Here is a 922,746-nt window from a genome sequence, read left to right as displayed (position 1 = left end):
AACGACGTGTCTAAGCTGGAACCAGGGAAAGCGCAATACACGATTATGTGCTATGAAGACGGAGGAACGGTTGATGATTTGATCGTTTACCATCTTGATCAAGACAAATACCTCCTTGTTGTCAATGCAGCGAACCGGCAAAAGGACTATGAATGGTTAAAAGAACATCAGGAAGGCGACGTAACCGTAAAAGATGTCTCTGATGAATACGTACAGCTGGCTGTTCAGGGCCCGAAAGCGGAAGAGGCGCTTCAGACCATCACGGAAACGGATCTTTCAGCCATCAAGTTTTTCCGTTTCGAACAAGGTGTGGTATTGAAGGGTGTCGATGGAGAGGCCCTTGTATCCCGCACAGGATATACGGGGGAAGACGGGTTTGAAATTTATCTGCACGCTGATTCCGGCGCCCAGTTGTGGCGAGCAATTCTTGAGGCTGGTGAACCGTTTGGCTTGAAACCTGTTGGACTCGGAGCTCGTGACACGCTGCGATTTGAAGCGAACCTTGCCCTGTATGGTCAGGAGCTTAGTAAAGAAATCACACCAATCGAAGCAGGATTGAATTTCGCCGTGAAAGTGAAAAAAGAAGCAGACTTTATTGGTAAAGAAGTTTTAAAAAGGCAAAAAGAAGAGGGGCCCGGACGAAAACTCGTAGGGATTGAGATGATCGACAAGGGGATTCCTCGTACCCATTATGATGTCCTGGACGGAGAAGAGGTTATTGGGTTTGTTACTACAGGGACACAGTCACCGACCCTGGGGAAAAACGTTGGTCTGGCACTCATTAATAGAGAATACACGGCTGAGGGGACAGAAGTGACGGTTCAAGTCCGTAAGAGGAAATTGAAAGCGAAAGTCGTCAAAACACCTTTTTATAAAAGATAAATCAAGGGGGATGGAAGCATGGAGTTTCGTTATTTGCCCATGACAGAAACAGATAAAAAAGAAATGCTGGATGTGATCGGTGTTCAGCACTCCGATGAACTTTTCTCAGATATACCGGAAAGTATCCGTTTTAACGGTGATTTAGAAATCAAAGAACCTAAAAATGAATTTCAACTGATGAAAGAATTAACGGAACTTGCGGAAAAGAACGTCCATTTGAAATCTCATACCTCTTTTCTTGGGGCGGGTGTCTATGATCATTACATTCCTTCAATTGTAGATCATGTGATTTCAAGATCGGAATTTTACACGGCCTATACTCCTTATCAGCCTGAAATTTCACAAGGTGAGCTACAGGCAATCTTTGAATTTCAAACGATGATTTGTGAATTGACAGGGATGGATGTGGCGAACTCCTCGATGTATGATGGTGGAACGGCTTTAGCTGAAGCGGTCAACTTGTCTGCGGGACAAACGAAGAAAAAGAAAGTTCTCGTATCGAAAGCGATTCACCCTGAATCATTAGCTGTTATCCATTCCTATGTCAAAGGCCCGGGCGTCGAAGTGGTGGAGATTGATCACAAGGACGGTAGAACAGACCTTGAGCAATTAGAAAGAGAAATCGATGAGGACACGGCGAGTGTTGTGGTCCAGTACCCGAACTTTTTCGGTCAAATCGAACCACTGGAGCAGGTTAGAGCTATTGTGGATACACAGAAAAAAGCGATGATGATTACATCAAGCAACCCTCTCGCATTAGGATACTTAACGCCTCCAGGTGAATTTGGAGCCGATATCGTTGTCGGAGATGCTCAAGTGTTCGGAATACCAGCACAATATGGTGGTCCGCACTGTGGATATTTTGCAACAACGAAAAAATTGATGAGAAAAGTACCGGGGAGACTTGTTGGCCAGACGGTGGATGAAGAAGGCCGCCGCGGCTTCGTGTTAACCTTGCAAGCAAGAGAACAGCATATCCGTCGTGATAAAGCCACATCAAACATTTGTTCCAATCAAGCCTTGAATGCTCTCGCTTCATCTGTAGCGATGTCTTCGCTCGGCAAACAGGGACTGAAAAAGATGTCATGGATGAACATCCAAAAAGCAGCCTATATGAAAAAGCAACTCCAAGAAAGTGACATAGAGGTTGTCTTTGATGGGGCATTTTTCAATGAAATTGTTGTGAATTTAGACAGAGATGTTAAAGAGTTCAACCGCATGCTCCTTGATCACGGGATCATTGGAGGGTATGACCTTGGTGAGGTCGATGAAAGACTGAAGAACTGTATGTTAGTAGCCGTAACAGAAATTCGGACAAAAGAAGAGATTGATACGTTTGTCAAGGAAGTGGGGGATCTTCATGTCTAATCAGGACTTTCCATTGATATTTGAATTGAGCCAAGAAAGTCGTACGGGCTATAGCTTACCAGTGTTTGATGTACCGGAAACAGATGTCGATGACATGATCGGAGAAGCCTATGTCAGAAAAAGTGAACCAGACCTGCCGGAAGTAAGTGAGCTTCAAATTATGCGCCACTACACCGCCCTTTCCAAAAGGAATCATGGGGTGGATTCAGGCTTTTACCCTCTTGGATCTTGCACAATGAAATATAATCCGAAAATGAATGAAGATGTAGCGAGGCTGACTGGGTTCAGTCATATTCATCCTTACCAGCCGGTGGAAAGTGTCCAAGGGGCTCTACATTTAATGTATGATTTGCAAGAGTCTCTGGCAGCGATCACTGGAATGGATACCGTAACTTTACAGCCAGCTGCTGGTGCTCACGGGGAATGGACGGGATTAATGATGATCCGTGCTTATCATGAAGCAAGAGGAGAGACGAACCGGACGAAAGTCATTGTACCGGACTCTGCTCACGGTACGAACCCTGCCTCAGCTACAGTCGCAGGTTTTGAAGCTGTAACGGTCAAATCGGATGAGAGAGGTCTTGTAGACCTACAAGATTTGAAACGGGTGGTCGATGAGCAAACGGCAGCCTTAATGCTCACCAACCCGAATACTCTCGGCTTGTTTGAAGAGGATATTGAAGAAATGGCAGCGATTGTGCATGAAGCTGGTGGTAAGCTTTATTATGATGGAGCGAACCTTAACGCAATTCTTGGCTATGCACGACCAGGAGACATGGGCTTTGATGTTGTTCACTTGAACCTTCATAAGACATTCACAGGTCCTCACGGAGGCGGAGGCCCGGGTTCCGGTCCTGTCGGCGTAACCGCAGAATTCGCTGAATACTTACCAGCACCGATTTTGACGAAGGAAAATGATCTGTATGTGTTTGATTATGACCGCCCACAATCCATTGGGAGAGTGAAGCCTTACTATGGGAACTTCGGAATTAACGTCCGTGCCTATACGTACATCCGTACGATGGGACCAGAAGGCTTGAAAAAAGTGAGCGAATACGCCGTTATCAATGCGAATTACATGATGCGACGTCTTCAAGAGGATTTTGATCTTCCATTCGACCGTCATTGTAAACACGAATTCATTTTGTCAGGAAAACGTCAGAAAAAACTTGGGGTCCGCACGTTGGATATGGCGAAGCGTCTTCTTGACTTCGGCTATCATCCGCCGACCATTTATTTCCCGATCAATGTGGAAGAGGCACTCATGATCGAGCCGACTGAAACGGAATCAAAAGAAACGCTGGACGACTTTATTGATCGTATGATTCAAATCGCACAAGAAGCGAAGAATGACCCTGAAATAGTCCAGGAGGCTCCTCATACAACGATTGTGAGTCGTATGGATGAAACGTTAGCAGCGCGTAAACCTGTGTTAAGATATCAAAAAGAGCAATAACAAAAACCCGGAGTCTATCTACATATGGACTCCGGGTTTTATCTCTTAAACAATATGGCAGGATTGTGCAAGAATTGATTTCGAGACTTTTGTGGGAGTTTAGGGCTCCGGGAAAAGGTTCGCTTTCCGTGGGCGAGTGATGAGCCTCCTCGAGCTAACGCTCTGCGGGGTCTCATCTACCACGCCCTTCCCACAGGAGTCTCACCGTTTCCCTCCCTCCCTTTGCCATTTGAGGTTCTCGAAATCCTTCTAACAGTAACCTGACGAGTGCTGTAATGAAGTCCTGATCAACAACATAGTTATACTCGTTTTAACCATAGATACTGCACGAATAAGGTTAGGGGACAGGGTCTGGGAAACGTCCGCATGTAAAGCGAATGGAGACACAAACGTGTGTGTTTTTGTACAAACGGATTCAAAACACCGCAAATCGTCGTTTCCCTGACCCCGTATCCATGTCAAGGGATTCAACATTCATTATTTCAACCAGACAAGGCTTTCTTAAGGGCTACTCGGAAGGTGCTCCTTGCCCTCCCGCGGAAAGCGAGCCAACCCCCGACGCCCCGAACCGGTTACACAAAAGTCTCGAAACTGAGTCTTCCACAATCGGAAGCGATAGTGGAATGGGAAGAAAAAATAAAATCCCGGTTCTTAGGGAACCGGGAGGGTGATTATTTTTTCGCTTTGATTTTACCATTCCACTTTTTGAATCCACCTTCAAGCATATTGAGGTCTTCATATCCTTGTTTGTGGAGCATCATTGCGGCACGTGCAGAACGGGCACCGCTTTGGCAGTATAGATAAACAGGTTTGTCTTTACGGATTTCAATAAGGCGGTTTTTCATTTGAGATAAAGGAATATTTCTTGCTCCCAAGATGTGGCCGCCATCAAATTCCTTCGGTTCACGAACATCAATCAACTGGGCTTTTCTGTAGCCTTCGCGGAATTTGTCTTCTGGTAATGTGGTCATGATTTTTCTTGCTTTGAAGAATCTATACAAACCGAAAGCGATAACCAATAGGATCGCTGCGATTAAGATCCATAAATCCATCTTTCCATCCCCCTCATTTCTCTATTCCTCTATCTATTATAGGAGGGAATGAGAAGTATTTCAAAAAAATTTTTACGAAACTTGAGTGAAAGTGTTATTTTGTCGAGGATTGTAGATGATAGGTGGATGCAAATGATGAAAAAGCTGAAAGAAACAACAGAGAGCTGGTTTTTCTTTTAATCTCTGGGCCATACGTTTAATATCTCAAGATTTTTTGATTGACAAGTTTCTACATATTCGTTCAACAGCACAATATATGGTGACTGAAAATTACCACAACACAATATATTGATTATCTTTTTGTAGATGTGGTATGTTACTTATATCAAATGAAAATTACTTAGTTTTTAGTTTAAAGGGAGAGATGCAAAATGCAGACGACCACCTCCATAGATGTACACACGAAAATTGATGTGGAGCGCCTTAATGCTGATATCAGGCAATTTCCACAGGTCCATGAGATAACTGAATCCATGACGATTACGCACAAAGGTGTTTCAAGACTAGTGATGCTTGATAGGTATGCGTTTAAAGATACAGAAAAGTTAACTCTTGCAGAGGGAGATTTCGTTGTTCTTACAGTTAAGGACGATCCGAAGTTTCCTGCTCGGGGATTTGGGTTTATTCATTCCATTGATTGGCAGTCCCACCAGGCGATTGTGAGAGTGGAAGATGAATTTGTAAATGTTCTCGAACATGAAGAAGAACGAAAGACAGGATTAATCAAACGAAATCTTGATACAATCGATAAACCTCTGGAAGTCTTTTACGAACAGATTGCACTTCGTAATGCGTCCGGGCTCTCAGAAGTAGAAACAGATCCAGAAAAGAAACAACAAAGCTTTAACGATTTTTATGAAGAATTATCAGGGTTGAATTTCATTCCAGCTGGACGTGTTTTGTACGGCGCAGGTTCACAAACCGACGTAACGTATTTTAATTGTTATGTGATGCCATACATTCAAGACTCCCGTGAAGGAATATCGGATCACCGTAAGCAAGTGATGGAGATCATGTCCCGTGGAGGTGGAGTTGGAACAAACGGCTCGACGCTACGTCCTCGGAACACGCTGGCTAGAGGAGTGAATGGTAAATCTTCAGGTTCGGTTTCCTGGCTCGATGATATTGCGAAGCTTACACACCTTGTGGAACAAGGCGGTTCAAGACGCGGGGCGCAAATGATCATGTTAGCTGACTGGCATCCCGACATCCTGGAGTTTATTATTTCTAAGATGCAAAATACAAGAATTCTCCGTTTCCTCATTGAGAATACCGAGGATGAGTCGATCAAGCAGTTGGCTAAAGATAAATTGAAGTTTACGCCTCTCACGGAAACAGAGAAAGACTTGTACCAGAGTGTGGTCAATTATAAGTACATTCAAGGACAAGGAGGATTTACGGACCAGAGCATTCAAGAAGCTGAAGAGAAGCTTCATTTGGGTGGAAATTATACTGTTCATAATTCTGAATTCCTGACAGGAGCCAACATCTCTGTTTGTATCACCAATGAGTTCATGGAAGCAGTGGAAAATGACGCGGATTATGACCTTCGCTTCCCGGATGTTGAAAATTATACAGCGGAAGAAATGGAAATCTATAATGAAGAATGGCATCAAAGTGGTGATGTTCGTGAATGGGAAGCGCGCGGATTCGGTGTGCGCACGTATCGTAAAGTAAAAGCGAGCGAACTATGGAACCTCATCAATATTTGCGCTACGTATTCGGCTGAGCCGGGTATATTCTTTATTGATAATGCCAATGAGAAGACAAATGCAACTGCATATGGACAGAAGGTAGTCGCTACGAATCCTTGCGGGGAACAGCCGCTTGCCCCTTATTCTGTTTGTAATCTGGCAGCGGTCAACCTGGCAAATGTTGCAGATAAAGAGCGTAAGCAGGTCGACTTTGAAAAGCTTAAGAAAACAGTTCGTCGTGGTGTCCGCATGCAGGATAATGTAATTGATGCAACCCCTTATTTCCTGGAAGAAAATAAAGTACAGGCCTTGGGAGAACGAAGAATTGGACTTGGTGTTATGGGGCTGCATGACTTGTTGATTTATTGTGAAACCACTTATGGATCAGAAGAAGGAAATCAACTGGTCGATGAAATCTTTGAAGCCATCGCGACCACGGCCTATCGTGAATCCATTGAACTTGCGAAAGAAAAAGGAAGCTTTCCGTTCTTAACAGGAAAAACGGATGCAGAGACGAAAGAGCTGCGCGAACGTTTTATTCAAACCGGTTATATGAAGGAAATGCCAGAAGATATACGCCAAGATGTGCTTGCGTATGGAATTAGAAACTCCCATCTCTTAACCGTTGCACCTACCGGAAGTACAGGCACAATGGTTGGCGTAAGTACAGGACTAGAGCCTTACTTTTCATTCTCCTATTACCGAAGCGGTCGGTTGGGTAAATTTATCGAGGTGAAAGCAGATATTCTTCAGGAATATTTGGATGCTCATCCGGAACAAGATCCAAATGAGCTCCCAGATTGGTTCATCACTGCAATGACAATGAGTCCGGAAGCCCATGCGGATACACAATGCATCATACAGCGCTGGGTGGATAGCAGTATATCTAAGACTGTCAACGCTCCGAAAGGGTACACAGTCGAAGAAGTGGAAAGAGTATACCAACGACTATATCGTGGAGGTGCCAAAGGTGGTACGGTGTATGTCGATGGAAGTAGAGATAGTCAAGTATTATCTTTGAAAGCAGAAGAAAATGACTTCGAGGGAGAACAGACGGAACTGTTCGAAGATGAAGACAAAAAACCACACGTTGTCCTTATGGATACTATTCATGAACTCGACAAGACTAATGTGACGATCGGATCTGAAGTAGGAGATACGTGTCCAGTTTGTCGCCAGGGAACGGTTGAAGATATTGGTGGTTGTAATACTTGTACGAATTGTAACGCCCAACTGAAGTGTGGGTTGTAAAGAAAACAACCGGCCGTTTTTAACGGCCGGTTAATTTTTTTCCATATGCTTCATCAACTCTTGCTCTATCCATAAGTTTGTTCGGGTTCGGAAAATGGAGATAAAAAACACATGAGCACAGGCCTTGCTTGTCACCGTTAGGAATCTGGTGTATCATTTTGATGTGGAAACATATGCTATAAAAACCGTCCTTCATACAGTTCAGGGCGTGTACATAAGACAGGGTATTGGGGGTTCAACATGCCGACACCTAGCATGGAAGATTATATTGAACAAATATATATTTTGATTGAAGATAAAGGATATGCACGAGTTTCTGATATTGCTGAAAATCTACAGGTGCATCCATCATCCGTTACGAAGATGGTTCAAAAACTTGATCGAGACCAATACTTGAACTATGAAAAATACCGAGGATTGATTTTAACACCAAAAGGAAAAAAAGTCGGAAAGCGTCTCGTTTACCGTCACGAGTTACTGGAGCAGTTTTTAGAGATTATCGGGGTCGACCAGGAGAACATTTACGAGGACGTTGAAGGAATTGAACACCACATGAGTTGGAATTCCATCGACCGCATCGGTGATCTCGTTCAATATTTTGATGAGAAACCAGACCGTGTAGATTCGTTAAGAGAAGTACAAAAAAAGAATGAAGAACAGAATGATGAGTAGAAAAAACGCATGGAATTCCATGCGTTTTTTTGCTGATGAACTTCTTTACCTATAGGATAGGTCAGTCATCTTTAAGGATTAATTGCGAAATGTTTATGGTTCTTGAGGTACGTGTAGCGGGGATCGCTTGCTTTTCGGCAACCATTCCCCACTCGAAAGCCTCGAAACTGAAAAGGAGCTACTAAGTGTCAGAAAAAGACAGGGTTTAACAGCATAAATATCCTTCCATTTGGATTCGTTTGCTTTCGTTCTAATTTGCCAAACCCGGGTTTATAATGTAGTAAAGTGGGGTGAAGCAGGATGAAAGTGGACGGAGTTTTTTCCGGCGGCGGTGTGAAAGCCCTTGCTTTCATTGGTGCTCTTGAAGAACTAGAAGAGCAAGGTTACACATTCAAACGAATGGCTGGAACATCCGCTGGTGCCATTTTAGCGAGTTTGACAGCGGCCGGCTACACAGCTAAAGAACTGAAGGAAAGACTCAATAATCTTTCGTTTCTTAGCTTAGTAGACGTTCCATTGACGGATCGCCTGTTTCCATTTATGAAATGGCTTCTTTTGTATTACCGAATGGGACTGTATAAAGGGAATCAGTTGGAAAATGTGCTGGAGGAGTGGCTTAATGAAAAAGGTGTTCGAACTTTTGCGGACTTACCGCCTGGGTCATTAAAGGTGATCTGTTCTGATTTGACGCTAGGTAGAATTGTCGTCATCCCTGATGATTTAAAGAAAGTTTACGGCATTGATCCAGCTACTTTCTCTGTAGCAAAAGCAGTAAGGATGAGCTCAGGACTCCCGTACTTTTTCATTCCAGTAAAAATCCATGGGAAACGCGGAAGGTCTATTATTGTAGATGGTGGCGTATTGAGTAATTTCCCTCTTTGGATTTGGGAAAAGCAGGACGGATGCCGTACCAGGCCTGTAATTGGAATGAAGTTAAGTGATGAACCAGATAAACTACCTGAACAGAAGATCAAAAATGCGATTCAAATGTTCCACGCACTTTTTAAAACGATGCAGCAAGCTCATGATGCAAGGTACATTTCCAAGGCTTTGAGTAAAGATATAATCTTCATTCCGGTCAGTGGAGTGGAAACGACGGATTTTGATATGAGTAAAGAAGAAAAAGTGACTTTGATGGAATTAGGTCGTGAACATGCGAGCAAATTTTTACGAAGGTGGAGCAGATGATACGAAAATATGAAATAAAAAAATCGAGCCATTAAAAGGTGGCTCGATTTTTTCCTTTGCTCTTATTTCCTTCAATAACACGAAGCTGTGGCGCATTTGAACGTTTTCGGTTTTTTCTACCTAACGAAGAGGCCTTGGTCTGTGCTTTGGCTACAGGACTTTTTTTAATTGCAGGAGTTGGTTGCTTGTATTTCTGTTTGGATTGCTTCACCGCTTGCTTGTATTTTTTCATTTCATTTCGGTTTCCACCTGCTGCTCCTCCAAAACCGCGTTTGCGGAGGAAGAAGAAGTAGATGGCTCCATAAATGAGAGCGGCGATTCCGATCATCATGACGATCGAAGTGAGAAAGCCAGTCGTGTTCGTAAACAGCTGAATGCCAACAAAGAAGATGGCTAAACCGATCAATGTGTAAATGATAGGAGTCATCCAATTACGCATGATATTTTCCTCCCTTCTCGTAGTGGTCGACTATGAATATCTGGTTATTGAACTATACCCTTATTTCAACACTATTCATCATCAGATGCGGTGGATTGTAGGCTGTTATGTGCTATTTAAGATTGTTTCCTTTATAGAATAAAATATGCAGGCCCATCATTATTTTTGAATGGTGAAAGAGTACGTTTTAGTAAACTCTTTCCTTCAAAAGGGCTTTTTAAACAATAGAATAATAAAATTGGTTGGACTTTTATTTTACCTCAAATCTTTATGAATCACTAGCCCAACAATTGAAAAGAGCATGAAAAAATTGGGGTTGGTTAAAATGAGAATAGAGGTGATGAAGATGGCTGAAAAACAAAAGGACCAAAGACAACAAGAGCCACAGCAAAGTGTCATAGCAAAAGCATTAGTCACAGGTTTTACTGCCGGGATTTTATGGAGTGGTTTAGGGGCATTCGCTTATTATTTCAATTTCACAGAGGTGTCTCCTGCATCCTTCATTTTCCGTTCCTTCTGGCAGACGGATTGGACCGGAACATGGCTTGCTGAAGTGTTAGCTGTGCTCATTGTCGGTATTTTATCGTTGGGAACGGCTCTCATTTACTACCTTCTCTTGAAAAAAAGGAATGGCATGTGGCCAGGGGCCTTTTATGGAATAGGGCTATGGGCAATCGTTTATTTTCTATTGACCCCGATTTTTCCGGCAATTCCAACCTTTATGGAATTGAATAGTGATACATGGGTTACAACAGGCTGTTTATTTATTTTATACGGGGTTTTTATCGGGTATTCCATTTCCTATGAATACAGAGAGTTCAATGAGACAGTGAATTCTTATTCAAATCAAGGGAGAGTATGATAAACTTAAAGTGTATGACAATTTTGGAAATGGTGGGATTGGTGAATGGGGAAGAAGCGGCTGTTTTTAATCAATGGGCCGAATTTGAATATGTTAGGCAAGAGGGAGCCGGATACGTACGGAAAAAAGTCTCTTGATGATGTTGTGACATTGGTGGAGCAAGCGGCCGCCGATTTCGGGTATGAAGTCACATCTTTTCAATCCAATCATGAGGGAGATCTCGTAGACTGGATTCAGCGGGCTGAAAAAGAAGCTGAGGGTATCATCATTAACCCCGCAGCTTATACACACACGAGCATCGCTTTACGGGATGCCATCAGTGCAATCTCAAAACCTGTGGTAGAGATCCATATTTCAAATGTCCATGAACGGGAGTCTTTCCGCCACATCTCGATGTTAGCGCCGGTATGCTCAGGACAAGTGGTCGGATTTGGAATCGATGGTTACCGATTAGCAGCTTTGGGGATGATCCAAAAGATAGAAAGTGAAGGGAGAAATCATTCGTGAGTAAACTTTCAAATTTAAGAAAAGCGATTGCTTCAAATGAATTAGACGGTCTCTTAATTATGAGTCCGAAAAACAGAAGGTATATATCAGGTTTTACCGGTTCTTCCGGAGCTCTTTTAGTGACGAGGGATGACGCTGTTTTAATTACAGATTTCCGTTATACAAAACAAGCGGCAGAGCAAGCGAAAGAGTTTGAAATCCTCGAACATAAAACGCCTATGCCGAAAACGGTAGCCGAAAAAGTTAAAGAATTAGGATTGAAACGAATAGGGTTTGAAAAAGATCATGTCACCTACAACCTTTTTGAACAATATGACGAAGCTTTAGAAGCAGAACTTGTCCCTACATCAGGCCTTGTGGAAAAATTACGCTTGATTAAGACGGATGAGGAGATTAGTATATTAAAGGATGCCGTTAAGATTGCTGATGATGCTTTCGAACATATTCTTGGTTACATAAAGCCTGGTGTGAAGGAGATTGATGTATCGAATGAACTTGAGTTCTTCATGCGTAAACAAGGGGCAACCTCTTCAAGTTTTGATATTATCGTTGCATCAGGATACCGTTCAGCTCTGCCTCACGGGGTGGCCTCCGATAAGGAAATCCAATCCGGAGAGCTTGTGACGCTCGATTTTGGTGCCCTTTACAAAGGGTATTGTTCTGATATAACAAGAACTGTAGCTGTAGGCGAAATCAATGATCAATTAAAGGAAATCTATGATACCGTCTTACAAGCCCAGTTAAAAGGTATGGAAGGAATAAAAGAAGGCATCACCGGCAAGGAAGCGGATGCGCTGACACGTGATTATATTAAAGAAAAAGGGTATGGCGAGTATTTCGGTCACTCGACAGGTCATGGTATTGGTCTCGATGTCCATGAAGGTCCTGGACTTTCCTTCCGTTCTGATGTCACGCTTGAAGAAGGTATGGTCGTGACCGTAGAACCGGGCATTTATGTTCCGAACGTCGGCGGCTGCCGAATTGAAGATGATACAATCGTTACGAAAACAGGGAATGAACGATTGAGCAAGTCTACCAAAGAATTAATCACGTTGTAATTAAAAGGAGGAAGTCAAATGATTTCAGTAAACGATTTTCGTACAGGTCTGACGATTGAAGTAGAAGGTGATATCTGGCAAGTGATGGATTTCCAACACGTAAAGCCAGGGAAAGGCGCGGCTTTTGTTCGTTCGAAACTCCGCAACCTTCGCAATGGCAATATCCAGGAAAAAACGTTCCGTGGCGGTGAAAAAGTAGAGCGTGCTCACATTGAAAACCGTAAAATGCAATACCTATATGCTAATGGCGATATGCATGCATTCATGGATATGGAGACATATGAGCAAGTGGAAATCCCTACAGCTACCATCCAGGAGCAGCTAAACTATTTGAAAGAGAACATGGAAGTTCAAATCCAGTCCTATGAAAGTGAAACCATCGGTGTCGAATTACCGAAGAACGTTGAGCTTGAAGTTACAGAAACAGAACCTGGAATTAAAGGCGATACAGCAAGCGGAGGTACAAAACCTGCAACGCTTGAAACTGGCCTTACTGTTCAAGTGCCATTCTTCATCAATGAAGGTGAAGTATTGGTCATCAGTACAACAGATGGCAAATATGTATCCCGTGCATAATCTTAATCTTCAAAAGAACTTGTCCAAACAGGGCAGGTTCTTTTTTTGTGTTAAATATCCAGAAACCCCAAAGCGAATAACTCCTCTTCCATATAAGCTCCCTTTTATTGAAGACTCAGTTACGAGAGTAAAGGGGGTCGTTTCTCACATACATCGAATGGGGTGGTTGGGAAGCTGCGAGACTCCTGTGGGAGAAGGAGATGGCGAGATCATGCAGGACGTAGTCCGAGGAAGCTCGGCACTCCCCCACAGGAAAGCGAGTGGCTTCCTAGCCACCCCTGACGCTCAACGCAGCAACGAACCCCTAAACATCTCGAAATCAAGTCTTCCACAATCCTGCCATATAGCTTAATAAGGGTATGGCAAGTAGTTTCTATCAATCGCTCTATCACTCCTCTAGTTCCTCTCTCGAAATCTTCTAGTTTTATACCATTTCACAGTCATAAGCCCGTAAGAAGCACATACATATGAAGTAAACCTAATAAAGGAGTAGGAGAGGATGAAGGAGATTTTACGTTTGTTCCCGCCCTCTATCCAACATCTCTTAAAAAGTGAGGTCCAGTGGAAGAGTGTGCAGGAGATCCGTTTAAGGATTGGTCGTCCGATAGAGATTATTGAAAATAATCGTCATGATTCTATTGATACGGCAGTCATGACTGTTGATCACCTCTCTTTCGTCCTGAACCAGATCAGCCAGTTCTCACTCTATCGTTTCAAGGAAGAGTTGAAAGAAGGCTTTATTACGATTGAGGGTGGTCACAGGGTAGGTTTAGCAGGAAAGACGAACACCCATCAAGATCATGTAGAAACGTTAAAGCACATATCCTTTATGAACATCAGGGTGGCAAGAGCTACTTCCGGAAATATTGAACCTCTCATTCCGTACCTTTATCAATCCGGGCGATGGATGAGTACGATGGTCATCGGGCCTCCGCATTCAGGGAAAACAACACTTCTTCGGGAATTGGGGCGTTACATTGGATCCAATCAAGAGGGGTATCGAGCAGCAAAGGTCGCCATTGTGGACGAGCGTTCCGAAATTGCAGCAAGCATGAGGGGGGTTCCTCAGCTGGATGTCGGGTTCCGCACAGATGTGATGGATGCTTGTCCTAAAGCAGAAGGCATGATGATGATGATCCGTTCCATGTCACCAGAAGTGTTAATTGTAGATGAAATTGGTGGACAAAAAGATGCGGAAGCTGTCCGGGAGGCGACTTATACAGGGGTAGAGGTCATTTGCAGCATTCATGGTCAAAGTTTTTCGGGTGTAAAGAAGCGTCCATCAGCAAAACAGTTGATGGAGGAGGAAGTATTTCAACGTTATGTTGTCCTGGATCGAATGTCATCTCAAAGAGAAAGAAATTGGACAGTACTTGATCAAACGGGAGAAGTACTGGGGCATGGCAAGGGGAGGGGATCGGATGCAATGGATCGGAGCCGTCATCGTATTGACCGTTACGACCTGGGCAGGGTTTGATATGGCTTCCCGTTTCAAGAAGCGCCCAGGTCATATTCGCCAATGGAAAAATGCATTACAGATGATAGAAGCAGAGATGGTCTATGGACAGTCTTCGCTTTTGGAAGTGTGTGAGAATTTATCTACACATTTACCGAAACCTATAAACCAGTTCTTTGAAGGGATCCTGAACGAAAATGGAGTCTGGGATGACTTCTATTCCTTATGGTCCAAGGAGTTAAAGAAACACTGGTCGCTGAACGCAATGTCGAAAAACGAATTTGAAATACTGATGCAGTTTGGGAGGACGCTTGGACAGCACGACCTGGAGCAGCAGCAAAAACAGATTCAACTTACCATCCATCACCTGGACCGCGAACTTCATGATGCCCTGGAAGTCGGTGATCAATATCAGAAGATGGCGAAAGGGATGGGGATATTAAGCGGGCTGCTCGTCATCATTTTAATCATTTAGCTCGTTTCGTAAGGTAATCATGGATTTTACAAAAGGGGGAAGAGGCATTGTGCTCCAAGATGCAACGATATTATTCCAAATCGCTGGTGTAGGTATTATTGTCGCGATGATCCATAGCATCCTGAAACAGATGGGAAAAGAAGAGATTGCACAGGCTGTGACGTTGACAGGTTTCATCATTGTATTATTCATCGTCCTTCACAGGCTCGCCGATCTGTTTCAAGAAATCAAGTCTGTATTTCTTTATCAGGGGTAACCCATGGATATCATTCAAATTGTCTCATTAGGATTAGTTGCGGCCCTATTGATTTTACTCTTAAAGGAACACAAATCTTCGGTCGCTTTTCTTCTCCTTTTATTTACAGTCATCATCCTGTTCTTAACCATTCTTGATCAGGTCAGGCATATCTTTGCACTGTTGTCTTACATGGCAGAAAAGGCTCAGGTTGAGCCTGTGTATTTCAAGACGATCCTGAAAATTATCGGCATAGCCTATATTGCAGAATTTGGAGCTCAGCTTATCCGGGATGCTGGACTCAACTCCTTGGCTTCTAAAGTGGAATTAGCAGGAAAATTGTTTATATTGATGCTTGCCATACCGATTGTTACAGCTGTCATCGAGACCATTTTGGATTTTATTCCAGGGGCATAGGAAACTCGGGAGGGATGCCATGAAACGGATATTGTTGTGTTGCCTAATTGTTATCGGTTGCTTGAGCGCTCCAATCGTCGTTGCTGCGTCTCCCTCCCCTGCAGATTCTGACATTTCTATGCTCGACCATGTCTCCACAGAAGAGTTGGAGGAAAATTGGAATCAATTGAATCAGCAGTATGGAGATTATCTACCCAGCTTTCATACGAATAATTTTCGTGAATTTATTGAAAGTGAAAGTTCCGTTGAATCATCGGATTGGTTTTCTGGGATTCTGGAGTTCTTTTTCCATGAGCTTCTCTTAAACGGAAAGTTGCTTGCTTCCTTATTGTTTTTAACATTATTCAGTACTTTGCTTCATTCGGTGCAGTCAGCATTCGAAAATTCTGTAGTGAGTAAGATTGCCTACATGGTGGTTTATCTTGTTTTATTGACACTTGCACTTGAGAGTTTCCGGCAAGTCATTGAATACACACTAGGGGCCATTGAACGGATGAGCAGCTTCATGATCGGATTGATTCCTCTTCTTCTAGGAATCATGGCTTCATTCAGCCACTTGATGTCGATTTCCTTTTTTCACCCTATTATCATTGCACTCGTCCAATCCAGTGGCCTGCTAGTCAAATACTTACTCATCCCATTGTTTGCATCCTCCGCTCTCTTGCTGATTGTGGGAAGTTTGAATGAGACGTATAAAGTGGATCAACTGGCTGAACTTCTGAGGAAAACTGGCATGGCGATCATGGGTGTTTTTTTAACCATATTTCTTGGAGTGATATCTGTCCAGGGGACGGTGACCGCGGTGCAAGATGGCATTACGATGAAAACGGCTCGCTTTGTCACAGGAAATTTTGTACCCGTTGTCGGGAGATTGTTTACGGATGCCACCGATACAATCCTTGGGGCTTCCCTTGTACTAAAAAACACACTAGGAATTGCGGGTGTCGTTATATTACTAGGAATCGCAGTATTTCCTGCTATTAAAGTGTTAGCCATAGCGCTGATCTATAAAATTGCAGCAGCTCTTCTTCAGCCGCTGGGAGACGGGCCGATCATCCAAGCGATGGATGTCGTCAGCAGGCACATTTTTTATATATTCGCAGCACTACTAATGGTTTCCATGATGTTCTTTCTTGTCATCGTCATCATGGTGGCGGCAAGTAACATTACGATGATGGTCAGATAGGGTGGTGAACATGGAATATCTCATTGAGTGGATCACAAAAATTGTTCTGTTTCTCTTATTAGCGATGGTAGCTGATGCCCTTCTCCCGTCTGGCGTCATGAAGAAGTACGCCCGGCTGGTCATGTCTATTTTGCTACTACTGATCTTTATGGGGCCGCTTTTACAAATTTTAAATATTGATCCTGATCGCCTTGTCCAACGTGCAGATCAGACAATGCAGCAACAATTGGACGCAGAAGTTTTCGAGGAAAATGTAGAATCCAAGAAAAATGAAATACTCGCCGGACAAGATGCATATAAATTAGAACAAGTTACCCAGGCTCTTGCAGCTGAAATTGAAACACCATTAAAAGAAGAGCAAAACTTGGTTCTCGTCGATGTGGAAATGAGCTTCCATCAACAACCCTACAGTTTGGAAACGTTGGACAAGCTGACCCTCACACTTACTCGTAATGAACTGACCCAGTCGGTCGAAGATGTAGAGATCTCTGTCATGGATGAAGGGGATACAGAAGAAGAAAAGCAAGATCCAGAATTATTAAAGTGGGTCGCTGACTATCTTGACTTGAACAAAGAACAAATCATTATCCGCTGGGAGGATGAGGATGAATAAATGGTGGAACAAGCTGACGGAACCTCTATCAAACAAAGAGGGGAGAAAGCTGAATAAAACGAAGTATTTGATTGCCATTGGCATTATTGGAGTGTTGATTATCTTAACAAGCAATTGGTTTCAGCCGAGCGATCCTCCTTCACCGGCTCTTGATGAAGGAAATGTCCAAAGTCAATCAGGAGAGGGCGCAGCGGCTGCACAAACTCCTGAAATGACGGACTCTATTTCACAGTTGGAAAAAGAATACGAAAAACAGCTCAAGCCTCTTCTTGAAAACATTCAAGGGGTGAGTGCTGTGGACATTATGATCAATCTGTCATCGACACATAAAAAAGTGTACGATAAAAATTTAATCGTCGGAAAACAAACCACTAAGGAAAATGATAAGAACGGAGGGGAACGTGAAATTGAGGATTATTCGAGAGAACAGCAGCTAGTTCTCGTCCGCCAAGGCGATCGAGAAGTTCCGCTGCTAACGCAAACATCTAAGCCGGACGTAAGTGGGGTTTTCGTAACAGCCGAGGGGGTCGATCAAATGCAGGTGAAAGCGTGGGTGGTGGAAGCTGTCTCTAGAGTTTTGGATGTCCCGACTCACAGGATTTCTGTTTTGCCTAAACAATAAGGAGGGGTTACTTTGGTTAAAAAACAAACAGTTTGGTTGTTGACAATGTTGAGTCTCTTGATTGTTCTAAGTGTATATTACATGACATCCCCGGACAATGGTGAAATGGCCTTCATCCAGGAAGACGAATGGGCAGAAATTACAGAAGACGCAGCAGGAGAAGAGGGTGTGGAAACCACAGGTGATGGCACGGTCATTTCGCAAATTTCTACAGATGAACTTTTCTCAGCAATCCGTTTGGATATGCAAAATCAACGGGATCAAATGCAAGAACAGCTATCCGAAATCGTTGCCTCCAGTGACTTTAGTACAGAAGAGAAAAATGAAGCCTTAGAAAAAATGGAAACAATCAAAGCAAACCAATCCAAAGAATCCATCATCGAAAATACAATCCGTGCAAGTGCATCCTATGATGATGTACTAGTAAGAGCGGAAGATGACGTCGTCCACGTTACAGTAAAAGCGGATGAGTTATCGAAGACAGAAACGAACAACATCATTCAAATGGTCTCCGATGAATTTGGGCAAAAAGAAGTCCAAGTCCAATTCCAGCCAGCAGGCTGAAAATAAAACAAAAGCCTCACTCCTTTCAAAAAAGGAGTGAGGCTTTTTTATGGTTTTCCTTCATTTATTATTAAGCGATCTGGCAGGATTCTTGAAGACTCAGTTTCGAGAATTTTGTTGAGTGGATGGGGGCTTCGGGGAATAACTCGCTTTCCGCGGGGCCCCACACGATGCGGGGTCGTTCGATGTTGGCACAGGACGTGCCGAACTTAATCGAACTTCTTCTGTCTTCTTGAGCCTCCTCGGACTGTGTACTGACCCCATAAAATTGGACACTATGTAATTAGGCTGTTGCTTGATGCTTATTGCGGAATTGGACCGGGCTCATCCTTAGTTTAGACTTGATTCTGGTATTGTTGTATTTTTTCATAAATGTTGAGAGCTCCTGCTTGAAGTGCTCAACACTTTCAAACGCTTTATGATAAAGGAACTCGGATTTCATAATTCCAAAGAAATTTTCTATGACGGCATTATCGTGGCAGTTGCCCTTACGTGACATACTTTGTGTAATGCCTGCTTTTTGTAGACGGTCTCGATATTGTTTCATTTGATAATGCCATCCTTGATCGGAATGGATCAGTAATTCATCTGTGTCTTTCAAGCGTTCAAGTCCTTTTTCTAACATCTCTCCAACGAGGGTATAGGTCGGGCGTGTTCCTAGCGTGTACGTAATAATTTCTCCATTGAAAAGGTCAAGAATCGGGGAAAGGTAAAGCTTTTGGCCGAATAGCTTAAACTCTGTAATATCCGTCACCCATTTTTGATTCGGTTTCTCTGCTTGGAAATTTCGATTTAAGATGTTTTCAGCTACTTTTCCGACTTGGCCTTTATAAGATGAATATTTCTTTATACGCACGAGACAACGAAGACCTAACTCTTTCATCAGTCGATACACTTTTTTATGATTGATTGGTATTCCTTGATTTTCAAGCTCATTCTGGATACGTCGGTATCCGTACGTACCGTCTTCTCGGTGAAAAATGGAACGAATCTTTTCTTTCAAATCCCGGTCTGGATCCGGCTTACTCATTTGGCTAATTTGGTGGTAATACGTACTGCGTGAAAGGCCGGCCACGTCCACCAATTGTTTCACGGGGAAGTCATGCCTTAGTTCGAAGATGATTTTCGCTTGTTGCCTTTTGAATTGCGGTCCTCTTCTTCCACTAAGGCTTTCAACTTTTTTAAATACGCGTTCTCCATTCTTAGGTATTCCACTTCTTCCTCTACGGATTTAAACGTCTTCTTCGTTTTTGGGTTCTTATTATGCGGCACTGGAATGTTCCCCTTTCGTTTGGACTCCAGGGCTTCCACACCGCCATTCTTCCATTTCACGATCCATCTTCGGACCATTGAATAATCAGGGATATGGAAGAGAGCTGAGGCCTCGCGAATGGAATACCCTTCGTCTTTAATCCATTGAATTACCTTCAGTTTAAAGTCTGAGGAATAGTTTGTATAGGGACACGCAAAAGCTTGATTGCCATGATACTCATATAATTTGACCCAATAACGTAGAGCGGAGTTGTCTACGCCAATCTCGTTAGCAAGGTGACGGTAGCTTATCGTTTCATCCATATATCGACGAACGGCTTGGAATTTTTCATCTTTCGTAAATTTTTTCAAGGTGAATCCCCCTTAACTCAGAGCTAGATAAGTGTCCAACTCTTGGGGGTCACTTCACTCCGTCCTGCGGGGTCTCACCTAGCCCTCTCTTCCCGCAGGAGTCTCGCCATTCCCCTCCGCCCCTTTGCCATGTAAGTGTCTCGAAACGCTGCTTGTGTACTCAAGCTAAATGGATAATATCATACTCTCTACAGTAGTCATTCAATTCCCGAAAGTCTGATATAAAGCTCCTTATGCCTACTTCTGAGTATGGTGTGCCCCCCCCCCTCATCTTGGCATAGGGGTTCGTTTCTGTTCCACATGGAATGGGGTGGTTGGGAAGCTGCGAGACTCCCGTGGGAGAAGGAGACAGGCGAGATCCCACAGGGCGCAGCCCGAGGAAGCTCGCCGCTCCCCCACAGGAAAGCGAGTAGCTTCCCAGCCACCCCTGACGCTCAAAAAAAGCAAACGAACCCCGGTTATCTCGAAACTGAGTCTTCAAGAAAAGGGAACTATTGTGGAATAGTTGTCAGAATATTACTGGGGGTTATTCTTGAAGCGAGTTGCAGGGAGGTGGTAATGTATAATAGAATATGAAGAGGTATTAGTACCAGTTTATAAAAAGTAACTTTACATAAGAGGGGTGCCACAAATGCTAAAGGTACAAGAAATCAGAGAAATCATTAAGTTGATTGATCAATCCAATATCGATGAGTTTTCTTATGAAGCAAACGGAACTAAAGTCCACATGAAAAAGCCACAGGGAGAGGTTGTTTCTCAACCTGTAAAAGTCCAACAACCAGTACAAGCTCCACCAAAAACAGAGCCTAAACAAGAAGCTGTTGAGCAAGCGCCTAAACAAGAGGCTAAAGAAGACACAGCTGAGAAAGAAGCTCCTAAAGCTCAAGGGAACGCCGATTACGATGCAGAGGTGAAATCACCGATGGTCGGAACTTTCTACGCATCACCTTCTCCTGAAGAGGATGTGTATGTGAAAGTAGGAGACACAGTCAAAGAAGATTCCGTCGTCTGTATCGTTGAAGCGATGAAATTATTTAATGAGATTGAAGCGGAAGTATCTGGGGAGATCGTTGAGATTCTCGTTAAAGACGGTGAACTAGTGGAATATGGACAGCCGTTGTTCCGCGTGAAGTCCAAGTAAACGGGGGTTTAAGACGTTGATTAAAAAAGTTCTGATAGCAAACAGAGGAGAAATCGCAGTCCGGATCATCCGCGCTTGTAAAGAGGTGGGGATTGAAACGGTCGCGGTTTATTCTGAAGCTGACAAAGAAGCATTGCACGTTCAGATGGCTGATGAAGCGTATTGTGTCGGTCCGACGCTTAGTAAAGATAGTTATTTGAACTATACGAACATTATGAGCCTAGCCACATTGACGGAGACAGATGCGATTCATCCAGGATACGGGTTCCTTTCTGAAAATGCAGAGTTCGCAGAGATGTGTGAAGAGTGTAACATCACTTTCATTGGACCTTCCTCCTACGCCATCCAAAAGATGGGGACGAAGGACGTTGCTCGTGAAACGATGAGAGAAGCAGGTGTACCTGTTGTGCCTGGCTCAGCAGGCATCATCAAAGACGAAGAAGATGGGTTAAAAGTTGCTGAAGAGATCGGTTACCCTGTCATTATTAAGGCGACAGCAGGCGGGGGCGGAAAAGGGATCCGTGTAGCCCGCAATGAGGAAGACTTGAAAAAAGGAATTCGCATGACCCAGCAGGAAGCAGAGACTGCTTTCGGAAATCCTGGTGTCTATATCGAAAAATTCATTGAAGATTTCCGCCACGTCGAAATTCAGGTCCTTGCCGATAACCACGGCAACGCTGTTCACCTTGGTGAAAGGGATTGTACCATCCAACGCCGCCTTCAAAAGCTGATTGAAGAGACACCGTCTCCAGCTATTTCAGAAGCTATGCGTGCGAAAATGGGAGATGCAGCAGTAAAAGCTGCTCTTGCCGTTAACTATTCAGGTGCGGGTACCGTTGAGTTTATCTACGACAAAGAAGATGATTCTTTCTACTTTATGGAAATGAACACAAGAATCCAAGTTGAACACCCCGTTACAGAAATGGTTACAGGTGTAGATTTGATCAAAGAAATGTTGTTGATTGCAGATAATAATGAACTTTCCTTCAAGCAGGAAGATATTGAATTCGAAGGTTGGTCCATTGAATGCAGGATCAATGCGGAAAACCCTCACAAAAACTTTATGCCTTCGGCTGGAAAAATTGATATGTACCTACCTCCAGGAGGCCTTGGTGTAAGAGTCGATTCAGCTGCATATCCTGGCTACATGATTCCGCCTTATTATGATTCTATGGTCGCTAAGTTGATCACGTATGGTCGTGATCGAGATGAAGCGATTCGCAGGATGAAGCGAGCCCTTGATGAATTTGTCATTGAAGGTGTTCATACGACGATTCCGTTCCACCAACGCATGATGGAACATGAAGTATTTGTTGGCGGAGACTTTAACACAAAGTTTTTAGAGAAATATACTATAATGAAGGATGAATCATAAAAAGGAGTGGTCATTGTGAGTGATAAGCAATTGTTGAATGTGACAGATGGATCGACATTAGGTAACATCGAGATTGCTCCTGAAGTCATTGAAGTGATCGCTGGAATCGCTGTTTCTGAAGTAGCTGGTGTTGCTTCAATGAGAGGCAATTTCGCATCTGGCGTAGCTGAGCGCTTGGGTAAGAAGAACCACGGAAAAGGCGTGAAGGTGGAGCTCACTGAGAATGGCATTTTAATTGATGCTTATGTAGTCATGGACTATGGGATTTCCATACCTGACACAGCACAAAAGATTCAGGACAACACAAGGCAAGCGCTTAGAAACATGACAGCACTTGATATTAATGAAATCAATGTCCACATTGTCGGTGTACAAATGGAATCAGGTAAAGAGGAAGAAGTAGAAGCAGAAGAATTGTGAGAGTAATCAGAAAGGGGGCCGCTCCCTTTCTGATTTTTTTGTTTTCTTCCTGCTCTTTCGTTTGAAGATCAGCAAAATCTTGAGATCACCTGATTACAATGGCTTTTATCAAGCTAAAATGTTATTATTCTAACGGATATTACCTTAAAGGAGAATGAAGATGAAACGACGCACAGCACGTGAGAAAGCTTTCCAGGCGCTTTTTCAAACGATTACGAGTGATATTGAAACCGATGAGGCCATTGCTCATGTAGTCGAAGGCCCGGAAGTGGACGAGTTTTTATATGACCTCGTACATGGAGTCATGCAGAATCGAGAAGAGTTGGATCAATGGATTTCTGACAATCTCGACAATTGGACGTTTCCACGGTTAGCCAAAGTAGAAAAGACCGTCCTGCGAATGGCTGCCTATGAAATGAAATACAAAGAAGACGTCCCTTCGCAAGTAGCCATTAATGAGGCGATAGAGCTTGCGAAAATTTTCGGGGAAGATGAATCAGGTAAGTTTGTAAACGGCGTATTATCCAAAATGGTTTAAACAAATAAGGGGGAAATGGGACATGTCAGCAGAAGTGATTTATGGAAAACAACTGGCAGAAGATCTTCGTCAAGAAATGAAAGAAGAAGTGAGTGCACTGCATACAAAAGATATCCGTCCGAAGTTGGTCGTCGTCATATTGGGTGAAGATCCTGCTTCGATGTCTTATGTAAAAGGAAAGCAGCGCGCTTCTGAGAAAATCGGTATGGATTCTGATCTCATTGAATTACCAGTGGAAACTTCTGAACGGGAACTGCTGGACTTGATTGAAAAATTGAATCAGGATCCTACTGTGCACGGAATTCTTGTTCAATTACCAGTGCCTGACCATATTTCTGACCAAAAAATCATTGAAGCCATTCATCCAGAAAAGGATGTGGATGGATTTCACCCGGCAAATGTCGGCAAAATGATGACTGGCCAGGACACCTTTTTCCCATGTACACCGTATGGAATACTCGTCATGCTTAAACGTGCAGACATCACACTTGAAGGAAAGCATGTGGTGATTATCGGCCGTAGCAACTTGGTTGGGAAACCAGTAGGTCAACTGTTGCTCAACGAAAACGCAACAGTTACCCATTGCCACTCCCGTACAAAAAATTTGCAGTCGCATACGAAGCAGGCAGATATTCTTATCGTTGCTGCAGGTAAACCTTCCTTAATTTCAGCCGAAGATATTAAAGAAGGAGCGGTTGTCATTGACGTAGGAGTCAACCGTGTGGATGGTAAGCTGACTGGTGATGTGGATTTTGAGTCTGCGAAAGAAGTAGCTTCCCATATTACTCCAGTGCCTAAAGGTGTAGGCCCGATGACCATCACCATGCTCCTCCATAATACGATTAAAGCGGCCAAGCGAATTCATAATCAGTAAGGAGGATGGGTATGCAGGATCAGTACTTGAGCGTTACGGCACTAACGAAGTACATTAAGCGTAAACTTTCAGGGGATCCGCATTTGAAAACGGTTTGGTTGAGGGGAGAAATTTCGAATTTCAAACACCACAGCCGTGGGCATATGTACCTCTCCTTAAAAGATGACCAGGCCAGAATCCAGTCCGTTATGTTTGCTGGAAATAACCGTTCCCTGAAGTTTATGCCTGAGAATGGAATGAACGTCCTCGTCAAAGGGGAAATCAATGTTTACGAACCTATGGGTCAATATCAGCTGTATATTAAAGAAATGCAACCGGACGGAATCGGAGCTCTTTACTATGCTTTTGAACAGTTGAAGGAAAGATTGGAAAAAGAGGGCTTGTTTTCTCTAGAACGTAAAAAGCCTCTTCCTACATACCCAAAACACATTGGTGTCATTACTTCTCCTACAGGGGCAGCTGTTCGAGATATTATGACAACGATAAAAAGGCGCTATCCTATTGTGCCAGTCACAGTCCTACCTGTGCTCGTCCAGGGGGAGCGGGCGGCTTCCTCTGTAGTCAATGCCATTCAGTATGCGAACGAAAAAATGGATGTTGATGTTTTGATTGTTGGTCGGGGCGGAGGCTCTATCGAAGATTTATGGGGATTCAACGAAGAAGTGGTTGCAAGAGCGATTGCTGCATCTGAAATCCCTATTATCTCGGCCGTGGGTCATGAAACGGACACGACCATCAGTGATTTTGTGGCAGATGTAAGAGCAGCAACACCGACGGGGGCTGCTGAAGTTGCTGTTCCATCCATTGTAGAGTTAGGGGATCAGGTCAAGGCGATGGATCACCGTCTTCAAAGGGCAATGGAAGTGAAAAAAACAGAAGCGAAGCAACAATTGGAGCGTTTAAAAAAGTCATATGCTTTCAAGTACCCTGAACAGATGATGAAGCAAAAAGAGCAAGACTTGGATAGGGTCATAGAACGTATGGCCATTCAAATGAAGCACCTTCATCAAACGAGTCATGTTCATTGGGGGAACATGGCTCGGAGGTTACGACAGCAAGGGCCTGAGTTAAAAATCAAAGAAGGCGCAGAGTCTCTGGAGCGCCAGACGAACCAGTTGCAGAAGCGGTTTCAAGCCCTTCTTCAGCAGAAAAAGGAACGGTTCTATGCAAATGTCGATAAACTGACCTTAGTGAACCCTTTAGACATTATGAAGCGAGGCTTCGCTGTTCCCTTTGACGTATCTGGAGATGTCATAAAAAGTACTTCGGAGATCACAAAAGGCCAATCCCTCTCCTTGAAAATGCAGGACGGAATCGTTGATTGTCACGTAACGGATGTAAAGGAGGATGAAAATGACAGATAAGCAGGAAACCATCAGTTTTGAGGAAGCGATGAAACAGCTTGAAGAAATTGTAGAGAAGTTGGAAACAGGAGAAGTCCCCTTGGAAAAAGCGATCCAGTATTATCAGGAGGGAATGAAGCTGTCCAAGCTTTGTAGTGAAAAACTAGGAAATGTTGAGACTCAAATGCAACAAATCATGAATGAACACGGTGAGTTGGAACCGTTCTCTGTCCAGGAGGAAGACTGAACGGTGCATTTAGCTGACTACCTTAAAGAAAAAAGACAACGAATTAATCAGCAACTGGAAATGCTTGTCCGTGACTATACGGTTTCAGGACGTCTTCAGGACTCTATGTTATATTCCATTCACGCTGGAGGGAAAAGGTTGCGCCCAATCCTATTAATGGCGACAGCTCAAGCTTTTCGTGTTCCTGAAGAGAGAGTGATGGGAGTCGCCTCAGCACTCGAGATGGTTCACACTTATTCCCTGATTCATGATGATCTCCCTGCCATGGACGATGATGATTTAAGACGAGGAAAACCAACGAATCACAAGCGCTTCGATGAAGCAACCGCGATTCTTGCAGGAGATGCATTATTGACGCTAAGTTCCCAGGTGATTACGGAGGATGCGGGGCTAAATGATGCTGAACGCGTTTATTTAGTTCGTGAATTGACGAAAGCCAGCGGTGCGAGAGGCATGGTTGAAGGGCAGATGCAGGACATGCTGAGTGAAGGTACTGAAATCTCTTTAGAAGCCCTTGAAAATATTCACAGGAATAAAACAGGGCAATTGCTGAGGTTCTCTATCCTCGCTGGAGCGTATTTAGGCGGAGCCTCAGAAAAGGTCCTCGGAGAAATGACCGAGATGGCTGAAGCACTTGGGCTTGTTTTTCAAATTCAAGATGACATCCTAGACGTCACAGGAGACTCTGAGGTTATCGGGAAACCTGCGGGCAGTGATGAAGGCAACCATAAAAGTACTTACCCACAGCTTCTTGGATTAGATGGAGCAATAGCGCAAAAAGATAAATACGTTCAAAAGGCTCAACAGGCTCTGGTAAATGCAGGTGTTGAGGGAACCACTCTTTCTGAGCTTATTCACTATTTGAGCACACGTGATCATTGAGCAGAATGATTTCGATTGAGCCACGTGACAAAATGTGATATATTATGATTACAAAAGGAATGGTGCAGTATTCTAGTCGGCCCTCCGTTCCTGAAGGCGGGCCTAAAAATCCGCCGAAGGGCACATCGATGAAGTTCCTTGTGTTGGCTTGAGGCGCCCAGCCTTGGGTCGATGCTGGGAGTTAAGGTCGCAGGGCGATCCACAAAGGCATGTGGGCGTTGACCCTGCTTCCGCGGAGGCCCATTATTGTAATGGCATCTGAGCCAGATGCTGTTATGAAATGGGGTATGAACCTGCAGCATATGGAGTAACATCTATATGCGCAGCGTAGCCTGCCTTGAGTGGTTCTTGAGGGGATTATAGTCAGTGAACATCACGCAGCTTCAGATGGCCACTGAGGTGCTGATGCAGAAACTATATGAAATCAGAACTGCAAAAGAGGCTAAGGAACGGCTAAAGGCTGTCGGGGAAATCCCCTAGACTGTTCCCAGGACATGATTTAGGAATTATAGTGCGGACTAAGTGGCAATCTAGTCCAGCTGCCGGAGACGGGGCTGAGTCGAGTTTAAAGGGGAACCGCCAGAATGGTGACATTCGGTACTCGACTGGGAAAACCTACTAGACCTAAGCCGTAATTTTTACTTGAATCATGACCATTCCTTTCCTTACATAAGACACGTCAATTTAGTGATATAGAGGGTATATATGGATAACAAATTAAAAAAATCTTTAAAATTCAGTTTGAGTATCGCCGTTATCACATTCGTGTTAGCGGCTATTTTTTCAGTTATATCTTCTTCCGTTTTAAGTGGAGTCGTATGGATCATCGGCCTCGTCCTTGTATTCATTATCGTCTTTACGGGTGTCGTCTTCGACATGCTAGGTATCGCAGCCACAGCTGCTCAGGAGCAGCCTTTCCATGCGATGGCGTCTGAAAAGGTGAACGGAGCAAAAGAAGCGATTGCCATTGTCAGAAACGCTGATCGATTCGCAAGTTTCTGTAATGACGTAATAGGGGATATATCTGGTATAGTTAGTGGTACGGCGTCTGCGGTTGTCGTCATCCAACTGGCCAACAACTTCGGCTATAGTGACGGATCAACGGTCCAAATTGTCATATCTGTGATCCTGACAAGTATTGTAGCTGCACTTACTGTCGGTGGAAAAGCCCTTGGTAAATTTTTTGCCATCAATAAGTCCACAGATATTATTTTCTTCGCTGCAAAGGTCATTTCATGGTTAGAAAAGCGGCTGAAAGTAAGAATAGTAACAAGTGCACCGTCGTCCACTAAAAAATCAAGATAAATACAAGGGGGTCCTTCAATGGATCTGTGTAAAATTAAAGACCCTTCAATTCTGAAGGATATGAATACCAACCAACTAGAGCAATTGGCAGATGAAACGAGGCAGTTCCTCATTGAAAACCTGGCTACGACAGGAGGCCACCTGGGAGCGAACCTTGGGGTCGTTGAGCTTACCCTCGCTCTTCATAAAGTATATAAAAGCCCGGAAGACCGTTTTCTATGGGATGTAGGCCACCAATCTTATATCCATAAAATCTTGACCGGTCGTGGAGGTCAATTCGATACGCTCCGCCAATATAAAGGGCTGTGCGGCTTTCCGAAACGTGACGAAAGTGAACATGATGTATGGGAGACAGGACACAGCTCCACTTCTTTATCCGCAGCGATGGGAATGGCCATTGCGAGGGACTTGAAAGAAGAAAAGCATTCGATTTTACCGATCATCGGCGATGGAGCACTTACAGGTGGAATGGCTTTAGAGGCCTTGAACCACATCGGACACGAGAAGAAGAATGTAACCGTTATCCTGAATGACAATGAAATGTCGATCGCTAAAAATGTGGGGGCTCTTCACGGTGCGCTGGGAAGGATGAGAAGCGCAGGGAAATACCACCGAGTAAAAGACGACCTTGAGTGGGTATTGAAGAAAATCCCTGCTGTCGGAGGAAGAATTGCACAGGCGGCAGAACGGCTGAAGGACAGCATGAAGTACTTTGTAGTACCAGGGATGTTCTTCGAAGAACTTGGGTTTACGTATTATGGTCCAGTAGATGGGCATGACTTCAATGATCTCATCGAGAATTTGAATTACGCTAAAAAGACGGACGGCCCTGTTATCGTCCATGTAATGACACAAAAAGGAAAAGGCTATCACCCTGCAGAGACCGACGTAAAAGACAAATGGCACGGTGTAGGTCCATACAAAATGGAGTCAGGTGAAAAAATTAAACCCGTGGGTGCTCCTCCTGCTTGGAGTTCTGTTATCAGTGAGGCATTGCGTAAGGAAGCAAAGCAGGATGATCGTATCGTTGCCGTAACACCAGCGATGATTCTCGGGTCTAAATTAGAGAAATTCGGTGAAGAGTTCCCTGATCGTCTTTTTGATGTAGGAATAGCTGAACAGCATGCAACGACAATGTCAGCCGGTCTAGCTACACAGGGAATGAAACCGTTTTTGGCTATCTATTCTACCTTTTTACAGAGGGGATATGACCAGGTTGTCCACGATGTGGCCAGGCAGAAATTAAACGTTATTTTTGGCATCGACCGAGCTGGATTAGTAGGGGCGGATGGAGAGACCCATCAGGGTGTTTTCGATATTGCTTTCCTACGGTCTGTTCCGAATTTTGTGATTTCTATGCCTAAAGACGAAAATGAGGCGCAGCATCTAGTTCATACTGCTACCCACTATGAGGATGGTCCTTTTGCAATTCGTTATCCAAGAGGGAATGCGAAAGGTGTACAAACAGATGAACAGCCCGAGATTATTCCAATTGGTAGCTGGGAAGTCTTAAAAGAAGGAAAGGATGCCGTTATCCTGACCTTTGGTACGACTATTGACATGGCTCTTGAAGCTAGTGAAAAAATGAAAAACGATGGCCGTTCAGTGAAAGTCGTGAATGCGCGATTCATCAAACCATTGGACGATGCGATGCTTCATGACATCATGAAAGCGGGTATGCCGATCCTTACTGTAGAAGAAGGTGTCCTTCAAGGTGGATTCGGTTCAAGCGTTTTAGAGTTTGCAGAGGAAAATGAATACTCCTCTCAATGGGTCAAACGTATGGGTGTACCAGATCGTTTCATTGAACATGGCAGTGTCCAAAAGCTTTGGGAAGAAATAGGGTTAACGACTGATCACATCGTACAAAATCTGAAACAAATGATACCGAATAAACAGCAAAGGGCTTAAGTATATGGGAAGAAAAGTAAGATTAGATGTATTTTTAGTAGAAAAAGGTTATGTGGAAACTCGCGAAAAGGCGAAGCGAACCATTATGGCAGGGCTTGTTTTTCATAATCAAGTCCGTCTGGATAAGCCTGGTCAAAAAATCGAAGAAGACACAGAGCTTACAGTCAAAGGTAAAGCCATTCCTTATGTAAGCAGGGGCGGGTTGAAACTCGAAAAGGCCTTAAAGTTTTTTGACCTTTCAGTAAAGGATAAAGTGATGATCGATATCGGCTCGTCTACCGGAGGTTTCACAGATTGCGGTTTGCAAAATGGAGTGAAGCTTAGTTATGCGATCGATGTCGGTTATAACCAGTTGGATTGGGGCCTTCGTAACCATGAACAAGTCATTGTCATGGAGAGAACAAATTTCAGGTACGTGACAAAAGAAGATTTGAAGGAAGGCCAGCCACAATTTGCTTCGATTGATGTTTCCTTTATTTCGTTAAAAATTATTCTTCCAGTACTAGCGACGCTGTTGGATAAAGAAGGTGATGTCGTTGCCTTGATCAAACCTCAATTTGAAGCTGGACGTGAGCAGGTAGGAAAAAAAGGAATTGTCAAAGACCCGTCCATACATAGACAGGTAATTGAAAATATTCTTGATTTTGCAACTCAACACGGCTATTCTGTACATGGACTCACTTTTTCGCCAATCACAGGCGGAGACGGGAATATCGAATTTCTTGTCCATTTACGTTTGAATGGAGATGGACAAAGCGGGATTTCAGAAGAAATCAATATTGAGGCGGTCGTTGAAGAAGCGCATGAAGCGCACCGTAAAAACGCATAATGAACGTAAAAGGGCTTATGAAAAGCCCTTTTCTTATGGAAGGACTGGAAACGGAGGATGGTCATGAATAAAGGACAACGTCATATCAAAATCAGGGAATTGATTACGAATGACGACATTGAAACCCAGGATGAGTTAGTCGATCGATTAAAGGGTATGGGCTATAATGTTACTCAAGCCACAGTTTCAAGGGATATTAAAGAATTGCACCTTGTCAAAGTACCTATGATGGATGGGCGTTATAAATACAGCTTGCCTGCGGATCAGCGTTTTAATCCTTTTGAAAAATTAAAACGTTTGATGATGGATGCGTTTGTCAGCATTGATCGGGCAGGTCATTTCATCATTTTAAAAACTCTGCCAGGAAACGCGAATGCGGTAGGGGCACTCGTCGACAATTTGGAATGGGATGAAATCATGGGTACGATTTGTGGGGATGATACATGTTTGATCATTTGCCGCAGTGCAGAACAAACAGAAACAATAAGTGAGCAGCTGCTCAATATGTTATAACTGAGGTGAAAGTTTCATGCTAACAGAATTGTCTATTCGTGATTTTGCAATCATTGATCGAATTTCAATTACGTTCAAAGAAGGTCTCACCGTACTCACAGGAGAAACAGGTGCGGGTAAATCGATCATTATCGATGCCATTCAACTGCTATCTGGTGGACGAGGGTCTGTCGAGTTCGTGCGCCATGGAACAAAAAAAGCCGAAATTGAAGGATTGTTCACCGTAGGAAACGATCATCCCATTCATAAAGTGGGAAAAGAGTTTGGCGTCGATATTGAGGAAGATGGAATGGTGGTTCTCCAACGGACCATTACCCATCAAGGAAAGAGTATTTGTCGAGTGAACGGGAAGTTGGTCACACTTGGAATTATGAAAGAATTCGGTCATTCCTTAATCGATATCCATAGTCAGCATGAAACACAATCACTGATGGATCCAGACCGTCATATCGAACTCCTCGATATTTTTTCAGATGACGATATGAAATCTTCTTTGGAAGAATACCATCGGGTATATGACAAATACCGTGTCTTGAAGAAACGCTACAAGGAACTGAGCGAAAATGAACAAGAAATGGCGCAGCGCTTGGATTTGCTTGAGTTTCAGCTGCGAGAACTCCAAGAAGCTGAAATGCAGCCACTAGAAGATGATGAACTCTCAGAAGAGCGTAAAAAGCTGATGAATTACGAAAAGATTTATCAAGGAATCCATGATGCTTATTATTCCTTATATGGCGAACAAAAAGGCCTGGACTGGCTGAGTCATGCTATGACATCACTAGAGAGTACGGCAGACGTGGACGAGGAACTGGCCAAACTTTCAGAAGAAATGTCGAACTCTTACTATATCATCGAAGAGTTGACCTTCCAATTAAGCAATCAGATGGCAGCGCTTGAGTTTGATCCTGAGCGTTTAAATCAAATTGAATCACGCTTAAACGAGTTGAATCGTTTGAAGAAGAAATATGGGGCAACGGTCGATGATATGCTTCAATACGCCTCGAGGATTGAGGAAGAGATTGATGAGATTAAAAATAAGGATTCTCACTTGAATAAGATGGAAAGTGAAATTCATGAGCTGGGTCAGGATGCTGTGCTGGAGGCGAAAGCCCTTCATGACATTAGGACGAGTTCAGCAGCGACTTTATCAGAATACATCCATGAAGAATTAAGGGATTTGTATTTAGAAAAAGCATCTTTTGCTGTCGATATCAACTTGAAAGAAGGACGGGAATCCGATCCTGAGCTTGATGGGCATCCCGTACAATTGCTCCCAAATGGTATAGACATCGTTAAATTCCTAATTACCACAAATCCAGGAGAACCACTAAAAGAATTACATAAAGTTGCATCGGGAGGAGAAATGTCGCGGATTATGCTCGCTTTGAAGCGCATCTTTTCACGACACCAAGGCGTTACGAGTGTGATTTTCGACGAGGTAGATACGGGCGTCAGCGGTCGAGTAGCTCAAGCGATTGCTGAAAAAATCTACGGGATATCGGAAGGGTCGCAAGTCTTGTGTATCTCACACCTCCCACAAGTAGCTGCTATGGCCGATACTCACGTGAGAATTGAAAAAAGAGTGGATAATGATCGAACTCATACAGCAGCAAAAGAATTGACATATGATGAGAAAGCAGATGAAATATCCAGAATGATTACAGGCGCAGAACTGACAGAAACAACGGTTGAACATGCGCGTGAACTGCTTCTCATGGCTGATAAACATAAGAAACGTTGAATGAACAAAGGATAAGCGTATGGATGTTACATCCATACGCTTTTTTTATTTATATTATAGTCTCCTCAAAATTCCATTCTATATTCCAATCTTTACATATACGTTGGAGAATGTTTCTACACAAGGGAAAGGGTACTATAATTACTGTGATTATGCTCGTTTAAAAATCCCTGTGGAAGACCACATTATAAGTAAGCCATTTAGTTGGTACTGGAGTGATAAGGAGTGTGAACCCGTGAAAGATCAACAGACATTTAAATATATATGTGGTTCCGTTCTCCTGCTGTTCATGCTCATTTTACCTTTGATAGCCCCTGTTCATGATTATCTGTCCATCCCTACCGATGTAAAAATCAGTGCATCCAATGATTCAGAAGTCTTTTCTGATTTTGAAGATACAGAAGCGTTGACTGCTTTTTCATCCACTGATGATCACCAAGTCTTTTATGAGTTCGCCGGAGTTCCGCTCAAGAAAACAGATGTCACTCAAATGCGTGACATCCGTTTGATTCCTGGCGGCCAGTCGGTGGGGGTCGAATTGCATACAAAAGGAGTTCTAGTCGTCGGACACCATTTAGTCAATGGTGAAAGGGAGACGAAGAAATCACCGGGGGAGGAAGCGGATGTCCTCGTTGGTGACATTCTCCTTGAAGGCAATGGCCAAGAACTCAATAGTATGGAAAAGCTGTCCTCCATCGTCAAAGAGTCCGGCGAAGCGGAGAAACCCATTGAACTAAAGATCAAGCGAGGGAAAGAGATAATTTCCACCTCATTAACCCCTGTCTTTAACGCCCAGGAGAAGGAATATCAAATTGGTCTCTATATCCGTGATTCAGCTGCTGGTATCGGGACGATGACGTTTTATGATCCAGAAACAAAGAAATATGGTGCACTTGGCCATGTGATTTCCGATATGGATACGAAGAAACCAATCGAAATTCATGAAGGGACGATTGTTCGTTCCCACGTAACCTCTATTGAAAAAGGAAGCCAGGGAATTCCTGGGGAGAAAAAAGCAAAATTTTCTTTACGAGATGATCGTTTAGGAACGATTACCAAAAACACACCATTCGGCATTTTTGGGGAATTGGATGGGGATATGAAGAATGAGACGTATCCTAAAGGGGTCCCTGTCGGATTTGCAGAAGAAGTCGAAGAAGGACCTGCACAGATCATGACTGTGTTAGATGGTGAAGAAATGCAGACCTTTGATGTGGAAATCGTCAGTAACATGCCGAAAAAATCGGCGGTAACAAAAGGAATGATTGTTAAAATCACAGACCCAGAACTACTTGATAAAACAGGTGGTATTGTTCAGGGAATGAGTGGAAGCCCGATCATTCAAAATGGAAAAATCATTGGTGCAGTCACTCATGTGTTCGTCAATGACCCGACAAGCGGGTATGGTGTACACATTGAATGGATGCTACAAGAAGCCGGAATAGAAATATACGAAGATAATATCAATAAGCAAAAAGCAAGTTAGAAGAGCCTTCCTACGGGCTCTTCTTTTTTTAATGTCATCCATTACTATTTAATCGACAAATTTCGACAAATGATACAAGTGAATGTCGAATTTATGCGAATGCGTGAGTATTTTAAAGCATTTTCAAGATAATCTCAAATATTGAAATTTTTTTGTTATAATAAAAGAGGGTTAAATTCCTGGGTGTCGAATATGTGTATTACGGAAAAAGAAGGACTATTTTGTAAGGAGGAAAAATAAATGGAAAAGATTCGAGTCTGTTTGGCTGATGATAACCGTGAGCTTGTAAAGCTACTTGAGGAATATTTTGAGGATGCATCAGATATCGATGTCGTTGGTACGTCCTATAATGGAAAAGATTGTCTTCAAATGGTTGAGGAGAAGAAACCAGATGTGTTGATTCTGGATATCATCATGCCGCATTTAGACGGTCTTGCTGTCTTGAACAAACTGAAAGACATGGACAAGCATCCGGAAGTCATTATGCTGACGGCGTTCGGTCAGGAAGAAGTCACGAAGAAAGCGGTTGAACTTGGAGCAGCTTACTTTATGATGAAGCCATTCGACCTCGACCATCTTGGTGAGCAAGTACGTCAAATTAAACATGCGGGTGACCCGATCAATCGTGCATTAGGGAACAGTTACACATCAACTAAATCGAGAAAACCTGATCTTGATACAAGTATTACTCACATTATCCATGAAGTGGGAGTACCTGCACACATTAAAGGTTATCAGTACTTAAGGGAAGCCATTACGATGGTGTACCATGATCTTGAACTTCTAGGCTCGATTACAAAAGTCCTTTATCCTGATATTGCAACGAAATATAACACAACGGCATCCCGGGTGGAACGGGCCATCAGGCATGCGATTGAAGTTGCATGGAATCGAGGAAATATCGATGCCATTTCCTCCCTGTTCGGCTACACGATCTCTAACACGAAAGCAAAACCGACAAACAGTGAGTTCATCGCCATGGTGGCGGACCGCTTACGTTTAGAACATAAAGCCAGTTAAAAGAAAAAGCACGAGAGATGTGAAAACATCTTTCGTGCTTTTATTTTTATGTCGTCATCAATTCAGTAATTTCTTTGGCAAGGTTAACATCTTCATATATGCCTTCGTCAATTTCATCAATTTGGTTGTACAAAAAATTAGAGAGCTCTTCCTCTAATAAAAATAATCCGTCTCTATTGATCAACCGGTAACTGAAAGGGAGGTCCAGGTATTGAATGATTACAAAGGTGTTTCCTTGATCCTCGTATGTACATAGTATGGATAATTCACTATTTTCGGGATAATACCTGGATCCACCAAATCCATCCCTCTTTAAAACCATAGAACCACCCTTCCTCTTATCATCCATCATATCTGAAAATACCAAAAGATGTAACAAATTTATAGAATAAATGTAAAAATTCCCATGTTTCCGTCAAATTTCTCTGTTTGTATGTTTTTTTTCTGAATTTTGTTCAATTGTACACCTCTTTTGTGATACAATTCTTAATTATTAATTACTTTCGTTCACTAATGGGGTGTTGTATAAATGAAAGTCGTAAAATTCGGAGGCAGTTCTCTTGCAGATGCCGGACAATTAAAAAAAGTGAAAAATATTATTGATTTAGATGAAGACCGACGCGTAGTTGTCGTGTCCGCTCCAGGAAAACGTCATAGCGAAGATGAAAAAGTGACGGATCTCCTCATTGCTCTAGGGACATCCATTCAAATGCACCAAATGGATGAGTCCGTTTATAAAAAAATTATCGATCGTTTTCAATCGATGACAGAAGAGCTCGATCTCTCCTTTCATGTTGCGGAACAAGTAAAAGATAAAATCGATGAAGCGATCGAATTAGTGAAAGATGGATCTGAGCATGCTCTTGATGCCTTGAAAGCTTGTGGAGAAGATGGCTCTGCTCATATTTTAAGTGCTTATTTGCAGAAGGCAGGGTCTAATGCATCTTATGTAAATCCAAAAGAGGCGGGAATTCTCGTGCGAGACCAACCTGGTGGAGCATTGGTTTTAGAAGAAAGTTTTGAGAAATTGTATAGCTTGAGACATCGTAATGAAATCCTTGTTATTCCTGGATTTTTTGGCTATACGCCTGAAGGTGAATTAGTAACATTCTCCCGTGGAGGATCAGATATTACCGGGTCGATTGTTGCGGCAGGATTAAAGGCGGATTTGTATGAAAACTTCACCGATGTCGATTCCGTCTATTGCGTCAATCCCATGTTCGTAGATCAACCCAAACAGTTGACCTCCTTAACATATCGTGAGATGCGAGAGCTTTCCTATGCAGGTTTTTCAGTCTTTCATGACGAAGCTCTTATTCCTGCATTTAAAGAAAAGATTCCTGTATGCATCAAAAATACCAACAATCCAGCGGCACCTGGTACGATGATTGTGGCTGATCTACCTGAAAGGGAAAGTCACGTTGTGGGTATTGCAAGTGATGACGGATTTTTGAACTTATATGTGAGTAAATACTTAATGAACCGTGAGATCGGCTTCGGTCGTAGGTTGCTTCAAATTTTAGAAGATGAAGAAGTATCCTTCGAACATGCTCCGTCTGGAATCGATGACATGTCCGTCGTCATTCGTGAACATCATCTTCCACCTGAAAAAGAGGAAAAGGTCGTGAGGCGGATTAAAGAAGAGTTAGAAGTGGATACGGTCTTGATCGAAAGGGAAATGGCCATGATTATGATCGTAGGGGAAGGAATGAACCAGACGATCGGTATCGCCAGTCGCGCAGCAGCAGCTTTCCGAGAGGCAGAGGTCAATATTGAAATGATTAACCAGGGGTCATCTGAAGTTTCAATGATGTTCGGGGTCAAGTCCGCAGGTTTGGGCAAAGCCGTCCAATCTCTGTACCGAACGTTCTTCGAATAGACTTCCTAACTGTTAATGATGAGGGAAGTTATTAAAGTATATGGCAGGATTGTGGAAGACTCAATTTCGAGATTTTTATTGAATGGATGGGGGCTGCGGGGAATAGCTCGCTTTCCGCGGGAGCGCGATGAGCCTCCTCAGGCTGACGCCTTGCGGGGTCTCACCTAGCACTCTTTTCCCGCAGGAGTCTCGCCATTCCCCTCCGCCCCTTTTGCCGTATTAGTATCTCGAAACACTTCAAGAATCTTCTCATTTCCAACTGGATGGAGAAATTGAAACACCTATCCCAGGTATTTATCTCCCTGATGCCTGATATAAAGCACTTTTATCTAAAGCTCATGATGACTGGAAGACATCCAGTTCTGGTATAGGGGGTCGTTTCTCCTATACTTAGAATGGGGTGGTTGGGAAGCTGCGAGACTCCCGTGGGAGAAAGGAGATGGGCGAGATCCCGCAGGACGAAGTCCGAGGAAGCTCGCCACTCCCCACTGGAAAGCTCGCCACTCCCCCACAGGAAAGCGAGTAGCTTCCCAGCCATCCCTAACGCTCAAAAAAAGCAAACGCTTCCCGGTTATCTCGAAACTGAGTCTTCCAGAAAAGGGAGCTTAAGTGAAAAAACAGAAAAACGAAGCAGTGATCCTCACTGCTTCGTTTTTTTCTGTTGAGATAACACTTCATTCAATTGTTCTAATGTGTGAACGTCATAGTCAATCGTTTTTGAAAGCAAATATCGAAATAGCTCTGCCGTCATAATGGCATCATTCAATGCGTGATGTCGTTCCCTTTTATCAATGCCTACATACTTTAGCAAAGGGTCAAGCTGGTGTCTTACATTCGGCAGGAGCCACTGCGCCATAAGCTGGGAGTCGATCACGTGTGGTTCATAATCAGGAAGTTTCCACCTTTTTAACATGGCCTTTAAGAACCGCATATCAAATTTTGCGGGGTGGGCTACAAGAACAGATCCTTCACTGAAATCCATGAAATTTTGGAAACCTTCAATGAAAGGGCTGGCATTATTGAGGCGGTCCCGGGATAATCCTGTTAAACGCAGCGTCTGTTTGTTGACAGGGCGAATGGGTCGGATCACCTGATGGAACTTTTCCATTCGGCAGGCATGCAGACCTTGGAGCCTTATTGCACCTATGGATATGATCTCATGTCCAATCTCTGGTAAGAATCCGGTTGTCTCAAGGTCAAAGATGGTAAAGTCCAAGTCCTTTAATTGCTTCTGGTGAAAACTTTCCTTCTTATTGAAAATGGTCAGCTGCTTTTCTAATTCATGGTATGTGTGCCATTTCAAATAAGGTTTAATCTTGAAATAGTACATCGGTTTCTCAAAAAGCAAATACTTAATAATTTGTAAGTCAACTGGAAGCATTAGACCACCCGATTTCGGTTATAGCTCAATTCCAGCACCTGCTGAAGGCGTTTGGCGATAATGAGCGCTTCTCTAAGTGATCGACGTTCCTCTTTTTTCATAGGTCCAAGTTTTAAATCATTGCTTAATGGTTCTTCGTCATCCAACTGTTGAAGGTTGGCTTTCAACCGAAACAACATGAGACGGTGTAAGGCTGTTTTCGCATTTTCCACATCCCGGGGGTGGAAACGTTCTTGTTCAGCCAGTGCTTCAAGTCTGTTTACGGTATTAATCTCTTCGATTCCATATTTCATACTGTAAATACGGATCGCATTGACGATTTGCATAATCGCTGACTTTTTCAAGTTGAGCGTTCGTTTTTTTCCGATTCCTGAAATTCTCCCGAATGGCTGGACAGGGACACGGAAACGAAGTGTATCTTTCATAAGCAACTGATGCAGATTCAATGATTTCTGAACACGTTTTGTTACATATTTCTTTAGATCATAGGCAAGGGAATAATCGCCAGTAATCGGACGGAAGTCCATGAAAATGGTGAAATCCCGGATTTCTTCTGCATCCATTTTGTTGATCCACTGATCGATACTCCCATGCCAATCGCTCATCTGCTGACGCCATTTCGGTTCCTTGGCCATAATGCCGCCTGTACAGTAAGGAAAACCACATTCGTTCAACATATCATTGATTTTATTGGTGAAGATTTCAAAATATTTTTCGATTTTCGCTTTATGCTTACTGTTGTCATAATCGGCAAGGATGATGGCATTATCCTGGTCGGTGGAAAAGGCCTGTTCTTTCCGTCCTTCACTGCCCATGACCAGGAAACAGTAATTGATCGGTGGAGCTCCATACCCTTCACGGATCATTTCGTCTTCGGCAATTTGCACGACTTGTTTGTGAATACGATCGTTGTAGTTCGTCATCAATTCCGCGATGTCATAAGCGAACATATGATCTTTTATCAAGCTCGCCACGAATTTTTGGAAGCGTTCATTATGAATCGGTGACAACGGTTTGATTTCTTCTATAGTAATAGCATTTGAAATTTTATAAGTCAGGTCGAAGTAAACGGAATTTTTGATTGTGAAAAACGAGGACTGTCTTAAAATTCCGACGACCTTGTCCTTATGAAGAACAGGGATGATTTCTGTAGGATGGTGCTTCAAGTAACTCAAAGCATCATAGATAAATTCCTGTTCATTAATTTCATAGGCCTCTTCAGCCATATAAGCTTTGACTGGATTTTTGTGATCGTTCTCAAAGTAAGCTCTCAGTATTTCCCCATAACCAATCATTCCGAGCATAGATTGCTGATCATCACTGACAATCAGAGCTTCAATCTTTTGCTGTTGCAACATACGGGCAGCTTTTTCGATCGAGGCTTCAGGGTGTATGAACGTAGGCGGTTCCATATAAGCGTCTGCACGTTTTTTGTACAGTTCACGGTCATCCTGCTCATCTGTCGTAGAGCTCTTATATTTTACTTCATCGTATAAGCTTTTCATCAAGTGGCTGATGCCATCCATCACGACTTTCGAAAAGTGATTGTTGTTTGACATCACTTTCAAGAAGGATTCACGTTCAAAACAAATGGTTTTGATTGGTTCTAAAGCCTGAACAGAAAAGCGCATTTCACCACTTGTGAGGAGGATCATCACACCTACCAGGTCTCCGGGGTAATAGAACCTTACCGATAATTGCCGGCCGTTCGACCGGTGCATGATGTTTTTAGCAAGTCCGGAGACCATGAAGTGGATATCGATCGTATCATCTTCTTGGTCTTCATGGATGATGAATTCGTTTTTTGAAAATTCTCTGACCATGGCTTTACCAAATACTTCTTCAAACTCTTCCTCAGAAAGCAAATCGAAAGGGTATTGCTTTCTAAACATTTCAAACTCTGTCACAGAGCAAAACTCCTTCATCATAGTTGTTGTTTTCACCTATGGCCTAATCCTTTTGTTTAAACCGTCCTTTGGTCAAGTTGCGCTTTCTGTCCCTGTGGAGGATAAAGCCACCAATGAAGGCCAATCCTCCAACTACAAATAGAATGCCAACGAGACCCTGGATGGCAATGTGAAAAAAGATGGTGTGAAATTCTCCGAAAAGAGCATCTCGAATCAATTTTATTCCATAAACGGCGATCACACCGGGGGTGACTAATAAAAGTAAAGCAATTAATCGCATACTCGTAACTCCTTTAATTCAATCCATGAATAAGTATATCAAATGGCAGGGCAGGTTGGAACTATAGACGTACTTGCTAAAACATGCAGATTAGGGTACGATAAAGTTACGCAAAAAGTTGCAGGGTGTGGTGAAATGAAACGTGTGTTGATTGTCGGAGCAGGGAAAGGTGGAACCGCCCTGTTGAAATTGTTGAAGAAAATGGACCGTATGTTAGTGATTGCGGTAACGGACATCGACCCAAATGCACCGGGGATAGCGCTTGCTGAGAGTTACGGGATTTCTACAGACCGCCGCTGGCAGGATTGGATACATAGAGAGATCGATATCGTGATCGAAGCTACAGGGGAAGAACATGTGTTTAATGAAATCCGTGAAACCAGAAAACGCTCGACGGTTGTCATTCCAGGCTCGGTAGCTTATGTGACCGCAGAATTATTGGAAGAAAAGGAATCGCTTGTGCAAAAATTGAAACAGCAGACGGAAAATCAGCACCTGATTTTGAACAGTATTCATGATGGGATGATTGTGATAGATGAGGAAGGGAAAGTTTCATTTATCAACCGAAGTGCGGAGCGCATCGTAGGAATGGGGCGGTCATCTATGATTGGAGAACCCATAAATGAAATCATTCCGGATTCGAGGCTTCCTCAAGTCCTCGCCTCCCGCGAAGAAGAAGTGAATCAGAAGCTTGCCTTAGGAAATGGGAAGAAAGTAGTGACTACAAGAATTCCGATGATCGGGCAAAATCAAAGGGTGATCGGTGCTTTTGCTGTTTTCAAAGATATTACGGAAGTAGTCAATCTTGCTGAGGAAATCACAGATCTTAAAGAAGTGAAAACGATGCTTGAGGCCATCATTCAATCTTCGGATGAGGCGATTTCGGTTGTCGATGAAAATGGAAGCGGTTTAATGATTAATCCTGCATATACGAGGATTACCGGACTCTCTGAAGAAGAAATCGTTGGAAAGCCCGCAACGGTCGATATATCTGAAGGAGAAAGTATGCACATGAAAGTCCTTCGCACAAGAAGGCCTGTCCGGGGGGTGCGTATGAAGGTAGGACCTTCGAAAAAAGATGTCCTCGTTAATGTCGCCCCTGTTATCGTGGATGGAAAGTTGAAGGGGAGTGTCGGGGTCCTTCATGACGTTTCGGAAATTCAAGCATTGACGAGTGAACTTAAAAGAGCGAGACAAATCATTCGCAGCTTGGAAGCGAAGTACACGTTTGATGATATCATCGGAGATTCCCAGGAAATGACCTTGGCTCTTGAACAAGCGAAAGTCGGTGCACGCACGCCTGCTTCCGTCTTGTTGAGAGGGGAATCGGGAACCGGGAAAGAACTTTTCGCCCATGCGATTCATAACGAGAGCAAGCGGCGCCATAATAAGTTTATCCGTGTCAATTGTGCGGCCATAGCTGAATCCCTACTGGAAAGCGAATTGTTTGGATACGAAGATGGTGCTTTTTCAGGAGCGAAACGAGGCGGTAAAAAAGGGCTGTTTGAAGAAGCAAACCACGGAAGTATTTTTCTTGATGAAATCGGTGAACTGACATTGCCGATGCAGGCAAAATTGCTGCGGGTGCTACAAGAGAATGAAATCATCAGGGTCGGAGGTACGAAGCCTGTCCATGTGGATGTCCGCGTAATTGCTGCCACCAATGTCAATTTGGAAAAAGCGATTATGAACAAGAATTTCCGTGAAGATCTTTATTATCGTCTGAACCGGCTTCCAATTTACATTCCTCCCCTTCGTGAAAGAATCGAAGATGTCCAGCTTTTGACCGACCATTTGATTCAAAAGCTGAATGAAGACTATGGAAGGCATGTAACCTCAGTCGATGAGGAGGCTTTTCGTATGTTGAAAGAATATGATTGGCCGGGAAATGTAAGAGAGCTAGAAAACATTATCGGCCGAGCGATGATTTATATGGAGAATATGGAAGATACGATAAAGGTGGAGCACCTTCCTCGGCTGAAAAAGGCGACGACGGAATCAGGCCGACCTACTGAAAATGCGCCATGGCTGGGAGAAACCTTGCAGCAGGCTGTAGATGAATATGAAAAGAGTTTGCTTGCCGACGCTTACCGGTCTCATGATTTTAATAAAACGAAGACAGCCAAAGCTTTAGGTATCTCCATTCGGAATTTATATTATAAATTAGAAAAATATCAACTAGACAAAAACAGCATGCAAAATTTTTCATAGTGCAGACTTTTGCAGAGGTGCAAACCTCCAGGTGAACCTATTCTGGTGTGTATAGAAGTTGGCATGAATATTGCATGTATATGAAGAGGGGAAGAGGTGACGCATGAAAAAGTTAGATGAACTAGTCGATCAAATTGACCGTCGTTCACCGAAAACGGTCTCTGTTGCTCAAGCAGCAGATGATGAAGTATTGAAAGCAGTTAAAATGGCCCGGGCATCCAACCTGGCTGATTTCTTTCTTGTAGGAGATCAAACAGAGATTGAAAACAAGTCAAAAGCTGTTGGTTTGGATTTATCACAGGAAGGCATTGAAGTGATTCATGCAAGTGAAAAGGATAGTGCACAAGTCGCTGTGAAAGCCGTCCACTCCGGTGAAGCTCATGTTGTCATGAAAGGCCATATCGATACAAAATCTTTATTGAAAGCAGTCCTGGATAAAGAGTATGGGCTCAGGAAAGGTTCGGTACTGTCCCACGTGGCTTTGTTTGAAATTCCAGGCAGGGATAAACTGATTTACCTCACAGACGCAGCGATGAATATCGCGCCGAGTCTTGAGGAAAAAGCTCAAATCATCAATAATGCCGTGGAAGTAGCTACAAGGGCAGGCTGGAAGAACCCGAAGGTAGCTCCGCTGGCAGCAGTAGAAGTAGTGAACCCTTCCATGACAGCCACTCAAGATGCTGCAATGCTCACGCAAATGAACAGGCGCGGGCAACTGAAGGGCTGTATCGTGGATGGTCCCCTTGCCTTTGACAATGCGGTTGATCCAAAAGCAGCAGAACAAAAAGGAATTGTATCAGAAGTAGCAGGGCAGGCGGACATACTTGTTGTGCCATCCATTGAAGTGGCCAATGCCTTGTACAAGTCATTCATATATTTCGCCAATGGAAAAGTGGCGGGCGTAATCAGCGGCGCTAAAGCTCCGATCGTATTGACGTCCAGAGCGGATGATGCCGAGAGCAAAATTTATTCACTGGCTTTAGCTTTACAAGCCAGTCAACAATAGGAGGATTCACAATGAAAATTTTCAGCTATATGCAAGAGTACGATTACGAGCAATTGTTATTCTGTCAAGATGAACAATCAGGTCTAAAAGCAATCATCGCCATCCACGATACAACGCTTGGACCTGCTCTCGGAGGCACACGTATGTGGACATACGCTTCTGAAGACGATGCAGTGGAAGATGCCCTGCGTCTGGCAAAAGGAATGACATACAAAAATGCTGCAGCCGGCCTCAACCTTGGTGGAGGAAAAACGGTTATCATCGGTGACCCTAAAAAAGATAAAAATGAAGAGATGTTCCGTGCTTTCGGTCGTTATATCCAAGGTCTGAATGGTCGTTACATTACTGCAGAAGATGTAGGCACAACTGTTCAGGACATGGATCTTATCCATGAGGAAACGGATTATGTGACAGGAATCTCTCCTGCATTCGGCTCTTCAGGAAACCCGTCACCAGTGACTGCTTACGGAGTGTACCGTGGTATGAAAGCTGCGGCGAAAGAAGGATTCGGAACGGATTCCTTAGAAGGGAAGACGGTAGCAGTCCAGGGAGTCGGGAATGTGGCCTTTACCCTTTGTCGTCATCTTCACGAAGAAGGAGCCAATCTTGTTGTTACAGATATCAACAAAGAAGCGGTTCAGCGTGCTGTAGAAGAATTTGGTGCAAAAGCGGTTGATCCTGACGATATCTACAGTGTGGATTGTGACATTTACGCTCCTTGTGCTCTTGGTGCAACGATTAATGATGAAACGATTCCTCAATTAAAAGCGAAAGTCGTTGCTGGTGCGGCGAATAACCAGTTGAAAGAAACGAAACATGGCGATATTCTTCATGAAAAAGGCATTGTCTACACGCCGGACTATGTAATCAATGCGGGAGGCGTCATCAACGTAGCAGATGAGCTGCACGGATATAATAAAGATCGTGCGATGAAGCGCGTAGAAACTATTTATGACAACGTATCACGAGTATTTGAAATTTCACGCCGTGATAACATTCCAACATATGTAGCTGCAGACCGTATGGCAGAAGAACGGATTGAACGTATGCGCAGGTCCCGCAGTCAGTTCCTTCAAAATGGTCAACACATCTTAAGCAGAAGACAGAACGGTTAACGGGGGTTTCGGAATTGCAAACACATCGTATTCTGGTCATCAACCCAGGCTCCACATCTACGAAGATCGGAGTCTTTGATGATCAGGAAGTCGTTTTTGAAAAAACCATCCGTCATACGGCGGAGGAAATCAGTTCATACAAGCGAATCATTGATCAATATGAATTCCGTAAACGTGTCATTCTCGACGAGCTTGACCGTGAAGGCATCAACATCAGCAAATTGAGTGCCGTGTGCGGGAGAGGCGGATTGCTGCGTCCAATCGAAGGTGGGACATATGAGGTTAATGAGGCAATGCTTGAAGATTTGAAAAATGGATACAATGGAGAACATGCGTCAAATCTTGGTGGGATCATTGCGAGTGAAATTGCTCAAGGGTTGAACATAGGTGCTTATATCGTCGACCCGGTCGTGGTGGATGAACTCCATGAATTAGCCCGTGTTTCTGGTGTACCTGAAATACCAAGAAAAAGTATTTTCCATGCCTTGAATCAGAAAGCTGTCGCGAGAAGAGCGGCAGCTGATCTCCGTCTGTCCTATAAGGATGCCCGCTTGATCGTCACTCATATGGGCGGTGGAATTACAGTGGGTGCCCACGTTGGCGGCCGAGTCATTGACGTCAACAATGGTTTACATGGAGACGGACCGTTTTCACCAGAGCGGGCAGGTACCGTTCCTGCTGGTGACCTTGTTTCCTTATGTTTCTCCGGCCAATATTATCGCGATGAAGTGATGAAGAAGTTGGTAGGGCAAGGGGGCCTTATGGCTTACTTGGATACAAACGATGCCCGTGAAGTCGAAGAGATGGTTGCTAATGGTGACCGAAAAGCAAAAGTTGTCTTTGAAGCTATGGCTTACCAAATTGCCAAAGAAATCGGAAGTATGAGTGCCGTTATGGAAGGCAAAGTGGATGCGATTGCACTCACAGGTGGTCTTGCTTATGGAAAAGCGTTCGTAGAAGAAATTTCAAAACGTGTCCATTGGATTGCAGATGTCCTCGTCTATCCTGGTGAAAATGAGCTGGAAGCGTTGAATGAGGGGACGTTACGTGTCCTCAATAAAGAAGAAGTTCCAAAACAATATCCTAACTTTCAAGAATAGGAAGGAGAGTCCAAGGTGGCACAAGAATACGATTTGGTCATTCTCGGAGGTGGCACAGGCGGTTACGTGGCCGCCATCCGAGCTTCAAAATTAGGCTTGAAAACAGCGATTGTAGAAAAAAGAGAACTTGGTGGGACATGCTTACACAGAGGGTGCATCCCTTCGAAAGCTTTGCTTCGAAGTGCTGAAGTATTTAAACAAACGAAAGAAGCCGATCGGTATGGTATTTCAACAGAAAACCCAACCTTGAATTTTACGAAAGTCCAAGAACGGAAACAATCGATTGTAGACACACTACATAAAGGTGTTCAAGGATTGATGAAAAAAGGGAAAATCGATGTCTTTGAAGGTTTTGGCCGGATTTTAGGTCCTTCTATTTTTTCACCGACAGCAGGAACGATTTCTGTGGAGATGAACAATGGGGAAGAAAACGAAATGTTGATCCCTAAAAATGTGTTAGTGGCGACAGGTTCCCGTCCTAAATCATTGCCGGGACTTGAAATCGATGGTGAAGTTGTCATGAGTTCTGATGAAGCTCTTCATATGGAAGAACTACCAGAATCGATCATCATCGTCGGTGGAGGGGTCATCGGAATCGAATGGGCATCTATGCTGGCAGACTTCGGTGTGAAAGTGACGGTTCTTGAATATTTGCCACACATTCTTCCTACTGAAGACGAAGATATTTCCAGGGAAATGTTGAAGCAGATGAAAAAGAAAGGCGTCGATATTGTTACGAGCGCCAAGGTTCTTCCTGATACGATCGAGAAAGACAATGGTGTAAAAGTTGATGCAGAAGTGGACGGCGAGACGGTTACTTACGAAGCGGAACGCATGTTGGTTTCTGTCGGTAGATCAGCGAACGTTGACAATATCGGTCTTGAAAACACAGATATTCAAGTCGAAAACGGGATTATTCAAACTAATGATGTTTATCAGACGAAGGAAAGCCACATTTACGCAATCGGTGATGTTATCGGAGGCATGCAGCTGGCCCACGTGGCTTCTCATGAAGGGATGATCGCTGTTGAACATATGGCAGACCAAAATCCACATCCGATGAACCAGGATCAAGTGCCATCCTGTATCTACTCCAACCCTGAAGTTTCAAGTGTCGGTTTGACGGAAAAAGCAGCAAAAGAAAAAGGGTTTGATGTGAAAGTAGGCAAGTTCCCATTCCAAGCGATCGGGAAAGCACTCGTTCATGGAGAAACAGATGGTTTCGTTAAGATCGTAGCAGATAAAGAAAGCGATGATCTATTAGGCGTGCATATGATCGGGCCACATGTAACGGACATGATTTCAGAAGCAGCTCTGGCTCAAGTTCTTGATGCGACCCCATGGGAAATCGCTGAAACGATTCACCCACACCCAACGCTCTCGGAAGCGATCGGGGAAGCGGCTATGGCCGTCGACGGCAATCAAATCCATGGATAAATCTGAAGGAGGGATCCTCATGGCTGAAAATCGCCATAAAGCTTTAGGCTTAAGTGATGATCAAGTGTTGGACATGTTTCGCACGATGTTGTTAGCAAGAAGAATCGATGAACGAATGTGGTTGCTGAACCGCGCGGGTAAAATCCCATTCGTCATTTCCTGTCAAGGTCAAGAAGCTGCCCAAGTAGGGGCGTCCTACGCTCTTGATCGTGAAAAAGATTATGCTCTGCCTTACTACCGGGACATGGGTGTCGTTCTGTCATTCGGTATGACCGCTCAGGACTTAATGCTGTCCGGTTTTGCAAAAGCAGAAGATCCGAACTCGGGTGGCCGCCAAATGCCGGGTCACTTCGGTCAAAAGAAAAACCGAATCGTTACCGGTTCATCACCCGTTACTACACAAGTGCCGCATGCAGTAGGAATCGCTCTGGCAGGGAAGATGGAGAAGAAAGACTTTGTTTCTCTCGTAACATTCGGTGAAGGTTCTTCCAACCAGGGAGATTTCCACGAAGGTGCGAACTTTGCAGGTGTACACAAGCTTCCCGTTATCTTTATGGTTGAAAACAATAAATATGCTATTTCTGTTCCAGTATCGAAACAGTTGGCGTGTGAAAAAGTTTCTGACCGTGCTATCGGTTATGGTATGCCAGGTTTCACAGTAGACGGCAATGATCCTCTAGCTGTTTATGAAGCGGTGAAAGAAGCAGCGGATCGTGGGCGTAATGGAGAAGGACCAACACTGATTGAGACTGTATCCTACCGCCTCACTCCACACTCCAGTGATGATGATGACCGTACGTACAGGGAGCGAGAAGAAGTGGATGAAGCGAAGAAAAAAGATTCGATCGTCACTTTCGCTCAGTATTTGCGTGACACAGGTGTTCTGACAGATGAAAAGGAAAAGGAAATGAATGACGAAATCAGTGAAATCGTCAATGAAGCGACTGACTATGCCGAGAATGCGGCTTATGCGGAAGCGGAATCAGCAATGAAATATGTGTACGAAGAGTAAGGAGGGGGAGCAATAATGGCAGTTATATCTTATATTCAAGCCGTCACTCAAGCTTTGAAAGAAGAAATGAAGCGGGATGAAAAAGTGTTCGTCCTTGGTGAAGATGTTGGAAAACGTGGAGGCGTATTCCGCGCGACTGATGGTCTTTATGATGAATTTGGCGAAGACAGAGTTCTTGATACACCACTAGCTGAATCCGCAATCGCTGGTGTTGGAATCGGTGCAGCTATGTATGGCATGCGTCCAGTAGCTGAGATGCAGTTCGCTGACTTTATCATGCCGGCGGTCAACCAGATTATTTCAGAAGCCGCTAAAATCCGATACCGTTCCAATAACGACTGGAGTGCTCCGATTACAATCCGCGCTCCTTATGGCGGCGGTGTCCACGGAGCCCTTTACCATTCCCAGTCCGTTGAAGCGGTTTTCGCGAATCAGCCCGGATTGAAAATTGTGATGCCATCGACGCCTTATGATGTCAAAGGTTTGTTAAAAGCGTCGATCCGTGACAATGATCCGGTCCTTTTCTTTGAACATAAACGTGCCTACCGTCTCATTAAAGGCGAAGTGCCAGATGAGGATTATACCCTTCCCATCGGCAAAGCTGACGTGAAGCGCGAAGGTTCGGACATTACGGTTATTACCTACGGCCTATGCGTCCATTTTGCCTTGCAAGCAGCAGAGAAGTTGGCTGAAGAGGGCATTGATGCACATATTCTCGATTTGCGTACAGTGTATCCTCTGGATAAAGAAGGAATCATCGAAGCGGCATCCAAAACGGGTAAAGTCCTGCTTGTAACTGAGGACAATAAAGAAGGTGGAATCATCTCAGAGGTGTCCGCAATTATCAGTGAGAATTGCCTGTTCGACCTGGATGCTCCCGTTCAGCGACTCGCAGGTCCAGACATCCCTTCGATGCCTTATGCTCCGACGATGGAGAAGCACTTCATGATGAATCCAGATAAAGTAGAAAAAGCGATGAGAGATCTTGCGGAATTTTAATTGAAGGAGGAGATTTCCTGTGGGTTTAGAAAAAATCAATATGCCTCAGCTTGGTGAAAGTGTCACAGAAGGAACGATCAGTACATGGCTTGTTCAGCCTGGAGATCAGGTGAATAAATACGATCCTATTGCAGAAGTCATGACAGACAAAGTGAACGCAGAAGTCCCATCTTCTTTTTCCGGCGTGATCAAAGAGCTCGTCGCATCCGAAGGAGATACCATCGAAGTCGGTGAACTCATGTGTTACATCGAAATAGAGGGAGCGGGGTCTGCTGAAGAACCTGAGAAGGAAGAGAATAAGCAGGCGCCTGCACAGGAAACGCCGGTGGCTGAAGAAAAACCATCAGCAGCTTCCACGAAGCCTGAGAAAAAACAGGACAAAGGCAATAAAAAGCGGTATTCTCCAGCGGTCATGACGCTTGCACAGGAACATGATATTGATTTGAATCAAGTCGATGGTTCCGGTCGCGGTGGAAGAATTACACGTAAAGATATTGAGAAAATCATTGCGAGCGGAGATATTCCAAAAGCTGGAGAAGAAAAAGCAGAAGCACCTGCCGAGCAACCTGTACAAGCAGAGCAGAAAGCTGCTCCAACTCCAGGCTCTTCGCCACAGACGCCGAATGTACAAGCCGGTGAAGGGGACATCGAGATCCCTGTCACAGGTGTCCGTAAAGCCATTGCAGCGAACATGGTGAAGTCTAAGACAGAAATTCCTCATGCATGGATGATGGTTGAAGTAGATGTCACGAATTTGGTTGAACTTCGTAATGCAAAGAAAAACCAGTTCAAGCAACAGGAAGGCTTCAGCCTGACGTATTTCGCTTTCTTTGTAAAAGCTGTCGCTCAAGCATTGAAAGAATATCCACAGTTGAACAGTATGTGGGCAGGAGAAAAGATCATTCAGCGCAAAGCCATCAACTTGAACATCGCCGTGGCTAAAGACGACCAATTGTTCGTTCCTGTTATCAAAGATGCTGATGAAAAGAGCATCAAAGGAATTGCAAAAGACATTACAGACCTTGCCAACAAAGCACGTCAAGGTAAGCTGACATCGAAAGATATGGAAGGCGGTACCTTCACCGTCAATAACACAGGCTCTTTCGGTTCCGTACAGTCCATGGGTGTCATCAACCACCCTCAGGCCGCTATTTTACAAGTAGAATCCATCGTGAAAAAGCCGGTTTATCAGAATGGCATGTTCGGAGCGCGTGACATGGTCAACCTATGTCTATCCTTAGACCACCGGGTTCTTGACGGCCTCGTCGCCGGCAATTTCCTTGCCCGTGTGAAAGAAATCTTAGAGAAAATGTCAGAAGACAACACATCTGTATACTAATGCAAAAAAGCTGTCCCCTACCATGGAGGACAGCTTTTTATCATCTTCTTCATCAAGGCTTTTTCTCTTATAGGTGATTAGTTTCGAAACTTTTATAGAAGGTATAATATCTGTGGAACTACTCTAATGGATAGAAGACTTTTGCGATTTCGAGAATCCTATATGGTAAGGGGCGTTTGGAAAGCGAGCCCTTACCAAATGTTCCTATGCTCTTTCAAGCATCTCGAAATCAACGATTAGACAATTCAATTGAAAGATGTCAGATATCTTGGTAAAATGTTCATAGCATTTCTATAAAGGGGCCATGTCAAATGGATTTTAATATTTTTATGAACGACGTTGTTTCAAAAGCACGTGAAGAAATTACACAAGCAGGATATACGGAACTGACGACACCTGAAGAAGTCGATCAGGCACTAAATAAAGAAGGTACAACCCTTGTGATGATCAACTCTGTATGTGGATGTGCAGGCGGTATTGCCCGTCCGGCGGCAGCTCATGCGATTCACTACGATAAGCGCCCGGACCAGCTGGTTACTGTTTTTGCTGGGCAGGATCGTGAAGCGACAGATCGTGCTCGCGAATATTTTGAAGGATACCCGCCTTCCTCTCCATCTTTTGCACTTTTGAAGGACGGTAAAATCCAGACGATGGTCGAGCGTCACGACATTGAAGGATTTGAACCGATGGAAGTCATCGGAAAGCTTCAACGCAGTTTTGAAGAGTATTGCGAAGAAGTATAAGAATACAATAAGCCCAGGATCTTTGTTTTTAAAACAAAGATCCTTTTTTACGTAACGCACGGTCTTTACATAATGAAACGCTTGATTTTCTTAGGTCAGTGTTATAAAGAAAGAACGGAGGTGAACACAGCAATGAAAATAGGATATCGGACAATTAAGACGGCATTGGGAACACCACTTGCCATATGGATTGCTCAGATGCTTCAGCTGGAGAATTTCGCATCAGCGGGGATCTTGACCATTCTCTGTATCCAAATTACGAGAAAACGTTCATTTTTAAGTGCGTGGCATCGCTTTTCCGCTTGTTTATTAGCGATGGGGTTTTCATTTGCCTTTTTTGAGCTATTGGGATACAATCCCATTTCGATCGGACTGATGTTATTTGCCTTTATTCCTGCTACGGTGTGGTTTAAAATCACACCTGGAATCGTAACCAGCTCAGTCATCATCCTTCACCTCTACGGTTCAGGGGATATCGGCTGGAGTATTATATGGAATGAAGTGTTGTTAATAACAGTGGGGATTGGAACAGCCTTACTGCTGAATTTATATATGCCTAGTCTGGAGAAGAAGTTGAATCAGTATCGAAAGCAGGTGGAAAGCAACTTTTCCATTATTTTGAGAGAAATTGCTCAATTTCTACGGAATGGAGATAATGATTGGACAGGCAAGGAGTTAACGGAGACCGCTAATCTTCTGGAAAAAGCCAAATCTCTCTCTTATCGAGATGTAGAAAATCATTTGTTGCGTTCCCACAATCATTTTTATCACTATTTTCATATGCGGACCAAACAGTTTGAACTCTTGGAGCGTATGCTTCCACTTGTAAGCCGTATATCGTCTTCTGACATCCACGGCATTCGCATGGCGGAGTTTTTCGATGATTTAGCCGATGCTGTCCATCCCGGGAATACAGCTGTTATCTATTTGAGGATGTTAAAAGAGATGAAAGAGGACTTCCGGGAAGACCGATTGCCGGAAACGCGGGAAGAGTTTGAAGTAAGAGCGAGTCTATTCCATTTATTAAATGAAATAGAGGACTACCTGATCATTAAGCGATCGTTCAAAAAGAGTGATGTATAGGGGGGAGAACGTGAGGGGAAACTCTTAGTAAAAGAGGATGATTAAGTTGTACAGCTTCCTTTTACTTTTCAGTTTATTAAACCCTTTACTTCCTCCTCACACACCGGCTGAGCCCGTTATTATTGTAAACAAAGCGACCCATGAGGTTGTGCTCTACCAAAGCGACAAAGTTCTCTTCAAGGCACCTGCGGCCATAGGGAAGACGAAGGACTTGACGCCGGAGGGGCAGTTCAATGTTAAAGTGAAAGCCAAAGATCCGTACTATCGTAAAAAAGATATTCCGGGTGGTGATCCAAAGAACCCACTTGGGAGCAGGTGGATCGGTTTTGATGCCAGAGGGACAGACGGTAGAATTTATGGCATTCATGGAACCAATCAGCCGGATTCCATAGGTAAATCAGTCTCGGCTGGTTGTATCCGGATGAATAACAAAGATGTCGAGGCTCTATTTGACATGGTTCCTGCTGAGGCGGATGTTTTGATTGTAGATAGTAAAAAGGAAATGCCTGATTTATATCGCTTCTGGGAAGAAAACCAATTACAGAAACAACTCTAGAAACTAAGAAAGCCGAAGAGATGGAAGTTCCATCTCTTCGGCTTTTTTCATTCATTTATTATAAGAAGAAACTCGCGCCAGCCAATGCACTAGATAGAAGCATAGACAGAATCATGACATAGATCACGACTTTCATACGGCGTTCGCGTTTTGAACGTTTTTTTGTAGCCAAGGTGTGTAACCTCCTTCTCAGTCAATCCTACTGACATTCTACCTAAAAAAGAGAAATTGGACAAGGGCGTGAAATCATTTACAATAAAATTGTGAATGATAGTAATTTTTAGATAGGTAAGCGCTTCATTTCTGGTATGCTAGTAGTGTGAATGGACTGAATAAGGAGGCCTTTCTTATGAACACATCATCAAGTGACCAACACCCGAAGCAAAAATGGGAAAAAGATGTAGAAAAAACGACGGAGCGTTTTCCGGAACGGAAAAAAGCGTTTCATACAAGTTCCGAAATTCCGGTCGAACGATTATACACGCCGGAACAGATGGATGAGGACTACATAGAGGAGATCGGCTTTCCAGGCCAATATCCTTATACAAGAGGGATTCAGCCGACCATGTATCGAAGCCGCTATTGGACGATGCGTCAATATGCAGGATTCGGATCGGCGGAAGAAACGAATGAAAGATTCCGCTATTTATTGAAACAAGGGCAGACCGGTTTATCGGTCGCTTTCGATCTGCCGACACAAATCGGATATGACTCGGATGATCCGATGGCTGATGGGGAAGTGGGGAAAGTCGGTGTCGCCATCGATTCGTTGAAGGACATGGAGCAACTCTTCGATCAGATTCCACTCGATAAAGTCAGTACATCTATGACGATTAACGCACCGGCCAGTATTCTGCTTGCGATGTACATCGCTGTTGGAGAAAAACAGGGAGTGGCTCCTGAAAAACTGACAGGGACGATTCAAAATGACATTTTGAAAGAATATATCGCTCGAGGTACGTATATCTATCCACCGAAACCTTCCATGAGGCTGATCACAGATATTTTCGGGTACTGTCAGGAACATTTACCGAAATTCAATACCATCAGCATCTCCGGCTATCACATCCGGGAAGCAGGTTCTACGGCTGTTCAGGAAGTCGCCTTTACGATTGCGAACGGCATGGCTTATGTAGATGCGGCGATTGAAGCTGGACTCGAAGTCGACCAGTTTGCGCCAAGGCTTGCCTTCTTCTTCAATGCTCACAATCAATTTTTTGAAGAAGCGGCCAAATTCCGGGCAGCTCGTCGCATGTGGGCAAAAATCATGAAAGAACACTATGGAGCAGAAAACCCGAAAAGCTGGAAGCTCCGATTCCATACACAAACAGGCGGAAGTACGCTGACGGCTCAGCAGCCGGATAACAATATTGTGCGCGTCACATTGCAGGCGCTCGCTGCTGTTATGGGGGGGACGCAAAGCCTGCATACCAATTCCCGTGATGAAGCTCTGGCTCTGCCTACCGAAGACTCGGCACGCATTGCTTTACGTACACAGCAAATCATAGCCAATGAAAGTGGCGTGGCGGACACGATCGATCCACTGGCTGGTTCTTACTACGTAGAGTCGCTCACAGATCAGATCGAAAAAGAAGCCAATGCTTACTTGGATCGCATCAAAGAATTCGGAGGAGCGGTCCAGGCCGTTGAGGAAGGGTATATGCAGCGGGAAATTCATAAAGCTGCTTATGATGCTCAAAAACGGATCGAATCGAATGAGGACATCGTCGTTGGCATGAATGAATACAAACTTGAAGAAGAAATCCATGCAGACTTGTTACGCGTAGATGAAGCGCTGGAACAAGCCCAAATCAAGAAAACACAGGATGTTAGATCTTCCCGCGATCAGGAATCTGTCAACCATTGCCTTAAGAACCTTAGGGAAGCGGCGAAAGGGAAGGAGAATGTCATGCCTCATATTGTGGCGGCGGTTAAAGTTTATGCCACAGTCGGGGAAATCGCGAACGTTTTACGAGAGGAATTTGGAGAATATACCGGAATGTAGGAAGGGATGATGAGGATGAAACCAATACGTGTACTTATAGCGAAACCAGGGTTAGATGGACATGACAGAGGAGCTTTAATTATCGCTCAAGCACTCAGAGACCATGGAATGGAAGTCATCTATACAGGCCTGCGGCAGTCGGCTGTGCAAATTGCCAGAGCGGCCATACAGGAAGACGTGGATGTCGTCGGACTTTCCTCTCTTTCCGGTGCTCACAAATCATTGTTTCCTAAAGTGGTCCAGGCACTGGAAGAGCAGGGAGCATCGGATATTCCAGTCGTCGGGGGCGGTGTCATACCTGCAGAAGATATTCCTTTTCTTGAGGAAAAAGGGGTCAACAAAATCTTCACCAGCGGGTCACCGACAGATGCCATCGCTCTTTATATTAAGCAGCTTCTGAACAAGGAAACAATAGAAGCACCGAAACGGATCGCCCATATCGGAATTGCTGTGGAAAGCATTGATGCAGCCTTACCATTTTATCAGCATAACCTTCACTTAGAGCTTGAAGCTGTAGAAGTCGTGGAATCAGAACAAGTCCGCGTGGCTTTTCTAAAAATCGGTGAAACGATGTTCGAATTGTTGGAGCCTCTGAGTGATGACTCCCCGATCCAATCGTTTTTGACGAAAAAAGGAGAAGGTGTCCACCATATCGCATTGGAAGTGGACGATCTCACAAAACGTTTGGAGCAGTATAAAGAACAAGGCGTCCGTCTCATTCATGAACAACCGAAACAAGGTGCTCATGACAGCCAGATCGCCTTTTTGCATCCAAAAGCAGCGAATGGTGTCCTGTTTGAACTATGTCAGCATGGAGAGGAGGAATAACGATGGACATTTTTGATAAAATCAATGAATTATATGATAAGCGCCGCCAAGTTGAATTAGGAGGCGGAGATGAACGGATTGACAAGCAGCATGATAAAGGGAAATGGACAGCGAGGGAACGCATCGAACACCTGTTGGATGAGGAGTCTTTCATTGAGCTGAATCCATTTATTGAACATCGTCATGATGCCTTTGGGATGGACGGCAAGTCAGCGCCGGGTGAAGGGGTCGTGACAGGTTTTGGTAAAATTCATGGACGTGATGTCTATTTGTTCGCTCAGGACTTCACGGTTTACGGTGGAGCCTTAGGGGAAATGCATGCGAAAAAAATTGCCGCTGTCATGGATCTTGCTGCGAAAAATGGAACCCCTTTTATTGGCTTGAACGATTCTGGAGGGGCACGCATCCAGGAGGGTGTATCTTCCTTGGATGGGTATGGACAAGTCTTTTACCGCAACTCCATTTATTCTGGGGTCATTCCGCAAATATCGGTCATTATGGGTCCTTGCGCCGGCGGAGCAGTCTATTCTCCAGCGATCACTGATTTCGTCATCATGGTAGAAAAAACATCGCAAATGTTTATTACCGGACCGAAAGTCATTGAAACAGTGACTGGTGAGCAAATTTCTGCAGAGGACCTTGGTGGCGCTGGTGTTCATAATTCCTTGAGCGGGAATGCTCACTTGAAAACCTCTGATGAAGCTTCTGCTCTGGATGCGGTCCGGGATCTTGTCAGTTACCTGCCGCAAAACAATGAAGAACTAACCCCTGAAGTTGAAGTGGAAGTTGAAGATGATTTCAGACCTGACATCACGGATAAAATTCCTTTCGATCCGATCCGTCCTTATGACGTACGTATCGTTATCGATGAGTTCGTTGATGAGGACTCCTTTTTCGAAATTCATAAGGACTTTGCAAAAAATATCGTCGTCGGATTTGCGCGTCTGCAAGGGAAGACCGTGGGACTTGTTTGTAATCAGCCTAAATATATGGCTGGCGGCCTTGATATCGACTCTAGTGATAAAGCTGCCCGTTTCATTCGTACGTGTGATTCTTTTAATATCCCTCTCATTACATTTGAAGATGTAACCGGATTCTTCCCAGGCATCAAACAGGAACATGGGGGAATCATCCGCCACGGAGCCAAAATTTTATACGCATATTCCGAAGCCACCGTTCCGAAACTGACGGTCATTACGAGAAAGGCTTATGGAGGAGCCTATGTCGCTTTGAATAGTAAATCGATCGGGGCCGATCTCGTTTATGCCTGGCCAAATGCGGAAATTGCCGTGATGGGTCCTGAAGGCGCGGCAAATATCATTTTTGCCAAAGAAATCAGAGAAAGTGACACACCAGAAGAAACGCGGCAAAATAAAATCAATGAATACAGAGAACGATTCGCAAATCCATACGTAGCCGCAGGACTCGGGATGATCGATGATGTCATTGATCCAAGAGAAACACGGTCAACACTAATCAAAGCACTGGATATGCTGAAGAATAAACACGAAGAACGCCCATATAAAAAACACGGTAACATCCCTCTATAATTGACACCGTCCTCCAGTTCCGCTAACGTACTAAGAGGAATGTGTTTACATATGAAGGAGGAAGACATATATGGTAGCCATTAACAAAGAACGCTTGCTGGAAGAGTTCTTAGAGTTGGTACAAATCGACTCAGAAACAACGCAGGAAGCTGAAATCGCTAAAGTATTAAAAAAGAAATTCGAGGACTTAGGTTTGGAAGTGCTTGAAGATGATGCTGCCTCGATTACTGGTCACGGGGCAAACAACCTGATCTGCAATCTAGAAGGTTCTAAAAAGGACGCAGAGCCGATTTATTTCACTTCCCACATGGATACAGTGGTCCCAGGGAACGGCGTTAAACCTTCTGTAGAAGACGGGTATATCGTAACAGATGGTACGACAATCCTTGGAGCGGATGACAAAGCAGGCGTCGCTGCCATTCTTGAAGCGATCCGTTCTCTTCAGGAACAAAACGTGGAGCATGGTGACCTGCAGTTCGTCATCACCGTAGGAGAAGAAAGCGGTCTTGTTGGCGCGAAGGCTCTGGATGCTTCCATGCTCAAAGCGAAATATGGGTATGCGCTTGACAGTGATGGTCAAGTCGGAAACATTATCGTAGCTGCTCCTACCCAGGCAAAAATCAATGCGATCGTCAAAGGGAAGACGGCTCATGCAGGAGTTGCCCCTGAAAAAGGAATTTCAGCAATCACACTGGCTTCCCGCGCGATTGCTAAAATGCCACTGGGCCGTATCGATGACGAAACAACAGCGAACATCGGACGTTTTGAAGGCGGTCAAAAAACGAATATCGTTTGTGATCACGTAGAGGTCTTAGCCGAAGCCCGTTCTCTAGATCCTGAAAAAATGGAAGCGCAAGTCGAGAAAATGAAGCGAGCGTTCCAAGAAACAGCAGAGGAAATGGGTGGCGAAGTCGAACTCGATGTCGAAATCATGTACCCTGGCTACAAGCAGCAAGCCGGAGACCAGGTCGTTGAAGTCGCACGTTCTGCTGCGAAACGGATCGGCCGCGAAAGTGAACTGCTGACAAGTGGCGGCGGAAGTGATGCCAACGTCATCGCAGGCCACGGCGTACCTACAGTCAACTTGAGTGTAGGATACGAAGAAATCCATACAACCAACGAACGCATGCCTGTGAGCGAGCTTGAAAAAATCACAGAGTTCGTAACAGCGATCGTTGAAGAAGTAGCACAATAACAAAAGTGGACTCCCTGAAATTTCAGGGAGCCTTTTTTTTGATTCACATTACAGTTTTACACATAAGCTCCCGATTGTGGAAGACTCGATTTCGAGACTTTTGTTGAGTGGATGGGGGCGGGGGAGATGACTCGCTTTCCATGGGAGCGCAATGAGCACATACCACGCATCCTTAAAGGAAGCCTTGCCTAGTTGAAATAATGAATGACAATTCCTGGCCATGGATACGGGGTCAGGGAAACGACGATTTGCAGTGCTTTGAATCCGTCAGTAGAAAAACACACACGTTCGTGTCTCCATTCGTTTTTCATGCGGACGTTTCCCAGACCCTGTTCCCACGCCTTATTCGCGCGGGATCTATGGTTAAAACGACTCTATAACGGCGTGTGTGAACAGGTCTTCATTACAAAGCTCGGCAGGTTACTGTTAGAGGGATTTTGAGAACCTCGTATGGTAAAGGGGCGGAGGGAAACGGTGAGACTCCTGTGGGAAGTGCGTGGTAGATGAGACCCCGCAGAGCGTGAGCTCGAGGAGGCTCATCACTCGCCCACGGAAAGCGAACCTTTTCCCGGAGCCCCTAAATTCTCACAATAGTCTCGAAATCGAGTCTTACACAATCCTGCCAGTTAGTTCAATAACACGATTATGAGTTTTATGTATTAGACAAACAATAAATGAAGCGTTGAGGAACAATAATGAAGCTTAGCATGGTATAATAGAGAACAAATGTTCCAATGGAGGAAGAACGTTATGCAGTCCAAATGGTATCCTAAAAAAGGACGCGTCATTTTTCATGTCGATATGAACAGTTTCTATGCATCTGTGGAAGCAGCTTTTGATCCATCATTAAAAGGAAAGCCGCTTGCCATTGCAGGAAACCCTGAAGAAAGACGCGGAATTATTGTCACAAGCAGTTATGAAGCCCGCAAGTACGGGGTTAAAACGACGATGCCTTTAGGAGAGGCGAGAAGGTTGTGCCCTGATTTGATTGTTATGGGGCCGACGTTTGAACGATACCGTACAGCATCAAAAGAGATGTTCAAGATCTTAGCTGATGTGACGCCGCTCGTACAGCCTGTTTCCATTGACGAGGGTTATATGGATATTACCAACTGCGCGGACCAAGGTTCCCCTCCAGAAATAGCCGAACGTATCCAGCAGCGGATTAATGAAGAACTCGATCTTCCATGCAGTATCGGGATAGCTCCAAATAAATTTTTGGCAAAAATGGCTTCTGATATGAAAAAGCCTATGGGAATCACGATCTTACGGAAAAGAGATCTTGAAACAAAATTATGGCCTTTACCGATAGAAGAAATGTACGGAGTCGGGTCGAAAACAGCAGAGAAATTAAGGAAAGTCGGCATAGAAACCATTGGGGATTTAGCCAAACACCCTGTCCTTGAGTTGAAGGGTGTTCTTGGAATCAATGGAGAGCGACTAAAAAATAGAGCGAATGGAATGGATGATCGGCCTGTTGACCCTGAGGCTGTTCATGAATTTAAAAGTATCGGCACATCAACAACGCTTCCACAGGATACGACGGATGACACGGAGGTACAAACGGTCATTCGCAGACTTTCCAATAAAGTGGAAGGTCGGATGAAAAATAAAAAGGTTCTTGCGAGAAATGTGCAGTTGACGATTCGTTATCATGATCGTAAAACAGTGACACGTAGTCGGCAGCTGCAGGAATTCATCCATTCGTCTGAAGATCTTTTTCAAGTGGCGATGCAATTATTCGATGACCACTGGAATCAGCAGCCTGTTCGTCTGCTCGGCGTTACCGCGAGCGACCTGGCGGAGAAATCAGAAGTCAGTCAACAACTTGATCTCTTTAATTTTGAACAATATGCCAGCAAGGAAAAATTGTATCAAACGATTGATGATCTGACTGAGAAATACGGCAAAAACCCTTTCCGTAACCTCAGTAATCCTTCGAACCCCCAGGTGAATACGAGCTTTCAAAAGGACTTTCTCGACGATTTCAAAAAATGATTCCCAGGCATAGCCTCCATTTTCTTTTCCATACTAAAAGGGAAGGGAGGCGTTCTAGAATGGGTAGAGATCGACAAGAGAAAAAGTTGAAAAAATCCGGCAGAGTGGAGTCCGACCGTGATCAGCGCCTAAGTTATCCAGGTGCGACCGCGATGGAGGGGCCTGAAGCAGCTCGTAAACGCAGATAATCAAGGAGGCGGATTTTTATGGGTAGACGCATGGGACCAAAACAACAGGAACAACCGAACTTACCACTAGGGCCGAAACAAGCATACGGGGAACCGGCTCAAGGATCTCATAAAGTGAAAAACAGGCAGCATTCGCGTCAAAAACAAAAATCTTCTCACGATATGTAAGATGAAAAGGCAGCCTTTTTGGCTGTCTTTTTTACTATAAAACATCCAATTATCTCCACAGGAATGATGCTCATATTATCTGGGTTCTTGGACAAAATAATTCTTGAGGAGGTTGAGAATGATGCCAGAACGAATTGTCGCCGTTAGAAAAAACGGGCAAGGTAGCATTGTTGAAATGCAACTGTCGTCAGGACAAGTGATCGATTATAAGCGAGCACATGAAATGGCGCGCAGTGGTGAACTGGAACACGTGAACCTCATTCGAGGCAAAGATGGAGAAGAACATCTGCGCAGTGAACCAGATGGCATTCAATCCAACAACTTGGACAACCTTCCATCTTTCTAATAGAGAACCCAGGCAAAGCCTCGCGCTTGCCTGGGTTTTCTTTATTTCGCTAAAGCTCCCGTTTGTGGAAGACTCAGTTTCGAGACATTTGTTGAGTGGATGGGGGCTGCGGGGAATGGCTCGCTTTCCGCGGGAGCGCGGTGAGCCTCCTCGGACTGCGTCCTGTGGGGTCTCACCAAGCACTTTTTTCCCGCAGGAGTCTCCCCATTCCCCTCCGCCCCTTTACCATAAGAGTATCTCGAAACCACACTTTCAGAATAAGCAGCTTTCCGGCGTAATGAAAGGTAATGGGTTCAACTTACAACCAAGCAGTCATTTTAACCCTAACGCTTGCTATAGAGCGCTTTTTAACTAGAATGCAGTGGTTATGGAAGACGCTCCATTTGTGTATGTGGGTTCGTTATTCACATATATCGAATGGGGTGGTTGGGAAGCTGCGAGACTCCCGTGGGAGAAAGGAGATAGGCGAGATCCCGCAGGACGAAGTCCGAGGAAGCTCGCCACTCCCCCACAGGAAAGCGAGTAGCTTCCCAGCCACCCCTGACGCTCAACACGGCAACGAACCCCCAAAAACATCTCGAAATCGAGTCTTCAAGAATCCTGCCATTTTCTTCAACAACAATAGTGAGTGGGATGATAAATAATGAAATATATACATATAAATATTTCAAAAAGTTATTGACTTCTTTTTTTATTGAGGTACACTAAAAATGAAATAAATGATGTATTTTATTACAAAACTTTTAATTGGAGATGATGATATGGCAATCTTCGCAAATCAAGTCAATAAAACGTATCAGAGCGGAGAAGTGAAAGTTCAGGCGCTGCGCCAGGCGTCATTAGAAGTACCAGATGAAAAAATCGTAACGATTCTTGGGCCTTCAGGGTCAGGAAAATCAACGCTGCTTAATGTCATCGGGGGAATCGACCGTTACGATTCAGGGTCAATCAAAGTAGGAGACACGGTTCTTGATCAATTGAAGGATCGCCAACTTACTGATTACCGACGGAAATTCGTAGGGTTCATTTTTCAGCAGTATAATTTAATTCCAACACTGACCGTCGAAGAAAATGTTGAAGTGGGTCGGGAATTGAGCCAGCAGCCGCTCGACATGAAAGACACGCTTGAAAAAGTAGGCATGTGGGATAAGAAAGATAAATTCCCTTCTCAATTGAGCGGTGGTGAACAGCAGCGTGTCGCAATCGCGAGAGCACTGATTAAAAACCCGCAGATTTTACTTTGTGATGAACCAACAGGCGCCCTTGATGAAGAAACAGGGAAAAATATCTTGAAGTTGTTGAAGTTCGTAAATGAGCAGTACGGCACAACGGTTTTAATTATCACCCATAACCAGGGAATCGGTGAGATGGCTCATTCTGTTATCCGAATGAAAAGCGGTGAAATTATTGATTCCTATGAAAACGAAAATCCTGTCCACCCAGAGAAGGTGACATGGTCATGATTTTAAAGAAATCTGTGTACCGGACTTTAAAAGAAAAGAAATTTCAATATGCCGGGGTGGCCGTTCTTCTTTTACTTGCAGTTATGCTTTATGTATCCTTATCCATGGCCATCACGACACTGGAATCAAGAAATGAAACATTTTCGGAGGACTATAAACAGGAAAGCTTTCATTTTGTAGCTGGTGGGAGTGTTACAGATGAACAGCTCTCTTTATGGGAAGATGAGTACAATGTGACTTTAGAGAAACGTAAGTATGTTGATTTTGAGGTCGATGATTCGACGTTACGTGTGTTTACGACTACAGAATCTGTTAATATCCCTTATATCGCTGAAGGGAAAGCACCAACAGGCGATCAAGAACTGGCTGTATCCAAAGTGTATGCGGAAAAACATCAGTATCAGTTGGGTGATACCATTACAATCGGTGATGATGAATTTGAAATTACAGGCTTCGTCTATTTACCCGATTATATTTATATGATCGAGCAAATGACAGATTTGTTAGCAGATGCTGAAAAATTTGGGATTGCGGTCGTTTCCCGCACAAGTTTTTCCGGACAGACGGAAATTCTAGGATGGACAGGAGATGGAGATGTTCCTAATGGGTTTAGGGAAGCGGTAAGTGAAGAAACGGCTCTTTTGCAATTCGTCCATTCAGACGATAACCCTCGCATCGGTTTTGTGGAAACAGAAATTGAAGGCGCCAAAGGTATGACCACTACATTACCGCTGTTCATTCTTGCCCTCTCAATTGCCATGGTATTGATGCTCATGAAGCGACGGATGGAAATGCAGAGAAAAGAAATTGGTACGCTCATGGCCCTTGGTTACCGTAAGAAAGAATTGGTCCGTCATTATTTAGGGTATGCCTGGGTCATTGGATTGGGAGGAACTGTCGGTGGTTTAACTGCAGGTGCAGGTCTTTCTGTACCGCTCTCGAACCTTTATGCAAACTATTTTAACTTACCGGCCCTCTCGATGTTTGACTGGGATCCTTTTGTTCTTGTTATAGGATTTGTCCTTCCTTTATTGCTTTTGATCTTACTCACGACCTTCGTTATCAGTCGGACGTTACGAACAGAACCACTGACGCTACTGAGGCCAAAAGAGGTCTCCAGTGGGAAAAAATCCTGGCTAGAAAAACTTCCACTTTTACAAAAAGGAGGTTTTATTCGCAGGTTCCGGTTGAGGTTATTGGTGAGAAACAAAGCGAGAAGTGTCTATATTTTTATCGGGGTAATGTTCTCTACCGTTTTATTATTGTTTGGATTGATTACGTTTAATAGCATGGACCAGCTCGTAGAAACGACGTATAAGGAAATTTTGAAATACGACTATGCTGTCCACTATCAATCGTTGATGACAGAAGAAACGAAGGATGAACAAAGTCCTTTTACAATGAATGAACTTGGTGTCGTAGATCAAGATGTGAAAATTACGGCTTACGGAATGGAAAAAGATAATGAGTTTATTCAATTGAGTGCTGAGGGTGAAAATCTGGAATCCGATATATCCGAAGGAGCGATTATCAGTGCCCCTCTAGCTGCCTTGCTTGGGATAGGGGAAGGGGATGAAATTAACCTCGAAAACTCTTTGAACTCGGATACGATGCAGGTGGAGGTCGCTGCAGTAGCCGACCTGTATATTGGGAATAACCTGTATCTTCCTCGCGAGAAGTTGAACGATTTCCTTGGTTTCCCTGATGAAGCCTATACAGGGACCTGGCAAAACAAGTCTCCGGAAAATAGCGAAAATGTTTATATGGTAGAAGATAAGCAGAAGGCGATAGACAGCTTTGAATCGACGACAGGCGCAACTAGAGCTTCTGTGGCCGGAATGGCCGTGTTTGCTGTATTAATTGGAGTGATTGTTCTTACTTTGCTCACCAACTTGATTGTTGAGGAAAATTCACCTTCGATTTCGTTGTTTAAAGTGATGGGCTATCATGACAAGGAAGTCTCGAAACTTGTCTTGAGTGTGTACACCCCAATCGTACTGATCGCTTACTTTGTTTCAATCCCGCTCGCGAGTTTGAGCTTGCAGCAAACGATGAACACACTTGTTCAAGAAACCGGTTTTCTTATGCCGACAGATGTTGCGTGGTGGATGGTCGTGATTGGGTTCATTGTTATCATGCTTACGTATTGGCTCTCTCTTGGGCTATCTAAACGAAAGTTGAAAAATGTATCCTTACAGGAAGCATTGAAAAAGCAACAAGACTAGAGAAAAAGGACAGCGGCCGGGCCGCTGTCCTTTTTCGCTCGCAAGAAGTCTGGAACGCTCGCAAGAAGTCTGGAACGCTCGCAAGAAGTCTGGAACGCTCGCAAGAAGTCTGGAACGCTCGCAAGAAGTCTGGAACGCTCGCAAGAAGTCTGGAACGCTCGCAAGAAGTCTGGAACGCTCGCAAGAAGTCTGGAACGCTCGCAAGAAGTCTGGAACGCTCGCAAGAAGTCTGGAACGCTCGCAAGAAGTCTGGAACGCTCGCAAGAAGTCTGGAACGCTCGCAAGAAGTCTGGAACGCTCGCAAGAAGTCTGGAACGCTCGCAAGAAGTCTGGAACGCTCGCAAGAAGTCTGGAACGCGCGCAAGAAAGCCGGAACGCACAAAAAAAGCGAGCGCAATGCTCGCTTTTTACTATCCGAAGAATTTCTTCAGCACGGCCATGCCGAGCTGGGATCCGGGATAGCGGAAGTTCTGATCGAACCGGGTCGTTTGTTTTGTTATGCTTTTCTCATGCGTAAAGGTATCAAAGCTTCGCTTGCCATGGTAGCTGCCCATACCACTCTCGCCGACGCCTCCAAATGGAAGGTGTGGATTGATGATGTGGTAAAGGGTATCGTTGATGCATCCGCCGCCGAAAGAGATCGAGTTGAGGATGCGCTGCTGTTCGACTTCGTTTTCGCCGAAGTAATACAGGGCAAGCGGCTTTGGCCGGCTGTTGATTTTATCAATGGCTTCATCGAGTGCATGGTAAGTCAAGACTGGCAGCACAGGCCCGAAGATTTCATCTTTCATGACTTGATCTTCCCAGGACACCTGATCGATAATGGTAGGCGCGATTTTGTGTTTGGATTCATCCAAAGAACCACCGACGACGACCGTTCCGGAATCGAGGTAAGAAGATACTCGTTCAAAGTGCGTTTGGTTTACGATTTTGGTGTACTCTTCATTGTCCAAAGGATTCTCACCGTAAAACTGCTGAATGTACTTTTTCATGGCACGGATCAAATCCGCTTTTACTTCATGGTGGACATAAAGGTAATCAGGTGCAATACACGTTTGTCCTGCATTGGTGAATTTGCCCCAGACGATGCGTTTGGCGGCAAGGTCGATGTTTGCATCTTTGTGAACGATCGTCGGGCTTTTTCCTCCAAGTTCCAGCGTCACAGGGATGAGCTGTTTGCTCGCTTTCTCCATAATGATTTTTCCGACGGGAACGCTCCCGGTGAAGAAAATATAATCAAGCGGTTGTTCAAGCAGCTCCTGGGTCACCTCTTTATCGCCTTCAACGACGGCAATAAAGTGAGGAGGGAAGTATTGTTCAATCATCTTTTTCAACACCCACGAAACAGTTGGTGTCAGCTCAGATGGTTTGATGATGACCGTATTTCCGGCTGCAATCGCACCGATCACCGGGGCGAGGGCGAGCTGGACGGGGTAGTTCCACGGAGCGATGACCAATACAGTGCCATAAGGTTCTTTTCGAATGAAGTTTTTTGAGCCTGTATGGGTGAGTGGTGTCTTCACTTTAGTCGGCTGCATCCATGTTTTTAACTGTTTCACATGGTGATCGATTTCACTTTTCAAAAAAGCGATTTCTGATGCGTACGCTTCATATTCGGATTTATTCATATCGAATTTCAAAGCATTGAGAATTGGTTTTTCAAAGGTCGCGAGCATCTTTTTCATTTTTAACAGCTGTTCTTTACGGAAAGCATAGCTCTTCGTATGTCCCTCTTTGAACCATGATTTTTGTAGCTTCACCGTTGGGTGCATACAGCTCCTCCTTTGTTAAGTCCGTTTAATGGGATGTTGATAAAAATCGTATGCGATGGTGGTGTTTGGGAATATGCCCTGTGCTTCGTCCAGGAGCTCCTCCACCGAATCACCCTGGTACCTGGAAGAAACATGATTAAGAATCAATTCTCCAACATTTGCTTTCTCTGCAAGGGTGGCAGCTTGTTTGACGGTGGAATGAAAATAATCATAAGCCATCTTTTCTTCATCCCCAGCAAAAGTCGCCTCATGAACGAGGACGTCGCTGTCTTTCAAGACCTCTTCAAGATGTGGAAGGTAACGTGTGTCTCCCAAAATGGCGATTTTGCGACCCTTTTTAGGCGGTCCAATCACGTCTTCGCGGTTAATGACTCTTCCATCCTCAAGGACCGTCCGAGGTTGATTTTTGATCTTTTGATAGACAGGTCCAGGTTTGATTCCCAACGCCTTTAGCTTTTCTGGCTGAAGCTCGCCAAGTTGATCTTTTTCCTTAAGGATATATCCATAGCTTTCAAGTCCATGTTCAAGTTTAACGGCTTCAACGATGAACTGTTCGTCTTCGAAAAGCTCACCTTCTTCCACTTCTTCAATGTAAAGGGGGTAGCGAAGGTGCGTTCCGCTCAATTCGAGACTGATATCAATGTAATCTTTTAAACCGCGCGGCCCGTAAACGGTTACAGGAGTTTCTCCACCTTGGAAAGAACGGCTGCTCAATAATCCGGGCAGTCCATAAATGTGATCCCCGTGAAGGTGGGTGATAAAAATCACTTCAATTCGTCGCGGGCGTATGTTTGTATTTAATATTTGCTGTTGTGTGCCTTCTCCACAGTCAAAGACCCATGTCGTTCCACGCTCTTCAAGAAGGCGGAGGACAAGGGAGGAGACATTTCTTTCTTTTGATGGGACACCAGATCCCGTACCTAAAAAAAATAGTTCCATTGCCAACACTCTCCTACACTTATCATGATACCACCAGAAGGGGGAGAACACACTTGAAAAGCCATAAAAAAAACTGCCGGATGCGTTTCCGGCAGTTCGCAGATGTTTACCAAGCACGAGTGTATTGTCTTGGCCCTTCTAATGAGTAGCCGAGTTCATCAGCTGCTTCTTTTGGCCAGTAAGGGTTTCTCAAGAGAGCCCGGGCCAGGAAAATCAAGTCGGCCCGTTCATTTTGCAAAATTTCTTCCGCTTGATTTCCACTTGTGATCAAACCGACAGCCCCCGTGTCGATACCGGCGCCTTGTTTGATTTGTTCAGCGTACGTAACCTGGTAACCGGGGTAAGGATCGATCGCAGCAGGTACGACACCACCTGAGCTGACGTCAATGAGATCTACACCCTGAGTCTTCATCTCACGGGCAAAATAGATAAAGTCGTCCATCGTGTTTCCATCTTTATGATATTCTTCTCCGGAGATTCTGACGAACAATGGTCCATTCCATTCATGCTTAACGGCCTCGATCGCTTCACGCAGGAAGCGGTAACGGTTTTCACGGGTGCCTCCATATTCATCGTCCCGCTTGTTCGTAAGAGGGGAGAGGAATTGGTTGATCAAATACCCGTGGGCTGCGTGAAGTTCAATCACATCAAAACCGGCTTCTTTAGATCGGCGAGCCCCCTCGCGGAAAGCTTCCACTGTACGTTGGATGTCTTCTTTCGCCATTTCTGTCGGGACCTTCATGGATGCACTGAAAGCTTCAGCACTCGGGGCGAAAATTTCATCCCGTAAGTTGGCTTTACGTCCGGCATGGGCCAGTTGAATGCCAGCTTTAGCCCCGTGACGGTGTATGCCTTCATTGATTTTTTGTAATCCTTCAATGTGTTCGTCGTTCCAGATACCGAGGTCTTCATGTGAAATACGGCCTTCAGGTAACACAGCGGTCGCTTCTGTAATGATCAGTCCGACTTGTCCAGCCGCGCGGCTTTCGTAATGGGTAAGGTGAAAGGGCTGAGCATAGCCGTCCTGATTGTCCGATGAATACATACACATCGGAGACATGACGATACGGTTTTTTAACGTGACGTCTTTTACTGTATAAGGTTCAAATAATTTATGTTTCAACGATGATCCTCCTCCGAGTTACGGAAAAATTGTTTCAATTCTTTGATCGAATACTGGTTGCCACGCCATTCAATTCCTCCACGTATCCATGTCAGGATAAGCGCTCTAGCAAGCATGAAAACAAACAAAAATGCGAAAATCGGCAGACCGAAAATCATCCACCATGGATAGTTTGTAAAAGAACGGGTAGTTAAACCATATAAACAAAATAACAAAAGGATGTTAATCGCGCTAATAATTTGAACGGGAGGATCACCGAAAATGAACAGAAAGAACGGAAGCACTTGCGAAATAAGGACGCCGAAAACAGCAAACAAGGAGAGGGAAACAGAGTAATTCAATCCAGCAAAGGCATTTTTTTCAAAACCCTGAAGAGCGGATTTGAAGTCTGGATACCATTCGACAGAAAGAAGCTGCTTGGCTGTTACGAGTTTTTGTCTGAATCCAGCCGCCTTAATCTTCTGCCCGAGGGCAAGATCATCATCAGGGCGAAAGCGCACCGCCTCATGGCCCCCGATCTTTTGATAACAGGATTTCGTCATCATTTGGAAAGCTCCAATCCCCATCCCACCTCTAGGTTTCTCCTGGTTCGCCGTCCATGGTCGTTTTAAATAACCGAAACCGAACAAAAAGTAGGAGATCAAGCCACGTAACGCAAAAGAACGGGCCGTTAGATCTGGTGCTGCTGTGAGGTGATCGAGCTTTTCAGCTTTCATGGCTGTCGTCGCTTTAGTGAGGGTCTGTTCTTCGAATTGAATATCTGCGTCTGTAAAAAGCAAATAAGCGCCAGCGGCAAGCTCGGCGCCTTTTTTCAGAGCATGATTTTTCCCAAGCCACCCTTTTGGCAGGTGATCGATATGAACGGCTCGAATGGAAGAGTGCAGGGCAGCTGCTTCATCGATGATTTCACCCGTTCGATCATTGGAGCGGTCGTTTACAGCGATGATTTCAATTTCCACGTTTTTTTGGTTCGCAAGGGTGTGCAACGTTTCGTGAATAGAGTCTTCTTCGTCTTTAGCTGCGATGATCACAGAGATGAGCTCGGACGTTTGAGAAGGAACGGTATGTTCGAGCTTTGGAATTTTTCTAATCCCCAAAAGGAAGTCAGTGAGCAGGATGGTCCATACAAGTATGAGTCCAACAAATACCCAAAACATATTATCGATTTTTCCGTTTTCGAAAAAGATCACGATACTCGATGGCCTGATGAGGAACATCTGTGAAAATTCCGTTCACACCCAGGCTGTAACACTTTTTCATCATGGAAGGGCGGTTGACCGTATAGATGCGGAGTTCTAGGTTTTCTTTGTGGCAGCGTTTCACGAGCTTTTTATCCAGAAGGCGGTGTTTGACATGCAAGGCATCACACCCTTCGGATTTCGCGTATTGAGGAAGGTTCCGCATTTTCGTCGATGTCAAAAATGCCGTCTGAATCGATGGATTGATTTCTTTCATGCGTGTGAGGGAATCGGCATTGAAACTGGAAATAACGGTCCGCTCCAGAACGTGATACCGTTTTAAAGATTCATAGACAATCCGCTCGATGTTTTTATAGGCAATGACGTTCGTTTTCAGTTCGACATTTAAAAACATAGGCTGGTCTCGAAACCAGCGAAGAAACTCGTCCAGTGTTACAATATAAGTGTCAGAAAATTTAGGAGAAAACCAGCTTCCTGCATCAAGCAGGCGCAGCTGAGCATATGTATAGTCTTGTACGAACCCTGTTCCATTGGTGGTGCGTCTCAGGTTTTCATCATGGATGAGGACGGGGATTTGGTCTTTGGTTAGCTGCACATCGGTCTCGATTCCGTCAGCTCCGGCTGCACGCGCCAGTTCAAAAGCAGGCATCGTATTTTCCGGAGCGAGCTTACTCGCTCCTCGATGAGCGTAAATAAGGGTTTTCATCGTGACGTTCACCTCTTCCAAGTAGCTTATGAGTTTGATTGTGTTTGATAATTCAGCAAAAGTCAATAAGGAGTGTGACCCCATGACAGTTTGGCAGACGAAAGAGCAGTTGACCGATCTCTTATGTTCTTTGGTAGAATATCCCAGCATAACGAACAGTAATGAAGAAATCGCAATCATCGAATACTTATATTATATTTTGGAAGATCGCGATTATTATAAAAAACGGCCCAGCCACCTCAACTTGCATCCGCTGGACGATGGGCGTCAATTACTGACAGCTTTAGTAAAAAAAGACGAGGCCAAGGAGACGCTCGTATTGATTTCCCACGTCGATGTCGTGGGGATTGAAGATTACGGTTCCTATCAGAATCTTGCTTTCTATCCGCGTGAGCTCACTCAAGAGCTACATAAGAATGTAGAAGATCTGCCGAAAGAAGCAGCCCGAGACCTGGAGTCAGGGAACTGGCTCTTCGGTCGAGGAACGATGGATATGAAAGCAGGTCTTACCGTCCACTTATCCCTATTGGAAAAGGCGATGGCAGGGGAATTTGACGGGAATTTACTTTTAGTCGCTGTCCCTGATGAAGAAGTGAACTCGGAAGGAATGCTGGCTGCTCTTCCAGCCCTTGCCGAGATTCGGGATAAAGAGGACCTTGAATATAAAGCGGCTCTGAATGGCGAACCGATGTTCAGCAAATATCCCGGCGATCCTGCTTATTATTTATACACAGGTTCCATTGGAAAGACGCTGCCGGGCTTTTTATGTTACGGAAAAGAAACGCACGCCGGTGAACCGTTCGGAGGGTTGAATGCCAACCTGATGGTCAGCTACTTAGCACAGGAAATGGAACTGAACGAAGCCTTTATTGAAAAGGTCGGAGGAGAGCGGACACCGCCTCCGCTCAGTCTGATGCAGCGCGACTTAAAATTTGAGTATTCGGTGCAGACCCCTCAGGCAGCGGTCGCGATGTACAATGTCCTCTATATGAAGCAGTCCATTACAGAACTGAATGAAAAACTATTACAGGCGGCGCAGAGGGCAAAAGCGAAAATCATCAATCATTACCACCATCAGGCGTCTTTTTATTTGGAAGGCACGCAGACATCCGCTTTTCATCCGGACATCACGATACTGACCTATGATCAATTATACAAGGAAGCGGTCGCACGGTACGGGAAAATGGAAGTCGATCGCCGGCAGAACCGGTTAGTCAATTTGAGAGACCAGGGCGATCGTGATTTCTCTACAACACTTGTCCAAAGTCTTGCATCCATATGCAAAGATATCAGCCCGATGATCGTCCTTTTTTATAGTCCACCTTTTTATCCGGCGGTATCGTCTAATGACGATCCTTTCATCCAGCATGGGGCCAAAACGGCCATCGATTATGCCAGGGAGAAGTTCGGAGAAGAGCTTGAAGTGGTGGAGTATTTTACAGGGTTGAGCGATTTGAGTTTTATTGGACCGACGTCTTCCACGTCTTCACTGTCAGATTTGACGAAGCAGATGCCGATTCACGGGAATGGTTTTGAGTGGCCGACAGAAGTGATGGAATCGATCACAATGCCGATCATCAACATTGGACCATTAGGAAGGGATCCGCACCAGTGGACGGAACGCCTGGAATTAACCTACAGTTTTGAAAAACTGCCTCAGATTTTGACGCGGGTTATTCATGAGTTCTTTAAGAAGGACATGGGATAAAAGGGTTTTTGAGCAAACTTCTCTAAAAGGTCGGTGGTAGGATGGGCGTTATTTTTATTACTGGATTATCTGGTGTCGGTAAAACAAGTGTACTGCAAAGATTGGGGAATGAAGGATACGATGTGGTGGATACCGATGATCATGGGTACACAAAGAAAATCGCTACAGGAGAAGGGGATGAAATCGTGTGGGATGAAGAAAAAATCTCGCATCTTATCGAGCGAAAAAAGCACCCTCATTTAATCCTATCAGGTTGTTATTCGAATCAGGGTAAATTCTATAAATCTTTTGATTATGTCGTTTTGTTGGAAGCGGGTCTTGATCTCATGCTTGATCGTGTGATCAAAAGAAAAACAAATCCTTACGGAAAGCACCCAGATGAAAGAAAAGCAATCATAGAAAGTTTCACTCATGTGCTGCCAAAACTGCAAGCAAATGCAGATGTGGTGATCGATACATCAAAGGTGGGCATCTCTGAAACGGCCGATCGTTTGAAAAGTTTAATGATCCTGTCGCATCAGGTCAGGATTTAGGTATAAAAAAGCGTCCGGAAATCAATTCCGGACGCTTTTGTTTAGGATGGATTAACCATTGTATTCGAATCCTGCTCCAGGACCGATTGGCAAGCCGGTCAGCATCCAAATCAACAGCATCAATGTCCAAATGACAAAGAATGCAATGGAATAAGGAAGCATGGTAGAAATCAATGTACCAATACCGACCTTCTTATCATACTTTTGTGCAAACGCAATGACGATCGCAAAGTATGGCATTAATGGTGAAATGATGTTCGTTGTAGAGTCGGCAATCCGGTAAGCGAGCGTTGTAAGCTCCGGAGAGTAACCGAGCTGCATCATCAACGGTACGAATACGGGAGCCATAATCGCCCATTTCGCTGACGAGCTTCCGATGAACAGGTTGATGATACCAGCTACGAACATAAAAGCAATAATAAGTCCGATGCCTGTGAAACCGATGGAATCTAGGAATTCTGCACCGCTGACAGCAATGACTTTTCCAAGATTCGTATGGTTGAAGTAGGCAACGAATTGACCAGCCGTGAAGGCAAGAACAATGTAAATTCCCATGCTTGCCATCGTGTCGGACATTTGATTGGCTACGTCTTTATCATTCTTAATTTCGTTCGTTATCTTCCCGTAAACATAACCAGGGACAAAGAACATGATCAGAATGACAGGCACTAAGCTATGGAAAAATGGAGATGCTAAGAAATCATCAGGGTTACGCAGTGGCCCCCAGGATGGTACGACAAGCAGGGATAGCAGCCCGATGGTCACGATAAACGCGATCAGAGCACCAATCATCCCTTTTTTCTCAAGTGGAGAAAGGTAGTTGACTTCTTCTTTCACGCCACCTTTGTAATCTCCAAGACGCGGCTCGACGATTTTGTCTGTTACGAGTGTACCGACAATCGTAAGGACGAAAACAGATACAATCATGAAGTAATAGTTCATCGTATAAAGAATCGTATCCGCATAGGCAGGATCAATGGTCGCTGCCGCTTGAATGGTCAAGTCACCAAGCAATGGATCCAACGATGTGAGGAGCAAGTTAGCACTGAAACCAGCGGAGACACCCGCGAATGCCGCAGCAAGACCTGCAAGTGGGTGACGCCCAAGACCGGCAAATAGGACCGCTCCAAGTGGTGTCAAAACAACGTAACCGGCATCAGCAGCCATACTGGACATAATACCACCGAACACGAGCGCTGCTGTCATCAGTGAACGCGGTACGGATGTAACAAGTCCACGAAGCATCGCACTGATCAGTCCTGAGCGTTCGGCAATTCCGATACCAAGCATCGTAACAAGAACCGTACCGAGCGGCGCGAAGCCTACGAAGTTTTCTACCATGCTTTCAAACATGTATTGAATGCCGTCACTGGAAAGCAAGTTGACGACTTGTAACGTTTCGCCGGTCGCTGGGTCTTCGACTTCCACATTCATCGTGGAGAAGATCCAGGAAGCGACGACAACCATGAGTGCAAATATTGCGAACAATGTGACAGGGTGAGGCAATTTGTTCCCGACGCGCTCAATCCAGTCGAGAATGCGCATTGTCAACCCTTTCTTTTCTTGTTGTTCCATGATCTTCCTCCTTATTGACCTTTACATTTCTTTTAAATTTACAATGACGCGTTAAAGTATAATGAAAAGTAATTTTTATTTGAAGTCTTTTGGAAAAAGTCCCACTAGAAAAACAATTATGAATAATGTGACGTCCGTAATCTTTGTCGCATAGGAGGAAAATCTATGGCAATCATGCTACAATATAGAAAAGTGAATGATCATTCAGTATGGAGGAAGTGTTATGAAGACATTGAAGGATACCATTACACAATTCACATTGCCTACCCCTTATGCAGTCGGGGATGTGCATGTTTATTTAGTAAAAGGTGAGCGGCTGTCCCTGATCGATGCAGGCGTGAAGACGGAAGAGTGTTGGAAAGCGTTAGTTGAACAGTTAAAGGAAGCGGGATACCAGCCGGAAGATATTGAACAGGTGATTTTGACCCATCACCATCCGGATCATATGGGGCTTGTTGAACGATTACCGAACGTGAATACCATCGCCGGCCACCCGAAATTGAAGCCCTGGCTTGAGCGGGAAGAAGAATACTTCTCTCATTATGAAGAATTTTTCAAAGGCATGTACAAGGAATCTGGAGTGCCTGAGCGCTTTTTCCCATTGTTAAAGGGATTGAGGAAGACATTGAAATGGACGTCGGAAGGAAAGCTTACCCACGAATTGACAGAAGGTGACCGGTTACCGGGTCATGAAGAATGGGTGACAATCGAAACACCCGGCCATGCCCAAAGCCATTTATCTTTTTATAGAGAAGGGGACGGGGCGTTGATTGGTGGAGATCACCTGCTCTCCCATATTTCTTCGAACCCTTTACTTGAGCCGCCTCACACAAAGGGAGAGGTTCGTCCAAGACCTTTGCTTGACTACCGAGATTCTATGGAAAAGTTGTTAAAGTGGGAGATTGGTAACGTCTACCCGGGGCATGGAGACATCTTCGATCGTGCGCACGAACTGATTCAGGAACGGTTAAAAAAGCAGGAACAGCGAGCGGAAAAGGTATTTCGAATGTTTAGCGAGGGGCCATTACGTGCATATGACGTATGCAAGCGTCTCTTTCCGAAACACATCGAGAACCAATTCGGTTTGACGATGTCTGAAACAATCGGACAACTGGACTACTTAGAAAGCGTTGGAAAGCTTAAGGTTTCTTACGTAGACGGAGAGAAATTCTATCAAGCAAATAGGTGATCGAATGAATGAACGAGTAAAAGGAAAAAAAGTACTTATCACAGGAGCCTCGAGTGGAATTGGCGAATTTCTCGCGATCCACGTCGCGCAGGAAGGCGGGACCCCGATCCTTGTGGCGCGGACCGCACACAAATTGGAAATCATTGCAGAAAAGATTGAAGGAGCCTTTGGCGTCAAAAGTCCATGGTACCCTGCGGATTTATCGAATGATGCAGAGTGGAAAGATACGATTGACCGGATTTGTTATGAACATGGATCCATCGACGGGCTGATTAACAATGCAGGAATCGCCGTGTTCGATCCTGTGGCCGAATCGAATTGGCAGGATATCGAGCGTATGCTGTCTGTGAACGTGAAGTCACTGTTTCGCGCCACGCATCAGTTGCTGCCACATTTGGTGCAGCATGGAGAAGGCCATATCATCAACATAGCATCACAGGCAGGCAAAATCGCCACACCGAAATCTGCCGTTTATGCAGCAACTAAGCATGCGGTTATAGGTTTCACGAATGCGTTAAGGATGGAAGTAGAGCCTTTAGGCATCTATGTCACTTCCGTCAATCTCGGACCTGTGAGGACGAATTTCTTTCAACAGGCGGACCCGAGCGGGAAGTATGAGAAGTCGGTCGATAAGATCATGCTTGATCCAAACCGTGTAGCAAGGACGGTCGTCCACCATTTATTTACGAAACAGCGTGAGATCAATATGCCTTCATGGATGGACTCCGGAAGCAAAGTCTACTCTCTCGCACCAGTCGCGATGGAAAAACTCATGCAAAGACAATTCAACAAAAAATGATACCATCCACCTGTCCAGGCCAAAGCCTCTTTCCATTCCGGAAGAGGCTTTTTGTATGGGGTGAATGGAAAAATATGTATGACCAATATGTATGACCTGGTACACCAATATTTGTAAGACCTGGTCGGACAGGAAATGGTAGCAGGAATTGGTACTTGCAAAAGCGAACATATATTCGCATAATGAGGATATACTAGGTAAAGGAGGTGGAGACGACATGGGGCATCCGAGCATTGATTATGGAAGGTATCCGGACAGGGGGATTTTGTGTGTGGATATGAAGAGTTTCTATGCGAGTTGTGCGGCGATTGACCGCGGACTTGATCCGCTCACGGTCCCGCTTGCCGTCGTTGCGGATATGAACCGGAAAGGGAGTGTCGTATTGGCTGCGACTCCGGCGATGAAAAAGAAATACGGCATCCGTACAGGAAGCCGCCTGTTCGAAATCCCTTCCGCGCCGGAAATCGTCATCGTCTCCGCGCAAATGAGGAAGTACTTAGAGGTGTCCACTCAAGTGACGAACCTTTTTCACAAATTCGTCCCGAAAGAAAAGATCCATACGTACAGCGTCGATGAAAGCTTCTTAGAAGTGGGAGATAACAAAGGGAAGTTCGGTGTGCCGGAAGAAACGGCACAAATGATTGTCGATGAATTAAAAGAAACATTCCATCTGGATGCGGCGATCGGCATCGGGCCGAACATGCTGCTTTCCAAACTATGCCTCGATCTTGAGGCAAAAAAGAAAGGTATCGCTCGCTGGACGTATGATGACTTTCAAGAGAAGTTGTGGCCGGTCGCACCCTTGTCGGAAATGTGGGGGATTGGCCCACGGCTTGAACACCGTCTGAATCGCATGGGCATCTGGTCTGTCGGGCAACTGGCGAAATTCCCGCTCGATCGCCTTGAAAAAACCTTCGGCGTGATGGGAAACCAACTGTACTACCATGCGAACGGCATCGACTTGTCCGACCCCGGTGCTCCGATCATTCATGGTCAGGTGAGCTATGGAAAAAGTCAAATTCTCCTTCGTGATTACCAAGATCCGGAAGAGGTGAAGTACGTCATCCTCGAAATGTGTGAAGAAGTGGCCCGACGTGCTCGGAAAAAAGGCCATGCAGGAAGGACGATTTCCCTCGGGATCGGCTACAGTAAAAGCGAAGGGTCGGGTGGATTTCACCGCTCTGTATCCATTGAGCATCCGACGAGCATTACGATGGACATTTACCATGCCTGCCTCACCCTGTTCCACCGCTTTTTTAACGGCGGAGTCGTCCGCCGCATCTCCGTCACCCTCGGAAACATTACGGAAGATGCCAATGTCCAACTCGACTTGTTTGATGACGGCCGCGATAAAAAAAGAGACCTCGGCTATGTGATGGATGAGATTCGTGAGCGCTACGGGCAGGATATGCTTCTTCGCGCAGTATCCTGGACAAATGCAGGGACCGCCCGCCACCGTAGTCGTCTTGTCGGCGGACACTACGCAGAATAAAACAGAACCGTTGCCTCGGAAGCGTGGTTTTTTTACAATAGAAGAAACAGGAGGGATGAACGATGAAACTACGCATCACCGAAGAAGCGAAGCAGCAGCTAGAACAAATCCAGGATCCTGAGCGTCCGCTCATCCGACTTTTTTATGACACAGAAGGATGTGGCTGCGGCGTGAATGGACTGCCAACCATTCGTCTGGAGAAAGAAGAGCGCTCTACCGATCGAAAAGTAGAAAATGATGATTATGCCGTCATTATTGATGATCAGCAGGCGACCTTTTTCAAAAAGGATATGAAGCTCGACTTTATGAGAGGCACGTTCCGCCTTTCCAGCCCGGACGGCATCCTGAATCCGATCATCCCGATCAAAGACGTGAAAGAAGGAGCGACCGTATGAGTAAGAAAAAGACGCAACCCGGATCTCTCGGAGACCAGCTGAATGCTGATGTTTTATCAAAGCTGAAATCCAAAAAGACGGATCTGAAGCAGCAGGCCGTTGAACGTGAAGAACAGGAAAAGCAGCGCCGAATCGAAGAGCGCAAGCGAGCAGAAGCGAACAAAAGCTTTGAGGAACTGCTGAATGAAAGTGAGCTCGACTGGAAATCCTTCAAAAAATAAGCACCCCGCTACAGGGTGCTTATTTTTTATGAGAATTTATTGAGTAAAGTCGTTATGGATTAGAGTTAGGGCGTTGCACCCTCTCGTTAGAGCACTATTGCACTCGTTCGGTCAGTATTCGTTCCCCATCGGGCGTTATTCCTTTTGGTTAGGGATCTATATAATGATATTTTTCGGAAAAATTGAAACATTCGCACCACATTGACCGTATAGAAAGGCAGGAGGGAACAAATTGATCGGTTTTTTCCTAGTATTCTTCATTGGAACCTTAGGGATAGCGCTCGCTGTAACCGGTTGTGTTCTTGCGCTCGTCCGTAACATTCGATCCACAGGTGAAACGGAGCGGATTCGGCGTTTGGAAAAAGAAGTGGAAGCATTAAAGGAGAGTGAAGAGAGTGAGGTGTAAGACATGCGGACGCAGTTGGACATTTGGAAAAGCACTGCTTTCATCGATGAAAGTCACCGGTAAGAAACAATGTCCACATTGCGGAGCGGAACATTATTCTACGAAACGAGCCTATCATCGTTCAGGGATATTAGCGCTTACGGCATTTTTTGTGTTTATGTTTTTAATAGAAACGTTCCAAATGCGGCTGACGTCTGCCTTGTTTTTCGCTGTCTTCCTTTTAGTGATCGTCCTATTTGTCCAACCGTTGGTGATCCACTTAGCTGATGAGGAAGTCTTGCATAAGGAGTGAGGGTTTGTTGAAAGATTTGTTTTTTCTTCTCAAGGGACAAAAAAACAGAGAAGATAAAGTGCTATTCAAAAGAGTTCAGCAAAATCCAGAAGCATAAAAGAATGGGGTTGAAAATATCTGATGAACGAAGGAACCGAAAAATCTATGGTTTTCCGCTCATCCGGGTCATGTTGGAAGAATACGAGGAGAAAGGTCGGTTTCTAACCTTAAAGCAATCATTTCAACGCTGCATACGACAGATCAGTCTCGCAGCCAGAGGTTTAAGAGGGTGATGTCTTGAATTATAAATATAGCAACACGGAATTATGGAGGAAAAAAGCGAGAGGTTCCTTGTTTAACATAATTGTAAGTTTATTACCGGCAGTACTTTCTCTTTATTTGCACGGCCGGATCGAGCCGTTTATCGTTTTCGGATCAGGTGTGGTTTTTTTAATAGGTTTGTGTCAAATGCTTCATTATTACAAAATGCCTGAGCGTGACTATGTGCGCGTGGAGGATGATATCCTCGACATCCGGATTGGAATCGCTGATCCGAATACTCGTCTGGCAGATGAAGAAATAAAGCGTATCCAGCAAATGGATGATGTCATATCCATAAAATCAAACAAAGGTGAGGAAGAGAACATTTACTTAGAAAACTTATCCGATGAGGATGCAGCATCTCTTTTAGACGAGCTGAAGCACCAATATGGAAACCGCATGCACACCAAGAATCATCCAGCTTGATCGACCGTTATTCAAAGATGGAAAAACCTTATTGTTTAAAAGAAGAGAGGAAGAAAAAGATGAGCCAAACGACAGACCATAACAGTAAAGCATGGGACAAAAAAGTGGAAGACGGGGTGCGTTACACCCAAAGCGTAACGCATGAAACTATCGAAAAAGCTCGTAGCGGCGAGTGGACGATCGGTGTGACCGCCGATCGCCAGGTGCCGAGAAACTGGTTTCCTGAATCGTTAAAAGGAGTGAAGGTTCTCTGCCTTGCATCTGGAGGTGGTCAACAAGGGCCTGTCCTCGCTGCCACAGGTGCCGAGGTCACCGTTTTTGATTTATCGGAAAAGCAGCTTCAACAAGACGAAAGGGTAGCTGACCAAGAAGGACTCGATTTGAAAACCGTTAAAGGTGAGATGACTGACTTATCCGTATTCGCAGATGAAACATTCGATCTCATCGTCCACCCTGTCGCTAACGTATTCATCGAAAATGTACGCCCGGTCTGGAAGGAAGCGGCACGTGTTTTGAAAAATAAAGGAACGCTCATTTCAGGCTTTATGAATCCTGTTCTTTACTTGTTTGATGCAGAAAAAGAGGACGAAGGCAAGTTGGAAGTGGCTCATACGATTCCTTACTCTGCGCTTGAAGAGGAAGAAGTAATTGAAGGCGAAACGCTCGAGTTCGGCCATACTTTAGAAGACCAGCTGCAAGGCCAGACGGATGCTGGCTTTGTCATTGCAGGAATCTATGAAGATGATTTCGGTGGTGAAAGAACCATCGATCACCATATTAAAACAATGATTGCTACAAGAGCCGTTAAATTAAAGCTATAAGGAGCGGTTTATGGTTTCAACAATTATTACGGTGTTGTTTTCCTTCTTGATCATCTTCGTGGTTTTGCGCACCGCCTACCGGATGTTTGTAAAAAAACAGTACCCCGATAATTCCTATACACCGTTCGATTATGTGAGCGGGCAAACAGAAACTCCTTTTCATGAAGAAGACAAGGAAGAGCAAGAGGAAAATGACAGAACAGGTCAGCGTTATGACTAAACGCATGCCCTGTTTTTTATTCTTGAGTTATTAAAGAATATGCAGGATTCTTGAAGACTCAGTTTCGAGATGTTCCGGGGTTCGTTGCTTGGGATGAGCGTAAGGGGTGGTTGGGAAGCCACTCGCTTTCCTGTGGGGGAGTGGTGAGCTTCCTCGGACTACGTCCTGCGGGATCTCATCTATCTCCTTTCTCCCACGGGAGTCTCGCAGCTTCCCAACCACCCCATTCGATACATGTGAGAAACGAACCCTTTTACCGAGAGGGGCTGTCTTTCACTATCCTGTTGGTATAGGCAGAAAACGCTCTATAACAAGCTTTCCGTATGCAGAATAGCTACCTCGGTCGTTGATCCCCCTTCCAATTTCCATGTGCATGAAAGCATCTTATTATGGAAGTAGTTTCGAGACACTAGTATGGCAAAGGGGCGGAGGGGAATGGCGAGACTCCTGCGGTGAAAAAGTGCTTGGTGAGACCCCGCAGGACGCAGTCCGAGGAGGCTCACCGCGCTCCCGCGGAAAGCGAGCTATTTCCCGCAGCCCCATCGACTCAACAAAAGTCTCGAAACTGAGTCTTCCACAATAGGGAGCATTTATATCACAAGAAACTTATTGTGAAGGAAGGAGTTTCAAAGGTTTGGTTGAATACATATATTCGATAGGAGGACGTATCATGAACCATTCATTAATCCGAGTAGGGACGATTTATTTACCTGTCCAAGAAGTGGATAAATCCGCAGTCTGGTATGAAGAAAAGCTTGGAGCTGACATCAATTATCAAGATAACCAGAAAGCCATCGTAGACTTAGCAGGCATCAGTATTTTCTTAGTAAAATCATCGCCGGAACAAACATCAAACTTTTTAGATGAGGACGGAAGCGAGCGTTTTGCCATCACATTTGAAGTGGATGGAAAAGAGGCGTTGAGGGCTTTACATAAAAAGTTAAAAGATAAAGGGGTTGAGGTGGGTGAAATCGAAAATAGGGGCCACCCTGGTTTGAATTTTGTATTTGAGGATGTAAACGGAAACCGATTGGATGTCTGGAGCGAGTTAAGTCCTGCTTATAGAGTTTGATGTCGATTTAGTAGTTTGTGACAGATAGATGTTTCTCCTGTAAATTATAGATATAGTTTTTTTACAGGAGTGATTGTAATGATTCAAGCATTCATATTATTTCTATTTGCAGGAGTGGCTGAAATCGGAGGAGGGTATTTGATCTGGCTCGCCATCCGTGAAGGTAAGCCGCTTTCCTGGGGAATCGCGGGAGGATTCGCGCTTGCCTTATACGGGGTGATTGCTACGTTTCAAAGCTTCCCATCTTTTGGCCGTGTATACGCCGCCTATGGTGGTGTGTTCATCATTTTATCCGTGATGTGGGGATGGGGTGTGGATCGGAAAACGCCCGATCTATATGACTGGATTGGTGCAGGGATCTGTATGATCGGTGTTTGTGTCATGTTATTTGCGCCAAGACAATAGGAGATCGGATGAAAAAAGGAATTCGTGGTTTGATTGCAGTCTTAGTGTTTCCATTGCCGGTTTTGGAATGTGGTTATGAATGAAAAAGCAAAGTGTCCCCTCCAGGAATGATGGTCCATACGGAAACCAGTGATACACATGTCATTTCCGAGGGAGAAGGGCCGGTGACTGTCGTTTTAGAAGCAGGGTTCAGTTCTATTTCCCTGGACTGGCTTTATGTCCAGCCAGAGCTTGCTCGGCATGCAGAAACCATCGCCTATGACCGTGGAAACTATGGATGGAGCCGTTCAATGAGATCAAAGAAACCAGTTACATAGTTAAGGACGGTCTGCGGATCGTCCTTCTGTTTTGTGAAAAAATGTATGCTTTGTTTGAGAGGCGAACTCGATTTCTTCCAACGTCCGGCAATACACAGGTTCAATGTCTCCACTGAATTCCTTTGCATTCTTCTTCATCAAGTCCAATACGTTTACACTCTTGAACCAATCCCCTGTCTCCGCTTCTGCATGGACCCAGTCCTCCCACACAATCTCCAGTTTGGGACTGTAAATTTTGGGCCCGTTCTGCTTTCGTTTGCATGGGCTCATAGTCATTTCATGGACATGACCCGGTGGTGTTTCATTGACATCATTAAATAGTTGCGGCCAGTAATCCTTACGCGAGCCTGTGTGTTTATTAGCAGAGCACCATTGGACGATTTGATCCAAGCGTGACCGCACACCATAAAGAAGCTCGTAAAGAGATCTTCCGAGGAGAATGCGTTCATCTACGGCAGAAAAGTGGTGAACGGTTCCACCGACGAGTTTGATCTTCTGCTGGATCGGAGTCATATAAGGGAAGAGGATATGATTCATTGAAAGCATATCTTGAAGTTTGAACATCACTTTGTCCATAACAGTCGCCATGTAAAGGTGGTTTCTTACCACACGATTTTCGATATAATGCTGTTCATTGACGATCAGCGCTTTCGTCAGTTCTTCACTATTTCCGCTTTTCCAAAAACGTTCCCAAAAAGGTTTCATGAATTTGGATACGTTCAACGCATCTAATAGGTGATAGAGAGGGCGGCCATGCTTCAAACTGGCATCATATAGCAATAGCTGGGGGTAAGCATCCTGAAAGATGAGCCAATTTCCTCGTTCTAAGAAAACGAAAAAGTCTCTCCCTTCTTTTCCTGTCAACAACTTTGGTAGATATTCACCCTTCAGATCAGTCATGTTCCAGCCCGCGTTTCTAGAGACGAGGTGGGCAAGCAGTGCCCAATGAATTTCAGGATGCTTTTCAAAAAAGTGAAGATACGCCATCGTACGTGTGACATTGTTTCGATTTTTCTCCTGAGTGATCCTCCTTATTTCCTTCACGAGCGTTTCTTCCTGCGTCGTCAACGGGGCTGGGGTTGCTTTCAACGCGGCCTTCAAGTCTTTTTTCAGCAGGCGCCATTTGGATGAAAACATATCCTTTTCACCTCCTACTACGAATATATTTCCGAAACGAATGCAACATGATTAACTTAGTATTTGTCTGCCATCCTTCTCTATGTAAAAAAAGGAAGGAATTTCAATTCAGGTAGCGAATTTTAAGAGAAGGAGGAGCGAGATGGATTTCCCTTTGAAGAAAAAGATAACCAATGATAAGAGCAACCTATACAAATCGCAGCTATAACAGAACGCCAAACAGCTTCCACAAGCACTTGAACAAACAACGAGAAATGCTGCCGTTGAAAAGGTTTTGAGCCGGTGGTCTTTTCCATAAGGAGAGGAGGAAATTGGGAACGTTGTAGCGAGATCATTCCGTGATATTACGTTCATTCATCCCGCCATACTTCTACGATGCTCGAGTGAAGAAATGGAGGGTGCAAGATGGTTCAGTTCCGAACGATTGACTTAAAAAAAGACCGGCAGTGTATCATTGATTTCCGTAAAGATTCGTTTATGGTGAGCTTCGGTAACACCTCAGGCTTTGACGCAAATGCATACTTAATCTATGTGCTTGAAAAAGTAGAGCAATACCCTGATGGTTTCGTTATGGCACAGGTAGACGGAGGAGTCATTGGTCAGCTGGAGTTATCGGTGAAAAAGTATAAGGGACGGAAAATCGGATACATTCACTTGTTTTACCTGATCCCTTCAGAGCGTGGGAAAGGAATGGGAAAAGCACTTCACAACTACGCGATCGATTTTTTTAAAAAACGTAACCTTGAGGAATTTCATTTGCGTGTTGCACCTGATAACCATCGAGCACGCCGATTTTATGAGAAGGCAGGGATGAAAACAATCGGTCCTGATCTTGATGGGAAAGTTATTCGGATGAAAGGGTCTGTCACAAAATCCATTTAGGAGGGAAGCATATGGAGCAACGTGTGATTTGGGATCATCTGGAGTCCGCTGGAGCGGAACATTTAACGTTGAAAAAGTTAACCAATCATATGGAGGTACGAGGGACGGTATTGCTTGTGGATCAGGGAGTGCCACATCATCTTACTTATGATTTGAAGCTCGGACTTGATTGGAAGACTAAAAAAGTGAAGATTTATCAAGAACAAGAGACCGAGCCCTTTGTCGTCCAGGCGGAAAAACAGGATAAGTGGTGGGTCAATGGGAGGTACGATGAGAATCTGGATGGGGCGACGAACGTCGATTTGACCATCACGCCTTTTTCCAACACCTTGCCGATCAATCGTGTGACCTGGCATATAGGAGAACGACGGACGTTCAAAATGGTTTTTGTCGATGTATTAAGGAAAGAAGTATTTCCACTGCTTCAAGTGTACACGTATTTGGGAGATAACGACGGTTATAGGATCTTTCAATACCGCTGCAGGGATTATGAGACCGCACTAGTCATTGATGCTGAAGGTTGGGTCGTCGAGTATCCTGGTGCCTTTGAACGCAAAGCCCTGTTGACAACAGGAGGCCGGAATGTAGGGAAACAACCACAGCCTCTTCTAGCTAATGCTCCATCTTCGTCAGAAGGATTTTATTAAAAGCTGATCAGCAAATTATTTTTACTCTCCATGGCATAGGATCTACCGCAGAAGTGTGATGAAGAGAAAGTCTTCATCACGCTTTTTTTGCTTGCGAATAGTCATAAATACTCATATGTGAACCTCTGGTTAGTTCTAAAGTATTGAACCTCAAGTATTGAAGTAATTATAAATCAAGATCGATAAAAGATACAAAACATTCGATTTGCACACAAAACCGCCCATTTTCCATAGGATAGGTTGATGACTTCTAAAAGGAGGTTGGATTCATTGTATCGGAATCAGTATGGATATACATTCAACCCTTATGGATATGATGGTTACTTTCGCATCCAAAATGACCAATCACTAGTAAAAGATGTGGAAAAAGCGATTAACGGCGAGTACAGTGCGATTGCCTGCTACAATAAATTGGCCGATTTAGCCCCTACACAGCAGGCAAGACAGCAGATTTATGAGATTCGTCAGGATGAAATCCGTCACTATGAGGCCTTCAGCAATATTTATAAGCAACTGACAGGAAAACAACCATCCCCGAAAATCACTGAACCGTGCCCCGATCAATACATGGATGGGATAGAAGCAGCGTTTGTCGATGAACAAAAGACAACAGACTTTTATTATGAAATCGAGCGGAAAGCACAGGATCTTTCCATCAAAGAAACGTTTCGCCAGGCGGGGGCTGATGAACAGAACCATGCCGTTTGGTTTCTGTATTTTCTTTCATTCCCTCAAAGGGATCATTTTCAGGTAAGGCAACAGGATTATGGGGCGGCAGGTGCCTTGAGCGCTTCTTCATTAACCTTCGCAGATATGTTGACGTATGCCATCCAGGATGAATATCTTGCCCAAGCCCGTTATGAAGATATTAGGCGGGAATTTGGCGATATCCAGACATTCGTCCGAATTCAGGAAGCGGAGAAACGCCACATTTCTGCTCTGAATACACTTTTCACAAGATATCAAATCCCTATACCATCCGATGACGCGAGTCAGTATGTAAGCACTCCTGACAGTGTAAAAGCGGCGTATGCAGCTGGTGTCCAGGGGGAAATTGAGAACATATCCATGTATGAAAAGTTTTTATTGTATGATTTGCCAGAGGATGTGAGAACTGTTTTTACACAGTTAAGGAATGCATCATTGAACCACCTCGCAGCCTTCCGCCGTGGCCTTGCACGGTTTGAGGAGTCATAAGAGCTGCATGACAGCTCTTTACATACGTCCCTGTAAAGTGTTATTCAACTATCTGGCAGGATTGTGTAAGACTCAGTTTCGAGACTTTTGTGTAAGTGGATGGGGCTGCGGGGAATGACTCGCTTTCCGTGGGAGCGCGGTGAGCCTCCTCGGACTGCGTCCTGTGGGGTCTCACCAAGCACTTTTTTCCCACAGGAGTCTCCCCATTCCCCTCCGCCCCTTTATCATGTGAGTGTCTCGAAACCACTTCTCGGAAACTCTGCTTGTATGTTCAAAAGAATTGGATCACATAAAACTCCCCCTAGCGGTCATTACGAGCGTGAAGTCTTGATATATAGCGCTTTTCGCCTGTTTCTTAGTGGGTATGGGAGACGGCCCATTTTGGTATAAGGGTTCGTTTCTCTCCTGCACGGGATGGGGTGGTTGGGAAGCTGCGAGACTCCCGTGGGAGAAAGGAGATAGGCGAGATCCCGCAAGGCGATAGCCTGAGGAAGCTCGCCACTCCCCCACAGGAAAGCGAGTAGCTTCCCAGCCGCCCCTGACGCTCAATCCCAACAACGAACCCCGAAACACCTCGAAACTGAGTCTTAAAGAATAGGGAGCTTATATGGAACATTTATAGCAAAATTGAATCGTGATTTTTCTGATGGGTTATGGTATTCTGAATCTAAATGTTAACCATTTATTTTATAGGTTAACTAAGTGAGACATCAGAAAGGGGAATCTGTATGTGGAGTCATCTAGTGGAAAAATCGTTGAATGGAGAAGAAATTACAGATCAGGAAGCGTTTGAAGTGTTGAATTGTCCAGACGATGAACTTCTAAACTTATTACACCAAGCTTACCAAGTAAGAAAGGCACATTATGGCAACAAAGTGAAACTGAATATGATCGTCAATACGAAGTCCGGCTTCTGCCCGGAGAACTGTGGGTATTGTTCGCAGTCCAGAGATTCGAGTGCCCCCATTCAAAAATACCGGATGATGGACAAGGACACCATCGTAAAAGGAGCCGAAAAGGCCTCTAAAATGGGGTCGGGGACTTACTGTATCGTGGCAAGTGGTCGAGGTCCATCAAAACGTGAACTTGATATCGTCACATCTGCAGTCAAAGAAATCAAAGAAGCCTATGATATGAGAGTTTGTGCGTGTCTGGGTTTATTGAAAGCTGAACAGGCGGAGCAATTGAAAGACGCGGGTGTGGACCGCTACAACCATAATATCAATACTTCAGAAAATCATCATGATGAAATAACGACAAGTCATACATATCATGACCGGGTAGGGACAGTGAATCATGCGAAAGAGGCTGGCATTTCGCCTTGCTCCGGAGTCATCGTAGGGATGAAAGAGACGAAGCGGGACGTGATCGATATGGCGCGTGCTTTGAAAACTCTTGATGCAGACTCCATTCCCGTGAACTTTTTACATGCCATTGATGGAACAGCTTTAGAGGGGACGGATGAACTCTCACCTTCCTATTGCTTGAAAGTCCTTTGCTTGTTCCGTTTCATCAACCCAACGAAAGAAATACGTGTCTCCGGAGGTCGTGAAGTGAATTTAAGAAGCCTTCAGCCATTAAGCTTGTATCCTGCAAATTCTATTTTCATCGGTGATTACTTGACGACGGATGGTCAGGAGAGTACGGAAGACCATCGAATGATCGAGGATCTTGGATTTGAAATTGATGTTGTTAATGAAGATAAGGTGATGATGTGAAAAACTGCTGAACGGCAGTTTTTTCTTTTGCGATAAAAATCATCTGTTTGTGTACACAATATCCAGGCTTCTATTGATATAGTACAGGTTTGCAATTAGAATAATATGTAAGCGCTTAATAATTTTTATAAAGGGAGAGGGTATCCGATGCATGTTCCATTGATTTTGACAGAGTTTCTGGACAGGGCGGTACAGTTGTATGGAGAGAAACCGGCGATCATTGATGAGGATTGGACACTGACTTACCGCGAGTTGAACGCTCGGGTCAACCAGTTATCAAGAGGGCTTGAATCTTTAGGTGTGAAGAAAGGGGACAAGGTGGCTTATCTTGCTCCGAATTCGACGGAAATGCTTGAAGGATTCTACGGTGTCTTTCAGTTGGGGGCTGTAATGACCCCGTTGAATACTAGGTTGAAGCCGGCGGACTACCGTTTCATTTTAGAGCACAGTGAAAGTAAAGTGCTTCTCGTCGATCATACTCTCCTGCCGTTAGTGCAAGAGGTTGTGCAGGACCTTCCTTCTATAGAGAAAGTGATTGTCCATGGAGATCCATCCAAGGAAGGGTATGAGTCATGGCTGTCCCAGTTTTCACCCGATCGTTTTGAACGGGCGGCGATAGAGGAGACAGATATTGCTTCTTTACTTTATACGAGCGGAACGACGGGAAATCCTAAAGGGGTATTGTTAAGTCATCGGTCCAATTACCTCCATGCTTTATCATCCATGCATCACTTAAGGGTTTCGGATCAGGATACTCTCCTCCATGTCCTGCCAATGTTTCATGTGAACGGATGGGGATCTCCTTTTTATTATACGGCGAACGGTGCTACACAAGTGATGCTTCGCAAAACAGATCCACAATTAATCGTAGAAAAAGTAGAAAAACACAAAGTGTCCGTGCTACATATGGCGCCGACCGTGTTAAACATGGTCATTGGGGCGTACGAAGAGAAGCAGCCATCCATTGACCATGAGGTAAGAGTCGTGATTGCAGGTTCAGCCCCTCCGCCGGCATTTGTCCGTAAAGTGGAAGAAGACTTGAAATGGAAATTCGTCCAGGTGTACGGCATGACAGAAATCTCACCACTGATTACTACATCGGAACTTCGGTCGATGGATGTGGATCGACCAGCGGAAGAGCGTTATCGCTTGAAAGCGAAAGCTGGTTACAGCATGATCGGCAGCCAGGTGAAGGTCGTGGATGAGTTGGGAGAAGAAGTTCCGAGCGATGGAACATCTATCGGGGAAATCGTAACAAAATCAAACAATGTGATGGAAGGGTATTATAAAAATGTCGAAGCGACCCATGAAGCTATAAGAGATGGATGGCTTCATACGGGAGATATGGCAGTGGTTGATGACGGAGGGAATATTGAAATTGTCGACCGCAAGAAAGATGTCATCATCAGCGGAGGAGAAAACATATCTTCCATTGAAGTGGAAGCGACCTTATATGAACACCCGTCCATACTTGAAGCGGCTGTCGTTGCTGTTCCAGATGAAAAGTGGGGAGAGGTACCCCATGCGGTAGTGGTAGTGAAAGAAGGAGAAACTCTCTCAGAAGAAGAAGTGATCCTGTTTTGCCGTGAGAAACTGGCTCACTTCAAAGCACCAACAAGCGTTACTTTTATCGAAGAATTACCGAAGACAGCGTCTGGAAAGATTCAGAAAGTCGTCATTCGGAAGAAGTTTTGGAAAGACCAGAATCGAATGGTCAATTAAAGAAGGTTCAATTAGCCTAAAGCCGACGCTTTAGGCTTTTTTGTTTTGGAATTAATAAAATGCTCCTAGCTGCATAAACGTGTGAGGAAAATTGGGATGTGGTGCCACATTCGGATCCAACAGCTGGACACTTACGGATAAGCCCTTATTCTGGAAAAAAGACTCAAATTCTGCTTAAATGTTCATTGGAAACCAGAAGTTTAATTGTTGACATAAATACCTCATAGGGTATAAAATGTTTTTAGTTCAAGACATAAAGGAGGAACATCATGTCATTTGTAATGATTGTAACGTTAGTCGTAGGAGCGGGGCTTTTTCTTCTTCACCGTTATCTCCCGGTCTCTCACGTGAAAAAAATGAACATGTCCGAAATAACTGCAAAAAATGATGGCATGGTCGTTCCCGTTGATACGAGGGATTATCAAACATCATCTCATGATAAAATGGAACATGCTGTTTGTCTGCCGCTGGCTTATTTAGAAAGACATCATCAAGATATACCACAGCGTCCGATTGTTTTGGTTTGTTCAGATGAAGTTGAAAAGAATTTGGCAGCGAGACTGCTGAAGAGAAAAGGATATGAAGTAATTGGTTATACCATCCCGGCTAAGCACCAGGAATGCCGGGCGATGCCATGTATGATTGAAAAATAAGGGGTGAAACAAATGGAAGCTATCCTCCCTTGGGGAATCGGATTGTTACTCGGTTGGTTCATAATTAAAAAGCTTTTACCAGTAAAAGGTGTTCAAAATATAACCGTCCAGGAAACACAGAAGCGTCTGAAAGAGAAAAATGTGCAATGGATTGATGTCCGGACGCCTGGTGAATATCGAGCGAATCATAAAAAGCCATTTAAAAATGTACCTCTCTCCGATATTGCGAAACGATCTGGTGAATTGGACCGCAATAAAGAGGTTGTTTTAATATGTCAAAGCGGGATGAGAAGTATGAACGCAGCGAAAGTATTGAAAAAGCAAGGGTTTGATAAAATCACCAACGTTAAAGGTGGTATGAGCGCTTGGGGGTGAACAACATTCCCTCACGAAAAAAGATCAGTGGTACTGGTCTTTTTTTTATTTTTCTGAAACTTACCTTGCAGCCTGCTCGTACTTGTAGGTGACAGGGGTGATGATATGTTATGGGGATATATATTCATTGGAGCTGCCGGTATTGGATTGTTCGTTCTGTTTAATTGGTTGATGGGTTACCGGAAAGGCCATATACAAATTGATTTTGATGAGAGGTATATCGATCATCAGGAATATGTCCAGGCAATTGAAAAAGAATTGAGTGAAAGAGGACACACTGTTCGTTATGAAGGTAATCACACTTTTATCGTGGACGAAAAACCGTACGTCTTCTTTGAAAGGAATGTACCCATGGGGGGAGTTCCATTGCAACGGACGATATTGAAACCGGAAAAATATTGAAATCTAAAACCAGTTCCTACAGGGGACTGGTTTTTGTGTGGAGGCACTTTCCGTATTTTAGCTGGGATAAGAGAGCTTTTTACCCGCAAACTAATCAAAAAGGAAAGGGGTGTTTCATTTGAAAACATTCACCCTATATCTTTTGATTGGTCTATGTATTTTCCATATGAATATTGTAAGCGTTTACGCTAAAAACCACCCTCGGAATTATTATGAAGAACAAGGGACGGCGATTTGGGATGTACCCATTTCATCAAAGTATATAGCCATCACTTTTGATGATGGTCCAAGTTCAGAGTACACGCCGGAAATTTTGGACATTTTACAGGAGCATAACGCGAAAGCCACCTTTTTTGTGGTTGGATCAAGGGCTCAGCAGAATCCGTCGATCATCAAGTCGATGGTGAAAAGTGGTCACGAGCTTGCCAACCACAGTTTTCATCACCCGGACTTTACAGGCATAACAAAAGAAGAGCTGATCCATGAAATGGACAACACATCAGAAGTTCTTGAAAGTTTGACAGGGGCCCCGCCGAGGCTGTTTCGTCCACCTGGAGGCGTCTATAACGACATTATTGTCAATACGGCTAATGAAGAAGGGTATATGGTGGTCATGTGGTCCTGGCATCAAGATACGAGAGACTGGAAAAGCCCCGGCGTCCATAATATTGTAAAAACCGTATTGAACAATACGAGGAATGGGGATATTGTCCTTTTTCACGATTTTGGAGGCGATCGTTCACAGACGGTTGAAGCATTAAAGCAGATTCTCCCTAAACTGAAAGAAGAAGGCTATCAATTCGTAACTGTCTCGGAATTGCTTCAAAAACATACGAAATACAACCTTCTGCATGGAGTCAACGGTGTAGATTGATCCCTGATCCCAAACTTTTGGGATCTTTTTTTGTCTTTAAAAAGACTAAGGTGAAGGGGTTTTTAGCAACTTAAGAATCTTTGATCATACCTTATGTTAAGAAACCTGACATTTATAGTTGTGTAAATATTGTGACTTTGATACAATTCTTAATAACATAAGATGTTATAAAATCTAACATAAGGGGAGTTAAGAGAATGGATGCTACTTTTTTGATGAACAATCTTTGGATCATCGTCTGTACAATCCTGGTTCTATTGATGCAAGGGGGCTTTATACTGCTTGAAGCAGGGTCGACACGTATGAAAAACGCCGGCCATATTGCAGGAAAGACGGTTTTTACTGTAGGCATTGTTTCTGTGGTATTCTGGGCATTAGGATACGGACTGATTTATGGTGAAGGAAATGGATTTATTGGCTTTTCTAATTTCTTTTTCGGGGATGCAACGACGATGGGGGAAGGCTTAGCTGGTTCCACAGATTTCCTTTTTCAGTTGGCGTTTGCAGCCATTGCGATGACGATTGCTTTTGGTGGTTTTGCTGAGAGGGCAAAACTGGTCGCCTACGTTATTTTCGCTATTTTATTCTCTATACTCGTTTATCCTGTTATTGCTCACTGGATCTGGGGCGGCGGCTGGTTAGGTGAACATGGAAAACAGGACTTTGCCGGTTCAACGGTTGTCCACTTGACGGGTGCCATGGCGGCTTTAGCGGCAACGATCATTTTGAAACCTCGGATTGGAAAATACAACAAAGATGGTTCTTCTAATGAAATTGCCGGCCATAACCAGGTGTTTACAGCATTAGGTGTCCTCCTCTTATGGGTCGGCTGGTTCGGATTTAATGCAGGAAGTACGTTCGGGGTAGCGGATGCGTTCTTTGGTTATGTAGCCCTTAACACCCAATTGGCAGCAGGTGCTGGTGCCATCGGTGCGATGCTGATGGTTTGGGCAGTGACTGGAAAAGCAGATGTACCGACAACGTTGAATGGTGCCCTTGCCGGTCTTGTTGCGATTACAGCTTCTTGCGCTTTCGTTGAACCTTGGGCAGCCGTTTTGATTGGCCTGATCGGTGGTGGAATTGTATTCTTCAGCATGCGTTTCTTTGATAAAAGGAAAATTGATGATCCGATTTTTGCTCTCTCCGTCCACGGTGTCGTGGGTGTATGGGGAACGTTGTCCAATGGGTTGTTCGCAACCCCAGAGCTTGCCTCTGTGGGTCGTCCCGGCCTGTTTTACGGTGGTGGATTTGAGCAGCTATGGGTGCAGACGCTCGGAGTTGTAAGTAGTGGGTTGTATGCGTTCATCGTTTCATTCATCATTCTGAAAATTATGGATAAAGCAATGGGTGGTCTTCGTGTATCAGAAGAGGAAGAAATCATGGGTCTTGACTTAAGTGAACACGGCGGTTATGGATACCCTGAAAATTTGACGCCTCCACAAAAGACAAAATCAGGAGCGTAAAGACGTAATCATAAAGGATGGAATGGATGTTTAAGACATATGAAGAAATCAGAGTATGGCGAGAAGAGATGATTGAATCTGTATGTGATGATCATTTGCAGTTGAATGCTTTTCACGATCAATTGATCCACCATACTTTCCATCTGGCAAAAGAAAAAGTTGAACGTGAGCAGGGGGAGCCTCCTGCTCCTTTTGCATTTTTTCTGATGGGGAGTGCAGGAAGATATGAGCAGTCGCTATGGAGTGATCAAGATCATGGGATTCTGTTTGATGGGGACGAGAAACATCAGGATTATTATTTATCGCTGGGAGAAGAAATCAGAGAAGGAATGGCCATCGTCGGTTATGAACGGTGTGAGGGGAATGTGATGGCTTCGAATCCTCTATGGTGCCAACCCGTAGACGTATTCGTCCTGCAGATCTCCGAATGGTTGAGGGAAGCAGACTGGCAGTCCCTCCGGCATTTTCTTATTTTTTTTGATTCTAGAGTGTTGGTAGGGGAGTCAGAACTGTTGCTAAAAGTCAAAGAGACTTCTTTTGCGGTGATTGATGAAGAACCAGGGCTTTTGACAAGGTTGATGGATAATGTCAATTACGTAAAAAAGGGTGTGGGAGTTTTCGGGCAGCTGCTGCCGGATTACAGTGGAGAGAAAAAAGGTCATTTCAATCTAAAACAGACAGTCTATTTTCCATATATTAATGCTTTGAGGATCCTGTCCCTTTTTCAACATGTCACCAATTCTTCAACGTTATCAAGATTTGAAGCGCTGCGTTCCCTATATCCCTCTCTTTCTGAATATGAAAATGGTTTTCGACAATTCCTTCAGCAAAGGTTGAAACTGAAAAAAGAAGCTGAAAATTATCAGCAGGTCCACGTAATCAAAGTGGAACAGTTATCAAAAGAAGAAAAACAGCAATTGAAAAAGCAGGTCAAAAGCGCTCAAAAACTATATCAAATGGCGAAAAACATCATTAAAGAGGGTCGAACATGAACCCTTTTGTACAATTTGTTAAAGATCTGTCCGGGAAAATCGGTGGTGGGCTTTCTTCATTGAATCAAAATGATCCATCCAATATGGCGTACTTAAGGAACCTGGAGAGAGAGATGAAGAACGAGAATACTCTTGACCTTCCTTTTGATGATTTGAGTATTACGGTTTTCGATTTGGAAACGACCGGCTTTTACCCATACAACGGCGACCAGATTTTATCCATAGGGGCTGTGAAAGTGAAAGGAGAACAAATTGTCGATAGCCACACCTTTTATACTTTGGTCGGTACAGATGCTACGCCATCTAAAGAGATTGCATCCTTGACTGGAATTACAAGGGAAATGATCGAAGACGCGCCTCCCCTTCGCGATGCTTTGAAGAGCTTTTATAATTATGTGAAGGCGGACTTGCTTGTCGCTCACCATGCCAATCATGAAAAGCAATTCATGAATCATGCCACATGGATCGCCTTGAGAAAAAGGTTCCAGCATAGAATCGTCGATACAGCCTTCTTGACGAAGATTCTTCATAAACAGCAAGGGCTGACGACGCTAGATGAATGTTGCGAGCATTATGGGATTGATATAAAGAGACGTCACCATGCGCTTTATGATAGTTTGGCGACCGCTGAATTATGGATGTTTTGCATAAAAGAATTAAAGAAAGAAGGGTTTACAAATTTGAGCGAGATCTATGCAAGGATCGCCACGATGGAATGAGCGTCTAAACCTTTTCATGTTTTTCTTTTTTCAGCATAAAATTGATAGGACACCATGAAGGGGGGATGACAGCATCATGTATCCATACGGACCTTATTATTATGGTTATGGGGGACCGCCGGATTCTTATGGATATAGGGGTTACCCTATGGAAGGTAATGCCCTGTATCCATACACTCCTTATCAACAGGGCTATTATGGGCAGCCGGCTTACCAAGCTTATCCTTATCAGGTAAATAGGTCATTCAATCCTCAGAGGGACAGTTGGAAGAGGTGGGAAGACCTCGGATCACCTCCAAGAGGTTTTAGAGGGTCGCCGACTGTTTCATCATGGCAGGCAAATCGGTTGGATTGCTTTGTCAGAGGCAGTGATAACCGTCTGTGGCATAAATGGTGGAATGGCTCAAGATGGCAGGAGTGGGAAGACTTAGGTGCCCCTCGTGGAGGAGTAAGAAGCTCGCCCGGGGCTGTATCCTGGGGGCCGAATCGAATTGATTGTTTTGTAAGAGGTACGAATGAACGGATGTGGCACAAATGGTGGGACGGTTCAAGATGGAGAGAATGGGAAGATCTCGGTTCGCCACCTCCTGGATTTGATGGATCACCAGCTGTATCCTCCTGGGAGAGGAATCGCCTTGACTGTTTCGTTCAGGGAGACGATAACAACCTGTGGCATAAATGGTGGGATGGTTCCAGGTGGAGACAATGGGAAAACCTCGGTGCGCCAAGAGGAGGCGTCCGGAGTTCTCCGACAGCTGTATCCTGGGGGCCGAATCGAATTGATTGTTTTGTCCGGGGAAGAAATGATGTCATGTGGCACAAGTGGTGGAACGGAACACGCTGGAGTGAGTGGGAAGATTTGGGGTCACCAAGAGGTGGATTTGATGGTGCCCCTGGTGTTTCCTCCTGGGCACAAAATCGTCTGGATTGTTTTGTGCGTGGGGACAATAATCAGCTATGGCATAAATGGTGGGACGGTAGACAATGGAGAAACTGGGAGAACCTTGGTGCCCCAAGAGGGGGCGTGCGCTCTTCGCCAGCTGCTGTATCATGGGGAAGAAACCGGATTGACTGTTTCGTCCGCGGTGCGAATGACCATATGTGGCACAAATGGTATTCATAATAAATCAAATAAAATCCTGAGGAGTGATCCTCAGGATTTTACTGTTTATGCATTCGCTCCAGGTCCTTGCTTGGGACGATTCTTATTGGTGCGGTGGCCGACTTCTTCTTCAATCGGCAGGCTTTCTTTCGGTGTTTTATTGTTCGTTTTCGCTGCGTTCATTTGTGACGTTCGTTTTCCCATCAACATCTACCTCCTCTTATGGGCATAGTTTGTATATAATGAAGAGAGGTAAAACGAGGAAATTTTTTCTTTCATGAAACCTTCCATTAATAAGAACCGTAGGAATAATGGGGAGGTGGACCGTGTGAGACAATGGTTGAAAAGCAAGAGAGAAGCATTGAAACGACGCAGACAAAATGCTGATAAATCCAGTATTTTTGATTTTTTGTTTGAACTATTGCTTTGGTTGCCTGAGCTGATCATTTTCCCCATCCGAATGGTCGTCTGGTTATTGAAAGGGCTCGGAAGGTTGATCGGTCTTATTTCCGATTTCAATTAATATTGGATATGGCAGGATTGTTGAAGACTTGATTTCGAGACTTTTGTGAGAGTTTAGGAGCTCCGGGAAAAGGTTCGCTTTCCGTGGGCGAGTGATGAGCCTCCTCGAGCTAACGCTCTGCGGGGTCTCATCTACCACGCACTTCCCACAGGAGTCTCACCGTTTCCCTCCGCCCCTTTACCCTATGAGGTTCTTGAAATCCCTCTAATAGTAACCTGCCGAGTTCTGTAAGGAAGCCTAGCCCACTCACGCCGTTATAGAGTCTTTTTAACCATAGATCCTGCACGAATAAGGCGTAGGAACAGGGTCTGGGAAACGTCCGCATGAAAAGCGAATGGAGAAACGAACGTGTGTGTTTTTCTACAAACGGATTCAAAACACCGCAAATCGTCGTTTCCCTGACCCCGTATCCATGGCCAGGAATTCTCTTTTATGATTTCAACTAGCCAAGACTTCCTTTAAGGATGAGCGGTATGTGCTCCTTGCGCTCCTGCGGAAAGCGAGCTATCCCCGCAGCCCCCATCCACTCAACAAAAGCCTCGAAACGGAGTCTTCAAGAATAGGGAGCTTATATAATATAAACGGAAAAGTGAAAAGGGGGAATGACATGCGTACGATAATATTATCGAATGGTGACACGGTGGAAGTGGACTGTCTCAGTTGTGCCTTAACCAGTGGAGAAGTCGAACCGGAAGGGGGAGTCATTGCGGAAACAGAGCATTTCCACGCACACCAGGATGTCGCTTATCCAATCAGAGGGTTAGTCATCGTAGCATCTAAACGGCATATCAAAGGCCTTGATGAGTTGACGGAACAAGAACAACGGGATTATATCACGTTCATAACGAAGATAAGAAAAGCGCAAAGGAAAGTTTTAGGGATTGAGAATGTGTATTATTTCTATAACGAAGACACGACCCACCACTTCCATTTATGGATGGTGCCCCGTTACGACTGGATGTATGAATTCGGACGCTCGGTGGAATCGGTTCGACCCGTTTTACTTCATGCGAGGAAAAATAAAAACGAATGGGATCATACAAAAGTTTTGGAAGGCATTCGCTTGTTAACAGAGGTGCTGAATGAATAGGGACATCCTCATATTCTTTTTCGTGCTTCTTTTTTTAAGTGTAACGGTTCAAGCTTCCAGTCCGTTTGTTACAAGCGAGGAAGGGGCAGTCGGTTATTATTATCAAGTTACCAAAGCGGAAAATACATACACATGGTTGATTGAAGGAAAAGACAATATACAGACCGTGATAGAAACAGAAGAAAATGAAGATCGTCTTCAATCATTCCGGACAGGTGTAGAAAATGCAAACAGTCATTTGTTTACTCTCTGGATTACGGGCGTGTTTTTTATCATCGTCTCAACTCTCACCCTTTACCTATTCAATAAGCGCAGTCATGTGGTTAAGGAATCTTTACTGGTCATCATCGCAGCTTTTTGTATTCCGATTTACATATTGTTTACAGCTTCCATTGAATTGAGTCAGGCGTTGAATGACGCGGAATATTATTTTCAATCGCTTATAAAATAGGGGGGATATGATGTACAGCATTTCTATGGTGCTCTTTACATTTTTCGTTTGTTTAACGATTAGTTCTGTCTTCAATATTTTGTTCAAGACTACGAGAAGGTGGGATTGGGCTGTTTCAATATTGTTGAGTGCCGTGCTCGCTCTGTTTCTTGTAGGGTTTATGGGAGGTTGAAGTGAAAAGGGGAGGTGGGATGATACTCGGTCACGTCTGCGTAAGTTAACAATCATACGATTTATTTTTGGATTGCTTGTATTAAGTTTGAGCGGCTATGGTTTATGGACAGAGGATTTTCGGGTTTTGCCGGTCATGTTATTGATGTTAGGTTTTTTGATGTTTGTTAAAGGAATGGTTGAAATCGAAAAGTGTAAAGGAGCCTATTCGATTCTTCATTTTCTTACCGCTACAGGCGTCTTTGTCTTTCTTTTTTATACATATGTCATATAAAAGGGAAGTCCCTCTGGCTCGCAGAGGGACTTCTTTTCTATGATGAATGCTTTCGCAATCATTCATTTATTATCTCAGAAATAATTTCATAGGAGCGCAAACGCGCGCTGTGGTCGTAGATTTGTGAAATGACCATCATTTCGTCAGCTTCGGTTTCTGCCTGGAATTTCTTTAATTGTTCTCTCACTGTCTCTTTACTTCCTATAATCGATGCGCCAAGTTGTTGTCTTAGTGCAGCCTTTTCTTGTGCTGTCCACACTTCATCCATGTTATCAACCGGTGGCTGGAGCAGATGATTCGTATTTCTTACAAGATTCAAGAATTGTTGCTGCAGGGACGTAGCCAATCTTTCTGCTTCTTCATCCGTATCTGCGGCAATGACATTGACGCCTACCATGACGTAAGGTTCATCAAGTACTTCAGAAGGCTGGAAACTAGAACGATACAAGTTCAAGGCGCCGCGCGTGTTGTTCGGTGAAAAGTGGCTGGCAAAAGAAAACGGCAGTCCGAGTTGGCCTGCAAGTTGTGCGCTGAATCCACTAGAGCCGAGCAGCCAAACCGGAATGTCCAGGCCTTCTCCTGGAATCGCGCGAATATGATGATCTCCGGCAAAATAGCCCCGTAATTCATCTAACATCGCGGGAAACTCATTGGGATCAGAGTCTAAGTTTCTCCGTAAAGCCCGAGCTGTCATTCCGTCTGTTCCTGGGGCACGTCCAAGGCCTAAATCCACACGTCCGGGAAACAGAGTTTCAAGGGTGCCGAATTGTTCTGCGACAATGAGTGGAGCGTGATTCGGAAGCATCACTCCGCCTGAACCGACACGTATGGAGTTCGTATTGTGCAGCACATGACTGATGGCGACGGATGTTGCGGAACTCGCGATAAAAGGCATGTTATGGTGTTCAGCCATCCAGTACCTTGTGAATCCCCACTTTTCAACATGTTGAGCAAGATCCACCGTATTTCGGAAAGAATCCGCCGGTGTTCCTCCCTCAATTACAGGGGCAAGGTCGAGGACCGAGAATTTTGTATTTGCTAAACCTTGTACAGACATAGGATAACCTCTTTTCTATTTCACTTTATAATAAGTGGGCAATATAACCCTTTCCTTCGTATGACATCACTTATCATATCAGCTATATTTCGTGTCTCAAAATAATCTGTTTGAAACTTATTCCATGTTCAGACGTCTATTTTCGAAAGGAGGGAGACGATGCGGCAAATGTTGATTACTCTCTGTTGTTTACTTTTCCCGTTTTTCTATTTATCTACAACGGTTACAGCCACTTCATGGGCCTACCCTTTTGTCGTCTATGACGGTTTCATTTATGTTGTTGAAGAAGAGACGGTAGAAGTGCAAGTGGAAGAGAAGATTGGAGAAGTGACCGCTTATTCGGATATGCACCAGTATGAAGGGGATTTTTCGAATGTTTTTGAAAAAGGGACGGCCTATTATAAAATCGTCGACCATCCTGCCACACAAGTAATTGCCGTTGAGGAACGAGAGGGCGTATTTAGAAGAGCGGAACGGGAAGCTCCCTATACCTACGTGAGTGAAGGGGAAGCAGGAGCGGATTCTTTTCTTGAAAAAGGAAAACCGGTGGAGCGGAACGATCTCGTCATTGGAACGTTGCTATTTGTGTGCTTTATCATCTTCATCGGTGGGGCTGTCTATCTTTTTCAACGTAGTGGGACGTGATTATGTGCACCTGCCATGTAGTCTGGCTGAACGCCGCGAAGGAGGATGACTTTGCTCAAACATTTGAAGTCCTTGTTTACACGAAAGTCTTGTGTGATCTGTAAGAAGAAGCCTGTGGACCCTAAGTCGTATGATGATGATGAAGGAGAAACGGTGTTCGTTTGCAGGTCATGTATCCCTTATGCTGAACGGAGGGCCGTGAGAAAAAGGTAAGTCTATGATCTTGATCATGATTACAGGCTTTTGATGATATAATGAATACAGAAAAACTTTTTAGAAACGGAACATCTTTATACAAGCTCCTCAACTCTTTCCTAGGAGGCTTTAGATGGACAATATTAAAGAGACGTTTCTTGAAGTCGTCCTCTCCATACTCCCCATTACGATTGTCATTACCATCCTTCAATTTACTTTAGTCTGGCTTCCGTTGGACATGTTCTTCCAATTTCTCATCGGCGTAGGGATGGTCGGGGCCGGCTTGGTGTTGTTTTTGCTCGGAGTCAATATCGGGTTGTTACCGATTGGAGAAATGATCGGCTCTGCGTTGTCTAAAACGAAGAGAATCTGGCTGATCGTTTTTTTCGGATTTCTTTTAGGTCTTGTAGTGACCATAGCGGAACCTGATGTCCGTGTGCTTTCCTCTCAGGTGGATCAGGTCTCTGGTGGACAGATCCCTATGGACATTCTTATCCTTTCCGTTGCGATCGGGGTAGGGGTGTTTGTCGCCCTCGCCATGTTCCGGATTATCTTCAGTATCAACATTGTTTACTTGCTTGCAGGGGGTTATGCTATTGTCTTTCTCCTGGCGGCGTTTACACCGAGTGTTTTCGTCCCGATATCCTTTGATGCCGGCGGAGTGACCACAGGCCCGTTGACGGTGCCGTTTATCCTTTCACTCGGTGTCGGTGTGGCCGCTGTCATGCGTGGGAAATCCTCATCCGGTGATGGGTTTGGTCTTGTCGCCTTAGCTTCGATAGGTCCGATTTTATCTGTTCTCCTTTTAGGGGTGATTTATGGGTGAACATCAAAATTTTCGAAGGCTTCTGGCACGTCCTGTTTGATGTTGCGACAGCGCTCATTCCATTATTCTTCTTATTCCTTCTCTTTCAACTTGTTTTTCTTAAGCTGCCATGGGAAAAGTTACAGGACATCCTGGTTGGCTTCATTTTGACTTATGCAGGTCTCGCTCTATTTTTGCAGGGGGTCCATATCGGCTTCTTACCTGTTGGCAGCATGATGGGTGAGAAACTGGGAACCATTGAAAACACTTGGCTGCTTGTACCCATCGGTTTTGTCCTGGGCTTTGTCGCCATTTATGCAGAGCCCGCGGTCAGTGTGCTTACACACCAGGTTGAGAAAGTCTCCGGTGGCTATATCCCACAGAAATTATTGCTCTATACACTTTCGTTTGGCGTCGGTCTTTCGATCGCTCTTTCCATGGTACGCATTTTGATCGGTATACCGATATGGTATTTTGTTGTCCCTGGTTATCTGTTCGCCTTGATTATCGTTCGGTTCTCAAATAAAACATTCACTTCGGTCGCATTTGACTCTGGTGGAGTAGCCACAGGCCCGATGACCGCTACTTTTATACTGAGTCTATTCGTAGGCATTGCCTCTGTCACAGAAGGACGTGATCCGCTTTTGGACGGCTTTGGAATGGTGGCTCTCGTTGCTTTGGCCCCGATTATTTCCGTCCTAACACTAGGCGTGATCTACAGGAGAAAGGAGCAGGAGCAGTATGAAAAAGAACAACTCCGGACAAAAGCTCATAGTAACGATCGTTAAAAAAGAGAAAGCAAAAAAAGTCGTCCATGCCTCGACTCTTGCAGGTGCCCAGGGGGGAACGACCTTTTTTGGTAAAGGTTTCAGAATGGATGAAAAGAAGCGTTTTCTCGGCATACCAGTAGAAAGGGAGCGGGAAGTTATCTTAACCCTCGTTTCCAATTCCATTTATGAATCGGTCATGGAAGCTATCATCCAAGCAGCAAAATTGAACCGACCGAGGCACGGCATAGGATTTGTCCTCGATACGAAAAATATCAGCGGCATCAATCATATGATCGGACTGGGACTTGAACCAGAACAAAACGCAAGTGAGGATGTGATGCAGATGGAAAAGCAGAAGCAGAAATTATCCTATGATCTGATTGTGACAATCGTCAATAAAGGGGATGCGGAAAAAGTCGTAGACGCCTCTAAAGAGGCAGGGGCAGAGGGCGGTACCATCATCACAGGACGAGGTACAGGTATACATGAAAAGGCGAAACTTTTTAATATATTAATTGAACCCGAAAAAGAAGTGGTGCTGACATTGATCGTGAAAGAAAAGTGTGATGGAGTCCTGCGTGCGATTGAACGAGGAGCAAGACTCGATGAGCCGGGCAGAGGGATTGCCTTTGTGCTGGATGTCGAACGGACGGTAGGGATCAACCATCTATTGAATCAACAATGGAGTGAAGAAATGAAGGAGTGAAAGCATGCAAATCAGAGCAGAAAAGAAAGAAGACTTCTCAACCATTGAACTGGTCATTTTAAAAGCATTTGAGAACGCGGAAATGAGTGACCAAACCGAACATCAACTCGTTGGCAGGTTGAGAGATTCTGATGCCTATATCCCTGAACTTTCTCTTGTGGCAGAGGAAAAGTATGAAATCTTAGGTCACATCATGTTAACGAAGATAAACATAGGTGAAGAAGAGTCTGTGAAATCCTTGGCACTCGCCCCAGTTTCTGTTCTTCCTTCTTATCAAAATCAAGGGATAGGCAAATCGTTAATGGAGCACTCTTTGAAAAAAGCGAGGGAGTTGGGTTATGAATCTGTCATTGTCCTTGGACATCCAGGATATTATTCCAAATTCGGTTTTCAACCAGCCTCCCAGTACGGAATAACAGCCCCTTTCGAAGTTCCTGATGAAGCTTTCATGGCCTTGGAGTTGAAAAGAGGGGCGTTAGAAAAGGTTTCAGGAACCGTCCATTATTCCCCGGAATTTTCACAAGAATAAAGGGTCTTACGGAAGATCAGGAGTCTCATCATTTTAGGATGATCGACAGCGTTCAGGTCATAAGGGGGAGAGAAGTTGAGGAAGTTTCTCATTTTTATGTTTGGGATGTTTGTCCTTCTTGCAGGATGCAGTTCTGAAAAAGAGAAGCTGATGGATGAGATAACCTCAGAAGTGGAAGGGCGTTATAGTGTTCTCGCTTTTAAGAGTGAAAAGGATTCTGGAGAAGCGTTTCAAAACGAAATCAACCAGAGGTTCAGTGATCCTGAAGTATGGGAGAACAGGCTCTATTCCTTCAACATCCTAAAAAGAGTGCCAGATGAACCCTATGATTACAAGAAACTATTGAATATCGAGGAGTTACCGCAATTTATCGTAATAGATACGGAGGAGATTGTTTTCCGTACGGCCCATATCGAGGACTTGGAAAGCTTTTTGCTCGGTGACGGTCAACATTCTTCTCATGAGCATTAAAAAAACGGAAGCTGAAGAGCTTCCGTTTTTTGTGATTTTAAAAAGGTTTCGTATGTTTAGGGTCTGCTGATTTCTGGGCAGCTCCTTGGTCGTAATACATTTCTTCAAAGGCTTCTTTGTTTTCATTTGCCATATTGACATGAGGCTGAGCTTTTCTTTTTCGGGCGAAGTAGATGGATAGGCCAATCAATACAATCGGAATCAATAGTAAGAGCCATAACATGTTTCGTTCCTCCTCAATGTTTTTGGCTTACAGTAACCCTATTCCCCTTCTAGCCGCTTTCATGCTGTTTATGACAAGAAATCCGTCTAAGGAACTGCTCCATGTAATAAACGAAATAAATCCTTCATAAGAAATTTAAGGAAACCGGTTTACTAAAAAACACGATTAATTGTGAAAAAATTTAAAAAAACCATTGAAAACGGATACATTTGTCGATATAATCAAGCTAACCTAATAAATCGATTGATTTTTTTTAAACATCAACGAAACCGGTTTCGTTGATGTGGGGGGAAGAGAAATTAGGCAGGAATACGAAAGGAATGGTGAAAGTGAAAAAGAATTTATCTGTCGTTATGTTGTTGGTCTTATCGATGTTTCTTTATGCGTGTAGCAGTGGCGATGAAGAATCGGCTTCAGGCGAAGGCAAAGTCACTTTGGATTTCTGGGTTTTTGGTGCGACGAACTATGAGGCGTTAGCAGAGGAATATGAAAAAGAAAATCCAGACGTAACCATTAATATTAAAAACTCTGAATTGGGCGACCACCACGATAGTTTGTTCACGTCCATTTCAGCGGGCACAGGCGCTCCGGACTTGACGATGATCGAGGTCGATCAGCTGGACCGTTACCGTGAAGCGCAAGATCGTTTTGTAAACTTGTATGACTTAGGTGCCGAAGAAATACAAGATCAATACTTAGATTGGAAATGGAAGATGGCTGAAAATGGAGAAGGAGATTTCTTGTTCGGTTTACCGACAGACATAGGACCGAAAGCGATGTACTTCCACACAGAAGTATTCGAAGAAGCGGGACTACCGACAGATCCTGATAAAGTCAATGAAATGATTTCAACTCCTGAACAATTTAAAGAAGCAGCGACAACCGTTTTAGATAAAACAGGAAAACCAATGGTAGACAGTATGGAAATGGCGTTCCGTGCAAACATGGATGCTCTTGAAGTCAGCTACTTCAACCGTGATGGTGAACTATTGATCGGTGAAGCAGATAACGGGGTAAAAGAAGCTTATGATTACGCTGTAGACCTTCACGAACAAGGTGTTGTAGGATCATTCGAAATGTGGACACCGGAATGGGCGAATGCCTTGAACCAAGGTGGGTTTGCTGTTGAGATGGCTCCTGCTTGGTTGAAAGGTTACATGACAGAAAACGCACCAGAAGGCGCAGGTAAGTGGAGAGTGACGACACTTCCAACGGACTTTGCCGGAAACTGGGGAGGTTCTTATGTAGCGATTCCTTCTGAAACGAAACATAGTGAAGAAGCGTACAAATTCGCTAAATGGATGCTTTCTCCTGAAAATCAATTAGAGTCCTTCGTAGAAAGTGGTTTGTTCCCATCTGCTCCAGAAGTGTACGAAATGGAAGAATTCGTGAACAACTCTGATGAGTATTTCGGCGGACAGAACACAGCTGCTTACTTTGCAGAAGCGGCAAAAGAAATCCCTGAAGTGTACAAAGGACCGAAATATGTAACCGTAAACAATGAAGTGTTGACAGCTCTTAGAAATGTTCAAGAAGGCGCAGATCCTCAAGAAGAATGGGAAGCAGCCGTTGAACGTATTGAAGGTTTAGTGAGTCGCTAAAGGTTTAAGGGCTGGATGGATTCCATCCGGCCCTCCTACATAAAGGAGGGAATAGAGTGGAGAATGTACAAAAACGTCAGCATGCTTCAAAAGTGAAAAAATCCACTACCCAAATGTCTGAAAAGAAAAAAGATATGCTGTCTGGATATTTATATATTGCACCCTTTTTCATCATTTTTGGAATCATAGGTCTTTATCCAGCTGTTTTCAGTATCGTATTGGCCTTCCAGGATTGGAATGGCCTCGGAGAAATGGACTTTGTGGGATTGAACAACTTTGTTGTCGTCCTTCAGGATCCTTTGTTTTGGAAATCCCTATATAACACCGTCATCATCGGCTTAATGGGGACAGCACCACAATTGATCGTCGGAATTATTTTGGCCTACTTCCTGAACATGGCCGTCATCCGTTTCACGAACTTTTTCCGTGTGACGATCTTTATGCCGTACATCACGTCCATGGTAGCCGTCGCGTTAGTATTCGGTGTTTTTTTCAGTAGTAGTGAGACGGCTTTGGCTAACTATGTAATCGGTCTATTCGGGGTGGATCCTGTCAGCTGGAAAACGTCCGAATGGGGTGCGAAAATCGCGATTTCCTTGATGGTTTTCTGGCGATGGGTCGGTTACAACACGATCATCTATCTAGCAGGTTTGCAAAGTATTCCGAAAGATTTGTATGAAGCAGCAACCATCGACGGTGCTGGCAAGGTTCAGCAATTCCTTCACATTACCATTCCAATGCTGAAACCATTCATCATCCTGACGGTTTTCATGTCTACTGTAGGTGCCCTGCAATTATTCGCGGAACCAGCGGTATTCTTAGGTTCATCCGCTTTCAACCGTGATGAAGCAATGACTGTTGTTATGTATCTTTATCGTGATGCTTTCAACTTAGGTTCGTTTGGTACAGCATCAGCGACAGCTGTATTATTGCTCATCATCATCGTCGGTGCAGCAGCATTGAATACGTGGTTGACTTCTGGAGTCGGTCGTAAGCAGAAAAGGAGGGCGTTTACGAAATGAGAAAGTCTAAAGGATTGAAAAAAGGGACGCTTCCCGTTTACATCATCTTATGGATCGCTTCCATTTTATCGATTTTTCCATTCTATTGGATGTTTGTTATGGCGACTCAGCCTAGTGCCGCTTACAACTCGATCCCTCCGACACTCTTGCCGGGTGATCAACTTGTAAATAACTTCATGAAAGTCCTGGATACGATTCCATTCTTTCAGGCGATGTGGAATACGATCCTTTTATGTACCACAGTAACCCTCGCTGTATTATTGATCAGCTCGCTTGCTGGATTCGCATTTGCGAAGTTCGAGTTCCCAGGTAAAAACTTTTTCTTCATCCTGATTCTATTGACCATGGTCATCCCTCCTCAGCTGGGATTGATTCCACAGTTCTATCTCGTTTCCCAATTAGGATGGTTGGATACGTTACTTGGGGCAGGAGTGCTGTTCCTGCTGAATCCATTGGGCATCTTCTTAATGCGCCAATACATCAGTGAATCTGTGCCGGACGAGCTGATGGAAGCGGCGAAGCTTGATGGTTGTTCAAACTTCAGGATTTTCCGGAGCATTGTGCTTCCGATCATCAAGCCTGCCTTTGCAACATTAGGAATCATCGTATTCACCCTTGTATGGGGAGAATTCTTATGGCAGTTCACCGTTTTACGTGACCCGGCATCCTACACATTGCAAGTAGCGCTCGCATCATTGAACAACGCGTTCCGTGTTGACTTCGGTATGCTGCTTTCCGGCGTATTCTGGGCAACTGTTCCATTGATCATCATCTTCTTGATTTTCAACCGCTGGTTCATTTCAAGCATCACAGAAGGGTCGATCAAGTAAATCTATGCCATCCACTCGTAATTGTTGATACAATAGATGGTAATCACAGAGCGGCTAGCTTTTAAGGAGAGAACAAGATATGGATTTGACAATACGTGACATCGCAAAAATGGCAGGTGTTTCTCCAGCCACTGTTTCTAAAATCATCAACAATTATGGAGGCATCAGTGAATCGACGCGAAAGAAAGTCTATAAGATTATCGAAGATACAAAATATCAACCGACGTTTTCAGCCAAATCTCTGGCTACGAAAAAATCGAATCTGATCGGCTTGATTTATGCCGGTAAGATCAATGTTGATTTCACTCACCCCTTTTTCAATGAGGTCGTCAATTCATTCAAGAGAGCAGTAGGGGCTTTAGGTTACGACTTGCTGTTATTCTCAAATGAAAAATTTTATAAAGGGGAAAGCAAGTACTTGGAAAGGTGTAAGCATTTCCATGTTGATGGATGCCTGGTCATCGCCGGTGATGAAATTGAAGAGGCTGTCCATGACATTGCGAAAAGCGAGATTCCTTGTATCGGGATTGACTTGAAGCTGGAAGGTCCGAGATCCAGCTACATTATGACAGACAACGCAAAAATCGGTGCGAAAGTCGTCGAGTATCTTTATTTGAACAAAGTCCGCAACATCGCCTACATCGGAGGAAAGCAAGATTCCCTCGTATCAAGTATCCGGAATATCGGCTTTATTGATGCCATGAACCAATTCGGACTTACGATCAACAAAGACTGGATCTATTACGGCGACTTTTTCGAAGAGAGTGGATATGAAGGAATGAAGGAAATTCTGAAAGGAGACCGGCTTCCAGAAGCGGTTTTCGCAGCTTCCGATATGATGGCCCTTGGCGCATTAAAAGCCATGAAGGAAGAAGGATTGTCTGTTCCTGAAGATATCCAATTGATTGGCTGCGATGATATTGAAGCTTGCCGGTACAGTGATCCACCACTGACGACTGTAAAGCAAGACAAACAAAAACTAGGAAAACTAGCGGCGTATATGCTTGAAGACTTGATCAAGGACGATCACGACATCCAGGATGTCAAAGTGGACCCAGAGCTGGTCCCACGAGCATCTACCAAAGAACGCTAGACTCCTAAAGATTAACTGGAGGTAAAGGCAATGACAACGATTCAATTTCCTGACAAATTAAAATGGGGCGCAGCGACTGCTTCCTACCAGATTGAAGGAGCCGCAAAGGAAGGAGGACGCACCGCATCGATTTGGGACGTGTTCTCCCACACCCCTGGCAATGTAAAGAACGGGGATCATGGCGATCACGCGTGTAACAGTTACCATATGTATAAAGAAGATGTGCAGCACTTGAAGGATCTCGGTGTCGACTTGTATCGCTTCTCGATTTCATGGTCCCGCGTCATCCCTGATGGGACAGGCGAATTGAACCCAGAAGGCGTTGAGTACTACCGCAACTTGATTCAGGAGCTGATTGATAACGGAATTGAGCCGATGATTACGCTCTATCACTGGGATCTTCCTCAAGTACTGCAGGAAAAAGGCGGATGGGAGAACCGCGAAACAACAGAGGCGTTCTTGTCCTATGCGAATGCAATGTTCGAGGAGTTCGGCGGCCAGGTGAAAAAGTGGTTGACGATTAATGAACCATGGTGTGCTTCCTTCTTATCTAACTATCTAGGCATCCACGCACCAGGAAAAACGAGTTTGCAAGCAGCGGTAGATGTTTCCCATCACTTGATGCTCGCTCACGGAAAAGCGGTGCAGTCGTTCCGCGAGCTTGTACCGGATGGAGAAATCGGGTACGCACCAAATGTCGGTTGGCTTGAGCCTTACAGCCCGAATCAAGAAGATATCGATGCATGTAAACGTGGGATGATGTGGCAGAAAGAATGGTTTATGGATCCTGTGTTCAAAGGTACATATCCAGAAACCCTGGTGAAACTTTTCGCTGAGCATAACGCGACCTTGAACATCGAAGAAGGAGACCTTGAAATCATCTCCCAGCCGATCGATATGATGGGAATCAACTATTATACAGGAAGTCTCGGCCGCTATAAGGAAGACGGAGGTTTGTTCCAAGTCGAAGAAATCGCTCTGGACGAACGCCGCACCGATATCGACTGGCCGATCTATTCGGAAGGTTTTTATAAAACCCTTACGGACCTTCACCAGACGTACGGGGATGTTCCGATCTACATTACGGAAAACGGCGCCTGCTATAACCATGGCGTAGAGGAAGATGGAAAGGTGCACGACAAAGAACGCGTGGACTATCTTAAACAACACTTGACCGCTCTGAACCGCGCAATGGAAGCAGGCGTACCGATCGTTGGCTATATTGTCTGGTCCCTTCTTGACAACTTTGAATGGGCGGAAGGATATGAGAAGAGATTCGGAATTATCCACGTGAATTTCGAGACGTTCGAGCGTACGAGAAAAGATAGTTACTACTGGTACAAAAACACGGTAGAGAACCACAAGTTTGAAAGATAAAATTTTTTGACCTGAAGGGAAACCGGTTTCGTTCTATTTTATAGGAAGATACTCGTTTCCCTTTCTTTTTTATAAAATGTCTTCTGTCATTGATAATCAAGGAACAAAATGATGAACCAACACCTCTTAGATTGACTACATACAGCTGAAAAAATTAAAGGAGGAAGCAGATTGAAGAAAATCTTTTATTGTTTGATTGTCCTGTTTATCGTTTTAGGAAGTTTCACTCCCGTTCATGCTGAAAAGTCCGATGGGAAACAAGAAGAAGGAATCCAGTGGTATGAAGAAGGTCTATTTGAAGGGCTGAATAACAAGAAAAATGAAAGCGCATCCATGAGCTATCAAGAATATGCCGTTGTATTAAGTCATCTATTCGGCGTAGATGAGAAAGAAGTCATCAAAAAAACACAAGAAGCAACCAATGATCCTGTCAATCTACGCTCTGCCATTAAACAAGGGGCAGCGAAGAATATTCTTACCGAATTTCTCCCTAACCAGTTGGAAGAACCACTTGATCAATGGGAGCATTCAGACAAACCGCTGAAGCGTAAAGACCTCCTACAGTTGGTGGATGGTTTCGTTAACGCCTACTATAACGAAGCGGGAGAATTCGAAGGGCAGGATATCAAAGGGAATGCATGGATCAATGCATCAGGCGTTACAATCTCTGAATCTACCATTAGTGGAGATTTAGTTATTGCTAGTGGGAAGGACATCCTTTTAAACGAAGTCACTGTAAACGGAACGGTTTATATCGATGAAGGGATTCAGAATGAAGTTTCCACTGTGAATTCAGATTTGAATCGTGTTCTCGTATATGATGCTGATGAAAAAGCTTCCGATTGGTCGCTCGTTTGGAACGATGAATTTTTATCAGACGAAATTGATGAAACGAAATGGAGTTATGATATCGGAAACTGGATTGTCGATGAGAATGGAGAGGGCGTCGCTGCTGGTTGGGGGAACAATGAGAAAGAATATTACACAGATTCCAGCGAAAACTCCTATACCGAAGATGGTCAGTTAGTCATCAAAGCTAAAAAGGAAGAAGAACCGATTTCAGATGAGTTTGGAACCTATGACTATACCTCAGCAAAGTTGAAAACAAAAGGTCTCTTCAGTAAGAAATATGGAAAATTTGAAGCAAAAATGAAACTTCCTGAGGGTCAAGGATTCTGGCCGGCATTCTGGATGATGCCAGAGGATGATGTATATGGACCGTGGCCGACTTCTGGAGAAATCGACATTATGGAAGCGGCCGGAAAAGACACGAGTAAAATCGGTGGAACGATCCACTATGGAGAAGAATGGCCGAACAATACGTACACAGGAAAAGAGTATCACTTCCCAGAAGGCGAGGATTACACAGGTTACCATACGTATTCAGTCGAGTGGGAACCAGGTGAGATTCGCTGGTACGTTGATGGAGAACTATATCAAACATTGAATGATTGGTTCAGCAAAGGTGAAAATCAAGGAGATAAGTATGCATATCCTGCTCCATTTGATCAAGAGTTCTACATGATCTTGAACCTTGCCGTCGGTGGCTGGTACGGCGGGGATCCAGATGAAACGACAGAATTTCCAGGCACAATGGAAGTAGACTATGTGCGTGTGTATGAATTAACTGGAAGAGAATACAAAGAGCCCGTTGAACCTGTCGTAGAAGAAGAGACATTGCCGGAAGATGCGAAACAGCCATTAGAAGACGGAAACTTTATTTATGATCAGAACTATGAAAAAGGAATAAATGTGGTGGATTCTCCAGAAAAAACACTCGACTCAACCTATTGGAATTTCCTTAAACTCCCGGAATTCCAAGGTGAAGGAAATCTAACAATTGATGAACTAGGAGGAGAAAATTTTGCGAAGACGGAGATTATTAACCCAGGAAATGCTCTATGGTCTTTGCAACAAATCCAGAAGCTTCCGGTTCTAAAAGGACACACGTACAAGGTATCGTTTGATGCGAAGTCCAGTACAACCCGGGACATCATGACAAAAGTATCCGGTGGAGCCGAAAGAGGTTATCCGAATTACTCTGGTGAAAAAACGATGGGATTGACGGAGAACCTACAATCCTATGAGTACACATTTAAGTTCAATCAGGATACAGATTTAGCCGCGCGTCTGGAATTCAATATGGGTAGCAATGGTACAGCGCCTGTATGGATTGGCAACGTCCGTGTAGAGGATATTACGGATCAAGCCGGAGAGGACCCATCGAAGCCTGCGTTGGGAGATGGCAACCTTATTTATAACGGTACCTTCGACCAGGGGGATATGACACGTCTCAATTATTGGGAACTGTCCTCGCAAAATGGTGCGGATGCGAGTGTAGTCGTACCGGAATCTTCTCGAAAAGCTGAAATCACCGTTGCAGAAGAAGGGCAGCAGCCAGGAGACATTCTTTTCTCTCAAAGCGGCATTCCGCTTGCAGAAAACCAGGAATATGAATTAACTTTCGATGCGAACGCATCAGAATCAAGAAACATTCAAGTGGAAGTGGTCAGCGAAGATGGTTCTGTCCAGTACTTCAGTGAAGAAGCTGTTTCATTGACTGAAGAGATGGCGGGTTATACGTTAGAATTCCAACTGCCTGAGGAGCTCTCGGGTGAAGTCGGCCAGCTGAGATTTCTTCTAGGTGGAGAAGATGGGGATGTGACGTTAGATAACATTCGTATGATTCAAACGTCCGTAATCGTTGCTCCAATCAATTTCCAAAATGGTGACTTTTCACAAGGAATGGAACCGTGGGAAAGTTATATTCACTTTGATGCGAATGCGGCTGTAGACGTTGTTGATGAAGAACTCAAAATAGCTATCGAGAATGCGGGCAATGAAACATGGAGTGTTTTAGCGGAACAGAAAAACCTTTCCCTTAGCAAAGGGGCTGCCTACAAATTATCATTTGATGCTAAATCAACCCTAGCCAGAGACATCGAGGTTACTCTCGAGAACGCGAATTATACACGTTACCTCAGTGAAACAGTTTCTCTAAATGAAGACATGGAACATTATGAGTTTCAGTTTGAGATGGTTAAAGATGATGTTACATCTTTGAAATTTTTGATGGGTCAATTTGCAGATGCCCATGACATTTATTTCGACAATGTAAAAGTTGAAGTGAAATAAAGGGGTAGACACGCTCTTTGCATAAAAGAGCGTGTCATTTTTTTAGGGGGAAATTGCCCAGACCGACATCTTCCCCTACACATAGGCTAATGAGAGTTAAGGGAAGGGGTGATTGATTTGGATCGAGTCTATCATCACGGTCACGGCACCTATGTCCCAGGGTATGGATACCATCATGGCCATGGGACGTACATCCCCGGCTACGGATATCACCATGGGCAAGGGACGTACTCTCCGGGTTATGGCTATGAACATGGGCACAGCTCATACGCGCCAGGACATGGATACCATCAAGGGCATGGCGGGTATAATCCGTGGTATGGTGGGTATCATCACGGTCACGGTGGATTTTATTAATAAATCGATATGAAAAAGGAACTTTCCATGCGGGAGGGTTCCTTTTTTTATGGGCGGATGCATAGGATGCTTGTACAGAGAATTATAGGGAGGCGATATCATGAAGAAGTTTTATCCTTTCTTACTGCTCTTAGGTGTTTTTGCTTTTATCGGTTATATGGAATCCCCCCAGATGAAACCTGAGGATTCATTGCATTACCCTGTCAGTACAGAAAAGAATGAAACCGAAGCTGTGGCTGCAGATGTGAAAGAAGATTCGAAGCTGATCATGGAGTTGGAACTTGTACATGAGGGTACGAAGATGGTGGGTGGAACGAAAGTGGAAGCTTATCGGGAATACGAGATTTATAAGGATCGGGATGGAAATATCGTAAAAGAAGTACCAACAGAACATTATAATTATTTAGGATATGAATGAAAAAGGTCACTCCGGATGGAGTTGACCTTTTTCCTCTTTCTATATGGATCGTCGGAAAGCTTTCACGATGATTCCGTCATTAGCAGGTTCGAAGTCGTGCTCGGGCAACCGCTCGAATCCGTTGCGCTCATACAAGGCGATGGCGTCTTTCATAAAATCACCGGTATGCAGGCCGATTTCAGAATACCCTTTCGCTTTGGCTCTTAAGATGCATTCTTCTATTAAACTGGAAGCGATTCCTTTCCCACGCGCTTGTGGGATGACAGCAAGTACACGGATTTCAGGATAATCCAGTACATCCACATACCCTTCATATGCGTCTGTCTTTGCCGGGAAGAGGGCGACACTTCCTAGAATGTTCCCATTCACTTCTGCCACGATGAGATCTACACCTGGCTGTTGGTCAGCTTCAGAAGAGACAGCCTTCTTCAGTGCATTCCAATGTTCGTCCGGAATCGAACCGATATGGTCTTCGTAAGCAACCATTCTCAGTTTTCGGATCTCAAGTAATTCTTCTTCTTTCGCATTTCGAATCGTAATGTTCATGTCGTTCTCCTTTAAAACCGAAACTTATCTCTCGTCTGGCTTAATTTTTTACGATGATGAGGGGACTCCCATACAGACAGGTCAGGACCTTTAGGTAGAATTTTCTTTTCTGCGAGATTCGGGTTGATGGTGATCGATAGATGATAATGCTGCTTTATGGCATGAAAATCTGTGGTATCACCAAATCCTTCTGTCTGATACAGGTCGCGGGCATACCCCCAAAGGCTCGGGAATTCACGAATCAGATTTCGATTTGTGTTGAATCCATTGTAATAAGCAACATCAAAACGTGCAAGGGTGGTATAAAAGCGTACGTCTGCCTCCGTTATGTAGTCACCCAGGAGGAAGCGGTTTTTAGATAGATGTTGATCGAGCTTATCGAGGCGTGCAAAAAGCTGGTCATACGCGTGTTCATAAGCTTCCTGGGATTGAGCGAAGCCGCATTTGTAGACGCCATTATTGATGTCGTGGAAAATGACCTCGCTCCAATAATCAATATCTTCTCGCAATTCTTTAGGATACAGATCAGGAGCACCTTCTTTGTGAAAAGAAGCCCAGGCGGTTTCAAAATCTGTGGTCAAGTTAAAATAGTCATTGTTGACAGCTTTTTTCTCATCAATATCAACCATCACTGGTACAGTCGGTCGTCCGGAATAGTTGTTATCTGCATTGAGATAGACTTCACTTACATACTGAATGCCTAGTTCAGGGTCTTTGCCATTTTCATCCAAAGAAAATTCCCAATCCACACGGTCGATCTGCGGGCGAAGAGGGCTTGCGGTTCCAAGACTGATTGAAGTATCAAGTCCAAGGATTTTCCGGACTATGACTGCTCGGTGAGCCCATGGACAAGCGGGAGACCAAAGGAGACGGTATTTTCCTGCTTCTACGGGAAGTTCTTCACCGAAAGAAGCAGTGAAGCGGTTGGTTTGACGTTTGAAGGAACCGTCTTTGTCGATTTCAACAGGTTTATTGGTAGAACTCATTCAAAATCCCTCACTTTCAAGATAATTCAACAGTATCTTTTTTATCGCATGTTTTTTATTAACGGTCAACAAAAACTATCAGGGAAATAGTGATCCAGAATTTATTCCCTTTCGTATGCTTTGTGAAACGTGAAGAATCTCCTTTAAAAAGATATACTAGGAAGACAATGGCATAAAAAGGGGAATTTGAATGAGCAAACCGACGGACTATGAGTTATACGAACAAATCCGTAATAAAGACAAAACGGCTCTCGAAACCCTCTACAACCGATATGAGAAATTATTATATTCTTTTGCTTATCGAATGATGAAGGATCAGCAAGCCGCAGAAGAAGTGATGCAGGATGTCTTCATTAAGTTGTGGAGAGGCAAAGGAGCAGGTCAATACGTGAAAGAACGCGGCAAGTTTTCAAGTTGGCTGTTGACCATCACAAGAAATGCTTCCATCGACTTGATTAGAAAAAAGAAAGTCCAGGAAGTGGAGTGGGATCAAAGAGATTCCATGAATGAGGAAATGCCTGGTGTCGAAGAGGTCGTGACAGATAAAGAAGAACGTGACCAATTGCGAAAAGCGATCGACACGCTACCCGATGAACAGCAACGCATGATCTGCCTTTTTTATTTCCAGGGATTATCGCAACGGGAAATCGCTGAAAAATGTGAGATTCCCCTTGGTACAGTCAAAGGCCGGGTCCGGCTCGCATTGAAAAAATTGCGCGAGCATTTGGATGAGAAAGGGGGGACCACCGATGAATGAGAAACAATGCGAGAATGTTCTTGATTACTTGAATGAACAGCTAACAGAAAAAGAGAGAGAAGAGTTCGAACAACATTTACGGGAGTGTCCCGACTGTCAGGCAGAAGTGCAGGAATTGGAGAACCTGATGGGAGGCATCCCTGCATATATGAAAGAAGCGACACCTCCGGCTGGTATGAGGGAACGTGTCTTAAATGATGTGTTCAAGGATGAAGAAAATGAACACAAAAATGAAACGGAAGAAAAACAGGCGCCGGTCCTCTCTCCTAAAAAGCCGAACAAGTGGAAGGTTTGGGCTGGTGCGCTTGCAGCAGGTCTACTCCTTTCCGTAGGTGGTAATATCTTCGCTGGCCTGCAGCTTCAACAACTATCTTCACAAAATGAAGATCTGGAGTCGAATCTTTCTGACCTTCAAGTCGCTTTATCTGAACTCGAAGATCGTGAAAGTGAGAATGGAGATACGATGACACCGACCGAGCGGACGCAGCTTGCATCAACGGGTGTGGCCGGATCTGGAGTCGCGACCCTTGTTGATCGTAACATCGGTTCTGAACTGCTTGTCCAAGTGGAAGAATTGACTCAACTTGAAGGGGACCAGGTCTATCAAGTATGGCTGATCGAAGGTGAAAATCCTGAACCAGCAGGTGCTTTTACGACAGATGGTGAAGGTAACGGTGCGGTGACTTTCCGGATTGATGAAGAAAATCAGAAATCATGGGATGCGATCGCCATCACCAAAGAACCACAACCGAATAACCAGCTTCCTGAAGGAGAAGTTGTATTACAAGCGGAACTATAGGAAGATATTGAGGAGATTGGCTCATTGAGCTAATCTCTTTTTTTATATTTAAATGATTTATTCCGGCTTCTTCACCCATAAATTCACTTGTAAATGACTAATCGTCACTTTTATGATCGGTTCTTTCTTTAATTGAATCTTTTCCATTTGGTTTGGAGGAAATAAATAAAACCCAAATTTGTCCCCATTCCGGTAATGAAATCCAGATGAGCCAGAAGGAGTTAACTCATAAGTTTCGTCATTATACACGGCTTCGGCTTCCGCTTTAAAATGATGAGTAAAACCGTTAGTATTCCGTGCATGTTCTAATCCGGAAACTAATGTCGCCCCATCCGCATCATAACTTCCACTTGATCTGAATGTTACTTCGTATGTTGAACCACTACGCGTTACTTTCGTTACATAAATTTTATTTTCACTATCCTCAAAGAGCACTTTTCCTTCGTTACTCTCAAGATCACTTAAATTAATTTCTACCGTATATTTTTCTTCCAAAGGGAAGGTCTTATGATAATAACCCTCAATGTTACTAGTTACATAGCTGATCCCTTTGGATTGTAGATGGAAGCCTTCAATGATGCGCGGGATCAGCAGGGTGCCGATTACGATGATGGCCATGAGGATATACAACGTATTTAAATGAAATAATCTTCTTATCACAAATTTTCCTCCTCATAAAACCGAATAGTAATCCATTAAAACTAAACATAAAACTTATGCTCATATTACCATAAAATTACAAATAATTCTTAGTTGGTCTTTATGTGGACACACGCTAATCCTACTGGTGGCTGCCCCTTCGTAAACTTGAAAATTTCTTTATTTCGACAGCCGTTTTCGACAATCATTCCCTCATTTGCCAGAGTATAATGTTTCCATATAAATGAAGGAATTAATGGAGGAAAGAGCATGCTGCTAAAAAAACTTGTGTTTACGCTGGGGTTGTTGTTATTGAGTTCATGTTTGATGGTAAAGCCGGCAGATGCCGCTGAGAAGGAAGCCATTATTATTAACAAAAGCAATAATCAACTAGCTTTTTATGAAAATGGTAAACTTCAGAAAGTTTTTCCTGTAGCAACAGGAAGAACGAGAAGTTTGACTCCGGAAGGGAAATTCTCTCTCGTTAATAAAGTGAAAAACAGGCCATGGTATAAAGAAGGCATCCCCGGTGGTGATCCAAGGAATCCATTGGGCGCGAGATGGCTTGGGATAAAAGTTCCGGGGGACTGGGGACATACTTCTGGGAATATGTATGGAGTGCACGGAACCAATCAGCCGTCTTCCATCGGAACTTACGTATCCAGTGGATGTATTCGTATGTATAACAAAGATGTCATATGGTTGTATGATCGAGCGGATAAGAATATTCCAGTTTATATTACAAGTACCTCCTCATCTTTCACAGCATTAGCGCAGAAATATGGAGTTGGAGCTAATAAAGCAGTTGCAGGAAATGAATTTTTTAATGAAACGTTAAGGTATGGCAGCAAAGGAGATTCAGTTGCAATTCTGCAGAGAAAACTCAACATAAAAGCTGATGGAATGTTTGGTCCACAGACCTTAAGAGCTGTTAAGAAGTATCAAACGTCGAAAGGGTTAGTAGCTGATGGTATTGTCGGGCCAAAAACAAGAAAAGCATTATTCAGTAAATAGTTAAGAGCAGCAAGATCTAAGTTGTGAGCGTAAGAGATAATCCCAAACGAAAAGAAGCTCCTTCTCTGATGAAGCTAAGAATCTTTAGCTTCTTTTTTATGCTCGGAGAAGAAATAGTCATTCAGGATAAATATTCGAATTTTTACTTTTGAACTGTAACTCTTCCATATTATGGTCGTCTTATAGAAGAGGGAGGGATGGTGGATTAGAAAAATTTTAGTAATATCGGTGCTTCTATTATGCGTGCCAGTGGCCATTGGGGTTTTTTATTATTTTTCAACACCTCCAGAACATCCCATTCCGAATGTCACAACAGCTGGAATGAGTGTCCCTGTAACAGAAGGTTCCTATTGTTGGAAAGGACCTCGATCAGCTGAATGTGTAGATAAAGTTTTCACAGATCCCATAGATATGGGAAAACAATATGAACCGACCGGAGTAGCCCCTAATCAAAGGATTAGTGTGAGTTTTGGTCAAGCACCTGCGCAAGAAATGAAAATAGAACAATGGGTAGAAGAGGGTTATGTGAGGGAAATTGATTTTAAGAGAAGTGAAGTAATGGCTCCCATCGAAAAAGGAGTGTATGTCTATTATATTACGGCTCAGTGGAAGGAAGGGGATGGCCATTACGCTTTTTCAATAGAAGTAAAATAAACAAGATTGGAAAGGGGAGATGGACTTGTTAATGACAGATCGGACAGTTATGAAAGAGATTCAAAACATAGATCTGGAAGAGGTAAAGGAACTTTACTTACATCCAGTGGTCAGGAAATATCTTGGAGGTCCACGTGATGAGGATAGTATTGCTGCGCTCTTTGAAGGAATGCAGACCTCAGATGAAAAGTCTCTCTATTTGGTGGTACGTGAATTAGGAACCAATCATTTTATTGGGTTAGTTTCACTTGATCCTCATCATGATGGGGGGAATATTGAGATTTCATATCAATTCCTGCCTCGTTGGTGGGGGAAAGGGTATGGTTCTGAAATTGTGGAAGAAGTCGTAGGCTATGCTTTTAATGAGATGAATCTCCGAAAAATCACGGCCGAAACGCAGATGGCCAATGTGTATTCTTGCAGACTTTTAGAAAAAACAGGGATGAAATTAGACAAGACTATCACTCGTTTTGGCGAAACCCAATGTATTTATTCTATACGTCTAAATGAACGGCATGGATCTACATAGGTTAGATACCTCAGGAAATATAGGCAAGTTTTTTGAGATAATAAAAGAAAGGGATGACAGAGTGAAGAATTCTAAGAAGCATATTTATTCCCATGTAATTTTAATCTTCATTGTTTTCATGACTGCTGGATGTCAAGACATAAAGGGTAAAGAAACAACTTTAACTACAGGTGAAGACGAGTCTGGTGTCAACCATCACACAGAGACGGGGTCAACGGAAAAGGAAAGTGATCAAACAGATTCCAGCGAAGAAAAAGGTACTTCGAAAAACCAACCGGAGAGCGCATCTTCAAAAGGATCCGGGGAAGATCAATCAAAGGCTAACCCCTCAAATAGCGTGAATTCTAATCAATATTCAGAAGGTGAAAAGGTAGATTTGACTCCTTACACGTCCAATGAAATCGAATGGGCAAGAGTTTGGCATCAACTAGCTCCCAACCAACAGATCGACAAAATGTATGTGCGAAAGATTTCCGCTGGCAGTCTAATTAATCCTAACCATGAAGAGAGTGCTGTCTATCCTGAGGATGTGATTCAGTTAGAAGGTACACGCTTAGTCGATGGAGCCGTCACTTATAGTGGTAACGGAGATGGCACAGTGAATGTCTATAATGTACCCGCCCGGTGGAATGAAAAGCTGAATGGAGAAGTGGATAACGATGAGATTAAAAAAGTCACGGAAGATGTAATGAAAACCACAAAGCAAGTGAGGATTGAGGCAGTTTCCAATGAGGACATCGTAGCGTTGATCGAGAAGATACAAATGGTAGATCCACAGTGAATTTTTCCTGTAGGGTAGGCTAAGATCCCTCATAACGTAATCACGCGGGCTGGTGGACACTTAATATGGGTCATGGTAGGGAGAACATAATAGAAGGAGGGTGTCATGCTGTTTGAAAATGGTGATTTACTAGTCAGGCAAGTAGTGAAAGAAGATCATGATGTACTATCCAAATGGCTTTCAGACCCTAGAGTACTTGAATATTATGAAGGAAGAGATCAGCCTTTTAATCGGAGTAAGATTGAGAATGAATTTATTTCCTTTGGTGATGAAAAGACACAATGCCTTGTCGTATATAGAGGGATGAAAATAGGATATATCCAATTTTATGAGTTAGATAAAAAAATGAAAGGTCAATATGGGTATGTGGATCGGGTCGTTTATGGAATGGGTCAATTTATTGGAGAAGTGATGTATTGGAACAAGGGGATGGGCTTCTTGCTTGTTACGTCTATGGTTGATTATTTACTTGAGAATAAATTTGCAGATAGGGTGGTGATGGATCCTCATGTAAGAAATGAGCGGGCTTTAAGATGCTATGAAAAGTGCGGTTTTCGAAAAGTGAAGCTGCTTCCAAGTCATGAGCTTCATGAGGGGGAGTATCAAGATTGTTGGTTAATGGATATCCAAAGAAGTCAATGAAGCCATGAATCATGAACTTTTTTGAATAGGTAAAAGTCATTCCCGATAAAATAGTTGGAATAAAATATCATATTTTTTAGCTTTACGTTTGCTTTATAGCTTATGGCTCTTTATTAATGTTGAAGTATTGATCTGAAACCTATAGATGTTGCAGGAATAGAATTCTTCGTGGAGAAAAGGTTATTAGGAAAGATTTCCTAATGACCATCGTCTATGTCTCTTAATGAAATCAAAAATGAATGTCACTTGGAGGTGAAGAAATGGATCCTAAAATCATAGCACTAGAGGAAAAGACGTTGATTGGAAAATCGAAGCGGATGTCTTTAAATGAAGATTCTACTCAAGAACTTTGGAAAAGTTTTATGCCGTACCGTCATTCCATTCCTAATCGTACCGATGAAATGTTATACAATATCAAGGTTTTTGATGGGGGATTGGGGTCTGAGAATTTTAGTTCTTCTACAACTTTTGTTAAATGGGCGGCTGTGGAGGTTGATCAAATAGATCCTGAAGAAATGTCAGCGATGGAAACCCATCTTTTGAGTGGTGGGATTTATGCGGTCTTTCTGCATCGTGGGCCTGCAAGTGAATTTAACCAAACGTTACAATACATATTCAAAGAGTGGCTGCCATCTTCATCATATGTCTTGGATGATCGGGAGCACTTTGAACGGTTTACAGAAGATTATCGTCCAGCTGACCCTGAAGCCGTGGAAGAGGTGTGGATTCCTGTTCAATACAAGGGATAAGGGGACGAACGTGATGATCGATTCAGCCGGGAGGTGAGGGTTTGAGGATCATTAGGATCAATCTTCACAAAGGGGGAGTCTAGTGAACGACGTAAGGAAAATACATATCATCGGTTCCGTAGCAAGCGGGAAGACGACACTCGCAAGAAAACTATCTCAAGGACTGCACATTCCATATTATGAATTGGATAACGTCGTGTGGGAAAGGCACCAGGCAGGCGATATTCGAAGAACAGAAGAGGAGCGGGCCGAATACCTGAAGCAGGTTGTTAAGAAGGAAGGATGGATTATGGAAGGTGTCCACAATGAGTGGTGGGTGGAAGAAAGTTTCCGTCATGCAGATGTCATCATCTTCCTAGATACCAAATACTCCGTACGGACATACCGGATCATCAAACGGTTCATTTTACAAAAGTTACGGTTGGAAAAGTCCAATTACACGCCAACCTTCCGAATCTTCTTCAAAATGTTCAAGTGGAATAAGTATTTTGAAGAGAACGGGAAACCGCACTTTTTTCAAGCATTTGAGGAAGTTCAAGATAAAGTGCTGAAAGTGAGCACAGTTAAAGAGTTGGAACAGAAATTGCATTCCCTCCGATCGACTTCACAAGTAGAAAATAAGTAATGCTGGTTTTGAAAGCGTCTATGGAAAACCACCGTAAAAAGGTGGTTTTCTTTTTTTAAAAAGAATTTTTGTTGATATAACAAGGGTTTTAGCCTTTTTTAAAACTTTTTTTGTTTTTTTGTGATCCAAAATGCATCTCCTCTCGTTAGCTTAGTGAAATCAAAATTAGAGGAGTGGTTGGAAATGAAAAAACAAATCAATTGGAAAAAGTCTTTAATCGCTTTGCCGATGTCCGCAGCGCTTATGTTGCCGACAGCCACGGTTACGTTTGCAGATGATCACGGTGATCACAATGAAAAAATGTCAGATGTCACGGTATCGACACCGGCTGCTGATTTACGCGCAACACTTGATCAGTCCCTTTCCGAGCACGCCTACCTTGCCGTAGTAACCATGCAGAAAGGAATTGAGGGAGCGGAAGACTTTGATGCAGCAGCTGCAGCCCTTGAAGGAAATACACAAGATCTGACCGCAGCGATTGCTTCTGTCTATGGAGATGAAGCCGGACAGCAATTCGAATCCATGTGGTCAGAACATATCGGTTATTTTGTTGATTACGTAAAAGCGACAGCGGAAGAAGATGAAGCGGGACGTGAAGAAGCGTTAAACAATTTGGACAACTACCGTGAAGATTTCTCCATGTTCTTGGAAACAGCAACAGACGAACGCTTAGAAGCTTCTGCGTTGGCTGAAGGTCTTCAAATGCACGTCAATCAGCTCGTCGGTGCTTTTGACAATTATGAAGAAGGCGACTTTGATGAAGCCTATCAAAAACTTCGTACAAGTATCGATCACATGTACGGAGTAGGAAAAGGTCTATCCACTGCGATTACCGACCAATTCCCGGATAAATTCGAAAACACGAATCCAGCGACACCGGCCGCTGACCTTCGTGCAGACTTGAACCATTTGCTATCTGAGCATGCAGCCCTTGCCGTTTTTGCGATGCAAAAAGGAGGCGACGGTGCGGAAGACTTTGAAAATGCCGCAGCTGCGCTCAGCAACAATACAGAAGATCTTTCTGCAGCCATCACTTCTGTCTATGGAGAGGAAGCAGGACAACAATTTGAAGAAATGTGGTCTGAGCACATTGGTTACTTCGTCGACTATGTAGAAGCGACAGGGGCAGGAGATGAAGAAGCAAAAGAACAAGCCCTGACTGCTTTGGATGGATACCGAGCAGATTTCTCCGAGTTCCTTGATACAGCGACAGAAGGTGGATTAGAAGCTGAAGCAACAGCGGAAGGACTTCAAATGCACGTGAATCAATTGACTGGGTCGTTCGACAGCTATGTAGAAGGTGATTTTGATGCGGCCTATGACCAGCTTCGTGAAGCGTATGCGCACATGTATGGAGTAGGTGAGGGACTATCAGGTGCCATCGTAGCACAAAACCCTGACATGTTCGCATCCAACATGCCTTCTGAAATGCCGAAAACAGGTCTCGGTGGAACAGCTGATGACGGAATGAATGCCTGGATGATCGCCTTTGCCAGCATGGCAGCCGTCCTATTCGCAACAGCCATCGGCGTACGCAAAAGCAAAAACAATGCATAAAAAGTAATTACCAAAAATTTCTACCCCTGGTCATACAGATATTTCCAGGGGTAGTTCATTATAGATGGAAGGTGAATGATATGTACAAGTGGATTCCACTGTTGTTTCTCTGCTTCTTGTTTGCGTGCTCGAGTGCTCAGGAGCCGGAAGCGAGTATGGATGCTGAACAAAAGGCAGAGGATACGACAGAGCAGGCGCAGAAAAAGGAAAGTTTAAGAGAAACGTATGACTCCCAGAAAATAAATGCATCCACAACTTCTGAAACGACCGAAGAGACAGCCATCACACCGAATACCATAACCATCCCTGCCATCGATGTGAAAGCGGATATTGAGAATGTGGGTCGTTATGCAAATGGTCAGATGGGAGAACCGGAAAGTGTGGATGGTGTGGGCTGGTACAAAGATGGTTATCAGCCAGGAGCGAAAGGAAGTGCCGTTCTGGCCGGTCACGTAGATAGCCGGACGGGTCCTGCAGTATTTTATAACCTGGAAGATTTAGAAGAAGGCGATGAGATCATCGTCACAGATGAAGAGGGGACAGAACAAACGTTTATTGTACAAAAATCAGAGGCTTATGATCGAAAGAACGCGCCATTGAACAAGATTTTTGGTTTTTCTTACCGAAGACAGTTGAACCTCATCACGTGCACAGGGGAATTTAATAAAGAAGCGGGAACCCATGATGAACGGTTGGTCGTCTATGCCGTCCATGAAGATGATGTGAATCCTGCAGGCTAAACAGGTATCTATCTTCATATAGATGCCTGTTTTTATTTCCGAATGAAATGTCGTTTTTTACAGGGTTATTCTCTTAAATACTGAAATATTGCTAGAAATACTGATATGATCCTGTAAATAGTGATATCATGGTCGAAATAATGGTAAACCCAACTCTCCATTAATAAAGGTTAAGAAATCGGTACTTCAAGATGAAATCTCACTGAACGCTGAAGGAGGTACGCGGATGCAATACATAGGCATTGACTTATCGGGACCCAGCAACACCAAAGACACCGTGCTCGTGCATTTTCACAAGGAGAAGGACAAGCTCTATTACAAAAAACATGAAACACCGATGAGTGACTATGCTTTAATTACATACATAGAATCTCTAGCGGATAAAGACTCCGTCACCATAGGCGTGGACGCTCCTTTATCCTATGAAGACGGGGGAGGGGACCGGGAAAGCGACCGATCCTTGAGAACATTCGTAACTAAGCTCGGCATGAAGGGAGCATCCATCATGCCCCCGACGATGATGCGGATGGTGTACCTATCGTTGAGAGGCATACGCTTTACAAGGGAAATCGAACGTCTTTCAACCAAATACGAAGTTCATATCGTTGAAGTTCACCCCGGAGCGGCGCTTGGGGCAAGAATGGAAACGATTGATGATGTTCTTCATTACAAGCAAGACCTTTCCATTCGCAAAAGAATACGGAGGTGGTTCGAAACACAGCAATTATTAGATATCCCGGAAGTGATGGCCCAGGAATCCCACACCATCGATGCTTGCGCTGCCGCACTTGCTGCCTGGCATTGGCAGGATCCTGACTTTGAGCCGGCTTGGCTGTACAAAGCATTCTTACCTCTTCACCCTTATGATTTTTGTTGTTGATCTATGAGTGATGATCCGGTAAAGATGAATGAGTCATGTATAATAGAACTTAAGATGAGTTTCAGATAGAAAAGGAGACGAGATCATGATGGAACCTTTTAATGTAAGAGCGGCGATGCGAAAGGAACAACACACTGGTACAACGTCCGGATTATGTGAAGGATACATTCAAACCAATATGGTGACACTTCCGAAAGAGTATGCTTTCGATTTCCTCTTGTTCTGCATGAGAAATCCGAAGCCATGCCCTCTCGTCGAAGTGATGGAAGCGGGGCAGACGGTCCCTCAAGCGGCTGATGCGGATATCCGGACAGACTTGCCCCGCTACCGCATTTATCGCGATGGGAAGTTTGCTGATGAAGTCCTGAATATCTCAGACGTGTGGCAGGATGATTTCGTCACTTTTCTGATCGGGTGCAGTTTCACTTTTGAAAAAGCGCTCCTTGATGGCGGTATTCCGTTGTTCCACCAGGAGCAGAAAAAAGTCGTGCCCATGTTCGATACAACCATTCCATTAGAGTCTGCTGGGATTTTTAAAGGGAATATGGTCGTCAGTATGCGAGCGGTCCCGAACCATTTAGTCGATCAGGCCCTTGCTATTTCGGATCGGTTTGAACAGTCTCACGGGAGCCCTGTCCATATCGGGTCACCAGAAGAAATCGGCATCAAGGATCTGCAGAGCCCGGATTATGGGCAAGCCGTCGATTTTGACCCTGCAGAAGCGACACCTGTTTTTTGGGCGTGTGGGGTTACACCACAAAATGCTGCACTCCAAGCGAAGCCATCCATGATGATTACCCATGCCCCCGGTCATATGTTGATTACCGATCAGTTGGACCCGAATTATAAAAATGGGTAACTCTTACCAAACGAGGTTCCGAACTTGCATCCAACTCCCTGTAGTGATAAGTTTTTCTTAATGAAATCTTTACAAAAACGGGAGCGATACATATGGATACACAATCACAGATGAAGCTATTTACTTTAAACTCCAATGAACCATTGGCTCAAGAAATATCAGAAATTCTGGAAGTGCCTTTAGGAAAAAGCAAAGTCGTCCGTTTCAGCGATGGAGAAGTTCAAATCAATATTGAAGAAAGTGTCCGTGGGGATGATATATACCTGATCCAGTCCACATCCCAACCTGTCAATGAGCATGTGATGGAAATGTTGATCATGGTCGATGCCTTAAAGAGAGCTTCTGCCAAAACGATCAATGTCGTTATCCCTTATTATGGGTATGCACGTCAAGACCGGAAAGCACGTCCCCGTGAACCCATTACAGCGAAGTTGATCGCCAACCTTCTCGAGAAGGCAGGCGCAGACAGAGTCATCACGCTGGATTTACACGCTCCGCAGATTCAAGGATTCTTTAATATCCCTGTGGATCAGCTACAAGGCATTCCCATTCTTGGAGAGCATTTTAAAACGAAGAACATCGAGGACCTTGTCGTCGTTTCTCCTAATACAAGCAGCATGAATCGGGTAAGAAAAATGGCTAATATCCTTGATGCCCCGCTTGCTTTCATTGATAAACGCAAAGCTGAGCCCGGGGAGGCGGAAATCCGTGACGTCGTGGGCGATGTTCAAGGTAAAAACGTCATCATCGTCGATGACATGATGGATACAGCGGATACCGTGACTGTCGCTGCTGACATTCTCCATCAGAATGGAGTCAACGATATCTATGCCTGCGGAACGCACGCCGTGTTATCCGACCCTGCCGTCATCAAAATCGAACAGTCGCCAATCAAAGAATTAGTGATCACGAATTCAATTTTCCAACCGGAAGAAAAACAGATTGATAAAATGACCATTCTTTCTGTCGCTCCTCTGCTCGCGGATGCCTTGTTACGCGTCCAGCACGAGCATTCCGTGAGTGTCCTGTTCGATTAATCGCTTATACCAAAGCACCTCTTTTCGAAGAGGTGCTTTTTTTATGGGTGAAATATTTCTAAGGATACAGTTGCACATCCAATACTGTATGACATATACTAAGTGTAGATAGTGTTTGTCGTACAGTATGTAGAGGAGTGAAGATTTTGAGTCAACTACTGAACTCATTGCTGACGGAACAGCGGAGGGGGAATCTGACGTTAGCGGTTTTAAGTCAGCTGCGTACCCCTCAATATGGGTACTCTCTCGTGAAACGATTAGAAGATTCAGGCATCACCATCGAACAAAGTACACTGTACCCCCTGCTTCGCCGGTTGGAAAAAAAGGAACTGGTCACGAGCAGTTGGGATACTTCAGAGTCCCGTCCTCGGAAGTATTATGTATTGAGTGATTATGGGGAAGATGTTTTTCAAACGTTGAAGGAAGAATGGAAAAAAGCGACGAATGAATTGTTCCGCTTATTGGAGGAGGAGAACCATGAAGTGGATTGATGTCTACTTACAAGAAGTTGAACGACGGCTTCCGGAAAAGAACCGGGAAGATATCTTACTTGAAATCAGATCAACCATCGAGGATATGCTCACTGAAGATCCTACAGAGAAGGAAGTCAAAGATGTCCTTCAGGAATTGGGTGATCCTGTAAAGCTTGCTCATGGATACAGTGAAAAACCAATGCATCTGATCGGCCCGCGTTATTATGATACCTATATCTCCCTTATAAAAATGATCCTGCCGATTGCAATCACGATTTCTTTGATTACCCTCGTCGCTGAGAATATTATTGGGTCTGTTGAGGAAGGCAACATAGCCATGGTGATCCTCACCATTGTCGGTCAAGGCGTCTGGCGAGTGATCTCTGTGGGCATGCAAGTCTTTTTCTGGATCACGATCATTTTCGCCCTCATCGAACGGGTGAACCTCGGTATAGATGAGGAAGACTTTGGTCCGAATCGTAAAAAATGGACACCAGAAGATTTGAAAAAAGTCGCTCTTGTCCCTAAGAAACGTATGATTTCCCAATGGGAAGTCTATGGCGCCTTTCTTTGGACAGCGATTTGGGGTACCGTCTACTTTCATGCCGACCAATTACTAGGGATCTATGAAAACCAAGGCGAAGGACTCACCTTCATCACCCCAGCTCTGAACCAAGATGTTCTGCTCAGCTTTTGGCCGGGAGTCGTTCTGATCATCGGACTGGAAATCGCTTTAGCTCTTTATAAGCTATTGAAGAAAGAATGGACCAAAGGCGTAGTATGGTTCCATACCATTCAGGAACTTCTATCCATAGGGATTTTCGTTTGGATCATTACAGATGAAAGGCTGTTTCAGCCAGCATTCATCAGCTATATCTCAGACCTCTTCGGGGTAAGTGCAGCACAAGTCGAGAACGGCCTTGCTTGGAGAATAGCCTCTATCTTTATCATTTTCGCCGTGTGGAATATCATTGATGGATGGATGAAGTATAAAAGAAGGGTTAAGAAGACGAAGTTGACCCATGAATTTGTTAAATGAATCGGATAAAAAAGGTGACCGGGTTCTATGGGGTCATCTTTTTGTTTGGTAACCAAAATATTCCTGTTAATGATACAATGGGAAAAGAGATTAATATGGGGCACATTAAATCGGAAAAATAAGTGTTGTGAAGGGGTAATGATAGGGGAGTAGTGAATATGAAATATAGAACCAAATGGGTCGTATTAGCATTATGTTCGTTAACGATTGTCATGGGTATTTTCTTAGTTGGCACGCAGTCCTATTTTAATAACAAAGAAATCGAGAATGCCAGTGATCAATGTTATGAGATCGGTGGGACTCCTGAAGTTGAAAGTGATTTTCTGGCTATGAATTATTCCTTTGAATGCCAGACGGATGAGGGCTCTGAGTGAATAGGGCTCTTATGGAAGTGCAACATTCTTTATCTATCTCTTTCGTGGGGTGGAGTACATACATTCACGCAGTTCATGTTAAGACATGAGCTGCTTTTTTTATGTGGTTTCATTCTTTCTCTATGGGCGAAGGGATGCCACGCGATAGATTTACTGCTCACAGTTAACTAGCCTATCTCAGCTAACAAATGCTTCAACATCCTATCAATCTTTACCATACTTCGATTTGACGAGTTGTACGAACATCTCTATAATTAATCCCTATGTGTTAAGAAAAGTCTCAGAACAAGGGGAGTATTCGTTTTCTGAACGTCTAAAGAACAAAGCCATTGTATAAACGTCATTGACTTAAAAATAAATTAACTATCACAGGTTATTAAACCTAGGAGGAAAATAATGAACGAAAAAACGAATAGGAGAACGAGAATTGACTGGATCACATTCAGCATCAGCGGAGGCTTTCTCGTCTTATTTTTACTCATGTCTCTCTTGAATAAAGACCTGATGGGAGAATGGATCTCAAGCTCGTTCGACTTTTCTGTTACATTCTTTGGTGCCTTTTGGCAGCTGCTGCTGCTTGCTACATTCGTAGTTGGTGTCTCGCTGGCCCTATCGAAATATGGAAAAGTGAAATTAGGAAAAATGGATCGACCGGAAAACAGCTGGTTCCGCTGGGTCTCCATGATTCTTTGTACATTGCTTGCAAGTGGCGGTGTCTTCTGGGCAGCCGGAGAACCAATCTATCATTTCTTAACGACACCACCGCTTTTTGCGGATGAGGGAATGACAAGTGCACAGGCCGTCGTACCTGGGTTAGCGCAAAGCTTTTTCCACTGGGGCTTTACGGCATGGGCATGTTTAGGTACAGTAGCTACGATTGTACTGATGTATGCGCACTACCATAAAGGGTACCCGTTAAAGCCAAGGGCGATTTTCTATCCTATGGTTGGAGAGAAAATTTTCCACAAGAAAAGCGTCATCGGAGCTACAGCTGATATCGTTTCTGTCATTGCTGTAGCCGCAGGAACGATTGGACCGATTGGCTTTTTAGGATTACAAGTCGGTTATGCTTTGAACTATTTATTCAATATCCCGGACACGATGTTCACTCAGTCACTCGTGATCATTTTCCTTGTGACAATCGCTGCTATTTCTGCAGCTTCTGGTGTAGATAAAGGGATTCAACTGCTCAGTCGTCTGAATGTCGGTTTTGCCGTCGTTCTTATGATCGGCATGCTCATTTTAGGACCAACCATGTTCATCATCGATTCATTCATCGCCGCGGAAGCTTTTCAACTTCAAAACTTCTTACGTATGAGTCTTTATCGCGGAGATAGTGGGTGGCTCGGTTATTGGACCGTCTTCTTCTGGGGTTGGTTCCTCGGTTTCGGACCGGCGATGGCGATGTTCATCAGCCGAATCTCCAGAGGACGTACCATTCGTGAGCTGATTCTTGCCGTAGCGATCATCGCTCCGATTGTGAGTAATTTCTGGTTTGCCGTTGTCGGAGGGTCTGGCTTGTTTTACGAACTGGAATCACCGGGAGCCATTTCTACAGCCTTGAATAACACAGGAATGCCTGCCGCAGTAATGGCGATTATGGAACAAGTGCCATACGGGATGGTTATGGCTGCTGGATTCTTAATGGTTACGGTCATCTTCGTCGCAACCACAGCCGACACGATGTCCTACTCTGTCGCTGTCACGATTACAGGTGATACTCATCCGCCACGTGTCCTGCGTGTGTTTTGGGCCCTGCTTTTTGGAGGGATCGCTGCAACCCTTCTCGGTATTGGGGAAAGCAGCATTCAAACCCTGCAAAACTTTATCGTTGTTACCGCTGTTCCGGTTTCACTGTTGTTGTTGCCGCCTGTCTGGTTAGCGCCGAAAGTGGCTAAGCGGATGGCGAAGGAACAAGGGCTGATTACGGAAAGAAGTGTACCTGTATCCGTTGAGGAAAAAGAACGTAAAACATCATAATTGAGCTAAGCCGCTATTCTATCGATTTTCTGCGATAGAATAGCGGCTTTTTCATTACTAACGTGTGATTGTTGCCTGATAGTGCTGAATAATTTAATAAGGTTCATGAAAGCTGTGGGACTTTACTCTAGAGATGTAGAGGTATGCGGGGGATTTGAAAAACATACGATAATAAGAGGGAATAGAAGTTTGTTTTAGTCCATTCCAGCTTTTTAAGAGAGACCATTCTCTAGCCACTAGCTTCATTACCTTTTTTGGAAAAAGGAAGTGACAAAATATCAAAAAATCTAACAGAATAAAACTAACATTATTCATAACTATTGGTATAATAGTTATTTTGGTTCTACCTATTCTAACCAACCATCTTATGACGTTTCGTTGGTTCAAAGTTGTCGGTGATGAGGAAACTTGGATCGCTTTTTACGGAAGTTACCTTGGTGGGATCATTGGAGGGTTGATGACTTTGGCAGGTGTTTTGCTAACGTTCAACTACCAAACAAAAAATAAACAACAAGAAGATGAAGTGAATGAACATAAAACGCTGCTTTTGCTATATCCAAAGTTTCTTTTGATAAAATCAAATTTAAAGAACATTAGGTTTTCTTTGGAAAACAATCACCAAATGATAGAAAAGGAACAAGAATGGAATAAGATTGAGCGTGAAATGTTCAAGTGGAGAATAAAAAGGTTAGCTGAAAAACTGAACTTTCTAGAAGAAATTGATTCTAGTAAGCTACTTCCAGAAACGATTGTAAAACTCATGGATTTGAATAGGGAATTAGAAAATATATATGTGGCTGTCTCTGTATTAGAGGGGAACTTTGAAAGTGGGTTTCCGTCTGAATCATGGGAGGAATATTCCAATGGAGTTAAGGATGCTATTGAACTGTTGGATTTAACAATTAAGGACTTGAATATTCAACAATGAAATATTGAAGTCGAAATAGAACTGTATAAGTGATCTCCTCACAATGCACAAGCTCTTCTTATTATATCTCAAGACGCTCTTTCTTACCTGGAATGATCGTTCCGTTTCCATAGAAGAACACTTCTAAAATGAATTTGTGGCAGTTCTTTTAGGAGACGGCTTTTTAAAAACGATCACACCTCATACACGATTAACATTTCATTAGGTGATCGAACATTTTCCCTTCTCAGATAGACATCTCTCGTAAACTCCACATGGGTAGCAGGATTGGATAGTAGGTTTCTACCTTTTCCTATTAGGGAAAATGAATGTTATTAAACAAGTTACTCAGGAGGAATCTTAATGCCTAATGAAAACAAACAAACCTTCCATATCACAGATTACAACGACTTCAACCGCGTCTGCGTAGAAAATGATGGACTAGCTTTCCCAGAACTCAAAAAAATGATGGAAGACTATATACTGAGTCAGGCCACCATGGAGTTCAAAGAATGCTGGATCCAGGATCAGCAAGTGGCAGAAGGTGAAGTCAGAACGGTCCAAGTCAATTTCCTGGATACGAACTCTAATAACTTTATCCGCCTGTGGGGTTCGAAAAACAATGAAACGGAAGAAGTATTAAATATGAAAGTGGATGCCATTGACTTGAATACGGAAGAAGTCGTCTATGAGCGTCAATTAACATGAAATAGATAAGGCGATTAGCTGTTATACAGCTAATCGCCTTAGTTTTTTATGAATTAACCGTCGTACCTTTCACTTGCTTCACAAATTCTTTCATGATGGATGGCAGGTCTGGCCACGCGTGCCCGGATATAAGGTTGTCATCGACATAATTCATTTCATCCATGTATTCAGCACCCATACTCTCTACTTCAGGACGACATGCATGATAGGCAGTCATCTTACGACCTTCTACTACGTCAGCAATCGTCGTCAATACAAGGCTGCCATGGCACATGACAGCAATCGGTTTTTCGGCGATGAAGAAATGGCTGACGATTCCCGGAAGATCGTCATGCATGCGAATATGTTCAGGGGCACGGCCACCTGGAATGATAAGCGCATCGTAATCATTTGGATCGACTTGTTCGAAAGTCATGTTTGAATCGATCATGTAGCCTTTTTTCTCGGTGTACGTTTCCCAGTCTTCAAAGTCGTGGATGACCGTATTCAGTTTCTTCTGGTGAGGTGCGGCAATATCAACATCAAAACCTTCTTCCAAACAGCGGAAATAAGGATAATACACTTCCAAAGCCTCGACAGCATCTCCGGTCACAATCAACACTTTCTTTGCAGTCATCTTTCACCCTCCTAAAGTAGAATTACATAAGGAGTAGTACCCTTATTCTCTTCTTCAATAACCACATTTTTACATCATTTCAAAGAATGTGGTGGATCTTCGTGGAACTGAACCTTTCTCATTTTCGATTTTAGATGAACAGTTGGAAAGAGAATTATAACTTGATAGAAAGTTCCTTTTTTGGAAAAAAACCTGACATCAGGAAGCACTCACTGTCAGGTTTTCATGGTAAAGTATGGATAGAATGAAAGTAAGGGAGGAGACGCCATGACTTGGATCCAATCGATGCAGAAAGCGATTGATTTCATGGAAGAGAATTTATTAAAAGACATCTCCATGGAAGAGATCGCACAAGCTGCTCATGCATCACTCTTTCACTTCCAGCGTATTTTCAGCCTGCTTACCGATATGACAGTCGCAGAATATTTGCGAAGACGTAGGTTGACGCTCGCAGCGCAGGAATTGAGAAAAGGGGAGCGGAAGATCATTGATGTCGCCTACACATATGGCTATGAAACTCCCGAGTCTTTTTCCCGGGCGTTCCGGAAACAGCATGGTATCTCACCGAGGGAAGCGCGAAGTTACAGGGGTAAGATGACTGCATACAACCGCCTGGTTCTCCAGGTCAATTTAAAAGGAGCGGATCCGATGGAGTATGAAGTGGTGGAAAAAGAAGCGTTTAAGGTTGTTGGTATGAAAGAAGAATTTTCCTGCGTGAACGGTGAGAACTTGAAAGGCATTCCGCAGATGTGGGGAAAAGTGAATGGAGATGGTACAGACCAAAAATTGTTAAAAGAAAACAATGGTTCTGTAAAAGGTCTTCTAGGCATTTGCGTCGACAAAACGGCTGAGAAAAAGAACCACATTGACTATTGGATTGCAGCCGCCCGTGATGGTGGAGAAGTGGAAGGTTTGGAAATGATGGAAGTTCCAAAAGCGAATTGGGCGATTTTTGGTGTTCATGGCGCGATGCCCCACGCCATGCAGGATACATGGAAGAAAATCTATTCGGAATGGTTTCCTTCCAGCGGCTATGAAAATGCTGGTGGGCCAGAGCTTGAAGTCTATCACGATGGGAATCCGAACAGTGAAGATTATTACTCAGAAATATGGATTCCAGTTAAATAGTTAGGGAGAGCACAGTCCTTTGTCGGATTGTGCTTTTTCTTATGGAATAAAGGATTTTATTGGCAGAGTGCAGAAGGTAAATAGTATCAATTCATGTCCAATGGGAGGGAAGTCGTGAGATTATTTCTTCTGTTTCTCGCCGTTTTCCTGACCTCATGTTCACCACTTTCGGCACACATTCCTGAGAAGATGACCATTCTTGAGATGGAAAGTTTTGAAGAAAAGAAACAAGGAAAAGCATATGTCATTACTGATAAAGAAGATATTCGGAAATTCCAATCAGGAATCTGGGGCGCAAGAAAGGAATCTGGAGCTGTTGATCTTGATGAGCCCGATCTTTCCTTTACATTAAATAAAGAGTCATATTTTTTATGGTTGGATTCAGGGATAATCATGAACCAAGCGAATACCCATACCCTTTATATACTAAAGGAACGGGATCACGAGAACATAAAAAGGATCATAGTGGAAAGGAATGACAGACTGTGAGCTTTTTTTCAGGAGTCTATCAAATCAATGTGAGAGTAAAAGAAATCAAAAAGGCTGTTGAATGGTATGAGGAAATCCTTGGTTTACGCGTCTTGAAAGATTACGGAAAAACCGTTGTTCTTGAGCATGACAGAGGAGTACCGGTTTGTCTGATTGAAAAGCCACCTCATATCGAACTACCGGACAACCTGGAGGGCACTCATCCTGTCTTCAGTATCTTTCCGACCAGCGTGGAGGATTGCAGGGCAGCTTTAATAGAACGTGGTGTTGAAGTTCTGGAAGGTGGTAGTAAAGGTCATTTCAAATTCAGAGATTTGGACGACAATCTATTAGAAGCTTATTTACCCGGTCTTTATGAGGAAGCTCGTTTCAAGCCATATCGTTGAGGAGGGGAAGATTTGGACATCGGATATACCATTTGTTTCATCAAGCGCGACGAAGAAGTGCTGCTGTTGAACAGAAATTCACCTCCCGTTCAGGGGATGTGGAACGGAGTCGGAGGGAAAATTGAGAAAGGGGAGACCCCGCTTTCTAGTGTACAGCGTGAAGTTGCAGAAGAAACGAATCTTTTTCTAGATGAAAATCTATTCCAATATAAAGGGACCATTTCCTGGGCAATAGATGGGGAGAGAGCAGGCGGTGTGGAGGCGTTTATCGTAAGTATCTATGATGATGGTCTTTACCCTACGCCTGTCCAGATTGATGAGGGCATTCTGGCTTGGAAAGACGTGTCTTGGATCCTCGAAAAAACAATCATGGCGTCAGTCCTATGATTCCTTATTATCTACATACGTTATTGAACAAGAAGCAAGAAGTCCATCATCATTTTACCGTCCATCATGGAAAAATCATCGAATACATCAAAGGGGAGGAAAGAATGCATGTTGTTGTTCCGTGAACTGAAACAAGAAGACTGGAAGAAGATCCATACCTATGCATCAAAACCGGAGGTCTCTCAATACCAGCCGTGGGGACCGAACTCTGAAGAGGATACCCAGGACTATGTCCAGCACTTGGTCCATGAAATCAGACAGGCCGAAATTCAAAAGTTTGCGTGGGCCATTTTACGTGAGGCAGATGAAGAGCTTATTGGTGTTGCGGAATTGACGATTTTGGATACGTATCATAGAACTGGCGAAATCGCTTATATCTTACATCCGGATGAGTGGGGACGGGGCATGGGTACAGAAGTTGCGAAAAGGTTGATCCGTGATGGATTCCAATCGTTTCACCTCAAACGAATCCAGGCGACCTGTCACCCCGATAACAAAGGGTCGGTACGTGTGTTGGAAAAAAGCGGAATGGAGAGGGAAGGAAGACTACGTGGTCATTTAAAAATGAAAGAAGGGCGCCGTGATTCCCTGCTTTACAGTGTGCTGAACGATGGATAAGTGGCTAGGGGCAGCAGCCGTCTGTATCAATGAACAAAACGAACTTCTGATGGTCCTTCAGGGAAAGCCGGAAGAAAAGAAAACCTGGACAGTGCCTTCTGGAGGGGTGCTTGAAGAGGAAAGTCTGGAACAGTGCTGCATGAGAGAGACGTTTGAAGAAACGGGTTATCTTATCCGTGTGGTTGAAAGTCTGCAAACGAAGAGAGGAAGGATAGGGAAGACGGATATCCATGTCGAATACTTTTCCTGCATCTTGACGGGCGGGTCTATGCAGATCCATGATCCTGATCATTTGATTCATGAGGTTCGTTGGGTTCCAAAAGAAGAGCTGAACGAATTGGAACTTTCTTTTCCTGAAGACCAGCCATTCTTAAATCATATGCTGACAAAAAAGAAGGAAGGAGTGGATCGTGCATGAAGCTGCTTGTTATTGGTGGGACGAAATTCCTCGGAAGACACATCGTCGAATCAGCTTTGAACCAGGGTCATGAGGTGACGTTGTTTCACAGAGGGAAGACCAATCCAGGTCTATTTGAAGATGTGAGCAACGTTTTCGGAGATAGAGAAAAACGGGAGGACCTTGAGAAATTGGGCGAGCAAGAATGGGACGCGGTCATCGATACGTGCGGGTATAAACCGTCCACCGTATCCAAAAGTCTGGATGTCCTTGCTGGCTGCACGAAGAAGTATGTTTTCATTTCCACCATATCTGTTTATCCAGACTTCACATCGATTCATCATTTGGAGGAAACGGTGGAACCGATGACGTTGACTCAGGAGGAACTGGAACAAGCGGAACGAACAGAAGCCTTTGATCCATCCTTATATGGACCTTTGAAAGCTCATTGTGAGCAGGAAGTTCAAAGCCGGATGAAAGATAGAGGGATCATCATCCGTCCCGGATTAATTGTAGGGCCTCATGATCCGACTGATCGTTTTACATACTGGCCTTCAAGAATTGCTGAAGGGGGAGAAGTGCTCGCTCCTGGCAGGAAGGATCAACAGATTCAGTTCATTGATGCAAGAGATTTAGTGGATTGGATTGTCCAGCTGTCTGCTACTGAACACACAGGGATCTTTAATGCCAACGGCCCTGAAAACAAGCTGACGATGTACAATTTCCTGGAGACGTGTGCATCAACACTGAATGAAGAGGTGGCGTTTACATGGGTATCCGCACAGTTTTTGACGGATGAAGGTGTCCAGCCTTGGAAAGACCTTCCCGTCTGGATTCCGACCGAACAAGATTTCAGTCAGGATGTGACGAAGGCGATTCAGTGCGGGTTGAAATTCCGACCGTTAAAAGAAACCATTTTGGACACGTATCGCTGGGACGAGCAAAGAGGGAACGGTGTAAGAGGTGCGGGATTGACGAGGGATCAAGAAGCAACTGTTTTGAAAAAGTGGCATAGTCATTGAATTCACCAATGATTTTGGCCAACAAATCGCAACAGGTTTTCATAGGAGATCAAAGTGGCGAATTAATGAATAGAGCAACTAGGAGGCTGTATGGAACGTTATTTTATAAAGATTCGTGATAAAAAGGTCCGTGTGACCGAATGGGGGGAAAAGAGCCACCCCGTCATATTCTGTTTGCATGGACTAGGATCTACGAGTCTCAGTTTTATCGAAATTGCGGAAGCCTTACAACACGAATATCGCATCATCTCTATAGACGCCCCTGGACATGGGCAGACAGAATCTTTTGACTCAGAGCAAGATTATGAAATGAAAGCAATGGTTCGCTGGTTGAAGGAAGTGCACCAAAAGTTGGAGCTTGGAGAATTTTATTTTCTCTCTCATTCATGGGGAAGTTTCGTTGCTTTATTCTATGTCGATGCATTTCCAAACCCTGTGGTAGGCAGCATCCTTTTAGACGGCGGATATCAGACGAAGCGCCTGGGAAATCAAACCGTCGAAGAAGAAGTGGCCTTTTATGAAAAGGACTTCGAAGAATCGGTCGAAAGTTGGGACACATTTTTAGATGTAGCCGTCTTCGCACCTGGTGCACGCCGTTCCGATTCATTAAAGCTGGCTGGAGAGGATCTGGCTTTGAAAAAGGACGGTAAATTTTATTGGCATGCGAGAGGTCTAACCGCGGCAGCAATCGTAAGGGCCATGCACAAAGATGAAACCGCTGACCTTTATCACCGCCTGCCATCAGACTTGCTGTTATTACGAGCCACTCAACCGGTTCACATGGAGGTACAAAGGAAGAAAACCTCCTCTATTTTTGAAAAAGAAACAGGGGCCGAGGTCGTGGAGGTGGCGGGGACTTCTCATATGATGCACTGGGACCGTCCCCAACGGATCGTTCAATACATTAGAAATCAATGGAGTTGAAACCATTCATGATAAACGAATTTCAAAGTCAGCCATTAAAAGGGAAAGTTGCTATTGTCACGGGCGTAAGTCGTGAGAATGGGATCGGAACAAGCACGTGTGAGAGGCTCGCTGAAGCAGGGGCAGATATCTTTTTTACGCATTATCAGCCCTATGATGAAACAGATGGGGAAGGAATGGAAGAGCATTGGCCGGAAACCCTAGCGGAAAAGCTCGATGAGCGAGGGGGTCGTGTCGCTCATATGGAAGCGGATTTGAGAGATGAAGATCTGCCACAGAAGTTATTAGAAAATGTGGTAAAAGAAATCGGTGTGCCTTCCATTCTCATCCATAACGCTACATTCAGTGTGAACTCGAACTATAAGGATTTGACCTCAGAACTGCTGGATAACCACTATGAAATCAATAATAAAGGGCCGATACTAATGACTCAGGCTTTCGCCAAACTTTATGAAAAAACGTTCCAAACGGAAGAAGAAGGAAGCATCGTCTTTTTAGTATCCGGAGGACCGGACCCGAATAATCTGGCTTATATTGCTACAAAAGGGACATTGAAGGCGATCACCCCGCCTTTGGCCACAGGACTTGCACCCATTGGAATCAATGTGAATGCCGTCGACCCCGGACCAACAGACACCGGTTGGATGAATCAAGAGACGAAGGAAGGTCTATTGCCTTTATTCCCTAAAGGGCGGTTGGGAAAGGCGGATGATGCCGCCAAGCTGATTCGGTTCCTTGTGAGCCCGGATGCTTCATGGGTGACGGGACAGGTCATCCATTCAGACGGTGGATTTCTAGGTAGATAATAATAAAGGAGGACGATCTAAATGAAAAGCCCGATTCAAAACGAAGTAGGAGCCATTTTCGTTCCAGTCAAAGACATTGAGAAAGCCCGCGATTGGTACTGTGATTTGCTTGATGTGCCAGCGGAAGATGATTTTCCAGGCGGTCACCTTTACGTTTTACCTATGAAACATGCGGGCGTGGTGCTGGATAGCAAGATTTATTCAGAAGAAGCGGTTTTTGGCGCGCCGGCCTTTCATTTTAATACAGAAGATATTGAAGCTGCTTACACGTACATGAAAGAAAAAGGAATCGACGTGGTTTCTGAAATTCAATTTGGCCATTTTTTCAATTTCAAGGATCCAGATGGCAATCTATTGATGATTTGTAAATGCTAGGAGGGAAACGATGATTTTGCATACAGACATGGTAGGAGAAGGGGAACCTCTCGTTTTCCTGCACACCGGCTTACAGACGGGTAGGACGGATTTTGAAAAGCAGCGGGAGTATTTTTCCTCGAAATATCAGGTGATTTCACCTGATTTAAGAGGGCATGGGAATTCTCCGGCTGACGACTTGGATGACTATTTTACCCATGCCGCCGATGATTTGGCAGAAACTTTACGTTCTATGTATATCAAAAGTGCTCATATCGCAGGATGTTCATTCGGAGCTTTAGTTGCGCTATTTTTAGCAAAAAGACATCCTGAACTTGTTCGGACATTGACCATTTCAGGGGTGACCCCTCTCAAACCGGAAAATTGGGTATCTATGAATGAAGAAGAGTCCAGGGTCCGCATGAATCTATTAAACGATGAAGACGCATGTGCTTACTTCGATTCTCTCCATGGAGAGGGGTGGCAAAGGTTTATTCATATGGGCCAGAATGAAGAATGGTACCCTTTTGAAGCGACGAGTTCCATACAGTCCCTGAATATGCCCGTCCTTTTTTTGATCGGGGAGGGTCAGGAACATGAAGTCAAGGGCGTGACGGTTTACAAAGAACAATCCGACTCCATTCATGTAGCTGTTCTTCCCTTTGCTTCCCATTTGGTCCATTCAGAACAACCGGATCTGTACAATAAGACCTTGGATGTGTTCCTTTCTAACAGGGAATCCTGAAACAAAGTTAAGCATAAAATAAAGGAAACCGAACGCTCCAGGTTCGGTTTTCAAAGACTGATTAAGTGATCTTACGGATGTTGATGGAATTCATATCCGTCATATGAGCCGATTGGTCTTTGTCTTCTACCCATAAGAGAAAATCGTTATTGAGGTTGAGTTCTTCATTTTTTGAACTGAACTGGATAAAGACACCTGTGCCAAGAGATCTTCCGGCAGAAAACACTTCAATGCGGTCTCCCATACGAAATATATCGATCACCTCCTTCCATCATAGAGGGATACTCTATTCTATGAATATAGGAAAGGGAAGCTTGGACGCAAGGGTAAACCTAACTTTTGACAAAAGAAGGAGGGTGTAGGGATGAAACGGCTTGCTGTATTGACTGATGTGCACGGAAATATTTATGCCCTCAAAGCTGCACTTCGTGATATAAAGGAACAACGTGTGGATCATCTCTTTTGTATGGGAGATCTCATCGGAATCGGTCCTTTTTCCAATCAAGTGTGCGAATACTTTTATTCTTTAAAGGATACAGAAATTGTGAGAGGAAATCACGACGAAGCTGTGCTTGCCCTTATGAATGGGAATCCTTATCCTGAAAGCAGAATCGATGTGAAGGAGCATCACCAGTGGATCGCCGACCGCTTGTACAAGAGGTATGCGAATTGGCTGGAAAGTCTTCCGCGGCAGGTGAATACAAAGATTGAAGCACGTACTTTTCAGTTTACACATTATCCGATGGACTCGAAATCGAGTCAGCAGCCCATTAGTGAGGATCCATTCGATCAACTTGTACCACCGAATGAGGAAAACTTTTCGCAGTTAGATGAATTAGAAGCAGAGACGGTCGTATGCTTTGGCCATGACCACGACGTCCATCATTTTTCCATGAACGAGAGAGTGTTTTTTAATCCAGGCTCCTTAGGGTGTTATGATGAGCCCTATGCGCGTTATGGAATCATTGAAATAGATGGTAGAAAAGTTCGATTTATCAAACGCAAGGTTCCTTACCCAATGGATACATATGTAGAATACTTGAATCAGATCGACTTCCCACGTAAGGAAGTGATTCTAAAGATTTTTCAAAAAAACAGGAGGACACATCATGACACCACCGAAGCACATCGTATCAGCAGCAACCATTATAACGAATGAAGAAAAGGAAGTGCTCCTAATCAAAGGACCAAAGCGTGGCTGGGAGATGCCTGGAGGTCAAGTGGAGGAAGGCGAATCCTTGAAAGAGGCCGCCATCAGAGAAACGAAAGAAGAATGCGGGTTGGACATTGAGATCACAAGGTTTTGCGGCGTATTCCAAAATGTCGATCGCTCCATATGCAACACGTTATTCTTAGGGGAAGCGGTAGGAGGAACGTTGAGGACGACAGAAGAAGCGTTGGAAGTAGGTTTTTTCCCCTTGGAGGAAGCACGTGACATGGTGACATGGGGGAATTTCTGGGAAAGAATCGAGCTGTGCTTAGATGAAAGCCGGCAGCCATTCTTGGTAGACTTCTGATTTTCATGCAAAAAGATAAAAGGAACTTCCTCGGTGGAAGTTCCTTTTTTATCTATTAGACCCATTTTACTACATCGTCAAGAGAGCGGCGTGATTTCTCAGGCTGTTCTTGGGCACGGTATCCAAAGGCGCACATGACCGAAATGCCGAAGCTCCCGTCTTCGAGAAGACCCTCTTCTTCCAGAAGATTGTTCATCTTCTCCATGTTGAAGCCTTCAATCGGGCAGGAGTCGATGCCGATTTCAGCTGCGGCTGTCATCATGTTGGATAGAGCAATGTACGTTTGTTTTCCAGCCCAGTCATAAAGAGGGCGTTTGCCTTCAAGAAGTTCAAAGTCTTCCTTTTGGAACTCTTCGATCCGGCTTAAATATTTTTCCAGGAAATCATCTGGCAGTTGTTTGACGTTTTTGAAGTGATCTTGCAAGTATTCGGAATCATACTGGGTATCTTTCCTCGTTCTTGCCAGGAAAATGACGAAGTGACTGGCATCCGGGAGTTTCCCATACGCACCCCAGGCTGTGTCTTTGATTTTTTGTCTCAGTTCAGGATTTTGAACGACGACAAACCGCCATGGTTCGAAACCGAACGAGCTCGGGGATAAGCGGCCGACTTCCAGAATGAATTTGAAATCATCTTCTGGAATGGTTTGATTCGGATCGAATTGCTTGGTCGCATGCCTGAACTTGGCCGCGTCTAAAATTTCCTGCTTTTTCGTTTCTTTGTCACTCATCTTTCTTTCCCTCCTTCTTTGATTTCCAAAATAATATACCACAGGGGAGGGAGAGAATTCATGATTTATGCTTTACACAGCTTCCTGATAAGCGGCTTCTCCACCAGGATGTAAACGATAATAGATCGGATATGCTCTTGTGTAGAAGTATTGAATCACGGGTCCAAGAAAGAGCATCGGTGCAAGGGTTCCTAGTCCGACCGGTCCACCAATGGCAAGAGCAAGGCTTGTCATGACCACCGCGACCAACGTTTGACCTGTCTGAAGACTCAATTGAAACCTGGAACTTACGGCAAGGAACAGCTGATCGACTGGAGCTCTCGGGAACTGAGGGAGGATGTAGATCGCGACTCCCAATCCGATGAACCCGACTCCTGCAAGCAGCGCCAAGACTTGCAAAGCGAAAGGGGCGCTTGATAAGTTGATCGGAGCAAAAACAATTTCCAACCAGAAGTCCAAGATCAAGCTTTCCAGAAACACAGGTACGACCGCCCTCGATTCAGGGAGTGTATTCATCAACTTGGCATTGATGAAAATAATGATCAATTGAAAAGCCCCGTACCAAAATCCGACGGTGTAACCGAAATGATCGGACACTCCGATGAAGAACGAAGTCCAAAACCCAGCTCCCAGTGTCGCGTTGATAAGAAGGGCGACCCCGAAGAAATTGATGAACATGCCGACAAGGTAAACGATGGCACGATAAAGCATGACAAATGCCTCCTTTCCATAAAAAAAGTGGTCACGAGTAGAGGATTCCTCTAAATCGTGACCACATTTTATTAGCGATTATTTTATAGGTCAATCAAAAAAATTTGGAAAGAAAATGGACGCCCACCATAGGGGGATTTCCTCTTTTAAAAGACTTTTGTCGTCCAGTCTTCGCAGTTCCACACATCTGTGACGACATCTTCATAAAATTCAGGTTCGTGTGAGATGAGCAGGACGCTTCCTTTGTACTCTTTCAACGCACGCTTCAACTCAGCCTTGGCATCTACATCCAAGTGGTTCGTGGGCTCATCGAGTACGAGCAGGTTCGTTTCTTTGTTGATTAGTTTGCAGAGGCGGACTTTCGCCTTTTCCCCTCCGCTCAATACTTGGACTTTACTCTCGATATGTTTACGAGTCAATCCGCATTTCGCTAGCGCCGCTCGCACTTCGTATTGAGTGAAGTGACGGAACTCCTCCCATACTTCCTCGATACACGTGTTGTCACCGATTTCCTTCAACTCTTGCTCGAAGTAACCGATGTGCAAATGCTCGCCAAGCTCGACGGATCCTGAAACCGGCTGGATTTCACCGAGAATACTTTTCAGCAAAGTCGTTTTACCGATTCCGTTCGCCCCGGACAAGGCGATTTTCTGACCGCGTTCCATCGATAGGTTCAAAGGCCTGGACAGAGGCTCATCATAACCGATGACAAGGTCTTTCGTTTCAAACAAATATTTCCCTGGTGTCCGGGCCTGCTTGAAATTGAACTGCGGTTTCGGCTTTTCGGCATCCAGTTCGATGACGTCCATCTTATCAAGCTTTTTCTGACGGCTCATCGCCATTTTACTTGTAGCCGCATTGGCTTTGTTGCGGGCTACGAAATCCTTCAGGTTGGCAATTTCTTTCTGCTGCTTTTTATAGGCGGCTTCCAACTGCTGTTTCTTCATATCATAAACGCGAAGGAATTCATCATAGTCGCCAGGGTAGCGGCTCAGCTCCTGGTTTTCCATATGATAGATCAAGTTGACGACACTGTTCAGGAACGGAATGTCGTGGGAAATGAGGATGAAGGCATTCTCATATTCCTGAAGATACGTTCTCAGCCATTCGATATGCTCAACATCCAAGTAGTTGGTCGGCTCATCGAGAAGCAGAATTTCCGGCTTTTCAAGCAGCAGCTTTGCAAGTAGAACTTTCGTACGCTGCCCGCCACTGAGATCATGAACATCACGCTCGAGTCCGATTTCATTCAGACCGAGTCCGTTCGCCACTTCTTCCACTTTTGCATCAATCGTATAGAAGTCATTATTCGTCAGCATATCCTGAAGGACACCTGTCTCTTCCAATAGATCCTGAAGTTCATCCGGATCGACTTCGCCCATCTTTGCAAAAAGATCGTTCATCTCCTGTTCCATATCGAACAAGTATTGGAAAGCTGTACGCAAAACATCACGGATGGTCATGCCCTGTTTTAAATCAGCATGCTGATCGAGGTAACCGATACGGATCCGCTTCGACCAGGTGATCTTCCCGGCATCCGGCTCAAGCTTTCCTGTAATGATATTCATAAATGTCGACTTGCCTTCACCATTCGCTCCGATCAAGCCGATGTGTTCTCCTTTTAACAAACGAAAAGACACGTCATCAAAGATCGCACGATCCCCGAAGCCGTGGCTCAAGTTTTTCACTGTGAGTAAGCTCATTTTAGTTAACACCTTTTCTATCGTTAGATTCGTCCTTCTATATTATAAAGGGGAATGAGGGGAAACGATAGGGGAAAAGTAGGAAGAGTTGAGGAAAGGAGTGGGTGGGTTTGTCTTATGATTGCATCATCATCGGTGGAGGAATCGCAGGTTTGCAGGCAGGAATCATGCTCGGAAGGTACCAGCATAGGGTGTTAATGATCGATAGTGGCCAAGGGCGGTCCAGTCTGTGCCACAGGTATAACAATATCATCGGGTTTCCTGATGGAGTCAGTGGCCAACAGCTCCGTCATGACGGTAAAAAACAAGCGGAATCCTTTGGGGTGGAAACACTGGAAGGGAAAGTCGTCGATGTCCATTCAAATTTCATCGTTGAAACAGAAGAGGGGGAAGCAATCCCGACTCGAACGGTCTTGTTTGCTACAGGGATTGATGAAAAGTTCCCACCTATTCCCGGCATCAAAGAATGCTTAGGCTTATCCATTTATGTTTGTCCGGACTGTGATGGGTATGAAATCACAGGCCAAAAGACCTCAGTTGTGGGGAGTGGAGAAGCGGGGGCGCAACTGGCGCTTACGTTAAAAGACTGGAGCGACGATATCATTTTCTTTAATCATAGCGGGGCGCCTTTATCTCTTGAGATGCAAGGGAAGCTTCGAGACCGCCGAATCCTTGTTCAGCAGGTGGAAGTCAGCAAGTTCGAGCACAACCAAGGCTTACTAGAAGCCGTTCTGACAGCGGACGACCATCGCTGGGAGATCAAAAAGGCTTTTCTTGCTTTCAGTGGGAATCGGGTGCAATCAGATCTAGCGGTCAAACTCGGAGCTGATGCAACAGAGAAAGGACACCTCGTTGTGCATCCAAGGACAAAAATGACCAGTATGGAAGGCGTATGGGCAGCGGGGGATGTGGTAGACCATTCTCAATTCGTGACGACAGCTATGGGGGACGGGGCACAGGCTAGTGTATGGATACACAAATGGTTAAAAGAGAGAAGGTGATTTCTTTGATTTCAACTCATGGATATAGGATAATGATGGATATATCATTTACATTTCCTATCATGAACATTCTACTTTTGTTTCATCTACCCACGCTCCATCTACTGTTTTCAAAGACAGAAACCCAAATCATTCAAATTAAATTGAGTGCATAAGGAGAATCGAAACCTACATGTTTTTTGACGCTTTTGGGACGGATTCATTTTTATTACTTACTGCATTATTATTATTCAGCGGTGTGCTTGTAGCGAAGTTTTCCAGCCGTTGGGGCATCCCTGCATTGATCTTGTTCATCATGGTCGGCATGGCTTTTGGCAGTGAAGGACTCGGAATCGTTTATTTCAGTGATGCCGGTACGGCCCAGGTCATCGGTGTATTTGCCCTCGTCATCATTTTGTTCGAAGGTGGTCTACATACGAAATGGGGGACGGTGCGCTCCGTTGCTGTACCTTCGTTATCCCTCGCTACTTTTGGGGTGTTGATCACTTCCCTTATCGTGGGGCTTGCCGCCTATTTATTGTTCGAATTGAGTTGGTTGGAATCGTTCTTATTCGGTGCCATCGTTGGATCAACCGACGCAGCGGCCGTTTTTGCGGCATTGAAAGAAAGAAACATCAAGGCGAAAATGGGGGCGACCCTCGAGGCGGAGTCTGGAACGAATGACCCGATGGCCGTCTTTTTGACATTGTCTCTCATTGAATTGATTACCTCAGAACAATCATCGTTCTGGATGCTCATCCCGACGTTTTTCATTCAAATGGGCCTTGGCATCATTATTGGTCTAGCATTAGGGAGATTGGCATCTGCATCCATCAATCGCATCAAATTGGATTCAAGTGCCTTGTATCCGATTTTTTCCGTTGCTTTTGCTTTGGCGACCTACAGCATCACCGCTTTTAGTGGAGGTAGTGGATTCTTAGGCGTTTACGTAGCGGCACTTGTAATCGGAAATAGTGAACTGACGTATCGTTATTCGATCTTCCAGTTCAATGAAGGATTTGCCTGGATGGCGCAAATTCTCATGTTCGTTATCCTAGGGCTTTATGTATTCCCAAGTGAATTGTTTACAGCTTCTATCATGGTCAACGGTATTTTGCTATCGATCGTGCTTATTTTAATCGCAAGACCGATTGCTGTTTTCTTATCGATGATCAAGATGAACTATTCAACGAAAGAAAAACTGTTCATATCTTGGGCAGGCTTGCGCGGGGCTGTACCGATCGTCCTTGCAACCTTTCCTATTGTGGAGGGGCTGCAGAACAGTCAGGCCTTATTCAATCTCGTCTTCTTCGTTGTGCTGACCTCAGCACTCGTCCAGGGATCTACGATTTCGCTTGTGGCGAAAAAAATGAACCTGGTCGGACCGAAAAAAGACATCCCGCACCATAGCATTGAATTGATTTCCATGGGGAATGCCAAGGCGGAAATGATTCAATATCAAACCAATGACGAATCAGCCGTCGTCGGCAAAAAGCTTCACGAAGTCAGCTTCCCGAATCGCGCCAACATCAGTGCCATTATCCGGAACAATGAAGTCATCACGCCTTATGGTGAGACGGAAATTAAAGCCGGAGACTTCCTGTACATTCTTGTGGAAGATAAGTACAAGGAACAGCTGAAGAAAACGTTGGAGCAGCGTGTACAAAAAAGTGAACAGCTCATGAAAGAAAAAGACGCTTCTTCCTAAAGCGTCTTTTTCTTATGGATGCATCTTTTCCACTAAAGGTCCCTTTTGTGAAGGGTCAGTTTCGAGACTTTTGTTGAGTGGATAGGGGCTGCGGGGAATGGCTCGCTTTCCGCGGGAGCGCGGTGAGCCTCCTCGGACTGCGTCCTGTGGGGTCTCACCAAGCACTTTTTTCCCGCAGGAGTCTCGCCATTCTCCTCCGCCCCTCTGCCAATATAATTATCTCGAAACCACTTCCGGAATAAGCTGCCTTTATACACATGGTATTTGGTGGGGAATGACCTCCTAAGGAAGCTATTCTTCATGCGAAAAGCTTGTTATAGAGCGCTGTACAGGAAAGGGGTTCGTTTCTCACATAAATTGGATGGGGTGGTTGGGAAGCTGCGAGACTCCCGTGGGAGAAGGAGACAGGCGAGATCCCGCAGGACGCAGTCCGAGGAAGCTCGGCGCTCCCCCACAGGAAAGCGAGCTGCTTCCCAGCCACCCCTTATGCTCAACACGGCAAACGAACCCCGGAACATCTCAAAATCGAGTCTTCCACAACCCTGGCATTTTGAAAATATGTGATAAAATTAAGGCTTTAGGACATATGTCCTTTCCGAAATCGCCGTCATCCTTTTAAATGGATTTCAGAACAGGAGGATGAACGATGAAAGGTGCTTTATTTTCACTACTCGGAGGCTTGTGCATCACGATGCAGGGCATCTTCAATGCGAGGATGAGTGATTCTATAGGCGGCTGGCATACCACTTCGATGGTCCATCTGGTCGCCTTCACGATATCCATTCTCGTTTATTTTTATGTCAGAGATGGAAAAGGGAAAAGCTTTAAAAGAGTGCCCTTCCTTTATTTGATTGGAGGGACGTTTGGAGTTGTCGTCGTTTTTGCAGAATTGACGGCAATCAAAATGATCGGCCCGGCGAGTGCCATCGCCATTCTACTCGTGGCACAAATCGGCACGGCTTTTGTCATCGAATCCAAAGGCTGGTTCGGTGAGAACAAAATTCCTGTGACGAAAAGGCAGGGAATCGGTATCGCTATGATGCTCGTGGGTGTCATCCTTTTCCAGTTGTAAAAAGGAGTTAGTTTTTTATGAAAGAAAACAAAAAAATCAATCCACATCCATATATCGAAAAGTACGATCTGGCACGGATCTTTCCTGAAGAATTCGTTCCAAAAATCAACGTGTTCACATTTACAAAAGGTGATGTTCTTTTTGCACCTGGGGAAACGTTGAATGACATGTATCTACTCGTTGAGGGGAAGATCAAAATTTTCACCCTGACGCCGGAAGGGAAGTCTTTAATCAACCGGTTCAAACGTCCGCTTGGAGTCATCGGTGATGTCGAATATGTAAAAGGTAGCTCGGTCATCAATTCTGTCGAGGCTGTATCTGATGGAGTGATGATTGCTGCATCCTTTGAGAACTTGAAGGATCTCGAAAGCAATCATCCTCCATTCATTCGGTTTTTACTGGAGACGGTGGCGCACAAGTTTTATTCCGAATCCCAGGCGTCTAGCCTGCATATGCTCTATCCTGTCGAAGTGCGGTTGGCCAGTTATTTCTTATCGATTTCTTCAGATGGGGAAGGGACACTTTTTCATCAGGAGATGCGGACGGCGAATCTGACAGAACTCGCCGAATGGGTGGGGACGAGTTACCGCCATTTGAACAGAGTGCTGAAAAAAATGGTCTCAGATGAGATTATCGTACGAGCGAATGGGTCGATTAAGATTAAAGATTTGGAAAAACTCCGAAACCTGGCAAACGGAAACATCTATGAATAAGGAGGGATATAATGCTTGGCGTATTATTTTCTGTCGTGGCAGGTATTTTGATCAGTATGCAGAATGTGTTCAATGCGCGCGTCAGTGAAAAAACAGGAGCGTGGGCGACGACATCACTTGTACTCGGTTTAGGGCTTGTCTGTTCTCTGCCCGTCTTTTATGCCATGGAACAAAGGAGCTTGTTTGAATTCGGAGATGTGAACAAAATCTTTCTGTTCAGTGGCGTTTTCGGAGTAGGGATCGTGTTCTGCCTCATGCGCGGGGTTACACTGATCGGCCCTGCCTATGCGATTTCTATAGCTCTCATATCACAAATCGTCATCGCTTTTGCCGTCAATACGGGAGGATGGTTTGGCTTCGATGCTGCTCCTCTTTCGGTGACGAAGCTTGTGGGAATCGCTTTGTTGATCGGTGGGGTGCTAGTGTATAAATTGGAAAAACCACCTGTGGAAGAAGAAGAGGAAATGGAACAAATGAGAGCGTGACCTCAAATGGAGGATCACGCTTTTTTTTCGTTACATATTCTCCATCAGTTTCTTGGCAATCCGCTCATAATCATCCCGGTCGATGCCAGGTGCGAATTCTTCCGGCAGGTCATCGAGATCCGGAATCGGAGCGCCTTTTGGAGTACCTTGAATGACTTGAAGCGGCTCACCGTTCTCAGGGTTCGTCCCTTTCCATATCTTTTTGATTTCCTGGTAATCATAGTCGCTCCATGTGTACAGGATGTTATCCAGTCCCTGGTCGATGTAGGGGCGGGCATAATCGAACTTAGAGTTGTCGAGATCAGGAACAGGGAGCATTTTTTTTACATCGACACCTGTGGCGATCTCTAAAGCTTTCGCATAAGCAAGGGCATGTGTACCTCCTCGGACAAGTAAGTAGCCGATCATTTCACGTGCTGTCGGGTGATCGGTCATTTCATAGACACGCATCTTATGTGTTCGTGCACCGAGCTCGAGAAAAAAGTTGTGTAATAGATCCAGCACCAGGTTACCACTTGAAAAAACATTGTCTCCTGTCCAGGCCCGTCCCATTGAATCGCCTGGGAGGGCCGTTTGTGCTGTAGCAATGAATTGATACGAATTCCTTTTGTTCAAGCCGTTTTGAAGGGGAGCGATATTAGGATCCCCGGTAAAAGTCACTCCGCGAGTGAGCAGGTTGATGGAATTGTTTACGAGTTCGACATGCCCGAATTCTTCCGCTGTAATACTTGCAACTAGATCGTAAAATGGACGGTGTTTTTTCTTTTGGCGAAAAGCGAAGGACTGGAACATGTAGTTATTCAACGTAGACATTTCGCCGAACTTTCCACCTAAAAGTTCTTGAACAGCAGCCGCCGCATTCGCGTCGCCGTGTTCAGGAATGGTCAGAGCAATCTGCATCCGGTCGAGTCGCTTAAACATGACATCCTCCTTTTACTTGTAGCGTTGATCAGGAAACACCCAGACGATTTGCTGGGTCCGTACGAAAAATGGGGTCCCACTCACCTCGACGACAATATGATCCGGCATGACCGTCTTCAACCCGCCGCGTACAGACCCTTGCGTCGTCTGGACGACGACAGGGGTGCCTTGAATGGACATGAGCGTTTGGTACACATAAGGATCGATAGCGGAATTCATGGATACGTTTTGAGAATTCATTCATTCTGCTCCCTTCGCAGGTAGTCTCACTTAATGATGTATATGTACAAACCTCCGTTTTAGGCATCATTCGTTGGAAAAAGAGGCGAAGGTTTGTATGCCCAATTATGGTTTGCGGTATATTAGCGACTTTCCGGCTTTTATTAGCAGGTTTCGGCGTTTTATTAGCGACTTTCAGAATTATATTATCAACTTTCCTGAATTGCTCAACTCCCAGTAACTAAGGACTGAGCGATAAGTATTTTTTCAATACGAGGAGCGGCCAAATATAGTTGTAGCTGTGATAGTAGATGTAAAAGTTTCCTGGAAGGCCTGCTCCTGTCGGGTATTGATACGTCCAATCCTTCTCTTCCAGTTTTCGAAGCAAACGAGCGATTCCTCTATCAATGCTCGGTACCCGTCTTTCGTACACCGCCATCAGGGCATCCAGTGCCCAGGAGGTTTGCGAAAGGGTACTATCTCCTAAAGGAATGTAGATTTTCTCCTGATCACTTTTACACGATTCTCCCCATCCACCGTCTTCATTCTGAATGCTTTCAATAAAATGAATGCCTCTTTTGATGGAACGGTCATCCTTACTTACTCCTACGGCCCGCATACCCGTGAGGGCGGCCCAAGTACCGTAAATATAAGTGATCCCCCAGCGTCCATACCAGGATCCATCATTTTCCTGATGGGAGCGCAGCCAGTTCAGAGCTTTTTGCACACGAGGTTCCGTTAGAGGGAAACGTGCGTCGGTACCGAGAAATTCGAGTGTCCGGCCCGTCAAGTCTGCTGTCGAAGGGTCGATGCTTGCGTACTCCGCCCCGTCCATGGGGACAAATTTCATAAGAGGATTCGTCTTCCCTTTCTCAAAAGCAGGCCAACCGCCGTCATCATTCTGCATCGCGAGCACCCACTTCAACCCTCTCGTGTAGTGGCTCTGGAGGGTTGGATCTTTACGGAGGGCCCGCAAAACAGCTGTCGAGTCATCAACGTCAGGATGAATCCTGTTGCTTTTAGAAAATCCCCATCCGCCAGGTTCTGTATGGCTGGTCGTTACCATCCAGTCTCCGAATTTGGTCTGTTGGTGTTTCAAAAGAAATTGTTCTGCTTCATGTAAAGGGACATCGGATGCGGGATGAGCTTGAAGGGCATGGCTCAACAATGCCGTATCCCATATATCAGGAGGTGAGTTTTGAATATGGAGACCACGCTCCGTGGAACAAGCATGGTGGATCAGCCCCTGGATGGCTTTTTTGATGATGGGGTCATGCTTTTGATAACCACAACTCACCAAAGCATAAATCATATAAAAAGTGGATGTGAAATAGCTGTATAATGTTCCATCCGACTCGATGCGCTGCAGCATGTAGGTGAGCAGGCGCTGCCTTGAGAGCAGATAGAGTTTATGAGGAAGTCCAGCCAGGGATTTGACGGCATCCTGGACACTTGTCAATAACGACCGGCTTTTTTCAGGAAGCAGCTCTTGATCCTCCCGAATGAAGCAGTCACTCATATCGGGAATTTGTTTGTTTTTCATCACAAAAGGTTGATCGGATAAGAGCAGAATTGGTGCCATGTGGACGCGAGCGTAACTACTGAAATCAAAGAAAGAAATGGGAGAAGAAGGAGGTAGTAAAATGATGTGAACAGGCAAATGGAATAGATTCGGCCATGGATACTGTCCGTGGATGGCCAATGTGATTTTGGTCAAAGAATGAGCACGGTTCAGCCCGCCATGCTTCCGGATAAATGCTTTGGCTTTCTTGATCTGGAGGTCATCACTTGTATAGTATCCAGCGTTAAGAAGAGCGAAAACCGCTTCAATCGTTGCGGAAAGGTTCCCTTCATCGTCCGCATAGAGCTTCCAGTACCCTTCTTCGTTTTGAAGAGAAGAGAGACGCGCGCACAACCGTTTGATGAGCCCTTTTTCTTTCGTAAACGTTTGGAGCAGAAGAATCATATTGGCATCAGTCATCAGACTGTTTTCAAAACAAAAATGCAAACTCCCGTCGTCCGTCTGGTGTGCATGAATTTCAGCGGTCAGTTGAGCAATTGCTTCGTGGATCCTTTCGTTCACAATGATTCACCCTCTTTTATTCCATCCTACTCTTTTATATGAAGCGGATGCTTGATTCAGAAGGAGCTCTTTACACATAAAAAACGAGCTTCCAAGATAGAAGCTCGCTCTTCATTATTTCATATTCTCTCGGATATACTTGATGATCTTTCTGATTTCATCCGGATGCGGACGGCCGAACGGACTTGTCTGTCGCTGCTGGTAAAGGACGCGCCCTTGTTCATCTGTTAAAAAGTAAGCAGGCTCTCCATGCGTTCCGTGATCTTCATAGGGTGCATGCTCATCATGGTAATGAACCTGGTAGTTGGAGAGAAACTTCAGGTTCTCATCCATTAGAATCGGGAAGGTGAAGTCATGTTCGTTCACCATTTTTTCCAAACTATCCTTGCTTTCATGTGTAATCGCGGCGAATTTGATGTCGTGTTCTTCAAAGTAACTTAACGTATTCTGGAACTCGTCCAGCTCACTCATGCACACAGGGCACCACGAACCGCGAAAATATACGAATAAGTACCAATGGTTATTTCCTTTTAAGTCCTCGGAAAAATGGAACTCTTCTCCCTGGACGGAAGACAGTTTGAAGTCCGGGGCATGCTGATATAATTTAAAGCTCATGGAATGACACTCCCTTTTCATTTTTATCGCTCATACATCCCCATACCCTTTTCTAGTTAAAAGTAATTATTTTTTTCGACATCCAATGATATGGTTTCGTTCATCTAGTGTACTTAGGAGAGACATGTAGGAGTAATGGGTTGTTTTCTTCTTAAAGGATTTACAAGTGTTGTATTGAATTTATTAGGAAGGGCGTGACATACTAATGGATTTGTTGTAACGAAAAAACTGACATACCCTTTCTTTCCTTGAAAATGCAAAAGGAGCTCAGCCTTTCATTCTATGAAAAGGAGCAAGGTGGATAACCGTTTAGATGAATAAGAGAAAAGATACCCATATTTTGGTATAATTGAAAAAGGGTGGTGAGAAGGTGAAAGCAATTCTTTGGATCATCGGGAGTATCGGAACCATCGTAATAGCGATCATCTTACTTTTTATTTATGAAATGACCCCAAATGCGAGTTTGGAAACGAAGGCGAAAGAGCTTGGAGAAGATTATATACAAAAACATTTTGATGGACAGGCGGAAGTCTACGACGTGCTCTATGACAATATGGGAAATCACGAATTCGATTACGCTGCAAAAGTAACGCATAAGAAAACAGGGGTCAATTTTCTAATCTATGAAACAAGGGATTCCCAAGTCATGAAGGATACCTATGCAAGTAGTTATTATGAAGAACAACTAGAGAGGGATCTTCAACCATTTGTTAAGGATATGGAAGATGTGGTGTCCCATTTGGTACATATCTCTGATGTACCTGGCAAGTACCAGGGGGACGATTCGCTGCCTGATTTTAAAGACTTGAACCTTGTTCCCAATGTCATTATAGACTTGGAACGATCGGCATTGGAGGAAGATGAAGAAAAGATGGAAGAACTCTTCGTTTTTATGAAAGAGAACCTGCGGATTGAACGAGGGGGTGGGCGTTTTGTGTACGATCCGTCTTCTGGGGATGAGATGCTTCAAATGAGTTATTGAATGGGAGTTAAGAAAAGAAGGCCTTTGAATAGAGTCCTTTAAAATTCCTTCTTCGGGGGTCACTTCAGTCATTAAGAAAGAGTTTCCTTTCTTAGGGAATATTGCAGAGGAGGATGTTATGAAAAAAATTATATGGATGGCTTTATTCATGATGTGTGTAGGCTGTCAGCAGACCGGAAATGAAGAGTCTCCCGTTACCACAAAAACCGAAGATTTCGAAGCCGGATCCTACACGATGAGAGGAATTCCTGACAGAGTCGCTTTCATCGATGCCCCATGGATCGAAGGTGAAACGCAAAAGTACATGTGGCACTTTTGGGGAAGTGAAGAAGAACTGGAGGGTGCATTCAAAGTAAAAGGCACACATACGGAAACGGGGAAAACAGTCACCGTTCTGGAAGCTTCAGAAATCGCGGGGCCGGTGAATGGAGCAGATGCGTCTCTTCCATCGAATATGTCTCTACCAAAGAGCGGAGAATGGAAGTTGGATACGAGAATTGACGGGGAGTCGTTCGGGACAATCCTTGTGCATGTGAAGGAATAAAGGAGGGTTTCATGTGGAAACGGCAGGGTTCGTAATCATTTTAGCGATCGCCATTCTTCTAGATTACCTTTGGTTCGATCATGATCGGAAGCGGTGGGGATGGATGAAAAATTGGACACGCATCCAAAGAGGATTGTTCCTGGCAAGCTTTTTCGTCGCGGCGATGGTCATCTACATCGGTATGAGTCTTTAAGTTTATTTAGAAAGGTTTTTATTTTATGAGAGTCTTATTAGAGTTGGTGCGGATCGTTTTCCTGTTCATTTTCGGAGGTGCGCTGGTCTGGGTCGTTCTTGGTCCTTTCTATAACGTCCATCCTTTATCCGGAGAGTACCAATGGCTTGGCGCCGTCGGTGTGTATGGAATTCTATTCGTGCTTTACAGAAACCGCTGGCAGTTTTCTGGTTGGTACAAGGGGAAAGGAAAAAAGAAACTCTCCAGAAGTATGACTAGAATCATTGTGTTCGGATCGGTGCTGCTTCTAGCATCTCCATGGGTAATAGCCATCATCAATCATTGAGGAGGGAAAAGGTATGACAGGTAGTGAAGTGATCGAGTTGAAGACTACAGAAGAAATTAAATCTGCGTATCCGGTAATGAAGGAATTGAGGTCACATTTAAGTGAAGAGCAGTATGTGGAATTGGTGGAAGAGGCGATGGACGTGGACCGCTATCATCTTTTTGCTCTATATGCGGGGGAAGAGGTGGTTGCCGTTACGGGTTTCAAAGAGATGACCACCTTGTATTATGGTCGTTTTGTCTGGGTTTGTGATTTAGTGACATCTTCTGCGCATCGTTCTCAAGGATACGGCGAAGAGTTGCTGACTTTCGTTGAAGATTGGGCACAAGAACATGGACTGGGAAGTGTCGCTCTTTCTTCTGGGATCAGCAGGCTGATGGCTCATCGGTTTTATGAAGGAAAAGTGGATTACGACCGGGTCAGTTATGTTTATAAAAAGTCCTTTCCTGAAGGATGAGATAGATGAAAGGTGAGGAGTTTGATCGAAGATGGCGGTGGCGGAGAATAAGAGAGAACGGGATGGGGGTTTTCTTGTTGTGCGGCTTGATCGCCAACTATCCTTTGTTATACGGCATCGAACACATATGGGAAATACAGGTGCCGCTGGTGCTTATGGTCTTTTGGCTGGCGTTGCTCTGTGCACCTGTTGTGATTTACATAAGAAGGGCCGTGAAACATGGGAGGACCATCGTGGTTTTTTCCTTAGCTACTTTCTTACTTTCTTTGTTCTTCGGTTCACTTCAATATGTGTATGGATAAGGTGTTTTATCCTGTGCAAACCATCACGACATTCCCGTCCGGGTCTTGAATGTTAAAAAAAGAAATGTCGTCAAACCTTTGAATATCACTCTTGATGATGTAACCAAGCTGCTCGACGAAGCGGTAGGATGCATCGATATCATCTGTATGAAAATTGAAAAGGGGATGCGGCGATGGTTCAACATTTTCTGACCCTCCATCAAGGATGACGCCTGTATGAGTCGTCATCGGGAGATGGTAAACAGGGGGATGGACATTTTCCTCAGTATAAGGTTCTCCAATCAATGCACTGTACCATTGAGCGGAGTGTTTGATGTCAGTGACAGGAATGAATGTCGTATTGAGGCGGTTGTCGATCGGACTTTTCAAATCGATCCCTCCTATAAAAAGTTTATATTACTACCATACCATGAAAGGATGTCATTTTTTTGAAAATGAATAACAAGGTGGAAGAAAAAGAAGCCTTCACTCTCATAGGTTACAGAGTTGTGTGTGATGGAGAAGATTACATTGTAGAAATTCCAAAAGCAGTTGAAAAACTTCGCGGGCGTTTTCCTAATGCGGACGTCCAAGTGGGAGCTTTTATCCCGGGAGAGTGTAAGGAAGAGGATGATGGGTATTGGATCGGAGTCCCTATGGATCAGGACGAAACCATTCCAGATGATATGGACCATTTGAAAATAGAAAAACAAACGTATGTTATGACTACATATAAAGGTTCAAACGATGGAATACGAGAAGCTTATGCCTCGCTGCACGAATGGATGGAGCGGGAGGGATATCCCCGAGACCTGGAGGCTTGGCATGTGGAAGTTTACCATTCATGGCAGGACAAGGAACAGCTCCACATGGAACTTTGGGAAACGGTACGGAGTTGACTCTGTGGTGCACCCCACGGTTTACTATAGGAAGTGGGAGGGCACACCGTGTATAAAGTCAGCGAATTCTCAGAACTGACCGGGCTCAGTAAAGAAACGCTCCGGTACTATGCAGAGGTCGGATTGCTTGAGCCTGCGTACATTCATCCAGATAACCGTTACAGGTATTATGATGATGGCAGTTACTTTTTAGCGCTCATGCTCGGGAAGCTCCGGGCGCTTGGTTTCACCATTCAGGAAATGGTAAAAGTGATGGAGGGTGAATCCTTTTTACACATGGAAGAACTTCTGCTCGAAAAACGCAGAAAGATCCATGAAGAGATTCATGATCTCCAAGAAAGACTTGCTGATATTGATGCATTTTTAGAATCTGGCAGGGAGGAAGATGAATGATCCAATGGGAAAATGATAGAGTGATTGCATCACCCATCGATGAAGTGTGGGAGCTTTTCAGAGACTACAACATCAAACGAATCATGCCAAAAGTGGAAGAGCATGAACTGATTGAAAAAACGGAAACAGAAGTAGGGGCCAAACACCGCCAAACGTATCGGGAAGGAAAGCGCCTGGAAACCTATACGGTTGAGACGCTTGCCTATGAAGAATCTCCTGAGCGCAAGCATAAGAAAATCGCTTTCGTCATCGGACGAGCTTTTGAAGTGACCGCCTCTTTTTTACTGGAGAAAGTGGATGAAGAACATACAAGGCTCACTTATTCCGGCCAAAACAAAGGGGTAAACTTCGTCGGAAAGGCCATGATGAAACTGGCGAATAAAAAGGGGAATGAGCGTGTCGTAGAAGAATTTCTCGATCGTGTTGAAAAAGAAGCGACGCATACGAACGTTTAAGAACCCGTGTGAGGACGGGTTTGTTATGCCTTGTCCATGATATGGAAATGTGTACACGTATGATTTCCTCTTTCCCTGCATAGAAATGTTTATAGTTTGGAGAAGGGGATGAGGTGTATGAGTCACATTCCGTATGGGTATGGATACCCGAATGCTGGGTCGTTTAGAAGTGCTGAGCAAAACACCGAAGATATTTTAGAAGGAATCAAAAAGAAAGATTCTGCCATTCAAATCTTCAGTCAATTGGTTGATGTAGCACCAGATGAGTCGTATAAAAGCGAAATCCGTCAAGCATTAGAGAATGAGAAAAGGCACTTGGACCATTTTAAGAATTTATATACATCATTCACTGGCGAGCAACCGGAATATGAAAGGGAAGAAGCGAACTTCCGCACGTTTGAAGAAGGGTTGAGAGCCGGGTATGACCAAGGGGTCGAAGAATTTGAAAAGTATCAAAAAGCGTATATGGAAAACCAGGGGAATCAGCTGGGGGATGTATTCTACAGAGCCTGTCACGATAAGGCTGTTACGACCAACCGAATCGTAGCACTGTCTCGGGGAGAAGGCCGGATTGTAATCAAAGATTATGGCGGGCAGCCATTCGTCCTCGATATCGAAGAAGCGACGACACAAAATCGTACATTCCGCACAGCTCTATGGACGGGAGACCATTTACAGGTGACGTTGATGAGTATCGCGGTGGGGGATGATATCGGTTTAGAACTCCATCCTGACGTGGATCAGTTTTTGAGGATTGAAGAAGGGCAAGGACTCGTCCAAATGGGGGATACCAAAGATCAGTTGAATTTCCAGCAGCAAGTGTCTGATGATTTCGCTATCATGGTACCTGCAGGTAAGTGGCATAATCTGACAAATACAGGTCAACAGCCGTTGAAACTTTATTCCATCTATGCACCGCCTGAGCATCCTTTCGGCACCGTTCATAAAACGAAAGCAGATGCTATGGCTGCTGAAGAGTAAAAAGAAGGACCTTCTGTAACGGAGGTCCTTCTTTTATGGTTTAAGGAATAGATAGAAAGATGGGTATAGGAGGTTCATCGCGCGGCTATTAGGTACCGCATTGCCTTGGAATCTTTCAATCAAGTACTTTTAAGTTACTGGAGGAAATGACTTCAGGCATGGAGAATCTAATGAATAAAGGAGGTCATGTCGTGGAAGTAAACATTGTTGCTTTACCTGCGTTCAAGGTAAGAGGACGTAAATGGGAAGGAAGTTATGAACAAATCCCTGGATTAAAAGAAGTGATTAGAAAGGTGGGGAGCGAAAAAGAAGAAATAAAACCTGTGGATCCGGATTACCAATGGGGGTTATCTTTTCATACGATTGAAAATGGCTTTGTCCATTTTAGCGGTTTCGAGGTGGAAAATGAGAAGAGTCATGCAGAGTATGAGGAAATGAACGTACCGCATCATACATATATGAACGTTCATCATCCGAAAGGCAGAGAGATCGGTGAAACCTATGCATCGATTTACCAATGGTTCCGAGATGGAAATGCGAAGCCGTACCTTGAATCTGACACGGAATATTACGATGGGCTGCCATTGAAATTCGAAAAGTATCCGGTTGACCGGGATTTTGATGACCCTCATTTTGAAATTTATATTCCGATCAAAACTTAAAGAGCCCTGGGAGGGCTCTTTTTTAATAGACTTTATCTCCATTGAAAATGGAATTTTTGACGATGACATAATCGACGTGGCGGATGCTGTCAAGATCAGTTCCGCCTGCGTAACTGATGGCGGATTGCAGGTCCTGCTCCATTTCCGTCAACGTATCTTGGAGGGCCCCTTTATGTTCCACAAACATTTTCTTACCTTCCACGTTCTTCTTTTCCCCTTTTTGGTACTCAGAAGCGGAGCCGAAGTATTCCTTGTAAAGCTTACCGTCTCTTTCAACCGTATCACCAGGGGACTCTTCGTGGCCTGCGAAAAGAGATCCGATCATGACCATCGTCGCTCCAAAACGGATGGATTTGGCGATGTCTCCATGTGTGCGGATGCCTCCATCAGCGATGACGGGTTTGCTTGCTGCTTTTGCACACCAGCGCAACGCTGCCAGCTGCCAGCCACCTGTACCAAAGCCGGTTTTAATTTTTGTGATGCATACTTTCCCCGGGCCGATTCCGACCTTTGTGGCATCGGCGCCTGCATTTTCAAGTTCACGCACAGCTTCAGGTGTTCCGACATTTCCGGCGATCACAAACGTTTCCGGTAACTGTTGTTTGATGTGTTGAATCATATCAATAACAGCCGTCGAATGTCCGTGAGCGATATCGATCGTGATGTATTCCGGCGCCAGTTCCTTCGCTGCTAACATCTGGACAAACTCGTATTCCTCTGGCTTCACACCGACACTGATGGAAGCAATTAATCCTTGTTCATGCATCTTTTCGACGAAAGACAAACGAGTTTCCGGCTCAAAGCGGTGCATGACATAGAAATAACCTTCTTTTGCTAATTGAGTAGCGATCGTTTCATCAATGATCGTCTGCATGTTCGCAGGTACGACAGGAAGTTTGAATGTATGGTTGCCGAGCTTTACGGATGGATCACAAGCCGAACGGCTGTTTACGACACATTTTGCGGGAATCAGTTGAATATCTTCATAATCAAATACATTTTCCATGGATGTCACTCCTAAAACCGAATATTTTTATGGTTAATTAATTTTATTGTTCGTGCATTTGTAATTTACCTTATCTTTGTTCCGTTGTCAAAGGTTCATGGTAAAATGATGAAAAAGGGGGAGAAAGTATGTTTGTACATAAGGTTGATCGTGGGCTTTCACTCAAACTTGCAGGTCCAGAAGATGCGGATGCATTATTTCAACTGACAGATGGATCTCGCGAGTATTTGCGTGAGTGGCTGCCATGGCTTGATTTTACGAAAACAGTGGAAGACACGAAATCATTTATTGAATCTGGAAGGCGAGGCTTTTCAGAAAACAAAAGCATGACAACTATGGTAATCTATAATGGTGACATTGCTGGTACGGCAGGGTTCAATGAAATCGACCACACCAATAAAATCGTGAAAATCGGTTACTGGCTCGGGCAAGAGTTCCAGGGAAAGGGAATCATGACACGAGTGGCCAAAGCGTTGACTGATTACGCCTTATTGGAATTGAACATGAACCGAGTGGAGATTCGTGTGGCAAGTGGAAATGAAAAAAGCGCTGCGATCCCCAAACGGCTTGGGTTCAAGGAGGAAGGCACAATCAGGTGTGCAGAATGGTTGTATGACCATTATGTCGACCACACGATCTATGGAATTCTAGCAGACGAATGGAAGAAGTAGAATGTTCGGATTTTAAATAAAGAGAAGTAGAGGGATAGAGATGGAAAAGCACTACAATAGAAAAATCATACTCGTTACATTCATGATCGGCGCATTTTTTGCCGTTTTGAATGAGACGCTGCTTAATATTGCACTCACGGAACTGATGGAGGTTTTCGGGCTGGAAGCGCCTACGGTCCAATGGATGGCCACCGGCTTCATGCTGGTCATGGGTGTGTTGATGCCGGTTTCTGCGTTACTCATCCAATGGTTTACGACGAGACAAATGTTCATCGGTGTCATGACGGTTTTCTTAGCAGGGACGATCATTGCAGCATCTGCCTTTAACTTTCCGATGCTGTTGACAGGACGGATGATTCAGGCGGTAGGAACCGGGTTATTGATTCCTGTCATCATGAACGCATTGTTACTGCTTTATGAACCGGAAGTACGTGGTCGGATCATGGGTACGTTCGGTCTTGTCATCATGTTCGCTCCAGCCATTGGGCCGACACTTTCCGGTGTTATCGTAGACGTGCTGGGTTGGAGATGGCTGTTCATTACCGTCATTCCGTTTGCATTGTTTTCGATTCTGTTCGCCATCAAGTATTTGGAAAATGTAGGTGAAGTCACGCGGCCGAAAGCGGATATCCTTTCGATTGTTTTGTCCTCCATTGGAATTGGCGGCATCGTCTATGGGTTCAGCAGCGCTGGGGAAAGTGGAGAAGGGTTCTCTTCTGTTAATATCCTTATCATTTTAGGCGTCGCCTTTCTTAGTTTGATTCTATTTGTTCTGAGACAATTGAAATTGGAAGAACCTTTGTTGGATGTGCGCGTATTTACGTATAAAAGTTATGCAAGAGGGATTACCATTTTCGTAATCGTCATCATGGCGATGTTCGCGTCAGAAATCGTCATGCCGATGTATCTGCAGGGGCCATTAGGGTTCTCAGCCAAGACCGCCGGGCTGTTGCTGCTTCCTGGAGCTCTATTAAATGGTTTGATGTCGCCGGTGATGGGGACGCTTTTTGATAAATTCGGTCCAAGGAAATTAATTATTCCGGGTACATTAGTCCTTGTAGGTGTCATGATTTTCTTCAGCAATATCGGACCTTCCATTCCTGTTTGGTCCTTTATTCTTGCCTATGTGTTATTGATGCTGGCGGTTTCAGCGGTGCTTATGCCTTCTCAAACCAATGCTTTGAATGAGCTTCCAAAGCATTTGTACCCTCACGGAACGGCTATTGCCAATACATTGCAGCCAATCGGTGGGGCCCTCGGTGTTTCCATTTTCGTAAGCATCATGAGTCAGGGAGAAAGAAGCTATTTGAACAACGTATCAGGAGAAGTGACAGGTGAAGTCATGGACCAGGCTATGACAGTAGGGGTGCACCAGGCGTATTGGTTCGCTTTAGGTCTTGCCGTCCTCACATTTATCGTTTCTTTGTTCATTAGAAAAGCCGTGGCTCCGGATTATTCCCCGGAACAGCAATCATAAAGAAGCAGAACCTTTCCAAGAGGAAAGGTTCTGCTTCTTTTTATGCTTTCATTCGTTTTATAAAGGATTCGAGAGGTTCACGGGACTGGATGTTTTCATTGCATTTCTTACTGTCATGGCAAATATAGTTGCCGCGGCTGATCGTTTCTTCATCATTTTTCCCCTTGAAGGTAGCGGTGAACATGCCTACTTTTTCATGCTCGTGGCATATAGAGCAAATGCTTTTTTGCTGGAGCGGTTTGTAATGACCGTACAACCCTGTAAGGTTACCATCCACTGTCGTTATGATGTATTTTCGATTCGCTGACGCATCGTTCCATCCGATATAGGAAAGCTCCGTCCATTCTTCATCAGGGATGGTAGGGACTCTCAGTTTCTTCACTTTCGGAAACAACGTTTGGATATCAGTTTCTGTGAGTTTAGGAAAAGGAACCACATATTGCTTCAATCTGGAGAAGTAAAGAATCGCATCGGTTTCATCTTTGACTTCACTCGCTTGGGCTATCAATTGTTCCTGATTTGGTGAAAGATCCGTAAATAATTCCAACACTTTTTCGTTCGTGATCGATTTGAGTGCCTGTGTCACAGAGGCATCGTTCGTTGTCATATGGCCATTCAGCAGGTTGTGAGCCTGATTTTTTATGAAATGATACTGATCAGTGCGGATGAATCGTTCCATGATCGAACCCCCGTTCAATGGTTTTCATCTTATTATTTCAGAGCATGTCTTTTCTATCAAACGTTTCGCCTTCCATGTTCATGACTGAGCAGCAAACCTGGCACCTGGACTCTTCGGGGTGGTTCCAGGTACACATCCCTTACGTTGGTGTACCGGGTACAATCATAGGGAAGTAGGTACCTGAAGTAGGTACTTGGTACCCGCTCTCGGATTTCTGTACCCGGTACCAAAAAATCGGTCAAAAAAAGCATTTCATCAAAAAACATGAAACGCTTACATGTATGGTATCGTAAAGGTACTTGTAAAGTCGGGGAGTGATAGGAAAATGACTTGGAAACGAACAATGGTAGAAACAAGCCGCGGTACCTTCGAAGTTTTTGAAAAAGGACAAGGTTCCCCGCTTGCTGTCACCCATTTGTATTCAGAGTTCAACGAAACGGGAGATTATTTTGCAGAAGCTTTCGTGGAGACTCACAAGGTCTATTTAATCAACTTGAAAGAGTGTGGCAGGTCTGACAAGGCATCGTCCCCTCATGAAATGACAATGCTTGAGAGCGTCCTGGACCTTGAAGCCATCCGGATAGAGTTAGGGTATGAATGTTGGAATTTTGCCGGTCATTCTACGGGAGGAATGCTTGCCGTCGTTTACGGGATCTATTTTTCGGAAAGCCTTGGTACACTAGTCATTGCGAATGCCGCGGCGCGGGAGTATATGACTTTTTCAAAGGATTGCATCTATAATGAGTCGCACCCGAAATTCGATAAGATGCAATCACTGATCGAGCAGTTAAAAAAGCAGGACCTGTCTGATGAAGAAAGAAAGGAATTAACGATTGAACGGACAAAGCTTTCTTTATGGAATCCTCAAAATTATGACCACTTTTTTAATACATCGATTGAAAAGAAGATGTCAGCCGTCCGGATGAACTTCTTTGCACGGGAGCTTCACACCTTTGATGTGACGAGGAAGCTAGCTCTCATAACTGCAAAAACGATGGTCATATCCGGTTCATATGATGTTCAATGCCCGCCTATTTATTCTGAGGAAATCGCCGAAGGAATCCCAGGTGGTGTTCTTCACAAGTTCGATCGAAGCAATCACTACCCTCATCTGGAAGAGGGGCAGAAGTTTAAACAAGTAATCAAAGCTCACTTTGACTAGCATAAACTGGGAGTGGTAAAGTTACTCATGATGACAGCGTTTTAACAAGGAAGGAGATTACTGATGCAGCAGGAAAAACAACAGAGAAAAAGTGACTTTACGAAGTTCAAAGAACTATGGTTTCTTTTGTTCATGCTTTTGTTCACCCTTTTTCATAACACGATGGTCATCCTCATCGGTGAGGGCTGGAGCTTTATTGGCTACAGCATCTTGTTTCTGGTGATGTATACCTTGTTCCGGTGGTTACGGAAAGTCGTTGATTTCATGAGAAAACCATTATCCTGGGGGTCGCTGATCGGTTTTTACATTGCAGGTGTCTTCGTGCTCGGCGCGTTATTGATTCCATGAACCAAAAGGGAGAGGGATCATATCACCATTCTCTACCCTTCGAAAAGATGATTATGTACAATATGGCCCAGTTTATATATTGGGTGGGGCAAATCTACATAAACGATGATTCGCTTTGAATAATGAAACGATATAGGGGGAGTTGGAAAGTAACGAAATCAAGACTTCCTAATTAGTAGGGGGCTGGACCTAGATTAGAATGATTCATTAAGGAGAGGGAATTTAGATGAATTATGTCAAAGAGCTCAGAAAAGAAGTCGGAACAAGACCGTTAATTCTGCCCGGGGCTGTCGTGATCATCGAGAATGAACAGCAGGAAATTCTTCTTCAACACCGCAAGGACGGCGGGTGGGGACTTCCTGGTGGTTTAATGGAACTCGGAGAAAGTTTGGAGGAAACAGCGCGGCGTGAAGTGAAAGAAGAAACAGGTCTCCAGTTAGGTGAGCTTAGGCTCTTGGATATCTTTTCAGGTGAGGACTACTTCTTTAAAGTTTCCAATGGGGATGAATTGTACTCAGTTACGGCGGTCTATAGGGCGGTTGATTACGAAGGGAGAGTAGAAGTTGATGGGGATGAATCTCGTGAAGTCACTTTCTTTTCTATGAACCAACTCCCCGCCGGTTTAACGAAGGAATATCGTGATTATTTACAACCATTTTTGAAAAAACATGAGTGACGGGGGATTCGATGCTGGAATTTTTCATGCTGACCATAACGGCAGTCTTAGTAGCTGGATATATCTATGTGATCTATACGAAGAGGAAAAAGATAAAAAAAGATTATGGATGGAAGAGTTATGTGACGCCAGGTGCTTTTGTTGTGGCACCATTAGTGGCCTTGTTTTCCTATCTATTTGAGTTTGGTGGCATGATCACCTGGTTCATCCTTGGTATTTGCTTTATCACAGGAGCATTTTTCACAAAATATTTGCCTGAGCCAAGAGAAGGCTGAGTCATAGAGAGCAGTAACCATTCAAGGGTTACTGTTTTTTTATTGGTACAGCGGAAGCGTTTCAATTAAGTTTTCCATTTCAACATAAATGTGACTGGAAAAGAAATAATAAGAGGAGAGGAGGCGGGAGCTTATGGATGAGTGGTTGGAGTTCGTTGGAACAGGAGTCACCGTTTTTATTCTATTGTATGTTTTAGCAAGGATTCTAAGCAAAAAGCTGATTTCACAAATGACGCTTTTCGACTTTATCGCTGGCATCACGCTTGGATCAATGACAGCAACGACCTTCCTTTCCGATAATGTTACGCTCTCAAAAGGGGCTCTTGGATTACTTACCTTCGCTGCCCTTGTGCTTCTCATCGACTATCTTACACTCAAGAGTTTGACGATAAGAAAACTTGTGAACAGCCAGCCCACTCTATTAATGGACAATGGGAAAATTCTTATAAAAAATATGAAAAAAGTTCGTTTTAACGTCGACGAACTGATTGCTGAATTAAGGAAAGCGGGGGTGTTCCAGTTCAGTGATGTACAGACAGCGATTTTGGAAACGGACGGAACGGTAAGCGTTTTAAGAAAGTCAGATGCTTCTCCTGTTACCACCCGTGATATGAAGCTCGAAACCGCTCCTTTGTCGTATTCGCATGTAGTTATGGTGCAGGGGAAAATTCTACAGAAACAGTTGAATGCCAGTGGTTACAGTGAAGACTGGTTGCTGGATCGATTGCAGTCGCATGGAGTGTCAAATCTGAAAGATGTCCTCGTTGCACAAGTCAATCATGACGGGACTTTATTTGTCGAAAAAACGGAATAGGTAGAAAATTGGAGAAATACGTCGAAATATGGAGTTTACCATATGGTGAAAGCGTTTTATTGAACTTTGTACAGGTTATTCTGTACAAAGTTTTATTTGTGTATAAACTTTTTTATGTGTAACATAGATAGCGTTTGCTAAAGAATGACCGATGAAACGTCATAGATTTAGGAGGTGCTCATTACATATGACCGATTTTTTAAATTATGTCCAACGAGAGTGGGGAACCATTTTTTCCTATACGTTGGAACACTTGCAGCTCGTAGGAATTGCAATCGTCATCGCGATTTTGATTGGTGTTCCACTAGGGATTTATCTGACAACGAATAAGTATTTGGCAGAAACCATTTTGCAAGTGGCATCCATCATCATCACGATTCCGAGTATCGCTCTTTTTGGGATCATGATTCCTGTCCTTTCTATGATCGGACAAGGGATAGGATTTTTACCGGCGTTGATCGCTTTAGTCTTATATTCCCAATTGCCGATTATCAGAAACACATATACAGCCATTCAAAACGTAGACCCGAATATCAGAGATGCAGCGAAGGGAATCGGAATGACGACATTCCAACGTTTGACGAAGGTCGAAATCCCGAACGCTCTGCCATTGATCATGGCTGGTGTACGAACAGCTACGGTTTTGAATATTGGGATTGGTGCCATTGCAGCCTTTATCGGCTCTGGTGGCCTAGGGGTATTGATCAACTCCGGAATCAGCCGTGGGAATAGCAACATGGTGTTGGCTGGTGCGGTTTTCGTATCGTTACTCGCCTTAGTCGCTGATTTCATACTTAAATTTATTCAAGCGCGGATTACGCCAAAAGGAATCAAATAAAAGAAAGAGGTGGACGTATGATTGAATTCAATGATGTAACGAAAATTTACGGTGGCGATGTAAAAGCCATCGATGATATTTCGATGACCGTGGAGGACGGAGAATTCGTCATTCTGCTTGGGCCTTCCGGTTGTGGAAAAACGACTTTGCTTCGAATGGTCAACCAGTTGGAGTCGATTTCCCAAGGGGATATTAAAATTCAAGGTCAGAATGTACGAGAGATGGACAAAATCAAAATGCGCCGGAATACAGGCTATGTCATTCAAAGCAATGGTCTGTTTCCAAACATGACGATTGAAGACAATACGATGATCGTTCCTGATCTGCTCGGCTGGGACCGGAAAAAGAAAAAAGATCGCTTCAATTACTTAATGGACCTTGTAGGTCTGAACCCGGACGATTACCGCAAACGATTTCCTCATGAACTCTCCGGTGGTCAGCAGCAGCGTGTAGGTGTCGCCCGTGCGATGGCTGCCGACCCACCAGTCATGCTTATGGACGAACCGTTCGGAGCTCTGGATCCGATCATCCGTGAAAAAGTCCAGGACGAATTTTTAGCGATTCAGAAAGAAGTGAAGAAGACGATTTTATTCGTCAGTCATGACATTGATGAAGCGGTTCGTATGGGGGATAAAATCGCGCTTCTTCGTGACGGAAAGGTGCAGCAATTCGACCGTCCATCTGAGCTGTTGATCCGTCCGAATAATGATTTTGTATCCGACTTCGTAGGGAAAGATCGTGTTCTTCGCAGCATGTCCCTTTACAGCGTAGAAGATCTTGTCACGACTTTCGGACTGAAAAATAAGGAAGACACGATTACGGATACGAAAGAGATTTCCATTGATACTTCCCTTAGGATTGCGATCAGCATGCTGCTCAATCAGGAAGCGGATCAATTGGTGATCGTCGACCGCCAGGGGCAGGCGAAAGGGAGCCTGACTTTCGATTTGATTGAGAAATTTCTGCACCAAGAAGTGAAAGGCGCATAAAGGAGGAAAAAAGATGAACGCAAAAAAAGTGACATCCTATGTCATCCGGCTCATCCTTTGGACCCTCGTCATCGCCTTCTTCTTTTGGGCGATCAGTGAGAACATGTTCGGCAAAATTTTCGAAGAGCCCGGCAAGTTCATGGAGCTGCTTGGCAGACACTTGGAGCTCGTATCCATTTCCGCAGGGCTCGCGATTTTGACATCCGTGCCGCTCGGAATATTGATTACACGACCTTCGTTCCGTCGCTCAGAATGGCTCATCGTAAACATTGCCAACTTGGGACAGACGATTCCGAGTCTGGCCGTTCTTGCCCTTGCTATGGGTTTCTTAGGAATTGGACTGAAAGCTGCCATCGTGGCGCTTTATATTTATTCATTATTGCCGATTCTGCAAAACACGATTGCCGGACTTGATTCCGTCCGTCCGGAAATGAAGGATGCAGCCAAAGGGATGGGGCTGACACCGGCACAAGTTTTATTCAAAATCGAATTGCCGGCGGCCGCTTCATCCATCATTGCAGGCATCCGTACGGCCGTCGTCTTGAACATAGGTACGGCCGCTCTCGCTTATTTGATCGGTGGCGGCGGTTTAGGTGTCTGGATTTTTACAGGAATCCAATTGTTCGATAACCAGACACTGATCAGTGGAGCTGTCCCTGTAACGCTGCTCGCCGTCTTAGTTGACCTATTGTTCAGAGGTATCGAGTACTTGCTCGTTCCAAAAGGAATTCGCTTAGCACGTAAATCAGCAATGGAATCTGTTTAATCAGGAGGAATATTATATGAAAAAATTATGGATCGTTGTGACCGCACTCATTCTAAGTGCATTCGTTTTGACAGCTTGTGGTGGAGATGAGAAAAAAGTGACAGTAGGTGCGAAGAACTTCACAGAGCAATTCCTACTTGCTCAAATGTCTACCATCATGCTTGAAGACAATGGATATACCGTTGAAGAAAAAAGTAATCTAGGAAGCTCAGCTTTACGTCAGGCGCTGACAAATGGGCAGGTTGACGTCTCTTGGGATTACACAGGGACAGGTCTTGTCACGTACTTAGGAGAAGAGCCGATTGCAGATAAGCAGGAAGCCTTCGAAACTGTGAAAAAAATGGACATGGAACGTAACGACGTTTATTGGACGAACCTATCTGATGTCAACAATACCTATACACTCGTCATGCAGCAAGATCAGGCAGAAGAGTTGGGCATTCAGTCCATCAGTGACCTCGCCACATACATCAATGAAAATCCAGGAGAATTGAAATTCGGTACGGATGCAGAGTTCGCTGAGCGTGAAGACGGTCTCCCAGGCGTCGAAGAACTTTACGGATTTGAATTCGGGGACGAAAACGTTTCAGAAATGACATACGGTTTGCAGTACGATGCCATTGCCAATGATGAAGTGGATGTCGCTGTCGGTTTCTCTACAGACAGCCGTATCGAAGAATTGGACTTGATGAACTTGGAAGATGATAAGAGCTTTTTCCCTTCTTATAATGCCGCTCTTGTCATGACGAACGAAACGCACGAAAACAAATCAGAAATTGAAGAAATCCTTGCACCTTTGACAGAACTCGATAGTGAAACGATGCGTAAATTGAACTATCAAGTAGATGTTGAGGAACGTTCGGTGAGAGAAGTGGCTGAGACGTTCCTAAGCGAGAATGTTTACTTGAGTGGAGAATAATGGGAAGAAAGCAGACAACGATGCGTTGTCTGTTTTTTTGTATGGGAAAACTTATTTCTTTAAATGTAAAGTTTCACAAATCCCTTGATGCAATTTGGAAAAATGTGTTTATTTTTGTAGGAGAAAGGTTATAGAAGCCTAGGTGGAAAATAGTGGGATGTACAAGTCAGCTTCAGTCTCTACATAAACCAGCCTCTTTTTTTTACCGAATACAATTCGGGAGTGTTTGGATGTTAAAAAAGTGTAACCTGCTGTTTTTGAGTCTTTTGGTGTTGTTCCTGTTTCCGCTTCAAGTATTCGCGGCTGACATGTCGGCAGAGGAAGTGTTGAAGAAATCGAATGAAGCGATGAAGAATCTGGATAGCTATTCTATGAAACAAGTATCAAAATCGAAAATGCCGATGATGAATGAAGGAGAGGGAATGGAAACAAAAACCATGGCCGATGTTACTATGGATCCCTTCGCCTTTTATTTGAAGACAGAATTGGCGGGTGAGACGACGGAGTCTTATTTTACAGAAGAAGGGTACTATAGTGAACTTCCAGGGCAAGGCTGGGTTCAGCTATCCGATGACTCCAGCCAGGAAATGATGATGTCGATGCTTGCTGAAGGTCAAATGGCGCAGGCGCTACCTCTAGCCAAGGATATGAGTGTGGAAGAAAGTGATGGTTCCTATGTTCTTCAATATGAAGGAGATGGAGAGAAGCTTTTGGAAATGTCGATGAAGATGCTTCAGCAGGGAATGGGTTCTAGTGAAGGTGAAAGTGGTCTAAAGGAATTGGGTGAAGAACTGCTTGATAAAATCTCAATCAATGACGTGACCTATAAAATGACGATAGACAAAGAAAACCATTATTTAACGTCCAGCCACGTTCAATTGGAAATGGAAATAGAAACGGAAGAAGGACCGCCGATGCCTGTCACTCAAGAGACAGAAATGACATTGGATAACTTTAATGGCGTCGGAGAAATCGAAATCCCTCAAGAAGTGTTGGATAAGGCTCAACCGATTGAAGATGCGTTCGGAGGCGAACTTCCTGATACAGCAAGCCCGCATTCAATGTATGCATTACTTGGCGCAACACTGGTGCTGTTTGCTGGAAGTGTTTTATTCATAAGAAAGAGGTCTGTACAATAAAATAAGAGCTGGGCTCAGGCCTGGCTCTTTCATCATTCAATTGACAAGGAGGCCATTATGCTAAATAAAGTTCTGTTCATGCTTGTCGTTATAGGGTTTTCTTGCACCGCTTACTTCACATTTCAATGGTGGGACTCCACCCAGGCTGTTGAAAAGGTGACAGAAGAGGAAATAAACGAATGGGAATCCCATGATCAGGGAGAGGAACCGCCTCAAGTGGTGGTGAAAAATCATGACAAACCGAAACAACCTAGATATTCAAATGAACTACATAAGTTTGACAATGGGGAGAAAGTGGGGCGATTGATTATTTCACTTTTGAATAAAGGCTATTCCACCTATTGGGGCACGGATGAACAGTCGCTTCATCAAGGGGTCGGAATGTTCATTAGTAAATGGACGACGACACCTGATGAAAAGCGTCATACGGTCCTTAGCGGTCACCGGGAGACCGTTTTTACACAGCTTGGGGAAATTGAGAAAGGAGCATCGCTTTTTTATGAATATGAGGGGAAACGGTACAAGTATGAAGTTGAGAAAACCTGGGTCACGGACGAAGACGATCGATCCGTCATCGTCGACCACGAGGACCCGACTCTTACACTTACTACATGTTACCCTTTCGATTTCATAGGAAGTGCCCCGGAAAGGTTTATTGTACAGTCAAGGTTAGTCGATGTCCAGGAAATAGAATGAAACAGTGTTGAACGGAAGAACTTTGGCTCCTCCGTTCTTACTGAATCCTGCACAGGCACGGATCCAGGGTCTTTTACTGGTGAATCCCCACCCTTTAAATGTCAAAGGACATAAAACCTTTTATACTACTGGTGAAGAAAGAGGGTCTGTGAATGTCTGCTTTATTTCTTTTAGTAGGAATTCTAGGGTTGATTGTTTACGTATATTTCACAAGAAAAAGCTTTTTTTCTGATGAGCGGAATGTAAAATTGTGGATCATGCTGTTTGTTTTTTTGCCTCTATTAGTCATGGGGTTGTGTATCTCGTTATCATTTAATTGAATCTTCTTATCTTGTCATCATTCTTATAGGACAGATGCGATTTCACTCTGGCACCGACTGAAAAATGATACATGGATGAGAGAGTTGGAAAAAGGAGTTTCTACATAAGGAAATGCTTTTTGTGCAAACTAAGGGAAAACAGGGAGTAGGTGGAAACGATGACGTTGTACCGGCTCGGTTATGTAGCGATGAGTGTGAATCTGCAGAACGCTTCACCATCTCAAACGATGACCTACAAACGATACTCCGAAATTCGTGATGTTGAGGCAGCCAAGCGGAAGCTGGAACGGATTGCGAAATCAAACCTTCACAACTGTCTACGGTTATTGAAACATAATAAAGCTCATGATATTCATTTTTTCAGACTGAGTTCCCGACTTGTCCCCCTTGCTACGCATGAAGAGTTGCAAGGATGGGATTATTTGAATCCGATCAAGGAAGAACTTGCAGAATTAGGAGCTTTTGCGAAAGAAAACAAAATGAGGTTGGATTTTCACCCCGATCACTTTGTGGTCATCAATTCTCCGACTCAAGGAATTTTTAAGACCTCGATGGGCGTGCTCAAATATCATTATCTGCTCCTCCATCATATGGGGCTTGATCCGACTCATCGATGTGTTTTCCACCTTGGAGGAAGGTATAAGGACAAAGAAAAGTCGCTGGAGCGGTTCATCGAAAATTGGGCAATGGTCCCATCCGGCATTCAAAAAACTGTAATGATTGAAAATGATGATACGTCCTACACGTTAGCAGATGGTCTTTATGTCTGTGAAAAATTGAACATTCCGCTTGTCTTTGACCTCCACCATCATTATGCGAACAATGAGGGAGAGAACTGGGAAGAACACTGGCCGCGGGTTGTCGGTACGTGGAGCCATTCCCCCCATCCTGTGAAAATGCATATTTCAAGCCCCAAGAGCGAAAAGGACTTTAAAAGTCATGCCGATTTCGTCGAGCTTGATATGTTTCTTGAATTTGTAAAGAAAACGAATGGCTCAACGGAGCAAATCGATTGCATGATTGAAGCGAAACAAAAAGATGAAGCCTTGTTCCGTCTTGTAGAAGAGCTGAAGAAGCATCCAAACGTAGAGATGCAGGATGACAGTTCGTTTATTTGGAAAGATTAGGTATCCATTGGAGAAGGCTCACTTATGAAAATCTTCTTGTTTCGCACGTTCAAGTCCTCTTTTGATCAATTTTTTCAGACGACGTTTGATTCTTAGAAAAGGGATGAGTCTGTCTTCTTTCATCAGTTCATAAGTCAGGTGAGCGAATTCTTGTCTTTCTTCTGGCGTCAGAACGATGACTTCTGCAGGTTCTCTTTTAGGAAAAGGAATTAAATCTCCCACACGCATCGCCTCCTTCTTAAACATTTATGCAGAAGGCTACATAAAATGCTCCAAATTAAATGTGGACAGAAAGGAAAGATGCCCCACTTCTACTGAGTATGCGCTTGGTAGGAGGTGGGGCATTTTTTTATGGGAGTAAGAGTGTAGAATGCCCATTCCATCTATGAGAATACGGTTATAGAGAACGGGTTTCCGGACATGGTGTCATAGATTCAGCATGATATAATGGAAAGGAATGGTTATTGTATCGGAATTTATCAACTAGGTTCTAAGGGAGGTTGCTATGTCTGATTTTAAGTTAACCATAGAGATCCGAAAGCCTTCTTATGCGCAGAATAAAACGGTAAGGGATTCAATTCCTCGTTCCTTATGGAATTCTGTACGGTACCATGTCCTAAAGAAAAGCGATTTTAAATGCCAAATATGTGGCTTTCATGATGAAGAGAAACTGCATGCGCATGAAGTCTGGGAATATGACGAAGAAAAGTTCCTGCTGATTCTAAAAGATATACAGTCTTTGTGCAGGTCCTGCCATGATTTAAAGCATATTCACCATGTTGGACATAGAAGTAAGAAAAATAACTTTGTCATGCGAAATTTAAAGAAACATTTTATGAAGGTCAATGAATGTACAGAGAAAGGTTTTCGAAGGCATTATCGAAATCAGTTAGCAAAGAGTACGGCGGAACCAGTGAAAAGGTCTGTGGAAGACTTAATAGAAGTAAGGGAAATAAGGGAAAGAGAAGCGTTTCTGAAGGAACAAGATTGGAAATTTGTGATTGGAAGAGATGTTCCATTAGCTAACGAGATTGAGTCGAAACTCGATAAAAAAGGGTTACTCTATGTGAGAGAAAGTCAATAGCTCGAATTTAATTCATACACGATAGAGAGCGATACAACAACAAGCAAAACAAACGTGCGTTGATATACGCACGTTTGTTTTTTTAGTGAGACTTACCCTTCCCAAGCCGGAAGCATTTGACTAAGCGGTTTATCTTTCCTATAACCGAGCACATATTCCGCCTGCATAATCGTGTGGATCTCACGAGTTCCTTCATAGATGACAGGAGCTTTGGAATTCCTTAAATAACGCTCGACCGGATATTCATTGGAATACCCATACGCGCCGTGAATCTGCACAGCATCGTCTGCCGCCTGATTGGCAAAATCACACGCCTGCCATTTAGCTAGTGAAGTTTCCCTCGTGTTTCTCACGCCTTTGTTTTTCAATGCACCTGCCCGGTAAACGAGGAGGCGGCTCATGTGGAGGCCTGCTTCCATTTTCGCAATCATCTGCTGGACGAGTTGGTGTTTACCGATTTCTTTTCCAAACGTTTCTCTTTCATGACAATAGTCCACACTAGCTTCAAGACAAGCCATGATCTGCCCGCAGGCTCCTGCGGCAACCGTGAACCGTCCGCTATCCAGCGCTGACATGGCGATCTTGAAGCCGTCTCCTTCGTTTCCGAGCAGGTTTTCTTTCGGTACCTCCATCCCGTCAAAAAACAACTCGCCCGTGTTACCTGCACGAATCCCCAGCTTTCCTTTCGTCGCTTTCGATGAGAATCCTTCATATGTTCTTTCAACAATAAAACAGGAGATGCCGTGATGTTTTTTGCTTTTATCCGTATAAGCAAATACTAAAAAGTGATCGGCCACATCACATAGGGAAATCCATGTTTTCTGTCCGTTCAAGACATAATGATCACCCTCGAGTGTCGCGGTCGTCTGCAATGCCGCAACGTCAGATCCGGCCGCAGGTTCCGTCAGGCCGAAAGCTCCGATTTTTTCTCCTTTCGCCTGCGGAACTAAGTATTTCTGCTTCTGTGATTCTGTCGCCCACTGAAGGAGTGTCATGCTGTTCAAGCCAGTATGGACGGAAACGGCTGTCCGGAACGCGGTGTCTCCACGTTCGAGTTCTTCACAAACAATCGCGAGGGAATTGTAATCCATTCCGCTCCCGCCATAGGTTTCCGGAATGCAGACACCCATAAGCCCAAGCTCCGCGAGTTTCTTCAACGTTTGTTGGTCGAAGTGTCCTTTTGCGTCCCATTCTCCGATGTAAGGCATGATTTCATGGTCGACGAAACTTCGGACCGCTTTCCTTAACATCACTTGCTCATCACTGAAATCAAAGTTCATTTCGTTCACTCCTTAAACCTTGTGATCCTTTTTCCATTCTTGGATCGTAGTTTTGTCATACCCGAGTCTCTTAAGGATTTCTTCTGTATGTTCACCTGCCTCCGGTGGGTGCTGCTTGTAATCTACCGGCGTGCGGGATAACTTCAATGGACTGCCGATCATTCCAACATCACCTGCTTTTGGATGTTTGCAGGTGAGGAACATTTCGCGGGCTTTCAGCTGCTCATCTTTACAAACCTCTTCGAGCGATTGAATCGGGCCGAAGGGGATCTGTTTTTCCTGACACCGGCTTTGCCAGTAAGCGGTATCTTTTTTTAAAAACAGCTCCTGTAAAATTCTCGAGAGCTTCTCTCTGTTTTCCACCCTTCCTGCATTCGTAGAAAATAGAGGATCCGCAGCAAGCGAAGGTTGTCCGACGATCGCACATAGTTGAGCGAATTGACGGTCATTCCCGACAGCGATGACCATTTCACCGTCAAGGGAGCGGAACGTTTGGTATGGCACGATGTTGGCGTGATGATTTCCGAGCCGCTCAGGTATTTTTCCGGTCATTAAAAAATTGCTCCCGATGTTGATGAGGGAACTGACGGCAGAATCATATAGAGATAGATCGATTTTCTGACCTGTTCCGGATCGTTCCCGTTCTAAGAGAGCCGTTTGAATTCCGATACAGGCATACAGCCCTGTGAGGATGTCCGTGATCGCCACTCCTAGTTTCTGCGGACCGGATTGGTCATCCCCTGTGATGCTCATCAAGCCGCTCATCGCCTGAATGATGAAGTCATAGCCGGGAAGGTGCTGGTAAGGGCCTGTCTCTCCGAAACCCGTAATCGAGCAGAACACGATTCGTGGGTTAATCTCTTTCAAATGGTCATAGCCGAATCCGAGCCGCTCCATCGTTCCTGTCTTGAAATTGTTGATGACGACATCACTATCTTTAACGAGTTTTTCCATCACTTCTTTTCCTTCAGGAGATTTCAAATCCAGCGTCAAGCTCTTTTTATTTCGGTTGGCACATAAATAATAGGCACTCACCCCTTCTTTGAAGGGAGGTCCCCACGTACGGGTTTCGTCACTGCCCCCGGGAGCTTCGACTTTAATGATGTCAGCTCCGAGATCTCCGAGAATCATCGAACAATAGGGACCGGCGAGAACCCGGGTCAAATCGAGGACGCGGATGCCATCCAATGCGGCGCTCATCACTCATCACACCCTTTCACGATAGAAAAAGCCAGAAGAACCCATACGACGTATGAATCCAACTGGCTTGGGAAACATGAATCAATTCAGATAGGGGAGTTGTCCTTGACGGGCTATATCACACTATATGCACCTCTTTGGAAAAGATGACCTGGAAACTTTGTTTCATAGAATGAGAAATGAATTAATAGGATAGAGCGATGGGACAACCAGAACGTTTGAAGGGGGTCTTTCTATGGTCCAAAGCTCGAAGCAGGTGCGAAGCCTGCCACCTTATCTGTTTTCCATTTTTCATAAAAAGAAACTCGCGTTGACCGCTCAAGGGGTCGATGTCATCGATCTTGGCATCGGGGCCCCGGATTTGCCGACCCCGCCATTCATCATCGATCGTTTGACAGAAGAAGTGCGCAAACCGAAGAATCACAAATATTCCCCGTACGGCGGCTGCCGGGAGTTCAGAGAAGCCGTTGCGGATTTCTATAGATCTCACTATGACGTGGATGTGGACCCAGAGACGGAAGTCCTGACACTAATCGGATCGAAAGAGGGCATCGCCCATTTGATCAGTGCCGTCCTCGACCCGGGTGACGGGGTACTTGCTCCGGATCCGGGCTATCCGGTCTATCAATCGGCGATCCACCTTGCCCATGGCGTCACGGTCCGCTTTCCGCTCGATGAGGAAAACAGCTATGCACCACTTTTTGATCAAATCTCTCCAAGGGATGTTTCCAGGTCGAAAATGATGCTGCTCAACTATCCGAACAATCCGACAGGCGGAACAGTCGAATTAGACACGTTCGAGGAAGCCGTCCGTTTTGCTAAAGAACATAAACTCTCACTCATCCATGATGCCGCATATGATCTAGTGACTTTTGGAGATTACAAAGCTCCTAGTCTACTGCAGGTGCCGGGGGCAAAAGAAATAGGCGTCGAATTCGGTTCGCTGTCGAAAACGTTCAACATGTCCGGATGGCGGCTTGGCTACATCGTCGGCAATAAAGAATTGATCCGCTCGCTCAGCGTGTACAAGAGCAATATGGATACAAGTCAGTTTTTACCGATTCAATTAGCAGGTGTCACAGCGTTGCGAAGTGATTTTTCATCGGTCAGAGCGAACAACCGTACCTACGAGCAGCGGCTCGATCTTATGATGAATGCTTTCAACGGAATGAATATCCACGCTGAAAAACCGAAGGGTACTTTTTTCATTTGGGCTGAAGTTCCTGAAGGATATACGTCGCAAGGATTCTCTGAAAAAATGCTCGACGAAGCTGGCATCATCTTGACTCCTGGAACAGCCTTCGGTCAAAAAGGGGAGGGCTATTTCCGGATGAGCCTTTCTGTTCCGATCGAGCGGCTGCATGAAGCTTCGATCCGTATGAAAAAAGCGATGAAAGGAGGCTGAATTCCATGGACGAACGTCATATGACGAGCGCGGAAGCCATCGTTTCCTGTCTTCAAAGACAAGGCATCTCCAAAGTGTTTTGTGTACCGGGGGAGAGTTATCTTCCTGTGATGGATGCCATTTTGAAAGAGCCGGACATTGAGCTCATTTCGGCCAGACACGAAGGCGGTGCCGCTTTCATGGCGGAAGGGTACGCCAAAGCGAGCGGCACCCCGGGTGTTGTGATGGCGACGAGGGGCGTCGGTGCGGGCAACCTTGCGATTGGTGTTCATACCGCTTATCAGGACTCCACACCCATGGTCATCCTTCTCGGGCAGGTGCATACGAACTTCAGTGGACGTGAAGGCTTCCAGGAAGTCGATCTTGAAGCCTTTTTCCGACCGATCGCTAAATGGGTAGCTGAAATCCGCGAACCGCCCCGGACTCCGGAGCTTGTCCAACGGGCGATCAGGATCGCCATGTCAGGAAGACCGGGGCCTGTCGTCATTGCTCTGCCCGAAGATGTTTTGAAAAAAGAAGCACTCATGTCATTCGGTCCTGTTATAAAAAGGCCGGGACCAAAGCCTTCGGATCAAGAAGTCATCGAGGTGGTCGACCGTCTCCGTTTAGCTGAGCGTCCGCTGATTTTAGCGGGTGGGGGAGTGAAGCTTGCGGGTGCAGAAATGGCTTTGAAACGGCTCGCTTATAAGTGGGGCGCGCCGATTGTGAGTGCATTCAGACGTCATGATGTTTTTCCGAACGATGATATCCACTATTGCGGTCACCTGGGACTCGGCACCCATTCGAACATTCTGGAGACGATCACTCAAGCAGATACGGTGCTCGCTGTCGGGACAAGACTCTCTGAAGTGACGACACAGGACTATTCGATCTTCAAAGGGCAGACGCTAATCCACTGTGATATCGATGACAGCGTCCTTGGCAAAGTCTACCCTCCGGATGTGGGTATCGTAGCGGATGCCAAAGAAATGCTGGAGACTTTAGCTGCGGCCGCTTACGGACGGGATCTGTCTTCATGGACGAGTGCGAGGCGGAAAGCGTATGAGGCGACGCTGGTTACAGAGGGTCGCAAAACATTGAACGGGGAAGTGATTTCACTTCTTCAGGAAAACCTGCCGGAAGACAGCATTTTGACGAATGATGCTGGAAACTTCGCCGGCTGGCTACACACGTATTTTCAATTTAAGAAACATCGATATATCGGACCTACCTCTGGCGCGATGGGTTACGGCATGCCGGCCGCTCTGGGAGCGAAACTTGCGAATCCTGATAAGAAAGTCGTCTCTCTATCTGGCGATGGTGGTTTCATGATGACCTTGCAGGAGCTTGAGACGGCGGTCAGATATGACATTCCGGTCATCAGCATCGTTTTTAATAACCGTATGTACGGAACAATCCGCATGCATCAGGAAATCCATTATCCGGGCGAAGTCATCGGTACGGATTTAGGGGAAGTCGCTTTTTGGAAAGTGGCAGAGAACCTAGGTGCTGTAGGTTTTCATGTAAAAACGGCAGAAGAGTTCAGACATGCTCTGGATCAGTCGCTGGTTTTGGACAAGCCTGTGGTGATTGAAGTGGAAACAGATCCTGAACGAATATCATTATCAAAAACGATCACTCAATTAAGAAAAAAAGGGGGAGAATCAAAGTGACATTGATTCATGAGGAGCAGTTAAAGAATTTCATTGATGGAAAATGGGTGGAGCCTTCTTCTGGCAAGGCGACAGCCGTCATTAATCCGGCGACATCTGAAACGTTGGTAAACGTCCCGTTATCGGCGGCTTCTGATGTGGAGGAAGCGACAAGTGCCGCAAAAAAAGCGCAGAAAACATGGGCCCTCGTTCCAGCACCGCAAAGAGCAGAAGTGTTGTACCGCGTCGGTTTGATTATGAAAGAACGTAAAGAAAGGCTCTCGCAGCTTTTGACGATGGAAAACGGGAAAGTCATTGAAGAAGCGCGTGGTGAAGTACAGGAAGGCATCGACATGGCTTTCTATATGGCAGGGGAAGGGCGCCGATTATTCGGGCAGACGACACCTTCAGAGCTGAAGGATAAATTTGCGATGAGCGTCCGCGCACCGGTCGGCGTCGTCGGCATCATCACTCCGTGGAATTTTCCGATCGCGATTGCGACATGGAAGTCTTTCCCTGCGATCGTTGCCGGAAACGCTGTCGTTTGGAAGCCCGCAACAGAAACCCCGATCATGGCGTATGAACTGGCGAAAATTTTTGAAGAAGCCGGGTTGCCAAAAGGGGTCATCAATGTCGTGTTCGGCTCAGGTTCCACGGTTGGAGAAGCAATGATCGAGCAAGAAGATATCCGCGTCATTTCTTTTACAGGATCGAATGAAGTAGGTCGCGGTATTGCAGGTAAATGCGGCCAGCGCCTCAAAAAAGTTTCACTCGAAATGGGTGGAAAGAACGGCGTAATCGTCATGGATGATGCTGACTTGTCTCTCGCCGTCGAAGGTATTCTTTGGAGTGCCTATGGAACGAGCGGCCAGCGCTGCACCGCCTGCAGCCGTGTCATGGTCCACGAAAAGGTTAAAGATGAACTGGAAGAACGCCTTCAGAAGGAAATCGCCAAACTTTCAATCGGAAACGGACTGGATGAATCGATCAAAGTCGGCCCGATCATCAATAGTAAGGGTCTTGAAAAAGTGAAAAACTATATCAGCATCGGCAAAGAAGAAGGAGCCAAACTTCTGACCGGCGGTTATATCATGGAAAACGGAGATCACAAAAAGGGAAATTACTTCGCTCCGACTTTGTTTACGGATGTGAAACCGGACATGCGCATCGCCCAGGAGGAAATTTTCGGGCCGGTCGTTTCCTTGATCCCTGTGAAAAGTTTTGAGGAAGCTGTTGAAATCAACAATAGTGTGGAATTCGGCTTGTCGAGTTCGATTTTCACACAGAACGTGAACCAAGTATTCGCCGCTCAGCGGGATTTAGATACAGGCATCGTATATGTGAATGCAGGGACGACAGGGGCTGAAATCCACCTTCCTTTCGGCGGTACGAAGGGGACCGGAAATGGCCACAGAGATTCTGGAGTGGCTGCCCTTGATGTGTTCACCGAATGGAAAGCCGTGTACGTCGATTTCAGTGGGAAACTGCAGCGTGCACAAATCGATGTCGAGTAATTTTATAGAGAAAAAGGAGTGCGGACTATGAAAGTAGCTGTTCTAGGGTCTGGATTGATGGGAAAAGAAGCCGCGCGCGATCTCGTCCACAGTTCGGGGGTCGAGAAAGTCGGTCTCGCAGACATCGACCTCGACCGTGCACAGCGAGTCTCTGATTCATTGAACTCTTCAAAAATACAGGGATTCAAAGTGGATGCCGGAAACCAGACCGAACTTGCTGAGTTCATCCAACAATATGATGTCGTCATCAACGCCCTTTTCTACTCTTTCAATGAAATCGTCGCGAAAACAGCGATTGAAGTCGGGGTCCATTCCGTCGATTTGGGCGGACACATCGGTCACATTACCGATAAAGTGTTAGAGCTCGATGAACAGGCGAAAGCAGCAGGAGTCACGGTCATCCCGGATCTCGGTGTCGCTCCCGGCATGATCAACATTTTGTCAGGATACGGTGCAGGGAAACTGGATAAACTTGAATCGATCCGCCTGTTCGTGGGCGGCATTCCGGTAAGGCCGGATCCGCCACTTGAGTACAATCACGTCTTTTCTATGGAAGGATTGCTGGACCATTACTCTGATCCTTCTACAATTATCAGAGATGGAAAACTACGTGAAGTCGAGTCATTGACGGAAATTGAAAACATCTATTTTGAACGATTCGGTCCACTTGAGGCTTTTCATACCTCCGGCGGGACGTCGACGCTGCTGAAATCGTACCCGCACATCGACAGTCTCGAATATAAGACGATTCGTTATCCCGGACACGCAGAGAAAATGAAACTGCTCGTTGATCTCAACCTGACCGGAGCGAATCAAGTCGTAAATATCCGGGGAACGGAAATCAAGACGAGGGAAGTGCTGCTGAAGAGCATCGATCCTCTTCTTGAGCTGAAGGATAAAGACGATGCTGTCCTGCTCCGCGTCATCGTCGGCGGTGAGAAAGATGGAGTGCGAAAAGCCTGTGAATACGAAATGGTTACCTATAAAGACAGGGCGACGAACGTAACAGCGATGGCCCGCGCAACCGCAAACACCATCTCTGTCGTCGCACAATTGATTGGCGGGGGAACGATCACAAAGCGTGGGGTATGCCCACCGGAAACGATCGTGCCCGGTGATGTTTATATTGATGAAATGATGAGGCGTGGGGTTGTGATTAAGGAACAGGCGTAGGTTTAGTGTGTTTGTCTTTTGATGTGGTGTCAGGCACTGTTCTGCATTTTTCGGTGCCTGGCACTGCAGTTCTTTTTTTGGTGACAGGCACCAAACCGAATGCTAATGGTGCCAGACTTTCTGTGAATATAATCACATGAGAGGGCCGGGCTGTTGTCAGGTCTTTTCATGTGTTTTTGTGGTTCCAGGTACAGTTTCCTATTTGTGTGGTACCAGGTACGGAAAAGTTTTTTTCCGTACCTGGTACCAACAGACATGCACCCAGTGCCAGGTTTGATGCTCAATCTTTCACATATAGGTAATGAATTTTTACATGGAGTTTAGGAACTAACGAATGAAAACGGTTATCCTAGGTGTAAGCTGGACGGTTTGTTAAAGCTTTGTGAAAAAACCAACAAACGACAGATAATGGGTTTAAAAAAACGTATGATTAGGAATGTATAATGAAAAACGGGGAGTGCGGTATATTTGCATATAAAAGGGATCGAACATTTGAAGTTTCATAGTCAGTTAAGCTTGAAGCAAGTGGAAGATCGTATCATCATAACGGCAGACTTTCCGAAAGAATTACGGGTAGCATTAGGGATGAGAGAGCCATTTTTGTACGTCACCCTTTATGTCAGGGGAGGCGCACGAATCAAAATCATTGATGAAGACAATGCGACGTTACACATTCCATCCAAAAAGGATTTTGAACAGAAAACCTATAATAAGATCATCACTTTTGCCAAGGAGCATGCGAAGCAATTCCGTTCTTAATGGGTTGAAGAGCTCTGTATGTTATATCATGGACAAAATAAAGCTTTGTTTAACAGTTGAAGCAAAAAGTCAAAGGGACTTTTCCAGTTATTTTGGGAAAATGAAACCAGTAATGTTCTCTCCCTAAGAGGGGAAAACGTTACTGGTTTTTTAAATTATCTCGAAACTGAGTCTTCCGCTAAAGGGCAGGTTAGTTGAAAACTCAGTTTCGAGATAATAGCAATTTTTGAAACTAAATTGGTTTAGTATCGTATGTGTAATAAGAGATATGATTTTAGGAGGACTTAGATGGGAAACGAAACTCCTGAAGAAAGAAGAGAAAGATTAAGACAAAAAGAGTTAAGCAATCCTTCAAGTAGTGGTCACGGAAGTAACCTTGCAGATTTAGTCGGTGGCTTAGGCTGGAAGGGAACAGGTATATTTATTCTCCTAATAGTAGCTGGGTTTATAATTTATGCCTTATTCTTTCGATAAGAGTCATACGATAAAACAATAAGGTATATATCAGATTCAAGTCTTCCTGCATAGGGGGCGATTGTTTTATAAGATGATTGCCCCTAATTCTGTTGTAAAACAAATTTTATAAAGAGTCTGGTTAACTACAAGTTTTTCTTTGGTGTGAGCATACACTTTCAGTACGGAGGTGTTTACATTGAGGAAAACTACTTGGGGGGAGTAATTGCCTCAAGAACTTTGCTTTTATCCTCTACTATTTCATTTTTTGGATAGTTCATCACGGTCTAATGCCCGTGGAGGTTCTTCCATCCACCCATTTTTAATCATGATTTTAGCCCCGTCATCAGCGTATTTTAATATTTCCGCAACTAATCTGCTATACATAACGCCAATATCCCTTCTTGGACTCATGGACATGCTTCCTCCGTAATATCCTACACTAAGTGCAATTAAACTTGTTGTATAAAACATCATTTTCCTGTCAGAAAAAGTGTACGTAATAGAATCAGTAACCTCTGTATCCCATGTCATAGGACAAGGTAAATCACTTTCTTTTAGAAATGAACCAAATATTTCACAATGCTTATTTGCGATTTGCTTTCCTCTTAATAGGAATTGTGTTACTTCTTCATCCTGGGCAACTTGGCTATAACCAATTAAGGTGGCTGCCCCTAATGCGTTCCTTTGAAAGTTGGTATATAGGTTTGTGATTTCGGTACCTATAAGGGGTCTTTTTTCTCCAAAAAAGCCTGCCAAAAAACTTTTCTGTTTTACAAAATCATAGGATTCAGGTTTCGGGAGGTATGGTGACCTGATATACAGTCCTTTCGCCAATAATATATCATTCGTTTGTTTGATAAGGTTATCTGATTCACTTATACATTGACTAAAAAAGCTATAAACATCTTCCCTTACTGCAACAGGTAAAGCAGTGCTATATGCATTTAAACCAATCTTACCCATTTGATTAACATTATTTAAATAATAAGTATCAGAAAACAACCTTGGTGCATTCACATCAACGTCTTCATTTAATTTAAAACCATGAGGAACAGGGTAACCTTCCCGAGTAAATATCTCTGTTATTGTGTTAACGTGCGATTGTGAAATGTCTAATGCATATTGAATAACAGATTTAATTTCAGTATCTTCTACTGTATTGAGATAATATTTTAAATGACAAATGGAACCACTGTCATTCATGTATGTAGCCCATAAATTTGATATCTCGGCCGATGTTAACTTGACGTTTTGTTGAATGAACTCCATTGTCTTCACTCCAAATCAAATGTGGTCTAACCTTCAGTTTATCCATTATGTAACTATATATGTATGATGAAGTTGTGGTTTATCTAAACGGAAAAGACAATGGATCCTAAGCACTTTGAAAGAAGGTGGTATTCAAGGTCTACTTAACCTTTATTCAGGTGAAAAGAATAAAAAGGAATTTGGATGAGAGTGTAAAATGGAGTTTAAGTCGTCTTATGAGAATATGGAGAAGATTAGGAATTTAATAAAAATTATCCATCCATTTGAGGAGCCTGTAATAAATGTTGTGCCATTAATTACGTAGCTGATGAAATAATATCTTGATTTCGAATCTTCTTGTATCAGGGGCGATTACTCAATATGAGTGGTTGCTCTTTCTTTACTTATGAAATAAACAGTTAAAGCGGGTAACCAAAATAATTAATGACTTTAAAATAGGGGATACTAGCCAAAACAAATTGGTTGAGGTGTTTGATGAGACGATTTATTTTGGTTCCAATGATTATTTGATTACTTATTATATCTCCAAGTCAAGTAAATGCAATTTCTATGCCCTGCAGTATGGTTTTAGAACCTGTTGATCAAAATTTAGTACAGCAAGAATGCTGATATTAGTGCGAGCAAAACTAGGTGGGAATAGCTGGACTTTGTATACTAATGCCGTTCCCTTTGCATTTATTACGATATTGCAGTATAGATTTTTAATTTGGATTACTCAAGAAAAACCAGATACCATTTATTTAATAGGGTGGGGGATATCTTTATTAGTCGTAGTTGGGTTACTAATTTACAAAAGGAAACAAGAGAGTAACATAATAGAACTTAAGCAGGAAAATAAACGATTGAGAGAAGCGGTAGAGTATTACCGTAGTAATGCGAGTATTTGAACGTATGTAAAAATGCTCTAATTCATACAAATTGTATTGTGCAGATGGGTGCTAAATAAAAAAAGAGTAAAAGATATCTAGAATCTGAGTCTAGAAACGGGAGCGATTATTCAATAAGAATGATCGCTTTTTTTAGTGAAGAATCGGGAAGGATTGTGGAGGAGTCAGCTACATAATTTTAAGGGTGAAACGAGATAGGTCCTTCTTTCGTAGAACTATTAGAAACGAAATGTAAATATCGAAGTAGGACTGTTTATGAGTCTTCGTGTAAAGGTTAGAGGTGGTCAAAATGATAAGTTATATTAAATTCTTCTTCTGCATGATTGTCGGCCTTTTATTATGGAATGTATTGTTCTCAACTGATAATCAGACGCTCGTTGACATTATTGGGATCTCTTTTTTTACTACATTTTTCAAGTGGTTATATGAGGTGTCTTTTGAAGGGTCAGAGGGTACTGAAGAAATTTAAATTAAGGTCATAAATGGAGATGGAAATAATATGAGATGTTTATGTAAACAAAAAGAAACGAATGAATTAAAAGTTGAAGGAGATGTGGGCGCAGATCCTATCTGGTGTAATCGCTGTAATTGTAACCTTGACATAGAAGAAATTCCAATAAAACTCGATTTGAAGCTGGAGTTATTTGAATGGGTTAAGAAGTATGGGGGATGGATTGATTGGGATAACGATGGAATAGTTCCTAACGGCGTTGAATTTGAAGAAGAGCATAATAAAGAAGGATTGAAATTAACAGAAAAAGTCCAGAAAGAACTTGAAGGAAAATATAAAACAAGAGAGAGGGAGGAGAGTTTTTTATGAAAAGAATCATAATTGGCGGATTCATAATGTTAGGTGGATTATTAATAACACTAACAATAATTTTATCTGGAGCTATATATGCAACTCAAATTACGTCATGGTCTGGAAAGTCAAAGTTATGGCACGCAATTTTTGGTGATAAACAATATGGTGATGAAGTCGTACAGTCATTATTCTTAGGGTTTCCATTCATATTAGGAGTAATCATTACAGTCTTGGGTTTAGTTATTTTAGGTATTGAATATTACAAAACTATTGAAAAACAAGATTAAGAGAATTTTTGTGCAAAATAACATCTTCCCTATTAAGGGGTATCATTTGTTAACTTACTTAATACTCTTATATCATTTGTTAACTTACTTAATACTCTTATATCATTTGTTAACTTACTTAATACTCTTATATCATTTGTGACGAAATTTACTGATTCCTTATAAAAGAAAAGCGTATGAAATCAAGAATGAAAGATCTGATTTCATACGCTTTTTATGTTAGTTTAAATCCTTGAACAGTCCGAGCTGCTGTTGAGTATTATTGAACAGCAGCCTGTACGTCGATCACTCCGTTTCCATAATAGAAGGAATCACCAAGAGGAACAGCTGTGTCAATTAATGTTTGTCTAACCTGATCATTCGTTAATGCAGGATCATCTGCTAATAGTAAAGCAGCTGCCCCAGCGACATGCGGGCTTGCCATGGAAGTACCGTTAAAGCGCTCATAATCATTACCTGGTACAGAACTTAAAATATCAACACCAGGAGCCATTACTTCAAGTTCATCCCCGACACTGGAAAATGATGCTCTATTATTGGCACTATCTACAGCACCAACAGCCATGGCTGCTTCATATTTTGCAGGATAACCGATGGTGTTTTTCTTCCCTCTAGATCCTTCATTTCCAGCAGCAGCTACGACTAATAGGCCCTGAGAATCAGCATTGTTTACCGCTTGTTCTAGAGTGGCCGAACCGCGGCTTCCGCCGAGACTCATATTAATAATGTCCATGTCATTGCTAATGGCCCACTCAATTCCTTGAGCAATTCCACTGTATGAACCGCTGCCTTCGCTGCTTAATACTTTTACAGCGTAGAGCTCAGTAGATGGTGCTACACCAAGCACACCTAGTGTATTATTTACACCTGCAACCGTTCCAGCTACGTGGGTACCATGACCATTTCCATCCACTAAGGCGTTCGGTTCACCGCTGACAAAACTCTCTCCGCCAGCTACGTTCAAGTCTTCATGTGCTCCATCAATACCAGAGTCAAGAATAGCTACCTTTACGCCATTCCCAGTCGTTCCTTGAGCTTGGACATCATCCGCATTAATTTGGGAGATTCCATAGGGCGTCGTTTGACTTGTTGCTTGTGCGGTATGATCTTTCTCTACATAAGCTACATTAGGGTTGTTGGATAAGGCTTTTACTGCTTGTTCCGGCAGCTTGGCATGTACAACATTCATATATTTATATTCATGAAGTACTTTCCCTCCTGCGCCTTTTACGGCATTCTGGTTCACTTTTGATTTAAAGCCAATTAAGTATTCTTCCACCTGTGCCTTTTGCTCAGCCGCTTTTTCAACGGAAGCTTGGGCTATGTTATTGAATGAAAAAACTAAAGCAAACACTAACATAAACCCGGCTACTTTCCACATGTGTTTATGCATCCAATTCCCCCTTTAATTTTTATCCAGAATTAATTTTAAATTCTGAATAGTGTTAACATTATGATAACATGTGTGGTGTGACTGGTGTTTGGGAAATGGGTAGGTGAAAAAGGACGCTTAAAGGCTGATTGAAGGATCAACTTGGGCAAGTTTGATAATGGGATCGTTCTTTCAATGTCATTTCTTTAAAAATAGAAGTCGATAGAGGAAAGAGAGGGTCATCCTTAGGAACGGAAAGGATAAAGAAATCTCCATCAACGCTTGCGGACAAACCTTGTGTTTACATTAAGGTTTGTTTTTTTGGTTAAATGTATGGAAAGAGAACCGGCTAAGGTAAATGAAATCGAAAACTTTAATCGATTAACGTAGTACAAAAGGACTCCCTTTAAACAGTAGAATCGGTTTATACAGTTTATTCTACTAATGGTATAAACTAGTAATTATATCTTTTAGACTAGGGGGTCAATAATGAAAAAAACAGTCATATTTGGAATGGCAGCCATTACGATGCTTGCTGCTCCTCTAACAACCGCAGCAGAGGCGCCTAAATGGCACAATGTCAACGTGAATGAAACACTGCAGGAGGAAGATGGCAGTCTTTTTAACAGTGAAAACTATGATTTTTTGAAGTACTCGAAGGTGGACGACAAATTACAGGAAATCGCCAAACAAAGTAACCGGATTACAGTGGAAAGTTCGGCGGAATCATCCGGCGGCCATGATCTTTATACGGTAACCATCTCCGATCCAACAGCCAAAGGAAAGTATGGGTACCAAAAATCGTTGCGAAAGAAAATGTTCAAGAACCCTGAAAAAGCGCAGGCATTTATTGAAAAACATCCTGACTTTAAAGTGCCGGTGATGATTAATGCATCTATACATGGCACGGAGTTTGTAGGTTCAGATGCTGCGCTGCAATTGATTGAGCGTTTTGCGACAGCCAATGATCAGCAAACGAAGGAGCTCCTTGAAAATCATATTCTTATTTTTAATGTCGTCGCGAATCCAGACGGCCGGATCGATGCGACACGTTTTAACAGCAATGGTATTGACTTGAACAGAGATTTTATTACACAGTCTCAAGCAGAAACCAAACATACCGTGGAGTTGATCAAAGAGTGGAATCCCATGATGTTCCTTGATCTGCATGGCTATGTGAAAGGCTATGGTGGGCCAGGTCATCCAGGTTTAATCGAGCCGTGTACACCGCCGCACAATCCGAACTACGAGTATGATTTATTCTCGAGGTGGGCGCTTGATCAGGCTGAAGCCATGGAAGGAAGCATTGTAGACAATCGTACAGATTATGAAAATACGAATACTTCAGGCGTCGACTACCAATCGATGACAGGTACATACATTCCACAGCGAGATGATCAGGCAGGCTGGGATGATTATCCACCGATTTTTACACCGATGTATGCGATGTACCACGGAGCATATGGGTATACACTTGAAGCACCGACGAATGACTGGGATGGCGTCCAATGGCATTATGACGCGGTTATGGGAGCACTTGAATTTTCCAATGATAACAAAGAACAAATGATCAAAGACCAAATCGAAGTATTCAAACGCGGCATCCAATTTGATCACCCGTACCATAAAGAAGGATTCTTCCCGCAGGCGTACATTTTACCCGTAGATGAAACAGACCCAACGGCAACCGAAAAAGCCGTTGAGCATCTGATGTTCAATGATATTGATGTCTCTGAGTCGAAGAAAGCATTCGAATATGATGGTGTCTCGTACCCGGCGGGAACGTATATCGTAGACATGAGCCAGGCAAAAGCTGGACTTGCAAACACGATGCTGTGGGATGGAGAAGATATTACCGACATCACACCATCGATGTATGATATTTCTGCCTGGAATTTACCAGAACTATGGGGCTTTGATGCGGTAGAGGTTGAAGCGGACAGCTCCTTCAATGTAAAGACAAACGATGTGAACAAAGTAAAAGCCGATGGGAAGTTAATCGGAAACGGTCCATATGTGATTCCTAACTCTTCTGTAAAAGCTATTCATCTTGTGAATTCCTTGGTCAAGAACGGGTTTAAGGTGACCATGGATGGGGAGCAATTCTATGTGGATGCAAACAAGTCACCTGAATTGAGGAAACTTGTGGAAGCATCTGGCATTACCGTCAAATCGGTCGAGGGTGTTGATGGTGAACCATTAACTTCTCAGAAAGTAGCGATTCTAAAAGACGGCGGTATGAACAAAGCTCAATCCCACGCAGGCACCCTTTTAGCTTTGGAACGATTAGGGTTTGATGTTCAAGAAATCACACCAAGAGAACTGGCAGAGCAAGGATTAGGAGATACAGATGTGTTTTTCTACAGTGGCACATCAAGCTTGATTTCATATAACAATTGGTCTGCGAACGCTGAATTCGGGCTCGAAAATGAAGCACAGTACCAGGCCTTTAAAGAAAACATCCACTCATTTGTTGAGGATGGAGGAAAATATATTGCTGTTGGAGCTGGCGCTTCCGATGCCGCGAAACAACTGGGGTTGACGGATGTGACTGTGCATAAAGGCAGCTACAATAGTAATGGGATCGTCCGAGTGAATTACGATTCTGGTTCTCTGACTTCTGGTTATGAAGAAACCGATTATGGTTTCGTCTATCGCCCTGTTTGGTATACGGATGTGGAAGGAGCAGATGTCCATGCCACTTATAAAGACAGTAGTAACTTCTTTATGGCGGGGCACTGGGAAGACCGCGCGGGTGCTCAAGGACAGCCGGTCATTATCAAAGAACAGGAGCAGGACGTAACACTCATTGGACTTGAAGCAGGCTTCCGTGATCACACGGATTACTTATTCCGCCTCTTCTCCAACGCCATTTACACTAAATAGCAGTGCTTTATATAAACCACCCATAGTCAACCAAATTCTGGATGACTATGGGTGGTCTTTTTTTGTTTCTGCACTCAAAGAAAGGTAGGTCCTTTCTGACTAAGCGTTTATATTATTTTGTCGATTGGAATAAACTATCTCCATAAAGGAGTTGGTAGCGTGGATGTTAACGGAAAAATAATTCGAGGAGAGTTTGATCGTGTCAACGACGAGTTTGTACTAAATCAAGTGAAGCATTTTACGACTCAATCCACTCTTAATAAAGACCAATTGGATACAATTTATGAGTATTTGAATAATCATAAAGATGAAGAAGATAGCCAAATTCTTACGTTGAATGAACAGATGCTCGTTCGGTTGAGTCAAGAAGAATCGAGTCAATTTATAGAAGACTTGAACCAGATTCGTGATTTGTACCACTAAGTTCGTGAAAGGATTGTCACAAGGCAAAAGACCAAGCATAAAACCATTCACTCGGACTCATAAACGAGCACGAAGAACGGACTACAACAAGTGTATCCATTCATCGTGCTTTTGTTCTATTTATCTTTTTTATGTTTTGGCGATTGATATGCGGGGAAATAGTGGCGTATTCGGAGGTGCAGCTTATGAAAAAACATCGGAAATGGTGGATCGGATTGCTCGTACTGGTTGCCATTGGCCTCGGAGTCTTCGGGTTCCAATCATCGATGTCACATCAAAAAGAAGAACAAATCGTCGCTCTCGGTGATTCATTGACCTACGGAGTGGGAGATGAAAGCGGCCATGGGTATGTCGAGAATCTACAACAGTGGTTCGATAAAAACCACGACGATCCGGTCACTGTTGATAATTATGCTATTCCCGGCCAGCAAAGTGATGGAATGCTCGGCCAAATGAACGAAGCAACCGTAATGAAATCGATTGAAAATGCGGACTACATTCTATTTTTTATCGGAATGAACGATATCATTAAAAGTAATGGAGGAGACCTTTCTCCATTAAATGAAGATAAAATCGCCATTGGGAAAAAGGATTATGAGAAGAATGTCAAACGAATCCTGGATCAGATCCGCGAGGAAAATCCAGAGGCACCGGTTTTGTTTCTCGGTTTGTACAATCCTTATCCGGACAAACCTGAGATCGGTCAAATCATCAAAGACTGGAACGCAACGAGTCAGTCGATCGTAGCGTCTTATGAGGGTGTCACGTTTATACCAACGAACGATTTGTATGAAGAAAAGTCGTCGCGTTATTTTAGTGATGCTGTCCATTTGAATGAACAAGGGTATGAAAAGCTGACGATGCGGATCATCAAAGCGTATGATTTCGGTGAATAAAAAAAGGGCTTCCCTGTGAGGAAGTCCTTTTTGATGGCTTTCAACCGGCGAATAATCTACCCAATTGGAAGCCGGTCCAGGCTAAAGTAATTCCAAGCGTGTAGCTGAGGACGGTGTACAAGATGAACGTTTTCCAGTTCTTCTTGAAACGGAGCTGGATCGATTCCAACTTGAAGGTAGAAAAGGTTGTAAATGCACCGAGGATGCCTGTCCCCAAGAAGAGCACCCAGAATTTTGAAAGATCAAGTCCTGTGATAAGACCGAGGACAAAAGAGCCGAGCAGGTTGACAAAAAGGGTGGCGACAGGGAGAGCGGATACCGTACGCTTACTGATCCACTGGCTGATCCCATGCCGGAGAATCGCTCCGATAAATCCTCCCGCGCCAACAAGTAAAAGTTTAGTAAGCATCAGGAAGCCCTCCTTCGGCCGAGGGTGAATCCGAGCATAGAGAAGGCTAGACCGCCAAAAATGCTGATGGCTATGTAAAGAAGGCTGAGTAATAGGTCTCCACGTTCATAGAGAGAAACGGCGTCCATGCTCAAGGTGGAGAAAGTCGTATACGAACCGACAAGCCCTGTTCCGAGCGCTGCTTTCCATTTTGCAGAAAGGGAATACCTCACAACAATCCCCATGGTGAACCACGCCAGGATGAAGCTTCCGGTCAAGTTGACAGTCAGCGTGTAATAAGGAAACCACTGGTCGGGTTTCTTCAGCCATTCACCGATCAGAAACCGAAAAGATGCGCCAATCATCCCACCTATTCCGACATAAAAATAAATCATTCCACAAACCTCCTACAAACCTAATCGTTATTATATAGACTTTCGGAGTAATTTGAAAGGAATGCTTTTTTTACAAGGCAAGAAGCCTTATAATTTACATAATAGTACCAAACGAAAGAGGGTTACGCATGATACGCAGAATTTTGAAGAACGTTGATTTTACAATCCTATTCGCCGTATTGGCTTTATCTGCATTCGGCACAGTGATGGTGTACAGTGCCAGTATGGTCAGTGGTGTCATGGTTTATGAAGTAACCCCTGATTTCTTTTTCAAGAAGCAGCTGATGTCCTGGGGGCTTGGGTTGTTCGCCCTCTTTATAGGGATCATCTTTCCTTACAAAAACTACCGCCGCTTATTCAAGCTGATTTTGCTTGGAACGGTCATCCTCCTTGCCTTGGTATTCGTATTCGGACATACGTCCAACAATGCTCAATCCTGGCTGCCTGTTCCAGGGCTTGGAAAATTCCAGCCGGCTGAATTGGCCAAGATGTCACTGATCATTTACATGGCGACGATTTTTACGAAGAAGAGTGGGTATATCGAAGATTTCACGAGAGCCTTATTGCCACCGATCATTTTGATGATGCTGGTCGTTGCGATGATCTTAAAACAGCCGGATTTAGGGACAGCCCTGATTGCCCTCGCTGTTTCAGGACTGATCATCATGTCAAGCGGATTAAAAAAGGTTCACCTCTTTTCCATGATCGGGATTGCTCTTGCAGGGGCGATCTTCATGTACAATTTCGGTCTCAGTGAAGAACAGCTTTCCCGTTTCGACGGAGCATATCAACCGTTTGAATACGCCGATGATGCCGGGTACCAGCTGATCAACTCCTACCTTGCGATACATAATGGAGGGTTGTTCGGCACAGGACTTGGTGCTGGCGTCCAGAAACTCGGATACTTACCTGAAGCTCACACCGACTTCATCATGGCCGTCATTGCTGAAGAACTAGGCGTGATTGGTGTCGGCGTGGTGTTATTATTACTTGGATTGATCGTGCTGCGTGGATTCTATGTCAGTATGGAGAGCCATGATACGTTCGGACGCCTGCTTGCCATCGGAGTGTCTGGTTTGATCGGCATCCAGGCGATCATTAACCTCGGTGGTTTAACCGGACTACTGCCATTAACCGGTGTGCCACTTCCGTTCGTCAGTTACGGGGGAACGTCGCTACTCATGATGATGTTTTCTGCCGGAATGCTGATCAACATCCATGCCATTTCAAAGATTAAAAAAGGACAAGAAGAAAAAATAGCTGCATAAGTGGAAAACGTCACCGATTACGGTGGCGTTTTTTTGTTTGGTTATGGTGCTTATCTCGAGGAATAGGTGGATCGCGCGAAAGAGAGGGCGAGTCGCGCCAAAGGAGGGGAGAATCGCGCGAAAGAGAGGGCGAGTCGCGCCAAAGGAGTGGAGAATCGCGCGAAAGGAGTGGAGAATCGCGCCAAAGAAAGGCGGAATATACTAAATAGCAACTGGATTTACTAGAATAGGAAAAGATAATAGAGAGAAAATTCAAAAAAGATGAAACGTAACCCCACGCTCATTCGTTAGTATAGTAACCGGTGAGGGCAACACTGCCTAAAGAATTTGGAAGAACCGTAAAAGATAACGGATTGGTTTTTCACTGTAAAAGGAGGGAGGGGTGCTTATGGAGATCTTGATCTTTCTCGTGCTTTTCACTCCATTCTTACTTATTGGATATTTTGCCTACAAATCTTCTGGTTATCAGAAGGGCAATATTGTCATGCATTTGGATGAATGGTACAAAGATCATACGAACTATGTGAAGGCTATTGAGTTGGAATTGAAAAATCAAGGAAGAAAAGTGACGAGCGATGGAAAATACACATTTAAGATTGATGGGAAAACATATACGCTGCACCCACAGATTGTCACTAATGCTCGTGTTCCGACTCAACGAACAGTTCTAATACCTGAAAAATGATTAACCTCACTTTGTTGTAGTGAAAGTTTTTATAAGAGGATGAATATTAAGGAGGGACCTTATGAATTTCATCAATTTGATCATGGCTATCGCGATGATTGTGGCTCCAGCCATGTTTCTAATTTACTGGGGGAAATCAGGCTTCGGTTTTGGTGGGAGAAAAGATGAAGATTAGGCGGGGCTTTTCTCCATATTTACGTAGCGATTTACTTTTACCATCATAGAAATCAAACGATAAGGAGGTGAGTCATGAAGATACGGAAAGCTGAACGGGCGGATGTTCCGACCATAGCAAAAATCCATGTGGATGCCTGGATCGAGACTTATCGAGGACTGGTCCCAGACACTTACTTGGATCGTCTGACCTATAAAAAAAGAGAAGCTCTTTGGACGGAGAACATCCAATCTTCAAACATCATCTTAGCGGAAGATGAGGAAGGGACCGCCGGCTTTGCTACATGGCACGATTCCTCAACTTACGGGACTTACGATGCCGAATTGAGTTCATTATACATACGGCAAAGGTTTCAGCGCCGCGGGGCAGGAAAAGCTTTGCTCTCTTTCATCCTTCATGATTTGCAGGAAAAGGGTCACCAAAAGATGAGGGTCAAAGTATTATCAGAAAATCCTGCCTGTCGGTTTTATGAAGCGATGGGCGGTGAAAGAGTGGAAGAGGTCACGATCACCATTGATGGAAAAAGGCTTAAGGAAACGATTTACTTGTGGACTTTAACAGAAGAGAGTATGTCTTGATCGTTCGGATGGATTCATAAGGTTGATAAGAAAAGGGCCCTGAGTAATCACTCAGGGCCCTTTCTTTGAATGTTCCATGACCAGCACCTTGGCTCAACCTAAAGGTCCTAGAGTATGAATGCAATTTTTCATAGAAAAATGAAAATGTACACGTTTAGAAATTCATCGAAACAGGTATGGATTCTGTACGAATACGATGTGTAAGGACGTTCACAATAAGTGTTTCAGCCCCGTAATGGCTTACATAGTTGGAAGAGTACATGGGCAGCTGAACGTGTTCCTGAGTGACACAAGTTCCGTCGCATTTTAATCAAGGAAGGGAGAATGATGAAATTGAAAAAAAGAATGATCCTATATATTCCGTTAACCGTACTTGTGATTCTCTTCACTTGGGGAATGGTGGAGCCCTATACGATAGATGTAGAAGAAGAAGAGGCTGTGATTCCTAATCTACCTGAAGAATGGGAAGATAGAAAGATCATAGCGATCGGTGATTTTCAAGTAGGGATGTGGCTGGATAACGATGGACTAATTGAAGATGTGGTGGACCGCATCATAGATCGATCCCCGGATGCAGTCGTTCTCCTCGGAGACTATGTCTATCAATCCGTGAATGACCACCAGAATGAAATGGAAAAAGTTCAATCCTATTTAAAGCCTTTAACAGAGGAAGGCATTCCTGTTTATGCCGTGCTCGGAAACCATGACTACAACATGAGCAGTCGTAAGGTAGACCCGAGCGAAGAGACAGCTGAACGAGTGAGAAGGAAACTGAAGGACATTGATATTGAAATTCTTCACAATCGTTCTGTAGCTCTGGAAAATGAGAGGGCAGATGAACCTCTTTATCTGACAGGAATCGGAGCTCGGTGGCCGGAAAAAGATGAGATTCCCCGCGCGTTTGAAAATATAGAAGAAGAGGATGCGCGTTTCGTCATGATGCACAATCCTGAATCGTTTGATGAAATTCCAGAGGGAGCTGCATCCACCGCGGTCGCCGGTCACACGCATGGCGGGCAAATACGAATCCCGTTTACCCCGCACTGGTCATGGAAAGATCTTGTTGCTAAAGGGAAGGCCCGTGTAGATGGGTGGACGAAAGAAGAATATGGCAATGACGAAAACAGCCTGTATGTCAACCGTGGCATCGGCTTAAGTATGATTCCGGTAAGGGTGAACAATCCACCGGAAATCACAGAATTCCAATTAACCGGGGCAGAAGAATAAAGAAGAATTTCGATGGAAGATTCCAAGTATTCACTTAAATCTATGTATATATTATGGGATTCTTAACCTTAGATTACAATAATTTTATTATGTAAACATATAATCAAAAGAAAAGCGGTACTACGCGATGAGTACCGCTTTTTTCATATTTTCAACGGATGACAATATGAATCTCATCCATATCTGACGTTTTCGCATCATTTTGCAGGACAAGTTTAGTTTGAAGGATATAGGTCGTCTCCGGATCATCCAAATCCAGTGTCTCTGGTAAAATGAAATGAAACGGATATTCACTTTCTTCTTTTGGATCGAGCTCACGGTTCATTAAAACCGTCGTTACCGGCTGTAAGAGGCTTGGTTTTTCTCCTGGTCTTTTTTTCATCAAGTCACATTCGAGACGCTGGATGGTCTGTTGATTCAATCCACCGATTAGATGGAAGGATCCGGTCACTTTTTCTCCGGGAACATATTCTGTTTTAGAGAGAACCAAGTCGACCTTGGGCAGGCCAGGTCCGAACCAGTTAAATAGCTTCGCTAACATTGTCAACGCCTCCTTATCTCCATCGTTCAAAACGGCTGCTAACCAACAAGCTTTGAACTCTATCATTTCAATTTATAGTTGTATCATATTCGAGCGTGTACCTCCCGTCAATCATTTTTCGAAAATTCAGCAACCGACTATAAATTACATGAATAGAGGTTAATCTTGGAAAAAATCTATGATAAAGTAAATACATCAACAAGGGGGACGTTCCATGGATGGCATCATGAATTTACTCCATTACATCCTTTCCAATAAAAAGACACTCATTTATACGACATTTATTCAAGAAGAATATTATAAAGCAGCTTCGAAATTATCTGCAGATGGCGTGAAGTATCGGGTGGCTACGGTCAGCAATACGCCATCCGTCGGTTCACCTGTTCACAGGTATGATTACAGCGTAGAATTCAAATTTTATGTAAGGAAAATCGAGCGTCATAGAGCGGAAGAAGCGATTCATAGTTAGGAGAAAAGGAGAATGGCGAAAAAAGACTGGTGCGGTATTTTATTTTTTATCTGCGGCGTGATCCTTTTTGGTTTCACATCCGTAGGAACGGTTGTATCTATATCCTTTTTAGAGGGGTGGGGCAATCCTCCAGGAAAGTATTGGAGTGCGATTCAACAGGGGCGTCTCATGTTTCCGATGATTTTCAGTTGGGTTCTCATGAGCGTGGGTCTCGTCTTTATTTTTTCGAACGAACTCAAGAATTTGTACATTCGACTGAGCAATTAAAAAAAGCCGGGAAGGGCTCCCGGCCTGCTTTTATTTGAAAATGCCGAACGGTTTGCCGATCGGCAGGGTGACTTTTCCGAAATGGACATTCAAAACACTTGCTGCTGAACCGTAAAAGCTCATGATCGCAATCATTAATTCAGCTAAGGCTGCTACCATGTGTGTGGCATGTGGAGCAACTCCCAGCGTAGACAGGGAAAGGCCGATGAACAGGAAATCGATCAAAACAAAAATGATGAACAACACTTTGTTCGTTTCCATCGCACCCACAGTCATGAATATGGAAAAGATCAGGTAACCGATGTAGGCGATGCCCAGTTGATGGGGATCCACCGCTTGGGCCGCTGCTTCTCCGAAGACACCAAAGTCGATGAGCCAGGACGTTCCTACACCGAACCAGAAGAGTCCGAATGCAGCAAAAGCTGTCGTTCCAAACGTGTTGTTATGTTTCGCATCCTGAATGGCTGCGAACAGCTGGGCAAGACCTCCGAGAAAAATCGCCCATGGAAGAACGAAAGATACGCCGTCCGTCCATCCGAGTTTGGCTGAAGAAGCCACAAGTGTAACCATAGCGAGTCCAAAGAGTCCGATCGCGGAAGGGTCTGCGGCAGTCATTTGTACCCGTTGAGTCGTTGTTGATTGATTCATAGATGATCCCTCCTAAAAACATACTTGTCTAATTTACATAAAAAATAGTGGGCATGCAATGAGTTTTTTTATGTAAGCGAAACTTTCATAGATTTCAAGGGATGGAGAGGAAGTGGATGATGTTCCAGCATGTGATTACAGATGAAAAAGAACTGCGCAGGATCACAGGCGAACCGAGTAAACTTGTGAACAATAAGGTGATCCACCATTTGGATGAAAACTGTGTCCAGTTCATTAAACAATCCCCGTTTTTAACATTGGCGACTTCAGATTCATCAGGGAGCTGTGATGTTTCACCTCGAGGGGACGGGAAAGGATTCGTTCATATCCTGAATGAAAAATACCTCATCATCCCAGAGAGGCCGGGGAATAAGCGAGTGGATTCGATGAAAAATCTGTTAGCTAACCCTCATGCAGGTTTGATCTTTTTCATCCCTGGACTTGAGGAGACGTTGAGGGTCAATGGAAAAGCCTGCATCATTGCTGATGAGGATCTCCTGGAAAAAATGGCGCATAAGGGAAACGTTCCTTCTCTCGGAATCGCCGTAGAAGTCCAGGAATGTTTCATTCATTGTGCAAAAGCATTCAAACGTTCAGGTTTATGGGATCCGGGCACATGGCTTGCAAAAGAAGAACGTCCATCCGCTGCAAAAATGCTGGCGGAGCACGCCAAACTTCCTGACTTGGATGAAGAAGCGGTCACTAAGCGTTTACACGAAAGGACACAAAACGACTTTACTGAGAGGTGTGGGGAACATGGATTTTTACGAATTGGAAACAGATCGCTTGAAGTTGGTCGAAATCACGGACGAATATATTGACCGCTACTATGCCATCATGTCGAAAGATGAGGTCACAAAGTATTATGGAATGCCTTCCCTCACAGAACGCGAACAAGCGGAAAATATTGTTCGTTCTTTCAGGGACAATTTTGCAGTGAAAAAGAGTATCCGCTGGGGAATCATCTGGAAAGAGACGAATGCATTCATCGGAACAGTCGGACTGAACAATTGGAGTCCTTATAGTAGAAAGGCGGAAGTGGGCTATGAACTCGATCCCGCATTCTGGAGGAAAGGAATGACATCAGAAGCTGTATCCGCTGTCGTCGACTATGCTTTTCGTGAGTTAGGTCTATATAGGCTGGGTGCCGTGACTTTTCCTCAAAATGAAGCTTCTTCAGGGCTTTTGAGAAGATTGGGATTCAAAGAGGAAGGGGTTTTGAGAGGGTACCTCTTCCAGAACGATCACAATCATGATTCGCTCATGTTTTCCCGCTTGCGGCAAGAATTTCTGATGGAGGGATACTGATGGAGATCAACCGTTTCTTCCTCATGTTCGCTACAACGATGATGCTGATTTTTGGAGGCGTTTTCTTGATCCGATACCTTCGCAGTGGTGAATACCTCATCGCTCATCTTCTGAGCGCTTTGGCAGGCCTCCTCATTCTTGTCATCGCTCTCCTTTGGAGGCAAAAGAATAAAGAAAGGTGATTCATACATATGTGGAAATTTCTTTTTTGGGTAATAGGCGTTGGTGTTGTCTTCGGTGGAGGGTATCTCGTTGGTGTCGTCACATCTGATGAATCCTCCTATCAAATCATGATCCAGGAAGAGGGGGGAGAAAGTCAGCCTCCAAATGGGGCGGTCCTGACAGATGTCGACCAACCAGCAAAGTTGGATTCTTTACTTGGCATTCTTCTGCAGAAACAACCTGCGGAAGGGGTCACGGTAAATATCACTGAACCCGATGCTTCCCTTAAACTGATGAGCCCGCAAAGGTCCGTCGGATTGGCCGATCACAGAATATGGTTCACGGACGATGGGGCGGTCTTGGCAGAAGAACGAAACGGCACATGGCAGGATGCCGCCTTTTTCACGATTTCAGAAAGAGATGCATCGTATATACAATCAATCATACAGGGAGAGGAAGATTAACGTGGAAATGGAAAAGCTTCGCGGTCCGATCTATTTTCTCGGCTTATGTATCCTGTTCGCCGGCTGTGCCGCTTCGAGTGGAAATAACGGTCCAACGATTCCACAACAGGATTATTCCTATGAACTGGAAGGCATCCAACAGGAGCTTCAGATGCTGAGACAGGAAGTCGAAGTATTGAATGAACAGTTATCGGAGGACGACTCAAGCGAAAGTGAACGTACGGGTACAAAGCGCACGTATTAAGGATGGAGGGATTTGGGAATGAAGGACGAATTCAAACGTTATTTCTGGAAGCGTTTCTGGTTGATTTTTGTTCCTCTTTATCTATTTGCCATTGGAAATGAAAGCTACATTGTCTCGAATCCTTTTTCAGAACTCGAGGATTATGGATCTTTTCTTTATTTCATCGTTTTCTATTTTATCGGTTATGGAGCGATTACAGCCGGGATCCTTCATCTTTTATGGAGAGCCGGCAGGAGAATGGGAGCTCTGAAGCGTGAAGAGAAAATTAGAGAGTAGATTTTTTCGATTATTTACAGGGGAGGGGACGGCCCTCACCCTATTTCTACTGATGTATGTTTTCATATTAGAAAGAATAGCTCTCATTGAGGCAATCCTTTTTACTCCTTTGTCCGTATTCTGTTTTTTTCTCCTGGAATGGATTTTACTTCAAGGGACGGTTTACTGGTTTCTAAAATGGAAAAGGATTTCTCGAAAGAAAAAGACAGAACTTCATGAGTCACATCATGACTGGTTTTGGAGGTTGAAAAAGACCAACCTTGTGCTGCTTATCCTTGCTGCAGGGATCTGGGTAACTCACTGGGTATTCACAAACTCTGCTAACTGGTGGGCGTTGTTCCTGCTTGTGTTTGCTATCGGCGAGCACATCAACTATTATCATATTCGCCTGTCTTACCAAACCTCTGATGAATGGAAAGATTGGAAAAAGAGAGGGTGGCAGCGTTCAGTACTTGCTCGCGAATTGAGTAATCATAAAAGGGTGAAGCAGAAACATTAGTAAGGAATATACTTGGCATGTGCACGACTGACCATACATAACTTTAAGACCTTAAATAAAGGGAGGAGGGGGAGGCTGTGTATTTTCCGCCAATGGAAACCGAACGCCTCAATCTGGTGAACGTGAGCCGGAAGCATACGAACTTCATTTTAAAACACTTCAGTGACCGCAGAGTCTGTGAGTTTTTATATGATGAAGAAGACTTGGAGAATTATGACCAGGCTCATGCCTTAGTCGAATGGTTCGCAAACCCCGAAGAAAAAGGGTACAACCGCTGGGTAATGGAAAGTAAAGAGATGGGCGGGATTCCTGTGGGGACGTGCGGTTTCCATTTGTGGGACCGTCAGAATCGAACGGCGGAAATCGGATATGACCTCTATCCTGACTTTTGGGGCAAAGGTCTGATGAAAGAGGCTTTGGTGGCCTGCATCAACAGCGGGTTTCAAAACATGGGCCTCAACCGGATCCACGCTTATGTAGCGGTTGAGAACCAACGTTCTTCCGATTTGCTAAAACGATTAGGGTTCACTTGTGAAGGTATATTCCGGGATAAACATTACTATAAAGGCACCTATTATGACCATTATACCTATTCTCTGCTCCGTAGAGAGTGGTAATTGAGTGGTAAGGTGAACTGATGTGAATTAGCATAGATGGACAAGGGTGAAGCTGGATGATAAATAGATGAAAGCTTCTCCCTTTACAAAATCAAAATCCTGTTATAAGATGTAATTCGTAATCGTTACTATTACAACTGAGGTGTTGTTTCTTAATGAAAGAGCATCCTATTTTTTTGACCGTTTTTAAATCGTAATAATTACTATTTGTTGAAAGGTGTGAAGATATGGCTAAAAAGTCAAAAGTGGCAAAAGAGAAGAAACGCCAAGCGATGGTTCAAAAATATGCAGTCCTGCGTAAAGAGTTGAAGGAAAAAGGGGACTACGAAGCGTTAAGAAAATTACCCCGAGATTCCTCACCCACACGCCTCACAGGACGCTGTGAAGTGACAGGAAGACCACGCGGGTACATGCGTAAATTCAACATGTCCCGCATCGCCTTCCGAGAATACGCCCACAAAGGCCAAATCCCAGGCGTGAAAAAATCCAGTTGGTAATATACAAATGCGCAGAGGCCTTGCTCAGCCCCGACAAGCATAAGAGGTTCAGCGGAGTGAAGTGCATTTTCTTCACGCAGCTGAAACACTTATGACCTCGAGGGGCTAGGCCTCGGAGCTGGCCGGAGAGCAAGTGTGGAGACACCCCGGTAGATGCGACAAGCATAAGCAAAATCACGTCGTGGCGGTCTTTGCCACAGAGTGAGGTTACTTATGTCTCGAGCATCTGGGTGTCGGAACCGGATAAATACAAATGCGCAGAGGCCTTGCTCAGCCCCGACAAGCATAAGAGGTTCAGCGGAGTGAAGTGTACTTTCTTCACGCAGCTGAAACACTTATGACCTCGAGGGGCTAGGCCTCGGAGCTGGCCGGAGAGCAAGTGTGGAGACACCCCGGTAGATGCGACAAGCATAAGCAAAATCACGTCGTGGCGGTCTTTGCCACAGAGTGAGGTTGCTTATGTCTCGAGCATCTGGGTGTCGGAACCGGATCATATACAAATGTGCAGAGGCCTTGCTCAGCCCCGACAAGCATAAGAGGTTCAGCGGAGTGAAGTGTATTTTCTTCCTTCCGCGCCCTTACATAACAAGAAAGAGGAGGTGGCTCGTTGTATAAATGGGTCATCATTGGTGGAGGAATCCAAGGCTGTACGGTTGCCTCCTACCTTTTACATTCAAAAAAAGCAGACACCCCGAGCTTGAAAGTGATCGATCCGCACGAGGATCCACTTCACAGATGGAAGACACTCACCAGACGCGTAGGAATGAAATATCTGCGTTCAACTTCGGTCCACCACTTGGATCCTGACCCTCATAGCCTGAGGAAATTCAGCAAAAAAGAGGAGTATGCACAACCCTTCATCGGCAGGTACGACCGCCCAAGGCTTGATTTGTTTAATGATTACCATGAAGGTCTTTTCCAGCGATATGAATGGAATGACTTTTGGATGCAGGCGACGGTCACGGGCTTGGAGAAGAAGACAGACGGTTGGGAGATCAACACAGATGGACGTTCGATTTCTGCTGAACGGGTCGTGCTTGCCATCGGGGTCAATAATCGTCCTCACCTTCCAGAATGGGCAGATCTGTCTGATAAGCGCATGGGTCATCTGTTTTCATCAGATGAAGTTAAGATAAGTGGCTCGTTGGTCATCGTAGGTGGTGGGATATCTGCAGCTCATTTGGCTAACACGTATGCGATGGATGGGGAGAAGGAAGTGACGCTTCTGAAGAGACACCCATTCAGGATTAAAGATTTCGATAGTGATCCTGGGTGGCTCGGTCCGAAGTATATGAATGATTTTCACAAAGTGACGTGTTATGAAAAGCGCCGCGAAATGATCAAAGCTGCACGTCATCGCGGATCGATTACGAACGGCCTTTCCGTGAAACTGAAACGCCATGAGCGTGAAGGGAGATTGAAAATCATCACTGACCAAATAGAAGAGGCTGCGTATGTTAAGGATCACATTCATCTTTCTCTAAAAGAAAACGATGGAATCAAGGCGCAGACAGTGCTGCTTGCTACGGGTGCTGATCAATGTGTTCCGGGAATGGAGTGGCTGGAGGGTGTCATACATTCTTGCGCACTTCGGACAGCTCCCTGTGGTTTTCCTGTTGTAGACGCCCATCTGGAGTGGGGACCTGGTTTGTATGTAGCAGGAGCGCTTGCCGAACTTGAAATCGGCCCTTCTGCGAGAAATATAGCTGGAGCGAGAAGAGCAGCGGAAAGGATTGCTGCTATTTAGGAGGAAAGAATATGAACAGAAAAATACCAGTAACCGTGCTGAGTGGATATTTGGGCTCGGGAAAGACGACATTACTCAATCACCTTCTTCATAATAAAGAAGACCGGAAGATCGCCGTGATCGTAAATGATATGAGTGAAGTGAACATTGATGCTTCCATGGTTAAACAAGGGGGATTCTCTCGGACAGAAGAAAAACTTGTGGAACTGCAGAACGGCTGTATCTGCTGCACGTTAAGGGAGGACCTGATCAAAGAGGTCGAAAAACTAGCAGAGATGGATATTGATCACATCGTCATCGAATCGACGGGGATTTCTGAACCGATCCCCGTCGCTCAAAGCTTCACGTATATCGATGAGGCGCTCGACATCAATCTGAGTGAAACGTGTCGCTTGGATACAATGGTGACTGTCGTCGATGTCTATCGCTTTTGGGACGATTACGCTTCGGGAGAATCGTTACTCGACAGGGAAGAAGCTGCGAATGAAACCGATGAGCGGGAAGTCATCGACCTTTTGATTGATCAGGTCGAATTCGCCAATGTATTGGTTTTGAATAAAATTGACCTCGTGGATGAAATCGATCGAAAAGAACTGAAAGCTGTCCTTCAGCAACTGAACACTGAAGCAAAAATCATCGAAACATCGTTCAGTGAGGTTCCACTGCAAGAGGTGCTGGACACGTCATTGTTCGACTTTGAGAAAGCGAGCCAGGGAGCAGGCTGGATCAAAGAACTCAACAATGAACATGTCCCAGAAACAGATGAATATGGGATTGGATCCTTCGTCTATCGTAGAAAGAGACCTTTCCACCCTGAACGTTTCATGCACTGGCTGGAAAACTGGCCTCCGGGCATCGTCCGTTCAAAAGGTTTCTTCTGGCTTGCGACAAGGAATGATGATGCCGGACTCCTCTCCCAAGCTGGATCATCCTTGATGATCCAGGGAGCGGGAAATTGGATCGCCACCTTTTCTGAAGAGGAGAGGGCGGAGCTGCTTGAAGAAGATCCGCAGCTGCAGGAGACATGGGATGCCCGCTACGGAGATCGTCAGACGGAACTTGTGTTCATTGGGATTGATATGGACCGTGAAGACATCATCCAAACGCTGGATCGTTGCTTGTTGACAGAGGAAGAGATGGACAGGAACTGGTCTGATTTTCAAGATCCGCTGCCAGCGTTTTCGACACAAGAATAGAGATCATACAAAAGTAGGGACTCTTAAATTAGAGTCCCTACTTTTTACATACAGCAACACCCAAAGGATAATAGACTCCTTCACGTGGAGGTTCAATAGTGACGCCGCGCTGATTAAAGATTTCTTTTTCAGAAAAGCCTTCGAATAATTCCTCGAACTCCTCCGGTGTCAATTGAAAATAGTGGAAGGGCTGCCCGGATGCGTAATCCCTTCCTTCGCCGAATGGAGTGGAGAGAATAAGGGTGCCACCTGGCTTTAATAAATTGTACATACGCTCCACGAACAACCGGTCATCTTTAACATGCTCGATCGTTTCAAAACTGAGGATCGTATCAAATGTTCCGATTTCCTGAGGGAGGGAAGCATCCATCGCGTCTCCTTGTTTGAAAGTGAGCAAAGGATGATAGTAGTTGTGAACCGCATATTGCAGGGTATCTTCACAAATATCCACGCCTATGATTTCATCAATCTTCTCTTTTGTTTCTTTGGCTATTTTGAGACTTCCGTAGCCGGTGCCACACGCAATATCCAATACCCTTCCTTTTACATAAGGGGTGGAAAACATGTACCGCGCAATGTGCTCAAGGAGCATGTTGTTCATCGGGTCCATTTTTTTCGGTATGACCCGTTCGCCTGTATCTTCTAACATAACCCGTTCACCGCTTTGTCTGATTTTTCTTACTTCAGACCAGTATAACATAGTCTGATCTCAAAATTGAGCACCATAGGCTTACAGAAAAGGGCAGCGCTAGGATGCGCTCCCCTTTGTTTGTTCCTGACTTTTAAGGTGAAGAATCGTCCTCAACAAATCCCCTGCACAAGCCCTGCCGAATGGACCGGTCTGTTTTTGTTGATAAAGCAATTCTCCCGAGTGATTGATGAGGAAACAGGCAGGCTCACCGAAGGCGCTGATAGCTTCGTTGTTACCAGGTCTATGTTCAGTAAAAACCCCGAATGCTTCAATAATGGAGAGGAATTCATCAGCTAAGATGGGAAAGGTAAGCTTCTCGTTCTCTACCATCCTCTTCAATTCCCGCGTGTTTTCTGCTGCAATCGCTATCATCGTGACATTCTCTTTAGAAAATTCTACGAGATGGTCCTCGATTTGTTTCAACGCGCGTACGCACTCTTTTGACCATGACCCTCGAAAGAAAACGATCAAGTGCCAGCAATCTTCATTGTTTTCCTTATGGGACTCTAATAAAAATTGTTCTCCGGTGACAGTAGGCAAAATAAAGTTTGGAACACGATCCCCAAGCCTCAACTCAGACATAGCTGCTCCTCCTTTCCTGATGGTACTCCTTCAAGATCATCCATCCGCTTCGCATTTGTGACGATAAAATTCTCGAACGATTCCATTATATAGACTCTGAAGTGAGAAAAAGATCCTTTTTCCATAGGTTAACCAAATTTTAAGATAATTATAATAATTGAGCGGATGCTTATGAAACTTTTGCCATTTTTAGTCGTATACAAAGATAGATTGTAAATGAAAGAGGTCGATTTAAATGGACAAGGAACAACGACTATATGATGAAGCGAGAATGTTAGTTGAACATAGGTATCCAAGCGGTTGGGGAGGGGCTGCGGCGGTGAGGATTGAGGACGGAACCATCCTGACGAGTGTCGCTCCAGATGTGATCAATGATGCCGTGAATCTCTGCATGGAAACAGGGGCGATCCTTGAAGCTCACAAACGGAACCAACGGGTCACACATTCCCTGTGTATCGCTCGTGACGATGAAAGTTCTTCTTTCAAAGTGTTGTCGCCTTGCGGGGTTTGTCAGGAACGGTTGTTTTACTGGGGAGATGATGTGAAAGTCGCTGTCACACATGAAGGTGAAGAGCTCATGTTTAAAACACTTGCTGAAGTTCAGCCCCATCACTGGTCCAGAGCCTATGAGGGAGAAGAATGAATCTTCGGATCCGTGATCAAGATTTGGATGTGTTGAAGAAGTGGATAGATGTATCTATTTAAGGAAACAAAGCAACGAGGATTTATCAATGGCTTTTGAGCTTTTATCAGTGAGTTTGCTGATTTTATCAGTCGCTTTCGCCATTTTATCGGTGACTTTCAAACCTTTATCATTAACTTCAATAATAAATCTTATATCCTATAAACATTTACAAAATATGACTAAAAACCCATGTCAGTATTTTCAATTTATTCCAGACATGGTACGCTTTTAGTAATAATACAACGGAGAGCGCTGTCGTAGTGTGCTCGAATTCACAGAAAGGTGAGACATCATGAAGAAATTATTTGTCGTTCTTTTACTTTTAGTCGTGGGGTGCAGTGTAGCAGGGAAAGACGTCAATGCTTTCGAAGGTCATGTGACAGAAGTCAAGGTCGGCGGTCTGGAAGTCGAGTGCTCATCGGCAGTGGAAAATGGAGAGGTGGATGATGAGACAGAAGAAGGGTGGCCTTGTCTCGTTCTCGTTCCCCATGATACCCCGATCCATACAAATGATGGCGAGAACTTGAAAATGGAAACGTTCAGAGAACAAGCAAGAGAGGAGAAACTTCTCAAAATTCGAGTGCAGCTCAGTGAAAGTACAGAAATCACGGAAGATCCTGAAAGCAGGAAAGTGACAGCGAAGGAAATCACGGTCCTTGAATAAAGGTCATACATATAGTTGAGGTGTTTTTATGAAAAGACTATTGTTTCATCTGGGATTTGCTGTATTTCTCATTGCCGCGATGATGGGGATGTTGAGTATTCGCGGAGGACTTGTTGATCAGGCGGAAATGGAATTCGAGGTTGTGCCTCTCATCATTTTTGATCTGGTATTCCCGGTGGTGTTTGGGATGTTATTCGCTCTTCCTTTTTTATGGCGCAGATATAGAGAACATAAATCGAAAGGTTTCATGTGGCCGGAGTTCATCGGTATCGGTGTACCGAGCCTGTTCGTAGCCGTATCACACTGGTTGTATTTCACAAACTTTCCGCTGAATCCGGTAACCAGATTTTTTGCGATGCATGCGATCAACGGTCCGATCCTTTTTGGATTCATTTTTGGCTTCACCCTGATTCATTCCATTAGAAAAAGGGAAGACGCAGAATGAAAGGCATCCTTGCCTTATTGCTTGTTGCTCTATTCCTCTTTCCAGCCTGTTCTCCTGGTGCAGGCGAAGGAGGGCTTTTGGACAAAAGGCAGGTGCTCCACATGAATCCTGACGCTGATTATGTAGAATTGGAGAACGGAGAGGTCTACACGCATGGAGCAGAGTGGGTCTATGAGAAGAGCCTGACCAAAGGTGCAAAGATAGCAGAAGTGGAAAAAGGGATGGCGAGCGATCTACACGTTGGAACCATCCTATATGAATCCAAAGAAATCCCAGCGATATTGATTTCAGAATATGACGGCAAAACGAAACGTTATCATTTGGCCATGGGAGAATAAGAGGAGGAGAAACAATTTCTATGAAAGAGAAAGTGGCTTTAGTTACAGGAGGCTCCAAAGGTCTTGGAAAGGGAATTGCCCAAAATCTGGCGGCCTCTGGTGTGACCGTGATCATAAACTATCATCGTGATCAGGAGTCGGCCGATGAGGTCGTTCATCATATCCGTGAAAATGGAGGACAGGCTTTCGCTATTCAGGCCGATGTGACGAAAGAGGAAGAAGTGCACCGTCTCGTGGCAGAAGCCGAACAACAAGCAGGCCGTCCCGTTAATATCGTCGTAAACAACGCCACAGGTCCTCAACCGGAATATTCTCTTGAAGAAGTGACTTGGGATGATTATCTTGATCAATTGTTATTTACGACGAAGGCCCCTTTACTGTTGACGAAAGCTGTCATGCCTTCGATGAAGGAGGAAAAGTGGGGACGGATCATTAATATCGGAAGTGAAGTCGTCGAGCTCGGCAATGCGCATTTTTCCAATTATGTAACCGCAAAGTCTGCGGTCGTCGGCATGACGCGTTCATGGGCCAATGAACTCGGGGAACATGGAATCACTGTCAATGCTGTCCACCCTGGCTTTACCCCGGTTGAACGGCATGGAGATGTAACGGAAGAGACAAGAGCTTCTTACTTAAGGGATGTTCCTTTGAAAAGGATAGGGGAGCCGCAGGATATCGCGAATGCTGTACGGTTTTTAAGCACCGATGATGCGTCATTCATTACAGGTCAGAACATCAGCGTCAATGGAGGGAAAACATTTTAGAGGGGTGTGTGATGGGGATGGAAAAAGAGACGATGGCACTTACAAGCAAGTGGATCAAAAGGAACGCACGACCACTGGAAGCGGCACGCTGGCATGCCTTGATGGAGGGCGGTTTGAAGAGTGAGGTCATCCATTACATACGCGCCTTCCAAAATGAAGATGGTGGTTTCGGGCATGGCATTGAACCGGACTTTTGGCTTCCGGAATCTTCTCCGATGGCGACATGGGCCGCCGGACAGTACTTGTTCGAATTGGATGTCGCTTCTAAAGAACGCGTCGTCCTTGATATGATTTCCTACCTGCTTGAAACGTACGATGAAGAGACAGGGATGTGGCCATCAGTACTTCCTGAACACAACAATCACCCTCATGCCCCTTGGTGGCATTGGAAAGAAGGCGTCCAGCAAAATTGGATGTTCAACCCTGGTGCGGAACTGGCAGGATTTCTCATCCACTGGTCCTATGAAGACAGTGAAGCAGCAAAAACGGGTTGGGCGAGTGTAGAAAAAGCCGTTGCTCATTTGATGGCGATCGATCTGATGGATTTTCATGAAGTCAACTGTTTTCAACGGTTGATGGATGTGCTGTTCCGGCATAAGGACAAAGTCGCTGCCCATACCCCTTTTACTTTCGAAGAAGTGAATGCAAAAACGGTGCTTCTTGCTGAGAGGTGCATAGAGAAAGATCCGCACAATTGGGGCAGCAGCTACAAACCGCTGCCGCTCGATCTCATCCATTCACCAAAACATATCCTTGCTGAAAAACACCCAGAACTGCTGAAGGAAAACCTGGATTTTTATTTGGAAACGATGAATGAGGATGGGGTCTGGGACCTAACATGGGACTGGGGTGATGGATCCGAAGCTTCCGCCGTCAGCAAAAGGCAGTGGCAGGGGATCCTGGCTGTGGATCGCTACCAGAAATTGAAAGCCTTCGGTCGTTTGCCGGAGTGACATCGGACCCTGTCATTCAAGGGGCTGTTCACAATTGAAACAAAGGAGAAAAGAAATGAGAATCATAGACTTGAAGCACATGTCCACCGATGACAAGGTGGATTTTTTTCATACCCATTGGGGTGGAACAAAGATGGTCATCTCAAGCGGTATTTATGAATGCCCGGAGCTTGCCGGATATGCAGCATTGGAAAATGAAAAAATCATAGGGTTGATCACCTATGTGAAAAAGGAGAGGGAGTGTGAAATCATCTCCCTCGACAGTTTGATAGAAAACAAAGGCATCGGAACGTCGCTCATCAAGGCTGTAGAAGGTGAAGCAAAACGAATGGGGTGTCGTTCGTTGAACGTCATTACGACGAACGACAATATAAGAGCCCTTGCTTTCTATCAAAAGCGCGAATTCCGTATCCTGGAAATCTTTCACGATGCTGTTCAGCGAGCACGAGAAATGAAACCGGAGATCCCGGCGATCGGTGATCATGGCATCCCGATCGTTGATGAACTTTTATTGAAAAAGGAGATTTGATTGGATGCGGAAGTGGCATGTCGTAGGTTCGCTTCTCGTTGTAACCGGACCTGTGCTCATTCTCTCTGGCGTTCAGAATACACTTCTCATCCTTTCCCTTATGGTACCAGGGGTTCTGATCGTCATGGTGAATGCTCTCTTAGAAAAGGAAGAGACCAGCATAAGGTGCAGACTGGGCCTCCATACATATGAACGCGTTCGTTGGAAAGAGGATGGACCTGGGGAAATCATCGAATGTCAGCGATGTAAAAAAAGAAAAGAAGTGATGAGAGGCTTTTAAATTTGTTTTGAGAATAGGGGGCCTATATTGAGACCATTGAAACTGGTTGAACCTGACATAGTACTAGAAGAATCCTACCTTAGTTTTTATAAAGAGTGGAAAGATAGCGGGGAAACGATGATTCCATGGGTGATTGAAAAAGATCCTTCGAATTTTCAAGCCATGGTTCAGGGCTTACATAATGACGCCAAGGGGATCGATCTGCCTGAAGGGTTTGTACCGGGCTCGACCTACTGGCTCATCGATCAAGAGAACAAGGTCATCGGAGCTGTGAATATCCGCCATGCCCTGACGGAACCGCTGCGAAATGCCGGCGTCACATCGGCTACGGCATCCGCCCTTCTGAACGCAGGAAAGGCTATGCGACGGAATTGTTACGTTTGTCTTTAGAAAAGTCCAAAGAGCTAGGCATTCCGAGAGCTCTCATCGTCTGCGATGAAATCAACACTGGATCGATGAAGACCATCCTGAATAATGGTGGTGTGGAAGATGAAGATTTTATCGAAAAAGATGGGAATGTCGTCAAAAGGTACTGGATTGAGTTATGAGATCATCCTGAAGGGGTGAGGCGATGGAAGTACAACAGAAAGGCGTCGATGGAGCGGAAGGTAGAATCGCTTATACCTATATCCAAAATGGATCCGATCGCGTTTGTTTCATGTTTTCGGGAAGAGGATACAGCTACGATCACCCGATTTTCTATTATACGACGATGAAATTGATGGAGGATACTTTGGATATTGTGCATGTGCATTATGATTATGACTCCTCCTTTTTTGAACAACCATGGGAGGTTATAGCCAAACGGATGGAACGGGATGTCTCTTCGGTCATAAAAGATGTATTCATGCAGAGGGATTATGGCCATCTGACTTTCCTTGGGAAATCGATCGGGACACTTCCTATAGCAGAAGGGCTGATCCAAAAATACTCTGAAGCAAGGTTTGTCCTTCTGACTCCTTTATTCAAGTATGACTTCTACAAAGAACCTCTCATACATACAAACGCGGAGTTGTTGATTTTTGTAGGAGATGAGGATCATCACTATATCAAAAGTGTCGTGGAAGTTTTGGAGAGTCGGGCGAACATTCGAATGGAAGTCCTGAAAAATGCGAATCACTCTTTGGACGTATCTGGGGGGGATACGGCAAGCTCTATCGAGGTCATGAAAAGAGTCGTCGAATCCATCGGGACGTTCGTGAAAAATAGGGGGAATGACTTTTGAAAGGTTTGTTAGTGAAAGAGCCGTGGATCGACCTGATCCTGAGCGGGGAAAAGACATGGGAAATCCGTGGTACGAACACGAAGCACCGAGGAACGACCGGGTTGATCAAAAGTGGGACCGGTCATGTTTTCGGAACGGTGGAAATCGTAGACAGCCAACCATTGACGAAAGCAGAGTATGAGAGGAGCACAAGCCTGCACGGCATCCCGGAAGAAAACTGTCAGCAGCTGCCCTACAAACGTACCTATGCATGGGTGCTCCGGAATCCGTTCTTTTATGAAGAACCGATCCCCTATACTCATCCGCTTGGAGCGGTCATCTGGGTCGACTTGGATAAAGCAATGAAGGCGGAAGTTTAAAGATTTACATACTGCGAAAGCCCATCTCTCACAACGAGGAATGGGCTTTCGCTTATCGTGGAATCCATATCTTTGAAAAGTCGAAGTAACCGAATGACTGAAATCTGACGTCCTGGATCATCGGGTGGAACGTGCGGATTTTCACGGGATGGTATTGGAAAATCAACAAATTCTGCTTTCGTATGTACGTTTCAATCTCATCCATGACCTGCTCGCGTTCTTCAGCCGTATCCTGTCTTTTGAAAACCTCGAGTTTGTCATGGATCCACTGCAATCCCCAATCCGGGAAGAAGCGCCGGAAAAATAAGTTTTTATTATAAAAAGCTCCTAAAAAAGAAAGGTGTGGGTCCAGTGATGACACTTCCCCCATGAAAATCAAATCCACGTCCTTGTCCATCTCTTCTGTATAGAAATTGGAGAAGTTGAAGGGGTGGCGTTCGAAATGGATACCATATTCCGCTCCTCTTTTCTCAAGCCACTCGGCTTCTTTCACGGCATTTGGGAATTCAAGATGAAACAGTTTCAACGGTTCCCCCTCATAGCCGGATTTTCTCAGCAGCTCTGGAATCCATGTGTTCTTTTTATCCAAGTGGGCTGATCGTTTTGGTACGAAGCTGCTGGCCTCCACGTATTTATTTTCACCGGGCAAATCATTAGGATCACCGAAGGAATGCCAGCCAAAAGAGTCCGCCATCTCTTGGATATCCAGGATGTGATAGATGGCTTCCCGGAAATGAGGATCCTGTACGATGTTGTCTTTATGAAAATTGAACGTGAGGAAGCGGAAGCCGGTCTCGACTTCATGTTTTTGAGCAGGGTTCACGTCTTCGCCGTCTTCCACCGTGAAATTAATGATACTTGCAGCTTCCTGTGAAACTTTGAAAAATTGCACCTCATCGAGTAACGGGCGTTCTTTGAAATACCCATCGAAAGCGGCGAGGACGAGCTTGTGCTCCGTAAGCTCCTTCAAGTAAAAAGGCCCTGTCCCGATCCACTCGTATTCATCGAAGGGTGTTCCGGAAGGGAGAATGCACAAATTCGATGCCGCCATGTATCTCGGGAAAAATGGATTCGGTTCGTCCAATTGAATGATGACTTTATAACGGCTGGGACATTCGATGCTCCGAATGCCTTCTGTCAGCCATGAAGTGGAGGCTTCCGTATTTATCGCTCTTGATATGGTGGAGTGGACATCCTCACTCGTCAGCTCTTCGTCATTATGAAACCGGACCCCTTTCCGCAAATGGAAGGTCCACGTGCGGGCCGAATCGTCCACGTCCACATGATGGGCGATATGGGGGAGGACTTCATCTATTTCAGCATCATATTTCAGCAGCGGGTCCCCGAGCTGTTCGATCATATGGGCTTCGAATGTGATGGAAACTTCCAGTGGATCAAGTGTCGTCAGCGACCGTGCAATGAAAGCATGGAGCACGTCTTTCGGGCTGCTTTGTTCCCTGTAGCTGAACATTTTACGGATATCGTAAGACGCTTTGGCGATCCAGGACTTCGGAATCGGCAGGCGCAGGAGGTGGGCCGCTTCATCCAGCTCGTCCCGCTCCACGCAGGCAGTGACGAAATCTTCCACTTCCTTTTGGAACGGTTTCGGAAAAAGGAGGGTGGACGGTTTTCCGCGCCCTTTGCCGGGAATGTACGTCAGCCTTCCATCCGCGTCTAGTTCTTTCAAAATTCTTTTCACGTTTTTTTGAGAGCAGTACCAAATGGTCTCAAGCTCCTGTAGCTTGAACGCGATCGTTTGGGCCTCTTCCCGTTCATACAAATGGGCCCTCAATGAAAAATAACGTTCGTCGAGCATCAGCGCACCTCCTAAAAGGGGACAGATTTTTCTAAATTGTACCCTTTTTACCCCTTTTTGGAAACCCCATAATAGAGGGAGCGAAGGGGGAGGTCATATGTTCAAAGAATTGCATCCCAACATCCGGATCCGCATTTATACATCATTTCTGAGCCGGGTCGTAGGGGCGGCTGTGTTTCCATTCATGGCCATCTATTTTACAAAAGAAATCAATGCGACGGTCGCAGGCGTTCTGCTGCTCATCCAAGTCGCCGCTCAGTTCCTGACAGGTCTTTATGGCGGGTACTTGGCGGATATCATCGGCAGAAAACGCTTAATGGTGACAGGGGAAGTCCTGAAGCTCACGGCTTTCATCGGCATGTTCCTCGCCAACTCGCCGTGGTTCCAATCGGCGTGGGTGACGTTTTTCATGCTGCTGCTCGTCGGGATCGCCGGAGGTCTTGTGAACCCAGCGGCCGAGGCGATGCTCATCGATGTCAGCACGAAAGATTCCAGGGCATTCATGTATGCGATCAACTACTGGGCGATCAACATGTCGATGATGATCGGACTCATGATCGGCGGCTGGTTTTTCGAAAGGAACCTTTTCGACTTGATCGCCGTTCTCTTAGGCATCAGTTTGTTGACGCTCTGGATGACAAGTACGAAAATCACCGATACATATGTCGTGAACGAAGAGAAGGTCAGGGAAGGGTACGGACTGAAGCCGGTTTTGAAAAATTACAGCCTCGTCATGAAAGACATCCCTTTCCTCGCGTTCACGATCGGTGGGATCGCGATCTTAGGCATCGAATTTCAACGCAACAATTTCATTTCCGTCCGTTTAGAGCAGGACATCGCTTCAAACATGATGGATCTTTTCGGTCTGTTTTCTTTTGAACTGGACGGCATCCGGCTGCTCAGCCTGCTGACGGTCGCGAACACGTTGTTCATCGTGCTGTTCACATCGCTTTTCTCGAAATGGATCAAAGGGAAAAAAGAAGAACCGATCATGTATGCCGGTTTCGCCTTGTTCGGACTGGGATACGCTTTCCTGGCGTTCAGTAATCATATCCCCGGCCTTTTCATCGCTGTCATCGTTCTTTCGATCGGTGAACTGCTGTATGTGCCAACGAGGCAGTCCATCCTAGCTGATATCGTCGATGATACAAGGCGGGGAGCGTATATGGCTTTCAACGGACTCGTCTTTCAGTTCGGAAAAATACTCGGTGCTCTAGGGATCATCATCGGTAATGTCATCGGAGGTTACGGTATGGCTGTGCTTTATGTCGGGCTTGTGTTCGCTGGGATCCACTTTTCCAGAATGGCGATCCGACGCAGGAAATCACCTGAGGAAATCGTCTTTGAGGCGAGTGGTTCTTAGAAGGCAGGAGAGGGAGTCCTCTTCTGTCTTTTTTGTATCGTTTGCATTGAATTACCACTATTTTGAAACAAAATCTCATAGTCTTTCGTATGGAATGAGTAAGAAGAAAGAACGGAGGGGGAGTTTATGGAAATCATCAAAAATTATCTAAAGCCATTATTCTTTTTAGGAATTGTACTATTATCTGTAGGTTGCACCAGTTTAGAGGACGTAGGGAGCAACGTAGAAGAATCTGAAAGTGAACAGAACATTCGCACGGTTTTGCAGAATACTTTTACGGGTCCCAGCAAGGAACAGGAAAAGTTATTAAACGGACCTGATGGCCAATTGCAAACGTACGCTGAGGAGCTAGGTGAGTACCACATGGAACATTTCAAACCCTATTTAAGCGATCGTTTTTTCGAGAGTTATATAGTAAACAGCAATATGGCTTTATCGTTCCTGCGTTTAGCACACCCGGATTATGAGGTGAAAGTCGATGAAATAGAGATTGAAGAAAAAGAAAACTATTACACCTTCACTGTGGACTTATACAAATAACAAAAGTAACAAAACGAATAAGATGAATGTGAAAGGGAACGTACAAACGAATGAAGATGATAAATTAACGAGTATTCAATATAGTAGTGACTTCGAAGATATACGCACAGCCTTAGAATGAGGAAAATAAAGCCAGGGAAACCCGCCCTTAATGGAAACTAAGGGCGGGTTTCTATGACCATTAATTTTAAAGCTGTCCATCATACCAGGAAAAATAACCGAAATAGAGCGAAACCGCAATCGTTACCCCGAGCATCCCGAACATCATCACAGGAAAAAGCCAATCCTTCCGCTGCACTTTCATCGGGCGGTAAAACGTGCGTTCCTTCGCACCGGTGAACCCTTTCGATTCCATCGCGATTGCTGTCCGCTCCGCTTTCCGTATCGCACCAGCCAGAAGGGGAATCGCGAACCGTTGATACTGAAGAAGTTTTTCCTTCCACGAATCCGGTCGGTTGACACCGCGGATTCGGTGCGCCGCACGGATCTGCTGGAATTCCGTCTTCAACATAGGCAGAAAACGATATCCTGCCATAACCCCGTAAGCGATTTTCGGTGGCAGCTTCAACTGTTGGATCAGGCTCAAGATGAAATGGACCATGTTCGTCGTGAACAAAAACAGCAGTGACAAACTGGCGAACGCAAGGACCCTGAGACCTAGAGCAGCCGCCGTCCAGATGTCTTCCGTTGGGAACTCCATCCCGAGGAATGAGACGGTTCCGGTAGTCCCAGAAGCGGTGTCCGAAAACACGATCGTCGTCCAGAACATTCCAAAAGCAAACAGCGTGAACGGAATGAAATAATACAGGTAGTATCTTTTCTTGAACGTCCCGAACAGGAAGGTGACGATCACGGTCCAAACGATGTAGAGCAATGGCGTGACAGGATCGAACACGAACGCGAGGAGGAAGACAGTACCGATGATCGTCAACGCTTTGACCGTCGGATTTACGTTATGAAGAAACATACGCAGGCTCCTTTCGCTCCGAAACGGATCGCTTCCATTGCTCTCTTGGAGGCAGCTCCAGGTGATGGGCGGCCAAATCTGAACGGGACCAGAGTCTTTCCGGCTGACCATCAAAGGTGATTTCACCTTCGTTCAGGACAAGCACCCTTGTCGCGTATTTGTCCACGAGCTCCATATCATGCGTAATCATGACGATCGTCGTCCCGTTTTCATGTTTTTCTTCCAAGAGCGACATCAAATCCGAGGTCGACTTTTCATCCTGTCCGAACGTCGGTTCATCAAGGAAAAGCATACGCTGATTCTCGACAATCATCGTTGCAACACTCAAACGCCGCTTTTGTCCCTGACTTAGAAGAAAAGGATGCTGGTCCTCCAGTCCCTCCAACCGGCAGAACTTCAATGTTTCTTCGACGATCCTGGTCCAATCCGCTTCCTTCATCCCGGCATGCCGGAGACTGAAGGCGACTTCATCATAGACCGCATCCGTAATGAACTGGTGTTCCGGGTTCTGAAAAACATAACCGATCTCTTGCCGAAGGTCATTCTCTTTCCATTTCTTTAACGAGCGGCCGTGCAAAGAAACCGTTCCTTTTCCCGGAGGCTGGATGCCTGCAAGGATTCTCGATAAGGAAGATTTCCCGCTCCCGTTTTCCCCGACGATCGCAACCCATTCTCCCTCATGAAAAGTAGCGTTGTTATTTCGCAAAATCGACTTCCAATCCACATCTTCTGCTTTCAACAATACCTCACTCGCAGGTTCCTCTCGATGAGGGTGCGCTGGTAAAGAGGCGGACGGCATTTCTTCGATGTGAAGCGGATAGGGAGGCGTCCACCCCCGTTCAAGAGCTGTCCTTGTAGCGTACGGAAGCTGGATGCCCATCTCATGAATTTCTCTGGCGTACGTTTTCAAATGGTCGTGGAGTGGACCATCGTAGGTGAGTTCTCCCTCTTCGTTAATGATGAGGACTCTTTCCAACAAGTCCAGCCAACCCTCCAGCTTATGCTCGATCACAAGCAGGGTGAAAGACAGTTCCTCTTTCAATTTTTTCAAAAGCTGGATGAATTCCTTCCTCGCTACCGGATCCAAATTCGCTGTCGGTTCATCGAGAATCAATACTTCCGGTTCCATCGCTAGGATGCAGGCAAGGGCGACTTTCTGCTTCTGTCCTCCGGAGAGGTCGGAGATGTTCGATGTCTTGTAATCTTCCATCCCGACCCAGCTTAAAGCCTTCTCCACTTTTTCCACCATCGACTCATATGGGGTATTCAAGTTCTCCAACCCGAAGGCCACTTCATCCTCGACGGTGATCATGCAGAACTGCGTCTCCGGATCCTGGAAAACGACGCCGACGTGCTGCGCCATTTCACCGGCAGGATAAGAGACGGTCCGTCGTCCCTGTACATAGACTTCTCCATCCATGGAACCGTCGAGTTCTCTCGGGTAGAGTCCATTCAAACAGTGGGTGAGGGAGCTTTTCCCCGATCCACTCGGACCAAGGATGAGCATGTTTTCTCCCTCTTCCATGGAAAAATTCAGACGGGATAAAACAGGTTTCTTCCTTTCCTCATAATGGAGGGTGAGGTTCTCGACTCGTATCACATCTTGACTCATGCGGCTCGCTTCCTTCGGTATTCTTTTCCAAGAGCGAAGCTTGAAAGGACACCCGTTTTCGCTAAAGCGTCACTTAGGACTTTCCCTGCGACACCTGAAATGATGGCACCACTGATGATGCGGGCGATGAACATGGCGAGGACGTACCCTGTGCTGAGAGCTGCGAAACCGGATAGGAAGTAACCCCAGACGAAGCTGAACACGGCAGCCATGACACCGGCAAGCATGAGGGTGAACAGATCATAACGTTTGTACCTCGTCATGGCGAAGGCCGATTCTGCCCCGAGCCCTTGAATCATCCCAGAGACGAGGAGCATCGGACCGACCGCATTTCCGAGCAGCACTTCGACAGCCGCAGCGATCGTTTCTGACAAAAAGGCAGCGCCGGGTTTACGGATGATATAAGCCGTGATGATCGACACGATGAACCAGATGCCGAAGATGAGGTCATAGCCGATCGGTCCGAAAAAGCCGACGAGGATTTTTCCGACCGGAAGGAATGCCAGATAAACGACCGCAAAAACGACAGAAAGCACGGACATGACGACGATCTCTTTCAGTTTCCAGTTGTTCATACCTGATCATCCTTATGAGAAGGGCTGTTGGCAGAAACCGTCACGGTCATCACTGTATGGGAAGAGCCGCTCGCCTCCGTTTCCCTGAACACATCCTCAAGTCCTGTGAAAATATCACGGGTGTCTCCATCGAGGCGCGTAGAATAGTGGGCGGGCGTGACTTCGACTCCCTTTTCTTTCATCGCTTCGATTTGACGGTAAATCGTATCCATATAATCACCGCCACCCATTGGATACAGCGAGAATTTCGCCGCGATCCGCTGTTCGATTTCCTTGGATTGAGGTTTATTCAACGGTTCCTCCGATTCATCCATATGGACATCCCCGGTTGAATCTCCCGGGCAGCCGATGGAAAAGGTCCCTTGAAAAGCGACATGGACCCCTGTTTTCGCGATATGTAATAAAATCGCTTCGGTGACATCGAAGACATGCTCCATCCGGCCGCGCACCGTCGTCGTGACATCGTCCGTCTTCATCCACACTTTCGAGCTGTCCACCTCATTAAGGCTCGCCTTGATATAATCCACGAATTTGTCCGACATCGGGTGCACGGAAAAAGAGCACCCCGCGATTCTTGAAGTTCCACAATGGTTTTCCATTTCTTATTCCTCCTTTTTTTGAGCACAAAAAAACTGCATCCCACGGGAATGCAGTCTACCAAACATAAAGGAAGAACCAGTCAGGTCCTTGTGAATGACGACCGCACTTCCCCACGCTAGTATTATCTAGTTCGGGTTCCAAGGGTCGGAATTTCTCCTCTCAGCCGCTTATAGCAGCTCCCCCAGTGCAAAACGCGTATGCAGTTCTTGTACGTTGCTTTCATCGTAGCGGAGAGTCATAGATTTGTAAACCATCTTTTTTGTAAAAAACAAATGAACCGGATCGCCCTGGGGGATCCGGTTCATTCCTTATGCTTTCGACAAGCGTAACTTCATCACATTCTGGTCTATGAAACAATCGATATACGGCACGCGTTCATAAGGGTAATAACTGACGGAGGTTGGTGTCACTTCCATCATTCGATACAGGTCCTCTGTTGAAGCTACATCATTTAAAACCAATCGGACGTCTTCACCAGTCAACGAGGAGAACTTAGCCGAAGTGTAACCTTCATTTTTCATAAATTGGAGTAAATCCATAATAGTCTCCTTATTATCTGACCTTGAACCATAAATTTTCCCTGAATAACAAAAACCGAAACATATGTCATAGAAAAGCTTTTACAGCTTCCTTCTAACTATTATTCTACTATAATAAGGGTAGGGAAGGAAGCAAAGAGTTTCGACAAAAAAACATGCGCTTCTACGCTTCTTGTCGTTTATCAATAATAAGGGGAGATCATCAAATAGACGATGACTCCAGTCAGACTGACATATAGCCAGATCGGCATCGTCCATCTCGCGATTTTCCGGTGTTTATCCACTTTCATCGCAAGCCCGCGGAACAAAGTAAGTAGAGCGAGGGGCACGATGAGCGCAGCCAATACGATATGCGTGATCAAAATGAAATAATAGATTCCCGCAATGATCCCTTCACCGCCGAATGACGTGGACTCTGCCATCGAGTGGTACGTCAGGTACGAAACGAGGAAGAGCGCCGTCGACGTGAAAGCAGCGAAAATGAACCGCTTATGCCACTTGACGTTTTTCCTGATGATCATGAACAACGCAGCAAGCAGGAAAACGAACGTAAAGGAATTCAAGACGGCATTCAAGAGGGGAAGGAGTTTAATGTTGAATCCGAGATCCCCGTCGATTTTCGGTAAGAACAATAAGGCCACAACGATAAGGTTGATGGCGATGGAAAGTCCCACGACCCATGGGACGTAATTGAATTTTTTCATGGTATCGATCCTTTCATACATCTTTATATAGAATCCTAGTTAAGTATAAAGAAAGTAAGAGTAGAATGCTATGACAGAAAACGCACAATTTGTCGAAGGAGCATATTACGGTTGAAATATCCGATAATCAGGAAACGACCAGGGCTTTAAAAGGAAAGCATTGAAAAAGAGATGGGGCAAAAGCTCCATCTCTTTTTCTTCTTCCTGGGTGAATGGGCAAACCGATGATACTAAAAACCCATAGGATATCGTACAGAAAGGAGGGACTTCGATGTCCGAAAGAAACTTGTTCCTCAGGTTCATAGGCACAGGACTGGAACTCATCGTATCCGGCTTCCTCGCCATCCTCTACACACAAACACAGAACACAGGACGCGGCTTCGATCCAAACCCCGTCTTTTGGAAAGCCTTCATCATCATCCATGTCGCGCTTCTCATTCTCATCCCGCTGCTGGCAAAAGGAAGAACACTCGGCCTGCTTTTGACGAATCTCACCATCGAATCCAATTCAGGTAAGCCGCCGAACATCCTGCAGATCTTTCTAAGAGCCGTCTTAGGCTTCGGTCCGGTCATCCTTACCCAGGGAATGTGGTACTGGGTTTCATTCGTCACCGGTTTGATGGATTCGAAAGGGAGAGGGTGGAGTGAACTCATATCCTATACAACGATAAAGTGGAAAGAGCCTCCATTGGAATAAGAGGCTCAGGTAACCGCTGCTTTCCGATAACGGAACAGGCTTGCACTTATAAAAATGAATGTGATCAACACAAGGATCCAGATTGCATCCCTATAGGCAGAATACGATAGGGGCTGTATCCAATCATGATAAAGTTCGAGAACGAGCCAGCCGATCGGGAAAATAGGTGCCGCTTTTGCGTACGAAGCATTCAGCACCGCTTTTCCTACCTCCGTTTTTCCTTTCTTCCCCCATGAAAAGCGTAAAAGATAAACGAGCGCTACTAAAAAGACAGGTGTCAAAATGATTCCTACGATTATCATTTCCGTTCCCCTTTCTTCAGATGTTCCCTTATGGTTTGATCGAGGTGTTCATCCATGGGATCTCTTTGTCCAAAGTTCTTTAGTCCGTTTCCGATAAAATAACCGGCTAAGGCGATTCCTGATGCCAGGATGACGGCATCGAGTGAAAGTTCCATATTTAACAACCTCCGTTCAGTTCTTTCTCTCTATTCTATACGCTTAGGAAAAAGTAAGGTTTCAAGGTAGGGCTCTTTTTCAGGAGTTCCATCCATGAACATGAAACCACTCTTTGTTTTCTCATCATTAAAGTGGACGCTCTCCATGACTTGTTAAGAAGATTAATGAATATCAAAAAGACAGAAAATTCCCTCTAATTTCATTTACGAAGCTATCTTAGAATGGTAAAATTTATCATTGTAATGAACTAATGAACGAAAGAAAACAAAGGAGTGAGGACAATGGGGAAAGATGTACTTTATGCAAAATCATATTTTGAGAGGCTGCCAGAACTTGGAGATTTGGCACCAGAAGCGTTCAAAGCTTTCGTAGAGTTTGATAAAAAAGCGCTCGCACCGGGAAAGCTGGATGGTAAATTAAAAGAATTAATTGCTGTAGCTGTTGCTCATGTGACAGGATGCCCTTATTGTATAGATTTGCATGTGAAAAATGTGAAGAAACAGGAAGCGACAAAAGAAGAAGTTTCAGAAGCGATCCTTGTAGCGACAGCGCTAAAAGCGGGTTCATCCATCGCACACAGTGTAAACGCTTTGAATACATACGATGAAAAAGGTGACGATGCACTATATAAAGCCTCTTATTTTAACCGTCTTAAAGAACTTTCCAATCTTCATGAAGGTGCTTTTCACGCGTTTGTCGATTTTGATCAACAATCAATGAAAGATGGAGCTATTTCTGCTAAAGACAAAGAGCTCATTGCCGTAGCTTCCGCACATACAACAGGCTGTCCTTACTGCATCGATGTTCATACGAAAGGCGCGAAGCAACAGGGAGCTACAAAAGAAGAGGTAGCCGAAGCCATTTTTGTGGCTACGGCATTAAAAGCAGGTTCGGCCATTGCTCACAGTGTAAATGCGTTAAATGCATATGATGATGAGTGAAGGATAAGTTATTGCAAATATAGGTTTCTCATAAAAGAGACGATTACTCGATCCAGTAATCGTCTCTTTTACATCATATTGATAATTTTATTAAGGCTGCTTTATCTTTAATTGATGTTGCTCGAGGGAAAAGTTAAGTTTTTAAGTCAGTACGTTTATGAAGAAAGTTGTTAATATAAGTGAATAGTTATCAATGCATAAACGCTTATAATTATTCAATTTCTGAGTTTTTATCTTGAAACTGAGTCTTAAAGAAACGGGCAGGTTAGTTGAAGACTCAGTTTCGAGATAATTGGAATTTTATTGTATGAAAAATAGATTATACGTATAATAATTCATTAAGTAGAAAGTTGTTTGTACAAAGGAGTGAGAATGTGATTATTAAATTTGCAAGTGTCACAGATGCTTCCGTTATTCACGATTTAATGATTAAGGCATTTATGGAATATAAAAATGAAGTGCCTCCGTCCAGTGCTTTAGAAGAAACAGTACAATCTGTCTCTAATGCATTAGTGAAAGAGGAAGAAGGGCTGATAGCGTATGAAGAAAACGTTCCAGTTGGTATGGTGCGTTTTTTAATTAATAACCAAAGCATATACTTTTACCGTTTGTCAGTAATCCCTAATAAGCAAGGAAAAGGAATCGCCAAAAATTTGTTAAAGTTTATAGAAGATTATGCAAATAAAGAAGGTTTCTCGTCGATTCGATGTAAAGTCCGTATGAGTGTGACAAAGAATCTAAAGTTATACAGATCAATAGGTTACGATGTTTGCGATGAGGAAGTTGTACATAAACCAAATGGCATAAATATTAAAGTAGTGTCAATGAAAAAAGATCTTTTGTTATTGCAATAAAGGGGGCATTGCTTAAGAAGTAATTGACCTTACATCGGTGTAACTAAGGAGAGAGGTAATGCAGGTTTGTGAAACAATAAATTTGGAATTACAATATAAAAACTATTTTACTAGTATTGAGGGGGACTCGGGTTATGGAGTCGGTAACTGTTTATCATTACGATGCTTTTAGTAAAGAACCTAATAAGGGGAATCCAGCGGGAGTAGTTTTAAATGGTGATGAATTAACAGATATAGAAATGCAAGAGATTGCTTTTAAAGTTGGGTTTAATGAGACAGCATTTCCGGTTAAATCGCATCAAGCCGACCTTAGGATAAGATATTTCACACCTGGTCATGAAATGAATTTATGCGGTCATGCAACAATAGCAACTATCTATGCTTTAAAAAGTAAAGGGTTATTGGGAGATAAAACAGTGTTAACCATTGAAACAAACGCTGGCATCCTACCGATTAAGATCAACACATCTGCTTCTGGTGAAATATTGATAACTATGCAGCAGTCTTCACCCCAATTTAAGCTATTTACAGGTTCAAAAAAAGATTTAGCTAACTCAATTGGATTAACAGAATCAGACCTTTATGCTGATTTACCAATACTTTACGGAAGTACAGGTACTTGGACTCTACTCATACCGATAAAACAACTTGATGCCTTTAAAAAAATGGAACCAAACAATAAACAGTTCCCAGAAATTTTAAAGGAAATGCCTAAATCATCTGTGCATCCTTTTTGTCTGGATACTTATGATTCAAATGCTGATATGCACGCTCGACATTTCTCATCGCCATATTCAGGAACAATTGAAGATGCAGTAACTGGTACAGCTTCAGGGGTAATGGGGGCGTTTTATGCAAAATACATAAAACAAAACTTTAGTGAACCTATAAAGCTTACTGTTGAGCAAGGGCATGAAATTGAAAAGGATGGCCGGGTTATAGTAGATGTTTCAAAAAATAACGAATCATTTAATGTTCAAATAATTGGAAGTGCTGTTTTAGTTAAAGATTTTCAAGTTTTGTTAGAAAAGTAAGTTTGTGAATTCACTTACTTAAAGTAACAGGTACGTTAGTTTAAGTTTCAATATATCTCGAAATCAAGTCTTATAAAAACGGGGGCAATTCCTCAATAAAGGGGGCCGTCATTGAGAAAGCTCAGTTATTAGCTGGTTATTAAGTTTGTACTATCTGAGGAGGTGTAGACTAATTTGGATATTTGGGTTACAAATTATGATGATGACCCCTATAAATTAGAGGATATTGATGAGCAAACAATTAATGCTTTTGAGAGAAATCTTAAGCTTAAGTTGCCACTTAGCTATAAGAGGATACTACAAAATCAAAACGGCGGAATTATTAAATATAATTCAATTCAAGCAGGTGGGTTTCAAGAAGAGGACGTTTATTTAGAAATTAACCACATTTATGGAATTGGACATCCTGGGTTATTAGACAGTCCATATTTGATTAAGGAGTGGGACCTTCCTCAAAACATTTTAGTCTTTAATGGAGAAGGAAACGCTTGGTTTGCTTTAGATTATTCCTCTGAACCACCCCGTGTCATATATATTGAAACAGATAGTAAAGAAGTAATAAAAGTAGCTACCAGCTTTGAAGAGTTCTTGAAAAAGCTTACTTATAAAGAATTGAGTCAAGAATATGAAAACGACAGTTGGTCGAAGGAAGAAGCTGAAACGATATTTTCAGGCCAAGAGGAATTCCTAATAGAAGAGGTGCTGCTTAGCTACCAGGACACGGAGGATATAGAGTGGTATTTAGTCAAACTATTGCAACTTACTGAGCATTCAAGTTTATTAGTTAGGGAAGCAGTGGCTAGTGTCATAGGAGGGAATACAGAATATTTCCTTTATGAATCTCCAGAGTCTTCTTTGAAAATTCTTAAACGGATTATAAACAATTTGTCTAGGGATAAAAGCAAAGATATAAGGAGGGAGATGAAGGAAGTAAAAGTACAATATGGTCTGTAGATTATCTTGAAACTGAGTCTTTCTGTAAAGGGGGCGTTTCTCTAATATAGAGAAGCGTCTTTTCTGGTCGTTACCCTTAAACTCATATGATACGCTAATATAACTAGAAATTTTTTACTGAAAAGGGACCTCAATAATTCGATAACTTGAGTATATGAAACATTTCATGTCCAAAAGGATCGCCAAATACGGTAATTGATGGATAGACTGATGTAACTACTAGACTAAACTAGACAGACTATAAAAGAGGAGGGGTGTACTTGTGAAAAATGCAATACAAATTACCAAACACATACTGTTACTAATATTTGTTTTTATACTTACAGGGTGTAGCAACGAATCACCGGAAGAGGCCATAAAAAATGGTTGGTCTAGTGAAATAAAAGTAAATGATATAATTTCTAGACAAAAAACAGATGTTGGAAGAGTAGTTCTTTTTACTGCCCAAGGAACAGACGAGGGTGACAGATTTGAAAAAGTGGGGTTCGCATTACTAAAGCGTCAGGGTGATAAAGATTGGGATTTCATTGTTTCTAATATGACCGCCATCACTGATGACTCATATAGTGCAAGACACAGCGTATTACATTATAAAACAGATAATGGAAATGTAAAGGAGCTGCCTATAGCGTTCGGATACGTGAAAAATGAAAATATTACTACTGTAACAGCAGATGTGAACGACCAGATAAAAGAAATAGAAATAATAAACACTAAATTAGGTCGATATTTCTATCAGGTAAATGCATGGGGTCCAATAAAATTTTTAAATGATAATGGAGAAGTTATTGAGCGTTACGGCATCTGAAATTCAATTATAGCGTGTGTAAATTAGAGGTTTGTACTAAGGTGTCTTGATTTCGAGCCTTCAAGTAACAGGGGCGATTATCCAACAAGGGTAGTCGCTTCTTTAATTGGAAAAATGATAATAAATCAATAAAACAAGTAGGCTTATGACACCAAGATATAACCAAATTATGTTAAAATTCCTATGACACTAATTGAGTAGGAAAAGAGGTTTTTTCTTGGAGTTTCTTACGGATAAAGTAATATACATATCTCTGTTTATTTTAGTAATACATACAATAGAAACCCTTGCATACGCTGTACGACTCTCTGGGGCCAGAGTAGGGCTAATTGCATCTGCTTTATCTCTCTTTAATTTGATGGTTATAGTATCAAGAATGGCTAATATGATGCAGCAGCCTTTTACTGGAAGTTTGGTGGATACTGCCCCGAGCTCAAATACTTTAGAGTTTGTCGAATCACAATATAGGATCATAATAGGAGCTTCCACTTTAGGGACATTAGTAGGTATCATTTTATTACCAACATTTGTAGCGTTATTTTCACGATCCATCATTCATCTTTCCAAACAAGGAGGCTCCATTCCTTCATTGTTTAAGACAATATTCTCACTAGAGTATATTAAAAGAGGCTTGAATCAATTGCACTTTCCAAGTAGAAATGATCTAACAGGGTTCTCACTAGCTCATATTCCAAAAAGGTTATTTCTAATAAATATGGTTGTAACTTCAATTTATACTATAGGCGTTTTGTCTGCTTTATATGCAGCACTATTAGCGCCAGAGAGAGCTTCTACTGCTATTATGGCCTCTGGGTTGATAAATGGGATAGCTACTATCTTATTGGTGGTGTTTGTGGATCCTAAAATCTCAGTAATGGCTGACGATGTGATAAATAAAAGAGGTGACTATCTTAAATTAAGGAATGTTTCTTTGATGATGGTAAGCTCAAGGCTCTTTGGAACTCTATTGGCTCAACTCTTATTTATACCGGGTGCTAAATACATTGCTTGGTTCACTAAGTTTATCGTTTGACTGAAAGACTCGAGCATCTTTTAGGGTAATGAAAATATCTTGAAGCTGAGTCTTCCGGTAACGGGGGCTTTACTTTAACAAACTTCTCGAACGAAAAAACCTTCAATTTACATCATTTTATACATTGATGATAATATTGAAGGTCTTTTTAATTTCGAAAAATATACTGCTATTTAATATATGGAATAAAGTTCGAATACAATAAGGCCCTAATTTTTGAAACCTTATAGTGGACTTATTAGTCATAAGAGTGAAAAGGGAGGGAGAAGAGTGAATGAGGTGACCATGAAAAATAAAGATGTTACATACAATTCTAAGGAATATGCTCTAGATGAACTTATGGATTCTCACTCCAAGAAAGTTTACTTATTAGCTTATTCTTATGTTAAAGACCAGGGCACTGCTGAAGATATTACACAAGATGTCTTTATTAAACTGTATAACAATCTTTCTAGTTTCCGAGGAGAAGCGTCTATTTCATCTTGGATTTATCGAATTACCGTTAATCGGGCAAAGGATATTCTACGCAGAAGAAAACTAGCTCACCTAAAATACCCTTTGAAGTATTTTGAACAAGAAAATCAGACAGAGAGCACAGAAGAAGCTTACCTAAAAGAAAGCAAGAAAGAACAAGTATTGACTGCTATATTATCCTTACCGGTTAAGTATAGAGAAGTCCTTATTCTTCATTATTTCCATGATCAATCCATTGAATCAATTCGGAAGACGATAAACGAGAAAGAAAATACCATTAAGACGAGGCTTTCTCGAGGAAGAGAAAAGCTAAAATCTAATCCACTCCTACGAAAGGAGTTGTTGTAAGTGGAAGATTTATTTAAACAAGCGAGAAAGGAATATGAAAACAAACAGTACACTGACGAACAGCATAAACGAATAAAGCAAAATGTGCATAATGCATTGACCGTAAACCCTAAACTCACAAGAAAAAGAAATAATTTTGTATATATAGCTTCCGCTGCGGCTATTTTCATGGCCATTCTAATCGGAACTAGCTTTTTATCACCTACTGTTTCAGATGTCATGGCTAAAATTCCAATCATTGGATCCATATTTGATTCTGAGGATGTGGAACCAGTAAGTGAGGAGATCCAAGACCTCCTGAACTCTAAAAACATTAAAGTTCATGCCGTTAACAATCACGTCCTGGAAAAAACATATGAAATTAGTATCGAGGGAGGAGATAGATACTTTAGCACTGTTAATGAGAAGGTAAAAAACCAGGTTGAAAACCTGCTTGAAGATAAAGGACTAACCGCTTATAAAGTAGATGTTGTTCAATACACGGGACAAGACATTATGCAGTTGCCCGAGAAAGTAACGAAAGACGAGAAAATGTTAAGCGAAGAAAAACAAATAAAAGAGAAGCTTGCAGAAAAGGGTTATTCACCTGGATTAGCTTTCTACCTTCCAACTGAAGAGATATTTACTGTAGGAATCAAAATGGAGAAAGAGACATTTCAGAATAATTATTCTGAGTTGAATCAAGACGTTTCTTCTTTGATAAGCTCTTTTGGTAGGGAAAACTACAACGTTGAGGTTTTCCGTTATATTGAAGGTACTGTTATTGAAAAAGTATCTTATGACACGTGGGGAGATATGACCGGTCCCTTTGCAGCGGGAAGGAAGCAGCAAATATTAAATAGTTATCTAGAAGATGAAGCTGATATTAAAGGAGAAATAGACTTTTCCTTTAGTCCTGATGTGATAACGATATACGCTGATAATAAAGAAATGGATGTGAAAGCTGTAAAAGAGGCTCTTCCTGAAAAATTAGAAACCGTAACCTTCGGTACACTTGCAATTAAATTTAGAGTAATGGGAGGAGATCAGGCTTCAAAAGAAACGATAGCTCTAGACATTTCCAGAAAACTAACTATTGCTTTAGCCGGACAAGAAGGATTACATGTAAAGAACGTGGGTGCCAACTACAAAAATGATCAATTTAATATTTATGTAAATACAACATTGGAAGCTAGTGATGACAACAATAGCACGATTACTGAATTAGAGAACCAAATCAATGAATATTTCAATTCGTCAGAAGGACAAGAATTTCTCAATAACGAGGAGTACCAAGTGATTTTTAAAGATAAAGAGGGAGATTCCTTCCCATAAACCTCCTTTGTTTGTGGGGTGAGTGATATTTTAATTCAATGTCATGGCCCTTTTTCAGGGAAAGTATATGGGTTTTAATTCCTTTTTTGGTAGAATATTAATTATGGTATTAAGTGGTCATACGAAAGGAGTAATGGAGATGCCAAAAACCTTTTGGGGAATATTATCAGGAATCATACTGGGAGTTTTCATTATCCAATTTTTTATTTTTGTTACTTCAATTTTAGGTGATAATCCTTTAGGAGCAATAGTGAACTTTATCCAAATAGCCCCATTTACAGCTTTATTGGGGATCTTCATTGGAGTGAAGGGTCTTAATAAAGAAAGGGGCAAGAAAAAAGTTATTCCGATTTCTACTTCAATCATCAGTGTGGTTTATGCTGGTTTTACAATGTTCTTTTTGTTTGGCTGGTCTTTTGGAGGATAAATAGGAGGGGCTAAAATTAAAAAATTACTGTACTTAATTATTGGAGTAGTTGTATTGTCAGGATGTAATACAAAGCCAGAAATATCTTATAATGAAGTTGGTAAAAAAACCCTTAAAAAAGATATTCAGCATTTCATCGAAAGTGTTAAAGAAGAAAATGGGGTTCATCTTTACATTGATAACCAGAATGCATCTATATTTGTATATTTGAATGAGTCCAATGTTGTTCAAGGTGAAGAAGCTATGTACTTTACTGGATTTGATGTTGAAGGAGTTAATGAAACATTAAATTTACTATATAAAAGTGAAAATACATTTGACTCTTCCAATTCATCATTGGAACACGAGCTTTTTTATAAAGTAAGTTTAGATACAGATTATGAGACGGTCAAACTTTTTAAAAACGGTAAAGAGACACACTTCGGTACAATATCAGGAAATTACTAATTTCAATAATGAAAAGAATGAGTGCTATAGTTAGGAATTTCAATAGTTATATCTCGAAATCGAGTCTTACATAAACGGGGGCTTTTCTTTAGTTAGTTAAATTGTCCTCTATACTAATAATTGTTGAGAGTTATTCCGGGAAGCTGTTTTATTGAAAGGTAGTGTAGGGCAGTTGTACAGGAATTTAGAGAAACTGAAAAAGAGTGAAGGTCCTGCAAGAAACAATATAAAATATAGGCGATGTTTTAAGGAGGGAATGATATGCAATGGGAGACATTGGCTGATTGGATCTGGGCAATATATTACTTATTTATTATTACGACTTTATGCACTGCAGTATTTAGTATTGTTAAAAAGGGTAATAAAAGTTGGTCCATTGTTGCCGTTTTATTTACTATTACAGTTCCGATAGTTAGTCTGATATATAGTATTGGAAGACCAAGAGGTTTGAATGAATTTGATTATTTAGTTAGTCAAATACAACATGGTGCTTTTTGGTCAATTTTCGTATTGATTGGCCATTTCTTTTTATTAGGATGGTGGGGGTTATTCCTGTTTAAAATTAGGCTAATAAATACCTCCTCTTAAAGTAAAGTTTAGGAGCGAGAGTTAGTCAATGGAACGGTCTTGGAATGGGTCTTCAAAAAATAAAAAGTAAGATAAATTAGAGAAATGAAAACTTAATACCGGTGTTTTAATCAACATCAATTAATTTATCTCGAAATCAAGTCTTTCGCTAATGGGGGGCGATTGTTCAACAAGAGCAATCGCTTTTTTACTAATGGGCAGGTTTGCGGAAGACTCAGTTTCATCCATGGATTGTGAATTTTTAAGAGGATTGCTACTCTTTATGTTGAATGTGAAAAATAGGTAGTTCCGTTGGGAGGGTGAAAGATGGAAGAAGATTGGACTACATTTTCTCCGCTAGGATTAGTGATTAAATATGATTATGTGAAGATAGATGTTCTGAACAATTATGGTGAAGTGAATATAGTAGACCTAAGAAATGAAAAAGTATTAATGAAGCTGTTCATTAATTTAAAAAAGGATGTAGTAGAGAAAAAAGGTTCATTGGAAAATTACGATATGGATGAAGAGGCTACTATTACAGAGATTAAAGGTAATGTTGAATACTTCATTAGTAAGGGGATAACGAATCCTTTTAATTAAATGTGCTCTTTTCTTATTCAGTATAAGGGGGCGATTGCTTAAAAGAGTACTCGCTCTTATTACATAAGCAAAGTGAATAATTATGAATGTAACTTTATAATGAAGCGATCTGTAGAGTTTAATAATGTATTAAAGGTAGAGGAAGGAGCCTAATATGGAGCCGAAATGGGAAGCTGTTGTTTCGAATGGATGGGTAATAAAGGCAATGAGACTAAACTAATAGAGTATTTCATGGAGGTTGTAAAGAATCACCCAAATTCCTCCAGGGCAAAATTTGAATTGGCTAATGCTTATGATTTTATAGGGCAAGAGGAGAAGGCGATAACACTATATGAAGACGCAATCAGCACAGGTCTTAATAACGAGTATGAAGCGTATGCGTTATTACAACTAGGTAGTTCTTTAAGGAATGTCGGACGAATAGATGATGCTATAAGGGTGTTATCTGATGCAGAAAGTCGTTACCCTGAATTCCCTTCTATTACTATGTTTCTCAGCATGGCAATGTATGATAAAGGTATGGATTCAGACGCACTACAAAATACTTTAAATGCGATGTTAAAATATATTAAAACCTCAGATATTGAACGATATAGAATGGGGATAGAAAACTATATTAAGGATATTTAGTCGTAGACTTTGATGTAGCAATAATAGGAGCTTTATAGTCAGGTCTATACAAAGATATCTCGAAATCGAGTCTTATGGAAACGGGGGGCGATTGTTCAATATAGGCAATCGCTTTTTTCTAACTACGAAGGACGATCGAGTAATGTAGAGAGTCTTACTAAGGGGAGGGAAATTCAATGGCAAATTCTGAGGAAGAAGAAAAGCTAGCTGGAGGGAATGTCTCAAATGTATATCGATTTGAAGATACTGTTCGAAGAGAAATAAAACCTGGCAGTTTGAAGATACATAGATTGTTACAGCATTTAGAGAGTAAAGGTTTTAATTATGCCCCGAAGTTTTTAGGTATTGATGAAAAAAATAGGGAGATATTATCCTTCATTGAAGGAGAAGCTGGAAATTACCCTCTGAAAAGATATATGTGGTCAAATGATGTATTAAAAGAAATAGCACAAATGCTTCGTCTTTATCATGACGCAGTTAGTGACTTTCCGTTGATAGATGAGTGGAGTCCAATTGACAATACTCCAAGTAATAGAGAGGTTCTATGCCATAATGATTTTGCTGTGTACAATATTATTTTTAATCATGAACAGCCAGTAGGCATTATTGACTTTGATGTTGCAGCTCCTGGTCCAAGACTTTGGGACATAGCCTACACCCTTTATACATGCGTCCCTTTAAGCAGACTTTATCATAATGAAGCAGGTGAAGCCGTCTATTATAATGTTTCACATGATGCAGAACGGATCAAAGCAAAAATTAAGATATTTTTTGATTCTTACGGTATTGAAGGTATAGATCAAGGTTATTTAGAGATGGTGTTGTTGCGGTTAGAAGGGTTATGTAGATACATGAAGAGAAAGTCAAATGAAGGAGATACTGCATTTCAAAAAATGATAAACGAAGGTCACCTGGATCATTATAAAAAGGATATTGAATTCATTCGTGAACATGGAAGAGAGTGGATTTGATCAGATTAATTAAGTGAATCATGAGTGGCTAGTGCTAGATTTTTTGATATCTCGAATTCAAGTCTTACAGGAAAGGGGGCCATTTTAATTATGTGGATCATATTAGGAGTTATTGCTATAGTAGCGACTTTTATAAATCTTTACATGTATAAAGCAGGAAAGGATTATAAACTTGCTATGGCGATGGGATTATCATTTACAGCATTAACAATTTGTGCAGATTACAGTTATCTATCCCGGTGGGTAAAAGCAGAAGATTGGGCGGCTTTATCGGATGTCATACCTGGTATGGCAAGGGTATTTTGGTTTTTGACAATTGTTTCTATTTTACTGAATATAGCACCCATATTTTTGGAACGAATACATAATAAATAATGAATTATTACACATCATTTATTTAATATTCAACCATTGTGTAAGTCCTTGTATGTAACTTAAGGGTGCGTTAATTCAAGGTAAACTCGAAGACATCTCGACTTCGAGTCTTCAAGTAAAAAGGGCCTTTCTTGAATAAACATACACAAGAACATCACAGGGGAGATATTAAATGATTAATGGAATATATGAATGTATAAGTGAAGCACAGTTAAAAAAGTATGCAGAACTTGCTGTACGAGCTGGTGTAAATCTGCAAAAAAATCAACTATTGATTATTCATAGTGATATACAAAATGCTGCGTTTGCACGTCTAATCCAAACGGCAGCTTACGAGGCAGGAGCTTCAAATGTATTTATAGATTGGACAGATGAACAGTCTACCAAAGAATTTTACCTAAGGGCAGCAGATCGCGTCATTGATCACTTTCCTGATTGGCAGGCTGCTCGTTTTAAGGAATGGGACGAGGCAGGTGCTGCTTACATACATATCATTTCTGAAAACTTAGATGTCTTTAAGGAAGTTTCTACAGAAAGGATCAATCGTTTCCAAATAGCTTCTCGTACCAAATTGAGGGATTATTATGCAAAAATTAGATCCCACGAGATACGCTGGTGTCTTTTAGCTGTCCCAAACGTTGAATGGGCAACTAAAGTATTTCCCAACCTGAGTAAAGAAGAAGCTTTACAATCATTATGGAAATTAATTTTAAAAGGATCTCGGGCAGATGGGAAAAATCCTATAAAAGATTGGGAGAGTCACAATAGAGCCTTTGAGTCTCGAAAAAAAATCCTAAACGAGAGCCAATTTGAAGCCCTGCTTTTTATAAATAGCCGTGGAACTGATTTATTAGTTGGTCTACCTAAAAATCATTTCTATATCGGTGGGGGTGTCACAGATAAAAATGGAATACCTTTCTTTCCGAACATTCCTACGGAAGAAATATTTACTGCTCCCCATAAAAATAGGGTGAACGGCAAATTGGTAGGTACTAAACCTCTGATCTATGGGGGAAGTGTCATCGATGAATTTTATCTTATTTTTAAAGATGGCCGGATTACAGACTATTATGCCGCAAAGGGACAGGAAGTGTTACAAAATCTCATCGAAACAGACGAAGGTTCACACTATCTGGGTGAAATTGCCTTGGTCTCTAATAAATCTCCTCTTGCTCAGGCAGATACTCTTTTTTACAATACCTTGTTTGATGAAAATACGTCCTGTCATATTGGAATCGGAAATGCATCTCCCTCCAATATCCAAAATGGCATTGACCAATCCGAGGAAGAGTTGAAGGTAGCGGGTCTGAATACTTCATTATTGTCAGTCAATGTGACCTTTGGTACCGAAGATATGAAAGTAGTAGGTATTAAAAAAGGTGGAACTGAAGTCCTGCTAATGGAGGATGGGGATTTCCAATTCTAATAGACGAATTGGCAGTGACCTATATTTAAGGTAATTGAAGAGGAACAACAGTATCACACAAACAAAGAGAAAGGAACGACCTTTCTCTTTGTTTGTTTACTTATTTTCTTTACCTATTTCAGGAAGGACGGTTCTCGCTACTTTTTTGTCCAATGCTTCATAATCGTAATACTTAATGGTTTCATATAGTTCTTCACGTGATTGCATATCCTCAAGTTTTTCTTTTTGAGTATCGGAAGTCATAATCTCTGTAAAGATTCGTTCATAAGCTTTGGCAGCTACACGAAGGGAGGTGACTGGATAAATGACCATGTCCATCCCGAACGAGCTGAAGTCTTCGCCTGTGAAATATGGTGTCTTGCCGAACTCGGTCATGTTTGCTAGCAGGGGAGCTTGAATGGCGGAAGAGGCATGGCGAAAATCTTCCTCACTCGTTAAAGCTTCCGGGAAGATCGCATCAGCCCCTGCTTTTACATATTGGTTCGCACGTTCAATGGCTTTGTCCATTCCTTCTACAGACTTGGCATCCGTCCGTGGTATGATGACAAGGGTTGGAGCGACTTCTTTGATTGTGCGGATTTTTTGCATCATTTCTTCGGGGTCAATCAGCTTTTTACCATTTAAATGACCACATTTCTTCGGTAATAGCTGGTCTTCGATTTGTACAGCGGCCACCCCGGCTTCGACCATTTCCCTTGCTGCTCGGGCTACATTAATGACTCCGCCATAACCCGTATCGATATCAACAAGCAGGGGGAGGTCCGAGGCTCGGATAAGTTCCTGTGCTTTTTCCGCCATTTCGTTCGAATAGATGAGTCCTAAGTCTGGAAGCGCTCGACTTGCTGTATAGGCAGCTCCGGATAAATAAATGGCTTGGAATCCGACATCTTTTGCAATTTTTGCTGACATACCATCGTGAGCACCTGGAATTTTCAACAGTTCTGGTTGATCAATCAGGCGTTTGAAAACTTCTGCTCTTTCTGGCTGGGTAGATGTGGATTCGAATATCCATGACATATGATTTTCCTCCTTACCATTTAAATTCTAAACAGCTCCATGAATTGGTTGACTGGAGTATCCGTCAGCTCATCATAATCCTCACAAAGGTTAAGGATACGGTTCACTTGACGGAATGGAAAGCGTGTCTTTAAATTATTTTGAAATTTATTCAACAGGAGCGGGATTCCTTCGTCACGGCGACGTCGATGGCCGATCGGATACTCGATAGCGATCTCTTCTGTAGAGGTGCCATCATTAAAGAACACTTGAACGGCATTGGCGATGGAACGTTTGTCAGGATCAAGGTAGTCTTTGCTGTACTGTTCATTTTCAATGGTAACCATTATGTTTCGCAGACGGTCGATTTCAGGATTCGCGGCTACGTCGTCTTCATAATGGTCTGCATTCAAAGATCCATATAATAGACCAATGGCTGTGATGTATTGCAAACAGTGATCACGGTCTGCAGGGTTATTTAGTGGTCCTTTTTTATCAATGATTCGGATGGCAGATTCATGTGTCGTAATCGTTACACGCTCGATCTCGTCGATTCTCCCTTTGACTTGGTCATGAAGTTCGATCGCTGCTTCTGCTGCCGTTTGGGCATGAAATTCAGCTGGGAATGAAATCTTGAATAAGATATTTTCCATCACATAAGAATCGAATGGACGTGCTAAGGTGAGTTCTTTTCCGCCGAAAAGTACATCCTGAAATCCCCAGCCAGGTGCAGACAAGGCAGTTTTGTATCCCATTTCTCCGTTCATCGTCATCAAGGCGAGCCTTACACCACGGCTTGTTGCATCTCCGGCCGCCCATGATTTTCGGGAGCCTGTGTTTGGTGCATGGCGGTAAGTACGAAGACTCGAGTTATCAATCCAGGCTTGGGAAACTGCGTTCACTACGTCTTCTTTACTGCCACCTAACATGGCTGTTACGACTGCTGTTGTGGCTATTTTTACGTAAAGAACATGGTCAAGCCCCTCACGGTTGAGGCTGTTTTCTAAAGCTAAGACCCCCTGGATTTCATGAGCTTTTACAATATTCTCAAGAACATCATCCATCTTCAGCGGTTCTTTCCCCTCTGAAATTCGTTTACGGCTGATGTAATCGGAAATTGCCAGGATTCCCCCTAAGTTGTCGGAAGGATGCCCCCATTCTGCTGCTAGCCATGTATCATTGTAATCGAGCCAGCGGATCATGCATCCTATATTAAAAGCTGCGTGGACGGGGTCCAATTCATAGGACGTACCGGGTACACGAGAGCCATTCGGAACGACAGTGCCAGGAACAATAGGTCCTAAGTGCTTCGTACATTCCGGATAACGTAAGGCTAAAAAGCCGCAGCCTAATGTGTCCATCAGCACGTATTGGGCGGTTTCTAAAGCTTCCTCGCTTGTGATGTTCCCGTAAACCGCGTATTCTGCAATGCGATCCATAACTTGATCCGTAGACTGAGCCGTATTTATTTTCACTTCTGTCATTTTCATCGCCACCTTTTTTATTTTTAAAATGATGTTTGTAAAAGCCGACCGGGACCAGCCAGGCAGCTTGCGATTAAGGGTGCAGACCACGAGGCCCCGTATAGAGAACTCTCGGCCTGAACAATTTGTTGTTGGCATATTGTTCGGATACGTGAGCACACAACCCAAGCGTGCGGGCAGCAAAAAATATCGGGGTGTACAAATCAATTGGTATACCTAAGAGATAGTAGACGGGTGCGGCATAATAGTCCAGGTTCGGATATAAACCCTTTTCTTCTTTCATCAGCTGTTCTCCTGCTTCGCACATCTCAAAAAGATCTTCGCGTTTTCTCTTTACAGCCAGTTCACGTAACGCTTCTTTCATAAGAGCTGCTCTAGGGTCCATCTTCTTCATGTACACACGGTGTCCGAAACCCATGACTTTTTCTTTATTGTTAAGTTTTTCATAGAGAAGATGGCGGAATCCATCCGTTGTTTCTCCTTCTAACAGCATGTGCATGACTGCTTCATTCGCTCCACCGTGGAGGTTTCCTTTCAATGAAGCCACTGCTCCAGTGAGGGCTCCATAAATGTCAGCGTTTGTCGAAGCGATCACACGTGCTGCGAAGGTCGAATTTGGCATTTCATGTTCGCTATATACCATCAAAGACTGATCAAAATAGTCTGCTTCCGCTTGAGTCGGCTCTTTTCCTGTAATCATGTATAAGAAATTGGTACTATAGGGAAGTTCCTGTTTGGGTTCAACGACAGCTTCATCATGAAGGATATGATAGCTGTTCGCCACGATATTTGGAATTTTTGCCAGCAGCCTGAGAGCGGTCTTGCTGATTTCCTCCTCCCGCCGTCCATCTAAATTTTTTTCGTACCCTGCAAGGGCAGATATCCCTGTGCGTAAAGCGTCCATCGGGTGGGTTTCTTTAGGCAGTTTGCTGAATAGGGAAAAGAAATCAGCAGGCAGGTCATATTCTTTTTTCAATTCTTGTTCAAGAGAGGAGCGTTGTTCGTCATCAGGGAGCACACCTTGAAGTAAAAGCTGGACTAAATCAAGATATTGTTTGTTCTCGGCTAGCTCAATGAGTTCATATCCACGAAGGACGATTTCTTCCGCATCAACATCTAAATAAGACAGTTTTGTTTCGGTTGCAATGACACCGTCTAAACCTGGTTTGTAGGCTGTTTGCTCTGCCATGAAAATTCCTCCTCTTTTTGTTAACGCTTTCAAATAAGTATTTAAACTTTTGAAGGCACCTGCGGATATCCACACACTTCCTCATGAACAAGGGTATAGGCGGCATCGAGGTTATCCATCTCCTGCGCTTGGCCGTCCTCGCTGGGTATCTCTTTTTTTAATTCGTTATAGGTCGATTCGAGTGAACAGGAAACGGAGGAATACAGGCGATTCATAATACAAGCTTTGAATCTATTCACGTAATACTCGGTTGCAATGGTCAAAGAAAAACACCTCTAATCAAATGGAAATGAAGGCAATAAAAAAACAACTTTCAGAGAAAGTTGTTAAGTTGAGATTTGCAATTTAATAGAGTATAAAACCAATACATCAGGTATAGAGCACCCACTGGTCCAAACTCTTTCACTCGCACTTAACACCTCCTATCCTCGTAGGTATGGATGTTCGCTGACAAAGGCAGGTCTCCTGGCTTATGATCATCGCTCCCTGGCTCCTTCCCATTCCCGTTTTTAACGGAGAACAGTGGTCTTTCCAGTTTGCTCCCAAATACAGTTGCGGGACAGCATCGGATTTACACCGATTTCCCTTTTAAGCAAATAAGCTTGAACAAGCTTATTTGCACCTGAGTCTGAAACATATTCAGTTATGACCTTTTCAATATAACAAAGATTTTGAAAATAGACAATTATTTCTAAAAAATGAGTGGTAAACAAGGTGATTGAAATCTTTTAGTAAGACGGAAAGTGAAATTATTGAAATGTTTAAACCTCATGGCTGTAAGAATGGAATCGATTCTATTATGAAATCTATTTTAAAAGCCGAGTGTTACTATTCAAAAAAAGTGCCTGACCCCCACTTCTAGTGATAGAGTGGAGGGGAAGGCATTTTTTAGGCTCATTTGGGAATAAATTATTTGCTTTTTTTCTTCTTAAGGTAACTTATATATATGGCTATTACTCCACCTAATGTAAAAGCATGTACAGTAAAAGCTGAAATCTGAGTACTAGGAAGGTCTCTGTTAAAAATGTTATATAGTGATATAGCTGCTATTAATAATAAGCCTATTAGACTTAGAGTCAATTTCAATTAAAAACCTCCTGGTAAATATTTTCTTGTCTCACTATACAATAGACTAATTCACACGTAAAAACAGTAATGGAATTTTGCGAAATAACGCATAAAAAAGTGCCTGCCCCCATACTGCTAAAGTTTTAACGTGTCGTGGTAGGGGAGCACTTTTTTTCATGAATTCAAAGTCATATTTCTATTTCATAAGCAAAAAAAGATGTCAAAAACACATTGACGAAAACGTTTACAAGGAGTATAGTTTACACAAGGTAATCGATTACGTAAACGATTAAGTGAGTTTTAGAAATGAGGATTAACCATGGTTTCCATTAAAGATGTTGCAAAAAAAGCCCAAGTCTCTACAGCAACCGTATCTCATGTGATCAATGAGACCAGATTTGTAGCCGATGAGACCAAACAGAAAGTTTACCTGGCGATGAAGGATCTGAATTACCAGCCGAACCGGATCGCAAGAAGTCTCAGAAGTCGTAAATCGAATACGATCGGACTTTTGGTTCCGTTAGTTGCCGAAGATACATCGAATTTCTTCTTCATGAGCATTGCGAATGGAATTGAAAAGGTATTGAAAGAGAATGGATATAACCTGATCCTTAGTAATTCCGACGAAGATGAAGGAACGGAAAAAGATCAAATCCGCGTTTTTAATACGCAGTTGATTGACGGATTGATCATTGCCCCTGTAAACGGGAAAGATTCAGCATATAAACAGGAATTAACCGGTGACTATCCCGTCGTTTATATTGACCGTCATCCGAGCGGTATTGAAGGGGACATGGTTCTTGTTGATAACCTTCGCGGGTCGTATGAGGCTGTCACTGCTCTCCTTAACAAAGGGTACGAGCGGATCGGCTTTATCACAGGCACCCTTGGGATTACGACTAGTGATGAACGCTTGAATGGGTATAAACAAGCCCTGGAAGAAAAAGGGCTTCCCGTAAGGAAAGAGTTTATCAAAGAAGGGCCGGCCACCTTTGAACAAGGCTATCAGTTAGCGAAAGAGCTTCATGAAGCAGGAGTTTCTGCTTTGTTTATCGCCAATAATGTCATGACGATGGGAGCTGTTTCTTACCTTAAGGAACATCAGGTCAACATTCCTGAAGAAATCGGCATCATAGGCTATGACGATTATGATTGGATGAAGATCACGTCACCTCCTTTATCTGTCGTCAGGCAGCCGGCGTTTGAGATTGGAAAAGTCGCTGTTGAGCAGCTGCTTAAGAGAATAAATGGATCACAAGAGAAATATACAGAAGTCATGCTCGATTCAGAGTTGGTACAGAGAGGTTCCTTTTAAAGAGAACCTTCTCTTTTTAACCATAAAGTAAACGATTACGTAAACGTTTTTATGGAATGGAAGGTTGGTTGTCAGCGTTCAATTATGAAATGGGAGGTACGGAGGATGAAAAAATTATCATTGTTGTTGGCAGGGGTTTTAGTCATGTTGATGCTTGCGGCTTGTTCAAGTGACAGTGACGCGAATTCAGAAGCAGATGGTGGGAGTTCCGGGGAGAACACAACAAGTGACACTGTAGAAACCGGCTCTGTTGAAACAAGTGTTGAAGCTACAGGGGACGAAGAGGTGATGCTTGATTTCTGGATTCACCAGACAGGTGAAGACGAGACGAATGCGTACATTGAGTTGATTGATGCTTTCAACAAAGAGCATGAGGACATTCATGTCAACGCAGAAGTCATCATTGATGACGGAGCAAGTGCTTACAGTGACAGCATCAATGCTGCACTTGTAGCAGGGAACCTGCCAGATGTGATGGCCGTCGACGGTCCTTACGTCTCAAGCTTTGCTGAAGCTGGAGTGATTCAGCCGATCGACGAATATATCGACGAAGAAACGAAAAGCCAATATGTCGATTCGATCATTCAACAAGGCACATACAACGATCAATTGTATTCCTTAGGCGCCATGGAAGCTTCCGTCATGCTTTATTACAACAAAGACTTGTTGGATGAGGCAGGGATCGAGCCGGCTGATTCTATCGAAGAAGCGTGGACATGGGATGAATTGATGGAGAATGCCAAGCAGTTGACGACCGAAGACCGTTATGGACTGAACTTGTTCATGAACTATGGCGTTGGTGAATGGCTGACGTTCATGGGAGCCCCGCTTGCCTGGTCGAACGGGGGCGCGTTGATTTCCGATGACGGTAAAACAGTGGATGGATATTTGAATAGTCCTGAAACCATTGAAGCTTTGAACTATGTGAAAGAGCTATTCGCTGAAGGTGTGGTTACTGATAGTCCTGGGGAGATGCAGTTTGAGGAAGGAAATGCAGCCCTTGCTTTAGGCGGTCCATGGATCGCTGTTTCTGCTGAAGACGCCGGCTTGAACTGGGGAATGATGCCGTACCCTTACAAAGATGAAAAAGTCTCTCCATCCGGAAGCATGGCTTATGCGGTAACGAACAACACAGAAAATCCTGAAGCAGCTGTCGAGCTTATGAAGTGGATGACGAATGAAGAAGCAACGATCAAAATTTCGAAAGCCACAGGCATGCCACCGGCACAGAAATCTGCGTTCGAAACCATGGAAAAATTCAATGAGCTTCCATGGAGTGTTATGAAGGAACAAGTGATCCAAACCGCCCATGCCCGCCCGTCTACACCGGCTTATCCGGTATTGACAGATGCATTTGCTCAATCTTTCCACGCTGCTGCTCTGGGTGAAGATGTAGAGAGTGTGGTAGAACAGCAGGTCCAGCGTGTCGAGCGTGAATTGAAACGTTTTGAAGAATAGTCCGACGAATGGCCGGGGCCTGTGAGTGCTGCAGGCTCCCTCTGATTTTTAACGACCGTCTACGGGTTTGAAAGAGAGGGTGAACACATATGAAAGGGAACAGTTCTTCTGCAAAACCACTGACCGATCACGATCACTATAAGGCTCCGTCAGAACCATCGATCAAAAAGGTGCCGCCAAAAAGGAAGAAAAGAAGAAGGTCACAGGCCTTCCAGGAAGCTGTGACAGGCTACTTCTTTCTAGCTCCTGCCTTAATTCTTCTGGGCGTATTCCTTTTGTATCCGATGGGGGCCGCTTTCTATTATAGTTTTACAGATTTCTATATTTTAAAACCGGATGATATTTCATTTATCGGGTTCGAGAATTTTTCTTATATATGGCAGGATGCTCAATTCCGGCAGGCCTTTTGGAATACCGTTTACTTTTCTGTCATCGTCGTTCCTGTCCAGCTGGCGGTCGCGTTAGGGCTAGCCTTGCTCATTAATAAAAAATTAAAGTTCCGCGTGTTTTTCCGAACAGCCTTTTTCTCGCCTGTCGTGATGTCTTTGGTTGTGGTATCGATTCTCTGGACGTTCATGTACAATCCAAACGAAGGTTTGATCAACCAGCTGCTCGGACTTATAGGGATTTCCCCACAACCATTTCTTACAAGCCCAGATCAGGCCATGAATTCCATCATTGTCATGTCTGTCTGGCAGGGGGCCGGGTTCCAGATGATGATTTTCCTGGCAGGCCTTCAAAACATACCGAACCATTTGTATGAAGCGGCAGATATTGATGGAGCAAGCAATTGGCAGAAGTTTTTACATGTCACTCTGCCAGGTTTGAAAAACATTGCACTGTTCATTTTTATCACCATCAGTATTGCTGCCTTTAAATTACTCGTTCAGCCGATGATCATGACACAGGGCGGACCGCTTGGGTCTACCAAGTCTCTCGTCTATCACATCTATGAAACGGGATTCAACTACCGGGATGTCGGTTATGCCTCAGCCATGGCTGTCGTATTCACATTGATTGTCCTTACCATCACCATTATTCAGCGTGTACTTATTCGTGAGGAGAGGGGGTAAAAGCTATGAAAAGAAAGAAAGGAATCCAGCGAGTCGTCTTATATGTTTCTTTGACTTTACTCACATTCATCTTTCTCTTTCCCTTAATATGGATGCTTGTTTCATCGTTGAAAGATGAGTTTCAGATTTTCAGGGATATGAAATCACTGAAAGCCTTTCTGCCTCCGGCTCCGAGTGAAGTTGAAGGGGGATATTTCGCCAACTATATCGCCGCTTTTCAACGTGTCGATCTTATGAAGTACATTTTGAACAGCTTGATTTATACAACCGGCATCATTATCTTTGGGCTTATTGTCAACTCCATGGCTGGGTATGCCCTGGCACGGTTTCGTTTTCCACTGGCCGGTTTCTGGCTTGGTGTCATTATCGCGACCTTGATCATCCCGCCGGAAAGTATTTTTCTACCCCTCTACGTTTTGGTGTATGACCTTGGATGGGTGAATACGTACACAGGGTTAATTGTTCCATTCATCGCGAATGCCTTTGCCATCTTTTTATTCCGACAGTTTTTCCTCGACTTTCCTAAAGAATTGGAGGAAGCGGCCAAAATCGATGGCTGTTCTCAAATCGGAATCTTCTTCCGAATTATTGTCCCGCTTTCTAAACCCGTGTTTGCGACTGTGGCGATTGTCTTATTTATCAACCACTGGAATGACTTCCTCTGGCCGCTTGTTGTCGCTTCAGATGAGAGCATGCGTACGATCCAGATTGGGCTGCAGTACTTCATGAACGAACCACCAATCAAGTGGGGGCAGGTGATGGCGGCGTTAACGATCGCCACTGTGCCGATGCTGTTGATTTTTGCTTTTCTGCAAAGATACTACGTCCAAGGTTTAACACACACCGGTTCAAAAAACTAAATGATTTTATCGTTAATGTCAGGCGAAAAGTGGAAAAACGCCGACTGATAATAAGGACTAATGATTGTTGGAAGGAGTGCCATAACATATGATTCAAAGCCAGCCTGTAACGACGAATGGATATTATGAAGAGAGGTACCGGCCTCACATCCATTTCACCCCCGAACAAATGTGGATGAATGACCCCAATGGTCTTGTTTACTTTGAGGGGGAATACCACCTCTTTTATCAATATCATCCAGATAGTAAACAGTGGGGGCCGATGCACTGGGGCCACGCTGTCAGTAAGAATCTAATTACTTGGGAACATCTTCCTGTCGCTCTCTATCCGGATACTCTCGGCATGATTTTTTCAGGGAGTGCTGTGGTCGACCACAAGAATACGAGTGGTTTTTTCGATGGAAAACAGGGGCTTGTGGCTGTGTTCACCCACGCCGATGGAGATTTGCAAAGGCAGAGCATCGCCTACAGTAAAGACCGTGGGCGGACATGGGTAAAATATGACGACAATCCGGTGATTCCAAACCCTGGCATCAAGGACTTCCGTGATCCGAAGGTTTTCTGGCATGAGGATACAGAAAAGTGGGTGATGGTGCTTGCAGCAGGGAGAAAAGTTCAATTCTACACCTCTCCCGATTTGAAGCAGTGGACGTATGCTAGTGAATTTGGAGAAGGGTGGGGCGAGCAGAAAGGAGTCTGGGAATGCCCGGATCTGTTTTCGCTCACGAATGAAACGACCGGGGAAAAGAAATGGGTGCTGCCGATCGGGATAGATGCAGGTGCGCCTTCAGGTGGATCCGGCACGCAGTATTTTATCGGCTCTTTTGATGGCAAGCACTTTGTTCCACATCAGTCAAAAGAAACGGTGCGCTGGCTTGACTATGGCAAAGACTTTTATGCGTCGCAGTCCTTTTCCGATCTCCCGGGGAGAAGAGTAGTCCTTGCCTGGATGAGCAATTGGCAATACGCCAATGACGTGCCGACAGATCCGTGGAGAAGTGCGATGACGATCCCAAGGGAATTGACTTTATCGATGGTGGAAGGTCAGGAACGCCTGATTCAGAAACCTGTCGCAGAGCTGACAAGCTTGATAGAAAAGCGAATGGAGAAGGATCCTTTCTTCCTTCAAGAAAAGCAGTCCATCGAGCTGGGCCAGCCTGCTTCTCCTTTCCTATGGGAATGGGATATGGAAATCGAAAAGGACGGCGTTTTCGAAGCACGCTTATTTGGAAAGCAGGATGGAGGTCTCCGGGTTCGCATTGATCGCGAGAAAAATACGCTATACGTTCAAAGAGACAGGGCGGACCTTGATTTCTCCAAGGAATATGCGTGTACTTGTCAGGCACCTTTGAATGGTGATCTTTCGTCCTTCAATCTCAAGCTGGTCTGTGACCATTCTTCGGTCGAAATCTTTCTTGGCGACGGGGAAATAAGCATGACGAATGTGTACTTACCGGCAGCTGACCATGAAGCGAAGTTAAAGATGGAAGCTGTCCGCGGAACGGTAGAAGTGAAACAATCGTCGGTTTCAGAATTGAAATCGATCTGGAAGCCCAACGCTTAAAGAAAGAAGAGGAGGATGAACATGAAAGGTACGGGGAACCTTATCTACCTTGTTTGTGACTGGTTGATGCGGCTTGCGATTTTAAATGTATTGTGGATCACTTTTACACTTATGGGCGGCGGAGTTTTCGGTATCTTTCCTGCTTCTGCCGCCTGTGTCGCTTTATTGAAAGAGTGGATCGCGGACCGGCGTCCTCATCCGGTAGCGTTTTATTGGAATATCTATAAACGTTCCTTTCTTTCTGCGAATGTCGTGTTCCTATGTACGTTTGTTTTAATGATTCTTTTAGGGTTCAACATCTATACCAGTCTTCAATTCACAGGGGTATGGTTCTACCTTTTCTTCAGCGGTACCGTGTTTTTGGGTGCGGGGGTGTTGATGACGGCCATCTTAACGTTCAACCCGCTCAGTCAAGGTATGATGGCAGTAGAAGCATTGAAAAACGCAATTCATCTTCTTTTGCTTTACCCTGGTCGTCTGCTTTCTTTTATCGCCGGGTTTGCCCTGCTTCTCGTCTGTATTCGGTTCATTCCTGGCATCCTGCCGTTGTATTCCGTCAATATCATTCTATTGTTAACCGTCCTTTTGTTTCCTTTTCAACAAGAGGCTCAAAAACCCGTCTGACTGGATGCAAGAACAGACGGGTTTTCTTTTACATGTGTTTTAAAAAATTCGCGCACTATTTTTTGACAGCGCTTACAATTATAAAGGAGGAAGATTACTTGAGACGTACGATCCGTCGTTCCACCACCGTTTTGACGATTGCCCTATTAATCTTGGCTTTATTTCCGACCTATCCAATGGCTGAGGAGGGGGCGCAGGAGAGTCAGGAAACTTCGCTTGATCCATACCGGTCCCAATTTCATTATTCACCAGCAGAAAATTGGATGAATGACCCGAATGGGATGGTCTTTTATGACGGGGAATATCACTTATTCTATCAGCATAACCCAACCGGGAATCAATGGGGGCCGATGTACTGGGGCCATGCGGTCAGTAAGGATTTAATCAACTGGGAAGAACTCCCGATCGCGTTGTATCCGGATGAAAAAGGGTTTATCTGGTCAGGGAGTGTCGTCGTAGATGAACAGAATACCGCAGGGTTCCAAACGGGTGAGGAAGCGCCTATGGTCGCTGTCTTCACTCATGAAAAAGCAGGACACCAAACCCAGAGCCTTGCTTACAGCAATGATAAAGGACGAACCTGGACGAAGTATGAAGGCAATCCGGTCATGGACATGCCTGACGATGCGGATGTTTTCAGAGATCCAAAAGTCTTCTGGCATGAAGAGACAGGTCAATGGAAGATGGTTGTGTCCGCAGGGCAGAGCATCGAATTTTACCAATCTGATAATCTAAAAGACTGGCAGCATACCGACACCTTCCAACGTCCGGCAGATGCTGAAGGGGTTTGGGAGTGCCCGGATCTTGTAGAACTGCCGGTCGGCGGGGATGGAAACGAAAAGAAATGGGCGCTCATCATGAGTGTGAGTGAAGGTTCTTCTGCCGGTGGTTCTGGTATGGAGTATGTCGTGGGAGATTTTAATGGAGAATCTTTTTCCACAGAAATGAATCCGGTTCCTTTGGATTATGGGGCAGACATGTATGCCGGAGTCACGTGGAACAACCTGCCGAAAGAACAAGAGCGTACGGTTTTGCTTGGCTGGATGAACAATTGGCAGTATGGGCAGGACATACCGACAGAAAACTTCCGTGGAGCGATGTCCATTCCGCGTGAGTTGAACCTTCGTACTGAAGAAGATGGAACATACCAGCTGCAACAGCAGCCTGTAGCTGAATTTGAACAATTGAGAGGAGAAACCGTAGAGCGAAAAGATGAAATAGTGAAAGAAGGAAGTCAGAAGCTTGGCGATTCTGTCAATGACTTGCTTGAAATCACCGCTTCTTTTGATATCGATCAGTCGTCTGCGGATTCTTTTGGGTTTACGTTGACGAACGAAAGCGATCAATCGACGACAATCGTTTATCACACCAAAGAGGAGAAGATCGCCCTTGACCGTACGTCATCAGGGGAGGACGACTTTTCAGCAGATTTTGCCGCCGTCCATGAAGCACCGATGAAAGTGGAGGACGGGAAAGTTCAGATGAGAATCCTTCTGGATCGCTCGTCTGTGGAAGTGTTCGGAAATGAAGGGACGACCGTTCTGACTGACCAGATCTTCAGAGATGAGTCCTCTTCCACACTGGATATGTTCAGTACTGGAGGAGAGGTGTACCTTAGTGAATTAAATGTGACGGATTTAAACAAGGCGAACGTGGAACCTATGAAAAGGATGATTCCTGAAGACGTTCCGAACACCTTGGAAAATGGGGGCTTCGAAACGGGCGATTTAACAGGATGGACGCCGAGCGGAAGTGCTTTTACCCACGGCGTTTCTCAAACAGAAACGTACTGGGACGGTATCCCTTTTGAACAAGAAGGAAACTACCACCTTTGGGGTTTTTCTGAGGACGTGAGCGATTCCGATTTTAGGACGGGGACGCTTCAATCTGATCTTTTTCAATTAAGCGGAAAAGGGCAGGTGGATTTTCTGATCGGTGGTGGGGAGGATAAGGAACGCTTATATGTAGCGCTTGTCCGAGCATCAGATGGAAAAGAACTCTTCAAAGCTACAGGAGCGAACGACGAGAAATACCGCCGCGTTTCCTGGGATGCAAGTGCTTACCTTGGTGAAACGCTGTACTTGAAAGTCGTGGATTACCATAATGATGGATTCGGCCATATTAACGTCGATGATTTTCAAGTGTACACAGAAGGAGAGCCTATCGGAGAAGAGCTTGAGAACGGTGATTTCGAAACGGGTGATTTAACAGGATGGACTGTCGTTGAGGGAGATGCTTTCAGCCCGGCTGATGTTACCAATGATACGGATTGGGGCTGGGGTGGACCTTTCAACCACCAGGGAGACTACCACCTTTGGGGTGCTAAAGATGGTGGGGATGAGCAAACCGGCATCCTGCGTTCCTCTTCCTTCGTTTTATCTGGAACAGGGACAATCTCTTATTTGATAGGTGGGGGAAATGACCCTGAACGATTGTATGTAGCCCTTGTACGGGTGGCCGATGATGAAGAATTGATGAAGGCAACCAATACCGAATGGAATGACACCGAAGAGTATTCGAAAATCTTTTGGGATGCGTCCGAGTATGTAGGGGAAGAAGTGTATTTGAAAGTCGTGGACAATTCTACAGAAGGATGGGGACATATCAATGTAGATGACTTCCAAGTGAAGCAGACCGGCCCGCTTGCTCATTGGTCATTTGATGAGCAGGAAGGGAAGGTTACGAAAGAGGAAGTCAGTGGACAATCTGATCCTGTTCACTACGTGTTTAATGACGCAGTGTATAAACCATCAACGGATCCGTTATGGCGGCCGGGACTGGTAGGAAACGCCTTATTGTTTGATGGCTATTCCACATGGGTGACGCGTGAAGACGACCAATTTGTACAGCCCGAAGATGCCCTTACGATCGAAGGATGGGTAGCTCCGCGAGCGTATGAGTGGGGAGATCTTAATCAAATATCAGCGATCGTCAACAAGCATGATCAGTCCAAAGGCGAAGGATTTATTTTAGGAATGGGACGTCACGGGAAACTTTCCTTCCAGGCAGGCATCAATGGCGATTGGCAGGAAGTTGCCACAACGTCTGACGAAAGGTTGGAAAAGGATCAGTGGTCCCATGTGGCCGCTACTTTTGATCGGAATGACCAATCGATGAAACTTTACTTGAATGGAGAACTCGTCGGCCAGACAGAAACGCCTAATGGAAGGATTACATCATCCAGTGAAGACCTTTTGATTGGGAAACACAACCAGGCCGCTCTTATTAATGGAGTATTTGATGTCAATATGTTCAATGGTTTGATGGATGAAGTGAAAATCGCGAATGAGGCGAAATCAGCAGAAGAGATTCAGGAAGAATATCAATCTATGATAGAGAGTTTCGACGATCAGACGCTCCCTGAGCCAGCACTGGACTGGGACCGCACGCGGTACGATGGCGATCAGCATCGGCCACAATATCATTTCATGCCTCCGGAACATTGGATGAACGAACCACACGCACCGATCTATTACAATGGCAAGTATCACATTTTCTATCAAAAGAATCCACAAGGACCGTATTGGCACCACATTCACTGGGGACATGCGGTTAGTGAGGATCTTGTGCATTGGGAAGAGCTTCCTACGGCTCTTGCACCTGAAGCGGGCTCAGTGGCTCCAGACGGGGTATGGTCCGGCAGTGCGACCCTCGATGAGAACGGGGCACCGGTCCTATTCTTCACGGCAGGGGATGACAGTAAATTTCCGAATCAAATGACGGGGCTTGCCGTTAGTGAGGACCCAAGTGATCCTGAATTGAAGGAATGGCGCATGCTTGATGAGCCCGTAACGGTACAGGAAGAAAACCTTCCGGCTGAAGAGGGCGAAGTGATGTACGGACAGTTCCGCGATCCTTTCGTTTGGAAAGATGGAGACACCTGGTATCAGCTGATGGGGTCTGGAATTGATCAAGTGGGTGGAACCGCGCTGTTATATTCTTCGAAGGATTTAGAGAACTGGACCTACGAGAAACCTTTCTTTACCGGAGATTCAGAAGCCTATCCAAAAACGGGAGATGTATGGGAACTGCCTGTCTTTCTTCCACTCGGAAAAGATGAATCCGGAGAAGAAAAATATGCGTTCTTTATCAACCCATGGTTCGATGGATACAGTCCGCATAATGTTAAATACACTTTTTACTGGGTAGGTACGTGGGATAAGGAAAACCTAGCGTTCGTCCCTGATCACGAAGAACCGAAAACGTTCGATTATGGCGAGCATTTCACAGGTCCAAGCGGGATGGTGGATGAAGACGGCACGCCGATTTTATTCAGCATTGCCCAGGACAGACGAAGTGAGCAGGAACATTATGATGCAGGCTGGGCACACAATGCCGGGCTGCCTGTGGAACTTTCCTTGAGAGACAATAACGACCTCGGATTACAGCCGATAGAGGAACTGGAATCTTTAAGAGGGGAGTCACTGGTATCCTTTGAAAACAAAGAAATGAAAGAAGCGAATGAGATGATCCAAGATGTGGAAGGCGACATGCTTGAAATCATTTTAGACGTGGATCCGAAAGAAGCGGAGAAAGTGGGCTTGAAAGTACGTCAGAGTGAAAATGGCCAAGAAGAAACGCTCGTGTATTACGATGCCACAGAAGAAACGTTTAATATCGACCGGAATCAATCCAGTCTGGACCCCGATGTGAGCAAAGGCGTCCAAGGTGGAGAATTGAAATTGAACGGTGACCGCTTTCAGCTTCATCTTTACTTGGATCGTTCGATGGTTGAAGCATACGCAAATGGACAGAAGAGCATCACCTCCCGCGTCTATCCTACAAGCTATGATGCGCTTGGCATAGAACTTTGGAGTGAGGGAGGGGATCCAGAGATCGTGTCCATGGATGTCTGGGAAATGAACGGTGCCTTCGGTGAGACCGTCCCGGTGTATGAAAAAGAAACAGAAACGGTCCCACCACATGGGGAGCTTGAAAACCATGATTTCCAAATCGGTGACTTAACAGGCTGGAACATCGTAGAAGGGAATGCTTTTTCTGATGAACATGTAACAACGAAAGATGATTGGGGCTGGGGCGGTCCGTTTGATCAGGCCGAAGACCACATAGACCCTGAGCGTTATCACCTCTGGGGATTCCTTGATTCCAGCGGAGGCGACGCAGCCACAGGTATTTTAGAATCGCAGGCCTTTGAGCTTGGCGGTAATGGAAAGATCGACTTTCTGATCGGCGGTGGCAACAACATCGATCAACTATCTGTGTCCCTGATCCGGACCTCGGACGGAAAAGTACTGAAGCAAGTGACAGGAAGAAACCAGGAAACGTACCGTCGAGACGAATGGGATGCTTCTGAATATGTGGGAGAAAACCTCTTGATTCGCATCACAGACAAGGCCGAAGGTGGCTGGGGTCATATCAATGTGGATGACGTCAACGTCCCCGTCGCCTTGAGTGAAGAAGAGAAACTTCTCGGGCAGCTGAAAGGGATGGATCTGCAAACAGGAAAAGATCTTGATGAGAAAATTAAACTCTATCAGGATGCAAAAGAAGTAATAGGGGAGAAAGAAGAGACATTCGTTTCAATCAAGAACGAAATGATAGACTTCCTTGAGAAGAAACTGAATTTGAAGAAAAAAGAGTACACGCTTAGTTCGATCCAGCTCCATTTTTATGTGAAGTATGCGATTGAAGAAACAGGAGCACAACAACCTTCGGATGCAGGAGAAGTCCAGGGGTATGTGATGAAAAGAGTGAACAAACATGCGACAGGGAAAGAGGTGCGAGGTGTTATCAAGGAATATTTGAAATAGGGGAAGTGGTTCTGTTCCGATGTGGGACAGAACCTTTTTTTTTGCAAACAGTCATGTTTCTGTCATTTGCAAAAGTGGCTGCTGGACCTTCCAGTGTCCTTATGGAAAAATGAACCATTACTTTAATACTAGGAAATATCTGAACTTTACGACAATTACTACTATTATCGCATTTACCAAAAGCTTATAGTTTTGTACACTTTAATCGAAACGTTTCACCAATTTCTGAAAGGGAGTGTTTTTTTGAAAAAGAAGGTTTCTCTATTATTTTTATCACTCATCCTGATGATGAGTGTAGCCGTACCAACCACTTCACTAGCGAAACAGGCACCGAAAGGAAAAGAAATTGCTTTATCGAAACAATTGGAAGCGATTTCAAAGAAAACGTACCGGTATTTTGAAGATTTTACAGTGGAAGAAACAGGACTGACTTATGATGCTGTAAGATATGATGAGGACGGGGAAATGACGGCACAGAAACATACCTCACCAACCAACATTGGAATTTACATGATGAGTACGATTGCTGCAGAAGAAGCGGGGCACATTTCCCGTGATTCAGCCGTTGATAAAATCAAGACGACTATAACAACACTTGAAGACATGGAAAAATGGAATGGGTTGTTTTATAACTGGTACAATACATCAGATGGATCTCTCTATACGGACTGGGGGGAGTTCATTTCAACAGTAGACAATGGCTGGCTGTCTGCAGGTTTGATCGTCGTAGGACAAGCTTACCCGGAGCTCTATGATCAGTCCAATGAAATCGTACAGGATATGGATTATTCCACCCTCTATACGCCTGAAGTCGGGCAGATGAGAGGCGGATATGATGTCGCGGCAGAAAGCTATACGTCCCACCATTACGGAGCTTTCTACACGGAACCTCGTGTTGCCAGCTACATCGCAATTGGTAAAGGGGATGTACCTGAAGAGCACTGGTGGAAGATGTACCGCACGATGCCTGACAGTTGGGATTGGCAAGCCCAGAAGCCGGAAGGATATACAACCACATATGATGGTGTGGAAGTGTTTGAAGGACACTACTCGTACAACGGTAAAAAGTATGTACCAAGCTGGGGTGGAAGCATGTTCGAAGCTCTCATGCCGCCTCTTGTATTAAAAGAAAAAGAACTTGGTAAAGATGCACTAGGACTGAACAATAAGCGTCATGCTGACATTCAAATCGAATATGCCAAAGAGCAAGGATACGAAGCTTGGGGAATGTCGCCTGCCGCGACGCCGGAGGATTATTCTGAATTCGCCGCTACACCGCTGGGGATGGATGGATATAAATCAGATGGAACGGTAACCCCTCACGCAACTTTCTTAGCTCTTGAATATGCACCTATGGAAGCATTCAAAAACATCCAGGAATTGAAACGTTTCGACACTTATAGTAAGTATGGCTTCTTAGATTCTGTTAATGTAGAATCAGGGGAAGTGACCAACGCTTATCTCGCTCTTGACCAGGGCATGACAATGGTCTCGATCATCAATTATCTCGAGGATGGGGTAATCAGAGACTATTTCCATGAATCAGAAATTGGTCACGCTCCTGAAGAGCTGCTGATCAAAGAAGAATTCTCTATTAAATAAAAAATAACCCGGTGATTCCAGAGAGGGAATCACCGGGTTATTTTTATCTACTTCGTACAGAAGAACGTTTCACAAACTCTGTGGAAAGGTCAAACGACTTATCAACTTTCTCTCCTGCGAGCATTTGAAAGATCGTATGGACCGCTAATGCGCCTGCTTCATACTTCGGTTGCTTGACGGTCGTCAAAGGCGGGTTTACATACTCAGATAACTGGATATCATCAAACCCGACGATAGAAACGTCATCCGGAATCGAAACACCTTTTTCTGAGAAAGCCTGAAGGCCACCGATAGCCATTTCATCATTGGCATAAAACAGCGCATCTGGCAGTTGCTGCTGGGCAATGAGCATTTTGGTTGCCCGGTAACCACCATCACGAGTGAAATTACCACTGATTTTAAAGCGGGATTGAAACGGGATCTCATAGTTTTTCAAGGCATCTGAAAAACCTTTGAAGCGTTCCTCATTGTCATGGGAGTCGTGGGGACCGCTGATATACCCGATGGATCGGTGTCCGTTTTCGATCAAATGCTCTGTGGCTTGATAAGCTCCATGGCGGTTATCGACTTTCACATGGATGGCAAAAGGGTTTTGAACGTCACGATCCAGTACGATGATCGGAAAGTCTTCACGCGCAGACTCTTCAATCAACTGGGTGCTTACATTATTCGCAAGTATGATTGCTCCGTCCACTCGTTTCTCCCGCAGGAATTTCGTGGCTGTTGATCGATCGCCTCCCAAGGAACTGCAGGCGATCAAATCATACTGATGGCTTGCTGTCACTTCCTGGACCCCTTTGATCAATTCAGAAAAGTAGGGCCCTGACATATCACTCAATATCAAGGCGATCGTATTTGTTTTGGTCCGCTTCAGATCGGAAGCGAACCCGTTCTTTTGATAATTCAACTCTCTAGCGGCTTTAAGCACTTTTTCGATCGTAGAGGCACTCACTTTTTGATTGCCATTCAATGCATAGGAAGCTGTCGAAAGAGCGACCCCTGCTCGCTTAGCCACATCTTTAATTGTAGCCATTTTAAATCCTCCACCTGTCTATTCATATACTTAATTATAACAGTTTTCACAAGAAAACCGGCTTATTTGATCCCTGACATCGTAAAACCTTCCACGATGTACTTTTGGAAAAAAGAGAAGATGATGATAATCGGTACGACCATGAAAGCAGCACCAGCCATTTGCAGGGCAAAATTATTCGCATACTGTCCCTGAAGGAGGGAGAGTCCGACGGATAAGGTGTAAAGACTTTCATCATTGGCGATGATCAACGGCCAGAGGAAGCTGTTCCACCCCGCAATGAAGGTCAAAATCCCCTGCACAGCAAAAATCGGTTTTGCAATCGGCATGACCAGCCTGAAAAAGATATAAAATTCCCCTGCACCATCAAGCCTTGCCGCTTCAATTAAATCATCGGGTATCGTCGTCATAAACTGACGGAATAAAAAGATGCTGAAGGCGACAGCCAAACCCGGTAAGATAATGCCTGTCATCGTATTCGTAAGACCCATAGCATTCAACAAAAGATACACAGGGATCATGGTTACTTGACCAGGAATCATCATAGTGGCTAATACGATATAAAAAACCTTATCCCGCCCTCTAAAATTATATTTAGCGAAGCCATAACCTGCCATCGCGTTAAATAATAACCCTAAAAAAGAGAAGAGGACAATGACCAGGGTATTCCTCAGGTAGACGGCAAAATTCATATTGGTGAACAGGTTGATATAATTATCAAGTATCGGGTTATCCGGGATGATGGTGGGTGGGATGGACAAGACTTCACTTTCAGGCTTGAAAGAACTTGAAATCATCCATATGAATGGAATCGAAACGAGAACTCCTCCCGCTACCATAATAAAGATGACAAGCGCTTGTTCCCACTTGTTTTTCTTAGTCGCTAGTGCCATAACTTCTGGAACTCCCTTCTATTAATATTCCGTATCTGATTTTCTGAACTTGAATTGGATCATCGTTACAAGGATGATCATGGCGAAAAGCACAAAGGAGGCAGCGGCCGCATAGCCGAATTCACTGAATTGGAAACCTTCCTTGTAAATGAAGAGAGCAATGGAAATCGTTCCATCCAAAGGTCCGCCATCTGTCATGACGAATGGCTCTTCGAAAAACTGCATCCATCCGATCAGAGTGGTAACGGTCACGAAGAAAGTGGCGTATCGCAACAAGGGGAGCGTCACATTAAAAAGCACCTGCAAGCGGTTCGCTCCATCCATTTCGGCTGCTTCATAATACGATTTCGGAATTCCCTGCAATGCTGCGAGGAATATAATCATATTGATACCGATTCCTTTCCAGACCGCTAAGATGATCAGGGAGATTTTAGCGATGGTCGGTTCGTGCAGCCAAGGAACGTTTTCAACCGTAAGTAATGAAAGTAAATAATTAAACAAGCCGTACTCTGTATTGTATAAATAACCCCAAATAACAGCGACAGCAATGATATTTGTGATTGAAGGCATATAGTAAACGGCACGGAACTTGGTGAAAAGTTTGCTTGTCCCGTAATTGAGCAATAAAGCGATGGACAAAGAACAGATAATCACTAATGGAACTCCAATAACTACATAAAAGATCGTGTTGAAAATGGACTTGATAAATTTATCGTCTGCGAATAGGGACTGGTAATTTTCCAGGCCGACAAATGAAACGGAAGACCAATCGGCCAGGCCTTTCAAGTTCATATCTGTGAAGCTGATAAAAAAAGCAATTAGGATCGGAATCAAACTGAATAATGATAACAATAGAACAGCTGGAGATATGAACATATAAGGGTGTCTATTTTTTAATTTCATGAAAACCCACCTATCTTGTCGTGACATGGATAAAAGAAGATGGAATGGGGTTCCATTCCATCATTCCATGTTGTGTTTTATTCCTCGATCAAGCTTTGAGCTTCCTGATTGAACTCCTCAAGCTCTTTTTCTACGTCAGCTCCACCTACGGTAATGCGTTCGATATGAGCCAGTAGTTCCTGGGCAATCCTTTCAAATTGTTCGGTCTGTAAACCAGGTTTTGTATTTTCGAGCTGTTCTCCGAATGTCGCGTACATCGGATTTTCCTGCATCACTGGATCTTCCCAGGCTTCCGTGCGGGATGGCAGAGTATTGGACTCTTCCAACCAGCTCAACTGTGTATCCACATCTGTCATATAGGAAATGAACTCCAAAGCGCCTTCGACATTATCGGAGCTTTCAAATATAGATAGATTGGCTCCACCCATGCTGGATGTATTCGTTTCTTTTGTCGGCATGACAGCTGTCGCCCATTTTCCTTCAAGGTCAGGAGCCTGGTCATTGATGATATTAATCATCCACGGGCCACTGAAAAACATTGGTTTAGAACCATCTTTGAAAGCTTCGACGATGTCTTTTCCTTCCTGCTTCTGACTGATTCCCTCTTCGAAATAACTGGTATAGTATTGGATCGCTTCTTTGAATTCCGGAGAATCGAAATTCAGGTTGCCTTCTTCAAGGTTCGCTTCATAACCATTCTGCCACGCGAAAATGAATGGAGTGATCTGATCATTTCGATCGATGTCAAGACCATAGGAATCTTCCCCGCGGTCTGCTAATTTTTGAGCAGCTTCCTTAAGCTCATCCCACGTTTTAGGTGCTTCTTCATAACCCGCTTCTTTCAATATATCTTTCCGGTAGTAAATGACTCGTGTATCTGCATACCAGGGAATTCCTACGACCTGGTCTTCGTGTTCCATCGTTGTTACAGAACCGTCGAAGTAATTTTCTTTTGCAAAATTAGGGTAGTCTTCCATGTGTTCGGATAAGTCTAATAGTGCTCCTGCTTCTGCAAATTCCGGAACCCAAGTGGTGCCCAGCTGAACGACATCCGGCCCATTCCCTGAGGCTACGGCTGTCAACAATTTGTCATGAGCTGTATCCCAAGGAATAGCCTGTACATCAACCGTCAAACCTTCGTTCTTTTCCTCGAAATCTTTACTGAACTCTTTAAGTTTTTTACCTTCTTCACCCATCGCCCACACCGTTACGGTGTTTTCATCCCCTTCGGAGGATGAACTATCCGAGCATCCTGCCAATGTCAACGATGTCAAAACAACTGCGATCAACAACCATAGTTTTCCTTTCACTTAAAGCACCCCTTTTAAATAATTTAAGTTTATTGAAACGTTTCGATAACTGTATTATAATTTACTTTGTATCCGCTTTCAACTACTTATTCAATATTTCTTGTAAAAATAAGTAACCCTTATTTAGTACCGTTATATAGAGGTTGACGGATAGAGTTGGCGGGATTATACTGCAATTACATTTATTCGAAACGTTTCACTTATAATTCAATTGAGGGGGATCATTCATGGGAGAACATCAACTGAAAAACTTATTGGATCAAATGACAGTAGAAGAAAAAGTAGGGCAGCTCGTCCAATTGGCCACACCTTTCTTTAAAGGAGCTTCCGATCGAGGGGAAATTACAGGTCCAATGGTTCACATGAACATAGATGAAGATGATATCAAGCGTACAGGTTCGGTATTAGGTGCTTCAGGAGCTAAAGAAACGATCAATATTCAAAAGGTTCATATGGAAGAGAACCGTTTAGGCATTCCTTTGTTATTCATGTCGGACATCGTTCATGGGTTCAAGACCATTTTCCCTGTACCCTTAGCGATCGGCTGCTCATGGGATTTGGACCTTGCTGAAAAGAGTGCTTCGATTGCAGCTAAAGAAGCGGCTGTCGCCGGCGTCCACGTCACATTCGCTCCGATGGTGGATTTATCCCGGGAACCGAGGTGGGGACGTGTCATGGAGGGCACAGGGGAGGACACCTTCCTGAACAGTCGATTTGCACGCTCCTTTGTCAGAGGTTTCCAAGGAGATTTGGAAAACGATCCTCATAAAGTTGCCTCCTGCGTTAAACACTTCGCAGCTTATGGAGCGCCGGAGGGAGGCCGTGATTACAATACCGTGGATATGTCAGAATGGCAGCTGCGGGAAAACTACCTTCCGGCCTATAAAGCTGCGTTAGACGAAGGTGCTCAGATGGTTATGACAGCCTTCAACATCTTAAATGGCATGCCGTCAACTGGAAATGAACCCTTGATGAGGGGACTTCTGCGAGATGAATGGAACTTTGATGGCGTGCTCATCTCTGATTGGGGAGCGGTGAAGGAATTGATCCCTCACGGAGTCGCTGAAAATGAAAAGCAAGCAGCAGAAAAAGCCATGAAAGCAGGCGTCGATGTCGAAATGATGACGTCCTGTTACGTCAATCATGTGGAGGAATTAATCGAAGAAGGGACATTGGAAGAAAATATCCTTGATGAAGCCGTGCTGCGCATCCTTCAATTGAAGCAGAAACTCGGCCTGTTCGATAATCCTTACAGGGGTGCAAGTGAAAAAGAGGAAGAGGATTATATTCTCTCTCCTGAAAACAGAAAAGCTTCTCGTGAATTGGCCTCCAAATCGATGGTTCTTTTAAAAAACGAAGGGACCCTGCCGCTGCAGAAGGATCAGAAAGTCGCTCTGATCGGTCCTTTCGCTGACAATACCGATATACTCGGCCCATGGTCTTGGGGAGGTTCAGCCGAAGACACCGTTACGGTTGCGAGCGGTTTCTCCCAGTATTTGAATGAAGACCAGCTTCTAACTTCAGCTGGATGCGGCATTGAGACTGGAACAAACGAACAATTGGAAGTCGCATTGGAAAAAGCAGCACAAGCGGAAGCCATCGTCGTAGCGCTTGGGGAGCATTCCGACATGAGTGGGGAGGCTGGATGCCGTGCAGACATCCGCATTCCTGAGGTCCAGTTAGAGCTTTTGAAAAAAATTAGATCATTAGGAAAACCTGTCACAGCCGTCCTCTTCAATGGCCGTCCCCTTGATTTACGCGAAGTCACCGAGAACGCAGATGCCGTCATTGAAGCCTGGTATCCAGGAACAGAAGGTGGGAACGCGCTCGCAGATATCCTATTCGGTGAAGTGAACCCTTCAGCTAAGCTGACGATGTCGATGCCTTATTCCGTCGGACAAGTGCCGATCTACTATAATCGTTATAATACAGGCCGTCCTGAAGGTGCACCAGATGCGCAGGAGCGCTATGTATCTCAATATCTCGATATCCCGAACGAACCGCTATACCCGTTCGGTTTCGGGTTGAGCTACAGTCGATTTGAGTATGAGGAACTTACGCTCTCTTCCGAGCGGATCCGGCAAGACGAGTCTTTGTCTGTCTCTGTTAAAGTAACCAACACAGGCGACTATGCCGGAGAAGAAATCGTTCAATTGTATGTAAGGGATCTAGTCGGAGAGGTTGTCCGCCCGCTGAAAGAGCTGAAGGACTTTGAAAAGGTTTATCTCCATCCTGGTGAGGAGAAGGTCGTCCATTTCACTCTTACAGAAGAGCAGCTCAGGTATTATCACGCGAACATGGAACACAAGAGTGATGCAGGGGAGTTTGAGGTTTTTGTAGGGCCGAATAGTCGGGATACGAAGTCTGAAAGGTTCAGGCTTGATCGAAAATAATTTCTCTTTAGAACCACATGGAATCTTTCCGTGTGGTTTTTTTGTTTAAGAAAGATGCGAGGGGATGGTACTTTTTTGCAATATTAATTATCTGGTTTGAAAATGCCTGACTACGCTAAGGTGCTGATTTGATAGGTGTTGGGACCATCACTCCATCAATGTATTGAACTAAGGGGTTCTGTTTTAAGAAAAAGCGCCTGACCCGCACCGCGTTAACACTTTAGCGTAGCGGGGGTCAGGCACTTTCATGAGCGTAGAATTAATAAACATGAATACTGTTGGTGAAGGGGCTGTTTGGCTTCATTATAAAGTAAAGAAATAAATAATCCATTATAGGGTACAAAAGTAAAAGCTTCTCTAGGAGATATCTCAAATTTAAGTTTCTCACGACAGGGGGCGTTTCTATAAAATACTTTATGGATTTATTCTCAAGTTTTTCATATGTCATCGGGTGGTTCGTAGTAGTTGTTGCTACATGTTACCTTATTCCATCCATAATTCTTGGAGGAATGTTTTTATTAATTTCTGTTTTGGCTATTTTATTCGGAGTCTTCCTTGTTTGGGTATCAAAAAGTATTTAGCTGATAAACGGCAATCACGTGATAATGAATGATCTTTAAATCGAGTACTACATAAACGGGAGCTTATCCTTAATAGGGTAGGCCCCTTTATAGTGTTTAATTATTGATGCATATCTTATATTTTGAAATAATTGGAATGGCTAAAGGTAAGAACAACTTACTAATAATTGCTATGGAGGATAATCCCTTTTAAATATATATATATACAATTAAAGAGACAAGGGAAGTGAAAATGATGAAAAGCCTTAAGGTGGTATTTGGAATACTTGTAATAGTTCTTGTTATATCCGCATGTCAAACGGAAGAAAAAGAAACATCCTCCCCAACTAATGATGATATTTCTGAGGATAGAGTTGTACTGGAAGAAAAACCAACAATCATTCTTCAAACGAATTCCAAAGATCTTGCTATTGACACTGTCTTAGAATGTTGGGCGGAGAATTGCAATGAGGGGACAGCAACGTCTATGGAAGGCACATCAATAGAGAATGAAACGGAAGGAATACCTTCTACTGTGGTTCTTAGTGGTACTGAAATTAAAGTTGAATTTGAGGGAAGTCAACCTGAACGTTTGAGTTATAGAATGAAAGAAGACAGCAGGGTCGTAAGTGAATATTTGGAAGATCAAGTGATAGAAGTTTATGGGGAAGGGAAGCAGCATTATTTATTATCAGCCGAATGGCGAACGGAAGAAGGAAAGTTTCAAGGCTCAAAGACAATAGGATTTGTGTTAGACGTGGAAAAGGAAAAAGGTAAAGAAGTGAAGGAAGTAGAACTAAAGGATACAACGTTTACACATAAGGGAGAATCTTATCCAGCCGAATATCATGTGAACTGCTTAAATGAAACTGCTTGCGAAGCACCTCCTACTAATGCTATTGATCCATACAGTGAATGGAAAGATGAGGTAAATCCAGCTGAGGTTAATGCCAACATTGGTGATGAAGTGAAAATTGCTTTTCCAGAAGATGTCCCAGCTCCCAAACGACTTTCCATACATAAACAACAAGGCGCAACAGGTGTGCAAGAATATTTACAGGACAATGTCATTGAAATCATGGGTGAAGAAAATACCAAGATTATCTACATCGTTCACGCTGCATGGAGTGAAAAAGGAAAAAAGACAGCTGATGTACAGTTTGCCTTTATTGTACCTCGTCCATCATTGGCCGAGTAACTGTGAATTGAAAAATATCTTTATTTCTAGTCTTCAAGAAACGGGAACATTTCATGAAGAACATGTTGATAAGGATGGAATATGATATGGGATTTCTATTGGTATAGTCATTGCAAATTTTGTTTTATTTGTACAGATGGGGGATTTTAATGAAGAAACCTATAATCGTGATTTCATTTTTCATAATTCCATTTATATCTGGATGTAATCCTAATGAACACCTCACAAAAGGACTGGTGGAGGACTATTACAATGCAGTAATACATCAAAATTATGAAAAGGCTTTTGAGGTTTCGAGGATTTATGATTTAGGAAGTAGAAACACTGTAGAAACAAACTTCACTGAAAAAGAAGCAAAGGAATTCTTCAAGAAGAAATTGAATTATTTGAAGAAAGTGGATTATAAGGTAAAAAGCTATGAAATTGTTGAAATACAACAACACGACGGTCACACCTTCATATACGATGTGTCATTAGAAATACAAGTGAACGGAGAAACCATGAATAGAAGGGAAAAAGTTTGGCCTAAAGTAGATCATGAGAACATAGCAATAACCCAAAGTGAAGACCCGTTGGCTAAATACCGTGACGGAAGAGTGAACTTTGAGATTGAAGAACATTGGTTGAAAGATATAAAGAAAGAGTCCAATAACACTCTTAACATCTCAGACTCGAGTATTTAAGGATCGTAAGAAAAAAAGTGCCTGACCCCCACCACGTTAACGCTTTAGCGTAGGGGGCAGGCACTTTCATTATAAATAAATTTCTAACATATGTACGAGAAAAAGCACAGAGTGATCAACTCTGTGCTTCTTTTTTTGAGAATAAAGTTTTATAGATGTTTTTTGCCATTATTCCAACACCGCTTGGCATTTGATTGATTAAGATGGTTAGGCATGCATGCTCGTTTGGGAAATAAAGGGCGAGCGATTCGTATCCTTGGATTCCTCCATGGTGACCGACTGCATTTGTTCCATCATAAAATTGAAATTGAGCTAGTCCTAATCCATATTTTTCTGTCTCATCGCCAGTATATGAAAAACTCATCATTTCCTTCAGTGACTCGTCTTCAAGTAATTCTCCGTTCATGAGCGAATAAAGCCATTTATTAATCTCATCAGGGGTCGACACCATTGCTCCAGCTGTCCAGGGGATAGAAGGGTTGTAAAAGGAAAGTTCTTTTCTTTCACTTGTTTCCTCTGTTAAATCATCCGTTAAACTGGAATGTCCATGAGTAGATAATCGCCTGGCCTGCTTTGGAAGACTGGTATTCTCTAGTTCTAGAGGGTGAATAAATAACGCATCCAAGAAATCGGATACCGATTGACCGGTGATCTCTTCAATGATCATACCGAGGATAATGAAGTTCGTATTGGAATAGTTAAATGGAGCTCCGGGCTCTTGATTTGGAGATCCATCTGCTGCCGTCTTAATTAAAAGGGTCGGAGGCAGATAGTAGTCTTGTAACCCATATGAAACCAGTGCTTTGCCTTCATGCTCCATGGATATGTAATCTTTTAATCCACTTCTATGTGTAAGAAGGTGACGGATCGTTAAGGCCGGGTGTAGATTTGGGAGATGGACAAAATCCAATACTTTTTGATCAAGGTCTACGCTGCCTTCGTCCTTTAATTTCAATATAGCCGCCGCGACAAACATTTTCGTCAGGCTGCCGACTTGAAAACGATCGTTAGAAGAAACCGGTCTTTTGGTGCGAGCGGATGTGTACCCGCTCTGTAAAAGTATGTGATCTGTATCTGAACGCAGACTCATACTAATTCCGGGAACGTTTTTCAAGTGCACGGCTTCGTCAAGAATGTCCTGGAGATCCTGCATCGTATCACTTCCCTATAGTTGATCCTTTCATTATAAGGGAATTCCTTCAAGAATCCATCCGTCTAGAAACTGAATGAAGGACATCCTTCAGATGGTTCAAAACAGGAAGTTTATGCGTCCACACGATATTTCCTCTATTATTATGATTATTATTTATTGAGAAATCAGAAAGTTTCTGACTAATATTTATTTCAGTACCTTGTATTGTTCAGTACTGAATGGTATATTATGGATGAGGAATGGAGGAACATGCTTCCATTTTTGTAGGAGGAAATGACGATGAATACGCAATTTAAAAAAGGAGCACTCGAGTTATGCGTGTTGGCTCTGATCTCAGAGAAAGATCGATATGGATATGAACTCGCTCAAGACATCATGGGTTCTATCAATATTGCTGAAGGAACTTTGTACCCTTTGTTGAGACGATTGAACAAGGAAGGTTTTTTGGAGACTTACTTAGCGCCTTCCACAGAAGGTGCTGCAAGAAAATACTACTATATAACGAATCATGGAAAAGAAAGGATGGATCAACTGGTGGAAGAGTGGAAAGATTTCACAAGTTCTGTTGAGCATCTATTAAAGAATGTGGGGAGGGAGTAGTTATGAGACAGGAACTGTTTTTACAAAGACTCAAGCACGCATTATCAAATTTGCCAGAAGAGGAAGGGGAGGAGATCATCCTCGACTATAAAGAGTATATTGATTCGGCCGTTGGGGAAGGAAGAGGCGAAGAAGAAGTGATCTCACATCTTGGAAAACCTGAAAAAATCGCCCAGGAGATTAAAGCGGAAACGATTTGGGACAGCGCCGAGAAAGATCGTTCGGTTACACAGTTTCTACGAGCCTTGGCAGCGTCATTAAGTATCAGCTTTTTCAACATTATTTTAGTATTAGGCCCGGCGGTTGCGGTATTTACTCTATATGTAGGATTTCTTATGGGATCCATTGTCCTTTCCTTATCTCCATTTGTGTTTGGTTTCTCGCTTCTTATGGAAAATGCAGTTTTCATACCTGCTGAATTTTTTCTCTCTATCGTCTTAGGAAGTCTCGGAGTGATGTTGACTATGGGATTGTGGTTTGCCGGGAAAAAATTATATCTACTTAGCCTCATTTACTTAAGGTTTAATAAAAAAATGATTATGGGGGAATCACATTGAAGAAATTTTTAATTGGCGTAGTTAGTGTGTTTATTGTAGGTCTCGTTGGCCTGGGTGTTTCCCTTTTGACAATGGATCGTTTCAAAGAGGAGGTACGTGCCATGGAAGCATACCCTGTAAAAAATGTTCAGCACATAGATATCCAATTGTCCTCGATGGATGTTGAATTGTATCCTAGTAAAGAAGATGAAATTCATGTCTTTGCCAAAGGAGAAACAAGGAAGGAAGAGGAGCCTTTTTACCAAGTGAAATTAGAAAATGGTGGACTGGAAATTCAGCAGACCGAACAAAAAGGGTTCCATTTATTTTCTTTTTTTAGAGCGAAGGATGCAACGCTTAAAATGGAAGTTCCTGAGAAAATGTTCAATCGCCTCACTATGGAGACGACTTCAGGTGATATGATGATCTCGAACGTGCAAGTGCAAGAAGCCAATCTAACTTCTACATCGGGATCGATCGATATAAAGGAGAGCATGTTCGGGAAAGACTTCGCTTTGAAAACAACCAGCGGGGATGTGAAAGTAAATTCGAATACTATTCCTAATGGAAGTTATCATACAACAAGTGGTTCAATTTCGGATGAACGGACACAAGGGGAAAGGATAAATTATCAAACGACATCTGGAGATTTGGAAGTGGAGCGCCGCCATCCTATCCAAGGGACAAAAGTACAAACAAACAGCGGGGATGTATCTTTTCTTTATCAATCACCTGCTGGGTCATTAGCCGTAGACTTTGGGAGTAATTCGGGTGAACCGGTTATAGAGTGGGATAGTATGGTTTATAAGGATAAATCAGATCACAAAGTTATTGGAATGACTGGTGAAGAGAATGCTGCTAACCAATTAAAAGTCCGTACCCAATCGGGAGATTTTAATTTGAAAAAGGAATAAAGGGAATTGTCATTAGAATACATTCTTTCTCATCTATACTCCAGCATAGTACTTGTTATAAAAGTGGTTGAAGTTAAAGTAGTTGTATTCTTCGTTCTTGACTAAAGTGAGCTCATCCTTTAAAGGATGAGCTCACAGCTTTCAGAAAACCCAGAGGTTTCTATACAATCTAAGGTTCTGTTCCGATGTGGAACAGAACCTTTTTTAGCAATGATCATTAGCAATGATCAAAAGCAAATAGGAAAAGGTTTCCACACTAAATAAAGAATGATGGTTAAAGCTCCCACTCAGAGTTTTTCATCATTTTTTTTAATGGATCGTCCAATTTCTATCGTGAAATTAAGGGATTTTGCCAACATTTGTCGAACGTCAGCAGGTAATATTTTGAAATTATTATTATTTTCAAAATATTGTTGAAATTACAAACAACTCTATGTATAATTCAGTCTAAGAAAGCGTTTCCACATTACTTGAAAAGCAAACAGCTACCTGTTTGTGGAAACGTTTTTATGTTTAGGAGTTTTGCAAAAATCGTTTAAGGGGGTGGATCTAAAAAAAGGAGGTTTGTTTATTCGCTTTTATAATAGAGGAGGGACATAACGAATCATGATGAAAAAGAATTCCAGTTTCATTGTTGCGATGATTCCAGCCGGTATTGCATTAAACTGGGTAGCGAACTCGATTGTAGAGATGCTCAAGCTGCCATTGTTTCTGAATAATATCGGAACCGTACTTAATGCCATCGTTTTAGGTCCGCTTTGGGGTGCGGCGACCGCTTTGATGACCAACGTGATTTTGGCTCTTATTGTTCGATGGACGTACTTACCTTTTGCTCTTGTCGGAATATTTGTCGCTTTTCTGGCCTACTTCTTCTATAAAAAAGGATGGTTTAAGAAAGCTTGGAAAGTCATGACCGCAGGTGCTGTGACGGGAATCTTAGCATCAGCAGTCGCCACCGTCATTTCGGTATATGCTTTCGGTGGATTTTCAGGACATACCGTGGATGTGTTGACCGCAGGGTTAATCGCGTCTGGACAGGAAATTTTCAATGCCGCTTTTGTTGCTAACATTCCAGGTACGGTCGCTGACAAATTGCTGACGTTCTACATTGTGTGGATGATTCTTAAAATCTTCCCGGTCCGCTTCCTTCCGAATGCCAAAGACATCCGGGAGAAAATCGGAATTGCCCCGAAGAATAGTACAAGCAAGAAGAAAACGGCATAAAAAAGAACATCAATACAACAAAATTTGGGAAATCGCGTTGTATGATGCTCCATGTACTTACTTGTAAGGATATAGAAAAAGAGATTAGAAATCAAAAGTTATGACTTGGTTGAATGTGTGGAAAAGGATTGAATACCTGTTGTAGCCTATTGGGTCCTTTTCCAACTATATGAGGAGGGGTGCCGTTGGATTTGCGCAGAGATGCTTTGGAGCTCCATCAAAAATATCGCGGGAAACTGAGTGTGGAAGTAAAAGTACCAGTGGAAAGCAAGGAAGACTTGAGCTTAGTTTATTCTCCTGGTGTCGCAGAACCTTGTAAGGAAATTCATGAGAATGAAGAAGCCATCTACGATTATACGATGAGAGGAAATCTAGTTGGTGTCGTCACAAATGGAACAGCGGTTTTAGGGCTTGGGGATATAGGGGCTGGTGCTTCCTACCCTGTGATGGAAGGCAAAGCGGCACTATTTAAACTATTTGCTGATGTCGATGCCTTTCCGATTTGTATCGACCGTAAAGATCCTGATGCATTCATTGATGCTGTAAAGGCGTTAGAAACGACTTTTGGAGGAATCAACCTCGAAGATATATCCGCCCCGAACTGCTTTTATATTGAAGAAAAGCTGAAAGAGACCCTTGATATCCCTGTTTTTCACGATGACCAGCATGGGACGGCCATTGTGACTGCAGCCGGTTTGATCAATGCTTTGAAAGTCGTTCAAAAGAAATTTGAGCATGTGAAGGTCGTCATCAATGGAGCCGGAGCAGCAGGGATTGCTGTTGTCAAACTGCTCGTGAATATGGGCGTTGGGGAGATCATCCTTTGTGACTCGAAAGGTGCGATCTATGAAGGGCGTCATTATCGGATGAATCCTTTGAAAGAAGAGGTCGCTGCCATCACCAATGAAACAAGAATGTCAGGAGAGTTATCAGAGGTTTTGAAAGAGGCGGATGTCTTTATCGGCGTTTCTGTTGCCGGAGCTCTCACCAGGGAAATGGTCGCTTCGATGAATCGTGATCCTATCATTTTTGCGATGGCGAACCCTGTACCGGAAATCATGCCGGAGGAAGCCGAAAAGGCTGGGGCCGCGGTGATGGGGACAGGGAGATCTGATTTTCCGAATCAAATCAATAATGTATTAGCATTTCCAGGAATCTTCAAAGGTGCCTTGAGTGTTTCTGCAAAAGAAATCAATGAAGAGATGAAGGTTGCTGCTGTGGAAGCCATAGCTTCCCTGGTGGATGATGAGCGATTGAGTAAAGATTATGTCATCCCCGATCCATTAGACGACCGTGTCGTTGATATGGTGTCAAAAGCTGTCGCGGATGCGGCCATCCAGAGCGGTGTAGCCAGAAAGACTAAAACAACGGATAAAGTGGAGGTTAAACGATGAAATTTTTGCGTTTTATGATCGAAGGGGAAAAGAAAAAAGGGGTCCTGGAAGATGGACGTGTAAAAGAGGTTTCAGGAGATATCTTTAAAGCCTGGGGATTCACAGGCGAAACGTATGCAACAGAAGAAATCGAGTGGCTGGCTCCCTTAGAGCCGAATCAAGTGATCGGAATTGGAGCGAATTATGTAGCAGAGGTTGACGATCTGCCGGAAAAAGGGCCTGATATGCCGGTGTTTTTCTTCAAGCCGAACAGCTCTGTCGTGGGTCCTTCTGACACGATTCAAATCCCTGGAACCGTTGATGAGGTGAAGTTTGAATCCGAATTGGCAGTTGTAATTGGAAAAGAAGCGAGTGGACTGAAAGAAGAGGAAGTGCAAGAACATATTTTTGGTTATACGATTGGAAATGATGTGACGGCACCTCAATATTTCCATGAAAACGGTCATTGGACGCTGGGTAAAGCATTCGATACGTTTACACCTCTAGGCCCTGTCGTAGAAACGGAATTTAACCATAAAAAGGCCGTTGTAGAAGCTGATCATAACGGGGAGAGAAAGCAGAGCAGTTCTACTAAATTAATGATCGTCACGATCGAACGAATGATTTCCTATTTGAGCCATGTGATGACACTCCAGCCTGGAGATGTCATTCTTACAGGAAGCCCAGCCGGAGCAGAATTTTTGAAAGAGAACGATGAAATCGATTGTCGGATCGAAGGGATCGGCTCTTTGAAGAACGCGGTAAGTAAGGCGAAGCAAACGACAACGGTTTCCTGAGTCTATTTAAATTCCTTTATAAAAACGTTTCCACATATCAAATAGGATTCAAAGATGAAAATGTAAAAATAAATATCTTTATTTTCTGAAAATTATTGAAATAAACCCTTCCTTTCCCGTATAATAGACACAAACAGAAAGCGTTTGCATGCGATCACACAAGAGGTTGAATCGGTTTTTTTATCTCTTCGCATAAAAACGTTTCCATAAAGATAGGAAGTGGTGACAATGACTACGATCAAAGATGTAGCTAAAGCGGCGAATGTATCCATCTCCACGGTTTCGAGAGTATTGAATAACAGTGGATACTGCAGTGTGAACACAAGAGAAAAAGTGTATAAAGCGGTAGAAGAATTGAAGTTTCAGAAGAGCATGGTGGCAACGGCCATGATTAAGAAAAAAACCTCGACCCTCGGGTTGATTATTCCGGATATTAAAAATATATTCTATGGAGAATTGACGCGGGCCATCGAGGATCAGGCTCATCAACATGGCTTTAACGTGATCTTATGTAACACGGACAATGATTTGGAAAAAGAAGCAGACTACCTGAACTTCCTGCTTAGGAAAGGCATTGACGGGATCATTTTTTCTACACCTGAAATGAATGATCGAAACATCAAAGAGGTGATGAAACATCGGCCCGATCTCCCAATGATTTTATTAGGAAGCCAAGTGGAAAACGTGAAATTGGATGAAGTCCTCGTCGATAACTTTGAAGGTGGCTATCAAGCGACCCAGCACCTTTTGGAATATGGGCATGAAAGGATTGGCTATATCGGTGGCCAGGAAGATTCGTATGCCACAGTCGAAAGGTATAAAGGGTATTCTAAAGCACTGGAAGATCATGGTCTTCAACCCACCGATCATTATGTGCGGCTGGATGAATTCAAAATCCATAGTGGGTATCACAAGGGGAAAGAATTGTTGGCGCTTCCTGACCGGCCTACAGCCATCTTCGCAGGAAATGATGCCATTGCGGTCGGGGTTTACAAGGCAGCAAGGGAACTGGACATTTCTATTCCCGATGAACTTTCTGTCATCGGTTTTGACGACTCACAATTCGCGGAAATTGTGGCTCCTGAATTGACGACGATCCGCACCCCGACGGCCGATATGGGAGAGAAGACCGTGGAATTGGTTGTCAAAATCATAACGGAAGGCAAGAATTTCAAGGAAACGATTACCTTTCAGCCGACGCTGATTGAACGGGGATCAACAACTGTGTTAAATGATAACCACCTCGTACAGAAATACCCATCCTAACTTATGAAGGAGGAAAAAGCGTGAATAGTTTGTACCTGCCCAAAGATAGCTTGATTCACAGCTTGGACCCAAGGACGAAGATGATTTTTGTAGCATTTGTCGTAGCCAGTTCATTTATCATGAATGATCCGGCCCTCCAGCTCTTATTGTTGGTTGCTCTTTTCCCGCTCGTGGTTATAGCGAAACTCGTAAAACCCTATTTGATTTCCATTCAATTTTTGCTGCTCTTTGCTGTCCTCATCATGACTGTTCATGGAATCTATAATCCGATAGGCGTCACACCGGTATTTGAAATTTTTGGCGGTTTGACTTTTAAATATGAGTCTATGGTCTATGCGTCTGTGATGTCTTTCAGAATTCTTGTTATTGGTACAGGTGCTGTTCTCTTCGTCATGACGACCCACCCATCTGACATGGCTTCAGCACTTGTGAAATGGAAAGTCCCTCATTCTTTTGCGTTTATCTTATTATCAACCTTCCAGATCATCCCGATCATCGCCCGTGAAGCGAAAATCGTCATGGAAGCCCAGCAGGCGAGATGTCTGGATGTGAAAGGAAACATCATTCAACGTGTGAAGAATCTCGTCCCCATGTTTGCTCCATTGTTCATCATTACATTTATGAAAGTGCACCAACTCTCTTACGTTCTTGAATGCAGAGCCTTTAGTAGAAAAGGAAACAAAACAAGCCTCCGCGAGACGAATATCGGATCGCTCGATTATTCTTTCCTCCTTGGGATGCTTGCAGTACTGGTCTTTGAAATTTACTTGAAGCTGTTCATGATGGGATCCTTGCAATGGACAACCGATGCTCTATTAACCTATTCCCTTATCGGAACATGGGTCGTATGCGGGCTTATGCTCGTTAAGTTTCTCGTCAAACGAGTCCAAGGGAAATTCGGAGGTGTGAATTGATGCCTGAAAAAGCGATACAAGTGAAAAATCTCACATTTGAATACCCGGATACGGAAGAACCTGTCTTGAAGAACATCAACTTTTCCATCGACAATGGTGAAATCCTCGGCATCATCGGTCCTACAGGTGCTGGAAAATCAACATTGGCCATGTGTGTGAATGGCCTTGTGCCTCAAGTCATCCAGGGAGAGATCGAAGGGGAGATCCGAGTCAAAGGCATGGATGTCCACGAAAGCAATGTGGCTGCGATGTCTGAGCATGTCGGCTTTGTTTTTCAGGAACCGGAGAATCAATTGAGCCAGATGACGATTGAAGAAGAAATCGCCTTTGGCATGGGGAACCTTGGCGTCCCGCGGGATGAAATGCTTGTGCGGATCAAAGATGCCCTCTCTCAAGTCGGTTTGGAAGGTTTCGAAGAACGCAGCCCGCTTGCCTTATCTGGTGGACAGCAGCAGCGGCTCGCGATTGCTGCCGTGCTCGCGATGAGGCCGACCATCATGATTATGGACGAGCCGACATCCATGCTTGATCCAAAAGGGAAGAATGAAGTCTACGATGTGTTGAAGAATCTAAAAGCCTATGGAATGACAGGAATCATCATCGATCATGAGGTAGAGAGAATCGCCGCCTATTGTGATAAGGTCTTAGTTTTGGATGAGGGGGAAGTCAAAATGTTCGGTACGACAGAAGAAGTTTTTACAGAAATTGACCGCCTGCATGGATTGACTTTACACGCCCCGCAAGTGACCGAATTCCTATCCCAGTACAACAAGAAGTTCCATAAGAATGCCGCGCTTGCGACAACACTCGAAAAAGCTGTTCAATCTTATGAAAGCGCAAACAAATAACGTTGAGGGGGCAGAAACGATGCAACCATATATGTCTGTGAAAAATGTCTCTCATGTTTACCCGAACGGTGTGACAGCGATCAAAGATATCAATCTCGATATCTTTGAAGGAGAGGTCGTCGCGATTCTTGGCAGTAATGGCTCAGGAAAGACGACACTCGTGAAGCACTTCAACGGGCTGTTGACCCCTACGAAAGGGGAAATCACCGTAGGCGGGTTGAACACGAAGAAGGAGAAAATATCCAAACTTTCAAGCTTAGTCGGGTATGTCTTCCAAAATCCGAATCACCAGACGTTTCTTCCATCAGTGAGGAAAGAATTGGAATATGGCTGTACCAATTTAAAAATGTCGGAAAGTGAGATTGAGGAAAGAGTCAACAAAGCCATTGAGCTGTTTGAACTGGAGGACAGCCTCGATGACAATCCATTTGATTTGAATTCAAGTCAGCGGAAAGAAGTAGCGATGGCATCAATCATGGCGGTTTCCCCTAAAGTGATCGTCCTGGATGAACCGACGACAGGTCAGGACCATAAAGGTTGTAAACGTGTCCTTGATTTAGTGAGGATGTTCAAAGAACATGGCCACATCGTCGTTTTGATTACCCATGATATGCACCTGATCGGTGAATTGAATTGCCGTACCGTCGTCATGAACCAGAGTAAAAAGATTGCCGATGACCAGGCGGATGTCGTTTTTTCCCACAAAGGAGTCATGGAAGAGGCGGGCCTTCAGCCACCGCAAATCACAAGCTTTGCTAATCAATTATCAAATTTAGATGCAAACAAAACGTACTTGACGATCGATTCTATCCTTACATGGATCAAAGAAAACAAACCGAACGAAGAGAAAAAAGAGGAGGCTGTTCAAATTGGCTCAGGATCTTAAATGGAAAGCAAAAGCAAATCGACCAGAATCAGCAGATCAATCGCAATATCATATTCGGTGCCGTCCCGGCGATGTGGAGAAATATGTATTGCTCCCTGGGGACCCGGAGCGTGTGGGACAGATGGCTCAGCTTTGGGATGAAAAAAAACACATCGCCACGTACCGTGAACACGTTACATACACGGGGAAAGTCGGCGGTGTAGGAATCTCGGCCTGCTCGACAGGAGCGGGTGGTCCATCGACGGCCAGTGCTTTGGAAGAGCTCGCAGAAGTAGGGGCAGAAACCTTCCTGCGTGTCGGGACTTGTGGAGCGATGCAGGAGGATATCGCACCAGGTGACTTGATCATCTGTGCCGGTGCTGTCCGCTATGACGGGACAAGCGATCAGTATGTCGATCAGAAGTTCCCGGCGATTGCGAACCAGGAAGTGGTGATGGCGACGATCGAGGCCGCTGAGCGGTTAGGCGTAACTTATCATGTAGGCATCGGCTACACGGCCGCTTCCTTCTTCTGTGGCCAAGGACGCCCAGGATACAACAATTATAACCAAAGCTGGATGCACACGATCATGGATGATATGCAGCGGGCCGGTGTCCTCAACTTCGAAATGGAAGCCGCAACGGTTCTGACTTTGAGCAGCTTGTTCAATTTGAGGGCAGGAGCTATTTTTACAGCGGTTGCCAACAGAGTGAAAGATGAATTCGAGTATAAAGGGGAAGGCGTGGAACAATCGATCGCCGTGGCGACAGAAGCTATCAAAATCCTGAGCCACTGGGATCAGTTGAAAAAAGAGTCAGGTAAGCCTTACTTTTACCCGTCTCTATTAAAGCAACAAACCAAAATTGAAGGAGGAAGTGTTCTATGAAAATCGGAATTGTGGGAGGAACAGGCTTTTACAATTTAGTTGATGGTATGAAGGAAGTGCAGGTATCTACAGAATATGGGGATGTCGTTGTCTATGAAGGAGAGTATGCAGGAAAAGAAATCTATTTCCTGCCGAGGCACGGGAAATCTCATGACAGCCTTGCCCACCAAATCAATTACCGGGCAAACATGATGGCATTGAAACAGCTCGGTACCGACCATGTGCTTGCGATGTGTGCCGTCGGTTCTTTGAATCCTGATATTCCGGTCGGAGCGCTTGCCCTCCTGGATCAATTTATGGACGTCACGACAAAGCGTGTCACGACTTACGATAAATACTCCGTGGAAATTACGCAGCCTTACTGTCCGGACTTGAACGCAACGTTCTTAGAGGCAGCCAAGGAGCTTGACATGGAGATTACACCAAAAGCGAATTACATTTGTGTGGACGGCCCTCGTTACGAAACGGCATTGGAAATCAATATCTACAAGCAGTGGGGGATGGATGTCGTCGGCATGACGAATGCGACAGAAGCGATTCTAGCTAGAGAACTCGGCATCGCTTATGCGGTCGTTACGATGTCTACAGACCTCGCGGCAGGGACGACGGACGTTCCGCCGGATCTTGATACACATAAAAATGTGGTCATCGATAACCAGGATAAAATTAGAGATCTTTTCCTGAAGACGATTGAACTTGCCACAGATGATAAACCGTCGATTGCGCATGAAGCTTATGCGAGAGCATTGAAGGCGCGTAAAGAAAAACTTGAGAAATTAGAAGCGACGCAGGCATAAGATGAGCCTTGTCATCAGTCAGGCGGAATGGATCGACAAGGAAGGTTCACTGAAGACGGGGGATATCCTGATCAAAGAGGGGAAAATCGAGAAGATTTTTCCTTCTGGATCTTATTCCGGCGGCCCTGAAACCCAAAAGGTGGATGCCAGCGGGCAGTTGATCATCCCTGGCATGACGAATGCGCATTATCACTCGTATTCCAACCTGCTCAAAGGTACAGAAACCGACCTGCCTTTAGAACTATGGTCCTTATATACAGTTGCCTATGGCCATTCCTTAACAGATGAAGATATCTATTTGGCGGTCTTGCTGGGAGCAGCCGAGATGATCCGTAGTGGGGTGACTTCCTGTCTGGACCATTTCCCGCATATTCCGAAATCAGAAAGCGCATTGGAAGCCTATCTCGATTCGGGGATGCATGTATCCTTCGCACCGATGATCCACGATGTGCCGGATCATCAGTTTCTACAATTGGATTTACCTGATGATCTAGGAAGGAAATTGGAAGTCCCACCCCGATCGCCAGCCGAAATGAATGACTTTTACAGCGACTTGATCGAGAAGTGGCATGGAAAAGAGGGGAGGATCCAGCTGACGGTGGGTCCGAATGCCCCGCAAAGGTGTACCACTGAAGCGTTGGAATTAAGTGATCATCTCAGCCGAACCTATGACCTTCCAATCCATACCCACCTCTTGGAAACAAAGATTCAAAGAGATTTCGGAAGGCGCTATTATGGGGAGGGAGGGGTCCTTCAACATTTGGACCATGCCGGCATTCTCGATGACCGCCTCACCGTTGCTCATGCAATATGGCTGGATAACTGGGAAATGGAACTTCTCAAGGAACGTGGGGTATCAATCGTTCATAATCCGGCAAGTAACATGATTTTGGGTAGTGGACAAGCGCCGGTCTTTGATTATTTGCAAAAAGGATTTTCCGTTGGATTAGGAACCGATGCTTCCAATTGTGGAACCACTCACAGTCTCTTTGAAACGATGAAACTGGCAGCCATGATGCCGAGAATGGGAGAGAGAGATCCAGGAAGATGGCCGGACGCCTCACAAGTTTTCGACATGGCCACTGTGCAAGGGGCCTGTGTATTAGGAAATGAAAATCGTAAAGGTAAGATCGAAGAGGGTTTTGACGCCGATCTTGTATTCCTTAACAAAAACAGCACGACATGGGCGAGCACCCATGATGCCGTCACCCAACTGGTCTTCCATGAAAATGGTACTTCCGTCGATTCTGTCATGATCCGGGGAGAATGGGTGATGAAAAATAAGGAGATTACAGCATTTGATGAGAAACGAGTGATCCAGCGGGTGCAGGAACGAGCAGAAACACTCCGTGAAAACAGTTCGGCAGCTGTTGAATTCGCAGACAGGATGAGGGTTCATGTGGAGAAGTTTTACCATCACTTTTATAACGGGAGGAATGAAAGATGAGTTACGAATTATTGAAAAAAGAACTGCAGCATGTATCCCATAAGGTTTATCAAAAAGGGTTTACCCAGGCGACCGGTGGCAACATCAGTGTGAGAATTCCAGGGACAGACTATGTGCTTATTAAAAGAAGCGGGGTCAGCCTTGGAGAAGTGAGCAGGGAAGATGCCCTCGTAGTCAATATGGACGGGGAGGTCATCGAAGGGGAAGGAAAGCCATCAAAAGAAATTGGTTTTCACCTCGGCGTCTATAAAGTCCGCCCTGACGTCAACGCGGTCGTCCACTGCCACCCGAATTATGCGATTGGATATGCCTGTTTAGGAGAAGAACTCCCTCTTCCTACCGTGACGGCAAGGAAACTTCTCGGCCATGTTCCAGTGGCGGACGTCGCTCCGTCAGGTTCCAAGGAGCTTGCGCAACATGTGACAGACGTTTTCACACAGTACCCGGATATCAAGATCACGCTGATGAAAGATCATGGCGTCTGTTCGGTCGGCCCGACCCTTGAAGCGGCTTACAATGTCGTCGATCTTGCCGAAGCAACAGCCAAACAGGCGTTCATACTCACTCAATTGCGCGCAGGTGTTCCAGTAACAAACTAATGGGGGGATTATCATGACGGATATTCAACAATTGGTGCAGCGTTATCAAGAAGAAAATCTCGCTCTTCCGATCTGGTTGGAAGAGGGGACGTTGAAAGTCATCGACCAGACAAAGCTTCCTTTTTCTGAAGAGATTATGACTTGTTCTACGGTTGAAGATTTGGGAGAAGCGATTCGTTCCATGCAGATCCGCGGTTCAGGTGCGATTGGGATCTGCGGTGCTTACGGACTTTACTTAGCGGCCCTCGTCTCAGATGGTGATCCAGAAACTGTTAAGGAAGCGGGTGTTTTGTTAAAAAGCACACGCCCGACGGCTGTAAACTTGATGAAAACGGTCGATGAAATGACGGCCTCCATCGAGGGGGCCGGGCAGGATCTCATTCGCACAATGGAAGCGAAGGCTGTGGAGATTCTGGAACGCCAGCTGGCCTTTGAATATGAGCTCGGCCGACATGGAGCCGAGTTGATCGAAGACGGCGATACGGTGATGACCCACTGTCACTCCGGGGCCCTTGGTGGAGCAGGGTTTGGAGGCAGGGCTTTATCTGTCATCCGTACTGCCCACGAGCAGGGGAAGAAAATTCACGTCATCACTTGTGAGACACGTCCCTATCTGCAGGGGGCCCGGATCACGGCCTATGAACTGAAGAAATTCGGTATTCCGCATACATTGATCACCGATAATATGTCCGGATTCTGTATGAGTACAGGGCGGATCGATAAGGTTGTTGTAGGATCTGATCGAGTGTCGGCCAACGGGGATTTAGCGAATAAGGTAGGAACGTACATGCACGCACTGGCCGCTAAAGAACATGATATCCCGTTTTATACAGCGACCTCCAGTCACACGATTGATTTCGAAACACCGAGCGGGGCCGACATTGAAGTGGAAATGCGTGATGCAAGCGAAGTCACCCACATGAAAGGCATCGCAATCGCCCCTGAAGGAACGAACGCGCTCTATCCTTCGTTTGATATCACGCCGAATGCGTTGATCAGCGGAATCATTACCGAAAAAGGTGTCATCACGGCCCCTTTTTCAACGAACTTGAAGAAGGTGAATGCCCAAGCGGATAAAGTCTCCCAGTAAGTACGGGAAGGAGGAACTCTTATGGTAAAAGAAGCGATTCTCGCGTTGATTGCAGGAATCTTCATTGGTGTCGTTTTCAAATTGATCAAACTTCCTTTACCTGCCCCTCCTGTTCTCGCTGGTGTGCTTGGTGTAGCAGGGGTGTATATCGGCGGTAAAATCATCGAAATGCTTTTTATGAGAGTACAGTAAAGAAGACTTAAAGGAGGACGAACGTATGAGTCAATATGTACAAATCGGAAATTTGAACGTGGACCAAGCCTTGTATGAATTCATTGTTTCTGAAGCTCTTCCGGAGAGTGGTGTGGCAAACGAACAATTTTGGAGTGATTTTGAAGACCTGCTGGATGAATTGACGCCCGCCAACCGATCGTTGCTGGAAGAACGCGAAACCATTCAAAACCAGCTGGATACGTGGTACAAGGACCATCCAACAGGCTATGAATTTGCAGAATATAAAGGGTTTCTCGAGAAAATCGGATACCTTGAACCGAAAGTGGAAGACTTCAAGGTCACGACGGAAAATGTCGATCACGAAATCGCTCACCAAGCGGGTCCCCAACTAGTTGTCCCTGTAGATAATGCCCGTTATGCCTTGAATGCAGCCAATGCAAGGTTTGGAAGTCTATATGATGCGTTGTATGGAACAGATGTCATCAGTGATGCGGATGGAGCGGAGCAGGGAAGCCGTTACAACCCGGTAAGAGGGGAGAAAGTCGTCACTTATGCCAAGGAATTTTTGGATCGGGTCGCCCCTTTGACCGCATCCTCGCACAAAGATGTGGTTACATACAAGGTTACGGGGGGAGAACTGAGCGTAACACTCAGCGATGGTTCAGAAAGGACATTGGTTGAGCCTGAGAAATTCAAAGGTTACCATGGTGTTCCTGAAGATCCTTCAGCGATCCTGCTTGAAAATCACGGGCTCCATTTAGAGATCCAACTGAACCGAGAGCACCCGATTGGAAAAGATGATCCGGCAGGGGTGAAAGATGTTCTGGTAGAATCTGCGACAACGACGATCATGGATTGTGAGGATTCCGTCGCAGCCGTCGATGCCGAGGATAAGGTGCTCGTCTATAGAAATTTGCTCGGGCTCATGAAAGGTGACTTGACAGCATCCTTCAACAAAGGAGGCAAGGAAGTGACACGTCACCTCCAACCTGACCGACGTTACACAACCCCTGAAGGTGGCGAAAGGGTGCTCAAAGGTCGTTCACTGATGTTCATCCGCAATGTCGGCCACTTGATGACAACCCCTGCGATTTTGGACAAAAACGGAGACGAAGTGCCGGAAGGGATCGTCGATGGTGTCGTGACCTCTCTCTTAGGTAAACATGACCTGCTTCAAAATGGGAGATACCAGAACTCCGTTGAAGGGTCGATCTACATTGTCAAACCGAAAATGCACGGTTCAAAAGAAGTTGCTTTTGCAAATACACTCTTCAACAAGATTGAAGATATGCTCGGCCTGGATCGCCATACCATTAAAATCGGGGTGATGGATGAAGAGCGCCGGACGACGCTTAATCTGAAGAACTGCATTCATGAAGTAAAAGAACGGATCGTCTTCATCAATACCGGCTTCCTTGACCGGACAGGGGATGAAATCCATACCTCCATGGAAGCGGGAGCGATGATTCGAAAACAGGAAATGAAAACATCCACCTGGCTGCAGGCGTATGAACAGTCCAATGTCAATGTAGGAATCGAAACCGGACTGATCGGCAAAGCTCAAATCGGAAAAGGCATGTGGGCGATGCCTGAGTTGATGCATAACATGATGGAGCAAAAAGGGAGTCAATTGAAAGCGGGAGCGAATACAGCCTGGGTACCATCTCCAACTGCAGCCTCCCTCCATGCGCTTCATTACCATGAAATCAATGTGAAAGCGATACAGGAAAAGATCCTTGAGAATATCACAGACAACATCGATGACATTCTCCAAGTGCCTGCCGCCTCATCGAAGAATTGGAGTGAGCAGGAAATCCAGCAAGAACTCGAAAACAATGCCCAGGGAATCCTCGGTTATGTCGTACGCTGGGTGAACCATGGCGTCGGTTGTTCCAAAGTCCCTGATATCAACAACATCGGCTTGATGGAAGACCGCGCGACACTAAGAATATCAAGCCAGCATATGTCCAACTGGCTGCATCACGGGATTGTCACCGAAGAACAAGTGGGACAAACGTTGAGAAAAATGGCGAAGGTCGTAGATGAACAAAACGCTCATGATCCAGAGTATAGACCAATGGCACCCGATTACGATCAATCGATTGCTTATCAGGCAGCCAGAGACCTGATTTTTGATGGGACCAAACAGCCGAACGGTTATACCGAACCGATTTTGCATAAGCGGAGAAGAGAGCTGAAGGAAAAAGTTTATATCAAATGAGAAGGAAAAGCTTAAGGCTATTTACAGCCTTAAGCTTTTTTTAGTGAACATGCTTGATTCCACCACACTAAAGAGAGTAAAGAACTATTTATCCGTGAGAGAAGCATTTTATATTGGCTTTTTGTAAATATTAGAGGTTGAATACAGGAGGTGAAGGAATGAAAATCAAAGGACCGATTTTATTAGGCATATTAATTGCAGCTGTTTTGAACGGTTGCGCTGGCAACGAACCAAATGAACCGGAAGATGTGAATTACCAACCAACACGCTATGACCAGGACGATCAAAGAAACCGTTTGGACAGAAATAACGGCGAGGATACAAGGCCTGACGTTGATTATCCGATCATCGATAGAGAGGATCAGGAGATCGAGTTTGGTGACCGGGAAATTGATCTTGAGGAACCTTTTGAAGAAAATAACAATAAGGACGATAACCGGGAAATGGATGAATAAAAGCATCGATCCGCCTTTGAAAAAGCCCCTGGCCTCTGCCAGGGATTATCTTGTTCTGTTGTATTTAGATTAATATCCGTTGTCATTTTTATCTCAAAAATCTCTACCTCTTCACTGAATTCCACAAGTCTTCCTTTAAAATACAGCGGCTTCGGCTGAGGGGCTGCATGAACATATATACTTGATCGTTCCGCACCTGTTTCTCCATCTTTTTTGCGTATTTTTAGCACGTTCATTATAAAAGATTGCCATCAATAAACCCCTGGGTATTGTCATTTACGAGACCTTCATTTACCAGTTTACTTCTAATGCGCGTGTGGTAACATATACATAAATAGAACAAACGTTCGTATTTATGTTAAGGAAGTGATGATCAATGAATGGAGTATTGAGAAGGGCTCTAGAGGAGAAGCAACAACTTGAACTCATCTACATGGCCGACAAAGGGAAGATCTCACAGCGGGTCATCCGCGTTGTATCCATCAAAAAGGAAAAGATTCTGGCTTATTGTTATACCCGGAAGACGGTCCGGTCATTTAAGCTTGCCAATATTTTGTCTGTAACCCCTTATAAAAAGTGGGAGAAGTATAAGAAAACGCCTTGAAATCCAGCCATGGAAATATGATAAAGGTATGGTTGCTTTAGCCGGGACTATAGGAGATCCATTTGGATAGTATAGAGCTGCAACATAATAAGTGTAAAAAAGAACCACAGAAATAGTGGTTCTTTAGTCTTTCATGGATCCTGCCTCACGCGATGTCATGGCGCCTACCCCTGCGCTTACATCCTTCTGAATTTCCTGCTTTACTTTTTGTGGATCTCTTCCGGAACGAGCCGGGTTCATCGCTGATTTCGGATTCTCAATTCTTCCTTTTTTGACTTCAGTTGCTCCCTTTGGCGGGTTCTTTGCCATAATCAATCACCTCCATACCTGTAGGTTTAGCCATAATCCAAATATTAATCGGATTTAAAAGTTCCTGGCTCCAAGGCGTAACCCCGGAAAAGTGATTAACCCTGACGTCGTTAAAGTATTAAAGAGGCAAGGGGGGCGTTTTTTCCATATCTAGGGATTAATCAGTTTCGAGATATTATCCTGAACAAAATGACCTTCAATATACATCATTCTTTACAATGTTGAGTTATTGGAGGCTTTTTAAATAAAAAATTTCACTGCTATTTAGTGAAAGTGCCTGCCCTCGATGCGTTAAAGTGTTAACCAGCAGGGTCAGGCACTTTTTTTAATCAACAATTCTGCAATCACCATTCTTGAAGAGAGAAAGAGAATAAAATAAGAGTAATGATTACTATTTACAAATCGTAATGGTTACGATAAAATCAAGTCTGCAAGTAAAGGAGGAGAGCAGATGTTTAAGAAATTTTTAGCATTATTTAGTTTATGTTTCGTTATCTTTACCATGGCTGCATGTAATGGGGAAGAGGCAAGCAGTAATGGTAGTGAAGAAGAATCTGAGGATTCAACAGAAGAGCTGAAGGTGTTCACAACGGTTTATCCTCTTCAATTTTTCACAGAACAAATCGCTGGAGATCTAGCTTCAGTAGAATCTACCCTGCCACCGGGAACCGACCCACATACTTATGAACCAACGACGAAAGAAATGATCGAAATCGCTGAATCCGATGCTTTCATATATAACGGTGCAGGATTAGAGCCTTATGCGAAGAAAATCTCTGAATCTATCGAGTCGGAAGATGTTAAAATCCTTGAAGCATCCAAAGGAATCGATTTAAAAGATCACAGCCATAACCATGGCGAAGAAGATAGCCATGACGACCATGCCGACGAAGAAGGTAGTCATGACGAACATGCAGATGGTGAAGGTAGTCACGAAGGGGAACATGAGGGGCACAATCATGGCGACCAAGACCCGCACGTGTGGCTGGATCCGATTCGATCTATTGAAATGGCCGAACATATTAAAGAGACACTGGTTGAAATAAACCCAGAGCAGGAAGAAGTACTTAATGAAAACTTTGAGAAGCTGAAAGAAGAACTTGAACGTTTAGACGAACAGTTCCATACGAAGTTGGAAAGCCTGCCTGGGAATAAGATTATCGTATCCCATGCCGCCTATGGATATTGGGAAGAAAATTACGGAATAGAACAGGTGGCGGTGTCTGGACTAAGCCCAGCGAATGAACCTTCACAGAAGGACCTGGAAAATATCGTGAAAACGGCTGAAGAAAATGGCTTGGACCATGTACTTTTCGAACAGAATGTAACCCCTAAAGTAGCCGAAGTTGTACGCCAGGAAATCAATGCCGAGACGTTACGCATCCATAACTTATCTGTTTTAACGGAAGAAGATATCGAAAATGATGAGGATTACTTCAGCCTCATGAAGCGTAACTTAGAAGTCCTTTCAACCGCTTTAGCGAATCCTTCAGCCGCTTCAGACAACGCGGACGAATCGGAGGAGCACGATCATGACCACAGCCATGAACATGGGCATGACGAAGAAGCGGAGAAAATTTATGAAGGCTACTTTGAAGACAGCCAGGTGGAGGACCGGAAGCTTTCCGATTGGGAAGGGAACTGGCAGTCGGTGTACCAGCACCATCAAGACGGAACGCTTGATGAAGTCTATGCTCATAAAGCAGAAGACGGGGACAAGACAGCGGAAGAATACAAGGAATATTATGAGCAGGGGTATAAGACAGATGTGAATCGCATTGATATCCACGGAAAGACCGTCACTTTTTATGAAGATGGAGAAGAACGATCCGGGGACTATGTCTCGGATGGGTACGAAATCTTAACTTACGAAGCAGGTAATAGAGGGGTAAGATATATCTTCAAACTGGAGGAAGAAGCGGAAGGTCTTCCGAAGTATATTCAGTTTAGTGACCACAGTATCTATCCAACAGAAGCGGATCACTATCATCTTTACTGGGGTGATGACCGTGAGGCTTTGCTTGAGGAAGTGACGCACTGGCCGACCTACTATCCATTAGATATAGATGGACAGGAGATTGCCCATGAAATGATGGCCCATTAACTTTCTTTACGGGTTAAGAAAATGCTGGCTGTTTAATATAAGAAAGGTGAAGGTTGGCCACGGTCTTCAGTTTCCTATACCTTTGGTTTTGGACATAGAAATTAATCCATAAGGGTGGTCAGGGATTCTTTTTATAAATAACACCAATCTGGAGGATGGAGAAAGATAAACATGAAACAAACTCAAAAAACGATTGATATTACACGTAAAAGTGATTTCAACATGCCCGTTAAATGGAGAAGGAAATTACAGATAGAAGACGGAATGAGAGTCGTGTTTAAGGTCGAGAATAATGATATCGTTATCAAGCCCGCTTCCAACAAAACCCTTGATGTGATGAGCACGGTGGGTAGAAAAGGGCTGATCTACCTTCCGAAAGAAATCCGTACCTACTTTGAACAAAAAGGATTGAAAAGCTTCCATATTGACATAGAAGAAGTAGAGAAGGCGATGATCCTGACACCTCTGGAAGAATAGGGCAGGGCTCATGCCTTTTTCATACTTTGTGATAACGAAAAGAGCGAACCATTCTGCTGTGGTTCGCTCTTTTGTTATGTAGTGGGTCCATCCTCTCCGAAAAGATGGTCGAATGGATGATAAAAAAATTCTCCAACTCGATGATGCTTCTGTATTTTTTATTGTGTCCACCAATGTCCAAGGGGCCTATGATCATTGTTCTGACTGAACACCCACCTTCATCCTTAAATTTGAAGTCCTCAAATCGAATGAGGCCTTTGACTTAATTTCAGAAAAAGCCATGACCATACGTATATTTTTCATTTTCAACTAATAGAGTGGATTAAATAGTAACAATTACTATTTGATGATTGGAGGAGGATGTTGTTCATGCCTATACCAACTTATATGTTAAGTGGTTTCTTAGGAAGTGGAAAAACCACCGTATTATTAAAAATGATAGAAGAATGCGAGAGGAAGAACCAACGGGTCGGGGTGATTTTGAATGAACTCGGAGAAGTGAATATAGAAAAACCTCTCTTTCAGAAACAAAACGTGAAAGAACTATTAAATGGCTGCATATGCTGTACTATCAAGAAAGATTTAGAGACGACGCTGAATGAATTGATAGAGGAGGCGCAAAAGAATAAACTGGATCTTTTAATCATTGAAGGCACGGGCGTTTCCAATCCTCTCGAAGTGAAGAAAGTATTAGAGAATCCTATGTATTCGTCTCATTTCCGTTTGTATTCGATGATTAGTTTGATAGACTCAAGTACCTTTTTAGAGTATCAGAGTGTATTTTCAAGTACTGCGGACATACGGAAACTGCTGGAAGAACAGATCACCAGTGCCGACCTCATTCTATTAAATAAACAGGACCTGACCAAAGGGAAGACGTTAAATAAAACCATCAGGATAATCAAGGGACTTGTAGGGGAGTCCGTCCCGATCTTTCAGACATCCTATGGGCGTATTCCATCTCTGGAGTTATGGAAGAAGCGAATACAACCTTCGATCCACTCTTCAGCGGAAAAGAGAGAAGAGGAAGATCATTCCCATCACCACTCCGGGTTGCGTGCCGTGAAGATTGAGCCCGTACCAAAGATGAAGAAACGAGAGTTGGAGAGTTGGTTGAGCCACTTACCTAAAACCATTTTAAGAGGAAAAGGAGTTGTGAACCTTGAAGGTCATGAAGGCCTTTATTCCTTTCAATTTTCCTCCAATATGCTTGAGTTTGAAAAGATCCAACATCCGGCAGGTATACATCCTGCTATCATTTTGATTGGTGATCAGCTCCAGCGAACAGAACTCATGCACAGCTTCAACCGGTTAGGAAAGGTCTGAATTGGTGAAGCAGCTAAGACGATGCAGAATGGATGCTCGAAGATAAAGGTAGAACGAGAAAAAGTACGGGATAGGAGGAAGCTATGACTTTCAGGCTTTACAACACCGTATTGGATGTGACAGCCGTTTTAGCTTTTGTTATTGTTGCTTACTTTGTTACGTATAGTCAATGGCTTGGAAAGAGTGCTTCCATGATTCTTCCCGGTTCTTTCAACCAGCTGAACACGATCTTTCTCAGTCTCATCATTGAGGCCATTCCTTTTGTACTCATTGGCGTTCTCATTGCCGGGTGCATTCAAATGTTTATTACAGAAGAACATGTGAAGCGGTGGATCCCGCAAAATAAGTACCGGGCGATTCTGATGGGCTGCCTGGTAGGATCTGTTTTTCCCGCCTGTGAATGCGGAATCGTGCCCATCGTCCGGCGATTAGTTGCAAAAGGAGTACCTTTGCACGCGAGTATCGGATTTCTTCTGACAGGACCATTAATCAACCCGATTGTCATTTTATCGACGTATATGGCCTTTGGAAATGATATAAGAATGGCAGGTTTACGGATGGGAGTGGGTTTTGTTGCGGCGCTTCTGATCGCCCTCTTGATCAGCACTTTATTCAAGTCGAACCAGCTCAAACACTCGGTTTCCGGTTTGTATGGCTCTGAAACGCTCCCGCAATCAGAGGTATCGTTCATGAAGAAGCTTAAGGGTATGTGTATTCATTCCATTGACGAATTCTTTGATATGGGAAAGTACTTGATCATTGGTGCTTTCGTTGCTGCCTTTGTGCAAACCTATGTACAAGCCCAGTCCCTCTTTTTGTTCGGAGAAGGGTTGATGGGGGCGACGATCGTCATGATGGGACTGGCTTTCTTTTTATCCTTATGTTCGGAAGCGGACGCTTTTATCGGAGCTTCCTTTAGTAGTCTGTTTCCATCCGGCGCAGTTTTAGCCTTTTTAATCTACGGACCTATGATTGATTTGAAAAATACCATCATGCTGCTGAGTGTGTTTAAATCCAGGTTTGTGTTTACATTATTCCTTTCCATCACGGTCATTGTTTTCGTATGTACGATCACTATATCTATGGTGGGCAGGTGAGTAGGCGGTGCGCTTTCACTTTTATCAATTCCTAAAACTAATCCTATTAGCCGCCTTTGCATTTTTTCTTATCCAATTGCACCATACCGGGGAAATCGTGAAATTGATCAACCCCAAATATGTCCTGATGAGTCAGGTGGCCGCAGGTGTGATCATTCTCCTGTTTTTCGTCCAGTTAGGAAGGGTATGGCAGGGAAATGACGACGAACATGCCTCCTGCGCTCCCGGGTGCACCGAGGACCACGATCACAAGCAGTCGTATGTAAAGAGGTGTGTGAGTTACCTTGTTCTCCTTTTTCCCTTATGTACAGGGTTTGGACTTGACCTCACCTCATTGGATGCAACGATAGCCAAAAATAAAGGTTCCCTTCTCCCACAAGGAGAAAATGCTAATCAAGAGGATTCATCATCGAAACCACCGACTCTCGATGAGAACAAGCCGATTCCCAATACCAACTATTTGACGGATGAGGAATATGAACAGAAAATGGGCCTTCTCAACGATGAAGTGATTGAAATGAACGAGGATATTTTCGCTTCGTATTATCATGAAATAGAAGAAAATCTCCATCAATATAAAGGGAAAACAATTCAAATGAAAGGTTTTGTGTACAAAGAGGAAGGATTGGATCCCAATCAGCTCGTAGTGGCAAGGTTCCTGATCACCCATTGTGTCGCCGATGCCAGGGTGATTGGATGGTTGAGTGAATCTGACCAGGCCGTCAATTTTAGTGAGGATACGTGGGTGGAAGTACGTGGTGAGATCGATGTTGGAGAGTATAATGGTGTCGAACTTCCAATCATTCAGATAAAAGAAATCAATCCTATCCCTGAGCCGACCAATCCTTACGTTTTCCCTATTTTGACGAAAGTTCTTTGATGTCAGTTGTGACAAACCATTTCAAAAAAAATAAAAAACTTTCAAATTCATAGACACCAAACACACACTTCCTTCGATTATAGAATTGAGGAAGTGTTTTTCTATGCACAAATCCTCCATCTTTCCATAAGAATAGGAGAATCGAAATGAACTATATCAAAGCGATCAACGCCTTCTATGATCACCAGGAATTCAACCCTCTAACTTCTGCCGCCATCAACCTTTGGCACAGCCTCATGCATGTGAACAACAAATCCCGTTGGAAAGAAGAATTCTCGGCTTCGATGACCGTGCTTTGTCTGAAATCCAACTTGAGTGAAAGCAGCATTCGGAAAGCACGCAAGGAACTCGTGGAGAAAGGGTATGTGACGTTCACTTCGAGATCAGGCAACCAGGCTCCCATTTACCGGATCCTCCCTTTATATGAAGAAATGGACAATGAGAACGACAGTGTGGAGGAGAACAGTGGCGGCAAGTCGAACGGCAACGATAGCGGCAACTCGAACACATTAAGTAAACAAAACGAAACGAAAGAAAAAGAAGAAATAGTAGAAAAGCCAGCCGACAATCCCCACCATTTTTACGAAAACAACATCGGGACGCTGTCACCGTTCATCGCAGAAAAAATCAGCCAGTGGTGTGATGAGATGTCGGATAAGCTCGTCATCCAATCGATGAAGCTTGCGGTGGAGAGCAACAAGCCTTTCTTCAGCTATTGTGAAGGCATTCTGAAACAGTGGCAACAAGCGGGCGTCCGCACTTTGAGAGGAGCGGAACGAGCGCAGAAGGCTCACAAGAAAAAGAGGACCACTTCGAAGCATGAGAAAAACAAATCACTGTTCGATAAGTTGAGAGAGGAGGTGCAGGCATGAAAAGAGATGAAGCCATCGAAGTGCTCGAGACGATCAGTGAACTATATCCGCAGAAATTCGATATCACCGAGCGTGTCGCGAATATGCTGATTCCGAAGCTTTTGGAAATGGATTATAGAGGGGTGATGGCCAAGCTTTCCGATTTTGCCGTCCGGAGTCCTTTCCCGCCGACCGTCGGAGAAATCGCTGTCTATCAACCGGAGGAAAACCGTCACTTGGAGCAGATGAAAGTGTGGGAAGCAGAAGCAGCGGAAGTATCTGATGAGATCCGCCAGCGGTTCATGGACAAGCTCCGAACGCTCGCAGAGGAGAAGTCCCATGAGTCATAATCTACAGACAGAACAGGCCGTGTTAGGTATTTTTCTCGTAGAAGGGGAGAAAATCAAGCAGACAACGCTCGCGCCTGAGCATTTCTCCCGACACGACCATCGACGCATTTTCTTGGCAATGCAGCAGGTGGACAACAACGGAACGCCGGTGGATATGGTGACGGTAACCACGAGCCTCGGGGAAGAGATTGCCCAGGTGGGGGGAGTGAGCTACTTGCTCGGGCTGGCTGAATCCGTCCCGACGACCGAGAACTTCCACTTCTATGAAAAACTCCTCGTCGAATCCTACACGAACCAGCAAATGAGACAATCGGCGATCAAGTACATCGAAAATCCTAGTACTGATGCGCTGCTTGGCTTGAAGCAGCAGCTTCATCTCATGGATCAGGACCCGGAAGCGGATGAGCAGACGGTGAAAGAGCAACTCAGTGACATTGCCATGGAGATGATTTCCTCCCCCGTACAGACGGGTTTAGCCACAGGATTCGAAGACTATGACAAAATGACCGGAGGCGCGCAGCGTGGCGATTTGATCATCGTCGCAGCCCGCCCCTCGATGGGGAAGACAGCCTTCGCCTTGAATATCGCCATGAACCATTGCAAGAACGGAGGAACCGTCGACCTGTTCAGTTTGGAAATGGGATCCAAGCAGCTGCTACAGCGGATGATTTCATCTGAAGCACGCATCGACGGTCAGAAGTGGCGCTCGATGTGTTTTTCCGCCGAAGACTACAAACGATCCTTCCACGCCATTGGCGAAATCGCCGAGTGGAACCTGTCCATACACGAGCGCCAACAAACAATCCAGGACATCACGACAAAAATCAGATCCTCGGTAGTATCCGACCCCAATCAAGATCACCTCATTATCATCGATTACTTGCAGCTGATGAACGTCAAAGGCCGCTATGAACGCCGCGACCTCGAAGTCGGCGCCATCACCCGCGAATTGAAACTCCTCGCCCGTGAACTCAACATCCCGATCATCCTCCTCTCACAACTCTCCCGAAGCGTCGAACAGCGTCAAGACAAACGCCCGATGATGTCTGACTTGAGGGAATCCGGAAATATCGAACAGGACGCCGATGTTATTAGCTTCTTGTACCGCGATGACTATTATTCGCAGGAAGGAAGTGATGTGGTGGAGGTGATTTTGAGGAAGCAGAGGAATGGTCCGGTGGGGACGGTGATGTTGGGGTTTGAAAGAGAGTTCGGGCGGTTTGCGTGATTTGGATTCGATGAGTCATAAAATGAAACGTCTAGTAATGTTCAGATGACCGGTTGTACTTCGAGAAGAATACATCCTCCGTTCAATCCTTCACGGTTCTATACATATCAAGAAAACTCCATTTATTCCGGCTGCTTCCTGTATTATACTGGAAGGAGATTCGAAATAGGGGAGGCCGTATCATGGAATTGAACAACAACACACGACTACTCAAACTGAGGGATATCCTTTTCGAAGAGACGGATGAACATCATGAACTGAGCATCCAGGAAATCTGTGAAAAACTGAAGCTTTACTTCGGACCTGATGCGAAATTCGATGCCCGTACGCTCAAGCGTGATATGGAAGTACTCGAAGATGCGGGAATAGAAATTATCCGCAATACCGGACGTTTCGGTAAGGTGTATTACAGCTATCAGGACCGCGTCTTCGAGACCTATCAGCTGCGGCTCATCAATGACGCCATCCTATCCGCGAAGTTCATCACAGAAAAAGAGAAGAAGGATCTGATCGAGCGGAACAAACAGCTCACAAGTAGACATATCGCAAAGACACTCCCGGATCCGCTCCTGTATTCCCAGTCTGCGAATGACGATTATGAACTCGTCAAATTGAGCATCGATAATGTGCACAGGGCGATCTCAGAACAGAAGGTATTGCATTACCAGTACGGAAAATACAACATGGACAAGGAATTCGAATACCACCGGAACGGCGATACATATCATGTAGAACCTTATGCGCTCATCTGGCAGAACGATTTCTATTATCTGATCGGAAGGTTCCGCGGAAACGGGGAAATGCGCCACTACCGTTTGGATCGGATGCGGAACATCGAAATATCGGAAGAACGTTTCAAGCGGAAGCAGGACTTTTTAGTAAAAGAATACGTCGACCAAAGCTTCCACATGTTCGCAGGGGAAGAGACATGGATCAAAATCGAATTCGATGCAAGCCTACTGAACGTCGTCCTCGACCGTTTCGGAAAAGACGCCTCAATAAAGGCAATCAGTGACGACCGGTTCATCCTTTCGACGAAGGCGAAAATGAGCATCGGACTCATTGGCTGGATCCTCACCTGGGGACACAAAGCGAAAGTCGTCTCACCAGAATCCCTCGTCGCTCAAGTGAAAGAAGAAGTGCAAAAGATGTCCAAGCAGTATGAATAGAGAACGTGTGTTGGGAGTGCAAATTTTTGATCACCCCATCCGTTATCCTTGAGTTAACACAAATCAAGGAGGAACAAACATATGGCAAAACAAAAGAAAAGCTTCATCAAAAAATGGTGGTTCTGGGGAGTCGTAATCCTCGTAGTCTTCGCAGCAGCACAAGGCGGAGGAGAAGAACAGGACCAGGCAGAAGCAGAACCGGAAGGAACTCCAGTCGAGGAAGTGGAAGCGGCCAGCACAGAAGCCGAAGAGACCTCAACGGAAGAAAACGAAGCATCAGCTGAAGAGGAAACCGAAGAACCTATAGTGGAAGAGACGGAAGAAGAAGTACCGGCAGAAAATGACACCGTAAAAGTCTCTACAGGCATGCACGAAGTCGGAACGGATATCGAACCAGGCCTCTATAAATCAGAAGGATCCGTCTACTACTGGGAACGCCTCGCCGGATTCAGCGGTGAATTCGACGACATCATCGCAAACGGCAACCCACAAGGCCAAGAATACGTTGAAGTGAAAGAATCCGACACCGCCTTCAGCACTCAGGGTACAGGCAGCTGGACGTTGATTGATGACACCTATGCTCCGGAAACACAAACGAGTTTCGGTGATGGCACGTACCTGGTTGGAAAAGACATCGAACCCGGCACGTACAAGAGTGAGAGTGGTGGAGGCTACTGGGCTCGTTTGAGCGGGTTCAGTGGAGAGCTTGATACCATCATCGCGAATGATAATCCTGGTGGTTCTTCGATTGTAGAGATTCAAGAATCTGACCGTGGTTTCCAAACGTGGGGGAATGGTGAATGGACGAAGGTAGAGTGAAGTTAAAGGAGGCCATCTGAGCCTCCTTTTTCCATTAATTGATAGATGATAGAATGTAAATAAGCATATTACAATTGAATGACATAGGTTACATAAATGTTAATTTACTAATCATTCAATAAAAAAGAATAGTTGTGATTTATCAGTTGTTCATGGATGATCATCAGGGAATATCTCGGAGTTGCTGTTCAGTCTTTCGTTCATTAGTTTGAAATCGAAGTGCCTGTAATGTCGCCAGAAACACTGAGCGATATTGTGGGCACTTTTTCATTTATATAAATGGGGGTCATGTAATGATTTTTGAAACTGAAGGAATGTTGCTTGAGTACACTGAAGGCATTGTAGGTAGAACTTTCCGCGAAATAGATAAAACAGGTATTTTGGAAGGTAAGAACAGTGATAAAGGAAGGTTGGGTAAGGCGGTCGAAGAGGGCTTTTATGGATATGAATTGAACAGTAATCCAGAAGCTGATTTCGATAACCTGGGGATAGAGCTGAAGGTTTCGGGTTTCAATAGGTTGAAAGACGGTTCATGGTCAGCGAAAGAACGCTTATCTTTGAGCATGATCAATTACAATGAAATCATCCATGAGGAATTCGAGTTCAGTAAACTGATTGCGAAAAATAAGAAGATATTGATCATTTGGTATGAATACGTCAAGGGAGTAGAATATGCTGATTTCGTTATCAGAGACTACCAGATATACGATATGACGAAAGATGAAAAAATCATAGAGAATGACTTCAATACTATCAAACAAAAAGTCATTGAAGGCGAGGCCCATAAATTGTCAGAAGGTGATTCGGTAATCCTCGGCGCAGCAACAAAAGGCCAGAAAGGTCAGAAGGCTGGTCAGCCCAATTCCCATGTCCTGGCCCCTACGAGAGCATTTTCATTGAAAAATTCATTCTTCAGGGGAATACTCAGGGATCATCTGAAGGGTGTTACATATCACCATAGGAACCTTGAGTTTGTCACCCCTGAAAGTTACGTATGGAACAGAATCACCCGATTCAGAGGGATGAGCCAATTAGAAATCCTAGAATCGCTGACCGGTCGGGATGTCAGTGAAAAAGTACCGAAGCAAATCGGGAAAATGGTCTCTGACGCTTTGATAGGTAAAGATAAAGATTTGGCTGACAGACATGAAGTCTTCAGCAAATCCACGTATATGATCAAGAACATTCCAGTGAAAAATGGGACGATTCCTATGGAAAAGGCAACCTTCAGCACATTGAAATTCGAGGATTTCTCGACCGACTGGGAAGAATCCGAATGGAAGACGTTCTTCGAAGAGGTGACTTTCCTATATATAACTTGGGTAGGTCAAAAAGACGGAGTGAAGTTGAAAAATGGAGAAAGGCTGTTGGATCGAGTATATAAAATTACATTCACAGAGGATGAAGTAGAAAGTTTCAGAAAAACGTACGACTTGATAAAGAAGGCGATAGAACAAAGGGATATCAGTTTCTTACCGAAGTCATCCTCTGAAATCTCGAATGGTCTGGACCTTGTGATATCCACCAAAAGCAATAAAGGTGGGGTATATGAAAGGTTCTTTGAAGATAAAAAGGAAAATTGTTTCATGTTGAATAAAGATTTCATAAAGAGAAAATTGGAAGACGCAACTAGGGAATGATAAGTCCTATTGAGTAGGGCCTCCCGTTTTTCATCTTGATGTCGAATTTTTGTTACAATGATTCTTAGGAATGTTAATAAATATATTGAAATGGAAGTTCTTCAGGACAACAGAATGAGGTGTAGGCATATATGATAAAGCAGAATCATGCTTTCCAGTTCTTGACTCATGTTTCAGATTCATGGGCACGAATGGGTGAAAGTATTGAAAGATCGATTTATAAAGATAAAGAAACGGCGATATTCAAGTCCAGGAAGCTTGCTGAACTAGTGCTGGAAGAAATCCTGATAAATGAAGAAATAGATGTGCCTGATCGGACAACTGCAGCCGAAAAAATGAGCAGGCTGTATCATATGGGTATCATCACAGATGATGTCAATAAATCTTTCCATAGAGTGAGAAGAAGAGGAAATCAGGCGGTCCATGAATTGAGGGAGCTCCCGATGATGGATGCGTTGAAGGTCCATAAGAGCCTTTATGAAATCTGTGCCTGGTATGTGGAAACATATGGACCGTTGGATGCAGATATACCTGGTTACCAAGATCCTGAACCGGAAGATGATGAACAGAGGATGTATGAAATGATGAAAAAGCATTTCAATGATTTCCTCAGTAAAGGATCCACCAAAGAAGAAACGGAAAGTGGAGTTGAGGAAGACTCCGTTTCATCAGAAGGTCCATACAAAAAGTATTATGGTAGCCATCTTCTATATCAGTTGAATAAATTACGCGAATCATCCCAAGAAGCGATTGAAGGGTATCAATCTTTGAGTTCTTTTAAAAAGTATCTCCATATAAAACGTCCTATCCAGGAAGAGTTGGAAGAGAAGCTCGAAAATGCCTCGTCTACAGATCAATCACAGTTAGTCTTTCTATGCGGTAGTGTAGGAGATGGGAAATCGCACCTGCTTGCATACTTGCAGTCGACATATCCGGACTTGATGGACAATTTCGAGATTTATAACGATGCTACAGAGAGTTTCGATCCGAAAAAAGATTCACTCGATACTCTAGCGGACTCCCTGACCCCCTTTGATGATGAACATATCCATACGAGTTCGAAGAAAATGGTTTTGGCTATAAATCTCGGCGTGTTGCACAACTTTTTGGAAACCGATTACGCAAAGGACAGGTACAAAATCCTCAAGACATTCATCGGAGAAGCGAAAGTCTTTGATGAGACTTCCATCAACCGTGAGGTGGAACATGAGAATTTCAGTCTCGTGAGCTTCGGAGATTATCATGAATTCGAGTTGACCGAAAATGGGCCTGTATCTCCATATATAGAAACAATGCTCGAGAAAATCGTGGCAGAAACAGAGGATAACCCTTTCCATAAGGCATACTTGAAGGACCTGAAAAATGATTGGAATCATCCGATACTCATGAACTATAAGTTCCTGAAAGCGGAAAGTGTCCGTACATCTATCATCAGAATCCTTATAGAAACCATCATGAAAGATAAAGTCATCATCTCTACCCGTACTTTATTGAACTTCATATACGACATTCTGGTACCTACATTCGTCGAGGACATAGATTCTTCGGACATGTTCGATATGATTCCTTATCTCCTTCCTGCTTTGCTGTTCGAAGGGGAACAAAGGTCTACGTTGTTGAAGGCCGTATCAAACCAGGACCCGATTCACTACCGCAGTCAAGAAGTGGATGAGAAGATAATAGGGCTTCACAACACGAACAACTTGGGAGCCTTCATGAGGAGCACTATAACGGATCCCTTTGCAGAAGAATGGATCGATATGATTTCTGACGAACCTATGCACTTCATTGACAGTAAATCATCCAAAAAGAGCATAGGGGAGATGTTCATCAGATGCTCGTTCTTATTCCGATCCACTTTGAATTCATCATTCAAAGACGTCGTCTACGATAAATATACGAGTTACCTCTATGCTTTCAATAGCGGAGATATGCAAAAACTCAGTGACATGTATTACGAAGTCCAGAATTCCATTTTCCTATGGAAAGGTTCACCTCAGAAGAATTACATTTATCTTGACGATGAGATGGAGAATATGAGGATTGCTGAAGAATTGAAACCGAGGAAAAGCGACGTCTTCACTATTGAAAAAAGGGAAGGGACGTTGAAGCGATTCCTCATGTATGTAGTCCTCGGGTACAGAGTCGGGTCTGAGACGATTCCAGTAGACATCGATTATCCATTGTTCAAGACATTGAGCAAGGTTCGTGAAGGATATAGATTGAGCAAAAAAGACAAAGAGGACTCTATCAAGTTCGAGGAGTTCATCGACAAATTACTGCCGCTTGGCAACCAGAAAGAAGAAATCCTCATCCAGGATCATGAAGAAGGCCTGAAATTCTTATTGGAATACGAAGGCTACGGTGAGTATTCATTCAGCAGGGAGTCGTGATTCATTTGGAAAGATTGGAAGAGTTGAGAAAATCGCTGAGAGTAAAAGGCGAAGGCGAAAAGAAAGAATTATCACACATCATAAATAAAAGGGCCCACATGCTACCGTTCCAAACACGTAACCCCGAACGTGCCAAATTCAAGAACGGATTCCTTCCGGTCATCGGCCAATTCGTAAGATACGCGGATTCAAAGAAGCTGGGAGCCGATATCGACAATAGGGAAGTCATACAGAATATAAAAGACAAAGTCCGTATGGATGAGTCCGATGCTCCACACTTCGAAAAAGTGCTGGAGAAATTCTTGTTGCAATCAGAGAATTTCAGGATATTGCATCCTTTCATGTTATCCTATGTTCCTCTATCCGATTCGCAAGAAGCTACCGGAGAAAAGAATATCGCTTTATATATGCATAATGCTCTTTTGAAGGGAGATGAATCGGTCTTCCATGATATTCTGCATGGCTCAGAGAAAGGGCATGTGCTTACGAAACTGGTCCGGGATCATATGCCTGAATTGGAAAAGGAAGCAGCTCAGAACAATTATCCTCAGCCACTGGATTTCATCAGTGGATACTTCAAGGAAGACTTGCTGTTCTTGGCAAGACATGAAGAGTATTTCCTGCAACACATCGAGCTTTTCCTTGCCTATTATTATTTCTTTTCAATCTCGCAACTGACATTGAAATTGAACCAATTTGACAAGGCTGAAGATGATCGACCTACTGATTTATACTATAACCTCGATTGGGAAGCTTCCAGCAGGAACAGAGCTGCATATAAGAGAGGGTATTCCCAAGTGAAGGAATCAGCGAGGAATCTCCTGGTCCATATCAACACTCTTGAACATCTGAATTTCATTTTCGATGTGAAAAACCAGGATTACTTGAGGTTGTTGACCACTTTCGAAAACAAGGACGAAAATGAGCGGAAAGAGGTAATAAGCGCTTTGCGCCATTGGATCAAGGAATATTCTTCTATCGCTATGAAAGAAGAGGTAAGTGTCCAGGATGATATGACAGTCAATGACTTGATGAGGGAATTGTTCAAAACCATCAAAAAAGTTTATGGACAATCCACTCGTGCCGGTACAGAGTCGAGGTACGCATTGGGTATCGAGGAAATCGGAAAAAGATACTTCCTCAAAACTAGGGGAGCCCTTGGACATACTTTGAATGTGACCCAGGACTTTTTATTGCTGATGGCAGCATTGGTAGTGAAAGATGAGAAAATCTCCTTGAAAAAAATGTTCAAAGAACTGGAGAAAAGAGGTCTGTTCTTTGATAGACAATCTCAAGAAGAGATACAGGAGATGTTCGACAAACTTAATCTAATAGAGAAGAAGAGTGATAGTGGTGATGCTCAATATGTCAAACCGATTTTATGATTATCTTACAGGTAACTTGAAGGACTTCTTCAAAAGGCAGAATCTAGAAGGTGGCGAAAGGTTTTATCTGCAACTCGAAGAAGAACCTGAGGTTGCTGATTTTTTCAATAGCCTTTCCCAGTCAGAGTTCAGTCATGAATTCAAGTACCAACATGAGCATGGCGAATTGTACCGTACGATAGCTCTCCACATAGATGGTGTCAGGATTGTGGTAGCGGCTACGATCGATGAAGTGAAACCCGATTTCCTCGTCACTTTGAGGAATAATGTAAGTGAACAAAAAGGGGAATGGGAACGTACAGCTTTGCTCAGTATCTGTCATGAAACGCTTGACAGTATCCGAGGCGGGAGCAGCGACTTACAAAGAGAAGGCATGCCTTTCCATGTGAAGTCGATAGCCAATAAATTGAAAAGTGACTTGGAAAAGGATACTACCTTATCGGTTCAAGAAAAAGAGGTCCTTCATTTCCATTTGGACAGGAAACTCAAAGATTCTCTCCTCCAGCCGTCAATCTGGGATTATGAAGAAGTTCTGAGCCTACTCCATAAAGGTCGTATCGACAGGGAGGATTTCAACAGTCTTTCCCTTTTCCCTGATAATCTCATACACCAAGAACCTAACATGAAACGGAACGAAGTCAGAAAGCGTTTGGATGACAACTCGAGCCTGTTCGAGCGCGTACAAAGAATACATGAATACGGAAATGAAGAAACAGAACTGGAAAAAGTCTTTGATGATAAGATTGCAGCGAGTTTGAAAAAAGAGAGTTGGCAGAATACAGAATTCAAGCCGATCATTGATTCTTATTCTCAACGGAAGTCCAAAACCCTCAATTATAAGGACACTGAAACTAAGAAATTGAACAAAGATGTTTCTTATTGGGAAAAACCTTTGTCAGAAACGAAAGCGGGCAACAGGAAGAGGCATATCATCATTTTCGCTTCACCTGAGGAATCCAAAGTGGAAATGTCATTCGAATTCGACGATTATCTGTCCAAAAATTATGTAGATAACAAGAATAAAGACAAAGAAGCTCAAGCGAATGCCAGCGGAAAGAAATTCAATGTCAAATTACCTGTGTATCCTGATCACGCAGGTTTCTTCAAAATGAGATATAAACACAAAGAGGAAAACAAGTCCACTTATGAATTCATGTTCTGTGTATTGCCTATCTCTGAAAAGACGTTGATAGGGATAGAAACCTCCTATGAAGTCAAGGTCACACAAAGCAAGTCACATATCTCAATCAACTATGAAGGTCAACTTATGAAGCTGGGTGAGGGTGTTGACGTCGTAGAGAGAAATATCACTGAGTCCGGTGAAAGCATCGCATTGGCAGAGGATACGGTTACGAAGCTGGAAGTGGATACTGCTGCTTGGGGTGAAGGACCACTTCCTGTGAATATCATCGTTGATGGAATACAGATACCTATGCAAATCAATGATAAGGAGACCCGCGCAAGGCCGATTCTAGCGAAGAATGTATGGAAGTTGAAGAGGGAGAGAGAGCAATCCTTCCATCTAGTGGAAAACCGTCTCAAACAAGGTACTTTCGAAGCGTATATGCATAATGATTTCAAGGGGAAAGTCGAATTAGAACAGAAGTGGATCCAAGAAGGTATGGCATCAGGAACGATGGAGTTCGGAGAATTACAGGCGATAAGACTGAATTTGCCCCATGATGTAAAGGAAGCATATGATAACCTATTGGATATCATGGATGAAAAAGAATTCCTACCTAGTTTGGGGTATTTGGATGGCGATATCAAAGAAGCGGCTGAGAAGTTCGTCTTCAGTTACCAGAAAGAAATCTCGGAAATCCAAGAACATGTCTTGTTGGACGATTCGCAAAAGGGTCTTATGAATCTGGGCTTCATAAGGAATAAGGAAGACATTTGGATGACTCCTTTCCATCCTCTGAACCTTTCATACCAATTGTATCTGAATGAAATTCTGGGTGCTGAAGAAGTGGATGCGCATATCTTGGACAGATTGCACCCTCAGAACCTTTTACCTTTCATTTATGGACAAGGCGATTCCTTGTATCGCCCTACAATGGAATCGGATACTCCAGAATGGATCGATTATAAGCCTGAGAACCAAGTGACGGTAGGTAATGCGAATGAATTCATGGCCAAGGTGGTCCGTGAAAAAATGAATCAATTCGTCCAGCATTTCGATTACCTTTTCCTGGATGCTTCAAAATCGCCTTTATTGTTGAATATTATACAAATCCATAATGATACGGAAATAGTGAAGGGGGTATTCAATTATTTGAAAGGAAAACTGGAAAAGGATGGACCACATTCCCTTTTCCCTGTCAAATTGGCTTTATATAGGAACACACACTCCATGAGCGCTTTCGAGTCCTTTTCCATCCTTGAGAATCCTGAACAAGTGGAAGAGGAATTCGGGTTATCCCTGAAGTCGAAGGACTATGATAAATCCGACGTCTTACGCCATATAAGAGAGAACATCTCCTATTATAAACTTGAATTGGAAGAGAAGACCAAGTTCGATTATGCCCATATTTCGTTCTTCAAAATGCCTACTCAAGACAGTGATGCCTTGCACAGGGTGGACCAGATAGAGAGCGGGATGTCCTTGGACGGTCTATTATCATCCGTGAATTCGATCGCCAGTGAAGCAGATTACCGTTCCGGTTTCGGTTTGAAGAATAGTCCTGCTGGGTCGAACATTCTGATTGAGACGGCGACTTATGTGAATGAGCTTGCAGCGAATATGAAAAACGAAGCGAGCAATTCCTATAGTAAAAATGAATCCATTGTAATCAGGACGTCTACCCAGGGTTATGCGATGCTCGATGAGATATACAAGTCTTCAGCGTGGGTGACTTTCATCGACCCTGGAGTGGATTTGGAGTTTTTCCAGAAACCTGCCAGCAACTTGTTGGTCATCCATTACAGTGATCAGTACTCCTCATCGGATCGTTACGATGCTATAACAGTGACGGATAAGTCGGATCAATACAAAATGGTCATCGAAGAGTACCTGAAAGAGCATAAAGTACCTGTGAACGCTGAAAGAATCGATTCAGCCATCCAGACATTCAATGCGATAAACGGTGAATGGCTATTGAGGATAATAGGTAGCAAAGGGCAATTCGCCAGAGAAAAAGTGAGTATAATTTCCGCTATGAAATATGCTGAAAGCTTCTTCCATCATGAAAACATCCAATGGATTCCGGTTTCTCTCGAAGAAATCCTGAGGGTCGCCGGGGCAGTCAACTTGACTAAAGGAGACGGGTTGTTTTCGACGTCGAACCTGCAATCCAGAGGGAAACACAGTGATGACGTCTTGTTGATAGGTTTAGAAAAACGGGATGGAAATCTATACGTGCACTTTTATCCTATCGAAGTCAAAATAGGAGGAATCCAGAATAGTAAAGCCCGATTGCAGATCGATCAGACGGCGAAACTGTTTCATAAGCACCTCAGGCAGGATGAGGATGATTCTTTCATCAACAAATTCTATAGGAACTTTTTTGCTCATATCCTGCTGGCTAATGCTAAAAAGCTGCATTCGAATGGTTTATGGGATGATGTCCGGTTCCACTCTGTCGAAGACCTAAAACCCATGTTATTGAATGATGATTTCATCATCGCTGAACATCTGGAAGATTCAATCGGCAAAGGCGCCGTCCTGACTTTCAGAAAAGACCATCATTATCGTTCCGCAGTCAAAGAGGAAGATATCCTGATGCTGACTCTTCTCGAGGATGATGCATATAAAGGAATAGTGACTCCTATAGAAGAAATCAGAGATAAGATGGAAAAAGGATATTTCGATTTGCCGGCAGACAAGTTATTATCAAGCCTTTATACAAGTTGTCCAGAGGATCCTAATCATCAAACGGGGGTGTCATATGAGGAAACCCAGGAAGCGGATGATCATGATCCGATTGAAAGTGGATCTATTGGAACCACCGATGGACAAACTAAAGGAAATGATGACCAAGAGAAAAGTTCGCTTGAAGGTACAACGCCGCCAGAGCAAGATGTACAAAAATATTCGAATGGCACAAGCGATGAGGTTATTCAACAAGGAGATGGGGAGTTAGTGGAACCTGCTCCCAAGTCTGCAGTTGAATTGGAAGACATTCGGATTCCGATAGGTAAAGTGGAAGGTTCTGAAGCGGAAGTCCATTGGGAATTCGGTAATCCAGGCTTGGCGAACAGACACATGTTCACTGTAGGTAGATCCGGCCAAGGGAAAACTTATTTCATCCAATGTATGCTTCTGGAATTGGCCAAGCAAGGGATTTCCAGCATCATCATCGATTATACGGACGGGTACAAAAAGTCACAGCTGGAGGAAGAGTTCAAGGAAGAATTGGGTGATGATCTCGAGCAGTTCATCGTCCGTGCAAAGAAATTCCCTGTGAACCCGTTCAAACGCAATATGAAAATGCTTGATGAAGATATCCATATTCCCGAGGATGATTCCGACGTCGCTGAACGGATTAAGAACGTCATCGGCTCTATCTATGAATCCCTGGGTATCCAACAGCTCAATTCCATCTATCAAGCGGTCATCAAAGGGATGAGGCAGTATGACGAAGAGATGAGTCTGCCGAGGCTCGGAGAGATTCTCGAAGAAGATGGATCGGCCACTGCGAAGACAGCTCTTTCACAGATGAATCTTCTCATCGATAAGAACCCTTTCGATTATGATGAAAAGTTCGATTGGTCATTCCTCGGCCGGGATGAGGGGAAAGTGTTCATCGTCCAATTGACTGGGTATTCGCCGGATGTACAGAACATGATTACCGAATTCATACTATGGGATCTGTGGTACTACAAATTGCAACACGGAAATAAAAACAAACCTTTTCCGATAGTATTGGACGAAATGCAGCGTTTGGATATGAGCGGAGATGCACCGACATCCAAAATATTGACCGAAGGAAGGAAATTCGGTTGGTCTGGTTGGTTCGCTACACAGTTCACCAAAGGTTTTGCTAGTGACCACCTGAGCCGTTTGCAGAATGCCGCACAGAAAATCTATTTCAACCCTACTGAAAATGAAATAAGCAGTATCGCGGCTACATTCTCCCAGGACACACCTTCACGAAAACAATGGGAGGAAAAACTCAAAAACCTTAAAAAGGGACAATGCGTGGTTTATGGACCTGTACTGGGGAAAGATGGTGAACTGAAGGGCTCCATGCCGGTAGTCGTAAATATTTCGTCAATGAAGGAAAGACTATGAATAAGACCGGAAGTCTATCTTCCGGTCTTCTTGATGTCAGTGATAGTGATACCAATCATAGGATGATGTTTGTCCGCCCCAACTGTCTTGACATTTGAGGAAACAGGAGAAGCACTTATATCACAGGTACAGGCTACCATTCCAGTACTCAAAAGAGGAGGGACATCTTGCTTGATGCGATTCTTATGCGGGATACTTTCGGGCGGTGAGGATTATCTGATTCAATTCAAGGATTATCCCTCCAATCAGATGATGGTCTAGCAAACTCATTTATGATAAAATATTCTTCTGGACGACAAGATTTGATCTTTACAGACATTTCGATTATAATGTATAATGATATAAAAACCGAAAGGATGTTCGGTGTCATGGACGTAGTAGAACTATTCGCCGGTGTCGGCGGCTTCAGGATAGGTTTGGAAAAAGCCAGTCACGAATTCAATACAGTATGGGCGAATCAGTGGGAACCATCAACGAAATCACAGCCAGCGTTCGAGTGCTACACGAACCGGTTTCATACAGGTGAGCATTCCAACGAGGATATAGCAGAAGTCTGGCCGCAAGTACCAGAGCATGATTTACTCGTAGGTGGATTTCCTTGCCAGGATTACTCGGTAGCACGGACTCTGTCAGGGGAGAGTGGCATCCAAGGTAAGAAAGGTGTCCTTTTCTGGCAAATCATGAATATCGTTCAATCCCGTAAGCCGAAGTATTTGCTTCTTGAGAACGTCGACCGTCTCCTGAAGTCCCCCTCAAAGCAAAGAGGACGAGATTTTTCCGTCATGCTCGCCAGTTTGAGAGATGAAGGATATTATGTGGAGTGGAGAGTCATCAATGCCGCGGATTACGGTTTCGCACAGAGAAGACGACGCGTATTCATCTTCGCCTTTCACAAATCGACTTTGATAGCACAACGTCTTCAGAATGAAGGGCCTGAGGATATCCTTCATTCAAAAGGATTCTTCGTGAAGCAATTCCCTGTGAAGGAAGAACACAATCATCGCCACCCTGATCAAGAAGCGATACTCCCTACAGACATTGTGGAAGTTTCCGATCACTTCTCGCTTCCATATAAGAACAGCGGTATTTTGATAGGCAGTGATGTCTACAGTGCAGAACTCATTCCAGATTCGGACGTTTCCCCGGTCACATTGCGGGAAATACTCGAAGAAGCGAATGCGATCCAGGGAGAAGTGGATGAGAAGTATTATCTTAAGGAAGACAATGAAAACAAAAAAGGCCGTTCTGATTTCGAAGAGATGAAGTATCAGAAAGGTGCCAAGAGAGAGAAAAGGGTCTCCCAGACCGGACATGAGTACTATTATACGGAAGGTGGCATGGCGTTCCCTGAGAACCTCGATGCTCCCAGTCGTACGATGCTTACCAGTGAAGGGACCAAAAATCGGAGTTCCCATGTCGTAGAGGACTTGAATACCGGAAGAATCCGTTTTATCACTCCGCTCGAAGCGGAACTGCTTAATGGATTCCCACCTGACTGGACGAAAGGTTTCATGCCTGAACGGACAAGGTATTTCTGTATGGGCAATGCCTTGGTTACAGGAATCATAGAAAAAATAGGACATGAAATCCTCAAACTTCATAAAGAAGAAGAGGCAGAGGACCATGTCTCACAACTGGATTTATTTGAAACGGGAGTCGATTGCTGAGAGCGATCGGCTTTTTTTTGTGTCGGTATATTCAAATGTTATAGGGCCAGATAAAAAGGGCAACATGAATACAAGTGTACGAAAGGAGTGATATCTTGGCTGACATCATGACTTCGGAGCAACGGAAAAAGACGATGAGCAGGATAAGGGCAAGGTCCAAGCTAGAAGATAAAGTGAGCAAAGCTTTATGGAATAGAGGTTATAGATTCAGGAAAAATGTCAGGAAATTAAGAGGTACACCTGATATCGTCATCCAGAAGTACAAAGTCGTCATTTTCATCGATTCCTGCTATTGGCATGCTTGCCCAGTACACGGTACTACCCCGAAATCGAATACGAAGTTCTGGAAAGATAAATTCGAGAGGAACAAGCAGCGGGATCAACGTGACAACCAGTATTACGAGGATAAAGGTTGGAACATATTGAGAGTATGGGAACATGACTTGAAGAAAGATGAATTCGAGGATACGGTACAGAGGATATCGGAATTTATAGACAAAGCGAAAGAGAAGGAATGAAATCCTTCTCTTTCTTAGTATGGAAAACCATAGATGATGTAGGAAATGTTCAACATCAGATGGAATGGTCTTCTCTTATGAAACTTAAGACTTCGTTTACAGCATAAGATTTGCAAGAAGACTCTGCTTTGTAGCTGATGGAGTTGAAATTGCAAGTAGCTATGTAAAGGTCAGCTTCCATTACTTCGATAGTGACCTTATGTCCGCTCAGCGGAAAATATATGATTTCAAATTTACTGAGCAAGATACTTGATCCCCCTTTGTAGATTGCCTTTGGCTTGAAGTGCCTCCTCCTTATTCTATCATCAATCTTTGAAAAATGAATCCGTATTTACATCCAGTGCATCTGCTTGACTTTCAATGGTAATCAAAAAGGGATTTTTCAGTCCCCGTTCCATCCCGCTGATATACGTCCTGTCGAAGCCGGATCGGAAGGCCACTTCTTCCTGTGATAATCCTTTTTCTAAACGAATATTCTTTAAACGTTGGCCGAATATCTGTCTGACTTCTGCTTCTCTTTTTTTGTCCATACCGGCATCATCGTATGAACTAACTTAGAGCACCATGGACTGACAGTCACTATTTTACATTTTATTACATATAATCAGTAGATGTAAGAAGTTAACATTTGATTAGAATATATTTAATTCTTTAGTATTAGTTATTATTGTTCAATCCATACCAAATATTATCATGATTTGTTATAATTTTGTTAAATAAAGCAAGTGAGGTGATAGTTTTGGGATCGACATTCAACTCTGATATAGATGTAGAAAAAGAAGTTTCCAAATTCATTGATTCATATATGTACTCCCTCCTAGGCTATCGTTACGAAAGAATGTACGATAAGGACAGCCAAAAAAAAGGAATAGACGTGTATATGAGAAAGCAGGAAGAAGAAGTTTTCATTGATGATAAATGCGCAATCTATTTTGCCAACAAGGATTTGAAGACTTTCACTTTCGAGCTCTCATATATGAGAGGGCCAGTTATGAAGCAGGGATGGTTCCTGGATCATAACCAAGTAACAACACACTATAATGTGATGTGGATGAAGACCAGGGATGGAGTTGAAGACACCCGCTCTATCAAATTCAATGACATTACAGAAATAGAAGCGATGATCATTTCTAAAAGGGAGTTACAGAAATGCCTTGAAACCATGGGGTACACTACAGACGATTTGATCGAGTTCGATAGCTTATTCAGAAATTCAGGGCTTCGTAGTAGAGAAATGTCAAGTGGCGTAGATATGATTATCTCTCGTCAACTACCTGAAAAACCGGTGAACATTAAAATAGAAAAAGAGATTCTCTCCCTTATAGCAGATGACCATTACATCGTGACTCCATATACATTGAGGGATTTGAAGAAAAAGAAGTACATAAGTAAACCTGATATCCCTGAGTGTGCATACTCCTATGTTTTACAAGCACCTACCTCAGAAATCGATAAGAAAAAAGAGGTCATCCGCTATTTGATGGAGGAAGGAGTAAAAGTCTTAATTTTCACTGATGGCCCGATTACATCAATCGGGGATTCTTATATAGAGAGTAAGATGCTTCAAGTTTTTATCAATGAGCAAATAACTTTAAACCGGTTGTCAGAGGTGTTCGATGGTGACAGGGTCGATGAGGTACATAGAATCTCATCAGATTACCCTGGATTCAACTTCGAACAATTCAAAATCGAACACGCTGCTGCAGAAGAGAATATGATTGTACAGGCAGGAGCTGGTACAGGGAAAACGACGGTGATGATTGATAGACTCCAATATCTGATGTTGAAAGAAAAAGTGAACCCAGTCGACATCGTCATGATCACCTTTACAAGGGACGCAGCCAAGCATATGTACGACAAATTGAAGGAGGCTCTCCTTAAAAAGTATAAATGTACTCACAATCCCCGTTTCTTGCACATCATTGAAGGATTGAATGATATGCGCATACAGACCATCCCTTCTTTCGGTAAAGACCTGTTGAAGGAATTGGGACAGTTAAGTGGTCTAGGGTTGAATTTCAAGTTGAGAAGTTTCAAAAGCGATAAGAAGAAATGGCTAGAAGAAGCCCTTGATGATCTTTTGGATGGCCGTGGAGTGGGAGATGACCTCAATGCACTTTTCAAACCTTTACAGTTCCATGAGTTCATAGATTGCGCCTATGATTTTTGGGAGAAGTTCGAGCAAAAAGGTTTTACCACAGATGAAATCGCTTCAGCTGAATTCGGAGAGTCATCGAATTATAGTGAAATGAATGAATTGGTGGAAAAAATGATAAAGAACACTTTGGAGAGATATATCCAGGTCAAGGACAAGACGAATTCTTTATCATTGAATGATTTGACCAGACATATTGATGAAATCCATAAAAAAGATGGATCCTCCATATTCGGCCACCTCCAGAAACCCGTAGACTATCTGTTCGTCGATGAGTTCCAGGATAGTGATGACTCTCAAATCAGATTATTCTCAGCCATACAAGAAGCTTTCCAGTCAAAAATGTTTGTGGTCGGCGATACGAAACAGTCCATATATCGCTTCAGAGGGGCGAACCATACAGCCTTCAAAGTCTTGTCTAAGCAACTGGCGAACAGGGGCATTCTGATAAACGATAAGGATTATAGACTATTCAAGAACTATCGTAGTACGACACAGTTGTTGGAAGAAATGGAGCGGTTTTTTTCATTCTGGAAACAGAAAGGCTGGTTGGATGACAGCATGGAAAGGCTGCAAGGGATGAATGATGGTGATGTGGACACTGAACACTTGACTATCACCAAAACGAATAAAAAGGATAAGAAGCAATTACGGCAAGAAGCGATGCAGTTGATTATGCAGAGGTTTCGAAAAGTAAAGCAGTTGAACAAGGAAAAGAATGAAGGGCATAAAGTAGCTGTCCTAACGAGGACGATTGCAGAAGCGAGGTTGGTGGACCGGTGGTGCCGGGAAGAAAATCTGTTTACGGACCTCAAAGTAGGCGGGGATTTCTTCACAAGTCCTTCCGTACGTGAGTTTCACAGCCTCCTTTTGTTCCTGCTGCACCCTGATGAACCGAAGTTCGCATTCCCTGTTATCAATGGTCCATACGGAAGGGGACGTATCCGAGCATCGAGCTTGGTCCACCCCGGTGGATTCCATCGTGATCTAAAGAGTTCTTTGCGGAATCATTCCCGGAAACTGTATGAGTATGTGGATGAATTGAAGTTCAAACCTGTCTTGTCTGTTTTAAGGACTATATTGTCGGAAAGTGAACTTTATGATTTCGTCTTTTCAAGGGAACGTAAAAGGCTTGAGAAGGATGGTTACAGTGATGAATATTCCGAGGAACAGATTAAGGAAATGGCTCGACTACACACTCTCAGATACAAACGGAATTTGGGGAAACTCTTCGAAAAAATCCATCAAGTATTTTCAGAAGAGTTCGTGACTTTGAATCAGATACAAAGTTGGCTTGAAATAAATATCGCTACTAACAGGGATGAAGACCAAGTTTTTGTAGAAGATGGAGACAGCAGTCTCCTCGACCGGATAAATATTCTGACGGCTCACAGGGCGAAAGGTTTGGAGTTCCATACAGTGGTCATCCCCTTCACGGACAGGATATTCGAAAATGTCTTCAATGAAATCCTTTTCGGAAAAAATGAAAGTTCAGACAGGGTCAAGGTAGGTTGGAGGATAAAGAAAATCAATGAAGGTGAGAAATACAATGATAACCATGGATTCATGTCCAAAGGTGAAAACGAGGAAATGAAAATGGAAGAGTCTCGCCTTCTTTACGTAGCTATGACTAGGGCGGAAAGGGAACTTTGCATCATCAGGAATTGGAAGAACGATAGACATCACTATACATGGTCCAGGATATTGGATATTTACAACAGGGGGTAGGGACATGGGCACAGTCAAAGTTCTGACTTATGAGAACCCGAATGGTTTTCATTTCATGGAAGAATTCGAGCCTTATGAGAGTTGTCTACACATATGTGCTACGCAGTCATTGAAAGGAAGTCTTGAAAAACGATTGAGAAAAGCACGGGTCACAAGTGCGAAGGCACTGGTGGACTCGTTCTACCCAGGATGGAACAATCCGGATGAAAGGTTCAGTCAATATGCAAAGCTCTCAGACTTTTTACGCAAGGGGTATAGAAGGTTGAATCCGAACATACTCAAGTCATTCAAACGGAACAAGCTGGATTTATTGATAACTATGAGGAACCTCACAGAGATAGGTCTGAGGCCGGAATATGTTTTACAGAAGGTGCAAAAGGAAGAAGAAGAGATTTTTTGTATGGTATGGAAGGATATGCTTCCGCACTTCGCCCAGTTCATGTCCGAGGCTGAATACAGGTTGAGTCCAAAAGGTATGGAATCCGTAATTGAACCATATCAGAATTCTAATCAAGCTAGAACCATTGTATTACATGGCTTTTACTATATATCACCAGTCCAGCATCATGTATTAACTAAAATGAAAGAAAAGGGATTCAATCTGGTTTTCCTCAATATGTACAGCAGGAGGTTCCCTTCCGTATTCAGTTTTTTGGAAGAGAATTTTTCAGAAACCTATGGATGGGCAACGGATGAAGATTGGATTTATGGAAGTGATGATGCACGGCCTAATGCAGATAAGTTTGCTTCCAAAATCGAAGGATCTTATAGACAAGGAGATATGGAAGGCATAGACACGAAATCTTACGAATTTATATTGGATTTTGTAGAAGATATCAACAAGACCAAAATCACTGGTAAAGAGAATATGGTATCTCCTTCGGCAGATGAATTGAATGAGAGGATAGAGGAATTCAATAGTGGGCTGAACACTAATAAACATCTACTATCTTATCCGATAGGCCAGTACCTTTTCCATCTCCATTCGATGTATGACGAGGACTATGGAGATGGAGGAGCATACCTTCTTCAAGGTTCTACACTGATGGAGTTCTTTTCTTCCGGGTGGTTGACTTTGGAAGGGGAAAACGCTAGAGACTATACCTACCAATTGAAAAAAATCCTTCCTTATTTCTCCGGGTGTGAAACTACGGAGGAATGGACGCGGAGAATGAAGGATCTGGTTTATTTCAAAGAAGGGTTGCAGGAACGTCACGAAAGGGAAATGCTAGAAGAAGGCTTAGGTGACTCTAATCACTTCAAGAAAGTCAGATTAAACCAGTTTAAGAGATTCTCTTACTTGTCAGTCCCTCTAAAAGAAATCAAGCTGATTGAAGCTTTCATGGAACGTATCATCGATGATGCGGCTTGGATGATGGATATTGAGCGGGAACGTTCTACAATAAGGGATCATTTCCTTAAGATACAAGACCTTGTTAAAGAAGCGGGTGTCAAAGAGAATCTTTTGCTGGAAGAGGAAAGAAGGCTTGTGGATGAATTGGAACAGGCCCTGAAAGTATATGGGGATGATGAAGATTACCATGTGGCCGATTTGGCTGATGCCTTGACCATCTACCTTGGTGATGGGTTCAAAAGTCCAGATGATAAGAGGGATGACGGATCTCCAGGAAAAGTCAAGCCGATGGAGCAGCTGGACGGTATGATATTGTCCGGCTCCAGGAGTGTCCACATTTGTGCTTTCGATGAAAAAAGTTACCCTATGAAGAGTGCACCGATGCCTTGGCCATTGTCCAAAAAGACGATTGCGGCATTAGATACTCAAGCGACAGATATGTATCTGTTCAGAGAGAAGCACCAAGTTTCCATCTCCAGATATCTGTTCTTCCTCGCTTTGAGTTCTGAAAAAACACTCAAATTATCTTGGATCAAAAACTGGAACGATCAGGAGGACCTTGCACAGAACGTTTATATGGACCTACTCAATCTGGAGGTAGCCAATCATAGTGATACACCACAAGAATTCAATCCTGTTGATATCGACTACGACTTCGATTTGCTAGGTGGACAGACTTCGAATGTGGTCCAATACCCAAGTGAAGAAATGGCCGAAGCTAGTTTATGCGCTAGAAGAGTGTATTATAGTTCGGTATTGCAAACACATTCCTCTTATCAAAACGACTTCCATCAATCTTTTCTGATCGGTAACCTAGTCAAACAGGCCGGAGCTTCAGGCAAGGACAAAGGTGTAATACTGAGTTGGATGAAAGGGATGTTCCCGCATTTCAGCGAAGTCAGGTTGAAATCGATTATTGAGTCCAATTCATCAAAGAAATTGTTAGAGAGTCAAAGACATTTCGGGAAACAGAAAAGGGATTATGACGGCTTTAAATATGATACTGCCATCACTTACTTCCAATTCCTCACTCACAGAGGAGGCTTCACGCAGGAAAAATGGAAGGAGTCCATGACATATTTGGGGGAAGACCCAGTGAAATCTTATAAGAAGCTGAAACTTGAGGACAAGTTCGATGCTGATTCGATGCCCGAGGCTTCTCCTTCTGCACTTTGCAAGTATTGCCCTCACTCTTATCATTGTGAAGCTTCAATTTTCCATGCGGATATGAGAGGGCAGGAGGAGGAAGTTTGATATGAACTCTTCATTACATTCAGCCCTCGACTTCTATTTAGGGGAGAGGCGTATCGAGGGAAACGAAACACTAGATATAAGGGGAGCCAGAGATGGAATCCTTGAAGGTATCACCCTTAGTGGAGAACAGATGAAAATCACACATCTTCCCGTCAACCAACTCATGATAAAAGGGGCGGCCGGTAGCGGGAAAAGCATCACCCTGGTTTCAAGGATGATAAAGAAGATGGCGGAGAGTACACGACGTAATTTCCTATTCGTCTCCTTCAACTATCAATTGGTCATGGATGCAAGATACAGATACAATAAATCTCCGGTGCGTGCGAAATTGGAGGCTCTTGGGAACCGTATCGAATTCCTGACTTTCCATGAACTTGCCTATCAGATGCTTGGGCGTTGCGGCCAAGAAGTACCTAAATTCGGCACTGGACACAAAAACCTTTATAGACATGACGATAATATGAAAGCGAAAATGATGATACTCCTCGATAAGTTGGGAGGGGAGGAGTTCAAGGACTGCGCCCCACTCCATACTATAAAGCGGAACAAGAACATCGAGTTCCTGATGGATGAGTTCTCTTGGATGAAAGGGACAGGTTTCGTGTCCTTGGAGGATTATCTTGAGTGTGAACGTAAAGGGAGGGGAAGGCTGCCGCGCATATCAGTGGAGCAGAGGAAGACGGTATTCAAATTGTTCGAGGAATACCTAGCACTTCAACGACAGGACTTTTCAAACAGGATAGACAAGGACGATTACGCCCTCCTCATTCTGAAGAATATGGAGCGTTTGAATGTAGAAGACCTCTTCGACTTCATATACGTAGACGAGGTACAAGATCTCCAGCCGATGCAACTGAAAGTTCTTGTGGATTTGTGTAAGGAAGAATTCATCATGAGTGGAGATGACAAGCAACGCGTGTACAAAAGCAGCCCTTTCTCTTATAGGGACCTTGGCCTGGATATCACGAACCGGAACAACATAGTACTGGCGAAGAATTGGCGGTCGACCTATGAAATCATGAAAGTGGCTAATTCACTCAAATTCGATAAGACATCAGATGATACAAAGTATGAAAATGAAAAGTACTTCAGGAAAGGCGGGAATAAGCCTGAAATCACCGCTTCGAAAAGTAGAAGGGTAATGCTCGATAAGGTCGCAGAAAAAATCCATGTCATTTATGAAGATAACCCTGGGTCCCATATAGCCGTACTTCACAGATATAACAATTCCGGTAACGAATACAGCACCAAAAGTTATTTGAGCAAACATTTCAAGGTCAGGACATCAATACAAGAAAATGTAGAAAAGGGCAGCCTTTATTTCATCGAAGCTAAAGCAGCAAAAGGGCTAGAATTCGATTACGTGTTCATTCTCGACTTCGATAAGAACTATTACCCTCACCTAGAAGAAACAATAGAATTGGAAAAGAAAAAACAGCCCACTCAATCTTATAAAGAAGATTATGAGGAACTTCTGCAAAAGGAAAAGAGGATACTGTATGTCGCGATGACCCGGGCTAAAAAAGAGTTGGTCCTCCATTACTGTTATGACAGAAATGCTGAGATTGAAATTTCTCCTTTCATCAAGGATATCCATAATAAGGACTATGTGGCTAAAGGATTCAGGAAAACCTTGGTTTGATGTCAGTAAGCTGCTGGTGCATGGCTTATCTTGAAATAAACAGGTTGAATTAGGGGGGCTTTATCCCCCCGGTTCTAGTTTATTACATATAGAAATTCAAGTGTATTTATATAGAGGTGATAATGTATGAGAACGATGGACCCTGAGGTACTGGATGAAGCATTGAATTTTTATTTCAGTATTGAAAGTTCAAGGGGAGATCGAGAGGCGATGAAAAATACAAATGTTGAAAAAGGAGTTATTTTTCATGACGAGGATTCTCTTGTTGAGGAACTGAGGGGAATGGACCTTCAGTTTATTGATAAACGTCGGAAAGGTGGATGTTTATGGGTCGTAGGAGGGGCAGAGCTTGATTCAGTAATGAATAAGTTTGCTGGTAGAGGCATTAGATTCATTTTTAAACCCAATGGTGGTAGGGCTACAAAAAAGAAACCTGGATGGTTCACTAAGTGGCGAGAATAAAATAGAGTGAGCCACGCCTATCTATAACCAGGAGATATTGACCTGTATGCTTTTCTTTACTAAATGAAGTAAATAACTGAATTAATCTCTTAATGTAAAGTGGTGTTAAAATGCAAACAATCGTAAAATTTTCAGAATTGAATAACTCAAACCTTACAGTAGAAGCAATATATGAAGGAGGGCCACAGGATAATGTCTCTGCCGATCCTATAAGTAAATTGCTGAATTGTGAGAACATGGGTGGTTTCCGTATATCAGGTCAAAAGAAACTACATAAATACAAGTTATGTGGAATATACACAGACATGGTCAATGCAGACTGGCCAGATATGATAGAAAAAGAAACAGGAAAGTTTATTTACTTTGGGGATAACCGCAAACATGGCTCGGAACTTCATGATACTCCTAAGGGTGGCAATGAGCTATTAAGATATTCCTTTGACCAATTGCATTTAGGAAAGAGACACCAAATTCCACCATTTTTTATTTTCAGTAAATCAGGCAATAGAAGGGATGTTGTGTTTCAAGGTTTGGGAGTGCCTGGTCATCCAGATGTCAATTATTATGAAGACTTGGTAGCAATTTGGAAATTGAGGGAAGGGAAGAGGTTTCAGAATTACAAAGCAGTTTTCACTATACTTGATGTTTCAACAATCAGTAGGGAGTGGATAGAAGATCTTAATAAAGGAAAAACCCTTACAGAAAATGCTCCAGAAGAATGGGTGAAGTGGGTTGAGGAAGGTATATATAAACCACTGACTGCTGAGAGAACGATTGAACATCGTTTGAGGAAGGAACAGATACCGACTTCTTCAAGAAGATATGAGATGGTAGAGACAATCATCGAGTATTTTAAAGGACATCCCAATGGTGAGTATGCTTTTGAAGAATGTGCAGCTGAAATAGTTAAGATGATGGATAGTAACATTGTTGAGTGTATAGTTACTAGACCGTGGAGGGACAATGGACGTGACGCTGTAGGGAAATACAGAATAGGTTTACCCCAAAACGCTGTTAAAGTGGATTTTGCACTTGAGGCGAAGTGCAAAATATTCACGAGCGGTTGTGGTGTTTCTGAAACCTCCAGATTAATTAGTCGATTGAGACATCGTCAGTTCGGTATATTTGTTACGACCTCATATGTAAGTGATCAAGCATATAAAGAGATAAAAATAGATGAACATCCTGTCATAATCATCTGTGCGGATGACATAGGTGCTATTTTAGAAGGGCAGGGATTCAGGGAACGTGGAACAGTAGAAACATGGTTATGCACTAATTTTCCTTACTAACTGCATACAATATAATAAAAAATATATAGAAAGAATCTCCAATAAAAATTACTCCACTAACTCACTCAGTTGACTAAATACAGGATAGAAGCGGGAATCATTGATTTATTGACTAAAAAAGAATTAACAGTTTTGGGAAAATGGGATTATATTTCTCACCAAGTAGTTGCTTCACCATTTAAACCTATTGATTATATGGATAAGATGGATATATTCGGATATAAATTCATTCCTGATTTAATACGCTAGGTAATATTCATAGTATATCCAAATAATCTAGAAGTTTGATAAATGGCATTCCTAAGTCCCTACCAGATGGGGCACTTAGCCGGGATTGGTGAAGGAAAAGTCAACGGAATTCCGATTCGCATTGAACCAGTAATCACGCGCCATGATTGGAAGACCATACATAAAGGATGGATAACGATGCCCATTTACAATAAACTCGTCCGGGACAAAATTCCGGACATTATCGCAAAGTCAGGCAAGTCTTATGAAATCCAGCATCTATCTGATAAAGCCTATGTTAAAGAACTAGAGAGGAAGTTGGTCGAAGAAACAGAAGAATATCTAGAAACAGGAAATGACGAGGAGTCAGTCGAAGAACTTGCTGACTTTCTAGAGCTGGTGAGGGCTCTAGCTGTCCGACACGGTTGCTCGTTTGATGAGCTCGAAGACGTAAGAAGACGTAAAGCGGAAGAAAGAGGCGCCTTTAAGGAGAGAATCTATCTGGTCGAGGTAGAAGATGAGTCATAAATTGAGAGTAGGAGAGTTGCAAGCTTTCTACTTGACCGAAGAGGAAGTGTGGCGGTTCTTCACGATTGTGCTGACGACCAAATCGAAGAAGTCGGCTACGTATAAGTACGGTCTGTTGAAAGCGATGATTGAGAACTTGTACCAGGTCGACTCCGAAGGCGAAGTGACGTACGACCAGCTCGCTTATTCGTTCGCCAAAATCTATTGGAACCTCGTCATCCACCACGACTTGGAGCAGGGGACGAGAGGCTCCGCTGTCATTAAGAGATTGTTAGAAATCAGTGAGGAGCACCAGATTCCGAAAGATATCACCTTCGACAGGCTGGATCCCCCCATCCAGATCAAGGCAGCGAAACGAATAAAATCCGTCATGAAGACGAATGTATTCGGCGCGCTTTACGGAGATACGCGAGGGTCATTTTATGCGTTCGATCATAAGAAGGAGCGATTCCGCTTCAATGGGTATGTTCTTACGTTCATGAGGAAATATCAGCGACTACTGGTCGATCTCGTTAACTACCATATGGCGAAAATGATTGAGCAGTTAAACGCTGTCCCCCATATCAACTATCTCTTAGGAAAAGTCGAAAGCATTGCACAGCGCTCTACCTTGAAACCGTTCGAGCGGGTGTTAATGCAGTATTTTGAGGAAAGATGTTTCTATTGTAAAAAGTCTCTGGGTAAGGGGAACGTGCAGACCCATGTCGATCACTTCATCCCTTGGTCGTTTGTACAATCCGATCACCTGTGGAACCTTGTATTATCCTGTAGCACATGTAATACGTCGAAGAACGACAGGCTCCCGGTCCGGGAATTCCTGGATGATGTGGTTACGAGGAACGAACAGCTGCTCAATTACGAGGACCTCGTCATACGAGATCAGGACCTCTCGAATTATGAGGAGAAAAAAATGGTACATCTCTACGAATATTCGATTCAGAACGGTTATGAAGGCACCTGGTTTCCGTGATGGATGTAAGGAGAATGAGTAGGTATTTTGTTTTATTCTAAAAAACTTTAATGCCCGGCTTACTTGATTCTAATCTTTTATTTTATGGAAATGATTCTTTTGTTCTAAATAGAAGAGACCGTCCACCGCATGCTTAAGTGGATGTAAGAGACTTGTGACTAGGAAGCGTGGGGACGGTTCGTGCGCTTCCTAAGTATATAAATGTTACATGATTGTATGATCTCGTGAAGATAGGCGAATTTCAGATTGAATTCTTTGGTCTAAGGGAATGGAAATATATAAATAGGAGGTAGATAAGATGAGTAAATTGAAAGCCCTCGTGCTCAATGCATCTTTAAAACAGACGAGTGCTGGAGAACCTTCTAATACAGGAGGACTCAGTCAAGAAGTATTAAATATAATGGAAGACGAAGGTGCAGAGACGGAAATGGTGCGGCTGGCCGATTATCATATTCCTTTCGGGATTAGTGCTGACCTGGGGGGACAGGACGAATGGCCGCTGATCTTAGAGAAAGTGAAGGAAGCAGACATCGTCATGATCGGAACCCCGATATGGTTGGGAGAGAAAAGCAGCCTGGCTAAACTGGCGATTGAAAGACTGGATGGAAGCAGTAGTGAAACGAATGAAAAAGGACAGTCCATTTTCTATAATAAAGTCGGTGGTGTAATCATCACAGGAAATGAAGATGGTGCCAAAAAGGCAGCCTCTTCGATTTTATATGCCCAATCAAATCTCGGCTTTTTGATTCCGCCGAATGTGGATACGTATTGGGTCGGAGAAGCCGGTCCAGGGCCATCCTATTTGGATGTGGATGGAAATGACAATGAATTTACGAAGGGTCATGTGAAGATGCTTGCTTATAATACGCTGCACCTCGCCCGGATTTTAAAAGAGAATCCGATTCCGGCTGTAGGGAATGTGATGCAGTAAGCACTAAAAAGGGAAGCGCGGGGACGGTTCATGCGCTTCCTAAGCATATAAATGATGATTGTTACAGGAGAGGGGAGCCATTCGGGCTTTTCTCTCTTTTTTGCTGTTCTTTAAATGGATCTGAATGAGCAAAGTTCCTCCTGCACCTATTAAAGGTCCCAAAACCTATTCTTTTTGACCCATAGGGACCTTATATTTTCATACTTCAATTAGATTCGAACCGAACTTGGGGAAGCGCAAGAACCGTCCCTGCGCTTCCTATGTTACCTTAATTATAAATCAACTAAAGGAGGATTCAGATTCTATGTGTCCTAAAAGTACTTATAAGAGCGAGGAAGAATTGATCGATCAGTTGAAAAACAAGAAAGAAACGTACTGGTCCAATGAATCACTTAAACCTTATTACACGCTTGAAAAGAAGCTGTCTATTCCTACCGAAGACCTTCATGAAGCAGAAAAGCTTCTTCAAAGGTTTATTCCATATTTAGAAGAAGTTTTTCCAGAAACCAAGAAAATGAACGGAATCATTGAATCTCCCATTCGCGGCATCCCTTCTATGCAGCAGGAATTGGAAAAGCGATCTCAACAATCCATTCCTGGCCATTTGTATGTGAAGTGTGATCATGATCTTCCGATAGCTGGGTCCATAAAAGCGCGAGGAGGTATTTATGAAGTATTAAAATACGCGGAAGGGCTGGCGATAAAACATGGAAAGCTTACAAAAGATGACGACTATTCTAAATTAGCCAATCCCGAATTCAAGCAGTTCTTTTCTAACTTTTCGATAGCTGTAGGATCCACAGGAAATTTGGCTTTAAGTATAGGCATCATGAGTGCAGTTTTAGGCTTTGAGGTAACGGTCCATATGTCCGTGGACGCAAAAGAATGGAAGAAAGAGTTGCTCAGGGAAAAAGGTGTAGTGGTAGTGGAGCATGATAAGGATTTTTCTTTTGCCGTAAACGAAGGACGAAGACAATGTCAGGAGCAAAAGAACTGTTATTTTATTGATGACGAAAATTCCAAGGATTTATTCTTAGGCTATGCCGTGGCTGCTTTGCGCCTTAATGAGCAGTTAAAACAGGAGAATATAACGGTTAATGCGGAACATCCGCTAGTGGTTTATTTACCTTGCGGTGTAGGAGGAGGCCCCGCGGGGATCACTTATGGACTGAAGTATGTTTTCGGGGATCATGTGCACTGTTATTTTGCAGAGCCGACCAGTTCTCCGTGCATGATGCTTGGTCTTGCCACAGGAAAACATGAGGACATTTCTGTTCAGGATATCGGGCTTGATAATAAGACAGAAGCGGATGGATTAGCTGTTGGACGACCATCAGCTCTGGCTGGCCGGCTGGTAGAAAATATGGTGAACGGCATTTATACGATCAACGACGAAAACTTGTACAAGCTATTAGCTCTTTTGCATGAATCGGAAGGTATTTCCCTCGAACCATCGGCACTTGCCGGCATGTACGGGCCTTCTTCCATTGACATTCAAAAACAGTTAGACCTTATTTACGGCTCCCGTTTAAGTCATGCTACTCATTTAGTCTGGGCAACAGGTGGAAGTTTGGTGCCAAAAGATATTATGGAAGGTTTTGTTTCTAAAGGTACATCATTTCTTCGTGAGGAAGAATAGAAGAAACTAACCTGTTGTAATGATCCTGTGAAATCAGTTAGAGAAAATTTTGCCCCTATGGTTTTATGGTGGGGTGCGAATATATAAGTTATTAAAAGACTGAGAATGTCATGGAGAGCTCTTGACGAACATTATTAAATGCATATAAAACCACAGGTCTGGGATCAAACTCAGTCTATGAAACAAAGAAGAATCCTACGAACCAAAAAAGTTTGTAGGGTTCTTCTTTGTTTCATTATAAGGAAGGAATTGATTTTGGCTTTAGCGTACAAGTTTGTATTTCTACCAGCAAAACAATTTCAGCTGGCTCGCCTTCATTTTTCTTCTGTTCGCTTGCAATGTGTCCATGATCAGCTATGTCATCAATGAAAGAGTAGGGGCCCTTGTTTACAATATCTTTCATAGTTACATCCTTTCGGTCACGCTCATACTTGTATCTACTATTATAACGTTAGATTGGTTATTGATGGTCAGCCTTATTTGGACGGCTCATATCGGGATGGATAGGATGATTGGTTACGGTTTGAAGTATCATAGTGGTTTCAAAGATTCACATTTTCAAAAGGTCTAGGAGGGAGGAGAGATGGTCGAATCTTTTCTCGAAGAATGTACGGAACAAATACGTAAAATCAAAGGAAATCATTGGGTTGGCGTATTTCTTTATTGTTCCATTGCATGGGGGCGTCCCTGAAAAAAGAGTTGTGCCCTTTCGTCGTGATGGAAAAGCAAATGACAAGGGAACAAGCAGAGTAACTCACAGCTTTTTTACTCCATAAATCAAAATCTCCATTTCCGATGGAGTTATCAATCTTGAGTTGGAATCAATTGAACCAATAGCAGCATCCCTGTCTCTATGATCATAATTATTATAAAAACCTATTGCATCGTTTCGAATCGCATGATATATTATTACTTGTCGCTTTAAGAGAGCGGCTAGCCGCAAACGGCTTAACAGAATAAATCAAAAAAATTGTTGACACAAACAACTGGACATGATATATTGATTGAGTCGCTTTTTTGAAGCGGCAAACAAAACATTGATCTTTGAAAACTGAACGAACCAACCAGTACGTCAAAACATTTCTTCTTTATAGAAGAGATTTGAAACAAGCACATTCGGTGTGCAAATGAGCAAGTCAAACTTAACTTTTATGGAGAGTTTGATCCTGGCTCAGGACGAACGCTGGCGGCGTGCCTAATACATGCAAGTCGAGCGCGGGAAGCGAGTGGATCCCTTCGGGGTGAAGCTCGTGGAACGAGCGGCGGACGGGTGAGTAACACGTGGGCAACCTGCCTGTAAGATCGGAATAACCCCGGGAAACCGGGGCTAATGCCGGGTAATACTTTCTTTCGCATGAAGGAAAGTTGAAAGATGGCTTCTTGCTATCACTTACAGATGGGCCCGCGGCGCATTAGCTAGTTGGTGAGGTAACGGCTCACCAAGGCGACGATGCGTAGCCGACCTGAGAGGGTGATCGGCCACACTGGGACTGAGACACGGCCCAGACTCCTACGGGAGGCAGCAGTAGGGAATCTTCCGCAATGGACGAAAGTCTGACGGAGCAACGCCGCGTGAACGATGAAGGTCTTCGGATCGTAAAGTTCTGTTGTTAGGGAAGAACAAGTACCGTGCGAATAGAGCGGTACCTTGACGGTACCTAACGAGGAAGCCCCGGCTAACTACGTGCCAGCAGCCGCGGTAATACGTAGGGGGCAAGCGTTGTCCGGAATTATTGGGCGTAAAGCGCGCGCAGGCGGTTCCTTAAGTCTGATGTGAAAGCCCACGGCTCAACCGTGGAGGGTCATTGGAAACTGGGGAACTTGAGGACAGAAGAGGAGAGTGGAATTCCACGTGTAGCGGTGAAATGCGTAGATATGTGGAGGAACACCAGTGGCGAAGGCGACTCTCTGGTCTGTTTCTGACGCTGAGGTGCGAAAGCGTGGGTAGCAAACAGGATTAGATACCCTGGTAGTCCACGCCGTAAACGATGAGTGCTAGGTGTTAGGGGGCTTCCACCCCTTAGTGCTGAAGTTAACGCATTAAGCACTCCGCCTGGGGAGTACGGCCGCAAGGCTGAAACTCAAAGGAATTGACGGGGGCCCGCACAAGCGGTGGAGCATGTGGTTTAATTCGAAGCAACGCGAAGAACCTTACCAGGTCTTGACATCCTTGGACATCCCTAGAGATAGGGCTTTCCCTTCGGGGACCAAGTGACAGGTGGTGCATGGTTGTCGTCAGCTCGTGTCGTGAGATGTTGGGTTAAGTCCCGCAACGAGCGCAACCCCTAATCTTAGTTGCCAGCATTCAGTTGGGCACTCTAAGGTGACTGCCGGTGACAAACCGGAGGAAGGCGGGGATGACGTCAAATCATCATGCCCCTTATGACCTGGGCTACACACGTGCTACAATGGATGGTACAAAGGGCAGCGAAGCCGCGAGGTGTAGCAAATCCCATAAAACCATTCTCAGTTCGGATTGCAGGCTGCAACTCGCCTGCATGAAGCCGGAATCGCTAGTAATCGCGGATCAGCATGCCGCGGTGAATACGTTCCCGGGCCTTGTACACACCGCCCGTCACACCACGAGAGTTGGCAACACCCGAAGTCGGTGAGGTAACCTTTTTGGAGCCAGCCGCCGAAGGTGGGGCCAATGATTGGGGTGAAGTCGTAACAAGGTAGCCGTATCGGAAGGTGCGGCTGGATCACCTCCTTTCTAAGGATATAACGGAAACGTACTGTGTTGGTTGTTCAGTTTTGAGAGATCAAACGATCTTTCAACTTGTGAACCTTGAAAACTGGATAAGGAATCATTGTCTTCATCTAACGATGAGACAATTGATGACAAGACATCTAATTGAAATTGTAAACGTCTTTTCACGAAGATAGTTAAGTGAATAAGGGCGCACGGTGGATGCCTTGGTACTAGGAGCCGATGAAGGACGGGACTAACACCGATATGCTCCGGCGAGCCGTAAGTAGGCTTTGACCCGGAGATTTCCGAATGGGGAAACCCACTGTTCGTAATGGAACAGTATCCTATACTGAATACATAGGTATAGGCAGGCACACCCGGGGAACTGAAACATCTAAGTACCCGGAGGAAGAGAAAGCAAATGCGATTTCCCAAGTAGCGGCGAGCGAAACGGAATCAGCCCAAACCAGAAAGCTTGCTTTCTGGGGTTGTAGGACACTCCATTGGAGTTATCAAAGAGGAAGATAGGCGAATCGATCTGGAAAGGTCAGCCAGAGCAGGTAACAGCCCTGTAGTCGAAATCTTTCTCTCTCCGGAGTGGATCCTGAGTACGGCGGAACACGAGGAATTCCGTCGGAATCCGGGAGGACCATCTCCCAAGGCTAAATACTCCCTAGTGACCGATAGTGAACCAGTACCGTGAGGGAAAGGTGAAAAGCACCCCGGAAGGGGAGTGAAAGAGAACCTGAAACCGTGTGCCTACAAGTAGTCGGAGCCCGTTAATGGGTGACGGCGTGCCTTTTGTAGAATGAACCGGCGAGTTACGACCGTATGCGAGGTTAAGCAGCAGAAGCGGAGCCGCAGCGAAAGCGAGTCTGAATAGGGCGAGTGAGTATGCGGTCGTAGACCCGAAACCGTGTGATCTACCCATGTCCAGGGTGAAGGTCAGGTAACACTGACTGGAGGCCCGAACCCACGTAAGTTGAAAATTACGGGGATGAGGTGTGGGTAGGGGTGAAATGCCAATCGAACACGGAGATAGCTGGTTCTCTCCGAAATAGCTTTAGGGCTAGCCTCAGAATAGAAAGTCATGGAGGTAGAGCACTGATTGGACGAGGGGCCCCTATCGGGTTACCGAATTCAGTCAAACTCCGAATGCCATAGACTTTGTTCTGGGAGTCAGACCGTGGGTGATAAGGTTCATGGTCGAGAGGGAAACAGCCCAGACCGCCAGCTAAGGTCCCAAAGTGTGTGTTAAGTGGAAAAGGATGTGGAGTTGCTTAGACAACCAGGATGTTGGCTTAGAAGCAGCCATCATTCAAAGAGTGCGTAATAGCTCACTGGTCGAGTGACTCTGCGCCGAAAATGTACCGGGGCTAAACACACCACCGAAGCTGCGGATTGATCTTATGATCAGTGGTAGGAGAGCGTTCTAAGGGCCGTGAAGTCAGACCGTAAGGACTGGTGGAGCGCTTAGAAGTGAGAATGCCGGTATGAGTAGCGAAAAAAGAGTGAGAATCTCTTTCACCGAATGCCTAAGGTTTCCTGAGGAAGGCTCGTCCTCTCAGGGTTAGTCGGGACCTAAGCCGAGGCCGAAAGGCGTAGGCGATGGACAACAGGTTGATATTCCTGTACCACCTCCTTTCCGTTTGAACGACGGGGGGACGCAGGAGGATAAGGAGAGCGCGCCACTGGATGTGCGCGTCCAAGCAGTGAGACGGTCGGATAGGCAAATCCGTCCGGCAACGTCAAGCTGTGATGGGGAGGGAAATAGAGTACCGAAGCTCCTGAGTTCACACTGCCAAGAAAATCCTCTAGTGAGGAAAGAGGTGCCCGTACCGCAAACCGACACAGGTAGGCGAGGAGAGGATCCTAAGGTGAGCGGGAGAACTCTCGTTAAGGAACTCGGCAAAATGACCCCGTAACTTCGGGAGAAGGGGTGCTCCTCTGCCGAGGAGCCGCAGTGAAAAGGCCCAAGCGACTGTTTACCAAAAACACAGGTCTCTGCGAAGCCGTAAGGCGAAGTATAGGGGCTGACACCTGCCCGGTGCTGGAAGGTTAAGGGGATGCGTTAGCTTATGCGAAGCGTTGAACCGAAGCCCCAGTAAACGGCGGCCGTAACTATAACGGTCCTAAGGTAGCGAAATTCCTTGTCGGGTAAGTTCCGACCCGCACGAAAGGTGCAACGACTTGGGCACTGTCTCAACGAGAGACCCGGTGAAATTATACTATGTGTGAAGATGCACATTACCCGCGACAGGACGGAAAGACCCCGTGGAGCTTTACTGTAGCCTGATATTGAATGTTGGTACAGCTTGTACAGGATAGGTAGGAGCCTTAGAAGCCGGAGCGCTAGCTTCGGTGGAGGCGCTGGTGGGATACTACCCTGGCTGTACGGACATTCTAACCCAGGACCGTGATCCGGTCCGGAGACAGTGTCAGGTGGGCAGTTTGACTGGGGCGGTCGCCTCCCAAAAGGTAACGGAGGCGCCCAAAGGTTCCCTCAGAATGGTTGGAAATCATTCGCAGAGTGTAAAGGCACAAGGGAGCTTGACTGCGAGACCTACAAGTCGAGCAGGGACGAAAGTCGGGCTTAGTGATCCGGCGGTTCCGCATGGAAGGGCCGTCGCTCAACGGATAAAAGCTACCCCGGGGATAACAGGCTTATCTCCCCCAAGAGTCCACATCGACGGGGAGGTTTGGCACCTCGATGTCGGCTCATCGCATCCTGGGGCTGTAGTCGGTCCCAAGGGTTGGGCTGTTCGCCCATTAAAGCGGTACGCGAGCTGGGTTCAGAACGTCGTGAGACAGTTCGGTCCCTATCCGTCGTGGGCGTTGGAAATTTGAAAGGAGCTGTCCTTAGTACGAGAGGACCGGGATGGACACACCGCTGGTGTACCAGTTGTTCCGCCAGGAGCATCGCTGGGTAGCTACGTGTGGTCGGGATAAGTGCTGAAAGCATCTAAGCATGAAGCCCCCCTTGAGATGAGATTTCCCTTTGCTTTAAGCAAATAAGATCCCTCAGAGACGATGAGGTTGATAGGTCCGAGGTGGAAGCGTGGTGACACGTGGAGCTGACGGATACTAATGGATCGATGACTTATCTATCTGATTTAATCATTCGTGAATGGCAATTCCTTTTCAATAAAAGATGTTTCCTTATCCAGTTTTGAGGGTTCACCTGAACTTATGGGAATAAATAAATTTTCATATTATGGGAGCAAAAAATTTTCCCACACTATCGCGGGGTAGAGCAGTCTGGCAGCTCGTCGGGCTCATAACCCGGAGGTCACAGGTTCAAATCCTGTCCCCGCAACCAATAATAAGTGAAAACATTGAAACTAGTTTTGAGAGTTTACTTCAAACTTTATATTGATGTGGTGGTGAAGGCGAAGAGGTCACACCTGTTCCCATGCCGAACACAGCAGTTAAGCTCTTCAGCGCCGATGGTAGTCGGGTTTACCCCCGTGAGAGTAGGACGCCGCCACATGATCCCTTAGCCCTTCAGGATTTATTTCCTGAAGGGTTTTTCGTATGCTCATTTTGGTGTGGAGGGACAGCCAGGGTGTAAAAAAATTATTGCAAGTCCATTTGTTTATTAATGTCACCTTTATATCTTTCGTTATGGTTATCTTTATCGCAAGTATGTATTTCTACCAGCAAAACGATTTCAGCTGGCTTGCATTCATTTTTCTTTTGTTCGCTTTCGATGTGTCCAGAGCCGTCCCTGCGCTTATAATTAGTCTACCAAACAAAAGAACCTACTTTCCTTATGGAGAAGCAGGTTCTTTCTTTATCTTACATATAGTATTTATTTGCACATTAGTGTAAGAGTATGTCGGTGCCAGGCACGACATCATTATTGAACTATGATCCGAAGCAAGTAGGACTGGCCTCACTATTGTGCTTGTCTGAAGGGTAAATAAAAGGATAGAATAGGGAAAGAAATTGGAATCATAGATGATTCATTTAGTTCAAAGGCATAGCCACAGATCATAATAGCATTTGTACAAGGAGTTCAACTATTAGCCGGATTTTCAGGGGACCTTGACTTATTATGACATGATGGTTCAAAATCTGATAAATAAATGAAGACGATTAACAAGCCTGGAATCAGGTGAAAAAGTTTGGTTTTAAAGCATATTCACCATTAACAAACCATGGAAAGGAGGAAGGAATGTGAAAAATCCTGTAGTCATTGTTGGTGCTGGTTTAAGCGGTCTGCGTGCTGCATCTCTACTTGCTGCCCAAGGCGTAGAGTGTAAGGTGCTGGAGGCACGAGATCGGATTGGCGGCAGGGTCTTGAGTACTTCAGATCCAAATAGACCTGATCTGGGCAAATTCGACCTCGGCCCTACATGGTACTGGCCGCAATATGAAAGCACGATTACCAACCTTGTTAAAGAACTGAATCTAGAAACGTTCGTCCAGCACACAAAAGGGGCGATGCTTTCAGAACGATCCCAAAACATTTCGCCAGAGCGTTTTGTGCTCCCAGAAAATTCGAATGAAAGGTCAATTCGCCTCAAAGGCGGGGTGCAGTCTCTTATCGATGCTGTAGAAGATACGATTCCTTCCGGGTTCATTGAGCTTGGAACCCGAGTTACAGCCATTCAACTTGATCAAGATGGGGGTATTACTGTGGAAGCAGATCTTGCGGATGGAAGGAGAAAAAAAGTTTCAGCAAGTGCTGTTATCTTAGCATTACCACCACGGATGGTGGCGCATCATATTGATTTTTCTCCTTCACTACCTCAAGATACGATCAATGACCTAATAAGCAAACCTACGTGGATGGCTGGACAAGCCAAGGCAATAGCAGTCTATGATCGTCCCTTTTGGAGGGAGGCAGGCCTCTCTGGATTTGCAACAAGTTGGGTTGGACCGTTACAAGAAATCCATGATGCTTCTCCTGAAACAGGGTCTGGTGCATTATTTGGATTCTTCGGCATGCCACCGAAAGCGCGCCGGGAAATGGGGGAGGATCAAGTGTTACAATTGGTCATCGATCAATTGGTCAGGCTTTTTGGAACCTCCGCTCAAAACGTGAGGGCGATCCTATACAAAGATTGGTCCAAAGATTCCGAAACCGCTGCTGAGGAAGATTTAGAGCCGCTCAGAGATTTTCCGAGCTATGGTCTGCCACAGAATACAGGGGTATGGGAAAAGAAAATTATATTTGCTGGTACAGAGGCCGATTCAGAGTCTGGTGGCCATCTTGATGGTGCCCTCCTGGCAGCTGAAAAGGCAGTTAATGAAATCAATATTCTAAATAACAACTTTTGAATGAGTATTAGAAAGTCGCGTAGGAGATTCTTTTTGGAGGAGCATAGTAACAAACGTCCGATTGTCTTATACTCGTGAACGCCCCATTCGAAACTAAAAGATTACCGGACAATGTTTATAAATAAAAAAACCAATCTACCGCCATAGATTGTTTTTTTCTTTTGAGATATCTTTACGTATAGGTTTTCTTTTAATGGAGTTTTTATTGTAATGTCTTAACATAAGAATAAGATCATCACGGTCCAGCAACTTCACTTTGTTTTTATGTGCTTGTACAATTGCTGCATTCGTATAGAATTGATTAGTTATGACCCACTTCTTATTGGCTTTATAATACCCTGAAGCACCAACTATTTCATTTACGGCTGATATACCTATATGGTTAGAGGACCTTTTTGCTTGGACTACAATGACATCTGATCCTTTTCTTAAGACAAGGTCTGCTCCATAATCACGAGACTTAGGAGTTCGTTTTACATCATATCCTTCACTTCTAAATAAGTGAGAAAGGACGGTTTCAAACTGAATACCACTCATTGAATCGATTTCTTCCATTAGATCATTCAATTGATTGCTGTTATTGGATAAGTTGTTGTATTTCTTCAAAATTATTTTGATGACCAAAAAAGCTAAGTAAATAACCGAATAAAGGAAGAAAAGAAGGAAGGAAAGATATATGATTCCATCCGTAGGAAATAGACAAACAACACAGTAATAAAGCAAGTTTGAAATTCCAATGAATTTCCCCTTCTCTGATAATGACCAGTCCTTGAATTGTTGTATTTTTTTCCATTGCATTATGTAGTATTTAAATATTATAATCAACCACCTTACATATAAGATCCGATGGTATGTTGCCCAATGATTAGGAGATTATACGGCTTTGGAATTACTCTTGACGAAATGGATGAAAGTAATAAAAATATTGGTTATGTGAATGCAGGTGGTTGAAGAGGATTGTCGCATAAAGAAGGGAAGAGAGGTGCGATTCCTTAGCATATAAGTGGTACATCATTGTTCGCCATTTGAAATGTATGATGAGCGCCTCTCTAAAAACAGAAGCAAAGTTCACTATGCACTTAGAAAAGGTCCAAAAATCTATTCTTGCTTTATGATCCATGGGAGATATTATGTTATCATAATCAAACGCTCTTATTACTGAATGGAATCGTACTTGAGGAAGCGCTAAATCCGTCCCCGCGCTTCAGGAACTCTTCTAACGCTATGTTATCGTACAAAGATAATGATGGAAGAAAGATAAGGAAATAGTGATACGTTTAGTTTAAATAAGATATCAATGCCTGAATCCCTCCACTCAAAAAGTGCTGGGGATCAGGCATTTTTAATGTCTAAATTTATCTTCTGAAATTCCCTATGACTTCTACCGTTTCACTGACACTAACAAAGGCTTTGGGGTCTATGCTTGTAATCAGTGATTTCACTAACGCAAGTTCATAACGTGTAATAACCGTATAAAGCACTTTACGTTCTGTGTTTGAATACCCACTTTGACCGTACATGACAGTGATACCGCGTATTAAATTATCCAGCAGCTCACTTTTCACTTCTTCCCCACGATCGGAGACAACCATTAAGCTAAGCTTCACATGGCGGGTGTGAACACGGTCGATCACTATTCCGGTAATATAAATGGATATCATGGTGTACAAAGCTAATTCCCATGAAAAAACAAACCCGGAGATAAAAACAACCACACTATTGATAGCAAAAATCAATACTCCTAGCGGGATATCACGCTTCAAAGTGAGGAGAAGCCCGATAATATCAGCTCCACCACCGGATCCGTAAAACCTGATGATCAGACCAATGGATCCGCCAGCAATCGCTCCTCCGAATACACAGGCTAACAAGGCATCTTCTGTTACTTGAGTGACGGGGAGATATTGCATCGTGATGGAGGTGACAACGACAGAAAATATGCTATTCGCAATAAACTCTTTTCCCAGCTTCATCCATCCTAGAATAAAGATCGGGGCATTCAGAACCACTAACCAAATCCCCGCACTTATAGGAGTAAGTATACCGAACACCATAGCCAGACCGGTTACCCCACCAGTTAAGACTTCATTGGGTATCAAAAACAGGTTGAAGGCTGCTCCTAATATGATGGAGGCGGCAAACAGTATTGCTAAATTTTTCAAGCGACTCATGAGAACACTCCAATTCATTTATAAAAAATACTAAATGAATTCTAGGGGCCATGAATTTGGAAGTCAATGATATTTTATTTCATTAGCTTTTTCAGGAATGTTTTGACAATGATTTAGAACATGTTACGATATCAGTGAAAGCAAAAAAACATAGACGATCCACTAGGGGTGCCTTCTCATAAGGCTGAGATTAAAGTGTAGCTTTAAGACTCTTAGAACCTGATCTGGTTGATACCAGCGTAGGGAAGTGGCGGTTACGTGTATCTTAAGCTACATATAGATATTTACACCTGAAACCACTATCTTTACGCATATGAAGATAGTGGTTTTTTTAGTGTCTGGAAATAGATGCAGAGAGTGCTTGCGTCTTATTCCTTTTTTCCTTGCTCGTGGATCGTCGGGAAAAGGAGAGATTGATCATGAAATTTTCACAGCAGATTCGAGAAGCGGTGGATCCCATTTGGGAAGCAAGTTTCCATCATCCTTTTGTCAAAGGGATTGGAGAAGGGACGTTATCGCTCGACCAGTTCCGCTACTACGTTCTTCAGGATTCTTATTATTTATCCCATTTTTCCAGAGTCCAGGCGATGGGGGCAGCAAAGTCAGAGGACATGAAAACGATGGCCAGTATGGCTTCTCATGCTCAAGGGACGTATGAAGCAGAGATGGAACTTCATGAGAACTTTTCAAAAATACTCGGAATTACAGAGGAGGAGCGCAACCAGTTCACTCCTTCTCCGACGGCGTATGCGTACGCCTCCCATATGTACAGAGGAGCCTATCACGGGGATTTGGGAGAGATTATCGCTACGATTCTTCCGTGCTATTGGCTTTATTATGAAGTTGGGGAGCACTTGAAAGATCATCAGCCGGAAGAACCGATATATCAGGAGTGGATCGGCACCTATGGCGGGGATTGGTTCCGGACACTTGTAGAGGAGCAGATCCAGCGGCTGGATGATTTGGCGGAATTGAAACCGGAAGCTGGTCGTGAGCGGATGAAAGAGTTGTTTGTGATCAGCAGTCAGTATGAGTACAAGTTTTGGGAAATGGCTTATATCATGGAAGAATGGCCGTTTGATATGCGAACTTCTCTCTTGGCAGGAAAAGGAGAATGAATCGTGAGGCCATCCATTCACTTGATTTCGACAGGAAAGCAGACGTTTGCTGAACTAACCGAGACAGTGAGTGCGGTCCAGCAGGAAATCGATTTTCTCCACATTCGAGAAAAGCAACGCTCCGCTGCTGAAATTTTTGCTGGCATTCAACAGCTGACGGACGCCGGTTTTCCAATGGAGCGTATTATCATCAATGACCGGGCAGATGTAGCCGCTGTGTCAGGATGCTTCGGGGTGCAGTTGACTCATCACAGCCTCCCGGTCTCACAAGTGAAGCAAACCTTTCCCGGCCTGAATGTAGGGAAATCGGTGCATTCTTTAAAAGAGGCCATAGATGCGAAAGAGGAAGGAGCGGATTTTCTCCTATACGGAAATATCTATCCAACCGCCTCCAAGCCTGGAAAAGCGGGGGAAGGATTGGATTCGCTCTGTGAAATTATCGAACATGTCGGGTGCCCGGTCGTTGCTATCGGTGGAATAACGCCAGAGCGGGCAGGGGATGTCATTCGTACGGGAGCTCAGGGGATTGCAGTCATGTCCGGCATTCTACAGGCAGAGGATCCTGTGAAAGCAGCGCAGGCTTACCGGACGGAAATCGATGGAGGGAGGATGTTATGAATAAGCATTATGAAACGATAGTTGTCGGTGCTGGTGTGATCGGCAGTTCCATCGCGTATCATTTGGCCAAGCGTGGACGACAGGTTCTTCTCCTTGAGCGAGAGACAATCGCCGGCAAAGCTTCTTCAGCTGCCGCTGGCATGCTTGGCGCGCAATCGGAACTAAAAGACGGGAACGATTCGTTGTATTCTTTCGCTACAGCCAGTCGAGCGATGTTTCCGGCGCTGGCTGAAGAGTTGAAAGCGTATAGCGGCATTGATATTGGGCTGCAGCAAAAAGGCATTTATAAAGTGGCTGCCAATGAAGGAGAAAGGGAAGAGTTGATCGCCTATGGGGAAGTTCAACGAAACCCCGGGCAGGAAGCGAGATGGTTGGAGCCTGCTGAATTGCAAAGGGAAGAGCCGGCGGTGTCTTCTCAGTTGAGTGGCGCGTTATTTCTCCCCAACGATGGCCAAGTGTCCGCTCCCGATTTGTCGAAGGCTTTTGCCATGTCAGCGGTAAAGCTTGGGGCAGAACTTCTCGAGTACACCGATGTACAAGGTTTGATTAAAGAAGGAAATCAGGTCACGGGAGTAAGAAAAAATCGAGAAGACATAAGCGCCGACCATGTCGTAGTCGCCTGTGGGGCCTGGAGTGAAGATTTGCTTGGTAAACAGAATTCCGGGATGGCTATGTATCCGGTTAAAGGTGAATGTTTTTCTGTGAAAACGAAGCGCAGGCTCATTCAAGGGACGTTCTTTTCTAAAGGGTGTTACATCGTTCCAAAATCGGGAGGACGTCTGGTGATCGGCGCGACAGAAAGACCTGGCACTTTTGATGAAACGGTAACTTTAGGCGGATTATTTCCATTAATCAAAGCAGCGACTCAGTTAGTTCCTGAACTTGTTTTTGCGGAGTGGGAAACGGCTTGGACAGGGCTTCGCCCACAAACGGAAGCTGCTATTCCGTATCTAGGCCCGCACCAGGAGTATGCCGGACTTTTTATTGCTACCGGTCACTATCGCAATGGTATTTTATTGTCACCGATAACAGGAAAAGTGATCGCAGATTTAATTGAAGGCAAGCATGTTCCTCAGGAATGGATAACCACTGGGAATTTATCACATAGAGGAGTGAATCTATGAAACTACGAATCAATGGTGAATGGCTGACTGTTCCGGAAACAGTCGATACGATCGGTGAGCTTCTGGGTCATTTTCAATTGGATCAGCGGGTGGTCATCGTTGAACAGAATGAAACCATCTTGGATAAGGATTCACGATCAGAAAACAAGGTGCAGGATGGAGATATCATAGAGATAGTACAATTCGTAGGAGGCGGATGAAGATGTTGAAAATCGGTAACCAGGAATTTCAGTCTCGTTTATTGTTAGGTACAGGAAAGTATCCGGATTTTGATGTACAGAAGAAAGCAGTGGAGGCATCAGGGACCGACATCCTTACCTTTACCGTAAGGCGGATGAATATTTTCGAACCGAGCCAGCCGAATTTCCTTGAACAGCTTGATGTAGAGAAATATACGCTCCTCCCGAACACGGCGGGTGCGAAAACGGCAGAAGAAGCGGTCCGACATGCGAAATTAGCCAAAGCTTCAGGGCTTTGCGATATGATTAAAGTAGAAGTGATCGGCTGTGACAAGACGTTACTGCCGGATCCTATAGAAACGCTCAAAGCAACGGAAGAACTGATCAAAGAAGGTTTCACAGTTCTTCCGTACACCTCCGATGATGTCGTCCTTGCCCGCCGGCTGGAAGAATTGGGTGCCCATGCGGTTATGCCTGGGGCTTCACCAATAGGTTCTGGACAAGGGATCATAAACCGTGAGAATCTTCGTTTCATTATTGAACAATCCACGGTGCCTGTCATTGTGGATGCCGGAATCGGATCGCCGGCGGATGCGGCGCAGGCGATGGAGCTTGGTGCGGACGGTGTGTTATTAAATACAGCTGTTTCAGCAGCGGAAGATCCAGTGAAGATGGCCGAAGCGATGAAACTAGCGATCGAAGCCGGACGTCTCGGTTATGAAGCTGGAAGGATTCCGAAAAAACGCTATGCCACAGCAAGCAGCCCGATGGAGGGAATGAGCCGGACATGAATGAACGCTATTCCAGACAGACGCTTTTCTCTCCCATTGGAGAAGCCGGCCAGAAAAAAATCAGAGAGAAACATGTGCTGCTTCTTGGAGCAGGCGCACTTGGGACTGGGAATGCAGAAGCCCTCGTTCGCGCAGGAATCGGACGGTTAACGGTGGTCGACCGTGACTATGTGGAGTGGAGCAATCTCCAAAGACAGCAATTGTACTCAGAGCGGGATGCCGAAGACCGTCTCCCAAAAGCAGTTGCGGCGAAACAACGTTTGTTGGAGGTGAACAGTGACGGAAAAGTCGATGCCTACGTCATGGATGCGACGCCATCTGAAATGGAACGGTTGTTGGATGGCGTCGATCTCATGATCGATGCCACCGATAACTTTGACGCCAGAATGATGATGAACGACCTTTCTCAAAAATATCAGATTCCCTGGATTTACGGCGCATGCGTGAGCAGTTATGGCATCTGCTATACCATTCTTCCGGGAGAGACCCCTTGTTTGGACTGCCTGTTGGATCAAGTGCCTCGTGGCGGTATGACCTGTGATACTGCTGGTATTATCAGTCCTGCGGTGCAGATGGTCGTGGCTCACCAAACCGTAGAGGCGATGAAAATTTTAGTGGAGGACTGGGGGGCCGTCAGCAGGAAGCTTGTTTCCTTTGACCTGTGGCAGAATCAGCATACATCCATCAACGTATCCAGGATGAAAAACGAAAGCTGCCCTTCTTGTGGAGAGAACCCCTCCTATCCATTTTTAAAATACAGCCATCAGATGAAAACGGCTGTATTATGCGGGCGTGATTCGGTCCAAATCCGCCCTCCGGCGAGCAGAGAATGGAGTTTAGAGGAGGTAGCCCGAACTCTTGCTAAACAGAAGGTGAAGGTTGAACAAAATCCATACCTCGTTTCTTTTACAACGGAAAATAGAAGGATGGTTCTCTTTAAGGACGGTCGTGCTTTGATACATGGAACGCAGGATGAGACAGAAGCGAAGACGCTTTATCACCGGTACTTTGGATAACAACCATGGCTATGATGCATGGATCCCCTAAGTGGAGGTAACGCACTGATACGAAAAATACATTTTGAGAATAAAAGAATATTCCAGATCGGAGAAGATAGATTAGGAGAAAGTGCCGACCCCTTATAACGTTAATATTTAGCGAAGCACGGGTCCGGCACTTTTTCTTTTGCATCGAAACAAAATGAAAGTTACGCAGTGTGGGAAATCAATGATTCCAGCGGAGCGGTTGGCCTGGCTTATGATATTAAACTCATTCCTATTAAATGACAGCTTTCTAGGTCTAATCATTCTGTTTTTTACTCTCATTGTATTAGCAGTTTTTTTCTACAAGTCATTTATAAAACCAAGGAACGTTAGTGGTACAACTCATAGGAATGATTGTAGTTGATTGAGAAGTTTATCCAACTTTTGAGAGATCTTCAAAACTTCATCATCGTCTGCTCCATTTAGATAGGCATCATACATTTCCTGTCGAACAGCTTCTATTCTTTCTTCTAACCATGAAATATCATCCATATGTAATCCTCCGTGTTTAATCTACCTAATAAAGGTTAACACATGTCTTTACAATCTTATGTTATCGTTGAAGATTATTGTAGTGGCTGTTTGAAACAGGTAAAAAGTGACAGGGACTAAATTCCTCTGTCTAAGCTGCTAAAAGCTTAAGGGTAAAGCAAAGTTAATATTGAAAAAAGGTCAAAGAATAATTCTCTGACCAGTGGGGTGAAATGGGTTACTTTATAAAATCTGATTTGAACCTTGTGATGACTGTTCCTAAACGTTCAAAATAAGGTTTTTGTATGAAGTCATAGGCTCCGTGTTTCGCAAATTTCTCAATCGTGTATGCATCACCTAACGAAGAACAGACAATAACCATTACATCGGGGTTAATCCTTTTTAGTTGCATGAGAGTTTGCAGTCCATTCATCCTAGGCAAGACAAAGTCTAATAGAACCAAGTCGGGTTTATGGTTCTTATACTCCATAATCCCTTCGATCCCATCCGCAGCCTCGGCGACCACATAAATGGATTCTATTTCTAATACTTTTTTTAACCAAGTTCTCATAAATGAAGAATCATCAATAATTAGTGCGTTAATCATACCTTCGCCCTTACGTCTTTTTTTTCTCTTCTACCCTTTATTGTTCACCCTCACGTTACTCTATCAAATAAAGTTATCTTAGTATAGTGAAAAATAAATCGAACATTGATGGATATAAAAAAGCCAGAGCAATGCTCCGGCCGTATTTAAGAGGTGACTCATCGCAATAGCTGTAAAGGATGTATGTGAGAGTCACATTCAATATTGTGAACATTGGTCTCGTATATATACATAAAAAAGGCCAGTGCAAATCATGCACTGGCAAGTCGGGGTGATTTAGTTGTCATTATCTAATTTCTCTAATGCTGATGAGAGTCTATGAAGGAGTGGTTTTTGAATGAAGTCCATAACTCCTAGTGAAGCACACCGGTCAAGGAGTCGGATATCACTGAGCTCCGAACAAACGATGAACTGTGCTTGTGGATACATTTTGTGTAAATCCTCTAAGCATTCTAAACCTTTCCCATCGGACATTGAAACATCAATGAGAACGAGATCTGGATGATAGCGATCATACAGAGCAAGGACTTCCTTACATTCTTCCGTTTCCGCCAAAACTTTATAAGAATGCCTTATTAATATTTGTTTTAATCTAGGTTTATCTCGAGAATTATCTACCAGTATTGCTGTAGGCATATGATCTTCCTTACGTCGAATGGTCTCCCTAACCCTATCTTTATACCTATGTACATTTTCACCCCATCCATATCATAACAGAACAGGGGATTTGATAATAGGAAAAACTTGTGAACGTGGAGTTACCAGTAAGGGGGGATGGCTTTCGGGCGTTTAGCTCCAATGATGTTACCAGCAGATACTTCAAAGAATTCAACCGATATCTAGACAAACAACAACATTTTATATGGCGCAATGATTCGTCCAGCCAGCCTAGGTTGAAAAGGGAACGCTGGGAGATCAATGGTATGTTGATGAAAAAAAGAGAAGTGCAAAAAATATCCATAGTAATATATAGAACGGTTCATTTTGTATAGGGTTCTTTTTTTGGCTTGGGAAAGTAAGAGAAAAACAGGAAGGGGAAGGTGGGATATTCGATTGTTATTTCCCAATTTGAAACCCCTTGAAAACCAACAGCTTTTCACAATAAATAGTATTAAAGGGATTACAATAAATCCTGTGCCTTATGCAACAGTGATCGAGTGGTTTATTTTGATGAACATGGAAATTCCACTGTGTTCAAAGAAGACATAGCCATAAAGGAAAACGAAAGCAAGTATATTCCAATTGAAAAAGCAACGATAGAAAATTTTATAGAAAAGAATAGCCGGTAATTTATCATGGTGACTAATAATAGGGAATTTCAATTGTTGAACTTAGCGGTGTTATTGACCCCTATTTTTTGTTCGAAAAAGTGGGGGACATACTATTTGATGTGTTTTTATCCTATGGATTTTCTATAATGATTCAAGTTTATTTTGCTCTAGCCATTTTGTTATCACTCAGCTTGAATTATTTTGGGATTTATTGTCAGTTGAAGAAAAGCGGCAATAATATCTTCAACACAAGTTTTGGAAAACGGTGGAAAAGTATTAGGACTTTCCCTTGCCGTTTTAATCATTGCGATTCTATTATTTGGGTTTACTGGTGACATCTTTGTAGTAGTTGAGCAAAATCGCTGGGTCTTGTATTTAATAGCTACGCTTTTCATTTCTAATACTTACTTTATGGTTGTCTCGATCGTTTCTAAATTTGAAAACTCCCCTTTTCCATTATCAAAATGAGTTTTTATGCAACCTATATCCTGCTTGTCCTATCCATTTTTATGATGTAGCTATCGCAAAATAAAAAAAGTAAGCCGTAATAGTGGCTTGCTTTTTTTGTATAACCGTAGGGGAAACGACAAATCAAAATGGAACTCCTATTTAATACCCTATGGTCTTTTGGTTCAGTTAGAAAATAAAGGGTGTTCAGGATAGGCGTGCTGCCAGAATGGCAACAACTCAACTTCAAGCGGGAGTCGATCAGTTTTATTAACTCCTGAAACGGGGCTCGAGATCACCAAGAAGGCATAAATGTAAATGAAGAAAAATGAAGTGGAGCTCATTACCTAACCTGACCCAATGATCTTTTACAAAAGAGTAATTGTTCATGACTGGTTGGATTGGTATAATGTTCCTCTATGTCTAATTTATTCAATGGGGGTGATGGTATGAAGTTTAGCGCACTGCAATTCAATGGAACAAGAGTAGATATATCAGGACAGTATTCTCAAAGGATAGATGGATCATTAATACTGGAACTTGATAAAAGGATTCCTTTCAGAGAGGTATGCAGGTTAACCAGAGAGTGCATTTCCTACTTATGGATAGGACGAACGGGTGGAGGAAATTGGCTTGTACATAAAGGACCGTACACTTTGAAAGAACAATATGGGCTGATTATCCTTTCACCGGATAAAGAAGATCGAAAGGTGTAAACGATAGCTGGACGGATAGGCAATGAGACTGAGCTGTATTGGATGAATAACAAAGGGGAAGGTGCTCTTATTAGTCCCAAAGCTTTATTTCACAGTAAGCCGGTTCATATTATGTATAGGTACATATCTTTATCAATTACATTTGACTATGAAGGATAAAAAGGGTTTTTGACCACTATTGAGGAAACAGAATCCTTATCTTGCTTTGGTTGGTAAGACATAGTTTTATTTGCTGGCTAGTGTACACGAACAGATGATTACCCGCCATATAACTCCTTGCGAGCCTGTTTTGTCAAAATAAGTGATCATGCATATTATGTAATAATCCTTCTATAGTTAACCTCATTTTTTTCACTTCTACTATCGATAACGAATGGGCCTATCTTTTTTCAGGATGGGCTCTTTTTTTATGTCTCAACAATGACATCGAAATCTTCCACATCCTCACTGAACACCACAGCAACGCCCTTGAAGCTTTTCAATAGTCCGAGTGGTGTATTCCTTTGTTCCTCTCATGCGGGATTCTTGCGTACCTGCTTCTCCAGCCATTTCTCATTTATTTTTACCTTTGTAGCATCATCATTGTTAAGATGGTCATTTTTAAATCCTGGAATACCCTCATTATTACCCCTCCGCTTTAAATAGATTCAGACCCGTTTCCAATTTTAAAAATAAGACATAAGGATATGGTATTATTTTGTAGGTATTTAGGTCTTTTTTACTCAAATAGATGTTCTTGGTACTATCCCCTAAAAAAGGTAGATTCATGGTCGATATATAGGGAGTGCAAAAGGAATTTTCGTAATATAACTTTTAGGAGGTATAACTTTATGCTTATAACCGATGGAAAAATCATATCACCAGTCCTAGTTCAAACAGCCCTTTTTAATCAAATCCCTATATATTACTTGAATGACAAAAGGCCCCTGGATCTTGAAGCGGGTTCAAAAGTTCTGACGACTTCAGAAGACTGTTTAGAACTGTTAGAGTTCAATAATCATCATCATCCGAATGTAAAAGCTTCGAAGTTAGTAAAAAACAAAGCCGAATTCAGAAGGATCTCTGCTTCTATTAATAAGGATTTGTACTATAGATTGTTAAATATAGAAGATTTAATGAAAATGAATAAGGAGTCCCTTCCATTTCCGGTCGTTATTAAACCGAACAAAGGATATGGAAGTATAGGAGTCTACATCGTCCAAGAGGAAAAGGATTGGGAACAAGCCGTCCAGGACCTTTATTGTGATATTTTACTAGCGAAAAATTTATATTCTGAAAGTGTCATAGACAGTGGTCAAATCATTATAGAGGAATGGATCAACGGGCAGGAATACGCCTTGGATTGCTATTACGATCAAGAAGGCGAACCTGTCATTTTAAACATTCTGAAAAGACGTTTCATGGATGATAAGGATACGTCCGACCGTATTTATTATACGTCAAGTGAGATTATTGAAGAGGTGAAAGACCAAGCCCTCGACTATCTCCGCCAATTAAATACAAAATTATCTTTGAAAAACTACCCGTTTCATATAGAGATGCGGCATTCCGTTAAAGGGATGGTTCCAATCGAAATGAACCCGCTTCGTTTTGCTGGCATCGGTACGACGGATGTCAGCTACCATGCTTATGGGATTAATGCTTCAGAGAGTTATTATTTGGATAGCAAGCCCGATTGGAATCCGATTATTAGTCGTGAGGATCAATCTCTGTATGGATTTTTCTGTGCTGAAATACCGAATCATATAAGTATGAACCTTGTGGATGGTATCAATCACGAGTTGCTGGAAAAGGAATTTAGTGAGGTGCTTGAATACAGAATTATAGAATCAACGACAGATCGTACGTTTGCCGTCATCTTTTTCAAAGCAGATGATATCGAAGAAATCGACCGATTATTACAGCTCGATTTATCTTCCTACATTCATTTAAAAACGGCGGAGGTCATCAAATGAAGAAATTAAAATCATTTAATCCGAAGAAGTCACTGAAGTCACAATTATTTTTGAACTTCATCACTCCGATTATTATCTTAGGTGTATTGGTTTTTGTGTTCGTGAAGTTGCTTGCGGCACATATTATTAGTGATTATGTACTTCCGCAGTTCGAACAAATCCTTCAAACGAACGGGGAGGAATTGGTTCGTTCAATTGATGGCGAGGATGTCAATGCCGTGATCAACAATCCTGAAGCTGACCATTCAGCTCTGATCAATTCGTTAGACGCATTTATGGAAGGGAAAGAACGTCTTGAATATGCCTATCTATTGACCAAACAGAATGATAATGATTTCATCGTAGGTTTGAGCGGAAGTGAAGACGTCATGGTTGAGTCTCCTTTTACCGATGAACAAAATCAGGCCTACAGCAACGACGAAGTAGTCATCACATCCATATATGAAGATGAATGGGGCGTGCACAAATCAATTTTTCTTCCTCTGGAAGGTACCGATACGATTGTTGGCCTTGATATGAGTACACAGTTCGTCAATGAGCTTCAGAATAGTATCAATCTGTTTTTAGCTGCTTTTTTAGTTGTTGCTTTACTCCTGGGAGCTTTGTTCGCTTATATTTTCGGTAACAGGTTAAACAAATCGATTACATCTCTACTGAAGTCCATCAAGCGGGTGAGTGATGGAGATTTAACGGAAGATATCGAGGTCAACCGCCAAGACGAGATTGGTCAGCTCGCTGAATCGATAAATAGAATGACTGACAATTTGCGCTCCTTAGTAGCAGGGGTGCTTGGCTCATCCAACCAGGTAACGGCTCAAAGTGAGGAATTGACGCAGGCTGCAAGCGAAGTGACAGAAGGCAGCCAGCAGGTAGCTTCAACGATGCAGGAAATTTCTTCAGGAGCTGAATCTCAAGCTGATAGTTCTACGGATTTATCCGAAATCATGAAAGACTTTGTTCAAAAAATTGAAGAGGCTAATGAGAATGGTAAAAATATTTCCTCTACCTCTAAAGAAATCCTCACCATGTCTGATGAAGGGCAGCGGATGATGCAGGAATCCGTGAACCAAATGGACACCATCAACACGATTGTTAAAGAATCGGTTGATAAAGTTCGTGGCTTGGATCAACAATCACAAGAAGTGACTAAGCTCGTCCAAGTGATCGAAAACATCGCCGATCAAACGAACTTGTTATCATTGAATGCAGCGATCGAAGCAGCTAGAGCTGGAGAACACGGCAAAGGCTTTGCGGTCGTCGCCGATGAAGTACGGAAACTGGCAGAACAAGTATCCAACTCCATCGTTGATATAACGTCGATTGTGGAGAACATCAAAACCGAATCAAGCGGTGTCGCTGAAGCATTAGACGCGGGGTATAAGGAAGTGGAAGAGGGATCCAAACAAATCGAGCAAACAGGACGGACCTTTAGCCATATTCATACCTCCGTCAGTGATATGGCAGAGAGAATACAGGGGATTTCATCACATTTAACCAATATTGCTGGCAACAGCCAAAGAATGGATACTTCCATTGAAGAAATTGCTTCTGTTTCAGAAGAGTCGGCAGCGGGTGTCCAGCAAGTGGCCGCTTCCACTCAGCAGAGCATCAGTTCTATGGAAGAGGTTTCGAATAGCGCACGTCAGTTGTCCGAATTAGCGGATGAGTTAAATGAACAAGTAAGGAAATTTACCGTATAGATATTATAAATAAAATAGAAGATGGTGTTAAGGGTGGGGCAGGATTTAATTATTACTGCCCTGCTTTTTTGTGTCATCTCAAAAAAAGAATGATATACGGCATGTATAAATATGAAAAATTTCTGACCCTGCTTCGCTAAAGTGTTAACGGGGTGGGGCAGACACTTTCTTTTTTATGCTGCTGCAATCAAAAAAAGCGGGGTGTATGAACGACTTTTGTAGTCAAGTGATAATAATGGCATTATTCTTTGAAGCGCTAACCAAAAACTTTCTATGGGCCGTTATTGGAACCTTAGTATATCTAGCATGTCTTTGGGATCTGAATTAGGAGATTTTAAAAAAGGATAGGACAGGGTTGGTAGTGGTATAGCACCTGTGGTTAATATTATAATTTTTAAATTCTTTACTTTTCGTAATAAACTTAGAAAGAAATCTATGGAAGGTGAACGTAAAAAATATATGTTATGGTACATACATCTATGGATCAGGAAAGAGTGGTGAGGATGATCGGCGCAGAGGTTAGTATTTTAGGTGTGTTCGTGGCAATGACAATCACTATTATTTTGATATTCAGGAGTATTAACCCTCCGTATGCGATGATGGCAGGTGCTATTGCCGGGGGCCTCGTAGGCGGGCTCAGTTTAGCGGCTACCTTGGAATTCATGATCGGCGGGGCTCAATTATTGACCCCGGCTGTGCTACGGATACTGGCAGCTGGAGTGTTAGTTGGCGTTTTAATCGAATCTGGCGCGGCCAACGTCATTGCCAACACCATTGTGTCAAAAATGGGAGAGACAAGGGCATTATTAGCGATTACAGTATCCGCGTTAGTATTAACTGCAGTAGGGGTGTTCATCGCAGCAGCAGTCATTACGGTCGCACCGATCGCATTGATGATCGCCAAGCGGACCGGAGTTTCCAGGTTAAGTGTGTTAATCGCTGTCGTATGCGGGGCCAGGGCAGGAAATGTGATGTCCCCGAACCCTAATACCATTGCAGCGGCTGAAAGCTTTTCCATCCCATTAACGAGCGTCATGTTTGCTGGAATCGGGCCAGCTATCATTGGCGCAGGGTGTACTTATTTTATAGCAAAAAAATTGAATAGTAAGGGATCTAAGGTTACTAAAATTAAGATGGAAAAGACAGATGAGATCAATCAACCTTCTTTTTTAGCAGCCATTTCAGGACCTTTGTTTGCGATTTTCATCCTATCTTTACAGCCATTATTAAATATTGAAGTGGACTCATTAATTGCATTGCCAGCAGGGGGTATTTTCGGGGCCATAATCATGAGGAAAACAACGGATTTAAAGTCTTTCATGACGAGCGGACTTCAAAAAATGTCTGGAATATCCATTTTAATACTCGCAACGGGTACCTTAGCCGGCATTATCGTGAATTCCTCACTCAGTAGTATGATTATGAGCGGCTTAAATGCCTTTGATTTACCCATTTCTTTCATCGCACCTCTATCAGGTTCGTTTATGGCACTCGCCACAGCATCAGCCACGTCTTCGGCAGCGATTTCCAGTAATGTGTTTGGAGAAATATTGTTAGAAAATGGCGTCAGTGCTTTAGCGGCTGCCACGATGATTAATGCGGGAGCTATTGCTTTTGACCATTTGCCACACGGTCCACTCTTTCACATTTCACGGGATAGTCTGTTCATGGAAATGAAAGAACGATTGAAAGCCCTGCCTTATGAAACGTTGATAGGATTGGTCATTGTGATTGTTTCTACAATTATTTATGCAGGATTGCTGTAAAAGCAGGGACGGTTCGGGTGCTTCCTGAAATTCATACGTATAAAAGAGCGCTTCAGTCACGAAGCGCTCTTTTGTTATGGGATATCATTTAAAATTTAAGGTGATGCGTTACCACGGTTTAAATTTTAGAACGGTTACATAACCCGAAGGAAAAAGGAAAGTATCCCATTTTTCTAAATATACTGGAAGGAGGTGTTATAAAAATCAGAGGAGGTTATTTGTGGACGCATTCTTACTGATTTTAATGTCATTGGCGTTAGCAGGAACGATCGTCTTTTCTGTTTTTGCTTTTGTAAAAGGGAAGGATCACAGGCGCCGGAACTTCCTGAAGTCTGGTGGGTGTCTGTACGCCTGTTTCGTCCTGGCTATGTTTGTAGGATCTGAGGACGGAGCTCTTCTAACTTTCTTAGTGATTTTAATGGTCACAGCTTTAGCAGGTATGGTCGTCTTTTTCATATTAGCCTTCGTGAAAGGGAAGGGAAACAGGCTGGGAAACTTTTTGAAATCAGGGGGCTGTCTTCTTGCATTACTAGCCTTTGTCCTTATTGCGGGAGCGATGAGCGAGGATGTCCCGGTCACGGAAGAGGTTAATGCTTCTATAACAGACAAAGAAGCTGAGGCGAAGGCGAAACAGGAAGAGGAAGATAAAGAGCGAGAGGCTAAAGAACAAGAAGAGAAAGAACGGGATGAACAAGAAGCTAAGGAACAAGCGCAGAAAGAGCTGGAAGAACAAGAGGCTAAGGAACAAGCGCAGAAAGAGCTGGAAGAACGAGAAGCTAAAGAACAAGCCCAGAAGGAACAAGAAGAACGGGAAGCTAGGGAAAAAGCTCAAAAAGATCAGGAAGCCAAAGAAGCTGAGGAGCAAAAGAAGAAAGAAGAAGAGGAGCGTAAGGCTAAAGAGGAAGCAGAACAGAAAGCAAAGGAGGAGGAAGAGCGTAAAGCTAAAGAAGACAGCGTAACCGTTTCTCAAAAGCAGGCGGTAGCTATGGCTGAGCACTATCTTAGTTTCATGGCATTCTCGAAGTCAGGTTTGATCGATCAATTGGAGTTTGAGGGGTTCAGTACAGAAGATGCCACCTATGGTGTAGAACATATTTCGGTGGATTGGCAGGAACAAGCGGTGATCAAGGCTGAGGAGTATCTTGATTTTATGGCTTTTTCAAGACAGGGTTTGATCGATCAATTGGTTTTCGAAGGCTTCAGCCAAGAACATGCAGCGTACGCGGCCAGTCAAGTGGGATTGTAATCGAAGGTGGAAGGGGCAGGCACCATCAATTAGATTCAGCTGCCCTTGTGACAATCCTTTATGTAAAAAAGGATGTGTGCTCTTCGTAAGACGGATTCGTGAAGTGTTTCCTGTCATTCCACAAAAAGAATACCTGGATGCGATCATGAATGACTATGAGGTTTGTTTAAGATGATGTGGAGGATGACCCTGTTTATTGTGTATTGAATATCCTCCGGGTCTATCTTTATTTGAAATAGGGTGAAATTCTTTTGAAGGATGAGGCTGGACGGTGGGAAATGAGCTCTTTTCTTCTTCTACGGTGGAGAAGGTGCTGAAAAGAAGGAGAGGGGAAGAAGCTGTTTTTTCTAAGAACTGCTTGCATTCAACGGGCATTTTACCGGAAAGAAGTAGATGCTTGGATAAAGTGATACGCTTCTCTTTCAAAAAGCTCCCTAAGATTAGGGAGTTTTTTGAAAAACAGTAGTGTACCAGGCATTTATAGGAAAACTTAAGGCATCAAAAAATGGCTGCTATCTAGGTGTCAATACTCTAGCGGTATATAAAATTTAACTATATAAGAAACAACTACACTTGAATCTTATTTACTATTTCCACTCACTAGGTATGTAACTTATGTACCACTTTTGGTAAATTATGTTGTTTTTGTAAAATAAGGGTGATAAAGTTCTTATTGTGTTGCAACATAATTACAAAAAAAGGGAGAGAAGTCATGTGAAGAAAATTTTAGTTTCTATGATGGCTATCACACTTCTAGCCATGCCATTTGCAAACACAGCTACCCCAGTAAGCGCAGCTTCTACATTATCTGGTGATTGTGAGGAATGCCAAGGTGCCAATGTTGATGAATTGATTGCCCAGCTTGAGGAAGATGGGACTACAACAAATATGGAACCTGGGGAAAGCGTTGTAAATGAATTGGATCATTTGGTTTCCGAAAAAGATGCTGATTACGCCATGATTTTCGACCAGTTGGAAGCAGAGGGGTATACTAAGGAAGAGGAAACGTCTAGTTACATTAGTTTTAAAAACCTAAAGGATGACGAGAAGGTTTATGAACATGTAGGAATCGTTACAGAATTCTACATTAAAAATGAAAATAAGCTTGCACAAAAAGCTGTGTGGGTAGACTTAGCAAAGGATGAGGTAATCAGGTACGAGTTTAATAAAGTTGACACTACGTTAGCTGAAGATTTCCAAGTTCAAAGTTTAGCGTCCTATGATGTTAAACAGGAAACTTCCAACACTGAGGGATCTGGTCAGTTCCAAACAGCTGACTTCACATTTAACGGAATCAGTTTTGCTTGTGGCGCTTCTGGTTTGCTGGCATGTACAGCAGCTACAGGTGGACTTGCAGTATTTATTCCGGCTGCTGGTGTTGCAGCTTCCCTGGCATGTAATGCAGCTTTCCTTGTGGGTTGCTCCTTTACTTAAAATGATCAATTTAAAACATAAGATTAAGAAGCGCATCTAATTAGATGCGCTTCTTTTATTTTGGTTTAATTACAAGAAACGCTATTAATATTATTGCAACTGTACTGCTTTTCTTTGATAAACTTTATTTAAGGCTAAAATGTATAGGGCTCCAATAGCCAAATAGAATAAAGTATAATAAATAACGAAATTGTCGAGCTCTCCTGAAATGATCAATCTAATTGCAAAGAATCCGAACCCTAAAGCAAGATACCCAAATGTGGAATATCTTATTGTCTTCTTAAAGTAACTAACCATCTGTTGATTCCAAAGTACTTTCTTATTTACTATTATTGTTACTGTACCGATTAGTATAGCGATAAGAAATGGAAGGGTGGCAGAAATATTTATAAAGCCGATAAGTATAGGAACGGATAAAGCTCCTAGGCCCCCGACACTAAACCCAGTGAAAAGTTGAGCAGTAGATTTATTAGCTTTATGATTATCAGCAAAATCATTTTTATGTTCATTGAGTATTTCGTCTGCCAAATTTTCCGGTGACATAAACGATTGCAATGTTTCTTTTGCTAGAACTTCTTCACTTTCAATCTTATTGTTTTCCTCGATATCCAAAGCACTAGCGTGTATATCTGCTTTTATTTCTGCTAAGTATTTATTTCTCTCTTCTAATGGTAAGCTTTGCAAATTTTTGTTAAGATCATCAAGATAGCTCCTTACACTGCCAATAGAAAAGAATTGTTTTTTATCCATTTTCCAGCTCCTTTTTCCTTACTCTAGGGACGAAAGCGTATCGTTCAGTGTTCTGTAAAACTCAATTCGATCCTTTAAGATCTTACCTCCTTCTTCAGTTATTTCGTAATACTTACGCTCTGGTCCACTCGATGACTTCATCCAATAAGCAGTAGCCCATTCGTTTTTAAGCAATCTTCGAAGTATGGGATAAATGGTGCCATTTGGAATTTCAAATTCTGGGAATTCGTTAATGGCTGCATTAATTTCATAGCCATACATCGGCTTCTTGCTAATGAAGGAAAGGACTAAAATCTCAAAAACACCTTTACGTAACTGCACTTTCCAAGAATCATTTGTTTTCATATTTGTATTGTACAACAAAAATCACTATGTGTAAAACATATATAGTGAAAACTTATCTACTGATTTATTTTTGTGGTGTTTAAGTATAAATCCTTTAGGTTTCCCTAACTGAAAGTGCCTGCCCCCCACTACGCTAAAGTGTTATCGTGGTGGGGGTCAGGTACTGATATTATGTCTAATCAACAGTTCTGCAGGCACCTTCCATAGTTTTTTTAAACTATTGGAAGTTTTCGGGTGTTTTTAAGAAAATTCTCTCTTGTATGTGGATCCTATTTATCCATTTCACTCTTCCACTTCAAAGCCCTAACAATACACTCTGCGGCCATGCAATGTTTAGTAAATTGCTTAAAACTGTAATAATAACTAAAGCAATGCCGGTAGAGTAGAGAGCTTTGACGAAAGTGAACTTAGATTCTATAAGTAAAAAGGCGATAAGGTAAATAGTAGAAGCAACAAACAACCCCACTAAAGAAATAGTGATGACGTAACCTACAATCCATCCTATATATACAATCGGTTTAACAATTAATACTTTCGGATGCGAACCTTGGTTTTTTTGTTTTATTATTTTTGCAACTTCCTTTACTAGATAAATACCCGATACAAGACTCCCGGCGATAGAAACATATAAAGGGAAGAATTGAGCTAAGCGGGAAAAAGTAAGCGCAGTAACAGCGGCCCAGACAAAAACAATAAATATACAAAAAGTAAATATTACATTTAGGGTTTGTTTAGTCATTTATACACCTTCTCTCTGCAGGTTGTTGCTGATTTTTTTCATTATCGATCCTCCTGTAAGAAGGATGACGATTAATACACCGATCGAAATAACGATAGGATTGCTGAGCCATTCCCAGCCGTATCTTTCAATGGAGATCCAATAGTACCTTTCTGCTGATATGGCTAATACAAACCCGATAAGTAATGGGGGACGCGGCCAATCAAGGATCGTCATGATATAACCCAATAAACCGATTGCGATAAAGGCTATAATGTCACCCCAGGCAAAATTACTCTGGTAAGCTCCAATTAATAACAGGATGGTTAGGAAGGGAACCAGCTTCTCTCCTGGAATCAAGCTGAGTTTGGCAATAGGTTTAACTAAAGTCATACATAAAATCGCTCCAATAATGTTGGCAATCACAAGTGTCCAAACAATAGATAAAGTGAGAGATAAATCGGTTGTCAACATTCTTGGTCCTGCTTCTAACCCCATTAATATTAATCCGCCCAGCAGGATTGCAGTTGTTCCACTGCCAGGAATGCCAAATAACAGAGTCGGGATGAGTGATCCGCCTTCTTTCGCGTTGTTTGCACTTTCAGGAGCGATTACTCCACGAATGTCTCCCTCACCAAACTGATTATTTCTTATCGTCTTTTTACCTGCTCCATAGGCAAGCCAGTCGACGACACTTCCTCCCAAACCGGGAATGAATCCGATCAGGCTTCCTAAGACAGCGCTTCTCATGATTAAGAACTTGTTCTTAAGAGCATCACCCACGCCTTTTAAAACCCCGCCTTTTAAGTGATTCGCTTCCGCTACGCTTCCCTTATGGGTCAGCATTGTAATGAGAATTGGAAAGGCAAAGATCGCTAAGGCGACAACAGGGAGGGAAAGACCATTAGAAAGATATAGAAAATCAAAGGTGTACCGGTATTCCGTAATAGCCGGAGCACTTCCGATGGAGCCGATCATTAAACCCATTAAACCTGACAAGGCTCCCTTAGCAGGTGAATCTCCTGCTAAAAGGCCGGCCATGCTCAGTCCAAGCATTGTTAACATAAATAAAACCGGTGAATTGAAACTAGTAATAAGCGGAGCAGCCATTGGAATCGCCAGATAAAGAGCAACCCCGCCTATAACTCCACCGATCATAGAGCAAAATAACGCAGCCCCCATCGCCCTGGATGCTTCGCCTTTCTTAGCTAAGGGGAATCCGTCCATAATGGTTGCCTGTGATCCGGAAGAGCCAGGGATTCCAAGCAATACAGAAGGAAAGGTATCTCCAGTATGGACAACGGCTACCATGCCGATCAACAGGGCCATGCCGACAAAGGGGTCCATCCCAAATACAAACGGAAGTAAAAGAGACATGCCTACGGTTCCGCCTAAACCTGGGAGCAGGCCAACGACGATGCCAAGCCCAATACCAAGGCACATGAATAAAATTCTCGATCGATCTAAAACAATACTTAAGGCTTCTATTGCACTTTCAATCATAATATCCCTCCGCTTCTATAGTTTTCTGACATCAACTCCATGTTCTCTTAAAAGGAAATCATAAATCCAATTGATTGTTTCCTGATTCATATTTTTCTCTAAGTTTTCTATCCTTTTTTCTAACTCTGCCTGGGAGTATATTTCATAATCTTCTAGAATAATAGAAGACTTTTGCTGGAATTGTTCATCTTTCATTAATTGGTTGGCTGCTTTTTTCAATTCTTCTTTTGCACTCTCAGGCGCATCCTTATGAACCCATATCACTTTTTGTAGGGTATAGGTAGCGTTTAGAAAATGTTTGTAGGTTTCCCATGCTTGTCCTTTAGGTTCGCTCCCGTGAAGTTCTTTATAAATTTCTTTTACAGTTGGAAGGTCAGGGAATTGCGGATCTCTCACAACTTCACCGTTTTCATCAATTTGCCCTAAACTATAGAGGGGAACCGCTTTCCCATTCTCCACCTTAGGCTCTATGTTCTGCTTATAGGATGTCGTTGTTTGAAAGTCAATATTACTTTCTCCTTGTTCAAAAGCTACTCTTGCTGGACCTCTTCCTTCGTAACCCAGTACTGCTTTGGCATCTATTTCCAATACCTCAAAAGAGAGTAGAGTCGTTAAATCCAATCCTGTGGGAGACATGCCTGCATAATAGAGCTTTTCTTTCACTTGGCCGAGATCAAAACCATCTTGAATATTTAAATCTGTTGATCCATAAACAACACCTCCTGTAGGTGCGCCAACAAGGGGGGTTAGTTCATCAAAACTATACTGAACAGATGATTGATTCAGTAAATAGGGGATATGAGTGGAAGCACTTGTTGTTACTAGATTTGTCCCATCCTTATCATAAGAATTTACATATTCATTTGTTCCTGTAATACTTCCACCGCCAGGGACGTTCTCAACTTGAATACTCGGCTGGTTCTTTATGTGGTTTGACAGGGGGGCTGCCATAAACCTGGCAAATACATCGGTTCCGCCTCCTGAACCATAAGGAACGACCATTGTCAGAAGATCCTCATTATAACCTTGCTCTTCTTTACTACTCGTTCCAATAGAACTGACAACGGATAAGGGTTGGCAACCTGCTAAAAAAAGGTTAAGAACCAGCAACAAAGTAAGCGCATACATTTTCCTCAATGCGATGTCCTCCTTCTTTTTTGTGTTGTCATAAGGTTATAAAAATCATTGTTATAAGTAAAATAGATAAATATTATTGTCATCTATAAAATATTTTTATATTTTTACAGTCTGCTGTTTGATTAGGAAATCGATAAAAGCTTTTACAATAGTAAGCTGGATAAAGTCTGTCCGGTACATTAGCCATGTATCACGCAAGACAGGCTCTCCATTTTTATAGGTTAACCCTTCCTTATACAGGTCATCGGAAGGGGTTAGGCAGATTTCGGGAACAACAGAAAATCCTAAATCATTCTTTACCATCTCTTTACTCGTTTCCTGTCTGTCCACTTCCATTGCAGTTAAAGGAGATTGAGAAAATTGATCATTCCACCATTTGCTGATCAGCTGTTTTAGTGAATTATCGGTTTTGTAATAAATGAAGGGAAGCTGAGGGAGTTCATCTAGTGAAATTTCGTTTTTAGATATGATATACAATTGCTCTTTCGTTAAAAGTGATTTTTCACCTTCCCAATCATAATCCCCCCTGAGAATTCCCAAATGGATTTGAGATTGATTTAATAAGTTCATGATTTCGGTACTCCATCCGGTCTGTACCTTAAATTGAATATTGGGATAAGAGGTAGAGAATTTCTTCAATAATGCGGGAAGCTTATATTGTGCAAAGTTACTTGAAACACCGATCCGAAGCGTGCCTCTCACTTCATTACCAATGTTAAAAATTTCATCTTTTAATGTAAGATATTCCTTAATCCGTTCCTTTGAATAATCTACAAGAAGTTCGCCTTCAGAAGTAAACTCAACTCCTTTTTTTGTGCGAAAGAAAAGCTTGGTCTGAAAGGACTCTTCCAGCTGCTTCAATCGGTAACTAAGAGCAGGCTGAGTGATAAATAATTTTTCAGCTGCTTTTGTTAAGCTTTTTTCTTCTGCAATTGCATTTAAAATCTGCCAGTCTTTTTGATCCATAAGATGAAACTCTCCTTATTTATAAAATATATTTATATACATTCATATAAAATTTTGATTTTTCTTATAATTATTTCCATTGTACGCTATGGGTACCATCTGGACAACATTCATTTTTCTTTAAGGAGGGCATTAAAATGAATAAAGTACCTATAACTTTAATGCGTGGAGGAACCAGTAAAGGGGTCTTTTTGCAAAAGAGAGATTTGCCTGCACATGACCTGGAAACAGAGCAGTTTTTACTAGATATCATGGGGAGTCCAGATCCCAATCAAATAGACGGGTTGGGAGGAGCTAATTCTCTTACAAGCAAGGTGGCTATTATCAATAAAAGTAGCAACCCTTCCTATGATATTGAATATACTTTTGCTCAAGTAAGCTTATATGATCAAATGGTGGATTATAAGGGGAATTGTGGGAATATTTCTTCAGCAGTCGGTCCTTATGCAATAGCTAAGGGACTTGTTTCAATAGAAGAACCTATCACCAAGGTAAGAATATACAATACAAATACGAATAAAATAATTACAGCTGAGGTAGAAGTGGAAAATGGAAAAGTAAAAACAGAAGGGGACTATTCGATTCCTGGTGTGCCAGGGAGTGCTTCTCCTATATTCTTATCCTTTGAAAATCCTGAAGGAGCTGTTACAGGAAAAGTTCTTCCTACAGGTAGACCAATCGATTTACTCTCGTGCTCTTTAGGGGAAATCCGCGCATCTATCGTGGATATAGCAAATCCCCTGGTATTCGTCCGTGCCCAGGATATAGGTCTTCGTGGAGATGAATCACCAGAGGAGTACTCAAAGGAGCAGATCGACCTTTTAGAAGAAATACGGGCGGCAGCAGCTGAGAAGTGCGGCTTCGCATCCAAGTCTGAAGCTACGAGGATTTCCCCGGCAACGCCTAAATTAACAGTGGTTTCTAAACCTTTTGATTATAAGGATACTGACGGCAAGTTTCATAAGGGAAAAGATTTTGACGTATTAGTCAGAATGATGTCCATGCAGCGGCCTCATAAAGCTCTGGCTATAACAGGTGCGGTATGTATCACAGGTGCCAGTAAGATTGAAGGCACGATCCTTTCTGAAATAATTGATAAGAACAACAACAACATTTCTATAGGTCACCCAGCGGGGGTTATGGAAACTATATATAATGAGTTTCCGTTGTCCATTAAGGTCGGCAGAACCGCGCGCCTTTTAATGGAAGGGAAAGTTTACACAAAGAGTAATTATGGTGAAGGCTATGGTGCCTGACGTTCAGTGCGTTAAAAGTTAATAGAATCGGGAGCAGGCACTTTCAATACTTTCAATAGCAATTTAAAAATAACCCGCCTTCTATTTTAAAAGGAGACGGGTTATTTTTTGTGATCATGCTATTTATTCGTTGTAATAAGGGTAACTGATTAAATTGGTAAAGATCCGATATCCACCAGGGACCTGGTTTTGGATTTGTCGGTACCAAACGAGGTTTGAATAGATATAGGTTCCTTCTCCGTAATCTGTCATAAGAATTCCACCTTCGAAAGGTTCCTCTCCCGGATCTGCTACACTCACGAATGTTTCAAATTCGCTGCTCCAGTCCATTGGGAAATAGAGGCCCCGTTCTTGAACCCATCCATCCCAGTCCGACTGTTGGATGGTGTTAGGGAAATTAAACAATGGAGATTCTGGTTTCAGCACTTCTACAGGCGCATCTTCGCGGGTGACTCTCCATTCAATAGATGGCTGACCAATGACCAATTTGTAAGGAGCGGTTGTTTCCGGATTCCAATTATCCCAAGGTTTATTATATTGAACGACAAGGTGACCGCCATTCTCTACATATTCAAGTAGGCGTTCATTATGTTGAAGAAGATCTTCTCTGGAAAGATAGGCACGGATTCCTGTCACGATGGTGTCGTATTGAGAAAGGTCGGCGCTGGATAGATCTTGTTCGCTCAGTTTAGTAATATCCATGCCCACATTCATTAACTGATCGGCGACTTCATCAAAGCCACTCTCTACATAGCCTACCTTAAGGCCTTCAGGGTATTGAAGAGGGAAAGCTACACCTTCTACATCTGCATTGGAAAGATAGTAGTTTGTGCCAATATGGTCGTACTGGATGGTTTGTACATTCGTAGTGATAGGAACATCATTCACGTGAGCTTCGGGTGTTATGTTGAATGCTCCTTCGTCCACATCTTTTGGTGGGATCAGGTCGAATGTAATCACCTTTTCTTTCTCAGAAGCTTCAAAGTTAACCGACTGGGTGGCAGGTTCTGACTGCCAATTCTCTGGTAGGTTCAAAGAAACGTCCATCGTTAATTCTCCTTCGGCAAATTTCTCTACCGTCACTTTTAATGGGAGAGTATCTTCAATGTCTTTCGTATTGATGACGAGATTCTCCGGGTTTGGTTTTAAAGAGACTTCAGGCAATAAGGCTACTCTTTCTTCAGGAGTGTACTCATTCGTTGCCGTACTGTTTCTCGTTTGGAAGCTCACCTCTGCTGTTATACTGCTAGAATCGTAAGCATCATAATAGTCTCTCGAGGATGCTTTTACTTGATATTCAAAAGTCTTCGTCTGGCCAGGTTTTAGAGTTGCTTCCTTATCATTGTCTTTCATTTCCCACTCCTCGGGGATGGAGAGCGACGCATCTAGATTGCGCACATTCTTAGAGCCGTTGTTTTTGATGGTCACACTTACATTTGTCGTGTCGTTATAAGTGAGTTGAGGGTCATCCACTTCGACTTCAACATCAAGTTGACCCGCGACAAAAAGGGTTTGGGTTAGTTGTTCTTCTTTAACTTCAAGTTTGTGTTGAAGAGTATTCTTTAATTGTTCAGGAAGTTTGTGTTCTTTTGCCATTTGTGATTGAAGTCTCTGTAAGTGTTGATAAGCTTTTTCGGCATGACTAAGTACTTGATTATGATTCGGGTACGCTTCTTTGACTTTCTCTAAGTTATGTTGGAGTTTTTTCAGGCTTTGTTTATACTTGTTACCTGATTTTGTGAGATCGCTTGTATACTCTGAGAAGTCATAAGGGATTCCTTCATATAAATGATCCTCTTTTTCAGGAATATCTCCAACAGTAGATTTAACGAGTTGAAGATCAACGGTGACAGGACCATCCCCGACTTCTCGTCCCATTCCTTGAGATTCATGTAAGTATCGGGCCTTTTCACCAAGTTGAGGGTAGGTCATATCGTAATGCTCATCGTATGCTCCAATTTCGATGGAGATGGTCGTTTGTTCTTCGCTTTCTGCTGGAAGGTAAAGCTTTTTAGCCTGCCATGTGGTTAAACCATCTTGGAGCTGTTCTGGGAAAACTTTGGGGTCTGCAGCATCATCAAATGCTTTTTCGGTAAGCATGGTCATGGCACGGTGGTGGCCATGTTGAGAGTCTACGTTGCGGAAGGAAGGCATGAGAACATCGGGTTTGAACTCACGGATGTGTTGAATTAAGCGCTCATAAGTTGCTGTTTCTCCCCATTTCTCAAGGGTTTCCTCTGGAGATTTGGAGAAACCGAAATCCTTGATATCATCCTCGAAACCTTGGTTCAGGAAGAAGATGTCGATACCTAGAACATCGGAGGATGCTTGTAATTCGTTTGTGCGGATAATACCAAGACCATCACCAAGCTCACTTCCTATTTCATTCTGGCCTCCTTGCCCTCGAGTAGACAAGAGGAAAGAGGTCTCGATTCCTTCTCCTCGTGATAAGTAAGCGAGAAATTGGCTTCTTTCATCATCCGGGTGTGCACCGGTATTCATAAAACTTGCGGTAGTCGTCAAAGGCACCACTGACTCCCATAGTTCCAATTCCGAAGCGGTTGATTCTTGAGCAGAGCTGATTGAGGGACTGGAAGTAAATCCTGAAATCATTAACAACATAATCAACAACACATAGCCAAGATTCTTCAAAAAATTCCTCCTTAAATAGATTAGTTAGTTAAGTTTGCTAACTAACTTGTTGTCATTATAATTCATTTTATACAAATATTGGAACTACCTTTAGGCCTGTTTTGTATGAGTCAAAAGGATTAATTTGACAAAATATACAAAATATTATAAAAACAAAGGAAATTAAAGGGAATAAAAGGTAATAGAAGCATAATCCAATTATTTACTATTTTCAGTTAAATACATGATTTTACAATTATGGAAGGCGCAAGTATAAATGAAGTATAGTTAGTAAGTTGTTCTAACTAACTAACACAATCGTAATAAAGGAGCACATGCCATGCAGAAGGGTGATGCAGCATACATCAAAAACATGAACAAAAAATTAGTATTGAAATGTATTCGTGATCACGAGCCGATATCGCGCTCTGAAATCTCAAAAAAAATACATATGAGTAAACCCTCTGTGTCCTTGTTGGTGGAGAACCTGATCCAGGAAGGGTGGGTGCTTGAAACAGGCCCGGGTAAATCTACCGTAACTGGTGGAAGAAAACCTGTACAACTTGTATTCAACCCTAAATCTTCCTACGTCATTGGTGTGGATATAGGAGGAACAAAAATAGCTTCTGGCATTACCTGTTTAAAAGGCCATATTTACGCATACAGGGAGTTTGCTACAAAGGATTATTTGGAAGGAGATCTCCTGAAGCGTTTGAATGAAGATGTTCACGATATGTTGAAGGAACTCAATCTATCCGTCCATGACATCATGGGGATGGGCATGGGCGTACCTGGAGTGACCAATGTAAAGGAAGGAATTGTTGTAGACGCCCCCAGTTTGAAGTGGGTCAATTACCCTGTTAGAGAACGGGCCAGTCAATACTTTCCTTTTCCTATATATGTAGAAAACGATGTGAACACAAGTGTATTAGGCGAACATTGGGTAGGAGCAGGGAAAGCATTGGAGAACATCATCTATATCGCGGTGGGCACAGGTATTGGAAGTGGAATGATTCTGAATGGAAAACTCTATAGAGGAAGTAGTTACAGTGCAGGTGAAATGGGATACCTTGTAACGGATGCCCAAAAGGCGAAAGGGTACCAGCCAACCTTTGAAGGATATGGCTTCCTGGAAAGCATAGCAAGCGGGGCTTCTATCGGAAAGCGCCTCTCTGAGCGTAAAAATAAGCATGTGACAGCAAAAGAGGCGTTCGAGTTAAGGAGACAAGGCGATCAAGACGCGATGGACATCGTAGATACAGCAGTCGAACATTTAGGCTTCGGAATCGCTAATTATATCTCACTGTTTAACCCGGAGTTAGTCATTATAGGAGGTGGTGTAAGCGGTTCATTTGATGAATTCGAACAAACGTTATCAAAGATTGTAGAGGAGTTTACACCAGAGAGCTGCAGAGTAGTCCCATCCACATTTGGGAGAGAAGCCGGTATTGTCGGAGCAGTCGCTTTATTTCTGAAAGAGTATGAATCAGTGATTCAAATCTGAAGGGGGCATTTCTAATGAAAAAGAAAACTCATTGGGTGAAGGTTTGGGCTTTTTTACTTGTCTTTGGTTTTATACTTACTGGTTGTATGGCTGGAAACGAAGAGTCCAGCAGTACGGATGGGGATTCAAGTGAAGGATCCAGTGGTGAAAATGGAGATTTAGAAGAAAAAGTAGTTGTTTACTCTCCGCATGGGAAAGACATTTTGAGCGAATTTGAGAAACAATTTGAAGCAGAGTATGACGTCGATATGGAATTTCTCGATATGGGTTCGCAAGAGATACTGGACCGTGTCCGCTCGGAGGAAAATAATACGCAAGCCGATATTTGGTGGGGAGCTCCACAGGTAATGTTCGATGAAGCGAAAAATGAAGAACTTCTGCAGCCATATGAACCAAGTTATGCAGACGCGCTGGATGAGATGTATCACGATGAAGAGTGGTATTGGACAGGAACGTCACAAACGCCTGAGGTTATCCTATACAACAACAAAGAAATATCGGAAGAAGAAGCGCCTAAGGATTGGGATGATTTAATTGATCCGAAGTGGGAAGATGAGTTGATCATCCGTTATCCGCTGGCTTCTGGCACGATGCGTACCATTTACTCAGCGATGATTTATCGCGACTACAAAGATACGGAGAGCCCTGAAGCGGGTTATGAGTGGCTTCAAAAATTAGATGAAAATACGAAAGAATACGCCGCAAATCCGGAAATCATGTATAACCAAGTCGCCAAAGGTGTCGGGAATCTTTCTGTCTGGAACATGCCTGATACCGTCATGCTCGCTGAAGAAAAAGATTATCCGTTCAGCTACGTTATTCCTGAGAGCGGGACCCCTGTACTGACAGAAGGGATCGCTATGATTAAAGGCGCGCCTCACCCTGAAGCGGCAAAAGCTTTTTATGAATTCGTCAATACTCAGGAAGCCGCAAAATTATTAGCAGATAAATATTACCGCATACCGACAAGAGATGATGTGGAAGACCTTCCACAGTGGATCGAAGAAACGGAAATTAATGCGATGGACATTGATTGGGCCGTATTCCAGGAAAAATCTGAAGAGTGGATGGAGCATTGGGACAATAATATAAAAAATAGTGAAAAAGAAACAGGTAACTAAACCAACGGTAGAGGAGTTGTTGGAATGTCGTCTGTCACCCTTTCAAACATAACAAAGCGATTCGGAAACTTTACAGCTGTGAAAGATTTAGATTTAGTCATAGAAGAAGGAGAATTCTTTACTTTTCTAGGGCCCAGCGGGTGTGGAAAAACAACGACTCTAAGAATGATTGCCGGATTCTATTATCCTTCAGAAGGAAAAGTTAAATTCAATGAGAAGGATATGACAACCGTCTCTCCTGAAAATAGAAATACGGGCATGGTTTTTCAAAACTATGCCCTTTTTCCACACATGACGGTTTATGAGAATGTGGCTTTCGGTTTGAAAGTAAGGAAGAAGAAGAAAGCTGAAATCAAAAAGCGGGTGGAAGATGTTTTAGAGAAAGTGAGATTGAAGCCATTCATCGATCGACAAGTGAGTCAATTGAGTGGTGGGCAGCAACAACGTGTAGCTTTAGCAAGAGCCCTAGTGATTGAGCCTGACATCTTACTTTTAGATGAGCCGTTAAGTAATCTGGATGCTCGTCTAAGAGATGAGATGAGAAATGAAATCCTAAGGTTGCAGCGTGAATATGGAATTACGACGATCTACGTTACCCATGATCAGGTGGAAGCTCTTACGATGAGCGACCGGATTGCCGTATTTAATGTTGGAAACTGCCAGCAAATCGGAACACCGACGGAGATCTACAATCAACCGGTCAATGATTTTGTCGCAGAATTTATTGGGGAAACCAATCTATTGGATGTGGAATGGAAAGAAGATAAGGAAGAGTTTTATAGTGAAGGTTTAAATAAAAGCATTGCTGTCATTCCTCCTGAGCCGGAGATGAGTGAGGGGCCGTTGAAAATGTCCATCCGTCCAGAAGCCATCCAAGTGTCAGAGGAAGAGTTGTCCGGGCCAAACGTTTTTGCAGGCGAGGTCCATTTGGTTCAATTTACAGGGGAAGCCGTGCATAGTTTCATCGCGATTCATGAGAGTGATGTCACGTTGAAAGTCACAGACCTTAACAAGGGGCCGAGTACGTATTTGAAAGAAAATGCCCAAGTATATGTGCAATTACCACCTTCTCAAGTGCGTGTCGTACCCAAGGCTAAGAAGGAGTGAGTCGCCCATTATGCTGAATGCTGAAAAAAGAAAAACCCTATTCTTGCTTATTCCTATTGTCCTGATCTTAGTGGGTTATGTCCTTTATCCTTCTATAGAGACATTGCTGGAGAGTTTTAAGAGAAATGGATCGATGACACTCCAAAATTATATTGATTTTTTCGGTCCTAAGGCCCAATCGAATCTGGAAGCTTTATGGAATTCTGTCTACATATCTTTACTATCTGTACTGCTCAGCGCTTGCATCGGGATTCCACTGGCTTTCATTTTCACCAGGTATGATTTTCCAGGGCGATCCTTCTTTTCTGGAATTGCTATCATGCCCATCGTTCTTCCATCTCTGGTCGGGGTTATGGCTTTCATGTGGCTTTATGGAGAAGCGGGGTTAGTCCCAAGTGCGATCAGAGATATTTTCGGTCTTGAAGAAGTTCCCTTCAGCATTGGCGGTGTGTCAGGAATATTGATTGTGCACGCCTATACGATGTACCCCTATTTCTATATGACGGTATCGTCGGCATTGAATAATGTGGATCCATCCTTGGAAGAATCAGCGGCCAATTTAGGATCCAGCCGGCTCGGAGTTTTTTGGAAGGTTACCTTTCCATTGCTGACTCCGGCCTTAGTGGCTGCTTCGCTTCTTGTATTTATGGTATCCATGGCATCCTTCAGTGCTCCTTTTCTGCTTGCTGGAGGATATCGGGTACTAAGTCTGCAAATCTACTTTTCTAAAATTAATGGCAATTTGGAGATGGCGGCCACTCAATCTGTCATTCTCTCGATCATATCCATTTCCTTTCTGCTCTTTATGCGCTGGTTTCAGAGTCGGAAGGATTACAGAATGGGAACCAAAGGGATCGGAGCTCACCGAAGTGAAGTCAGCAATCCATTACTGAAGTGGATTATGGTGAGTTTAGGGGTCATTGCTATGATCGTCCTGCTTCTGCCTCATACCGTTCTGGCTATTCTATCCTTTGTCCCTGAAGGATCATGGACGTGGCAAACCTATCCGACTTCTTTTAACCTTGAGAATTACCGGCTGCTATTTGAAGACCCGAACATATGGGATCCTGTAAGGAATAGTTTATTTATGGCCTTTGTCGCCTGCTTAGGATGTTTCGTGTTTGGAATGATCACCTCCTACGCATTAGTGAAGAGGAAGTTCATCGGAAAAAACTTACTGGATATTCTTGTGATGATTCCTTGGGCTTTGCCCGCCACTGTCGTCGGGATGAACCTTATTTTAGCTTTTAACAAGGAAACCCCATTTTCATTCGGTCAAGTTTTAGTAGGAACCTATTGGATTCTGCCACTTGCTTATTTTGTCCGTTTCATTCCATTAGTTGTCCGTTCAACATCTGCCGTTTTAGAGCAGCTGGATGACTCGATTGAAGAAGCGGCCCAAAGCCTTGGGGCTAAATGGTTCTATACATTTCGAAGAGTCGTCTTACCTATTATTATGCCGGGAGTCTTAAGTGGGACATTGCTTGCGTTTGTGCAGGCTGTTGGGGAATTCCCGACCTCCGTATTGCTGTACACATTAGATAACCGCCCGATATCCATAGAGATTATGAACCAGCTCAGACTCTTCAATTTAGGGCAGGCCGCGGCCTTCGGCATGATCCAAGTCGGGTTAATTGCCATCGTGATGATCATTTCGTACAAGTTTTTCGGTGTAAAATCAGAAAATACTCTTTAATAGATGAGGTGAAGAGATGAGTAAACTGAAGGCAAACTTTGAATCGGAAGATGGCATCGGATTTCCAGGGAAGACGTATGTCGATGAGTTGTTAAAACCAGTGTTCAAAGATCAGCATGAATACCTTTTCGATGCGATGTTCATGGTTCACCGTGCTCACACCACGATGCTTAAAGAACAAAAAATTATCACTGAAGAAGAAGCAAAGGAAATCATCCATGGGGTAAAAAAAGTGTCACAAATGAACAAAGAAGAATTCCAATATGATCCTGTCTACGAAGATTTATTTTTCTTAGTTGAATCAAAAATTGCTGAGCTTATAGGCCCTGACTTGGCAGGAAAAATGCACATTGCGAAAAGCAGGAACGATATGGGAGAAGCCATGTACCGGCTGGTAATTCGGGAACATTTGCTGGAGTTGATCGCTCATACACAAGCACTCGGGCAAGCCTTAGTCGAACAATCGAAACATCACGTAGATAACGTGATGCCTGCACATACTCATACACAACCAGCCCAACCGACGACATTTGCCCACTATCTCTTAGCTATCTCAGATAACCTTTATCGTGATGTACAAAGGCTGCAGAATGCCTATGATGTGGTCAATCGTTCACCAATGGGAGCCGCAGCTATTACCACGACTGCTTTTCCGATTAATCGCCACCGTGTAGAAGAACTGTTAGGTTTCAAGGGAATTATGGAGAACTCCTATGATGCTATTGCCACGGGGGATTACCTGTTAGAATCCGGGCTTTCCATTGTCAGCCTGATGACAAATATGGGGCGGTGGATTCAAGAGTTTCTAAGAATGGCCTCTCGAGAGGTAGGGTTGTTAAAAGTGTCAGATGCTTATGTTCAAGTGAGCAGCATTATGCCGCAAAAAAGAAACCCTGTTTCCTTGGAGCATTCAAGAGCCCTTGCCAGCAGTGCAGTGGGGGAAGGGTTAACGATTGTGCAGATGATTCATAACACTCCTTATGGAGATATCGTAGACACAGAGGATGATCTGCAGCCCCACCTCTATGAAGGTTTCGGAAAAGCTTTACGAGTAGTGAAGTTGATGAGAGCTGTCATTTCAACGATGTCCTTCAATAAAGAAGAAGCGAGAAACCAAGCCGCTATGAACATGATTACCATTACAGAACTGGCTGATGTTCTTGCTCGTGATTATGATGTCCCCTTCAGAGAAGCTCATGGACTCTCAAGCATGGTGGCAAAAAAAGCCTCCAGTTTAAATAAGGAGCTTTACGAGCTTAAGGTTGATGAGGTAAATGGCTGGATTCAGACGGTGGAAATTACTGAGGAAGATTGGAAAGCCATTGTAGATCCTCAACAGTTCGTTGAGAAAAGAAGCATTCATGGCGGCCCTAATTCTAAAGTGGTGAAGGATATGATTGAAGAGCGTGTGGAAAAGTGGAGGACGATTGATGAAGATGCGAAGTTAGAAATGAAACGTATTGAAGGGATAAAACTAGATTTAGATAAAATTTAGTATGGGAGTGCCCCATCTTACAATTTGAGATTTTCACGAAGTGGGACAAGCATTTTTAATTTATTTATGTAATTAGTGGTTTCAAGGATTTCTGTTTGTCCTAATCAGCGTTACTTAATTCAACTCGTTAATTGAAACGCTGACGATGAAAAGTGCCTGAACCCCACAACGCTAAAGAGTTAAGGCGGCGGGGTTCAGGCACTTTCTTTAGGGCGAGGACACCACCACGCTTTAAAAAATAACAAAGAGGTGAACAAAATGGATAACACTTTAATATCGTCCGACAATACGTGGGCACTCTGGTCGTTTCTGACAGGGTGGGCTGCAGTCAGTATTTATTTGGAGCAAAAGTACAAATGGGCATCGAAAATTTCCGGAGCAATCATTGCATTAATCGGTGCCATGGTATTGGCCAATTTAAATGTGATCCCGCTTGAGTCAAGTGTGTATGATGCTGTCTGGAATTATGTCGTACCGTTGGCAATTCCGTTACTGTTGTTTCAGGCGAATATCAAGAAGGTTTGGCAGGAAAGCGGACGTATGCTGACGATCTTCCTGTTAAGCTCCATCGGTACAGTCGCCGGTACCATCATCTCATTCATGCTCTTAAAAGATGTGATTCCCCATCTGGATAAAATCGGTGCCATGATGGCAGGGTCCTATACGGGAGGTGGCGTAAACTTTGCAGCAATGGCCGCAAAATTCCAGACGCCAAGTGAACTTGTTTCGGCTACCGTTGTTGCAGACAATATGATGATGGCCACTTTCTTCTTTGTTTTGATGGCCATCCCGACATTTTCATTTTTTCGTGACCGATTCAAAACCCCTCATATTGATGAGGTAGAAGCGGGCGTTACTGGAGATGAGAGTGAAACGCAAGCCGCTTCTTTCTGGAAAGGAAAAGAAATATCCTTAAAAGATATAGCGATCAGTGTGGCGAGTGCATTCGCCCTTGTTACAGTATCTTTTAATCTCGCAGACTTTTTTGCCGGAGTCCTTCCTGGTGGCGAGGATGTAAATATCATTTATCATGTGTTGGGCGGTATCATTGGCGATCGTTATCTGATGCTTACGACACTTACAGTCCTGGCTGTTTCCTTGTTCCCCAGACAGTTCGAAAGCATCAAAGGAACACAGGAACTTGGGACGTTCTTGATTTATTTATTCTTTGTAGTCATCGGGGTACCGGCTTCCATCGCAATTGTAGTAACAACATCACCTTTATTACTGGTATTTGTTTTAATCATTGTTCTGATGAATGTGCTAGTCTCTCTGGTTTTGGGTAAACTATTTAAATTTAATCTGGAAGAGACCCTTCTTGCAAGTAACGCAAACATGGGAGGTCCCACAACAGCTGCAGCCATGGCGATTGCCAAAGGCTGGCATAAATTGATCGTGCCCATTCTTCTTGTTGGTACGCTCGGGTATATTATTGGAAACTATATTGGCACAGGGCTTGGGTTCTGGTTTCAAAGTTTAATGTAAATGAGGTTAAGTTGGGGGTTGTTATAGCGTGAAGTTAGTTTATGCTAAAAGTAAGTTTATGAATATTCATTACTGGGTTGAATTAAGCAGTATTGTACTGAGAAAAAGTTAATGATTTTAATGAATTGAAAGGATAGATCCGTACGTGGATACAGCAGAATTTATGATTTCATTAATTGTAATGGTAGCTACTGCCATCGCAGCAATTGCAGCTATGTTTTCTGCAAATGCTGCCAATAAAAATACTGAAATTGCAAAAGGACAGTTAGAAGAAATGGCTGCTCAAAGAAGGGATGATGTCCGTCCTGACATTTATTTATATCCGAGCAAAAACACATATGAATATGAGATGGAGCTTGGCTATGGGAGAACAGCAAATGACCAAGTAACTTTTAAAATGCTGAATATTGGAATTGGACCTGCAAAAATTGTTAAGTGTGAATGGAATGAGCTGAACTTTGAAGAATGGCTAACGCTCATTCAACCATTTAATTTAGACAATCGATTTTATGAACTAAGTAAAAGTTATGTGCAATTTAATGAGGCAGGTAGAACATACTTTGATGAAGATTTTGCTATTCAGATACTTCCTTTAATTATGCCTGACAACAAAGATGTTATAAATTTACCATTTACTTACAGGCGCTTCTTAGGTATTGTATATCAACTACTAATAGAAGAAAACATCAAAAAAGAAGATATACCACAAATTGAACTTAGGGTTACTTTTCACAACATTTTTAATGAATCAGTTTTTAGAAAGTTTACTATATCTCCTGAAGTTTTTATTGGTGGTTCTCAAACCTCAGATGGAGAATTAGTTAATTATCGTGGAGAAATTAAGTTAATGCCACGGGAGCTAACTAGATAGAATTTAAAGAAAAATTGCAGGTCACTCTAAAGAGGTAATAGTGTATAATAAATGAATTGCATCAGAAAAATCGTATATGAGCTTCTCCTTTTAATGCATTCAAAATTACTAAAATGAAGAATTACCTGCCCCTCACTTTGCTAAATTGTTAACGTGGTGGGGGTCAGGCACTTTCACCCGAATTGAGTTCTGGTTACTATGCAGAAAACAATTAACGTAGGCAAGTGGTTTAATAATAAAGGAGAGGATATAAATTTATTTATTAACAAAAGTAACTCATGAACCAAATAGTGAAGGTAAGAGAACCCACACTTATGAAGTTAAAAGAGAAATGCACCAGAAAGAATTTGATGATTTATTTTCAAGTAAAAAAGTAATCGGGTTCCATCAAGCAAATAAAAAAATGAGAGAAATGGTTATTGGTAATGGTAATGAACTATATTCCTACTTGCGAAGATTACAAGACAATGACGAAGTTTTTAATGATATGGATGAACTTGAAATTATTTTTGAAGGGAATCGTTTATTGTTAAATTTCCTTAATAGCTTCAGAGCCTTTTTAGATCACAGTTCACAGGGTTATTTAACTAAGAACCACAAAAAGGATTATGAAGATCTAATTAGTAGATTTTACGACTCGAATTTTTCCTACCGTTTTTTCTATAAACTAAGAAATTTCATTACTCACTATTCATTTCCTTTCACAACCGTAGAGCAAAGTTATGAAAGGACATTTTTGAAGGTAAGGAAAGAGGATTTGTTGGAATTTGAAAAATGGGGAGCCATAAAAAATGAAGTAGAAGAATTAGAGGAAGAAATTGATTTGGTTCCATATATAAAAGAATTTATCCCTATAATCAATGCGCTAAGTATTCAGAAGATGTATTATTACAAAGAACAGATAATGGAAGCGCACAAAACGGCTGTAAAGTACGTTCAAGAATGTGGGGGAACATTTGGTTTTATTAACACACCTTCCCGATCAGAATTTAAGAATAAAAACTTCAATATAATCCCATTTACTTTAAGTGATCTTCATGAAGCAGCAAAAGACTTAAACGATCATCCTCATATTAATGTGAATTTTAACTAATGTTTAACCTAAGTTAGTATTTGAATGTAAAGTGTTGAACAAGAATTGACTCCACCTCCATTGTTCAAAGAAGTTAGACAAGTAATTCCAAATGAATTGAAGAAATGAAGGACTCCAGATTTGGAGTCTTTTTTTTCGAGTTTCTTCATTAAAATAAATTCCTATATTTTATACTTATGTAAATCAACTAAAAAAACAAAGTTTTTCTTACCATGCACTGCTCATAAAAAAGGAGCCTGACCCTCACTACGCTAAAGTGTTAACGTGTTGGGGGTCAGGCTCCTTTTACAGAATGTTTTCGTAGAATATGATCACGACAATCAGCATGGGGATTGGGTTTATAGAGTATATGAAGTGGTAATTGATGATCCTGAAACAAAAGAGGGACATACGGCTACTTGGGGATGGTACGCGGTCGACCCTAATACAGGATATATATATAACAATATGCAATGAGAATTGACAGCCGCTATTACTTTTATGAAGGTGCCTGCCCTCCATTGCACAAGTAACGCAAACATGGGAGGTCCCACGACAGCTGCAGGCATGGCGATTGCCAAAGGCTGGCATAATCTGATCGTTGCCAGCCTTCTTGTTGGTACGCTTGGGTATATCATTGGAAACTATCTTGGCACAGGACTAGGTTTCTGGTTTCAAAACTTAATGTAAATCAGGTGAAGTCGGGATTGTGAAGGTATTCTAAGTTAGCCCATATTTAAGAGTGGAGATATGGGCTGTTGATTCTGAAGCTAGGGGGTTTTTGTGTTTAACAGACTCAAAAAGTAAGTGCCTGACCCTAGCACTTTAACACTTTAATTGAGTGGGGGTCAGGCACCAACACATGAAATTCAACACATAACACAAAGCTCTCCCGAAAGTGCCTGATCCTCACTCCACTAAAGTTGAAATGTGGTTTAGTCAGGCACTTTCTTTTTTTATGTGATGTGAGCATGTACTCGCGAGCAAGACTGCCGAATTTAGCAACTATACCTTTGGTCATCAGTAGATACTCGAATATAAACACCAACATCTTCCATTGATTAACTTCCTCCTAGCATAACAGTGCCAAACGTTATGAGATGTATAACGCTTGTGGACACAACCGTTATATTTTAAAAGATTTTACTATAGTAAAAGGAAAAATAGTAATTGGTAAATTATGCTACAATAAATTTGAAAGTTCAATAAGTTCAGCCATTAAATTACAGCATAAGAACTACTTCGTTGCATTATCGATATTGAAAGGAGTAATATTCCTTGGATAACGAAAGAAAACTTGAAAAGTTTGCTAAACAGTATAAAGAAAGTAAAGAAGCATATGAAAAATTTACGAATGAGGTAAGTGCTATTCTAAAGTCGGTATTAAAAAGCCATTCAATTAAGCACCAAGTGGTATCCGAAAGAGTTAAAGAATATCCGTCGCTTCAAGATAAAGTTTTAAACGGGAAAATTCCGAAGCAAATACAAACAATTTTTGATATAGACGATATTTCTGGTTGTAGAGTTATCTTCTATTTAGAAAGTGATATTCAGAAGTTTACAAACTTAATATTTGATGAATTTACAATAGAAAAAGATAACCTAATCTATACAGATGATGGGTACAATGCTCGACACCTAGTAGTCAGGAATAAAACTGATAGCCAAGATTGTACTGAGGATGAAGGCATTAAGAAGATGAAGTGCGAAATCCAATTAACTACTGTACTGTTCCATGCCTGGTCAGAAATGTCACATAAAATTTTATATAAGCTTCCTGAAGAAGCATCTGAATTTGATGAGCAATCAATAAGTGCTATCAAAGAGCAGTTTAAAGGTGTTATGAAAAACCATATTAAACCTGCTAGCTACACTTTTGATTACCTTAATGAAAGATATCAAAAATTATTACAAGGTAAAAGAATTTTCGGGTTTGATTTCTTAAAAACCATCTTACTTTCAAGTTCTAGGAATGAAGTGTATGAGAAAGTTAATTTGTTAAGTAAATTTGTTGTAGAGTTTGGTGACAAAACACCTGATGAATATAATTTGGTTGAATTTATACCAAAAGTAATTAACCATTCTAAAACACTCTCTAGTGAAGGGGTAGATAGGCCTTTAGGAAGACTATTTAGTATTGAGCATTATCATATTGCTGAAGTCTGCTTAGATATAATCCACCAAATTAGGTACATTAATATTGATGAAACTATAAATATTTTAAAAGAACAGATTTCAGCTGATGAAGAGAGGATTAATAAAAAAGCAATTGAAGTATTAAATAACTTAACACAGTTTAATTTAAAGTTAATGGATAAAGCAGGATACCTTCCTCAATTAAAAATACTCTCTAAAATTGAAGAACATCCATTTACCATAGAAAAAAATGAATGGGATTTTTATGAAACAACTATATCAAATCTTCTAAAGTTAGAGTTTGATGATACGACTTTAACAGATTATAAAAAACTTAGTATTACTACTGGTTCTTTAGGAGTAAATGCACACCTTAAACAATTAAGAAATCGTGTTATAACCTTACTTGAAGAATTGTACAAAAATAATTCAGAAAGAAACGTTCGAATTAATCTCATGAAAAAGTTTACTGAGGTTAGTAATTTACCAAGGAGAACAGAGTATGACGGGACTCTCGAAGAGTTAGTTAAAGAGAATACAGTTAGAGTTTTGAGATGGTTGTTAGAAAACTTTGAAGGGTTGGACTTGCAAGAAATCCAAGTGGTTGATGAAAATTTATATAAGTATAGAAATATGATGCCTGACGCTGAAGAGACAAAAAAATTAGATGATTTAATAAAGGATAATAATGAATACGAGATATACAAAACCTTAGTAGGAAACGATTTAAACAATAGGGACATTGGATGGCGAGAGGCAGAAAAAATCAGAAAAGAAAAAACAAATGTTTTATTAGAAGATATTTCATTAGAAAACTATTATGCATGGGAGCGGCGAATATTATCTATAACAGCAGGTTATGACAAAGAAAATGATTGGGAATTTAGGAATTTTAAACGTTTTTTATTTGAAATAGGTAAACAAAAAACAGAAGTAGCACAAAGGATTATTACTAAGAATGAAAATAGTATTGAACACTTTCTTTCAAATTTAGTTGCGGGTTTGTGGACTGCTGGAAGAAGGCAAATAGTTATAGATATATTATGTAAATGGATTGATGAGAAAACATATTTAAGCGAATGCGCTGAATTTTTCCTTCTAGTTGATACACCAGATATTTCACTTTTAGATAAACTTCTTCAAAGCATTAAAGAAAAAGATGACCTTAATTCGTTGTTTGTGTTACTACAAGCAATACTTAGACATGAGGACTTTTATCAGGACCTAAACACTTTATTTATGCAGGTAGTATTAAAATTTGCTGAAAATCAGCATTACTATTGGACTAATTTAATCTGGTTTGATGAAAATTCTATTTTAAATCACTTAACAGAGGATGAATTTGAAGAGATATTATCCCTATTAACTTTGGCTAATAACATTGATATTCACGAAGAAGAAGTAATAAAGCCAGTATGTTCAAACAATCCTAAAAAGGTCATTTCATTTTTTAGTGATAGAGTCGAGAGAGCAATAGAAAAGTCTAAGGATGGTTTGTTTGGCACGTATTCTGCTATACCACACAGCTTTTATAGTATAGGAGATGTTTTGAAAGAGAATTCCCAAGAAGTGTTAACTGAAATTGTAAAGTGGTTCTATAGAGAAGAGTATTTGTTTAAAGCCGAAGCTGCACAACTGATAAAGAATATCTTTCCAAATTTTGAAAGTGAGCTAGAGGATTTTCTAAACGCAAAAATAAGTCATGGAAAGAGAGAAGATGCTAAAAATATTCTAAGTATTATTAAAGAATACGAGGGTGACATACGAACTCATGAAGTATTAAAAAATATAGTTAGAGAGTATTATGGTGACTCTGAACTAATAAGAGAATTAACTGTAGTATTAACACAAACCGGCGTAGTTTGGGGGGAATACGGATTTGTAGAAAGTTATAGACAAACGAAAAAAGAAGTACGAAAGTGGCAGCGTAATGAACAAAGTCAAGAGATAAAGGATTTTGTAAAAGATTTCATTGATATGGTTAATAAGAGAATAACACAAGAGCAAAGAAGGGCAGATAGGAATATAGAAATGATGCAAAGAGAGTTTGAACAAAAAAATAAAATATAGTTTACTATAAGGATTGAATGTAGACTAGATCAGTTCTCTCATTTAATTTAACATACCATATCAATGTTTACTTGGTTACTTAATAAAGGTTATGGGGATAAGTTGACATATACTGTTTTTATAAAGCCTCATTCCGCTAAGAGTTTCTTTAGAAGAGGTGCTTTAAAACTTTAGGGTATTAAATTTAGTTATTATCATGTTAATAGTGCCGTGCCTTGCGGAAAGAATGTGAATAAGTAATCTAATAATGGATGGAATCATTAACTCCAGAGAGGCTATATGAAATGCGTTAAGCGTAAAGAATATAATAAAGGTCGTACCATACATGAAACGGGAGTCGTTACGAGATAAAACGGCTCTTTTTTATCTTTTGGTGTCATAACTTCTAAGCTATTAACATATTTAATAAATGCTGCATATTTAGAAGGATAAACAAGAGGTTATGGAGTATACATTAATGGAAATATATTGAAAGGGGCTTGTGTTAATGAAAATCGAGAATGTAGAGGTTGAAAATTCACACGAAGTAGATAATTTTGATGGTTCAGATCTTAGAGTTTTTGTTACAGATGGTGAGAATGGTAAAAGGTATTGCTTTGTTTATGATAGAAAAAAGAAAGTTGGGGCAGATTTTGACAAGGTGCATAGGGTAGATAAAACAGGAATGCTGGTTCATCCACCAGAACCTAGAAAAGGTTATGAAGATATAGCTGAACAAATAAAGCAACACCCTAAAGTGCGGCTTAGAGCTCTTATTAAAGGCAATCCTGAGTAACAATTAACCTCATTTGTTTGTGGGGGCTTCTTTCTGATACAACGCCTGTTGGGGAACAATAAGTAAACTGAATATCGGATATAATCAAACAAAAGTCACATAATCTTCGAAGGTTGGTCCTCGGAGGTAACGCATGTCGCTAGCTGGACGTTGATATCATCGAGTACTACTTGAATAGGCTATCGGTAGAGTTTTAAACGACTCAAAAACGTGTGTCTCAAGGAGTCAGGAATATAAGAGTGTCAATACAAAATGCCACGTAAAAAAGAGCGCTTTAGTCACGAAGCGCTCTTTCTCTATAACTACCAGTCTGCGACAACTTCTTCCGCACATTCTCATTCAAAGCATCCATCTCTTCAATAAACTGCTCACTAGAAGCAATAATCCGCTCCGAAGACTGCTCCGTCGTTTTCAATGCATCAAACACATTATCAAAAGACTCCTGAAGAGCTTCCATACTAATCGCTGGATTCTCCATCATCTCTGTCGTCTCTTCAGCATTCTCCTTCAGGTTCCTCGAGTTCGAAAGCAGCATTTCCTCGGTCGCTTTATTGACGCCGTTAACCGTATCAATCACTTTTCGCTGATTGTTCAAAGCGAGCTGGATCGAAGCGGACACGGTAATGATGTTTTTAGTCAGTGTCACCGCGTTGCGGATCGATTCCTTCAGCTTTTCATTGTTTTTCTTAATGATATCGACAGAAGAAATGCTCTGATGCAGCACACTCTTCATCTGTGTCATGTTTCTCGTACGCGTAATGATTTTCTCTTTTCCTTCTGTAAGCAGGGCCAGGTCGTATTCACCTGTCGCTTCCTTTTCCTTCAGAAGCTCAAACAGTTTCTTACCAAGATAGATCTGCTTGTCCAAGTCATAAATCCGCTTCTGGGCGTTTTCTTTGATGAGTTGCAATTCGACGCTGTCTTCCTCAAGGCGGTCTTTCCCGGCTAAGAGACTGCGGACGACCATATCGATCTTCGAGTCGACCGTTTCATACTTCTTAATGTAGCGGTCGATGGGCTGTTTTTTGCTTAGCTTATAAAAGAACTTCTGCATGCCGTTGCCTTCGGTCCGCTTCGGATCAAGATCTGATACGATCGTCTCGAGTTCTTTCAACGTATCGGGGATGTCGTTGTTGCCTTTCGTCATAAGGTCGTTGACCGGGCGCTTCAACGTTTCCATCGTTTCCCCGGCGACGCGCTGTTCTTTTTCTCCGAGGTCTCCGAGTTCTCTCATCACATCAGATAGGGAGTCGTCTCTGGATGAGTCGAACCTTCCTGCGTAGGCTTCTGCCTCTTCGTTCAGGCGGTCGATATCTTCTTTTTCAATAAGCGTCATTGCTTCTCTCAGGTCCTGTTGGTTCATTTCTGCTTCTTTATCTTTATAGGGAGAATGTTTACTCATGTCCATACCTCCTGTATGTCATTCGTTGGTTTTAAGAAAAAACAAAACGGGCGTTTACTTTCGCGAAAGGAAGTTTTCGTCTTCCTTATTATATTTGGAAGCAATGATTCCTTTGCTTCTGGCAAAGTTCTGCGTATGGCTTTCTTCTTCTTTTCGCTCCAGTGTTTCGATGAACTTCTGTAGATCATACATTGTTTCCACCAGTTCATGTTTCCGATTTTCCTTATTCTCATCTGACAATCGCTGGAACGAGGCGATGAAGTCAGGGACGTCTTTATCCATCATCGTCTCAAGGGCGTATTGTTCTTCGATGTCGAGTTCTTCCATCCGTCGGAACTGTTTCTCTGTCCGTTCCTTCAAGGATGCCCACTCCTGTTGAAGGTCCGGGTGGTTCTCGAGAAACGGGAAGTCCCAGTTTTCGAAGATCGGCTCCTCAGGATGTTCAAACATTGTACTCTCTCCGGATACTTCCATGTGGTCGACATAGGTATTCAGATGTTCAAACAGTACGTCTGAAAAATCTCTCAGCGTGCCTCCGAGCCCTTTTTTTCTCGTGAATTCTTCTTTCAAGAAAGTAGGGAGGAAGGCTTTTTCTTCTTCAATCCATTCAAAGCGGCCCAGCAGCATTTTCGGCGGCTTGCCGTAAAACTCGAGGGTCCCCCGGAATGTGTTGGACTTGGGGATCACGGCGGAGAAGAAGACACCGTTCCAAAATCCGTCCATAATATATCTCTTCTTCATCTCTACCAGTTCATTTATATCCAGATCGAAGTAAACAGGGCGTTTCCCTTTGATCACCTGCTTCATATCTCTCATCGTTTGAAAATCGATGTAGCGCTGATATTCGGAAGTATGTGGCATGAATGCTCTTTCCAAATTCTCAAGCATAAAAGAATTGAGGTTTTCCATGCTTCGTCAGCCCCTTTTCCGTCTTTCCTTTTTCCGCGACTCCATGTATTTATAGATACTTCAAGAATACCACAAAATGGGGTTTCAGACTAAGATATGCCTACGTCACTTCCTAATGAGAGGGAGGGGTGGGAGTCATTGTCTGGTGCTTCTTTGTAGGGAATCTATCTGCCTTTTGATATGAATATACGTAAGAAGGTGGGACAATGTTTCACAATTTCACATAAACCTCTATGAAACAACTTGAGAATCTAAAAGAACTCAACTGGAGGATATGAAAAAACCTGCTATATATAGTCCTGTTTAAGTGAATTTTCAAGGATCCTCTGAGAAACAGCCATCCAATTTACTGCTTTTACAGTGTCTATTACTTATTAATTACAATAATGAATAATTTTTCCTATTAAGGGAACGGGAATCAATAATAATAAGCCTTTGTAATAAAGGTAGAAGGAATGTAAGGAGGATTTTTAAGGTGAAAAGAATTTTTTTAGTCGCAGCAACTATACTATCCATCTTCTTCGTCATCACAGCATGTTCAAACTCAAATTCGAGTTCTGCGGGAGAAGAGGACTCAAACACGAAGTCTTCTAATAACACATCTCCTAACAATCACGATGAAACTACCAAAAAAGTGCGGGAATTTCTGAAACATGAGTTTACCGCTCCAAATGAAGAGGTAAAAGAACTCTTTTCTGAGGGGACCAGAGAAGAGTTAAATGAATATTTAGAGGATACGTATAAACCTTATTTCAGCGAAAAAGGCTATGAGAATTTTATGGACAAGGCCAAGGGATTGCCATTTATCAGGCGTGCACATAGTAAAGATTATCAATTGGAAGTGACAGACATAAACATTGAAGAAGATGAAAAAATAACGCCTACGCTTTTGAAATCGATGTCGACTATAGTAAAGATGGGGAAAGAAATTCTACAATCGTTAAGGGTAGAATAAATACAAATGAAGAAGGAATGTTTACTAGAGTTAGATATACAGATCGAGGCGGACTGCTCCAAATTAGGTAATGACGCCTTTGTAGTAAACAAAAAAGCGTTTGGGATTCCATCACCCAACGCTTCTTTTGTTTAAAATCCCGAGCTATCTGGAGGGAGATATCACCGTTCATTTTCAGATCGATGAACATAAACAATTTGTTAAGGTTTATCAGGATATGAAGTATTCATGAGTGAAAAATGATATCTTTGACATACAAGGATTTCCATCAGAATAGGAATGGATGGATATTGATACAAAGATTGTTCCATAGGAGGGGATAGAATGCCGAGATTCCTCCTGCATGTAGAAGGGGCCCTCGTATTCATGACAAGTCTATATTTCTACCAGCAAAATGATTTCAGCTGGCTCGCATTCGTATTCCTTTTATTGATCTTCGACATTTCCATGCTCGGATACCTCGTCAATGAGAGAGTAGGGGCGGTTGTCTATAACCTTTCCCATAGTTACGTTCTACCGTTATTGTTCATCGTAGCTGCTAATCTCGCATCCCTGGATGGGCTCCTGATGATCAGCTTGATCTGGATGGCACATAACGGGATGGACAGGATGCTCGGGTATGGGTTGAAATATCCGACCGGTTTCAAGGACACTCATCTTCAAAAAGTCTAGGAGGGTAAATCAATGGTTGATTCTTTTCTCGTAGGTTGTACGGAGAAGTTCTATGATATTTTCGGTGAGAATTTAACAGGCGTGTATCTGCATGGTTCGCTCGTATTAGGCGGGTTTGTGCCTGCGAATAGTGATGTCGATTTGATCGTCGTGACGGAAAGGCCGATGTCCCGGATGGATGCCGTCCAGCTGACAGATTTTCTGCTCGAGCGTTCGGGCTCTCCTTATCCGATTGAAATCTCTGTATTGAACCGCCGTCAACTGGACGAATGGCAGCACCCGTGCCCGTTTGATTACCACTATAGCGAGGACTGGAGGAATCGTTTCCTTGCAGGAGAATCTACTTTTTCTGACGAAGAAGTACGTAAAGACGCAGACTTGGCCGCTCATCTGACCATCATCCATCACAGCGGGTGTGTGTTGTTCGGAAAGCCGGCCGATGAAGTATTCCCTCCCGTTCCGAAAGAGGACTATGTGAATTCGATCTTGAGCGACTTTGAGGATTGTCTGGAAAATGTCGAGAAGGACCCGGTTTATAGTGTGTTGAACATTCTCCGGATCTATTATTATATGGAAGATGAACGCATCTACTCGAAGGATGAGGCCGGCCAGTGGGCGTTGAATTCTCCTTTTTCAAAAACCGTGGAGAAAGTATTGAAGCGGAGGCGGGGGGATGAGATTTCGATCTCAGATGAAGAACTTTCATCATTCAAACGGCATTATCAAGGAAAAATAGAGGCTTCCCTTCTAGAGAAGGTGGGGAGGCAAAAATAATGGTAGGCTTTCGTGAAGTTGGTTCGTTGCTACAGTCGAATGAGAGGGAGGAACGATGAGTAGAGGCGAGCAGGCGATATCTTGAAACCACTCAAATATTGATCTCACCAGAAAAACACCGCTTATATAAAGACTACACTGCGTCCTACTCCACAGAATGGTTTATTCCTAATCCCAGGTCAAAAACGGACTATCATCTTCCCTCTAATTCATGTATAGTAGATAAGGCATTCTTTGGCTTCTTGAGCAGAAGATTAATTATTATTAGAGGTGAAACAGATGGATTACAATCAAATTACACAAAAAATAGAAGATATTGGCGGAAACTATATCACGATCTCTTACTTGCAGGCGACCGAGGAAGATGACTCGTTATATGACGTATTCGTGAATGTATGGCCCAATAAAAATATGAAGAGAAACTTCGAAACGATTGTCGTTAAAACCGATACGTCGATGGAAAAGGCGGAGAGTATTTCTAAACGTCTCCATACATCCTTGGGGCGTGTTTATGATGATGTTCATTACACAGGGCTTGAAGCTTAATATCTTAGGAAAAAGCATGGATGGGGTCCATGCTTTTATTTTTTGGTTCTGTTAAAGTTTGTTGTTGATCATCCGCACCAAGGGGCTTTATCACATCCAGAACGTTCAATAACTACCACCGACGGCTGAAAGCGTGGATCCAGCGTTTTAATGGTGTAGCAACGAAGGATCTCAATCATTACCTGACCTGGTTTAAGGAGTTAGAGAGATTATCCATCATCAGGGAAATGAAGTGACGATGAATGATATGATGGTAAAAGGGAATATATTTCCAAATATCGAGACCTATGATACCCTTAGATTATCTAAATTTACTTTATAAAGGTTATTTCTTAATTCAAGTATTTGAACATATTCTTTAAAGAAGGAAAAATTATGAGGAGTGTCTCGATGGGATTTTATTATTTATTCTTACTCGTTATCGGAATTGTACTAATTATAATTGGAGCACTTAAAAAGGATGTGCCTCGTTCAGTTAAAATAGTGATTTTTCTATTTGTAATTGGTATTGGGTTTATAGTATTGTCCTTATCATTATTATTGCTTCCCGGTAGCTCTGACGTTATTGCTGAACTTTTGAAATGGGATGAATAAGTTTCAATTTTGCTGAAAGTCCTAAAAAAAACAGAACTTCCAACTTTGCGGAAGTTCTGTTTTTTATTAAACTTTAACAGAGTCTATCTTCTATAAAAATTACTTCATGGATTCTACCAGAGCCAAATGAAAAAAGAGAGAAAAGCATCGATGGCTTCTCTCTCTAGATATTGGTTGTTATAAATTAAGAAATCGAAAAACTTTGTTCTTCCTTAACTCCTTCATTCTCCGTAAACTCATCCAACAGCGCACGTACTTCATCCGTAGATTCCGTGTTCATCAGCTGATTTCTGAGCTCACCGGCTCCACGGAATCCGCGCACGTAAATCTTGAAGAAGCGGCGGAGCGGTTTGAAGAGACGCGGCTCGAGTTCTGCGGAGTACTTATCATGCAGGTCGAGCTGCAAACGTAGCAGATCGAGCAGTTCTTCACTGGTATGCTCTTTCTTCTCTGTTTCGAAGCAGAACGGGTTGTGGAAGACCCCACGTCCGATCATCACTCCGTCTACGCCGTACTTCTCCACGAGTTCAAGCCCTTTTTGACGGTCAGGGATATCTCCATTGATCGTCAGAAGCGTGTGTGGAGCTACTTCATCACGGAGTTTCTTGATCTCCGGAATAAGCTCCCAGTGTGCGTCGACGTTACTCATTTCTTTTTTCGTACGAAGGTGGATGGAAAGGTTGACGATATCCTGTTCCAATAGGTGCTTCAGCCATGTGCGCCATTCGTCCACTTCGGTATAACCGAGACGTGTCTTCACACTGACAGGAAGTCCGCCGGCTTTGGATTCTTGGATAATCTCCGCTGCGACATCAGGACGACGGATCAGTCCGCATCCTTTCCCTTTCGTTGCAACGTTCGGAGCAGGGCATCCCATGTTGATATCGATTCCTTTGTAACCCATTTCGGCCATCCCGATACTCATTTGACGGAAGTATTCGGGTTTGTCTCCCCAAATGTGGGCGACGATCGGCTGTTCATCTTCTGTGAACGTCAGACGCCCGCGTACGCTGTCTTTTCCTTTTGGATGGCAGTAGCTTTCCGTATTCGTGAACTCTGTGAAAAACACGTCAGGTCTCGCCGCTTCACTCACGACATGACGGAAAACGACGTCCGTCACGGCTTCCATCGGTGCCAGTACAAAAAACGGTTTCGGCAGCTCATGCCAGAAATTTTCTTTCATATATATCTGAACCCTTTCTTTATAAGAATGATCGTAGTTGTTGTTGTTAATATTCATGTTTCTTCTATATCCATTACCATTTCGGCAGGATTTGAACCATTATATACTTTAATGGTATATAGCAAAAAGTGCAAGGGGATAAGCTGGTATCAAAGATAGAGCCTTTAGATGAATGATGATTTTACAGCTGTCATTGAAAAAATGGATCAGTGAGGCTGGGAATGGACGACTAAACGATTGAGAACATTTATTCCTATTTATTTTAGGGTATATAAAAACATAAAATCCAATGATCCGAAAGATTAACCATATATGAAGGTAGGATAGGGAGGAATATATAAAATTGAAAAAAATCTTAGCGTTATCTATAACTGCTGTTTTTTTAATAGCAGGTTGTTCTGAAAATGAACAACCTGATTCTTCTGATCACCCGGAAGAAGAATCGTCACTGCCTGTTGAAGGTGTAGAAGTTATGGCAGAAAATCTGAAGGTTCCGTGGTCGATCCAAAAATCGGAAGATACATTCTATTTAACAGAAAGATCAGGGAACATTGTCAAAATAGAAGAGGGGGAAGTAGAACGACAAAGGGTGGAGCTTGAAGAAGAAGTATCCACAGCATCAGAGGCAGGCTTACTTGGGTTTGTACTAGCTCCTGACTTTTCCGAATCGAACCTTGCCTATGCTTATTATACGTATGAAGATAAGGAAGAACAATTTAATCGGATCGTAACCCTTCGATTGGAAAATGATGGGTGGAGGGAAGAGGATCTGCTCCTTGACCAAATTCCCAGTGGTACTTACCATCATGGAGGAAGAATTAAGATCGGCCCTGATGAAAAACTTTATGCAGCAACAGGAGATGCTTCTGAACGTGAAATCGCACAGGATCTTGATTCATTAGGCGGTAAAATTTTAAGGATGAACGTAGATGGATCGATCCCGGATGATAACCCATTTCCGGATTCATACGTCTATAGCTATGGACACCGAAATCCTCAAGGGATGACTTGGTTATCGGATGGGACGATGTATGCAAGTGAACATGGGGAGAATGCCAACGATGAAGTAAACCGGATTGAAGCTGGTCAAAACTACGGTTGGCCGATGATTGAAGGAGAAGAAAAACAAGAAGGTCTGATGTCTCCTATATTTACTTCCGGAAGCAAAACAACATGGGCTCCATCCGGAATGGACGGTGATCAAGACAAATTATACGTTGCCGCTCTTAGAGGAACGGCTGTTTTGGAATTTGATTTAGAAACGAATGAACATCGAGAACTGATCACAGGTCTTGGCAGAATTCGAGATGTTTTCATTGAAGATGGATATCTTTACTTTATTAGTAATAATTTAGATGGTCGTGGAACAGGGCAGGAAAATGACGATCGGTTATACAGAATGGCGCTTTCGAATTAATACGAAACGTCTTTTCAAGATTCAGTGTTCTCTTTTGGGCGCTTCAGCGATCCAACGAAGTGAAAGAAAGGCACGATTCACTCTTTCACTTATTTCATGTCTAACGCAGTCACTTGAATATAGTCCAACTTTTCACCCTGAGCATTTTCTGTCCAAAGCCCACTTCTTTTAGCATGAACCTCTATTTAGCTTATTGTAGTTTTGTAAGCGAACTTTCCAGGTAATAGAGTTCTATGGAACAGTAAATGGAGGGCTATTATGAATGATTCGATTATGTCAGTCATCATTATTCTATTGGTTGTTGCAGGTTGGGGAGCGATTATTCTTAGGGACTTTGATATTGCAAAGGGGAGAATGAAGGGGAATTGGGTTCACCTCGTAGCCGCTATAGCGTTTGCGTTCTTACTCATTTGGGTCGCAACCATCTTTTAATATACATGTACAAAAAAGCCAGTACTCCTTGAAAGGAGACTGGCTCATTTTTATATCTCATCAAGCACATCATTCAACTGTCCCCGCTGCTCATCCATCTCTTCAAGTGCATGATTAATATTACGCTCATGAAGCTGCAATATCAGCTGACCATACGTGTCCCCTGGAACAGCCCATCGGCCATTCAAGCGGGTCCACGTCGGTGCGATGCCACGCGTGACGAGGTCGAAGCGCGGGTCGACTTTTTCCAAACCGGCTGGGATCGGATCTTTTGATGCATAGGCGTAAAGGTGCTGGATGTGGGCGTGGACGCCTTCTTCTGGTGTTTCGAAAGTGGCTCCTCGCGCGCCGCCACCGGTCGCCCCGATGCCGGCGAAGTTGTTCTGATCTGCTCTCACATCGCCTGTGAAACGGAAGTAGTTCGTTTCATTGAGGGCCTGGGCGAAAGCGACATCGCCGCGGATGCCGTAAGCTTCTCCATATTTCAAATAGAAGCGGCCGAGGTCCGGGGCGTCCGGGTTGACGGTTTTCGCGTAAGCATCGAGCTGACAGGCCGTCAAATACATATCGCCTAGGATCTTATAACCGCCATCGTCGACAGGAGGTTCCGGTTCCGGTTCCGGTTCCGGCTCAGGCTCTGGATCTGGCTCACTCGGTGGGCCACCGATGATGAATGCACCAGAGATGCCGATGGACTTGAGGCGTTCCACTTGGGCCTCCGCGTTTTCCCTGTCTGAGTATGCTCCGGTCTGGACGCGGTAATAGGTCACTCCGTTGATCTCTGCCTCGACGATGAAGCCGTCGATGCCTTCCTGTGCGAGAGCCGCCACTCTTTCTTCGGCATTCTCACGGTTTCGGAACGATCCTGCGATAACGCGGTGCAAGCCGTCTTCAGGCTCTTCCGGTTCCGGCTGTGGAGGAGCAGGGGCATCTTCACCGCGTATGATGAAGGCATCCGCAATTCCGATGCGCTTCAGACGCTCCACCTGTTCTTTCGCGTTTTCTTCACTAGAAAAAGCGCCTGTTTGCACACGGTAATACGTCGTGCCTGAGATCGTCGTCGGTACGACAAAGCCAGGGAACCCTTGGCCTGCGAGCGACTCGATCAGCTGCTCGGCATTCTCTCTATTACGGAAAGATCCTGCAATGACCCTGTATAACGTGTCATCCCCAGGAGGCGTTGGGGCAGGTGTAGGCATTTTCGGCAGATTGAGGGCATCCGCAACTCCTTCTGCGATACCACGGCTTACATCATTGATGAAGGCGGAATTTCTGAGCAGGGCGAGGTCGCCGGGATTGTCGACGAACAGCACTTCGACGAGCAGGGAACTCATATCCGTTTCCCTCGTTACAAAAAGGTTGGCACGTTTCTTCCCACGGTCGCGTACATTGTAACCTCTGATTGCACGATAAGTGGTATCGTGAATGATATTTTGATAGGTGCGCGTATTCGGACTCAACGGGCCGTTATAAATATACGTTTCGAATCCGCTTCCTCCAGCTGCATTGTTGTGGATCGATAGGAAAAAGTCGGCGTTTTCCCGGTTAGCAAGACTTGTACGGGCGCCGAGGGATAACGTAACGTCTGTCGTTCGTGTCATGAGAATTCTCACTTGGTAATTTTGCGAAAGGATGCGTTGGACATTCATGGCGATAGACAAATTAAAGGTCTTCTCCTGGTAACCGCGATAAGTCGCACCCGGATCCGACCCTCCGTGACCAGCATCTATGACAACAGTTTTCATAGTAGTCAGTCTCCTTTCTGGACTTCCCCTTATTATATGAATATATCAGACCAAAGGTATGGTCACATATAAGGGGATCGGAGCAATTCTTTTAATGATAAAACTTAATTCCCGGGTAGGGCTCACTTCCAAACCATGGAGGACCTATCATTTATTAATAGAAGAAAAAATCATGTATAATGGATACAGATAAAGATGAAGAGCAGGAGGGGGACATATGGATCCACTGGATATCTTAGGCAATTTACATAAAATAAGACCGGTCTTCCAGCCGATCGTCAGCGCGATCAATCAAGACGTCATCGGCCACGAAGTTTTGGCTCGTTACGAAGAGGATGGAACATGGCATAGTTTAGGTCCCTTTTTCCTAGACCCCGACGTTCCGGAAGAATTCAAAGTCGAAGTCGATCAGCATGTACTAAAGCTTGCGGTCGAACAAATTTTAGAAAAAGGGACCGATGGGCTGTTGTTCATCAACCGCAATGCGAAGCAGCTGATGATCAATGATGGGGACGACCTGTTACAATCTCTGCTTGATTATGAACAAAAAGGATTGGATATGAAGCGGATCGTCATTGAAGTGACGGAGCATGATTTCGATGAAGAATTCGAGACGTTGAACCATCTGCTCCTCTATTACAAAACGTACGGCATCCAGATCGCTGTCGACCATGTAGGAGCAAAAAGCTCGAACATCGACCGCATCCGGCAGCTGGAGCCGCATATCCTGAAGATCGACTCGAGGATCATCCGCCAGCAGAACGGCGACACATTCCATGACATCATGTTCTCGATGTCGATGCTCGCCCACAGGATCGGTGCTGCGCTCCTTTTTGAAAACATAGAAGATGATTATCAGCTCTATTTCGCGTGGAAACATGGCAGCCGCTATTATCAAGGATTCTACCTCGGTTATCCCGCTTTCCAACCGGTTGACCGGGAGTCACTGGCTCTGAATATCGGGGAGAAGATGGCCGGCTACGTCCAGCGTGAGAAAAGTCTCTTGCAAAAGCGCCATGATTTCATTAAAGCATGGGAGAAAAAAGTAAAGGATCTGCTGCCCAAGTGGGAAGGGCCGAAGAAAGCGGATGTTTTCATCGAAGGGGTCACCGAAAAGTTCGATGAAGAAAGCTTCCGGATGTTCATCTGTCATATGGACGGGCAGCAAGTGTCCTCAAACTTCAGGAAAAAGACGGATGTATGGGAACTGGAGCCGCATAAGCGGGGATCCAACTGGGCGTTCCGTCCGTATTTCCTCGAAAACGTCATGCAGATGAAAGCCCTCAATACCGGTTTGCTTTCTGGCCTTTATTCAGATATCGAAACGAAAGAAATGGTGAGGACGTTCAGTTTTCCGCTGACGGATCAGCACTTCCTTTTCATCGACTTGAGGTATGCGTACCTCTATGAGCACGAGTGTCTGCTCGCCTGATGCATACGGAGGTGTAAATGATGATGAAAACCACGCCATTTGATACGTTCCTGTAGGGAGAGGGAGTTCCTTGATCCTCCTTATGGGATCGTGTCAAATCTCGAGGAACAGGACGTGGAACCATGAAAAACAGAAGTACCGATTATTACCGCCATCACAGGGAGCGCATCATCCGGAAGCATCTGGACTTTCTTGTGAACGTGAGACAGTATGAGGAAAGTGACCCCAGGCATCCATGGCTGAAGCACCCTGGAAAGTTGGCGAAAGCGCACCGGAAAGGCGCGTATCGGTATGAAAAGAAATATAACATCAAAAAAGCACCGGAAAAGTCGTGGCTGCAGATGATGCTTGCTGAAATGGAACATTACGAACAGGACTGGTGCTGAAAGAGGGGGAGCAGGGTGAAGCTTTCTGTACAGGAAATGACGAAAGAGTATGCGGACGAATCTCTCCAGTGGACGTACGATCCGCCTTATGATTTTTATAACGTGGAACTGTCAGAAGAGACGCTTGCCGAGCGGATGGACGGAAGTTATCGTTCGGTTTTGGATGAGACAGGAGCACTCATCGGCTTCTTTTGCACAGGAGAGAGCGCGAAAGTTCCGGCTGGAGAGAAGGATGGCGTCTATGATGAAGCGGCTGTCGACATGGGCCTCGGCATGCATCCATCGCTTACGGGGCAGGGGAACGGGAATCTTTTTGGGAAAACGGTCCTCGCCCAAATTGAAGCGGAACATGAAGGGAAACCGGTGCGACTGTCGGTGGCCACCTTCAACAAGCGGGCCATCCGTCTGTATGAGAACATGGGTTTTGTTAAACGAGCTTCTTTTCAAACGGATGTGTGTCCTTTCATTACCATGATTAAAGAATAATCGAAAGTCCGGGACTGTTGTTCCGGGCTTTTGTTATTGTTTTGTAAAGTTTCAGCTATATTCCCTTCGTCTCAAACATTATAAATTGCCAGACATCTTTCCTCTGATTATAATGAACAAATACAGAGATAGGTATTATGGATTATTAGACGGGAGAGGACTGGTAAAATGGTGCATAAGTTAGAAGAGTCTGTTGTGAGAAAAGACCTGATGTTTGAAGCGGCTGAAAAGAATTTGGCGATGATCCAATTCGGTACAGACCGGAAAGTTTCCTATGTAAATGAAATTTTCTCATCCACGATGCAGTTCAGATCGACCGATGACATGATCGGTTTGCATCATCAGAACTTTTGTTTTGATGATTTTGCCAAGAGCAGGGATTACGATACGTTCTGGAACGGCTTGTTGAGAGGGCGCAGCTACCAAGATAAAATCGAGCGAAAAGATGCGAAAGGAAATCGTGTTTGGCTTGAAGCGACCTACATGCCTGTTTACGATGGCGCTAAAATCGTCGGAGTCATGAAAGTCGCGACAGATATTACGAAGCGTCAAAGTGAAATCACTGAAGTGGTGGAACGTTTGAAGGAGATGTCCGTCACATTAAATGCAAGGGCCGAAGAAGGGGTCCGCCAACATGAAGAACTGAATGACAAAATCAATGAAATCGCTGTCAAATCCAAAGAAAACACGGATATTCTCATAGATTTGCGTAAACAGGCGGAAGAGATCCAGGGCGTCGTGAAGACGATCCGCGATATCGCTGCACAGACGAACCTTTTGTCATTGAATGCAGCCATTGAAGCAGCTCGTGCCGGGGAGCATGGTCGCGGGTTTGATGTCGTCGCGAAAGAAGTACGGAAGCTTTCGACGAAAGTGGAAGAATCGATTGGAGAGGTCCGTGAAAATATCGATAATATTACAAAAGAGATTTCCAATATTACCTCAGGAACCGAGCAGATCAGAAAAGAAGTGGAAAGCGGTCAAGTACAGATCAACGAAGCGTCAGCGGGTTACAAGGAAGTCGTTGGGTCGGCGGAATCGTTGAAAGAAGAAGCGGAGGCCTTGTCCGGAATCATTTGAACATCCGAAAGTTTCAAATGTAGCAGGAGGGGTATTTTCATCTTAGAGTAAATATGCCTAGGTCTAAATGACGTCTAAGAAGCGTATTTATTCGTACCCTTTTGGAAAGGTCGTCTTGATATGAAATCGAATTATTTAAGGTGGATGCTCGTCATCTATATCGCTCTTGGGGTTCTGATGGGCATCAGTTTTTCGCTTGTGCTCGATCAGTTCATTCCGATTCCCGAGCAGCTGTTCATATACTTCATGATCGCTTCAGTCTTTGCGGGGTCACTGTTAGGAATGGTGAACTATTTGGTTTATTTTTACTTTACAAAAGTATTCATCCGTCATGTGAACCAGGTGTTGAATTCAGTTAGAAACGGAGACTTGTCAGCAAGAACGAAGTTTCGTTCCGGAGGCATCATCGGTGAATTGAACAGGAACATCAACAAAACGCTCGTCAATCTGGAGCACTCCCAGAACACCATCCTTCATGATGATCTGACCCGTATCCCGAACAGGCAGGCCCTACAGCAGCGTTTCCTCAACCGGGAGGAGAGCGGTGCATGTGCGCTGTTATTCATTGATGTGAATGAATTCAAGAAAATCAATGATACCTACGGCCACATGACAGGAGATGAGATGCTCAAATCCATCGCTACCGTCCTGCAGAAAATGGTGAAAGAGACCGCACAGGTGTACAGGTTGAGCGGCGATGAATTCGTTATTCTGCAAAAAATGCAGAATGGGGAGGGTGCCGAAGAATTATGTAGCCGCATCCACCATGCTTTCGAGGCGCCTTTTTTCCAAGATGGACACCACATCCCTGTCAGCCTCAGCATTGGAGTATGTGAGTTCGAGTTTGGTCAAAGGGATTTTGTTAGCATTTTGGATGAGGCGGATCAGGAGATGTATAAAGCGAAAAATATGCGCAAAGTTCGACTGCAATCTTAAAGTCGATAAGAGGAAGCCGCTTAGACATGGTCCAAGCGGCTTTCTTTGTTTTATAAATTTTTTCATACTAAGCTTGCGCTTTACCGTTCCAAGAAAAGTCCAATAGATTTTATCTTACGATGAACTTCAAGTCTCCGACTCCCATTTCAGCATCGATATGAATGCGTGTTTCACTAGAATCATACACTTCGTTCACCCATGAATCTCCCATTTTTGTGAGGCCATCCGTACTTATATCCCCGATCCCTTTCTCTGCAGTGATTTTCACGCCTGTTTCTTTAGGTACGTAAACAGTACTTTCCCCAACGCCTGTTTCGATTTTTGCATCAAAGCTTTCCTCATAATCACCGGATAGATCGACAGTCATTTCCCCTACACCAGCCTCGATGGAAAGGTTTTGCAATTTCGCTGCTGTTAGATCCAGAGTGGACTCCGCTGCACCCGTTTGGATGGAAAGATCGACAAGGATCTTATTCGTTAAGAGAACGTCCCACTCACTCTTTTGATTGTTGATGAATTTCTTTTTTTGTTTCGTTTGGGAGAGCATGATGGTGCCGTCTTGATAAGAAAGCTCTGGAGTCAAACGGTTTTCAGGATAAATGAACGAACCTTCCAGCCAGTCTTCAGGTCCTGTACCCAATGTAAGCTCTCCGACACCCATATCAATTTCCACTTTCAGTTGATCTGCATCATCTTGTTGGACTCGTTGTGTCTCTTCCACCTGTTCGCCAGCATGGACGAATGAACATCCAGCCAATGTCATCAAAGCACTTGCGCCAACAAGGGTTTTGTATAACTTCTTCATTATCACCGCTCCTTTTTTGCATCTAAAACCAGTATAGAATTTTTCCAACAAATGGATCAGTGGCTGTGGGTGTATCTTTCGTAGGTCTCGAGATGTATTTTACTTCCATAAGTCCTTGAAAGGGGCGTTCTACTCTTTTGGATGGGGAATAGATTGGAAAAGAAGGAGGAGATGTTGTGAAAGTTGTAGCATTGAAAGATGTGATCGGGACAAGTCAGGATGTCGATGGAGGGACATGGAACAGCCGGCGTCTCATCGTCAAGAAGGACGGGATGGGCTATTCGGTCCATGACACGATCATCCGCGCAGGTACCGAAACGCACATTTGGTACAAGCATCACCTCGAATCGGTCTACTGCATCGAAGGAGAGGGGGAAGTCATCACGCTCAAAGACCAAAAGACATGGCCGATCGAGCAGGGCGTCCTCTATGCGCTCGATGAACATGATGAGCATTTGTTACGGGCGAAAACGGATATGAGGATGATCTGCGTCTTCAATCCACCCATCAGCGGGGATGAAGTCCATGATGAAGATGGGGTCTATCCGGTCGATGAAACGTAACCTTTCCTAGTTCAGGAAGGGTTATTTTTTTCCATAAAAACGGAAATTTTTGTTACAATAGGACCGGGATGGCTTGAGGAGTGATAGCATATGAACAAGATATGGAAAAGAATCGGCGATGCATTTTTCATCGTTGCAGGTGTGGCCCTGATCTTGCCACTGTTTACAGACCTCCCTTTTCGCTGGGAATTGACATGGACTTTCTTAGCGCCGGCAGTGATCATTCAAAGACTGAGAGAGGTGAATGAAAAAGGAAGAAAAGTAGAACCGATCCTTACTATCGGTATGAGTCTCTTGCTCTTTGGGATTTCCTTTTACAGTTTACTATTTAACAAAATGTGAGGGATTGATATGGAAGAAGCGCTGGAAAAAGAAAGTGTGGATCAGAAAAAGATCAGGAACAAAGCCCGCAGCTCTATGTGGCATCTATTCTTGTTGATGGTATTGTGTATCGGTTTTGGGCAGATCTTTTTTGAAATGATACCAGGTCTTTTTTATCTAGGGGCTGTTATCTTTTATGGATTTTTTCTTTATGAAACGTATATGAGTAGAAAAACGAATGAAGAGTTGTGGCAGATTTGGGATGAACGGTGGAGGGACCGCCGGTTTCTTTTTCAATTCCGATCATCGCTATCCAAAAGTTTAGAAGTGTTGTTCCCTGCAATTATCGGAGCCAACGCTTCATGGATGATGTTTGGTCTATTCCTGGTTATTGGGCTGGCTGTGGGATTTAGAGATGGTATTAAGAAATGGAAAGCGAAAGAGCATTACTATGAAGAATACATAGAAAAAAGGAACATGGCGGCATGAAATTGTTTAGGATCTTTAACGTTCTTTATGGAGCCGTTGCTCTCATCTGGCTGACGGTCAGTTTATTTCATGAAGGGTTCAATCCTTCTGTGAAAATCAATGCTGGGATTATTGGTGGTCTCTTTTTATTGCTTGGGGTAGATGATTGGATGGATGATCGAAAAAAGTATGCGGCTTATTATTTCTTCCTTGCCGTCGTTTCCATGATTGCGGTCATGATATAAAAAAAGAGCCAATGAAGCTGGCTCTATTTGTGGTGATAAGTAAGATCGATCATTAACGCTGTACATAAGATTAATATCACCTGTTCTTCGGTCCACTCGCGGCCTCGTACATGGTAAAGGTCTCCGGAAAGCCAGGCTTCTTTTGTGGTCGGTGCTGGAATCGATCTTTTTTGAATCGTAGCGATTTGTCCTTCACCTGATTTGACTTCAAAATCAGAAGCCATGTTTTTCCCATCCACTTCAAAAAGGGTTTTTCCCGCAGATTCGGCTATGATTTTTTGTGAAACGCTCCCTTTGAAATGAAGGTCGAACGTAGAATCTGCCGTTTGAATGGAGACATCGCTTGTGAACCCCTTTTTGCGATGAATATGAGCGATAACCTCTTGTTTAGGAGATAAAAGCTTGATATGTAAGCTGGCCATTTGATCAAGATTGAACAATTTCAAAGCATGGTTCAGCCAATGACCAGATGTAGAAGAATCTTCTTCAAATGTCGCGATTCTCTGATTCTCGCTATCTGAAATGCTGTACTGGGCGCTTTGATGAGCCATGATGGTTTCGGTCTGCAGTGTGTAGTAGGTAGAATGATGGAACATAATCGTCTCGCTTTCTATATAAGTATTACTAAACAGTACGGATGACTGAGTGTGGTGGTTTCATCCATTTAAAAAATGCGAGTCGCGCGCAGGAAGTCTGAGTCGCGCACAGGAAGTCCGAGTCGCGCGCAGGGAATCCGAGCCGCGCACAGGAAGTCTGAGTCGCGCGCAGGGAGTCCGAGTCGCGCGCAGGAAGTCTGAGTCGCGCGCAGGAAGTCCGAGCCGCGCGCGGTCATGAACGAACAATCACGGCCAACGAAAAGATTAAAAGTTAGGAAGATACATATGAAAGGAAAAACATTTATACTCGCACTGCTGATCATCGCGATCAGTTGGGGAGGCAACCTATGGTTCTATCAATCCAAGCAATTGGAGGAACCGATTTTTCTTGAACACTATTACGGCGGTGCCGGGGTGTTCGAACTTTATTACTTAACAAATAGAGATGAGTCATCTCATGTGATGAGTGTAGAGTTCAGTGATGGAACGACTTTACATGCGAAATCAGATTACTACGGATTTCATAACGGAAATCCTGCATATGGGCCTGATGTCCAAAGCAGGTCTACGCACTACCTGCTGAAAAAAACAGGATTTGATGAGCAGCAAATGAGAGAATTGGAAGTCGATCATGAAGGAGAAGCCACGATCCATTTCAATGATGGAAAAACAATGATAGCGGATATTGGCACGGTTGAATCAAGTGAGTTGAGGGAGGGAAATGGAATATTCCGTTCACAAGGAACTTCAAGTAGCAGTAACGGACGGTCCTTTCGCACTTATACAGTAAAAGAAGATTTGAAAATAGATTCGATGTCCTCACCGTTTCCTGAAGTACAGGATGATTTAAAGATGAAATTTTACGCGCCATCGATCGATTCAACAGGTACGCCCGATGATGGAGGACCGCGTTCATATTCTAAAGAACTGGATGAGGAATGGAGCCAGGTGGCAGGTGCTCCACTGGAAAACATCGATTTTCCTATCGAAATGAAGCAGGGCGATCGAATCAGATTGACGATGCAGGAAGATCCAGACGCGATTCGCGCTTATTCCTATGAGATCGAAATGACAGGCACGACGGAGAATGGCAACCCATTCACACAGCCTTTTCTCATCTCGAATCATCCGCAATTCACACCACAGCAGATGGAACTCCTTATTGAAAGGAGGGGAAGCCAATGAATCCTTTTCATCGGATCTTCGGAGGATTGCTTCTTGTTTTAATCGACATTCATCTTGGTCAAATTGAGGTACTGGCTGATTTTATCGGGTATATCCTCGTATTAAGTGCATTGAATGGAATGGATGGGAACTTGAAAGGGATGAAAGGGGCGAGAACAACAGCCTTGATTATCAGTGTCCTTGCTATTCCACAATCCTTTTTAGGTCAGCCGTCAGGTACGAACGAAGGTGTAAACATTGGCTTCGATCCTCTTACGATTTACCATCAATCTTTAGGTTTGATTAAACTCGTGCTAATCTTCTACCTTTTTTATGTGTTCATCGATTGGGCAAAGAAAAAGGGAGATGAAGATCTTGAGAAGAGAACACAGAAGCTATTTAGGGTATATCTGATTGCTCACATTTTTTATTATGCTCTATTGCCTTTTTCCATGAACCTTCCGGAAAACATGGCCATCCCACTATTCATCGTAGGAATAGCTGTGGTTATTATCCTTGAGATTATGTTCCTAGTCTTAATTCGGGCTTTTCATAATGAACAAAATAGAATCGAATTCTATTAAAAAAGACGCCTCGGCCTGAGGCGTCTTTTTTATGCCGGCTGCTTTTCCATTTCCGGATCTCTTTCCGCCGCATCAATGAATAAAAAGATCGCTGTCAAAATGTGCATGACCATACCGACAAAAGGAACCCAGCCGACGCATGAGGTGACGATTCCGAGGATGCTCCCTCTCGTTTCTCTCCCTTTCTTCTGAGAGAGCACAAGTGTGATGATATGAAGGATAAGCATGACGGCTAAAGGAATCCATAATAATGAGATGACAAAGGTTCCGCCAACAAAAGGGATGCCTAAACATGCTTCCAAAGCAGCGGTCACCCACATGAGAATACGTGCTGCTGACATACAAACACCTCCAATTAATCCTCCATCATTTTATTCAGAGAAAGCAGGTTTAGAACTCGGGACTATCGAAACAGGACAATCGTTTCCTTTTCGATCATTTTCTGAATATTTATTCACATACAGGAAATGTATGGTATATTGGTTTGTGAAAGCGTTTGCACTAATTGGTGTGCATCGCACTCAGATACCCATTAAAGGAGGAGAATAATTTTGAGGATAAGGAGACAGTGGTGGAAAGTGGTCATCAGCGTTGTGCTTGTGTTTTTGCTGGCGGTTCCGACATCTTTTTCGTCGGTCAGTTCAACGAAGACTTTTGCGGAATCAAATGAAACCGTTACCATCCATTACAAACGATTAGATGGAAACTATGAAGGGTGGGGACTGCACCTGTGGAATCAGGACGGTTCCAATCCTGCGATTGAACAAGGGACGGATTGGTCGGACCCGGTGGAGTTTACGGATGAAACTGACTTCGGAATGTCCGTGGAAATCCCGGTCATCGACATTAAGAACGGATTGAACTTTATCGTACATAAGGGGGATATGAAAGATACTCCGAATGACAGAAGTTTCCCGGCGACCGGTGAAACGGAGTTCTGGCTGGTCCAAGGAAAGGAGGAAGTCTATTTGGAAGAACCTGTCCTGACGACTTACGTCGAGTCAGCGAAAATCAAAAATGACACGCTCATTTCAGCGAAGATGAGCCAGGTTGAGGAAAGTGCGGATCGTTCTGATTTTGTCCTGAAGGGGGCCGATGGAGAACGCGTCACCATTGAGTCTGCTGAGGTAGATGGACAAGACGTTCGTCTTCAAACGGCAGAAGCTCTTGATCTCACTCAAACGTACACTATCCAGTATGGAGAAGAAGAAACGAATGTGATTGTAGACTGGAAGCTTATGGATGAGAAGTTCGCTTATGATGGGGACGACCTCGGAGCGACGTTAAACGATGACGGTACAGCTGAATTAAAGCTTTGGTCTCCGATCGCGACTGATGTTTCTGTCGTTCTTTATGATAAAGACGATCAGTATGAAGTCGTGAACAATGACATCCCGATGGAAAAAGGGGACAATGGCGTCTGGACTGTGAAGCTGGATGAGTCCAATACGGGAATCAAAGATCTCACCAACTACTATTATCAATATAAAATCGAAGCCTATGGCGAGGAGAAGCTTGCCCTCGATCCTTATGCCAAGTCCATGGCGGCTTCGAACAATGAAGATAACGATGATGTAGGAAAAGCGGCGATTGTCGATCCTTCAGACATCGGGCCAAAACTTGATTTTGCCAAAATCAAAGGCTATGAAAAGCGTGAAGATGCAATCATTTGGGAAGCACACGTGCGCGACTTCACTTCTGATCCAAGTATCGAAGGGGAATTGGATTCGCAGTTCGGCACGTTCGATGCTTTTGTAGAAAAGCTCGATTATGTGCAGGAACTTGGTGTGACACACATCCAATTGCTGCCTGTCATGAAGTATTATTTCGGTGATGAGCTCGACAGCAGCACACGTGAACGTGAGTATTCCGCTTCAGGAAACAATTACAACTGGGGCTATGACCCTCACAGTTATTTCGCTCTTTCCGGTATGTATTCCGAGCGTCCGGAAGATCCGGAAGAAAGAATCAAAGAGTTCAAGCAGCTGATCAAGGAAATTCACAAGCGCAAGATGGGCGTCATTTTGGATGTCGTCTATAACCACACAGCCAAAGTGAGCATCTTGGAAGACCTTGTCCCGAACTATTATCACTTTATGGATGAGGAAGGGAATGCCAAAGTCGGTTACGGTGGAGGAAAAGTGGGGACGACTCACGAAATGTCCCGTAAGCTTATGGTCGATTCGATCAAATATTGGGTGGATGAATTCAAAGTCGACGGTTTCCGCTTCGACTTGATGGGTGACCTGGATGCAGAAAGTGTCCAAGCCGCATACGACGCAGCGGAAGCTTTGAATCCTGACATTTTGATGTTGGGAGAAGGATGGAGAACGTACGCAGGTGATAATTCAGGAGAAGGCGTTCAACCTGCTGACCAAGATTGGATGGATGAAACAGATGGAGCAGCGGTCTTCTCTGATGAAATCAGAAATGAACTGAAGTCCGGTTTCGGAAGTGAAGGCGAGCCGCGCTTCATCACGGGCGGCGCTCGTAATATCGATACCATTTTCAATAACATCAAAGGACAGCCTGGAAATGTGACGGAAGACGACCCGGGCGATATCGTCCAGTACATCGCAGCGCATGACAACTTGACGCTTCATGACGTCATCGCACAGTCCATCAAAAAGGATCCAGCGAAGCATGAAGAAGAAATCCAAAAGCGGATCCGTCTCGGTAATTCTATGATTCTGACTAGTCAGGGAATCTCCTTCCTTCATGCCGGTCAGGAATACGGCCGCACGAAGCAGTGGAAAGCAGATGACGTTCCAGAAGCGAAGTCCACATACATGGTCGATGAAAACGGGAACCCATTTGAGGATCCTTACTTCATCCATGATTCCTACGATTCTACGGATGTGATCAACCAGTTCGACTGGCAGGCTGTATCACAGCCGAGCATCCAACAGGAAACGATGGAATATACGAAAGGCTTGATTGAACTGAGACGCTGGACAGATGCTTTCCGCCTCGGTTCTGAGGAAGCAGTCGAAGAAAACGTGACGCTCCTTGATGCACCTGAAATCCAGGAAACGGATTTGATGCTTGCTTATAAAGCGGTCGATCCTGGTAAGAAAGCAAAAGGTAGCTACTACGTGTTCATCAACGCCGATGACGAAGAACGTACGTTGACGCTTGATGCTAATTTGAAAAAAGGAAAAGTGCTCGTCGACAATGACGAAGCTGGACGCAAAAAAGTGAAAGCCCCATCCGGTTTCGAGCTGAGTAAAGATGGGATTACCATCGATCCATTGACGACGGTCGTGATTCATACGAAATAAAGAGAAACCAGCTTCTTTTTGAGGAGCTGGTTTTTTATCCGTATTCGAAAGTGACTTAACGGAGAGCAATAGTGTCCTAACACATGACCAAAGTGACTTAACACTAAGCCAAAGTGTCCTAACGTAGAGGAAAGTGCCCTAACGCCACCTCAAAGTGACTTAACGATCAAGAAGCGGACTTTTCCCTGTGTTGAGCAGGCTTCTTTTTCGCCTCCTGCACAATGATCACCGATAAAAGGACGAGCACGACCCCGGCATATTGGTAGATTGTCATGACCTCCGCATAAACAAAGTAACCAACGAGTGTCGCGACGACTGGTTCGATGGTGGCGACGATGGAAGCCCGGCTCGATTCCACATGCTCGAGGCCTTTCGTGTATAGGAGGAATGGCAAAACGGTCGAGATTAGTCCCAGACCGAGAACGAGCAGCCAGACGCGGATGTCAGTCAGGATAGACGCATTGTTCCATAGTCGGCTGAAAGGAACCACCGCTAAGGTTGCGAAAACAAAAGTATATAAGGTCACCGTCAATGACGGATACTTTTTCAAAACGACCTTACCGAAGATGCTGTATAGAGCGTAAAACAGTCCGGAGCCAAGTCCGAATAAAAGGCCGGCCAGTGACAAGGATGCTTGAAGTTCGGGAAGTAATCCGATGACGAATGTACATCCGATAAAAGTTGTGAAAAGCGCGATCAGTTTTCTCCCTGTCCAAGCTTCGTTAAAGAATATCCTTGAAAAAATAGTCACGAAAACAGGCGCTGTATAAAGGAGTACGAAGGCGATCGACATGGAAGTCGCTTCGATAGCGCTGAACAGGCACCAGTTGAACAAAGCGATGCTGATGACCCCTGTCCCGAAGAAATAGCGCGAGTCTGCTGGTTTTATTTTCAAAAGCTTTCTATTGGAAACGAGGATGTAGCTGAACAGCATGACCATCGCTGAGGTCACTCGGAGAGCGACGACTTGAATGGGGGAGAACCCATACTCGTACAATTCGTTTACAAACAGACCGATGATCCCCCACAGGGATGCGCCAAGAAATATCATGATAAATGCGCGGTTTCTCGTCATCCGATCCCTCCTTCATACGTGAATTTCCGTCTATTATACAAAAATTTAGAAAGGTTTGAATATAGTTGTTGCAAAAAAATAGAAATTCTTGTTTGATAGAGGATAAGGATGAAATCGAAACACAAGGAGATGGGACTATGAATCCAGTAATGCGAGACGTCAAAACACACATAGAAACAGAACGGCTGATCCTGAAAATGCCGGAGCCCGGCGACGGGACAGCGGTCAATGCAGCGATTCAAAGGTCTGTGAATGAACTGAAACCATGGCTCGGATTCGTCCAGGAGACGCCGACCGTCGAAGACACAGAATCAAACGCAAGGGAAGCGCACGCAAAATTTTTGCTGCGGCAGAATTTAAGGTATCTCGTTTTTCTGAAAGAGGACCGAACGTTTGTCGGTTCGACAGGTTTTCATCGAATGGACTGGGATGTGCCGAAGTTTGAACTTGGATACTGGATGGATACCGCTCACAGTGGAAAAGGATACATGCGGGAAGCGGTGGAGGCATTGACGGCGTACGCGTTGAATGATTTGGGAGGAGCAAGGGTGGAAATCCGCTGCGAATCTGAAAATAAAAGAAGCCGCGCCATTCCGGAATCGCTCGGTTTCGAATTGGAAGGAACCCTTCGCAACGACGATCTCTCTGTCGATGGAAAGCGTTTAACCGACACGTGCATCTATGCCAAAGTCCGTGAAAAAGGGGCGTGATCCTGTGTATGACGTGACGATCATTGGTGCCGGCGTCAGTGGTGTGTTCCTTGCTTATACGCTAGCCAAGGAACATCCGGACTTGAACATCCATGTCATCGATAAAGGAAAGCCACTGGCTGAACGGACGTGTGGATTACAGCAGGAAGCGTGCACTTGTGAAGGCCCGTGCGATCGGTACATAGGATTTGCAGGACTCGGAAAATCAGAAGGGAAATTCAATTATACGAACGACTTCGGTGGACAGCTGGGAAGGAAGATCGGGGAAAAGGAAACGCTTGCGCTCATGGAAGAAGTGGATGACCTTTTATGTTCCTATGGAGGCTACCTTGTAGAGAAATACAGTACTGAAAATGAAAAACTTTCCAAGAAAGCAGCCGAGCATTCTTTACGAGTTTTCTCAACAGAAGTGCGGCATTTGGGGATAAGGCTTGCGCGTCGGATCTTTCAAAGCATGTACGAGGATATGTATGAACAGATGACCTTCACTTTCAAAGCAGATGTCACAAGAGTCACAAAAGAAGAAGGTTTGTTTTCGATCGATACAAGTCACGGACGGTTCCAAAGCAGGAAGGTCGTCTTTGCTACAGGCATGAGTGGGAGTGACTGGCTGAAATCCATGTTAGCAGAATTAGGGTTGAAGGCGGGGGAGACACGATTGGATCTAGGGGTACGAGTGGAGATGCGCGGCAATCAGCTTGATGCCATCCTTCAGGAAACGTTTGAAACGAAACTGCATTACATAACCGACCGCTTCTCCGCTACCACTTACTGCATGAATCCGCATGGAAGAATCATACGCAAGTATCAGCATGGCCTCGTGATGCCGGATGGACAGAATCAGAACGAGGAAGAACCGAGTCAGAATTTGAATTTTACCCTTTTCGTTCCGCGGTACTTCAAAAATCAAACAGAGGCCATGGCAGAAGCTCATCATGTGATTGGCGGCATCAATCAAGGGACGGGCAGGATTGTGGCGCAAAAGTTGGGAGATTTAGTGGAGGGAAAACCATCGGACCATCTTTCCGAAGGCGTTATTCACCCCTCGCTTGAAGCAGAAGCGGGAGATCTCCGCAAAGAAGTTCCGTCCCTTTATATAGAGGCACTGATTGAGTTTTTTGAAGCGTTGGAAGGGCTGCTTGGCGAGGAAATCGATCGGGATACCATCCTTTATGGGGTGGATAGTAAATTTTATGAAGCGAAGATCTTCACGGATGAGCATTTTGAGACGGAGCTGTCAGGTTTGTACTTGATCGGGGACTGTTCCGGGGAAACGCACTCCCTGTCTCAAGCGGCGGCGAGCGGAATTTATTTAGCCCGCATGATAGCTTAGCCTTTTACAATGAGGCTAAGCTATTTTCAACGGCTAGGATCGCTTCTCTCACCTGCGTTTGATCATGAATCCCCATAAGGTGGATCGATTCACTTGGCCGTGTGGAATAGTAGGAAATTGTCTCTATATCCTCCGGTGAATCAGCATCCAGATCCTTGAGTGATAAAGGCAGCCGCATGGATTTGTAAAAAGGAATCAGCTGCTTTATTTGTTCTGTTTTTCCTTCGAGTGCTAATTGTACGAGAATGCCGTAAGCAACTTTCTCTCCATGCAAAAACTTATGAGCCCCTGGCACTTTGGTCAGCCCATTGTGGATGGAGTGGGCACCGGATATTCTTCCGTAACCATCTCCAAAGCCTCCGACCATACCTCCTGCCATTATGATCGTTTCAGCGACACGTGTGAATGCAGTAGTGCATTGAGCTTTTTCATTGCCGTGCACGGCATTTTTTCCCTCCTGGAATAGAATGTCTCTACACAGTTTTGCAGCGTGAAGGGCCATTTCTAAAGGGACAGGCTTTTCTTTTATATGTCTCGTCAGAACATCGGCTTCATACCATTTGGCAATCGTATCTCCAATTCCCGCACGGAGATATTCGACGGGAGCATGAACGAGCATGGCAGGGTCGACGATGACCATGTATGTACTTCTCTTGTAGATCGTATATTCAATGAAATTGCCATTTTCATCATAAAACACACTCAAAGGTGTCCAGGCTGCACAATTGGATACGAGTGTAGGAATCAGGATGACTGGAAGATCAAGCGCCTCGCCGCACGCTTTAGTGAGGTCGAGAATTTTCCCGCCTCCGACACCGATCAAGACGTTCGTAATAGGAGAGACGTTTTCCTTGATCCTTGCCACTTCCTGATGGGTGCATTCCCCGTCATACGAAATGGTTCCGATGCTAAACGGAAATTCTGGCATATAAGATTCGGCCATGGCCCATGAATCTTTTCCGTGGATGATGGTCCCATGTTTGAACGGCTCATCTTTGATAAGTTCCGGTAATTCTTTCAGTATACCGGGTTCACACTTGTAAAAATTCGGAGATCCTTGAACATTTATAGACTCCATCTCAATCCCCCTTTCAAGATATGCCCATTATTATCCATACCTTAAAATTAAATGTCAATGTTGAAAAAATATAATTTAAAAAATTGAGAAAATTATTTACAAACCCTAATACATACGTTAAAGTGTTAAAACATAAACGAAAATTCTTATCGAGAGTGATGGAGGGAGAAGGCCCGTAGATATCACAGCAACCTTCCTTATGGAGTGGTGCTACATCCTTCAGAATGTCCTATTCTGGGAGATAAGAGTTTGGCAGTCTTTCATGCGAAACTCTCTCCCGTAAAGGGCGGGAGTTTTTTTGTAGGAACTTATTTAATCAGGGGGGAAGCCGATGATTTCATTGGAACAACTGAGCAAAGTCTATCAATCCAAGGGGAAAACCGTGATCGGAGTCGATGACGTCTCATTGGATATCAAAAAAGGTGAAATTTTTGGAGTCGTCGGGTACAGCGGGGCTGGGAAGAGCACCCTTTTAAGATGCATGAACATTTTGGAACGCCCGACCGAAGGGAAGGTCATGGTCGATGGAATCGATCTCATGACATTGAATTCCAGGGACTTGAGGAAGGCCAGACAATCAATCGGAATGATCTTTCAAGGTTTTCACCTCGCGATGGCGAAAACCGTTTTGGAAAATGTGGCATTCGCTCTAAAGGCGTCCGGCGTCAACCGCCAGGAAAGAAAAAGAAGGGCACAGGAATTATTGGAGCTTGTCGGTCTCTCAGATAAAGCCGATCAATATCCGGCCCAGTTGAGTGGAGGGCAGAAGCAGAGGGTGAGCATTGCGAGAGCGCTTGCCAATGATCCCAAGGTGCTTTTGTGTGATGAAGCGACCTCAGCACTTGATCCGAATACGACGCAATCAATTTTGAACTTGTTGAAAAGGATCAATCGTGAACTCGGCCTTACCATCGTCCTGATCACCCATGAGATGGAGGTCGTCAAGGAAATCTGCGACCGTTGCGCCGTTATGGAAGACGGAAAAATTGTTGAGCAGGGTTCTACATATGAAATCTTCGCTGCTCCTGAAAACGAATTGACGAAACGCTTCATCCAAACGGTGATTGACTTCCGTATCCCGGAAAAGATCCTTTCAGAAAGGAAAGGGACCATCGTACATATGACGTTCAAAGGGGACTCGGCCAACGAATCGATTGTGTCAGATCTCTTACAGGGGTATAACGTACGGGCCAATATTCTGCATGGGAAGATCGATTACATTCAAGACCAGGCTCTCGGTACCTTTGTGATGGAATTGACAGGAGAACAAAAAGTTGTCCACCGTGCCATACAAGATTTGAAAGAAAAGCTTGGAGAAGTGGAGGTGCTGCAAGATGATCGATCAGCTGATCAATCTCTGGCCAGAGCTGAATAAATCATTCATCGAAACACTGATCATGGTAGGCATTGGACTGGTCGTCGCTTTAATCGCAGGCCTTCCGCTCGGGTTGCTCTTGTTTGTGACGGACCGGGATTTGTTTCTCGAGAATCGCACCATTAAAAGCATCGTGGGCGTCGTGGTGAACTTAATTCGTTCGGTCCCGTTCATTATTTTGTTAGTGTTCTTATTCCCTTTTACTAATTTCTTGATTGGGACGACGACCGGTCCTGTAGCAGCTTCGGTCGCGCTTTCGGTTGCTGCCATCCCTTTTTACGCAAGGATCGTGGAATCGTCTGCACGGGACATTGACAAAGGGGTGATTGAAGCAGCCATTGCCTGCGGAGCTTCCCCTTGGCTGATCATCAAGGATATCATTTTCCCTGAAATTAAACCCGGGCTGATCAGCGGGTTGACTATAACTGCTATCAGTTTAATTGGATATTCCGCCATGGCAGGAGCTATCGGAGGAGGCGGAATCGGGGACTTGGCGATTCGATATGGTTACTATCGCTACGATAACTTTGTCATGTTCACGACCGTCATCCTGCTTATTGTCCTCGTCCAAATCGTGCAATACACCGGCGATTATATTGCCAAAACTGTGAAAAAGAATTGAATCATATTTAGGAGGAACCATCATGAAAAAAATCATTTTATTAGGCGTCACTTTATTATCGATCGCATTTCTCGCTGCATGCGGGGAAGAAGAAGAAAGTGCAGATGCTTCTGGAAAAGAAACGATTCGCTTCGGTGCTACTGCCGGACCCTACAGTGATATGGTCACGAAAGCGATTGCTCCACTATTAGAAGAAAAGGGATACGAAGTGACGAACAAGGAATTCACTGATTATGTCCAGCCCAACAAAGCCCTTGCAAACGGAGATTTGGATGCAAACCTTTTTCAGCATAAAATTTATTTAGAGTCTTTCGCGAAAGAAAACAACCTGGATCTATCTGAAGTCATCATTGTACCAACAGCCCCGATGGGAATCTATTCCAATACATACGAGGATATCGGAAGTATTGAAGAAGGAAGCACGATGGGCGTACCGAACGATCCGACAAACCTTGCTCGTGCATTGATTGTGCTTGAGGATGAAGGTCTTGTTGAGGTCGATGACAGCGTCGATCCATTACGCGCATCATTGAACGATATTACGAAAAATAAAAAGGATATCCAGTTTGTCGAAGTGGAAGCAGGACAACTGCCGCGTCTAGTCGATAGCGAAGATTTGTCCATGGTCCCAGGAAACTACGCATTGGCTGCGGGAATGGATCTCCTGAATGCACTGGCTCTGGAAGACATGCCTGATGATTACCGTAACCGTGTAGCCGTGAAAACGGAAGATCTTGATGCACAGTTTGTGAAAGATATTAAAGAAGTTGTGGAGTCAGAGGAGTTTGAAAAGATCATCGATGAAGAATTCAAAGGTTTCGGGAAACCACAGTGGATGAGAGAATAGAAAGGAAGGCTGACGTCCATTCGTCAGCCTTTTTTATGGTAATTTCTCAATAGGGCGGGATGAATCGTAAAATACGGCACTGTAAAGCACTCATGGTTTTGACTTTTCTTCTTCTTTGATAGGTTATTATCCTCAATGATTTTATGAAAATATTCGAAACTTTCCGTCTTTTCCTTCGTAAAGTAAATAAAGCAGTCAATAAGATACATAGTTGGAGGGGATGATGATAGGAAAGAATATCATTTGGGCAATCGTTACTGTCTTTGTCATGGTACTGATCAATTACGGAGTCGCTTCTTTTTTTAGCGGTGAATTTATTGAGTATTCCTTTTTGCTTGGCGTTGTAGTCATGACCATCGTGTGGTTCTTTAATTCAAAAGGTGGTTTCGCTTCCAATACGGTCAGGTTGGGGGTCCAGGCCCGGACTGGATTGAAGATCGAAGAGGAAAAACAGAAATTTAACCCCACGGTTGTATTTTATACCGCGGTCGTATACACCATGGTAGCGCTTATCATCACAATCATCTATTACAAAGATTATTTTACTGGTTGAACTTTTGGGTTGTTTGTTTATGTATAGAAAAAGAAAACGCTTGGTTGTTAAAAATCCAAGCGTTTTTCGTTTCCTTTATTATCTTCAATGTAAAAGAGTTGTTGATGCTGCCAGGATAAAACTTAAAAAGGATTGGTCGCCCATTGAAGCGACTGCTTGATGAAAATACGAGGGTGTAATTTCAATTGAGAGACCATGTATTCAGCAAGATCCTCCGGCTGCATGTACTTCTCTTTATCCTGTCCTTCCATGTCTTCGCCTAGAGCGAGTTCTGTAGCGACGAGACTCGGATTCAATGTGAAGACGCGGATGTTGTCCCTTCTCACTTCCTGCATCAAGGCTTCCATCATACCTTGAAGAGCGAACTTTGATCCACTATAAGCCGTGGAACCGGCGGTGCCTTTAAGGCCGCTGCTTGATGAAATATTGATGATGTCCCCTTGGTTCTTTTCCTTCATCATTGGCAGGACCGCTCTCGTGACATGATATGTACCGTATACATTCACCTCAAACGTTCGTTTCCATTCTTCTGGCTCCAGTTCAAGGAATTTTCCGTACACACCGATGCCTGCGTTGTTGATGAGAATGTCCGCTTCACCAAGCTCTTCTTTTAACTGCTGGATCGCTCTTTCCACTTGGTCGATGTCCGAAATGTCAGCGGTAGCTACAGCTGCCTGGACTCCGTAGGAACGTGCTTCCTCGGCTACGTCTTCAAGACGGCTTTCTGTCCTTGCGATCAGCCCGACATGGACTCCTTCTTTCGCCATCTGCAAAGCCGTAGCCCGTCCGATGCCGCGACCTGCTCCGGTCACATAAGCGATTTTTCCTTTGATTTCTTGTGCCATGAACTTCACTCCTTTAACTGTTCTTCATTCAAGTCTACGAGTTTCCGTTTTTGAAATCAAAAGATAGCGTCTACCTCTGAATGGTTCCTATGATAAACTCATGGAGGGTGGGATTTTATGGAAACATTTGTTATGTTGAGACCCGTATTCATATTATTAGTGCTTGTATCGATTCTTGTTAAGATTTTCCTCATTTTTCAAAAGGAAGAGAAGGTGAGTGGATGGACGCTTTTCTTCGTCACATCCATGAGCGTAATCATTGGCAGTGTCTGCCTTTATAGCAGTGGGTACATCGTGGATGAGTTTGGTCTGGGTGGTGATCCTCTTTCATTTTATCTGTACATCGCTTTATTCCCGGTAAGCTTATTGAATATTTTACTGTACTCCTTCAAACCCAGGCCTTTCATAGAAACTTGAGACTTGAAATTCAATCACATTTTTTCTGTGGGATTTCCTGGAAATATTAGATCTTTGTTATAAAGATAGTTACAAAAAACAGCTAGTGATTTTTTATTTTTTGATAAGGATTATTAATACTTTGTTTATAAAAAGGAAGATGAGTTATATATCTTGAAACTTAGTCTCCCGCAAACGGGCAGGGTTGTTTAAGACTCATTTTCGAGATAATTAAAGGTATATACGACCAACATGGTAATTATTTCCACAAAACTGTAATTTTGATATGATGTATTTGCTTACCTATTATTAATTAATTTGTTTAGAAAATGTGAAATGAAATAGCACTTGCTGAAAGGAGAATGTGGATGTTCTCAAATAGGAAAACCACAACAGGAAAATGGCTTGCTTATTTAGGTTTATGGATTTTTGCTGCTGGATTAGCATTTAGTGAGATTTTTGGTATCGATGACATGCCACATTTATTAAAATCTGCATCAATCCCTATGATCGTAATAGGATTATTGAAGATAATCACATCAAATTTCTTTAATAAGAAAAGTTCAGGTATAAGTTGAGGGTATCACGAATTCAAGTCTTCCGTTATTGGGGGGGAATGCTTAAAAGAATGCTCGCCCTTATTGCATAAGTATAAAGATCTTTTGGGAATTTAGATTGTATAAATTTGGTTATATGGTAAAATATTCTACCGGGTAAAATGAGGGAATTATTTTGAGGAGAAATCTAAAAATACCAACAGTAATTTCAACTATAGTTATGTTCTTATTTTTAATAGGATGTGAACCATTAGCGAAGGAAACGATGGATTTTTATGAAAGCACAGAGAGTATTGAGCTCTCTGGTGAAAATATCAATTCTATATCAATAAATTCATATGAAAACGATGTAATAAACACTTTTGGGAAACCAACTGAAGTCGAAAAAATAGAAGATCCTAAGTCAAAATATTTAAGTTACGATGGTGTGGAGTTTGGTTTTGTAGATGACATGGTTATTCGATTATTCATTCGAAGAACACACGAAAACTCCAAAATATATGAGACTGTTAAAGAAATTAAAATCGGAGATACAAAAGAACAAGTAATTAAAGAATACGGTGAGAACTATTATGAAAGGGTTGAAAGTGGCTTAGATACCCTTGGATATTTTGATAAAGATAATAAAATAAATATAGAGTTTGGGTTTAATGAAAATAAAGTTATAGCTGTTATTATTAAGAAAATAGGTTGGGAGGAAGATAATTAAGCTAACAGGAACATTAGTGAAAAATCTGGTTCATTATATCTCAATTTCAAGTCTTCAAGAATCGGGGGCAAAACTGGAGTAAGACTCTTATTAAGACAAGTGTCTTCAAAAAACCTCTAAAAAACGTGAAGTCCTTAGCTGTTTCGAGAGGCTTTGCACCAAAGAATTCAACATGAGGCCTCGATAGAAGCATTTTTACAAAGATGCAGAAGCGCGTTTATAGAATAACGCATCTTGGGAGTTTTGTGCACTTATGATGATTCGGTATTGAAACTGTTCTTCTCGGTGGGATTATAAGTTTTACTAAAAGAAATAATCTTCCCAGTTCTGAATTGAATTCTAAATCTTACCTAACCAAAGCCCATCTATAAAAAAAGAGACTTCCGAATTCGGAAGTCTCTTTTTTAACTAGTAACGATTATTTTTGAACGTTAGCAGCTTGTGGTCCACGGTTACCTTCAACAATTTCAAAGGAAACTGTCTCGTTTTCTTCTAATGTTTTGAAACCTTCGCCTTGAATAGCAGAGAAATGAACGAATACATCATCTTGCCCTTCTACTTCAATAAAACCAAAACCTTTACTTTCGTTAAACCATTTAACATTACCTTGTAACATAAATTGTTACCTCCTGCGTGGAACTGATCCACAATGTATTACTATTATTGCTCTGCATATTCATTCCAGACGAAAGTGACTTACTAGTTACTTTTGCTTTCAATCGTAAACGAACAAGAATAATTAATTTTAAGTATACCAACAAAGGATCTTCCCGTCAACCAGGGGGGTCTTAGTAACCAAGCCAGGTGGGGGTCAGGCACCAAAATTAACTTCATAAGTCTTTATACAAAAGCTTTCCTGTTCAAATATTTTAAGTGGAATATCTTGAGTCTACAGTTTTTGGTGATCAAGAGTCTACTCTCGTAACCGAGGTGGGGATATGGAGTGTATTCGATCCATGGATTTTTATGAACCAGATTAAAAATGGAAGCCCAGTTTTGAGGTCGTGGAGTGAAAAAAGGAGTTTTTTCACAGATAATTTCTATTTTATTACCATTTTTTGAAACTTACTTCGTTCGTAATCGTACTTGTAGTAAAGAAGGCAGAACGGAGGTTATCTTTATGATGAAAAAATTTCTATTTATTGCGATTACGCTCTTTATTACAGCCGGCTGCGCATCTACCCAGTCTTCGGGTGAGAATACGGAACAGGAAAATACGACGGAGGATGATGTGACAAAGGTACTGGAGCAAATATTTTCAGGACCTGAAAAAGAATTAGCACAGTTGTATGAAGAGGAAAATCATGAAGGAATTTCTAATTATTACATGGACCAATTTGAACCTTACTTCACAGAAGAGTTTATGACTCAGGCGGTGGACACCAATCTGCTTAGCAGCTTTCACCAAAAGGCGTATGGAAACGATGCTCACATGGAGATTGGCAATATGAGCGTTGAGCAGAGCGAGGAAACAGACACCGCTTATAATTTTGAGATGCAAATCCTCATAAGCAATGGTGAAACAGCTGATGTCAGTGGAAGAGTAAATACGAACGAAGAAGGGGAAGTTACTCGAATCCACTACAATGACATTCAAACACTATTGCACGCTTTCGATAAGGCCGTTGAAACAGAAGATGGACTATTCGAATACGATCGTTCCAAGTTAGTGAGTCGGACTGAGGATGAAGCCTATCAGCCTAAGTATCCGACGATCATGCCTTTTGAAGTAGACGGTGTAGAAATAGAAGCTGGAGTTATGGAGCAAAAGGATACCGTACTAATCTTCATCTTTCATGCTGAAACGAATGAAACGATGGAATTGATGACTGTTAAAGATGCCGAAATCTCCTCTCAGGATATAGAGACAGAAGAGGTATCGATCGGTGACCAAACGGGGCAATATGCTGGGAATGAAGGCGAGACTCAACGGTTGATTTGGAAAGATGAGTCGATTATGTATGAATTGAAAGGGAATGTAGACGGCTTATCAAAAGATGATCTGATCAAAGTGGCGGAGTCTTTTAAATAAGGAATGCTACTATACTGTTAAAGAACTGTTGAGTTAACGAAGAATTTTTCTCATGTAGTAAATCCACTCCTTTCATTCAAGGGAGTGGATTTTTCCTTTTGTAGTCTAAAATAAACGGAGACGTTAGATTAAAGCTAAACAGAAAAAAGTTCGTAACGCATGGATGTCCAAAGAAATATGGACACTGAATTGCCTGTCATTTATATGGTGAATCTCTATTACATACAAAATACGGGTAAGGGTGGGGACACATTTAAAAGTAACATTCTATATATGGTTCATTTTCCTTATTAGGGAAGTCTTATTTTTTATTCATTTGAATTCACAGCTTGTTATTTAAAAGGTGAGAAAATTTGTAAGGGACTAACAATATCCGTTAGAAAATCTTGTATAATGGGTATGAAGTATAAATCGGTGTTCATGACAAAATACATTTAGTTTTAGAAGGTAATCTTGCTTTTTCGTAGTATTTTCTTTTCAGTGTTATGCGCCCGTGCAGTAAAATCCAGAGGAGGTGCCGACGATTGATTATGATGAACGAAAAAGAAAAAGAAACCTATGACGATCTTATGAAATCCTTAAAAAATGCTGTATCGATAGAGGAAAGCCGCTATTATTTTGGAGAAATCCAAATGTACTTAGACAATCTTCAATCAACCGATGAGCTACCCATAACGAAGCCCCAATTGGAAGAATATCAACAATTAAGAAAGGATTTAGTTGATTCTACATCGAAAAAGGAAGTCAAGTATTATGAAGATCAGATCCATGAATGGTTAAATAAAATCCATCGTCTAAGCTGACATAAGTTGTTATTGCAGACATTTTTTTGAAAAATAGTATTTATTTTCTGATAATAATAGTGTAAACTGTAGCTAAGGTGTTCATTATAGTAGCACATTTGTTTTTAAAAAAATAACAGACTTAAACGGAGCGGCGAGCTTGGTTGAGGATTTAGTGCATAGTAGCGTATGTTTCTAAGTTTCTACCAACAGCCGCTTTTTTAGTCTAGGGGGAAAATTTCTTATGAATACGCTAATTCTTGCTGGGTGTATTGGAGGGATGACAGGCATTGTCTCTCATTTAATGAGAAATGGAAAAGTGTTGATCTTCCCTAAAAAAAGAGCCCGTCCCAAGGGGATTTATTTAGGATTCCTGGCTGACTTCCTTATTGGGGCGGCAGCTTCAGTTTTCGCCGTTACCTATATAATCTCTGAGCCAGACGCATTAAGAACGCTTATTGGAGTTTCTATATTAGCAGGGATGACAGCAGAAAATGTTTTATTAAAAAGGGAATTGAATGTAGAAAAAGCGAAAGTAGAAGGATTGGATCGTATCAATCAGCGAATTAAATAGATTTTTACTATTCCAATCCTTACTTTTTTCTTTAAAATTGCTTTCCTCTCGAATCCTTTTCTTTATCTACTCATACTCCAAAACCCTCTCCTTTTCCTCTTCAAGTGGTATTTTGAACCAATTTGTATAAACTGCCTTAATTCCTCGTATCATTATTTTTGTTGAATCGTATGTGAATATTCCCCAAAGAACAGAGCTTAGATTAGTTTAGGTTCGTAGTGTAGGAGTAATAAGAGGTTTTCCCTTGGCTGCAGCAGGCGAAAAGTCCGGCGGTAACTTCAAGCACTTACCTATTGCATAAAAGAGCAATCATCCTTATTACATAAGTATAGTGACTACCCTGAATATGACTCTAAATCCAGAGTATAGGAGGGATCACTGGTCTATCTTGATTTCGATTATTTCAATAAAAGATCCCGATACCTGCCACGTTCGAAAAAATCTATGAATAACGCCTGTCCTTATTTTGGGACAGGCGTTTGAGTTATGCTTTCGTCTTATAATTTGTAATGTGATCCTGCAGCGTGTCGTCACTGCCGAACAGGAAGTGTTTTTTCATATCCGGAGAATACGTGGAGTTAACGGCTGTACGGCCGACGGTTTCTGCTACTTCACGAAGCATAGCCGGAGAAGCTCCACAGCAGAGTCCGAGGTAGTTTACACCAATGCTGTGCGCTTCTTTAGCCCACTCAGCAAGCTCATACCGGTTCGTGTAGAGCGGATCCAGGGACGTTGGGAACGTTGTTTCCGTTGGAAGTGTACAAGCACAGCCTCCGTCCGGAAGGTTGAAGAAGGTAGGGTGTTCTTCCGTCGTGCGGTAAGGAATGGGAAGAGCACCTACATAGCCGTCCACCGTATTACGGATTTTCTCTACATACGGCTGCATTGTCGCTGGTCCGCGGAAGCAATTCATCCCTACTACAAGAGCGCCTTTTTCTTCTAATAAGCGGCAGGCTTCTTCTACTTCGTAGCCATCTCGCAGAATGTTTTCGCCCATCAGACCGAATGTGATTACAGCAGGGAGATCTTGTTTTTGGATTTCTTCGAGAGCAATCAGTGCTTCTTCATAGTAATAGAAGGTTTCGCCGTTCACAAAGTCTACGCCTTCTTCCTTACACCAGCCGATCATCTCCGCAAACATGCTTCTCGTTTTTTCAACTGCTTCCGGATCATCCGGGTTGAACAGGTTCGTGTTGGAAACGTTCCCAGCTACGAGTGCTTCCTCCTCAGGGTGTTCCTCGGCAACCTCTTTGGCTAGACGGATGGCCTGACGGTTAAGCGGCTCTAACAAATCCTCTTTGCCAATGATTCTCATTTTTTCGCGGTGGCCGTTATAGGTAAAGGCTAAGACGACGTCGGAGCCTGCAAGCATATAGTCACGATACGTCTGTTTTAGTGCCTGGGGGTTATCCAGGGCTACTTCAGGTACAAAGGATCCGGCCTGTAAATAGCCGCGGCGCTCCAATTCAAATAAGTAGCCTTCTCCACAAATAACGGGTCCATCCTGTAATCTTTGTTCTAATGATCGTTTCATTTCATTCCACAACCTTTCCTTTTATTAAGAGTCATTCATTTATAAGAAAGCTAATGCCCTTTTTACAGAGACACGCTGACTTTCAATCTGGTATGGGCTGGAATTGTTTGAATCCTATTGCGCCCCACGGTCATTCTTCTTCAAAAAAATAAAGGACCTCCTTGGATAAGGGGGTCCTTTATGTATAAAGAGTCTCCTTATCTTCAAGGTATCACTACTACCTTCTGGAGTTAGCACCGTGCCAATGGCTGGTTGCTGAGGTATCAAAGGGCCAGTCCCTACACCTCTCTGGATAAGTTTTATTCTTATGTAGTTTTTAGAAAAACAGTTGCGCCCTTTACGAAAGACGTATGCCTCGATCAGGGACCCAATTGAACATTCATGTTGAAAATTAGATTTTAATATTTCGCTTGCGATTTACAATACAGGAAAATGAAGTAAGAATCAATGGAATTTTCAGAAAAAGTTTGGTTGAATTTTTCTGAAATTGCCTGCAAGACAAAAACGAAATTTCCATTTAGAATCGTCGGATAGAGCAAGAGGAGCAGAAATGTCTGTAATTTTTATACTTTGTTTGAAACTTTACCCAGAACCATCCGTATAGATAACTAGAATTCCGGAACGATCCTATTATGAAGGGAGGGATAGAATGAAGCTGATTGTGTCAGCATTGGCAGCGCTTTTTCTGCTCATTGGTTGTCAGCAAAATGTCAATCTCGAGTTCAACGATGTATCCATTCAAGATCAGGAAGGAAATGTTCTGGTGTCTTCCTCGGATTTTGAAGAAGCAAGTATTCAAGAGGGTCAAAACCGTGTACTTGTGAATGTAAACTTTAAGAATAGTGATACACCTAAAGAGATGACAGAGAATCACCTCCATGAGAAGGTGTATATTTATTTAGGAGATGAGAAAATAGCCTCTCCAACTATTCGAAAAGTCATCGATCGTGATTCCATGCAAATTGCTGGTGATTATACGAGAGAAGAAGCAGAGCAATTTGTAGATTTTATCAACCAATAGTCTCTAACTAGAATTGAATGGAAGGTCATAGGTATGGCCTTCCATTTTTAAAGCTTTTATGAATTCCGTATAGAGGTTGACCCAATGATGAGTCGCAGTCAAAGTGATGTTCAATGGCAACGGTTATGTTTTCATGCTGACCTAGTAAATTTGGGGTTACTACAACTACATATTTTGATATTTAACAAGAAATGTTGTGAGAGGCTGGGATCATTGAATGAATCATGTCATTCCGATGGGAGAGTCAAAAATGATTGGTGAACTTGATAAAACCGAATTCTTTAAATGCACAAAGTTAATAAATGAAGAGGGACATGTAGAAGTTAAAGCGGTAATTGAAGGGAATAACCCAGGTCGGATTTTTGTAGATGATACCACTTCTCCTAACACAGGACTGATCTGGTTGGGGAATCATGATGGTTTTTTCTTTATAGGAGATGAAGAAAATGAGAGGTTTAATAACCATATCAATGATTTTATCGATCAGGTGATTTTTCCAGAAGCGAGGAAGCTGAAGATAAACAATTTTATTGCTATTGGCCATCATCCCAGATGGGAGAAGACGATAGAGAGAGTATTTGAACATCGCAGCATGCAGAAATCAAATCAGAACATTTATAAGTTGGAGAGAAGTCATAGGAAAGACCACAATGTCCCTTCAATTAGCGGGCATTATCAAGCATTTCAAATGAATAAAGAACTTTATGACAATACGGACAATTATCTGGAAAACATAGAATTTTTACGATCCAAAATATTAGAATTCTGGACTTCTCCTCAGGAGTTTTTTCAAAAGGGGCTGGGTTACGGGATCGTTTATCAAAACAAAATTGTGAGCTTATGTTTTTCAGGATTTGTAGCTGAAAATGTTCACGGTATAGATATAGAAACGCTGGAGGATCATCAGGGGAAGAAAGTGGGGCAGAAGGCAGCCCGTTGTTTTGTGGAAGACTGTATAAATAAAGGGATGATTCCATACTGGGATTGTGAGGAGACAAATAAACCTTCGAATGCCATTGCTGGAAATATAGGATTAGAGCACTTTTTAAATTATTTTGTTTACATTTTTCCGATGGATTAACACTCATGTGTTATGCAATACATGGTTAAGGTGTAAGGGCTTAGTAAAAGCAGCCTGTCTATATTCTGTGAATTGACTTAGTAGATACATGAGAAGTAAGATGCCAATTCCTAAAAGGCTGTAGCCCAGACGTTTACGTTCCGACAAAGGCTCGCCTTTTATTGCTTTCCAATCAGGATAAAAAAAGCTGATCACTCGGACAGCTATGATTCCGAGAGTGATTAAAACAACAGCTAGTACTTCCATAAGAATGACTCCTTTTTACAATACTAATTTCCTTACACCTGCTAAGTAAAACAAAAAGGAGAAGACAGCTCGATCGTATATTAACGAGAACGAATAGAGAAGGAGATGGAGAGATTGGATGCCAAGATTCGGGAAATAGTAGAAAAAGAAGGTTTTTCAGGTTCGGTTGTTGTTAAACAAGGAGAAGAAGTCGTCTATTCAAAAGGATTTGGTTATAGAAACTTTTCAGAAAAGCTGCCTAATAAAAAGGATACAAAATTCGGAATCGCCTCTGGAAGCAAGTTGTTCACAGCTGTCGCCATCGCTCAACTCGTTGAACAAGAGAAGTTTGCTTACGATACTCCTGTCCATCAGTTGTTGGAGTTGTGCCTTCCTTGTATTGATGAACGTGTAACCATCCACCATTTGTTGACGCACACGTCAGGGATCCCTGATTACTTTGATGAATCGGTCATGGACGACTTTTCGGAACTGTGGGAAGAGAGGCCGATGTACAAGATGGAGAAGCTCGAGGATTTTGTGCCCATGTTCAGTGATAAAAAGAAGATGTTCGAGTCGGGAGAGAAATTCCACTACAATAATGCAGGGTTCATCGTTTTAGGTTTGGTTGTGGAAGCAGTCGCTAACAAGCCTTTTACAGAGTACGTAACAGAGAATATCTTCAACGCTGCAGGTATGCAGGATTCCGGTTATTTCCGTTTGGATCAATTGCCAGAGAACACTGCTCTCGGGTACATAGAAAAAGATGGTTCTCTAAAGTCGAATGTGTATGCTGTTCCGGTCATCGGAGGAGCCGATGGGGGGGCGTACGTAACAGGGCCCGATATGATTGGCTTTTGGGGAGCTTTGTTGAATGGAAAACTTGTGAGTAAGGACCAAGTTGAACGGTTGTTAACCAAACACGTAAAAGTTAAAGACGGCCTTTCATATGGGTATGGACTATGGGTGGATGATGTTAACAAAAAGACAGTTTATCATGTGATGGGCTATGATCCTGGTGTCAGTTTCCATTCATGCGTTTATCCAGAGGATCAATGGATGATAACGGTTTGTTCCAATCATAGTTCGGGGGCTTTCAAGGTCATAAAAGGGGTCGAAGAACTGTTCGTGAAGTAAATAAAGTGGAGGGGAAACCTCCACTTTATTCTGTATTGAAGTTCTGGGTGCCGGAGTCTGTGATTTCGGTCGTCACTTCCACCTTGAAAGTCATGTCAGGAAAAATCTCGCTCCATTCTTTTTCATGTTCTTTCCAATACCTCGGTTCGTGGATATGTACCCATTTGGATACATTGAGAAAATCGATTTGGTATTCCTGCTGGGCGAGTTTCAGCACCCGCTCCACTTTTTCTTGGATGACTTTGTTCGCCGCATCTTCAATCTCTTTTTTCCAGCCTTTATTATAAACATTTCTTCCCGTCCCCCAGTCTTCCGCCAGTACCGTGGATGTCTTAATCTGAAACGTCATCTCCGGTTCATCGCCGCTCACTTTTGTCTTGAATTTCGTTTTCGAACCTTTGATTTCAAGTGCAATTGGTCCGTCATCAATCACTTCTTCGTCTAAATATAGGAAACCGCCCTGCACCGTATTGTGGATATACCGGACGCCTTCCATATCCTCAATATCGATCCAACCTACATACTTTGAACTCTCCGCTTCAATGATCGCTGCTCCTGATGATTTGATTTTCCCTTCATTTAATGTAATTCCAGGAATTAGAAAGCTTTTCATTTCGGAAATCAATTGGGACATGTCACCAATCGTTAAATTTGTTGGATTCTTATTATTTTTATTGGAATTTTCACTGAGAGACTTGATTTGTATAGACGGGAAAAATTCCTTTGCTGGATCAGTACTTAGGATATCAAGGACAGGATCTCTGGTCAGGTATACAGGAGTTGTCCTTCTGAATTCATGGTCACGGATGAACAGGTCAATCACTTTGTCTGCGCGTTCTTTTTCAAATAATGTCGTAGAAGCCAGAATTGATTTTAAGTGCGTATAATTGGGGGGTCTATTACTTTCCAAGGAGTTATCCCGGATAATTTCAAAAAAGGTTTTTCCGGATTGCGAAATGTTTTGATAAGGAACACTTTGCTGGGAACTGCTTTGCTGTGTCGGGATTTTACCAGGAACGACATACTGGTTGATCATCGTCAGTTCATCGTTTTCTTCGTCCACATCAAGACCCATGCCCGTGATGATTCCAACATCCTCAATTTCTTTAATATCCCAACATCCAGTCAATACGAAGAGCATCACCAAACCTGGAAAAATGATTTTACGTGGCATACGTATTCCCCCTGATCAAAGATACAATCAATAGAAGAGCGGGTAAGACGACGATGGCTGCAACCGAAATCAATTGGATGTAGGTCGAGTAGTGGAAGACTTCCGTAAGGCCTTCAGGAAATAAGGTCAAAGCGAAAATCAGTGCACCAGCAATCGGTAGGAACCACCGGCTGGGTGTAAACATATTTTTCAACCCCAAAGTCAACGCGTACATATAAGCTGTGAAGGAAGTGAATGCCGTCGTCAACCATCCGAATATAAAGATCAATTCAAACCGTTCGAAAAAGAACCCTTGAAATTCGATGCTTTTTGCCATTTCAATCGTCGGAAACGTGATTTCTTTCAGTTCTTCTACTCCAAGAACTCCGATCGATATAATGTGGAAAACCACATAAATGAGGGCGGTCAAACCGATGCTCGTCCACATCGTAACAAGCAGATGTTTGGTTTTCTTTTTTTTGATTAATTTGGCGAAGATCAACAAAAGCTCCATGCCTAAAAAAGAAAAGAAGGTGATTTTTGCTCCACTGATCGTCGCCCATATATTGTTTTGCAGGATGGGGCGTACATTGTTGATATCAAGGTTTTTGATACTCAATAAACATAAAACGATGAACATGACCAACATGATGGGAAAATAGAGTTGGAAAAACCGAACGATATCTCCGGCCCCGTTATAGATCAAATACATGCTGACGAGCAGAAATGTTCCGACGACCACATACAAGGGTGTTGTATCTAACAGGTAGTTTTTTATGATGCCTGCGGTCACTCTTAATATATAGGCTGCAACGATGAGACTGTAGGCTGCGAATAAAAAGTTGAAAACGTAGCCTATGATTTTGCCCATGATGGTTGTAGTCATTTCGAAAAAAGTGAGGCCGGGATAGCGGACAGCCAGGGCTACATAAATACAGGAAACGACAGAAACGGCGATGGCCCCAAAAATGATGCTCAGCCATAGGTCCTGAGAATCTACAGTCTTGGCTAGATCGCGTGGCATGAGGATGATGCCGATTCCAATCATTGAAGATATGAATACGACGACAAGCTGCAGCATCGTCAGTTGTTTCAAATCACTCAATGCGCCCGCCTCCTTTTTTTAACTTGAATCGGATCAAGGAATCTTTCCAACGTTTCACGTAAAAAGGTGCGAAAGGCTCCAAATATGGCACAGAGAAGCTTTGCAGATGAATCAGGTGGATGCTGACAACGAAGACAGCTAGAATCAATCCATAAATACCTAGAAACGCTGCAGCAAACAGCATGACAAAGCTGATGGTTCTGAGCGCCAGACTTAACGCATAATCTGCGATCGTAAAAGAACAAATGGCAGCGAACGAAACGACGATGACCATCAAAGGACTGACGATGCCAGCTGTAACAGCTGCTTCACCCAGGACGATCGCTCCTACAATGCTGACGGCAGGGCCAATCGGTTTCGGTAAGCGGATGCCGGCTTCCCTTAAAGTCTCAATCGTCAATTGCATAATTAAAGCTTCCATGAATGATGGAATGGGTACACCTTCACGTGTTTTTGCAATCGATATAGCCAAATCTGTGGGGATCAATCCATGGTGATAAGAAATCAAAGAGATATAGACGGATGGAAGCATGACCGATAAAAAAGCAGCCATGAACCGCAATAGTCGAATAAGGGAGGCTGGAATCCATTTGAAATTGTAGTCGTCGGCCTGTTGGAACAAACTGTTTAGTGTCGTAGGCGCAAGCAGTACAGAAGGAGACCCTTCTACGAAAATGGCTACTTTTCCTTCGACAAGGGCGCTGGATACTTTCGTCGGCCTCTCTGTTTCCTGAATCTCTGGAAAGAGGGAATAATTGTTCTTTTCCAGCAATTGTTCCATCACTCCACCATCGGGAATGTAATCTTCCTGTACGGCGTTGATCCTTGCCCGGACATCCTTCAACAATTCCTCATTCACGGAATGATCCACGTAAGCGATGGAAATATTGGTGAAGGACCGGGTTCCGATGGTGAATTCTTCAAATTTCAAATCTGTCGTTCTCAGGTGCACACGCAAAAGGGCTACATTTTGTTCCAATGATTCAATGAAGCCATCACGCGATCCTCGCAGAGTCATTTCTGATACAGGTTCTTGTATGGAACGATAGGCGAACCGGGATGTATCTACGGCATAGACCGTCTTTTGTTCGAACAAAAGGGTATAGCCATCGAGCAGGTAGCGATCGATGTCGTTTTTCTTCTCCAGCTGCAGCAAAGGTTCTGCGGAAAAAGCATGAGGAAGAGGACTCTCTTTGTGATTCCATTCTTGAAGTGGAAGCAGGATCGCGTCCTGGACTTGCTTCGTATCCGTGATGGCAGGTATGTAGATGACGTGGACGGGATGATTTTCAAGATCCAGTTTCTTGATGGTCACATGGTGGTTTTTCTGTTTTTCGCGAAGGATTTGATCGATGTCTAACGTTTGATCCATGTGCTCACCTCGAATCCCGACTGTTTTTTCATAGTATGTACAGTTGTTTTTTATTTACACTGACGTAATATTGTTCATTTAGTGTATATTTACACTTAACTATGTGGTAACATATCCCATAAAGAAGTAAAGGAGAATCTATATGGGGAAAAGAAAGGTAGCGGCATGGATTTTTACTGTAGTCTTTGGATTGGTCGGATGGTTTGTTTATGGTTTGGCTCGAATCCTGTCCTCAGGAAATGAATACATCTACATCGGTTTTATGTGCATCGCTATCGGTTTGATGGTCAACTACTTTATTTTGGACATTCATAAGAGAATCACCAAAAAGTGGACATGGATTCTGGTGGTTGTGGTATTCCTTGTTCCTTCTGCCCTCTATGGAAGTTATGACTGGTATATACGAAGTATCGAAATTGCGGATGCAGAAGTCGATCTATCCAATTATCAACCGCACAAGGAAGGTTCTGACCTTGCGCGCCTGGAAGAGCCTGCTGACTTGCAATTGGAAGAAAATCTTCCTGAGTTAGATGGGGCGACAGCTTTATACCCTGTTTATGCAGCTTTCGCTGAAGCCGTTTATCCAGAAGGTACATATGTTCATGCTGATCGGAGTGAAAGTCCTGTCATCGTCTCGAAAACGAACGGAGCATATCAGCGTTTATCCAGGTTTCAAACGGATATCATTTTTACGGCTGGACCTTCCGAGGAACAACAGCAGGCCTTGAAACAGATGGAGAAAACAGCTATAGGTAAAGAGGCTTTCGTATTTTTTGTACATAAAGATAATCCGATTGATTCTTTAACATTGAACGAGCTGAGAGGAATTTATTCCGGTGACCTTACGAATTGGGAACAAGTGGGCGGAAGAGATCAAAAAATCATCGCTTTTCAACGGCCGGAAGGGAGCGGCAGTCAAACAGGATTGGAGAACATGATGAAAGGGACACCCATCATGGACCCACCCAAAGACCAGAGAGTTGATGGGATGGGCGGGGTGATTGAAAAAGCTTCTGATTACCGGAACCATCGCAACAGCATAGGTTTCAGTTATCGGTTCTTCGCTACGAAGATGGTGGAAGGACATAACATCAAGCTATTGAATGTAAATGGCATCGTACCAAGTGTCCATCATATAAAAAGCGGTGACTACCCTCTGACCGGAAACTTTTATGCGATTACGAATGGAACGAAAAATCCTCACGTAGAACCGTTCATCAAGTGGATCCTGTCGAGCCAGGGACAAAGGCTCATTGAAGAAACGGGATATATCCCTGTAAAAGAAACCCATCTTCCTGCGGAGTAAGGCTACCCTTTTAGCAAGGGAGTTTCTTCTGCTATTTCATTATGTGGATGTTATTTCATTACATGGATTTTCATCAAAGTTCACAAAATAGGGGAGAAGGGAGGTCTTCCGACATGGGTGAAAAAGCGAAAAACAAAAGTAAGAAAGACCTGAATGCACTTCGTCGTGAAAAAGGGGAAAAGAACGGTACGGGCAAACAAGACCCATATCGTTAAGGACGATAAAAACGCCTGCTTCCAATGGGAAGCAGGCGTTCCTTTTTTATACCGTTTGCGGCCGTTCTTCAATCGTATCGTTCAGCTTCCTGAACTTATTTTTGATGACGGATGTATCTGCAAAAAGATCATGGATCCCCTGATGGCGTTTTGTGAACGCAACAACCAGATAAGGAATACCGAGGATTGCCATGCTGATGTAACGGCCGATGCATTCACGAAATATGATTTGCCCATTCGACAAGGCTTCTCCTTTGAATGAAACGACTGACAAACCTAAGATCATTTTTCCTAGCGTAGCCCGGAAAAACTTCGTCATCAAAATGAAGTAAGCGAAAAAGATGATCGATGTCGTAATGTTTGCGGCGCTGAACATGGGTACCCAAAGCTCTGCGTCTTCCAGGTTCACAAGCCGCAGCAACGGACGGGTCACAATGGTATTGACGCTCCAAATGACGATCAAGTCGATGATGTAGGCAAGGAATCTTGAACCGAATCCAGCGTACAGCAGTTTTTGGAGGTCGTTTTTCTGATGATGGATCAACGATGATAGCTGCCCATCGTTTTCGTTATGATTGGTGTAATCCATATCGTTCCCTCCTTAATCTGTGTACATATACATCATGCGTGGTCCTTGACGCTGGCTGATCAATTCTTCGATGTAGCGGATTTCACTATTCGGCATCAAACTTTCAGCGAGCGGCAGGTTGAAAAAGGATCCCATTGTATTTTTGTATTGGAACACTTGTGGGTCCCCGCCGATTTCTTTTTTCAGTGCCTTCAACGTGTCTTCACGGAATCCGATGTCATCGACCAGTCCGTTTTCCACCGCCTGTTTCCCTGAATAGATCCGGCCGTCTGCCAATTCTTTCACACGGCTTTCCGGCATATCACGTCCCTCAACGATGACATCGACGAACTGCTGGTAAGATTCATCGACAAGTGTTTGAAGAATCTCTCTATCCGCTTCGGTCATTTCCTTCGTCGGGCTCATGATATCTTTGAACTCTCCACTTTTAATGGTATTGAACTTCACACCATATTCATTGGCCAGTTCCTGATAATTGATGCTTTCCATAATGACACCAAGAGAACCTGTGAATGTATCATTACTTGCGAAAATACGGTCAGCAGGCGCAGAAACATAATACCCGCCGGAAGCGGCCATGTTCCCCATGGAAACGTATATCGTTTTTCCAGCTTCTTTTACTTCAAGCAGTTTGTCATGGATTTCGGCACTTTCATAGACGCCGCCACCTGGTGAATTGACATAAAGGTGGACCCCTTTGATGGAGGCATCTTCTTTGATCGCCTCTAATTTTTTCATAAAGCGGTCATGCTGATATCCGCCGCCCCCGAAAGGATTCGGGTTCGTGCCTGGGTTGTCGATGATGGCTCCTTCCAGGTTCAACTCAACAATCCGTTTGCTTCCTGTACCTCGTTCGACGACTTTTTCTTCTAATTTCTCATTGCTTGCGAAAAGGCCCATTGTCTCATTCTCTGCTTCATCACCAGTGAAGACCGTTCCGATCAGCTGGACGACAAGAGCGAGAATCAATATCGTGGCTGCAATGATACTTGCCGTTATTCTTTTGCTCATATGTAAACTCCTTTCCATCTGTTGTTCAGAATTCAACCATACCATAAGGAGATGTCCGAATGATATGAAACGAACCTTCCAGTATTTCTGAACACCTCTTCTACGATTGAAGGTTTGTAAGGTTTCATATTTGGTTGTAATTTTTATAATGGCTTCATTTATTTTTTTTGAGGAAATGCTCCTTGACCATAAAAGTTTAGAGTCGAAAGTCTAAGCTTAGTTGCTTGAAGGAACGGGTAGAGAAGGGGAGGAGGGATTGGATTTTGAGTCGAAATAAATTGAGAGTCATCATCATTACGATCATTATTGTATTTTTAGTCGGACTTGTTGGATTATCCATCCGCATGGCGCTCCAGCCGGAGGTATTGGATGAAAAAAGGACGGAAGCCATTTCCGTCCTTCAATCCGGGTTCACGTGCACAAGTTGGAACCTCTCACAAACGAGCTCCATATCTTCGCTGTATTCATAACCGATTTCTTCTGCTTCCTTTTTAAAAAACTTTTTATGAACCTCTAACCAATGTTTATAGGAAAGGTCACCTTCTCCTTCCGCTCTGGCAAACGCTTCGGTTACTTCGTTAAATGGAACCACTTCCACTTCTGTCGTTCGGATAATCGCTGCAGGTTCATCTTCTCCATTTAAAATGATGTTATATTCTCCGACTTCAGGGAGCGCTTCTTTTTCCACCTCATAAGCTTGACGTGCTGAGCATGTGGCTGTCTTGACACCGTCCATCACCAGTCTTGCCATGCGATCAGGGGCAGTTCCGAATGACCATGCTTTGACGTTCTCAGGTTTTTCTTTTCCTTTCCAATAGGAATCCCAGTACTCTTTTGCCTGTTCGTTCATGTGTGAACACTCCTTTTCCAAACTTTGGTGGAATTATCATTTACTTTCATTATGGGATGTTATAATGAATTCCATGCACTTTTTCCATTTTCAAAAGGGGGAGTTCCATGTATCATGCCAGACCGCCGCGTTGGGTCATACCCTTATTTGCCCCCATTTTCATATCGGACCTACGTGAACAGGAGATTACCATACTTACGGTTTTATCTTTTGCAGTAATACTTCTTATCTTTGGTATTTCTTATCAGTTAAAGGCGGATCAAGTAATCGTATACCATTTATGTTTTTTTCATTTTAGAGTTTGGGGGAAAAGGTTAAACCCCGAGGATATACATAAGATTGTCTTCAAGGATGCTGGCTGGGGGACACCTGCTGGATCCATCAAAAAGAAGAGAAGCTTCCCTATTCGTGTGGTGAACTTTGACTCGGTGGAAGTCTTAGCTGACCTTGAAGATTTTGCCGAGCGTTACCACATCAGAATAGAAGAAAGGAAATATTACAGAACGGTTTATGACAAGAAAAAGAGTAAAGAAAAGCAAGGCGCCTAATAATGAATAAGGAGGAGAATGTTCAAAGGGCTCTTATACTTTTTTCCTTCAGACTGAACAGGCGGTGGGGCTTATTTGACCTTGAAGCTCTCCGGATAGTATAAAGCTGATTTCCAAATTATTGACGGTTATATTAAGATTCATTTACATCTCTTCGACAATCCGCCTACGCCGGTGTATTTTCCATTAAAATAGGGCATGCAACACGTAACATACATCAAAGGAGATACCGACGATGAACGTTGAACAGATCATGCAACTACTCAATCAAAAAACGAATAAGAATATAGATCCCCATTCGCTCATCACCGGTGTCACAGACGACTCGCGGAGCGTTGAGGAAGGTTATGTCTTCGTAGCCGTAAGAGGCTATCAAGTCGACGGTCATGACTTTATTGAAGAAGCAATCGAAAAAGGGGCGTCTGTCGTCGTCACAGAAGAAAAGATGGAGCACGACGGCGCGGTTTGTCTGCAAACGGAAAACTGCAGGAAAGCGCTTGGGCAGATCGCGACGGCTTTTTACGGAAACCCTTCTGACGATAAAATCGTGATTGGTGTGACAGGGACGAACGGGAAAACGACGACATCCCATATGATTAAACACCTATGTGAAAAGAACGGTTATTCATGCGGGATGTTCGGAACCATCGATTATATGGTGAATGACAAAGTCGTTCCTGGCATTCAGACGACACCGAGCGCCCCCTTGCTGCAAAAGCTCCTCTTTGAAAGCAAGGATGATGTCGTCGTGATGGAGGTCTCCTCCCATGGACTGGCCCAGTACCGCCTTGAGGGAGTAAAGTTCGACTATGCGGTATTTACTAATTTATATAAAGACCATTTGGATTACCATGACTCAATGGAATCTTATTTTGAAGCGAAATCGAAGTTATTCCATATGTTGAAACCTGGAGGGAAGTCTGTCATCAACACGGATGATCCCTGGGGTGAAAAATTGGCACAGCTTTTGGAGGGGAAAGGTTCTTCTGTTTGTAAGGTCGGCCACCATCTGGAAAATGAAATCATTCTGAAGGATATCGATACCGATGATTTCGCAGCCTGCATTCATTACGGCGAAGAAGACAGGAAAGTAACTTCCCCGCTCAAAGGTACTCACAACGTCTACAACACATTGGAGGCATTTGCTGTTGGTCTTCAACTCGGGTTCTCATTTTCTGACATGGAAAAAGCGATGACTTCCTTACCTGGCATCCGCGGACGTTTCGAACTCTTTGAATTTGAAAATGGCCCGACCGTCGTCATTGATTATGCCCATACGGCAGACAGCATTGAACATGTGCTGGATACGGCAAGACAACAAGGAGCCGCGTCACTGACGCATGTCTTCGGTTTTCGTGGGGATAGGGACGTATCAAAAAGAGGGGAAATGATTGGTGCTTCCGCTATAAGAGCAGACGATTATATCCTCACGCTTGATGACTTGAATACGGCTACGTTTGATGAAATGGTATCCACACTGGAAGACCTGCAGAAAGAGTACGGTGACTCGTCGGGCAGGATCATCCCGGATCGGACGCTCGCGATTGAAGAGGCGATCGTGAACAGTGGAGCGGGAGATTGGGTTGTCATCACTGGTAAAGGCCATGAAAGTTACCAGCAGCATTATCATTATCCTGTGAATTCGGACAAGGAAATGGTAGAAGATATGAAACGGAAGTTGAAGTCAGTGAAAAAAGATATCATGGCATGAACCTGCTTTTTAGAGCAGGTTTTTTTCTTTGAAAATCATAGCCATTGATAACCATTATAACAATTTCCGGATGAATAACTGGAACTATCTCCCATTACTCTTACATCCTATGGAGGAACTCTGAACTCTTTTAGAGAAAAGTAATTAGAGACAACGAAAAAGGATGTGAGCGAATGGGGAAAGAAGTTCTAATCGTCATTGATGTGCAAAACGCCGTCATGGAAAACGCGTATCAGTGTGAAGAGAAAATTACCAATATGAATCGAGCGATCCATCGGGCGAGAGAAAAGCAGATTCCAGTGATCTACGTTCAACATGAATACCCGGAGGGTCCGATGAAACGGGGAGCAGAGGGGTGGCAGCTGCATCCGGATTTGGAGAAGCCGTTGGAACAAGATGCTGTCATCTTCAAAACGGTTCCGAACGCTTTTGTGCAAACATCTCTTAAGAAGACGCTTGATAAAGTTGAAGCAGGTCACCTTTTTATATGTGGGGCGCAGACGGATTATTGTGTTGACTCTACTTCCCGAGGCGCTTTTGATCATGGTTACCGTGTTACATTGATATCAGATGCCCATACCACATGTTCCAATGAGCATTTGACAGCTGAGCAGATTATCGTGCATACACAACATACGTTAACGAACTTTTGGAGTGAAACGACAACGATTGATTTGAAGTCTTCCCATGAGCTCGGATGGGAGAAAGTGAAGTAAACATAAAAAGGTCACCGTTTTCGACGCTGACCTTTTTTGAGTAGTTAAGATGATCAGCGTAAAAGTGATTGAAGTTTCGTCTTTTATCTTGAAAGGAGTTGAACCCATGTGGAAGGAAAACACAGTCATTGATCGGTTGAACATCGATTATCCAATCATTCAGGCCGGCATGGCAGGGGGAGTGACGACGTCTGAGCTTGCCTCAGCGGTATCAAATGCGGGAGGCTTAGGGAATCTGGGGGCAGGTTATATGACTCCTGAAGCTATGGTACATACGATCAAGGAAATCAAGCGGTTCACAAGTCGAACGTTTGGTGTGAACGTTTTTGTACCTCAATACCCTCAAGCGACAGAGGAAGAAACAGCCGGGGCGAATAAGTGGTTGGAACCATACCGCGCCGAGCTAGGGATCGAACAAGAACCGACGCCGAATCAGGATCTTTCTCTTTTTGAAAAACAAATCGAAGTACTGATGACAGAACAAGTTCCTGTCGTCAGTTTCACATTCGGGGTACCGCCGCTTGAAGTGATCAAGGACTTGAAAAAAGAGGGGCGTGTTGTAATCGGAACGGCTACCACGGTGGAAGAAGCCATCATCAACGAAGAACATGGAATGGATATGGTTGTCGCACAAGGAAGTGAAGCGGGAGGTCACAGAGGGACTTTTTCCGGAGCTTTTGATCAAGCCATGATCGGAACGATGTCGCTTGTGCCTCAGGTGGTCGATCACGTGAAGATACCTGTCATTGCTGCTGGTGGAATCATGGATGGCCGTGGGGTTAGGGCCGCCCTCGCTCTGGGAGCTCAAGGCGCCCAGCTGGGAACGGCCTTTGTCACTTGCCAGGAGAGTGGTGCGAAAGCTCAACATAAAGATGCGATTTTGAATACTAAGGAAACGGAAACCGTTGTCACTTCTGTTTTCAGCGGTAAGCCAGCAAGAGGTGTTCGGAATTCGTTTATCGAAGAAATGGAGAAAGGGGACGGCCGTCACCTTTTAGCTTATCCTCTACAAAACATGCTCACAAAAGACATACGAAAGGAAGCGGCCAGCCAAAACCGTCCTGAATATATGTCTTTATGGTCAGGGCAGAGCCCCAGGCTGAGCACGAGCCAATCCGCTTCCTCTATTGTGGAGTCGATTGTTTTTTATCTGGAAAACGAATAAATGTATTAGATTCTTTCTTCATTCATTGCTGCTATTAACCAAAAGGTAGGTCAATCAAAAAAGAGATCATGATGAGAACCTGCACATGTGGCAGGTTCTTTTTTAGTTCAAAACTTAGGTGTCAAAAAAGTAGGAGGAATGGGGACGTAGGATGATTCCTACTATTTATGTAATATATTTCTATTATTGCGTAAAATTAAGGAATAGAATGATAGGAAAGCAGAACGGGAGGGGGATCAAGTGCTTGAAATATATCAAGTTTGTATAACACCGTTTCAAGAAAAAAGAAAAGTACGTGTTTATCTACCTGAAGGGCACACTCACAGAAGACGATACCCTGGCACCCTATATGCAAGGTGGCCAGAACGTGTTTCGGGATACTGATGCGATCTGTGCATTTCATTTATCATTGGAAAAATACTTTAGATAAAAATCGTTTGAAAGTCATTGTTGTAGCGATCGAAAAGAACCCAGAAGAGAGAATCAATGAATACTGTCCTTGGATCAATGGGGTCTACAGTGAAGGAATGCTGAGGTCCATGTAACCTTAGGAGGTAAGGGGAAGCAATATGTCGCTTTCATTACAAAAGAGCTTAAGCCTTTCATAGATCGTAAATACCACACTTTAACAAGAGGATACATCCATGGTGTGAGTATCCTTAAAGGTCTGGTTTCTCTTCAGCTTTTTGGGGGAACCAGGAGCAAATGGAAGAACTGATTAAAAAATCGGACCTTTCATCAATCCATAGTCTTTACTTGGATGGGAGATCGTGAGGGAGAAGATGAAGCAAAACCAAAGAAATGTTTGAAGAGGGGTCTTCAAGGTCTCGTAGCGACTGTACAATAGGAAAATTCTTTATTTTAAGATACACGATTGCTTAATATGAGAGGATTTCAGTTAAAGTGGAAAGAGAGAGAATCCGTTGTCCCGTTTTTTTCACTTCCAACCATTCGTTATGATTCCAACGAAGCAGGTTATCGTAAGTATGTAAGCTAGAAAAAGTGGTACATCCTTAAGTTCAACTGTTTTGAAACAGGGCTGAGGAAGACAGTAAAGTCATGACGATCTACTGAAAGAACGAGAAAACTTGGAAAGACAAGGACCGGATGAAGTTAAACGATACGATTGGTCGTGGATGACTGGGAATTTCCCTGTCTCCATTAAACTAGTGAATTTTTTTGACTCAGTGATAAGTGTTACGGAATATCAATCATGCAGCGTCAGTCCCTGGAATGTTGAGGATAATAAAATTGACCATACTTGCTTAGTATTTTTTTCTTTTTATTAAAAATGCCTGGACCCCCTCGTTCTAGAGGGATCCAGGCGCCTTTCATCCTTGAAGGAATGAAATTATTTACTATTCAATTCATCTTTCAATTCTTTGAGGAGAAAGATGTTTTGTTGAGCTGTTCCTTTATATTCCTTGACTTCATAACTTTCTGCAATTTTACCGCGAAACATCAGATTGGAATGGTAGCCGTGGGATTTTAATAAATCTACCACACTAAAGGAATCCCAGCCCCCTGTAGGGACTGTGTATTCCAAGTTATTTTGGTCTTTCCAAGAGGTACGGTCATGATCTTTTTTGACATCAGCTGATAATTTAACATTCATAGCGGAAGCCATTTTTTGCGGAAGATCCGTGTTGTTAACCAAACCCGAAAAGCTATCAGCAGATGGGCCGAAAGCATAAATAGGTACATCCACCCCTGTATGAGCAGAACTTGTCCAGCCAATAAGAGCTTGATCGCTTACCATATCGTTTATTGCGTTATTTGGATTTTCAGAAGAACGGATATCTTCCACTTCTTTTTCTGAGAGTTCAAGTCCTGTATATTCTTTCACGACTTCCTTGATATTCGACATCTCATCGTCGAGTTGTTCGGCCATATGATCTCCGGTTGCCGTTACATTCTTTACAACCTCTGTTTTTACATCGTATTCGCCGTTGGACCCCACAGTCATTCCACCTGTTTCATGGTCTCCCGCTATAACTACTAATGTATTTTCATCCTTTTTAGCAAAATCCAGAGCTTCTTTGACGGCCTTCTCAAAGGCTTCCGTATCTTTCATTGCCCAGGCAGCGTCGTGTGCGTGACCAGCCCAGTCAATTTGACTGCCTTCTACCATAAGGAAGAATCCGTCTTCGTCTTTAGAAAGGGTATCAATGGCAGAGGATGTCATTTCTGCCAGACCAGGCTCCATAGTCTCATCCCTGTCTAGTTCAGAGGAGAGCGGACCGTCTGCGAATAACCCAAGCACTTTTTCACTGGAGCCAATATTCATAAGCTGGTCTCTGTTTTCAACATAAGTATAGCCCTGTTCTTGAGCAGCTTCGACGAGGTTGGTATCTGCCTGTTTTCCACCTTCTGATTCAGGCAAGAAAAATTCTCTTCCACCGCCTAAGATGACATCAACATCGTTCTCTAAATACTGAGGGGCAATCAGTGATTGATCATCTCGGTCATTAACACTTGCACCAAAGACGGCAGGAGTCGCGTGAGTGATCGTGGATGTAGCTACAAGACCTGATGATTTACCGGCTGCTTCCGATGCATCAAGAATACTATCGATCTCTTTTCCATCAGGGGTCACGCCAACCATGCCATTATTGGTTTTCTGTCCTGTAGCCATAGCTGTGCCTGCAGCTGCAGAATCCGTTACTTCAGAATCATTAGAATAAGTCTTCATCATACCTTTGAGGTAAGGGTCGAATATGGAATCTTCACCTTTGTACCATCTGTAATTCGTTGCATACCCTGCAGAAAACCCATCAGGAATCATATAAATCACATTTTCGACTTCTCCCTCGGTCTTGTGGTTTCCTCCAGCGTGTACGGTGTGATCGCCCCCGATAGATGCACCTGCAAACATAATCGTTGAACTTACTAGTACAACAGCAGTTTTTTTGAACATAATAATCTCCTCTCGAAAATGATTTGAATTTCTACTTAAAACTATATAGAGACTTCGTTAAAGAGGATTTAAAAGAGTGTAAAATAGTAGATTTATGTAAAAATAGGTAATATTATGCAGGTTATGTGGGGGAACCGTCTTCTTTAATACGCGACAATCTAAATTTTTTACAATCCTTAGCGAAAGAATGTAGCTACCATATATGGAGTATACCAGGAAATAAGTGCCATAAATTTCTTCATTAAATTTACAATGGGTTAAAAAGCACACTTTTAAAATAGAGGAACAAGCCTATCATCTACTAACTTCATAATGGGTGGAGGATCTTGTGACGGCATGAACGCCTATAACAAGATGTTGGGTTATGGATCTGGATTCATTATCAAGGGGAATTGGTAGTGGAACGGTTTAATGTATCGTTTTATACGAAGACAGGATGGGAGAGATCAACTCTCCCGCTTTTTCCACTTCCAACCATTTGTAATTACACCGATAAAGCCTGAGAAAGTGAGGATATACGCTACGATCAGTGGTATATCCTGAAGCTCTTCTGTAAACAAACGGAATAAGCCTACCATGAAGATGAGAAAGCTGCCAATCAATGCGATACCTATTTTCATCTCTTGATTCATAGGGAATCCTCCTTTACTGGCTATACTAGATTAACATATTTCATCGTTTTGGTTCATGATATAGTAGGGGTAATGGCCTTTTAGAACATAGGTTGTGAAGAAATAGTCGAGGAAGTTTACTTCAACACATCCGTTTAGTGAGGAAAAGGGCACACAGTTCTTTACGCTACAAAAGAGAGAATGGTGTGGTTTTTAGGCAGAACGTGATCCAACAAGGAACGATCTGTCCCGAAAAGACAACAGGTGTAGAAAATTTATTGATGTTGTAAAAGCTGCTTAAAGACTTCACAGAAAGAGGGTTCTTTAGGAGTTTTAATCGTCTCGCTGTTAACAGATAAATCATTTTTTACGTTTGTCTACTATTTTCTAGTTGGATATACCCTTTTACATATCATCAGGGTTCTCCCTGATGGGAAGGAGTTGGATTATGGAACGAGCTGGATTTTGGAGTCGGTTGTTCGCCTTGATCTTGGATGGGATCATCATTACCGTTCCGATGAATCTCTTATGGTCTTGGTATCAGGGAGATTGGAGTACGGATGTAACGGACGGATGGTTATGGCAGGTCATTTACGTGAGTTATTTAACAGTACTTCCCGTAATATGGAGCGGTTATGTCGTAGGGAAAAGAATACTTACAATCAAAATCAGGAAAGAAGGAGATCACCCTGTAGGTCTATTCCAGATGTTTATTAGAGAAGTCATCGGTAAATTTCTCCTCGGAGTGATTACATTCGGAATCGCTTCTGTGGTGAGTGCTTTTATGATCGCATTTAGAAAAGACAAACGAGCCATTCACGACCTGCTTGCTCAAACCTATGTCAAAAACATCCCCTGAAAAGTCGATGGAACTTCCCATCGACTTTTCCTATCCATCCCCATAACACCTACCACGACCTCTTATAAAAAGCTCCAGATCGTGGAAGACTCCGTTTCGAGATAACAGGGGTTCGTTTTCCATATTGGAAATCAGGGGTGGTTGGGAAGCAGCTCGCTTTCCGTGGAAGTGCAAGCAGCCCCTCCAGAAAACCCCTGAAGAAATCCTTGCCTGGTTGAAATAATGAATGACGGATTCCTTGCCATGGATACGGGGTCAGGGAAACGACGATTTGCGGTATTTTGAATTAGCTCGTAGAAAAACATACACGTTTGTGTCTCCTTTCGCTTTTCATGCGGACGTTTCCCAGACCCTGTTCCTTCACATTATTCGTGCAGTTGCTATGGTTGAAACTACTATATCGGCGTGGTTTATCAGGTCTTCATTCAATCACGGTCGTTTAATTTAAGAAGGATTTCGAGAACCACATATGGTAAAGGGGCGGAGGGAAACGGTGAGACTCCTATGGGGTGTGCGGGACAGATGAGACCCCGCAGGACGAAGTCCGAGGAGGCTCAGCGCCCGCCCCATGGAAAGCGAACCTTTTCCCGCAGCCCCCTAAAACCTCACAAACGCCTCGAAATCAAGCCTTCAAGAATCCTCCCATAATGCTAAATCAGTCTACAATGAAAGTTTCCTATGTTTCTTAAAGGAATGAATAAAATCAGGTGGACTCTAGTACTCTCTAATAGAAGGTTGAAGGGGGTACGTTATGCATAAATGGAAGAGTCGTTCACCACTTGGTCAATTACCGGCATTCAAAAAGGATCCACTCGCATTTCTTATGGAAATGGAAGAGACACAGAAGCCTGTGGCAAGGTTCAGATTTGCTCATAGACCGGTGTTCATGTTGATGCATCCGGCTCTGATTCAAGAAGTACTCGTAAGAAAAGCAGACTCTTTTTATAAGTCCAAGCCTTTTCAGGAGTTAGAACCACTTTTAGGTAAAGGGCTTTTATTAAGCGAAGGGCAGCATCATAAACAGCAGCGAAGAAAAATCCAGCCTTTCTTTACTCCGAAGCATATCCAACGCTATTGTGACACGATGGGGAGGGTCGTTACGGAACATACCTCTCTCTGGAAGGACGGAGACCGACTGATTTCCGAAGATATCAGAGGGCTTACGCTCCAGATCATCACAGAGACGATGTTCGGTACAGAGGTGAGAGCGGACCATGATCAAGTGGGACAGCAGTTGGATACCGCAATGGAAATCGCCACAGAAAGGATCCGTAGTGTTTTTAAATCGCCACGTTTATGGAAAACGGTTCGGAACAAGCTGTTCGATGATGCGGTCGATAAGTTGGACGAGGTGGTTTATTCCATTATCCAACAGCCTCAGGTCTCCGGGGAGCACCTTCTCAGCGTCATGAAGGACGCTGAAGATGCAAATGGGAAGAAAATGGATGCCAGGCAGCTCCGCGATGAAGTGATGACCGTATTTCTGGCCGGACATGAAACAACAGCTTCCGCATTGCTATGGACGCTCCACTTACTCATGGAACACCCCGATTGTTATCAGAAAGTGGAAAGTGAAATCGAACAAAATCTTTCAAGTGATACGCCTTCCGTGGAAGAAACGGGGAACCTTTTGTATACGAAAAAAGTGATTCTCGAAAGTATGCGCTTGTACCCTCCGGCATGGATGTTTGGCAGGCGCGCCAAAGAAGATGTGAACATTGGATCCACGTTCATTAAAAAAGGGGCGACCGTTATGATCAGTCCTTACCTGATGCACCGGCACCGGAGGTATATCGATTATCCGGAGGAATTCCTGCCAGAACGCTTTGAGGATGGACGTCTTCTTGGGGGGCCTGATTATCTGTACCTACCATTCGGTGGTGGACCCCGCGTATGCATCGGACAGCACTTCGCCATGCTTGAGATGCTTGTCATCCTCTCGTCTCTCATTAAATCATTCAAGTTTGATCCTTCTTCAGAGGCTTTCCCTGTCAAGGCCGAACCATTAATCACGCTTAGAATGAAGCATGGCCTGAAGCTTCACCTGTCAAAAAAGGGAACAGGGATCAGGTAAGTCGTTATTTTCTGTACCCTGTCTTTTTGTTCATGTACAATAACAACAGATGAAATGACAGGGATAGAAGGTGTTACATTGAAAACAATCATTATAGGAGCAGGAATAGTAGGGGCGTCGACAGCGTACCATCTCGCGAAAAAAGGGGAAGAAGTGATCGTCATCGACCGGAATGATCCGGAACAGGCGACGCGGAATGCAGCAGGTATCGTATGCCCGTGGCTTACAAATCGAAGCAATAAAGTGTGGTACCCTCTCGTCACAGGTGGGGCGAAATATTACCCTGCATTGATGGAGGAGCTTGCAGAGGCTGGCGAAACACAAACCGGCTATAAGCAGGTAGGAGCCATCAATATATTCGATACGGAAGAAAAATTGGAAAAGAAACGAAAGGTTGCGCTCGAAAGGAAAGAGAAGGCCCCGGAAATGGGGGAGATTTCCTGCCTTTCCCCAGAAGAAACGAAAGAGATGTTTCCGCTTGTAGCAGAACACTACCGAGCCCTTCACATTTCAGGAGGAGCTCGAGTGAACGGAGCAGAAGTGACATCCTCATTACTAAGAGCAGCCAAGAAAAGTGGAGCAGCTTTTATAAACGGAGATGCTGCATTTCTTTATGAGAACAAGCGTGTCGAAGGCGTTTATATTCATGGAGAAAAGATTTATTCTGACCGGATTGTTGTTGCTAACGGGGCATGGACGAAACCGTTGTTCGATCCTATTGGGATGAGTCCCAATGTGACCTTTGAAAAAGCGCAGATCGTTCATGTGGATATGGAAAACTACGACACGGAGAATTGGCCAGTGATGCTTCCACCGTTCAACCACTATATTCTCACTTTCGGGAAAGGGCGGATCGTCATTGGCGCGACGAAAGAAAAGACGCCTGACTCCAGAGTCACCGCAGGTTCTGTCCATCAGTTGATGGATAAAGCTCTTCGTGTAGCTCCTGGACTTGCAGATGCTACTTATGTCAAAACAAATGTCGGATTCCGGCCTTTCACTCCAGGTTCAACGCCGGTCATCGGAAAGGTTCCCGGTCATGAAAACATAGTGGTGGCCAATGGTTTAGGAGCTTCCGGTCTGACAAGCGGCCCTTATATTGGATCTGAGCTTTCAAAGTATTTGTTAGAGGAAGATACCGAACTCGATTTTACCAACTATACAGCAGATCATTTATTCGGATAAACACAAAAAGGTTCCCTCATCGAATGAGGGAACCTTTTTTGTTTAGTTCTGCTTTTTTAAGAGAAGTTCTTCCCTATTAAAGAAAGTGCTCTAATAGAGACTACTGCTTATTAGTGGTTTGCTGCTTTTTGATTTTCCCTCTTTGCTTCAGGTTCATTTACTTGCTCTTCATCAGGAGGATAGGTCCGTTTGACGAAGAAAGCGAGAACCAACCCGGCAAGGGACAAAGCCGTGACGATGAAGAATGCGATATTCACTCCGTAAATCGAAGGGTGATCGATCGACGGATTGCTTTCGGCGGATTGAGCGGTTGTCGTCATCACTGTGACAAGGATCGCTGTACCCACTGATGCCGCTACCATCCGCATCGTGTTGCTCATCGCAGCCCCGTGTGGAATAAGTTTCTTAGGCAATTGGTTCAATCCCGCCGTCGTCACAGGCATCATGACCATCGATAACCCGAACATCCGGATCGCGTACAAGACAGTGATCGCTGTGAATGTTGTTTCGATATTCAAGAATGAAAAGGCGAGCGAGGCCCCTGTAATAATCGTGAGTCCGACAACGGCAAGCAGACGCGCGCCTATTTTATCAAAAATACGGCCGGTGATCGGTGACATGAATGCTGTGATGACCGCTCCCGGAAGTAAGGCGAGTCCGGATTCGAAGGCAGAAAAATCACGCATGTCCTGCATGTATAAAGGAATCAAGGTTTCTGCACCGATCAACCCTAAGAAAGTAATCATCGCGATGACGGTCGTGATCGCAAAGACCGGGTACTTGAAGACACGGAACTCAAGCATCGGGTGGTGCATCCGTAACTGTCTTCGAATGAACAACGTCAACGTGACTGCACCGATGATCAAAACGGTTACCGTGTCGATGCTCGTCCATCCCTGGTTTCCAGCTAGTGTGAAACCGTATAAAAGTCCTCCGAAACCTATGGATGAAAGGATGATGGAAACCGGATCGACTTTAGGATAGGATAGTTCGGTTACATTTTTCAGGATGAAGTAGGCGAGAACAATAATTAAAATGGCCAAAGGTAAAATCATCCAGAATAAATATCTCCACGTGTAGGCGGATGTAATGTAACCGCTGAGTGCCGGTCCAATCGCAGGTGCGAATGAAATGACAAGTCCGATGTATCCCATTGCCGCCCCGCGTTTATGGACAGGGAAAATCATGAGAAAGACTGTCTGCATCAATGGAAGCATCACACCTGCTCCAGCAGACTGAACGACCCTGCCTAAAAGAAGAAGGGGGAAATTCAGTGCCAGTCCACCAAGAATCGTTCCGAATGCAAATACACTCATAGCAGATATGAAAAGCTGCCTCGTTGTAAATCGTTCAATAAGAAAAGCACTGACAGGGATCATTACACCGTTCACGAGCATGAAAACGGTAGTCAGCCACTGGGCTGAGTTCGCTGTCACATTCATCTCATCCATAATGGGAGGAATGGCTGTAATCATTAGCGTCTGATTTAATATCGTTATAAAGGAACCAGCCAGTAAAAGGGCTGCCATCAGCACTTTGTTGGGGCCTTTGGATGTCATAATGTCGTCCTCCTATGAATCAACTAATATAACATTATACTCCTCGCTATGATGAGAGGACAACTCATCCAACTCAGTTTACTGGTTTAATATTATGTAAACTAAATGGTTGCTTTTCAACGTTACATCTCAGGGAAAACAATCGTGGATAAGGGAAGGAGAGAATAGGCTTATCCAGTATCATCTTCGAGGCAATCTAATAAGGAGAACCTCAATGGAAGAACACATCCATTGAGGTTCTCCTCATTTTTTAAGATGCTTGCAGAAGTCATCTTGAACAAGTCAAATCTTATTGCTGAAATAAACAAGCATGAAAGAGAGTAGAAAGAGCGACCTCATAAGAGCTTAATGCTTGTGTGTCTTTTTATTTTCCCGGAGTCCCTCATACGCTTGCCGCCCTACAGAATGGTACTCGATGTTTCTACCTTTAAAGTCCTCTGGTGCATAACAGTTGCGGCCATCAAATAGCACAGCTCTCTTCATGGTAGTTTCATATACGTCTAAAGATAAGTCACAAATCGAAGACCACTCGGTGCAGATCATCGCAAAGTCGGCACCTGTTAAGACCTCATGGATTGAATCACTGACAGGACAGAAGGGGATGCTTTTGACGACAGGGTCATAAGCGGTTGGATTGGCCTCGAGTTGTTGGAGACGTTGAATCAGCGAAACGGCCGGAGATTCACGGATATCATCGGTATTCGGTTTAAAAGCAAGTCCAAGGACCGCCACGTTCTTCCCTTTCAAGCTTCCATAGCGTTTTAAGGCTTTTTCAATCAAAAGGTTCTTTTGTCTTTCATTTACATCCATGACCGTAGACAGGAGATTGAAGGGATGAGCGGTTTCCTTTGCGACCTGGACCAGTGCTTTCGTGTCTTTTGGAAAACATGATCCGCCAAATCCGATTCCTGCACGCAGGAATTGTTCCCCTATGCGGCTGTCCATTCCCATCCCTTGTGCTACTTGCTCTATATCACCGCCTAACTTTTCACAAATGGAAGATATTTCATTGATGAAACTGATTTTCGTCGCTAAAAAAGCATTGGATGCATATTTGATCATTTCCGCACTTAAAGGGTCTGTCAACAATTGGGGTGTTTTGAGTTTGCTGTAGATCTCTTCAAGGAATTGTCCTGCTTTTGAGTCTGTAGAGCCGATGACAATGCGGTCTCCATAAAAGAAATCATTAAGAGCAGATCCTTCTCTAAGAAACTCTGGATTGGATACGACATGGAATATTCGTTCAGAACGGGACTGCATCCATGAATGTACTTTTTGATTGGTTCCAGGAGGGACCGTACTTTTGATGATGATCAGTGTTCCATCGTTGATATAGAGGGAGAGGTTTTCGACGGCATTCTTTACATAAGAAAGATCAGCCGACCCGTCTTTGTTTTCCGGTGTTCCGACGGCGATGAAAATGGCTTCTGCCCCTTGAACGGCTTCTTCCAGGACCGTCGTGAATTGCAGACGATTTTCAAGGAGATTGGACTGCATTAAAGGGGAGAGACCGGGCTCATGGAGAGGACAATGTCCATCTTGTAAGGAGGATATTCTTTTTTCATCAATATCCACGCAAGTGACTTTATGACCGAGACTCGCAAGGCACGTTCCAGTGACCAATCCGACGTAACCTGTACCGATGACGGCGATTTTTCTCATATTCATCTTCTCCTGTCCCTAAGCGAAAGAGGCGAGCTTCACTTCGCCGATCGCATCTTTGTAATCTCTGAGCAGTTGTTCGAATATTTCTTCCCATGATCTATCGAGCGCCTCTTGCCGCGCCTGTTTCCTCATCGATGCCAGTTTTTCTGGATCAGAAAGAAGATCTAAGATTCCTTGAGTGAAAGAGAGAGGATTGTAAGGTGTACATAACAAGCCTGTCTTTCCATGGCTCACAATTTCTTTCACACCACCTGCGTTTGCCGCGACTACAGGTGTTCCTGAGGATAGGGATTCAAGAACGACGTTCCCGAACGTTTCCGTGGCTGAAGGAAAAATGAATAACGTAGAAGATGCGTAAATGCGGGCAAGACTTTCTCCATCCTGATAGCCCGCGAACGTCATGTTCTGTGGGGCCACCGATCGAAGATGATTCTTTAAGGGGCCGTCTCCTACGATGAGCCAGTGAATGTTTTTATTCATATGATGGGGGAGGGTTTTGGCCACATTCATGAGGGTATCCAATCCCTTTTCCGGCGCAAGACGTCCGACATAGGTTAATAGAATAGGCGCGTTGATTTCAAACTGATTTCTCACGCTGCCATCATTGTGATCGGGAGAAAAGAGTTGATGGTCCACACCCCTCTGCCATAGTCCGATATTATGAAGGCCATGAAGCTCTAATTCTCTTTTCGTATGAAGGGAAGGGACAAGGGTTTTTTTGAAGGACTGATGAAACCATTGCATATATTTCCAGACAAAAGGGGAGAGGAAAGATAATTTATAATAGTCTAAATATTGATCGAAATGCGTATGATAAGAACCCACGAGTGGAATGCCCATCTTCTTACCGAAATGCAGTCCCGCAAGTCCGATGTTGAAAGGAGTGGCGATATGGATCAGGTCGGGCCGGAAAACTTCAAGGTCTCTTTTGATTTTGATTAGATTAGGAAGGGCAAGACGGCATTCTGGGTATAGCCAGAATGGGACGCTGTTAAATCTGTGGATATGATCGATATACTCCTCCTTACTTCTCATGTCTGGAGCATACACCCTGTAAGGGATGCGTTTCTTTTCAAGATATCCGGTCCACCGTTGTAATGTACGAGCGACTCCATTGACTTGTGGTACATACGTATCTGTGAAAATCGCCACTTTCATGTTCCATTCCCCCTTTAACCGAAAAACGTTGCTCCCTGTCCTTCGGTACTTATCTATTCGCTGGAAAAAGGGTTTATGCAGGAGAGGGTAGAATGGAACACAACTTTACATGAGATTGACAAAAGAAGAGAACGACAAAAAACCTGCCTATGCAGGTTTTGTCAGAAGGTTATAGAGGCTGCTTTCGGGTTGTGATGGAAAGTATGGCGATGGAATGAAGAGAGTTTTGTGGAAGGCTGTGTATATTTACGCTGATTTTTTTGTAAGAGAGTGTTGGCTTACGGCTTTTAATAGGGTCATCTTGTCTTGATTTGTCAACTTGTTCCAAATGCCCACTTTAATGTTCATTTTTTGTTTCCTCCTCAGAATTTAATGGAGCTAGCAAGTTATTGACGAACAGACATCACCGCTTTGTTCATACTTAGCATATACCGTCATTTAAACAAGATTAAACAACAAAAATATCTACAATATTCGAGGGTCTCCAAGTTTTGAAGAAGGTTCAGACATAAAAGTGTCGAATATGTTTAAGGAGCCTGTAAAAAAACAAAGAATGTAGGCTCAAAACCTGAGAAAATGTAAAAAAGAAGAGGAGGAAGTTTTCATGATTTCTTATCAAGTTCAATCAGAAAAAGGTTTTTCTGAAAAGATCGGGGAACTCGTATGTATGCTTGAACATGCACGTGCGGTGACGATCCAGGAAGTAGCGGACCTCACGCAGGAAGAACTTGATGAGTGCGAAACCGATGGAAACTCCATTGGTATGCTTCTCTCCCATATGGCAGCGATTGAGTTTGTCCATCAGGTCATCAGTTTTGAAGAGAGGGATTTAACTTCAGATGAAGAGGAAGAATGGGGAGCGGCACTTGAACTGGGGAGCAGGGCCCGCGCGAAATTCCATTCTTTAACGGTGGACGACTATTTGGATCTCCTGGAGACGACGAGAGATATGACGCTTGAATACTTGAAAGAAAAGGACGATGATTGGCTGTTTGAGGAACGCTCCTGGCCGAACGGAGTGAAATACAACCCTTACTACCTCTGGTTTCATGTCATGGAAGATGAAATCAGCCATCGGGGACAAATTCGAGCGATGATCCGTTCGAAGAAACAAAAAATAGAACCTCTGAAAAAATGATTGAATGTGAAAATTAACATATTGATTAAAAGAAGCGAACCGGGGACATTTTGCACCTGGTTCGCTTCTTTACCTATGGATTCCTTTAGAGTTTAAGTTGCATACTAATAATCGTGTGCATTCTTATCGGTTGGTTTTAAGCTTTTATCGGTAGGTTTCGGGTTTTTATCAGTGACTTCCAGGCTTTTAACGGTGACTTTTGCACTCTTATCAGTGACTATAATGATTTTATCAGTATTAGAGTATAGGTTGAGCAGCGGAACATCATTTTTACGATACATAGCTTTCTGTTCTTGTGATGTATTCTTCAATCGCCTCCTTTAAGGGACGGAAAGACTCGTTCCAGAACGTCTGCTTGTTAAGGTCTTGCCCAAGGAAGTCTGCACAAAGCTCATCCATCGGCAGATCCCCCGAGTGACTTAAAAGGCCATCGTACTTCTCAGGGAATGACTTTGGACTTTCTTTGTATTGTGAGTAAATCCCATTACTAAACAGATAGCCGATCGTATAGGGAAGGTTATAAAAAGCTTTCTCGGTATCATAAAAATGAGGGATGCTCATCCAATTATACGCATTCACATGTTCCAGATGATCTCCGAACCATTCCCGTTCTTTTGCTTCCATCAAATCGATGATCTCTGAAGAGGAAAGCTTTCCTTGTTGCCGTTTTTCATAAAAATCCTTTTCAAATTCAAATTTAGCTGGAATGAACGTGGTGTATTTTAGTCCGTTGATGATTTTCATTTCTAAGAGGGAAAGGGCGTCTTCTTCCGTTTCTGCCAAATCAATGGCAGCGTCCAATACAAGATTTTCCGCGAACGTGGACGCTGTTTCTGCAAGCCCTGTCCCTGCATGCTGGGCGAAGCCGGGTTGTTCATGGAGCAACGTATTGTGGTAGGCATGTCCAAGTTCATGAGCCATTGTAACAACATCCTGATACGTTCCTTGGAAGGAAAGGAGCACGCGACTTTCTTTCGCATTCGGAAACGATGCACAAAAGGCACCGTGACGCTTATTTTCATGTGGCTCCGCATCCACCCATCCATCATGGAAGGCTTGTTTGGCGAAGTCTCCCAGTTTCTGACTATATCGGGAGAACTGTTTGATCACAATTTCCGTTGCCTCTTCATATGTAAGTGTTGTCTTAGTAGTGAAAGAAGGTGCATATAAATCATACCAGTCCGGTTTTGGGATGCTGTCGACCTGTGCTTTCCTTATTAAGAATCGATATAAAAGGTCCTTATGCTCATGTAATGCTTTCATCATGCTATTGACGGAGGATTCCAAAATTCTGTTTTGTTCATACATTTCTTTAAGTGGATTCGTCCAGCCTCTCAACTCATATAAATCATTCCGGAAACCGGAGAAATGGTTAAAGATCAGGGCAAACCGCTCCTGATTCTGTTTGCAAACCTCAATGATGGACGATGCAATGGAAGCCCTGACAGAACGATCCTTGGATAACATCGCTTTCATGAACGCCATATCGAACGACAATTCTTTTCGCTCACCATTTTCCTCCACAGGTACTCGAAGGCGGGCAAATTCCTGCTCATAAAGGTCTTCCCATCCTTCAAAACCATTCATGGACAATGTGTGTATGGCCTGTTCCAATTCAGGTGCTAACCGATCTTTCACCTGTTTTCTCCGCTCCATTAAAGAGGTGCGGATATCAGCCAGTTCCTCTGCTTGAATCCATTGATGCCAGGAAGATTCATCAATCGCTGCGATATAGTGGTTGAATGTCAGCAGCAGGGTTTCCATTTTTGCTTTTAACTGTTGACTTTGATCCATAAAGTAGTGGCCACTCTCATCATGAACATCCTGTGAGGATAGGCAGATTGCGTATTCATCGATGGCAAAAACATCGGAGTAAAGTTCTTGTACTCCTTCTACAATGAAAAGAAAATATTTAAAGTTTTCAGGAGTTTTGGAGTTCTTTATCTGCTCTTGAAGTGTTCCTATTTGTTCATTTTTAGTGAGCAGTGCATGTTCAAGCCCGTCAGGAAAGAGACGCTCCAAATCCCATTTTTTCATCACCGTGTTCTTCATATGATTCCTCCTAAGGTTTTGATAGTATTAGTGTAATAGACTTTGGAAAAATCTTCATCATCCTCAAGGCGGACTCCTGCTCCTATTCCCGTCGCAGGATCTCTCAATGATGCTATGTGGAAGGCTCGATAATTAGATAACCGGGGTTCGTTGACATTTTTGTGAGTCAGGGGTGGTTGGGAAGCTACTCGTCTAGCTCCATCGCCCAGACACTCGCGTCATAAGCAGAACAGCAAAGGAAAAATAACTGGTTATTCTGGAAGTTGTTTCGAGATACTTATATGGAAAAGGGGCGGAGGGGAATGGGGAGACTCCTACCTTAAGTGTGCAGGCGCCTTGATCAGCGGCGTATGGACTGGACTGAGCTGGCGGAGATAAAGGAAACACGAAGAACGAAGTGATTCGATGTTGACTTATCGTACAGAAGCGAGGGAAGTCTCACTAGCCGCTAGGCGCCGGAACCGGATATCTAAGAGGCAAAAAAGTGCTTGGTGAGACCCCACAGGACGCAGTCCGAGGAGGCTCACCGCGCTCCCGCGGAAAGCGAGCCATTCCCCGCAGCCCCCATCCACTCAACAAAAGTCTCGATAACGAGTTTTCCGCAATCGGGAAGAGTTAATGGAGCAAAATGTTGATTTTAAAGGAGGAGAAGTAGATGAAAGTGCCGTTCATAGATGGGCATAATGATACGATGATGAACTTTGAAAATGGGGTGAAGCCCTTTTTCAAAGGGACGAAAGAAGGGCACATTGATTGGCCGAGAGGGAACCGTTCTGGTCTGGCCGCAGGTTTCTACGCCGTTTTCTGTCCGAACCCTGATACCGATCCACTCCCTGTCGCCTACAAAACAGATAAGGGGTATGAAAAACCGTTTCCGCGTCCGTTGTCTTATGCTTATGCTTGCGAGTACACCAATAAGATGGTCGCCCGCTTCTTAAAAATGGAAGCAGAGTCGGGTGGGAAATTCAAAGCGGCACGTACCGTTGGGGACATAGAAGGGGCCATTGCGGGAGAATACATGGCCGGCATTTTACATATCGAAGGAGCAGAGGGCATTGATCAAAACTTGCATGCGCTGTCTGTCTTATATGAAGCAGGGTTACGTTCTGTGGGTCCTGTCTGGAGCAGAGCGAACGCGTTCGGTGAGGGGGTTCCGTATCGTTTTCCTTCCTCTCCAGATACGGGGCCCGGCCTTACGGAAGCCGGGAAAAATCTAGTTCGCGAGTGTAACCGATTAGGAATTATGATTGACCTTTCCCATTTGAATGAAAAAGGATTTTGGGATGTCGCCTCCATCAGCGACGCTCCTCTTGTTGCTACTCATTCCAATGCTCATCAAATATGCCCGGTAACTAGAAACCTGACAGACAAACAAATCGATGCAATCGGAGAGTCGGATGGATTGGTTGGGGTCACCTACAGTATTAATCCCAATATGGTGACAGAGGATGGTGCGAATAACGAAGGAGCCGCTTTAACTGATATCACGAAACATATCCATTACATGATCGATCGCATAGGAATCGACCATGTCGCTTTAGGTTCGGATTTCGACGGAACCCGAGTGCCGACGGCTCTTAAGGATGTGACCGGCGTGCCGAAATTGTTAAATTTATTGAAAGAGGAAGGATTGAGCAGGGACGACATTGAAAAGATCGCCTATAAAAATTGGCTTCGTGTTCTTAAGGAAACATGGAAAGACAATAGCTGATCCAAGCTTCCCATAGACAAAAGACGAGGATGCCCCTGCGAAGGGCATCCTCGTCTTTTGTTTGTCATCCATTATTTGGATCTGTGTTTTTGATAGGTGATTCCTTTTGTCAGTGCTTTCATTTCCTTATAAATCTGCTCCGTCAATGGAGGAGACTCAAGGTAGCGCAAGTTGTCGTTCAGCTGCTCCACGGAGCTTGCTCCGAAGACAGCGGTCGCGACGGTAGGATTTTGCAGGACGTATTGAAGCGCGAGCGTCTCTGCCGTTTTCTCATCACTAGTGAATGATTGCCATTGCTTCGTGATTTCCAATACTTCTTCCTGGCTGTACTCTAAAAATCCATTTTCTGCTTTTTCTTGGGCTTTCTCTTGTCCTTTCGAAGATAACATCCCTTTAGCCAGCGGCCCCCTTGCCAGGACACTTATTTCATTGTCTGCGAGCAGGTTGAGAATTTCTTCTTCCGGGCGGCGATCCAGCGCATTATATTGCATCATGACACTTACGATGTTGGATTTTTCCACATATTCTTTAATGACATTCGGACGAATCGAAGAGATGCCGTATTCTCTGATCAGTCCGTCTTGTTTGAGCTCTTCAAAAGCTTCGATGCTTTCCTCTATCGGATCATCAATGGTGCCGCCATGCAGCTGATAAAGATCGATATAATCGATGCCCAGTCGTTTCAGGCTGTCTTTCACACCTTCTTTGATGTGCTTTTTGGACGGGTCCCAGTGCCAGTCCTCTTGATCAGGATTAAAGTTGTTACCGACTTTCGTTCCGATTAATAGGTCGTCTCTTTTTCCTTTGACCGCTTCTCCTACGATTTTTTCGTTTTCGCCAAAATCGTATAAGTCGGCCGTATCTAAATAATTGATGCCGGCATCGACGGCGCGGTCGATGATGTCTTTGGCTTTGTTATGATCCGTCCCGAGCGACATGCACCCAAGACTGATTTCTGATACGTATAAATCTGAAGATCCTAATTGACGTTTGTTCATGTAATCATCCTTTCATCTGAGCTCTTATAAAAAGTTTAAAATGTAAATACTTTAGAAAAAACAGAACTTCCAATAATATGAAGGTGCTATTGGCTTATAAAACAAATGCTACTTTTTCTTGAAGACTCAGTTTTGAGATGTTTATGTGCGCTTAGGGGCTCCGGGAAAAGGTTCGCTTTCCATGGGGCGGGCGGTGAGCCTCCTTAGGCTGCGCCTACCGGGGTCTCACCTGTCCCATAGCCATTCATGTATCGCAAAAAACAGCTCTACACCACAGAGAATGAAAATGGTTATGGTATGCCTATACTGATTCTACGGCTGGATGAGGAAGGTCGAGACTCCTTGGTGCGTGAGAGCCCTCCCCATAGTCTGACTCCTTCGACCACGGTGCATCACAGACTGTTGCTCCTTTATAGGAAGCACTCATGGTAGATTAACCCTATTCTGGTTGTTGCGCCAGCCTCTACAATTACTTGCCGCAGAAAGGATGTTTTCAATGGATGTAGTCATTGAGAATGCTTGTGGTATGGATGTCCACAAAGATACCATTACTGCTTGTGCCATTACACCGGAAGGAAAGGAGATTGAAACATTTTCAACGAAAACCATCTATCTCATTGAGTTGGTGGACTGGGTTAAGAAACGGAATTGTACCCATGTGGCCATGGAAAGTACAAGTGTCTACTGGAAACCTATTGTTAATCTACTTGAAGCCGAAGATATTGAATTTCTAGTTGTGAATGCTCAACATATTAAGGCTGTTCCTGGACGTAAAACCGATGTGAAAGATGCCGAATGGATTGCCAAACTTCTTCGCCATGGGTTGCTTAAAGCGAGTTACATTCCTGATCGAAATCAGCGGGAATTACGTGAACTTGTTCGTTATCGTCGGAGTATTATTGAAGAACGTGCCAGACAACACAATCGAATGCAAAAAGTGTTAGAAGGAGCTAATATCAAGCTTGGGTCTGTTGTTTCTAACGTTTTAGGAGTTTCTGCTCGTGAGATGCTTCGTTCCATAGCTGAAGGAAATGATGACCTTGAAGAGTTATCAAACTTGGCGAGAGGCGTTATGAAAAATAAAAAAGAGGACTTGAAACTCGCTCTTCAAGGATGCATTAAAGACCATCAACGATTCATGATAAAGACGATCCTGGATCATATCGATTTACTTACGGATCAAATTGATAAATTAGACAGTGAGATATCAAAAAGAATGGAAGAATCTCAAGAGGATATCGAACGTTTAGATTCCATTCCTGGCATTGGGAGAAAAGTGGCGGAACAAATGATTGCCGAACTTGGCACAAATATTAAGGAGCAATTTCCTACGGCACCTCAAATGTGTTCTTGGGCAGGGTTAGTTCCCGGAAATAACCAAAGTGCCGGGAAACGGAAGTCTTCTAAAACGTTGAGTGGAAACAAATACCTTAAATCATCACTGGTTGAGTCAGCTCATTCCGTCCGAGGATCCAAGAACTACCTTGGCGCTCTTTACCGGAGAACGGCTTCACGTAAAGGTAAAAAGCGCGCAGGAATCGTTGTAGCTCATGCGATGTTACGAATCTCCTACTACCTCTTAACACGAAAGGAAATGTATGTAGATTTAGGAGAAGATTACTTCGATAAACAAAAACAACAAGCCATTGTTAAGCACTCATTGCGTAGGTTAGAGGGGTTAGGTTACACCGTGAGGATTGAGGAACCAAAGGTATCTTAAATCCACCCTCCAACTCACTAGCCATTTGTATGAGACGCTCTCCTCGAAAAAAGAAGAATGAGCTGCGTCTACTTTAGTATTGCCATTTTTCCATATTATAGAACTTTATTTTCATGGTAGGAGTCTCACCGTTTCCTTCCGCCCCTTGCCAAATAAGTGTCTCGAAACCATTTCCCGAATATGTTGTTTTTATGCATAGAGTAAATGGAAGACACTAACTTCCTTTTACTATTTCAGGTGTTAAAAAGCTTGTTATAAAGCGCTCTATGCCTATAACAACAGAATAGTGGAGACACGAACCCCTTCGCACAGTTGAACATTCTCCCAGTGTCAAGTTGATGTACCCAGGAAGCTCTATATATAAAGCATTAGGAACCCAAGTAACTGACACGTGTGCTTAAATTACTCATTTGAAAATGATCTGATTTCAAATGTGGTTTCGAGATACTCACATGGTAAAGGGGCGGAGGGGAATGGCGAGACTCCTGCGGGAAAAGAGTGCTAGGTGAGACCCCGCAAGGCGTCAGCCTGAGGAGGCTCATCGCGCTCCCGCGGAAAGCGAGCTATTCCCCGCAGCCCAATCCACTCAAATAACATCTCGAAACTGAGTCTTCAAGGATCCTGGCGGTTAGTTTTAAAAGCTAATCAATAATAGACTTTAACGGAACCTCCATCTTAATTGTAGCGGATTGTTCCGGTTCCACGCCACTCCTGTGATAAAATGACGATAGTAACAAGAGAGGATGAATGTTTTGAAAAAATTTGAAGAAAAAACATATGAAACCGAAACGATTTATAAAGGGAAAATTGTTCAATTGGATATCGACAGTGTTACTTTACCCGATGGGAATACATCTAAACGAGAATTGATCCGTCATCCAGGTGCTGTAGCTGTCATCGCAATCACGGAAGAAGGAAAGCTTGTTTGTGTGGAACAGTACAGAAAACCGATGGAGAAAAGCATCATCGAAATCCCTGCAGGCAAGCTTGAACCGGGTGAAGAACCGAAAACATGTGCGCTTAGGGAATTAGAAGAAGAGACGGGGTACACGTCCGATGACCTTAAATTCATTACATCTTTCTATACTTCTCCTGGGTTTGCCGATGAAATCGTTCATCTTTACTTTACGGACCAGATCAAACCGATGGAGGAGCAGCCGGACGGGGACGAGGACGAGTTCGTCGAACAAATAGAACTGACGGTGGAGGAAGCAGAAGCTTTGGAAAAAGAAGAGCGGATCCATGATGCGAAAACGGCCTATGCCATCCTTTACATGAAATTGAGAAATGCGAGATGATGAATACGTTTTTCGTCGATCTACATATTCATATCGGCAGGGACTGGAACGGAAAGCCTGTGAAAATAACAGGTTCCAAATCGCTGACACTCTCGAATATTTTTAAAGAGGCAGCGAATCGAAAAGGGCTCGATATGATCGGTGTCATCGATGCTCAAGCTCCTGCCGTGCAGGAAGAAATGATGGATCTGATCGATCGGGGTCAAGCCGTGGAATTAAAGGAAGGGGGCATCCGTTATAAAGATACGGTCCTCCTTCTAGGTTCTGAAATTGAAGTATATGATGCGGCTTGTTCCGGTCCGATCCATGTGCTCTGTTATTTTCCAACGATGAATCGAATGCGGGCCTTCACCGCATGGCTTTCACAGAAGATGAAAAATGTAAATTTAAGCTCTCAACGTTTTTATGGCACCGCTCGCGAACTCCAGCAATATGTGAAAGAACATGATGGAATCTTTATTCCCGCTCATGTGTTCACTCCTTTTAAAAGCCTTTATGGAAAAGGGGTGAAGGAAACATTACGAGAAGTTCTTGATCCTGACAAAATCGATGCCATAGAACTTGGGTTAAGCGCTGATACAGATATGGCTGATTTGATTGGGGAGCTAGAACCGTATACTTACGTGACCAACTCGGACGCTCATTCCTTAGGGAAGCTTGCCCGCGAGTATCAGCGAATGGCTTTAAAGGCATTGAATTTTGAAGAACTGCGCCTGGCTTTACACCATCAACAGGGAAGAAAAGTCCTTACCAATTATGGGATGAGTCCCACCATGGGGAAATACCACCAGACCGTTTGTGCCAAATGTCTGTCGCCTGCTGAGGTTTCTGCTACTCAATGTGAAGAATGTGGATCCAAAAAAATCGTCAAAGGCGTGAAAGACCGTGTGGAGGAGTTGAAATCTAGTTCTCAGAAGAAAGAGAGACCTCCTTATATCTATCAAGTGCCTCTATCATCTCTCCCTGGAGTAGGGATGCGTACCTACGAGAAATTAATCGATGCTTTTGGTACCGAAATGGCCGTCATTCATGAGGTTTCTCAGGAAGAATTGACGACGGTTATTCCTGAACAAGTGGCTGAGCGGATCACAGCCATGAGAAAAGGGACACTCACCATTCAGGCGGGTGGGGGAGGACGTTATGGAAGAATTCAATAGAAACTGAGCTGGAAATGGTCTACTTTTTCCATCTCTCTCATAGATTGGTCATAGACCGGTGAAGAGAAAGGTGGATAAAAGATGCAGCAGGGTATGCGAATGGTTAAAAACGACGTTCAAACACATATGAATATTTTCGTGTTCATTTTCGTTCTATTTCTTATGGGGATGATTTTCGGGGCGGTCATTGTAAACAGTATGAACTTCGTCCAAAAGCAGGATCTCTTCTTCTATTTGAAGCAGTTCTTTGAGCAGCAGACGATGATCGGGGGAACGGGAAAGGCTACCCTGTGGAAAGATAGCGTTCTTTACCATCTCAAGTATATGCTTCTATTATTTTTGTTAGGAATCTCTGTCATCGGGATGCCGATCATCACGGTTTTACTTTTTATCAAAGGATTGGTGATCGGATTTTCCGTCGGTTTTCTAGTCAATCAGATGGGCTGGTACGGTTTGTTGATTTCATCGGTTTCAATTGCCCCTCAAAATGTCATTATTATTCCTGTATATCTGATTGCAGGCTCTCTTGCTTTGATTTTTTCACTCACCTTGTGTAAACAGCTGTTCATTCGTCGGGTTCACCAGCCGATCATGAAGGGCTTTCTAAGGTATAGTGCACTGTTCGGAGCGTTGATTGCAATCCTGATGGTTTCTTCCGTTGTGGAAGTCTTTCTTAGCAACACTTTTTTGGAATATGTCTTGAAATGGATATACAAGTAAATGATATCAGATAATAATGATTATCGTTAACAGATTAAAATAATTATAATTTGACACTCGTTCTGTCTCTGATTATAATGAAATTGGTATTACGAGGGAGGGACGAACGATATGGAACATCGTATAGATAGAATTAAAAAGCAGCTGCATTCCCAGAGTTATAAGCTGACCCCGCAGCGTGAAGCCACAGTACGGGTACTTTTGGAAAATGAAGAAGATCACTTAAGTGCGGAAGATGTTTACCTCCTCGTAAAAGAGAAAGCACCAGAAATTGGTCTAGCAACCGTCTATCGAACATTAGAATTACTATCAGAACTTAAAGTTGTCGATAAAATTAATTTCGGAGATGGCGTCTCCCGATATGACTTGAGAAAAGAAGGTGCCGAACACTTTCACCATCATCTCGTATGTATTGAGTGTGGATCTGTGGAAGAAATCGATGAAGATCTCTTAGGGGATGTAGAAAAAATCGTTGAAAGTCAGTGGGGTTTCGAAGTGAAAGATCACCGCTTGACATTCCACGGCATATGCCGTGTGTGCCAAAAACAGGCCGTAACGACATCATCTGCAAAATCAAACGAAGATTAAAAAAGACCGCCGCTATGAGGACATAGTGGCTTTTATTTTGTTTTCTATTCGTTCAGCAAAAGCAGAGGAAGAACTCTTCAGGGCAGCCCGTGTATACGTTTTCTAAAATCTCTGACTCTTGTATTTTTATTTACAAATGAACGAAAATCGTGTACGTTAAACCTAGATGGGACTTGATCTGTTTTTCAACGGCTCTGTCACCGCATTCTCTCATCATTCTACGTATATTTGTAGGGAATTTAGGCATATCCTTTACAAAAAGGTACGGAAGTGAGGGGAGTGCCAATGACTCGTTTGAAGAACAGTTTAAGAGATTTAATCAAAGTCCTGATTGTATTCACTGTTTGTACTTGCGTTTTTTATATGGCTTTACGAATGGTGCATGAAGAATACGAGCGCCAGCATCGATACGATCCTCCAGGTGGTACGGCAATCAAAGTCTATCAACCCCTGGAGCAACCATGGACGGATCGGCTGTCGATATTTTTTCGGTTAGGAGAGTAGATGGACGATGCAGCATGCGCTGGAAGATTTTTTTCATTATTTAACCGTAGAGCGCGGATTATCACCTAACACGATTCAATCTTATAAGCGGGATTTGTCTCAGTACGATCGATTCTTACAGCAGGAATTAGGAGTAAAGAGTTGGGATGAAATGACCCGCTCCCATATTATGAAGTACTTGCATCACCTCAATGACCAGGGACGTTCGTCAGCAACCATCGCACGGTTATTGTCATCCATTCGTCTTTTTCATCAATTCCTGATCCGGGAAAAGGTGACAGAGCACGATCCGAGCTTACATATAGAGACACCGAAGAAAGAAAGGAAGCTTCCGAAAGTGCTCTCTTCAGACGATGTGGACAAGTTGTTGAACATTCACGCCAAAGACCCACTTTCGGCAAGGAATAAGGCGATGTTCGAAATGTTGTATGCCACTGGTCTAAGAGTGACGGAACTCGTTTCTCTCAAAGTGACGGATCTGCATTTGACGATGGGTTTTGTCCGCTGTCTAGGAAAGGGGTCGAAAGAGAGGATCATCCCTCTCGGTGACATGGCTAAAGATGCGGTTGAAAATTATTTGCAAGTCGGTCGCGATGCTCTCGTGAAGCATAAGCAGACCGAAGAGCTTTTCGTCAATCACCACGGAAATGCCTTATCCCGGCAAGGTTTTTGGAAGGTATTGAAAGCGGTTGCTAGGGATATGGGCGTGAATAAAGAGTTGACACCACATACGCTGCGCCATTCTTTCGCTACACACCTGTTGGAAAATGGAGCCGATCTGAGGGCTGTGCAGGAAATGCTTGGGCATGCAGACATCTCGACGACGCAAATCTATACCCATGTCTCCAAGACAAGGTTAAAAGACGTTTATCGCTCGTATCATCCACGGGCATAAACTCTTTTGTGTTTTAAGTTGTCTGACATCCTACATCTTAAGAATATGGGGTAGTTTTTCACGAATTTGGGAAATTAAACATTAGGAGGGATCTTTGATGAATTCATTCAAACGTGTATTTTTAGTAGTTATGGACTCTGTAGGAATAGGAGAAGCTCCGGACGCAGAAAAGTTCGATGATAAAGGAGCCCACACTCTGGGGCATATCGCAGAACATATGAACGGGTTGGACATGCCGCATATGGGATCGCTTGGACTGAGCAACATTAGCCAGATTCAGGGGATTGACAAGGCGGAAAAGCCGAAAGCGCATTACACAACGATGGTGGAAGCGTCGAACGGAAAAGATACGATGACCGGTCACTGGGAAATCATGGGCCTATATATCGACCAGCCTTTCCGTACGTTCCCGGACGGTTTTCCTGATGAGCTGCTGGACCAGATCAAAGAAAAGACTGGTCGCGGTATTGTTGGGAATAAACCGGCATCAGGGACGGAGATCCTTAAGGAATTAGGAGAACATCACATGGAAACGGGAGATTTGATCATTTACACTTCTGCCGATTCTGTCTTACAGATTGCTGCCCATGAAGATGTCATTCCGCCGGAAGAGCTCTATGAAATCTGTGAGTTCTGCCGTGAAATCACAAAAGATGAAAAATATATGGTTGGCCGCGTCATTGCCCGCCCATTCATCGGGGAACCGGGAGCCTTTGAACGTACATCCAATCGTCATGATTATGCCTTGAAGCCATTTGGACGCACAGTCATGAACGAGATGGCTGATGAAGGACTAGATGTTGTCGCGATCGGTAAAATTTCTGATATTTATGACGGCGAAGGCGTAACAGAAGCGATCCGCACGAAAGACAATATGGACGGGATGGATCAGCTGGTGAAGACACTGGATAAAGATTTCACTGGCATGAGCTTCTTGAACCTGGTCGATTTCGATGCGAAATTTGGTCACCGTCGTGATCCACAAGGATATGGAGAAGCGCTGCAGGATTATGATGCCCGCCTGCCTGAAGTGTTGGATAAGATGAACGATGATGATTTGCTGATTATCACAGCAGACCACGGCAATGACCCTGTCCACCACGGTACAGATCACACACGTGAACTTGTTCCATTGCTTGTCTATCACAATGGCATAAAAGAAGGACAGGAACTTGATCAGCGCCAAACGTTTGCCGATATCGGTGCGACCGTTTCTGAAAACTTTTCAATTCAAATGCCAGAACACGGCAAGAGCTTTTTGAAAGATATTCGATAAGGGAGGAGAAACAAAATGAACCAAACGCAAGTAAAAGAAGCATCTCAATTCATTCAAGGAAAATTGACTCATGAACCAACTGTCGGACTGATTCTAGGATCCGGCCTTGGTGTACTGGCGGAGGAGATTCAAAACCCGACAACCATTCCTTATACGGAAATCCCTCACTTTCCTGAATCTACGGTTTCAGGACATAAAGGACAGCTGGTCGTTGGTGAATTAGAAGGACGACAAGTTATCGCGATGCAAGGACGTTTCCACTATTATGAAGGTTACGATATGAAACAGGTGACTTTCCCGGTACGTGTAATGAAGGCTCTTGGTGTTGAAACACTATTCGTTACAAACGCTGCTGGCGGCATTAATGAAACCTTTAAGCCGGGGAACTTGATGATCATCACCGATCATATCAACAATATGGGAGACAGCCCGCTGATCGGCCCGAATGATGAGGATCTTGGTCCACGTTTCCCTGATATGTCTGAAGCGTATGATCGCGCTTTGATTGATCATGCAAAACAGTCAGCCGAGCGTTTGAACCTTCAAGTACAGGAAGGGGTTTATGTAGGAAACACAGGACCTGCCTATGAGACAGGCGCAGAAGTACGTATGCTGCGTACACTCGGCGGAGATGCCGTCGGAATGTCCACCGTCCCAGAAGTGATGGTCGCCAACCATGCAGGAATCCGAGTGCTTGGTATCTCTTGTATTTCCAATATGGCTGCTGGAATCTTAGATCAGCCGCTTACCCATGATGAAGTCATCGAAACGACGGCTCAAGTGCGTGAAGATTTCCTAGGGTTCGTGAAAGAGCTTCTAAAAACATTACCAGCATAAAAAATCGAAAGCGTCTTTGTGAGGCGCTTTCGCATTTAAACTTTTAAGTAAAGGGTGATCGAGATGAGAATGTACGACATTATTGTAAAAAAACGCGATGGCGGGGAACTGACGAAAGAAGAAATTGAATTCTTCGTTGAAGGTTACACAAAAGGAGAGATTCCTGACTATCAGGCATCTGCTTTCACGATGGCGATTTACTTCCAAGGCATGACTGCAGAAGAAACAGCTACGCTGACACAAGCGATGGTGGACTCTGGAGAAACCATCGACCTTTCAGCAATCGAAGGTAAAAAAGTCGATAAGCACTCCACAGGTGGTGTAGGTGATAAAGTAACATTTATCGTTGGACCACTCGTTGCTTCTGTCGGCATCCCTGTTGCTAAAATGTCAGGCCGTGGCCTTGGGCATACAGGTGGAACGCTTGATAAATTAGAGTCCATCAAAGGCCTTGAAATTGAGATGACTAAAGAGAAATTCATTGAGAATGTTAATACACACAAGCTTGCGGTTGCAGGTCAAACTGGAAACCTGGCCCCTGCAGACAAAAAATTGTACGCTTTGAGAGACGTGACGGGTACCGTGAATTCCTTACCATTGATCGCTGGTTCTATCATGAGTAAGAAAATTGCCTCAGGTGCAGACAGTATCGTCCTTGATGTGAAAACAGGTTCTGGAGCTTTTATGAAAACACTTGAAGACTCTGAAGCCCTGGCTCGTGAGATGGTGAACATCGGAAACAACCTGGGACGTAACACCGTAGCTGTCATTAGTGACATGAATCAGCCACTTGGCTATGAAGTCGGGAATGCGAATGAAATTAAAGAAGCGGCAGAAATTCTACAAGGGAAGAATGTAGAAGACTTACGTTTGCTTTCACTTGAAATCGCTTCCCATATGGCTGTGCTTGCTGAGAAGTTCTCTTCATATGAAGAAGCGTATGAAGCAATCGAAGCCAATATTGAAAACGGGAAAGCCTTCCAATCCCTTCGCACACTCATTGAGGCTCAGGGTGGAGACGTTTCTATGATTGATGATCTGGATCGTTTACCAAGAGCGGCTCATGAAATTGAAGTCACAGCTGATCAAGATGGTTTCGTATCTGCTATTGATGCAGAATCCATTGGTATTGCCGCCATGTATCTAGGAGCCGGCCGTGCGACGAAAGATGATGAAATCAATCACGGAGTCGGAATCAGCCTGAAGAAGAAAATCGGCGATCCTGTCAAGGCAGGGGAAGCTCTTGTCGTATTAATCAGTGATGATGAGCAACCGAATGATTCTATCCAAAAGGTAAAAGAAGCTTACACCATTTCTGGTGAAAAAGTCGAGAAACCAACACTGATTCATAACATCATTAAATAAGATTTTGAACTTAGAAAAGAAGCGAACCATCTACACCCGTAGGTCGGTCCGCTTCTTTTTTGTCTATCCAGGCATGGGATTGTGGAGAGGAACAATAGAATGCGAAAGGGGGATTGGATATTCATAAACAGGGCGGTTCATGATATTATTCTTGTAGAAGGGGGCGAATGCATGATTCGGTTTTTGGAGTTGCTCGTCGCGCTAGCCGCTCTTGTTCTTGTCTTGTTCAATTGGTTTTTTTCATTGAATGTAAGCTTTGATCTCGTAGCACTCGTGTTGGCTCTTTTATATTTTTTTACAGGCATTCATTATCTAAGAGACGATCGCGTCATCAGAGGAACGGTCATTCTCGTAGTTTCTTCCATGATGGCCTTTATTTTTATCGAAAGCTTCATACCGATTACATAGGGAGGGGAAGACATGGATCAGTGTGTTTTATGCTCACCAGAAGCGGATAAAGAACAGAAAATCATTTTTGAAAACGACTCCTGCTACTTTGTCCAAAAAGACCAGCGTATATTAAAGGGCTCAGGGTTGATCGTTCCCAAATCACATAAAACAACCGTATTTGACCTTTCCAGAGAGGAATGGATCGATACGCAGGAAATGATTCAACAAGTTAAAAGCTGGCTTGATGAAACACTTAAACCGGACGGGTACAACATCGGTTATAACTGTTACAAAACAGGTGGGCAGCATATCTTCCATGCTCACATGCACATCATCCCCCGCTTCCAGGACGAACCCCACGCCGGCAAAGGCATCCGCCACTGGCTTAAACAAGAAGAAAACAAACGCCACATCTAAAACACGACCTACCAAGGTCGTGTTTTTTGTTGTTCTCCTACCCGTAGTCTTCAATAAACGCTCCCTTTTCTGGAAGACTCAGTTTCGAGACTTTTGTTGTGTGGATGGGGCTGCGGGGAATAGCTCGCTTTCCGCGGGAGAGCGGGATCCTCCTCGGACTGCGTCCTGTGGGGTCTCACCCTGCACTTTTTTCCCGCAGGAGTCTCGCCATTCCCCTCAGCCCACTTGCCGGAAAAAATTCTCGAAACTACCTTCCATCAATAGGGGTTTTTATGGTCGATAATCCTATATCGACGCGGTTTAAGCAGGATTTAAAACAGTTTTTTGCAGGGTACTATAAGAGGGATTTCGAGAACCTCACATGGCCAAGGGGCGGAGGGAAAAGGTGAGACTCCTGTGGGAAGTGCGTGGTAGATGAGACCCCGCAGAGCGTTAGCTCGAGGAGGCTCATCACTCGCCCACGGAAAGCGAACCTTTTCCCGGAGCCCCTAAATTCTCAAGAAGTCTCGAAATCGAGTCTTACACAAACCTGCCATATGGTTGAATACCTAATGGTGCTGTTTTGCATTATGTATAGAAGATGATGGTAAGGGAAAGCTAGGGGCACTTAAAGCAATGGGAGGTTTAGGTTATGAAAAAAATGATGGGTGTGTGTCTCGCTCTTTGTTTAGTTGTCTCACTTTTTCCGTTAAACATGACTTTTGCAGAAGAAAGGGATTCAACTGAGATCGTCAATTCGGCGAAGTCGGCGATATTGATGGAGAAGAACAGCGGGATGACGCTTTATGATAAGGATTCAAATAAAAAGCTGCCCCCTGCGAGTATGACGAAGGTCATGACGCTGTTGTTGATCATGGAAGAACTTGATAAAGGCGGCATCAAGCTGGATGAAAAAGTACGTATCAGTGAACACGCCGCTTCTATGGGAGGTTCTCAAATTTTCCTTGAAGCTGGCGAAGAGATGACCGTTGAAGATTTGCTCAAAGGGATTGCTGTCGCATCTGGAAATGATGCGAGTGTCGCTATGGCTGAACGGATTGCCGGAAGTGAAAAAGAGTTTGTCGCTCAAATGAACCAAAAAGCAAAAGATCTCGGTTTGAAGAATACACAATTCCAAAACCCGACAGGTCTGCCGGCTGAAGGTCATTACAGTACGGCTCGTGATATGGCGGTCATGGCAAGAGAACTGCTGCTTCATGATGAAGTGACAACGTACACAAAAATTTATGATGATTATTTACGTAAAGGGCAGGACAATGAATTCTGGTTAGTCAACACGAACAAGTTAATTAAGAATTATCCAGGAATGGACGGACTGAAAACAGGTTATACAAGTGAGGCGAAATATTGTCTCACGGCCTCGGCTAAGCGCGATGATATGCATATGATCGCTGTCGTGATGGGAGCAGAAAATCCGAAAAAGAGGAACTCGGATGTGACAAGTCTTTTGGATTATGGTTTCAGTCAGTATGAGGGCGTCAAACTCTATTCGAAGGATGACACGATGAAAACCATGAAAATGACGAGAGGGAACCCTCTGGAGCTGAACCTTTCCCCTGAAAAAGACGTCGTCGTCCTTAAGAAGAAAAATGATAAGAAGAGCAAGTATGAAACAGAGCTGAAAGTAGTGGAGAAATCAGACCTTCCATTGGAAAAAGGGGCCCATATGGGATGGGTGATCGTGAAGAATGGGGATCAGGAAGTAGCTAAAGTTCGTCTCGAAACGGTCGAAACCGTGGAAAAAGCAGGCTTCCCTGCCCTATGGCAGCGTTCGTGGAAGAATTTGACGAGCTTTCAGAGGTTTTAGCATTTTCTCACTAGTTATGTTTTTGAGCAGGAAATGACAGCGAAAATTACGAAAAGACATAGTGACTCTTATAAAGTCAGAGGAGGTAATTCACTTGAGTCTTCAAGTTAATTTTGCTGTCAGAGAGAATGTTTTGCTCGTCAGGTTAAATGGAGAGCTGGATCATCATGAAGCCACAACTCTTCGGGAAGCTTGGCAGAAGGAGCTCGCGAACAACGGTGTCGAACATGTGATTGTCAATTTACAAAAATTGTCCTTCATGGATAGTTCAGGCCTTGGTGTGATGCTCGGTCGTTATAAAGAGGTACAAGCAAAAGGGAACGAAATGGTGCTCTGCTCGATTTCGCCTGAGGTTCGGAGATTGTTCGATATGTCGGGAATGTTCAAAATCATGAAGCTCGTGGATGATGAGGCATCCGCGCTTGAGATGTTGGGGGTGGCATCATGCGAAATGAAATGACGCTGGAGTTTACGAGTGTGAGTGAAAATGAATCCCTTGCCCGTGTATCGGTAGCCGCTTTTGTCAGTCAAATCAATCCGACGATGGAAGAGCTTACGGATATTAAAACCGTCGTCTCTGAAGCTGTCACGAATGCCATTATTCATGGTTACGAAGAGAAAAATGATGAAAAAGTCATGCTTACTTGTGCCATTGATGACGGAGAAATCGAACTGATCATTCAGGATCGCGGTCAGGGTATTGAAAATATCGATATTGCGAAAGAACCGCTATACACGTCGAAACCGGAATGGGAACGCTCGGGAATGGGTTTTACCATCATGGAGAATTTCATGGATCGCGTAGACATTACATCAGAGCCCGGGGTCGGAACAACGATCCGAATGACGAAGCAGTTGACGTCAACCCGCGCTTTGTGCAATTGAGGCGCCGCCTATGAGCGATACGACAAAAGAACGTCTGTCCGACAAAGATGTCAAAGAGCTGATCAAAAAGAGTCAGGCGGGCGATCAAGAGGCGAGGGATTATTTGGTAGAAAGAAACACCCGTCTCGTATGGTCGGTCGTCCAGCGATATCTCAGGCGTGGATACGATCAGGATGATCTGTATCAAATCGGCTGTATCGGCCTGCTCAAATCGATCGACAAATTCGACTTGAGTTATGATGTGCGTTTTTCTACGTATGCCGTACCGATGATCATTGGTGAAATCCAGCGCTTCATTCGTGATGATGGCAGTGTGAAAGTGAGCCGGAGTTTGAAAGAACTGAATCATAAAGTCCGTGGCAAGAAAGAAGAGCTGTTAAAAGAATATGGCCGCTCTCCGACGGTTAATGAACTGGCAGATGCGTTAGGGCTTACAAGGGAGGAAATCGTCCAGGCGGAGGAAGTTGGACGAACTCCTCAGTCCATTTATGAAACGGTATATGAAAACGAAGGCGACCCGATCACGCTCGTCGACCAGATTGCCGAAGAGGAAAGCAACTGGTTCGATCATCTAACCCTCCAGGATGTGATGAGTAAACTGGACAAGCGGGAGCGGCTTATTATTTACTTGCGTTATTACAAAGATCAAACGCAAACCGAAGTGGCGGAACGTTTAGGCATATCGCAAGTACAAGTATCGCGGTTGGAAAAGAAAATCCTTGCTGATATGAAGGAAACGATGAATGATACAAGCTGAGGGCTGTACCTATAATGGTACAGCTTTTTTTATTTTCTGGTAAAAAATCGTGTGCCTGAACCTTCTTGTAGCAGCTTCAAATACACGATATTTTCCATTATCCAATAACCAAGGACTCTTCGTATGATTTTTCCGATCTCACACATAATAAGTCTAAGAAAATTTACACAGGGGAGGCGGTAGGATTGGCGACTCCTGTCTATATACGTACAAAACAATCGATCTATGTTCAACCCTTGGCAAAAATCCGTTTGCAGGATGTGGCTCGTGTGACGGGTCAAAAGCGTCATAAACCTGTCTTGGAGCAGATGGTCTTGCATCAAGTGACCGAAGATGACCAAAACATCGTGGTTATCGATTCGTTCATGATCATTGAACAAGTGATCGAGAAATTTCCGGAGCTTGAGGTCGAACTGATCGGCCCGAATCAATGCGTGGTTCATGTTGAAAAACACCAAAAGCAGCCGTCCCCTCTATTGATTAGTGCGATATGGGTCCTGCTTTTTATTGGAGCAGCGATGGCGATTATGAACTTCCATTATGATGTGAGCATGCAGGCCGTTCAACAGAAGCTGCACTTCATGTTGACAGGGGAGAAAGTGGAACATCCGTTATGGATCCAGGTGCCGTATTCCATCGGTCTTGGGATAGGAATGATCTTATTTTTTAACCACTGGTTTCAGAAACGATTCAATGAAGAGCCGAGTCCGATGGAAGTAGAGATATTCAATTACCAGGAAGATCTGGACCATTATGTAGCCATTAAGGAGAATAAGGTGGAAAAACAGGATGTGGATCGTTGAAGCACTCATTGGACTTGCTGCTGGCATTGCTGTTGGAACAGGCTTCGTCGCTTTTTTGACAGTCCTCGGGATTGTCCCGAGGCTCATGCAGTTGAGCCATTCGGAATCAAAACTCCGGAGTTATGAAATGGCCGTGATTCTAGGCGTTTTCGCAGGGATTTACCTTTCATTTGGGGATGGACCTGTGAAGATGACCTTAATTGGCCTCGTCATATGGGGACTTTTTCATGGGGTCTTCATAGGAATGCTGGCCGCTGCTCTGACGGAAGTCTTGAATGTATTTCCACTTTTATTCAAACGAATCGGTGTGGATGGTTTTCTCTTTACGCTATTAATGGCTCTGGTGCTTGGGAAAATTGCGGGATCTTTATTCCAATGGATCATTTTTGTCAGGTGAACGATCTGTGATTAGGAGGAAGTAGTGTGGCTAAACAACCGCTCAATGAAAAGAACTTTGATAAGGCGAGAAAATCCTATCAACCGAAACCGCCTTATGTCATGAATTGTTTGAAAGCATTTATTATAGGTGGGTTGATTTGCGTGTTTGGTGAACTTTTGACACAAATGTATATCCACTGGTTTGACTATAGTGAAAAAAATGCCATCAACCCGACGGTAGCGACTCTAATACTACTCTCTGCTCTCGCTACAGGTTTCGGTGTGTATGATAAGCTCGGACAGTTTGCTGGTGCTGGTTCAGCGGTTCCAGTCACTGGATTCGCAAACTCGATTACCTCAGCAGCATTGGAGCATAAATCTGAGGGGCTCGTGCTCGGGGTTGCCACCAACTTATTCAAGTTAGCAGGATCTGTCATTGTATTTGGTGTTGTCGCTGCTTATGTATTAGGAATCATTCGTTACGTATGGTCGCTTATTTTTTAGGAGGAAAAGCATATGGCTAAAACTGGAACACATTCGTGGACGTTTACCGATCCGGTCTACTTACAATCCACGGGCACGGCTGTCGGTCCGATGGAAGGAGAAGGTCCACTGAAAGAAACGTATGACGTCATTCATGAAGAGCTTCACTGTGGTGAATCCAACTGGGAGCTTGCTGAACGCAAACTGATGACAGATGCGGTTAACACTTGTCTGCAAAAAGCAGGGGTCGACCAATCCAATATTGATTTGTTTTTAGCTGGAGATCTTTTGAACCAAAACGTCACAGGAAACTATGTAGCGAGACAGTTAGGTATACCTGTTTTAGGTATGTTCGGCGCTTGTTCGACGAGTATGGAGACACTCGCCACAGGTGCTGCGCTCGTCTCATCAGGGTACGCCACCCAAGCATTAGTAGCCGTCAGTTCTCACAACTGTACAGCCGAACGACAATTCCGCTATCCAACGGAATATGGGGGACAAAAGCCGGGTACCGCTACGTTTACCGTTACAGGAAGCGGGGCTGCCCTTCTTTCGAAAACACCATCGAAGGTTAAGGTCGAAGCGGCAACCATTGGAAAAGTCATGGATTATAGCGTCAAGGACCCGTTTGATATGGGATCGGCGATGGCACCAGCCGCCTGGGACACCATCAAAACGCATTTGGAAGACATGGGGCGTGTTCCGGGGGATTATGATGTGATCGCAACGGGGGACTTGTCCTCTGTGGGAACCCCTATTCTTAAAGATTTGATGAAACAGGATGGCTATGATATCAGTGATGTCCATAAAGATTGTGGGCTGCTGGTCTATCATAGCGACCAACCTGTGTTTGCAGGGGGAAGCGGATGTGCGTGCTCAGCGGTCGTGACTTATGGGAAAATTGTGCAGGATTTGATGAGTGGTAAATATAAGCGTGTGTTAATTGTTGCGACAGGTGCGCTCATGAGTCCGATGATGCTTCAACAGAAGGAATCGATTCCGGGAATCGCTCATGCCGTTGTGCTCACGAGAGGGGAGGAAGGATCATGACATTCTTATGGGCGTTTATCGTCGGGGGGAGCATTTGTGTGATCGGGCAGATTTTAATGGATGTATTCAAATTGACTCCAGCCCACGTCATGTCTTCCTTTGTTGTAGCAGGCGCGGTCCTGGACGCGTTCGATCTCTATGATAACCTCATTGAATTTGCAGGTGCAGGAGCCACTGTGCCGATTACAAGTTTCGGGCATTCGCTTTTGCATGGAGCTATGGAACAGGCGGATGAACATGGCTTTATCGGCGTGGCCATCGGTATTTTTGAACTGACATCTGCCGGTATTGCATCCGCCATATTGTTTGGTTTTATCGTTGCTGTTATTTTCAAGCCTAAAGGATAACTCGAGATCAAGGAGTGGAGGTTTATGCCTACGAAGAAACAAGGAACGCCCATCGTCATGAAGCTCGACCAAAACCGGAAGACGATGAATGAACGCATTGGCGTAGACCAATCATTTGATGCCGGTTTCCGTACGTTGACCTTACTAGGTGTGGAAGTGAACTTCTATTATGTCACAGGGTTGGTAGAGACACCCATCGTTGTAGAAGTGATGCGCCAATTAATGGAAATGAATGATTCGGAGGACCACGTCGATTCCGTATTTAAATCCATAAAAGATGAAATCCCTCATCAACAAGTAGAGACGACTTCCGACATTGATAAGTGTATCACCCAGATGCTTTCCGGATTGATGGTCATTTTCGTCGATGGGGAAACAGAGGCCTTCATTGTTGATGTGCGGACGTATCCTGGAAGGACTCCAGAAGAACCGGATACGGAAAAGGTCATCCGTGGTTCGAGGGATGGGTACACAGAAAATATCATAGAAAACACAGCTCTTACACGTCGTCGTATCAGAGACGAACGGTTAAGAAATGAAATTATGCAGGTCGGGAATCGTTCGAAAACAGATGTTTGTATTACTTACATCAAAGACGTTGCCGATCCAGGGCTTGTTCAATTGTTAAAAGATGAAATACAAAAAATCGATATCGACGGCTTGTCGATGGCGGATAAAAGTCTTGAAGAGTACATTGTCAATCAGGGGAGGAATCCGTTTCCGCTCGTAAGATATACGGAACGGCCTGATGTCGTCGCTTCGCATTTATTTGAAGGACATGTAGTCATCATGACCGACACGTCACCAAGTACGATCATTACTCCGACCACGTACTTCCACCATGTGCAGCATGCGGAAGAATTCCGGCAGTCTCCTCCTGTCGGAACTTTTGTACGGTGGGTACGTTTTTTTGGGATTTTTGCATCTGTTTTTCTTTTACCATTATGGATGTTGTTCGTCATGCAGCCGCATCTGCTTCCAGAACCGCTGGCCTTTATAGGTCCCAACGAAGAAAGCAGCATTCCCATCATCTTTCAAATATTGATTGCCGATTTAGGTTTGGAGATGCTCAGGATCGCAGCCATCCATACACCGACTCCTTTATCGACGGCTATGGGACTTATCGCCGCTGTTCTCATAGGGCAAATCGCCATTGACGTAGGGATGTTCGTACCTGAAGTCATCCTTTACGTAGCTGTTGCAGCCATCGGATCCTATTCAACGCCGAGTTATGAATTATCTGTGGCTAATAAAATGGCACGAATCGTATTTGTGATTTTAGTCGCGATATTTGGGATTAAAGGGCTGATGGGTGGATTCTTAGCTTATATTCTGCTTTTAGCGAATACGAAGTCGTTGAACACCCCCTATTTGTGGCCATTTCTCCCGTTCAATGGAAAAGCGGCGATTCAAATTATTCTCCGTCTAAGTATGCCATCGTTGAAAGTGAGACCGAGCGTTGTTCACCCTCAAAACAATCACCGTCAAAAATAATCGTATTGCCCGTTCTTTAGCAATGTGATAAATTAAAATAAATCTTGATGTCCTTTGATCTCCAAGGGGCATTTTCTTTTTATCATTTCTCCGTTTGTAGAAAAGGTGGGTTACGATGAATCATGATGTTAATGAAAATGGGCAATTGTTAATCGGACAAGTTCCAGCTACAGACCTTGCCGAACAATATGGCACCCCTCTTTATGTATATGATGTTGGTGAAATCAGACAAAAGGCACGGGCATTTGTGCAGACATTCAAAGAAAATCAGGTAGCAGCTCAAGTCGCCTATGCAAGTAAAGCTTTTTCTTCTGTCGCGATGCTTCAGGTTGCGAACCAGGAAGGTCTCAGTCTGGATGTCGTTTCTGAAGGAGAACTACATACAGCCCTTGAAGCAGGCTTCCCCGTAGAGAAGATTCACATGCACGGGAACAATAAAAGTATCCGTGAATTGGAAATGGCCGTAGAACATGGAATCGGATGTATCGTCGTTGATAATTTTTATGAAATCGAACTCCTGCACTCCATCCTCAAAGAGCAGAAGAAAGAGATGGATGTCTTGTTGAGGGTGACACCGGGGATCGAAGCCCATACCCATGATTATATTTTGACAGGGCAGGAAGACTCGAAATTCGGTTTTGATTTGAGCAGCGGCCAGGCTGAAGAGGCATTCATGAAAGTCCAGGATGATGCCAATATCCGTTTAGTCGGACTTCATTGCCATATTGGTTCACAAATCTTTGAGACGAGCGGTTTCGAAATGGCAACGAGAAAACTCTTTACTACTTTGAACGATTGGCGTGACCGCTATAAATATGAAGCGACCGTACTGAATTTAGGCGGCGGGTTCGGGATTCAATATACGGAAGAGGACGAACCGCTTGATTTGGATCAATATGCTCACGCCCTTATCCGTGAAGTGAAAAACCTCTCATCGCAGTACGATTATCCTATGCCGGAAATCTGGATTGAGCCGGGGCGTGCAATTGTCGGGGAGGCAGGTACTACGATCTATACCATCGGTTCCCTTAAGGAAGTCCCTGATGTAAGGACGTATGTATCTGTGGACGGAGGGATGACAGATAATATCCGTCCAGCCCTTTATCAGGCAAAATACGAAGCAGCGCTGGTAGAAAAAATGGACCAAAAGCCGGAAAAAGAGTATTCCATAGCTGGAAAGTGCTGTGAATCTGGAGATATGCTAATATGGGATGTGGCGCTTCCTGCGGTTGAACATGGAGACAGACTTGCAGTTTTCAGCACAGGAGCGTATGGTTATGCTATGGCTAACAATTACAACCGCTTTCAAAAAGCGGCCGTCGTGTTTGTCGAAGACGGAAAGCATCAGCTTGTCGTCAGAAGAGAGAGCTATCAAGAGATGACACGACTAGATTTATCTTATGAAAAATGAGAGGGGTATGAGAAATGAAACAAGCAACGATTGAATTTGAAAATGGAGAAAAAATGCTGATTGAACTTTACGATGAAGCAGCACCAAACACGGTAGCGAATTTTGAGAAACTGGCCAATGATGAATTTTACGATGGATTGACATTCCACCGTGTCATCCCAGACTTCGTGATCCAGGGCGGGTGCCCGAAAGGAACAGGAACGGGTGGTCCAGGCTATACGATCAAATGTGAAACCGAAGGCAATCCTCACAAGCATGAGCGAGGATCCCTTTCCATGGCCCACGCTGGAAAAGATACAGGAGGAAGCCAATTCTTCGTCTGTCACTCTCCTCAGCCACACTTAGACGGCCGTCACACCGTTTTTGGCAAAGTGGTGGATGGTGTGGATACGGTCGATCGTGTTCGTGTCGGAGATGTCATGCAGAAAGTCCGCGTTGAGGACAAGTAATCATTAAAAGAGCCCTTCATGATTGTCACACTACTCGTATTGATTTTTTTAGTGGCACCTTTGAGTCTGTTCATCCATGAGCTTGGTCACCTATTCCCCGGCCTGTACTTCAGGGCAGATCATAGTGTCCTTCACCTTGGCCGGGGAAAAGTAATCGGGCGATGGGAAAAAAGCGGGGTACATGTGTACATCCACTTTTTTTTCTTCCAGGGAGCTTACTCGGTGAATGAACGGAAACCTCCGTTCAAAGATATCGAAAAAGCTTGGATCAGTATTGGCGGTCCTTTACTCAATGCTCTAACAGCTTTCGTTTTGTTCTTATGGTTTAAGGAGCAGGGCGGTGATCTGCTTCGTATTTCTTTTCTTTTTAATACGTACCTTGCCCTCGTGAATCTTGTACCGTTTTCTATCAAAGGAAAGGGTTCTGATGGATATCAGCTTTGGTCGATTGTGAAAAGACGGTTTTAAACAGGCTTGAATAATCCAGGGCTATGCTATATTCTATGTAGCGGGGCAAATCACAAAAAAACGGGGGCAGCGTATAATGAAAATGAAAAATTGGATGCTGTTTACGTTTTTATCGTTGTTCAGCATCGGTTGGGGCTTATACTACTGGTTCGTCATCGTCATGTAAGCTTGACATATAGGAAGAATTAGACAATGATTGAAAGTAACCATTTTCTCATCTGGAACTCTAGGAAAGTTATTTTCATAATTGAGGGGTTAATATGTTAATTCGTTATAAAAAATCATTTGAAAAGATTGCGATGGGTTTGCTTTCTTTCATGCCTGAAGTTTCAGACGTGAAGACACTTCAGGAAATTATAAAAGAATACGATTCCAATCCGAATTGGAATCTGTTTTTGTGGAAAGAGGAAGACATCCTCGGAGCGGTCGGTGTCCGTTTGGAAGATGGCAAAGCCATCATCCAGCACGTGTCCGTCAACCCGTCTCATCGTAATGCTGGGATTGGTCGGCAGATGATCCATCGTGTCCGTGACCATTTCAAAGATGATTGTCATGTATGTGCTGATGTAGCCACAGAGTCATTCATCGAGAAATGTGATGAAGAAAGTGCCTCTTCACAGTTATAAAAGATAAGGAGGTGTCGATTCACGGCACCTCCTTTGTTTCGTTTATATAGGAATTTAAAGTGATTTTCTTCTCATTTTATGTTTCATTAGAAGGAATTCATCAGACATGTCACTCGGAGACCCGTAAGCGACGTTCCATTGTTGGCAGAGGAGATGTACTTCTTTACGGAGTTCATTATCTATGATGGGCATATTCCAGCTACGGTAAGGGACCTCTTTGTCCAAACGTGCTTTGAATGCTTCCAGCTGTTTTTCCAGGCGTTCTCCATCCAATCCGAGGAGGGGGAGTTCTCTCTCATGTTCTACTTTCTTTCTTAAACACCGTTTAATGAGGGTCTTTGCACCATTTTGATTGCCTCTGCGATCATGGTACATGGCTACAGCGATTTGGATGAGCCATACCCAGATGGAAGAACGGTTGCGAGGATCAACTTCTTTCCAGTATTCCTCAAGGATCTCATGACACTCGAAATAATCTCTCGTACCGTGGAAATGAGCAAGAAATTCTATATAAGCTTTAGGATACATATAAACCATCCATTCCTTTGATACAACCATGGAAAGCTTGGTTGTTGATTAAAATAAGGTTCTTGTACTTCTATCTATAGTATAACTTAAAGGAAGATGTAAAACGAAAGACATTAATCGCCATTAAATACATGCTGTCACAGCAGGATGTTTTTTGATACCATTATAAAAAGAACATTGGAACGTAAAGGAAGAATGATATGAAAAAAAGCTACCAAGTGAAAGTGGAAGGTTTTGAAGGACCTCTTGATCTTCTTTTACACCTGATCAATCGATACGAAATCGATATTTATAATATTCCCGTTTCCCAAATTACCGATCAGTACATGAACTATATCCATACGATGCAGGAGCTTGAGCTGGATCTCGCGAGCGAATATCTGGTCATGGCTGCTACATTACTTGCCATGAAAAGTCAGATGCTTCTTCCTAATCAAAACATGGAAGATGAATTCGAAGATGGGGAGCTTGAAGATGACCCTCGCGAAGATTTGATGCGACGTTTGATTGAATACCGAAAATATAAACAAGCAGCAGAAGAACTGAAAGAAAAAGAACTCGATGCCAACCGCATCTACACCCGACCTCCATTGAATATGGAAGGCTGGGAAGAAGAGGTGACGGAAGTGCGCCCGGGAGAAGCCTCTGTTTACGATATGATTCAAGCGATGGGCAATCTATTAAAGCGGGCCAAAACAGAAAAACCACAGGAAGCGAAGGTCCGGAGAGATGAGATTCCTATCCAAATGAGAATGGAAGAAATACTCGGTAAAATTGATGTGCAAGCAGGTGGCACTCCTTTTCATCAATTATTTGAAAAACGAACACGACCGCATATCGTCGTCACTTTCATCGCTTTACTTGAGTTGATGAAGAGCAATGACATCGTATGTGTCCAACAACAACATTTTGATGAACTAATCGTATATAAGACGGAGGATGCACCATGGAGTTAGAAGACTACAAAGCGATAACCGAAGGTCTGCTTTTTGCAGCCGGAGAAGAAGGGATCACAAAAAAGAAACTGACCGACCTACTAGAGTTGGATGCGAAGACGTTCAAAACATTGTTGGAAGAAATGATGAAAGACTATCAATCGAAAAACAGAGGTCTCACCATCATGGACTCACAAGGAACCTTGCATTTGACTACGAAGCCAGAGCATGCTTCGTATTACAAGCGTCTTCTAGATTCACCAGGATCGACAAGGCTGTCTCAAGCGGCTCTTGAAACGCTCGCAATCATTGCCTATCAACAACCGATTACAAGAATAGAAGTCGATGACTTGAGAGGGGTCAAAAGTGACCGTGCCATCCAGACACTTGTCAATCGCAGTTTGATTGAAGAAAAAGGCCGTAAAGATGCCATCGGACGCCCGATCCTATATGGAACGACCAAAGATTTTCTTATCTATTTCGGCTTGACTTCCATTGAAGAGCTTCCGCCTCTTTCTGAACTCAAGCAAAGCGAAGGGGAAGAAGAAGGAGAAGCTGATCTCTTTTTCGAAAAATTCAACGAAGACCCCTTCGCCGACGACTAAAAAGCTGTTCCCTACCAGGGACAGCTTTTTTCTATATAAATCCCGATTGTGGAAGACTCGATTTCGATATGTTGGTGAGGTGGGGCGGAGGATGACTAGTTTTCCGTGGGAGTGCAAAGAGCACCTACCGAAAATTCATAATGTGAACCTTACCTAGTTGAAATATTGGAAGGCGCTTCCTAGCCATGGATACGGGGTCAGGGAAACGATGATTTGCAGTGTTTGGGATCCGTCAGTAGAAAAACACACACGTCCGTGTCTCCTCTCGATTTTCATGCGGACGTTTCCCAGACCCTGTTCTCTAACCTTATTTGTGCATATTCTTTGGTTGAAACTATTATCATGATATGGCAAATCAGGGCTTCCTTACCTAACATCGCGATTCATTTAGAGGAGTTTCGAGAGTCATTTATGGTTAAGGGGCGGCGGGGGATGGGGAGACTCCTGTGGGAAAAAAGTGCTTGGTGAGACCCCACAGGACGCAGTCCGAGGAGGCTCACCGCGCTCCCACGGAAAGCGATTCATCCCCCGCCGCCCCGATCCACTCACACAAACATTTCGAACTGAGTCTTCCAAAATCCTGCCATAATTGGATTTTTCTATTACTCATAAGCTTGTACGCTTTTGCATAAGTTGAAGCAAATGATGTGAATAGGAGGAAGTCCTCTTGAGAAGGTTCTTTTATGTAGCTGTGGTAATGACTTTACTACTTCCAACCTTTATGGTGGATAAGGTAAAAGCGAACCCTAATATATCGGTATCTGCTGAGCGGGCCGTTCTGATGGATGCAGAATCAGGCCGGGTCTTGTATGAAAAGAATGCTTATGACCCTACACTGATTGCCAGCACCACGAAGATAATGACCGCTATCATAGCGATTGAATCAGGAATGATGGAAGAAAAGGTGAAAGTAAGTAAAAGGGCCGTTTATACAGAAGGGTCCTCCATTTATTTGACAGAGAAAGAAAAAATCCCTTTGAAAGATTTGGTATATGGGTTGATGCTGAGGTCTGGAAATGATTCAGCTGTAGCGATTGCTGAACATGTAGGCGGAAGTGTCGAAGGTTTTGTGCAGCTGATGAATGAAAAGGCGGCTTGGCTTGGTATGAATAACAGCCACTTTGAAAATCCGCATGGCTTGGATGGAGAAACCCATTATTCAAGCGCGTATGATTTGGGGCTGCTCATGGCCTACTCTATGAAAAATGATACGTTCCGCGAAGTGACAGGCAGCGAAATGTATCGTTCTGAAAATCGAGAATACTCGTGGAAGAATAAAAATAAAATGCTGACCCAATATTACGAACCGACGAACGGTGGGAAAACCGGATTCACAAAAGCCGCAGGGCGAACCTTAGTGACAAGTGCCCAAAAAGATGGAATGGAGCTGATCGCTGTTACTTTGAATGCTCCTGATGATTGGAATGACCATACACGGATGTTCGAGTGGGGATTCAGTAATTTTGAAACGGTGAAACTACAAAGTGAGGGTACCGTTGAAGTGAACGGGAAATCCCTTTATATTCCAAGAGATATCTATTATCCTCTCACCCTATCTGAAAAGGAAGACCTTCAGGCAACATTTTACCGTTATGACCAGCAAGGGGAGTCGAATTTAGCCGGTGTGACATACTTCATGGTCGGACAAACACCGTTAGTTGAAGCGCCTGTGTGGAATGAGCGCCCTTCTCAATCCTTCTTTTCAGAAGTGAAGAACTTCTTGAACAGGATGATGGGGGTAGCGCCATGGTCAACTTAATATGGGCGTTCCTTGCGGTTACGGGGATTATCTATGCGGCTTTCAATGGTACGATGGAGGACGTAAACAAAGCGATTTTCTCAACATTGGATGAGGCAATTATGATTACTCTGAGTCTTGCAGGGGTCCTCATTTTTTGGCTTGGATTGATGAAAATCGCTGAAGAGGCAGGGCTTCTTGCCGGATTGGCTAAAATTTTCCGGCCCTTTGTCAAACGCATCTTCCCTGAAATTCCTGAGGACCACCCGGCGCTTGGTTACATCCTGTCCAATATGACGGCCAATATGTTCGGTCTTGGAAATGCTGCCACGCCGATGGGGCTCAAAGCGATGAAGGAATTGAAAAAGCTATCAGGTTCGGATAAAGCGAGCAGGTCTATGATTACACTCCTTGCCATCAACACCTCATCCCTGACGCTCGTACCGACAACTGTGATTGCCATTCGGATGAAGTATGGTTCAGAGGATCCGACCTCCATCGTAGGTGCTACCATTTTGGCAACTATTATTTCTACCATTGCCGCCTTATTGATCGACCGCTATTTTCATTATAAAAGGGAGAGGGCGATGCGTTTATGATCAGCATATGGCTCATCCCATCCATCATCCTGCTTGTACTGGTGACGGCAACCATTAAAAAGGTACCTTCTTATGAAGTGTTTGTGGAAGGGAGTAAAGAGGGAATCCAAATTGCCATCAGTTTGCTTCCTTTCTTATTGGGGATGATGGTGTCGATTGCTGTTTTTCAAGCGTCAGGTGCGATGGGGGCGATCGTGAAACTGTTCGAGCCTCTGATGTCATTGTTTGGAGCTCCAGCTGAAATTCTCCCTCTCGCTTTCATCCGTCCTATCTCAGGAACGGCCGCACTCAGTATGACGACAGAGCTGATCCGCACGTTTGGTCCTGATTCTTTCATCGGTCAACTCGCATCTGTGATGCAGGGGAGTACCGATACGACACTATACATTATCACTGTCTATTTTGGGGCCGTTGGGATAAAAAGAATGGGAGATGCTTTGAAAGTTGGACTGATGGCCGATTTGGTTGGTATAATAGCATCAATTGTCATTGTCATCATCCTATTTAGTTAATAGGATGATTTTTTGTTCAAACCTTTATAGAATGTGTATAATGTAGAGGAACGGACGAGCCGCGCTTTGTGAGCGTGGCTTCGTTTCATGAAAAAAAGTGATTTCAAAGAAAGTTGGTGACGGTCGTATGGCAGATATGGAACGACTACAAAAGGTGATCGCCCACGCAGGTGTCGCATCACGAAGAAAAGCAGAAAAATTGATTGTTGACGGCAAGGTGACAGTCAATGGAAAAGTAGTAACAGAATTAGGAACAAAGGTTGGTAAAAACGATGATGTTGAAGTAGAAGGAGTCCCGATCGATAAAGAAGAGCCTGTCTACTATTTGTTATATAAACCACGCGGTGTTATTTCAAGCGTCAGTGATGATAAGGGACGTAAAGTAGTCACAGACTTTTTGCCCGAAGTTAAAGAGCGGATTTTCCCAATAGGCAGGCTGGATTACGATACGTCTGGATTAATTTTGTTAACAAACGACGGGGAATTTGCTAATTTACTCATGCACCCGAGTCATGAAGTGGACAAAGTGTACATCGCAAAGACAAAAGGCATTCCTACTAAAGATCAACTGAAGCAATTGAAGAAAGGGATGACCGTAGACGGGGAGTACTTGAAGGCCGTTCACGCTAAAGTCACCTCCACGGATTCGAAGAAGAATACGGCGATTGTACAAATTATTCTTCACGAAGGAAAGAACCGTCAAGTCCGTCGGATGTTTGAGTCTCTTGGATACCCTTTAGACAAATTGAAACGTGAACGGTACGGGACGCTGGACCTACATGGAATGAATGCAGGAGATTCCCGTCCATTGAAACCGTTTGAAGTGAAACAGCTCCGTGCACTTGCTGAGAAAACTGTTGAATAACGTTCAAATTTACAGCCTTCAATCAATGTTATAATGGTTTGGGAGTGAGTCATAATGAAGGAAGAAACCATTAGAAAAAAAAGAAAGCGCCTCATCTTTAGAACAGCTATGCTTGCCGTGATGGTCGGACTTGTCGTGTTCGCTCTCGTTGCAAACGGCAAGGACGAACAATCGGTGATCGCCAAAGGGGAGAAAGCCCCCGACTTTCAATTGAAAAAATTCGGTACAGATGAGACGGTTCAATTGAGTGATTTGAGAGGGAAAGGCGTCATGGTAAACTTTTGGGCGACGTATTGTAAGCCGTGTAAAGATGAAATGCCTTATATGGAAGAGTTGTATCCGGAGTACAAAGAAAAAGGTGTCGAAATTCTAGCTGTCAATCTAGATTCGACCGAGCTTGTGGTGGAGAATTTTGTGAACGAATACAATCTGACCTTCCCTATTCTGCAAGATAAAAATGGTGAAGTGATGGATCTTTATAACATCGGTCCGATTCCTTCCACGCTATTCATCAATCCTGAAGGTGAAATTGAAGAGCAGGTTATCGGCCCTCTGACGTTAGACAAACTCGAAGGCCACTTGCAAAAGATTGCACCGGAGGAATAGAGTCTACTTGACATTGTGAGGTTTTACTATGAAAGAGATTACCTGTGAATGTGGTCATGTGAATCCTGAAGGCACGGTGCTTTGTGAAGCATGCGGGAAACCTGTGGAACAGAATCAGCATATCGACGGCAATGAAAACAAAAAGCTGCTCAACATGCGCTACGATGGAAGTGCCCGTCGTTCACAAACATATAATCGTACGATCGTTGATAAAGTATGGAACTTCTTTTCCTCTGTGAAGGTCGGGGTCACCTTGATCTTTATCACCGTCGTAGCATCTGCCATCGGAACGATCTTCCCTCAGGCTGTATTTATTGGCGGTGCCGATCCTGCGACCCATTACAAGGATCAATATGGGATCGCCGGGCAGATTTATTATCAACTTGGATTTCATGACCTCTTCAGCTCATGGTGGTATATGCTTTTGATTGCGATGATCGGCATATCCATCGTCATTGCATCCATCGATCGTTTCTTCCCGCTTTATAAAACGTTGAAAAGACAGAAACCGAAGCGTCATGAGCTCTTCATGAAAAAGCAGCGTGTGTTCGGTGAGACGAAGTCAGATGCCATCGATTATGAAACATTCAAAACCAATTTGAAAAAAAGACGCTTCAAAGTTTATGAACAAGACGGCCATTTGCTGGCAGAGAAGAACCGCTTTGCAAGATGGGGGCCTTATGTCAATCATATCGGTCTTATTATTTTCCTATTAGGCGCTTTACTCAGGTTTATCCCTGCTTTCTATGTTGATGAACATGTTTGGGTAAGAGAAGGGGAGACAACACTAATCCCTGGTACAGAGGGCGAATACTATATCAAAAATGAGGCCTTTACTCTAGAAACCTATGATAAAGACGACCCGGAAGATGCGAAATTTAAAGAAGCGATTGAAAATCAGGATGGAGCGATCCCGAAGACATTCCGGACGGACGCTGTCATTTATGAGCGGACAAATCAAGGAGTCGCTGGTGCTGATCCTGAGCTGGAAACGATCAAAGAAGGCTCAGCCACGTTGAACAACCCATTAAAATTTGAGGACTTTGCCCTCTATCAGGCGAGTTATCAATTGGATGAATTCAGTGAAATGTCTTTCAAAATCCACGACAAGGATGATGAAGATACCAACTATGGCGAGTTTACCGTCGATTTGACGAACCCACAATCTACATATGAGCTGGACGAAGGGTTCCGGGTGGAAGTCGTAAACTATTTTCCTGAGTATGAAATGCAGGACGGTCAGCCGGCTTCGGTCTCCAAGTATCCAAAGAACCCAGCTTTCGTATTCAACCTGTACCCACCAGGTGAAGAAACACCTGAAACTAGTTTCCTAGGTATAGGGGCGAATATCGATGCTGGAGAGAATAACCAATATAAACTTGGCCTAACAGGTTTCGATACGCGGGACGTCACAGGTCTGACTGTGAAAAAGGATCATACGTTAGGAATCATCTCTCTCGGAGGCGCGATCTTCATGATCGGCGTCATTCAGGGAATGTATTGGAACCATCGTCGTATCTGGCTACAGCCAAGATCAGACGGAGCCTGGATTGCGGGACATACGAATAAAAACTGGTACGCCTTGAGAATGGAAATTGAAAAATCAATTGAAGGCACTCACATCGAGGCCCCTCAGGACCAGTATGAAATGAAATCATAGAGTCAGGAGGATGAAATATGGGAGATTGGACAGCCATAAGCGGCAATCTGCTCTATGCTGCTTTTTTCATCTATTTAATTGCGACCTTCTTCTTTGCGGGAACCATACGCGATAAAAAGAAAGGGAAGAGCCGCGTAGCAGGAAATATCGGAATTACGCTTGCGATTATCGGGTTCCTCACTCAAATCGGATATTTTATTACTAGGTGGATCGCAAGCGGTCACGCCCCGATCAGTAACTTGTTTGAATACACGACGTTTTTTGGAATGATGCTTGTCTTCGCATTCATCGTTCTCTACTTTATTTACAGAGTGGATCTCTTAGGGTTATTTGCTTTACCGATTGCCCTACTATTGATCGCTTTTGCAAGCATGTTCCCGACGGAAATTTCACCTCTAGTACCATCTTTGCAGTCCCATTGGTTATACATTCACGTAACTACTGCATCACTTGGTCAAGGGATTTTATCGGTTAGTTTTGTCGCAGGCTTGATCTTCTTGATCAGCCAGGTGGACCAGAGCAAGCGCTCCAAGCATACGGTTTGGCTCGAGTTTGTCATTTATGTCATTGCTGTGACGCTTGCTTTCATCATTGTTTCTTCATCCTTCAGTGCGATGAATTACGAAGCGAGTTTTGAAGCACCGATTGAAGGACAACAAGCGGAGATCACGTACAACATGCCAGCCATTGTAGGACCTTATCAAGGAGAATTGATAAGTGAAGGTAGCATGTCTCCATTGTTCCAAGCGCCAGAATGGATGCGCGGGGAGGATGCGGCGAAGAAATTCAACACCTTCCTATGGGCACTTCTTGGTGGAATAGTCCTTTACTGGGGTACAAGGTTGATCTTAAGAAAACGAATCGCTGCAGCTATACAGCCACTCCTAAATAAAAAAGTGAACCCTGAACTTGTCGATGAAGTATCCTACCGCGCTGTTGCCATTGGTTTCCCAGTGTTTACATTGGGAGCACTGATTTTTGCCATGATTTGGGCTCAGCAAGCCTGGGATCGTTTCTGGGGATGGGATCCGAAAGAAGTGTGGGCACTGATCACATTCTTCTTCTATGCGGCTTACCTTCATTTACGCTTATCCAGAGGTTGGCAGGGAATGAAGTCCGCATGGCTTGCAGTCGGAGGCTTCGGAATCATTATGTTCAATTTGATTGCGGTCAACTTAATTATTTCAGGCTTACATTCTTATGCATAAAAAACAAAAGGCAGGCGAGAATTCTTTGAACTCCGCCTGCCCTTTGTGTAAAGGATAAAGATAATGAATCCATAAGAGTATTATTTCTATGATGTGGAGGTTTTTAAATGGATCAAGAAGCGAAAGTGTTAGTAGTGGATGATGAAGAACGTATCCGCCGCCTGATTCGCATGTACCTGGAGAGAGAGGATTATATCATTGATGAAGCGGAAGACGGGGAAGAAGCCTTGCAAAAAGCGCTTCAGAATGAATATGATGTGATCCTGCTTGATTTGATGCTTCCAGGAAAAGATGGGATTGAAGTGTGTAAAGAGCTGCGTGAGAAGAAAGCCACTCCAGTGATCATGCTTACGGCCAAAGGGGAGGAAGCCAACCGCGTGCAAGGGTTTGAAGTGGGAACCGACGACTATATCGTTAAACCATTCAGTCCAAGAGAAGTCGTTTTACGAGTGAAAGCGCTCCTGCGTCGTTCTTCTTCTACGAAGTTTTTAGAAACGGAAACTTCCGCGCGGAATGTACTTGTTTTCCCTCACATGACGATCGATAATGATGCTCACCGTGTGACTGCTGATGGAAAGGAAGTGGCTTTGACACCGAAAGAGTACGAACTTCTTCACTACATGGCGCAGTCTCCGGATAAAGTTTTTGACAGAGAACAATTGCTGAAAGAGGTATGGCAGTATGAATTTTTCGGCGATCTTCGGACGGTCGATACCCATGTTAAACGACTCCGCGAAAAATTAAGCAAAGTTTCTGCAGAAGCGGCAGGGATGATTGTTACGGTATGGGGAATCGGCTATAAGTTTGAGGTATCTGGTGACTGATGTTCTGGCGTAGTGTAGTCGGGAAGTTATGGTTCACCATCTTATTATTGGTTTGCTTTGTCCTCTTTATATTGACTGTTCTTCTCCTCGAGTTCTTTCAAAACTATCATGTCGTAGAAGCAGAAAGGCATCTGCTGCAGACGGCGGACCGAATTTCAGACGTCGTGGATCGCTATGAACAAGAGGAAGACCTTTTACTATCGACAACAGCCCTTGTCAAAGATCCGGCTAGTCGAGCCGTCATTGTAAAAGGAGAGGATGATCCGCTGGTTTCGGAAAGTGATTCCGATTCACTGCCTGTGCTAGATTATGAATGGTTTAAAAATGACGAAGATACAGCAACCGTTTTGAATGAAGGCGCAGATGTTAAAAAAGTTGCCGATCTAGGAAATGGCGAGACTGGAGTCATGGTTGTCGGCACTCCACTTAATAACCAGGACGGGGCTGTTTTTGTCTATCAATCACTGGATACGATTGAAGAAACGTCCGAACAGACGACAAAAATCATATTCCTGGGTGCTGGAATTGCCATCGTATTAACGACCATTTTCGCCTTTTTCCTCTCCACTCGAATCACGGCACCTTTGATTAAAATGAGAGAAGGTGCCCTCGAACTTGCCAAAGGCGAGTTCAACACGAAGATACCCATACGTACACATGATGAAATCGGTGAACTGGCGATGGCCTTTAACCGGATGGGCCGGGAGTTGAAGTTTCATATCAATGCTTTGAATCAGGAAAAAGAACAGCTCTCGGGTATTTTGAGGTCGATGGCAGATGGCGTCATAACGTTTAATCGCGAAGGGGATGTGCTCATTTCCAATCCCCCCGCACAACAATATTTAGATGCCTATGCGTTTGAAAAGAACGCTGCATCCACGTCTTCTGATCAAACGTCCCTTCCAGAACCGCTGAGGGATTTGTTTAACAATGTTATCACGGATGAAAATGAATCCATGATCGAGATGACATTACAAGGCAGGTCCTGGGTGATCATCATGACACCTTTGTATGACAAAGAAAAAGTACGTGGAGCTGTCGCGGTCCTTCGGGATATGACGGAAGAAAGAAGACTGAACAAGCTCCGCAAAGACTTTATCGCTAATGTATCCCACGAATTGCGTACCCCCATTTCGATGCTGCAAGGGTATAGTGAAGCCATCGTGGATGACATTGCGGAATCAAAAGAAGACAAAAATGAACTCGCGCAAATCATCCATGACGAGTCGCTCAGGATCGGTCGTCTTGTCAATGAGCTTTTGGATATAGCACGGATGGAAGCGGGACATATTCAGTTGAATGAAGAATCTGTTGAAATTGAGCCATTTTTGAACAAAATCATTCGGAAATTCAGTGGGATTGCCAAAGAGAAGTCTGTAGACCTTCATTTGAAAGTAGAAGGGGAGTTCGGGTTCCTCGATTTCGATCCTGATCGTATTGAACAAGTGTTTACAAATTTGATTGATAATGCGATCCGACATTCCGACCCGGGCAGTCAGGTACAGGTGATTCTTGAACAAGATGAAAAGGAATGGATTGCAAGTGTCAAAGACTCCGGGTATGGAATTGCCGAGGAAGACCTTCCATTCGTCTTTGAGCGTTTCTATAAAGCAGATAAATCAAGGAAGCGTGAAGATAAAAATTACAAAAAAGGCACAGGGCTCGGACTTGCGATTGCGAAAAACATTGTAGAAGCCCATGATGGGGCCATTAGTGTGCACAGCAAGTTGAAAGAAGGAACCACCTTTACTTTTAAAATTCCTTTTACACATAAGGAAAAATAAAGTTGCTATATTCGGAAAATTGTTGTAATCTTGTTTATGGAAACTTCATAAGAAGAGGATTCAGGTGTCTGAAAAGACTTGATAGGGAATCTGGTGGAAAACCAGAACTGTCCTCGCAACTGTAAGTGTAGACGAAAAGGAAATTCCACTGTACCTTCAGGTATGGGAAGGATCCTGATTAGGATGACGCACAAGTCAGTAGACCTGCCTGATCCAACGTTTCAAAGCTTCGGGGATTGAGCATTTGAGACAACCGATCGGTATGACGTGGAACGTAGATCTTATCCTTTCGTTTGTCTTAAGCTTACCCTTGTAGAAGGGTAAGCTTTTTTTGTGGTAGGAAAGATATAACGATTTCTACATACAGGTGACTTGGTTGTCTTCGCTTTTCTCTCCTCCTGGCCGTGAAACAAAAAGAAAGGGAGAGATTGTAATGAAAAAATGGAATACGTTACTAACAGCAATGATTCTCGCTGTAGGCATGCTGGCTGGATGTGGGACTCAAGAGGGTAGTGAGACATCAGCTACTCAAGAAGAACAAGTGCAGGAAGTTACTGTACAAGTGCAGCTATCTAAAAACGATGGCGAAGAAATGATTGCGGAAGATGAAATAACAGTAGAAGAAGGAACCACCCTCATGGAAGTCATGGAAGATAACTATGAAGTAGAACAATCCGAAGGGTTCATTAACAGCATCGAAGGGATTGCCGGCAACCAAGAAGAAAAAATGGCTTGGATGTACACCATTAACGGCGATGAAGCAATGGTTGGAGCCAATGAGTACGAAGTAAAGGATGGAGACGAGATCGTTTTTGATTATCAATCTTGGGAATGATGAAGGATGAATACCTATAAGTTAACATTGATTGCCATGCTCGCATCCTTAGCCATAGCAGGAAGGATGGCTTTAGCTCATTTTCCTAATATCCAGCCGGTGACTGCAATCATTATTATTGCCGGTTTCTGGCTCGGACCCAGTGCAGGAATCCTCATTGCACTGCTCACAACCTTTGTGTCTAATGTGTTGTTGGGCATGGGGATATGGACCATCTGGCAGATCATCGCCTGGTCAATTATAGGAATCATTGCCGGTCTCCTAGGGAAATATTGGTCAAAAATGCCATTCTGGGGTCTTTCCATCTATGGCTTTATCAGCGGACTTTTTTTCGGCGTCATTCTTTCCTTAACGATGCGGGCTGCGGGCCAGCCATTTTGGGCGTATTATTTAGCTGGCCTCCCGATGGATATCAATCATGCAGTTTCTAATACTGTGTTCATATTGGCACTATCTCCAATACTCGGAACACTTTTCCAACGCTACGAAAAAAGAAACGCCATATCAAAAGTATCTTAGCTACCCGAACAAGGGTAGCTTTTTTGTTCCCTTAACCCTACCGTTTATTAAAGTTAATGGCAGGATTGTAGAAGATTCAGTTTCGATATAATCGGTGTTCGTTTGCCGTATTGAGAGTCAGGTGTGGTGGGGAAGCAACTCGCTTTCCTGTGGGGGAGTGGCAAGCTTCCTCGGGCTAACGCCCTGCGGGATCTCGCCGATCTCCTTTCTCCCACGGGAGTCTCGCAGCTTCCCCACCACCCCATTCGATGAGTGTGAAAAACGAACCCCTACACTTAGAAAGAGCGTCTTCCAACCCCCTTGTCCAGGAGTCATAAATCGCGCTGTATCAGCATTTCAATAGAGAAGCCACAGACATTTGCATTTCGACAGAGCTTGGGAATTCCGCTATTCGTGGTAGTAGTTTCGAGACACTGAATATGGCAAAGGGGCGGAGGGGGATGGCGAGACTCCTGCGGGAAAAAAGTGCATGGTGAGACCCCACAGGACGCAGTCCGAGGAGGCTCATCGCGCTCCCGCGGAAAGCGAGTTATCCCCCGCAGCCCCGAATCTCTAACCCAAAAGTCTCGAAACTGAGTCTTCCACAATTGGGAGCTTTAGTTGAAGTTGGGATAGAGGTATTGGGCAGGTGATTTTCTTTTGAAAACCCGGTTCCTTTTTCTTTTTTTGCATATTAAGATAGAGAGTGTAACTTTTTTCATACATAAAACGACTATTAAAGTGACCCAGGAGGTACCACCATTGCGAACGTTCTTTGACGAACTATACGAAAACTATCACCATGACCTGTTTCAGTTTCTCATCTATATGGTCAAGGACAGAAGTCTTGCTGAAGACTTGGTTCAGGATGTTTATGTGAGGGTCATGAAATCATATGATTCATTCAATGGAAAAAGCTCTGAGAAAACATGGTTGTTTTCCATAGCCAGGCACGTAGCCATTGACTATTTCCGTAAACAAAAAAGAAAGAGGAACCGCTTCATGGAGTTCTTTGATTGGACTGAGAAAGGTGAGCAAATCAAAGATCAGAATAAAATGCCTGAAGAGATTGCCGTGCAGAATGATGAAATTCAACAAGTGTATCAAGCGCTCGACAAATGTACGGTCGATCAGCGAAGTGTGTTGATTTTCCGTTTCATTCAAGGCATGTCCATAAAAGAAACAGCAGAAATCTTAAGCTGGAGTGAGAGTAAAGTGAAGACGACTCAACATCGAGCCATGAAAGCTCTGAAGATGATACTTGAAGAGATGGAAGAGGGGAGGGGAGATCGTGAAGAAGCGTAATGACGAAGATATCAAAAAAGTATTAGGTGAACTCCCTTCTATGGATGATCGCCAATCGAAAGAAACGCTCTACCAAAAGGTTTCATCACGCGTAAATACACCAAAAAGGAAAGTAGCTCCATGGCTTTTTCCTGGATTAGCTACGATTGCTGTTTTGCTAGTACTTGCCGTGTTCATTCCTGTCTTTTTCAGTAACAATGGAATGCTTACCGTGGAAGAGTCTGCCGATCGTGCGAATGAGAATGCAGAATCCTCGTCGGCGACTGAAGAAACAGCTCCATCTCTTGATTCATCTACCTCAGAGAGTGAAGAGGAAAGTGCTGAAATCAAGGAAGCTGAACCTTCCAGCGAGGATAAGGACCTTCCTCCTGAAGAAAATGCAGAAGAAGAATCCCAAGAGAAAGAGGAAGAATCAAAGCTTGAAGAAACACAAGAAGAGCCTGAGGCAGAGCTTGAGTCACTGGTTTTAAGGAGTGACGAAGGCGGTTATGATACGGTGTCTTATCCAGGGAAAAATGCTGAAGTCATCCTTCCTACCCTCCAGAAGCAGCAGGAGGTCGACACATTTTCACCAGAGAGGTACGGTTTAGCTGAGAGAGCTGTAGAAGGAATCGAATATGAAGTGGATGAAACAGAAGGTTCGGCTGTCGTTACGTTTCCTGATGGTTTCACCGTTAGTGGATCTGCTTGGGCAAGCGCGATTGTTGAAAGCATTCGATGGGACTTGGAGAACTTTCAACTAGAAGAAATTTTTGTTCAAACCGAATCAGGTAATCCCGTCAACCTGGGAAGCTACGGAGAAATGTCCGAAGTTCCTGTCATTCAACAAAGGGAGTACATCTTTCAATTGTATCAATACGAAGGTTCCTCTGAACGTTTATTAGCTCCCATTTCTGTTGATGGTTCTCCGACATTCCAGGATGCTCTATCTTTGATGAAGGAAAAAGGGAGAGGTCTCTTTGTGAGCCCAGCCGTGCCAGAACATGTTCAGTTTACTTCAACGACAGTAGATGAAGGTATAGTGAATATAAATCTTCAACATGAATCATGGGCAAGTGAGCAACAGCTTTTGACGATGGTTGAAGCCATCCTTGTAACAGCAGGACAGTTTGGTTTTGAAAAAGTCAAGTTCACTGGTATAAACGTAAGGGAGTTTTCCACCTATGATCTTGAAGAGCCAATTGATGTTCCAGATAGAATCAATCCTGTCGTTGAATAATGGCCAGGAACCCTCTGAAGTATTTGCAGGGGGTTCTTATATTCGTTTAGGCAATGATCCTCCATTCCCTCACGATACAAGCCGACAGCCTTGCGAAAGGGAGGCAACCGTCCCCCTGATTTTGTTTCTAGTCTATCCGGGAGCACCAAAGCCTTTGTTCTAGGATTGTCCCTCTCGCTCATGTTAAAATAAAGGAACGTAGAAAAGGGGACGATAGGTTATGGATAAACACGACGTGCGGAAACAGGTTTCTGAAAAAATTAAATTGATCCGTGTCGAGCATGGATATACCCAGGACAAAATGGCAGAAATCCTCGGATTATCTAAAAAGACGCTTGTCCAAATTGAAAAACAAAGAACGCTGGCAGGCTGGACGACGGTTGTCGCCGTATGTGCTCTTTTTCAAGAGAGTGATGTTTTGAAAGGCGTATTGGGTGATGCCCCTGTAGAAATCGTGGAAACCATTGCCCATGAGCAAGTGGAACCTCAAGGGAAGAAGACGCTCGGTGGAAAAGTATGGTGGCAGACGATTGCGGAAGGAGAAAACTACATCCTTCAGCAAAATCTCATTAGTCATCACTATAGAATCATTGATTCCGAAGATTATCGTATGTTTTCAACGATTGACCGGGAAGAGGCGGAAATCCGTTTTGAAGAATTAGTAAAATAAAAAAGCCCCTTTCTTCAAGGGGCTTATGGTCAAAAGGTCTATCACTCTTCGTATTTCAAAGGGTCCCCATGAAAGGGAGACGTAGAGATCTTTATAGAATCTGTGGGACACCCTTCCAATGCATCCTCCATGTCCTCTTCGTACAGCTCAGGAACTTCCTCTGTACCCTCGTTATCATCAAGGACGACATAAGCGATTCCTTCATCGTCGTAATCATATAAATCAGGGGCAGCAGCACCGCACGCCCCGCAGGCAATGCAGGTCTCTTTATCTACGATTGTATATTTGGCCACAAAACGACCTCCTTCATGAGACTTTCTGTATGATCGAGGCATTGATTACATAAGTACAACGTTTATTGTAAATCGGACGTGAATGGTTTTCAACTAAACCATGTTGAACAAGTAGGAAAAGGGGGGAAGAAGATGTTCGATCATGTGGTTTTAACATGTGTGGATCGATTCAGAGGAGAGCGTACAGTGTCCGGCATTTATCATTTACTGACAGGCAAACGGTCTTCCCAAACATTACAGGATGCCAAGGGGTACGAACTTGATATGCTTTTTGGTATCTATCCATCACTAAAGCGTGAGTCATTGGAAAAGCGGGTTCAACCATTGATTCGTGACGGGTTGATCCAAATAAATGAACAATCTTTCCCTTCTATAACTTCTGAGGGGGCTCGGCGATTGTCTTCTTTCCCGATTCAAGAGCTTACATACTTTGACGGTATGGTCTGGCATGATGTGATTCCTACTTTCGTCAGAAGAGTTTATCTTATGTTACAAATGATGGCGAACACCAATGCTGGTATTGACCATTATGTACCTATCGTGGATGACTTCGGTACTCAGAATTGGGTGCGAACGGTCCATCATCAATTTCAGGATAAATTGCCGAAGATGGTAGAATCGATGTATGAAGAAATTCACCATCTACTAAAAGAACATCCCTCTCTTCAAGCGGAGTTGTTTGTCCATCGTTTGACAGGGGGAGGCGTTATCGGCATGACGATCGATCAGCTCAATCGGGAGTTCGATTTGAATATAGAAGATGTAGAGCTTATGCTGCAACATACCCATTATTATTTGTTTCTTGAATCCAAAAAGAAAAAGGATCGCTATCCTGTGCTGCACCTCTGTACAAAAGGGCTCGATGCGACACATCTCATTACAAGGTCGGCAAGAAAGACATATCAATATATTCAACAAGGTTTGAGCATGCAGGAAATTATGAATTTAAGAAGGTTGAAAAAAAGCACGATCCAAGACCACATCGTAGAGTCAGCTTTAATCATTCCTGATTTTTCGATCACTTCTTTTTTGAGTGAGGAAGACGTACGGGAGATAAATAAAATGGGGAGTCAAATGAATACAAAAAAGCTGAAGCAGATCTATGAAGCTCTGGATGGAAAGTATGATTATTTCGAATTGCGCCTCGCTTTAGCGAAAGGACAGCACGTAATAAAGGAAGGTATGACGCAGGATGAGGCATGATTTAGGTTCATTACTTAAAGAGAATTTTGGCTTCGATGATTTTCGGGAAGGGCAGAAAGAAGTGATTACAGATGTCCTCGAAGGCGAAGATGTATTAGGGATCCTACCTACCGGAACAGGGAAATCGCTATGCTATCAACTTCCTGCCAAGATCCTTGGTGGAACAACACTTGTCGTATCTCCACTCATATCTTTGATGGTGGATCAGGTGAAGCAATTGAAAGCTTCCGGTTATAAGGCGGTTACTGCTGTGAACAGTTTCATGGATCAGCATGAAAGAAATGCTGTATTGAGGAACCTTCATAAGTACTCACTCGTTTATATTTCACCAGAAATGTTGCAGAACGATTGGTTGCAGAACCGTTTGAATCGCATGCATGTCAATCTCTTCGTTATTGACGAAGCCCACTGCATTTCTCAGTGGGGGCATGAGTTCAGAACCGATTATCTCAAGCTGCATAAGACCATCGAAAACCTCGGGCACCCAACCGTGATGGCCTTGAGTGCAACAGCTACACCTGACGTACAGCGGGATATCATGGAAAAGTTGAGGCTCCCTCATATGAAAAAAAGAATTTATCCCATGGATAAACAAAACATTAGTTTCGCTGTTGAAGAATGCACAAGTCCAGAAGAAAAAACGGATCGGATTGTCCAATTGCTCAAGAAAAACCAGGCCCCGACGATGATCTATTTTTCCAGCCGGCAGTGGGCAGAAAAGGTCAGCTTTGAACTGAGGGATCGTTTGAAGCAGAGGGTCGCTTTTTACCATGGTGGCATGGAACAAACGGATCGAATGCTGGTGCAACAGCAATTTATGAATAATCAATTGGATGTTATTTGTTGTACGAGTGCCTTCGGTATGGGTGTAGATAAAAAAGATATACGAATCGTTATACACTTTCATTTGCCCCCTCAACTAGAATCCTTTATCCAAGAGGTTGGCAGGGCAGGAAGAGATGGGGGAGCGGCCTTCAGTCTTCTGCTCTTTACACGTCAGGACCACTATCTTCCTCAACGGCTCATCCAGAGTGAACTACCGGGGAAAAATGACCTTCAGCAGGTATTTTCCTTTTTAACGAAAAAGCAGGGCGAAAAGGTTCCGGAAGATGATGTCATGATCGAACGCTTTGAATTATCCGAATCACAATGGAACTTTATCAAGTTTCAATTAGAAGAGGATGGAGCGTTACAAGACGGAAAATTAATAGGTGTGACGCCTGAACTCATTCAGGAAATTCATCGCTTTTTAGAGGAGAGGTGGATGTATAAACACAACAAACTGAATGAAATGTTAAAGTGGATCCATGCCTCCGAATGTCGCAGAGAAGCGTTGTATAAACCATTTCAGGACATGATCCGAAAGCCAACCGTCCCGTGCTGCGATGTATGTGATTTCAGCATAGGTGACCTATCTTTCCAAGAGGAGAGACAAACGTATGATACATTCAGCTGGGAAGATCGGTTAAAGTTGATTTTCAAACAAGGAGCCGGTTTATGAAACGAAAGAGTCAATCAGAACTGATTATGGAAATGAACGACCGGGAAATTACATTACAATTGGTTCTTACTCAGTTGAGTATACTGATTCTCGCTCTCATTGGCAGTGTTTTTCTTTTTGATGCCTTTTGGGCCGATTGGAGTAGTCAAATTTATTTTCACCCCAGCGAGCTGCTGGTTTATGGGTTGATACCAGGACTTATGGTGCTTCTCATCGATCTTTTTCTCGTGTATCGTTTACCTCGAAGGATGTACGATGATGGCGGTATTAACGTCAAAGTATTTAAAAACCGTTCCAGTATAAGTATTATAGGAATTACTTTGTTGGTGGCGGTTAGTGAAGAAATGTTATTCCGCGGGGTCTTGCACGCTGAGTTTGGGTATGTCGTAGCGAGTGTCCTCTTTGCCGTTATGCATATCCGTTATTTGACGAAAATCGTGTTATTAGTTTCGGTATTATTCGTCAGTTTCTTTATTGGTTATATGTATGAGCTGACCGGTAATTTACTTGTGACCATCTTGGCACATTTCCTTATTGATGTTGTATTAGCCTTTTGGATCCGTTTCGGAAAATGGGGGGAAGCCGATGAGTGATCAGCATTCATCAGAAGAACAAGGAGAAAATTTGAGAGGAAACACAGAGGATGGCGGGTTTGAAAACGAAGAACTAGACATCCTGGATCTGCCGCCAAGAAAAGATGTTCATGAAGGCAGGAAAGAAAAGACGAGGTGGCGGGTGAATGCGATTTGGATGCGCTTCCTTTTTGTGATTCTCCTTATCTTGATCATTGTGATTCTATCCTATCCTTACTGGGATGTGTGGTTTGGACAAACCTTTCCCAAGCCGGACATCATAGAAGAATCGCCCTACCATGAACAAATCACAGTAGAGCGGTAACATTTAGAAAAATTGTTTACGATCCTTTTCGAACTTAAGTATTTCAACCGCTTCTCTGAACCTCTGGGAATGAACCACTTCTCGTTCACGCAAAAATTTCAAACTGTCATTCAAGCATGGGTCATCCGACATGTTAATGATCCACTGATAGGTAGCTCTGGCTTTTTCTTCAGCAGCAATATCCTCATAAAGGTCAGCAATCGGATCTCCTTTTGCTTGAATATAAGTAGCTGTCCATGGGCTCCCGGCTGCGTTATGATAAAACAACGCTTTGTCGTGGTTTGCATAATGGGCACCAAGTCCAGCCGCTCTCATTTGTTCCGGGGTAGCATCTTTCGTAAGTTTATAGATCATCGTGGCAATCATTTCTAAATGAGCGAATTCTTCTGTCCCGATATCTGTCAAAAGTCCAATCACTTTATCAGGTATACTGTACCGCTGGTTCAAGTAACGAAGGGCTGCGGATAATTCGCCGTCCGCTCCTCCATACTGTTCGATCAAATATTTTGCAAGCCTCGGATTGCATTCTGTTACTTTTACAGGATATTGTAACTTCTTTTCATAATACCACATAAGCGCCCTCCTATTTCCTTCATGAATGAAGGGTTATAATTGCCATGGCCACGGGCTGTCTCCCCAATTCCATGGATACCCTGAAAAACTGGCTCCATACTGCCTTAATGGCCCGAATCGCTGCTCATAGGCAGATTTTAGATCCCTGCTTTCTACTGCAAGCTGATTGAATTGCTGGATCGCCTGGGTGTCCTGCGGATGGGTATCCAGGTAAAGAGTAAGTTCCACCAAAGCGAAATCCACCATCTGAATTTTTTCCATTAAAGCATAACGCTCTTTTGCAGGATCGGCCGCTTGCTTCATCGTTTTGCTCCTTTCTCTAAAGGTGTCGGGTATGGATCGTATAATACCGGCCAAAGAGTTCCTTTATACAACGCTTCTTGAATAGGGAATTGTTGCAAATTTGGAGGCTGAAATCCCAGATAAAGATTCGGTGGTGTCTGGTAACAAACCGTCCCTCTTGGCGGGCAAGGGTCAAAAGGGCCGTGGTAAGGCTGGTAGCATTTGATTGGTGTGTACACCTAAATCACATCCTTTTCCTTGGAATTTTATGTGCTCCTTTCTTGTCCTATTCGATTTAGGCAGGAAATTCGTAAGCTGATGGCGAAGTTATTACCGTGCAAATCAAAAGAAGAGGTGAGTGTATGTTTGTTAAAGGAATTATGAAACCCGCCCACAAATCCTTCACGGCGGAAGCGTCCGCTTCACTTTCAGAAGTTTTGAAAGTGCTTGATGAGAAAGATATTGAAGCCATGCCTGTCTTAAAATCAGGACAGTTCACGGGGATGATTTCTAAAGAAATTATATTCCGGGCTTATTTTAATTCAGAAGAAGAAATGGATCGGAAAACGTTTCTTCGTGAAACCACTGCTGGTGATGTTGCTATGTATGAGGGTTTTTATATTCATGATGAAGAGGTTTTTGAACATACGCTGCCATTGTTCAAGGGTTTTTCCGTACTGGCTGTCGTCAACGAATCCAAGAAGTTTCTCGGCCTCGTCACGAGGTTTGATGTCATCGAACAATTCGAGAGTGCGTTCGGAGTCAAAAAACAAGGAGTAAGAATTGCTTTCACTTCCGAAGAGTCATCAGGAAGGATTGAAAGACTGGGGGATATTATTAAGAGTTATCACGAAAACGTGATTTCACTTGCCACTTTTGATGAAACCGATAAGCTTGCCAGAAGAATTGTGTTGAAGATTGAAGACAATGATAATATTGAAGCCTTCACGAGGAAGCTTGAAAAAACGGGTTTTAGAATTTTAAGCGTAAAGAAAGTGTGAGTAAGGACTTTCACTTTCTTGAAATTTAAAAGCGTGATATATAAATGGGACAAAACCGCTCAGGATGTGTGTTTTTTGAGCGGTTTTTTTGTATTCATTGTTCATGTGGCCTGTATGTTATGTATTTTTAGAGGTACTTTATCAGGCTTGTATGGGAAAGAACATACGTGCGAACAAAACTATGAACAGGATCACCTGCTCACTTAACGACCACCCAAGGCCCTCAAAACTCTCACAAAAGTCCTGAAATCATAGAACTTCATCATATCATCACTTCTTATTATGGTTTTTTAGTGGGAAGCTTTCTTTTGGATTCGTTTTATCATACTTGGGCGTTTGTGATAATATAAGGGTTCTAATACTATGAAAGGGGGTGTCCGGATGGTATGGGTGCTGCTATTTGTCCTTATTGGCGGAGTCATCCTGTTGGGGTATATGTATTTTTTATCAGGAAACGACCATTTACAAGAAAAACAATTGCCCTGTAGGGGTTTGGATGCTCACCAAAGGATTCAACTGTTATTCATAAGTGATATACATAATCGAAAATTGAAGGAATCGACGTTCAAAAAAATGCGCTCCGTCGATCTTGTTATCATCGGCGGTGATTTTGTTGATAAACGAACATCTAATGAACGTTTCATGCACAACCTATCCATATTAAAGCAATGGGGGGCTCCCGTTTATTTCGTTCCTGGTAATAATGATCATGAGTGGAAGTTTGGATCATTTTTGGATGACTTGATTAAAGAAGAAGTTATCCCTCTTTCAAATGAGGATGAGTATGTGGAGTTACCAAACGGCACTCCGGTTGTATTAAGTGCTTTAGATCCTTATTTCATGAAGCCTAACCGAAATGCATCCTACTTAGAGGATGAAAATTGTCTACAGATCCTTTGTGTACATGATCCGTATGTTTTTAAAAGAATGAATCAAGTGTACAAGGGAAGGTTTGATATCGTCTTAAGTGGACATACACATGGTGGGCAGATCCGGTTGTTTGGCTTCGGACCTTATGAACGTGGTGGGTGGAAGATCGAGGGAAACCAGTCTGTTCTTGTGAGTGAAGGGTATGGTACATCTTTATTACCTCTCCGTCTAGGGACAAAAGCAGAATGCCACTGGATAGAATTAACCCCCAAACATTAAATCGAATTTCGAAACATATAGGGAGAATATTGAAATTTTACACACATTCTTGACATCCTATATAATAGAGGAAAATGGACGGGTGGAGGCAGACTTATGGCGACAACAAAAGCAAAATACAATATTAAAGCTGTGTCACAGTTGTTAGGAATTCAGCCGGGTACGCTCCGTGCCTGGGAAAGAAGATATAAAATGATCCGCCCATCAAGAAATGAGGCTGGCCATCGTCTGTACACTGATGATCATGTCCGAATTTTAAAATGGTTAATGGAAAAAGTGAATAAAGGATTTACTATATCGCAAGCCGTTTCCTTGTTAGAAAGTAATGAAGAAGCGTTGTCGAGTTCTAATCATTCCGAACATAAAACCGAGCTGGATAAAATCGGTGATGAGCTGTTGAACAGCCTTCTCTCCTTTAATGAAAATGATGCTCAGCGCCATTTGGATCATGCATTTAGTTTGTTTACCCCAGAAACGGTGGCCATTGATATCATCGGTCCTATTCTTGTGAAGGTCGGTGACTTATGGGAAGAAAACCGGATTACAAGTGCCCATGAACATTTCGCCAGCCAGTTCATCCGTTCAAGGATCGGCATGATGCTTCTGTCTATTCCAGCAGATGGAATGCTGCCAAAAGCTCTGCTTGTATGTGGTCCTAATGAACGTCATGAATTAGGGTTGCTCATATTTGCTCTGTTTTTGAAACGGAAAGGATATGATGTCATTTATCTCGGTCAAAGCATTGCTGGTGGAGATATTGATATTGTCATTGATGAAATTGAACCCACGTACATGTTCATGTCCTGTACGCTTAAGAAAAATATCCCTATAACGGTAAGGCTAGCAGAATCATTACAAAAACAATACCCTGACTTAAAAATTGGTCTTGGTGGATATGCTTATGATCGCCTTTCTGAACTAGATAAGAAACGGATCCAGCCATTTATCGTAGGAAACTCTAAAAAAGCATGGGAACGTTGGTTGCAGGCAACATAACGTTTAACATTTCCATTTGAAACGGGATGCACACTTAATAATGGAACGGAACCTTGTTATAATGGGGGGCCGTTCCATTATTAATGGAAGGCCGTTTTGTACCTTAGCGTCTTTCTGAAGTTACAGTTCAGACCAGAAGAAAGCATTAGGATTGGCGTATATGCCAGTTATGTATCGATTAAATGAACCCTTTTGAGAGGATGTTTCATTTACATAACGCCTTATATGGGATTGGAAAATGTTTGCCCACGCCCAAATCCTTAGATATAATTTGAAAAAAGGTGCCATAATCGCATCAGTCATCATAAGATATAGATAACACATCGTGACAGGGGGGCGATCATGTGCGAGTGGAAAGAATGACAAATGAGAAATTTAAAATTTTCCTTACGTTTGATGATCTAATGGATCGGGGGTTGTCTCGTGAGGAGCTTTGGAGTGATTTGCCTAGAGTGCATCGTATTTTCAGCGATATGATGTATGATGCAGGAATCGAACTAGGTGTCGAACTGTCAGGTGTCCTGTTGGTGCAGGTATATCTCCTGCAAGCACAAGGCATGTTAGTGGTCGTAACGAAAACAGAGCCCGCTGATATAGAAGACGATGAAGATTACATGGAAATGAAGGTCACTTTGGATGAAAGTAAAGAAATGATGTTCTCCTTTGAAGACTTTGAACATGTCATCCGGGCAGGGCACCAGCTTTATCAGCTTAATGTGACCGGAGGCAGTGTTTTCTTTTATCATGACTCCTATTATATGCTTCTTGAAGATGAAGATATCTTTCATTTAGATCAGGATCAAGTGATTGCGCTATTGTCTGAGTTTGCTTCCGCTACAGCAGCGACTTCGCACCGCTTGATTGAATATGGAAAACAAATCATGGACAAAGATGCATGTCGAACCATCTATAAACATTTTTCATAAACTGCAAGAGCGACGCTTCATAAGAGTCGTTCTTTTTTTATGACATAACGATGGCACTGGACTGAAGGGCATTCCACTGTTTGGCAGGACTCTTAAAGACTTGATTTCGAGGCTTTTGTGTGAGTGTATCGGACCGGCGGGGAATGACTCGCTTTCTGCGGGAGCGCGTTGAGCGTCCTCAGGCTTACGCCTTGCGGGGTCTCACCAAGCACTCTTTGCCCGCAGGAGTCTCCCCATTCCCCTCCGCCCCTTGCCGTATGTACTTCTCGAAATTATTCAGCTGAGGACCTGCCTATTATAGTAAGATAATCACGCCCCAGTACCGTGGTTATAGCATTCTCTGTCGCAAAATATCTTGTCCCTTGAAAGTAGTTTCGAGCACCTTTCAATCCTATGGTGGTTGGGAAAATGGGGAGACTCCTGTGGGAATGGATTGGCTAGCGAACGAAGCCCGAGGAGGCTTGCCGTCATCCCCACGGAAAGCGAGCCGTTTTCCCAACCACCAAAACCACTCAACAAAAGTCTCGAAACTAAGTCTTCAAAAAAAGGGTGCAAATGTTTGGGTTTGAGGCTTAGGGTTTATTGTGGTTTATAAAATAATTCAGAGCTTTATTTTTAAATAGAAGCTTGAAAGGGAACATGTTAAGATAAGAGTTGGTGTAAGTTAATTATTATTTAGTGGTCTATGAAATGGAGTGTAACAAATGAAGATTGCGGTTTTATATGGTGGTACGTCAGGGGAACGAGAAGTTTCTCTCTCAACTGGAAAGGGAATCATTAAAGCATTGGAGAACAAGGGACACGATGTTACGCCGATCGACTTTTCTCCTGAAAAAATGGAGGAAGTACTGAATTTAGATGTGGACCTCGTTTTTATCGGTTTGCATGGACGATTCGGTGAAGACGGAAAGATCCAAGGTCTCTTGGATATGCTCGGCATTCCTTATGTCGGTTCAGGCGTTTTAGCTTCAGCCCTGGCTATGGACAAAGCAAAATCCAAGCAAATATTCTCCTTGAATGGTTTACACACAGCGAAAAGTGAAGTGTTTGATGTTACGGATCAACATCAATTTTCGATGATCGAAGATAAAATCAAACGAACGTTCACTCTCCCATTTGTCATAAAACCGAATCAAGAAGGTTCTACTTTAGGTTTAACCATCGTCAAGAAAGAACAGGATATACGTCAAGCGATTGAAACGGCTGCACATTCTGACTCTATGATTCTAGTCGAAGATTATGTCAAAGGTAGAGAAGTGACTGTACCTGTTATGGGATACAAAGGAAAAGAACAGGCACTTCCTGTTATAGAGATCATTCCTAAGAATGATTATTATGATTTTGATTCAAAATATAAACCTGGGGGCAGTGAACATATCGTACCAGCCAAACTGAGTGACAAGTTGACAGCTCAACTGCAACAAGACTCCATCTTGGCTCACCAGCTGCTCGGGTGTGATGTTTATTCACGTGTTGACTTCATTATTAATGAAAACGAAGAACCGATCATCTTAGAAGTGAATACATTGCCTGGAATGACACCGACAAGCCTTTTCCCTGATTCTGCTCAGGCAATCGGGTTAAGTTATGACGACCTTATCCAAAAATTCGTAGAGCTATCGTAAAAAATAAAGCCACACAGGTGTAAACGTTTACATTTTTTCTTTGAAAACGGTTAGAAAAAGCCGCATTCAGCTTTCCTAATTAGTAGTGAACGTGTATACTAATCACTGAAGAACGAGCCCTAATCGAATGGATTGATATAGGAGGTAAATGGATGGTAGCCGATAAGCCAACAGATTCTGCAAACCAAAAAAATGAGAAACTTGATGTGTTAAAATCCACTCAGACGGTGGTCAAAAAAGCACTTGATAAATTAGGTTATCCCAATGAAGTATATGAGTTAATGAAAGAACCTGTACGAATGATGACGGTAAGAATTCCTGTACGAATGGATAACGATCAGATTAAAATCTTCACAGGCTATCGTGCCCAGCATAACGATGCGGTCGGTCCAACGAAAGGGGGCGTCCGTTTCCACCCGAACGTATCTGAAAAAGAAGTAAAAGCGCTCTCTATTTGGATGAGTCTGAAAGCAGGGATCGTTGACCTTCCCTATGGTGGAGGGAAAGGTGGAATCGTATGTGATCCTCGTGAAATGTCCTTCCGTGAACTTGAAGGAGTCAGCCGTGGGTACGTGCGGGCCATCAGTCAAATTGTAGGCCCTACAAAAGACATTCCTGCACCAGACGTTTTTACAAACTCTCAAATCATGGCCTGGATGATGGATGAGTACAGCCGGATTGATGAATTTAATAATCCTGGTTTCATTACAGGGAAACCTCTTGTTCTTGGTGGTTCTCATGGCCGTGAAACAGCGACGGCCAAAGGTGTGACCATATGTATTGAAGAAGCGGCCAAGAAGAAAGGAATCAATGTAGAAGGGGCAAGAGTCGTAGTACAGGGCTTCGGTAATGCAGGAAGCTTCCTAGCGAAATTCATGCATGATCGAGGGGCAAAAGTTATTGGTATTTCAGACGCCTACGGTGGACTTCACGATCCAGATGGACTAGATATCGACTACTTACTAGATCGCCGTGACAGCTTTGGTACAGTCACAAATTTATTCAAGAATACCATCACAAATGAGCAGCTATTGGAGCTTGATTGTGACATTCTCGTACCCGCAGCGATCGAGAATCAAATTACGGAAGATAATGCCCATAACATAAAAGCAACAATCGTTGTAGAAGCAGCTAATGGTCCGACGACATTGGATGCTACAAGAATCCTATCTGAACGTGGAATTCTACTCGTACCTGACGTTTTAGCTTCCTCAGGTGGAGTGACTGTATCCTACTTCGAATGGGTCCAAAACAACCAGGGTTATTATTGGACGGAAGAAGAAGTGGAAGAAAAGCTTCACAAAGTCATTGTCAAAGGATTTGATAATGTCTATCGTACCGCTGAAACACGTCGTGTAGATATGCGACTCGCTGCTTATATGGTCGGAGTTAGAAAAATGGCGGAAGCATCGAGGTTCCGTGGATGGATCTAACTTGATTCTAAGAATGCAATCTCCTATCATGGTTATGGTAGGAGATTCATTTTTTATGAAAAAATAACTCTCCATAAGTTGTCATTACTCGAAAGTATTACACTCGGAAACGTAAACTTTTTAGCATGAATAGCGTCTGGAGCATAGATTTGCCAAATTGGAATATGGAAACCATACCAGATCTGATGAATTAGAGAAATGAGCTGTATCGGGAAAGAAAGAGGAGTGTTGGTCGTGCAAGAAGAAAAAGTCATCATCATCGGTGGTGGGCCATGCGGAATGAGTGCAGCCATCGAATTGCAAAAAGAAGGAATAGAACCACTAATCATAGAAAAAGGAAACATCGTCAATTCGATTTATCATTACCCTACACATCAGACGTTTTTCAGTTCGAGTGAAAAACTTGAGATAGGGAACATCCCCTTCATTACAGAACGTCAAAAGCCAGTCCGCAATGAAGCCCTGGCTTATTACAGGGCCGTCGCAGGAAGAGAAGATTTGCGAGTGAACACGTATGAAAAAGTAACTCAAGTGGAACGCAATGACCACGGATTCATCATCCAATCACAAACAGGGGACGGTGAAGGTAAGAGTTACCGTGCGAACCAAATCGTCATTGCTACTGGTTATTACGATCAACCGAACTATATGAATGTTAAAGGTGAAGATCTACCAAAAGTGAAGCACTATTTTAAAGAGGGACACCCGTATTATAAAAAGAAGGTCGTAATCATTGGCGGCAAAAATTCAGCGGCCGATGCTGCACTGGAATTAGAAAAATCAGGGGCTCTCATTACCGTTCTTTACCGTGGGGAAGACTATTCGAAAAGTATTAAGCCATGGATTCTTCCTCAATTCGAAGCATTGGTCAAAAAAGGCATCATAGACATGGAGTTCTGTGCGAACGTTAAAGAAATCACCGAGGATGAAGTTGTCTATGAATGTCATGGTCAGGAAAAACGAATTGAAAATGATTTCGTGTTTGCCATGACTGGCTACCGTCCTGACCATGCGTTTCTCACTAAAATGGGAGTAGAGATGGATGAAGAAACAGGAAGGCCTGCGTTTGATGAGGATACGATGGAGACGAATGTCGAGGGAATCTATATTGCAGGGGTTATCGCGGCTGGCTATAATAACAATGAAATTTTCATTGAGAATGGCCGTCATCATGGAGGAAAAATAGCAAAGGCTGTAACAAATAAATAACCAAAAAAAGCCTGGCGTCCATGGATGCCAGGCTTTTGTATGGGCACATATCATTGATTCCTCGATTTCCTCAGCTGAACATATGTTCCAGTTCAGTCATATTTGTGGTCATTTCAAGTGCGACCATCAATTTAATTCGGGCTTTTGGTCCAGTAAGACCATTGGCAAAAATGATTCCCATTTCCTTCAGTTGACGTCCGCCACCCGGATATCCGTATGTATCCTGGACAATTCCTTGATAGCAGCGGGAGACTAGAACAATGGGAATGCCCTCATTCAGGGTGCGCTCTAAAGCATCTACCGTTTCTGGTGGTAGATTCCCTTGTCCTAGAGCCTCAATAACAAGGCCATCCACATCGCTTTCCCGGACGGCGTCGATCAAAGTCCCATCCATACCTGCGTAGGCTTTGATGAGGGCTACTTGCTTTCCAATGTTTTGAATCGGGTAGGAATCACGGCGTGTCATTTTATGATGGAAGAACACTTCTGTTTTTGTAGTAATTCCGATGGGACCATATTGAGGACTTTGGAACGTTGCTACATTACTCGTACTGGTTTTGGTCACGTTTTTAGCTGTATGAATTTCATCGTTCATGACAACCAGCACACCTTTGTCCTGCGCCTCGTCGCAATTGGCTACTCTTATCGCGCTTAGTAGGTTATACAGGCCGTCGGATCCGATTTCATTACTTGAACGCATAGCCCCGGTGACTACTACGGGTTTTCTCGTCTGCAAAAATAAATCCAAAAAATAAGCGGTTTCTTCTAATGTATCTGTACCATGAGTGATAACGATGCCATCATAGTTTTTCTTGGACATTTTCTCATGGATGGATCGGCCCAGTTTCAGCATATGATCCGGCCGGATATGGGGAGAAGGGAGATAAAACAATATTTCGTCCTCAATCACCGTGTTCCCTTTAAGCATGGTGGAGATCTCGTCCAATGGGTGTTTGGACGAAGTGTTCACTTCACCTGTTTCTTTGTTTTCCTTCATAGATATTGTGCCACCTGTGTGAATGACTAGTATACGCTTCATATTTACACCATCTTCCATTCAAATGTTCCTTTTCTCATACCTTCATGATACGATGAAACGTAGGTGAATGAAAGAGAGAGGGTTGAGAAACATGGCCATATTGACTGCCGCTATATCTCCTGCCGTGGCCATCATGACATTTATATATTTAAGTAAACGGATCGAATTAGAGCCCCTTCCTCTAATCATCCGCATGTTCATCATAGGCGTAATCATGGTTTTTCCTATCATGTTCATTCAGTATGCTTTTGAAACAGAAAATGTATTTCATTCGTCATTCCTGAAGTCTTTTTTCCTCGCTGGATTACTTGAAGAATTCTTCAAATGGTTCTTTTTGTTATTTGTGGCGTATCGTCATTCTGATTTTGATCATCATTACGACGGGATTATATACGGGGTGGCTGTCAGTTTAGGGTTTGCAACGATAGAGAACATCATCTATATCTTCCAAAACGGAATTGAAATCGCCATATTACGTGCTGTTTTCCCTGTTTCTTCCCACGCCCTTTTCGGCCTCATTATGGGGTACTACATGGGAAAAGCGAAGTTCAGGACGAATCGTTCGAACTGGTGTTTAGCGTTAGGCCTGGTCATTCCCGTAGGATTACACGTCATTTATGATTATATTATTACCGTGAAAGAAATGACATGGATGTATTGGATTACCCCTTTTATGATTATTTTGTGGCTGATCGGGCTTCGTAAGATCAAAATAGCGAATCAACATCATGAAAAATTATTAAAACCATGAAGAACAGCCACCGAGCTGTTCTTTTTTTATTTATTTAATACTAATACTGATGCAAATTAGTTATTGAACAATATGGCAGGATTGTGGAAGACTTGATTTCGAGACTTTTGTGGGAGTTGAGGGGCTCCGGGAAAAGTTCGCTTTCCGTGGGCGAGTGATGAGCCTCCTCGAGCTAACGCTCTGCGGGGTCTCATCTACCACGCACTTCCCACAGGAGTCTCACTGTTTCCCTCTGCCCCTTTACCATATAAGGTTCTCGAAATCGCTCTAGCAGTAACCTGCCAAGTTCGGTAATGAAGACCTGCTCACCCACATCGTTATGGAGTCGTTTTAACCATAGATACTGCACGAATAAGGCGAGGGAACAGGGTCTGGGAAACGTCCACATGAAAAGCGAAAGAAGACCCGAACGTGTGTGTTTTCTACGAACGGATTCCAAACACCGCAAATCGTCGTTTCCCTGACCCCGTATCCATGGCCAGGAATTATCATTCATTATTTCAACTAGACAAGGCTTTCTTTAAGGATGCCCGGTATGTGCTCCTTGCGTTTCCGCGGAAAGCGAGTTATTCTCCGCAGCCCCCATCAACTTCAACAAAAGTCTCGAAACTGAGTCTTCCACAAAACAGAGCATATATAGAAGATGCGGATAATAATGTGTCTTTCTTAGTTGCTGAGCTTAGAAATGAAAATATGCATAATCTTTTGGTTCTGTTAAAAACTACCCCTATAACAAAACTATTGGGTCAGGGGTGGATATTGGATGGTATGGAAGAAGACGATGGTCGTTTTTTTGGGTTTAGCCTTGTTGCTTTTCCCTTTATCAGAGTTGACCTATGTCAAACCTGTCCTAGGTTTTTCAAATCAGGTCATTCAGCAAGGGGCCACGGGTGATGATGTCATTGAACTTCAATCCAGGCTGCAGTACTTAGGTTTTTACAACGGCGAAATCGATGGAGTTTTTGGTTGGGGAACCTATTGGGCAGTTCGTAATTTTCAGTATGAATTCGGTCTGGAAATTGATGGGCTCGTGGGTCAGGAAGTGAAAAATAAGCTGAATAAAGCAAGCAACTATGATGAGGGTTATGTGAAAGAACAGATCAGAAAAGGTAAAGATTTTACGCACTATGGAGGTACTCCTAAAACTCAACAAACAGAACAAGGAAATCAACAGCAGCAACAAAATCAACAAAAAAATCAGCAACAACAACAAAACCAGCAGCAACAGCAGCCAGAGGAACCGACAGCCGTCAATGTTCCAAGTGGCTATTCACAAAATGATATTCAATTGATGGCAAACGCTGTTTACGGTGAAGCTCGCGGTGAACCTTATGTAGGCCAAGTGGCAGTAGCAGCGGTCATACTGAACAGGATCAAGAGTGCTTCATTCCCTAACAATGCATCTGGTGTCATATTCGAACCTCGTGCTTTTACTGCCGTAGCTGATGGTCAAATTTGGCTGGAACCAAATGATCAGGCGAAAGATGCAGTTATGGATGCGATTAATGGCTGGGACCCTTCTGGTCAAGCCTTGTACTACTTCAATCCAAACACAGCTACATCGGACTGGATCTGGTCAAGACCACAAATCAAACAAATCGGCAAACATATTTTCTGTAAATAGGAGGTGGGCGTATGGGAAAATGGATCGCCATCATATTACTGAGCATAACTACGATCGGTGCAGGTGTGTGGGGGTATAAAGAAAATCAGGATAAAAATGCCGTCCTGATCCAAGCTGAAAACAGTTATCAAAGAGCATTTCATGAACTGACTTACAATGTCGATCTTCTCCATGACAAAATCGGTTCAAGCCTAGCGATGAACTCTCGAAACCGATTATCTCCTCAACTCGCTGAGATATGGAAAATTTCTTCTGATGCAAGTTCAGATGTAGGCCAACTGCCACTGACGCTTCTTCCTTTTAATAAAACTGAAGAATTCTTACACGACATCGGTGAGTTTACTTATCGGACAGCTGTTCGAGACCTGGAAAAGAAACCCCTAAGTGAAGAGGAAATTCAAATGCTGGAAGAGCTCCACAAAAAGTCCGGTGAAATTGAAGGGGAACTCAGAAAAGTACAAAATGTCGTAATGAAAGATAATTTAAGGTGGATGGATGTTGAACTTGCCTTAGCTACAAACGATGAAGTCGGTGACAATACCATCGTCAATGGATTCAAGACGGTAGAAAAATCTATGGATGGCTTCGAAGAATCCGTGACTAAAACAGGATTCGGTTCCTCCGGCCCAGAAAAAAGCTTTCGACACCTTGAAGGTGAAAAAATCGATGAAAAACAAGCGAAAAAAATTGCCAGTCAGTGGCTGGAAAAAGTATCCACAGATAAGCTCACGGTTACAAAATCAGGGAAAGGCGCAGATGTACCTATGTACACAGCTTCCTTCCAAAACGGTGATAAGAATGGGTACATCGATTTAACGGAAAAAGGCGGACATCCTTTGACCATTATGATCAGCCGTAAAGTGGGAGAGCCTGAAATTTCGCTATATGAAGCTTCTGAAAAAGCGAAGGAATATGCGGAAGGCTTGGAAATATCTGATCTAGAGCTCGTCGAAAGCAATCAATATGACAACATGGGGGTCTTCCGTTTCCTCTACACTCAAAATGATGTCAGGTTCTTCCCTGATTCTGTTGTGGTAAAAGTGGCGCTTGATAACGGGGAAGTGTTAGGCATGAGTGCTCGTGATTATTACAATTTCCATAGTGAGCGAGAACTCAATGAACCTGAAATCTCATTGGAAGAAGCAAGAGGAAAAGTGAATCCAAATGTTGAGATACAGGAAAATCACCTTTCTGTAATTGAAAATGATGTCAATGAACAAGTCCTCTGTTATGAATTCCTGGCTACGATGGAAAATACGACCTATCGTATCTTTATCAATGCGACCAATGGACAAGAAGAAAAAGTGGAAACATTGAAGAAAGCGGAGATGAAGTTCAACCAGGAGGTCTGAAAAAGAACCCTTTGATTAGGGTTCTTTTTCTCTGTCTTTAGACCTATTATCTTCCATTTTTTAAAAAGACGTGAGATAATATAATCACGTTTATAGAGGAGGAGCATGATGCAGAATTTGAAGGTGGGGACACCTCTGACACTGGAGTTGAAAAAATCAGAAGTGGATGAAGTCGATCATTATAAGTGTAAATTGGTGGACTTTGAAGATAGTAAAATTTACATCGATTATCCTGTACATACTAAAACCGGCCGGACAGGTTTTTTTCTGGATGGCACACAATTCCAAGCAAGCTTCGTCGGTCAAGACCAATCCGTTTATTGGTTTAAGACAGAGGTGGTGGCAAGGGAAAAAAGAAACATACCAGTTATCGCTTTATTCTTTCCAGGCTTGGAAGAATTGAACAGGGTCCAAAGACGTAAGTATGTCCGTGTGGACGCATCTGTGGATGTAGCTATAGAGTGGGATACTTGTTCTTTTCCTACCATTACGAATGATATTAGTGGAGGAGGAGTCATGGTCGTACAATCGCCCTCTGATAAATTAGAGGAAGAGAATAAGATCGACTTGACTCTGGTCCTTCCCATGAATACAGGGGAGACCCATTACGTGTTTGCAATCGGAAAGGTCATCCGCGTCATTCCGGCAAAAGTTTCCCAGCCTGAAAGGGTTTCTATTGAATTTATTGATATTCATGAAAAGGACAGGCAGTTGATTATCAAATATTGCTTTGAACAACAAATGCAATCACGGATGAGAGCACTCAAATAAAATGGATTTTCATAGTAGAATTATGTTATTCTTGACTGTGATCATTTAGCAAAAATTTTAGAGAAAACGCGCTGTGCCAGTGCGTTTTCTCTTTGATAAGACAGATGGAGGATACGGATCGTATGAACACAATGACAATTGCCATTGACGGCCCAGCGGCAGCCGGAAAAAGTACTGTAGCAAAAAAAGTCGCAGAAAAGCTCTCTTTTATTTATGTAGATACAGGTGCAATGTATCGAGCATTAACATGGAAAGCCTTGAAACAAGGCATTTCGCTTGAAGATGAGGATGGTTTGGCTCAGCTTCTAAGTCAATCTGATTTAAATCTCGTTCAAAGTGATGCCGGACAAAGAGTCATCCTCGACCAACGTGATGTTTCTGAGGAAATCAGGACAGCAGAGGTGACCAATCAAGTGTCAATCGTTGCTAAGCACAAAAATGTTCGCGAAGAAATGGTGCAAAGACAACAAGAACTCGTCAAGGACAAGGGTGTGGTCATGGATGGCCGTGATATTGGAACCCATGTGCTTCCAGACGCGGAAGTGAAGATCTTTATGATTGCTTCTGTCGAAGAAAGAGCAGAAAGGCGTCATAAAGAAAATCTTGAAAAGGGTTTTCCTTCTGATTTGAAACAATTGAAAGAAGAGATCCGAAAACGTGATGAAATCGACTCCAATCGAGAGATTGCCCCGCTGGTAAAAGCAGAAGATGCCATCGAGATCGATACAACATCCATGAATATCGACGAAGTAGTCGAGGGGATTCTAACTATCGTGAATGAGAAATGGGAGAAGGGGGAGAAGGGATGAATCTTTATAAAATAGGAAAAGCCTTATGTAGTGTGATCTTATATCCGATGTACAGAATTAAGATTGTCGGAAAAAAGAACATTCCTGCAGAAGGTCCAGTCATTATTTGTTCCAACCATATCTCCAACGTGGACCCACCGGTTGTAGGCATAACGAGTAGTCGGAATATTTACTTCCTTGCGAAAGAAGAGTTGTTTAAAAACCCTGTTATCGGGGGTATATTGAAAAAAGTCCATGCTTTTCCGATCAAACGTGGCATGAGGGATAGGAACGCCTTAAGAAAAGGTCTGGATATATTAAAAGAAGGCCATGCCCTTGGACTATTTCCTGAAGGGACAAGGCAGAAAAATGGTGAAATCGGCAAAGGCCTTGCCGGAGCTGGTTTCTTTGCTTTGCGTTCTGAAGCGGCGATAGTTCCTTGCGCGATTATCGGTCCATACAAAAAATTCAAGAAATTGAAAGTGGTTTATGGTGAACCGATTGATATGACAGAATATCGTGAACAGAAGGCTTCTGCCCAGGTTGTTACAGATCGGATCATGGAAGAAATCAGACAATTGCATAAAATTCATCAATCATGAGGCGTAATCACTTGACAAAATGCTCTAAATATTAGAAGTTAGACAAAAGGGCATTTCTGTATTATTAGGTTGTGTCGGAAATTGAAGGAGGTAGCTTGGTATGGATGAAATGAATCAAGAAGTATCTGGAATGAAAGAATTCTCTGCAGGGGACATCGTGACTGGTAAAGTCGTGAAGATTGAAGAAAAACAGGTCCTCGTAGATGTTGGATATAAAGTCGAAGGTATTGTACCTATCAGTGAATTATCCAGCCTTCATGTAGAAAAAGCTTCAGATGCAGTGAGCGAAGGAGACGAGCTCACTCTACAAGTGAAGAAAGTGGAAGATGATGAAATCGTACTTTCTAAGCGTGCCGTTGATGCTGATCAGGCATGGGAAGATCTGGAAGCTAAGTTCGAAAGCGGAGAAATCTTTGAAGCTGAAGTTAAAGATGTTGTAAAAGGCGGGCTTGTTGTCGATATCGGCCTGCGTGGGTTCATTCCAGCTTCTTTGGTTGAAACGTATTACGTTGAAGATTTTGAAGACTATAAAGGAAAAACGCTTTCCCTAAAAGTCGTGGAATTGGATCGTGAGCAAAACCGTGTAATCCTTTCCCACCGTGCCGTCGTTGAGCAAGAGGAATCAGCGAAGAAGCATGAAGTGCTACAATCTCTAGAAGAAGGACAAGTCATCGAGGGTACTGTACAACGTTTGACTGACTTTGGTGCTTTCGTAAATCTTGGAGGTATTGACGGACTTGTACATATCTCCCAGTTATCCCATCAGCATGTGGAAAAAGCATCTGATGTTGTGGAAGAAGGCCAAGAAGTCAAAGTCAAAGTACTTTCCGTCGATCGTGACAATGAAAGAATTTCTCTTTCACTGAAAGCTACTCAACCAGGACCATGGCATGACATCACTTCAAAAGTGAACCCTGGTGAAACTCTTGAAGGAACCGTTCGTCGTCTCGTAAGTTTCGGGGCTTTCGTAGAAGTGTTCCCGGGAGTCGAAGGTCTTGTCCACATTTCTCAAATTTCCAACCGCCACATCGGTACACCTGATGAAGTGTTAGAAGAAGGACAAACGGTTGAAGTGAAAGTTCTGGATGTTGACGAGGATGCTAAACGCCTTTCATTAAGCATGAAAGAGTTAGAGCGTGACGAAACTCGTGCTGAAATCCAACAGTATGAGAAAGAAGATGACAATTCCGGTTTCTCTTTAAGTGACATGATTGGCGACAAACTTGATAAATATAAAAAATAAGCTCTTGAGCAATTAATTACTGGTCTTTTAACCAAGTTTAAATGGTATAGAGCTTAATAGAAGTAGGGATGGATATGAGCAGATCTGAAAGGAAGATTGACCATATCCGCCATGCCATCAGTCACGAACGGGAGATTCATAATCATTTTGATGATATCGAAATTGTTCATCAAAGTCTTGCCCGTCTCAATTTCGAGGATATACAGATGAATATACAAGTAGGGGAACTTTATTTAAGTTCCCCTCTTTTTGTTAATGCGATGACTGGCGGTGGCGGAGAAGAGACCATGGCGATCAACCGTAACTTGGCTATAGCAGCAAAAGAAACTGGAATCGGTATGGCTGTAGGTTCTCAAATGTCAGCTTTAAAAAATGTTGAAGAACGAAAAACTTATGAAATTGTTCGAGAAATGAATCCTGAAGGGATCATCTTTGCTAATGTAGGAAGTGAAGCTACTTTAGACCAGGCAAGGGAAGCGGTTCGTATGCTTCATGCCGATGCTCTGCAAATTCATATCAACACTCTTCAGGAAATGATTATGCCTGAGGGGGATCGTGATTTTTCACAACGGATGCACAGGATTCAGGACATCATTGACCATATCGATGTTCCAGTTATAGTAAAGGAAGTTGGCTATGGGATGTCTAAAGAAACCGCTGATACACTCTATCAAATGGGAGTTCGTCACCTTGACGTAGGTGGAAGAGGTGGGACGAATTTCTCTAGAGTGGAAAACATGAGGCGCGAGCGTGCGTACACTTCGTTTAATAATTGGGGCATCCCCACTCCAGTATCTGTTCTTGAGACGTCTATTTCTGATGATTTGCATGTTTTCGCATCAGGAGGAGTTCGGAACGGCCTTGATGGAGCGAAGGCGATGGTGCTCGGTGCAAAAGGTTTCGGAATGGCCGGTTCACTGCTGAAGATACTGGTGAATGAAGGAAGGGAAGCATTAACTGAAGAGATCCATCATATTCTACATGAATTCAAAATAGCTATGATGCTTCAAAATGCTCTCCACCCTAAGGAATTGAATGGAAAACCACACGTAATGCTCGGTTATACGAAGCAATGGTATGACCAAAGGATGAATTAAGCCTATGACAAATTTGTCATAGGCTTTTTTATATAGCTTTTTTCATGCTTATTTAATATAAACTTCCGATTGTGGAAGACTCAGTTTCGAGATGTTTTCGGGCTTCGTTTACCATAATGGGAGTCAGGGGTGGTTGGGAAGCTACTCGCTTTCCTGTGGGGGAGCGCAGAGCTTCCTCGGACTGCGTCCTGCGGGATCTCGCCTATCTCCTTCTCCCACGGGAGTCTCGCAGCTTCCCAACCACCCCATTCCATGTAAAGGAGATACGAAGCCTTATACCGAGAGGGAGTGTCTCCCACTCTCCCCTCCTAAGTTGGCATCAAGCGCTCTGTATTTAGCTTTTAAGTTCTGGATGCTTCGGGGGAGAGGTTTACATTATCCACTTCTCTCAATCATACAAGCTGATTTTTCCAGAAGTGGTTTCGAGAATCTTCCATGGCAAAGGGGCGGAGGGGAATGGCGAGACTCCTGCGGGAAAAGAGTGCTTGGTGAGACCCCGCAAGGCGTCAGCCTGAGGAGGCTCAACGCGCTCCCGCGGAAAGCGAGTCATTCCCCGCAGCCCCATCCACTCAAAAACATCTCGAAACTGAGTCTTCAAGAAACCTGCCATATTCTTTAATAACTAATAATCACAATTACGGGCTAACAAACCCTTTCTTTATATAAAATGTTTAAAGCTTTCGTGAACCACACATAATAAATGGTGAAGCTTGGGAGGTGTGGGGTCTTGGAGGCAACGTTTTATTGGTTTGCTTGGTCATTAACGGTCATAGCTGTCTTTTTCATTCAACGTCGGAAACTGAAACGCGATTTGTTACTGATTTTGGGTGTTTTTATGTGTACATATGACATACTTTCTTGGAGTCAAAAAGGTCAATTTTACTTTCACGTCCTTATCCTTCTCGTCTTCGGAACTTATCTTTTTATATCGATTAAAAGAACCGTGTTTGATTATTTCTGGCCGTTCATTCTTAGCGTTGGCTACGCAGCGATTTGGATGTTTCTCATCGTGCATCCTGTGTGGGTGAACTTCCCGGGAATTTCTCTGTTTCTCTTTGTGATCGTGGGAATTCTTCGAATGTTCGTTAAGGATGTCGGTGGCCAGATGGGTTTATGGATGTTAACCAATGCTGGTGGCTCATTATTTTCTTTCATTACTTTCGCCCTTTATCAAAATGAAGGGATCATTAATACTCATGTAATGCTTTCTCTGTCGATAAAAGGGGTGTTTGTGCTGCTCCTTTTTCATGGCGTAGATCAATTGAAGAGAACTATTCGTAAAAAGAGAAAATCCCTATCTAAAGGAGCTGCTTTTGTGTGAATGAATACACCTATCCAATCATTTTAGGAATCCTCGTCGGTACAGCTCTTCGAGTCTTTATGTTGCGTACTGATTACAGGCAATATCCGACTTACCTTCATGGGAAGATCATCCACTTATCCTTAGGGTTCATTGCAGCTGCGCTTGGGACTATCGCGATCCCCTCTATTATGGAAAAGGAATTCACCGCCGTGACTTTTTTGACGTTAGCTGCTTCTCAGTTCCGGGAAGTACGCAATATGGAGAGGAATACATTGACGGAAATGGACTCTTATGAACTTGTCCCACGAGGCAATACGTATATTGAAGGAATAGCAGTTGCTTTCGAGAGCAGAAATTACCTCGTTATTTTCACTTCTTTTGTCGTCACCCTTTGTTATTTAGCACTTAATGTTTGGGTGGCTTTAGGGGCAGCTGTCATATGCTTTCTTCTATCTGGAATGTTGATGAGCGGTTCGAAGCTCTCGGATATCGTCACGGTAGAGGAGAAATCCATTTCCTTCGACGGAGCCGGATTGTATGTCGATAACATTTACATCATGAACATTGGATTGCCTGAGCGGCAGGAAGAGATTTTGAAATATGGAATGGGCTTCGTATTAACCCCTAAAGAATTCAGTGTCCGTTCTACCATTGCAAACCTTGGGCAGAGGCAGGCCATCTTGCATGATGTATCTGTGACCCTGGGGGTCTTCAGGGATTCAGGTACACCCGCTCTTGTGCCATTGATCAAAAGAGACTTGAATGATGGAAGGATTGGAGTGTTCATTCTTCCTCAAGAAAAGGATTCAAAACGGGCGAAAGAGATTATTGAACACGTACCCGTTCTCGAAAATGCCATACAAATGCCTTCGAAGAAAGGTAGGAGGAAACATTCATGAAAATGGAGAAAGCGATACTGGCTTCCGTTACGACACAGGAAAACAAAGTCCACGGCAGTGCAGCTGTATTCAAGTGTGAAACGAAAGAGGAAATGGAAGCTGTTGCAGCAAACTTAGAAGCTATTTTGGATGGAATCGCTCATGCATTAAGTGATCAACTATATATTATCGTCAAGCATTGAGAAAGAATTGTTTCTTTTTCTAAAGTTTGCTAAGATAATAAAGTTAATGGCTTCCTGCTGTTCTTCGGAAGATGGGCTGTTAAACCATCGCACGGGGGAGAGCAGTATTTTTTTGCTTTTCACTACTGAGGAAACATGGAATAATGAAAATAGAAATAAAGAAAGGATGATCCTTTCATGAGAAAATCAGTAATTGCTATTGTAGGACGACCGAATGTTGGGAAATCAACGATATTCAACCGACTTGTCGGAGAAAGAATCTCTATTGTAGAAGATACGCCCGGTGTCACTAGAGACCGGATTTATGCAGAAGCCGAATGGCTGACAACACGATTCAATGTCATTGATACTGGTGGGATTGAACTTGGGGACGAGCCGTTGCTCGTGCAAATGAGAGCACAGGCACAGGTAGCTATTGATGAAGCAGATGTCATCGTTTTCATGGTGAACGGCCGTGATGGAATTACCGGTGCTGACGAAGAAGTCGCCAAACTTCTATTTAAATCAAATAAACCGGTTGTTCTTGCAGTGAACAAGGTCGACAACCCTGAAATGAGAGAAAACATTTATGAATTCTACTCTCTCGGTTTTGGTGAACCTTTCCCGATTTCGGGGACCCACGGATTGGGACTTGGAGACATGCTCGATGAAGTTGTGAAACACTTCCCTGAAAAAATTCAGGAAGAAATCGATGATGATACCATTCGTTTCAGCTTAATCGGCCGACCGAATGTAGGGAAATCATCGCTCGTAAACAGTCTCCTTGGTCAGGAACGCGTGATTGTCAGTGATATCGCAGGTACGACAAGGGATGCTATCGATACTCCATTCACGAAAGACGATCGGGATTATGTGATCATTGATACAGCTGGAATGAGAAAACGAGGCAAAGTTTATGAAACCACCGAAAAGTACAGCATCATGAGGGCATTGAAGGCGATTGAACGCTCAGATGTTGTCCTGACTTTAATTGATGCAGATGCAGGCATTCATGAACAGGACAAAAAGATTGCGGGCTATGCCCATGAAGCTGGAAAAGCTGTCATTATCGTCGTCAATAAATGGGATACCATAGAGACGGAAGAAAAAACGATGAAAGAGTTTGAAGATAAGGTTCGGGATCAATTCCGTTTCCTTGACTATGCACCTATTGTCTTTTTATCTGCGAAAACAAAAAAACGGATTCATACGTTGATCCCTAAAGTTCTGGAAGCAAGTGAGAATCATGCGAAGCGTGTGCAGACGAATCTGCTTAACGAAGTAATTATGGACGCCCTTGCTATGAATCCTTCTCCATCCATCAAGGGTCAGAAGCTGAAAATCTTTTATGCGACTCAAGTTTCTGTCAAACCGCCAAGTTTTGTGGTATTTGTTAATGAACCTGAGTTGATGCACTTCACGTATGAGCGATTCTTGGAAAATAGGATCCGTGAGGCCTTCGGTTTTGAAGGAACTCCAATCAAGATTTTTGCAAGGAAACGTAGCTGATTCATTCAGGAAGGGAGTAGGTAGCATGGAGAAAGTAGCTGTACTTGGTGCGGGGAGCTGGGGCACAGCTCTTGCCCTCGTTCTTGCTGATAATGGGCATGAGGTTCATCTCTGGACACACAGGGAGAACCTTGCTGAAGAAATCAACCAAACGCATCGGAATGAAAAATATTTGAAAGATATTGATCTTCCTCAATCGATTACTGCAAGCCATGACCTAGGAGCGACTGTAGAAAATGCTAAGCATGTGATCTTAGTCGTTCCGACAAAGGCTATGAGAGAAGTCTGCGGCCAGTTAAAGGAAGTTCTAAATGACAAAGTGATCATTACACACGCTTCAAAAGGGATCGAGCCTGGCTCTTACAAGCGTGTATCTGAAGTGATTTCCGAAGAGATCCCGAAAGAAAAGTATGAGGATATCGTCGTCCTCTCCGGTCCAAGTCATGCGGAAGAAGTAAGTCTCAGGCAGCCAACAACCGTAACTGTTTCTGCAGAAGAACTAGAAGTAGCGGAGAAAGTGCAGGACCTCTTCATTAATCGTCAATTCCGCGTGTATACATCTCCTGATTTGGTCGGCGTGGAACTTGGAGGCGCGTTGAAAAATATTATCGCTCTTGGTGCTGGTATTTCGGACGGGCTTGGTTACGGGGATAATGCCAAAGCGGCTCTAATTACGAGAGGGCTTGCTGAAATTGCCCGTCTTGGAACTTCAAAGGGAGCGAACCCGCTCACCTTCTCCGGTTTGACAGGAATCGGGGACCTTATTGTAACTTGTACAAGCTCTCACAGCCGAAATTGGAGGGCTGGGAATAAGCTTGGACAAGGATATCCATTGGAAGAGGTTTTAGACCAAATGGGAATGGTCGTAGAAGGAGTCAGGACGACAAAAGCCGCTTTTCAACTTGCACAAGAGCAAGGGGTGGAAATGCCGATCACTTCAGGGATTTACAGGATTCTATTTGAATCGGCTGATCCAAGAGATGTCGTCGACGAATTGATGACAAGGATCCGTCGACATGAAATGGAGGATTTGACAAATATTCTTGATGAAAAGATGAATGACTGACACATATCGACTCTCGTGCATATACTACACAGAACCTAACGCACGAGGAGGTCAATTGTTCATGAATGATTTTCAAAAGAATATTTTTGATCATCTGAAGAAAAAGGCAAACATCGACCCAGAAGATGTCTTCAAAGTGGCGAATTCTGTACAGAATGCTGATTTCAGTGATGAAAAGACGGTCAGACGTCTTGTTCGCCAGCTCGCAAAGGTTGCTAATAAGAACGTGTCAAAATCGAAGGAAGATAAAATCGTTGAAGCAATCACCAAACAAAACATGCCTTTGGATATGAATACCTTAGGCAAGTTTTTAAAATGATTACGAACCAATAGGCGCCTGAGGAGGCGGTCCTTCATTCGTATGCATAAGATATTACGCAGCAATCATTACACATGAGCTGGTCAGGGAATTGTTTAGTCAACCGGGGCAAACCGTTTGCCCCGGATTTTTTTATGCTTTTTTCAATTGAATCGCTCCGTAAATCTCAATGTTTATTTCATATAAGCTCCCGATTGTGGAAGAATCAGTTTCGAGACTTTTGTTGAGTGGATGGGGGCTGCGGGGAATAGCTCGCTTTCCGCGGGAGCGCAAGGAGCACCTACCGGGTATCCCTAAAAGAAGCCTTGATTTGGTTGAAATAATGAATGACGAATCCTGACCATGGATACGGGGTCAGGGAAACGACGATTTGCAGTGTTTTGGATCAGTGAGTAGAAAAACACACACGTTGTTATCTCCTTTCGCTTTTCATACGGACGTTTCCCAGACCCTGTTCCCACGCCTTATTCGTGCATTTTCTATGTCGGAAACTATGAAGACGACATGGTTTATTAGGACTTCCATTCGACATAGGCCGTTTACTATATGTAGGGTTTCGAGAACCTCATATGGTTAAGGGGCGGAGGGGAATGGGGAGACTCCTGTGGGAAAAAAGTGCATGGTGAGACCCCACAGGACGCAGTCCGAGGAGGCTCACCGCGCTCCCACGGAAAGCGAGTCATTCCCCGCAGCCCCATCCACTTACACAGAAGTCTCGAAACTGAGTCTTTCACAATCCTGTCATATTCTTTAATAACTAATCATCGACTCAATGATTAACAGAGCATACTAAAAAGGTTATAAAAATGGATTATAAGACTGATAGACTCTGTTTTCTCATCTGTCCGTATAGAAAGACTTGTGGTATAATACCATCAGCAAAGTGTGCTTTGAAGGAGGAAGAGCTGTGTCAGAATCAATGCTCAAAATGTACATATCCTTCGCAGGGATTATTTCATTGTTCCTGGCTGTTGGTTTAATTTACTTAAGCAGATATAAATTAAAGGGCTTTCTATCAATAATGATCGCTGTTTTTGCTTATTTGTTTATGATTTTCGGAGGAATTATTATTCTTTATATCGTCCTGAGCGGACCGACGGCCTAACAGGAGGGAGACACTACATGAAACGCTTTTTATTCATATTATTGCCCTTGACGGCATTGTTGCTTTCCGGATGTCTATATCCGCAGAACAAGTTGGCGAAGAACCAGGTGCCGAATGATCAACAGCTTGAGATGGTTCAAAATGCTGTAGACACCTATCAGGAAAAGAAAAACGGCCTGCTGCCTATAAAAACGAAAGATCAAGACACGCCGATCTTTCAAAAGTATCCAATTGAATTCAGTAAGTTGAAGGAATTGAATCTTCTCAATGATTTACCGGGTACATCCTTTGAAAACGGCGGCCATTATCAATATGTGATCATCCACCCTGAAACAGATCCGACAGTGAAAGTACTGGATCTCCGAACAACGGAAGAGGTACGTTCTTTGCAGGTCAAAGTGAAGTTCTACAGAGATAATAATAAATATCCGCCTTTCGGTGATTTCGTCGCTCCTGGGGTTTATGAACTGGATCATGAGAAAATTGGAATGGACGAGCCGCCGATGGTCAACAGCCCCTATTCCGACCAAAAACTTCCCGTTTACCTGGATGAACAGGGGAGAGTGTATATTGATTATCGGAAAGACTTGTACACATACCTAAGAAAAGAAGAGCACAGTTACGAACAAGGGGAAGATATTCGTTACTTATTAACTGATCATACCCCATTTGTCCCTGCCTATTCGACTACCTATACAGTAGAAAATGGAGAGCCTGTGTTTTCAAAAGCTCAGCCATCGACATGATTGTGAACCGTTCCTGCATAGAGGGACGGTTTTTTTCATAGATTTTTAGTGAGCATAAACTAAACTTGATTATACCTTACCTATCCAGCGTTTCTCTTCTCCTGTTTATGCGAATCATCTATGATTGTTCGTCCAGTATGAGTTTCCGTACTTATAATTTCTTGCATATTTCACTAGGACAACGTCATAGAATTAGATTGTCTAGGCTTGTATGAAGGTGAAATTTTATTTGGGAGGGGATCCTTTGGAAAAGGTTGATATCTTCAGTGATATTTCCAAACGGACAAATGGAGATATTTATTTAGGAGTCGTCGGGGCTGTTCGTACTGGAAAATCAACATTCATAAAGAAATTCATGGAGCTCGTTGTTTTACCAAATATGGAGGAAGAATCAGAGCGTGAGCGTGCATTAGATGAATTGCCTCAAAGCGCGGCAGGGAAGACGATTATGACGACAGAACCTAAGTTTGTCCCTAATACGGCGGCAAACATCAATATTGATGATCACCTTGACATCCGCGTCCGCATGGTTGACTGTGTCGGATATGCCGTGAATGGTGCGGTTGGGTATGAAGATGAGCACGGACCAAGAATGATTCATACACCCTGGTATGAAGAGGCGATCCCTTTTCATGAAGCAGCGGAAATTGGTACGCAAAAAGTAATCCAGGAGCATTCGACCATTGGAATCGTTGTGACTACGGACGGTACCATCGGTGAAATCGCCCGGGCTGATTATGTGGAAGCAGAAGAGAAAATCGTAGAAGAGTTGAGAGAAGTCGGAAAACCTTTCATTATGATTGTGAATTCCGCACAGCCGCATCATCCGAATACGGAAAAATTGAGGGCGAACCTCTCTGAGAAGTACGATATACCCGTCCTTGCACTGTCCGTAGAGAGCATGCGGGAAAACGATGTTCAAAATGTTCTACGTGAAGCATTATTCGAATTCCCTGTGCTGGAAGTGAATGTGAATTTACCAAGCTGGGTGATGGTTCTTGATTCCCGCCACTGGTTAAGGAACAACCTTCAAGAGGCGATTGAAGATACAGTTAAAGATATTAAACGATTACGTGATGTGGATACAGTCGTAGGTAACTTCGATCAATACGAGTACATTACAGGTGCTCATATCTCAGGGATGGACCTTGGGGAAGGGATTGCTGAAATCGATCTTCAAGCGCCGGAACATTTGTATGATCATGTCTTAAAAGAAATTGTCGGAGAAGAAATCCGAGGGAAAGATCATTTACTTGAGATCATGCAGGATTTCTCCCATGCGAAGAGAGAATATGACCAGGTGGCAGATGCCTTACAGATGGTCAAACAGACGGGTTATGGAATTGCTGCACCGACCTTAGAGGATATGACTCTCGATGAACCTGAAATCATCAGACAAGGCTCGAGGTTCGGGGTAAGGTTGAAAGCTGTCGCGCCATCGATCCATATGGTTAAAGTGGATGTCCAATCAGAATTTTCGCCGATTATAGGAACAGAAAAACAAAGCGAAGAACTCGTGAGGTATCTTATGCAGGACTTTGAGGAAGACCCACTATCCATTTGGAATTCAGATATCTTTGGCAGATCTTTGAGTTCGATCGTCCGTGAAGGCATCCAGGCCAAACTGGCACTCATGCCGGAAAATGCAAGGTACAAACTACAAGAAACGCTCGAGCGTATCATCAATGAAGGTTCTGGTGGTATGATCGCAATCATTTTATAACGGCTCCGTGTGAGCCGTTTTTAATTTTGCTTTTTTCAGGGATTTGAATAAGACTTAAATGATAGAAATGTGGGTTCTATTTTCACTCGAAGAAACTGTATATCCTCTCCTTTCCATTCTCAAAAACACCAGAAATGCTTACTTTTCAGTGTTTTTAAGAAAAAAATTACGAAGTTTAAAGGATTTTTTAAGGTGGGTGTCGTAATTACCTATGTGAAGATCATTAAAGTTGTGGAAATGCCGTCATATCAAGGTTTTAGAGGGTTTGCCACTTGAAGAAGATTATGGTAGGCTACACCTGAAATGAAGCGGAATTCAGCTCGGAAATCGCGTTGTTACGCGTTTTTTACAGGATTGTCTATTGAATTTCGCTTTAAACTCGTTTATTATAAGGCTTGTCATCATAAAGATGGCACCTAAATAAACATTTGAAGTGGATGAAACCACTTGAATGAGTTAAACCTTCTTGGGAGGAGGTGAATGGCATGAATAAAACAGATCTAATCAACGCTGTATCTGAAAAAGCTGATCTTTCTAAGAAAGATGCTACACAAGCTGTAGATTCTGTATTCGAATCTATCATGGATTCACTTAAAGACGGTGATAAAGTCCAATTAATTGGATTCGGTAACTTCGAAGTACGTGAGCGCGCGGCACGTAAAGGCCGTAACCCACAAACTGGAGAAGAGATCGAAATCTCCGCGAGTAAAGTACCAGCTTTCAAACCTGGTAAAGCCCTTAAAGATGCGGTTAAATAATAGCTACATAGGGCTTCGGAAAAGGGTGCATGTGCACCCTTTTTCTTTTTATTTTTTTAAAAATCCTGCATTGAGGCCATAATGATGGAAAGGCTCTTCATTCGCAGTGTTCAACAAGGTGGATGTTTTGACAAAAGTCCCCTTTGTAAGAGATAGTAATGATACTAGAAGGAGGCGATCCTATGACTACATCCAACAATGATTTCTTCGTCATAAAAGCCCTTGAAGATGGCGTGAATGTCATCGGTTTGACCCGCGGTACGGATACGCGTTTCCACCACTCCGAAAAGCTTGACAGTGGAGAAGTAATGATCGCTCAGTTTACCGAGCACACTTCTGCCGTGAAAGTACGTGGGAAAGCTGTCATTCAAACAAGCCACGGCGAAATGACGAACGATGCAGAGTGACCATTCGCTCTGCGAACGTATACATAGTAAACAGTAGAAGGTCAAATATGCTATAATGGGAATGGTTTAATAGTGTTCAGGAAGGGACAAGGTGATCAAGTTGAATTCTTCAGATAATGACATCAAACAACTCAAACGAAAAATTGCATCGAAAGTTCGCCACCCTTATTTGGTACGTTTTATCCCTGAGCCGACGATCGATGAAGATAAGCTTGTGATCCTGTCTTCAATCATGGATCACACGAAATTGTCTGAGGTGAAAAAAGAACAATATATCATTACAACGATGCTCGTTCAGATTGCTCTTGATACACACGATCTTGTTACATTATCGGATGAAGACGATGATCGGGAGATTGTTCGCAGCCGTCAATTGACGGTCCTTGCCGGCGATTATTATAGTGGCCTATATTATTATCTCCTCTCTCAACTTGACGACATTCCTATGATTCATACGCTTGCGGGCGCAATTAAGGAAATCAACGAATTGAAGATGGAACTTTATTATAAAGATGTGGAGTCATTCCAAGAATTTTTAGAAGGTTTGAAAAAAATCGAATCCCTTCTTATTCAAAGGGTTGCTTCGTATGTCCAAAAAACAGCCATTAATGATATGGCGGGTGAATGGCTTTTAGCTAAAAAATTGCTGGAAGAAAAACGCAGCTATCAGGAAGGTAATTTTTCCCCTCTCATTGATGCACTTATCAAACGTCCGGCATTGCTAGGAAATAGTGGACAAGTATTGGTGAACATTGAACAAATGCTACAAAACCATATGCACCGGTTGGAAGCGACAATCACCCAGCTTCCCGTCCATTTCAACTGGCTGAAATCTTACATGCATGCTGCCATTCATCATCAATTCAACCATAGACAGATAGCGGAAGAAGGGTGAACATGGAACCACAATCAAAAGAAGAAAGAGTACATCACGTATTCGAAAAAATATATGATCGATATGACAGTATGAATTCAATCATTTCCTTTCAACAACATCGGTTATGGCGTAAAGATGTCATGAAACGAATGAATGTTAAAAAGGGTGACCGTGCGCTTGATGTCTGTTGTGGTACGGGTGATTGGACGATGGCATTAGCGAATGAGGTCGGTACAGAGGGAAAGGTCATCGGCCTTGACTTCAGTGAAAATATGTTATCGGTTGGAATTAAAAAAAAGCTTGCTGGCAGAGTGAAGCAAGTGGAGTTCCAGCATGGGAATGCCATGAGCTTGCCCTATGAAAATGACCAGTTCGACTTTGTCACCATCGGCTTTGGTTTAAGGAATGTACCTGATTATCAACAAGTTTTAAAAGAATTGCATCGTGTTGTAAAACCTGGAGGGAAAGTTGTCTGTTTAGAAACATCACAACCAACCAACCCGGTCTTTAAAAAGCTCTATTATTTCTATTTTGGAAAGATTATGCCTGTATTTGGCAAGCTTTTCGCCAAAAGTTATCAAGAATACAGCTGGCTTCATGAATCAGCTAAAGACTTTCCTGGAAAAAAGGAACTGAAAGCGATGTTTGAAGAAGTCGGATTCAAGAATGTAATAGTAAAATCCTATACGGGCGGCGTTGCAGCCATGCATATGGGGGAAAAGCAATAACTAAGGATGAAATGCCATGAAACTAGCAATGATTTACTCTTTTCTTAAAAATGACCTAGCGGTAATCGAAGAGGCTGTAAACGATACGATTCAATCTGACAATCCAGTACTCAGAGAAGCATCCAGCCAATTGTTACAAGCAGGAGGGAAACGGATCCGTCCTGTCTTTGTCTTGCTTGGCGGTAAATTCGGGCATTATGATATTGAGCGTATGAAAGCAGTCGCTGTTTCTTTGGAGCTCATACATACCGCATCCCTTGTTCACGATGATGTGATCGATGAAGCTGAACTGAGGCGAGGGGAACCTACGATTAAATCACGTTGGGATAACCGGATTGCTATGTACACGGGAGATTACATTTTTGCCAGGTCGCTTGAAAATTTATCTGTGCTTGAAAACCCACGTGCTCACCAGATTCTTGCTGGGACAATGGTTGAGTTATGTTTAGGGGAAATTGAACAGATCCGGGATAAATATAATATCGAACAGAACCTACGCACCTATCTCAGAAGGATCAAAAGGAAAACCGCGTTGCTCATCGCTGCCAGCTGTAGACTCGGTGCCATAGCCGCAAATGCAGATCCTGCTCATGAGCGTGCGCTTTATCAGTATGGCTACTATGTCGGTATGTCTTATCAAATCATCGATGATGTTCTGGATTTTACAGCATCTGAGAAAGAATTAGGTAAACCTGCAGGCAGTGATCTTCTACAAGGGAATATTACTTTACCTGTACTTTTTTCTATGGAAGAAATAGAGTTCAAGAGGGAATTGGATGTTGCTTTCCAGGAGAAAGAGGATCTGACATCTGATCAACTTCAACACTTGATCAAAAAAGTGCAGTCTAATGGTTCGATCGAACGGTCATTAGAACTGAGCGACCGCTATTTGGAAAAGGCCTATCAATCCTTGAACAAGTTACCGGCGAACCGTGCTAAACAGACCCTGAAAGGGATTGCGAAGTATATTGGTAAAAGAAGGGCATAAATCTATTGCCTTTCTTGCCTTTGTTTGATAGACTTTTTTATGGCACTTATTAAAAGCGCTTTCACACTATACATAAGATGGGGTGTTTGTCATGGAAAAGACATTTTTGATGGTTAAGCCAGATGGTGTACAACGCAATTTGATCGGTGACATTACAGCAAGATTTGAACGCAAAGGGTTTAAACTGGCAGGGGCCAAGTTGATGGCTATTCCTACAGAACTTGCAGAAGAGCATTATGGTGAACATAAGGAAAAACCATTCTTCGGTGAGCTCGTAGACTTCATCACATCAGGTCCTGTCTTCGCAATGGTTTGGGAAGGCGAAGATGTAATTGCAACGGCACGTACAATGATGGGAGCTACAAAGCCTGCTGAGGCTGCTCCAGGAACCATCCGTGGTGATTATGGTGTAACAGTAGGGAAAAACGTCATCCATGGCTCTGATTCGAAAGAAAGTGCTGAAAGAGAAATCGGTTTGTTCTTTGATGAAAAGGAACTCGTCGATTATGAAAAAGATTCACTCAACTGGATCTACTAATGAAAAAAGCCACCTTCCGAAGGTGGCTTTTTTCATTTCATCAACATAAAAAATACTGTTCACAATATGGCAGGATTGCGGAATACTTATTTTCAAGATAACCGGGGTTCGTTGCCATGCAAAGAGCCAGAGGTGATGGGTAAGATACTGGCTTTCCTGCGGGGGTGACGGCAAGCCTCCTCGTGCTTCGCACTGCGGGGTCTCGCCAGCTTCCCAACCACCCCATTCAATGGATGTGAGAAACGAACCCCTTGGCGGAGTGTGAGGGTCTTCTATGATCCATGTCCTATAGTAATCAAGCATTCTGTATCAGGCTTTCAGTGGAGAATATACACTCTTAGGGTCTACACGCTAATAAATCTCGACTATTTATTGAAGTGATTTCGAGATACTTAAAAGGGGCGGAGGGGGGATGACCCGGCCCACCTCACAAACATCTCGAAACCGAGTCTTCCACAATCGTGAGCTTTTTTTGAATGATAGAGGTTACTCGTTTACAACCTGAAGATGCTGGAGTACGCTTATAGGGAATAAGCAGAGGGAGTTTTGGGGATGAGTCAGGATTACATACAATTCATAGAGAAAGTCCATCAAAAAACAGGAATCGATTTATCGCAGTACAAGGAAGCTCAAATGAAGCGACGGCTGACTTCTTTACGGGAAAAGCGAGGCTATCATAATTTCAAAAGCTATTACAACGCCCTGGAAAACGATTCATCGTTGTCAGATGAATTACTAGATCGTATGACAATCAATGTGTCTGAATTTTACCGGAATAGGAAGAGGTTTGAAGTACTTGAACAAAAAGTCATTCCGTATTTGCTTCAACAAAAGAAGAAGTTACGGATATGGAGTGCTGCATGTTCCACCGGCGAGGAGCCGTACACGTTGGCTATGATATTGAGTCGATACATACCTCTTCAACAAGTGGAGATCCTTGCGACAGATCTCGACGTTAATGCCTTAAGGAAAGCAGAACAAGCCCTGTACCATGAAAGATCATTGAAGGAAGTATCACCAGATATACTTAGAAAATACTTCAGAAAAGAAGGAAGCTCTTATCGAGTGATTGATGAGATCAGAAATAGTGTCACCTTCAAAAAGCACAACCTTTTAGCTGACCGTTACCAAAAGGATTTTGATCTCATTGTCTGTCGCAATGTGATGATCTATTTTACGGAAGAAGCGAAGAAGAGCATCTACAAAAACTTCAGCCATTCTCTCGTAGATGGGGGCATCTTCTTCGTCGGGAGCACGGAGCAGATTTTTTCTCCACAAACCCACGGATTTGAAATTTTTGACACGTTTTTTTATAGGAAATGGCAAAAATAAGTGATCGTAAACGCTTTCTAATCTTATTTTATAAAAATTCCGATATTTTGACGACACAAATATACATCCATATGATATAGTAGTATCTAAAATTTAGAACACCCCCTACAAGGGGATGAATACATAGGAGGTACGTTTATGCGCTACTTAACCGCTGGTGAATCACATGGAAAGCAATTGACAACGATTATCGAAGGAATCCCCTCTCATCTTCCTTTATTGAGAGAGCAAATAAATGAATCACTGATCAGACGCCAAGGCGGATACGGGCGTGGGAAACGTATGCAAATCGAAAAAGACTTAGTAGAAATAACAAGTGGGGTTCGTCATGGATACACCCTTGGCTCTCCCATCACTTTGGTCGTAAATAATGATGACTTTAAACACTGGACGGACATTATGGGCGAAGATCCTCTACCTGAGGAAACGCAAAAGATCCGTCGTACGGTAACGAAACCTCGTCCAGGTCATGCAGATTTGAATGGTGGAATGAAATACGGTCATAGAGATATGAGAAACGTACTCGAACGTTCTTCAGCAAGGGAAACGGCAGCACGAGTAGGGGCAGGAGCCGTTGCTAAGGTGCTTTTGAAGGAGCTTGGCATTGAAGTGACAGGCTATGTGCGTGAAATCGCAGGTATTGTGTCAGATGTTGATGAAAACCTAACTTTACAACAACGGAGAGAAATTTCAGAGGCATCGCCTGTCCGTACTTTTGACGAAGAAGCGGCAGAGAAAATGATGCATGCGATTGATGAAGCGAAGAAAGAAGGAGACTCGATCGGCGGGGTAACTGAGGTGTATGTAGAAGGAATGCCACCTGGAATCGGTTCATATGTTCAATATGATCGAAAGCTGGATGCGAAAATCGCTGGATCTGTAATGAGTATTAACGCCTATAAAGGGGTTGAATTCGGGATCGGTTTCGAAGCCGCTCGTAGAAACGGAAGCGAGGTCCATGATGAGATCTTATGGAGCGAAGAAAGAGGATATTACCGTCGTACCAATCGCCTCGGAGGCTTTGAAGGTGGGATGACGACGGGTATGCCGATTGTCGTTAAAGGGGTCATGAAGCCAATCCCTACCTTGTACAAACCTCTACAGAGTGTGGATATCGAAACCAAAGAACCGTTTAATGCAAGTATTGAACGGTCCGATTCCTGTGCCGTTCCGGCTGCTTCTGTCGTAATGGAGCATATCGTAGCTTTTGAGCTGGCTAAAGCCATTACAGATGAATTTCCAGCCGATTACTTTCCACGTCTCAAACGTGCTGTCGATGATTACCGCAAGGAAGTACGTGAATTTTAATGGCTTCTGTCACGGTCCGATCCAGTAGTCATGACTATGAAGTATTGATTGGAAAAGGTCTACGGCATCATTTGGTTGAATTCATTTCATCCGGTTACACGTCTATATTAGTTATTACAGACAGTACGGTTAAGGATTATTACTTGCAGGATGTGAAGGAAAGTTTATCAGAAGCAGCTCCTGTTTTTACGGCAGTCGTTCCTGCAGGAGAGTCTTCGAAGAGTATGGTCAGGTACGAAGAGCTCCTTGACAGTTGTGTGGATGTAAAATTGGATCGCAAATCTCTTATTATCGCCCTTGGTGGAGGGATGATCGGGGATTTGGCAGGGTTTGTATCATCCACGTATTTACGCGGTATTGATTACATCCAGATGCCTACTACGATTTTAGCCCATGACAGCAGTGTAGGCGGTAAAGTGGCCATCAATCACCCTAAAGGGAAAAATCTAATTGGTTCCTTTTATCATCCAGTGAAAGTAATCTATGACATTGAAACGATGGAAACCTTGCCCGAGAGCGAAATTCGTTCCGGGTATGGGGAAGTGATCAAGCATGCTTTTCTCAGTGACGAAGACTGGGCGCATCGCCTGCTAAAAGGAAAACTTTCCGAACTTTCAGTGAACCAGTTAGAGAGCGATATAATGAAAGGGATCCAGGTGAAGGCTTCGATCGTAGAGAAAGATGAAAGAGAAGCTGGAATCAGGAAGTATTTGAATTTAGGTCATACCCTTGCTCATGCGATTGAAGCGGAGCTGGGTTACGGGGAGATCACCCATGGGGAAGCTGTTGCCGTAGGACTGCTATTTATGATGAAGTTGAGTAACGAACTTAAAGGGGCCCAGCTTCCTATACAAGCGTATAAGGAATGGCTGGATAATAATAATTATCCAGTTTCCGTTTTAACCAGGATCCGACCTGATCGAATGTTGGAGAGAATGAGGTTGGATAAGAAAACACTGAGGCGGAAAATCAATTTTGTCCTCCTCCATGAACTGAGTGACCCTTATGTGGTGGAAATCGAGGAGGCGCAATTACTAGAACAGATGTCTCTTTTAATTAATGAGGTGAGTGGAGAATGATGATTCGAGGTGTAAGGGGAGCGACAACGGTTGAAAGAAATGAACATGATGAAATTGTAGAACAATCCTATCAATTGCTCCAAGATGTCATAGCTTCCAACCAAATTGAAGCAACGGATGTTGTTTCGGTCTATTTTACAGTGACAGAGGATTTGAATGATGCCTTCCCTGCAAAGTCCCTGAGAAAAATAGATGGATGGACGTATGTTCCGGTGATGTGCATGCGGGAAATTCCGGTGCCTGGTAGTCTTGAAAAGTGTATCAGGGTCATGGTGACCGTACAGACGGAAATTGCACAAAAAGATATCCAGCATATCTATCATAATCATGCAAAACAACTGAGACCAGATTTAAAGAGTTGAGAGGAGTATCCCAATGAAAGCCAAAGACATTCTAAAAAACATGAAACCATACAAGCCGGGTAAAGGGATAGAGGAAGTAAAGAAGGAGTTCGGTTTGGATCGGATCGTTAAGCTTGCTTCCAATGAAAATCCATTTGGTTTTTCTCCCGTGGTGGAGAAAGAATTGCCGAAACTAATCTCGAATTTAGAAATCTATCCTGATGGATATGGCGCAGAAATTAGAAAGAAAGTCGCTCGTTTCATCGGTGTGGAAGAGAACCAGTTGATCTTCGGAAATGGTTCAGATGAAGTGGTCCAAATCATTTGCCGGACTTTTCTTGAGCCAGGTGCCAATACAGTTATGGCGACACCAACTTTTCCACAGTATCGCCATAATGCGTTGATTGAAGGTGCGGAAGTTAGAGAAGTCCCACTGGTTGATGGTCACCATGATTTAGAAGGCATGCTTCAAAATATTGATGAACAGACACGTGTACTTTGGATTTGCACGCCGAATAATCCGACAGGTGTCCATATCGATCAAACGACATTACAGTCTGTTCTGGAACGGACGCCTGATCACGTTCTTGTTGTCATTGATGAAGCTTATTACGAATATTTGGAAGCGGATGATGCTTTTGATTCCATAGAGGCATTGAATCGCTATCCAAACCTGATGGTACTCCGTACTTTCTCTAAAGCATACGGTTTAGCAGGTTTACGAATCGGCTATGGTGTCGGTCACCCAGAGGTCATTCAAATTCTTGAACCATCCCGCGAGCCTTTCAACACTTCAACAGTTGCACAAGCGGCTGCTCTGTTAGCTTTGGATGACCAGAAGTTCATTGAAGAAACGGTTGATGAAAACCGAAAAAACAAAAAAGCTTTGATGCAATTCTGTGATGATCATGGATTGAAATATTTCGACACTCAGGCAAATTTCCTTTTGATTCATTTGCCTTGCAGTGGTGATGAAATGTTCGAATACTTGTTGACAAAAGGGTTTATCGTACGCTCCGGGGAAGCGCTGGGTTTACCGAATACCATTCGATTAACCATTGGGAAGAAAGAAGACATGCAGGAGATCCAGGAAGCGATGAAGCAAAAGCTCGCTTCTGTTGATGAACAATGAAGCAGAAAATACTCATCGTTGGTTTAGGACTCATCGGTGGTTCTATAGCTATGAACGTCTCTAAGAAAGAGGATGTATTCATCATTGGAATGGACGGGGATGAAGAAACCCTTAATATGGCTCTGAAGCAAGGGGTCATTGATCAGGCCTCGTTCAATTTTGAAGAAGCAGCTCAGGAAGCAGATATCTGCATTTTAGCTACACCCATTTCCATTACCATCGACTACATTCAAAAGCTCGAGTCTATGGATTTGAAAAAACCGTTGCTAGTGACAGACGTTTCTTCTGTGAAAAACCAGGTGCTGGAAGCGGCGAACCGATTAACACATCCTTTCCTTTCCTTTGTAGGTGGACACCCGATGGCAGGTTCACACAAACATGGCTATACGGCTGCGAAACCACATCTGTTCGAGAATGCGATTTATGTGTTGACCCCATCTGTTCATGCCGATGAAAAGGAAGCGGATGTGATTAAAGATTTGTTATCAGAAACGAAGGCTCGTTTCGTGACATTTACAACGAAAGAACATGATGAGATGACCGCGGTCATCTCTCATTTTCCGCATTTAATCGCTTCTTCACTTGTCCATCAGGCAAAAGAGTGGGAAGTCACACATCCATATATTAAACAGATGGCGGCAGGGGGATTCAAAGACATTACTCGAATCGCCTCCAGTAATCCGAAATTGTGGCAGGATATTTTCTTTCAAAATAAAAAACTCCTCATTTCCATGCTTGATGACTGGATCGGGGAGATGGAGAGAATAAAAACCTATCTTTCCGAAGGTGAGAAAGAGAAAACGTACAAGTATCTATCTGATGCTAAATTGTACAGAGACGGCCTCCCAACAAAAGACAAAGGAGCCATCCCATCTTTCTATGACATCTATGTTGATATCCATGACCAACCAGGTGCGATCCGTGATGTGATCGGAATCCTGGCGGAAGAAGCCATCAGCATTAAAAATATTCAAATCCTTGAAATTAGGGAAGGGATTACCGGAGTGTTGAGAATCAGCTTTGCTACAAGTGAAGAACAATGGAAGAGTAAAGAAATATTAGATCACTACCAATACGAAGTAATGATCCAACAGTAGAGGAGGATTCCTATGTCCAGTATTGAGTTGAAACCAACAGATAAACGACTGAAAGGGGAATTATCTGTTCCTGGTGATAAATCCATCTCCCACCGATCCGTCATTTTCTCAGCATTGGCGCAAGGAACTTCTGTCATTACGAATTTTCTTACCGGTGAAGATTGCTTGAGAACGGTCGAAGCCTTCCGCCTCATGGGGGTAAACATCGAGCAGGAAGGGAATAAGATTACGGTTCATGGAAAAGGGATTTCCCACCTAAGAGAACCTTCCCAACCGATTAATTTCGGAAATTCGGGGACAACGGCACGGCTAATGAGCGGAGTGCTTGCAGGTCTTCCTTTATTCACGACAGCATTCGGAGACGAGTCATTGTCCAAGCGCCCCATGGACCGTGTCATCCAACCGCTTAGAGTGATGGGAGCGGAGATCCGAGGGCGTGAAGATGACTCCTTGCTCCCACTTGCCTTCCGCGGGAAAAAACTTGAGGGGACTCGCCATGAATTGACAGTGAAAAGTGCTCAAGTGAAGTCTGCTTTGCTATTAGCAGGTATGCTGGCAGAAGGAGAAACTGAAGTGATAGAGCTTGGGGAAACCAGAAATCATACGGAAATGCTTCTTCCTGAATTCGGGGTGGATGTAGAAGTGGAGGGCAGGTCTATTAAAATCAAGGGTGGACAAAAGCCTTTTGCTTCCGATATCAAAGTTCCTGGTGACATCTCTTCGGCAGCCTTTTTCCTCGTGGCCGCTTCGATTGTTCCTGATAGTGAATTAATAATTAGGGATGTCGGGCTCAACCCGACGCGTGACGGGATTGTAAGAGCATTGAAAGAAATGGGAGCGAATATAGAGGTCCATGTACATACACATATCGGAAGTGAACCTGTTGGTGACATCGTTATCCGTCACAGCCGGCTAAAAGGAATGACCTTAGAAGGAGACCTTATTCCGAATGTGATTGATGAAATCCCGATCCTTGCTCTGGCAGCGACGCAGGCAGAAGGAAAAACGATCATTAAAGATGCGGAAGAACTGCGTTACAAGGAAACGGACCGAATTGAAGCTGTCGTCGAGACGCTTACTACTTTAGGCGCGGATGTTCAAGCCCAAGAAGATGGAATGGTTATACAGGGAGGTTCACCTTTAAAAGGGGGATCCGTCGATTCTTTTGGAGATCATCGTATCGGTATGATGGGTGCGATCGCTTCCTTAATTTGTGAGGGAGAAGTCATCGTCAAGAACAAAGATTGTATCAACATCTCTTATCCTTCATTTTTCACAGACTTAAATCAAGTCCTGAATTAAATTAACTTCATAGTTTATGTAAAGCTCTCATACGATATAAAAAGCCTACTTGGAGGTTTCATCGTATGGGAGCTTATTGGTTTCAAGGATATGTTGAAAATGACAAAGGCCCCTGTTTTAGTGAATGCACAGTTAAGGAAGAGAAGTTTGTCAGAGACCGGACTGGAAAAGAGCCTTATACGTTGATGGTCGTGGATGGATTTCACGTCAGCCCAGGACATGTGATGATGGATCTTAACGAGCCGCTTGCTTTTTCACCCTCCGTAACCGACACAGGGAATCGCTACATAAAAAGAGGGTGTACCTTGTTACTCACACAACACCTAGTGACTAGTTTACGTCACTACCGAAATCAATATGACCAATTTTTAAATCGATGTCAATCACTGCCTCTCGATTATATGGTCATACCTGTTGTGCCGGCAAAGATGCTGCGGCCAGAAATGGTCCGTTTTTTTGCCAGAAAAGGAAGCCCCTTTTTATGTGTGGAAGTGCAGTCTGTAGGAGAACTAACTGAGGTTTGTTGGGAATGGGTAGCTCAGGCGCAGGCTTATAAACGAATGCCGTTGACAATGTTCGTCAAAGATACAGAGAATACGTCGAACAACTATGCAGAATTGTGGTCTTCACTTTGCGAACAGTATGGTATCATAAAGCTAACAGATGTACAGGATGATGAAATACTCTCTTTGAAAAATTTAAAAGACAGCGGGATCTACCCTCACAAAGGCGGAATCGTCCCTGGAGGGTATGCGGATTATAACCTTTATCGCTTTTCAGAAGACCGAACGTTTGAAGAGGCGGATGATTTTAGATATCATAATTCTGTTCCTAATGTAACGGTTATGAATGGACAGGTGAAACAGGTGAACCAGAAGGTCATCGATGAAAAGCCTGGATCCCACATACAAGTGAAGATTCACAAGCATTTTGTTTAAACGGAAAGGATGTCATCATGGAGGAAATTCAAAAAGCTATCCGTCAAATGGAAGCCCACAAGACGGAAGATGCGATAAAAACTCTAACACAATATTTGCCAGAAGCAGATGAAGAAGAGAGGTTCACGATTGCTGAACTATACATGCAATGGGGGATGCTCGAAGAAGCTAAGATGGTGTTGCACGAACTGATACAACGCTATCCTAAAGAACAAGAACTGAAAGTCATGATGGCAGAGATCCACATTGACCTTGATGAAGATGACGAAGCGATTGAACTGCTGGACCAATTTGGGCCGGAAGATGAAGACTACTTGCAAGCGCTCGTGCAGCTTGCGGATCTTTATCAGGCTCAAGGGCTTTATGAAGTAGCTGAACAGAAGTTACTAATGGCTAAACAAGTGGAGCCGAATTCAGCCATCATTGATTTTGCTTTAGGAGAGCTCGCATTCTCCAATGGGGAATATTCGAAGAGTATCCCTTATTATGAAAATGCCATGCACCATCAGCCGGTCATTGGTGATATTGAAGTTGCAACAAGACTGGCCGAGGCTTATGCAGCTAATGGAGAATTTGAACAAGCACTTGAGTATTTCCAAAAAGTCGAAGAAGATAATCCTGATGTCATGTTTCGCTATGGTTTCGTAGCTTACCAGGCAAATCGTAATGACATTGCCATCCACGTTTGGGAAGAGTTGATTGAAAAGGACCCTTACTTCCAATCGGTTTATCCTCACTTGGCTCAAGCTTATGATTCAGAAGGTATGCCGAAGGAAGCATTGGATATGGCTAAACAAGGACTCGCAAAAGATGAATTCAACAAGGAACTCTATCATCTTGCCGGTACGTTATCTCATAGACAGGGAAATAAAGAAGAAGGTTACGAGTGGATGAGAGAAGCGGTTGCTTTGGATCCTGGATATAAAGAAGCCATTCTTTTCCTGATTGAAAATTATAAAGCTGATGATATGAATGATAAGATCATCGATTTGATCAACGAGTTGATCTCGATGGGAGAGGAAGATCCGAATTACCTGTGGGAACTCGCTCAGGCTTATGAAGAGGAAGAGAGATTCAAGGAGGCTTATGAACAGTATCAACAAGCGTATCCTTCCTTGAAGGAAGACACAGACTTCTTGAAATCTTACGGTTATTTCCTTGTAGAAGAAGGAAGGATGTCTGAAGCACGACAGATTTTTGAAGAATACCTGGCGATCGACCCTACAGATACAGAAATTGAGGACTTCGTAGAGCGGCTGAAAGAACAATGAGCTGATTAATAAAGCGCAGGAGGGGCGCCCATATGCAAACACCAATCTCTGTGGATGAGAAAAAAGACTTTGTCCGCTGGTTTTTGAATCACTTTCAGTTGAAAAAGCGAGAGAGTGTTTGGATTCTGAATTATTTAATGAACCATGAATCTCTTTTGTCTAGTGTCCATTTTGTCCAGGAAGTGAAGTTTTGTCCGCGTGGCATGGAAATCAGTGCCCAGGGTGTTTCTGACCCACCTTTCCGTTTTTATAAAGGCCAGGTTATGACGAATGACGCCGAGAAGTCGTTTCATGATTTAAGGATGAATCAAGGAGAACCTGTCTATATTCAAATGAACTTTGAGAATGCACAGCAATGCTCGAAATATGCTCTCGTACTAGAGGAAAACCCTTACCTTCCAAAAGACTACTACTTAAATGACAGAGATAAAAATGAAGCGGAACGCCTGTTGTCTGTCAGTCTTTTACAACATAGGCAGAAAAGCATAGAAGATCGAATCGACGAAGCTCTGATCAATGGGGAGCGAGACGAATTTAAAGCATTATGCGGAAAGCTTGAGAAAGTCAAGCAGGATTTGAATGCATTTTTATGAGATATGAAAGCCGGAACCTTCAAATGAAGAGGTCCCGGCTTTCATTTTTGTTTAAATATAGTAAAATAAAAAGAAAATGATACATAGATAAAGGATGAAATGAATTATGAGATGGACAAAAGCAGATACTACGCAATACATACCTGAAAAACAGTATATTGATACCGTAATCATTCCCTTGATTCCATTTGATCCGGGGAACGACCAACACATGGTAAAGCAAGCCTTCCAGCGGGAGTTGAACCAAGTGTTTACGAACCTGATCGAAAAAGAATACAAGGGGAGGATCTTCCTAGCGCCTGATTATTACTATCTTGAAGGATCACAAGCTGACGAAAAAGAGAGGATCAATCGTTGGATTCATAAGTTCAAAGAGCAACCTTTCCATCACGTTTTTCTTTTTACTTTCGACAGTAAATGGAAAAAATACGAAGGAGAACTTGAAGGACACGTCCTATGGGTGCCTGGCATGGGTTCTGGCGATATTCAGTCTACAGAAACACAGTCGTTCGTTCGGGAGCAAGCCCATCAGATCAGTGATTTGATCCAGGCCTATTGGTAACTGGATAAAAGTTCCGACAAGGTTTGATAATTTATTGACCGCGCCTTAAGATTGCGCTATCATGGTAATGTCCTAGTAAACTGTGTGTAATCAATCCATGTCGCATGGATTACAGCATAGAGGGGGGAAAAGAATGAGCGATAAAAAACGAGTATCCCGACGCCAATTTCTCAACTACACACTTACTGGTGTAGGCGGTTTCATGGCAGCCGGAATGCTTGCACCGATGGTTCGTTTTGCAATCGATCCAGTATTGAAAACGAAAGAAGGTGGAGATTTCGTCTCCGTAGCTTCCGTTGATGAACTTACGAATGAACCGCAGCGTTTTGAGTGGACGATCGATCAAGTGGATGCTTGGTATGAATCAGAAGTTCAGAAAACGGCATGGGTGTACAGAAACGAGAATGATGAAATTGTAGCACTATCACCAATTTGTACTCATTTGGGATGTACGGTCGACTGGGCTTCCAACGAGGAGTACCCGAACCAATTCTTCTGTCCTTGTCACGCTGGCCGTTATACGAAAGACGGAACCAACGTGCCAGGAACTCCACCGACGGCACCACTGCCACGATTCGAGTTTAAAGTTGAAGAAGGTATGCTTTACCTAGGTGAAACGAAAGATTCAGGAGGGGGGGTATAATACATGCTACAGAAAATTTACGACTGGGTGGACGAGCGTGTAGATATCACCCCGCTTTGGCGTGATATCGCTGATCACGAGGTTCCTGAACACGTAAACCCAGCACACCATTTTTCAGCATTTGTGTACTGTTTTGGTGGATTGACTTTCTTTGTAACGGTCATTCAAATCTTGTCAGGGATGTTCCTGACCATGTATTATGTGCCGGACATTGAAAACGCTTGGAAATCTGTTTATTACTTGCAACGAGAGGTTGCTTACGGTCAAATCGTCCGTGGTATGCACCACTGGGGAGCGAGTCTCGTCATCGTCATGTTATTCTTACATACGCTACGGGTATTCTTCCAGGGAGCTTACAAAAAGCCTCGTGAGTTGAACTGGGTCATTGGTGTACTCTTGTTCTTCGTCATGTTGGGACTTGGCTTCACAGGATACCTGCTACCATGGGATAACAAGGCTTACTTTGCGACTCAGGTCGGTCTTGAAATCGCTGCAGCAACACCATTTATCGGTGACCAAATTCGGACGTTACTAGCCGGAGATCCATCGATCGTTGGTGCACAAACGCTTACACGTTTCTTTGCTATTCACGTATTCTTCTTGCCGGCTGCACTTTTCGGATTGATGGCGTTCCACTTCATTTTAATCCGTAAACAAGGAATTTCCGGACCACTATAAAATGTATCGTTAAAAAGGAGGGAAAGCTGTGCATAGGGGAAAAGGGATGAAGTTCGTCGGTGATTCACGAATCACGGCTGAACGAAAAGCCAACTTACCAAAAGACTATTCGGAATACCCAGGCCGTACAGAAGCCTTCTGGCCTAACTTCTTGTTGAAGGAGTGGCTCGTAGGATCTGTCTTCTTGATTGGATTTCTTATTCTGACTGCTGCTCACCCATCACCACTTGAGCAACAGGCGGATCCGAACAACGCAGGTTATATTCCATTGCCGGACTGGTATTTCTTATTCTTGTATCAATTTCTAAAATATCAATTCGCAGGTGGAGATTACATCGTTCTCGGTGCCATCGTTATGCCAGGCCTAGCCTTCGGTGCTTTGCTGCTGGCTCCATTCCTGGATCGCGGGCCAGAACGTCGCCCTCATAAGCGTCCGATTGCTGTCGGATTGATGCTTTTAGGCTTTATCGCAACATTCTGGTTGACTTATGAGTCTGTTTCTCATGCTGATTATGAAATGCGTGCGGAAAAGTACGGAGTCAACGTGGAAGCGGTTGAATCAACGATCGATAAAGAACATCCTGGATATGCAGTTTATGAAGCGAACTGCTTGAGCTGTCACGGGGATGCTCTGCAAGGACAAGGAAACTATCCATCCTTGATTGATGCTGAATTGACTGTGGACCAAGTCAAAGATATTGCTGTAAACGGTGTCGGTGAGATGCCTTCAGGTATTTTTGGCGGAAGCGATGAAGAGCTTCAGCAACTTGCTGAATTCGTCGTTCAAGCTGGCGGCGGTGAAGCTGGTGGTGAAGGCGGAGAATCTTCCGGTGAAGGATCCGAAGGGGGATCTGAGGAAGGCTCTTCTGAAGAAGGATCTGAGGAGGGTTCTTCTGGTGAAGGTTCTGAAGAAGGATCTTCAGATGAAGGCTCCAGTGATTCAGAAGGTTCTGGATCTGAAGAGTAATTAGATACTTAATTCAATGTAGCCGCGCTTTTCAAAAGCGCGGCTACATTTGTATTGGAGGTACGAGGTAACATGAAACAAATGATCACCTACCTATTGACTAACCGATCATTTTTAATCATGCTTTTCTTCATTAATTTATTTGGAACCATTTACGGATACATATGGTATGAACCTCAGCTTTCTGTGACCGAACCTATATTTCTGCTGTTCGTTCCTGATAGCCCGACAGCCAGTTTGTTCTTTACTATATTCCTGGGGTTTTATATTTTTGGAAAAAATGTTCCCTACATAGAAGCACTTGCCATCATTACCCTTTTAAAATATGGAGTATGGGCAGTCGTTATGAACGGTTTGACTTTATTAGAATATGGATCGCTTCCATGGACCGGTTATATGTTAATTTTTTCACATGGAGCTATGGCTGTTCAAGGGCTTCTGTATGCTCCTTTTTATAAAATAGAAATGAGGCATATTGCCGTTGCTGCCGTATGGACGCTTCACAATGATGTGATTGATTATGTATTCGGTCAAATGCCTGTGTATCCAGCTATTGTAGAGTATATGGACGAAATCGGATATTTTACATTTTGGCTTAGTATCGGATGTATTCTTTGTGCCTACGTCTTATCTGTAAAAAGAAAATACCCAGTCTAAATTTCCTTTCCTTCTCATAAAATGAAATAATACTTGTGAGAGGGGAGAAGTGAAATGGGACGTGCCGTGTTATTGTTCATTTGTTCCCTTATTTTCACACTCGTACCATCGGGCCTTTTACATTCATGGTCGGAGGGACCTTCTGATTGGGAAGCTTTTGCATCACAATACCGCCGGTTAGCTGCTGATGAAAAGTTTGACCTTGCTGAGCGGCTTTGGAATAGTAAATATGCGGAAATGGAACAATATGTCCAAACCCTGCCGGATCACCATAAAGAAACATGGACACACCTCGACCTCTATAGTTCAACAGATGAGCTTGAAGAAACCAAGTGGGAGGAGGGGCTCCTTACTTTTCTCGAAGTTACTTCGTCCGAAAATCCCTATCCCGTCATAGCAGAAAAGCTGGAGCATTTTTCAGACCGTTCTGTTTCTTCTGTTCCTCTTGAAGACATCGAAGAGGAGTGGAACTTGATACGTCCTGTTGTTAAGAATTATGTAGACGGGGCAAAAATGAAAGAAGCCAATCAAGCGCTGCATGAATTATCGGTTATTGATTCTATTACTGGTCGGGAAAAGTTCAGTGGAAAAATTACAGAGCTCGTCAAAGGAAAGTCCCAGCAAGACTGGAATGCTTTCTTATCGACAGCCATTTTTATAGGTGGCGCGATATTAGTTACATTGCTTTATGTTGGCGCAATCAATTATAGAGAAAGTTCGAAAAATAGACACAGAATGAAGAGTGGTCATAGTTGATTTTTCATGCATTTTTGACTAAAATTGACCTATATACTCACATCCAAGATGGAGGAATGAAAGATGAGTTTTATTATTTACTTTGCGCTAATATTGATTATTCCACTGTGGGCGCAATCAAAGGTGAAAAGCACCTACAAAAAATATTCAAAAGTTCCAACATCATCTGCCATGTCAGGAGCAGAAGTAGCTAGAAAAATTCTTGATGACAATGGATTATACAATGTTGCTGTAGAAGAAGTCCGTGGACATTTAACGGATCATTATGACCCTCGTTCGAAAGTGATCCGTCTTTCAACAGATATTTACCATGGTCGGTCAACAGCAGGAGCTGCTGTTGCCGCACACGAAGTCGGTCACGCGATTCAAGATGCACAGGATTACGCATTTTTACGCTTCCGAAGTGCTCTTGTTCCCGTTGCGAGTTTCGGTTCTAACATTTCCATCTTCCTTATTATCGGTGGATTTCTACTTGGAATGGCAGGACTTGCTCTGGCAGGAATTGTATTCTTCGCGGCTGCTGTGTTGTTCCAATTGATCACGTTGCCTGTTGAATTCGATGCTTCAAACCGCGCGATGAGCCAGTTGGTTTCAACCGGAGTCATCCGTAATGATGAAGAGCGCAAAACGAAGAAAGTGTTGAACGCTGCAGCGATGACTTACGTTGCCGGTGCTCTCGTTGCACTTGCTGAATTGCTGCGTTTTGTATTCATGTTCGTTGGCATGAATGAAGAGTAAATAAGAAAAACCGATCCTTGTAGTAGGATCGGTTTTTTCATTGAGATTATTTTCATTTAAAAATTTAGTCGATAGGGTTTTTGTTCTCATCAAGAGTGAAGCCTTCGCCCATCACATCATGTACATGACTAACGGCGACAAATGCATGAGGATCAATATGGTCGATAATTGACTTGAGTCTTACAATTTCATTTTTTCCGATTACGCAATAAAGCACATCCCTCTTCGAACCAGAAAAGGAACCTCTTCCTTCGAGCACGGTTACGCCTCGATCCATCTCCTCCATCACGCGCTTTGAGATTTCTTCACTCTTCTCAGAAATGATTGTGGTACCTCTTGCGGCATATGCCCCTTCTTGGATGAAGTCTATGACTCTTGCTCCGACAAACACAGCTACCAATGTGTACATACCTCTTGTGTATTCGAGATATGTAATAATGGATACAAAAATGACAAGGGCATCAAAGAGGAACATGGCTCTTCCCATACTCCAGCCAAGATACTTATTGATAAGACGGGCGATAATATCGACTCCACCTGTCGTCCCACCGTACCGGAAAATAATGCCCAGCCCTACGCCAATGAACACTCCTGCGAACAGGGCAGCCAATGTAAGATCATCGGCCAGGTTGAATTCAATCATATAGTTTTGAGAAACTGAAATGAAAACGGAGACGGCAAGGATGCCGATTAAGGAATAAAAAAATGTGGTACGACCAAGTATCTTCCATCCGATGATGAGGACCGGAATATTGAGCACAATATTCATAATGGCCGGATCCCATTCAAATAGGTATAAGAGCAGCAAGGTAATTCCAGTAAATCCGCCTTCTCCTAATTCATTTTGAATGTTGAAATGGACAAGTCCGAAAGAAAAGATAGCGGATCCGATTAAGATCCATATGATATTTTTCAAGCGTAGTCCGAAGATTTTCATATGTACACCTCCAATATTTAATCACACGACTTCAATTATAGATAATTCAAGCGATTGCGGCAATAACATCATTTTTCTATTTGGATTTTGCTTAAGGTTAGTATTGATTATTCATAAGGAAGTTATTGAAGTATATGGCAGGGTTCTGGAAGGCTTGATTTCGAGACTTTTGTGTAAGTGGATGGGGCGGAGGGGAATGAGTCGCTTTCCGCAGGAGCGCGCCTGAGCCACTTCGGACTACGTCCTGCGGGGTCTCACCAAGCACTCTTTTTCTCTTAAATATCCGGTTCCGGCGCCTAGCGACTAGTGAGACTCCCCTCGCTTCTGTACGATAAGTCAGCATCGAAACACTCCGTTCTTCGTGTTTCCTTTATCTCCGCCAGCTCAGTCCAGTCCAAACGCCGCTGACCGAGGCGCCTCCACACTTAAAACCGCTTTTTCCTATAATACAGAGATGGTTGAAGACATCCCATCTTGGTCTAGGGGTTCGTTTGTCTCCGATATCAAATGGGGTGGTTGGGAAGCTGCGAGACTCCCGTGGGAATGGATTGGCTAGCGAGACCCCACAGAGCGAAGCTCGAGGAGGCTTGCCGTCATCCCCACAGGAAAGCGAGTAGCTTCCCAACCACCCCTGACTCCCAATATGGTAAACGAACCCCGTTTATCTCCAAAAGGAGTCTTCCACAATCGGAAGCTTATATAAAATAATCAATAATTTTTAAAGGTTTAAACTAAAAAATTTGTCAAATGGCGGCCTTTTGGCTAACATTTAGAGAGAGTCCTTAAAGAAGCGAGGGTTTTTAATGAACTACACGACAAAAGATATCCAACAAAGAGTGGATGAGTACATATCGCAATTTAAAGAAGGTTATTTTTCTCCTCTTAGTCTTCAGGCACGGTTGACAGAAGAAGTGGGAGAGATGGCAAGAGAAATCAACCATCGATATGGGGAGAAACCCAAAAAGAGTACGGAAAAAGATAAAGCTCTTGAAGAAGAGCTTGGCGATGTTATTTTCGTCCTTACATGTTTTGCAAATTCACTGGACATCGATCTCTCTGATGCTTTTGAACAATCCATGAGTAAAATTGAGACGAGAGACAAAGATCGCTGGACACGTAAAGAAGGAGGAACGAATAGTGAGTAATATTAAAGTGATTGTCGCAGGCCCGCGTGGTAAAATGGGCAAAGAAGCATTAAAAATGATCGATAATCAATCCACGCTTACACTTGTGGCTTGTATTGATCGAAAGCACGAAGGAATGACTGTGAAAGAACTGGATGGTTTTCCTGATATGGAAGCGGTCATCTATACGGATGCTGCCACATGTCTGAGTGAAGTCGAAGCTGATGTTCTGATTGATTTGACGACACCTGAGAATGGGTACAAACATACAAAGCTTGCTATTGAAAACGGCGTCAGACCCGTCGTTGGTACTACAGGATTTTCAGAAGATGAACTATCCGAGTTGACTACCCTGGCATCGGAACGAGGGATCGGGACCATCATTGCTCCTAACTTCGCTATCGGGGCTGTTCTCATGATGCAATTTTCAAAGTGGGCAGCCAAACATTTTCCGGATGTGGAAATCATCGAAAAGCATCATGATGAAAAGCTTGATGCTCCTTCAGGGACCGCACTTAAAACCGCTGAGTTAATTAAAGAGGTTCGCCATCCTCATAAACAAGGACACGAATCAGAAACCGAAACGCTTGAAGGTGCCCGCGGGGCGGATGTTGATGGAATGAAAATTCACAGTATGAGGCTTCCGGGTCTTGTGGCTCACCAGGAAGTCATCTTTGGTGGACACGGCGAAACACTGACTGTAAAACATGACTCCATTCATCGTGAATCATTTATGAGCGGGGTGAAACTTGCTGCAGAACGTGTGATGGAACTTGACGTCCTCGTTTATGGTCTTGAACACATACTTGACTAACAGGGAGAGGTTTACAATGAATATCGCATTGATTGCGCACGATAAAAAGAAAGAAGATATCATCCGTTTTGCGAAAAAATATCATTCCATCTTATCGAAGCACCAATTGTTTGCTACAGGTACGACAGGGATGAGAATCGCAGACGAAGCAGACTTGAAAGTGACAAGGTTTCAATCCGGGCCGCTCGGCGGCGATCAACAAATCGGAGCTAAAATTGCAAGTGAAGAGATGCATATGGTTGTCTTTTTCCGTGATCCGCTTACAGCACAGCCACATGAACCTGATATTAGTGCTTTGCTGAGGTTATGTGATGTTCATCAAATCCCTGTAGCGACTAACCAAGCAATGGCAGATATTATGATTCAGGCCTTGGATCATGGAGATTTCGATTGGAAAGGCATCATTGAAATGAACAGATAACAGGAGTGATCGATTATGGCTAAAATAGGTATCACTTGTTACCCGACCGTAGGGGGATCAGGTGTCATTGCTACAGAGCTTGGGAAGTTGCTGGCAGAGAAAGGGCATGAAATCCATTTTGTGGCATCTCAAGTCCCCTTCCGTCTGAACCGTGTATATCCGAATATTTATTATCATGAAGTGGAAGTCAGTAATTATCCAGTATTCCAGCACCCCCCTTATGACCTAGCTCTCGCAGCTAAGATGGCAGATGTAATTAATAGAGAGGAATTGGATATTCTCCATGTCCATTATGCGATGCCACATGCCATTTGTGCGATTTTAGCCAAGCAAATGTGTGAACGTGATGTAAAAATTATTACGACGCTTCATGGAACAGATATTACTGTCCTGGGCATAGATTCCAGTCTTAAACAAATGATTCGGTTTGGGATCGAACAGTCGGACAGAGTCACGGCTGTCTCGCAAAGCCTTGTTGACCAAACGAAAGAAATGTTACATACAGACCGGTCCATTGACGTCATCTATAATTTTGTAGATGAAAGGGAGTATTATCGTAAAGATGAACAACGTCTTAAGGAGCACTATGGAATTCATGAAGAAGATGCGGTACTCATCCACATTTCTAATTTCCGAAGAGTAAAAAGAGTGACAGATGTCATCAAAACCTTTGCAGCTGTCGCAGAGCAAATGCCGGCGAAGTTGTTGCTGGTTGGAGACGGTCCGGAATATTCCGAATGTCATCAACTTGTTCAACAGCTAGGGTTAGATGATCGCGTCCTCTTTTTAGGAAAGCAGGAAAACGTTAGTGAACTCCTTTCTATTTCAGATTTGAAATTATTGTTATCTGAGAAAGAAAGTTTTGGACTTGTCCTTCTTGAAGCCATGGCGTGCGGCGTGCCTTGTATCGGAACAAATATCGGAGGGATCCCAGAAGTTATCGATCATGGGGAAACCGGTTTTATCGCAGAACTTGGAAATGTTGAACAAATTTCCTACTTCGCCACAAAAGTATTAGAGGATAAGGATCTGCATCAAACGATGGCTGAACGATCGAAAAGAGTCGTTCATGATAAGTTCGCAACAAACACAATCCTTAGACAGTACGAAACTCTTTATGAACAGGTGTTGAATCATGAGTAATCACGAAGTATTCGAACCTGCCTTTGAAGTAATTCAAAAGATTGAGGAAGCTGGGGGCGAAGCTTACATCGTCGGTGGTGCTGTTCGTGACTATTTAAGCGGCATACCTGTCAATGATATCGATATTGCTACTTCAGAAACCCCTGAACGGATCCAGGAAATATTTGAAAAAGTCATCCCTGTAGGAATTGAGCATGGCACCGTGATCGTGCGCCATCGTTCTGTTTCATACGAAGTTACGACATATCGTGTAGAAGAAGGTTATGAAGACTACCGTCATCCAGATGAGGTGACCTTCGTCCGGGATATCACCCTTGATTTGGCGCGAAGAGACTTTACGATTAATGCAATCGCTATGAGTAGAAACGGCAACCTTATTGATCCTTACCACGGACATGATGCAATACGCAAGGAAAGGATTGAAGCTGTTGGTCAGCCAGCTGAGCGTTTTCAAGAAGATCCGTTACGAATGATGAGAGCTGTCAGGTTTGCCAGCCAACTTTCATTTCATATTGAAAAGAAGACAGAAGAAGCATTGAATCGCTTGTCTCATTTACTTCAATACATTTCCATTGAAAGAATTGCAGTGGAAACGGAGAAAATTTTCAGAGGCTCGGATTATGCATTAGGATTACACTTACTGCATACGACAGGGTTGAAGAATCATCTGCCAATTCTTAAAGACTTGGACATCCATAGAAATGTGCCGAATTCACCTCTAGTTGGATGGCATGAGATTATCGCTTTTTATGTGTTACAATTTCCACAGTTATCAGCAGAAAATTTCATGAAGTCATGGAAACTTTCAAAGGATACAAAGAAAAAAACAATTCAGTTATTGTACGCCTATAAACAGTATGAAATAGAGAAGAATGTGACAGCATGGCTTGTTTATCAATTAGATGAAGAACTCTTCCCATCGTTCTCTAGATTGTTCTCTGCTTTACACCAAGAAGATGTAAACTTGGACAAGACTTTGATGGAGATGAAAGAACGGCTTCCTATTGTTGACAAAAGGGAGCTGACTTTCCAAGCCAAAGACCTTCTGCAATTGTTCTCAGATTTACCGAAAGGTTCATGGATCTCAGAATGGATGGATACGATTGAACACCATGTGGTCACAGGGGAAATGGAAAACGATTATGAAAAGATAAAGGAGTGGGTGAGGGAATGGAATCCACCCGCAAGGAATTAATCCAGTTACTCAATAACGTAGAGGGCCATATATCAGGCCAGGAACTTTCCGACCAGCTGGGAATATCAAGGACAGCCGTCTGGAAGCATATGAACGAATTAAAGAAGGACGGATATGAAATTGAGGCCGTCCAACGTAAAGGTTATAAAATTTTGTCTTCCCCCGATAAGATCAGTGAGAACACTCTCAGATGGGGGCTGGATACAAAATGGATCGGTCATGAATTGCATCATTACGACCAGGTAGAATCCACCCAGGAAATTGTGCATCAGCTTGCCAAACAGGGAAAACCGCATGGAACTGTAGTCATTGCAGATGAGCAAGTGAAAGGAAAAGGGCGAATGTCGAGAAATTGGGATTCACCGAAAGGAAAGGGGATATGGATGAGTGTCCTCTTACGCCCGCATCTACCTCCTGTGCAAGCACCTCAAATCACTCTCCTGGCAGCAACCGTATTAGCAAGGATGATTGCAGAAAGGTCTGCGTTGGCTCCGCAAATCAAATGGCCGAATGATTTATTAATTAATCATAAGAAGGTATCAGGAATTCTTACCGAAATGCAAGCGGAACAAGATACCATCCAATATATTGTGCTGGGTATGGGAATGAACGTAAACCAAGAAGATCGTGAAATCCCTGCAGATATTAAATACAAAGCTTCTTCACTGAAAATCGAATCCAGACAGCATTGGAATATTCAACATACGGTTCAGCACATTCTCCGTCTTTTTGAAGAAACGTATGAACGGTTTGAGGCCCATGGGTTTTCATCCATTAAAAAAGATTGGGAGCACTTCGGATACAAAATTGGCGAAGAAGTGACCATATCTACAATGAAAAAAACGTGGCAAGCGACCCTTATAGGAATTGAGCCTGATGGAGCTTTGCGCGCGAAAAGCAAAGACGGAGAAGAAGAGAAACTATATTCAGCGGAAATTCATTGGGGAGAGGGAGGATATCATGCGTAATAAGGCACAGTTCCTGCGTATGAAGCATGACAAAGATAAAATCGTCATGATCACAAGTTATGATTATCCATCAGCGAAAATGTCAGAGGAAGCGAATGTTGATATGATTCTCATCGGAGACAGCTTGGGAATGACGGTACTTGGTTATGACTCAACGATCCCGGTGACGATGGAGGATATGATCCACCATGGAAAAGCGGTCTATCGTGGTGCACCTGACACATTCAAAGTCATTGATATGCCCTTCATGTCCTATCATATTTCCACAGAGGACACCTTGAAAAATGCGCGTAGACTCTATCAGGAAACAGGTGCTCAAGCATTAAAGCTTGAAGGGAGCGGTGAAGTCTCTGAAGTGATGAAAAAGCTTGTCCATGCCGGGATTCCTGTGGTCGGTCATATCGGTTTAACTCCGCAATCGGTCAACGTTCTCGGGGGTTACAAGGTTCAGGGGAAGGATCAGGGGTCAGCGGAACGACTCATCGAAGAAGCGCTTGAAATCGAAGCGGCAGGTGCAATGGCTCTTGTTCTTGAATGCGTTCCTAGGCAATTAGCAGAGCAAATTACAAACCGGTTGTCTATCCCTACGATTGGGATCGGTGCCGGGGCAGAGTGCGATGGTCAGGTTCTCGTCTACCACGATATTCTAAAGTATGGGGTTGATCGATTACCGAAGTTCGTAAAGCCTTATATCGATAGCAACCATCTTCTAGGAGAAGCGGTGCAATCTTATGTAAAAGAAGTGAAGATGAAGGCTTTTCCGGAAGAATCCCACACATTTACTATGAACCTTAATGAACTGCCAGAGGAGTAAGGTGAAAAATGGAAGTACTAAGAGAAATTGATCAAGTGAACACATTGATTTCCGAGTGGACGAAGAATGGGGAGACCATTGGATTCGTTCCAACGATGGGCTACCTTCATGAAGGGCATATCCGCCTTATTAAAGAAGCAAAGAAGGAAAATGATAAAGTGATTCTCAGCATTTTCGTGAACCCTCTGCAATTTGGGGAGGGGGAAGATTTGGATACATACCCTCGTGATGAGGAACATGATCGAAAGGCAGCAAAAGAAAACGGTGTTGATCTTGTTTTTCTTCCTACCAATGAAACGATGTATCCGCAGTCATTATCCGTGAATATGACGGTTACCAAACGGACGAATGTTTTGTGTGGAAAGAGCCGTCCAGGCCACTTTGATGGGGTAGTTACCGTCCTCACTAAGTTATTCAATATTACAAGACCTGACAACGTCTACTTCGGAATGAAGGATGCACAACAAGTAGCTGTCGTAGATGCGTTGATCAAAGATTATAATATGCCTGTCAATCTCATCCCTGTCCCTACGGTAAGAGAGGAAGACGGTCTTGCGAAAAGCAGTAGAAATGTCCGTCTCTCCGATCAGGAACGAAGAGAGGCTCCGTCCATACAGGAAGCGCTCCAGTATGGCAGGAGACTTGTCATGGAAGGACAAAGGTCCAAAGAATTTATCATTGAGGCGACAGAGAAGTTTCTTGAACAGAAAACTCGTGGTAAGATAGATTATATTGAATTATTATCTTATCCTGAGTTAGAATTTATAGAGAAGATCGATCGTCCTGTGATTCTCGCTGCGGCTGTATTTTATGACAAGGTGAGGTTGATTGACAATGTCGTTTTCGATCATGAAGGACATGTCATCTATGGGTGATCGTCAAGGAGGTCATTTCATATGTTACGTACAATGATGAAAGCAAAAATACACCGGGCGCGCGTAACTGAAGCGAATTTGAACTATGTTGGAAGTGTGACGATCGATCAGGATTTGCTTGATCAAGTCGGTATACTTCCCCATGAAAAAGTGCAGATTGTCAACAATAATAATGGTGAACGTCTTGAGACCTATGTGATTGCTGGTGAGCGTGGGAGTGGTGTTATCTGCCTGAATGGTGCAGCGGCCCGCCGTGTACAGCCGGATGATATTATCATTATTGTTTCCTATGCGATGCTTAATGAAGAGGAACTTGAAGAATTTCGTCCAAAGATTGCCCTGATGTATGAGAATAACAAGGTTGAGAAAATCATCGAGGAAGAACCACCTTTACAAGCATTGCCATTATAAGAAGTGACTAGCGAGTGAAGAAAGGATCTATGCCACGGTCTTAGGCAAGGTCCTTCCTTTTTGTTGTGAAAGTAGGGATGAACATGAAAAGATTTGCAATTGTGGATTTAGAGACAACAGGAAATGCGGCTTCAAAAGGGGATCGCATCATAGAAATCGGTGTCGTTGTTATGGAGGAAAATGGGACCATAGTGGAAGAGTTTTCTTCCCTTGTTTATCCAGAAAAAGAGATCCCTCCGTTTATTCGGTCATTAACCGGAATTGAAAATGACGATGTTTTAGATGCACCGCTCTTTTCTGAAATTGTAGGGGATGTCTATCCTCTGTTTCAACATGCTTACATTGTGGCGCATAACATCGAATTCGATCTGGGTTTTCTAAATGATGAATTGGTACGGTGCGGTTATCAACCTTTACATAATCCGATTATTGATACCGTGGAATTCGCACGCATTCTTATGCCGACTTCTCCTACTTTCAAGCTGGGACAGCTAGCAGAACGGTTAGAGATGGGCCATGATCGACCACACCGAGCATTGTCAGACGCTCAAGTAACCGCTGATTTGCTCCTTTATTTATTGAAAGAACTTCAGCGTCTCCCAGAGCGCACGATCCAGCATCTGTTAAAAATCGAAGGGAAATTGAAAAGTGATTTCAGAGAGTTCTTTCTGAAGTATTTGGAGGAAAAGCGGTATGGCAGCAACAACGAATCTGATGTGATGCTTAAGCACGGGATTGCCGTCCGTAAGCAAGTGCCGGACCGTGCACCTAAAACCATTCAACTTCCACCGTTCAATACGTGGAAAACGCAAGTGTTTGAAGGAGAAAATGGCCTTGGGAGTCTGCTTCCTGATTATGAAATCCGCAAAGGACAGCAGGATATGACAGCAAGTGTCAAGCAAGCTCTTGAAGAGAACAATCATGCGATATTAGAAGCAGGTGCTGGAACGGGCAAGTCAGTCGCTTACCTACTATCCGCAGCTTTCCAGGCTATGGAAAGTGGAAAACGTGTCGTCATTTCCACCCACACGACGAGTCTGCAAAAACAATTGCTGGAAGAAGAAATACCTAAGGTCGAGCGGATGTTTCCCCGCCCGATTAAGGCTGTACTTTATAAAGGGAAATCTCATTATATTAGTTTAATTCACTTCCATTATGAGCTTGAGAGGTCGTATCAAGATAATTATGATATTGCACTGACAAAGGCGATGATTCTCGTTTGGTTGACCATAACCCGTACGGGGGACGTGGATGAAATTCAACTTCCGTCAAATGGCAGACAATTTTGGCATAAAGTATCATCTGAACAGTCAAGCAAAACCGTAAGGCTCGGTATTACTGACGACAGCTTTTTCCAATGGGCCCAGGAGAAGGCGGCTCAAGCGGACCTAGTGATTACAAATCACGCTCTTCTTTGCATGGATATAATGAAAGAGGAATCAGCCCTGCCGGATTATGAGCATGTAATTATTGACGAAGCTCATCATTTGGAAGCAGTGGCTAGTCGGTACTTTGGAGTACGAATGAATTATCGTGAACTTCAACGGCATTTGACCCAATTTGGAGAGATCTTTCATAAGAGTCTTTATAAGGAATGGTCTTTGCAGGAAGATTTTTATATGAACCTGATGAGAGGCCAACAATCTATTGATGAGGCGAAGGAAGAACTGAGTCATCTTTCGCGTTATATTTATCAAAGTGTCAAAAAGCAGAAGAGGTTTGGGAAAGGGAAGAGTGATGTTGGACGTACCCAGCTTCTGTTAAAACCTGGAGAGATGCCGGCATTCATTGACACAGCTAAAGAAATGTCCCATCGTTTCTTAGCTATGATAAAAAAATTGATTGTCCACATGGGAAGAATGGAAGAACAACTGAGAATGCAGCTTGCAGTTAGAGAAGACTACAGTATTCCCATTCTTCTCTCCCGGTTGAACAATCAAATGGATGTATGCCAACAGATTCGCTCCCAGCTCATTCATTATTTTGATTTCACAAGAGAAGAAGAAGTGAAATGGGTGGAAATTGAAGGAGAAGGAGCCGTAAACGCGATCTATTTATTCAGTGAACCTTACGATGTCGCTCACCTTCTCGAACAACGGCTTTTTAGTAGAAAGCGTAGTGCAATTTTGACGAGTGCCACTTTATCAACAGATGGTTCTTTCGAGTACATTCGAAAGTCCTTGGGGTTAAAAGATTTTGCCAATACCATAGAAGCTGTCATTCCATCTCCTTATCAGTTTAAGGAGCAGGTCCAGCTTATGGTACCGAATGATTTCCCAAACATAAAAAATGATCCCGACTCGTTTGTTGAAGCGCTTAGTGAAGCCATTTATTCTGTTGCTGAAGTGACAAAAGGGAGAATGCTTGTTTTATTTACTTCTTATGAAATGCTTCGTCAAACCTACACACTTCTAAAAGAGTTTATTGACCCAGAAGAGTTCATGGTTTTCGCACAAGGCGTATCAAGTGGAAGTAGAGATCGTTTGAAAAAAAACTTTCAAGCGTTCGATCAGGCTATTCTCTTAGGGACGAGTTCTTTCTGGGAAGGTGTGGACATACCTGGAGAGGATCTCTCCTGTCTAATGATGGTCCGTTTACCTTTTCAACCACCAGATCAGCCTATACAATCGATGAGGAACGAACGATTGCAAAAAGAAGGGAAAAATTCCTTTATGGAGAAATCCCTGCCTCATGCAATCATTCGGTTCAAACAAGGTTTTGGAAGATTAATTCGAAGCAGTTCTGATCGAGGAGTCGTCTTTATTTGTGATCAACGGTTGATAGAGGCAAGGTATGGGAAATACTTCCTGAATTCCTTACCAGAAGTCCCCGTATCTTATGAGTCCACCCGTCAATTGATTAATAAGATTGAAAAATGGCTCTGACGCTAGCGCATTGGACTAGACGAACCTGTTATAATAAAAAGCGGACCCCGCACAATGGAGGTTTTTAACCGATGGAAAATAAGATTGAAACGTTATCGACGGTCAGAATCCAAAAGTCTGATGATCTTTATAAAATTGTCGATACATTGAACCGCACACTGAAAGAAAATAATCTGATGTTTGGGTTGGCACTGGATGATGACGATGCTGAGACCGCAGTCTTCACCATTTACCGTACCTAGTTGGTTGAAGTGGAGCCTTGCGATAGTAGGAACCCTCTTTATTCTAGCTTTTATCCTTTTCCTATGGGTATATATAGATGTGAATCAGGACCGGAAAGAGGGTCACCCTCAAGCAGAAGCGATTGCTAGAGAACAAGGGGACCTTACAAGGATCGACCATGTTTCTACATACCATGGCGAAAGAGAATTTCATATCGTCCAAGGAATCAACGAATCCAAAGAAGCATCTATTTTATTCATAGACATCAAGGAAAAAAAGATCCTTGATGAGGTTCCTGAAGAAGAAGCGCTGCCTTTGGAGGAGATGCGCTCCCGGTGGGGGAATACATGCTCCAATTGTACATTCAAAGATATACAATATGGTTTTGAGGAAAACGAACCTGTTTTTCAATTGACTTATATCGATGAACAGAACCGTTACGTACTGGATTATTTTACATTGCAGGGTGAAGCGTTTGATCAGCGTTTTGCTTTCAGACAGAATGAGTAAAAGGAGTGAACGTTTATGGAATTAGCACAACGCGTGCAAGCTTTAACACCATCAACAACATTGGCAATCACAGCCAAAGCGAAAGCATTGAAGGCAGAAGGTCATGATGTGATTGGATTGGGAGCTGGCGAGCCCGATTTCAATACACCCTCTTATATTTTGGATGCTGCCAAGCGTGCGATGGATGAGGGAATGACGAAATACACACCAGCTGGCGGTGTTCCTGAGCTGAAGAACAGCATTACAGCAAAACTGAAACGCGACCAAGACCTAACCTACACAAATGAACAAATCATCGTTACCACAGGTGCGAAACATGCATTGTTCACTTTGTTCCAGGTCCTCTTGAATAAGGGGGATGAAGTCATCGTTCCGGCTCCATACTGGGTCAGTTATCCAGAACAGATAAAACTCGCTGAAGGTACGCCTGTGATTGTTTCAGCAGAGGAATCCAATGACTTTAAGCTTACACCAGAGCAACTCAAAGAAGCCATCACACCTAAAACGAAAGCTGTGATCATTAATTCACCAAGTAACCCGACAGGTATGATGTACTCGGAATCAGAATTAAAGGCGCTCGGCGAAGTGTGCCTTGAGCATGATGTCCTCATTGTATCGGATGAAATCTACGAAAAATTGATCTATACAAATGAAAAACATGTTTCCGTAGCTCAGCTTTCAAAAGAACTCTATGATCAAACGATTATTATCAACGGGGTTTCCAAGTCCCATTCTATGACAGGGTGGAGAATCGGTTTCGCTGCGGGAAATAAAACGGTCATTAAAGCGATGTCCAATATGGCTTCCCATTCGACATCTAATCCGACGACCATTGCCCAGTACGCAGCACTCGCTGCTTATACGGCATCTGAAGAAAAAGTAGACGAAATGAAAGAAGCGTTCAAAGAGCGACTGGACGTGCTTCACAAGCGTCTTGTACAAATTCCTGGTGTGAACTGTGCGAAACCATCAGGCGCTTTTTACCTTTTCCCGAATGTGAAAGAAGCAGTTGAACAGGGTGGCTTTGAGAACGTGGATGCATGGGTGAAAGCTCTACTAGATGAAGAAAAAGTTGCGCTCGTACCTGGGTCTGGATTCGGAAGCCCTGATAATGTGCGCCTGTCCTATGCGACATCTCTGGATCAGCTTGAAAAAGCAGCTGATCGAATCGAACGTTTTGTAAACAAACATCAATCTTAAGCTTTTGGAGGTTTTAGTGTGAAAACAACTATTTCTGAAGTATCAAAATATGTAGGCGAAGAAGTGACGTTAGGAGCTTGGCTTAGTAACAAACGCTCCAGTGGTAAAATTGCATTCTTGCAACTTCGTGATGGAACAGGGTTTATGCAAGGGATCGTCGTTAAAGCAGAAATCGGGGAAGATAAGTTTCAAGATGCTAAAGCTTTAACACAGGAGTCTTCTCTTTATGTGACAGGTGTGATCGTGGAAGATACTCGTTCGCCACTTGGGTATGAAATGCAAGTGAAAGATTTTGAAGTCATTCACGAAGCTGTCGACTATCCAATCACACCAAAGGAACACGGTCCAGAGTTCCTGATGGATCACCGCCATTTGTGGTTACGATCTAAGCGTCAACATGCCGTCATGAAAGTACGAAATGAAATCATTCGATCCACTTACGAATTTTTCAATGACAATGGGTATGTCAAAATTGACCCTCCTATTCTTACGGGATCATCGGCGGAAGGAACGACAGAACTCTTCCATACGAAATATTTTGATGAAGATGCCTATTTGTCTCAAAGTGGTCAGCTTTACATGGAAGCTGCGGCGATGGCGTTTGGACGAGTATTCAGTTTCGGACCAACGTTCCGTGCTGAGAAATCAAAAACCCGCCGTCATTTGATTGAATTCTGGATGATTGAGCCTGAAATGGCCTTCATGGACCATGAAGACAGTCTTCAAGTACAGGAACAGTATGTTTCTCATGTCGTTCAATCGGTTCTTAAAAACTGTAAGATTGAACTTGATGCACTCGGTCGTGACACAGAGAAACTTGAAAAAATTCAAGCTCCATTCCCGCGCATTAGTTATGACGATGCCATCCAACTTTTGAAAGATAAAGGATTTGATGATATCGAATGGGGAGAAGATTTTGGAGCCCCACATGAAACAGCTATTGCTGAAAGCTATGATAAGCCTGTTTTCATAACGAATTATCCTGCTGAAATCAAAGCATTCTATATGAAGCCAGACCCAGAGCGTCCGGAAGTGGTCCTATGTGCCGACTTGATCGCTCCTGAAGGGTACGGTGAAATTATCGGTGGATCTCAAAGAATTGATGATCTCGAGTTAATGCAACAGAGGTATGAAGAACATGATCTCACAGGGGATGCGTACAAATGGTATTTACAATTACGTGAGTACGGTAGTGTTCCGCACTCTGGCTTCGGACTAGGACTTGAACGTACGGTCGCTTGGATTTCAGGAGTCGAGCACGTTCGCGAGACTATTCCATTCCCTCGTTTATTGAATCGACTTTACCCGTGATCACCAATCATGTGGATGAACGAACACCGATTTAACGCCTGTGGCGTATCGGTGTTTTTCATTCCATGAAGATTAAGAATGGAGGGATTGATTTGGCTAAATACCAAAGCTTTCAGAACATCATGGATAACCAAATGGTCGTTCCAACCAAACTTCTTGAACATTTTCATCAGCTGAAGTTGAATGAAACAGAATTGGTCGTTCTTTTGCAAATTCACCGTTTTCGCACAGAAGGCAACGGTTTTCCTACACCTGAACAACTGGCAGCTCATCTTTCCATTACAGCGCAAGAATGTTCACGAGTGCTTAGAAGCCTGATACAAAAAAGAATGATGACGATTGAACAAAATCAAAATGAAGATCGTGTGCTTAATGAGTACTATTCATTGGAGCCTTTGTGGGAAAAACTTTTTGCTGCATCACCGAAACCTCAAACGAATGACCGGTCGTATGATGAGAATATTTTTCCGTTGTTCGAGCAAGAATTCGGGAGACCCCTGTCTCCATTTGAAATTGAAACCATCAATATATGGCTTGATGAGGAAGATCAATCCCCTGCATTGATCAAGGCCGCGTTAAGAGAAGCTGTATTAATGAGCAAATTGAATTTTAAATACATTGACCGCATCCTGAGGGAGTGGAAACGTAAAGGTGTCAAAACGGTGGAGCAAGCCCGGGAACAGGGCAAGCAGTTCCGCCAAGGCCAACAGGCACCAAAAACACAAAAGCAGGAAAATAAGAAGCGGGATATCTCCCTTTACTATAACTGGTTGGAGGAGGATTCTTAAAACATACGATGTTGAATAAACAGCAAATCCGTCATTGTTTAGATACGTTTGAAGAAATGTTTCCTGAGGCCGAGTGCGAATTAACACACAGCAATCCTTTTGAACTCCTCGTTGCTGTCGTTCTCTCTGCTCAAGCGACAGATGCATTAGTGAACAAAGTGACCCCTCACCTTTTTGAAAAATATAAAAAGCCCGAGGACTATATCGCTGTTCCATTAGAAGAGCTCCAGGATGATATCAAACGGATCGGCTTATACAGGAACAAGGCAAAGAACATAAAGAAGCTTTCCCAAACACTTGTGGAGAAATTTAATGGGGAAGTTCCCCCGACAAAAAAAGAGCTGGAAAGTTTAGCAGGAGTGGGGAGGAAAACGGCAAACGTCGTAGCTTCCGTTGCTTTTGATGAACCTGCAATAGCAGTGGATACACACGTGGAGCGTGTTTCCAAACGCCTCGCTCTTTGTCGATGGAAAGATTCTGTGTTGGAAGTCGAAAAGACGTTGATGAGGAAAATACCGGTGGAAGAGTGGAGTGTGACCCATCACCGGATGATTTTTTTCGGCCGCTATCACTGTAAAGCGCAGCGTCCGAATTGTGAAGAGTGTCCTTTATTATTTCTGTGCAGGGAAGGACAAAAACGAATGAAAAAGAAAGAGAAGTCCTAATAAAAATACCCTCTCGAATTTTCGAGAGGGTATTTTTTGTTTAGGCCGCATCTTGTTGATTATCCTGATCCTCTTCAGCTGGCGGTTGTTCTTCATCAGAACCACTATTTCCTTCTGAACCACTGTCTCCACCTGAACCAGAACCATCATTTTGATTTTGGTCATCGTTTTCACTGTCATCATTATTTTCAGATCCATCGTCTTGTCCATCGTTTTGTCCATTGCCTTGACCGTTGCCTTGGCCGTTGCCTTGATCATTACCTTGACCATCACCGTTATTGTTACCGTTTCCGCCGTTATTTCCTTGTCCGTCTCCCTCGTTGTTTTCTTCAGGAGGACCTTCACCTTCAGCGTTTTCTTCTTCATCTTCCTGATTTTCTCCGTCTTCGGATTCTTCAGGATTTTCCTGTTCAAGAGAACCTGGAGCTTGAACTTTGACGGTAGCCGGATCACTATTTGCTGTATTATCGTCATCACTGATGACCACTACAGCAAATTCGTAGGAAGCACCCGGATCAACGTTCGTAATCTCGACACTCGTTTCTTTCGTTGTTGTCAATTCTCTCATTTCTCCACCATCAATAGAGGCAGCAATACGGAAACTGACTCCATCTGTATTTCCGTAGGACCAAGAGAGATCTATACTGGATGTTTCTTCATTGAATTTACCTGCCAACGATTGGACGGGATCCAGCTTCTGATAAGTTTCTGATACTTTAGAAGGCTGATTATCTACATGGAATAGTTCTGTCACAATCCGGTCCGAAGGTGTATATTCACTAGGTAAACGTGCTGGTCTGGAACCTTTTTCTACATCTACCCATGCAACGGAATCCGGTTTAGTAAAGTCAGCCGTTTCTATTCCTTGCGATAATTGACTCATCAGGGGCTTGTAAATCTGTTTGGGTATATCTTTTGCCGCCTGGGACATTGGATCTTCTCCATCGTAACCAGACCAAATGGATATGGAATAGTTCGTTGTGTACCCATTGAACCAGGAGTCTGATGCAGAATCTCCACGGTTTGTCGTTCCAGTTTTACCTGCGTCATTAATACCCGGTACATTGGCAGCTGTTCCTGTACCTTCACTCATAGTTGTTTTCAGCATATCAGAGATCATGAAGGCCGTGTAGCTGTTCATGGCAGACTTAGGCTCCGGAGTCAGTTCAATCGTTCCTTCACCGGGTACTTCGACTTTTGTTACAGTATGCGGTTCATTATATACACCTTCATTACCAAAGGCAGCGTAGGCAGCCGCCATTTCTTTAGGGTTTGTTCCCACTCCGCCTCCAATGGCATCTGAAAGCATAAAACCTTTCTCAGGTATTTTAAAGCCGAGTCCACTTGCGAACTCTTCAGCTTTATCGACCCCTGTTTCTTCCATTAATTTAATGGTTGGGATATTTAATGAACGGCTTAAAGCATATCTCGCTGATACCCATCCTCTGAACTTATTATCAAAATTATTGGGTGTCCATCCGTTATTGACGTCAAATTCAGTTTTTTCATCTTTAATCTGATGATAAGTGGACATTTTATTATATTGAATCGCTGGTCCATAGGCTGTAATCGGTTTGAATGTTGAACCTGGTTGACGATTGATTTGTGTGGCCGTATTGAATTGACCTTTTTGGTAGTTTCGGCCTCCACCAATCGCTCGAATGGCACCTGTCTGTGTATCGGTTACAGCAACTCCCGCCATTAATTTTTCATCCGGCCACGGAGTAGGGCCTTCATTACTTAAGAGCTGCTGAACTTGTTCCTGAGCTTTAGGATCGAGCGTTGTATAAATTTTCAACCCGTCCTTATATATATCTGAACCATCCATTTTCTCTTTAATTTCACGTTCCACTTCATCCAGGAACGCTTGGAATGGTGCTTCTTTTTCAGGTTGTCTTTCAATCAACATGTCTTCGACCTTCACTTGTCGTGCTTCTTCTGCTTCAGCTTCTGTTATTTTCCCATGTTGTACCATCAAACTAAGAACCGTGTTCATTCGATCCTTCGCTAAATCTGGATTTTCAAATGGCATGTACCCACTCGGCCTTTGAGGGAGACCTGCCAATAGGGCAGCTTCAGGCAATGTTAGCTCACTGAGCTCTTTCTTACCAAAATAAGTTTCCGCAGCTTCAGCAACCCCGTAAGCCCCAGCACCATAGTAAATCTTATTCAGGTACATTTCTAAAATCTTTTCTTTGGAATATTCCTGATCTAACTTAATAGCCAAATACTGTTCTTGCACTTTACGTTTTATGGTTTTATCTTTCGTCAAAAATGATTCTTTGACGACTTGTTGTGTGATTGTACTCGCTCCTTCAGCACCGAACCCGCCAGTGATGTTCGCCAGTACGGCGCCTCCGATTCTACGGAAGTCAATACCGATATGATCGAAAAAGCGTACATCTTCTGTCGCTAATACAGCGTCTTCAAGAACGGTAGGAATGTCGTTGTATGTGATTTTCGTCCGCCGTTCGTCTCCGGCTAAATCAGCAAACAAGTCTCCGTTTTTGTCATAAACTTTGGAAGAGAATGGATCGGATAATTTCGATTCATCTAAACTTGGAGCCGTAGCGACATAATAGGCGAATAGTGCTCCAACCCCTAACATCAGAACAACTCCGATGGTTAAGAGGGTCATAAAAATCCTTTTGAATTTTGAATTGCTTTTTCCTTTTTTCGATGATTTCTTTTGTTTTCTTCTTGCTGTACGTGACTGGCTATCGTTGGCCATTTACATTTCCTCCATTTCAGAAATAAAGCTTATCGATGGCAGTGGCATAGTGAACCCTGGCCTGATAATGAAAAGGGATTTTGATTCCTTCATTTGTGATATAAGCATAAGGAATCGATTTCCTTCCACCATTCCACTGATCTTCCCAAAAAGAAAAAATCGCTGAGGATGGCAGGAGGTATGTCTCGTCCAGAGGTGTGAACTTTATGATCATAAAGCTAATTCCACCATGTGCTTGGACAGCCCTCATATGGTCAATCTGGTGTTGGTGAACGTTACTTAATGGAAAAGACGTTTTGTTTTTCGTTTCTTTAGCCTCAAAATCGATGTACTTCCCACGATAAACTCCATTAAAGTCTGTCGTTGAGGCTTGTTTGAAATACGCTTCTTTAATGACAGCGGCGCTACGCTTCGGGTAATCCACTTGTACAATTTGAACAGGCGTGGGTTTTTTATGGACCACCGCTACTCCTGCTTGCAGATAATATTCATTTGTTACATTAATGTCTTCTTCCAGTGACATTCCCCTGTTACTGAAATCCGGTTTTGTTTTTCCTTTGGGAGCCAAATTTGTCTTGGAACCACGTCTCCCATTGGGATAATTCACAACCAATCCCTCCCTATAGCCATGAGAGTATCATACCAAATTTTCGTGTCCAAGAATATATACATGCGACTCATTTTATTTAGACGTATAAAAGAAAGGAAAGTTTCACCTGTTCACACGATTGACACATATAAGGAATCCGCCATGACTATCTTCCCTTCCATATTCCATTCAAAACCCTAATCATATTCCTTCGATAATGGAAGGGGTTTTTTGTCTCGTGTAGTGAGTGAATGGTATCCTTTACTCCCGAAATTATTAAATCGAAAGAAGAGGGAATAGAACATTGTTGTTTCTGCTGTTTCAAATGTTTTTTATAAAAAAAGCTGCTGCTATAAAAAATAGCAACAGCATCTGTCCAATCACGTAGAAGGACGGTTCTCACCAGCTAATTTAGGATTGTCCGTTTTTGCTGGTGTCGGTTTCTTATTTTTCTGTTCTTTTTTCTTAGCCATATGCTTTTCTCCTTTTATGTCGAAGATTAAAGTCTGGTTTGACTTGTTTTGTTGCTTTAGTTCTAGTCTTGTCATCCGTAGAGGAGTTATGCATGCAATAGAGAATTTGTATAACACCAATAAAAGGGGGAGTAGTGTATGAAGAAAAATAGTGTCATCACACCAAATGAATTTGAGGAACAGCTCTCGCACTTACAGGAAAAATTCTCCTTACTTGAGCGCAGGTTGTCGATCAAAACAGATGAAATCGTGTTTAATATGGCCGTCTCCCACCGTAAAGAAATGGATGAATTGAAGAATGAAGTCTTCGGGCTTCGTGATGAATTAAGGAAGATGAAAAGAGAACGTCGGTATGAATATATGGGTAAGGTTGCTCAACAGGCCAGACGTCGTTCCGTAGGTTGATTTTGATGCCCTTTGTTCCCTCATGATATTATGAAGGAGGAAAGGTGTGGGAAGTAATGAATTTAAAAGCCAATACGAATGAATTGAAGCGACTAATTGATGAACGACATCAACGCTTTTTAAATACGGAAGGTCCCGTGGAAAAAAAGAGCTATGACTTTTTTAATCAGGTTAAAAAAGAAACGGATCCGATGTTCCATTTGACCAACGAATGGGTCAAGGAAGCAGAAGCCTTCGTGAAAGACCGAAAAACGAATGTGCATCCGAACCAAGTGAAATCAACACATGAAAATATTGAAATGATCATCCTTCATAGTTATTACTTGGATGTCCATCGCAAAAGGTTCAAAGAATTATATCAATCCTCCCATTATGTTTTGGATATGGTACTTGACGATATAGAACGAAATGAAAAAAGCTCCCAATAAGGGAGCTTTTTTCATTTGAATGAAGTTTTAAAGGGTATCCTTTAATCCCACATCCGCCAGTTATTTTCTGGATATTAACAAGTAAAACGATGGAACAAGCAAAAGTGTGAGTACTGTTGAAAAGGCGAGACCGGATACAATCGATACCGCCAGTGGCTTGAAAAGTACATCTCCTGTATAAATGATTGGTGCAAGGGCTGCAATTGATGTTAACGATGTCAGGACGATTGGGCGGATTCTTGCTCGACCTGCTTCAATGACAGCTTCTACATTACTGGTATATCGTTCCCGGTTCTGCTCAATAAACTCGACAAGGATGACGGAGTTCCTTACAACAATACCAGAAAGGGAGACGATGCCTAATACAGCTAAGAAACTGAGCGGTTCCCCTGAAACGAAAAGTCCGATTATGGCCCCTGTTACGGCTAAAAATACGGTTCCTGTGATCAGTAAAGGCATAAGCAGGGAATTGAACTGGATGGCAATCGTCAAATAGATTAAGAACAAGACGATGACAAATAGCTTCGTTACTTCTACAAAGAACTCGGAACGTGCATCCGATTCGCCGCTTTCAACAAGCGAATAACCTTCCGGAAGGTCATTTTTAATGTCGTTTATGACTCCCGATGATTGTTGACTGAAGCTACTTTCCATTCCCTCTTCAGGATATGCTTCAACTGTGATGGTGCGTTCTCCATCCAAGTGCGGAATTACACCGATCCGTTCAGTTGAATCTGTTGTGATAATTTCATCAAGTGTAAGGATTTCTGGTGGGCCATCACCTTGACTCGACTGCTGGCTGACAACGTTCAGCTCAGATAGGGCTACACCATCCTCTACGCCGTCGTCGACCATTACTTCTATCGGTAAGCGTTCTACACCATTGTCGAAAGTGCCTAAAGGTACTCCGATATTTGCCAATTGGAGTTGAGATGTAATTTGGTTGATCGCAATATTATTTTCCGCAAGCAGTGTACGATCAGCATTGTATTCCGTGAAAGGCTGTGTCTCGGCATTTAGTGTAGCTATTTCAGCACCTTCCAGCTCACTTAATCGATTTCTTGCTTCCTCTGCCTCGGAAATCAATGTTTCAATTTCAGGACCTTGGATTTGGATCTGGACAGGTGGTGAAGGTGGTGGACCAGAAACAATGGTTTCAAGGAAAATTTCACTTTCCGGGAACTCTTCCCTTAAAGGCTCCTCCCATTCCTCTATAAAGTCACTAGCACTCGTCTGGTCCCTGTCTACCCGGACCAGCACTTGACCTGTATTCTCACCGGAACGCTGCAATCCTGAACTGAATAAGTTAGGAAGGCCACTACCTGAATAGATGGCTGTTTCAGTAATGTTTTCTTCAGATTCCTCTAGAAATTCGGTTAATTCTTGTAACCCTTGTTCTGTTTCCTGAATCGTAGTTCCTTGAGGGTTCTCAACAGAAATGGTGACTTCAGGACGATCAGCAGCAGGGAAAAACTCAAACGGAATCCGAATGGCGAGTGTAGCTAATAGGGCACACACAACAAGACCAATTAAGGAAGTGACTAGTGGCTTTTTCGTAGTAGTAGGAAGAATCCTGTCAGCGTAGATACGTTCTACTCGATCAAACAAACCACCAAGAAGTCCCGATTTTGCTTTTTTAGATTTTTTCCTCCGTTTTTTCCTTGCATATTGAACGGTAGGTATGAAGGTCAGAGCAATGATGGTGGATGCCAACACCGTAAAGATTAAGACAGATGGCAGGGCTCTGATGAAATCCCCGTTCGATCCCGATAGAAACGTCAAAGGCAGGAAACTGAAAATGATCATGAGTGTGGAAGTAATGATGGACTTGCCGACTTCCCTCACACCCCGGATTGTACCTTCCATCGGGCCATCTCCGAGTTGAAATCTTCTTTGAATGTTGTCATTGACGACAATAGCGTCGTCTACCAAAATACCAATGGCTATAATCATTCCAATGACTGAAATTTGATTTAAATCCACTCCGACATATGGAAGAGGGATTAAACCAATGAGAATGGATATTGGGATCGATAAAGCAACGAGAATCGCTGACGATAACGGAAGACCCAGTACCATAATGATGATGACAGCAAGAAACGAAATAGCAAAGGAAGTAATCAGATTCGAAAAGACTTCATCAATGATTGTGCTTTGTGTGTAAAATCGATCGACCTGAATTTCTGATGGCAGCTGTTCTGACAAAACATTAATCTTGTCTGTCAATTCTTTTTGAAGGGCACTAATGTTTACCCCTTCTTCAGTAAGTACGGTGACAGATAGAGCAGCCTGGTCTTTATAAGTAATAAGGTCTTCAACTTCTTGGTTTGTAATCTCTATGGACCCAATTTCTGCGAGGGTGACAGGCTCTCCTTCCGAGCTATTTCCGACAAATAAACTCTCCAATCCTTCAATGTCTGAATATTTCTCGAAAATTAGTTGATGGATGGTGCCATCTCTTTGTTCTGAACCAATTGGTGAAGGTCCTAATTCTTCACTCAAAGAACTGATTACGGAAGATGGAGATATTTGCAACTCATTCAATTGGTCATTATCCAAACTGACAGCTACTTTTTGATCGGGCAGGCCTTTGACTAAAACGGAATCGACACCAGGGGTCTTGGTCAATTCTGCCTTCCATTCTTTTAATTCTTCGCGTAAGTTAAATAATTCTGTTCGCTCATCACTGTATAAGTGATAGGAAGCAACGGCTGACATCGTAGTGTCTGTGTTCACGTCAGGGGCTTGGACTTCCTCTGGAAAAGACCTTGATACTTCTGATACGGCTTGCCGGATCTTGGCATTCGTTGTATCTGTATCTTCATCCCCGGATAGAGTAGCGGTCACTGTACCGAATCCTGTTGTGGACGCAGAGGTGATCTCATCAATCCCTTCTGTATTCGAAAGCTCTTCTTCTATAGGATTGATGATTGTTCGTTCCACTTCTTGAGGTGTTGCTCCAGGATAAACCGTGGAAATAGATGAGACATTTACATTAATTTCAGGAATTTCCCTTTTTGGTAGTTGCAGATAGGTGAAAATCCCTGTGAAAATCAATAACAAAATAAAAATCCAAATGATTTTGTTGTAATTTAAAATTGACTTCATTTTGTTCCTCCTAACCTATATGATTTTAATGCTCTTTCAGTATAAACTTTTTTCCGACACATGTGTCAATTAAATGCTCCCCCGATGTGCTACACCAAAGCGAATATGAAACCGCTTTACATTTTGCTAATATTCATATATAATGACCTTCCCATGAGTAGGGAGGGATGTAAATGGAATCAAACCAACTAATCAATGAAGCTAAAAAGATAAGGGAAAAAGCTTATGTACCTTATTCTAAATTCCCCGTAGGTGCTGCTCTAGTCACAAAAGATGGAACCCTTTATACGGGATGCAATATTGAAAATGCCGCCTATCCGGTTACCTGTTGTGCTGAAAGAGTGGCAATTTTTAAAGCCGTTTCTGATGGACATGACAAATTCAAGGAACTGGCCGTTGTCGCTGACACGAAAAGACCGGTTCCGCCATGTGGATCTTGTCGTCAAGTCATGAGTGAATTCTTCCAGTCTGATGTTAAAATTCACACTACGAATCTGCACGGGGATACTAAAACATTTACAATGGAAGAAATACTTCCATTTTCGTTTTCTTCTGCTGATCTATCAGAAGAAGAGGCGGAATAGGCAGGAAAAGGATGAGACTCTCATCCTTTTTTTATTTATCCATTTGAAGAAATCACTAATTAGATTGAGAACTTGTTCTAATCCCATCCCTCTAGTCCAAATGCTTTAAAACAGGATGCTTCTGCAGGAGGTTAACAAATGTTTATTCAAATGATTGGGTATCTGTCATTAAGAAAGTAAAGGATATGATGATATCGCCTAGTACATTCACGCTCTTTGTGACATACGCTGATAAGGAATAAAAAGAACAAGGAGTGAAAGCACAATGCATCAACATTCTATGCAGGACTCTTGCGGCTGTGGACCTATGTCTCCGATGTCTTCTCCAGCCGGAAACCGTAGACCGATCGTCTGTCCTGTCCAAAATTGTGTAGTGGATAATTACTTCTGTGAAAACCAAGATTACATTCACCCTACGCACATTCTCGTGCGAAACAATCACACGTTGAATAACAACCACTATTTCCCATATATGGTTTCTGAGCAAAACAACTTCCGAACTCAAGACTTCGCTTTTCCTCAAGGGTCTTCACCAGACTATAACTGGATGGATTATATGAATCCTCAAGACATGGGTCAAATGCCTTCGGGTCAAGGCCAAATGCCGATGATGAACGAAGAGGATATGGAAGAGATGGAAGGTATGATGGGCCAAGGTGGTCAAATGCCAATGATGGGTCAGGGCCAAATGCCGATGATGGGTGACGGTCAGATGCCAATGATGGGTCAGGGCCAAATGCCGATGATGGGTGACGGTCAGATGCCAATGATGGGCCAGGGCCAAATGCCGATGATGAGTGACGGTCAGATGCCAATGATGGGCCAGGGTCAAATGCCGATGATGGGCCAGGGACAGATGCCAATGATGGGTTCAGGCTCAAATAGTTAAGATGAGATAAGCCACGAAACTGTGGCTTATTTTCTTTTTTTTATGAAACATATTAAAATAAATGAAGGATAAGGAGGAAGAACATTGAAAACCATTGTTGTGACGGGTTATAAACCGATGGAAATGGGTATTTTCAAGCATAATGACCAAAAAGTCGATTTCGTAAAAGAGACCATAAAAAGAAGATTACTTACCTACATAGAAGAAGGTTTGCAATGGGTGCTCATTTCAGGACAAATGGGAGTCGAGTTATGGACGGCAGAAGTCGTGCTCGATCTAAAAGAAGAGTATGATGTGAAATTAGGCGTTCTTCCACCTTTTGAAAACCAGGAAGAGCGATGGCCTGAAGATCTTAAGCTTGTTTATGAAGAAATAACAATGACCGCCGATTTCTACCAGCCGATTTATAATAAAGGGTATGAAGGTCCTTATCAATTCAGAGCAAAAGATCAATTTCTAATCGATCACTCGGAAGGATGTCTCGTTTTGTATGATGAAGATACAGAAGGTAGTCCACAATATTTCTTAAGAGTAGCGAAAAAGGCTCAAGATCAAGGAGGGTATGAGATCGTTTATATTACTCCATTAGACCTTGAAGAGACGGTAGAAGAGCTTCGGATGGCCGATCCAGATTTCTGGAGTCAATAAATGTTCCAGATTTGAAATTGACATTTTGGTGACCTTTTGAAAAAATGGATATAATGTGTGAAACAGAGGTGAGAAAAATGAACTTAGAAGAGTATCATTTAAGCGGAAAGGATATACTTGAGAAAGACTTTAAAACGTCTATGAGAGGGTATAACCAGGAAGAAGTAGATGAGTATCTGGACTTGATTATTCAGGATTACGACCGTTTTCAACAGGAAATTGAACGCCTGCAGCAGGAAAATGATCGTTTGAAGAAAATGTCATCACGGGAAACGACACAGAGACAAAGGCAACCATCCACGAATAATCATCAAGTGAATTATGATATTTTGAAGCGTGTTTCAAACTTAGAGAAGGCTGTTTTTGGCAATAAATACGCTGACTAGTATTCAATTTTTTCCAATGACAAGCGAGTAAGTGTCTGTTATAATGGTTTAGCACGTCTTAAGAGACGCAGTGACAAATGATAATGCTCATTTGAATACTCGGGTAATCGCTGTATAGGTTTCTATACAGAGGAAAGTCCATGCTCGCACAAGCTGCGATGCTTGTAGTGTTCGTGCTTGACGAAACCATAAGTCAAGGGAGTTCTTTAGAACTTACGGCAGGGAAAATTCCTAAGTCTCTGATATGGAATGACTACCTTGAAAGTGCCACAGTGACGGAGCCGGAGTAGAAATACTTCGGGTGGAACGAGGTAAACCCCACGAGCGAGCAACCCAAATATAGGTAGGGGCACTTTTCAATGGGAAATGAACCAGAGGAGAGGCCGTTTGACGGCAGATAGATGATTGCCACCGGAGTACGAGGTTGACCACCGTTTGCAGTACAATGGCACAGAACATGGCTTACAGAGTATTCAAAGGTCGCTAATGATACAGATGACACCCTTCTGAAAAGCCGTATGCTTTTTAGAAGGGTTTTTTCTTTTTGTAATGCATTTATTAGTGAACGAAATCGTTTTTGTTTGTTCATGCTACATATGAAGGAGGTTCATTATGTCGAAAAAAGTTACGTTGATTGCAACGGCAGCTATGGGACTTGAAGCCATAGTGGGTAAAGAGGTTAAAGCTTTAGGCTATGAAGACATTCAGATAGAAAATGGAAGAGTTATATTTGAAGCGGACGTTTCAGCAATACCGAGAGCCAATCTTTGGCTTCGGACAGCGGATCGTGTCAAATTGTTGGTTGGAAAGTTCAAAGCCACATCATTTGATGAACTTTTTGAAAACACGAAGGCATTGCCGTGGGAAACTTTTATAGAGGAAGACGGAGAATTTCCTGTTGTTGGTAAATCGGTGAAATCGAAGCTATACAGTGTTCCGGATTGTCAATCGATTGTTAAGAAAGCGATAGTAGAACGATTGAAGGTCAAACATGGCATTGATTCATGGTTGAAAGAAACCGGGGCCTTTTACAGAGTAGAAGTGGCGATTCATAAGGATGAAGCGTTATTGACAATTGATACATCAGGAAGTGGACTGCATAAGCGAGGATATCGCGTAGGCCAAGGGGAGGCGCCATTAAAAGAGACACTGGCCGCTGCACTCGTACAGATTACAAATTGGACCCCTGATCAACCGTTTGTGGATCCGTTTTGTGGTTCAGGGACGATTGCCATAGAAGCCGCATTAATTGGTCAGAATATCGCACCTGGTTTTAACAGGGAATTCGCTTCAGAGAATTGGAGTTTCATACCGCAGAAGGTTTGGGATGATGCGTTTCAAGAAGCGGAAGATTCAGCGAATTATGACCAGCCACTTCAAATCTTCGGCTCTGACATTGACCCCGACCTGATTGAAATCGCGAAAAAAAATGCAATGGAAGCAGGACTCGGAGAATTGATCACTTGGAAACAAATGCAGATGAGTGATTTCAAACCGAAGCAGGAAAACGGGTACCTCGTGTCTAATCCTCCTTATGGAGAGCGTATGGGTGAGCGGGAAGAAGTGGAAGAGATGTATCGCAACCTTGGTGCGATTATGCGTGATCATCCATCTTGGAGTGTGTACATTCTTACTTCTCATGAAGGGTTTGAGAAACTTTACGGTAAGCCTGCCACTAAAAAACGGAAGCTCTTCAATGGCTTTATCAAAACGGATTATTATCAATATTTCGGCAGGAAGCCAAAATCGAAGCCTGACAATGGCAAAGGATTCGGTTTCTAATTTGTTTGATAAAGTTATTCATTTAGGTGAAGGGGAGAGGTAGATTTGAGTCATACAACCGAACAGAAATTTATGGATCTATTAAAAGAACAATCGGCTTATGGGGAAGCGATCGGGCTGATGGCTTGGGATATGAGAACAAAAGCCCCACGAAAAGGAATCGAAGGTCGTTCGGAAGTGATCGGGGTCATGTCCCAAAAAGTTCATGAGATTCAGACCTCGGAGGAAATGCGCCATTATATTGATGAACTCAAAGGAAAGACCCAAGATCCCATGTTAAAAAGAGCGGTGGAAGAAGCGGAGGAAACGTACAACAAAACGGCTAAGATTCCAGCCGATGAGTATAGAGCTTATGTTACGCTCCAAACCAAAGCTGAATCCATGTGGGGAGAGGCGAAAAGCAACAACGACTTCGAAAGTTTCCGCCCATACTTGGAAAAGTTGGTCGAGTACAACCGCAAATTCGCAGATTATTGGGGATATGAAAACCATCGTTATGATGCTTTGTTGAACAATTACGAACCGGGCGTAACTGTGAAGGTCCTGGATGAAGTGTTTCCAAAAGTGAGGGAAGCTTTATCTTCTCTTCTTAAACAGATCAAAGAAGCGCCAAATCAACCTGACCCCTCAGTCCTGAAGGGCCGCTTCCCGAAAGAATGCCAAGCTGAGTTCAGTGAAGCGATTTTAGAGCGCATGGGTTATGATTTTGATGCCGGACGTTTAGATGAGACGGTGCACCCTTTTGCGATCGGACTGAATACCAATGATGTGAGGGTAACAACGAAATACGACGAAAAAGATTTCCGGACAGCTGTCTTTGGAACGATTCACGAAGGAGGCCATGCCCTTTACGAACAGAACATCGATCCAAAGCTTGCTTTTACACCACTTGCGGACGGGACTAGCATGGGTATTCATGAATCACAGTCTTTGTTTTGGGAGAATTTCATCGCTCGTAGTGAAGGCTTTTGGAGAAATCATTATGAGTTGTTCAAGAACTATGCCCCTGAGCACTTCCAACACTTATCCCTTGAGAAGTTTTATCCAGCTGTCAATGAAGTGAAACCATCCTTGATTCGGATTGAAGCGGACGAGTTGACGTATTGTTTGCACATTATGGTCCGCTATGAGTTGGAAAAAGCTTTGATTGCTGGTGAAATTGAAGTGAAGGACCTCCCTGAACTGTGGAATCAAAAGATGGAAGACTACCTTGGAATCACGCCTGAGAGTGATTCTGAAGGAGTCCTTCAAGACATTCACTGGTCGGGTGGGGATTTCGGCTACTTTCCATCCTATGCATTAGGATACATGTATGCGGCCCAGTTGAACTCCAAGATGAGAGAAGAAATTGATGTGGATCGATACATTGAAGAAGGCGACTTTCACAAAGTAAAGGAATGGCTGACGGAAAACGTCCATCAGTATGGAAAAATGAAAAAACCGCTGCAAATCTTAAATGACATTACTGGTGAAGGATTGAATCCTGATCATCTTATAGATTATTTAACAAATAAATATAAAAAAATCTATCAGTTTTAACATGAAAAAAGCCCGGCTGGATAAGCCGGGCTTTCTGTTATTTAAGACATTTCTTCCATCAGATCTGGAGTTGCTGGGAAGCCAGCTTCTTTAAGGATTTCATTGAATTGATCGTTGAATTCTGTGAATTTCTCTTCCGCTGCCGTGAAGTCTGCATTTTCCATGTTTTCATTTAATGCTTTCTCCACACCTTCATAATAGGCTTGAAGGGAAGGGAGTGTTTCTTCGAATTTTGTCATGACATCTTCAGGTAGATCAGCTTCAACTGTATAATTGTCGACCATGGAAGAAGCTTCGCTTGCTGCTGTCTTAGCTTCTTCAGCTGCAGATTGGATCGCTTCTGGATCAGGTTCTTCTGCTGAGACTGCTGCTTTATAAGCAGAAATTTTCTGTTGGTATGGTTTGAAAGTGTTCGTCAGAGCAATTTGAGCACTTAGCAATTCTTTCTTCACCTTTTGTTCATCATTTTCCTGATTTTCTGTCGTGTCTTCTGTCTGGTTTTCTGTGTCTGCGTTTGTGCCTTCTTCCGTGTCATTGTTACATCCTGCTAAAACAAGTGCTCCGGAAAGGCCTAAAGCTAACAACCATTTTTTCATACAGACAACCCCCTTTTTTCTATTGACGATTTTCATTCTATGTCAGGCTTTCCCTTATGTAAAGAAATTGCAAAAATGTTATACTATACTGAAAATTCAATACTATTGATGGAGGCTATTGCAATGTACTTACCAGACTTTAGATTAGAAAAAAAACTTGCTGTGATTACAGGAGGAACGAAAGGAATTGGTAAGGCCATCACTCTCGCTTTTGCAGAATCTGGTGCGGATGTGATTGTGATCGCCAGAAACTTGAAAGACCTTGAACAGACAAAAAAAGAAGTGGAAGAGCTTGGACAACAGGCGTCAATCATCTGTAAGGATATTAACGATTATAAGGAGATCACCCAGGAGGTTGAGAACGTTCGTGATGGGCGGGATCTTGACATATGGGTCAATAATGCAGGGATGAATATCAGAAGTGAAGCAGAAAGGGTAACAGAGGAAGAATGGGACCAGATTATATCGACGAATATGCGCAGTGCTTTCTTTCTGTCTCAATATGCAGGTCAAGTGATGAAATCCTCTAAGAAGGGGAAAATTATTAACATCTCTTCTGTCGGGGGCCATACAGCTTTACGTACGGGAGTCGTTTATGCCATGACGAAAAGCGCGCTTATCCAAATGACGAAAAACCTGGCCCTTGAATGGGGGAAATATAATATCAATGTCAATGCGATCGGCCCCTGGTATTTTCCAACCTCGCTCACAGAAAGACTCCTTCAGGATGAATCCTATGTCCAGGAAATTCTTGAACGAACACCACTGAAAAGGATTGGTAAATTAGAGGAATTGAGCGGTGCCGCTGTATTCTTAGCTTCAGACGCTGGAAATTATATGACAGGTCAGACGTTGTTTGTTGACGGAGGTATGACCATTTACGGATTTTAATCGAACCCATTACTTACCTGGGTGTGAGCTCCATAGAGTGACATAGCAAAAGCGCCATAAGAAAATGGCGCTTTTGCTATGTCATCCATGGTTTTTCTTCAATCATTAAAATCAAAAAAAGTTGATGTTCCTGTTCAATGCTCAAACGGATCAGAAATCCTTTACTGAAATCTTCCACCTATCTTTTTCTTACAATGACCGTCGGTGTAGTGATATCAATGGACAGTTCATGCTTAGAATTGAGTCAGGCAGTAATAGACTGTTTTAAAGATCTCCGAATCCTCTCCAAAATAGATTGATTTGACATAGGATCATCGTGCCGCGAAAGACGCCATTTACAGACATAATTTCCTCTTTTTTGTACATAGTAAAAAAAAGGAGGATGAAAATGCCATACATACTATCTTCAGGCGTTCAATGTGCTGACTATTCCTGTAATCAATCCGATGTTCAAGAGCTCGTTTATGAATTGTTTCCTCTAAAAGATCACGAGAAAAAAAGGTTGATGCCGATTTTTGAACACGCAAATATTGAAAAGCGGCAATTCGCTGCTCCATTAGAGTGGTTTAAAGAAAATCATGGATTAGAAGAGAGGAACCATTTATACCATACGAAAGCATTAGCCTACAGTTTACAAGCGGTCGCTTCTTGTTTAAAGAACCTAACGGGAGAGAAGGAATTTTCTACAGCAGATATCGATCATCTCATTTTTGTTTCTTCCACTGGCATTTCCACCCCTACTCTCGATGCTTATATTATGAATGAACTCGGTTTCAGGGAGGATACGAAACGAACGCCTTTGTTTGGGCTTGGATGTGCAGGAGGAACAAGCGGTGTCGCTAAAGCTTATGAATGGCTGCTCGGCCATCCGGATCAGAATGTTCTTGTTATTTGTGCAGAACTTTGCAGCTTGACCTTTCAGGCGGAGGATGCCAGAGTGAGCAATTTCGTAGGTACTGCTTTATTTGGGGACGGAGCTTCCGCTGTTTTAGTAGCGGGGGACCAATCCCCCTTATTGAAGAAAAAAAAGCATCCTCTTCCCAGAATTATCAATTCCAGTTCCAGAACAAAAGCTCACAGTACAGATGTGATGGGGTGGAGGGTTGTGGATACAGGTTTTGAAGTTATTTTTAATAAAAGTATCCCCCGGTTAGTCAAGGAATTTTGGAGTGTACATGCGGAACAAGTCGTACACAACAATGGATGGCTCGTTAAAGACCTGCCTTTCATTGTTGCTCATCCCGGCGGTAGAAAAGTGTTGGAAGCCTACGAGGAAGTATTTGATTTGAATGAGGAGGCTTTAACTATTCCGAGAAAGGTGTTATCCGCTCATGGGAATATGTCCTCCCCAACGGTACATTTTGTGCTGCATGAAGTCTTAAAGACGAAACATGAAAAAGGGACGAAATCGATCATGACTTCTCTCGGACCTGGATTTAGTTCAGAAATTGTCAGTTTGGAGTGGGAATAGAATGGAGATTTTTTTATGGATGATCTTAGCTTTTTTAATATTTCAGCGGTTAGGCGAACTTGCCCTGGCTAATCGGAATCGTAAGTGGATGGTGGAAAGAGGTGCAAAGGAGTGGGGGCAAGGTCACTATTTCTTGTTCATTCTTTTACACAGCTCATTTTTTGTATGTGTCATTGCGGAGTTCGTTTGGACGCCATATGTTCAGCAACCATTTTTTTATATCGCGCTCATCGGGTTCTTCGTGTTACAGATTCTTAGAATCGCTTGCATTCGAACTTTAGGAAAACGGTGGAATACGAGAGTTCTCGTATTACCGGATGAAGAGCCCATTCGAAAGGGGATCTACCGGTTTGTGAAACACCCGAATTATGTAATCGTTTTTTTTGAATTGATGGTCATCCCTGTGTTGTTTCATGCTTATTTAACGGCACTGATTTTCCCATTCCTACACTTGCTTGTCCTCACGGTGAGAATTCCTGCCGAGGAAAGGGCATTACAGGAACGAATGTAAATGTGCAAAAAACATTGCTCATTTCTTGAGTGTCTGTTAAGATTCTAATTAGAAATGAAATTCATTTTCAATTAGAAAGGTGAGAACAAAAATGGTGGTTTTCATAATGTTAACAGTCGCCGTTTACAGTAGTTTGATGATTTTCGTATTAGCTAAGTTGGGAAGCGTCCCTGCTCAAACCGTGATGAATGTCTTCAGAATGAAAAACCAAAGTTCTCATTTCTACCACAAAAAAAGATATGAACGGACCCTTTCGGCCAGGTGAATGCACCTGGCTTTTCTTATGGTTGAAATTCTTGAAAAGGGAATGAAAAAATCGTGAAAAATTCAGGTCGAACAGCCGATAACTTCGAATTTTTTGTTATGATATAGAAAAATGTCGAAAATACAGACCGATGACGGATAAGGTTAGGAGAGTATTATGGATAGAAACACGTTAGCTTACTTCTTAGAAGATCTTTGGAGTAAGGGGTTTAAATTGAGTGATGAGGATGTACAATTTATTTATTTTGGGAATAACTCTTCTAATGCTCCTGAATGGAAAACCATTGTAGCTGTAAACATGACTTTGAAAATTCAACAGTCCTTTGACCCCAGTTTCTTCATTAGCATTTTAGAACTTATTTCGAATCCATCCATTACTAGTAAAAGAAAGGCTTATGAATCCATCGAAGAACAGCTTTCCATTGCAAGGACCACACACAAATAAAAGAACCCAGATCACTGCTGATCTGGGTTTTGTTTCGTCTGCAGACACTCTCTGGCAAGGCGGTCTGCATTTTTGTTTTGTTTGTCAGGAATCCATTTATAAAAAACATAGGAAAAGTTTTCTTCAAGGTTCATAATCTTTTCAAGCAAGGGAAGGAATTTCTCATTCTTTGTATATCGCTTATCCATGGTATCTACGGCGATTTTTGAATCAGACCTGATCGAAATGATTTCTCCGGGATACTTCTCCTTACAAATTTGCAAAGCATGGATGATTGCGAGGAACTCCGCTTCATGATTCGTCCAAGTCCCTAAGTGAAATTGATACTCTTCCGTTTTTTGATTTTGTTTAATGACCACTCCTGCAGCACTTGGCCCAGGTTCTCCACTGCAGGCAGCGTCTGTGTACACTTCTAACATGGCACATGACCTCCTCATTCAGAATGCGGCATTTTTTTGGCCATATAAAAGAATGGTGTATCCAAAGCTGCCACAATGAACTTGATGATATAGGTTGTTATGAAAATCTCAAGCCAAACCTCGAAAGGATACAAACCGAAAAAAGCGATGAAACAAAAAATGCTCGTATCTAACAATTGACTGATCATCGTACTTCCATTGTTCCTGATCCAAAGCGCACGATCAGACGGGAAGAGCTTTTTCAGTTTGGCATATAACCATACATCAAAATATTGGCTTACGATATAAGCAAGCATGCTGCCAAGTGCAATTCTTGGAACAAGACCAAATAAAGCCTGCAACGCTGGTTGAGCGATATCGTTTTCGCCAGGATTGAAAAGAATGGCGAACTGCATAATGATTGTCATTATGATTAATGTGGAAAAACCCATCCACACAGCTTTTCTCGCCTCTTTTTTTCCGTATTTCTCGTTAAGGATATCGGTAGCTAGAAAGGCTGTTCCATAGACAATATTTCCTAGAGTGGCATTTAAGCCGAACATCTCTACTGTTTTGACTACTTGGATATTGGCAAGGACGGTGGACATTCCGATCCACACAAATAAGCCAGGTTTTCCGAACAATCGATAAACTCCAATTAGTAATGCGAAATTAATTAGTGCAAATAATATCCAAAGGACTTCGTTACTCATCGTATTTCCTCCTTAGTTTTGGTATCGCGGGAGTTCCCGAACCGCGGGTAAATAGAACCAACAGCGATCCATTATACGATGGTACGAGCCATTTGACAAGCACCATTGCCCTTATTCAATAATATGGCAGTATTGTGTAAGACTTGATTTCGAGACTTTTGTGGGAGTCTAGGGGGCTCCGGGAAAATGTTCGCTTTCCGTGGGCGAGTGATGAGCCTCCTCGAGCTAACGCTCTGCGGGGTCTCATCTACCACGCACTTCCCACAGGAGTCTCACCTTTTCCCTCCGCCCCTTTACTTTATGAGTGTCTCGAAAACCACTTCTGGAATAATCAACTTTTATGCTGAAGGTAAGGAGTAAATATAAACCTCTATATAGCATATATTCCGAGCGTGAAAGCTTGATATAGAGAGCTTTTTATTTGTAACAAAGAGGATAGTGGAAGTCATCCCATCTTGGTATTGGGGTTTGTTTCTCTCTACATCGAATGCCGTGGGAGAAGGAGATAGGCGAGATCCCGCAGGACGCAGTCCGAGGAAGCTCGGCGCTCCCCCACAGGAAAGTGTTCAAATACGGAATCGCCCTGGTAGACGAGTTGCTTCCCAACCACCCCTGACTCCAAATATGGCATACGGCCCCTGATTATCTCGAAGCTGAGTCTTCCACAATCGGGAGCTAATATTGAATATGGAGTGGGGGAGTTATGTGGGTTGTTGGTCGTTAGAGGGTAAAGAAAAAGCAATCTCCGGGGAGATTGCTTTTGATGGAACATCTATTCTTTCACAACGTTCGCAGCTTGTGGGCCGCGGTCGCCTTCTACGATTTCGAAAGTAACTGCTTGACCTTCTTCTAGAGATTTGAAGCCTTCTTCCTGAATAGCAGAGAAGTGTACGAATACGTCGTTTCCACCCTCAACTTGAATGAAACCGTAACCTTTTTCTGCGTTGAACCATTTGACTGTACCATTTTGCATGATTTGTTCCTCCTAAATCTTGCACGTAAAACGTGGAAATTACAAATATCAGATCGAAAAAAAACCTCATAGAAGGTCGGAACAATAAATTCCGAAGCACTTCTATGAGGAGTTACCTGTCATTTATGTTCCGATCGTGTTATTTGCTTACCTCAAATATATCGTATGAAAAAAGGAGCGTCAACATTCTGACTCTAATAAATTTCAACAACTTGTAACCGCTTCCCAGGATGGGATACTATAACTCATAACGAGAGTCAGGTACAATGATAGAAGATACATAAGGAAAGGAAAGATCTTCAATGAAATCCGATATAGAAATTGCTTTGGAAGCTAATATGAAACCAATCCATCAGATAGCTGCACAGTTGAACTTATCAGAGGAAGACTGGGAACCTTATGGACATTATAAGGCTAAATTGTCGGACCAACTGTTGAATAAACTTTCGGATCGAAAAAAGGGGAAAATCATCTTAACGACATCGATTAACCCGACACCTGCTGGAGAAGGGAAATCCACGGTAACGGTCGGATTGGGACAAGCCTTGAACAGGCTGAATCAACGTGCTGTGATCGCACTGAGAGAGCCTTCCCTTGGACCCACAATGGGAATTAAGGGTGGGGCAGCGGGAGGAGGATACTCCCAAGTTGTACCGATGCAGGAAATCAATCTGCACTTCACCGGGGATATCCATGCCATTACATCAGCGAACAACGCACTTTCTGCTTTTATCGATAATCATATTCATCAAGGAAATGAACTCAACATCGATCCCCGAAGAATTTCATGGAAGCGTGTGATGGATTTAAATGACAGAGCTTTAAGGGAAGTTATTGTCGGTCTTGGTGGCCCTGTGAAAGGAGTTCCGAGAGAAGATGGTTTCAACATCACTGTTGCTTCAGAAATTATGGCCATTCTTTGTTTAGCGAAAGATCTTACTGATATGAAGCAAAGACTTGCTGAAATTGTCATTGGATACACCTATGACAAAAAGCCAGTTCAAGTCAAACAACTAGGAGTGGAAGGGGCTTTGACACTTCTTTTGAAGGATGCGATCAAACCAAACCTTGTCCAGACCCTTGAGAATACACCAGCCATTATTCATGGAGGACCATTTGCGAATATTGCCCACGGATGTAACAGTGTGATGGCCACAAACTTAGCTGCAAAACTTGGAGATTATGTGGTAACAGAAGCTGGTTTCGGAGCTGACCTTGGAGCAGAGAAGTTTTTGGATATTAAAACGAGAGCAGGCGATCTTGAACCTGATGCAGTTGTTATTGTAGCTACGATAAGGGCCTTGAAAATGCATGGAGGTATGGAGAAAGGGTTGCTTGAGAGTGAAAACGTGAAAGCTTTAAAGGATGGGATCGGAAATTTGAAAAAGCACATGGAAACCATCCACCAGTATGGACTTCCTTTTGTTGTGGCGATCAACCAATTCCCTTCAGATACAGATCGGGAAATCGAGTTTCTTACTCAATGGTGTGAAGAACAAGGGGTGGAGGTATCTCTTACAAACGTCTTTGCCGAAGGTGGCAAAGGTGGTTTGGACCTGGCAGAAAAAGTGATGGGTGCTTGTGAGAAGAAAACCGCTCCTATGAAATATATTTACGAATTGGAAGATTCGATCGAAGAAAAAATCGGTAAAATTGCGACGAACGTATATGGAGCTGAAGGTGTTGATTTTTCATCAAAAGCTGAGAAACAGATTCGGCAACTGAAAGAACTCGGATTTGGAGATCTGCCTGTTTGTATGGCTAAAACTCAATATTCCTTGTCTGATGATCCTAAAAAGCTGGGCCGTCCGCAAAATTTCAGGGTAACCGTCAGAGAGATCTATCCATCGGTAGGGGCCGGTTTCCTTGTCGCTTTAACGGGGGACGTCATGACCATGCCAGGGTTGCCTAAACAGCCTGCCGCTTTGCGGATGGATGTAGATGACAAGGGCATTATCCATGGTTTATTCTGATACAAGGCTCGGCAATGATCTGCTATAATCATTCAAGCCGACCCTTTTATATATGGGTTTGAAAATGAAACAGGTAAAAAACGGTTAATCGAAGGTAAGGGGGATTAAAGGTGACAATACGCATTGGTTTGACTGGATGGGGAGACCACCCCGCTCTTTATTCAGACCGGACAAGACCTGAGGAGAAACTATCTGCTTATGCTTCCCACTTTCCTGTGGTGGAAGTAGATACAGCCTTTTATGCAATCCAACCCGTTTCCCGGTATGAAAAATGGCTGAAGGAAACGCCTGAGTCCTTTTCATTTGTCATTAAAGCATTTCAACAGATGACAGGTCATGACAGAGAATCAAGGACGGTTCAGGAAGCGAAGGATTTGATGAAGCGTTATGAAGAATCGATCCAGCCCGTATGGGAAAGCGGACAAGTGTACGCTTTATTATTTCAATTTCCGCCATGGTTTGATGTACGAAAAGAGAACATAAGGAAACTTCGTTATATCCGGGAGTGGATGGAAGATTACCCACTGGCACTGGAGTTTAGAAACCGTACGTGGTTTGAGCCTGCCTATTATGAACAAACGTTATCTTTCATGAAAGATCAACAATGGATTCACAGCATATGTGACGAACCACAAGCAGGAGAAGGCTCTGTACCACGCATTCTTGTACCTACCCATCCTGAAAAGACATTGGTCCGTTTTCATGGACGAAATATTCACGGCTGGAACAAAAATGGTCGTAAAGACTGGCGGAGCGTCCGCTTTTTGTATAGGTACAATGAGGAAGAATTGCAGGAGTGGAAAGATCAGGCGTTAAAGCTCGAAAAAATGACACCTGAGGTCACTCTTTTGTTTAACAACAATTCAGGTGGCGATGCCGCAGATAATGCTAAGCAAATGCAGGAGCTTCTGGATATCAAGTATGAAGATCTTAATCCACGACAAATGGACCTTTTCAACTTTTAGGAGGATATCATGGACAAAAGGGAAGCACTGGAAACAATTAGGCATTTCGTTAATGATCTATTTCGTGATGATACGAGTGGCCACGATGACATCCACATGAAACGCGTGGCCGCATGGGCGAAATACATCGCGGTCAATGAGGGTGATGATCCATTTTTATGTGAAGTGGCAGCCCTCCTTCATGATGTAGGAGATCATAAATTGTTCTCCAATCCGGCACAGGCGATTCTTCAAAGGGATAAACTCCTTTTGGATGTCGGTTTTTCAGAAAAAGAGGTCGATCTGATTGCGGATGCGATCCGAACGGTATCTTTTTCAAAAGGAGCTGTTCCGAATTCGAGAATCGGAAAAATCCTCCAAGATGCTGACAGGTTAGATGCCATCGGAGCGGTCGGCATTGCACGAGCCTTTGCTTTTGGTGGTACCATCAATCAACCGATATATAAGGAAGAGGAAAAGGATGCCATTGACCATTTTTATGAAAAACTTTTGAAACTAAGAGAATTGATGCATACCGAAAGTGGAAAGCAAGAAGCGGAAAGACGTCATCAATTTATGCTTCAATACTTAGAAGAGTTCTACCGTGAACAAGAATGCAGAGAGGAGACCAGCCATGTCAAAGAATGAACAGGCTTATTTAAATATGTGTGAACACGTGTTGAAAGAAGGAAACTCAAAAGGAGACCGAACAGGAACCGGTACCCTTTCTGTTTTTGGCCATCAGATGCGGTTTGATCTTCAAGAAGGTTTTCCGCTCATGACCACAAAGCGTGTTCCTTTCAAGCTGATTGCTAGTGAACTGTTATGGTTCATGAAAGGGGATACGAACATCCGCTATTTATTGGAAAATAAGAATAACATTTGGAACGAGTGGGCCTTTCAAAAATGGGTGGAGAGTGAAGACTATCAAGGCCCTGACATGACTGATTTTGGACGCCGCAGCCAGAAGGATGAGGAGTTCAAAAAACAATACAAAGAGCAGATGGACACATTCAAAGAGAAAATCCTAAAAGACGATGCCTTCGCAAAAGAGTTCGGTGACCTCGGCGCGGTTTATGGAAAGCAATGGAGGGAATGGAAAACAAGCAGAGGCGAAACCATCGATCAGCTTCAAAATGTGGTAGAAAGCATCAAAAATAACCCTGACTCAAGACGACATATCGTAACCGCATGGAACCCGGAGGATGTTCCCTCAAACATGGCTTTGCCACCTTGTCATATCCTTTTTCAGTTTTATGTCGCGGATGGTAAGTTATCCTGCCAGTTGTATCAAAGGAGCGGGGACATTTTCTTAGGAGTACCGTTCAATATTGCAAGCTATGCGCTGTTAACCCACCTGATCGCCCATGAATGTGGGTTGGAAGTCGGTGAATTCATTCACACTCTTGGAGATGCTCATATATACAGCAACCATATGAATCAGATCCATGAACAATTATCGAGAGAACCTAGAACATTGCCGTCCTTAACCTTGAACAAGGAAAAAGAAAGTATATTTGATTTCGATATGGAGGATATCACCATCGAAGGTTACGATCCCCATCCAAGCATTAAAGCTCCAGTAGCTGTTTAACATGAAGTCATTTATCGCGAATTTAATATAAGCTTCCTTTAGGTGAAGACTCAGTTTCGAGACTTTTGATGAGCGGGTTGGGGCTACGGGGGATGACTCGCTTTCCGCGGGAGCGCGATGAGCCTCCTCGGACTGCCGTCCTGCGGGGGCTCACCAAGCACTCACTTCCCGCAGGAGTCGTAGCCCCTTGCTGTAAGAAGTTCTCGAAACTACCTTCCAGGAACAGGAGCTTTAATAGTTAAGAATCCTATACCGACACGGTTTAAACAGGACTTTACAACATAACTAGGCAGGGTACTATAGAAGGGATTTCGAGAACATCATATGGTAAAGGGGCGAAGAGAAACGGTGAAGACTCCTATGGGATGTGCGAGACAGCTGAGACCCCACAGGACTAGTCCGAGGAGGCTCAGCGCCCGCCCCATGGAAAGCGAACCTTTTCCCGCAGCCCCTAGAATCTCACAAACGTCTCGAAATCGAGTCTTCCTTAATCCTGTCATATACTTTAATAACCAAAAAATAAAACCAGCGTTTAATAAAGCAAATTTTAATAAAAGAGGTGTTAAGGATGATTTCATTCATATTTGCAATGGATAAAAACAGATTGATTGGAAAAGACAATGATTTACCATGGCATATTCCGAACGACTTTAAATTTTTCAAGGACACCACATGGGGAAAAACAATCATTATGGGAAGGAAAACATTTGAGTCCTTTCCACAACCTCTTCCTGAGCGGGAGCACATCGTTATTACAAGCAATGAGAATTATGATCGTGAAGGATGTACAGTGATCCATTCCATTGATGAAATTCTTCAAATGGAGAAGAATAACCCGGATAAAGAATGGTTCGTGATCGGTGGAAGTGTACTTTTTGAAAAAATGCTTCCTTATGCGGACCGTATGTATTTGACTTATATCGATGCAAGCTTTGAGGGGGACACTTATTTTCCGGAGTATGACGAAGCCGAGTGGACCCTTGTTTCTGAGACGAAGGGTCTGAAAGATGAAAAAAACCCGTATGACTATTATTTCCGTACCTACGACCGGAAGAGCTCCTAATGAAACAAAAGGAATTGTGTGGAGTGATTCTCAATGGGGGAGGATCAACAAGAATGGGGACCGCTAAATCTTCTTTGACTTTTGATTCTATAACCTCATTGGAGTTGATTGCTTCGACTCTTTCAAAGGTGACCGACAACATCATAGTGAACCAGAATGCACGAAAAAACGTCCCCTACACGGTCGTTGAGGACATTTACGAAGATGCTGGCCCCCTTGCTGGATTGCATGCGGTTATGAAAGAAAAGCCGGCCACATGGTTTATCTTGGCTGCATGTGATACTCCTTTCGTAAGTGAAGAAGTTTATCGTCATTTGATTCAAGAGGCGGATGAAACGGTAGATGCGGTGATTCCTGTCTATGATGGTCGATTTCAGCCTGTCTCCGGAGTGTATCATATCCGGATTTTAGACAAACTGGAGTCTTATCTATCTCAAGGCGGCAGGAAAGTCCGAGGGCTTTTTGATAATATTAAGACAAAAGAATTGACTACTTATCCAGGCATCGATCACGAGAAACTTTCCATGCACTTTTTTAATATGAACACACCAGGGGAATACGCGTTAGCAAGAGATTTGTTTAAAAAGTGGAAGAGGTAGAGACAATAGAATACAGGGCATGATATGATAGGAAAGATAAAGATGGTAAGAAATTTTAGGTGAAGTTGTTTCTTTTCTTTGTCTACTCTTGTAAAATAGATTTAAAGTACGTGTTGAAGGCGGTGAATGGACATGCTGTCAAGTATCGGAATACCAGGTCTGATTTTGATTTTGACGATTGCGTTAGTCATTTTCGGCCCGAAGAAATTGCCTGAAATCGGGAAGGCTGCTGGAGAAACGTTGAAAGAATTTAAAAACTCTGCTCGTGATCTAACAAGTGACTCTAGTGAAGAAAAAACGAATAAATAACATAAGCATAATTTTCTTAAGACATAACTAATGGAGTGATTGACCATGTTATCAAGCATTGGTGTACCAGGTCTCATTCTGATTTTAATCATCGCACTTGTCGTTTTTGGTCCTTCAAAACTTCCTGAAATCGGGAAGGCGTTCGGTAGTTCCCTTAAGGAATTCAAGAAAGCTACAGGCGACATTATGTCTGATGATGAAAGCAGTAAGACAGAAAAGAAAACCAAAGAATAAAATGAATAAAGAAGGTGTAAGGGGCTTTCCCTTACATCTTCTTTTTGTCAGGCTCCTATCAGCCTGGAGGTGAATGTAGTGTCAGAACAAAAGATAACTCAGGATATCGAAATGAATGTCACCGATCACTTGAGTGAGTTGCGAAAACGCGTATTATGGACGTTAGCTTTTTTTATCACTTTCTTCATTGTAGGCTTTATCTATGTTGAAAGAATACAGACATTTTTTATTAAAGATTTACCGTTTGAATTGAATATGACGAGTCCTGGTGAAATCATTTGGATCATTTTTACGATTGCAAGCCTTGTAGCGATCGTTGGAACATTGCCCATTTTATCGTTACAAATATGGTTATTCGTTAAACCCGCCTTAACACCGAAAGAGCGGAGGGTTTCGCTTTCCTACGTGCCCGCGATCTTTTTATTGTTCCTTGCGGGTCTCACGTTTGGCTACATCGTATTTGTTCAGCTGATTCTGCCGTTTCTCTTGTCACTTAATAATGGAATGTTCAATGAAATTTATACAGTTGAACGGTATTTTCGATTTCTTTTCAGGGTAACGATTCCTTTTGCTGTTTTATTTGAAATCCCGATCATCATCATGTTCTTAACGAGTCTTGGCATCGTCAATCCCGTCTTTCTGGTGAAAGTACGAAAATATGCGTATTTTATTTTGATCATTATCGGAACCATCATTTCCCCACCGGATTTCATCCTGCAATTGGTGGTTGCGGTTCCTTTGATTCTCTTGTATGAGGTAAGCATCATCCTATCGAGGATTGTCTATCGTAAGAAGCTTAAAAATCACCGGGAATTCATGGAATCTGATGAATAGATATTCAATGAATAAAGAGGCACTTGGAGTGGCCCAGAGATGTACATCTCTGGGCTATTTATTTTAACTTTTTCAAGAAGGTCTAGATTTCTGTTTTTACACTATTATCTTTTGCTGTACAGGCCGGAACATGATAAAAATAATGTAGGAATATTCGAGGAGGAACAAAACCGATGAGATCTTTTTACCACTATATGATGAGATACAGAGGGAACAAGAAAAATAATGATGAAAAACAACTCGCTGAATGGATGTTCGATGACCACAGCTTCCCAAAGCAGGCGAAATCTTATGATGAAATCAGTTCCTATTTAGAGTGGAATGCACCATTTCCTTCTGCTTTATCCGTTTTTGATCAATTATATGAGAAATACAAAATAGAAGAAGAATAAAAGAGAGGTGAACCCATGAAAATTTTACACACGGCTGACTGGCATTTGGGAAAAATCGTGAACTATGTACATATGACGGAAGACCAACGCTATATTCTTCAGCAATTCGTTGAAATAGTACAAAGAGAAAAGCCGGATGTCATCATTATTGCAGGGGATCTCTACGATCGTTCCATCCCACCAAAACAAGCGGTGGAATTACTGAATGAAACGTTGACGACTCTCGTTAATGACTACCAGGTTCCTGTTCTTGCGATTTCGGGTAACCATGACAGTCCTGATCGGTTGAACTTCGGCAGTCAAATGTTCAGGAAACAAGGGCTCTTCTTAGATACGAAGTTACAAAAAGAGAGAGAACCTGTCACGTTGTATGATCAAGACGGACCTGTTCATTTTCATCTCATCCCTTATGTAGAGCCTGCTGAAGTGGCGTATGCGTTTGAAGATGAAGCTATTAAAACTCATCAACAGGCAGCAGAAGTTCTGATCCGGGATATCGAGCAACGCTTTAACATGGATGATCGTCATGTTTGGATTGGCCACTCTTTTTTAGCCGGGGGGATGGAATCGGAATCTGAAGAGCGCTTGTCTATGATTGGTGGGAGTCCTTATGTGGATGCCCGTTTATTCAAAGCTTTTTCTTATGTCGCCCTCGGTCACCTTCATCAGCCTCAGAGAGTGACGGAGGATTATATAAGGTACAGCGGATCGATTTTGAAATATTCGTTTTCTGAAGTCAATCATGCAAAATCTGTGACGCTGATTGATATGGATCGGGAAGGTTCTTGTGTATTAGAAAAAATCCCACTTACGCCGTTAAGAGATTTCCAAGTCATTGAAGGTTATTTTGAAGACCTGCTTACTGGAGAAGCCACTGAAAATCCCGAAAACTACTTACATGTGCGCCTCTTAGATGATGGTCAGCTTGTGGATCCGATGGGCAAATTACGAAAGGTGTACCCGAATATTCTTCACTTGGAAAGACGTAGGTCAAAGACGAACCTGCAAATGGAAGAACTGCAGGAAGTCAAAAAGCGTCAGAAACTCTCACACGCCGATCTTTTCGCTTCTTTCTATGAAGACATTAAAGGGGAACGGATCCCGCTAGAACGGAAAGAATTGATCGAACAAGCCATAGATAAGCTGAGAAAAGAAGAGAGGGGGAGATAAGATGAAAGCACTCACTCTTACGATGGCAGCTTTTGGTCCTTATCGTCATAAGCAGGTGGTTGATTTTACAACTTTAGGAGAAGAGTCGATTTTCCTCATTACCGGTCCTACAGGCGCAGGAAAAACAACGATTTTTGATGCGATGTGCTTTGCCCTCTATGGACGTGCGAGTGGCAGCGATCGAGACCAGGACTCGATGCGCAGTCATTTCGCAGATTCAGGAGAGCCAACCTATGTAGAATTCACTTTCGAACTAAGAGGTAAAACGTATCGCATTGTGCGGATGCCAAAACAAATGAAAAGAAAAGAGCGTGGTGAGGGGTGGAAAGAAGACCCTGCCCGTGCCGATTTTTATATCATTCAAGACGAAGAAGAGAAACTGGTAGCATCGAAAATCAAAGAAGTGAATGAATACATTGAAGAAATTCTCGGTCTTGATTATGAACAATTTCGGAAAATGATCATGATTCCACAAGGAGAATTCCGAAAGTTAATCTCTGAAAACAGTAAAGAAAGAGAAGAAATTTTACAGCGCATTTTCAAAACGGAGTTTTTCGCAGAAGTGACCGACTACTTCAAAAAACAGTCGAAGGCACTGGAATCGGAGATCAATCAATTTGAATGGAAAATTTCTCAGGAGAAAGAGAGAATCGTTTGGGGCGAAGAGGCAGATGCTGATTTGGAAAACGAGGAACTCTCAAAAGTCCGGGAACGATTGAATGAACGGATCGATCATCAGAAACAAATGGTTTCTGATGAAAAAGCCTATGTAAATCAACTTCAGCAAACTACAGATTCCTTGCAAAACCAGTACTTCGAATCAAAGCAGCTCCTGGATCTTTTTGAAGAAAGGGACAGGTTGTCCATTGAACATCAGAAACTCGAAGAAAATTCGACTGCCATCAAAGGTTTGGAGAAAGAGTATGCTGGTGCTAAACAGGCAGCGGAGGTCCGTCCGTATGAAAAGCAGTACGAAGAACGAAAAAGAGAACTTGATCAACTTCGCTCGACACAAAAAGAGAGAGAAGAGACATATAATCGTGTGAAATCAGAGTTTCATGATATTCATGAAGAATATGTAAAGGAAGCGGATCAACAAGAAGATCGTGACAAGTTAAAAGAAGCCTGGCAACAAAAATCAAGAGAAAAAGAGCATTTGGAAGAGTTTTTGAAAAAGAATCAAGGACTAGAAGATCTCGAAAAGGATATGGACAAGAAACGTCGTTCCCTCTCAGATTTAAAGGAAACGGAACAAAAGATACATGAAGACACGAAATTGATGAAAGAAAAAATGAAAGGCGAAAGGTCTTTAAGAGAAGCGGCTTATGAGAAAAAGCAGTCTTATCAGAACTTGAAAATCAGAAAAGAAACCGTTGAACGCTTATCCAAAGAGTGGTTCCAATTGGCCAAGCTACGCACAAAATATCAGTCTATTTCTAAAGGCTATCAAGAAGAAAAACAAACGTTACAGTCAATAAAAGAGACTTATGAAAAAGCGCTGGATGATATTAGAAAACATCATGCGTACACCCTATCCTTACATTTAAGTGATGGCACACCGTGTCCTGTGTGCGGCTCACCTGAACACCCTGATCTGGCAGGAAAACCGGATGAGGTGATGAGTGAAGAACAGGTGGATCGTCTTAGGGAGCGTCATAAAGAAGCAGAACGATCCTTCGAGAAGGTACAGGATGAGTTGATCCAGGTGAAATCTGAAGGAGAAGCACAGCGTCAATTGACGGAAAGCATCTGGAGCGATTTAAAAGTGGAACACGAACTCTCCGAAGATTCAATTGAAGAAGAAAGACAGACCTGCTCTGATGAGATGAAAAAAATACTAGAAGAATATAACGACCTTAAAGAAAAAATAGAAGCTATTCAAACCATCGAGAAGAAAGTAGACCAGATGGATCAGCATTTGGAATCGCTAAAAAAAGAAAAAGACGCGCTACAGCAAACCATCAATGACCAACAACAGGAGCAAACAAAGCGAAAAACAGAGTTGGAATCATTAAAAGAAAACGTGTCTTCCACGACCGATCATCCTGGTGAATTAGTTGAAGAAGCGGCCAAGCTTGAAAACTTATATAAAGATGCAGATAAGAAATGGAAAGATATCCAAAGCTTATATCAAAGAAAACGGGACGAATGGCAGAAGATCCAAACTTCTGTAGAAGAAGGACAGAACTACTTGGATCAAGGAAAAAAGGCTCTAGAACAACGGAAAACGGAATTTGATCAAACGCTTGTTCAATTTTCTTTTGTATCGGTCGAGGAATATCAATCCGCCATTCGAGCGCCTCAAAAGATGGAACAAATGATCAACGAAATCCAGCAGTACCAACAACGGGTGCACGTCGTCAATGAGCGGCTGGAAGAGTTGAACCAGAAGCTGAAAGAAAAAGAAAGGCCAGAATTAAACGCCGTTCAAGAGAAATTGGAAGAAATGCAGGAAAAACTGAACAAGCAACGGGAAATTGTTAATCATCTAAACGTGTCTCTGCAACAAAATGAATCCATACGAGAAAATATCCGGACGCTTGTAGAAGAACAAGGGGAATTGGCTGCGGAATATTATGATATCGCTGAGTTAGCTCAGATTGCTAACGGGGACAATCATTTGCGCCTATCATTGGAGAGGTATGTGCTGGCTTCTTATTTGGATGAAATCCTCATACAGGCCAATTTGCGCCTCGATCAGATGACGGATCACCGTTACCAACTCATCCGGAGCGATTCTATCGCTAAGCGCGGGGCTCAAAGTGGACTTGATCTTGAGGTGATCGATCATCATACAGGGCAGCAGCGTTCAGTAAGGACATTATCTGGCGGGGAAGGATTCAAAACATCCTTAAGTTTAGCTCTTGGAATGGCTGATGTCGTCCAGGCTCACGCCGGTGGTGTGCAGTTGGACACACTGTTCATCGATGAAGGTTTCGGGACACTGGATGACCTTTCGTTAGAACAAGCGATTGGCTGCCTGAGAAGTCTGCAGGACGGCAATCGGATGCTCGGTATTATTTCTCACGTGCAGCAATTGAAAGAGGAAATCCCTGCGAAATTGCAGATTGATGCCGGCCCGGAAGGATCGAAAGTTGAATTTGTCTTTCAATAAAGGTAGGAATATTTCCTACCCTCCGAATTGTCTTGTCTGAAAAGCGCCAATGTTCAACAGTAGTCCCCAAATTCTCTGTTCATGATAAACAAATAAACAAAGATACGTGTCATATTCTGCGCTTGCCCGGGAAATATCTGAACTTTCCAGCGGGAAATGCTCATGAAGGAGGTGTTCAGATGATCCAACTAGCCACTGATTGGGCAGATCGCCTGAACGAAGAGTTTACAAAAGATTATTTTAAAAAATTGCAGAGTATTATAGAGACGGAATATAAAACCCACTCCATCCATCCTGCCTATGATGATGTTTTCGCAGCCCTACGATACACACCTTATTCGTCAACAAAGGTAGTGATTCTTGGTCAAGATCCTTATCATGGAAAGAACCAGGCTCATGGGCTTAGTTTTTCAGTCCGACCCGGCAGCCGTATCCCACCATCCCTTCGTAATATTTACAAAGAACTGAAGGAGGATCTGGGTGTTCAACCACCAGATCATGGCTCCCTCCATTCTTGGGCAGAACAAGGGGTGCTTCTTTTAAACGATGTATTAACAGTGAGGGAAGGGGATGCAAATTCTCACAGAGGGTTAGGATGGGAAACATTCACAGATGCAGTCATTCAAACATTGAATGAAAGAAAGATGCCGGTTGTATTCTTCTTGTGGGGGAAACATGCACAAAAGAAAGGCTCTTTCATTAATCGTGAAAAACATCTGGTGCTGACTTCGTCTCATCCCAGTCCATTTGCCGCACATAGAGGCTTTTTCGGTAGTCGGCCATTTTCTCAGGCGAATACTTTTTTATGCAACAACGGGATGGATCCTGTGGATTGGTCGTTACCACCAGCTAACATAGAGACAGGAGCCCAAACCAGTTCATAAAAAAGGCATATGCTAGAGTATTCTAACGTTTCGGAGGGGTTTTTATGTTTCCGACAGGTCAACCGCCTTTCCCTCCTATGGGCCAGTTCCCAGGGTTTCAGCAAGCTGCACCGCAAATGATGCGCTCGATGGCCCCGTATCTAAATGCGGGCAGCCGGGGTTTTGGCGGTTTTGGAGCTCCAGGCTTTTTAGGAAATACAGGTTTCGGCGCCGGATTCCCAGGAGTTCTCGGTGGAGGTGGAGGTACTGGTTTTGGTGCGCAGGCTCTTGGTGCTGCAGGGACAGCTGCAAAAACAGGAGGAGCTGGATGGCTTGGTCATATGCAGACTGCCCTGAAAGCCATGCAATCGGCAGCACCAATGATGCAGCAATACGGACCGATGCTGAAAAACATTCCTGCCATGATCAATATGATGAAAATCATGAATGAGCCAGACGATGATGATGAGAGTCTTGTACCATTGGACGAAAGCAGTAAGAAACCGTCTGTTTCTCAGGAATGGGAATCAACAAGTGTTCTCGATAAAAAAGAGAAAAAACGATCTCAAGGTGCATCACAGCCTAAATTATACATTTAGGCTGTGCGTGTAGCTTGATTTTTTTTGTAGAGTTAGCAAGAATAAGAACATATCTAATTATAGAAATGAGCACCTATGCCTTAGGAGGTTATATATTGAGTACACAATTAGAAAAAGCGACATTTGCCGGGGGATGCTTCTGGTGTATGGTCGAACCTTTCGATGAACGTCCTGGAATCGAATCCATTGTATCAGGCTATACAGGGGGACATACAGAAAACCCGACGTACATGCAGGTGGTCACGGAAACGACGGGTCACAGGGAAGCGGTACAGATCACTTTCGATCCGGCCATTTTTCCTTATGAACGGCTGGTTGAGCTTTTCTGGCAGCAAATCGACCCCACCGATGCCGGAGGTCAATTCGCCGATCGAGGCCACTCCTATACGACAGCCATCTACTATCACAGTGAGAACCAAAGGCAAGTGGCTGAAAAGAGTAAAAAAGAGCTTGCATCATCTGGAAAATTCAAAGACCCGATTGTAACGGAAATTTTGCCGGCTGAAACGTTTTATACTGCAGAAGACAAGCATCAGGATTATTATAAAAAGAATCGTTTTCATTACAAACGGTATAAGAAAGGATCCGGGCGAGCTGATTTCATTAAAGATCGTTGGAGTTATGAAAAAGATCCGGATGAACTAAAGCAACGCTTAACTGACATCCAGTATAAAGTCACACAGGAAAATGCAACTGAGCGGCCTTTTCAAAATGAGTTTCATGACCATGAAGAAGACGGTATCTATGTGGATATTGTTTCGGGCGAGCCATTGTTCAGTTCCAAGGATAAGTATGATGCAGGCTGTGGTTGGCCAAGCTTTACGAAACCTATTGAAAAGCAGCAGGTGAAAGAAGAAGTTGATAGGTCTCACGGAATGTTCCGTACGGAAATCCGAAGTGACCGGGCGGACTCCCATCTCGGCCACGTATTCGAAGATGGACCTAAAGATCGGGGAGGATTGCGTTATTGCATCAATTCTGCTGCATTGAAATTCATCCCTAAAGAAGAGATGGAAGAAAGAGGATATGGATATTTGACGTACCTTTTTCAATGAGTTTCTCCGGATACCCCTCTTTCCTTTGATGATGATATAATGAAGGAAGCTTGAGGAGGTACCGAATTGGGAAGAAAACGAATTCTTACAAAAGAAGAGATTTTAAAAGAGACAGGTGCTTTGCTCAGGAAAGAAGGGATCCACGGGGTTCATTTTAAAAAACTTTCGACGGAGCTTCAGGTGAGCAGAAGTACCCTCTATGAATATTTTAAAAATAAAGAAGACCTCATTCTCTCTTACATGAGAAACATGATGGAAGAGATGACCAAACAAATCGAAGCGATACCGGAAGAGGAAGCGCCAAATAAAAAGCTTTACAGTCTTCTATACATTTTTCTTGACCATGCAGAAACCCATCATATTGATCAGATGATCCGGGAACTGCAAAACAGTGATCAGACCTTAGCCTTATTCTATCGCACAAAAATCCATGAAGATCTAATGGGAACGTATAATCAAATGTTGGATTGGATCGATGATGCGAAAAAATCAGGCATATGGAAAGATAAGATAGAAAGCGAGATGGTTGCTGATCTCATTTTCCATTCCATATTATTTCCTACCAGGCATAAATATGGAGTGAAAGAAATGACGGATCAACTTTTTAGAATGATCGAATATGGTGTTAAAAACGAATAGGTTAACCGCTTCCCGAATGGGGAGCGGTTTCTTATATTCCTCTCATTCTTCGTTAATCTTTTTAGATTTCTGAAAGGAGCGGTGGCTCCATGAAACCTTCGAACAAAATGAAAACTTATTTGATCGCATTGCCAGGCGGTCTTTTGTTCGATTTTTTGAACATCCCGATCCCATGGATATTGGGACCGGTCGTGTTCGTTGTACTCGCTAAATACTTCACGGCATTGGAATCGGAAACTGTACCGGCAGCAAAAAACATTGCCTTTGTTTTACTAGGAATCCAGATTGGTCTTACATTCAGTGCGGAAACGTTTCGTTCTATCGGTCCTTATCTCTTCCCTTATACCATTCTTACATCAGCGATGATTGCACTCAGCTTAGTAGCCGGTTTGTACATAGCCAAGTTTGGGACTGTAGACAAAACGACCGCGCTTGTAGGAAGTTCTCCAGGTGGGCTGTCTGCCATGATTGCCGTTAGTGAATCTATGAAAGGAAATAGCGCGCTTGTGACGATTTTTCATACGTTACGTTTGATCAGTGTTCTTTTTATCATTCCTTTTTACGTCACTCATGGAAATTTCGATGTTTCAACAGCTGTCGTTGCTGGTGTCACGGAAGGGGTGAATAAAGGCTCTTATTATACCATTCCTTTATATTTCGTAGCTGCCTTCATAGCCTGGAAGGTGAGAGACTGGATCCCTGCTTCGCTCGTCATCATACCCATGCTTATTATAGGTTCATTAAAGACAGCAGGTGTCCCTTTCTATCCCTTACCTGGCATAATTTTTACTCTTGCTCAATTTTTCTTAGGCACGTACTTAGGACATACGGTTTCTTTAAGAGAGATCATTTCAGCTGGAAAGACCTGCATTGCTTTCTTAGTTTTGGCTGTTTCCATGATTGGAGTGGGAATTGCGATGGCCTTTGTATTAAGCTGGTGGACAACCATGGACATAAAGACAGCAGTTTTGGCCTTGGCACCTGGCGGCCTTGTAGAAATGGCCATCACTGCAGAGCAAACGGGTGGTGAACCTGCCATAGTGAGCTCTTTGCAGACGATTCGTTTATTGATGATCGTACTCCTGCTCCCCTGGTTGTTCAAAAAACTAAGAATATGATTTTTTGACATTATCTCGAATTAAAGATAAAATGAAGGTAGGTTGAGATTAGTTTTCCATAAAAATATTATGTAAATTAGAATGAAAGGGATGAAGCACAATGAATATGAAACATATTTTCCAAAAAGGTAATTCAGAACGGACCTTGTTGCTTCTTCATGGTACAGGGGGAACAGAACAAGATTTGCTGCCTATAGCAAAGATGATTGACCCGGATGCATCTGTTCTATCTGTAAGAGGGAATGTATCGGAAAATGGAATGCCGCGGTTTTTCAAACGTCTAAGAGAAGGAGTCTTCGATGAGGAGGATTTGATTGCAAGAACGGATGAACTGAACGCTTTCCTTGATGAGGCCAGTAAAGAGTACGGGTTCGATCGCAACCATATTATCGCTGCCGGATATTCCAATGGAGCGAATATCGCAGGAAGCCTTCTTTTTCATTATAAAGAAAGCTTGCGGGGAGCTTTGCTGTTCCATCCGATGGTGCCGCGGAGAGGTATTGAACTCCCTAAACAATCAGGTCTTCCCGTATTTATCGGTGCGGGTGAAAATGACCCGATCTGTCCAGCTCAAGAAACAAAAGATTTAGAGGAGCTATTAACTGAGGCTGGAGCGGATGTCACCGTCCATTGGGAGCGTATGGGACATCAATTGACAGAAAATGAAGTGAAAACAGCGGCAAATTGGTATAAAGGCCAATTTTAATCGTCTATAATATTGAGTCATCCCTTTGTTCATTGTATGATAGGTACACAGAAACCAAGGAGGATGTCCTATGATTCACAAAAATTGGGAAAACAATGAAACCATCAAACAAATCGAATGTGTTCATAACGATGCAAAAAAATTCGTCGTGAACAATGTACTTACTCTAGGCAAAGTGTATGATGTAAAAAACGAAAGTGAAGAGTTTTACTTTGTCATTGATAATTCCGGCCGCATGGGCGGTTTTTATAAGGAGTACTTCAAAGAGGTATAATTGACTGTTAAGCCAGGGACTTGATCCCTGCCTTTTTTGTATGGCTGAAAATCTCCTTATCAAATCCCTCTCGAAAAATAAAATCTTTACTATAGAGGGATTTGTTCTCATGTTTATACAAAAGATTAAGTGGGGTAATGGTAATTAAAAAGTTCTTGAAAGGAAGCGTATGCCATGATTTTGGATAATATTAGGATCTACCAGCCTTATCAAACTTGTGAGAGTGACCGCACTTATGCGATTAAAGTGGAAGGGGAAAAGATCGTGGCTATTTATGACTCCCCTTACAATGGAGAGGGAGATGTTGTAGATGGGAGAGGACGGACCCTTTCTCCTTCCTTCAGTGATAGTCATATGCACCTGCTCCGTTACGGGCTGTTAAAAAAAGAATTAGACCTTACCCAAGTAACGAGCTGGGAAGAAATGAAAGCTGTTGTCGAGAACCATTATGATGAACTTCAACAGTACGATTGGATCTTTGGAAAAGGATTCAATGATGGAAACTTTGATGATATCGATCACCTTTTAACAGCAAAAGATTTAAATGAAATTCAAGTGAATGCATATATGTACTTCATGCATCAGGATGGGCATGAATGTGTCATCAGTGAACAAGCAATGGAATTGTTGAAAAAAGAAGAGGACTTTAAGAAAGAGCCAGATGAATTCAAAGAAAAAGATGAACATGGTCACTGGAATGGCCGCTTCAAAGATACGGCGGTTCATTACATCAAACACCATTTTTGGGGACGTTCTGCTGAAGATGCAAAAGAAGCCTTAAAAAAAGCGCTGCCTCATCTTAGCGAACATGGCATCACATCTGTTCACACAGATGATATTAATTTTATCGGATCTTATGAACGGTTGTGGCAGGCTTACACAGAGCTTGAACAAGAAGAAGCATTACCTATCGATGCTCAGCTTCACCATTATGTATTCAATATCAATGACATGAAAAAGTATATTGAAGAAAATGATATTCGCACAGGACAAGGGACACCTCAAGTAACGGTAGGTTCTTTCAAAATCTTCTTAGACGGTACCCAACGGCTTTATACGGCGGCCATGAGGAACCCTTATCCTGTTGAGCCAAGTGCAGACGGCCGTTTGATTTATACACAAGAACAGCTCGATGAGATGGTCAAATATGCAAGCGACAATAATATGCAGGTTGCTATGCATGCGATCGGCGATCGAGCTGTAGAACAGGCGATCACAGCGCTTGAGAAATCCAAGGGGGCTACGAAACGTTTACGACACCGGATCATCCATGCCCAGACGCTTGCTCCCGATCTGATTGCCAGGTTGAGAGAGTTGAAACCTTACATTGAAACACAACCTTCTTTCCTTCTGGATGAATGGAGTGAAAAAGGAAAATGGACACCGGAAAGCCTTCTGCCTTACTGTGATGCGTATCAAAGCCTTTTGAAAGAGCATATTCCATTAACGTTGAGCTCTGACCTTCCCATCGGTGCACTGAATCCTTTCACGACCATATTTACGGCTGTCAATCGGACAGACCTTAACGGAAACCCTGAAGGCGGTTGGATGCCGCAAGAAAGGTTGAGCCTAAAGGATTCCTTCCTAGGGTTTACACAAACACCAGCAGAGCTCGAATATAAAGAAGAAGAAAAGGGTAAAATAGAACCTGGTTATCAAGCTGATTTTTTAATCCTAGATAAGCATCCCGAGGAAATAGAACCTGAAAAGTTGAAGGATATAAAAGTACTGGAAACGTGGCATAGAGGAAAGTGTGTCTATCGGAAGTGATGTCTTCTACAACTTTCCTTGTCAACACTCGTTCCATCAGCCATAATGGACATAAGTGATGGAAAGGGGAGGATGGGTAGCAATGGAGAAATTATTTTTAGTGCGTCACAGTGAAACAGAAGGTCAACATGAAGATTCCCCGCTGACAAAGACGGGCATCAGGCAGGCCCAAATGCTCGCGACTTTTTTAGAGAATTATGGGCACAGCATCGATCGCATACTATCTAGTCCGTATTTGCGGGCGATTGAAACAATCAAGCCTTTTGCCAGAAAAAATAATGTAACCATCGAAATGGATGACCGCTTAGAGGAGCGTGTCCTCAGCCGTGAACCACTGGATGACTGGGAAGAAGTCCTTCATGATACATTCGTCGATCCTGAGCTGAAATTAACGGGAGGAGAATCCTCTACAGAAGCGAAAAAACGTGTCCTTTCTCTGATTGACGAACTTGAAAATGAAGATTGTGGGAACGTTCTCCTTGTTACTCATGGGAACTTGCTCGCCTTATTACTGCAAAAATATAACCGTGAAATCGGTTTTTATGAATGGAAGCGTCTCTCCCGTCCAGATGTTTTTCTTGTGCAAAAACAAGGCGGAGAATATACTGTCGAACGTATTTGGGAAGACTGACTTCATTCTTTCCCTTTTTTTCAGTTCGATGCAAAAATGGTCGAACGACTACAGGAATTGCGATTTTTTATCAAAATCGTTATAGTATATTGTGGTGTTTATCTTAGCCAATAAGGGTGAATAGTATTTTATAAGCACACGAAATTCTATTAAAGGAGGAGAAATAGATATGGCCTTTGTAATCACATCCCCTTGTAAAGATGAAAAAGCTGGAGAATGCGTGGATGTGTGCCCAGTTGATTGTATCGAAGAAGGGAAAGATATGTTCTATATCGACCCTGCGATTTGCATAGATTGTGGTGCGTGTGAAGCGGTGTGTCCAGTTGAAGCGATTTATATCGAGGACGAGGTACCAGAAGAAGAAACTCCATACATCGAGATTAACCGTAAGTTCTTTGAAGAACAATAAGTATCATAACCAGACCGTCTCTTTCCCAAAGAGGCGGTCTTTTTCATACCACCCTTTACTTTCCTTCTTTCACTGAAGCTCCTGCCTGTGGAAGACTCAGCTTCGAGTTAACCGGGGTTCGTTTGCCGTATTTGGAGCCAGTTGGTTCTTGGGTGAATAATTTTTCTTTATGCAGGGTAGATAGAAAAGGAATGATCACAAGGGAGGACATAATTCATGACAAATCTAAAAAACCAGACAGCGATTATAACAGGTGCAAGCAGCGGAATCGGCAAAGCGATTGCCCATCATTTAGCAAATGAGGGTGCGAATGTCGTATTAGCAGCTAGAAGAGCAGAAAAATTGAATGAACTGGCAGAGGAAATTACTGAACAATACAATGTCGAAGCAAAAGTTATAGAAACAGATGTGACGAAACGAGAAGATGTAGAGAAGCTCGTTTCCGAAACGAAATCAGCGTTTAATACGGTGGACCTTTTCATTAATAATGCAGGAGTCATGCTGCTCTCCTTCTTAAAGAATGACCATGTGGATGAATGGGAACAGATGGTTGATGTTAATATAAAAGGGGTTTTATACGGCATCCACGCAAGCTTGCCTACGATGATTGAACAGGAGTCCGGTCATATCGTCAATGTTTCTTCTGTTGCGGGTCATGAAGTTTTTCCATCCAGTACCGTTTACAGCGCGACAAAATATGCTGTGAAAGCTCTTTCGATGGGAATGGAAAAAGAACTTTCTAAATCGGGAGTCCGGGTGACGAACGTTTCACCTGGGGCGGTGGATACAGAGCTGACTGACCACATTACGGACGAAGATGTTATTGAAATGTTCAAAAACCGTAGTATGAATCCATTGGAAGCGGATGACATTGCCCGTGCAGTCGCCTATGCCGTGACTCAGCCGTCATACGTGAATGTGAATGAAGTCATCGTTCGTCCCATGCATCAAAAGTAAATGGAAAAAAAGATGACCGCAGGGGTGCGGTCATCTTCATTGTACGACTTTAAATTTTTTATAGTCATTGATCTGATCATTATTTTTAACGTCGAGAGCTTCCACTTTACTGAATGGCGTAGGGCCCTCATCGATTTTTTTTATTAACTCCTGTAACTTTCCATGTTCTCCTTCCGCTTCAATAAGAACGGTACCATCTGGCTGGTTTTTCACCCATCCTGAAACACCGATCTGTTCAGCGATCTGTTTGGTAGCAGCACGGAAACCGACTCCTTGAACGCGGCCGTGAACAGTTATTTGATTGTTCTCCATTCTTCCACCTCCTCATCTATCCTCTTGTTTCCCCATAAATAGAATTCGGCAAACCTTTAGAAGGAGTGGATTTATATGAAAGAGATCGATATCACGGAAATTGAGGGATTTGTTTTTGGTCAAAAAGAAAGTGAAGATCATCACACAGGGTGTACTGTCATCCTGAGTCAAGATGGCGCCACGGCAGGTGTGGATGTCCGGGGCGGGGCACCTGGTACTAGGGAGACCGATGCGTTGAAATCCGAAAATCTTGTTCAGCAGGTTCACGGCCTATTTTTGTCTGGAGGCAGTGCCTTTGGCCTGGATGTTGGAGCAGGAGTGATGAAATATTTGGAAAAGGCAGGAATCGGTTTTGATGTAGGGGTCACTCGAGTACCCGTCGTCCCAGGTGCCATTTTATTTGATTTAAGAGAAGGTGACCAAGGGATGCGCCCGGATGCTAAAATGGGGTTTAAAGCTGCAGCATCCGCCTTTGAGAATTCCCATTTGAAACAAGGGAATTATGGTGCTGGTGCAGGGGCAACTGTTGGAAAAGGAAAAGGGCCTTCTTTTAGTATGAAAGGCGGATTGGGGCACTATGCCATTCAAATCGGAGACGTGAAAGTGGGAGCTGTCATCGCCGTTAATTGTTTTGGTGACGTCATCAACCCTGAAACTGGCCAAATCATCGCCGGTTTGCAGAAAGATGGAAAGTTTTTAAATAGTGAAGAAGTCATGATGAGTCAAATTATGGAGGGGCAGACCAATCGCTTTCGTGGGAATACGACCATCGGGGCCGTTGTTACGAATGCGAAGGTAGATAAACCAGCAGCAAATAAACTTGCGGACATGTCGCATAACGGGCTCTCCCGCACTATCCGTCCTTCCCATACGTTCGTTGATGGAGATACGATGTTTTTTGCGGGAGCAGGAAAAGTAACATGTGACTACAACAGCCTGGGAGTCGTGGCTGTAAGAGCTGTTGAAGGAGCGGTCCTAAATGCAGTGACTCATGCAAAATCAACAAAGAGTTTCTTATCAGCTAAAGATTTACAGTAGGAGGAACATTGAAATGAAGGTTTTTGTTTACGGTTCACTTTGCAAGAATCAGGAAAATCATTATTATATGAAAGAAGCGACGTTGCTTTCTGAACAGGCTTTTGTGAAAGGAACGTTATATACGGGTCACTCTTATTATCCCCTTTTTCTAAAAGATGCACAGGAAATCACCTATGGAGAATTGTACGATATTCCATCGTCTTTACTAGAGGAATTGGATGAATTAGAAGGCTATTCCAAAGAAACGGAGGACCCTTATTTCGTGCGAGAGACGTGCGAAGTTTCCACCCCGGATGGAGTAAAGGAAGCGTTTGTTTATTATTGGCCGCGTGAAGCACAGGGGGAAGTGGTCCACAATCACGATTGGAAAGTCCATCGGTACATTCAAAGCGACCATCTCTACTATTTTGCTTATGGGTCATGTATGGACAATTCCAGATTATGCGACCATGGAGTTGACCATTTATTTACTACAATTAAAGGGAAAGGAAAGCTCAGCGATTACAGGCTCGCTTTTTCCACTCATTTTGAAGACGGTTCGAGAGCCGACATTATCGAAGATCCCAGGGCTCACGTGGAAGGCGTTGTCTATGAAGTCGGAAAAGAGGCACGTGAGTATTTATATCAAAGGGAAGGGGTAGAAACGAAAGTCTACAGACCAACGATTGTCCATGTGGAAGGAGACGACGGAATCACCTTCCAGGCCCTTTCGTTTACGGTCATTGAAAAGCGTGCTGAAATCGCACCTCCTTTTCATTATGCTGAAGAAATTCATCGTGGAGGATCGAAATACCTGTCAGAAAATTATATGAAATCCATCGAATATAAATTTTTGGAAGAATGGAAAGTGCCTGAATTCAGAGCGTACCTGCAAAGAAAGGGATGGAAAGAATGACAGAGACCAAATGGTCGAGTTATATAGCCAGGGATTTTACTCGTTTGCAATATGCGGTTCTTAAGAAAAGAGCCTCCTTCAAGGAAGCGATTATTATCGTACACGGAATTACCGCCGAGTTTCATCATCATGAAGCGTTTGCTGATGAATGTTTACGCGACACTGATATTTATTTCCCTGTGTTGAGAGGCTACGACAAGAGTCCCAAGAGAGGGGACATTGATTATATAGGGCAGTATGATGATGATTTATTCGATTTCATCCATTTCATTGAAAAGAAAGGATATGAAAAAGTTACCTTGGCCGGACACTCCATGGGATGTGCCAACCTATTGAGATTAATTCAAAAAAACAAGAGGGCTGCCAGCGAATACTTGTTTATTGCTCCCTTCTTTCATCCTGCTTTACCGGTGTACCATCAGGATGCGACAGAACAGTCCACTGATCGAACTGATGTGGATTATACAGTATTCGACAAAAAAGTCATGCTTCTCATGACTTTGTATAAGATGAATATCCATCGATTCAATGACAGGACAGTTGCGGAGATTCCGGACGAATTCAACAAAAGTGAAAAACTAACCTTGAGTTTCCGGCTCCTTGCCTCGAGGTTTCTCGAAAAAATTCCTCCAGAATTGCTGAGTGATATAAAAGATAGAGTATCCATTTATGTTGGGAGTAAGGATGAAGTTCTATTACATGACGAGTTCAAACGTTACGTGAAAGAACACTGGAATGTTGAGGTCCACATCATTCAAGAAACAGATCACAACCATATCCTTCATCATCCTCAGTTACATGAGGAATGGGCGGGAAAATGAAACCTTTTTATTCCCAGTTGATCGCGTTTCGCGGTCGTTATGATGACTTTGGGTACGAACAAGGAGAACAATTAAAACGTACGCTGTTATATAAACATCATGAACAAAGACGGAAACGCTCGAGGCTTCGATATGATGTGGACATTCAAGTTGTTAAAGAACAAATGGACCTTTACTGCAAAGGCCTCTTCGATGAGCTTAGGGGTCTTGCTGAAGGATTACAATGGCCGCTTGATGAAGTCATTCATGAATACAGTGGGTATCAGCAGGATTGGGAAGGTTCAGGCTGTTCCATTTTAACGGGAAACGGGTACTTTGCCAGAAATTACGATTACCATCCCAAAACGTATGAGGGTCGTTTAGTTTTGTTTCAGCCCAAAGATGGCTATGCGAGCATTGGCCCATCCCAACGCATCATAGGACGCACAGACGGGATGAACGAACACGGACTTTGTATTGGATATAATTTCGTAAACAGAATTCACCCGGAAGACGGGTTTATTTGTTGTCTGCTGACTAGGATGGTCTTAGAAACATGCAAAACAACCAGCGAAGCGGTTCTCTTATTGAAGAAACTCCCTCATAGACATTCGTTTAACTATGTCGTGTTCGATGCAGAAGGCACATCAAAAATTATTGAGGGCTCTCCTCGCGGGGTCATCGTGAAAGAGGGGGTGGCTTGTACCAATCACTTCACAGAAATTGCCCGGGAAAACCGCAGGCATCTGTCCAATTCACAGGAAAGACTGGATGATCTGAAAAGTCGTCAAGCTTATACCCTTGATGAATTAGAGGCTTTTCATTTATTGAATGACTCATACGGTCCGATCTTTTCTCATGGGTATAAACAATGGACCGGTACGATTCATACAGCTTGTTACAGTCCTGAATCATTAACTCTTCATTTCGGACTCGGTGGAGATACAGTACCATCCGTGATTTCATTACGGGGTTGGCTGAATGGAAGAACAGCTCTTCCAAATAGAGTTTATGGGGAATTGAACACGGATGCAGCGATTCCCTATATGGATGACCCATCGTTTTGAGTATCTCCCTCTTGAGGAAACATAGCTCTTAAGAGTAGAATGAGGGAGGACATTGTACGGTAAAGGAGACGAGACATGAGCCATTTGACGGATATAAGCATCGATAAAATTCAGAATTTATACGCTTTTTTAAAAGATCAAGGAGATGAAGAACAACAAGAGAAGGTATTGGATTTATATGAAAAGTTGATTCATGAAGAAATGATGATTGGCTTTGCTGGTCACTTTTCAGCTGGTAAGTCGACATTGATTAATACGTTATTAGATAATGACCTTCTCCCTTCAAGCCCCATCCCCACTAGTGCGAACATTGTCCGGTTGAAGACAGGCGATCCCTATACGCTTGTTCATTTCCAGGATGGAACGGTCGTCCGGTATGATGCGGATATCGATCTGGAAACGATTAAAGCGCTCTGTAAAGATGGGGAGAAAATTACAGGACTTGAAATCTCACAACCAGGGCAGTCTTTGCCTCCTCATGTATCGATCGTCGATACACCCGGGGTGGATTCAACGAATGACGCCGACCGATTGATTACCGAATCATCTCTTCATTTGATGGATTACATGTATTATGTCATGGATTATAACCATGTCCAGTCTGAAGTGAATCTTATGTTTCTATTGGAAATGCAGCGGCGTAAGACACCTTTTTCAGTGGTCATCAACCAGGTGGATAAACATGTAGAAAGAGAGCTTTCTATTGAAAGCTATCAAAAAACGGTAACGAACGCCTTTGAAAAGTGGGGCATCACCCCTGAAGAAATCTACTTCACATCCTTGAGAGATTATTCCCTTCCTTTCAATGAGATTCAAGCGTTGAAGGAAGACTTCCGTATTCTCCTTTCGAAACCCCAACTTGAGAGACAAGCGGAAACACAAGTGGGATGGATTGCCGATGAAGCGGTGATGCATTATTCGGATCTTCTCGAAGATGAGATGGCACAACTTCGAGAAGAAAAGGAAAAGTGGGAGGAAATAATCGAAGAAAGTCCTTTCCATTCCAAAGAACTAGAAAACCAACAAGCTCTCCATGAAAAAGCAGAAGCAGATTTTCAGGAGAGAGTCAGTCAATTCATTTCGAACGCCTACCTTATGCCGAGCGCTCTTCGTGAATATGCAGAGGCTTATTTAGAGTCCGTACAGCCGGACTTTAAAGTGGGAATTCTTTTTACACAAAAGAAAACAGAAGAAGAACGGTTGGCAAGAGAACAGGCGTTTTACACGAAGCTCACAGAGTCTGTGGAGAAAAACCTGTACTGGCCGCTTCGTGAACGAATGCTTCAGTTGATGGAACACTATTCTGTCAGTGACCAGAAGCTTCTTGAACACGTGCAAAAGGAGACCTTCCATTATCCGAGAGAGCGGTTATATGCGCTTGTCGAACGAGGAGCGTCTGTCACAGGTTCTTATGTTTTACGCTACACCGATGATGTATCCAAAGATATCCAAAAGGAAGCGCGGCGTTTCATACAAGAATGGAAGCGTTTATTCCTCGAAGCAATTGCAGCCAATCAACAAGAAATGGTCGAACAGCATAAAGAAGTTTTTGAAGCGGCTGATAAAAAGCAAGAAATGGATAAACAACTAGAAGTTTTAAATGAAAGAATCAAAGAATACCGTTACAACCTAGAAGAATACCTGAAAGAAGAAAGCACGGAAGAAAATACGTTATGGATCAGGGATGCATGGAAGAAGCGGAAAGAGAAGGTGATCCGGAGGAGTGCGGATGAAATTCCTGCTGAACATTCGATCGTTGAAGAAGAGGAGATTGATCCTCGTCCTACGCCTTCTAAAAAGAGTGGATCTTCCATCGAACAGGCGCTCCACAGGGCGGATGAAACACTGAAAAACATCCATTCACTAGAAGGTACAAAGCGACTCTATGCTCAATTAGAGAAAAAACGGAACCGTCTGGATGACAGACATTATACCATCGCCCTATTTGGAGCATTCAGTGCGGGGAAATCCAGTTTTGCGAATGCTTTGCTTGGAGACCTGGTCCTGCCTGTTTCACCCAATCCGACCACGGCGACGATCAATAAAATATCTCCATCCAATGAGGAGAAACCGGACCGCTCGATTGATGCTTATGTGAAGATGGAAGCGGAGATGCTTGAAGATTTATCTCCTATTCTGGAGGACCTTGACCTCAGGGCTCATACACTTCAAGATGTACACACGAAAACTAAAAACTTGAAAGAAAAAGACTGGCAGGCGCTTGATCATAAGAAACATTCTTTTTTACGTGCCTTCATAGACGGTTATCCGAGTATGAAACCGAATCTAGGGAAACGTATCGATGTTTTATGGGATGATTTTTCTACGTATGTTTCTAAGGAAGAAAAATCCTGCTTTATCGAGTCTATGGAACTTTTCTATGACTGTCCGTGGACGGAAGCGGGAGTTACTCTCGTTGATACACCTGGAGCGGATTCCGTCAACGCGCGTCATACAGATGTGAGCTTTGAATACATCAAGGATTCTGATGCTGTTTTATTTGTCACCTATTATAACCACCCATTCTCACATGCTGATGAGACGTTCCTTAAACAACTAGGCCGTGTGAAGGACAGCTTTACTCTTGATAAAATGTTCTTCCTCATTAATGCAGCCGATTTAGCCTCATCTGACGAGGAACGGAAACAGGTGGAATCTTATGTGAGAGCGCAATTGAATGAATTCCAAATTCGTCATCCGAAACTTTTCTCTATTTCGAGTTTGCAAGCACTGGAAGAAAAGATGGAAGGCAAGGAAATGGATTCAGGCATTCAAGCGTTTGAAGAAAGTTTTCACTCCTTCCTTCATGAAGATCTCGCACAGATGATGATTCATGCGATTGATGAGGATATTAAAAGTATAAGGCAAGTCGTCGAGAACTTCATCGCTGCAAGTCAGCTAAGTGAACAAGAACGCCTTGAAGAAATAGAGAAGAGTAAAGAAGAACAACATCACATTTCCGGAACCCTTGAGAAGAGCTTCGACCAGGGAGCGGAAGATGCCATCCATAACAAAGCAGGTAAACAGATTCACTACGTACATGAACGAATGATGTTGAATTTCAATGATTTGTTCAAGCGACATTTCAATCCAGCGACCATTCAAAACCATGGAGATGCCAAAGAGTCATTGAAGGCTGCTCAGATGCAGCTCCTCGATGAATTGAGTTTTGAAATGCTTCAGGAAGTCAAAGCAGTCTGTGTCCGTATGGAGCGCTTCATGGACCAGTTAGTGAATCAGACGAAAGAACGGATCGAAAGTGATCTATATAAAATCCGTCCGACCCTTCAACTGTCAATGATCGAAGAAGGAACATTTCCTCTTCCAATCCTCAGTGGACATGTTGATATGGAGGAAAAAGAAAAAGCAAGCCTGCGAAAATTGTTCAGAAACCCTAAAGCGTTTTTTGAAAGAAATGAGAAAGAAGAGATGAAGGATTCCATGTCAGCCATCATTTCCAGAGAATTGAAAGCTCAATTGGAAACACTCGAATCATTAGTTGTCGATCATTATACAGAGTTATGGCGGAGAAGATACATGGAATGTATGAATATATGGAAAGAAGATGTATCGGATCATTTTACCCAGCTTCAGTCTCACCTTGAGCGACCAGAAAACACCCAGGACCTTGAACACATCCTTTCTCAAATTCCGAAGTTCTAATTCACTGAACCAACACATAAGGTAATACATCAGCATCCCCCTCTTCTAAGGATTTCTTCCTCCTCCTCGGAAAAGGGGGATTTGCTATGCACTGACTCCATTGGTCTAAGGGCGAAGCGGAGGTCATAAGAATAGACAGAAAGGAGGGTGTTGTTTATTGTATATCCAAAACGGTCCGTATAGACAAACGTATGCTTCTGAAACGGCACAGGCAAAATTTTTAAGTAGTCCACTTGCTCCCAACATGAAAGGGACCATGCAATTTTACCAAATGCCTTACGGAGTCGAAGTCTTTGTTCAGGTGGAAGGGCTGCCTGATTTTAAAAAGCCAAAAAACGGAAAGCAGGTCGGACCTCATGGGTTTCACATCCATGAAAAAGGAGTTTGCGAAATCGGGGACGGCAAAGATCCCTTCGCCTCTGCCGGGGGACACTGGAATCCAGACGAGCAGCCGCACGGGAATCATGCGGGAGACTTCCCTGTATTGTTTTCCAATCAAGGAAGAGCAAGAATGATATTTTTCACGGACCGCTTTAACGTGGGTGACATTATCGGGAAATCGGTGATTATCCATGAAGGGCCTGATGACTACGAGTCCCAGCCAAGCGGAAATGCAGGAAAACGAATCGCTTGTGCCATCATAGAAAGATCATAATTTAATGGAATAATTCGCCTTCACACTGTATATACTAGTCGTGTAACGTTAATAGCGCACTCTGCTTGACTTCACCGGTGAGTCATAGTATAGTGTATAAAAGGATAAAATTTACCAATATTCAGAAGTTCGCACTTCCAATCACCTATTATAAAGAGTGATCAATCTTATTGGTACTTTTTATAATATGTGATTTTTTCTTTATTGCAAAACGCATATTAATTTTTGAAACATTGGAGGATCCATCCCTATGAAAACAGGTACAGTGAAGTGGTTTAACGCGGAAAAAGGTTTTGGTTTTATCGAGGTTGAAGGTGAAGACGATGTATTTGTACACTTCAGCGCGATCAACGAAGAAGGCTTCAAGTCTCTAGAGGAAGGTCAAGCTGTAGAGTTTGAAGTGACAGAAGGAAATCGCGGACCACAAGCTGCAAACGTCACGAAACTATAATAAAAAATAGAAAGAGACTGGCTTTTGAAGGTCAGTCTCTTTTATATCATGACATTCTAAAGGGGGGGCTACGCCGATGGCTTTCGGAAAGAAAAATCAGGCTGAGATCAAAGAAGAAGATACGAAGATATGGGTTTGTACATCCGAAGATTGCAACTGTTGGATGAGAGACAACTTCAGAACCAATAATAACAAGAAGTGTCCAATGTGCGGAAGTGATATGGAAGAAGAAAACAAAGTGCTTCAAGTTGTAGAAAACAATAGTTTATACTATAAAGCAGAGTCATAATGAAAAAAGCGATTGCTTCTCAGGCAATCGCTTTTTCTTATATCTAAGGGAGGAGAGACGATGGACCAAAAAGTAAAGCAGATGCTTGAAACAAAACAAATGTTAAGAAAGAATTCGCTGTCTACTGTTTTAGACAAATTTGATGGGGATATAATGGCATTAACGGAGAAAGAGCGAAAGAAGAAATATAACAAAATGAAAGCCGATCCTTACAGCTTTTTCAGAGGAAGCGCCTACCTGTTCTTTCATGATACGACAGATCTGCCTTTTACCTTTCATACACCGAGGGACAGACCGACATGGATCATGGGAGATTTACATTTCAACAACTTCAGTGTTTTTCAAAACGAAAACAAGCAGATCGTCTTTGATGTGGACGACTTCGATGAAGGATACCTTGGTTCTTATCTTTACGATGTCTTACGCATGGTTGTTAGTATACGTCTGATGATGCATTCCTTTTCGTATGACGATGAGGCTAAAGAACAGATGGTCCATCGTTATTTGAAAACGTACTTAAAACAAATGCAAGCCTACAATGATCGAGAATTAAGTCCGGAAAAAGTCCAATTTACGAAAGAGTCAGCGAAAGGTCCTGTTAAAAAGGCGATAAACAAAGCGGAGCAAAGAAGTTTGTCACACGAACTGAAAAAGCAGACCATCATCAACCACGATTCCATTCGGTCTTTCGATATCGGGAAGGACAAGCTGTCTTCTGTTCCTAAACACGAAAAACGAATGTTAGAAAAAGCGTGGGAGGACTATTATCATTCTCTGGACGCAAAGAAAAAGAAGTCGAAGGACTATTACCGGATCAAAGATGTGGTCAAAAAGACAGGAGCGGGAATCGGTTCGACAGGTTTGAAAAGATATTACATTCTCATTGAAGGCGAGTGTCACGAAGACCATGAGGATGATATTATCCTTGAAGCGAAAGAAGCACGAACTCCAGTACCTGCTTACTTCTTTCCTTATGATGAGGCATTTTGGAACGATCACAAACACCAGGGAAGAAGAGTCATTCACACCCAGCAGGCGATGCACCACCTTTCCGATCCATTTCTCGGATATTTCACGATGGACGGTAAAGACTTTTACGTCCGGGAACGCTCGCCTTTTTCCAAGGATGTAAAAGAAAAACATTTAAGTGATCTTAAGTCTGTCAAACAGACGGTAAAGACGATGGCAAAAGTGAGTGCGAAAATCCACGCGAGGGCTGATGTGGATATTGACGAAGGAATGCTCGACTATCATAGTGAAGACAGCATTATGGAAGCGGTCGGGACTGAGAAAAAGAGGTTCCGACAGCAGCTCAGTTTATGGGCCGAGCATTATGAAAAAAAGGTATATGAAGATTATGATTTGTTTCTTGAGTGGGGAAGTGAGCGTGGATATTTTTAATATCTCAGGCGGCTATCATACAACGCTCAAGAATGATATAATTTCTATGTTATAGAAACAAGAGTACTGGAGGATTATCACATGTTAACAGTAAATAATGTAAGTCTTCGGTTCGGCGACCAAAAGTTGTTTGAAGACGTAAATATAAAATTCACTCCCGGCAATTGCTATGGGCTGATTGGTGCGAACGGTGCAGGGAAATCTACATTCTTAAAGATTTTGAGTGGTGAGATCGAGGCTCAAACGGGTGATGTAAGTTTGAAGAAGGATCAGCGTTTGGCCGTTTTGAAACAGAACCATTTCGAATATGACGAATATCAAGTACTTGAAACCGTCATTATGGGGCATACACGTCTATATGAGGTGATGAAAGAAAAAGATGCCATCTATATGAAAGGCGACTTTTCAGAAGAAGACGGCATGCGTGCAGCGGAACTTGAAGGAGAATTCGCTGAAATGAATGGATGGGAAGCGGATTCTGATGCGGCCCGTTTATTGAAAGGGTTAGGCATTGGCGAAGAGCTTCATGATAAGAAAATGAGTGAACTGCAAGGGTCTGAAAAAGTGAAGGTTCTTCTTGCACAAGCGCTGTTCGGTAATCCGGATGTTCTTCTTCTCGATGAGCCGACCAACCACCTCGATATTAAAGCGATCCAATGGTTGGAAGACTTTTTGATTGATTTTGAAAATACAGTCATTGTGGTTTCCCACGACCGTCACTTCTTGAACAATGTCTGTACTCATATCGCAGACCTTGACTTTGGAAAAATCCAGGTTTATGTCGGAAACTATGACTTCTGGTATGAGTCCAGTCAATTAGCGCAGAAAATGGCTTCAGAACAGAATAAGAAAAAAGAAGAAAAGATTAAGGATTTGAAAGAGTTCATTGCGCGTTTCAGTGCCAATGCCTCCAAATCCAAACAAGCGACGTCACGTAAAAAGCTACTAGATAAAATCACGCTGGATGATATCCAACCTTCTTCCAGAAAGTATCCTTACATTGCATTTAATGCGGACCGTGAAATCGGAAATGACTTGCTGACAGTTGAAAACCTTTCAAAGACGGTGGATGGAGAGAAAGTATTGGACAATGTCAGCTTTACCCTTAATAAAGACGATAAAGTGGCCCTTGTTGGTTCAAATGAAGTTGCCAAAACGACACTTTTCCAAATCCTTATGGGTGAGGTTGAACCGGATGAAGGTACCTATAAATGGGGGGTAACGACTTCTCAAAGTTACTTCCCTAAAGATAACTCGGAATTCTTCGAAGGTTCGAATTTGAACCTTGTCGAGTGGCTGCGTCAGTATTCACCAGAAGATGAAACAGAAACGTTCCTACGGAGCTTCCTTGGACGTATGCTGTTCTCAGGAGAAGAGGCACTTAAGAAAGCGAATGTCCTTTCAGGTGGAGAGAAGGTGCGCTGCATGCTTTCTAAAATGATGCTTTCTGGTGCGAACGTTCTTCTTCTAGATGAACCGACGAACCACCTTGATCTAGAGTCCATCACTTCCTTGAACAAAGGATTGATTAATTTCAAAGGTTCTGTCATTTTTGCATCCCATGACCATGAGTTCATTCAGACGATTGCTAATCGTATTATAGAAATTACGCCTAATGGTAAGGTTGTCAATAAAGAGATGACATATGATGAGTTCTTGAACGACCCGGAAGTTCAAAAGCAAGTAGCAGCTAAATAAGAATGTGATAAAAGCACAGATCCTCTAAGGATCTGTGCTTTTTTTCGCTAAAATATGTTTTTTTCTATCATTTTCGGGTAAAAAATCTATGAATAATCAAATATTCCTTTTTGTAGAATGATGGCGAAATCAAGAAAAACACGGGCATTTTTGACCGTTTGACGGTACAAATGCTCCTTTTGTAATGGCTGTGAAATATGGATGTTATGTTTGCAAACAAACTGTTGCTTGTTTGTTCTTAATTTATCCTGAGATTCTGTTAATCTTGTAATTGTGAACGGATCACCTAAATACATAGGGATCGACCAATCAAGAGGAGGCAGAATTTCATGAAAAAAACTGTATTTTCTGTGGTAGCAACTGTCGCATTAACTGGAGCATTCGCCACAACGGTAAGTGCCCACGAAACGGAATATAAAATCGATAAAGGGGATACTCTTTGGGGAATCTCCCAGAAATATGACGTCAGCGTTCAAGACTTGAAGACATGGAATGGTTTAAATTCAAACCTTATTTACCCAAATCAAACATTAAAAGTAGCTAATGAGTCTAAATCCAGCACACCTTCATCTACTACGTCTTCCAACACATCCACTTACACAGTGAAGTCTGGAGACACGTTGTTCGCCATTTCTCAAAAATTCAATATTTCAGTCGATCAGCTGATGGCGTGGAACAACCTGACTTCCACCCTCATTCATCCTGGCGACCAGTTCAAAGTTGATGGACAAGCTGTACAAACGTCTGCTCCAAGTTCGAACAGCAGCTCAAGCAATAGTTCTAGCAGTAATTCAAGTGACAGCACATCAACAGCAACGCAAACAAGCACAAGCGAAGATACAAGCAATGATGTGGTGAAAGAGTTTACGGCTGAAGCTACGGCTTATACCGCTTACTGCACAGGATGCAGCGGTGTAACAGCTACTGGAATCGACTTGCGTGCGAATCCGGATCAAAAAGTCATTGCTGTAGATCCGAACGTCATTCCACTTGGATCTAAAGTATATGTCGAAGGTTACGGAACGGCAATCGCTGGAGATACTGGCGGTGCCATCAACGGCAACCGTATCGATATTTTCATGCCTTCCCGTGAAGAGGCACTTTCCTTTGGTAGACAATCAGTTAAAGTTCAAGTACTAGCAGACTAATTTCATATAGTATAGAAAAAACTCTTTTCTGTGGATTCAGAAAGGAGTTTTTTTATGCGACTTATTTTGATAACCAGGCACTTATTGGTAGACTGAAGACAATTGTAAAAGAAGGGAGAAGATATGAATGAGAGCAATTGTACATGAAGAAAAAGAAGGACTTGAAGGTTTGAAGGTAAAAGAGATGCCAGAACGTCAAATCAGTGACAACGAAGTGAGAGTAAAGGTACATACAGCAGGGATGAACCGTAGGGATTTAGCGGTCGTCACGAAGCGGCATAAAGCAGATGATCCTGCTTTGATACCTGGGTCAGATGCTTCCGGCATTGTAGAAACAGTAGGAGGAAATGTCACCAAGTTTCAACCAGGTGACGAAGTCATTGTCAATCCTGGACTCGGTTGGCAGGAAAACAGCGATGCACCTCCAGAAGGATTTGAAATCGTCGGCCTTCCGGATCACGGGACATTTGCAGAATATTACACATGTACAGAGGACCATCTTGAACGAAAACCTGAGCATTTGTCTTTTGAAGAAGCAGGCGTTCTTCCATTAGCCGCACTGACCGCCTATCGGGCCTTGTTTACAAGAGGGAATCTTGAAGCGGGTCAAACGGTCATGCTGCCGGGAATTGGCAGCGGAGTCCTTACCTTTTGCCTGAAGTATGCGAAAGCAATCGGGGCAAGAGTCATCGTAACTTCCCGATCAGAAAGCAAACAAAAGGAAGCCTTGAACCTAGGAGCTGATCTAGCCATTTCTACAGAAGAAGATTGGCAGGAGGCTCTAGCTTCTGAACAGGTGGACCTCCTCATCGAAACTATTGGTAATGCTACGTTTAATAAGTCATTGGGGGTTGTTCGTAAGGGAGGAACAATTGTCACTTTTGGGTCGACGACAGAAGATGAAGTGACATTTAATATCCGACAGTTCTTCTACGGGCAGTATAATTTGCTTGGTTCCACGATGGGAAGTGCCGAGGAATTGCGTGAGATGCTCGGTTTTATAAGCGACCACAAAATAAAACCTCAACTGGATAAGATTTTTACGATGGATCAGTATAAAGAAGCTTTCGAATACATTCAAGAATCCAAAAATTTCGGAAAAATTGCCATTAAAGTACGTTAACTCGTTCTACTTTAAACTTAGTAGCAACTCCGAAATTAAAGCAAAATCATAATATTTAAGCGAACGAATGTGCGTATAATTGGACAATTCATCCATCTTTTGTTGTAGAATGATAGAAAGACCATTTTATGACAAGGGGTGGATGATTTTGTCTCATAAAAACAATCCGAAACGATTTGCTTTAAACATGAGTGCCGCACAATTTACGAAGTTTTATATCATGCACCTGTTACAAGTTCATCAGCCGATGATCAGTGAACATTTCAAAGCAGAGTTCAAAAAACTTACGAAGAATTGGATTCCCGCACCTTCCACATTACTAGATACCCTACATGAAATGACAGAGCAAGGTTTATTATACCGTAAGGATGATTACAAATCACATGATAAGAAAAGACAAAAGGTTTACTGGTATTACCTTACGGATGATGGCAAAGAAGAATTCGATGTATTAAAGAAACGTTATAAGCTTTTATTCGAAGAACAGATGCAAATACTAAAACAAATTATGGATGACGTGTACAAATAAAAGAAAGGTGAGCTTGCATTGAAACTAAGTGTGCTTGATCAAAGCCCGATCTCCGAGGGGGACTCTGCTCAAAAAGCGTTACAACAATCAGTGGAATTGGCAAAATACACAGAGGAATTAGGATTTCACAGGTATTGGGTTGCTGAACATCACAATACCAATGGCCTTGCCAGTACGTCTCCTGAAATACTTATATCCATGATTGCCCAATCCACAATAACGATTCGAGTTGGATCAGGTGGTGTCTTACTTCCACAGTACAGCCCATTGAAAGTAGCTGAAAATTTCCGCATGCTTGAAGCTTTTTTTCCTGGAAGAGTCGACCTAGGTCTCGGCCGTTCCCCAGGAGGTGGGCCAAAGACAAGGCTTGCCCTAACTGATGGAATTGAGAAGCCCCTCAGTTCTTTTTCGAGGCAAGTGAAAGAGCTGAAACAGTTCTTACAAGGATCCACTCCTAAAGATGATCGATTCTTCGGTGTAAAAGCTCGGCCGGAAACCGAACATCAGCCTGAACTATGGGTTCTTGGATTGACAGAGCGAGGTGCCAAACATGCAGCTCTGAATGGGACAGGGTTCACTTTTGGTCATTTCATCAACCCTGATCATGGAAAGGCATCCATTGCCACCTATAGGGAGCGATTCAAAGGATCGGATATGAAAGAACCAAGCGTGAATGTGTGTATATTCGTCGTTTGCGGAGAAACAGAAGAAGAGGCAGAGGAGCTGGCCAAAAGCCAAGACCTCTGGTTGCTTCGGGTGGAAAAAGGGCTGGATACCCGTGTACCCTCTATAGATGTGGCCAGAGACTACCCTTATACAAAAAAACAGATGGAGAAAATAAGTAAAAATCGAAGACGCTGCATTATCGGAAACCCAGATCAAGTGAAAGCTCAATTGGAAGAACTGTCTGAATACTACGGTACGGATGAGTTTTTAATCATTACGAATATATTCGACTTTGAAGAAAAGAAAAAATCCTACCACAGAATCGCTCAGTCGTTTCAGAATTAATTAAACCTCATTATAAATAAGCTCCCGATTGTGGAAACCTCAGTTTCGAGATGTTTTCGGGCTTCAATTGCTATAATGGGAGTCAGGGGTGGCTTGAAAGCGAGTCATTCCCCGCAGACCCCATCCACTCAAAAAACATCTCGAAAATGACTCTTTGGTTGATAGCATTTATACGCCTAATCCTCAGGTAGCTAAGCCTTTTACCCATACCGATTCTTACCCATCTTCATATAAAGAAGTAAAGGGGGGAATTGGAATGAGTAAAGGATATGGTGGAGGCTTTGCGCTAATCGTTGTTTTGTTTATTCTCCTAATTATTGTAGGAGCTTCTTGGTGGTATTAATCACATCAAAGCGTGGCAGATGCCACGCTTTTTCATTTATAATAAATCATCGTTTTAAAATGGATCGATGTAAGCTATAATAAGTACCATTACGTTACGAAAAAGGATGAAATTACATGAAAGATGTCAATATATTGGGAACAATCCAACAAGGAAAAATTAAAAAGAAAATCACAGAAGGCTTCATTGTTGATATTCAAAATGAAGAGTTTGTACTCCTGGACGAAGATGTAACCGAAGAGATTGAACTGGACGAAAGCAGAGACATGTTCATTTATGAAAATAAGAAAGGACAAGCTTCTGCGACAATGGAAATTCCGGAAGTTACCAAAGATACTTATGGATGGGCTGAAGTCGTAGAAGTTGTTCCGAATATGGGTGTATTCGTTGATATCGGCTTAAACAATAAGGATATTCTTGTTTCCTCCGATCATCTACCTCTTCTTAAATCCGTTTGGCCAAAAGAAGGTGATCATTTATTTGTCAGTTTAGAACTAGATAAAAAAGGTCGTCTTTTGGCAGAACCTATTTCTGAACAGGAAGTCATGGATGATCTGGAACCTGCCCCCAAAGAAGTTCTTGGACAAGAAGTGACCGCTCGTGTGTATCGAGCGACGAAAGCAGGTTCAACGGTATTATCTGGAGAGGGCTACCGAGGGTTCGTCCACCCAAGTGAAAGGAAAGAAGAACCAAGACTTGGAGAAACGATTACAGCTAGAATCATTGATGTAAAAGACGATGGGACAATCAATTTATCTCTTCGTCCTCTAAAACAAGAGGGGATGAAGGAAGATGCAGAGGTTATCTATGAATATTTACAAGAAAACGATGGTGTCATGTTCCTTCATGATAAAAGTGATCCAGAAGACATCCGAAAAACTTTTAAAATCAGTAAGTCAGCATTCAAACGAGCCCTTGGACAATTGATGAAAGAACGAAAAATTATTCAAGAAAATGGAAAAACAGTAATCAATCATGATCGCACTTAAAACTTAGTAGCAACTCCGAAACTAAATAAAATATAAAAAACAAGCATCTAAGTCATTTAACAAAGGTGCTTGTTTTAGTTTACATCCCTTAATCTTCGTATTCTGCCTCTAAGCCGTTGCTGTAAATAACCCTTAACTTAAATTCCTTATACGTTTCATCAAGACCGAAAACTTGTAAAACATCTTCAATCACTTCTTGTTCAGATGAATCTTCATCAAAACTGAGTTCCATGAAATGAGGAGTCAGTTGATCAAGCGCCTTTTCTCCTGAAATCTTTTCTTCCCCGATTTCGTGGATCACAGCACGGGTTTGAGATTCATTCGATACGTATTGGATTTCATAAGAGAGTGTATCTACATAATCAATTTCCAGATCAAATTGTTGAAACGGAAGAGCTTTTCTCGCATTATCCACCTTTTCATTCGTTTCGTAATTCATATCATTGAGTGAATCGGTGGTGGGGGAAGTAGATAATTGTTTTTGTTCATAATCCTTCATTTCTACTCCAGTGTTATCAGCCGTACATCCACTCATGACGATGAGGCCTATGGCCAATATTGAGGTTACAGTTTTCATTGAAGATCCCTCCATTTATATCCTTTTCTTAGGATGGACAAATATTACTGATTTCATAACTTTCGTTCATATATGATGAGCACTGAAATTTTTTGAACACTAGCTAGCATGGTAAGATTGAGATACAACACTTTAAAATTAGGGAGGAGAAGGAATGAAAAAGATGACAGCAGGAGCGATCACCATTCTATTACTATTGAGTGTCGGCGTCCTTTTCTTTTTCAATAAAAATTCTGGAGCTTCTACAACCAGTGAATCTGAAGACGCGAAGAGAGTAGAGTTATATAACGGTGAAGTGGTTGAGTATTCTGACCAAGACTTAAAAAAGAAGCTTACGGATATCCAATATGAAGTAACACAAGAAGACGGCACAGAAAAAGCTTTTGATAATGACTACTGGGACAATAAGGAAGAGGGGATCTATGTAGACATCCTCTCAGGAGATCCGTTGTTCAGTTCGACAGATAAATATAAATCAGGCACAGGATGGCCGAGCTTCACGAAGCCAATCCTTGAGGGAAATATCACGACAAAGGATGATCCAGGGATTTTCGGAATGAGGACAGAAGTAAGAAGTAAACAAGGAGATAATCATCTTGGTCACGTATTTGAAGATGGCCCAGAACCAACAGGGTTGAGATACTGCATGAATAGTGCAGCCATGGAGTTTATTCCTAAGCAGGAGATGAAAAAGCGTGGATATAGAGAGTTTTTGTATTTGTTTGAAGAAGAAGGGTAATGCGCCTTTCTTCTTTTTTATTGAAAATGATTCTCATTGACGGAGTACGATCCTTCCTTTACAATAATATTGATAATGATAATCTTTATCAATTATTTAGATGAAAGGGAGTTTTTTTATGAAAATATGGCAGATACTATCATTATTATTGCTCGTTCTTTTCTTAGCCGCATGTGGAGAAGAGGGATCTAGTGATGAAACTGCTTCTTCTGAATCCTCAACGTCAGAAGAAACGAGAACGGTTGAAAGCAGCACAGGGGAAGTGGATATTGAAGGTACACCAGAAAGAGTTGTCGTTTTAGAGTGGTCCTATGTTGAGCATATGCTTCCCTTACATATTCAGCCCGTTGGAGTAGCAGATAAAGAGGGGTACAACAAGTGGGTCAATGTAGGTGAGCCGCTTGCAGATGAGGTGCAGGATGTCGGTACGCGTTCAGAACCGAATTTTGAAGCCATTTCACGCCTGGACCCTGACTTAATCATTGGTGCGAAGTACAGGCACGAAGGATTTGAAGACCAATTGAACGAGATTGCTCCTACTATTATGTTCGCACCTTATTCCGAAGAGGGAGCAAGTGATCAATATCAGCACTTAAAAAATGAATTCAAAAAGATGGGTGAACTATTCAAAAAAGAAAAAGAAGCTGAAAAATATCTAACCCAAATGGAACAAAGAATTTCTGCATTGGGTAAAGAAATTGGAGACGGCAGTAAAGTGGAGGCCGTTGTAACGCAAGCTTTCACCTCTCAAAACACACCTACGATGAGGTTGTTTACAGACAATTCTGTAGTAGCTGGTGTTTTGAATCAAATGGGCATCAACAACGCAGTAGAAACTGAACAACCTGAAATTTATGGGTTTGTAAATTCTGATGTAGAGTCCCTTCAGAATTACCAGGATTCTCATTTCTTCTATCTTGTTCAGGACGACGATCCCATTTTTGATAACTTGGCCGACAATCCAGCATGGACGAATTTAAACTTTGTAGAAGAAAACCATACGTACAAGCTTCCAGGAGATATGGGTACCTTTGCCGGTCCTCTATCTGCGGAACGACTGGCTGAAGAAATCGCTGAAAATTTAGAATAATAGATGCAAAAAGCTACCTCAACATAGGTAGCTTTTCTTTTGTGTATGCATGGATCAACCTTTTCATGATTGATTATTTAAAGGAATAAACCTTGACAAAACCACTGAGAACGATTATCATTACCGTAAATAAAACTTTAGATACGTAGGTGAGAGGTATGGAACAAACAAAAACAGAATTAGCTAGAATCATTCGTGAACGTCGCTCCGTGAAGAGTGGATACTTAGATAAAGAAGTACCAACAGAACTTGTTACTGAACTGTTAGATGATGCAAGATGGGCACCAACACACGGCTTACGTGAACCTTGGAGATTCATTTTCATTCCTTCTCACGAAAAAGAAGAATTCGTGGAATCCCTTGTACAAACATTTCCTCGTGACATGCAGGAAAACCGCAGAAACTATTTCAGCCAGCCGGCTGCTTTCCTTATAGCGATTATGAATGAAGACCCCCGTCAAAAGCAGTGGGAGGAAAACTTTGGAGCCATCAGCAGCATGCTTCAAAATTTTCAATTACTAGCCTGGGAACGTGAATTAGGTGTATGCTGGAAAACAAATCCACAAATTCACGAGCCGAAAGTTCGTGAACTTTTAGGTGTTCTTCCTGGGGAAAAAATTGTAGGTTTCATCCATATGGGCTTCTTTGAGCAACAGCCAAAACAGAAAACCCGTACACCAATTGAAGAAAAGTTAACGATTTATAAAAAGTAACGATTCACTGAAGATAAACGATGCCATTCAAAAAGACGCCGATACCGGCGTCTTTTATTTAATCTTTATACTTGGAATCGTAGGCGATCAAAACAACATTCAGTTGATTTTCAAGCTCTTTTACCCTTTGCAGCTTTTCTTTCGGCAGCTCTGCATAATCAAAAGCCATCCTCTAACGCCTCCTTGGGCTTTATCTTTTGCTTTTCACACAAGGAATATTCCGTCATTGGACTAATTTTATATGGCAAGCCTTTACAATAGACGCGCCTATGCTCGCCCATTTATTATTAAGATAACACTATAAATAAAGGAGATCGACATGAACTTTGTAGCTCTTGATTTTGAGACAGCTAATTCTTCAAGAGGATCTGTTTGTTCCATTGGTATGGTGGAATATGAACAGGGCTTTATAAAAAGAGAATATTACAGGTTAGTGAAACCAAAGAAAAACTATTTTGCACCCATTAATATCCGTGTACATGGAATAACTAAAGGCGATGTTGAAGATGCCGAGGAGTTTGATGTGTTATGGGAGCGCGAGATCAGGTCATGGCTTGAAGGAAAGTTTGTCGTTGCTCATAATGCTCAGTTTGATATGGGGGTTTTGCGTGCTGTATTGGATCAATACAACCTCAGCTATCCGATGCTTGCGTATAACTGCACCGTCAACATATCTAAGAAAACGTGGCAACTGCCGAAATACAAGTTAAATATCGTCTCCAGTTATCTTGGTTTTACCTTCAGTCACCACCATGCATTAGAAGATGCGAAAGCTTCTGCTCATATTCTTATGTCAGCTAAAGAAGAGCTTGGAGCGACTGATACTAAAGACCTTGTAGACAAAACAGGTACAACAAACGGGATGATGTTTGATGGGGGCTATGAGCCGGCGAGAGTAAATAAAAAGAAACGGGCAAAAAAAGCACATCCATCTTCCTACGTGGCAGCAACCAATCAGTTCGATCCATCACATCCTTTTTATAACGCAGCTGTTGTGTTTACCGGAAAGTTAAAAGAAATGAAAAGAGATGAAGCCAGTCAAAAAGTCGTTGATTTTGGTGGAACACTTCACACGACGATTGAATCCAATACAAACTTTGTGGTCGTAGGCGAACAAACGTTTGAAGGGTATAAAAATGGCAAAAAAACAAGTAAACTCGAAAGAGCAGAAACACTGCTAAGCCAAGGTTATCCAATTGAAATTATTTCAGAATCTGATTTTCATCAATATTTAACAAGCTCATCCAATAAATAAGGATGAGCTTGTTTTATTTCTTAGATAGATATCTGCGATCTTTTAACCGCTCTGGGTGCACTGATTTAGAATGAGGAGAAATTTTGCCTAAATTGACACCTGCACCAAAATAATAAGATTGCCACACGATTTTTGTGCAATACTGTTCTTCGTCGATCCTGCTTATAGGCGTCCATATCTTATATTTGGCATGAGGATGCTTTTTTTGCAGTTTCACCACATAATCAGCAGCCTCGTCCCCTGATTTCCTATCCTGGGGGGAATAGATGCGTATATTGCTGAATTTGTTGAAATAAGCCTCCATTTGATCTTGCACGACTCCTGAAGGAATGGAATGAATAACTTTATTATCTTTCGTTACAATCCCTACATGACCTATATAACGCGATTCTTTTTTACCGATTGGAGAAAACAGCAAATCCCCAGGGGCAATGGAGAGGTTTGTACCAGGATACAGATGTTCATGTTCTTGAGTAACTGGTGCAGTAACTTTCTTCGGCTTTATAATCAATGCTAAAAATACAGTACTTACGAAGAGGAGCAGCTTTTTCATAAACACCTTCCTTAGTCTTCTTATATCATTATCCTAGCTGATCAAATGCGAAATAACAAAGGGAAAGTGCTAAAAACTACCCCACAGAACACATGTTCGATATAATTGAAATGAACGAACATTTTGAGAGGGGAGCATAAATGAATAGACCATTGAGAAAAAGAACAATGTCCAAAGTAGAAATTGCTCAAATGTATAAGGCCGGCGAGAGTACAACTATCATTGCTAAAATGGCAAATGTTTCACCTGGTTATATCCGTATCGTACTAAAAGAACTAGAAGTTCCATTAAGACCTAGAGGCAGCTGGAAGAGGAAGTTTAAGGTCAACGAAGACTATTTCAAAACGTGGTCCAACAACATGGCGTATATTTTAGGGTTTATTGCAGCAGATGGAATGATTTCAGGTCATGCGCAGTTAATTAGCATCGCACAAAAGGAAAAAGAAATACTTCTGGATATTAAGCGAGAAATGGATTCCAGCCATCCGATAACAAAAAATGAACGGACAGGTGTACACATGCTTAATATCGGAAGTAAGATTCTCAAAGAGGATCTCATTCACATACATGGAATTAGACCAAATAAAACAAAACATCTATCTATGCCCAATATCCCTGATCTACACTTAAGTCATTATGTAAGAGGTTACTTTGATGGAGATGGAAGTATTAACTACCAGAAGAAGCAAATTGTGTTTGTAGGCGGCTCACATCAATTTTTTGAAGAATTAAACAAACTGATAAAAAGAAGAGGTATTAGAAGTTATCTTAAAGTATATCAAACGTACACAAGGTTGATCATTAGTGGAAGACAATCAATAAAAGGTTTTGGAGATAGGATTTATGCAGATAGCGACTTAAGATTAGACAGAAAATATGAAGAATATCTAAAAGAAAACCAAAATTATGATGACCTCGAGGATGGTAAACATGTGGTATCCAAGGCAGCTATTAAGGAAAGAAAAAACAAATTTCTTATGAAGTTCATTAAAAGTGGATGTATAACCAAATGCTGTGCTGAAATTAATATAGAGCCAACCACGTTTAAAAATTGGATGAAAAACGACTTGGAATTTCAACAAAGATGGAATGAACTTAACAAGATAAAAGAAAGAGGGGGATAACTCCTCTTTTTCTTTTTAGATTCTACTTTACATAATATTTATTATACTTACTCATTTTATAATTGTTCATTTTGTCTCATTACAAAAGTATACTCATGATATTGAGACAAAATAGAAATAAATAAGCTGAAATTCAACATCGGACTTAATCGATCTTATTTATGTTTAAGGATCATTTGTCTTTCAATATTTTTGGCATTGTGATTACTACAAAAAATCTGACTTAGTATTGTCCAGCGCCGATTAACTTAATGTGATCTTGTAACACCCATAACACTTCATAGCAATTTCATAAAGTTTGCTCTAAGATCTCAAGCAAACTGCTATATCATTATTAAATATATCAGTTTACATTTCAGCCTGATCATACTGGATTTTATACCATTCAACTTACGTACTGCCGGATATAAACCGCCGATTCACAAATTGATTGTAATTACATTAATCTTTGTATTTGTGACACACATTTTGACATTCATACTCTCGAAGCTTCGTTTGGTTAACACTTGTATTAAGGTCATTAACCTAACAGCCATGATTCAACTTAAATAAGGGCGTATTCCACATGCTGATCTTCTCTTCAATAGAATCATTGCAAATCCGTGCACCTCCCTCCTTTCCTGCTCCGAAAATGTCGCGTTAATTGCTATCCGTCTTTTGTAGGAAGTTTACATTGATACTTGTGGATTGGATTATTGATTGTTTTTTCTTAATTTTTCGGAGTTGCTACTAAGTATGAGTAGAAAATATTTCAAGGAGGTGCTAATTTCACGGGGGTCAGAACGTATGTTCTGTTATTGGGTGTTGTTTAATGTATTTGGAGTTACTACTAAGTTTTTGGTTTGAACAAAGCAAAAGAAAAGTCACAGAGCGTTTACTCTGTGACTTTAACCTTTGATTTTTTTGACGTTGTTGCTGCCTGCTCTTCATACACCTTTAACGTCTTGTAATAATACTCAAGGATCTGCTCCGAAGGTTTTTGCCAGCTATACTTTTCAGCTTCTTGCCGTGCATTTTTGCAAAGTCTCTGATATAACTCTTCATCTTCCAACCTTTGTATCGCTTGAATCATACTGTCGGTGTTCTCATTTTCAAACAATAGACCAGTTTTGCCATCTTCTACTTGCTCCATGGTCGGACCACTCTTTGCCGCAATGACAGGCAAACCAGAAGCCATAGATTCCAATATGACGAGGCCCAGCGTTTCTGTAACCGATGGAAAAATCAGAGCATCAGAAGAAGCGAAAGCTTGAGCAAGCTCCTCTCCGTGCATAAGCCCAGTAAACACCGTATTGGTATCCTTGAAAGTCTCCTCTAATTCATCTTTCACCGGACCATCTCCAACGATGGCAAGAGAGATGTCGTCCCTCTTTTCCAATAATGGTTTGATTTTATGAATTTCTTTTTCAGGAGCCAGTCTACCGACAAAAACAAGCAGTTTGTTTTCTTTCCTGCCTGCGGACAATCGCTCCCTCATTTCTTCACTTTTATGTCCAGGATGGTAATGATCGACAGCGACTCCACGGTCCCATACACTCACATTATGGAAGTTCTTTTCATCCAGCTCCGCCTTAATGGCTCTTGATGTACACAAGTTCACGTCTGCGTAGTTGTGTAACTTTCTGAAATACCACCAGACAAGAGGCTTAAACGGATATAATCGGTAATAATCCAAGTATTTAGGAACGTGAGTATGATAGGAAGCAATTAACGGATAGTTCAGTTTATCAGCATAATAGACGCCGGAAACCCCTACAAGAGCTGGATTGACCACATGGACGAGGTCAGGATCATGTTTTTGCAGCAAGTCCTTCACTCGTCGCTGTGGTAAACTGAATTCTCGATACCTGTAGAAAGGCATTCTTGTCGTTTTGACCCCTTCGACGATCGCCCCTTCATATTCCGTCACACCAAAGTCTGGAGCAATGACGACGACCTCATGATCTTGGTTTCGCAAGTATTTGATGGACTCTTTTAATCGTGTGACGACTCCATCTGTTGATGGTAGGAATGTTTCTGTAATGATGGCGATTTTCAAAGCGGAAAACTCCTTACTTCCAAGTGATTGACGGCAATACGTTCTCTTCAATGATACGGTTTTTATTTTCGACGGCTGTGCGCAAAATGTCACGAATGACATCGTCTGTCAACAAGTGAGGTTCTAGACCAAGGTCACGCAGTTTTGTATTAACAGCGTTGTAATAATGGTCTTCATTCTCAATCCGAGGATTCTCGATCTTTTTCACTTGTGTATCAAGGCCTTCTTCTTTGGCGATTTTTTGAACGCGTTCAGCAAGATCCTGAACAGAGAACCACTCAGTAAATTGGTTGAACACGCGGAATTCACCTTTGTCAGCTGGGTTCTCAGCCGCGATCTCTACACATCTTACTGTGTCTTCAATATTCAGGAACGCACGTGTCTGCCCCCCTGAACCATAAACCGTGATGTCATGGCCGATGGCTGCCTGGTTGACGAAACGGTTCAGAGCCGTCCCGAATACGCCATCGTAGTCTACACGGTTTACAAGCATCGGATCAAGACGCGTTTCGGCTGTATGTAAACCGTATACGATTCCCTGATTCAAATCTGTGGCACGGATGCCCCAAATTTTACATGCAAACATAATATTATGGCTGTCATGAACTTTGGATAGGTGATAAAAGGAACCAGGTTGTTTTGGATATGGAAGGGTATCCTTCCGTCCCTTATGTTCAATTTCAATATATCCTTCTTCGATATCAATGTTAGGAGTTCCATATTCGCCCATTGTACCCAGTTTGATCAGGTGACATTCGGGAGCGAATTCTTTGATCGCATAAAGAACGTTCAAGTTCCCCATGACATTGTTCGTTTGTGTATAAACCGCATGTTCGCGGTCGATCATTGAATATGGAGCTGAACGTTGTTCAGCGAAGTGAACGAATGCTTCAGGTTCCGTTTGGCGGAAAACTTCGCTAAGGAAATCATAATGGTTCAAGTCACCAACGAAAGTTTTGATTTCTTTTCCTGAAACTTCTTTCCATTTAGCTACCCGGTCCTCTAGTGATGCAATCGGTGTAACTGAATTCGAGCGTAGTTCATCATCATACTTTCTGCGTACCAAATTATCTACGATGGTTACAGCATGTCCTTGTTTGGATAGGTATAATGCTGTTGGCCAGCCGCAAAAACCGTCTCCCCCTGCTACAATAATTCTCATAATCTACCTCCTAGTTACGTCTTGCATACTCGTATTCCATTATAGAATGACTCTAATGACTGTTCTATCTTCTTACCAATCGTCCTTCGCTTGAAGACGGAAAAAAAGTCAAGGTCTCTACGTTTTTGACTTTACCATTAATTTAATTTTGAAACAATTAATTCTTTGTTAAACCGTCGATTCTATGTAGAGATATGCACGTGAGACCTGAAACCTATTTACCCCAAATGAAGAACGCTTCAAACCTACTTTACAATAAAAGCCTGCAGAACAACAAGTTCTGCAGGCTCAGCAATCATTTTTCCTCTTCCGGATCTTTGGGAATGGAAGGTCCTTCTTCCTTATCCTCCTGATCTTCTTTTGTAGCAGCCGCTTCCTCCATTTTATCACCAGAAGCTCCTCCAAATTCATGGACAGCTCCTCTTGATACGTAACTTTCAAGCATCGCTTTCAAATCCATGCCTGTCGTTTCTTTTAATGATTCCTGAATGCCAAGCATTGTGGAAGTCACACTGTTTGCTACTTTCGCAGAACCACCGCGTGAATCGCTTCCTCCCATATCGATAACCTTCATGTCTTTAATTTGACTGATCGGTGCCGATACTTTTTCAGCATACTCAGGCAATACTTTAATGAGCATTTCCATAATGGCCGCTTCGCCGTAATGTTCCATCGCTTTCGCCATACGTTCTTTTGATTCAGCTTCAGCAATTCCTCGTTGACGAATAACTTCCGCTTCGGATTCCCCTTTAATTCGTTCATTATCAGCTTCTGCCTGTGCGCGTTTTGTCACTTCATAAGCTTCAGCATCAGCGATGGAGCGACGTCGTTTGTTCTCTTCTTCTTCTAATTCGACCGCTCTCTGTTTTTCAATGTACTGAACTTTCAACTCTTCTTCTTTGATTTGCTGGGCTAGTTTCTGTCTTTCCAATTCCCCTGCTTGATCTGCATTCGCTTTTGCACGGTTCGTTTCTGTCTGGAATTCCGCTTCTTTGATGTCTTTTTCCTTCGTCGATGCAGCAACGGCAGTCAAACGGCGGTTTTCTTCATCTTGTGCTTCCTGGTCGTTTTTCGCCTGGTAGATACGAGTCTCTTTCGTTGCATCGGATTCTGCCATGTTCGCTTTCTTTTGCACCTCAGCAATATGAGGACGACCGAGCGCATCGATGTATCCATTTTCGACATCCACATCCTCAACATCATTCAATGCGAAAGAAGTGATTTCAAACCCCATGCCTTTCAAATCGGATTCAGCGATTTTTTTCACCTGAGTGTTGACTTCCTTAAAATCATTATAGATTTTTTCAATCGGAAGCGATGCGATGATTGAACGTAAATGACCATTGAGGACATCTTTCAACTCCGATTCTCTTTCTTTTTGTTTTTTCCCAAGGAACTTCTCAGCAAAATTGGCCATGATTTCAAGCTCACTGCCAATACTGATGACGGCAGTACTTGCAACTCTGACCGGTATCCCTTCCTTCGTATAAGCTTTGTCTGAATTGACTTGCAGCTGAAAGGATGTCAAATCAATTGGAGTCGCCGTCTGAAACATTCGCAGGCGGTACCCTCCACCACGAATAATTTTGACCGAACGTCCATTATCATCCTCAAATACATTCTTTTCTTGTTCCGGATCCCCAAGCTTCGGCCCTGTAACAATCAATGCCTCATTCGAACTTGCTGTCTTATAACGCATACGGAAGACGATAAAGGTTATGATTCCTCCAACGAGAACAACAGCTCCAATCACACCTAAAATGACTAAAAGTAACGCACCTTCAAACAAATGATCACTCCTCTTTTCTTTCTCCCTATTTATGTAACAAAAGGGGTTATATTACATAACGATTACAACTCTATTAAAGTTTCAGGAAATTTTCAATGTTCGACTAATTTTTTGTTAAGGAAAAGAAATCCATGAGTCCATTCAAGAAGGAGATTCCGTTATAATAGTAATTAGAACATTCTGAAAAAAGGAGGCGCATTTATGAGTACATTCTCCAATGCATGGACCCCTACAACAGAACAGAAAGAATCGACGCGATTATTCCAATGGATGAAAAAGCATGGCTACAGCTGCTATGATAACTTTCACTCTAAATCCATTGAGAATATTGAATGGTTTTGGGAAGAAGCAGTCAAAGAGCTGGACATTAAATGGTACACCCCTTACAAAAAGGTATTAAATCAATCCCATGGACCTATGTATCCTCAATGGTTTGAAGCAGGAGAGCTGAATGTCGCACACATAGCCCTTGACCGCTGGGCGGAACATCCGTCCAAAAAGAATGACACCGCTCTTTACTGGGAAGGAGATAACGGACAAACGGCCGCCTACTCCTTTAAAGACTTACAAAAGGAAGTGGATGCTGTCGCTTATGGACTTGAGAATTATGGAATCACTGAAGGCGATATTGTTACATTGTATCTGCCAATGCTCCCTGAAACGCTCATCGCTATGCTGGCCATTTCCAAAGTGGGTGCAATTTTCTCCCCTGCCTTCTCTGGTTACAAAGCAGATGCCGTCACCACAAGAATCCATGCAAGTAAGTCGAAAGCGTTGATTACAGCTGATGGTTTTTACCGTAGAGGAAAAATGATTCCTATGAAAGAAGAAGCAGATCTTGTTGCAGATCAATGCCCTTCTTTAGAACATGTTTTCGTCGTTGAACGTACAAGAGTGAAAGTAAACTGGAAAGAACCTCGTGATGTTCGCTGGACTGATTTGAGAAAAAAAGAGACCGATTACAACGCTAAAGTGAAACAAGCGAATGACCCTTTTATGCTCATTTACACCTCAGGCACGACAGGAACTCCGAAGGGAGCTGTCCATACGCACGCAGGATTCCCCATTAAGGCTGCCTTCGATGCTGGCCTATGCATGGATGTCACGAAAGAAGATACTTTATTCTGGTACACGGATATGGGATGGATGATGGGGCCTTTCCTCGTGTACGGAGGATTGGTGAATGGAGCATCCATCGTCATGTTTGAAGGTACCCCTGATTATCCAGAACCCAACCGTTTATGGGAGCTTGTGGAAAAATATCATGTGACCCATTTAGGAATATCCCCCACCCTTGTCCGCTCCATGATGAAGCATGGGGAATCTTGGCTCGAAAAACATAACCTTCAGTCCTTGAAACTTATTGGATCAACAGGAGAGCCGTGGAATCCGGAGCCGTGGCATTGGCTTTTCAAGCATGCGGGAGATTCGCGTATTCCGATTTTCAACTATTCAGGCGGAACAGAAATTTCAGGTGGAATCCTCGGGAACGTACTCGTCAAACCGATTCAACCGGTAACCTTCAACGCTGCTCTTCCGGGTATGGATGTCGATGTCTACAATGAAAAAGGGCAATCCCTTGTCAATGAAGTTGGCGAACTGGTTATCAAATCCCCATGGGTCGGAATGACGAAGAGCTTTTTTGAAGACGACGAGCGTTATGAACAAACGTATTGGAGCCGCTTCAAAGATACGTGGGTTCATGGCGATTGGGTGATCAAAGATAAAGATGGTTACTATACGATTACCGGACGGTCCGATGATGTCTTAAACGTGGCAGGTAAGCGTTTGGGGCCTGCTGAAGTTGAATCCATCCTCGTTGAGCATAGGGCTGTTATTGAAGCAGGAGTTATTGGAATTCCTCATGAAGTGAAGGGAGAAGAACCAGTGACTTTTGTCGTCCTTCAAGATCACCGTCATTCCGAAGACCTTATTGAAGAATTAACGATGTACCTCTATCAAAAACTAGGCAAAGCGCTCGCACCCAAAAAGATATTCTTTGTCGATGATCTTCCAAAAACAAGGAACGCTAAAGTTATGAGACGCGCCATTAAGTCTGCATATTTGAACAAACCTTCTGGTGACTTGAGTGCACTCGTAAACCCAGAAAGCGTCAACCAGATCCAGAGCATTGGTCAAAATGTTTCTCCAACATGATAACAGTCAGAAGCTTGAGTGCGGTGTCGCTGGTATGGACAATTGATCTACAGCTTAGAATTAAATCATTCCCTATATAACCAAAAAAGTTCCTGGACTTTGATCGTCCAGGAACCTTTACGTTATACCGGATATACGCCGTGTTTTCTTTCTGTAAACAAAACATCTTTCGTTTCATAGGCATCATATCGAGTGGAAAGCTCTTCGCGCAGCTTATTCGGCTGAACGATATCATCGATGACCATTTCAGAAGCCAAACGATAGATGTCAATATTCTCTTTATATTCTTCATGCTTTTCTTTAATGAAAGCTGGTCGTTCTTCTTCAGGCAGTGCGGCGATCTTATTGGCATACACCGCGTTTACAGCCGCTTCCGGCCCCATGACAGCGATTTGTGCGGTAGGTAAGGCAAGACATGCATCTGGCTCAAACGCCGGCCCTGCCATCGCATAGAGCCCAGCTCCATAGGCTTTGCGCACTACAACGGAAATTTTAGGAACGGTCGCTTCACTCATCGCAGAAAGCATCTTCGCCCCGTGACGGATGATCCCAGCGCGCTCCACCTTTGTTCCAATCATGAACCCTGGAATATCGGCAAGGAAAAGCAGTGGAATATTAAAAGCATCACAGAGCTGGATGAATTTCGCAGCCTTATCTGCGGAATCAGGAAACAGAACCCCTCCTTTTGCTCTCGGCTGGTTGGCAATAATTCCGACAGGCCGTCCTTCAATTCTCGAAAGCCCTGTAATGAGCTCAGGCGCAAACTTTTTCTTAATTTCACAGAATGAATGATCATCAATAAGACGATCAATCAACTGATACATATCAAACGGCGCATTTTGGTTTTTAGGAATCAATTCTTCCACACTTTTTTCGAATGGAGCAGGTTCTCTCGAATCCGCCTTTTTCGGAAGTTCCCTGTAGGATTGTGGGAAATAGCTCAAATATTTTCTGGCAAACGCAACCGCATCACTTTCGTCTTTCGCTAAAACATCTCCGCATCCAGAGACAGAACAATGCATGTTCGCGCCGCCCATTTCCTCAAGCGTCACTTTTTCACCAATGACTTTCTCTGCCATACGCGGAGATCCTAAATACATGGATGCATTTCCATCGACCATGACGACGATGTCGCAAAAGGCAGGTATGTAAGCCCCGCCCGCTGCGGATGGTCCGAATAGCAAACAGACTTGTGGCACACGGCCGGATAGTTTGATTTGATTATGGAAAATACGTCCTGCCCCGCGGCGGTTAGGAAACATTTCAACCTGATCGGTAATCCTTGCACCCGCAGAGTCGACAAGGTAAAGCATCGGTACATTCAGTTTTAATGCGGTTTCCTGGATCCGTATGATCTTCTCAACCGTCCGGGCGCCCCAGGAGCCTGCTTTTACGGTTGAATCGTTGGCCATTACGCATACTTTTTCCCCGTTGATTCGCCCGATACCTGTGACGACACCATCAGCAGGCAGGGAATCATCCTGGCAATTGGCAAAAAAAGCATCCTCGATATCGATGTTGTCATCAAACAAAAGCTGAAGACGTTCACGGACGAACATTTTCCCTTTTTCCGCGTTCTTACTATGGTATTTTTCAGCACCACCTGAAGCAATTTTCTTCGCTCGTTCTTCTAACGTTTCATTTGTAGGCATCGTTTTTTCCACCTTTTATTCTCCTTTGTATTCCGGTTTCCTTTTTTCCTTGAACGCTTGAAGTCCTTCCACCCGATCATCGGTTGGAATCGTCTTTTCATAACAGGCACGCTCAATCTCAAGGCCTGAAGACAAATCGGTATCATATCCTTGATTGATCGCTTTTTTCGCCTGCTTCATGGCGACCGGTCCATTCCGTGCGATGCATGCCGCCAGATCCTTCGCTTCTTCCATAAGGAATTGCGGTTCGTGAATATATTCGACAAGACCGAGGGAATAAGCGCGCTTCGCTTCCACTGGCTTCGCTGAATAGATTATCGCTTTGGCCTGACCGATTCCAATAAGCCTTGATAGACGTTGTGTTCCACCAGCCCCTGGTATGATGGCAAGCGATGTTTCCGTCAGACCCACTTTCGTTGATGTGCTCATCATACGTAAGTCGCAGGCAAGTGCGAGTTCTAATCCTCCGCCAAACGCGACCCCATTGATGACAGCAATCGTCGGTACATGAATGTCTTCGATCATTCGAACCGTATCTCCGATTTTTGTTACGGTTTGGACGACTTCTTCGTCACTCATTCCCCTTCGTTCTTTCAGGTCAGCACCTGCACAAAACGCTTTGTTTCCTTCCCCAGTCACAAGAACGACCCTGATCTCCTGACGACGGTTAATTTCGTGTGCTTTTTCCTGCAATTGATTCAGCAACTCAGAAGAAAATGCGTTCGCTGCATCAGGCCGGTTCAATTTCAGTACATACACGTGAGGGGAAAGCTCTTCTAACGTGACAAGTTCCTCCATCCGTTACACCCTTTCTTTGTTTACCACCTGCATTTGATGACTCGGCAATGACTTATTCAGCACACGCTGGATATAAACAGCCGCTTCCTTCAGTTTTTCTTCATCGATCCCTGTTTCAATGCCCATTTGATGGAGCATGTGCACAAGGTCGTCTGTTGCTAAGTTTCCGGAAGCTCCCTTGGCATATGGACAGCCTCCGAGCCCTCCAAGGGATGCATCAAAAGTGGTGATGTTATGCTGCATGGAAACTAGGACGTTGGATAAGGCCATCCCTCTCGTATTATGAAAATGCATGGCAAGCTTATCGAAAGGCAGCCATTGCTTCCATTCGTGAAGGGCTTGATCGACTTGTCTTGGATTTGCGACACCGATCGTGTCTCCCAAAGATAGTTCATCAATGCCCATATCCAAAAGACGTCCACTGACCCTCGCGACCTGGTCTGTATCAATGGCTCCTTCATATGGGCAGCCAAAAACCGTAGATACATAACCTCTTACACTCTTTCCTTCTAATTTTGCTTCTTGGACGACTTCTTTAAGAACCGGATAGGTTTCTTCGATGGACTTGTTAATGTTTTTTTTGTTGTGCGTATCGGAAGCGGACATGAAGACAGAAACTTCATCCACGTCCGTATCAATCGCTGCTTCAAGCCCCTTCCGGTTGGGAACAAGGGCGGCATATGTGATCCCTTTTTTTCGTGAGATCATTGCTGCCACTTCTTTTGCATCTTTCAATTGTGGAATCCACTTCGGATGGACGAATGAACTGAATTCGATGTATGAATACCCTGCGTCAGACAAAAGATTGATCCAGGCAACCTTATCTTGAAGCGGTACTTCTACAGGTTCATTCTGCAGGCCATCACGCGGACCCACTTCTTTAATTGTGACTTTTTCAGGCCATTCCAACATAAGAACCTCCTGTTTATTCGATGATTGCGATAACGTCCCCTTCGTTGACGAAATCCCCTTCACTCACTTTCAACTCTTTGACCGTCCCGGATGTTTCTGCGGAGATTGGAATCTCCATTTTCATAGATTCCAGGATGGCGATGTCCTCCCCATCGTTTACTTGAGCTCCTTCGCTTGCAACAATTTTCCATACACTTCCTGCCATGGATGCTTTGATTTCTGTCATGATTGTTCCTCCTTAATGATTCGTCAATGTTGGTAGGTAATAGTTTTCTACAAATGTGGTTTTCGTTTCGCCTTCCTTGAACTTCTCATGGGTGACGACACGCTTCAGCATCGTCAAGTTGCATTTGATGCCTTCAATCTCGTATTCGTGAAGGGCTTTTGTAAGACGTTCTATGGCATCTTCTCTGTTCTCTCCATGAACGACGAGTTTCGCAATCATAGGATCATAGAATGGAGTCACTTGTGAATCTCCTTCGACCGCTAATTCATGCCGCACTCCTGGACCTTCAGGCAGCACCATTTTCGTCAATTTTCCTGGAGAAGGATAGAAGGTGTTCGGATCTTCCGCATAGATTCTCACTTCAATCGCGTGTCCGTCGATGATCAAATCTTTTTGTTGGATGGATAAATGTTCTCCATCCGCTACCCGCAGCTGTTGTTCAACAAGATCGATCCCTGTGATTTGTTCTGTGACGGGATGCTCAACTTGTAAACGTGTATTCATCTCAAGAAAGTAAAAGTTCTCTTCATCATCCACGAGAAATTCAATTGTACCGGCATTGGAATACCCGAGAGAAGCCACGGCCTTCAGTGCGCTTTCTCCCATTTTCTCTCGTGTTGCCTCAGAAAGGACCGGTGATGGAGCTTCTTCGACGACTTTTTGGTGCCTGCGTTGAATGGAGCACTCTCTTTCAAACAAATGAACAGCGTTTCCGTGACGATCAGCAAGCACTTGGATTTCGATATGACGCGGATGCTCGATCAATTTTTCGATGAACATTTTCCCGTCACCGAAAAAGGCCTGCGCCCGTTTAGAGTTTCCTTCAAACGCTTTTTCAAGCTCTTCATCATTATAGACCGCCTGCATGCCGATGCCACCGCCTCCAGCAGCCGCTTTCAGCATGACGGGATAACCGAATTCACCAGCAATTTTCTTGGCATCGTCTGTGTTCGCGACAGCATCTTCCGTTCCAGGGATAATCGGAACGCCAGCCGCTTTCATTTCCGCCCTTGCGGCAATTTTATCTCCCATTTTCGCAATGACATCCGCATCGGGTCCGATAAACGTGAGGCCGGCTTCTTCGGTTCTTTTTGCGAACTCAGCATTTTCACTCAGAAGACCGTATCCCGGGTGAATCGCTTCTGCTCCGGAATCCTTAGCTACTTGTAAAATTTTATCGACGTTCAAGTACGATTCATTCACGCGCGGCTTACCAATGAGATAACTTTCATCCGCCATTTGTACGTATGGAGCCTGTTGATCAGCTTCCGAATAGACAGCGACCGTCTGGATGTTCAGCCTTTGACACGTCCGAATGATTCGGGAAGCAATTTCTCCCCGGTTGGCAATTAGAATTTTTTGAAACAACAGTGATCACCTCTCTATTAGGATTTTAAGTTCATCATTTCAAGCGCATGTTCCCGGAGTCTGAACTTCTGAATTTTTCCGCTCGCCGTCATTGGGTACTCATCCGTGAAGCTTATATAACGAGGAATTTTATGTTTCGATATTTTCCCTTCGCTAAACGACTTGATATCGCTTTCATTTAATTGCTTGCCATCTTTCGGAATGATCCATGCCATGATCTCTTCCCCGTACTTCTCATCCGGAACTCCGACCACTTGCACGTCGAGAACATCTGGATGCTGATACAAAAATTCTTCAATTTCTCTCGGATAGACGTTTTCGCCTCCGCGGATAATCATATCCTTAATTCGACCGGTAATTTCAATGTATCCGTTTTCATCCATGACTGCAATATCCCCTGTATGAAGCCAGCCATCCGGATCAATCGCAGTCATCGTCGCTTCCTCATTTTTGTAATAACCTTCCATGACGAGGTACCCTCGAGTACAAAGTTCACCAGGAATCCCCGTTTCGACTTCTTCACCTGTTGCGGGTTCGATGATTTTCACTTCAACATTCGGATGGGCACGGCCGACGCTGCTCACTCGTAAATCGATCGGATCATCGGCTTTCGTCTGTGTAATGACAGGGGAGGACTCCGTCTGTCCATAGGCAATTGTGATTTCTTCCGCTCCCATATCCTCAATCACACTCTTCATGACTTCCATAGGACATGTGGATCCCGCCATGATTCCTGTTCGTAAAGTCGTCGGCTTCAAATCTTCATATTCCGGATGGTTCAATTCGGCAATGAACATGGTAGGCACTCCATGGAGGGCTGTACAGTTTTCCTCTTTCACAGCCTGCAGCACTTTTTTCGGATCAAATTGTTCCAAGATCACCATCGTCGTCCCCTTGGAAACGGCAGCCATCGTTCCTAGCACACATCCGAAACAGTGGAAAAATGGAACGGGAATACAAAGGCGATCCTCTTCTGTTAATCGCATACAATCCGCTACCTGGTTTCCATTGTTCACGATATTGTAGTGACTCAACATGACCCCTTTTGGAAAACCTGTCGTTCCAGAAGTGTACTGCATATTGATGACATCACGATGATGAAGGGTTTCTTTCCGTTCTTTTAGTTCCTCCTCACTCACGGTCATCCCCATATCAAGGATATCCTGCCATGAATAACAACCGCGATAGGACTTGTCACTCAGGACGACGACATTCTTTAAAAATGGCAGGCGATCGCTTTGAAGATCTCCTTTTTCAGAGGTTTCAAGCTCCGGACAGATTTCTTTCAAAATATCAATATAAGAAGTTCCTTTGAAATCCTCAGCAAGAATCAATGTGGACGCATCGGATTGTTTTAATAGATATTCGAGTTCCTGTGCACGATAGTTCGTGTTGACGGTGACAAGGACGCCACCCATTTTCCCAGAAGCGAATTGAGATTGAAGCCATTCTGGTTTATTATCAGACCAAATGGCGACATGCTCTCCTTTTTCAATTCCAAGAGCCATGAATCCCTTAGCTACTTCATCGGTCATATCATTGAATTCAGCATAGGTTTTTCTAAGACCTAATTCAGGATAAACGAACGCCTCATGGTCGGGATAAGCTTCTGACTGCTGTTCTAACAATTCACCAACCGTCTGCTCTAATAGGGACATAACATCTCCTCCTTTAAAAATTTTAACAGCCTAACTGACGGGCAATGACCAAGCGCTGGATTTCTGATGTACCTTCACCAATTTCAAGAAGTTTCGCATCACGTAGAAAACGCTCGACTTCGTATTCTCTCATGTATCCGTATCCACCATGAATTTGGATGGCCTGATTGGCAGAGCGGAAAGCCGTCTCTGAAGCAAAGAGTTTTGCATACGCCGATTCTTTCGTGAAATTCCTTCCCTGATCTTTCAACCATGCTGCTTTCAGGACCATATTACGTGCAAGCTCTACTTCCATAGCCATGTCGGCCAACTTAAACTGAATCGCCTGGAATTTTGTAATCGGCTGACCGAACTGTTTTCGTTCTTTGGCATAGGCGAGGGCGCGATCCAATGAAGCTTGTGCGATTCCTACCGCCAAGGCAGCAATGGAAATCCTTCCGCCATCAAGCGTATATAGGAATTGCTTGAACCCTTTTTCCGGATCGCCGAGAATATTTTCTTTCGGTACTTTTACATCCTCTAAAATAATTTCAGATGTGTTCGATCCACGGACGCCCATTTTGTCGTATGGACTCGTTATAGTCATGCCTGGTGTATCTTTTGGAACGATGAAAGCGGAGATAATGTTTTTCCCGTCTTCGCGTTTTCCTGAAACTGCCGTGACCGTGATGGACCTCGCATATTCAGCATTTGTAATCCAGCACTTTTCTCCATTGATAACATAGTGGTCACCTTTCAATTCGGCACGCGTCTTCGTTCCTCCTGCATCTGAACCGGCATTCGGTTCTGTCAATCCAAAAGAAGCCAACCCTTCTCCTTTAGCCAGAGGGGTTAAGAATTCTTGTTTTTGTTCTTCTGTCCCGAAATAATAGATAGGACTCGCTCCTAGAGAAACAGCCGCTGCGTAACTGAGGCCCGTAGAGCCACATACACGACCGATTTCTTCAACAGCCAGAGCATAACTGACCGTATCTCCACCTGATCCGCCATACTCCTCAGGGAATGGGATACCAAGAAGTCCAAGTTTGCCCATTTCATCGAAGATATCCTTCGGAAATTCACTGTTGATGTCGATATCCACCGCTCTTGGTGCAATCACATCCTCTGAAAAATCACGGACCATCTTCCTTGTCATTTCCTGCTCTTTCGTTAAGTCGAAGTTCATATGATTCCTCCTTAGGGAAGTAAAGACCGACTGGTTGGTCTGTTGTAATGATAAATATAATGAAAGCGGTTACTCGCTTTCATAAAAAAAAGGAACTTTTAACATATGACGGAAGTATTCACTGTCTTCTTTACCTGGAAGCAAAAAGTGCAGCACCAGATCAGTAAAAACTTCTGCGATTTGATCGATGGTGTAAGTCCCATCCCTCCGGTACCATTTATAGATCCAGTTGACCATACCTAAGATAGCCATGCCTGTGATCTCAAGGGGCAGTTCTCTGCGGAAATGGCCGGTTTTTTGACCTTCTTCAATGACATTGAACACCATGCGTTTGAATTCATCACGTTTTCCCTTGATCTCTTCCTCATACGCCGGTTTTAAATACAGGCTTTCCTGATAAAACACCGAAATATGCGGTTTGTACAAGTCAAAAACTTGGACAAACGATTGAATGATTGCCTGGACTTTCGGTATAGGGGAAGAATGAGTAACGTTAGCGGCCTGTGCTTCTTTCAATACATATGTAATAAACGTGTCGTGAATGACGAATAGAAGTTCATCCTTTGACTGAAAGTGATGATAAAAGCCGCCTTTCGATGTATTTGTTTCCTGGACAATTTGTTTTACTGTGACGCCGTGAAAACCATGGCGGTCGAACAGCTCTAAAGACGTCTGGATAATCTTTTCTCTCAAATCGCTCATACATCAACTCCCATCTGCTGAATATACACTCATTTTATCACATTTTTCTGAAAATACAACGGTCTAAAGAATGACATCATTCGTGTGCATTACTCCCCATTACAAAATCCCCCAGTTATCAGCATGAACTGATTTATCCTCTTTCCCTTTCACTACATAATGATCTTTTCACTCATGGAATAGAAAAAAAGATTTCCCCCGGGCAATGGAAAGTCGCTTACTCCTCCAACAGATCCTTTTTCACCTAAGTAAAAAAGCCCTCTGGATTCAGAGGGCTTTACTCATCATTCTGTATCAGATTCTGTTTCAAACGGTACACAGTAGACCGGCTTGATCCACGCTTCTTCCGCTTGTCCTTTTTCTTCGGTATCCAGGACATAAGAACCATTGCTGTAACGATCATTCGCTTTAAAGTCCATCGTGTTAACGACGATGGTCTCTTGTTTTTTCGTCATGATCATCACTTGATCATCTCTGTTTACAAGGTGCACATCCACCAATTGGTGCGGATTCTTTTTCAACTCTCTTAACATGAGCACCCCGCGTTTAGCACGTGTTGTTCGTTCAAACTCTTTCAACCGCATCCGCTTCACCGCGGCACGGTGGGTCGTTAGAAGGATCGATGGATCTTCGGACGCTCTGAACAATTGTCCAGACACAACTTCATCGTCTTCCTTCAAGTTGATCGCTTTTACCCCTGCCGCTCTTTGACCGACGGTGTTCACTTCCTCTTCATGATACCAAAGACCATAAGCTTTCTTTGTAGCAATAAACAAATCCGACTGCCCATCCGTTTTGTGGACATCCACCACTTCATCACCATTTTTCAGATTGATGGCAACGAGTGCTTTGGAATGGCGCTGGGCTTGATAGAGCTGTAAATCGCTCTTCTTAACCATTCCGTTCTTCGTGAAGAAAAGAAGGTATTCTTCAGATGTGAAGTCGCGAACAGGTATGGCCTCTACAATATATTCGTCCTTTTCCACCTGTACGATATTGGAAATGTACTGACCAAGGTCTTTCCAACGAATATCCGGCAGTTTGTGTACAGGCAAGAACAAATATTTTCCGCGGTTGGTAAAGAGTAAAATGGTATCCGTCGTATTGATTTCAAATAGACCTAACAGGTGATCGCCGTCTTTCATGGCGAAATCTTCCCCGTTTGATGCTGCATAGGAACGCAGGCTTGTCCGCTTGATATACCCATCTTTCGTCACGGACACGAGCACATCTTCACTCGCAACTGTCACTTCAAGGTCTACTTTCAACTCTTCTACCTTTTCTTCAATCTTCGTCAAACGATCATCATTGTATTGTTTTTTCATGGAACGAAGATCCGCTTTAATGACCTTCATCATTTCGTTTTCACTGGACAGCAGTTTTTCTAAATATTCGATTTGCTTTTTCAGTTCATCTGCTTCTTTTTGCAAGGCTGTAATATCTGTATTCGTCAAACGATACAGCTGCAAGGTAACGATCGCTTCTGATTGTTCTTCTGTGAAATCGTAACTTGCGATGAGCTGTTGCTTTGCATCCGCTTTGTCTTTGGAGCTGCGAATCGTTGCGATGACATCGTCCAAAATGGAAATCGCTTTGATCAGACCTTCCACAATGTGAGCACGAGACTTTGCTTTATTCAAGTCATAAATGGATTGTCTTGTGACTACTTCCTTCTGGTGCTTGATATAGGCGTCAAGCATCATCGGAAGACTCATAAGGCTAGGTGTCCGCTCATGAATGGCGACCATATTGAAGTTGTAAGAGATCTGAAGGTCCGTATGCTTGTAAAGGTAATTGAGAACTCCTTCACTGTTTGCATCCTTCTTTAGATCAATTACGACACGGAGGCCGGTACGATCCGTTTCATCACGGACTTCAGCGATTCCTTCAACTTTTTTATCGATTCTCAGTTCATCCATTCGTTTGACCATGCTTGCTTTATTCACTTCAAAAGGAATTTCGTCGATGACGATTTGTTCCCGTCCTCCACGCTGTTCTTGAATTTCTGCACGACCGCGCAAAACGATTTTTCCTCTTCCTGTTTCATAGGCTTTCTGGATCCCATCGATTCCCTGAAGAATCCCGCCTGTTGGGAAATCCGGACCTTTTAATTTCGTCATCAGTTCAGGTACAGTCGCTTCAGGTTTATCGATCCTCATGATCACCGCATCAATCACTTCCCCGAGATTGTGGGAAGGGATTTCTGTCGCATAACCTGCGGAAATCCCCGTAGAGCCGTTGACAAGAAGATTAGGAAACTTGGCCGGAAGCACGGTCGGTTCATCGATCGTGTCGTCAAAGTTCGGAATGAACTCCACCGTCTGCTTTTCAATGTCCCTGAGCAGTTCGGATGAAATAGCGGAAAGTCTTGCTTCTGTATAACGCATAGCGGCGGGCGGGTCACCATCGACACTTCCGTTATTTCCGTGCATTTCTACTAAGGACTTTCTCACTTTCCACGTTTGGCTTAAGCGGACCATCGCATCGTAAACGGATGTATCCCCGTGGGGGTGATAATTACCGATAACGGTACCGACCGTTTTCGCGGATTTCCGGTAAGCTTTGTCGTGCGTGTTCTTTTCCTGGTGCATCGCATAAAGGATACGCCGCTGTACAGGCTTCAACCCGTCCCTGGCATCAGGGAGGGCACGTTCCTGGATAATGTATTTACTATATCTCCCGAAGCGGTCTCCGAGAACCTCTTCTAATGGTAAATCTAAAAACTTCTCTGCCTCTGCCAACAGAAGGTCCCCCTTTTACGTCTGTATTTTATCGTTTTCCAGTATGCTCGCTTCATCTTCAAGACCAAAAGCGACATGGGATTCAATCCATTTTCGGCGAGGTTCAACCTTATCTCCCATCAACGTCGTCACCCTGCGTTCGGCGCGGGCGATGTCGTCAATCGTAACCCGAATCAGAGTACGTGATTCCGGGTTCATCGTCGTTTCCCAAAGCTGATCAGCGTTCATTTCACCTAAACCTTTATATCGTTGGATCGAATAGCCGTTTTTGAATTCCTTCAATATCTTCTGCATGCCTTCTTCATCCCACGCATATTCGACTTTTTCTTTCTTCCCTTTTCCTTTTGAAACTTTATAAAGGGGAGGAAGTGCGATGAAGACTTTCCCTGCTTCTACAAGTGGTCGCATGTATCGATAAAAGAAGGTTAGTAAAAGCACTTGAATGTGTGCCCCATCGGTATCGGCATCGGTCATAATGACGATTTTATCATAGTTACAGTCTTCCAGCGTAAAGTCCCCACCAACTCCAGCACCGATGGTATGAATGATCGTTGAGATCTCTTCATTTTTGAAGATATCCGCGATTTTCGCTTTCTCTGTATTGATTACTTTTCCTCGCAAAGGAAGAACGGCCTGGAATTTACGGTCACGGCCCTGCTTTGCTGATCCGCCCGCTGAGTCTCCCTCCACGAGGTACAACTCATTCTTTTTGGCATTTTTAGATTGAGCAGGGGTAAGCTTCCCGCTTAAAAGGGTATCCTTCCGTTTCTTCTTCTTCCCTGAACGAGCATCTTCTCTAGCTTTTCTGGCGGCTTCTCTCGCTTCTTTCGCTTTGATCGCTTTTTTAATGAGCATAGCAGCGACATCCGGATTCTCTTCGAGGAAATAGGATAACTGTTCAGCGACGATTCCATCAACGGCGGAGCGGGCTTCAGATGTTCCGAGTTTGCTCTTGGTTTGACCTTCAAATTGAAGGAGTTCTTCTGGAATTCGCACAGATATAACCGCGGTAAATCCTTCTCTGATATCGTTTCCTTCTAAATTCTTATCTTTATCCTTCAGAAGTTGTGCTCTTCTGGCATAATCATTGAACACTCTTGTGATGGCCGTTTTAGCTCCGGATTCATGGGTTCCTCCATCTTTCGTGCGTACATTATTGACGAAGGATAAGATGTTCTCTGCAAACCCGTCGTTGAATTGAAAAGCGAAATCCGCTTCAATTCCACTATGACTGCCCTCGAAAGAAACGACCGAATGGAGCGTATCTTTTTCTTCATTTAAATACTCGACGAATGAGACGAGTCCGTCATCATATTGATACTCTTCTTTGACCGTTTCTTTTCGTTCGTCCACAAGGATAATCCGGAATCCCTTCAGCAAGAAGGCTGCTTCTCTTAAACGTTCGGATAATGTTTCAAAATTAAACTTCGTCATTGAAAAAATGGAAGGATCCGGTTTGAAGCGGATCGTTGTTCCTGTTTTGCGGGTGGCTCCTTTATTTTCTAAAGAAGTGACAGGGACGCCCCCGTTCTCAAATCTCTGATAAAATTTCTCGCCATCTCTGCATATGTGAACTTCTAACCATTCGGATAAAGCATTCACCACAGAAGCACCAACACCATGCAGGCCCCCTGAGGATTTATAACCTCCTTGTCCGAACTTACCTCCGGCGTGAAGAACGGTCAAAATCACCTCAGGTGTCGGTTTTCCTGTTTTATGCATCCCTGTAGGCATCCCACGGGCTTCGTCCTGAACCGATACACTACCATCTTTATGGAGCGTGACAGTCATTTTTTCGCCGAATCCAGATAACGCCTCATCGATAGCGTTATCTACAATTTCGTGAACGAGATGGTGCAGACCTCTATGATCCGTGGATCCAATATACATCCCCGGTCTTTTCCGAACGGCCTCCAATCCCTCCAGCACTTGAATAGAATCATCTGAATACGTTTGATTTTGACTCGACAATTTACCATCGGCTCCTTTCTCTAACACACTGCTACATCAATAATAGAACAAACGTTCGATTATGTAAACGATGAGTGCAACTCCAGGTGCTTCAGCACTCACGACATAAGTCAATCAACGGTGTGGAGGATCTTCCACTCCATTGATTGGCTTATGATCCAGAAAAGGCTGAAGACCCATGCACAATGCTGGGATGAATAAAAGCATCCCTGCTGATTTCGCTTACATTTCTTATTCTTTCTTAGACAACCGCTCTGTTAAACCATAGCTCTCCTATTATTCTTTCTTAGAAAGGTACCTTTTCTGGTTTATTGAGCTGATCGATGTCCATAATAAAAAACGCCGCTTGTTATATTGTAGCGATTTTATAAGGTTTCGCAAACATAAATCTTCCAAAAAACATGAAAAAACCCCTGGATGAACAGGGATTTTTTCATTTTCATCGTTGTTTTATTAGCGGTAAATCGCATGGGCGACCTTAATGCAAGAGTCCATAATGACAAGCTTTGAATCATTATTCAAGATGCGATCTGCTTCTTCTGAATACACCCCTTGCTGAGCCCAAAAGGCTTTAGCCTCAATATTTTTCGATTCCTCTGCAATTTGCGGCAAATGTTCGGATCGTCGAAAGACATTGATAATGTCGATTGGTTCTTTGATATCTCGCAGGCTCGCCACTGCTTTTTCACCAAGGGACTCCGTGATTTGAGGGTTCACCGGGATGATTTTATACCCGGCGTTCTGCATCGCTTCACTCACTTGATAGGATGTGCGGTGCGGCTTATCCGAAAGGCCTACGACAGCAATCGTCTTCGATTGTGCCAATAGATCCCGGATCTCTGCCTGAGATGGATTCTCAAAACTCATCTTTAAACCTCCTATTCGTCGATTAATCCTTCATTGACCAGATACTCTCTTGCCACTTCTTCAGGAGCACGGTCTTCAAAATCAACCTGGTAATTCATTTCCCTCATTTTATCGCCAGTAATCTTTCCTCCCAATTGATTCAGGACATCTTCTAGTTCTGGATATTGGTCCAAGGTTTCCTGTCTCATCAATGGAGCGCCCTGGTATGGCGGAAATAGATTTTCCGGATCTTCTAATACTTTTAAGTTGAGGTCAACCATATAACTAGCAGTAGCGTAAGCGTCGATGATGTCAACTTCACCACCTTCAATAGCTCCCTGCCTCAAGCCAGGGTCCATCGTACGGACTTCCCCTAGGTTCAAGTTATATACTTCTTTCATACCCTGATACCCGTCTTGACGATCATTAAATTCCAGTGTAAAACCAGCGGTAATTTGATCTTCAACCGGCTTCAGATCCCCGATCGTCTCAAGATCGTATTGCTCTGCAAGCTCCTGGGTAGTCGCTACAGCGTAGGTATTGTTGAACTCCATTGGTTGTAAAAAGGACATATCATAGGTTTCTGCCATGCCTTCTTTCGCCTGTTCATATACTTCTTGTGGTTCATTGCTGTTTGCTTCCTCTTCTAGGAGAGATACGATGGCTGTTCCTGTAAATTCAGGATAAATATCGATACTTCCTTCCTGCAAGGCACTGAAAACCAAATCTGTTTTTCCTAAGTTCGGTTCAAGACCTACACTCAAGTCTGTTTCTTCTTCTATTAAAAGCTTATACATATTAATGAGAATGGCGGGCTCTGATCCAAGCTTAGCTCCCAATGTTAAGTCATTCTTCACTTTTCCACCGAACGCTAATGGACCAACAGCAATCAATGCTGCAATCACTAATAAACTGACGAGTGAACGGAAGCCGGATTTGGCTGAAGTTCGTTCAAATAGACGAAGAATAAGATCCAAAATAATTGCTAGTAACGCAGCCGGAATAGCTCCCAGCAAGATAAGATTGGCGTCTCCCCCTCTATCCAAACCAAGTAGGATTAAATCCCCGAGGCCTCCTGCACCAATAAGGGCAGCAATGGTAGTTGTCCCTACGATCAATACCATGGATGTGCGTATTCCAGCCATAATGACAGGCATGGCGATCGGTAGTTCAATCTTAGAAAGACGTCTGAATGATTTCATGCCCATCCCCGTCGCCGCTTCCTTTAAAGCTGGGTCAACTTCCTTGATTCCTGTGTACGTGTTTCTAAGGATAGGAAGGAGCCCGTAAGCAGCAAGGGCAATGATGGCTGGTGTTTGTCCAATACCAAAAAATGGAATAAGGAAAGCCAGCACAGCAAGGCTTGGAATCGTCTGCAAAACGGCCGTCATGCCGATAATCGGTTCCGCAACTCTCTGCTTTCTCGTCAGCCATAAGCCGAGGGGTACGGAAATTAAAGTAGCAATCACTAATGCAATAATGGATATTTGTAGGTGTTCCCATATTTTCTCTAATAGAATGCCCTGTCGTTGGTTAAAAACTTCTAGAAACTCGCTCATTTATTCTCTACCTCCTCTTCCTTTTTACGTGACTGTTCTTTAAGGTAGAGGACAATATCCCTATAGGATAAGGTTCCGATCAGTTGATCACCTTTGACGACTGGTAGAATGGAAGAGTGGTCTTCTTCAAAAATCCGAACAGCGTCTCTCAGAATCATATCATTGGATAATGGAGGTGCCTGCACCTGATTCCCATCCTCGATCATTCCTCGATACGTTCCGTCGTGACTTTTAAGGGCAAAAGGCCCGTCCAGGACAACATGACCTTCCTTGAATTCTTTTTCGGATAAGACACGCTTTTCGGCATGACTCATAATGACATCAACAGCTGTCTGCCATGGAGTTTTTCTTCCTCCGATGAAATCTTCAACAAACTCATTGGATGGATTCAGTATGAGGTTTTGTGGAGTATCCAACTGGACGATTTCTCCTGCTTTCATGAGACAGACACGATCGCCAAGCGCGAGAGCTTCGTCCATATCATGAGTGACAAAGACGATCGTTTTCTTAATTTCCTTCTGCAATTGACGGATGTCGGTTTGCAACTGATCTCTGCTGATGGGATCGAGTGCACTGAATGGTTCATCCATCAAAATAATATCCGGGTCTGCAGCTAAAGCCCGTATAACCCCTACTCTTTGCTGTTGTCCGCCGGAAAGTTCACTCGGCTTTCTTTTCCGGTGTTTTTCCGGATCCAGTCCCACCATATTCATCAACTCATCAATACGTTTTGACAGGTCTTTTTTCTTCCACTTTTTCATTTCCGGTACGACCGAAATGTTCTCTTCTACCGTCATATGTGGAAAAAGAGCAATTTCCTGCAGCACATAGCCGATATTCCAACGTAGTTCGTGAATGTTGTATTCTCTAATATCTTTGTTATGTATGGTTATGGTTCCTTCCGTCGGATGAATCAGACGGTTAATCATTTTCATCGTTGTTGTTTTCCCGCAGCCACTAGGACCTATAAGCGCAAGTAATTCTCCTTCTTGCACTTCCAAGTTGATGTTTCTCAACGCTGTAGTTCCATCCGGGTAAGTCTTCGTTACATCAGTGAACGTGATCATCGTTTTCCCCCTAAACAAAAAATAAAAGACCTATTTCTATAACCACATTTCCATAAGTTGAAACATTTTGCAATTCTCCTGCATTCTAATCATGCCCGAATCTCTAAAACGTCATCCGGCTGGTTCTCTTCCCCTCTCCTGTAAAACAACTTGATACCTGGTACTAAATTGATATAATAGAGAAGCTGCCTTATGAAATAAGAGTTCTTTATCTATCTAGCCCATGATAAAATAGTAGAAAGCGCAGAAGGAGTTGAACTTATTGGAATATGTACTCTATATCCTCATCGCCTATCTCCTTGGGTCCATCCCTTCAGGGTTAATTGTAGGTAAAATCGGTTACGGTACGGATATACGCGAACACGGAAGCGGAAACCTTGGAGGCACGAACACATTCCGAGTTTTAGGGATCAAAGCAGGTTTAATTGTTACGATCGCTGATATTTTGAAAGGGACTGCAGCCGCCGCTCTCCCTTACTTTATGGGAGCTGAGGTCATTCCTCTTGTGATTGGGATTTTTGCGGTAGTTGGTCACATGTATCCTGTATTTGCGGGCTTTAAAGGTGGAAAAGCAGTTGCTACATCCGGAGGCGTGATCCTTGGTGTCAACCCAATCATATTTGCCGTGCTCTTATTATCCTTTTTCATTGTCCTCTATTTAAGTAAATACGTCTCCTTATCTTCGATGATAAGCGGGATCGTTGGGATTGTCGCGACTTTGGTCGTGAAGGATTACGGCTTGACCATCATCATATCCTTGTTTACCATCTTTGTAATCTACCGCCACCGCGCAAACATCAAGAGGATCATCAATAAAACAGAGCCAAAAATCACATGGATGTAAAAACGATTCAAGTTTAAAAAGGGTAACGATTGCGGAGATAGTCTATCCCATGAAAGGATAGGCTTTCTTTTATGGTGTATTCTATAAATGCACACTCATCAAGCAATCCATTGTATATTCAGAAATACATATTGTATACTTTGACATAGAAAGAAGGCCTGAAAGGAGTCTTTGTTATGAATAAGACTGAATTGAACCAGAACAAACAATTGCCATCAAAAAAAGAACGCCATAAATTATTCGGCTCAGTAGAGCCGGGTCCTCGGACAAAGCCTATGGAAAAAGACCAGATGGCTGACCTTCAAAACTCGAAGAAAGACTTTTTATTTGATATCGATATGGTTGGGATTTCCAGTGTCAAACACCCCATTCGTATTCCAAGCACAATGACGCCTGAAATTCAAACAACGATTGGAACCTTTTCATTCGGATCCTCGATTGCTCAAGGAAGTAAAGGCACAAACATGAGCCGCTTCACAGAGCAGCTTGATAAATACCACAATGAAGGATTCGCCGTGGACATTGCAACACTGAAACAATTCACCGAAGAGCTAGCCGGCCGCCTAAAGCAAACGGATGCGGAATTGGAAGTGACATTTCCATGGTTCTTTGAACGAAAAGGCCCATACTCGGGTCTTGCAGGGATGAACCACGCGGATGCAACCATCCGCGTGGAATATGACAAGGAAACGGGACATGATGTCACCGTTACTCTTACTGGAAAAATTACGACGCTCTGCCCTTGTTCCAAGGAAATCAGTGAATATAGTGCGCACAACCAACGCGGAAACGTGACCATGAGTGTGAAATTGACAGATGACTTCAAGGAGCAGGAAATCGATTGGAAAGCGGCGCTTTTAGAAGCAGCAGAAAGCAATGCAAGTGCCCGCATTCACCCAGTATTGAAGCGTCCCGATGAAAAGATGGTGACAGAACAAGCCTATGAAAACCCTCGATTTGTCGAGGATATCGTACGACTTGTCGCTGCCGATCTTTATGAGTATTCATTTGTAGAAGCGTTCACAGTCAAGTGCCGCAACGAAGAATCCATTCACCTGCATGATGCAGTGGCGAGCCTCAGTTATGATAAGAAAAAGGAAGCTGAGTAAGTGACCCGATGAAGCAAATCATGATTGCATTGATTCAATTTTACCGCAAGGGCATCAGTCCTTTTTTTCCACCATCATGCAGGTTTCAGCCGACGTGTTCAGAATACGGCCTGGAGGCTTTTCGACGTTTCGGTTTTTTCAAAGGGAGCTATTTGACTGTCAAAAGAATTCTCAAGTGCCACCCATTCCATCCGGGAGGATTCGACCCTGTACCCATGAAGCAATCGAATCATAACTCTGATCCGTCTTCTCGTAAAAAATAGGTTTATGAAACGACGACAGAGGAAAGAGACAAACACGGAACCCCATTACAGGAGTTGATCTAATGAACTTAACAGTAACAGAAGAAGCAGCGAAATGGTATGAAGAGGAACTGGATATCGATGGAAACGTCGATTTAAGATTTTACGTCCGTTATGGCGGCGTCGGTGGTCTTCAACCTGGCTTTTCTCTTGCCATCAAACTGGAGGATCCTGAAGAACCAATTGCAGAAACGACGACCGGACCAATTCATTTCTACATTGAAGCGGATGATGAGTGGTACTTCGATGATCATTCATTGGAAGTTACCTTAGACGAAAAATGGAATGAGCCATCCTTTGAATATAAAAAATAAGACGCCACTATGGCGTCTTATTTTTGTGTAATTGGAAACGATGGATGTGCTCCCAGTACCCTTCTTCTTCCAATATATGCAACTGCCGTTCTCCAAATAAATCAAAATGAGGAAACCGAGGATCTTTATGAATCCACTCCGGTTCTAAACCGTATTGTTCTCCCCATGCCTTCAATTTGTTGAGGTCACAGCAACCGACTTTTGTGACTGTATCGCAACCAGGAAAACGATCATCCAGCCAAAAATGAGTCAAAAAAGCAATCTCTCCTCGCTTTACTTTCGCTTTCCAATCCATGAGTTCCGACTTTTTCACACCGAAAGCCATTAGGATTGCGTCTCCATGGCAGCCAAATAAGCTTCGTGCCATTCAGGAAAACTCCGCCTGATCGATACTGGTTTGAAGTTATCTTTTTTGACGATGACGTGTTTCGTTACACCCGTGACCGCTATATCCCCGTTTTTAAACGCCACTTCGTAGCCGTAGGAAACACGAAGACCATCATAATTTTCCACCCATGTCCGTACATGGACAGGGTCTCCGTATTTTACAGGTTTTTTAAAACTCATTTGAGCATCAATGACAGGAGAAACGACGCCCTGTTTTTCGATTTCAGAATACATAAATCCAAGGTCTTCAATGAAGGATGTTCGTCCAATCTCAAACCAGACTAAATAGTTGGCATGGTAAACGACACCCATCATATCTGTTTCCTGATACCTTACTTGAATCGGTGTTTCGACAACTTTCATTAGGAAGACTCCCTTCGCACCATATGCCATGCTTTTTCTAAATCGACGAGTTCAAGTTCATTCATATCTTCCGCTTCATCCTCCATGATTCTAATCGCCTGGAATTGAATCGCTTCGTTCACAAGATTATTGATGAAGCGTCCGTTCCCCCTGACTTTGTGATCCGTGTATTTTTCTAAGAGGAATGACTCGGCCCACTCATTGAAATGATACCCGTATTGTTGTGCCTGATAGTGTGTCATAGCAATCAGCTCTTCCTCTGTATAATCCGGGAAGTGGAAATACTTTTTAAACCTTGAAGAAAGACCCGGATTGCTTTCCACCAACTGCTCCATTTCGCGTTGATAACCAGCAAGGACAACGACGAGGTTTTCATTGTGTTTCGTCATTTCGTCGACGAGGGTTTCAATGGCTTCTTTGCCAAAATCATCTCTGCCTCCGTTGTATAGCGAATAGGCTTCATCAATGAACAAGACACCGCCGAGTGCTTCCCGGATCTTCCGTTTTGTTTTGATGGCTGTCTGTCCTACATAGCCGGCGACAAGATCGCTTCTGGAGACGACCACGGTATGGCCCCTCTTTAACAACCCGCATTCTTTCAGGACATCTGCATAGATTTCTGCGACCGTTGTTTTTCCGGTCCCTGGATTTCCTGAGAATACAGAATGCAATTGGATAGGAACGACAGGATACCCTTTTTCTTTTCTCTTTTGTTGGGCTTGAACGAAGGATGACAGTTTTTTCACTTCTTCTTTGACATTAGACAATCCAATCAGTTCATCCAATCGTTGCATAGGAGAACGTTCGTCTTCATCCGTTTCCCTGTCCCATGCAAGGTCCTCGGCAGATATCCTCATATGATCCAGCCAATGATGTTTATCCTGTTCTGCTTCCTTCGCTCCTTTTTGGAATACAGTTTTTAATACTAAGTTTTTGACCGTGCGTGCATTACCGAAGGAGTCATCCACACGCTCTCGATCAATGAGTGAGGTGAATTCGTTTAATGCATGTGTTGTGAAAAAGAAATCATTGTCGGTTGCCGTCTGCTCAGCAATCGTCAACAGTTCATCCATGTGATAATCAGGAAGTTCGATATGATTTTGTTCAGGAAAACGACTCCGAAGGCCTGGATTTGACCATAAAAATTGGCGCATTTCTTCAGGATAACCAGCAAGAATGACAGCGAACTTGCCTCCGTATTCTTTGCTCGTCATCGCAGAAACAAGGGTGTCAATGACCGCTTGTCCATAATCATTTCCTGTTTGACCTTCCCTTTTCAGGCTGTAAGCTTCGTCAATGAACAAAACACCACCGATCGCCTGTTTGACGTAGTTCATCGTATTCTCTTCACTTTGCCCAACATAAGACCCGACAAGGTGGGACCGATTCACTTCCACGACTTCTTTCGTATCTAAAATTCCAAGCTCATGATAAATGTTAGCGAGCAGCCGGGCAATCGTCGTTTTTCCGGTTCCGGGGTTTCCAGTAATAATCATATGTAATCCAGGCTCATCGACCATGGAAAAACCATAGTTCTTTCTTTGCTGCTGGTATCTTAAGAAGTGATAATAACGCCGAATATACGTTTTCACATCATGCAGTCCTACCATTTGATCGAACGCTTCCAATGGATTTTGAAACGATTGATTTGTCAGAAAGCTTGGCAATCGTTTGTAAATCTCATCCTGATTATCGGAAAGACGTCTAGTACGCTCGTTGATTTCTTTCACAGGAACACGGATCCGTCTATTTTCTATAGAATTGATGGCTTCTTCCAACATCTCTTCCAAATCAGACAATTCCTCATAAACATCTCGATACAAGGTCAACCGGCTGGAAGCATCGATGATTGTTTTTTGGGCTAGATCTTCGTCCCACTGCTCCTTCAAATCACAAACATCAGAGTATATAGCTTTCGCTTTTTTTGCTTTTGCAGAATCATGATCGGTTTCATGAAGAATCCACTGATCAAGTGGCGTTTTTTTCAATAATGTATAGGCCTGCATCAACTGTTGAGACTCATACAATTCCGCCACTAAAGGATGCGAGGGATTGAGAACCCGTGCCTCATCGATGAATTGCTCCGCAAGAGGGTCATCTCCCGGGTGTCTCTTAATCCGGTGGTAGGCAAGCGTGACATAAAGCAAAGCTTTTGCTTCTTTCTCCTGCTCCCCATCCGTTTGGTCCATATATCGTAAAGCCTCCACTTCGGAAATAGGAGGCTGTTGTTCTAAACTGTTCCACTGTTTCAGTTGTTCTAACATCTTCATCACTTCCTTTTCTATCGCCGATATCCATTTTATCATAGTCAAGATTTGATGTAGATGAAGATGCCTTCAATCTATAGACAAAAAACCGCTCCTCTTGAGAGAAGCGGTTGATCAGAACGTTAATATTGTTGATGACGAGCTTCGTCCTTAATTTCGTCACGCATAGCTTCTAACGATTGATTTCTTCGTTTGTTTTTCTTTTCGATATTTCTCTTTTCTTCTTCTGATGCAAACCGCATTGCATCATGGGATTCTTCGATGTTTTCAATCGTGTTCGTCACTTTTTCTTGGAGACGATCGACGTTATCTGCGCGATTGTCAGGATTTGGTTTTTGGTTCGCCATATGCTGTTGTTTATGGGACATGTTCGTTCCCCTCCTGTAAATTTCAATGGACCCTTGATGAGTCATCCCTTACTTTTCCCAGGAAGGAGACGAATTATGAAAAGAAAAAGGAAGGAGCATGCTCCTTCCCTCATGATTTACTCTATGTACAAAACAAACCCCACTTACGATGGGATTTGCTTCATACGTTCATTATGACGCTTCTCAATCCGTTCATCGATTTGATCCAACAGCTTTTGATCAGCTTTGATGGATCGGATATTTTCTTTCACACGTTCTTCAAAAGATATGCTTTTGTGTTTTCTCATGGATATCTCTCCTTTTATAGGTAGGATTTCCATGATTTGATAAAAATATTCCTATTCCAGTGCATCTTTCTTCTTTTCCATCATTTCATAGGTCATCGGGCCAACAATTCTTGGTTCTTGAATGACGCCATCTGTACCGATGAAATAAGTGGTAGGGATGGATAGGATCTGGTATGTCTGATTAATCTCGAGCTCCTTGTCCAGTAGTATAGGAAAAGTATACCCTCCGTCTTTGACAAAGCGGCCAACATCTTCCCTTTTTTTCTCTGTTCCGGTACCGTTAACAGCGAGCATGACCACTTCATCCCCATATTTTTCATGGAACTTCTGCATTTCAGGCATTTCTTCGCGGCAAGGTGGACACCAAGTGGCCCAATAATTAAGAAAAACTTTTTTTCCTCGAAAATCAGAAAGCTTAACAGTCTCTCCGTTCAACGTCTCTAAGGTGAAATCCGGAGCCTGCTCCCCTACTTGTAATCCATCGGGTGCATTAGGTGCAACCATCCCTGTTTCCTGACTTGCCGAAGATTTTTGTTGTTCCACCTCATCTTTTTCAAAAAAGGTTGTAAAAATAATGAGACCTAAAAGGATAACTAGGAAAGCTGTTGCCAACCATTGTTTCATGATGATAGCCTCCGTCCATGATCCAAAACGTTTCTTTTTATGTATAAGAATAAAGAAAACCATTTATGCTTGTAAAGCTTTAATGGAAATTGTAAGAAAATCGTTATTGATGTTTTTGGTTTTTTCAATATATTTCGGAGTTGCTACTAAGTTTAAAGAGATACCGGTGCTTTCCGTATGAGTTTGTACTTTCTTCCTTCATCATTAATCGCACACATTTGCGGTTATCGAACGCCTGGTTTTGAGAAGAATAAAAGGATCGCCCTTTTTAAAGGGCGATCCTCAGAAGGAAATTTAGTTCAATTTGTTACGTAGAACCATTTGTAGAATACCACCGTGGCGGTAGTAATCGACTTCCACTTCACTGTCGAAGCGGGCAATTACTTCAAATTCTTTCTTGTTGCCTTCTTCGTCTGTAGCAGTCACTTTGACAAGGTCACGTGGTTTAACATCTTCACCGACTTCGACGTCGAATGTCTCACGACCTGTCAAACCAAGAGATTCGATGCTGTCTTCCGGCTTGAACTGCAATGGAAGAACACCCATCATGACAAGATTTGAACGGTGGATACGCTCAAAGCTTTCTGCGATGACTGTCTTAATTCCAAGAAGATCTGTCCCCTTGGCAGCCCAGTCACGGGAGCTTCCCATACCGTAATCATTACCGGCAATGACCATCAATGGTGTCTGGTCTTCCTGGTACTTCATAGCCGCTGTATAGATCGGCATCACCTCTTCAGTCGGCCAGTACGTAGTGAAACCACCTTCAGTACCTGGAGCTAACTGGTTACGGATACGGATATTTGCAAACGTACCACGCATCATAACTTCATGGTTACCACGACGGGAGCCATAGGAGTTGAAGTTTCGAGGACTTACCCCATTGTCTTGCAAGTACTCCCCTGCAGGCATATCTTTTGGAATCGCACCTGCTGGTGAAATGTGGTCTGTTGTTACGGAATCACCGAATTTACCGATGACACGCATACCTTCTAGTGGCTTAACCGCTTCAGGGTCACTGGAAAGCCCTTCGAAAAACGGAGGATTCTGAATGTATGTGGATTTGTCGTTCCAATCATACAATGGTTCATCCGTTGTTTCGATTTCGTTCCATTTCTCATTCGAGTTGAATACATTTTCATACTCTTTACGGAAAATTTCAGGTGTAACAACACGGGAAATTTCTGATTTGATCTCTTCTTGAGAAGGCCAAATATCATTGAAATAAACGTTGTTTCCTTCAGTGTCTTTTCCGATCGGCTCATTTTTAAGGTCAATATCCACAGTACCTGCAAGCGCATAAGCAACCACAAGTGGCGGTGAAGCCAGATAGTTGGCTTTTACAAGAGGGTGGATACGTCCTTCGAAGTTACGGTTACCAGACAAGACAGAAGAAGCTGTCAAGTCACTGTCAGCAATCGCTTTTTCGATTTCCGGAAGTAACGGTCCGGAGTTACCGATACATGTTGTACATCCATATCCAACAAGGTTGAATCCTAGGTCATTCAAATAGGTCATCAGGCCTGAATCTTCAAGGTAGCGAGTAACAACCTTGGATCCTGGTGCTAAGGATGTTTTCACGTAATCAGGAACCTGTAGCCCTTTTTCAATCGCTTTTTTAGCGACAAGGCCCGCCCCTAGCATAACGTGAGGGTTGGATGTGTTCGTACAAGAAGTAATGGCAGCAATTGCAAGAGCCCCTGTCTTCATGACGGACTTGTCTCCATTATTGAACTTCACTTCAACTTCTTTGTCGAACTCAGATTTATCCAAGCCAAAACCGTGGTTTCCTGCTGGACCTGTAATCGCCTTTTCAAATGATTCTTTCATTTGAGAAAGAGGAATCAAGTCTTGAGGACGTTTTGGTCCAGACAAATTCGGCTCCAACTCACCGAGATCGATTTCAACAAGTGACGTGAATTCCGGGTCCTCAAAGGACGGATCATACCAAAGGCTGTTCTTCTTGCAGTATTCTTCTACAAGCTTGATTTGCTCTTCAGTGCGTCCTGTAAGGCGAAGGTACTCAAGAGACTCCCCATCAACCGGGAAGAAACCACATGTCGCACCATATTCAGGAGCCATGTTGGAGATCGTCGCACGATCAGCCAAAGGCATTTCCTGCAACCCTGGACCGAAGAACTCAACGAATTTACCAACAACGTTTTGCTCACGAAGTTTTTGAGTAACTTTAAGCGCGAGGTCAGTAGCTGTTGTCCCTTGTGGGAAACTTCCGTTCAGCTTCACTCCGATAACTTCTGGAGCTGGGAAGTAAGACGGTTGGCCGAGCATTCCAGCTTCTGCTTCTATACCACCAACACCCCAACCTAGCACACCAAGACCATTGATCATCGTTGTATGTGAGTCGGTTCCGACAAGTGTATCAGGATAAGTATCATAAGAGCCGTTCTCATTTTCTTTCGCGTGAACGACGTTTGCGATGTATTCAAGGTTTACCTGGTGAACGATACCTGTTGCAGGTGGAACAGCACGATAGTTATCGAACGCTTTTTGAGCCCAGTGTAAGAACTCATAACGTTCTTCGTTTCGTTCAAATTCCAACTCCATGTTCACGTTCAGTGCATCTGGTGTACCATACTTGTCTACTTGTACAGAGTGGTCAATAACAAGATCAACAGGAACTTCCGGGTTGATTTTGTCTGGGCTCCCCCCCATATCTACCATCGCTTTTCTAAGAGATGCCAGATCGACCACGGCAGGTACGCCGGTGAAGTCTTGCAAAATAACGCGGGAAGGCTTAAATGGAACATCTTCCCCTTTGGATTTCTCCGTTCCCCAGTTTGCTAGACTCTCGACATGATCATCGTTGATGACGCGTCCGTCGTGTTGACGTAATAGAGATTCTAGTAGGATACGGATGGAGAAAGGTAGACGGGAAATCTTACCATGTCCCGCATCTTCTAAGGCTTTCAAATCGTAATAGTTGTACGTTTGGCCATTGAGTTCAAATTGTTTGCGAGCATTAAAAGCATTGCTAGCCATATTCCTTTTACCCCCTCATCAATATTCAATAGTGAACCTTTTTTAAGGTTTCACCATTCCCCAATTTCTTACATTTGTTCCCTTTGTATAAAACAAGTTCACAAATCTGCAATCCTTATTGTAAATGAAAACGATTTATAAGTAAAATGAATGACCACAAATTTTTCTGAATTCCATAAATTTTATACAATTATCTACAAAAACGCATGCTTGTATTTAAAGGATCAACCTTTTATAATGAAATTAGAGAAGTCTAAGACAATGAAACAGGTGATAGTATGTCAGGTGGATTTGCCCTATTTATCGTTGGGTGGATTGTCATCATGATTGGTCTGATGAGCATTGGCGGTTTTTTTATGTTCCGCAAATTCCTGAAGCGTCTTCCAAAAGAGGACGGAAAATCAATCATTGATTGGGAAGAATATTACGTGGACAAGACAAAACACATGTGGTCCGCGGAGCAAAAAGACTTATTAGAAGAGTTGATCTCTCCTGTTCCTGAGCTTTTCCGGGATGTAGCAAGACAGAAGATTGCTGGACGCATCGGGGAAATTGCCCTGCAGAAAAAGAAAAAGAAAATCACGCAGGAGATTTTAATCGAGGGCTACATACGTGCGACCCCGAAGCGAGACCATAAATTTCTCGTTAAAAAGTTAGAGGAGAAAAAAATAGACATGAGCCCTTACGACCCATTGATCGAACGTTAAAAAGGACCTGGCTTAAGCCAGGTCCTTTTTAAATTCCAACTTTTTCTCTAACTTTAAGTATTGTTTCAACATGGCGATCCGCCAGGTCATGATCATACCGAATGCAAGCAGAAAGAACATTCCACTCGTCTCCCCAAAGGAAACATGCTGCCCAATAATGAGCTTGAAAACGACTCTCAAAATCAGTAGACCGAAAAGAATAAAAATAAAGGCCCTTGATGGTTTTAAATAAATATCTCCATCCCTCACCTCAAACTTGGAAGTGCGAATGAGGAAAATAGAAAAAATAACACCTATGAGAATGGCTTCAAACACCTGGTTCCATTCGACTCTGAACACCGGAAATACAAACATGAGGGCTCCTGTGCTCATCATAAAAGGGGGAAGAATAATTTTTTTTACACTTGCCGGTTTTTTTGCCGCTCGCAATCGGACAAAAATCATCGCTGTAGCCATACCAGCAGCCACAATGGTACTTGCAATTAACCAAAACATAAAGATTCACTCTTTCTACTCTGTCCTTAATATCAGTTCAACACAAGATCGATGGCATTCAGGACCTGAGCTTCATCAAAGGGTTTAACAACGAAGTTTTTCGCTCCACGTTTACTAGCTCGTAATACCCTCTGTAACCAAATCTGGTTGAAGTGAAGCATATTTTCCCACCGCTTCCCCTGCAATTAAAACTTTAGCCATGACGACCTCCCGCTTTTATTCCCTATCGTAGGCAATGGTCAAAATGATCGTCATTGTTACCCCTACAACAGCTAGATAGACACCTAGGTCGAACAAGAGAGCCGTAGCAAGTTCGGTCTTGCCTAAAATCGGTAGTTGAAAATAAGCGAACGTTTGGGTGAGGAAAGGCGCGTCAAAAACCATTCCACCAATCCCTGTTGCTGCCGCTACCATCAATCCAACAGGAATTAGAAAACGGAAATTAATCGGCAGAATCTTTTCCATCGCCTTACTTCCATAGGCCATATACATGAGGATAATTGCTGCAGCAGTCATTAAACCACCGATAAATCCTCCACCTGGAGCATTATGGCCAGCAAAAAATAAATAAACGGAAAACCCTAGTAAGATAAAGGCTATAAGTGTGGTTGTTGTTCTTAATATAATATCGTTGGTCTGGGTCATAAAAAAGCTCCTTTAATTTTTCTCTAGTATCATCTTAATATAAATCCTCTCTAAAATCCACGGCTTAGAACCCCTGAAAATCAAAGAGTCCTGCAAGATAGGAAGTAAGCATGGTCATCCAATCAAAATAAAGAGCAATTCCGACGAGGATCATAATATACCCGCCTATCTTAACAATTCCCGTACTATGGTTTTTAATCCAACTCAATTTGCCAATAAAGAACGACAAGGCTAAGAAAGGAATGGAAAAGCCAAGGGAATAAGACAGCATCATGACTAAGAAAAGTTCCGGAGAATCAGCCGCTAACGAAAGGACGGCCGCTAGTATAGGACCTGTACAAGGCGTCCAACCAAGTGAAAATGTAAGTCCGATAAGAAACGTGCCTATGTAACCAGAGGGTCTATTCTTGAAAGTTATCTTCCGGTCTTTCATTAAAAAATCAAAGTTGAATACGCCAATAATAACAAATCCGAAGAAAATAATCAGAATGGATCCTAAACGTCGGATCACGGATTCATATTGTATGAAAAACTGTGCAAAAAACGACCCTGAAAATCCTAAGATCAAAAAAATCGTCGTAAATCCTAATAAGAATAAAACCGTATGGATCAAACTTGCTCTTTTCAACATCCCATTGTCTTCTTTTAATTCATGCACACTCATCCCAGTAATATAGGAAAGGAATGCAGGGTACAGAGGAAATACACACGGGGATATAAATGATAAAAACCCTGCTCCAAAAGCAAGGAAAAGATTCACATCCATTCAATCATCACACCTTCATTCATAGTCGCCTCCTATTGTATCAAAGCTTCAGGCCTAACACGATGTTTATCTTGTGAACATCTACAGAAGTTCCCATAGAGAAAGCCTTCTTTCATTCGCGAAAGAAGGCTTAGTGTCATTATTTCATTTGATTGTTCATTGAACGCATCATCTGATTGATTTTCTTCTGAGACGGCTTCTGGCCCATCTGCATCATCAGTGTGCGTAACATTTGTTCGTTAATTGGCGGGTTCTTTTTCAAATAGTTCATCATATACTTTCTTGCGATGAAGAAGCCTAGAGCTGCACCACCGACAAGAGTCAATAAAGCAATGATGATGACCCAAACGATCCCCAATGTCATGACTTCGTCTTCCTCCTTCGTGTTGTCTCCCATAACAGTATAGTAAAACGTTCTCTAGAATACAATAGTCGTTTCAATATGACCGTAATCCAGACGCTACTAAACGAATCAACCGTTCATTAGATAAGCAAAAGCCTCCCACATGAAAAAAGGATCTCATCTTCTAGGAACGACGATGACCGTACCAGAGACAACAATCATTCTTATGCCTATTATATCACATAGAGCAGGGAAATCGAAAATGGTTGTCCCTACTATTTACCGCGAATTTTCAAGAGCAGATTGAAATTCACGGCATAAAAAGAAGCTGCCTTAGGAACAGGCAGCTTCTCCCTAGTTTATTTCATCAAGTTTTCCGCATGCTTCACTACGTTTTCTACAGTGAAACCATAGTTCTCAATCACAGTATTCCCTGGAGCAGAAGCACCGAACTTGTCGATTCCGATGACGGAACCATCCAAACCTACATAACGGTCCCAACCGAACGATGCGCCCATTTCAACTGCCAGACGTTTGCGGACAGAAGAAGGAAGGACTTGTTCTTTGTATTCTTTAGGCTGAGCTTCAAAGCGATCGAAGGAAGGTACACTGACAACACGGACGTCGTAACCATTCTTCTTCAATTCCGCTTGAGCTTCAACAATCAATTGTACTTCAGAACCTGAAGCAAGTAGGATCGCATCCGGCTCTTCTTTATCGGAATCGCTAAGGATGTACGCCCCTTTCTTCATTCCTTCGTATGCAAGTTCCTCTGTACCTTGAAGGGTCGGTAACCCTTGGCGAGTTAGGACAAGTGCTGTTGGAGTCGATTCAGACTCTAAAGCAAGTCTCCATGCCGCATTGGTTTCGTTCCCATCCGCAGGACGAAGGACGGAAAGGTTTGGCATCGCACGAAGAGAAGCCAATTGTTCCACAGGTTCGTGCGTCGGACCATCTTCTCCAACGGCAACAGAGTCATGAGTGAAGACGTAGTTCACAGGTAGGTTTTGCAGAGCGGACAAGCGGACCGCTGGACGCAGGTAGTCACTGAAGACAAAGAATGTACCCGCATATACGTTAAGTCCACCATGAAGACCCATTCCGTTTAAGGCAGCCGCCATGGCAAATTCACGAACTCCGAACCAGATGTTTCGACCTGCGTAGTTGTTACGTGAAAAGTCTTCTTCATCTTTGACGGCCGTTTTATTTGAACCTGCAAGGTCGGCACTACCACCAAAGAAGTTAGGGATAGCTTTTGAAAGAGCGTTGATCGCATCTCCAGAAGCTGCGCGTGTCGCAGGGCTGTCTTCGCCCACCTGATAAGTTGGAAGACTTTGATCCCAGCCTTCAGGAAGCTCTCCGCGAATCGCACGCTCAAACTCTTCCGCAAGCTCTGGATGTGCTTCTTTGTACTGAGCTATTAGGTTGTTCCAGGATTCTTCTTTATCCTGACCATTTTGCTGAACCTTTTCTTTAAAGTCCTGATAGACCTCTTCAGGTACGTGGAATGGCTCGTGATCCCACTTGTAGAACTGTTTAGCTGCCGTTCCTTCCTCTTCTCCTAAAGGAGCACCGTGGGAGGCAGACTTACCAGATTTATTAGGAGATCCATACCCAATAACCGTTTTCACTTCGATCATTGTTGGTTGATCTGTATTCGCTTTTGCTTTCTCAAGTGCCTGAGCAATATCCTCTGTGTTCGTACCATCCTCTACGCGAATCACCTGCCATCCATAGGCTTCATAGCGCTTTTCAACACTCTCGCTGAAGGAACGATCAAGGTCGCCATCAAGAGAAATATCATTGGAATCATAAAGAACGATCAATTTACCTAGACCAAGGTGACCGGCAAGAGAAGCTGATTCCTGGGATACCCCTTCCATCAAGTCCCCGTCACCACAAATGGAATAAGTGTAATGGTCAACGACATTATAACCTTCACGGTTATATTTCGCTGCAAGGTGAGCTTCAGCCATTGCCATTCCGGTCGCCATTGCAATACCTTGTCCAAGGGGACCTGTAGTTGCTTCTACACCGTCTGTGTGACCAAACTCTGGGTGACCAGGGGTTTTGGAATCCCATTGACGGAAGGACTTAAGGTCGTCCATCGTCACGTTATAACCGGATAAGTGGAGCAAGCTGTAAAGAAGCATAGATCCGTGTCCAGCAGATAGGACGAAACGGTCGCGGTCGAACCAGTTCGAGTTTTTCGGATTATGATCCATGAACTGAGTCCATAGCGTATATGCCATCGGTGCTGCACCCATCGGCATCCCCGGGTGTCCGGAGTTTGCTTTTTCTACTGCATCGATTGTTAAAGTTCTAATCGTATTGATTGATGTTTGTTCAAGGCTGTTTGCCATGTTCAACATTCCCCTTTCGTTTCAGGTATATGTACCATGTATTATCCTATAATGAAATTCATTTTGAAACAAGCGTTGTGCGAAATCTTTGCACAACCTCCCACCTAATTTCCCCCTTATTAAGGGTTTTAAACAAAAAAACCGCATTCGAAAATTATCGAACACGGAGATTTAAAAATTAGTTCTTTTTTTCGTTTTCCTGCATTTGACGGAGCTTCTTAGGTGTCACGTCATCCCCATTCGGGTCGATGACGGTAACTCCTTTCAGCTGATTCTTGAAAGATTGACGAGCATTTTTCAAGTATTCCTGACGCAGTTTCTGCTGTTCCGCTTTTTCTTCCTTCGAAAGTTCTTCCTGCTTGGATTTATTCGCTAGTTCATTTATACGATTAATTTTTTCTTTAGATAACATAGATCCTTCTCCTTTACTCATAGTCTGGATCGTAAAAACATGAAAAAGACAAGAAATCCACAGATCCTTGTCCTTAAACTATATATTACCGTGATTCTTCTTCTTTTTCAAGCGATAGGTATTCCTTGTATCTGCGATGAACCGTAGCCTTCGATACATCATATCCAAGGCCTCTTAGTGTCGCAGCGATATCTTTAAACGTCAGCTCATTTTTCCTTAACCGGACCACTTCTTCAATAGGAAATTCGATTCTCTCACGACCTGGCGCCTGGTCCCGATTGGATAAATTGATTGATGGGTCATAGCCGCCCTCAACAGCTTTTCTCATTCCCCGGCGTATTTTCATATTATGTATTTTTCTCTGGTATTCCTCTACGATCCCCACAATCTGTAAAACCATAGAATCCGACTCTGATAACTGCAACTCTCCCTGATTTGATAAAGAATACACCTTAATATTCAACCGATTCAATTGATGAAACAATGCGATTTTCGTATTCCCACGTCCCAATCGAGTCTCATCCTGAATCACCAGAGCTTCCGCACGCCCGGAAGAAAAATATTCCAGCATACGGAAGATCCCGTCCCGCTCAATATCGTAACCACTCGCTTGTTCTTCAATACATTCCACAACTTCAAATTCGTGACTCTCTGCCATTGAAGTCAACTCGGTTCTTTGGCGGTTTAATGATGTCACTTGAGCTTCTTTTTCCGTACTTACCCTGCAGTATAAAATCACCTTCAATTGAATGTTCCTCTCTCTTTCTCTATTAAACAGCTGTGACCATAGAATAATAGAGAATGATAAAACTAACAATAAAAAGAATAATGTAGGTGTAGTCCAGCTTCGATAATTTGTTAAACATACATAACCCCTCCGTTTTCATAGAACGAACGTTCTTAAGAACCTGTGTTCGCGTTTGTTAATTTTATTATATACGAACACAGGTTCTTGTCAATGGTTTTTTTCGAACGCGTGTTTGTATTTTTGAATCATAAGTGGTACAATGTGGTTACTATAATCCTATGTACGAGGTGCTAATCTATGAGTAAACTTTCAAAACGGCAGCAGGAAATACTAGATTTTATTAAAGAACAGGTTTTAATGAAAGGATATCCACCATCCGTAAGGGAGATCGGTCAATCCGTTGGTCTCGCTTCAAGTTCAACAGTACATGGTCACTTATCCAGATTAGAGAAAAAAGGCTATATTAGACGCGATCCGACGAAACCTCGTGCCATTGAAGTAATTGAATTGGAAGAAGATCACAGTATTCCGAGAAGTGAAGCCTCCTACGCTCCAGTAATCGGTAAAGTCACGGCCGGTTCCCCGATTACAGCTGTAGAGAATATCGAAGAATATGTCCCGCTTCCAGATACACTCGCAGGATCGGATGACAACACGTTCGTCCTGATCGTCCAAGGGGAAAGTATGATTGAGGCAGGAATTCTAGACGGCGACATGGTCATCGTCAGACAACAGCAAACCGCTCAGAACGGTGACATCGTCGTGGCGATGACAGAAGATGAAGAAGCAACTGTAAAACGATTCTTCAAGGAAAGAAATCACGTTCGTTTACAGCCTGAAAACGCAACAATGGAACCAATCCTATTACAGGACGTATCCATTTTAGGGAAAGTCGTCGGTCTATACAGAACCGTACATTAATTGAAAGAGGCGAGTTTTGTTAAACTCGCCTCTTTCTTTATTTTTTGTCATGCTCCATAACTTTTCCGGATGGAGGTTAAAGGAAATACAGACAATATATTATTTTTTCTGAACGTTCTCACTTGTTTTCGTTCATAGCAGTAAGCAATTACATATTCATCCTGAATGTCGACCACTCTAACCACCCGTTGAGACAAATCGCCTTTGTGGTTGATATAGATCCATTCCAACTTCATCTTTTCGAGTTTTGAACGTTGGATTAATGCTTCCATTGGTGACACCTCCATAACAGGAACGTTTGTTCTTACTAACATTATATGTAACACATCCCCCAAAGTATACGACCAAAATCTTGGAATTATCTTCACCCCATTCAAATTGTTCCGTGAGGCAAAGAAAAACCCTTGAAGCTATTAGCTTCAAGGGTTTTAAGGTTTAATACGTCTGTAAATATTGTTCGCGTTCCCAGGGATGAACCTGTGTACGGAACATATCCCATTCAATTTCTTTCGCTTCGATGAAATGTTCAAATAGGTGTTCGCCGAGAGCTTCTACCATGATTGGATCTTGATGCAGCTCTTCCAATGCATCATACAAAGTAGCAGGTAGGTCTTTAACTCCGTGTGCTTCACGCTCTTTCTTATCCATCACGTAAATGTTCCGATCGACAGGAGCTGGTGCTTCCAGTTTATTTTCCACACCATCAAGTCCAGCAGCAAGAAGGACTGCCATCGCCATGTATGGGTTCGCTGATGGATCCACACTCCGAACTTCGATTCTTGTGCTCAAACCACGGGATGTTGGAACACGTACGAGCGGACTACGGTTCTGACCGGACCATGCTACATAACATGGAGCCTCATACCCTGGTACAAGACGCTTGTAAGAGTTGACAGTAGGGTTTGTCACGGCTGTGAAGTTCGTTGCATGCTTGATGATGCCTGCTGTAAACTGGTAAGCCACTTCTGACAGTTGTTCCTTCCCTTTCTCATCAAAGAAAGCATTACCCTTTTCGTTGAAAAGAGACATGTTCGCGTGCATACCAGATCCATTCACGCCAAACAACGGCTTAGGCATGAACGTTGCATGCAAGCCATGTTGACGTGCTATCGTTTTGACGACAAGTTTGAATGTTTGAATATCATCACAGTGCTTGACGGCATCCGCATATTTAAAGTCGATTTCGTGCTGACCTGGAGCGACTTCATGGTGAGAGGCTTCAATTTCAAAGCCCATTTCCTCAAGCTCAAGGACGATGTCACGACGGCAGTTTTCACCAAGATCGGTCGGTGCCAAGTCGAAATAGCCGCCTTTATCATTCAATTCCATCGTCGGTTCGCCTTTTTCATCTAATTTGAATAGGAAAAATTCAGGTTCTGTACCAATGTTGAAAGCAGAAAATCCGAGTTTCTCCATTTTTTTGATGTTACGCTTTAAGTTATAGCGTGGGCATCCTTCAAAAGGAGTTTGGTCTGGGTTGTAGATGTCACAGATGAATCGTGCGACCTTCCCTTTTTCTGAAGTCCAAGGGAAAACGACGAAGGTATCCAGGTCTGGAACCAAATACATGTCCGACTCCTCGATACGAACGAATCCTTCAATGGAGGACCCGTCAAACATCATCATGCCATCAATAGCTTTATCCAACTGGCTTAGTGGAATTTCCACGTTTTTGATCGTACCAAGCATATCCGTGAACTGAAGACGGATAAACTTGACGTTTTCCTCATCGATTTTTTTGTAGATTTCTTCTTTTGTTAAACCCATTGAATTTCTCCTCTCAACACAAAATTAATGGAAGAACCTTGACATTTCTCCCTGTCTGATTGCTAATTTACCTTGTCTTCCCGCTGTGAATAGTTCTCGTTGCAGCATACGACGTAGTTCTTTTTCGGTAAGTTCATTATGAACTTCCTTCACTTGATCCTCGTCATATACTTCATTATCTGGCTGATCGTTCAGCTTCAGAACTTTCTTGATTCCGGCCATGTTCACACCTTGATCGATCAAGTCTTTGATTTCAAGCAGCCGATCAACATCATTAAATGAGAACATGCGACGGTTCCCTTCTGAACGGGCCGGCTGAACCAGCTCGTGCTGTTCGTAGTACCGGATCTGCCGTGCAGTAAGGTCTGTCAATGATTGAACAATCCCCATCGGGAATAACGGCATAGAACGACGAATTTCATCACTCATCGATGTGCCACCTCCCCATAAGAATGATACTTTAATTATACGTCACGCAAGGGATATGTCAACATATGTGAGGAATGTTCACACAATTTGGGGCTATTTTTTGAAAGGGTTATCATTCCCTCCGCTTCAAAGTTTAACCATACCCTCTTCGATCAACTGCTCTACCGCTTGTACGACAGCGATCTTTACATGCGCGTAGGTCAATCCACCTTGAACGAATGCCGTATATGGGGGACGAATAGGACCATCGGCCGTCAATTCAAGACTCGCGCCTTGAATGAAAGTACCCGCAGCCATAATAACTTCATCCTCGTATCCAGGCATGGCGCTCGGTTCTGGTTTGAAATGAGAATTTACAGGAGATGCCTGCTGAATGGATTGACAGAACCTGATCATTTGTTCAGCCGTATTGAAATTTACGGATTGAATCAAATCCGTCCGCTTCACATCATAAGCCGGAGATGTGTCGAAGCCCCATTCACTTAAATATTTAGAAGTGAAAATAGCTCCTTTCAAAGCTTCTCCTACAACATGTGGTGCGAGGAAAATCCCTTGATACATCTCTTGCAGGCTGTTTAAACTCGGCCCTGTTTCTTTCCCTAACCCCGGAGCCGTCAGTCGATAGCTGCATTTTTCAATCAGGTGTTCATGTCCCGCAATATAACCCCCGACTCTGGCAATCCCGCCTCCCGGGTTTTTTATTAATGAGCCAGCAATCATGTCAGCACCTACTTCAAGCGGTTCTTTCATTTCTACGAATTCACCATAACAATTGTCAACAAAAATTATCACATCGTCTTTTGTGTCACGAACGAACTGAATGATGGATTGTAACTCGCCAATAGTAAATGAAGGACGATCCTCGTATCCTTTGGACCTTTGGATGGCTACGACCTTCGTTTTTTCATGTATAGCTGCTCGGATTCTATCATGAGAAAAAGCCCCACTTCCTTCTAAAGGAACGGTTTGATAGCTGATACCAAAATCACTTAAAGAACCTGTATCCTTATTGTCTTCAGAACCAATGACATCTCTTAGGGTGTCATAAGGATCTCCAGATATGTAAAGCAGTTCATCCCCCGGGCGCAGGACACCGAATAAGGCGGTCGTGATCGCATGCGTTCCGGAGATGAGCTGAGGTCTGACAAGGGCATCTTCCGCTTTGAATATTTCTGCATACAATGCCTCTAGTGTGTCTCGCCCAAAGTCATCATAGCCATAACCTGTCGTCGGATTAAAGTGAGAATCGCTGACCCTCAGTTTATGGAATGCCTTTAATACCTTTTCTTGATTGTACTCGACAATCTCATCAACCATCTCGTGTTGGTTCTTGATCTCTTTTTCTACATGGTGTTTCAATTCTTGAATGTTCATGATGAGTCCTCTTCCTATCTTGCAGAATTTCGTTGAATAAACGTTTTGTTCAAATTTATAATATTTGATGTTTCAATGGGTGCTCAGGATGGATGAAACCATGAAGAGCATAGCCTTCTTTTTCCTCATAAAAATGGATGCTCGTGATCATACTGTAGGCCTTGAATTGCTGCAATCGTTTCCCTTCAGAAGCTGGCACGAAAACGTCATACTCATACCACTCATCCTTTAAAACCTCTTCGATTTTATGAAGAACACGTTTACGGTCAATCGGATCATGAACGCTCACTGTCAACGATGGGAAGGAGTGTGGAATGAAATCCTCCTGCAGTAGATCTTTTTTATTATAAACGGTCAGGATCGGCAGTTGACCAGCTCCAAGTTCGTCCAACAATCTCAATACGGTCTTTTCCTGCTGCATGTGATCAGGGTGTGAAGCATCCACCATATGAACGATAAAGTCCGCTTCTGTTAATTCCTCTAACGTCGATCGGAAAGCCGCGATGAGCGTCGTTGGCAAGTCCTGAATAAATCCTACCGTATCAGAAAGGAGAGCCAAAAAACCAGAAGGAAGGCTCATTTGCCTTGTCAAAGGATCGAGTGTAGCAAACAATAAATCCTCTTCAAAGGACTGGCTGTCGGTCACTCTATTGAAGAACGTTGATTTACCAGCATTCGTATAACCGACGATTGCGACTTGAAAGGCACGGTTTTCTTTTCTCCGTTTTCGATACTGCTCCCGTTGTTTTACGACCGTATCCAACCGCTTCTTGATATCATCAATTCTACGTTGGATATGACGACGGTCGGTTTCCAGTTTGGTTTCACCAGGACCACGGGTACCAATCCCTCCACCTAACCGGGATAACGCTGTCCCTTGTCCGGATAGCCGTGGAAGTAAATATTGCAGTTGAGCAAGTTCCACCTGCAATTTCCCTTCCTTTGTACGCGCCCGTCCTGCGAAAATGTCCAGGATCAGCTGACTTCTGTCAATGACACGCACGCCGACCCTGTCCGCTATATTTCTAAGCTGGCCAGGTGATAACTCATCATTGAATATCACGAGTTCAGCTTCAGATTCCTCTGCTGCTTCTTTTATTTCTTCCAGTTTCCCCTCACCTAAATATGTAGCCGGGTGAACCCGGTCACGCTTCTGAGTAATAATTTTGCACACTTCTCCATCAGCGGTTTCCGTCAGTGATTGAAGTTCTTCCAAAGAGGACTGAAACCGTTCTTCTTGTTCGAATGGATCTTTTCGCGCAACTAACACGACCAATTCTTTTGACATCTGTCTCTTCACCTACTCTTCCGTCTACCTGTATCTTTCTCATCATAACAGAAAAATGTTTCCTATGAATGTACGACCGTTTAGATCAAGTCTGGTTCTTGTAAAGGAACATCAAAATCTTCCGCCTGAAGGGTCATCAGTGTTTTTTTCTTCGGATTCGGGGTGCTGATCACTCTCCAAGCATGTTTTCGAATCGCTTCTTCAATGAGGTTCCTTACATAGCGGGCATTTGAAAAGTTCTCTTCACGTCTGGTGTATACGTGGGCCAGATGCTGAAAAAGTTTTCGCTCCGCTTCTTTTGTTAAACAATATTCCCTTTCTTCAATCATTCCAAAAGCAATTTGCGTAAGTTCTTTCGCAGAATAATCCTTGAAAGAAAGCTGGATGGGGAACCGGGAAGCAAGGCCTGGATTTAAGGTCAGAAAATCCTCCATCTCATCCGGATATCCAGCAAGGATGATAATGCATTCATTATGATGATCTTCCATACATTTAACCAATGTATCAATCGCTTCTTTTCCGAAATCTTTTTCTCCACCTCTTGCTAATGAATAAGCTTCATCAATAAAAAGGACGCCCCCCAATGCTTTATGGATCAGGTCCTTCGTCTTTTGAGCCGTATGACCGATATACTCTCCTACAAGATCACTCCGATCGGCTTCGATGAATTGGCCCTTATCAAGCACCCCGACATCGCGGAATAAAGCAGCAACCATCCGCGCGATGGTCGTTTTTCCCGTGCCGGGGTTTCCATAAAAAACCATGTGCAGAACTTGCGCATTCGACTTCAATCCTGCTTCTTCTCTTTTCTTAGAAACGAGCACCTGTGCATAGATTTCTTTTACCCTGGTCTTTAAATCCTCCATCCCAATGATGGAATTGAAAAATTCCTCGATTTTCAGAAAAGGGGCGCCTGTCTGCTTGAGGGCGGCTGCTTTCCGATCAGGAATCGCTTTTTCTTTAGAATCATTCAACACAATATTGATTGTGCTGTTTGGTCTCACCGTTTTAGCCTGGGGTTGCACATCGATCCCTCCTCATTCTTCTTCATCATACGCATAGGTGGGGTTACCTGTGACAAACGCCCAAGGATGATTATGCAGATCATTTCCTCCATCCATGAAAGAAGCGGATGCCTTTAAAGGCACCCGCTTTTTTGCTTCCATTTACACTATTCTTTATCCAATGAAACATTTTTTACAGGAGCAAATGTTGAAATTGCATGTTTGAAGATCAATTGTTGCTTTCCTTCCGTCTCCAACAAGACAGTAAAATTGTCGAAGGCTTTAACGATGCCTCTCAATTGAAAGCCATTGAGTAGAAAGACAGTCACCTGCATGCGTTCTTTCCTTAATTGATTCAAATAATTGTCTTGGATATTAACCGATTGGGCCATGGATCTTCCTCCTCTTTTCTATCTGTAATAATACGATTCTACGCATTAGTCTATCTTTCCTGCTAAATCGCCTAAAATTGTTTCAAATTTCTCCTCATAGTTCGAAGGAGATACTTCATACCAGTTGATATCCATTTTGTTCTTGAAGTACGTGTACTGACGTTTGGCATAGCGCCTGGAATTACGTTTAAGCAATTCAATAGCTTCCCCAAGTGTACATGAACCTTCGAAGTAAGGAATCAATTCCTTATACCCAATCGCCTGCATTGATTGAGAGTCCTTCAATCCTTGTTCATAGAGATTTTGAACTTCTTCTAACAAACCCTGTTCAATCATTTGATCGACCCTACGATTGATACGATCGTACAGTAATTCCCGGTCCATCTCCAGCCCGATTAACAGTGGGTTAAAAGGAGATTCTTTCTGCTGCTGATGATGGCGCTCACTCATCATCTGGCCTGTCGTTTCATAAACCTCAAGGGCTCTTAGTACACGTCTTTCATTATTCGGATGAATTTTTTCTGCTTGTTCGGGGTCAATTTCAACAAGGCGTTTGTACATATAATCTCTGCCATTTTCCTTCCATTCTTTTTCAAGCTTCTCCATGATGGAAGGATCCTTTTTTTGTTCTGAAAAATGGAAGTTAAAAAGTGTTGCTTGTATGTATAAGCCTGTCCCCCCTACCAAAACCGGAAGCTTCCCCCGCTCATGAATTTCCCAGATTAACGCTTGCACATTCTCCTGGAACTCAGCAACTGAAAAGTGCTCCGCAGGATCTTTAAAGTCAATCATATGATGCGGGATGCCCTGCATCTCCCCTTTGGTCACCTTCGCTGTTCCGATATCCATCGTCCGGTAAATCTGCATAGAGTCTCCACTAATCACTTCTCCATTAAAACGCTGAGCGATTCGGATCCCCAGATTCGATTTTCCGACTGCTGTAGGACCGACCACTGAGATCACCAATGGTTTCACACTCCCACCTCCTTCACACGTCTCTATTATACATGAATGGCTCTACAATCATACCTCAGCTCATAAACTAACGCAATCCGTTACCACTACTAACGAGTTCCGTTACAAATATTCAAAATATTCGTTAGTCGTACTATCGCATTTCGTTAGTCTGTGTTATAGTATAGAAAAGGAGGCGTCTTAAAGTGGTTCATGAAAGAATTCGTTCACTTAGAAAAGAAAGACGTTTAACACAATCGATGTTAGCTGAAAAAGTCGGTGTGTCCCCACAAGTCGTGTCGAATTGGGAACGGAGTTACACTTCACCAGATCTTGAAGATCTCACGAAGATCGCTCACGCTCTCCATACCACCGCAGATTATCTCCTCGGGTTAAGTGATGAACAAGAGGATGAAATGCGCGAGATTAAGCAGCTCCTGGAAACGAAGGGATACACAAAACCTGTTTTTTTTGACAAGAAAGCATGGTTTGGAATTCAGCCGGAGGATATTAAACAAATCGATAACTATTTTCGTTTTCTTCTCCAGCAGAAGAACATCTCCTAATCCCCTACTCTGTCATTCGTACTTATATATAAGTTGATTATAAAAACATTATGTAAACAAAATAGCAAACAAAAAAGAGAGACTCCCGCTTCGGAGTCTCTCTTTTAATTACATCACACGTTTGAACATTTTTTCCATCTCATACTCTGAAAAGAAAACGATGATTGGACGTCCATGAGGACAAGTAAAAGGATCGGTCGACTTTCTCAAATCTTCTAAAAGATGAAACATATCGGTTTGGTTCAAATAATGGTTCGCTTTGATCGATCGCTTACACGACATGAGTATCGCCGCTTCTTCTCTTAGTTTAAGAATATCAATCCGATCTTCTTCCATCAGCTGCTGAATCATTTCATCAATAACTTCCTCTTCAAATCCTTTCGGGAACCACTGGGGGTGACTGCGCACGATATAGGTCGTGTCTCCAAATGGTTCAAAAAACAATCCCACTTTTTCCAGTTCGCCTTTGTACTCTTCCATCCTTAACGATTCAGCCTTCGAAAATTCAAAAGTCATCGGTACAAGGAGTTCCTGTACTTCATGGTCCACTTCCGAGAGTTTGTCTCTGAAGAATTCGTATTTGATCCTTTCTTGAGCCGCATGCTGATCGACGATATACATACCTTCCTCATTTTGAGCAAGGATGTATGTTCCATGCAGCTGACCAATCGGATGCATGGTCGGGACTCTTTTCTGTTCACGAGGAGGTCCTTCTTTTTCGACTTTATCTTCGGACTGTACGCTCTCTATTGAAGCAGAGGTATCTGTGTCGAATGTCGGGTTCATCTCTTTGATTAACTCTTCCTGTTTTTTTTGGAAACCGTCGTCTTGGAGTAGTCCTTGCTCACTTTTCACTAAATGGTCCACCGTGGATTCCCGCTCGCGATGAGCATCCTCCTCCCTCGTATGGTAGAGGTTAAAGGATTCCTGTGTCGTTTTTTCTTTTGCAGGCTTAGATGCCGGCTGTGACACATCAGGAATGAGTGTTTGTTTGCGAAAGGCCTGCCGAACGGTCTCTTCTAATAAATCATACAATTCCTTTTCTTTACTAAAACGCACTTCCATTTTAGATGGATGAACATTGACGTCGACTAGGATTGGATCCATGTCTATATTTAAAACGACAATCGGACTTTTCCCGATCGGCAACAGGGTATGATAGCCTTGCAAAACAGCTTTATTTAAAGGAATGCTCCGAATGAAACGACCGTTGATAATCGTTGACATATAATTTCTTGATGCACGGTAAACTTCGGGTTTCGCAATATATCCATCCACCTTAAAGTCCGCGGTTTCCATCTCTATCGGGATCATTTTTTTAGCGACATTCATTCCATAAATGTTCGCTATGACTTGGAGGAGATCTCCACGTCCATTCGTCTTAAAGATCTGCTTTTCATTATGAGTACAAAGGAACTGCACTTCCGGATGGGCTAAGGCCGTACGATTTAAAACATCCGTCACATGACCTAGCTCGGTATGAATGGTTTTCATATATTTCAACCGGGCCGGCGTATTGAAAAACAATTCCTCAACCGTAATGTCTGTTCCTTTTCTCGCATCACTTTTTCCTCTGGAGACGAGATGTCCTCCTTCGAGATTCATTTTCGTCCCAGCACTGTTTCCAGTAGAGGTTTGGATACTCAAGCGGCTCACTGCAGCGATACTTGCTAATGCCTCTCCCCGAAAACCGAGGGACCGGACATGGAAAAGGTCATTTTCATCAAGAATTTTACTCGTTGCATGGCGATGAAAAGCAATTTCACAGTCCTCTTCATCCATTCCCGCACCATCATCGGTAATCCGGATGCGCTGCAATCCGGCTTCCATTAAATCAATCTTCACCCATGTGGCACCTGCATCAATACTGTTCTCTACCAGTTCTTTGACGACAGAGGCTGGGCGTTCAACAACTTCTCCGGCCGCTATTTTGTTGGCTAGGTGGTCTGGCATCAGTCGGATCCGCGCCATCTCTGTTCCTCCTTTACGATTTCAAACGTTTTTGCAATTGGTACAATTCATTCATAGCGTCCATCGGAGTCATTTCCATTAGATCTAATGACTGTAGACGCTTTTCTATATGAGAAGCCTGCGGTTCCATTGTCCGCTTTTTCTCCGGCTTCGATTCTTCAACAAACAAACTTAGCTGCTCCTCTTCTTCTGGGGAGGTTGAGGCTTCATTTTTGACGGGCCCATTTTCAAGCTGATCCAGAAGGGCGGTTGCTCTGTTGATCAGCGGATCAGGCAAGTGTGCAAGCTTCGCTACATGAATACCGTAACTTTCATCCGCAGGTCCATCTTTAATCTGATGGAGAAAGACAACATTGCCTTCATACTCTTCCGCTCGGACATGGACATTTTTTAAACGCTCAAGCTGTTCATCCAATGAGGTCAATTCATGATAATGGGTAGAGAATAGCGTTTTCGCTTTAATCTCCCCATGAATATATTCCACAATAGCCTGAGCCAGAGCCATGCCATCATACGTACTTGTCCCTCTTCCTATCTCATCAAGAAGGATCAAGCTGTTTTCCGTCGCATGCGTCAATGCATGGTTTGCTTCCAGCATTTCGACCATGAATGTACTATGACCAGAAACAAGATCATCGGCCGCACCAATTCTTGTAAATATCTGATCAAAAACTGGTAAACTCGCAGACTGGCACGGAACAAAAGAGCCCATTTGACCAAGAATTGCCGTCAATGCAAGCTGACGCATGTACGTACTTTTACCGGACATGTTTGGTCCTGTAATCAGTAACACATCAGTCTCTTCATTCATGTAAATATCATTCGGTACAAACGTTCCTTCCTGCATCACTTTCTCTACAACAGGGTGACGACCTTGACGGATGTCCACCACACGTTGCTCCCGATATTCCGGTCGTACATATTGATAGGATTCTGCTACTTGAGCAAAACCTTGGAGAACATCAATGCGGCTGATTTGGTCTGCCAGCTGTTGAAGTCTTTTGACGTACGCCTTCACCTTTTCACGGACCTCGAGAAACAGTTCATACTCAAGCTCCACACTTTTCTCCTGGGCTTCGAGGATCATCGTTTCTCTTTCTTTCAGCTCTGGAGTAATGAAACGTTCGGCATTTGTAAGGGTCTGCTTCCGCTCATACCTTCCTTCAGGTAGATGCCTCAAGTTCGCTTTTGTCACTTCGATATAATAGCCGAACACACGATTATAGCCGACTTTCAAGGATTTGATTCCTGTTTCCGTTCGTTCCCTTTGTTCAAGCTCTGCAATCCACTGCTTTCCATTCTTGGAAGCACATCTATAGTCATCCAACTGTTCGTGGAAGCCGTCCCGAATCAAGCCCCCCTCTTTTACAGAGATCGGAGGGTCATCGGCGATGCTTTCTTGAAGAAGTTCTTTTAAATCATGAAGCGGATCAACATTGTCATATAGCTTTCCTATGGAAGGATGGTCGAATTTTGAAAGCGTCGTTAAGATATCCGGAATATGACTTAATGAATTTCTCAACTGGATCATATCCCTGGCATTCACATTGCCAAAGGCAACTCTTCCAGCTAAACGTTCCAAGTCGTAAACATTCGATAGCTCATCTCTCAAGGTCTCTCTCTCAAAAAACTGATCAAGAAATCCTTCGACCTGGTCATGCCTCATAGCAATAGCATCCGCTGATAACAACGGACGCTCCATCCACTTTTTAAGCATACGCGCGCCCATGGAAGTGATGGTTTTATCGATGACAGAAAGAAGGCTTCCCGCTTTTCCTTTCTTTCTAAGAGTTTCCAACAATTCTAAGTTTCTTTTGGAATACATATCGAGGGTCATAAATTGCTTCAATTCAATCACTTTCACAGGCTGCAGATGATCGAGTGACCTTTTTTGCGTATGCTGGATATAATTGAGAAGCCTCCCGAAGCCGACTAAAAGCTTATCCTGATGAACCTCCTCAACAAGAGGTTGAAATTCAGGAGCAATCTCCGTCACGTCCTGATGAGAAACCGTGTAATCCAAACGATCGATCAACATCTGTTTATACTCGACATCAAAATCATTGGATACCACCACTTCTTTGACCGGCCGGCTGTACAATTCACTCATAGCCGCGTCAAAACCTCCCGGAATAAGAGCTACACTGTTTTCTCCGGTCGTGAGATCATTGTAACTGACGACGTATGAGCCATCTTCAAATGCACTCAGTGAAGCCAAGTAGTTGTTTTCCTTTTCATCGAGCATGCTGCCTTCCATGACCGTACCTGGAGTGATCAGTTGGACAACTTCCCGTTTCACAACCCCTTTCGTCGTTTTCGGATCCTCGACCTGCTCACAAATAGCAACCTTGTACCCTTTTTCAATCAACTGCTTTATGTAATTGTCTGCGGAGTGATAAGGGACACCGCACATGGGGATTCTTCCGTTTGAACCTCCGTCCCTGCTCGTCAATGTAATTTCAAGTTCCTGGGATGCTTTCGTTGCATCCTCAAAGAACAATTCATAAAAATCGCCTAACCGGAAAAACAGAAAGGCATCTTTTTGGTCTGCTTTAATTTTTAAATACTGCTGCATCATGGGTGTGTATTGTGCCATAAGGTTAAACCTCCAAAACGTGCATAAGATTCTCCACCCATTATAGCATACGAGGCAAATAATCTTACACGGAAGAGCATGACATTATTAAAGTATACGTCAGGATGCTTGAAGACTCAGTTTCGAGATGTTTCTTGAGTGGATGGGGATCCGGGGAATAACTCGCTTTCCGCGGGAGCGCGGTGAGCCTGAAAGGGAGCTATTATATAATTATCATAAAATATTTGAAAGCAAAAAAAGAAATCCTCGCTGTAGCAGCAAGGATTTCATCATTAATCGTGACTATCGTGATCTCTGTCTGAAGAAGATGGAAGGAAGTCCGTTTCGATGGCTGAAAAATCATCGGAAGACAAATCATAATCGTAATCATCATCATGGCCGCAACCATGAGGATCCACTTTCACACACAATTTTGTTTCACCTATGACATCTACAACAAACTCTCTCTCTACTTCCACAACGATCTTTTGCCCATTTCCTGAGATGTTCGCTTCTAAACAGTTCGGTTGCTGTACGACCTTAGCGATTACCTCAAAGTCATCATGTACACAATTATCATCTTTCACTGCCAACTTGACGTGATCACAATAACTGACACGCTCTGTAACGACTTCTGTTTTTGTATTGTCGTTATACGAATACCAGACGTTTACATCGTAACTGCCAGAGATTTCAACGTGATCTCCTTTCTTTTTGGCATTGTAGATGTGATTGATGACCCAACAACCTAGGATACTTGTCGGACGGTGCGAAGGGCTGATGGTGTGTGTGGATTCTGTAAACTTTTTACCTTTAGCGATTACAGCTTTTGTAATGATCTCTCTGTAATCTCGTTCAAAAAAAGACATAGGGTTTCACTCCTCCTTATTCTACCACCCATCCTATGTTTGGTTGGGCGAATGGTGACTAACGGGAAAATGGCCTAAGGACGTGTTTAATTCATTCTATGCAATAGCCTATAAAATTGTACAAAAAAAACCGCCAGAGGGGGAAAACCCTCTGACGGAAGTGTATGCATCAATGGCTGCAACCATGACTTGATTTATTTGAACCTGTTTCTCCTTGCAGGATATCCCCGCCCGTAGAACGGATAACCTCATTTGTAACTTCACGTGAAATCGTGTTCGAAACCATTTGAAGGATATCATTAATAATGGTTTGTGAATCTTTGAATTCTGCAACGACCGGAATCTCATCGAGCTCATCTTGAAGACGATCGATTTCTTTTTCAATCTTCTGAAGAGCTTCCGTTTTCCCGTAAGCTTGAAAGTTAACCGCCTGCTTTTGCAAAGCTTTGATTTTCTTAATATGAGATTGAACCTTTTGATTGTCATTTAATTTCGCTTCCAATTGCTTGAAACGATCGATTTCTTCAATATCAGCCATCATTTTAGCCAATTTTTTTGCTTCTTCTACAACTTGTTGTCTCGTATACTGTGCCATTTATTTCACCTCTGCGTTGATTTCTACTAACTCTCCATCAAGGGACCAAGTTTTCGCTTTGGTCACTCTTACTGGTACAATTTGCCCGATTGTAGACTCAGGTGCACGGAAGTTGACCAACTTGTTCCGCTTCGTGTACCCTGCTAGCACATCCGGATTATTCTTACTTTCTCCTTCTACAAGGACATCTACAATTTCACCTTCGTATGCTTTCATGGCGTCTGCAGATTGCTGGTTGACGATTTTATTCAACCGCTGCAAACGATCCTTCTTCTCTTCCATTGAAACGTTATCTTTCATCTTAGCTGCGGGTGTATTTTCTCTTGGAGAATAGATAAACGTATAAGCAGCTTCAAAGCCGACTTCTTCCACAAGGGATAACGTATCCTGAAACTGTTCTTCGGTTTCGTTCGGAAACCCGACGATGATATCCGTCGTAAGGGTTGCATCTGGCATCGCTACACGAATTTTGCGAACAAGTTCAAGGTACTCTTCCCTCGAGTATTTACGGCCCATGATCTTCAAAATATCGCTATTTCCTGACTGGACCGGTAGATGGATATGGTCAAGCATATTACCACCTTTAGCAAGCACTTCAATTAAACGATCGTCAAAGTCTCTTGGGTGGGAAGTTGTAAAGCGAACCCGTGGAATATCAATACTCCGCAGTTCATCCATTAAGTCACCGAGCCCATAGGCCATATCCAAGTCTTTTCCATACGCATTGACGTTTTGGCCAAGGAGTGTAATTTCTTTATACCCTTGAGCCGCCAAATGCCTTACTTCCTGAATGATGTCTTGCGGTAAACGGCTTCTTTCTTTTCCTCTTGTATATGGAACAATACAGTAAGTGCAGAATTTGTCACAGCCATACATAATGTTTACCCAAGCCTTGATTTTTCCTTTTCGTGATCTTGGAAGGTTTTCAATAATGTCCCCTTCTTTCGACCACACATCAATTACCATTTCTTTCCCGAACATCGCTTCTTTTACCAGCTGCGGGATTCTATGAATATTATGTGTACCGAAAATAAGATCGATAAATGGGTGTTTTTTTAGAATCCGGTTTACGACAGACTCTTCCTGTGACATACATCCACAGATTCCGATAATCAAATTCGGATTTTCCATTTTCAAAGGCTTCAAGTGTCCGATTTCACCGAACACCTTATTTTCTGCATTTTCACGGATGGCACAGGTATTCAATAGAATGATGTCCGCTTCTTTTGTATCCTTTGTGGGTTCATAACCCATTTCTTCAAAAATCCCTGCCATGACTTCAGTATCATGTTCGTTCATCTGGCATCCGTATGTACGGATCAAATATTTTTTACCCTTGCCTGCTTGATCCATATCTTCAGGAATTTCAAAATCATAATGTACATCTGTTTCTTTCCGCTTCCGGCGTTGTGCATCCCTCATGTTCGGAGGTTGGTATGTCGTTTCAAAATATTTAACAAAATCTTCACTAGTTTTTTGTTTCAGTCGATTTAAGTTATCCTGTTCTGCTTTAGCATCAGCCGTGGAAGACTGACGAATTTGTGACATTTCCTTACGTTGCTGTTCGTTCATAATGATCTCCTTTCAAGCCGAACCTTCTAACTGTACCATTATATCAAGTTTTACATGATAAATTAAGCGTAAACATGAATTCCACCTTTTTTCATCCATTTTCCAAGTAGTTATTCAACAATATGGCAGGATTGTGGAAGACTCGATTTCGAGACTTTTCGGGGTTCGATTGCCATGTTGAGCGTCAGGTGTGGCCGGGAAGCTACTCGCTTTCCTGCGGGGGAGTGGCAAGCTTCCTCGGACTTCGTCCTGCGGGATCTCGCCTATCTCCTTTCTCCCACGGGAGTCTCCCAGCTTCCCAACCACCCCATTCCATGAAGGGGAGAAACGAACCCATTTACTGTGGGAGGGCGCCTTCCACTATCCTGTTATTATAAGCATAAAGCGCTCTATAACAAGCTTTTCGCATGCAGAATAGTGTGCTTAGGAGTTCATTCCCATCCAATAACCATGTGCATAAAAGCAGCTAATTCCGAAAGTGGTTTCGAGATACTTAAATGGCAAAGGGGTGGAGGGGAATGAGGTGACTCCTGCGGGAAAAAAGTGCTTGGTGAAACCCCACAGGACGCAGTCCGAGGAGGCTCACCGCGCTCCCGCGGAAAGGGAGCCATTCCCCGCAGCCCCCATCCTCTCAACAAAAGTCTCGAAACTGAGTCTTCCAGAAAAGGGAGCGTTTGTTTAATTGGGGAAGTGCTGTTTTTATCAATTAAAAGAAGCCAGCTATGCGATTTCATAGCTGGCTTCTTCACTATTACAAGATCCCTAATTTCTTACCGACTTTTTCGAAGGCATCGAGAGCTTCTTGTAGTTCTTCTTTTGAATGTTCTGCTGTAACGATTGTTCGGACGCGTCCCTTTCCACGCTGGACTGTCGGGAAGACGATTCCTTGTGCGAATACTCCTTCTTCGAACAGTTCATCGGAGAATTTGTGTGTCAAGGCATCATCCCCAACCATGACAGGAGTTACCGGTGTTTCACTGATTCCCGTGTCAAATCCAAGAGCGTTCAGACCATCTTTGAAGAATTTTGTATTGTCCCAAAGTTTTTCGATCAGTTCTGGCTCTTCTAACAATACATCAATCGCTGCATCATTCGCAGCCGTTACTGCTGGCGGGTGGGATGTACTGAACAAGAACGGACGTCCTTTATGAATTAAGTAATCTCGAAGGGTCTTTGTACTTGCCACATACCCTCCAAGTACTCCAATCGCTTTACTGAGTGTTCCCACTTGAATGTGGACGCGGCCATCCAGGTTGAAATGGTTGACTGTTCCACGTCCGTTGTCACCAAGAACCCCACTCGCATGAGCATCATCCACCATAACAAGAGCATCATACTTTTCAGCGAGTTCTACGATTTCCGGTAGAGGAGCAATATTTCCATCCATGGAGAAAACGCCATCGGTAACGATTAATCGTGTACGATAATCGCCACTTTCTTTCAACGCTGATTCTAATGACTCCATGTCGACGTGCTTATAAATTTTACGATCCGCTTTTGTTAAACGAATCCCGTCGATGATTGAGGCGTGATTCAACTCATCAGAGATGACTACATCTTCTTTACCTAGAATAGAAGATAAGACACCCTGGTTCGTTGTGAAGCCGGATTGGAATACTAACGCAGCTTCTGTATGTTTGAATTCCGCTAACTTTTCTTCAAAATCTTCATGCATTTTCAATGTACCTGCAATCGTACGAACAGAACCTGTTCCGACGCCATATTCTTCATTAGCTTTTTCCGCTGCTTCTTTCATCTTCGGGTGTGAGGTAAGCCCTAGATAGTTATTGGAAGAAAGTTGAATCACTTCTTTTCCTTTGATTGTCACTTTGGAACCTTGTGCAGATTCCAGAGGGATTAACGTACGGAACGTCCCTTCTTCCTGCATCTCGTTTAGTTCTTTTTGCAAGTATTCAAAGCCTTTCATAAAACATCCTCCTTACAATTATGGGTGTAAAACTACTTTTCCACATTGGCCCTGATTCATCAAGTCAAAGCCCTTCTCAAATTCTTCAAGCTTTAAATGGTGAGTAATCAGTGGAGTCACATCCACCTGTTGAGATTGAAGGAGCCTGGAAACCTGCTGCCACGTTTCGTACATTTTTCTTCCAGTAATCCCTTGAACCTCTACGCCTTTGAATACGATATCATTCGTCACATCGAGGCTTACCCTCTTCGTAGGTAAACTTAGAATGGAAACACGGCCGCCATTGGTAATCATTTTAAATCCTTGGTCCATTGCTACAGGATGTCCACTCATTTCACAAACGACGTCTACCCCATGGCCATCTGTTAACTCTTTAGCTTTTTCAACAGGATCGATTTCTCCAGAATGAATCACGGTTGTAGCTCCCATTTTCTCAGCAAGTTCAAGACGATATGGATTCAAATCAAAAGCAAGTACTTGAGATGCCCCAGCTGCCTTGGCTACGCCTACAGCCATCAAACCAATAGGTCCACAACCGATGATGGCTACTGTTTTCCCTGCTACATCGCCATTTAGAACCGTATGTACAGCATTCCCCATCGGCTCTTGAATAGAAGCGATGTCTGTTGGCATTTCATCAGGGTTCCTCCATAGGTTATCTGCTGGAAGCGCTACATATTCTGCAAAACACCCCTGCGTATCCACACCAATAATTTTAGTGTTTTCACAAATATGGAATTTACCCGTCAAGCATTGCGGACAGTGTCCACAAATAAGGTGAGTCTCTGCACTCACATAATCTCCTGCTTGGAAATTATGAACCTTACTTCCTACTTCCATAATCTCTCCTGAAAATTCATGCCCGAAAACGTAAGGTGGTTTGACGCGGCTTTCAGACCACTCATCCCAATTATATATATGGACATCCGTCCCACAAATCGATGTCGCTTTCACACGAATCAATACTTCATCATCACGGATTTCCGGAATCGCAACTTCTTGCATTTGCGCTCCTGGAGCTCGGTGATGCTTAACGATCGCTTTCATCGTTCCATTCACAGTGAACACTCCCAACCTCTAAAAATCATTATTAAACCTCTTATACAGACAATATTAACATGGATTGAGGAAAACGCAAACTCACCTGTCCACTGTGAAGATACAATCGCTCATATCATACCACGTTCTATTAACCTCTATTAAATATCCATTTCCACTGCATACAAGCTCCCTATTCTTTCAGACCTGAATGGAGAGATGTTTGATGAATAGACCGGCTCAGTCGGCGCGGAATAGCACACTCTCCAACCACCACTGCATCTTAATATGGTAATAAACACCCGTTAGCTTAAAGATGAACCTCACATAAGCTGCTATATTGTTGAATATCTTTCTTTTGAAAAACCATTTATACTAAAAAACGATCTCTATTAAAAAAGGGCGCACTCGATTGTGAGTACACCCTTTTCTTTCCATTCTATTTTTCTTTCATCCATAAAGACAAGGTATTCGCTAGCAAACATCGTAAGTACGCGAAACTTATAAAAACGCTTGTTTTTTTACGCTCATCGAGGTTCGACGATCAACTTAATCGCTGTTCGTTCCTCCTCGTCGATCATGATATCTGTAAATGCCGGAATGCAAATCAAGTCCATGCCACTCGGGGCAACAAACCCTCTTGCGATGGCAACGGCTTTAACTGCCTGATTCAATGCTCCGGCTCCGATCGCTTGAATTTCGGCCGTTCCGCGCTCTCGTACTACGTTGGCCAAGGCTCCTGCTACTGAATTAGGTACGGATTTGGCTGATACTTTTAAGACTTCCATTACTAGCTCCTCCTTCAATCACTATAGTTGTTCCATAACTACTATATTCTTGGAGATGTAGGATATTACCTTTTCATTATGAATGAATTTGTCGCAAAATTCAAATAATCAATGAAAGAATGGATGGTCATCGTTAATTAAAATACGCTGGACTTTTGTAGATTTTCCTGTCTTATCATCTACATCCACCAAGAAAGCACTCAGTTGTGCTCTTCCCTTTTTTGGAACTTCAAAACGTACAGGTAAGTTTGTAAGAAAACGCTTTAAAACCGCTTCACGTTCCATTCCCAGAATTCCGTCATAAGGCCCTGTCATACCTACGTCAGAAATATAGCCCGTTCCTCCTGGCAGGATTCTTTCATCTGCTGTCTGTATATGGGTGTGTGTCCCTACATTCACACTCACTCTGCCATCTACATACCAGCCCATTGCCTGCTTTTCACTTGTTGCTTCTGCATGAAAATCCAGAAAGATGATAGACGTGCGTTTTTTTGCTTCTTCTATCAGCTCATCGATTTTTCTGAATGGATCATCATTTGGAGACAAGAACGTACGCCCTTGCAAGTTAATAACGGCGACCTCACCCTTAGGGGTTTTGACAAAAGTAATCCCCTTACCAGGCGTGCCTTCAGGATAATTGGCAGGGCGGACAAGGTATTCCGCATCATCGATAAATTCAAAAATCTCCTTTTTATCCCACGCATGGTTGCCAAGTGTTACGGCTTGGGCACCTTTTTCAAGGAAGCGACGGTAAATTTTTTCGGTAATGCCTTTCCCTGACGCTGCATTTTCCCCGTTCACAATCGTCACAGCAGGCTGATATTTCTGCTTCAGTTTCGGTAAGTATTCGTCAACCATTTCCCGTCCTGGTGAACCCACGACATCACCTATAAATAAAATTCTCATAAAACAAAACCCTTCCTTCCGCAATTGTTTCTTTATTGTACCCGTAAAAACAGAAATGAAGCGACCAAGAAGGCCGCTTCATTCATTTTATTTCGCATACTCCACAGAACGTGTTTCACGAATAACGGTAACTTTAATATGACCTGGATAATCGAGTTCTCCCTCGATGCGATTTCGAATATCTCGTGCTAATCTTGTTGCTTCAAGATCATCAATTTCATCAGGACGAACCATGATACGAACTTCGCGTCCAGCTTGAATCGCGAATGACTTCTCTACGCCATCATAAGACTCTGAAATCTCTTCCAGCTTTTCAAGACGTTTGATGTAATTCTCTAAGGTTTCACTTCTGGCTCCAGGACGTGCCGCAGATAGAGCATCGGCAGCAGCAACAAGTACAGAAATGATTGAAGTCGGCTCTTCATCACCATGGTGCGATGCCACAGCATTGATGACCGTTTCATTCTCTTTGTACTTCATAGCCAGTTCTTTACCGATTTCCACGTGGCTTCCTTCTACTTCATGGTCAATGGCTTTACCAATATCATGAAGCAGTCCTGCACGACGGGCCAGGGTTTCATCTTCTCCAAGTTCAGCAGCTAACAAACCGGAAAGGTATGCGACTTCCATTGAGTGTTTCAAGACGTTTTGCCCGTAACTAGTACGGTACTTCAGACGTCCTAAAATCTTAATCAGATCTGGGTGGAGACCATGAACACCTACTTCAAAAGTCGTCTGTTCACCAACTTCTCTGATGTAATCATCAACTTCTCGTCTGGACTTGTCCACCATCTCTTCAATACGAGCTGGGTGAATTCGTCCATCCTGCACTAACTTCTCAAGGGCCATTCTTGCTGTTTCTCGTCGAATTGGATCAAAGCCTGAAAGGATGACAGCCTCAGGAGTATCGTCAATGATTAAGTCAATGCCTGTCAGTGTCTCTAATGTACGAATGTTCCGGCCTTCACGTCCGATGATGCGGCCTTTCATTTCGTCATTAGGAAGGTTGACAACAGAAACGGTCGTTTCAGCCACATGATCGGCTGCACAACGCTGAAGGGCAAGAGAAAGAATGCTTTTCGCTTTCTTATCCGCTTCTTCCTTCGCGCGGTTTTCCGCTTCTTTGATCATAAGGGCTGACTCATGCGATACCTCTTGTTCGACGCGTTCTAAAATCATCTGCTTCGCCTGGTCTGATGTTAAGCTTGAAATGCGTTCAAGCTCTGTTTGTTGTTCTTGAAGCATAGCTTTCACTTTGCTTTCCATTTCTTCAATTTGTTGTTGTCTCTCGGCAAGAGTCCCTTCTTTCTTTTCGAGTGAAAGATCACGTTGGTCAAGCGTTCCACTCTTACGATCAAGATTCTCTTCTTTCTGAGTTAAACGATTTTCAGTTTTCTGCAGTTCCATGCGGCGCTCGCGGATCTCGTTCTCCGCTTCCTGGCGAAATTTCTGGTTCTCTTCTTTTGCTTCAAGAAGAGCTTCCTTCTTGGCTGATTCAGCATTGCGATGACCTTCTTCCACAATCTGTTTCGCAAGGTCCTCAGCACTGGAAATTTTCGCTTCCGCAATCGATTTCCGAATAAGATAACCAACAACAGAACCGATGATAAGGGCAAGCAAAATGAAGATGAGCGAGGATATTATATCCATAATTTCACCTCCTCTTGCTATGAACTTGGTCCGTTTGTCGGCAATTACAAACGTTTCATTTTCAGTTTCATTTGTTTAAGATAAGGGTATAAAGATGAAAATGATACACATTCATTTTATGCTTGACTATACGGAATGTCAAGGAAACGCCCTATGTATCTGCTAACATATTCAAATATTTAAAAATGTCAGTCTATTAATTTTACATTTCGAGACCGGAGCGCTTTTAAAAAAGCCCTGAATAACCCTAAAAATAGTTCTTGATATTGACTTCGAAAAATCAAACATATTAAAAAATCGAGGATGAAACAATTGTTTCATCCTCGATTTTTATACTAAAACGATTAAACGTCCAACGTTTCCTGACTTTCTTTATTATCGGCATCTGCAGTTTCTGGATCAGCTTCCATGCCATAATGGTCTCGAATCAATTTTTTCACTTCTTCGTAGACCTCTACATTTTCTTTCAGGAATTGTTTCGCATTCTCACGGCCCTGGCCAAGTCTATCATCCTTATATGAATACCAGGAACCACTCTTCTGGATGAGATCGAGGTCTGTTCCGATATCAAGCAGTTCCCCTTCTCGAGAAATTCCTTCTCCGTACATAATATCTACTTCCGCCTGTCTGAAAGGAGGGGCCACTTTGTTTTTGACTACTTTCAAGCGGGTTTTATTTCCGACCATTTCGTTTCCTTGTTTCAAAGTCTCCGCACGACGTACTTCCAAACGAACAGAAGAATAGAATTTCAGCGCACGGCCACCAGGGGTTGTTTCAGGGTTACCGAACATAACTCCTACTTTTTCACGAATCTGGTTAATGAAGATGGCCGTCGTTTTCGATTTATTTATGGCTCCAGAAAGCTTACGAAGCGCCTGGGACATTAAACGGGCTTGCAAACCAACGTGTGCATCACCCATTTCCCCTTCAATCTCAGCTTTCGGTACAAGTGCTGCTACAGAGTCGATGACAACCATATCAACGGCCCCACTACGGACAAGAGCCTCCGCGATTTCTAAAGCCTGCTCTCCTGTATCCGGTTGAGATAGTAGAAGTTCTTCAATGTCTACACCCAATGCTCTTGCATAGACAGGATCAAGGGCATGCTCTGCATCGATGAAAGCTGCCTGACCGCCTTTTCTTTGAGCTTCTGCAATAGCGTGAAGCGCAACAGTCGTTTTACCTGAAGATTCTGGTCCATAAATTTCTACAATTCTTCCACGCGGGTAGCCGCCGACTCCAAGGGCCACGTCAAGAGCGAGTGATCCACTCGGAACCGTGTTCACTTTCTGCTCAGCGCTTTCCCCCAGCTTCATAATAGAGCCTTTTCCGAATTGCTTTTCTATTTGACGTAATGCCATATCTAATGCTTGTTTACGATCGCTCATTATATACCGCCTTTCAATTTTTCTATCCCTATCATAACTTGTTTTTGATCGTTTGCCAACTAAAAAGCGAATAAATGTTCCCGTTTTTTAAAAGAATAAAAGGTGCAATTTTTTTATTTCCTCTACGTGAAATTATCAAAATTGCACCTTTTCAGCAATGAAAATTAATTTTTTAATCTATGGAAAATCATTTCGTACGCTTTTTTCACAGCTCTCACTCTCACCTGTTCCCGTCCTCCATCGAAATGAAATTTATGAACTTCAGGTTTTCTCTCCCCTATTTGAAGACCGATAAAGACGGTACCTGGTTCATGTCCTTCGCTGGCATCCGGACCTGCCACACCTGTGAAACTGACAACAACATCGACGTCTAAGTTCGCTTGTGCATTTAAAGCCATCATTTCCGCACATTCATGGCTGATGGTTCCGTATTTCTTTATTAGAAATTTGGGTACTTGAAGAATTCTCTCTTTCATCTCAGGAGTATAAACGGTATATCCGCCTTGACAGACGGATGAAGCACCGGGCAGTGCAATCAGACGCTCAAGAAACCTCCCACCGGTAAAGCTTTCTGCTGAGCCGATTTTGAGACTCTTTTCTTTAAGAAGATCTCGTACTTTCTCTTCAATGGTAATCGCATCACTGCCGTAATAATACTTTCCGACATGGGTTAGGATTTCAGTTTTGAGCGAGAGAATTTTTTCCTTCGCCTGTTCTGTGGATTCCCCTGTGGCTGTCAACCTTAAACCCACTTCCCCTTCAGAAGCGAGCGGGGCAATGGTTGGATTGGTTTGAGATTTAATCAAAGACTGCAGTTTTGTTTCCAAATCCGATTCACCGATCCCGATGAAACGCATCATTTCTGAAACGATTTGGGATTCAATGTGGTAATTATTCTGTAAATACGGAATGATATACTCATCCATAATATACTTCATTTCTCTAGGGACCCCTGGAAGGAAGACCCACAGGGTATCCTCATGCTTTACCAGTTGACCAGGTGCCATCCCTTCTAAATTTTGAAAGACGGAGGCATTCTCAAACACACGCGCCTGTTTACGGTTGTTCTCTGACATAAACTTTTGGTTTCTTTGATAATAGCTCTTGATCTTTTCCATGGAATCTTCATGTTCGACCAATTCCTGATCAAAAACGAGCTGAGCGGCATCCAGTGTCAAGTCATCTTCTGTAGGACCGAGACCACCTGTGACAATAACAAGATCAGCCCTCGACTCGGCCAATGCAAAAGAATCTGTCACTCTTTTCAAGTTATCTCCGACAACGGTGTGGTGATAAACCGAATGTCCGAGGGTAGCAAGCCGACTTGAGATCCACTGAGCATTTGTATTCGCAATTTGACCTAATAGTAATTCTGTACCGACACCTATAATTTCTGCTCTCATTTAGAATCCCTCATTACATGCCAATTTTTTTTGAAGTAATCATAACCAGAGTACACGGTAATCAATAACGCCAAATATAGCGCAATCATTCCCAGAGGGAAACCGATGAAAGCGAATGGCCAATTATGCAAGAGCAGAAGAGAAATGGCGATGATTTGGATCCATGTCTTCAGTTTCCCCATTTGGCTTGCAGCAAGGACACTTCCTTCTCCAGCGGCCACTAATCGCAGTCCCGTCACAGCGAATTCTCGGCTGATGATCAAAATGACGATCCATGCTGGTGCAAGACCGATCTCGACTAGTAAGATGAGGGCTGCACTGACTAAAAGCTTATCAGCCAAAGGATCGAGAAACTTCCCTAAGTTGGTGACAAGGTTATATTTCCTTGCAATATACCCGTCGATCCAGTCAGTTGTAGAGGCTATAATAAACAGTAAAGCACCTGCTAAGTGGGCGACAGGTAATTCGCGTTCTTCCATTTGAAAAGTCCCCCAATCAAATGGAACACTCATAAGGATGATGAAAATCGGAATAAGAAAAATTCTGGATAATGTAATTTTATTTGGTAAGTTCATAAGCTCACTCTCCTAACATTCATTTCAATACATGAAAGGCTGCCCGTCCACGAAGAGTGGCTTTGCACTCTTCCAATGAAACGCTTTGGCAGCCTAGTCATGATTATATTCAGTTTCTTAGTTGAATTGCAACAATAACTTTTGTGTGGATACTTCTGGGTTAGGATAAGGAACTTTCTTCCCATCAATCGTAACGGTTGTCCCCGGTGCATTCCCAGTCTTAATATACAATTCAGCTTTGTCTCCTAAATCAAAGGAGATAGGCGAATCCTCCGCGGTATATTCCTTCGCTGTCACAAGGTCTTCACCACTCTTAGGAGCTTGCACTTCCATGTAGGCTCTCCCTGTCAACTCGATGGTAACGGAACGTTCAGTTGTTCCACTGACATCATAGGTGTGCTCTGGAAAAGAACCTGTCCCTTCCTGAACCAGTTGAATGGCTACTTCTTCTTCATCCTCCGCAGGGGTTTCTTCTTCCTCTGGATCTGGTTCTTCTTCTGAAGCTGGTTCTTCAGATTCACTTCCATCTTCATTACCTTCCGCTTCTTGCTGATCTTCGGAAGTTTCACTTTGAGAATCCTCAGGGACACTGATTTCATTGTTGGAACCATTGTCTGTTGCTGTACTGCCATCCTCTGCCCCGCTCATATTCTGCCATACGAGCCAAATAACAAATATTAAGCCAATGATCAATCCAACGGTTAAGATCGTCGGCAGCACCCGGGAAGATGGGCCGCTTTTCTGTGTCGCTTCCTTCTTTGTCCTCTGGACACGGCTGTATTGTACCGTACTTTCCTCATCAAAAGTCGGAAGCTCCCCTTTATGTTCTTCCATGACTACTTCAGGGTCTAATCCGACAGCAGAGGCATATTCCCTGATAAACGCTCGGGTGTAGAATTTTCCAGGCAGCACTTGAAACTCATTCTTTTCAATCGCCTGAAGATAGCGTTTTTGTATTTTTGTTGTCTCTTGCAACGATTCTAAAGAAAGCCCCTTTGATTCCCGGGCTTCCCTCAGTCTTTCTCCAATCTCCATGTTAACACCATCCAATTTCTAAAAATCGAACATGGAAAAACCTTCATTCATTGACATTTCTTGTTTTTCCACAGGTTCATAAGTAATTTCTTCATCTTCGTTATTCCGAAGTTCAATAATATAATCAAAGTCATCCATTGTATATTCCGTTTCCTGAACGAAAATGTCTGGGTGTTCAATAACTTTCGTAGCAGGAAGTCTCATGATTTCACGTACAAGCTGCCAGTGCTTTTCATTCGCTCGTTTAGCAGACACAATCCCATCTATGATGTAAAGATTGTCTTCATTATATTCTTCATCGATCAGCTGGTTTCGTACCGTCTGCTTTAAAAGTGTACTGGATACAAATAGCCATCTCTTGTTTGCACATACACTCGCTGCTACGACAGACTCTGTTTTTCCTACTCGTGGCATCCCGCGAATCCCAATCAATTTATGCCCATCCTTCATGAAGAGCTCAGCCATAAAATCAACTAGTAATCCCAAGTCCTCCCGATTGAAACGGAAAGTTTTACGATCATCCACATCACTATGTATATATCGTCCATGCCTTACTGCCAAACGATCTCTTAATTTAGGACGGCGCAGTTTAGTCACTTTTATTGTATCCATTGTATTTAAAATCGATCTCAACCGAGTGATTTGTTCTTCATCTTTACATAAAAGCAGCATTCCCCGGTGTGAATTTTCCACACCATTGATGGTGACGATGTTAATCGCCATCATCCCGAGCAGTGAGGAGATGTCCCCAAGCAATCCTGGGCGGTTATATTGGATTTCATATTCTAAGTACCATTCTTTTTTTTCCATAATACAACTCCTCTGAAAAATTGTCGTTATTTGTCAAAGTCGAGTGATTTATGGAATTTTTCACTCTCTATCTATCATAAAGGATTTTATCTAAATAGGAAAGGTTCGATCCTACATAAACATACAAAAATTGAAAAAGCTTGGTTTTATCAGAAAAAAATCCGCACAGACGTCTGTGCGGATTGATGACGAGGTTATCCTTGATTTCCTTCGTTTTGAACCATTTTCACCATCATATTGGCAATGGCGTGTTGTTCTTTTTCATCTGCTACATTCCAAAGATCACGCAAGACAGCTTCCTGCTCGTTCTTCGCATCAACAGAGTTTGCTAAATAACCACCAATTTCATAAGCAAGCTCAGAAACCGCTTGTTCTTGCATACCTTGACCTTTCGCCTGATGTAAGCGATCACCCAAGAAATCTTTCCAAGAATCGAAATTATCGAGAACAGACATGATGTAACCTCCTCTGAATTTTTTCATGCTTAGTATGAGAAGGAAAGGCCGATTTTATGCAACAGAATTAAGACCAACCACCATCGACTTGGATCACTTGTCCCGTTATATAGCTTGATTTGTCACTCAACAAAAAGTCGGCCATGTGTGCGACTTCCTCAGGCGTCCCAGACCGTCCAAGAGGAATATCGTCCTCAAGGAAGTCCAGTTCTTCCTGAACCAGATGGGCGTTCATCTTTGTCTCAATTAAGCCTGGGGCAATACAGTTGACTCTTATTCCACTTGGAGCGACTTCTTTCGCAAGCCCTTTGACAAAGCTGTTTTGTGCGCCTTTCACAGAGCTGTACACAACCTCCATACTCGCACCTTCAAGTCCGAAAATAGAACTGATAACAAGAATATTGCCTCTTTTCTTTCGGATCATATAGGGAAGCACCTTCTGGGTGATCATCCACAAAGATTTGACGTGAACCAAATACAGTTCGTCTACCTCATTCTCTTTCATATCCTGGAATAAACCGCTATACATATGCCCGCCAGCAAAGATCACAGCATCCCATTCTTCATTGATTTGACCTAAAAATGAATGGATGCCATCCAACGTGGAAAGATCAGCTTGATATACTCCAGCCCATTGAGAATCAGGGATCTTTTTACTCATTTCTTGAATGATTTGCTCACTTTGATTGTAATGCAGGCCAACGGAAAACCCTTGATCGACAACACGTTGAACGATTGCCTGACCAATTCCTCCGCTGGCCCCAATGATCAAGCACTTTTTATGCATTGGCTTGTGGTTTGACTTGGAAGACGGTGATCGCGTCTTCTTTCAACCAGTGTTGCAAGTATTCTTCCGCATCATCCGCGGTCAAGGATTCAATGATTGGCAGCACTTCAAATAAGTCTGTACCGAGCGTGTGGTAATGGGTGAATTGATTGGCGATAAACTCCAAGGAGTTCATCGCTCTCATAAATTGACCGATTTTCTTCCTCTTCATCCTTGTGAAGTCTTCATCAGATATACGTTGCTCTTTTAACTCATGCAACATTTCCTTAATACGTGAAGCCATTTCGTCCGGCTTTCTAGAATCTCCGCCAAGAATGGTGAAGCCAAACTGGCGATCAAGTTCTGTTTCAAACTGGAAACTGTCATCGATGAGATCGTTTTTGTAAAGCTCCTCATAGAACACACCGCTTCTTGAGAAATAATAATCAAGAATCATCCCTGATAGAAGTTCTCCACGAACCAATTCTTCGCCAGTTAAGCCATCGACGTTTTCCTTGACCCCGACCATCGCTTTCGCTGTTGTCACAGGCATCGTAATTGAATGTTCTTTTTTAGCAGCAGAAGCTGGTTCTTCAGGATAGGAACGGTTGATTTCCGGCGCATCAGGAAATTCTTTCTTCGCTTGATTGTCCCTGATCATTGTCATCATGGACTCAGGGTCGATATTTCCAGCAACGAATAAGACCATGTTCGAAGGGTGATAAAACGTCTCGTAACAGGTGTAGAGGTCATCTTTCGTAATTTTTTGTATACTGTCAACTGTCCCAGCGATGTCCACCTTTACAGGATGGTCGTGGTATAAACTTTGGATCGTTCCAAAAAAGGAACGCCAATCAGGCTGATCATCGTACATGCGGATTTCCTGAGCGATGATTCCCTTTTCTTTTTCCACAGACTCCTCTGAGAAATAAGGGTCCTGTACGAAATCAAGCAGTGTCTGTACATTTTTATCAATTTGACTAGTTGCAGAAAACAGATAAGCCGTTTTCGTAAAGGATGTAAAGGCATTCGCTGATGCACCGAGTCTCGTGAAATCCTGGAATACATCACGATCTTCTTTTTCAAACAGTTTATGTTCAAGAAAGTGTGCAATCCCTTCTGGTACCGTCACTTTCTCACTTTTCCCAATCGGTGTGAACGTTTGGTCAATTGATCCATAATTCGTCGTGAAGATCCCAAATGTTTTAGCCATTTCGGGTTTAGAAAGTAAGAATACCTTCAACCCATTATCCAATGTTTCCTGATAAACCGTTTCGTTCAGCTGAGTATAGACCAGTTCTTCCATTAAGATTCCCCTCCTTCTTTACTCGTCAAAAAGTAAATCGTGTCCAATTCAATCTTTTTGGCCATTTGGACGACTTGGTCTTTCGTAACTTTTCGGATATTATCGATTAACTCATTCGCAGGCATTTCAGCACCTGATAACATTTGATGATAAAGAACTTCGATCATCCCGTTCGCATTGTCCATCGTTTCTTGAAGTTGATGAATGACCTGTTCTTTCGTCTCTTCAACTTGATCCTCTGTGAAATCCCCATTCTTCATTGCGTCCATCTGCTCCAATATGATCGATTTCGCTTGATCAAAATCTTTAGGATCTACGCCACTGAAAACAAGCAGAAGGCCTTTATGACTCTCAAACCTTGAAGCAGCATAATAAGCTAAGCTGTGTTTCTCACGTACGTTCATAAACAGCTTGGAACTTGGGAACCCTCCGAATATGCCGTTGAAGATCTGCAAGGCATAGTAATCATCGTCACCGAACTTCGTATAAGTCCTGTAGCCAAGGTGAAGTTTGCCTTGGTTCACTTCTTCCCTTTCGATAACTTCCCTTGCTTCGTTAACTTCTTTCGTGACAGATACTTGGTCGTCATCGGCATTAGTACTTCCTTTTCTAGAGAAATACTGATCTGTAAGCTTTTCAATCGCTTTTTGATCCATATCACCAATTACATACACATCAAGCATGTCTTTTGCGATCATTTCTTTATAATAAGCGTAGAGCTTTTCAGATGTAATCGTTTCGAGGTCTTCTAAGTATCCATGCACATGCAAAGCGTATGGTTCGTCTTTGCACATATGATCCATGAGCCTCATATTGGCATAACTCATTTTGTCATCTTTGATGCTGGTGATTTTTTGCTCAAGGGTCTGTTTTTCACGATCGACGATTGAGGAATCAAATCCTTCCCCTTCCGTCTTCGGATCAAACAAGACTTCATTAAACAACTGGACCGCTTCCTCGAGAATCGGTTCCTGATCATTCAAGTACGCTTCATTGACGACTTCCATACGGAAGCTGATGACATGGTTCTCCCCCTTTTTAGAGCCGTCGCTTGAAAGGGCGGTTCCGTAAAGGTTTTCAAACGCAGATTGGAGTGATCGCACATTCGGGTGATTGTTCGTCGCTTTTTGCAAGACATGTGGTAAAAGCGCACGTTCAGTGATTCCTTCTCTTTTCAAAGGGGCTTTGAATTTTGCAACAATTGTAATGGTTTTGTATTTTTTGCTTGGTAAAATATGTAGACGATACCCTTCTTTTTCGAGTAGCGTTTCTTCAGTTATTTTCATATTCATCCTCCTTGTCAGTCTCTTCTATTATAGACCTACATGTCCATATTCATCCATTCTAACTAAGTCTTATGCTAAGGTATATGTGTGAAAAAGTAAAAAAATTAAGTCCGGCACTTGCGTACCGGACTTGAAAGCCTTTATCGATTTCCTTTTACATAAGCTTCTCCCAATGACTTTGGTGCTTCCGCTCTTCCGATAAACCCTGCCAGAGCAAGGATCGTCAGTACATAAGGAGCGATGAGCATAAAGACAGAAGGGACATTTTCCAAAAGGGCAATATCTGATGAAACAATACTTAAACTCTGAGCAAATCCGAAGAAAATAGCTGCGCCGAGCGCTCCAAGCGGGTGCCATTTCCCGAAGATGACCGCAGCCAGCGCAATAAACCCTTGCCCCACGATTGTACCATGAGAAAAGTTATGGGTTACTGTCAAGGCGTACACAGCGCCACCAAGACCACCGAAGGCACCAGAAAGCATAACTCCGATGTATCTCATCTTGTAGACATTGATTCCGTTTGTATCTGCAGCCATAGGATGTTCACCTACAGAGCGAAGACGAAGTCCAAATGGTGTTTTAAAAATAATGAACCACACAAGGAATGCCATGGCAATAGCTAAGTAAGAAGTCCAGTACCACCCGGTGAAAAACATGTCCCCTAGGATAGGGATTTTATTAAGTAGAGGAACATTTGAAGAATAGATCGGACTTTCAATAAAATCCGTCTGTCCTTTGTCATACCATTGCTTGGTAAGGAATAACCCAATTCCTAAAGCCAGGAAGTTTATAGCCACCCCACTCACGACTTGATCCGCCCGGAAAGTAATCGAGGCAACGGCGTGGACAAGTGCAAAAATAGCGGATACGATCATCGCAATGATTAGGGATACGACAGGAGTCGCTGCGCCGAAAACACTATGGAAAGTCAAGTTGGAAACGATCGCTACGAAAGCTCCCATAATCATTAAGCCTTCGAGACCAATGTTGATGACCCCGGATCGTTCACTGAAAACTCCCCCTAAAGCGGTAAAAATAAGAGGGGTTGCGAATACAACAGATGCGCCGAGAATACGGCTGATCAGTTCAATAATCTCCATTTATTTCCCCTCCTTTTTAAACCGAAGAATGACCCAGCGGATCATGTAGCTTGAAGCTACGAAGAATATGATTAAAGCAATAATAATTTCTACAAGCTCTGTCGGGACACCCGCAGCTGTCGGCATATTCAATGCACCGATTTTCAGAACACCGAATAGGAAAGCTGCGAGAATGACACCAAATGCCGTATTTGCACCAAGTAAGGCGACGGCGATCCCGTCGAAACCGATGTTTGTAAAACCTGCTTTAATGGACATGAAGCCGAACGTACCGAGTCCTTCCATAGCCCCGGCAAGTCCTGCGAATGCACCGGAAATGACCATAGCAAGCACAATATTTTTACTTACGTTCATACCTGCATATTTTGATGCATGCTGGTTGAAACCTACAGATCTTAACTCAAACCCGGTCGTTGTCCGGTTGATAATGAACCACATGACAAACGCCATAAGGATGGCGACAATAAAACCATAGTGGATCCTCGAGTAAAATGTCATTTCTGCAAGCCAGTTGGATTGTAACGATGCTGTTTCTGCTACTTTCTCTGTTCTGTCAGCCCCGTCACTCAATAGATTACGAACGATGGAGTTACTCAAATACAAAGCAATGTAGTTCATCATTATGGTGACAATAACTTCATGAACACCCAGTTTCGCTTTTAGAAGACCGGGGATAAAGCCCCAGAAAGCTCCAGCAACAGCTGCAGCCAAAATCGCCAGTGGCAAGTGGACAATCATGGGAAGGTCGAAAGAAATTCCAATCCAGACCGAAGCGATCCATCCCATGAACACCTGACCTTCAACACCAATGTTCAAAAGCCCTGATCTTAAAGCAAATGCGACCGCAAGCCCTGAGAGGATGTAAGGCGTCACTTGCCTGATCGTCTCTCCGAAAAAGTAAGCATCTCCAAAGGCTCCATTCCATAGTGCAGCAAAACCTGCAATCGGATTATAACCGAAGATAAGCATGATGATGGCACCAGAAATCAGGCCGAGCAACACAGAAATGATCGGTACCAATATATTGAATAGGCGATTCGAAAACATTATTGCTCACCTGCTTTCTCTGTTGAATTACCAGCCATGAGCAACCCGAGCTTCTGCTCATTCGTTTCTTCTGGCTGGACATCAGCAATGATCTGTCCATCGAACATGACGGCAATCCGATCACTCAAGTTCATGATTTCATCTAGTTCAAATGATAGAAGAAGAACGGCGCGACCTTTGTCTCTCTCTTCAATTAATTTTTTATGGATAAATTCAATAGCTCCTACATCCAGGCCACGTGTGGGTTGTGCTGCAATAATCAAGTCCGGGGACCTGTCCACTTCACGACCGATGATCGCTTTTTGCTGGTTCCCGCCTGAAAGCGATCTTGCCGGCGTATATACATCCGGCGTGCGGACATCATACTCGGCAATCAAATCTTTTGCTTTTTGATAAATGTTCTTAAAATTCATGACGCCCTTTTTCGAATAAGGTTTCTGGTGGTAACTTTGCAGTACCATATTTTCACCAATGGGAAAATCGAGTACAAGACCGAATTTATGACGATCCTGCGGGATATGAGAAACACCGGATTGCGTTACTTTACGAGGTGTTAAATTGGTAATTTCCTTATCATGAAGGCGGATGGTACCGGATTCACTTCTTCTTAAGCCTGTGATCGCTTCAATCAATTCGGATTGGCCATTGCCATCAACACCAGCAATCCCGACAATCTCTCCTGCACGGACTTCCAAGTTTAATCCTTTGACCATTTCGACACCGCGGACATCTTTCACGCGTAATTCCTTGATAGAAAGGTAAGCTTCTTTTGGATCTGCCTTTGTTTTCTCAGTCGAAAAGCTGACATCACGACCTACCATCAAAGAAGCAAGCTCTGTTGGGTTGGTTTCCGAGACATCAACCGTCCCGATTCCCTGCCCTTTTCGTATAACGGTGCACCGATCACAGACCTCCATAATTTCCTTCAACTTATGGGTGATCAGGATGATTGATTTCCCTTCTTTCACAAGGCTATGCATAATATCAATCAACTCTTTGATTTCCTGAGGAGTAAGAACCGCTGTGGGTTCGTCAAAAATTAAAATTTCCGCTCCTCTATAAAGCGTTTTCAATATCTCGACACGCTGTTGCATCCCTACGGATATATCACGGATCTTCGCTTTTGGATCGACATTTAGACCGTATCTCTCCGAAAGTTCTCTCACTTGTTCTTCCGCATGTTTTAAGTTCACCGTTCCTGCTTTCTTCGGTTCGCTACCTAGAACAATATTTTCAGTGACAGTAAACGTGTCTACGAGCATAAAGTGCTGGTGAACCATCCCGATTCCTTGTGCGTTCGCTACGTTGGGATCTGTGATGTTGACTTTCTCTCCACGCACTCTAATTTCTCCTCTTTCCGGCTGATAGAGGCCGAACAGGACGTTCATCAGTGTAGATTTACCCGCTCCATTTTCCCCAAGAAGAGCATGGATTTCACCTTTTTTCACTTGCAAATTAATATTGTCATTCGCTACAATACCCGGGAATTCTTTTCTAATGTTCAACATTTCAATTACATAGTCCATTCGTCTCTCTCCCTCCCCCGTTCACCTTAAAAAATCACCAAAGGAAAAGGGCCGGAACAATCTTTTCATTTGATGATTTTCTTTTACAGAAGAAAAGGCCGGCTCTCACCAGCCCTTTCTGACAGTTGTTACATGGAATCTAAGAATGTTTGTAGATCTTCACGTGTGCTTGGCACTTCCACTTCGCCGTTGACGATTTTCTCTTTCCACTCTTCAACAGCAGAAACGATTTCTTCTGTCATCGCTTCCTCGTTTGTGCGAGCAATGCTGATCGCATCATCAGCAAGTCCAAACTCAAGGACTTCCCCACCAGGGAACTCTCCGTCCATCGCTTGGTTTGCTACTTCTTGAACAGCTATGTCTACACGTTTAACCATGGAAGTAAGTGTGACGTTGGAGTCACCGATTTGACCTTCTTCGTGTTGGTCACGGTCGACACCAATGACCCATACCTCTTCATCAGGATTACTGTTCTTGATGTCTTTCGCCTGAGCGAATACACCGTTACCTGTACCACCAGAAGCATGGTAAATGACATCGATATCTTTGGAATACATGTTGGATGCAATCGCTTGTCCCTTTTGAGAATCGTTGAAGCTTTCTGCATACTCTACTTCTACTTCGATTTCAGGGTTCACAGATTTAACACCAGCGACGAATCCTGCTTCGAACTTGTTGATCAAGCTTCCATCAACACCACCGATGAAACCGATTTTATCCGTGTTCGTCTTGTTTGCAGCAGCTACACCTGCAAGGAAAGAACCTTGGTGCTCTTTAAACATGATGCTTACTACGTTATCTCCTTCTTGAACAGCGTCAACAAGGGCGAAGTTCGTATCCGGATATTGCTCAGCAACTTCTGCGATGGCCGGTTGAAGAAGGTACCCGATCCCATAAATCAAATTATAGTCCTGACGTACAAGACGGTTCAGGTTTGTTGCGTAATCTGCATCACTCTCAGATTGAGCGTAATCGATTCCCTCACCTTTGCTCATTCCATTTTCTTCACCAAAAGCCTGTAAGCCTTCCCATGCGGATTGGTTGAATGACTTATCATCAACCCCGCCCACATCGGTAACCATAGCTACAGAGAAATCGCTGTTTTCTTCTCCGGAAGATTCCTCACTGCCAGAATCATCACTGCTGCTTCCACTCGTTTCTTCCTCTCCTCCAGAAGAACCACAAGCAGCTAAAAACACACCAAAAGTTAATAGAAATACTAGAACCATAAGAAAACGACTTTTAAACAAAAAAATTACCCCCTAATTTTTTAGTATGACGATAATCAAAATCCAGCAGATTTCAAGTATCTATAACCAGCCTCACCTCCCTAAAATGAATCTGACACACTTTTGTAAGCCCTTACACTCTTTTTCTTAAGACATGGAAGCTGAACTTGTCAGCCCGGAAGTAATTGGAGGAAAGCAGCATCGGAACATCATCCTGAGAGTAATGCATTTGTCTCAAAAGTAAGAGAGCCTGGTCAGGTTCACAATTCAAAATCGGAGAAATTCTCTCATGAAATCCGATCGGTTCAATATGAGTTACCGCATAGCCAATCGTTTTCCCTGTATATCGTTCTAAAACATTAAATAAAGAATCCGCTTCTCTAATCTGATCGATCGGGAGTAAGCCTTCTGGGATTTTATCTGTACAATAAACCACTGGCTGGTCGTCGGCTGTTCGTACACGTTCAACCTTTGCAATGCTATGTACCTCCAGTGGAGAGAATCGTTTTCGATCTTCTTCTGTAGGTTCGATAAGCTCCGCAGATAGATACTGAGACCCAGGGGTCATTCCTGATTTCGCAATCATCCCTGTGACACTGTCTAATTCCTCGATCCCTGATGTGAACAAGGGTTTTGGATTAACAAAAGTACCCACTCCATGCCTTCGGGTAACCACACCTTCTTCTTCTAGTATTCTCAATGCTTCCCTAAGCGTCGCTCTTGAAACCCCAAGGGATTTGGAAAGCTGGAATTCGGATGGTAGTTTTTGCTTTTCTAAAAAGATACCGTTTTCAATATCGCGTTTAATCTGCTCGATCACCTGTAAATAAAGATGTCGAGTATCTTGTCTGATGGACATCACTTTCACCCCAAGTCTATTGAACTATCTGTCTAGAGATCTGACCTCTGACGTTCGACACATCACATTTTGACAATAATATAACACTATTCGATAAATAAATAAATAGAATTAGGACATTTTTATGAATTTTGACTCATTTCCATGGAAACGTTTGATAGATTTCGATAAGCACTCCATCCATGCAAAATTTCTAAATTTATTTCAGAAAAGCTCCCGTTTGCGGAAGACTCAGTTTCGAGACTTTTGATGAAGTGGATGGGGGCTGCGGGGAATAGCTCGCTTTCCGCGGGAGCGCCATTCCCCGCAGCCCACTTGCCGGAAGAGATTCTCGAAACTACCTTCCAGTAATAGGAGCATTTATGGTTAAGAACCCAATATCGACGCGGGTTAAGGAGGATTTTACAACAGAACTAGGCAGGGACTTTAAGAGCGATCTCGAGAACCTCATATGGTAAAGGGGCGAACCTTTTCCCGGAGCCCGTCAACTCCCACAAAAGTCTCGAAATCAAGTCTTCCACAATCCTGCCATTTAGTTTAATAAGTAAATATGAAAGCTTAATCATGCCCAATCAGAAAAAAGGATCCACCTAGTTAGGTTGGATCCTTTTTGAATTTATGAAGTATGTTGTTCTTCAGCTTGCTGTGAAACAAGGACAGCACGTGGTTTACTACCTTCATAAGGTCCGACGATGCCGTTGTCTTCCATGGCATCGATCAAGCGGGCTGCTCTCGTATAACCGACGCGAAAACGTCTTTGAATCATAGAAACACTGGCACTTTGCATTTCGATGACCATTTGGACTGCTTCAGGATAAAGATCATCATCCACTTCCTGCTTCACTTCGCTTTCCTCTTCAGGAATCATCTCTTCTTGGTACTGCGCTTTTTGCTGCTCTACACAGAAGTTGACGATCCTTTCCACTTCCTCATCGGATAAGAAAGCGCCTTGCACCCTTGTCGGCTTGTTGGATCCGACTGGCGTAAACAGCATGTCCCCTCTTCCAAGGAGCTTTTCTGCTCCTCCAGAGTCCAAGATCGTTCTCGAATCGGTCTGAGAAGATACACTGAAAGCAATTCTTGAAGGAATGTTTGCCTTGATCACACCTGTGATGACATCCACAGAAGGACGCTGGGTGGCGATAATTAAGTGGATGCCGGCTGCGCGGGCCATTTGCGCAAGACGGGTAATGGCATCTTCCACTTCGTTTGAAGCAACCATCATTAAGTCTGCAAGTTCATCTACAAGGACAACGATGTAAGGAAGCTGAGGCTGTGCGTCTTCATTTTCCTGATTATGTTTTTTAATATATTCATTGTAGCTTTCGATATTTCTTGTTCCTGTATCTGAAAAGAGGTCGTATCTTCGTTCCATTTCGGATACTACTTTCTTCAATGCACGTGAAGCTTTCTTAGGATCTGTGACAACCGGAGCTAAAAGATGTGGAATTCCATTATAGACATTCAATTCAACCTTTTTCGGATCGATCATCATCATTTTCACTTCATGGGGCTTTGCTCTCATCAAAATACTCGTAATGATCCCGTTAATACAAACACTTTTACCACTTCCGGTAGCACCTGCGACAAGCAAGTGAGGCATTTTATTCAATTCTGACATGACTGCCTCACCTGAGATGTCTCTTCCTAAAGCAAAGCTTAACTTGGCTTCCGGTTTTGATTTGCCCGTTTCTAATACTTCACGTAAAGAAACCATAGAGACTTCTTGGTTTGGTACTTCGATTCCGACCGCTGATTTGCCTGGTATCGGGGCTTCAATCCGGATATCTTTTGCCGCTAAGGCTAAGGCAAGATCATCATTCAAGTTTACGATTTTGCTAACCTTCACCCCTACGTCAGGGTACACTTCATACTTCGTTACCGACGGACCAACATGGACTTTAGTCACTTTTGCTTTCACACCAAAACTTTGGAAAGTCTTTTCAAGCTTCCTAACGGTTGCCTGAATGTGAGAACGCCCCTGACTTTGCGGGGTTGATGTAGGTTCATCCAACAATTCCAGGCTCGGTAACTGGTAATCCATATTTTCAAGTTCAGCTGTTGGCATCGACTTTTCAATATTTACCTCGTCGACATCCTGCTGTTCTTCCGTGCCACCTTCTGCCGGCTTATTCGTGTTCCCAGAAGCATAAGCGGTATCTGTAAAGTCTTGTATGATCGGCTCTTGGTCCTGCTCTTCTTCCTGATCATTAGACGTATCATTCAATTCATAAACCACTGTATCTTCTTCCTGCTCTTCCAATGCCTGCTTTTTCTTCTCTGCTTTTTGCTCTTTCTGATCCTTCATCTTTTGCACTTGCTCTGTGCTCATCTCTTTCACTTTACGCCCAAGCTTAGCAAAGAGCTCACCTATTGATTTCTCACTGACGAAGATAACACCGATAATAAATAGGAAAAAAGATAAAATAGCTGCTCCAGCTTTTGCAAAAAGGTAATAGCTGATGGAAAGAAGGATGGCACCCGTTAAACCTCCGCCAATGCTGTAAAACGGAAGTTCTCCTCTCATCATTCCTGTGATTCTGTCCCAAGTCATGGCAAAAATAGAACCTTCGCCAGTCCCGAGCTCAGCAGAAAGTGTTTCAAGGTGTGTGAACAAAAGTAAAGCCGTAACTATGGTGTACACGCCCAACAGACGTTTATGTAAAAAAGTAGGCCATTTTCTTTTTACCATCAAATACACACCAACAATTAAAAAGAACAGGGAGGCGATAAAGTACCAAACACCAAATAAGAACTGCCAGAACCTCTCCAAACCTCCTGGAACCGCTCCATCACTAATAGCAGAAGCCCCGCTCCCAATGACAGCAATGAAGAGGAAGAACAGCCCTAAGAGTTCAAATTTCAAATGGCTTTTCATATTCGATTGCTTTTTCTTCTTTTTTCTTTTCCTAGCCATGGTCTTTCCTCCCCTATATGTAAAACTTAACGAGAAAAATGCCGATGGTTCCTTCAATATTCATGAAGAAATACAGCACCGGCATCCAGTCACTCATTTATTCTATTATACCATAGCCATCTACAATGTTACGAGTCCAACCATTGTCCTGGTTGAAGATCTGGATCCATGTAATGGGATGGGTCTGTCGATAGGACTTGCATGATCTGTTTTTTACCATCTTCTGATTTGCGACACATTAACGGACAATTGTTATGCTCATGATACACGACAGACATTTCTTCTTCCATTGGAAAAATGTCATGTTCACTTAAAGGAGTGTATAGTATGGTCATTGAACCACCTGCTGATCAGAACCTTTTGTCTGCTCAATAAGTTCATTCAATTTAGACATCGCTTCTTTTACTCCGCCTACAGCATCAATAAGACCATGATCCACCGCCTGCTGACCGACCACATTTGTACCAATATCACGAGTTAAATTCCCCTTATCAAACATGAGCTCCTTGAATTTTTCTTCTGCAACATTGGAATGCCTTGTTACAAAGCTGATGACACGGTCCTGCATTTTATCCATGTACTCAAACGTTTGAGGGACACCGATGACAAGACCGGTCATTCGGATCGGGTGAATCGTCATCGTCGCGGTTTCGACGATAAACGAATAGTCTGCAGAGACAGCGATCGGAACGCCGATGGAATGTCCCCCTCCTAACACGATGGATACGGTTGGTTTGGATAGGGAAGAAATCATTTCAGAGATGGCAAGACCAGCTTCCACATCTCCTCCAACTGTATTTAATAGAACGACCAAGCCTTCAATTTTAGGATTCTGTTCAATCGCAATCAATTGAGGGATCAAATGCTCATACTTCGTTGTCTTATTTTGTGATGGCAACTGAACATGCCCTTCCACCTGCCCGATGATTGGCAGCACATGGATATTGGAATCAGCCGGCTGAGGTACACTGCTTTGTCCCAGTTGCTGAATTTTGTCAACCAGAGAGGATTGCGATTTGGATTGATCTTTTTCTTTGGAATCGTCTTTCATGGATCGATCTCCTTTCGCTCTTTTCCCGTAGTATGACTCAAACCATGTGAAACATACTAAAACATGACGCTCATGTTTACATTCTTCACAATTCCCTCATTAAATTTGTTTTAAAGTATATGCTCAGTTTCGAGATGTTTCTGGGTTCGTTCTACGCGCTGAGTGTCAGGGGTGGTCGGGAAGCTACTCGCTTTCCTGTGGGGGAGCGCCGGGCTTCCTCGGGCGGGCTGCCGCACTAAAGGGATCTCGCCTATCTCCTTCTCCCACGGGAGTCTCGCAGCTTCCCAACCACCCCATTCGATGGAGAAGAGAAACGAACACCTTCACTATGGGAGTGTGCCTTCAACTATCCTGTGTTATAAGCATAAAGTGCTCTATAACATGCTTTGCGCATGCAGAATAGCGCATTTCGGAGTTCATTATCCTCCAATTACCATTTGTATAAAAGCAGCTTATTCCGAAAGTGGTTTCGAGATAGTTATATGGTAAAGGGGCGGAGGGGAATGGCGAGACTCCTGCGGGAAAAAAGTGCATAGTGAGACCCCACAGGACGCAGTCCGAGGAGGCTCACCGCGCTCCCGCGGAAAGCGAGCTATTCCCCGTAGCCCCCATCCACTCAACAAAAATCTCGAAACTGCGTCTTCAATAAAAGGAAGCTTATCTTTAATAAGCCAATACAAAAACCAGGGTGACCCACCCTGGTTTAAGTAAGTTGCTGCAAGCAGTTTGCAACGGCTGCTTCTTCGTTTTTTGTTAAGGGAACCAATGGGAGTCTTACACCACCGGTTTCAAGACCCTGGATTTTCAAAGCTGCTTTTACAGGAGCTGGGGAAGGAGCGCTGAACATTCCATTGAACACTGGTAACAACTTTCTATGGAGATCTCCTGCTTCTCTCCATTTACCTTCTTCAAAGAGAGAGAGCATCGCTTGCATCTGATTTCCTATGACATGCGAGGAAACCGATATAATGCCGTTTGCACCGACAGCGTAGGCTGGAAGGGTCAAATGATCATCTCCACTGTAAATGGAAAAGTGTTCATCAGTGAATGCACGAATTTTGGCCATTCCTTCTAGATCTCCGGTCGCTTCTTTTAAAGATACAATGTTTTCGATCTTGGAAAGTTCCATGATAGTTTCTGGTTGGATTCGTACAACCGATCTTCCCGGAACATTATAAATCATCACAGGGAGTTTCACGGATCCTGCAATGGTTTTGAAATGTTGATAGAGACCGTCTTGATTCGGTTTATTGTAGTATGGGGCGACCAGCATGATGGCATCTACACCTGTGGCTTCAGCTCTTTTGGATAATTTTATGGAGGATTCTGTGCTGTTGCTTCCTGTTCCTGCGATGACTGGTACACGCCCAGCGACTGTTTTCACGACATGACTCCATAAGCTTACTTTTTCATCCGCTGTCAACGTCGGAGATTCCCCCGTCGTTCCAGCAATGACAAGTCCGTCAGATCCATTGTTTAATAAATATTCCACCAGCTCGGTCGTTTTATTGAAATCAATCTCACCATGCCGATCGAACGGTGTCACCATGGCTGTCAAAACCTTTCCGAAATTCATGTCAGTTTTTCCCCTTTCTTAGGTGCTTTGCTCAATCGGAAAGTTTTATGGAGAGCGTTGACCGCTTCTATAAGATCATCTTCTTTCACCAGTACCCAGATCGTCGTATGAGAATCAGCGGATTGGAGAATCTGAATTCCCCGATCAGTCAATGTTTGAACGATTTGTGCTGTTACCCCGGGAATGCCTGTAATACCAGCCCCGACTGTGGAAACTTTTGCACAGCCTTCTCTCACTTCTGGTTCATAACCGAGTTCTTCAAGAATTTGGATGGCTTTGTCAGTAAAGATATGGTTAATGGTGTAAAGGACACCGCTAGGAGATATATTGATGAAGTCTACGGAAATATTGGCGGAAGCCATGGATTTGAATACATCGGATTGTAGTTTGGAAGGGTCTTCTTTCGATTGAACTTTGATTTGCGTGAGGCCATCCATATGAGCGATCCCAGTTACTGTGCGTTCTGATATGTCTCTTCCTGTTCGATCTTCTTTTGTTCCCGTCACAAGCGTCCCGGGAAGGTCAGAGTATGTGGAGCGTACACGGATGGGAACCTTCGCATACATAGCAATTTCTACAGCCCTTGGATGGATGACTTTTGCTCCTTGGTAGGCCAAGTTGCATATCTCATTGTAGGTAATGGTGTTCAGAGGTCTCGCTTCTTGAACCAGTCTTGGATCGGCGGTCATGATGCCTTCTACATCTGTGAAAATATCGATAAAATCTGAATGCAGTGCCGCTCCTAAAGCAGCAGCCGTAGTATCACTGCCTCCACGGCCAATCGTGGTGACTTCTCCGTGAATGGTTTGACCTTGGAATCCTGCAACGACAACGACTTCATGTTTCTTCAGTTCTTCTAAGATCCTGCCAGGGTTTACTTGAGTAATTTTAGCTTTTGTAAAATCCCCATTTGTCATAATCCCTGCTTGGGCTCCTGTTAACGAGACGGCGTTTACACCAGCCTGATTCAACTCATGAGCAAAAACAATCGAAGAAATCGTCTCTCCGCATGACATCATCAAATCCTGCTCTCTTGGCGAAACATTTGTTTTAGGAAAGTCAATTAACCCGAGCAGTGTATCTGTGGCATATGGACTTCCTTTTCTCCCCATAGCTGAAACGGTAACAACGACTTTAAATCCTTCTTTCAAGCCGTTTTTCACATGGTGGATGGCCCGGGACCGACTCTTCTGGTCCCGGACGGACGTTCCACCGAACTTTTGCACAAGTAGCTTCATTTGGCCACCTCAACTCAATAAAAGTTTACAGCCACTTATTCGCAACCAAGCGTTCTGCAATTTGCACGGAATTCCATGCTGCACCTTTTAACAAGTTATCTGATACAACCCATAAATGGAATCCTTTTTCATCATCGAGATCTTTTCTGATTCTGCCGACAAAAACATCTCGCTTTTCTGCCGCACTCAATGGTGTCGGGTATGTTTGGGTAGAAGGATCGTCTTCGAGAACGATTCCAGGCGCTTCATTCATCAACTGTTTCACTTCTTCAACCGTAACCCCTTCTTTTTCTACTTCAATATATACACTCTCCGCATGAGATGTGAAGAAAGGAAGGCGTACACAAGTAGCTGCCACAGAAAGATCAGGTGCATGCATGATCTTTTTCGTTTCATTGATCATTTTCATTTCCTCGAATGTATAACCATTATCCTGAAAGACATCAATTTGAGGCAGGGCGTTAAATGCGATCGGATAATGCTTTTTATCTCCTTTGACAGGAAGTAGGTTGGCTTCAAGCTCTTCCCCATTCAAGAAAGATTGAGATTGTTCTCTTAATTCATCAGCTGCTTCATTTCCAGCGCCGGAAACGGCTTGGTAGGTTGAAACAATGACACGGTTCATGCCATAAGCTTTACGGACCGGCTCAAGAGCAGCAACCATTTGAATGGTCGAACAGTTTGGATTGGCAATGATTCCTTTATGTTCCTTGATATCTGCTTCGTTCACTTCAGGTACCACAAGAGGTACACCTTCCGCCATACGGAAAGCGCTCGTATTATCGATGACGACAGCACCGTGTTTAACAGCTTCAGGAGCCAGTTTCTTAGATACAGAACCTCCAGCAGAAAACAAAGCAATGTCCACACCTTTGAAGCTTTCAGGCGTCGCTTCTTCAAGCGTGTATTCTTCACCATTGAACACCATTTTCGATCCTGCTGATCGACTTGATGAGAGAAGCTTTAAGTTTTCAACAGGAAACTTTCGATCTTCCAAAGTTTCCAACATCTTTTGTCCTACGGCTCCAGTCGCCCCGACGACCGCTACATTATATTTTTTCGTTTCACTCATATTAGGCATCCTCTCTTGTATATCATTTGTAAGAATAGTAAGACATGTCACTATTTTTGTTATTTTATCATATTTACAAGAACACCTGGTATGAAAAAAAAGAATTAATTCGGATACCTTTCAATTAAAACGGGTTGTCGCTGCTTTCCTTCGAGCGCTGCTTCAATCGTTTCTGGGATTAAAGTCATATCCGCTACCAATGAATTGGGCTTTTTGAAAGGATGATCCTGACCTAGAGGTACAAAGTAAATATTTTTTGTTGCCATAAGACGCATAATGTTCACACCATTCAATCCAAGAGCATCATTTGTTGAAACGGCCACGACAACAGGACTTTCGTTTCTCAAGGTTGCCTTAGCAGCCATCAACACAGGGGAGTCCGTCAATGCATTTGCGAATTTACTAGTCGAATTCCCCGTAAGAGGTGCAATCAGCATGCAGTCCAAAGGACGTTTAGGTCCGAGGGGTTCTGCATCAGGAATCGTCAAAATCGGTTCTTCACCTGTGATTTCTTTTATTTTTTCTAAATGATCGGAAGCATCACCAAAGCGGGTATCCGTATTTTGTACAGTGTAAGATAAAACAGGGACTACGGTGGCTCCGAGATCGACGAGCTCCTGCATGACAGGAAAAACCTCATGGTACGTACAATGGGATCCAGTTAACCCGAATCCAATCACTTTCCCTTTTAACTTAGACATTATTCATTCTCCTTTCGTGAACCTTCCTGAACAATTCGTGACACAACATCTGCTATGATTCTCCCAGCCGTTTTTGGAGCTACGATTCCCGGCAGACCTGGTGCGAGTAATGCTTTAATTCCTCGTTTATCTGCATAACGGAAATCGGTTCCTCCCGGTTTGGATGCGAGATCCAAAATCATCGCATGAGAGGGCAACTGTTTAATGACCGAAGCATCTACGACCAGATGTGGAACGGTATTCAGCAAGATGTCACATGACATATCTGCATTCTCTATGTCATTCATATCAATCGTGTCCAGCCCCATTTCATAAACTCTTGCCGCTGCTTTTGAAGAACGTACTCCAACAGATACTTTGGCCCCGAGGTGGTCAAACGTGCGTGCAAGACTCATTCCTACCCTTCCAAGACCGAGTACTATGACTTTAGATCCGTGAATCGTAAAATCCGTATGTTGAATGATCAACATGAGCGTCCCTTCTACGGTAGGAATAGAATTATAAATGGCAACATCATCCCGATCCATTAAGGGGATGAGTGTACGATTGGTTTTAGCTGCTAAATCTTTTAAATGATCATTGGCAATTCCAGAAAACACTTGGCAATGGTCGGGTGTCCTTTTCAACCATTCTTCTGACAAATGGATCAGCTGGTTGGAGAATATCCCTTCAATCTTTCCGTCCGAATCCGTCCCCGGTACAGGAAGGATGATGGCATCCAATTTTTCCACCTGCTCGCTGTCGAAGTCAAGGTCAATGGCTTCTCTAAAGCTTTCATTCAGTTGGTCGAACCCAGCCAAATAGACGGTGGCATCCCACTCATTCAACCTTCGAATAAGTTCGATCTGCCGGGCATCGCCCCCTATGACTGCTACATGATATCCTGTTAGCATCCCGGATGTCTCCTTTATCTAGTATCTTATCTCCTTGTATCCTATGCCGGAATGCGGAGTTAGTGATTTCGATTAATAAACAAAAAACACTGCAGCACAGGCTGCAGTGTTCATCGTTTTTTTAAGAGGATCGTTTCCTCACCAATGGTCTCAATTTGACTCCAATCGATCGTCATTGCTTTTTTTGAAGATCCAAACCCAATGAATCCTTGATTCATAATGACCAATGACTTGATCACTCCCGAATCGGGATCAATGATTAAGTCCGCTTTTCCTAGAATTCCTAATTTCTCCCCATTCTCTACATCAATCACTTGTTTTTGGGCTAGAGATTTCATTCTCACTTGGGCTACTCTCCTTCTTCTCTATCTCTCTTCACTCAATAATTTTTGCAGTGAAGCCAGTTTATACCCTTTATCTTTAATTCGTTCAATTAGTATTGGAAGGCTTTCCACCGTCACCTCGGTCGGATGCATAAGGATGGTAGCACCATTATGGACCTTGCCCATGACCCTTGTGATCAGTACATCTGAAGTTGGCTTTTTCCAATCGATCGTATCCACGGTCCACAAGATGGTTTCCATGCCCATTTCATCTGCCGCTTCAACGGTAGCGGTATTAAAGCTTCCAGATGGAGGAGCGAAATACTTCACTTTTTCCTTTGTTAGGGCGAATAAAAGCTCATCCGCTTGTTCTAAATTCGCTTTCGCTTGTTCTTTCGTCATTCTTCCCATGTCCTTATGTCTATACCCATGACTTCCGATCGTATGCCCTTCTTCTTCAATCATCTGCACGAGGTGTGTAAAATCGTTCGCAAAGGCTCCATCAATGAAAAAAGTGGCTTTCACTTGGTGCTCATTTAAAATTTCCACCATATCTGGAATGTATTCTTCCCCCCAGGAGACGTTAATAAGAAAAGAAACGGCTTCTTTATCCGGATGACCTCTATAGATCGGAGAAGCGGGTAAATCCTCCAGAGAAACCTCAGGCTTGATCAATTTATAGACATACAATTCAGGTTTGTACTTGCCGTATTTTTGCATTTTCTTATAAGAGGCTTCGACATCTACTTTCCGGCCAACAATCCCGGGTGTCTTTTTCCATACAGAATCGATCTTCGCATCCTGTGCTTCCCATTCAAATTCTTCTTTTTCGGCCTGGATTTTTTGGTAGATGGTATCTTCTTTATTGACGGTCACGACATGGTCTGCAGTCAAAAAAGCCATGCCAAACCCTATAAAAAAACAGAGATTGACGCTGAATAATACGATTAATCTGAAGCTCATGGACCATCACCCCTATCTCCATTCTATGGGGCATGTCCCCTTTCTAGACCAATTTTACTTACCATTAGCCATTCCTCCTGCGCACCGATCGCATCAAAAGATCTTCAAAATGGATTTTAGGCATAAAAAAAAGAGACTGGCAAGCCAGTATCTCTTCTTTACGTAACCATATTAGGATTGTTCAACGTTTTCTTGCTTTTTCTTCTCATCGAGAAGGATTGCTTTTCTAGAAAGATTGATTCTTCCCTGGTTATCGATTTCTTTGACCTTCACTTTAATTGTATCACCAAGGGATACGATGTCTTCCACTTTTCCAATACGCTCTTCAGCCATTTCAGAAATGTGGACAAGCCCTTCTTTTCCTTTGAATAGCTCCACGAAAGCACCGAACTTCTCGATACGTTTCACTTTACCATCGTAAATTTCGCCGACTTCTACTTCACGTACGATATCCTCAATGATTTTCTGAGCTGTTGCATTCATGCTTGCATCTGTAGAAGAAATGAACACCGTTCCATCCTGTTCAATATCGATCTTCACACCAGTATCATCAATGATTTGGTTGATTTGTTTCCCGCTCGGTCCAATAACATCACGAATTTTGTCTGGGTTGATTTTCATCGTCATGATCTTCGGAGCATGTGCTGAAAGTTCTTTGCGTGTTTCAGGAATCGTCTCAAGCATGTGTCCAAGGATTTCCATGCGGCCTTTTTTCGCTTGAGCCAATGCTTCTTCCAAAATTTCTCTGGAAAGACCTTCAATCTTGATATCCATTTGAAGGGCTGTTACTCCTGTTTCAGTTCCTGCAACTTTGAAGTCCATGTCTCCAAGCGCATCTTCCATGCCTTGAATATCTGTAAGGATGGTATAATCATCGCCTGATTTCACAAGACCCATCGCAATACCAGCCACTGGTGCTTTAATTGGAACACCAGCATCCATCATAGCAAGCGTACTTGCGCAAATACTCGCTTGAGAAGTAGAGCCGTTTGATTCTAGAACCTCAGAAACCAGTCGGATAGTGTAAGGAAATTCATTCTCAGAAGGAATGACGACCTCAAGTGCACGTTCACCAAGAGCACCGTGCCCGATTTCACGACGACCAGGTCCACGGATCGGACCTGTTTCTCCGACAGAGAATTTAGGGAAGTTGTAATGGTGCATGAAACGCTTGGACTCTTCAAGATCGAGACCATCGAGGATCTGTACATCTCCAAGAGCTCCAAGGGTACATACACTCAGGGCCTGGGTTTGACCACGTGTAAACAAACCGGAACCATGTGTACGTGGTAGCAATCCTACACGGGAAGTCAGTGGACGGATAACGTCGACACCACGGCCATCCGGACGAATTTTATCTTTCGTAATGAGACGGCGCACTTCCGTTTTCACCATATCTTCTAATATGGATCCTACTTGTTTGATTGTCTCTTCATCTGCTTCCTGCTCTTCATAAGAAGCGATAACGTCAGCTTTCACTTGTGCAATGGCTTCTTCACGAGCTTTCTTTTCTTCTGTTTTGATGGCCTGAACAATAGCTTCTGTTGCTTCTGCTTCTACTTTCTCTTTCAGTTCAGCATCCAGGTCGAACAATTGAACTTCCATCTTTTCACGACCTACAGCTTCAACGATTTCTTCTTGGAAAGCAACTAAGCGCTTAATTTCTTCATGTCCAAACATGATAGCTTCAAGCATGTCCTCTTCAGAAACCTCATTGGCACCCGCTTCAACCATATTGATGGCATCCTTCGTACCCGCTACTGTAAGGTCAATATCGCTTTTCTCTTGTTGTTCAACGGTAGGATTGATGACAAATTCACCATCTACTCGTCCAACGATCACCCCTGCAATCGGTCCTTCAAAAGGAATATCAGACACGCCTAAAGAAATGGAAGACCCTAGCATTGCAGCCATTTCTGAAGAACAATCCTGATCCACACTCATTACGGAGCTGATCACTTGTACATCGTTACGGTACCCATCAGGGAATAGTGGACGAATCGGACGGTCAATCAAACGGGAAGCAAGGACAGCCTTGTCACTTGGACGACCTTCACGTTTGATGAATCCTCCTGGGATTTTACCTACTGCGTAAAGACGCTCCTCATAATTTACTGTCAATGGGAAAAACGGCAGGTCCTTCGGCTCTTTACTGCCGGTAGCTGTGGATAGGACTGTCGTATCTCCGTAATGAATGAGTGCTGCACCATTCGCTTGTTTCGCCAACTCGCCAATTTCTACAGAAAAAGTACGACCGGCAACATCAATGGAAAACACTTGTTTTTCTTCTGCCATAAAGAACTTAACTCCTCTCGATAACTCTTCTTATTTCATTATAAGGGTTTATTGTCAGTTTACACCCTTCTGTATGTAAACATACAGAAAAAGCGGGAATAACTCCCGCTTTTCCCCATACATTAGCGACGCAAGCCAAGGCTCTTGATTAGCTCACGGTAACGTGTAATGTCCTTATTACGAAGGTAGTTCAATAGGTTACGACGCTTACCTACCATTTTAAGCAATCCACGACGAGAGTGGTGGTCCTGCTTGTGTGTACGCAGGTGCTCGTTCAAAGTAGTGATCTGCTCAGTTAGTACAGCGATTTGTACTTCTGGAGAACCTGTGTCGTTGTCATGAGTTTTGTACTCATTGATTAGTTCTTGTTTACGTTCTTGTGTGATAGCCATTATAGCTACACCTCCTGGAAAAATTTAGAATTCCCTTTCCCCGAGCGGACGTCGGAGTTACGTTCCGCCAAGCGAAGGTTCCATATTAAAGGGTACATTTTTTTTGGATGAAATGCAAGGAAAACCAACAAACTCTGATAAAAAACTATGGCTATGTCCCCTAAAGAGGTCCATCTAAAAGTGAAAGCGTTAAAATACACGTACCGGCTTTATGAGACCGGTTTTTCGTGGATGCTGCTGGTAAATCGCCAAGACCTCACCAGCGTTCATCACAGTAAATTGCTCTTGATGGATATGAGTAGGTTTTTCAAATACTTGACCGTGTTTGATTTTTTCGATCTGTTCATCATCCACCTCCCAGGAGGCCATATGGGCGAGACCCCTGGATAAAGGAAGGAGTAATTGTTCTCCAGAGCTTTTATCTACGACCTGCTGGATTTCATCGAAAGAATAGCAGTCTTCCTTTGTAATGTCTGCGGTCTCAGTCCGTACCAAAGAGGACATGTGAGCGGCATATCCAAGGGCTTTTCCAATGTCTACACATAGCGTTCGCACGTAGGTGCCTTTTGAACAGATCACTCGGAACGAAAAAGTAAAGGTGTCTCCCTCTTGTTTCGGTTCAGGTGAAATCAGTCCGATGTGCTTAATGCGCACCTCTCTTGATGGCCTCTCCACTTCCATCCCTTCCCGGGCATATTCATAAAGCTTCTTCCCGTTAACTTTTACAGCAGAGTACATGGGCGGTGTCTGAGTAATCCAGCCTTTAAAAGTTCCAAGTACGCTTTTGATCTTTTCTATGGAAATGAATTCATTTACCGGGGTCGTTTCAACCGTCGCACCTGTTGCATCCTCGGTGTCTGTCGCATACCCGAGTGTTACAGTAGCTTCATACACTTTATCTGTCTCCGTTAAAAAAGGAACGATTTTCGTAGCCTTTCCTACGCAAAGGGGCAATACCCCTTCCACTTCTGGGTCAAGGGTCCCTGTATGACCGACCTTTTTCGTTTTCAACATTCCACGGGCCTTACTGACACAGTCATGGGATGTAAAACCCTTTGGCTTCCATAATGGAAGAATCCCATCCATATACCTCTCACCTCGAAACTTTTTTATCCTATATAAAATCCGTGCTGAACCAGCACGGATTTTTCTGTCAATCTTCCGTATCGTTTAAATCACGAAGAATCGTTTCAATACGATTTCCTCTTTCGATCGCTTCATCAAACTCAAACATGATTTCCGGTGTCTTACGAAGACGGATTCTCTGGCCGATTTCAGACCGGATGAACCCTTTCGCTTTTGCAAGACCTACGAGGGTATCATGTTTCTGTTTATCATCACCCAATACAGAAATATAAACTTTCGCTTGTTGTAAATCTCCTGTCACTTTCACTTCTGTGACGGTGACGAACCCTACGCGTGGATCCTTGATTTTTTTACTGATGATGTCACTCATCTCTTTTTTCATCTGTTCTCCAACGCGGTTCGCTCTTAAATCGTTCATGTTTTATTCACCTCTTCTAACCAGACATCATAGCCATTCCTGGTGGGTTTCTGTCCGTTCAAATTCAGGAAATGAATCGATGAAAGCCAAAGCTTGCTGCATCGTTTGTTCCGCAATCACTTTATCACTAGCGATCGTGACGAGACCGATCCGAGTTCTTTGCCACAAGTCTTGATATTCAAGTTCACTTACAGCTATGTTGAATTCGTTTCTGAGCCTTGTCATGATGCGTTTCAAAACTGCACGCTTGTTTTTCAGTGATTGCGCATCATAAATGATACCATCCACTTCTGCGCTTACAATCATTTACGCTCGATTTCCTGCATTTCAAATGGTTCAATGATGTCGCCCACTTTAATGTCGTTGAAGTTCTTGATAGTAATTCCACATTCGTATCCTTTTTGAACTTCTTTTGCATCATCTTTATAACGTTTTAGTGCATCGATTTCACCTTCGTAAATGACGACACCATCGCGGATGACACGGATACCGGAATTTCTGCCGATTTTACCATCCGTAACGAAAGATCCAGCAATCGTACCAATCTTAGATACTTTGAAGATTTCACGCACTTCCACCTGACCGATGATCTTCTCTTCATATTCTGGATCGAGCATCCCTTTCATAGCTGCTTCGATCTCTTCCATCACCTTGTAAATGATGTTATGAAGGCGGATTTCTACATCTTCCGCTTCAGCTGCTTTTCTAGCATTCCCGTCTGGACGGACGTTAAAACCAATCACGATGGCATTGGAAGCAGAAGCGAGTGTAATGTCAGATTCTGTAATGGCCCCGACACCTGTGTGAATGATTTTAACTTTCACACCTTCCACTTCAATCTTCTCAAGAGATCCGGCAAGAGCTTCTACAGATCCCTGCACGTCCCCTTTAACAATCAGGTTAATTTCTTTGACTTCGCCTTGTTTAATTTGATCAAACAAGTCGTCAAGGCTCACTTTTGCTGTAGAGCCGCGGTTTTCTTCCAATTGTTTTTGAGCACGAGCTTCACCGACAGAGCGCGCTTTCTTCTCGTCATCAAAGACTAAGAAACGATCGCCTGCCTGCGGAACATTGTTCAATCCGGTAATTTCCACTGGTGTAGATGGCCCGGCAACTTGTACGCGACGACCAATATCGTTCACCATGGCACGTACACGTCCCCAAGTATTTCCTACTACAATGGCATCACTGACATTCAAAGTACCGTTCTGGACCAGCAATGTAGCAACAGGACCACGTCCTTTATCCAACTCAGCTTCAATAACCGTACCATAAGCAGCACGTTCAGGGTTTGCTTTCAATTCTTCCATCTCAGATACAAGGCCGATCATTTCAACAAGATCGTCGATTCCTTCACCATTGACCGCTGACATTTTGACAAAGATCGTTTCTCCACCAAAGTCTTCAGCAATCAGCTCATACTCCATAAGCTCCTGCATAACACGGTCAGGGTTCGCGCCTTCTTTATCCATCTTATTGACCGCAACAATAATTGGTACTTCTGCAGCTTTCGCGTGACTGATTGCTTCTTTCGTCTGCGGCATTACACCATCGTCAGCAGCAACGACAAGAATGGCGATGTCTGTTACTTGAGCACCACGGGAACGCATGCTAGTGAATGCAGCGTGACCAGGCGTATCAAGGAAAGTGATTTTCTTGCCTTTATCTTCAATTTGGTATGCACCAATATGCTGAGTAATTCCACCCGCTTCGCCTTCTGTCACCTTCGTGTTACGGATCTGGTCAAGAAGCGTCGTTTTTCCGTGGTCTACGTGTCCCATGATGGTAACGACAGCAGGACGGTCCTTCAAATCTTCCGGTGCGTCATCGAACGTCAGGTTCTCAATGTCTGTCTCGTCAACAATGACCTCTTCTTCTACTTCTACTCCGAACTCTTCACAAATCAATTCGATCGAATCTGCATCCAGTTCCTGGTTGATGGTAGCCATTGTGCCTAGGAACATAAGCTTTTTGATGATTTCTGAAGAATCCTTGTTTAGCTTTTCTGCAAGCTCACCAACCGTCAGGCTGCCTGAATAAGTGATCTTTTCAGGTGTCTGCTTTTTAGACTTTTTAGGTGCTTGCTGCTGGGAAGGCTTTTGGTTCTTCTGGTTGTTGTTTCTTTGCTTTTTGTTGGCTGGTTTTTTGTTGTTGTTCGGTTTTTGAGACTTCGATTTATTCTGGTTTTGACCTTTGGATGCTTGCCCTTTTCCAAATGCTTGATCCAGCTTCTTCGCTGCATCCTCCTCCAAAGTGGACATATGGTTGTTCACTTCGATATTCAGATTTTGCAGTTTTTGAATGACTTGTTTACTAGATAGTTCATTTTTCTTTGCATATTCATATACGCGCATTTTACTCATAAAATCTTCACCCCCGAATAGATTCATCGAGTAGCGATTGCAACTTTTTCGCAAATCCTTGGTCAAGAACTGCGATCGCGACTCTCCCTGCCTTTCCGATAGCCTGTGATAATGTCTCTCGATCATCGACTTCATAGCAAGGTATTTCATAGAAACTGCATTTATCTGTCAGCTTCTTCTTTGTTTGTTTCCCTGTATCATTGGCAATGAGAACGAGCTTAGCTTTTCGCTTTTGGATGTCTCGTACGATCGATTCTTCACCGAGCGTACACTTGCCGGCTCTTAAAGCCAGACCCAACAGGTTCAAGTAGCTGCCCTTCATGATGGGTCAGCCTTTACTTTTGCTCTCAATTCCTCATAAATGCTGTCATCCACCTTCGTTTTAAGGTGACGGTTCAGCACCTGCTGCTTTTCAGCCTGTTCAATGACTTGAAGGTCTTTCATGAGATAGGCTCCACGCCCATTCTTTTTTCCTGTGTCGTCCACAAAAACCTCTCCCTCTTTATTGCGTACAACACGGATCAATTGCTGTTTAGGAACCATATCCTGTGTGACGACACATTTTCTTAATGGTTGTTTTTTGGAACGGGTCATCGTTCTCCCCCTCCTTAATCTTCAGACAATTCTTCGTCAAAAACGTCTTCATCTTCTATATCGGTTTCTTCTGTAGAAAGAAGACCTTGTTCACGTGCTTCACTTTCACTCTTAATGTCAATCTTCCAGCCTGTCAACTTAGCCGCAAGACGAGCGTTTTGACCGCGTTTACCGATCGCAAGGGACAGTTGATAATCAGGAACGATCACTGTTGTCGCCTTATCCTCTTCATCTACAAGCACTTCCACGACCTTTGAAGGGCTTAAGGCATTCGAAACATATTCAACGGGATCCTCTGACCATTGAACAATGTCGATTTTTTCACCCTTCAGTTCATTAACAATGGCTTGTACACGCTGGCCTCTTTGACCTACACAAGAGCCGACCGGATCGATTTCTTGATCTTCTGCGTAAACCGAGATTTTCGAACGGTCCCCTGCTTCCCGGGCTACAGACATGACTTCGACAGTACCGTCATAGATCTCAGGTACTTCCATCTCAAACAAACGCTTCAAGAGACCCGGGTGTGTACGGGAAACATAGATGTGTGGACCTTTGTTGCTGTTTTCCACCTTTGTCACAAATACTTTGAGGCGATCGTGAACTTCATAGGTCTCTGTCGGCATCTGCTCTCCTTCTGGAAGACGTGCTTCAATTTTACCTAGATTCACATAGACGAAGCGAGGATCTTTTCTTTGGATGATCCCTGTCATGACATCCTCTTCACGATCGACATACTCACCGTAAATGATGCCTCGCTCTGCTTCACGGACACGCTGCGTAACGACTTGCTTAGCCGCTTGGGCTGCGATACGGCCGAAGTCCATAGGTGTTACTTCCACCTCGATGACATCTTCAACCCCATAGTTCGGATCGATGTCTTTCGCTTCTTCTAAAGAAATCTCCTGCTGCGGATCCATGACTTCTTCTACGATTTCTTTTCGCGCAAGGACTTTCATGGCACTTTCTTCTTCATTAATATCCACGCGTACGTTCGTCGCGGAATTGAAGTTTTTCTTATAAGCAGAAATCAATGCTGCTTCAAGTGCTTCCAATAAAAGATTTTTGTCGATGCCTTTTTCCTTCTCTAAATAATTCATGGCATCAAATAGTTCACTACTCAACAGTTTTCTCCCCCTTAATTAAATGTGACAGCTAAATTGGCTTTAGCTATTTTTTGGTATGGTACTTCCAGTTGTTTCTTACGTGTCTTAATACGAATCTCTACGGTTGCCACGGAATTTTCAAAGGACTTCAGTGTCCCTTCGAACTCCTTCTCCCCATCAATCGGTTCGTAGAGTTTCATGTACACATATTCACCGACAAACTTTTCAAAGTCTGCTTCTGTCTTTAGAGGACGTTCCGCCCCAGGTGATGCAACTTCCAGGAAATACGCAATTTCAATGGGATCTTCTTCATCTAATTTTTCACTCAGCTGTTCAGATACTTGTCCGCATTCTTCTATGTCCACACCGCCTTCTTTATCGATAAAGACGCGAAGGTACCAGTTCTGACCTTCTTTCTTGTACTCGATATCCACAAGTTCGAGGTTCATCTCCTCAAGGATCGGCTGGACAAGACGTTCTGCAACGGATGTAACATGATTGCTCATGCTCTTCCCTCCTTCGAACACAATGTAATGGTTAGTATTTATTATTATGGGATGTATTCGCTCATTTCATTTAAGTAACAGGGGCCAGAATTGCAAGTACCATGAGAAACCGCTATGACATAGATCATAGCGGTTCGTCTCGCGGGTACTAAAAACCCCTCATGCATCGAAGTTTCTCCACAAGCAAGAGGCTGGAATATGACGAAAGAGTGGGTTGCCCCACTCTTTCGTCGTTCGTATCACTCTTCTCACCATAAAAAATATATCATAGATGCGTATTCTATGCAACAAAGGAAGAAATCAACAGCTTCCCTCCGCCTCTCAAATGTAGTTGTTTCATGAATTCTTCCGATTGGGAAGACTCAGGTTTGAGATATTTCCAGGATTCGTTAGCCATAATAGGAGTCAAGGGTGGATGGGAACCTACTCGCTTTCCTGTGGGGGAGCGCCGAGCTTCCTCGGACTGCGTCCTGCGGGATCTCGCCTATCTCCTTCTCCCACGGGAGTCTCGCAGCTTCCCATCCACCCCATACCATGTAACGGAGAACCGTACTCTTATACCGAGAGGGAGTGTTCCCACTCTCCCCTTATAAACAAGCATAAAACGCTCTGTAGCAAGCTTTTACGTTTTGAGTGCCCGCTGTGGAGACCGTCATATTATCCACTTCCCTCAATCATACAAGCTGATTTTTCCAGAAGTAGTTTCGAGAATCTTCCATAACAAAGGGGCAGAGGGGAATGGCGAGACTCCTGCGGGAGAAGAGTGCTTGGTGAGACCCCGCAAGGCGTCAGCCTGAGGAGGCTCACCGCGCTCCCGCGGAAAGCGAGTCATTCCCCGGCGCCCCATCCACTCAAAAAACCTCGAAACTAAGTCTTCAAGAATCCTGCCATATACTTTAACAGTGAATCGGCAGTTTTAGCTGTCGTTGAGCTGAGAAATTAGAAAAGGGACAGTTGGTTTTCATCCGGCATTCCCTCTAAGCATCCGAAGTTATCCAGGTATTCAAGTACCGTTTTGGAAATACGGCTGCGTTCTCTCAAGTCCTGCTTGGATAGGAATTCGCCTTCTTTTCTTGCATTAACGATATTGATAGCTGCGTTTGTTCCTAAACCATCGACTGCGTTGAATGGAGGAATCAACTCATTCCCTTCAACGAGAAAGTCTGTCGCACTGGAACGGTATAGATCCACGTTCTTAAATCCATATCCTCTTTCGCACATTTCAAGGGATAGTTCGAGGACGGTCATCAAACTTTTTTCTTTTGGAGTGGCATCGAAGCCTTTTTCCTGAATCTCTTTCATGCGCTTACGAATAGCTTCGGAACCTTTCATCATCGTTTCCAGTTCAAAATCACTCGCTCTCACCGTGAAATAGGCAGCATAGAAATAAATCGGATAGTGGACTTTGAAATACGCAATTCTTACCGCCATCAATACATAGGCGGCGGCGTGTGCTTTCGGGAACATGTATTTGATCTTCTTACAAGAATCAATGTACCAGTCCGGCACGCCGTGTTTTTTCATTTCTTCGATCCACTCATCTTGAAGGCCTCGGCCTTTACGAACGAATTCCATAATCTTAAAGGCAAGGGAAGGATCGAGACCTTTATGCATGAGATACACCATGATATCGTCACGGCAGCCAATGACTTCTGGAAGAGTACAGATACCATCATTTATCAGCTGTTCGGCATTTCCAAGCCATACGTCCGTTCCATGTGATAGGCCGGAAATGATGACGAGTTCTGCAAATGTTTTCGGCTTTGTATCTTCAAGCATCTGCCTTACAAAGCGTGTACCAAACTCAGGTACGCCGAGGGTCCCTGTTTTACACATAATTTGATCCGCCGTCACTCCGAGCGCTTCAGGACCGCTGAAAATCTTCATCACTTCAGGATCATCAACCGGGATTTCCTTCTGATCGATTCCACTGAGGTCCTGCAGCATACGAATGACGGTCGGGTCATCGTGTCCAAGTATATCCAGTTTCAAAAGATTATCGTGAATGGAGTGGAAGTCAAAGTGAGTGGTCTTCCACTCTGATTTCGTATCATCTGCTGGAAATTGGATAGGAGAAAAATCATAAATCTCCATATCATCAGGGACAACGATGATCCCCCCTGGGTGTTGTCCGCTTGTCCTTTTCACACCTGTACAACCATGAACAAGACGATCGATTTCAGCATTTTTATAAAGCAGCTGATGATCTCCGGCGTAACCCTTCACATAGCCATAAGCGGTTTTCTCCGCTATCGTACCGATCGTCCCGGCACGGAACACACTATCTTCACCGAATAACTCTTTCGTATAGTTGTGCGCATGGGGCTGATATTCCCCTGAGAAGTTCAAGTCGATATCCGGGACCTTATCCCCTTTAAAGCCTAGGAACGTTTCAAATGGAATGTCCTGCCCGTCTTTTGTTAAAGAAGTGCCACATTCCGGGCAATCTTTTTCTTCGAGGTCAAATCCGCTTCCGACCGATCCGTCTGTGAAAAATTCATTATATTGACAAGACGGACACACGTAATGCGGCGGAAGAGGATTCACCTCTGTAATATCCGTCATCGTGGCAACAAAGGATGAACCGACAGAACCACGTGATCCAACAAGGTACCCATCTTCTAAAGACTTGGTTACAAGTTTTTGTGAAATGAGATAGATTACTGCAAATCCATTTCCGATGATACTATCTAGCTCTTTTTCCAAACGTTTAACGATCAAATCAGGGATAGGCTCTCCATAAATGCTTCGTGCTTTATTGTAGGACATTTCACGGATTTCCTGGTCTGCCCCTTCAATATTAGGCGTGTACAAGTCATCTTTAACGGGTGAAACTTCACCGACCTGCTCGGCTATTTTATGGGTGTTTGTTACGACTAACTCTGTGGCTTTTTCTTTTCCTAAGAAATCAAGCTCATCGATCATTTCATTCGTTGTTTTAAAGTGAACCTCCGGCAGTGTCTGCCTGTTAAGCGGGTTCCCGTTTTGGGACGAAATGAGAATCTGCCGATACTGCTTTTCATGAGGCTCTACGTAGTGAGTGTTACCAGTAGCAACAATTGTTTTACCCATTCGATCCGCCATAGCGACAAGCCTTTTCAAAATATCGAGGATTTGCGCTTCCGTCTGGACAAGATCTTTTTCCAGCAGGTGATAATAGTTTCCTGGTGGTTGAATTTCGATGTAATCATAAAATTCAGCCACCTTCTCTGCCTCTTCCTCGGATTTCTGCATCATCGTTTCAAAAACTTCCCCTTTGTCACACCCGGAACCTACGAGGATTCCCTCCCGGTTTTTGGCCAAAAGGGAGCGTGGGACGCGTGGAACACGGTAGAAATAATTCACATGCGCTTCTGATACGAGACGGTAAATGTTTTTTAATCCTGTGCTGTTTGTGGCAAGCAGCGTACAATGAGAAGGTCTGGAACGTTGGTACGCTTTTCCCTCACCCATATAATCATTCAAATTTTTATGGTTCGTAATCTCTTTTTCCATGGCTCGCTTCACGAGTTTCCATAATAAATAACCCGTTGCTTCTGCGTCATAAATCGCCCGGTGGTGCTGGGTCAACTCAATATCGAATTTCTTACAAAGCGTATTTAAACGGTGGTTCTTTAATTCAGGCACTAGGAAACGAGCAAGCTCTAACGTATCGATGACTGGATTCGTAGACTTTTCCAGGCCGATGTTTTGATAACCGGCATTTAAAAAGCCCATATCGAAACTGGCGTTGTGAGCAACGAGGATGTCTTCTCCCGTCCATTCGTGGAAGTCCTTGAGGACCTGTTCGATTTCCGGGGCATCCTTTACCATGTCATCCGTGATTCCTGTAAGGTCGATTGTTGTTTGGGACAACGGTTGATGGGGGTTGGCGAAGGATTCAAATCGATCGATGATTTCCCCACCCTGCACTTTGACGGCCGCTAGTTCGATGATTTTATCGTACACTGCAGAAAGACCGGTCGTCTCCACGTCAAAAACCACGTAGACGGCGTCCTCAAGCTCCCTGTCCTGTTCCTCGTAAGCAATGGGGACTCCATCATCCACCAAGTTGGCTTCCACACCATAAATGATTTTCACACCATTTTTCTGGCCTGCGGCATGGGCATCCGGATAGGCTTGAACGACCGCATGGTCTGTGATGGCAATAGCTTCGTGTCCCCAATCTGCTGCTTGTTTGATCAGACGTGACGGGGAAACAGGCGCATCCATCGCACTCATCGTGGTATGGGCATGCAATTCAATCCTCTTCTCCCCTTCAGGCGCTTTATCTTCTCGCAATTTCGGTTTCACTTCATTGATGTCATTGGCCATCATCGTTAATTCGTTCGTGAAATTATCTGTCTGGATGCCACCACGCGCTTTGATCCACATGCCCTCTTTCACGTGCTTGAACAGTTCAGCATGATCGTCTCCGCGTGAGAACATTTTGATCGAAAAGGAATCCGTATAATCCGTCACTTTTAAGAGTAATAAATGACGTCCGGAGCGAAGTTCTTTGATTTCGACATCGAAAATATATCCCTGGACAGCAATCTTCTTCTCTTCTTCCTGGATTTCCTCCATTGGGATGATGTCATCTTGAATCTTGTAACCAATCTCAAGCGGCCCTTTTGGTTTGGAGTCGTCTTTATCTTTGGCTCTCTCTTCTTGTTCTTTCACCGCTTGCTGGACAAGTATTTTATCCTCTTTTTGACGTTCTTCCTGGAAACGTTTAATTTGTTCCGTTTCTTCTTTCACTCGTGTTGAAAGCATGAACGAAGGAAGGCCGCATTTGAGACAAAAACTTTTCAAAGGTTCTTCTAACTTTTTCTGTATGGCATGACTTTCGGCTAAGTTCCTGCAAGTTAACATAACCTTATTCCCGTTCACCTCAGGCTGCTGCTCCATCAATAAATCTTTATAGCTTGGTGTTAGGTTCGTTAATGTTTTGATGAAGCTCTGCCAGTATTCAAGCACATCATTAACTGAAAGTTCTTTTTCAGATGTCTCGATCGTCCAGGTCACATCAGCAATCGAACGGAAAGTCGCTACAAGTTTACTTGTAAATAAATCATAAACAGAAGGGGGCAGCGGTTTTGGCATAAGAAAGTGAAAATGCCACAATTTTTGTTCGCGATAGACCACCAGCTTCTGCATGCTGCTGTCTTTAAAGTGAGGCTCTATTAGATCATGCGGGAACTGGATCTGCTCCAGCAAATAGTGCATTTTTTCTTTATTGCTGACACTCAAACGGAATTCCTCCTCTTTCCTAACCCAACACCTGACATGGAAAAACCCTTGCTCTTTCCTTTAGCAAGGGTATAGTTTTCCAAAGAAGTATTAGGCTTTGTACCAGTTCTTAATATATTCTAAGACTTCACTAGTCTCTAATTCATTTTGATCGCCAGTTGCGCGTTCCTTCACTTCAACAACGCCTTCACCGGCACGCTTTCCTACCGTGATCCTTACAGGTACACCGAAAAGGTCGCTGTCGGCAAATTTTACGCCGGCACGTTCTTTACGATCATCATATAAGACTTCGATCCCTGCATCAAGCAGTGTGTCATATAATTGATCTGCCAATTCTTTCTGTTCTTCTTTTTTAGGATTCAATGAAAGCAAATGGACTTGATATGGGGCAATATTCTTCGGCCACGTGATCCCTCTTTCATCGTGGTATTGTTCTACGATTGCTGCAAGTGTACGGGATACACCAATACCGTACGAGCCCATGATCATCGTCTTCGCTTTTCCTTGATCATTAAGGAAGGTCGCATTCATCCGTTCAGAATAAAATTCACCCAGCTTGAAGACATGTCCCACTTCAATGCCCCTGGCAAACTTAATGATGCCCTCTCCATCCGGTGATGGATCTCCTTCTTCGATAAACCGTAAATCGGCATACGTTTTGACAGCAAAGTCTCTTTCTGGTGTTGCATTCTTAAAATGATAGCCCTCTTCATTCGCTCCACAAGATACGTTCACCATGGCTTGTACAGCATGATCAGCGACAACTTCCACTTCTTCAGTTACTCCAATCGGTCCAAGAGAACCGAACCCTGAACCAAGCAGTCGTTTAGTATCTTCTTCAGAAGCAAGTTCAACTATATCCGCATCATAAAGATTTTTCAATTTAACATCATTTACTTCATGATCTCCTCGGGTAAGCGCAAGAACAAATCTCTCATCTACTTGGAAAAGGATCGACTTGATGCCTTCCTGTAAATCATGACCCAGGAATTCAGCAACATCCTTCATCGTCTTTTGACCTGGTGTTTCTACTTTTTCCATCGTTTGAGGAGTCGCTGTAGACTTTTCATACGCCGCCACGACCGGAGCCATTTCAATATTCGCCGCATAGCGAGAAGTATCTGAATAGGCAATGACATCCTCGCCTACTTCAGATAATACCATGAACTCATGGGTATCTTTCCCGCCCATGGCTCCGGAGTCTGCGATGACAGCACGGAAGTTCAACCCGCAGCGTCTGAATACATTCGAGTAGGCTTCGAACATTTTGTCATAGGTTTCATCAAGGCTTTCGTAGGATTCATTGAAAGAGTAGGCATCCTTCATCAAAAACTCTCTTCCACGTAGAAGACCGAAACGAGGACGGGCTTCATCACGGAATTTATTTTGAATTTGGAAAACCGTCAAAGGAAGTTGCTTATAACTTTTCACTTCATGACGCACGAGGCTTGTGATGACTTCCTCATGGGTGGCACCAAGGGCAAACTCCCGATTGTGTCGGTCGTTCAAGCGCATCAGCTCGGAACCGAACGTGGTCCAACGTCCCGTTTCCTTCCAAAGTTCTGAAGGCTCAAGGGCAGGCATCGCCATTTCATGAGCCCCGATTTTCTCCATCTCTTCCCGAACAATATTCTCAACCTTGCTTAATACTCGGCGGCCGATCGGCAGGAAGCTGTAGATGCCTGATGCAATCTGGCGTATGTAACCAGCACGAACGAGGAGCTGATGGCTCTTGATTTCAGCATCAGCAGGGTTTTCTTTAAGGGTAGGTATTAACATATGACTTTGTCTCATAACATGCACCTCAGTTCTATTTAATTGAAGTTTATTAAAGGAGGAAATCACTAGTCTCAAAGATTCCACTTCTTTATTTGACGTTAATAAAAAGAAGCCAGAAGCCTAGGAATCACCGATCACCTCAGGACTTCCAGCTATAAAAAATCACAAGAATAAACGTTGGATATCGTTCCATGTGACGACGAGCATCAATAACATAAGTAAAGCGAATCCGATGAAGTGAACGATCCCTTCTTTTTGAGGATCGATCGGTTTCCCTCTGAGCCCTTCAAGCCCTACGAATAAGAGACGTCCTCCATCTAAAGCAGGGAGAGGCAGCAAGTTTACAATTCCAAGGTTGATACTCAAGATGGATGTCCACATGACGAAATTCGTGAATCCTGTGCGGACGACCTGGTCTGTGGCATCATAAATTCCGACAGGCCCTGAAAGCATATCTAATGAAAATTGTCCGGTCACTAATTTACCTAGATTCGTTAATATCAATGCTGACCACTCATAGGTCTGCGTAAACCCGAACGTTAATTTCTTTGCAAAAGACTCTTCAAAAGCACGGGCGACACCCACTTGGCCGATGGTCGTTTCTCTACTTTCAACGGCGGCAGGAGTGATGTTCAACTGCTGAGTGGCACCCTCACGATTGATCGTCAATGTCACTTCTTCGTCAGGATGAGCTCGAATGATGGTGGTGAACTCTTCCCATGTACTGACAGATTCGCCGTCCACAGCAACGACTTCATCACCAGCCTGTAGATCAGCCTGTGAGGCCGGGGAGTTCTCCTGGATCTCTCCGAGTTTTGCTTCGTTCGAAGGGACCCCTTGAATGAAGCCAAGAATCATGAACAAAACAATCGCTAAGACGAAGTTCATCATTGGTCCTGCGAAAAGCTGCATCGCACGCTGCGGAACAGATTTTGATGCAAATTGACGGTTGTAAGGAGCAATTTGTGTTTCTTTTTCATCCATGACGAACATCGCTTTCGGGTCGACTTCAAAGAAGAGCTTTTCATCTTCATCGATTTCGTAACCTTCAATGACAAGGCGATGATCTAAGTCCGCGCGTTCGACTTCAATGACTCGCGCATGTGGATGCTTGTCTTTATTGTTTACGATAATTTTATTTACTTTTCCAGCTTCATTGAATTCAAGACCGATATGGTGGCCTGCTTTCAATTCAACGATTTCTGGATCTTCGCCAGCAACTCGAACATAGCCGCCAATGGGAAGAAGACGAATCGTATAAAGAGTTTCATTTCGAGTGAATGCAAAAATCTTAGGTCCAAATCCTATCGCAAATTCCCTTGCGAGCATTCCCGATCGTTTGGCAAATATGAGATGCCCCCACTCATGCACGAACACCAAAAGTCCGAACATAAGAATAAATGCAACCACTGTAGTCAAATGAAGCACCTTCCTTTTTCAGCTCTAATCGTTCTACAGGATGTGTATAGCGGAAGTGAACCATCATCGTTAGACGGTCGCATGAACTTCTCCAACAACCAGAGCTCTTAATTTATTTGGAAACGAACTCTTTCCCTCGTTTCCTTATCAATAGAAATTATGGTAGACAAGTCAGGGTTATGAATCCTGTCATGGTTTTCTAATGCTTGGTCGATGTATTTTTCAATATCAAGAAAAGAAATTTTGCCTTCTAGGAACTGCTGGACAGCTTCTTCGTTTGCCGCATTCAAGACCGTCGGCATCGAGCCCCCTGCTCTCCCTGCTTCAAATGCCATCCTTAAACAAGGAAAACGATCCATGTCCATCTTTTGAAAATTCAAAGTAGCGATCTCTTCCAAGTTCAAGTTTTTCGTGATTGGAAGCTCTTTTCGTTCAGGGTAAGTCAATGCGTATTGTATAGGCACTTTCATATCCGGCGTTCCCAGCTGGGCAATGACATTACGATCCACATATTCAACCATGGAATGGATGACACTTTCTCTATGAAGAATAACATGAATCTGGTCATAAGGTACATCGAAAAGCCAATGCGCCTCAATAACTTCTAATCCTTTGTTCATCATCGAGGCAGAATCAATGGTGATTTTCGCTCCCATCTTCCAATTCGGATGGTTCAATGCATCATCCACCGTGACTCCAGCTAATTCTTCCCTTGTTTGATCACGGAAGCTTCCACCAGATGCAGTAATGATGAGTTTATTGATGTCTCTCCTCTGTTCCCCATTCAGAGCCTGAAAAATAGCCGAATGCTCACTGTCTACAGGGAGGAGGTTAACATCATGTTTTTTAGCTTCTTCCATGACTAGATGGCCAGCCGTCACGAGCGTTTCCTTATTCGCAATTGCGATTTGTTTCTTTGATTGAATCGCTTTTAAAGTAGCAGGTAAGCCGATACTCCCCATGACTGCATTAACAACCACATCTACAGGTTCGGCTACACTTGCCTCAATTAAACCCTCCCCACCACAAAGAATCTGTGGATGGGCGACCTCTTTTTCCAGCTTTCTCTTCGTTTCTTCATCTTGAACGACGATCATGGAAGGTTCGAACTCTCGGATCAGAGGAAGAGCTTTTTCGACGTTTCTGCCAAACCCCATGGCATATAAAGAAAATTGATCTGGGTGCAAGCGAAGAACATCAAGGGTTTGAATACCAATCGAACCCGTTGCCCCAAGTAATGATACTTGCTTCATTGTTCCACGGCCCCTCTCTCCTATGAAATAAAGTTAATCAAATGCAGGATCGGTAAAATGAAGATCAAACTGTCGAACCGATCCAACACACCCCCGTGCCCGGGCAGGATTTTTCCGGAATCTTTGACTGCATAGTGACGCTTGAATGCAGATTCCACGAGGTCACCGATCTGACCTGCAATCGATACAAGTACAGTGACGAGTAACACGATAATCAAGGAATGCTCAAGAGGATGAACCAACTGGAAAATTAAAGCGACGACACAGGCAAGGATGATTCCTCCGACTGAACCCTCAATTGTTTTCTTCGGACTGATTTGCGGCCAAAGCTTGTGTTTGCCTAAAGCACGGCCGAACAAGTAGGCGCCTGTGTCTGTCGCCCACACGACAAATAATGCAAAGAAGATATATTCCAGCCCTTCTTCTCGTGTTTCCATTAGATAATTGAATCCCATTCCAATGTAGATCGCTGATAATAAAAGAAATCCAGCATCATCAAAAGTGAAACGGTTTTTGACGAGCACTGTGTAACTCAAAAGTACAAGTACCGCCAGCAATGTAATCTCGGATTTTGTAATGATGTCCCCAGAAGTAATGGATTCATCGAACACTTCATATGGAAACATCAGGGCCCACATGAGAAGCAAGCCGAGTCCAGAAGCTACCGAATAGCGGGCAATCTTTTTCATACGTACGAGCTCAAGTAGGGCGATGCTTGCAATGATATACACAAAAGCCTTAAAAGGCCATCCTCCCAACATGACGATCGGAAGGAAAATGAGTGCTGCAACGATGGCTGTAATTGTTCTTTGTTTCATAAGTCTTTTTCACACCTTATACTCCGCCGAAACGACGTTTACGATTTTGGAAGTCATAAAGAGCTTTTTCAAAATGACTTTCATCAAAGTCCGGCCAATAAACTTCTGTAAACCAGAATTCAGCATAGGCCAGCTGCCATAATAAGAAGTTTGACAACCTTTGTTCTCCACTTGTCCGGATAAGCAGATCAGGTTCAATCAACTCTGACGTGTACAATTCCTTAGAGAACATGGATTCATCGATATCGGATATGTCCACTTCTCCGTCTTGTACTTTAGAAGCAATTTGCTTGACTGCATGCACCATCTCATAACGACTTCCATAGTTAAGCGCAAAATTGAGGATCAGCCCATCATTGTCCTTCGTTTTTTCCATCGCTTCTTTGACAGCCTTTTGAGTATGTTCAGGAAGGACGTCAAAATCGCCGATGGTCCGGACTTGGACATTTCTCTCGATCAGTTCAGGCAAATATGTACTTAGAAAATCGACAGGGAGCTTCATAAGGAAGTCTACCTCATTTTTCGGGCGTTTCCAATTTTCCGTAGAAAAAGCATAAAGGGTAAGAACCTTCACACCGATATCTGAAGCATATCGAACGATTCTCTTCACAACACCCATGCCCTCTTTATGACCGGCAATCCGAGGCATTCCTCTATTCTTCGCCCATCGTCCATTTCCGTCCATAATGATCGCCACATGTTTTGGAATATGGTTTTCTTCAAGGCCTAATGGCTCGGTAGTGGGCTGCTTTTTATCTTTTTTGAATGGAAACTTGATAGGCATGTTCAATCCTCCAGTCCAATTGTTCCATCTATTTATTATATACTAAATCCAATAAAAATGCCGATATCCTATAAAGTGAGTGTATAAAACAAAGGCTCAAGATACGCACTAGACAACATGGAACGCATAATTAAAAGGCCCTTGGGAAGAGCTCTTCTCTTCCACTAGACAGGTGGGTAATGTCGAGGGTGTCTGTGCTCTCTTAGCGGATGCCTTCTTATAGGACAATGAATGTTTAATTCCCTAAACTAAAATAAAAGCCGCGCTGCCAAACATCTACAGCGCGGCTTGATACACCTTAAGGCATATAGAATTGGAGAATCAAACTTCCATGATTTCCTCTTCTTTTGTTTTTGCAAGTTGATCGATTTTCTCAACGTGCTGGTCTGTGACCTTCTGAACGTCATCCTGATAAGAACGAAGATCATCTTCCGTTAGCTCACCATCTTTTTCAAGCTTTTTCAGACGGTCGTTGGAATCACGACGAATGTTACGGATTTGTACCTTCGCTTCTTCTGAATATTTCCCTACAACTTTGGCAAGGTCCTTACGACGTTCTTCTGTCAGCGCAGGAATGTTGATTCGTACAACATTACCATCACTAGAAGGAGACAAGCCAAGATCCGCTTTCTGGATCGCTTTTTCAATTTCTGCAATTGCACTCTTGTCATAAGGTGTAATGACAAGCAGACGTGGTTCTGGTGCAGAGACTTGTGCTAGTTGATTAAGTGGAGTCGCCGCTCCATAGTAATCCACATACACGTTATCAAGGATTGAAGGATTCGCACGACCCGCGCGGACCGTTGCAAGCTGACGAGAGAAAGCTTGTGTGGCTTGTTCCATTTGTTGCTTCGTTTCATTAATTACAGCATCAGACATGATTATTTCCCCCTCACAATTGTTCCAATATTTTCGCCCATTACGGCTTTCTTGATGTTTCCGTCTTCTGTTATTGAGAATACCAATAAATCGATATCGTTGTCCATACATAATGATGAAGCTGTAGAATCCATAACCCCAAGACCTTCGTTCAAAACGTCCATGTAAGAGAGCTGATCGTACTTCACAGCATCTTCATTGGTTTTAGGGTCATCTGTATAAACACCGTCTACATTGTTCTTCGCCATTAAGATTACATCCGCTTCCACTTCTGCGGCTCTTAGAGCAGCTGTCGTGTCTGTAGAGAAGTATGGGTTCCCTGTCCCAGCCGCAAAAATGACGACGCGTTTCTTTTCTAGATGACGAATCGCTTTCCTGCGGATGTAAGGTTCCGCTACTTGTCTCATTTCAATGGAGGTTTGGACACGGGTCGGAATCCCTAAGTTTTCCAGACTATCCTGAAGGGCAAGTGAGTTCATGACCGTTGCCAGCATCCCCATATAATCAGCGTTTGCGCGATCCATTCCCATCTCGGCTCCTACTTTACCGCGCCAGATGTTTCCACCTCCGACGACGACAGCGACTTCCACACCGAGTTCAGCCACTTCTTTGACCTGACGGGAGACTGATTTAATGATGCTGGGTTCTAGTCCAAACCCTGCTTCTCCACTTAAAGCCTCTCCACTTAGTTTTAATACGATACGACGATAGCGAGCAGTAGTCATAGTTACCTCCCGTGTTTTAACTGTATTCCACTACATTTTCTTGCATATGGATCTGCAATTATGTAGCATGTTTGAAAATAGGGAACACCGGCAGTGTCCCCTATTTTTCATGTTCATTATTTTTTAACTTGGTTCATAACTTCATCAGCAAAGTTTTCTTCGCGTTTTTCCATACCTTCACCAACTTCGAAGCGATCGAAACCAGTGATTTGACCACCAGTAGAGGCTACGAATTGTTTTACTTTCTGGTCTGGATCTTTAACGAAGCTTTGGTCAAGCAGGCAGATTTCTTCGAAGAACTTGTTCAAACGGCCTTCGACCATTTTCTCAACGATGTTTTCAGGCTTGCCTTCGTTCATCGCTTGAGTCTTAAGCATTTCACGTTCTTTATCTGCTTCTTCTTGTGGAATTTCGTCACGGGAGACGTAACGAGGGTTTACAGCGGCTACATGCATCGCAACGTCTTTCGCTGCAGACTCATCTGTAGAGCCTTCAAGGACAGTCAACACACCGATGTTTCCGCCCATGTGAAGGTAAGCACCAAATGCATCGTTATCGGTCTTTTCTTTAATTACGAAACGACGAAGGGAAATCTTTTCACCGATTTTCGCTACGCGTTCAGTAATATAGCTGCTAAGTACTTCTCCATCACCGTGAAGCTTCTGCTCTAGAGCTTCTTCAACTGTTGCAGGCTTCTGAGAAAGCAAGTGCTGACCAAGATCTTTAAGCAAATCTTTGAACTGATCGTTCTTCGTAACGAAGTCTGTTTCACAGTTCACTTCGAAAAGTACAGCCGTGTTACCGGAAATTTCGATTGCAGCAGAACCTTCTGCAGCAATACGGTCAGCTTTCTTAGCTGCCTTGGAAATTCCCTTCTCACGCAACCATTCCATTGCTTTGTCCATGTCACCATCTGTTTCAGTGAGTGCTTTCTTACAGTCCATCATTCCAGCACCCGTTTTTTCACGAAGTTCTTTTACCATTTTAGCATTTACAGCCATTGTAAAGCCTCCTTATTAGTTGCATATAAGTATAGCTCTTGCGTTTCAGGACGCTTGAGCTGTTACGGATTCTTTAAAAAAGGTGATAAAGGTATACCCCCTTATCACCTTTTGACCCTTCTTACTCTTGAGCAGCTTCTACAGCAGCTTCAGTTTCTTCCGTTGTTTCTGTTTCTTCCCCTTGTTTCGCTTCAAGGACAGCGTCTGCCATCTTAGAAGTCAACAATTTAACGGCACGGATTGCATCATCGTTCGCAGGGATGACATAATCGATTTCGTCTGGGTCACAGTTTGTATCAACGATACCTACAACTGGAATATTCAATTTGTGAGCTTCAGCAATCGCGATGCGCTCTTTACGAGGATCGATAACGAACATTGCGTCCGGAATGCTCTTCATTTCTTTAATACCGCCCAGGAATTTAACAAGACGATCTTTTTCTTTAAGCATATCGACCACTTCTTTTTTAGGAAGTACATCGAAAGTACCGTCTTCTTCCATGCGCTCAATGTCTTTAAGACGGTTGATACGCTTACGGATCGTTTCAAAGTTTGTCAGGGTACCACCCAACCAACGTTGGTTGATGTAATACATGCCACAACGAGTCGCCTCGTCACGAACTGTATCCTGAGCTTGTTTTTTAGTACCTACAAAAAGAATGTTACCGCCGTCAGCAGCGACCTCTTTTACATAGTTGAATGCTTCATCAACTTTCTTGACCGTTTTTTGTAGGTCGATGATGTAGATCCCGTTACGCTCCGTGAAGATGTACTTTTTCATCTTTGGATTCCAGCGACGGGTTTGGTGTCCAAAATGAACACCAGCTTCAAGTAGCTGTTTCATAGAAATTACAGACATGATAGTTCCTCCTGTTTTGGTTTTTTTAGTATCCTCCGCCTCTTTCATCTTCTCTAGTGAACTCTAAAAAAGAGCAACCTCACTTGAGAATCCAAAGGCGTGCGTATTGACACCGTCAGTAAATATATCATAACACACGGGGCCATTCAAGTTTTTTTCGTAGGTTTTTGATGAAATTTGAATAGTAATTCGATTTCTGTCTTCCCTTTATCCAATTTTCTCGCAATTTCTTCATTACTATAACCTTTTTCTTTCAATTCAAATACCTGCGAATGAAAAGATGGCTGATAGCTTTCCTTTTCATTCAGCTCAGGCAGGGTGTAGCTGGGGGAAGCTTCTTTGTCCGCGATAACTTTCTTTTCTGAGTGACTGTTAACTTTATCATTTCTGTTTTCATTTTGAGTGTTTTGAGAATCAGAAGGGGCACTTTTTTTCCTGACGAGGCTTTCCATTCGTTTATTTTCTTCTTTGATTTCCATTAAATACGAGGTGAAAAGATCCTCAATTTCTGATGCCACTTGTTTTTGTCTAAGTTCAAGTTCTTCAGTCTTGCGTACCTTTTTCATCATGATAAACAGTGCAAACAGTAGTACACCGTCAATGATAAAGCTGAAAATCAATAAAAACACTGTCATGTCTATCCTCACCATTCATTTCTGATCCTATTTCTTCTCATTTTCCATAACTCTCACTACTGCAGAACATCATTTCACCCTGCTCTAAAAACAACATTCACATCACGGTAACCTTTACTGGTCCGTATGTGATACTTGCCGAATCCGATATCTAAAAATAATTGCTGCGTCACTTTTATGTAGGTGTTTCTTGAAGCTACACAATCGCTGTGAAGGATCGAATTCTCAATGAATAGATCTTGTCCAGCTTCCATTGAAGCCTGGTTGACAGATCCTACTCTTCCATCCTGGGCTGTTTTTATGAGAGCTTTCCCCATCCACCATACCATAAATCGTAATTTTTTCGTGAAAAACAGATAGTTTCGCTTCCTTCAGCTTCATACCCTGACCTGCCTAAACGGTTACAATTTCTTGCAGCGCACCTTTCAGCTTATAGATCGCTTTCGCATGGATTTGGGAGATCCGGGAGGTGGTCAATTCTAAAACCTGACCGATCTCTGTTAAAGTAAGCTCTTCATGATAGAAAAGACTGATGACGAGTTGCTCCTTCTCGTTTAATCGGTCGATCTCTCTCGCTAATTCTTCATAGTTTTCCTTTTTGATCACTGATTCCGATGGAGTGAATGTTCGATCATCCGGAATGGAATATCCGATCCCTTCTTTTTGATCCTCTCTTCCATCATTCGGTTTTTCTTCCATAGAAAGCACATTTGCAAAAAGAGAATCCTTGACTGTCTCCTCCACTTCTTCTGGAGATATGTTCAGAGATTCAGCAATTTCATTGGATGTTACCGGACGTTGCAATTCCTGCTCCAGCTTTTCTGTCATCTGTTCGATTTTTTTTGATCGGTCTCTTACTGATCTCGGAAGCCAGTCTTCTTTTCGTAAACCATCCATGATCGACCCTCTGATACGGAAGGATGCATACGTATCAAATTTCAGATCTCTTGTTCGATCAAATTTTTTCAGTGCATCATAAAGCCCTAACATTCCTAAACTTCTCACATCATCTTTGCTTACGCTCTTAGGTAAATGAGCGGAGATCCGCTGGACATGGTAGCTCACTAAATAGTCGTACTGCTGTACCAATTGATTTGCGGCCTCTCCATCCTGTTCATGTGTCCATAGATTCCACCACTGTTGTTCTTGAGGAGATAAACAGCTGGCCATTCCAATCCTCCCCGTCCTTTAGTTGGTTATTATTACTAAGCTCTTTACGAGTCTTCATTCAATAATTCACGCACCATTTTCGATGTTTCCTCTGCATCCATTTCCGTGGATGATGCTGTTTGAGCCGAGTCTTGACTGTTTTCTGTTGTTTCGTTAGGTGCAGTGACGAGACTCCAAAATGATCGAAACACGTAAGATAGTACAAAAAAACTAAAAAAACCTATGGTTCCTCTGTAGATCGCTGTATCAAAAGTTGTCACTTTAGCGCTGATTGTACATACGAATAGAAAACCAAAAACAGCCGCCCATAAATTCCACAGAAGTGTCCCTTTCATCAAATCACACTTTCCCCTTGATTCACTTTCCTTATATGCAGGTCCGTTGTTTCAGGATTGAATTCAATCGTGCGCCCGCATCCCCCGCCGACGTCTTCAGCCAAAATCGGTATATGAAGGGATTGAAGATTCCCTTTCACCGCTTCCACGTTTCTCGGGCCTATGCGCATCATGTCACTGGAAGAGGTGAATTGGAACATTTGTGCCCCACCTGCCAGTTTCGCTTTTAAACGGTAGGATGAAGCTCCAGCACCTTTGAGGGCTGCCATCAAATCTTCGATGGCTGTATCTGCGTATTTCGCCCTTTTCAGCCCCTGCTTTTTCGCAAGGGAAGACTCAGGCAGCATAATATGAGCCATCCCCGCCAATTTTTTCACTTCGTCATAAAGGACGATACCAACACAAGACCCAAGCCCTGATGTACGGATCAAATCTGGAGAATGAACAATTCCCATATCTCCGATACCAATTCTTACAATCTGTCCTTCCTTAATCATCTTCACGCACTCCTAAGGAAGAAAAAATCTTCTGATAGGAGGAAGGATCGGGAAAAAGGAAGAAATGACCTTCCAGGAATTCACCTTCCCCTCCTTCTCCATCCGTTAGAGAAGTCTTGATGACAATGGCTGCATCACTCACTTGGGAGAGTTCAATTAACCCCATACTTAAAATAGCCCCCACCATATCTTGAGAAATCGATGGAACCGTTGATTGAATATCCAATTCTGTGAAATCGCAAAGCGCGGTAAGGTATGCACCTGATAGGATATTCCCTAATTCCTGGAGAGCAGACAAAGCCATTTCAGAATCCCCATCAAAACCCACGGAGGCGTTGGTCATAAGCTCTACAAAGTGACGGGCTTGGAAAGGAGCCATGATAAAGAACATGGTGCCCGGAGCCTCCCCTTCCATCCTTTGGAAAATGCTGACCACTTCTTTATCTGCTCCACCAGCAAGATCCATCACTTGATCAAAGTCCACCACTTCCACCCCTGGGACATGCATCTCTATTTTCTTATGAAGCAGTTTGGACAGAGATGTAGCCGCATGACCTGAGCCTATATTACCGATTTCTTTCAAGACGTCCAATTGAATCGGACCAAATCGTTCAGTGAAATTCTTTGAATTAGACATAAAGCTCATTCAACTCATGAACGTCATCTTTGGCAAGAACTTTTTCTAAATTCAACAAAATGAACAGCCGCTGATCCATTTTGGATACCCCTTGGATATACGCCACCTCAACCGTGCCTACCACTTCTGGCGGAGGCTCGATGCTTTCTTCATCAAGATCCAAAACATCGTTTGCCGCATCCACGATCAAACCGACATTCATATCATGTATTTTCACGGTGATGATCCTTGTCGCATCAGTATCGTTTACTTCTTCGATCCCGAACCTCTCTCTCAAGTCGATGACTGGTGTAACAACCCCCCTGAGGTTCAATACCCCTTTTACAAATGATTTTGTGCCTGGGACACGGGTGATTGGCATCATCCGCTCGATGGAACCCACCAGATCAACCGGTACGGTGTATTCCTCATCATTGATTTGAAATACGATCACTTTCAGTTTTTTGTTTTCTTCTGTCACTTTCTGTTCCCTCCTTTGTTACTTGATTAAAGCATTGCTATCCAGGATTAATGCCACTTGTCCGTCTCCTAGAATGGTCGCTCCTGAAATGGCGAAAGCGCCAGATAAGTAATCACCAAGAGACTTCAAGACGACTTCTTGCTGTCCAATGAAAGAATTGACGACGAGAGCGGCCATCTTTTCTCCTTTTCTAACGATAACCACGGAATAGTAGTCCTCTTCTTCCAATTCTTCCGGTACATCCAGTACATCTTTTAAAAAGAGGAGAGGAACGACTTTTCCTCGGAAGTCGATGACTTTTTTGTTATGGGCGTGCATGATCTCTTCTTTTTTCACAATGGCCGTTTCAATAATCGATGAAAGAGGAACAGCATATTTTTCTTTTTGCACTTCTACAAGCATGACGGAAATGATTGAAAGGGTGAGGGGCAACTGGATAGAGAATACACTCCCCTCATCCGGCACTGAATCAACAGAAATATTACCGCCAAGAGACTCAATCGTGCTTTTCACAACATCAAGCCCTACTCCTCTACCGGACACATCAGAAATCGTGTCAGCAGTGGAAAAACCGCTTTCCATGATTAAATCGTACACTTGAGAGTCTGTCATTGTCGCTGCCTGTTCTTCTGTGACCACATGATTGCTTACCGCTTTTCGGACGACTTTGTCCCGTGCTATGCCGCCGCCATCATCAGAGATTTCAATGAAAACATGATTTCCACTATGATAAGCTTTCAGTTCTAGCTTTCCTGTGGCAGACTTGCCTTTGGCTTCTCTTTCTCCCGGACCCTCAATACCGTGATCGATCGCGTTCCGAATGAGGTGGACGAGTGGATCACCAATTTCATCGATGACGGTCCGATCCAGTTCTGTTTCTGCCCCGACCACACTCAAATCGATTTTCTTATTCAAATCCTTAGAGAGCTGGCGGACCATTCTAGGAAATCGATTAAACACTTGCTCGACCGGGACCATACGCATGTTCAGGATAATGCTTTGCAAGTCCCCGGAAATCCTTGTCATTCTTTCGACCGTTTCACGCAGTTCGATGTGCTTCAGATCATCAGATATTTGTTCAAGGCGTCCCCGGTCAATGACAAGCTCCTCAAACAAATTCATAAGAGCATCCAGTCGATCAATGTTGATGCGAATCGTTTTGTTCCCTACCTGCTTTCCATCTTTCTCTTCTTTTTGAGCAGTCGGCTTTTCTTGTGCCGCCATTACTTTTTGTGAGGGCTTCGATTCATCTTTCGTTTCTTCAGAAATTTGATAGACAGTAACATAAACATTTTCAATTTCGGATACTTTTTTAATTTTACTCTCTATGTCCTCTGCTGCATCTTCTGTAACAAGTAAAACGTGAAAGGTGGTTTCAAATTCTTCGTTTTCCAATGCTTCTACAGAAGGGGAAGACTTGATGACATCTCCTGCTTGCTCCAATATTTCAAAGACCATATAGACACGTGCGGCCTTTAAAAGACAATCCCCCCTTAATGCCACTTCAATCTGGTAATTGTTTTTTCCTAGTTCACTAGATTGTTCCAAGGCTGCTTTTGTATATTCATCAATCGAAAGCGTGGGGATGGTTTCATCCTGCTGTGGTGCGACTGCCACCGAAGCGACGGCTGAACCTCCGCTCCCGTTTTCAATATTCTTTAAAAGCTCGACGACCCTCTCGACATTTCTTTCTCCTGATCCGCCTTCTGAAATATCGATGACCATCGCTTCCAAATCATCGACAGAATCAAAAACGACATCCAAAATGCCTTCGTCCACCGTCACTTTCTCATTCCGGACCGCATCGAGGACATTTTCCATTTTGTGTGTCAAATTAGAAAGGTCTTGGTAACCCATCGTTGCCGACATGCCTTTTAATGTATGAGCAGACCTGAAGATTTCATTGACAATGGAAAGGTCCTGAGGGTTCTTTTCCAAATGTAACAGTTGGTCGTTGATGGATTGCAAGTGCTCTTTACTTTCATCAATAAAAACTTCCAAGTACTGATTGGTTTCCATAGGACTACCTCCTTTTATTTTGAAGAGATTCTACAATACTGCGACTAATTTCATTTAATTTCTGGACATCATCGGCAAGACCTGATTTCACAATCGCTTTTGGCATGCCGTACACGACGCAGGTGCTTTCATCTTCTGCGATTGTGCAAACCGCTCTTCCTTGTTCCTTCATGGCGAGGATGCCTTCTAAACCATCAGCCCCCATCCCTGTCATGATGACAGCGGTGGTGGAGATCCCTGGCAGTTTTGCAATGGAAGAAAACATCACATTCACCGAAGGTCTATGACCATTCAGAGGTCTGGATTCATTTAAATGAATGACGAGGCGCTGGTTATGCTTTACAACTTCCATGTGGTAGCCACCGGGTGCGATATAGGCAACACCGTTATGTATTTCCTCCCTATGTTCGGCTTCCTTCACTGAAATTTCAGACAGTCGATTGAGACGAGAAGCCAAGGATTTCGTAAATCCTTTCGGCATATGTTGAACAACTAAGATCGGTGCAGGAACGCTTCCGGGAAGAGATGTCAAAACTTCCTGCAAAGCTCTTGGTCCCCCGGTGGAGGTGCCGATGGCAATGACATGGCCTTCCTCTTTCATATCGTCAGGGACACGAACTTTTTCACTAGAGCTTTCGGATGGTGGATTCACCTTGGCCTCCCCTGCAATAAGAACCTTGCGGACGACACCTTTGTCTACCTTTTCCATATCAAGAGAAATGGACCCGGATGGCTTTTGTATGAAGTCCACTGCTCCAAGACTCATGGCTTTCATCGTGCTTTCCGCCCCCTCTTGCGTCAAACTGGACACCATCACTACAGGAAGGGGGGAACTTTCCATGATCTTTTTTAATGCTTCTAATCCGTCCATCACCGGCATTTCAATATCCATCGTTACGACATCAGGACATAAGACATCCAACTTTTTCAGACAATCTTTACCGTTCCTCGCCGTCCCAACTACATGAATCCGGTGGTCTTTTTTTAAAATATCCGTCAAAACACGCCTCATGAAGGCGGAATCATCGACGATTAATACCCTAATCTGCTTCATCTCTCTACCTCTCAAAAACAAATCTCTTTAATTTATCTACGAACGAAAGAGGGGACTCATGAGAGTGGCTTTCGTTCAAATAATCACGCACCAACTCCTCAAGGGATCGGCTTACTTTGCTTTTAGGCCTGTCGATCACAAATGGCCGCTGTTTATTGACCGCTTCAAGTACAGACCTGTCATCAGGTAAAACACCTAACAAAGCCACTTCCGCTTCTAAGAATCTCTCGACCACAAGGGATAGTCGATCGAAAGTATTCCTGCCATTTTTCTCGTTAAGCGAACGGTTCACAAGGATTTTTATCGGCAGACTTTTGTCTTTATGTACAAGATGCTTAATCATCGCGTAACCGTCCGTTAACGAAGTGGGTTCAGGAGTAGTAACAACGATCGCCTCATGGGCCGAGCTGATAAAATGCAGGCTGTCCTGAGTTGCTCCAGCTCCCATGTCGAAGAGGATATAGTCGAAAGACTTGGTCAGCTCTTCGAATTCGCTTTGAAAATAGGCGAATTTTGTTTGATCAAGTTCAAAAATGTGAGAGAGCCCCGAACCGCCAGCAATATAAGATAAGGATTCTGGTCCTAGTTCGATAATATCACGAATCGACATTTCTTCCCGAAACAAGTCGACAAATGTACGTCTTGGTGATTTCCCCATCAAAATATCTATGTTACCCATGCCGATATCCAGATCAAAGATCAAAACCTTCTTGTCATTTCTCATGAGCTGCAACGCAAAGTTGATGCAAAAATTCGACTTCCCCACACCGCCTTTCCCGCTAGCAATGGCAATGGTTTTAGCTTGTTTTTCTCCTTCCATTTCTTGTATTCGCCTTCGAAGGACTTCAGCTTGATCTTTCATTTGCAAACCCCTCCATAATCTCTCTTGCAAGACCCATGGCCGAGGCTGTCTTAATGTCATCCGGTACATTTTGACCATCTGTCAAATAAGCGACTCCTACATCATGAGTAAGGACCATGTTTACGGCATTGCCCTTCCGTGCGGTTTCATCCGCTTTCGTGAAAATCAACTGATGGATAGGAATATCGTTGAATTGTTCGAGGATCTCGCTCATGTCGGCGAATTTACTCGTCAATCCTAAGACAAGGAAATTATCCGATTCCTCGTCAAAATCGATCATCTTCTGAAGTTCATGGATGAAGGATGAATCTCTGAAGTTTCTTCCTGCCGTATCGACAAGGACGAGGTCAAAATCCTGATAACGTTCTTTTGCCTTCTTATAGTCCTCCATGCTATAAGCAACTTCTAGTGGAATATCCAAAATTTTTGCATATGTCTTCAACTGATCGATGGCAGCAATGCGATAAGTATCTGTTGTAATGAAAGCTACCTTTAGTTGGTGGTTTAAAGCTGCATCCGCTGCAAGTTTCGCTAAAGTCGTTGTCTTCCCAACACCCGTCGGTCCAACTAAATGGATGAACTTCTTATTATAAGCAGGCTTTCCAAACTTCTTTTGCTTCATAGATTCATACAGTTCCAGTCTCAGGAGATTTTCAACCTCGGCTAAATCGTCAAGGCTGGCTCCCTTTTCTAATAGACGTTCAATCATATTTCCCGCCACATCTTTAGAGATTTCCTGTCCTAAAAGGAACTGATAGGCCATTTCTAGCTTTTCAGGATAGGCTTCTTTACGATTTTGAATTAAAGACCTTAGATTTTTCAATTCTTCCATGATTTCAAGGTTCGGGTTGAAAGGCGACACCGGTTCTTCATTTCTCTCGACCGGCTTTGTCTCATGCTTCGTTTGGTGCTCATCAGACGGATCAATGGCAGCAATGACTTCTGTAATATCTTTTTTGAACAGGCCTAAAAACCCACCCGACTTCTTCACTTTGGAATTTAGGATCACTGCATCTGTCCCCAATTCGGTTCTCACTTTTTTCATGGCTTCCGGCATTGTCGCAGCTTGAAATTTTTTTACTCTCACGCTACATTCACCACCCCTACACTCTGGACTTCTACCGTTGGTTCTAATTCGTTATAAGATAAAACAACGACTTGTGGTAAGAAACGATCAAGAAGTTGCTTCACATACATCCGTACCGCTGGTGAGCATAGAAGAATGGCTGTTTCTTCCTGTAAGGACATTTGTTCCACCTGTTCCGCAATCGCTGTAATAATGGTTTGCTGACTCTCAGGATCAAGGGCTAGATAACTTCCATGCTCTGTCTGCTGAATATGATCGGCAATGATCTTTTCCACTTTTCCAGAAACGGTAATGACTTTCACTAATTGATCGTCTTTTTTATACTGGTTCGTAATTTGCGCAGATAAAGATTGTCTCGCATATTCAGCTAACAGCTCTGTATCATTGGTCATTTTGGCAAAATCAGCGAGCGTTTCAAAAATGACAGGCAAGTTTTTCACAGAGACATTTTCTCGTAATAATTTCGCCAGGACTTTTTGTACATCTCCGACACGAAGCGGTTCTGGCGTTACTTCTTCAACGAGTATCGGATAGGATTCTTTCAAATGATCGATCAACTGCTGTGTTTCCTGTCTTCCGAGCAGCGCATGAGCCTGCTGTTTAATGACTTCAGTAATATGTGTCGATACGACAGATGGCGGATCCACAACCGTATAACCAGATAATTCCGCTTCATCTTTCTGGTCTTCTGTAATCCATTTTGCCGGAAGACCAAACGCAGGCTCCTGGGTATCAATGCCATCGATGCCATCATCATCTCCTGGACTCATCGCTAAGTAATGGTCCAATAAAAGCTCACCTTGAGCTACTTCGTTCCCTTTCACTTTCAGGCGGTACTCATTCGGATTCAGCTGAATATTATCTCTGATCCTTACTACCGGGATGACTATTCCTAGTTCGATTGCCAACTGTCTTCGTATCATGACGATCCGGTCAAGGAGATCCCCTCCCTGGTTCGTATCCGCAATCGGGATCAAGGCATATCCGAATTCAAACTCAATCGGATCCATGCTGATCAAGTTCACAACGCTTTCTGGTGATTTCATTTGATCGCTCTCCGATTCATCCATCTCTTCAGGCTCTTCGAATTCCGGCTCTTTTTCCTGTCGGGATAACCAATACCCCCCAAAAGCGAGAACAGCAGCAATCAAAGTTGTCAGGAAGATTGGAATCGGTGTCAAACCAAGAAGGAAGATGGTTACAGCAGCAATGTAAAGCAACTTCGGATACCGAAGCAGCTGACTCGTGACATCTGTACTCAAATTACCTTCAGAGGCCACCCTCGTTACAACAATACCCGTCGCTGTCGAGATGAGAAGGGCAGGAATTTGACTGACGAGACCGTCCCCTACCGTGAGACGCATGTATGTATCAATCGCTTCACTGAAAGACATCCCCATCTGCACCATACCGATGATCAGCCCGAAGATGATGTTGATCAAAACGATGATGATTCCAGCGATGGCATCCCCTTTAACGAATTTACTCGCCCCGTCCATCGCTCCATAGAAGTCGGCTTCATTTTCAATTTTTTCCCTGCGTTCTTTTGCCTGGTGTTCGTTGATCATTCCTGCATTAAGGTCTGCATCGATACTCATCTGTTTTCCCGGCATCGCGTCCAATGTGAATCGAGCCGCAACCTCAGATACCCTTTCGGCACCTTTCGTGATGACGAGAAATTGGATGATGACCAAAATGACAAAAACAACAAACCCGACTAGTGGGTTACCACCAATGACGAACGTTCCAAATGTCGCAATGACTCCACCCGCTTCTGCTTCTGAGAGAATGGAACGAGTGGTTGAAACATTCAATCCCAGGCGGAATAAAGTTAGTAATAATAACAAAGTTGGGAAGACGGCAAACTGCAGAGCTTCATCCATGTTCATAGACACAAGGATGACAATCAGGGCTAAGGTAATATTGATTAGGATAAAAAAGCTAAGGAGCCAACCCGGCAATGGTATGACAAGCATGACGATAATTAAGATCACGCCGATAAGTACAGATAAATCTCTTGCTGACATAAGGGTTTACTCCTTTCTTACATTTTTCTTTCTAATTGATAGACATAAGCCAGCACTTCAGCAACAGCTTTATAAAACTGTTCATTAATCGGCTGGTCAATTTCTGAATGCTGGTACAAAGCTCTCGCCAACGGTCTATTTTCCACGGTGACCACGTCATTCGATTTCGCCACTTCTTTGATTTTTAGAGCGATAAAATCTACGCCCATCGCGACAACATATGGAGCATCTGACTTCGCTTCATCATACTTGATGGCGATCGCATAGTGAGTGGGATTGGTAATGACAACATCGGCATCCGGCACCTCACTCATCATCCTCGCAGCAGACATCTGCCGCTGCTTTTCCTTGATTTTAGCTTTGATTTGAGAATCACCTTCAATGTTCTTATGCTCATCCTTGATGTCTTTTTTGGACATGCGGATATTTTTTTCATGGTCGTATTTCTGATAGGTATAATCAAGGACGGATAAGATCAACAAGGCTAAGGCAGATGCCAGTCCCATGATAGTCGTAATCGTTCCGAAAAATGCCAGTGCGTCTTCCACCGATTTTTGTGACATCATCATCATTTGATCTTTGTTAACCCAAATGATGGCAAAGGTGATGACGCCGACCATACTGATTTTCAAGAGCGATTTCAGGAGCTCGACCAATGCCCTTGCTGAAAAAATCCTTTTCGCACCTTTGATGGGATCCAATTTTTTTAAATCCATTTTCAAGGGTTCTCCTGTAAACATGATCCCCACCTGAAGTAGATTCGAAGCAATCCCAGCAACGAGCGCTACACCCATAATCGGCGCGATGATTTTTGATATTTCCACGGTCATTTCTACAAACATGGCATGGGTCTGTTCTTGAGAAAGATCTTTATGTATGTACTCATTAAAGGCCACTTTGTACATGCCTTTCAGTGTCCCTTCCATATAACCACCGAGTAGGAAAAGCGTTCCGAATATAAGGAGCAGCAAAAAGCCCGTATTCACATCCTGACTTTTCGGGACCTGCCCTTTTTTTCTCGTATCTTCACGCTTCTTTGGTGTCGCTTTCTCTGTCTTTTCATCCGCAGCAAAATACTGGAGATCAAGCTTTAACCAAACCATTATTCTCAACCTCCAAATACTTGCATAAGATCACGCATCGTCGTCAGCATCGTTTCAAATAAATTCCTTATGAGCATCACATAAAAAGTCATCGCAATGACAAGCACAGAGAGTGCAACAAAAATTTTCAAAGGTAAGCCAACGACAAAGACATTCAACTGTGGGACGGTCCTCGCGATGATGCCGAGAGCGATATCCACTAAAAACAGACACCCTACGATCGGTATGGCCATGAGAAAGGCGATGACGAACATTTGGTTGAAAGATTGAATGACGAAAAGGATCCAACCTTCTTCCCTTAAAGGCAAAAATTGATCAATAGCAATCACTTCATAGCTGTAGAACACACCATCAATCATCAAATGATGACCATCAACTGCTAATATAAATAAAAGGGTAATGATATATAAATACTGCCCAATCAATGGACTTTGAGCCCCGGTTTGCGGGTCAATCACGTTAGCAATGGCAAAGCCCATCTGAAAATCGATGAAACCTCCAGCGATTTGTATCGCGGAAAGGATGATGTAGGCTAAGAGGCCGACACCGATCCCTACAGCCATCTCTTTGAACAATAAGAGAAAATACTCCCCGTCAATGATCAGTTCAGGTGCAGGAACCGTGAAGTACATGATCGCAGCCAAGAAAAAGCTGAACGCGACTTTATGTCTTGTCGGAACTGTCCGATATGAAAAAAGAGGAAGCGTGACGAAAAAAGACGTCACCCTGACTAATATAAGCAAAAACGCTGGCACATTGGCCAAATCTATCGTATCCAGCATGTTATCCCACCAGGATATTCAAGTTGTTAAAGATATTGGCGGTGAATTCAACCATATTGGTCAGCATCCACGGCCCAAAGACAATGAGACCGATCATAACCGCTACGATTTTTGGTATAAACGCAAGCGTCTGTTCCTGAATTTGCGTCGTTGCCTGAAAAATACTTACAAGCAATCCGATGGCAAGTGCCAAAATCAATAAGGGGCCGGATATAAGGAGGACGGTATAAATGCCTTCTTTCGCAAACGATATCACCATATTACTGTTCATTCTCTAAACCTCCGATCTTAAAAGCCTTCCAATAATGATTTTGATATTAAATACCAACCATCCACTAAAACAAAGAGTAGAATTTTAAATGGTAAAGAGATCATGACTGGTGGAAGCATCATCATTCCCATGGACATAAGGACACTAGCGACCGCCATATCTATGACGAGAAATGGAACAAAGATCATGAATCCCATTTGAAATGCCGTTTTCAATTCACTGATGGCAAATGCGGGAACAAGAGTCGTCAACGGGACGTCCTGTATGCTTTCAGGTGCTTCCAAGCCTGAATAATTCATAAACAAAGCCAGATCCTTTTGTCTCGTATGTTTTCCCATGAATTCTTTCATAGGTTCACTCGCTTCCTCATAGGCTTCATCCAACGTAATCTCTTCATTAAAGAGCGGCGTCAATGCTTGTTCATTCACTTCCTGAAACGTAGGAGCCATAATGAAGAATGTTAGGAATAATGCGATACCGATGAGGACTTGATTGGGGGGCATGGATTGAGTAGCCAATGAAGTCCTGACAAAAGACAAGACGATCAAAATCCTTGTAAAGCTTGTCATTAATATTAAAATTCCCGGCGCCAAGGATAGGACCGTCAGCAATAGAAGCAATTTGACAGAAGTTGCCACGCTCTCCGGGTCGGAGCTTGAGAAGATATCAATGAATTCATTCATAATCAGAATCCCTCCTCTTCTCATCCATGACTTTTTTCCTTTTATCTTTCATATCGTTCAATTGATTTTCAAACAGCTGCTGAAATTGTATAGAAGAATGGCTTTCTGATTCTTTCCTGTCTTTCCATTTGTCTGTCCATTTTTTTATGTTCAATTGAGGGGAGGGACCACCATTCAGATCTTGATTTATCAACGTCTGTTTCGTCTCTTCTTCAGTAATTTCTGTAATGATCTGTACCGTTTCCCCTACTCCTAGAATAAAGACCTGCCCTCCAATGCGGACAGCCTGGATGGAGCGGTTCGGACCCAGGTTCATCCCACCGAGATTTTCCATCGTGCGGTTTTGATTGAACATTTTATTTTTTTGATTAAAGAACTTAAGCAATCCATATAGGAGAGCCACCACAAAAATCAATGCAAAGATGAGCTTAACCACATTCCACACAAGACTGCCCCCGGTATCCATTTCAACAGGGGAATCTGATGTTTGCTGATCTTCCTCCTGCCCACCTTCAGACGAAGGACAACCCTCGAGTTGAGGGTTCTCCAAACATTCAAAGGCCGTGGGCTGTGCAAGTCCTTGTCCAGGAAACACACCCATCATCAGGATGAACAGAATAGCTGCAACTGTCACTCTTGATGTATAAACCATGTGCATTCCTTCTTAACTCAACGCTTTTTGGATAGCCTCGATCACTCGATCAGCCTGGAATGGTTTTACGATAAAATCTTTCGCTCCAGCTTGAATGGCATCCACAACCATGGCTTGCTGTCCCATAGCCGAACACATAATTACTTTGGCATCCGGGTATTGGCCTTTGATTTCTTTCAATGCCGTGATTCCATCCATCTCCGGCATCGTAATATCCATCGTGACCAAATCCGGTTGCTCCTCTTTATATAGCTCGACTGCTTTCTTACCGTCTTCCGCTTCTCCAGCAATTTCATAGCCATTTTTCGTTAAAATATCTTTCACCATCATTCTCATAAATGCCGCATCGTCTACGATTAATATTCTTTCTGCCATGTTAAATCCTCCCTAGTAATCCATTGTTTATCGTAATTTTGTCAAACGTTCTTTCGGACTCAAAATATCCGTCACCCGTACGCCGAAGTTCTCATCAATGACGACAACTTCTCCTTTGGCCATCAGTTTCTCATTGACATGGATGTCCACGGGCTCTCCAGCTAATTTATCAAGTTCGAGCACGGAACCTGATGATAATTCCAATATTTCTCTTACGGAACGCTTTGTACGTCCAAGCTCTACCGTTACCTTCAATGGAATGTCCATCAACATATCCAAGTTCTTTTGCTCGGACCCATTCAATTGAACAGGACTGAAACTTTGAAATTCTGCCGTTTGGACATTTGCATCTTCTGCTGTTTGGCCGGCTGGTCCTCCTACATATTGCGGGGAATGAGGAGCCTCCTTTGTAGTAGAAGATTCATAGAATGTGTTGTCAGGCATGCTTCGCCTCTGTTCTTCTTGCTTCTGTGAAGAAGGCTGTTCTTGCACCTGTTCAGGTTCACTCTTTGAAGATGGTTCTTCTGAAGCCCTGAAGCTCTCTCCAACCGTGGGTTCTTCCTGCTGTGGATTCATTAATTCTTCTACAAGCTCTTTCGCAAAGCTCACAGGGATGAGCTGCATGATATTTGAATCAATTAAATTTCCTACTTGAAGCTGGAAGGACACTTTTACAAGCACTTCCTCATCAGGAATCTTATGCGTTCCTTCCTCCTCCTCCAAATCCAGCACATCGATGGCCGGCGGAGATATGTCTACTTTTTTGTTGAAAATCGTGGACATACTTGTAGCCGCAGATCCCATCATCTGATTCATCGCTTCCTGTACGGCGCTCAATGCAATTTCATTCAAATGTTCATCTGGATCTGTACCGTCACCGCCCAACATCAAATCAGCAATAATTGCGGCATCCTTCGTTCGAATGACGAGTACATTTTCCCCTGAAAAACCATGGGTATAGGTAACGCCGATCGCTACGTGCGGCTTCGGAAATTCATCAGGTAGATCTTTCCTTTCCAACACCGTAATCTGCGGCGTCGTAATATCAACCTTTTGATTCAATAGCGAAGAAAGTGCAGTCGCTGAACTTCCGAATGAAATGTTGCCGATCTCACCTAAAGCGTCTTCCTCCAGCGGCGAAATCGTTTCTTCCTCTGCTAAACTCGAGGGTCCCTCTTCGTTGTCCGTGTCACCCCCGCCGTTCAATAGCGCATCAATTTCATCTTGGGATAACATATCATCACTCATTTTCTCCGGCACCCCCTTGATATTCCTCTAACACTTGCACAGCCAGCTTATTTTTGGATTTCCCTGGCTGTATGTAAAATTTCACTTCATCATCAACTTTCATTTTCAGCGGTTGGTCGATCGGCTGGTCGAGTCGAATGACATCTTCTTTACCTAAGCCCAAAAATTGCTCTATGCTCATGTCGGCCTCTCCCAATACCGCCCGAACATCCAACTCCGCTTCCTTAATCGTATGGCTGATCGCTTGCACTTCCTCTGGATCGCGATTTTTCGGCTTTTCTTTTTGCATCCAATAGTGAACGGATAACCTCGGGATAATCGGTTCTAATACGACATGCGGTATACATATATTGATCATTCCGCTAGTCTCGCCTATGGTCGTGTTCAATGACACGACGACTACGGTTTCATTTGGTGAAACCATCTGCAAAAATTGCGGATTCACTTCAAATTCTTCCAGTAAAGGATCGATATCGACAATCGAGCCCCATGCTTCTTGATAATTTTCCAAGGACCTTTCAAAAAGATGGGACATGATCGTTGTTTCAATTTCGGTCAGATTCTCCACTTTGTTGACGCTGCTTCCTTTACCTCCAAGCACACGATCCATCATGGCATAAGAAACGTTTGGGTTTGCTTCTAACAAAATCCGTCCTTCAAGGGGAGGCACGCTGAAAATATTCAGGATCGTCATCGTAGGGATCGATCGGATAAATTCTTCATAAGGCAACTGATCCACCGATGCCACTTCAATGTTCACATAAGTTCTCAGCTGCGCTGAAAAATAGGTCGTCAACAATCTAGAAAAATTTTCATGTATTCGTGTTAAGCTTCTGATCTGATCTTTAGAAAAGCGGAGCGCTCTCTTAAAATCATAAACCCTTACCTTCTTTTCCTTTTTTTCTTTCTTTAGCTCTTCTGCATCCATCTCCCCAGTAGACAGGGCTGAAAGCAATGAATCGATTTCATTCTGCGAGAGAACCTCTTCTGCCAAAACCTCACCCCCCTTTCTTTTTCTCTATTATTGAAGGACTTTGTTTACCGTGTAGACGTCTGTGACTTCTCCTTCAGACATGAATTCATTCAGTTTCAATTTCACCTTCGCTTCAAGGTCTGATAAGCCGGACTGAAACGTCTCTGAATCCATGGTCGATAATTCTTTCAGCAAAACATTCTGCATTTGAAAATCTCTCTTTTTTAATTCTTCCATAGACTCTTTGCTGTCCGTCACGACACGGAAGCTGATGCGGACATAATCTCCGTTTTGCAAGTCCGTGGTAATCTCTTCTGTTAAAAAAGAGGCTTCACGAATATCATCGATCGATCGATCTCCACTCGCTTCGCTTTCCCCATTAAAATTGAGCACAAGCACAAGCGCTACGACACCGATGACAGTCAAAGTACTTAGCGTAATCACCATCACTTTAAATCCATTCATTTGTCTTCACCTGCCTTGTCTGACGCCCTGATCAGACCGATTTCTTTGTAAAACCTAGTGACCTGCTCAACCACCTGTCCTTCACTCTCTTTCACAAGGAACGTCCGGCCGGTGGTTGTTATCACTGTCGTATCAGGGTTCGATTGGATCTGCTCTATGTAGATTGCGTTGAAAGTAAAAGGCTGACCGTTTAATTTAGTTAAAGTAATCATCGTTATATAGAGAGGGGCGTTTATTCAGGCCCCTCTATCCCCTTTTATCGTTTCAAGTTGACGAGCTCTTGTAAGATTTCATCCGATGTCGTGATGATTCTTGTGTTGGCCTGGAACCCACGTTGAGCGGTGATCATTTCAGTGAAAGATTCAGCAAGATCGACGTTGGACATCTCCAGGGCCCCGGATACCATCTGCCCCGTTCCGTTTTGCCCAGCAACAAGAAGGTCATCAAACCCAGCGATAGGCTCTCCAGCATTTTGTGTATATTGGAAGGTATTTCCACCTAGTTTTTCTAGTCCGCTTGGGTTAGGGAAGTTCGCCAATAGTACCCGGCCGGCAACTTGCGGGTTCCCATTTTCATCAACATAATTAACCGTACCATCTGTTTGAATGCTGAAACTTTGAGCATTCTCAGGAATCGTGATAATTCCTGCGGCTTCTTCATTTGCAGCGTTTAATTTGGGTTGTGAACTAGTAGTATCATCTGAAGTGTCAGCAGGAGTATCATTATCATCTGTAATAGATTCATAAGGCTGCCCGATCAGATACTTCCCTTCGTTACTTACGATCGCTCCATCAGAATCAAGGTAGAAATTACCTGCCCGTGTAAAACTCTGATTTACACTTCCAAGGTCAATTGTTTTAACACTTGGATCAATAAAGTCGCCCCCCGCTTCAGCGAGTACGAACATTCCATCACCCTCAAGAGAAAGGTCTAGTGGACGGTTCGTTGTTTGTCGGTTTCCTTGGGTGTGTATCGTATCGACCGAACCGACCTGTGAACCCAGCCCGACTTGTGAAGGGTTGAGCCCACCTCTTACATTTCCATCATCTCCAGCAATCGGCCCTTGAGCTGCAGACATCGTCTGACTCATCATATCCTGAAAAGTGACCCTTCCTTTTTTGAAACCATAAGTATTGACGTTAGCGATGTTGTTTCCAATCGTATCGAGCTTTGTCTGAAAACCTTTCATACCAGAAATCCCTGAATACATTGAACGTAGCATTTTGACGACATTCCTTTCCTTCGGTAGATTCATCTGCATCGATCGGTCAGCAGATGGACAAGGCCTCCCGTTCAGGGTCCAGCCTATTCGTTTACAAAAATCGTTCCATTAATGTTCGTGAAAATTTGAGATTGCGTTTCACTGCGGTCCATAGCTGTCACGACCGTTCGATTCTTTGAGCTGACCACAAGTGTTGCTTCGTTGAGCACAACTAATGATTGGTCCACACCTTTTTTATTAGCTTCAGTCATTTTCTCTCCGATTTTTGACCAGGCTTGTTCACTGATCTCAATCTTACGGTCTCTGATCCGCTCCATCGCATGTTTACTCACTTTGATCTCTTTCGCTTCTTGAAGAAACTGTTGAAAGGGAACGTTAGGTTTCTGATTCAGCGGTTCCTTTTTCGGTATGGGTAACGGTCGATGTAATGATTGAATGCGCGGGTCCATGTTATTCCTCTTCGACTGGGGTCTCAGAATTACCGTTCACTTCACCGACTTTAGTAATGTATTCTACTGAGATTTTCTCCCCTGATTTAAGTTCTAAGTACGTTTCTGCCCCATTCTGATTGACTGCTTGAACAACATCTGTTTCTGTGCGATCCAATAATCCTGTTTCCTGATCATAAACAGGATAAGAGACTTCTTTTCCAATCAATCCACTATATTGAATAAGCGGAGGGAGATTCTGATTGTCCATGAATCTTTGAAAAGACTGCGACATATTGGTCATCTGTTCCAAGCTTGAGAACTCTGTCATTTGAGAAATGAACTCTTTGTCTTTCATAGGGTCCAACGGATTTTGGTTTTTAATTTGGGCCATGAGGATTTTCAAGAAGTCATCCTTACCGAGCGTACTACTTCCAGAACTACGAACCTGCTGGCTTTTCAAATATAGAGAAGGATCAATACTTGTCATACCATCACCTATACTTTCTCATTCATTAATATTTCGTGGAAAGAGAGTTCTTCGTCATTTGAATCTTCCACGTGGTCCTGTTCAAAATCATGCTTTTGTTCCCGCTGCTGATCCTGGTCTTTTTTGCCGCTATCCAACTGCTCATGCATCTGTTGGTGCAAAGCGGAGGCTTCCACTTTCTCTATCACCACTTGCTGCGGGGAAAACATATGTCTCAACTGCGATTTGTTTCCTTCCAGCATCTCTTTGGCTGCTTGACTCGTTACGAGTATTTTCACAGCCAATTCTCCATTGATTTGAGCAAATCTTACACTAAGATCCCCGAGGTTTCCTGGTTTCAACTTAATCAGCATTTCCATGTTGCCTTTGGGATTTGCAAACATGCGACTGGATTGAATGATTCTCTCCATCTCACTGATCAACTGTTTTTGAGAAGATGAGCCGTCTTGAGTCTGATTCATATGGATGACATGCTGTTCCACTTTTGTCATGGGTATTGTTGAAACATTAGATAATGGCTGATGCTTGGATCCTTGAAGGTTAGAATCTTGCTGAACTTCCTCTCCCAAAGCTTGCTTCACCCATTTGACGATGTCCTTACCTGTCACCGGTGTTTGTTGATGATAGGATTTAGGGACATCCATTCGGTTTTGATACATATGGACCAGCTTATAGAACACCTGTCGTTCTTGAATAGAAGCTTCTTTGGAAACCCGTTCCAGTGCCCCCTGTCCTAGTCCTTTTTCTTTGCTCGGTAAAGACTCGACGAGTTGCATGAATTTCTGCATCAACTCTTTCATTTCTTTACCTGCTTTATGAGGAACCTGAGACGAAGAATGATCTTCAGTAAAGGTCTGAATGATTTTTCTCATCTCCTGCCATGTCTTATGTATGTCTTTTTCTGTGTTGACAGGAATTGAATTGGATGGGATTTCTTTTCCAGTGAATGATGATGAAACAAGGTTGAACATTGAGCTTTCACCGTTCTCATTGACTGCCTTCATCAGTGATGTCAGTTCCTTGAATGTCAGGGCTAGTTCTTGATTCTCAACGGATAAGTCGGAAAAAGTTGCTTCAGGTATGAACTGTTGTTCCAACTCTTTCATGGATGAAACCACCTTCGAGAATAGTCCTCCGGAAGCCGCTTCTTTAGCTCCTCGGATGGTTTCTTTCCAATCCATCCCTTTGCCATGAGGCCCTTCCCCTTGTTTAACCAAGTTTGAAATCATCGCCTCGATTTTTTCGATCAGCTTTAGAAAATTCTCTTCCATTTCTTCTGCATGGATTTCTTTCTCATCCATCATTGCGGACATCCCTTGGAGTTCGATGAGAAGAGATCCAAAAAGTGCTTTTTCCGGCTTTCCCTCGACATTTTGTTTCGTATTAGGATTCATTACCATTTTTTGATAATTCCCTATCATTGTCATCATAGCTATATTCATTTTTCACACCCCCTTTCAAGGAAGAATTATTCTTCGATAAGCATACTCGCGATGTTTGCTGCAGCTTCAGGATCCATCTGACCTAGGATTTCTCCTCTTTCTTCACTAGCTACATCATTCAAGACTTGCACCGCTAAATTTTGGTTCATATTTTCAAGAATAGGAGCCGCTTCTTCTGGATCCATTACCTGAAAAGATTGAGCCATTTCTGCCGCTTTTGAATTTTCGTTGTTCCCATCTTCTGATCTTGCCTCTTCCAAATCGGCTCTCAACTGCACTACCTGTTGTTCCAACTCATTGATTTGATTTTGCTTACTGTCAGCTTCTGATTGCAGTTCTTCCATCTCAGCTTCTTTGTTGGCAATGACGGCCTGTAATCGGTCCATTTCGCTGGCCTCTGAATTTTGACCTTCGGATGAAGCTGGAGTGGATAGACCTGGAATACGACTGGCATACTTCTCAGCTTCTTCAAAAACATTCACACCACTTAACGTAAGAACAATCAATAACAGCGTAATTAGGAAAATCAAGGGAAAGAAAATGGCAGCGATGATTTTAGAAAAAGATTTCTTGTTTTTTTGCGTATAGGCACTCTTTGCCATTACATCACCTATTCTGAAAATTTAAGTATTGTTGCATAGATAATTCATCCATCTGTTTATTTTCTTCGTTTTTAATAAGATGCCATTGCTCGTCCCGCTTATGCTCTACAATTTTTTCAAACTTTTTCACCTCTATATGAGCAGCCGAAAGTTTGACTTGTTTTTGCTGCATATTTACTCTGGCTTTCTGGACAGCGGGCTGAAGGTGATCGATCGTCTCTTGTAAACCTTGTATGTATCGTTGATGTCGGACGATGGCCTCCGCTCTCACGGTATGGTTTTTCATCTCTTCCTCAAAGCTTTTTTCCGCTACTTCTTTCTTCTTCAGACATTCATAAAGTTTTTCTGCCTGTTTTTCGAAATTGTTGACAGCATCCTGATATATCTTCTGAGTCTTCTGCTTCTCTCTATCTCTCAGATCTCTGATTCTTTGGAATGTTTGAATATCAGCCATGTTTGCAGCCTCCTATACGAACAGATTTCTCAAATCTTCCACTGACTTCTCAAAACTTGCCGGTTCGTGAATCCCTTGTCTTAAAAATTCAATGATCGCAGAGTGATAGGAGATCGCTTGGTCGATTTCCATACTCGACCCTTTTTTATAAGCTCCAATTTGGATCAATTCACTATTCTCTTCGTAGGTAGCTAAAAGGGCCCGAAGCTTCTCAGCAGATTCTTTATGTTCAGGAGAAGCAATCTGCTTCATCACACGGCTGATGGATCTTAAAATATTGATGGCTGGAAAATGTCCTTGTTCTGCAAGTTTACGATCGAGAACAAAGTGACCATCGAGAATTCCCCTTACAGTATCGGAAATCGGCTCATTCAAATCATCGCCGTCAACTAAAACCGTATAAAAAGCAGTAATCGTTCCGTTCGTACTTGACCCTGTTCGTTCTAACAATTTTGGTAAGAGGGCAAAAACGGAAGGGGTATAACCTTTTGTCGTAGGTGGCTCGCCGGTAGCGAGACCAATTTCACGCTGCGCCATAGCGAAACGCGTAACAGAGTCCATCATTAAATTGACGTTATACCCTTGGTCGCGAAAGTATTCACTAATGGCTGTCGCGGTATAAGCTCCTTTCACTCTCATCAAGGCAGGCTGATCGGAGGTGGCCACTACGAGGATCGAATTTTTCAATCCATCCTCTCCCAGGTCATTCTCAATGAACTCTCTCACTTCTCGCCCTCTTTCACCGATCAGAGCGATCACATTCAAATCGGCTGAGCTGTTTCTAGCGATCATTCCCATCAAGGTACTCTTACCAACCCCACTTCCTGCGAAGATGCCGACTCTCTGTCCTTTACCGACAGTCAACAAGGTATCAACAGCTCTTACGCCGACTTGAATCGGTTCATGAATCGGTGGGCGCATGAGAGGGTTTGGAGGATTTTGATCTGTCGGATACCCCTTTAAACCAAGTGGCATTGCCGCTCCATCTAACGGGTATCCCGTAGCATCCAGGATCTTACCGACAAGTCCCATCCCTACTTTGACTCGCATGGGTTCACCGGTTGCTTCGACAATGCTGCCAGGTCCTACTTCTTTCAATTCACGAAAAGGCATTAAAAGGATGTTTTCATTGTTGAAACCGACAACCTCGGCCGCGATCTTTTCTTTTTGCTCAGACGTATGGATATAACACAAATCACCGACAGAGGCTTCCGGTCCTTTTGATTCAATCATGAGTCCGACAACTCTATGAATTTTCCCGTACCTTTTCATAGATTCTGCACTTGCGATCGCATCAAAGTAACGCTGACTATTCATTTCCCATCTCCTCATTCGCAACCGAGAGCAGTTGCTGTCTGAGTTCTGATAACTGTGTATCAATACTTCCATCAAGCCTTCCAAACTGTGACTCCACGATACAGGCGTCAGGGTCTAACTCTTCTTCTGCGTAAATGCTCAAATGCGAAGATGGAGTGATTAACCGTTCAAGTTCGTCAGACTGTTTATGGACAAAATCGTATTTTTCTGGATGGACATACAAAGCGACTTCGGGTTGCCCTTTGACCTCTTCAATTACTTTTTTAACCACTGGCAAAAACAATGTTGGGTCTTCCTCGAGTTTCACGTTGAGAATTTTCTCGGCTGTTTTCATAGCCACTTCTACGATCGACCTTTCACTATTTGTAACCATACGGTCATGCGAAGCTTTCGCTTGCTGGATAATATCATTAGCCTGGGATAGTTTGTTTTGTAAGGCGTCGTATCCTTCTTTATGACCTTGCCTGAAACCCTGGTCCATCCCTTTTTGATAGGCTTCATTTTCTATCACTTTTTTCTCTTCTTGCCAAGTGGCTTTCAGAGACTCTATTTCTTCTTCCGTTGATCGAATCAACTGTTCTCTTTGATTCCTTGCTGCCACTAAATCTTTTTGCGCCTGTTCTAACTCTTGATTGATTTGGAGACTTTTTTGCTCCTGTTCATTTTCCTGGACGTACGGTTCTTGAATATGAACGGGTCTTAAGCCAATGACTCGGCTATTTAGTGAAGGTCCATCCTTAGACAATGATGTCATCTCCTCCACCTCTTGCTATCACGATTTCACCAACATCTTCTAAACGGCGAATCGTAGAAACCACTCTCGTTTGGGCCTCTTCCACATCCCGAAGCCTGACGGGTCCCATGAACTCCATCTCTTCTTTGAAAGTAGTCGCCATCCGTTCAGACATGTTACTGAATACGATGTCTTTGACTTCTTCACTCGACACTTTAAGCGACAGACGCAGATCATCATTTTCAACATCACGGATGATTCTCTGAATTGCCCGGTTATCAAGAGCAACGATATCTTCAAAAACGAACATCCGTTTCTTAATTTCTTCCGCCAATTCCGGATCCTGTATTTCAAGAGAGTCAAGAATCGTTCTTTCTGTACTACGATCAACACCATTCAAAACTTCCACGACGGCTTGTATCCCACCTGTTTCTGTATAATCCTGGGTCACCGTTGTCGATAACTTTTTCTCGAGGATTTGTTCAACCTGACTAATCACTTCAGGGGAGGTGGAATCCATTGTCGCAATTCTGCGGGCCACGTCTGCCTGAAGTTCTTGTGGAAGTTCTGATAAGATCTGTCCTGACTGTTCAGGGTCAAGGTAGGACAAAACGAGCGCAATCGTTTGTGGATGCTCGTTTTGAATGAAATTAAGAATCTGATGAGCATCTGCCTTTCTTGCAAAATCAAACGGTTTCACTTGCAAAGAAGAAGTGAGGCGTCCGATGATATTAGAGGCTTCATCTGAACCTAGCGCTTTCTCAAGAATTGTTTTTGCATACCCGATTCCACCCTGCGAAATATAATCCTGTGCTAAAGCAATTTGATGGAACTGGTCTAGAATTTCTTCCTTTTCTTTACTATCTACTTTTTGAACAGAAGAGATTTCCAATGTCAATTGTTCGATCTCTTCTTCATCTAAGTGTTTGTACACCTGGGCAGCAACATCAGGCCCAAGGGAAATCAACAGGACAGCGGCTTTTTGCTTGCCTGTCAACTCTGACTTTCTCAAGGCCATACAAAGACCTCCTTAATCTTCCGCAATCCATGATCGCAATAATTTCGCAAAATCTTCCGGTTTTTCTTTGGCCATTTTTTCCAACTGTTTACGTTTACGCGTCCCATCATCTTCTCGTTCTTCTATGGAAGGGACTTCCCGAGGCTTAGATTCTTGTACCTCTTCTTCAAACATCATGTACTCTTCTTCTTCATCTTCCTTTGCCCTCTTCTTGCGGGTAAGGACGATGAGAAGTACGATAATCGTAAATAGGAGCAGACCTCCTATAATGTAAGCCCAAAGAGGAATGCCTTCACCTGATTCAGGGAATTCTGGTTCTCCGTTGAACTCCTGGAATACGATCGATACTTTTTCTTGTGTATCCACTTCTCCGTACTCACCATTAATTGATGTTGTAATCATCGAATCCACAATGGACTGGACGCTCTCTTGTACGGTTTGTTGCTCTGCGGCGGTCAGGTATTCGATCTCACCCTCCGGTCCGACGCCTTTGGTATTATCGATTGCTACTTGAATGCCTAAGTCCCTTACCTTATACGGGCTTTCTTCAATATTCTTCTTAATTCTGTTGAACTCGTTATTAATGGTTTCCCGGTTCATCTCGTAATCGCCGCCAGCGCCTTCTGCCCCAGCAGGATATTCCGGAATGTCCCCTTCTTCCGTACCTACAGGTCCACCTTCAGGCACACCGCCTTCGTAAGTCTCTTCGATTCTTTCTACACTTACAGGCAGCCCTTCCATCGTTTCAGGATCTACCGGCTCTACCAGTTCCTCTACGCGATTCTCTTTAGTGAAATCGATGTCTGCGGTTACGGTAGCAATCACTTTCTGCTGACCGATCATCATTCCGAGCATGCGTTGCAAACGTTGCTTAATGTCTCTTTCAATGTCTTTTTTTACATTTTGTTGATATGTATAAGCATTTTCAGAGCCACCCATCGGTGAATCATTTATGTCAAAATAGTTAAAATTTTGATCCATAATGACGATATTATCTTTAGGCAGGTTCGGTACTGACTTTGAAGCTAAATTATAAAGAGCTTCGATTTGTCCATTTTCTATTTGATATCCAGGCTGGACATTGAGCACAATCGAGGCGGAGGCCGGTTGCCCAGATTCAGAAACAAAAATCTGCTCTTCCGGCATGTTGATCATGACTTGAGCATCCTGAATGCCTGTGATGCCTTTCATTAAATTTGCAAGTTCGGTCTGCATCGCATCCAGTTTGATGACATCAAACTCATTATCCGTCATCCCCCAGGAAATATTTCCACTGAAGAAACCATAATCGATTGTTCCACTATTGGGCAGTCCAGCGGCTGCGAGGTCCACGAGCAACCCTTCTGCCTGTGTGTCTGGAACAAGGATGGTAGATCCTCCTTGATCAAGCTCATATGTAACCCCTCTTGTTTCAAGTTCCGTCTTAATTTGTCCAATTTCCTGTAAAGTCAAATCTCTGTATAAGGGAACCATTTTCGTACTTGAGGCGAAAACACTTGTCAGGACAAGGAGGATAATGATGGCAGCCATTCCGCCGATCATCCACCCCTTTTGTGATTTTTTTCGCTCTTTCCAAAAGGTTGTCAGTCTTTCTTGATATTTTTTTATTTTTTCTTTCATAGTTGCCCCCAAAAAAAGCACGACCTAAGCGAATGGTTTAGTGCGAATTAAATATAGTAGCGTCACACCTGCATACGCATGACTTCTTTATATGCTTCTACGACTTTACTTTGCATTTCTACAGCAGTTTTCATCGTGATACTTGCCTTTTGTGAAGTAATCATTACATCATGCAAATCATTGATTTCTCCTTGAGCAAGAGCCTTTGTCTTATCATTAGACAAAATTTGAGCTTCATTGACCCCTGCAATTGCACTTTTTAACTGATTGGCAAATGTAGCATGAGCTTCGCCAGGAGAAACATTTTTCTTCCATTGTGTTTGAGAAGGTTGGCTTAAGGGGATAGTGTTCACTAGATGGTTTGACATTTTGAATTCTCCTTACCTTATCTTCCGATTTCCAAAGCTTTCATTAGCATACTTTTCGATGCATTGACGGCCGTCACATTCGCCTCATAAGAACGCGTGGCGCTCATCATATCCACCATTTCCTTTAAAGGATCGACATTAGGCAGTTCTACATAACCATCCTCGTTGGCATCTGGATGATTCGGATTATAAACGAGTTTAAATGGCTCATCATCTTCCATGATTTCTGTTGCTTTCACACCACTTCCTTGCGAGGAATCCGTGGCTGCTTTATGTAAAAAACTTTTGAAGTTGTTTTCAGCCGGCTCAAAGACGACCATTTTGCGCCTATATGGCTGCCAATCCCCATTCTCATCAATTTTGGCTCTTGTGGTGTTTGCATTCGCCATATTCGATGAAGCCACATCCATTCGTAAGCGCTGAGCTGTAAGTGCGCTTGCGCTATTATTCATAGCATGAAAGATACTCATCCGTTAATTCCCTCCCCTGATTACGGATTCCAGGCTTCGGAACTTACCACTCATTCGGTCAACCAAGGCCTGATATTGGATTTGATTTTGCGCCAGTTCATTCATTTCCTTATCAATGTCCACATTATTTCCATTATGATTGTATACCGTATTCGTTTTAGTAAACGTCCGATATGGTTCACCAGCATCGTTCATAAAGGGTAAATGCCTATCATTCGTTTTCTTAGCTTGAAGAAATGAATGTTCTTGATCCAAAACATCCTTAAAAGCGACACCTTTAGCTTTGTACCCCGGTGTATCCACATTGGCAATATTGTTTGAGATCGCTCTGTTTTTAGCTGAAGAGTAGTCCAAAGCATTCTCTAAACTTGTAAAAGTGCTACTGAAAAGAGTCATAACTCCACCTCTATTCGACATTTTTCCATACTCACAGACACAATTGTAAAAAAATTCACGTACTTGTGTCTATACAAAAAGCTACTTTTTTACGAGAGTATTACAAACACTCCAAAAGAATCAGGGATATTTTACTACCATTTGGCTTTTGTTTCCATGTGTCGAAATCTTTCCCATAATGAACATTATTACATAACTTTTTGTCGAATAGTGAATATATTATGGATATTTTTAAAACATGACAGAAGATAGTGAAAATAGGTTAAATCTGTTAAAAAAATCACTTTGTTACTTTAAGGTGCTACTTATTAGTTAATAAAGGAAATGGCTGTATTATGGAAGACTCAATTTCAAGAATTACTGTGAGGGGCTGCGTGAAAAACTTCGCTTTCCATGGGGCAGTCGCTCAGCCTCCTCTCTTTTGCCATATCATGTTCTCGAAATCCCCTTCAAAGGAAACTGTCGAGTTTGACTGGCAATCATATAAACAATTTGTAGGTCTTTTCATAAGTTCTCTTCTTATCAGGAGAACTTTTCGAGAATCTTTTTATAACAAGGGGCGTTGGGCGATGGGGGAGACTCCTATAAGTGTGAAGGTCCACGAACCGGATAAATAGTAGGAATAGAGTGCTTGGTGAGACCCCCGCAGTATGGCAGTCCGAGGACGATCAATGCGCTCCCTCGGAAAGAGATTCACCTCAAGACGGCCCACCTCACTTACATCTCGAAACTGAGTCCTCCACAATCTGGAGCAATAATTTAAATAACAATTAACCTGGAACTACTAAAAGCACAAACATCCCCAATGAAATTAAATTTACACATAAAAAAACCGCCACTTTGTACAAAGTGGCGGTTTGATTTTTATTAATTGGTACGGAGTTTTTGAAGCTCCAGTAGGAAATTATTATTCAATACTTTGATATACGTTCCCTTCATTCCTAATGAACGGGATTCGATCACCCCTGCACTTTCCAGCTTTCTCAGTGCATTAACGATGACTGATCTTGTGATGCCTACACGATCGGCGATTTTACTTGCTACAAGCAATCCTTCATTACCTTCCAGTTCTTCGAAAATGTGCTCGATAGCTTCGAGTTCACTGTAGGATAAGGAACTGATCGCCATCTGAACTACAGCTTTACTACGAGCTTCCTGTTCGATTTCTTCAGTTTTCTCGTGAAGGATTTCCATACCTACAACGGTAGCACCGTATTCAGCAAGTAGTAGATCATCTTCATTAAAGTTGCTGTTCAGACGGCTCAAAATAAGCGTACCTAGACGCTGGCCACCACCGATGATCGGAACAATTGTAGTCAGACCATTTTCAAACAGTTCACGATTTTCAACAGGGAATGCTGTGTATTCACTATTGATATCAATATCTGGTGTTGTTTCTTCAATGTTGAAAAGGTTTTGTGTGTACTCTTCTGGGAATTGACGCTCAGAAAGCATCGCCTTCATTCGCTCATTCTCAATCTCTTGATTAATAGCAAAGCCCAAAAGCTTTCCTCGACGGCTTAAGACGAATGTATTCGCCTCAATCACATCTCGCATCGTTGCGGACATATCGTTGAAGTCCACGGATTTGCCTGTTGTCTTTTGCAGCATTGCATTGATTTTACGTGCACGGTCTAGTAGTTTCATGTTCATTTCCTCCTTGTTGTTCACCCTATAGAATAAATCGACTCAAATCTTTGTTTTTTACGATCGATGATAGTTTGCTGTCTACATACTGTGGTGTGATCTCAATGGTTTCCATCGTTACGTCAGGAGCTTCAAAGGATAAATCCTCAAGCAGTTTCTCTAAAATCGTATGCAGCCTCCGCGCCCCGATGTTATCTGTTTCCTGATTTACTTCATGAGCGATTTCTGCGAGTCTAGTAATAGCATCGTCAGAAAATTCAACCTTTATACCTTCAATTTCAAGTAATGCCTTATATTGTTTCAAAAGAGCATTTGAAGGCTCTGTTAAAATGTTCTTGAAGTCTGAAACACTGAGCTTATTCAACTCCACGCGGATTGGAAACCTTCCTTGCAGTTCTGGAATCAAATCGGAAGGCTTCGCCATATGAAAAGCTCCGGCAGCAACGAATAGAATATGATCAGTCGCTACAGGTCCGTATTTTGTGACGACCGTCGAGCCTTCGACGATCGGAAGGATGTCTCTTTGGACACCTTCACGGGATACATTCGCCTGGTTGTCACCCTTCGCCGCCACTTTATCAATTTCATCAATAAAGATCATACCGGCCTGTTCCACTTTAGCTACGGCATCCTGTCCGACTTCGTCCATATCCACTAATTTACCTGCTTCTTCCTGTGTTAGTACTTTTCGCGCTTCTGAAACAGGAAGTTTTCGTTTCTTTTTCTTCTTCGGCATGAATTGACTGAATGCATCCTGCATGTTCATGCCCATTTGCTCCATACCGGATCCTTGCATCATATCAAACATGGAAGATTGAGATTCTTCCACTTCTATGGTTACCATCCGGTCTTCCAACTCACCAAGATCTAATTGATGACGAATACGGCTTCTTTTTGTCTCTATTTCCGCTTCTTCACTCTTTTCATCAGTATCCACTTCCTGCTGAGTGCCCTGATTAAAGATCATCTCAAATGGGTTTTTGAAGTTATTGGACTGTTTTTTCTTAGAAGGAACAAGCAGTTTTACGAGTCGTTTGTTTGCTTGCTCTTCTGCCCTGTCTTTCACAGCCTCCATTTTCTCTTCTTTCACCATACGCACGGCCATTTCCACTAAGTCGCGAACCATGGATTCAACATCACGACCAACGTAACCGACTTCAGTGAATTTCGTGGCTTCCACTTTAACAAAAGGAGCCCCGACCAATTTTGCTAAACGACGGGCAATTTCTGTTTTCCCTACCCCTGTAGGTCCCATCATCAAAATATTTTTCGGTACGATTTCATCTTTCAGATCATCCGTCAGCTGCATGCGACGATATCTGTTACGAAGAGCAATGGCTACAGATCGCTTAGCGCTTTCCTGGCCAATGATATATTGATCGAGCTTTTCAACAATTTGTCTAGGAGTTAAGTTTAATGACATTCATGGTCCCCCTTAATCGAGAACTTCCAGGATTATTTGATCATTTGTAAACACGCAGATCTCCCCTGCAACCTCAAGCGCTGCTCTAGCAATTTGAGAAGCAGATTGTTCCGGTGAATAACGTTTCAAAGCTCGCCCTGCACTTAAAGCGAAGTTTCCACCTGAACCGATGGCAAGAATACCATCGTCCGGTTCTATTACTTCCCCAGTACCCGATACAAGAAACATATTTTCTTTATCCATGACAATCAACATTGCTTCTAACTTCCTTAGAACACGATCACTGCGCCACTCTTTGGCAAGTTCTACGGAAGCTCTTGCCAAGTTGCCGTCATAGCTTTCCAATTTTCCTTCAAACTTCTCAAAAAGAGTAAAAGCATCGGCAACAGAACCAGCGAAACCTGCTAATACTTGATCATTGAATAGTCGGCGAACTTTCTTTGCCTTATGTTTCATAACTACTTGATTGCCTAAAGTTACCTGCCCATCTCCGCTCATCGCACACTCTCCATTGTGCTGGACGGCAAAGATCGTTGTTGCATGAAATTGCTGTTCCATCACTTTCACCTCTTATTCGCTCGGGGATGACTGTTCATATATACATTTTTCAACCGATCTTTTGATACATGCGTATAAATCTGAGTTGATGACAATCGTTCATGTCCTAATAATTCTTGTACTGAGCGCAAATCTGCTCCTTCATTCAGCAGGTGGGTAGCAAACGAATGTCTCAATTTATGGGGATGAATATCCACCGTCATCGCTGCTTTTTCCACCATCTTTTTCAAAATAAGCCTGATTCCATCAGCTGTCAGCGGCCCACCTTTAGCATTTAAGAACAATCGTTTACTCGAATCATCCTTCTTAGAAGCCAATTGCTTTCTGCCATCATTTATATATGTCTGAAGTGCTTTTGCAGCAAACTGCCCGTAAGGAACATAGCGGTCTTTACTCCCTTTTCCATGAACAAGAGCTGTGTTCAATGAAAAATCCAGATCTGGGAGTTCCATTTTCACACATTCACTGACACGTACACCCGTTCCATAGAGAAGTTCGATAAGAGCCTGGTTTCTCTGTCCTAAGGGCGTATGCAAATCACTTACTGTGAAAAGTTTCTCTAACTCTTCTTCATAAAAGAAGTTGGGAATGGGGCTTTCCTTCTTTGGTAATACCACATTCAAAAATGGATTCTGAACGACAATTTCCTCTCGTTCTAAAAAACGGAAATAGCTTCTCAAACTTGATATTTTCCTGGAAACTGTCCTTCTTGAGTACTGCGCTTCATATTGCCTTGATAAAAAGATGCGGATCACAGGGTATTCACATTCATGAATCGTCAATCCCTCTGATGTGAGAAAGGACTCAAACTCATCTAAATCCCTTCCGTAATGCTTTAATGTAAGAGGTGAAGCGTTTTTTTCAATTTGAAGGTATTCCATAAAAAGCTCTTTGTAAGACTGCATAATTCCTTCCACCTCTCAAAGGCGTCTAAATTTTATCACAATACTTATTGACATAACAATGCATTTAATAAAAATGTAACAAAATTCTGAATTGTTTCCAACTCTAATGTATCAAGTATTTAAAGAAATCGTACTTTAGGATGAATATGTGTCAAGTATGTACACTTACCAAAGCGTAATTATAGCGCCCCACATAATCACTGTCAATCAAAAAATAATGTTTCATTAAAACTCATCGTCTATTTCCACAATCGCTCCCGATTGTGGAAGACTCAGTTTCGAGATAATCAGGGGTTCGTTTGCCACATTTGGAGTCAGGGGTGGTGGGGAAGCTACTCGCTTTCCTGTGGGGGAGCGCCGAGCTTCCTCGGACTACGTCCTGCGGGATCTCGCCTATCTCCTTCTCCCACGGGAGTCTCGCAGCTTCCCAACCACCCCATTCGATATAGGTGAGAAACGATCCCCTTTACCAAGTTGGATTTTCCTCCACTACCCCACTGTTGAAGTATAAAGCGCTCTTTATCAAGCTTTGACGTTCTTTGGAAAGGTCTATATTAACCACTTCCCTCAATCATTCAAGCTGATTTTTCAAGAAGTGATTTCGTGAACCTCATAAGGCAAAGTGGCGGAGGGGAATGGCGAGACTCCTGTGGGAAAAAAGTGCTTGGTGAGACCCCGCAGAGCGAAGCTCGAGGAGGCTCACCGCACTCCCGCGGAAAGCGAGTTATTCCCCGCAGCCCCAATCCACTCAACAAAAGTCTCGAAATCAAACTTTCAACAATCCTGCCATATACTTTAATAACTAATGATCATTCCAGCATTGAATAAAGCCAATAAGAAAAAGAGTCTACAACTAAAAGGATAGTCATAGACTCTTGGTTTTATAACTAGATCATGATTGAGGTTCTTCTTTATAGTCACATTCGGTACACTGAATCTGTGTCCCCTTCTTCGACTTCTTCTCAACAAGCAGAGATTCACATTTCGGACAAGGTCTGTTGATCGGCTTATCCCAGGATATGAAGTCACACTCTGGGTAGTTTTCACAACCAAAGAACTTGCGGTTTTTCTTACTTTTCCGTTCGACGACTTCTCCATCTTTACATTTCGGACAAGTGACTCCGACTTTCTTAAGAATTGGTTTTGTATTACGACAGTCAGGGAAATTTGAGCAGGCAAGGAATTTTCCGTATCTACCCATCTTATATACCATTTCATGCCCACACTTCTCGCAGTCAATACCTGCAGGTTCATCTTTAATTTCAATTTCTTCCATTTCTTTTTCTGCTTTCTCTAAGCGAGGCTGAAAACCCTCATAGAAATGGCTGATGATGTTCACCCAGTCCTCTTTTCCATCCTCAATGGCATCAAGGTCATCTTCCATGCCCTTCGTAAAGTCGACATCGATGATTTCCGGGAAGTACTCTCTCAGTTGTTCAAGGACAATTTCTCCAAGCTCCGTTGGAATAAAACGCTTATTATCCAGGGAGACGTAACCACGGCGCTGAATGGTATCAAGGGTTGGTGCGTAAGTGGAAGGACGTCCGATCCCAAGCTCCTCAAGTGTCTTAACAAGACGGGCTTCCGTGTAGCGTGGAGGAGGCTGTGTAAAGTGCTGATTCGGTTTGATTTCTTCCGCTTTTACGGTCATGCCTTCTTCAAGGTGTGGCAGAAGTTTGTCTTTTTCTTTTTTGTTATCATCCCGACCTTCTATATATACTTTCATAAACCCTTTGAATTTCACTTCAGAACCTGTAGCTCTGAATTCTACTCCTTCATTGTAAAGGTGGACGGTCATCGTATCCAAAACTGCTGGAGCCATTTGGCTTGCAATGAACCTGTCCCAAATCAACTTATAGAGACGATACTGATCACGGGATAAAATGCTCTTCATTGCTTTTGGATCACGGTCTGCCCCTGTAGGCCTGATCGCCTCGTGGGCGTCTTGTGCCCCTTCTTGCTTTTTGGATCCTTTACTTTGTCCAAGAAACTCTTTACCGAAATTACCTTCGATGTATTGCTTGGCATCCTCTTTTGCCGAGTTCGACAGCCTTGTGGAATCCGTACGCATGTACGTAATTAAACCAGTGGTCCCTTGCTTTCCGCCAAGGTCAATCCCTTCGTAAAGCTGTTGAGCAATCATCATCGTTTTTTTCGCACGGAAGTTCAATTTACGTGCTGCTTCCTGTTGAAGTGAGGAAGTGGTGAAAGGAAGAGAAGGATTCCTTTTTCTTTCTCTTTTGTTAACTTTATCTACAGAGAAATCTTTCCCTTTCATCCGCTTTTGGATTTGATCGACATCGTCCTGATTTTTCAAATCCTTCTTCTTGCCATCAACACCATAAAAGGAGCCTTCAAATGCCTCTTTATCTTTTAAGAAATCTGCTTCAATCGTCCAATATTCTTCGGGTTGGAATTTTTTGATCTCATTTTCACGATCGATGATGATTTTGACGGCAACCGATTGAACACGGCCTGCACTCAATCCTTTTTTGACTTTCTTCCAAAGGATCGGGCTGATGTTATACCCGACAAGTCGGTCAAGAATACGGCGAGCCTGTTGAGCATCCACCAGGTCTGAATCAATCGATCTCGGTTGTTTAAATGAATCCTTAATTGCTTCTTTGGTAATTTCATTGAAAACAACTCTACAATCTGAAGTATCATCAATTTCCAAACTGTGCGCCAAATGCCAGGCAATTGCTTCCCCTTCACGATCGGGGTCGGCTGCGAGATAAACTTTCTTGGCCTTTTTGGCGGCTGTTTTTAGTTCTTTCAAGACAGGGCCTTTTCCCCGGATGGTTATATATTTGGGGTTGAAATCATTTTCAACATCCACGCCCATTTGACTCTTAGGCAAGTCGCGCACATGTCCAAGGGATGCTTTCACTTTGTATTTTTTTCCAAGGTATCGTTCAATTGTTTTTGCTTTTGCAGGTGATTCTACTATTACCAGATAATCTGCCATATATGTTCCTCCCATAGAGGTGTTTTCTCTTTTGTATTTCATACACTCTTTTTATATTCTCGTTTTTTGATTTACCTTTTGCTGTAAAACTAAATCTAATGGAAAAGGAGGTTTAACCGTCCTGTCCAAGGAGAAAAAGTCGTTGTAACGTTGTTATATTTCCATGTTTTTGGTTGAATCAGCTTTTTATAAAATAAATCTTCCCTATTATTAAATACAATGAAACCGTTTGTCAAACATATATTTTTCAAAAAAGTCTCAAATTGGTCCAATCTCACCCTTGAATGTAACACCTTTGTAACGGATTATTCAAATTTTTCTAACCAATCTTCCAGAATGTCATGATACGTATGAACTAATTTTGCGCCTTCATTGATCATTTTATGACATCCTTCACTCGTTACCCTCCCCGCAGGTCCCGGAAGTGCATAAACATCTTTGCCTTGCTCTAAGGCCTGGTCTACTGTGATCAATGTTCCGCTTTTCAGTCGAGCTTCGATGACAAAAGTACTTGGAGTTAATCCCGCAATCAGTCGATTACGCTCAGGGAAGTGATATTTTTTCGGGGGGCAGTCCGGAGGATACTCACTTACCACCAAATGGTTTTCGGTTAATGAGCGGTATAGTAAAGGGTTGTTCTTAGGATAAATATGCTGAAATCCCGAACCGAGAACAGCAATCGTTTTTCCATTATATTCAGCTGCCAATGTGTGAGCAAGCTGATCAATACCCTGAGCCATACCACTGACAATAGTAAACCCTGACTGGATGAGTGGGATAAGAACAGATTTCATAGCAGGAAATGCATAAGAGGATGGTCTGCGAGTGCCGATCACACTGATGGAAAGCGGTGAATGGAACAAAGATACATCCCCTTCCGTGTAAAGGACATAAGGAGGGTCTGGAATCGTTTTTAAATTCTCGGGGTATGTGTGATCAAACAGGGTGATAATTGTATATTTCTGATCATATTTGTCGAGTTTCTTCATTATATTAGGATCTGTTATATGTCGGAGGATGGATTGAGCTCTTGAAAGTGGGATGGAAACATCTTTAGAAAGCTGTGCAGGTGTACATGAAAAGGGGTGCAATAAAGAAGGGTCGTTCTGAAGTAATTTTCTAAGCAGAGGCCTCGTCATATGAGAGGAATCGTGAAGGAGGAGTAAACGTGTTCTCCGGTCTTTCATTAGGCACCTCGTTTCCATAGTTTAGAGGCCGTACCTGTGCATCGATACGGCCTCTTTCTTCATTTAATTAGTGTGTTTTACACTTTTCAAAAAGATCCTGGTCTTTCAAAACCTGAATCAATGTTTCACCCATAACTGATGGTGTTTCAGCGACTTGGATTCCACATTCGTTCATCACACGGATTTTTTCGTCAGCAGTACCTTTACCACCGGAAATAATCGCACCAGCATGGCCCATGCGTTTTCCTGGAGGGGCTGTACGGCCGCCAATAAAGCCTACAACTGGTTTGCTCATATTCGCTTTCACCCATTCAGCTGCTTCCTCCTCGGCTGTTCCGCCGATTTCACCAATCATGATGACAGCTTCTGTGTCAGGGTCCTCATTGAAAGCTTTCAATGCATCGATGAAATCGGTCCCATTTACAGGATCTCCCCCAATTCCGACCGCTGTGGATTGACCGATTCCAGCTTCAGAAAGCTGATGAACAGCTTCATAAGTCAGCGTACCAGAACGGGAAACGACGCCCACATGGCCTTTTTTATGGATGTAGCCAGGCATGATACCGATTTTACACTCATCAGGAGTAATGACCCCAGGACAGTTTGGTCCGAGGAGGCGTGTTTTCTTTCCTTCCATATAGCGTTTAACTTTAATCATATCCAAAACAGGAATATGCTCAGTGATGCAAATGGCAAGATCCATCTCAGAATCTGTAGCTTCCATGATGGCATCCGCTGCAAACGGTGCAGGGACATAAATGACGGAAGCATTCGCTCCTGTTTTTTCTACAGCTTCTGCAACTGTATTAAATACAGGAATTCCTTCCACTTCGGTGCCGCCTTTACCCGGCGTGACACCACCCACGATTTGTGTTCCATACTCAACCATCTGTTTTGTATGGAAAAGTGCTGTCGATCCTGTAATACCTTGAACAATGACTTTTGTGTTCTTATCAATATATACACTCATCTGATTCCCCGCCTTTCTTACTTGACTAGTTCAACGATTTTTTGTGCGCCTTCTGCCATAGAATCTGCAGAAGTGATGTTCAAGCCTGATTCATCAAGAATTTTCTTCCCAGCGTCGACGTTCGTACCTTCTAGACGAACAACGAGCGGCAGTGTAAGTCCGATTTGTTTTGTCGCTTCGACCACACCTTCAGCGATGACATCACACTTCATAATGCCACCGAAAATGTTAACGAAGATCCCTTTGACATTTTCATCAGAAAGGATGATTTTGAAAGCTTCGGTTACTTTTTCCGTTGTAGCGCCGCCACCGACATCTAGGAAGTTGGCAGGATCGCCGCTGTAGTGTTTAATTGTATCCATTGTAGCCATCGCAAGTCCGGCACCATTGACCATACAGCCGATGTTACCATCAAGTGCGATGTAACTAAGATCGTATTTGGATGCTTCTACTTCTTTTGGATCTTCTTCTTCAAGATCACGAAGTTCAGCAATGTCTTTTTGACGGAAAAGGGCATTATCGTCAAAGTTCAGCTTAGAGTCAAGCGCAAGTACCTCTCCGTCACCTGTTGTAACGAGTGGATTGATTTCTGCAACAGAGCAATCCTTTTGTACAAAAACGTCATAAAGACCAAGCATAAACTTAACCGCTTTTCCTAAAGATTCTTTCGGAATATTAATATTGAATGCAAGTCGACGCGCCTGGAATGGTGTGAGACCTGTTACAGGATCGATGACTTCTTTGAAGATTTTCTCAGGAGTCTTTTCAGCGACTTCCTCAATCTCCGTACCACCTTCTTCAGATGCCATCATCGTCACACGGCTTGTCGCGCGATCGAGAACAAGACCGACATAGTATTCGCTCTTAATATCGCAACCTTCTTCGATAAGTAAGCGCTTTACTTCTTTGCCTTCTGGTCCAGTCTGATGGGTTACAAGTGTTTTTCCTAGTATTTCGTCAGCGTATGTACGCACCTCGTCAAGATTTTTAGCAATTTTGACTCCGCCTGCTTTCCCGCGGCCACCTGCGTGGATCTGCGCCTTGACAACTGTGACATCGCTACCTAATTTCTTCGCTGCTTCGACAGCTTCATCTACGGTATATGCGACGTGTCCATTTGGCACCGATACGCCAAAATCACGCATGATTTCTTTTCCTTGATACTCGTGAATGTTCATGTTTCATCCTCCCATCAAATTTCACTGCATGTTCATTGTATAAAAAAACGCTATCAATTGTCCATACTAAGCTAGATATCTGTCGAAAAATTCACTAGATTACCAGGTATATTATTATGTAAACCAGACTTGGAATGTCGAATTTCCTCTACTCCATTCCTCCACAAACGTTCCCGATTGTGGAAGACTCAGTTTCGAGACGTTTGTTGTGTGGATAGGGGCTGCCTTGCCTAGTTGAAATAATGAATGACAATTCCTGGCCATGGATACGGGGTCAGGGAAACGACGATTTGCAGTGTTTTGGATCAGTCAGTAGAAAAAAACACCCACGTTCGTTTCTCCATTCGCTTTTCATGCGGACGTTTCCCAGCCCCTGTTCCCATACCTTATTCGTGCAGTATCTATGGTTAAAACGACTCTATAACCCCACAAACATCTCGAAATAAGTCTTACACAATCCTGCCATATACTTCAATAACCATCATTTATTGATAATCAGGAATACTTGGTGAATTCTTGTTCAACACACTATTTCTTTTGTTGCTGGTCAACGTTGTAAATGAAGGCGAAAACTTCAGCGACGACGTGGTAAAGATCTTCTGGGATTTGTTCGTTAATGTTCAGCTCTGAGAGCAGTTCGACGAGGGTGGCGTCTTCTTGTACGGGTATTTGGTGCTCCTCTGCGGCTTTTAGAATATTTTCAGCTATGACCCCCTGCCCTTTCGCCACTACCTCTGGAGCAGCTGCTTTTTCGGATTGATAGGTCAAAGCAATGGCTTCTTTTCTTTTTTCATTCATATCCTGATATCCACCCCTTCTTCCGCCTCCTCTTGTTTGTTAGAGTCAGTGCTTTTTGAAACTTCACGCGTGACGCGTGCCCTAAGAGAGTTCAATTCATATCCAGCAATTTCTAAACCCTCTTCTAATTTCTTTTGATACGGTTTGAAAAGCTTTTCAAGCTCTGGGTTTTCATTATATACGACGACCGATACACGTCGCTCAACAATATTGAGGTCTATAATGGTTTCCTCAAGCTGAGAAAGGTGTAAGTAGAACATTACATGACAGTAGTCAGAGTCAATTTGGCCATCGTCATTTTTTCGCCCTTCCATGTTCATATGTACATCCTTCAAAGCTCCAATGAAATCACCAGGAAATTGAAGTGTTATTTGCAGGGTTTGGGGGTTATCCGAGTACGAAGCGAGTTGTGTCCCGTTAATCAGGTTTATCAGCCGATTTGCCGTTTCTGCTTTTACTTCTGAACCTTCATTTAACCCTTTTAATAGCAACGTTTTTAATGAACTTTCTGTCTGTACAGGTGCCTCTGTCTGTTGAAAGGCTTTGGCAAGGACATGTTCATCATTGAATCCTATTCGACTCATCATCGCTTTCATTTGGAGCCACATCCTATCTTTGTCAGAGAGCGTGGTGTTTTGACTCAATGACTGCAGCGAATGTACGAGGAGCTTTTGTTGGTCAATTGAAACCTGCTTGCCTATCAAATTTTGCATATCAGACAGAAAAGACCTGAATTCAGTTCTTGAAAAAGAATTTCTTTCACCCCTATCATGGCCTAAAAGAGTGACGGCTTTATCAATAAATAACTTTGTAGATTCCTGTAAGTGTGGCGTTAAACGTCTCATTACATTTTGGGCCACTACGTTTCTAAAAGTCTCAGTCCATTGTCTGCGTGTTTGTTGAGACACCATGTGGAAATCAGTATTCGAAGGTTGTTGAGCCCAGACAGAAAGGAGTTTTCCTGATGTATGTACCCACTGTTTGATCGTTTGATTTTCTGATGGAGATAACGGAAGTTGATTTTGTAACAGCTGTTGTAAAGAACTAGCTACTCGTTCTTTAATGAAAGGTAAACGATCCATGCCGGGATTCTGATGAGACCACTTTTGCTGGAACGATGATAAGGTATGCTTAGCATCTATAATTCCCGCTTTCTTCAATAGCTCAAAAGTAGAGCTAGATCCATTCATTAACTCGTATTTTAATTTGTTAAGAGTCACACTTTCAGATTTTGGAATTTGTTCTGCTCGCAAAATCAACCACTCGCACGCGATTTATTGCTACATATGATAAGCAGGAAAATGCCCATTCAATCTTCCGTGTATTCGGCACTTTCAGCGAAATATACGGAAGAATATTCTCAAGTTTTGTCAGATGTTGAGCAACAATTGGGAAAGAAATCACTTTCTGCTTCTGATGAGAAAATTAAATCTATGGTCCAAACATAGCAGACGACTGAATCAATTTGAACGCTTGTGCTAAATCTTTTTTATGTAATGGCACCTTCAAATCAACAATCGCCTTCATCAATGAGAGGTTGTCTTTGTTTTCCTTTACTCCTATCTGCTTTAAAAGCGACACGAGATCCAATTGGTCTGGCTGCGCTTCAGAAAGCGATACAGTCCGTAATACGAGAGCAGGTTCAACTTGTTCTACTTGGAATAAGTAAGATGAACCTTTGATCAACGGTTGATTTACTATGGCTTCCACACTTTTCTTACCCATATTCACCACAACTTTGTTATCTTGTAGGGATTGAATAACTTCCCCTTTTACCAGTTGGCCTGATTTGGGTTCAACAGGCAGGGCTGCATGTGTTGATAGACGTGTAAGACTGTTGATCAAATGGTCCATTTTTATTCCATCCCTTTCTTATAGCAAATCTTTCACAGGAGCAAATGTTTTTCTATGAACCGGGGAAGGCCCGTGAGTTTTTAATGCTTCTACGTGTGGCTTTGTTCCATATCCCTGATTGCTGCGGAATTCATACATCGGATACTGTTCATCTAGTTCAGCCATCATTCGGTCCCTTGTCACTTTGGCAATGACACTCGCAGCAGCGATCGAAACACTTCTCTCATCCCCTTTAATAAGTTTTGTTTGGGAAGTTGGAATCGCGTCCAATTCCATCGCATCAATCAGTAAATGTTCTGGTTGGCCGGAAAGACCTTCGACGGCTCTCTTCATGGCAAGTTTTGTTGCTTGATAAATGTTGATTTGATCGATCTCTTCATTTGTGACAATTCCTACACCCCAATCAGCATCTGCCTTGATCCGACCAAAGTAGGCCTCACGACTTTTTAAAGAAAGTTTCTTCGAATCATTCAGGCCTTCTAAGTAATAATCACGTGGTAAAACGACAGCACCTGCAACGACTGGACCGGCAATCGGCCCTCGCCCTGCTTCGTCGATTCCTGCTACTTGGGTAAAACCACGGTGGAAGAGATTTTCTTCAAACGTCATCATCATCTCATACTGCTTTTTCAGCTCTTGCTTTTGCTGGATCTCCTTATCATAGCGCTTCATGAGTTGTTGCACACCTTTCCTCGAATCCTCTTTAAACACAGCTAACTCATGAGCGGTCAATTTCTCGTCATTCAGTCTTTCTTTAACCTGTGATACAGTCAATTGGGTCATAAAAGTTAAACCCTCCATTTCTTATCATATCGGACGTTTTTCATCATTATAAAATCAAATGTTTAATGGTTTTATCTATCTATAACTTTTTTTATCTGAAAGGTGTTTCCATTGTATAGATGAGGGGCTGAGAACAGTCTGTTGTTTCTGACACATACATGCCCCCGTTATGATGATCTGCAGTTACATTTCAGAAATAACCTCATAAAGAAAGCGCAAGGGGCTAGGGCCTCTTTGCGCTTTGGTTTATGAATCAGGACGTTCAAGGGTAATCATTCCGAGCTTTCCTGTCCGTAAGTCTTGCAAGATAATGTCAGAGACTTTTTCGAAATTAATGCGGCCTCCACTTTCAAGACAACCACGCTTTTTACCGATGGACTCAAAAGCCTCCATCATGTCATCCACTTTCTCAAGACCAAATCTCTCTTCAAGGCGATCTGGGTAGAATTGATGCAGGAAATGAAGGGCATAAGCAGCTACATCTTCTTTAGGAAGGATTTGATCTTTAATCGTGCCGATCGCAGCTAGGCGATAGCCAACTTCCTCTTCTTCGAATTTAGGCCATAGAATTCCAGGAGTATCAAGCAATTCGAATTCTTTCTTCACTTTGATCCATTGTTGCTTCGTTGTGACACCAGGTTTATCTCCTGTTTTAGCCATTTTCTTGTTGGCCAGTCTATTTATTAACGTAGATTTACCTACATTAGGAATGCCTATGATCATTGCCCGTGAAGCTCTGGGACGAATACCTTTCGCTTTGAGCTTGTCCATTTTTTCTTTCCCTAACTCTTTCGCTTGCTGGACAACTTTTTGCACATCCTGTTTTTGATTAGCTTCAATCGCAACGGCTGGGATTCCTTTTTCTTTAAAGTGTTCAATCCACTCACTGGTAATTTTTGTATCAGCGAGATCTTTTTTCATCAGCACCATCATTTTGGGCTTTTCTTGTAATGTGTTATGCAGCATAGGGTTTTGAGAAGAAAGTGGTGCACGTGCATCCACAAGTTCGATGACGAAATCCACGAGTTTAAGCTTCTCTGCAACTTCCCTTTTTGCTTTGGCCATGTGGCCTGGAAACCATTGAATGGTCATGTAGATCCTCCTAATTGACAAGCTGGATGCGATTTAATGGCCAGTAGGAAACAACCGCTTCCCCTACCATCTGGTCTTGATCAATCACACCAAGCATCCGGCTGTCTGTCGAGTTGTTACGGTTATCACCAAGTACGAACAAATGGCCCTCAGGCACCTCTTCATATTCGCCTGGTAAATTCTCCATCGTGAAGTCATCAGTCAGGGGCCGACTGCCGCTTAATTGCTGTTTCCGTTCATTAAGAAATGGCTCGTCCACGGGTTCTCCATTCACATAGAGTTGATCATCTTCATAGGCAATGTGATCACCAGGGAGGCCAATCACCCGTTTGATATAGTCTTTACGTTCTGTTGCATGAAATACAACAACATCAAAACGATCCGGCGATCCAATTTTATAATTGAGCTTACTTACAATTAAATGATCCCCGCTATGTAAGGTGGTCAACATGGAAGGGCCTTCGACTACGACCGGCGCAAACAAAAACACTCTTACGATCACAGCCAATACGCCGGCGATAAGAAAAGCTTTCAACCAGTCCAACCATTGTTGTTTCATCATTATCCCCTCTTCCTTGTATGAAGGAGTCTGGAGCGGCAAAACCATACTATAACCGGCTGTAGATACAACCATTCCATAACATATGGTGTAATTGCTGCTGAACGGCTCACTTGTTTTACATTTTACCTGTGTCTTACAAATCATATCATGAAATTCTTAACCCCAGCCTCTATTCCGTAAAGCTCCCTTTAGTGAAAGACTCAGTTTCGAGATAACCGGAGTTCGTTTGCCTGGTGGAGCGTAAGGGGTGGTTGGGAAGCTACTCGTCTAGCTCCATCGCCCAGACACTCGCGTCATAAGCAGAACAGCAAAGGAATGAAAAACACATTCCGTTGCTGTTCTGCTTATGCCAGTCGTGTCTACCAGGGCGATTCCGCATTTGAACACTTTCCTGTGGGGGAGCGCCGAGCTTCCTCGGACTGCGTCCTGCGGGATCTCGCCTATCTCCTTCTCCCACGGGAGTCTCGCAGCTTCCCAACAACCCCATTCCATGTAAGGGAGAAACGAACCCCTATACCGAGAATGAGTTTCTCCCACTCTTCTCTCCTAAGCATGCATAAAGCGCTCTGTATCAAGCTTTTACGTTGTGAATGCCCGCTGTGGAGGGGGTTATATTATCCACTTCCCTCAATCATACAAGCTGATTTTTCCAGAAGTGGTTTCGAGAATCTTCCATGGCAAAGGGGCGGTGGGGGATGGGGAGACTCCTGCGGGAAAAAAGTGCTTGGTGAGACCCCACAGAGCGAAGCTCGAGGAGGCTCACCGCGCTCCCGCGGAAAGCGAGTCATTCCCCGCAGCCCCATCCACTCAAAAAACATCTCGAAACTGAGTCTTCAAGAATCCTGCCATATACTTTTTAATAACATGCCTATATAGATCAACTCAAGCGTGCTAAAGAGCTAAATCTAAGTAGAAAAAAGGAGCTTGGCATCGCAAGCTCCTTTTTACTGAAATTAGATAATTTCTTTAATACGTGCAGCTTTACCGCGTAGGTTACGCAAGTAGTAAAGTTTCGCACGACGTACTTTACCACGACGAGTACGCTCAATCTTAGCGATACGTGGAGAATGAACTGGGAATGTACGCTCAACACCTGTACCGTAAGTAATCTTACGTACAGTGAATGTTTCGCTGATTCCGCCGTTCTGACGTTTGATGACAACACCTTCGAATACCTGGATACGTTCACGTGTGCCTTCGACAACTTTCACGTGTACTTTTACAGTATCACCAGGACGGAAATCTGGGTGATCCGTACGAAGTTGTTCTTTTGTAATGTCATGAATCAATTGTTGCATGATTTTCACTCCTTTTTAACTAATGCTCTTGTCTTCTAAGAGGCAGCGGAACATCGTTTTCCACTTAAACCGTACGTTTAAGCACAAAATTTAATATACCATATCTAGAGACAAACATCAACAGCACTCAGCTATTTTTCCACTTATCCAACCACGATTGTTCTTTAGCAGATAATTCCCTTCCCTCAAGCAAATCCGGCCTTCTTTCGAATGTACGTTTCAATGACTGGTAATGACGCCATTCATCGATTTTGGCATGGTTTCCTGATAGAAGGACATCCGGCACTTTATGACCTCGAAAATCGGCTGGTCTCGTATAATGCGGATGTTCAAGCAAGCCGCTTGAGAATGAGTCCATAGGAGCTGACTGTTCATTTCCTAGAACTCCTGGTAGAAGTCGAACAACAGAATCGATGACGACCATCGCACCCAGCTCTCCACCAGTAAGGACATAATCACCGATGGATATTTCATCGGTCACCAATTCCTGCCTGATTCTTTCATCATATCCCTCGTAATGGCCACAAATGAAGACCAGATGATCCTCTTCTGAAAGTTCTTCCGCTTTTTGCTGGGAGTAGGGTTCTCCCTGCGGGCAAAGCAGCACAACACGTGGAGGTTTTTCCGCAGAATCTTTGATGGACTGAATGCTATCAAAAATGGGTTGTGGGGATAGAACAAGACCCGCTCCTCCCCCGTAAGGGTAATCATCGACTTTGTTGTGTTTATTTTCAGTGTAATCACGGAAATTCACATATTGATGTGAAAAGGCGCCTTGTTCCTGAGCACGCTTCATGATGGAATTCTGCAATACACCATCAAACATTTCGGGAAAAAGTGTCAAAATATCGATATGCATTAGTCTAGCAGCCCCTCTATTGGATCGATGATGATTGTTTTCGACTCCGTATCCACTTCTTTAACGACAGGTTCGATATACGGAATGAGAACATCCGGCTGATTCTTCCGCTTCACAACCCAAACGTCATTCGCGCCAGGGGTAAGAATTTCTTTAATTTCTCCTAGTTCTTCACCTGACTCTAAAAATACGGTACACCCGATGATTTCATAAAAGTAGAATTCATGGTCATCAAGCTCTACTTGATCGTCTTCTGATACCATCAGCTTTCCATTCTTGTAGCCTTCGACATCATTAATCGTAGGATGATCCTCGAAGCTTACAAGTTCGAAACCTTTATGAACCCGGTGTGTTCGAATTACCAGTGGTTTCGGCTCGTTGTTATCACTTACCCAATACAAAAGCTGACCTGGTTCGAATCGTTCATCAAAATCTGTGACGCGATGAACTTTGACTTCTCCTTTGATGCCATGTGTGTTTATTATTTTTCCAACATTGAATAACTGTTTTTCCATGAGTGCAATTACCTCGCTCGTATGACTTTTCCGTCTTCCACGACGATTTGACGATCCTGGATGACCTCTTCCCATTGATCGCCTTCTTTAACTTCAATCAGTGCCTGTACTTCGTCTGTTTCAAGCTCACTTCCATCAGGCAGGATATCCAATTGTTTGCGCTGATATTCAAGCCACTTCAGTTGATCTTTTCTTCGTCCGATTTCCTTTGAAAAACGGCGCTCCACTTCCTGTCTTGACACCCCGGGCTTGCGTTCTAATTTTTTCTGTTCAAATGAAAGCTGCCTGCATTCACGGTCCAGACGTTGATATCTTTCGTCGAACTTTTCCTTAATTTGCGCACGACTCGTCTCTGTCAAAATCTGTTTGACAGGTACTGTTCGGATGATCTGCATCTTTCGCCCGCCCCTCTGCCATTCCATGAGAATAGTAAAAAAGGGAAAAGGTTTCCCTTCTCCCTTCTTACACCAATAAAATTAGTTCTCTTACATGATATCCAAATAGATTCGTTTTTCAGAATCTGAACCTGCCGCATAGACGACAGTCCGAATCGCTTTCGCAATCCGCCCGTTCTTACCGATTACTTTCCCTACATCATCCGGGTGGACCGTAAGATGATAAACCACTTTATGATTTTCCTCTTTCTCATCCACCACGATGTCATCAGGATGATCGACAAGCGGAGTTACGATCGTTTCGATCAAGGTTTTCATGGGATCACCACTACTTTATGATTTATTGGTTTTTCTTATCGTGGAACTGCTTCATGATGCCTTCGTTAGAGAATAGGTTACGAACCGTGTCACTTGGCTTCGCGCCGTTTGACATCCAGTCGATTGCTTTCTCAGCATCAAGTTTAACCTCTACAGGGTTAGCAACTGGGTTATATGTTCCGATTTGCTCGATGATACGTCCATCACGAGGAGAACGAGAATCAGCAACTACTACACGATAAAATGGGTTACGTTTAGATCCCATACGTTTTAGGCGAATTTTTACTGCCATTTTTAACAACCTCCAAATTTCTTTAATGTTTCACACAGATTTAGATTTTAGCAGAACTTCAAGGGTGTGTAAAGGTTTTTTCCATTACATAAAAGGAAATTTCATTCCTTTGCCTTTTTTCCCTTTTGTATTGCTCATTTGTTTCATCATTTTCTTCATTTCTTCAAACTGTTTCAACAGTCTGTTGACCTCTGACACAGACGTCCCGGACCCTTTGGCAATCCGCTTTTTACGGCTTGCATTCATCACAGAAGGGTCCTGTCGTTCATTTTTAGTCATCGATTGGATGATGGCTTCAACATGAACGATCTGCTTGTCGTCGAACGACACGTTCTGAAGACCTTTCATTTTGTTCGCACCAGGAATCATATTTAAAATTTCATCCAGTGGTCCCATGTTCTTCACTTGCTCCATCTGCTCAAGGAAGTCCTCAAATGTAAAGGACGCATTACGCATTTTCGACTCCAGCTCTTTCGCTTGCTTTTCATCGACTTGGGTTTGTGCTTTTTCAATTAATGTAAGCATGTCGCCCATTCCAAGGATCCTTGACGCCATACGCTCAGGGTGGAAGGTCTCAAGCTGGTCAAGCTTCTCCCCCATACCCGCGAATTTGATCGGTTTACCTGTCACGGCTTTGATGGATAACGCGGCACCACCACGGGTGTCTCCATCAAGTTTCGTGAGCAGCACACCGGTGACGTCGAGCTGCTCATCGAAGCTTTCTGCAACATTCACAGCATCCTGACCTGTCATGGCATCGACTACAAGGAAAATTTCATCAGGATTGACAGCTTCCTTGATTTCTTGCAGTTCACCCATCAAATCACCATCAATATGCAAACGACCAGCGGTATCGATGAGCACATAATCGTGGTGCTCCTCTTTGGCTTTGGTTATCGCATTTTTGGCGATGTCGACAGGGTTTGCTTCGGTGCCTTCCTCATGGACAGGCATATCCAGCTGTTTTCCGATTGTCTGTAATTGCTGGATGGCAGCTGGTCGGTAAACGTCGGCTCCTACGAGTAACGGCTTCCTGTTGTAGCTTTTACGCAACAGGTTCGCAAGCTTCCCGGTTGTCGTCGTTTTACCTGCACCCTGCAGACCGACCATCATGATGACCGTTGGAGGACGCTTGGCAACAGCGATTTTACTTTCGTCGCCACCCATCAATTCTGTGAGCTCTTCTTTAACAACTTTGATGACTTGCTGTCCAGGGGTCAGGCTTTCCATGACCTCCTGACCGACGGCGCGTTCACGTACACGCTTCACAAAATCTTTAACGACTTTAAAGTTTACATCGGCCTCGAGGAGGGCGAGACGGACCTCCCTGGTCATCTCTTTTACGTCTTGTTCGTTTACCTTCCCTTTGCCTTTGATTTTCTTGATCGTTTCCTGCAAACGGTCGGATAAACCCTCAAATGCCATCGAAGATCCCCTCCTATTCTAATTCTTGTAATTCGTGCAGCCATGATTCATAAGGGGCTGGAAGCTCGTCTTTTTTAAACTGAGCTTCCATTTCTTTGATCACTTTCTGCCGTTTTTCAAACTTCTCATATAGATGAAGCTTTTTTTCATATTCTTCAAGCATCGTCTCTGTTCGGCGAATATTATCATACACCGCTTGACGTGAGACATCAAAGGTTTCTGATATTTCACCAAGAGAGTAATCTTCGAGATAATACAACTCCATATAGTTTCTCTGTTTAGGAGTCAACAACGATTGATAGAAATCAAAAAGATAATTAATCCGTGTCGTTTTTTCAAGCATGCTTGAAGCACTCCTTGTTAAGTGAAATGCCTTTACACATAAATACTAAAGGAACATGTACCTTCATGTCAAGGCTTAGGATAGTTCTTCTTCTTCATCATATTCTTCGATCATATCTGCAAACAGTCCATAAACGAAGGCATGAGCATCAAATGTTTCAAGGTCGGTCACTCTTTCTCCAAGGCCCACGAGTTTAACGGGGATTTCCAACTCATTTCGAATCGCAAGAACAATTCCGCCCTTCGCTGTTCCATCCAATTTCGATAGGACAATGCCGGATACATCCGTCGCTTCGGAGAAAGTTTTCGCCTGGCTCATGGCATTTTGCCCTGTCGTAGCATCGAGTACAAGCAGTACTTCATGAGGAGCTCCAGGAACTTCACGCTCAATGACGCGTTTTACCTTGGAAAGTTCATTCATCAAGTTCACTTTATTTTGCAGACGGCCGGCAGTATCGCAAATGAGGACATCGGCATTCTTCGATTTTGCAGACTGGATACCATCGTAAATGACAGCAGCTGGGTCGCTGCCTTCACTATGCTTCGTGACATTCACTCCTACACGTTTGCCCCACTCTTCGAGTTGCTCAATGGCACCTGCACGGAATGTATCTCCTGCAGCAAGTGTCACGTTCTTCCCTTCACTTTTCAGTCGGTGGGCAAGTTTGCCGATGGTCGTTGTTTTTCCTACCCCATTCACACCGACAAACAGATAAATCGTCAAGCCGTCCGGGTTTTCATTCAACCCTTCAATTTCTTCAGCGCGATCATCACCATAGTAGATTTCAACCAGCTTTTCAGAAATGATTTCCTTCACTTTTTGAGGGTCCTGAACGTTCCTACGCTTCACTTCCATCTCAAGCTCTTCAATCATTTCCATGACGGTCGTAACCCCGACATCTGCAGAAATCAACACTTCCTCAAGTTCTTCAAAGAAATCTTCATCAACGGTACGGTAACGTGCGACGAGATCATTAATTTTAGTCGAGAATGAATTTCTTGTTTTAGCCAGTCCCATTTTAAACTTGGAAGCAATCGAAGCTTTTTCATCCTCTTCCAGGCTCTCTGCAGCATCATCTTCTGGCAATGATTCTTCAACGCCCTGCTCGTCTTTTTCATCCAGCGTTGATTCGACTGGCTCTTCTTCATCTGCTTCTGCTGCGTATTCTTCCCCATCCTCTGCAGGGGCCTCGGTTTCAGGTGTTTCTGTTTTTCCCTGAAGGTCTGTAACGTCCTGCTCATGGGTGTCTGCGGGGTCTACATCCGCCAGAGGATGTTCCTGGTCATCGGAATCCTCTGTTTCATGGACCTGCTGTTCCTCTTTTTCTTCTTCCGACTCAGGACCTTTTACGAATTTTTCTTTCAGTTTCTTAAAAAAACTCATCGACTCATCCTTCCTATGCTTCCAGTAATTCCGGTGTTTCTTCTAGTCTGACGGATACGAGTTTAGATACGCCTGACTCTTGCATGGTCACCCCATAAAGAACATCCGATTCTTCCATCGTCCCTTTTCTGTGGGTGATGACAATGAATTGTGTCTTCTCACTGAATTCTTTCAAAAATTTAGCAAAACGATCCACGTTCGCTTCATCCAATGCCGCTTCCACCTCGTCAAGGACACAGAAGGGCACAGGACGGACGCGTAGAATTGAGAATAACAGAGCGATAGCCGTCAGAGCACGTTCTCCGCCCGATAACAAACTCATATTTTGCAGTTTCTTACCCGGGGGCTGGGCCACAATATCGACCCCTGTTTCTAACATGTCGTTAGGGTCAGTCAGTTGCAGATCGGCACGTCCTCCACCGAACAGAGTACGAAAGACTTCACCGAATTCCGCACGGATTTTTGTAAAGGTGTCTTCAAACTTCCGCTTCATTTCACCATCCATTTCATTGATAACCGTGTGAAGGGTCTGTTTTGCTTCAAGTAAATCATCTTGCTGTCCCTTCAAGAATTCATAGCGTTCTTTAATACGGTCATACTCATCGATGGCTCCTAAATTCACGGTTCCAAGCTCTTCGATGGCCCGTTTGATCAGCTTGACCTTAGTTGATGCTTCATCAATATCGTCAACACCTGGGTAGTCCCTCTTCGCTTTCTCAAACGTCATCACATACTCTTCCTGCAAGTATTGAAGCATATTCTCAAGCTCTACGTCCAGCCGGTTGGCTTTGACTTCCTTTTGCTGCAAGTCTTGAATAAAGTTTTGATGTCTCCGCTTCAATTCCTTCAGCATCGCTTCAGCCTGCTGAATGTCTGCAGCAAGCTTCTGACGCTCTTTTCTCTTCATCTCGATGGACGAAGTCGTTTCTTCCTTGTCTGTTCTCGTGCTTTCAATTTGAGCCTGAATCTCATCTTCAGTCTGATTGGAATCCTTGACCTCCATCAGTTGTTGATAAGAGACACGATTGCCTCGTAATTCCTGCTGTATCAAATCTTTCTCCTGCTGATAACGATCCGCTTTTTCTTTTTGGTTGTTTACCGCTGATTCTTGTTCGGCTAGTTGTATTTGAAGCTTCTGCCTGCGTTCCTGCAAGTTAGCCTCGTCTTCTTTCTGACGTTCTTTTGTTGTCGTCAACTCTTCGATCTTTGTATTAATCGATACCAGTTGTTCTTCTAAAGTCCGTAAGGTTTCGTCAAGGTCGGTCAACTGCTGATCAGCGTGATGAGAGTCGTGATCGTACTGGGCCTGATCTTGATCGAACAATTGAAGTTGATCATTCAAATGGTCGAGTTTCAGCTGCATTTCCCTTTGATCGGACTGCTTTTCATACTCTTCTTTCTTTAATTCAGAAAGTTTCACATTCCACTGTTCTTTTTCCTCTTCTTGCTCTGCTAAGGTCGTCTTCAACTTTTTCACTTTACTCTCAACATCCAACGCCTTTGCATCATAAGCGACGATTTTCTCACTAAGTTCCTGCAATTCCTTTTCTCTTGTGAACAAGGATTGTTTGGATTGTTTTTTCGCCCCTCCTGACATGGAACCACCAGGATTGACAACATCTCCATCAAGCGTCACAACCCGGTACTTTCGATTCAATACGCGAGCTATTTGGTTTGCATCCTCTAACCCTTCGGCAATGACGATATGACCAAGGAGGTGCTGGATCGCTTTTGAATGAGCTGTATCATATTGGATAAGATCGGCAGCAACTCCTACATACCCTGCTTGTTGTGAAAGCGATGCAGCGCCATGGACAGAACGAGGCTGAATGGAGGTCAGAGGCAGGAATGTAGCTCTTCCTTTATTGTTCGTTTTCAACCAGTGGATCGCCTGTCTTCCGGTTTGTTCGTCCTCCACGACAATATGTTGGGCCTGCGCACCAAGCGCTGTCTCAATCGCTGTCAAAAGATGGGATGGAATATCAATCAGTTCGAGCACAGCTCCATGAATCCCCTGCAGCTGGCCTTTTTGAGAAGCCTTTAAAACTTCACGGACGCCGTGGAAATAACCTGAGAAGTCTTCTTTCATCTCTTCAAGCATTTCCTTCTTAGATCGCATATTTTCCAAATATTGATAGCCCTTATAAAGCTTCTCCTGCCATTCCTGATACGTCTGTTTATTCTTTTCGTATCTCTCGTTCAACTCTTGGACTTGAGATTCTAGCTCTTCCCGCTGTGTGGTCAGGGTTTCCAACTCGGCTGTCATGGAAGTCAACTTTTCTTCAAGCTTTGCGCGTTCACTTCTGAGATCTTTGAATTTATCGATCTGACTTCCTTTTTTGGAGTGAATTTGGTCCAGCTGTTTTTCTAAGAGTTGTTTCTCGTTTCGTTTGGCTGCCTGCTTATTCAGCAATTCGATATATTCACTCTTCAAGTCTTCAATCTCATCTTCTATTAGATGGAGATCCTGTTTTAACGCTTGGGTCGTTTGATTTAACTCTTGCTTCGTATTTTCTCTTTTTTCTTTGATCTGTTTTAACTTTTTAGCTTCTTCTTCGGCAATCGCCTTTAAATTCACCAGTTTGTCAGAGAGATCCTCATAGGCCTCTTCCAATTTGGATTTGTTTTCTTCAAAATGCTTATGACGCTCTTTCATTAGTTGCTTTTTCCCCTCAAGATTTTCGAGGTCTCTCGTTAGTTCAAGCAACTTCGCCTGCATGTTTTCTATAGAAGCATCGAGGCTTTCCACATGATCCCTTTGATCTTTTAGTGAAGCTTCATTCGCCTCGATTTTTTCACTCAACTCGTTTTCCTGGCCTCTGACTTCTTCCAGTTCTTTGAGAATTCTTTCCCATTCTCCGTGAACCTGCTGTATTTGAGTGATCAATAAAGAGATTTCAACATTCTTCAGCTCGTCTTTTTTCTCTAAGTAATCTTTCGCGACAGCCGCTTGTTCTTTTAACGGTTCAAGCTGACCATCAATCTCCCATATGATATCTTCCACACGGTTCAGATTTTCTTGTGTTTCCGACAACTTATATTCTGCTTTTTTCTTTCGCTGTTTGTACTTCAGAACTCCTGCCGCTTCTTCAAAAATGGAACGGCGGTCTTCTGCTTTGGAACTAAGAATCTCTTCCACTTTTCCTTGGCTGATAATAGAGAAAGCTTCCCTGCCAAGCCCGGAATCCATGAATAGATCGACAATATCTTTCAAACGGCATGTCTGATTATTTATATAGAACTCACTTTCACCGGAGCGGTAAACGCGTCTCGTCACACTCACTTCCTGGTAATCCAAAGGCAGTGCCTGATCCGTATTATCAAGGGTCAAAGTCACTTCTGCCATATTCAATGGAGCTCTAGTTTCACTACCAGCAAAGATGATGTCTTCCATTTTACTACCGCGGAGCGAACGGGCTGACTGTTCGCCTAATACCCATCGAATCGCATCCGTTATATTACTTTTTCCACTACCATTCGGTCCGACGACAGATGTGACTCCAGAAACGAAATCGACGGTCACTCGTTCGGCAAATGATTTAAAACCTATCGTATCTAATTGTTTGAGGAACATATTCATCCTCCTGTATTTTCACAAATCTTTCATTCACTCAACTTATATATTTTATCATAAAGAACGGCCCTACGGTAGGAACCGAAAGCTACTTTTATTACACCTAGTAAAATCTCATTATTCAACATAAGCTCCCTATTGTGGAAGGCTCAGTTTCGAGACTCTTGGTGAGTGGAAGGGGCTGCGGGGAATAGCTCGCTTTCCGCGGGAGCGCGGTGAGCCTCCTCGGACTTCGTCCTGTGGGGTCTCACCATGCACTTTTTTTCCGCAGGAGTCTCGCCATTCCCCTCCGCCCACTTGCCGGAAGAGATTCTCGAAACTACCTTCCTGTAATAGGAGCATTTATGGTTAAGAATCCTATATCGACGCAGATTAAGCAGGATTTCACCACAAAACTAGGCAGGTTACTATAAGAGGGATTTCGAGAACCTCATTTGGTAAAGGGGCGGAGGGAAACGGTGAGACTCCTGTGGGAAGTGCGTGGTAGATGAGACCCCGCAGAGCGTTAGCTCGAGGAGGCTCATCACTCGCCCACGGAAAGCGAACCTTTTCCCGCAGCCCCTAAACTCGCACAAACATCTCGAAATCAAGTCTTCAAGAATCCTGCCATTTACTTTAATAAGTTATAATATTAATGAAGGGTTTCAAAATTCGGCAAAGTCCTTTATCATATGTAATAGCCTAGAAAACGAGCCTTGAAGGAGGATTCATTTTTGAGTTTACAAGAACCGAACCAAGAAAACCTAGAAGTCATCATCAATGACATGGCAGAAAAACTGCAGGTCGTGAACCGTTCCCTTATGGACCCAGAGGATTACGATCTCAATAAATACGAAGAAATCAAATCCCTTCACGATATTATTGAAATGAAAGGGCAATTGAGTGTTTCTGAAATCCAGGCATTTGTGCAGGAACTTGGTCAATACAGAAAATAACCAACCGCCACTAAAAAAAGACCGTTTTTCGAAGGTTCTCTCCGAAAAACGGTCTCTTTTTGATCACTTTTAAAGACGGATTATAAATGGGCTCCTTGATTTTCCAATGCTTGCTGAGCCGCTTTTTGTTCCGCTTCTTTCTTCGTACGGCCTACACCAATCCCACCGATGTCATCCTGGATCAGTACGTGAGCGATAAACTCCCGGCTGTGTGCAGGTCCTCTCTCTTCAACGATTTCATATTCGATTTTACTGTTTTTATCCCGTTGAATAAATTCTTGTAGCTGACTTTTGAAATCCATCGCATGAGAAAAAGCACCTTTTTTCACTTTTGGATACACATACGTTCTTAAGAACTGTATGACTGCATCGTAACCCTGGTCTAAATAAAGAGCTCCGATGAACGCTTCAAAGACATCAGCAAGCAATGCTGGTCGATTGCGCCCTCCTGTCAACTCTTCTCCTTTACCAAGTAAAATCAGGTCTTGGAAATTCAGCTCATTTGCAAATTCTACCAATGAGACTTCACACACAATCGAGGCTCTGAACTTAGTAAGCTCTCCTTCAGCCATATCCGGGAACTCCCGGTACAAATACTGAGAGACTCCTAGTTCAAGAACGGCATCTCCCAAGAATTCCAGCCGTTCATTATCCTCCCGATCGGTTTTCCGATGCTCATTCACATATGATGAATGTGTAAAAGCCTGTTCCAGTAACGAGATATCATTGAAATGTAAATTTATCTTTTTCTGGAAACTGGAAAAATCATCCATAAATCACCTTGTCCTTTGCTATGAATTTCTTGAAAAATATAGGAAAGGCTGCCCGAATAACGGACAGCGATCCTATTACGACTGGCTGCTTATGTAATTCACAGCGTCGCCTACTGTATTGATTTTTTCAGCTTCTTCATCAGAAATTTCCATATCAAACTCGTCTTCAAGCTCCATTACAAGCTCAACGACATCAAGAGAGTCTGCTTCTAGATCTTCTTTGAAGGAAGCTTCCATAGTCACTTTAGACTCATCAACATCAAGACGATCGACGATGATTTGTTTTACACGATCAAATGTTTCTGCCATTGGAACCTCACCTCCCTTCAGTAATTATAGTAATGTGTGCCCAAAAGCGCAAGAGGTTGTTTTACCCCGACTTTCAGAAGGAATCACAATCTCTTTGTTTAAAATAAATGGGCGCTTAATAAGACCCACGCTTTTACATGACCATGCCGCCATCGACATGCAGTGTTTGACCTGTCATGTACGCTGCATCTTTAGAAGCGAGGAATCGGACAACACGTGCCACATCTTCCCCTTCACCTAAACGCTTCAGCGGAATCATGGCCAGCATTTGCTCACGTTGCTCGTCTGTAAGGGCATCTGTCATATCTGTTGCGATGTAGCCCGGTGCTACGGCGTTCACCTGGATGTTTCTAGCTGCCAATTCTTTGGCGTTCGATTTGGTCATTCCGATCACACCGGCTTTAGCAGCAACATAATTCGCTTGTCCAGGGTTTCCGGAAACACCTACGATTGAAGCGACGTTGATGATTCGGCCATACTTCTGCTTCATCATCTGACGTGTCACCCCTTTTGTACAAAGGAAAACGCCTTTCAAGTTCGTATCGATCACTGAATCAAACTCTTCTTCTTTCATTCTCATTAAGAGATTGTCTTTCGTAATCCCTGCATTGTTAACAAGGATATCCAGACGGCCGAATTCATCTACGACTGTTTTCACCATTCGTTTGACATCTTCATCATTGGATACGTTGGCCTGTATTTTGATGGCCACGCCGCCTAGTTCATGGATTTCCTGAACAACAGCCTCTGCCTTATCTTCGCTTCCTGCATAATTGACGGCCACTTTCGCCCCTTGATGAGCAAGTTCAAGTGCAATAGCCTTTCCGATTCCGCGGGATGCCCCTGTGACAAGAGCCACCTGGTCTTGTAACATTACGATTCCTCCTTATACCAATCGATGAACGCTTGCAGTGAGTCTGGATCCTGCACACTGAACGTTTTCATTCGACGTTTCACTTTACGAACAAGACCACTCAACACTTTCCCTTGCCCCACTTCTACAATAGCATCGACATCTTCTTCGACGAATGCCTCAAGAATCTGTTGGAACCTTACAGGTGAGTAGAGTTGTTCAATGAGAAGCTTCTCTATTTCTTCCGCATTTGTCACCGGTGCAGCAGTTACGTTCGCGTACACAGGGACGTTCGCATCATGGATTTTCGTTTCAGATAAATGATCAGCAAAATCATCACTAGCTGACTTCATGAGACGGGAGTGGAATGGTCCACTGACATTGAGAGGAAGCACCCGCTTCGCTCCCGCTTCTGACAATTGTTCAGAGGCTTTGTCCACGCCTTCTTTTGTTCCAGAAATGACAATTTGACCTGGACAATTGATATTCGCAAGATCCACAGCTAGATCTCCATCAAAGTCACGCAAGACTTCTTCAATTTCTTCTTGTGATAGACCAAGTACAGCCGCCATTGTTCCCATACCTGTTGGGTAAGCTTCTTCCATCAGCTTTCCACGGACATGAACTAGTTGAACGGCTTCCATTGGTTCCAGCGCTCCCGCTGCAACCAAGGCACTGTATTCTCCAAGGCTGTGACCTGCCGTCATACCAGGAGCCACCCCTTCTTGCTGGAGTACTCGCTGGATGGCTATACTATTCAAAAGCAATGCCGGTTGAGCATTTTCTGTTTTCGTCAATTCTTCAGAAGGCCCTTCGAACATTAAACGAGTCAACGAATAACCAAGGGCTTCATCCGCTTCATCAAACAATTGTTTCACAGCAGGATAAGCCTCATACATCGCCTTCCCCATTCCTACTTCCTGGGACCCTTGCCCAGGAAAAACACATGCGATTCGTTTCATGATTCATCCTCCTCTTTGTGCATTTCAGAAAGTGTTGCGGAAATTGTGTTCGTTACATCAAGCTCAATCATGTGGCAGGCCTGTCGGATCGCATTTAAAACAGCTCGATCATTAGAAGAACCATGCGCTTTGATGACAGGTGCGGCCAAACCAAACAGACCCGCTCCTCCATATTCGCTATAATCAAGCTGAGCTTTTAACTTCCGCAGATCATTCTTTGCTAACCCAGCAGCAATTTTAGTTTTAAAGTTACTCATAAATGTTTGCTTCATCATCGAAAACATCGTCATGGCCGTTCCTTCGATCGTCTTCAATGTAACATTACCTGTGAATCCATCAGTCACGACTACGTCTGCTACGCCTTCAAGTAAGTCACGCGCCTCGACGTTTCCAACAAAATTGATGGGAGCTTCTTTCATCAGGTCAAACGCCTTTTTGGTCAAGTCACTTCCTTTGCCATCTTCCGTACCGACATTCAACAGACCAACCCTCGGCTGTTTAATATTGCGCACGTTTTCAGCATAAATACTCCCAATCACTGCATATTGCAACAAATGGTCAGGCTTCGCATCCACGTTCGCTCCGACATCCAGCATGAGAAAACCTTTGCCGTCTGACGTTGGAAGTGTCGGACTGAGCGCTGGCCTGTCCACACCTTTCATTCGACCGACGACAAACAATCCCGCACTCATCAATGCCCCTGTGTTCCCGGCAGATATGCAACCATCCGCACGTCCTTCCTTCACTTCAGTGGCTGTCAGAACCATAGAAGATTGCTTCTTTCTCCTAACAGCCCTTACCGGTTCATCATCTGCTGTAATGACTTCTGTTGTATGTAATATAGACACATTGGACTGTCCTGTTAAAAAAGGCTTGATTTGAGCTTCATCACCTACAAGAGTGATTTCCAAGCCGTCAATTGTGTCTGCGGCCTGTACCGCCCCTTTCACAATCGCTTCAGGAGCGTTGTCACCGCCCATAGCATCAATGGCTAGCTTCATTCTCGATCCATCTCCTTCTGTTGGTTCGAACGATACATCTCAAACGTTCCCGCAAATACTTCTTCGTTACCTACGTAACTATGCACATTCACAAGTGTTCGTCCTTTTTCATCGTCCCCCTTGACAGTCGCCTTAGCCACCACACGTTCACCAAGTTTCACCGGGCGTGTGAATGCAATCTCCGACTGCGCAGTAAGTGCCAGTTCATCATTGATTAAGGCGACGGCCAGGGAGTTGGCCTGTGCAAACAAGTAGTGCCCTCTAGCGATATGGTTTCTGGAAAAGACATGTTCCGGGCGGATGTCCAAGATCGAAATGGCACGGTCGTCCAATTCCAGGTCGACCACTTCCCCGATGATTTCTTCCACCGGCAAAGCTTTCACCGTTTCATTCCATTCTTGTGTGGCGACCGACTTGATGCGTTCCCGCAATTCCGGAATTCCGAGTTCCATTCGATCCAGCCTTATCGTCTGGATGCTGACCCCGAATGTTTTTGCTAGTTCTTCGTCTGTAATGAAGGGGGTATGGTCTATTTTCGTTTTCAATTCTTCCTGACGTACTTTTTTAGACTTCTTCATACATATTCCACCGTTCATTTAGCCATAATTTTTCACCTTATGACTAGGTACTAATAGTAATATATAATACCAAGTTCAATTACGCAAGGATTTGCTTATGATTCCCTATTTTCATCTCCATAGTATTTCGACACTCAATTAAGTGACACACAACACTTCCTTAAACAATATGGCAGGATTGCGGAAGACTTGATTTCGAGGCTTTTATTGAGTGGATGGGACTGCGGGGAATAGCTCTCTTTCCGCGGGGCCCCACACGAAGTGGGGTCGTTCAATGTTGGCACAGGACGTGCCGAACTTAATCGAACTTCCTCTATTCTCTTGAGCCTCCTCTGACTGTGTCCTGTGGGGTCTCACCAAGCACTTTTCCCCACAGGAGTCTCCCCATTCCCCTCCGCCCCTTTGCCATATGAGGTTCTCGAAATCCCTATAACAGTAACCCACTGAGTTCGATAATGAAGCCCTGATTAACAACGTAGTTATAGTCGTTTTAACCATAGATACTGCACGAATATGGTAAAAGAACAGGGTCTGGGAAACGCCCGCATGAAAAGCTCAAGAAGACACAAACGTGTGTGTTTTTCTACGAACGGATTCAAAACACCGCAAATCGTCGTTTCCCTGACCCCGTATCCATGGCCAGGATTTGTCATTCATTATTTCAAATAGGCAAGGCTCCCTTTAAGGATGCGCGGTATGTGCTCCTTGCGCTCCCATGGAAAGCGAGTAATCCCCCTCAGCACCATTCATAAAACTAAAGTCTCGAAACTGAGTCTTCAAGAAAAGGGAGCTATACTTGAAAGGGGTCGTTTCGGAAATGGAAAACACTCGGCTTTTTGGCCGAGTGTTTGGTTAGTTAGTCCAACACATTACCGAGAAGGTGTTGGTCACTATAAACGTGCTCTTTTAGAGTTTTGTATCGTTCGTCATTATCAAGCATATTTTCCATAATCATTTCAGCGGCATCTTTTCTTGCGGTTTCGAGTGCGCGGTAATCGTGGACCATGTCTCCGACCTTGAATTCAGGAAGACCGCTTTGCTTTTTGCCGAAAAAGTCGCCGGGACCACGCAGCTTCAAATCCTGCTCAGATAATTCGAAGCCATCATTCGTCTCGGTCATAATTCTCATTCGTTCTTTCCCTACGTCTCCTTTGGGATCACCAAGAAGAATACAGTAACTTTGATCGGCTCCACGCCCTACACGTCCTCTCAACTGGTGAAGCTGGGAAAGACCGAACCTTTGTGCATCATAAATGACCATGACAGTTGCATTCGGTACGTTCACGCCTACCTCTACGACCGTTGTGGAGACGAGGATCTTCAGCTCGTTCGCTGCAAATTGCTGCATAACGCTCTCTTTTTCTTCGTTATGGAGACGACCATGCATCAATCCGACGGATGTAGACGGCTCAAAAACAGCGCTTAGCTGATCGTAGAGGTCAATGGCATTTTGAATATCAAGCTGGTCCGATTCTTCGATCAAAGGACAAATGACGTAGGCCTGGTGCCCCTGGTCAATCTCTTTCTGTATAAAGCTCAAGACACGGTTAGTCATTTCTCCTTTGACCCAATACGTATCCACAGGTTTCCGTCCTGCAGGCATTTCGTCAATCACACTAACATCCATATCTCCGAATGCCGTAATCGCAAGCGTCCTTGGAATAGGCGTTGCTGTCATGAATAGGACATCAGGAGAAAGACCCTTATCTCTTAGTGCCCGCCGCTGCTCTACTCCAAAACGGTGCTGCTCATCGACGATCACAAATCCAAGGTTTTTGAAGACGACCTCATCCTGTATGAGCGCATGGGTACCAACGAGGATATCGATTTCATTCTGCTCCACGGCTTCCAGGATTTCTCGTCTCCGCTTTCCTTTGATAGATCCGGTCAGTAAAGCTACCTTCGCACGCCCTTCAAACATTTGTTGCAAAGAATGGTAATGTTGTTCTGCCAGAATTTCCGTCGGAACCATGAGAGCCCCCTGATGACCAGCTGTAATTGATGCGTAAAGGGCAATCGCGGCAACAGCTGTCTTTCCTGAGCCGACGTCCCCTTGAAGGAGACGATTCATTCTGTGCGGACTTTTCATGTCGTTTAAAATTTCTGCAAGAGACCGTTTCTGCGCAGAAGTCAATTCGAATGGCAGCGATTGAACAAATGCCGTCAACTGATCGTTGTCATACGTTTGAACAATTCCTGATGTCGATTCACGGTTATGCTTTCTTAACAGCTGCATTTTTAATTGAAATACAAGAAACTCTTCGTATATAAAACGGCGTTTTGCATGCTTAAGCATCACCCTTGTTTCCGGATAATGCATTTGATTCAAAGCTGAAGGGCGGTCTGGAAGTTTATAAGCAAGAGCCAGATCTTCAGGAAGAATGTCAGGAAGATCCACACTATAATCATCAAGGGCGTTTTTGATCACTTTCCTCAATGTGTTGAGGTTAACCCCTTCTTTCAACGTGTACACAGGCTGGATGGGTTCCTGACTTTTGGACTCTCCTTTTTTAAACTGGCTGACCGTTATTTGGAGTCTCTGTTGATCCCACTTCCCTGTCACCGTAACCGTGTCCCCTTGATTCAATTGTTTTTTTGCAAAAGCACGATTGAACATGACAGCTTTTACCGCAAACTGATCGACTTGAAGGGTAAAAGTCAGCCGTGATTTCTTCCTGCCATAAAAACTTAATGCAGGTTCAGAGACGATTTCACCTTCGATGGTCGCCTTCTCATTGTGCGTCAATTCGGTAAGAGGCTTCACTTCATAAGAATCATAGCGATGCGGAAAGTAGAATAATAGATCTTCCACTGTAAAGAGTCCAAGCTCATTTAATTGTAATCGTAGTTTATCTCCTACTCCTTTAACTTCACTGATCGATTGGTGCAACACGTCATTCACTCTTTCTTCAACGATATTCCGTACACTTTGGCTTCTAATTCACGCCCCGTAGGTGTAGCAGCAAGTCCACCTTGAGCCGTTTCCCTGAATGCTGAAGGCATGCGCTGCCCTACTTTGTACATCGCATCAATAACCTCATCACAAGGAATTCGACTCGTCACTCCTGCAAGAGCCATATCCGCAGCAACAACCGCGTTGGATGAACCCATGGCATTTCTTTTCACACAAGGGACTTCTACTAGACCCGCAACAGGATCACAAATGAGGCCGAGCATATTTTTCAAAGTAATCGCCATTGCTTCAGCAGATTGTGAAGGCGTACCCCCGGCCATTTCTACAATCGCAGCAGCCGCCATCCCTGCAGCTGATCCCACTTCAGCCTGGCAGCCTCCTGCGGCACCGGAAATAGAAGCATTATTAGCAACCACAAATCCGAAGGCCCCGGAAGTAAACAGGTAACGAACCATTTGTTCACGCGTCGGATTCAATTGATTTTTCACAGCAAAAAGCGTCCCCGGCACACAACCGGCACTTCCTGCGGTAGGTGTAGCACAGATGGTCCCCATGGCCGCATTCACTTCATTTGTTGCGACAGCTTTACTAACGGCATCCATAAGAAGGTTTCCGGATAACGGGGTGTGATTTTTCATATAGTTTTGAATGAGGACTGCATCTCCTCCAGTCAATCCACTGTGAGATTTGACACCTTTCAAACCATCTTCAATCGCTTTTTCCATAACATCGAGATTTCTTTCCATTTGAGAGAACACTTGCTCCCTCGTTAGTTGTTTCACTTCCATCTCCTGACGAATCATAACTTCAGAGATTTGTATATTTTCACTTTCTGCTAATTCCACGAGTTCAGCTACATTTCGAAACATGTGAGCTCTCCTTTCTTTATTTAATCTGATATCTTAGCTACTTGTGTAATGTGATCCGCTCGTTCTAGTTCATCAAGGATCGAATCATCAATGTTCTGATCCACTTCAATGACCATCAAGGCTTGTTCTCCTTGTGCTTTACGGGACACTTCCATGCGTCCGATATTGATTTCATTTTTAGCTAAAATGGCCGTAGCCGAGGCAATCGCTCCATAACGATCATTGTGAATAAGCAGAATCGCCGGGTGACTTCCAGATAAGCGAAGTTCAAAACCATTCAGTTCCGTAATTTCCGCTTTTCCTCCCCCGATGGAGATCCCGACTAACTCGAGCTCACCATCATCATCACCGATTTTAACTCTTGCCGTGTTGGGATGATCGGTATGAGCATCCTCTTCATGAAATCTTATCTTCATTCCATTTTTCCGCGCCGTAACGAGTGATTGACTGATTCGTTCATCATACGTATCGTAGTCGAGCAATCCACCAATGATGGCTACATCTGTGCCATGACCTTTATAGGTTTTCGCAAATGATCCATACAAATGGATATGGGCATATTTTGGCTCCCTACCAAATAAATGGCGTGCTGCACGGCCGATTCTGGCCGCCCCTGCGGTGTGTGAACTGGATGGTCCAATCATGACGGGACCGATAATATCGAATACTGAACGAAATTTCATGAAAATCACCTTCCCTTTTCATCTATATATAAAGAAAGAAAACGCTTTCTACTATATTATAATCCTTTTACATGTTAACACAAACTGTTGTTCTACACCTCATTTTTTACAAAAAGCGAACAAATCAGGTTGATAGATTGTTCTTTTACGAGTAAAATGAACGTTTGTGGGTTACTCGGTAACCGGGCGGGAGAGGGATAAATTTCATAGAGGAGATTCAAATGCTCAATCAGCATCATCAAAAAGTGAGCTGGAAGAAAGAAGGGTTGGCTGGATTGATCGGTTATTTCACGACCGTCTACATTGTGGCCGTGAACAGCCAAATCCTTCACAGTGCAGGTTTGCCGCTTGAAAGCGGAATGATTGCAACGATTCTTGCCAGCGCACTCGGCTGTTTGATCATGGCTATATACGCCAATGCGCCTATGGTTCTCATTCCAGGAATGGGTGTTAACGCTTTGTTTGCCTACTCCATCGTTGAAGGTACGGGATTGACGTTTCAAGAAGGGCTGGCTGTTGTATTCGTAGCTTCGTTGATCTTTCTAATCACGGCTTTCACAAAACTTGGAGACTGGTTGAAACACGCGATTCCGGCTTCTTTGAAGCATGCAATCACGGTTGGTCTTGGACTGTTTTTGACGTTGATCGGATTAGAAAAAGGCGGCCTTGTCGTCAGAGGGGAACACTCTTTGATCACACTCGGCAACCCTTCGTCTGCAATTGTCATCACAAGTATCCTTACATTGTTTATCGGGATTTTCCTTTTCACAAAAAATGTCCCTGGTAACTTCTTAGTGACGATGATTTCAGGTACCATCATCGCTCATTTCACAGGAGTATTGGGAGAAAGAGGAGATTCTCTCGCACTCAGCGAACAATCATGGATCTTCATGCCGGACTTCGCAAGCGTGACAGAGTTCGGATTCTGGATGGCCGTTTTCCCCCTTGCGATCGTTCTCATTTTTGAGAATATGGGTCTCATTCACGGACAATTGGATATGCTTGATCAACAAAGCAAATTCAAAAGGTCCTACCAGGCCTCTGCCTTTTCAGCATTAAGTACTGGATTCCTCGGTACATCACCGACGGTTTCTTCAGCTGAGAGTGCCGCTGTCATTGCATCCGGAGGTAAATCAGGAAGAGCAGCACTCACAATGGCTGTCTTATTTATCGGCACCATCTTTTTGATCCCTTGGATTTCCATGGTACCATCCACCGCTATCGCACCAATTCTCATCATTGTCGGAGCGCTGATGGTACAAAACATTAAGGAAATTCCCCTGGATCAGTTATCTGAAGCGATGCCAGCCTTCCTGATTATCGTGATGATTCCCTTCACCTACTCCATCGCTGATGGAATGGCTTTTGGATTTATCGCTTATCCGATCGTAAAATTCGCCATCGGAAAACAAAGAGAACTAACTACGCCAGTCGTACTCATCGCCATGGTCTTTCTCATTGAATTTATCATGCGCTCGCTTGGTCATTAATTTAGCTGCAGCGCAACTATGCTGTATTTCTTAAATGAATACAAAAAACAATAAATCCCGTACATCTAAGATGTACGGGATTTATTGTATCCTCCATCGTAAAACAATGGTTAACTGACAGCATTCTACTTGTTGATTGCTTGCAGACAAATGGATTTTCATTCGGTCTGGATTATAATCTGCTTGAAAGGGGGACTCTACACCAGAACTTCGAATCAAGGAGTCTACTTTCGATTGATCTGATTCCTGAGCAGCCCCCATCACATCATTGGCAAAATCATGTGAATTGCTGATTTTTCCTACTACTTTTCTGGCTTCATCCATCAACTTTTCCATCTCTGAGGCAGACTGGACAAACATGTCCTCATCAACTTCTGGATACAAGCGAATGTCCCGATGGTGAGGGTAATGGTGGTAAACATTATGGTATACGACAGGGACATAGCACGGAACCCACACAACATACATACAAAAACCCCCCGGGTCCTTGAGAACATTTCCTCCCTTTTTTTGAACCATTATTAAATATATGTACCCTACAAAAATTCAGAAGCCTCAAAAATCCTCCCTCCTTCTTCCTGAAAAGCTCCCGATTGTGGAAGACTCAGTTTCGAGACGTTTGTTGAGTGGATTGGGGGCTGCGGGGAATGGCTCGCTTTCCGCGGGAGCGCGGTGAGCCTCCTCGGACTGCGTCCTGTGGGGTCTCACCAAGCACTTTTTTCCCGCAGGAGTCTCCCCATTCCCCTCCGCCCCTTTATCAAATAAGTGTCTCGAAACCACTTCCGGTATAGGATGTTTTTACTGACAAGGGAAGTAGAGCTATATGAATTTCCATAACCGCTATTTTGAATAAAAAGCTTGCTATAGAGCGCTTAATTACTATAAATCAGGAATTGTGAAAGACATTCATCTTCGGGAAAGGGGTTCGTTTCACATATGCATCGAATGGGGTGGTTGGGAAGCTGCGAGACTCCCGCGGGAATGGATTGGCTGGCGAGACCCCACAGTGCGAAGCAGGTAGTGTCAAGAAGTCTGTGTAAATCAAATTGGGGCTCCTTTGTTAATCATTAAATTTACTTGTTAGCTGAGGGGCCGTACTTTTCCTCAAACATTTCATCCAACTCCCCGGAAACAGAGACGAATTCTGTTATCCCTCTTTGACTCCATTTTTCATTGAAGTCCCTGGCCACGAGGTAAACAATTTTCTCTAGGGCTCTTTCACTTGGTAAACTGTTCATTTTATGAGTACGCTTTTTCACTTCTTTGATGGTTCTTTCAATCGTGTTCGTAGTATAGATCATTCTTCGAATAAGGCGGGGATAGCCCATAAAAGTGAGTAAGACACCTAGGTCTTCTTCCCAACTTTTAATTACTTTGGGATACTTCTTCCCCCATTTTTGTTTAAAGGAATGGAAATGTTCATGCGCTTCATCTTTCGTATCCGATTTATAAACGTCCTTTAAGTCTTTGGTGAGCTCTTTTTTATCTGTTGAGCGGACAGAGTGAAGAGTGTTACGGATCTTATGGACCACACAGCGTTGAACATCAGCTTTAGGATAGATTTCCTTCATAGCTTCTTCCAGACCAGGAAGGCCGTCGAACACACCTAATAAGACTTCTTCGACCCCTCGGTTATAGAGATCAAGAAGAACTTCCCGCCAGCCATTGGAACTTTCTTTTCCACCTACCCGAAAGCTTATGATTTCTTTGATTCCGGTCTCTGTAATGCCGACCACCACATACACAACTTCACTTTCTACGTCACCTCTCCTGAGCTTAACGTAAGTCCCATCCAAGTAAAGGACGGAATACCGCTTTTCAAGAGGGCGCTGATGCCACTTCTCCATTTCCTCGATGACGACTTCTGTGATATTACTAATCGTGGCAGCTGAATAGGAGTTACCGAGTATTCTTTCGATAAACCTGCCGATTTCCCGAGTACTTGTTCCTTTACTGTACATCTCAATAATGGTTTCCCCTAACCATTTTTCACGCCTTTGGTAGGGATCGAAGAGTTGTGTTCTGAACGCCCCATTACGATCACGAGGCACGGAAAGATCATCAATTCTTCCATATCTCGTATCCAATATACGTTCATAGGAGCCGTTTTTACTGTTCTTCAACTCAGGGTGTTCGACTTCAAAGAAATTTTTCATCTCTTCTCTCATCAACACTTCCGCTTGATTCTTAATCATTTCTTTTAACATCGGTTCTAATTGCTTTATGAATGCTTCGTAGTCTATACTTATAGACATAGGTAGGGCACATCCTTTCAATGTTTTTTGTGGTGATTAACATTAAGGATACCCTACCTTGTTTTTTTATGCCTAAAACTTGTTTACACAGACTATTGTACGTCATCGCGAAGCACGAGGAGGCTTGCCGTCATCCCCGCAGGAAAGCGAGTGGCTTCCCAACCACCCCTGACGCTCCACACGGCAAACGAACCCCGAAAAGTCTCGAAATCGAGTCTTCCACAATTCTGCCATTTAGCTTAATAACGACATAACAATGGATAAAAAAATCATCAAAAAAGCGTCCAGGGTATTCTGGACGCTTTTTGGTGTGAGGACAGGATTATTGATCATCCACGTCTATGACCTTAATGGAAGAGTTATGCTTTGGAAATACAATCGTAAGAACGCCACCTTTAAAGGATGCACTGCTTGCTGTATCAGCAACGGCAAAAGGAAGAGTGATCATGCGTTCTCTTTGACTAAATGAATGAGAACGGTTGTAATAATGAGCATCTTCGTTTTTCACTTCTCGAAGTTGCCGTTCATCCACGCGGATTCGAAGCTGGTTCCCAGAGCGATCAATGCGTATTTGCTCACGCGTCACATTAGGAAGATAGGCTTCCACGGTGACGTCCCGTTCTGTTTCAAACACTTCAACAGGAATGGTCGTTTGTTGAAAGAAATCCTGAACATGTTTGATAGATTCATCAAAGAATGAATCGAACGCTTTGACGATGTCACGAAAGTGTTGATCGAACAAATCCGGCAATTGTTTCTGTTTGTCATCCATACCTTTGCACCTCTTTTTGCATAAAGTCTGCCCTACACTTTATGCATGGCGCTTCATATGGTGAAAATTTTATTTATGAATGAAAGTCTTGACCTGAAGTTACCGGTTGGATGTACCCTTTACGTATGACAAAATCTCCAAACCTTTCATTATCTTCCCGCTGCTTCGCATAATGGACAAGTAAGGGCCTTAACTCTTCTAAGATTTCTCTTTCTCCGATATTTTCACGATAGAGTTTATTCAACCTGTCCCCCGCAAACCCAGCTCCCAGATAAAGGTTATATTTACCAGGGGCTTTACCTATAAAACCTATCTCCCCAAGCGCTGGGCGTGAACATCCATTTGGACAACCTGACATTCTTATAATAATTTCTTCATTTCTCAAGCCCACTTCATCCAGGACGTCTTCTATTTGATCAATGAGTGAAGGCAGATATCTTTCCGATTCAGCCATGGCAAGCCCACAGGTAGGCATAGCAACACAGGCCATGGAATTCCTTCTTAAGGCCGAGTTTTGCTTTCCTTCCGATAACCCGTATTCTTCAATAATCGCTTCGATTTCTCGTTTGTTCTCTTCCTTTATGTTGGAAAGCGTAACGTTTTGATTAGGGGTCAGTCTAAACTCTCCAAGTCCAAGCTCGGCAATCTTTCGTATTCCTTCTTTTAATAGATAGGATTCTTCATCTTTTATTCGTCCATTTTGAATAAAAAACGTATGATGCCATTCCCCGTCTTCTCCCTTCAACCATCCGTATCGGTCTCCGTTATTCGTGAAGTGATAGGGTTTTGCCTCTGCCAGCTCCCAACCTGTTCTCCGGTTCAATTCTTCACGGATCCAATCCAGACCAAGTCGATCAACCGTGTATTTGAAACGGGCATTTTTCCGGTTTGAACGGTTACCGTAATCACGCTGAATCGTCAGGATTTTTTCAGCCACATCTTTCCCTTTTTCTTTCGGGCAAAAACCGATGACACGGCCTAATTGAGGGTATGTGGTCTCATCCCCGTGAGTCATACCCATTCCACCGCCAACCACTACATTAAAACCGGTCAGCTCTCCTCCTTCTTCAACAGCTATGAAACCAAGGTCCTGTGAGAATACGTCCACATCATTGGAAGGAGGAACAGCGACACCGATTTTAAATTTCCGCGGCAGGTAGTGGGGGCCATACACCGGCTCTTCTTCGGCTGGTCCATCCAATACTTTTTCTTCATCAAGCCAGATTTCATGGTAAGCTCGCGTCTTCGGAAGCAAGTGTTCACTGATTTGTTGAGCAAAATGATAGACTTCTGCATGATAGGGGGACTGATCCGGATTTACGTTAGCCATAACATTACGATTGACATCCCCGCAAGCAGCAATGGAGTCCAACAAAGCTTCATTCATTGCTTGTATGCTGTTTTTCATATTCCACTTCAATATCCCGTGAAGTTGGAAGGTCTGTCTTGTTGTAAGCTTCATGGTTCCGTTTCCATATTCATCCGCTAACGAATCCATCGTCAGCCATTGCTCTGGTGTCGCCACTCCACCAGGGAGGCGTACACGGACCATGAATTGATAAGCAGGTTCCAGCTTCTGCTTTTTACGTTCGTTCCTCAAATCACGATCGTCCTGCATGTAACTCCCATGAAATTTCAATAATTTCGTATCATCTTCTTTAATACTCGCGCTGATCGGGTCTTGAAAACTATCTACGAGGGTGCCTCTTAAGAAACGACTTTCCTCTTTGATTCTCTCCATATCATCCGGGGGACCTTCAGGCCTTAGGGTTTTATTTTCAGACACTAGACGTTCTCTCCCTTCTCTTTTTTAATAAACGTCTCTTTGGTAACGTTTCGCTTTTCTCATCTCTTTCAAATATTCTTCTGCTTCCGCTTCGGTATAGCTTCCTTCTTCTTTTATGATTTGTAGAATCGTGTTGTGGACATCTTTAGCCATATGTTTCTCATCCCCACATACATATACATAAGCACCAGAGGTTAACCACTGGTAAAATTCTTTCCTGTTCTCAAGCAAGCGATGCTGGACATACACTTTTTCTGATGTATCGCGGGAGAAAGCGACATCCATTTTGGTTAAGACCCCTTCTTTTAACCACTGCTGCCATTCCACTTGATATAGGAAATCCGTGACAAAATGCTGTTCACCGAAGAAAATCCATGAGCTGCCCTGCGCCTCACTTTCTTCTCTCTCTTCAAGGAATGACCGATATGGGGCAACCCCTGTGCCTGCTCCGATCATGATTATCGGGGTAGAAGGATCATCCGGCAGTTTGAAATTGTTGTTTTTCTGCACAAAAACAGACAGGTGATCTCCCACTTCCGTCCTTTCTGCACATTGACCAGAGCAGACCCCCGTGCGTTTCCGACCATTTGAATCGTATCTCACTGTCCCGATGGTCAGGTGTACTTCATCAGGGTTTCCTTTCAAACTGCTTGCAATGGAATACAGCCTTGCAGGTATTTTCCTTAAGGCACTGACAAATTCTTCGGCTCCCGCTTTCCACGGTCCATAGTCTCTCACGACATCGAGCAGATCCCTTCCGTAAATGTAAGCATTCATCTCTTCTTTCGATGACACCAGTTGTTGGAATGCATCCTGATCAGTCAGGGGTGCTAATTTCTCCAGTAAAGGAGTTGTCAATGAAGTAATCTCGTAGTGGGAAATTAAAGCTTCCCGTAAAGCTCGGAGTTCCCCATCTTTGTTCACGATGACCGATAAGTCTGGGTCCCAATCCATTTCTTCAATCAGCTCATCTACAAGGGATTCTTCATTTTTCGGATAAATCCCGAGACTATCGCCAGGTTCGTAGGTGAAGTTCGACCCATCAAGGTCCAGTTCCAAATGGCGGGTCTCTTTATTCGATCCACGTCCGCTCAGATTGATATTCTCCAAGACTTCTGCTTGAAAAGGGTTTTTCTTCGAGTAAATCGGCCGATCGGTAACGGAGGAGACTTTTTCAATCGTTTGTGAGATCTGCCCCTGGGTGTCCCCTAATTGATCAAATACACCATGCCACCATGATTCAGCATCCTCTTCAAAATCCAGGTCACAATCGACACGTGGATGGATACGCTCTGCGCCAAGTTCGTGCAGCCGTTCATCAATTTCTTTTCCTGTCTGACAAAAAAACTCATATGAGCTGTCCCCCAGTGCAAGGACCGAATATCGGATTCCGTCTAACTTCGGCGCCCGTTTACTGAAAAGGAAATCATAAAAGGATAGGGCATTATCCGGTGGATCTCCATCTCCATGTGTGCTCGTTAATATCAATAAATCCTGCTCATTTTTTAAGTTTTTCGGCTTATATTCATCCATATCCAAGTAACGAGCTTCAAAGCCCTTTTCTTTTAATTGGTTCGCATATTCTTCTGCAAGCCCCTCGCAGTTTCCTGTATGAGATCCATACAACAAGGTCACCTGCCGAGCTGCCGTTGAGCTTCCTTCTCCCTCGTGATCCTTCGCCGTATGGGAAGAAGGGCTTTGGACGGCCGCCAAATAACCGCTCAGCCATATTTTCTGTCGATCATCCATTGTCACAAGCAAACGGTTCAATTGGTCCGTTTGTTCTTGATCAAAAGGGCTGTTCTTGACTTCAAGATTCAATAATGACACCTCCATATTGGTAGCTAGTGATTCAACAATTGTCGTTGAAAATACCGATCAAGCTCTACAATCATCGCCCCCATTTTCGGACGTTCAGGTTGAACAATTGAAGAAATCCCATTGTCACGCAAAGCTTGGGCTGTTACTTTTCCAACAGCTGTCGCCTGGACATGTTGATTAAAAGCCTCCGCAACACCTTTCATCCTAGCGGGATGGTGAAATAAATTTTTCACCTGCGTTTTACTTGTGAAGACCACCGCATCCAGTTGAGCGTTTAAGATGGAATTCGTCAAGCTTTCAACGACATCAGGGTCTGGAGGCAGGAACTTGTAAGGGTTTGCCCCATTTACCCTGTATCCTTTATCTACTAGTTTTCTTTTCAAAAGTTCTTCATCTTCATTGTATGTCTGAAGAAAGACCTGATTGTTTTCCTCTTTATCTACGATGGGAAGCTGATTTAATAGATCTTCCATCGTTCCATCTGCAGAAATCATATCAGGGACCAAATCATTCTCCTTTAACCAATCCATCGTTTTCGACCCTCGAATAACAAGAGACTCTTTTTTCAACTTCTGAAGAAACGGGCCGTCCAGATCTTCTTTCCTTGCCGCATCACCAAGGGTCCGGGCACCAATTCCTGTCGTTAAGATGACCCGGATGAACGATTGTTGAAGGTAATCTTCCACATGGCGGTGAGAAGCCTTCTCATCCAGAAGCTGCTCCCCTTGCAATGGAAAAACAACCGGTCCTCCTCCCATGTTTGTAATTAATTTTTCAATCGCATCCGAACGGCGGTCTGCCGCAATCCCTACCTTTTTTCCTTTTAATCCTGACAAATGGTTCCTCCCCCTTTGTTATGTATTTCATCCTTCATGCCCCATTGTTTTTCCTGTTCTAAATAAGAGGGATCAAGCATTCTTTCCAAGTAATGATCTTTTTCCGTCCCGGATAAGGGAGAGGCCTTCAGCATATGCCTGCATTCATATAAAAAATCGACATATTCTTCATAAGCCGGTGGGAACTGTTTTTCCCATTCTTCACGCAACCGGCTGGCGAGCTTAGGGCTTGCTCCTTGTGTCGTGACAGATAGATTTAATTTTCCTCTGGAAAGTTGGGCAGGGATTTGAAGGTTTCCACCCGTTCCTCCATCCGCTCTGTTCACAAGAGGGACACCGTTTGCGAGCCTTGCGATGCTGTCGTTTGTATCACCATCATCTGTAGCGATCACTAAAAGGAAAACATTTCTTACATCACTCGCTTCAAAACTGCGGTTCAACCAGCGAATCTCCCCCGCCTCTACCCTTTGTTTCAGCTCGTTCGTTACTGTAGGACTAACGACTGTCACTCTTGCTTTTTCTTCCTGCAACAACCGCACCCTTTTTGAGGCTACTTTTCCTCCCCCAACGACAACGACAGGCTGGTGGGCTAAATCAACGGAAAGCGAAATCATTTCACACCTTCCTCCTTTTCCACCCCTTTGTTTAACGCTTGATTCACTCGGTCCACAAGGGATTGAACCATATTTGGATGATCATTCAAATAAGAAGCAAGATCGACATGATGTCCTTCTCCTCTTGCTTTTTGAACGCTACTTTCCAAAGAATCATAGAGAAGGCCGGTAAACCACAAGTAAGGAACCACAATGGTTTTGGCAAATTTGCGCAGCGATTCGTCAAACGCGTCCGTAAACCGAGGGGAAAGAGCAGCAAGATAGCATGTTTGGATATGCTGGATTCCACTCTTCTCTTTCAACACACGGGCAATGAATTCGATGGATTTCTTTGTATCGGGATGTCGACTCCCTCTTCCCACAAGTAAAACATTGGTTGTATCATCCAGTTCGGCCGGCAGTTCTTTCAAGCGGTCTACCAGCACATCCGTGATTCGTTCCTGCACTCCAAGCGTTTGACCATAAGTGATTGAAAGATCTGGATAGATTGCTTTGGCTTTCTCGATCTCATTGGGAATATCCTTGAAATAATGCCCGGCACTTAAGAGCAGTACGGGGATGACGGCGATCTTATCTGCCCCTTTTTCTACAAGTTTACGAATGCCTTCCAGGACATCGGGATCTGCTAGTTCGAGAAAACAAATGTGATAGAGATCGACATCGATTTCCTTGTGAACACGGGTCAAAAAGTGGATGGCTTCGTCTTTGGCTTCCTTTTTTCTACTTCCATGACTGACATATAAAACAGCTTCCATATTACCCTCCCCACTTTCAGCCAACGCTTGACGCCACTACTTTCACATCTTCTTCCAACGAAGGCTCAAACCATTGCAGACGCTCTCTTAATTGGACAACATCACCTACGATAATCATCGCTGGATTCTCAATTCGTCTGGATTTTTCAACAATGTCTTCTATTGTTCCCGTGACCGTTTTTTGCTCCTTTGTTGTGCCCCATTGCACCAGGGCTACGGGAGTATGAAGAGGTCTTCCGTATTTCAAGAGCCGTTCACAAATCTCCGGTAATTTCTTAACTCCCATATAAATGCACAGGGTATCCATACTCTTGACGACCCGCTCCCAATAGGCGTCTTCATCGCTGTCTTTTTTATTGACCCCTGAAATGAAAGCGACGGAAGAACTATATTCCCGGTGGGTCACCGGGATGCCTGCATAGGCAGGCGCGGCAATTCCCGAAGTGATTCCCGGTACAATTTCATAGGAGATATTTCTTTTGGCGAGTTCTTCCGCTTCTTCTCCACCGCGCCCGAACACAAATGGGTCTCCTCCTTTCAAACGAGTCACCACTTTACCTTTCAGCGCATATTTGCACAGCAGATGATTGATGGTCGTTTGACTAAGGGCGTGATGATCCGGTCGTTTCCCGCAAAAAACAAGTTCCGCGTCTTCCTTCGCTTCATCCAGGAGCTCTTGGTTGATCAAGCGATCATAAAGAATCACGTCCGCTTTTTGGATCGCTTTTAACCCTTTGACAGTGATGAGGTCGTAATCTCCCGGCCCCGCACCCACAATATAAACGTTTGTCATTTTCCGGCCCCTTTCATTACACCCAATTTTTCTTTTGCAAAAGCTTCCACACTTGTTCTGCACAGCTTTCCACATCATGCGTTTTAGAATCGAGCACAAGTTCCGGTTTCGGCGGTGCTTCATATGGCGCATCAATACCTGTAAACCCTTTGATCTCCCCGTTTCTCGCTTTCTTATAAAGTCCTTTCGGATCACGGGTTTCACACTCTTCCACAGGACAGTCGACATGAATTTCAATAAAATCGCCCGCTGGAACAGAGGCCCTTACGAGATCCCGGTCTTTTTGATAAGGAGAAATAAATGCTGTTAAGACGATGGTTCCACTGTCTGCAAAAAGTTTCGCGACTTCACCGATTCGTCTGATGTTCTCCTCCCTGTCTTCTTCCGAAAATCCGAGGTCTGCGTTCAGTCCATGTCTCACATTGTCGCCATCGAGTAAATAGCTTTGGATGCCTTTTTCGTACAACACCTTGTTCAATCGGTTGGCAATGCTTGATTTACCTGAGCCCGAGAGTCCTGTAAACCAGAGCACACCACTTTGGTGCCCATTTTTTCTACGATAATCTTCATTGCCAACGGATGTCTCATGCCAGGTAAGATTTTCACTCATTGTTTTCACCCCTTCTGTTCCACTGTTTCCTTCTGCATTCCTTCGATTAGTACGTCCACCACTTCAGGGCGACTGAACGTTTTGGGTGGCTTTTCTCCTTTTCGCAAAAGCTCTCTCACTTTCGTCCCTGACAAGATCATGTGATGTTCTTTGTCGTGGGGGCAGGTTTTATGGGAAGCCATCGATTCGCAAGCGTTGCAATAAAAACTATGTTCAAAGAAAAGTGGCGTGATCCCAAGCTCCCCATCTTCATAATGGCTGAAAATTTTCTGCGCATCGTACGTACCATAATAATCCCCTACACCTGCATGATCGCGGCCGACTATGAAGTGAGAGCAACCGAAATTCTTTCTGACGATTGCATGAAAGATCGCCTCCCTTGGCCCTGCATACCGCATCGCTGCATTGAAAACGGCCAATGTGACTCTTTCTTTTGGATAGTACTGATCAAGAAGGACTTGATAGCTCTTCATTCGGACTTCACTGGGAATATCATCACTTTTTGTTTCACCCACAAGAGGATTTAAAAACAATCCATCCACCGTTTCCAGTGCAGCTTTCTGGATATATTCGTGAGCTCTATGGACAGGATTTCTTGTTTGGAAACCGACGACCTTTTTCCACCCGAGTTCTTGAAAGTGCTCCCTCGATTGTTCTGGATCCAAATAAAAAGCTTTTCCATGTTCGTAAGGAGGTTTTTGAAAGACCTCAATTTCGCCTGCTACGTACCAATCTGGTCGGTTGTATAATTTGTTCACCCCAGGATGCTCAGGCTCTGTCGTTAAGTATACGTTTTGAGATTCCTTTTCCTTATCCGGTTTAAATCGATCAGTTATCGTAATCGTTCCATATACAACCCCGTCTTTGACCAACTGCGCTTTCCTTCCAAGCGTCCGGGACTGTGACTCTGTGATTGGGAGCGTTATAGGAATACTCCATGGAGTGCCATCTTTCAACCTCATCGTATCGATAACAGATTCATAGTCGTCCTTGTTCATAAATCCTTTTAATGGACTATAAGCACCATTCGCAATCAAACCGACATCACTTAAGGCCATTGAATCAAGCTCGATGATATCTTCCGGCAGCTCCTCCGGTCTTTTTTCCTTCCATCTGTTTATAAGTTCTCCACCGTGCGGGGTTATGATTGACATGCAAATTCCTCCTTCATGAATTTTCCTCTTCCAAAGGCTCCGCTGTGTGTAAACCACATTCGGATTTATTGAACCCTTTCCATCTTCCTGATCTCCCATCATCGGCTGCCTGAGCCGTACATGGAATGCATCCGACACTGGGATAATTCTGATCGTGTAATTCATTGTAATCCAACCCATTTAGTCGGATATATTGCCATACGTCTTCCCATGTCCAGTGAATCAACGGACATATTTTTATGGATTTGAATCTTTCATCCTTATTGACGAAGTTTGTTTTTTGTCGGCTAGGGGATTGTTCACGCCTCAGCCCCGACAACCACGCTGTTTTCCCGCTGAGGGCATCTTCGAGCGGTTTTATTTTACGGATGTAACAACAATGATCCGGCTTCCGTTTCCATAAGGCGGATCCGAATTGTTCTGCCTGTTCTTCCAGATTGATGTCAGGCTTCTTTATCGTTATGTTTAGTGCCGGATATCTCTTTCTTACTTTTTCAATAAGCTCATAAGTTTCTTGAAAATGAAGGTCTGTATCAAGAAAAACGACTTCGGCATCCGGCTGAGCCTTCGAAATCAAATCTATGAGAACGATACCTTCGGCTCCGAAACTACAGGCATACGCAATGTCCTTATACTGAGAATATGCCCAGCGAATGACTTCCGCTGCTCCTTTTGTATCGTCGCCCTTCGGTGGATCACCCTCAAATGGGTTTTCAAATGATTGATATGTGATGAGTGATGGTTTCATTTCCTCCTCCTTTCTTAAAAGCAAAAAAGCCTATCTTCACGATAAGAAGAAAGGCTTTTACAAATACATGTAAACTACATTCTCCCTATCTTCTCAAGCGTTCACCACTTGCTGGAATTGGCACAGTATCTGTATACATCATCAGACCCGTTGCCGAGGTTTCAAAGGGCCAGTCCCTCCACCTCTCTAGATAAGAAAAGGTATGAAATTTTTTGAAAAACAAGTTGATACAAATCTTATGCTCCTTTTCAACAGATGTCAATGTTTTTTTGAAAAATTATAATTTTTCTGCTTTTTTAATAAATATGTTTGACAAACAAATCCATGTCCGTTAGTTTTAGAATTATTCTAAAAATATTCATACGATCCTTATGAAGAGTCGGGGGAGGAAACTGGTCTGACGATCCCGCAGCAACCTTTAAGAAGGTGCTCATTCCAGCAGCCAGAAGGCTGAAAGATAAGGTGCGGATCACTCCCCCTTCTTTCAGACGGGGGAGTTTTTTTTGATTATAAAACCAAGTAAATGCATAGGAATAATGAAAAATACTTTACTATACATTGGACTTTTTAAAAGGAGTGGTACACTTTGCAAAAACTAACGATTTTCGCACTCATTGGGTTTGTTGCTCAACTGATGGACGGTGCACTCGGCATGGGGTTTGGGCTTAGCTCATCAACCATTCTCTTATCCTATGGACTTGCTCCTGCTGTAGCATCCGCTTCCATCCATATGTCTCAGATCGCCACCACGGCTGTTTCAGGCTTTTCCCACTATAAATTTGGCAATGTAGATAAACGCCTTGTCATGATTATCGCAGTTCCTGGAGCCATCAGTGCCTTTTTAGGTGCGGCATTTTTAAGCTATATATCAGGGGAATTCATTAGACCTTACATATCCATATTCCTACTCACACTAGGGATTTATATCATTTTTCGTTTCCTATACCTTTCGAAAAAAACACATACCAAAGAAAAGAAGTCTGTAAACAAACGTTTCCTCTTGCCACTTGGAATTGCCGGGGGTTTTTTGGATAGTGTCGGAGGGGGTGGATGGGGACCTGTGAATACACCTGCGCTTCTTTCTCAATCAGGGATTGCTCCAAGAAAAGTCATTGGAACAGTGGATACGAGCGAATTTCTGGTAACGATTTCAGCAACGGCTGGGTTTTTGATTTTTTTAGGGCATGACCAGTTCAGCTGGCTGCTCATTTCATCTTTCGTTATCGGTGGTGTCATAGCAGCACCCATTGCCGCTTGGCTTGTCAAAACCCTCCCCTCTTCTGTTCTTGGAGTATTAGCCGGAGGTTTTATCATACTTACAAATACGAGGACTTTACTTTCTTCGATCCAAGTCAGTGATTCGATCTTAACGTTTGTGTACACTTGTCTGCTATCCGGCTATCTCTTGATTGTTGTTTTTTCTATTCGAAACCATCTTCGAGTCAAGGTGGTTCGAAAACAAGCATAAAAGAAACGCAGCCCCAAGAGCTGCGTTCCTGCACGTTTTATTCGATTGAAAAGATATAGGAGTAAATCGGCTGTCCACCATTGTGGATTTCCACTTCTAGATCTTCATACGTTTCTTCTATGAATGATTCAAGTTCTGCTACATCTTTTTCGTCGACTTCTTCACCTGTCAAGATGGTCAGAATTTCATCTTCATCTTCGTCAATCATTTGGTTCAACAACGTTTTAGCAGTCGTCAATGCATCTTGATCTGTGGCGGAAATTTTGCCATCGGCGATTCCCATGAAATGGCCTTTGGAAATGTCCAACCCATCAATTTGTGTATCTCTGACGGCGTACGTAATTTGCCCTGTCTTCACTTCAGCCATGAGGCTCTGCATTTCCTCTTTATTCGCATCAAGATCCGCTTCTGGGTTGAACCCTAGAAGGGCGCTCATCCCTTGAGGAATCGTTTTCGATGGAATGACAGCCACCTCTACATCCGCTAATTCTGCCGCTTGTTCAGCAGCCATGACGATATTCTTGTTATTCGGCAAGACAAGCACTCGTTTTGCATGTGCTTCTTTAATCGCTTCCGAAAGATCTTGAGTACTCGGGTTCATGGTTTGTCCACCTTGGATAACAACAGTAGCTCCAAGACTTTCAAACAACTTCTTGATTCCGTCTCCCATGCTTACTGTCACGATTCCGTACTCTGCTTTTTCCTCTGACTTGGGCTTGGCTTTCTTTTTGTCACCAACGATCGACGTATGCTGCTCACGCATATTCTCAATCTTCATGTTGACAAGACTGCCGTATCTTTGCCCCAAGGTCATCGCTTCACCTGGATATTCCACGTGGACATGGACTTTGATCAAGTCTTCATCAGAAACGACAAGCAGAGAATCTCCCATTTCACTGAGCTCATTACGGAAGGCTTCTTCATCATATGGATGTTCAGCAAGTTTATCTTCTTCAAATTTGACCATGAATTCTGTGCAATAGCCAAATTCAATATCCTCTGTATTCATGAAATCCTGATTTAACTTGTGGTGTTCAGCGTTGACCATGTCATCCATCGATACTGTATCATCAAGATCAGGAACCTCTTCCCCTTTTAAGTTGGCTAGGAAACCTTCATAAATCGTGACAAGGCCCTGACCGCCACTATCCACGACCCCCACTTCCTTCAATACTGGAAGCAGTTCAGGCGTATGCTTCAATGATTTTTTCGCTGCTTGAACGACTCCTTCGATGAATGGAATGAAGTCATCTTCTTTTTCAGCAATCTCGGCAGATGCTTCGGCAGTCTCTCTTGCTACAGTAAGAATGGTTCCTTCCACAGGTTTCATGACGGCTTTATATGCTGTGGTGGCCCCGCCTTGAAGAGCGTCCGAAAAGTCTTTGGTTGTAATGACTTCTTTACCTTCAATCGCCTTTGAAAAACCACGGAAAATTTGGGAGAGAATAACACCTGAGTTACCACGCGCTCCCATTAAGAGACCTTTGGATAAAGATTGGGCCACTGTTCCTACATGATTCTGGTCCACATTCCGTACTTCTTCAGCTCCAGAAGTCATGGACAGATTCATATTCGTCCCCGTATCTCCATCCGGTACAGGGAAAACATTCAAAGCATCAATCATTTGTGAGTTCTGCTTTAAATGATGAGCTCCTTGCAAGATCATTTCGGCAAGCGTCTTGCCGTCTAACTTTTGTAACGTCACACTTACTTCCTCCTTTGACTACAACCGCGATCTATTCAGTTGTCACACGAACTCCCTGAATGAAAATATTCACAGAATCCACGGACAAACCAACTGTTTTGTTTAGTGTGTATTTTACTTGTGATTGGACATTATGAGCGACTTCGGAAATTTTCGTACCGTAGCTCACGATAATGTACATGTCTATATGGAGGCGATCTTCATCCTGTCTGACAACGACTCCTCTGGAAAAATTCTCTTTGCGGAGCATTTCAGATAAACCATCACGGATCTGATTTTTAGATGCCATCCCGACGATGCCGTAGCACTCGACAGCAGCTCCTCCAGCAATCGTTGAAATGACTTCATTGCTAATAGTAATATGACCATATTGGTTATTTAAATCAACAGACATAATAGATCCTCCTTTATAATCCTCATTAATCCTACCCTATTATAACACAAAAGTGTGAAATGAATTTCTGTTCAATGGTAAGAAAATGACCTGGATATCCCTACTATACTGTGTAACAATTCATAAGTTCTGTCAAGAAAAAATTCTTGATATAATTCTCACTAGATTATTGCAAACACGTATTCTATATGATAAAGTTACTAAGTATCTGATGATTTATGTATGTAACAGGAGGGATTTTCATGGCACGCAGAAGTGTTCTATCTGGTAAAGGTACACGTTCAGGTAACCACCGTTCACACGCGATGAACGCTAATAAACGTAAATTTAAAGCTAATGTTCAAAAAGTTCGCATCCTTGTGGATGGCAAGCCTCAAAAAGTTTACGTAACAGCACGTGAACTTAAGTCTGGCAAAGTACAACGCGTATAATTGCGGACACTGAGCTTATGAGCTCACAAAAAAAGCACCCTTCCCGGGTGCTTTTTTTATTTGTCTAAAGATAAGTAAACGGGCGCTTGTAATGCTCTCCGGAGCTCAGCCCATGTGTACCCCGGAGTTTTCCCTTTTGATTTGGTCCTAATCTTTTTTAAATGTACTTATGACTGCGCGCACTAAACCCCCGACGAACCTTGGGAGTTTGATGGTATAAAATTTCAAAAGAGCCCCCTCCTCCTATATGAACTAATGCGAACTCCCTTATTACCTTCAAGTAGGCAAGTCTGTACTTCTTATTACTAAGAGTATGCCTGACTCAAATGAAAAAGTACCTGTATCTTCAATCAGTCGATTTGAGATGCACAAGGTGGATCCAAATGGCAGGTAAGCTTGATCCAAAGGATAGTAGAACCCTTCGAGCGTAATTTTTGTCACTTCAAGCGTGACCGGCAAGAAAGAAACATATGGGTAAAATTCATCCGCTTCTATCTTATGCTCACCAGCAGAGACTAATTCCACTCGGTTTTGTCGATCGATGATTGTACTTTTTACATTCTCCTTCATTAGAGGGTACAGGAGTTGCATGTTCGCTTGAGAATGATCGATCCGACCACCGGTCACCCCGAATAATAGAATATGCCCCGGATGTAAGCGGAGTGCTTCATTTATGGCTAATTCCAAGTCCGTTTCATCTTTTTCATCTGGATAAACAAGGACTCGTTTGGATTTCTTTTTTATTTCAGCCAAGGACTGTTCCGACACGGAATCAAAATCTCCGATGGCGATATCAGGGTTCACTCCCTGCTCAACGAGGACCTCCGCCCCTTGATCGGCCCCGATCCAAATGCATTCTTCACATGCGTATGCTTTTACATCCGGTATGTAAGACTTCGGCCCACCACCAACAACAATAACTCTCTTCATATCCATAACATCCTTCCTATATCTTCACCATAAAAATCACAATGATTTACTGTTCACGATAAGCTCCCGTTTGTGGAAGACTCAGTTTCGAGATAACCGGGGTTCGTTTGCCGTATTTGGAGTCAGGGGTGGTTGGGAAGCCACTCGCTTTCCTGTGGGGGAGCGCCGAGCTTCCTCGGACTTTGTCCTGCGGGATCTCGCCTACCTCCTTCTCCCACGGGAGTCTCGCAGCTTCCCAACCACCCCATTCCATGTAAGGGAGAAACGAACCCCTATACCGAGAAGGAGTTTCTCCAACTCTTCCCTCCTATGCAGGAATAAAGCGCTCTGTATCAAGCTTTTACGTTGTGAATGCCCGCTGTGGAGGGGGTTATATTATCCACTTCCCTCAATCATAAAAGCTGATTTTTCCAGAAGTGGTTTCGAGAATCTTCCATGGCAAAGGGGCGGAGGGGAATGGGGAGACTCCTGTGGGAAAAAAGTGCATGGTGAGACCCCGCAGGACGCAGTCCGAGGAGGCTCAAGAGAACAGAGGAAGTTCGATTAAGTTCGGCACGTCCTATGCCAACATCGAACGACCCCTCCTCGTGTTGGGCCCCACGGAAAGCGACTCATTCCCCGCAGCCCCCATCCACTCAACAAAAGTCTCGAAACTGAGCCTTAAAGAAACCTGCCATATTCTACAATAGGACGATTTCTCCTAAAGTAAAATGTAACTTATTTCTGTATTGGATGCCAATCAAACAAGGGAATGAAAAAGCCCAAAGGATAAGGATCCTTTGAGCTTTTTGGTCATTCTGACGATTGTCTGATTTCTTCAATCGCTTTTTTACGATCTTCTTGATTAAAGATGGCACTGCCGGCAACGAGGACATCAGCTCCAGCGGCTGTACAAAGTTTAGCCGTTTCTACTTTCACTCCGCCATCGATTTCAATCTCGAAGGATAGTCCTTCTTCTTCCCGCCACTGGGAGATTTGTTCAATTTTCGGTACGACCGAATGGATGAACGATTGACCTCCGAACCCTGGGTTGACCGTCATTAAGAGGACAAGGTCAACATCTTGGAGAATCGGACGGATTGTTTCTGCTGGAGTAGCCGGGTTAATGACCACTCCTGCTTTTACTCCATGGCTCTTGATCAATTGAATCGTTCTATGGAGGTGAGGACATGCTTCCTGATGAACGGTGATGATATCAGATCCTGCTTTGGCAAAAGCTTCGATATATTGATCCGGATTTTCAATCATCAAATGGACATCAAGGGGCAAGTCGGTTACCGGGCGGATGTGGTCCACAATTAATGGACCGATTGTTATATTAGGAACAAAATGTCCATCCATGACGTCCACATGGATATAATCCGCTCCGCCACGTTCGACATCCTTGATTTCATCTCCAAGTTTCGAAAAATCAGAAGCTAGAATGGATGGTGCAATTTTAGTCATGTTTAATACCTCGGCTTTCTATTCTGTATTTCATTTAAAAATTGTAAGTAATGCTCGTACCGCTGATCGGAAATCTCCCCGTTCTCTACGGCTGATTTTACCGCGCACTTCGGTTCTTTATGGTGCAGACAACCCCGGAATTTACAATCATTCTGTACCTCTACGAACTCAGGGAAACACTCAGGCAGTTGATCAAGTTCCAATTCCCCGAATTCCAGTGAACTGAAGCCAGGAGTATCCGCCACAAGACCTTCCGCTATTTCATAAAGTTCTACGTGACGTGTCGTATGTTTCCCGCGGCCTAAACTTTCTGAGATTTCATCTGTATCAATGGAGAGTCTAGGGTCGATTGAATTGAGCAAGGACGATTTTCCGACGCCTGACTGGCCGGCGATCACCGTTGTACGGCCAGCCAGGTGAGATTGAATTTGGTCCATAGCTTCCGTATCGTCTACAGCAGATAAAATGACCGGATAGCCGATTTTTTCATACAGTGTTTTGTAGCTTTCCATCACTTCCATTTGTTGTTCATCCAGCTGATCCACCTTGGAGATGACGATAAAAGGCTCAATCCTCTTCTCTTCCACAAGGACGAGGAAGCGATCCAGTAATAAAGCATTGAAATTCGGGTGAACGGCAGAAGTGACGATTAACGCTTGATCGACATTCGAAATCGGAGGCCTTACCAACTCATTTTTTCTGTTTTCGATGGATAAGATATATCCTTCTTTCTTATTTTCCGCCTTGAATTCTACGAGATCACCAACCAAAGGAGTGACTTTCTTTTTACGGAAGTTTCCACGCCCCCGGCATTGGTAGACCTCTCCTTCACAAAGGACATAATAGAACCCGCTCAATGATTTAATAATTTTTCCTACTGGCATTTTTTCACCTCTTAATACGCTACTTCCACTTCTTCTTGATAGACTTCTCCATCTCTCATTACCCGGTAGGTCGCTACTTCTCCCGGTTCAATCGTTAAAGTGATTTCAAAAGTCTTCGTCTCTGTAATTGTTTCACTAATCACAGGTGTACTTCCGTCTCGATTTGCATCTTTCACATAAATCAATACTTCCTGACCCTCGGGCTCTGCCTGTTCGTCTTCTTGTTCGCCTTCTTGCTCGCCATCCCCTTGTCCTTCTTCATCATTCGTTTCCGGTTCATACGGAACTTCAATAGAAACGGTTTCATCTCTAGGAGGTTTTGGCTCAGGTCCTTTAGAAATAACTAAGTTTACGGTAGATCCCTGCTCTACTTCCGTTGAAGCAGCTGGGTCCTGGCTGATTACAATTCCTTCTGGCACTTGTTCTGAGTATTGATAAGTGATATTAGATTCTAGGTTATTACTTTCCAAGGATCTCACTGCGAAACTTTCATTAGCACCAACTAATTCTGCCAAGTCTATCGTTTCTTCACCAGAGCTTACACGGAATGATACCGTTGTATCCTCTGGAATGACACTACTTCCTGCGCTTGGGCTCAGGTGTGCGATGATTTCGCCTTTCGGTACATCACTACTCGTTTCTTCGTATGAATCAACCTTCTCATAACCTTTTTCTTCCAACTCTTCTTTCACCCGATCGAAATCCTGTCCTGTATAATCCGGAAACTCTACTCTCTCTTTTCCATTGCTAATGTAAACTGTAACATTTGACTCTTCTTTTACCGTCATCCCTGCTTCAGGATCTGTTTCAATGACATCGCCCTCTTCCACATCATCAGAAAAACGTGTTTCTCTTGTCACAGTAAGGTTCAAGTCACTGAGTTCACTATAAGCCGTCTCGTACTCTTCCCCTGCAAGATCAGGTATCTCCACATCTGCAGGTTGAATGATACCAGGGATTGTGAATAATGCCACGAGTCCCCCGATCAATAACAATAGTATAACGGTAAGAATCCACGGCCATACTTTCCGCTTTTTCTTTGTCTTTTTCTCGGCAGTCGGTTGATCAGATGGAGCTGTTTCCTTATAGGTTTTTGTCGACGATGTCGGGGGTGGGCTGACAGGTTTGTGATCACTAGTATTGATAATCGTATCTTCATCAGGTGAATCGCCGTAGGCTTCATTCGTAATGACAGGGATCGCTTTGGTTTTTTCTTCATCCCCATCATCAGGTAATGTGAAAACCGGCTCATCCGCCCGGTAAGGTTCGAGAGAAGTTTCAATATCATGTTCCATTTCTAACACTGATTCATATCGATGAAACGGATCTTTGGCCGTCGATTTCAAAACGATATTTTCGACACTTTGAGGCAAGTCGGAATTCCATCTTTTCAAGGAAGGCGTTTCATGCTGAAGGTGTTTCAAGGCGATCGAGACTGGAGATTCTCCTGAAAAAGGGAGCCTCCCCGTCAGTAATTCGAAAAAAACAATGCCGAGTGAATATACATCGGATTTTTTTGTCGCCATTCCACCCCGCGCTTGTTCCGGCGATAGATAATGAACAGAACCGAGTACAGAATTGGTCTGAGTCAGCGCTGTCGCACTTAGGGCCATCGCAATTCCAAAATCCGTCACTTTCACATGACCGTAATGATCAATAAGAATATTCTGCGGTTTGATATCCCTATGAACGATTCCATTATCATGCGCATGAGCGATTGCTGATGCAATCTGTCTCATAATATCCACCGCTTCAGACACATCGACTGGACTATGTTGTTGAATATACTGCTTCAACGTCATTCCATCGACAAACTCCATCACCATAAAATAAATATCGTCTTCTTCTCCGACATCATAAATGTTAACGATATTAGGATGAGAGAGACTCGTAGCTGATTGGGCTTCTCTATGAAAGCGGGCAATAAACTCCTCATCATTTCCATGTTCCAGTCGTAATACTTTAATGGCAACATCCCTGTCTAGAATCGTGTCATGAGCAAGGTAGACATTCGCCATACCGCCGCCACCGATCATCTCTTGTACACGATAACGGTCATTAAGGAGACGGTTGTTCAACATTATTCCGCACCTTCTTTCTGGTCGGAAGAAGGATGATGGTGCACGACTGCAAGCGTAATATTATCTTCCCCTCCACGTTCATTCGCAAGATCAATCATCTGCTGCGTAAACGATGACCATTCCCCTTCGAATGATTTCAATTCACTTAATTCTTCATCGCTCACCTTATTGGTTAATCCGTCTGTACATAGAAGAAGGCGGTCATTCTCTTCGAATTCCATCGTTTTCACATCTGCTGTCAAATCAAATTCTGTCCCAAGTGCTTTTAATAATACGTTTTTTCTAGGGTGATGCTCCGCCTGCTCTTCGGTAATCTGACCTGAACGGACAAGTTCGTTCACTAAGGAATGATCCTCAGTAATCACTTTGAAGCCATAGGCATTAGCAAAATAACAGCGGCTGTCTCCAATGTGTCCGACCGTTGCGAATTCTTTTGTACATAGTGCCACAACCACGGTTGTTCCCATCCCTGCACATTCTTCATGGTCATTGGCATAGGATTTGATTTCATTGTTCGCAGAGCGCACCGCTTCTTTAATCCATTTTTCAGCTTCATCAGGAGTCTCAATGAGCTTGGCTTCCTGCCATTTTTTATGTAAATGTGAGGTCGTCATCTGGCTGGCTACATCACCGGCCTGGTGTCCGCCCATTCCGTCGGCTACAATGGCGAGGACTTGGCCTGCATCGTTTTTGAAAACCCCACCGGCATCCTCGTTATGAATTCTGACTTTCCCCTGATCTGTCTCGTAATAACCTATCATGGTCTCACCTGCCTCATATTTATAACTTCGATCAAACATGGGGGTTGATTCTTAGGTGGTGTTCCTCTTTTCGCCTTAATGGGAAGGAATCGGCTTTCCTTCCCAAGGCTTTATTTTCTATTTCTGTTATTTGTCACTTCTTTCGCAATCGGGTCAAGAAAAATCCATCCGTATCCCATTCTTGAGGGAAAAGCTGAAGGCCTGTTTCGGAAAGACCCTGGGATTCTTTAAGAGCTGGTGGTAGCTCCTCGAAGAAGGATGGATCTACTTCAAAGTCCGAGTGCTCTTTTAAGAAATGCTGGACGGCTTCCTCATTTTCATGACGGTCGACCGTACAAGTACTATAGACGAGCTTTCCTCCAGGCTTTAGTAGTGGTGCAACTTCTCTCAATAGATCATCCTGAATGTTTCTTAGAGAGAAAATATCTTCTTCTTTTTTATGGTATTTAATATCCGGTTTTCCTCGTAAAACTCCAAGGCCGGAACAAGGAGCATCAAGTAAGATGCGGTCAAAGGCGCCAGGAGCATGTTTTTCTCCCAGCTTCCTGGAATCTGCCTGACTAGCGGTAATTGATGTGAGCTGCAACTGTTCGGCCTTTTTGCTCACGAGTTTCGCTTTTTTCTCATGCAAGTCATAGGCAACGACTTCCCCCTGGTCTTCCATCTTTTCAGCGATATGGGTGGTTTTACCTCCAGGAGCGCTGCAGGCATCCAGCACAGTCAGTTCCTTTTCAAGATCCATCATTTCCGCTACAAGCATGGAACTCTGGTCTTGAACGGTCACGTACCCCTCTTGGAAAAGGGGATGAGAGAGAATCGCCCCTTCAAGAACGAGGAAGCCTTGAGGAGATAGTGTGCTCTCTTCGACTTTGAAACCATCCTCTTGCAGCTGTTTCATCGCTTCTTCCCGAGAAATTCGAAGCGGCTGGACTCTCAGAGACATAGGAAGGTGCTGATTGTTTGCTTCACACATTGCTTTCGTCGTTTCAAATCCGTACTGATCGACCCAGCGATTGACGAGCCATTGAGGATGACTGGTTTCAATCGCCATTCGCTCTACAGGATCTTCGATTTTATCCAGGCTCTGGACTCCCTTGCGCTGGACGTTCCGAAGCACGCCGTTCATGAATGAAGAAATCCCCTTATGTCCCCGTTTCTTTGAAATTTCAACGGCTTCATGGATAATCGCATGATCCGGTACTCTTTCAAGGAAAATCATCTGGTAAACAGACATATAAAGAAGCCAGCGTACCCATGGCTTTATTTTCTTCTGTTTGGCGATGTAAGGCTGGATGAAATAGTGGATCAAATCCCGCCGTTGGAGTGTTCCGTATACGATTTCAGTTAACAGGGCTCCATCTTGTCTGGAAAGCTTTTGTTTAGAAATCTCCCGGTCTAATAAAACGTGACTGAATCCGCCCTGCTCACCAATTCGAGTAAGAAGATCAAGGGCTGACTCTCTTAATGCATATTTAGTCATGCGCCTCACCCAGACTTTCTCCGACCTGTAAGGACTGACCAGCTCCATTAATAAACGCCTGCCCGTCCATCTTCTTCTTTCCGGAAGGTTGAAGGGAAACGACTTTCACAGTTTTGTTTCCACCCGTTGTGACAAGGAAGCCATCTTCTTCGATTTTGACCACTGTTCCAGGTGCTTCCTCAAACGTATCTTCCATTTTTTCAATCCACCAGACTTTCATCGGCTTGCCGTTCCAATAGGTATAAGCGACCGGCCATGGATGAAGTCCACGTACATGGTTATAGACCGTCTGTTGATCTTTGCTCCAGTCGATGAGCTCTTGCTCCCTTTTGATATTGGAAGCGAAAGTGACTTTGGACTCATCCTGCTCTACCGGGGTAATACCTCCGCTCAATAACTTCGGCAGTGTGTCCGCCAACAACTCCGCTCCTGCTACGGAAAGTTTATCATGCAGCGTCCCGACATGGTCCTCGTCTTCAATCGGGACGGTGACTTTTGAAAGCATGTCCCCTGCATCGAGACGTTTGACCATATACATGATGGTGACGCCTGTCTCTTTCTTCCCTTCGAGGATGCTGTAATGAATCGGTGCACCCCCTCTGAATTCAGGCAGTAAGGATGCATGGACATTGATACATCCGTGCTTAGGCTCCTGGAGTAGTGCTTCCGGTAAAATTTGACCGAAGGCAGCGGTTACGATCAAGTCGGGATCGTAAGCAAGAACTTCTTTATATTCGTCTTTGATTTTTTCTGGTTGAAATACAGGAATTCCGTGTTTTTCCGCCGCTACTTTGACAGGAGGAGGGGTCATTGTTTTTTTTCTCCCTTTCGGACGGTCCGGTTGAGTAATTACAAGGACAACCTCATACCCCTCTTCAATAATGCGGTCAAGGACAGGTACGGCGAAATCCGGTGTCCCCATGAATGCGATTCGTGTCATGACTTTGTTGCTCCCTTCTTGCTTACATCAGCTGATACGGTTGGAAATCCACCGTAATCTGCAAACCATTTTCTTGTTTCATTTCATCTTCGTAATAGTGCAATATCCGTTCAACGAATTTTCGCTGCTCAGGTTCCTTCTTGTATTTTATCATGCATTGATAGCGATATCTATTATTGATCCTGGTGAGCGCAGAAGGAGTAGGCCCGAGAACATAGGATTGATCTGAAAGCTTCTGCTGCATGAACATGGTGATTTTCTGTGTCACTTCCTGCACTTTCAATTGGTTGGGATGTGAAATAGTGAAAAGTGTCAAGAAGAAGTATGGAGGATAGCGGAAAGCTTTCCTCAGTTTCATTTCTTCATTGAAAAATTGTTCGTAATCATACTGGCTGGCCAATTCAATACTATAGTGTTCCGGTGTGTACGTTTGAACGACGACCTCTCCAGGCTTCTCATGTCTTCCTGCCCTCCCGCTTACCTGTGTGATTAATTGGAACGTTTTTTCTGATGCACGGAAGTCAGGAAGGTTGAGAAGCGCATCGGCAGCGAGTACACCAACAAGGGTGACATTTCCAAAATCCAGGCCTTTAGCAATCATTTGCGTGCCAAGGAGGATATCCGCCTGTCCTTCTCCAAACTTTTTCAGGAGCCGTTCGTGTGCCCCTTTCCTTCTTGTCGTGTCGACGTCCATGCGGATCACGCGTGCTTCCGGGATTAACTCCTGAAGCGCTTCTTCCACTTTTTGAGTCCCTGTACCGAAATAACGGATCGTTTTGCTTTCACATTCGGGACATTCTGTCGGCATAGGTTCTTCATGGGAACAATAGTGGCATTTCAAACGATTCTGCCTCTTATGAAACGTAAGCGCAATGTCACAGTGCGGGCACTCACTGACATGGCCGCAATCCCTGCACATGACAAAGGTCGAATAGCCTCGTCTGTTCAGAAAAAGCACGACCTGCTCCCCGCGGGAAAGTCTTTCTTCGATTTTTTCCTTCAACATGATGGAAAACATGGAACGGTTTCCGTTATGAAGTTCCTCTCTCATATCGACGAGATCCACGGCCGGCATCACCGACTCATTCATCCGCTTTTTCATAGTCAACAGCTGATAATTGCCTTTGACAGCCCTGGCATAACTTTCGAGAGCCGGTGTGGCACTACCTAAAACGACAGGGCATTGGTGGGTTTTCCCTCTCTCAATGGCAACATCTCTCGCATGGTAACGTGTCCGGTCTTCCTGTTTGTAACTCGTTTCATGTTCTTCATCGATGATGATCAAGCCGATGTTCGTAAACGGAGCAAAGATCGCAGACCTTGCTCCGACAACGACTTGAACCTCCCTGCGTTGGATCTTCCGCCATTCGTCGTACTTTTCCCCTGCTGATAAAGCACTGTGAAGGACGGCCACTTTTGAGCCGAATCTTCCTTTGAACCGTTCAACCATTTGCGGGGTCAAAGCAATTTCAGGCACAAGCATGATGGCTTCTTCGCCTTTATCAATTACTTCTTGGATCGACTGCAAATACACTTCCGTTTTACCACTACCGGTCACTCCATGAAGAAGAAAAACATCATGGGCGTTTTCTTCGATGGTCTTAAGGATCGGCTGGATAGCTGTTTCCTGTTCTGCTGTCAGAGGGAACGGCTGCGTACGTTCGAAGTCGCGATCACCATAAGGGTCCCTGAAAACTTCCTGCTTGAATTCACGAATAACCCCCTGTTCGATGAGCGGCTTCAAAGAGGCAGGTGTAGTTGATAGCACATCCAGAAGTCTCTTCTTTTCTATCGCATCCGGATACTCGAGGAAATACTCGACAATGGTGCGCTGTTTTTTCGCCTGCGGGGATAGATCTTCAAGCTTCTCCTCTAATTCCATCGGATTTAAATTAGGTTGGACCATCGTCATTGTCTTCTTCGTTTCCCGGCTTTTCACTTCATAATGGACATCAACGTCTCCATCATTCATGTGTTTGCGGAGTGTATGATACCCGATGCCCGACTTCTCGAATTCTTCAAAATCCACAACCGCTCGTCCATCAAATAAAGGGTCAAGTTCAGAGCCGAGGGGTTCTTCGGTCAGCTTCCACAACTCTTTGCGATATTTAGCTTTCATCACCTGAGGGAGCATAACCTGCAGACAGGAAATATAGTAGCTCAGAGTGTTTTTTGATAACCATTTTCCGAGTTGGAGAAGTTCTTCGGTCAACGTTGGGATGACATCAAGGACATCGGTTATTTTTTTCACGGACGAAAAGGAACTTGTTTCTGAAAGAGCTACGACATACCCTAAGATTTTGCGTGGACCAAATGGAACGATCACCCGAACACCCGGCTGAACGATCCCTTCGAACTTTTCGGGTATTTCATAATCGAAAGGACGGTTCGTATTTTGCGAGGGTACATCAACGATTACGTTTGCAATCAAAGGGGTTCACTCTCCATCTCACCACTGGCCACCATGAGAATGTTTTCAGCGAGCTCCTCTTTGCTCATCAACGGGTATGTCATTTCTTCTCCTCGTTTGGTAATAAACAAGGAGGCATTGGTGTCCGTTCCAAACCCTGAACCCTCTTCGGATACATTATTAATGACAATGGCATCGAGGTTCTTTTTATCCATCTTCTCTCTACCATACTTCTCCACATCTGTCGTTTCTGCAGCAAATCCAATTAAGTATTGATGTTCTTTGCGATCTCCAAGTTCCATGAGAATATCCTTCGTCCGCTCCATCTCAACGACATAGTCCCCTGGTTTCTTCTTCATCTTTTGATCGTACGTTATTTTCGGACGATAATCGGCGACCGCTGCCGACTTGATGACAAGGTCTTGATCAGGATAAGCTTTCAACACTTCGTCATACATTTCCTGAGCGGACGTAATACGGATCACATGCACGCCAGCTGGAGGTCCTAAGGCTACCTGCCCTGAAATAAGTGTCACTTCAGCGCCAAGTTGTTTAGCTTTTTCCGCTAACGCATACCCCATTTTACCCGTCGATGGATTCGTGAAATAACGTACCGGATCGATCTGCTCGCGGGTAGGGCCTGCGGTTATGAGTACTTTTTTTCCTTTAAGAGGCTGAGGCCGTTGATATTCTTTCCGAAGCACTTCGACAATCGATTCAGGCTCCTCGAGCCGTCCTTTCCCTACATAGCCACACGCAAGATAACCTTCCCCGGGCTCGATAAACCGGAAGCCCCAGTCATCCAGCTGCTTTAAGTTCTTCATAACAGCCGGATGACTGTACATATGGACATTCATGGCCGGAGCGATGTAAACAGGTGCCTCGGTCGCAAGTAAGGTCGTCGAGAGCATATCATCGGCGAGACCATTCGCGAGTTTTCCGATCACGTTTGCCGTCGCGGGGGCGATTAAGAAGAGGTCCGCCCAGTCAGCGACATCGATGTGCTGGATTTGAGAAGAATCTTGTTCATCGAAGGTATCGGTATAAACAGGCTGTCTGGACAAAGCCTGAAAAGTAGTCGGGGCTACAAATTTTTGCGCGCTGTCAGTCATGATTACTTTAACAACGGCCCCTGCTTGGACGAGTTTGCTTGTTAAAGCGGCTGCTTTATAGGCGGCGATTCCACCTGATACTCCTAAGACGATCTTTTTTCCATTCAACATCTAAAGAGACCCCTTTGCTTAAAAAATGTTGGCACTAAAACACGTAGGAAAAGCCGCGCTGATTCAATGAAGAAGCGCGGCTTTTCCTACGTCGTTTCGATGTTCTTATGTGGTTTCTGTTCGTTCTTGGATTTCATCCGCTTCAATATAGTTCAATTTGCCATCACGGATTTCTTCAAGCGCCACGCCCACTTGCTGGTGGGATGTCGGATGGTCGATCATAGGCGCTGCTCCTTGTTTCAATTCACGCGCTCTTCTTGCAGACAGCGTTACGAGTGTATATTTGGATTTGATTTGTTTCTGTAGGGAATCAATGGACGGTTCTAACATCATGATTATTCATCCTCCAATGCTTTTTTATATTGATGGGCGACACGTTCACGTTTGCAGTGTTCACTGGCAACGATCGATTTCACTTTCGTTACAGCATTGTCAATCTGATCGTTCACGACGACATAATCATACGCATCCATCATATCAATTTCTTCTTTCGCTGCTTTCAAGCGGTTTTTCACTTTGTCTTCCGTTTCTGTGCCACGGTTGACAATCCGGTCTTTCAATTCTTCCAAAGAAGGTGGAATCAAAAAGACGAACACGCCTTCAGGGAAGTTCTCCCTTACTTTGAGAGCTCCCTGGACTTCAATTTCCAAAAAGACATCTTTGCCTTCGTTCAATGTCTGCTCTACATATTGACGGGGTGTTCCATAATAGTTTCCCACATATTCCGCATGTTCAATCAATTGGCCTTCACTAATTAATTTCTCGAACTCATCTCTCGATTTGAAAAAATAATCGACGCCGTCCACTTCACCTTCACGTGGATCACGAGTCGTCATGGATATAGAATAGCGCAAATCTGTTGACTGTTCGAATAATGCTTTACGTACCGTTCCTTTTCCGACACCTGATGGGCCGGAAAGGATGAATAAAATACCTTTCTGATCAATCACTGCAAAAAGTCCTCCTAGTTTTCATCTGAGATCTCGTCGTTACTGATGACACGCTGTCCGACGGTTTCCGGCTGGACGGCTGAAAGGACGACATGATCACTATCTGTAATAATGACCGCACGCGTTCTGCGGCCATATGTAGCATCTACTAATTTATTATTGTCACGGGCGACCGTGATGATACGTTTGATCGGAGCGGATTCAGGCGAAACAATAGAAATAATACGATTCGCAGATACGACGTTTCCAAAACCGATGTTGATTAATTTCAAGCTCAAAGCTGACTCCTCCTTCTTCTGACCAAGCACTTTCATGACTACCTCTATTATATGAAAAAACTAGGCATAAACACAATTGTTATTCGACATTTTGTACTTGTTCTTTCACCTTTTCAATCTCGCTTTTCAAATTCACAACCATCTCAGTCATTTTGCCGTCATTGGATTTCGATCCGATCGTATTCACTTCACGGTGCATTTCCTGCACAATGAAATCGAGTCGTCTTCCTACAGGCTCATCAATCGAAAGGATGTCTTCAAATTGGATGAAGTGCGACTGTAGTCTCGTCAACTCTTCGGTGACGTCCCCTTTCTCTGCAAGCAAAGCGACTTCCTGGAGGATTTTTGTTTCATCGGTCCGGATTTGTTCTTTCGTGTATTCTTCCACACGGGTCCGAATCCTCTCTTTATACTCTTCGATTACCATCGGCCGCCTTTCGTCCAGGCTGCTCAGCCATGACCGCACTTTTGCGATGCGTTTTTCAAGATCTTCATATAATTCGTGACCTTCTTTCATCCGCATCTCTACCAGTTGTGTGGCAGCATCATCCATGGCCTCTAATAAAGCCATTTTCAACTCATCCGAATCGGTTTCTATCTCTTTTTCCGAAAAAACATGGTCTAACTTGGATACCATATCAATAGATATATCCCCCGTCAAATCGTAGCGGCGCTGTATATCCTTCAAGCGGACTAAATATTGATCGACAATTTCCCAATTGACATCGATTTTCTTTTCAAACAATTCTTCTCCTTCGATCGTTACAAAGATATCAACGCGACCCCTGGATAATCGGCCTTTGACGACTTGTTTCAGCCGATCCTCCAAAAACAGTAATGAACGGGGCATCTTGGTTGTTATATCCAAAAAACGATGATTCACCGACCGAATCTCCACATGAACCTTTGTTTCACCGACTTCCACCGTACTCTTCCCATAACCTGTCATACTTTTTAACAATAAGATCATCACCTGTATGTAAAATGAATGCAACACCTATTTTAGCAAAATGTTGGATGGTGTTGCGAATGTTTGGCTTTCCCTGATGAAAAATCTTAGAATAACGAGCTTTACTCATGCTATACTTCTAACAGTAGAGAGGTGAAGACGATGTCTTTTGACGGAATTGTAACCCGGGCGATCACGAACGAATTGAATGAAACGATCCAGTCCGGACGTATTATGAAAATTTATCAGCCAACTGAAACGGAGCTCGTATTTACGGTCCGTTCCAATCGCAAAAAACACACGCTATTGTTGTCCGCACACCCAAGCTATGCTCGCTTCCATTTGACGGACGATCAATACCATAATCCTAAAGAACCACCGATGCTGTGTATGCTTCTCAGGAAACATTTGGTCGGAGGGTTTATTGAACGAATAGAACAGGTGGACATGGAAAGAATTGTGAAGTTTCATATCCGGACCCGCAACGAAGTGGGCGATGAAACAATGAAAACACTCATTATTGAAGTGATGGGTAAACACTCCAACATCCTGCTTGTCGACGAAGAAGAAGGACATATGCTCGACAGCATCAAGCATCTGCCCCCTTCCCAAAACCGGCACCGGACGATTATGCCCGGCCAGCCCTATAAACTCCCACCGGAACAAGGGAAAATCAACCCTGTTGATCTTGAACCAGAAGCATTCATCAGGAAGTTGGACTTTAACTCAGGCAAGATGGATAAACAAATCCTGAATGTGGTAATGGGTTTTTCACCAATGATGACGAAGGAAATTGTCCATCGGGCCGGACTCGGTGGTTCCCAAGCCGTGAAGGAAGCTTACCGGGAGATTAGAGAAATCATCCTCAACCATGAGTATGATCCTCAGATCCATCGGGGAGAAAAAGAGCAGTTTTACGTTATTTCGTTGCACGCTTTTTCAGATGATGTTGAAAAATTCGATAGCGTCAGTGCGATGCTGGATGATTATTATTCTGGGAAAGCTGAGCGGGACCGTGTCAAACAGCAAGCAGGAGATCTCCACCGTTTCTTGAAGAATGAACGGGATAAAAACAAACGTAAAATTAAGAAACACGAAACGACACTGAAGAAATCCGAATCCGCGGAAGAGTATCAAAAGCTCGGCGAACTTTTGACCGCTCACATGCATATGGTCAAAACAGGGGATGAATCGGTGACGGTCGTTGACTACTACGACCCCGACCAGTCAGAAATGACGATCGAACTCAACCCTAATAAAACACCGAGTGAAAATGCACAAAACTATTTTCAAACGTACGCAAAACTGAAGAAATCCAAAGAAGTTGTACAAAAGGAAATCCAGAAAGCAGAAGATGAAATCCTTTATTTCGATCGTCTCATTCAACAAGTCGAAACAGCAAGAGAAGAAGATATCGAAGAAATTCGGGAAGAACTGCGTGAGCAAGGTTATTTGAAGAAAAAGCCGGCGGCGAAAGGGAATCGTAAAAACAAACCACAAAAGCCGAAGCCGGAAAGTTTTGAATCGACGGATGGAACATTGATTTACGTTGGAAGAAACAACAAACAGAATGAATATTTGACGAACCGGATGGCGAACAAAATGGATATTTGGCTGCATGCCAAAGATATTCCTGGGTCCCATGTGGTCATCCGAGATGAAGAACCGAGCGAAGATACGTTATTTGAAGCCGCACAGCTTGCTGCAAACTTCAGTAAATCAAGCAAGTCCTCCTCGGTTCCGGTGGACTACACGCGGATACGTCATGTGAAAAAGCCGTCAGGAGCAAAGCCAGGTTTCGTTACGTATGACCAACAGCAGACGTTGTTCGTCACACCAGATGCTGCCTTCATCAAACGGTTAAAGAAAAAAGACTGAACAAGAATCCCTGTGCCTATAAATGGCACAGGGATTTTTACATACCTTAGATGCAAAGAACAAATAATATTAAGGCAACTGAATCTGATCAAGGAGGTTGCTGGTATGCCAAAGAATTCAAAATCAAAACGTAATCCGAAAAAGAGCAGAGATGCTGTTCAGCCAGCTACGGGAGAAGAACGAATTACAATCTCCAAAGCTGGCGAAGGTCCTTACGACCGTAACAGATAAACGAAAAGCAGCACGTGCGAAATCGCACGTGCTGTTTTTAACCTTCCAAACGTTCCACTGTCTCCAGTCCCATTCTTTCTCCGACAACAAGCAAAGCTTGATTGATTTTCCAAATAAAAAACAGGTGGTGGACAATATCCCCCTGTCCTTCTTTGTGTCCTGGTGCAAACCGCTCAATCATTTCCCGCTCATGTTGTAGCTTAAACAGTTGTCCACTCGTTGCTTCCCCATTCATGACTGCCATGATTGTGCGAATGTTGTGCTTGTAAACCTCTTCGGTCCGCTTAAGGGCCTGCGTGATTTCTTCGGAATGATGAAAATCCTTTTGATACGTAGATGCCACTAGCTGTTTCGCATAATAATTGATAGCGGTAAACGACATCAGTAACCGAGGAATACCTGAGTATTTATTAGCTCCGGGTCTCTGCAGGGCAGGTTTTGCATCTTCTTCAAGCAGCTGAATCTTTTCATCCATCTGAAAAGCGAGATCCGCCAGTCCCTTCATACTTTCTGAATGACGGAATTTTTGAATGTAAGACAGGACATAATCCTCGAGAACTTCTAAGTACTCCACCAGCTGCTCCTTCATTTTATCCAGCGTTCTTGTAGGGAAAATGAATGCGGCAGCCGCTAGTGCAATGCCTGCTCCTACAATGGTATCGACCACCCTGGCAAGGAGCAAGGCATAACTGATTCCTCCCAACATGAGGTCATACATAAAAGCAATGAGCATTGTGATGAACATACTCATCACAGTGTAGGACACCGGAAGCATGTAAAAGGCAAAAAAGATAACCGCAAAAATGAGACTTACTTCCAGTTCAGACTGCCCTGACACAGACTTTGCCAAAAAGAAACCAATAATGGCTCCTGCTACCGTCCCGATCGACCTTTCCAAACCTTTCAGATATGTGCGCCCAACGGTCGGGGTCCCTAATTGGACGATAAACGTCGTTAACAACACCCAGTACGGCTGTATAGGAGAAATCAAATGACCTACAATCACTGCGATCGTTCCGGCAATCACCGATTGAATCGCCTTTTTCGTTGAAGGCTCCATCCCCTTATTTTCATCTTCCTCTTCTGCTGCTTCCTTTTCTTCAGACCATTCATCACCGGGGACGTCTTCGCCACTGTATTTAATGGCGAGGGCTCCTTCCGTCACATGCGTAGCGATCGCCTCAATTCGGCGGAGCAGATACAGCCACCCCTCAGGCCTCGTTTCATGTTCACCAAACCTTTTATCAATTATATCTCTTAAAGAAAGAATCACACGTTCGGCTTCAGCAAGGTGCTTCTCTTCTTGTTCCATTTTAAGAACTTCTGCCTTCTGCAACGTAAGAATGAGGCGGGAGAGAATTGGACGCAGTTCTTCTGTCTCAAGCGCTCCTTTTTCTTTCAATTTCTCCAAACTATCCGAAAGGGTCATCACGAACATCGCCGTATCGAACACATATAACCGTAATTGTTCCGTACGAACCCCCGGCCAGACGTCCCTAATATTCTGTGAGTTCAAGTCTGTGGATACGTGATTGGCATAATCCCTCAGCTTTTTCACGTTTTCCGTCAATTTTTTAAAACGGATCTGGTTGATATCAGGATCCTCAACGACTTCTGCCAACAGTTCGAAAGACAGGTTCGCCTGCCTATGAAAAGATTGGACACTACGCTTAAGCTGCTGTGCAGTATCTCGGAAAATGATGAAATTATATAGAAAAGCGTAGCTGATGCCTATACAAATCGCACCGTAAAACCAAGGGAATTGTGCTGGAGGAAGTTTTAAAAAGGAAGAAAAATAAACGGTTATAAAACCGATCATACCTAAAGAAAAATAACGACTACCGAATTTAGAAAAATAAAAACTGCAAAAGATGATCAAGATCATTAACGTGGAGACGAGAACGGCACTCCATGAAAGCAGAGAACCTAGCGTCACTCCGCAGATAGCCGATAAAGGAAGCAAAAGTGTTGTCCCCTGTTTTTCCTTTTTAGTATCATCCATAACTGCCATGATGCCAAGCAGCCCACCGACACCTGAGATGATCGCCGGAAGAAGCGGATCCTGCCCGAGGAGGTTCAATACCAGTAAGGTAGTGAAAACAGCCGAAATCACACTGAGCGTCGCTTTTCCTGCCTGCTGCAGCCGTTTGTGCCCGGGATCTGACGCCAGCATTCTCTTCAACCAATACGATTGTCTTCCTATTTCATACATTGAATATCTCCTCCTCTCTTATGTTTTTCATGTGGCATATCGATTCCATCTATAAAATAAATGATCACTTCTCTATATGTACGGACATCCTACTTACCCTTTCCCTTACTTGAGTAAGGATAGTATAGATAGAGATAAATTATAGAGCGCTCTCTCCCATCTGTCAAAAGGGAAACCTGCCTTTCTTCAGCTTTTACCTGATTGTTTTTATTTGCTATTTACTTATTTAGCAAAATGGCAGGATTGTGGAAGACTTGATTTCGAGATGTTTCGGGGTTCGTTTGCCGTGTTGAGCGTTAGGGGTGGCTGGGAAGCTACTCGCTTTCCTGTGGGGGAGTGGCAAGCTTCCTCGGACTTCGTCCTGCGGGATCTCGCCTATCTCCTTTCTCCCACGGGAGTCTCGCAGCTTCCCAACCACCCCATTCCATGAAGGTGAGAAACGAACCCCATTAACGAGAGAGGCTGTCTTCCACTACTCTGTTGGTATAGGAAAAAACGCTCTATAACAAGCTTTCCATATGCAGAATAGCTACTTTAGTCATTGATTCCTTCCAAATTCGATGTGCATGAAGCAGCTTTATTTTGGAAGTGGTTTCGAGATACTTATATGGCAAAGGGGCGGAGGGGAATGGCGAGACTCCTGCGGGAAAAAAGTGCTTGGTGAGACCCCGCAGGACGCAGTCCGAGGAGGCTCACCGCGCTCCAGCGGAAAGCGAGCTATTCCCCTCCACCCCCATCCACTTCAACAAAAGTCTCGAAACTGAGTCTTCAAGAATAGGGAGCTTATCTATAATAATTCATGGATTGCCTTGATGTCATTGGATTAAAAAAACCACGATTGAATCGTGGTTTTAGGTTAGAAAATATGCGAATACCGCTATCGATGCAAGATAAGAAAAAATTGCTTGTGCCCAATACCTTCGGCTTTCACGCTTCAGCATATAAACATTCCACAAAATGAATAAAGCGAGGGAAGCGACTAAACTCAATAAAGGTTCCAAGGACCACATGGACTCCATAAATGCGAATGCCACCCACGTATATAAGTAGACAAAACAGGTCAATAAGCCGAGCGAAGCATTCATGAGTATGAAAAAAGAATGTTTTTTTGATTTCATTGACATCACCAATACGCTTTGATGATTTCATCGTACTAGGAGACTAAGAAAATAGCAACTCCTCTATCTGTTAAGAGTTCGTAAAAACATAAGGATCCTGTCTCCACTTCATCAACAGCTTTTCCTGCTCTTTGTTGATTTGGTTTTCAGTGAGTAACTGCTGAAGAAGCTCTTCATAACTGGCCAGGGATTGATACGAATAGCTTTTACCTGTGAACGCATCTTGAGCCGCTTGAAGATTATAAGTGAAGATCGACAGCACTTCAACCACTTCGATACCTTCGTTTTCAAGTGCCTCTGCAGCTTCTATGGATGATTTGCCTGTGGAAATTAAATCCTCAATGACAATCGCTTTTTGACCTTTTTCAATGTGACCTTCAATCTGGTTTCCTTTTCCATGCTTTTTGGCTGAAGACCTGACATAAACCATGGGAAGGTTCAGAAGGTCCGCCACCCAGGCTGCATGGGGAATACCTGCTGTTGCACACCCTGCGATGACATCTATGGGCCCGAGAGCCTCGATCTTCTTAACAAATGCTTGTGCAATGCTTCTTCTTACTTCAGGGTAGGACATCGTTAAACGATTGTCGCAATAAATCGGAGACTTTAGTCCGGATGTCCAAGTGAAATAGTTATCAGTTTCAATTTTAACTGCTCCTATGTGAAGCAAGTCACGAATGAGTGTTGATTGACCCATGTTGAAAGGCCTCCTTTATTTTCCGATACATTTCTCGCGGTTTTTCTGCATCTCGAATTGCTCTTCCCACAACCATCGCATCACTACCGTTTTCCAGAGCTTTTTCAGGGGTAGCGACACGTTTCTGATCATGATGTGCTCCACCTGCAAGACGGATACCAGGGGTCAAAGCAGCAAGCGCGGTATGTTTCTTAATGATTTCGGCCTCTTCGACCGAGCAAACGACACCATCCACACCACATTTCTCTGCACGTCCTGCATAGTGTTTGACTACATCAGCCAAGGGGTGGTCGATCAACAGCTCATCCTCCAGCATCTTTTGATCAGAAGAGGTAAGGACGGTGACAGCTAATAAGACAGGAATGTGATCTTGCGCCCCTTCTTGCAAACCAATCTTCGCGGCTTTCATCATTTCTTCCCCGCCCTGGGCATGGATGTTCACGACATCGACGTTCATGCCTGCAAGACCTCTCATCGCACGACGGACCGTTTCTGGAATATCATGCAACTTCAAATCGAGAAAGATCTCGTGCCCCTTTTCTTTCAATTGATGGATGATGCTGGGACCTTCTTTATAAAAAAGCTCCATACCCACTTTAACCGGGATGCCCGTAAGTTGGTGCCGCTCCAAAAAGTCCAGGGCCTCATTTCCCGTTTGGAAATCAAGAGCGAAGTAGAGAGGTTTCAACTTCTTCATCATGAGCACCTCCAATCGCTTGCTCTACGCTTGAAAAACCGTAGCGTGAAAGAGTACGGGGCAATTCTTCGATCACTTCTTTACAGATGAAAGGATTTTTAAAGTTCGCACTTCCGATCGCCACGGCACTCGCACCGGCAAGGAGGTATTCCAATACATCTTCGGCTGTTTCAATCCCGCCCATGCCGATGATCGGGATCGTTACAGCTTGATAAACCTGATGGATCATCCGAATGCTGATCGGTTTGATTGCTGCTCCGGATAGACCTCCTGTTCCATTTGCAATGACAGGTCTTCGGGTTTTAGGGTCTATCCTCATTCCTGTCAGTGTATTAATCATGGAAAGTCCGGATGCTCCCGCCTCTTCAGCCGCTAGCGCCATTTCGACGATGTCGGTCACATTTGGTGACAGCTTCACATAGACGGGCACAACGCTCACATCGACGACATGTCGGATCACTTCTTTCGCTAAGGCAGGATCGGTACCGAACTGCACACCTCCCTCTTTGACATTCGGACAAGAGATGTTCAATTCAATAGCATCCACATAGGAAGAGATTCGTTCGGCAACCTCTACATATTCCTCCACCGTACTCCCAGCGACATTGGCAATAATCGGGAGGTGATGATTTTTCAAAAAAGGAATTTCGTCTGAAATGATGCTTTCCACACCAGGGTTTTGCAGGCCGATCGCATTCAGCATCCCACTTGCCGTCTCCGCTACTCTTGGTGTGCCATTTCCAAAGCGCTGTTCCTTCGTAGCTGCTTTCATAATGACAGCTCCAAGCTTGGAAAGATCATAAAATTGAGCGAATTCCTTCCCGAATGCAAAACATCCACTGGCCGGCATCACGGGATTTTTTAAATTCAAACCTGGTAGATTCACAGATAAATTCATGATAAGACGACCTCCTCTGCCTTGAATACAGGTCCATCACAACAGATACGCTTGTACCCTTTTTCGTCTTTCGATTCGACGACACAGGCAAAACAAGCGCCGATTCCACAGCCCATCCGCTCTTCCATAGACAAATATCCTTCTTTATCAGGAAGATGATCAGCCACTGCTTTCAACATGACCGTCGGACCACAGGATAAATAGTGCTGGTAGTCTTTTTTTACACAAGGAAGAGCATCCGTTACACGGCCGCTCCTTCCTAATGATCCATCTTCTGTCGTCACGTGGACTTCTCCAAGAGCTCTGAATTCATCCAGTAAAAAGGCATCCTCCCTGGATCTGAAACCGAGAATACTTGTGACGGCTACTCCGTTCTCTTTCAACTTTTTCGCCGTGCTGTAAAGTGGAGGCACTCCGATCCCCCCACCAATGATCAGAGCATGGTCAGCATGAATTTGTGATGTCGGAAACCCTTGACCTCCAGGGCCAAGCACATCTAATTGCTCACCGACCCGCCGATTCGTCAACGCTTTCGTCCCGTCTCCCATGACTTTATAAATTAAAGTCATGGTTTCCTTTGCAGGGTCATAATCTGCAATGGACACCGGGCGCCGCAGGTAGAAGCCATCGATCCTTATATGGACAAATTGACCGGGATCCATGATGTCATGTACCAGATTTCCTTCCAGCACGAGAAGGTGCGTATCTCTCGCAACCTTCTCGTGTTTAAGAATGGTCATGCATTCGTTTTTCATCCTGTCACTCCTTCCATCGGTGTGATCGCACGCGCGGAGAAGGACATCGCATTGATGACATCGACAATGGTTTTGGCCGTGTCGAGACTTGTTAAGCAGGCGAGTCCATGTTCGACCGCTTCTCTGCGGATTCTGAATCCATCGGATCTTGCACGCATACCTTTGTTGAGCGTGTTGACGACGAATTGGACTTCTCCTTGTTGGATCAGATCGATGACATCACGCTGGTCGGAACCCACTTTTCCTACCGCTTCCACAGGAATCTCAGCTTCTTCAATGACTGATGCTGTTCCTTCTGTGGCGAACAATCGAAAGCCCAGCTCAAAAAATGTCTTCGCAATGTCCAGCATCTCTGATTTATCTTTGTCAGCAACGGTCAACAAAACAGACCCTTGTGTCGGTATCTTCAACCCTGCTGATGTCATTCCTTTGTAAAGGGCTTTTTCTAATGTTTGGTCATACCCGATGACTTCACCGGTCGACTTCATTTCAGGCCCGAGTGTCGTATCAACACTTCTAAGCTTTTCAAAGGAGAACACTGGCACTTTGACATAGACACCATTTGGCTTTGCAGCGACCCCGGATGTGTACCCTTCGTCTTTCAACGTTTTGCCTAATAAAACCTTCGTCGCAAGTCGCGCCATCGGTACGCCGGTGATTTTACTCAGGAAAGGTACCGTCCGGCTTGCTCTAGGGTTCACTTCAAGGACGTAGGCGGTCCCTTTGTAAACGACGAACTGGATGTTTATGAGCCCTTTCATATTCAGCTCTCTGGCGATCTTCGTTGTTGCATCGATACACTGTTGTTCAAGTTCTTTCGTAAGCCTCTGAGTCGGATAAACCGCCATGGAGTCTCCGGAGTGGACACCGGCCCGTTCAATGTGTTCCATGATCCCCGGGATGAAAACATCCTCCCCGTCCGAGATGGCATCGACTTCGATTTCCATTCCCGTCATGTACTTGTCAATCAATATGGGGTGACCATTGTGTGCGGATGCATTCGTTTCCAAGTAAGAAGAGAGCTCTTCGTTTGAATAGACGATCGCCATCGCACGGCCGCCCAGGACATAAGAAGGTCTGACAACAAGCGGATAGCCGATCTTTTCAGCAGCAAGGAATGCTTCCTCTGCGCTTTTGACACTTTCCCCTCCTGGTTTAGGGATGTTCAAATCGTTGAGCAGCTGTTCGAACAAGTCCCTGTCTTCTGTTTTATCGATCGATTCCATCGTTGTACCTAAAATCCGAACGCCTTCTTTCGTCAGTCCGTCGACGAGGTTGATGGCTGTCTGACCTCCAAACTGGACGATGACTCCTTCCGGCTGTTCGAGGTCGATAACATTCATTACATCTTCAAGCGATAACGGTTCAAAATAAAGCTTGTCAGAAACGCTGAAGTCTGTGGAGACCGTTTCCGGGTTGTTGTTCATAATGATGGCTTCATAGCCCATTTCCTTCAGAGCAAGGACAGAATGTACGGTTGCATAGTCGAATTCGACTCCCTGGCCGATGCGGATCGGACCAGAACCGATGACGAGCACTTTTTTATTGCTACTTGGGATGGCTTCGTTTTCATCTTCATAACTGCTGTAAAAATAAGGCGTTTCGGATTCAAACTCACCAGCGCACGTATCGACCATCTTGTAAACGGGAAGGATGCCGTGACTTCTTCTCCATTCCCTCACTTCTGCTTCCGTCCATTCAGTCAACCGTGCAATCTGAGCATCAGAAAAGCCGATCTTCTTCACCTTTTGTAGTAAAGAGGCATCCATTTCCCCTCTGGCGACTTGCTTTTCGAGCTGTATAATTTGCTGCAATTTATAAAGGAAGAATAGATCGATGCCCCCTGTCATTTCATGAAGGCTTTCGATGGAATAACCTCTCCTTAAAGCGTCTGCGATTAAGAATATCCGTTCATCATCCGCTTTTCTCAATCTTCTTGAGAGTTCTTCCTCTTTCATATGTTCGGCATAAGAGAGATATAGCTCTTCTGTATCTCCTTCGAGCGAACGGATCCCTTTCAGTAGGGATTCTTCGAAGCTTCTGCCGATACTCATCACTTCACCGGTCGCTTTCATTTGCGTACCAAGTGTACGGTTTCCTTTGGCAAATTTATCGAACGGCCAGCGTGGGATTTTCGTTACGACATAATCGAGCGCTGGTTCAAAACACGCATAAGTCGTACCGGTGACCGGGTTCTTGATTTCGTCCAACGTCATTCCAACAGCGATTTTGGCTGCGAGTTTTGCAATCGGATAACCGGTCGCCTTGGATGCAAGTGCTGATGAACGACTGACCCTTGGGTTTACTTCGATGATGTAATATTGAAAACTGTTCGGATCGAGAGCAAGCTGCACATTACATCCGCCTTCAATTTGGAGCGCCTGGATAATCTCCAATGAGGCGTTTCTCAGCATTTGATATTCCCGGTCACTGAGCGTTTGGGAAGGGGCGACAACGATGGAATCCCCGGTATGAATGCCTACAGGATCAAAGTTTTCCATGTTACAAACAACGATTTTATTGTCTGCACCATCACGCATCACTTCGTACTCTACTTCTTTGAAGCCGGCAATGTTTTTTTCGATTAAGCACTGACTGACCGGAGAAGCAGCCAGTCCACTTCTAGCAATCTCTTTCAACTGAGCGGCATCGTCACACATGCCTCCACCAGCGCCGCCCATCGTGTATGCAGGACGGACGATGACCGGAAAGCCTATGGTCTCTGCAAAATCCAATGCTTCTTCTACCGTGCTGACAATTTCACTCTCAGGTACAGGTTGGTTCATCTCATGCATCAAGGCACGGAATTTCTCACGGTCTTCGGCTTGTTGAATGGCATCAAGCGGAGTCCCTAGGAGTTCCACATCAAATTCTTCGAGAATGCCAGATTCACTCAACTCTACCGCCATATTCAGACCCGTCTGCCCTCCTAGTGTCGGAAGAATCGCATCAGGGGTTTCTTTTCGAATGATCTTCTGCAGGAATTCAAGCGTCAGTGGTTCCATATAGACTTGATCGGCGAAGGTATGGTCGGTCATGATTGTCGCTGGATTCGAATTCGCAAGGATGACTTCATACCCTTCCTCTTTCAAAGATTGGCATGCTTGTGTGCCGGAATAGTCAAATTCAGCCGCCTGGCCGATGACGATCGGACCGGATCCGATAACTAGAATTTTGGTTAGATCTGTACGCTTAGGCATTGGGAGTCCTCCTTCGTTGTCTTCTGGTGATGATCGATCATTTTCAAGAATTCATCGAATAAGTGAGCTGTATCTTCCGGTCCCGGTGAACTTTCCGGGTGGTATTGCACAGAGAAAACCGGGTGGTTCTTATGTTTCAGCCCTTCCACGGAGTTATCATTCAAAGAAACTTGGGAAAGGCGCAGGTCGGTCTGTTCCAAGGAATGGAGATTGACAGCATAGCCATGGTTCTGTGAAGTGATATAGGTTCTTCCTGTATCCAAATCTTTTACAGGCTGATTGATTCCTCTGTGTCCGAACTTCATTTTAGAAGTGTCTGCACCAGAAGCGAGAGCAATCAGCTGGTGCCCAAGACAGATCCCGAATATAGGTACCTGACCGATCAGTTCACGGATCGTTTGGATCGCTTCCGGAACATCTTTTGGATCACCAGGACCGTTGGAAAGCATGACGCCATCCGGTTTCAGTCTTAGGATCTCGTCTGCTGAAGTATGATAAGGAACGACTGTCACATGACAATCGCGCTTCGTGAACTCCCTTAAAATACCGTGTTTCATTCCGAAATCCACGAGGACAATCCGTTCGCCTCGTCCCGGAACGACATAAGGCTTCACCGTCGATACCTGTTTCACTTGGTCATTCAATAGCGGAGTAGCCTCTAATATGCTGAGTACTTCAGAGACCGAACGCTCGGATGAAGTGATCATCGCCTTCATCGTTCCATGCTGGCGGATGATTTTCGTCAGCTTTCTCGTATCAATGTCGCTGATGCCTGGAATATTTTTCGCTTTCAAAAATTCATCGATCGTTTCTTCATTACGAAAATTAGAAGGAAAATCACAGTGTTCTTTTACAATGACCCCGAATACTCCAGGATTTACGGTTTCAAAATCATCGCGATTGATGCCATAGTTTCCGATGAGTGGATACGTGAAGGTGATCAACTGCCCATAATAAGACGGGTCAGAAATCACTTCCTGATAGCCGCTCATTCCTGTGTTAAAAACGACCTCACCGACCGTTTCCCGTTCACTTCCGAATCCTTCACCTACAAATACTGTTCCATCTTCAAGCACGAGTTGTTTCATGCGTTTTCCCCTCCCATACAATTCTTCCGTCTACCATCGTTAACTCCGGCCATCCTTTTGCTCTCCAGCCATGGAAAGGCGTGTTCTTTCCTTTTGAAGCAAAGCTGTGACGATCGATCATCCGTTCATGATTCACTTCCACAATCGTTATATCTGCTGCCAACCCATTTTCCAACGTTCCATAAGGGAGTCCGAAAGTCTCTGCAGGCTTCCTTGTCAGCCACTCAATGAGACGCTCCAGCTGAATTCCATGCTTTTCTACGAAGTGGGTGTACAAGAGAGGAAAGGCAGTTTCCAAACCTGTGATTCCAAATGGCGAGTAAAGGAAGCCTTCTTTCTTATCCTCTTCCGTGTGTGGAGCATGATCTGTCGCAATAAAATCGATGGTTCCGTCTATCAAACCTTCGATGAGCGCTTCCTGATCTTCGTTAGAACGAAGCGGCGGGTTCATTTTGAAAAAGGCATCGTCTTCACGGATATCCGTTTCGTTGAGAACCAAATGGTGCGGGGTCACTTCCGCCGTGACATGAATCCCGGCCTTCTTCGCATCCCGGATAACCCTTACCGATTCTTTCGTTGATACGTGACATACGTGATAATGACAGCCGGTCGCTTCTGCAAGCAACACATCTCTTGCGATTTGTACGGACTCAGCAATGTTTGCAATCCCAGGAAGACCGAGCCTTTTGCTTACTTCACCATCGTGGGCGACGCCTTTGTACACGAGTGAATTATCTTCGCAGTGAGCAACGATGGCTTTATTCAGACGGCTCGCTTCCTTCATGGCTTCATACATCATGCCAGCCGTCTGGACGCCGACTCCATCATCAGTAAAGGCGAAAGCACCCATTTGTGATAAGGTTGTCATGTCAACAAGCTCTCTTCCAAGTTGACGAGTGGTAATCGAAGCGTAAGGAAGCACTCTCACCGATGCATCCTGCTTGATCTTCTCCATTAATTTTTTCATGTTCTCTTCGGAATCAGGCACAGGCTTTGTGTTCGGCATGGCACATACCGTGGTGAAGCCTCCGCGAGCTGCAGCTTCTGTACCTGTGCGGATGGTTTCTTTCTGTTCGTCTCCAGGTTCGCGTAAATGGATATGCACATCGACCAATCCCGGCAGAACAAGGCCCCCTTTAGCATCAATAACCTCATCCGCTTCTCCTACCGAAGGAGCTATTTCAACAATCGTATTGTCCTCAATCAAAACCTCGCATCTTTCAAATTTATGATCCGTAAACACCTGACCGTTGATGATCTTCTTTTTCATTTAAAGCTCCCCTTTCATGAGTGCATGGATGATAGCCATCCGCATCGTTACTCCATTTGTCATTTGCCTGAAAATCTTTGACTTTTCGCATTCGACGAGTCTCTCATCGATTTCCACCCCGCGATTCACCGGAGCTGGATGAAGGATGATGCTGTGATTCATCATTCGTGCCTCCCTTTCGACCGTCAGCCCATATTGATTCAGGTAACTTCCTGTTTCACCATGGTTCGTATGGCGTTCATGTTGAATCCGAAGTAGCATCAGGACATCACAAGTTTCGACGGCTTCGTCCATCGTGATGTAGTCCTCTGTCATTGTAGGATCCTGCCATTCGGGTTTACTGACAAATGATACGTTGGCACCGAGCTGTCTTAGTGCGTAGGCATTGGACCTTGCTACCCGGCTATGTTTCAGATCTCCCGCAATGCATACATGCAACCCTCTGAAACTTTGAAAATGTTCATGGATGGTGTACAAGTCCAGAAGGGATTGTGTCGGGTGCTCCCCACAGCCATCCCCAGCATTGATGAGGGGCATATCCAATCCTTCCGTACATGCCGTCAAGCCGCCGACTTCGGATTGCCGGACGACAGCTAGATCCACGCCGATCGACTCTAATGTCTTTAACGTGTCATACAAGCTTTCCCCTTTCGTCAAGCTCGAATCGACCCCATCCAGTTCAACGACATCGAAACCCAATTTCTTTTCGGCTATGTGAAAACTCGTTTTTGTACGTGTGCTTGGTTCTAAAAAAAGATTGGCAGCGAAATGTCCCGGAAAAGAAGGACGGTTTGCGGGATCTCCCAGTCTTTCTGCTAAGTAAAGAAGGTTATGGATTTGCTCGTTCCTCAGCTGTTTGATGGAAAGCAAATTCCTCTTGGATCGAATAGCGGTCATGTTCATCTCTCCGTTCCTATTTTTAATGTAACGGGGACTAAGGAGAAAAAAAGCACCCCCAGGTGTCTGGGGGTGCTGAACTCGTCGCATGAAAAACGAGCCCATCCCTAGTGCACCTTTTTGAGCCTCTCGGGACTCATTTAAAACGTGAATCTAGTGTTGGTTTATGCTACATGATCTTTCTTGTTTTGTTGTTCGAGTTCAGGTGCTTCAAACATCTGCCCATTTCCGTGTCCTTTTTCTTTACCTGGAAGGATCAAGTTGAGCGCGACACCAATGATGGCAGCAAGCGCCATTCCTGCGATTTGTACTTCCTCCGTCACTTGGACGAAAGCACCGCCTACCCCGATGACGAGGATGACAGAAGCGATAATCAAGTTTCTCTTTTCACCAAAGTCGATCTGATTATCAATCAACATACGCAGGCCGCTGGAGGCAATGATCCCGAAGAGCAAGATGGACACACCGCCCATGACGGCTGTCGGTATCGAACTGATGACCGCGGTTACCATGCCGATGAAACCGAAGACGATGGCAATGACTGCCGCACCTCCGATGACGAACACACTGTACACCCGGGTAATCGCGAGCACTCCAATATTTTCCCCATACGTGGTGTTCGGTGGTCCTCCTAGGCAGGAGGCGATGAATGTGGCCACTCCGTCACCAAGAATGGATTTGTCCAGTCCTGGATTTTTCAAAAAGTTTCTTCCTACAACTTTCGATAAGACCATTTGATCACCCGTATGTTCTGTAATCGTGACGAGTGCAAAGGGAACCATCAGAAAGGCGATTTCCCAGCTGATCACTTCCAGTGGTGAAAAGTCAACGAATGGGACAAGAAAATCAGGAGCTTGGAAGAGAGCGGCTATGGCGCCCGTGAACGAACCTGCTGTGGTTATTGCGGTCCATTCTTCTTGGATCCCGCTCGTGTCTACAATTCCTTGAGTCATAGCGAACGCATATCCGCCGACAATTCCGAAAAGGATCGGCAGCAGGGAAAAGAATCCTTTAAAGTAGATCGATGCGATAATCGTAATCGCCAGGGTGACAAGGGCAACCATGAAGTGGGTGCCACTGTAGATGTTTTCTTCCTGACCCGGCAAGTACATCGCCATCTCCACAGCTGTTGATGCTAATCCGAGACCGATGACAATGATGACCGGTCCTACAACAATCGGAGGAAGCAGGTTCATGAGCCACTTTGTTCCGAAAATGGAGATAAGCAGGGCAACTAAGCCGTAGACGAGACCGGCTAGGAAGCTTCCCACCATCGCGCCCGCAACGCCGCTGGATTTGGAAACTTCAATAATTGGTGCAATAAAGGCGAAACTCGATCCCAGATAGGCCGGTACCTTCCCTCTTGTAATGAGCAGGTAAGCAAGCGTTCCGAACCCGCTTGATACGAGAGCGACCGATGGGGATAATCCGGTCAGAAAAGGAACGAGAATTGTTGCGCCGAACATGGCGAACAGATGCTGAAGGCTTAGAACGAGCCATTTATTTAGTGCTGGTACTTCATTAACGTCGAGTGCTGCTTTATGTTGTTTCATATCGAATTCCTCCTTGATGTCTCCTCTTGTGTGAGGGTAGTGAACTGAGTGGAACCCTTGAGATTTTCACATAAAAAAACCTCTTTGCGCTTAAAAAGCACGCAAAGAGGTAGACGTGTAGACACACACGTATCCTTACGAACCTTTTAAGCCTCACGGGACTTCCATTAAAGGTTACTCTTCATTCATTTTTCATAAATTTTCACTTCGTCCGCTTCATCGGTTTCAGATAAAGTGACGGTAATGATTTCTTCCTGAGAAGTCGGAACATTTTTCCCGACATAATCCGCTCGAATCGGAAGTTCCCGGTGTCCCCGGTCTACCAAAACCGCCAGCTGGATTTCTTTCGGGCGTCCGTGGTCGATCAGTGCATCCATTGCGGCACGCACTGTTCGGCCTGTATAAAGAACATCGTCGACGAGGATGACTTTCTTCCCATCGATATCAGCCGTAATGTTCGTTTCTTTCAATTGAGGTTCCGCTCCATTTTCCTGAGGAGTCAAATCATCGCGGTAAAGCGTGATATCCAGCTCCCCGTCGGGAAGATCTGCTCCTTCAATCTCCTGGATTTTATCCTTAAGGCGCTGAGCGATCGGAACGCCACGGGTTTTAATTCCTACAAGGACGAGATCCTCAATTCCTTTATTTTTTTCTATGATTTCATGAGAGATCCGGGTCAATGCTCGACGGATCGCTGCATCATCAAGTACAGTCGCTTTTGCATTCATAATTGAGTCCTCCTTGTTTCCATAAGATCAGTGACAAAAAAACCCCTTTTCCACATAAGGGCAGAAAAGGGGTTTTCGTACACGTATCCTGTGCACAACCGTCACCTTTTCAGCCTCACGGGACTGTTCTTAAAGGTCTTTATATTCTATATGGAAGTATGACACTCCCTGTAAGGTTTGTCAATGACTTTTTATACCTCTTTCGTTTCCAGGTACTTCAGAGTCTCTTTAAATTCCGCAGGAGGTTCGACCTCGAACTTTTTCCATTCACCTGTTCTCGGATGCTCAAATCCAAGGGATTTAGCATGCAGTGCTTGACCATTGAGGCCTAAAGTTTTACGAGGGCCGTACTTCGGATCACCCGCTAGTGGATGATCGATGTAACGCATATGCACACGGATCTGGTGCGTACGCCCTGTTTCCAGTTTACATTCAACCAGTGTGAAATCAGTGAAATGACGCAGCACGCGGAAATGGGTGACCGCATCACGTCCGCCATCGACCACAGCCATCCTTTGGCGATCTTTAGGATCCCTTCCAATCGGTGCATCAATGGTACCATATTCATGATGAATTTCCCCGTGGACAATCGCTTCATATTTACGTTCTACCGTCTTTTTCGAGAGTTGCTCAGCGAGCGATTGATGAGCGAGATCATTCTTAGCTACCATCAGTAGACCACTAGTGTCTTTATCAATCCGATGAACGATTCCCGGACGCTCCACTCCATTGATTCCAGATAAATCCTTCACGTGGAATAATAGAGCATTGACAAGTGTTCCGGAATAGTGGCCAGCCGCCGGGTGAATCACCATGCCGGATGGTTTATTGACGACAATCACATCTTCATCTTCATACACAATTTCAATCGGAATGTCCTCGGGGAGGATATCCATCGGTTCAGGCTCAGGAATATGCCAAGTGATCGTATCACCCTCCTGCACCTTGTAATTGCTCTTCACAGCTTTATCATCAACGAAGACAATGCCGTCTTTCAGCCATCCCTGAATTTGAGACCTGGAGGCTTCTTCGATAACCTCTGTTAGTAATTTATCAATCCGTTTCGACTGATCGTTTTCTGTAACCTTATAGTGTTCACTCAAGATTTCAAACTTCCTTTCTTTCTGCGCTCGTCAACGAATGTTGCAATCATGACAAAGATCACACCGACGACAAGAGCAGAGTCCGCTACATTAAAAATAGGAAAGTCGTAAGTGAAAATGTACGTATTGGCGAAATCGACGACTTCCTTACGAAATACGCGATCAATGAAATTCCCAATCGCCCCAGCAAGAATAAACGCGAGAGCTACACCTACAAAACGACTTTCTTTTCCATATTGATGTAAATAATAAATGACAAATCCTATGACAATCACCGTTATGATATAAAAGAACCACATCTGCCCTTGTAGTATTCCCCAGGCAGCTCCCTGGTTCCGGTGAGAGGTCAAGTAGAAAAAGTTTTCGATGACCGTTATGCTTTCACCGATATCCATTTTTGTGACCACCAGCCACTTCGTCCATTGATCAAGGATAATGAGACCAATGGCGATGATATAATACAAAATCATAAGCGTCCCCCATGAATCTTAGTCCTAGCTTATTGTACCACAAAACTACTCCTGCAAAGAACAACTTCTCACTTCCACATAAGCACCCTATACTTGAAGACTCAGTTTCGAGATGTTTCTGGGTTCGTTGCCTGGGTTGAGCGTCAGGGGTGGCTGGGAAGCAACTCGCTTTCCTGTGGGGGAGCGCCGAGCTTCCTCGGGCTAACGCCCTGTGGGATCTCGCCTATCTCCTTTCTCCCACGGGAGTCTCGCAGCTTCCCAACCACCCCATCTCATGTGAGGTGAAACGACCCCCTGTACGGAGAAATAGAGTCCTGATCTTCCCCCCCTAAGGAGGCACAAAGCCACCTCTATCATGCATTTAAGTTCTGAATGTCACTTGGGGAGTTAACATTATCCACTTACCATAATCTCATGCTGCTTTTTAAGAAGTGGTTTCGAGTATCTTCTTTGGTAAGGGGCGGAGGGGAATGGCGAGACTCCTGCGGGAAAAAAGGGCAGGGTGAGACCCCACAGGACGCAGTCCGAGGAGGCTCACCGCGCTCCCGCGGAAAGCGAGCTATTCCCCGTAGCCCCCCTCCACTCAATAAAAGTCTCGAAACTGAGTCTTCCACAATCCTGCCCGTTTGCTTAAGAAGGGTGGAAGATAAAAGGTGCCGTTCTTGTAGGAACGGCACCTTGATTTGTATGAAAGTATGATTTCCGTATGTACGGGTTGGAATTAAGGCTGGGAGCTGTATTCCTCTTCCATTTTACGCTCTACTTCTTTCTCATCATCAAGCTCTGTATCGAAAAGATGATCCCAGTCATCGTTATCGATCATATCGATTTGAGCTTCTACCAGCATACGCAGTCTTGTTTTGAAAACTTTCGCCTGCTTTTTCATATCTTCTACTTCAATATTAATGCGGCGTGATTTTTCAAGTGCTTCATTGATAATACGATCGGCATTCTTTTCTGCTTCTTTAACGATTAATTTCGATTCTTTATTCGCACTGTTTTTTACGTCTTCTGCGGTTTCTTGAGCGACGAGAATTGATTTATTGAGCGTCGTCTCGATATCGTTGAAGTGACCTAGACGTTCGTTCAATTGACTGACTTCGCGTTCAAGCTCTTTTTTCTGACGTATGACGATTTCATAATCTTTGATGACTTGATCGAGAAATTCATTGACTTCATCTTCATCATATCCTCTGAAACCGCGAGTGAATTCTTTGTTATGAATATCCAGTGGTGTTAATGGCACACCATCCACCTCCCCAAAGCATCTATCTATATTTATAAATTCGACAGGAACCTACGTTATCCTTCTTTGCTGCTGCATTAATTTAATTTTGATGTCATCACTTTATATTTTTCTTTCTTCGTTTCACCCAGCACTTCATCAAGCCGGCTCCTCCCTTTTCCACGTAAAGAAATGAGATCGCCTTCCTCTAATGAAAAAGATGCGTCTTCTACAGTACGGAAATTGACCTTCACTTGGCCCGCTTCAATAAACATAGATGCCTTATTACGGGACATTCCGTAAATTTCCTTGACCATCACATCCAGACGTAAAGAAGAAACGGTCGTTTGTTTCGTGGACCATGTTTCATTGCTCTCTATGCGGGCAGATAATGGTTTTTCATCAAACTGTACGTTGGATCGTTTGATGCCGGTTAGGTTCATTTTAATGTAGTCACTAATCTCAGAGGCTGTTGTAATTTGAATCGTTCCATCCTGGACAACAAGGTCTCCCATTTTCTCTCTGCGAATCCCTAACGACATAAAGGCACCCAGAACATCGCGATGTTCCAGCGTAACAAATTTTTGAGGATAGGAAGCTTCCAATAATGTCAGTTGAAAGTCTTCTTTTTCAATGATCTCATAATCAGGAGCGATGATGGCTCGTTTTCGTTCACTAGCCTCCGCCCCACCTTCCAATCCGTATATGAGATCCGGGGCATTGCCCATAATCGCCTTCATGATCATCTGCTCCCTCGGGTCGAGAAAATCTGTCAGCTTCCGCTGATATTTAAGAGCTACATCTTCGCGAAAAGATAGGACTTGATCAATGAATGGCTTTTCTTCTTTTCGAAAGTGCTGATAGATATCCACCTAAAAAACCTCCATAACTACCAAAAGGAACAGATGTGAGAACATAAAGATGTGCTCTCTGATCTGTTCCTCGACTTATAATCCCATAATGATGTAATATAGTTCGCCTAACCCTGCTCGCGCAAAGTTCAGGACGAGAATAGCCACAATCGGTGAAATGTCAATCATACCTAGTGGAGGAATGATTTTTCGGAAAGGCTCCAGGAATGGTTCAGCCAACCGGGAAAGAACTTCACCAAAACTGGATTCACGCGCCCCAGGGAACCAGGACATCAGAATGTAGATAATGAGAATCCAACTGTAAATTTGTAGTGCAGTCATTAAAATCTGAAACAAAAACGCCATGTCTTACCACCTTCTGTTTATATCATCGTCTTCTTGAGCAATCATTTCTGAAATAGACCCTGAAATTTCAACGTTATCAGGGGTACAAAGAAATGTTTGTGTTCCGAGCTTCTGAATATCTCCACCTATAGCATATACCGTTCCGCTTAAAAAATCTACAATCCGTTTTGCCTGATGGTGATCGACACGCTGTAGATTGATCACAACCGCCCGGCGATTTACCAGCTGATCAGCTATGTCTTGGGCTTCGTTATAGCTGCTCGGCTCACTCAATACCATTTTTGATGAGGATTTAGCACTTTTCAAACTGACTACATTGCCCGGCTCTTGTTTCTTCGTCGCTCGTTGACGCTGTGCAGCCTCTTCTTCGTAATCATCTTCCACTTCTTCCTCAATGTACTCGTATTCATCATCCAACGTGAAAAACGAACGAAATTTATTTTTCATGCTCATTTTCATCACCTCTGATTTTATTTATTCACCGACAAGACTGGAACCAAGACGGATATGTGTCGCTCCTTCTTCAATCGCCAGTGCAAAGTCGTTGCTCATCCCCATGGATAAATACTCACAAGGGGCATGACGATAACCTTTATCCCTGATACGATCTCTTAGTGCCCTCAATTGGCGGAATACGCCGCGCAATTTTTCTTCGTCATCCGTATGCGGGGCCATTGTCATCAGTCCGACCACTTTGACATTTTCGTAATGACTCAACACTTCTATAAAGGATTCAACCTCTGAAGCAGCTAACCCATGTTTGGATTCCTCTTCACTAATGTTGACCTGAATAAAACATGGGACCGGACAGCTGGCCCTTTTGTTTATTTCTTTAGCGAGGGACTTCCGGTCAAGGGAGTGGATCATGGAGACTTGTCCAATTACATCCTTTACTTTTCTCGACTGCAGGGTCCCAATAAAATGCCAGGTTGCCTGATCACCGATTTCCTCGTATTTTTCCAGAAGGCCTTCTTTCCGGTTTTCCCCAAGATGTTTGATCCCTGCCTCGAGCGCTTCTTGTGCACGTTCAGTAGTGACGTATTTGGTCACAGCTATGAGGGTGATTTCATTTTTAGGTCGTCCACTATTTTTACAAGCTTGTTCAATTTGTTGATTAATTTTTGCTAAGTTACCTTCAACCGACATGTTAGAACTCCTTCCCGCTCATCAAGTTCGAAGCGTGATAAACCCAAGCATACGCCCCGTGCTTCCCTGATCGCGCCGGTGGGAATAAAACGTTTTTTCTTCCTCGTATGTACAAAAATCAGTCATTTGAATATGGTCTTCCTTCAAGCCTTCTTCAATCATCATTCTGCGGTGAAGGACTTTCAGGTCTAATTGATATTTCCCTTTTCCTTTACTCATCACACATTCTTTTTTGTAGTTTTCAGGAATGAAGCTGATGACATGGTCATCCACCTCATAATGTTTCATACCAATGGACGGTCCGATGACGGAATGTATGTCTTCAAGCTTACACCCTTTTTCTTGAAGTGCTCGAATCATCTTCCCTGCCATTCCATTTACTGTTCCCTTCCACCCAGCATGAGCAATTCCTACCCACCCTGATTCAGGATCAGAAAAATATAACGGTACGCAATCAGCAAAAAAAGCCCCAAGTACCAGTTTTTTCTCATTGGTAATCAATCCATCAACGTTTGAGACGGCCGTTTGTAAGGAAGTAGTACCAGCTCCGGCATTCCTCTGATCTACAGAAGCGACCTCGTTGCCATGAACCTGCTCACCGATCACCCATCTGGAAAGTGGAATGCCGATCTCCTCGGCAATCGCTCGTCTATTTTTCAACACATCATCCTTTTTATCGGATACATGGAGCCCCATGTTCAGCGAATCGAAAGGGGCTTCACTATGTCCGCCCTGACGTGTTGTCAATCCTGCAGTCACATTCTGGTGGGAATGAAAACAAGTCATCTGTCTAATGGAATGTGATTGGAAAGGTTCCATTTGAACACCACCTCAATTTCACTCCATTTTAACACATTTTTCATCCAATTTCTTCTCTTATTCGTCTGATTCTGTCTTTTGAACCGTAGAAATGCTTTTATAGCCATTTTTTTTCACTAAAATGACATCAGCCCCGATGTTAACGATTTGGTCCCACGGAATCGTCATCTCTTCTTCTTTTCCGAAAAGTCCCATCGCCTTCCCTTTCATAGTGAGGACGAGTCCCTTGAGACGGCCTCTTTGTGTATCGATATCAAGGTCGCTTATATATCCCAGTCTTTCTCCTGTTTCCATCGCAATAACGTCTTTCATTTGCAGTTCCGTGATTTTCATTTTCTCCTCACTCTCCTTACTCCCACTATATGCATAGAATCAACAAATTAGAAAACAGAGAAAAGGATTCCACCCATTTACTCAAAACCGTCCTATAAAAGGATATGGCAGGGTTGTAGAAGACTCGATTTCGAGATTTTTTGGGGTTCGTTGCTGAGTTGCGCGTCAGGGGTGGCTGGGAAGCAACTCGCTTTCCTGTGGGGGAGCGCCGAGCTTCCTCGGACTGCGTCCTGCGGGATCTCGCCTATCTCCTTCTCCCACGGGAGTCTCGCAGCTTCCCAACCACCCCATTCCATGAGACTGAAAAACGAACCCCTTTGCCTAGGATGGGGGTTTTCCACTATCCATGCCGGAGTGTTACCAAGCGCTCTGTAGCAGCTTTCAATGTTGGGAATCCATTCTTTATCATCTGCATGCTAATCATAGTAAATTTCCTTTGTGGAAGTGGTTTCGAGATACTTATATGGCAAAGGGGCGGAGGGAAATGGCGAGACTCCTGCGGGAAAAAAGTGCTTGGTGAGACCCCGCAGAGCGAAGCTCGAGGAGGCTCACCGCGCTCCCGCGGAAAGCGAGCTATTCCCCGCAGCCCCATCCACTCAACAAAAGTCTCGAAACTGAATCTTCAAGAATAGGGAGCGTTTGTGGAAGAAGAGGAAGTTAGGGCATCAAAAAAAGCTTCTGCATGAGCAGAAGCTAAGGGTTCATTGGAACATAGATGAATTCATTTCTTTGATGGCCGCTTTTTCTAGACGCGACACTTGGGCTTGCGAGATTCCGATTTCTTCAGCCACTTCCATTTGCGTTTTTCCTTGAAAGAAGCGCTTCGTCAAAATCATTTTCTCACGGTCGTTCAGTTTCTTCATTCCTTCTCTGAGCGATAGTTCATCGAGCCACACCGAATCTTTTTCCCGGTCATCTTTCAATTGGTCAACAACGAAAATGGGATCACCGCCGTCGTTGTAGATCGGTTCGAAAAGGGATACGGGATCCTGGATGGCATCCATCGCAAAGACTACATCTTCGTGCGGGACTCCCATTCTTTCAGCAATTTCATGAGGAGCCGGATCTTTACTCGTCTCACTGATCATTTTCTCACGCATCTGCAAAGCTTTGTAAGCTGTGTCGCGCAAGGATCTGGAAACACGAATCGGGTTGTTGTCTCTTAAGTACCTGCGAATTTCACCAATAATCATGGGTACTGCGTAAGTAGAAAATTTCACATTGTGGCTTAAATCAAAATTATCAATGGATTTCATGAGACCGATGCATCCAACTTGGAACAAATCGTCTCCATACTCTCCGCGATTGTTAAAACGCTGAATAACGGATAAGACTAGGCGGAGGTTGCCATTTACCAGCTTTTCTCTTGCCTCCAGCTCTCCACTTTGCAAGCGTTCAAACAGGTCTCTCATTTCTGCATTTTTCAGTACCGGAAGTTTTGATGTATCTACGCCGCATATCTCTACTTTATGTCGTGTCAATGTAAGACCCTCCCAGGAAGCTGTAATCAGTTCTCAGTATCTCCCTGGGTGGGAAAATTATGCATCAACGGGTCGTCGTCTGTTAGACCATTTTGTCGAATTCACGTTGCAGCCGGCGGATAATCTTCTTCTCAAGCCTTGATATATATGACTGTGAGATGCCCATCATGTCTGCCACATCTTTTTGCGTTTTTTCTTTTTTTCCAATCAATCCGAAACGGAGTTCCATGATTTGTTTCTCACGGTCATTCAACTGTTCAAGCGCTGATTTAAGTAACTTCTTGTCGATTTTCTTTTCGATGCCCTTCGTAATTAAATCCTCGTCTGTTCCTAAAATATCAGATAATAAAAGTTCATTTCCATCCCAATCCACATTCAATGGCTCATCAAAGGATACTTCCGTTTTCAACTTATTGCTTTTTCTAAGATGCATAAGAATTTCATTTTCTATACAGCGGGAAGCGTAGGTCGCGAGTTTGATTTTCTTTTCCGGATCAAACGTGTTTACCGCCTTGATGAGTCCGATGGTTCCAATACTAATTAAATCTTCTATGTTCAACCCCGTGTTTTCAAACTTCCTGGCGATATAAACGACAAGTCTTAAATTCCGCTCGATGAGCATCGCACGTGCCGCCTTATCCCCTTTTGGAAGAAGTTCAAGCAATTCTCTCTCTTCTTCTCTAGATAATGGTGGTGGCAGAGCTTCACTTCCACCAATATAATAAATCTCATCTTGTTTGATTCCGAGCTTCATAAGTAAGCGATAATACCATAGCCGCGCTTTAAAGAACCATTTGAACATGGAATCCCCCTCCTGAAATCACGCTGATTTGCCTTTGACCATTAAGTGCGGATGGATGAGCATTTGATATAATCGATCGTGTGTCAAATCCTGTTGCTGCACTCCTAATAGAGGTGCTTTCATTTCCAAGTTTCCTGACTCTGTTTTAACCGTAATCTTATCCACCAGTAACGTCACAAGCAACTGTCCTGTAACCCCTGCCGCCTGATAGGGGACAAGCCGAACAGAGGATTGAATATCATCCGGTAAGTCCGCTAAAGCGGTTACGACATGATCCACTTCCAGCTGCTGGAGCTGTTCCTTTGAGAAAAATTGTTCCCATAAAAAAGAATCGGCGAGAAATACCATTTTCCGACTGACCGGATCCACGAGCTGGTTTCCGCTGTCCACTAAACCTTTGCAATGGGCGGACCTGCCATTCCACTCCACCGTCACATCATAAATATCCTCAAGCTTCATCTTATGGACGCTGACTTGATTCAAGCGCCATTTTGTAAAAACAAAGGAACAAGGAAAACCAATGACTACAAACAACCAACTGACCGGGTCTCCATAACCACCACTGAATGTTACGATTGAACCCCCTTGTAAGCTGATCTCTGTCGCAAGAAAATAATGAACCCCCATCATGCTTCCACCGATGGCGAAGGTAATAAAATAAAAACTGATCCACTGGACAAAAAATGCGCGGAGAGAGGTGTAGGAAAAGGCCACCCAGATGATGAACATCGAAAAAAAGACCTTCCCGAAGCTTCCAACCAGCCAGGAATCCGGCATATAAATAGTAATTGGGACAATCGTAGAGGCGACAAACGCCCCGGCGATCATTCTCGTTTTCGATGATTTCGCTCTCGTAATCCCCTGCGTAAGCGATAAGATCATGCCATCCATCAAAAGGTTGAGCAACCAGACAGCATCAAGATAAATGATCCTCTCTCCCCCCTCCTCTTTATCTGCTGTACTGAAAGTATAAGCCCGTCCGGATAAAAAGTCTGTCACAATCTGAACTACTCGCTAGCAAGTTTTGTAGAAGGATGGAAAGAACTCCTTATTCAACAAACGCTCCCGATTGTGGAAGACTCGATTTCGAGAGAACCGGGGTTCGTTTGCCGGAATGGGAGTCAGGGGTTGTTGGGAAGCCACTCGCTTTCCTGTGGGGGAGCGCCGAGCTTCCTCAGGCTATCGCCTTGCGGGATCTCGCCTATCTCCTTCTCCCACGGGAGTCTCGCAGCTTCCCAACAACCCCATTCAATGCATGTGAGAAACGAACCCCTAAACCAAGATGGGACGTCTCCTCCCCCTAACTCTAAAGCAGGTATAAAGTGCTCTATATTAGGCTTTCACGCTCGAGATGACCACTGGGGAGAGGTTTATATGATCCACTTCACTTGAGCATACCAGCAGCGTTTCCGAGAAGTGGTTTCGAGACACTCCCATGGTAAAGAGGCGGAGGGGAATGGCGAGACCCCTACCTTAAGTGTGCAGGCGCCTTGGTCAGCGGCGTATGGACTGGACTGAGCTGGCGGAGATAAAGGAAACACGAAGAACGGAGTGATTCGATGTTGACTTATCGTACAGAAGCGAGGGAAGTCTCACTAGCCGCTTGGCGCCGGAACCGGATATCGAGGAGGAAGAGAGTGCTAGGTGAGACCCCGCAGGACGGAGTCCGAGGAGGCTCAACGCGCTCCCGCGGAAAGCGAGTCATTCCCCGTAGCCCCAATCCACTCAACAAAAGTCTCGAAATCAAGCCTTCTACAATCCTGCCATTTTCTTGAATAATTATGTAGGATGAAATGATAAAAAGAGGAAAGAAAAACCCGCCACAATGGAATGTGTGGCGGGTTTGGGTGGTTATTTTATCGACGACGGTTGCGGTTACGCAGGAACGTCGGGATATCAAGCGTGTCTTCTTCTTGATTCGGCTTGTTCTGTGGTTGTGGCGGAGCTTGACGACGAGGTGGTTGTTCCTCTCGTACGTTACGCTCTGGCTGTTGTTGTTCTACTTGCTTTTGCTGGTTCACAGGGTTCACGGTTGGACGCTTTTTCTGTTGACCTTGAGCAATTTGTGCTTCATCGAAACCTGTAGCAATAACGGTAACAACGATTTCATCTTTCAGGTTTTCGTTGATCACAGAACCGAAGATGACGTTTACTTCCTGATCTGCTGCAGAAGTTACGATATCAGCAGCTTCCTGAACTTCATATAGGCTCAAGTTGGCACCGCCGCTGATGTTCATCAGGACGCCGTGTGCACCGTCGATGGAAGTTTCGAGTAATGGAGAGGAGATCGCCTTCTTGGCTGCTTCAGCCGCACGATTTTCTCCTGTCGCAATACCGATTCCCATAAGAGCGGATCCTTTGTCGACCATGATTGTTTTCACGTCGGCAAAGTCCACGTTGATCAATCCTGGTACGGCAATCAAATCGGAAATACCTTGTACACCTTGACGAAGGACGTTATCCGCTTCACGGAACGCTTCAAGCATCGGCGTATTCTTATCGACGATCTCAAGCAAACGGTCATTTGGGATGACAATCAGTGTATCAACCGCGCCTTTAAGGCTTTCTGTACCACCGCTCGCTTGTGTAGAACGCTTACGTCCTTCAAATGTGAATGGTCGAGTGACAACACCTACAGTAAGAGCGCCCAGCTCTTTGGCCACTTGGGCGATGACGGGAGCGGCCCCTGTACCTGTTCCGCCTCCCATTCCTGCAGTAACGAAGACCATGTCTGCACCTTGAAGGGCTTCTTCGATTTGTTCTTTACTTTCTTCTGCGGCTTTACGACCGACTTCCGGATTCGCACCTGCACCAAGTCCACGAGTCAGTTTTCCACCGATTTGCATTTTTACTTCTGCTTTTGAAAGGTTAAGCGCTTGTGCATCCGTATTGACGGCGATGAATTCAACGCCTTGGACACCATGCTCAATCATACGGTTAACGGCGTTACTTCCGCCGCCACCTACTCCGATTACTTTAATCGTTGCTAGTTGGTCCATGCTTGTATCAAAATCTAACATCTTACGTTCCTCCTAATACACGAGATTACAAGATTTATTGGTTCGTCCGTCCCTTGACCGACTCAAACTTGTTCATTAATCAAAGAAATACTTCAAGAGATTACTGAAACCTGATTCTTTTTTCTTCTCTGGTTTCTCTGTTTCTTCTTTCGGTTGTTGCTTGGTCGCACGTTTTTGCTTTTTAGGTTGAGGCTTTTCCTGAAATTCTTCAGTTACAGATGGAAAGATCTCTTTGCCTTGTATTTTCGCATTACGATAGGCGAATTGCAAGATTCCTACCCCACTCGTAAACTGCGGTTCTCTTACTCCGATGTAATCCGGAATCGCGAGTCTTACGTTTGCGTGGAAAACATCCTGCGCTAACTCAAGAACACCAGGCATGTTCATCGTACCTCCGGTCAGTACAAAGCCTCCCGGAAGTTCGCGCACACCCATGCGTTGGATCTCCTGGGCAGCAAAGACAAAAATTTCTTCTAGTCTAGCTTCAATCATATCAGAGATTTGCAATTGATTGAATGCCTGTTGACGATTACTTCCAATAATCGTGACAGAAAAATTTTCCTCTTCATTCGCATCATCAAAAAATGCATGACCGTGTTCCATTTTCACCTGCTCTGCTTCTTCTGTAGAAGTCCTCAGGCCGATCGACAAATCTTTCGTTAAGTTGTCACCACCAAAAGGAATCATGCTCGTTCCTTTCAAATGTCCTTCTTCAAATACCGAGATCGTCGTAGAGCCACCTCCGACATCGATAAGCGCTACGCCTAGATTCGTTTCATCACCGGATAACGAGACAGTTCCAGAAGCTAGCGGCTGCAAACAAACATCCAATACTTCCAAACCTGCTCGTTCTACACACTTCAAAGTATTATGTAAAACGGTTTTGGCACAGGTAATAATCATACCTTCCATCTCAAGACGTACGCCGATCATTCCTCGTGGGTCTGTGATTTCATCCTGACCATCTACGATAAACTGACGAGGAATCACATCGATAATCTCTCTTTCCGGCGGTACAGATACCACTTGAGCTGCATCGATTACTCGAGTAATGTCTTCGTTTCCAATTTCCCTACTTTCACTGGAAACGGCGACAACACCGTGGCATGGCTGCAATTGAATATGATTTCCATTCACACCCACAACGACACGATCGATTTTCATATCCACCATGCGTTCGGCCTGTTCGACCGCCGAGCGGATCGAATGGACCGTTTGATCGATATCTACGATCGCGCCTTTCTTCATGCCGTTCGATTTAGCTGTTCCCACCCCAATAATATTGAGGTTATCATTCATAATTTCTCCTATAATCACTTTGATTCGACTTGTGCCTATATCTAAACTTACTAAAATTTCATTTTGATTCACCAGTGACGCACCTCCTGTAGCAAGCCATATAAGTAGTTCAAAGCATATCGAATTCACGCTTAAAATACAATCTTTGAAATACAAACGTAAATGAAATGATATATTCCATGGGGTATATCCTTGGAATATGAAAGAAAAAACTCGCTCCTATGTTGTTTTCCACAGGGTTTCGTGAATTTCCTCTTAAATACGTTTATTTTTTTCTGAATTTTGTTAGCAATTTTTGGTCGATGACAATTCTTCTGACGATAGCAAGGTTCCTGAACAACCGTACACCGAAGGCAAAGACTGCTGCAAGATAAAGATCCACGCCTAATTGAACACCGAGGAAGGCAAGTAATGCAGCGAGTGTAATGTTAAAAAAGAAACCGGTCAGAAAAACAGTGTCATCGAACGTTTTTTCTAACTGTGCCCTGATCCCACCAAGAAGCGTGTCAAAAGCGGCAAGCACAGCAATGGATAAATAATCGGAATAGGCATCCGGGATACGGATATCCGTCAAAATGCCGAGGGTCACACCGATGATCAGAAATAAAAGGGGTAACCACAAATTAACCACCAGCTTCTTCTAAAATTTCTAAATGGAGGGGATCATCGTACTTGGGAAGCACCAATTGTTCTTTCACTTCAAAAACAATCTCCATATTGTCGATATTGAATATATCTTGTGTGGGGCTTGCTTTCATGCGATCCTGCAATTTTTCAGGATCTTCAGCCAGCACCTTAATGGTCAGCGGAAGCGAACCGATCGGCCGATTATTCACATAGGTCGATCCATTTACATCCCTCACTGGGGAAAGATTTGTCAATCGTTCATTCCCTATGCTGATATTTTCAGCACCATATGTGTTCAGTTCATTTAAAAGTCGACTGAGTAGGTGAGGGGAAACGCTGGGATATTCCTGCCCGGCAACACCCTCTTCAAAAATAGGACGGATGGTCAGTTCCACGCCTGCCCCCTTTTTTTTCTGAAGGCCTATCTTTTTCTCCAAGGACTCAATGGAATCTTTCAATGTCTCCACTTGTTCGCGTGACGTCTGCTTTTCATAATTTTCAATGGTCTGATCAGCCCCAGCAATTTTCTCTAAGAGGTCCTGTTGGTGTTCCTGCTGGGTCTTCAGATCTTCTCGCACTTCCCATACATCTCTTGTATCTCGCATCTCTGTTTCATGGGACGTAGTTTGAAACTGTACAGCCACCATAAATCCAATCAATAGAAAAACGGTGGATAGCAGCCACTGTGTTCTTCGCTTCATGTTGATCACCCTTCGGCGGATAGCCTTGCCTTCATTTCCAATTGATTTACTTTCGATAATTGCACATCAACATTTTCGTTGAGGAGCTGATCGACGACACCTCTGGTCAGGTTAAGGCTTGAATGAAGAACCTCCGGGTCCCCGATTGCAGAAATGACGAACGGAGCCGGGTGTTGAACGCCGTCCACAGTAATGACCGGTCCTGTACATGCAATATAACTATCTCTCATAAACCTTTGTCCATTGATGGCAATGGCCTTTGCTCCAGCGCTGAGAAGTTCGTTGATCACACTGTGAATATGACTTTCATGAACAATATACTGATTCACCTGATCTTCATCTGGTATATATTCCGCATCGCTTAGAACGACTTCCACTCCTTGGCCTTTAATCGGAACCTCACCATTCAGCATCTGAAGCTTCTTTTTACGTTCGACGAAGTCGGCTACCACCTGTTCACGATCCGCCATCTCATTCTCGAAGTCTTGAATCGTATGCCGTTTGTCTTTTAACTCCTCACGCAGCTGCTTGTTCTTTTTTTCCATTTCCAGCAGCTGTTGTTGATAAAAGTATTCTTTTTCCCATTGCGAATCGTTCAGTTGAACCATCTGTGGTGAACTCTTTGTCAGTTGATAGCTGTAACTAACAAGAAAACCGGAGATAAGAAGGACAAGAGATAAGATGATCGGTTTTCCTTTAAGCCTCTTCATCCGTATTCTCCTCTTCCTCACCTGCTCCTGAGTCACCTTGCGCCTCTTCTTCTTCCCCCGATTCAGGATATTCCTCGAAATAGGCCCCTACATCGATATGTATGATCCCTTCAGCTCCTTCATCAAGCTGTGCAACGATGGAAGGATAAGCCGGCATTTTTTCGGCAAAACTGCGGATCGAGGCCTGCACTTGATACCCATCATTCATGTAAAGAAGAATTTGATATGGATTCCCGTCACGTGGGTCCCAATGGATTTCCGAAATGAGACTGCTTACACTTGAAGGCAGTTCTTTCAACTCTTGAGAGATTTCTTTCAGGTACGTTTCCTTATTGAACCCGACAAGGATTGGAGCATCTCCTCCAGGGAGAGCCGTTTGTCCATCCAAGCGAGATCCATCTTCAAGAATGGCATGAAAGGCACCATCCTGTTTGACGTAACCGATTCGTTCCGCTTCCTTCACTTCAATCTGGACATTGTTCGGGAAGGAACGGTCGATGGAAGCAAAGGTGATTTCTTGATGCGACTCGATCTGCTGTTTCATCTCTTCTTCATCGACTCTCCAATAATTCGTGGATGTTGTGACTCCGGCAAGCTCGATAATTTCTTCCTCAGATACGTGGTACTCACCTTCCACAACTATATGACGAACATTACTGAGTGGCGACTGAAGATAAATGACCGTCGCAATCAGCAAAAATAGAATAGTCAAATACAGAATCAGGCGACGATTGGCTTTTTTCCGCCTCGTCTGTTTCAGTTTTGGTATGCGATCTTCTATGGAAACCACTTTTCTCTCTTCCATAACGGGCATTTCTCCTTATTGCTAGACACCCTTTACGCTGTTTGTCCTAGCTGTTTGAAAGAATGATGTTCCTCTAAAAGATGCCGAGCTTACTCTACATCTATACGTCTCCCATTATATCACAAAAATAGAGTGAAATATTGATAGAGTTTTACTAGTTTCCTATCAATTTTATTACAGGAAAACCCGCATTTCGATGGGGCTCAAGTGATTTCGCTAAATTCGTTTACCCATTCTCCATCTAAGCTAAACTTCCAATAAGAAATTCTTCTTTATTTCCACCTTCAACACTCGCTCCCGATTGTGGAAGACTCGATTTCGAGATGTTTCGTGGTTCGTTTGCCTTTTTTTTGAGCGTCAGGGGTGGTTGGGAAGCTACTCGCTTTTCTGCGGGGATGACGGAAAGCCTCCTGCGGGAAAAGAGTACTAGGTGAGACCTCACAGGACGGAGTCCGAAGAGGCTCAAGAAATAGAGGAAGTTCGATTAAGTTCGGCACGTCCTGTGCCAACATCGAACGACCCACTTCGTTTGGGGCCCCGCGGAAAGCGAGTCATCCCCCGCAGCCCCAATTCATCAAACAAAAGTCTCGAAAACAAGTCTTTCACAATCCCGCCATATTGTTAAACAAATATATTACAAAATAAAAAAGACCATGGGAGTCCATGATCTTTTTATTTTGTAGAGAAGCGACTGACACTGAGGAGTAACCCCAGGGATGCGAGCGTTAATGTGAGGGATGACCCTCCATAGCTGACAAGCGGAAGGGTAATTCCTGTGACAGGAATTAACCCAGTGACTACACTGATATTGATCATGACTTGAATGCTGATCATTCCTACAATGCCAAGGGCAAGTAATGAGCCGAAAAGGTCCGGGGCGAGAAGACTTGCTCGGATACCTCGCCATAAAAGTACAAAGAAAAGACCAAGGACGAGAAGACCACCAAGGAATCCTAGTTCTTCAGCAAGTACCGCAAAAATGAAGTCCGTCTGAGGTTCAGGCAGGTAGAAAAACTTTTGCATGCTGTTTCCTAACCCTAATCCCATTAATCCTCCCGGACCGATCGCGTATAAAGACTGGATGATCTGGAACCCTGCCCCTAAAGGGTCTTCCCATGGATGCAGGAACGCGGTAATCCTTTTTATACGATAAGGGGCAGAAGCAATCAATCCGACCATTCCCGCTGCCCCCGCTCCGGCAATCCACATAAAGTGGCTGATGCGTGCGCCTGCTGTAAACAACATGACAAGGCATGTCCCTACCATGACGACGCCTGTCCCCAGGTCGGGTTGAAGCATAATGAGTGCGAACGGGAACAAAATCAATGCTAGAGCTGGCAGGAAGCCTTGCTGGAAAGAGTTCATGAGTTTTTGGCGTTCAGATAAAAAGCGCGCAAGGAATAGGATCAAACCAAGTTTCATGAATTCTGATGGCTGGATGCTGAACATCCCCACCCCAATCCAGCTTCGTGCACCTCCGCGGACCATACCCACTCCGGGTATGAGTACGAGCACGAGAAATACCAGACAAATGATCATAATCATCTTTGAATGTCCATGCCATACATAGTACGGGATTCTGGATAACACAACCATGGCAATCAGACCGGCGGTTGCAAAAAGAATCTGCCTTTTTGCGTAAAACCACGGATCATCAAACTTATATTCGGACCAGATGCTCGATGAACTGTAAACCATCACGACCCCGATGATCAAAATTCCGAGTATGGCGGCAATCAACCATAAATCCGGCTTTTTTTCTTCCATAAAAAAAGCCCTACCTCCCATCTAAGTGGAAAACAGGGCTTAAGCTTGTCGCACAAAGCCCTTATTAGAGCTTATGCACAGCTTGGATAAACATGTGACCTCTTTCTTCAAAAGTACGATACTGGTCCCAGCTCGCACAAGCAGGTGAGAGCAGGATGACATCGTCCTCGGCAGAGTGTTGGTATGCCTGATCGACGGCTTCCTGCATCGTTTCTACTTTAGTGACTTTCTCAATGCCAGCTTCCCGACCCGTTTCGCTTAATTGATCAGCCGTTTCTCCAAACACGACCATGGCTTTGACGCCTTTCATGTGTGGAATCAGTGATTCGAAGCTCGCCCCCCGGTCAAGTCCACCCGCGAGCAGGATAACTGGATTCTCAAATGATTTCAGCGCATAAGAGGTCGCTAAAATATTCGTCGCTTTTGAATCATTGTAGAATAAACGTCCGTTCTTTTTCGTCACGAATTGCAGGCGGTGTTCAACTCCTGCAAAGGTTGTCAATACATCAACAATCGCCTTGTTGCGTATTCCATTGACTTTTACCGCTGCTACGGCAGCCAGAATGTTCTGCAGGTTTTGTTCCCCCACTAAAACGATCTCCTGTTTTTTCATGATTCGTTCGTCTTCAAAGTAAATGAACGTATCATCAGCCCAGGCGCCTTCCCCTTCTTTACTAATGGAAAAAGGCACGCGTTTCGCTTTCACATCAGGCAAAAACCTGGCGATACTTTCATCATCCGCATTGTAGACCAACGTATCATCAGCTGTCTGATTTGCTGTTATTTTCGCCTTCGCCTGATGATAATTTTCTAACGTATGATGATAATCAAGGTGTGCTTCATAAAGGTTGAGCCACACCGCAATCTCAGGGTGGAATTTTTCCGTCCCAAGCAATTGGAAGGATGAAAGTTCGGTTACCATCGTTTCATCTGCATCCGTGCTTCTCGCCACCTCACAAGAGACATGACCGATATTTCCTGCAAGCGAAACCTTTTGCTTATCGGCTTGAATCATTTCATGGATCAACGTCGTCGTTGTCGTTTTCCCGTTCGAGCCTGTCACAGCTACTAGGGGACCTTCATGGAGAAAGCTCGCCAATTCCACTTCAGTAACGATCGGAATATTCCGTTCCTCCGCTTCCGCGATGACGGGGTTTTCATAAGGGATACCTGGATTCTTAACAAGGTAATCCACGTCATCCAATACAGACAGCGGGTGTCCTCCAGTGATGACCTCTGCACCTTTTTCTATCAACTGACGTACGGCAGGTTCATTTTGATCAGCCTTCAAATCATTAATTCGTACATGGATGCCGCTGTCTAAGAATAACTCAGCAGCTGCTGTACCACTTTTCGCAAGTCCTAGTACGAGAACTTGTTTGTATGGAAAGTTCTTTAATTTTTTCATCCGAACATCACCTCAATATAAATACCAATCACAGCGAAGACAAGTCCTACAGCCCAGAATGTCGTTACGACACGCCACTCAGACCAGCCCTTCAATTCATAATGGTGATGAAGCGGACTCATTTTAAAGACACGTTTACCTGTTGTTTTAAAAGAGATGACCTGAATGATCACAGACAGGGTCTCAAGGACAAACACACCGCCGATGATGACAAGAATGAGTTCAAGTTTCGTTAAGATGGCGATGATAGCGATCGCTCCACCTAATGCAAGCGATCCTGTATCTCCCATGAAGACTTTCGCCGGGTGAGCGTTGAACACGAGGAAGCCAAGCAACGCTCCGACAATAGCTAGAGAGAAAATGGTAATTTCAACATTCATCTGACCTGTCCACGCCAGAATAGCGAATGCGCCAAAAGCGATAGCTGCCGTTCCTGCGAGCAGTCCATCAAGGCCATCCGTCAGGTTCACAGCATTCGAAGCACCAACGAGCATAAACAGGATCAGCAAAGCATATCCCCAGCCAAGGTCTACTTCAAAGGTTGTGCCGGGAATACTGATATACGTTGGGAAATCCGAATTTCTAAGAATGAAATAAACAACGAGCGCAATAACGATCTGCCCGAGCATTTTTTGTTTCGACGTAAGGCCCAAGTTTCTTTTCATCGCCACTTTAATATAATCATCCAGGAACCCAAGCAGCCCATACCCGACTAACACAAATAACACGAGGAACAATTGTGTGTTCCCAGTGTCCGGGGTGAACCAAAAGGATGCAAGGATGGTGGTGATGACCACAGCTACAATGATCATCACCCCTCCCATCGTGGGAGTTCCGGATTTTTTCTGGTGGGATTCAGGGCCCTCATCCCTAATAGCCTGACCGAACTTCAACCTTCTCAAAAAAGGGATGATCATCGGCGAGATCACAACAGTGATTGCGAATGAAATAGCCATAGTGATTAGTAGTATGTATTCGTTCATGTGTAGTTCTCCTCCTTTTCCATCATCATCGCCTATCGATCAATCCACGAGATTTTCAAGTAATTCTTCTAGTTTCATTCCTCTGGAAGCTTTGATGAGTACGACAGTGTCCGCTGTCAGATTTTTGCGGACGTGATGACTTAACGTTTGTTTTTCTGTAAAATGATGCGTTTCAATGGAAGGGTATTGTTTGTCTACGGCATCCGATATGGCCTTGGAATATTCGCCGATCGTATAAACCGCATGAATCTTCTCATCAATGGCATCGGCTACGCTTTTGTGAAGCTTTTCTGATTGTTCCCCTAACTCGAACATATCACCTAATATTAACACTTTCCTGCTTTTGGATGTCAATTGACTGACAACTTCAATGATGGCTTTCATGGAAGTCGGGGAAGCATTGTAGGCATCATTAATGATTAAGGAACCTTTATGCCCTTCATGTTTTTCAAAACGCATGGCAGACATTTGCAATTGCTGAAACCCTTGCTGGATCTCTTGTGGAGATAACCCTAAACGTTCTGCAAGAGCAATAACGTATGTAGCATTTTTCACATTGTGTTTCCCAGCCATAGGCAATTCAAAAGACTGCTCACCGACTTTAAACGTACTGCTCTCATCTGTCAATTGAAGAATCTCGGCCTGATAGTCAAGCTCGTCACCAAAACCACAAGTAACCGTCCAGTTTTTAGAGTTTTGTTCTTGCAGTAGAGGCTCATCTCCATCGAGAATTAAGGCCCCTTTTTCAGAAAGGCCTTCTGTAATTTCGAGTTTCGCCCCGGCGATCCCTTCTCTAGAACCGAGATTCTCGATATGGGATTCACCGATATTCGTTATGATGGCATAACTTGGTTCGGCAAGCTTTGATAAAACAGAAATTTCCCCTGCACGATCCATCCCCATTTCCAGAACGACCGCTTCTGTTTCTGGATCCATGGCGAGGACAGTGAGAGGGAGGCCGATATGATTATTAAAATTACCAGCGGTCTTATGTGTTTTGTACTTGACTTGAAGGACGGATGCAGCCAGATCTTTCGTTGTCGTTTTTCCATTTGATCCGGTCACGCCGACAACAACAGGATCCACCTTTTTCAAATAATAGGACGCCAATTGTTGGAGAGCCTTCGTCGTGTCTTCCACAAAAAAGACAGGGAAGTCTGTAGGTGTCAGCTTCGGTAAAGGCTGATCTTCCTGCCACAGCGTAGCGACCGCTCCCTGTTTAATCGCATCTCCTAGAAAATCGTGCGCATCGAAATTCTCTCCCACGATCGGGACGAACAAGCTTTGTTTGGCTGTTTTCCGGCTATCTGTCATCACAGATCCAAGCTGAATCTGATCCGATGCTGCTCCTTGTTTTTTCGGAAAAAGTTGTGTGAGTTCATTGACTTCTAAAATCATTATGGATGCTCCTTCATTTCTCTTAATATCGTACGGGCCACCTCGCAATCATCGAAATGATGACGGATGCCTTTGATTTCCTGGTACGTTTCATGGCCTTTTCCCGCAATCAGGACGATATCTCCTGTTTTCGCGTGTTCAAGCGCATAGGTGATGGCTTCTTTTCGATCCTCGATCCGTTTATAGCGCCCTTTTACATGGGCGGTCATATCTCTGAAAATCTGTTTAGGGTCTTCCGTACGAGGGTTATCATTGGTGAAAATGACCCGGTCCGCATAGTCGACACTGACTTTCGCCATCTCAGGACGTTTACTGCGATCACGGTCCCCTCCGCAGCCGACGACAACGGTGATCGTCCCTTTGCATAGATCCCGGAGCGTCTGCAACACGTTCTTCAGCGAATCCGGAGTATGGGCGTAGTCAACAACGACACCGAAGCCCTGACCTTCTCTCACAGGTTCAAATCTCCCTTTTACTCCTTTGGTCTGTTGAAAGGATCGCTGAATCGTCTCTAGAGGGACGCCTGATAAAATAGCGGCACTCGCTGCAGCCAGCATATTATAAATACTGAACAGCCCCATCAATGGACTCTGAATGGAAACTGTACCGATGGGGGTGGTCATAATAAAGGCGGTACCCGTTTCTGTCATCGTGTACTCCTCTGCTTTTACATCCGCCTGTTCGTAAATGCCATAAGTCAGCAGACCTTGAGAGGTCGAACGAATGAATTTTTTTGCCAGCGGGGAGTCGTTATTGATGACTGCGAATTTCTCACGTTCCTTATTATACCCATTCCCTAATTGCGCGAACAATAGGGACTTTGCACGAAGATAATCATCAAAATTTTCATGATAATCCAAATGATCCTGGGTCAAATTGGTAAACACGGCGATATCAAAATCACAGCCGTACACCCTTCCTTGATCGAGGGCGTGGGAAGATACCTCCATGATTGCATGATCGACGTTCGCTACATGCATTTTATGAAAGTAGCGCTGCAAGGTAAGAGCGTCTGGTGTTGTGTTTTTTACCGGGAACTTCTCTCCAGCAATATTGACCTGGATCGTTCCGATGATTCCGGTCTTTTTTTTATGCTGCTGAAAGATTTCCTCCAGTAAATAGGTAATGGTCGTTTTGCCATTTGTGCCGGTCACTCCGATCACGTGGAGGGACTCTGATGGGCAGTCGTAAAAAGCAGCAGCCGCCATCGCAAGCGCTCGTGATGTATCATTCACGAGGACGACAGGGACAGGGACAGCCACCTCTTCTTCCGCAATGACAGCCACAGCCCCTCTTTCCACTGCGCCCTTCGCAAACCGGTGGCCATCGACATCCACACCGCGAAGGCAGACAAACACATCTCCAGGCTCCGTGGTTCTTGAATCCATGGAAAGCCCTTTGATGTGGAGATCTGCCACTGATTTCGTCACCTTATAAAAAGGAATGTACCGCAAGAGTTTCTTCATTTTCATATATGTGTCACCCTTACCTGCTCACAAGTTTTATTATACCAAACGTAGGTTTAATTCCCTAGATACACACGAATGGTTGAACCACTTGGCACTTTGACACCGGCTTCAGGCGCCTGTGTAATCACTTTAGATCCGCTTCCACTGACTTCCACTTCCAGGTTCAAAAGCATTTGACTTAATTCTTTTTTCTCCATCCCTGTAACATCCGGAATTTCTACTAACGGCTCATCCGGCCAGGAGTATTCTTTTTCCAACCCGTCTTTCCTAGGTTCTACTCCTAAGGCGCGTAAACTGTCCCCCATGATGTTCCCGACGATTGGCGCAGCCACCACACCACCGAACTGGACGGTATTCTTCGGGTTGTCGATGGCAAGATAAACGACAAGTTCAGGGTCATCCGCTGGAGCAAAACCGATGAAGGATACGATGTGGTTATTTTCCATGTATGTGCCGTCCGGGCCGACTTTTTGAGCAGTTCCGGTTTTCCCGCCGACACGATACCCTTCCACATACGCGCCTCTCCCTGTCCCTTTGGCGACGACACTTTCGAGAGCACGGCGGATTTCTGCCGATGTTTCTTCAGAGATGATTCTCTCTTTCAACTTTGGTTCATTTTTTTCTAACGTTTCTCCAGTGGTTGGATCGAGCCACGCTTCCTGGATATACGGCTCATAATAATACCCTCCGTTCACCGCTGCCGCGACAGCCATAACCTGCTGGATTGGTGTGACCGACACCCCCTGACCAAACGCCGTTGTCGCTTGTTCTACAGGTCCGACATTCTCCGGCTTGAACAGAATCCCTTTACCTTCTCCTTCAAGGTCGATACCGGTCTTTTCACCAAAACCGAACCGATCAATATATTCAAAAAGTTTCTCTGTACCAAGTCGCTGTCCAAGGGTGACAAACCCAGGGTTACAGGAGTTTTGGACAACTTCCAGGTAAGTTTGATCCCCATGCCCGCCTCGTTTCCAACAACGAAGAGTCGCTCCATCTACTTTAATCGATCCGGGGTCATGGAAGTGTTCATCATCAAGGTCAACAAGGTCTTCTTCCAAAGCGGCGGCAAGGGTGATAATTTTAAAAGTGGAACCAGGCTCGTACGTACTCCAGACAGGTAAATTCCGGTTATAGACTTCCGGTTTCACTTCCTGATAATTGGCCGGGTCGAAATTAGGACGAGTCGCCATTCCTACAACTTTCCCTGTATCAGGATCCACCGCTAACGCCACCGCTCCATCCGGGTTGTATTTGGCCTGAGCGATATCAAGCTCGCGTTCCATGATCGATTGAACTTTGTAGTCAATCGTCAATTGCAGGTCTTTTCCATCTTCGGGGGGTTTATAAATATCCGCCATATCCGGCATCCTTTTCCCTTTGGCATCGGAGAAAAAAGACAATGCCCCTTTTTCGCCCTTCAATTCTTCGTCATAATACGCTTCTAAACCGAGCAAACCCTGATTATCTATGCCACTGAATCCAAGCACATGCGAAAGAAAAGAGCCGTGAGGATAGTATCGCTTCGAGTCTTCGGCTATGTACACGCCGGGCATCTGTAAAGACTGGATCGCCTCTGCCTGCTCCTCACTGATCTTACGTCCTTCTGGGTGGATTCTTTCGATAGAGGTCACTTTTGTCACGTGAGAATAAGCTTTCTCTACACTCATGTTCAAAATCTGTGCAAGGTTTTGTGCCGTCTGTTCCGCATCTTTGATTTGTCTCGGTACGACCATGACCGTCGGAGCGGATTGATTACCGACGAGCACTTCACCATTTGAATCCAGAATCTTCCCCCGCTCCGGTTCGAAAGTAATATCCCTGCTCCAGGATTCCTCCGCCTTTGAAATGAGGAAGTCACTTAAGAAGAACTGGACATACCCGAGCCTCCCTGCGATGACAAAAAAAATAACCATTCCAACAAGAAAGACAGCGACTAATCGTTTCTTTACGACCACTTGTGATACTCGTCTCATCTTAATAACTCCTTTTTGAAGTCAATAGAGTCAGCTTGTATCACTATATGCAATCTAGAAACGATTAGAACACTGCCTGGAATGGTGTCACTCCTCTCTCGGAGGAGCTAATTCTACGACTAAATAGCCGCCTTCTTTAATGCTGGATCCTTCAGGGATGCTCTGTTTTTCAACAAAGCCGTTCCCCATCGTCTCGATATTCAGGTTGAAATGTTTCACAAGTCTGTGTACGTCCCGCGCTGAATACCCGGTCAAGTCAGGCATGGTCGGTTTGTCTGTAATGACCATAATCCTTTGATTGTCAACGACTTCTGTTCCAGGTTGTGGAAGAACGGCGGTCACCTCACCACCGTTTCCAATGACTTCTACATTCGAGAACGTTTGTTTCAGCTCATCTTTTGCCGTAGAAGTACCTTTTCCTATGACATCTGGAATGGTCAACGGTGAAACCGATTCGTCCACTTCTTTATCCGGTTGGATATCCATGTAATGGAGACTGTTTTCAAGCACGGTCCTCGTAATGTAAGAAACCGGTTCAGACCCTAGTTCCGTAACTTCCAGATCCGGCTGCTGCACAGCGACGTACATGAGAAGTTCAGGATCTTCTTTCGGAGCCATCCCCATGAAGGAGAAAACGTAGTTGTTCCGACCGGTCAAGTAACTTCCATTCTCAACCATCTGCGCGGTGCCTGTTTTACCTGCGAGCGTGTAATCATCCAATTTGAACGATTGCGCGGTTCCTTGTTCAGACGTGACGACTGTACCCATAAGGTCACGCATTTTCTTCGCTGTACTCTCTGAGATCGGCTGTCCAATCTCTTCCGGTTTGTTTTCTTTCACCACTTCACCAGTTTCACTCGAAGTAATCTTAGACAACATATAAGGGCGCATCATCTTGCCCTCATTGGCGACTGAAGTGGCTGCCGTCATCAATTGGATAGCCGTGAATGTGGAACCTTGTCCAAACGAAGTCGTCGCCTGTTCCACTTCTCTATCATATGCAAAACGACCATTTTTTTCATTCGGAAGGTCAATGCCTGTCTTTTCATCAAAATTGAAGTCCGTCAAATATTTTCGTAGTTTCGTAGGTCCAAGAACCTCAAGGGTAAGCTTGGAAGAGGCGACATTAGAGGAGCGTTGAAATCCTTCATCATAAGAAATCATCCCCCAGCCCTCGGAATTGTTATGATCCCCTATGGTTTTGCCAGGTACTTTATACGTACCGGACTTGAACATATCACTCCCGTTATATACCCCTTCTTCCATCGCAGCCGCCCAAGTGAATATTTTCATCGTTGAGCCGGGTTCGAAGGTGTAGGAAACAAGATCGTTATACCAGTTATCAACCTCACCAATATCATTCGGGTTATAACTCGGACGGTTACTCATCGCTAAAATCTCACCGGTATCAGGGTCCATGACCGCTGCCATGATCTTTTCCGGATTATACTGTTCATCCACCTGTGATAGTGCATCTTCCAAAAAAGTCTGGATTTTCTGGTCGATGGTCAAATGGACATCGTTTCCGTTTTCAGGTTCTGTCATCACTTCGTTTGGATCTAACAGTTTCGTTCCGTACTTGTCCCGTTCATAACTGATTTTACCTTTTTCTTCTTGAAGATGTTCTTCCATCTGTTTTTCAATGCCTGTAACTCCGTTGATGTTTCCATCTTGGCTGCGGGCAAACCCGATGACATGAGAAGCGAATTTCCCATTCGGGTAATAGCGTTTCGACTCTTGTTTGAATTGGATCCCGTTCAACTCAAGATCTTCAATTTCTTCTTTCGTCTCCTGGGAAATGGAACGTCCACTGGAACCGAATTCGACTTGGAAGCGTTCATTCTCCAGGCCTTCTTCAATTGTTTTTCTAATTTCACTTGCTTCCATATCAAGCAGTGGAGCAAGTTTATCTGCTGTTTCACCCGGGTCTGTAACGTGTCTTGGCGGATCAAGGTTAGCCGAATACTCCGGGTCTACGATGGCATAAATTCGATATGTGGGACGATCATAGGCAAGCACCATGCCGTTTTTGTCATAGATTTTACCTCTGTCTGCATCAATTTCATAAGAGCTGGTACGGATATCTTCCGCCCATTTCTGTAAATCGACACCTTCCACCGTCTCTGCTGTCTCGATATAAATGAAACGCCCCGCAATGATGAAAAATACAATCGCAAAGACGATCATCAAAAATGCGGAGCTTTTATTATTGTTGCGTTTTTTCATGAGGTAATCACCAGCCGTTACTCGTTATTGATTTTACCGGCTTGCTTCACTTGTGCATTTTGGATATTCAACCCATTTTCTTTGGCAATGCTCAAAATCCGATCCGGGTTACTGAGTTCTTTCACCTGATAAGCAAGGTTTTCATTGTGGGACTCCTGTTGTTGGATCTCTTGTTCAAGACCGCGAATATCACGGTTGATTGAATCTGTCTGAGCAGATGTCTGCACTAAAAACACCGATGCTGCCAGCACAGCAGTCGTTGCAAACGAATAGAGGAACTTCTCCCCTGTACTGATCCATTTCTTCTTTTTATGTACCTTTACTTTGGCCTGTTTCTGTCTTTCAGGCTGCTGTAAAGGCTGCTGTTTTCTAATCTGTTCAGCACTCATGTTTGTTTCCACCCTTCATTGAATTCGAATTCCTTATTCCAAGGTTTGACTTTCTCGACAATCCTCAGTTTCGCAGAACGTGAACGACGATTCTCTTCGAGCTCTGACTCATCGGCTACAATAGGCTTTCGGCTGACCAATTGAAAAGGTGGCTGTTTATCTTCCGGGATCATCGGGATGTTTTTCGGCAAGGGAGGGTTTGTACTCCATTTCTTAAACGCCTGCTTGCATAAACGATCCTCTAAGGAATGGAAGGTGATGACAGCGATCCGCCCACCAATCCCCACCACTCTTGCTGCCTGATGGAGACTGTCCTGGAAAGCACCCAGTTCATCATTGACCGCAATACGGATGGCCTGGAAAACCCTTTTTCCAGGGTGGCCGCCTTTTCTTCTGGCAGGAGCGGGTATACCTCCTTTGATGAGTTCAACCAATTCTCCTGTCGTTTCAATCGTTTTTTCTTCTCTTGCTGCTTCAATTTTTCTTGCAATCTGCTTTGAAAACTTCTCTTCTCCGTATTTGAAAAAGATGCGGACGAGGTCCTCATAAGGCCACTCATTGACAACTTCTTTCGCACTGAGTTCTGCTTCCTGGTTCATCCGCATATCGAGCGGAGCATCCTGATGGTAGCTGAACCCTCGCTCTTCTACATCCAATTGGGGACTGGAAACACCAAGATCATAAATAATACCATCGACTTCCGTTACCTCAAGCTCTGCTAATTTCTCTTCCAATTGACGAAAGTTTGCATGAACGAAAGTAATACGGTCCTGGTATTCTTCCAGACGGTCTTTTGCAGCTTTCAAGGCAACCTCATCCTGATCGAAAGATATTAATCGACCTTTGCCTTCCAAGGCTTTGGCAATCGCTTCAGAGTGCCCGCCGCCTCCTAAGGTACAGTCGACATAGATGCCTTCTGGGTCCAAATCTAAATGTTGTATGGTTTCACTTTTTAATACACTGTAATGTTCAAACATGGTTTCACTCGTTTCTATCGATCAGATATCAAAATCCAACATATTTTCTGCAATCTCAGAGAAGGACTCTTCCGATGCCTCGAAATAACTTTCCCATTCATCATGACTCCAAAACTCTATCCTATTGGATACGCCGATGACGACACATTCTTTTTCTAATGATGCATATTTTCTAAGAGGTTGTGGAATGTTGATTCTTCCTTGCTTGTCTACTTCACATTCAACAGCTCCAGAGAAGAAAAAGCGGGTGAAAGCGCGGGCATCTTTTTTAGTTAAGGGGAGTTTTTTCAGCTTCTCTTCAAGCAGCTTCCACTCGTTCATAGGATAAGCAAACAGACACTGATCTAAACCTCGGGTGAGGACAAAGCTGTCACCAAGGTCCGGGCGGAATTTCGAGGGTACGATGATCCGTCCTTTTGTATCAATGTTGTGTTGAAATTCACCCATGAACATAGAGTTCCCCCACCTTCTAATTTCACCTTACCACATCGCCCCACTTTTCTCCACTTACTTTTTAATCATTCTCTTCACATGAAAAAAATCCTGCCCGTGAAGGCAAGATTTTAAAGGGTTTTATTGTATTTTTTTGTGGTGGGAGATGGTGGAGGACCTACCCTACAAATATACGACATAATGATCGTTTTTAAAGCTCAAATGGTGTCTGTTCATCTGCTGAAACACCGTCGTTCCGTACTCATTCACCCATGGGACGATGCTCCACATCCTCTCTTGCAATCCACCACCAGGATGGAGCGTCCATTCCATGTTTTCAAACTGATCCATCTCATGTTGATGACGGGATTCCATGGAGTGGTGCAGTCGTTTCTCTAAAAAGTCGATGTTTTCCAGGATATACTCTAAATTCTTCTCAGCCAGTTGACCGAGATCCGCACCTAATGACGCTGATTTTTCACGAAGTGGTGCATGAATGCTGTCGATTTCTTTCTTCACCTGTTCAGTTAGATGGTGGACCTGAGGCGTACTTTGGGAAGCGATCCAATTCATCTTCTTCTCTTTCACTCCAGATCGGATGACTTCATCCGTAGGAATATGGAATTTTTCCAGCTGTTGGCCTGTCTTCCTGTCAATCATTGTAAAGGATAGACGCGGAAGGACAGGCGGCATACATAACCCCGCCGCTTCAAAAGCCGGCTTTAAAACAGACCAGTAATTAATTTCTCCCGGACCTCCGATAAAGGCGAGGACTGGGAAAAGCGCTTCCTGCATCAACGGCCTTGTCACCACATTATTGCTGAGAAGCTCCGGCGTCTCTTTGGCAACCTTCAAAAGCTCTGTCTCCGTCAGGACGACTTCATTGTTTTTCCCTCTATAATTCCCTTCTTCATCTCGGACCAGCAGAACTCTTTCACCTTCGAAGCTATAGAATAAATGGGCGTCATCAAGCTCACTATCCAGAAGTGTCTCATACCCTTCCTGCCGGTTTTTCTGCAAGACCGCGTACACACCACTGGCCATTTCTCTATTTTTTTCAATCATCGTGCTGAAGTACGGAGTTTCAAGCCGGCGGACTTCTGGGTCGTGAGCATCGATTAACACGAGTCCTTCATCAGGAAAAAGATGATAAACCACTTTGGCAAAAAAGTCGCTGTACGTGTCGGATTCTTTCAGCAACCTTTCCACTTCTTTATAAAAGTCATGCGTGTGCTCTGTTTCCTTAACCATTCCGAAAACATCCTTCAACCAGGACGAAGCTTTTTGCTGATCGATGGTGATCTCAGAAACGGAAGCTTTTGTCTCAGGGGTATGATCGATGGTCATCTTTTCCATGCCGTTTCCCTGTTTCATCATGATATGGTGAATCTCATCAAAATCATGATCCTCCCCAGCAATCCAAAAAACAGGGATGACCGGTTTACCAAGGTCTCTTTCCTTTTCCTTCGCAAGCTGCAAAACGGAAATGATTTTATGCACGGAATAAAGCGGACCTGTAAGCAAGCCAGCTTGTTGTCCAGCGATGACGACGACACTTTCTTCATCTTTCAACTTTTCAATATTGTTAAACGTCCGCTCAGGAGCCTCCCACCTTCTATTCATATGATTCAGCACATCAGAAAGCTCAGCCCTTTGATACGTTTGATTCCTTATTTCAGATAACCGACGCTCCCAAGTAGATTCTTCAAACGGGTGGTGGTTAAACCGATCAGCTATTTTTTCATAATCGTTTTTATAGTCACGAAACAACGTTTGTTTCGGTTCAAGTTCAATCGGTTCGATACGCATCTTTATACGACTCCTTTATAGGCAATAGTTACATGGTTTAATTATGTATCCTATTGTATTGTACAAAAAACCACTACAGACTTCACATTATCTGTTTGAAACCTGTAAATTCAATATAAGCTACCTACTCAGTTAGACTCGGTTTCGAGATGTTTGTAGTGTGGATAGGGCTGCGGGGAATAGCTCGCTTTCCGCGGGAGCGCGGTGAGCCTCCTCGAGCTTCGCTCTGCGGGGTCTCACCATGCACTTATTTCCCGCAGGAGTCTCCTCAATTCCCCTCCGCCCCTTTACCATATAAGTGTCTCGAAACCACTTCCGGAATAAGTTGCTTTTATGCACATGGTAATTGGAGGAGAATCAACTCCCAAGCGCAGCTATTCTGCATACGGTAGGCTTGGCATAGAGCGCTTTATGCTTATCACACCAGGATAGTGGAAGGCATCTTTCCTTAGTGAAGGGGTTCGTTTCTCACGTATATCGAATGGGGTGGTTGGGAAGCTGCGAGACTCCCGTGGGAGAAAGGAGATAGGCGAGATCCCGCAGGACGTAGTCCGAGGAAGCTCGACACTCCCCCACAGGAAAGCGAGTAGCTTCCCAGCCACCCCTGACGCTCAACTCGAGCAACGAACCCCGAAACATCCCGAAATCGAGTCTTCCACAATCCTGCCATATACTTTAATAACTAATAATGAAATTTACCATACGAAAGAGACTTTTACATGGGTAAGCACAGCCTTTTTGACTTGGGCTGTGCTTATTGTTTCCTTCTATTATTTTATGTCGGACTAAAGAATTCATGTAAAAGCCCTTTTCATGCGCTAGCTGAAGAAGACTCTTGTTACAAGACCAAATGTGCTCAACCCCATATAGAAAAGGATGAACAAAAGAAAACTCACGCGCCAGAATCCTTTGAGTGCGCGGAAGAGGCGGACTTCTTCGTTTATTCTATATTGCGCGACCATCGACATTCCTAAGAGGATCAAAAGGAAGACAATAATGAAAGGTAGAAAGCTTCGGTCAAACAAGACGACAAGCAGGACATGGACCGACATAATAAAAATAGGCGCGGTATAGTTCGCTGTGCGGTGCAGGGCCTTTAACTTATGTTTGCTCCATTTTCTTGCACATAGATAGAAAATTACTAAGAAAGGAAGAGGCAGAGTAACCAGAAAAGCAACCGTATAGACAATCAGATCACTCATCTTTTTCGAACACCCCTTTCATATTCGAGTGCATGAATCGCATGCACGACGAAGTGATGGTAAGGAAGTGGCTTTTTACCATAATCAAGGATGTAACCACTAATGCTGTCCACTTCTGTCAACCTATTTTCTGTAATGTCCTTCAACATCGAGGAATGATTTTTTCCTGTTGTTTCGGCTATTTCCTTCACTCGCTTCCATTCTTCAGAAAAGGAAAGGCCTAGAACGGAGCAAGCTTCTTCGCACAACAAGCGGGCCAGTTCGTTTATGGATGGGTTCGTGAGGATAGAACGGTTCTGTTGAGAGAATAGTGCAGTAAGAGGGTTGATTACCGTATTTATGATTAATTTGCTCTTTAACATAGGCTCATATTGTTCTTTAAAAAAGACTGGAAAATGTGCGGTATGTAATTCCTTTGAAAGGGCTTGTCCATGAGTGGGATCCATCCTTTTATAGACAGCTATTTGAATATTCCCCATTCCTCTATGATCGACTTCGTTCGGACCTTTAGCCAGTGCTCCATGTTCTATGACACCGACACAACTTTTCAAACCGGATTGTGATAGTTTTTCCAAATGCCCCATCCCGTTTTGAAGGAATAAATAGGGGGCGTCACCTGGAAGGTCTTGTTCGAGAAAACCATCCATCGCATGTTGTTTGATGGTCACCACCCATAAGTCGTAACCTTCACTCATTTGTGTAACAAGGTGGGCATAAACGGGCACAGGTTCTGTAAATTGTTCGCAGATGATGCCTTCCGCCTCAAGTGTTTTTCTTTGTTGTTCATGTTTGACAAACATATGCACTTCGTGATGTTTACCTAAATAGGCCCCTGCCAATAATCCTATGGAACCTGCCCCTATGATTCCAATTCTCATGACTATCTCCTCATTTCGTACAAATCTGCTTCACTATTGTAGCAGATTCCGAAACGATATTGCAGTCGATTCTTGTCCAATGTATTATTATTCATTTCATTCTGAAAATTTTTATATTATAATAAGGGTATAGACAGATATTTGAAAGGGGATTCTTTCATGATGACGAAAACAAGAGTTCAACCTTTATTAGTGAACTATAAGACACTTGAGGAGTTTAAGCGGTTCAAAGAATATGGGAACCAGGAACTTGCAATGCTCGAGGACTTAGAGAGCAATATCGTGGAAAACGACAGTGAGTCGCCATTTTACGGAGTGTATTATGGAAGCGCTTTAGTTGCGCGCATGAGTTTATATCGAGTCAAAGCGAAGTATGACCATTATTTTGATCCTTCCCAAGACTATCTGGAACTGTGGAAGCTTGAGGTCCTGCCGGATTACCGTGGGCTGGGTTATGGAAAAGCGCTCGTAGAATTCGCTAAAAGTTTTGATTTGCCGATTAAAACGAATCCTAGAATCAATTCTCATGGATTTTGGGAGAAAATGGGCTTTCAGAAAGCTCATTATGACGTAGAACGTGACCTTGGAGAGAACCCACTGATTTGGATGCCTTCAGGCGTGGAAGAAAGAGACGTAAACGCATAAAATATGAATGAGGCCGCTACACAATGTTGTAGGGGCCTTTGTTTATGATGGTAAATGATATGAATGGCTGGAGAAACAATCGTTCAAACACCACTCTCACTTTTTCTTTTTTCTCTTACCCAATGGACAAGTTTATCCATTTCATTCCACGCCGCTTCCCACTGCTTCAATTCTTCTCTAAGCTTCTCATTATCTTCATTGAGCTTTTTCAATTGGGTCTCTAAATTTTCTTTCCCATAATCTTCGAACTGCTTTGTTTTCATCTCTTTCAGAAACGAGATGGCGGCATCCAAAGACATCGGTGTATCGTCAGAAGACTTAGAGGATGAATAAATCGTCCGTGTGGCTTTACGGCTGTTTTTAGCATCCTGGATTTCTTTCTGGTATTCTTTCCTTACAGTCGCATTCCATCTGAACCCACATGCAGCAGGTGTTCTGTGCAATTGTTCAGCCACTTCCTGGAAGGCTTCCAGCTGGGTCTTCCCTTCACGAATGTGCTTCAAAACCGTTGTTGCCAATAACAGATCTTCCTCGTCCTTCCAGGCATCTTGTCTTGGGGCATCCATAGCATCCCTCCTCTATCGTTTGCTTATAGTTATGCAGGAGGAATGATTGATAGAATCGCATTTCTCATCTTTTTCTCTTAGCTTCAAAGTTTCGAACCGCTTCTTTATGCTCATCCGATTCCCATAACAGGGAGCATTGCCTGACCTCACGATCCATACGTTCAGAGAGCGTTTGTAAATCCATGTGCTCCATATACTGCCGCTTAAAAATTTTCATTTGTTCAGGAGTTTTGTTAAGAAAAGATGAGAAAATATCTTCTCCCCAGTTTACTGTAATCATCTTATGTAACCAACCAATTCGATAGACTTGCTTTGCTGTGTACATATCAGCATCCATCAACCAATGAGCAGCTATGTCACTTTTCACCCGCTGGTATAGAAGTGTACCTCCCCCCCATCCAGGAATTATGCCTAAATTGGCTTGGACGAAGCCAAAAGAAGCGCTCTCTGTTCCATATCTAAAATCACACGCTGTTGCAATTTCACACCCACCGCCCCTTGCTTGTCCATTTAATACGGCAATCGTAGGGACCGGAAAAGTTGCTAGCTCATACAGCACTTCTTTCATCGGATGCAGCGTCGCGTAAGCTTGTTCAGCATTCATTTCCCCGTGAAGTTCACGCAAGTCTCCTCCTGCGCAAAAAGCGCGATCCCCTGCACCTGTGACGACAAGAAATTTCAGGTTTTCTTTCTTCAACTCTATGACCGCTTGATAAAATTCTTCCGTCATTTGTTTGGAAATCGCATTCATCTTTTCTGGTCGGTTCAAGGTTAAAACCGCATACCCCTCTTTTTTCTCTACTAGAATTAATTGTGACACTCTCTCCACCCCTTCCAATACTAATGTACCAGAAATCTATAAAATTTGTTCAACTATATGGCAGGATTGTGGAAGACTCATTTTCGAGACTTTTGTGTAAGTGGATGGGGCTGCGGGGAATGACTCGCTTTCCGCGGGAGCGCGTTGAGCCTCCTCGGACTCCGTCCTGCGGGGTCTCACCTAGCACTCTTTTCCCGCAGGAGTCTCGCCATTCCCCTCCGCCCCTTTACCATACCGGTGTCTCGAAACCACCTCCGCAATGAGCCCATTTTACGCACAGGGAAAGTGGAGTGATAGTAACTCTCATGGACGCTATTCTCTATTCTGGATGCTAAAGCTTGCTGTAGAGCGCTGTGTGCTTATAACGCTAGGATAGTGGAAGATATCCTTTCATCGGAAAGGGGGCGTTTCTCTCCTGCATGGAATGGGGTGGTTGGGAAGCTGCGAGACTCCCGTGGGAGAAGGAGATAGGCGAGATCCCGCAGGACGCAGTCCGAGGAAGCTCGGCGCTCCCCCACAGGAAAGCGAGTAGCTTCCCAACCACCCCTGACTCTGAATACGGCAAACGAACCCCAGTTATCTCGAAACTGATTCTTCCAGAAAAGGGAGCGGTATTGGAAGAGTTTTTGGACATAAAAAAAGACCTGACTGGTGTCAGGCCTTTTTTTGATGAACTTAGTCGTTCACCACTTGTTTTCCATTATATTGTCCACAAGATTTGCAAACATGGTGTGGTTTTGAGTACTCGCCACAGTTATCACACTGAACCATTCCTGGTGCGTGAAGTTTCTTGTGAGTACGACGTTGGTTTTTGACTTTCTTAGACGTTTTACGCTTAGGTACTGCCATGTTGTACACCTCCTTTAAGGGATTTCTGAGAACCATAACATATTGTTTTACTCGTTCTCTTCTTCATTTAATAATGATTGCAGTTTAGCCATTCGAGGATCCACTTTCTTTTCCTCAGGTTCCTCTGTAACCACCTGCCAGCCCTTCCCTTCCTGGGGGGCTGCTTCATGAGCCTCATCATCATTGGAAAAAACGCGAGTCGGAATCTCCAACTGTACATTTTCCTTGATATAAGGCGTTAAGTCAAGCACTTCTCCATTCACGGAATGAACTTCAGAGTCATCTTCTTCTGTATGGTAAGGTGACAGATTAAATGCCTCCAGAGCATCAATGTGAAATGGATAAGTCACATCAACCAGCGTTCGGGCACAAGGCAACACCATTTCTCCATCAATCGAAAAAGTTACCGTTATATCATTTCCTCGAGTCATTGCTTGACCTTCGACATGAACAGGGGAAATCCTGCGAATGTCATTGTTCAGTTGTTCTAATTCGCGAATATCTACGTCATCCTCAAAGTAGAACGGCTCATCACCTGTCTGCTTGAGTTTTTGTAGAGGAAATTTCATAGTTATCACCTCATGGCAACAAGAGTTATTGTAAAAGGATTTCGCTGATTTGTCAATATTTTTTCTTTACAGCATATCCTTATTCTCGTGCGGTTTTAGTAAGATTCTCATATTTCATGGTCAGGAATGCGAAATTTCCATAGTATCATGATAAAATAAACCAAACACTTGTTCAATAGTAAAGAATCGGATGGGAGGATCTTTTGTGAAATCATGTGGAGTAGTTGTTGAATATAATCCTTTTCATAATGGACATCTTTATCATTTGGAAGAATCGAAAAAACATGCAGAAGCCGATTGTATGATCGCCATCATGAGCGGGAACTTTTTACAACGTGGAGAGCCTGCCATTATCGATAAATGGTATCGAACAAAAGCCGCGCTCCATGGTGGTGCGGACCTTGTAATCGAGCTCCCTTTCCTTTATGCGGTTCAACATAGCGATTATTTCAGCCAGGGAGCCATCCAGACGCTTGCGGAAGTCGGGGTGGACAGCATTTGTTTCGGTAGTGAAAACGGCAGGATCACTGCGTTCACAGAGGCCTTTGAGCATATGAACAAACACCAGGAAGAGTATGATGTGACCGTGAGAAGGTATTTGAATGAAGGATACTCCTATCCAGAGGCTTCCCGCCTTGGATATGAATCCATTGCTTTCCCCTCGGGTTCCATCGATCTCACTCAACCGAACAACATCCTTGGTTATAGTTACGTGAAACAACTTCTTACTTATGCTCCTGATATCGAACCACTGACCGTATTACGGAAAAATAATCACTACCATGATGAAGAAATCCATGGAAAGATTGCAAGTGCTACAAGTATCCGAAAAGAATTGCTCGAAGAAAAAGGCATGACAGAAAAGGCAGAACAGTCGCTTCCCCCTTCCACGGTCGAGGTCTTACATCAGTATAAAAATAACCATGGCATATGGCACGACTGGGAAGCTTATTTCCACTTGCTTCAATACAAGATCATGACGATGGAGGAAAGTACCCTTCGCTGTTTCCATGGGGTCGATGAAGGTTTGGAATATCGTTTGAAAAGGACCATCAAAGAAGCTACAACATTCCATCAGTTTATTTCTTCATTGAAAACGAAGAGGTACACATGGACACGTCTCCAGCGAACTCTTGCCCACATCCTAGTAGGAACGGACAAACAAGAGGCCCGTGTTTTTTTAAGAGAAACCCCGCCTCCTTACGCAAGGATCCTTGGTATGTCGGAAACCGGAAAAAAATATTTACGCGCCGTGAAAAAAGAAACCTCCATACCACTCATTACTCAACCCCAGCAGCTCGATCATGAAATGTTGGATTTGGAAGCAAGAGCCGCTACCGCCTATTACAGTGTCTTAACCCCTGAGCGTAGAGTGGATCAATTGAAGCGAGAATACGGCCCTCCTGTCATCCATTCATAAGCGGGACAACACCCTTAAGATCTCTAAGGACGCGAGTGTCAAGGAGCTTAGAGATGATTTCACAGCGGAAGGCTACTGGATAGTAGTTTATACTCTCTAAACAATGTTAAAAACAGCCGCTCCCTCATTGGAACGGCTGTTTTCTTATGCTTCCTGCTTCGGCTCTAAGTCTTGCAGATAATCTAACGCATCTTGGAACGTATCCACAGGTACGACTTTCATATCGGTATCGATTTCTTCCGCCGTTTCTTTGGCGATTTGATAGTTGGATCCTTCTCTTCCCTCTTCATTCGGAGCAAAGAAAACTTCGGCACCGTGATCGGAAGCGGCCACCACTTTTTTATCAATGCCTCCGATTCTGCCTACCTGTCCTTCATAGTTGATTTCACCGGTACCTGCAATTTCATAACCTTTTGTGATATCCGGTTCTGTCAATTGATCATAAATTTCCAGCGAAAACATCAGTCCGGCACTCGGTCCTCCGATTTCACCACTTTTGACGTTCACCTTTGGATTCACGTCCACTGTTCGGTCGGTAACAAGCGAAATACCGACACCGACTTTGTCAGGGTTATCAGGGAAAGGAGCCAGTTCAAGTTCCCGTTCGATTGTCTCCTCATCTCTCACAATGGTGAGCATCACAGAATCCCCTTCCCCCTTGTTACTCACATAGTCGATCAGGTCGCTCGTCTCTTGAATGTCCTGACCATCGACCTTCACAATCTGATCGCCCGTTTCTAAAATCTCTTCCGCCGGCATGCCTTCGATCACGTTCATGACATAAACTCCTTCGTAGTTGATGTCAATTTCTTTGCCGGCTGCTTGATAGGCGACGACTTTCGAAGCTTCTTGAGAAGATTCCATCATTTGCAGCTGGGCATGAAAATACTCTTCCTCCGACACCCCTTCCGGCCGAATATCTTCTAATGGGTAGATTTGATGGAATGGACGGACCTGGGCGAGTACCCATTGGATGGGTGTCGCTTGTCCCCCACGGACGGTTACAAGATGCATCTCCCCTTCACTGTCGAAGCCGCCCTCGACTTCGACAATGTCATTCAATGCATCCGCTGTTCCCGGCTTATAAATATAATAAGGGAGGCGGAAGGCCCCCAGGAATGCCACGATAAGTACAGTTATAATTCCGGTGATGATCAGTCTACGATTTGCTTTCATTCGTCATTTGACTCCTTCCACGCAGCGAGCTTTTTCTTTATTTCTTCTATGCGATCTTCCGCTGCTTTCTCCCCCGCCTCTACAATTTCCTGGATCTTCGTAAAAGCCCGGGAGCTGAACTTGGATACATCCGGCTTGATCATCACATCCGCATCAGAGGAGACACCAATAGCTGTAACTAATTCATCCTGCATAATATCAATGCTCTGTGTGATCACATCATAGATGGAATTAATGTTTGGATCGGAATCAAAATGCGCACAATCCACTGCAATAATGAATGCTGCCCCCATATCTTTCACCACAGAGACAGGCACACGATCAATGACCCCTCCATCAATATAAAGACGGTCGTCGATTTTTTCAGGAACGAAAATCCCGGGAATCGCAATGCTTGCTCGGACCGCTTCACTTGCAGGACCTGTCGTAAAGATTTTTTTCTCTCCGGCATACAAATCCGTTGCGACAATGGACATCGGCGTTTGAAAATCCTCGATGTTCTTTCCGAACGTGAAAAGCCGGATGTATTCCTTGATTCTTTTCCCTTGTACAAATCCCATTTTGGGGACAGTGAAATCCAAATAATACTTCCGTTTAAACGTAAAGGCGAGTTTATACATATCTTCAATTCTTTGTCCGGCAGCAAAAAAAGAGCCAACGAGCGCTCCCATGCTGCTCCCTGCAATGAAATCAACGGGAATATCATGTTCACGAAGGACCTTCAGAACACCCAAGTGTGCAAAACCACGCGCCCCTCCAGAACCTAAAGCCAAACCGATCTTTGGTCTCGCCACTCGTCATTCCTCCTTCATCCATGTGGTTTATTTTATGGAATAAACCATTCCCTTATGAGCGTACACATGGAATATAGACAACCTGTGAGCACGCGTCGAAATCTATTCCCATTCTACTATTCCTATGATGAGAAGTACAGAAAACAGCCATGTCTAAGGAGGCGTTCTCGATTTCCAAATTGAAAACCGCCGCATTGACGCTGCTCGCTTCGGCGCTTGCGGTTTCCTTGATTTTATATCCACGAGATGCCCTGTCCGCTAGTCTCAGGGGCCTTGATCTTTGGTGGGAAATCGTCTTCCCTTCCCTTCTACCATTTTTTATAACCGCAGAATTTTTAATCGGATTCGGTGTTGTCCACGGACTCGGTGCCCTTAGTGAACGGTTCATGAGACCATTGTTCAATGTCCCCGGATGTGGCGGGTTCGTTTGGGTGATGGGCATGGCAAGCGGCTATCCCTCTGGTGCAAAATGGACCGCGGACCTTCGTAAAAAAGGACAAGTGAGCCGTGTAGAAGCAGAGAGACTCGTTGCTTTCACAAACGCTTCCAGCCCGCTATTCATTTTCGGAGCGATCGCAGTAGGATTCTTTCACGATGCAAGCCTTGGCATTCTCATTGCCATCGCCCATTACGGCGGGAATTTTCTAGTGGGCATCGGCATGCGCTTTTATAAGAGAAATGATCAGGAACGAAGCATGGACAGGGCTTATTCTTCATGGAAAGATGCTTTCAGTAAAATGCACCAATCCCGGCTGGAGGATGGCCGGACGCTGGGGAAATTGATGGGGGATGCGGTCACGCGATCTGTGGACACGCTTCTTATGGTCGGTGGTTTTATTATGCTTTTTTCCGTCCTTACAGAATTGTTGAAGCAAACGGGAGCTATTCATATTTTTTCGCACCTGCTCTTTTATACAGGACTCCCAGAAACTTTCCATGTTCCTTTTACAGCAGGCATGCTGGAATTGACGACAGGCATCGGTGCGATTACCGAAACACATGAACCATTGCTCGCTCAGCTTTTGATCGTAAGCTTTATTCTCGGTTTTCACGGGTTTTCGATTCAGGCGCAAATCGCAAGCATCCTCGCTGAGACGGATATTCGATTCAAACCATATGCACTGGCAAGGATTGCCCATGGTTTTGTTGCGGCAGGACTGATTTATGTGTTGTATTTCGTTTACCGTCCTTTTCAACAGCAGAGCATGCCAATCTGGAATCCTAATGAAAACTTTACCACCCCCATTCTCGCATTTTTCAACCATTATGGACCGCCGATTACTTTGCTCATGATCATGCTCATGATCGCGGTCAAATGGAACAGTGAGCGTAAAATGAAAAAACGATCCCTACGTATTTAATCCGTAGAGATCGTTTTTTAACTTCCTTAAAATTTTTCCGAAAGAGCTTTTTCTACAGGGGGCGGTACAAGGTCACTGATGTTCGCTCGGTATTTCGCCACCTCTTTGACAATGCTTGAACTCAAGAAAGAGTATTGATTGTTTGTCATCACGAAAAACGTTTCAATATCTTCATTCAGCTTCCGGTTCATGGAAGTGATTTGCATTTCATATTCAAAATCACTCACAGCCCTCAAACCTCGAATGATGGCATGCGCTCCTTTTTCCTCTGCATAATCCATCAAAAGGCCACTGCAGGCATCCACTGACACATTGTCGATATCCTTTGTTACTTCTTCCAACAATTTCGTGCGTTCGTTCACATCAAATAGAGGAGATTTACTCTGATTGTTAAAGACCGCCACAATCACGTGGTCAAAGACTTTGGCCCCTCTTCGGATAATATCCAAATGTCCATATGTAACGGGATCGAAACTTCCCGGGCAAATCGCAATACGTGTCATACCCTTCTCTCCTTACTCAAAAATCGATACACCGATATTACTTCCATAATGATCGGTTTTCATACGTTTCAGACGCCCCACTTCTTCAGGTATTTTTTCTGAAGCATCGTGTTCACAAACGATGGTCGCATGTTCACCGACCAATTCAAATTCTAAAAGCGCTTCCATTAAGTCCTGATAAGAAAACTTCTTATAGGGTGGATCGAGGAAAATATAATCGAACGTCAATCCCCGTTTACCAGCCGCCTTGATCGCGCGCATGGCATCGGTTTTGAAAACTTCTGTGCGCTCATTAATGTCGAGCGTTTTTATATTTTCATAAATGGTTTGGATCGCTTTTTGCTGTTGATCGACGAACACACAAGAATCCACGCCACGGCTCAAAGCTTCGATCCCGAGACCACCGCTCCCAGCAAACAAATCCAGAGCTTTACCGCCCTCGAAAAAAGGGCCGATTCCATGAAAGACCGCTTCCTTCACCTTATCTGTCGTCGGTCTGGTTTTATGTGTAGGGACAGATTTCAACGGACGTCCCTTAAATTCACCAGCAATCACTCGCATCCTGTACACCTCACTTGTCAGCATTCCCCATAATCCTACCACAAAACAGACGTCGCAGGGAAGTATAGGGTGTGGAGAGGGGCTGGGAGACCTGACAAGCTTAAGAACAAATGTGCAGTGAAGCGTCCTTTTTCACGGAACATTTGAGCTTAAGACCTCGAGGGGCTGTAGCTGGATGGGACAGGGTTTGGAAGTGCCCTGGAAGACACGATAAGCATAAGCCGAGCCTTGCAGTGGAGCTGGCTGGAAGATCATTCAGCCATAAATTTTGCACATTTTTTTATTTCAAGTGAATAAGGTGGTTCAGCAACGTACATACTAGCACTTGAAGCGGATGATACTGCTTCTGAAAACGGAGAAGGCTTACATCCCCATAAGCTCTTCCTCCGGTTTCTCCTCTCCCTTTACTTTTTTGTTTCATCTCTGATGATTCAGAAAAGCGGGGTCGCCCGTAATGGGCGGCCCTATTTTTTTGCCTTTATTTCGGACTGGTCGTAAGGTTTATATCCAATAACCCCTGAAGATCCTGCCTTTTTATATAAGGAGAATCTTCTACCATGATCAATAGTTCCTCTCCCATCCCGAAGCTCTCTTTATTGACGATAAACGTCGATTGATCGACATAAAAACGATATTCCTTTCCGGGAACCTCTAAACGATAGACCGCATTTTTCTCAATTTCCGTAAGGTTATAATCCAGCACACGACTGATATCGGGTAACGAAAGATAAGGCGCTCCATGATAATGAACGATGCGTTCTGTGACAAGCTGATCATGATAAAAGACATATCGATCTTCAACAAAGTAAAGGTTATCTTTTACAGGGGCCTCATAGTTTTGGAAATAGGACGTTTCTGCTCCAAATACGCTGGATAATGCTTCATCAAGGTGTGATCCTAAATCTTTGATATTTTCAGCTTGCAGCAGACGTTTTTTCCACAACATGAGCTCTTCCTCTGATAGCGAGGCTGCTATTTCATTCGCCATCGTTGTTTTCTTCTTTGTAAAAACATCTTTGACGATCTTTAACTCCCAAGGATCTTCTTCTGTGGTGGCTTTTCTCAAGTGTTCCACAATATATTCCGCTTGCAACTCCTTCACATCTCTTCCTTCAACCCTCATAAGGTTGTCAGAAATTTTCGTATCGGATTGATCAAGCTGAATCAAAACAGGACCCGTCCCCTTCAGAAAGCTTTGTAACTCCTGTTTGACTGCATCCGAAAGCTCTGTTCCTGCTTCATATGTAACTATACTATTTCCTCTCTTCCATAAGGAGGCTTCGCCTTTTCTTGTGAGAGGCACTGATTCATCCATGGAAGAAAACTTGTAATAACGCAGGTTTTCCATTTGGATATCACTTTTCTTAGCGGTAGGAACAAGCCATGGGTCTTTCATCTCATCATAATCCTGTATCGTTAATGAAAAGGGTGGCTGCACCACACGATCCTCTTTCTTCACCACAAGGAGCCAGTCGTTGATGACCTCGTTTTCAGGCATCCGTATTGTATAATCCACAAGAACTTTCCCTTCCTTCTCCAAGATCATTTCGGGAGTTTCTTGGTTGGTTATGCGACAGGGCGACTCTTTTTGTGAACACACGATTCCTGTTGCTTTTTCCGGGATCTCAAGCGTGTAAATTCCTGGTTTTAAATGTTCATATGTATAACCAAACTGCAACTCATTCTTTTTGACAGTCATGGAAACGTCCAGATGTTGAGACTTACTGACTTTTCCGCTACCCGCTTCTGCTTGGTCCCACTGATAAAGGAGCAAAAGGGTGGACACACTGAGAAGTAAAGTGAGCGGAATCCATAAGCGCTTCATCCTGCTCCCCTCCTTTTCCAATTTACATGCACAAGCTTTCGTGCTACCTTTAATTTGATTGTTTAATAGATTGTTCTGTTATCTCTCAATGTTTATTCCAGAAAAGCTCCGATTGTGAAAGACTCAGTTTCGAGACTTTTGTTGAGTGGATGGGGGCTGCGGGGAATAGCTCGCTTTCCGCGGGAGCGCGGTGAGCCTCCTCGGACTGCGTCCTGTGGGGTCTCACCAAGCACTTTTTTCCCGCAGGAGTCTCGCCATTCCCCTCCGCCCCTTTGCCATATAAGTATCTCGATATCACTTCCGGAATAAGCTGCTTTTATGCACATGGCAATGGGAGGGGAAGGGAAGGGAACTCCCAAGGGCGCTATTCTGCATGCGGAAAGCTTGTTATAGAGCGCTTTATGCTTATAACACCAGGATAGTGGAAGGCACCCTCCCACAGTAAAGGGGTTCGTTTCTCATCTTCATGGAATGGGGTGGTTGGGAAGCTGCGAGACTCCCGTGGGAGAAAGGAGATAGGCGAGATCCCGCAGGACGAAGTCCGAGGAAGCTTGCCACTCCCCCACAGGAAAGCGAGTAGCTTCCCAGCCACCCCTAATGCTCAACACGGCAAACGAACCCCGAAAAGTCTCGAAATCAAGTCTTCAACAATACTGCCATATACTTTAATAACTAATAATCAATGAGTATCAGAGCTGATTAGAAAGGATGTACATATCTATGATACAAAAATTCATCGAACTTGGCGAAGGGTATGCGGATATTTATGAACTAATCGACCTCGGGACACGGATGCCTGAACGCATTCAGCATGCCATCGCTTTCTATAGCGAAAAAAATGGCGAGCCGGTCGCTTCTTTATCTTTAGTGATGAAGCCTGCACATAACGATAAATTCCAACCGATCTATATTTGCAGGGAAGGCATCCCCAACCCTCATGAAAAGCCGAATCAACGCTTTGAGATGTATAAAGAAATGGTCGAGCAGGCAGGAAAAGAAATCGCGGAATTCACCATCAAACCTTCCAACCTTTTTCCTGAAACAGAGCTTTTTTATCAGCATTTAATTGGAATTCTTCGAATGAATAAATTCATCGCCCCATTAAGCTGAGACATCGCAATCATGAACCCGCCAACATCAAAAAAGCGTCCGCTGAAGAAGCGGACGCTTTTTTTTGGTGCAATCAGATGCCCATCTTATAATCATACTGTTTGGCTTTGTCAGGCTTCGCCCCTTCGTATTCCGTGCGAACTTCGGGTTTATAGGAAGGAACAACACGGGAAACGAATGGTAAGCGTTCGAGCTTTTCCATTTTATACTCGATATCTTCCTGGTTCACATACAATAAGGCATACTTCATTTTCTTGGATGCGTGAATCAGATGACCATGTTTCTTAATCTGTCTAATGTTTTTCATATGTTGAAAATATACAATTAGTCCTTGTCGTTTTGTTCGGATCATTGTTTGACTCTACTCCCCATCGAACATAATAGATTAACGTCAGTTTACCAAATATCCCAGCTTACGGCAATGAGGAGGTTGGTGTTCATGCTTACAGACCATGAACGGGCATCCCTTGTTTTTGAAGAGCTTTTACAGAAATCAGACGAAATTACTCATGTATTTTTCAAAAAGGTCGCTGGAATCCCTTTCGTCTATTTGCAACCGGAAGAAGGGACAACACAAAAAGATGTGGAAGAAATTTTAAAGTGGTGTGCCTCAAAAGCGATGAAAGGAAAACGCCTGACCCTTGCGATGAGCTATGTACGCAAGAATCAGGCGCTCTATATTTATCGTGTCCGCTTTTTAGTTCCCCAGCGGAAAATGTTCTGCTGTGGGAACTTATGCGACGACTGTATTCGTTTTACTGATCCTTAAGAAGCGCAGCCACAGCTGCCGCCGCTTCCACATCCTCCACTGCAACCTGTGTCGGTAAGCGCCATGCCGTTTTTCGGCACTTTGATTTGCTCACTTACACTAAAGGCTACACTTTCGCTGATTTCATCCAGAAGCTTCTGGATATTGCGTTCAGCTTTTTTGAAGTGGGCTACCGTCTCATGCATATCCATCTCTCTTTTTACAGAGCGGACTTTTTTCATGATGGTATTGTAATCGGGATGATAACGGCCGAAACGCTGCACATCCTCGTAATGCTCTTTCATATCTGCAAAGTTTTTAATGAGCCTTTGCGCCTCTTTATCATTTTCAAGAGCTGTCTTAGCCTCCTGGTATTCTTGCATGGTCTCTGAATGCAAGACCATCTGCCCAATCGATTCAGAGTGGTCCAGCAGATCGACAATTTCCATTGTAGCTAGCATAGTACATGTCCACCTCCATCTTCTATCTTATCAAATAGGAAAGCAGATGGAAATGAAAGATCTTTTCCACCTGCCTGATTTTAGTAATAAGGGTATTCCATTTCCTTCTGATTTTTGCCTGATTCTTTCTTGACGTTAGTGATCAGCTGCTGAAATTGCCCAATCGCTCCGTTCAGTTCATCGATTTGTCTTGAAACCTCTTCCCAATTGATTTCTTCCATCAGGCCACCCAGCTGTTTGATCCAGTCCATCTTCGCTGTAGAACTTTCCTTTTTCGCAGATGGCAGGGAATCCCAAAAAGGGTCATCTTCGCCGAGGATCATATACTTCTCGTAATAACTTTGAATCAATTTATGATTTTTCCTCAACTGTCCCTTCACTTTCGGGTGTTTGTTGACAAAGGCTTTGAACTGCTGGACGCTCGGGTGCAATTCATTTGTACTCATACCTTTTACACCTCACTGTAAGAACTACAGTATAGCCTATGCAGAAAAGAAACGGGCGTTCATGGGACAGTCAAGAAATTCTGTGTATAATACCGCCCGTGAACGCCGACACCAAGGTGTGTGTAATGAGGATCAAGCAGGGCTTTTCTGTGCCCTGGACTGTTCAACCAGCCATGGACCGCTGCGGTGGCATCTACATATTGGGAAGCAATGTTTTCCCCGGCTCGCACATATAAAATCTCCCCCAGACGCTCCTTCAAACCGTCTCCATTCTGGGAATAGTGAGAAAAATAATTGTTTTGATCCATATCCCGGCTATGTGCGTAGGCGACGAAAGAGGCTTCTTCGTGCTCCAAAAGAGGACCGGCATCATGGAGAGCACGGACGCCATTTGTAATGGATAGGATTTGCGCTTCCATTCCATCTTCGATTTTGCCCCATGCCTTCTCGTCCAAGACCTCTTGAAGAGGAAGGGTACCACGATAGACGACTTTGTAGGGTTGGTGCTTCAGAAGGATATCATTCCTCAACATCCGAATCGCAAAAATTTCTTTGGTCACGTTGTCAAAATATAACTGCGCGGTCCAGCGATCCCCTAAAGAAATCACAGGTCTTTCAGCGATATCCCTTTCTGTCAGCTTCAGTGTATAAGCTCCTTCACTATCCAGACGATAGGACGATTCAAAGGAATAGGATTCAGCAACCTCTTCGTAAGCATCATGAACACGAACGGGCCCCACGTCCTTCTTAAAAAGAACCCCTGTGACTACTTGTCTGTCCTGAATCCCAAATTGCATCTCGACCTCCTCTTCAGAGCCATAAACCCACCAGTCGTATCCATATTCACTAGGATCTTTCCTGAGCGGTTCCCCCATTTCCTCCGTTAATTCGTCAGAGGATAACCCACGAAAAGAGAAAAAGTCCGCTTCATTTTCAGACTGGGGTTGGCCAACGGTTTCTATGGTAGGTTCTGAATACTCTTCGACAACCTGTTCTTCTAAAGGAGGATTGAACAGAAGGATCAAACCGGCGAAAAAAAGAATAACCAAACATAAGATCACGGATTTTTTTATCATATCGGACTCCTCATTAAAGACCATTTTATTTTATGTATAAGCGGATCGGTTGGAGGCTATGATTAGAAAGAGATGATTGAGCCTTTTCTTAAAACAAAAAGAGCCTGCTCCCATAGAAGCAGGCCCGTGTAATTAGTGAAGCTCAGGACGCTCCGAGATATCCTGCAATGCAACACCTGCTGCATGGTCGGACATTTCTTCTGTCGATAAGTCACCAAGAGAAATGATGCCGGATAGTTTCCCGTTTTCAACAACAGGTAAACGACGTACCTGGTGCTCGGCCATGATTCTGCTTGCCTCTTCTAGTGAACAATCAGGTGTACAGCTGTACATACGATCACTCATCACTTGTTGAATCGGTGTAGAATCAGGTTTTTTCGCTGCATACCCACGAATGACTAGGTCACGGTCTGTCACCATACCCATAAGGTTGCCTTGATCGTCACAGACAGGAATAGCTCCGACATTCTTTTCTTTCATCATAGAAGCTGCGTCACTCAACTGGTCATTCGTATGACAGATGGAGACATCGCTTGTCATGATATCTTTTACACTTTTCATGAAAGATCCTCCTCATTAATCATGATCAATGTTTATTGTCCCCGTTTTACCGAATTTATTACATGCATCCGGTTTCCTTTTATAGTATAATGAGAACGTAATCACAGATATTAAACATATGGCAGGACGTTTGTCATGCCAATTGCAAGCATTACCTTTTCATACTAAAATGAGGTAAGATACATAACAATTGCGAGGTGGAACAAATGAAATTAGAAGGTACTGGGATTGAAGGTCTCGTCGTTGACTACAAGCCATTGACAGAAATCATGGAAAGAAATGGATTCATCCTCGGAGGATCCTGGGATTATGAGCGTGTCACATACGATTATAAAATTCCCGCACCAGAAAAAAATATTACCTATTATATCCGCATCCAGGGATTTGCACTTGAAGGGGATGTAGATAAAGGCGATGCTGTTGTCCGTTTGATGAAACCGCTTCTAGGCCGCCACTATTACCCGCACGGTGTAGAATATGGCCACCAGGAAGGGTTTACAGACAGCATCATTTCCAAAGCGAAATCATTGGTTTCCAAAGTGAGTGAACCTGCGAAAAAATACCACAGCCAAGTTCCCGAACATGTGGTATTGGACAAGCTGAAAAAATGGGCGGAAGAGAATGAAAACCAGGAAGTTCTTAAAAAAGTCGAAGAACTATCCTCGGATTCCGATCGCCGTATATAATCATTCATCCACGCCTTCCGGATGAACTACAGTCGCACATCATTGTATGGTGAGCGACTTTTTTAAAAGGGAGTAAAGATTGAACTCATGTTTGGTCTATGGGGGAAAGGAGACTCATACATAAATTGTTCCGTTATCTATCAAAAAAACAGTGGATTTTACTATTAATATCCGCTCTACTCATCATTGCAGGGTATTTCATTTTACCTGTCTCTATTCCATTAATATTAGCTTTCGTTACGGCACTATTCCTAAATCCGGCGGTAAGGTTCATCCAGTTCAAGTTCCGGATCAACCGGAAAATGTCCGTGACGATTGTTTTCTTATTGTTCCTTGTCTTTCTTGGACTCTTGGGAACATTCGCTGTGACCCGTGCTGTCACACAAATCGTACAATTGGCAGACAACGCCCCGCAGTACATCAATCAAATCAATAATGTGCTGTTGGATTGGGAAGATCACATGGCTAGTTTTTCACAATCAATGCCGAAAGAATTCGTAGATAAAGTAACAGCAGAAATGATGAATGCCATCGATCGGACGACGACAGCCATTTCTGAAAAGCTGCAGCTGTCGAACATAGCCGCCGCTGCTGCTAAAATACCTGAGCTGCTCGTCAGTTTTCTCGTTTATTTAATCGCATTGTTTTTGTTCATGCTTGAACTTCCACGATTGCGAGATAAAATGCACGCTCAGTTCACGGAAGCCACTTCTGAAAAAGTGAAATTCATGAACGCGCGTCTTTCCTATGTCGTATTCGGATTTTTAAAAGCACAGTTTCTCGTCAGCATCATCATTTTCGTCGTCTCATTGATCGGTTTATTATGGATCGCTCCAGATATCGCTTTAATTATGTCGCTGATCATTTGGGCTATTGATTTCATCCCTATTATCGGTTCCATCGTCATCCTCGGCCCATGGTCGGTGTATATGCTTATCGTCGGCGATATTGCGATCGGGACAAAGCTCGGTTTACTAGCGATCGTCCTGCTTGCCATCCGAAGGACAGTCGAACCGAAAGTCATGGGAAGGCACATTGGATTGTCACCGCTTGCCACGTTGATCGCCATGTATTTAGGCTTACAACTGATCGGACTCCTCGGTTTCATCCTGGGGCCACTTGTTGTTATTGCTTTCAACTCAGCGAAAGAAGCGGGCATCATTCGATGGAACTATAAACTATAAGAAGAAAGAAAAAACCTGAAGCATGGCTTCAGGTTTTTTATAATTCTTTATTCAGCGTATTTTCTTTTTGATGGATTTTTTTTTCTTTTTTAAAAACAAGGATATCCATGCTTCTACCTGTATGGTTGAATCCGTTATTAATCAACACTTTTTGTGAAGGGATATTATCTTTATCACACTGTGCTTCAATCCCCTCGACTTCCGCATGCTTAAAGGCCCATTCACAGAGCGTTTGAACAGCTTCTGAAGCATAACCATAATTCCGTTCGGAAGCGACTACATGATAACCGATCTCTACATTGCCTTCACTGTCCGGTTTGCCTTTGAATCCAATGTCTCCGATCACATGCTCACCTGCCGAATCAATCATTACCCATGGACCAAATCCCAATTCATCCGAATCATTTTCTAATCGTTCCGCATACATAGGCATAAGTGCTTTCAAGCCGTCATGAGGCCAGTTTTTATTCCATGGAAGTTGGAACTTGTAATAAAAGGCGAGCGAATTTTTCATCAGTGTCTGAGCAAGGTCTAAGGTAATGGGGAATAGATGTATTCTCTCTGTTTTCAATTCCATTGTGGGTCATCCCTTTCCTGTTTTTATGTATATGGAAATTTATGCATCCATACACTGTTTCCCTTTACCGACACAAGATAAACCAAAAACAACGAATCGTTGATCAACGACTCGTTGTTTTTCTTTACGTTCCTAATATAGCTTTTATCATACTTGTCGTTGTACCACCATCATAGATGATGTATAACAATAAATAGACGGCGACACCCGTAACAGCTGTACAAAACCAAATGATACTCGTCACCGGACCGATTTTACGATGTTTCTTAATCTTACGCTTGAAAGCGAATGTCAAAGTCACTATACCGAAGACGGCCCCGACCGTCGCAAGTAAAATATGAAAAATCAAGAAGATCGTATAAAAGATCTTCACATCATCCGGTCCTCCAAAGCTGGTGTTCCCGACAAAAATCGTACGGCTTAAATAAATAATGAAAAAAGTCAAAGCACTGATGGCAGCTGCAATCATCACTTTACGATGCGAGCTTCTCTTGTTTTTTACAATCAGTACCCAACCGATCGCGACGAGTACAGCACTTAAGACAATGAAGAATGTACTCAGTGTCGGCAATAACGGCATACTTTCACCTCTTCCCCTCTAGCAACTCTCTAAGATTCTGTCTGTACTTGACTTGGCAGTGGATCAATCGTATCTCTTTCCCTGTTGAACCAACTGAAGAAAATATAAGCGATGATCGCACCAAAGATCACTTCCTGAGCGATCTTCATGATGATTCCACCTAACTGCTGATCTTCAATCAAAGGCATCGGTGTAAAATAATTCGGACCATTCAAATTCGATGCGAGACCATTCAGGACATCCGCAGGTACACATAAACTCATCGCCTGCATCCATGCTCCTGCTTCTGAGTAGGTTTCATAAAGCGGTGCTCCAGCAAAGATAATCAGCCCACACGCAGGGGTAATCAGCACACCATTGGCGAAAATGAATCCGATTTTTAATATCGGGCTTAACCTGTCTAAACGCTCCAATGGAGGAAAAACAGAAATCCACATACAAAAAGCGATGAACAATATGATCGTTGTAATCACGGTGTGTGCCAGGTCACTGGATTTTGCATAATCGAAAACAACAGGCATGTGATACATGGAAAACAGTCCGTTGAATAACAGCAAAGAAATTAATGGTCGTGTAAGTAGATGAAGCACAGACTTTATTCCTTTGGCAGCAAAAACTTTTTCCCATATCCATATAGGAAGCCCCTTAATGACCAGGATCGGAAACAGCAAGTAGTAAATCGCCATTTGCGTCATATGGGCAGTGAACATGATGTGCCCAAGCAGGTCTACAGGAGATCCTTTGATGATGTATAAAAGCAGCATCCCGCTGTAAAACATGATTTGCTGAAAAGTACTTGGACGGTCCGTTCCTTTTTTACGTCCAGGTCCTGTTATGTAAAAATATAAGCCTGATAATAACAGAACGAATACAAAATAATATGGGCTCCATAAGGCACGGAAGCCGAATATTTGAAGTTCTAACCACATTGGTGTCTCACCCCAGATTGTTTTACTTGTTCTTCTCCATTTTACCTAATTATCGCCGAAAAAACGAGCACACATAAGGAATTCATCTATTGTTCATAATTTAGTCATATCTCTCAAGGAAAATAAAGAAAAAAGACCGGTGTGCCGGTCTTTTTTCTTTGGCTCGTATTCACTTACCACCAAATAATCGATGTGAACGTGATGATGGTCAAAGCAGCAACAGCCGCGCCACCATACATCATCACAGCAACCATATCATGGCCTTTATTCTTCATGTGCATGAAGTAATAAAGTTGAAAGGCTACCTGAACGACAGCAAGGATAATCAATGTCGGAATGATGAAGTAAGAATTCACTTCAAAAATAACCATTCCGAAAGCAATGATCGTGAACAAAATCATCAGTCCGAAGGTTAGGACCTGTTGTTTCATTTCTTCACGATGCTGTTTCTTCTCATACTCCTGGTGATGAATGGGTTTGGAATGTGATTGATCTGCCATGGATTAACCCACCTTTCCCATAAGATACACAACTGTAAAGATGAATACCCATACAACGTCGATGAAGTGCCAATAAAGGCTTGCGATATAAAACTTCGGAGCGTTGTAAAGGTTCAAACCACGCTTCTGGTTACGGATCATAAGCGCTACAATCCAGCTTAATCCGAAAAGAACGTGTCCCCCGTGGAAACCGACAAGCGTGTAGAAAGCTGATCCAAATGCGGAGGATCGGAACGTAAATCCGTATTCATGGATGTAGTGATAAAACTCATAAACCTCCATACCCAGGAAACAGAGTCCTAATAAAACAGTTACTCCCAACCACATCTGCATTTTTCTGAAGTCATGGTTTTTCATGTGGTACATCGCATAAACACTTGTCAATGAGCTTGTCAGAAGAAGCATCGTCATAATGAAAACGAGCTCCAAACCGAACAAATGCTCTGGCGTATTCTCCCCTTGCGTCGAACCATTCAACGCAAGGTAGGTACCAAATAGACTTGCGAACAATACGGTCTCTCCACCAAGGAAAAACCAGAAGCCAAGAAATTTATTTCTACCTTCAAGGGTGGCTTTTTCCGGATCGTGCGGCATTCGTTTTGGATTGAGTACGTCTTCAGAACTCATTATTTGCCAACCCCCTTCTTAATATCTTCTTCCAGCTCTTCTTTATGAATATGGTGACCCAGATCATCTTTCAGTGAACGTGTCAGCATAGATCCGAGTGTAAGTCCCATACCAGCAAAGACAGCAATTAACCAGATTGGATCATCGACTTGATAAATGAATCCGAAGCCGGCGATGAATGTACCTAGTGAAATGGTAAATGGCAGAATCGAAGCATTCGGCATGTGAATGTCACCCAGTGGTTCTGCAGGTGTCATCCCTTCTTTTCCATCCATTTTCTCCACCCATAGAGGATCAAGACCACGTACAAGTGGTGTTTGCACAAAGTTGTAGTGTGGCGGTGGAGATGGAATTGCCCACTCCAGGGTACGACCATGCTCCCAAGGATCTGCATCCGCTTTCTTCTCTTTGACTGCCGTGTAAACGATATTGATTAGGAAAATAATCGTACCAATCGCCATTAAGAATGCACCGATTGTACTGATCAAGTTACCTGTTGCAAGTCCCTGTCCTTCAAGGAAAACCCAGTAACGACGTGGCATTCCCATAAGACCTAGGAAGTGCTGGATAAAGAATGTCAAGTGGAAACCGATAAAGAACGGCCAGAATGCCAGTTTACCGAGTTTCTCATTCAAGACTTTGCCGAACATCTTCGGCCACCAGTAGTGTAGAGAAGCGAATAGTCCAAAGGCTACCCCACCAACGATGACGTAGTGGAAGTGTCCGACTACGAAATACGTATCGTGATACTGGAAGTCAGCTGCAGCGGCAGCGAGCATAACCCCTGTCATTCCACCAATTGTGAAGGATGGGATGAAGGCGATGGACCATAGCATCGCAGCCGTCATTCGAATTTGTCCGCCCCACATCGTAAACAACCAGTTGAAGATCTTAATTCCTGTAGGTACGGCGATCGCCATCGTCGCAACAGCGAAAATGGAGTTAGCAATAGGTCCCATACCAACGGTAAACATGTGGTGGGCCCATACCATGAATCCTAAGAAACCGATCAATACGGTTGCAAATACCATCGCGGAATAACCGAAAAGACGTTTCTTAGAGAATGTAGAAAAGATATCACTGAAAGCTCCGAACAACGGAAGAATCAATATGTACACTTCCGGGTGACCGAAGATCCAGAATAAGTGCTCCCAGATGATGGCGTTACCACCGAGACCTACATCAAAGAAGGCAGATCCGAACATACGGTCGAACATCATAAGGAAAAGTCCTACTGTTAAAGCAGGGAAAGCGAATAGAATCAACGTACTTGTGACGAATACAGACCATGTGAACAACGGCATACGCATATACGTCATCCCTGGTGCTCTCATGTTTACAATCGTTACAAGGAAGTTAATCCCACCAATTAACGTTCCGGCACCGGATATCTGCAGACCCATGACATAGTAGTCTACTCCGTGCCCGGGTGAAGTCGTCGATAATGGTGCATAGTTGGTCCAACCGGCATCCGGTGCACCACCTGTAAACCAGGATACGTTCAGTAAAAGTCCTCCAAACAAGAACAACCAGAAACCTAAGGAGTTCAAGAATGGAAAAGCAACGTCCCTTGCCCCGATCTGTAAGGGGACAACGGCGTTCATAATGGCAAAGATGAGCGGCATGGCCGCTAAGAAAATCATAGTTGTACCGTGCATCGTGATCATTTCATTGTAAAGTCCAGCAGAAATGAAATCATTGTCTGGTTTCATCAACTGGATACGAATTATCATGGCTTCGAGCCCACCGATTAGGAAAAACAGCCCCCCAGAGACCAAATAAAGATGCGCGATCTTCTTGTGGTCAACTGTAGTCAGGTAATCCCAAATCACAGCGCCGAGCCCACGTTTTTGTGCTACTGCAGTACTCACGCTTTAACCTCCCTTTTCAACCTCTTTCTCATAAGTCCTTACTCTTCGACGCTTTGCATCTCAAGATCATTTCCGACATCCGAGTGATTCAACTCTAGAAGGTAATCAGCAATTTTCGCTGCATCTTCTTCCGAAACAAGCTCTGCAGGCATTTGGTTCCCTGGCTTGATTTCATCCGGATGGACAATCCAATCCACAAGATTCTCTTTCGATGGCTGCAGGATTCCTGCAATTTTCTCGCGGTTTGCAAAGTTGCCTAAGTTCGGTCCTACACCAGCTGACGCGCCACCAATTGCGTGACAACTCATGCAGTTGTTATTGAACAATTCTTGACCAGTCTGAGCCGTTTGAGTCTCAGGTGTCGCTTCAGGATCGATATTCTGCATGTCTTCGACCCATTGGTCAAACTCTTCCGGGCTGACAGCGATTACTTTGAAGTACATCAAGGAGTGGGAAGGTCCGCATAGTTCAGCACAAAAGCCTTCGTAAACCCCTTCTTCATAAGCTTCTAAGTACATAGTGTTCATGTTTTCACCAGGAATGGTATCCATCTTACCTGCAATGGCAGGTACCCAGAAGGAGTGGATCACGTCACTGGCTTTCATGTTTAAGTATACCCTTTCATTTGTAGGGATGTAGATTTCTTGACTTGTTGAGATCTCTTGATCTGCATAGTCAAACTGCCACCAATATTGGTTACCTGTGACATCGACCGTTAAAACGCCTTCATCTCCTTGCGTCGATTGATCAGCGAGGTCGAAAGTCGCTTGCACAGTAGGGATTGCCAGCACAAGTAGCAAAATAATTGGAATGACTGTCCAAATCACTTCCAATGCTTTATTCCCTTCTGTTTGTTTCGGAACAATGTGTTCCTGCCCTTTCTTCTCACGATAACGGAGAAGAACGAAAGCATAAATGGCCATAACGATTACGAAAACGAAAATCATTATCGCAATACTGATCAACATAAGATCAAATAATAATTCCGAGCCATACCCTTTTGGTTTCAGTGCACTGATGTTATCAACACCACATCCGGTAAGGAACATGGTCAGAGCACCAAATAAGAATAATGATCGGAACTTTCCCATCCAACCTCTCATGCGTCATACCTCTCTTTCTCTTGTAATGCATTTTTTTATTTAGAAACTGACCTCCTGATATAAGGAGGTCAGTTCTTTAAAATGGGAATGGCAAAGTGACGATGACCATCATAAAGAACATGATCGTAAGATAGTTCAAGGAAAAGATGAACATCCATGTCGCCCACTTGTAGTCGTCTTTCATGAAGAAGCCTGCGATCCCTAAAGCCAACCAGCCGATAGAGAGCACATAAGCCGTAACAAGAAAGACCGTGCCAAGAGAAGCTAAATAAATCGGTAATGGGAGCAGACAAGCAACATAAACGACGATTTGACGTTTTGTCATCTCGAACCCATGAACAACAGGAAGCATCGGGATGCCAGCTGCTTTGTATTCATCCTTTTTCTTCATGGCGAGTGCCAGGAAGTGAGGGGTTTGCCAAATGAACATAATGAGAAACAGAATCAAAGCTTCCAATTGCAATCCTGGATCAACAGCAGCCCATCCGATCAATGGTGGAACAGCTCCTGAGAAGCTTCCAACTACTGTATTGATCGTGTATCTTCTCTTCGACCACATCGTGTATAGGACGACGTAGACGAACCAACCAAATGCGCCCCACAAGGCCGCTTGCCATGTCGTGAGGAGCAATGTGACAAATCCGAGAATAGATACGCTGATACCCAATGTTTTTATAAATGATAAAGACATCGTTCCTGTTACTGTCGGACGATTGTTCGTCCGTGACATAATCGGGTCAATGTCTCTGTCATACCAATTGTTAAGAATACAACCGCCGGCAATTACGAAAGCGGTTCCGAGCATCGTCAGCAGGAAAGTGACCCACTGATCAAAGAATAATGTACCAGTATAATGGAGAGCCAGCCAAAATCCTGCGAATGTAGTAATCAAATTAGAGTTAATGATACCGACTTTGATCAAGCTCTTTATATCAGCTAACAAAGAATGGTCATTGGTTTTTGTTTGGATCATTTCTGTAGAAGCAGATTCGACTGTTCTTGGATTGTCCATCGTATTATCTTCCTCCTTCTACCACCCTCGTATAAGAATCATGTGAATCAATATTCATCAACAGATTCACCGAAGGCTATTTCCATTCTTGTATCATAAAGGATGACAAGAAACATCAAAATAATTGTATCACGTAATTGTAGTTCTATCTATTTAAACTCAACAATTTTATTTATTTGTGACAACTTTGTGAAACGCCATTCACTCTTAGTATCTACCATTCTCAACGATTTTAACGGTGCTGGATCGATTCCCTGAGAAAAAGCGAGTGCGTCCATAAAGCACACCCTCTTATTTCTAGCAAACCCTGTCAAACATTGCAAGTTTTTTTCAATACTTTAGTGATTTTAAAGAGGTAAAATGGTATGATATCCTCCGTGTTCTTTTGACCGGAATGGAGGTGGCTTCATGCCATGCGTTTATTGAAGGGGTTATCTGTGCTCGCCACATTAGGAATGTTGTTCGTTCTATTAGGTGGGGCTCTCGTTACAAAAACTGACTCAGGTATGGGGTGTGGAAACAGCTGGCCGTTATGTCATGGAGAATGGATCCCATCAGACATAGATCTGGCCTTAATCATAGAATTGAGCCACCGCCTCGTCTCTGGAGGCGTAGGTTTACTTGTACTTGCCCTTTCTTCTCTGGCATGGGTGAAAATTGGTCATATAAGAGAAGTGAAGTTCCTCTCTTTTCTTGCCTTCTTTTTCTTGCTCGCCCAAGGGTTGATTGGTGCCGCTGCTGTGAAATGGGGACAGTCTGATTTTGTACTGGCTATCCACTTCGGCATTTCCCTTGTTTCCTTTGCGGCTGTGCTTTTGCTGATGCTCATTATATTTGAAATCGACTGGAAATTTGATGCACAATCTCTCCTTATTCGAAAACCTTTCAGACTTCACATTTATGCTTTAACGACCTATACGTTAATGGTCGTCTATACAGGGGCCCTTGTCCGCCATACTTACTCATCGATGGCCTGTTTGGACTGGCCGATGTGTACGAATGCATCCCCCTTCGACTTTTCATCGTATGGGACAGCTCAATGGATTCAAATGGGACACCGTGCTGCTGCAGCCGGAGTTTTGATATGGACGGTATATCTCATGGTGAAAGCTTTGAAAGATTATAAGACAAGCCCGATCATGAGAAAAGGCTTGATCCTTGCTGCAAGTCTAATGGCAGCTCAGGTTCTCGTCGGTGCTTTCGTTATTATGACGTATGTTCATTTGGGTCTGGCTCTCCTGCATGCATTGATTATTTCTCTTTATGTCGGCCTTTTATCATACTTCCTATTACTGTCTTCAAGAAGTGCAAAATATGAACGTTCCGTGAAGTAAACCAAGCAAAAATCTCAGAGCTTATGCCTCTGAGATTTTTTGTCTTCAATAAAAGCTCCCGTTTGTGGAAGACTCAGTTTCGAGACTTTTGTTGAGAGGATGGGGCTACGGGGAATGGCTCCCTTTCCGCGGGAGTGCGGTGAGCCTCCTCGGACTGCGTCCTGTGGGGTCTCACCAAGCACTTTTTTCCTGCAGGAGTCTCCCCATTCCCCTCCACCCCTTTGCCATTTAAGTATCTCGAAACCACTTTCGGAATTAGCTGCTTTTATGCCCATGGTTATTGGATGGGAATGAACTCCTAAGCACACTATTCTGCATGAGAAAAGCTTGTTATAGAGCGCTTTATGCATAACAGGATAGTGGAAGGCGCCCTCCCACAGTAAATGGGTTCGTTTCTCCCCTTCATGGAATGGGGTGGTTGGGAAGCTGGGAGACTCCCGTGGGAGAAAGGAGATAGGCGAGATCCCGCAGGACGAAGTCCGAGGAAGCTTGCCACTCCCCCACAGGAAAGCGAGTAGCTTCCCAGCCATCCCTGACGCTCAACACGGCAAACGAACCCCGAAAAGTCTCGAAATCGAGTCTTCCACAATCCTGCCATATTGTTTAACAAATTAAAAAAGAGAGGAAGGCTCTCATGAGCTTCCTCTCTTCTTAAAAGTTATTCAAATTCGATCAGTAAATCGCCGACGTGGATGGCTTCGTTGTTTTCTACATAAATGTCCTTGATGACACCATCAAAGGGTGCTTGGACAGTTGTCTCCATTTTCATGGCTTCTGTAATCATCAGGTGATCGCCTTTCTTCACTTCCTCACCTTTATTAGACAACACTTTAATAACCGTTCCGGGCATCGTTGCTCCGATGTGTTTGCTGTTCGCTTTGTCTGCTTTCGGCCGCTGCTGAACGGCCGCTTTCACGTTCTCATCCTTTACGACGACTTCACGAGGTTGTCCATTTAACTCGAAGTAAACAGTACGTGTACCATCAATCTGCGGCTCCCCAACGGAGACAAGTTTTACGATCAAGGTTTTTCCTTGTTCGATGTCCACTTCAATTTCTTCGCCCAGTCTCATACCGTAGAAGAATGTTGGTGTATCGAGTACAGACATATCTCCGTATTGCTCGCGGAACTTATGATGGTCCATGAACACTTTTGGATAAAGAGCATAGCTGATCATATCAAAGCTTGTTACCTGACGATCGAGGGAATGGAACAGTGTCTCCTTCAAGTTGTTGAAGTCAACCGGTTCCAAGAGCTCCCCTGGTCTCACCGTAATCGGCTCGCGGCCTTTCAATATGATCCTTTGGAGTTCAGCTGGGAAACCTCCGTATGGTTGTCCAAGATACCCTTGGAAAAATTCCACGACGCTATCAGGGAAATCAAGGGAATCGCCTTTTTCATAGATGTCGTCTTCGTTCAGGTCATTTTGAACCATGTACAGGGCCATATCTCCGACAATTTTAGAAGACGGGGTCACTTTTACGATATCGCCGAACATATCGTTCACCCGGCGGTACATAGACTTGACTTCATCCCAGCGGTGTCCTAAACCGACCGCTTTTGCTTGTTGCTGCAAATTGCTATATTGCCCTCCAGGCATTTCATGTTCATACACTTCTGTATGCGGAGCCATCATGCCACTTTCGAAATCCTGATAGTATTTTCTCGTATCTTCCCAAAAATGCCCGAGCTCTTCGTATGCAGAGATATCCAAATTCGGCTTACGCTCACTACCTTCGAGGGCATAATAGAGGCTGTTTGCACTCGGCTGAGAGGTCAAGCCTGCCATCGATCCCGTTGCCACATCAACCACATCGACGCCTGCTTCTATCGCTTTCGCATACGTGAATAAACCATTTCCGCTGGTATCGTGTGTATGAAGGTGGATCGGGATGTCGACGGTTTCCTTCAAAGAGCTGATCAATTGATAAGCCGCTTCCGGTTTAAGCAGTCCTGCCATATCTTTAATGCCAAGGATATGAGCTCCTGCTTCCTGAAGTTCAAGCGCCAGCTTTTTATAGTAAGCGAGATCATACTTCGGTCGGCTGCTATCAAGAATGTCCCCTGTATAACACATCGCCGCTTCGGCTACTTTCCCACTCTCCCGCACAGAGTGAATGGCAAGCTTCATGCCTTCCACCCAGTTCAAGCTGTCGAAAATCCGGAAGACATCAATACCTGCTGACGCACTTTTGTCTACGAATTCACGAATGAGATTGTCGGGATAGTTTTTGTATCCGACCGCATTGGAAGCCCTTAATAGCATTTGAAAAAGGACATTCGGTGCTTTGGCCCTCAATTTCAACAAACGCTCCCAAGGATCTTCATTCAAGAAACGGTAAGAGACATCGAACGTCGCTCCACCCCACATTTCTAATGAAAACAGATCAGGTAATAGACGAGCCGTCGGTTCAGCTATATTCTCAAGGTCCTTCGTTCGGACACGGGTAGCCAGTAACGACTGGTGGGCGTCCCGGAAGGTCGTATCTGTGAGCAGCACTTCATTCCTTTCTTTCAACCAAGAAGCGAGACCTTCAGGACCTCTTTCATTAAGAATTTGTTTCGTTCCGCCTGGAATCGGTTCCGAATGCTTGATGATAGGGATTCTCGGTTTTGAATAGCTCGGTTTCTTGCGATTGCCGTATCCTTCGAAGCCATTGATGGTTCGATCAGCAATATAAGCCAACATCTTCGTCCCGCGGTCTTTTCGTTTTGGAAAAACAAAGAGCTCTGGAGAACGGTCGATGAACGTTGTATCATATTCACCGGATAGGAACTGTTTATGCTGCACTACATTTTCCAAAAATGGTATGTTCGTTTTGATGCCGCGAATACGGAATTCTTTCAAGTTTCTGACCATCTTATGTGCGGCTTGGTCAAAACTGAGTGCCCACGTAGACAATTTGACAAGTAAAGAATCATAGTAAGGAGAGATAACCGCCCCTTGAAACCCGTTTCCGGCGTCAAGTCTCACACCGAAACCGCCTCCAGAACGATAGGCCATGATTTTCCCTGTATCAGGCATGAAATTGTTCAGGGGATCCTCTGTGGTTACACGGGATTGAATGGCATATCCGTGTGTGACAATATCATCTTGTTTCGGTATAGATATGCGGTCGCTATGTAAACCATATCCTTCCGCGACGAGAATTTGCGTCTGGACAATATCTACACCGGTAATCATTTCTGTAATCGTATGCTCCACCTGTACACGAGGGTTGACTTCAATAAAGTAAAATTGATCACCGGTCACTAAGAATTCTACCGTTCCTGCGTTGATATATTTTACGTTATCCATAAGTTTGACGGCGGCATCGCAAATGGCCTCCCTCACTTCATCTTTCAAGCTGACACTCGGAGCGATCTCCACAACCTTTTGGTGTCTACGCTGCACCGAGCAGTCCCTTTCATACAAATGGACAATGTTCCCATCACGATCTCCGATGATTTGGACTTCGATGTGCTTCGGCCGTTCGATCAGCTTTTCAACATAAACTTCATCACTCCCGAATGCTGCTCGTGCTTCCGAACGGGCGCGATCATACGATTCTTCCAGGGTTGTAGCGCTTCTGACGACACGCATCCCTCGACCACCGCCGCCCATTGCTGCTTTGATCATCAATGGGTAGCCGTGCTTTTCACCAAAGTCGCGAATCTCTTCCAGTCCACTGACAGGGCCGTCACTCCCTGGAATAACGGGAATCTCCGCTTGGACCGCTTGATCTCGTGCCTTCACCTTATCTCCAAACATATTCAAATGTTCACTGGTCGGTCCTATAAAAGTAAGCCCTTCTTCTTCGCACCTTCTCGCAAACTCAATGTTTTCAGATAAGAATCCATATCCAGGGTGGATGGCATCAACCTCCACACTCTTGGCGATTTCAATAATGCCTTCAATATCCAAATAGGCATCGATTGGTTTTTTCCCTTCACCAATCAAATAAGCTTCATCAGCCTTATAACGATGGTAGGACCCCGTATCTTCCTGCGAATAAATGGCGACGGTACGAATATTTAATTCTGTACACGCACGAAAGACTCGAATAGCGATCTCGCCACGATTAGCGACTAATACTTTATTGATTTTCTTCGTATTTGCCATGATTCCACTCCCTGTTTGTCTATGTTTTAGAAATTTGAACGTACTGTTACATTGTTTTCTACTCAAACACCGAAAATTCCTTCAAATCTGACAATTTTAGTTGTAAATAACTGACGAGAAGCCTCTCAAATCTCTCCGTATATGTATAAAAGTGAAAATAAAAAAACTCAAATCACAACAAACCGTCGCAATTTGAGTTCTTATCTTATGACTTCTGTGCAGCCTCATGCAAAACGTTCAACTGTTTTTCAAGGTTATCCAGTAGTGCTTTTCCTTCTTCGTCGCTGATTAAATTCAAGCGAACCGCAAAATGAATTTCGCGGGATAATCCAAACATTTGTGTATCTAAAACTTCTTCGTAGAGTGGACACTGAGGCATCGTCAAGTTGTCCATCTGTACTTTTATTAACCTTAGTATTTTATCAGCGTCAGCTTTTAGAAGGGCATAGGCTTTTTCTCGATGATCCACAGCCACATCAGACAACATCAAAATCCCCTCCAATGTACAAGTCTTTCTTCTTTTTATCTTATCGTTTAACACAATAAATTGCAAGATAGGAATGAACAATTAGAAGATCGACAAATCGTAGCGATTAGATAGGATTTCTAAAAGTCTCAAGCCGACAACGCTGTTCCCCTTTTCATCAAGGCTCGGACCATAAACCGCGATTCCTCCAAATTCGTTTAACGAAGCGAGGACGGATCCCGAGACACCACTTTTTGCTGGTATACCCACTTTGATAGCAAAGGAGCCTGAAGCATCATACATGCCGCATGTGACCATAAATGTTTTACAAATTCTTGCAAGATGCTTCGGTATGATTCTACGCCCAGAGTGGATGTCCTTCCCACCATTCGCAAGCAGCGCTCCAATACGGGCAAGTTGACAAACATTCACTTCAATCGCACATTGTTTGGTATAGGCATCAAGAGTTTCCTCTACACTACCGGTGACAATCTGATGCTGCTTCATGTAGAAAAGCAGGGACCTGTTCAGAAAAGCGGATTCAAATTCCGAGGTGGCCACTTCTTCGTTGTACCCGATGGAATGATCATCGGTCAAGTCATGAATAAAGCTCAACAAGCGCCCTACTTTTTCATCAGGCGTATCTCCGTGGATCATATTTGTCACCGCAAGGGCCCCGGCATTGATCATCGGATTGAGCGGTTTGGATGGAATTTGTTCCAGACGGTAAATCGAGTGAAACGGATCCCCCGTCGGTTCCATACCTACACGGTCGAACACATAACTTTCCCCGTTATCCATAAGAGCCAAAGCAAGTGAGATGACTTTCGATATACTTTGAAGGGTAAACCTCACTTCCGTTTCTCCAGCTTCCACTGCATCCCCATCTATATAGTGAATGGCGACAGCAAGATCTTCCGGGTTGCTGCGTGATAATGCAGGGATATAGTTGGCCACTTGACCATCGTATGCATATGGGCGTACATTGTCTAACCATTCTTCCAGGACGTTTTCTGTTATATCTTTAATCAATGGATCACGCCTCCTTTAATGAAATCGAATTCATTTTTTGCTATGATTTTGGATGGATGACTTTTTATTAATCGAAAGGTGGCCACAGCCATGATAGTTCAAATAGCAGGAAATGTTAAATTCCCAATTACACTCGACCCGACCGTCTGGATTTTCGATGATCGAAAAAAGACGTTCCCAGAAGTATTCGAAGGTGAAGAAAATCCAACAGAATCAACGAAAGAAGACGAGTTGAAAAGACAGTCTACTCGTTTTGACAGAGAAGTCTATCAACAAAAAATTAACCCTCCTGTCAACAAAAGCATCAATCGTTATGAAAAACAAAGGATTTTAAAAGGCACCTTTCTCATGCCGCTAAAGCCTTTCCTACATACCAGCGAACCAGCAGTCGACGTAAAAAAAGCGGCACTGGTCACGGATGAAGGCGAAGAAGTGATTGATGCAGATGTTTTATCCGAGTCGCTTTTACTTTTTGCTGAAAATGGAAAGCCTTTGCAGGAACATGGCCCTGTTCACCTTTATTTCAAAGACGGATCCAACCGTTCTGAGCCGATCAAAGGAATTAAAAAAATCGTATTACAATAATGAATTGGGCAGCTTTTTAAGCTGTCCTTTTTGTATATTATCTGCAAGCTGACACAGGCTATAAATAAAAAAAAGTGGTGATTCCTTTGAAAAAATTAATTTGGTTAGCAGCCCTTTTGGCCTTAGTTGCGTGTCAGCAAAACGGTGGTGAAGAGTCACTGCTTCAAGAGCGACAAAACGATCCTGAATTGAAGTATGTCACGGATTCAGATCCGGTGGAAAAGAAAAACATGACGAGCCAGCAAGCAGCCCGGCACCTGGCTAAGCTTGCCGTTCAAGTTCCGGATGTTCATGATGCTACAGCCCTCGTCCTCGGCAACTATGTAGTTGTAGGAATCGATGTGGACAAAGACCTCGACCGCTCTCGCGTCGGCGTCATCAAATATTCTGTAGCCGAAGCTTTGAAACATGACCCTTACGGAAAGCAAGCGGCTGTAATCGCAGACGCTGACGGTGTGGAACGCCTCAGAGGCCTTGGGCAAAAAATGGCTGAAGGCCACCCTGTGGAAGCGGTCACGGATGAACTGAGTCAAATCGTTAGTCGTTATATGCCGAGTGGTTCGGTTGAAGAAAAACCACAATCCAACTCAAACCAGGACTCTGTGCCGGAGAAAGACCAAAAGAAACTCGAGCAAATTGAAAAAGAACAATCAAAGCAAAACTAAATGAACAGAAAAACAGCTAAATCCTCACGGGATTTAGCTGTTGCTTTTCTCAAGGATTTCTCTTTCTTTTTCTGTCAACTCATTATAGTATTGGACACCGAATTGAGATCCCTCTGCAACCATGTCTGAATTATCCAGTGAGGCTGTCTCAGGTTTGCCAGCTTCTTCGATTGGCATGTCCTCTGATTTTCCTAGGTTGCTCTGAATCGATTTTGCTTTGTCTTTAACTTGCTGACGCTTGTCCTCATCTTTCAAGAAATAAGCAACCGTTCCTCCCACAGTGGCACCAATAGCTGTAAAAATCCAACGTTTTCTCAAACAAATCATCCTTTCCTCTACTTCTGTATATTACATTTCCCATTCACTATAGAAGTCAAACGTGGAAATCTCATCTATTTATAAAAAACTTATTATGTTAAACTATATGTAATCGAATGGAAAATAGAGGTGAAAAAGATGCGTGTACAATGCGTCATTTGCGATGAAATTGAGAAAATTGACAGCTACTGTCTACAAGCAAAACGACTTCGGAATCGCCGGATTCACACGTACATGTGTCAATCCTGCCACGATCGTATAGAAGAAAACACCAAAAGACGTTTAGCTACCGGGAATTTCCGGTTCAACAGAGAACGTAAAAAAGAAAAGCATTTAAGCTAGTTACCAAAGAGAGAGGTTCCGCCTCTCTCTTTTTATATTTCACAGTTAAAGATAAGCTCCCGATTGTGGAAGACTCAGTTTCGAGACTTTTGTTGAGTGGATGGGGGCTGCGGGGAATGGCTCGCTTTCCGCGGGAGCGCGGTGAGCCTCCTCGGACTGCGTCCTGTGGGGTCTCACCATGCACTTTTTTCCCGCAGGAGTCTCCCCATTCCCCTCCGCCCCTTTGCCATATAAGTATCTCGAAACACTTCCACAAATAGCGGAGCTTCCAATAGTAGCTTGTAGATACTAAAGATTGTACACTTTCCATGGAAAGCTTGCTACAGAGCGCTTTATCAATCTAGAACAGGGATGGTGGAAGGCACTCATCCTGGGCAAAGGGGGATCGTTTTTCACATTTATCGAATGGGGTGGTTGGGAAGCTGCGAGACTTCCGCGGGAATGGATTGACTGGCGAGACCCCGCAGAGCTTTAGCTCGAGGAGGCTTGCCGTCATCCCCGCAGGAAAGCGAGTTGCTTCCCAACCACCCCTGACGCTCAACTTTGTAACGAACCCCAGTAATCTCGAAACTGAGTCTTCCACAATCCTGCCATGATCTTTAATAACTAATGAAAAATCATTTTCGGGCAAAGCAAAAGCCCCTTTCTTTAATAAGGAAAGGAGCTTTTGGGTCAGGATGATTCATTTTGCTGACGGGCTCCGCGCTCTCTATGGAGTCGGATCCGGTAAATACCCAGAATTAAGGCCGCTACAACCAAACTTTCAGGAAGGGGCAAATTCAATCCAAGGATCAAGGTTAAAATAAATGTACCTATGATGAGAACGGAATAAACAACGATTGTTTTCATCAAAGGTAATTTTCTGGCGAATCCAAGCTTGAATGTAATGATAGCGAGAATAACAGTCGTTAAGTATAGTAGCATGAAAGAACGAAAGAGCATGGTCACTTCGCTTTCATCGTTTAAGTTCACTTCACTCCCGAATCCGCGGAAAAAGAAATCGGCGACAGGCCATAGATCCGTCGGCACAGGTAGTGTGGACATATCGTTCATGATGTTCCTCCTCATGGATACCCTATTCTGTTATCTATCATACTAGAAAGCCTCACTGGATGCTACCCGTGAAACCATTTTCATTATTTAGACAAATCCTATATAATAGACCTGAATAGAGGTGAGCCTTTTGAAAAACTTTCATATGAACACAGCACTATTAGCCTGTCTCGTAATTTTATCATTTATCGCTGTTGGGTTTGCTATCGGCCAAGAAATCTTCTGGCTTGCAGCCGTCCTTTTCTTTTCGGGATTTGCCCTTATGAGTGTAGGTTTGAGAAGAAAAAGAAAACAACAGCAAATGTCCTGAAACATGCAGAAAGCGACCTCGATTGGGGTCGCTTTCTTTTATTTCTTCAAACGGACGTAATCCTTCGATATTTCTTCATGAATGTTCGACCGGCTTGCGAGGACTGTCGTCTTGTTCAACAAGTCCAATTCCTCTCGGTCCGCACGGGTAACGATTCCACCCACTTCACGAACGATAACACTTCCAGCAGCGTAATCCCACGGCATCAATGTCATCGTCAAGTACCCATCCAGAAGCCCTTCGGCTACAAAAGCAAACTCCAAAGCGGCAGAACCATAAGATCTTGTACTGCGTAATTTTTTCACTAGATCTTCCATCCCTTTGTGATCCACATGTGGATTTTCAGGAATTAACCAGGAAGTATTAAGCGCGAGGATCGACTGATTCAAAGGACGCTTTTCATCAAGTCGAGGTAACTTTTCTTCGTTCTTATAGGCGCCTTCCCCTCGTTTGGCAGTGTACAAAGTACCGTCCATCACATTATAAATCAATCCAATTTCACCGACACCTTCATAATATACTCCGACAGAAATGGCGAAATTTCTTTTTTGATGGACAAAGTTCATGGTTCCATCAATCGGATCTACAATCCAGACGGTTCCTCCGAGGTCTTCTATTTCATCTCCGAATCCCTCTTCTCCTAATAAATAATGATCCGGATACGTCTCATTGATTTTTTTCGCGAAAAATTGTTCTGTTTCCTGATCCATTTCTGTAACCAGGTCGTTCGGGTTGGATTTCGTTTCAATGGATCGAGGCGAATCAATATTGCTTTTGATTCGTTCACCAGCTTCCAAGACCCAAGCTTTTGCGTGTTCAAAAATCTCGTTCTTTTTCTGTTGATCCATAACATCGTACCCCTTTTATAAGTATCAATCTTTATCGTACCAAATCCAACCAGACATTGCATCAAATCCGCCCTCCTTGTCCCACTAAAGCTCCTGATTGTGGAAGACTCAGTTTCGAGACTTTTGAGTGAGCGGTTCGGGGCGGCGGGGGATGACTCGCTTTCCGCGGGAGCGCGTTGAGCCTCCTCGGACTGCCGTCCTGCGGGGTCTCACCAAGCACTCTCTTCCCGCAGGAGTCTCCCCATCCCCCTCCGCCCCTTTATCCAATAAGTGTCTCGAAACCATTTACGGTATAGGATGTTTTTACTGACAAGGAAAGTAGAGCTATATGAATTCCCTATTCTGGATAAAAAGCTTGCTATAGAGCGCTTAATTACTATAAATCAGGAATTGTGAAAGACATTCATCCTCGGGAAAGGGGTTCGTTTCACATATGCATCGAATGGGGTGGTTGGGAAGCTGCGAGACTCCCGTGGGAGAAAGGAGATAGGCGAGATCCCGCAGGACGAAGTCCGAGGAAGCTTGCCACTCCCCCACAGGAAAGTGTTCAAATGCGGAACCGCCTTGGTAGACACGACTGACATAAGCCGAATAGCAACGGAATGTGCCTTTTCATTCCTTTGCTGTTCGGCTTATGACGCGAGTGTCTGGGCGGTGGAGCTAGACGAGTAGCTTCCCAGCCACCCCTAACGCTAAACACGGCAAACGAACCCCGAAAAGTCTCGAAATCGAGTCTTCCACAATCCTGCCATATTCTTTAATAAGCCATCTGATTAAAGGCAATAAAAAAACGAGCAACTTTAGTGTTGCTCGCTCTTATATGGACCATTCAATCAATTGCTTACGAAGTTCAGAGAGTCTTCTCTTTGTTTTTTTCATTTGTTCGACATCTCCGGCGATCATGGCATCGTGCAAGGTCACCAGTTCGTAATCAATCTCCATACGGATTACCGGGAGCTTCTCTTCAGCTTCTCTTTTACGCAATGCTTCCATGACATGTTTCACTGCTAATTCCTCCCTTTCAAATCCTTACTTTATATATATGTGACTTTTGCGACAGAAGTTTCAATTAGATTACTTATATGTAACCCATTTTTACAGAAATCAAACCATGCGAACACATCACTTAGTAACCGTGTTTTCTTGTGGTAAAATAAGGGCGAGAAAATGGAGGAGTTGATCGAATGACGACATTTAGTGGATTTACACAGGAAGACTTTGACGTTTTTTCCATTCCCGGATTGGAAAATAGAATGGAGGCTTTAAGAGATCGCATTTCTCCGAAGCTTGAGGCTGTAGCGACAGAACTCGCGGCAGATGTCACTGCGATGACTGGTGACGAAATGTTTGTACACGTTGCGAGACACGCACGCCGGAAGACGAACCCGCCGAATGATACGTGGGCGGCTCTTGCTTCAAATAAACGCGGATACAAGAAGCTTCCTCACTTCCAAATTGGTCTGTGGGAGTCACATGTATTCATTTGGTTTGCTGTGATCTACGAAAGTCCCATTAAACAGGACTTTGCATATAAACTGGAGCAAAATAAGGATGAAGTGCTGCGTCATATCCCGGAAGACTATGTATGGTCCATCGATCATATGAAGCCTGACAGCATTCCCCAGTCAGACGTAGATGAGGACAAGTTTTTGAGTATGACCGAGCGTCTGAAAACGGTGAAAAAAGCAGAGATCTTGTGTGGCAGGAACATTGAACGTGGAGATGCCCGTTTGAAAGATCCGGATGCTTTCATTGAGCTTTGTAAAGAAACGTTCCAAACCCTTGAACCTTTATACCGCTTCACAAAACAACTGGATCAGTAAAGAAAAGGCGCCCCTTAATGGAGCGCCTTTTTTCGTTTACATCTTCACTTTTTCACCTTTACTCAGACCTTTCGCCTGTTTGACAGCTCTGTAGCAGGAATAGCCGGATTCTTTTTCAAATTGTCCGCACAACGTTTTTTCTTCACTTTTAGATGGGACGATCTGTTTGAACCGGGTATAGGCGAGCATAAGCTCATCACGATCGACTCCTTTTTCATAGGCTTGTTCGACCATGCTGTAAAAATTGACAACATCAATAATTTCTTCTTTAGACCAATAAATTTCATCGATTGGATACGTATAACTCATTATTCTTCCTCCTTACTTGCTCCACCTGTTGCGGATTTCTTCCGCTTCTGTGACGATACGTTTGAACAATTCATCGACCGATGGAACGTCATGGATCCTTGAAGCCACTTGACCAGCCCATCCGAATCCGTAAGCTTGTTTTCCATCATAAATGAACTTTTTATTCGCTTCGCCGTTGATGTAAGATTTTAAGCCTTCATACCCCGCTTGTTCATCTTCCAGTTCCAAAATACGCGCTGTCCAATCATTTTTCAAGGCACGGGCCGGGGCCTTCAAACTCCTTTTGATGACAGTGGTGGATGTTTCGTCTGCTTCAATCAAAGCTTCCAGATAAGCGGGATGGGCGTGCACACACTCTTTGGTTGCGATAAACCGCGTCCCCATTTCCACACCTTCCGCTCCTAAAGCAAGCGCAGCCATCAGACCTCTTCCGTCTCCGATCCCTCCTGAAGCAATGACAGGTATATCCACGGCGTCCACGACTTGTGGCGTCAAGACGAATGTACCGACATCATCGCGCCCGAGGTGTCCACCGCCTTCATGACCGACGACCATAACAGCATCAGCTCCCAGCTCTTCTGCTTTAACGGCCTGCCGTCTTGCCGCTACAAGTACGAGGGTTTTTATTCCAGTGCCTTTGACAAGCTCAAGAACTGGTGCAGGATTTCCGCCGGTCACAGAGATGACCGGCACCTTTTCTTCCACAGCTACTTGAACCATCTCTTCAAATGGTCGCCCATGTTGACCAATCGCGAAATTCACTCCAAACGGACGGTTTGTTTTTTCTCTTACGGCATCAATCTCTTCTCTCAGTTGATCGGGACCTTCCATACTCATTGCCGTTAACTGACCGAGCCCGCCAGCGTTTGAAACCGCTGCAGCCAAGTCAGAATAAGCGAGGTGAGCAAGTCCTCCCTGGATAATCGGGTATGTAATGCCTAAAGCTTCTGTGACGCGAGTTTTCCATTCCACATGAATCCCTCCCCTTTGTTTCATTTTAGCATGATTGGAAAAAGGATACACAAAAGACTAGCAAGCGAACGTGGAACCTGCTATAATTCATGTGCTTTTCTAAATTAAAGAGGTGGAAACACAAATGAACCAACATGAGACTCCCTTATTTACAGGGTTAAAAAAACATAGAGACCGAAAGCCGGTCCAATTCCATATTCCAGGGCACAAAGGCGGAAAGGGAATGGATGAAGAATTCCGCTCGTTCATCGGAGACCAAGCCCTTTCCATCGATCTCATCAACATTGAACCACTGGATGACCTGCACCACCCACAAGGCATGATCAAACAGGCGCAAGACCTCGCTGCAGAAGCCTTCGGTGCGGACTATACCTTTTTCTCCGTCCAGGGAACATCTGGTGCGATCATGACGATGATTATGAGTGTTTGTCATCCTGGAGATAAAATCATCGTGCCAAGGAATGTCCATAAATCTGTAACGACAGCGATTATTTTTTCAGGAGCGAAACCCGTCTTTATCCATCCGGAACTTGACGACCGCTTTGGAATCTCTCACGGGATCACTTCAGAGGCTGTGCTAAAGGCTTGTGAAGCACACCCGGATGCAAAGGGACTGCTCGTCATCAATCCGACTTATTTCGGAGTTTCTGCTGATTTGAAAAAGATCGTCAACATTGCCCACCGTTTCGATATCCCTGTTCTTGTCGATGAAGCCCACGGCGTCCACATTCACTTCCATGAGCGTCTCCCCCTTTCTGCGATGCAGGCAGGTGCAGATATGGCAGCTACGAGTGTGCATAAGCTTGGTGGGTCCTTAACTCAGAGTTCCGTATTAAATTTACGTGAAGGACTCGTCTCTCATGAAAGAGTGCAGTCGATTTTATCCATGCTTCATACAACTTCGACGTCGTACCTTTTACTCGCAAGTCTTGATGCCGCACGGAGACATCTCGCCATTCACGGGCGGGAGCTGATGGAAGAAACCCTTCGCCTCGCAGACCATGCCAGAAGACGTTTGAATGAGATCCCAGGCATTTACTGCCCAGGCAGCGAAATATTGACGAGCGATGCTACGGTAGACTTCGATCCTACGAAATTGATCATCTCCGTGAAAAAGCTCGGATTATCAGGCTATGACGTCGAAGTTTGGCTTCGGGAAAAAGCCAACATCGAAGTGGAACTCTCCGATTTGTATAACATTTTATGCATCGTTACCCCTGGCGATCGGGAAGAAGACATCGACGAGCTTGTAACGGCTTTAGATAAACTTTCTAAAGAGTACTCGGACAAAGAAGAGACAGAAAACATCCGGGTGAAGGTTCCCGACATTCCTGTGCTTGCTCTTTCTCCAAGAGAGGCCTTCTATTCTTCCACAGAAACGATTTTACTGAAAGAAGCTGTCGGGAGAATCAGCGCTGAATTCGTGATGGTCTATCCACCCGGCATTCCCATTTTCATACCAGGTGAAATTATTACAAGGGAAAACATTGACTACATTCACGATAATGTCGAAGCAGGCCTCCCTGTACAGGGCCCTGAAGATGATACTCTTGAAACGATTCAAGTCATTCGTGAACAACGTGCATTCAAATAAAAAAGAAGCCCACGCCGGGCTTCTTTTTTTGTTTCTCCTGCTCTTTGGCGCGACTCGATGGCTCTTTGGCGCGACTCGATGGCTCTTTGGCGCGACTCGATGGCTCTTTAGCGCGACTCGATGGCTCTTTAGCGCGACTCGATGGCTCTTTAGCGCGACTCGATGGCTCTTTAGCGCGACTCGATGGCTCTTTAGCGCGACTCGATGGCTCTTTAGCGCGACTCGATGGCTCTTTAGCGCGACTCGATGGCTCTTTAGCGCGACTCGATGGCTCTTTAGCGCGACTCGATGGCTCTTTAGCGCGACTCGATGGCTCTTTAGCGCGACTCGATGGCTCTTTAGCGCGACTCGATGGCTCTTTAGCGCGACTCGATGGCTCTTTAGCGCGACTCGATGGCTCTTTAGCGCGACTCGATGGCTCTTTAGCGCGACTCGATGGCTCTTTAGCGCGACTCGATGGCTCTTTAGCGCGACTCGATGGCTCTTTAGCGCGACTCGATGGCTCTTTAGCGCGACTCGATGGCTCTTTAGCGCGACTCGATGGCTCTTTAGCGCGACTCGATGGCTCTTTAGCGCGACTCGATGGCTCTTTAGCGCGACTCGATGGCTCTTTAGCGCGACTCGATGGCTCTTTAGCGCGAAAGGATTTCCTCAAATCGGAAATCCTTTCGCGAAAAAAAGAACCAGGTCCAAGACCTGGTTCTTTCCTTTTTATGCTTCCTTCACAGGAAGAATGCCCCCATTTAATAGTACATACTCTTTATTTATCTTCTGGTTTGTTGCAAGTTGGACAGGTGCTGTAAAGAGTAGAAACCTTCTCATTTTCGTAGTGCTCAATTACCTTCTGACAGTCTTGACATACGATTGTACCCATTCACATCCACTCCCCATATTTGTAATCGTTTTCAACGTAACTTTATTCTAATATGGCACAATCGAAAAATCAAGCCCAAAAGTATAACTTTTTATAAAATGTGTCATACTAATAATTTCTTTACCTACTATTATATGATCAAGAATCCTTTTTAAGCCTAAAAAAGAACACTCCGAGGAGTGTTCTTTGAATTATGGTGTCTGAATGAGTGCTGGATCTAACAGCTCATAGCCTTTCTCTCGCAGACCATCAGCGATTGGACCCAATGCTTTTTTTGTCCATTCCCGGTCATGCATGAGCAAGTTGGCGCCGTTATTTAGCAGCGGGGTGTTGACCATGATGTCAGCAAGTGCTTGAGCATCCTGGTATTCACTTTCCCAATCGTATCCGTATGTCCAGTTCATGACGAGCATCCCTTCATCTTCTGCCAATTGCTTAGAAAAATCAGTGTTCTGTCCAAATGGGGCACGGAAGAAAATTGGTCGTTCGCCAATGATCTCTTCAATTTTGTCATTCAATCCAACGATTTCAACACTTTGTTCCTCTTCACTGAGATCGGGTAAGCTTGCATGTGTCTCTGTATGGTTCCCGATTGGAAAGCCCATTTCATGAATTTCTTTTAACTTTTCTTTTTCTTCTGGTGTATCAATGAAATGACCGTTTACGAAAAAGATTGCAGGTGCATCTTTTTCTTTCAACGTTTTAGCCATTTCCACCGCGTGAGTATCTGGTGCATCATCAATCGTAAGGAGAGCGACTTTTGGATTCGCATCTCCGATCGGCTCGAAGGACCAGTTTCCTGTTAACTCGTATTGGGGTTCTACATTCTTCATCACTTCTGAATCTTGTTCCGCTGGTTCTTCCGTATCTTTTTCTTCTTCATCCGTTTCTTCCGCCTTCTCCTCTTCCTCAACCACTTCTTCTGTCGACTCTTTCTCAGCAGTCTCTTCTTCTGGTTTTTGAACTTCCTCACTGTTCGCTCCTGAGCAGGCAGCAAGCAGGAAAATAAGTACGATCCACAAACTTGTCCATTTTTTCATAGGTGTTCCCTCCACTGTTATGTATTTCCACTTTCTTCATTATAAAAGATAATTCAACATTTTATCTATCGTTTTCGGGTAAAATATTATATAATGTTTTATCGTGGTCTAATGACTTCTTACATATGGGTGATTAAAATGCTACATTCATTGAAAAAATTCAAATTTTTAGGAAGCCGGACGTTAAAAACGGGGATTTCTGTCTTTTTGACTGCATTGATTTGCGGTTTTTTTAATTTACCCATTATATTTGCTGTCATCACAGCTATCGTCACGATTGAACATACAGCTGCAGATTCGATTAAAAAAGCCGCCGTACGTTTTCCTGCCTCGGCCATTGGAGCGTTGCTCGCTACAACCTTTTACGGCCTTTTGGGAAAAGGTGCGTTGACATTCGCTCTTGTAGCTATGGTGACGATCGCCGTCTGTCACAAACTGAAACTGGATGATGGAATTTTAGTTGCCACCATTACGGCGACTGCAATGATTCCAGATTTTCAAGATCAATATGTGGTTTCATTTTTTACGAGATTGGGTACAACCTCCATTGGAATCATCATCTCGACTTTTGTGAATTTTTTCCTTTTGCCACCCAATTATTCGCCCATGATTTACAAAAACATCAACGGTTTGTATAATCAAGCTGGTCTGCTTTTGAAACGAATAATTTCTGAGGTAACGGCAGAATCTAAAGAGAAAACTCGTGCTATTCAGAGGTCCTACCGGCAATTGACGGCCCATCTGGAAAAGACAAATCAGCTTTCTCAATATCAAAGGGAAGAGTGGAAATATCACCGTCACTCAGAAGAAGAGATGGTCGCTTTTCAACTCTCTCAACGGAAACTGGCGGCATTTCAACAAATTGCTTATCATCTTGGAAACTTGCAGTATGTACAAACAAAAGCCTCTGATTTCACAAACGAGGAAAAAGAGCTTTTGCTTGCACTTACGGAGGAATTCACCCATGTACTCAGTGACCCGACCCACTCGATTAACGAAAACCAGTTCGAGATGGTAAATAAGCTGGATGATGCATTCTGGAAATGGAAAGAAGACCATGTCATAAAGCAGACAGGTTACCGACACCATTTACCACCGCAGACGATCTTAATTTACGAATTGCTTTGTTTTCACGACGTATTGGAAGAGTTGCAAAATTTGTCGCAGAAACAAGAACAATTGGTGAAAAAATGCTATTTACCAGATCAGTCATAACGTGGTAAAGAAATCTTTTACTAGGAGGGAAGTCAGTTATGAATCAAGTAACGAAAGTATTTTACATTTCGGTAGTTGTCGCATTCTTATTCATTGGCTGGGGAGTCATCCCTGAAGCTGTACTACCGACTTGGAACTTAGAAAATGTAACATCTAACATTCAAGGTTTCCTGACAGAAAAATTTGGATGGTTCTACTTATTGTCAGCTACAGGCTTCTTAATTTTTGTTATCTTTTTAGTCTTCTCGAAATACGGAAACATAAAGTTAGGAAAACCGGACGACGAACCGGAATATCCATACATTACATGGTTTGCCATGCTCTTTAGTGCGGGTATGGGTATTGGACTTGTTTTCTGGGGATCTGCAGAACCCCTCTCTCACTTCCATACCCCACCAATCCCTGGACAAGAGCCTATGAGCGAAGAAGCGGCTCAGTCCGCGATGAAGTACACCTTCTTCCACTGGGGACTTCATCCTTGGGCCTTTTATTCTGTACTGGCTCTGGCCCTAGCTTACTTTAAATTCAGAAAAGACGCTCCTGGTGTCATTAGTGCCGCTCTCACGCCAGTACTGGGTGAAAAGAGAGTAAAAGGTCCGCTGGGTACGCTTATCGACTTCATCGCTGTTTTTGCAACGATCTTCGGTGTAGCGACCTCTCTTGGTTTAGGTGCACTTCAAATATCCAGTGGTCTTGCTTTTACCATTGACGGCTTAGAAGATACGTTCACACTACAGCTTACTATTATTGCTGTCGTAACTGTCCTTTTCATGGTTTCTGCCATGACTGGTTTGAACAAAGGAATTAAATATCTTAGTAACACGAACGTCGTGCTAGCAATCGGCTTAATGGTGTTCATGCTATTCGCAGGACCGACAAACTTTATCATGGATTACTTTACGACATCATTCGGGTCTTATATCCGCGACCTGCCTTACATGAGCTTTCGGATGACTCCTTTTGCGGAAGATAGTTCATGGGTTCAAAACTGGACCATTTTCTATTGGGCTTGGTGGATTTCCTGGGCTCCATTCGTAGGAACCTTCATCGCACGTGTTTCCCGCGGGCGAACGGTTCGTGAATTCATTTTAGGTGTACTTTTAGTACCGACAATCTTTGGAGCTCTATGGTTCTCCGTATTCGGCGGAACAGCGATTGCACTTGAGTTCTTCAATGGTGTAGATATCTATTCTGATGTTAATGAGCTAGGTTCAGAAGTTGCTCTCTTCTCTATGATGGAAAATGTACCATTGGGGTCGATCATGTCTTTCGTAGGGCTATTGCTTATTAGTACGTTCTTCGTGACTTCTGCCGACTCTGCTACATTCGTACTCGGCATGCAGACGACGAACGGAAGCTTGAACCCTAAAAACCAGGTGAAATTCACTTGGGGAATCATCCAGGCCGGAGCAGCCGCTGTGCTGTTGTGGCAAGGCGGTTTAGGTGCACTCCAAACGGCAGCGATCATCGCCGCCTTCCCGTTCACCTTTATAATGATTCTCATCTGCTTCTCCTTGTTCAAAACATTCCAGGATGAAGCGAAAAAAGTCGATCTTAAGAAGAAAAAGAAATAATGAATCTTATAGGAACCCAGAATTTACTTTCTGGGTTCTTTTTTATCCCCCTAATCAGACTAGCTTGTCCTTATGAATTCATGAGATCCATTCACAGTCCTCTTTCTTATTACACGTTCCCTTCCCCTTTCTTTATTCCATCAAGTCAAGTCATTCACGTTCTTTCACAAGCCGTTGCACGCTCCTATATCGGCGGCTGCCTCGTTACAAATTTCATTAAGGGACTTTACAATAGATGTCACAATACAACATGAGACTATCATTTCGATGACAAAACGATAACATCAAAAAAATCCCTTCCATTCCTTGTTACACTGAGTATGGATCAAAGACAAGGGAGTGGGTCGGACCATGATTAATCGTATTATCCTATCTTTCTTAGCTATATTCTTACTCGCTGGATGTCTCCAAAAAGGTGAAACCGTACAAGTACTTACAGCTACACCTGAAAACTATGAATTATACTTATACTCCGAAGCGGATCAGGAAGAGTCCGCACAGGATTACTTAAGTGCCCTTCTCGATTGGAAATTGAAACAGGATGAGGGAGCTGAATTGCAGTTCGAACAAACGGAAAAAAACAAAAATGACCTGAACATCCCTACGGAAGAATTGCCCGTCCTCATAGTTAAAGAAGAAGGTAAAACGGTAACCACGATCTCAGGGAACAACCCACGTGAAAAAATCTTAATGACATTGGAAAATCATATAGCGATGGTTAGATGAATGCCAAAGCCTCCCATAATTTCATGGGAGGCTTTTTGTACACTTAATAAGGTTTTCTTGTTAGAGGACGGTAATGCTTACTTAGAGGACACTGACTTACCATTAAAGGACATTAAAGCTCAGCTAGAGGGCATTAACTTACCGTTAAAGGAACATTAAACTCTAGTTAGGGAACGTTAACCTTTCCCCCATCCAAAAAAGCCCGACAGACTCATAGGAGCCTGTCGGGCTTTTCATTTCATTATTTAACGATGTGAATCGGTTGATCAATGGCAACTTCAGCTGCTTCCATCGTGATCTCACCTAGTGTCGGGTGAGCGTGGATGGTTAGCGCTAAGTCTTCGGCAGTCATGCCGGATTCGATAGCCAAGCCAAGCTCAGCAATCATGTCACTTGCATTCGCACCCGCGATTTGAGCACCGATGACAAGGCCGTCTTCTTTACGTGTAACGAGCTTCAAGAAGCCGTCACTTTCGTTAAGAGATAGCGCACGTCCGTTTGCTGCAAATGGGAATTTGGATGCTTTGACCTCGTAGCCGGCATCTTTTGCTTCCTGTTCTGTGTAGCCAACAGAAGCTAATTCTGGATCAGAGAATACAACTGCTGGAATTCCAAGGTAGTCGATCTCAGACTTCTCACCAGAGATCGCTTCTGCAGCGATTTTACCTTCATAAGAAGCTTTGTGAGCAAGTGGTGGTCCTTCAACGATATCACCAATCGCATAAATGTTATCAATGCTTGTACGGCACTGTTTATCGATTTCGATGATCCCTTTATCTGTCATCTTGATTCCTAGATCTTCAAGACCGATTTCGTCTGTGTTTGGACGACGTCCGACAGTTACTAGTACGTAATCAGCATCGATGGATTTTTCTTCACCTTTAGCTTCATACTTAACAGTCACGCCATTTTCCGTCTCTTCAACACCTTGAGCCATTGCTTCCGTTACAACGTCTACGCCTTTTTTCTTCAGACGCTTTTTGACGATGGAAGACATTTGCTTCTCGAAACCGCCTAGGATGTCTTTTGTACCTTCTAGGATGGTTACTTGTGTACCGAAGTTTGCATACGCTGTACCAAGCTCAGTACCGATGTAACCGCCGCCGATAACGACCATTTTCTCCGGGATTTCATCCAGGTTCAAAGCACCTGTAGAATCTAGAACACGATCAGAGAATTTGAAAGAAGGAATCTCAATCGGACGGGAACCTGTTGCAATGATGCAATTGTTGAACGTGTACGTTTGAGAATTCTTCTCGTCCATAACACGAACTGTGTTTTTATCTACGAAGTAAACTTCGCCTTTGACGATGTCTACTTTATTTCCTTTAAGAAGACCTTCAACACCGCCAGTCAGTTTGTTTACAACGCCGCCTTTCCATTCTTGTACTTTAGAAAAGTCGACCGTTGTGTTTTCTGACTTAATACCCATGTCTTCAGCGCCTTGTGCGTGTTCATAGCGGTGACCGGCTTGGATCAATGCTTTAGAAGGAACACAACCGACGTTCAAACAAACGCCACCAAGGTTACCTTTATCGACAATGGTTACATTTTGACCGGATTGTGCAGCACGGATGGCGGCAACATAACCGCCAGGACCCGCACCGACAACTAACGTATCTAGTTCAATTGGGAAATCTCCTACTACCATACTTTACGCCTCCATCATGATTAGTTGTGGATCGTTCAGTAAACGCTTGATGTTGTTCATTGCGTGCTGAGCTGTTGCACCATCGATGATACGGTGGTCGAAGCTTAGGGAAATCGCAAGAACTGGAGCTACTACAACTTCACCATCGCGTACGATTGGCTTGTCTGCAATACGTCCGATACCAAGGATCGCCACTTCTGGGTGGTTGATGACTGGTGTGAACCACTGACCACCGGCAGATCCGATATTCGTAATTGTAGTGGAAGCACCTTTCATTTCTTCTGATGATAGTTTACCGTCACGAGCTTTCACAGCTAGTTCGTTGATTTCGCTTGAGATTGAGAAGACAGATTTGCGGTCAGCGTCTTTTACGACTGGAACCATTAGGCCTTTCTCTGTATCTGCAGCGATACCAATATTATAATAGTGTTTCTGAATAATTTCATCCGTATTGTCGTCAATTGACGTATTAAGAACAGGATATTTCTTCAGAGTGGATACAAGAGACTTCACAACATATGGAAGGTAAGTCAACTTGATATCCTGTTCAGCTGCAACAGCTTTGAACTTCTTACGGTGTGCAACAAGCTCAGATACATCCACTTCGTCCATCAATGTTACGTGAGGGGCTGTGTGCTTGGAGTTCACCATAGCTTTGGAGATCGCTTTACGGATTCCGCTCATCTTCTCACGAGTTTCAGGGTAAGCTTCACCTGCAGCTGGAGCTGCTTGTTGTGTAGTAGCTGCTTCTTCCTGCTTGTCTTCAGCTGGAGCTTCTGTAGCTGCTTCTGCTTGTCCGCCGTTCATGAAGCTTTCAACGTCTTCTTTAAGAACGCGGCCGTTTTTGCCGGATCCTTGAACTTTACGGATGTCGACATCGTTATCACGAGCGAATTTACGCACAGAAGGCATCGCTACAACGCGGCGGTCTTCATCAACGTCACCATCGTTTGCAGATGCAGCTGGTTGTTCAGCTTTATCTTCTTTGCTTTCTTCTTTCGGTGCTTCCTCTTTTTCTTCCTTCGG

General features: G+C 43.6%; 929 protein-coding genes, 1 tRNA gene, 3 rRNA genes, 1 other RNA gene, 5 pseudogenes and 8 riboswitches (2 of these 947 cut by a window edge). Of the genes and pseudogenes, 552 read left to right on the top strand and 387 right to left on the bottom strand.

Going from position 1 to position 922,746, the window contains the following annotated elements:
- The 3 genes in view from gcvT to gcvPB are tightly spaced (at most 18 nt apart) and all read left to right on the top strand, a layout consistent with a single transcriptional unit that may run on beyond the window.
- Window positions 1-882, top strand: the 3' portion of a protein-coding gene (gcvT, locus tag ACJA3J_RS14035; RefSeq protein ID WP_406944380.1) for a glycine cleavage system aminomethyltransferase GcvT. 219 nt of this gene lie to the left of the window's left edge; the window shows 882 of its 1,101 coding nt (coding positions 220-1,101); its start codon lies beyond the left edge, outside the window; the stop codon is at window positions 880-882.
- A gap of 18 nt (window positions 883-900) precedes the next feature.
- Complete coding sequence (gene gcvPA / locus ACJA3J_RS14030; RefSeq protein ID WP_406944379.1) at window positions 901-2,250, top strand: aminomethyl-transferring glycine dehydrogenase subunit GcvPA; 1,350 nt, start codon at window positions 901-903, stop codon at window positions 2,248-2,250.
- Window positions 2,243-3,706: an aminomethyl-transferring glycine dehydrogenase subunit GcvPB gene (gene gcvPB, locus ACJA3J_RS14025; protein ID WP_406944378.1), complete on the top strand. Its 1,464-nt coding sequence runs from the start codon at window positions 2,243-2,245 to the stop codon at window positions 3,704-3,706. The genes gcvPA and gcvPB overlap by 8 nt, the downstream gene beginning before the upstream one ends.
- 671 nt (window positions 3,707-4,377) lie before the next feature.
- On the opposite strand, the gene ACJA3J_RS14020 is transcribed toward gcvPB, so the two are convergent.
- Window positions 4,378-4,758 (bottom strand): rhodanese-like domain-containing protein, encoded by a 381-nt coding sequence (locus ACJA3J_RS14020; protein ID WP_089651747.1) that lies wholly within the window; start codon window positions 4,756-4,758, stop codon window positions 4,378-4,380.
- Between the two features lie 371 nt (window positions 4,759-5,129).
- On the opposite strand from ACJA3J_RS14020, the gene ACJA3J_RS14015 reads away from it, so the two are divergent.
- From ACJA3J_RS14015 to ACJA3J_RS14005, 3 genes are all read left to right on the top strand, one after another.
- A complete protein-coding gene (locus ACJA3J_RS14015) occupies window positions 5,130-7,703 on the top strand; it encodes a vitamin B12-dependent ribonucleotide reductase (RefSeq protein WP_406944377.1) in 2,574 nt (857 codons plus the stop codon).
- A gap of 240 nt (window positions 7,704-7,943) precedes the next feature.
- A complete protein-coding gene (mntR, locus tag ACJA3J_RS14010; RefSeq protein WP_089651749.1) occupies window positions 7,944-8,375 on the top strand; it encodes a transcriptional regulator MntR in 432 nt (143 codons plus the stop codon).
- 300 nt (window positions 8,376-8,675) lie between these two features.
- On the top strand, window positions 8,676-9,563 hold the full coding sequence (locus tag ACJA3J_RS14005; RefSeq protein ID WP_115894209.1) for a patatin-like phospholipase family protein: 888 nt from the start codon (window positions 8,676-8,678) through the stop codon (window positions 9,561-9,563).
- A gap of 31 nt (window positions 9,564-9,594) precedes the next feature.
- On the opposite strand, the gene ACJA3J_RS14000 is transcribed toward ACJA3J_RS14005, so the two are convergent.
- The gene (locus ACJA3J_RS14000; protein WP_089651751.1) at window positions 9,595-10,002 is read right to left on the bottom strand and encodes an SA1362 family protein; all 408 of its coding nucleotides are present in this window, start codon (window positions 10,000-10,002) and stop codon (window positions 9,595-9,597) included.
- A 346-nt stretch (window positions 10,003-10,348) separates the two neighbouring features.
- Here ACJA3J_RS14000 and ACJA3J_RS13995 point away from each other — a divergent pair, with 346 nt between their 5' ends.
- The 12 genes from ACJA3J_RS13995 (at window position 10,349) to ACJA3J_RS13940 (ending at window position 18,573) form a co-directional block, all read left to right on the top strand.
- Window positions 10,349-10,864 carry a YqhR family membrane protein gene (locus tag ACJA3J_RS13995; protein ID WP_089651752.1) on the top strand — a complete coding sequence of 172 codons (516 nt, stop codon included), beginning with the start codon at window positions 10,349-10,351 and terminating at the stop codon, window positions 10,862-10,864.
- Between the two features lie 45 nt (window positions 10,865-10,909).
- Window positions 10,910-11,371, top strand: coding sequence for a type II 3-dehydroquinate dehydratase (aroQ, locus tag ACJA3J_RS13990; protein ID WP_406944376.1), 462 nt, complete (start codon window positions 10,910-10,912; stop codon window positions 11,369-11,371).
- The gene (locus ACJA3J_RS13985) at window positions 11,368-12,429 is read left to right on the top strand and encodes a M24 family metallopeptidase (RefSeq protein WP_406944375.1); all 1,062 of its coding nucleotides are present in this window, start codon (window positions 11,368-11,370) and stop codon (window positions 12,427-12,429) included. Before aroQ ends, ACJA3J_RS13985 begins: the two co-directional genes overlap by 4 nt.
- An 18-nt stretch (window positions 12,430-12,447) precedes the next feature.
- Entirely contained in the window at window positions 12,448-13,005 is a 558-nt protein-coding gene (gene efp / locus ACJA3J_RS13980) for an elongation factor P (RefSeq protein ID WP_089651755.1), read from the top strand.
- 499 nt (window positions 13,006-13,504) lie between these two features.
- Window positions 13,505-14,482 (top strand): stage III sporulation protein AA, encoded by a 978-nt coding sequence (gene spoIIIAA, locus ACJA3J_RS13975; RefSeq protein ID WP_115894212.1) that lies wholly within the window; start codon window positions 13,505-13,507, stop codon window positions 14,480-14,482.
- A complete protein-coding gene (gene spoIIIAB, locus ACJA3J_RS13970; protein WP_089651758.1) occupies window positions 14,427-14,936 on the top strand; it encodes a stage III sporulation protein SpoIIIAB in 510 nt (169 codons plus the stop codon). Before spoIIIAA ends, spoIIIAB begins: the two co-directional genes overlap by 56 nt.
- A gap of 49 nt (window positions 14,937-14,985) precedes the next feature.
- Window positions 14,986-15,192: a stage III sporulation protein AC gene (gene spoIIIAC / locus ACJA3J_RS13965; protein WP_089651759.1), complete on the top strand. Its 207-nt coding sequence runs from the start codon at window positions 14,986-14,988 to the stop codon at window positions 15,190-15,192.
- A gap of 3 nt (window positions 15,193-15,195) precedes the next feature.
- On the top strand, window positions 15,196-15,588 hold the full coding sequence (gene spoIIIAD / locus ACJA3J_RS13960) for a stage III sporulation protein AD (RefSeq protein ID WP_089651760.1): 393 nt from the start codon (window positions 15,196-15,198) through the stop codon (window positions 15,586-15,588).
- A 19-nt stretch (window positions 15,589-15,607) separates the two neighbouring features.
- Window positions 15,608-16,774: a stage III sporulation protein AE gene (gene spoIIIAE / locus ACJA3J_RS13955; protein WP_115894214.1), complete on the top strand. Its 1,167-nt coding sequence runs from the start codon at window positions 15,608-15,610 to the stop codon at window positions 16,772-16,774.
- A gap of 10 nt (window positions 16,775-16,784) precedes the next feature.
- Complete coding sequence (spoIIIAF, locus tag ACJA3J_RS13950; RefSeq protein ID WP_089651762.1) at window positions 16,785-17,387, top strand: stage III sporulation protein AF; 603 nt, start codon at window positions 16,785-16,787, stop codon at window positions 17,385-17,387.
- Window positions 17,380-18,009, top strand: coding sequence for a stage III sporulation protein AG (gene spoIIIAG / locus ACJA3J_RS13945; RefSeq protein ID WP_089651763.1), 630 nt, complete (start codon window positions 17,380-17,382; stop codon window positions 18,007-18,009). The genes spoIIIAF and spoIIIAG overlap by 8 nt, the downstream gene beginning before the upstream one ends.
- A 12-nt stretch (window positions 18,010-18,021) precedes the next feature.
- Window positions 18,022-18,573 carry a SpoIIIAH-like family protein gene (locus ACJA3J_RS13940; protein WP_089651764.1) on the top strand — a complete coding sequence of 184 codons (552 nt, stop codon included), beginning with the start codon at window positions 18,022-18,024 and terminating at the stop codon, window positions 18,571-18,573.
- 283 nt (window positions 18,574-18,856) lie between these two features.
- On the opposite strand, the gene ACJA3J_RS13935 is transcribed toward ACJA3J_RS13940, so the two are convergent.
- A protein-coding gene (locus ACJA3J_RS13935; RefSeq protein ID WP_406944374.1) for an IS3 family transposase occupies window positions 18,857-20,196 on the bottom strand; the annotation gives its coding sequence in 2 pieces (ribosomal slippage) (window positions 18,857-19,743 and window positions 19,743-20,196; 1,341 coding nt in all).
- A gap of 631 nt (window positions 20,197-20,827) precedes the next feature.
- Here ACJA3J_RS13935 and accB point away from each other — a divergent pair.
- The 15 genes from accB (at window position 20,828) to spo0A (ending at window position 35,821) form a co-directional block, all read left to right on the top strand.
- Complete coding sequence (gene accB, locus ACJA3J_RS13930; protein WP_406944373.1) at window positions 20,828-21,337, top strand: acetyl-CoA carboxylase biotin carboxyl carrier protein; 510 nt, start codon at window positions 20,828-20,830, stop codon at window positions 21,335-21,337.
- 16 nt (window positions 21,338-21,353) lie between these two features.
- Window positions 21,354-22,712 (top strand): acetyl-CoA carboxylase biotin carboxylase subunit, encoded by a 1,359-nt coding sequence (accC, locus tag ACJA3J_RS13925; protein ID WP_089651767.1) that lies wholly within the window; start codon window positions 21,354-21,356, stop codon window positions 22,710-22,712.
- A gap of 15 nt (window positions 22,713-22,727) precedes the next feature.
- The gene (locus ACJA3J_RS13920) at window positions 22,728-23,132 is read left to right on the top strand and encodes an Asp23/Gls24 family envelope stress response protein (protein WP_089651768.1); all 405 of its coding nucleotides are present in this window, start codon (window positions 22,728-22,730) and stop codon (window positions 23,130-23,132) included.
- Window positions 23,133-23,292: 160 nt separating this feature from the next.
- Window positions 23,293-23,670, top strand: coding sequence for a transcription antitermination factor NusB (gene nusB, locus ACJA3J_RS13915; protein ID WP_089651769.1), 378 nt, complete (start codon window positions 23,293-23,295; stop codon window positions 23,668-23,670).
- 22 nt (window positions 23,671-23,692) lie between these two features.
- A complete protein-coding gene (folD, locus tag ACJA3J_RS13910; protein ID WP_089651770.1) occupies window positions 23,693-24,544 on the top strand; it encodes a bifunctional methylenetetrahydrofolate dehydrogenase/methenyltetrahydrofolate cyclohydrolase FolD in 852 nt (283 codons plus the stop codon).
- Between the two features lie 11 nt (window positions 24,545-24,555).
- Window positions 24,556-25,908, top strand: a complete 1,353-nt coding sequence (gene xseA, locus ACJA3J_RS13905) for an exodeoxyribonuclease VII large subunit (RefSeq protein WP_406944372.1) — start codon at window positions 24,556-24,558, stop codon at window positions 25,906-25,908.
- On the top strand, window positions 25,898-26,134 hold the full coding sequence (locus ACJA3J_RS13900) for an exodeoxyribonuclease VII small subunit (protein WP_089651772.1): 237 nt from the start codon (window positions 25,898-25,900) through the stop codon (window positions 26,132-26,134). The genes xseA and ACJA3J_RS13900 overlap by 11 nt, the downstream gene beginning before the upstream one ends.
- 3 nt (window positions 26,135-26,137) lie before the next feature.
- Window positions 26,138-27,016 (top strand): polyprenyl synthetase family protein, encoded by an 879-nt coding sequence (locus ACJA3J_RS13895; protein ID WP_374189708.1) that lies wholly within the window; start codon window positions 26,138-26,140, stop codon window positions 27,014-27,016.
- A 705-nt stretch (window positions 27,017-27,721) separates the two neighbouring features.
- Window positions 27,722-28,321: a hypothetical protein gene (locus ACJA3J_RS13890; protein ID WP_089651773.1), complete on the top strand. Its 600-nt coding sequence runs from the start codon at window positions 27,722-27,724 to the stop codon at window positions 28,319-28,321.
- A gap of 18 nt (window positions 28,322-28,339) precedes the next feature.
- Entirely contained in the window at window positions 28,340-30,232 is a 1,893-nt protein-coding gene (gene dxs, locus ACJA3J_RS13885; protein ID WP_406944371.1) for a 1-deoxy-D-xylulose-5-phosphate synthase, read from the top strand.
- A gap of 4 nt (window positions 30,233-30,236) precedes the next feature.
- A complete protein-coding gene (locus ACJA3J_RS13880) occupies window positions 30,237-31,061 on the top strand; it encodes a TlyA family RNA methyltransferase (RefSeq protein ID WP_089651775.1) in 825 nt (274 codons plus the stop codon).
- 63 nt (window positions 31,062-31,124) lie between these two features.
- A complete protein-coding gene (ahrC, locus tag ACJA3J_RS13875) occupies window positions 31,125-31,574 on the top strand; it encodes a transcriptional regulator AhrC/ArgR (protein ID WP_089651776.1) in 450 nt (149 codons plus the stop codon).
- Window positions 31,575-31,590: 16 nt separating this feature from the next.
- Window positions 31,591-33,315, top strand: coding sequence for a DNA repair protein RecN (gene recN / locus ACJA3J_RS13870; protein WP_089651777.1), 1,725 nt, complete (start codon window positions 31,591-31,593; stop codon window positions 33,313-33,315).
- A gap of 235 nt (window positions 33,316-33,550) precedes the next feature.
- Window positions 33,551-34,801: a SpoIVB peptidase gene (gene spoIVB / locus ACJA3J_RS13865; RefSeq protein ID WP_089651886.1), complete on the top strand. Its 1,251-nt coding sequence runs from the start codon at window positions 33,551-33,553 to the stop codon at window positions 34,799-34,801.
- A 240-nt stretch (window positions 34,802-35,041) separates the two neighbouring features.
- Window positions 35,042-35,821, top strand: a complete 780-nt coding sequence (spo0A, locus tag ACJA3J_RS13860; RefSeq protein ID WP_089651778.1) for a sporulation transcription factor Spo0A — start codon at window positions 35,042-35,044, stop codon at window positions 35,819-35,821.
- 46 nt (window positions 35,822-35,867) lie between these two features.
- Here spo0A and ACJA3J_RS13855 read toward each other — a convergent pair whose 3' ends face one another.
- The gene (locus ACJA3J_RS13855) at window positions 35,868-36,143 is read right to left on the bottom strand and encodes a hypothetical protein (protein WP_089651779.1); all 276 of its coding nucleotides are present in this window, start codon (window positions 36,141-36,143) and stop codon (window positions 35,868-35,870) included.
- A gap of 207 nt (window positions 36,144-36,350) precedes the next feature.
- Between ACJA3J_RS13855 and ACJA3J_RS13850 the strand changes: the two genes are divergently transcribed.
- Window positions 36,351-37,700, top strand: coding sequence for an aspartate kinase (locus tag ACJA3J_RS13850; protein ID WP_406944370.1), 1,350 nt, complete (start codon window positions 36,351-36,353; stop codon window positions 37,698-37,700).
- 640 nt (window positions 37,701-38,340) lie between these two features.
- Here ACJA3J_RS13850 and ACJA3J_RS13845 read toward each other — a convergent pair.
- The 3 genes from ACJA3J_RS13845 to ACJA3J_RS13835 are packed head-to-tail and all read right to left on the bottom strand — an operon-like array spanning window position 38,341 to window position 41,268.
- The gene (locus tag ACJA3J_RS13845; protein WP_089651781.1) at window positions 38,341-39,081 is read right to left on the bottom strand and encodes a PolC-type DNA polymerase III; all 741 of its coding nucleotides are present in this window, start codon (window positions 39,079-39,081) and stop codon (window positions 38,341-38,343) included.
- Window positions 39,081-40,988 carry a DUF294 nucleotidyltransferase-like domain-containing protein gene (locus ACJA3J_RS13840; RefSeq protein WP_115822415.1) on the bottom strand — a complete coding sequence of 636 codons (1,908 nt, stop codon included), beginning with the start codon at window positions 40,986-40,988 and terminating at the stop codon, window positions 39,081-39,083. Before ACJA3J_RS13840 ends, ACJA3J_RS13845 begins: the two co-directional genes overlap by 1 nt.
- Before the next feature lie 43 nt (window positions 40,989-41,031).
- Window positions 41,032-41,268, bottom strand: a complete 237-nt coding sequence (locus ACJA3J_RS13835) for a DUF2627 domain-containing protein (RefSeq protein WP_089651782.1) — start codon at window positions 41,266-41,268, stop codon at window positions 41,032-41,034.
- Window positions 41,269-41,403: 135 nt separating this feature from the next.
- On the opposite strand from ACJA3J_RS13835, the gene ACJA3J_RS13830 reads away from it, so the two are divergent.
- The 11 genes from ACJA3J_RS13830 to ACJA3J_RS13780 all read left to right on the top strand — a co-directional run bounded on the left by ACJA3J_RS13830 (window position 41,404) and on the right by ACJA3J_RS13780 (window position 53,869).
- Window positions 41,404-43,479 (top strand): sigma 54-interacting transcriptional regulator, encoded by a 2,076-nt coding sequence (locus tag ACJA3J_RS13830; protein ID WP_406944369.1) that lies wholly within the window; start codon window positions 41,404-41,406, stop codon window positions 43,477-43,479.
- Between the two features lie 103 nt (window positions 43,480-43,582).
- A complete protein-coding gene (gene yqiS, locus ACJA3J_RS13825; protein WP_406944368.1) occupies window positions 43,583-44,485 on the top strand; it encodes a phosphate butyryltransferase in 903 nt (300 codons plus the stop codon).
- A gap of 11 nt (window positions 44,486-44,496) precedes the next feature.
- Window positions 44,497-45,600, top strand: coding sequence for a branched-chain amino acid dehydrogenase (bcd, locus tag ACJA3J_RS13820; protein ID WP_115822413.1), 1,104 nt, complete (start codon window positions 44,497-44,499; stop codon window positions 45,598-45,600).
- A gap of 14 nt (window positions 45,601-45,614) precedes the next feature.
- Window positions 45,615-46,700: a butyrate kinase gene (gene buk / locus ACJA3J_RS13815; protein ID WP_406944367.1), complete on the top strand. Its 1,086-nt coding sequence runs from the start codon at window positions 45,615-45,617 to the stop codon at window positions 46,698-46,700.
- Between the two features lie 15 nt (window positions 46,701-46,715).
- Complete coding sequence (gene lpdA, locus ACJA3J_RS13810) at window positions 46,716-48,137, top strand: dihydrolipoyl dehydrogenase (protein WP_089651787.1); 1,422 nt, start codon at window positions 46,716-46,718, stop codon at window positions 48,135-48,137.
- A 19-nt stretch (window positions 48,138-48,156) separates the two neighbouring features.
- Entirely contained in the window at window positions 48,157-49,149 is a 993-nt protein-coding gene (locus ACJA3J_RS13805) for a thiamine pyrophosphate-dependent dehydrogenase E1 component subunit alpha (RefSeq protein WP_089651788.1), read from the top strand.
- Window positions 49,150-49,164: 15 nt separating this feature from the next.
- The gene (locus ACJA3J_RS13800) at window positions 49,165-50,148 is read left to right on the top strand and encodes an alpha-ketoacid dehydrogenase subunit beta (protein WP_089651789.1); all 984 of its coding nucleotides are present in this window, start codon (window positions 49,165-49,167) and stop codon (window positions 50,146-50,148) included.
- Between the two features lie 19 nt (window positions 50,149-50,167).
- Window positions 50,168-51,487, top strand: a complete 1,320-nt coding sequence (locus ACJA3J_RS13795; protein WP_089651790.1) for a dihydrolipoamide acetyltransferase family protein — start codon at window positions 50,168-50,170, stop codon at window positions 51,485-51,487.
- A gap of 311 nt (window positions 51,488-51,798) precedes the next feature.
- Window positions 51,799-52,230, top strand: coding sequence for a BrxA/BrxB family bacilliredoxin (locus tag ACJA3J_RS13790; RefSeq protein WP_089651791.1), 432 nt, complete (start codon window positions 51,799-51,801; stop codon window positions 52,228-52,230).
- A gap of 132 nt (window positions 52,231-52,362) precedes the next feature.
- Complete coding sequence (locus tag ACJA3J_RS13785; RefSeq protein ID WP_406944366.1) at window positions 52,363-53,313, top strand: aromatic acid exporter family protein; 951 nt, start codon at window positions 52,363-52,365, stop codon at window positions 53,311-53,313.
- Between the two features lie 37 nt (window positions 53,314-53,350).
- On the top strand, window positions 53,351-53,869 hold the full coding sequence (locus ACJA3J_RS13780) for a L,D-transpeptidase (protein ID WP_089651793.1): 519 nt from the start codon (window positions 53,351-53,353) through the stop codon (window positions 53,867-53,869).
- 58 nt (window positions 53,870-53,927) lie between these two features.
- Here ACJA3J_RS13780 and prli42 read toward each other — a convergent pair whose 3' ends face one another.
- Window positions 53,928-54,041 (bottom strand): stressosome-associated protein Prli42, encoded by a 114-nt coding sequence (gene prli42, locus ACJA3J_RS13775; RefSeq protein ID WP_226590761.1) that lies wholly within the window; start codon window positions 54,039-54,041, stop codon window positions 53,928-53,930.
- Window positions 54,042-54,218: 177 nt separating this feature from the next.
- On the opposite strand from prli42, the gene ACJA3J_RS13770 reads away from it, so the two are divergent.
- The 4 genes from ACJA3J_RS13770 (at window position 54,219) to ACJA3J_RS13755 (ending at window position 59,447) form a co-directional block, all read left to right on the top strand.
- Window positions 54,219-55,874: a methylmalonyl-CoA mutase gene (locus ACJA3J_RS13770; protein WP_089651795.1), complete on the top strand. Its 1,656-nt coding sequence runs from the start codon at window positions 54,219-54,221 to the stop codon at window positions 55,872-55,874.
- Between the two features lie 15 nt (window positions 55,875-55,889).
- On the top strand, window positions 55,890-56,702 hold the full coding sequence (gene mce / locus ACJA3J_RS13765) for a methylmalonyl-CoA epimerase (protein WP_089651887.1): 813 nt from the start codon (window positions 55,890-55,892) through the stop codon (window positions 56,700-56,702).
- 2 nt (window positions 56,703-56,704) lie between these two features.
- Entirely contained in the window at window positions 56,705-58,252 is a 1,548-nt protein-coding gene (locus ACJA3J_RS13760; protein WP_089651796.1) for an acyl-CoA carboxylase subunit beta, read from the top strand.
- 70 nt (window positions 58,253-58,322) lie between these two features.
- Entirely contained in the window at window positions 58,323-59,447 is a 1,125-nt protein-coding gene (locus tag ACJA3J_RS13755; RefSeq protein ID WP_089651797.1) for a M20/M25/M40 family metallo-hydrolase, read from the top strand.
- Between the two features lie 188 nt (window positions 59,448-59,635).
- Here the strand turns inward: ACJA3J_RS13755 and ACJA3J_RS13750 are convergent, their stop codons facing one another.
- A complete protein-coding gene (locus ACJA3J_RS13750) occupies window positions 59,636-59,758 on the bottom strand; it encodes a hypothetical protein (RefSeq protein ID WP_279615119.1) in 123 nt (40 codons plus the stop codon).
- A gap of 439 nt (window positions 59,759-60,197) precedes the next feature.
- Here ACJA3J_RS13750 and ACJA3J_RS13745 point away from each other — a divergent pair, with 439 nt between their 5' ends.
- The 6 genes from ACJA3J_RS13745 (at window position 60,198) to ACJA3J_RS13720 (ending at window position 65,835) form a co-directional block, all read left to right on the top strand.
- A complete protein-coding gene (locus ACJA3J_RS13745; protein WP_406944365.1) occupies window positions 60,198-61,445 on the top strand; it encodes a DNA polymerase IV in 1,248 nt (415 codons plus the stop codon).
- A gap of 59 nt (window positions 61,446-61,504) precedes the next feature.
- Entirely contained in the window at window positions 61,505-61,633 is a 129-nt protein-coding gene (locus ACJA3J_RS13740) for a YpzI family protein (RefSeq protein WP_089651799.1), read from the top strand.
- Window positions 61,634-61,651: 18 nt separating this feature from the next.
- Window positions 61,652-61,801, top strand: a complete 150-nt coding sequence (locus tag ACJA3J_RS13735) for a small acid-soluble spore protein P (protein WP_089651800.1) — start codon at window positions 61,652-61,654, stop codon at window positions 61,799-61,801.
- A 121-nt stretch (window positions 61,802-61,922) separates the two neighbouring features.
- Window positions 61,923-62,147: a DUF3892 domain-containing protein gene (locus ACJA3J_RS13730; RefSeq protein WP_115894242.1), complete on the top strand. Its 225-nt coding sequence runs from the start codon at window positions 61,923-61,925 to the stop codon at window positions 62,145-62,147.
- Between the two features lie 761 nt (window positions 62,148-62,908).
- Complete coding sequence (locus ACJA3J_RS13725) at window positions 62,909-63,610, top strand: ABC transporter ATP-binding protein (protein WP_406944364.1); 702 nt, start codon at window positions 62,909-62,911, stop codon at window positions 63,608-63,610.
- Complete coding sequence (locus tag ACJA3J_RS13720; protein ID WP_406944363.1) at window positions 63,607-65,835, top strand: FtsX-like permease family protein; 2,229 nt, start codon at window positions 63,607-63,609, stop codon at window positions 65,833-65,835. Before ACJA3J_RS13725 ends, ACJA3J_RS13720 begins: the two co-directional genes overlap by 4 nt.
- Window positions 65,836-66,245: 410 nt before the next feature.
- Here the strand turns inward: ACJA3J_RS13720 and ACJA3J_RS13715 are convergent, their stop codons facing one another.
- The 5 genes from ACJA3J_RS13715 to ACJA3J_RS13695 form a co-directional block, all read right to left on the bottom strand.
- Window positions 66,246-67,607 (bottom strand): aldehyde dehydrogenase, encoded by a 1,362-nt coding sequence (locus ACJA3J_RS13715; RefSeq protein ID WP_089651803.1) that lies wholly within the window; start codon window positions 67,605-67,607, stop codon window positions 66,246-66,248.
- Between the two features lie 15 nt (window positions 67,608-67,622).
- Window positions 67,623-68,546, bottom strand: a complete 924-nt coding sequence (gene rnz / locus ACJA3J_RS13710) for a ribonuclease Z (protein WP_089651804.1) — start codon at window positions 68,544-68,546, stop codon at window positions 67,623-67,625.
- Window positions 68,547-68,652: 106 nt separating this feature from the next.
- Window positions 68,653-69,669, bottom strand: coding sequence for an NADPH dehydrogenase NamA (namA, locus tag ACJA3J_RS13705; protein ID WP_089651805.1), 1,017 nt, complete (start codon window positions 69,667-69,669; stop codon window positions 68,653-68,655).
- Window positions 69,666-70,826: a glycosyltransferase family 2 protein gene (locus tag ACJA3J_RS13700; RefSeq protein ID WP_167356025.1), complete on the bottom strand. Its 1,161-nt coding sequence runs from the start codon at window positions 70,824-70,826 to the stop codon at window positions 69,666-69,668. Before ACJA3J_RS13700 ends, namA begins: the two co-directional genes overlap by 4 nt.
- Window position 70,827: 1 nt before the next feature.
- Window positions 70,828-71,574 carry a glycerophosphodiester phosphodiesterase gene (locus ACJA3J_RS13695; protein WP_089651889.1) on the bottom strand — a complete coding sequence of 249 codons (747 nt, stop codon included), beginning with the start codon at window positions 71,572-71,574 and terminating at the stop codon, window positions 70,828-70,830.
- 82 nt (window positions 71,575-71,656) lie between these two features.
- On the opposite strand from ACJA3J_RS13695, the gene ACJA3J_RS13690 reads away from it, so the two are divergent.
- Both ACJA3J_RS13690 and ACJA3J_RS13685 read left to right on the top strand, forming a co-directional pair.
- Entirely contained in the window at window positions 71,657-73,282 is a 1,626-nt protein-coding gene (locus ACJA3J_RS13690; RefSeq protein ID WP_406944362.1) for a M20/M25/M40 family metallo-hydrolase, read from the top strand.
- A gap of 41 nt (window positions 73,283-73,323) precedes the next feature.
- Complete coding sequence (locus ACJA3J_RS13685) at window positions 73,324-73,815, top strand: AAA family ATPase (RefSeq protein WP_406944361.1); 492 nt, start codon at window positions 73,324-73,326, stop codon at window positions 73,813-73,815.
- Between the two features lie 51 nt (window positions 73,816-73,866).
- Here ACJA3J_RS13685 and ACJA3J_RS13680 read toward each other — a convergent pair whose 3' ends face one another.
- Complete coding sequence (locus ACJA3J_RS13680; protein WP_089651809.1) at window positions 73,867-75,390, bottom strand: AbgT family transporter; 1,524 nt, start codon at window positions 75,388-75,390, stop codon at window positions 73,867-73,869.
- A gap of 223 nt (window positions 75,391-75,613) precedes the next feature.
- On the opposite strand from ACJA3J_RS13680, the gene ACJA3J_RS13675 reads away from it, so the two are divergent.
- The 13 genes from ACJA3J_RS13675 (at window position 75,614) to ACJA3J_RS13615 (ending at window position 83,745) form a co-directional block, all read left to right on the top strand.
- Window positions 75,614-76,579: an MBL fold metallo-hydrolase gene (locus tag ACJA3J_RS13675; protein WP_406944360.1), complete on the top strand. Its 966-nt coding sequence runs from the start codon at window positions 75,614-75,616 to the stop codon at window positions 76,577-76,579.
- Window positions 76,580-76,583: 4 nt separating this feature from the next.
- Window positions 76,584-77,378, top strand: a complete 795-nt coding sequence (locus tag ACJA3J_RS13670; RefSeq protein WP_089651810.1) for an SDR family oxidoreductase — start codon at window positions 76,584-76,586, stop codon at window positions 77,376-77,378.
- 217 nt (window positions 77,379-77,595) lie between these two features.
- Window positions 77,596-78,870 carry a DNA polymerase thumb domain-containing protein gene (locus ACJA3J_RS13665; protein ID WP_115894235.1) on the top strand — a complete coding sequence of 425 codons (1,275 nt, stop codon included), beginning with the start codon at window positions 77,596-77,598 and terminating at the stop codon, window positions 78,868-78,870.
- Window positions 78,871-78,932: 62 nt separating this feature from the next.
- On the top strand, window positions 78,933-79,265 hold the full coding sequence (locus ACJA3J_RS13660; RefSeq protein ID WP_089651812.1) for an iron-sulfur cluster biosynthesis family protein: 333 nt from the start codon (window positions 78,933-78,935) through the stop codon (window positions 79,263-79,265).
- Window positions 79,262-79,486, top strand: coding sequence for a YqkE family protein (locus ACJA3J_RS13655; RefSeq protein WP_406944359.1), 225 nt, complete (start codon window positions 79,262-79,264; stop codon window positions 79,484-79,486). The genes ACJA3J_RS13660 and ACJA3J_RS13655 overlap by 4 nt, the downstream gene beginning before the upstream one ends.
- Before the next feature lie 232 nt (window positions 79,487-79,718).
- Window positions 79,719-79,892 carry a hypothetical protein gene (locus tag ACJA3J_RS13650; protein ID WP_406944358.1) on the top strand — a complete coding sequence of 58 codons (174 nt, stop codon included), beginning with the start codon at window positions 79,719-79,721 and terminating at the stop codon, window positions 79,890-79,892.
- Window positions 79,882-80,184: a TIGR04104 family putative zinc finger protein gene (locus ACJA3J_RS13645; protein ID WP_167356027.1), complete on the top strand. Its 303-nt coding sequence runs from the start codon at window positions 79,882-79,884 to the stop codon at window positions 80,182-80,184. Before ACJA3J_RS13650 ends, ACJA3J_RS13645 begins: the two co-directional genes overlap by 11 nt.
- 276 nt (window positions 80,185-80,460) lie before the next feature.
- Window positions 80,461-80,910: a hypothetical protein gene (locus ACJA3J_RS13640; protein WP_406944357.1), complete on the top strand. Its 450-nt coding sequence runs from the start codon at window positions 80,461-80,463 to the stop codon at window positions 80,908-80,910.
- 59 nt (window positions 80,911-80,969) lie between these two features.
- Window positions 80,970-81,731, top strand: coding sequence for a class I SAM-dependent methyltransferase (locus tag ACJA3J_RS13635; protein ID WP_406944356.1), 762 nt, complete (start codon window positions 80,970-80,972; stop codon window positions 81,729-81,731).
- 10 nt (window positions 81,732-81,741) lie between these two features.
- A complete protein-coding gene (locus tag ACJA3J_RS13630) occupies window positions 81,742-81,951 on the top strand; it encodes a DUF3951 domain-containing protein (protein ID WP_406944355.1) in 210 nt (69 codons plus the stop codon).
- A 670-nt stretch (window positions 81,952-82,621) separates the two neighbouring features.
- Entirely contained in the window at window positions 82,622-83,023 is a 402-nt protein-coding gene (locus ACJA3J_RS13625) for a VOC family protein (RefSeq protein ID WP_406944354.1), read from the top strand.
- A gap of 78 nt (window positions 83,024-83,101) precedes the next feature.
- On the top strand, window positions 83,102-83,428 hold the full coding sequence (locus tag ACJA3J_RS13620; protein ID WP_089651818.1) for a YnfA family protein: 327 nt from the start codon (window positions 83,102-83,104) through the stop codon (window positions 83,426-83,428).
- A 164-nt stretch (window positions 83,429-83,592) separates the two neighbouring features.
- Window positions 83,593-83,745, top strand: a complete 153-nt coding sequence (locus ACJA3J_RS13615) for a hypothetical protein (RefSeq protein WP_406944353.1) — start codon at window positions 83,593-83,595, stop codon at window positions 83,743-83,745.
- On the opposite strand, the gene ACJA3J_RS13610 is transcribed toward ACJA3J_RS13615, so the two are convergent.
- Entirely contained in the window at window positions 83,746-84,882 is a 1,137-nt protein-coding gene (locus tag ACJA3J_RS13610) for a DUF2515 family protein (RefSeq protein WP_406944352.1), read from the bottom strand.
- 405 nt (window positions 84,883-85,287) lie between these two features.
- Between ACJA3J_RS13610 and ACJA3J_RS13605 the strand changes: the two genes are divergently transcribed.
- The 13 genes from ACJA3J_RS13605 to ACJA3J_RS13545 all read left to right on the top strand — a co-directional run bounded on the left by ACJA3J_RS13605 (window position 85,288) and on the right by ACJA3J_RS13545 (window position 97,649).
- A complete protein-coding gene (locus ACJA3J_RS13605; protein ID WP_406944351.1) occupies window positions 85,288-85,764 on the top strand; it encodes a GNAT family N-acetyltransferase in 477 nt (158 codons plus the stop codon).
- An 11-nt stretch (window positions 85,765-85,775) separates the two neighbouring features.
- On the top strand, window positions 85,776-86,411 hold the full coding sequence (locus ACJA3J_RS13600) for a putative glycolipid-binding domain-containing protein (RefSeq protein WP_406944350.1): 636 nt from the start codon (window positions 85,776-85,778) through the stop codon (window positions 86,409-86,411).
- A gap of 270 nt (window positions 86,412-86,681) precedes the next feature.
- Window positions 86,682-87,608: a rubrerythrin family protein gene (locus ACJA3J_RS13595; protein WP_406944349.1), complete on the top strand. Its 927-nt coding sequence runs from the start codon at window positions 86,682-86,684 to the stop codon at window positions 87,606-87,608.
- Window positions 87,609-88,330: 722 nt separating this feature from the next.
- A complete protein-coding gene (gene bioB, locus ACJA3J_RS13590) occupies window positions 88,331-89,326 on the top strand; it encodes a biotin synthase BioB (protein WP_406946301.1) in 996 nt (331 codons plus the stop codon).
- A gap of 147 nt (window positions 89,327-89,473) precedes the next feature.
- Window positions 89,474-91,048: a long-chain-fatty-acid--CoA ligase gene (locus tag ACJA3J_RS13585; protein ID WP_406944348.1), complete on the top strand. Its 1,575-nt coding sequence runs from the start codon at window positions 89,474-89,476 to the stop codon at window positions 91,046-91,048.
- 269 nt (window positions 91,049-91,317) lie between these two features.
- Window positions 91,318-91,701 (top strand): hypothetical protein, encoded by a 384-nt coding sequence (locus ACJA3J_RS13580; protein WP_089651826.1) that lies wholly within the window; start codon window positions 91,318-91,320, stop codon window positions 91,699-91,701.
- Between the two features lie 12 nt (window positions 91,702-91,713).
- On the top strand, window positions 91,714-92,076 hold the full coding sequence (locus ACJA3J_RS13575; RefSeq protein ID WP_115893501.1) for a rhodanese-like domain-containing protein: 363 nt from the start codon (window positions 91,714-91,716) through the stop codon (window positions 92,074-92,076).
- Window positions 92,077-92,181: 105 nt separating this feature from the next.
- Window positions 92,182-92,478, top strand: a complete 297-nt coding sequence (locus tag ACJA3J_RS13570; protein WP_115893500.1) for a hypothetical protein — start codon at window positions 92,182-92,184, stop codon at window positions 92,476-92,478.
- 118 nt (window positions 92,479-92,596) lie between these two features.
- Window positions 92,597-93,352: a polysaccharide deacetylase family protein gene (locus tag ACJA3J_RS13565; protein ID WP_258871063.1), complete on the top strand. Its 756-nt coding sequence runs from the start codon at window positions 92,597-92,599 to the stop codon at window positions 93,350-93,352.
- A gap of 197 nt (window positions 93,353-93,549) precedes the next feature.
- Window positions 93,550-94,815 (top strand): ammonium transporter, encoded by a 1,266-nt coding sequence (locus ACJA3J_RS13560; RefSeq protein WP_115893499.1) that lies wholly within the window; start codon window positions 93,550-93,552, stop codon window positions 94,813-94,815.
- A 26-nt stretch (window positions 94,816-94,841) separates the two neighbouring features.
- The gene (locus ACJA3J_RS13555; RefSeq protein ID WP_089651830.1) at window positions 94,842-95,807 is read left to right on the top strand and encodes a DUF294 nucleotidyltransferase-like domain-containing protein; all 966 of its coding nucleotides are present in this window, start codon (window positions 94,842-94,844) and stop codon (window positions 95,805-95,807) included.
- Complete coding sequence (locus ACJA3J_RS13550) at window positions 95,804-96,526, top strand: exonuclease domain-containing protein (RefSeq protein ID WP_115893497.1); 723 nt, start codon at window positions 95,804-95,806, stop codon at window positions 96,524-96,526. Before ACJA3J_RS13555 ends, ACJA3J_RS13550 begins: the two co-directional genes overlap by 4 nt.
- Before the next feature lie 76 nt (window positions 96,527-96,602).
- Complete coding sequence (locus tag ACJA3J_RS13545; protein WP_406944347.1) at window positions 96,603-97,649, top strand: carbohydrate-binding protein; 1,047 nt, start codon at window positions 96,603-96,605, stop codon at window positions 97,647-97,649.
- A 45-nt stretch (window positions 97,650-97,694) separates the two neighbouring features.
- On the opposite strand, the gene ACJA3J_RS13540 is transcribed toward ACJA3J_RS13545, so the two are convergent.
- Complete coding sequence (locus ACJA3J_RS13540; RefSeq protein WP_406944346.1) at window positions 97,695-97,832, bottom strand: hypothetical protein; 138 nt, start codon at window positions 97,830-97,832, stop codon at window positions 97,695-97,697.
- A gap of 124 nt (window positions 97,833-97,956) precedes the next feature.
- Here ACJA3J_RS13540 and ACJA3J_RS13535 point away from each other — a divergent pair, with 124 nt between their 5' ends.
- The 3 genes from ACJA3J_RS13535 to ACJA3J_RS13525 all read left to right on the top strand — a co-directional run bounded on the left by ACJA3J_RS13535 (window position 97,957) and on the right by ACJA3J_RS13525 (window position 99,692).
- Window positions 97,957-98,151 carry a hypothetical protein gene (locus ACJA3J_RS13535; RefSeq protein ID WP_406944345.1) on the top strand — a complete coding sequence of 65 codons (195 nt, stop codon included), beginning with the start codon at window positions 97,957-97,959 and terminating at the stop codon, window positions 98,149-98,151.
- Window positions 98,152-98,758: 607 nt separating this feature from the next.
- Entirely contained in the window at window positions 98,759-99,241 is a 483-nt protein-coding gene (locus ACJA3J_RS13530) for an HIT family protein (RefSeq protein ID WP_089651834.1), read from the top strand.
- Complete coding sequence (locus ACJA3J_RS13525) at window positions 99,234-99,692, top strand: hypothetical protein (protein ID WP_406944344.1); 459 nt, start codon at window positions 99,234-99,236, stop codon at window positions 99,690-99,692. Before ACJA3J_RS13530 ends, ACJA3J_RS13525 begins: the two co-directional genes overlap by 8 nt.
- A 503-nt stretch (window positions 99,693-100,195) precedes the next feature.
- Here the strand turns inward: ACJA3J_RS13525 and ACJA3J_RS13520 are convergent.
- Window positions 100,196-101,194 carry an LLM class flavin-dependent oxidoreductase gene (locus ACJA3J_RS13520; protein WP_089651837.1) on the bottom strand — a complete coding sequence of 333 codons (999 nt, stop codon included), beginning with the start codon at window positions 101,192-101,194 and terminating at the stop codon, window positions 100,196-100,198.
- Window positions 101,195-101,353: 159 nt separating this feature from the next.
- Here ACJA3J_RS13520 and ACJA3J_RS13515 point away from each other — a divergent pair, with 159 nt between their 5' ends.
- The 6 genes from ACJA3J_RS13515 (at window position 101,354) to ACJA3J_RS13490 (ending at window position 105,315) form a co-directional block, all read left to right on the top strand.
- Complete coding sequence (locus ACJA3J_RS13515) at window positions 101,354-101,839, top strand: hypothetical protein (RefSeq protein ID WP_406944343.1); 486 nt, start codon at window positions 101,354-101,356, stop codon at window positions 101,837-101,839.
- 328 nt (window positions 101,840-102,167) lie between these two features.
- Window positions 102,168-102,860, top strand: coding sequence for a DUF1538 domain-containing protein (locus ACJA3J_RS13510; protein WP_089651839.1), 693 nt, complete (start codon window positions 102,168-102,170; stop codon window positions 102,858-102,860).
- Window positions 102,857-103,627, top strand: a complete 771-nt coding sequence (locus ACJA3J_RS13505) for a DUF1538 domain-containing protein (protein ID WP_406944342.1) — start codon at window positions 102,857-102,859, stop codon at window positions 103,625-103,627. Before ACJA3J_RS13510 ends, ACJA3J_RS13505 begins: the two co-directional genes overlap by 4 nt.
- A complete protein-coding gene (locus ACJA3J_RS13500; RefSeq protein WP_406944341.1) occupies window positions 103,581-104,315 on the top strand; it encodes a P-II family nitrogen regulator in 735 nt (244 codons plus the stop codon). The genes ACJA3J_RS13505 and ACJA3J_RS13500 overlap by 47 nt, the downstream gene beginning before the upstream one ends.
- Window positions 104,316-104,319: 4 nt before the next feature.
- A complete protein-coding gene (locus ACJA3J_RS13495; RefSeq protein WP_406944340.1) occupies window positions 104,320-104,844 on the top strand; it encodes a GNAT family N-acetyltransferase in 525 nt (174 codons plus the stop codon).
- A 75-nt stretch (window positions 104,845-104,919) separates the two neighbouring features.
- Window positions 104,920-105,315 carry a hypothetical protein gene (locus ACJA3J_RS13490; RefSeq protein ID WP_406944339.1) on the top strand — a complete coding sequence of 132 codons (396 nt, stop codon included), beginning with the start codon at window positions 104,920-104,922 and terminating at the stop codon, window positions 105,313-105,315.
- A gap of 37 nt (window positions 105,316-105,352) precedes the next feature.
- Here ACJA3J_RS13490 and ACJA3J_RS13485 read toward each other — a convergent pair whose 3' ends face one another.
- Window positions 105,353-105,538 carry a hypothetical protein gene (locus ACJA3J_RS13485; protein ID WP_089651844.1) on the bottom strand — a complete coding sequence of 62 codons (186 nt, stop codon included), beginning with the start codon at window positions 105,536-105,538 and terminating at the stop codon, window positions 105,353-105,355.
- Window positions 105,539-105,858: 320 nt separating this feature from the next.
- On the opposite strand from ACJA3J_RS13485, the gene ACJA3J_RS13480 reads away from it, so the two are divergent.
- From ACJA3J_RS13480 to ACJA3J_RS13445, 8 genes are all read left to right on the top strand, one after another.
- Window positions 105,859-107,139: an ABC transporter substrate-binding protein gene (locus tag ACJA3J_RS13480; protein WP_406944338.1), complete on the top strand. Its 1,281-nt coding sequence runs from the start codon at window positions 105,859-105,861 to the stop codon at window positions 107,137-107,139.
- 113 nt (window positions 107,140-107,252) lie between these two features.
- Window positions 107,253-108,161 (top strand): carbohydrate ABC transporter permease, encoded by a 909-nt coding sequence (locus ACJA3J_RS13475; protein WP_089651894.1) that lies wholly within the window; start codon window positions 107,253-107,255, stop codon window positions 108,159-108,161.
- A complete protein-coding gene (locus tag ACJA3J_RS13470) occupies window positions 108,158-108,991 on the top strand; it encodes a carbohydrate ABC transporter permease (RefSeq protein WP_089651846.1) in 834 nt (277 codons plus the stop codon). The genes ACJA3J_RS13475 and ACJA3J_RS13470 overlap by 4 nt, the downstream gene beginning before the upstream one ends.
- Window positions 108,992-109,070: 79 nt before the next feature.
- Window positions 109,071-110,084, top strand: coding sequence for a LacI family DNA-binding transcriptional regulator (locus ACJA3J_RS13465; RefSeq protein WP_089651847.1), 1,014 nt, complete (start codon window positions 109,071-109,073; stop codon window positions 110,082-110,084).
- A gap of 30 nt (window positions 110,085-110,114) precedes the next feature.
- Window positions 110,115-111,461, top strand: a complete 1,347-nt coding sequence (locus ACJA3J_RS13460; protein WP_406944337.1) for a GH1 family beta-glucosidase — start codon at window positions 110,115-110,117, stop codon at window positions 111,459-111,461.
- A gap of 171 nt (window positions 111,462-111,632) precedes the next feature.
- Complete coding sequence (locus ACJA3J_RS13455; protein ID WP_406944336.1) at window positions 111,633-114,596, top strand: carbohydrate binding domain-containing protein; 2,964 nt, start codon at window positions 111,633-111,635, stop codon at window positions 114,594-114,596.
- Between the two features lie 117 nt (window positions 114,597-114,713).
- On the top strand, window positions 114,714-114,953 hold the full coding sequence (locus ACJA3J_RS13450) for a hypothetical protein (RefSeq protein WP_406944335.1): 240 nt from the start codon (window positions 114,714-114,716) through the stop codon (window positions 114,951-114,953).
- A gap of 100 nt (window positions 114,954-115,053) precedes the next feature.
- Complete coding sequence (locus tag ACJA3J_RS13445; RefSeq protein ID WP_406944334.1) at window positions 115,054-115,371, top strand: hypothetical protein; 318 nt, start codon at window positions 115,054-115,056, stop codon at window positions 115,369-115,371.
- A gap of 39 nt (window positions 115,372-115,410) precedes the next feature.
- Here the strand turns inward: ACJA3J_RS13445 and ACJA3J_RS13440 are convergent, their stop codons facing one another.
- Together ACJA3J_RS13440 and ACJA3J_RS13435 are read right to left on the bottom strand one after the other, a co-directional pair.
- Window positions 115,411-115,917 (bottom strand): GNAT family N-acetyltransferase, encoded by a 507-nt coding sequence (locus tag ACJA3J_RS13440; protein WP_089651852.1) that lies wholly within the window; start codon window positions 115,915-115,917, stop codon window positions 115,411-115,413.
- A gap of 11 nt (window positions 115,918-115,928) precedes the next feature.
- Window positions 115,929-116,903: a glutathione S-transferase family protein gene (locus tag ACJA3J_RS13435; protein WP_406944333.1), complete on the bottom strand. Its 975-nt coding sequence runs from the start codon at window positions 116,901-116,903 to the stop codon at window positions 115,929-115,931.
- Between the two features lie 190 nt (window positions 116,904-117,093).
- On the opposite strand from ACJA3J_RS13435, the gene ACJA3J_RS13430 reads away from it, so the two are divergent.
- Together ACJA3J_RS13430 and ACJA3J_RS13425 are read left to right on the top strand one after the other, a co-directional pair.
- Window positions 117,094-117,660 (top strand): RNA polymerase sigma factor, encoded by a 567-nt coding sequence (locus ACJA3J_RS13430; RefSeq protein ID WP_115894926.1) that lies wholly within the window; start codon window positions 117,094-117,096, stop codon window positions 117,658-117,660.
- Complete coding sequence (locus tag ACJA3J_RS13425; protein ID WP_406944332.1) at window positions 117,653-118,459, top strand: anti-sigma factor domain-containing protein; 807 nt, start codon at window positions 117,653-117,655, stop codon at window positions 118,457-118,459. Before ACJA3J_RS13430 ends, ACJA3J_RS13425 begins: the two co-directional genes overlap by 8 nt.
- A 57-nt stretch (window positions 118,460-118,516) precedes the next feature.
- Here the strand turns inward: ACJA3J_RS13425 and ACJA3J_RS13420 are convergent, their stop codons facing one another.
- Window positions 118,517-119,119: a hypothetical protein gene (locus ACJA3J_RS13420; protein ID WP_406944331.1), complete on the bottom strand. Its 603-nt coding sequence runs from the start codon at window positions 119,117-119,119 to the stop codon at window positions 118,517-118,519.
- A 249-nt stretch (window positions 119,120-119,368) separates the two neighbouring features.
- Here ACJA3J_RS13420 and ACJA3J_RS13415 point away from each other — a divergent pair, with 249 nt between their 5' ends.
- From ACJA3J_RS13415 to ACJA3J_RS13330, 18 genes are all read left to right on the top strand, one after another.
- On the top strand, window positions 119,369-120,112 hold the full coding sequence (locus ACJA3J_RS13415) for a L,D-transpeptidase family protein (RefSeq protein WP_406944330.1): 744 nt from the start codon (window positions 119,369-119,371) through the stop codon (window positions 120,110-120,112).
- 243 nt (window positions 120,113-120,355) lie between these two features.
- Complete coding sequence (locus ACJA3J_RS13410) at window positions 120,356-120,766, top strand: hypothetical protein (RefSeq protein ID WP_406944329.1); 411 nt, start codon at window positions 120,356-120,358, stop codon at window positions 120,764-120,766.
- Between the two features lie 19 nt (window positions 120,767-120,785).
- Window positions 120,786-121,295 carry a GNAT family N-acetyltransferase gene (locus tag ACJA3J_RS13405; RefSeq protein WP_406944328.1) on the top strand — a complete coding sequence of 170 codons (510 nt, stop codon included), beginning with the start codon at window positions 120,786-120,788 and terminating at the stop codon, window positions 121,293-121,295.
- Between the two features lie 61 nt (window positions 121,296-121,356).
- On the top strand, window positions 121,357-122,076 hold the full coding sequence (locus ACJA3J_RS13400; RefSeq protein ID WP_406944327.1) for a hypothetical protein: 720 nt from the start codon (window positions 121,357-121,359) through the stop codon (window positions 122,074-122,076).
- A gap of 105 nt (window positions 122,077-122,181) precedes the next feature.
- On the top strand, window positions 122,182-122,718 hold the full coding sequence (locus tag ACJA3J_RS13395; protein ID WP_406944326.1) for a GNAT family N-acetyltransferase: 537 nt from the start codon (window positions 122,182-122,184) through the stop codon (window positions 122,716-122,718).
- Between the two features lie 260 nt (window positions 122,719-122,978).
- Window positions 122,979-123,467 (top strand): GyrI-like domain-containing protein, encoded by a 489-nt coding sequence (locus ACJA3J_RS13390; protein WP_406944325.1) that lies wholly within the window; start codon window positions 122,979-122,981, stop codon window positions 123,465-123,467.
- Between the two features lie 82 nt (window positions 123,468-123,549).
- A complete protein-coding gene (locus ACJA3J_RS13385) occupies window positions 123,550-124,092 on the top strand; it encodes an AAA family ATPase (protein ID WP_406944324.1) in 543 nt (180 codons plus the stop codon).
- A 183-nt stretch (window positions 124,093-124,275) separates the two neighbouring features.
- On the top strand, window positions 124,276-125,649 hold the full coding sequence (locus tag ACJA3J_RS13380) for a copper amine oxidase (RefSeq protein ID WP_406944323.1): 1,374 nt from the start codon (window positions 124,276-124,278) through the stop codon (window positions 125,647-125,649).
- Between the two features lie 80 nt (window positions 125,650-125,729).
- Window positions 125,730-126,389, top strand: coding sequence for a class F sortase (locus tag ACJA3J_RS13375; RefSeq protein ID WP_406944322.1), 660 nt, complete (start codon window positions 125,730-125,732; stop codon window positions 126,387-126,389).
- 226 nt (window positions 126,390-126,615) lie between these two features.
- Window positions 126,616-127,269, top strand: coding sequence for a DUF429 domain-containing protein (locus ACJA3J_RS13370; protein ID WP_115894914.1), 654 nt, complete (start codon window positions 126,616-126,618; stop codon window positions 127,267-127,269).
- An 88-nt stretch (window positions 127,270-127,357) separates the two neighbouring features.
- Entirely contained in the window at window positions 127,358-128,128 is a 771-nt protein-coding gene (locus ACJA3J_RS13365; RefSeq protein WP_406946300.1) for a putative hydro-lyase, read from the top strand.
- 92 nt (window positions 128,129-128,220) lie between these two features.
- A complete protein-coding gene (locus ACJA3J_RS13360; protein ID WP_406944321.1) occupies window positions 128,221-129,165 on the top strand; it encodes a ribose-phosphate diphosphokinase in 945 nt (314 codons plus the stop codon).
- A gap of 146 nt (window positions 129,166-129,311) precedes the next feature.
- Entirely contained in the window at window positions 129,312-129,656 is a 345-nt protein-coding gene (locus tag ACJA3J_RS13355; RefSeq protein ID WP_115894913.1) for a PadR family transcriptional regulator, read from the top strand.
- A complete protein-coding gene (locus ACJA3J_RS13350; protein ID WP_406944320.1) occupies window positions 129,643-130,677 on the top strand; it encodes an HAAS signaling domain-containing protein in 1,035 nt (344 codons plus the stop codon). The genes ACJA3J_RS13355 and ACJA3J_RS13350 overlap by 14 nt, the downstream gene beginning before the upstream one ends.
- A 158-nt stretch (window positions 130,678-130,835) precedes the next feature.
- The gene (locus ACJA3J_RS13345) at window positions 130,836-131,051 is read left to right on the top strand and encodes a hypothetical protein (protein WP_115894911.1); all 216 of its coding nucleotides are present in this window, start codon (window positions 130,836-130,838) and stop codon (window positions 131,049-131,051) included.
- 396 nt (window positions 131,052-131,447) lie between these two features.
- Complete coding sequence (locus tag ACJA3J_RS13340; RefSeq protein WP_406944319.1) at window positions 131,448-133,031, top strand: BCCT family transporter; 1,584 nt, start codon at window positions 131,448-131,450, stop codon at window positions 133,029-133,031.
- 463 nt (window positions 133,032-133,494) lie between these two features.
- Complete coding sequence (locus ACJA3J_RS13335; protein ID WP_406944318.1) at window positions 133,495-133,959, top strand: hypothetical protein; 465 nt, start codon at window positions 133,495-133,497, stop codon at window positions 133,957-133,959.
- Between the two features lie 342 nt (window positions 133,960-134,301).
- Window positions 134,302-134,646 carry a hypothetical protein gene (locus tag ACJA3J_RS13330; protein WP_115894908.1) on the top strand — a complete coding sequence of 115 codons (345 nt, stop codon included), beginning with the start codon at window positions 134,302-134,304 and terminating at the stop codon, window positions 134,644-134,646.
- A 46-nt stretch (window positions 134,647-134,692) separates the two neighbouring features.
- On the opposite strand, the gene ACJA3J_RS13325 is transcribed toward ACJA3J_RS13330, so the two are convergent.
- A complete protein-coding gene (locus ACJA3J_RS13325; protein ID WP_089651867.1) occupies window positions 134,693-135,262 on the bottom strand; it encodes a DJ-1/PfpI family protein in 570 nt (189 codons plus the stop codon).
- Window positions 135,263-135,529: 267 nt separating this feature from the next.
- Here ACJA3J_RS13325 and ACJA3J_RS13320 point away from each other — a divergent pair, with 267 nt between their 5' ends.
- The 11 genes from ACJA3J_RS13320 (at window position 135,530) to ACJA3J_RS13270 (ending at window position 142,518) form a co-directional block, all read left to right on the top strand.
- Window positions 135,530-136,390 (top strand): GyrI-like domain-containing protein, encoded by an 861-nt coding sequence (locus ACJA3J_RS13320; RefSeq protein WP_406944317.1) that lies wholly within the window; start codon window positions 135,530-135,532, stop codon window positions 136,388-136,390.
- A 114-nt stretch (window positions 136,391-136,504) separates the two neighbouring features.
- Window positions 136,505-136,879 carry a hypothetical protein gene (locus ACJA3J_RS13315; protein WP_406944316.1) on the top strand — a complete coding sequence of 125 codons (375 nt, stop codon included), beginning with the start codon at window positions 136,505-136,507 and terminating at the stop codon, window positions 136,877-136,879.
- A complete protein-coding gene (locus ACJA3J_RS13310) occupies window positions 136,876-137,265 on the top strand; it encodes a VOC family protein (RefSeq protein WP_406944315.1) in 390 nt (129 codons plus the stop codon). The genes ACJA3J_RS13315 and ACJA3J_RS13310 overlap by 4 nt, the downstream gene beginning before the upstream one ends.
- A 12-nt stretch (window positions 137,266-137,277) precedes the next feature.
- Window positions 137,278-137,652 (top strand): NUDIX hydrolase, encoded by a 375-nt coding sequence (locus tag ACJA3J_RS13305; RefSeq protein WP_406944314.1) that lies wholly within the window; start codon window positions 137,278-137,280, stop codon window positions 137,650-137,652.
- Window positions 137,653-137,760: 108 nt separating this feature from the next.
- Window positions 137,761-138,270 carry a GNAT family N-acetyltransferase gene (locus tag ACJA3J_RS13300; protein ID WP_406944313.1) on the top strand — a complete coding sequence of 170 codons (510 nt, stop codon included), beginning with the start codon at window positions 137,761-137,763 and terminating at the stop codon, window positions 138,268-138,270.
- The gene (locus ACJA3J_RS13295) at window positions 138,263-138,688 is read left to right on the top strand and encodes an NUDIX hydrolase (protein WP_406944312.1); all 426 of its coding nucleotides are present in this window, start codon (window positions 138,263-138,265) and stop codon (window positions 138,686-138,688) included. Before ACJA3J_RS13300 ends, ACJA3J_RS13295 begins: the two co-directional genes overlap by 8 nt.
- Window positions 138,685-139,689 carry an SDR family oxidoreductase gene (locus tag ACJA3J_RS13290; RefSeq protein ID WP_406944311.1) on the top strand — a complete coding sequence of 335 codons (1,005 nt, stop codon included), beginning with the start codon at window positions 138,685-138,687 and terminating at the stop codon, window positions 139,687-139,689. Before ACJA3J_RS13295 ends, ACJA3J_RS13290 begins: the two co-directional genes overlap by 4 nt.
- Window positions 139,690-139,779: 90 nt before the next feature.
- Complete coding sequence (locus ACJA3J_RS13285) at window positions 139,780-140,613, top strand: alpha/beta fold hydrolase (RefSeq protein ID WP_406944310.1); 834 nt, start codon at window positions 139,780-139,782, stop codon at window positions 140,611-140,613.
- 8 nt (window positions 140,614-140,621) lie between these two features.
- Complete coding sequence (locus tag ACJA3J_RS13280; RefSeq protein ID WP_406944309.1) at window positions 140,622-141,419, top strand: SDR family oxidoreductase; 798 nt, start codon at window positions 140,622-140,624, stop codon at window positions 141,417-141,419.
- A gap of 21 nt (window positions 141,420-141,440) precedes the next feature.
- Window positions 141,441-141,794 carry a VOC family protein gene (locus tag ACJA3J_RS13275; protein WP_406944308.1) on the top strand — a complete coding sequence of 118 codons (354 nt, stop codon included), beginning with the start codon at window positions 141,441-141,443 and terminating at the stop codon, window positions 141,792-141,794.
- Between the two features lie 10 nt (window positions 141,795-141,804).
- Window positions 141,805-142,518, top strand: a complete 714-nt coding sequence (locus ACJA3J_RS13270) for an alpha/beta fold hydrolase (RefSeq protein ID WP_406944307.1) — start codon at window positions 141,805-141,807, stop codon at window positions 142,516-142,518.
- Between the two features lie 61 nt (window positions 142,519-142,579).
- Here ACJA3J_RS13270 and ACJA3J_RS13265 read toward each other — a convergent pair whose 3' ends face one another.
- Complete coding sequence (locus ACJA3J_RS13265) at window positions 142,580-142,780, bottom strand: hypothetical protein (RefSeq protein WP_406944306.1); 201 nt, start codon at window positions 142,778-142,780, stop codon at window positions 142,580-142,582.
- A 102-nt stretch (window positions 142,781-142,882) separates the two neighbouring features.
- Here ACJA3J_RS13265 and ACJA3J_RS13260 point away from each other — a divergent pair, with 102 nt between their 5' ends.
- Together ACJA3J_RS13260 and ACJA3J_RS13255 are read left to right on the top strand one after the other, a co-directional pair.
- Window positions 142,883-143,677, top strand: coding sequence for a metallophosphoesterase family protein (locus ACJA3J_RS13260; RefSeq protein WP_406944305.1), 795 nt, complete (start codon window positions 142,883-142,885; stop codon window positions 143,675-143,677).
- On the top strand, window positions 143,628-144,035 hold the full coding sequence (locus ACJA3J_RS13255; RefSeq protein WP_406944304.1) for an NUDIX hydrolase: 408 nt from the start codon (window positions 143,628-143,630) through the stop codon (window positions 144,033-144,035). The genes ACJA3J_RS13260 and ACJA3J_RS13255 overlap by 50 nt, the downstream gene beginning before the upstream one ends.
- Window positions 144,036-144,090: 55 nt before the next feature.
- Here the strand turns inward: ACJA3J_RS13255 and ACJA3J_RS13250 are convergent, their stop codons facing one another.
- The 3 genes from ACJA3J_RS13250 to ACJA3J_RS13240 all read right to left on the bottom strand — a co-directional run bounded on the left by ACJA3J_RS13250 (window position 144,091) and on the right by ACJA3J_RS13240 (window position 147,179).
- Window positions 144,091-144,765 carry an NAD(P)H-dependent oxidoreductase gene (locus ACJA3J_RS13250; RefSeq protein WP_406944303.1) on the bottom strand — a complete coding sequence of 225 codons (675 nt, stop codon included), beginning with the start codon at window positions 144,763-144,765 and terminating at the stop codon, window positions 144,091-144,093.
- Window positions 144,766-144,837: 72 nt separating this feature from the next.
- Entirely contained in the window at window positions 144,838-145,476 is a 639-nt protein-coding gene (locus ACJA3J_RS13245) for a YczE/YyaS/YitT family protein (RefSeq protein WP_406944302.1), read from the bottom strand.
- Window positions 145,477-145,622: 146 nt separating this feature from the next.
- Window positions 145,623-147,179 carry an ABC-F family ATP-binding cassette domain-containing protein gene (locus ACJA3J_RS13240; protein ID WP_115822321.1) on the bottom strand — a complete coding sequence of 519 codons (1,557 nt, stop codon included), beginning with the start codon at window positions 147,177-147,179 and terminating at the stop codon, window positions 145,623-145,625.
- A gap of 110 nt (window positions 147,180-147,289) precedes the next feature.
- On the opposite strand from ACJA3J_RS13240, the gene ACJA3J_RS13235 reads away from it, so the two are divergent.
- The 5 genes from ACJA3J_RS13235 to ACJA3J_RS13215 all read left to right on the top strand — a co-directional run bounded on the left by ACJA3J_RS13235 (window position 147,290) and on the right by ACJA3J_RS13215 (window position 152,137).
- Window positions 147,290-148,180, top strand: coding sequence for an NAD(P)/FAD-dependent oxidoreductase (locus tag ACJA3J_RS13235; RefSeq protein WP_406944301.1), 891 nt, complete (start codon window positions 147,290-147,292; stop codon window positions 148,178-148,180).
- A gap of 172 nt (window positions 148,181-148,352) precedes the next feature.
- Window positions 148,353-149,867 (top strand): potassium/proton antiporter, encoded by a 1,515-nt coding sequence (locus ACJA3J_RS13230; RefSeq protein WP_089652083.1) that lies wholly within the window; start codon window positions 148,353-148,355, stop codon window positions 149,865-149,867.
- A 646-nt stretch (window positions 149,868-150,513) separates the two neighbouring features.
- Complete coding sequence (locus ACJA3J_RS13225; RefSeq protein WP_089652086.1) at window positions 150,514-150,939, top strand: DMT family transporter; 426 nt, start codon at window positions 150,514-150,516, stop codon at window positions 150,937-150,939.
- 17 nt (window positions 150,940-150,956) lie between these two features.
- Complete coding sequence (locus tag ACJA3J_RS13220) at window positions 150,957-151,652, top strand: Crp/Fnr family transcriptional regulator (protein ID WP_406944300.1); 696 nt, start codon at window positions 150,957-150,959, stop codon at window positions 151,650-151,652.
- Between the two features lie 11 nt (window positions 151,653-151,663).
- Window positions 151,664-152,137 (top strand): DMT family transporter, encoded by a 474-nt coding sequence (locus tag ACJA3J_RS13215; RefSeq protein WP_089652088.1) that lies wholly within the window; start codon window positions 151,664-151,666, stop codon window positions 152,135-152,137.
- Between the two features lie 30 nt (window positions 152,138-152,167).
- Here the strand turns inward: ACJA3J_RS13215 and ACJA3J_RS13210 are convergent, their stop codons facing one another.
- The 4 genes from ACJA3J_RS13210 to ACJA3J_RS13195 all read right to left on the bottom strand — a co-directional run bounded on the left by ACJA3J_RS13210 (window position 152,168) and on the right by ACJA3J_RS13195 (window position 155,975).
- Complete coding sequence (locus tag ACJA3J_RS13210) at window positions 152,168-153,058, bottom strand: manganese catalase family protein (protein WP_089652089.1); 891 nt, start codon at window positions 153,056-153,058, stop codon at window positions 152,168-152,170.
- Between the two features lie 12 nt (window positions 153,059-153,070).
- Window positions 153,071-153,298 (bottom strand): YuzF family protein, encoded by a 228-nt coding sequence (locus ACJA3J_RS13205; protein WP_089652090.1) that lies wholly within the window; start codon window positions 153,296-153,298, stop codon window positions 153,071-153,073.
- A gap of 220 nt (window positions 153,299-153,518) precedes the next feature.
- The gene (locus ACJA3J_RS13200; RefSeq protein WP_406944299.1) at window positions 153,519-155,360 is read right to left on the bottom strand and encodes a prenyltransferase/squalene oxidase repeat-containing protein; all 1,842 of its coding nucleotides are present in this window, start codon (window positions 155,358-155,360) and stop codon (window positions 153,519-153,521) included.
- A 114-nt stretch (window positions 155,361-155,474) separates the two neighbouring features.
- Complete coding sequence (locus tag ACJA3J_RS13195; protein WP_115894895.1) at window positions 155,475-155,975, bottom strand: peroxiredoxin; 501 nt, start codon at window positions 155,973-155,975, stop codon at window positions 155,475-155,477.
- Window positions 155,976-156,345: 370 nt separating this feature from the next.
- Between ACJA3J_RS13195 and ACJA3J_RS13190 the strand changes: the two genes are divergently transcribed.
- From ACJA3J_RS13190 to ACJA3J_RS13165, 6 genes are all read left to right on the top strand, one after another.
- Window positions 156,346-156,957, top strand: a complete 612-nt coding sequence (locus tag ACJA3J_RS13190) for a hypothetical protein (RefSeq protein ID WP_406944298.1) — start codon at window positions 156,346-156,348, stop codon at window positions 156,955-156,957.
- A 118-nt stretch (window positions 156,958-157,075) separates the two neighbouring features.
- A complete protein-coding gene (locus ACJA3J_RS13185) occupies window positions 157,076-157,501 on the top strand; it encodes a DUF4871 domain-containing protein (protein ID WP_115894893.1) in 426 nt (141 codons plus the stop codon).
- Window positions 157,502-157,514: 13 nt separating this feature from the next.
- Window positions 157,515-157,694, top strand: a complete 180-nt coding sequence (locus ACJA3J_RS13180) for a hypothetical protein (protein WP_089652095.1) — start codon at window positions 157,515-157,517, stop codon at window positions 157,692-157,694.
- Between the two features lie 25 nt (window positions 157,695-157,719).
- Complete coding sequence (locus ACJA3J_RS13175) at window positions 157,720-158,019, top strand: hypothetical protein (RefSeq protein ID WP_089652096.1); 300 nt, start codon at window positions 157,720-157,722, stop codon at window positions 158,017-158,019.
- 13 nt (window positions 158,020-158,032) lie between these two features.
- Entirely contained in the window at window positions 158,033-158,476 is a 444-nt protein-coding gene (locus ACJA3J_RS13170) for a GNAT family N-acetyltransferase (protein ID WP_089652097.1), read from the top strand.
- Window positions 158,477-158,481: 5 nt separating this feature from the next.
- Window positions 158,482-158,778, top strand: a complete 297-nt coding sequence (locus ACJA3J_RS13165) for a hypothetical protein (protein ID WP_406944297.1) — start codon at window positions 158,482-158,484, stop codon at window positions 158,776-158,778.
- Window positions 158,779-158,784: 6 nt separating this feature from the next.
- Here ACJA3J_RS13165 and ACJA3J_RS13160 read toward each other — a convergent pair whose 3' ends face one another.
- Window positions 158,785-159,147: a VOC family protein gene (locus ACJA3J_RS13160; RefSeq protein WP_406944296.1), complete on the bottom strand. Its 363-nt coding sequence runs from the start codon at window positions 159,145-159,147 to the stop codon at window positions 158,785-158,787.
- Window positions 159,148-159,212: 65 nt separating this feature from the next.
- Between ACJA3J_RS13160 and ACJA3J_RS13155 the strand changes: the two genes are divergently transcribed.
- The 5 genes from ACJA3J_RS13155 to ACJA3J_RS13135 all read left to right on the top strand — a co-directional run bounded on the left by ACJA3J_RS13155 (window position 159,213) and on the right by ACJA3J_RS13135 (window position 162,147).
- Window positions 159,213-159,656, top strand: a complete 444-nt coding sequence (locus ACJA3J_RS13155; RefSeq protein ID WP_406946299.1) for a GyrI-like domain-containing protein — start codon at window positions 159,213-159,215, stop codon at window positions 159,654-159,656.
- Between the two features lie 48 nt (window positions 159,657-159,704).
- Window positions 159,705-160,049, top strand: a complete 345-nt coding sequence (locus tag ACJA3J_RS13150; protein WP_406944295.1) for a MerR family transcriptional regulator — start codon at window positions 159,705-159,707, stop codon at window positions 160,047-160,049.
- Window positions 160,046-160,504, top strand: coding sequence for an SRPBCC family protein (locus ACJA3J_RS13145; RefSeq protein ID WP_115894889.1), 459 nt, complete (start codon window positions 160,046-160,048; stop codon window positions 160,502-160,504). Before ACJA3J_RS13150 ends, ACJA3J_RS13145 begins: the two co-directional genes overlap by 4 nt.
- Before the next feature lie 117 nt (window positions 160,505-160,621).
- Window positions 160,622-161,485: a cupin domain-containing protein gene (locus tag ACJA3J_RS13140; RefSeq protein ID WP_089652103.1), complete on the top strand. Its 864-nt coding sequence runs from the start codon at window positions 160,622-160,624 to the stop codon at window positions 161,483-161,485.
- 191 nt (window positions 161,486-161,676) lie between these two features.
- The gene (locus tag ACJA3J_RS13135; protein ID WP_406944294.1) at window positions 161,677-162,147 is read left to right on the top strand and encodes a GyrI-like domain-containing protein; all 471 of its coding nucleotides are present in this window, start codon (window positions 161,677-161,679) and stop codon (window positions 162,145-162,147) included.
- A gap of 22 nt (window positions 162,148-162,169) precedes the next feature.
- On the opposite strand, the gene guaC is transcribed toward ACJA3J_RS13135, so the two are convergent.
- Window positions 162,170-163,153 (bottom strand): GMP reductase, encoded by a 984-nt coding sequence (gene guaC / locus ACJA3J_RS13130; protein WP_406944293.1) that lies wholly within the window; start codon window positions 163,151-163,153, stop codon window positions 162,170-162,172.
- A 128-nt stretch (window positions 163,154-163,281) separates the two neighbouring features.
- Between guaC and ACJA3J_RS13125 the strand changes: the two genes are divergently transcribed.
- Together ACJA3J_RS13125 and ACJA3J_RS13120 are read left to right on the top strand one after the other, a co-directional pair.
- The gene (locus tag ACJA3J_RS13125) at window positions 163,282-163,824 is read left to right on the top strand and encodes a GNAT family N-acetyltransferase (RefSeq protein ID WP_406944292.1); all 543 of its coding nucleotides are present in this window, start codon (window positions 163,282-163,284) and stop codon (window positions 163,822-163,824) included.
- 40 nt (window positions 163,825-163,864) lie between these two features.
- Complete coding sequence (locus tag ACJA3J_RS13120) at window positions 163,865-165,301, top strand: MDR family MFS transporter (protein WP_406944291.1); 1,437 nt, start codon at window positions 163,865-163,867, stop codon at window positions 165,299-165,301.
- Window positions 165,302-165,341: 40 nt separating this feature from the next.
- On the opposite strand, the gene ACJA3J_RS13115 is transcribed toward ACJA3J_RS13120, so the two are convergent.
- Entirely contained in the window at window positions 165,342-165,980 is a 639-nt protein-coding gene (locus tag ACJA3J_RS13115; RefSeq protein ID WP_406944290.1) for a FusB/FusC family EF-G-binding protein, read from the bottom strand.
- Between the two features lie 325 nt (window positions 165,981-166,305).
- Between ACJA3J_RS13115 and ACJA3J_RS13110 the strand changes: the two genes are divergently transcribed.
- The 12 genes from ACJA3J_RS13110 (at window position 166,306) to uvsE (ending at window position 176,049) form a co-directional block, all read left to right on the top strand.
- Window positions 166,306-167,142 (top strand): alpha/beta fold hydrolase, encoded by an 837-nt coding sequence (locus tag ACJA3J_RS13110; protein ID WP_406944289.1) that lies wholly within the window; start codon window positions 166,306-166,308, stop codon window positions 167,140-167,142.
- Window positions 167,143-167,205: 63 nt separating this feature from the next.
- Complete coding sequence (locus tag ACJA3J_RS13105; RefSeq protein WP_406944288.1) at window positions 167,206-167,490, top strand: hypothetical protein; 285 nt, start codon at window positions 167,206-167,208, stop codon at window positions 167,488-167,490.
- Between the two features lie 226 nt (window positions 167,491-167,716).
- Window positions 167,717-168,166 carry an NUDIX hydrolase gene (locus ACJA3J_RS13100; protein ID WP_406944287.1) on the top strand — a complete coding sequence of 150 codons (450 nt, stop codon included), beginning with the start codon at window positions 167,717-167,719 and terminating at the stop codon, window positions 168,164-168,166.
- Between the two features lie 11 nt (window positions 168,167-168,177).
- Window positions 168,178-168,441: a hypothetical protein gene (locus tag ACJA3J_RS13095; RefSeq protein WP_406944286.1), complete on the top strand. Its 264-nt coding sequence runs from the start codon at window positions 168,178-168,180 to the stop codon at window positions 168,439-168,441.
- A 133-nt stretch (window positions 168,442-168,574) separates the two neighbouring features.
- Complete coding sequence (locus tag ACJA3J_RS13090) at window positions 168,575-169,255, top strand: YetF domain-containing protein (RefSeq protein ID WP_406944285.1); 681 nt, start codon at window positions 168,575-168,577, stop codon at window positions 169,253-169,255.
- Window positions 169,256-169,442: 187 nt separating this feature from the next.
- Window positions 169,443-170,093: an ABC transporter permease gene (locus ACJA3J_RS13085; protein WP_089652113.1), complete on the top strand. Its 651-nt coding sequence runs from the start codon at window positions 169,443-169,445 to the stop codon at window positions 170,091-170,093.
- Between the two features lie 17 nt (window positions 170,094-170,110).
- On the top strand, window positions 170,111-171,082 hold the full coding sequence (locus tag ACJA3J_RS13080; protein ID WP_089652114.1) for an ABC transporter ATP-binding protein: 972 nt from the start codon (window positions 170,111-170,113) through the stop codon (window positions 171,080-171,082).
- Window positions 171,083-171,095: 13 nt separating this feature from the next.
- On the top strand, window positions 171,096-171,848 hold the full coding sequence (locus ACJA3J_RS13075; protein ID WP_089652115.1) for an ABC transporter permease: 753 nt from the start codon (window positions 171,096-171,098) through the stop codon (window positions 171,846-171,848).
- Between the two features lie 16 nt (window positions 171,849-171,864).
- Complete coding sequence (locus tag ACJA3J_RS13070) at window positions 171,865-172,767, top strand: glycine betaine ABC transporter substrate-binding protein (RefSeq protein WP_406944284.1); 903 nt, start codon at window positions 171,865-171,867, stop codon at window positions 172,765-172,767.
- Window positions 172,768-172,997: 230 nt separating this feature from the next.
- Complete coding sequence (locus ACJA3J_RS13065) at window positions 172,998-173,906, top strand: DUF6612 family protein (protein WP_406944283.1); 909 nt, start codon at window positions 172,998-173,000, stop codon at window positions 173,904-173,906.
- 57 nt (window positions 173,907-173,963) lie between these two features.
- Complete coding sequence (locus ACJA3J_RS13060) at window positions 173,964-174,602, top strand: class D sortase (protein WP_406944282.1); 639 nt, start codon at window positions 173,964-173,966, stop codon at window positions 174,600-174,602.
- A gap of 478 nt (window positions 174,603-175,080) precedes the next feature.
- The gene (gene uvsE, locus ACJA3J_RS13055; protein WP_406944281.1) at window positions 175,081-176,049 is read left to right on the top strand and encodes a UV DNA damage repair endonuclease UvsE; all 969 of its coding nucleotides are present in this window, start codon (window positions 175,081-175,083) and stop codon (window positions 176,047-176,049) included.
- Between the two features lie 18 nt (window positions 176,050-176,067).
- Here uvsE and ACJA3J_RS13050 read toward each other — a convergent pair whose 3' ends face one another.
- Window positions 176,068-176,271, bottom strand: coding sequence for a hypothetical protein (locus ACJA3J_RS13050; RefSeq protein WP_406944280.1), 204 nt, complete (start codon window positions 176,269-176,271; stop codon window positions 176,068-176,070).
- A 283-nt stretch (window positions 176,272-176,554) separates the two neighbouring features.
- Between ACJA3J_RS13050 and ACJA3J_RS13045 the strand changes: the two genes are divergently transcribed.
- Window positions 176,555-177,133, top strand: a complete 579-nt coding sequence (locus tag ACJA3J_RS13045; RefSeq protein ID WP_406944279.1) for a hypothetical protein — start codon at window positions 176,555-176,557, stop codon at window positions 177,131-177,133.
- A gap of 92 nt (window positions 177,134-177,225) precedes the next feature.
- On the opposite strand, the gene ACJA3J_RS13040 is transcribed toward ACJA3J_RS13045, so the two are convergent.
- Window positions 177,226-178,413, bottom strand: coding sequence for an acyl-CoA dehydrogenase family protein (locus ACJA3J_RS13040; protein ID WP_406944278.1), 1,188 nt, complete (start codon window positions 178,411-178,413; stop codon window positions 177,226-177,228).
- A 12-nt stretch (window positions 178,414-178,425) separates the two neighbouring features.
- Window positions 178,426-179,613 carry a CaiB/BaiF CoA transferase family protein gene (locus tag ACJA3J_RS13035; RefSeq protein WP_406944277.1) on the bottom strand — a complete coding sequence of 396 codons (1,188 nt, stop codon included), beginning with the start codon at window positions 179,611-179,613 and terminating at the stop codon, window positions 178,426-178,428.
- Between the two features lie 235 nt (window positions 179,614-179,848).
- On the opposite strand from ACJA3J_RS13035, the gene ACJA3J_RS13030 reads away from it, so the two are divergent.
- The 6 genes from ACJA3J_RS13030 to ACJA3J_RS13005 all read left to right on the top strand — a co-directional run bounded on the left by ACJA3J_RS13030 (window position 179,849) and on the right by ACJA3J_RS13005 (window position 186,569).
- A complete protein-coding gene (locus ACJA3J_RS13030) occupies window positions 179,849-181,018 on the top strand; it encodes an aminotransferase class I/II-fold pyridoxal phosphate-dependent enzyme (protein WP_406944276.1) in 1,170 nt (389 codons plus the stop codon).
- 5 nt (window positions 181,019-181,023) lie between these two features.
- The gene (locus ACJA3J_RS13025) at window positions 181,024-182,670 is read left to right on the top strand and encodes a thiamine pyrophosphate-dependent enzyme (RefSeq protein ID WP_406944275.1); all 1,647 of its coding nucleotides are present in this window, start codon (window positions 181,024-181,026) and stop codon (window positions 182,668-182,670) included.
- Window positions 182,667-184,163: an aldehyde dehydrogenase family protein gene (locus ACJA3J_RS13020; RefSeq protein WP_115894875.1), complete on the top strand. Its 1,497-nt coding sequence runs from the start codon at window positions 182,667-182,669 to the stop codon at window positions 184,161-184,163. Before ACJA3J_RS13025 ends, ACJA3J_RS13020 begins: the two co-directional genes overlap by 4 nt.
- Before the next feature lie 18 nt (window positions 184,164-184,181).
- A complete protein-coding gene (locus tag ACJA3J_RS13015; protein WP_406944274.1) occupies window positions 184,182-185,336 on the top strand; it encodes a saccharopine dehydrogenase C-terminal domain-containing protein in 1,155 nt (384 codons plus the stop codon).
- Window positions 185,337-185,804: 468 nt separating this feature from the next.
- Window positions 185,805-186,095, top strand: a complete 291-nt coding sequence (locus ACJA3J_RS13010) for a hypothetical protein (protein ID WP_406944273.1) — start codon at window positions 185,805-185,807, stop codon at window positions 186,093-186,095.
- Between the two features lie 288 nt (window positions 186,096-186,383).
- Window positions 186,384-186,569 (top strand): DUF6366 family protein, encoded by a 186-nt coding sequence (locus ACJA3J_RS13005; RefSeq protein WP_115894873.1) that lies wholly within the window; start codon window positions 186,384-186,386, stop codon window positions 186,567-186,569.
- Between the two features lie 240 nt (window positions 186,570-186,809).
- On the opposite strand, the gene ACJA3J_RS13000 is transcribed toward ACJA3J_RS13005, so the two are convergent.
- Both ACJA3J_RS13000 and ACJA3J_RS12995 read right to left on the bottom strand, forming a co-directional pair.
- A complete protein-coding gene (locus tag ACJA3J_RS13000) occupies window positions 186,810-187,820 on the bottom strand; it encodes a DUF3231 family protein (protein ID WP_406944271.1) in 1,011 nt (336 codons plus the stop codon).
- 592 nt (window positions 187,821-188,412) lie between these two features.
- Window positions 188,413-188,496: pseudogene (locus tag ACJA3J_RS12995) on the bottom strand (hypothetical protein); the annotation flags it as partial.
- Between the two features lie 500 nt (window positions 188,497-188,996).
- On the opposite strand from ACJA3J_RS12995, the gene ACJA3J_RS12990 reads away from it, so the two are divergent.
- Genes ACJA3J_RS12990 through ACJA3J_RS12980 form a run of 3 tightly spaced genes read left to right on the top strand, consistent with a single transcriptional unit; the run spans window position 188,997 to window position 189,799 of the window.
- Window positions 188,997-189,176: a hypothetical protein gene (locus ACJA3J_RS12990; protein WP_406944270.1), complete on the top strand. Its 180-nt coding sequence runs from the start codon at window positions 188,997-188,999 to the stop codon at window positions 189,174-189,176.
- A gap of 30 nt (window positions 189,177-189,206) precedes the next feature.
- Window positions 189,207-189,527 (top strand): hypothetical protein, encoded by a 321-nt coding sequence (locus tag ACJA3J_RS12985; RefSeq protein WP_406944269.1) that lies wholly within the window; start codon window positions 189,207-189,209, stop codon window positions 189,525-189,527.
- Window positions 189,524-189,799: a hypothetical protein gene (locus tag ACJA3J_RS12980; RefSeq protein ID WP_406944268.1), complete on the top strand. Its 276-nt coding sequence runs from the start codon at window positions 189,524-189,526 to the stop codon at window positions 189,797-189,799. The genes ACJA3J_RS12985 and ACJA3J_RS12980 overlap by 4 nt, the downstream gene beginning before the upstream one ends.
- A gap of 259 nt (window positions 189,800-190,058) precedes the next feature.
- Here the strand turns inward: ACJA3J_RS12980 and ACJA3J_RS12975 are convergent, their stop codons facing one another.
- Complete coding sequence (locus tag ACJA3J_RS12975) at window positions 190,059-191,192, bottom strand: S8 family serine peptidase (protein WP_406944267.1); 1,134 nt, start codon at window positions 191,190-191,192, stop codon at window positions 190,059-190,061.
- A gap of 468 nt (window positions 191,193-191,660) precedes the next feature.
- On the opposite strand from ACJA3J_RS12975, the gene ACJA3J_RS12970 reads away from it, so the two are divergent.
- From ACJA3J_RS12970 to ACJA3J_RS12960, 3 genes are all read left to right on the top strand, one after another.
- Window positions 191,661-194,057 (top strand): M14 family zinc carboxypeptidase, encoded by a 2,397-nt coding sequence (locus ACJA3J_RS12970; RefSeq protein ID WP_406944266.1) that lies wholly within the window; start codon window positions 191,661-191,663, stop codon window positions 194,055-194,057.
- A gap of 159 nt (window positions 194,058-194,216) precedes the next feature.
- The gene (locus ACJA3J_RS12965) at window positions 194,217-194,480 is read left to right on the top strand and encodes a hypothetical protein (protein ID WP_406944265.1); all 264 of its coding nucleotides are present in this window, start codon (window positions 194,217-194,219) and stop codon (window positions 194,478-194,480) included.
- Window positions 194,481-194,665: 185 nt separating this feature from the next.
- Window positions 194,666-195,376 carry a GDSL-type esterase/lipase family protein gene (locus ACJA3J_RS12960; RefSeq protein ID WP_181898684.1) on the top strand — a complete coding sequence of 237 codons (711 nt, stop codon included), beginning with the start codon at window positions 194,666-194,668 and terminating at the stop codon, window positions 195,374-195,376.
- Between the two features lie 40 nt (window positions 195,377-195,416).
- Here the strand turns inward: ACJA3J_RS12960 and crcB (ACJA3J_RS12955) are convergent, their stop codons facing one another.
- Together crcB (ACJA3J_RS12955) and crcB (ACJA3J_RS12950) are read right to left on the bottom strand one after the other, a co-directional pair.
- The gene (gene crcB, locus ACJA3J_RS12955) at window positions 195,417-195,785 is read right to left on the bottom strand and encodes a fluoride efflux transporter CrcB (RefSeq protein ID WP_406944264.1); all 369 of its coding nucleotides are present in this window, start codon (window positions 195,783-195,785) and stop codon (window positions 195,417-195,419) included.
- Window positions 195,785-196,159: a fluoride efflux transporter CrcB gene (crcB, locus tag ACJA3J_RS12950; RefSeq protein WP_406944263.1), complete on the bottom strand. Its 375-nt coding sequence runs from the start codon at window positions 196,157-196,159 to the stop codon at window positions 195,785-195,787. Before crcB (ACJA3J_RS12950) ends, crcB (ACJA3J_RS12955) begins: the two co-directional genes overlap by 1 nt.
- Window positions 196,160-196,287: 128 nt before the next feature.
- Here crcB (ACJA3J_RS12950) and ACJA3J_RS12945 point away from each other — a divergent pair, with 128 nt between their 5' ends.
- The 4 genes from ACJA3J_RS12945 to ACJA3J_RS12930 all read left to right on the top strand — a co-directional run bounded on the left by ACJA3J_RS12945 (window position 196,288) and on the right by ACJA3J_RS12930 (window position 200,092).
- Window positions 196,288-197,427, top strand: a complete 1,140-nt coding sequence (locus ACJA3J_RS12945; RefSeq protein ID WP_406944262.1) for an FtsW/RodA/SpoVE family cell cycle protein — start codon at window positions 196,288-196,290, stop codon at window positions 197,425-197,427.
- A 388-nt stretch (window positions 197,428-197,815) separates the two neighbouring features.
- Window positions 197,816-198,112 (top strand): hypothetical protein, encoded by a 297-nt coding sequence (locus ACJA3J_RS12940; RefSeq protein ID WP_406944261.1) that lies wholly within the window; start codon window positions 197,816-197,818, stop codon window positions 198,110-198,112.
- Window positions 198,113-198,361: 249 nt separating this feature from the next.
- Entirely contained in the window at window positions 198,362-198,865 is a 504-nt protein-coding gene (locus ACJA3J_RS12935) for an N-acetyltransferase family protein (RefSeq protein ID WP_406944260.1), read from the top strand.
- 327 nt (window positions 198,866-199,192) lie between these two features.
- A complete protein-coding gene (locus tag ACJA3J_RS12930; protein ID WP_406944259.1) occupies window positions 199,193-200,092 on the top strand; it encodes a metallophosphoesterase in 900 nt (299 codons plus the stop codon).
- 151 nt (window positions 200,093-200,243) lie between these two features.
- On the opposite strand, the gene ACJA3J_RS12925 is transcribed toward ACJA3J_RS12930, so the two are convergent.
- The gene (locus ACJA3J_RS12925; protein ID WP_406944258.1) at window positions 200,244-200,633 is read right to left on the bottom strand and encodes a sporulation protein; all 390 of its coding nucleotides are present in this window, start codon (window positions 200,631-200,633) and stop codon (window positions 200,244-200,246) included.
- A 214-nt stretch (window positions 200,634-200,847) separates the two neighbouring features.
- Between ACJA3J_RS12925 and ACJA3J_RS12920 the strand changes: the two genes are divergently transcribed.
- Together ACJA3J_RS12920 and ACJA3J_RS12915 are read left to right on the top strand one after the other, a co-directional pair.
- Window positions 200,848-201,102, top strand: coding sequence for a hypothetical protein (locus ACJA3J_RS12920; RefSeq protein ID WP_406944257.1), 255 nt, complete (start codon window positions 200,848-200,850; stop codon window positions 201,100-201,102).
- Window positions 201,103-201,114: 12 nt separating this feature from the next.
- Window positions 201,115-201,369 carry a hypothetical protein gene (locus ACJA3J_RS12915; RefSeq protein ID WP_406944256.1) on the top strand — a complete coding sequence of 85 codons (255 nt, stop codon included), beginning with the start codon at window positions 201,115-201,117 and terminating at the stop codon, window positions 201,367-201,369.
- 30 nt (window positions 201,370-201,399) lie between these two features.
- Here ACJA3J_RS12915 and ACJA3J_RS12910 read toward each other — a convergent pair whose 3' ends face one another.
- Window positions 201,400-202,017 (bottom strand): acetate uptake transporter, encoded by a 618-nt coding sequence (locus tag ACJA3J_RS12910; protein WP_406944255.1) that lies wholly within the window; start codon window positions 202,015-202,017, stop codon window positions 201,400-201,402.
- Window positions 202,018-202,133: 116 nt separating this feature from the next.
- Here ACJA3J_RS12910 and ACJA3J_RS12905 point away from each other — a divergent pair, with 116 nt between their 5' ends.
- The 11 genes from ACJA3J_RS12905 (at window position 202,134) to ACJA3J_RS12855 (ending at window position 209,027) form a co-directional block, all read left to right on the top strand.
- Window positions 202,134-202,838 (top strand): pyridoxamine 5'-phosphate oxidase family protein, encoded by a 705-nt coding sequence (locus ACJA3J_RS12905; protein WP_406944254.1) that lies wholly within the window; start codon window positions 202,134-202,136, stop codon window positions 202,836-202,838.
- Window positions 202,774-203,325, top strand: a complete 552-nt coding sequence (locus ACJA3J_RS12900) for a GNAT family N-acetyltransferase (protein ID WP_406944253.1) — start codon at window positions 202,774-202,776, stop codon at window positions 203,323-203,325. The genes ACJA3J_RS12905 and ACJA3J_RS12900 overlap by 65 nt, the downstream gene beginning before the upstream one ends.
- On the top strand, window positions 203,325-203,507 hold the full coding sequence (locus ACJA3J_RS12895) for a hypothetical protein (protein WP_089652161.1): 183 nt from the start codon (window positions 203,325-203,327) through the stop codon (window positions 203,505-203,507). The genes ACJA3J_RS12900 and ACJA3J_RS12895 overlap by 1 nt, the downstream gene beginning before the upstream one ends.
- A 9-nt stretch (window positions 203,508-203,516) precedes the next feature.
- Window positions 203,517-203,951: a hypothetical protein gene (locus ACJA3J_RS12890; protein WP_406944252.1), complete on the top strand. Its 435-nt coding sequence runs from the start codon at window positions 203,517-203,519 to the stop codon at window positions 203,949-203,951.
- Window position 203,952: 1 nt separating this feature from the next.
- Window positions 203,953-204,195, top strand: a complete 243-nt coding sequence (locus tag ACJA3J_RS12885; protein WP_406944251.1) for a hypothetical protein — start codon at window positions 203,953-203,955, stop codon at window positions 204,193-204,195.
- Between the two features lie 18 nt (window positions 204,196-204,213).
- The gene (locus ACJA3J_RS12880; RefSeq protein WP_115894653.1) at window positions 204,214-204,471 is read left to right on the top strand and encodes a hypothetical protein; all 258 of its coding nucleotides are present in this window, start codon (window positions 204,214-204,216) and stop codon (window positions 204,469-204,471) included.
- Window positions 204,472-204,715: 244 nt separating this feature from the next.
- Window positions 204,716-204,970 carry a hypothetical protein gene (locus tag ACJA3J_RS12875; RefSeq protein WP_406944250.1) on the top strand — a complete coding sequence of 85 codons (255 nt, stop codon included), beginning with the start codon at window positions 204,716-204,718 and terminating at the stop codon, window positions 204,968-204,970.
- Between the two features lie 77 nt (window positions 204,971-205,047).
- Window positions 205,048-205,587, top strand: a complete 540-nt coding sequence (locus ACJA3J_RS12870) for a GNAT family N-acetyltransferase (RefSeq protein ID WP_406944249.1) — start codon at window positions 205,048-205,050, stop codon at window positions 205,585-205,587.
- A 227-nt stretch (window positions 205,588-205,814) separates the two neighbouring features.
- Window positions 205,815-206,084: a 30S ribosomal protein S14 gene (rpsN, locus tag ACJA3J_RS12865; RefSeq protein WP_406944248.1), complete on the top strand. Its 270-nt coding sequence runs from the start codon at window positions 205,815-205,817 to the stop codon at window positions 206,082-206,084.
- 607 nt (window positions 206,085-206,691) lie between these two features.
- A complete protein-coding gene (locus ACJA3J_RS12860; RefSeq protein WP_406944247.1) occupies window positions 206,692-207,831 on the top strand; it encodes an FAD/NAD(P)-binding protein in 1,140 nt (379 codons plus the stop codon).
- 11 nt (window positions 207,832-207,842) lie between these two features.
- Window positions 207,843-209,027, top strand: coding sequence for a GTP-binding protein (locus tag ACJA3J_RS12855; RefSeq protein WP_406944246.1), 1,185 nt, complete (start codon window positions 207,843-207,845; stop codon window positions 209,025-209,027).
- Window positions 209,028-209,064: 37 nt separating this feature from the next.
- Here the strand turns inward: ACJA3J_RS12855 and ACJA3J_RS12850 are convergent, their stop codons facing one another.
- Together ACJA3J_RS12850 and ACJA3J_RS12845 are read right to left on the bottom strand one after the other, a co-directional pair.
- Window positions 209,065-209,676 (bottom strand): class I SAM-dependent methyltransferase, encoded by a 612-nt coding sequence (locus ACJA3J_RS12850; protein ID WP_406944245.1) that lies wholly within the window; start codon window positions 209,674-209,676, stop codon window positions 209,065-209,067.
- A gap of 99 nt (window positions 209,677-209,775) precedes the next feature.
- Complete coding sequence (locus ACJA3J_RS12845; protein ID WP_406944244.1) at window positions 209,776-210,300, bottom strand: peroxiredoxin family protein; 525 nt, start codon at window positions 210,298-210,300, stop codon at window positions 209,776-209,778.
- A gap of 235 nt (window positions 210,301-210,535) precedes the next feature.
- Here ACJA3J_RS12845 and ACJA3J_RS12840 point away from each other — a divergent pair, with 235 nt between their 5' ends.
- The 11 genes and pseudogenes from ACJA3J_RS12840 (at window position 210,536) to ACJA3J_RS12790 (ending at window position 216,542) form a co-directional block, all read left to right on the top strand.
- Window positions 210,536-210,943, top strand: a complete 408-nt coding sequence (locus ACJA3J_RS12840) for a cytidine deaminase (protein ID WP_406944243.1) — start codon at window positions 210,536-210,538, stop codon at window positions 210,941-210,943.
- Window positions 210,944-211,277: 334 nt separating this feature from the next.
- A complete protein-coding gene (locus ACJA3J_RS12835) occupies window positions 211,278-211,649 on the top strand; it encodes a hypothetical protein (RefSeq protein WP_406944242.1) in 372 nt (123 codons plus the stop codon).
- 28 nt (window positions 211,650-211,677) lie between these two features.
- A complete protein-coding gene (locus tag ACJA3J_RS12830) occupies window positions 211,678-212,094 on the top strand; it encodes a hypothetical protein (RefSeq protein WP_406944241.1) in 417 nt (138 codons plus the stop codon).
- Window positions 212,091-212,432 carry a hypothetical protein gene (locus tag ACJA3J_RS12825; protein WP_406944240.1) on the top strand — a complete coding sequence of 114 codons (342 nt, stop codon included), beginning with the start codon at window positions 212,091-212,093 and terminating at the stop codon, window positions 212,430-212,432. Before ACJA3J_RS12830 ends, ACJA3J_RS12825 begins: the two co-directional genes overlap by 4 nt.
- A 20-nt stretch (window positions 212,433-212,452) precedes the next feature.
- A complete protein-coding gene (locus ACJA3J_RS12820) occupies window positions 212,453-213,196 on the top strand; it encodes an SDR family NAD(P)-dependent oxidoreductase (protein ID WP_406944239.1) in 744 nt (247 codons plus the stop codon).
- Between the two features lie 11 nt (window positions 213,197-213,207).
- On the top strand, window positions 213,208-214,149 hold the full coding sequence (locus tag ACJA3J_RS12815) for a hypothetical protein (protein ID WP_406944238.1): 942 nt from the start codon (window positions 213,208-213,210) through the stop codon (window positions 214,147-214,149).
- Window positions 214,150-214,204: 55 nt separating this feature from the next.
- Window positions 214,205-214,678: a GNAT family N-acetyltransferase gene (locus ACJA3J_RS12810; RefSeq protein WP_406944237.1), complete on the top strand. Its 474-nt coding sequence runs from the start codon at window positions 214,205-214,207 to the stop codon at window positions 214,676-214,678.
- A 4-nt stretch (window positions 214,679-214,682) separates the two neighbouring features.
- Window positions 214,683-214,958, top strand: coding sequence for a hypothetical protein (locus ACJA3J_RS12805; RefSeq protein ID WP_089652175.1), 276 nt, complete (start codon window positions 214,683-214,685; stop codon window positions 214,956-214,958).
- Window positions 214,959-214,994: 36 nt separating this feature from the next.
- Window positions 214,995-215,506 (top strand): annotated as a pseudogene (locus ACJA3J_RS12800) (GNAT family N-acetyltransferase).
- Window positions 215,507-215,529: 23 nt separating this feature from the next.
- The gene (locus ACJA3J_RS12795) at window positions 215,530-216,183 is read left to right on the top strand and encodes an alpha/beta family hydrolase (protein WP_406944236.1); all 654 of its coding nucleotides are present in this window, start codon (window positions 215,530-215,532) and stop codon (window positions 216,181-216,183) included.
- Window positions 216,180-216,542 (top strand): ASCH domain-containing protein, encoded by a 363-nt coding sequence (locus ACJA3J_RS12790; protein WP_089652177.1) that lies wholly within the window; start codon window positions 216,180-216,182, stop codon window positions 216,540-216,542. Before ACJA3J_RS12795 ends, ACJA3J_RS12790 begins: the two co-directional genes overlap by 4 nt.
- Window positions 216,543-216,594: 52 nt before the next feature.
- On the opposite strand, the gene ACJA3J_RS12785 is transcribed toward ACJA3J_RS12790, so the two are convergent.
- Window positions 216,595-218,358 carry an ABC transporter substrate-binding protein gene (locus tag ACJA3J_RS12785; protein WP_406944235.1) on the bottom strand — a complete coding sequence of 588 codons (1,764 nt, stop codon included), beginning with the start codon at window positions 218,356-218,358 and terminating at the stop codon, window positions 216,595-216,597.
- Between the two features lie 97 nt (window positions 218,359-218,455).
- On the opposite strand from ACJA3J_RS12785, the gene ACJA3J_RS12780 reads away from it, so the two are divergent.
- Window positions 218,456-219,721, top strand: a complete 1,266-nt coding sequence (locus ACJA3J_RS12780) for an MDR family MFS transporter (protein WP_406944234.1) — start codon at window positions 218,456-218,458, stop codon at window positions 219,719-219,721.
- A gap of 126 nt (window positions 219,722-219,847) precedes the next feature.
- Entirely contained in the window at window positions 219,848-220,261 is a 414-nt protein-coding gene (locus tag ACJA3J_RS12775) for a hypothetical protein (RefSeq protein WP_406944233.1), read from the top strand.
- 187 nt (window positions 220,262-220,448) lie between these two features.
- Here ACJA3J_RS12775 and ACJA3J_RS12770 read toward each other — a convergent pair whose 3' ends face one another.
- The 6 genes from ACJA3J_RS12770 to ACJA3J_RS12745 all read right to left on the bottom strand — a co-directional run bounded on the left by ACJA3J_RS12770 (window position 220,449) and on the right by ACJA3J_RS12745 (window position 225,258).
- Window positions 220,449-221,228 carry an energy-coupling factor transporter transmembrane component T family protein gene (locus ACJA3J_RS12770; protein WP_406944232.1) on the bottom strand — a complete coding sequence of 260 codons (780 nt, stop codon included), beginning with the start codon at window positions 221,226-221,228 and terminating at the stop codon, window positions 220,449-220,451.
- A complete protein-coding gene (locus ACJA3J_RS12765) occupies window positions 221,215-222,840 on the bottom strand; it encodes an ABC transporter ATP-binding protein (protein WP_406944231.1) in 1,626 nt (541 codons plus the stop codon). The genes ACJA3J_RS12770 and ACJA3J_RS12765 overlap by 14 nt, the downstream gene beginning before the upstream one ends.
- A complete protein-coding gene (locus ACJA3J_RS12760) occupies window positions 222,837-223,415 on the bottom strand; it encodes an ECF transporter S component (protein ID WP_089652183.1) in 579 nt (192 codons plus the stop codon). The genes ACJA3J_RS12765 and ACJA3J_RS12760 overlap by 4 nt, the downstream gene beginning before the upstream one ends.
- Window positions 223,412-224,014, bottom strand: coding sequence for a YkoF family thiamine/hydroxymethylpyrimidine-binding protein (locus tag ACJA3J_RS12755; RefSeq protein ID WP_406944230.1), 603 nt, complete (start codon window positions 224,012-224,014; stop codon window positions 223,412-223,414). Before ACJA3J_RS12755 ends, ACJA3J_RS12760 begins: the two co-directional genes overlap by 4 nt.
- Before the next feature lie 91 nt (window positions 224,015-224,105).
- A riboswitch (TPP riboswitch) is annotated at window positions 224,106-224,208 on the bottom strand.
- A gap of 115 nt (window positions 224,209-224,323) precedes the next feature.
- Window positions 224,324-224,554: a hypothetical protein gene (locus ACJA3J_RS12750; RefSeq protein ID WP_115894681.1), complete on the bottom strand. Its 231-nt coding sequence runs from the start codon at window positions 224,552-224,554 to the stop codon at window positions 224,324-224,326.
- Between the two features lie 182 nt (window positions 224,555-224,736).
- Complete coding sequence (locus ACJA3J_RS12745; RefSeq protein WP_115894695.1) at window positions 224,737-225,258, bottom strand: DUF420 domain-containing protein; 522 nt, start codon at window positions 225,256-225,258, stop codon at window positions 224,737-224,739.
- A 271-nt stretch (window positions 225,259-225,529) separates the two neighbouring features.
- Between ACJA3J_RS12745 and ACJA3J_RS12740 the strand changes: the two genes are divergently transcribed.
- Window positions 225,530-225,955 carry an RDD family protein gene (locus ACJA3J_RS12740; protein WP_406944229.1) on the top strand — a complete coding sequence of 142 codons (426 nt, stop codon included), beginning with the start codon at window positions 225,530-225,532 and terminating at the stop codon, window positions 225,953-225,955.
- Window positions 225,956-225,960: 5 nt separating this feature from the next.
- Here ACJA3J_RS12740 and ACJA3J_RS12735 read toward each other — a convergent pair whose 3' ends face one another.
- The gene (locus ACJA3J_RS12735) at window positions 225,961-226,257 is read right to left on the bottom strand and encodes a hypothetical protein (RefSeq protein WP_406944228.1); all 297 of its coding nucleotides are present in this window, start codon (window positions 226,255-226,257) and stop codon (window positions 225,961-225,963) included.
- Window positions 226,254-226,412: a hypothetical protein gene (locus ACJA3J_RS12730; protein ID WP_181898687.1), complete on the bottom strand. Its 159-nt coding sequence runs from the start codon at window positions 226,410-226,412 to the stop codon at window positions 226,254-226,256. Before ACJA3J_RS12730 ends, ACJA3J_RS12735 begins: the two co-directional genes overlap by 4 nt.
- A gap of 282 nt (window positions 226,413-226,694) precedes the next feature.
- Between ACJA3J_RS12730 and ACJA3J_RS12725 the strand changes: the two genes are divergently transcribed.
- From ACJA3J_RS12725 to ACJA3J_RS12650, 16 genes are all read left to right on the top strand, one after another.
- Window positions 226,695-227,354: a carboxymuconolactone decarboxylase family protein gene (locus ACJA3J_RS12725; RefSeq protein ID WP_406944227.1), complete on the top strand. Its 660-nt coding sequence runs from the start codon at window positions 226,695-226,697 to the stop codon at window positions 227,352-227,354.
- A gap of 380 nt (window positions 227,355-227,734) precedes the next feature.
- The gene (locus ACJA3J_RS12720; protein ID WP_406946298.1) at window positions 227,735-228,208 is read left to right on the top strand and encodes a GNAT family N-acetyltransferase; all 474 of its coding nucleotides are present in this window, start codon (window positions 227,735-227,737) and stop codon (window positions 228,206-228,208) included.
- Window positions 228,209-228,342: 134 nt separating this feature from the next.
- A complete protein-coding gene (locus tag ACJA3J_RS12715; RefSeq protein ID WP_406944226.1) occupies window positions 228,343-229,242 on the top strand; it encodes a PhzF family phenazine biosynthesis isomerase in 900 nt (299 codons plus the stop codon).
- Between the two features lie 174 nt (window positions 229,243-229,416).
- Window positions 229,417-230,196 carry an SMI1/KNR4 family protein gene (locus ACJA3J_RS12710; protein WP_115895309.1) on the top strand — a complete coding sequence of 260 codons (780 nt, stop codon included), beginning with the start codon at window positions 229,417-229,419 and terminating at the stop codon, window positions 230,194-230,196.
- Between the two features lie 262 nt (window positions 230,197-230,458).
- Window positions 230,459-231,004, top strand: coding sequence for a hypothetical protein (locus ACJA3J_RS12705; protein ID WP_406944225.1), 546 nt, complete (start codon window positions 230,459-230,461; stop codon window positions 231,002-231,004).
- A 217-nt stretch (window positions 231,005-231,221) separates the two neighbouring features.
- Window positions 231,222-232,037: a lipid II flippase Amj family protein gene (locus tag ACJA3J_RS12700; protein ID WP_406944224.1), complete on the top strand. Its 816-nt coding sequence runs from the start codon at window positions 231,222-231,224 to the stop codon at window positions 232,035-232,037.
- A gap of 270 nt (window positions 232,038-232,307) precedes the next feature.
- Window positions 232,308-232,859: a sigma-70 family RNA polymerase sigma factor gene (locus tag ACJA3J_RS12695; RefSeq protein WP_406944223.1), complete on the top strand. Its 552-nt coding sequence runs from the start codon at window positions 232,308-232,310 to the stop codon at window positions 232,857-232,859.
- Window positions 232,860-234,173 carry a DUF4179 domain-containing protein gene (locus tag ACJA3J_RS12690; RefSeq protein WP_406944222.1) on the top strand — a complete coding sequence of 438 codons (1,314 nt, stop codon included), beginning with the start codon at window positions 232,860-232,862 and terminating at the stop codon, window positions 234,171-234,173.
- Window positions 234,174-234,312: 139 nt separating this feature from the next.
- Window positions 234,313-234,600, top strand: coding sequence for a hypothetical protein (locus ACJA3J_RS12685; protein ID WP_406944221.1), 288 nt, complete (start codon window positions 234,313-234,315; stop codon window positions 234,598-234,600).
- Between the two features lie 54 nt (window positions 234,601-234,654).
- Window positions 234,655-235,047 carry a hypothetical protein gene (locus ACJA3J_RS12680; protein ID WP_406944220.1) on the top strand — a complete coding sequence of 131 codons (393 nt, stop codon included), beginning with the start codon at window positions 234,655-234,657 and terminating at the stop codon, window positions 235,045-235,047.
- A 261-nt stretch (window positions 235,048-235,308) separates the two neighbouring features.
- Window positions 235,309-235,635, top strand: a complete 327-nt coding sequence (locus tag ACJA3J_RS12675; protein WP_406944219.1) for a hypothetical protein — start codon at window positions 235,309-235,311, stop codon at window positions 235,633-235,635.
- 306 nt (window positions 235,636-235,941) lie between these two features.
- Complete coding sequence (locus ACJA3J_RS12670) at window positions 235,942-236,217, top strand: hypothetical protein (protein WP_406944218.1); 276 nt, start codon at window positions 235,942-235,944, stop codon at window positions 236,215-236,217.
- A gap of 231 nt (window positions 236,218-236,448) precedes the next feature.
- On the top strand, window positions 236,449-236,847 hold the full coding sequence (locus ACJA3J_RS12665) for a tetratricopeptide repeat protein (protein WP_406944217.1): 399 nt from the start codon (window positions 236,449-236,451) through the stop codon (window positions 236,845-236,847).
- Between the two features lie 176 nt (window positions 236,848-237,023).
- Window positions 237,024-237,818 (top strand): phosphotransferase, encoded by a 795-nt coding sequence (locus ACJA3J_RS12660; protein ID WP_406944216.1) that lies wholly within the window; start codon window positions 237,024-237,026, stop codon window positions 237,816-237,818.
- Between the two features lie 90 nt (window positions 237,819-237,908).
- Complete coding sequence (locus ACJA3J_RS12655; protein ID WP_406944215.1) at window positions 237,909-238,193, top strand: hypothetical protein; 285 nt, start codon at window positions 237,909-237,911, stop codon at window positions 238,191-238,193.
- Between the two features lie 172 nt (window positions 238,194-238,365).
- Window positions 238,366-239,619 carry an aminopeptidase gene (locus tag ACJA3J_RS12650; RefSeq protein ID WP_406944214.1) on the top strand — a complete coding sequence of 418 codons (1,254 nt, stop codon included), beginning with the start codon at window positions 238,366-238,368 and terminating at the stop codon, window positions 239,617-239,619.
- Window positions 239,620-239,715: 96 nt separating this feature from the next.
- On the opposite strand, the gene prpB is transcribed toward ACJA3J_RS12650, so the two are convergent.
- The 4 genes from prpB to ACJA3J_RS12630 all read right to left on the bottom strand — a co-directional run bounded on the left by prpB (window position 239,716) and on the right by ACJA3J_RS12630 (window position 243,551).
- Window positions 239,716-240,636 carry a methylisocitrate lyase gene (gene prpB / locus ACJA3J_RS12645; protein WP_406944213.1) on the bottom strand — a complete coding sequence of 307 codons (921 nt, stop codon included), beginning with the start codon at window positions 240,634-240,636 and terminating at the stop codon, window positions 239,716-239,718.
- A gap of 20 nt (window positions 240,637-240,656) precedes the next feature.
- On the bottom strand, window positions 240,657-242,099 hold the full coding sequence (locus ACJA3J_RS12640) for a bifunctional 2-methylcitrate dehydratase/aconitate hydratase (protein ID WP_406944212.1): 1,443 nt from the start codon (window positions 242,097-242,099) through the stop codon (window positions 240,657-240,659).
- A gap of 73 nt (window positions 242,100-242,172) precedes the next feature.
- Window positions 242,173-243,288, bottom strand: a complete 1,116-nt coding sequence (gene mmgD, locus ACJA3J_RS12635; protein ID WP_406944211.1) for a citrate synthase — start codon at window positions 243,286-243,288, stop codon at window positions 242,173-242,175.
- Window positions 243,289-243,329: 41 nt separating this feature from the next.
- Entirely contained in the window at window positions 243,330-243,551 is a 222-nt protein-coding gene (locus tag ACJA3J_RS12630; RefSeq protein ID WP_406944210.1) for a hypothetical protein, read from the bottom strand.
- A gap of 174 nt (window positions 243,552-243,725) precedes the next feature.
- A riboswitch (cobalamin riboswitch) is annotated at window positions 243,726-243,929 on the bottom strand.
- A gap of 746 nt (window positions 243,930-244,675) precedes the next feature.
- Between ACJA3J_RS12630 and ACJA3J_RS12625 the strand changes: the two genes are divergently transcribed.
- From ACJA3J_RS12625 to ACJA3J_RS12585, 9 genes and pseudogenes are all read left to right on the top strand, one after another.
- Entirely contained in the window at window positions 244,676-245,671 is a 996-nt protein-coding gene (locus ACJA3J_RS12625) for a LacI family DNA-binding transcriptional regulator (protein ID WP_406944209.1), read from the top strand.
- A 105-nt stretch (window positions 245,672-245,776) separates the two neighbouring features.
- Window positions 245,777-247,129 (top strand): extracellular solute-binding protein, encoded by a 1,353-nt coding sequence (locus ACJA3J_RS12620; protein WP_406944208.1) that lies wholly within the window; start codon window positions 245,777-245,779, stop codon window positions 247,127-247,129.
- Window positions 247,130-247,218: 89 nt separating this feature from the next.
- A complete protein-coding gene (locus ACJA3J_RS12615; RefSeq protein WP_089652220.1) occupies window positions 247,219-248,202 on the top strand; it encodes a carbohydrate ABC transporter permease in 984 nt (327 codons plus the stop codon).
- A gap of 5 nt (window positions 248,203-248,207) precedes the next feature.
- Window positions 248,208-249,062, top strand: a complete 855-nt coding sequence (locus ACJA3J_RS12610) for a carbohydrate ABC transporter permease (protein ID WP_115895090.1) — start codon at window positions 248,208-248,210, stop codon at window positions 249,060-249,062.
- Between the two features lie 88 nt (window positions 249,063-249,150).
- A pseudogene (locus ACJA3J_RS12605) lies at window positions 249,151-250,152 on the top strand (glycoside hydrolase family 32 protein); the annotation flags it as partial.
- Window positions 250,153-250,164: 12 nt separating this feature from the next.
- Window positions 250,165-250,626: a GH32 C-terminal domain-containing protein gene (locus tag ACJA3J_RS12600; protein WP_406946297.1), complete on the top strand. Its 462-nt coding sequence runs from the start codon at window positions 250,165-250,167 to the stop codon at window positions 250,624-250,626.
- Between the two features lie 21 nt (window positions 250,627-250,647).
- On the top strand, window positions 250,648-251,250 hold the full coding sequence (locus ACJA3J_RS12595; RefSeq protein ID WP_406944207.1) for a YesL family protein: 603 nt from the start codon (window positions 250,648-250,650) through the stop codon (window positions 251,248-251,250).
- A 98-nt stretch (window positions 251,251-251,348) separates the two neighbouring features.
- Complete coding sequence (locus ACJA3J_RS12590; protein ID WP_406944206.1) at window positions 251,349-257,021, top strand: GH32 C-terminal domain-containing protein; 5,673 nt, start codon at window positions 251,349-251,351, stop codon at window positions 257,019-257,021.
- A gap of 243 nt (window positions 257,022-257,264) precedes the next feature.
- Complete coding sequence (locus tag ACJA3J_RS12585) at window positions 257,265-258,623, top strand: glucoamylase family protein (protein ID WP_406944205.1); 1,359 nt, start codon at window positions 257,265-257,267, stop codon at window positions 258,621-258,623.
- Window positions 258,624-258,666: 43 nt separating this feature from the next.
- Here the strand turns inward: ACJA3J_RS12585 and ACJA3J_RS12580 are convergent, their stop codons facing one another.
- The 4 genes from ACJA3J_RS12580 to ACJA3J_RS12565 all read right to left on the bottom strand — a co-directional run bounded on the left by ACJA3J_RS12580 (window position 258,667) and on the right by ACJA3J_RS12565 (window position 262,762).
- Window positions 258,667-259,656: a LacI family DNA-binding transcriptional regulator gene (locus ACJA3J_RS12580; RefSeq protein ID WP_406944204.1), complete on the bottom strand. Its 990-nt coding sequence runs from the start codon at window positions 259,654-259,656 to the stop codon at window positions 258,667-258,669.
- Window positions 259,657-259,718: 62 nt separating this feature from the next.
- Window positions 259,719-260,549, bottom strand: coding sequence for a carbohydrate ABC transporter permease (locus ACJA3J_RS12575; protein WP_406944203.1), 831 nt, complete (start codon window positions 260,547-260,549; stop codon window positions 259,719-259,721).
- Window positions 260,550-260,570: 21 nt separating this feature from the next.
- Window positions 260,571-261,452: a carbohydrate ABC transporter permease gene (locus tag ACJA3J_RS12570; protein WP_406944202.1), complete on the bottom strand. Its 882-nt coding sequence runs from the start codon at window positions 261,450-261,452 to the stop codon at window positions 260,571-260,573.
- 77 nt (window positions 261,453-261,529) lie between these two features.
- Window positions 261,530-262,762, bottom strand: a complete 1,233-nt coding sequence (locus ACJA3J_RS12565; RefSeq protein WP_406944201.1) for a sugar ABC transporter substrate-binding protein — start codon at window positions 262,760-262,762, stop codon at window positions 261,530-261,532.
- A gap of 227 nt (window positions 262,763-262,989) precedes the next feature.
- Between ACJA3J_RS12565 and bglX the strand changes: the two genes are divergently transcribed.
- The 3 genes from bglX to ACJA3J_RS12550 all read left to right on the top strand — a co-directional run bounded on the left by bglX (window position 262,990) and on the right by ACJA3J_RS12550 (window position 267,596).
- On the top strand, window positions 262,990-265,155 hold the full coding sequence (gene bglX / locus ACJA3J_RS12560) for a beta-glucosidase BglX (protein WP_406944200.1): 2,166 nt from the start codon (window positions 262,990-262,992) through the stop codon (window positions 265,153-265,155).
- A gap of 807 nt (window positions 265,156-265,962) precedes the next feature.
- Window positions 265,963-266,913 (top strand): hypothetical protein, encoded by a 951-nt coding sequence (locus ACJA3J_RS12555; RefSeq protein WP_406944199.1) that lies wholly within the window; start codon window positions 265,963-265,965, stop codon window positions 266,911-266,913.
- 149 nt (window positions 266,914-267,062) lie between these two features.
- Window positions 267,063-267,596: a hypothetical protein gene (locus tag ACJA3J_RS12550; protein ID WP_115895084.1), complete on the top strand. Its 534-nt coding sequence runs from the start codon at window positions 267,063-267,065 to the stop codon at window positions 267,594-267,596.
- 115 nt (window positions 267,597-267,711) lie between these two features.
- Here ACJA3J_RS12550 and ACJA3J_RS12545 read toward each other — a convergent pair whose 3' ends face one another.
- Entirely contained in the window at window positions 267,712-268,749 is a 1,038-nt protein-coding gene (locus ACJA3J_RS12545) for a serine hydrolase domain-containing protein (protein WP_406944198.1), read from the bottom strand.
- A gap of 279 nt (window positions 268,750-269,028) precedes the next feature.
- On the opposite strand from ACJA3J_RS12545, the gene ACJA3J_RS12540 reads away from it, so the two are divergent.
- The 19 genes from ACJA3J_RS12540 (at window position 269,029) to ACJA3J_RS12450 (ending at window position 286,359) form a co-directional block, all read left to right on the top strand.
- The gene (locus tag ACJA3J_RS12540) at window positions 269,029-269,349 is read left to right on the top strand and encodes a PadR family transcriptional regulator (RefSeq protein WP_089652231.1); all 321 of its coding nucleotides are present in this window, start codon (window positions 269,029-269,031) and stop codon (window positions 269,347-269,349) included.
- Between the two features lie 2 nt (window positions 269,350-269,351).
- Entirely contained in the window at window positions 269,352-269,906 is a 555-nt protein-coding gene (locus ACJA3J_RS12535; protein ID WP_406944197.1) for an HAAS signaling domain-containing protein, read from the top strand.
- Window positions 269,903-270,799 (top strand): DUF4097 family beta strand repeat-containing protein, encoded by an 897-nt coding sequence (locus ACJA3J_RS12530; RefSeq protein WP_406944196.1) that lies wholly within the window; start codon window positions 269,903-269,905, stop codon window positions 270,797-270,799. Before ACJA3J_RS12535 ends, ACJA3J_RS12530 begins: the two co-directional genes overlap by 4 nt.
- Before the next feature lie 606 nt (window positions 270,800-271,405).
- Window positions 271,406-272,023, top strand: a complete 618-nt coding sequence (locus ACJA3J_RS12525; RefSeq protein ID WP_160911626.1) for an ECF transporter S component — start codon at window positions 271,406-271,408, stop codon at window positions 272,021-272,023.
- Window positions 272,024-272,208: 185 nt separating this feature from the next.
- Window positions 272,209-273,417, top strand: coding sequence for an NADP-dependent malic enzyme (locus ACJA3J_RS12520; RefSeq protein ID WP_406944195.1), 1,209 nt, complete (start codon window positions 272,209-272,211; stop codon window positions 273,415-273,417).
- Window positions 273,414-274,193, top strand: a complete 780-nt coding sequence (locus ACJA3J_RS12515; protein ID WP_406944194.1) for a fumarylacetoacetate hydrolase family protein — start codon at window positions 273,414-273,416, stop codon at window positions 274,191-274,193. Before ACJA3J_RS12520 ends, ACJA3J_RS12515 begins: the two co-directional genes overlap by 4 nt.
- Window positions 274,194-274,421: 228 nt before the next feature.
- On the top strand, window positions 274,422-275,459 hold the full coding sequence (locus ACJA3J_RS12510; RefSeq protein WP_406944193.1) for a LacI family DNA-binding transcriptional regulator: 1,038 nt from the start codon (window positions 274,422-274,424) through the stop codon (window positions 275,457-275,459).
- A 20-nt stretch (window positions 275,460-275,479) separates the two neighbouring features.
- A complete protein-coding gene (locus tag ACJA3J_RS12505) occupies window positions 275,480-276,373 on the top strand; it encodes an energy-coupling factor transporter transmembrane component T family protein (protein ID WP_406944192.1) in 894 nt (297 codons plus the stop codon).
- Window positions 276,373-277,221, top strand: a complete 849-nt coding sequence (locus ACJA3J_RS12500) for an energy-coupling factor ABC transporter ATP-binding protein (protein ID WP_406944191.1) — start codon at window positions 276,373-276,375, stop codon at window positions 277,219-277,221. The genes ACJA3J_RS12505 and ACJA3J_RS12500 overlap by 1 nt, the downstream gene beginning before the upstream one ends.
- A gap of 19 nt (window positions 277,222-277,240) precedes the next feature.
- Entirely contained in the window at window positions 277,241-278,107 is an 867-nt protein-coding gene (locus tag ACJA3J_RS12495) for an energy-coupling factor ABC transporter ATP-binding protein (RefSeq protein ID WP_406944190.1), read from the top strand.
- Window positions 278,091-278,972, top strand: a complete 882-nt coding sequence (locus ACJA3J_RS12490; RefSeq protein WP_406944189.1) for a nucleoside phosphorylase — start codon at window positions 278,091-278,093, stop codon at window positions 278,970-278,972. The genes ACJA3J_RS12495 and ACJA3J_RS12490 overlap by 17 nt, the downstream gene beginning before the upstream one ends.
- Window positions 278,969-279,769: an MTAP family purine nucleoside phosphorylase gene (locus ACJA3J_RS12485; protein WP_406944188.1), complete on the top strand. Its 801-nt coding sequence runs from the start codon at window positions 278,969-278,971 to the stop codon at window positions 279,767-279,769. The genes ACJA3J_RS12490 and ACJA3J_RS12485 overlap by 4 nt, the downstream gene beginning before the upstream one ends.
- Before the next feature lies 1 nt (window position 279,770).
- Window positions 279,771-281,216, top strand: coding sequence for an amidohydrolase family protein (locus tag ACJA3J_RS12480; RefSeq protein WP_406944187.1), 1,446 nt, complete (start codon window positions 279,771-279,773; stop codon window positions 281,214-281,216).
- Window positions 281,213-281,815 carry a class II aldolase/adducin family protein gene (locus tag ACJA3J_RS12475; RefSeq protein WP_406944186.1) on the top strand — a complete coding sequence of 201 codons (603 nt, stop codon included), beginning with the start codon at window positions 281,213-281,215 and terminating at the stop codon, window positions 281,813-281,815. Before ACJA3J_RS12480 ends, ACJA3J_RS12475 begins: the two co-directional genes overlap by 4 nt.
- Before the next feature lie 13 nt (window positions 281,816-281,828).
- Window positions 281,829-282,905, top strand: a complete 1,077-nt coding sequence (gene mtnA, locus ACJA3J_RS12470) for an S-methyl-5-thioribose-1-phosphate isomerase (RefSeq protein WP_406944185.1) — start codon at window positions 281,829-281,831, stop codon at window positions 282,903-282,905.
- A gap of 21 nt (window positions 282,906-282,926) precedes the next feature.
- Entirely contained in the window at window positions 282,927-283,097 is a 171-nt protein-coding gene (locus ACJA3J_RS12465; protein WP_406944184.1) for a DUF1427 family protein, read from the top strand.
- 25 nt (window positions 283,098-283,122) lie between these two features.
- The gene (locus ACJA3J_RS12460; RefSeq protein ID WP_406944183.1) at window positions 283,123-285,300 is read left to right on the top strand and encodes a malate synthase G; all 2,178 of its coding nucleotides are present in this window, start codon (window positions 283,123-283,125) and stop codon (window positions 285,298-285,300) included.
- Between the two features lie 158 nt (window positions 285,301-285,458).
- Window positions 285,459-285,755, top strand: a complete 297-nt coding sequence (locus ACJA3J_RS12455; protein WP_406944182.1) for a hypothetical protein — start codon at window positions 285,459-285,461, stop codon at window positions 285,753-285,755.
- A gap of 376 nt (window positions 285,756-286,131) precedes the next feature.
- A complete protein-coding gene (locus ACJA3J_RS12450; protein ID WP_115895079.1) occupies window positions 286,132-286,359 on the top strand; it encodes a hypothetical protein in 228 nt (75 codons plus the stop codon).
- 123 nt (window positions 286,360-286,482) lie between these two features.
- Here ACJA3J_RS12450 and ACJA3J_RS12445 read toward each other — a convergent pair whose 3' ends face one another.
- Complete coding sequence (locus tag ACJA3J_RS12445; protein WP_406944181.1) at window positions 286,483-286,668, bottom strand: hypothetical protein; 186 nt, start codon at window positions 286,666-286,668, stop codon at window positions 286,483-286,485.
- A 451-nt stretch (window positions 286,669-287,119) separates the two neighbouring features.
- Between ACJA3J_RS12445 and ACJA3J_RS12440 the strand changes: the two genes are divergently transcribed.
- The 16 genes from ACJA3J_RS12440 (at window position 287,120) to ACJA3J_RS12365 (ending at window position 309,805) form a co-directional block, all read left to right on the top strand.
- Window positions 287,120-288,772, top strand: a complete 1,653-nt coding sequence (locus ACJA3J_RS12440) for a metal ABC transporter solute-binding protein, Zn/Mn family (protein WP_406944180.1) — start codon at window positions 287,120-287,122, stop codon at window positions 288,770-288,772.
- A 171-nt stretch (window positions 288,773-288,943) separates the two neighbouring features.
- Window positions 288,944-289,249 carry an AbrB/MazE/SpoVT family DNA-binding domain-containing protein gene (locus tag ACJA3J_RS12435; protein ID WP_406944179.1) on the top strand — a complete coding sequence of 102 codons (306 nt, stop codon included), beginning with the start codon at window positions 288,944-288,946 and terminating at the stop codon, window positions 289,247-289,249.
- 369 nt (window positions 289,250-289,618) lie between these two features.
- Window positions 289,619-290,575 carry a CobW family GTP-binding protein gene (locus ACJA3J_RS12430; protein WP_406944178.1) on the top strand — a complete coding sequence of 319 codons (957 nt, stop codon included), beginning with the start codon at window positions 289,619-289,621 and terminating at the stop codon, window positions 290,573-290,575.
- A gap of 83 nt (window positions 290,576-290,658) precedes the next feature.
- Complete coding sequence (locus ACJA3J_RS12425; protein ID WP_406944177.1) at window positions 290,659-291,672, top strand: permease; 1,014 nt, start codon at window positions 290,659-290,661, stop codon at window positions 291,670-291,672.
- A gap of 7 nt (window positions 291,673-291,679) precedes the next feature.
- A complete protein-coding gene (locus ACJA3J_RS12420) occupies window positions 291,680-292,552 on the top strand; it encodes a TIGR03943 family putative permease subunit (RefSeq protein ID WP_406944176.1) in 873 nt (290 codons plus the stop codon).
- A gap of 146 nt (window positions 292,553-292,698) precedes the next feature.
- Window positions 292,699-293,424 carry a DnaD domain protein gene (locus ACJA3J_RS12415; protein WP_406944175.1) on the top strand — a complete coding sequence of 242 codons (726 nt, stop codon included), beginning with the start codon at window positions 292,699-292,701 and terminating at the stop codon, window positions 293,422-293,424.
- Window positions 293,421-293,753 carry a hypothetical protein gene (locus ACJA3J_RS12410; protein WP_406944174.1) on the top strand — a complete coding sequence of 111 codons (333 nt, stop codon included), beginning with the start codon at window positions 293,421-293,423 and terminating at the stop codon, window positions 293,751-293,753. The genes ACJA3J_RS12415 and ACJA3J_RS12410 overlap by 4 nt, the downstream gene beginning before the upstream one ends.
- Window positions 293,743-294,981 (top strand): replicative DNA helicase, encoded by a 1,239-nt coding sequence (gene dnaB, locus ACJA3J_RS12405; protein ID WP_406944173.1) that lies wholly within the window; start codon window positions 293,743-293,745, stop codon window positions 294,979-294,981. The genes ACJA3J_RS12410 and dnaB overlap by 11 nt, the downstream gene beginning before the upstream one ends.
- Before the next feature lie 182 nt (window positions 294,982-295,163).
- Window positions 295,164-296,150: a helix-turn-helix transcriptional regulator gene (locus tag ACJA3J_RS12400; protein ID WP_406944172.1), complete on the top strand. Its 987-nt coding sequence runs from the start codon at window positions 295,164-295,166 to the stop codon at window positions 296,148-296,150.
- An 81-nt stretch (window positions 296,151-296,231) separates the two neighbouring features.
- Window positions 296,232-296,969: a hypothetical protein gene (locus tag ACJA3J_RS12395; protein ID WP_089652246.1), complete on the top strand. Its 738-nt coding sequence runs from the start codon at window positions 296,232-296,234 to the stop codon at window positions 296,967-296,969.
- Window positions 296,970-297,262: 293 nt separating this feature from the next.
- The gene (locus ACJA3J_RS12390; protein WP_089652247.1) at window positions 297,263-298,609 is read left to right on the top strand and encodes a Sau3AI family type II restriction endonuclease; all 1,347 of its coding nucleotides are present in this window, start codon (window positions 297,263-297,265) and stop codon (window positions 298,607-298,609) included.
- 131 nt (window positions 298,610-298,740) lie between these two features.
- Window positions 298,741-301,002 carry a DNA phosphorothioation-dependent restriction protein DptF gene (gene dptF / locus ACJA3J_RS12385; RefSeq protein WP_406944171.1) on the top strand — a complete coding sequence of 754 codons (2,262 nt, stop codon included), beginning with the start codon at window positions 298,741-298,743 and terminating at the stop codon, window positions 301,000-301,002.
- A 5-nt stretch (window positions 301,003-301,007) separates the two neighbouring features.
- Entirely contained in the window at window positions 301,008-302,387 is a 1,380-nt protein-coding gene (gene dptG, locus ACJA3J_RS12380) for a DNA phosphorothioation-dependent restriction protein DptG (protein WP_089652249.1), read from the top strand.
- Entirely contained in the window at window positions 302,368-307,620 is a 5,253-nt protein-coding gene (gene dptH, locus ACJA3J_RS12375; RefSeq protein ID WP_406944170.1) for a DNA phosphorothioation-dependent restriction protein DptH, read from the top strand. The genes dptG and dptH overlap by 20 nt, the downstream gene beginning before the upstream one ends.
- A 368-nt stretch (window positions 307,621-307,988) precedes the next feature.
- The gene (gene dcm / locus ACJA3J_RS12370) at window positions 307,989-309,287 is read left to right on the top strand and encodes a DNA (cytosine-5-)-methyltransferase (RefSeq protein ID WP_406944169.1); all 1,299 of its coding nucleotides are present in this window, start codon (window positions 307,989-307,991) and stop codon (window positions 309,285-309,287) included.
- Between the two features lie 95 nt (window positions 309,288-309,382).
- The gene (locus ACJA3J_RS12365) at window positions 309,383-309,805 is read left to right on the top strand and encodes a very short patch repair endonuclease (RefSeq protein ID WP_089652251.1); all 423 of its coding nucleotides are present in this window, start codon (window positions 309,383-309,385) and stop codon (window positions 309,803-309,805) included.
- 305 nt (window positions 309,806-310,110) lie between these two features.
- Here ACJA3J_RS12365 and ACJA3J_RS12360 read toward each other — a convergent pair whose 3' ends face one another.
- Window positions 310,111-310,335, bottom strand: coding sequence for a helix-turn-helix domain-containing protein (locus ACJA3J_RS12360; protein WP_089652253.1), 225 nt, complete (start codon window positions 310,333-310,335; stop codon window positions 310,111-310,113).
- A gap of 209 nt (window positions 310,336-310,544) precedes the next feature.
- On the opposite strand from ACJA3J_RS12360, the gene ACJA3J_RS12355 reads away from it, so the two are divergent.
- The 15 genes from ACJA3J_RS12355 to ACJA3J_RS12285 all read left to right on the top strand — a co-directional run bounded on the left by ACJA3J_RS12355 (window position 310,545) and on the right by ACJA3J_RS12285 (window position 331,966).
- The gene (locus ACJA3J_RS12355; RefSeq protein WP_406944168.1) at window positions 310,545-313,688 is read left to right on the top strand and encodes a UvrD-helicase domain-containing protein; all 3,144 of its coding nucleotides are present in this window, start codon (window positions 310,545-310,547) and stop codon (window positions 313,686-313,688) included.
- 4 nt (window positions 313,689-313,692) lie between these two features.
- Complete coding sequence (locus ACJA3J_RS12350) at window positions 313,693-316,296, top strand: hypothetical protein (protein WP_406944167.1); 2,604 nt, start codon at window positions 313,693-313,695, stop codon at window positions 316,294-316,296.
- A 1-nt stretch (window position 316,297) separates the two neighbouring features.
- Window positions 316,298-317,938, top strand: coding sequence for a 3'-5' exonuclease (locus ACJA3J_RS12345; protein WP_406944166.1), 1,641 nt, complete (start codon window positions 316,298-316,300; stop codon window positions 317,936-317,938).
- Window positions 317,939-318,148: 210 nt separating this feature from the next.
- A complete protein-coding gene (locus ACJA3J_RS12340) occupies window positions 318,149-318,400 on the top strand; it encodes a hypothetical protein (RefSeq protein WP_406944165.1) in 252 nt (83 codons plus the stop codon).
- A 110-nt stretch (window positions 318,401-318,510) separates the two neighbouring features.
- Window positions 318,511-319,692, top strand: coding sequence for a restriction endonuclease (locus ACJA3J_RS12335; protein ID WP_406944164.1), 1,182 nt, complete (start codon window positions 318,511-318,513; stop codon window positions 319,690-319,692).
- A 291-nt stretch (window positions 319,693-319,983) separates the two neighbouring features.
- Entirely contained in the window at window positions 319,984-320,448 is a 465-nt protein-coding gene (locus tag ACJA3J_RS12330; protein WP_406944163.1) for a phosphoribosyl-ATP pyrophosphohydrolase, read from the top strand.
- Window positions 320,438-321,418, top strand: coding sequence for an HNH endonuclease (locus ACJA3J_RS12325; protein ID WP_406944162.1), 981 nt, complete (start codon window positions 320,438-320,440; stop codon window positions 321,416-321,418). Before ACJA3J_RS12330 ends, ACJA3J_RS12325 begins: the two co-directional genes overlap by 11 nt.
- 298 nt (window positions 321,419-321,716) lie before the next feature.
- Complete coding sequence (locus tag ACJA3J_RS12320) at window positions 321,717-322,349, top strand: flavodoxin family protein (protein ID WP_406944161.1); 633 nt, start codon at window positions 321,717-321,719, stop codon at window positions 322,347-322,349.
- Window positions 322,350-322,653: 304 nt separating this feature from the next.
- A complete protein-coding gene (locus ACJA3J_RS12315; protein WP_406944160.1) occupies window positions 322,654-323,988 on the top strand; it encodes a D-serine ammonia-lyase in 1,335 nt (444 codons plus the stop codon).
- 274 nt (window positions 323,989-324,262) lie between these two features.
- On the top strand, window positions 324,263-324,559 hold the full coding sequence (locus tag ACJA3J_RS12310) for a DUF4260 domain-containing protein (RefSeq protein WP_406944159.1): 297 nt from the start codon (window positions 324,263-324,265) through the stop codon (window positions 324,557-324,559).
- A 577-nt stretch (window positions 324,560-325,136) separates the two neighbouring features.
- Window positions 325,137-326,701, top strand: a 16S ribosomal RNA gene (locus tag ACJA3J_RS12305).
- 171 nt (window positions 326,702-326,872) lie between these two features.
- A 23S ribosomal RNA gene (locus ACJA3J_RS12300) occupies window positions 326,873-329,788 on the top strand.
- Window positions 329,789-329,922: 134 nt separating this feature from the next.
- Window positions 329,923-329,999 (top strand) — tRNA-Met (locus ACJA3J_RS12295).
- Window positions 330,000-330,056: 57 nt separating this feature from the next.
- Window positions 330,057-330,170: ribosomal RNA gene (gene rrf, locus ACJA3J_RS12290) — 5S ribosomal RNA — on the top strand.
- The 16S, 23S and 5S rRNA genes sit together here with 1 tRNA gene alongside, the layout of an rRNA operon.
- 689 nt (window positions 330,171-330,859) lie before the next feature.
- A complete protein-coding gene (locus tag ACJA3J_RS12285; RefSeq protein WP_406944158.1) occupies window positions 330,860-331,966 on the top strand; it encodes a flavin monoamine oxidase family protein in 1,107 nt (368 codons plus the stop codon).
- Between the two features lie 135 nt (window positions 331,967-332,101).
- Here the strand turns inward: ACJA3J_RS12285 and ACJA3J_RS12280 are convergent, their stop codons facing one another.
- Both ACJA3J_RS12280 and ACJA3J_RS12275 read right to left on the bottom strand, forming a co-directional pair.
- Window positions 332,102-332,689: a restriction endonuclease gene (locus tag ACJA3J_RS12280; RefSeq protein WP_406944157.1), complete on the bottom strand. Its 588-nt coding sequence runs from the start codon at window positions 332,687-332,689 to the stop codon at window positions 332,102-332,104.
- A gap of 632 nt (window positions 332,690-333,321) precedes the next feature.
- A complete protein-coding gene (locus ACJA3J_RS12275; RefSeq protein WP_406944156.1) occupies window positions 333,322-334,137 on the bottom strand; it encodes a YitT family protein in 816 nt (271 codons plus the stop codon).
- A 154-nt stretch (window positions 334,138-334,291) separates the two neighbouring features.
- Window positions 334,292-334,400, top strand: a riboswitch (TPP riboswitch).
- 156 nt (window positions 334,401-334,556) lie between these two features.
- Here ACJA3J_RS12275 and tenA point away from each other — a divergent pair.
- Genes tenA through ACJA3J_RS12245 form a run of 6 tightly spaced genes read left to right on the top strand, consistent with a single transcriptional unit; the run spans window position 334,557 to window position 338,983 of the window.
- Window positions 334,557-335,255, top strand: coding sequence for a thiaminase II (tenA, locus tag ACJA3J_RS12270; RefSeq protein ID WP_406944155.1), 699 nt, complete (start codon window positions 334,557-334,559; stop codon window positions 335,253-335,255).
- A 3-nt stretch (window positions 335,256-335,258) separates the two neighbouring features.
- Window positions 335,259-335,873 carry a thiazole tautomerase TenI gene (gene tenI, locus ACJA3J_RS12265; RefSeq protein ID WP_406944154.1) on the top strand — a complete coding sequence of 205 codons (615 nt, stop codon included), beginning with the start codon at window positions 335,259-335,261 and terminating at the stop codon, window positions 335,871-335,873.
- Window positions 335,870-336,997 (top strand): glycine oxidase ThiO, encoded by a 1,128-nt coding sequence (gene thiO / locus ACJA3J_RS12260; protein WP_406944153.1) that lies wholly within the window; start codon window positions 335,870-335,872, stop codon window positions 336,995-336,997. The genes tenI and thiO overlap by 4 nt, the downstream gene beginning before the upstream one ends.
- Window positions 336,994-337,197, top strand: a complete 204-nt coding sequence (thiS, locus tag ACJA3J_RS12255; protein ID WP_406944152.1) for a sulfur carrier protein ThiS — start codon at window positions 336,994-336,996, stop codon at window positions 337,195-337,197. The genes thiO and thiS overlap by 4 nt, the downstream gene beginning before the upstream one ends.
- Window positions 337,198-337,199: 2 nt before the next feature.
- Complete coding sequence (locus tag ACJA3J_RS12250) at window positions 337,200-337,967, top strand: thiazole synthase (protein WP_406944151.1); 768 nt, start codon at window positions 337,200-337,202, stop codon at window positions 337,965-337,967.
- Window positions 337,964-338,983, top strand: a complete 1,020-nt coding sequence (locus ACJA3J_RS12245; protein ID WP_406944150.1) for a thiazole biosynthesis adenylyltransferase ThiF — start codon at window positions 337,964-337,966, stop codon at window positions 338,981-338,983. The genes ACJA3J_RS12250 and ACJA3J_RS12245 overlap by 4 nt, the downstream gene beginning before the upstream one ends.
- Before the next feature lie 369 nt (window positions 338,984-339,352).
- On the opposite strand, the gene ACJA3J_RS12240 is transcribed toward ACJA3J_RS12245, so the two are convergent.
- The 3 genes from ACJA3J_RS12240 to ACJA3J_RS12230 all read right to left on the bottom strand — a co-directional run bounded on the left by ACJA3J_RS12240 (window position 339,353) and on the right by ACJA3J_RS12230 (window position 340,724).
- Window positions 339,353-339,502: a Spo0E family sporulation regulatory protein-aspartic acid phosphatase gene (locus ACJA3J_RS12240; protein ID WP_406944149.1), complete on the bottom strand. Its 150-nt coding sequence runs from the start codon at window positions 339,500-339,502 to the stop codon at window positions 339,353-339,355.
- A 217-nt stretch (window positions 339,503-339,719) separates the two neighbouring features.
- Window positions 339,720-340,088, bottom strand: coding sequence for a response regulator (locus tag ACJA3J_RS12235; RefSeq protein ID WP_406944148.1), 369 nt, complete (start codon window positions 340,086-340,088; stop codon window positions 339,720-339,722).
- Between the two features lie 276 nt (window positions 340,089-340,364).
- Window positions 340,365-340,724 carry a response regulator gene (locus ACJA3J_RS12230; RefSeq protein ID WP_406944147.1) on the bottom strand — a complete coding sequence of 120 codons (360 nt, stop codon included), beginning with the start codon at window positions 340,722-340,724 and terminating at the stop codon, window positions 340,365-340,367.
- Between the two features lie 1,531 nt (window positions 340,725-342,255).
- Between ACJA3J_RS12230 and ACJA3J_RS12225 the strand changes: the two genes are divergently transcribed.
- From ACJA3J_RS12225 to ACJA3J_RS12200, 6 genes are all read left to right on the top strand, one after another.
- Window positions 342,256-342,522, top strand: coding sequence for a hypothetical protein (locus ACJA3J_RS12225; RefSeq protein ID WP_406944146.1), 267 nt, complete (start codon window positions 342,256-342,258; stop codon window positions 342,520-342,522).
- An 830-nt stretch (window positions 342,523-343,352) separates the two neighbouring features.
- Window positions 343,353-344,477, top strand: a complete 1,125-nt coding sequence (locus tag ACJA3J_RS12220) for an ATP-grasp domain-containing protein (RefSeq protein WP_406944145.1) — start codon at window positions 343,353-343,355, stop codon at window positions 344,475-344,477.
- The gene (locus ACJA3J_RS12215; protein WP_406944144.1) at window positions 344,474-346,177 is read left to right on the top strand and encodes a methyl-accepting chemotaxis protein; all 1,704 of its coding nucleotides are present in this window, start codon (window positions 344,474-344,476) and stop codon (window positions 346,175-346,177) included. Before ACJA3J_RS12220 ends, ACJA3J_RS12215 begins: the two co-directional genes overlap by 4 nt.
- 506 nt (window positions 346,178-346,683) lie before the next feature.
- A complete protein-coding gene (locus tag ACJA3J_RS12210) occupies window positions 346,684-347,943 on the top strand; it encodes a GntP family permease (protein ID WP_406946296.1) in 1,260 nt (419 codons plus the stop codon).
- A 220-nt stretch (window positions 347,944-348,163) separates the two neighbouring features.
- The gene (locus ACJA3J_RS12205) at window positions 348,164-349,189 is read left to right on the top strand and encodes an Ltp family lipoprotein (RefSeq protein ID WP_406944143.1); all 1,026 of its coding nucleotides are present in this window, start codon (window positions 348,164-348,166) and stop codon (window positions 349,187-349,189) included.
- A 714-nt stretch (window positions 349,190-349,903) separates the two neighbouring features.
- Complete coding sequence (locus ACJA3J_RS12200) at window positions 349,904-350,623, top strand: putative immunity/bacteriocin fusion bifunctional protein (RefSeq protein WP_406944142.1); 720 nt, start codon at window positions 349,904-349,906, stop codon at window positions 350,621-350,623.
- 90 nt (window positions 350,624-350,713) lie between these two features.
- On the opposite strand, the gene ACJA3J_RS12195 is transcribed toward ACJA3J_RS12200, so the two are convergent.
- The 6 genes from ACJA3J_RS12195 to ACJA3J_RS12170 form a co-directional block, all read right to left on the bottom strand.
- The gene (locus ACJA3J_RS12195; protein ID WP_115823825.1) at window positions 350,714-351,373 is read right to left on the bottom strand and encodes an HAAS signaling domain-containing protein; all 660 of its coding nucleotides are present in this window, start codon (window positions 351,371-351,373) and stop codon (window positions 350,714-350,716) included.
- 18 nt (window positions 351,374-351,391) lie between these two features.
- Window positions 351,392-351,718 (bottom strand): PadR family transcriptional regulator, encoded by a 327-nt coding sequence (locus tag ACJA3J_RS12190; RefSeq protein ID WP_115823862.1) that lies wholly within the window; start codon window positions 351,716-351,718, stop codon window positions 351,392-351,394.
- Between the two features lie 295 nt (window positions 351,719-352,013).
- Window positions 352,014-352,457 carry a tripartite tricarboxylate transporter TctB family protein gene (locus ACJA3J_RS12185; RefSeq protein ID WP_406944141.1) on the bottom strand — a complete coding sequence of 148 codons (444 nt, stop codon included), beginning with the start codon at window positions 352,455-352,457 and terminating at the stop codon, window positions 352,014-352,016.
- Entirely contained in the window at window positions 352,458-353,939 is a 1,482-nt protein-coding gene (locus ACJA3J_RS12180) for a tripartite tricarboxylate transporter permease (protein ID WP_406944140.1), read from the bottom strand.
- Between the two features lie 15 nt (window positions 353,940-353,954).
- Window positions 353,955-355,067 carry a hypothetical protein gene (locus tag ACJA3J_RS12175; RefSeq protein WP_406946295.1) on the bottom strand — a complete coding sequence of 371 codons (1,113 nt, stop codon included), beginning with the start codon at window positions 355,065-355,067 and terminating at the stop codon, window positions 353,955-353,957.
- 105 nt (window positions 355,068-355,172) lie between these two features.
- Window positions 355,173-356,042 (bottom strand): LysR family transcriptional regulator, encoded by an 870-nt coding sequence (locus ACJA3J_RS12170; protein WP_089652976.1) that lies wholly within the window; start codon window positions 356,040-356,042, stop codon window positions 355,173-355,175.
- Window positions 356,043-356,179: 137 nt separating this feature from the next.
- On the opposite strand from ACJA3J_RS12170, the gene ACJA3J_RS12165 reads away from it, so the two are divergent.
- Complete coding sequence (locus ACJA3J_RS12165; protein ID WP_406944139.1) at window positions 356,180-357,298, top strand: 2-methylaconitate cis-trans isomerase PrpF family protein; 1,119 nt, start codon at window positions 356,180-356,182, stop codon at window positions 357,296-357,298.
- A 123-nt stretch (window positions 357,299-357,421) separates the two neighbouring features.
- Here the strand turns inward: ACJA3J_RS12165 and ACJA3J_RS12160 are convergent, their stop codons facing one another.
- On the bottom strand, window positions 357,422-359,950 hold the full coding sequence (locus tag ACJA3J_RS12160) for a PIG-L family deacetylase (RefSeq protein WP_406944138.1): 2,529 nt from the start codon (window positions 359,948-359,950) through the stop codon (window positions 357,422-357,424).
- A 319-nt stretch (window positions 359,951-360,269) separates the two neighbouring features.
- On the opposite strand from ACJA3J_RS12160, the gene ACJA3J_RS12155 reads away from it, so the two are divergent.
- The 11 genes and pseudogenes from ACJA3J_RS12155 to ACJA3J_RS12105 all read left to right on the top strand — a co-directional run bounded on the left by ACJA3J_RS12155 (window position 360,270) and on the right by ACJA3J_RS12105 (window position 375,261).
- Complete coding sequence (locus ACJA3J_RS12155; protein ID WP_406944137.1) at window positions 360,270-361,433, top strand: ROK family protein; 1,164 nt, start codon at window positions 360,270-360,272, stop codon at window positions 361,431-361,433.
- A gap of 14 nt (window positions 361,434-361,447) precedes the next feature.
- The gene (locus tag ACJA3J_RS12150) at window positions 361,448-362,554 is read left to right on the top strand and encodes an extracellular solute-binding protein (RefSeq protein ID WP_406944136.1); all 1,107 of its coding nucleotides are present in this window, start codon (window positions 361,448-361,450) and stop codon (window positions 362,552-362,554) included.
- Between the two features lie 24 nt (window positions 362,555-362,578).
- The gene (locus tag ACJA3J_RS12145; protein WP_406944135.1) at window positions 362,579-363,661 is read left to right on the top strand and encodes an ABC transporter ATP-binding protein; all 1,083 of its coding nucleotides are present in this window, start codon (window positions 362,579-362,581) and stop codon (window positions 363,659-363,661) included.
- 10 nt (window positions 363,662-363,671) lie between these two features.
- The gene (locus tag ACJA3J_RS12140; protein ID WP_406944134.1) at window positions 363,672-365,357 is read left to right on the top strand and encodes an ABC transporter permease; all 1,686 of its coding nucleotides are present in this window, start codon (window positions 363,672-363,674) and stop codon (window positions 365,355-365,357) included.
- Window positions 365,358-365,373: 16 nt separating this feature from the next.
- Entirely contained in the window at window positions 365,374-366,852 is a 1,479-nt protein-coding gene (argH, locus tag ACJA3J_RS12135) for an argininosuccinate lyase (RefSeq protein ID WP_406944133.1), read from the top strand.
- Window positions 366,853-367,110: 258 nt separating this feature from the next.
- Window positions 367,111-368,337 (top strand): DUF819 domain-containing protein, encoded by a 1,227-nt coding sequence (locus tag ACJA3J_RS12130; protein WP_406944132.1) that lies wholly within the window; start codon window positions 367,111-367,113, stop codon window positions 368,335-368,337.
- A gap of 145 nt (window positions 368,338-368,482) precedes the next feature.
- Window positions 368,483-369,208 (top strand): hypothetical protein, encoded by a 726-nt coding sequence (locus ACJA3J_RS12125; RefSeq protein WP_406944131.1) that lies wholly within the window; start codon window positions 368,483-368,485, stop codon window positions 369,206-369,208.
- A 331-nt stretch (window positions 369,209-369,539) separates the two neighbouring features.
- Complete coding sequence (locus ACJA3J_RS12120; RefSeq protein WP_406944130.1) at window positions 369,540-370,301, top strand: hypothetical protein; 762 nt, start codon at window positions 369,540-369,542, stop codon at window positions 370,299-370,301.
- A gap of 504 nt (window positions 370,302-370,805) precedes the next feature.
- Window positions 370,806-370,970: pseudogene (locus ACJA3J_RS12115) on the top strand (DUF819 family protein); the annotation flags it as partial.
- A gap of 588 nt (window positions 370,971-371,558) precedes the next feature.
- Window positions 371,559-374,486 (top strand): hypothetical protein, encoded by a 2,928-nt coding sequence (locus ACJA3J_RS12110; protein WP_406944129.1) that lies wholly within the window; start codon window positions 371,559-371,561, stop codon window positions 374,484-374,486.
- 487 nt (window positions 374,487-374,973) lie between these two features.
- Window positions 374,974-375,261, top strand: coding sequence for a hypothetical protein (locus ACJA3J_RS12105; protein ID WP_406944128.1), 288 nt, complete (start codon window positions 374,974-374,976; stop codon window positions 375,259-375,261).
- Window positions 375,262-375,535: 274 nt separating this feature from the next.
- Here ACJA3J_RS12105 and ACJA3J_RS12100 read toward each other — a convergent pair whose 3' ends face one another.
- Both ACJA3J_RS12100 and ACJA3J_RS12095 read right to left on the bottom strand, forming a co-directional pair.
- Window positions 375,536-376,663: a toxic anion resistance protein gene (locus ACJA3J_RS12100; protein WP_406944127.1), complete on the bottom strand. Its 1,128-nt coding sequence runs from the start codon at window positions 376,661-376,663 to the stop codon at window positions 375,536-375,538.
- Window positions 376,664-376,717: 54 nt separating this feature from the next.
- Window positions 376,718-377,572: a hypothetical protein gene (locus ACJA3J_RS12095; protein WP_406944126.1), complete on the bottom strand. Its 855-nt coding sequence runs from the start codon at window positions 377,570-377,572 to the stop codon at window positions 376,718-376,720.
- A gap of 475 nt (window positions 377,573-378,047) precedes the next feature.
- Here ACJA3J_RS12095 and ACJA3J_RS12090 point away from each other — a divergent pair, with 475 nt between their 5' ends.
- The 6 genes and pseudogenes from ACJA3J_RS12090 to ACJA3J_RS12065 all read left to right on the top strand — a co-directional run bounded on the left by ACJA3J_RS12090 (window position 378,048) and on the right by ACJA3J_RS12065 (window position 381,113).
- A complete protein-coding gene (locus ACJA3J_RS12090) occupies window positions 378,048-378,527 on the top strand; it encodes a hypothetical protein (protein WP_406944125.1) in 480 nt (159 codons plus the stop codon).
- Between the two features lie 324 nt (window positions 378,528-378,851).
- A complete protein-coding gene (locus ACJA3J_RS12085; RefSeq protein ID WP_406944124.1) occupies window positions 378,852-379,199 on the top strand; it encodes a DUF4260 domain-containing protein in 348 nt (115 codons plus the stop codon).
- Between the two features lie 12 nt (window positions 379,200-379,211).
- The gene (locus tag ACJA3J_RS12080) at window positions 379,212-379,973 is read left to right on the top strand and encodes an aminoglycoside adenylyltransferase domain-containing protein (RefSeq protein ID WP_406944123.1); all 762 of its coding nucleotides are present in this window, start codon (window positions 379,212-379,214) and stop codon (window positions 379,971-379,973) included.
- 279 nt (window positions 379,974-380,252) lie between these two features.
- Window positions 380,253-380,519 (top strand): hypothetical protein, encoded by a 267-nt coding sequence (locus tag ACJA3J_RS12075; protein ID WP_406944122.1) that lies wholly within the window; start codon window positions 380,253-380,255, stop codon window positions 380,517-380,519.
- A gap of 70 nt (window positions 380,520-380,589) precedes the next feature.
- Window positions 380,590-380,841 (top strand): annotated as a pseudogene (locus tag ACJA3J_RS12070) (IS1595 family transposase); the annotation flags it as partial.
- Window positions 380,842-380,909: 68 nt separating this feature from the next.
- Window positions 380,910-381,113: a hypothetical protein gene (locus ACJA3J_RS12065; RefSeq protein WP_089653013.1), complete on the top strand. Its 204-nt coding sequence runs from the start codon at window positions 380,910-380,912 to the stop codon at window positions 381,111-381,113.
- Window positions 381,114-381,297: 184 nt separating this feature from the next.
- Here the strand turns inward: ACJA3J_RS12065 and ACJA3J_RS12060 are convergent, their stop codons facing one another.
- Window positions 381,298-382,296, bottom strand: a complete 999-nt coding sequence (locus ACJA3J_RS12060) for a tRNA dihydrouridine synthase (RefSeq protein WP_406944121.1) — start codon at window positions 382,294-382,296, stop codon at window positions 381,298-381,300.
- A 343-nt stretch (window positions 382,297-382,639) separates the two neighbouring features.
- On the opposite strand from ACJA3J_RS12060, the gene ACJA3J_RS12055 reads away from it, so the two are divergent.
- A complete protein-coding gene (locus tag ACJA3J_RS12055; protein ID WP_406944120.1) occupies window positions 382,640-383,713 on the top strand; it encodes a PQQ-dependent sugar dehydrogenase in 1,074 nt (357 codons plus the stop codon).
- Window positions 383,714-383,971: 258 nt separating this feature from the next.
- The gene (locus tag ACJA3J_RS12050) at window positions 383,972-384,145 is read left to right on the top strand and encodes a hypothetical protein (RefSeq protein ID WP_406944119.1); all 174 of its coding nucleotides are present in this window, start codon (window positions 383,972-383,974) and stop codon (window positions 384,143-384,145) included.
- Between the two features lie 50 nt (window positions 384,146-384,195).
- Here the strand turns inward: ACJA3J_RS12050 and ACJA3J_RS12045 are convergent, their stop codons facing one another.
- Window positions 384,196-385,890 carry an N-acetylmuramoyl-L-alanine amidase gene (locus tag ACJA3J_RS12045; RefSeq protein ID WP_406944118.1) on the bottom strand — a complete coding sequence of 565 codons (1,695 nt, stop codon included), beginning with the start codon at window positions 385,888-385,890 and terminating at the stop codon, window positions 384,196-384,198.
- Window positions 385,891-386,107: 217 nt separating this feature from the next.
- On the opposite strand from ACJA3J_RS12045, the gene ACJA3J_RS12040 reads away from it, so the two are divergent.
- The 5 genes from ACJA3J_RS12040 to ACJA3J_RS12020 all read left to right on the top strand — a co-directional run bounded on the left by ACJA3J_RS12040 (window position 386,108) and on the right by ACJA3J_RS12020 (window position 390,210).
- Window positions 386,108-387,322 carry an EAL-associated domain-containing protein gene (locus ACJA3J_RS12040; protein ID WP_089653016.1) on the top strand — a complete coding sequence of 405 codons (1,215 nt, stop codon included), beginning with the start codon at window positions 386,108-386,110 and terminating at the stop codon, window positions 387,320-387,322.
- A 122-nt stretch (window positions 387,323-387,444) separates the two neighbouring features.
- On the top strand, window positions 387,445-387,708 hold the full coding sequence (locus ACJA3J_RS12035; RefSeq protein ID WP_406944117.1) for a hypothetical protein: 264 nt from the start codon (window positions 387,445-387,447) through the stop codon (window positions 387,706-387,708).
- A 15-nt stretch (window positions 387,709-387,723) separates the two neighbouring features.
- Window positions 387,724-388,194: a GNAT family N-acetyltransferase gene (locus ACJA3J_RS12030; protein ID WP_406944116.1), complete on the top strand. Its 471-nt coding sequence runs from the start codon at window positions 387,724-387,726 to the stop codon at window positions 388,192-388,194.
- A 168-nt stretch (window positions 388,195-388,362) separates the two neighbouring features.
- On the top strand, window positions 388,363-389,274 hold the full coding sequence (locus tag ACJA3J_RS12025; protein WP_406944115.1) for a methyl-accepting chemotaxis protein: 912 nt from the start codon (window positions 388,363-388,365) through the stop codon (window positions 389,272-389,274).
- A gap of 120 nt (window positions 389,275-389,394) precedes the next feature.
- Entirely contained in the window at window positions 389,395-390,210 is an 816-nt protein-coding gene (locus ACJA3J_RS12020) for a GGDEF domain-containing protein (protein WP_115895173.1), read from the top strand.
- A gap of 109 nt (window positions 390,211-390,319) precedes the next feature.
- Here the strand turns inward: ACJA3J_RS12020 and ACJA3J_RS12015 are convergent, their stop codons facing one another.
- Window positions 390,320-391,015 carry a toast rack family protein gene (locus ACJA3J_RS12015; RefSeq protein WP_406944114.1) on the bottom strand — a complete coding sequence of 232 codons (696 nt, stop codon included), beginning with the start codon at window positions 391,013-391,015 and terminating at the stop codon, window positions 390,320-390,322.
- 176 nt (window positions 391,016-391,191) lie between these two features.
- Between ACJA3J_RS12015 and ACJA3J_RS12010 the strand changes: the two genes are divergently transcribed.
- The 4 genes from ACJA3J_RS12010 to ACJA3J_RS11995 all read left to right on the top strand — a co-directional run bounded on the left by ACJA3J_RS12010 (window position 391,192) and on the right by ACJA3J_RS11995 (window position 392,612).
- A complete protein-coding gene (locus ACJA3J_RS12010; protein ID WP_406944113.1) occupies window positions 391,192-391,578 on the top strand; it encodes an ectoine synthase in 387 nt (128 codons plus the stop codon).
- A 90-nt stretch (window positions 391,579-391,668) separates the two neighbouring features.
- Window positions 391,669-391,920 carry a hypothetical protein gene (locus ACJA3J_RS12005; RefSeq protein WP_406944112.1) on the top strand — a complete coding sequence of 84 codons (252 nt, stop codon included), beginning with the start codon at window positions 391,669-391,671 and terminating at the stop codon, window positions 391,918-391,920.
- 9 nt (window positions 391,921-391,929) lie between these two features.
- A complete protein-coding gene (locus tag ACJA3J_RS12000) occupies window positions 391,930-392,388 on the top strand; it encodes a hypothetical protein (RefSeq protein WP_406944111.1) in 459 nt (152 codons plus the stop codon).
- A complete protein-coding gene (locus ACJA3J_RS11995; RefSeq protein ID WP_406944110.1) occupies window positions 392,385-392,612 on the top strand; it encodes a hypothetical protein in 228 nt (75 codons plus the stop codon). Before ACJA3J_RS12000 ends, ACJA3J_RS11995 begins: the two co-directional genes overlap by 4 nt.
- Window positions 392,613-392,635: 23 nt before the next feature.
- Here the strand turns inward: ACJA3J_RS11995 and ACJA3J_RS11990 are convergent, their stop codons facing one another.
- Window positions 392,636-393,208, bottom strand: coding sequence for a hypothetical protein (locus ACJA3J_RS11990; protein WP_406944109.1), 573 nt, complete (start codon window positions 393,206-393,208; stop codon window positions 392,636-392,638).
- 285 nt (window positions 393,209-393,493) lie between these two features.
- On the opposite strand from ACJA3J_RS11990, the gene ACJA3J_RS11985 reads away from it, so the two are divergent.
- Both ACJA3J_RS11985 and ACJA3J_RS11980 read left to right on the top strand, forming a co-directional pair.
- A complete protein-coding gene (locus ACJA3J_RS11985; protein ID WP_406944108.1) occupies window positions 393,494-394,393 on the top strand; it encodes a hypothetical protein in 900 nt (299 codons plus the stop codon).
- The gene (locus ACJA3J_RS11980) at window positions 394,390-394,956 is read left to right on the top strand and encodes a hypothetical protein (protein WP_406944107.1); all 567 of its coding nucleotides are present in this window, start codon (window positions 394,390-394,392) and stop codon (window positions 394,954-394,956) included. The genes ACJA3J_RS11985 and ACJA3J_RS11980 overlap by 4 nt, the downstream gene beginning before the upstream one ends.
- Before the next feature lie 29 nt (window positions 394,957-394,985).
- On the opposite strand, the gene ACJA3J_RS11975 is transcribed toward ACJA3J_RS11980, so the two are convergent.
- Entirely contained in the window at window positions 394,986-395,297 is a 312-nt protein-coding gene (locus tag ACJA3J_RS11975; protein ID WP_406944106.1) for a hypothetical protein, read from the bottom strand.
- 210 nt (window positions 395,298-395,507) lie between these two features.
- On the opposite strand from ACJA3J_RS11975, the gene ACJA3J_RS11970 reads away from it, so the two are divergent.
- Window positions 395,508-398,237 (top strand): pullulanase, encoded by a 2,730-nt coding sequence (locus ACJA3J_RS11970; protein ID WP_406944105.1) that lies wholly within the window; start codon window positions 395,508-395,510, stop codon window positions 398,235-398,237.
- 166 nt (window positions 398,238-398,403) lie between these two features.
- Here ACJA3J_RS11970 and ACJA3J_RS11965 read toward each other — a convergent pair whose 3' ends face one another.
- Window positions 398,404-399,312, bottom strand: coding sequence for a DMT family transporter (locus ACJA3J_RS11965; RefSeq protein ID WP_406944104.1), 909 nt, complete (start codon window positions 399,310-399,312; stop codon window positions 398,404-398,406).
- Window positions 399,313-399,449: 137 nt separating this feature from the next.
- On the opposite strand from ACJA3J_RS11965, the gene ACJA3J_RS11960 reads away from it, so the two are divergent.
- Together ACJA3J_RS11960 and ACJA3J_RS11955 are read left to right on the top strand one after the other, a co-directional pair.
- Window positions 399,450-400,022, top strand: a complete 573-nt coding sequence (locus tag ACJA3J_RS11960; protein WP_089653077.1) for a GNAT family N-acetyltransferase — start codon at window positions 399,450-399,452, stop codon at window positions 400,020-400,022.
- Window positions 400,023-400,026: 4 nt separating this feature from the next.
- Window positions 400,027-401,355, top strand: coding sequence for an NAD(FAD)-utilizing dehydrogenase (locus ACJA3J_RS11955; protein ID WP_406944103.1), 1,329 nt, complete (start codon window positions 400,027-400,029; stop codon window positions 401,353-401,355).
- A gap of 4 nt (window positions 401,356-401,359) precedes the next feature.
- Here ACJA3J_RS11955 and ACJA3J_RS11950 read toward each other — a convergent pair whose 3' ends face one another.
- The gene (locus ACJA3J_RS11950; RefSeq protein WP_406944102.1) at window positions 401,360-402,433 is read right to left on the bottom strand and encodes an iron-containing alcohol dehydrogenase family protein; all 1,074 of its coding nucleotides are present in this window, start codon (window positions 402,431-402,433) and stop codon (window positions 401,360-401,362) included.
- Window positions 402,434-402,576: 143 nt separating this feature from the next.
- A riboswitch (SAM riboswitch) is annotated at window positions 402,577-402,681 on the top strand.
- Between the two features lie 83 nt (window positions 402,682-402,764).
- On the opposite strand from ACJA3J_RS11950, the gene ACJA3J_RS11945 reads away from it, so the two are divergent.
- The 4 genes from ACJA3J_RS11945 to ACJA3J_RS11930 all read left to right on the top strand — a co-directional run bounded on the left by ACJA3J_RS11945 (window position 402,765) and on the right by ACJA3J_RS11930 (window position 405,830).
- Window positions 402,765-403,808 carry a methionine ABC transporter ATP-binding protein gene (locus tag ACJA3J_RS11945; RefSeq protein ID WP_089653044.1) on the top strand — a complete coding sequence of 348 codons (1,044 nt, stop codon included), beginning with the start codon at window positions 402,765-402,767 and terminating at the stop codon, window positions 403,806-403,808.
- A complete protein-coding gene (locus tag ACJA3J_RS11940; protein ID WP_406944101.1) occupies window positions 403,768-404,430 on the top strand; it encodes a methionine ABC transporter permease in 663 nt (220 codons plus the stop codon). The genes ACJA3J_RS11945 and ACJA3J_RS11940 overlap by 41 nt, the downstream gene beginning before the upstream one ends.
- 22 nt (window positions 404,431-404,452) lie before the next feature.
- Complete coding sequence (locus ACJA3J_RS11935; protein ID WP_406944100.1) at window positions 404,453-405,277, top strand: MetQ/NlpA family ABC transporter substrate-binding protein; 825 nt, start codon at window positions 404,453-404,455, stop codon at window positions 405,275-405,277.
- 223 nt (window positions 405,278-405,500) lie between these two features.
- On the top strand, window positions 405,501-405,830 hold the full coding sequence (locus tag ACJA3J_RS11930) for a hypothetical protein (RefSeq protein WP_406944099.1): 330 nt from the start codon (window positions 405,501-405,503) through the stop codon (window positions 405,828-405,830).
- A 122-nt stretch (window positions 405,831-405,952) separates the two neighbouring features.
- Here the strand turns inward: ACJA3J_RS11930 and ACJA3J_RS11925 are convergent, their stop codons facing one another.
- Window positions 405,953-406,675 (bottom strand): 3-ketoacyl-ACP reductase, encoded by a 723-nt coding sequence (locus ACJA3J_RS11925; RefSeq protein ID WP_089653050.1) that lies wholly within the window; start codon window positions 406,673-406,675, stop codon window positions 405,953-405,955.
- Between the two features lie 117 nt (window positions 406,676-406,792).
- Here ACJA3J_RS11925 and ACJA3J_RS11920 point away from each other — a divergent pair, with 117 nt between their 5' ends.
- The 3 genes from ACJA3J_RS11920 to ACJA3J_RS11910 all read left to right on the top strand — a co-directional run bounded on the left by ACJA3J_RS11920 (window position 406,793) and on the right by ACJA3J_RS11910 (window position 408,337).
- Window positions 406,793-407,092 (top strand): hypothetical protein, encoded by a 300-nt coding sequence (locus tag ACJA3J_RS11920; protein WP_406944098.1) that lies wholly within the window; start codon window positions 406,793-406,795, stop codon window positions 407,090-407,092.
- A gap of 347 nt (window positions 407,093-407,439) precedes the next feature.
- The gene (locus ACJA3J_RS11915) at window positions 407,440-407,649 is read left to right on the top strand and encodes a hypothetical protein (RefSeq protein WP_406944097.1); all 210 of its coding nucleotides are present in this window, start codon (window positions 407,440-407,442) and stop codon (window positions 407,647-407,649) included.
- Between the two features lie 154 nt (window positions 407,650-407,803).
- Window positions 407,804-408,337: a hypothetical protein gene (locus tag ACJA3J_RS11910; RefSeq protein ID WP_406944096.1), complete on the top strand. Its 534-nt coding sequence runs from the start codon at window positions 407,804-407,806 to the stop codon at window positions 408,335-408,337.
- 418 nt (window positions 408,338-408,755) lie between these two features.
- Here the strand turns inward: ACJA3J_RS11910 and ACJA3J_RS11905 are convergent, their stop codons facing one another.
- The gene (locus ACJA3J_RS11905; RefSeq protein ID WP_035543224.1) at window positions 408,756-408,953 is read right to left on the bottom strand and encodes a cold-shock protein; all 198 of its coding nucleotides are present in this window, start codon (window positions 408,951-408,953) and stop codon (window positions 408,756-408,758) included.
- A gap of 504 nt (window positions 408,954-409,457) precedes the next feature.
- On the opposite strand from ACJA3J_RS11905, the gene ACJA3J_RS11900 reads away from it, so the two are divergent.
- The 3 genes from ACJA3J_RS11900 to ACJA3J_RS11890 all read left to right on the top strand — a co-directional run bounded on the left by ACJA3J_RS11900 (window position 409,458) and on the right by ACJA3J_RS11890 (window position 411,725).
- Complete coding sequence (locus ACJA3J_RS11900; RefSeq protein WP_406944095.1) at window positions 409,458-410,369, top strand: DUF4367 domain-containing protein; 912 nt, start codon at window positions 409,458-409,460, stop codon at window positions 410,367-410,369.
- 524 nt (window positions 410,370-410,893) lie between these two features.
- The gene (locus tag ACJA3J_RS11895; protein ID WP_406944094.1) at window positions 410,894-411,172 is read left to right on the top strand and encodes a hypothetical protein; all 279 of its coding nucleotides are present in this window, start codon (window positions 410,894-410,896) and stop codon (window positions 411,170-411,172) included.
- Window positions 411,173-411,395: 223 nt separating this feature from the next.
- Entirely contained in the window at window positions 411,396-411,725 is a 330-nt protein-coding gene (locus tag ACJA3J_RS11890) for a DUF4257 domain-containing protein (RefSeq protein ID WP_089654108.1), read from the top strand.
- Window positions 411,726-412,209: 484 nt separating this feature from the next.
- On the opposite strand, the gene ACJA3J_RS11885 is transcribed toward ACJA3J_RS11890, so the two are convergent.
- Window positions 412,210-413,259, bottom strand: a complete 1,050-nt coding sequence (locus tag ACJA3J_RS11885) for a homocysteine S-methyltransferase family protein (protein WP_089654107.1) — start codon at window positions 413,257-413,259, stop codon at window positions 412,210-412,212.
- A 194-nt stretch (window positions 413,260-413,453) separates the two neighbouring features.
- A riboswitch (SAM riboswitch) is annotated at window positions 413,454-413,558 on the bottom strand.
- Window positions 413,559-413,908: 350 nt separating this feature from the next.
- Here ACJA3J_RS11885 and ACJA3J_RS11880 point away from each other — a divergent pair.
- Together ACJA3J_RS11880 and ACJA3J_RS11875 are read left to right on the top strand one after the other, a co-directional pair.
- The gene (locus ACJA3J_RS11880) at window positions 413,909-414,280 is read left to right on the top strand and encodes a SecDF P1 head subdomain-containing protein (protein ID WP_406944093.1); all 372 of its coding nucleotides are present in this window, start codon (window positions 413,909-413,911) and stop codon (window positions 414,278-414,280) included.
- 250 nt (window positions 414,281-414,530) lie between these two features.
- Complete coding sequence (locus tag ACJA3J_RS11875; protein ID WP_406944092.1) at window positions 414,531-415,361, top strand: GNAT family N-acetyltransferase; 831 nt, start codon at window positions 414,531-414,533, stop codon at window positions 415,359-415,361.
- 3 nt (window positions 415,362-415,364) lie between these two features.
- Here the strand turns inward: ACJA3J_RS11875 and ACJA3J_RS11870 are convergent, their stop codons facing one another.
- Window positions 415,365-415,607 carry a hypothetical protein gene (locus ACJA3J_RS11870; RefSeq protein WP_406944091.1) on the bottom strand — a complete coding sequence of 81 codons (243 nt, stop codon included), beginning with the start codon at window positions 415,605-415,607 and terminating at the stop codon, window positions 415,365-415,367.
- 105 nt (window positions 415,608-415,712) lie between these two features.
- Here ACJA3J_RS11870 and ACJA3J_RS11865 point away from each other — a divergent pair, with 105 nt between their 5' ends.
- Window positions 415,713-416,723, top strand: a complete 1,011-nt coding sequence (locus ACJA3J_RS11865; RefSeq protein ID WP_406944090.1) for a serine hydrolase domain-containing protein — start codon at window positions 415,713-415,715, stop codon at window positions 416,721-416,723.
- A gap of 25 nt (window positions 416,724-416,748) precedes the next feature.
- Here the strand turns inward: ACJA3J_RS11865 and ACJA3J_RS11860 are convergent, their stop codons facing one another.
- From ACJA3J_RS11860 to ACJA3J_RS11850, 3 genes are read right to left on the bottom strand one after another with little or no spacing between them, the layout of a single operon-like run.
- Window positions 416,749-417,897, bottom strand: a complete 1,149-nt coding sequence (locus ACJA3J_RS11860) for a Ger(x)C family spore germination protein (RefSeq protein WP_406944089.1) — start codon at window positions 417,895-417,897, stop codon at window positions 416,749-416,751.
- On the bottom strand, window positions 417,887-418,981 hold the full coding sequence (locus tag ACJA3J_RS11855) for an endospore germination permease (RefSeq protein ID WP_089654100.1): 1,095 nt from the start codon (window positions 418,979-418,981) through the stop codon (window positions 417,887-417,889). The genes ACJA3J_RS11860 and ACJA3J_RS11855 overlap by 11 nt, the downstream gene beginning before the upstream one ends.
- Window positions 418,974-420,353 carry a spore germination protein gene (locus tag ACJA3J_RS11850; protein ID WP_406944088.1) on the bottom strand — a complete coding sequence of 460 codons (1,380 nt, stop codon included), beginning with the start codon at window positions 420,351-420,353 and terminating at the stop codon, window positions 418,974-418,976. Before ACJA3J_RS11850 ends, ACJA3J_RS11855 begins: the two co-directional genes overlap by 8 nt.
- 142 nt (window positions 420,354-420,495) lie before the next feature.
- Here ACJA3J_RS11850 and ACJA3J_RS11845 point away from each other — a divergent pair, with 142 nt between their 5' ends.
- The gene (locus ACJA3J_RS11845) at window positions 420,496-421,659 is read left to right on the top strand and encodes a substrate-binding domain-containing protein (RefSeq protein WP_406944087.1); all 1,164 of its coding nucleotides are present in this window, start codon (window positions 420,496-420,498) and stop codon (window positions 421,657-421,659) included.
- Between the two features lie 261 nt (window positions 421,660-421,920).
- Here ACJA3J_RS11845 and ACJA3J_RS11840 read toward each other — a convergent pair whose 3' ends face one another.
- From ACJA3J_RS11840 to ACJA3J_RS11830, 3 genes are all read right to left on the bottom strand, one after another.
- Complete coding sequence (locus tag ACJA3J_RS11840; protein WP_406944086.1) at window positions 421,921-422,463, bottom strand: RDD family protein; 543 nt, start codon at window positions 422,461-422,463, stop codon at window positions 421,921-421,923.
- 12 nt (window positions 422,464-422,475) lie between these two features.
- Entirely contained in the window at window positions 422,476-423,474 is a 999-nt protein-coding gene (gene sppA, locus ACJA3J_RS11835; RefSeq protein WP_406944085.1) for a signal peptide peptidase SppA, read from the bottom strand.
- Between the two features lie 400 nt (window positions 423,475-423,874).
- Complete coding sequence (locus tag ACJA3J_RS11830) at window positions 423,875-424,324, bottom strand: ASCH domain-containing protein (protein ID WP_406944084.1); 450 nt, start codon at window positions 424,322-424,324, stop codon at window positions 423,875-423,877.
- A gap of 107 nt (window positions 424,325-424,431) precedes the next feature.
- Here ACJA3J_RS11830 and ACJA3J_RS11825 point away from each other — a divergent pair, with 107 nt between their 5' ends.
- The 5 genes from ACJA3J_RS11825 to ACJA3J_RS11805 all read left to right on the top strand — a co-directional run bounded on the left by ACJA3J_RS11825 (window position 424,432) and on the right by ACJA3J_RS11805 (window position 429,009).
- The gene (locus ACJA3J_RS11825; protein WP_406944083.1) at window positions 424,432-424,872 is read left to right on the top strand and encodes a hypothetical protein; all 441 of its coding nucleotides are present in this window, start codon (window positions 424,432-424,434) and stop codon (window positions 424,870-424,872) included.
- Window positions 424,873-425,107: 235 nt separating this feature from the next.
- The gene (locus tag ACJA3J_RS11820; protein WP_406944082.1) at window positions 425,108-426,583 is read left to right on the top strand and encodes a UDP-N-acetylmuramoyl-L-alanyl-D-glutamate--2,6-diaminopimelate ligase; all 1,476 of its coding nucleotides are present in this window, start codon (window positions 425,108-425,110) and stop codon (window positions 426,581-426,583) included.
- Between the two features lie 173 nt (window positions 426,584-426,756).
- A complete protein-coding gene (locus ACJA3J_RS11815; protein ID WP_406944081.1) occupies window positions 426,757-427,299 on the top strand; it encodes a cysteine hydrolase family protein in 543 nt (180 codons plus the stop codon).
- A gap of 106 nt (window positions 427,300-427,405) precedes the next feature.
- Window positions 427,406-428,464, top strand: coding sequence for an NAD(P)H-dependent flavin oxidoreductase (locus ACJA3J_RS11810; RefSeq protein ID WP_406944080.1), 1,059 nt, complete (start codon window positions 427,406-427,408; stop codon window positions 428,462-428,464).
- Between the two features lie 383 nt (window positions 428,465-428,847).
- Window positions 428,848-429,009 carry a hypothetical protein gene (locus ACJA3J_RS11805; protein WP_406944079.1) on the top strand — a complete coding sequence of 54 codons (162 nt, stop codon included), beginning with the start codon at window positions 428,848-428,850 and terminating at the stop codon, window positions 429,007-429,009.
- Window positions 429,010-429,815: 806 nt separating this feature from the next.
- Here the strand turns inward: ACJA3J_RS11805 and ACJA3J_RS11800 are convergent.
- Complete coding sequence (locus ACJA3J_RS11800; RefSeq protein WP_406944078.1) at window positions 429,816-431,381, bottom strand: alkaline phosphatase; 1,566 nt, start codon at window positions 431,379-431,381, stop codon at window positions 429,816-429,818.
- A gap of 446 nt (window positions 431,382-431,827) precedes the next feature.
- Window positions 431,828-432,013 (bottom strand): hypothetical protein, encoded by a 186-nt coding sequence (locus ACJA3J_RS11795; protein WP_406944077.1) that lies wholly within the window; start codon window positions 432,011-432,013, stop codon window positions 431,828-431,830.
- Window positions 432,014-432,440: 427 nt separating this feature from the next.
- On the opposite strand from ACJA3J_RS11795, the gene ACJA3J_RS11790 reads away from it, so the two are divergent.
- From ACJA3J_RS11790 to ACJA3J_RS11780, 3 genes are all read left to right on the top strand, one after another.
- The gene (locus ACJA3J_RS11790) at window positions 432,441-432,851 is read left to right on the top strand and encodes an RDD family protein (RefSeq protein WP_406944076.1); all 411 of its coding nucleotides are present in this window, start codon (window positions 432,441-432,443) and stop codon (window positions 432,849-432,851) included.
- A 751-nt stretch (window positions 432,852-433,602) separates the two neighbouring features.
- On the top strand, window positions 433,603-434,925 hold the full coding sequence (locus ACJA3J_RS11785) for a cytochrome P450 (protein ID WP_115894607.1): 1,323 nt from the start codon (window positions 433,603-433,605) through the stop codon (window positions 434,923-434,925).
- A 78-nt stretch (window positions 434,926-435,003) separates the two neighbouring features.
- A complete protein-coding gene (locus ACJA3J_RS11780) occupies window positions 435,004-436,110 on the top strand; it encodes an NAD(P)/FAD-dependent oxidoreductase (RefSeq protein ID WP_406944075.1) in 1,107 nt (368 codons plus the stop codon).
- A gap of 110 nt (window positions 436,111-436,220) precedes the next feature.
- Here the strand turns inward: ACJA3J_RS11780 and ACJA3J_RS11775 are convergent, their stop codons facing one another.
- The 3 genes from ACJA3J_RS11775 to ACJA3J_RS11765 all read right to left on the bottom strand — a co-directional run bounded on the left by ACJA3J_RS11775 (window position 436,221) and on the right by ACJA3J_RS11765 (window position 440,492).
- Window positions 436,221-437,669 carry a DHA2 family efflux MFS transporter permease subunit gene (locus ACJA3J_RS11775; RefSeq protein ID WP_115894605.1) on the bottom strand — a complete coding sequence of 483 codons (1,449 nt, stop codon included), beginning with the start codon at window positions 437,667-437,669 and terminating at the stop codon, window positions 436,221-436,223.
- A 345-nt stretch (window positions 437,670-438,014) separates the two neighbouring features.
- The gene (locus ACJA3J_RS11770) at window positions 438,015-439,331 is read right to left on the bottom strand and encodes a UDP-glucose dehydrogenase family protein (protein ID WP_406944074.1); all 1,317 of its coding nucleotides are present in this window, start codon (window positions 439,329-439,331) and stop codon (window positions 438,015-438,017) included.
- A gap of 18 nt (window positions 439,332-439,349) precedes the next feature.
- Complete coding sequence (locus ACJA3J_RS11765; RefSeq protein ID WP_406944073.1) at window positions 439,350-440,492, bottom strand: glycosyltransferase family 4 protein; 1,143 nt, start codon at window positions 440,490-440,492, stop codon at window positions 439,350-439,352.
- A 604-nt stretch (window positions 440,493-441,096) separates the two neighbouring features.
- Between ACJA3J_RS11765 and ACJA3J_RS11760 the strand changes: the two genes are divergently transcribed.
- Entirely contained in the window at window positions 441,097-441,630 is a 534-nt protein-coding gene (locus ACJA3J_RS11760) for a DinB family protein (protein WP_115894603.1), read from the top strand.
- A gap of 270 nt (window positions 441,631-441,900) precedes the next feature.
- Here ACJA3J_RS11760 and ACJA3J_RS11755 read toward each other — a convergent pair whose 3' ends face one another.
- Window positions 441,901-443,682, bottom strand: a complete 1,782-nt coding sequence (locus ACJA3J_RS11755; RefSeq protein WP_406944072.1) for a M3 family oligoendopeptidase — start codon at window positions 443,680-443,682, stop codon at window positions 441,901-441,903.
- Between the two features lie 655 nt (window positions 443,683-444,337).
- Between ACJA3J_RS11755 and ACJA3J_RS11750 the strand changes: the two genes are divergently transcribed.
- Window positions 444,338-445,393 (top strand): dipeptidase, encoded by a 1,056-nt coding sequence (locus tag ACJA3J_RS11750; protein ID WP_406944071.1) that lies wholly within the window; start codon window positions 444,338-444,340, stop codon window positions 445,391-445,393.
- A 71-nt stretch (window positions 445,394-445,464) separates the two neighbouring features.
- On the opposite strand, the gene ACJA3J_RS11745 is transcribed toward ACJA3J_RS11750, so the two are convergent.
- Entirely contained in the window at window positions 445,465-446,391 is a 927-nt protein-coding gene (locus ACJA3J_RS11745; RefSeq protein ID WP_406944070.1) for an aldo/keto reductase, read from the bottom strand.
- A gap of 496 nt (window positions 446,392-446,887) precedes the next feature.
- Here ACJA3J_RS11745 and ACJA3J_RS11740 point away from each other — a divergent pair, with 496 nt between their 5' ends.
- From ACJA3J_RS11740 to ACJA3J_RS11615, 26 genes are all read left to right on the top strand, one after another.
- Window positions 446,888-448,111 carry an IS110 family transposase gene (locus ACJA3J_RS11740; protein ID WP_406944069.1) on the top strand — a complete coding sequence of 408 codons (1,224 nt, stop codon included), beginning with the start codon at window positions 446,888-446,890 and terminating at the stop codon, window positions 448,109-448,111.
- 752 nt (window positions 448,112-448,863) lie between these two features.
- Entirely contained in the window at window positions 448,864-449,409 is a 546-nt protein-coding gene (locus ACJA3J_RS11735; RefSeq protein ID WP_406944068.1) for an NUDIX hydrolase, read from the top strand.
- A complete protein-coding gene (locus ACJA3J_RS11730) occupies window positions 449,409-450,566 on the top strand; it encodes an endonuclease Q family protein (protein ID WP_406946294.1) in 1,158 nt (385 codons plus the stop codon). Before ACJA3J_RS11735 ends, ACJA3J_RS11730 begins: the two co-directional genes overlap by 1 nt.
- 81 nt (window positions 450,567-450,647) lie before the next feature.
- A complete protein-coding gene (gene spoIIM / locus ACJA3J_RS11725) occupies window positions 450,648-451,286 on the top strand; it encodes a stage II sporulation protein M (RefSeq protein WP_089654072.1) in 639 nt (212 codons plus the stop codon).
- A 111-nt stretch (window positions 451,287-451,397) separates the two neighbouring features.
- Window positions 451,398-451,874 carry a Fur family transcriptional regulator gene (locus tag ACJA3J_RS11720; RefSeq protein ID WP_089654071.1) on the top strand — a complete coding sequence of 159 codons (477 nt, stop codon included), beginning with the start codon at window positions 451,398-451,400 and terminating at the stop codon, window positions 451,872-451,874.
- Window positions 451,875-452,159: 285 nt separating this feature from the next.
- Window positions 452,160-452,378 (top strand): DUF4227 family protein, encoded by a 219-nt coding sequence (locus ACJA3J_RS11715; protein WP_089654070.1) that lies wholly within the window; start codon window positions 452,160-452,162, stop codon window positions 452,376-452,378.
- Between the two features lie 7 nt (window positions 452,379-452,385).
- On the top strand, window positions 452,386-453,273 hold the full coding sequence (gene xerD, locus ACJA3J_RS11710; protein WP_089654069.1) for a site-specific tyrosine recombinase XerD: 888 nt from the start codon (window positions 452,386-452,388) through the stop codon (window positions 453,271-453,273).
- 97 nt (window positions 453,274-453,370) lie between these two features.
- The gene (gene deoB, locus ACJA3J_RS11705) at window positions 453,371-454,549 is read left to right on the top strand and encodes a phosphopentomutase (RefSeq protein WP_089654068.1); all 1,179 of its coding nucleotides are present in this window, start codon (window positions 453,371-453,373) and stop codon (window positions 454,547-454,549) included.
- A 15-nt stretch (window positions 454,550-454,564) separates the two neighbouring features.
- A complete protein-coding gene (locus ACJA3J_RS11700) occupies window positions 454,565-455,386 on the top strand; it encodes a purine-nucleoside phosphorylase (RefSeq protein ID WP_089654067.1) in 822 nt (273 codons plus the stop codon).
- Window positions 455,387-455,449: 63 nt separating this feature from the next.
- The gene (locus ACJA3J_RS11695; RefSeq protein WP_089654066.1) at window positions 455,450-456,751 is read left to right on the top strand and encodes a pyrimidine-nucleoside phosphorylase; all 1,302 of its coding nucleotides are present in this window, start codon (window positions 455,450-455,452) and stop codon (window positions 456,749-456,751) included.
- A gap of 171 nt (window positions 456,752-456,922) precedes the next feature.
- Window positions 456,923-457,159 (top strand): hypothetical protein, encoded by a 237-nt coding sequence (locus ACJA3J_RS11690; RefSeq protein ID WP_406944067.1) that lies wholly within the window; start codon window positions 456,923-456,925, stop codon window positions 457,157-457,159.
- A gap of 12 nt (window positions 457,160-457,171) precedes the next feature.
- On the top strand, window positions 457,172-457,558 hold the full coding sequence (locus ACJA3J_RS11685) for an HIT family protein (protein ID WP_089654064.1): 387 nt from the start codon (window positions 457,172-457,174) through the stop codon (window positions 457,556-457,558).
- A gap of 631 nt (window positions 457,559-458,189) precedes the next feature.
- Window positions 458,190-459,365 (top strand): D-alanyl-D-alanine carboxypeptidase family protein, encoded by a 1,176-nt coding sequence (locus tag ACJA3J_RS11680; protein WP_406944066.1) that lies wholly within the window; start codon window positions 458,190-458,192, stop codon window positions 459,363-459,365.
- Between the two features lie 94 nt (window positions 459,366-459,459).
- Window positions 459,460-459,825 (top strand): anti-sigma F factor antagonist, encoded by a 366-nt coding sequence (spoIIAA, locus tag ACJA3J_RS11675; RefSeq protein WP_089654062.1) that lies wholly within the window; start codon window positions 459,460-459,462, stop codon window positions 459,823-459,825.
- Window positions 459,810-460,250: an anti-sigma F factor gene (gene spoIIAB, locus ACJA3J_RS11670; RefSeq protein WP_089654061.1), complete on the top strand. Its 441-nt coding sequence runs from the start codon at window positions 459,810-459,812 to the stop codon at window positions 460,248-460,250. The genes spoIIAA and spoIIAB overlap by 16 nt, the downstream gene beginning before the upstream one ends.
- A 10-nt stretch (window positions 460,251-460,260) precedes the next feature.
- A complete protein-coding gene (sigF, locus tag ACJA3J_RS11665; protein ID WP_406944065.1) occupies window positions 460,261-461,007 on the top strand; it encodes an RNA polymerase sporulation sigma factor SigF in 747 nt (248 codons plus the stop codon).
- 185 nt (window positions 461,008-461,192) lie between these two features.
- A complete protein-coding gene (locus tag ACJA3J_RS11660) occupies window positions 461,193-461,810 on the top strand; it encodes a stage V sporulation protein AA (RefSeq protein ID WP_089654059.1) in 618 nt (205 codons plus the stop codon).
- On the top strand, window positions 461,797-462,207 hold the full coding sequence (locus ACJA3J_RS11655; protein ID WP_406944064.1) for a stage V sporulation protein AB: 411 nt from the start codon (window positions 461,797-461,799) through the stop codon (window positions 462,205-462,207). The genes ACJA3J_RS11660 and ACJA3J_RS11655 overlap by 14 nt, the downstream gene beginning before the upstream one ends.
- A 26-nt stretch (window positions 462,208-462,233) precedes the next feature.
- A complete protein-coding gene (gene spoVAC, locus ACJA3J_RS11650; protein WP_089654057.1) occupies window positions 462,234-462,692 on the top strand; it encodes a stage V sporulation protein AC in 459 nt (152 codons plus the stop codon).
- 12 nt (window positions 462,693-462,704) lie between these two features.
- Window positions 462,705-463,721, top strand: coding sequence for a stage V sporulation protein AD (spoVAD, locus tag ACJA3J_RS11645; protein WP_089654056.1), 1,017 nt, complete (start codon window positions 462,705-462,707; stop codon window positions 463,719-463,721).
- Window positions 463,718-464,068 (top strand): stage V sporulation protein AE, encoded by a 351-nt coding sequence (gene spoVAE, locus ACJA3J_RS11640; protein WP_089654055.1) that lies wholly within the window; start codon window positions 463,718-463,720, stop codon window positions 464,066-464,068. The genes spoVAD and spoVAE overlap by 4 nt, the downstream gene beginning before the upstream one ends.
- Window positions 464,069-464,092: 24 nt before the next feature.
- Complete coding sequence (locus ACJA3J_RS11635) at window positions 464,093-465,562, top strand: spore germination protein (protein WP_406944063.1); 1,470 nt, start codon at window positions 464,093-464,095, stop codon at window positions 465,560-465,562.
- A gap of 115 nt (window positions 465,563-465,677) precedes the next feature.
- Window positions 465,678-466,973 carry a diaminopimelate decarboxylase gene (gene lysA / locus ACJA3J_RS11630; RefSeq protein WP_089654053.1) on the top strand — a complete coding sequence of 432 codons (1,296 nt, stop codon included), beginning with the start codon at window positions 465,678-465,680 and terminating at the stop codon, window positions 466,971-466,973.
- A 14-nt stretch (window positions 466,974-466,987) separates the two neighbouring features.
- Window positions 466,988-467,422 (top strand): peptidylprolyl isomerase, encoded by a 435-nt coding sequence (locus ACJA3J_RS11625; RefSeq protein ID WP_089654052.1) that lies wholly within the window; start codon window positions 466,988-466,990, stop codon window positions 467,420-467,422.
- A gap of 18 nt (window positions 467,423-467,440) precedes the next feature.
- Complete coding sequence (locus ACJA3J_RS11620) at window positions 467,441-467,890, top strand: site-2 protease family protein (RefSeq protein ID WP_406944062.1); 450 nt, start codon at window positions 467,441-467,443, stop codon at window positions 467,888-467,890.
- A 260-nt stretch (window positions 467,891-468,150) separates the two neighbouring features.
- Window positions 468,151-468,516, top strand: coding sequence for a GNAT family N-acetyltransferase (locus ACJA3J_RS11615; RefSeq protein WP_089654050.1), 366 nt, complete (start codon window positions 468,151-468,153; stop codon window positions 468,514-468,516).
- Window positions 468,517-468,570: 54 nt separating this feature from the next.
- Here the strand turns inward: ACJA3J_RS11615 and ACJA3J_RS11610 are convergent, their stop codons facing one another.
- Complete coding sequence (locus tag ACJA3J_RS11610; protein ID WP_089654049.1) at window positions 468,571-469,044, bottom strand: DUF309 domain-containing protein; 474 nt, start codon at window positions 469,042-469,044, stop codon at window positions 468,571-468,573.
- 200 nt (window positions 469,045-469,244) lie between these two features.
- Here ACJA3J_RS11610 and ACJA3J_RS11605 point away from each other — a divergent pair, with 200 nt between their 5' ends.
- The 16 genes from ACJA3J_RS11605 (at window position 469,245) to ACJA3J_RS11530 (ending at window position 484,907) form a co-directional block, all read left to right on the top strand.
- Window positions 469,245-470,000, top strand: coding sequence for a segregation/condensation protein A (locus tag ACJA3J_RS11605; protein ID WP_406944061.1), 756 nt, complete (start codon window positions 469,245-469,247; stop codon window positions 469,998-470,000).
- Complete coding sequence (scpB, locus tag ACJA3J_RS11600) at window positions 469,991-470,584, top strand: SMC-Scp complex subunit ScpB (RefSeq protein WP_089654047.1); 594 nt, start codon at window positions 469,991-469,993, stop codon at window positions 470,582-470,584. The genes ACJA3J_RS11605 and scpB overlap by 10 nt, the downstream gene beginning before the upstream one ends.
- Before the next feature lie 697 nt (window positions 470,585-471,281).
- Entirely contained in the window at window positions 471,282-472,343 is a 1,062-nt protein-coding gene (locus tag ACJA3J_RS11595) for a D-alanyl-D-alanine carboxypeptidase family protein (RefSeq protein WP_115894628.1), read from the top strand.
- A complete protein-coding gene (locus tag ACJA3J_RS11590) occupies window positions 472,331-472,921 on the top strand; it encodes a nucleoside recognition domain-containing protein (protein ID WP_089654046.1) in 591 nt (196 codons plus the stop codon). The genes ACJA3J_RS11595 and ACJA3J_RS11590 overlap by 13 nt, the downstream gene beginning before the upstream one ends.
- Window positions 472,918-473,433 carry a spore maturation protein gene (locus ACJA3J_RS11585; protein ID WP_089654045.1) on the top strand — a complete coding sequence of 172 codons (516 nt, stop codon included), beginning with the start codon at window positions 472,918-472,920 and terminating at the stop codon, window positions 473,431-473,433. The genes ACJA3J_RS11590 and ACJA3J_RS11585 overlap by 4 nt, the downstream gene beginning before the upstream one ends.
- Window positions 473,434-473,569: 136 nt before the next feature.
- The gene (locus tag ACJA3J_RS11580; protein ID WP_406946293.1) at window positions 473,570-474,298 is read left to right on the top strand and encodes a pseudouridine synthase; all 729 of its coding nucleotides are present in this window, start codon (window positions 473,570-473,572) and stop codon (window positions 474,296-474,298) included.
- A 54-nt stretch (window positions 474,299-474,352) separates the two neighbouring features.
- On the top strand, window positions 474,353-474,904 hold the full coding sequence (gene resA, locus ACJA3J_RS11575; RefSeq protein WP_089654044.1) for a thiol-disulfide oxidoreductase ResA: 552 nt from the start codon (window positions 474,353-474,355) through the stop codon (window positions 474,902-474,904).
- A 28-nt stretch (window positions 474,905-474,932) separates the two neighbouring features.
- Window positions 474,933-476,564: a cytochrome c biogenesis protein ResB gene (locus tag ACJA3J_RS11570; protein ID WP_406944060.1), complete on the top strand. Its 1,632-nt coding sequence runs from the start codon at window positions 474,933-474,935 to the stop codon at window positions 476,562-476,564.
- A gap of 17 nt (window positions 476,565-476,581) precedes the next feature.
- Complete coding sequence (gene ccsB, locus ACJA3J_RS11565) at window positions 476,582-477,772, top strand: c-type cytochrome biogenesis protein CcsB (RefSeq protein WP_115894590.1); 1,191 nt, start codon at window positions 476,582-476,584, stop codon at window positions 477,770-477,772.
- 107 nt (window positions 477,773-477,879) lie between these two features.
- Window positions 477,880-478,596 carry a response regulator transcription factor gene (locus ACJA3J_RS11560; protein WP_089654041.1) on the top strand — a complete coding sequence of 239 codons (717 nt, stop codon included), beginning with the start codon at window positions 477,880-477,882 and terminating at the stop codon, window positions 478,594-478,596.
- The gene (locus ACJA3J_RS11555) at window positions 478,596-480,380 is read left to right on the top strand and encodes an ATP-binding protein (RefSeq protein ID WP_208599190.1); all 1,785 of its coding nucleotides are present in this window, start codon (window positions 478,596-478,598) and stop codon (window positions 480,378-480,380) included. Before ACJA3J_RS11560 ends, ACJA3J_RS11555 begins: the two co-directional genes overlap by 1 nt.
- Before the next feature lie 45 nt (window positions 480,381-480,425).
- A riboswitch (cobalamin riboswitch) is annotated at window positions 480,426-480,607 on the top strand.
- Window positions 480,608-480,813: 206 nt separating this feature from the next.
- Window positions 480,814-481,215 (top strand): DUF4430 domain-containing protein, encoded by a 402-nt coding sequence (locus tag ACJA3J_RS11550; RefSeq protein WP_406944059.1) that lies wholly within the window; start codon window positions 480,814-480,816, stop codon window positions 481,213-481,215.
- A 6-nt stretch (window positions 481,216-481,221) separates the two neighbouring features.
- Window positions 481,222-481,734, top strand: a complete 513-nt coding sequence (locus tag ACJA3J_RS11545; RefSeq protein WP_089654038.1) for an ECF transporter S component — start codon at window positions 481,222-481,224, stop codon at window positions 481,732-481,734.
- Window positions 481,735-482,475: 741 nt separating this feature from the next.
- Window positions 482,476-483,018 (top strand): RNA polymerase sigma factor SigX, encoded by a 543-nt coding sequence (sigX, locus tag ACJA3J_RS11540; protein ID WP_089654037.1) that lies wholly within the window; start codon window positions 482,476-482,478, stop codon window positions 483,016-483,018.
- Window positions 483,005-484,237: a hypothetical protein gene (locus ACJA3J_RS11535; RefSeq protein ID WP_406944058.1), complete on the top strand. Its 1,233-nt coding sequence runs from the start codon at window positions 483,005-483,007 to the stop codon at window positions 484,235-484,237. Before sigX ends, ACJA3J_RS11535 begins: the two co-directional genes overlap by 14 nt.
- A gap of 220 nt (window positions 484,238-484,457) precedes the next feature.
- Entirely contained in the window at window positions 484,458-484,907 is a 450-nt protein-coding gene (locus ACJA3J_RS11530) for a helix-turn-helix transcriptional regulator (RefSeq protein ID WP_115823727.1), read from the top strand.
- Between the two features lie 41 nt (window positions 484,908-484,948).
- Here the strand turns inward: ACJA3J_RS11530 and ACJA3J_RS11525 are convergent, their stop codons facing one another.
- Window positions 484,949-485,200, bottom strand: coding sequence for a ferredoxin (locus tag ACJA3J_RS11525; protein ID WP_089654034.1), 252 nt, complete (start codon window positions 485,198-485,200; stop codon window positions 484,949-484,951).
- 132 nt (window positions 485,201-485,332) lie between these two features.
- Here ACJA3J_RS11525 and ACJA3J_RS11520 point away from each other — a divergent pair, with 132 nt between their 5' ends.
- From ACJA3J_RS11520 to ACJA3J_RS11505, 4 genes are read left to right on the top strand one after another with little or no spacing between them, the layout of a single operon-like run.
- A complete protein-coding gene (locus ACJA3J_RS11520) occupies window positions 485,333-486,403 on the top strand; it encodes a helix-turn-helix domain-containing protein (RefSeq protein ID WP_406944057.1) in 1,071 nt (356 codons plus the stop codon).
- Window positions 486,393-487,904, top strand: coding sequence for a RecQ family ATP-dependent DNA helicase (locus ACJA3J_RS11515; RefSeq protein WP_406944056.1), 1,512 nt, complete (start codon window positions 486,393-486,395; stop codon window positions 487,902-487,904). The genes ACJA3J_RS11520 and ACJA3J_RS11515 overlap by 11 nt, the downstream gene beginning before the upstream one ends.
- Entirely contained in the window at window positions 487,901-488,497 is a 597-nt protein-coding gene (locus ACJA3J_RS11510) for a lysostaphin resistance A-like protein (protein WP_406944055.1), read from the top strand. The genes ACJA3J_RS11515 and ACJA3J_RS11510 overlap by 4 nt, the downstream gene beginning before the upstream one ends.
- On the top strand, window positions 488,490-488,801 hold the full coding sequence (locus ACJA3J_RS11505; protein ID WP_115894584.1) for a hypothetical protein: 312 nt from the start codon (window positions 488,490-488,492) through the stop codon (window positions 488,799-488,801). Before ACJA3J_RS11510 ends, ACJA3J_RS11505 begins: the two co-directional genes overlap by 8 nt.
- 3 nt (window positions 488,802-488,804) lie before the next feature.
- On the opposite strand, the gene ACJA3J_RS11500 is transcribed toward ACJA3J_RS11505, so the two are convergent.
- Genes ACJA3J_RS11500 through ACJA3J_RS11490 form a run of 3 tightly spaced genes read right to left on the bottom strand, consistent with a single transcriptional unit; the run spans window position 488,805 to window position 489,895 of the window.
- Window positions 488,805-489,374, bottom strand: coding sequence for a manganese catalase family protein (locus tag ACJA3J_RS11500; protein ID WP_406944054.1), 570 nt, complete (start codon window positions 489,372-489,374; stop codon window positions 488,805-488,807).
- Between the two features lie 33 nt (window positions 489,375-489,407).
- Complete coding sequence (locus ACJA3J_RS11495; RefSeq protein WP_089654028.1) at window positions 489,408-489,677, bottom strand: spore coat protein CotJB; 270 nt, start codon at window positions 489,675-489,677, stop codon at window positions 489,408-489,410.
- Window positions 489,674-489,895 (bottom strand): spore coat associated protein CotJA, encoded by a 222-nt coding sequence (locus ACJA3J_RS11490; RefSeq protein WP_089654027.1) that lies wholly within the window; start codon window positions 489,893-489,895, stop codon window positions 489,674-489,676. The genes ACJA3J_RS11495 and ACJA3J_RS11490 overlap by 4 nt, the downstream gene beginning before the upstream one ends.
- A gap of 123 nt (window positions 489,896-490,018) precedes the next feature.
- Here ACJA3J_RS11490 and ACJA3J_RS11485 point away from each other — a divergent pair, with 123 nt between their 5' ends.
- The 7 genes from ACJA3J_RS11485 to ACJA3J_RS11455 all read left to right on the top strand — a co-directional run bounded on the left by ACJA3J_RS11485 (window position 490,019) and on the right by ACJA3J_RS11455 (window position 497,995).
- Window positions 490,019-490,657 carry an HPP family protein gene (locus ACJA3J_RS11485; protein ID WP_089654026.1) on the top strand — a complete coding sequence of 213 codons (639 nt, stop codon included), beginning with the start codon at window positions 490,019-490,021 and terminating at the stop codon, window positions 490,655-490,657.
- A 381-nt stretch (window positions 490,658-491,038) separates the two neighbouring features.
- Window positions 491,039-491,806: a metallophosphoesterase gene (locus ACJA3J_RS11480; RefSeq protein WP_181898679.1), complete on the top strand. Its 768-nt coding sequence runs from the start codon at window positions 491,039-491,041 to the stop codon at window positions 491,804-491,806.
- Window positions 491,807-491,902: 96 nt separating this feature from the next.
- Window positions 491,903-492,802, top strand: a complete 900-nt coding sequence (locus ACJA3J_RS11475; protein WP_089654024.1) for a MerR family transcriptional regulator — start codon at window positions 491,903-491,905, stop codon at window positions 492,800-492,802.
- A gap of 344 nt (window positions 492,803-493,146) precedes the next feature.
- A complete protein-coding gene (locus tag ACJA3J_RS11470) occupies window positions 493,147-493,728 on the top strand; it encodes a genetic competence negative regulator (RefSeq protein ID WP_089654023.1) in 582 nt (193 codons plus the stop codon).
- 704 nt (window positions 493,729-494,432) lie between these two features.
- The gene (locus ACJA3J_RS11465; protein ID WP_089654022.1) at window positions 494,433-495,353 is read left to right on the top strand and encodes a D-alanine--D-alanine ligase; all 921 of its coding nucleotides are present in this window, start codon (window positions 494,433-494,435) and stop codon (window positions 495,351-495,353) included.
- A 152-nt stretch (window positions 495,354-495,505) separates the two neighbouring features.
- Window positions 495,506-496,786 (top strand): Glu/Leu/Phe/Val dehydrogenase, encoded by a 1,281-nt coding sequence (locus tag ACJA3J_RS11460; protein ID WP_089654021.1) that lies wholly within the window; start codon window positions 495,506-495,508, stop codon window positions 496,784-496,786.
- Window positions 496,787-497,020: 234 nt separating this feature from the next.
- The gene (locus ACJA3J_RS11455; protein ID WP_115894581.1) at window positions 497,021-497,995 is read left to right on the top strand and encodes a YpdA family putative bacillithiol disulfide reductase; all 975 of its coding nucleotides are present in this window, start codon (window positions 497,021-497,023) and stop codon (window positions 497,993-497,995) included.
- Between the two features lie 70 nt (window positions 497,996-498,065).
- On the opposite strand, the gene ACJA3J_RS11450 is transcribed toward ACJA3J_RS11455, so the two are convergent.
- A complete protein-coding gene (locus ACJA3J_RS11450) occupies window positions 498,066-499,034 on the bottom strand; it encodes an asparaginase (RefSeq protein ID WP_089654110.1) in 969 nt (322 codons plus the stop codon).
- A 91-nt stretch (window positions 499,035-499,125) separates the two neighbouring features.
- Between ACJA3J_RS11450 and prsW the strand changes: the two genes are divergently transcribed.
- The 40 genes from prsW (at window position 499,126) to ACJA3J_RS11250 (ending at window position 535,783) form a co-directional block, all read left to right on the top strand.
- Window positions 499,126-499,785, top strand: coding sequence for a glutamic-type intramembrane protease PrsW (prsW, locus tag ACJA3J_RS11445; protein ID WP_115823851.1), 660 nt, complete (start codon window positions 499,126-499,128; stop codon window positions 499,783-499,785).
- 763 nt (window positions 499,786-500,548) lie between these two features.
- Window positions 500,549-501,409, top strand: a complete 861-nt coding sequence (gene sleB, locus ACJA3J_RS11440; protein ID WP_089652597.1) for a spore cortex-lytic enzyme — start codon at window positions 500,549-500,551, stop codon at window positions 501,407-501,409.
- A gap of 11 nt (window positions 501,410-501,420) precedes the next feature.
- On the top strand, window positions 501,421-502,761 hold the full coding sequence (gene ypeB / locus ACJA3J_RS11435) for a germination protein YpeB (protein ID WP_089652596.1): 1,341 nt from the start codon (window positions 501,421-501,423) through the stop codon (window positions 502,759-502,761).
- 108 nt (window positions 502,762-502,869) lie between these two features.
- Window positions 502,870-503,532 (top strand): flagellar brake protein, encoded by a 663-nt coding sequence (locus tag ACJA3J_RS11430; protein ID WP_115894580.1) that lies wholly within the window; start codon window positions 502,870-502,872, stop codon window positions 503,530-503,532.
- A 122-nt stretch (window positions 503,533-503,654) separates the two neighbouring features.
- Entirely contained in the window at window positions 503,655-504,341 is a 687-nt protein-coding gene (cmk, locus tag ACJA3J_RS11425) for a (d)CMP kinase (RefSeq protein WP_115894579.1), read from the top strand.
- A complete protein-coding gene (locus tag ACJA3J_RS11420; protein ID WP_089652593.1) occupies window positions 504,338-504,922 on the top strand; it encodes a 1-acyl-sn-glycerol-3-phosphate acyltransferase in 585 nt (194 codons plus the stop codon). The genes cmk and ACJA3J_RS11420 overlap by 4 nt, the downstream gene beginning before the upstream one ends.
- Window positions 504,923-505,022: 100 nt before the next feature.
- Complete coding sequence (gene rpsA / locus ACJA3J_RS11415) at window positions 505,023-506,165, top strand: 30S ribosomal protein S1 (RefSeq protein ID WP_089652592.1); 1,143 nt, start codon at window positions 505,023-505,025, stop codon at window positions 506,163-506,165.
- Window positions 506,166-506,239: 74 nt separating this feature from the next.
- The gene (gene fni / locus ACJA3J_RS11410) at window positions 506,240-507,262 is read left to right on the top strand and encodes a type 2 isopentenyl-diphosphate Delta-isomerase (RefSeq protein WP_115894577.1); all 1,023 of its coding nucleotides are present in this window, start codon (window positions 506,240-506,242) and stop codon (window positions 507,260-507,262) included.
- A gap of 727 nt (window positions 507,263-507,989) precedes the next feature.
- Window positions 507,990-508,583 carry a hypothetical protein gene (locus ACJA3J_RS11405; protein WP_115894576.1) on the top strand — a complete coding sequence of 198 codons (594 nt, stop codon included), beginning with the start codon at window positions 507,990-507,992 and terminating at the stop codon, window positions 508,581-508,583.
- Window positions 508,580-509,464 carry a YIEGIA family protein gene (locus tag ACJA3J_RS11400; RefSeq protein WP_089652589.1) on the top strand — a complete coding sequence of 295 codons (885 nt, stop codon included), beginning with the start codon at window positions 508,580-508,582 and terminating at the stop codon, window positions 509,462-509,464. Before ACJA3J_RS11405 ends, ACJA3J_RS11400 begins: the two co-directional genes overlap by 4 nt.
- A complete protein-coding gene (locus tag ACJA3J_RS11395) occupies window positions 509,461-509,646 on the top strand; it encodes a capping complex subunit for YIEGIA (protein ID WP_035504885.1) in 186 nt (61 codons plus the stop codon). The genes ACJA3J_RS11400 and ACJA3J_RS11395 overlap by 4 nt, the downstream gene beginning before the upstream one ends.
- Window positions 509,647-509,823: 177 nt before the next feature.
- A complete protein-coding gene (gene der, locus ACJA3J_RS11390) occupies window positions 509,824-511,134 on the top strand; it encodes a ribosome biogenesis GTPase Der (RefSeq protein ID WP_089652588.1) in 1,311 nt (436 codons plus the stop codon).
- Window positions 511,135-511,159: 25 nt separating this feature from the next.
- Window positions 511,160-512,200: an NAD(P)H-dependent glycerol-3-phosphate dehydrogenase gene (locus ACJA3J_RS11385; protein WP_089652587.1), complete on the top strand. Its 1,041-nt coding sequence runs from the start codon at window positions 511,160-511,162 to the stop codon at window positions 512,198-512,200.
- Window positions 512,201-512,261: 61 nt separating this feature from the next.
- On the top strand, window positions 512,262-512,519 hold the full coding sequence (locus ACJA3J_RS11380) for a stage VI sporulation protein F (protein WP_089652586.1): 258 nt from the start codon (window positions 512,262-512,264) through the stop codon (window positions 512,517-512,519).
- A 907-nt stretch (window positions 512,520-513,426) separates the two neighbouring features.
- Window positions 513,427-513,624, top strand: coding sequence for a DUF2768 domain-containing protein (locus ACJA3J_RS11375; RefSeq protein ID WP_089652585.1), 198 nt, complete (start codon window positions 513,427-513,429; stop codon window positions 513,622-513,624).
- A 17-nt stretch (window positions 513,625-513,641) separates the two neighbouring features.
- On the top strand, window positions 513,642-514,370 hold the full coding sequence (locus ACJA3J_RS11370; RefSeq protein ID WP_089652584.1) for a hypothetical protein: 729 nt from the start codon (window positions 513,642-513,644) through the stop codon (window positions 514,368-514,370).
- 244 nt (window positions 514,371-514,614) lie between these two features.
- Window positions 514,615-516,093: a stage IV sporulation protein A gene (gene spoIVA, locus ACJA3J_RS11365; RefSeq protein ID WP_089652608.1), complete on the top strand. Its 1,479-nt coding sequence runs from the start codon at window positions 514,615-514,617 to the stop codon at window positions 516,091-516,093.
- 485 nt (window positions 516,094-516,578) lie between these two features.
- Window positions 516,579-516,851 (top strand): HU family DNA-binding protein, encoded by a 273-nt coding sequence (locus tag ACJA3J_RS11360; protein WP_008638574.1) that lies wholly within the window; start codon window positions 516,579-516,581, stop codon window positions 516,849-516,851.
- A 182-nt stretch (window positions 516,852-517,033) separates the two neighbouring features.
- Window positions 517,034-517,258 carry a trp RNA-binding attenuation protein MtrB gene (mtrB, locus tag ACJA3J_RS11355; protein WP_089652583.1) on the top strand — a complete coding sequence of 75 codons (225 nt, stop codon included), beginning with the start codon at window positions 517,034-517,036 and terminating at the stop codon, window positions 517,256-517,258.
- A gap of 91 nt (window positions 517,259-517,349) precedes the next feature.
- Window positions 517,350-518,153 carry a heptaprenyl diphosphate synthase component 1 gene (locus tag ACJA3J_RS11350; protein ID WP_089652582.1) on the top strand — a complete coding sequence of 268 codons (804 nt, stop codon included), beginning with the start codon at window positions 517,350-517,352 and terminating at the stop codon, window positions 518,151-518,153.
- 2 nt (window positions 518,154-518,155) lie between these two features.
- Window positions 518,156-518,863: a demethylmenaquinone methyltransferase gene (locus ACJA3J_RS11345; protein WP_089652581.1), complete on the top strand. Its 708-nt coding sequence runs from the start codon at window positions 518,156-518,158 to the stop codon at window positions 518,861-518,863.
- A gap of 16 nt (window positions 518,864-518,879) precedes the next feature.
- Window positions 518,880-519,851, top strand: a complete 972-nt coding sequence (hepT, locus tag ACJA3J_RS11340; RefSeq protein ID WP_115895299.1) for a heptaprenyl diphosphate synthase component II — start codon at window positions 518,880-518,882, stop codon at window positions 519,849-519,851.
- 91 nt (window positions 519,852-519,942) lie between these two features.
- On the top strand, window positions 519,943-520,389 hold the full coding sequence (gene ndk / locus ACJA3J_RS11335) for a nucleoside-diphosphate kinase (protein ID WP_089652579.1): 447 nt from the start codon (window positions 519,943-519,945) through the stop codon (window positions 520,387-520,389).
- A 552-nt stretch (window positions 520,390-520,941) separates the two neighbouring features.
- Window positions 520,942-521,721 carry a protein-glutamate O-methyltransferase CheR gene (locus tag ACJA3J_RS11330; protein ID WP_115895301.1) on the top strand — a complete coding sequence of 260 codons (780 nt, stop codon included), beginning with the start codon at window positions 520,942-520,944 and terminating at the stop codon, window positions 521,719-521,721.
- Window positions 521,722-521,859: 138 nt separating this feature from the next.
- A complete protein-coding gene (aroC, locus tag ACJA3J_RS11325) occupies window positions 521,860-523,029 on the top strand; it encodes a chorismate synthase (RefSeq protein ID WP_115823343.1) in 1,170 nt (389 codons plus the stop codon).
- Entirely contained in the window at window positions 523,029-524,108 is a 1,080-nt protein-coding gene (gene aroB, locus ACJA3J_RS11320; protein ID WP_089652576.1) for a 3-dehydroquinate synthase, read from the top strand. Before aroC ends, aroB begins: the two co-directional genes overlap by 1 nt.
- Window positions 524,108-524,470 (top strand): chorismate mutase, encoded by a 363-nt coding sequence (gene aroH, locus ACJA3J_RS11315; protein ID WP_089652607.1) that lies wholly within the window; start codon window positions 524,108-524,110, stop codon window positions 524,468-524,470. The genes aroB and aroH overlap by 1 nt, the downstream gene beginning before the upstream one ends.
- A gap of 13 nt (window positions 524,471-524,483) precedes the next feature.
- Window positions 524,484-525,581, top strand: coding sequence for a histidinol-phosphate transaminase (gene hisC, locus ACJA3J_RS11310; protein WP_115895302.1), 1,098 nt, complete (start codon window positions 524,484-524,486; stop codon window positions 525,579-525,581).
- Window positions 525,578-526,678, top strand: coding sequence for a prephenate dehydrogenase (locus tag ACJA3J_RS11305; protein WP_406944053.1), 1,101 nt, complete (start codon window positions 525,578-525,580; stop codon window positions 526,676-526,678). Before hisC ends, ACJA3J_RS11305 begins: the two co-directional genes overlap by 4 nt.
- A 12-nt stretch (window positions 526,679-526,690) precedes the next feature.
- A complete protein-coding gene (aroA, locus tag ACJA3J_RS11300; RefSeq protein WP_406944052.1) occupies window positions 526,691-527,980 on the top strand; it encodes a 3-phosphoshikimate 1-carboxyvinyltransferase in 1,290 nt (429 codons plus the stop codon).
- 65 nt (window positions 527,981-528,045) lie between these two features.
- The gene (locus ACJA3J_RS11295) at window positions 528,046-528,918 is read left to right on the top strand and encodes a hypothetical protein (RefSeq protein WP_115895304.1); all 873 of its coding nucleotides are present in this window, start codon (window positions 528,046-528,048) and stop codon (window positions 528,916-528,918) included.
- Window positions 528,919-528,935: 17 nt separating this feature from the next.
- Window positions 528,936-530,189 carry a lipopolysaccharide assembly protein LapB gene (locus ACJA3J_RS11290; protein WP_089652571.1) on the top strand — a complete coding sequence of 418 codons (1,254 nt, stop codon included), beginning with the start codon at window positions 528,936-528,938 and terminating at the stop codon, window positions 530,187-530,189.
- A gap of 32 nt (window positions 530,190-530,221) precedes the next feature.
- On the top strand, window positions 530,222-530,782 hold the full coding sequence (locus ACJA3J_RS11285) for a ReoY family proteolytic degradation factor (RefSeq protein ID WP_089652570.1): 561 nt from the start codon (window positions 530,222-530,224) through the stop codon (window positions 530,780-530,782).
- Between the two features lie 106 nt (window positions 530,783-530,888).
- Complete coding sequence (locus tag ACJA3J_RS11280) at window positions 530,889-531,344, top strand: YpiF family protein (protein WP_089652569.1); 456 nt, start codon at window positions 530,889-530,891, stop codon at window positions 531,342-531,344.
- 133 nt (window positions 531,345-531,477) lie between these two features.
- Window positions 531,478-531,987: a ubiquinol-cytochrome c reductase iron-sulfur subunit gene (locus ACJA3J_RS11275; RefSeq protein ID WP_089652568.1), complete on the top strand. Its 510-nt coding sequence runs from the start codon at window positions 531,478-531,480 to the stop codon at window positions 531,985-531,987.
- A 3-nt stretch (window positions 531,988-531,990) separates the two neighbouring features.
- Window positions 531,991-532,665, top strand: a complete 675-nt coding sequence (qcrB, locus tag ACJA3J_RS11270; RefSeq protein WP_035504929.1) for a menaquinol-cytochrome c reductase cytochrome b subunit — start codon at window positions 531,991-531,993, stop codon at window positions 532,663-532,665.
- 28 nt (window positions 532,666-532,693) lie between these two features.
- Window positions 532,694-533,632: a menaquinol-cytochrome c reductase cytochrome b/c subunit gene (locus ACJA3J_RS11265; protein WP_115895306.1), complete on the top strand. Its 939-nt coding sequence runs from the start codon at window positions 532,694-532,696 to the stop codon at window positions 533,630-533,632.
- Window positions 533,633-533,713: 81 nt separating this feature from the next.
- Window positions 533,714-534,289 carry a DUF1405 domain-containing protein gene (locus tag ACJA3J_RS11260; RefSeq protein ID WP_167356072.1) on the top strand — a complete coding sequence of 192 codons (576 nt, stop codon included), beginning with the start codon at window positions 533,714-533,716 and terminating at the stop codon, window positions 534,287-534,289.
- Between the two features lie 54 nt (window positions 534,290-534,343).
- On the top strand, window positions 534,344-535,045 hold the full coding sequence (locus ACJA3J_RS11255; protein WP_406944051.1) for a hypothetical protein: 702 nt from the start codon (window positions 534,344-534,346) through the stop codon (window positions 535,043-535,045).
- 63 nt (window positions 535,046-535,108) lie between these two features.
- The gene (locus ACJA3J_RS11250) at window positions 535,109-535,783 is read left to right on the top strand and encodes a zinc metallopeptidase (RefSeq protein WP_089652564.1); all 675 of its coding nucleotides are present in this window, start codon (window positions 535,109-535,111) and stop codon (window positions 535,781-535,783) included.
- Between the two features lie 64 nt (window positions 535,784-535,847).
- Here ACJA3J_RS11250 and ACJA3J_RS11245 read toward each other — a convergent pair whose 3' ends face one another.
- Window positions 535,848-536,720 carry a YitT family protein gene (locus ACJA3J_RS11245; RefSeq protein WP_406944050.1) on the bottom strand — a complete coding sequence of 291 codons (873 nt, stop codon included), beginning with the start codon at window positions 536,718-536,720 and terminating at the stop codon, window positions 535,848-535,850.
- A gap of 803 nt (window positions 536,721-537,523) precedes the next feature.
- On the opposite strand from ACJA3J_RS11245, the gene ACJA3J_RS11240 reads away from it, so the two are divergent.
- The 16 genes from ACJA3J_RS11240 (at window position 537,524) to nth (ending at window position 552,066) form a co-directional block, all read left to right on the top strand.
- Window positions 537,524-537,865: a nucleotide pyrophosphohydrolase gene (locus ACJA3J_RS11240; protein ID WP_089652562.1), complete on the top strand. Its 342-nt coding sequence runs from the start codon at window positions 537,524-537,526 to the stop codon at window positions 537,863-537,865.
- Window positions 537,858-538,658: a 4-hydroxy-tetrahydrodipicolinate reductase gene (gene dapB / locus ACJA3J_RS11235; RefSeq protein ID WP_406944049.1), complete on the top strand. Its 801-nt coding sequence runs from the start codon at window positions 537,858-537,860 to the stop codon at window positions 538,656-538,658. The genes ACJA3J_RS11240 and dapB overlap by 8 nt, the downstream gene beginning before the upstream one ends.
- Window positions 538,659-538,674: 16 nt before the next feature.
- On the top strand, window positions 538,675-539,079 hold the full coding sequence (locus tag ACJA3J_RS11230) for a methylglyoxal synthase (protein WP_089652560.1): 405 nt from the start codon (window positions 538,675-538,677) through the stop codon (window positions 539,077-539,079).
- A gap of 12 nt (window positions 539,080-539,091) precedes the next feature.
- Entirely contained in the window at window positions 539,092-540,222 is a 1,131-nt protein-coding gene (gene bshA, locus ACJA3J_RS11225; RefSeq protein WP_089652559.1) for an N-acetyl-alpha-D-glucosaminyl L-malate synthase BshA, read from the top strand.
- Window positions 540,215-541,417 (top strand): CCA tRNA nucleotidyltransferase, encoded by a 1,203-nt coding sequence (locus ACJA3J_RS11220; RefSeq protein ID WP_406944048.1) that lies wholly within the window; start codon window positions 540,215-540,217, stop codon window positions 541,415-541,417. The genes bshA and ACJA3J_RS11220 overlap by 8 nt, the downstream gene beginning before the upstream one ends.
- On the top strand, window positions 541,393-542,385 hold the full coding sequence (locus ACJA3J_RS11215) for a biotin--[acetyl-CoA-carboxylase] ligase (protein ID WP_406944047.1): 993 nt from the start codon (window positions 541,393-541,395) through the stop codon (window positions 542,383-542,385). Before ACJA3J_RS11220 ends, ACJA3J_RS11215 begins: the two co-directional genes overlap by 25 nt.
- Window positions 542,378-543,199: a 3-methyl-2-oxobutanoate hydroxymethyltransferase gene (gene panB / locus ACJA3J_RS11210; RefSeq protein ID WP_089652556.1), complete on the top strand. Its 822-nt coding sequence runs from the start codon at window positions 542,378-542,380 to the stop codon at window positions 543,197-543,199. Before ACJA3J_RS11215 ends, panB begins: the two co-directional genes overlap by 8 nt.
- Before the next feature lie 8 nt (window positions 543,200-543,207).
- The gene (gene panC, locus ACJA3J_RS11205; protein ID WP_406944046.1) at window positions 543,208-544,074 is read left to right on the top strand and encodes a pantoate--beta-alanine ligase; all 867 of its coding nucleotides are present in this window, start codon (window positions 543,208-543,210) and stop codon (window positions 544,072-544,074) included.
- A gap of 21 nt (window positions 544,075-544,095) precedes the next feature.
- Window positions 544,096-544,485 (top strand): aspartate 1-decarboxylase, encoded by a 390-nt coding sequence (panD, locus tag ACJA3J_RS11200; RefSeq protein WP_406944045.1) that lies wholly within the window; start codon window positions 544,096-544,098, stop codon window positions 544,483-544,485.
- A gap of 83 nt (window positions 544,486-544,568) precedes the next feature.
- Entirely contained in the window at window positions 544,569-547,370 is a 2,802-nt protein-coding gene (dinG, locus tag ACJA3J_RS11195) for an ATP-dependent DNA helicase DinG (RefSeq protein WP_089652553.1), read from the top strand.
- Between the two features lie 71 nt (window positions 547,371-547,441).
- The gene (locus ACJA3J_RS11190) at window positions 547,442-547,612 is read left to right on the top strand and encodes a YpmA family protein (protein ID WP_089652552.1); all 171 of its coding nucleotides are present in this window, start codon (window positions 547,442-547,444) and stop codon (window positions 547,610-547,612) included.
- Window positions 547,575-548,102, top strand: a complete 528-nt coding sequence (locus ACJA3J_RS11185; protein WP_181898715.1) for a DUF5590 domain-containing protein — start codon at window positions 547,575-547,577, stop codon at window positions 548,100-548,102. The genes ACJA3J_RS11190 and ACJA3J_RS11185 overlap by 38 nt, the downstream gene beginning before the upstream one ends.
- 15 nt (window positions 548,103-548,117) lie before the next feature.
- On the top strand, window positions 548,118-549,302 hold the full coding sequence (locus ACJA3J_RS11180; protein ID WP_406944044.1) for a pyridoxal phosphate-dependent aminotransferase: 1,185 nt from the start codon (window positions 548,118-548,120) through the stop codon (window positions 549,300-549,302).
- Between the two features lie 18 nt (window positions 549,303-549,320).
- Window positions 549,321-550,613, top strand: a complete 1,293-nt coding sequence (gene asnS, locus ACJA3J_RS11175) for an asparagine--tRNA ligase (RefSeq protein WP_160912074.1) — start codon at window positions 549,321-549,323, stop codon at window positions 550,611-550,613.
- 92 nt (window positions 550,614-550,705) lie between these two features.
- Complete coding sequence (locus ACJA3J_RS11170; protein WP_089652549.1) at window positions 550,706-551,401, top strand: DnaD domain-containing protein; 696 nt, start codon at window positions 550,706-550,708, stop codon at window positions 551,399-551,401.
- Window positions 551,402-551,409: 8 nt separating this feature from the next.
- On the top strand, window positions 551,410-552,066 hold the full coding sequence (gene nth / locus ACJA3J_RS11165) for an endonuclease III (RefSeq protein ID WP_089652548.1): 657 nt from the start codon (window positions 551,410-551,412) through the stop codon (window positions 552,064-552,066).
- Between the two features lie 40 nt (window positions 552,067-552,106).
- Here the strand turns inward: nth and ACJA3J_RS11160 are convergent, their stop codons facing one another.
- Both ACJA3J_RS11160 and recU read right to left on the bottom strand, forming a co-directional pair.
- Window positions 552,107-554,797 carry a PBP1A family penicillin-binding protein gene (locus ACJA3J_RS11160; protein WP_406944043.1) on the bottom strand — a complete coding sequence of 897 codons (2,691 nt, stop codon included), beginning with the start codon at window positions 554,795-554,797 and terminating at the stop codon, window positions 552,107-552,109.
- A 16-nt stretch (window positions 554,798-554,813) separates the two neighbouring features.
- On the bottom strand, window positions 554,814-555,404 hold the full coding sequence (gene recU / locus ACJA3J_RS11155) for a Holliday junction resolvase RecU (protein ID WP_406944042.1): 591 nt from the start codon (window positions 555,402-555,404) through the stop codon (window positions 554,814-554,816).
- Window positions 555,405-555,997: 593 nt separating this feature from the next.
- On the opposite strand from recU, the gene ACJA3J_RS11150 reads away from it, so the two are divergent.
- Both ACJA3J_RS11150 and ACJA3J_RS11145 read left to right on the top strand, forming a co-directional pair.
- Window positions 555,998-556,264 (top strand): hypothetical protein, encoded by a 267-nt coding sequence (locus tag ACJA3J_RS11150; RefSeq protein ID WP_089652545.1) that lies wholly within the window; start codon window positions 555,998-556,000, stop codon window positions 556,262-556,264.
- Between the two features lie 56 nt (window positions 556,265-556,320).
- A complete protein-coding gene (locus ACJA3J_RS11145) occupies window positions 556,321-556,692 on the top strand; it encodes a YppE family protein (protein ID WP_406944041.1) in 372 nt (123 codons plus the stop codon).
- Window positions 556,693-556,752: 60 nt separating this feature from the next.
- Here ACJA3J_RS11145 and ACJA3J_RS11140 read toward each other — a convergent pair whose 3' ends face one another.
- Window positions 556,753-559,800 carry an efflux RND transporter permease subunit gene (locus ACJA3J_RS11140; RefSeq protein ID WP_406944040.1) on the bottom strand — a complete coding sequence of 1,016 codons (3,048 nt, stop codon included), beginning with the start codon at window positions 559,798-559,800 and terminating at the stop codon, window positions 556,753-556,755.
- Window positions 559,801-559,973: 173 nt separating this feature from the next.
- Here ACJA3J_RS11140 and ACJA3J_RS11135 point away from each other — a divergent pair, with 173 nt between their 5' ends.
- From ACJA3J_RS11135 to ACJA3J_RS11105, 7 genes are all read left to right on the top strand, one after another.
- Window positions 559,974-560,384, top strand: coding sequence for a cytidine deaminase (locus ACJA3J_RS11135; RefSeq protein ID WP_406944039.1), 411 nt, complete (start codon window positions 559,974-559,976; stop codon window positions 560,382-560,384).
- A gap of 265 nt (window positions 560,385-560,649) precedes the next feature.
- Window positions 560,650-561,273 carry a CotD family spore coat protein gene (locus ACJA3J_RS11130; protein ID WP_406944038.1) on the top strand — a complete coding sequence of 208 codons (624 nt, stop codon included), beginning with the start codon at window positions 560,650-560,652 and terminating at the stop codon, window positions 561,271-561,273.
- An 84-nt stretch (window positions 561,274-561,357) separates the two neighbouring features.
- Complete coding sequence (locus tag ACJA3J_RS11125) at window positions 561,358-561,921, top strand: SLOG family protein (RefSeq protein WP_406944037.1); 564 nt, start codon at window positions 561,358-561,360, stop codon at window positions 561,919-561,921.
- Between the two features lie 77 nt (window positions 561,922-561,998).
- Window positions 561,999-562,307, top strand: a complete 309-nt coding sequence (gene gpsB, locus ACJA3J_RS11120; RefSeq protein WP_089652604.1) for a cell division regulator GpsB — start codon at window positions 561,999-562,001, stop codon at window positions 562,305-562,307.
- A 95-nt stretch (window positions 562,308-562,402) separates the two neighbouring features.
- Window positions 562,403-562,777, top strand: an RNA gene (gene rnpB / locus ACJA3J_RS11115) — RNase P RNA component class B.
- A gap of 142 nt (window positions 562,778-562,919) precedes the next feature.
- Window positions 562,920-564,089 (top strand): class I SAM-dependent RNA methyltransferase, encoded by a 1,170-nt coding sequence (locus ACJA3J_RS11110; protein ID WP_406944036.1) that lies wholly within the window; start codon window positions 562,920-562,922, stop codon window positions 564,087-564,089.
- A gap of 72 nt (window positions 564,090-564,161) precedes the next feature.
- Window positions 564,162-565,628, top strand: a complete 1,467-nt coding sequence (locus ACJA3J_RS11105; RefSeq protein ID WP_406946292.1) for a carboxypeptidase M32 — start codon at window positions 564,162-564,164, stop codon at window positions 565,626-565,628.
- Window positions 565,629-565,669: 41 nt separating this feature from the next.
- Here ACJA3J_RS11105 and ACJA3J_RS11100 read toward each other — a convergent pair whose 3' ends face one another.
- The gene (locus ACJA3J_RS11100) at window positions 565,670-566,224 is read right to left on the bottom strand and encodes a hypothetical protein (protein ID WP_406944035.1); all 555 of its coding nucleotides are present in this window, start codon (window positions 566,222-566,224) and stop codon (window positions 565,670-565,672) included.
- Window positions 566,225-566,347: 123 nt separating this feature from the next.
- Between ACJA3J_RS11100 and ACJA3J_RS11095 the strand changes: the two genes are divergently transcribed.
- From ACJA3J_RS11095 to ACJA3J_RS11080, 4 genes are all read left to right on the top strand, one after another.
- Complete coding sequence (locus ACJA3J_RS11095) at window positions 566,348-567,115, top strand: SDR family NAD(P)-dependent oxidoreductase (RefSeq protein ID WP_406944034.1); 768 nt, start codon at window positions 566,348-566,350, stop codon at window positions 567,113-567,115.
- A 388-nt stretch (window positions 567,116-567,503) separates the two neighbouring features.
- Window positions 567,504-568,586 (top strand): type III polyketide synthase, encoded by a 1,083-nt coding sequence (locus ACJA3J_RS11090; RefSeq protein ID WP_406944033.1) that lies wholly within the window; start codon window positions 567,504-567,506, stop codon window positions 568,584-568,586.
- A gap of 1 nt (window position 568,587) precedes the next feature.
- Entirely contained in the window at window positions 568,588-569,097 is a 510-nt protein-coding gene (locus ACJA3J_RS11085) for an isoprenylcysteine carboxyl methyltransferase family protein (protein WP_406944032.1), read from the top strand.
- A 421-nt stretch (window positions 569,098-569,518) separates the two neighbouring features.
- Window positions 569,519-569,806 carry a DUF6123 family protein gene (locus tag ACJA3J_RS11080; protein WP_089652534.1) on the top strand — a complete coding sequence of 96 codons (288 nt, stop codon included), beginning with the start codon at window positions 569,519-569,521 and terminating at the stop codon, window positions 569,804-569,806.
- Between the two features lie 11 nt (window positions 569,807-569,817).
- Here ACJA3J_RS11080 and ACJA3J_RS11075 read toward each other — a convergent pair whose 3' ends face one another.
- From ACJA3J_RS11075 to ACJA3J_RS11065, 3 genes are all read right to left on the bottom strand, one after another.
- Entirely contained in the window at window positions 569,818-570,225 is a 408-nt protein-coding gene (locus ACJA3J_RS11075; protein ID WP_406944031.1) for a ribonuclease HI family protein, read from the bottom strand.
- Between the two features lie 14 nt (window positions 570,226-570,239).
- Complete coding sequence (locus ACJA3J_RS11070; RefSeq protein ID WP_089652532.1) at window positions 570,240-570,917, bottom strand: queuosine precursor transporter; 678 nt, start codon at window positions 570,915-570,917, stop codon at window positions 570,240-570,242.
- 772 nt (window positions 570,918-571,689) lie between these two features.
- Window positions 571,690-571,890, bottom strand: a complete 201-nt coding sequence (locus tag ACJA3J_RS11065) for a cold-shock protein (protein WP_035504999.1) — start codon at window positions 571,888-571,890, stop codon at window positions 571,690-571,692.
- A gap of 302 nt (window positions 571,891-572,192) precedes the next feature.
- Between ACJA3J_RS11065 and ACJA3J_RS11060 the strand changes: the two genes are divergently transcribed.
- The 23 genes from ACJA3J_RS11060 to ACJA3J_RS10950 all read left to right on the top strand — a co-directional run bounded on the left by ACJA3J_RS11060 (window position 572,193) and on the right by ACJA3J_RS10950 (window position 593,138).
- Entirely contained in the window at window positions 572,193-573,863 is a 1,671-nt protein-coding gene (locus ACJA3J_RS11060) for a formate--tetrahydrofolate ligase (protein WP_406944030.1), read from the top strand.
- A 110-nt stretch (window positions 573,864-573,973) separates the two neighbouring features.
- A complete protein-coding gene (locus ACJA3J_RS11055; protein ID WP_089652530.1) occupies window positions 573,974-574,828 on the top strand; it encodes a DUF72 domain-containing protein in 855 nt (284 codons plus the stop codon).
- A gap of 9 nt (window positions 574,829-574,837) precedes the next feature.
- On the top strand, window positions 574,838-575,455 hold the full coding sequence (locus ACJA3J_RS11050) for an HD domain-containing protein (RefSeq protein ID WP_406944029.1): 618 nt from the start codon (window positions 574,838-574,840) through the stop codon (window positions 575,453-575,455).
- A complete protein-coding gene (locus ACJA3J_RS11045; protein ID WP_406944028.1) occupies window positions 575,442-576,401 on the top strand; it encodes a thymidylate synthase in 960 nt (319 codons plus the stop codon). The genes ACJA3J_RS11050 and ACJA3J_RS11045 overlap by 14 nt, the downstream gene beginning before the upstream one ends.
- A 568-nt stretch (window positions 576,402-576,969) precedes the next feature.
- Window positions 576,970-577,464: a dihydrofolate reductase gene (locus ACJA3J_RS11040; protein WP_089652527.1), complete on the top strand. Its 495-nt coding sequence runs from the start codon at window positions 576,970-576,972 to the stop codon at window positions 577,462-577,464.
- Window positions 577,464-578,063, top strand: coding sequence for a molybdenum cofactor guanylyltransferase (locus ACJA3J_RS11035; RefSeq protein ID WP_089652526.1), 600 nt, complete (start codon window positions 577,464-577,466; stop codon window positions 578,061-578,063). Before ACJA3J_RS11040 ends, ACJA3J_RS11035 begins: the two co-directional genes overlap by 1 nt.
- A 132-nt stretch (window positions 578,064-578,195) precedes the next feature.
- Entirely contained in the window at window positions 578,196-578,372 is a 177-nt protein-coding gene (locus ACJA3J_RS11030) for a twin-arginine translocase TatA/TatE family subunit (protein WP_089652603.1), read from the top strand.
- Window positions 578,373-578,417: 45 nt separating this feature from the next.
- Window positions 578,418-578,606, top strand: a complete 189-nt coding sequence (gene tatA, locus ACJA3J_RS11025; RefSeq protein WP_089652525.1) for a twin-arginine translocase TatA/TatE family subunit — start codon at window positions 578,418-578,420, stop codon at window positions 578,604-578,606.
- A gap of 111 nt (window positions 578,607-578,717) precedes the next feature.
- Complete coding sequence (gene tatC, locus ACJA3J_RS11020; RefSeq protein ID WP_406946291.1) at window positions 578,718-579,440, top strand: twin-arginine translocase subunit TatC; 723 nt, start codon at window positions 578,718-578,720, stop codon at window positions 579,438-579,440.
- Window positions 579,441-579,613: 173 nt separating this feature from the next.
- Window positions 579,614-579,832 (top strand): YozE family protein, encoded by a 219-nt coding sequence (locus tag ACJA3J_RS11015; protein ID WP_089652524.1) that lies wholly within the window; start codon window positions 579,614-579,616, stop codon window positions 579,830-579,832.
- A gap of 15 nt (window positions 579,833-579,847) precedes the next feature.
- Window positions 579,848-581,002 (top strand): exonuclease SbcCD subunit D, encoded by a 1,155-nt coding sequence (locus tag ACJA3J_RS11010; RefSeq protein WP_406944027.1) that lies wholly within the window; start codon window positions 579,848-579,850, stop codon window positions 581,000-581,002.
- A gap of 1 nt (window position 581,003) precedes the next feature.
- On the top strand, window positions 581,004-584,117 hold the full coding sequence (locus ACJA3J_RS11005) for an AAA family ATPase (protein ID WP_406944026.1): 3,114 nt from the start codon (window positions 581,004-581,006) through the stop codon (window positions 584,115-584,117).
- 179 nt (window positions 584,118-584,296) lie between these two features.
- Entirely contained in the window at window positions 584,297-585,001 is a 705-nt protein-coding gene (locus tag ACJA3J_RS11000) for a uracil-DNA glycosylase (RefSeq protein ID WP_406944025.1), read from the top strand.
- 44 nt (window positions 585,002-585,045) lie between these two features.
- Window positions 585,046-585,579, top strand: a complete 534-nt coding sequence (locus ACJA3J_RS10995; RefSeq protein ID WP_244157175.1) for a YqfQ family protein — start codon at window positions 585,046-585,048, stop codon at window positions 585,577-585,579.
- A 95-nt stretch (window positions 585,580-585,674) separates the two neighbouring features.
- Entirely contained in the window at window positions 585,675-586,634 is a 960-nt protein-coding gene (gene msrB / locus ACJA3J_RS10990; RefSeq protein WP_115894961.1) for a peptide-methionine (R)-S-oxide reductase MsrB, read from the top strand.
- Between the two features lie 66 nt (window positions 586,635-586,700).
- Window positions 586,701-587,273 (top strand): TetR/AcrR family transcriptional regulator, encoded by a 573-nt coding sequence (locus ACJA3J_RS10985; protein WP_089652519.1) that lies wholly within the window; start codon window positions 586,701-586,703, stop codon window positions 587,271-587,273.
- A gap of 89 nt (window positions 587,274-587,362) precedes the next feature.
- Window positions 587,363-588,391 carry an AbrB family transcriptional regulator gene (locus ACJA3J_RS10980; RefSeq protein WP_406946249.1) on the top strand — a complete coding sequence of 343 codons (1,029 nt, stop codon included), beginning with the start codon at window positions 587,363-587,365 and terminating at the stop codon, window positions 588,389-588,391.
- A gap of 106 nt (window positions 588,392-588,497) precedes the next feature.
- Window positions 588,498-589,097, top strand: a complete 600-nt coding sequence (locus ACJA3J_RS10975) for an alpha/beta hydrolase (RefSeq protein WP_406946290.1) — start codon at window positions 588,498-588,500, stop codon at window positions 589,095-589,097.
- A 70-nt stretch (window positions 589,098-589,167) separates the two neighbouring features.
- A complete protein-coding gene (locus ACJA3J_RS10970; protein ID WP_115894963.1) occupies window positions 589,168-589,371 on the top strand; it encodes a DUF6501 family protein in 204 nt (67 codons plus the stop codon).
- A gap of 174 nt (window positions 589,372-589,545) precedes the next feature.
- On the top strand, window positions 589,546-591,141 hold the full coding sequence (locus ACJA3J_RS10965) for an amidohydrolase (protein ID WP_406946248.1): 1,596 nt from the start codon (window positions 589,546-589,548) through the stop codon (window positions 591,139-591,141).
- A gap of 82 nt (window positions 591,142-591,223) precedes the next feature.
- A complete protein-coding gene (locus ACJA3J_RS10960) occupies window positions 591,224-591,772 on the top strand; it encodes a histidine phosphatase family protein (protein WP_089652515.1) in 549 nt (182 codons plus the stop codon).
- A gap of 169 nt (window positions 591,773-591,941) precedes the next feature.
- Window positions 591,942-592,181 carry a 4Fe-4S dicluster domain-containing protein gene (locus ACJA3J_RS10955; RefSeq protein ID WP_089652514.1) on the top strand — a complete coding sequence of 80 codons (240 nt, stop codon included), beginning with the start codon at window positions 591,942-591,944 and terminating at the stop codon, window positions 592,179-592,181.
- A gap of 216 nt (window positions 592,182-592,397) precedes the next feature.
- Entirely contained in the window at window positions 592,398-593,138 is a 741-nt protein-coding gene (locus ACJA3J_RS10950) for an SDR family oxidoreductase (RefSeq protein WP_406946247.1), read from the top strand.
- Between the two features lie 36 nt (window positions 593,139-593,174).
- On the opposite strand, the gene ACJA3J_RS10945 is transcribed toward ACJA3J_RS10950, so the two are convergent.
- Window positions 593,175-593,450, bottom strand: coding sequence for an acylphosphatase (locus ACJA3J_RS10945; RefSeq protein ID WP_406946246.1), 276 nt, complete (start codon window positions 593,448-593,450; stop codon window positions 593,175-593,177).
- A 75-nt stretch (window positions 593,451-593,525) separates the two neighbouring features.
- Here ACJA3J_RS10945 and ACJA3J_RS10940 point away from each other — a divergent pair, with 75 nt between their 5' ends.
- From ACJA3J_RS10940 to ACJA3J_RS10865, 16 genes are all read left to right on the top strand, one after another.
- Window positions 593,526-594,488: a P1 family peptidase gene (locus ACJA3J_RS10940; RefSeq protein ID WP_406946245.1), complete on the top strand. Its 963-nt coding sequence runs from the start codon at window positions 593,526-593,528 to the stop codon at window positions 594,486-594,488.
- Window positions 594,489-594,501: 13 nt separating this feature from the next.
- Window positions 594,502-595,383, top strand: coding sequence for a gamma-glutamylcyclotransferase (locus tag ACJA3J_RS10935; RefSeq protein WP_406946244.1), 882 nt, complete (start codon window positions 594,502-594,504; stop codon window positions 595,381-595,383).
- Window positions 595,380-596,204: an alpha/beta hydrolase gene (locus ACJA3J_RS10930; RefSeq protein WP_406946243.1), complete on the top strand. Its 825-nt coding sequence runs from the start codon at window positions 595,380-595,382 to the stop codon at window positions 596,202-596,204. The genes ACJA3J_RS10935 and ACJA3J_RS10930 overlap by 4 nt, the downstream gene beginning before the upstream one ends.
- On the top strand, window positions 596,201-597,250 hold the full coding sequence (locus ACJA3J_RS10925) for a C45 family autoproteolytic acyltransferase/hydolase (RefSeq protein WP_406946242.1): 1,050 nt from the start codon (window positions 596,201-596,203) through the stop codon (window positions 597,248-597,250). The genes ACJA3J_RS10930 and ACJA3J_RS10925 overlap by 4 nt, the downstream gene beginning before the upstream one ends.
- Before the next feature lie 75 nt (window positions 597,251-597,325).
- Complete coding sequence (locus ACJA3J_RS10920; RefSeq protein ID WP_406946241.1) at window positions 597,326-600,913, top strand: dynamin family protein; 3,588 nt, start codon at window positions 597,326-597,328, stop codon at window positions 600,911-600,913.
- A gap of 157 nt (window positions 600,914-601,070) precedes the next feature.
- Window positions 601,071-601,568, top strand: coding sequence for a superoxide dismutase family protein (locus tag ACJA3J_RS10915; protein ID WP_406946240.1), 498 nt, complete (start codon window positions 601,071-601,073; stop codon window positions 601,566-601,568).
- A gap of 250 nt (window positions 601,569-601,818) precedes the next feature.
- Window positions 601,819-602,019 carry a cold-shock protein gene (locus tag ACJA3J_RS10910; RefSeq protein WP_027954344.1) on the top strand — a complete coding sequence of 67 codons (201 nt, stop codon included), beginning with the start codon at window positions 601,819-601,821 and terminating at the stop codon, window positions 602,017-602,019.
- Window positions 602,020-602,095: 76 nt separating this feature from the next.
- Window positions 602,096-602,308 carry a cold-shock protein gene (locus tag ACJA3J_RS10905; RefSeq protein WP_089652505.1) on the top strand — a complete coding sequence of 71 codons (213 nt, stop codon included), beginning with the start codon at window positions 602,096-602,098 and terminating at the stop codon, window positions 602,306-602,308.
- Window positions 602,309-602,368: 60 nt separating this feature from the next.
- Complete coding sequence (locus ACJA3J_RS10900) at window positions 602,369-603,709, top strand: DUF2252 domain-containing protein (protein WP_406946239.1); 1,341 nt, start codon at window positions 602,369-602,371, stop codon at window positions 603,707-603,709.
- 81 nt (window positions 603,710-603,790) lie between these two features.
- Window positions 603,791-605,407 (top strand): ABC-F family ATP-binding cassette domain-containing protein, encoded by a 1,617-nt coding sequence (locus ACJA3J_RS10895; protein WP_089652503.1) that lies wholly within the window; start codon window positions 603,791-603,793, stop codon window positions 605,405-605,407.
- A gap of 329 nt (window positions 605,408-605,736) precedes the next feature.
- Window positions 605,737-606,555: a 3D domain-containing protein gene (locus ACJA3J_RS10890; protein ID WP_089652501.1), complete on the top strand. Its 819-nt coding sequence runs from the start codon at window positions 605,737-605,739 to the stop codon at window positions 606,553-606,555.
- 127 nt (window positions 606,556-606,682) lie between these two features.
- Window positions 606,683-607,678 carry a zinc-binding dehydrogenase gene (locus ACJA3J_RS10885; RefSeq protein ID WP_089652500.1) on the top strand — a complete coding sequence of 332 codons (996 nt, stop codon included), beginning with the start codon at window positions 606,683-606,685 and terminating at the stop codon, window positions 607,676-607,678.
- Between the two features lie 142 nt (window positions 607,679-607,820).
- A complete protein-coding gene (locus ACJA3J_RS10880; protein ID WP_244157174.1) occupies window positions 607,821-608,207 on the top strand; it encodes a helix-turn-helix transcriptional regulator in 387 nt (128 codons plus the stop codon).
- Window positions 608,208-608,225: 18 nt separating this feature from the next.
- Window positions 608,226-609,218, top strand: coding sequence for an LLM class flavin-dependent oxidoreductase (locus tag ACJA3J_RS10875; protein ID WP_406946238.1), 993 nt, complete (start codon window positions 608,226-608,228; stop codon window positions 609,216-609,218).
- Window positions 609,219-609,474: 256 nt separating this feature from the next.
- Entirely contained in the window at window positions 609,475-609,561 is an 87-nt protein-coding gene (locus ACJA3J_RS10870) for a YjcZ family sporulation protein (RefSeq protein ID WP_008640034.1), read from the top strand.
- 116 nt (window positions 609,562-609,677) lie between these two features.
- The gene (locus tag ACJA3J_RS10865) at window positions 609,678-610,550 is read left to right on the top strand and encodes a S1 RNA-binding domain-containing protein (protein ID WP_406946237.1); all 873 of its coding nucleotides are present in this window, start codon (window positions 609,678-609,680) and stop codon (window positions 610,548-610,550) included.
- A gap of 88 nt (window positions 610,551-610,638) precedes the next feature.
- Here ACJA3J_RS10865 and ACJA3J_RS10860 read toward each other — a convergent pair whose 3' ends face one another.
- Window positions 610,639-611,127, bottom strand: coding sequence for a YusW family protein (locus ACJA3J_RS10860; RefSeq protein ID WP_406946236.1), 489 nt, complete (start codon window positions 611,125-611,127; stop codon window positions 610,639-610,641).
- Window positions 611,128-611,281: 154 nt separating this feature from the next.
- On the opposite strand from ACJA3J_RS10860, the gene msrB (ACJA3J_RS10855) reads away from it, so the two are divergent.
- From msrB (ACJA3J_RS10855) to ACJA3J_RS10840, 4 genes are all read left to right on the top strand, one after another.
- The gene (gene msrB / locus ACJA3J_RS10855; RefSeq protein ID WP_406946235.1) at window positions 611,282-611,866 is read left to right on the top strand and encodes a peptide-methionine (R)-S-oxide reductase MsrB; all 585 of its coding nucleotides are present in this window, start codon (window positions 611,282-611,284) and stop codon (window positions 611,864-611,866) included.
- Window positions 611,867-611,984: 118 nt separating this feature from the next.
- Window positions 611,985-612,956 (top strand): ABC transporter substrate-binding protein, encoded by a 972-nt coding sequence (locus ACJA3J_RS10850; RefSeq protein WP_115894977.1) that lies wholly within the window; start codon window positions 611,985-611,987, stop codon window positions 612,954-612,956.
- A 158-nt stretch (window positions 612,957-613,114) separates the two neighbouring features.
- Window positions 613,115-613,669, top strand: a complete 555-nt coding sequence (locus ACJA3J_RS10845) for a nitroreductase (protein WP_406946234.1) — start codon at window positions 613,115-613,117, stop codon at window positions 613,667-613,669.
- A gap of 319 nt (window positions 613,670-613,988) precedes the next feature.
- Window positions 613,989-614,924 (top strand): exonuclease domain-containing protein, encoded by a 936-nt coding sequence (locus ACJA3J_RS10840; RefSeq protein WP_406946233.1) that lies wholly within the window; start codon window positions 613,989-613,991, stop codon window positions 614,922-614,924.
- Between the two features lie 13 nt (window positions 614,925-614,937).
- On the opposite strand, the gene ACJA3J_RS10835 is transcribed toward ACJA3J_RS10840, so the two are convergent.
- Window positions 614,938-615,477, bottom strand: a complete 540-nt coding sequence (locus tag ACJA3J_RS10835) for a YiiX/YebB-like N1pC/P60 family cysteine hydrolase (RefSeq protein WP_406946232.1) — start codon at window positions 615,475-615,477, stop codon at window positions 614,938-614,940.
- A gap of 140 nt (window positions 615,478-615,617) precedes the next feature.
- Between ACJA3J_RS10835 and ACJA3J_RS10830 the strand changes: the two genes are divergently transcribed.
- On the top strand, window positions 615,618-616,601 hold the full coding sequence (locus tag ACJA3J_RS10830; RefSeq protein WP_406946231.1) for an LAGLIDADG family homing endonuclease: 984 nt from the start codon (window positions 615,618-615,620) through the stop codon (window positions 616,599-616,601).
- An 874-nt stretch (window positions 616,602-617,475) separates the two neighbouring features.
- On the opposite strand, the gene ACJA3J_RS10825 is transcribed toward ACJA3J_RS10830, so the two are convergent.
- The 3 genes from ACJA3J_RS10825 to ACJA3J_RS10815 form a co-directional block, all read right to left on the bottom strand.
- Window positions 617,476-618,639 (bottom strand): glycosyltransferase family 4 protein, encoded by a 1,164-nt coding sequence (locus tag ACJA3J_RS10825; RefSeq protein WP_406946230.1) that lies wholly within the window; start codon window positions 618,637-618,639, stop codon window positions 617,476-617,478.
- Window positions 618,640-618,652: 13 nt separating this feature from the next.
- Window positions 618,653-619,801, bottom strand: a complete 1,149-nt coding sequence (locus tag ACJA3J_RS10820; RefSeq protein WP_406946229.1) for an NAD-dependent epimerase/dehydratase family protein — start codon at window positions 619,799-619,801, stop codon at window positions 618,653-618,655.
- 295 nt (window positions 619,802-620,096) lie between these two features.
- A complete protein-coding gene (locus tag ACJA3J_RS10815; RefSeq protein ID WP_406946228.1) occupies window positions 620,097-621,590 on the bottom strand; it encodes a flotillin family protein in 1,494 nt (497 codons plus the stop codon).
- Window positions 621,591-621,791: 201 nt separating this feature from the next.
- On the opposite strand from ACJA3J_RS10815, the gene ACJA3J_RS10810 reads away from it, so the two are divergent.
- Window positions 621,792-623,747 carry an AMP-binding protein gene (locus tag ACJA3J_RS10810; RefSeq protein ID WP_406946227.1) on the top strand — a complete coding sequence of 652 codons (1,956 nt, stop codon included), beginning with the start codon at window positions 621,792-621,794 and terminating at the stop codon, window positions 623,745-623,747.
- A 122-nt stretch (window positions 623,748-623,869) separates the two neighbouring features.
- Here ACJA3J_RS10810 and ACJA3J_RS10805 read toward each other — a convergent pair whose 3' ends face one another.
- From ACJA3J_RS10805 to ACJA3J_RS10745, 13 genes are all read right to left on the bottom strand, one after another.
- Window positions 623,870-625,399 (bottom strand): acyl-CoA carboxylase subunit beta, encoded by a 1,530-nt coding sequence (locus ACJA3J_RS10805; protein WP_406946289.1) that lies wholly within the window; start codon window positions 625,397-625,399, stop codon window positions 623,870-623,872.
- A 15-nt stretch (window positions 625,400-625,414) separates the two neighbouring features.
- Window positions 625,415-626,197, bottom strand: a complete 783-nt coding sequence (locus tag ACJA3J_RS10800) for an enoyl-CoA hydratase (RefSeq protein ID WP_406946226.1) — start codon at window positions 626,195-626,197, stop codon at window positions 625,415-625,417.
- 3 nt (window positions 626,198-626,200) lie between these two features.
- A complete protein-coding gene (locus tag ACJA3J_RS10795) occupies window positions 626,201-627,109 on the bottom strand; it encodes a hydroxymethylglutaryl-CoA lyase (protein WP_406946225.1) in 909 nt (302 codons plus the stop codon).
- Window positions 627,110-627,122: 13 nt separating this feature from the next.
- Window positions 627,123-627,335 carry an acetyl-CoA carboxylase biotin carboxyl carrier protein subunit gene (locus ACJA3J_RS10790; RefSeq protein WP_406946224.1) on the bottom strand — a complete coding sequence of 71 codons (213 nt, stop codon included), beginning with the start codon at window positions 627,333-627,335 and terminating at the stop codon, window positions 627,123-627,125.
- Between the two features lie 12 nt (window positions 627,336-627,347).
- The gene (locus tag ACJA3J_RS10785) at window positions 627,348-628,703 is read right to left on the bottom strand and encodes an acetyl-CoA carboxylase biotin carboxylase subunit (RefSeq protein ID WP_406946223.1); all 1,356 of its coding nucleotides are present in this window, start codon (window positions 628,701-628,703) and stop codon (window positions 627,348-627,350) included.
- 17 nt (window positions 628,704-628,720) lie between these two features.
- On the bottom strand, window positions 628,721-630,361 hold the full coding sequence (locus ACJA3J_RS10780) for an AMP-binding protein (protein ID WP_406946222.1): 1,641 nt from the start codon (window positions 630,359-630,361) through the stop codon (window positions 628,721-628,723).
- A gap of 22 nt (window positions 630,362-630,383) precedes the next feature.
- The gene (locus ACJA3J_RS10775; RefSeq protein WP_089652480.1) at window positions 630,384-631,526 is read right to left on the bottom strand and encodes an acyl-CoA dehydrogenase; all 1,143 of its coding nucleotides are present in this window, start codon (window positions 631,524-631,526) and stop codon (window positions 630,384-630,386) included.
- A 69-nt stretch (window positions 631,527-631,595) separates the two neighbouring features.
- On the bottom strand, window positions 631,596-632,228 hold the full coding sequence (locus ACJA3J_RS10770) for a TetR/AcrR family transcriptional regulator (protein ID WP_115894987.1): 633 nt from the start codon (window positions 632,226-632,228) through the stop codon (window positions 631,596-631,598).
- Between the two features lie 284 nt (window positions 632,229-632,512).
- Window positions 632,513-634,969 (bottom strand): DNA topoisomerase IV subunit A, encoded by a 2,457-nt coding sequence (gene parC / locus ACJA3J_RS10765; protein ID WP_406946221.1) that lies wholly within the window; start codon window positions 634,967-634,969, stop codon window positions 632,513-632,515.
- 15 nt (window positions 634,970-634,984) lie between these two features.
- Complete coding sequence (gene parE / locus ACJA3J_RS10760; RefSeq protein ID WP_089652477.1) at window positions 634,985-636,940, bottom strand: DNA topoisomerase IV subunit B; 1,956 nt, start codon at window positions 636,938-636,940, stop codon at window positions 634,985-634,987.
- A 453-nt stretch (window positions 636,941-637,393) separates the two neighbouring features.
- Window positions 637,394-637,807, bottom strand: a complete 414-nt coding sequence (locus ACJA3J_RS10755) for a CoA-binding protein (RefSeq protein WP_089652476.1) — start codon at window positions 637,805-637,807, stop codon at window positions 637,394-637,396.
- A gap of 11 nt (window positions 637,808-637,818) precedes the next feature.
- A complete protein-coding gene (locus tag ACJA3J_RS10750) occupies window positions 637,819-639,345 on the bottom strand; it encodes an ABC transporter permease/substrate-binding protein (RefSeq protein WP_089652475.1) in 1,527 nt (508 codons plus the stop codon).
- Complete coding sequence (locus ACJA3J_RS10745; RefSeq protein ID WP_115823256.1) at window positions 639,342-640,412, bottom strand: ABC transporter ATP-binding protein; 1,071 nt, start codon at window positions 640,410-640,412, stop codon at window positions 639,342-639,344. Before ACJA3J_RS10745 ends, ACJA3J_RS10750 begins: the two co-directional genes overlap by 4 nt.
- 262 nt (window positions 640,413-640,674) lie before the next feature.
- On the opposite strand from ACJA3J_RS10745, the gene plsY reads away from it, so the two are divergent.
- The 4 genes from plsY to ACJA3J_RS10725 all read left to right on the top strand — a co-directional run bounded on the left by plsY (window position 640,675) and on the right by ACJA3J_RS10725 (window position 642,981).
- Window positions 640,675-641,256: a glycerol-3-phosphate 1-O-acyltransferase PlsY gene (gene plsY / locus ACJA3J_RS10740; RefSeq protein WP_089652473.1), complete on the top strand. Its 582-nt coding sequence runs from the start codon at window positions 640,675-640,677 to the stop codon at window positions 641,254-641,256.
- A 176-nt stretch (window positions 641,257-641,432) separates the two neighbouring features.
- The gene (folE2, locus tag ACJA3J_RS10735) at window positions 641,433-642,365 is read left to right on the top strand and encodes a GTP cyclohydrolase FolE2 (protein WP_406946220.1); all 933 of its coding nucleotides are present in this window, start codon (window positions 641,433-641,435) and stop codon (window positions 642,363-642,365) included.
- An 8-nt stretch (window positions 642,366-642,373) separates the two neighbouring features.
- Window positions 642,374-642,628 carry a membrane protein insertion efficiency factor YidD gene (gene yidD / locus ACJA3J_RS10730; RefSeq protein ID WP_089652471.1) on the top strand — a complete coding sequence of 85 codons (255 nt, stop codon included), beginning with the start codon at window positions 642,374-642,376 and terminating at the stop codon, window positions 642,626-642,628.
- A 62-nt stretch (window positions 642,629-642,690) separates the two neighbouring features.
- Entirely contained in the window at window positions 642,691-642,981 is a 291-nt protein-coding gene (locus tag ACJA3J_RS10725; RefSeq protein WP_089652470.1) for a HesB/YadR/YfhF family protein, read from the top strand.
- A gap of 7 nt (window positions 642,982-642,988) precedes the next feature.
- On the opposite strand, the gene ACJA3J_RS10720 is transcribed toward ACJA3J_RS10725, so the two are convergent.
- The 7 genes from ACJA3J_RS10720 to acnA form a co-directional block, all read right to left on the bottom strand.
- Entirely contained in the window at window positions 642,989-643,306 is a 318-nt protein-coding gene (locus tag ACJA3J_RS10720; protein WP_089652469.1) for a hypothetical protein, read from the bottom strand.
- Window positions 643,306-643,731 carry a thioesterase family protein gene (locus tag ACJA3J_RS10715; protein WP_089652468.1) on the bottom strand — a complete coding sequence of 142 codons (426 nt, stop codon included), beginning with the start codon at window positions 643,729-643,731 and terminating at the stop codon, window positions 643,306-643,308. Before ACJA3J_RS10715 ends, ACJA3J_RS10720 begins: the two co-directional genes overlap by 1 nt.
- Window positions 643,731-645,995 (bottom strand): AAA family ATPase, encoded by a 2,265-nt coding sequence (locus ACJA3J_RS10710; protein WP_115894990.1) that lies wholly within the window; start codon window positions 645,993-645,995, stop codon window positions 643,731-643,733. Before ACJA3J_RS10710 ends, ACJA3J_RS10715 begins: the two co-directional genes overlap by 1 nt.
- Window positions 645,996-646,120: 125 nt before the next feature.
- Window positions 646,121-646,366, bottom strand: a complete 246-nt coding sequence (tlp, locus tag ACJA3J_RS10705) for a small acid-soluble spore protein Tlp (protein ID WP_374189734.1) — start codon at window positions 646,364-646,366, stop codon at window positions 646,121-646,123.
- 143 nt (window positions 646,367-646,509) lie between these two features.
- Window positions 646,510-646,653 carry an FbpB family small basic protein gene (locus ACJA3J_RS10700; RefSeq protein WP_160912244.1) on the bottom strand — a complete coding sequence of 48 codons (144 nt, stop codon included), beginning with the start codon at window positions 646,651-646,653 and terminating at the stop codon, window positions 646,510-646,512.
- Window positions 646,654-646,704: 51 nt separating this feature from the next.
- Window positions 646,705-647,277, bottom strand: a complete 573-nt coding sequence (locus ACJA3J_RS10695) for a redoxin domain-containing protein (protein WP_115894991.1) — start codon at window positions 647,275-647,277, stop codon at window positions 646,705-646,707.
- A gap of 294 nt (window positions 647,278-647,571) precedes the next feature.
- On the bottom strand, window positions 647,572-650,277 hold the full coding sequence (gene acnA, locus ACJA3J_RS10690; RefSeq protein ID WP_406946219.1) for an aconitate hydratase AcnA: 2,706 nt from the start codon (window positions 650,275-650,277) through the stop codon (window positions 647,572-647,574).
- Window positions 650,278-650,555: 278 nt separating this feature from the next.
- Between acnA and ACJA3J_RS10685 the strand changes: the two genes are divergently transcribed.
- A complete protein-coding gene (locus ACJA3J_RS10685; RefSeq protein WP_089654989.1) occupies window positions 650,556-650,984 on the top strand; it encodes a DUF2621 family protein in 429 nt (142 codons plus the stop codon).
- Window positions 650,985-650,996: 12 nt separating this feature from the next.
- On the opposite strand, the gene ACJA3J_RS10680 is transcribed toward ACJA3J_RS10685, so the two are convergent.
- From ACJA3J_RS10680 to ACJA3J_RS10650, 7 genes are all read right to left on the bottom strand, one after another.
- Window positions 650,997-651,479: a CcdC family protein gene (locus ACJA3J_RS10680; protein ID WP_406946218.1), complete on the bottom strand. Its 483-nt coding sequence runs from the start codon at window positions 651,477-651,479 to the stop codon at window positions 650,997-650,999.
- A gap of 216 nt (window positions 651,480-651,695) precedes the next feature.
- Window positions 651,696-652,124: a Na(+)/H(+) antiporter subunit B gene (locus ACJA3J_RS10675; RefSeq protein WP_089654991.1), complete on the bottom strand. Its 429-nt coding sequence runs from the start codon at window positions 652,122-652,124 to the stop codon at window positions 651,696-651,698.
- Between the two features lie 64 nt (window positions 652,125-652,188).
- Entirely contained in the window at window positions 652,189-652,890 is a 702-nt protein-coding gene (locus tag ACJA3J_RS10670; RefSeq protein ID WP_115894936.1) for a cytochrome c biogenesis CcdA family protein, read from the bottom strand.
- 139 nt (window positions 652,891-653,029) lie between these two features.
- A complete protein-coding gene (locus ACJA3J_RS10665; RefSeq protein ID WP_035505139.1) occupies window positions 653,030-653,254 on the bottom strand; it encodes a YneF family protein in 225 nt (74 codons plus the stop codon).
- A gap of 338 nt (window positions 653,255-653,592) precedes the next feature.
- A complete protein-coding gene (gene tkt / locus ACJA3J_RS10660; protein ID WP_406946217.1) occupies window positions 653,593-655,596 on the bottom strand; it encodes a transketolase in 2,004 nt (667 codons plus the stop codon).
- Window positions 655,597-655,774: 178 nt separating this feature from the next.
- Window positions 655,775-656,008, bottom strand: coding sequence for a DUF896 domain-containing protein (locus ACJA3J_RS10655; protein WP_089654994.1), 234 nt, complete (start codon window positions 656,006-656,008; stop codon window positions 655,775-655,777).
- Between the two features lie 85 nt (window positions 656,009-656,093).
- Window positions 656,094-656,753, bottom strand: a complete 660-nt coding sequence (locus tag ACJA3J_RS10650; protein WP_089654995.1) for a recombinase family protein — start codon at window positions 656,751-656,753, stop codon at window positions 656,094-656,096.
- Between the two features lie 300 nt (window positions 656,754-657,053).
- On the opposite strand from ACJA3J_RS10650, the gene lexA reads away from it, so the two are divergent.
- Window positions 657,054-657,677 carry a transcriptional repressor LexA gene (lexA, locus tag ACJA3J_RS10645; protein ID WP_089654996.1) on the top strand — a complete coding sequence of 208 codons (624 nt, stop codon included), beginning with the start codon at window positions 657,054-657,056 and terminating at the stop codon, window positions 657,675-657,677.
- A gap of 47 nt (window positions 657,678-657,724) precedes the next feature.
- Here lexA and ACJA3J_RS10640 read toward each other — a convergent pair whose 3' ends face one another.
- The 9 genes from ACJA3J_RS10640 to miaA form a co-directional block, all read right to left on the bottom strand.
- Entirely contained in the window at window positions 657,725-657,949 is a 225-nt protein-coding gene (locus ACJA3J_RS10640; protein WP_089654997.1) for a hypothetical protein, read from the bottom strand.
- 163 nt (window positions 657,950-658,112) lie between these two features.
- A complete protein-coding gene (gene glnA, locus ACJA3J_RS10635) occupies window positions 658,113-659,444 on the bottom strand; it encodes a type I glutamate--ammonia ligase (RefSeq protein ID WP_089652331.1) in 1,332 nt (443 codons plus the stop codon).
- Between the two features lie 24 nt (window positions 659,445-659,468).
- The gene (locus ACJA3J_RS10630) at window positions 659,469-659,873 is read right to left on the bottom strand and encodes a MerR family transcriptional regulator (protein ID WP_089652332.1); all 405 of its coding nucleotides are present in this window, start codon (window positions 659,871-659,873) and stop codon (window positions 659,469-659,471) included.
- A 126-nt stretch (window positions 659,874-659,999) separates the two neighbouring features.
- Window positions 660,000-661,247 (bottom strand): methionine gamma-lyase family protein, encoded by a 1,248-nt coding sequence (locus ACJA3J_RS10625; protein ID WP_089652333.1) that lies wholly within the window; start codon window positions 661,245-661,247, stop codon window positions 660,000-660,002.
- A 55-nt stretch (window positions 661,248-661,302) separates the two neighbouring features.
- Window positions 661,303-662,535 (bottom strand): GTPase HflX, encoded by a 1,233-nt coding sequence (hflX, locus tag ACJA3J_RS10620; RefSeq protein ID WP_406946215.1) that lies wholly within the window; start codon window positions 662,533-662,535, stop codon window positions 661,303-661,305.
- Between the two features lie 80 nt (window positions 662,536-662,615).
- Entirely contained in the window at window positions 662,616-663,560 is a 945-nt protein-coding gene (locus ACJA3J_RS10615; RefSeq protein WP_406946214.1) for an AAA family ATPase, read from the bottom strand.
- A 12-nt stretch (window positions 663,561-663,572) separates the two neighbouring features.
- Window positions 663,573-663,701 carry a hypothetical protein gene (locus ACJA3J_RS10610; RefSeq protein WP_258871568.1) on the bottom strand — a complete coding sequence of 43 codons (129 nt, stop codon included), beginning with the start codon at window positions 663,699-663,701 and terminating at the stop codon, window positions 663,573-663,575.
- A 5-nt stretch (window positions 663,702-663,706) separates the two neighbouring features.
- Window positions 663,707-663,931 carry an RNA chaperone Hfq gene (hfq, locus tag ACJA3J_RS10605; RefSeq protein ID WP_089652336.1) on the bottom strand — a complete coding sequence of 75 codons (225 nt, stop codon included), beginning with the start codon at window positions 663,929-663,931 and terminating at the stop codon, window positions 663,707-663,709.
- Between the two features lie 45 nt (window positions 663,932-663,976).
- Window positions 663,977-664,906: a tRNA (adenosine(37)-N6)-dimethylallyltransferase MiaA gene (gene miaA, locus ACJA3J_RS10600; RefSeq protein ID WP_406946213.1), complete on the bottom strand. Its 930-nt coding sequence runs from the start codon at window positions 664,904-664,906 to the stop codon at window positions 663,977-663,979.
- A gap of 185 nt (window positions 664,907-665,091) precedes the next feature.
- Here miaA and ACJA3J_RS10595 point away from each other — a divergent pair, with 185 nt between their 5' ends.
- Window positions 665,092-665,451: a helix-turn-helix domain-containing protein gene (locus ACJA3J_RS10595; protein WP_089652338.1), complete on the top strand. Its 360-nt coding sequence runs from the start codon at window positions 665,092-665,094 to the stop codon at window positions 665,449-665,451.
- Window positions 665,452-665,559: 108 nt separating this feature from the next.
- On the opposite strand, the gene mutL is transcribed toward ACJA3J_RS10595, so the two are convergent.
- The 113 genes from mutL to smc form a co-directional block, all read right to left on the bottom strand.
- Window positions 665,560-667,422, bottom strand: coding sequence for a DNA mismatch repair endonuclease MutL (gene mutL, locus ACJA3J_RS10590; RefSeq protein ID WP_089652339.1), 1,863 nt, complete (start codon window positions 667,420-667,422; stop codon window positions 665,560-665,562).
- Window positions 667,423-667,435: 13 nt separating this feature from the next.
- Complete coding sequence (gene mutS, locus ACJA3J_RS10585) at window positions 667,436-670,018, bottom strand: DNA mismatch repair protein MutS (RefSeq protein ID WP_406946212.1); 2,583 nt, start codon at window positions 670,016-670,018, stop codon at window positions 667,436-667,438.
- A 272-nt stretch (window positions 670,019-670,290) separates the two neighbouring features.
- Complete coding sequence (gene cotE / locus ACJA3J_RS10580; RefSeq protein WP_089652341.1) at window positions 670,291-670,866, bottom strand: outer spore coat protein CotE; 576 nt, start codon at window positions 670,864-670,866, stop codon at window positions 670,291-670,293.
- Window positions 670,867-671,035: 169 nt separating this feature from the next.
- Window positions 671,036-671,461, bottom strand: coding sequence for a RicAFT regulatory complex protein RicA family protein (locus ACJA3J_RS10575; RefSeq protein WP_089652342.1), 426 nt, complete (start codon window positions 671,459-671,461; stop codon window positions 671,036-671,038).
- Window positions 671,462-673,033: a tRNA (N6-isopentenyl adenosine(37)-C2)-methylthiotransferase MiaB gene (gene miaB, locus ACJA3J_RS10570; protein WP_089652343.1), complete on the bottom strand. Its 1,572-nt coding sequence runs from the start codon at window positions 673,031-673,033 to the stop codon at window positions 671,462-671,464.
- Between the two features lie 751 nt (window positions 673,034-673,784).
- The gene (locus ACJA3J_RS10565; RefSeq protein WP_406946211.1) at window positions 673,785-674,960 is read right to left on the bottom strand and encodes a glycine C-acetyltransferase; all 1,176 of its coding nucleotides are present in this window, start codon (window positions 674,958-674,960) and stop codon (window positions 673,785-673,787) included.
- An 18-nt stretch (window positions 674,961-674,978) separates the two neighbouring features.
- Window positions 674,979-676,019: an L-threonine 3-dehydrogenase gene (gene tdh / locus ACJA3J_RS10560; RefSeq protein WP_406946210.1), complete on the bottom strand. Its 1,041-nt coding sequence runs from the start codon at window positions 676,017-676,019 to the stop codon at window positions 674,979-674,981.
- A gap of 506 nt (window positions 676,020-676,525) precedes the next feature.
- A complete protein-coding gene (locus ACJA3J_RS10555) occupies window positions 676,526-676,786 on the bottom strand; it encodes a stage V sporulation protein S (RefSeq protein WP_008640081.1) in 261 nt (86 codons plus the stop codon).
- Window positions 676,787-676,894: 108 nt separating this feature from the next.
- Complete coding sequence (locus ACJA3J_RS10550; protein ID WP_089652345.1) at window positions 676,895-677,692, bottom strand: TIGR00282 family metallophosphoesterase; 798 nt, start codon at window positions 677,690-677,692, stop codon at window positions 676,895-676,897.
- 87 nt (window positions 677,693-677,779) lie between these two features.
- Complete coding sequence (gene rny, locus ACJA3J_RS10545) at window positions 677,780-679,342, bottom strand: ribonuclease Y (protein WP_089652346.1); 1,563 nt, start codon at window positions 679,340-679,342, stop codon at window positions 677,780-677,782.
- A 344-nt stretch (window positions 679,343-679,686) separates the two neighbouring features.
- Window positions 679,687-680,730 (bottom strand): recombinase RecA, encoded by a 1,044-nt coding sequence (recA, locus tag ACJA3J_RS10540; protein WP_089652347.1) that lies wholly within the window; start codon window positions 680,728-680,730, stop codon window positions 679,687-679,689.
- Between the two features lie 164 nt (window positions 680,731-680,894).
- On the bottom strand, window positions 680,895-682,133 hold the full coding sequence (locus tag ACJA3J_RS10535; protein ID WP_089652348.1) for a competence/damage-inducible protein A: 1,239 nt from the start codon (window positions 682,131-682,133) through the stop codon (window positions 680,895-680,897).
- On the bottom strand, window positions 682,130-682,708 hold the full coding sequence (pgsA, locus tag ACJA3J_RS10530) for a CDP-diacylglycerol--glycerol-3-phosphate 3-phosphatidyltransferase (protein ID WP_089652349.1): 579 nt from the start codon (window positions 682,706-682,708) through the stop codon (window positions 682,130-682,132). Before pgsA ends, ACJA3J_RS10535 begins: the two co-directional genes overlap by 4 nt.
- 117 nt (window positions 682,709-682,825) lie before the next feature.
- On the bottom strand, window positions 682,826-683,743 hold the full coding sequence (locus ACJA3J_RS10525; protein WP_089652350.1) for a helix-turn-helix domain-containing protein: 918 nt from the start codon (window positions 683,741-683,743) through the stop codon (window positions 682,826-682,828).
- An 18-nt stretch (window positions 683,744-683,761) separates the two neighbouring features.
- Window positions 683,762-684,553 (bottom strand): DUF3388 domain-containing protein, encoded by a 792-nt coding sequence (locus ACJA3J_RS10520; RefSeq protein WP_089652351.1) that lies wholly within the window; start codon window positions 684,551-684,553, stop codon window positions 683,762-683,764.
- Window positions 684,554-684,747: 194 nt separating this feature from the next.
- On the bottom strand, window positions 684,748-685,008 hold the full coding sequence (locus ACJA3J_RS10515) for a DUF3243 domain-containing protein (RefSeq protein ID WP_115893179.1): 261 nt from the start codon (window positions 685,006-685,008) through the stop codon (window positions 684,748-684,750).
- A gap of 67 nt (window positions 685,009-685,075) precedes the next feature.
- A complete protein-coding gene (gene ymfI, locus ACJA3J_RS10510) occupies window positions 685,076-685,795 on the bottom strand; it encodes an elongation factor P 5-aminopentanone reductase (protein ID WP_406946209.1) in 720 nt (239 codons plus the stop codon).
- Window positions 685,788-687,080 carry an EF-P 5-aminopentanol modification-associated protein YfmH gene (yfmH, locus tag ACJA3J_RS10505; protein ID WP_406946208.1) on the bottom strand — a complete coding sequence of 431 codons (1,293 nt, stop codon included), beginning with the start codon at window positions 687,078-687,080 and terminating at the stop codon, window positions 685,788-685,790. The genes ymfI and yfmH overlap by 8 nt, the downstream gene beginning before the upstream one ends.
- Entirely contained in the window at window positions 687,080-688,366 is a 1,287-nt protein-coding gene (gene yfmF, locus ACJA3J_RS10500; protein ID WP_406946207.1) for an EF-P 5-aminopentanol modification-associated protein YfmF, read from the bottom strand. Before yfmF ends, yfmH begins: the two co-directional genes overlap by 1 nt.
- A 140-nt stretch (window positions 688,367-688,506) precedes the next feature.
- Window positions 688,507-689,466: an ABC transporter permease gene (locus ACJA3J_RS10495; protein WP_181898510.1), complete on the bottom strand. Its 960-nt coding sequence runs from the start codon at window positions 689,464-689,466 to the stop codon at window positions 688,507-688,509.
- The gene (locus tag ACJA3J_RS10490; RefSeq protein ID WP_406946206.1) at window positions 689,467-690,513 is read right to left on the bottom strand and encodes an ABC transporter permease; all 1,047 of its coding nucleotides are present in this window, start codon (window positions 690,511-690,513) and stop codon (window positions 689,467-689,469) included. It abuts the gene before it with no gap.
- Window positions 690,513-692,039 (bottom strand): ABC transporter ATP-binding protein, encoded by a 1,527-nt coding sequence (locus ACJA3J_RS10485; RefSeq protein ID WP_406946205.1) that lies wholly within the window; start codon window positions 692,037-692,039, stop codon window positions 690,513-690,515. Before ACJA3J_RS10485 ends, ACJA3J_RS10490 begins: the two co-directional genes overlap by 1 nt.
- 128 nt (window positions 692,040-692,167) lie before the next feature.
- Window positions 692,168-693,289: a BMP family protein gene (locus ACJA3J_RS10480; protein WP_279615125.1), complete on the bottom strand. Its 1,122-nt coding sequence runs from the start codon at window positions 693,287-693,289 to the stop codon at window positions 692,168-692,170.
- Between the two features lie 112 nt (window positions 693,290-693,401).
- Entirely contained in the window at window positions 693,402-694,127 is a 726-nt protein-coding gene (locus tag ACJA3J_RS10475) for a GntR family transcriptional regulator (RefSeq protein ID WP_089652357.1), read from the bottom strand.
- A gap of 616 nt (window positions 694,128-694,743) precedes the next feature.
- Complete coding sequence (locus ACJA3J_RS10470) at window positions 694,744-697,044, bottom strand: DNA translocase FtsK (protein ID WP_406946204.1); 2,301 nt, start codon at window positions 697,042-697,044, stop codon at window positions 694,744-694,746.
- 128 nt (window positions 697,045-697,172) lie between these two features.
- On the bottom strand, window positions 697,173-697,379 hold the full coding sequence (locus tag ACJA3J_RS10465; RefSeq protein ID WP_089652360.1) for a YlzJ-like family protein: 207 nt from the start codon (window positions 697,377-697,379) through the stop codon (window positions 697,173-697,175).
- Window positions 697,376-698,095, bottom strand: coding sequence for a ClpP family protease (locus ACJA3J_RS10460; RefSeq protein WP_089652361.1), 720 nt, complete (start codon window positions 698,093-698,095; stop codon window positions 697,376-697,378). Before ACJA3J_RS10460 ends, ACJA3J_RS10465 begins: the two co-directional genes overlap by 4 nt.
- 703 nt (window positions 698,096-698,798) lie before the next feature.
- Window positions 698,799-699,671, bottom strand: coding sequence for a 4-hydroxy-tetrahydrodipicolinate synthase (dapA, locus tag ACJA3J_RS10455; protein WP_089652362.1), 873 nt, complete (start codon window positions 699,669-699,671; stop codon window positions 698,799-698,801).
- On the bottom strand, window positions 699,668-700,909 hold the full coding sequence (dapG, locus tag ACJA3J_RS10450; protein WP_406946203.1) for an aspartate kinase: 1,242 nt from the start codon (window positions 700,907-700,909) through the stop codon (window positions 699,668-699,670). Before dapG ends, dapA begins: the two co-directional genes overlap by 4 nt.
- 25 nt (window positions 700,910-700,934) lie before the next feature.
- The gene (gene asd, locus ACJA3J_RS10445) at window positions 700,935-701,981 is read right to left on the bottom strand and encodes an aspartate-semialdehyde dehydrogenase (RefSeq protein ID WP_089652364.1); all 1,047 of its coding nucleotides are present in this window, start codon (window positions 701,979-701,981) and stop codon (window positions 700,935-700,937) included.
- Window positions 701,982-702,085: 104 nt separating this feature from the next.
- A complete protein-coding gene (locus tag ACJA3J_RS10440; protein WP_089652365.1) occupies window positions 702,086-702,682 on the bottom strand; it encodes a dipicolinate synthase subunit B in 597 nt (198 codons plus the stop codon).
- A complete protein-coding gene (gene dpaA, locus ACJA3J_RS10435; RefSeq protein ID WP_089652366.1) occupies window positions 702,682-703,575 on the bottom strand; it encodes a dipicolinic acid synthetase subunit A in 894 nt (297 codons plus the stop codon). Before dpaA ends, ACJA3J_RS10440 begins: the two co-directional genes overlap by 1 nt.
- Before the next feature lie 110 nt (window positions 703,576-703,685).
- Window positions 703,686-703,913 carry a YlmC/YmxH family sporulation protein gene (locus ACJA3J_RS10430; RefSeq protein WP_244157172.1) on the bottom strand — a complete coding sequence of 76 codons (228 nt, stop codon included), beginning with the start codon at window positions 703,911-703,913 and terminating at the stop codon, window positions 703,686-703,688.
- Window positions 703,914-703,940: 27 nt separating this feature from the next.
- Window positions 703,941-704,861 carry a polysaccharide deacetylase family protein gene (locus ACJA3J_RS10425; protein WP_089652368.1) on the bottom strand — a complete coding sequence of 307 codons (921 nt, stop codon included), beginning with the start codon at window positions 704,859-704,861 and terminating at the stop codon, window positions 703,941-703,943.
- A gap of 171 nt (window positions 704,862-705,032) precedes the next feature.
- A complete protein-coding gene (gene pnp / locus ACJA3J_RS10420) occupies window positions 705,033-707,156 on the bottom strand; it encodes a polyribonucleotide nucleotidyltransferase (protein WP_089652369.1) in 2,124 nt (707 codons plus the stop codon).
- A 122-nt stretch (window positions 707,157-707,278) separates the two neighbouring features.
- Window positions 707,279-707,548, bottom strand: coding sequence for a 30S ribosomal protein S15 (gene rpsO, locus ACJA3J_RS10415; protein ID WP_089652370.1), 270 nt, complete (start codon window positions 707,546-707,548; stop codon window positions 707,279-707,281).
- Window positions 707,549-707,737: 189 nt separating this feature from the next.
- Entirely contained in the window at window positions 707,738-708,634 is an 897-nt protein-coding gene (gene truB, locus ACJA3J_RS10410; protein ID WP_406946202.1) for a tRNA pseudouridine(55) synthase TruB, read from the bottom strand.
- A gap of 67 nt (window positions 708,635-708,701) precedes the next feature.
- Window positions 708,702-709,052 (bottom strand): 30S ribosome-binding factor RbfA, encoded by a 351-nt coding sequence (rbfA, locus tag ACJA3J_RS10405; RefSeq protein WP_089652372.1) that lies wholly within the window; start codon window positions 709,050-709,052, stop codon window positions 708,702-708,704.
- Window positions 709,053-709,079: 27 nt separating this feature from the next.
- Window positions 709,080-709,358: a DUF503 domain-containing protein gene (locus tag ACJA3J_RS10400; RefSeq protein ID WP_089652373.1), complete on the bottom strand. Its 279-nt coding sequence runs from the start codon at window positions 709,356-709,358 to the stop codon at window positions 709,080-709,082.
- The gene (gene infB, locus ACJA3J_RS10395) at window positions 709,355-711,415 is read right to left on the bottom strand and encodes a translation initiation factor IF-2 (protein ID WP_089652374.1); all 2,061 of its coding nucleotides are present in this window, start codon (window positions 711,413-711,415) and stop codon (window positions 709,355-709,357) included. The genes ACJA3J_RS10400 and infB overlap by 4 nt, the downstream gene beginning before the upstream one ends.
- 7 nt (window positions 711,416-711,422) lie before the next feature.
- Window positions 711,423-711,737 carry a YlxQ family RNA-binding protein gene (locus ACJA3J_RS10390; protein WP_089652375.1) on the bottom strand — a complete coding sequence of 105 codons (315 nt, stop codon included), beginning with the start codon at window positions 711,735-711,737 and terminating at the stop codon, window positions 711,423-711,425.
- Entirely contained in the window at window positions 711,734-712,009 is a 276-nt protein-coding gene (rnpM, locus tag ACJA3J_RS10385; RefSeq protein WP_089652376.1) for an RNase P modulator RnpM, read from the bottom strand. The genes ACJA3J_RS10390 and rnpM overlap by 4 nt, the downstream gene beginning before the upstream one ends.
- A 14-nt stretch (window positions 712,010-712,023) precedes the next feature.
- On the bottom strand, window positions 712,024-713,133 hold the full coding sequence (gene nusA / locus ACJA3J_RS10380; protein WP_089652377.1) for a transcription termination factor NusA: 1,110 nt from the start codon (window positions 713,131-713,133) through the stop codon (window positions 712,024-712,026).
- 14 nt (window positions 713,134-713,147) lie between these two features.
- Window positions 713,148-713,621, bottom strand: a complete 474-nt coding sequence (gene rimP, locus ACJA3J_RS10375) for a ribosome maturation factor RimP (protein WP_089652378.1) — start codon at window positions 713,619-713,621, stop codon at window positions 713,148-713,150.
- Window positions 713,622-714,560: 939 nt separating this feature from the next.
- A complete protein-coding gene (locus ACJA3J_RS10370) occupies window positions 714,561-718,853 on the bottom strand; it encodes a PolC-type DNA polymerase III (protein ID WP_089652379.1) in 4,293 nt (1,430 codons plus the stop codon).
- A gap of 90 nt (window positions 718,854-718,943) precedes the next feature.
- Window positions 718,944-720,647 carry a proline--tRNA ligase gene (locus ACJA3J_RS10365; protein WP_089652380.1) on the bottom strand — a complete coding sequence of 568 codons (1,704 nt, stop codon included), beginning with the start codon at window positions 720,645-720,647 and terminating at the stop codon, window positions 718,944-718,946.
- A 147-nt stretch (window positions 720,648-720,794) separates the two neighbouring features.
- Window positions 720,795-722,051, bottom strand: a complete 1,257-nt coding sequence (gene rseP / locus ACJA3J_RS10360; RefSeq protein ID WP_089652381.1) for an RIP metalloprotease RseP — start codon at window positions 722,049-722,051, stop codon at window positions 720,795-720,797.
- 107 nt (window positions 722,052-722,158) lie between these two features.
- Window positions 722,159-723,304 carry a 1-deoxy-D-xylulose-5-phosphate reductoisomerase gene (gene dxr, locus ACJA3J_RS10355; RefSeq protein ID WP_406946201.1) on the bottom strand — a complete coding sequence of 382 codons (1,146 nt, stop codon included), beginning with the start codon at window positions 723,302-723,304 and terminating at the stop codon, window positions 722,159-722,161.
- A 20-nt stretch (window positions 723,305-723,324) separates the two neighbouring features.
- Window positions 723,325-724,122 carry a phosphatidate cytidylyltransferase gene (locus tag ACJA3J_RS10350; RefSeq protein WP_089652383.1) on the bottom strand — a complete coding sequence of 266 codons (798 nt, stop codon included), beginning with the start codon at window positions 724,120-724,122 and terminating at the stop codon, window positions 723,325-723,327.
- Window positions 724,123-724,138: 16 nt separating this feature from the next.
- Window positions 724,139-724,906, bottom strand: coding sequence for an isoprenyl transferase (locus tag ACJA3J_RS10345; RefSeq protein WP_089652384.1), 768 nt, complete (start codon window positions 724,904-724,906; stop codon window positions 724,139-724,141).
- Between the two features lie 321 nt (window positions 724,907-725,227).
- The gene (gene frr / locus ACJA3J_RS10340; RefSeq protein WP_089652385.1) at window positions 725,228-725,785 is read right to left on the bottom strand and encodes a ribosome recycling factor; all 558 of its coding nucleotides are present in this window, start codon (window positions 725,783-725,785) and stop codon (window positions 725,228-725,230) included.
- Window positions 725,786-725,787: 2 nt separating this feature from the next.
- On the bottom strand, window positions 725,788-726,510 hold the full coding sequence (gene pyrH / locus ACJA3J_RS10335) for a UMP kinase (protein WP_089652386.1): 723 nt from the start codon (window positions 726,508-726,510) through the stop codon (window positions 725,788-725,790).
- Between the two features lie 116 nt (window positions 726,511-726,626).
- The gene (tsf, locus tag ACJA3J_RS10330) at window positions 726,627-727,511 is read right to left on the bottom strand and encodes a translation elongation factor Ts (RefSeq protein ID WP_089652387.1); all 885 of its coding nucleotides are present in this window, start codon (window positions 727,509-727,511) and stop codon (window positions 726,627-726,629) included.
- A 121-nt stretch (window positions 727,512-727,632) separates the two neighbouring features.
- On the bottom strand, window positions 727,633-728,370 hold the full coding sequence (rpsB, locus tag ACJA3J_RS10325; RefSeq protein WP_089652388.1) for a 30S ribosomal protein S2: 738 nt from the start codon (window positions 728,368-728,370) through the stop codon (window positions 727,633-727,635).
- A gap of 146 nt (window positions 728,371-728,516) precedes the next feature.
- On the bottom strand, window positions 728,517-729,005 hold the full coding sequence (locus ACJA3J_RS10320; RefSeq protein ID WP_089652389.1) for a DUF6115 domain-containing protein: 489 nt from the start codon (window positions 729,003-729,005) through the stop codon (window positions 728,517-728,519).
- A 74-nt stretch (window positions 729,006-729,079) separates the two neighbouring features.
- Window positions 729,080-729,322: a hypothetical protein gene (locus ACJA3J_RS10315; RefSeq protein WP_089652390.1), complete on the bottom strand. Its 243-nt coding sequence runs from the start codon at window positions 729,320-729,322 to the stop codon at window positions 729,080-729,082.
- A 76-nt stretch (window positions 729,323-729,398) separates the two neighbouring features.
- Window positions 729,399-730,175, bottom strand: a complete 777-nt coding sequence (locus ACJA3J_RS10310; RefSeq protein ID WP_089652391.1) for a FliA/WhiG family RNA polymerase sigma factor — start codon at window positions 730,173-730,175, stop codon at window positions 729,399-729,401.
- A gap of 44 nt (window positions 730,176-730,219) precedes the next feature.
- Window positions 730,220-730,513 (bottom strand): hypothetical protein, encoded by a 294-nt coding sequence (locus ACJA3J_RS10305; protein WP_089652392.1) that lies wholly within the window; start codon window positions 730,511-730,513, stop codon window positions 730,220-730,222.
- Complete coding sequence (locus ACJA3J_RS10300) at window positions 730,510-731,007, bottom strand: chemotaxis protein CheD (protein WP_089652393.1); 498 nt, start codon at window positions 731,005-731,007, stop codon at window positions 730,510-730,512. Before ACJA3J_RS10300 ends, ACJA3J_RS10305 begins: the two co-directional genes overlap by 4 nt.
- Window positions 731,000-731,644, bottom strand: a complete 645-nt coding sequence (locus tag ACJA3J_RS10295) for a chemotaxis protein CheC (RefSeq protein ID WP_115893429.1) — start codon at window positions 731,642-731,644, stop codon at window positions 731,000-731,002. The genes ACJA3J_RS10300 and ACJA3J_RS10295 overlap by 8 nt, the downstream gene beginning before the upstream one ends.
- Window positions 731,637-732,104, bottom strand: a complete 468-nt coding sequence (locus ACJA3J_RS10290) for a chemotaxis protein CheW (RefSeq protein ID WP_089652395.1) — start codon at window positions 732,102-732,104, stop codon at window positions 731,637-731,639. The genes ACJA3J_RS10295 and ACJA3J_RS10290 overlap by 8 nt, the downstream gene beginning before the upstream one ends.
- An 18-nt stretch (window positions 732,105-732,122) precedes the next feature.
- Window positions 732,123-734,123, bottom strand: a complete 2,001-nt coding sequence (locus ACJA3J_RS10285) for a chemotaxis protein CheW (protein WP_406946200.1) — start codon at window positions 734,121-734,123, stop codon at window positions 732,123-732,125.
- 4 nt (window positions 734,124-734,127) lie between these two features.
- On the bottom strand, window positions 734,128-735,177 hold the full coding sequence (locus ACJA3J_RS10280; RefSeq protein WP_406946199.1) for a chemotaxis response regulator protein-glutamate methylesterase: 1,050 nt from the start codon (window positions 735,175-735,177) through the stop codon (window positions 734,128-734,130).
- Between the two features lie 4 nt (window positions 735,178-735,181).
- Entirely contained in the window at window positions 735,182-736,039 is an 858-nt protein-coding gene (locus ACJA3J_RS10275; RefSeq protein ID WP_115893431.1) for a MinD/ParA family protein, read from the bottom strand.
- Window positions 736,023-737,126: a flagellar biosynthesis protein FlhF gene (gene flhF, locus ACJA3J_RS10270; protein WP_406946198.1), complete on the bottom strand. Its 1,104-nt coding sequence runs from the start codon at window positions 737,124-737,126 to the stop codon at window positions 736,023-736,025. Before flhF ends, ACJA3J_RS10275 begins: the two co-directional genes overlap by 17 nt.
- The gene (gene flhA, locus ACJA3J_RS10265; protein ID WP_089652400.1) at window positions 737,123-739,153 is read right to left on the bottom strand and encodes a flagellar biosynthesis protein FlhA; all 2,031 of its coding nucleotides are present in this window, start codon (window positions 739,151-739,153) and stop codon (window positions 737,123-737,125) included. Before flhA ends, flhF begins: the two co-directional genes overlap by 4 nt.
- 17 nt (window positions 739,154-739,170) lie before the next feature.
- Window positions 739,171-740,256 carry a flagellar biosynthesis protein FlhB gene (gene flhB / locus ACJA3J_RS10260; RefSeq protein ID WP_406946197.1) on the bottom strand — a complete coding sequence of 362 codons (1,086 nt, stop codon included), beginning with the start codon at window positions 740,254-740,256 and terminating at the stop codon, window positions 739,171-739,173.
- A 5-nt stretch (window positions 740,257-740,261) separates the two neighbouring features.
- A complete protein-coding gene (fliR, locus tag ACJA3J_RS10255; RefSeq protein WP_089652402.1) occupies window positions 740,262-741,038 on the bottom strand; it encodes a flagellar biosynthetic protein FliR in 777 nt (258 codons plus the stop codon).
- 1 nt (window position 741,039) lies between these two features.
- Window positions 741,040-741,309, bottom strand: a complete 270-nt coding sequence (gene fliQ, locus ACJA3J_RS10250) for a flagellar biosynthesis protein FliQ (protein WP_089652403.1) — start codon at window positions 741,307-741,309, stop codon at window positions 741,040-741,042.
- Window positions 741,310-741,326: 17 nt separating this feature from the next.
- A complete protein-coding gene (fliP, locus tag ACJA3J_RS10245) occupies window positions 741,327-741,992 on the bottom strand; it encodes a flagellar type III secretion system pore protein FliP (RefSeq protein ID WP_089652404.1) in 666 nt (221 codons plus the stop codon).
- On the bottom strand, window positions 741,985-742,644 hold the full coding sequence (locus ACJA3J_RS10240; RefSeq protein ID WP_406946196.1) for a flagellar biosynthetic protein FliO: 660 nt from the start codon (window positions 742,642-742,644) through the stop codon (window positions 741,985-741,987). The genes fliP and ACJA3J_RS10240 overlap by 8 nt, the downstream gene beginning before the upstream one ends.
- A gap of 12 nt (window positions 742,645-742,656) precedes the next feature.
- The gene (locus tag ACJA3J_RS10235) at window positions 742,657-743,019 is read right to left on the bottom strand and encodes a response regulator (RefSeq protein ID WP_089652406.1); all 363 of its coding nucleotides are present in this window, start codon (window positions 743,017-743,019) and stop codon (window positions 742,657-742,659) included.
- 27 nt (window positions 743,020-743,046) lie between these two features.
- A complete protein-coding gene (gene fliY, locus ACJA3J_RS10230; protein ID WP_115893434.1) occupies window positions 743,047-744,267 on the bottom strand; it encodes a flagellar motor switch phosphatase FliY in 1,221 nt (406 codons plus the stop codon).
- On the bottom strand, window positions 744,260-745,261 hold the full coding sequence (fliM, locus tag ACJA3J_RS10225; RefSeq protein ID WP_089652408.1) for a flagellar motor switch protein FliM: 1,002 nt from the start codon (window positions 745,259-745,261) through the stop codon (window positions 744,260-744,262). Before fliM ends, fliY begins: the two co-directional genes overlap by 8 nt.
- Before the next feature lie 27 nt (window positions 745,262-745,288).
- Window positions 745,289-745,705 carry a flagellar basal body-associated protein FliL gene (gene fliL / locus ACJA3J_RS10220; protein ID WP_089652409.1) on the bottom strand — a complete coding sequence of 139 codons (417 nt, stop codon included), beginning with the start codon at window positions 745,703-745,705 and terminating at the stop codon, window positions 745,289-745,291.
- On the bottom strand, window positions 745,702-745,917 hold the full coding sequence (locus ACJA3J_RS10215; RefSeq protein ID WP_406946195.1) for a flagellar FlbD family protein: 216 nt from the start codon (window positions 745,915-745,917) through the stop codon (window positions 745,702-745,704). The genes fliL and ACJA3J_RS10215 overlap by 4 nt, the downstream gene beginning before the upstream one ends.
- Before the next feature lie 44 nt (window positions 745,918-745,961).
- The gene (gene flgG, locus ACJA3J_RS10210) at window positions 745,962-746,927 is read right to left on the bottom strand and encodes a flagellar basal body rod protein FlgG (protein WP_406946194.1); all 966 of its coding nucleotides are present in this window, start codon (window positions 746,925-746,927) and stop codon (window positions 745,962-745,964) included.
- Between the two features lie 83 nt (window positions 746,928-747,010).
- Window positions 747,011-747,376, bottom strand: a complete 366-nt coding sequence (locus ACJA3J_RS10205; RefSeq protein ID WP_089652411.1) for a TIGR02530 family flagellar biosynthesis protein — start codon at window positions 747,374-747,376, stop codon at window positions 747,011-747,013.
- A gap of 1 nt (window position 747,377) precedes the next feature.
- Entirely contained in the window at window positions 747,378-747,845 is a 468-nt protein-coding gene (flgD, locus tag ACJA3J_RS10200; RefSeq protein ID WP_115893438.1) for a flagellar hook assembly protein FlgD, read from the bottom strand.
- 8 nt (window positions 747,846-747,853) lie between these two features.
- On the bottom strand, window positions 747,854-749,287 hold the full coding sequence (locus tag ACJA3J_RS10195) for a flagellar hook-length control protein FliK (protein WP_406946193.1): 1,434 nt from the start codon (window positions 749,285-749,287) through the stop codon (window positions 747,854-747,856).
- A 26-nt stretch (window positions 749,288-749,313) separates the two neighbouring features.
- On the bottom strand, window positions 749,314-749,889 hold the full coding sequence (locus tag ACJA3J_RS10190) for a MotE family protein (RefSeq protein WP_089652414.1): 576 nt from the start codon (window positions 749,887-749,889) through the stop codon (window positions 749,314-749,316).
- A 4-nt stretch (window positions 749,890-749,893) separates the two neighbouring features.
- The gene (fliJ, locus tag ACJA3J_RS10185; RefSeq protein WP_406946192.1) at window positions 749,894-750,343 is read right to left on the bottom strand and encodes a flagellar export protein FliJ; all 450 of its coding nucleotides are present in this window, start codon (window positions 750,341-750,343) and stop codon (window positions 749,894-749,896) included.
- Between the two features lie 12 nt (window positions 750,344-750,355).
- Complete coding sequence (gene fliI, locus ACJA3J_RS10180; protein WP_406946191.1) at window positions 750,356-751,660, bottom strand: flagellar protein export ATPase FliI; 1,305 nt, start codon at window positions 751,658-751,660, stop codon at window positions 750,356-750,358.
- Entirely contained in the window at window positions 751,653-752,414 is a 762-nt protein-coding gene (gene fliH, locus ACJA3J_RS10175) for a flagellar assembly protein FliH (protein WP_406946190.1), read from the bottom strand. The genes fliI and fliH overlap by 8 nt, the downstream gene beginning before the upstream one ends.
- Window positions 752,398-753,411, bottom strand: a complete 1,014-nt coding sequence (gene fliG, locus ACJA3J_RS10170) for a flagellar motor switch protein FliG (RefSeq protein WP_089652418.1) — start codon at window positions 753,409-753,411, stop codon at window positions 752,398-752,400. The genes fliH and fliG overlap by 17 nt, the downstream gene beginning before the upstream one ends.
- A gap of 12 nt (window positions 753,412-753,423) precedes the next feature.
- Window positions 753,424-755,031 carry a flagellar basal-body MS-ring/collar protein FliF gene (gene fliF / locus ACJA3J_RS10165; protein WP_406946189.1) on the bottom strand — a complete coding sequence of 536 codons (1,608 nt, stop codon included), beginning with the start codon at window positions 755,029-755,031 and terminating at the stop codon, window positions 753,424-753,426.
- Between the two features lie 62 nt (window positions 755,032-755,093).
- Window positions 755,094-755,399 (bottom strand): flagellar hook-basal body complex protein FliE, encoded by a 306-nt coding sequence (gene fliE, locus ACJA3J_RS10160; protein ID WP_089652420.1) that lies wholly within the window; start codon window positions 755,397-755,399, stop codon window positions 755,094-755,096.
- Window positions 755,400-755,416: 17 nt separating this feature from the next.
- A complete protein-coding gene (gene flgC / locus ACJA3J_RS10155) occupies window positions 755,417-755,869 on the bottom strand; it encodes a flagellar basal body rod protein FlgC (protein WP_406946188.1) in 453 nt (150 codons plus the stop codon).
- Between the two features lie 3 nt (window positions 755,870-755,872).
- Window positions 755,873-756,265 (bottom strand): flagellar basal body rod protein FlgB, encoded by a 393-nt coding sequence (gene flgB, locus ACJA3J_RS10150; RefSeq protein ID WP_406946187.1) that lies wholly within the window; start codon window positions 756,263-756,265, stop codon window positions 755,873-755,875.
- An 867-nt stretch (window positions 756,266-757,132) separates the two neighbouring features.
- Entirely contained in the window at window positions 757,133-757,912 is a 780-nt protein-coding gene (codY, locus tag ACJA3J_RS10145) for a GTP-sensing pleiotropic transcriptional regulator CodY (protein ID WP_089652423.1), read from the bottom strand.
- A 25-nt stretch (window positions 757,913-757,937) separates the two neighbouring features.
- Window positions 757,938-759,335, bottom strand: coding sequence for an HslU--HslV peptidase ATPase subunit (gene hslU / locus ACJA3J_RS10140; protein ID WP_089652424.1), 1,398 nt, complete (start codon window positions 759,333-759,335; stop codon window positions 757,938-757,940).
- Between the two features lie 12 nt (window positions 759,336-759,347).
- Window positions 759,348-759,893 carry an ATP-dependent protease subunit HslV gene (gene hslV / locus ACJA3J_RS10135; protein WP_115893444.1) on the bottom strand — a complete coding sequence of 182 codons (546 nt, stop codon included), beginning with the start codon at window positions 759,891-759,893 and terminating at the stop codon, window positions 759,348-759,350.
- A gap of 5 nt (window positions 759,894-759,898) precedes the next feature.
- Complete coding sequence (gene xerC, locus ACJA3J_RS10130; protein ID WP_406946186.1) at window positions 759,899-760,798, bottom strand: tyrosine recombinase XerC; 900 nt, start codon at window positions 760,796-760,798, stop codon at window positions 759,899-759,901.
- Between the two features lie 892 nt (window positions 760,799-761,690).
- Window positions 761,691-763,766: a type I DNA topoisomerase gene (gene topA, locus ACJA3J_RS10125; protein WP_089652427.1), complete on the bottom strand. Its 2,076-nt coding sequence runs from the start codon at window positions 763,764-763,766 to the stop codon at window positions 761,691-761,693.
- Between the two features lie 305 nt (window positions 763,767-764,071).
- Window positions 764,072-764,755: a DNA-processing protein DprA gene (gene dprA / locus ACJA3J_RS10120; protein WP_406946185.1), complete on the bottom strand. Its 684-nt coding sequence runs from the start codon at window positions 764,753-764,755 to the stop codon at window positions 764,072-764,074.
- 265 nt (window positions 764,756-765,020) lie between these two features.
- A complete protein-coding gene (gene sucD, locus ACJA3J_RS10115; protein WP_406946184.1) occupies window positions 765,021-765,923 on the bottom strand; it encodes a succinate--CoA ligase subunit alpha in 903 nt (300 codons plus the stop codon).
- A gap of 17 nt (window positions 765,924-765,940) precedes the next feature.
- Window positions 765,941-767,101 (bottom strand): ADP-forming succinate--CoA ligase subunit beta, encoded by a 1,161-nt coding sequence (gene sucC, locus ACJA3J_RS10110; RefSeq protein WP_089652430.1) that lies wholly within the window; start codon window positions 767,099-767,101, stop codon window positions 765,941-765,943.
- Between the two features lie 528 nt (window positions 767,102-767,629).
- Complete coding sequence (locus ACJA3J_RS10105; protein ID WP_115823172.1) at window positions 767,630-767,899, bottom strand: EscU/YscU/HrcU family type III secretion system export apparatus switch protein; 270 nt, start codon at window positions 767,897-767,899, stop codon at window positions 767,630-767,632.
- Complete coding sequence (locus ACJA3J_RS10100; RefSeq protein WP_406946183.1) at window positions 767,896-769,152, bottom strand: hypothetical protein; 1,257 nt, start codon at window positions 769,150-769,152, stop codon at window positions 767,896-767,898. The genes ACJA3J_RS10105 and ACJA3J_RS10100 overlap by 4 nt, the downstream gene beginning before the upstream one ends.
- A 178-nt stretch (window positions 769,153-769,330) precedes the next feature.
- Window positions 769,331-769,753 (bottom strand): hypothetical protein, encoded by a 423-nt coding sequence (locus ACJA3J_RS10095; RefSeq protein WP_406946182.1) that lies wholly within the window; start codon window positions 769,751-769,753, stop codon window positions 769,331-769,333.
- A gap of 18 nt (window positions 769,754-769,771) precedes the next feature.
- Window positions 769,772-770,536: a ribonuclease HII gene (locus ACJA3J_RS10090; RefSeq protein ID WP_089652433.1), complete on the bottom strand. Its 765-nt coding sequence runs from the start codon at window positions 770,534-770,536 to the stop codon at window positions 769,772-769,774.
- A gap of 246 nt (window positions 770,537-770,782) precedes the next feature.
- Entirely contained in the window at window positions 770,783-771,628 is an 846-nt protein-coding gene (gene ylqF, locus ACJA3J_RS10085) for a ribosome biogenesis GTPase YlqF (protein ID WP_406946181.1), read from the bottom strand.
- Between the two features lie 10 nt (window positions 771,629-771,638).
- Complete coding sequence (gene lepB, locus ACJA3J_RS10080) at window positions 771,639-772,187, bottom strand: signal peptidase I (RefSeq protein ID WP_089652465.1); 549 nt, start codon at window positions 772,185-772,187, stop codon at window positions 771,639-771,641.
- A 956-nt stretch (window positions 772,188-773,143) separates the two neighbouring features.
- Window positions 773,144-773,488, bottom strand: a complete 345-nt coding sequence (rplS, locus tag ACJA3J_RS10075) for a 50S ribosomal protein L19 (protein WP_089652436.1) — start codon at window positions 773,486-773,488, stop codon at window positions 773,144-773,146.
- A gap of 127 nt (window positions 773,489-773,615) precedes the next feature.
- Window positions 773,616-774,347: a tRNA (guanosine(37)-N1)-methyltransferase TrmD gene (trmD, locus tag ACJA3J_RS10070; RefSeq protein ID WP_406946180.1), complete on the bottom strand. Its 732-nt coding sequence runs from the start codon at window positions 774,345-774,347 to the stop codon at window positions 773,616-773,618.
- Window positions 774,347-774,862, bottom strand: coding sequence for a ribosome maturation factor RimM (gene rimM / locus ACJA3J_RS10065; RefSeq protein WP_089652438.1), 516 nt, complete (start codon window positions 774,860-774,862; stop codon window positions 774,347-774,349). Before rimM ends, trmD begins: the two co-directional genes overlap by 1 nt.
- An 8-nt stretch (window positions 774,863-774,870) precedes the next feature.
- The gene (locus tag ACJA3J_RS10060) at window positions 774,871-775,257 is read right to left on the bottom strand and encodes a YlqD family protein (RefSeq protein WP_089652439.1); all 387 of its coding nucleotides are present in this window, start codon (window positions 775,255-775,257) and stop codon (window positions 774,871-774,873) included.
- A gap of 90 nt (window positions 775,258-775,347) precedes the next feature.
- Window positions 775,348-775,575: a KH domain-containing protein gene (locus tag ACJA3J_RS10055; protein ID WP_089652440.1), complete on the bottom strand. Its 228-nt coding sequence runs from the start codon at window positions 775,573-775,575 to the stop codon at window positions 775,348-775,350.
- A gap of 22 nt (window positions 775,576-775,597) precedes the next feature.
- Window positions 775,598-775,867, bottom strand: a complete 270-nt coding sequence (rpsP, locus tag ACJA3J_RS10050) for a 30S ribosomal protein S16 (RefSeq protein WP_089652441.1) — start codon at window positions 775,865-775,867, stop codon at window positions 775,598-775,600.
- Between the two features lie 84 nt (window positions 775,868-775,951).
- Window positions 775,952-777,292 (bottom strand): signal recognition particle protein, encoded by a 1,341-nt coding sequence (gene ffh, locus ACJA3J_RS10045; protein ID WP_406946179.1) that lies wholly within the window; start codon window positions 777,290-777,292, stop codon window positions 775,952-775,954.
- 13 nt (window positions 777,293-777,305) lie between these two features.
- Window positions 777,306-777,635, bottom strand: a complete 330-nt coding sequence (locus ACJA3J_RS10040) for a putative DNA-binding protein (RefSeq protein ID WP_089652443.1) — start codon at window positions 777,633-777,635, stop codon at window positions 777,306-777,308.
- Between the two features lie 75 nt (window positions 777,636-777,710).
- Window positions 777,711-779,018, bottom strand: coding sequence for a signal recognition particle-docking protein FtsY (gene ftsY / locus ACJA3J_RS10035; protein WP_406946178.1), 1,308 nt, complete (start codon window positions 779,016-779,018; stop codon window positions 777,711-777,713).
- A gap of 13 nt (window positions 779,019-779,031) precedes the next feature.
- Window positions 779,032-782,592 carry a chromosome segregation protein SMC gene (smc, locus tag ACJA3J_RS10030; protein ID WP_406946177.1) on the bottom strand — a complete coding sequence of 1,187 codons (3,561 nt, stop codon included), beginning with the start codon at window positions 782,590-782,592 and terminating at the stop codon, window positions 779,032-779,034.
- 713 nt (window positions 782,593-783,305) lie between these two features.
- Here smc and ACJA3J_RS10025 point away from each other — a divergent pair.
- Entirely contained in the window at window positions 783,306-783,527 is a 222-nt protein-coding gene (locus ACJA3J_RS10025; protein ID WP_089652446.1) for a DUF1128 domain-containing protein, read from the top strand.
- A gap of 80 nt (window positions 783,528-783,607) precedes the next feature.
- Here the strand turns inward: ACJA3J_RS10025 and rnc are convergent, their stop codons facing one another.
- The 9 genes from rnc to sdaAB all read right to left on the bottom strand — a co-directional run bounded on the left by rnc (window position 783,608) and on the right by sdaAB (window position 792,469).
- Entirely contained in the window at window positions 783,608-784,300 is a 693-nt protein-coding gene (gene rnc / locus ACJA3J_RS10020; protein WP_115893453.1) for a ribonuclease III, read from the bottom strand.
- 75 nt (window positions 784,301-784,375) lie between these two features.
- Complete coding sequence (gene acpP / locus ACJA3J_RS10015) at window positions 784,376-784,609, bottom strand: acyl carrier protein (RefSeq protein ID WP_035505393.1); 234 nt, start codon at window positions 784,607-784,609, stop codon at window positions 784,376-784,378.
- 133 nt (window positions 784,610-784,742) lie between these two features.
- Window positions 784,743-785,483, bottom strand: coding sequence for a 3-oxoacyl-[acyl-carrier-protein] reductase (fabG, locus tag ACJA3J_RS10010; RefSeq protein ID WP_089652448.1), 741 nt, complete (start codon window positions 785,481-785,483; stop codon window positions 784,743-784,745).
- Window positions 785,483-786,424, bottom strand: coding sequence for an ACP S-malonyltransferase (fabD, locus tag ACJA3J_RS10005; RefSeq protein ID WP_089652449.1), 942 nt, complete (start codon window positions 786,422-786,424; stop codon window positions 785,483-785,485). Before fabD ends, fabG begins: the two co-directional genes overlap by 1 nt.
- Entirely contained in the window at window positions 786,421-787,425 is a 1,005-nt protein-coding gene (gene plsX / locus ACJA3J_RS10000) for a phosphate acyltransferase PlsX (RefSeq protein WP_089652450.1), read from the bottom strand. Before plsX ends, fabD begins: the two co-directional genes overlap by 4 nt.
- The gene (fapR, locus tag ACJA3J_RS09995) at window positions 787,422-788,003 is read right to left on the bottom strand and encodes a transcription factor FapR (RefSeq protein ID WP_089652451.1); all 582 of its coding nucleotides are present in this window, start codon (window positions 788,001-788,003) and stop codon (window positions 787,422-787,424) included. Before fapR ends, plsX begins: the two co-directional genes overlap by 4 nt.
- Window positions 788,004-788,859: 856 nt before the next feature.
- Window positions 788,860-790,896 carry an ATP-dependent DNA helicase RecG gene (gene recG, locus ACJA3J_RS09990; protein ID WP_406946176.1) on the bottom strand — a complete coding sequence of 679 codons (2,037 nt, stop codon included), beginning with the start codon at window positions 790,894-790,896 and terminating at the stop codon, window positions 788,860-788,862.
- 5 nt (window positions 790,897-790,901) lie between these two features.
- On the bottom strand, window positions 790,902-791,786 hold the full coding sequence (sdaAA, locus tag ACJA3J_RS09985; protein WP_089652453.1) for an L-serine ammonia-lyase, iron-sulfur-dependent, subunit alpha: 885 nt from the start codon (window positions 791,784-791,786) through the stop codon (window positions 790,902-790,904).
- Window positions 791,787-791,806: 20 nt separating this feature from the next.
- Window positions 791,807-792,469 carry an L-serine ammonia-lyase, iron-sulfur-dependent subunit beta gene (gene sdaAB, locus ACJA3J_RS09980; RefSeq protein WP_089652454.1) on the bottom strand — a complete coding sequence of 221 codons (663 nt, stop codon included), beginning with the start codon at window positions 792,467-792,469 and terminating at the stop codon, window positions 791,807-791,809.
- Between the two features lie 221 nt (window positions 792,470-792,690).
- Between sdaAB and ACJA3J_RS09975 the strand changes: the two genes are divergently transcribed.
- Window positions 792,691-793,959, top strand: coding sequence for an NCS2 family permease (locus tag ACJA3J_RS09975; RefSeq protein WP_406946175.1), 1,269 nt, complete (start codon window positions 792,691-792,693; stop codon window positions 793,957-793,959).
- 81 nt (window positions 793,960-794,040) lie between these two features.
- Here the strand turns inward: ACJA3J_RS09975 and ACJA3J_RS09970 are convergent, their stop codons facing one another.
- The 12 genes from ACJA3J_RS09970 to ACJA3J_RS09915 form a co-directional block, all read right to left on the bottom strand.
- On the bottom strand, window positions 794,041-794,427 hold the full coding sequence (locus ACJA3J_RS09970) for a hypothetical protein (protein WP_406946174.1): 387 nt from the start codon (window positions 794,425-794,427) through the stop codon (window positions 794,041-794,043).
- A 605-nt stretch (window positions 794,428-795,032) separates the two neighbouring features.
- Complete coding sequence (locus ACJA3J_RS09965; protein ID WP_406944623.1) at window positions 795,033-796,214, bottom strand: IS256 family transposase; 1,182 nt, start codon at window positions 796,212-796,214, stop codon at window positions 795,033-795,035.
- Window positions 796,215-796,536: 322 nt separating this feature from the next.
- Complete coding sequence (locus tag ACJA3J_RS09960; protein ID WP_406946173.1) at window positions 796,537-796,986, bottom strand: Hsp20/alpha crystallin family protein; 450 nt, start codon at window positions 796,984-796,986, stop codon at window positions 796,537-796,539.
- Window positions 796,987-797,059: 73 nt separating this feature from the next.
- Window positions 797,060-798,772: an assimilatory sulfite reductase (NADPH) hemoprotein subunit gene (gene cysI / locus ACJA3J_RS09955; protein ID WP_406946172.1), complete on the bottom strand. Its 1,713-nt coding sequence runs from the start codon at window positions 798,770-798,772 to the stop codon at window positions 797,060-797,062.
- A gap of 24 nt (window positions 798,773-798,796) precedes the next feature.
- Window positions 798,797-800,593: an assimilatory sulfite reductase (NADPH) flavoprotein subunit gene (locus ACJA3J_RS09950; RefSeq protein WP_406946171.1), complete on the bottom strand. Its 1,797-nt coding sequence runs from the start codon at window positions 800,591-800,593 to the stop codon at window positions 798,797-798,799.
- A 23-nt stretch (window positions 800,594-800,616) separates the two neighbouring features.
- A complete protein-coding gene (locus ACJA3J_RS09945) occupies window positions 800,617-801,429 on the bottom strand; it encodes a uroporphyrinogen-III synthase (protein WP_406946170.1) in 813 nt (270 codons plus the stop codon).
- Entirely contained in the window at window positions 801,417-802,043 is a 627-nt protein-coding gene (locus tag ACJA3J_RS09940) for an NAD(P)-binding protein (RefSeq protein WP_406946169.1), read from the bottom strand. Before ACJA3J_RS09940 ends, ACJA3J_RS09945 begins: the two co-directional genes overlap by 13 nt.
- Window positions 802,040-802,798 (bottom strand): sirohydrochlorin chelatase, encoded by a 759-nt coding sequence (locus ACJA3J_RS09935; RefSeq protein WP_406946168.1) that lies wholly within the window; start codon window positions 802,796-802,798, stop codon window positions 802,040-802,042. Before ACJA3J_RS09935 ends, ACJA3J_RS09940 begins: the two co-directional genes overlap by 4 nt.
- Window positions 802,799-802,814: 16 nt before the next feature.
- Window positions 802,815-803,591, bottom strand: coding sequence for a uroporphyrinogen-III C-methyltransferase (cobA, locus tag ACJA3J_RS09930; RefSeq protein ID WP_406946167.1), 777 nt, complete (start codon window positions 803,589-803,591; stop codon window positions 802,815-802,817).
- 16 nt (window positions 803,592-803,607) lie between these two features.
- Window positions 803,608-804,201, bottom strand: coding sequence for an adenylyl-sulfate kinase (cysC, locus tag ACJA3J_RS09925; RefSeq protein WP_406946166.1), 594 nt, complete (start codon window positions 804,199-804,201; stop codon window positions 803,608-803,610).
- A 5-nt stretch (window positions 804,202-804,206) separates the two neighbouring features.
- A complete protein-coding gene (gene sat / locus ACJA3J_RS09920) occupies window positions 804,207-805,355 on the bottom strand; it encodes a sulfate adenylyltransferase (RefSeq protein ID WP_406946165.1) in 1,149 nt (382 codons plus the stop codon).
- A gap of 13 nt (window positions 805,356-805,368) precedes the next feature.
- Window positions 805,369-806,103, bottom strand: coding sequence for a phosphoadenylyl-sulfate reductase (locus ACJA3J_RS09915; protein ID WP_406946164.1), 735 nt, complete (start codon window positions 806,101-806,103; stop codon window positions 805,369-805,371).
- Between the two features lie 82 nt (window positions 806,104-806,185).
- Window positions 806,186-806,300, bottom strand: a riboswitch (SAM riboswitch).
- A 169-nt stretch (window positions 806,301-806,469) separates the two neighbouring features.
- A riboswitch (SAM riboswitch) is annotated at window positions 806,470-806,567 on the top strand.
- A gap of 122 nt (window positions 806,568-806,689) precedes the next feature.
- Between ACJA3J_RS09915 and ACJA3J_RS09910 the strand changes: the two genes are divergently transcribed.
- Window positions 806,690-807,571 (top strand): sulfite exporter TauE/SafE family protein, encoded by an 882-nt coding sequence (locus ACJA3J_RS09910; RefSeq protein WP_406946163.1) that lies wholly within the window; start codon window positions 806,690-806,692, stop codon window positions 807,569-807,571.
- 37 nt (window positions 807,572-807,608) lie between these two features.
- Here ACJA3J_RS09910 and ACJA3J_RS09905 read toward each other — a convergent pair whose 3' ends face one another.
- Window positions 807,609-809,276: a DAK2 domain-containing protein gene (locus ACJA3J_RS09905; protein WP_089654648.1), complete on the bottom strand. Its 1,668-nt coding sequence runs from the start codon at window positions 809,274-809,276 to the stop codon at window positions 807,609-807,611.
- Between the two features lie 31 nt (window positions 809,277-809,307).
- Window positions 809,308-809,670: an Asp23/Gls24 family envelope stress response protein gene (locus tag ACJA3J_RS09900; RefSeq protein ID WP_089654647.1), complete on the bottom strand. Its 363-nt coding sequence runs from the start codon at window positions 809,668-809,670 to the stop codon at window positions 809,308-809,310.
- A 242-nt stretch (window positions 809,671-809,912) separates the two neighbouring features.
- Between ACJA3J_RS09900 and rpmB the strand changes: the two genes are divergently transcribed.
- Window positions 809,913-810,101, top strand: coding sequence for a 50S ribosomal protein L28 (gene rpmB / locus ACJA3J_RS09895; RefSeq protein WP_035505437.1), 189 nt, complete (start codon window positions 809,913-809,915; stop codon window positions 810,099-810,101).
- Window positions 810,102-810,248: 147 nt separating this feature from the next.
- Here rpmB and spoVM read toward each other — a convergent pair whose 3' ends face one another.
- The 14 genes from spoVM to ACJA3J_RS09825 all read right to left on the bottom strand — a co-directional run bounded on the left by spoVM (window position 810,249) and on the right by ACJA3J_RS09825 (window position 824,454).
- Entirely contained in the window at window positions 810,249-810,329 is an 81-nt protein-coding gene (gene spoVM / locus ACJA3J_RS09890) for a stage V sporulation protein SpoVM (RefSeq protein WP_035505439.1), read from the bottom strand.
- 48 nt (window positions 810,330-810,377) lie between these two features.
- Window positions 810,378-811,031, bottom strand: coding sequence for a thiamine diphosphokinase (locus ACJA3J_RS09885; RefSeq protein WP_089654661.1), 654 nt, complete (start codon window positions 811,029-811,031; stop codon window positions 810,378-810,380).
- Window positions 811,032-811,823: 792 nt separating this feature from the next.
- Window positions 811,824-812,477, bottom strand: a complete 654-nt coding sequence (rpe, locus tag ACJA3J_RS09880) for a ribulose-phosphate 3-epimerase (RefSeq protein WP_115893465.1) — start codon at window positions 812,475-812,477, stop codon at window positions 811,824-811,826.
- A gap of 2 nt (window positions 812,478-812,479) precedes the next feature.
- Window positions 812,480-813,361 carry a ribosome small subunit-dependent GTPase A gene (gene rsgA / locus ACJA3J_RS09875; protein WP_089654644.1) on the bottom strand — a complete coding sequence of 294 codons (882 nt, stop codon included), beginning with the start codon at window positions 813,359-813,361 and terminating at the stop codon, window positions 812,480-812,482.
- 11 nt (window positions 813,362-813,372) lie between these two features.
- The gene (pknB, locus tag ACJA3J_RS09870) at window positions 813,373-815,442 is read right to left on the bottom strand and encodes a Stk1 family PASTA domain-containing Ser/Thr kinase (RefSeq protein ID WP_089654643.1); all 2,070 of its coding nucleotides are present in this window, start codon (window positions 815,440-815,442) and stop codon (window positions 813,373-813,375) included.
- Window positions 815,442-816,203 carry a Stp1/IreP family PP2C-type Ser/Thr phosphatase gene (locus ACJA3J_RS09865; RefSeq protein ID WP_406946162.1) on the bottom strand — a complete coding sequence of 254 codons (762 nt, stop codon included), beginning with the start codon at window positions 816,201-816,203 and terminating at the stop codon, window positions 815,442-815,444. The genes pknB and ACJA3J_RS09865 overlap by 1 nt, the downstream gene beginning before the upstream one ends.
- A 133-nt stretch (window positions 816,204-816,336) precedes the next feature.
- On the bottom strand, window positions 816,337-817,683 hold the full coding sequence (gene rsmB, locus ACJA3J_RS09860) for a 16S rRNA (cytosine(967)-C(5))-methyltransferase RsmB (RefSeq protein ID WP_089654642.1): 1,347 nt from the start codon (window positions 817,681-817,683) through the stop codon (window positions 816,337-816,339).
- Entirely contained in the window at window positions 817,676-818,623 is a 948-nt protein-coding gene (fmt, locus tag ACJA3J_RS09855; protein WP_406946161.1) for a methionyl-tRNA formyltransferase, read from the bottom strand. The genes rsmB and fmt overlap by 8 nt, the downstream gene beginning before the upstream one ends.
- A gap of 22 nt (window positions 818,624-818,645) precedes the next feature.
- Window positions 818,646-821,054, bottom strand: a complete 2,409-nt coding sequence (priA, locus tag ACJA3J_RS09850) for a primosomal protein N' (protein ID WP_406946160.1) — start codon at window positions 821,052-821,054, stop codon at window positions 818,646-818,648.
- A complete protein-coding gene (coaBC, locus tag ACJA3J_RS09845; RefSeq protein ID WP_406946159.1) occupies window positions 821,051-822,256 on the bottom strand; it encodes a bifunctional phosphopantothenoylcysteine decarboxylase/phosphopantothenate--cysteine ligase CoaBC in 1,206 nt (401 codons plus the stop codon). The genes priA and coaBC overlap by 4 nt, the downstream gene beginning before the upstream one ends.
- A 105-nt stretch (window positions 822,257-822,361) precedes the next feature.
- Window positions 822,362-822,589: a DNA-directed RNA polymerase subunit omega gene (rpoZ, locus tag ACJA3J_RS09840; protein ID WP_089654638.1), complete on the bottom strand. Its 228-nt coding sequence runs from the start codon at window positions 822,587-822,589 to the stop codon at window positions 822,362-822,364.
- 2 nt (window positions 822,590-822,591) lie between these two features.
- A complete protein-coding gene (gene gmk / locus ACJA3J_RS09835) occupies window positions 822,592-823,206 on the bottom strand; it encodes a guanylate kinase (RefSeq protein WP_089654637.1) in 615 nt (204 codons plus the stop codon).
- Between the two features lie 14 nt (window positions 823,207-823,220).
- Window positions 823,221-823,484, bottom strand: a complete 264-nt coding sequence (gene remA, locus ACJA3J_RS09830; protein WP_027954142.1) for an extracellular matrix/biofilm regulator RemA — start codon at window positions 823,482-823,484, stop codon at window positions 823,221-823,223.
- Between the two features lie 79 nt (window positions 823,485-823,563).
- Window positions 823,564-824,454 carry a YicC/YloC family endoribonuclease gene (locus ACJA3J_RS09825; protein WP_406946158.1) on the bottom strand — a complete coding sequence of 297 codons (891 nt, stop codon included), beginning with the start codon at window positions 824,452-824,454 and terminating at the stop codon, window positions 823,564-823,566.
- A gap of 141 nt (window positions 824,455-824,595) precedes the next feature.
- Here ACJA3J_RS09825 and ACJA3J_RS09820 point away from each other — a divergent pair, with 141 nt between their 5' ends.
- Window positions 824,596-826,311 (top strand): NFACT family protein, encoded by a 1,716-nt coding sequence (locus ACJA3J_RS09820; protein WP_406946157.1) that lies wholly within the window; start codon window positions 824,596-824,598, stop codon window positions 826,309-826,311.
- Between the two features lie 105 nt (window positions 826,312-826,416).
- Window positions 826,417-826,542 (top strand): hypothetical protein, encoded by a 126-nt coding sequence (locus ACJA3J_RS09815; RefSeq protein ID WP_258871051.1) that lies wholly within the window; start codon window positions 826,417-826,419, stop codon window positions 826,540-826,542.
- A gap of 37 nt (window positions 826,543-826,579) precedes the next feature.
- Here ACJA3J_RS09815 and ACJA3J_RS09810 read toward each other — a convergent pair whose 3' ends face one another.
- The 42 genes from ACJA3J_RS09810 to ACJA3J_RS09605 all read right to left on the bottom strand — a co-directional run bounded on the left by ACJA3J_RS09810 (window position 826,580) and on the right by ACJA3J_RS09605 (window position 874,327).
- Window positions 826,580-828,754: an FUSC family protein gene (locus ACJA3J_RS09810; protein WP_406946156.1), complete on the bottom strand. Its 2,175-nt coding sequence runs from the start codon at window positions 828,752-828,754 to the stop codon at window positions 826,580-826,582.
- Between the two features lie 1,188 nt (window positions 828,755-829,942).
- Window positions 829,943-830,569: an orotate phosphoribosyltransferase gene (gene pyrE, locus ACJA3J_RS09805; protein ID WP_406946155.1), complete on the bottom strand. Its 627-nt coding sequence runs from the start codon at window positions 830,567-830,569 to the stop codon at window positions 829,943-829,945.
- Entirely contained in the window at window positions 830,544-831,266 is a 723-nt protein-coding gene (gene pyrF, locus ACJA3J_RS09800) for an orotidine-5'-phosphate decarboxylase (RefSeq protein ID WP_089654631.1), read from the bottom strand. Before pyrF ends, pyrE begins: the two co-directional genes overlap by 26 nt.
- Window positions 831,232-832,164, bottom strand: coding sequence for a dihydroorotate dehydrogenase (locus tag ACJA3J_RS09795; RefSeq protein WP_406946154.1), 933 nt, complete (start codon window positions 832,162-832,164; stop codon window positions 831,232-831,234). The genes pyrF and ACJA3J_RS09795 overlap by 35 nt, the downstream gene beginning before the upstream one ends.
- Window positions 832,161-832,919: a dihydroorotate dehydrogenase electron transfer subunit gene (locus ACJA3J_RS09790; protein ID WP_089654629.1), complete on the bottom strand. Its 759-nt coding sequence runs from the start codon at window positions 832,917-832,919 to the stop codon at window positions 832,161-832,163. The genes ACJA3J_RS09795 and ACJA3J_RS09790 overlap by 4 nt, the downstream gene beginning before the upstream one ends.
- Complete coding sequence (gene carB / locus ACJA3J_RS09785; RefSeq protein ID WP_406946153.1) at window positions 832,916-836,119, bottom strand: carbamoyl-phosphate synthase large subunit; 3,204 nt, start codon at window positions 836,117-836,119, stop codon at window positions 832,916-832,918. The genes ACJA3J_RS09790 and carB overlap by 4 nt, the downstream gene beginning before the upstream one ends.
- On the bottom strand, window positions 836,098-837,207 hold the full coding sequence (locus ACJA3J_RS09780; RefSeq protein WP_089654627.1) for a carbamoyl phosphate synthase small subunit: 1,110 nt from the start codon (window positions 837,205-837,207) through the stop codon (window positions 836,098-836,100). Before ACJA3J_RS09780 ends, carB begins: the two co-directional genes overlap by 22 nt.
- Complete coding sequence (locus tag ACJA3J_RS09775; RefSeq protein WP_115894827.1) at window positions 837,188-838,477, bottom strand: dihydroorotase; 1,290 nt, start codon at window positions 838,475-838,477, stop codon at window positions 837,188-837,190. The genes ACJA3J_RS09780 and ACJA3J_RS09775 overlap by 20 nt, the downstream gene beginning before the upstream one ends.
- A complete protein-coding gene (locus ACJA3J_RS09770) occupies window positions 838,478-839,374 on the bottom strand; it encodes an aspartate carbamoyltransferase catalytic subunit (protein ID WP_089654625.1) in 897 nt (298 codons plus the stop codon). It lies immediately after the preceding gene.
- A gap of 164 nt (window positions 839,375-839,538) precedes the next feature.
- Entirely contained in the window at window positions 839,539-840,927 is a 1,389-nt protein-coding gene (locus tag ACJA3J_RS09765; RefSeq protein ID WP_115894826.1) for a solute carrier family 23 protein, read from the bottom strand.
- 185 nt (window positions 840,928-841,112) lie between these two features.
- A complete protein-coding gene (gene pyrR, locus ACJA3J_RS09760; protein WP_089654623.1) occupies window positions 841,113-841,655 on the bottom strand; it encodes a bifunctional pyr operon transcriptional regulator/uracil phosphoribosyltransferase PyrR in 543 nt (180 codons plus the stop codon).
- A 191-nt stretch (window positions 841,656-841,846) separates the two neighbouring features.
- Window positions 841,847-842,758 carry an RluA family pseudouridine synthase gene (locus tag ACJA3J_RS09755; RefSeq protein WP_406946152.1) on the bottom strand — a complete coding sequence of 304 codons (912 nt, stop codon included), beginning with the start codon at window positions 842,756-842,758 and terminating at the stop codon, window positions 841,847-841,849.
- On the bottom strand, window positions 842,755-843,228 hold the full coding sequence (lspA, locus tag ACJA3J_RS09750) for a signal peptidase II (RefSeq protein ID WP_089654621.1): 474 nt from the start codon (window positions 843,226-843,228) through the stop codon (window positions 842,755-842,757). Before lspA ends, ACJA3J_RS09755 begins: the two co-directional genes overlap by 4 nt.
- A 721-nt stretch (window positions 843,229-843,949) precedes the next feature.
- Window positions 843,950-844,474 (bottom strand): DivIVA domain-containing protein, encoded by a 525-nt coding sequence (locus ACJA3J_RS09745; RefSeq protein WP_089652830.1) that lies wholly within the window; start codon window positions 844,472-844,474, stop codon window positions 843,950-843,952.
- A gap of 77 nt (window positions 844,475-844,551) precedes the next feature.
- Window positions 844,552-845,325 (bottom strand): RNA-binding protein, encoded by a 774-nt coding sequence (locus ACJA3J_RS09740; protein ID WP_406946151.1) that lies wholly within the window; start codon window positions 845,323-845,325, stop codon window positions 844,552-844,554.
- 75 nt (window positions 845,326-845,400) lie between these two features.
- A complete protein-coding gene (locus ACJA3J_RS09735; protein WP_089652828.1) occupies window positions 845,401-845,670 on the bottom strand; it encodes a YggT family protein in 270 nt (89 codons plus the stop codon).
- 3 nt (window positions 845,671-845,673) lie between these two features.
- Window positions 845,674-846,123, bottom strand: coding sequence for a cell division protein SepF (locus tag ACJA3J_RS09730; RefSeq protein ID WP_115825118.1), 450 nt, complete (start codon window positions 846,121-846,123; stop codon window positions 845,674-845,676).
- Between the two features lie 21 nt (window positions 846,124-846,144).
- Window positions 846,145-846,816, bottom strand: a complete 672-nt coding sequence (locus tag ACJA3J_RS09725) for a YggS family pyridoxal phosphate-dependent enzyme (protein WP_089652826.1) — start codon at window positions 846,814-846,816, stop codon at window positions 846,145-846,147.
- Between the two features lie 21 nt (window positions 846,817-846,837).
- Entirely contained in the window at window positions 846,838-847,635 is a 798-nt protein-coding gene (gene pgeF / locus ACJA3J_RS09720; RefSeq protein WP_089652825.1) for a peptidoglycan editing factor PgeF, read from the bottom strand.
- A gap of 57 nt (window positions 847,636-847,692) precedes the next feature.
- Entirely contained in the window at window positions 847,693-847,968 is a 276-nt protein-coding gene (locus tag ACJA3J_RS09715; RefSeq protein WP_089652824.1) for a YlmC/YmxH family sporulation protein, read from the bottom strand.
- A gap of 701 nt (window positions 847,969-848,669) precedes the next feature.
- Window positions 848,670-849,449, bottom strand: a complete 780-nt coding sequence (gene sigG, locus ACJA3J_RS09710) for an RNA polymerase sporulation sigma factor SigG (protein ID WP_089652822.1) — start codon at window positions 849,447-849,449, stop codon at window positions 848,670-848,672.
- Between the two features lie 82 nt (window positions 849,450-849,531).
- Window positions 849,532-850,251: an RNA polymerase sporulation sigma factor SigE gene (sigE, locus tag ACJA3J_RS09705; protein WP_089652821.1), complete on the bottom strand. Its 720-nt coding sequence runs from the start codon at window positions 850,249-850,251 to the stop codon at window positions 849,532-849,534.
- 18 nt (window positions 850,252-850,269) lie between these two features.
- Complete coding sequence (gene spoIIGA, locus ACJA3J_RS09700; protein ID WP_406946150.1) at window positions 850,270-851,250, bottom strand: sigma-E processing peptidase SpoIIGA; 981 nt, start codon at window positions 851,248-851,250, stop codon at window positions 850,270-850,272.
- 857 nt (window positions 851,251-852,107) lie between these two features.
- Window positions 852,108-853,271, bottom strand: a complete 1,164-nt coding sequence (gene ftsZ / locus ACJA3J_RS09695; RefSeq protein WP_089652820.1) for a cell division protein FtsZ — start codon at window positions 853,269-853,271, stop codon at window positions 852,108-852,110.
- Between the two features lie 75 nt (window positions 853,272-853,346).
- A complete protein-coding gene (ftsA, locus tag ACJA3J_RS09690; RefSeq protein WP_089652819.1) occupies window positions 853,347-854,642 on the bottom strand; it encodes a cell division protein FtsA in 1,296 nt (431 codons plus the stop codon).
- A gap of 193 nt (window positions 854,643-854,835) precedes the next feature.
- Window positions 854,836-855,192: a small basic family protein gene (locus ACJA3J_RS09685; RefSeq protein ID WP_089652818.1), complete on the bottom strand. Its 357-nt coding sequence runs from the start codon at window positions 855,190-855,192 to the stop codon at window positions 854,836-854,838.
- 1 nt (window position 855,193) lies between these two features.
- Window positions 855,194-855,898, bottom strand: coding sequence for a DUF881 domain-containing protein (locus tag ACJA3J_RS09680; protein WP_115894824.1), 705 nt, complete (start codon window positions 855,896-855,898; stop codon window positions 855,194-855,196).
- 5 nt (window positions 855,899-855,903) lie between these two features.
- Entirely contained in the window at window positions 855,904-856,608 is a 705-nt protein-coding gene (locus ACJA3J_RS09675) for a DUF881 domain-containing protein (protein ID WP_115894823.1), read from the bottom strand.
- Window positions 856,595-857,413 carry a cell division protein FtsQ/DivIB gene (locus ACJA3J_RS09670; protein WP_089652815.1) on the bottom strand — a complete coding sequence of 273 codons (819 nt, stop codon included), beginning with the start codon at window positions 857,411-857,413 and terminating at the stop codon, window positions 856,595-856,597. Before ACJA3J_RS09670 ends, ACJA3J_RS09675 begins: the two co-directional genes overlap by 14 nt.
- A 672-nt stretch (window positions 857,414-858,085) precedes the next feature.
- Complete coding sequence (gene spoVE, locus ACJA3J_RS09665) at window positions 858,086-859,180, bottom strand: stage V sporulation protein E (protein ID WP_089652813.1); 1,095 nt, start codon at window positions 859,178-859,180, stop codon at window positions 858,086-858,088.
- A gap of 64 nt (window positions 859,181-859,244) precedes the next feature.
- On the bottom strand, window positions 859,245-860,588 hold the full coding sequence (murD, locus tag ACJA3J_RS09660; RefSeq protein WP_406946149.1) for a UDP-N-acetylmuramoyl-L-alanine--D-glutamate ligase: 1,344 nt from the start codon (window positions 860,586-860,588) through the stop codon (window positions 859,245-859,247).
- Window positions 860,585-861,571, bottom strand: coding sequence for a phospho-N-acetylmuramoyl-pentapeptide-transferase (gene mraY / locus ACJA3J_RS09655; RefSeq protein WP_089652811.1), 987 nt, complete (start codon window positions 861,569-861,571; stop codon window positions 860,585-860,587). The genes murD and mraY overlap by 4 nt, the downstream gene beginning before the upstream one ends.
- A gap of 39 nt (window positions 861,572-861,610) precedes the next feature.
- Window positions 861,611-862,969, bottom strand: coding sequence for a UDP-N-acetylmuramoyl-tripeptide--D-alanyl-D-alanine ligase (gene murF / locus ACJA3J_RS09650; protein ID WP_406946148.1), 1,359 nt, complete (start codon window positions 862,967-862,969; stop codon window positions 861,611-861,613).
- A complete protein-coding gene (locus tag ACJA3J_RS09645; protein WP_406946147.1) occupies window positions 862,969-864,441 on the bottom strand; it encodes a UDP-N-acetylmuramoyl-L-alanyl-D-glutamate--2,6-diaminopimelate ligase in 1,473 nt (490 codons plus the stop codon). The genes murF and ACJA3J_RS09645 overlap by 1 nt, the downstream gene beginning before the upstream one ends.
- 50 nt (window positions 864,442-864,491) lie before the next feature.
- Window positions 864,492-866,414, bottom strand: coding sequence for a stage V sporulation protein D (locus ACJA3J_RS09640; RefSeq protein ID WP_089652808.1), 1,923 nt, complete (start codon window positions 866,412-866,414; stop codon window positions 864,492-864,494).
- Window positions 866,415-866,501: 87 nt separating this feature from the next.
- Window positions 866,502-868,640, bottom strand: coding sequence for a penicillin-binding protein (locus ACJA3J_RS09635; protein WP_089652807.1), 2,139 nt, complete (start codon window positions 868,638-868,640; stop codon window positions 866,502-866,504).
- Window positions 868,641-868,657: 17 nt separating this feature from the next.
- Window positions 868,658-869,029 carry a cell division protein FtsL gene (ftsL, locus tag ACJA3J_RS09630; RefSeq protein WP_089652806.1) on the bottom strand — a complete coding sequence of 124 codons (372 nt, stop codon included), beginning with the start codon at window positions 869,027-869,029 and terminating at the stop codon, window positions 868,658-868,660.
- Window positions 869,026-870,006: a 16S rRNA (cytosine(1402)-N(4))-methyltransferase RsmH gene (rsmH, locus tag ACJA3J_RS09625; protein WP_406946146.1), complete on the bottom strand. Its 981-nt coding sequence runs from the start codon at window positions 870,004-870,006 to the stop codon at window positions 869,026-869,028. The genes ftsL and rsmH overlap by 4 nt, the downstream gene beginning before the upstream one ends.
- A 21-nt stretch (window positions 870,007-870,027) precedes the next feature.
- Window positions 870,028-870,459, bottom strand: coding sequence for a division/cell wall cluster transcriptional repressor MraZ (gene mraZ / locus ACJA3J_RS09620; protein ID WP_089652804.1), 432 nt, complete (start codon window positions 870,457-870,459; stop codon window positions 870,028-870,030).
- Between the two features lie 162 nt (window positions 870,460-870,621).
- Window positions 870,622-872,247 carry a bacillithiol biosynthesis cysteine-adding enzyme BshC gene (gene bshC, locus ACJA3J_RS09615; protein WP_406946145.1) on the bottom strand — a complete coding sequence of 542 codons (1,626 nt, stop codon included), beginning with the start codon at window positions 872,245-872,247 and terminating at the stop codon, window positions 870,622-870,624.
- Window positions 872,248-873,065: 818 nt separating this feature from the next.
- The gene (locus tag ACJA3J_RS09610; RefSeq protein ID WP_089652802.1) at window positions 873,066-873,449 is read right to left on the bottom strand and encodes a DUF3397 domain-containing protein; all 384 of its coding nucleotides are present in this window, start codon (window positions 873,447-873,449) and stop codon (window positions 873,066-873,068) included.
- Window positions 873,446-874,327, bottom strand: coding sequence for a ketopantoate reductase family protein (locus tag ACJA3J_RS09605; protein WP_089652801.1), 882 nt, complete (start codon window positions 874,325-874,327; stop codon window positions 873,446-873,448). The genes ACJA3J_RS09610 and ACJA3J_RS09605 overlap by 4 nt, the downstream gene beginning before the upstream one ends.
- Before the next feature lie 159 nt (window positions 874,328-874,486).
- On the opposite strand from ACJA3J_RS09605, the gene ACJA3J_RS09600 reads away from it, so the two are divergent.
- Window positions 874,487-874,972 carry an N-acetyltransferase gene (locus ACJA3J_RS09600; RefSeq protein ID WP_089652800.1) on the top strand — a complete coding sequence of 162 codons (486 nt, stop codon included), beginning with the start codon at window positions 874,487-874,489 and terminating at the stop codon, window positions 874,970-874,972.
- Window positions 874,973-875,055: 83 nt separating this feature from the next.
- Here the strand turns inward: ACJA3J_RS09600 and ACJA3J_RS09595 are convergent, their stop codons facing one another.
- The 4 genes from ACJA3J_RS09595 to ACJA3J_RS09580 all read right to left on the bottom strand — a co-directional run bounded on the left by ACJA3J_RS09595 (window position 875,056) and on the right by ACJA3J_RS09580 (window position 877,776).
- Window positions 875,056-875,538, bottom strand: a complete 483-nt coding sequence (locus ACJA3J_RS09595) for an RsfA family transcriptional regulator (RefSeq protein ID WP_089652799.1) — start codon at window positions 875,536-875,538, stop codon at window positions 875,056-875,058.
- Window positions 875,539-875,602: 64 nt separating this feature from the next.
- On the bottom strand, window positions 875,603-876,358 hold the full coding sequence (locus ACJA3J_RS09590) for an enoyl-CoA hydratase/isomerase family protein (RefSeq protein WP_089652798.1): 756 nt from the start codon (window positions 876,356-876,358) through the stop codon (window positions 875,603-875,605).
- Window positions 876,359-877,033: 675 nt separating this feature from the next.
- Window positions 877,034-877,207 (bottom strand): 50S ribosomal protein L32, encoded by a 174-nt coding sequence (gene rpmF / locus ACJA3J_RS09585; RefSeq protein ID WP_035505553.1) that lies wholly within the window; start codon window positions 877,205-877,207, stop codon window positions 877,034-877,036.
- A 47-nt stretch (window positions 877,208-877,254) separates the two neighbouring features.
- A complete protein-coding gene (locus ACJA3J_RS09580; RefSeq protein WP_406946144.1) occupies window positions 877,255-877,776 on the bottom strand; it encodes a YceD family protein in 522 nt (173 codons plus the stop codon).
- A gap of 205 nt (window positions 877,777-877,981) precedes the next feature.
- Here ACJA3J_RS09580 and ACJA3J_RS09575 point away from each other — a divergent pair, with 205 nt between their 5' ends.
- Entirely contained in the window at window positions 877,982-879,196 is a 1,215-nt protein-coding gene (locus ACJA3J_RS09575) for a nucleotidyltransferase (protein WP_406946143.1), read from the top strand.
- Between the two features lie 144 nt (window positions 879,197-879,340).
- Here ACJA3J_RS09575 and ACJA3J_RS09570 read toward each other — a convergent pair whose 3' ends face one another.
- Both ACJA3J_RS09570 and ACJA3J_RS09565 read right to left on the bottom strand, forming a co-directional pair.
- Window positions 879,341-880,372 (bottom strand): SepM family pheromone-processing serine protease, encoded by a 1,032-nt coding sequence (locus ACJA3J_RS09570; protein WP_089652795.1) that lies wholly within the window; start codon window positions 880,370-880,372, stop codon window positions 879,341-879,343.
- Complete coding sequence (locus tag ACJA3J_RS09565) at window positions 880,369-881,166, bottom strand: patatin-like phospholipase family protein (protein ID WP_115894812.1); 798 nt, start codon at window positions 881,164-881,166, stop codon at window positions 880,369-880,371. Before ACJA3J_RS09565 ends, ACJA3J_RS09570 begins: the two co-directional genes overlap by 4 nt.
- A 149-nt stretch (window positions 881,167-881,315) precedes the next feature.
- Here ACJA3J_RS09565 and ylbJ point away from each other — a divergent pair, with 149 nt between their 5' ends.
- Window positions 881,316-882,527 carry a sporulation integral membrane protein YlbJ gene (gene ylbJ / locus ACJA3J_RS09560; protein ID WP_089652793.1) on the top strand — a complete coding sequence of 404 codons (1,212 nt, stop codon included), beginning with the start codon at window positions 881,316-881,318 and terminating at the stop codon, window positions 882,525-882,527.
- A 26-nt stretch (window positions 882,528-882,553) separates the two neighbouring features.
- Here the strand turns inward: ylbJ and coaD are convergent, their stop codons facing one another.
- From coaD to ACJA3J_RS09545, 3 genes are all read right to left on the bottom strand, one after another.
- Window positions 882,554-883,030: a pantetheine-phosphate adenylyltransferase gene (gene coaD, locus ACJA3J_RS09555; RefSeq protein WP_089652792.1), complete on the bottom strand. Its 477-nt coding sequence runs from the start codon at window positions 883,028-883,030 to the stop codon at window positions 882,554-882,556.
- A 12-nt stretch (window positions 883,031-883,042) separates the two neighbouring features.
- Window positions 883,043-883,615, bottom strand: coding sequence for a 16S rRNA (guanine(966)-N(2))-methyltransferase RsmD (gene rsmD, locus ACJA3J_RS09550; protein WP_406946142.1), 573 nt, complete (start codon window positions 883,613-883,615; stop codon window positions 883,043-883,045).
- Window positions 883,616-884,069: 454 nt separating this feature from the next.
- Entirely contained in the window at window positions 884,070-885,416 is a 1,347-nt protein-coding gene (locus ACJA3J_RS09545) for a hypothetical protein (RefSeq protein WP_406946141.1), read from the bottom strand.
- 720 nt (window positions 885,417-886,136) lie between these two features.
- Between ACJA3J_RS09545 and ACJA3J_RS09540 the strand changes: the two genes are divergently transcribed.
- Complete coding sequence (locus tag ACJA3J_RS09540) at window positions 886,137-886,526, top strand: methylthioribose kinase (protein WP_115894811.1); 390 nt, start codon at window positions 886,137-886,139, stop codon at window positions 886,524-886,526.
- Between the two features lie 73 nt (window positions 886,527-886,599).
- On the opposite strand, the gene ACJA3J_RS09535 is transcribed toward ACJA3J_RS09540, so the two are convergent.
- Entirely contained in the window at window positions 886,600-886,878 is a 279-nt protein-coding gene (locus tag ACJA3J_RS09535; protein ID WP_181898701.1) for a YlbG family protein, read from the bottom strand.
- Between the two features lie 87 nt (window positions 886,879-886,965).
- On the opposite strand from ACJA3J_RS09535, the gene ACJA3J_RS09530 reads away from it, so the two are divergent.
- Window positions 886,966-887,295 (top strand): hypothetical protein, encoded by a 330-nt coding sequence (locus ACJA3J_RS09530; RefSeq protein WP_089652789.1) that lies wholly within the window; start codon window positions 886,966-886,968, stop codon window positions 887,293-887,295.
- Here ACJA3J_RS09530 and ACJA3J_RS09525 read toward each other — a convergent pair.
- The 4 genes from ACJA3J_RS09525 to ACJA3J_RS09510 form a co-directional block, all read right to left on the bottom strand.
- Window positions 887,292-887,735: a YlbF family regulator gene (locus tag ACJA3J_RS09525; RefSeq protein WP_089652788.1), complete on the bottom strand. Its 444-nt coding sequence runs from the start codon at window positions 887,733-887,735 to the stop codon at window positions 887,292-887,294. The two genes, ACJA3J_RS09530 and ACJA3J_RS09525, sit on opposite strands and share 4 nt — an antisense overlap.
- 80 nt (window positions 887,736-887,815) lie before the next feature.
- Window positions 887,816-888,181 (bottom strand): spore coat protein YlbD, encoded by a 366-nt coding sequence (gene ylbD, locus ACJA3J_RS09520; protein WP_089652787.1) that lies wholly within the window; start codon window positions 888,179-888,181, stop codon window positions 887,816-887,818.
- 59 nt (window positions 888,182-888,240) lie between these two features.
- A complete protein-coding gene (locus ACJA3J_RS09515) occupies window positions 888,241-889,257 on the bottom strand; it encodes a CAP domain-containing protein (RefSeq protein ID WP_167356077.1) in 1,017 nt (338 codons plus the stop codon).
- Between the two features lie 132 nt (window positions 889,258-889,389).
- On the bottom strand, window positions 889,390-889,818 hold the full coding sequence (locus ACJA3J_RS09510; RefSeq protein ID WP_089652785.1) for a CBS domain-containing protein: 429 nt from the start codon (window positions 889,816-889,818) through the stop codon (window positions 889,390-889,392).
- Window positions 889,819-890,024: 206 nt separating this feature from the next.
- On the opposite strand from ACJA3J_RS09510, the gene ACJA3J_RS09505 reads away from it, so the two are divergent.
- Both ACJA3J_RS09505 and ytvI read left to right on the top strand, forming a co-directional pair.
- Complete coding sequence (locus ACJA3J_RS09505; RefSeq protein ID WP_089652784.1) at window positions 890,025-890,504, top strand: YugN family protein; 480 nt, start codon at window positions 890,025-890,027, stop codon at window positions 890,502-890,504.
- Window positions 890,505-890,629: 125 nt separating this feature from the next.
- Entirely contained in the window at window positions 890,630-891,688 is a 1,059-nt protein-coding gene (gene ytvI, locus ACJA3J_RS09500; RefSeq protein WP_089652783.1) for a sporulation integral membrane protein YtvI, read from the top strand.
- 37 nt (window positions 891,689-891,725) lie between these two features.
- Here ytvI and ACJA3J_RS09495 read toward each other — a convergent pair whose 3' ends face one another.
- From ACJA3J_RS09495 to cyoE, 8 genes are all read right to left on the bottom strand, one after another.
- Entirely contained in the window at window positions 891,726-892,265 is a 540-nt protein-coding gene (locus ACJA3J_RS09495; protein ID WP_115894810.1) for a GNAT family N-acetyltransferase, read from the bottom strand.
- A gap of 124 nt (window positions 892,266-892,389) precedes the next feature.
- Window positions 892,390-892,845, bottom strand: a complete 456-nt coding sequence (locus tag ACJA3J_RS09490) for a DUF420 domain-containing protein (protein WP_089652781.1) — start codon at window positions 892,843-892,845, stop codon at window positions 892,390-892,392.
- 29 nt (window positions 892,846-892,874) lie between these two features.
- A complete protein-coding gene (gene ctaG / locus ACJA3J_RS09485; protein WP_089652780.1) occupies window positions 892,875-893,774 on the bottom strand; it encodes a cytochrome c oxidase assembly factor CtaG in 900 nt (299 codons plus the stop codon).
- A gap of 173 nt (window positions 893,775-893,947) precedes the next feature.
- Complete coding sequence (ctaF, locus tag ACJA3J_RS09480) at window positions 893,948-894,274, bottom strand: cytochrome c oxidase subunit IVB (protein ID WP_089652779.1); 327 nt, start codon at window positions 894,272-894,274, stop codon at window positions 893,948-893,950.
- A gap of 3 nt (window positions 894,275-894,277) precedes the next feature.
- Window positions 894,278-894,901 carry a cytochrome (ubi)quinol oxidase subunit III gene (locus ACJA3J_RS09475; protein WP_089652778.1) on the bottom strand — a complete coding sequence of 208 codons (624 nt, stop codon included), beginning with the start codon at window positions 894,899-894,901 and terminating at the stop codon, window positions 894,278-894,280.
- On the bottom strand, window positions 894,901-896,772 hold the full coding sequence (gene ctaD, locus ACJA3J_RS09470; RefSeq protein WP_089652777.1) for a cytochrome c oxidase subunit I: 1,872 nt from the start codon (window positions 896,770-896,772) through the stop codon (window positions 894,901-894,903). Before ctaD ends, ACJA3J_RS09475 begins: the two co-directional genes overlap by 1 nt.
- 38 nt (window positions 896,773-896,810) lie before the next feature.
- On the bottom strand, window positions 896,811-897,875 hold the full coding sequence (gene coxB, locus ACJA3J_RS09465) for a cytochrome c oxidase subunit II (RefSeq protein ID WP_406946140.1): 1,065 nt from the start codon (window positions 897,873-897,875) through the stop codon (window positions 896,811-896,813).
- Window positions 897,876-897,951: 76 nt separating this feature from the next.
- Complete coding sequence (cyoE, locus tag ACJA3J_RS09460) at window positions 897,952-898,887, bottom strand: heme o synthase (protein WP_406946139.1); 936 nt, start codon at window positions 898,885-898,887, stop codon at window positions 897,952-897,954.
- Between the two features lie 413 nt (window positions 898,888-899,300).
- On the opposite strand from cyoE, the gene ACJA3J_RS09455 reads away from it, so the two are divergent.
- Complete coding sequence (locus ACJA3J_RS09455) at window positions 899,301-900,221, top strand: COX15/CtaA family protein (protein ID WP_406946138.1); 921 nt, start codon at window positions 899,301-899,303, stop codon at window positions 900,219-900,221.
- A 658-nt stretch (window positions 900,222-900,879) separates the two neighbouring features.
- Here the strand turns inward: ACJA3J_RS09455 and pyc are convergent.
- From pyc to glsA, 3 genes are all read right to left on the bottom strand, one after another.
- Window positions 900,880-904,323, bottom strand: a complete 3,444-nt coding sequence (gene pyc, locus ACJA3J_RS09450; RefSeq protein WP_406946137.1) for a pyruvate carboxylase — start codon at window positions 904,321-904,323, stop codon at window positions 900,880-900,882.
- Window positions 904,324-904,528: 205 nt separating this feature from the next.
- Window positions 904,529-904,810, bottom strand: a complete 282-nt coding sequence (locus tag ACJA3J_RS09445) for a YlaN family protein (protein ID WP_075036512.1) — start codon at window positions 904,808-904,810, stop codon at window positions 904,529-904,531.
- 81 nt (window positions 904,811-904,891) lie between these two features.
- Complete coding sequence (gene glsA / locus ACJA3J_RS09440; protein ID WP_089652771.1) at window positions 904,892-905,821, bottom strand: glutaminase A; 930 nt, start codon at window positions 905,819-905,821, stop codon at window positions 904,892-904,894.
- A gap of 90 nt (window positions 905,822-905,911) precedes the next feature.
- On the opposite strand from glsA, the gene ACJA3J_RS09435 reads away from it, so the two are divergent.
- On the top strand, window positions 905,912-906,406 hold the full coding sequence (locus ACJA3J_RS09435; protein ID WP_406946136.1) for a hypothetical protein: 495 nt from the start codon (window positions 905,912-905,914) through the stop codon (window positions 906,404-906,406).
- A gap of 86 nt (window positions 906,407-906,492) precedes the next feature.
- The gene (locus ACJA3J_RS09430) at window positions 906,493-907,071 is read left to right on the top strand and encodes a YhcN/YlaJ family sporulation lipoprotein (RefSeq protein WP_115824827.1); all 579 of its coding nucleotides are present in this window, start codon (window positions 906,493-906,495) and stop codon (window positions 907,069-907,071) included.
- 33 nt (window positions 907,072-907,104) lie between these two features.
- Here the strand turns inward: ACJA3J_RS09430 and ACJA3J_RS09425 are convergent, their stop codons facing one another.
- Window positions 907,105-907,398 (bottom strand): hypothetical protein, encoded by a 294-nt coding sequence (locus tag ACJA3J_RS09425; protein WP_341865626.1) that lies wholly within the window; start codon window positions 907,396-907,398, stop codon window positions 907,105-907,107.
- A 129-nt stretch (window positions 907,399-907,527) separates the two neighbouring features.
- Between ACJA3J_RS09425 and ACJA3J_RS09420 the strand changes: the two genes are divergently transcribed.
- Window positions 907,528-907,731, top strand: a complete 204-nt coding sequence (locus tag ACJA3J_RS09420; protein ID WP_089652768.1) for a YlaI family protein — start codon at window positions 907,528-907,530, stop codon at window positions 907,729-907,731.
- Between the two features lie 672 nt (window positions 907,732-908,403).
- On the opposite strand, the gene ACJA3J_RS09415 is transcribed toward ACJA3J_RS09420, so the two are convergent.
- Complete coding sequence (locus tag ACJA3J_RS09415; protein ID WP_089652767.1) at window positions 908,404-908,784, bottom strand: YlaH-like family protein; 381 nt, start codon at window positions 908,782-908,784, stop codon at window positions 908,404-908,406.
- A gap of 121 nt (window positions 908,785-908,905) precedes the next feature.
- Here ACJA3J_RS09415 and ACJA3J_RS09410 point away from each other — a divergent pair, with 121 nt between their 5' ends.
- Window positions 908,906-909,094 (top strand): hypothetical protein, encoded by a 189-nt coding sequence (locus ACJA3J_RS09410; protein ID WP_244157183.1) that lies wholly within the window; start codon window positions 908,906-908,908, stop codon window positions 909,092-909,094.
- Window positions 909,095-909,132: 38 nt separating this feature from the next.
- Here the strand turns inward: ACJA3J_RS09410 and ACJA3J_RS09405 are convergent, their stop codons facing one another.
- Together ACJA3J_RS09405 and ACJA3J_RS09400 are read right to left on the bottom strand one after the other, a co-directional pair.
- Entirely contained in the window at window positions 909,133-909,942 is an 810-nt protein-coding gene (locus ACJA3J_RS09405; protein WP_406946135.1) for an inositol monophosphatase family protein, read from the bottom strand.
- Window positions 909,943-910,758: 816 nt separating this feature from the next.
- On the bottom strand, window positions 910,759-910,947 hold the full coding sequence (locus tag ACJA3J_RS09400) for a hypothetical protein (protein WP_089652764.1): 189 nt from the start codon (window positions 910,945-910,947) through the stop codon (window positions 910,759-910,761).
- Window positions 910,948-911,126: 179 nt separating this feature from the next.
- Between ACJA3J_RS09400 and ACJA3J_RS09395 the strand changes: the two genes are divergently transcribed.
- A complete protein-coding gene (locus ACJA3J_RS09395) occupies window positions 911,127-911,765 on the top strand; it encodes a YktB family protein (RefSeq protein WP_089652763.1) in 639 nt (212 codons plus the stop codon).
- A 36-nt stretch (window positions 911,766-911,801) separates the two neighbouring features.
- Here the strand turns inward: ACJA3J_RS09395 and ACJA3J_RS09390 are convergent, their stop codons facing one another.
- Together ACJA3J_RS09390 and ACJA3J_RS09385 are read right to left on the bottom strand one after the other, a co-directional pair.
- Window positions 911,802-912,074 (bottom strand): UPF0223 family protein, encoded by a 273-nt coding sequence (locus ACJA3J_RS09390; RefSeq protein ID WP_089652762.1) that lies wholly within the window; start codon window positions 912,072-912,074, stop codon window positions 911,802-911,804.
- A 12-nt stretch (window positions 912,075-912,086) separates the two neighbouring features.
- Complete coding sequence (locus tag ACJA3J_RS09385) at window positions 912,087-913,046, bottom strand: NAD(P)H-dependent flavin oxidoreductase (protein ID WP_406946134.1); 960 nt, start codon at window positions 913,044-913,046, stop codon at window positions 912,087-912,089.
- 124 nt (window positions 913,047-913,170) lie between these two features.
- Between ACJA3J_RS09385 and ACJA3J_RS09380 the strand changes: the two genes are divergently transcribed.
- The gene (locus ACJA3J_RS09380; RefSeq protein ID WP_406946133.1) at window positions 913,171-914,640 is read left to right on the top strand and encodes an aminotransferase class I/II-fold pyridoxal phosphate-dependent enzyme; all 1,470 of its coding nucleotides are present in this window, start codon (window positions 913,171-913,173) and stop codon (window positions 914,638-914,640) included.
- 760 nt (window positions 914,641-915,400) lie between these two features.
- On the opposite strand, the gene ACJA3J_RS09375 is transcribed toward ACJA3J_RS09380, so the two are convergent.
- A complete protein-coding gene (locus ACJA3J_RS09375) occupies window positions 915,401-915,514 on the bottom strand; it encodes a GapA-binding peptide SR1P (protein WP_089652758.1) in 114 nt (37 codons plus the stop codon).
- A gap of 191 nt (window positions 915,515-915,705) precedes the next feature.
- A complete protein-coding gene (locus tag ACJA3J_RS09370) occupies window positions 915,706-916,554 on the bottom strand; it encodes a polysaccharide deacetylase family protein (RefSeq protein WP_406946132.1) in 849 nt (282 codons plus the stop codon).
- A 138-nt stretch (window positions 916,555-916,692) separates the two neighbouring features.
- On the opposite strand from ACJA3J_RS09370, the gene ACJA3J_RS09365 reads away from it, so the two are divergent.
- From ACJA3J_RS09365 to ACJA3J_RS09355, 3 genes are all read left to right on the top strand, one after another.
- A complete protein-coding gene (locus tag ACJA3J_RS09365) occupies window positions 916,693-917,769 on the top strand; it encodes an aromatic acid exporter family protein (RefSeq protein ID WP_089652756.1) in 1,077 nt (358 codons plus the stop codon).
- A 38-nt stretch (window positions 917,770-917,807) separates the two neighbouring features.
- Entirely contained in the window at window positions 917,808-919,343 is a 1,536-nt protein-coding gene (locus ACJA3J_RS09360; protein WP_406946131.1) for a BCCT family transporter, read from the top strand.
- A 351-nt stretch (window positions 919,344-919,694) separates the two neighbouring features.
- Window positions 919,695-920,069, top strand: coding sequence for a hypothetical protein (locus ACJA3J_RS09355; RefSeq protein WP_406946130.1), 375 nt, complete (start codon window positions 919,695-919,697; stop codon window positions 920,067-920,069).
- 241 nt (window positions 920,070-920,310) lie between these two features.
- Here the strand turns inward: ACJA3J_RS09355 and lpdA (ACJA3J_RS09350) are convergent, their stop codons facing one another.
- Together lpdA (ACJA3J_RS09350) and ACJA3J_RS09345 are read right to left on the bottom strand one after the other, a co-directional pair.
- Window positions 920,311-921,720: a dihydrolipoyl dehydrogenase gene (lpdA, locus tag ACJA3J_RS09350; RefSeq protein WP_089652753.1), complete on the bottom strand. Its 1,410-nt coding sequence runs from the start codon at window positions 921,718-921,720 to the stop codon at window positions 920,311-920,313.
- A gap of 3 nt (window positions 921,721-921,723) precedes the next feature.
- A protein-coding gene (locus ACJA3J_RS09345; protein WP_089652752.1) for a dihydrolipoamide acetyltransferase family protein crosses the window boundary here: on the bottom strand, window positions 921,724-922,746 show its 3' portion. Its footprint extends 276 nt past the window's final position; only the last 1,023 of its 1,299 coding nucleotides appear in the window; the start codon falls outside the window, past its right edge; its stop codon occupies window positions 921,724-921,726.

Source organism: Halobacillus sp. SY10, assembly GCF_045401165.1.
Lineage (GTDB): Bacteria > Bacillota > Bacilli > Bacillales > Halobacillaceae > Halobacillus > Halobacillus aidingensis.
Note: the sequence above shows the minus strand (reverse complement) of the source record. Positions and strands in the feature narration are given on the sequence as shown.

Excerpts from the sequence above, each read along its gene's own strand:
- gcvPA (WP_406944379.1), top strand. The coding sequence starts at position 901 with ATGGAGTTTCGTTATTTGCCCATGACAGAAACAGATAAAAAAGAAATG.
- gcvPB (WP_406944378.1), top strand. The coding sequence starts at position 2,243 with ATGTCTAATCAGGACTTTCCATTGATATTTGAATTGAGCCAAGAAAGT.
- ACJA3J_RS14020 (WP_089651747.1), bottom strand. The coding sequence starts at position 4,758 with ATGGATTTATGGATCTTAATCGCAGCGATCCTATTGGTTATCGCTTTC.
- ACJA3J_RS14015 (WP_406944377.1), top strand. The coding sequence starts at position 5,130 with ATGCAGACGACCACCTCCATAGATGTACACACGAAAATTGATGTGGAG.
- mntR (WP_089651749.1), top strand. The coding sequence starts at position 7,944 with ATGCCGACACCTAGCATGGAAGATTATATTGAACAAATATATATTTTG.
- ACJA3J_RS14005 (WP_115894209.1), top strand. The coding sequence starts at position 8,676 with ATGAAAGTGGACGGAGTTTTTTCCGGCGGCGGTGTGAAAGCCCTTGCT.
- ACJA3J_RS14000 (WP_089651751.1), bottom strand. The coding sequence starts at position 10,002 with ATGCGTAATTGGATGACTCCTATCATTTACACATTGATCGGTTTAGCC.
- ACJA3J_RS13995 (WP_089651752.1), top strand. The coding sequence starts at position 10,349 with ATGGCTGAAAAACAAAAGGACCAAAGACAACAAGAGCCACAGCAAAGT.
- aroQ (WP_406944376.1), top strand. The coding sequence starts at position 10,910 with ATGGGGAAGAAGCGGCTGTTTTTAATCAATGGGCCGAATTTGAATATG.
- efp (WP_089651755.1), top strand. The coding sequence starts at position 12,448 with ATGATTTCAGTAAACGATTTTCGTACAGGTCTGACGATTGAAGTAGAA.
- spoIIIAA (WP_115894212.1), top strand. The coding sequence starts at position 13,505 with ATGAAGGAGATTTTACGTTTGTTCCCGCCCTCTATCCAACATCTCTTA.
- spoIIIAB (WP_089651758.1), top strand. The coding sequence starts at position 14,427 with ATGCAATGGATCGGAGCCGTCATCGTATTGACCGTTACGACCTGGGCA.
- spoIIIAD (WP_089651760.1), top strand. The coding sequence starts at position 15,196 with ATGGATATCATTCAAATTGTCTCATTAGGATTAGTTGCGGCCCTATTG.
- spoIIIAE (WP_115894214.1), top strand. The coding sequence starts at position 15,608 with ATGAAACGGATATTGTTGTGTTGCCTAATTGTTATCGGTTGCTTGAGC.
- spoIIIAF (WP_089651762.1), top strand. The coding sequence starts at position 16,785 with ATGGAATATCTCATTGAGTGGATCACAAAAATTGTTCTGTTTCTCTTA.
- spoIIIAG (WP_089651763.1), top strand. The coding sequence starts at position 17,380 with ATGAATAAATGGTGGAACAAGCTGACGGAACCTCTATCAAACAAAGAG.
- accB (WP_406944373.1), top strand. The coding sequence starts at position 20,828 with ATGCTAAAGGTACAAGAAATCAGAGAAATCATTAAGTTGATTGATCAA.
- nusB (WP_089651769.1), top strand. The coding sequence starts at position 23,293 with ATGAAACGACGCACAGCACGTGAGAAAGCTTTCCAGGCGCTTTTTCAA.
- folD (WP_089651770.1), top strand. The coding sequence starts at position 23,693 with ATGTCAGCAGAAGTGATTTATGGAAAACAACTGGCAGAAGATCTTCGT.
- xseA (WP_406944372.1), top strand. The coding sequence starts at position 24,556 with ATGCAGGATCAGTACTTGAGCGTTACGGCACTAACGAAGTACATTAAG.
- ACJA3J_RS13900 (WP_089651772.1), top strand. The coding sequence starts at position 25,898 with ATGACAGATAAGCAGGAAACCATCAGTTTTGAGGAAGCGATGAAACAG.
- ACJA3J_RS13890 (WP_089651773.1), top strand. The coding sequence starts at position 27,722 with ATGGATAACAAATTAAAAAAATCTTTAAAATTCAGTTTGAGTATCGCC.
- dxs (WP_406944371.1), top strand. The coding sequence starts at position 28,340 with ATGGATCTGTGTAAAATTAAAGACCCTTCAATTCTGAAGGATATGAAT.
- ACJA3J_RS13880 (WP_089651775.1), top strand. The coding sequence starts at position 30,237 with ATGGGAAGAAAAGTAAGATTAGATGTATTTTTAGTAGAAAAAGGTTAT.
- ahrC (WP_089651776.1), top strand. The coding sequence starts at position 31,125 with ATGAATAAAGGACAACGTCATATCAAAATCAGGGAATTGATTACGAAT.
- recN (WP_089651777.1), top strand. The coding sequence starts at position 31,591 with ATGCTAACAGAATTGTCTATTCGTGATTTTGCAATCATTGATCGAATT.
- spo0A (WP_089651778.1), top strand. The coding sequence starts at position 35,042 with ATGGAAAAGATTCGAGTCTGTTTGGCTGATGATAACCGTGAGCTTGTA.
- ACJA3J_RS13855 (WP_089651779.1), bottom strand. The coding sequence starts at position 36,143 with ATGGTTTTAAAGAGGGATGGATTTGGTGGATCCAGGTATTATCCCGAA.
- ACJA3J_RS13850 (WP_406944370.1), top strand. The coding sequence starts at position 36,351 with ATGAAAGTCGTAAAATTCGGAGGCAGTTCTCTTGCAGATGCCGGACAA.
- ACJA3J_RS13845 (WP_089651781.1), bottom strand. The coding sequence starts at position 39,081 with ATGCTTCCAGTTGACTTACAAATTATTAAGTATTTGCTTTTTGAGAAA.
- ACJA3J_RS13835 (WP_089651782.1), bottom strand. The coding sequence starts at position 41,268 with ATGCGATTAATTGCTTTACTTTTATTAGTCACCCCCGGTGTGATCGCC.
- ACJA3J_RS13830 (WP_406944369.1), top strand. The coding sequence starts at position 41,404 with ATGAAACGTGTGTTGATTGTCGGAGCAGGGAAAGGTGGAACCGCCCTG.
- yqiS (WP_406944368.1), top strand. The coding sequence starts at position 43,583 with ATGAAAAAGTTAGATGAACTAGTCGATCAAATTGACCGTCGTTCACCG.
- bcd (WP_115822413.1), top strand. The coding sequence starts at position 44,497 with ATGAAAATTTTCAGCTATATGCAAGAGTACGATTACGAGCAATTGTTA.
- ACJA3J_RS13805 (WP_089651788.1), top strand. The coding sequence starts at position 48,157 with ATGGCTGAAAATCGCCATAAAGCTTTAGGCTTAAGTGATGATCAAGTG.
- ACJA3J_RS13800 (WP_089651789.1), top strand. The coding sequence starts at position 49,165 with ATGGCAGTTATATCTTATATTCAAGCCGTCACTCAAGCTTTGAAAGAA.
- ACJA3J_RS13790 (WP_089651791.1), top strand. The coding sequence starts at position 51,799 with ATGGATTTTAATATTTTTATGAACGACGTTGTTTCAAAAGCACGTGAA.
- ACJA3J_RS13785 (WP_406944366.1), top strand. The coding sequence starts at position 52,363 with ATGAAAATAGGATATCGGACAATTAAGACGGCATTGGGAACACCACTT.
- ACJA3J_RS13780 (WP_089651793.1), top strand. The coding sequence starts at position 53,351 with ATGATTAAGTTGTACAGCTTCCTTTTACTTTTCAGTTTATTAAACCCT.
- ACJA3J_RS13770 (WP_089651795.1), top strand. The coding sequence starts at position 54,219 with ATGAACACATCATCAAGTGACCAACACCCGAAGCAAAAATGGGAAAAA.
- mce (WP_089651887.1), top strand. The coding sequence starts at position 55,890 with ATGAAACCAATACGTGTACTTATAGCGAAACCAGGGTTAGATGGACAT.
- ACJA3J_RS13760 (WP_089651796.1), top strand. The coding sequence starts at position 56,705 with ATGGACATTTTTGATAAAATCAATGAATTATATGATAAGCGCCGCCAA.
- ACJA3J_RS13755 (WP_089651797.1), top strand. The coding sequence starts at position 58,323 with ATGGTAGCCATTAACAAAGAACGCTTGCTGGAAGAGTTCTTAGAGTTG.
- ACJA3J_RS13750 (WP_279615119.1), bottom strand. The coding sequence starts at position 59,758 with ATGAAAAACGAATGGAGACACGAACGTGTGTGTTTTTCTACTGACGGA.
- ACJA3J_RS13745 (WP_406944365.1), top strand. The coding sequence starts at position 60,198 with ATGCAGTCCAAATGGTATCCTAAAAAAGGACGCGTCATTTTTCATGTC.
- ACJA3J_RS13740 (WP_089651799.1), top strand. The coding sequence starts at position 61,505 with ATGGGTAGAGATCGACAAGAGAAAAAGTTGAAAAAATCCGGCAGAGTG.
- ACJA3J_RS13735 (WP_089651800.1), top strand. The coding sequence starts at position 61,652 with ATGGGTAGACGCATGGGACCAAAACAACAGGAACAACCGAACTTACCA.
- ACJA3J_RS13730 (WP_115894242.1), top strand. The coding sequence starts at position 61,923 with ATGCCAGAACGAATTGTCGCCGTTAGAAAAAACGGGCAAGGTAGCATT.
- ACJA3J_RS13725 (WP_406944364.1), top strand. The coding sequence starts at position 62,909 with ATGGCAATCTTCGCAAATCAAGTCAATAAAACGTATCAGAGCGGAGAA.
- ACJA3J_RS13720 (WP_406944363.1), top strand. The coding sequence starts at position 63,607 with ATGATTTTAAAGAAATCTGTGTACCGGACTTTAAAAGAAAAGAAATTT.
- ACJA3J_RS13715 (WP_089651803.1), bottom strand. The coding sequence starts at position 67,607 with ATGCACCCAACGGTGAAGCTACAAAAATCATGGTTCAAAGAGGGACAT.
- rnz (WP_089651804.1), bottom strand. The coding sequence starts at position 68,546 with ATGGAACTATTTTTTTTAGGTACGGGATCTGGTGTCCCATCAAAAGAA.
- ACJA3J_RS13700 (WP_167356025.1), bottom strand. The coding sequence starts at position 70,826 with ATGTTTTGGGTATTTGTTGGACTCATACTTGTATGGACCATCCTGCTC.
- ACJA3J_RS13695 (WP_089651889.1), bottom strand. The coding sequence starts at position 71,574 with ATGAAAACCCTTATTTACGCTCATCGAGGAGCGAGTAAGCTCGCTCCG.
- ACJA3J_RS13690 (WP_406944362.1), top strand. The coding sequence starts at position 71,657 with ATGACAGTTTGGCAGACGAAAGAGCAGTTGACCGATCTCTTATGTTCT.
- ACJA3J_RS13685 (WP_406944361.1), top strand. The coding sequence starts at position 73,324 with ATGGGCGTTATTTTTATTACTGGATTATCTGGTGTCGGTAAAACAAGT.
- ACJA3J_RS13680 (WP_089651809.1), bottom strand. The coding sequence starts at position 75,390 with ATGGAACAACAAGAAAAGAAAGGGTTGACAATGCGCATTCTCGACTGG.
- ACJA3J_RS13675 (WP_406944360.1), top strand. The coding sequence starts at position 75,614 with ATGAAGACATTGAAGGATACCATTACACAATTCACATTGCCTACCCCT.
- ACJA3J_RS13670 (WP_089651810.1), top strand. The coding sequence starts at position 76,584 with ATGAATGAACGAGTAAAAGGAAAAAAAGTACTTATCACAGGAGCCTCG.
- ACJA3J_RS13665 (WP_115894235.1), top strand. The coding sequence starts at position 77,596 with ATGGGGCATCCGAGCATTGATTATGGAAGGTATCCGGACAGGGGGATT.
- ACJA3J_RS13660 (WP_089651812.1), top strand. The coding sequence starts at position 78,933 with ATGAAACTACGCATCACCGAAGAAGCGAAGCAGCAGCTAGAACAAATC.
- ACJA3J_RS13655 (WP_406944359.1), top strand. The coding sequence starts at position 79,262 with ATGAGTAAGAAAAAGACGCAACCCGGATCTCTCGGAGACCAGCTGAAT.
- ACJA3J_RS13635 (WP_406944356.1), top strand. The coding sequence starts at position 80,970 with ATGAGCCAAACGACAGACCATAACAGTAAAGCATGGGACAAAAAAGTG.
- ACJA3J_RS13630 (WP_406944355.1), top strand. The coding sequence starts at position 81,742 with ATGGTTTCAACAATTATTACGGTGTTGTTTTCCTTCTTGATCATCTTC.
- ACJA3J_RS13625 (WP_406944354.1), top strand. The coding sequence starts at position 82,622 with ATGAACCATTCATTAATCCGAGTAGGGACGATTTATTTACCTGTCCAA.
- ACJA3J_RS13620 (WP_089651818.1), top strand. The coding sequence starts at position 83,102 with ATGATTCAAGCATTCATATTATTTCTATTTGCAGGAGTGGCTGAAATC.
- ACJA3J_RS13610 (WP_406944352.1), bottom strand. The coding sequence starts at position 84,882 with ATGTTTTCATCCAAATGGCGCCTGCTGAAAAAAGACTTGAAGGCCGCG.
- ACJA3J_RS13605 (WP_406944351.1), top strand. The coding sequence starts at position 85,288 with ATGGTTCAGTTCCGAACGATTGACTTAAAAAAAGACCGGCAGTGTATC.
- ACJA3J_RS13600 (WP_406944350.1), top strand. The coding sequence starts at position 85,776 with ATGGAGCAACGTGTGATTTGGGATCATCTGGAGTCCGCTGGAGCGGAA.
- ACJA3J_RS13585 (WP_406944348.1), top strand. The coding sequence starts at position 89,474 with ATGCATGTTCCATTGATTTTGACAGAGTTTCTGGACAGGGCGGTACAG.
- ACJA3J_RS13580 (WP_089651826.1), top strand. The coding sequence starts at position 91,318 with ATGTCATTTGTAATGATTGTAACGTTAGTCGTAGGAGCGGGGCTTTTT.
- ACJA3J_RS13575 (WP_115893501.1), top strand. The coding sequence starts at position 91,714 with ATGGAAGCTATCCTCCCTTGGGGAATCGGATTGTTACTCGGTTGGTTC.
- ACJA3J_RS13570 (WP_115893500.1), top strand. The coding sequence starts at position 92,182 with ATGTTATGGGGATATATATTCATTGGAGCTGCCGGTATTGGATTGTTC.
- ACJA3J_RS13560 (WP_115893499.1), top strand. The coding sequence starts at position 93,550 with ATGGATGCTACTTTTTTGATGAACAATCTTTGGATCATCGTCTGTACA.
- ACJA3J_RS13555 (WP_089651830.1), top strand. The coding sequence starts at position 94,842 with ATGTTTAAGACATATGAAGAAATCAGAGTATGGCGAGAAGAGATGATT.
- ACJA3J_RS13550 (WP_115893497.1), top strand. The coding sequence starts at position 95,804 with ATGAACCCTTTTGTACAATTTGTTAAAGATCTGTCCGGGAAAATCGGT.
- ACJA3J_RS13545 (WP_406944347.1), top strand. The coding sequence starts at position 96,603 with ATGTATCCATACGGACCTTATTATTATGGTTATGGGGGACCGCCGGAT.
- ACJA3J_RS13540 (WP_406944346.1), bottom strand. The coding sequence starts at position 97,832 with ATGGGAAAACGAACGTCACAAATGAACGCAGCGAAAACGAACAATAAA.
- ACJA3J_RS13530 (WP_089651834.1), top strand. The coding sequence starts at position 98,759 with ATGCGTACGATAATATTATCGAATGGTGACACGGTGGAAGTGGACTGT.
- ACJA3J_RS13525 (WP_406944344.1), top strand. The coding sequence starts at position 99,234 with ATGAATAGGGACATCCTCATATTCTTTTTCGTGCTTCTTTTTTTAAGT.
- ACJA3J_RS13520 (WP_089651837.1), bottom strand. The coding sequence starts at position 101,194 with ATGTCTGTACAAGGTTTAGCAAATACAAAATTCTCGGTCCTCGACCTT.
- ACJA3J_RS13515 (WP_406944343.1), top strand. The coding sequence starts at position 101,354 with ATGCGGCAAATGTTGATTACTCTCTGTTGTTTACTTTTCCCGTTTTTC.
- ACJA3J_RS13510 (WP_089651839.1), top strand. The coding sequence starts at position 102,168 with ATGGACAATATTAAAGAGACGTTTCTTGAAGTCGTCCTCTCCATACTC.
- ACJA3J_RS13500 (WP_406944341.1), top strand. The coding sequence starts at position 103,581 with ATGAAAAAGAACAACTCCGGACAAAAGCTCATAGTAACGATCGTTAAA.
- ACJA3J_RS13495 (WP_406944340.1), top strand. The coding sequence starts at position 104,320 with ATGCAAATCAGAGCAGAAAAGAAAGAAGACTTCTCAACCATTGAACTG.
- ACJA3J_RS13485 (WP_089651844.1), bottom strand. The coding sequence starts at position 105,538 with ATGTTATGGCTCTTACTATTGATTCCGATTGTATTGATTGGCCTATCC.
- ACJA3J_RS13480 (WP_406944338.1), top strand. The coding sequence starts at position 105,859 with ATGGTGAAAGTGAAAAAGAATTTATCTGTCGTTATGTTGTTGGTCTTA.
- ACJA3J_RS13475 (WP_089651894.1), top strand. The coding sequence starts at position 107,253 with ATGTCTGAAAAGAAAAAAGATATGCTGTCTGGATATTTATATATTGCA.
- ACJA3J_RS13470 (WP_089651846.1), top strand. The coding sequence starts at position 108,158 with ATGAGAAAGTCTAAAGGATTGAAAAAAGGGACGCTTCCCGTTTACATC.
- ACJA3J_RS13465 (WP_089651847.1), top strand. The coding sequence starts at position 109,071 with ATGGATTTGACAATACGTGACATCGCAAAAATGGCAGGTGTTTCTCCA.
- ACJA3J_RS13460 (WP_406944337.1), top strand. The coding sequence starts at position 110,115 with ATGACAACGATTCAATTTCCTGACAAATTAAAATGGGGCGCAGCGACT.
- ACJA3J_RS13445 (WP_406944334.1), top strand. The coding sequence starts at position 115,054 with ATGAAGAAGTTTTATCCTTTCTTACTGCTCTTAGGTGTTTTTGCTTTT.
- ACJA3J_RS13440 (WP_089651852.1), bottom strand. The coding sequence starts at position 115,917 with ATGAACATTACGATTCGAAATGCGAAAGAAGAAGAATTACTTGAGATC.
- ACJA3J_RS13435 (WP_406944333.1), bottom strand. The coding sequence starts at position 116,903 with ATGAGTTCTACCAATAAACCTGTTGAAATCGACAAAGACGGTTCCTTC.
- ACJA3J_RS13430 (WP_115894926.1), top strand. The coding sequence starts at position 117,094 with ATGAGCAAACCGACGGACTATGAGTTATACGAACAAATCCGTAATAAA.
- ACJA3J_RS13425 (WP_406944332.1), top strand. The coding sequence starts at position 117,653 with ATGAATGAGAAACAATGCGAGAATGTTCTTGATTACTTGAATGAACAG.
- ACJA3J_RS13415 (WP_406944330.1), top strand. The coding sequence starts at position 119,369 with ATGCTGCTAAAAAAACTTGTGTTTACGCTGGGGTTGTTGTTATTGAGT.
- ACJA3J_RS13405 (WP_406944328.1), top strand. The coding sequence starts at position 120,786 with ATGGACTTGTTAATGACAGATCGGACAGTTATGAAAGAGATTCAAAAC.
- ACJA3J_RS13395 (WP_406944326.1), top strand. The coding sequence starts at position 122,182 with ATGCTGTTTGAAAATGGTGATTTACTAGTCAGGCAAGTAGTGAAAGAA.
- ACJA3J_RS13390 (WP_406944325.1), top strand. The coding sequence starts at position 122,979 with ATGGATCCTAAAATCATAGCACTAGAGGAAAAGACGTTGATTGGAAAA.
- ACJA3J_RS13380 (WP_406944323.1), top strand. The coding sequence starts at position 124,276 with ATGAAAAAACAAATCAATTGGAAAAAGTCTTTAATCGCTTTGCCGATG.
- ACJA3J_RS13375 (WP_406944322.1), top strand. The coding sequence starts at position 125,730 with ATGTACAAGTGGATTCCACTGTTGTTTCTCTGCTTCTTGTTTGCGTGC.
- ACJA3J_RS13370 (WP_115894914.1), top strand. The coding sequence starts at position 126,616 with ATGCAATACATAGGCATTGACTTATCGGGACCCAGCAACACCAAAGAC.
- ACJA3J_RS13365 (WP_406946300.1), top strand. The coding sequence starts at position 127,358 with ATGGAACCTTTTAATGTAAGAGCGGCGATGCGAAAGGAACAACACACT.
- ACJA3J_RS13360 (WP_406944321.1), top strand. The coding sequence starts at position 128,221 with ATGGATACACAATCACAGATGAAGCTATTTACTTTAAACTCCAATGAA.
- ACJA3J_RS13350 (WP_406944320.1), top strand. The coding sequence starts at position 129,643 with ATGAAGTGGATTGATGTCTACTTACAAGAAGTTGAACGACGGCTTCCG.
- ACJA3J_RS13345 (WP_115894911.1), top strand. The coding sequence starts at position 130,836 with ATGAAATATAGAACCAAATGGGTCGTATTAGCATTATGTTCGTTAACG.
- ACJA3J_RS13340 (WP_406944319.1), top strand. The coding sequence starts at position 131,448 with ATGAACGAAAAAACGAATAGGAGAACGAGAATTGACTGGATCACATTC.
- ACJA3J_RS13330 (WP_115894908.1), top strand. The coding sequence starts at position 134,302 with ATGCCTAATGAAAACAAACAAACCTTCCATATCACAGATTACAACGAC.
- ACJA3J_RS13325 (WP_089651867.1), bottom strand. The coding sequence starts at position 135,262 with ATGACTGCAAAGAAAGTGTTGATTGTGACCGGAGATGCTGTCGAGGCT.
- ACJA3J_RS13320 (WP_406944317.1), top strand. The coding sequence starts at position 135,530 with ATGACTTGGATCCAATCGATGCAGAAAGCGATTGATTTCATGGAAGAG.
- ACJA3J_RS13300 (WP_406944313.1), top strand. The coding sequence starts at position 137,761 with ATGTTGTTGTTCCGTGAACTGAAACAAGAAGACTGGAAGAAGATCCAT.
- ACJA3J_RS13295 (WP_406944312.1), top strand. The coding sequence starts at position 138,263 with ATGGATAAGTGGCTAGGGGCAGCAGCCGTCTGTATCAATGAACAAAAC.
- ACJA3J_RS13290 (WP_406944311.1), top strand. The coding sequence starts at position 138,685 with ATGAAGCTGCTTGTTATTGGTGGGACGAAATTCCTCGGAAGACACATC.
- ACJA3J_RS13285 (WP_406944310.1), top strand. The coding sequence starts at position 139,780 with ATGGAACGTTATTTTATAAAGATTCGTGATAAAAAGGTCCGTGTGACC.
- ACJA3J_RS13280 (WP_406944309.1), top strand. The coding sequence starts at position 140,622 with ATGATAAACGAATTTCAAAGTCAGCCATTAAAAGGGAAAGTTGCTATT.
- ACJA3J_RS13275 (WP_406944308.1), top strand. The coding sequence starts at position 141,441 with ATGAAAAGCCCGATTCAAAACGAAGTAGGAGCCATTTTCGTTCCAGTC.
- ACJA3J_RS13270 (WP_406944307.1), top strand. The coding sequence starts at position 141,805 with ATGATTTTGCATACAGACATGGTAGGAGAAGGGGAACCTCTCGTTTTC.
- ACJA3J_RS13260 (WP_406944305.1), top strand. The coding sequence starts at position 142,883 with ATGAAACGGCTTGCTGTATTGACTGATGTGCACGGAAATATTTATGCC.
- ACJA3J_RS13255 (WP_406944304.1), top strand. The coding sequence starts at position 143,628 with ATGACACCACCGAAGCACATCGTATCAGCAGCAACCATTATAACGAAT.
- ACJA3J_RS13250 (WP_406944303.1), bottom strand. The coding sequence starts at position 144,765 with ATGAGTGACAAAGAAACGAAAAAGCAGGAAATTTTAGACGCGGCCAAG.
- ACJA3J_RS13245 (WP_406944302.1), bottom strand. The coding sequence starts at position 145,476 with ATGCTTTATCGTGCCATCGTTTACCTTGTCGGCATGTTCATCAATTTC.
- ACJA3J_RS13240 (WP_115822321.1), bottom strand. The coding sequence starts at position 147,179 with ATGAGCTTACTCACAGTGAAAAACTTGAGCCACGGCTTCGGGGATCGT.
- ACJA3J_RS13230 (WP_089652083.1), top strand. The coding sequence starts at position 148,353 with ATGTTTTTTGACGCTTTTGGGACGGATTCATTTTTATTACTTACTGCA.
- ACJA3J_RS13225 (WP_089652086.1), top strand. The coding sequence starts at position 150,514 with ATGAAAGGTGCTTTATTTTCACTACTCGGAGGCTTGTGCATCACGATG.
- ACJA3J_RS13220 (WP_406944300.1), top strand. The coding sequence starts at position 150,957 with ATGAAAGAAAACAAAAAAATCAATCCACATCCATATATCGAAAAGTAC.
- ACJA3J_RS13215 (WP_089652088.1), top strand. The coding sequence starts at position 151,664 with ATGCTTGGCGTATTATTTTCTGTCGTGGCAGGTATTTTGATCAGTATG.
- ACJA3J_RS13210 (WP_089652089.1), bottom strand. The coding sequence starts at position 153,058 with ATGTTTAAGCGACTCGACCGGATGCAGATTGCTCTGACCATTCCTGAA.
- ACJA3J_RS13205 (WP_089652090.1), bottom strand. The coding sequence starts at position 153,298 with ATGAATTCTCAAAACGTATCCATGAATTCCGCTATCGATCCTTATGTG.
- ACJA3J_RS13195 (WP_115894895.1), bottom strand. The coding sequence starts at position 155,975 with ATGAGCTTTAAATTATATCAGCATGCCCCGGACTTCAAACTGTCTTCC.
- ACJA3J_RS13185 (WP_115894893.1), top strand. The coding sequence starts at position 157,076 with ATGAAAAAAATTATATGGATGGCTTTATTCATGATGTGTGTAGGCTGT.
- ACJA3J_RS13175 (WP_089652096.1), top strand. The coding sequence starts at position 157,720 with ATGAGAGTCTTATTAGAGTTGGTGCGGATCGTTTTCCTGTTCATTTTC.
- ACJA3J_RS13170 (WP_089652097.1), top strand. The coding sequence starts at position 158,033 with ATGACAGGTAGTGAAGTGATCGAGTTGAAGACTACAGAAGAAATTAAA.
- ACJA3J_RS13165 (WP_406944297.1), top strand. The coding sequence starts at position 158,482 with ATGAAAGGTGAGGAGTTTGATCGAAGATGGCGGTGGCGGAGAATAAGA.
- ACJA3J_RS13155 (WP_406946299.1), top strand. The coding sequence starts at position 159,213 with ATGAATAACAAGGTGGAAGAAAAAGAAGCCTTCACTCTCATAGGTTAC.
- ACJA3J_RS13145 (WP_115894889.1), top strand. The coding sequence starts at position 160,046 with ATGATCCAATGGGAAAATGATAGAGTGATTGCATCACCCATCGATGAA.
- ACJA3J_RS13140 (WP_089652103.1), top strand. The coding sequence starts at position 160,622 with ATGAGTCACATTCCGTATGGGTATGGATACCCGAATGCTGGGTCGTTT.
- guaC (WP_406944293.1), bottom strand. The coding sequence starts at position 163,153 with ATGGAAAATGTATTTGATTATGAAGATATTCAACTGATTCCCGCAAAA.
- ACJA3J_RS13125 (WP_406944292.1), top strand. The coding sequence starts at position 163,282 with ATGTTTGTACATAAGGTTGATCGTGGGCTTTCACTCAAACTTGCAGGT.
- ACJA3J_RS13120 (WP_406944291.1), top strand. The coding sequence starts at position 163,865 with ATGGAAAAGCACTACAATAGAAAAATCATACTCGTTACATTCATGATC.
- ACJA3J_RS13115 (WP_406944290.1), bottom strand. The coding sequence starts at position 165,980 with ATGGAACGATTCATCCGCACTGATCAGTATCATTTCATAAAAAATCAG.
- ACJA3J_RS13110 (WP_406944289.1), top strand. The coding sequence starts at position 166,306 with ATGACTTGGAAACGAACAATGGTAGAAACAAGCCGCGGTACCTTCGAA.
- ACJA3J_RS13105 (WP_406944288.1), top strand. The coding sequence starts at position 167,206 with ATGCAGCAGGAAAAACAACAGAGAAAAAGTGACTTTACGAAGTTCAAA.
- ACJA3J_RS13100 (WP_406944287.1), top strand. The coding sequence starts at position 167,717 with ATGAATTATGTCAAAGAGCTCAGAAAAGAAGTCGGAACAAGACCGTTA.
- ACJA3J_RS13095 (WP_406944286.1), top strand. The coding sequence starts at position 168,178 with ATGCTGGAATTTTTCATGCTGACCATAACGGCAGTCTTAGTAGCTGGA.
- ACJA3J_RS13090 (WP_406944285.1), top strand. The coding sequence starts at position 168,575 with ATGGATGAGTGGTTGGAGTTCGTTGGAACAGGAGTCACCGTTTTTATT.
- ACJA3J_RS13085 (WP_089652113.1), top strand. The coding sequence starts at position 169,443 with ATGACCGATTTTTTAAATTATGTCCAACGAGAGTGGGGAACCATTTTT.
- ACJA3J_RS13080 (WP_089652114.1), top strand. The coding sequence starts at position 170,111 with ATGATTGAATTCAATGATGTAACGAAAATTTACGGTGGCGATGTAAAA.
- ACJA3J_RS13075 (WP_089652115.1), top strand. The coding sequence starts at position 171,096 with ATGAACGCAAAAAAAGTGACATCCTATGTCATCCGGCTCATCCTTTGG.
- ACJA3J_RS13070 (WP_406944284.1), top strand. The coding sequence starts at position 171,865 with ATGAAAAAATTATGGATCGTTGTGACCGCACTCATTCTAAGTGCATTC.
- ACJA3J_RS13065 (WP_406944283.1), top strand. The coding sequence starts at position 172,998 with ATGTTAAAAAAGTGTAACCTGCTGTTTTTGAGTCTTTTGGTGTTGTTC.
- ACJA3J_RS13060 (WP_406944282.1), top strand. The coding sequence starts at position 173,964 with ATGCTAAATAAAGTTCTGTTCATGCTTGTCGTTATAGGGTTTTCTTGC.
- uvsE (WP_406944281.1), top strand. The coding sequence starts at position 175,081 with ATGACGTTGTACCGGCTCGGTTATGTAGCGATGAGTGTGAATCTGCAG.
- ACJA3J_RS13045 (WP_406944279.1), top strand. The coding sequence starts at position 176,555 with ATGTCTGATTTTAAGTTAACCATAGAGATCCGAAAGCCTTCTTATGCG.
- ACJA3J_RS13040 (WP_406944278.1), bottom strand. The coding sequence starts at position 178,413 with ATGAACTTTGATTTCAGTGATGAGCAAGTGATGTTAAGGAAAGCGGTC.
- ACJA3J_RS13035 (WP_406944277.1), bottom strand. The coding sequence starts at position 179,613 with ATGAGCGCCGCATTGGATGGCATCCGCGTCCTCGATTTGACCCGGGTT.
- ACJA3J_RS13030 (WP_406944276.1), top strand. The coding sequence starts at position 179,849 with ATGGTCCAAAGCTCGAAGCAGGTGCGAAGCCTGCCACCTTATCTGTTT.
- ACJA3J_RS13025 (WP_406944275.1), top strand. The coding sequence starts at position 181,024 with ATGGACGAACGTCATATGACGAGCGCGGAAGCCATCGTTTCCTGTCTT.
- ACJA3J_RS13005 (WP_115894873.1), top strand. The coding sequence starts at position 186,384 with ATGGGAAACGAAACTCCTGAAGAAAGAAGAGAAAGATTAAGACAAAAA.
- ACJA3J_RS13000 (WP_406944271.1), bottom strand. The coding sequence starts at position 187,820 with ATGGAGTTCATTCAACAAAACGTCAAGTTAACATCGGCCGAGATATCA.
- ACJA3J_RS12990 (WP_406944270.1), top strand. The coding sequence starts at position 188,997 with ATGATAAGTTATATTAAATTCTTCTTCTGCATGATTGTCGGCCTTTTA.
- ACJA3J_RS12985 (WP_406944269.1), top strand. The coding sequence starts at position 189,207 with ATGAGATGTTTATGTAAACAAAAAGAAACGAATGAATTAAAAGTTGAA.
- ACJA3J_RS12980 (WP_406944268.1), top strand. The coding sequence starts at position 189,524 with ATGAAAAGAATCATAATTGGCGGATTCATAATGTTAGGTGGATTATTA.
- ACJA3J_RS12975 (WP_406944267.1), bottom strand. The coding sequence starts at position 191,192 with ATGCATAAACACATGTGGAAAGTAGCCGGGTTTATGTTAGTGTTTGCT.
- ACJA3J_RS12970 (WP_406944266.1), top strand. The coding sequence starts at position 191,661 with ATGAAAAAAACAGTCATATTTGGAATGGCAGCCATTACGATGCTTGCT.
- ACJA3J_RS12960 (WP_181898684.1), top strand. The coding sequence starts at position 194,666 with ATGAAAAAACATCGGAAATGGTGGATCGGATTGCTCGTACTGGTTGCC.
- crcB (WP_406944264.1), bottom strand. The coding sequence starts at position 195,785 with ATGCTTACTAAACTTTTACTTGTTGGCGCGGGAGGATTTATCGGAGCG.
- crcB (WP_406944263.1), bottom strand. The coding sequence starts at position 196,159 with ATGATTTATTTTTATGTCGGAATAGGTGGGATGATTGGCGCATCTTTT.
- ACJA3J_RS12945 (WP_406944262.1), top strand. The coding sequence starts at position 196,288 with ATGATACGCAGAATTTTGAAGAACGTTGATTTTACAATCCTATTCGCC.
- ACJA3J_RS12940 (WP_406944261.1), top strand. The coding sequence starts at position 197,816 with ATGGAGATCTTGATCTTTCTCGTGCTTTTCACTCCATTCTTACTTATT.
- ACJA3J_RS12935 (WP_406944260.1), top strand. The coding sequence starts at position 198,362 with ATGAAGATACGGAAAGCTGAACGGGCGGATGTTCCGACCATAGCAAAA.
- ACJA3J_RS12930 (WP_406944259.1), top strand. The coding sequence starts at position 199,193 with ATGAAATTGAAAAAAAGAATGATCCTATATATTCCGTTAACCGTACTT.
- ACJA3J_RS12925 (WP_406944258.1), bottom strand. The coding sequence starts at position 200,633 with ATGTTAGCGAAGCTATTTAACTGGTTCGGACCTGGCCTGCCCAAGGTC.
- ACJA3J_RS12920 (WP_406944257.1), top strand. The coding sequence starts at position 200,848 with ATGGATGGCATCATGAATTTACTCCATTACATCCTTTCCAATAAAAAG.
- ACJA3J_RS12915 (WP_406944256.1), top strand. The coding sequence starts at position 201,115 with ATGGCGAAAAAAGACTGGTGCGGTATTTTATTTTTTATCTGCGGCGTG.
- ACJA3J_RS12910 (WP_406944255.1), bottom strand. The coding sequence starts at position 202,017 with ATGAATCAATCAACAACGACTCAACGGGTACAAATGACTGCCGCAGAC.
- ACJA3J_RS12905 (WP_406944254.1), top strand. The coding sequence starts at position 202,134 with ATGATGTTCCAGCATGTGATTACAGATGAAAAAGAACTGCGCAGGATC.
- ACJA3J_RS12900 (WP_406944253.1), top strand. The coding sequence starts at position 202,774 with ATGGATTTTTACGAATTGGAAACAGATCGCTTGAAGTTGGTCGAAATC.
- ACJA3J_RS12895 (WP_089652161.1), top strand. The coding sequence starts at position 203,325 with ATGGAGATCAACCGTTTCTTCCTCATGTTCGCTACAACGATGATGCTG.
- ACJA3J_RS12890 (WP_406944252.1), top strand. The coding sequence starts at position 203,517 with ATGTGGAAATTTCTTTTTTGGGTAATAGGCGTTGGTGTTGTCTTCGGT.
- ACJA3J_RS12880 (WP_115894653.1), top strand. The coding sequence starts at position 204,214 with ATGAAGGACGAATTCAAACGTTATTTCTGGAAGCGTTTCTGGTTGATT.
- rpsN (WP_406944248.1), top strand. The coding sequence starts at position 205,815 with ATGGCTAAAAAGTCAAAAGTGGCAAAAGAGAAGAAACGCCAAGCGATG.
- ACJA3J_RS12855 (WP_406944246.1), top strand. The coding sequence starts at position 207,843 with ATGAACAGAAAAATACCAGTAACCGTGCTGAGTGGATATTTGGGCTCG.
- ACJA3J_RS12850 (WP_406944245.1), bottom strand. The coding sequence starts at position 209,676 with ATGTTAGAAGATACAGGCGAACGGGTCATACCGAAAAAAATGGACCCG.
- ACJA3J_RS12845 (WP_406944244.1), bottom strand. The coding sequence starts at position 210,300 with ATGTCTGAGTTGAGGCTTGGGGATCGTGTTCCAAACTTTATTTTGCCT.
- ACJA3J_RS12840 (WP_406944243.1), top strand. The coding sequence starts at position 210,536 with ATGGACAAGGAACAACGACTATATGATGAAGCGAGAATGTTAGTTGAA.
- ACJA3J_RS12835 (WP_406944242.1), top strand. The coding sequence starts at position 211,278 with ATGAAGAAATTATTTGTCGTTCTTTTACTTTTAGTCGTGGGGTGCAGT.
- ACJA3J_RS12830 (WP_406944241.1), top strand. The coding sequence starts at position 211,678 with ATGAAAAGACTATTGTTTCATCTGGGATTTGCTGTATTTCTCATTGCC.
- ACJA3J_RS12825 (WP_406944240.1), top strand. The coding sequence starts at position 212,091 with ATGAAAGGCATCCTTGCCTTATTGCTTGTTGCTCTATTCCTCTTTCCA.
- ACJA3J_RS12820 (WP_406944239.1), top strand. The coding sequence starts at position 212,453 with ATGAAAGAGAAAGTGGCTTTAGTTACAGGAGGCTCCAAAGGTCTTGGA.
- ACJA3J_RS12815 (WP_406944238.1), top strand. The coding sequence starts at position 213,208 with ATGGGGATGGAAAAAGAGACGATGGCACTTACAAGCAAGTGGATCAAA.
- ACJA3J_RS12810 (WP_406944237.1), top strand. The coding sequence starts at position 214,205 with ATGAGAATCATAGACTTGAAGCACATGTCCACCGATGACAAGGTGGAT.
- ACJA3J_RS12805 (WP_089652175.1), top strand. The coding sequence starts at position 214,683 with ATGCGGAAGTGGCATGTCGTAGGTTCGCTTCTCGTTGTAACCGGACCT.
- ACJA3J_RS12795 (WP_406944236.1), top strand. The coding sequence starts at position 215,530 with ATGGAAGTACAACAGAAAGGCGTCGATGGAGCGGAAGGTAGAATCGCT.
- ACJA3J_RS12785 (WP_406944235.1), bottom strand. The coding sequence starts at position 218,358 with ATGCTCGACGAACGTTATTTTTCATTGAGGGCCCATTTGTATGAACGG.
- ACJA3J_RS12780 (WP_406944234.1), top strand. The coding sequence starts at position 218,456 with ATGTTCAAAGAATTGCATCCCAACATCCGGATCCGCATTTATACATCA.
- ACJA3J_RS12775 (WP_406944233.1), top strand. The coding sequence starts at position 219,848 with ATGGAAATCATCAAAAATTATCTAAAGCCATTATTCTTTTTAGGAATT.
- ACJA3J_RS12770 (WP_406944232.1), bottom strand. The coding sequence starts at position 221,228 with ATGTTTCTTCATAACGTAAATCCGACGGTCAAAGCGTTGACGATCATC.
- ACJA3J_RS12765 (WP_406944231.1), bottom strand. The coding sequence starts at position 222,840 with ATGAGTCAAGATGTGATACGAGTCGAGAACCTCACCCTCCATTATGAG.
- ACJA3J_RS12760 (WP_089652183.1), bottom strand. The coding sequence starts at position 223,415 with ATGAACAACTGGAAACTGAAAGAGATCGTCGTCATGTCCGTGCTTTCT.
- ACJA3J_RS12755 (WP_406944230.1), bottom strand. The coding sequence starts at position 224,014 with ATGGAAAACCATTGTGGAACTTCAAGAATCGCGGGGTGCTCTTTTTCC.
- ACJA3J_RS12750 (WP_115894681.1), bottom strand. The coding sequence starts at position 224,554 with ATGGATTTACTCCAATTTATGAAAAATGAAGGTTACACTTCGGCTAAG.
- ACJA3J_RS12745 (WP_115894695.1), bottom strand. The coding sequence starts at position 225,258 with ATGAAAAAATTCAATTACGTCCCATGGGTCGTGGGACTTTCCATCGCC.
- ACJA3J_RS12740 (WP_406944229.1), top strand. The coding sequence starts at position 225,530 with ATGTCCGAAAGAAACTTGTTCCTCAGGTTCATAGGCACAGGACTGGAA.
- ACJA3J_RS12735 (WP_406944228.1), bottom strand. The coding sequence starts at position 226,257 with ATGATAATCGTAGGAATCATTTTGACACCTGTCTTTTTAGTAGCGCTC.
- ACJA3J_RS12730 (WP_181898687.1), bottom strand. The coding sequence starts at position 226,412 with ATGGAACTTTCACTCGATGCCGTCATCCTGGCATCAGGAATCGCCTTA.
- ACJA3J_RS12725 (WP_406944227.1), top strand. The coding sequence starts at position 226,695 with ATGGGGAAAGATGTACTTTATGCAAAATCATATTTTGAGAGGCTGCCA.
- ACJA3J_RS12715 (WP_406944226.1), top strand. The coding sequence starts at position 228,343 with ATGGAGTCGGTAACTGTTTATCATTACGATGCTTTTAGTAAAGAACCT.
- ACJA3J_RS12685 (WP_406944221.1), top strand. The coding sequence starts at position 234,313 with ATGCCAAAAACCTTTTGGGGAATATTATCAGGAATCATACTGGGAGTT.
- ACJA3J_RS12675 (WP_406944219.1), top strand. The coding sequence starts at position 235,309 with ATGCAATGGGAGACATTGGCTGATTGGATCTGGGCAATATATTACTTA.
- ACJA3J_RS12670 (WP_406944218.1), top strand. The coding sequence starts at position 235,942 with ATGGAAGAAGATTGGACTACATTTTCTCCGCTAGGATTAGTGATTAAA.
- ACJA3J_RS12665 (WP_406944217.1), top strand. The coding sequence starts at position 236,449 with ATGGAGGTTGTAAAGAATCACCCAAATTCCTCCAGGGCAAAATTTGAA.
- ACJA3J_RS12660 (WP_406944216.1), top strand. The coding sequence starts at position 237,024 with ATGGCAAATTCTGAGGAAGAAGAAAAGCTAGCTGGAGGGAATGTCTCA.
- ACJA3J_RS12655 (WP_406944215.1), top strand. The coding sequence starts at position 237,909 with ATGTGGATCATATTAGGAGTTATTGCTATAGTAGCGACTTTTATAAAT.
- ACJA3J_RS12650 (WP_406944214.1), top strand. The coding sequence starts at position 238,366 with ATGATTAATGGAATATATGAATGTATAAGTGAAGCACAGTTAAAAAAG.
- prpB (WP_406944213.1), bottom strand. The coding sequence starts at position 240,636 with ATGTCATGGATATTCGAATCCACATCTACCCAGCCAGAAAGAGCAGAA.
- ACJA3J_RS12640 (WP_406944212.1), bottom strand. The coding sequence starts at position 242,099 with ATGACAGAAGTGAAAATAAATACGGCTCAGTCTACGGATCAAGTTATG.
- mmgD (WP_406944211.1), bottom strand. The coding sequence starts at position 243,288 with ATGGCAGAGCAAACAGCCTACAAACCAGGTTTAGACGGTGTCATTGCA.
- ACJA3J_RS12625 (WP_406944209.1), top strand. The coding sequence starts at position 244,676 with ATGGTTTCCATTAAAGATGTTGCAAAAAAAGCCCAAGTCTCTACAGCA.
- ACJA3J_RS12620 (WP_406944208.1), top strand. The coding sequence starts at position 245,777 with ATGAAAAAATTATCATTGTTGTTGGCAGGGGTTTTAGTCATGTTGATG.
- ACJA3J_RS12615 (WP_089652220.1), top strand. The coding sequence starts at position 247,219 with ATGAAAGGGAACAGTTCTTCTGCAAAACCACTGACCGATCACGATCAC.
- ACJA3J_RS12610 (WP_115895090.1), top strand. The coding sequence starts at position 248,208 with ATGAAAAGAAAGAAAGGAATCCAGCGAGTCGTCTTATATGTTTCTTTG.
- ACJA3J_RS12600 (WP_406946297.1), top strand. The coding sequence starts at position 250,165 with ATGGAGAAGGATCCTTTCTTCCTTCAAGAAAAGCAGTCCATCGAGCTG.
- ACJA3J_RS12595 (WP_406944207.1), top strand. The coding sequence starts at position 250,648 with ATGAAAGGTACGGGGAACCTTATCTACCTTGTTTGTGACTGGTTGATG.
- ACJA3J_RS12580 (WP_406944204.1), bottom strand. The coding sequence starts at position 259,656 with ATGGCTACAATTAAAGATGTGGCTAAGCGAGCAGGGGTCGCTCTTTCG.
- ACJA3J_RS12575 (WP_406944203.1), bottom strand. The coding sequence starts at position 260,549 with ATGGCACTAGCGACTAAGAAAAACAAGTGGGAACAAGCGCTTGTCATC.
- ACJA3J_RS12570 (WP_406944202.1), bottom strand. The coding sequence starts at position 261,452 with ATGAAATTAAAAAATAGACACCCTTATATGTTCATATCTCCAGCTGTT.
- bglX (WP_406944200.1), top strand. The coding sequence starts at position 262,990 with ATGGGAGAACATCAACTGAAAAACTTATTGGATCAAATGACAGTAGAA.
- ACJA3J_RS12550 (WP_115895084.1), top strand. The coding sequence starts at position 267,063 with ATGAAGAAACCTATAATCGTGATTTCATTTTTCATAATTCCATTTATA.
- ACJA3J_RS12545 (WP_406944198.1), bottom strand. The coding sequence starts at position 268,749 with ATGCAGGATCTCCAGGACATTCTTGACGAAGCCGTGCACTTGAAAAAC.
- ACJA3J_RS12540 (WP_089652231.1), top strand. The coding sequence starts at position 269,029 with ATGAATACGCAATTTAAAAAAGGAGCACTCGAGTTATGCGTGTTGGCT.
- ACJA3J_RS12535 (WP_406944197.1), top strand. The coding sequence starts at position 269,352 with ATGAGACAGGAACTGTTTTTACAAAGACTCAAGCACGCATTATCAAAT.
- ACJA3J_RS12525 (WP_160911626.1), top strand. The coding sequence starts at position 271,406 with ATGATGAAAAAGAATTCCAGTTTCATTGTTGCGATGATTCCAGCCGGT.
- ACJA3J_RS12515 (WP_406944194.1), top strand. The coding sequence starts at position 273,414 with ATGAAATTTTTGCGTTTTATGATCGAAGGGGAAAAGAAAAAAGGGGTC.
- ACJA3J_RS12510 (WP_406944193.1), top strand. The coding sequence starts at position 274,422 with ATGACTACGATCAAAGATGTAGCTAAAGCGGCGAATGTATCCATCTCC.
- ACJA3J_RS12500 (WP_406944191.1), top strand. The coding sequence starts at position 276,373 with ATGCCTGAAAAAGCGATACAAGTGAAAAATCTCACATTTGAATACCCG.
- ACJA3J_RS12495 (WP_406944190.1), top strand. The coding sequence starts at position 277,241 with ATGCAACCATATATGTCTGTGAAAAATGTCTCTCATGTTTACCCGAAC.
- ACJA3J_RS12485 (WP_406944188.1), top strand. The coding sequence starts at position 278,969 with ATGAAAATCGGAATTGTGGGAGGAACAGGCTTTTACAATTTAGTTGAT.
- ACJA3J_RS12480 (WP_406944187.1), top strand. The coding sequence starts at position 279,771 with ATGAGCCTTGTCATCAGTCAGGCGGAATGGATCGACAAGGAAGGTTCA.
- ACJA3J_RS12475 (WP_406944186.1), top strand. The coding sequence starts at position 281,213 with ATGAGTTACGAATTATTGAAAAAAGAACTGCAGCATGTATCCCATAAG.
- mtnA (WP_406944185.1), top strand. The coding sequence starts at position 281,829 with ATGACGGATATTCAACAATTGGTGCAGCGTTATCAAGAAGAAAATCTC.
- ACJA3J_RS12465 (WP_406944184.1), top strand. The coding sequence starts at position 282,927 with ATGGTAAAAGAAGCGATTCTCGCGTTGATTGCAGGAATCTTCATTGGT.
- ACJA3J_RS12460 (WP_406944183.1), top strand. The coding sequence starts at position 283,123 with ATGAGTCAATATGTACAAATCGGAAATTTGAACGTGGACCAAGCCTTG.
- ACJA3J_RS12455 (WP_406944182.1), top strand. The coding sequence starts at position 285,459 with ATGAAAATCAAAGGACCGATTTTATTAGGCATATTAATTGCAGCTGTT.
- ACJA3J_RS12450 (WP_115895079.1), top strand. The coding sequence starts at position 286,132 with ATGAATGGAGTATTGAGAAGGGCTCTAGAGGAGAAGCAACAACTTGAA.
- ACJA3J_RS12445 (WP_406944181.1), bottom strand. The coding sequence starts at position 286,668 with ATGGCAAAGAACCCGCCAAAGGGAGCAACTGAAGTCAAAAAAGGAAGA.
- ACJA3J_RS12440 (WP_406944180.1), top strand. The coding sequence starts at position 287,120 with ATGTTTAAGAAATTTTTAGCATTATTTAGTTTATGTTTCGTTATCTTT.
- ACJA3J_RS12435 (WP_406944179.1), top strand. The coding sequence starts at position 288,944 with ATGAAACAAACTCAAAAAACGATTGATATTACACGTAAAAGTGATTTC.
- ACJA3J_RS12430 (WP_406944178.1), top strand. The coding sequence starts at position 289,619 with ATGCCTATACCAACTTATATGTTAAGTGGTTTCTTAGGAAGTGGAAAA.
- ACJA3J_RS12425 (WP_406944177.1), top strand. The coding sequence starts at position 290,659 with ATGACTTTCAGGCTTTACAACACCGTATTGGATGTGACAGCCGTTTTA.
- ACJA3J_RS12415 (WP_406944175.1), top strand. The coding sequence starts at position 292,699 with ATGAACTATATCAAAGCGATCAACGCCTTCTATGATCACCAGGAATTC.
- ACJA3J_RS12410 (WP_406944174.1), top strand. The coding sequence starts at position 293,421 with ATGAAAAGAGATGAAGCCATCGAAGTGCTCGAGACGATCAGTGAACTA.
- dnaB (WP_406944173.1), top strand. The coding sequence starts at position 293,743 with ATGAGTCATAATCTACAGACAGAACAGGCCGTGTTAGGTATTTTTCTC.
- ACJA3J_RS12400 (WP_406944172.1), top strand. The coding sequence starts at position 295,164 with ATGGAATTGAACAACAACACACGACTACTCAAACTGAGGGATATCCTT.
- ACJA3J_RS12395 (WP_089652246.1), top strand. The coding sequence starts at position 296,232 with ATGGCAAAACAAAAGAAAAGCTTCATCAAAAAATGGTGGTTCTGGGGA.
- ACJA3J_RS12390 (WP_089652247.1), top strand. The coding sequence starts at position 297,263 with ATGATTTTTGAAACTGAAGGAATGTTGCTTGAGTACACTGAAGGCATT.
- dptF (WP_406944171.1), top strand. The coding sequence starts at position 298,741 with ATGATAAAGCAGAATCATGCTTTCCAGTTCTTGACTCATGTTTCAGAT.
- dptH (WP_406944170.1), top strand. The coding sequence starts at position 302,368 with ATGTCAAACCGATTTTATGATTATCTTACAGGTAACTTGAAGGACTTC.
- dcm (WP_406944169.1), top strand. The coding sequence starts at position 307,989 with ATGGACGTAGTAGAACTATTCGCCGGTGTCGGCGGCTTCAGGATAGGT.
- ACJA3J_RS12360 (WP_089652253.1), bottom strand. The coding sequence starts at position 310,335 with ATGGACAAAAAAAGAGAAGCAGAAGTCAGACAGATATTCGGCCAACGT.
- ACJA3J_RS12350 (WP_406944167.1), top strand. The coding sequence starts at position 313,693 with ATGGGCACAGTCAAAGTTCTGACTTATGAGAACCCGAATGGTTTTCAT.
- ACJA3J_RS12345 (WP_406944166.1), top strand. The coding sequence starts at position 316,298 with ATGAACTCTTCATTACATTCAGCCCTCGACTTCTATTTAGGGGAGAGG.
- ACJA3J_RS12340 (WP_406944165.1), top strand. The coding sequence starts at position 318,149 with ATGAAAAATACAAATGTTGAAAAAGGAGTTATTTTTCATGACGAGGAT.
- ACJA3J_RS12335 (WP_406944164.1), top strand. The coding sequence starts at position 318,511 with ATGCAAACAATCGTAAAATTTTCAGAATTGAATAACTCAAACCTTACA.
- ACJA3J_RS12330 (WP_406944163.1), top strand. The coding sequence starts at position 319,984 with ATGGCATTCCTAAGTCCCTACCAGATGGGGCACTTAGCCGGGATTGGT.
- ACJA3J_RS12325 (WP_406944162.1), top strand. The coding sequence starts at position 320,438 with ATGAGTCATAAATTGAGAGTAGGAGAGTTGCAAGCTTTCTACTTGACC.
- ACJA3J_RS12320 (WP_406944161.1), top strand. The coding sequence starts at position 321,717 with ATGAGTAAATTGAAAGCCCTCGTGCTCAATGCATCTTTAAAACAGACG.
- ACJA3J_RS12315 (WP_406944160.1), top strand. The coding sequence starts at position 322,654 with ATGTGTCCTAAAAGTACTTATAAGAGCGAGGAAGAATTGATCGATCAG.
- ACJA3J_RS12275 (WP_406944156.1), bottom strand. The coding sequence starts at position 334,137 with ATGAGTCGCTTGAAAAATTTAGCAATACTGTTTGCCGCCTCCATCATA.
- tenA (WP_406944155.1), top strand. The coding sequence starts at position 334,557 with ATGAAATTTTCACAGCAGATTCGAGAAGCGGTGGATCCCATTTGGGAA.
- thiO (WP_406944153.1), top strand. The coding sequence starts at position 335,870 with ATGAATAAGCATTATGAAACGATAGTTGTCGGTGCTGGTGTGATCGGC.
- thiS (WP_406944152.1), top strand. The coding sequence starts at position 336,994 with ATGAAACTACGAATCAATGGTGAATGGCTGACTGTTCCGGAAACAGTC.
- ACJA3J_RS12250 (WP_406944151.1), top strand. The coding sequence starts at position 337,200 with ATGTTGAAAATCGGTAACCAGGAATTTCAGTCTCGTTTATTGTTAGGT.
- ACJA3J_RS12245 (WP_406944150.1), top strand. The coding sequence starts at position 337,964 with ATGAATGAACGCTATTCCAGACAGACGCTTTTCTCTCCCATTGGAGAA.
- ACJA3J_RS12240 (WP_406944149.1), bottom strand. The coding sequence starts at position 339,502 with ATGGATGATATTTCATGGTTAGAAGAAAGAATAGAAGCTGTTCGACAG.
- ACJA3J_RS12235 (WP_406944148.1), bottom strand. The coding sequence starts at position 340,088 with ATGATTAACGCACTAATTATTGATGATTCTTCATTTATGAGAACTTGG.
- ACJA3J_RS12230 (WP_406944147.1), bottom strand. The coding sequence starts at position 340,724 with ATGCCTACAGCAATACTGGTAGATAATTCTCGAGATAAACCTAGATTA.
- ACJA3J_RS12225 (WP_406944146.1), top strand. The coding sequence starts at position 342,256 with ATGAAGTTTAGCGCACTGCAATTCAATGGAACAAGAGTAGATATATCA.
- ACJA3J_RS12220 (WP_406944145.1), top strand. The coding sequence starts at position 343,353 with ATGCTTATAACCGATGGAAAAATCATATCACCAGTCCTAGTTCAAACA.
- ACJA3J_RS12215 (WP_406944144.1), top strand. The coding sequence starts at position 344,474 with ATGAAGAAATTAAAATCATTTAATCCGAAGAAGTCACTGAAGTCACAA.
- ACJA3J_RS12195 (WP_115823825.1), bottom strand. The coding sequence starts at position 351,373 with ATGGATAAAAAACAATTCTTTTCTATTGGCAGTGTAAGGAGCTATCTT.
- ACJA3J_RS12190 (WP_115823862.1), bottom strand. The coding sequence starts at position 351,718 with ATGAAAACAAATGATTCTTGGAAAGTGCAGTTACGTAAAGGTGTTTTT.
- ACJA3J_RS12185 (WP_406944141.1), bottom strand. The coding sequence starts at position 352,457 with ATGACTAAACAAACCCTAAATGTAATATTTACTTTTTGTATATTTATT.
- ACJA3J_RS12180 (WP_406944140.1), bottom strand. The coding sequence starts at position 353,939 with ATGATTGAAAGTGCAATAGAAGCCTTAAGTATTGTTTTAGATCGATCG.
- ACJA3J_RS12175 (WP_406946295.1), bottom strand. The coding sequence starts at position 355,067 with ATGTATGCGCTTACTTTGTTGCTGGTTCTTAACCTTTTTTTAGCAGGT.
- ACJA3J_RS12170 (WP_089652976.1), bottom strand. The coding sequence starts at position 356,042 with ATGGATCAAAAAGACTGGCAGATTTTAAATGCAATTGCAGAAGAAAAA.
- ACJA3J_RS12165 (WP_406944139.1), top strand. The coding sequence starts at position 356,180 with ATGAATAAAGTACCTATAACTTTAATGCGTGGAGGAACCAGTAAAGGG.
- ACJA3J_RS12155 (WP_406944137.1), top strand. The coding sequence starts at position 360,270 with ATGCAGAAGGGTGATGCAGCATACATCAAAAACATGAACAAAAAATTA.
- ACJA3J_RS12150 (WP_406944136.1), top strand. The coding sequence starts at position 361,448 with ATGAAAAAGAAAACTCATTGGGTGAAGGTTTGGGCTTTTTTACTTGTC.
- ACJA3J_RS12145 (WP_406944135.1), top strand. The coding sequence starts at position 362,579 with ATGTCGTCTGTCACCCTTTCAAACATAACAAAGCGATTCGGAAACTTT.
- ACJA3J_RS12140 (WP_406944134.1), top strand. The coding sequence starts at position 363,672 with ATGCTGAATGCTGAAAAAAGAAAAACCCTATTCTTGCTTATTCCTATT.
- argH (WP_406944133.1), top strand. The coding sequence starts at position 365,374 with ATGAGTAAACTGAAGGCAAACTTTGAATCGGAAGATGGCATCGGATTT.
- ACJA3J_RS12130 (WP_406944132.1), top strand. The coding sequence starts at position 367,111 with ATGGATAACACTTTAATATCGTCCGACAATACGTGGGCACTCTGGTCG.
- ACJA3J_RS12120 (WP_406944130.1), top strand. The coding sequence starts at position 369,540 with ATGCACCAGAAAGAATTTGATGATTTATTTTCAAGTAAAAAAGTAATC.
- ACJA3J_RS12105 (WP_406944128.1), top strand. The coding sequence starts at position 374,974 with ATGAAAATCGAGAATGTAGAGGTTGAAAATTCACACGAAGTAGATAAT.
- ACJA3J_RS12100 (WP_406944127.1), bottom strand. The coding sequence starts at position 376,663 with ATGAGTAAACATTCTCCCTATAAAGATAAAGAAGCAGAAATGAACCAA.
- ACJA3J_RS12095 (WP_406944126.1), bottom strand. The coding sequence starts at position 377,572 with ATGGAAAACCTCAATTCTTTTATGCTTGAGAATTTGGAAAGAGCATTC.
- ACJA3J_RS12085 (WP_406944124.1), top strand. The coding sequence starts at position 378,852 with ATGCCGAGATTCCTCCTGCATGTAGAAGGGGCCCTCGTATTCATGACA.
- ACJA3J_RS12080 (WP_406944123.1), top strand. The coding sequence starts at position 379,212 with ATGGTTGATTCTTTTCTCGTAGGTTGTACGGAGAAGTTCTATGATATT.
- ACJA3J_RS12075 (WP_406944122.1), top strand. The coding sequence starts at position 380,253 with ATGGATTACAATCAAATTACACAAAAAATAGAAGATATTGGCGGAAAC.
- ACJA3J_RS12065 (WP_089653013.1), top strand. The coding sequence starts at position 380,910 with ATGGGATTTTATTATTTATTCTTACTCGTTATCGGAATTGTACTAATT.
- ACJA3J_RS12060 (WP_406944121.1), bottom strand. The coding sequence starts at position 382,296 with ATGAAAGAAAATTTCTGGCATGAGCTGCCGAAACCGTTTTTTGTACTG.
- ACJA3J_RS12050 (WP_406944119.1), top strand. The coding sequence starts at position 383,972 with ATGAATGATTCGATTATGTCAGTCATCATTATTCTATTGGTTGTTGCA.
- ACJA3J_RS12045 (WP_406944118.1), bottom strand. The coding sequence starts at position 385,890 with ATGAAAACTGTTGTCATAGATGCTGGTCACGGAGGGTCGGATCCGGGT.
- ACJA3J_RS12040 (WP_089653016.1), top strand. The coding sequence starts at position 386,108 with ATGGATCCACTGGATATCTTAGGCAATTTACATAAAATAAGACCGGTC.
- ACJA3J_RS12035 (WP_406944117.1), top strand. The coding sequence starts at position 387,445 with ATGAAAAACAGAAGTACCGATTATTACCGCCATCACAGGGAGCGCATC.
- ACJA3J_RS12025 (WP_406944115.1), top strand. The coding sequence starts at position 388,363 with ATGGTGCATAAGTTAGAAGAGTCTGTTGTGAGAAAAGACCTGATGTTT.
- ACJA3J_RS12020 (WP_115895173.1), top strand. The coding sequence starts at position 389,395 with ATGAAATCGAATTATTTAAGGTGGATGCTCGTCATCTATATCGCTCTT.
- ACJA3J_RS12015 (WP_406944114.1), bottom strand. The coding sequence starts at position 391,015 with ATGAAGAAGTTATACAAAACCCTTGTTGGCGCAAGTGCTTTGATGACA.
- ACJA3J_RS12005 (WP_406944112.1), top strand. The coding sequence starts at position 391,669 with ATGAACAAGATATGGAAAAGAATCGGCGATGCATTTTTCATCGTTGCA.
- ACJA3J_RS12000 (WP_406944111.1), top strand. The coding sequence starts at position 391,930 with ATGGAAGAAGCGCTGGAAAAAGAAAGTGTGGATCAGAAAAAGATCAGG.
- ACJA3J_RS11995 (WP_406944110.1), top strand. The coding sequence starts at position 392,385 with ATGAAATTGTTTAGGATCTTTAACGTTCTTTATGGAGCCGTTGCTCTC.
- ACJA3J_RS11990 (WP_406944109.1), bottom strand. The coding sequence starts at position 393,208 with ATGTTCCATCATTCTACCTACTACACACTGCAGACCGAAACCATCATG.
- ACJA3J_RS11985 (WP_406944108.1), top strand. The coding sequence starts at position 393,494 with ATGAAAGGAAAAACATTTATACTCGCACTGCTGATCATCGCGATCAGT.
- ACJA3J_RS11980 (WP_406944107.1), top strand. The coding sequence starts at position 394,390 with ATGAATCCTTTTCATCGGATCTTCGGAGGATTGCTTCTTGTTTTAATC.
- ACJA3J_RS11975 (WP_406944106.1), bottom strand. The coding sequence starts at position 395,297 with ATGTCAGCAGCACGTATTCTCATGTGGGTGACCGCTGCTTTGGAAGCA.
- ACJA3J_RS11965 (WP_406944104.1), bottom strand. The coding sequence starts at position 399,312 with ATGACGAGAAACCGCGCATTTATCATGATATTTCTTGGCGCATCCCTG.
- ACJA3J_RS11960 (WP_089653077.1), top strand. The coding sequence starts at position 399,450 with ATGAATCCAGTAATGCGAGACGTCAAAACACACATAGAAACAGAACGG.
- ACJA3J_RS11950 (WP_406944102.1), bottom strand. The coding sequence starts at position 402,433 with ATGGAGTCTATAAATGTTCAAGGATCTCCGAATTTTTACAAGTGTGAA.
- ACJA3J_RS11945 (WP_089653044.1), top strand. The coding sequence starts at position 402,765 with ATGATTTCATTGGAACAACTGAGCAAAGTCTATCAATCCAAGGGGAAA.
- ACJA3J_RS11940 (WP_406944101.1), top strand. The coding sequence starts at position 403,768 with ATGATCGATCAGCTGATCAATCTCTGGCCAGAGCTGAATAAATCATTC.
- ACJA3J_RS11935 (WP_406944100.1), top strand. The coding sequence starts at position 404,453 with ATGAAAAAAATCATTTTATTAGGCGTCACTTTATTATCGATCGCATTT.
- ACJA3J_RS11930 (WP_406944099.1), top strand. The coding sequence starts at position 405,501 with ATGATAGGAAAGAATATCATTTGGGCAATCGTTACTGTCTTTGTCATG.
- ACJA3J_RS11925 (WP_089653050.1), bottom strand. The coding sequence starts at position 406,675 with ATGGCACAAGAAATCAAAGGAAAAATCGCTTATGTGACCGGAGCAGGT.
- ACJA3J_RS11920 (WP_406944098.1), top strand. The coding sequence starts at position 406,793 with ATGGAAACATTTGTTATGTTGAGACCCGTATTCATATTATTAGTGCTT.
- ACJA3J_RS11915 (WP_406944097.1), top strand. The coding sequence starts at position 407,440 with ATGTTCTCAAATAGGAAAACCACAACAGGAAAATGGCTTGCTTATTTA.
- ACJA3J_RS11905 (WP_035543224.1), bottom strand. The coding sequence starts at position 408,953 with ATGTTACAAGGTAATGTTAAATGGTTTAACGAAAGTAAAGGTTTTGGT.
- ACJA3J_RS11900 (WP_406944095.1), top strand. The coding sequence starts at position 409,458 with ATGATGAAAAAATTTCTATTTATTGCGATTACGCTCTTTATTACAGCC.
- ACJA3J_RS11890 (WP_089654108.1), top strand. The coding sequence starts at position 411,396 with ATGAATACGCTAATTCTTGCTGGGTGTATTGGAGGGATGACAGGCATT.
- ACJA3J_RS11885 (WP_089654107.1), bottom strand. The coding sequence starts at position 413,259 with ATGAAACGATCATTAGAACAAAGATTACAGGATGGACCCGTTATTTGT.
- ACJA3J_RS11880 (WP_406944093.1), top strand. The coding sequence starts at position 413,909 with ATGAAGCTGATTGTGTCAGCATTGGCAGCGCTTTTTCTGCTCATTGGT.
- ACJA3J_RS11875 (WP_406944092.1), top strand. The coding sequence starts at position 414,531 with ATGATTGGTGAACTTGATAAAACCGAATTCTTTAAATGCACAAAGTTA.
- ACJA3J_RS11870 (WP_406944091.1), bottom strand. The coding sequence starts at position 415,607 with ATGGAAGTACTAGCTGTTGTTTTAATCACTCTCGGAATCATAGCTGTC.
- ACJA3J_RS11865 (WP_406944090.1), top strand. The coding sequence starts at position 415,713 with ATGGAGAGATTGGATGCCAAGATTCGGGAAATAGTAGAAAAAGAAGGT.
- ACJA3J_RS11860 (WP_406944089.1), bottom strand. The coding sequence starts at position 417,897 with ATGCCACGTAAAATCATTTTTCCAGGTTTGGTGATGCTCTTCGTATTG.
- ACJA3J_RS11850 (WP_406944088.1), bottom strand. The coding sequence starts at position 420,353 with ATGGATCAAACGTTAGACATCGATCAAATCCTTCGCGAAAAACAGAAA.
- ACJA3J_RS11845 (WP_406944087.1), top strand. The coding sequence starts at position 420,496 with ATGGGGAAAAGAAAGGTAGCGGCATGGATTTTTACTGTAGTCTTTGGA.
- ACJA3J_RS11840 (WP_406944086.1), bottom strand. The coding sequence starts at position 422,463 with ATGGATTACACCAATCATAACGAAAACGATGGGCAGCTATCATCGTTG.
- sppA (WP_406944085.1), bottom strand. The coding sequence starts at position 423,474 with ATGAGCAAAAGAATAACGGCAAGTATCATTGCAGCCACGATATTGATT.
- ACJA3J_RS11830 (WP_406944084.1), bottom strand. The coding sequence starts at position 424,324 with ATGAACGAACAGGCAAAAGAGTACTGGGATTCCTATTGGAAAGGAAAA.
- ACJA3J_RS11825 (WP_406944083.1), top strand. The coding sequence starts at position 424,432 with ATGTATCATGCCAGACCGCCGCGTTGGGTCATACCCTTATTTGCCCCC.
- ACJA3J_RS11820 (WP_406944082.1), top strand. The coding sequence starts at position 425,108 with ATGAACGTTGAACAGATCATGCAACTACTCAATCAAAAAACGAATAAG.
- ACJA3J_RS11815 (WP_406944081.1), top strand. The coding sequence starts at position 426,757 with ATGGGGAAAGAAGTTCTAATCGTCATTGATGTGCAAAACGCCGTCATG.
- ACJA3J_RS11810 (WP_406944080.1), top strand. The coding sequence starts at position 427,406 with ATGTGGAAGGAAAACACAGTCATTGATCGGTTGAACATCGATTATCCA.
- ACJA3J_RS11805 (WP_406944079.1), top strand. The coding sequence starts at position 428,848 with ATGCGATCTGTGCATTTCATTTATCATTGGAAAAATACTTTAGATAAA.
- ACJA3J_RS11800 (WP_406944078.1), bottom strand. The coding sequence starts at position 431,381 with ATGTTCAAAAAAACTGCTGTTGTACTAGTAAGTTCAACGATTATGTTT.
- ACJA3J_RS11795 (WP_406944077.1), bottom strand. The coding sequence starts at position 432,013 with ATGAATCAAGAGATGAAAATAGGTATCGCATTGATTGGCAGCTTTCTC.
- ACJA3J_RS11790 (WP_406944076.1), top strand. The coding sequence starts at position 432,441 with ATGGAACGAGCTGGATTTTGGAGTCGGTTGTTCGCCTTGATCTTGGAT.
- ACJA3J_RS11785 (WP_115894607.1), top strand. The coding sequence starts at position 433,603 with ATGCATAAATGGAAGAGTCGTTCACCACTTGGTCAATTACCGGCATTC.
- ACJA3J_RS11775 (WP_115894605.1), bottom strand. The coding sequence starts at position 437,669 with ATGACATCCAAAGGCCCCAACAAAGTGCTGATGGCAGCCCTTTTACTG.
- ACJA3J_RS11770 (WP_406944074.1), bottom strand. The coding sequence starts at position 439,331 with ATGAGAAAAATCGCCGTCATCGGTACAGGTTACGTCGGATTGGTCACT.
- ACJA3J_RS11765 (WP_406944073.1), bottom strand. The coding sequence starts at position 440,492 with ATGAAAGTGGCGATTTTCACAGATACGTATGTACCACAAGTCAATGGA.
- ACJA3J_RS11760 (WP_115894603.1), top strand. The coding sequence starts at position 441,097 with ATGATTTCTTATCAAGTTCAATCAGAAAAAGGTTTTTCTGAAAAGATC.
- ACJA3J_RS11755 (WP_406944072.1), bottom strand. The coding sequence starts at position 443,682 with ATGAAGAACACGGTGATGAAAAAATGGGATTTGGAGCGTCTCTTTCCT.
- ACJA3J_RS11750 (WP_406944071.1), top strand. The coding sequence starts at position 444,338 with ATGAAAGTGCCGTTCATAGATGGGCATAATGATACGATGATGAACTTT.
- ACJA3J_RS11745 (WP_406944070.1), bottom strand. The coding sequence starts at position 446,391 with ATGAACAAACGTCAATTAGGATCTTCAGATTTATACGTATCAGAAATC.
- ACJA3J_RS11740 (WP_406944069.1), top strand. The coding sequence starts at position 446,888 with ATGGATGTAGTCATTGAGAATGCTTGTGGTATGGATGTCCACAAAGAT.
- ACJA3J_RS11730 (WP_406946294.1), top strand. The coding sequence starts at position 449,409 with ATGAATACGTTTTTCGTCGATCTACATATTCATATCGGCAGGGACTGG.
- spoIIM (WP_089654072.1), top strand. The coding sequence starts at position 450,648 with ATGCAGCAGGGTATGCGAATGGTTAAAAACGACGTTCAAACACATATG.
- ACJA3J_RS11720 (WP_089654071.1), top strand. The coding sequence starts at position 451,398 with ATGGAACATCGTATAGATAGAATTAAAAAGCAGCTGCATTCCCAGAGT.
- ACJA3J_RS11715 (WP_089654070.1), top strand. The coding sequence starts at position 452,160 with ATGACTCGTTTGAAGAACAGTTTAAGAGATTTAATCAAAGTCCTGATT.
- xerD (WP_089654069.1), top strand. The coding sequence starts at position 452,386 with ATGCAGCATGCGCTGGAAGATTTTTTTCATTATTTAACCGTAGAGCGC.
- deoB (WP_089654068.1), top strand. The coding sequence starts at position 453,371 with ATGAATTCATTCAAACGTGTATTTTTAGTAGTTATGGACTCTGTAGGA.
- ACJA3J_RS11700 (WP_089654067.1), top strand. The coding sequence starts at position 454,565 with ATGAACCAAACGCAAGTAAAAGAAGCATCTCAATTCATTCAAGGAAAA.
- ACJA3J_RS11695 (WP_089654066.1), top strand. The coding sequence starts at position 455,450 with ATGAGAATGTACGACATTATTGTAAAAAAACGCGATGGCGGGGAACTG.
- ACJA3J_RS11690 (WP_406944067.1), top strand. The coding sequence starts at position 456,923 with ATGATTCGGTTTTTGGAGTTGCTCGTCGCGCTAGCCGCTCTTGTTCTT.
- ACJA3J_RS11685 (WP_089654064.1), top strand. The coding sequence starts at position 457,172 with ATGGATCAGTGTGTTTTATGCTCACCAGAAGCGGATAAAGAACAGAAA.
- ACJA3J_RS11680 (WP_406944066.1), top strand. The coding sequence starts at position 458,190 with ATGAAAAAAATGATGGGTGTGTGTCTCGCTCTTTGTTTAGTTGTCTCA.
- spoIIAB (WP_089654061.1), top strand. The coding sequence starts at position 459,810 with ATGCGAAATGAAATGACGCTGGAGTTTACGAGTGTGAGTGAAAATGAA.
- sigF (WP_406944065.1), top strand. The coding sequence starts at position 460,261 with ATGAGCGATACGACAAAAGAACGTCTGTCCGACAAAGATGTCAAAGAG.
- ACJA3J_RS11655 (WP_406944064.1), top strand. The coding sequence starts at position 461,797 with ATGTGGATCGTTGAAGCACTCATTGGACTTGCTGCTGGCATTGCTGTT.
- spoVAD (WP_089654056.1), top strand. The coding sequence starts at position 462,705 with ATGGCTAAAACTGGAACACATTCGTGGACGTTTACCGATCCGGTCTAC.
- spoVAE (WP_089654055.1), top strand. The coding sequence starts at position 463,718 with ATGACATTCTTATGGGCGTTTATCGTCGGGGGGAGCATTTGTGTGATC.
- ACJA3J_RS11635 (WP_406944063.1), top strand. The coding sequence starts at position 464,093 with ATGCCTACGAAGAAACAAGGAACGCCCATCGTCATGAAGCTCGACCAA.
- lysA (WP_089654053.1), top strand. The coding sequence starts at position 465,678 with ATGAATCATGATGTTAATGAAAATGGGCAATTGTTAATCGGACAAGTT.
- ACJA3J_RS11625 (WP_089654052.1), top strand. The coding sequence starts at position 466,988 with ATGAAACAAGCAACGATTGAATTTGAAAATGGAGAAAAAATGCTGATT.
- ACJA3J_RS11620 (WP_406944062.1), top strand. The coding sequence starts at position 467,441 with ATGATTGTCACACTACTCGTATTGATTTTTTTAGTGGCACCTTTGAGT.
- ACJA3J_RS11615 (WP_089654050.1), top strand. The coding sequence starts at position 468,151 with ATGTTAATTCGTTATAAAAAATCATTTGAAAAGATTGCGATGGGTTTG.
- ACJA3J_RS11610 (WP_089654049.1), bottom strand. The coding sequence starts at position 469,044 with ATGTATCCTAAAGCTTATATAGAATTTCTTGCTCATTTCCACGGTACG.
- ACJA3J_RS11605 (WP_406944061.1), top strand. The coding sequence starts at position 469,245 with ATGAAAAAAAGCTACCAAGTGAAAGTGGAAGGTTTTGAAGGACCTCTT.
- scpB (WP_089654047.1), top strand. The coding sequence starts at position 469,991 with ATGGAGTTAGAAGACTACAAAGCGATAACCGAAGGTCTGCTTTTTGCA.
- ACJA3J_RS11595 (WP_115894628.1), top strand. The coding sequence starts at position 471,282 with ATGACTTTACTACTTCCAACCTTTATGGTGGATAAGGTAAAAGCGAAC.
- ACJA3J_RS11590 (WP_089654046.1), top strand. The coding sequence starts at position 472,331 with ATGGTCAACTTAATATGGGCGTTCCTTGCGGTTACGGGGATTATCTAT.
- ACJA3J_RS11585 (WP_089654045.1), top strand. The coding sequence starts at position 472,918 with ATGATCAGCATATGGCTCATCCCATCCATCATCCTGCTTGTACTGGTG.
- ACJA3J_RS11580 (WP_406946293.1), top strand. The coding sequence starts at position 473,570 with ATGGAACGACTACAAAAGGTGATCGCCCACGCAGGTGTCGCATCACGA.
- resA (WP_089654044.1), top strand. The coding sequence starts at position 474,353 with ATGAAGGAAGAAACCATTAGAAAAAAAAGAAAGCGCCTCATCTTTAGA.
- ACJA3J_RS11570 (WP_406944060.1), top strand. The coding sequence starts at position 474,933 with ATGAAAGAGATTACCTGTGAATGTGGTCATGTGAATCCTGAAGGCACG.
- ccsB (WP_115894590.1), top strand. The coding sequence starts at position 476,582 with ATGGGAGATTGGACAGCCATAAGCGGCAATCTGCTCTATGCTGCTTTT.
- ACJA3J_RS11560 (WP_089654041.1), top strand. The coding sequence starts at position 477,880 with ATGGATCAAGAAGCGAAAGTGTTAGTAGTGGATGATGAAGAACGTATC.
- ACJA3J_RS11555 (WP_208599190.1), top strand. The coding sequence starts at position 478,596 with ATGTTCTGGCGTAGTGTAGTCGGGAAGTTATGGTTCACCATCTTATTA.
- ACJA3J_RS11550 (WP_406944059.1), top strand. The coding sequence starts at position 480,814 with ATGAAAAAATGGAATACGTTACTAACAGCAATGATTCTCGCTGTAGGC.
- ACJA3J_RS11545 (WP_089654038.1), top strand. The coding sequence starts at position 481,222 with ATGAATACCTATAAGTTAACATTGATTGCCATGCTCGCATCCTTAGCC.
- ACJA3J_RS11530 (WP_115823727.1), top strand. The coding sequence starts at position 484,458 with ATGGATAAACACGACGTGCGGAAACAGGTTTCTGAAAAAATTAAATTG.
- ACJA3J_RS11520 (WP_406944057.1), top strand. The coding sequence starts at position 485,333 with ATGTTCGATCATGTGGTTTTAACATGTGTGGATCGATTCAGAGGAGAG.
- ACJA3J_RS11515 (WP_406944056.1), top strand. The coding sequence starts at position 486,393 with ATGAGGCATGATTTAGGTTCATTACTTAAAGAGAATTTTGGCTTCGAT.
- ACJA3J_RS11510 (WP_406944055.1), top strand. The coding sequence starts at position 487,901 with ATGAAACGAAAGAGTCAATCAGAACTGATTATGGAAATGAACGACCGG.
- ACJA3J_RS11505 (WP_115894584.1), top strand. The coding sequence starts at position 488,490 with ATGAGTGATCAGCATTCATCAGAAGAACAAGGAGAAAATTTGAGAGGA.
- ACJA3J_RS11500 (WP_406944054.1), bottom strand. The coding sequence starts at position 489,374 with ATGTGGTATTATGAAAAGAAGTTACAATATCCTGTAAAAGTAACAGAA.
- ACJA3J_RS11495 (WP_089654028.1), bottom strand. The coding sequence starts at position 489,677 with ATGAAGCAAGCGGCCGATCCTGCAAAAGAGCGTTATGCTTTAATGGAA.
- ACJA3J_RS11485 (WP_089654026.1), top strand. The coding sequence starts at position 490,019 with ATGTTTGTTAAAGGAATTATGAAACCCGCCCACAAATCCTTCACGGCG.
- ACJA3J_RS11480 (WP_181898679.1), top strand. The coding sequence starts at position 491,039 with ATGGTATGGGTGCTGCTATTTGTCCTTATTGGCGGAGTCATCCTGTTG.
- ACJA3J_RS11475 (WP_089654024.1), top strand. The coding sequence starts at position 491,903 with ATGGCGACAACAAAAGCAAAATACAATATTAAAGCTGTGTCACAGTTG.
- ACJA3J_RS11465 (WP_089654022.1), top strand. The coding sequence starts at position 494,433 with ATGAAGATTGCGGTTTTATATGGTGGTACGTCAGGGGAACGAGAAGTT.
- ACJA3J_RS11460 (WP_089654021.1), top strand. The coding sequence starts at position 495,506 with ATGGTAGCCGATAAGCCAACAGATTCTGCAAACCAAAAAAATGAGAAA.
- ACJA3J_RS11450 (WP_089654110.1), bottom strand. The coding sequence starts at position 499,034 with ATGAAGCGTATACTAGTCATTCACACAGGTGGCACAATATCTATGAAG.
- prsW (WP_115823851.1), top strand. The coding sequence starts at position 499,126 with ATGGCCATATTGACTGCCGCTATATCTCCTGCCGTGGCCATCATGACA.
- sleB (WP_089652597.1), top strand. The coding sequence starts at position 500,549 with ATGGTATGGAAGAAGACGATGGTCGTTTTTTTGGGTTTAGCCTTGTTG.
- ypeB (WP_089652596.1), top strand. The coding sequence starts at position 501,421 with ATGGGAAAATGGATCGCCATCATATTACTGAGCATAACTACGATCGGT.
- ACJA3J_RS11430 (WP_115894580.1), top strand. The coding sequence starts at position 502,870 with ATGCAGAATTTGAAGGTGGGGACACCTCTGACACTGGAGTTGAAAAAA.
- cmk (WP_115894579.1), top strand. The coding sequence starts at position 503,655 with ATGAACACAATGACAATTGCCATTGACGGCCCAGCGGCAGCCGGAAAA.
- ACJA3J_RS11420 (WP_089652593.1), top strand. The coding sequence starts at position 504,338 with ATGAATCTTTATAAAATAGGAAAAGCCTTATGTAGTGTGATCTTATAT.
- rpsA (WP_089652592.1), top strand. The coding sequence starts at position 505,023 with ATGGATGAAATGAATCAAGAAGTATCTGGAATGAAAGAATTCTCTGCA.
- fni (WP_115894577.1), top strand. The coding sequence starts at position 506,240 with ATGAGCAGATCTGAAAGGAAGATTGACCATATCCGCCATGCCATCAGT.
- ACJA3J_RS11395 (WP_035504885.1), top strand. The coding sequence starts at position 509,461 with ATGAAAATGGAGAAAGCGATACTGGCTTCCGTTACGACACAGGAAAAC.
- der (WP_089652588.1), top strand. The coding sequence starts at position 509,824 with ATGAGAAAATCAGTAATTGCTATTGTAGGACGACCGAATGTTGGGAAA.
- ACJA3J_RS11385 (WP_089652587.1), top strand. The coding sequence starts at position 511,160 with ATGGAGAAAGTAGCTGTACTTGGTGCGGGGAGCTGGGGCACAGCTCTT.
- ACJA3J_RS11380 (WP_089652586.1), top strand. The coding sequence starts at position 512,262 with ATGAATGATTTTCAAAAGAATATTTTTGATCATCTGAAGAAAAAGGCA.
- ACJA3J_RS11370 (WP_089652584.1), top strand. The coding sequence starts at position 513,642 with ATGAAACGCTTTTTATTCATATTATTGCCCTTGACGGCATTGTTGCTT.
- ACJA3J_RS11360 (WP_008638574.1), top strand. The coding sequence starts at position 516,579 with ATGAATAAAACAGATCTAATCAACGCTGTATCTGAAAAAGCTGATCTT.
- mtrB (WP_089652583.1), top strand. The coding sequence starts at position 517,034 with ATGACTACATCCAACAATGATTTCTTCGTCATAAAAGCCCTTGAAGAT.
- ACJA3J_RS11345 (WP_089652581.1), top strand. The coding sequence starts at position 518,156 with ATGGAACCACAATCAAAAGAAGAAAGAGTACATCACGTATTCGAAAAA.
- hepT (WP_115895299.1), top strand. The coding sequence starts at position 518,880 with ATGAAACTAGCAATGATTTACTCTTTTCTTAAAAATGACCTAGCGGTA.
- ndk (WP_089652579.1), top strand. The coding sequence starts at position 519,943 with ATGGAAAAGACATTTTTGATGGTTAAGCCAGATGGTGTACAACGCAAT.
- ACJA3J_RS11330 (WP_115895301.1), top strand. The coding sequence starts at position 520,942 with ATGAGTCAGGATTACATACAATTCATAGAGAAAGTCCATCAAAAAACA.
- aroC (WP_115823343.1), top strand. The coding sequence starts at position 521,860 with ATGCGCTACTTAACCGCTGGTGAATCACATGGAAAGCAATTGACAACG.
- aroB (WP_089652576.1), top strand. The coding sequence starts at position 523,029 with ATGGCTTCTGTCACGGTCCGATCCAGTAGTCATGACTATGAAGTATTG.
- aroH (WP_089652607.1), top strand. The coding sequence starts at position 524,108 with ATGATTCGAGGTGTAAGGGGAGCGACAACGGTTGAAAGAAATGAACAT.
- hisC (WP_115895302.1), top strand. The coding sequence starts at position 524,484 with ATGAAAGCCAAAGACATTCTAAAAAACATGAAACCATACAAGCCGGGT.
- ACJA3J_RS11305 (WP_406944053.1), top strand. The coding sequence starts at position 525,578 with ATGAAGCAGAAAATACTCATCGTTGGTTTAGGACTCATCGGTGGTTCT.
- aroA (WP_406944052.1), top strand. The coding sequence starts at position 526,691 with ATGTCCAGTATTGAGTTGAAACCAACAGATAAACGACTGAAAGGGGAA.
- ACJA3J_RS11295 (WP_115895304.1), top strand. The coding sequence starts at position 528,046 with ATGGGAGCTTATTGGTTTCAAGGATATGTTGAAAATGACAAAGGCCCC.
- ACJA3J_RS11290 (WP_089652571.1), top strand. The coding sequence starts at position 528,936 with ATGGAGGAAATTCAAAAAGCTATCCGTCAAATGGAAGCCCACAAGACG.
- ACJA3J_RS11285 (WP_089652570.1), top strand. The coding sequence starts at position 530,222 with ATGCAAACACCAATCTCTGTGGATGAGAAAAAAGACTTTGTCCGCTGG.
- ACJA3J_RS11280 (WP_089652569.1), top strand. The coding sequence starts at position 530,889 with ATGAGATGGACAAAAGCAGATACTACGCAATACATACCTGAAAAACAG.
- ACJA3J_RS11275 (WP_089652568.1), top strand. The coding sequence starts at position 531,478 with ATGAGCGATAAAAAACGAGTATCCCGACGCCAATTTCTCAACTACACA.
- qcrB (WP_035504929.1), top strand. The coding sequence starts at position 531,991 with ATGCTACAGAAAATTTACGACTGGGTGGACGAGCGTGTAGATATCACC.
- ACJA3J_RS11260 (WP_167356072.1), top strand. The coding sequence starts at position 533,714 with ATGATCACCTACCTATTGACTAACCGATCATTTTTAATCATGCTTTTC.
- ACJA3J_RS11255 (WP_406944051.1), top strand. The coding sequence starts at position 534,344 with ATGGGACGTGCCGTGTTATTGTTCATTTGTTCCCTTATTTTCACACTC.
- ACJA3J_RS11250 (WP_089652564.1), top strand. The coding sequence starts at position 535,109 with ATGAGTTTTATTATTTACTTTGCGCTAATATTGATTATTCCACTGTGG.
- ACJA3J_RS11245 (WP_406944050.1), bottom strand. The coding sequence starts at position 536,720 with ATGAAAATCTTCGGACTACGCTTGAAAAATATCATATGGATCTTAATC.
- ACJA3J_RS11240 (WP_089652562.1), top strand. The coding sequence starts at position 537,524 with ATGAACTACACGACAAAAGATATCCAACAAAGAGTGGATGAGTACATA.
- ACJA3J_RS11230 (WP_089652560.1), top strand. The coding sequence starts at position 538,675 with ATGAATATCGCATTGATTGCGCACGATAAAAAGAAAGAAGATATCATC.
- ACJA3J_RS11220 (WP_406944048.1), top strand. The coding sequence starts at position 540,215 with ATGAGTAATCACGAAGTATTCGAACCTGCCTTTGAAGTAATTCAAAAG.
- ACJA3J_RS11215 (WP_406944047.1), top strand. The coding sequence starts at position 541,393 with ATGGAATCCACCCGCAAGGAATTAATCCAGTTACTCAATAACGTAGAG.
- panB (WP_089652556.1), top strand. The coding sequence starts at position 542,378 with ATGCGTAATAAGGCACAGTTCCTGCGTATGAAGCATGACAAAGATAAA.
- panC (WP_406944046.1), top strand. The coding sequence starts at position 543,208 with ATGGAAGTACTAAGAGAAATTGATCAAGTGAACACATTGATTTCCGAG.
- panD (WP_406944045.1), top strand. The coding sequence starts at position 544,096 with ATGTTACGTACAATGATGAAAGCAAAAATACACCGGGCGCGCGTAACT.
- dinG (WP_089652553.1), top strand. The coding sequence starts at position 544,569 with ATGAAAAGATTTGCAATTGTGGATTTAGAGACAACAGGAAATGCGGCT.
- ACJA3J_RS11190 (WP_089652552.1), top strand. The coding sequence starts at position 547,442 with ATGGAAAATAAGATTGAAACGTTATCGACGGTCAGAATCCAAAAGTCT.
- ACJA3J_RS11185 (WP_181898715.1), top strand. The coding sequence starts at position 547,575 with ATGCTGAGACCGCAGTCTTCACCATTTACCGTACCTAGTTGGTTGAAG.
- ACJA3J_RS11180 (WP_406944044.1), top strand. The coding sequence starts at position 548,118 with ATGGAATTAGCACAACGCGTGCAAGCTTTAACACCATCAACAACATTG.
- nth (WP_089652548.1), top strand. The coding sequence starts at position 551,410 with ATGTTGAATAAACAGCAAATCCGTCATTGTTTAGATACGTTTGAAGAA.
- ACJA3J_RS11160 (WP_406944043.1), bottom strand. The coding sequence starts at position 554,797 with ATGGCCAACGATAGCCAGTCACGTACAGCAAGAAGAAAACAAAAGAAA.
- ACJA3J_RS11150 (WP_089652545.1), top strand. The coding sequence starts at position 555,998 with ATGAAGAAAAATAGTGTCATCACACCAAATGAATTTGAGGAACAGCTC.
- ACJA3J_RS11145 (WP_406944041.1), top strand. The coding sequence starts at position 556,321 with ATGAATTTAAAAGCCAATACGAATGAATTGAAGCGACTAATTGATGAA.
- ACJA3J_RS11140 (WP_406944040.1), bottom strand. The coding sequence starts at position 559,800 with ATGAAGTCAATTTTAAATTACAACAAAATCATTTGGATTTTTATTTTG.
- ACJA3J_RS11135 (WP_406944039.1), top strand. The coding sequence starts at position 559,974 with ATGGAATCAAACCAACTAATCAATGAAGCTAAAAAGATAAGGGAAAAA.
- ACJA3J_RS11130 (WP_406944038.1), top strand. The coding sequence starts at position 560,650 with ATGCATCAACATTCTATGCAGGACTCTTGCGGCTGTGGACCTATGTCT.
- gpsB (WP_089652604.1), top strand. The coding sequence starts at position 561,999 with ATGAACTTAGAAGAGTATCATTTAAGCGGAAAGGATATACTTGAGAAA.
- ACJA3J_RS11110 (WP_406944036.1), top strand. The coding sequence starts at position 562,920 with ATGTCGAAAAAAGTTACGTTGATTGCAACGGCAGCTATGGGACTTGAA.
- ACJA3J_RS11105 (WP_406946292.1), top strand. The coding sequence starts at position 564,162 with ATGGATCTATTAAAAGAACAATCGGCTTATGGGGAAGCGATCGGGCTG.
- ACJA3J_RS11100 (WP_406944035.1), bottom strand. The coding sequence starts at position 566,224 with ATGAAAAAATGGTTGTTAGCTTTAGGCCTTTCCGGAGCACTTGTTTTA.
- ACJA3J_RS11095 (WP_406944034.1), top strand. The coding sequence starts at position 566,348 with ATGTACTTACCAGACTTTAGATTAGAAAAAAAACTTGCTGTGATTACA.
- ACJA3J_RS11090 (WP_406944033.1), top strand. The coding sequence starts at position 567,504 with ATGCCATACATACTATCTTCAGGCGTTCAATGTGCTGACTATTCCTGT.
- ACJA3J_RS11085 (WP_406944032.1), top strand. The coding sequence starts at position 568,588 with ATGGAGATTTTTTTATGGATGATCTTAGCTTTTTTAATATTTCAGCGG.
- ACJA3J_RS11080 (WP_089652534.1), top strand. The coding sequence starts at position 569,519 with ATGGATAGAAACACGTTAGCTTACTTCTTAGAAGATCTTTGGAGTAAG.
- ACJA3J_RS11075 (WP_406944031.1), bottom strand. The coding sequence starts at position 570,225 with ATGTTAGAAGTGTACACAGACGCTGCCTGCAGTGGAGAACCTGGGCCA.
- ACJA3J_RS11070 (WP_089652532.1), bottom strand. The coding sequence starts at position 570,917 with ATGAGTAACGAAGTCCTTTGGATATTATTTGCACTAATTAATTTCGCA.
- ACJA3J_RS11065 (WP_035504999.1), bottom strand. The coding sequence starts at position 571,890 with ATGCAAAATGGTACAGTCAAATGGTTCAACGCAGAAAAAGGTTACGGT.
- ACJA3J_RS11060 (WP_406944030.1), top strand. The coding sequence starts at position 572,193 with ATGAAATCCGATATAGAAATTGCTTTGGAAGCTAATATGAAACCAATC.
- ACJA3J_RS11050 (WP_406944029.1), top strand. The coding sequence starts at position 574,838 with ATGGACAAAAGGGAAGCACTGGAAACAATTAGGCATTTCGTTAATGAT.
- ACJA3J_RS11045 (WP_406944028.1), top strand. The coding sequence starts at position 575,442 with ATGTCAAAGAATGAACAGGCTTATTTAAATATGTGTGAACACGTGTTG.
- ACJA3J_RS11040 (WP_089652527.1), top strand. The coding sequence starts at position 576,970 with ATGATTTCATTCATATTTGCAATGGATAAAAACAGATTGATTGGAAAA.
- ACJA3J_RS11035 (WP_089652526.1), top strand. The coding sequence starts at position 577,464 with ATGAAACAAAAGGAATTGTGTGGAGTGATTCTCAATGGGGGAGGATCA.
- ACJA3J_RS11030 (WP_089652603.1), top strand. The coding sequence starts at position 578,196 with ATGCTGTCAAGTATCGGAATACCAGGTCTGATTTTGATTTTGACGATT.
- tatA (WP_089652525.1), top strand. The coding sequence starts at position 578,418 with ATGTTATCAAGCATTGGTGTACCAGGTCTCATTCTGATTTTAATCATC.
- tatC (WP_406946291.1), top strand. The coding sequence starts at position 578,718 with ATGAATGTCACCGATCACTTGAGTGAGTTGCGAAAACGCGTATTATGG.
- ACJA3J_RS11015 (WP_089652524.1), top strand. The coding sequence starts at position 579,614 with ATGAGATCTTTTTACCACTATATGATGAGATACAGAGGGAACAAGAAA.
- ACJA3J_RS11010 (WP_406944027.1), top strand. The coding sequence starts at position 579,848 with ATGAAAATTTTACACACGGCTGACTGGCATTTGGGAAAAATCGTGAAC.
- ACJA3J_RS11005 (WP_406944026.1), top strand. The coding sequence starts at position 581,004 with ATGAAAGCACTCACTCTTACGATGGCAGCTTTTGGTCCTTATCGTCAT.
- ACJA3J_RS11000 (WP_406944025.1), top strand. The coding sequence starts at position 584,297 with ATGATCCAACTAGCCACTGATTGGGCAGATCGCCTGAACGAAGAGTTT.
- ACJA3J_RS10995 (WP_244157175.1), top strand. The coding sequence starts at position 585,046 with ATGTTTCCGACAGGTCAACCGCCTTTCCCTCCTATGGGCCAGTTCCCA.
- ACJA3J_RS10980 (WP_406946249.1), top strand. The coding sequence starts at position 587,363 with ATGAAACCTTCGAACAAAATGAAAACTTATTTGATCGCATTGCCAGGC.
- ACJA3J_RS10975 (WP_406946290.1), top strand. The coding sequence starts at position 588,498 with ATGAAACATATTTTCCAAAAAGGTAATTCAGAACGGACCTTGTTGCTT.
- ACJA3J_RS10970 (WP_115894963.1), top strand. The coding sequence starts at position 589,168 with ATGATTCACAAAAATTGGGAAAACAATGAAACCATCAAACAAATCGAA.
- ACJA3J_RS10965 (WP_406946248.1), top strand. The coding sequence starts at position 589,546 with ATGATTTTGGATAATATTAGGATCTACCAGCCTTATCAAACTTGTGAG.
- ACJA3J_RS10960 (WP_089652515.1), top strand. The coding sequence starts at position 591,224 with ATGGAGAAATTATTTTTAGTGCGTCACAGTGAAACAGAAGGTCAACAT.
- ACJA3J_RS10955 (WP_089652514.1), top strand. The coding sequence starts at position 591,942 with ATGGCCTTTGTAATCACATCCCCTTGTAAAGATGAAAAAGCTGGAGAA.
- ACJA3J_RS10950 (WP_406946247.1), top strand. The coding sequence starts at position 592,398 with ATGACAAATCTAAAAAACCAGACAGCGATTATAACAGGTGCAAGCAGC.
- ACJA3J_RS10945 (WP_406946246.1), bottom strand. The coding sequence starts at position 593,450 with ATGGAGAACAATCAAATAACTGTTCACGGCCGCGTTCAAGGAGTCGGT.
- ACJA3J_RS10940 (WP_406946245.1), top strand. The coding sequence starts at position 593,526 with ATGAAAGAGATCGATATCACGGAAATTGAGGGATTTGTTTTTGGTCAA.
- ACJA3J_RS10935 (WP_406946244.1), top strand. The coding sequence starts at position 594,502 with ATGAAGGTTTTTGTTTACGGTTCACTTTGCAAGAATCAGGAAAATCAT.
- ACJA3J_RS10930 (WP_406946243.1), top strand. The coding sequence starts at position 595,380 with ATGACAGAGACCAAATGGTCGAGTTATATAGCCAGGGATTTTACTCGT.
- ACJA3J_RS10925 (WP_406946242.1), top strand. The coding sequence starts at position 596,201 with ATGAAACCTTTTTATTCCCAGTTGATCGCGTTTCGCGGTCGTTATGAT.
- ACJA3J_RS10920 (WP_406946241.1), top strand. The coding sequence starts at position 597,326 with ATGAGCCATTTGACGGATATAAGCATCGATAAAATTCAGAATTTATAC.
- ACJA3J_RS10910 (WP_027954344.1), top strand. The coding sequence starts at position 601,819 with ATGAAAACAGGTACAGTGAAGTGGTTTAACGCGGAAAAAGGTTTTGGT.
- ACJA3J_RS10905 (WP_089652505.1), top strand. The coding sequence starts at position 602,096 with ATGGCTTTCGGAAAGAAAAATCAGGCTGAGATCAAAGAAGAAGATACG.
- ACJA3J_RS10900 (WP_406946239.1), top strand. The coding sequence starts at position 602,369 with ATGGACCAAAAAGTAAAGCAGATGCTTGAAACAAAACAAATGTTAAGA.
- ACJA3J_RS10895 (WP_089652503.1), top strand. The coding sequence starts at position 603,791 with ATGTTAACAGTAAATAATGTAAGTCTTCGGTTCGGCGACCAAAAGTTG.
- ACJA3J_RS10890 (WP_089652501.1), top strand. The coding sequence starts at position 605,737 with ATGAAAAAAACTGTATTTTCTGTGGTAGCAACTGTCGCATTAACTGGA.
- ACJA3J_RS10885 (WP_089652500.1), top strand. The coding sequence starts at position 606,683 with ATGAGAGCAATTGTACATGAAGAAAAAGAAGGACTTGAAGGTTTGAAG.
- ACJA3J_RS10880 (WP_244157174.1), top strand. The coding sequence starts at position 607,821 with ATGATTTTGTCTCATAAAAACAATCCGAAACGATTTGCTTTAAACATG.
- ACJA3J_RS10870 (WP_008640034.1), top strand. The coding sequence starts at position 609,475 with ATGAGTAAAGGATATGGTGGAGGCTTTGCGCTAATCGTTGTTTTGTTT.
- ACJA3J_RS10865 (WP_406946237.1), top strand. The coding sequence starts at position 609,678 with ATGAAAGATGTCAATATATTGGGAACAATCCAACAAGGAAAAATTAAA.
- ACJA3J_RS10860 (WP_406946236.1), bottom strand. The coding sequence starts at position 611,127 with ATGAAAACTGTAACCTCAATATTGGCCATAGGCCTCATCGTCATGAGT.
- msrB (WP_406946235.1), top strand. The coding sequence starts at position 611,282 with ATGAAAAAGATGACAGCAGGAGCGATCACCATTCTATTACTATTGAGT.
- ACJA3J_RS10850 (WP_115894977.1), top strand. The coding sequence starts at position 611,985 with ATGAAAATATGGCAGATACTATCATTATTATTGCTCGTTCTTTTCTTA.
- ACJA3J_RS10845 (WP_406946234.1), top strand. The coding sequence starts at position 613,115 with ATGGAACAAACAAAAACAGAATTAGCTAGAATCATTCGTGAACGTCGC.
- ACJA3J_RS10840 (WP_406946233.1), top strand. The coding sequence starts at position 613,989 with ATGAACTTTGTAGCTCTTGATTTTGAGACAGCTAATTCTTCAAGAGGA.
- ACJA3J_RS10835 (WP_406946232.1), bottom strand. The coding sequence starts at position 615,477 with ATGAAAAAGCTGCTCCTCTTCGTAAGTACTGTATTTTTAGCATTGATT.
- ACJA3J_RS10830 (WP_406946231.1), top strand. The coding sequence starts at position 615,618 with ATGAATAGACCATTGAGAAAAAGAACAATGTCCAAAGTAGAAATTGCT.
- ACJA3J_RS10820 (WP_406946229.1), bottom strand. The coding sequence starts at position 619,801 with ATGAGAATTATTGTAGCAGGGGGAGACGGTTTTTGCGGCTGGCCAACA.
- ACJA3J_RS10810 (WP_406946227.1), top strand. The coding sequence starts at position 621,792 with ATGAGTACATTCTCCAATGCATGGACCCCTACAACAGAACAGAAAGAA.
- ACJA3J_RS10805 (WP_406946289.1), bottom strand. The coding sequence starts at position 625,399 with ATGCCTACAAATGAAACGTTAGAAGAACGAGCGAAGAAAATTGCTTCA.
- ACJA3J_RS10800 (WP_406946226.1), bottom strand. The coding sequence starts at position 626,197 with ATGGAGGAACTTGTCACGTTAGAAGAGCTTTCCCCTCACGTGTATGTA.
- ACJA3J_RS10795 (WP_406946225.1), bottom strand. The coding sequence starts at position 627,109 with ATGTTGGAATGGCCTGAAAAAGTCACAATTAAAGAAGTGGGTCCGCGT.
- ACJA3J_RS10790 (WP_406946224.1), bottom strand. The coding sequence starts at position 627,335 with ATGACAGAAATCAAAGCATCCATGGCAGGAAGTGTATGGAAAATTGTT.
- ACJA3J_RS10780 (WP_406946222.1), bottom strand. The coding sequence starts at position 630,361 with ATGTCCCTATTAGAGCAGACGGTTGGTGAATTGTTAGAACAGCAGTCA.
- ACJA3J_RS10775 (WP_089652480.1), bottom strand. The coding sequence starts at position 631,526 with ATGAACTTCGACTTAACGAAAGAGCAGGAAATGACAAGGAAGATGGTC.
- ACJA3J_RS10770 (WP_115894987.1), bottom strand. The coding sequence starts at position 632,228 with ATGAGCGATTTGAGAGAAAAGATTATCCAGACGTCTTTAGAGCTGTTC.
- ACJA3J_RS10755 (WP_089652476.1), bottom strand. The coding sequence starts at position 637,807 with ATGAGTTTTGAGAATCCATCTCAGGCAGAGATCCGGGATCTATTGGCA.
- ACJA3J_RS10750 (WP_089652475.1), bottom strand. The coding sequence starts at position 639,345 with ATGAGCGAGTTTCTAGAAGTTTTTAACCAACGACAGGGCATTCTATTA.
- ACJA3J_RS10745 (WP_115823256.1), bottom strand. The coding sequence starts at position 640,412 with ATGATCACGTTCACTGATGTAACGAAGACTTACCCGGATGGAACTACA.
- folE2 (WP_406946220.1), top strand. The coding sequence starts at position 641,433 with ATGAATAAGACTGAATTGAACCAGAACAAACAATTGCCATCAAAAAAA.
- yidD (WP_089652471.1), top strand. The coding sequence starts at position 642,374 with ATGAAGCAAATCATGATTGCATTGATTCAATTTTACCGCAAGGGCATC.
- ACJA3J_RS10725 (WP_089652470.1), top strand. The coding sequence starts at position 642,691 with ATGAACTTAACAGTAACAGAAGAAGCAGCGAAATGGTATGAAGAGGAA.
- ACJA3J_RS10720 (WP_089652469.1), bottom strand. The coding sequence starts at position 643,306 with ATGGCTTTCGGTGTGAAAAAGTCGGAACTCATGGATTGGAAAGCGAAA.
- ACJA3J_RS10715 (WP_089652468.1), bottom strand. The coding sequence starts at position 643,731 with ATGAAAGTTGTCGAAACACCGATTCAAGTAAGGTATCAGGAAACAGAT.
- ACJA3J_RS10710 (WP_115894990.1), bottom strand. The coding sequence starts at position 645,995 with ATGTTAGAACAACTGAAACAGTGGAACAGTTTAGAACAACAGCCTCCT.
- tlp (WP_374189734.1), bottom strand. The coding sequence starts at position 646,366 with ATGTCCCATAAACAACAGCATATGGCGAACCAAAAACCAAATCCTGAC.
- ACJA3J_RS10700 (WP_160912244.1), bottom strand. The coding sequence starts at position 646,653 with ATGAGAAAACACAAAAGCATATCTTTTGAAGAACGTGTGAAAGAAAAT.
- ACJA3J_RS10695 (WP_115894991.1), bottom strand. The coding sequence starts at position 647,277 with ATGAAACAATGGTTGGCAACAGCTTTCCTAGTTATCCTTTTAGGTCTC.
- acnA (WP_406946219.1), bottom strand. The coding sequence starts at position 650,277 with ATGGCTAGCAATGCTTTTAATGCTCGCAAACAATTTGAACTCAATGGC.
- ACJA3J_RS10685 (WP_089654989.1), top strand. The coding sequence starts at position 650,556 with ATGTCAGGTGGATTTGCCCTATTTATCGTTGGGTGGATTGTCATCATG.
- ACJA3J_RS10680 (WP_406946218.1), bottom strand. The coding sequence starts at position 651,479 with ATGTTTTGGTTAATTGCAAGTACCATTGTGGCTGCTGGTATGGCTACA.
- ACJA3J_RS10675 (WP_089654991.1), bottom strand. The coding sequence starts at position 652,124 with ATGACCCAGACCAACGATATTATATTAAGAACAACAACCACACTTATA.
- ACJA3J_RS10670 (WP_115894936.1), bottom strand. The coding sequence starts at position 652,890 with ATGGATGTGAATCTTTTCCTTGCTTTTGGAGCAGGGTTTTTATCATTT.
- ACJA3J_RS10665 (WP_035505139.1), bottom strand. The coding sequence starts at position 653,254 with ATGACATTGGGGATCGTTTGGGTCATCATCATTGCTTTATTGACTCTT.
- tkt (WP_406946217.1), bottom strand. The coding sequence starts at position 655,596 with ATGGCAAACAGCCTTGAACAAACATCAATCAATACGATTAGAACTTTA.
- ACJA3J_RS10655 (WP_089654994.1), bottom strand. The coding sequence starts at position 656,008 with ATGTTATCTAAAGAAAAAATTAATCGTATAAATGAACTAGCGAATAAA.
- lexA (WP_089654996.1), top strand. The coding sequence starts at position 657,054 with ATGAGTAAACTTTCAAAACGGCAGCAGGAAATACTAGATTTTATTAAA.
- ACJA3J_RS10640 (WP_089654997.1), bottom strand. The coding sequence starts at position 657,949 with ATGGAAGCATTAATCCAACGTTCAAAACTCGAAAAGATGAAGTTGGAA.
- glnA (WP_089652331.1), bottom strand. The coding sequence starts at position 659,444 with ATGGGTTTAACAAAAGAAGAAATCTACAAAAAAATCGATGAGGAAAAC.
- ACJA3J_RS10630 (WP_089652332.1), bottom strand. The coding sequence starts at position 659,873 with ATGAGTGATGAAATTCGTCGTTCTATGCCGTTATTCCCGATGGGGATT.
- ACJA3J_RS10625 (WP_089652333.1), bottom strand. The coding sequence starts at position 661,247 with ATGAACATTCAAGAATTGAAACACCATGTAGAAAAAGAGATCAAGAAC.
- hflX (WP_406946215.1), bottom strand. The coding sequence starts at position 662,535 with ATGTCAAAAGAATTGGTCGTGTTAGTTGCGCGAAAAGATCCATTCGAA.
- ACJA3J_RS10610 (WP_258871568.1), bottom strand. The coding sequence starts at position 663,701 with ATGGAAGCAAAAAAGCGGGTGCCTTTAAAGGCATCCGCTTCTTTCATG.
- hfq (WP_089652336.1), bottom strand. The coding sequence starts at position 663,931 with ATGGCCCAATCGGTTAATATCCAAGACAATTATTTGAATCAATTAAGG.
- mutL (WP_089652339.1), bottom strand. The coding sequence starts at position 667,422 with ATGGCGCGGATCCGACTGATGCCAGACCACCTAGCCAACAAAATAGCG.
- mutS (WP_406946212.1), bottom strand. The coding sequence starts at position 670,018 with ATGGCACAATACACACCCATGATGCAGCAGTATTTAAAAATTAAAGCA.
- cotE (WP_089652341.1), bottom strand. The coding sequence starts at position 670,866 with ATGTCTTTTTTTGAACGAGATTACAGAGAGATCATTACAAAAGCTGTA.
- ACJA3J_RS10575 (WP_089652342.1), bottom strand. The coding sequence starts at position 671,461 with ATGGCACAGTATACGAGACAACAAGTTGTAGAAGAAGCAAAAAAATTG.
- miaB (WP_089652343.1), bottom strand. The coding sequence starts at position 673,033 with ATGAACGAACAGCAACGTAAGGAAATGTCACAAATTCGTCAGTCTTCC.
- ACJA3J_RS10565 (WP_406946211.1), bottom strand. The coding sequence starts at position 674,960 with ATGAAAGGCTTTGAATACTTGCAAAAAGAACTAAACGAGATGCAGGAA.
- ACJA3J_RS10555 (WP_008640081.1), bottom strand. The coding sequence starts at position 676,786 with ATGGAAGTCTTAAAAGTATCAGCCAAATCCGTACCTAATTCAGTAGCA.
- ACJA3J_RS10550 (WP_089652345.1), bottom strand. The coding sequence starts at position 677,692 with ATGAGAATTTTATTTATAGGTGATGTCGTGGGTTCACCAGGACGGGAA.
- rny (WP_089652346.1), bottom strand. The coding sequence starts at position 679,342 with ATGGATATAATATCCTCGCTCATCTTCATTTTGCTTGCCCTTATCATC.
- recA (WP_089652347.1), bottom strand. The coding sequence starts at position 680,730 with ATGAGCGATCGTAAACAAGCATTAGATATGGCATTACGTCAAATAGAA.
- ACJA3J_RS10535 (WP_089652348.1), bottom strand. The coding sequence starts at position 682,133 with ATGAGAGCAGAAATTATAGGTGTCGGTACAGAATTACTATTAGGTCAA.
- pgsA (WP_089652349.1), bottom strand. The coding sequence starts at position 682,708 with ATGAACTTACCAAATAAAATTACATTATCCAGAATTTTTCTTATTCCG.
- ACJA3J_RS10525 (WP_089652350.1), bottom strand. The coding sequence starts at position 683,743 with ATGGAGATTGGAGAAAGACTGAGGGAAGCCCGGGAATCAAAGGGGCTT.
- ACJA3J_RS10520 (WP_089652351.1), bottom strand. The coding sequence starts at position 684,553 with ATGGAAAAAAAAGAATGGTACTTAGAATATGAAATCCAATATAACCGC.
- ACJA3J_RS10515 (WP_115893179.1), bottom strand. The coding sequence starts at position 685,008 with ATGTCTGTTCTCGATAATTTCGATTCTTGGAAAGATTTCTTGGGTGAT.
- ymfI (WP_406946209.1), bottom strand. The coding sequence starts at position 685,795 with ATGCATAAAAAGTGCTTGATCATTGGGGCCAGCGGAGGAATTGGTCAG.
- yfmH (WP_406946208.1), bottom strand. The coding sequence starts at position 687,080 with ATGGAAGAACTGGTCTATACTCAGCTGAACGAAACGGTTTATCAGGAA.
- yfmF (WP_406946207.1), bottom strand. The coding sequence starts at position 688,366 with ATGAAAATAACTGAAGAAACGCTACTCGAAAAAGAAGGGTATCGTCTA.
- ACJA3J_RS10495 (WP_181898510.1), bottom strand. The coding sequence starts at position 689,466 with ATGGAGATTATTGAACTGATCAGCCGTATTCTCGGCGCATCTGTTGTA.
- ACJA3J_RS10490 (WP_406946206.1), bottom strand. The coding sequence starts at position 690,513 with ATGTTTTCGAATCGCCTATTCAATATATTGGTACCGATCATTTCTGTG.
- ACJA3J_RS10485 (WP_406946205.1), bottom strand. The coding sequence starts at position 692,039 with ATGGACTATGTAATTGAAATGTTGAACATTAGAAAAGAATTCCCGGGT.
- ACJA3J_RS10475 (WP_089652357.1), bottom strand. The coding sequence starts at position 694,127 with ATGTCCATCAGACAAGATACTCGACATCTTTATTTACAGGTGATCGAG.
- ACJA3J_RS10470 (WP_406946204.1), bottom strand. The coding sequence starts at position 697,044 with ATGGCTAGGAAAAGAAAAAAGAAGAAAAAGCAATCGAATATGAAAAGC.
- ACJA3J_RS10465 (WP_089652360.1), bottom strand. The coding sequence starts at position 697,379 with ATGACCATACTATACACTCCTTTAAGTGAACATGACATTTTTCCAATG.
- ACJA3J_RS10460 (WP_089652361.1), bottom strand. The coding sequence starts at position 698,095 with ATGAAAGACGATTCCAAAGAAAAAGATCAATCCAAATCGCAATCCTCT.
- dapA (WP_089652362.1), bottom strand. The coding sequence starts at position 699,671 with ATGAATTTCGGAAAGGTTTTGACAGCCATGGTGACACCGTTCGATCGG.
- dapG (WP_406946203.1), bottom strand. The coding sequence starts at position 700,909 with ATGAAGCTACTTGTGCAAAAGTTCGGTGGAACGTCCGTCCGGGACCAG.
- asd (WP_089652364.1), bottom strand. The coding sequence starts at position 701,981 with ATGAGTGAAACGAAAAAATATAATGTAGCGGTCGTCGGGGCGACTGGA.
- ACJA3J_RS10440 (WP_089652365.1), bottom strand. The coding sequence starts at position 702,682 with ATGTCTAAGTTAAAAGGGAAAGTGATTGGATTCGGGTTAACTGGATCC.
- dpaA (WP_089652366.1), bottom strand. The coding sequence starts at position 703,575 with ATGCTAACAGGATATCATGTAGCAGTCATAGGGGGCGATGCCCGGCAG.
- ACJA3J_RS10430 (WP_244157172.1), bottom strand. The coding sequence starts at position 703,913 with ATGAAATCTCTAGCCCAAAAACAAGTGATTGATGTAGAGAATGGGGAG.
- ACJA3J_RS10425 (WP_089652368.1), bottom strand. The coding sequence starts at position 704,861 with ATGAGCTTCAGATTAATCGTATTATTCAGCGTCAATCTCTGTTTTTTT.
- pnp (WP_089652369.1), bottom strand. The coding sequence starts at position 707,156 with ATGGCAGAAGAAAAACAAGTGTTTTCCATTGATGTTGCCGGTCGTACT.
- rpsO (WP_089652370.1), bottom strand. The coding sequence starts at position 707,548 with ATGGCTATCACACAAGAACGTAAACAAGAACTAATCAATGAGTACAAA.
- truB (WP_406946202.1), bottom strand. The coding sequence starts at position 708,634 with ATGGATGGGATTCTTCCATTATGGAAGCCAAAGGGTTTTACATCCCAT.
- rbfA (WP_089652372.1), bottom strand. The coding sequence starts at position 709,052 with ATGAACGATTTAAGAGCGAACCGCGTTGGAGAACAGATGAAAAAAGAG.
- ACJA3J_RS10400 (WP_089652373.1), bottom strand. The coding sequence starts at position 709,358 with ATGATTGTAAGCGCAGAAGTGGATGGTATCATTTATGATGCGCAATCA.
- infB (WP_089652374.1), bottom strand. The coding sequence starts at position 711,415 with ATGAGTAAAATGCGCGTATATGAATATGCAAAGAAAAATGAACTATCT.
- ACJA3J_RS10390 (WP_089652375.1), bottom strand. The coding sequence starts at position 711,737 with ATGAAGGGCAGCTACTTGAACCTGTTGGGTCTGGCTTTAAGAGCCGGC.
- rnpM (WP_089652376.1), bottom strand. The coding sequence starts at position 712,009 with ATGACCCGTTCCAAAAAACAACCATTAAGAAAATGTGTCGTCACACAG.
- rimP (WP_089652378.1), bottom strand. The coding sequence starts at position 713,621 with ATGAGCAATCATGTTACATCCGTTGCAGAACGTCTTGTCCAGCCGATC.
- ACJA3J_RS10365 (WP_089652380.1), bottom strand. The coding sequence starts at position 720,647 with ATGAGACAAAGTCATATGTTAATACCTACCCTTAAAGAAAACCCTGCT.
- dxr (WP_406946201.1), bottom strand. The coding sequence starts at position 723,304 with ATGAAGCAAGTATCATTACTTGGGGCAACGGGTTCGATTGGTATTCAA.
- ACJA3J_RS10350 (WP_089652383.1), bottom strand. The coding sequence starts at position 724,122 with ATGAAACAAAGAACAATTACAGCCATCGTTGCAGCACTCATTTTCCTT.
- ACJA3J_RS10345 (WP_089652384.1), bottom strand. The coding sequence starts at position 724,906 with ATGCCTATCAAGTTTCCATTCAAAAAAGATAAAAAGCAGCCCACTACC.
- frr (WP_089652385.1), bottom strand. The coding sequence starts at position 725,785 with ATGTCTGATGCTGTAATTAATGAAACGAAGCAACAAATGGAACAAGCC.
- pyrH (WP_089652386.1), bottom strand. The coding sequence starts at position 726,510 with ATGACTACTGCTCGCTATCGTCGTATCGTATTAAAACTAAGTGGAGAG.
- tsf (WP_089652387.1), bottom strand. The coding sequence starts at position 727,511 with ATGGCTGTAAATGCTAAAATGGTAAAAGAACTTCGTGAAAAAACGGGT.
- rpsB (WP_089652388.1), bottom strand. The coding sequence starts at position 728,370 with ATGTCTGTAATTTCTATGAAACAGCTACTTGAAGCTGGTGTTCATTTT.
- ACJA3J_RS10320 (WP_089652389.1), bottom strand. The coding sequence starts at position 729,005 with ATGACAGTGTTTTTATTGATTTTCAGCTTTATCATTGACGGTGTACTA.
- ACJA3J_RS10315 (WP_089652390.1), bottom strand. The coding sequence starts at position 729,322 with ATGGGGAAAGCTCTCATAAAAACAGCCCAGGATGGAAGAGTAGGATCT.
- ACJA3J_RS10310 (WP_089652391.1), bottom strand. The coding sequence starts at position 730,175 with ATGGCCAGCTGTTTATCTCCTCAAGAACAACAGTGGTGGAATCTATGG.
- ACJA3J_RS10300 (WP_089652393.1), bottom strand. The coding sequence starts at position 731,007 with ATGATTAAGGAAGGACAGATTGTAAGAATTGGTATCGGAGATATGGGA.
- ACJA3J_RS10295 (WP_115893429.1), bottom strand. The coding sequence starts at position 731,644 with ATGTCTAATTCAAAGAATTTCACTGAACGATTTGGTCCGATTCAATTG.
- ACJA3J_RS10285 (WP_406946200.1), bottom strand. The coding sequence starts at position 734,123 with ATGGAAACCAATCAGTACTTGGAAGTTTTTATTGATGAAAGTAAAGAG.
- ACJA3J_RS10280 (WP_406946199.1), bottom strand. The coding sequence starts at position 735,177 with ATGAAGCAGATTAGGGTATTAATCGTCGATGATTCCGCCTTCATGAGG.
- ACJA3J_RS10275 (WP_115893431.1), bottom strand. The coding sequence starts at position 736,039 with ATGAAAGATCAAGCTGAAGTCCTTCGAAGGCGAATACAAGAAATGGAA.
- flhA (WP_089652400.1), bottom strand. The coding sequence starts at position 739,153 with ATGTCAGCAAGAGATTTATCTGTACTTATCGGCGTGATCTTAATTATC.
- flhB (WP_406946197.1), bottom strand. The coding sequence starts at position 740,256 with ATGGTTTGGTTAAAGCTTGATCTCCAGTATTTTGCTGCGGATGAAAAG.
- fliR (WP_089652402.1), bottom strand. The coding sequence starts at position 741,038 with ATGCTGGATACGATAGATTTGGCCAATGTGCCAGCGTTTTTGCTTATA.
- fliQ (WP_089652403.1), bottom strand. The coding sequence starts at position 741,309 with ATGAACAGTAATATGGTGATATCGTTTGCGAAAGAAGGCATTTATACC.
- fliP (WP_089652404.1), bottom strand. The coding sequence starts at position 741,992 with ATGAATGAATTCATTGATATCTTCTCAAGCTCCGACCCGGAGAGCGTG.
- ACJA3J_RS10240 (WP_406946196.1), bottom strand. The coding sequence starts at position 742,644 with ATGGTTTATACATCAAGAGTGACAGTTGCAGCTATTCTGTTCATCCTG.
- ACJA3J_RS10235 (WP_089652406.1), bottom strand. The coding sequence starts at position 743,019 with ATGGCAGAAAGAATATTAATCGTAGACGATGCGGCATTTATGAGAATG.
- fliY (WP_115893434.1), bottom strand. The coding sequence starts at position 744,267 with ATGAGTGATGATATGTTATCCCAAGATGAAATTGATGCGCTATTGAAC.
- fliL (WP_089652409.1), bottom strand. The coding sequence starts at position 745,705 with ATGAATGGATTTAAAGTGATGGTGATTACGCTAAGTACTTTGACTGTC.
- ACJA3J_RS10215 (WP_406946195.1), bottom strand. The coding sequence starts at position 745,917 with ATGATTACTTTAACTAAATTAAACGGTCAGCCTTTTACTTTCAACGCA.
- flgG (WP_406946194.1), bottom strand. The coding sequence starts at position 746,927 with ATGCTACGTTCAATGTATTCAGGGATTTCTGGTATGAAAGGTTTTCAG.
- ACJA3J_RS10205 (WP_089652411.1), bottom strand. The coding sequence starts at position 747,376 with ATGGACCCGCGCATTCAATCATTACATCGACCGTTACCCATACCGAAA.
- flgD (WP_115893438.1), bottom strand. The coding sequence starts at position 747,845 with ATGACAAGTATTGATCCTTCTCTATATTTGAAAAGCCAGCAGGTTCGT.
- ACJA3J_RS10195 (WP_406946193.1), bottom strand. The coding sequence starts at position 749,287 with ATGAATATAGCTATGATGACAATGATAGGGAATTATCAAAAAATGGTA.
- ACJA3J_RS10190 (WP_089652414.1), bottom strand. The coding sequence starts at position 749,889 with ATGGCAAAGAGTGCCTATACGCAAAAAAACAAGAAATCTTTTTCTAAA.
- fliJ (WP_406946192.1), bottom strand. The coding sequence starts at position 750,343 with ATGGCTGATATTCAAACATTCCAAAGAATCAGAGATCTGAGAGATAGA.
- fliI (WP_406946191.1), bottom strand. The coding sequence starts at position 751,660 with ATGAATAGTCAGCGTTACTTTGATGCGATCGCAAGTGCAGAATCTATG.
- fliH (WP_406946190.1), bottom strand. The coding sequence starts at position 752,414 with ATGACATCATTGTCTAAGGATGGACCTTCACTAAATAGCCGAGTCATT.
- fliG (WP_089652418.1), bottom strand. The coding sequence starts at position 753,411 with ATGGCCTTGAGAAAGTCAGAGTTGACAGGCAAGCAAAAAGCCGCTGTC.
- fliF (WP_406946189.1), bottom strand. The coding sequence starts at position 755,031 with ATGAAAGAAAAAATAAAAAAATATCAAGAAAGACTGACAACCTTTTGG.
- fliE (WP_089652420.1), bottom strand. The coding sequence starts at position 755,399 with ATGTCAAACCATCTAGTGAACACTATCCCCTTAAGCCAACCTTCTCAA.
- flgC (WP_406946188.1), bottom strand. The coding sequence starts at position 755,869 with ATGAGTATCTTTCATGCTATGAATAATAGCGCAAGCGCACTTACAGCT.
- flgB (WP_406946187.1), bottom strand. The coding sequence starts at position 756,265 with ATGACTCTTTTCAGTAGCACTTTTACAAGTTTAGAGAATGCTTTGGAC.
- codY (WP_089652423.1), bottom strand. The coding sequence starts at position 757,912 with ATGAAACTACTAGACCGTGCACGTAAAATCAATGCAATGCTGCAAAAG.
- hslU (WP_089652424.1), bottom strand. The coding sequence starts at position 759,335 with ATGTCATTAAACTTAACTCCTAGACAAATTGTTGAAAAGCTCGATCAA.
- hslV (WP_115893444.1), bottom strand. The coding sequence starts at position 759,893 with ATGGAACAGCAATTTCATGCAACAACGATCTTTGCCGTCCAGCACAAT.
- xerC (WP_406946186.1), bottom strand. The coding sequence starts at position 760,798 with ATGCAGTCTTACAAAGAGCTTTTTATGGAATACCTTCAAATTGAAAAA.
- topA (WP_089652427.1), bottom strand. The coding sequence starts at position 763,766 with ATGGCAGATTATCTGGTAATAGTAGAATCACCTGCAAAAGCAAAAACA.
- dprA (WP_406946185.1), bottom strand. The coding sequence starts at position 764,755 with ATGAAGAAACTCGACAAATATGATCAGAAATATACAATTATCACCCTG.
- sucD (WP_406946184.1), bottom strand. The coding sequence starts at position 765,923 with ATGAGTGTATATATTGATAAGAACACAAAAGTCATTGTTCAAGGTATT.
- sucC (WP_089652430.1), bottom strand. The coding sequence starts at position 767,101 with ATGAACATTCACGAGTATCAAGGAAAAGAAATCATGCGTGATTTTGGC.
- ACJA3J_RS10105 (WP_115823172.1), bottom strand. The coding sequence starts at position 767,899 with ATGAATGAAAAAAGAAAAGAAGCCATTGCTTTGACCTATCAATCCGAA.
- ACJA3J_RS10095 (WP_406946182.1), bottom strand. The coding sequence starts at position 769,753 with ATGGACCATTTGATCAACAGTCTTACACGTCTATCAACACATGCAGCC.
- ACJA3J_RS10090 (WP_089652433.1), bottom strand. The coding sequence starts at position 770,536 with ATGACCCAATTGACTGTATCACAGGTTAAAGAAAGACTGAATGACGAG.
- ylqF (WP_406946181.1), bottom strand. The coding sequence starts at position 771,628 with ATGACCATTCAATGGTTTCCAGGCCACATGGCCAAAGCAAAAAGGGAA.
- lepB (WP_089652465.1), bottom strand. The coding sequence starts at position 772,187 with ATGAAACAACAATGGTTGGACTGGTTGAAAGCTTTTCTTATCGCCGGC.
- rplS (WP_089652436.1), bottom strand. The coding sequence starts at position 773,488 with ATGCAACAATTGATTCATGACATTACAAAAGAACAACTTCGTACGGAT.
- trmD (WP_406946180.1), bottom strand. The coding sequence starts at position 774,347 with ATGCATATCGATATTTTGACACTTTTTCCCGAAATGTTTGATGGTGTA.
- rimM (WP_089652438.1), bottom strand. The coding sequence starts at position 774,862 with ATGGAAAAACAGTTATTCAATGTTGGAAAAATAATAAACACACATGGC.
- ACJA3J_RS10060 (WP_089652439.1), bottom strand. The coding sequence starts at position 775,257 with ATGCAGATCATCCGAACAGTACCTGTCAAACAGATTTTGACAGAGACG.
- ACJA3J_RS10055 (WP_089652440.1), bottom strand. The coding sequence starts at position 775,575 with ATGAAAACCTTGATCGAAACGATCGTAACTCCGCTTGTCGATCATCCT.
- rpsP (WP_089652441.1), bottom strand. The coding sequence starts at position 775,867 with ATGGCAGTAAAAATTCGCCTAAAACGTATGGGATCTAAACGTAACCCA.
- ffh (WP_406946179.1), bottom strand. The coding sequence starts at position 777,292 with ATGGCATTTGAGGGTTTATCCGACCGTTTGCAGGAAACGATCAAGAAA.
- ACJA3J_RS10040 (WP_089652443.1), bottom strand. The coding sequence starts at position 777,635 with ATGCTTGAAAAAACGACACGGATTAATTATCTTTTTGATTTCTATCAA.
- ftsY (WP_406946178.1), bottom strand. The coding sequence starts at position 779,018 with ATGAGTTTTTTTAAGAAACTGAAAGAAAAATTCGTAAAAGGTCCTGAG.
- smc (WP_406946177.1), bottom strand. The coding sequence starts at position 782,592 with ATGTTCCTCAAACAATTAGATACGATAGGTTTTAAATCATTTGCCGAA.
- rnc (WP_115893453.1), bottom strand. The coding sequence starts at position 784,300 with ATGGATGATTTTTCCAGTTTCCAGAAAAAGATAAATTTACATTTCAAT.
- acpP (WP_035505393.1), bottom strand. The coding sequence starts at position 784,609 with ATGGCAGAAACATTTGATCGTGTAAAACAAATCATCGTCGATCGTCTT.
- fabG (WP_089652448.1), bottom strand. The coding sequence starts at position 785,483 with ATGTTACAAGACCAGGTGGCTCTTGTCACAGGGGCATCCCGCGGAATC.
- fabD (WP_089652449.1), bottom strand. The coding sequence starts at position 786,424 with ATGAAACGAATCGCATGTGTTTTTCCTGGGCAAGGGTCCCAGGAAGTA.
- plsX (WP_089652450.1), bottom strand. The coding sequence starts at position 787,425 with ATGAAGCTAGCCATTGATGCTATGGGCGGTGACAACGCTCCTGAAGCG.
- fapR (WP_089652451.1), bottom strand. The coding sequence starts at position 788,003 with ATGAAGAAGTCTAAAAAAGTACGTCAGGAAGAATTGAAAACGAAAATA.
- sdaAA (WP_089652453.1), bottom strand. The coding sequence starts at position 791,786 with ATGTTTCGAAATGTAGCTGAACTCGTGGAATTAGCAGAAAGTGAAAAT.
- sdaAB (WP_089652454.1), bottom strand. The coding sequence starts at position 792,469 with ATGAAATTTCGTTCAGTATTCGATATTATCGGTCCCGTCATGATTGGA.
- ACJA3J_RS09975 (WP_406946175.1), top strand. The coding sequence starts at position 792,691 with ATGCTCAATCAGCATCATCAAAAAGTGAGCTGGAAGAAAGAAGGGTTG.
- ACJA3J_RS09970 (WP_406946174.1), bottom strand. The coding sequence starts at position 794,427 with ATGTATGTTGTGTGGGTTCCGTGCTATGTCCCTGTCGTATACCATAAT.
- ACJA3J_RS09965 (WP_406944623.1), bottom strand. The coding sequence starts at position 796,214 with ATGTCTATAAGTATAGACTACGAAGCATTCATAAAGCAATTAGAACCG.
- ACJA3J_RS09960 (WP_406946173.1), bottom strand. The coding sequence starts at position 796,986 with ATGGATGACAAACAGAAACAATTGCCGGATTTGTTCGATCAACACTTT.
- ACJA3J_RS09940 (WP_406946169.1), bottom strand. The coding sequence starts at position 802,043 with ATGATTTCGCTTTCCGTTGATTTAGCCCACCAGCCTGTCGTTGTCGTT.
- ACJA3J_RS09935 (WP_406946168.1), bottom strand. The coding sequence starts at position 802,798 with ATGGAAGCTGTTTTATATGTCAGTCATGGAAGTAGAAAAAAGGAAGCC.
- cobA (WP_406946167.1), bottom strand. The coding sequence starts at position 803,591 with ATGACAAACGTTTATATTGTGGGTGCGGGGCCGGGAGATTACGACCTC.
- cysC (WP_406946166.1), bottom strand. The coding sequence starts at position 804,201 with ATGAGTGAAAATCTTACCTGGCATGAGACATCCGTTGGCAATGAAGAT.
- sat (WP_406946165.1), bottom strand. The coding sequence starts at position 805,355 with ATGTCAATCATAACCCCGCACGGTGGAGAACTTATAAACAGATGGAAG.
- ACJA3J_RS09915 (WP_406946164.1), bottom strand. The coding sequence starts at position 806,103 with ATGAAACCATCACTCATCACATATCAATCATTTGAAAACCCATTTGAG.
- ACJA3J_RS09900 (WP_089654647.1), bottom strand. The coding sequence starts at position 809,670 with ATGTCTGTTGATTTAAATAACCAATATGGTCATATTACTATTAGCAAT.
- rpmB (WP_035505437.1), top strand. The coding sequence starts at position 809,913 with ATGGCACGCAGAAGTGTTCTATCTGGTAAAGGTACACGTTCAGGTAAC.
- ACJA3J_RS09885 (WP_089654661.1), bottom strand. The coding sequence starts at position 811,031 with ATGAAGAGAGTTATTGTTGTTGGTGGTGGGCCGAAGTCTTACATACCG.
- rpe (WP_115893465.1), bottom strand. The coding sequence starts at position 812,477 with ATGACTAAAATTGCACCATCCATTCTAGCTTCTGATTTTTCGAAACTT.
- rsgA (WP_089654644.1), bottom strand. The coding sequence starts at position 813,361 with ATGCCAGTAGGAAAAATTATTAAATCATTGAGCGGGTTCTATTATGTC.
- pknB (WP_089654643.1), bottom strand. The coding sequence starts at position 815,442 with ATGTTGAACAACCGTCTCCTTAATGACCGTTATCGTGTACAAGAGATG.
- ACJA3J_RS09865 (WP_406946162.1), bottom strand. The coding sequence starts at position 816,203 with ATGATAGGTTATTACGAGACAGATCAGGGGAAAGTCAGAATTCATAAC.
- rsmB (WP_089654642.1), bottom strand. The coding sequence starts at position 817,683 with ATGACTAAATATGCATTAAGAGAGTCAGCCCTTGATCTTCTTACTCGA.
- fmt (WP_406946161.1), bottom strand. The coding sequence starts at position 818,623 with ATGACACGAATCGCATTCATGGGGACACCGGATTTCGCCGTACCTGTC.
- coaBC (WP_406946159.1), bottom strand. The coding sequence starts at position 822,256 with ATGTTGAATGGAAAAAAGATCGTCTTAGGAGTATCAGGTGGAATCGCC.
- rpoZ (WP_089654638.1), bottom strand. The coding sequence starts at position 822,589 with ATGATGTTAGAACCGTCCATTGATTCCCTACAGAAACAAATCAAATCC.
- ACJA3J_RS09825 (WP_406946158.1), bottom strand. The coding sequence starts at position 824,454 with ATGATCTTATTGTTAAAAAGTATGACAGGTTATGGGAAGAGTACGGTG.
- ACJA3J_RS09820 (WP_406946157.1), top strand. The coding sequence starts at position 824,596 with ATGTCTTTTGACGGAATTGTAACCCGGGCGATCACGAACGAATTGAAT.
- ACJA3J_RS09815 (WP_258871051.1), top strand. The coding sequence starts at position 826,417 with ATGCCAAAGAATTCAAAATCAAAACGTAATCCGAAAAAGAGCAGAGAT.
- ACJA3J_RS09810 (WP_406946156.1), bottom strand. The coding sequence starts at position 828,754 with ATGTATGAAATAGGAAGACAATCGTATTGGTTGAAGAGAATGCTGGCG.
- pyrE (WP_406946155.1), bottom strand. The coding sequence starts at position 830,569 with ATGGGTCAATCAACACTCATTCGTGACTTGCTTCACATAGGAGCAGTT.
- pyrF (WP_089654631.1), bottom strand. The coding sequence starts at position 831,266 with ATGAAGAAGTTGAAACCTCTCTACTTCGCTCTTGATTTCCAAACGGGA.
- ACJA3J_RS09795 (WP_406946154.1), bottom strand. The coding sequence starts at position 832,164 with ATGAATTTATCTGTGAATCTACCAGGTTTGAATTTAAAAAATCCCGTG.
- ACJA3J_RS09790 (WP_089654629.1), bottom strand. The coding sequence starts at position 832,919 with ATGAAAAACGAATGCATGACCATTCTTAAACACGAGAAGGTTGCGAGA.
- carB (WP_406946153.1), bottom strand. The coding sequence starts at position 836,119 with ATGCCTAAGCGTACAGATCTAACCAAAATTCTAGTTATCGGATCCGGT.
- ACJA3J_RS09780 (WP_089654627.1), bottom strand. The coding sequence starts at position 837,207 with ATGAAACAACTCGTGCTTGAAGATGGAACAGTATTTGTAGGTGAAGGA.
- ACJA3J_RS09775 (WP_115894827.1), bottom strand. The coding sequence starts at position 838,477 with ATGAAAAAGAAGATCATCAACGGTCAGGTGTTTACGGATCATAAATTT.
- ACJA3J_RS09770 (WP_089654625.1), bottom strand. The coding sequence starts at position 839,374 with ATGACCGCTATTCGATCCAAGAGGAATTTGCTTTCCATCAAACAGCTG.
- ACJA3J_RS09765 (WP_115894826.1), bottom strand. The coding sequence starts at position 840,927 with ATGAAACAACATAAAGCAGCACTCGACGTTAATGAAGTACCAGCACTA.
- pyrR (WP_089654623.1), bottom strand. The coding sequence starts at position 841,655 with ATGAATGCAAAAGCGACTGTACTTGATGATGCAGCGATCCGTCGAGCA.
- lspA (WP_089654621.1), bottom strand. The coding sequence starts at position 843,228 with ATGATTTTGTATTATATCATCGCCATTGGTCTCATTATCCTTGATCAA.
- ACJA3J_RS09735 (WP_089652828.1), bottom strand. The coding sequence starts at position 845,670 with ATGGCGTTTTTGTTTCAGATTTTAATGACTGCACTACAAATTTACAGT.
- ACJA3J_RS09730 (WP_115825118.1), bottom strand. The coding sequence starts at position 846,123 with ATGAGCATGAAAAATAAATTTCGTTCGTTTTTCACGTTGGATGATGAA.
- ACJA3J_RS09725 (WP_089652826.1), bottom strand. The coding sequence starts at position 846,816 with ATGTCGGTTGAAGGTAACTTAGCAAAAATTAATCAACAAATTGAACAA.
- pgeF (WP_089652825.1), bottom strand. The coding sequence starts at position 847,635 with ATGGAACCTTTCCAATCACATTCCATTAGACAGATGACTTGTTTTCAT.
- ACJA3J_RS09715 (WP_089652824.1), bottom strand. The coding sequence starts at position 847,968 with ATGAAAATCACGGAACTGCAAATGAAAGACGTTATTGCGATGGAAACA.
- sigE (WP_089652821.1), bottom strand. The coding sequence starts at position 850,251 with ATGTTCAAATGGTTCTTTAAAGCGCGGCTATGGTATTATCGCTTACTT.
- ftsZ (WP_089652820.1), bottom strand. The coding sequence starts at position 853,271 with ATGTTAGATTTTGATACAAGCATGGACCAACTAGCAACGATTAAAGTA.
- ACJA3J_RS09680 (WP_115894824.1), bottom strand. The coding sequence starts at position 855,898 with ATGAAGCGAAGAACACAGTGGCTGCTATCCACCGTTTTTCTATTGATT.
- ACJA3J_RS09675 (WP_115894823.1), bottom strand. The coding sequence starts at position 856,608 with ATGAAGAGGCTTAAAGGAAAACCGATCATCTTATCTCTTGTCCTTCTT.
- ACJA3J_RS09670 (WP_089652815.1), bottom strand. The coding sequence starts at position 857,413 with ATGGAAGAGAGAAAAGTGGTTTCCATAGAAGATCGCATACCAAAACTG.
- spoVE (WP_089652813.1), bottom strand. The coding sequence starts at position 859,180 with ATGGAAGAAAAAAAGCCGGATTTATGGTTGATTGCCGCCATACTCGGA.
- murD (WP_406946149.1), bottom strand. The coding sequence starts at position 860,588 with ATGAAAAAATTAAAGAACTTTCCATACAAACAAGTTCTCGTACTAGGA.
- mraY (WP_089652811.1), bottom strand. The coding sequence starts at position 861,571 with ATGAACGAATACATACTACTAATCACTATGGCTATTTCATTCGCAATC.
- murF (WP_406946148.1), bottom strand. The coding sequence starts at position 862,969 with ATGATTTTAGAAGTCAATGAACTCACACAACTTTTTCCGAAAAAACAA.
- ACJA3J_RS09645 (WP_406946147.1), bottom strand. The coding sequence starts at position 864,441 with ATGAAAATGAAGAAACTCTTGCGGTACATTCCTTTTTATAAGGTGACG.
- ACJA3J_RS09640 (WP_089652808.1), bottom strand. The coding sequence starts at position 866,414 with ATGAGACGAGTATCACAAGTGGTCGTAAAGAAACGATTAGTCGCTGTC.
- ACJA3J_RS09635 (WP_089652807.1), bottom strand. The coding sequence starts at position 868,640 with ATGAAAAAACGCAACAATAATAAAAGCTCCGCATTTTTGATGATCGTC.
- ftsL (WP_089652806.1), bottom strand. The coding sequence starts at position 869,029 with ATGAGTGCTGAACAGATTAGAAAACAGCAGCCTTTACAGCAGCCTGAA.
- rsmH (WP_406946146.1), bottom strand. The coding sequence starts at position 870,006 with ATGTTTGAACATTACAGTGTATTAAAAAGTGAAACCATACAACATTTA.
- mraZ (WP_089652804.1), bottom strand. The coding sequence starts at position 870,459 with ATGTTCATGGGTGAATTTCAACACAACATTGATACAAAAGGACGGATC.
- bshC (WP_406946145.1), bottom strand. The coding sequence starts at position 872,247 with ATGCGTATCGAACCGATTGAACTTGAACCGAAACAAACGTTGTTTCGT.
- ACJA3J_RS09610 (WP_089652802.1), bottom strand. The coding sequence starts at position 873,449 with ATGAGTGATCTGATTGTCTATACGGTTGCTTTTCTGGTTACTCTGCCT.
- ACJA3J_RS09605 (WP_089652801.1), bottom strand. The coding sequence starts at position 874,327 with ATGAGAATTGGAATCATAGGGGCAGGTTCCATAGGATTATTGGCAGGG.
- ACJA3J_RS09600 (WP_089652800.1), top strand. The coding sequence starts at position 874,487 with ATGATGACGAAAACAAGAGTTCAACCTTTATTAGTGAACTATAAGACA.
- ACJA3J_RS09595 (WP_089652799.1), bottom strand. The coding sequence starts at position 875,538 with ATGGATGCCCCAAGACAAGATGCCTGGAAGGACGAGGAAGATCTGTTA.
- rpmF (WP_035505553.1), bottom strand. The coding sequence starts at position 877,207 with ATGGCAGTACCTAAGCGTAAAACGTCTAAGAAAGTCAAAAACCAACGT.
- ACJA3J_RS09580 (WP_406946144.1), bottom strand. The coding sequence starts at position 877,776 with ATGAAATTTCCTCTACAAAAACTCAAGCAGACAGGTGATGAGCCGTTC.
- ACJA3J_RS09570 (WP_089652795.1), bottom strand. The coding sequence starts at position 880,372 with ATGAAAGCAAATCGTAGACTGATCATCACCGGAATTATAACTGTACTT.
- ylbJ (WP_089652793.1), top strand. The coding sequence starts at position 881,316 with ATGTCTAAGGAGGCGTTCTCGATTTCCAAATTGAAAACCGCCGCATTG.
- coaD (WP_089652792.1), bottom strand. The coding sequence starts at position 883,030 with ATGACACGTATTGCGATTTGCCCGGGAAGTTTCGATCCCGTTACATAT.
- rsmD (WP_406946142.1), bottom strand. The coding sequence starts at position 883,615 with ATGCTGACAAGTGAGGTGTACAGGATGCGAGTGATTGCTGGTGAATTT.
- ACJA3J_RS09545 (WP_406946141.1), bottom strand. The coding sequence starts at position 885,416 with ATGAAGCGCTTATGGATTCCGCTCACTTTACTTCTCAGTGTGTCCACC.
- ACJA3J_RS09540 (WP_115894811.1), top strand. The coding sequence starts at position 886,137 with ATGATACAAAAATTCATCGAACTTGGCGAAGGGTATGCGGATATTTAT.
- ACJA3J_RS09535 (WP_181898701.1), bottom strand. The coding sequence starts at position 886,878 with ATGATCCGAACAAAACGACAAGGACTAATTGTATATTTTCAACATATG.
- ACJA3J_RS09530 (WP_089652789.1), top strand. The coding sequence starts at position 886,966 with ATGCTTACAGACCATGAACGGGCATCCCTTGTTTTTGAAGAGCTTTTA.
- ACJA3J_RS09525 (WP_089652788.1), bottom strand. The coding sequence starts at position 887,735 with ATGCTAGCTACAATGGAAATTGTCGATCTGCTGGACCACTCTGAATCG.
- ylbD (WP_089652787.1), bottom strand. The coding sequence starts at position 888,181 with ATGAGTACAAATGAATTGCACCCGAGCGTCCAGCAGTTCAAAGCCTTT.
- ACJA3J_RS09515 (WP_167356077.1), bottom strand. The coding sequence starts at position 889,257 with ATGATAAAAAAATCCGTGATCTTATGTTTGGTTATTCTTTTTTTCGCC.
- ACJA3J_RS09510 (WP_089652785.1), bottom strand. The coding sequence starts at position 889,818 with ATGAAAAGTGTAAAAGATATCATGACAAGCGATGTCTCCATCTGTCAT.
- ACJA3J_RS09505 (WP_089652784.1), top strand. The coding sequence starts at position 890,025 with ATGAAATTAGAAGGTACTGGGATTGAAGGTCTCGTCGTTGACTACAAG.
- ACJA3J_RS09495 (WP_115894810.1), bottom strand. The coding sequence starts at position 892,265 with ATGGAATTGAAAACAGAGAGAATACATCTATTCCCCATTACCTTAGAC.
- ACJA3J_RS09490 (WP_089652781.1), bottom strand. The coding sequence starts at position 892,845 with ATGCCGTTATTGCCGACACTGAGTACATTCTTCATTGTCTTAAGTGCT.
- ctaG (WP_089652780.1), bottom strand. The coding sequence starts at position 893,774 with ATGTGGTTAGAACTTCAAATATTCGGCTTCCGTGCCTTATGGAGCCCA.
- ctaF (WP_089652779.1), bottom strand. The coding sequence starts at position 894,274 with ATGGCAGATCAATCACATTCCAAACCCATTCATCACCAGGAGTATGAG.
- ACJA3J_RS09475 (WP_089652778.1), bottom strand. The coding sequence starts at position 894,901 with ATGAGTTCTGAAGACGTACTCAATCCAAAACGAATGCCGCACGATCCG.
- coxB (WP_406946140.1), bottom strand. The coding sequence starts at position 897,875 with ATGAGAGGTTGGATGGGAAAGTTCCGATCATTATTCTTATTTGGTGCT.
- cyoE (WP_406946139.1), bottom strand. The coding sequence starts at position 898,887 with ATGGACAATCCAAGAACAGTCGAATCTGCTTCTACAGAAATGATCCAA.
- ACJA3J_RS09455 (WP_406946138.1), top strand. The coding sequence starts at position 899,301 with ATGCGTTTATTGAAGGGGTTATCTGTGCTCGCCACATTAGGAATGTTG.
- pyc (WP_406946137.1), bottom strand. The coding sequence starts at position 904,323 with ATGGCAAATACGAAGAAAATCAATAAAGTATTAGTCGCTAATCGTGGC.
- ACJA3J_RS09445 (WP_075036512.1), bottom strand. The coding sequence starts at position 904,810 with ATGTTGTCTGATGTGGCTGTGGATCATCGAGAAAAAGCCTATGCCCTT.
- ACJA3J_RS09435 (WP_406946136.1), top strand. The coding sequence starts at position 905,912 with ATGATAGTTCAAATAGCAGGAAATGTTAAATTCCCAATTACACTCGAC.
- ACJA3J_RS09425 (WP_341865626.1), bottom strand. The coding sequence starts at position 907,398 with ATGATTTGTTTGAGAAAACGTTGGATTTTTACAGCTATTGGTGCCACT.
- ACJA3J_RS09420 (WP_089652768.1), top strand. The coding sequence starts at position 907,528 with ATGCGTGTACAATGCGTCATTTGCGATGAAATTGAGAAAATTGACAGC.
- ACJA3J_RS09415 (WP_089652767.1), bottom strand. The coding sequence starts at position 908,784 with ATGAACGATATGTCCACACTACCTGTGCCGACGGATCTATGGCCTGTC.
- ACJA3J_RS09405 (WP_406946135.1), bottom strand. The coding sequence starts at position 909,942 with ATGGATCAACAGAAAAAGAACGAGATTTTTGAACACGCAAAAGCTTGG.
- ACJA3J_RS09395 (WP_089652763.1), top strand. The coding sequence starts at position 911,127 with ATGACGACATTTAGTGGATTTACACAGGAAGACTTTGACGTTTTTTCC.
- ACJA3J_RS09390 (WP_089652762.1), bottom strand. The coding sequence starts at position 912,074 with ATGAGTTATACGTATCCAATCGATGAAATTTATTGGTCTAAAGAAGAA.
- ACJA3J_RS09380 (WP_406946133.1), top strand. The coding sequence starts at position 913,171 with ATGAACCAACATGAGACTCCCTTATTTACAGGGTTAAAAAAACATAGA.
- ACJA3J_RS09375 (WP_089652758.1), bottom strand. The coding sequence starts at position 915,514 with ATGGGTACAATCGTATGTCAAGACTGTCAGAAGGTAATTGAGCACTAC.
- ACJA3J_RS09370 (WP_406946132.1), bottom strand. The coding sequence starts at position 916,554 with ATGAAAAAATGGACAAGTTTGTGGATCGTACTTATTTTCCTGCTTGCT.
- ACJA3J_RS09365 (WP_089652756.1), top strand. The coding sequence starts at position 916,693 with ATGCTACATTCATTGAAAAAATTCAAATTTTTAGGAAGCCGGACGTTA.
- ACJA3J_RS09360 (WP_406946131.1), top strand. The coding sequence starts at position 917,808 with ATGAATCAAGTAACGAAAGTATTTTACATTTCGGTAGTTGTCGCATTC.
- ACJA3J_RS09355 (WP_406946130.1), top strand. The coding sequence starts at position 919,695 with ATGATTAATCGTATTATCCTATCTTTCTTAGCTATATTCTTACTCGCT.
- lpdA (WP_089652753.1), bottom strand. The coding sequence starts at position 921,720 with ATGGTAGTAGGAGATTTCCCAATTGAACTAGATACGTTAGTTGTCGGT.